Below are 911,385 nucleotides of genomic sequence, written 5' to 3'. Positions count from 1 at the left end.
ACCGGCCCGGAACTGGATGCCTATGTGAAGAAACAAGTGGCTGATTACAAGGTGCTGGCCAAAGAGTTCGGCCTGATCCAGTAACCGTCTCTGTTCTCGCGGCGGCGCTGGTACTGTCGGCGCCGCCCAGGAGTTAGTCATGCTCACCATCCAACGTATTTTTGCCGCAGTGCTACTGCTGGCCTGTATCGGCCTGGCGCTGATGGCCTGGCCGTACCAGGCCGCTTTTTCCTACGAACCGGTCGGCCCGCGCGCCTTTCCATTATTGATCCTGGGACTGATGGGCCTGGCACTGTTGTACATGCTGTTTCGCCCTACGCCCGTCGTGCACAGCGAGGACGACCCGCAACTGGACCGTGAAACCCTGCAGAAAATCGGCATCTGCGTGGTGCTGCTGCTGGTCTTCGCCGGGACCTTCGAACCCTTGGGCTTCATTCTTGCCAGCATCCTGATCGGCGTGCCGATGGCGCGCCTCTACGGCGGTCGCTGGGTACCCAGCGTGGTGATCATCAGCCTGATGGCCATCGGTCTTTATCTGTTGTTCGACAAGGTGATGGACGTTCCGCTGCCCCTGGGCCTGCTCGACGTTCTGGAGAATTGATATGGATACCCTGAATTATCTCGGCCAGGGTTTTGGCGTTGCACTGACCCCCTACAACCTCGTCACGGCACTGACCGGCACCTTGATTGGCACCGTGGTCGGCCTGCTGCCGGGCCTGGGCCCGATCAACGGCGTGGCGCTGTTGATCCCGATTGCCTTCGCACTGGGGCTGCCGCCGGAATCGGCGCTGATCCTGCTGGCCGCGGTATACCTGGGGTGCGAATACGGCGGACGCATCAGCTCGATCCTGCTCAACATCCCGGGTGAAGCCTCCACCGTAATGACCACCCTCGACGGCTACCCGATGGCCCGCCAAGGCCTGGCTGGAGTGGCGTTGTCACTGTCGGCGTGGAGTTCGTTCATCGGCGCGTTCATCGCCACCTGCGGCATGGTGTTGTTCGCACCGCTGCTGGCCAAATGGGCGATTGCCTTCGGGCCGGCGGAATACTTCGTCCTGATGGTGTTCGCCATTGTCTGTCTCGGCGGCATGGCCGGCGACCGCCCCCTCAAGACGTTCATCGCGGCACTGATCGGCCTGTTCCTGTCCAGTGTCGGGATCGATGCCAACAGCGGCGTCTACCGCTTCACCGGTGACAACATCCACCTGACCGATGGCATTCAATTCGTCGTGCTGGTGCTGGGCCTGTTCTCCATCAGCGAGATCCTGCTGCTGCTGGAGAAAACCCATCGCGGCCAGGAAGCGGTGAAAGCCACCGGGCGAATGATGTTCAACTTCAAGGAAGCGGCCTCGGTGTTCTGGGTGAACGTGCGCTGCGGTGTGCTCGGTTTCATCATGGGCGTACTGCCTGGCGCGGGTGCGACCCTGGCCAGTGCCGTGGCCTACATGACTGAGAAACGCATGGCCGGAGCCAGTGGCACGTTCGGCCAAGGCGACAAGCGTGGCCTCGCGGCGCCGGAAACCGCCATCGGCGGCGCAGCCTGCGGCGCACTCGTACCGATGCTGACCCTCGGCGTTCCCGGCTCGGGCACCACGGCGGTGATGATCGGCGCACTGTCGCTGTACAACATCACCCCCGGCCCGTTGCTGTTCCAACAACAACCGGACATCGTCTGGGGCCTGATCGCGTCGTTGTTCGTCGCCAACATCATGCTGGTGATCCTCAACATCCCGATGATCCGCATCTTCACCCGCATCCTGGCGGTGCCGAACTGGGCGCTGGTACCGGTCATCGCAATCATCACCGGGATCGGTGTCTATGCGGTGCATGCCACCACCTTCGACCTGTTCCTGATGATCGGCATCGGTATCTTCGGCTACATCCTGCGCAAGTTCGAGTTCCCGCTGTCGCCTGTATTGCTGGGTTTCATCCTCGGTGGTCTGATGGAACAGAACCTGCGTCGTGCGCTGTCGATCTCCAACGGTGCGCTGGAGATCCTCTGGTCCAGCCCGATCACCTTTGGTTGCTGGATCCTGACGGCGATCATGCTGTTCCTGCCGTTGCTGCGAATCTGGCGTCGCCGCGCCGCACAACGTCGCGCCCTGGCCAATGTCTGAAACAACCTTCAGGCATTGGTGGGGAACACCGCTGGTCGGTCTGGCCGGCGGTTACTTGGCCAGCCTGATCGGCTGGCCTTTGCCCTGGATGGTCGGCTCGTTGCTGGCGATCATCCTGGTGCGCTGCCTTACGCCGTGGCAGTTGATGGAAATCCCCGGCGGCCGTAAATGCGGCCAATGGGTGGTGGGCATCGGCATCGGCCTGCACTTCACCCCGATGGTGATGGAGCAGGTCCTGAGCCACTTCGGCCTGATCTTCTTCGGCGCGCTGATCACCAGCGTGTCCAGTGTGGTGAGCGTCTGGCTGATGCGTCGCACCGGCGAGGACCGCGCCACCGCTTTCTTCTCCAGCATGCCGGGCGGTTCCGGCGAAATGGTCAACCTCGGAGCCCGCAACGGCGCGGACCTCAGCCGTGTTGCGGCGGGCCAGAGCCTGCGGGTGCTGGTGGTGGTGCTGTGCGTGCCGGCGGCCTTCAAGTACCTGTTGGGCGAAGGCCCCCCAATGCAACATGCCACGACGGTGGACTGGCTGTGGCTGGCGCTCCTGTTCCCGGCGGGCGCCCTGCTCGCCTGGGTCTGGGAGCGCTTGCGCCAACCTAATCCCTGGCTGTTCGGGCCGTTGCTGGTGAGCGCGGCGGTGAGCGTCGGTTGGGACCTGCACATAGGCCTGCCCAACGGCGCCAGCCAGGTCGGCCAGTGGTTGATCGGCAGCGGATTGGGTTGTCATTTCAACCGGCAGTTCTTTCGTCGGGCGCCGTCGTTCATGGGGCGTACCCTGGTCGGCACGGTGTTGACGATGCTGATCGCCACACTTGCAGCCCTTGGCTTGAGTACCTTGACCCATCTGGACCTGCGTTCGTTGACGCTGGGCATGATGCCTGGCGGTATCGCGGAAATGAGCCTGACGGCGGAGACGCTGCAACTGTCGGTGCCCTTGGTGACGGCATTGCAGGTGATGCGGTTGCTGTTCGTGCTATTTCTGGCCGAGCCGTTGTTCAGGTATTGGATGCGCAAGCCGAATTCGGCCTGATGGTCCGCGGCGCCTTCATCGCGAGCAAGCTCGCTCCCACAGGGATTTGTGTTGCCCTTAACCCTGTGGGAGCGAGCTTGCTCGCGATGGAGCCCTCATTGCCGACCGTTCAAACTGGCGGCAACCGCCAATCAATAGGCGCCTCGCCATGTTGCTCGAGGAACTTGTTGGTCCGACTGAAATGCCCGCACCCCAGAAAACCCCGATAAGCCGACAACGGCGACGGATGGACCGAGGTCAGCACCAAGTGCTTGGTGGCATCGATCAGCTTCTGCTTGCTCTGGGCATGGGCGCCCCATAACAGGAAGACCAGGTTCTGCTGGTGTTCGCTGACCACTTCGATGACCCGGTCGGTGAAATGCTGCCAGCCCTTGCCTGCGTGGGCGTTGGCGTTGGCACGCTCCACGGTCATGGTCGTGTTGAGCAGCAACACGCCCTGGTCGGCCCAGCTTTGCAGGTAACCGTGATTCGGGATGTCGATGTTCAGGTCGCGCTTCAATTCCTTGTAGATGTTGACTAACGACGGCGGTGTCGGCACGCCCGGCTGCACCGAAAAGCACAAGCCGTGGGCCTGGCCCGGGCCGTGGTACGGGTCCTGGCCTAGAATCACCACCTTGACCTTATCCAGCGGCGTGGAATTGAGGGCATTGAAAATCAACGATGCCGGTGGATAAATCTCCTTGCCGGCGGCGTACTCACTGCGCAGGAACTCACGCAACTCCGTCATGTAGGGCTGGTCGAACTCGGCACGCAGTGCCTGCTTCCAGCTCGGTTCGAGTTTGATACGGTCGTCAGCAGTCATGGTTGCATCCAGCAAAAACAATGGGCGCACCCTAGGAAAGCCTACACAGCTTGTCAATTGATCTGACGCAGAACCGGCACTTTCCTACGCAGCGGTCATACTGAACATTCAAATTTCTGATCGAGGTCACGATGAATCTGCACTTCGAAGAACTCACCGGCATCGACGGTGCCCGTATCGGCATCGCCACCCTGGACGCCGAAAAATCCCTGAACGCCCTGTCCCTGCCCATGATCAACGCCTTGCGTGATCGTCTTGATGCCTGGGCCCGAGAGCCGCAGGTCGTTTGTGTGCTGTTGCGGGGCAATGGCGCCAAGGCCTTCTGTGCTGGCGGTGAAGTGCGCAGCCTGGTGGAGGCCTGCCGCGCTCATCCCGGCGAAGTACCGCCGCTGGCGGCGCAATTCTTCGCGGCGGAATACCGCTTGGACTTCAACTTGCACACCTACCCCAAACCCTTGCTGTGCTGGGGACACGGCTATGTCCTGGGCGGCGGCATGGGATTGCTGCAAGGCGCCAGTACCCGCATCGTCACGCCAAGCAGCCGCCTGGCCATGCCCGAGATCAGCATCGGCCTGTACCCGGATGTCGGCGCCAGTTGGTTCTTGTCGCGCCTACCGGGCAAGCTCGGGCTGTTTCTCGGCCTGACCGGTGCCCACATGAATGCCCAAGACGCCATCGACCTGGGTCTGGCCGACCGTTTTTTGCTGGATGAACAACAGGACGACCTGATCGAAGGCCTGCTGCAACTCAACTGGCAGGAGCAGACCGAGATGCAGCTCAACAGTTTGCTCAAGGCTTTGCAGCAGGAGGCCATCACCCAGCTGCCCGAAGCCCAATGGCTACCGCGGCGGCCGCAAATTGATGAGTGGCTGGATGTCAGCGACGTGGGTTGTGCCTGGAAAGCCCTCAGCCTGCTGGTGGAACACCCTGATCCGCTGATCGCCCGGGCCGCCAGGACCATGACCGAAGGCTCGCCGTTGACCGCTTATCTGGTCTGGGAACAGATCGCCCGGGCCCGGCATTTGTCCCTGGCCGGCGTGTTCCGGATGGAATACACCTTGAGCCTCAACTGCTGTCGTCATCCGGAATTCAGCGAAGGCGTGCGCGCGCGGCTGATCGACAAGGACCACAAACCCCGTTGGCACTGGCCGGACATCAACCATGTGCCCGAAGCGGCGGTCGAGGCGCACTTCCACAAGGCATGGGAAGGCCGGCATCCGTTGGCGGATTTGTCCAACGAGTAACGAGCCAGAAAGAGTGCCCTGTGGGAGCGAGCTTGCTCGCGATAGCGGTATATCAGATACCTCAATGTCGGCTGACACGACGTCATCGCGAGCAAGCTCGCTCCCACAAGGGTTATCCCATCGGGTTTATGGCAGGCACAAAAAAGCGGCGCTTTATGCGCCGCTTTCTGTTGCCTGAAATCAGCGGTGACCGCCCCTTCCGTCATGACCACCGCGTCCTCGATGATCACGCCCGCCTCGACCCCGTCGGTCGTCATTCCAACCACCCCGGTCACGGCCGTCCCAGCCACCCCGATGTGGATAAGACCGATACGCCGCTCGCGGTGGCGAGTAGTAGCGTGGGCCCTGCTGGTAGTAGCGCGGTGCCGAGTAATAGCGCGGTGCCGGTTGGTAATACCGCGGGGCGTAATAGCCACGCGGAGCCGAATAATAGCTCCCGCCACCGTAATAGACCGGCGCCGGTGAGGTGTAGACCTCGGAACGGTAGTAGCTCGAATCTCCGTCGTAATAAGGCACGCAGGCCGAAAGAGTCAAACCGAGAAACGCAATGAGCAGCAGTCGTCGATACATGGCGGCCTCCTGGACCGCGGATGGGCCACATCAGCGACGCTGATAGGCGGCAGTCAACGTTGTGTGACTGACGCATATTCAGACAGCAAAATCGGAATCTGGTGCGATGTGGCAACAACTGGAAACATGTCGCTCGTCGCCCTCTTCCGGTGCGCGACGGCACCACAAGCATGCACAAATCCGCCCTCAAACATCCCTCCTCAACACCCACGCTCTCTAGCCCGGGCCTTTGCCCGAATTGGCACGGCTCTCGCTTTAACAATTCCGTGCAGGAGTCATCACAGGTTCGCGGCACCACAATTTGCAATGGCTGACTAGGGTTCCGGCTCGCCTCTGGCGAGTGGCTGGTCCGAGAGTTGGCGACCTCCAGTTGAGGTTACACGGCGGGACAAAAGCCCGGGAGACAAGCCACCGTTCGCGGTGCCGCGTTGCTCCTGTCCGCCCTTGATCAACTGGAGAACCACCATGCTCAAGCTTCGTCTGTCCGCCCTGCTCCTCGCCGCCCTTTCGGCCCTCGCGAGCTTCTCGTCCACCGCCGCCCAGAAAGACCACTTCAGCGTCTGCTGGACCATCTACGCCGGCTGGATGCCCTGGGAATACGCCGGTAGCCAAGGCATCGTCGATAAATGGGCAAAAAAATACGGCATCAAGATCGATGTCGTGCAGCTCAACGATTACGTCGAATCCATCAACCAGTACACCGCCGGTCAGTTCGACGGCTGCACCATGACCAACATGGACGCCCTGACCATTCCCGCAGCCGGTGGCGTGGACAGCACCGCGCTGATCGTCAGTGATTTCTCCAACGGCAACGACGGCATCGTCCTCAAGGGCGAAGGCAAGAAAGTCGCCGACCTCAAGGGCATGGACGTCAATCTGGTGGAACTGTCGGTGTCCCACTACCTACTGGCCCGCGCCCTGGATTCCGTTGGCCTCGCCGAGAAAGACCTGAAAGTCGTCAACACCTCCGACGCCGATATCTCCGCCGCCTTCAACACCGACCAGGTCAAGGCCGTCACCACCTGGAACCCGATGCTCTCGGACATCAAAGCCCAGCCAGGCGTGAGCGAAGTGTTCAATTCCAGCCAGGTTCCCGGCGAAATCATGGACATGATGGTGGTCAACACCCAGACCCTCCAGGACAACCCAGCCCTGGGCAAAGCGTTGACCGGCGCCTGGTTTGAAGTGGTCGCCCTGATGAACGCGAAAAACGCCGGCAGCAAGGCAGCGCTGGAGCACATGGCCAAAGCCTCGGGCACCGACCTGGCCGGCTTCCAGGCGCAACTGGACACCACCAAGCTGTTCGCCACGCCCAAGGAAGCCCTGAGCTTCGCCACCAGCGAGCAACTGCCCGCCACCATGGGCAAGGTGGCCGAGTTCTCGTTCCAGCATGGCTTGTTGGGCGAAGGCGCCAAGAGCACCGACGCGGTCGGCATGACGTTCGCCAATGGCGTGACCCGCGGCGACAAGGCCAACCTCAAGCTGCGCTTCGACCCGACCTACGTACAGCTGGCCGCCGACGCCAAGCTGTAAACCGGAGGACCTGGCATGCGCCTGATCAACCGCTACCCGGATCGTCCCAGCCGCTTGTTGCTGGTGATCCTGCCCTTCGCGCTGGTGTTGTTTGCCTACTTCATGGGCTCGGCCGAACGGTTGACGGACAACCCCAACGACAAGCTCCTGCCCAGTGCCGTGCAAATGGCCGATGCGGTCGAACGCCTGGCCTTCACACCAGATGCCCGCAGTGGCGAATACCTGCTCTGGCAAGACACCGCGTCAAGCCTGCGCCGGTTGGCCATCGGCCTGGGCATCAGCGCCCTGGCCGGGTTATGCCTGGGCATGGCTGCCGGAACGCTGCCACTGTTTGGCGCACCGTTATCGCCGCTGCTCACCGTGCTGTCGATGGTGCCGCCGCTGGCCATCCTGCCGATCCTGTTCATCGTCTTCGGCCTGGGGGAACTGTCGAAAGTGATGCTGATCGTGATTGGTATCACACCGTGCCTGGCTCGCGACCTGGAACAACGCGCCCGGGAAATTCCATCCGAGCTGCTGATCAAGGCCCAGACCCTCGGCGCGTCGACCTGGACGCTGATGCTACGGGTGGTACTGCCGCAATTGCTGCCGCGCCTGTTGATTTCCCTGCGGCTGATGCTGGGTTCGGCCTGGCTGTTTCTGATCGCCGCCGAAGCCATTGCCTCCACGGATGGACTGGGCTATCGGATTTTCCTGGTGCGTCGTTACCTGGCGATGGACGTGATCCTGCCGTACGTGGTGTGGATCACCCTGCTCGCCTGGCTGATGGACTGGGGCCTCAAGCGCCTGACCCGGCAAGCGTTCCCCTGGTACGAGGGGGCGAAGGCATGAGCTTCATCACGGTGAACAACGTCTGGCAACAGTACGCCGACCAGGTGGTACTGGAGCGTTTGAACCTGAAGGTCGCCGAGGGTGAGTTCTGCACCCTGGTGGGCGCCTCGGGTTGCGGCAAGTCGACTTTCCTGCGTCTGCTGCTGGGCCAGGAACGCGCCAGCCGCGGACAGATTCTACTGGACGGCGAGCCCTTGGCCGGCGAACCGGATGCCAGCCGGGGCGTGGTGTTCCAGCGTTATTCGGTGTTCCCGCACCTGAGCGTGCTGGACAACGTGACCCTGGGCCTGGAGTTGCCGCGCTCGCCGCTGCTGGGCCGCCTGTTCGGCAGCGCCAAGCGCCAGGCCCGCGAAGACGCCGCGCAACTGCTGGACAAGGTCGGCCTGGGCCATGCGCTGGATAAATACCCGGCGCAACTGTCCGGGGGCATGCAACAACGGCTGGCGATCGCCCAGGCATTGATCATGAAGCCGCGTGTCCTGCTGCTGGACGAGCCCTTCGGCGCCCTCGACCCGGGCATTCGCAAAGACATGCACAGCCTGTTGCTGGAGCTGTGGCGCGAAACCCGGCTGACGGTGTTCATGGTCACCCATGACCTGAGCGAAGGTTTCAGCCTCGGCACGCGCCTGCTGGTGTTCGACAAGGTCCGTGTCGACCCGCACGCCCCCGGCGCCTATGGCGCACGCATTACCTACGACATTCCATTGAACAGCGACCGCCGCACCGCCCGTGCCGCCGTCGACGTCCTGCCCGCCGAACTGGCCGGCACATTGCGTATCGCTTGAAAGGAGTTTTTCCATGACCGACTCGACCCGCTTGTTTACGCCCTTCGCCGAAGAACTGCTGCCCGGCGGCGGCCACCGTTCCTTCGTGCTCAAGCGCGGCCAACTGCTGCGCCTGACCGATCTGCGCGGCGGGGCCAACGTGAGCCTGACGCTACTCAATGCCAACGAAAAAACCGAACGCCTGAACCTGCCCGACAGCCTCAAATGCCAACACACCGCCAAGCTCACCGCCCGCCATTGCCTCTACTCCGACATGGGACGGGTGCTGGCGGCCATCACCGCCGACACCTGCGGCTGGAGCGATAGCCTGGGCGGCGTGCTCTGCGCCGAGGAAGTCGCTGAAAAATACGGTCAGGGCCGCTATCAGGAACTGCGCAACGGGTTCTTTCGCAACGGCACCGACAACCTGCTGGTGGAGCTGGGCAAATGGGGGTTGGGCCTGTCCGACCTGCTGATGACCCTCAACCTGTTCAGCCGGGTCAACGTCGATGAGGCCGGCCACTTTCATTTCGTCGAAGGCCATTCCAAGGCCGGTGATTACATCGAGTTGTACGCCCCGATGGACACCCTGGTGGTACTGACCGCGTTGCAACACCCGATGGACCCGAACCCGCAATACGCGCCACAACCGCTCAAGCTCAGTTGGATGAACGCCGACGCCAGCGTCGCCGAGCACTGCCGTCATTCGCGCCCGGAAAACCAGCGCGGCTTCATCAACACCGACCGCCTGTTCGCCTGAGGATCGCCGCCATGTCACTCGCCATCGCCACCGTACAAAAGCAGCCTGACGCCGCCATCTATCGCGCCACCATCCCCGCCGGGGAACCCTGGCTGGTGGAGGTCAAGAAGGGCCAGACCCTGCGCATCCTCGACCTGGAAGGCAACCAGGCGGTCGATACGCTGTTCTACAGCCTGGCCAACCCAAAGGAACGCTACGACGTGCAACGCACCTTGCGCCGGCAGAACTGCGTTTACCTGAGCACCGGCAGCGTGCTGTATTCCAACCTCGGCCACCCGATGTTGACCATCGTCGAAGACACGTGCGGGCGCCACGACACCCTCGGCGGCGCCTGCGCCCAGGAAAGCAACACCGTGCGCTATGCCCTGGAAAAACGCTACATGCACAGCTGCCGCGACAACTACCTGCGGGCCTGCGCCCACGACGGTCGGCTGGGCAAGGGCGACATCGGGCCGAACATCAACTTCTTCATGAACGTGCCGGTCACCGCCGATGGCGGCCTGACCTTCGAAGACGGGATCTCGGCACCAGGGAAATACGTCGACCTGCGGGCCGAAATGGACGTGATCGTCCTGATCTCCAACTGCCCGCAACTGAACAACCCGTGCAACGCCTACAACCCCACGCCAGCGGAGCTCTTGATATGGAACTGAAACTCACCCGCCTGCGCCGCTGGCTGTTCGCGTTGTGCCAGAGCCGGTCGGGGCAGTGCATCAAGTAACGTCCTGATCCCCTGTGGGAGCGAGCTTGCTCGCGATAGCGGTCTGTCAGTTACATCAAGGTTGGATGTACTGCCGCTATCGCGAGCAAGCTCGCTCCCACTGGGGGACATCCGGGCTTTGGTTTCGCTCACGGGGACGACCCCGTTGGCCATCGAAAACTGCGGGACGGCCCGCATCCCAGTTCAGGCAGCACGCATGCCTGAGGGGTAATGCCATGTTCGAAAAAATCCTGATCGCCAACCGTGGCGCCATCGCCTGCCGCATCCTGCGGACCTTGCGTGAGCTGAAGGTCGAGGGCGTGGCGGTGTATTCCCAGGCCGACGCCGCCAGCTTGCATATCCTCCAGGCCGATGAAGCCCACTGCCTGGGCGAAGGCGCGGCGGCCGGTACTTACCTGGCGGTGGACAAGCTTTTGGCGGTTGCTAGAAGCAGCGGCGCGACCGCGATCCACCCCGGCTATGGCTTTCTCTCGGAAAACGCCGCCTTCGCTGAAGCTTGCGAGGCTGCCGGGATTGCCTTCATCGGTCCGACGCCAGAGCAATTGCGTGTGTTCGGTCTCAAGCACACCGCCCGCGACCTGGCGCGCCGGCACGGTGTGCCGCTGCTCGAAGGCACCGAACTGCTCGACAGCCTCGACGCCGCGCTCTTGGCGGGTACACAGCTCGGCTATCCGGTGATGCTCAAAAGTACCGCCGGCGGCGGCGGAATCGGCATGCGCGTGTGCCGCAGCGCCGCCGATCTGAGCGAATCCTTCGAAGCGGTCAAGCGCCTGGGCCAGAACAACTTCAGCGACGCCGGGGTGTTCATCGAAAAGTACATCGAACGCGCGCGGCATCTTGAAGTGCAGGTATTCGGCGATGGCCTGGGCCAGGTGATCGCCCTGGGCGTGCGCGATTGCTCGGTGCAACGGCGCAACCAGAAAGTCCTCGAGGAAACCCCGGCGCCGAACCTGCCCGAGGGCATGGCCGACGAACTCTGCGCAGCGGCGATCCAACTGGCCCAGGCCGTGAACTACCGCAGCGCCGGCACCGTGGAATTCGTGTTCGACAGCGACGCGGGGCGCTTCTATTTCCTGGAAGTGAACACCCGCCTGCAAGTGGAGCACGGCGTCACCGAGCAGGTGTGGGGCGTGGACCTGGTGCGCTGGATGGTGCAACTGGCGGCCGGTGACTTACCGCCACTGAGCGAGCTGGGCCGAGGTTTGAAAGCCGAGGGCCACGCGATCCAGGCACGCCTGTATGCCGAGGACCCCGGCCGGGATTTCCAACCAAGCCCGGGGCTGCTGACCGCCGTGGAATTTCCCCTGGCCGACGGCAAAGCACTGCGCATCGACACCTGGGTCGAGGCCGGTTGCCAGATCCCGCCCTACTTCGACCCGATGATCGCCAAGGTCATTCGCTGGGCGCCCACCCGCGAGCAGGCACGCCTGGGCTTGTATCAAGCGCTGGACGAAAGCCTGCTGTACGGCGTCGAGACCAACCGCCAATACCTGCAACAGATTCTCCTCGACACACCGTTTGCCAGCGGCCAGCCCTGGACCCGCTGCCTGGAAGCGCTGGTCTATCGTGCCAACACCGTTGAAGTGCTCAGCCCCGGCACCCAGACCAGCGTTCAGGACTATCCCGGCCGCCTCGGCTATTGGGCCGTGGGTGTACCGCCGTCGGGGCCGATGGACAGCCGTTCCCTGCGCCTGGGCAATCGCCTGCTGGGCAACGAAGAAGGTGCGGCGGCATTGGAAATCACCATGAACGGGCCGCTGCTGCGTTTCAACTGCGCTGCCCGGGTGGCGGTGACCGGTGCGGTGATTGCCCTCTCGCTCGACGGTGAAGCGGTGCCGATGAATACACCGTTGTCGATTGCTGCCGGCGCCACCCTCGCGATCGGCAACATTTCTGGCGCCGGGGCGCGCAGTTACCTGTGCCTGCAAGGCGGCGTGCAAGTGCCGGATTACCTGGGCAGTAAAAGCACCTTCACCCTTGGCCAGTTTGGCGGCCACGGCGGACGAGCGTTGTGTACCGGCGACGTGTTGCACCTGGTACCGCTGGACGAGCACACGACACTGCCGCCAACACGCACGCCGATCCTGGAACTGCCAAGCGTGCGGCAGATCCGCGTGATCTACGGTCCCCACGGCGCGCCCGAATATTTCACCGAGCGCTACATCCAGACGTTCTTCGACACGGCCTGGGAGGTGCACTTCAACTCCAGCCGCACCGGCGTGCGCCTGATCGGGCCGAAACCCGAATGGGTCCGCGCCGACGGCGGCGAGGCCGGGCTGCACCCTTCCAATATCCATGACAACCCCTACGCCATCGGCGCCGTGGACTTCACCGGCGACATGCCCGTCATCCTTGGCCCCGACGGCCCGAGCCTGGGCGGTTTCGTCTGCCCGGTGACGGTGATCGAAGCGGACCTCTGGCAGTTGGGGCAACTCAAGGCCGGGGACAAGGTGCGGTTCGTGCCGGTGGATATATTGACCGCCCGCTCACTGGCCCTGAAATGGGACAAGTGTGGGAGCGAGCTTGCTCGCGATAGCGGTCAGTCAGTCACCTCAATACTGGATGTTCCGCCGCTATCGCGAGCAAGCTCGCTCCCACAGGGGATCGCGTCGCCTGTGGTGTTGGATATCGGCCAGGAAGACACGCATCTGGTGGCGAGATTGTCTGGCGACACCCACCTGCTGCTGGAAATCGGCGCCCCCGAACTGGACCTGGTGCTGCGCTTTCGCGCCCATGCCTTGATGCAGGCGTTGGCACACAAGCAACTGGCCGGTGTGATCGACCTGACGCCGGGCATTCGCTCACTGCAAGTGCACTACCAACCCGAGCAAATGCCCCTGGCCGATCTGCTGCGCATCGTCGCCGGTGAATGGGACGCGGTGTGCGCCGCGCAGGACCTGCAAGTGCCGTCGCGCATCGTCCACCTCCCGCTGTCCTGGGACGATCCGGCCTGCCAGTTGGCCATCGAAAAATACATGACCACGGTGCGCAAGGACGCGCCCTGGTGCCCGAGCAACCTGGAGTTCATCCGGCGCATCAACGACCTGCCCAACCTCGATGAGGTGCAACGCACGGTGTTCGATGCCAGCTACCTGGTGATGGGCCTGGGGGACGTCTACCTCGGCGCACCGGTCGCCACGCCGCTCGACCCGCGCCATCGACTGGTGACCACCAAGTACAACCCGGCCCGGACTTGGACCGCGGAAAACTCGGTGGGCATCGGCGGCGCCTATATGTGTGTGTACGGTATGGAAGGGCCTGGCGGCTATCAGTTCGTCGGACGCACGTTGCAGATGTGGAACCGTTATCGAGACGTCGCCGCCTTCGACGGCAAACCCTGGCTGCTGCGGTTCTTCGACCAGATCCGCTTCTACCCGGTCAGCGCCGACGAACTGCTGCGCATCCGTCGGGACTTCCCCCTGGGCCGATTCGACCTGGAGATCGAGCACAGCCAGCTCAACCTCGCTGACTACCAGCATTTCCTGACCCAGGAGGCTGACAGCATCGCCGCGTTCCGCCGCCAGCAACAAGGCGCCTTTGACGCTGAGCGTGAGCGTTGGATCGCCAGTGGCCAGGCGCACTTCGACAGTGAAGAACCGGCTATCGCGCCGAGTGAAGATGCGCAGTTGACTGACGGTCAACTGAGCGTCGACAGCCACATCGCCGGCAACCTCTGGCAGGTTCAGGTGAAGGTTGGCGCTCGGGTCGCCGCCGGTGATGTGTTGGTCATCCTGGAGTCGATGAAGATGGAAATCCCGGTGCTGGCACCCGTGGCCGGGGTGGTACGCGAGGTGCGCGTCCAGCCCGGTTCGGCGGTGCGCGCCGGACAGCGCGTCGTGGTGCTGGAACGTGACTGAACTCAATCAAAGGATTAAGACCATGAACCTTTCGCTTCGCTTGGACGACCTGCGTAATGCCTACCGCAGCGGCGAACTGACGCCTCGGAAATTGCTGTTGGACCTGCGGGAAAAAGCCGCGGCGCTGAACCCGGACTATCACCTGTTTATCCACCTGCTGACGGCCGCGGAACTGGAACCCTACCTGGCCGCGTTGGAAGGCCGCGACCTGGAGAGCCTGCCGCTGTACGGCGTACCGTTTGCCATCAAGGACAACATCGACCTGGCCGGCATTCCAACCACCGCAGCCTGTCCGGCATTTGCCTACGTACCGGACCGTTCGGCCACCATTGTCGAGCAGTTGCTGGCACTGGGCGCGATCCCCCTGGGCAAGACCAACCTCGACCAATTCGCCACCGGGCTCAATGGCACTCGCTCGCCCTACGGCGCCTGCCGCAACAGCGTGTTGCCCGACTATCCGGCAGGCGGTTCGAGCGCCGGCTCGTCGCTGGCCGTGGCCCTGGGCGTGGCAAGTTTTGCCTTGGGCACCGACACCGCCGGTTCCGGTCGGGTGCCAGCGGCGCTGAACAATCTGGTGGGGTTGAAGGCCACCCTGGGGTTGATCTCCACGGCGGGCGTGGTTCCGGCCTGTCGTACGCTGGACTGCGTCACGACCTTCACGGCGACGGCCAAGGAAGCCAGCCAGCTCTTGGCGCTGACGGCCCGTCCAGACCCTCGTGACGACTACAGCCGCCACAATCCGCAGTGGAACGATGGCACCGCGTTCGGCACGCCCCGGCGCTTTCGCTTCGGTGTGCCGCGCCAACAGGACCTGGCATTTTTCGGCTGTCCTGAAGGCCCGCAGCTGTTTCTGGATGCCATTGAGCGTCTCGAACGTCTGGGTGGCGAAGCCGTGGAACTGGACCTGTCGCCGTTCCTGGAAGCGGCGCGGCTGCTGTATGAAGGCCCGTGGGTGGCCGAACGCTACAGCGTTGCCGGCCCATTGATGGAGCGCGAGCCCGACGCCGTACTGCCCGTCATCCGTGCCGTATTGGCGAAAGCACCTACGGTAGATGGCGTACAAACCTTCCGCGCCCGCTACCGCTTGCAAGCGCTCAAAGCCCAATGCGACCGGGCCATGGACGCGCTCGATTGCGTACTCACCCCGACCATCGGCCGGCCGGTGACCCTCGCAGAACTGGCCGCCGAACCCGTGTTGCGCAACTCGGAGCTGGGTTACTACACCAATTTCATGAACTTGTTGGACTACGCCGCCGTCGCCATGCCCAGCGCGTTCATGGCCAACGGTTTGCCCTGGGGTGTGACGCTGTTCGGTCGAGCCTTCACCGATCAATACCTTTTGAGCGTGGCCGATGCCTTGCAGCGTCAACAGGACAAGACCTTGCCCGTTCCCGTCCATCCGGCTCGCCATGATCGGGCGCGACTGGTGGTATGTGGCGCACACCTGGACGGGTTGGCGCTGAACTGGCAGCTCAAGCAACGCGGTGCGCGTCTGATCGAGGCCACCCAAAGCTCGCCGGACTACCGTCTCCATGCCTTGGCCGGTGGCCCTCCCTTGCGTCCCGGCATGGTTCGGGTTCGTGAAGGCGGCGTGGCGATCGAGGTCGAAGTCTGGGAGCTGCCGAGCAGTGAACTGGGCTCGTTCCTGACTGGCATTCCCGCACCGTTGGGGCTGGGCAAGGTGCAACTGGCCGATGGGCGCTGGGAAAGTGGATTCATCTGTGAGTCGTATGGCCTGGAGGGCGCGCAGGACATCAGCCATCTGGGGGGATGGCGGGCTTATCTAACGACCCTTGAGTAAACACAGCCCTGTGGCGAGGGGATTTATCCCCGCTGGGCTGCGCAGCAGCCCCAAAACCTGTCGGCGTGGTGTATCAGACAGAATGCATTGGGGCCGCTTCGCGGCCCAACGGGGATAAATCCCCTCGCCACGATCTTGCAAACCGGCAAATCCGAATGTCTTTTCCCACAAGGCCACTAAACTGACTTCATTGGGTCTGTGCCAAGGGAATCGCCATGTCGCTCCGTTCGCCGTTGTATTCCCAGCGCAAGCCGCTCCTGGCGGTGGTGGCGCTGCTCGGTACAGGTTTCCTGATCATTGCGTTGCTGGGTTATTACGCAGCCCATGCCTCTGTGCGTGACCACATGCTCAAGACGCTGTACGTGAACCTGCTGATCGGCGTGCTCGTGACGCTGGCGGTCCTGGCCATTCTTTGTCAGCTGATCAACAACTACCAACAGCGCATCGACGCCCAGGCCACCCTCGACAGCCTGACCGAATTGCCGAACCGTCGTGGCTTCGACCTGCTGGCCGTGCAAGCCCTGCACGAAGCCCAGCGCGAGCCCAAACCCTTGACGGCGCTGCTGGTGGAGCTGGACGACTTCAAACGGCTGGACACCACCCACGGTCACATCGCCACCGACCAACTGCTGACCGCGTTCGCCCGCGACCTGACCCAGAGCCTGCGGCATTCGGACATTGTCTGTCGCTGGAGCGCCGAAGCCTTTGTCATCCTGCTCAAGGACACCGATGGACAGACCGGTCTGAAGATCGCAGAGAAAATTCGTCAGCACATCGAAAAGCAACGCTATTTCTGCAGCGGCAAACAATTGCTGATCACCGTCAGCCTCGGCCTCACCACCTTGCAGGATGAAGACACCTTGCACAGCCTGCTGTCGCGGACCGATCATGCGCTTCAACGCGCCCGACAAACCGGGTGCAACCGAATCTGCGTGGAAATGCCTCACTCCAGTTATGAATAAACCCGATCTTTGCCCGGCCTGCGGCGGCACCAACGACTGCACCCTGGCCGACCCACGAACCGCCGACCGGGCCTGCTGGTGTTACGGCGTGAGCATCGACCCGGCCGTGCTCGAAGCATTGCCAGCCGAGCTGCGTGATCAGTCCTGCCTGTGCCCGCGCTGCGCCCAGGTCGAAGCCCAGTTGCGCGCCAAGCCCCAGCCGATCGCGTAAGATGCCCACCCTCCGCTGCCCTGCCTGAACTGCCCATGCGCGTCGACCGTTTCCTCAGCAATCTGCCGCGATTCAATCGCCAACAAGTGCGCCTGTTGCTGGTGGAGCGCCGGGTGAGAATCGACGGCCAGACCGTCAACGATCCCCATGCACCGGTACGTGAATTCAGTCGCGTCGAAGTCGACGACGAAGTGCTGCAGGCCGGCCGACCGGCGCGCTACTTCATGCTGCACAAGCCGCCCGGCTGTGTCAGTGCCACTCGCGATCCGCAACACCCCACCGTCCTCGACTGGCTGGACGAACCGGACAAGGACGACCTGCACATCGCCGGACGCCTGGATTTCAACACCACCGGGCTGATGCTGATCACCAATGACGGCAGTTGGTCACGGCGCCTGACCCAACCGCAGACCAAGCTGCCCAAGGTCTACTACGTCGAAACCGAGCAAACCATCACGGCTGAATACGCCGACACCTTCGCCCGGGGCCTGTACTTCGCCTTCGAAGACCTCACCACTCAGCCAGCCGAACTGACGTTGCTGGGGCCAAAATCAGCGCGACTGAGCATCGTCGAAGGGCGTTATCACCAGGTCAAACGCATGTTCGGCCACTTCGATAACAAGGTGCTGCGCCTGCACCGCGAGCGCATGGGCCCGCTGATGTTGGACCCTCATCTCGAGCCGGGCCAATACCGCGCCTTGAGCCTTGAGGAAATCCAGCTCATCTGATCCCGCTACCGCTGGGCAGAAGTGTCGAACAATTTTCCGACAGGTACTTGCGCAACGGTCGCCCCCCTGCTTGAATCAAACCGTCGGCCGAAATGTGACCGATGAGTCACCACATACTTCCAAGAAACTTTTTGCCGCCGGGAACCCTCAGGTTCCGCCTTGTGCGCTCGGCAAACTGCCCACCATAACAACACCCGTCGACCATTTTTTCGGATCGACATGGGCCTTATCTTCCAGGCGTATGCCTACCTGTCACATTGCCCGTGCAATCTCATTGCGCGCATACCCGCTTGCCAGGAGTCTTATGACATGAGGCCAGAAATCGCTGTGCTGGATATACAGGGTCAGTATCGGGTTTACACGGAGTTCTATCGCGCAGACGCCGCACAAAAGACCATCATTCTGGTCAACGGCTCGATGGCCACCACTGCGTCGTTTGCACAGACCGCCAAAAACCTCTACCCGCAATTCAATGTCGTGCTGTACGACCAGCCCTACGCGGGCAAGTCCAAGGCTCACAATCGTCACGAGAAAATGCTGACGAAGGAGATCGAAGGGCAGATCCTCCTGGAGCTGATCGACCACTTCGCCGCCGAGCACGTGCTGTCGTTTTCCTGGGGCGGCGCCGCCACGCTGAGCGCCCTGGCCCATCGGCCAAGGCGCATCGAAAAAGCGGTGATCAGCTCGTTCTCACCGGTGCTCAATGCGCCGATGCGCGACTATCTGGAGCGCGGCGTGGATTATCTGGGCAGCCTGGACGGCGACCGTGTCGGGCATTTGGTCAACAGCACCATCGGCAAACATCTGCCGCCGCTGTTCAAGCGCTTCAACTATCGTCACGTCAGCAGCCTGGCCGAGCATGAGTACGGGCAGATGCACTTCCACATCAACGATGTGCTCCACAGCGACCAGCAGTGCTACGTCAATGCGGCCAAGAAAATCAACGTGCCGGTGCTGTTCCTGAACGGTGAATGGGACGAATACACCTCGGCCGCCGATGCCAGGCTCTTCGCTAACCACGTCGAGCACAGCACCTTCAGCACGCTGCAAGCCACCGGGCACTTCCTGGACATGGAACACAAAGCCGCCTGCCGCGACAGCCGCAACGCCTTGCTGGGGTTCCTCACACCGGAACGCCAAGAAAGCCGACCGCGCTATAGCTACGTGCAGGACTACCATGCACTGGCCATCTGAAACCGAGTCCTGGCGAGCAAACCCCGTCCTGCGCCTTCAGCAACGGGGCTTGCCCGCCAACGACCGCTCTGGTTTGAGGCTCGCGTAGACGACTGACCGCACGTTACGTGAAGAAAAACTTCAAATCCGTGCCCACATCTGGTACAAAGTCAGCCGCTCTGAGCGGGTGTCGTATAATGGCATTACTCCAGCTTCCCAAGCTGATAACGAGGGTTCGATTCCCTTCACCCGCTCCAATCGAATTCTGCTCTCGCGTCGTATGTTTTTTGACGGGGGATTAAAAAACCGGCTCTTGGTGGCCGGTTTTTTTTGGTCTGGAATTTTGTGGAATTTCCCCCGAGTACCTATGAAGGAGAGCAAGGATGCACCTGATTGACTCATATCTGCCTGCGTATCAGTTCAGTGAATTGCATACCGTGGACATCCCCGTAGACCCTTCCCGTGCCATGGCGGCAATCCTCGCCCACCGCCCCGAAGACGACCGTTTTTTTCGGTATGCAATCAAGCTTCGCGAACTCCCCATGCGCCTGCTGGGTCGATCTCGGCACCCAGGGGCTGATCAACGCGCTTCATTCGGCATGGATAACTTCACGTTGCTTCAGCGTAACGGCGACGTAGAGGTCGCTTACGGGCTCGCCGGCAAGCTGTGGAAAGCCGACTACGGCCAAGTCGTTGTCGCGGATGCCAAAGCGTTCGAGCTATTCAATGAGCCGGGGAATGTGAAACTGGTCATCAGTTTCAACTGCCAGTTGCTACGATCGGGCCTGACGAGGGTCACCACGCAGACACGGGTACATTGCCTCGACGCTGATGCGTTGCGAAGTTTTACATCGTATTGGTATTTGATTCGTCCGGTCAGCGGGCTTATCCGTCGGCGCATGCTGAAGGCTATTGCGAGACGTTGCGCAGCAGGCGCTTTTTAAATTCTTCATCGCCATACATATCTGCTGTCACCAAGAGACGCTCAAAATTGAGCCATTGACTGAGGCGGATCTCTGCGTCATGTCATGTGACGCACATCTCGATTCATCACCTACTAGAGTTTGGCAAGGATCTACATGTCGATCTGCTTGTGAAGCACATTGATAATTCTGGACGCCTTTACAAGGCTGGCGTTGACAAGATCGACTACCATATCCCCGAGAAACATACGCGACACGAGCTGATGGCCATGCTTGGGATAAATGACGGAGCAACTCCATGTTTACCATGAAACTCGGATCCACAAAGGAGTCCACGAGCCCATTCGCAGACTTCATTCGTAATGCGAAATCGGAAGAAAAAAAACGCGTCTACAGTGAAGTGCTGACCGAAGCTACCAAAAAACAGAATGAAGTGATGTTGGCTGCACGTGCAAGACAAGCCTGATCACGTTACTGGATTCCAAAACTGCCCGGCCTAACGCCGGGCTTTTTCATTCTGTCGTTAACCTGCTTTTCACGCTCTGGCGCCTACGGGCTCGTCGGCAAGCTTTGGAAAGCCGACTACGGCAAACGAGATTGCACAACCTCAACACCGGGACCGTTGAAGGAAAGGTAGACAATAGTACTGAGAATAAATGAGTCCCGTGGCGAGGGAGCTCGCTCCCGCTTGAGTGCGAAGCGCTCACAAGAGGGGCTGCTGCGCACCCCAGCGGGAGCAAGCTCCCTCGCCACGTATCGCATGGCCCCCGGAAGATTTGTAGGCAAAATCCGAGAATTGCGTAGGGGGCGCGCTTACTTGGCTTTTCGGCGAGTTTTCGCCTTGTTGTCCTTCCCCTTCGATGGCTACTCTCCAGACGTCGCTGCAATCAGCGATCGGGCTTGGAAACCCGTGAGTCACGAAACCGCACGCCTCATAAGTGCAGGGGTAGTTTTACGCCTGTAAACTTGTGTTTTTGGCGGCTGTGCGTGGGACGCCTTTGGGCGTGCCGGTTTCCTTGACTCCCGGTTTCCAACCTGCGCACAGCTGCCACCCATTCGCTTGGAACGAAAGTGGCAGCTCCAGACGTCAAGGAGCTAGACAATGCACAGCAACTCGTTTTTCGATCATTCGTTCAACTCTCGGCCCCACTGCCTCGTCATCAACGGAGGCAGGCCATGAACGAAAACACTGAGCTAAAAACCATCGGCTACACCCCCTTCAACTATTCCGCTGATCGAGCACTGTTCCGTGTCAACGGCGGCGTCCCCATCCAAGAGGCATTGGAACGGGCGTCAGATCTTTTGCATCTCGCTCACCGGCTTGCCGAAGACGCGGCGTTTGAAAAGAGCACCGACCGCTACGCCTGGGCTGCGCACTTTTTGTTGGAGATGAGCAAGGCGGTGATTGATGACGTTGTGAAGGTCATTACGCCAAGGCCGGCGGCTGAGTCCAAGAAAAAATCCGAGGCGCAGTAGATCGACAGTAAGTCCTGAGAATGGGGACATAGGGAACCCCATCCGATAGACAGCGCTAAGCCCTGCTTCTTTCGCAGCGGGGCTTAGCAATACCGAGGTCCCTAGGAGCTCACGCATGGGAACCGTTCGAAAAACCATCACCGTGGCCAATCAGCCCATCCAGAGACATAAGGCTGAACTGAAGACTATTCGCTCGGTCCTTGAAGACGGTGAGTCCAGCGGCCCCTCGCCCATTCAACCCCGACGCATTCAAACAGCGAATGTTACTAGTACGTGGGTAAATCCCCATCGTAAAAACTATTCAGCCCCAGGCAAATGCCCCAACGGCAACGCCCCCGGCGTCTTCACCGTATGAATCGCAAAATTGCTCCGAATGTCACTCACCCCCGGCAACTTCAGCAACCGCCCGGTGAGGAATCGGTCGTAGGCTCGCAGATCCGGCACCACCACTTGCAACAGAAAATCCGATTCGCCTGAGACCAGGAACGCCGAGATCACTTCCGGCAATGCCGTGACGGCCTGGCGAAACGCTTCGGCTTGTTCGTCGTTGTGCCGTTCGACCTTCACACCGACAAAAATCGTCAACCCGAGCCCCACTTCGTCGCGGTCGAGGACGGCTTGATATCCGCGAATCACACCGGCTTCTTCGAGCATCCGCACACGGCGCAGGCAGGGTGACGGGGACAGGCCGATTTCTTCGGCCAGTTGCACATTGCTCAGGCGGCCGTCCCGTTGCAGCGCGGCGAGGATTTTGCGGTCGAAGGTGTCCAGTTTCATGGATTGGCAGATTCCGATTGAATAGCACGAATACATGGCAGGTTATGCCAACTAGCAACGCTTTAGAAGCTGACTTTGCAACCACCTGCCCTGCCCCTCCGCCATAGACTTGGCACTTGCGAATCGTCGATCAAGGGGTGTGGCATGGCAGAGCTCTGGTTGTTCCTGATGGCCTTGATGGTGGTCTACGTATTGCCCGGGCCGGACATGATTCTGCTGCTGCAAACCGGTGCCCGTCAGGGCAAGGGCGCGGCGCTGGCGACGGCGGTGGGCCTGGGCGTGGCCCGGGGATGTCATGTCGCGCTGGCCGCATTGGGGCTTTCGGCATTGTTCAAGACTGCGCCCTGGACCTTTGACGCAGTACGCCTGGCCGGGGCTGCCTACCTGTTATGGATCGGCTTTCAATGCCTGCGGACCACGTTGCTGCCAAGTTTTGAAGGGTCCAGTGTCGAGGCCGGAAAGCGGCGTTGGTATCAGGCGATTCGGCGTGGGCTGCTAACCAATTTGCTTAACCCCAAGGCGCTGCTGTTTTGCTCGGTGTTGTTGCCGCAGTTTATTGATCCACAGGGCGGACCGGTGTTGGGACAGTTTGCGACCCTGGGTGTGGTGTTGGTCAGCGTGGGTTTGTTGTTCGATAGCGCCTACGCGTTGGCGGGTGTCGCGCTTGGGCGCTGGCTTCAGCGCTCCCCTTCGGCCCAGCGTGTTCAGCAATGGGTGTTTGGGAGTCTTTTGATTGGGTTTGCGGTGCGGCTGACGTTTGTGCAGCAGTCCTAGTGCCTGGGGATAAGCTGATCGGACTGGCACTTGGAGCAAAGCGACTGTGCTGATACAGGGGCTGCTGCGCAGTCCAGCGGGAGCAAGCTCCCTCGCCACACAAGCATTACGTCCCGCTTCACATCCCGAAATAAACCCGCCCCGTCTCGCTGCCGCCCTTGTGCGACGCCGCTTCTAGACTTCGTTGCGATGACCGCGCAAACCTGCCGAGGTCACCTTCGGTGGTTATAGTGTTGATCATTCAATTTCAGTAGGTATAGTACCCACCAAGCACACCACACGGAGGTGTTGTGAATAGCCGATTCGTGATAAGCCAAATCATTGCGGACGGTTGGTATCTGGTGCGGGTTCGGGGCAGTCACCATCACTTCAAGCACCCGACCAAACCGGGATTGGTCCGGTTCCTCATCCAAAGAAGGACCTGCTCAAGAAAACGGCCATCAGTATTTTGCAACAGGCACTGCTTCAGCCGGCCCGTTGCGCGACGTTCCCGGAGGACGATGAATATGCTTTACCCGATTGCGATTTCCATGGGCGATGACAAACACGCCTGGGGGGTTGAAGTGCCGGATATTCCCGGATGCTTTTCCGCAGGCGATGACTTGGACGAGGCCATGGCGATGGCGCGTGAGGCCATCGAGGGGCATTTCGAGATTCTGGCTGAAGACGGCTCGCCGATTCCCCCAGCCAATACTGTCACCCTGCACGCAGCCAATCCGAAATATGCCGGTTGCACCTGGGCACTGGTGGACATCGATGTGACCAAGTACCTGGGCAAGGCGCAGAAACTCAACATCACGTTGCCCGGCTACCTGCTCAATCGTATTGATGAATATGTGTTGCACCATCCTGAAGAGAAGAGCCGCTCCGGCTTCCTGGCCTCGGCGGCACTGAAGGTATTGCAACAAGGCCGGTGAGCCCCCCTGTGGGAGCGAGCCTGCTCGCGATAGCGCCCTGTCAGCCAACATGGATGCTGTGGTCTGACGCCATCGCGAGCAAGCTCGCTCCCACAGGCGTTGCAATTGCCCCACCGATGGCTGCGAGCCGTCTATTTTTTCTCCGCCCCGGACTCCTGCATCTGCACCGAAGACTTGGTGCCGTCGGTGTTGTCCTTGGTCTCATTATCCGAGTTGTCGAAACAGCCTTGCAGGGCGAACAAGCAGCAGGCGAGGCAAAAAGTGCGGGCGAAATTCATGATGTACTCCGAGGCCAAGGGCTTTGAGCAGTGACCTGCGAAAGCGGCAATGGTTGCGCCTGTCATCGTGCCGGACGATGAACGTCGACGGACGTTGGCGACTGAAATGTAAGTAGAATTTTCACCGCCTCGTTGCTGTCACACCAGACAGGTGCATCCATTTAGGAAAAACGGCAATGACGTTCGCAAAAGTCGCTCAAAAACTGGCCCTATGGGCGGGGAGCCCCAAGACATTTCTGGGGGCCATCGTGTTATTGGCGCTGTGGGCTGCCAGCGGGCCTCTCTTCGGCTTCAACGACACTTGGCAATTGATCATCAACACCTCGACCACCATCATCACCTTCCTCATGGTGTTCCTGATCCAGAACACGCAGAACCGCGATACGGACATCTTGCATCTGAAAGTGGACGAATTGCTGCGGGCGACCAAGGATGCCCAGAATGCAATGCTCGGCCTCGAATCGCTGGACCTCAAGCAACTCGAGGCGCTGCGCAGGCACTACCTGGACATGGGCAAAGACGAGGCCAAGAGCCTTGATGGCCTGGAGCAAAAGAACAAGATCGACCTGAACCAGTGCTGATGCCTATGCACGAGTGGTGTCAGACTTTTTTCGGCGGGCAAAAGCAACCGGGGCGCTGACGCCCCGGGCCTGAACGTCAAACCAAGTGCGGCTGTTCAACGGCTGGCCTGCAGCGCCCTGGCCATTTCGAGATGGGTCTGCAGTTTAGGCAGGGTTTCATCGGCGAAGGCCTTGATCTCCGGCACTTCGGTGGTCTGGGCCTGCTGCTGGATTTGCGCGATGGCCTCCTCGGTAGCCTTGACCTGGGTGGCGGCATACGCGGCTTCGAACGACTCGCCCTCCTTGACCTGTGGCATCAACGCCTTGGCCTTGTCAGCCACCTCCTCCCGGGGGGCGACAGGCAAGTCGAGCTTCTTGGCGATCTTCGCCAGATGTTGATTGGCGGTGGTGCGGTCGTTGATCACCATGATGGTGTAGTCCTTGACCTCCCTGGATTCGGCTTTTCCGTGGGCCATGCGACTTGTCTCGATGTCGGCCATGCCCTTGGCGGAAGCATCGTTGATGAATTCGGCAGGCGATTGGGCCCAGGCACTGTTGGCGCCCAGGCCTATCAGCACGACGACACTGGTGGTGCGAAAAAAGCTGGCCATACGGCTCATGGTCGCGCCCTCCTCTGATAAAAGTTCCGGCGGGTTATCCACCGTTGAATAAGAACCAGCCATGAATACTCATCGAGACGTCCGACCCGGCTTTCGACGGTTTCTATCGACGGTCATGAGGGTGGTTCTCCCACTTCTGCGACCTGCTTCGGACACCTTCGTTCGATCGTGAGCAATGTTTACCGGATAAATATCCCTTGAACCGGCACGATCCAGACCTCCCTATTCGTGAATGCAGGGCGCGCAGAGCCCTTCTTATATTCGAATTGGACACCGGCTGAAGGTTTGGAAAAGGTGCTGGTGCCACGACGAACGGTGGCGCGCCTATCAGATGCCGAACGTCCGGTGGTTGTGGCGTTTGGCGGCGTACATCGCCTCGTCGGCGTGACGGAACAGTGCAACATCTTCAGTGCCATGGTCGGGGAAGCAGGCCACGCCGATGCTCGGTTCGATGTTCAGGCAGTGCCCGTCGAGCCGCAGCGGCTGGGCCAGTGCCTGGTGGATTTTCTCCTGCACGCCATGGGCATCCTCCAAGGCCTGGATGCTATGCAGCAGGACCACGAACTCGTCACCACCAATACGCGCTACGGTATCGGTGTCACGGATACAACCCTTGAGACGACTGGCCACCGCTTGCAGCAGCATGTCGCCCACTCCGTGGCCATACGTATCGTTGACCTGTTTGAAACGGTCCAGATCGATATACAGCAAGGCCATGCGTCCGGAGGCTGCGCGAGCAGTCGCCAGTGCGCACTTGAACCGTTCACGGAGCAATTCGCGGTTGGGTACCTGGGTCAACTGATCGTACTGAGCCATGTGCTGCAACCGGGCGTGCAACTGCTTGCGCTCGATGGCAATGGTGATCTGTGCGCAGACGTATTGCAGCAGTTCCTTGTCCTGTTCGGTGTAGCGCTCATTGTCCGGCGCACTTTTGACGATCAGCGCGCCAATCGTGCCGCTCTGCGCGCTCAGCGGCACGCCCAGCCAACACGGCGCATCCGGCTGCGCCACGAGGTCGTCGAACCCCGGCGGCAACTGGCTGCAACCTGGCGTCAGGAGGATTGGCTGGCCACTGCGAATCACCTCGGCGCACAAACGTCCGGTGACCGTGCCTGGCAATTCGGGCTGCCCTTCCCGGTCGTCGACGTGATAGGGGAAGTTCAGCTGTGCACATTGTTCGTCATACAGCGCCACCGAAAAATTCAGCGCCGGCAGCCACTCGCCAATAATCAGGTGGATGCGCTTGAACAGCGCCAGCAAGTCAGCCGCGGCATGGGCTGCCTCGGAAATCGCATACAACGCCGCTTGCCGGGACTCGGCCTGCTTGCGTTCGGTGATGTCCCGGGCCACGGCAATGCGCAGTTGGTCCGCCGACGACCAGCGCGCCGACCACAGGATGTGCACCACCCGACCGTCCTTGCGCAGGTAGCGGTTCTCGAAATTGAGCTTGGGCTCGCCGTCCATGATCTCCCGCGCCGCCTCAAGGGTCCGCTGACGGTCGGCGGGATGCACCAGGTCGATCATTCGCTGGCCGACCAGCTCCTGCGGGGTGTAGCCAAAAATCTGTTCGCAGGCAGCACTGACGAACACGAAACGCCCTTGGCCGTCGACGGCACATACGGCGTCCAGCAGAAGGTCGATGTAGCTGGCCAGCGGCGCGGAACTTCGAGTGTCCATGGGGCTGGAGGTCATCCGGATAATGCAACGGTGAGCGAAGCGGGTGATCGTCAGTCCGTGACGCCGATACAACAAGCGAGACCGACGCGCCCCCGATACCGATGAGGATAGCGCAGGGGATCAGACTGTAGAGGATGAGCCTCGATATCGGGGCGAACATTCACACAAACGATGGAGACCAACGGGACTGGCACCACTTCAAGGACGATGTAGTATGTTGTATTACAAACCACTACATCGAGATCATCATGTCCGTCATGTCATTGCGCTTGCCCGATGAAGTCGCCGAAACCCTGGCGGTATTGGCCAAGGCTACCGGGCGCAGCAAGTCATTCCTGGCCGTCGATGCGCTACGCGAATACCTGGCCCGTGAAGCCTGGCAGATCAAGGAAATCCAAGAAGCCTTGCATGAGGCAGATGCAGGTGACTTCGCGACTCCCGAGGATGTCAGCACGATCGCCGAAAAATGGATGAACAATGCAGGTTGAGTGGCTGCGTACTGCCCTCAAGAATCTGGACGACGAAGCCGCTTATATTGCTCAGGACAATACAAAAGCAGCAGCTCACTTCGTCAAGGCCATCCTCATGAGCGTCGAGCAACTTGCCCAATTCCCAGCGTCCGGTCGTGAAGGCCGCTTGGCTGGCACCCGTGAATGGGTTGTCCCCGACCGCCCCTACCTGATTCCCTATCGCGTTCGCCAGGGACGTGTGCAAATCCTGAGACTATTCCATACGTGACGATTGCCGCCCAACGCCTGGTAGGTGCAGCCACTCGATTCAACGCAACCCCATCACTCCGTAAAAAACGCCATACCGGCATACGGTGCCTGCCGACAGGACTTCAACCGCGACGCCAGGTCGCCCACATGGACCTCGAGCTTGTGCCCGTCCGGGTCGAGAAAGTAGAACGAATCACCCTCGCTGCGATTGTCTCGCCATGGTGACACCTTGGCCGCACTCAGCCGCGCCACCAGCACCGGAAAATCCTCGGCATTGATGCTGAACGCGTAATGGGTGTAGTCCGCCGTCGGCTCGGGCCTGCGTAACGGGTCGAGAGACAGGCACAACCACAAACCAGGCAGCGACAAATACGCCCCGCTGTTCCATTGGGCCTCAAGACGCAGCTGCAAGAGCTCGCCATAGAAAACCACACTGCGATCCAGGTCGGTGACCGCAAGGGTCAGATGATTAAGGCCTGAGAGCATCAGCAAGCAACCTTCAGAAAAGAGTGATAACCCGCCGGGCCTGGGGCAAACCCATGGTGCCCCCAAGCTCTGACACCGACGATCGATTCGCCGTCCAAGGTCCTAGGCAAAGTCCTACGCAGAACTCTCCAGTGACACTCAAACACACCGGAAACAGCCGATTCAAAGCCCTGCACGACAATCTGTAAAGTCCGGAAACACACCGCTATCGAAACACCCCACGGACAGCTCCAGTGACCAAGGAATGCAATCGAACCATGAACCAGACTGCTCAATCACCTCATTATTTCACCCACTACCGCAAGCTCATCTCCCTCGCTGACCAGGATTGGCAGGGCACCGAGGCCGGAAAAATCTCAGGGCTGAATGTCGAGGTCAAGACACCCAATGTGCTGGTCGACCAATACGGTCGAACGTTTCATCATTTCTGCACCACCTCCTACCTGGGCCTGGACTATCACCCCGCGCTGCTGGACGGTGCCATGACCGCCCTGTGGGAAGCCGGGACCCTGCGGGTCGCCAACTCGAGGAATCGCTGCAAGCTGGCGATCCTGGACCAATACGAAAGCCAATTGTCGGAGCTGTTTGGCGCCAGTTGCCTCAGCGCCCTCTCTTGCAGCGCGGCAAGCGCCGGGATCTTGCCGCTGCTGGCCGGTGGCGCATTCACCCACAATCGCGCGCCCGTCATGGTGTTCGACAAACATGCCCATTATTCGATGAATCACAGCAAGGCCGCCTGCGCCGATGAAACCCAGGTCATCACCTGCCCGCACAATGACATGGACTTCATCGAAGACGTGTGCAAGCGTCAGCGCGACGTGGCGTATGTGGCTGACGGCGCCTATAGCATGGGTGGCATGGCGGACCTGGACAGCCTGATGTACCTCAAGCAGCGTTATGGCCTGTTTCTTTACCTGGATGATTCTCACGCCCTGTCTGCGGTTGGAGAATCCGGCGCAGGCCTGGTCCGTTCGCGCCTCCCGGCGGTGGACGAGCGCACCCTGATCGTGGCCTCGCTGGCCAAGTCATTCGGCGCCAGCGGCGGGCTGATCATGTTTGGCTGTGAACGGCACAAGACCCTGGTGCAGCGCTACGGTGGACCCAGCAATTGGTCCCAGAGCCTGAACGCAGCAGCGATTGGCGCCGGCATGGCGTCGATCCGCCTGCACCGCAGCCGGGAATTCAGCACCTTGCAGGAACGTTTGCAGGCTAATATCCGCCTCTTCGACAGCCTCGTGCGGACCGCACAGCGCGGCACCCCCATGGCGATCCGTATGGTGCCTTGTGGTGAAGCGACCCTGGCCAACAGTCTGTCGATCGAACTGGCCGAACTGGGGTATTTCACCTCTGCGGTCTTTTTTCCCGTGGTGCCGCAAGGCAAGGCCGCCATTCGCATTACCCTGCGCGCCGACATGGAGCCGGACGTGATTCGCTCGTTTTGCGAAAGGATCACCGAACTGTTGCTGCCCCACGGACGTGACATCCGCCCCTGAGACAGGACGCTTGATGAAGAACCGTACAACCCTGATCGTCACCTGCACCACCGTCTTCCTGGCACAACTGGGCATGAGCATCTACTTGCCGGCCCTACCCGATATCGCCCGGGACCTGGGCACCGATGCGTCCCGGGTTTCCTGGGGCTTGTCGGTGTACCTGATCGGCATGGCGCTGCCGATGTTGCTGTGGGGCAGCCTGAGTCAGCGGCTGGGGCGCAAGCCGGTCTTGCTGGCGGCCTTGGGGTTGTACGGTTTGGGCAACCTGGCCCTGCCGCTGGGCACAACCGTGGAGGCGTTCCTGACGCTCAGGTTGATCCAGGGCATCGGCGCCAGCGGTATCTCGGTAATGGCGCGGGTATTGATTCGGGACAGTTTCAGCGGCGACCTGTTGGCCAAGGCCCTGTCCTGGATATCGATCGCCTTTGTGATTGCCCTGGGTATCGGCCAGTACATGGGCTCGCTGATCCAGGCCGCTTTTGGCTGGGAGGCGATTTTCCAAGGCCTGGGTGCCGTCAGCCTGGCCATGGCAGCGGCGGTGTTCCGGGCCAGGTTCCCGGTGCTGGTGCAAGCCGGCAACGAGCAATCGGCGTGGGGCATCTATGGGCACATCCTGCGCCAACGCGCGTTCCTGCTGCCGGCCTTGGCCGGTGGGCTGGGCTACGGCGTGATCGTCGCCTTCAACACCGCCGCGCCACTGATCCTGCAGGAGAGCTTCCACTGGTCGCCCATTGAATACGGCCTGCTGGGCTGGCCGGTCAGTGCGGCGTACTTGCTTGGGGCACTGGCGGTGAACGCGTTTGTGCTGCGCACCGGTCAACGGCGAATGATGGGCTGGGGCATCGCGCTGGTACTCGGCGGCAGCATGACCATGCTGGCAAGCAGCCTTACCCTGAGCAGCATCGCATTGCTCTTCTGGCTGCCGTATTGCTTCGCGGTATTTGGCCAGTCGCTGATCTACCCCATCAGCCTGTCCCTGGCCAACGAAGGCTCACCGGTGGCCGGCGCTTATGCCATGGCCTTGAGCGGGTTCCTGCATCAACTGATGGCCTCGGTGATCGGCGCCATGGCCAGCCTGTTGTTGAGCCAGCAGGCCTGGCCGTTGGCGGCGTTGTGCGCACTGCTGGGGGCGGCGGCGATGCTCTGTGTGAGGTGCGTGCCGCCTCGGGCCGCTTAGAACGCGCTGCGGAAAATCTCTTCGATCTGCCGCTGGTCCGCCGCCCGTGGGTTGGTCAGGCCGCAGGCGTCTTTCAAGGCGTTGGCGGCCAGCACCGGTACGTCGTTGAGGCGCATACCCAAGTCACGCAAACCGGCCGGAATGTCCACGTCACGGGCCAGGCATCGGATCGCCGCAATAGCATTGCGGGCCCCCTCTTCCGGGCTGAAGCCACGTGTATCGGCGCCCATGGCATGGGCCACATCGCCCAGGCGGGCGGCGCACACCGAGGCATTGAAACTCTGTACATGGGGCAACAGCACGGCATTGCACACGCCATGAGGCAAGTCGTAGAAACCTCCCAGTTGATGCGCCATTGCGTGCACGAAACCCAACGACGCATTGTTGAACGCCATCCCCGCGAGAAACTGTGCGTAGGCCATGTTTTCCCGCGCGGCGAGATCGTTGCCGTCGCGCACGGCCAGGCGCAGGTTGCTGCTGATCAAGGTAATGGCCTTCAGGGCGCAGGCATCGGTAATCGGCGTGGCGGCGGTGGAAACATACGCCTCGATCGCGTGAGTCAGTGCATCCATGCCGGTGGCGGCCGTCAGGCCCTTGGGCATCGCCACCATCAATGCCGGATCGTTCACCGACATCAGCGGGGTCACGTTGCGATCGACAATCGCCATTTTCACGTGGCGAGTCTCGTCGGTGATGATGCAAAAACGGGTCATTTCGCTGGCGGTGCCCGCCGTGGTGTTGATGGCAATCAGCGGCAATTGCGGCTTGCTCGAACGGTCAACACCTTCATAGTCACGGATCTGCCCACCGTTGGTGGCGCACAGGGCAATGCCTTTGGCACAGTCGTGGGGCGAACCGCCCCCCAGGGACACCACGAAATCGCATTGGCTCTCCTTGAGCAACCCCAGCCCAAGCTCGACATTGGCAATGCTCGGGTTGGGCTTGGCACCGTCGAAAATCACCGAATCGATGTCCTGGAGCGCCAACAGCTCGGCCACCTTGCTGGCGACGCCGGCCTTGGCCAGCCCCGCGTCAGTGACGATCAGCGCCTTGCGAAAGCCGTAGTTGCGAATGGCGGTCATGGCCTCGTCGAGGCAACCCAGCCCCATGATGTTCACGGCGGGGATGAAAAAAGTGCTGCTCATGGCACACGCTCCTGGAAGAGGCCGAATCGGCGGGGGGTACAGGATTGACCGAGTAGTCACGACGCATCTTGATCTGGCTCAAGACTGGGTCGTGATAAAGTCGCGCCCTGCCTTTGCCACGTTTTGAGATGATCCTTGCGATGACCGATTTCCAGGAATACGACACCCGGCTCGAAGACTGGGAGGCCTTGCGCGCCGACACCGCCTTCAGCGGCCTGCTGCTGGGCAATGGGGCCAGCCGCGCAGTGTGGGACGATTTCGGCTATGAGTCGCTGTTCGAAAATGCCCGCACCGTCGAGGAGAAACCCTTGACCCCGTCGGAACTGAGCGTGTTCGATGCGATGCAGACCCGCAGTTTCGAGCAGGTGCTCGCTGCGCTTAAAACCACCAGCCGGGTCAACAAGGCCCTGGCCGTCAGCTCTGCCGCCCCGCGCAATCGCTATTACGCGATCAAGGAAGCACTGATCAACACCGTGCATGCGGTGCACATTCCGTGGCGACTGGTGCAACCGTCGACCCTGGCGACGCTCAACCGGGAACTGAGCCGCTACCGCACGATATTCACCACCAATTACGACCTGCTCAACTACTGGGCGATCCAGCAGGCGCCCGAGAGCATCACCGACCTGTTCCTGGGCGATGACCACAATTTCGACCTGAGCCAGGTGTCCACGGACAAACCGCGCCTGCTGTACCTCCACGGCGGCCTGCACCTGGTGCGCAACCAGGACGGCACGGCGCGCAAGCTCACGTCCACCGACGGCACCTTGCTAGGCAGTTTCGCCATCAACAACACGATCAAGACCCTCGACGACGTGCCTTTGTTCGTCAATGAAGGCCCAAGCCAGGACAAGCTCAAGACCATCCGCAGCAGCGATTACCTGTCGTTCTGCTACGACCAGTTGCTGCAGCACGGCGACAACCTGTGCCTGTTCGGCCATGCCCTGGGCGATCAGGACCGGCACATTGTCCACGCCCTGCGCCTGGCCGCTCCGAAAACCGTGGCGATTTCGATCTATCCTCGCAGCCAGGCGTTCATCCAGCATCAGAAGCGGCATTACGCCAAGGTCTTCCAGGGACTGGACGTGCAATTGCGCTTCTTCGATGCCAAGAGCCATCCGCTGGGCGATCCGGCGTTGTCGGTGCCGGTGGAGGTCTAGGTTAAGTCAGCATTGGGCATGACTATTTGGATCGGAAACAGGGTGGACTTGTGGCGAGGGGATTTATCCCCGTTGGGGTGCGCAGCAGCCCTCATACATAACAACTCGGTATGTCAGGTAGACCGGGGCTTTCGCCTTTGGGGGCGCTGCGCACCCCAACGGGGATAAATCCCCTCGCCACAAAAACCTCGTTACTGCATCTGTCGGTTTGCCGTCAAAGCGCAGCCACGGTCTTGTCCTTGATCACCGTCGTCGGTCCATTGGACTTGACGCTGGCGATGCCTTTGTCCCGGGCTGCGTCCGATGAATAAGCCTCGCTGCTGCCGATCACTTCGTGGTTGCCGGCCTTGAGGTTGAAGTACGGATGGCCGTCCTTGGTGTTCTTGAGTTCATAGCGCTCGGCCAACGGGCTGTTCTTCTGCACCGCAGCAATGCCCCCGTCGGCGCCACTGCGGGAGGTGTACAGCTCGCTGGTCAAAATAGTCTCGGCGTTGGCCGCCTTGAGCACAAACCGAAACTGGCCACTGCTGCTTTTGCTGATTTCGTACCAACCGGACATGATCGTTCTCCAGGCAATGAGGGCATGCCCCGAGAGTAAAGACCCGCGGCGCTTGTCCTGCCAGTGCATGACTACAAAGTGATAGCCGTGCCCAACAGGGTCAGGAAACCCGCCAGCCAGTTCGGGTGCGCAGGCCAGGCCGGTGCGGTCGCCAGATTGCCCTGGACATGGCCGTCGGTCACGGGAATGTCGATATAGGTCCCGCCCGCCAGCCGCACTTCCGGGGCACAGGCTGGGTAGGCGCTGCATTCGCGCCCTTCGAGGATACCCGCCGCCGCCAGCAATTGCGCACCGTGGCACACGGCGGCAATCGGTTTGCCCGCCAGATCGAAATCGCGCACCAGTTGCAGGACGGCTTCGTTCAGGCGCAGGTATTCCGGCGCACGCCCACCCGGCACCAGCAAGGCGTCATAGTCGGTGGCCTGGACAGTGGCAAAATCATGGTTGAGGGCGAACAAGTGCCCAGGCTTTTCGCTGTAGGTCTGGTCGCCTTCAAAATCGTGGATCGCCGTGCGCACCGTCTGCCCGGCGGTTTTGTCCGGGCACACCGCGTGCACGGTGTGGCCGACCATCTGCAAGGCCTGGAACGGCACCATGACTTCATAATCTTCGACGTAATCGCCGACCAGCATCAGGATTTTCTTGGCGGCCATGGGAAGGGCTCCTTTGGGGATGCGTGAGTGGTTAACGCATTAAAGGTAGCCCGCTACGTCGGTAGATGAGGGATAAGCGCTGATTACCTGACGGGATGCACAAAAAGGAAGTGGCAGGACAGTCTGTGGGAGCGAGCTTGCTCGCGATTCAAGCGATGTGGTCTTTCAGGCACACCACGTCATCGTTCCATCGCGAGCAAGCTCGCTCCCACAGGGGGGCTCAGTTCTAGAGATAACCATCAGCCCGCAACAGGGTTTCCAGGCAATGCTCGGTGACGTGGTAGAAAGCCTTGAGCTCCTGGATCTTGGCCAGCAGCTCGGTGGGGTCCACCGGTTCGGCGCGTTTGACGGCCAGGATCATCTTGTTCTTGTTGGTGTGGTCCAGGGAGATGAACTCGAAGACCTTGGTCTCGTAGCCGCAGGCCTCCAGGAACAATGCCCGCAGACTGTCGGTGACCATTTCCGCCTGCTGGCCCAGGTGCAGGCCGTATTGCAGCATCGGCTTGAGCAAGGCCGGACTCTGGATCTGCAAGCGGATCTGCTTGTGGCAGCACGGCGAGCACATGATGATCGAGGCGCCCGAGCGAATGCCCATGTGGATCGCGTAATCGGTGGCGATGTCACAGGCATGCAAGGCGATCATCACGTCCACCGCGCTCGGCGCCACGCTGCGCACGTCACCGTGCTGGAAGCTCAGGCCCGGGTGTTCCAGGCGCGCGGCGGCTTCGTTGCACAGTTTGACCATGTTCTCGCGCAGCTCGACACCGGTTACCACGCCTTCTGCCTGCAAGGTGTTGCGCAGGTAATCGTGGATGGCGAACGTCAGGTAGCCTTTGCCCGAACCGAAATCCGAGACCCGCACCGGTTTGTCCAGGGCCAGTGGCGAAGACGTCAGCGCATGGCTGAAGACCTCGATGAACTTGTTGATCTGCTTCCACTTGCGCGACATCGCCGGAATCAGCTCGTGCTTGTGGTTGGTCACGCCCAGGTCGGCCAAAAATGGCCGGTTCAGGTCGAGGAAGCGATTTTTCTCACGGTTGTGCTCGGCAGATGGCACTTCCCGCAGTTGCTGGGGCTTGCTCTTGAACAGCGAGCTCTTGCCCTTCTTGCTGTACTCCAACTGCGCCTCGTCGGTGACCGCCAGCAAATGGGCGTTCTTGAACGATGCCGGCAACAGCGCAGCAATGGTTTCCACGCCTTCGGCCAGCGGGAAGTTCTTGGTGATGTCGCGGGTCTTGTAGCGGTAGACGAAGGACAGGCATGGCTGGTCCTTGACCGTCAGTTGCTTGATGATCAGCCGCTGGAGGTCCGCTTCGTCACCCACGTACTTGGCCAGCACCAGTTTGATGAAAGCGTTTTGTTCAAGGCTGGTGCGCAGCAGCTCGATGAACTGGGCGTGGTGATCCGGCGCGGGACGGACGGGCGTTGCGGTGGCGGACATGAAAAAACGGCCTCGGGGCGGGCGGATCGGAGAATGGCGGGTATTTTAGGGGGGATGAAGTGCAAGGGCACGGGGAAATTCATGTGGCGAGGGGATTTATCCCCGCGGGTCTGCGCAGCAGACCCAAACCAGGCAATAAGGTATCCCTGCATAACCGATTGTCGGCTTTTTAGGGGGCTTACGGCCCAACGGGGATAAATCCCCTCGCCACAGATAAATTTCCCTCGCTACAACGGTGTCCGGCAGAAATTTATCTCAGCCCAGCACCACCAACCGATTCGGCAGTTCATTGCGCTCCTGGGTCAGCGGCACGTGTTCCTTGAGCAATTCGCCGCAGGCTTCGATACACGTCACGAAACCCTGCAAGGTCTGTCCCTGGCGAACCTGCTGGGTGAACGCTGCGACAATGGCGTCCCAGCATTTGTTGTCCAGGTGCTTGGAAATGCCCTCATCGACGAGGATTTCCACATACCGCTCGGCCTCGCAGACAAAGATCAGCACGCCCGTGCTGCCCACGGTGTGGTGCAGGTTCTGTTCGAGGAATTGCCGGCGTGCCAGGTTGGAGGCCCGCCAGTGACGCACGGAGCGGGGAATCAGGTGCGTGGTGATCCTGGGGATGCGGAACACCAGGCACAACACGATGAAACTGACCCACTGCACCAGCAACAAGCTGTGCAGGGCGCCGGTGAGGTAATGGACCACGCCGGGCACCACCAGGGCCAGCAGGCTCGCCCACAGCAGCGGGATGTAAGCGTAGTCGTCGGCGCGGGCAGCCAGCACCGTGACCAGTTCGGCGTCGGTATGCCGCTCGACCCGGGCGATGGCCTCGGCGACCTTGCGTTGTTCGTGTTCAGTCAGTAATGCCATGGTTAAAAGTGCCCGCTCATTATTGTTATCACCAGCCGCCCGACGAACCGCCGCCCCCGAAACTGCCACCGCCACCGCTGAAGCCACCACCCCCACCGCCTCCACTACTGAAGCCTCCCCCACCGGAGCCGCTCGAACGGCTGGAGCCGCCGCCTCCGGCCGGCAGGATACCGAGCATCTGGCAGACCAATATCGTCAAAATAAACAGTATCACCAGGAAGATGAACAGCCCGGGATGGCGCTCGACGAAATCACTCGGCTCTTGCTGCCCGTGCGCACTGTACGCAGGCGCCGGCTCATCCAACGGGCTGCCGCCCAGCACCACCAGCATCGCCGCGACGCCGTCGCTGATGCCTTTGTTGAAGTTGCCGGTCTTGAAAGCCGGGGTGATCACCTGATTGATGATCACCGCACTCTGGGCGTCGGTCAGGCGATCCTCCAGGCCGTAGCCCACCTCGATGCGCAGTTTACGGTCATCCCGGGCGACGATCAGCAGCGCGCCGTTGTTTTTATCCTTCTGCCCGATGCCCCAGTGGCGCCCCAGTTGATAACCGAAGTCTTCGATGCTGCTGCCCTGCAGGTCCGCCAGCGTGACCACCACCACCTGTTCGCCGGTGGCCTGTTCATGGGCCTTGAGCTGCGCTTCCAGTTGCGCGCTCACCGACGGTTCGAGCATCTGGGCGGCGTCCACCACCCGCCCGGTCAATGCCGGAAACTTCAGCTCGGCCTGGGCCGTGATGGCAAACACCCAGAGCAACAGCACCAGGCCAAATTTCAACACGCGCATTGGAACTCCTGTGTGGGAGCAAGCTTGCTCCGGACGGCGATCCGACGATAGCGGTGGGTCAGCTTGCAGCAATGCTGAATGTACGTCCGCCTTCGCGAGCAAGCTCGCTCCCACAATTTCTTAGAACTTCACTTCAGGGGCTTTTTCGGCATTGGGGCTGGTGGCCTCGAAGGTTTCGCGGATCGGCAGGTCGCTGTACATCACGCTGTGCCACAAGCGTCCCGGGAACGTGCGGATCTCGGTGTTGTACTGCTGCACCGCCAGGATGAAGTCGCGGCGGGCCACGGCGATGCGGTTCTCGGTGCCTTCGAGCTGGGATTGCAGCGCCAGGAAATTCTGGTTGGCCTTGAGGTCCGGGTAACGCTCGGACACCACCATCAGTCGGCTCAACGCGCCGGTCAACTGGTCCTGGGCCTGCTGGAACTGCTTGAGTTTTTCCGGGTTGTCCAGGGTGCTGGCGTCGACCTGGATCGACGTCGCCTTGGCCCGCGCTTCAATCACTGCGGTCAGGGTTTCCTGCTCGTGCTGGGCATAGCCCTTGACGGTTTCCACCAGGTTGGGAATCAGGTCGGCGCGGCGCTGGTACTGGTTCTGTACCTGGCCCCAGGCGGCCTTGGCCTGTTCGTCCAGGGTCGGGATGTTATTGATGCCGCAACCGGCCAGCAACGAAGTGATCAGCATCAGGGCCAGCACCGGCAAGCTGCGAAGGTGGTTCAGTCGTGGATTCATCGGATGGAGCTCTCCCTTGCATGACATTGGAAAAACACGGCCACCTCTCTTACCGGCGCCTGGGGCATAATCTGCCGCCGCACTGGATTGAAACGGGTCGATGGGCTAAAAGATGCGCAGTGCGAAACTAAGTTCAGCCCAATGGGTTCGAAAGTGTGCTGCATTTAACTGAACAACAATAGCCGCTCCTCACATTTTGGCTGACCGGCGTGTCCTGATCACCGCCCTTTAGGCTTGCGAGAAAATTATTCATGAAGAAGCTGTGTTTGCTGGGCCTGTTTGTCAGTCTGGCCAGTCACTCCGTATTTGCCGACAACCTGCCAGCCCCCATGGAGAACAAGGACGCCTTCATCAGTAACCTGATGAAGCAGATGACCCTCGAAGAGAAGATCGGCCAATTGCGCCTGATCAGCATCGGCCCGGAAATGCCCCGGGAGATGATTCGCAAGGAAATCGCCGCCGGCAACATCGGGGGCACGTTCAACTCCATCACGCGCGACGAAAACCGTCCGATGCAGGACGCGGCCATGCGCAGCCGGTTGAAGATCCCGATGTTCTTCGCCTATGACGTGATCCACGGCCACCGCACGATTTTCCCGATTCCCCTGGCCCTGGCCTCGAGCTGGGACATGGACGCCATCTACCACTCCGGGCGCATCGCCGCCAAGGAAGCCGCGGCCGACAGCCTGGACATCACCTTCGCGCCCATGGTCGATATTTCCCGCGACCCGCGCTGGGGCCGCACCTCCGAAGGTTTCGGCGAAGACACCTACTTGGTGTCGCGCATCGCCGGGGTGATGGTCAAGGCATTCCAGGGCAACGGCGCCAACGCGGCCGACAGCATCATGGCCAGCGTCAAGCACTTCGCCCTGTACGGCGCGGTGGAAGGCGGCCGGGACTACAACACCGTGGACATGAGTCCGCTGAAAATGTACCAGGACTACCTGCCACCCTACCGCGCCGCCATCGACGCCGGAGCCGGCGGGGTGATGGTCGCGCTGAACTCCATCAACGGTGTGCCGGCCACGGCCAACACCTGGTTGATGAACGACCTGTTGCGCAAGGAATGGGGCTTCAAGGGCCTGGCGGTCAGTGACCACGGCGCCATTTTCGAACTGATCAAGCATGGCGTCGCCAAGGACGGCCGTGAAGCGGCGAAGCTGGCGATCAAGGCCGGCATCGACATGAGCATGAACGACTCGCTCTATGGCAAGGAACTGCCAGGGTTGCTCAAGGCCGGCGAGATCGAGCAGAGCGACATCGACAACGCGGTGCGCGAAGTGCTCGCGGCCAAATACGACATGGGCCTGTTCAAGGATCCGTACCTGCGCATCGGCAAGGCCGAAGACGACCCGGCCGACACCTACGCCGAAAGCCGCCTGCACCGCGCCGACGCCCGTGACGTGGCGCGTCGCAGCCTGGTCCTGCTGGAAAACCGCAACCAGACCCTGCCTCTGAAAAAGAGCGCGAAGATCGCCCTGGTCGGCCCGCTGGCCAAGGCACCAATCGACATGATGGGCAGTTGGGCCGCGGCCGGGCGCCCTGCGCAATCGGTCACCCTGTTCGACGGCATGACCCGCGCCCTGGGCGCCGAGTCGAAGCTGATCTACGCCCGTGGCGCCAACATCACCGGCGACAAGAAGGTGCTCGACTACCTGAACTTCCTCAACTTCGACGCCCCGGAAGTGGTGGATGACCCGCGCCCGGCCCAGGTGCTGATCGACGAAGCGGTAAAAGCCGCCAAGGACGCCGATGTGGTGGTGGCCGCCGTGGGTGAGTCCCGCGGCATGTCCCATGAGTCGTCGAGCCGTACCGAACTGAACATCCCGGCCAGCCAACGCGAGCTGATCAAGGCCCTGAAAGCCACCGGCAAGCCTCTGGTGCTGGTGCTGATGAATGGCCGTCCGCTGTCGTTGCTGGAAGAACAGCAGCAGGCCGATGCGATCCTGGAGACCTGGTTCAGCGGCACCGAAGGCGGCAACGCCATCGCTGATGTGCTGTTCGGCGACTACAACCCGTCGGGCAAACTGCCGATCACTTTCCCACGCTCGGTGGGGCAGATTCCGACCTATTACAACCACCTGAGCATCGGCCGGCCGTTCACGCCTGGCAAGCCGGGCAACTACACCTCGCAGTACTTCGACGACACCACCGGCCCGCTCTACCCGTTCGGCTACGGCCTGAGCTACACCGAGTTCAGCCTGGCGGACATGGCCCTGTCGTCGACCACACTGAACAAGACCGGCAAGCTCGACGCCAGCGTGACATTGGAAAACACTGGCAAGCGTGACGGTGAAACCGTGGTGCAGTTGTACATCCAGGACGTGACCGGCTCGATCATTCGTCCGGTGAAGGAGCTGAAGAACTTCCGCAAGGTGATGCTCAAGGCCGGCGAGAAGAAAGTCATCCACTTCACCATCACCGAAGACGACCTGAAGTTCTTCAATGCCCAGCTCAAATACGCGGCTGAACCGGGCAAGTTCAACGTGCAGATCGGCCTGGATTCCCGGGACGTGAAGCAGCAGAGTTTTGAGTTGCTCTGATCCCCAGGCAACACAAAACCCATGTGGGAGCGAGCTTGCTCGCGATAGCGGCTTAACATTCAACTCAGATGTTGAATATCAGACCGCCATCGCGAGCAAGCTCGCTCCCACAGTTGTATCTGGGTGTTCGGGCTAGCCGCGCCGATCCAACAGGTTCACCACCACCCGATCCACCAACCCCCACACCCGCTGCTTGAACCGCTTCCACAGCGGTCGGCGCTGCCAGGCGTCGAGGCTGACTTGCAGGCTCTGGGCAAAATCCCGCTCGAAACTGGCCGCCACGGCGCTGCTGAGCCGGGAATCCAGGGCTTCAAGGTTGGCTTCCAGATTGAAGCGCAGGTTCCAGTGATCGAAATTACAGGAACCGATGCTGACCCAGTCGTCCACCAACACCATCTTCAGGTGCAGGAAACACGGTTGGTACTCGAAAATCTGCACGCCGGCCCTGAGCAATCGCGGGTAGTAGCGGTGCCCGGCATAGCGCACGGAGGGATGGTCGGTGCGCGGGCCGGTCAACAGCAGGCGCACGTCGATGCCTCGGGCGGCGGCCTTGCGCAAGGAACGGCGCACGTTCCAGGTCGGCAGGAAGTACGGCGTCGCCATCCAGATGCGTTTCTGCCCACTGTTCAAGGCCCGGGACAGCGACTGCAGGATGTCGCGATGCTGCCGGGCATCGGCATACGCCACTCGCCCCATGCCCTCGCCCACCGGCGGGACGCGGGGCAAGCGCGGCAAGCCGAAGTTGGAAGCGGGCTTCCAGGCCCGCCGATGACGGTTGGCGAGCCACTGGCGGTCGAACAGCAACTGCCAGTCGAGCACCAGCGGGCCGACGATTTCCACCATCACCTCGTGCCACTCGCTGCGATCATCGAGGGGGTTCCAGAATTCATCGGTCACACCGGTGCCGCCCACCACCGCCAGGCGCTGGTCCACCAGCAGCAGTTTGCGGTGGTCGCGGTAGAGATTGCGTACCCAGCGCCGCCAGCTCAGGCGATTGTAGAAGCGCAACTCAACCCCGGCTTCGATCAAGCGATTGCGCAGGCTCAGGGTAAAGGCCAGGCTGCCATAGTCATCAAACAGGCACCGCACGCGCACACCGCGCTCGGCCGCCTGGACCAGGGCCTGGACCATCGCCTCGGCACAGTGCCCCGCTTCCACCAGGTACAACTCCAGTTCGACCTGTTCCTGGGCACGGGCGATTTCCACCAGCATGCGCGGGAAGAACTGCGGGCCATCGATCAACAGCTCGAAGCGATTGCCTTCTCGCCAGGGGAAGACCGGGCCGCTCATGTCAGCGCGCCGTGAAAATCAGCACCGCATTCACCGGCACCGAGAGGCTGATGGCCGACAACCCGGCCAGGTTTCGCAGCTTTTCCAGCCCCGGCGCCAAATCGAAATCCGCCGCGTTGAGCACCACCGGCTCCAGGGTTACCACTTGGAAGCGGCGCTCATCCAGGCGCGTCGCCAACAGTTCGACGTTGTATTCGTGTTGCTTGCCGTGCAGGTTCACCGTCAGCGGCAGGCGCAATTCCAACTGCGCGCCGTTGGCCAGGTCCTGGATCGGCGCCAGGTCGATCTTGGCGGTGACAGTGGCTTCGGCAAATTGCTTGATCTCGAACAGCTCGGCCCGCATGCGCTCATCGCGCAGGGGAATGCCACTGTTGATGGATTCCAGCTCCACTTCCAAGCGCGCCAAGCCCTCGGGCTGGACTTGACCGTGCAGCACCAGGAAACGCTGGACCTCGGAAACATTGCCGTTTTTGCTGCTGATGAACGACAGCCGCGACGACTCGCCGTCCAGGTACCAATCGGCCTGGGCTGGCAACGCGGCGCAGGCCAGCAGCAAGCTGGCGGCAGCGTGAGGGAAAAACCGCTTGAACATACACACTCGCAGGGCACATAAACCTGTGGCGAACCTTAACCGGGCCGAGGGCACTTGCAAACTGTCTGTTTCAACAACGGTCAGAAACACACAAGACCCTGTGGCGAGGGGATTTATCCCCGTTGGGTTGCGCAGCAGCCCCAAAACAGGCGATTCAATCCACCTCAATCACAGCTATAGGGCCGCTGCGCGGCCCAACGGGGATAAATCCCCTCGCCACAAGGTTCGTGCCATTCTTGAGTTACTCCAGCCGACACCCCTGCCGCTCGCCCAGCCATTGCGCACTGTTGCTGCGCCCCAACCCGCTGACGGTGACGCGCTTGGTTTCAGGGGTTTCGAGAAAATCGCTGGTGGGCACTGACTGCTTCACATAATCGCGACAATACTCGGCCGATTGCTGCATCACATAGCGGCATGAACAGTATTCCTTGGCGGTGTAGGCACTGATGATGTCGGGGAAGGCCCGCAATGCCACCCGCTCCAGCCAGACCCAACCGAACAGGGCAATGAGTAGCGCCGACAGCAAGGTAAGCAAGATTTGGCGCCTCATGGCTGCACCTTCCCGGCGAACGCCGCCAGGGCGCGCTTGAGCAGTTCGTTATGGCGATAGCTCCCGTCGCGGTCGTCGCCGTAGCGCACGATCACCAGTTTGGCGCTGGGAATGACATACAGCGCCTGCCCCCAATGGCCCAGCGCGGCGAAGGTGTCCGGCGGTGCAGCGGGCCAGGGGCGGATCGTTGGATCGGCGGCGCGGTTGAGCCACCAGTGCCCGCCCGGCACGGCTTCGTCCTGGCCAGCCTGGAAGTGCACGAAAGGCTCGCGGCTGAATGCGACCCAATCCTTGGGGATCAGTTGCCGTTCGTCCCAGCGGCCGTCCCGTTGCATCAACAACCCGACACGCGCCAGGTCCCGCGCCGTCAGGTAGGCATAGGACGACCCCACGAACGTGCCGCTGGCATCGGTTTCCCAGGTGGCGTGGCGGATACCCAGAGGGTCGAACAGGGCCGTCCAGGGGTAATCGGGGTAACGTGCCGCGCCGACAATATTTTTCAGGGCCGCCGCCAACAGGTTGCTGTCACCGCTGGAATAACGGAACGCCTGCCCCGGTGGGCTGAAGCTTTCATGCTGCGCGGTAAACGCCGCCATGTCGTGACGTCCGCGGGTATAGAGCATCGCCACCACCGACGACTTGAGCGGCGCGTATTCGTAGTCTTCCTGCCAGTCCAGGCCGGACGCCCAATGGAAAAGATCGGCCAGGGTCAGGCCCGGGTGCCGGCGCAGCGGCGAGTAGTACTGGGCTGCCGGATCGTCCAGGGCAAAGCGCTGTTCACCGTAGGCCACGCCGAACACCGTCGCCAGCAGGCTTTTGCTGATGGACCAGGTCAGGTGAGGTGTCTGGGCGGTGGTCGGTCCGGCGTAGCGCTCATAGACCAGCCGACCGTCCTGGATCACCAGCAGCGCGTCGGTGCGGATGCCCTCACGGCTCGCATCGTCCCGGGGTGGGAAGGCGTATTGTTCCAGGGCTTCGATGGCCGGCCCGCTCGGGGTCGGGCCGCTTGACCATTGCTCGCCGGGCCAGTCTTGGGCCTGGACGCTCAGGTTGAGTATCAGCAGCGGGATCAGGAACCAGCCTTTGGACATGCTTGGGGCTCGCAGGGTTTAACCTTCAGAGCCTATGCAGACTTGATGACAGTTTCGAGGCTTGTGTGTCCCCTGTGGAAGCGAGCTTGCTCGCTCCCACAGGGGACAGTCGCTTGAAGGACTAGCCCAACGCCTTGGCCAACCGCTTGGCCCGGGCCCCCGCCGCAAGGTCCATCACACCTTTATCCCGCGTCCACATCTCGCGCCACGTCGCAGGCCCGGCGGCCAGTGCAGCGTTGAGTTCGCCATCGAGCCCTTGGAACTGAGCGAACAACCCGCCCAGCAGCACATGCCCGGCCGCACTGGACGGGTTATGCCGACTCACCTCCGCGCAGCCTGCGAGCAACGCCAGCAGGCGCAGTTGCAACGCCTGGGGCCAGGCGCACTCCTGCCCGATGCCATACAACCAGGCGGTCATCGCACTGAGCACGTAAAGGTCTTCCAGGGTGCGGAACGGTTTGACGTAGGCGTCCCAACCGTCACCGGCCAGCAACTCGCACAATGCGCCGTCGAGCAGGACGCGGCCATGGCTGATGTCCGGCATCAGGGCAATGGCGGGCAGTTTTTCCAGGGTTACGCCGGGCTCGCCCGCATAGGCCACTGCCAGGTTCAGCCGTGGCGTTTCACCGGGTGCTTCGCAGCGAGCGGCAATCAGCAGCCACTCGGCGGCGTCGCCGGCAGTGACGAAATCCTTGCGTCCGTTCAGGCGCAAGTCGTCGAGGCGGGTTTGCATGTCCGCCGGGCGCAGGCTGCGTTGTTCGGTGGCACACAAGGCGCCGAGACTCTGGGGCGCGCTCGGCCACAGCACCCGCAGCGCCGCCTGATACCCCACCAGGAACGCCAGCCCCGGCGTGGCCATCGACCGTGCCCCGACCACGGCCAGTTCGAACGGCGTTACCGCCCCCAGGCGTTGCAACAACGCGGCATAACCTTCGGCCAGGTCTGGATGGGCGGGTTGGCGCTCGCCACGTTCGATCAGGGTGTGCCAGGGCATGGGGGCCTCCTCGAGGGCTGTCATATAAGCATCACCAAAGCTTCATGGCGATGACACCGGGGCTACATAGCCTGACTTTGCACAACATGGCTGCATAAAGAAAGTCGACAGGCTGCAACTGAACAGCCCGCACGGAGATTCGCTATGACCCAGATCGCCCGCATCAGCGACACCGGCAATGAACGCCGCCTGCAAGCCGAACGCCTGACCGGCGCCCACGCCTTGCAAGAAGCCCAGGCCCTGCGCTTCAACGTCTTCAGCGGCGAATTCAACGCCAAGCTCAAGGGCGCGGAGAAGGGTCTGGACATGGATGACTATGATGTTCACTGCGCCCACATTGGCGTACGCGACCTGAACACCGGACGCCTCGTGGCGACCACTCGCCTGCTCGACCACCAGGCCGCCAGCAGCCTGGGCCGGTTCTACAGCGAAGAAGAATTCAGCCTCCACGGCCTGGTCCATCTCAAGGGGCCGATCCTGGAAATCGGCCGTACCTGCGTCGACCCGGCCTACCGCAACGGCGGCACCATCGCGGTGCTCTGGGGCGAGCTGGCCGAAGTCCTGAACGAAGGCGGCTACAGCTACCTGATGGGCTGCGCGAGCATTCCGATGCAGGATGGCGGCATCCAGGCCCAAGCGATCATGCAGCGCCTGCGGGAACGCTACCTGTGCACCGAACACCTGCAAGCCGTGCCGAAAAAACCACTGCCGACCCTGGATGTGCCGTCCAACGTCATCGCCGAGATGCCACCGCTGCTCAAGGCTTACATGCGCCTGGGCGCAAAGATTTGCGGCGAACCCTGCTGGGATGAAGACTTCCAAGTGGCAGACGTGTTCATCCTGCTCAAGCGCGACGATCTCTGCCCGCGCTATGCCCGCCACTTCAAGGCAGCCGTGTAATGAGCCGGTTGCGGGTGTACGCGCGTATCGCGCGAGTATTGCTGGTAGTGACACTGGGCCTGGGCATGGCCAGCGTGTTCGGGCTGTTCGAACGCCTGGGGATCGCCAACTCGATGGTCCGTCGCCAGCGCTGGTCGCGGTTCTTCATGGCGCGCCTGGGCCATGCCCTGCCCTTTTGCGTCACCGTTCACGGTCAACTGCCGCAACGGCCGATGCTGTGGGTCAGTAACCATGTGTCCTGGACTGATATCCCCTTGCTGGGCATGCTCACGCCGCTGTCGTTCCTGTCCAAGGCCGAGGTGCGCACCTGGCCGGTCGCCGGATGGCTGGCCGCCAAGGCCGGCAGCCTGTTTATCCGGCGTGGCTCGGGCGACAGCCAATTGATCCGCAAACAAATGAGCCGCCATCTGGAACAGGCCCATCCGCTGTTGATGTTCCCGGAAGGCACCACCACCGATGGCCGGACCTTGCGCACCTTCCACGGTCGCCTGTTGTCGGCGGCCATCGACGCCGATGTTGCGTTGCAGCCGGTGGCGATCCGTTACCTGCGCAACGGTGAACCGGATTCACTGGCGCCGTTCATTGGTGATGATGATTTGCTGTCGCACTTGATGCGTTTGTTTGCCAATGATCGGGGTGAGGTGGAAATCCATCTGCTGGAACCGATTGCCTGCCACGGCCAGGAACGCGCGGCACTGGCCTTCCAGGCGCAGCAGGCGGTGCACAAGGCGTTGTTCGGGGCGCTTCCAGAGAAACAGCAAGCGCCGATGCGACCTGCTGCGATTGCGGCCTGATCCGGATCTCTGTGGAGATCCCTTGTGGGAGCGAGCTTGCTCGCGATAGCGGCTTAACATTCAGCAGATATGTTGACTGAACCATCGCTATCGCGAGCAAGCTCGCTCCCACAGATGTACGGGACAACCACATGGGTTACAAAAAAGTGCATTCACATAGGTGACACTTTGATTGAAACGTAGCCGTTCTTTGCGTCCCTGGCATTGACGTGACCTAGGATCACCGGACCGAAGATCACATTCCATACGCCGTCCTTGATCATCTCCATTCCAATGTTCTGATGCCTAAGCAGATTCCCTACGTATATCCGCAGACCGGCTCGATTAATGATTCCGCTACCATCTGCCAGGTAACACTCAATATGGCTCGCATACCCCATTTCCGGTAACTTCTCCGGGTAAGCCCGAGTTGAGGGTGTGTAGCAGGAGGCCGGAGTTTTCTGACCGAGCGCCTCGTGTCCCCGCTCGTAATTGTAGTGCTGCATAAATCGATTAAAATGTTTTTGCTGAGCCTCCCAAGCAATTGCCGGCGGTTGGGGAAAGGTACTTTTCAACGTCCGGTGCATGCGCTCATGACGTCCATTTTGATCTGGCCGACCAGGCTCAATTCGCTCAGGAATAATCCCAAGGCGTAGCCACCAGATCGACAATTGCGACAGCCCAGCACGCCCCGTACTGGCAAACGGCACGCCGTTATCGGTGCGGATGCGCTCAGGCATCCCATACTCACGAAAAACGCGCTCGAAAGTTTGCTGGGTCTCCTTGAGATTGGTATTGGCCATGCTCTCGCAGGCAAGCAGGAAGCGACTGGCATGATCCATGATCGTCAGCGGATAACACCAAACGCCCGCCCCAGTCAGAAATTGGCCCTTGTAATCTGCGCTGAAAAGCTGATTAGGCGTTTCTGCCTTACGCAAAGGCTTGGGATAGACAGCGACACGCTGGCGCGACGGCCGAGGCGTGATCAAATCAACGGCCTTGAGGATGTTGTAAATCGTCGTTTTCGACGGCGGATCTTGCCCCGGGAAACGTTTCATCAAATCGTTCTGGATCTTTTTAGGACCCGGAACCGTTTCGCCAGTAGAGCGAAGCTCAATAATGGCCTGCCTCACAACCAGCGGCACTACATAGGTTTGGTTGTGCCGTCGGCGGCTACGTTCGTCAAGCCCACTGGGTCCCTCCAGTTCATAGCGCTCGACCCATTTGTAGCCGGTCTTTCGGCTGATCTGATAGTCCTGGCACAGCCTGCTAAAGCTGTGCTTTTCGGATAGATACTCAGCGATGAACATCACTTTGAGGTCCATAGGTTTCAGCTCTCTCCAGGACATGGTCAGATCCTCGCGAAATCGACCATGCCAGTTAAAAACTGTTACCTATGTGCGTGAACTGATTTGTAACCCATGTGGGTGAGTCATACCCAGATTAGTTTTGTAGTGTGGTTTGGCTCAGCACAAAATCCTGCAGTTGCGGATAGAACAACCGAAAATCCTCGCTCAACGGCTCATAGAGCCTGGTCAACTCCGGCATCGCCCCGGCCAGTTCCTCGGGCCGAGACAGGCGCCGGGAAATACCGCGCAAAACCTGCTCCAGCACTTCGAACGCCTGGTAAGACCCCAGCCAGTCATCCGCCGCCATATGCGGCGCGACGTGCGCCAGGCGCCCCGGCAGCTGCGGTTCAGTGCCGAGTACCTGGTACACCCGGGCAGTGAAATCCAGCAGCGGCCCTTCGCCGTACAAGGTCCAGTCCCGGGCCAGGCAGTGATCGAAAAACACATCGAGCACGATCCCGGCATAGCGCCGTCGCACCGTGGAAAAGCGCGACAGGGCGATATCCACCAGAGGATGCCGGTCGGTGTACATGTCGATGCGCCGATGCAGCGCGATCGCCGCTTCGATCCGCGGGTCGTAGAGCCCTTGCAGCGGTCCCTTGACGAAGTCGCCGTAGAGGCTGCCGAGCAGTTGTTCCCGGCCGGGGCCGCCGAGGTGCAGGTGCGCAAGATAGTTCATGGCCCGCAGCTTAGCACCCCAACGCCCATATCGTTATAACCCGATATAGCGATTTGTTCGTTCATCAGATCAAATCCATATTGGTATATCGCGAAGCAACGATTTAAGGTTCGCTCCATCGCGATATAACGTTTTACTCACCCCGAGCTTGCCACCCATGACCCTCGACCTCGACGAAATAATAAAAGCCCTGGCCCACCCAGTACGGCGAGACATCCTCAACTGGCTCAAAGACCCCAAGGTCCAGTTCCCCGACCAGTTGCACAACCACGAGTTCGGCATCTGCGCCGGGCAGATCGACCAGCGTTGCGGCCTGTCGCAATCCACGGTGTCTGCGCACTTGGCGGTGTTGCAACGGGCGGGGCTGATCACCAGCCAGAAGGTCGGTCAATGGCACTTCTTCAAACGCAACGAAGACGTGATCCAGCAGTTCCTCAAGCAAATGAGCCAAGAGCTCTGACCCGACAAGGACCTCATCATGCCCCTCTCACTCCTGATCCTGGCCCTGAGCGCCTTCGCCATCGGCACCACCGAGTTCGTCATCATGGGCCTGTTGCCCGACGTGGCGGCCGACCTGGGCGTGTCGATTCCTGGCGCCGGTTGGCTGGTGACCGGCTACGCCCTGGGCGTGGCCATCGGTGCGCCGTTCATGGCCCTGGCCACCGCCCGGCTGCCGCGCAAGGCCGCCCTGGTGGCGTTGATGGGGATTTTCATCGTCGGCAATCTGCTTTGCGCCATTGCCGGCGACTACAACGTGCTGATGTTCGCCCGGGTGGTCACGGCGCTGTGCCACGGTGCGTTCTTCGGCATCGGTTCGGTGGTGGCCGCCGGCCTGGTGGCCCCCAACAAGCGCGCTTCGGCCGTGGCCCTGATGTTCACCGGCCTGACCCTGGCCAACGTGCTCGGCGTGCCGCTGGGTACGGCACTGGGCCAGGAAGCCGGCTGGCGCTCGACCTTCTGGGCGGTGACCGTCATTGGCGTGGTGGCACTGATCGGCCTGATCCGCTTTCTGCCGGCCAAGCGCGATGAAGAAACACTCGACATGCGCTCGGAACTGGTGGCGCTCAAGGGGGCCGGCCTGTGGCTGTCCCTGAGCATGACCGCGCTGTTCTCCGCGTCGGTGTTCACCCTGTTCACCTACGTCGCCCCGCTGTTGGGCGAAGTGACCGGCGTATCGCCCCGCGGCGTGACCTGGACCCTGGTGCTGATCGGCCTGGGCCTGACCCTGGGCAACATCATCGGCGGCAAGCTGGCGGACAAGAGCCTGGCGAACACGCTGATGGGCGTCTTCCTCACCATGGCCGTGGTGTCCACCCTATTGAGCTGGACCAGCGTGGCGCTGATCCCCAGCGAAATCACCCTGTTCCTCTGGGCCACCGCCTGCTTCGCCGCCGTGCCGGCCCTGCAAGTCAACGTGGTGACCTTCGGCAAAGACGCGCCCAACCTGGTCTCCACCCTGAACATCGGCGCCTTCAACATCGGCAACGCCCTGGGCGCCTGGGTCGGCGGCAGTGTCATCGACCATGGCCTGGGCCTGACCTCCGTGCCCCTGGCCGCTGGCGCGCTGGCCGTACTGGCGCTGCTGGTCACCCTCATTACTTTCCGTCAGGGCGGCAACGCTGACCTGGCCCCGGCAACTCATTGACTGTTAACCCTTCCACCTTCGAGGTTGTATTTTCATGGCGACTCTTTTCGACCCCATCAAACTCGGCGACATCGAGTTGAAAAACCGCATCATCATGGCCCCACTCACCCGCTGCCGCGCCGACGCAGGCCGCGTGCCCAACGCGTTGATGGCCGAGTACTACGTGCAACGCGCGTCCGCCGGCCTGATCCTCAGCGAAGCGACCTCGGTCACACCGATGGGCGTGGGCTACCCGGACACACCGGGCATCTGGTCCAACGACCAAGTGCGCGGCTGGGCCAATATCACCAAGGCGATCCATGGCGCCGGGGGCAAGATTTTCCTGCAACTGTGGCACGTGGGCCGGATTTCCCATCCGTCGTACCTGAACGGCGAAACCCCGGTAGCGCCAAGCGCTATCCAGCCCAAGGGGCACGTGAGTCTGGTGCGTCCGCTGGCCGACTACCCAACGCCACGCGCACTGGAAACCGCTGAAATCGCCGACATCGTCGACGCTTACCGCGTCGGTGCCGAGAATGCCAAGGCCGCCGGTTTCGACGGTGTGGAAATCCACGGCGCCAACGGCTATCTCCTTGACCAGTTCCTGCAAAGCAGCACCAACCAGCGCACCGACAGCTACGGCGGCTCCCTGGAAAACCGTGCCCGCCTGCTGCTGGAAGTGACCGATGCAGCCATCGAAGTCTGGGGCGCTGGCCGGGTGGGCGTGCACCTGGCGCCACGGGCCGACTCCCATGACATGGGTGACGAGAACCGCCTGGAAACCTTCAGCTATGTGGCCCGCGAACTGGGCAAGCGTGGCATCGCCTTCATCTGCTCCCGTGAGAAGGAAGGCGAAGACAGCATCGGTCCACAACTCAAGCAGGCTTTCGGCGGCCCGTACATCGCCAACGAACGCTTTACCAAAGAGCGCGCCAATGCCTGGCTGGCCGAGGGCAAGGCCGATGCCGTGGCCTTCGGTGTACCGTTCATTGCCAACCCGGACCTGCCGGCACGCCTGCAAGCCGACGCACCGTTGAACGAAGCGCATCCGGAAACCTTCTATGGCAAGGGCCCGGTGGGCTACATCGATTACCCCGTACTCTAAGTCAGAAACACAAAAGCCCTGCCTCGAAAGAGCCAGGGCTTTTTTTATTCACGCTAAATATCCAGTCAAACATCCTGACTTCTAAAACCCACCCCACCCTTCCTATTATCGCCAGCAACAAGACAATGCGTCTTGCTCGCTTGCAATCACTCTATTTGAAAAGGATTTCAAATGAACGCCACCCCTGACAACGGCCAACAGGCCGACAAGAGCATGTATGAACTTATCGCCGCTCAATTCAATTGGGCGCCGTTGACCGTGTTGTCCCAATACCTCAAGTCACTCGATACCCAAGAGTATTTGCCAATGCTCGCGGCGCTGATGGAGAAGGCCAGCCTGGATGACAAGGTCAACAAGCAGATGCAGGCCTGGGAACAGGAACGCATCAACCCAGGCCGCACCCGCCTCCTCGTAAAGTTAATCAATCATAGCGATGTGGATTTTGAAGTTGGCGAACACACCCTGCCGTTGAATGCCGACGAGCAGAACCTCACACAGATTCTTCCCTGGGATATCCAAGCCTTGAAATTCGACCTCGCTTACGCCCGACGCCTGGGCAGCCGCAGCAAGGAGATATTCAAACACTCTATTGTCTTCGGCGATAAAGACTGCGGTTTTCGCTTTGACTTCGGTTTGCGCGTCAATACGTCCTTCGGTGTTATTTCACCGACGCTGACACCCGTGCGGACCCACAAAGTCACCTCCATTGGAATGAACCCCATCCAATGCACGACTCGAATCACTCGCACCGCCAATGAAGAGCCCTACGGGTTTACCTTGGAACTCACGCTGAGCTGAACAATGCCGCCTCGCCAGGGCCGTCTGGCGGGGCATCGACGGGCCCACTCGGATGACCTTGTCGACGAGCTCCTTCCTGCACATTCATCAGGACGAAACAAATTTCCTACAAAATTCGCCGCCGATTGCCTATCAACCGCGCCGACATCGGTTTATAAAAGCCCCCTGACGTCCGTATTGACACAAACCGACGCAATTACGCATTTTGTTTCATTTGCGCAGGCTGGGGCTCAGGTGCAGCATGTCCAGCCCGATTTCCACCCAGCGCTCGGCCTCACCCGCCAGGGCGAAGCTGTCGGGCGCCAGCAGCCACTGGTACAGAATGCCATCGATGTAGGCATGTATGGCGACTGCCGCCCTCTCGGGGTCCAGATCATCCGGCAACTGGCCGCGTTTCATCGCATTGCGCAACGACAGGGCGATGCGCACATTGCAGTCGAGGCTGACCTCGCGCCGCTGCTGGCGCAAATCGCACATTTCATCGGTGAATTCACACTTATGGAACAGGATCTCATTAATACGTCGGGTTTTCGGGTCCAGGGCCACTTGCTGGAACAACCGGACCAACAGCTTGCGAATACAGCCAAGCGGGTCAAGCTCCTCTTCATTCTCACTGGCACGGGCCAACTCGTCGAGCGGCTCGTGCAGGGTATCGAGCATCGCCTGGAGCAAATCCGCCTTGTTGCTGAAATGCCAATAAATGGCACCGCGCGTCACACCGGCCAATGTTGCGATGTCAGCCAGGGTCGTACGCGCCACGCCACGCTCGAAAAACGCCTTCTCGGCGGCTTCGAGTATCTGCTTGCGAGTCTCCTGGGCTTCCTCTTTGGTACGACGGACCATGGCAGTAACCACCTCAATCAGGCTGCGTCAGCAACGCGTAAGAATCAGCTGAACAAAATATGAGGCGACGTCTCTTGGGACGCGTCCCCGGTCTACTCAGGCCTTTGTCAGGCTTTTGTAAATCCGGATATTACGCAATTTGGCTGTTTACAAACAACCATGTACGTAAGTATATTTCTTAGCATCCTACTAATTGAATTAATGCTGCTTTTACCTTTCCATCTTTCGAGTGCGCCCGTTGCGCGCCTGGACCCGAGGATTTCCATGCAATTCAAGCCAGCTGTTACTGCTCTGGTTACCGCCATCGCCCTGGCATCGCTGCTCAGCGGATGCAAAAAGGAAGAGACTGCACCTGCTCCTCCCCCTCCTCAGGTCGGTGTCGTAACCCTCAAGACCCAACCCTTCACCCTGACCTCTGAACTGCCGGGGCGCACCAGCGCATTCCGCGTCGCCGAAGTACGGCCACAGGTCAACGGCATCATTCTCAAGCGCCTGTTCAAGGAAGGCGCCGACGTCAAGGCCGGCCAGCAGCTGTACCAGATCGATCCAGCTGTCTATGAAGCGACCCTCAAGAGCGCCGAGGCCAACCTGCGCTCCACCAAGTCGATTGCCGATCGTTACAAGCAACTGGTGGATGAACAGGCGGTGAGTCGTCAGGAATACGACACCGCCGTGGCCAATCGCCTGGAGTCGGAAGCCAACCTGCAGACGGCCCAGATCAACGTGCGCTACACCAAGGTCTACGCACCGATTTCCGGTCGCATCGGCCGCTCCTCGGTCACCGAGGGTGCGCTGGTGAGCAACGGCCAGACCGATGCCTTGGCGACCATCCAGCAACTGGACCCGATCTATGTCGACGTGACGCAAAGCTCGGTCGAATTGCTGCAACTGCGCCGCGAACTGGAAAGCGGCCGCCTGCAAAAGGCCGGCGAGAACGCTGCCATGGTCAAGCTGACCCTGGAAGACGGCAGCCAGTATCCCCACGAAGGCAAGCTGGAATTCTCTGAAGTGTCGGTTGACCAGACCACCGGCTCGGTGACCCTGCGCGCCGTGTTCCCCAACCCTGACCACACCTTGCTGCCGGGCATGTTCGTCCACGCACAATTGCAAGCCGGTGTGAACAGCGCGGCGATCCTGGCACCGCAACAAGGCGTGACCCGCGACCTCAAGGGGATGCCAACCGCCCTGGTGGTGGGTGCCGACAACAAGGTCGAGCTGCGTCAGCTCAAGGCGAGCCGCACCGTTGGCAACCAGTGGCTGATCGAAGACGGTCTCAAGGCCGGCGATCGCCTGATCACCGAAGGGTTGCAGTTCGTACGCCCTGGCGTGGAGGTCAAGCCCACCGAAGCCACCAACGTTGGCACCAAGAACCCTGCCCCCGCACAGACAGCTGATAAAGCCGCCGGCGGCAAAGGGGAGTAAACCATGTCGAAATTTTTTATCGACCGTCCGATTTTCGCCTGGGTGATTGCCCTGGTGATCATGCTGGTCGGGGCTCTATCGATCCTCAAGTTGCCGATCAACCAGTACCCGAGCATTGCGCCACCGGCCATTGCGATCCAGGTGACCTACCCGGGCGCGTCCGCGCAAACCGTGCAGGACACTGTGGTGCAGGTGATCGAGCAGCAGCTCAACGGCATCGACAACCTGCGTTATGTGTCCTCGGAAAGTAACTCCGACGGCAGCATGACCATCACCGCCACCTTCGAGCAGGGCACCAACTCCGATACCGCGCAGGTCCAGGTCCAGAACAAACTGAACCTGGCCACCCCGCTGCTGCCGCAAGAAGTGCAGCAACAAGGGATTCGCGTGACCAAGTCGGTGCGAAACTTCCTGATGGTGATCGGCGTGGTGTCGCGCGACGGCAGCATGACCCGGGAAGACCTGTCCAACTACATCGTGTCGAACATGCAGGACCCGATCTCGCGAACCGCCGGTGTCGGTGACTTCCAGGTCTTCGGTGCGCAGTACGCGATGCGGATCTGGCTCGACCCGGCCAAGCTGAACAACTACAGCCTGACCCCGGTGGACGTGAGGACGGCGATTGCCGCGCAGAACGTCCAGGTCTCGTCCGGCCAACTCGGCGGCCTTCCCGCCCTGCCCGGCCAGCAGTTGAATGCCACGATCATCGGCAAGACCCGCCTGCAGACCGCCGAACAGTTCAAGAACATTCTGCTCAAGGTCAACCCGGACGGCTCGCAGGTGCGCGTCGGTGACGTCGCCGATGTCGGCCTGGGGGGTGAGAACTACAGCATCAACGCCCAGTTCAACGGCGCCCCGGCTTCCGGCCTGGCAGTGCGGCTGGCCACCGGTGCCAACGCCCTCGACACGGCCAAGGCCCTGCGCAAGACCGTAGACGACCTCAAGCCGTTCTTCCCGCCAGGCATGGAAGTGGTATTTCCCTACGACACCACGCCGGTGGTGAGCGAGTCGATCAAGGGCGTGATTGAAACCCTGGTTGAAGCGATCGTGCTGGTGTTCCTGGTGATGTTCCTGTTCCTGCAGAACTTCCGCGCCACCATCATCACCACGATGACGGTGCCGGTGGTGCTGCTGGGTACCTTCGGGATCCTCGCGGCGTTCGGCTTCAGCATCAACACCCTGACCATGTTCGGCATGGTATTGGCCATCGGCTTGCTGGTGGACGACGCCATCGTCGTGGTGGAAAACGTCGAACGGGTGATGAGCGAAGAAGGCCTGTCGCCCAAGGAAGCCACCAAGAAATCCATGGGCCAGATCCAGGGCGCCCTGGTGGGTATCGCCTTGGTGCTCTCGGCGGTACTGCTGCCAATGGCGTTCTTCGGCGGTTCCACCGGTGTGATCTACAAGCAGTTCTCCATCACCATCGTCTCGGCCATGGCCCTGTCGGTATTGGTAGCGTTGATCTTCACCCCTGCCCTGTGCGCCACCATGCTCAAGGCCATTGCGAAAGGCGAGCACGGCACGCCGAAACGCGGCTTCTTCGGTTGGTTCAACCGCAGCTTCGACCGTGGTGTCAGGAGCTACGAACGTGGCGTGGGCAACATGCTCAAGCACAAGGCTCCGTACTTGCTGGCCTACGTGATCATCGTGGTCGGCATGATCTGGCTGTTCACCCGCATCCCGACGGCGTTCCTGCCGGAAGAAGACCAGGGCGTGCTGTTTGCCCAGGTGCAGACACCGGCCGGCTCCAGTGCCGAGCGCACCCAGGTGGTGGTGGACAATATGCGCGAGTTCCTGCTGCGCCCCAGCAAGGACGGCGGCGAAGGCGACGGTGTGGCCTCGGTGTTCACCGTGACCGGCTTCAACTTCGCCGGTCGCGGCCAAAGCTCCGGCCTGGCGTTCATCATGCTCAAGCCGTGGGAAGAGCGTAACGCTGACAACACCGTGTTCAAGATCGCTGGCCGCGCCCAGCAACATTTTTTCACCTTCCGCGACGCCATGGTGTTCGCCTTCGCCCCGCCGGCGGTGATGGAACTGGGTAACGCCACCGGTTTCGACGTCTTCCTGCAAGACCGTGCCGGCATCGGCCACGACAAGCTGATGGAAGCCCGAAACCAGTTCCTGGGCATGGCGTCCCAGAGCAAAGTGCTGGCCCAGGTACGTCCGAACGGTCTGAACGATGAACCGCAATACCAGCTGGAAATCGACGACGAGAAGGCCAGTGCGCTGGGCATCACTTTGTCCGACATCAACAACACCCTGTCGATTGCCCTGGGCAGTAGCTACGTGAACGACTTCATCGACCGTGGTCGGGTGAAAAAGGTGTACGTACAGGGTCAACCCGGCGCCCGCATGAGCCCCGAAGACCTGCAGAAGTGGTACGTGCGCAACAGCGCCGGGACCATGGTGCCGTTCACGGCGTTCGCCAAGGGTGAATGGGTCTACGGCTCGCCGAAACTGGCGCGTTACAACGGCGTAGAAGCGATGGAAATCCTGGGCACCCCGGCGCCAGGCTATTCCACCGGTGAAGCCATGGCCGAAGTCGAAGCCATCGCCAAGAAGCTGCCGGCCGGTGTCGGTATTTCCTGGACGGGCCTGTCCTACGAGGAACGTCTTTCCGGCTCCCAGGCGCCAGCGTTGTACGCCTTGTCGCTGCTGATGGTGTTCCTGTGCCTGGCGGCGCTGTACGAAAGCTGGTCGATTCCGATCGCGGTCATGCTGGTGGTCCCCCTGGGGATCATCGGGGCCCTGCTGGCGACGAGCCTGCGCGGCCTGTCCAACGACGTGTACTTCCAGGTGGGCTTGCTGACCACCATCGGCCTGGCGGCGAAAAACGCCATTCTGATCGTGGAGTTCGCCAAGGAACTCCACGAACAGGGCCGTTCGCTGGTGGACGCCGCCATTGAAGCTTGTAGGATGCGTCTGCGCCCGATCATCATGACGTCCCTGGCGTTCGTCCTCGGCGTAGTCCCACTGGCAATCTCTACGGGCGCCGGTTCGGGCAGCCAGCACGCCATCGGTACCGGCGTGATTGGCGGTATGCTCACCGCGACCGTCCTGGCAATCTTCTGGGTGCCATTGTTCTTCGTGACCGTGTCGTCGATAGGCCGTCGCAAAAACACCGACGGGCACGACACTCCTGAAACCTCCAAAGAGGCTGGCCAATGAGCAAGTCGCTACTCTCCCTGACCATCGCCGCCGTCGTGCTCAGCGGTTGCTCGCTGATCCCCGACTATCAGCGGCCCGAAGCACCGGTCGCGGCGCAATACCCGCAGGGGCCGGCCTACGAGGCGGCCAACGCGCCCGGCCAGGCCGCCGCCGAGCAAGGCTGGAAGCAGTTTTTCCACGATCCGACGTTGCAACGGCTGATCCAGGTCGCCCTGGAAAACAACCGCGACCTGCGTGTCGCGGCGCTGAACATCGATGCCTACGCCGCGCAATACCGCATCCAGCGTGCGGACCTGTTCCCGGCGGTCTCGGCCACCGGTTCCGGCAGCCGCCAGCGGGTACCGGCACGGGCGTCGCAAACCGGTGAAGCGGCGATCAGCAGTTCGTATTCGGCAACCTTGGGCATCAGCGCCTATGAACTGGACCTGTTCGGTCGGGTTCGCAGCCTGAGCGAGCAAGCGCTGCAAAGCTACTTCGCCACCGAAGAAGCCCGTCGCAGCACCCAGATCAGCCTGGTGGCCAACGTCGCCAATGCCTACCTGACCTGGCAGGCCGACAAGGAACTGCTCAAGCTGACCCAGGACACCCTCGGGGCCTACGAACAAAGCTTCAAGCTGACCTCGCGCAGCGCCGAAGTCGGCGTAGCCTCGGCCCTGGACCTGAGCCAGGCGCGCACCGCCGTGGAAAACGCCCGCGTGCAACTGGCCCGCTACACCCGCCAGGTCGCCCAGGACGAGAACAGCCTGACCCTGCTGCTGGGCACTGGCCTGCCGGCCAACCTGAACTCGCAACCGCTGAGCGATGACCTGCTCAGCGAAGTGCCGGCCGGGCTGCCGTCGGACCTGCTGCAGCGTCGTCCGGATATCCTCCAGGCCGAACGCAACCTGCTGGCCGCCAACGCCAACATCGGCGCCGCACGGGCCGCGTTCTTCCCGAGCATCAGCCTGACGGCCAACGCCGGCACCCTGAGCCCGGACCTGTCCGGCCTGTTCAAGGGCGGTTCGGGCACCTGGACCTTCGCTCCGCAAATCAACCTGCCGATCTTCAACGCCGGTAGCCTGCGTGCGAGCCTGGACTACGCCAAGATCCAGAAAGACATCAACGTCGCACAGTACGAGAAGTCGATTCAGACCGCGTTCCAGGAAGTCTCCGACGGCCTGGCCGCGCGCCAGACCTACAACGAACAGTTGCAGGCCCAGACCGACTTCGTCGCCGCCAACCAGGACTACTACCGCCTGGCCGAGCGTCGCTACCGCATCGGTGTCGACAGCAACCTGACCTTCCTCGACGCCCAGCGCCAGTTGTTCAGCGCGCAACAGTCGCTGATCACTGACCGTCTTGCGCAACTGACCAGCGAGGTCAATCTGTACAAGGCACTGGGCGGTGGCTGGAATGCCGAGACGGGCAAGAACGAGCCGGTGAAGGAAGAGGCGCCCAAGACCCGGCTGTTCTGATCGTGCTTGAACGCTGAACAAGAAGCCCACCGGAAGGTGGGCTTTTTGTTGACCCAAGGCCTGACGCCAACCTGTGGCGAGGGGATTTATCCCCGTTGGGTTCGCAGCAACCCCAAAAAAGCCTAATGAACCGAGGCGGCAGGTTAACGCGGATCGACGATATCCAACGCTCGATTGACCAACAGCTCACTCAGTTCAATCATCTGCACCACGCCAAGCACGACATGCCGCCGCGAGCCGTTCAGGTCGAACGTCAGGTCACCGAGCATGGCATTGGCCGAGGCCAGGGTTTCACTGAGGTTCGCCAATAGGCACTCGGTGTCGATGGTATCGATGACGGTGAAAATCTGTGTGGATTTGGATGTGGGCTTTGGTTTGGGATCGGAATTTGCGCCCAGATGGAAATCGAGGGCTCGGTCTGCGGCCTCTTGGAGCTTTTCCGGATCGGGGTCGTTGTAGGGGAAGGTGGATCCAGACGCTGGGGGATTAGGTGTTTCTTTGATCATGGTAGTACTCCTAACGAAAATGAGAGCCGCCAGCATCACTTGCAGATGATAGGTGGCAGCTGTATGCGGGTCTGCAAGACCGAGTCGTTAGGCAACCTCGGCAGACCCGAAGGTCTCCCGCACACAGCCACCATAAAACGATGGCACCCAAAAGTCGCCATGGATTATAGGGGCGCGGCTAGGCGCCTAACAAATTCGGCGGGCTTGCAGTCCCGGTCGCTGGATGCGCAGCGACTACAACAGGCTAAGGATGCGACGTCCTAACGGCAACCCTAAAAGATTGTCGGAAAAATCGGCACGTCTGTCAGACATCCACCGCAAACTTTTCCCTCCCTTAAATGAATTGCTCAAGTAGGGATGAAGAAAAGAACTACAAGAAAAAACCACTGAAGCGTAGGACGTTCTGACAATCACCAAGAATTTTCCGACGAACTTTTAAGGTTGTCCCTCGGAACAAGCAAAACTAATTTATTAAGCCCTACCTCTACTTCAATGCCAGGAAGGCTTATGCAGAACCCCGAAGGACCGCCTCTACAAATTGAACTGCCTCCAACGATCATAAAACCCGAGCTGCCATCATCGCATCCGCCTCTGTCCACGCAGTCACTCGGCTATATTTCGAGACCCTTACCATGGAGCGGAACAGTCGTAGAAATTGCAGAAATTCAGAATTTCTTCAAGAAAAAAAATATTAAATCCGAATCCTTGACTATGGCGGTGGTCGTCACCATCGCCACCCAACAAGATCATTTAGAAAAGTCCTACAATTCCTACGTAGGAATTCTGAAAGCAAAACTTGACCATGAAATAGTCACGGCTATCGGAGCAGCCGCAGGAATACACGCTCTTGAAAAAGAGGTTATTGATCAGATCATCGCACGTAAACGAAGCGAGCTGCAGAACAGCTTGGTCACCGCCACCACTTTCTTTGCAAGAGATCCATTCCATAAAAGCATCAAGAAAAATGCAGTTGACTTCGTAAACATACTTCAAGGGAGCAGAGAGCCATCAACAGATGTTTACAACAGATGGTTACGGTCCATCACCGCAGCTTACACAGCGAAGGTCCTGACCGAAGAAATCAGAATTCTGAATGAAAAATTACAAGCAATGACCTCTGCCCGTACAACGATTGATGCTGAAAAACGAAAGAATCTTCAGGAGCACATCGATACGTTATCTAACCAACAGGGACTCACGCCTTCTCTTGTCACAGTGCAGCAAAGTCTGATTCCTTCCATAACTACGATCCGACACAAAGACGCTGCCCTGCCTATGGAAATACGGCACGATCTTGAAGAAATATTCAACGAAAATCCGCCTCAACATAAAAGCAACATAGAAGAACGAATCAGGCTCGACCATTTTCCCACCAGAACCCACAACACTAGTCTCCTTGAATCGCCTACCAAACAGCGTATCGATGCTTTGATGGAGGAGATTAACCATCAAGCTCGCGTGCCTGGATTGCACGCGGGGCGCCTCAACCGCGAACCTGATCTTGCCAAAGCCAATCAGTTCCATATAGCTGGAGCTGTGGCTGCTACCCAGCCGATGATCGTTACATCAGCCGGAACGATTGCGGCGGTTGAAGGCGCAGCTTTAGGTTTGGGCAGAGCCATTCAACTTGCAATTGCATCGCTGGCCGATGTTTTAGCGGGCACAGCGTCTGGGTTCTTTGTAGGGGTTGCAGCACTGATCTATTCGCCTAAGTTGGCAAACGGCGAATTACCGGAACGGTTTTCCTTTAGTACGCCACTTTCAGACCTAGTCCCATTACAAGACAGCGATCTGCACGTCATAGCTGCCACTGGCCAAACAATAGACCTACCTGTACGCCTCAGTACCAGAGACGCAGCAGATGGTCAGTCAGAACTTCTCGTGATCAAAGCCAACGGTATACCCAATCTTCCAAAAGTCAGGGTAGTGGCGGCTACCTATGATGCTCAGCAAAATATTTACACCGCCTCGGTTGGAAACTCACACTCAACAACCTTGACCTGGACCCCTGTTGTAGTACCAGGAAACGGCTCCACGACACTTCCCACTGAACCACCTTCGCCGCTTATTCATACAGGAGCTTCCGTAACGCCCGTTGAGGGAAGAATCGACTCATTTCCTGAGATAACCGAAAGCAGTTTTGATGACTATGTTTTTGTTTTTCCAATCGACTCAGGTTTGCCGCCTCTGTACGTTATGTTCAGAGATCGGAGAGAGGACCCCGGGGTTTCGTGGGGTATAGGAGCCCCCGTTTTCGGGATTTGGTTGGATGCGGCATCACAAGGGGAAGGAGCACCTATTCCATTACAGATTGCGCGAAAGCTAAGAGGCAAAGAGTTTAGAAGCTTCAAAAAGTTTAGAGAAAGCTTCTGGAAAGCTGTAGCTGATGACCCGTCGCTTTCAGGACAATTTAATCGACATAACCTAGAGCGAATGAAAAGAGGGTTAGCAGCCTTCCCTAGCAAGCCCGAGCGAGTTGGTGGTCGTATTAGGTATGAGCTGCACCACAAACAGTACATCTCCCACGGAGGTGAGGTTTACCATATTGACAACCTTTACGTAATGACACCTAAACGTCACATTGAAACTCATAAGGAGAAAAAACAATGAGCATATCAATAGCTGAAATCACTGAGGCAGAGTTCTTAGCATTCGTTGTAAAAATCTGCAATGTGGATTACCCGTCAGATGAAGCGCATACAACTGCTGCGCTAGAGTTTGAGCGAATTACAGAACATCCTTCTGGCATAGACCTAATTTATTACCCGGAAGATGGCAAAGACAGCCCAGAAGAAATAGTGAGCAAGGTAAAAACCTGGCGTGCCGCCAACGGAAAGCCAGGATTCAAGCAACCTTGATCCTTGGAACATATCACTCCTTCTACCGCTGAATTCAGCCGTAGAAGGGACTCTCTCACGCGCCCTCGCTGAACGTACCGACTCCTTCGTGAGCAGGCGCACTCCCACAATTTGGATCGGAGTACGACCGAGAGAGCCAAGCCGGCTATAAGGCCGCCTCGCGGCGGACGTTGATCTCGGCGCCCCGTTAACCACGATGGCCGAACGCTGGTATTGCGCAGTGGGCATCCCGGCATGGATGCCGGGATAGCCGCGCTGGGCCCAGAGTGTGTAAAAACTCTGAGCCAAAATTGAAGTTGGCGCTTCTATGCCAAATCTGAAATCTATCGGCTGGTTGGCAGACCTAGATTTTGCGTAGAAACGCGATTTGCGATTCTACTTTGGACACCAATCGCGCTGAAAAACGTTTTTACACACTCTGGGCCATGGATGGCCCTTCGCGGCGGGCCCACGGAGCAATGCCTGCGTTCGGGCATGCCGAGCCTAAGCGAGGCACCGAGTGGTGGGGCAAAAAGCGTTTTGCTTACTTTTGCGCTTCTCAAAAGTGAGCCGCCGTCAGGGCGGAACCCTAAGTGGCCGCTACCGCAGCAATGGATATGTACTCAGTCAACAAGAGCATGGCCGGCTGTCAGGTCGCCAGCGCGAGCAGGCTCGCTCCCATAGTGGAATGCGCCCATCCAACCAATTGTTTTGCTGTTCGATAATCGCCCAAAACCCGCAAACGGCAATTGAACCGATGCCGGGCGGCCCTTCACCATCGCTCGCACAAAACCAATAACAACAGGTTCGACGCCATGCCTCTACGCCCCGCCTCACCCGGCTGATCCCCGATCACCCTGACGCCCCTGGCTCCACCCTTACCGCCAGCACCTCAAACGTGCGGCAACGACCCGCTTCGTCCACAAAAAATAGAGACAACGCCCATGAAGCCCACACAGCACCTTCTCCCCAGCCTCATTGCCGTCGCCCTGACCAGTACCGCCCTGCCCGTCCTGGCGGCGGAATCGGGGTTTGTCGAAGACGCCAAGGTCAACCTCAACCTGCGCAACTTCTACATCAACCGCAACTTCGTCAACGACAACGCAGCCCAAGGCAAAGCCGAAGAGTGGACCCAGAGTTTCATCCTCGACGCCAAGTCCGGTTTCACCCAGGGCGTGGTCGGTTTCGGTGTGGACGTGTTGGGGATGTACTCGGTCAAGCTCGACGGCGGCCGAGGCACCGCAGGTACGCAATTGCTGCCGGTGCATGATGACGGTCGCCCGGCCGACGACTTCGGTCGCCTGGGGGTCGCCCTCAAGGCCAAGGTCTCGAAGACCGAGCTGAAGGTCGGCGAATGGATGCCGGTGCTGCCGATTCTGCGCTCCGACGATGGTCGCTCCCTGCCGCAGACCTTCCGCGGCGGCCAGGTGACCTCCACCGAGATCAACGGCCTGACGTTGTACGGCGGCCAATTCCGCGCCAACAGCCCGCGCAATGACGCGAGCATGGAAGACATGTCCATGAACGGCCGCGGCGCGTTCACCTCCGACCGCTTCAACTTCGGTGGAGGTGAATACGCCTTCAACGAAAAACGCACCCAGGTCGGTGTCTGGTACGCGGAACTGTCCGACATCTACCAGCAGCAGTATTTCAACCTGACCCACAGCCAGCCCATCGGCGACTGGACCTTGGGCGCCAACCTCGGCTACTTCACCGGCAAGGAAGACGGCAGTGCGCTGGCTGGTGACCTGGACAACAAAACCGCGTTCGCCATGCTCTCGGCCAAATACGGTGGCAACACCTTCTATGTCGGCCTGCAGAAAGTCGGCGGCGATGATGCCTGGATGCGCGTCAACGGCACCAGCGGCGGCACCCTGGCGAACGACAGCTACAACTCCAGCTATGACAATGCCAAGGAAAAATCCTGGCAAGTGCGCCACGACTTCAACTTCGCCGCCGTCGGCGTACCGGGCCTGACCCTGATGAACCGCTACATCAGCGGTGACAACGTGCACACCGCCACGGTCGACGATGGCAAGGAGTGGGGCCGCGAAAGTGAACTGGCTTACACCGTACAGAGCGGTGCGCTGAAGAGCCTCAATGTGAAGTGGCGCAACTCGACGATGCGCCGGGATTACAGCACCAATGAGTTCGATGAGAACCGGTTGATCATCAGCTATCCGATCAGCCTGCTGTAAAAGCCAAACATGGATGGAGGCTGTACCACCGTCATCGCGAGCAAGCTCGCTCCCACAGGGGATCAGTGCCGAGCACAAAATCAGTGCTCACTGAAGACCCCGTGTGGGAGCGAGCCTGCTCGCGATGACTTCGGCACATCCAACATCATCGCCAACTGACCCACCGCTTTCGCGAGCAAGCTCGCTCCCACAGGGAATGAAGCGCCCTTTAAGCCCGGGATTCGACGCCCAGTTCGTCCCACACCGACTCGGCCAGGTGGAAGGTGGCGTTGGCCGCCGGGATGCCGCAGTAGATGGCGCTCTGCATGATCACTTCCTTGATCTCGCTACGGCTCACGCCGTTGTTGGCAGCGGCGCGCAGGTGCAGCTTGAGTTCTTCGTTGCGGTTCATGCCGATCAGCATCGCGATAGTGATCAGGCTGCGGGTGTGGCGCGGCAGGCCCGGACGGGTCCAGATGTCGCCCCAGGCATGGCGGGTGATCATCTCTTGGAATTCGCTGTTGAACTCGGTCAAGGCATTGAGGCTGCGATCGACATGGGCATCACCCAGCACCGCGCGGCGTACTTGCATGCCTTCGTCGTAACGTTGTTTCTCGTCCACAAAAAATTCCTCAGGCACGGCCAGAATCAAGCAGGAAATCCAGCACCCGCGCGCTGAACGCAGCGCCGGCCTGGACGTTGGACAGGTGCGCGGCATGGAACTCGGCGTACTCGGCCCCACTGACCCGTTCCTGGATAAAGTGCCCACCCGACGGCGGCGTCACGGCATCTTCGGTGCCGGCGATCACCAGCAGCGGCACACGAATCGACGCCACCTGTTCGCGCAAATCGGCATCGCGGACCGCCGCGCAGTTGGCCGCATAACCCTGAGGCGAAGTGGCGGCGAGCATGTCAGTGATTTTTTTTGCCGTCGCAGGCTGCGCTTCAGCAAAGTCGGGGGTAAACCAACGGGCAATCGAGGCATCGCGCAACGCTACCATCGCCGCCTTGCCGTCGCGCAGCACGGTTTCGATGCGCGGGTTCCACACCGACGGATCGCCGATCTTGGCCGCGGTGTTGCACACCACCAGTTTGTGCAAGCGCTCGCTGGCGTTGATCCCTAGCCATTGTCCGATCAACCCGCCCATGGACAAGCCACAGAAATGCACCTTGTCGAGGTTCAACTGTTCAAGCATCGCCAGCACATCGCGGCCCAGTTGTTCGATACTGTACGGTCCTTCGGTGACCAGCGACTGTCCATGGCCGCGCGTGTCGAAGCGCAGCACGCGAAAGTGTTCGCTGAAGGCCGCGACCTGTTCGTCCCACATGTGCAGGTCAGTGCCCAGGGAATTGGAGAGCACCAACACAGGGGCGTCTTGCGGCCCATCAAAACGATAGTTCAGATCGCCCTCGGCGAGTTTGACGAATCCCACAACAATCTCCTTTCAGGCGTTCAAGGCAAGGTGTTCGGCCACGGCCCGGGCGACCCAGGTCTGGGCTTGTCCGAGGTAGTGCGCCGGGTCGAGCAGATGATCGAGTTCGGTCGCGGATAGCTGCGCGGTGACCTGGGGTTCATCCCCCAGCACCTCACGCAAATGTCGTTGTTCGGCCACGGCGCGCTTGCAGCATTGCTCCAGCAGATGGTGCGCCGTGTCGCGGCCAACCCGCTGGGCCAGGACGATGCTCACCGCTTCCGCCAGCACCAACCCCTGGGTCAGTTCCAGATTGCGGGACATGCGCGCCGCATCCACTTCCAGCCCTTCGGCCAGCAGTCGCGCCTGTTGCAGGGCACCGGAAACCAGGCAGCAAATGTCCGGCAGGGTTTCCCACTCGGCGTGCCACAAGCCCAGGCTGCGTTCATGTTCCTGGGGCATGGCGCTGAACAGCGTCGACAATAAGCCCGGCACCCGCGTCGCCGCGCCGATTAGCACCGCCGCGCCCACCGGGTTGCGCTTGTGGGGCATGGTCGACGAACCGCCCTTGCCTGGCGCAGAGGGTTCGAACACTTCGCCGGCCTCGGTCTGCATCAACAGGCTGATGTCGCGCCCCAACTTGCCCAGGCTGCCGGCGATCAACCCCAGCACCGCGCCGAACTCCACCAAACGATCGCGCTGGGTGTGCCATGGCTGCTCTGGCAGGCTCAGTTGCAACTCGGCGGCCAGGGCTTCGGCGACCGGCAGCGCCTGTTCACCCAACGCGGCAAGCGTTCCGGAGGCGCCGCCGAATTGCAGGACCAGCAAGCGCGGCTTGAGTTCTTTCAAACGTTGGCGACTGCGGGTGACCGCCCCCAGCCAACCGGCGATTTTCATGCCCAGGGTCACCGGCGTGGCGTGTTGCAGCCAAGTGCGCCCGGCCAGCGGCGTGGCGGCGTAGCGTTCGGCTTGTCGGGCCAGGGTGACGGCCAGTTGCGCCAGCGCCGCCTCGATCAAGCCCAACGCCTGGCGCAATTGCAGCACCAGCCCGCTGTCCATCACATCCTGGCTGGTCGCGCCCAGGTGCACGTAACGCTCGGCCTCGGCGTTCTCAGTGGCGATGCGCTTGCCTAATGCCTTGACCAACGGGATCGCCGAATTGCCAGCACTGGCAATTGCTTCGCTCAACGCCGAAAAATCGTACAACTGGGCACGGCAGGCGCTCTCGATCGGCGCCACCACGTCCTGGGGGATCAACCCGACCCGCGCCTCGGCCCGGGCCAGCGCGGCCTCGACATCCAGCATGGCCTGGACCCGCCCCGCATCGCAGAACACCTCGCGCATGTCGCGGGCGGTGAAGTAGGCATCGAACAGCTGATTGCCCGGTCGTTCGCTCATAAACAATCCTTGGGAAGTGGATGCCCTATGGCCAGAGATTACTGTGGCGAGGGAATTTATCCCCGCTGGGCTGCGCAGCGGCCCCTAAGCAGCAACACAATCTGTCTGACCGACCCGGTTGCTGATATTTAGGGCCGCTTCGCGCCCCAGCGGGGATAAATCCCCTCGCCACAATGAATCAAACAAGCCTCAAATGATCAGGTGGATTCAAAGGTCATGGTGCAAATACGTTGGCTGCTTGGGCAGGCGCAGGCTGAACAGGAACGCCACCACCATCATCACCGTGACATACCAATAAAAGGCGTTTTCCATGCCTTGGGCCTTCAGGCTCAAGGCGACGTATTCGGCCGATCCACCAAAGATCGCATTGGCCACCGCGTAAGCCAACCCTACTCCCAGCGCCCGCACTTCAGGTGGAAACATTTCCGCTTTCACCAGGCCGCTGATAGAGGTGTAGAAGCTGACAATCGCCAGCGCCAACGTGATCAGGACAAACGCCAGGAACGGGCTGCTGATGCTCTTGAGCGTCAGCAGGATCGGCACCGTGCACAACGCCCCCAGGCCACCGAACCAGAGCATGGAGTTACGCCGGCCGATCTTGTCCGCCAGCATGCCGAACAGCGGCTGCATGCACATATAGAGGAACAGCGCGCCGGTCATGATGTAACTGGCAGTCTTGGCGTGCAGGCCCGCCGTGTTCACCAGGTATTTCTGCATATAGGTGGTAAAGGTGTAGAAAATCAGCGAACCACCGGCGGTGTAGCCCAGCACGGTAATGAACGCCGCCTTGTGGTCGCGAAACAGCGCCGCGATGCTACCGGCGTCCTTGTTCTCGCGCATTTCCTTGCTGCTGGTTTCCTTGAGGGAGCGTCTCAGGAACAAGGAAATCAACGCCGCCACGGCGCCCACCACGAACGGAATCCGCCAGCCATAGGCGCGCAATTCGTCTTCGCTGAGGATCTGTTGCAGGATCACCACCAGCGACACCGCCAGCAGTTGCCCGCCGATCAGCGTCACGTACTGGAACGAGGCGAAAAAGCCACGTTGGCCCTTGAGGGCGACTTCGCTCATGTAGGTGGCGGTGGTGCCATATTCGCCACCCACCGACAGGCCCTGCAGCAAGCGCGCGAACAACAGCAGCACCGGTGCCCAGACGCCGATGTCGTGGTAGGTGGGCAGGCTGGCGATGAGCAACGAGCCGAAGCACATCATCAGCACCGAGATCATCATCGAATTCTTGCGCCCGTGGCGGTCCGCCACCCGGCCGAAAATCCAACCACCGATGGGCCGCATCAGGAACCCGGCGGCGAACACACCGGCCGTATTGACCAGTTGCACCGTTGGGTTGTCCGAGGGGAAGAACGCCGGCGCGAAATAAATCGCGCAGAACGCATAGACGTAGAAGTCGAACCATTCGACCAGGTTGCCGGATGAGGCACCGACGATGGCGAAGATGCGCTTGCTGCGTTCTTCACCCGTGTAATGGCTGATTGGGATGGTCATGGGTTATTCACTCGTTGGGGGCTGACGAAGTCTAGACACACTTCGTAACACTCCCGTTCCACAAACAGACTTTCAAGCAGCAGCACCTGTACCGTCGCCATCGCGAGCAAGCTCGCTCCCACACAATATGCAGATCACCTGTGGGAGCGAGCTTGCTCGCGATGTCTCCAGTGAACTCAGTAATCGAAGAACACCGTCTCGGCATCCGTGCCCTGCAGGATCACGTTCCACTGATACACGCCCGACGCATCAGGCTTGGCCACGATGGTGGCGCGGCGTTCTTCGGGCACGCAGGCCAGCAACGGATCGGCCTCGTTGGCCGGCTCGCCATCGAAGTAGATACGCGTCAGCAAATGCTTGACCAGCCCGCGCGCGAATACCAGCACCACCAGGTGCGGAGCCTGGGTCGTGCCACTCAATCCCGGCACAGTGCCCGGCTTGATGGTGGTAAAGCGGAAGCGCCCTTCGGCATCCACCGGCACCCGGCCAAAACCTTCGAAGTGCGGGTCCAGGGGTTTGTCCTGGTCGTCTTCCGGGTGGGCGTATTTGCCGGCGGCGTTGGCCTGCCAGACTTCCAGCATCGCGTCGTTGACGAACTGGCCATTGCCGTCGACCACCTGCCCGGTGATCGCCACGCGTTGGCCGAGGGTTTCGGCGACGGTCAGGTCTTCGCGGTTCAGCCAGGTCAGGCCGATGTGGTAGTACGGGCCAACGGTGTGGGACGTGGTGGCGGTGAGCGTCATCTTATTTCTCCATCGGCGTGGCATCGCGGCCGCGCAAGACGATGTCCCAGCGGTAACCGAGGGCGTAGTGAGGGACGGTTTTTTCCAGGTCGAAACGGGCGATCAGGCGCTCTTTGGCGCGGGTGTCCGGCACGCAATTGTAGATCGGGTCGTATTCCAGCAATGGATCGCCCGGGAAATACATCTGCGTCACCAGGCGCGTCAGAATGCTCGGCCCGAACAGCGAGAAATGGATATGCGCCGGACGCCAGGCGTTGTGGTGGTTGCCCCACGGATAAGCGCCGGGCTTGATGGTCTGGAACTGATACCAGCCGTCGGCGTCGGTGACGGTGCGACCGGTACCGGTGAAATTCGGGTCCAGCGGCGCGTCATGGTTGTCACGGTCATGGTTGTAGCGACCGGCGGCGTTGGCCTGCCAGATCTCCACCAGGATGCCCGGCACCGGCTGGCCGTGCTCATCCAGCACACGCCCGTGAATGATGATCCGCTCCCCCAGCGGCTCGCCGGCATGCTGGGCAGTAAGGTCGTGGTCCTTCTCTTGCACGCGGTCGGCACCGACAGTCGGGCCGGTAATTTCCGACAGCGAATGGGGCAGGAACACCAACGGCTTGGACGGCGAGCGCAGGTTGGTGGACTGGTACGGTGGGTGCAGATACTCCGGCTGGGTGCCCGCTTGGGGGCGACGATAACCAGGCTTGTCAGTCATGCAGCGTTCCTCGATTTCTTATTAGTAGAACGACGCGTCAGACGCGTTCGATCGCCAGTGCCAGACCCTGGCCGACGCCAACGCACATGGTCGCCAGGCCTTTCTTGCCGCCGGTCTTTTCCAGGTGGTGCAGCGCCGTCATCACCAGGCGCGCCCCGCTCATGCCCAGTGGATGGCCAAGGGCGATGGCACCGCCGTTCGGGTTGACCTGGGGCGCATCGTCCGCCAGACCGAGGTCGCGCAACACCGCCAGGCCCTGGCTGGCAAACGCTTCATTGAGTTCGATCACATCGAAATCCGCGACCGCCAGGCCCAGGCGCTCAATGAGCTTGCGCACCGCCGGCACCGGACCGACGCCCATCACTCGGGGCGCCACGCCGGCACTGGCCATGCCCAGCACTTTGCCGCGCGGCGTCAGGCCGTGTTTCTTCACCGCTTCGGCCGACGCCAGGATCAGTGCTGCCGCGCCATCGTTGACACCCGAGGCGTTGCCAGCAGTGACGGTCTTGTCGGGGCCGTTGACCGGCTTGAGTTTGCTCAAGGTCTCCAGCGTGGTGTCAGCGCGAGGATGCTCGTCCTGCTCGACCACGGTTTCACCTTTTTTATGGGTGATGCGCACTGGAACGATTTCTTCGGCGAAAAAACCTGTCGCCTGGGCCGCTGCCGTGCGCTGTTGGCTGCGCAAAGCGAAAGCGTCCTGGTCGGCGCGGGACACAGCGTAGTCATCAGCCACGTTGTCAGCGGTCTGCGGCATCGCGTCCACGCCGTACTGGGCTTTCATCAACGGGTTGATGAAGCGCCAGCCGATGGTGGTGTCTTCCAGTTTCATGTTGCGGGAAAACGCCGCGTCGGCCTTGCCCATCACAAACGGCGCACGGGACATCGACTCCACCCCACCGGCGATGGCCAGTTCCATCTCACCGCTGGCGATGGCGCGGAACGCCGTGCCGATGGCATCCATGCCCGAGGCGCAAAGGCGGTTGAGGGTCACACCGGGAATGCTTTCCGGCAGGCCCGCCAACAACAGCGCCATGCGCGCCACATTGCGGTTGTCTTCGCCGGCCTGGTTGGCGCAGCCGAGGAACACCTCGTCCACGGCGCTCCAGTCCACCGATGGGTTACGCTCCATCAGCGCCTTGATCGGCACGGCGGCCAGGTCATCGGCGCGCACGGCGGACAAACCGCCGCCAAACCGACCGATGGGGGTTCGAATCGCATCACAGATATAAACGTCGCGCATCAGGCTTCTCCCGGTGCCTGGCCGTGGGCCGCCGCAGTGCGAGCTTCCAGGTCGCGCAGTGCGCGCAGCTCCACTTCGGTCGGTTCGGCGGTGGTTTGCACCTGGTCGGCGAAACGGATCGCCCACCCAGTGGCCGCAATGACTTGCTCGCGGGTCACGCCGGGGTGCAGCGCAGTGACCACGAACTCATGGGTGCCGGCTTCCGGCTCCATGATGCACAGGTCGGTGATGATGCCGACGGGACCGGCGCCTGGCAGGCCCAGGCGTTTGCGCGAATCGCCGCCTTCACCGTGGCCGACCGACGTGATGAAATCCAGCTTGTCGACAAACGAGCGCGCCGACTGCTTGAGGATGATCAACACGCTCTTGGCCGAACCGGCGATTTCCGGCGCGCCACCGGCACCCGGCAGGCGGACTTTCGGCTGATGGTAGTCGCCCACCACTGTGGTGTTGATGTTGCCGAAACGGTCGACCTGGGCCGCGCCAAGAAAACCGACGTCGATACGTCCGCCCTGCAGCCAGTAGCGAAAAATCTCACCGGTCGGGACGACAGTATCCGCGGTTTCCGCCAGTTCACCGTCGCCGATGGACAGCGGCAGTACGCTGGGTTTGGCACCGATCGGGCCGGATTCGTAGATCAGCACGACGTCCGGCGATGAGGTCAGCCGCGCCAGGTTGGCCGCTTTCGACGGCAGGCCGATGCCGACGAAACATACGGCATTGTTCTTCAAGCGACGCGCCGCGGCGACGGTCATCATTTCGTTGGTGGAGTAGTTCATGGTTTCACCTGCGAAGCGGCTGCCAGTCTGGCCTGGAATTCACTGAAATCCCGAGTGCCATGGATGTATTCGTTGATCCAGGCGGTAAAGGTCTCGCGGTCGCGGGCGATCGGGTCCCACGCCTGGTAGAAACGATTGTCACGCTCGGTGTAGCCGTGGGCGTAGGACGGATGGGCGCCGCCTGGCACCAGGCACACGGCGCTCAATGCCCAGGTCGGCAGTACGCAAGCGTTCATCGGTGCATTCAGGTCGTCGACGATTTCTTCCACGGTGACGATGCAACGCTTGGCGGCCAGGGCGGCTTCTTTCTGCACGCCGAGGATGCCCCACAGCAGCACATTGCCCTTGCGGTCGGCTTTCTGAGCGTGGATCACCGTGATGTCCGGGCGCACCGAAGGCACGGCCGCCAAGACTTCACCGGTGAAGGGGCACGTCACGCTCTTGATCAGCGGATTGACCTTCGGCAGGTCGGAACCGGCGTAAGCCCGCAGCACCGCGAACGGCAGGCCGGAGGCGCCGGCGACGTAGGCGTTGGCCAGGTCGGCGTGGCTGTGCTCCTCGATTTCCAGGGGATGCGGCCATTGCTTTTCCACGGCATCGCGCAAGCGGTGCAACGACCCGACGCCAGGGTTGCCGCCCCAGGAGAAAATCAACTTGCGAGCACAACCGGCGCCGATCAACTGGTCATAGATCAGGTCAGGCGTCATGCGTACCAGAGTCAGATCTTTCTTGCCCTGGCGAATGATTTCATGACCCGCAGCCGTAGGAATCAGGTGAGTGAAGCCTTCGAGCGCGACGGTATCGCCGTCGTTGACGAATTGCTTCACTGCGTCGTGCAGCGAAAGGATTTCAGCCATGGGGCAGGCTCCCGTATTCCAGTAGACCGACATGAAGAAGGCGCGAAGTCCAGCGCCGGGGTGACTGAAGATTAAGCGTCGGCATAACGCCAAACAATCCGATAATCGACTGAGTGTTCGTTTATCGAACAGATTGTTGTTTGCCTATCTATATTCGCCCAAGCACACAGAGCCCCTGTAGGAGCGAGCTTGCTCGCGATGGCGATGTGTCAGAGACTGATGCCTGTCTGATCCATCGCCATCGCGGGCAAGCTCGCTCCCACAGGTCTTTCACAGGCTTAAGCTTTATGGCTCAGGTCGCGTCCGCATGGCTGACCATGCCTTTGATCACCACCGCCGTGGTGGCCAGGGCCGCAGGAATGACCAGCGCCGTCAGGACCTGTTCGAAGTTCCAGCCCAGGCCCAGCAAGGTCGCGCCCATCCAGGCCCCAAGGATCGCGCCGAAGCGACCGATGCCCAGCATCCAGGAGACACCGGTGGCCCGGCCCTGGGTCGGGTAGAAACGCGCCGCCAGGGAAGGCATCGCCGATTGCGCGCCGTTGACACACATGCCGGCCACCAGCACCAGGGTGGCGAGCAAGGTGATGTTGCCCAGGCTCTGCCCCACCGCGTAGGCAAACAACCCGGCCATCAGATAGAAAAGGCCTATGACCTTGTGCGGATTGAACCGGTCCATCGCCCAACCGACGAAGACTGCGCTCAACACGCCGCCGAATTGAAACAGCGCACCGATAAACGCGGCCTGCTCCATGCTTGCGCCGCTGTCACGCATCAAGGTCGGCAGCCAGCTGGTCAACAGGTAGACGATCACCAGGCCCATGAAATAGGTCAGCCACAGCAGCAAGGTGCCGGCGCTGTAGGTGCCGGAGAAAATCACCGCCAGCACGTTGCGGGCTTTCACGGTTTTCTGTTCCGGCACGCTGAAGCTCGCCGCTTGGGCCACGGTATGCGGCTCGATCGGTGCCAGGGTCTTGCGCACTTTGTCGGTGCCGCGATTGCGCACCACTAAGTAGCGCGCCGACTCCGGCAGCCAGAACAGCAGCACGACCGCCAAGATCAAGGGCAAGACCCCACCAATCAGCAGCAGGCTGTGCCAACCGAACGCCGGTATCAGCTTGGCGGAGATAAACCCACCGCCCGCCATGCCCAGGTTGAAGCCGCAGAACATGCTGGTCACCAACAGGGATTTCTTGCGTTCCGGGGTGTATTCCGAGAGCAAGGTGGTGGCGTTCGGCATCCCGGCGCCCAATCCCAGGCCGGTCAGGAAGCGTAATACCAACAGTTGATCGACATTGGTGCTGTAGGCCGACGCCAGGCTGAACGCGCCGAACAGCAGCACCGCCCCCACCAGAACGACTTTTCGCCCGAAGCGGTCAGCCAGCGGTCCCGAGCCCAGGGCACCGAACACCATGCCGATCAGGGCGGCGCTCATCACCGGGCCGAGGCTGGCGCGATCGATGCCCCAGTCCTGGGACAAGGCGGGGGCGATGAACCCCATGGCCGCAGTGTCCAGGCCGTCCAGGAACACAATCAGGAAACAGAGGATCACCACCCGCCACTGATAGCGCGAAAGGGGTTGGGCATTGATGAAGGACTGCACATCGAGGCAGTGGCCTACGGAAGTCTGGGGCTGGTTCATTTTATTTTTATTCCACGCAAGAAACGCAAGCGAACAGATTGGAGCCCGGCGAAACACGCCGGATGACGCTGCGCGACATTAATGAGGCCAGGCAAACACCGTCAATTCATCGCCGCCGACTGTGTGCGTTAATCGAACGGCTTAAGTGAACAGCTGCGCACTCAGGTCGCGACTGGCCCCCAGCAAGCCAGGCAGGAAGCGCTGTTCCAGCTCATTGCGGCTGACTCGCCCGGCATGGGTACTGACGTTGAGCGCGGCCACTACTTGGCCGGAAGCGTCGTACACCGGCACGGCAATCGAACGCAGGCCTTGTTCCAGTTCCTGGTCGACGATGCACCAGCCCTGCTGCCGCACCTGTTGCAGGCATTCAAGCAGCGCCTCGGGTGTGTGCAAGGTGCGACTGGTCTTGGCGTGCAGGTCGGCGTGGTCGAGGTAGTCGCGCAACGAAGCATCATCCAGGGCTGCCAGGAGAATCCTGCCCATTGATGTGCAATAGGCGGGCAGACGACCGCCCACCGACAGGTCAACCGAAATCAGGCGCTGGGTGGTGGCGGAACGGGCGATGTAGAGAATGTCGTCGCCTTCGAGCGTGGCCATGTTGCAGGCTTCGTGCAATTGCTCGCTCATGCGGTCCAGGTAGGGCTGGGCAGAAACGGCCAGTGGCGTGGAGGACAGATAGGCGTGACCGAGGGTCAGCACTTTAGGCAGCAGCGAATACGTGCGCCCGTCCGTGGTGGCGTAGCCAAGCTTGATCAGGGTATGCAGGCATCGCCTGACCGCAGCGCGGGGAATTTCCGTACGGTGGCTGATCTGGGCGATGGTCAGGTGCCGCTTGCGCTCCTGGAAAGCCTGGACCACGGCCAACCCGCGGGCCAGGGACGTCATGAAGTCGGGATCGCCGGTCAAGGCCTGGATCCGCTTGGCCGGCGAGGCGACGATCGGTGGCGCGACTGAAGTGAAGGCATTGCGCAATTGGTCGTTCATGTCTGGTCCTTCCGGGAAGAGACGGCTATTACAAGCGGCGGCTCGATGGCAAGCAAGGGTCGCGGGCCAAGTTCGTTCGATTATCGAACCGTCGGCCGATAATCGCAATCAGGCCCGCGCACCGCCCCGTTGCGAGCCTGTTCGCCAGAAGTTGAAGGAAACAATGACGCGCGTTTTGCCTTAAAGACGGTGGTGATATTGAACTTGTTGGCGTGAATAGCATCTGGTTACTGGCGCTCGCCGGCCTCTTTGTACAAGCGGCGGTACAAGTTGCACAAACAAACATGAGTTCACATATCACTAGAGTCTTTTAGTTTTTCCCGATAGTGTTATCCGGCCGGACCGCTATAATGCAAATCAGCGGCGGCAGGGCCAATCGAGCACTCCCGTACGCAGGCATCATGGTCGTTACCCTGGTGCCCGAAGCACCTTCTTGGTCGCTTCCTCTGTTTGGCAACAATGCGAAGCCCTGATGCTACGTCAGCTGTCAGCTCTGGTGCCGTGGCCGTCTGCATGTCCCATGCAGTGCGTATCACCAGATCCAACTTCAATTAATTTAGGTAAAACTGTGACGAAAGACGAACTGCGCGCGGAACTTGAGCGCCAGGAACAACGTTACAAGGAAGTTTACGGCGGGGAAATCACCACCTACGCCGCGCAACCTGAACCAGAACGCAAACCTTGGCGTAAGCGCGCCACCGTTCAGGACCAGGCGTTCTCCCAGGAACTTCAGAAAATGGAAAAAGAACTCAAAGCCGAAGAGCAGTGACGCTCCGCGCCCGAAGTTCTTGTGGAAAGGTCTCCGGCCATCACCCAGGCCGGAAACCGTAGCGCCGCCCGCCATGAGCGGGCCGCCATTCGCGCCGGTCCGACGGTCGGGAAGCGCTTGGCCGACCTTCTTTTCAGATTTTTCATACAACCGACCACGGCGTCTTTCAGCTTGCCGTGATGCTCGCCGGATGCGGTTTTCCCCCTGAATCAACGGGTTACGCAACCCGCGAAAAACCTCGCTCCCAGGGCTTTCCTACAAATTATTTCGTTGAAGAATGTTACCGATTAGCAGGCAATGCATCGATTACCGAGGTTTTCTGGCATAATCGCGCCCCCTTACGACCGGGTCAGAAAACCTTCATGATCGATTTATTCAGCGGACTGGATGCTTGGGTGCTTGTGAGCCTCTTGCTCGCCCTGGCTTTTGTCCTCGCCTTCGAGTTCATCAACGGCTTTCATGACACCGCTAACGCGGTTGCCACTGTTATCTACACCAAAGCCATGCCGCCTCACCTGGCGGTGTTCTTTTCCGGTGTGTTCAATTTCCTCGGCGTGCTGCTGGGCGGCGTGGGGGTGGCGTACGCCATCGTTCACCTGCTGCCCGTGGAACTGCTGATCAATGTGAACACCGGACACGGGCTGGCCATGGTGTTTTCGCTGCTCGCAGCGGCCATCACCTGGAACCTGGGCACCTGGTACTTCGGTATCCCGGCATCCAGTTCACACACCTTGATCGGCTCGATCCTCGGCGTAGGCCTGGCCAACGCGCTGATCAACGATATCCCGCTGGCCGATGGCGTGAACTGGCAGAAGGCGATCGATATCGGCGCCTCCCTGGTGTTCTCGCCCATGGCCGGTTTCCTGGTCGCCGCCCTGGTGCTGATCGGCCTGAAATGGTGGCGTCCGCTGTCGAAGATGCACAAGACGCCGGAACAGCGCCGCAAGATCGACGACAAGAAGCACCCACCGTTCTGGAATCGCCTGGTACTGGTGATCTCGGCCATGGCGGTCAGCTTTGTCCACGGCTCCAACGATGGCCAGAAAGGTATCGGCCTGATCATGCTGGTGCTGATCGGTATCGTGCCGGCGCAATTCGTACTCGACCTGGGCAGCACCACCTACCAGATCGAGCGGACCCGTGACGCGACCCTGCACCTGAGCCAGTTCTACCAACGCAACCACGAATCCCTGGGTGAATACCTGGCGCTGGGCAAAAGCGTGAACGGCGATCTGCCCGAGAAGTTCCGCTGCAACCCGCAGCAGACCGAGCCGACCATCAATGCCCTGCTCGACACGCTCAAAGGCGTGGCGGACTACCATTCGCTGCCGTCGGAACGACGCATCGAGGTTCGTCGTTACCTGCTTTGCCTGGACGACACCGCGAAGAAAGTTGGCAAGTTGCCGGGCCTGGCAGCCCGCGAGAAAGACGACCTGAACAAGCTGCGCAAGGACCTGACCGCCACCACCGAGTACGCTCCATTCTGGGTGATCCTGGCCGTCGCACTGGCGTTGGGCCTGGGCACCATGGTCGGCTGGAAGCGGGTGGTGCTGACCATTGGCGAGAAGATCGGTAAGCAAGGCATGACCTACGCCCAGGGCATGTCGGCACAGATCACCACCGCGTGCATGATCGGCATGGCAAACATCTTCAGCCTGCCGGTGTCCACCACCCACGTACTGTCCTCGGGCGTGGCCGGCACCATGGTCGCCAACAAGAGCGGCCTGCAAAGTGGCACCGTACGCACCATCCTGCTGGCCTGGGTACTGACCCTACCGGCGACAGTGGCGTTGTCGGCGGCGCTGTTCTGGCTGGCGTCCAAGGCCCTGGGCAGCTGATTCCAGCGGCTCGAAAAAAAAGGTGCGACCCTTGCGGTCCGCACCTTTTTTTATGCCCTGACGTCAGACACCTGTGGGAGCGAGCTTGCTCGCGATGGCGGTGGATCAGTCAGCACATGCATCTACAGACATACCGCTATCGCGAGCAAGCTCGCTCCCACAGTTGATTTGGTATCAGGCTGGAAAATCACGAACAAAAAAAGGGCGACCGAAGTCGCCCAAAATGCCTTGCGTGCTCGTTGTAGCCGGAAAGACCTACGGTTTTTTCCGCTTGTGTGCGTCTTTCCAGATGAATAATCCAAAACCTGCGAAGAACACGACCATGAGGCCGACCGTCAACACCCCGGCAAACACCACATTATCGAAAAACATGACTGGCCTCCTGGTCTTGTCCCTGTTGCGATGGGTTCAAGGTAACCAATCAGGCCTGGATGAAAATTGACCGGGGTCAATAACGCCCGCAACGGGGCGCTAAGGTGGGGAAATAACTGATCTGTATCAATGGATCGAAGAGGTTCAGCGCTTTTTCGGCTTGTTCTTTGGTTTTTTCTTGGGCTTGCCCAACGGCATGGCCTGCTCGAAAGCCTGGCGGACTTCATTGAGGCGTTTTTCGTTGAGGTCGTGAACGCGCTTGGCGCGCTCGGCACTGAGGTCGATCAGCTTGTCGTCTTGGCTCATGGCGTGTGGGCATCGTGCAGTGAATTGCGGATGCGCCCATGATGCGGGCTGTTGGCGGCGTTGACCAGCCTGTGGGTGCAGGCAAACACGGGGATCAGATCTGGATATCGACCCACAGGCCCTGGCGGGACTCTTCTTCCATCAGCGGCACCACCGGCACAGTGTTGTCGGCATTGAGTTCGGTACCCGGCACGGCTAGGTGCTCTTCAGGGTCTTCATCGGCCTCGCGGCGGCGGCGCTCGCGTTCCTGCTGGCGACGCTGCTCCTCGCGCAACCGCAGCGCGGTCTCTTCCGGGTCGCGTTTTTGCAGGTCGATGGTGCTTTCGTTGGAGCTTTGCTGCACCGGGACCACGGGCGGTATATCCGGTCGCTGGCGAACCGGATCCTGTTGAGCGGTGATGGGTACGGCGCTCAAAGGGAGCATGGGTGGCAACATAAAGTTCTCCTGTCTTCAGGTTGTCGGCGGCTAAAGTGGCAGCTTGAACCGCCGGTCCGAAACTTGTGACCCAGTTGGCAATTGCAGTGACGACCAGGGCCAAACTTGTTTGATCGCAGGTCAAGCGTAAGTTCCGCACCCTCGAGACGAATCAGCGAACGTAAATCCTTTGGTCTGAGGGATCCTTCCGTTAAGATAACCGGCTTTTTCAAGGCGGGAGTCAGGCAGCATGGCGCAGCAGTATCAACCGGGGCAACGCTGGATCAGTGACAGCGAAGCCGAGCTGGGTTTAGGCACCGTTCTGGCACAGGACGGCCGCTTGTTGACCGTGCTCTATCCGGCCACTGGCGACACTCGCCAGTACGCGCTACGGAATGCGCCGCTCACCCGTGTACGGTTTTCGCCGGGCGATGTGATCACTCACTTCGAAGGCTGGAAAATGACCGTGCGCGAAGTCGATGACGTCGACGGGCTGCTGGTCTACCACGGCCTCAATGGGCAGAACGAAGTCGTCACCCTGCCCGAAACCCAACTGTCGAACTTTATCCAGTTCCGTCTGGCCAGCGACCGTCTGTTCGCCGGCCAGATCGACCCGCTGGCCTGGTTCTCCCTGCGCTACCACACCCTGGAACACACCAGTCGCCAGCTGCAGTCTTCGCTTTGGGGCCTGGGCGGCGTCCGTGCCCAGCCTATCGCCCACCAATTGCACATTGCCCGTGAAGTGGCCGACCGCATTGCGCCACGGGTATTGCTGGCCGACGAAGTGGGCCTGGGCAAGACCATCGAAGCCGGCCTGGTCATCCACCGTCAGTTGCTGTCCGGCCGCGCCAACCGCGTCCTGATCCTGGTGCCGGAAAACCTCCAGCACCAGTGGCTGGTGGAAATGCGGCGACGCTTCAACCTGCAGGTCGCGCTGTTCGACGAAGAACGCTTCATCGAAAGCGATGCCAGCAACCCGTTCGAAGACACCCAACTGGCCCTGGTGGCGCTGGAGTGGCTGGTGGACGACGAGAAGGCCCAGGACGCGCTGTTCGCCGCCGGCTGGGACCTGCTGGTGGTCGACGAGGCCCATCACCTGGTGTGGCACGAAGACCAGGTCAGCCCGCAATACGCCCTGGTCGAGCAGCTTGCCGAAACCATTCCTGGCGTGCTGCTGCTGACCGCGACCCCGGAACAACTGGGCCAGGACAGCCACTTCGCCCGCCTGCGCCTGCTGGATCCGAACCGCTTCCATGATCTCAAGGCCTTCCGTGCCGAGAGTGAAAACTATCGCCCGGTGGCCGAAGCGGTCCAGGAACTGCTGGACAAAGGCCGCCTCTCGCCTGAAGCCCACAAGACTATCCAGGGTTTCCTGGGCAATGAAGGCGAAGCGTTGCTGACCGCCGTCAATGATGGCGATGTCGAAGCCAGTGCCCGCCTGGTGCGCGAACTGCTGGACCGCCACGGCACCGGCCGCGTGCTGTTTCGCAACACCCGCGCCGCCGTGCAGGGTTTCCCCGAGCGCAAGCTGCACGCCTACCCGCTGCCGTGCCCGGCCGAGTACCTTGAGCTGCCCTTGGGCGATCACCCCGAGCTGTACCCGGAAGTCAGCTTCCAGGCCCAGCCGGACGCCAGCGAAGAGGAGCGCTGGTGGCGTTTCGACCCGCGGGTCGAGTGGCTGATCGACACCCTGAAGATGCTCAAGCGCACCAAAGTGCTGGTGATCTGTGCCCACGCCGAAACCGCCATGGACCTGGAAGACGCCCTGCGCGTGCGCTCCGGCATTCCGGCCACGGTGTTCCACGAAGGCATGAACATCCTGGAACGCGACCGCGCGGCGGCCTATTTCGCCGACGAGGAGTTTGGTGCCCAGGTGCTGATCTGTTCGGAAATCGGCAGCGAGGGACGCAACTTCCAGTTTGCCCATCACCTGGTGCTGTTCGACCTGCCGGCGCACCCGGACCTGCTGGAACAACGTATCGGTCGCCTGGACCGGATCGGCCAGAAGCACACCATCGAGCTGCATGCGCCATACCTGGAAACCAGCCCGCAGGCGCGGCTGTTCCAGTGGTATCACGAAGCCCTGAATGCCTTCCTCAACACCTGCCCGACCGGCAACGCCTTGCAGCATCAGTTCGGCCCGCGCCTGCTGCCCTTGCTGGAAGAGGCCGACGATGGCCAGTGGCAAGCACTGATCGACGAAGCCCGCACCGAACGCGAGCGCCTGGAGGCCGAGCTGCACACCGGTCGCGACCGTTTGCTGGAGCTCAACTCCGGGGGCGCCGGTGAAGGCGATGCGCTGGTGGAAGCCATTCTCGAGCAGGATGACCAGTTCGCCCTGCCGATCTACATGGAAACCCTGTTCGACGCCTTTGGTATCGACAGCGAGGACCATTCGGAAAACGCACTGATCCTCAAACCGAGCGAAAAAATGCTCGACGCCAGCTTCCCCCTGGGCGACGACGAAGGCGTGACCATCACCTACGACCGCAACCAGGCGCTGTCGCGCGAGGACATGCAGTTCATCACCTGGGAGCACCCGATGGTGCAAGGCGGCATGGACCTGGTGCTGTCCGGTTCCATGGGCAACACCGCCGTGGCGCTGATCAAGAACAAGGCCCTCAAGCCCGGCACCGTGTTGCTGGAACTGCTCTACGTCAGTGAAGTGGTTGCCCCGCGTTCCCTGCAACTGGGCCGCTACCTGCCGCCGGCCGCCCTGCGCTGCCTGCTGGACACCAACGGCAACGACCTGGCCGCCCGGGTCTCGTTCGAAACCCTGAACGACCAGCTCGAAAGCGTGCCCCGCGCCAGCGCCAACAAGTTCATCCAGGCCCAGCGCGACCAGCTCACGCCACGGATCAATGCCGGCGAAGAGAAAATCGCCCCGCGTCACGCCGAACGCGTAGCCGAGGCCCAGCGCCGCCTGGCCGCCGATACCGACGAGGAACTGGCACGCCTGACCGCCCTGCAAGCGGTCAACCCGACCGTGCGCGACAGCGAACTGGTAGCCCTGCGCCAGCAGCGCGAGCAAGGCCTGGCGATGCTTGAGAAGGCGGCGTTGCGCCTTGAGGCGATTCGGGTGCTGGTGGCGGGCTGATTGCCACAGTAGTCCGAAAGAGGCCCGCAGCGATGCGGGCCTTTTTTGTGCAAACCTGCCGAACACAGAGATGTTGGACTGGGAACACAGTCACCGTGGCGAGGGGATTTATCCCCGCTGGGTTGCGCAGCAGCCCTCTGCGTTCCAACTGACAATCGCGGCGCATGGTGGATTCTGGGGCTGCTGCGCAGCCCAACGGGGATAAATCCCCTCGCCACAATGCCCTATCAGCCCCAGCCTTAGCCCCAGCCCCAGCCCCAGCCCCAGCCTTAGCCTTAGCCTTAGCCTTAGCCTTAGCCTTAGCCTTAGCCTTAGCCTTGGCCTTGGCCTTGGCATCAAGGGCTGTAATACCCCACCGCCACCAGGAAATGCCCGACCTTCTTCAGGTACGCGTGCTTGTCCTCGACCTTGCCGGTCACCGGATTCTTCCAGCGGTACTCATATTCCCCTACGTCCTGCTTGCCGATCATGGCCAGGATCGGTTCCCCCACAGGTTTGCCATCCGGGTCCTTGACCTTGGCAAAGTCGGTATTGATCAAGCGCAAATTGGTGCCATGGCCGACATAGCGCCGGGTATTGAGGTCGACGACAAAGACGTACAGGTCATCCTGCAGATAACCGCCCTTGAGGGAGTTAACCGCGGTCAGCGTGGCCTTCTCGTTTTTCAACAGGTCGCTCGAAGCCTTGTCCAGCAGCGCCTTGGCCTGTTCGGCGGAAGCCCGGGGCAGGTAGTAACCGACGGCCAGGATGCGTTCGCCGACCCGTTGGAAATACACATGCTTGCGCTCGACCTTGCCGTCCGCCCAGTTCTGCCAACGGTACTCGGCTTGCTGGATGCCACTGGCCTCGGGAGTCTTCAAGGCGTCCTTGAAGGCTTTGCGCAGGTCCGGGCCCAGCACTTCAGACACGTCTCGCCCGATCAGCGCCGAAGACGGCCCGCCACTGGCGAGCATCACACCCTGGGTATCCACCACGAACACGTAGCGATCCTTGTCGACGAATTCCCCTTGGCGGCTGAAGGCGGCAAAGGCTTTGTCGCCGTTGTCGTGGTAATAGGCCAAGGCCTTCTCCAGCAGCGCCCGGGCCGCCTGGCCATCGTCAGGTGTCGCTGCATGAGCAGGTGCCAGCCCCAGCAAAAGCATTGCGCCCAGCCAGCCCATTCTGTGAAAAAAACCCATGCGTGTGCCCCTCGTTCTTGTTGGTGTTTCAAGAGCGTAGACGGCATGGGGTGATGTGGAAGTATTCAGGGGATTACTGGAGAGCCTGGCGGGTCAGTGAATATCGATATCGACTGACATGACGCCATCGCGAGCAGGCTCGCCCCCACACTGGATCGCATCTCCTGTGGGAGCCGAGCTTGTTCGCGATAGCGGCGGCACAATCGCAATGATGTGTTCCAACGCCCCCCTATCGCGAAAAAACGCCCACCGACTTATTGAGGCCGAGCGCGGAGTTGCTGCTGCAAGTTCTGGATCTGCGCTTGCAGGGTGTTGATGTTGCGAGTGACCTGACCGCGGAAGGCATCGAACTCGGCAGTGTTGCCATTATCCTGCTGGCTCTTGAGCACGATCACGTCCTGTTCAAGGCGTTCGATGGCGGAGTTGGAAGTGGCTCTTTTCAAGGCAGTGATATCGGCACCGATGCTCTTGAGCTGGGCATCCAGGGCTCCACCCTCACCCTGGTTTTTCAGGGCGGTCACTTCAGCCGCCAGTGCCTTGACCTGGGCTTGGAGCTCTTTGTCGGACGCTTGCAACTGAGTGTTGGTGTTCTGCTGCTCAGAGGCCTGGGCAATGAGCTGGGCCAGTTCCTTGTCGAGGTCAGCGGACGGGCCGAACGTGGCCTGCTGTTGCTTGTACTGTTCCAGCAGCTTGTTGTCGAATTGCCGTCCCTGCTCCTGCAACTTGTTGTCCAACTGTTTGATCTGCAATTTCAAGGCTTCACTGTCGCTCATGACGTTGGACTGCCCGGCGACCACCTTGCCGGAAATGTCCTGCAAGCGCCCTGCGGCATCCTCACTGATCCTGGCGAAGCTTTCCTGAGTCGCCACCAGTTGCTGCTCCATCAGGGAGATCTGCTGGAAGCTCCACCAGGCCAGGAAACCGAACGCACACAGCAGCGCGCCGACCAGCGCCCACAGCGGACCGGTGCTGGGCCCCTTGACCTTGGCAGCGGCAACAGGTGCCGGACGCGCCTGTACGTGGGGCTGTCGGCTGGGCATGAAGTCATCGTCATCGGGGACGTCGGCCCGCATCCGCAGGCTCGGTACATCATCGAAGTCGTCGTTGGCATCGTTACGCATGGGCATGGTTCGACCTTTGGGAAACCGGTAATGGCTTGATGCGGCGAGTATAACCCCCTCGCCCGCCGCACCGATTGACCCCGAACCGGGCACTCGGTTCATGATGGACCGATCAGCGGGCGTCCGGAGCCCTGCATGGCGAGCTCATCCGTTCAAATCCGTATGCATTTCTGGCGCCGAAGCTGAGCGCAGAGAACCCGTCATACAGGCCCCTGAACTTTCCACCAGGCGCAAAATTCATCGAGGGCGGTCCACAGGCTGACCTGTGGATCGTAATCGAGATAATGCCGGGCCCGGCTGATGTCCAGGGTGAAATTTTTGTTCATGACCTGCATGCCCAGGCGCGACAGCGTCGGTTCGGGGCGGCCCGGCCACAGTTTGCAGGCACCTTCATTCAGGGCGGCAACGCTGTAAGCCAAACCGTAGGAACGATAACGTCGGACCTGTGGGACATCCATCTGGCGCATCACATAATTGACCACATCCCACAGCGGAACCGGTGCGCCGTTGCTGATGTTGTAGGCCTTGCCCAAGGCTGAATCGGCGGCCAGCAGACTGCTGAGCAGCGCTTCGTTGAGGTTTTGCACGCTGGTGAAATCCACCTTGTTCAACCCGTTACCGATAATGGCCAGGCGCCCCTTGCGCTGCATTTTCAGCAGGCGCGGGAAAATGCTCATGTCACCGGCACCGGTCACGAAACGCGGGCGCAGGGCCAGCACTTCGAGGCCGAACTCCTGGGCGCCGAAGACTTTCTGCTCGGCCAGGTACTTGGTGGCGGCGTAAGGGTGCTTGAAGCGCTTGGGCACCTGCTCTTCGGTCAACCCGAGGTGGTCACGGCCATCGAAGTAAATGGACGGCGAGGACAGATGAACCAGACGACGCACTTTCTGCTTGAGACAGGCCTCGACGATATTTTCCGTCACCTGGACATTGCCCTGGTGAAAGTCCTGGTAGCGGCCCCACAGCCCAACGGAGCCGGCGCAATGCACCACGGCCTCGACATCCAGGCACAAATCACGCGCCAGCAGCGGGTCGCTCAGGTCCCCTTGGACGAACTGCGCGCCACGACGCACCAGGTGTTCCACATGCTCGGCCCGGCGACCATTGACCCGTACATCCAGGCCCTGCTCCAAGGCGAAACGCGCGAAGCGCCCGCCAACGAAGCCGCTCGCGCCGGTGACCAAAATCTTCATGCATGCTCCTAAAAATCAGATTCGAGCTACAAGCCCCACGCTTCAAGCCAAGGGCGTTCAACTTACCGCTTGCAGCGTGCTGCTTGCCGCTGCGATCAATCGCTCGGTCAATAAGCCGAGCAACTGCCCACCATTGCGCCAATGATGCCAGTACAGCGGCACATCGATCGGTTTATCTGCCAACAATTCCACCAGCACGCCTCGTTCCAGCTGTTCGCGCACTTGCAGCTCCGGCACCAGCCCCCAGCCCAGTCCGGCTTCGGCAAGACGGATGAAACCTTCGGACGAGGGGCACAGATGATGCTCGAAACCGCCCTCCACGCCCACGGAGGCGAGGTAGCGGTGCTGCAGGAAATCATCCGGACCAAACACCAATGCCGGGGTACGGGCCAGTTGATCGGCCCGCACCCCGTCGGGAAAATGCCGGGCGATGAAGGCCGGACTGGCCAACGCCCGGTAACGCATCGCCCCCAACAACACACTGCGGGCGCCCGCCACCGGGCGTTCGCTCGCGCAAACACAAGCCGCCACTTCCCCGGCGCGCATGCGCTTGAGGCCAACGGTCTGGTCTTCCACCACCAAGTCGAGCAACAACTGATGTTCGGCGCAGAAATCACCCACCGCCACCGCCCACCAGGTCGCCAGACTGTCAGCATTCAAGGCAATGCGCAGACGCTCCGGCAGCCCCTCTTCATCCAGCGCCGGCACCAGGCTCTGCAGGTCGCGCTCGAGCAGGCGCACCTGTTGCACATGGTTGAGCAGCCGGCGGCCGATTTCCGTCGGCGCGGGCGGCGTGACACGCACCAGAACGGGCTGGCCGACACGCGCCTCCAGTAGCTTGATCCGCTGGGAAATGGCCGATTGCGACAAACCCAGCACCTGGGCCGCGCGCTCGAAACCGGCCTGCTCGACCACGGCGGCCAGGGCAGAAAGCAATTTGTAATCGAACATCAGTTTCCCTAATGAGCAATCAGCAATATTGGTTTTTCTTATACAGGCCGCCACAGGAGAATGGCCAGCAATTCATCAACTGACCGGGGATAAAACGATGTGGCAGAGCTATGTGAACGGGCTGTTGGTAGCCCTTGGGCTGATCATGGCCATCGGCGCCCAGAACGCCTTCGTGCTGGCCCAAAGCCTGCGCCGCGAGCATCACTTGCCGGTAGCGGCGCTGTGCATCACCTGCGACGCACTGTTGGTCGCCGCCGGCGTTTTCGGCCTGGCGACCTTGCTGGCCCAAAGTCCGCTGCTGCTGTCGATTGCCCGCTGGGGCGGCGCGGCGTTCCTGCTCTGGTACGCCAGCCAGGCCTTGCGCCGGGCCTGTTCGAAGCAAAGCCTGCAACAGGGCTCGAACCAGGCCGTGCGCTCGCTGCGCACGGTGCTGCTCAGCGCGCTGGCGGTGACGTTGCTCAACCCCCACGTCTACCTCGATACCGTGCTGCTGATCGGTTCCCTCGGTGCCCAACAGAGCGTGCCCGGCGCTTACGTGGTGGGCGCGGCCAGTGCCTCACTGCTGTGGTTCCTCACCCTGGCGATCGGCGCCGCATGGCTGGCCCCGTGGTTGGCCCGTCCCAGTACCTGGCGGATCCTGGACCTGTTGGTGGCCGTGATGATGTTTACCGTGGCGATGCAATTGATTGTCACCGGCTGATTATTCCAAACCGCTCTGGAACCTCTATTCCACACAGTTGTTGCGTGGTTATGCCGCACCCCCGGTGCTATGATCCGACTCCTGCGCCGCAAAGAGTACAAACTCCCCGGCGCTAGTCTGGCCGCCCGTGATCGGCCTTGCGCTCACCGCAACTGACCTGATTAGGAGAATCACCATGGCTTTCGAATTGCCGCCGCTGCCCTATCCACACGACGCACTGCAGCCGCACATCTCCAAAGAGACTCTGGAATACCACCACGACAAGCACCACAACACCTACGTCGTGAACCTGAACAACCTGGTGCCTGGCACCGAGTTCGAAGGCAAGACCCTGGAAGAAATCGTCAAGACTTCCTCGGGCGGTATCTTCAACAACGCCGCTCAAGTCTGGAACCACACGTTCTACTGGAACTGCCTGGCACCAAACGCCGGCGGTCAACCTACCGGCGCCCTGGCTGAAGCCATCAATGCAGCCTTCGGTTCGTTCGACAAGTTCAAGGAAGAGTTCAGCAAGACGTCCATCGGCACCTTCGGTTCCGGTTGGGGCTGGCTGGTGAAGAAGGCCGACGGTTCCCTGGCCCTGGCCAGCACCATCGGTGCAGGCAACCCGCTGACCAACGGCGACACCCCGCTGCTGACCTGCGACGTGTGGGAACACGCCTACTACATTGACTACCGCAACGTTCGTCCGAAATACGTCGAAGCGTTCTGGAACCTGGTCAACTGGAAATTCGTCGCCGAGCAGTTCGAAGGCAAGGCCTTCACTGCCTAAGCTCGATGCCAGACCAAAGAAACCCGGCGCCGTGCCGGGTTTTTTTGCGCGGAAAATTGAGTGCAAGCCAAATGCCTCACGTCCGCAACCCAAGAAAAAATCCCGACAGGCCTCAAGTTGCGGTGCTTCTCAACCGACACAATGGTCGTAGAGCAATCACTCTGGAAAAAACCTATATCGGTCAGGTTTCAAGCCAAAACCCTTGTGTTTGATTGTCCCTTTGACTGACATCACAGGATTGCCAATACTCATGGCAACTTGACGCTACCCGCACGGAACAAGGAACCACTCTTTGAAGCTGGAACTCAAGAACAGCTTGTCTGTGAAGTTGCTCCGGGTCGTGCTCCTCTCGGCATTGATCGTTGGCGTCGTCTTGAGCTGCGCCCAGATCGTGTTCGATGCCTACAAAACCAACCAGGCCGTCGCCAATGACGCCCAGCGTATCCTCGACATGTTCCGCGATCCTTCGACCCAGGCCGTCTACAGCCTGGACCGGGAAATGGGCATGCAAGTCATCGAGGGCCTGTTCCAGGACGAAGCCGTACGCATGGCTTCCATCGGCCATCCCCGCGAAACCATGCTCGCCGAAAAAGCCCGGCCTTTACAGCATTCCGGAAGCCGCTGGCTGACCGACCTGATCCTGGGCAAGGAGCGCACCTTCACCACGCAACTGGTGGGGCGCGGGCCCTACAGCGAATACTACGGCGACCTGAGCATTACCCTCGACACCGCCACCTACGGCGAAGGGTTCATTGTCAGCTCGGTGATCATCTTCATTTCCGGGATGCTGCGAGCCCTGGCCATGGGCCTGGTGCTGTACCTGGTCTATCACTGGCTGCTGACCAAGCCGTTGTCGCGGATCATCGAGCACCTGACCGAAATCAACCCCGATCGCCCCAGCGCACACAAGATCCCGCAGTTGCGCGGCCACGAGCAAAACGAGCTGGGCCTGTGGATCAACACGGCCAACCAACTGCTCGAATCCATCGAACGCAACACGCACCTGCGCCATGAAGCGGAAAACAGCCTGCTGCGAATGGCCCAGTATGACTTTCTCACCGGCCTGCCGAACCGCCAACAGCTTCAACAGCAACTGGACAAGATCCTGGTGGATGCCGGGCGCCTGCAACGCCGGGTGGCGGTGCTGTGTGTGGGGCTGGATGATTTCAAGGGCATCAACGAACAGTTCAGCTATCAGACCGGCGACCAGTTGCTGCTGGCCCTGGCCGATCGGCTGCGAGCCCACAGCGGTCGGCTTGGCGCACTGGCGCGGCTGGGAGGCGACCAGTTCGCCCTGGTCCAGGCTGACATCGAGCAGCCCTACGAGGCCGCCGAACTGGCCCAGAGCATCCTCGATGACCTGGAAGCGCCGTTCGCCATCGATGATCAGCAAATCCGCCTGCGGGCCACCATCGGCATCACCCTCTTCCCCGAAGACGGCGACAGCACCGAGAAACTGTTGCAGAAGGCCGAGCAGACCATGACCCTGGCCAAGAGTCGCTCGCGCAATCGCTACCAGTTCTACATCGCCAGCGTCGACAGCGAGATGCGCCGCCGTCGCGAACTGGAGAAAGACCTGCGCGAAGCCTTGGCCCGCGAGCAGTTCAGCCTGGTGTACCAACCGCAGATCAGCTACCGCGACCTGCGGATAGTGGGCACCGAGGCCTTGATCCGCTGGCACCACCCCGAACACGGCCTGGTGCCGCCGGACCTGTTCATTCCCCTGGCCGAGCAGAACGGCACCATCATCGCCATCGGCGAGTGGGTGCTGGACCAGGCGTGCAGGCAATTGCGCGAATGGCACGACCAGGGTTTCCTCGACCTGCGCATGGCAGTCAACCTGTCGACGGTGCAACTGCACCACGCCGAACTGCCACGGGTGGTGAACAATCTCCTGCAGATGTACCGGCTGCCGCCGCGCAGCCTGGAGCTGGAAGTCACCGAGACCGGCCTGATGGAGGACATCACTACCGCAGCCCAGCACTTGTTGAGCCTGCGCCGCTCCGGGGCGCTGATCGCCATTGATGACTTCGGCACCGGCTATTCGTCCCTGAGCTACCTCAAGAGCCTGCCGCTGGACAAGATCAAGATCGACAAGAGCTTCGTCCAGGACCTGCTCGACGACGAGGACGACGCAACCATCGTCCGGGCCATCATCCAATTGGGCAAGAGCCTGGGGATGCAGGTCATTGCCGAGGGCGTCGAGACGGTCGAGCAGGAAGCCTACATCATCGCCGAGGGCTGCCACGAAGGTCAGGGCTACTACTACAGCAAACCGCTGCCCGCCCGGGAATTGAGCGCTTACCTGAAGCAGGCCGAACGCAGCAAGGTTTCCATCATCTGATCCCTCTTCCGCGCGCCAGCCCCTGTAGGCGCTGGCAAAACCTGCGATCCTTGGTTGCTCGCGCCACACTGAGCGTCCAGGGCCAGATCGCAGCCTCTCTGTGCTCGACATTGCCTGCGGACGTTGCCGAAGAGCAGCGATCACATCATTAAATAAGAAATATTTACAACCATAACGCTTTACACATAATGCAAATCTTTCGCATTATGTCGCAGTTTTTGCGCACCCTCGCGCCTGTCCCATCCATCACCGAAGCAGGATGTTCGCCATGATTCGTATGCCCCTGGCTACCGCCAGTCTGCTGGCCATCGCTATTTCCCTCGCCGGTTGCGGCGAAGGCAAAGACAAAGCCGCCGCGCCGCAAGCGCCAACGCCGGCCGCCAGCACCGCGGCACCGGTCGCCCCTGCTGCCGCCGGCAAAGTCGACGAAGCCGCGGCCAAGGCCGTTGTCGCGCACTATGCCGACATCGTCCACGCCGTCTACAGCGATGCCGAATCCACCGCGAAAACCCTGCAAACCGCCGTCGACGCGTTCCTGGCCAAGCCGAACGCCGAAACCCTGAACGCCGCCAAGGCTGCCTGGGTCGCCGCACGCGTACCGTATCTGCAAAGCGAAGTGTTCCGCTTCGGCAACACCATCATCGACGACTGGGAAGGCCAAGTGAACGCCTGGCCCTTGGACGAGGGCCTGATCGACTACGTCGACAAATCCTACGAGCACGCCTTGGGCAACCCGGGCGCCAGCGCCAACATCATCGCCAATACCGAAGTCCAGGTTGGCGAAGACAAGGTCGATGTCAAAGACATCACCCCGGAAAAACTCGCCAGCTTGAACGAGCTGGGCGGTTCCGAGGCCAACGTCGCCACCGGCTACCATGCCATCGAATTCCTGCTGTGGGGCCAAGACCTCAACGGTACCGGCCCGGGCGCCGGCAATCGCCCGGCTTCGGATTACCTGGAAGGCGCCGGCGCCACGGGCGGTCACAACGACCGCCGTCGTGCCTACCTCAAGTCCGTGACCCAGTTGCTGGTCAATGACCTGCAGGAAATGGTCGGCAACTGGAAGCCGAACGTGGCAGACAACTACCGCGCCACCCTGGAAGCCGAGCCGGCCGAAAGCGGCCTGCGCAAGATGCTGTTCGGCATGGGCAGCCTCTCCCTGGGTGAACTGGCGGGCGAGCGCATGAAAGTGTCCCTGGAAGCCAACTCGCCTGAAGACGAGCAGGATTGCTTCAGCGACAACACCCACAACTCGCACTTCTACGATGCCAAGGGCGTTCGCAACGTGTACCTGGGCGAATACACCCGCGTCGACGGTACCAAAATGACCGGCGCAAGCCTGTCGTCCCTGGTGGCCAAGGCAGACCCGGCGGCGGACACCGCGCTCAAGGCCGACCTGGCCGATACCGAGGCCAAGATCCAGGTCATGGTCGATCACGCCAACAAGGGTGAGCACTACGACCAACTGATCGCCGCCGGCAACACCGCTGGCAACCAGATCGTGCGCGACGCCATCGCCGCACTGGTCAAGCAGACCGGTTCGATCGAACAGGCTGCGGGCAAACTGGGCATCAGCGACCTGAACCCGGACAGCGCTGATCACGAGTTCTGATCAACGCCGGCTGGCTGACGGTTAACGCAGCCAGCCAAGCCACAAAACCTGTGGGAGCGAGCTTGCTCGCGATTGGGGTCTTTCAGTCAACATTGATGTTGGCTGGTCTACCGCTATCGCGAGCAAGCTCGCTCCCACAGTGGTTTCCGGGGTTTCGAAAATGCGTGATCCGTCATCACTGCAACCCCGCCAGCCGCCCTTCGATAAACCGCCGTTCCGGCAATTGCTGCGTCAACTCAAGCGCGCGTCGGTACGCCGCCCTCGCCTCGTCCAATCGTCCCAGTTGACGACAGAATTCCGCCTGCGCCGAGTAGGCCAGGTGATAGTCGAGTAATTCCCCACGCCCCAGAATCGCCTCGACCAGGCGCAAGCCGACTTCCGGTCCGTCGCGCTTGGCCAGGGCAGCGGCGCGGTTGAGTTCGATCACCGGCGACGGCACGGTCCGCAGCAGCACATCATAAAGCCCGACGATCTGCGGCCAATCGGTCTGCTCGGCCGTCGGCGCTTCGGCATGCACCGCCGCAATCGCCGCTTGCAGGCAGTAAGGCCCGAACCGTCGGGTCTTCAGCGCGGCTTCCACCAACGCACAGCCTTCGGCAATCAGCTTGGCATCCCACAAGGATCGCGCCTGTTCATCCAGCAGGATCAGTTCGCCCGTCGAGGACGTTCGCGCCGGTCGCCGGGATTCGTGCAGCAGCATCAACGCCAGCAACCCCATGACCTCGGCCTCGGGCAGCAACTCCATCAGCAGGCGCCCGAGGCGGATGGCTTCGCGCGTCAGGTCTTCGCGGGTCAGCTCGGCGCCCATCGAGGCCGAATACCCTTCGTTGAACACCAGGTAGATCACCCGCAGCACGCTGTCCAGCCGCTCCGGCAGTTCCGCCCGGGACGGCACCTGATAGGGGATCCTGGCATCGCGGATTTTCGCCTTGGCCCGCACGATACGCTGGGCAATGGCCGCCGGGGCGGCGAGGAATGCCCGGGCGATTTGCTCGGTGGTCAGGTCGCAGACTTCCCGCAACGTCAGGGGCACCTGGGCATCAGCGGCCAGGGCCGGGTGGCAACAGGTAAAAATCAGCCGCAGGCGATCGTCCTCCACGTCTTCGTCACTCCACTGGCCCTGTTCCAGTTCCTCGAGCTGGGCGATCAACATCGGTTGGGACGCGGCGAAACGCGCCCGTCGGCGCAAACTGTCGATGGCCTTGAAACGCCCGGCAGACACCAGCCAGGCCCGCGGGTTTTCCGGCACGCCGTCGCGCTGCCAGCGCTCGACCGCAATGAAAAAGGCTTCGTGCAAGGCCTCTTCCGCGAGATCGAAGTCTCCCAACAGGCGAATCAGCGTCGCCAGAATCCGTCGCGAGTCTTGCCGATAAACCTGCTCGACCCGCGCCTTGACCGTGTCGACCGACATCAGTCGGGCATGCCTTGGGTCACCAGCGCTTCGAGCCGATCCAGGCTCTCGCCCCAACCCTCATGGAAGCCCATGGCCTCGTGTGCCTGGCGATCCTCCTCGCTCCAGTGCAGCGCACGGGCGGTGTAGCGGGTATTGTCACCCACCTCCTCCAGCAGCACTTCAGCGGTCATGAAGGCCTTGCCGGACGGAATCCAACCGGGCAGGAACGCATCGGTGAACACCAGGCGCTGCGAAGCGAGGATCTCCAGGAACACGCCCATGGTCGGGTACTCACTGCCATCGGGCGCACGCATCAGGGTGCGAAACTGACCACCGACCCACAGGTCCATTTCGCACTCCGGCGTGGTCATGCCGTGAGGCCCCCACCATTGGACCAGCAAGGCCGGCTCGGTCCAGGCGCGGAAGATCTTCTGGCGCGGGGCATCGATCACCCGGCTGATGGATAACGCATAAGGGGCAGTCGTGAGATTCATGAATGAAATCCTGTTTGTGCTTGTTGTTCAGGGGTTCAGTTGGCGTACCGGTCGCACTTCGACGCAGCCAACCCGGGCCGCCGGGATATGGCCGGCGACCTGGATGGCTTCGTTGAGGTCCTTGGCATCGATCAGGTAGAAGCCCGCCAGTTGCTCCTTGGTTTCGGCGAACGGGCCGTCGGTGATCGACAGCTTGCCACCGCGCATGCGCACCGTAGTAGCAGTCTGCACCGACTCCAGCGCCTCGGCGGCCAGCATGCGCCCACTGCCCTGGATCGATTCGGCATAGGCCATGCACTCGGCGTCCTCCGGGCTGTCAGGCGAATTGTGCAATGTGTGTTCGTTGCTATACACCAGGCATAGGTACTTCATGGAAAGCTCCGTGATCGGACTGATCAACTATGGACGGCTGGATGACGCTCGGCGAAAAAACCGACGATCAGGGTTGCAGGTCGAACAGCGCCGTCCCGGCCATCGGGTCGAACGGGGCGGACCAATGCTCATGGACGATCCGCCATTGTCCGGCTACACGCTGGTAGCAGGCCGTCACACGCATCCAGCAGGTTTGTTCCTCGCCTTTTTCGTTGGTGCCGCCGCAATAGGTCAGCCAGTGGGCAAAGGCGATGTTGTCGGCCGGGGTAATCTTGACCTGGTGAAAGTCGAATTTGTGCGGGCCGGGGCACATTTCCATGCAGGCTTGCCAATGGGCCCGGTAAGCGGCCTTGCCCTTGAATTGCAAGGCCTGGATGGCATCGAACGAGACGATGTCCTCGTCATAGAGCGCCATGACTTTTTTAACGTCCTTGGCCATGACGGCTTGGCGATAGGTGTCGATCAGGGCCTGGATTTCGGTTTCGGTGGTATTCATGGTGATTCTCCGCAGCGTTTTGTTGAAGACACCCTTTGTCGTTTGGAGAAACAGCGAATCGACAATCCAACAAAAATAATTCAAGGAAAAAAATTCGCTAGAATCCACGTCCTATCCTGCCGGCAGACCACGGACGTTTTTGTGACCGCTCAGCTCGTCCCCTACGAAGACCTGACCCCGCTGCAACGGGAACAGGTCACCGCCATCGAAATCCACCCCGAACAGATCAAGTTCGCCGGTGATATCCATGGCGCCCTGCACACGCTGCTGTCCAGGCCCGGCCCTGGGGTCAAAGGCTTTGCGTTATTGGTTGAGGAGGTTCCGGTGGCCTTCCTGCTGCTCAAACGCCCGCCGGTACTGCCCGCCTGGGCCAACGAACACAGCGCCACCCTGCACGCCCTGCAAGTCGACCACCGTGCCCAGGGCAAAGGTTATGGCAAGGCGTGCCTGCAGGCGCTGCCCGCCGTGGCGCGAGCCGCCTGGCCGGAAATCCGCGGGCTGGAACTCTCGGTCGACGCCGCGAATGACTCGGCCATCGGCCTGTACAACCGGATGGGTTGGGTCGACAGTGGCGAGGCCTACAGGGGCCGCATTGGTTATGAGCGGCGGATGGGGTTGGTGTTTTAACGAATCCCTGAAGGCTCCCACAGGGGAGCAACCTCGATCAGCTCGGCTTGAGCGGGATCCAGATTTCCAAGGTGCCTTCACCCGTCCTGGGATTGAAGTCTTCGCTGTAGCGCTCGAATTCAGGCTCATCCGCCGCTTCGTGACCGGAATGCGGCAGCCATTGCTCCCAGATGTACCGGAACGTGTCCGGCAGGTGTTTCAACGGCCCCTTGTGTTCGAAGACGGCGTAATGCCCTGGCTGGATTTCGATCCAGCGGTATTGCTCCGGCAAATCGTCGAGCCGGCTGATTTCCACGCCGGCGATGTATTCGAACCCACCCTCCCCATCCGGGTTGCAACACACGCCGTAGGTCACTTCATCTTTTTGCCCTGGCACCCTGCCGAGCCAGGGCAGGAACTTTTCCCAGAGCAAAGGGATATCGTGGGATGTGTCTTGGGTAAACCAGGCACCAAAGCCGGCGATCAGCTGAAAACGTCCCTGTTCAAAGCGTGGCACGGCTGTGTAATCGCGTTTTGGCTTTTCCATGCGGCAACACTCCAGCAAAACGTGAAGGCGGGCTTGGCAGTATAGAAGCCAAACCGTGATTGTCAGGACCGTTTCGCTTGTCAGACGCCAGGCAGGACGCCGGCCACGGTTTTCCCTACAAACTCGTTGTAGCCAGAAACAATCACGTACACCGCGAAATAACAGAAGATCGCAGCGGATGCCCAGTAGGAGTAACGCAACAGTTTATCCCCCAACAGTTTGCCACCCTGGGTCGCCGCCAGGCACAGGGCCGCACACCACAGCAGGCCGGCGCAGAGAAAACCACTGAGGAACAGCGCCGAGCTGAGCAGGGTTCCGCCGCCCGAACGAGCGATCAGCGTGCCGCCCACCGCCGCGAACCAGAGGATGGCGCTAGGCGATGACATGGCCAGGAAAATCCCGCGAAAGAACTCCTGGCGCGATGAGTTGCCCCGCACCTGGCCGGCTTCCACCAGCACAGCGCTGTGATAGATCGCCGAGTGGATCATCTTCGCCGCGAAATACAGCAACAGCACCGAACCACCCACCCACAGCACCCAGCGCACCGCCTCGTATTGCAACAGGACGGTCATGCCGGCCAGGGCCAGGACGGCGTAGACCAGGTCGCCCACGCAGGTACCCAGGCCCAGGGCGAAACCCTGGAAATAACCGCGCTGCATCGCCAGGGTAATCATCGCGATATTGGCCACGCCAATGTCCAGGCACAGCGAAAGGCTCAGCAGGAAGCCGCTGGAAAATTCCATCATTCATTCCATCAGGATTGGGTGAGACAGGTTCAACAAACCGCTGCGGCCATCGGTGGCGTCGCGACCAGGGCGACAGTGTCGTCGAAAATAGTTCGGCGCGGCTACTGGACAATCCGACATCCGCCCGATTATCTTGCGCCGCAGGCCACCGCAGTGGCCAACGTCGCTCGGACGGTTCCGGGCGCTCACGTATCTCGAGGCAACAATGGCCGAACAAGGTTCGCCGCGCCGCTTTGCGCGCATCGATCGACTCCCCCCCTACGTATTCAACATCACTGCCGAGCTGAAGATGGCTGCGCGTCGGCGCGGCGAAGACATCATCGACTTGAGCATGGGTAACCCCGACGGTGCCACACCCCCGCACATCGTGGAAAAACTGGTCACCGTCGCCCAGCGGGAAGACACCCACGGCTATTCCACCTCCAAAGGCATCCCGCGCCTGCGCCGCGCCATTTCGCGCTGGTACAAGGACCGCTATGAGGTGGACATCGACCCGGAAACCGAAGCTATCGTCACCATCGGTTCCAAGGAAGGCCTGGCCCACCTGATGCTGGCCACCCTGGACCAGGGCGACACGGTGCTGGTGCCCAACCCCAGCTATCCGATCCACATCTACGGTGCGGTCATCGCAGGCGCCCAGGTGCGTTCGGTGCCACTGGTGCCAGGGGTGGATTTCTTCGACGAACTGGAGCGGGCCATTCGCGGCTCGATCCCCAAGCCGAAGATGATGATCCTCGGCTTCCCCTCCAACCCCACCGCCCAGTGCGTGGAGCTGGATTTCTTCGAACGGGTCATCGCCCTGGCCAAACAGTACGACGTGTTGGTGATCCACGACCTGGCCTACGCCGACATCGTCTATGACGGCTGGAAAGCCCCGTCGATCATGCAGGTGCCCGGCGCGAAAGACATCGCCGTGGAATTCTTCACCCTGTCCAAGAGCTACAACATGGCCGGCTGGCGCATCGGTTTCATGGTGGGCAACCCGGAACTGGTCAGCGCCCTGGCGCGGATCAAGAGCTACCACGACTACGGCACCTTCACCCCCCTGCAAGTGGCCGCCATCGCTGCCCTGGAGGGCGACCAGCAATGCGTGCGCGACATCGCCGAGCAGTACCGCCAGCGCCGCAACGTGCTGGTCAAAGGCCTGCATGAGCTGGGCTGGATGGTGGAAAATCCCAAGGCGTCGATGTACGTCTGGGCCAAGATTCCCGAAGCCTATGCGCACCTGGGCTCGTTGGAATTTGCCAAGAAGCTGCTGGCCGAAGCCAAGGTCTGCGTCTCGCCGGGGGTGGGGTTCGGGGAATATGGGGATGATCACGTGCGCTTTGCACTGATCGAGAACCAGGACCGGATTCGCCAGGCGGTGCGTGGGATCCGTGGGATGTTTCGGGCGGATGGATTGGTAAGCAAACCTAACGCCTGATCTGAAACCAACGGTGGGAGTAGGCTCCCGCCCTGGCTCTACTGATCACCGAAACCAGTGTGGGAGCGAGCTTGCTCGCGATAGCGGTACAACAGTCAGCGGAGTATCGACTGTAAGTACGCCATCGCGAGCAAGCTCGCTCCCACAATGGGTTATATGTGCTCGGTTATACCACCAGCGACAGCAGCAGGATAAAGATCAATCCCACCACCGACAGGATGGTTTCCATCGCGGTCCAGGTCTTGAAAGTCTCGGCCACGGTCATGTTGAAGTACTGCTTGACCAGCCAGAAACCCGCGTCGTTGACGTGGGACAGGATCAACGAACCGGCGCCGGTCGCCAGCACCAGCAGCTCACGGTTCACACCCGGCATCATCCCCACCACCGGCACCACGATACCGGCACCGGTAATGGTCGCCACCGTCGCCGAACCTGTGGCGATACGGATCACGGCGGCCACCAGCCACGCCAGCAGGATCGGCGAGATCTGCGCACTCACCGCCATGTGACCGATCACATCGCCCACACCGCTGGTGACCAGCATCTGCTTGAAGCCACCACCGGCACCGATGATCAGGATGATCGCGGCGGTCGGTGCAAGGCTGGCGTCCAGCCATTTGAGCATCTGGCTGGAGCCGATGCCTTGCTTGTAGCCAAAGGTGTACAGCGACAGCAGCAATGCCAGCAGCAACGCCGAGATCGGGTGACCGATCATGTCCATCCAGGCGCGGAAGAGGTTGCCGTCCGGCAGCGCCACGTCAGCGAAGGTCTTGAGCAGCATCAGGAACACCGGCGACAGCACGGTGATCAAGGTGATGCTGAAGCTTGGCAGCTCGGCGGCGTTCGTCTCGCGAGCCAGTTGGTCCACCAGTTCCTGGTTAGGATGGCCGGGGATGTGCTTGGCAATGAACGTACCGAAGATCGGGCCGGCAATGATGGCGGTCGGCAACGCGACGATCAGGCCATAGAGAATGGTCTTGCCGATGTCAGCACCGAACACGCCAATCGCCAGCAGCGGCCCCGGGTGCGGCGGCACCAGGCCGTGGACAGCGGAAAGACCGGCCAGCAACGGGATACCGATCTTGATGATCGACACGCCGGTGCGACGGGCAACGATGAACACCAACGGGATCAGCAGCACGAAGCCGATTTCGAAGAACAGCGGGATGCCCACCAGGAAGGCGGCGAACATCATCGCCCACTGCACCTTGTCCTTGCCGAAGGCGCGGATCAGGGTCTGGGCGATCTGATCGGCCCCGCCCGACTCGGCCATCATTTTGCCGAGCATCGTGCCCAGCGCCAGGATGATGCCGACAAAGCCCAGCACGCCACCGAAGCCGTCCTGGAACGCCTTGATGATGGTGCCGGTCGGCATGCCCGACGTCAGGCCGAGGAACGCGGCGGCGATGGTCAGCGCAATGAACGGGTGGAATTTGAACTGGGTGATGAGGACGATGAGTCCGATCACCGTGACCACTGCATCAAGCAGCAGGAACGTCTCGTGGGACATGCCGAACATGGGAGGTGTCTCCTGATTTGTTGTTGTTATTGAAGCAGTTATTAATGAGCCGTCGGGACAGCGCTATCTTTCTGACGCAAAATTTTTGAAACTCAGCTGGCCAGCTTCAAACCGTGGGCCAACCACCAGACGTAAGCTTGGTGGGCCAGTTCATCAACGCTGTGGCTGGACGCGTCCAGGGCCAGGGTCAGGGGCTCGCCGACAGGGGATTCAAGGGTGGCGAACTGGCTGTCGATCAGGGTCGACGGCATGAAATGGCCCGGACGATGGGACACACGATCGGCGGCCACTTCGGGGGTCAATTCGAGGAATACGAAGCCCAGGCCCGGCAAGGCGCTGCGCAGACGCTCGCGATAACTGTGCTTGAGGGCCGAACAGGTCAACACCGGGCGCTCGCCCGTGGCGTCGACACGGCGCAACTCGTCGCACAGGCTGTCGAGCCAGCCGGCACGGTCGTCGTCGTTCAAGGGGATACCGGCGCTCATCTTCTGGATGTTGGCCGCGGGGTGGAAGGTGTCGCCTTCGATGGCGGTGGCGCCGCTCAATTGGCACAGGGCCTGGCTGACGCACGTTTTGCCGCAACCGGCAACGCCCATGATGACCAGGGCGGTGATGGGATTGTTCATGTAACACCTCAGCGCGCAGACAGCGCTACCTTTGCCAGTTATGACACCGCAGCAAAAGCAGAAGTTGCCGACGCCTTCTTGTCATTTTTGTGGTTGCAGCATGTTCGTTCACGACGCCAACGGAGGAGGGATCAGGCAACCCCCCTTCAACGCATTGCAGCGGCGCCGAGACAGCGCTACCTTAGTGCCTTGATTTTTGTTTGGCAAGCCGCCCTGATGACCGCCCCTAAAAACGATAAGAATACCCGCACCACCGGTCGCCCCACGCTCAATGAAGTCGCGCGCCTGGCCGGTGTCAGCCCCATCACCGCCTCCCGTGCCCTGCGCGGCGTCAGCACCGTTGCTTCGGATCTGGTGGAAAAAGTCCGCCAGGCCGCCGTGGCGCTCAACTACGTCGTCAATCCCGCCGCCCGCGCCCTGGCGTCGGCCCAGAGCCATTCGGTGGTGGTGCTCGTGCCGTCGCTGTCCAACCTGTTGTTCATCGACACCCTGGAAGCCATTCATCGGGTCCTGCGACCCAAGGGCTTCGAAGTGGTGATCGGCAATTACCACTACTCCCGGGACGAGGAAGAAGACCTGTTGCGCAACTACATGGCCTATCAGCCACGGGGGTTGCTGTTGACCGGTTTCGACCGCACCGAAAGTGCCCGACGCATGATCGAGGCCAGCAACATCCCCTGTGTGTACATGATGGAACTGGACCCCGGCGCGGGGCTCAACTGCGTCGGTTTCTCCCAACTCAAGGCCGGCGAAACAGCAGCAGAGCACTTGATTTCCAAGGGCCGCAAGCGCCTGGCCTACATCGGCGCGCAGTTGGACCAACGCACCCTGTTGCGTGGCGAAGGCTTTCGTCGCGCCCTGCAGAAAGCCGATGTGTATGACCCGGACCTGGAACTGCTGACCCCGCGCCCATCATCGGTGGGCCTGGGTGGCGAATTGTTCCTGCAAATGCTCGACAGCCACCCGGACGTCGATGCGATTTTCTTCGGCAACGACGACCTGGCCCACGGCGCCCTGTTCGAAGCACTGCGCTGCGGCATCAAGATCCCCGAGCAGGTCTCGGTCCTGGGCTTCAACGACCTGCCCGCCTCGGCCCACATGGTGCCGCGCCTGAGCAGCATCAGCACGCCACGGGAAGCCATCGGGCGTCGCGCTGCCGAACAGATGCTGACGCTGATGGCCGGCAACCGCATCGCCCAGCCGGTAGTGGACATGGGCTTCGAGCTCAAGGTTCGCGAAAGCACCTGAGACCCCGGCACGATGCGGTCGACCCATGCCGACGAACGGCAAGGATTGGCCGCCCCGCTCGCCACGCGCTTGTCCACACCCCTTGGAAAATATGGGCCCGCGAAGGCGGCATGGGAATTGCTCCTGCCCATCCCTCAGCCATTATCTGCGAGGTGTGCGTCATGTTGGTCAGTGCCAAACAGCGAGCGATGCTCTTGCCGCTCAAACGTCCGGGCGAGGACCCCACCGCCGAAGCCGCCAGCGGCCTGCAAAGCGCCGCATTGCAGGCGTTGCGCGATAACGTCCAGGCCCGGGCCAGCCAGGGCAGTACCCAGGTCCAGGACTCCTTCACCCGACAAGCCACGCAACAGGTCAATGCCGCCACTGCCATCAGCGACAAGGTGGATGAGGCGTTCGCCAAGACGCGCGTGCAATTGCAGACCGTTGCCTCGTCAATGCCCACGACACTGGGCGGCTCCGCCACGGCAGAGTTCAAGGACTACATGAGCAAGACGCCCGAAGAACGCCTGCGCGACAGCATTCTCGAAGAGATGGGCATTACCGAGGAAGAGTTCGAGGCGATGCCGCCCGAAAAGCAGATGGCGATCAGCCAGGAGATTGCCCAACGCATGCAGGACAAGTCGGCGATGGCCCAAGTGGAAAAGGCCCAGCAGAGCCGCACGGGCGACAAAGCCTCGGCCACGGACATGTTTCTCGCCTCGCTTTGAGCCTCGGCCCATCACGAAGCGTTTGAGCTGGGGCGACCACCCAGCTCAAACCTGAGGCCCGCCGAGGCGATACCGGCTCAATGACCGAACAGGTTCACCTTCTTGGCCTTTTTGTCGGCGCGCTTTTCATCGGCGGTCTTCGCCGGTTTCTTCTTTGCCGCTTTTTTTGAATCCATGCCTTTGGCCATGATACGTACTCCAGTCATAAGGGACGTGAAGTCAGGTATACACCTATCGCCGCAGGCATGTTCTTTTATAATTGCCCTCCCCTCACCGCACGCTGACTTTGCCATGCCCCAGATCCACTACACGCTGCTCGATGAACCGTTGTGGCCGCTGATGAACAAGTTCTATCGCGCCCATCAGTCCTCGATGAAAGCGGTGCGTGACGCACAGCTGTGGGTGGCACGGCGCGATGAGATCGTCGCAGCCTTGTGCTTGCGACCAGTGTCGGGTGGGCATTGGTTGACGGGGTTATTCGTCGACCCGGCGTACCGCGTCCAGGGCATTGCGGCACGGTTGATCGCCGAAGCGGTGAACGGCGTGAATGAGCCGGTGTGGCTGTTCTGCCACCCGGACTTGCGCGGTTTTTATGAGCGACGTGGTTTCAGCTTCGACCCCGAGCTGCCCTATGCGATGGCTGAGCGCCTGAGCCGGTATGCCCGGAGCAAGCCGATGATTGCGATGGGGTTGGAACCTAAAACACAATCCTGAAATGCAATGCAGTCCAATGTGGGAGCGAGCTTGCTCGCGATGGCGTCAGGTCAGTTGCATCAATGGTGGCTGGCACACCGCTATCGCGAGCAAGCTCGCTCCCACAAGGGTTGTGTCGGTTATGAGTCAATCGCCGGCCGTGGGGTCCAGGTCCGGGAACATCACTTCGGTAAAGCCGAACTTGCTGAAATCAGTGATGCGCGACGGGTACAAGCGCCCGATCAGGTGATCGCACTCGTGCTGCACCACCCGCGCATGAAAACCCGACGCGAAACGCACGATGGGCTCACCCTTGGGATCGAAGCCTTCGTAGCGGATGTGCGAGTAGCGCTCGACCGCACCGCGCAGGCCCGGCACCGACAGGCAGCCTTCGAAGCCCTCTTCCATCTGCGGGCCCAGCGGGGTGATCAGCGGGTTGATCAGGATGGTCTGGGGCACGGCCTCGGCGTCGGGGTAACGTTCGCTGTGCTCGAAGCCGAAAATCACCAGTTGCAGGTCCACCCCGATCTGCGACGCTGCCAGGCCGACACCGCCGACACTTTCCATGGTCTGGAACATGTCGTCGATCAATTGCCACAACTCTGGACTGTCGAACATGTCGACGGGCACTGGCGGGGCGATGCGCAGCAGGCGTTCGTCGCCCATTTTCAGGATTTCACGGATCATGGTCGGGCTTCATCAGGGTGGGTGTGAGGGATGGAATGGTCGCGCCCCAGGCCCGACACGTGCTGCTTTTCGTGCTCGCCCGCGCTCTTTTCACCAGGGTCCTTGCCCTCGGTGGACATGTGCTCGATCACTGCATTCATCTCCGCACCGAGCAACAGCACCGCCGAAGAAATATAGAAATACAGCAACAACACGATGATCGCGCCGATGCTGCCATACATGGCGTTGTAGTTGGCAAAGGTCTTGACGTAAAACGCGAAGCCCAGGGACGCGATGATCCACACCACCACCGCCAGTACCGACCCCGGCGTGATGAAGCGAAACTCTTGCTTGACGTCGGGCATCACGTAATAGATCAGCGCCACGGCCACCATCAGCAAGAACACGATCACCGGCCAACGCACGATCGTCCAGAGCGTGACGATGAACGCCTCCAGGCCGACCTGGGCCGCGATCCAGCCCATCACCTGCGGCCCGAGCACCATCAGCGCCGCAGCGGCCAGCAACATGCCGGCGATGCCGACTGTGTAGAAGATCGACAACGGAAAGCGCTTCCAGGCCGGACGGCCTTCCACCACATCGTAGGCGGCGTTCATCGCGCTCATCATCAGCCGCACGCCCGCCGAAGCAGTCCACAAGGCAATGACGATACCCACCGACAACAGGCCGCCCTTGGATTGCTGGAGCTGGTCGATCACCGGGTTGACCTGCTCCAGGGCCTGGGGCGGCAGCACCAGTTCCGATTGCAGGCGCAGCCAGGAGAAGAAGTCCGGCAGGTGCAGGAAACCGATCAAGGCGATCAGGAAGAGGATGAAGGGGAACAGCGAAAACAGCATCTGGTAGGCCAGTGCCGAGGCGTAGGTCGACATCTCGTCGTCGAGAAACTCGGTCACGGTGCGCATCATCACACGATGCAAAGGTAAGCCTTTCAAGGCTGGAAACATCATGTGCGTCTCCTTTCGCCGCAAAAAAGGAAGGTCGCCTGGCGACTCATGGGGTTGTTATCCAAGACAAAGTACCCTGTTTGGCGACTTTGGAACAATTTCCCCGATGCAAGTTCGAGCCGACATGAAAACGGCCACCCGCAGATGGCCGTCCCAATCGCGCTTCAACAGGCGGGTCAGGCCTCGTCGATGCCTTTCTTGAGCGCATCCTTGGCCTTGCCCGCCGTTTGTTGGGCCTCGCCTTTTTTCTCCTGGACCACGCCCTCGGCGCGCATGCGGTCATTGTCGGTGGCCTTGCCGACGCCTTGCTTGATGTTGCCAACGGCTTCGTTGGCAGCGCCCTTCACTTTGTCGCTCGTGCTACCCATGATGTCTCTCCTGTGAAAAACGGTACGAAAAGTCATTACATAAGGGTTGACCGGGGCCGTTTGCGGGGAGTTTCATTTTTTTCAGCGGCCATTTCATCGTCGAATGCAGGTTGCACTTTATGTTTGCCGATCAACCCCCGAGAATGCCCTACGTATTCAGGCCACGGCCCGAAGATCCAACCCCGTAGGAACGTTATGAAACTCGATAAAAAGCAGGCCATCGCCCGCAGGAACCAGGAACTGGGTGGCGCCGTACTGGGTGTCAACAATTGCCACTTCAGCGAATTGAACCGCAACCGCAACATCTTCTGGTTCGATATCCCCGTGGCGCGCCTGGCCATCGGTCAATACGAATGGATCCACCTGCTGCTGCACACGCCGGCCACCGATGAGCTGCTGCACCTGAAAGTGCCAACGGTGTTCCTGCGCGAAAAGATGGAAGGCCTGGAAGTGCGCAACCAGGGCAAGCGCAAGGCCGCCCTGAGCCTGGAATTGAGTGCCGACAAGGATTCCTACCTGCAAGACATGCGGCCGGGAGGCACCAACCTGGATTTTGCACAGTTCCGGTTGTAACCGGACCCGGGAAGCACCGGTTCCCTGTGGCGAGGGGATTTATCCCCGCTGGGGTGCGAAGCGGCCCTCGCTTTTTGGGTCTGCTGCGCAGCCCAGCGGGGATAAATCCCCTCGCCACAAAGGCGGTCTCGCTCAGGTGATCGCCCAACAAAAAGCCCCGCTTCTGCGGGGCTTTTGTCTACACGCTTTTACTTCTTCACACCCAGCTTCCTGAGCTCTTCATCCCGCAACTCGCGCCGCAGGATCTTGCCCACGTTGGTGGTCGGCAAGGCGTCGCGGAACTCCACGGCCTTGGGCACCTTGTAGCCGGTGACGTTGGCGCGCATGTGCTCCATCACCTGTTCCTTGGTCAACGTCACACCCGGCCGCGCAACGATGAAGATCTTGATCGCCTCGCCAGACTTCTCGTCCGGTATGCCGATGGCCGCGCATTGCAGCACGCCAGGCAAGGTTGCCAGCACATCTTCCAGCTCGTTGGGGTACACATTGAAGCCGGAGATCAGGATCATGTCTTTCTTGCGATCGACGATGCGCATGTAGCCGTCCGGCTGGATCAGCGCAATATCGCCGGTCTTGAGCCAGCCTTCGCTGTCGAGGATCTCGTCGGTGGCGTCCTGGCGCTGCCAGTAGCCTTTCATGACCTGCGGGCCTTTCACGCACAACTCGCCAATTTCGCCCAACGGCTGCTCGACGCCCGCGTCATTGATCACCTTGCACAGCGTCGACGGCACGGGAATGCCGATGGTGCCGATCTGGATGTTCTGGATCGGGTTGACGGTGGCCACCGGGCTGGTTTCGGTCATGCCATAGCCTTCGCAGATCGGGCAACCGGTGACCGCTTTCCAGCGCTCGGCTGCAGCGAGTTGCAGGGCCATGCCGCCGGACAGGGTGACTTTCAAGGCCGAGAAGTCCAGCTTGCGGAAGGCTTCGTTATTGCACAGCGCCACGAACAACGTATTGAGGCCGACGAACCCGCTGAACTTCCATTTCGACAGCTCCTTGACCATCGCCGAGAGGTCACGCGGGTTGCTGATCAGGATATTGTGGTTGCCGATCAGCATCATCGCCATGCAATGAAAAGTGAAGGCATAGATGTGGTACAGCGGCAGTGGCGTGATCAGTACCTCACACCCTTCATTGAGGTTGGAACCCATCAGCGCCTTGCACTGCAGCATGTTCGCCACCAGGTTGCGATGGGTGAGCATCGCGCCCTTGGCCACGCCGGTGGTGCCACCGGTGTACTGCAGCACGGCGACATCGTCGCTGGTGGGGTTGGCTTCGTTCACGGGCTGGCCGTGGCCTTTGCTCAGCACGTCGTTGAACTTGACGGCCTTGGGCAAGTGATAGGCCGGGACCATCTTCTTGACGTACTTGATCACACTGTTGATCAACAGGCGCTTGAGCGGTGGCAACAGGTCGGCGACTTCGGTGACGATGACGTGCTTGACGCCCGTCTTCGGTACTACGGCCTCGGCCAGGTGAGCCATGTTCGCCAGGCATACCAGCGCCTTGGCACCGGAGTCGTTGAACTGGTGTTCCATTTCCCGTGCGGTATACAACGGGTTGGTGTTGACCACGATCAGCCCGGCACGGATCGCACCGAACACGGCCACCGGGTACTGGAGGACGTTGGGCAGTTGCACGGCGATTCGATCGCCCGGCTGTAAATCGGTATGCTGTTGCAGGTACGCGGCAAACGCCCCGGACAACTCGTAGAGCTCACCGTAGGTGATCGTCTTGCCGAGGTTGCTGAATGCCGGCTTGTTGGCAAAGCGTTGGCAGGACTGCTTCAACACCGCCTGAATATTCGGATACTCGTCTGGATTGATGTCGGCAGCAATCCCAGCTGGGTACTTATCCTTCCAAAAGTCTTCGATCATGGAAGCCCACTCCTCAGCAACGCGAATTCTCACCGCATTTGATGCGATTATTATTGGTGTGTGTTTATTGGTGAATCTGGCTTGAATCAAGGCCGAGAAGTCACAAAAGCGCGCCGAGAGTAGCAGCTTTGCCGGGGGTCGCCTAGAGCCAAAAACAACCCCTACAGTCACAAACATGACTTATGACCAATCAATGGTCATTTTTAGAGTAAAAATTCAAAACCTTGCTGATATCGCTCCGAATACACAAAAAATTTGTGGGAGCGAGCTTGCTCGCGATGGCGGTGTATCAGCTCACATCTCTGTCACTGACATGCAGCCATCGCGCGCAGGCTCGCTCCCACAGGGTTCCATGAGGCATGGGTACGTCAGGCGATATCCCGCAACTCCCGCCGCAGGATCTTGCCCACCGGGGTCATTGGCAACGACTCCCGAAGCACGATGTGCTTGGGAATCTTGTAGCCGGTGAAGTTCTCCTTGCAGTAGGCCTTGAGTTCTTCAAGGCTGACCCCGGCCTCCCGCGCCACCACGAACAGCTTCACCGCCTCCCCCGAACGCTCGTCCGGCACACCGATCACCGCGCAGTTGGCTACCTTGGGATGAGCCATCACCACGTCTTCGATCTCGTTGGGGTACACATTGAAACCCGAGACGATGATCATGTCCTTCTTGCGGTCGACGATGCGCACGAAACCGTCCGGGTCGATCACCGCGATATCGCCAGATTTGAACCAGCCCTCGCTGTCCAGCACTTCGGCCGTGGCCTCAGGCTTGTTCCAGTAGCCCTTCATGATCTGCGGGCCCTTGATGCACAATTCGCCACGCTCGCCCAGGGGCTGCTCGACGCCATCGTCGTTGATCACTTTCATCAGCGTGCCCGGCACCGGCATCCCCACCGTGCCCAATCGGGATTTGCCGCCATAAGGGTTGGCACTCGCCACCGGCGAGGTTTCGGTCAGGCCATACCCCTCGGTAATGCCACAACCGGTGATCTGCTGCCAGCGCTCGGCGGTGGCCTTGATCAACGCGGTGCCGCCGGAGTTGGTGACCTTGAGGTGGGAAAAATCCAGGGTCTTGAAATCCGGATGATCCATCAACGCCACGAACAGCGTATTGAGCCCCAGCAGTAGCGAGAAACGCCAGTTCTTCAGCTCCTTGATGAAGCCGCCGATGTCCCGCGGATTGGTGATCAGCACGTTGTGGTTGCCGGTCACCATCATGCACATGCAGTTCGCCGTGAATGCGTAGATATGGTACAGCGGCAGCGGCGCGATCATGACCTCCTGGCCTTCGCGCAGCAGTGGATGACCATCATCGCCGAGCTGCCCCAGGCAGGCCCGGGCCTGCTGCATGTTGGCCACCAGGTTGCCGTGGGTCAGCATCGCGCCCTTCGCCAATCCGGTGGTGCCACCGGTGTATTGCAGCACGGCAATGTCGTCGAGGCTGACCTGCAACGGGCGGATGCCCTGGCCACGCCCCAAACGCAAGGCGCTCTTGAAGGAAATGGCCTGGGGCAGCGAATAGGCCGGGACCATTTTCTTGACCTTGCTCACCACCGTATTGACCAGCCAGCCCTTGGCGGCGGGCATCAGGTCGCCCATCTTCGCTTCGATCAGGTACTGCAGGTCCGTATCGGGCAACACCTCCTGGACTTTCTGCCCGAACATGTTCAGGTACACCAACGCCCGGGCACCGGAGTCCTTGAACTGATGACGCATTTCCCGCGCGGTGTACAGCGGGTTGGTATTGACCACGATCAGCCCGGCGCGCAACGCACCGAACACGGCGATCGGGTATTGCAGGACATTGGGCATCTGCACCGCGATACGATCGCCCGGCACCAGGTCGGTATGGGCCTGCAGGTAACCGGCGAAGGCTGCGCTGTGGCGCTCGAGTTCGGCATACGTGAGGGTCACCCCCATGTTGCTGAACGCCGGGCGATCGGCGAATTTCTTGCAGGAACGCTCGAACACCTCGATCACCGACTTATAGGCCCCGAGATCGACATCCAGGGGCACGCCGGCCGGGCGCTTGTCATTCCAGAAATCAGGCTGCATTGTTTTTGTCCTCTTTACCTGAGCATATCCGGGCCGCGTCTGTCTCGCTTGCAGAGGCGGAGCTCTTGGGACACTAGCAGCTATGGTCAATCAGGCAAATATGGCAACCTGCGTCATAGATTGTGTGAATCTTCTTGCCTAGTGGTCTGTGGGGTTGGTTCGTCAGTTCAAATTCGGAAGTTGACTGACAGAACCGACCCCACAGACCACTAAAGCGTGGCCTGATCAGGCGAGACGCAGTGGATGCGCTATACAATGCAGCGACGCTGCACAAAAGGAATCGCCATGATCCACCAAACCGCCTGGCTGACCGCGACCGACCACAGCCGCCTGTTCGTCAACCAGTGGCTGCCCGAAACCGCCCCGTTGGCGGTGATCATGCTGGCCCACGGCATGGCCGAACACAGCGGCCGCTACGCCCGCCTGGCCCAGGCCCTGTGCGACGAAGGCTATGGTGTCTACGCGATGGACCTGCGCGGCCATGGCAAGACCGGCCAGGAAGCGATCCTCGGCCATTTTGCCGACGAGGACGGCTGGGCCAAGGTCGTGGGCGACCTGGCCAGCCTCAACCATCACATCGGCCAGCAGCATCCTGATACGCCCATCCTGCTGCTGGGCCACAGCATGGGCAGCTACATCGCCCAGGGTTACCTGCTGCATCACAGCGCCAGCCTGCATGGGGCGATTCTCAGCGGTTCGAACTTCCAGCCGGTGGCGCTCTACCGCAGCGCTCGCCTGATCGCTCGCTTCGAACGCCGGCGCCAGGGTGCGACGGGGCGCAGCGCGCTGATCGAGTGGCTCTCGTTCGGCAGTTTCAACAAGAAGTTCAAACCGACACGTACCCCCTTCGACTGGCTCAGCCGTGACCCGGCCGAAGTCGACAAGTACGTCCATGACCCGCTGTGTGGCTTTCGCTGCACCAATCAACTGTGGGTCGACCTGCTCGGCGGCTTGCAGCAAATCAGCAAAGCGTCCAATCTCGCCCAGATCGATCCGGGCCTGCCCTTGCTGGTGATCGGTGGCGAATGTGATCCAGTGAGCGAAGGCAAGCGTCTGAAGGATCTGGCCGACGCCCTGCGCAAGGCCGGCAGCCAGCACCTGCAATTGACGATTTACCCGCAGGCCCGGCACGAATTGTTCAACGAAACCAACCGCGATGAAGTGACCGCTGACGTGCTGGCCTGGATTGCCAAGGCCTTGAACCACAAGCGGCCGCCACGCAGCGAGTAGGCTTGCAGCGTTTTCCTTTACTCCACAGGATCTGAAACAGATGACCCAGGTTACCAATACCCCTTACGAAGCCCTCGAAATCGGCCAGACCGCCAGCTACAGCAAGACCGTCGAGGAACGCGACATCCAGCTGTTCGCAGCGATGTCGGGCGATCACAACCCGGTGCACCTGGACGCCGAATTCGCTGCGGCAAGCATGTTCAAGGAGCGCATCGCCCATGGCATGTTCAGTGGCGCCCTGATCAGCGCGGCGGTGGCGTGCGAGCTGCCTGGGCCAGGCACGATCTATATCGGCCAGCAGATGAGCTTCCAGAAACCGGTGAAGATCGGCGACACCCTGACCGTGCGCCTGGAGATCCTGGAAAAACTGCCGAAGTTCCGCGTGCGCATCGCCACCCGCGTATTCAACCAGCGCGACGAACTGGTGGTGGACGGCGAAGCCGAAATCCTCGCCCCGCGCAAGCAGCAGACTGTGACCTTGCCGACGCTGCCGGCGATCACCGTCGGCTGATCCGCCGGGCGCCCTGCCGAGTGACCTGTGGCGAGGGGATTTATCCCCGTTGGGCTGCGCAGCAGCCCCATGGTTGACCGCCCAATCAGCCTGGCGCACCGGGTTGTATTGGCTTGGGGGCTGCTACGCAGCCCACCGGGGATAAATCCCCTCGCCACAGCAAACCCCTTCTCCATCACCCGTGCATGTTGTCATTGAAGCGCCTCCTTCACCTGCACACTCGCCGTCATCCCGGCGCTCAGGTTCACCCCTTCCGGCACCTTGTCCAACTTGATCCGCACCGGGATCCGCTGGGCCAGGCGCACCCAGTTGAACGTCGGCTCGACCTCCGCCAGCAACTGCGCATCGGGGTTGGTGTTGCGGTCGGTAATGCCGCGGCTGATGCTTTCGACATGGCCCTCCAGCGCGTGGCCGGCGCTCATCAGCCAGATCTTGACCGGATCGCCCACACGAATCCTCGGCAACTTGGTTTCTTCGAAATAGGCCTGCACATAGAACGTCGAGTCGTCGATCAGCGCCATGACCGGCTGCCCGGCATTCACGTAGTTGCCTTCGGCCAGGCGCAGGTTGGTGATGTGCCCGCTGCGGGGGGCCAGGACCTGGCTGCGAGCCAGGTTGAGCTCGGCGACCTTGGCCTCGGCCTGGGCTTCGCGCAGTTCGCCTCGGGCGATGCCGGCGTTGATCTGGGCGTTTTCCCGCAATTCGGCACTGATGGCCTGGGGGCCCAGGGCGGCGCGGCGGCTGGCTTCGTGTTCGCGCAGGCTCAGTTGCTGCTGGCGTGTCTGGACCACGGCCCGGGCCTTCTCCAACGCCGCCTCGAAACGCTCGCGGTCGATGCTCAGCAATAGATCACCGGCCTTGACCTGCTGGTTATCCACAGCCTTGAGCTCACGCACCCAGCCCGACACGTCGGGAGCGATCACCACCACGTCGGCGCGGATCCGCGCATCGCGGGTCCAGGGCGTGAGCATGTAGTACTGCCACAAGTGAAAGCCGGCGAAGATCGCCACGGCCACCATGCACAGCGTGACGGCGACACGTACGGAGGTACGCATGTTCAACTCCTATAGCGGCCCGAGGACCACGGTAATGACGGTCAGGACACAGACATACAGGGCGCAGTCGAACAAGGCTTCATGCCAGATCCAGCGCCCGGCCGGCACCAGGCTGAGCAACAGGCGCAACGCGCCGGTCACCAGCAAGGCCAGCACCACATAAATCAGGAACGGGCTGAGCAACACCCCACCCATCGACCACTCACGCAAGCCCATGGCTGTGCTCCCGTCGTTCAGGTTCGTGCTGGCGGCACCAGGCGCGCCAGCTGTTTTGCAATTGCACCACCGCGCCTTGGGCCAGCTTCAGTGCATCACTGGGTGGCTGGGTCGACAACACGGTCAGGAACTCGACGCTCGCCGAGGCCAGCGCATCGACCTGGTCACCGGCCGGGCCGCGTTCGAGCACCTGCTCCAGCGCTTCGAAATAACGGCGCTGCGCCCGGGTATCGGGCACTTGTGCGACGGCCAGGCTCAGGCGCAGATGCAACAGCTCATCGCCAATGTCCAGGCCCAGCAAGCCATCATCCCAACGGCTTCGCGCCTGCACCGGCAATTCAGGGTAATGCCTGGCCAGTTGCAACAGCCGGTCGGCCATGCGCCCACCGAACCAGCTCTCGGCGCCTTGCAGGCGGCGATGGGTCAGGCGCACCAGGTCGTGGAGGGTCGCGGCCAGCAGGCGACGGCTGTGCCAGGCCGGGTTACGCAGGATCAGCAGATTGAAGGCCAGCACCGCCGCGCCAACGCCGATCATCATGGCCTGGGCGTTGTTGAAGAACGCCGCGACGTCATATTTCATGGCATTGAGCGGTGAAATCAGTACCACGAAATGCAGGCAGAACGACGTCGCCGTAGCAAATATCTGCGGCTTGGCCATGCCCAATGCCCCGAAAAACAACGGCACGCCCATGGCCAGGCACAGCATCGCAAAACTGCTCCATTGCGGGAGTATGAGTTCGCCGATCACGAACGCCGTCGGCACAGCCAAGAAGATGCCTCGCAGAAAACTCATGCCGATCTGCGCGCCGTTTTCGCGACTGGCGAACAGGCTGCACACCACGCAGGTCAGCACCAGCGCCCCCGATGCAGCAGGCCACGCGGTCGCCAGCCAGAAACAAGCCACTGCCAGGAACGCCAGGGCGCTGCGCGCGCCGAAGACCATCGCCAGGGACAGATCGCGATGGGGCGTCAAGGTCCGTGGGGGATCCGCCGCTTCCCTGCCCTCCTGCACCGCCGTCAAGGCTGCGCAGGCGGCCAGGGCGGTATCGAGCAACAAGGCGAACCGTGCCAGGCAGTAACTTTGCGCCGCACTGATCTGCGGGTCGTGGGACGCATCCCATACCCGGGGACGCAAGGCTTGCAGGGTCGCACTGTCAGCGTCGAGGGCTTGCTGCACCTCGCTCATCCACGGCTGGAGAGCCTCGGCCTCCTCGGGGTCGAGCTGTTTCCACTGCCGACGCACCGAGCGTGAAAGGCGCAGCAGCATCAGCAATTTCTGGCTCAAACCGCTGATGGCCCGGGCTCGCTGCCGGCCACGGCGGCCCTCGAACCAGGCATGTTCGCGCTGGGCATCCACCGCGACGATCCTGCCAAGAATTTCCAGCAGCCCTTTACGGGCCTGGGCATCGCCCGCCAGGGTCGCACGGGCGGCCTGCATGCCACTTTGCCAGGCAGCCAAGGCTTGACCGGCCAATTGCCGCTCGACCCGCAACGGCCAGAGCAAGGCACTGGCCGCCGTGGCGCAGACGATGCCCAGGCTGATCTCGGTGCAGCGCGCCACCGCTTGGTCAAACACCCCCAGCGGATGGGAAATGGCCGGCAGGGCAATGATCGCCACCGTGTAGCCGGCCAACACGAATGAATACGACCAGGCACTGCGCAGCAGCGTCGAACAAGCCGTGCAAAGACCCAGCCAGAGCGCCAGGGCCAACAGGAACAACCAGGGCGCCTGGGCAAACAGCCCCATGAACACCACCGACATGACAGTGCCCACCAACGTGCCGACCAAACGCGCCAGCCCCTTTTGCACCACCATCCCGGACAATGGCTGGGCGACGATGATCGCGGTCATCAATGCCCACGACGGCTGCTCCAGCCCCCAGCGCAACGCCAGCCATAACGCCAACCCGGCGCCAAGCACCGTCTTGATGGCGAACTGCAAAGCGAGGCGGTCGGGGGCGAACAAGGCCTGGAAAGTAATGGGCACGCGAAAAACTCTTTGGGGGACGCCAGTAACAATAGATGCAATGCAGGGGGGATAGGCGATGCAATTATTAGCTAGCTACCTATTAGAGTCCAGAGTTGATTATTGATGGATTCAACAACACACCTTTGCTGTTTGACGTCGGGTGAGTCGGAGTACATCGACCTGACGTGCCAAGGCAGTGTTCACCCTGAATCTGATTCGCCCCCACAAAAAAACGCCAGGCAAGCTGGCGTTTTTTTGATCAGGACGCGTTGTTAGCTGGCGCGTGCCTGGTTACGCAGGGCCTTGACCTGGTCATGGTTGCGTTGCACACCGTGGTACTGACGCTCAACCAGGTCACGAATACCGACTAGGTTGTGCTTGGTGATTTTCTCGAGCGCTTCCTTGTAGGCCTTGAGCGCATGGTCTTCGCCACGCTCGGCTTCGTTGAGCACCGCTTCTTCATCCTTGCCGGTGAACATGGATTTCACGTCCACCCAACGACGGTGCAGGTCACCAGCGACGCTGGTGGAGGTTTCCGGATCGCCGCCCAGGGAACGAACCGCCGCTTGCAGTTCGGCCGCAGCGGTCGCGCAATCCGCAGCACGTTGAACGAACAACGCCTTGAGTTGTGGATGCTTGATGTCTTCAGCGCAGGTCTTGAAGCCTTCCTGGCCATCCTTGCTGGTCTCGATCAGGTCGTTCAAGACGGAGATGGATTCTTTGTTGATGTCAGTCATTTTTCAGTTCCTTTGCTTGGTGAATAAAAAACCTGCAAGGGATGTTGCATCGGCCATGCCAGCCATCAATCTCAATAAAATCAGATAAAAATCAATCAGTTATCATTACAGCAAAAATCTGTATCCGCGTTATTTGCATGATCTGTCATTTGGCCTGCATGCAGAATGCCTGTATTTTCGAGGCAGGTTTGAATCAAGACGATTGCCATGAATCCGGAAAAGCTCGAATTGCTCGTCACGCGTCAAATGCCCTTCGGTAAGTACAAGGGTCGAATCCTCGCTGACCTGCCGGGTCAATACCTGAACTGGTTCGCTCGCGAGGGTTTTCCCAAAGGTGAACTGGGCGGCTTGCTGGCATTGATGCAGGAAATCGACCACAACGGTTTGTCCGACTTGCTGGACCCGCTACGCGCCAAACATGGCCTGCCCAAACCTCGCCATTGACTGACTGAGACCCGCCATGCCCGAGAACACGCTGCGCGCCCACGATGAAGCTTTCTGGCAAACCTTTGTCGACCGCTACGACATCGACCCCGCCGGGCCGCTCAACCTGGAAAACGGTTACTTCGGGCGTATGTCCCGCACCGTGGTGGAGGAATACCAGCGCAACATCGAGTTCATCAACCGGGGCAACTCGGTTTACGTGCGCCAGCATTTCGACCAGGAACGCGGCGAAGCGATTCGGCGGCAGGTGGCCCGGTTGATCCACGCCTCCCCCCAGAGCGTCGGGTTGGCCAGTAGCGCGGTGGATGCCCTGCAGACGTTGATTCGCAACTACAACGGCCTCAAGCCGGGCGATCAAGTGCTGATCTGTGACGTGGAATATACCTCGGTCAAAAGCGCCATGCGCTGGCTGGCCCGTCAGCGTGGCGCGCAAGTGATCGAAATCGTCCACCAGCACCCTGCCAGCTTCGAAAGCCTGGTGGGCACCTATCGCGAAGCGTTCATCCGCTACCCGCGCCTCAAGCTGATGGCGCTGACCTACGTCAACCACCTCACCGGACTGGTGATGCCGGTCCAGGCCATTGCCGAAAGCGCCCGGGAGTTTGCCGTCGATATCATCCTCGACGGTGCCCACGCCCTGGGCCAGATCGATGTCGACTTGAAGAAGCTTGGGATCGAATTCGCCGGGTTCAACCTGCAGAAATGGATCGGCGGCCCCCTCTCGCTGGGTTTCCTGTACATCGCCCCGCAGCGCTTGGCCGACATCGACCCGGACATGGACGAGGACAACTACCCCGCCACCGACGTCCGCTCACGCACGCCCCACAGCACGCCGAACATTCCGGCCTTGCTCACCCTGCCCCTGGTGTTCGAAGAACACCGGGCCCTGGGCGGCGCCTCGGCCAAGGGGGCGCGCCTGTGCTACCTGCGCGACCTGTGGGTGAAGGCAGTGCGCGACCTGCCGGGCATCGAAGTCATGACACCGGACGATCCGCGTCTCTACTGCGGCATCACCGCCATGCGTTTCACCGCCCACACCGACCAGCAGGCGATGGCTGACCGACTGCTCAATGAGCATGGGATCTTCACCGTGGTGCGCCAAACCAGCGTCGGGCCGTGCATCCGCATTACCCCAGGGTTGATTACCTTGGCGAGTGATATCGAACGGTTGACCGAAGCGCTGATCGACCTGAGCCGAACATAATTGTGGCGAGGGGATTTATCCCCGCTGGGTCGCGCAGCGGCCCCGTTGCTTTGGGCTCTGCTCCACAGCCCAGCGGGGATAAATCCCCTCGTCACAGGTCGGTGTTCAACTGGCACGATGCGGCGAATTTCAGGCAAAAAAAAACGGTGCGCCGACCAAGCGCACCGTAAAACCGTAGAACACCCAACGAGGTTCGGTAAAACAATCAGTCCAGCAGTGCCAAGGCCTCGGCGGTGCATTCCTGAATGCGGGCCCAGTCACCGTTCTTGATCCACTCCGGATCGAGCATCCAGCTTCCGCCCACGCACATCACGTTTTTCAACGCCATGTAGCTCTTGATGTTGGCTGGGCCCACGCCGCCGGTCGGGCAGAATTTCACTTCGCCGAACGGGCCGCCCAAGGCCTTGATAGCCGCGACGCCGCCACTGACTTCGGCCGGGAACAGTTTGAAGCGGCGATAGCCCAGGCCATAACCTTCCATGATCCCCGAAGCGTTGCTGATGCCTGGCAACAGCGGGATAGAGCTGTAGACGCTGGCCTCGAGCAAATCACGGGTGATGCCCGGGGTGACGATGAACTGCGAACCGGCGGCCTCGGCCGCGGCCAGCATGTGGCGATCGAGCACCGTGCCGGCGCCGGTCACCAGTTCCGGACGCTGCTCGCGCAGCACCTGGATGGCCTTGAGGCCATGTTGGGAACGCAGCGTCACTTCCAGCGCCGTCAGGCCACCGGCGGCCAAGGCATCGGCCAACGGCAGGATGTCCTGCTCACGGGCGATGGTGATCACCGGCAGGATCCGCGCCTTGGCGCAGAGACTGTCGATCAGGGCAACTTTGTCCGCCATGGAAACGGTCGGGGATGGGTTTGTCATAGCGGCTGATCCTTGGTTCATGGGCACCAGTAAATCTCTAACGTAGGTTGCAAAAACGCGCGGATCGGCATCTCGGCGACATCGTCACCCGCCACCGCGGCGTTCAGGGTGGTCAATTTCGACTGACCGGAAATCGACAGCACTTTGTGTTGCGCCGAGGCCAGCAAGGCACGGCTCATGGTCAGGCGCTGGTGCGGCACGGTCGGCGCCAGCATCGGCCAGCAGCGACGAGTGCCCTGGGCATCCAGGGCCTGGGCCAGGTTCGGGCTGTCGGGGAACAGCGAGGCGGTGTGCCCGTCATCGCCCATGCCCAATACCAGCACATCGATCGACGGCAGTTCGCCCAACAGGCGATCGGCCTGTTCGGCCGCCGCCTCCAGGTTGGCGCTGGGGCTGTAGAGGCTCAGGAACTGGGCCTTGGCCGCAGCGCCTTGCAGCAGGTAACGCTTGAGCAGGCCGGCGTTGCTGTCGGCATGTTCAACCGGCACCCAGCGCTCGTCCGCCAGGCTGACCACCACCTTGGACCAGTCCAATGCCTGCTTGGCCAGGTGCTGGAAAAACGCCACCGGGCTACGACCGCCCGACACCACCAGCACTGCCGTACCGCGCACGTCGATCGCCTCGCGCAGTTGCTCGGCCACCTTCAGGGCCAAGCCTTCAGCCAGCAGCACCGGGTTCTTGAATTCATGGGCGCTGACGCCCTGCGGCAGTTTCACTTCAGATATCGCCATACCATGACCTCCCATCCCGCGTGATCAGTGCAATGGAGCTCATCGGCCCCCAGGACCCGGCCGCATACGGCTTGGGCGCATCGCCGGATTTCTTCCAACCGGCGATCAACTGGTCACACCACGTCCACGCGGCTTCAATTTCATCTTTACGGACAAACAGGTTCTGATTGCCGTTCATGACTTCCAGCAACAACCGCTCGTAGGCATCGGGAATCCGTGCGCTGCGATAGGTGTCGGAGAAGTTGAGTTGCAGCGGACCGCTGCGCAATTGCATGCCCTTGTCCAGGCCCTGCTCCTTGGTCATCACCCGCAAGGAAATCCCTTCGTCCGGTTGCAGGCGGATGATCAGCTTGTTGCTGATCTGCAGGCGCTGCTCCGGGGCGAAGATGTAGTGGGACGGTTCCTTGAAGTGGATAACGATCTGCGACAGCTTCTGCGGCATGCGCTTGCCGGTACGCAGGTAAAACGGCACCCCGGCCCAGCGCCAGTTGCGGATATCGGCGCGCAGGGCGACGAACGTCTCGGTGTCGCTCTGGGTGTTGGAGTTGGGTTCTTCGAGGTAGCCAGGCACCGACTTGCCCTCGCTGTGACCGGCGATGTACTGGCCACGCACCACCTGGGTGGTCAAGCCTTCCGGGCTGATCGGCGCGAGGGCCTTGAGCACCTTGACCTTCTCGTCACGGATACTGTCGGCGGACAGATCGGCCGGTGGGTCCATGGCGATCAGGCACAGCAGCTGCAGCAGGTGATTCTGGATCATGTCGCGCAACTGGCCGGCCTTGTCGAAATAGCCCCAACGGCCTTCGATACCGACCTTCTCGGCCACGGTGATTTCCACGTGGGAGATGTAATTCTGGTTCCACTGGGTTTCGAACAGGCTGTTGGCGAACCGCAGTGCGATCAAGTTCTGGACCGTTTCCTTGCCCAGGTAATGGTCGATGCGATAGGTGCGGTTTTCCGGGAAGAACTGCGCCACGGCGTCGTTGACCTTGCGCGACGACTCCAGGTCCGAGCCAATGGGTTTCTCCAGCACCACCCGGGTGTTTTCGCTCAAGCCAACCTTCGCCAGGTTCTCGCAGATTGCCCCATACACCGCCGCCGGGGTGGCGAAATAGGCAATGACCTGCTGGGCCGAGCCGGCCGCTTCGGCCAGGGCGACATAATCGTCGGCCTTGAGGAAATCCACGTGCAGGTAGGTCAGTCGTGCCAGGAAGCGCTCGAACACGGCTTCGTCCAGGTCTTTTTCGCCCACGTAGCGACGCAGCTCGGCGGCGATGAATGCCAGGTGCTGTTGCTCGCCGCCGGGCTCACGGGCCAGCGCAATGATCCGCGTGTCCTCGTGCAGCAATTGGGCGCCGTCGAGCTGATACAGGGCAGGAAAGAGCTTGCGCAGGGCCAGGTCGCCCAACGCGCCGAACAAGGCGAAGGTGCACGGTTCAACCGTAATCGAAGGCATGATGTTTGTTCTTTTATCAAGTTAAACTACAAATACCTTTTTTCAAGGTATCACTCAAGGAAAAATGTAGTAATAACCACAACATTTTTCGAAAATACCGATTCCGAGTGGTGGTCCGCCGGAGCCATCAGTAGGATAGGCCACCGCAAAGGGTCGTATCAAAGACCCGTCTTCCTAGGAATCTTGTATGGACCGCGTGCGAAATTTACTGGAACAGATCCAGAGTCGCCTTGAAGACCTAAACAAGGCCGAACGCAAGGTGGCCGAGATCATCCTGCTCAACCCGCAGCAGGCGACCCGCTTCAGCATCGCCGCCCTCGCCCAGGCGGCTTCGGTCAGCGAACCGACCGTCAACCGCTTCTGCCGCTCGTTCGGCGTCAGCGGTTACCCGGAACTCAAGCTGCAATTGGCCCAGAGCCTGGCCAGCGGCGCCGCCTATGTCAGCCGCGCGGTGGAAGCCGATGACAACCCGGAAGCCTATACCCGCAAGATCTTTGGCAGTGCCATTGCCTCATTGGACAGCGCCTGCCAGGCCCTTGATCCCAATTTGATCAGTCGCGCCGTGGACCTGCTGATCCAGGCCCGGCAGATCCACTTCTTCGGCCTCGGCGCGTCCGCCCCGGTGGCCCTGGATGCCCAGCACAAGTTTTTCCGCTTCAACCTGGCGGTGACCGCTCATGCCGACGTACTGATGCAGCGGATGATCGCGTCGGTGGCCCATACCGGCGAGTTGTTCGTGATCATTTCCTACACCGGCCGCACTCGCGAACTGGTGGAAGTGGCACGCATCGCCCGGGAAAACGGCGCGTCGGTGCTGGGCCTGACCGCCGAAGGCTCGCCGTTGGCCAAGGCCAGCACCCTGAGCCTGAACATTCCCCTGCCCGAAGACACTGACATCTATATGCCGATGACCTCACGGATCATCCAACTCACCGTACTGGACGTGCTCGCCACTGGCATGACCCTGCGCCGAGGCGTGGATTTCCAGCCGCACCTGCGCAAGATCAAGGAAAGCCTGAACGCCAGCCGGTATCCGGTGGGGGATGAGTTCAACTGACCTGGCTTGAGTGCTTTATGGCCTGACAAGCCGTCATCGCGGAGCAAGCTCGCTCCCACACTGGATCTTTGGCGTTCACAAACCCCTGTGGGAGCGAGCTTGCTCGCGATGGGGCCGGCAGCCCCACCCACCTTCCTGAATCAAGCCCCTACCCACGCCTGCAAACTCAGGTGAGCCCGCTCCCCCGGCGCCAGGCACAGGCTGTCAGTGCCGCCGCTGGCCGCTTCGACACAGACGAATTCGCTGACCTCATCCCAACTCACCCCCAGCAACGGCCGTGCGCCGGGATGCCAGACCACAGTGTCGGCGCTGTCGCCAGTATCGATGCACAATTCACGCTGCCAGGCATGGTCCTTGAGCTGCAATTGCCCCTCATGCTGGAACACCCGCTGGCAGCCACCCTCGACCCGCAGCTCGCCTTCCTGCTGGCAAACCGCACGGTTCAACTGGTCGTAGCCCTGGGCGCCTTCGAGCCCAGACAGCGCTACCTCACCGACATCACCAATACGCCAATAGGCGTGCAAGGCCTGGCTCAGCTGACACGGCAGACTGTCCTGGTGCTCGGTGCTCAAACGCAGTTCCATGCGTTCACCCAGATGGGCATGCAGGTCCACTTGCCAGTCGCACAATTGCAGTTGCCAGTGCAAATGCACACCGTCTTCCTCACTGCGGCTGTCGAGCAGCTTCCAGTCGACCAACCGCGCCCAACCGTGGGACGGCCAGGCGTTTTCGCTGGGATGGCGGCCATACCACGGCCAGCACACCGGCACTCCGCCGCGGATCGCCCCGACTTGCGGCCACTTGGCCGCGCACCACAACCACGGCTTCTGGCCCCGCGGCTGGAAATGCAGCAACTGCGCGCCCTGGCGACTGAACACCGCCTGACACAACGGATGATCGATCACCAATACATCGCGCTGCCGATAGCGCTCCCACGCGAACACAGGACGTTCGCGCAAGGATCTGAAAAAGCGTTGTAGCGGATGCTCATGCATGGGCCGCGGTCCTGGAAATCATTGAACTCTCAATTGACACGACAGTTTTTGTGGCGAGGGGATTTATCCCCGCTGGACTGCGAAGCAGTCCCAAAGCAGTGAACTGAGACACCGAGGCGCCTGTGTCAGGGCCGCTACGCGGCCCAGCGGGGATAAACCCCCTCACCACAGGTCCTGCACCAGCCATGTGCCCCAAAAAAAAGCGGACAGCCTTGGCTGTCCGCAAATATGCGCACATAGAGAGGAGCTTATCGCAACAGCGTTAGAACACCGACTGAATTTTCAGGCCGGCCACCAGCGCGTTGTCGACTTCATCCACGCCACCCGGGTGGGTGATGTACTGCAGGTTGGGACGTACGGTCAGCCAGTTGGTAACGTGGACACCGTAGTTGAGCTCGTAGTTGTACTCGGTGCTACGCAGCGGTGCGAACAACGGATCGTTGTAGTCGGTGACGCCATTGGCAGCGTTGGTCAACTCGGCGTTTTTCTTCACGTCGTCGTTGACATGGATGCGCGAGAAACCGATCCCGATGTCATCTTTAGGACGCGCATCGAACGGCCCCTTGTACACGAACATCAACGACTGGTAGTTGTCGACGATGTTGGTGTCCTTGTCGTGGAACGTCGCGTTGGCCGCGATGTTCAGGCCGCGGGACGCATCACCGTTGTGGGTGGTGAGCTGTTGCTGCGCCACGAACCAGTAGCCGTGCTTGCTGTTGTGACTGCGATAGGCGTTCTGGGTGGTCGCGGCATCGTCGCCATTGTCATCCTCGCGGACGTCATTGGCATCGGCCGTGCTCTTGTAGTAACCGACGCGGTATTCGCCCGGCAGGCTGTTGACCTTCGGCGACCAGACCAGCTCGACCGGGATGACGGTGCCCTTGGTGCCGCTGCCGCTGAGCTTGAAGCCGTTGCCGTGTTCCAGTTGCGAAGGGTTCTGGTTGTAGGCACCGATCTGTGCATAGAACTCAGGCGTGAGGTTGTACTTCACGCGGATCGCCGCCTGGCTGACGGGCCAGTTGTACCAGATGTTGGTGGCCCAGTTACCCACCTGGGAGCCGCAGAACGCCAGGTTCTGGAACTCGCAAGGGAAGGTGTTGAAGTCTTCGCCTTCGCCGAAATAACCGGCCTTCACGTCCAGTTTGCCGTCGAGGAACTGATGCTTGATCCACAGTTGGGTCAGACGGACCATGTGACCACGGCCGTAGACTTCCTGGGAAGAACTCAAGGTCCCGGCACGCGGGTCGCCGACACGGTCATTGGAGATGTTTTCACCGTTACGATTGGTCAGCTGGATCTTGGCCTGGGTGTTATCCCAGCCCCACAGTTTTTCCAGGTCCAACGCCACGCCCAGACCAAACTGGTCGGCATAGCGCGCTGTCTTGTCGTTGTTGTAGCCACCGTGCAGGTTGCCACCCACTTCACCGACATAGTCAGCCTTGATATCGATACCCTGCTCGATCAGCTTGGTCCGTTCACCGCCCCAGTCGCCCGTCATCCACTGCGAGTCGGCGCTGAACGCCTCGGCCGCGTGGGCGCTACCGGCCAGCATCATCGCCGCAACGGCTGATAACTGGCAGATAAGTTGGGCGTTGTTTTTCTTTTTCATCCCTACATCCTCGTCTTTATTTATTGTTATTAACTGTTTTTATCTAACGCGGTTTACAACGATTGCGACGGATGTCCCCACCCACCGCATACTCTTTTTATTGGAAGCAAGCTTGTGTGGAAGCTGACCTTGCTCCCACCCGCCCCTCCCACACGTGTTCTTCACCGACCTTTGAACTGCGCTACGTTCCCACTCGGCGCATCTGTTTGCGGCTGGCCGGCCACGCCCAGGCGTTCGCCGGACTGGGCGTCGAACAGCAGCACCTTCGACGGATCGAATTGCAGCGTCAGGTTTTCCCCCGGTTGCGGTGCCACGTCCGGCGCCAGGCGGCAGCAGACCTTGGTGTCGTTGAGGTTGACGAATACCAGGGTGTCCGGCCCGGTCGGCTCGGTGACCTGGACTTCAGCGCGAATGGTGGGCAAGCCATTGGGCGCGCTGCCGGCCAACGCGATCTGTTCCGGACGCAGGCCAAGAATCACTTCGCGATCTTCCAGGCCGGCATCCTGCATGCCCAGCGGCAGCTCGCAACGGGCCTGGCCGCTGTCGAGCAACGCCAGCAGGCGACCGTCCTTGCGTTGCAGGCGCAGCGGGATGAAGTTCATCGGCGGCGAGCCGATGAAGCTCGCCACGAACAGGTTGGCCGGGTTGGTGTAGATGTCTTTCGGGGTGCCGAACTGCTGGATGATCCCGTCCTTCATTACCGCCACTTTGTCGCCCAGGGTCATGGCTTCGATCTGGTCGTGGGTCACGTAGACCGTGGTGGTCTTCAGGCGCTGGTGCATCAGCTTCATTTCGGTGCGCATCTCGACCCGCAGCTTGGCGTCGAGGTTGGACAGCGGCTCGTCGAACAGGTAGATCTTCGGCCGCCGCGCCAGGGCCCGGCCCATGGCCACGCGCTGTTGCTGGCCGCCGGAAAGCTGGCCGGGCTTGCGGTTGAGCAGGTGTTCGATCTGCAGCAACTTGGCCACCCGGGTGACTTCCTCGTCGATGGCCGACTGGGCCATCTTGCGGATCTTCAGGCCGAACTCGATGTTCTCGCGCACGCTCATGGTCGGGTACAGCGCGTAGGACTGGAACACCATGGCGATGTCACGGTCCTTCGGGCTCATGCCACTGACATCCTGGTCGCCGATCATGATCGCGCCGCCGGTAATGGTCTCGAGGCCGGCGATGCAGTTCATCAGCGTCGACTTGCCGCAGCCCGAAGGACCGACCAGGATCAGGAACTCACCGTCCTTGATCGACAACTCGATGTTCTTCAGGGTGTCCGGCAGGCCGGCACCATAGGTCTTGTTCACGTTGCGAAGTTCAAGCGTTGCCATGATTACCCCTTGACTGCGCCGGCCGTCAGGCCGCGCACGAAATACTTGCCTGCGACCACATAGACCAGCAGGGTCGGCAGCCCGGCGATCATCGCCGCCGCCATGTCCACGTTGTATTCCTTGGCCCCGGTACTGGTGTTGACCAAGTTGTTAAGCGCCACCGTGATGGGCTGCGAATCACCGCTGGAGAACACCACGCCGAAGAGGAAGTCGTTCCAGATCTGCGTGAACTGCCAGATCAGGCAAACCATGATGATCGGGGTCGACATCGGCAGGATGATCCGCCGGAAAATGGTGAAGAACCCTGCACCGTCCAGTCGCGCCGCCTTCACCAGTGCATCGGGAATGCTGACGTAGTAGTTGCGGAAGAACAGCGTGGTGAACGCCAGGCCGTAGACCACGTGCACGAACACCAGGCCGGTGGTGGTACTGGCCAGGCCCATCTTGCCGAGGGTGAACGAGGCCGGCAGCAGGACAGTCTGGAACGGCAGGAAGCAGCCGAACAGCAACAGGCCGAAGAACAGCTGCGAACCGCGAAAACGCCACATCGACAACACGTAGCCGTTCAAGGCACCGATGGCGGTAGAGATCAGCACCGCCGGGACGGTGATCTTGATCGAGTTCCAGAAATAGCCGTCCACCGTGGCCCAGGCCTTGACCCAGCCGATGCCGCTGACCACGGTCGGCCAGCTCAGCAGGTTGCCGGTGCTGATGTCTTCCGGTGTCTTGAAGCTGGTCAACAGCATGACCACCAACGGCACCAGGTAAAGCACCACGGCGAGGATCAACACCGCGTAGATCGCGATCCGACTCAAGCTGATGGAAGGTTTGGCAGCGAGACTAGTCATGACGCTTGGTCCTCAGCTCGGAGTACAGGTAAGGCACGATGATTGCGAGAATCGCACCGAGCATCAGGATTGCACTGGCCGAGCCCATGCCCATCTGGCCGCGGCTGAAGGTGAACGAATACATGAACATCGCCGGCAGGTCGGAGGAATAACCCGGGCCGCCGGCCGTCATCGCCGCCACCAGGTCGAAGCTCTTGATCGCGATGTGCGCCAGGATCATCACGGCGCTGAAGAACACCGGACGCAGGCTCGGCAGCACCACTTTCCAGTAGATGCGCGGCATGCTCGCACCATCGATCTGCGCGGCACGGATGATCGATTGATCGACACCCCGCAGGCCGGCCAGGAACATCGCCATGATGAAACCCGAAGCCTGCCATACCGCCGCGATCACCAGGCAGTACACCACGCGATCCGGATCGATCAGCCAATCCAGGCGGAAGCCTTCCCAACCCCAGTCACGCAACAATTTGTCCAGGCCCATGCCCGGGTTGAGCAGCCATTTCCAGGCCGTACCGGTGACGATCATCGACAGCGCCATCGGGTACAGGTAAATGGTGCGGATAAAACCTTCGCGACGAATGCGCTGGTCGAGAAACACCGCCAGCAGCACGCCGATCACCAGGGTGATGCCAATGAACAGGCCGCCGAACAGCGCCAGGTTCTTGCTCGCTACCCACCAGCGGTCGTTGTCCATCAGCCGGGCGTATTGCGCCAGGCCTGCCCATTTGTAATTCGGCAGGAACGTCGAAGTGGTGAACGACAGGACGAACGTCCACAAGATATAGCCATAGAAGCCCACCAGGACGATGAACATGCTCGGCGCCAGCACCAGTTTCGGGAGCCAGCGTTGCAATGCATCGAACGGCGAGGCCTTGCTGAACACAGCAACAGAACTCATGGGAAGATCCAAAACAAGGTTACAAGGGCAATCCCTTTGTGGGAGCGAGCTTGCTCGCGATAACAGTGTGTCAGTGACTCATCTGCTGCCTGACACTTCGCTATCGCGAGCAAGCTCGCTCCCACAAGGGACCGGGACTGCGGCGCTAGTTACTTCGCTGACTGAACCGCTGCGCCCAGTTTCTTGGCGGCATCGGCAGGGTCGGCTTTCGGGTCGTTGATGTAGTTGGTCACCACATCGAAGAACGCACCTTGTACGGCCAGCGTGGTCGCCATGTTGTGCGCCATGCTTGGTTGCAGGCCGCCGGACTTGGCGTCCGCCAGGAAGTCCTTGGCCGCGGTCTGGGCGCAGGAATCGAAACCGTACTTGGTCATGTCGCCCAGCATGTCGTTGCGCACCGGGATCGAGCCTTTGTTGATGCTGAAGACTTTCTGGAAGTTCTCACCCAACACGACCTTGGCGATATCCTGCTGGCCAGCCGCAGTGCCTTCGTCCTTCTGCTTGAACACCGCCAGGGAGTCGATGTTGTAGGTGAAGGCTTTGTCGGTGCCCGGGAAAGCCACGCACTCGTAGTCCTTGCCGGCGACTTTCTTCGCCGCGGTCCACTCGCTCTTGGCCCAGTCACCCATGATCTGCATGCCGGCCTTGCCGTTGATGACCTTGGCCGCTTCCAGGTTCCAGTCCTGGCCCTTGCCATCGGCGTCCATGTAGGTCGCGACTTTCTTCAGCTCGGTCAGCGCCTTGACCATTTCCGGACCGGTCAGGGCCTTATTGTCCAGGTCGACCAGGGCCTTCTTGTAGCCATCGGCGCCCATGACCGAGAGCACCACGGCTTCGAACACGGTGCTGTCCTGCCAAGGCTGGCCACCGTGGGCAAGCGCGATGAAACCCGCGGCCTTGAGTTTGTCGCCGGCCGCGTAGAACTCTTCGAGGGTGGTTGGGTTCTTGGTGATGCCGGCTTTCTTGAAGACTTCCGGGTTGATCCACAGCCAGTTGACGCGGTGGATGTTCACCGGCACGGCGACGTAGTCACCTTCGTACTTCACGGTATCGGAGACTTTCTTGTCGAGCAGGCTGTCCCACTTCTCGGCCTTGGCAACGTCCTTGAGGATGTCGGTGTCGAGCAGCCCGGTGGACGCCCATTCCTGGATGTCCGGGCCCTTGATCTGGGCGACACCCGGTGGGTTGCCGGCCACGGCACGGCTCTTGAGCACGGTCATGGCAGTGGAACCGCCACCCCCGGCGACAGCGCCGTCTTTCCAGGTAAAGCCGTCTTTTTCTACCTGGGCCTTGAGCACATCGACCGCGGCTTTTTCGCCACCCGACGTCCACCAGTGGACGACTTCCACGGAACCTTTGGATTCGGCGGCAAGGGTGGTGACAGGGAAGGCTGCGACGGGAAGCAGGGAAGCAAGAGAAATGACAGTAGCGAGGCGAGAAATCGCATTCATCTAGAATTACCTTTCTTGTTGTTATGCATGCAAGTCTGGTGCTTGCGCTGCATGGATTCTAATCAGAGGGAATCCCTTCGCAGGTAACGAAGGGACGTGCAAATGTCACGACATGGTTACACAGGCGAAGGGCTGGATAACCGCGCCAGGGCTGACGCCATGCTCGGTGCCAGGGGCAGGCGCGGAATCAAGACCGCCTGCCAGGCGTGATACAGGTCCGGCTTGCCCGGCCAGATATCGGCACTGGGGCGGTTTTGCGGATCGAGTTCGTGATGCCAGCTGCCGTTGCAGCGATCAATGAAATGTTTGTCACAGAACGCCCAGAAGCACCGGTACCAGGCTTCGTACTTCGCCTCGTCGGTACGCTTGAGCAAGGCGCTGGCAGCGGCCGCCGCTTCGGCGTGGACCCAATGCAGACGGTGGCGAACCACGGCGCGGTTGTCCCAGTCCAGGGTGTAGACAATGCCCGGCGCGCCATCGACGTCCCAGCCATGGCGACAGTTCTGGTCGAAGAGTTTTTGCGCGTCCTGGGCCAGCCACCCCGGGGTCAGCATGCCGATCTGGACCCGCGCGGCCTCAAGGTGCAGCAACAGCCGCGCCCATTCGAAACCGTGGCCGGGCGTGGTCCCGTAAGGGCGGAAACCATCGGCGGGATTGTCCTGGTTGTATTCGCGCAGGGGCTGCCAGTGGCGGTCGAAATGCTCCACCACCAGGTAGTCGTTGGCGGCGGCATGGCCGTGGATTACCCGCTCGACGATACGCAGGGCACGGGCCAGCCAACGCGGATCGTCGGTGGCATCGGCCAGGGCGAGGAAGGCTTCGGTGGCGTGCATGTTGCTGTTGGCGCCGCGATAGGCTTCTTCCTCGCTCCAGTCGCGGTTGAAGGATTCACGCAGGGCGCCCTCCTCCTCGCTCCAGAAACGCTCGTCGATGATCCGCACCGCGTCGTCCAGCAACGCCGAGGCGCCGGGACGCTGGGCCACCACCGCGGAACTGGCCGCCAGGGCAACGAATGCATGCAAATAGGCCGCCTTGCCCGCGCCGTCTTCATCAGGCCGTGTCGTGGCGAACCAGCCACCGTGTTCGGCGTCGCGCAAGGGGCCGTTGAGGGCCTGGATACCGTGGTCCACCAACTCGGCGAAACCCGGCAGGCCCTGGATGTGAGCCATGGCGAAGCTGTGGGTCATGCGCGCGGTGTTCATGGTCTCGGCCCGGGCATCGGCCGGCAGGTGGCCGCGCTCGTCCAGGTTGCCAAAGCCGACCGGCAGCTTCGACGCCTTGGCGAACGCCAGCAGCCGCAAGCCTTCGTCGGCGAGCCATTGCTGGTGGGCAGGGGCGTTCAGCCAACTGCTGAAGGCCGGTTGGAAGGTGTCCATCGGGGTACCTTTTTTGTTGTTTTGACGCAGGGAGTCTAAACAAGGGAGGGTGGGCGGCAGGTAACGAAAGGGGCGAGTTATGTCACCGAGTTGTGACATTTACCTGGGAGAGGCGTTGAGGTTACTGGCGCCATCGCGAGCAAGCTCGCTCCCACAGTGGACGTCATGGAGCACCGATCTCCTTGTGGGAGCGAGCTTGCTCGCGATGAACGATAACGCGGTCTGATCAATCCACACTGCGGGGCAACTGCAACGTCACCCGCAACCCCCCTTCACGCAGGTTCTGCAGGCTCACCTCGCCGCCATGGCTGTGGGCGATGTTGCGAGCGATGCCCAGGCCCAGGCCATAGCCCTGCTGTTGCCCGGCCAGGCGAAAGTGCGGCTCGAAGACTTGCTCCAGGCGCTGCTCCGGCACGCCCGGCCCTTCGTCGTCGACGTGCAGGATGAAGGCGCTTTCATCGTCGTCGATGTGCAGGTGGGCGTTCTGCCCGTATTTCAAGGCGTTGTCGATCAGGTTGCCGATGCAGCGCTTGAGGGCCAGCGGCTTGCCGGGATACGGCGCCAGCGCCCGACCATCCTGGGTCACCCGGCCGTTGCCGTTGGGCGCCAGGTAAGGCTCGACCAGGCAATCGAGCACATGGTTGAGGTCCACCGACTCGATGTTTTCGTGGATGTCGGTGTCCTTGACGCATTGCAGCGCACCTTTGACCAGCAGCTCCAGCTCATCCAGATCACGGCCGAACTTGGCTTGCAGGTTTTCATCCTCCAGCAGCTCGACCCGCAACCGCAATCGGGTGATCGGTGTGCGCAAATCGTGGGAAATCGCGCTGAACAACTGGCTGCGCTCCGTCAGGTAACGGCTGATGCGTTCGCGCATGGCATTGAACGCCCGCCCCACTTCCACCACTTCGCTGCCACCGCCCTCGGCCAGCGGCTCTACTTCGGCGCCCAGGGACATGTCCCGCGCGGCCCGGGCCAGGCGCTTGAGGGGCCGGCTCTGCCAGTGCACCAGCAAACCGATGAACAGCAACAACAGGCTGCTGGTGAGCACGATGAATCCGACCTGTTGCGCGGGCAGGTCCTGTTCTTCGAGGCTGGTGTAAGGTTCAGGCAACAGTGAAGCGATGTACAACCACTCTCCCGGCGCCATCTGGATCTGCGTGACCAGCACCGGCGGATTCACCGGCTCCAACGTCAGGGCATAGTGGGCCCACGAACGGGGGAGTTCATCGAGCTTGAGCCCGGCGTTGAAAATCCGCAGGTCGTCGGGGCTGACAAAATTCACCGAGATATCGGCGCTATTGCCCAAGGAGCGACGCAGCACATCGTCCACCGCCTTGAGCACCGCCAGCTTGCGCGGCGTCACCGGCAGCACGTCCATGCCCAGGGGTTTGTCGTTGAGGGTGACGACGAACCGCGTACCGCCCATGCTGCGCAACTGGTCCAGCACCAATGGCCGGTACGCCACCGGCAGCGAACGCAAATAACTGACGCTGGCGGTCATCGAATGGGCCAGGCTGCGGGCACTGGTGACCAGACCTTCGAGCTGGGTGGCACGCAGTTGCGAAACCCAGATCAGGCTGGACAGGGTCTGGGCGAACAGCACCACCAGCAAGGTCAGCAGCAGCATCCGGCCCAGCAACGAGCGCGGTACCGGCACCCGCCGGGCGGCCTTCCTGATCCAGTCAATGACCATTGCTGGCAACCACACTGGCCGCCAGCTGGTAACCGCTGCCGCGCACCGTGCGAATCAGCCGTGGCGGCTTGTCGGTGTCACGCAGCCGCTGGCGCAAACGACTGACCGCCATGTCGACGATCCGGTCCAGGGGCATCAATTCACGGCCACGGGTCGCATTGCCAATGGTGTCGCGATCGAGGATTTCCTGGGGATGGTCGAGAAACAGTTTGAGCAGGGCGAAGTCGGCACCGGAGAGAATCACTTCTTCGCCGTCGGCGTGGAACAGCCGATGGCTGACCATGTCCAGCCGCCATTCATCGAAGGCCAGCACTTCACCACCGGCGCGCTCCTGGCCGAATTGCGCCCGGCGCAGCAACGCCTTGATGCGCGCCTGTAATTCACGCGGGCTGAAGGGCTTGCCCAGGTAGTCATCGGCGCCCAGCTCAAGGCCGATGACCCGGTCGGCCTCGTCGGAACTGGCAGTGAGCATGATGATCGGCACATGGGCCTGGCGTGGATGCTGGCGAACCCAGCGGCAAAGGCTGAAGCCGTCTTCATCGGGCAGCATGACATCGAGAATCACCAGGTCGCTTGGCGCATCGTTAAACGCCTGGCGAAACCCGGCACCGTCGGGCGTGGTCCGCACCTGGAACCCTGCACGGCTGAGGTAGGTGTCCAGCAGTTCGCGAATCTCCTGGTCGTCGTCGACCAACAAAATCGATTTGTTTACTGAACTCACAGGGCCGCGTCCTTGTTGTTTGGATTAGAGCGGATTATGCCTGATGGAGAAAGCCTACAAACACACCACAAAAACTCTGTGGGAGCGAGCTTGCTCGCGATAGCGGTGCATCAGCCAAGAACAATGGCGACTGATACTCCACTATCGCGAGCAAGCTCGCTCCCACAGGGGATCACCTTTCAAACTGGGGCCGACTGCTCCAACGCCACGCCCGCCCCCATCAGGCCGGAGTACGGCGCGGTGACCAGCCAGACCGGAATGCCCTTGAAGTAATCGCTCATGCACCCCTTGTCGGCGAAACAACGGGCGAAACCGCTTTCCAGGAAGAAGTCGGCAAACCGCGGGACCACCCCGCCGACGATGTAGACGCCGCCGCGCCCACCGACCGTCAGCACGTTGTTGCCAGCCACGCGCCCCAGCCAGCGGCAGAACTGTTCGAGCACTTCCAGGGCGATGGGGTCACCAGCCAGGCCGGCGGCGGTGATGGATTCGGGTGTATCGAGCACCGGCTCATGGCCCTCCACTGCGCAAATGGCCCGGTACACCCGAGGCAAACCGCTGCCGCTCAAGGCGGTTTCGGCGCTGACGTGACCAATCTCGTTGTAGATGTGCTGCCAGAGCTGGGTTTCCCGCGGACTGCTCATCGGCAGGTCGACATGGCCCCCCTCCCCCGGCAACGCCGCGAACCGACCTTCGCCGAGGTCCAGCAGCGTTCCCACGCCCAGCCCGGTGCCCGGCCCGATCACCACGGCCGGACGCATCGGCTCCGGAGTACCCTCGCACACGACGCGGTATTCATCGGGACGCAAACGGGTCATGCCCAGGGCCATGGCCGAGAAGTCGTTGACCAGCAACAACTTCTCCACCTGCAGGGTCTCGCAGAACGAAAGGTTGCTCAGGCGCCAGTGGTTGTTGGTGAAACGAAAGGTGTCGCCGCCCACCGGCCCCGCCACCGACAGGCACACCGAGCCGATGGCCCCCGGCGCCATGCCCAGGCCAGCCAGGTAGACCTTGATGGCGTCTTCCGGGCAGGCGTAATCCGCGGTGGGCAGCACCTGGATGTTTTCCAGGTTATGGTTCTTCCACAACGCGAAACGTGCGTTGGTCCCACCGATGTCACCGACCAAAGCCAGTTTCAATTAAGCGTCTCCAGGGCAGATGTGAAGGCGCTGGCGCCCTGCTCCGCCGAGCTGAAGGCCATGCGCATGAAACCGAACAGCTCGCGACCCGTGCCAATGTTGTTGCCCAACAGGCCCTTGGCCGGCTCGCGCGCGGCGAATTCCTCGGCGTCGACCTTCAATTCCAAGGTGCCTTTGACGCCATCGACACGGATGATATCGCCCTCTTGCACCCGGGCCAACGCACCACCGACATAGGCTTCGGGGCTGACATGAATGGCCGCCGGGATTTTCCCCGACGCGCCGGACATGCGCCCGTCGGTCACCAGCGCCACTTTGAAGCCCCGGTCCTGCAGCACCCCGAGGAACGGGGTCATCTTGTGCAGCTCAGGCATGCCATTGGAACGCGGGCCCTGGAAGCGCATCACCGCGACGAAATCCTTCTCCAGCAACCCGGCCTTGAACGCGTCCGCCAGGTCCTGTTGATCCTGGAAGACCATGGCCGGCGCTTCGACAATCTGGTTTTCCAAGGCCACGGCCGAGACCTTCATCACCCCGCGCCCCAGGTTGCCTTCCATCACCCGCAACCCGCCCTCTGGCGAGAAGGCACGGGCCACCGGGCGCAGGATGTTTTCGTCGAGGCTTTCGATCGGGCCGTCGCGCCACACCAGCTCGCCATCCTCGAGGAACGGCTCCTGGGTGTAGCGGCTCAGGCCGTGACCGAGCACGGTGTTGACGTTTTCATGAAGCAAACCGGCTTCCAGCAACTCACGGATCAGGAACGACATGCCGCCCGCCGCCTGGAAGTGGTTGATGTCGGCCTTGCCGTTCGGGTAGACGTGGCTCAGGGTCGGCACCACCTCGGAGAGGTCGGCCATGTCCTGCCAGGTCAGCTGGATACCCGCCGCCATGGCGATGGCCGGCATGTGCAGGGTGTGGTTGGTGGAGCCGCCGGTGGCGTGCAGCGCGACGATGGAGTTGACCAGCGAGCGTTCGTCGACGATTTCGCCGATGGGCATGAAGTTGCCGCTTTGCTTGGTCAGGCGCGTCACCTGGAACGCCGCTTCGCGGGTCAGGGCATCGCGCAGGGGCGTGTTCGGGTTGACGAACGAGGCGCCCGGCAAGTGCAGCCCCATCACTTCCATCAGCAACTGATTGGTGTTGGCGGTGCCGTAGAAGGTGCAGGTGCCGGGGCTGTGGTAGGACTTCATCTCCGATTCCAGCAGCTCTTCGCGGGTGGCCTTGCCTTCGGCGTAGCGCTGGCGCACGTCGGCTTTTTCCTTGTTGGAAATGCCCGAGACCATCGGCCCGCCGGGTACGAAGATCGTCGGCAAATGACCGAAACGCAGCGCGCCCATCATCAGGCCCGGGACGATCTTGTCGCAGATGCCGAGCATCAGTGCGCCGTCGAACATGTTGTGGGACAGCGCCACCGCCGTGGAGAGCGCGATCACTTCGCGGCTCGGCAGGCTCAGTTCCATCCCCGCCTCGCCCTGGGTCACGCCATCGCACATCGCCGGCGTGCCACCGGCGAACTGGCCGACCGAGCCGATTTCGCGCAGGGCTTTCTTGATCTGTTCCGGGAAGGTTTCGTAGGGCTGGTGGGCCGAGAGCATGTCGTTATAGGACGACACGATGGCGATGTTGGCGGCGTTCATCATCCGCAGGTGGTGTTTGTCTTCGCTGCCGCAACCCGCCACGCCATGGGCGAAGTTGGCGCACTGCAACTTGCCGCGCGTCGGACCGTCGCTGGCCGCACCGCGGATCAATGCAAGGTAAGCCTCACGCGTGGCGCGGCTGCGGGCGATAAGCCGTTCGGTGACCTCAAGAACGCGGGGATGCATGTGTAGAACTCCAGGCTAACGGGTGTGGCGACCTGATTGTCTATGCTGGTCAAAAGCCCGCTGCACGCTGTGTGGAAGGCGAGGCGACAGACGGTTTTTGACCACTCGGACCAGTTGATTCAGGTCACTCGTTGTAGATAAAACAAAATATTGCCACTAAAAAGGCTTGTTTTCTATTTTTATGCGAATAATCTTGTAATTCCAACAACAAATCGACGGCGGCGCAGTTAATGACTCTTCGAATCGCAATCAATGGTTTTGGCCGCATCGGCCGCAACGTCCTCCGTGCACTGTATACCCAAGGCTATCGTCGCGACCTGCAGATCGTCGCCATCAACGATCTGGGTGACAGCGCGATCAATGCCCATCTGCTCAAGTTCGACACCGTGCATGGCACCTTCGATGCCGACGTCCAGCACGACCACGAAAGCCTGACGGTCAATGGCGACCGCATCTCGGTCAGCGCGATCCGCAACCCGGCCGAACTGCCCTGGGCCGCCGAGAAGATCGACGTCGTGTTCGAATGCACCGGCCTGTTCACCGACCGTGCCAAGGCAGCCGCCCACATCAGCGCCGGTGCCCGCAAAGTGATCATCTCGGCCCCGGCCAAGGGCGCCGATGCCACCGTGGTGTATGGCGTGAACCACGACATTCTGCGCCAGTCCCACCAGATCATCTCCAACGCGTCGTGCACCACCAACTGCCTGGCCCCGGTGGCCCAGGTGCTGCACCGCGAGCTGGGCATCGAAAGCGGCCTGATGACCACCATCCATGCCTACACCAACGACCAGAACCTGACCGACGTCTACCACAGCGACCCCTACCGCGCCCGTTCGGCCACCCAGAACATGATCCCGAGCAAGACCGGCGCCGCCGAAGCGGTGGGCCTGGTGCTGCCGGAACTGGCCGGCAAGCTGACCGGCATGGCGGTGCGTGTACCGGTGATCAACGTGTCCCTGGTCGACCTCACCGTGCAGCTCAAGCGCGAAGCGTCGGCCGAAGAAGTCAACGAACTGCTGCGCCATGCCAGCCAGCATTCGAAGATCCTCGGCTACAACACCCTGCCGCTGGTCTCCAGCGATTTCAACCACAACCCGCTGTCGTCGATCTTCGACGCCAACCACACCAAGGCCAGCGGCAAGCTGCTCAAGGTACTGGCCTGGTATGACAACGAATGGGGCTTCTCCAACCGCATGCTGGATAACTGCCTGGCGTTGTGCAACGCCGAGTAACTGACACGGCAGTATCGAGCTTTTCTGTGGGAGCGAGCTTGCTCGCGATAGCGGTGTATCAGCCAGCATCAATGGCGACTGATGCTCCGTCATCGCGAGCAAGCTCGCTCCCACAGGGTTACGCTTTGTGAAATGAATGAAGACTTGACCCGCCCTCTAGATGATAAGCATTATCATCTACTCGAACCGGATCGGGCCCTACCGTGAGTCAATCGCGCTTTCATCACATCTTCCTCGCCCAGCGCACGCCGCTGCTGCGCACCCTCGAGCGCATGGTCAGCAACCCCAGTACCGCCGAAGACCTGCTTCAGGAAACCTACCTGCGCGTCACCCGCGCATTGGGCGAACGCACGGTCGAGCACCTCGAACCCTTTGTTTTCCAGACCGCCCGCAACCTGGCGCTGGACCATCTGCGTGCCCGACGCATCCAATCCCGGACCCTGCTGGATGACGTCCCGCTGGAGGTCGTTCACAACGTTGTCGCCCCCCAGAGCAGCGCCGAGGATGCCGCCCACGCCCAACAACTGCTCGAGCGCCTGGATGTCAGCCTGCAAGCCTTGAGCCCGCGACAACAGCAGATCTTCATCCTCAGCCGCCTGCATGGCCACAGTTACCAGGAAATCGCCGAACGGCTGGACGTGTCCCTGAGCACGGTGCAAAAGGAACTGAAACTGATCATGTCGATCTGTGTGGGTGTGGCTGAACGCAACCCATGAACTTCACGCTGCGTACAGGCTTGCCTCCTACTGCCTGCGGCTTGTAGCTTGTGCGGGCCGCCAACAAGAGAACCCACCGTGACGGACACCTCCCCTTCTCCTGAGCCGACGCCGGAAACCGCCCATGCCATGGAGCAGGCGCTGGACTGGCTGATCCTGCTGGACAGCCCCAGCGAGGAGCAGACCCAGCAATTCCAGGCCTGGCTGGCGGCCGATCCACGCCACGGCGAAGCGTTTGCCCGGGCCCAGGCGATCTGGAACGGCCCACAGGTGAAGGAAAGTGCCCGTCGCCTTGAAACCACGCCCAAGGTCACCGCGCTGTCGCGCATGCGAGCCCACTGGAAGCCCCTGGCCACCGCCGCCGTGCTGTTTCTCGGCCTGTTCAACTTCAGCGACCTGCCCCTGCATTTCCAGGCCGATCACCTGACGGTGGTCGGTGAGCGCCAGCGCCTGCAATTGGAAGACGGCTCCAAGGTCCTGCTCAACACCGACTCGGCGTTCTCCAGCACGTTCAACGAACAACGGCACGTGGCCCGTCTTTACAAAGGCGAGGCCTTCTTCGAAGTTCCGGCCAACCGTACCCTGGCGCTGGAAATCGATGCCGGCCCGGTCACCGCCCGCGTCAGCGACACCACGTTCGCCGTGCGTTACCTCGACGGCGTGGCCCAGGTCCAGGTGCAACGCGGCGATGTGGACCTGCGGGCCAACCGCAACGACACCCATGTGCGGTTGTCGGCCGGCGAAAGCATCCGCATCGGCCCCAATGGCTTCGACCGTCCCGCCCGGCTCGATGCCAACACAGACCTGGCCTGGGTCCAGGGGCGACTGGTGTTCGAGAACCGGCCGCTGAGCCAGGTACTGGCCGAACTGCGCCGCTACTACCCCGGCTGGATCATCAACGGTAACGAACAGTTGGCCAACGTCGCGGTGACCGGTAATTACCGCCTCGATCAGCCGCTGGACGTGGTCCGTTCCCTGGCCCACATCACCTCGGCGCGGCTTCAGGAGTTCCCGGCGCTGGTGATCCTTAACTGAATGAGAATTATTTTTACTCGATAGGCTCCGCTGGTTCGTCTCGTTATAGCCAATGCAATTGATTCGCATCCAGCAATGTGAATCTGCACCTATAACAGATGCGACACGGAGCGCTATCGATGTCCTCTCGCCTTACTTGCCGGTTTCTTGCCCCCTCCTGCACGCTGTCACTGCTCACCGCCGCCATCCTGATGGCCGGCATTGCGCCGCTCGCCCTGGCCGCGAACACCGTACAACCGCCTGCACGCAACATGGGCGACTACACCTTTGCCATCGCCCGGCAACCCTTGGTCTCGGCCCTGAATGCATTCACCGCGGTCACCGGCTGGCAAGTCGGCATGCCGGCGGAACTGGCCGAAGGCGTCGCGTCACCGGGTGTGAACGGCTCGCTGCCCGCCGAAAAAGCCCTGGAGCGCCTGTTGCTGGGGACCCACCTGGGCTACCGCAAACTGGGCGACAACAGCATCGTCCTGGAAAAGCGCAACAGCGGCAGCGCGCTGGAGTTGCAGCAGGTGACCATCAGCGCTACCCGCCAGGAACAGGACATCACCAGCGTACCGAGCACGGTCACCGTCCACGACCGTCAGGCACTGAACCGCCACAACGTCAATACCCTCAAGGACCTGGTGCGCTATGAACCGGGCGTATCGGTGGGCGGTGCGGGCCAGCGCGGCGGCATCAGCGACTACAACATTCGCGGCATCGACGGCAATCGGATCCTGACCCAGGTCGACGGCGTGGAAATCCCCGGAGGGTTCTTCAACGGCCCCTACGCCAAGACCCAGCGCAACTACGTCGATCCGGAAATCATCAAGCGCGTGGAAATCCTGCGCGGCCCGGCCTCGGTGCTGTACGGCAGCAATGCCATCGGCGGTGCCGTCAGCTACTTCACCCTCGATCCGGACGACATCATCAAGCCGGGCCAGGACGTTGGCGCCCGCCTGAAGACCGGCTACAGCTCCGCCGACGAGAGCTGGCTCAAGTCCGCCACCGTCGCCGGCCGCAGCGGCCCCTTCGACGGACTGCTGCACTACAGCCAGCGCGACGGCCACGAAACCGAATCCTACGGCAGCCACAACGGTACCGGCCTGGACCGCACCGCTGCCAACCCGCAAGACGTACGCGCCAACAACGTGCTGGCCAAGCTCGGCTGGAACTACAGCGACGACGCACGCCTTGGCCTGGTCTACGAGAAATACAAGGACGACCGCGACAGCGACCTGAAAAGCGCCTACGGCGGCCCCTACGCCAACGGTCAGCCGGCGATCCCCGACTTTGTGCTGCCCGGCGGCATGTACCAGTGGCGCACCGGCAACGACACCATCACCCGCGAGCGTTTCGGCCTGGAGCACAGCTTCGCCCTCGATAGCCTGCTGGCCGATCACATCAAGTGGAGCCTGAATTACCAGGTCGCCAAGACCGACCAGAGCACCGCCGAGTTCTACTTCCCCATCACCCGCCAGGTCCTGCGCACCCGGGAGACCCTCTATGAAGAGAAACAGTGGGTCTTCGACGCGCAACTGGACAAGGCCTTCAGCGTCGCCGACACCGATCACGCGCTGACTTACGGCACCACCCTCAAGCAACAGAAAGTCACCGGCTCGCGCAGCGGCAATGGTGTGTGCCTGGCAGTTGGCGTCGGTTGCTCCGCGGTAGGCGCCATCAGCACCCGCGACGTGCTGGCAAAAGCCAGTGATTTCCCGGACCCGACCATCAATACCTACAGCCTGTTCGCCCAGGACCAGATCAGTTGGGACAACTGGACCTTCACGCCAGGCCTGCGCTACGACTACACCCGACTCAAGCCGCACCTGACCGAGGCGTTCCTCGACACCGTGGACCCTACCGGCGGCGGTACAGTCAGCGGCAAGGACAAGACCTGGCATCGCGTCTCACCCAAGTTCGGCCTGACCTATGCCTTGAGTGATGAGTACACCTGGTACGGCCAGTACGCCGAAGGCTTCCGCACCCCGACCGCCAAGGCCCTGTACGGTCGTTTCGAGAACACCGACGCCGGCTATAGCGTAGAACCCAACTCCGATCTGGAACCGGAAAAAAGCAAGAGCTACGAGACCGGCCTGCGCGGTCGTTTCGATTCCGGCTCGTTCGACGTGGCGGTGTTCTACAACAAGTACCGCGACTTCATCAACGAAGATGCCATCACCCCCGGCGCCGACCAACTGACCTTCCAGAGCAACAACATCAAGCACGCCACCATCAAGGGTGCCGAGGCCAGGGGACGCTTGGAACTGGACGTGTTTGGCGCACCGAAGGGCTTGTACACCCAAGGCTCGGTGGCCTACGCGTACGGTCGCAACAACGACACCGGCGAGCCGCTCAACAGCATCAACCCGCTGACCGGCGTGTTCGGCCTGGGCTACGACCAGGACCACTACGGCACCTTGCTCAGTTGGACCCTGGTCAAGAAAAAGGACCGCGTCGACGACAGCAACTTCAACTCGCCTGATGGCGTGAGCAGCCAGTTCAAGACACCGGGCTTCGGCATCCTCGACCTGAGCGGTTTCTACAAGGTGACCGACGACGTAACCGTCAGTGGCGGCCTCTACAACCTCACCGACAAGAAGTACTGGCTGTGGGATGACGTGCGCGGCTACGACAGCGTCGGCGAAGCGGCGGTGTTGAGCCCCGCCAACCTCGATCGCCTGACCGCGCCCGGGCGTAACTTCGCGGTGAACCTGATCTGGGATATCTGATCCAGCGCTCAGGCAAAGCAACGACCTGCGGCGAGGGGATTTATCCCTTCGCCACAATGCTTCCATTCGAAGGAATTCATATGAACACACAACATCCCACTTCACGCTCCCAACGCCTGAACCAGATCACCCACGAGCCCCACGGCAAGCTCGACGCGCTGGTCAAGGCCCACGCCCCGTTCGAAACCCCGGCCAGCTTCGCCCGTTTCGTCGTCGCCCAGTACCTGTTCCAGTCGGAACTGGTAGCGCTGTACAACGACGCCGAACTGTCCGCCCTGATGCCCGACCTGCCAGCCCGTTGCCGAGCCGACGCAGCCAAGGCGGATCTCGCCGACCTGGACACCGAAGTCCCCGCGCCGGTGGCCGGTGCGGTGAAAAACCCGACCCAGGCCGAAGCCCTGGGCTGGCTGTTCGTCTCCGAAGGCTCCAAGCTCGGCGCCGCGTTCTTGATCAAGCGTGCCGTGGGCCTGGGGCTGAGCGAAACCTTCGGCGCCCGGCACCTGGCAGAACCTGTCGGCGGGCGCGCCGAAGGGTGGAAATCCTTCACCCGCACCCTTGACGGCCTGGCCTTTACCGAACAGCAGGAAGCCGAGGCGGACAAAGGGGCGCTGGATGCCTTTAACCGGTTCACGGTCCTGTTGGAACGGGCTTATGCAGCGGAGTTGGCCTGACTCACACCGCTCCCACAGAAGATTTAGGGTGGATGCCTATCCTCAGTCCCCCAGAAACCAGTGTGGGAGCGAGCTTGCTCGCGATAGCGTCAGCACAGCCGACATCAACGCCAACTGACCCACCGCCATCGCGAGCAAGCTCGCTCCCACAGAGATTGTGCATGACTGATGAACCGCCCTTCGAAACTCACCCGACTGCTCTTCGCCCTGCTCGCCTACGCTAGCCTGGGCATCGGCCTGGTCGCCCTCGTCGTGCCTGGCTTGCCGACCACCGAGTTCATCCTGCTGGCCGCCTGGGCCGCGACCCGCAGTTCGCCGCGCCTGAGCGCCTGGCTGGAGCACCATCGGCTGTTCGGGCCGATGCTGCATAACTGGCGCAACGGCAAGGTCATCCCGCGCCGGGCCAAGGTCGGTGCCACCACCAGCATGCTGCTCTGCGCAGGCTTGATGCTGGTGCTGCTCGACCACGCCTGGCCGGTTTACCTCGCGCTCGCCGGCATGGCCCTGGGCAACCTGTGGATCTGGTCGCGCCCGGAACAGGCACAGGGCTCTTGTGGCGAGGAAGCTTGCTCCCGCGGGGGCGCAAAGCGGCCCCCAGCGGATTTTTGAACTATGATCGCCCTCTCGCACTGGAGGGCTTTCGATGGCAGATCTGCTCACGTCCATGCAAGCCGCGCTCGGCTTGCCCACGACCCCAATCACCTTCAGCGGCGAAGGCGCCCTGCCCTCGGCATTCGCCGTCACGGAACTGGCTGGGGCCAGCATCGCCGTGGCCGGCCAGGCGACCGCCGCGCTTATCCACCAACAAACCGGCCGCCTGCCCCCCGTCGAGGTCGACCGGCGACTGGCGTCGTTCTGGTTCTCCACCTCCCTGCGCCCCATCGGCTGGAGCGTACCGCCGATGTGGGACCCGGTGGCCGGTGACTACGCCTGCGCCGACGGCTGGATTCGCCTGCATACCAATGCACCGCATCATCGCCTGGCCGCGGAAAAAGTCCTCGGCCCCAGCACCGACCGCGCGGACATGGCGGCCAGGGTCGCCCGATGGAACAAGGCCGAGCTGGAGCAAGCCGTGGTCGACGCGGGCGGGTGCGCTGCCCAGATGCGCTCGTGGCAAGCCTGGCAGACCCATCCCCAAGGCCGGGCAGTGAATGCCGAGCCACTGGTGCACCTGAGTGAAACGACGGGAGAACCGTCCAGGCCCTGGCTCGGCTCCGTGACCCGGCCACTGGCGGGCCTCAAGGTACTGGACCTGACCCGCGTGCTGGCCGGCCCCATTGCCAGCCGCTTCCTCGCCGGCCTGGGGGCCGACGTGCTGCGCATCGATCCGCCGACCTGGAACGAACCCGGCGTGGTCCCGGAAGTCACCCTGGGCAAACGCTGCGCCCGCCTCGACTTGCACCGAGCCGATGACCGCGCGGCGTTCGAAGCCTTGCTCAAGGACACCGACATCCTCCTGCACGGCTACCGTGCCGATGCCCTGGAACACCTGGGCTACGGCGCCGAGCAGCGCCGACAACTGGCCCCGGGCCTGATCGACGTCAGTCTCAACGCCTACGGTTGGAGCGGCCCGTGGCAGAACCGACGCGGCTTCGACAGCCTGGTGCAGATGAGCAGTGGCATTGCCGAAGCCGGCATGGCCTGGAAACAGGTGGACACCCCGACCCCGCTGCCCGTCCAGGCACTGGACCATGGCACCGGGTATCTGATGGCGGCCAGCGCCGTGATGCTGCTGGCTCGGCGCCTGGCGAACGGGCGAGGCGGCTCGGCACGCCTGTCTCTGGCGCGTACGGCCAAACTGCTGATCGAGCGCGGCGCGGGTGACTCGGCCGCACTACGACCCGAGGACACAGACGACCTGGGCATGCTGGTCGAGCAGACACCCTGGGGGCCGGCGCAGCGGTTGCAGGTGCCGCTGAAAATCACCGGCACACCCTGGCAGTGGGCGCTCGCGGCGACGGCACTCGGCGCCCATCGCGCGCAATGGTAATAGGCCTCGCTCCCTGACCTGGATCAGATAGTGAAGCGGTGAATCAGCCTACGCTGTGACTCTCCTCGGCTGCCTCGGAGTCATGCAATGTCTGATACCCCCGGAAAACTTCGTTTGGGTGCCTTGGTGGCGCTGGTAGTGGGCTCGATGATCGGCGGAGGGATTTTTTCCTTGCCCCAGAACATGGCCGCCAGCGCCGATGTCGGCGCCGTGCTGATCGGCTGGGCCATCACCGCCGTCGGCATGCTGACCCTGGCCTTCGTGTTCCAGACCCTGGCCAACCGCAAGCCCGATCTGGATGGCGGGGTGTATGCCTACGCCAAGGCCGGGTTCGGCGACTACATGGGCTTTTCATCTGCCTGGGGCTACTGGATCAGCGCCTGGCTGGGTAACGTCGGCTACTTCGTGCTGCTGTTCAGCACCTTGGGCTACTTCTTCCCGGTATTTGGTGAAGGTAATACCGTCGCAGCGGTGATCGGCTCATCGGTGCTGCTATGGGCCGTGCACTTCCTGGTATTGCGAGGCATCAAGGAAGCGGCATTCATCAACCTGGTGACCACCATCGCCAAGGTCGTACCGCTTGTATTGTTTGTGCTGATCGCCGTATTCGCGTTCAAGCTCGATATTTTCACCGCTGATATCTGGGGCCTGAAGAACCCCGACCTGGGCAGCGTGCTGAATCAGGTGCGCAACATGATGCTGGTCACCGTGTGGGTGTTCATCGGCATCGAGGGCGCGAGTATTTTTTCCGCCCGCGCAGAGAAACGTACCGACGTGGGCAAGGCCACCGTCATCGGCTTCATCACCGTACTGCTGTTCCTGGTACTGGTGAACGTGCTGTCCCTGGGCATCATGACCCAGCCTGAACTGGCGAAGTTGCAGAACCCGTCCATGGCCGCCGTGCTGGAGCACGTCGTAGGGCACTGGGGCGCGGTGCTGATCAGCGTCGGCCTGATCATCTCGCTGCTTGGCGCCCTGCTGTCCTGGGTATTGCTGTGCGCCGAGATCATGTTCGCCGCCGCCAAAGACCACACCATGCCCGAGTTCCTGCGCCGGGAAAACGCCAACCACGTACCGGCCAACGCCCTGTGGCTGACCAACGCAATGGTCCAGCTGTTTTTGGTCATCACCCTGTTCTCGGCCAGCACTTACCTGTCACTGATCTACCTCGCCACCTCGATGATCCTGGTGCCGTACCTGTGGTCGGCGGCCTACGCAGTACTGCTGGCGGTGCGCGGCGAGACCTATGAGAACGCCCTGGCCGAACGCCGCAAAGACCTGGGCATCGGTGCCATCGCCCTGATCTATGCGGTGTGGCTGCTGTATGCCGGCGGGATCAAGTACCTGCTGCTCTCCGCCCTGCTCTATGCCCCCGGCGCGATCCTGTTCGCCAAGGCCAAGCGCGAGCTGGGCAAACCGATTTTCACCTCTGTCGAGAAGCTGATTTTCGCCGCAGTGATCGCAGGCGCCCTGGTGGCGGCCTACGGGCTCTACGACGGCTTCCTGACCTTGTAGTTGGCTGATTGTTCTAACTGGAGGATTTGTAATGACCACGGAAAAAGTGAAATACGGCGTGCATTCCGAAGCCGGCAAATTACGTAAAGTCATGGTGTGTTCCCCAGGTCTGGCCCACCAGCGGCTGACCCCGAACAACTGCGACGAGCTGCTGTTCGACGATGTAATCTGGGTCAACCAGGCCAAGCGCGACCATTTCGATTTCGTCACCAAGATGCGCGAGCGCGACATCGACGTGCTGGAAATGCACAACCTGCTGACCGACATCGTCGCCATCCCCGAGGCCCTGGACTGGATCCTGCAGCGCAAGATCACCGCCAACTCGGTGGGCCTGGGCCTGGTGAATGAAGTCGGTTCGTGGCTGCGCAGCCTGGAACCGCGCCATATCGCTGAATTCCTGATCGGCGGCGTCTCGGCCGATGACCTGCCAGACAGTTTCGGTGGCAAGACCATCCAGATGTTCCGCGACTTCCTCGGGCATTCCAGCTTCATCCTGCCGCCGCTGCCCAACACCCAGTTCACCCGCGACACCACCTGCTGGATCTACGGCGGCGTGACCCTGAACCCGATGTATTGGCCGGCGCGCCGCCAGGAAACCCTGCTGGCCAGCGCCCTCTACAAATTCCACCCCGAGTTCACCCAGGCTGACTTCCAGATCTGGTACGGCGACCCGGACCAGGACCACGGCAACGCCACCCTCGAAGGCGGCGACGTGATGCCCATCGGCAACGGCGTGGTCCTGATCGGCATGGGCGAACGCTCGTCCCGCCAGGCCATCGGCCAACTGGCGCTGAACCTGTTCAAGAACAATGCTGTGGAGCGGGTGATCGTCGCCGGCTTGCCGAAATCCCGCGCGGCCATGCACCTGGACACCGTGTTCAGCTTCTGCGACCGCGACCTGGTCACGGTTTTCCCGGAAGTGGTGAGCCAGATCGTCGCCTTTTCCCTGCGCCCTGACGAGAGCAAGCCCGGCGGTATCGATGTGCGCCGCGAAGAAGGCAGTTTCCTCGACACCGTCGCCGCGGCCCTCAAGCTGCCGGCGCTGCGGGTGGTGGAGACCGGCGGCAACAGCTTCGCCGCCGAACGCGAACAATGGGACGACGGCAACAACGTGGTGGCCGTGGAGCCGGGCGTGGTGATCGGTTACGACCGCAACACCTACACCAACACCCTGCTGCGCAAGGCCGGCGTGGAAGTCATCACCATCAGTGCCAGTGAACTGGGCCGGGGCCGTGGCGGTGGTCACTGCATGACCTGCCCGATCATCCGCGACCCGATCGATTACTGACCTTTGAGCCTGGGCCGGCAACGCTCTCCATCCCACGGCAGAGACCGGCCCCGGGGATAACCTACACCTGAGGAGATCCACATCATGGCGTTCAACATGCGCAACCGCAGCCTGCTGAGTCTGATGCACCACACCCACCGCGAGCTGCACTTTTTGCTGGACCTGTCCCGCGACCTCAAGCGTGCCAAGTACACCGGCACCGAACAGCAGCACCTCAAGGGCAAGAACATCGCGCTGATCTTCGAAAAGACCTCGACCCGCACCCGCTGCGCCTTCGAAGTCGCGGCCCATGACCAGGGCGCCCACGTCACCTACATCGACCCGGTGTCATCGCAGATCGGTCACAAGGAAAGCATGAAAGACACCGCCCGGGTCCTGGGGCGGATGTTCGACGCCATCGAATACCGAGGCTTCGAACAGGAGATCGTCGAGGAACTGGCCAAGTTCGCCGGGGTGCCGGTGTTCAACGGCCTGACTGCCGAATTCCACCCCACCCAAATGATCGCCGACACCCTGACCATGCGCGAACACAGTGACAAGCCGCTGCATGACATCAGCTATGCCTACCTGGGCGATGCCCGTTACAACATGGGCAATTCACTGCTGATGATCGGCGCCAAGCTGGGCATGGACGTGCGCATCGGCGCGCCGAAAGCCTTGTGGCCGCACCAGGACTTCATCGACCAGTGCCAAGCCTTCGCCGCCGAAAGTGGCGCGCGCCTGACCATCACCGAAGACCCGAAGGAAGCCGTCAAGGGCGTGGACTTCATCCACACCGATATCTGGGTGTCCATGGGCGAGCCGGTGGAAGCCTGGGATGAGCGCATCGAGCAATTGCTGCCCTACCAGGTCAATGCGCAAATGATGAAAGCCTCGGGCAACCCTCGGGTGAAGTTCATGCACTGCCTGCCGGCGTTCCATAACAGTGAAACCAAGGTCGGCAAGGACATCGCCGCCCGTTATCCGAACCTGGCCAATGGCGTGGAAGTGACCGAGGACGTGTTCGAATCCCCCGCCAACATCGCCTTCGAGCAAGCGGAAAACCGCATGCACACCATCAAGGCGATCCTGGTGTCGGCGTTGGCGGATATCTAAATACCCGACGCGAAACGCTGTGGGAGCGAGCTTGCTCGCGATGGCGAAGGAACAGGCAACATTGATGTCGACTGATACACCGCCTTCGCGAGCAAGCCCGCTCCCACAAGGGGACCGCATTGTTCGTTCCATTTTTGAAAGGACAGCACCATGCGCATCGTCGTTGCCTTGGGCGGTAACGCCCTCCTGCGTCGGGGTGAACCCATGACCGCAGCCAATCAACGCAGCAACATCCGCACCGCGACCGAACAGATCGCCAAGATCCACCCCGGCAACCAACTGGTCATCGCCCACGGCAACGGCCCGCAGGTCGGCCTGCTGTCGTTGCAGGCGGCGGCCTACACCTCGGTCACGCCGTATCCGCTGGATGTGCTCGGCGCCGAAACCGAAGGCATGATCGGCTACATCATTGAACAGGAACTGGGCAATCTGCTGGACTTCGAAGTCCCCTTCGCCACGCTCCTGACCCAGGTTGAAGTGGACGGCAACGACCCGGCCTTCCAAAGCCCCACCAAACCCATCGGCCCGGTCTACAGCCAGGAAGAGGCGCAGAAACTGGCCGCCGAAAAAGGCTGGGCCATCGCCCCGGACGGCGACAAGTTCCGTCGCGTGGTCGCGAGCCCCAGGCCCAAGCGCATCTTTGAAATCCGCCCGATCAAATGGCTGCTGGAAAAAGGCAGCATCGTGATCTGTGCCGGCGGTGGCGGCATCCCGACGATGTACGACGCCGACGGCAAACTGCAAGGCGTGGAAGCGGTCATCGACAAGGACCTGTGCTCGGCGCTACTGGCCGAACAGCTGGAAAGCGATCTGCTGGTGATCGCCACCGACGTCAACGCCGCGTTCATCGACTTCGGCAAGCCGACCCAGAAAGCCATCGCCCAGGCCCACCCCGACGAAATGGAAAAGCTCGGCTTCGCCGCTGGCTCCATGGGGCCGAAGGTGCAGGCCGCCTGCGAATTCGCACGCAACACCGGCAAGGTCGCGGTGATCGGGGCGCTGCCAGAGATCGATGCTATCGTCCAAGGCACTGCCGGCACACGCATCAGCACGGCAACGCCGGGAATTGTTTATCGGTAACCGGAAAACTTATACGGCAGGCGTGTTGTCTGCCGTTCTCCATGCCTTCGAAGGAGAGTCGTTTATGGCCATGTTCAAACCCGGTCACCTGCACATGGAACGCCATGCGCTGAACAAGGATGATTTCAGCTACAACCTGTGCATCGACTACAAGGTCGACCAGGACGACAAGGAGGGCAAGGGCATGTCGTTCCGGCTGCACGGCACGGTGGAAGAAAAAACCGTGGACGAGACCTTTTTCCTGGCCAAGGACCAGGCCTTCGACTTCGCCCGCCATGCCACGCGCATCGCCCAGAAATACGGCTTGCCCAAGGCCTCCAGCATCGGCTCGATGCACAAGTACTACGACGAAATGTTCGAAGACGTACGCCACCAACTGGACGTCAAGCCGGGCGACCCGATGAAGCCTGAACACCTGGAATAACCCGCCCGAAAAACACCTCTATCCCTGTGGGAGCGGGCTTGCTCGCGAAGACGGAGCAACAGTCAACATTGATGGTGACTGACACACCGCTTTCGCGAGCAAGCCCGCTCCCACAGGGGATATCAGCGCCCTGAATGTCGGGTTAAATGCGACGCTTACCAGGCTGGCAACCCGTCACGGCTGACCTATGCTGAAAGTAGTACCCAAGGGTATTCGTTCAGAGGTCACCGCCATGAACATCAAAACAAGAAGACGCCTCGCCATTTTCGTCACCTGCGCCGCCACGCTTGCGCTGTATGGCACGGCGGCCTACCGGGTCGAGCAGGCCAGGCAGTTGCCCCGTGAGCACGCCAGTTGCAACTTCGAACGTTGCATCCCCCACAGCGCAACCCTGAACGCCCTGCGCTGAGGCGTGGTCAGTCGTCCTGTTGATCGGTCTTGAGCCGGTCCCGGAACGCCTTGGGTGAAATGCCGACACGCCGGCGGAACAGCCGGGTGAAGTTGGTCGGGTCGGAAAACCCGAGCAGTTCGGAAATCTCGTAGATGGTCATGCCGGTGTAGGTCAGCAGGCGCTTGGCTTCCAGCAACTGGCGCTCGTGCATGATCTGCAACGCCGGTTGCCCCGCCAGTTCCCGGCAGGTGCCGTTGAGGTGCGACACGGAAATGCCCAGGCGATGGGCCAGGTCTTCGACCTTGACGTGCTCGCGATAGGTTTCTTCCACCAGTTGAATGAACCCGTTGAGGTACTCCCGGGCCCGTTGCGGGCGCTGGGCCTGGGTGTGTCGCTGCATCACCTGGCGGCTGACCCAGACCATGATCACGCTGACCAACGCATGCATCAGCATCTCCCGGGCCGGCTGATGCCCCATGTATTCACTCTGCAAGGCGCTGAACAGGCTGTTGAGGTACTCGGCATTCTCAAGGGCGGGGTAGCTTTCGGCCTGGGCCAGGACGTTGACCGAATGCCCCAGTTGCGCTTGCAGGTGCGTGACCAGTGGCGCCGCCAAGGTCACCACGTAACCTTCCACATCCTCGGAAAAACGAAAGCCATGGACCGACAGCGGCGGCAGGATCTGCACGGCCGGCTCGGTGAGTTGCGTGCGCCGGCCTTCGATCTCCAGTTCTGCCTGGCCCTTGAAGACAAACAACAACTGGCACAGGTCGGCATGCCGATGGGGTTTGATTTCCCATTGATGCTCGCGGCTGCGCTTGGAGATGGTTTCGCAGTGCAACAGGTCCGGCGTCGGCCATTCCTGGCTCTCACCGTAGAGCTTGAACACCGGGATCGAAGGCAGGTCAGGTTTTTTCATACGTGGATCCGGGCCTGGGGTTGCGGGCGATAATCGCACCAATTGGCAAAAAGAACAGGTATCGGCTCAGTTTTCCCCTTCAACTGACAGGTCCGCAAGCGAAAAATGTAGGCACTCGGTCCATAACAATCAACACCGACCCTGGTCGCGTGCTTCGTGCGAGTCATAAGAACAATGAAAACCCTCAAGACCCAAGTCGCTATTATCGGCGCCGGCCCCTCTGGCCTGCTGCTCGGCCAATTGCTGCACAACGCCGGGATCGACACCGTTATCCTCGAACGCCAGACCCCGGACTATGTATTGGGCCGCATCCGCGCCGGTGTGCTGGAGCAAGGCATGGTCGAACTGCTGCGCCAGGCCGGCGTCGGCCAACGCATGGACGCCGAAGGCCTGCCCCATGACGGCTTTGAACTGGTGCTCAATGACCGGCGGGTGCACATAGACCTCAAGGGCCTGACCGGCGGTAAAAACGTCATGGTCTACGGCCAGACCGAAGTCACCCGTGACTTGATGGCCGCCCGCGAAGCCGCTGGCGCCCGGACCCTGTACCTGGCCAGCGACGCCCAGCCCCACGACATGCAAACCGAACACCCCTTCGTGACCTTCGAACATGAAGGGCAGGCCTGGCGCCTGGACTGCGACTACATTGCCGGTTGCGACGGTTTCCATGGCGTGGCGCGACAGTCCATCCCCGCAGAAAAACTCAAGGTTTTCGAACGCGTCTACCCGTTTGGTTGGCTCGGCGTACTGGCCGATACCCCGCCGGTCCACGAGGAGTTGGTCTACGCCCGGCACGACCGCGGTTTTGCCCTGTGCAGCATGCGCTCCAAGACTCGCACCCGCTATTACCTGCAAGTGCCCGCCGAGGAGCAAGTGGCCGACTGGCCGGACGAGCGTTTTTGGGGTGAACTGAAAAACCGCCTGCCCGCTGACTTGGCCGAAGCCCTGGTGACCGGCCCGTCCATCGAGAAAAGCATCGCACCGCTGCGCAGCTTCGTCGTCGAGCCGATGCAGCACGGGCGGATGTTCCTGGTGGGTGACGCGGCTCACATCGTCCCACCGACCGGGGCCAAGGGGCTGAACCTGGCAGCCAGCGACGTCAGCACGTTGTTCAACATCCTGCTCAAGGTCTATCGCGACGGCCGTGTGGACTTGCTGGAACACTATTCGGCCATCTGCCTGCGGCGTGTCTGGAAAGCCGAACGGTTCTCCTGGTGGATGACCTCGATGCTGCACCGCTTCGACGACGATGCCTTCAACCAACGCATCAGCGAAGCCGAGCTGGAATATTTCCTCGACTCCGAGGCCGGCCGAAAAACCATCGCGGAAAATTACGTCGGCCTTCCTTACGAGGCTATCGAATAGCCGCCTATCGACTTAAACTGCGGGCTTCGTCCCATTCGCCTCTTCGGCGTGATGCCCGCAGGTTCTGCCTTGACTCAGCCCATTACGCTCCAAGCCCCGAAACCGGCCATCCGCAGCGTGCTGGTGGCCCTGATGCTGGCGATTTTCCTGGGCGCGCTGGACCAGACCATCGTCGCCGTCTCGATGCCGGCCATTTCCGCTCAATTTGCCGATGTAAGCCTGCTGGCCTGGGTGATTTCCGGCTACATGGTCGCCATGACCGTGGCGGTGCCGATCTACGGCAAGCTCGGTGACCTCTATGGGCGCCGGCCGCTGATGCTGTTCGGCATGGGCCTGTTCACCCTGGCCTCGCTGTTCTGTGGGCTGGCGCAAAACATGGAGCAACTGGTGCTGGCGCGGATTGTCCAGGGCATCGGCGCCGGCGGCATGATTTCGGTGAGCCAGGCAATCATCGGCGACATCATCCCGCCCCGCGAGCGGGGTCGCTACCAGGGTTATTTCAGCAGCATGTACGCGGTGGCCAGCGTGGCCGGTCCGGTGCTCGGCGGCTACATGACCGAATACCTGTCGTGGCGCTGGGTGTTCTGGATCAACCTGCCGCTGGGCTTCGCGGCCTGGTGGGTGGCCCGGCGCACCCTGGTCGGGCTGCCGGTGCCGCAACGCACGCCGATCATCGATTACCTGGGCACCGTGCTGCTGATCATCGGCCTGACCGCGTTGCTGCTGGGGATCACCGAGGTCGGCCAAGGCCATGCCTGGCACAGCCATGAAGTGCTGGGGCTGCTGGGTTGCGCCGGGGTAGCACTGGGGGTGTTCGCCTGGTACGAGCGCCGGGCCCGGGAACCGTTGCTACCGATGCACCTGTTCGCCAACCGCAGTGCGGTGCTGTGCTGGTGCACGGTGTTTTTCACCAGTTTCCAGGCGATTTCCCTGACGGTGCTGGTGCCGTTGCGCTTCCAGAGCGTGACCGGCGCCGGCGCCGACAGCGCGGCCTTGCACTTGTTGCCGCTGGCGATGGGGTTGCCGATCGGTGCGTATTTCGCCGGCCGCCGCACCTCGGTCACGGGCCGCTACAAACCGATGATCCTGAGCGGTGCCCTGCTCTTTCCATTCGCCCTCCTCGGCATGGCCTTCACCCCCCCTGACGCGTTCTGGCTCAGCAGCCTGTTCATGCTGCTCAGCGGCATTGCCTCGGGCATGCAGTTCCCCACGTCGCTGGTGGGTTCGCAGAACTCCGTCCATCAACAGGACATTGGCGTCGCCACCAGCACCACCAACCTGTTCCGCTCCCTCGGCGGCGCGGTGGGCGTGGCCCTGATGTCGGCGTTGCTGCTGGCCTTGCTGCAGGATTCGAGTTTCACCCAGCTCGCTGGTTCGTCGCTGATCGGCGAAGGGCATTCCGGCAACGTCCTGCTGGACGGCCTGAACACGGCCCCGGGCGAGGCGCAGACTGCCTTGCGCCAGGCACTGCAGATGACGTTCCGGCATTTGCTGCTAATCAGCGCGGCGGTGTCGCTGTTGGGATTGGCGGCAGCGGTGGCGATGCCCAATCGTATGTTGCGGGGGCGGGATGAAAAGGTTCGCTAGGCACAATTTCGCTGCCATGCACAAACCTGTGGCGAGGGGATTTATCCCCGCTGGGCTGTGGAACAGCCCCAAAGCAGTCGACGCAGTCTGCCTGATAGACAGAGGCGTCAGTTTTGGGGGCGCTTCGCGCCCCCAGCGGGGATAAATCCCCTCGCCACAAAAGCAGGCTCATCACCACAGCTGAGTCTGGTGCTATCAAGCCGTCACTGCCATACCCCCCGGCTCCGCCACCGCGCTCATCCCGTCCTTCATCCGCTTGGCATCGCGCACGAAGCAGCGTGACGCCAGGAACAGGAACACCATGGTCAAGAGCAGCGCCACCGGAATCAGGTACATCGCGTCGTGCAGGCCGATGGCCTTGAACGCTTCGGTCATCTGGTCGACACCTGCGGTGGCCATGGCCGTGCGGGCGAAGTAGTCGGACAAGCCGCCCACCACCACCGGGCCCAGGCCGCCGCCGAGCAAATACAGCCCGGCAAAGTACAACGCCATCGCGGTGGCGCGCAGGCGCGGCTCCACCACGTCCTGGATCGCGGTGTAGACACAGGTATAAAAGTTATAGGCAAACAGCCAACCGACGCTGAATACCGCCACGAACACGCCAATTTCAATGCGCCCGGCATGCAGGGCCCAGGCCGTGGTGACCGTCGAGATCGCCAGGCTGAACCCTGCGAACAGCAGGCGGCCGTTGGGCACGCGCTGGTGGATCTTGTCCGCGACCCAGCCGCCAAGGGTGAGCCCGAACAACCCCGTCACGCCCACCATGATGCCGGTCGCCACAGCCGCCTCGTGCAGTGGCATCAGGAAATAACGTTGCAACATAGGCACCAGGAACGAGTTGCAGGCATAGGTGGCGAAGTTGAAGCACAGCCCCGCCAGCACCAGCCACAGGAAGGTCGGGATCGCCAGTACCCGGCGAACCGGCTTGTCGATCTTTTCCTGGGACACTTGCACGGTTTCCGCCGCGCCGCGCTTGGGCTCCTTGATGAAAAACATGAACACCGCCAGTACCAGCCCCGGCACCGCCGCGATGAAGAACGGCGCGCGCCAGCTGTCGAAGGCCTTGACCATCGCGCCAATGGTGAAAAACGCCAGCAGCAACCCCAACGGCAGCCCCAGCATGAAGATGCCCATGGCTCGCGCCCGGCGGTGGGCCGGGAACAGATCGCCAATCAGTGAGTTGGCCGCCGGTGCGTAGCTGGCCTCGCCGATGCCGATGCCCATGCGCACCACCAGGAACGCCCAGAAACTGCCCACCAGACCGTTCACCGCCGTCAATCCACTCCAGGTCGCCAGGCCCCAGCCCATCAATTTGCTGCGCGAGCCGGTATCAGCCATGCGCCCCAGCGGCAATCCGGCAATGGCATAAACGATGGTGAACGCGGTGCCGATGATGCCGATCTGGAAGTCGCTGAGACTCCATTCCATGCGGATCGGCTCGATGATGATCGCCGGAATGGTGCGGTCGAAGAAATTGAACAGGTTGGCCAGGAACAACAGGAACAGAATGCGCCAGGCATTCGCCGCTTGGGTCGAGTTCTGCATGGGTCCGTCTCTTTTATTGTTAGGGGCCAACGGTCCGTGGCTTGGATATGCAATCTAGACAGCGGCACGGGAACTGTCTCCGATCATTCGCAAGACTGATACCCGTCCATGGGAAGCGGCGTATTTCTTGATGCCGATCAGGTTCCGACAGCAATAGCCATCATTTTGCCTTTTGTTGGTTAAAGATCGAGGTCCGGTGGCCGATTCAACATGATCAGGAAAAGATTATCCCGAGCGCTGCTCAGGCTGCAGCCCTGACCGCTTGGACCGATATTCGCGTTCATCCCGGCGCGAATTCCCATCCGCGTGGGCTCGATGCCTGTATTCATCGAGCCACCAGTTCAGGCACATGGCGCACAATGACCTCAAAAAAAACAGCCACTGCGGTATCCGATCTGACCTTGAGCCCGGCCGCCAACGGCCCGGAAGTCTCAACGCCGTCGAGCCCCCCTCGCCCTTTGTCGACCCAGCAGTATCTGTATTTCACCGAAACCAACACCGACCGTATCCTCGACAACCTCGATGGCCTGCGTGACACCGTATTCCCGCGCCCACCACACCTGGTGGACGACGAATACGACCGCGCCCAGCAAGAGTTCCCGTCGGTGTGCCTGATCGGCCTGGGTCGTTGCGGCTCCAACATCGCCCTGGACGTGGCCGAGCTGGTGTACAACGCCCGCAAGTTCTACCTCAACGAATTCAATGCCGAAGACAAAGGCTACAGCGACAAGGGCTACAGCCCCGCGCAGTGGATTCGCAACAACCTGCGCCTGGGCACCAGCAAGGCCAGCAAGCCGGTGTTCCTGGTGGAACCGCTGGTGATGCTCGGCGACCTGGACAAAGACATCGCCGGGCGCATCCGTTTCTCGCGCAAGGGCGAGAAAAGCGGCTTCTTGCGCGACTACAGCAAAATGAAAATCATGGACCTGTCGGAGGTCCACGCCGGTGGCGCCGGTAACGCGCCGATCCTCGGCCAGTACCTGGCCAAGATCATCCTGAACAAGGATACCCAGCGCTTCTCCAGCCCCGACTGGAAGATGATTCACTCGTACCTGATCGACAGCTGCGGCATCAAGGCCAACCAGTCGCGCCTGTACTTCTCGATCTTCAGCGCCGGCGGCGGTACCGGCTCGGGCATGGCCTCGGAGTTCGGCCTGGCCCAGCAGTACTCGTACATGAACAAGACGTTCGACACCAAGCCGATGGACGAACACGACAGCAAGAGCGGCCACTCTTTCGTCTTCGAGCCGATCTTTACCAGCGGCATCTGCGTACTGCCGAATATTTCCGACCATCGCAGCGAAATGTCCGAGGCGCTGCACATCAACGCCGGACGCCTGCTGTGCAAATACCTGTCGGAAGAATGGGATTTCTCGTACAACTTCGCCAACGAAGACAGCAGCGAAGCCAGCGTGATGGGCCGTATCCGCCCGTGGAACGCGATGATGCTGATCTCCAACGACATCATGCGCTACGCCGAAGAAAGCGATGACGGCAACATCCAGAACATTGATGTCAATGCCATGGAGAAGCACGCCAACCAGTACATCTCCCAGCAGATCTTCAACATCCTGACGGCCCAGGCGGTCACCACCGACTACGACCAGAACTATTTCCGCCGTGCAGGCATTGATATCGGCGAAACCATTCGCCTGGACGCCAACGACCTGTTCATGAGCCTGGCCGGCCCGGTGGCGATCGCCTACGCCGAATCCGTCGTCCCGGAAACCCCGGCGCCGAGCGGCGACAAGTTCAAGGTGTTCGAGAAAGAGCCCCCGCGCCTGAATATCGACGACCTGTTCTTCCGCTCCATCGACCTGCCGCACTTCAACAAAGTCACCCAGGCCATCGAAGGCATCAGCCTGCTGCCGATCGAATCCAAGCGCTACCGCGCCTCGCTGGAGCAATACAAGAATTCCGGCTACGACGCCGCGGCCCTGCATGACCTGCACTTCTTCAAGAATTGCTCGTCTGTGGTGTCCATCGTTTCCTTGCCCAAGGACTACAAGCTGTCCTACATGGACCTGAACCGGCTCAAGACCCACCTCAACAGCCTGTTCCCCAACACCACGCTCAAGCGTTACGCGTTGGTGATCGGCGCCTCGGCCAACCTGTCGCTGACCACCCTGATCGCCAAGAGCCCGTGCCTGTCGGATGATTTCCTGACCCTGATCGTGGCGTTCATCAAGCGCTGCTTCGCCCGCACCCCGTACCGATTCGACGAAATCCTCGACAATTCGATCCTGGACTTCATCATCAATGAAGACTTCGACGAAGCCCGTATCGACGAGTTGCTCAACGAGTTCGAGAACCCGGCGAAGATCCTCGACACCAACTGGTACGCGATCAAGCCGATGTACGAGAAGAAGTACCGCGAGCTGATCAACGACAAGGAGAAGTTCGTCTCGATCAACGACATCCGTTTGTCCCGCGACTGCGTGAAGAAATCCATCAAGTACCTGCGCGAGATCTACCGTCACCGCATTGGCAAGACCAAGGTTATTTCCCTTAACAACCATACAGGGCGGACTTATTGAGTCCGGCACAGCACCGTGTTGCCTCCAATCGCGAGCACGCTCGCTCCCACAGGGTTGTGTGTACACACACCCACTGTGGGAGCGAGCGTGCTCGCGATAGCGGTCCTGAATCCTGCACCTGAACAACATCCAGAAACAATTAAGCAGCCCAAAGGCTGCCCAATAAACTGTTCCCGTTACGTATACGTCACCCTGCCCTGTGGCGTTTCGCCACGGCAGGAGGCCCCCACGCTACTCACCTACACACTTTCTCGCGCGAGAAAACACGAACCAACTTGGTGCACGGATCAATTGGACGCCCTTTCCTGGACCATGATCCAGGGCGAAACCACCACCGCCCAAAGCTGCGGATCGCGTTCCAGAAAATCCAGCGCCCGCGTTTCAGACAGCTTGGCGAGCTGGTCGGCAGCCAGCCAGGCGGCCACTTTGGTACCTTCGTCCTGGGCCACGGCCTCGGCGGCGGCGATCAAATCCAGTGCCGGATCGACCCACAATAGGGCACCCTTGGCAAAGAACGGCTCCAGCTCTTTCCAGGTGATGGATGCGGTTTCTCCGAGCAGCTTGGCATAGAGGGTGCTAGGTTCTTGATTCATGGGACCTGTCCGGAAAAGAAATCGGCGCGAATGATAACGTCGGTGGTCTGGCAGAAAAACCCGGTAGCAATTGCAACACCGATTGAAAAGTGCAGGAAAGCCAAGGATTGCCGAAATGACCGGACAACCCCCGCCGCTATTCTGTCTTTTTCTTTCAATTAAGCGACACCCCCAGGTTTTGCCCCCAAGCGCCAGCTTCCCTTGCCAACAATCGGCGCTCTACACTGTACCGGTACAGTTGCCGGGGGCATTTTCCGCGAGGGTATCCAAGATATCTGACCCGGTTCTGCTGCTACGGCGCCAGGACTATAAAAACTACAACAGCATGAGTGGAGCACTATGACTAAGGCTACTAAGCAGATTTCCAAACTGTTTGCCGCTATGGTTCTGGCCGGGGTTGCCAGCCATTCGTTCGCCGCCGACACCATCAAGATCGGCATCGCCGGCCCGAAAACCGGCCCTGTAGCCCAATACGGCGACATGCAGTTCAGTGGTTCGAAAATGGCCATCGAGCAGATCAACGCCAAGGGCGGCGTCAACGGCAAGCAACTCGAAGCCGTTGAATACGATGACGCCTGTGATCCAAAACAAGCGGTCGCGGTTGCGAACAAGGTCGTCAACGACGGCGTCAAGTTCGTGGTCGGCCACCTGTGCTCCAGCTCTACCCAGCCCGCTTCGGACATCTACGAAGACGAAGGCGTGATCATGATCACCCCGGCGGCTACCAGCCCGGACATCACCGCTCGCGGCTACAAGATGATCTTCCGCACCATCGGCCTGGACAGCGCCCAAGGCCCTGCGGCCGGCAACTACATCGCCGACCATGTCAAGCCGAAGGTCGTTGCGGTCCTGCACGACAAGCAACAGTACGGTGAAGGCATCGCCAGCGCCGTGAAGAAAACCCTCGAAGGCAAAGGCGTGAAAGTGGCCGTCTTCGAAGGCGTGAACGCCGGCGACAAAGACTTCTCCTCGATGATCGCCAAGCTCAAGCAAGCCAACGTCGACTTCGTCTACTACGGCGGCTACCACCCGGAGCTGGGCCTGATCCTGCGTCAATCCCAGGAAAAAGGCCTGAAGGCCAAGTTCATGGGTCCGGAAGGCGTGGGTAACGACTCCATCTCGCAAATCGCCAAGGAATCCTCCGAAGGCCTGCTGGTGACCCTGCCGAAATCCTTCGACCAGGATCCGGCCAACGTTGCCCTGGCTGACGCGTTCAAGGCCAAGAAGGAAGACCCGAGCGGTCCGTTCGTATTCCCGTCCTACTCCGCCGTGCAAGTGATCGCCCAGGCCATCACCTCCACCAAGAGCGAAGACCCGGAAAAAGTGGCTGAAGCCATCCACGCCGGCACCTTCAAGACCCCAACGGGCGACCTGAGCTTCGACGAGAAAGGCGACCTGAAGGACTTCAAGTTCGTGGTCTACGAGTGGCATTTCGGCAAACCTAAAACCGAAGCTTCGCCTCAGTAAGGCCTGGCCTGACTGACTGCCAATAAAGCCCACGGCGTGCCGTGGGCTTTGTTTTAAATGTATTGGGCCGCGCTGGCGTGATCCGCCAGTCTCCCCACCTGAAAATCTCAAAACCGTCATCAGCGGTTCGCTGGCAAACCTCGTGTTCGAAGTGGATGAAGATCCACGGGGCCCGGGCGGGAAAATGACTCCACCAGTGAAATGCGTATCAGGTTTTTAGGAGCGCTGTAATGCCTGACCTCTATCACTTCTTCCAGCAGCTGGTTAACGGCCTGACCGTTGGCAGCACGTATGCCCTGATCGCCATCGGCTATACGATGGTCTACGGCATCATTGGAATGATCAACTTCGCCCACGGCGAGGTGTACATGATCGGCTCCTACGTGGCGTTCATCGCCATCGCCGGGCTGGCCATGATGGGACTCGACAGTGTCCCGCTGTTGATGACCGCGGCGTTCATCGCGAGCATCGTGGTGACCAGTTCCTATGGCTACAGCATCGAACGGATCGCCTACCGCCCCCTGCGCGGCAGCAACCGTCTGATCCCGCTGATCTCCGCCATCGGTATGTCGATCTTCCTGCAGAACACCGTACTGCTTTCGCAAGACTCCAAGGACAAATCCATTCCCAACCTGATCCCGGGCAACTTCTCCATCGGGCCAGGCGGGGCACATGAAGTGCTGATTTCCTACATGCAAATCGTGGTGTTCGTGGTGACCCTGGTCGCCATGCTCGGCCTCACGCTGTTCATCTCCCGTTCCCGCCTCGGCCGCGCCTGCCGCGCCTGCGCCGAGGACATCAAGATGGCCAACCTGCTGGGCATCAACACCAACAACATCATCGCCCTGACCTTCGTCATCGGTGCGGCCCTGGCCGCCATCGCGGCGGTGCTGTTGAGCATGCAATACGGCGTGATCAACCCCAACGCCGGCTTCCTGGTGGGCCTGAAAGCCTTCACCGCCGCGGTCCTGGGCGGTATCGGCAGCATCCCCGGCGCCATGCTCGGCGGGCTGGTGCTGGGCGTGGCGGAAGCCTTTGGCGCCGACATCTTCGGCGACCAGTACAAGGACGTCGTGGCATTCGGCTTGTTGGTTCTGGTTCTGTTATTCCGGCCGACCGGCATCCTGGGCCGTCCGGAGGTTGAGAAAGTATGACTAGGCATCTCAAATCGGCGCTCTTCAGCGCCCTGCTGGTCTGGGCCGTGGCCTACCCGGTACTGGGTCTTAAACTGACCATCGTCGGCATCAACCTGGAAGTGCATGGCACCAGCCCGGCCATCCTGGCGACCATCGCCGTGTGCTCGTTGCTGATGTTCGTGCGCGTGCTGTTCAGCACACAGATCAGCGCGGCGTGGAAGTCTTCGCCCGGCCTGCCGGTGATCCCGGCCAAGGCCAGCAACTTCCTGACCCTGCCGTCGACCCAGCGCTGGATCGTGCTGGGCCTGATCGTCGTGGCATTGGTGTGGCCGTTCTTCGGCTCTCGTGGCGCGGTGGACATCGCCACGCTGATCCTGATCTACGTGATGCTGGGCCTGGGCCTGAACATCGTCGTAGGCCTGGCCGGCCTGCTGGACCTGGGTTACGTCGGCTTCTACGCCGTCGGTGCCTACAGCTATGCGCTGCTGTCCCACTACTTCGGCCTGAGCTTTTGGATCTGCCTGCCGATCGCCGGGATGATGGCCGCCACCTTCGGTTTCCTGCTGGGTTTCCCGGTCCTGCGCTTGCGCGGTGACTACCTGGCCATCGTGACCCTCGGTTTTGGCGAGATCATCCGTCTGTTCCTGCGCAACCTGACCGACATCACCGGTGGCCCGAACGGCATCAGCAATATCGAGAAACCGACGTTCTTCGGCCTGACCTTCGAGCGTAAAGCCGCCGAAGGCCTGCAGACCTTCCACGAGTACTTCGGCCTGCAATACAACTCGATCAACAAGGTGATCTTCCTCTACCTGGTTGCCCTGTTGCTGGCCCTGGCTGCGCTGTTCGTCATCAACCGCCTGCTGCGCATGCCGATCGGCCGTGCGTGGGAAGCACTGCGTGAAGACGAAATCGCCTGCCGTGCCCTTGGTCTCAACCCCACCGTGATCAAACTGTCGGCCTTTACCCTCGGTGCCGCGTTCGCCGGTTTTGCCGGCAGCTTCTTCGCCGCTCGCCAGGGCCTGGTGACGCCGGAATCCTTCACCTTCATCGAGTCGGCGATCATCCTCGCCATCGTGGTGCTGGGCGGGATGGGCTCGCAGCTGGGCGTGATCCTCGCGGCCATCGTGATGATCCTGCTGCCTGAAATGATGCGTGAATTCAGCGAATACCGCATGTTGATGTTCGGCGCCTTGATGGTGCTGATGATGATCTGGCGTCCTCAAGGTCTGCTGCCTATGCAACGCCCCCACATGGAGCTGCGCAAATGAGCCGCGAGATCCTGAAAGTCGAAAACTTGAGCATGCGCTTCGGCGGTTTGCTGGCGGTCAACGGCGTGGCCCTGACCGTGAAAGAGAAGCAAGTGGTGGCCCTGATCGGGCCTAACGGCGCGGGCAAGACCACTGTGTTCAACTGCCTGACCGGCTTCTACCAGCCCACCGGCGGCACCATCCTGCTGGACGGCGAGCCGATCCAGGGCCTGGCCGGCCACCACATCGCCCGCAAGGGTGTGGTGCGCACCTTCCAGAACGTGCGGCTGTTCAAGGACATGACGGCGGTCGAAAACCTGTTGATCGCCCAGCATCGTCACTTGAACACCAACTTCTTCGCCGGCCTGTTCAAGACCCCTGCGTTCCGCAAGAGCGAACGCGAGGCGATGGAGTACGCCGAGTACTGGCTGGACAAGGTCAACCTCACCGAGTTTGCCAACCGTACCGCCGGCACCCTGGCCTACGGTCAGCAACGGCGCCTGGAAATCGCTCGCTGCATGATGACCCGTCCGCGGATCCTCATGCTCGACGAACCGGCCGCCGGCCTGAACCCGAAGGAAACCGAAGATCTCAAGGCCCTGATCGGCGTGCTGCGTGAGGAGCACAACGTCACCGTGTTGTTGATCGAGCACGACATGAAGCTGGTCATGAGCATTTCCGACCACATCGTGGTGATCAACCAGGGCACCCCCCTGGCCGACGGTACACCGGAACAGATCCGCGACAATCCTGAAGTGATCAAAGCCTACCTGGGGGAAGCGTAAATGCTGCAGTTCGAAAACGTTTCCACCTTCTACGGCAAGATCCAGGCCCTGCACAGCGTCAACGTCGAGGTCCGCCAGGGCGAAATCGTCACGCTGATCGGTGCCAACGGTGCTGGCAAATCCACCCTGCTGATGACGCTCTGCGGTTCGCCCCAGGCCCACAGCGGCAGCATCCGCTACATGGGTGAGGAATTGGTGGGCCAGGACTCGGCGCAGATCATGCGCAAGAGCATCGCCGTGGTACCTGAGGGCCGTCGGGTATTTGCCCGGCTGACCGTGGAAGAAAACCTCGCCATGGGCGGGTTCTTCACCGACAAGGGCGACTATCAGGAACAGATGGACAAGGTGCTGCACCTTTTCCCACGCCTGAAAGAGCGCTTTACCCAGCGCGGCGGCACCATGTCCGGTGGTGAACAGCAAATGCTCGCCATTGGCCGTGCCCTGATGAGCAAGCCCAAGCTGCTGCTGCTCGACGAGCCTTCCCTGGGCCTGGCACCGATCATCATCCAGCAGATCTTCGACATCATCGAGCAACTGCGCAAGGATGGCGTGACGGTGTTCCTGGTGGAGCAGAACGCCAACCAGGCGCTGAAAATCGCCGACCGGGCGTACGTGCTGGAGAACGGTCGCGTGGTGATGCAAGGCACCGGTGAAGCCCTGCTGACCGACCCGAAAGTGCGCGAGGCGTACCTGGGCGGTTGAGCCTGTCGCAGTAAAAGAAACGGCCTTCGGGCCGTTTTTTTTTGCCCGGTTCTCAAGAAAATACAATGGCAGGCAGCCATACATCTGTGGCGAGGGGATTTATCCCCGCTGGGCTGCGGAGCAGCCCCAAAAAACCGCTCCACGGTGTGTCAGGCCGATTGATGCGGCATTGCGAGGGCTGCTTCGCAGCCCAGCGGGGATAAATCCCCTCGCCACAGATCACTCTCCTGCGCATTGGATTTCAGGGGTGGGCAAAAAAATCATGCCCCTCGCTGTAACGCTTTCCCCCTTCCCTTCTCTAGTTCATCAGACCGGCGCTAAAGCCGGTTCATTTCCCTGAATGACTGGAGAATCACCATGACTGCTTCGACCCGCACCCTGTCCGCCACTGCCTTGGTCCTGGCCCTGGGTTCCGCCCTGAGCATGACAGCCGTCTCGACCGTCCATGCAGCCGACGACACCATGGAAAAATGCTTCGGCGTTGCTCTCAAAGGCAAGAACGACTGCGCCGCTGGCGCCGGCACCACCTGCGCCGGTACCGCCAAGATGGACTATCAGGCCAACGCTTGGAAATCGGTACCCAAAGGCACTTGCACCACCCTGGAAAGCAAAACCTCCCCAACTGGTTTCGGCCAGCTCGAAGCGTTCAAAGCCAAGTCCTGATCGCATCCGCCTGAGGCCAGCCACCATGTTCAATAGCCCATCCCTCGCCCCTGTCAGCCGGCTGCCGCCAAGGGCAGGGCTGGGCCTCAAGAGCGTGCATTTTCGCGAAGTGCTCCAGACCCGACCGGATCTGGGTTTCTTCGAAGTGCATGCGGAAAACTACATGGTGGCCGGCGGGCCGCTTCATCACTTCCTGGGGCGAATACGCGAACAGTACCCGCTGTCATTGCACGGCGTCGGCCTGTCGATCGGTGGGGAGGGACCGCTGGATGTCACGCATTTGCAGCGCCTGGCCGCATTGATCGAACGCTATCAACCCCAGTCCTTTTCCGAACACCTGGCCTGGTCCAGCCACGGCCCGGTGTTCCTCAATGACCTGCTCCCCCTGGCCTACGACGAGGCGACCCTCGACCGCGTCTGCCAGCACATCGATCAGGTGCAGAGCACCCTCAAGCGCACGCTGTTGCTGGAAAACCCGGCCACCTACCTGGCCTTCGAAGCGTCGACCCTCGACGAACCGCACTTCATGAGCGAAGTGATCCGTCGCACCGGCTGCGGCCTGTTGTTGGATGTGAATAACGTCTACGTTTCGTGCGTCAACCACAGTCGCGATCCATTGGCCTACCTCGACGCCCTGCCCCTGCCAGCGACTGGCGAAATACACCTGGCCGGCTTTGCCGAAGACACCGACAGCCTCGGCGATCGCCTGCTGATAGACGACCACGGCGCCCCCATCGACCATGCGGTCTGGCAGCTGTACCTCAAGGCACTGGAGCGAACCGGGCCAGTAGCCACCTTGATCGAGCGCGACAATCACCTCCCTGCATGGGAGGTGCTGCTGGCCGAAGCGCGCCAGGCCGATCAACTGTTAAGCGCCGCTGGAGCCCGGCGATGAGCAGCCAGCGCGCATTCGCCGCCGCCCTGCTCGACCCGCGCAAGCCGTGTCCGCCTGGCCTGGTCTGCGCCAATGGTGCGGACCCGCAGAGTCGTTTCGCGGTGTACCGCAACAACGTGCTCAGCTCGTTGATCAACGCCTTGGCCGATAACTACCCGGTGGTGTCGCAACTGGTGGGCGAGGAATTCTTCCGAGCCATGGCCGGGGTCTATGTGCAGTCAACGGCGCCGCAAAGCCCGGTGATGAATGACTACGGGGGCGACTTCGCCGAGTTCATCGAACGCTTCGAACCTGCCGCCAGTGTGCCTTACCTGGCCGACGTCGCCCGCCTGGAGCGACTGCATGTGCAAGCCTGGCATGCCGCCGACGCCGAACCCATGGCAGAAGAACGGATCGTGCAGGCGCTGTCGTCCCCCACGCTGGCGGGGCACCTGAAAATGGGGCTTCACCCGTCACTGCGGCTGCTGCAATCACCCTTCGCCGTGGTGACGATCTGGGCCGCCCATCAACACCAGGCGCCCGTACCGTTCGAAACGTTTCCCGCGCAAAACGCCTTGGTGCTGCGCAACGGCCTGGACGTGGAGGTGTTCGCGATCAGTCGCGCTGCCCATGGGTTCATAGCAGCCCTGCTACAAGGTTTTTCCCTGACTGCTGCCATTGAGGCCTCAATCGACCTCGACCTGGAACACACCCTGGCGGGGCTCATCCGTCACCAGGCCATCACCCATCTGCTAGCCGAACAGGTATCCCCATGAACACCCTGATTGCCGGTTTCATTCAGTGGCTGGAGAAAACTCCCCACAGCCTGATCGCCTTTGTCGCACGCTTCTCGATTGCCGCGGTGTTCTGGAAATCCGGCCAGACCAAAATCGAAGGCCTGGCCATCGACCTGTTCGACGGCACCCTCCAGATCGGCCTGCCGCGCCTGGCGGACTCGACCATTCCCCTGTTCAAAAGCGAATACGCCCTGCCGCTGCTGTCGCCGGAACTGGCCGCGTACCTGGCGGCCTCTGCCGAGCATGTGTTCCCGGTCCTGATCCTGCTTGGCCTGGCGACACGCTTTTCAGCCCTGGCCTTGCTGGGCATGACCGTGACCATCCAGCTGTTCGTCTACCCGGACGCCTACCCGACCCATGGCACCTGGGCGGCGGTCTTGCTCTACCTGATGGCGCGCGGACCGGGGGTACTGTCCATCGACCACCTGATTGCCAAGCGTTACGCCCACTGACTGAGATTGAAAATCTCCTGTGGGAGCGAGCTTGCTCGCGATAGCGGTGGATCAGCTTGCGTAAATGCCTGATGTGCCACCGCCTTCGCGAGCAAGCCCGCTCCCACAGGGGGTTCCCATGGCTGGCTTATCACTGCAGCCGATCCAGCGCCTCGCCGCTGCGCTTGAACCAATCGATCAAATAGTCAGCCAGTACCTGGGTGCGCTTGGGCAAGCCACCCTGGTAGGGATGCACCAGGTACATCGGCATGCGCCGTGTCTGATAATCGCGCAGCAACCTGCCCAGGCGTCCGTCAGCCAGTTCTTCATGCAGCAGGTACGACGGCAGCCGGGCGATTCCGGCGCCGGCCAGGGCCGCTTTTTTCAACAGGCTGTAGTGATTGCTGGCGAACGGCCCCGACACTCGAACCCGCAACAGTTCGTGTTGCTGGTGGTAAAGCCATTCTTCCCTCCCGCTGTAGTGACTGTTGAGCAGGCAACGGTGTTCGGCCAGGGCTTGGGGCGTCTCGGGTTCGCCATAGCGCTCAAGGTAGGCCGGGCTGGCGCAGGTCATTTCGTGCCACGCCAGCAGTGGCCGGGCCACCAGCCGCTCATCGATGGCGGCGTCGGAGCGGATCGCCAGGTCGAAGCCATCGCGGCTCAGATCACGGTAACCATTGTTGAGCTCGAGTTCGATCTGCACGTTGGGGTACGTGCGAGCGAACTCCATCAGCAAGCCTTCGAAGAAGGTTTCGCCCAACGAAACCGGGACCGTCATACGCACCGGCCCGGAAATGTCATCCTTCAGCCGCGCCAATGCCTGACGCGCCCTTTCCACCTGCACCAACAGCGCCTGGGCCTGGGGCAACAACGCCGCCCCTGCAGCGGTGAGGCTCAAGCGCCGCGTGGTGCGTTGCAACAACACCACCGAAAACCGGTTCTCCAGCAGGCTGATGCGCTTGGACAACTGGCCCTTGCTGCACCCCAACTGCTGGGCCGCCAGGGTGAAACTGCCGGCCTCCATCAACACGGCAAACGCCGCCAGGTCATCCATTTCGCTCATTGGATTGTTTCCAAATGAAAACCAAAGGTTGCCTATTAGCATGATTATCAATGAAAAGAACCCCCTCTAGACTGACAACTCATTCATTCCATTGAGGACAGCCCATGAAAATCCTGTTGATCGGCGCCAACGGCACCATCGGTTCGGCCGTTGAAAAGGAACTGTCGCCCCGTCATGAAATCATTCGGATTGGCCGCCACAGCGGTGAATTGCAGGTGGATATCAGCGACAGCGCCTCGATTCGTGCCCTGTTCGAAGAGACCGGCGGTTTTGATGCCCTGGTCTGCGCCGCCGGCAACGTCACCTTTGCGCCCCTGGCTGACATGACCGAAGACAGTTTTGCCTTGGGTTTGAAAGACAAGCTGATGGGCCAGGTCAACCTGCTGCTGATCGGCCGCGAATTCGCCAACGACGGTGCCTCCTTCACCTTCACCACCGGCGTGCTCAGCCACGACCCGATCAAGAGCGGTGCTTCGGCGGCCCTGGTCAACGGAGCCCTGGACAGCTTCGTGCGCGCCGCGGCTATCGAGTTGCCACGGGGCATGCGGGTCAACTCGGTGAGCCCGAACGTGCTGATGGAGGCCATGGATAAATACGCGCCTTATTTCCGCGGTTTCAAAGCCGTTCCCGCTTCGGATGTGGCATTGGCCTACGCCAAGAGCGTCGAAGGCCTGCAAACCGGTCAGACCTTTCACGTGGGTTAACCCCCTTGTGATGCGGGATCAGTCTGAGTAACGTGGCGGCACTTGTCTGGAGACCCAATGATGCGTGCCGCCCGCTCCCTGCTGTTTGTCGCCCTCCTGCCGCTGTTCACCGGCTGCCAATTGCTCGAGGCCCCACGCCAGAGTGCCTCCCACGCCGGCCAGACGCGCATGCAGGGCGAGCTCACGGCGGCCGATGGCCAACTGGTGTTCCAGCCGTGCCAGGAACAACGCCGCTACGTCGTCAACGACAGCGGTGGCACCAGCGTGCTGCAACAAGCCGCCAGCCTGGCCGATGACCAGGGCAAGCTGTTCGCCGATGTACGTGGCCGTATCGTGTCCAGCACGGCGGCCGGTGCCGACAGTCAGTTGGACGTTGAACAGCTGTATCGCCTGGAACGCTCGGGAACGGCGTGCGAAGACGTCGATTTCAAACGAGTGATCCTGCGCGCCGCGGGACACGGCCCTGAATGGACGCTCAAGGCCAGTGGCAAGGGCCTGGTGCTGGACCGCGAAGGCCAGCCGCCGCTGGCGGTGCCTTACGTCGAGGAGCAATTGGGCGATGGCCGCTTCAACCTCGGCACCGAGGCCAACGGCCAGAAAGTCGAGCTCTGGATCACACCTGCACGTTGTGTCGACAGCGTCACGGGCAGTGTGCAACACATGAGCGCCGAGTTGCGGGTCAACGGCCAGGTCCAGCGCGGCTGCGCCTACTTCGGTGGCGCGCGCGACGACTGATCCACAGCTTTTGGCTTATAATCGCCGGTTCACGCCCTGGTGCAGTTGTGCATCCCGCGAACCGGACCCCGCCATGTTACGAATCACCGAACTCAAGCTGCCGATCGACCACCCCGAAGAAGACCTGCGCCCTGCCATCGTGCAGCGCCTGGGCATCGCTAGCGATGACCTGCTCGACTTCACCCTGTTCAAGCGCAGCTACGACGCGCGCAAGAAATCTTCCGAATTGTGCTTCATCTACACCATCGACCTGGCGGTGCGCGATGAAGCCAGCCTGCTGCGCAAGTTCGCCGATGACCGTAACGTCAACGAAGCGCCGGATGTCAGTTACAAAGTGGTGGGCCAGGCACCGGCCGACCTGGGCGAGCGGCCGATCGTGGTCGGTTTCGGCCCGTGCGGGATCTTCGCCGCCCTGTTGCTGGCGCAGATGGGCTTCAAGCCGATCATCCTCGAACGCGGCCCGGAAGTGCGCCAGCGCACCAAGGACACCTGGGGCCTGTGGCGCAAAAGCGTGCTCAACCCCGAATCCAACGTGCAGTTCGGTGAAGGCGGCGCCGGGACGTTTTCCGACGGCAAGCTCTACAGCCAGATCAAGGATCCGAAATTCCTTGGCCGCAAGGTCCTGCATGAGTTCGTCAAGGCCGGGGCACCGGAAGAAATCCTCTACGTCAGCAAGCCACACATCGGCACGTTCCGCCTGACAGGCGTGGTGGAAACCATGCGCGAGCAGATTCGCGCCCTGGGTGGCGAAGTGCGCTTCCAGCAGCGGGTCACCGATGTGCTGATCGAGGACGGCCAACTGGTCGGCGTCGAACTGGCCAGCGGCGAACAGATTCATTCGAAACATGTGATCCTGGCCCTGGGCCACAGCGCCCGGGACACCTTCCGCATGCTCCACAGCCGCGGCGTGTACATGGAAGCCAAGCCGTTCTCGGTGGGTTTCCGTATCGAACACCCGCAATCGCTGATCGACAGCGCGCGCCTGGGCAAGTACGCCGGCCACCCGAAACTCGGCGCCGCCGACTACAAACTGGTGCACCACGCCAAGAACGGTCGTTCGGTGTACAGCTTCTGCATGTGCCCGGGCGGCACCGTGGTCGCCGCGACGTCCGAGCCGAACCGCGTCGTGACCAACGGCATGAGCCAGTATTCGCGCAACGAGCGCAACGCCAACTCCGGTATCGTCGTCGGCATTACCCCGGAAGTGGATTATCCGGGCGGCCCGCTGGCGGGGATCGAGTTGCAGGAACGCCTGGAGTCCCACGCATACATACTCGGTGGCAGCAACTACGAGGCCCCGGCGCAACTGGTGGGTGATTTCATCGCCGGCAAGCCGTCCACGGCACTGGGCAGCGTCGAACCTTCCTACAAGCCGGGGGTGTCCCTGGGCGACTTGGCCCTGGCCCTGCCGGACTTCGCCATCGAAGCCATCCGCGAGGCCTTGCCGGCGTTCGAGAAACAGATTCGCGGCTACTCGCTGCACGACGCCGTGCTGACCGGCATCGAAACCCGCACCTCATCGCCCCTGCGCATTACCCGCAACGAATCGCTGCAGAGCCTGAACGTCAAGGGGCTGTTCCCGGCGGGTGAAGGCGCCGGTTATGCGGGCGGGATCCTGTCGGCAGGGGTGGACGGGATTCGGATTGCCGAAGCGGTGGCGCGGGATATCCTCGGTCTCGAGGCCTGAGGGGCCGATGCTGTTCACCCAAGGCAGGATTGGCCTGGGTGAACAATATGATCCTGTGGGAGCGAGCTTGCTCGCGATGACGGCCTGGCATCAACACAGTGGTTGACTGATCCACCGCTATCGCGAGCAAGCTCGCTCCCACAAGGGCCCCCAGTGATTCAGATATTGGCCCGCAACACACTCTCCGGCAGCGCCTCGCCCCGTTCCACACACGCTGCCACGATGTCCATCAGCCCACTCAACTCATAGCCCTGGGCCTTGAGCCACACCGGGTCGTAATACGTCGTGGCGTAGCGCTCGCCACCGTCACACAAAATCGCCACGATCGACCCCGACGCCTGCGCATCTGCCATCTGCCGGGCCGCCATGAGAGCACCGACCAGATTGGTGCCGCTGGACCCACCGACCCGTCGTCCCAACCGCTGGGCCAGGTAATGCATGGCCGCCAGCGACAAGGCGTCCGGGACCTTGACCATCGCATCGATGACGTTCGGCAGGAACGACGCCTCCACCCGTGGCCGGCCGATGCCTTCGATGCCAGAACCGCAATCCAGGCGCAGGCTGGCATCGCCGCTGCGGTAGTAGTCGAAGAACACCGAACGCTCGGCGTCGGCACACAGCACGCGGGTGCCATGCTGGCGATAACGGACGTAGCGCCCCAGGGTGGCGGTGGTGCCGCCGGTGCCGGGGCTTGAAATCAACCAGCTCGGCTCCGGGTGCCGCTCGAAGCGCATCTGCTGGAAGATCGATTCGGCAATGTTGTTATTGGCCCGCCAGTCCGTGGCGCGCTCGGCATAGGTGAATTGATCAATGAAGTGTCCATCATGCTCGCGAGCCAGGCGTTCGGACTCGGCGTAGATCTGCGTGGGATCCTCCACCAGGTGGCTCTGGCCGCCATAGAAAGCGATCTGCGCGATTTTTTCCCGGGAGGTGGTCGCCGGCATCACCGCAATGAACGGCAGGCCCAGCAACCTGGCGAAATAAGCCTCGGAAATAGCCGTCGAGCCGCTGGAGGCCTCGATCACTGGCGCACCGGGCTTGAGCCAGCCGTTACACAACGCGTAGAGAAACAGCGAACGCGCCAGTCGATGCTTGAGGCTGCCGGTGGGATGGCTGGACTCGTCCTTGAAATACAGCTCGATGCCCGGCAGGCCAGGCAGTGGCAGCGGAATCAGATGGGTATCGGCGCTGCGCTGGAAGTCTGCCTCGATGATGCGGATCGCTTCGCGCGCCCACTGGCGGGGGTCGTTCATGGTATTTTCTCACTGGCTCGGTTCGACGCGGGGAAACCTGATGGTCATGCAGGCGCAACGTGGTCTCGAAAAAAACCAGTTGCAAGCTTAGGAAAAAACCTACTTCACGCACAGGTACAGCTAAGGTCCAATATGGCCCATAACTGCCCGACTGCATGGAGCAAGCGTTGTAACGACATATAACAAAAAAGAATATAACTTTTGTTTTAACAACCAACAGTACAGGTTAGGGTGTGCCATCTTTTCGATTCAATACATGGAGAGCGATCGTGGCTCTACGCAATTCTCTGACACGTTTTTTCCAACTGGAGGCTGCTAGCGGCCTGCTACTGATCGCCGCCGCCGTATTGGCCCTGGCCATCAATAACTCACCGCTGTCCTGGCTGTACAACGGCCTGCTGGACACGCCGGTGGTCGCCCAGGTCGGCGTGTTGAAGATCGCCAAACCCTTGTTGCTGTGGATCAACGACGGCCTGATGGCGATGTTCTTCCTGCTCGTCGGCCTCGAAGTCAAGCGAGAGGTCCTCGGCGGGCAACTGTCGAAACCGTCGCAAATCGTCTTGCCAGGTGCGGCGGCGATTGGCGGCATGGTGGTCCCGGCGCTGATCTACTGGTTCCTCAACCGCGACAACCCGGCCGCCCTCGCTGGCTGGGCGATTCCGACGGCCACCGACATTGCATTCGCCCTCGGCGTGCTCGCCTTGCTGGGCAAGCGGGTGCCGGTGTCGCTCAAGCTGTTCCTGATGACCCTGGCGATCATCGACGACCTGGGCGCCATTATCATCATCGCGATCTTTTACTCCGGCGCCCTGTCCAGCCTGTCGCTCATACTGGCGGCAACCTGCATCGCCGCGCTGGTGGCGATGAACCGGATGGGCGTGGTCAAGCTCGGACCCTACATGGTTGTCGGCCTGATTCTGTGGGTCTGCGTGCTCAAGAGCGGTGTCCATGCCACCCTGGCCGGGGTGACCCTGGCGTTCTGCATCCCGCTGCGCACGAAAAACGCCGAGACTTCGCCGCTGCTGACCCTGGAACATGCCCTGCATCCCTGGGTGGCCTATGGCATCCTGCCGCTGTTCGCCTTCGCCAACGCCGGCTTGTCCCTGAGCGGCGTCACCGTCGAAAGCTTCACCCATCATGTGCCGATGGGCATCGCCATCGGCCTGTTGCTGGGCAAGACCGTCGGCGTCTTCGGCCTGACCTGGCTGGCCGTGAAAATCGGCATCGCCAGCCTGCCCGCCGGCGCCAATTGGGGCCAGGTCCTGGGCGTGGCAATCCTGTGCGGGATTGGTTTCACCATGAGCCTGTTCGTTGGTTCCCTGGCGTTTGAGCCTGGTGTCAGCGACTACGCCGGCATGGACAGGATGGGGATTCTCACCGGTTCGATCCTGGCGGCGTTGCTCGGTTATGCGGTGACGGCGGCGGCCAGTCGCAAGCAGCCTGCATTGCCTGGCTGATCCTTGCTTCTGCGTTAGCGTCTTGAGAGCCATGGGAGGTTAAGGAACGGTGTGTATATCCGTTTCTGCGGTAACGGCGGCTGGCGGTTCCGCTCTTACAGCGGCTCACTTTTGAGAAGCGCAAAAGTAAGCAAAACGCTTTATGCCCCACCACTCGGCACCTCGCCTAGGCTCGGTGTGCCTGAACGAAGGCCTTGCGCAGTGGGCACCTCGGCATGGATGCCGAGCCTAGGCGAGGCACCGAGTGGTGGGGCATGTACGGGACAACCACATGGGTTACAAAAAAGTGCATTCACATAGGTGACACTTTGATTGAAACGTAGCCATAAAAAAAGGCGCTTTCCATTCCCGGAATAAGCGCCGTTTCCACTTACCGACTCAAGCTTAGTGCGATACGCGACTCGTACCACCCACAGTAGAAATACGAACCCGCTCACCCACACGGAACACCTCGTTCTCCTGAACCTGCTGCACATAGGCACGCATGCTGCCGTCATCTTCACGAACGGTGATTTCCACACCCTGGGTACGGGTCAGGCCTTCTTCAGTCGCAGAACCAATCAGGCCACCGGCTACCGCGCCGATCACAGCGGCGACGATGCTGCCACGGCCACCACCGATGGCGCTGCCACCGACACCACCAACCACCGCACCGGCCGCACCGCCGATCGGGGTCTTGGTGCCTTCGATCTTGACCGGACGCAAGGATTCGATGGTCCCCATGCGAATCGTCTGCACGCGACGCGCTTCGTCACGGGAGTAGGAGTCACCGGTCAGGCTCGACTGACAGCCAGTGAGCAACATCGCCATCGTGGAAAAGGAAGCAACCAGCAAAACAGACTTACGCATAGCATCAACTCCAAAAGACAGGGATTCATTAAACTCCGCAGCTTGACGCCTGTCACGGCCTCGCCGAGATAAAATTGTTTTCATTCAGGTGGGATACAGGCGCACCCGAAAAATTCACCAAACAGTAGCGCCAATTTACGAAACCTGCGTCATCAACCCAGGGATTTTTTCATGGATTATTTCATCATCGTCGTAACCACCGTGGCCGGCCTGTACTTCCACGGGTGGCTGTATGTACGAATCAAACGCTGGATGGACCGCGACCTGGCGCTGTCCCTGGCGGGGCAGGATGAGCAGAAAAGGACTTACATGCTGCAACAATTGGCCCGCGCCCGGGAGCAAGGGGTCAAGCGCCGGGACTTGCCGCAATGGCTTAAAACCGCTGCGGCACGTTACCCCGACGCTAAGGCGCTAGACGCTCGCGCGTCCAGTTCGCCCCTTGCAGGCGGTAGTTGAGGCGATCGTGCAGGCGGCTCGGACGCCCCTGCCAGAACTCGATGCGCTCGGGCAGCAAACGATAACCGCCCCAATGCTCCGGGCAATGCGGTTGGCTGTCGCTGAAGCGTTGTTCGGTGGCCTTGAGCAGGTCGTCCAGCTCACCACGCCCTGCAATTACCTGGCTCTGGGGTGAAGCCCAGGCACCGAGGCGGCTGCCCAGCGGGCGAACCTGGTAATAGGCGTCCGACTCTTGCGCCGTGACCTTGACCACTTTGCCTTCGATGCGAACCTGGCGTTCCAGGGCCGGCCAGAAAAACGTCATGGCCGCGAACGGATTCGCAACCAGTTGCTGGCCCTTGGCGCTGTCGTAGTTGGTGAAGAACGTGAAGCCCAAGGCATCCAAGCCCTTGAGCAGCAGGATCCGGCAGTGCGGGCGCCCTTCTGCGTCCACCGTCGCCAGGGTCATGGCGTTGGCCTCCACCGGTGCCTGCTCGGTTTTCACCGCCTCGGCAAACCATTGGTGAAACAGTGCAAACGGCTCGGCCGGAGCCTGTGCCTCGGTCAAGCCGTCGCGGGTGTAGTCGCGGCGCATATCAGCCAGCGGTTGGGTCATGGCGCGTTCCTTGTGGTTAGCCCATCATTGCTTCGGGGTATCGGCAGCCGCGACTTTCTTGGTATCGGTGGCGGCTTTGGCCGGCTGAGGCTTCTTCGCCGGGGTGGCGGGCTTGGCCGGTGCCTTCTTCGCAGGCGCCTTGGTTGCGGCCTTTTTAGCCGGTGCTTTCTTGACCGAGGCTTTGTTGGTCGAAGCCACCGCTTTTTTTGCCGCAGGCGCCGGCGCCGGGGCAGCAGGCTTCACATCCCGGGCTGCAACCATGGTCACCGGCGCCGGAGCCGGCATGTTGTATTTGCTCAGCAGCGCAACCATGGTGTTTTGCGGCGTAACCAGCAACTCCACACGACGATTCAAGGCGCGGCCCTCAACGCTGTCGTTGGCGGCACGCGGGGCCACGGCGCCCATGCCGCGCAACATCAGGCGATCACGTTGCAGGCCGCTGAGGCGGAAGATCGCCGCCACGGACTGCGCACGCTCCTGGCTCAGCTTGAGGTTCGCCGGGGCGGCACCCGAGGTGTCGGCATGGCCGAGAATCAGCACAGCGGTTTTGGGATCAGCTTCAAGGATCTTCGCCACGCGGGTGAACGGGCCGAGGGTCACAGGCAGCAGCATGGCCGGACGGTCCGGGTTGAAAGAACCGTCCACGGGCGCAGTGACCACCAGCACGTCGTCGCGGCGCTCGAGTTCGAGCTTGCTGTCCTTGATGGCGGTGCGCAGCTTCGGCTCGTAGTCGTCGAGCCAGGCCTGGGTGACTTTAGGATCGGGCATCGGCACCGCCTTGGCGGTGTCCTGGTCCTTGCCGCCGAACGGCCACCACCACTTGCCGTTGCTGTCGGCTTCGGCCTTGGCGACCGCTGCCGGCTTGGCCTCTGCTTTTGCTTCGGCTTTTCTGGCGGCGTCTGCGGCGGTCTCCTCGGAAGAGAACGGCCACCACCAGTGAGTGGCGCCCTCGGCCTTGGCTTGTGGTGCGACGGTGGCCGGCTTCAGGGGCGCTGGCGCCGTTTCCTTGGCCGCCACCTTGTCGGAAGAGCCGAACGGCCACCAACCACCGCTGCCCTCGGCATCATTTTGTGGGGTTTGTGCGCAACCGGTGATCGCGAAGCACAGCGCCAGAGCGAGGGTTTTATTCGATGACATTGGATATCCACAAAATGATCTAAATGAAAAAAAAGGCCATGGCTTGGCCACATAAACAGACGCTTGGAAACTGAAAAGGGCATGAGGTTCCTATGCCCATTGCCTTCACTGGCGTTTACAGACAAGTGGCAAGGACCCTTGCCAGGTTCTGTGCACGGGGGTCCATCAATACGTACGGGCCGAGCGTGTTGGTCACGAAGCCAAACGCGACATCGTGCTCCGGGTCGGCAAAACCGATGGAGCCCCCGGCCCCCGGATGCCCGAACGCTCGTGGGCCGAGGCCGTAGGTCGCGTTCGGTACGTCCGGCTGGTCCAGCATGCAACCCAGGCCGAAACGGGTCTGGGTCAGCAATGTCTTGTCGTCGCCGAAGCTGTGCTGGCGAGTCAGCTCATCGAGCATCTCACCTTCCAGCAGGCTGCCGTCCAGCAGGCCGGCATAGAAGCCGGCCACGCTGCGGGCATTGCCATGGCCATTGGCGGCGGGTTGCTGCATGCGTCGCCATTGCGCCTTGTTGGTGCTGGTCATGATCGACGGCGGATTGGTGAAGGCCCGCGTGGTCATGGCCGTGGGTTCGCGCATCGTCACCTGCAACAGGCGCTGGGCCGCCGCGTCGCCGACATTGCCCTTGCCCCGGGCGATGTGGGCCACTCGATGGAACTCGGCATCGGCCAGGCCCACGTGGAAATCCAGGCCCAACGGCCTGGCGACGCGGGCCACGATGGACTCCCCCGGGCCACGACCGTCGGCCCTGCGCAACAGCTCGCCCACCAGCCAGCCGTAGGTGATCGCCGCGTAACCGTGGCCCTCGCCGGGCGTCCACCAAGGTGTTTCGGCAGCCAGGGCGTCCACCATGGTTTGCCAGTCATACAGCGCCTCGGGCGGCAATAGCTCACGCAACGCTGGGAGCCCGGCCTGATGGCAGAGCAATTGGCGCAGGGTGATGGAGGCTTTACCGGCCGCAGCGAACTCTGGCCAATGGCGGGCTACCGGGGCGTCCAACTGCAACTTGCCTTCTGCCACCAATTGCAGGGCGGTGACGGCGGTGAAGGTCTTGGTGCAGGAAAACAGATTGGCGAGGGTATCGCTGTGCCAGGCTTCATGGCCGTCCTTGTCCGCCGTGCCGGCCCACAGGTCGATCACCGTTCGGCCACCAACCTGGATGCACAATGCCGCGCCACGCTCCTGGGGATCGTCGAACAGTGCCGCGAAGGCTTCACGCACGGCTTCGAACTGAAGCTCATAATGACCTTGAATCTGCACCCGCAACTCCCTCGAAACAAAGACTTTTAGAGTGGTTGGCATTGTTTCAGGCATTAGGTCATTTGGGAACCGCCACAGGACGGCTGGCTGGACACTGCCCTTGTGGCGAGGGGATTTATCCTCGCTGGGTTGCGAAGCGGCCCCCGAACAGCCAATTCTGCATACCCTGGCACTCCGATCGCCTGGTTTCAGGGCCGCTTCGCGCCCCAGCGGGGATAAATCCCCTCGCCACAAATAGCTCCCTGACCACACAATGACGGGGCATCAGGAAATCTCCCGCCGAAACGGTGGCAGCGCGTTCAGGATCGCCTTGCCGTAACGCTGGGTTACCAGCCTGCGGTCGAGCAAGGTGATGGTGCCGCGGTCTTCTTCGGTGCGCAGCAATCGACCACACGCCTGGACCAGCTTCAGCGAAGCGTCCGGTACGGAAATTTCCATGAACGGGTTGCCGCCTCGGGCTTCGATCCACTCGGCCAGCGCGGCTTCCACCGGGTCATCGGGGACCGAGAATGGAATCTTGGCGATCACCACGTGCTCGCAATAGGCACCTGGCAAGTCCACGCCTTCGGCAAAACTCGCCAGGCCGAACAGCACGCTGGAATCCCCACCATCGACCCGCGCCTTGTGTTTGTTCAGGGTTTCCTGCTTCGACAGGTTGCCCTGGATGAACACCTGCTTGCGCCAGTCACGGTCAAGGCCGTCGAACACGTCCTGCATCTGTTTGCGCGAGGAAAACAGCACCAGGGTGCCCCGTGAGCCTTCCACCAGTTCCGGCAGGTCGCGGATGATCGCCGCGGTATGGCCGGCGGCATCCCGTGGGTCGGCCTTGAGGTCCGGCACCCGCAGCACGCCGGCGTCGGCGTGGTGGAAAGGACTCGGGACCACGGCGGTCACGGCTTTCTTCGGCAGGCCGGCGCGCATGCGGAAGCGGTCGAACGTGCCTAGGGCGGTCAGCGTGGCGGACGTCACCAGCGCGCCATAGGCCACGTTCCACAGGTTGCGGCGTAGCATTTCCGCCGCCAGGATCGGGCTGGCATTGACCTCGATATCGAACAGCGAACCGCTTTCGGCCAGGGTCAGCCACCTCGCCATTGGCGGGTTGTCTTCCGGGTCTTCAGCGGTGAAGGCCGTCCACAGTTCCCAGTTGCCCTGTGAGCGGGACAACAGGCTGCCGAACAGCGGGTACCACTCCTCGGCCTGGTTGCTGGCGATGCCGATGTTGACCTCGCCATCCATGCCTTCCTTGAGCAGGTCGGTCAGGCGTGTGAACAGGTCGGTCAGGCGTGCGAAACCTTTCTTGAGCTCGATGCCCATTTCGCGCATGTGCTCGGGGATCACCCCGCCGACAAACCGGTGGCGTGGCCGCTCGCGGCCCTCGACGTCTTCGCCGGGCTTGAAATCGGCGATTTGCTCGCACGCGGTGAACATGAACTGCTGGTTCGTCTTGATTTCCCGCGCCAGCTCCGGCACTTGTTCGATGAACTTGCCCAGGTCGCCCGGCAACGGATGCTGGGCCAGCAGTTTGGTGAGGTTCTTGGCGGTGGTTTCCAGCCAGTCGGCAGTGGAGCGCAGCCGGGTGTAGTGGGCGAAATGGCCGATGGCCTTGTCCGGCAGGTGATGGCCTTCGTCGAACACGTAGATCGTGTCGCGCGGGTCCGGCAGCACCGCACCGCCGCCCAGGGCCAGGTCAGCCAGGACCATGTCGTGGTTGGTGACGATGACGTCGACCTTGCCCATGCCTTCGCGGGCCTTGTAGAAGGCGCACTGGCCGAAGTTCGGGCAATGGCGGTTGGTGCACTGGCTATGGTCGGTCGTCAGGCGGGACCAGTCGGCGTCTTCCAGGGCCGTGGACCAACTGTCGCGGTCGCCGTCCCATTTATTGCCGGCCAGCTTCTCGATCATGCTGGTGAACAGCTTCTGGCTGGCCTCATCGACCTCGATCTTGAAGCCTTCTTCTTCGAACAACTGGGCCGTGGCGGTTTGCGCGTGGCCTTCCTGGAGCAACATGTCGAGCTTGGACAGGCACATGTAGCGCCCGCGGCCCTTGGCCAGCGCGAACGTGAAGTTCAGCCCGCTGTTGCGCATCAGGTCGGGCAGGTCCTTGTAGACGATCTGCTCCTGCAGGGCGACGGTGGCCGTGGCGATCACCAGGCGTTTGCCCGCCGCCTTGGCCGTCGGAATCGCCGCCAGGCTGTAGGCCACGGTCTTGCCGGTACCGGTGCCGGCTTCCACCGCCACGACGGCAGGCTCGCCGCTGCGCCGGCCTTCGTCATCGGTGTCGATGTCACCCAGGACTTTTGCCACTTCGGCAATCATCAGGCGCTGGCCATATCGCGGCTTGAGGCTCTTGGCTTCGAGAAAACGCGAATAGGCGCCCTGGATCGTGGTTTTGAGTTCGGTGCTGATCATGAATGGTCGGGCGCTAAAAACGCTGGATAAATTTTCAGTGGTTCGGATCGGCGGCTATCATACCCCGCTAATGAATCCTGCGCAGAACGGAGTAACCCAATGACACCCTTTGCCTTCGTCTACACCCTGCATTTACTGGCGGCCCTGGTCTGGGTCGGCGGCATGTTTTTCGCCTGGATGATCCTGCGCCCTGCCGCAATGACGGCACTCGAGGGCCCTGCCCGGCTCAAGCTGTGGGTAGAAGTGTTTCAGCGTTTTTTTGTCTGGGTCTGGATTGCAGTGGTGCTTTTGCCGATCAGCGGTGTAGGCCTGATCCATCTGCGCTTCGCCGGTTTCGAAACCGCGCCGCGTTACGTACAGGTGATGATGGGGTTGTACGTGGTGATGGCAGCGCTGTTTATCCGCATCCAGGGCTTGCAGCTGCCAGCCTTGCGTAACGCCGTGACGGCCCAGGATTGGCCGGCAGGAGCGGCGGTACTGGGGAAGATCCGGCAGTTGGTGGGGATCAATCTGTTGATTGGTTTGCTGGTGGTGGCGATTGGCGCGGCGCGGCCGATGTTCTGAACATCACATAAAACCCTGTGGGAGCTTGCTCGCGATGACGGTGTATCAGGCAACACGTCATCGACTGACACAACGCCATCGCGAGCAAGCTCGCTCCCACAGGTTCAGATCAGATTTTTCTTCAGAACCGCTGCACCGTCACCGCCCCCGCCGCGCCGGCAGGCCCGGGCTGGCCGTCGGCACCGGCACGACCGCTTTTGCCGCCGTCCGCGGTATAGACCAGGCAGCCTTTGGCCTTGCCCCCAGCCCCAGGTTTACCCCCAGGTCCCGCCGCGCCACCGGCACCGCCGTCCACCGTCACCCTGATCTGCTCGGCAGGGTAGGCCTGGGGCAGTTCAAGGCGTACCTGCGCTCCAGCGGCTCCCGGTTGGCCATCGCTGCCATTGCTGCCGTCGGCACCGCGACCGGCCGAGCCCCAGGTACAACCCGGTGCCTGGCCGTTGGCACCGTCAAGGCCGACGTAACCCGGCGCACCGGTGCCACCGCGGGCGTCCACCGACAACAACGGCGCATTCAACGCCTTGAAACGCAGGTTGAGATCGCGCCCCGGCCGTGCGGCCTTGGTGTAGGTCCCCGGCGCACCGCGTGAAGTGATCTGGCTGCCTTCGCCCAGGTCGGCCCGGGCCACTTTCATTTCCAGTACCTGCTGTGCCGGTACGATGGCGATCCGCGCTTCACGCCCCAGGTGCAATTGCTCGATGGTCAGTTCCTTGACATTGGAAGGCACCAGCAGCGTGCCATAGTCGGCCACGTCCAGGCGTTCCAGGGCCAAGGTGCTGGTGGTGTTGGGCAGGCGCATCAACGAATGGCCTTCGACCTGGAGCACCTGGGCCGAAGCCCACGGACATACGAGTGCGAAAAGCAGACACAATTTACGCATGGGAAGCCTCTGGCGCGGTCGGGAGGGTTTGCAGGTGGAAGATGCCGAACAGCAACACTCTGAGGCGATCACGGCCAGCCGCGGGGCGGCCACGGAGACGGGCCCGGAACAACAGCAGCTCCAGCAGATGAAGCACCAGCAGAAACGCGCCGGCGCCATTGACCAGCAGATGCAGCGGATGGACGAACGGCACGACCAGATTGACCAGTACCACCAGCCAGAACAGCAGGGTCAGCAAGCGCCCCAGCCCCCAAAACACCTTCATACGCCCCCCTGATGGAGAATTATTCTTTGCGCGCACAGTAACGGCATGGGCGCCGGATAAGCCAGAGGGCCCGGCAAATTTAATCCAATCCGAACCCTGGCCCACCGGCTCGTCCTCCCGACGACCCGGCGGCCCTGGCCCGTACCTCAACGCTGGAGATGCAATTCAACCCGACGGTTCTGCGCCCGCCCTTCGTCGGTCTCATTGTCAGCCACCGGCTCGCTTTCGCCCTTGCCTTCGCTGGTGAGTTTGTCGGGGGCCAGCCCCTGGGTCAGCAAATATTCCACGACGCTGCTGGCCCGACGTTCAGACAGCCCCTGGTTATAGGCGTCACTGCCGACACTGTCGGTGTGGCCCACCACCCGGATATGGGTGACATTGGCATGGCTGAGCTTGCCCATCAGCCCATCGAGCTGGCTGCGAGCCTCTGCGGTGAGATCGGATTTGTCGAAATCGAACAACACCTTGCCGCTATCGTTGAGGGTAATGACCTCGCTCGCCGGCGCTTGCGGTTCGACCGGTGGCGCGCTGGCCGGGTATTGCGGCACCGGGCAACCGTGATGCTCGACGGGGGTATTGGCCGGGGTATCGGGACAACGGTCGCGGCGGTCGAACACACCGTCGTCGTCTTCATCGCCATCCTGGGCGTAGCAGATCAAACCACCGCCCAGTAACCCCAAGGCGGCGCCACCGGCGGCCCAACCGCTGCTTTCAATGGCCCCCAAACCGCCGCCGACCAAGCCGCCGATCAGACTACAGATTGGCCAGGTGCGTTGATTGAGGGGGGCGCTGCCGTCGCTGTGAGTGGCGCAACCGGACAACAGACTGCTCGCAAGCAGCACCGGCAAGGCGGCCCTGATTAGAACGTTCATGGTGAAGGCTCCTGTGTCACCGGCCCATACCGGTCACACAGGAGTAAAGACCCGCATCCGCCACTCGACAAGCCGCGGATGACAAGGGTTTCAGCGGTTTATCCGGATTTCCGTGCGGCGGTTCATCGCGCGACCGTCGGCGGTCTTGTTGTCGGCCACCGGCTGGCTCTCACCGGCGCCGGACACCGAAACAAAACTGGCCCGCGGCACGCCGTTCTCGATCAGGTATTGCACCACCGAGTTGGCCCGTTTCTCCGACAGTTTCTGGTTGTAGGCATCGCTGCCGACGCTGTCGGTGTGGCCGGTGACCCGCAGTTGCGCGGTGGACGTTTCCTGTTTCAGCCGGGTGGCGACCGTGCTCAGCACATCCTTGTCGGCCGGGGTCAGCGTGGCTTTGTTGAACTCAAAATGCACATCGCGGATCACGATGGTTTCTTCCTGGACCACGACCACCTCTTCGACCATCGGCGCCGGAGCGGGTGGCGGGCAGCCGTCGGCATCGACCTGCACGCCCTTCGGTGTGCCAGGGCACTTGTCGCGGCTGTCCGGCACGCCATCGCCGTCTTCGTCGCCGTCACCGTGCACCCAGCAATAAGCCGCTGCCATGCCGCCGACGAACAACGCGCCGCCGCCGGCCCAGGAAGTACTTTCGGTGGCGCCCAATCCTGCGCCGATCGCACCGCCGACGGCCGCACAGGTCGGCCAGTCGGTTTTCTGCAAACCTGCGCAACCAGTCAACACGCTGGTTAGCAGAACCAGGGGTAACGCTGTCCGAACTATGCTCATCGGGTTTTCTCCTTGAGGGATCGGCTTAACGCCGATTCAGGGGAGTAAAGACCCGACTTCGAATCTGCGCCAGCTTGAGCAATCACGGGTTTTCGCCCCGTGTTTGCGACGTTTGCGCACATTCAGGGACAAACCGCTCTAGGCCATGCTGTCCGGGCAGGCTATCGTGGTGGTTCTGACTGAGGAACTTCGATGACCGTTGCCATTTCTTCGCGTACGCCCCAGCAAGCCCTGGCGGCCGTGCTTGACCGTTATGCCCCGCAAACACTGCTGCTGATCGGTGCCAGCGATTTTCCCGCACTCCAAGCATTCCAGCAGGCCCACCCCGACACTGAAGTGGTCCACGCCGGCCCCGGTGCATTGCCGGCGAACGTGGCGGCGCGACGTTTTGACCTGGCCCTGGCACTCGATTGCCTGGAGCATTTGCCCAAGCGCGAGGGTCTGAACCTGTTGGGTGGCATCCGCAACCTCAACGCCAGCCGCATCGCGGTGCTGGCCGACCTCAACGCCTGCGGCTGGCAAGAGACGGACTTTTTTTCCCTGGCCCTGCAAGCCAGTGAGCGATTCCAACGTGACGATCAGGTGCTGACCCTGTTCACCTATGATCTGCTTGAATACAAACAAGTCCCCGACTGGCTCAACTCGCGTTTCTGGGCCAACCCGGAAAACTTTGGAAAATATTGGTGGTAACTGTGAACACAAGCTCGCACCCGCCCATTTGCCCCTGCGGCAGTGGCAACCCGCTGGAGGCCTGCTGCGGCCACTACCACGACGGTCACCCGGCGCCCTGTGCCGAAGCCTTGATGCGCTCGCGCTATAGCGCCTACGTGCTGGGCCTGGTGGATTATCTGGTCGCCACCACCCTGCCCGCCCAGCAACAAGGCCTCGATCGCCAGTCCATGAGCGAGTGGAGCGCCAACAGCACCTGGCTGGGGCTGGAAGTGGAAAGCAGCGAAGTGTTCGGTGGGCAACCGGAGCACGCCTTCGTCACGTTCACGGCACGCTGGCACGACGGCCAAGGCGAGCATAGCCACCGTGAACAGTCTTCGTTCGTGCAAAACGACGGGCGCTGGTACTTCATCGACCCGACCGTGCCGGTCAAGACAGGGCGCAACGACAGCTGTCCGTGCGGCAGCGGGCACAAATTCAAGAAGTGCTGCGCCGGTTACTTCAATCGCTGATTTTTCGCGAACGTCCGACGCTCTCCCATCGGCCCATCGGGCTAGACTGGGGATAAACCAGAGGCACGGACATGACCCTTCCATCATTCTTGCTGCGCGTCACCTGCCTGCTGCTGTTCATCGGGTTCGGCGGCTGTGCATCCTGGCGAGGTGAAGAAGCCCCTGAACCTCAGGTGCATCTGGTCAAGGTCGAGGTGGTGCGGGCCCGGCTGCTGGAGCAGAAGTTCCTGCTGCACTTTCGCGTCGACAACCCCGGCGACAGCGACCTGACCGTTCGCGGCCTGACCTACCGCGTCCACCTGGGCGACCTGTTGCTGACCGAAGGTGAGCATGAACACTGGTTCACCGTGCGCCCCAGGCACAGCGCCTACTTCAGGGTGCCGGTGCGCACCAACCTGTGGCCGCAGGTGCGCGAAGTGGTGAAGCTGCTGGAGAAACCCCGGGAACAGATCCCCTATCGTCTGGAAGGTGAGCTGGAAACCGGATTATTCATCGCCCACTACGTGCACCTGGCGCGCAATGGCGTGATAATCGCCGCCGATTTAATTGCGGAGTAACCCCGATGACCCAGCAACCTCACGTCCACGGCCCTGATTGCAACCACGATCACGACCATCATCATGAACATGACCACGGCCACGTCCACGGCCCGAACTGCGGCCACGCCCACCAGGAACCGGTGCGCAATGCCCTGAAGGATGTCGGTCGCAACGACCCTTGCCCATGCGGCAATGGCAAGAAATTCAAGAAGTGCCACGGGGCTTGAGGGTCCGGGCGAAAAACTTTTTCGCCTGTTAGACCGTCATCGCGAGCAAGCTCGCTCCCACAGGGGATTTGCGGTGAGGCGATATCCAATGATCGCCGCAGAGTCAATGTGGGAGCGGGCTTGCTCGCGATGAGGCCAGCACATTCACGGCTTAATGTATCAGCCAGCCTCCAGAATCCGCCTCACAGCGACCACCGTCGCATACTCCCCGTGCAAGTTGCCCAGGGACATGGCATGTACCTCGGCCGCCGAACGGGCCTGGCCGAAGTAATCGGTCTTGTCGAAGGTAAAGCAGGCGTCCTCAACCACCCAGGTGTCGAATCCCAGATTGCCGGCCGTACGCGCCGAGGACTCCACCGAGTTGTGCGTCGCCACGCCGACTATCACCAGTTGCCTGATACCGGCGTTGCGCAGGTCTTGCTCCAGGCCCGTGCCACTGAACGCATCCGGCACCTGCTTTTGAACCAACCATTCCCCGGCCATGGGCTCGAACCGCGGCTGGACCTCCACCCCCGACTGCCCCGGCCAGAACACCGAGTCCGGCGAACGGGACAAGTGGTGGACGTGAATCACCGGTCGCGCCGTGTGTCGCCAGAACGCCAGCAGTTCCAGCATGCGCAGCTCTGCCTCGGGGTTGTTGCGAGGGCCGAGCCTGGGGTGAAGGATGCCTTTTTGTTGATCGATGAGGATCAGCGCCGCGTCGTTCTGTAGCTCCATGCAGGTTTTCTCTTGCTCGGTCATTGAAGGTCCACACTTGAGCATCACCTCTTCCAACAGGCAAGCGTTCGAGCAAAAGCGATGACCGGCCCCGGAGTTTCATCGCCAAATCAACAAATAACCCTCAGCCCCGCTTGCGCGGCCCCCGCCTGCTCACTAACGTAGCGCCTTTATTGGTGCCACCCCCCCTCCCGCAGGAGCTTTGCCATGGCCTCGCCAGCCTCTATTTCCTTCATCCCCCGGTTCGGCGTTGTCGCCGCAGTGGCCAGTGTGCTCGGTTTGAGCGGATGCCAGACCTGGAATGCCCAGGACACCGTCCCGCCCACGTCTGGCGTGCAACCACTCAAGGGGCTGGCGCAGAACGTTTCGGTCCGGCGCAATGCCACGGGCATGCCGCTGATCGAAAGCAACAGCTTCCATGATGCCCTGTTCACCCTCGGCTACGTCCACGCCAGCGACCGCATCACCCAGATGGTGACCCTGCGCCTGCTGGCCCAGGGGCGGTTGGCAGAAATGTCCGGCGCCGAACGGCTGGACGTGGACCGCTACATGCGCGCCGTCAACCTGAAGAAAAACGCCGACGAGCTGTACAAGGCGTCTTCGCCACGGCTCAAGCGCTTCTTCGAAGTCTATGCCCGCGGCGTCAACGCCTACTTGTTCCGCTATCGCGACAAGTTGCCGTCGGACCTGGCGGCCACCGGCTACAAACCTGAATACTGGAAACCGGAAGATTCGGCGCTGATGTTCTGCCTGCTGAATTTCAGCCAGTCGGCCAACCTGCCGGAAGAAATCGCCAGCCTGGTACTGGCCCAGACCGTCACTCACGACAAACTCGCCTGGCTGAGCCCTTCCTATCCGGACGAGCAACTGCCCATGGCCGAGGCCGACAAGCTCCAGGGCCTGCGCCTCAACGGCCAGATCCCGGGCCTGAACGAGATCAGCAAGGCTACCCGCCAGTTGGCCGGGCTGAACCTGTTGGGTGCTGCGTCTGCAAGCAACTGGGCCATCGCGCCGCAACGCAGCCGCAGCGGCAAGAGCCTGCTGGCCAGCGACAGCCATGGGCCGCTGGGCATGCCGGGGCTGTGGAGCCCCGTACAGATCCGCGCCCCCAAGTACCAGGCGGCCGGGATCTCCGTGGCGGGCATCCCGATGATCCTGGCCGGGTTCAACGGCAAAGTGGCCTGGAGCATGACCAGCGTACTGGGGGACAACCAGGACCTGTTCCTGGAAAAGATCCGCCGCCAGGGCAATGGCCTGTCCTACGAGGTCAACGGCAGATGGCAACCGGCGATCGTGCGCAACGAAACCTACTTCATCAAAGGCCAGCGGCCGATTCGTGAAGCCGTGTTCGAAACCCGCCACGGCCCGTTGCTCAACAGCGCCCAGGGTCCCGCCATGGCCAACGGCTTTGGCCTGGCCTTGCAGACGCCGAGCCTCAGTGACGACAAGACCCTGGACGCTTTTTTCGACCTGTCTCGCGCACAGAACGTCGAGAAAGCCTCCGATGCCAGCCGGGAAATCCGCGCCATGGCCGTGAACCTGGTCTTTGCCGACGCCAGCCATGTCGGCTGGCAAGTCACCGGTCGCTACCCGAACCGCCGTGAAGGCGAAGGCCTGTTGCCATCGCCGGGTTGGGACGGCCGCTACGATTGGGACGGTTATGCCGACCCGATGCTGCACCCCTACGATCAAGACCCGGCCCAGGGCTGGCTCGGCACGGCCAACCAACGGGTCATTCCCCATGGCTACGGCATGCAGTTATCGAACTCCTGGGGTTCGCCGGAACGCGGCGAACGCATGGCCGAACTGGCCGGCGCCGGCAAGCACGACACCCGCAGCCTGACCGCCATGCAATACGACCAGACCACGACGTTCGCGGCCAAGCTCAAGCAAGTCTTCGAAGCCCCGGGCATGAGCCAGCCGCTCAAACAGGCGATCGAAGCCCTGCCGGTGACTGACCGGGCCAAGGCTCGCGAGGCCTATACCCGCTTGATGGCATTCGATGGCCGGCTCAGCCCGACCTCCGCCGACGCGGCGGTCTATGAGCTGTTCCTGCAGGAAAGCATGAAGCAGATTTTCCTCGACGAGCTGGGCCCGGACAGCAGCCCGGCGTGGCAGGCACTGGTCGCCAACGGCCAATTGTCCTACTCGGCCCAGGCCGATCATCTGCTGGGCCGTGAAGACAGCCCGTTCTGGGACGATGTGCGCACTCCCCAGAAAGAAGACAAGGCCGTCATCCTCGCCCGCAGCCTGGCCGCCACCATCAGCACCGGTGACAGCCTGTTGGGCGGTGACCACAAGGCCTGGCAGTGGGGGCAATTGCATCGCTACGCGTGGAAGAACAGCCCCGACCAGATCGTACGCGGCCCACTGCCGGCCGGTGGTGACGCCACCACGCTCAACACGGCCGCGTTCGCCTGGGGCCAGGACTTCACGACCACCCTGGCACCTGCCATGCGCTTTATCGTTGATTTCGGCCAACCCGAGCCGTTGATGATCCAGGACGGCGCCGGCCAGTCCGGCAACCCGGCCAGCCCGCACTATGCCAATGGCATCGATCCGTGGATCAAGGGCCAGTACCAGAACCTGCCATTACAACCGCAGAACTTCGACCGGGCCTATGGCAAGACACGGTTGACCTTGGTGCCAGGTAAATAGCCGCCACACGCTTGATGCGGTGGGAGCAAGGCGTGCTCCCACCGCATCAAACCCAATAGAACTTCTCTCCCCACCCTCGCCTCTACCTGACAAGCCCATCACCCCGGTGACTGCATGGATCTTGTCATTGCCCGCCCCGAAGGCCTGTACTGTCCGCCTGGCGATTTCTACATCGACCCGTGGCGCCCGGTCGAACGCTCGGTCATCACCCACGCCCACGGCGACCACGCCCGCAACGGCAACCAACACTACCTGGCTGCGGCACCCGGCGAGGGCATCCTGCGGTCGCGCCTGGGCGAGGACATCCACCTGCAAACCCTGCCCTACGGCGAACGCCTGTCCCATCATGGCGTGACCTTGAGCTTTCACCCCGCCGGCCATGTGCTGGGCTCGGCCCAGGTGCGACTGGAATATCAAGGCGAGGTCTGGGTGGCATCGGGGGATTACAAAGTCGAGCCCGACGGCACCTGCACCCCGTTCGAGCCGGTGAAATGCCACACTTTCATCACGGAATCCACCTTCGGCCTGCCCATCTATCGCTGGCAACCCCAGGCCCAGGTCTTCGACGAGATCAACCAGTGGTGGCGCGGGAACATCGCAGTCGGCCGGGCCAGCGTGTTGTTCTGCTATTCCTTCGGCAAGGCCCAGCGAATTCTGCACGGCATCGATGACACCCTCGGGCCGATCCTCGCCCATGGCGCGGTAGAACCGCTGAACCGGGTCTACCGCGAGGCCGGGGTTCATCTGCCGCCGACGATCTACGCCGGCGACATCAAGAAGAACGACCCGATCATGGGCCAGGCGCTGGTCATCGCCCCGCCCTCTGCCGGGGGCAGCAGTTGGATGCGCCGCTTCGGTGACTACAGCGACGCTTTCGCCAGCGGCTGGATGCGCCTGCGGGGCACGCGCCGGCGGCGCGGCGTGGACCGGGGGTTCGTGCTGTCCGATCATGCCGACTGGCCTGGCCTGCTCTGGGCCATCGAACAGACCGGCGCCGAGCGGGTGATGGTCACGCACGGCTCGGTGGGCGTGCTGGTGCGCCACTTGTGCGAGCAAGGCCTCGACGCCCAGGGTTTCACCACGCAGTACGGCGACGATGAAGAAGACCTCGCCCAAGCGCCCGACAGCGGCGAGGCCCCCCTATGAAAGCCTTCGCCGAGCTGTACGCCGAACTGGACGCCACCACCTCCAGCAATGCCAAGCTTGCCGCCATGCAAGGGTATTTCAGCAAGGCACCCCCGGAAGACGCCGCCTGGGCGGTGTATTTCCTCTCCGGCGGGCGTCCGCGGCAGTTGGTGCCGGTAAAAATCCTGCGGGAGCTGGCGGTCCGGGTATCCGGGTTGTCGCTCTGGCTGTTCGAGGAAAGTTATCAGGCCGTGGGCGACCTGGCTGAAACCATTTCGCTGGTCTTGCCCGAATCGCCGCACCGGTCCGATGAAGGCCTGGCGTTGTGGATCGAAGAGAAACTGCTGCCGTTGCGTGGCGAGTCGCCCGACGTCCTGGCTGAACGGCTCCCGGCGCTGTGGGCGCAGCTCGACCGGCCGAGCCTGATGCTCTGCATCAAACTCATCACCGGCAGTTTCCGGGTTGGCGTGTCCAAGCTGTTGGTGACCCGGGCCCTGGCGACCATGGCCGGGCTGGACAGCAAGCGGGTGGCCCAACGACTGGTGGGCTATACCGATCTGTCCCATCGCCCCACGGCAGCCCGCTACCTCAAGCTGGTCGCAGCCGAGTCCGACGATGAGCATGCCCAGCGCGGTGGCCAGCCTTATCCGTTTTTCCTGGCCCATGGGTTGTCTGCACCCGTGGAGCAGTTCGACGCGCTGCTGGGGCCCGCCACTGATTGGCAGGTGGAATGGAAATGGGATGGCATCCGATCCCAGGTGATCAAGCGTGACGGCCATTTGTGGATCTGGTCGCGAGGCGAGGATCTGGTCACTGAACGCTTTCCGGAATTGCACTCACTGGCCCAGGCGCTGCCCGACGGCACGGTGATCGACGGTGAAATCGTGGTCTGGAAAGCCCCGCAGTCGGTCACCGAAGACGCCTTCGCCCCCGATGCACCGTTGCAACCGGCCGTGCAACCCTTCGCCCTGTTGCAGCAGCGCATCGGGCGCAAGACCCTGGGCAAGAAAATCCTCGACGACGCCCCCGTGGTGGTGATGGCCTACGACCTGCTGGAATGGCAAGGCGAAGACTGGCGCAGCCGTCCCCAGGCCGAGCGCCGCGAACAACTGGAAGCTCTGATCGCCCGTACTCAAAGCCCGGTGCTGTTGCCATCGCCGACCGTTACCGGCCAGGACTGGCCCGACCTTGCCCGGCAGCGCGAAGCCTCTCGCAGCCTCGGCGTCGAAGGCATGATGCTCAAGGCCCGCAACGCCTTGTACGGCGTCGGCCGCACCAAGGATATGGGCGTGTGGTGGAAGTGGAAGATCGACCCGTTCAGCGTCGACGCGGTGCTGATCTACGCCCAGCGCGGCCACGGCCGGCGCGCCAGCCTGTACAGCGACTACACCTTCGCCGTGTGGGACAACCCGCCGGACAGTCGTGAACGAACACTGGTGCCATTCGCCAAGGCCTATTCAGGGCTGACCGATGCAGAAATGCGCCAGGTCGACAGCATCGTGCGCAAGACCACCGTGGAGAAGTTCGGCCCGGTGAGCAGTGTCACCCCCACCCTGGTGTTCGAACTGGGCTTTGAGGGTATTGCCTTGTCCAAGCGCCACAAGAGCGGGATCGCTGTGCGCTTCCCGCGGATGCTGCGCTGGCGCCAGGACAAGAATGTCGAGGAGGCGGACACGCTGGCGACGCTTCAGGACCTGTTGAAAGGTTGACCGCCCTTCTGCGACCAAAGCCAATATAACTGCGGCGCGTTGGTGCCCAGCCATCATCCCCACATACGTGAGGAAAACAGTGTGGATCGTCGATGAACAGTATTGAAGGATATGTACCCAGATGGGCTTTATACGCTTATAAAAAACTATTGAGACCCTGCACACTAGCAGTTTTCTGACGCCGTAATTGCGTCACCAGAGTATTTATAACAACTGAAAAAAACCGACTTGCTCTTTTAATGAGCAATGCTAACGTGACATCAGACCCACTATTATTCAAGTGTCTCCAATCGTCCATATCTACGCCTCGCCCTCATGTAACAGTGACGGGGGATACCATCATTCGAGGAGTCGACGACACCTGCCCCCCAGTGTGAAGCCGAGCGAGACCTCCCCCAATGGCATGGCGACCGGAGTGACATCCAAGACGTGCCATTCACACGAGCAGGGGAGTCCGATATGCGCGCAGAGCAGCGTTTTCATTCACTGGACAGTTTCAGGGGGTTGATGGCCATTTCAGTAATGCTCTATCACTTACGCGTCAGCGGTAGTTTTACCGAATGGTTGTTTTTCCGTCACGCTGAAGTCTTTGTATCTTTCTTTTTTGTATTGAGCGGCTTTGTATTGACGCACGCCTATGGCCGTTCGGCAAAGTTTAACTTTAAAAAATTCTTCATATCACGAACCTTTCGCTTGCTTCCCCTGCACCTCTTTATGTTGGGCGCCTTTATACTGTTAGAGTGCGGTCGATATTGGGCTGCCCAAAAAGGCATGGACTTCAACAATGTGCCATTCTCGGGAAAGTTCGCCCCTTCTGAAATCCTGCCAAATGCGCTGCTGTTGCAATCCTGGACGCATTTGACTAACCCGCTGTCGTTCAACTATCCGTCTTGGAGCATCAGTATCGAGTATTACACCTACATGATCTTCGCCCTGATCGTGAGTATCGCCTTCGGCATCAGGACGTGGGTATGGGTAACGGTGGTGCTCGTGGCCTTGGCGCTGATGTATGCAGGCAATACCTTCTTCACCATCGAATCGCTGCGCGGCCTCGCTTACTTTTTCACTGGCTGTCTGGCTTACGTCGTTTACCTGAGGCTTCCCCAGCCCAGCCGGGCCCAGACCGGATTACTGACCACGCTTGAAGTGGCGGCACTGACAGTGGCGCCGATTTTCGTAATCAGCGATTTTGCAGGCAAGGCGTTGTGGGCCAGCCCGTTGTTCGGTGTCATCGTGGTGCTATTCGCCTTTGATCGCGGCGCCGTGTCTCGGTTGTTGGCCGGTCGTGGCTTCGCTTTTCTCGGCAAGTTGTCTTATTCCATCTACCTGACCCATGCGGCCGTTCTGTTTTGCGTAGTGTCGGCATTCATGGTGGCGAAGAAAATCCTTGGCGTTGACATTGCACCGGTGATCGACGGAACTCGGTACCTGGACCTCGGGAATGTATCGCTCAATAACCTCATCGCTTTGCTGGTAGTGGGAACGGTCGTCCTGGTGTCGATGTTCACCTACCGATATGTCGAAATGACCGGGCAATCCCTCGGGCGAGCGCTGAGCAATTCGCCCTCGCACAACGCTCCGGTATTGAGACCTGATACCGAGGCCTGAAAAAACGGACGAAAAACGTCAGACCGCAGGCTTTCCATCAAAGGCCTGCCCCTGCGCGGTCAGTCACTACGCCACCGACGGCGGGTACTCGCCATCCTGGTGCATCTTTTGATGTACGCTCCCCCCCCGCGCACCATCGCATTGCACTGCCTGTCACCGGAGCTTTTAAAACACTTGTTCGGCACTCTGGTTCGGAAATTGCTACCTTTATGCCGTCATACCGTTCTCGCCTTCACCGGTAACAATACTTACGCGCCACAAGCGCTCAAATTGGTTTTAGGGACTCAATAATGAAAAAAGCACTGCTGACCCTTTCTGCACTGGCGTTGTGCATGGCCGCTGGCGTCGCCACAGCCAAGGAATACAAGGAACTGCGTTTTGGTGTCGATCCTTCCTACGCCCCGTTCGAATCCAAGGCCGCCGACGGCAGCCTGGTCGGTTTCGACATCGACCTGGGCAACGCGATCTGCGCAGAGCTGAAGGTCAAATGCAAATGGGTCGAAAGCGATTTCGACGGCATGATCCCGGGCCTCAAGGCCAACAAATTCGACGGCGTGATCTCCTCCATGACCGTTACCCCGGCCCGGGAGAAAGCCATCGACTTCTCCAGCGAGCTGTTCTCCGGCCCAACGGCCTATGTCTTCAAGAAGGGCTCGGGCCTGAGCGAAGACGTTGCCTCGCTCAAAGGCAAGACCGTCGGCTACGAGCAAGGCACCATCCAGGAAGCCTACGCCAAGGCCGTGCTGGACAAGGCCGGCGTCAAGACCCAGGCCTACCAGAACCAGGATCAGGTCTATGCCGACCTGACCTCCGGCCGTCTTGACGCAGCGATCCAGGACATGCTCCAGGCTGAACTGGGCTTCCTGAAATCGCCAAAAGGCGAAGGCTATGAAGTCAGCAAGCCGGTGGACAGCGAACTGCTGCCTTCCAAGACCGCCATCGGTATCAAGAAGGGTAACAGTGAGCTGAAGGCCCTTTTGGATAAAGGTATCAAAGCGTTACACGACGACGGCAAGTACGCCGAGATCCAGAAAAAACACTTTGGCGATCTGAATCTGTACAGCGGCAAATAATGCGCGGCGCCCACCCGGTCTCGGGTGGGCGTCTTTTTTCTGCCAAAGGCAATTTCCATGTTCGAACAATTCCTACAAAGTCTGGGGCTCTCGGCCTTCAGCCTGCAGGGTTTCGGCCCGCTGCTGATGCAAGGCACCTGGATGACGATCAAACTGTCGGCCCTGTCCCTATTGTTGAGCGTCGCGCTCGGCCTGCTGGGTGCCAGCGCCAAGCTGTCCCGCGTCAAACTGCTGAGAATTCCCGCCCAGCTCTACACCACGCTGATCCGCGGCGTGCCGGACCTGGTGCTGATGCTGCTGATCTTCTACAGCCTGCAAACCTGGCTGACCTCGTTTACCGACTTCATGGAATGGGAATACATCGAGATCAACCCATTCGGCGCCGGGGTGATCACCCTGGGCTTCATCTATGGCGCGTATTTCACCGAAACTTTTCGCGGTGCGATTCTCGCGGTCCCCCGGGGCCAGGTCGAAGCCGCCACGGCCTATGGCCTCAAGCGTGGCCAGCGCTTTCGCTTCGTGGTCTTTCCACAAATGATGCGATTTGCCCTGCCGGGTATCGGCAACAACTGGATGGTGATGCTCAAGGCCACCGCGCTGGTGTCGATCATCGGCCTGGCCGACCTGGTCAAGGCGGCCCAGGATGCGGGCAAGAGCACCTATCAGCTGTTCTACTTCCTGGTGCTGGCTGCCTTGATCTACCTGCTGATCACCAGCGCGTCCAATTTCATCCTGCGCTGGCTTGAACGCCGCTACGCCGCCGGAGCCCGGGAGGCGGTGCGATGATCGAACTTCTACAGGAATACTGGCGCCCCTTTCTCTACAGCGACGGCGTCAACATCACCGGCCTGGCCATGACCCTGTGGCTGCTCAGCGCCTCGCTGCTGATCGGCTTCGTGGTATCGATCCCACTGTCCATCGCCCGGGTTTCGCCCAGGGTCTACGTACGCTGGCCCGTGCAGTTCTACACCTACCTGTTCCGTGGCACGCCGCTCTATATCCAGTTGCTGATCTGCTACACCGGTATCTACAGCCTCGAGTCAGTGCGCGCACAACCCTTGCTCGACAGTTTCTTTCGCGACGCGATGAACTGCACCATCCTGGCCTTTGCCTTGAACACCTGCGCCTACACCACGGAAATTTTCGCCGGGGCGATTCGCAGCATGAACCATGGCGAAGTGGAAGCGGCCAAGGCCTATGGCCTGACCGGCTGGAAACTGTACGCCTACGTGATCATGCCCTCGGCACTGCGGCGCTCGCTGCCGTACTACAGCAACGAAGTCATCTTGATGCTGCACTCGACGACCGTGGCGTTCACCGCTACCGTTCCAGACGTGCTGAAAGTCGCCCGGGATGCCAACTCGGCGACGTTCCTGACGTTCCAGTCGTTCGGGATTGCCGCATTGATCTACCTGACTGTCACCTTTGCACTGGTGGGCCTCTTCCGCCTCGCCGAACGCCGATGGCTGGCCTTCCTCGGGCCCACCCACTAGGGCTTTTGTTCCAGGACACACACGCACATGCGCCACCAGATCCATGACCTGCTGTCCCCGGTACCGGGGACTGCACGCAAGATCCACAGCTTCCACTTCGGCCCGGAAAAGGCCGTCGGCAAAATCTATATCCAGTCGTCCCTGCACGCCGATGAACTGCCGGGCATGCTGGTCGCCTGGCACCTCAAGCAACGCTTGGCCGAGCTCGAAGCGTCGGGCCACCTGCGGCACGAGATCGTGCTGGTGCCGGTCGCCAACCCCATCGGCCTCGAACAAGTGCTGATGGACGTGCCCCTGGGCCGCTACGAAACCGAAAGCGGGCAGAACTTCAACCGCCGCTTCGTCGACCTGAGCGAAGAGATCGGCAACGAAATCCAGGACCTGCTCACCGACGATCCGCAGCACAACCTGATGCTGATCCGCACCAGCCTGCGCGATGCCCTCGCCCGCCAGACCCCAGGCACCCAACTGCAATCCCTGCGCCTGGCCCTGCAACGGCTGGCCTGCGACGCGGACATGGTGCTGGACCTGCATTGCGACTTCGAAGCCGTGGCCCACCTCTACACCACGCCCGAGGCCTGGCCCCAGGTCGAGCCGCTGGCCCGCTACATCGGCGCCGAAGCGAGCCTGCTGGCGACCGATTCGGGCGGCCAGTCGTTCGACGAATGCTTCACCCTGCTCTGGTGGCAACTCAAGGAACGCTTCGGCGAACGCTTCGAGATTCCCCTGGGCAGTTTTTCGGTCACCGTGGAGTTGCGTGGCCAGGGTGACGTCAACCACGGGCTGGCGAGCCTGGACTGCCAGGCCCTGATCGAATACCTGATCCGTTTCGGCGCCATCGACGGCGAACCGATGCCCATGCCCGAACTGCCCTACCCGGCCACGCCGCTGGCCGCAGTCGAGCCGGTGGCGACCCCCGTGGGCGGATTGCTGGTCTACAGCGCCCTGCCCGGCGAGTACCTGGAGGCGGGGCAACTGATCGCGGAAATCATCGACCCGGTCAACGACACCGTCACCCCCGTTCATTGCCGTAACGCCGGGCTGCTGTACGCTCGTTCGCTGCGCCGCATGGCCACGGCCGGCATGGTGATCGCCCATGTCGCCGGCACCGAGGCCTACCGCAGCGGCTACCTACTTTCGCCTTGAGGATGCATGCTCCATGTACAAACTGACCATCGAAGGCCTGCATAAAAGCTATGGCGAACATGAAGTGCTCAAGGGCGTTTCGCTCAAGGCCAAGACCGGCGACGTCATCAGCCTCATCGGCGCCAGCGGCTCGGGCAAAAGTACCTTTCTGCGCTGCATCAATTTCCTGGAACAACCCAACGACGGCACCATGACCCTGGATGGCCAACCGATCCAGATGATCAAGGACCGCCACGGCATGCATGTGGCCGACGCCGACGAGCTGCAACGTATCCGCACGCGCCTGGCCATGGTGTTCCAGCATTTCAACCTGTGGAGCCACATGACCGTACTGGAAAACATCACCATGGCGCCCCGCCGGGTGTTGGGTGTGAGCAAGCAGGAAGCCGACGACCGCGCCCGTCGTTACCTCGACAAGGTCGGCCTGCCGGCGCGGGTCGCCGAGCAGTACCCGGCGTTTCTCTCCGGCGGCCAGCAACAGCGCGTGGCCATTGCCCGTGCGCTGGCGATGGAACCGGAAGTGATGCTGTTCGACGAACCCACCTCGGCCCTGGACCCGGAACTGGTGGGTGAAGTGCTGAAGGTGATTCAGGGCCTGGCCGAAGAAGGCCGGACCATGATCATGGTGACCCACGAAATGAGCTTCGCCCGCAAAGTCTCGAACCAGGTGCTGTTCCTGCACCAGGGCCGGGTGGAAGAAGAAGGCGCGCCGCAAGACGTGCTGGACAATCCCACCAGTGAACGGCTCAAGCAGTTTCTCAGTGGCAACCTGAAGTAAACCTCGGCACACCTGAATTGAGGAGCCAGGTACTGCTCTTGTGGCGAGGGGATTTATCCCCGCTGGGCTGCGAAGCTGCCCCTCAGTAAATCACCTCGGTGCGTCTGGCAAATTATTCTTGAGCTTTTTGGGGCTGCTTCGCAGCCCAACGGGGATAAATCCCCTCGCCACAGGGTTTTTAAAACCTTTCACATCCCGCCGTGGTCACTGAAGGAGGACTTCCAGGGCGCACGCGGCAGGCATGGCGACATCCAACGACTTCGCAAGACAGTGGTTCAGCGCCCGGGGCTGGAAACCGTTCGCCTTTCAGAAACAGGTGTGGACCGCGGTCAAGCGAGGGGAATCCGGGCTGCTGCACGCCAGCACCGGTGCCGGCAAGACCTACGCCGTCTGGTTTGCGGCCCTCAACCGTTTCGCCCGCCTCGCCCCGCCGCCGGACAAACCACGCAAACGCAAACCACCGGCCGAACCGCTGACGGTGCTGTGGATCACACCGATGCGCGCCCTGGCCGCCGACACCGGAAAAGCCCTCGAAGCGCCCCTGACGGACCTGCAAGTGCCCTGGAGTGTCGGCCTGCGCACCGGCGACACCAGCGCCAGTGAGCGTGCCCGCCAGGGCCGACGCCTGCCCACCGCGCTGATCACCACGCCCGAAAGCCTGACCCTGATGCTCGCCCGGGCCGATGCGCAAGCCGCTGTCTCGACCCTGCGCATGGTGGTGGTGGATGAATGGCACGAGTTGCTCGGCAACAAACGTGGCGTGCAGTTGCAGCTGGCCCTGGCGCGCTTGCGGCACTGGCATCCCGGACTCATCGTCTGGGGCGTTTCCGCGACCCTGGGCAACCAGGCCCACGCCGAGCAGGTGTTGATCCCCCAAGGCCACGGGATCAGCGTGCAGGGGGCCAACAGCAAGGCGCTGCAGGTCGACACGCTGCTGCCCCCGGCCCTCGAACGTTTCCCCTGGGCCGGTCACATCGGCTTGAAGATGCTGCCCCAGGTCGTGGCCGAAATCGACGCCAGCCGCAGTTGCCTGGTCTTCACCAACACCCGGGCGCAGTCGGAAATCTGGTACCAGGCCGTCCTGGAAGCCAGGCCCGACTGGGCCGGGCTGATCGCCTTGCACCATAGTTCGCTGGCGCGCGACACCCGGGATTGGGTAGAGCGAGCCTTGAAGGATGGCCAGCTCAAAGCAGTGGTCTGCACCTCCAGCCTGGACCTGGGGGTGGATTTCCTGCCGGTGGAACGGGTGCTGCAGATCGGCTCGGCCAAGGGGGTGGCGCGGCTGATGCAGCGGGCCGGGCGTTCCGGCCACGCACCGGGTCGGACCTCGCGGGTGACACTGGTGCCGACCCACAGCCTGGAACTGATCGAGGCCGCTGCCGCCCAGGACGCCGTGTCCCAGCGGCGCATCGAACCTCGCGAATCGCCGCACAAACCGCTGGACGTCCTGGTGCAGCACTTGGTGAGCATGGCCTTGGGCGGCGGCTTCGTGCCCGACGAATTGTTCGCGGAGGTGCGGGGGGCCTGGGCCTACCGCGACCTCAACCCAGCCGAATGGGCCTGGGCCTTGGCTTTTGTACGCCACGGCGGCCTGTCACTGACCGCCTACCCTGATTATCGCCGGGTCGAGCCGGACGAACACGGGATCTGGCGAGTGCCCGATGCCCGCCTGGCCCGGCGTCACCGCATGAGCATCGGCACCATCGTCAGCGATGCCAGCCTGCAATTGAAGTTCTGGAGCAAGGGTGGCGGTGGCAAGAACCTGGGCAGCGTAGAGGAAGGCTTCATTGCCCGCCTGCGACCCGGTGACGGTTTCCTGTTCGCCGGTCGGCTGTTGGAGTTGGTCAGGGTCGAAGACATGACCGCCTACGTACGCCGCAGCCAGACCAAGAAGGCCGCCGTGCCCCGCTGGAACGGTGGGCGCATGCCGCTCTCCAGCGAATTGGCGACCGCCGTCGTAGCCCGTTTGAGCGAAGCCGCCGCAGGCCGCTTCGAGGGCCCGGAGATGCATGCCGTACAGCCCATGCTGTTGACCCAGCAACGCTGGTCCGGCTTGCCCACGCAACACACCTTGCTGGCCGAAACCCTCAAGTCCCGGGAAGGCTGGCATCTGTTCCTGTACCCGTTTGCCGGGCGCCAGGTGCATCTGGGCCTGGCCAGCCTCCTGGCCTGGCGCGTCAGTCGGCAACAGCCGGTGACGTTCTCCATTGCGGTCAACGACTACGGCCTGGAACTGCTCAGCGCCACGGCAGTGGATTGGTCGCACTTCCTGACCCCGGGCCTGATGAGCGTCGATCACCTGCTGGCCGATGTGCTCGCCAGCCTGAATGCCGGGGAGTTGGCCCTGCGGCGCTTTCGCGAAATCGCCCGGATCGCCGGATTGGTCTTCGCCGGCTACCCCGGTGCGCCGAAAAGCACCCGGCAAGTCCAGGCCTCCAGCGGCCTGTTCTTCCAAGTGTTCAAGCAATACGACGCCGATAACCTCCTGCTCGCCCAGGCCGGGGAGGAAGTCCTGCGAGAAGAATTGGATATCCGTCGACTGGAGCAGACCTTGCAACGCCTCAATGCCTTGAAGCTGGACCTGCACGTGATCAAGCGCCCCACCCCGCTGGGATTTCCGCTGTTGGTGGAGCGGTTTCGGGAAAGCATGAGCTCGGAAAAGCTCGCCGACCGCATCCGGCGGATGGTCAACGAGCTGGAAAAGACTGCCGATCGCGGTGACGTCTGATGCCAGCGCCGTATCCCGTCAACCTGGCTGGCGAAGCACTTTGGTTGCTCCCGGAAAAAGCCCTGTACTGGCCCGCCCAGGAAACCCTGATGGTGGCCGACGTGCATTTCGGCAAGGCCGCCGCCTACCGTAGCCTCGGGCAACCGGTGCCCCACGGCACCACCGCCAGCAACATTGCGGTGCTGGATGGCTTACTGGCCAACCTACCGTGCCGACAGCTGATTTTTCTCGGGGACTTTCTCCACGGCCCAGGTTCCCACGCACCCGGCACCTTGAAGGCACTTTCCGCCTGGCGTGAGCGACATCCGCACCTGGCCATCACGCTGATTCGCGGCAACCACGACAAACGCGCCGGCGACCCACCGCCAGCGCTGAACATTCGCGTGGTACCAGAGCCGTTGCTGCTGGGCCCTTTCGCCGTGCAACACGAGCCCACCCCACACCCCAGCCGCCATGTACTGGCCGGTCACGTGCACCCGGTCTACCACCTGAGCGGCAGGGGCCGGCAACGCCTGCGCCTGGCCTGCTTCCGCCTCGGCAGCCAGATCAGCCTCCTGCCGGCGTTCGGCGCGTTTACGGGAGGTCATCGGATCGAGCAGCACAACGACTGCCGGATCTTCGTCATCGGCGACAACGAAATATGGCCCGTCAGCTGAAGCCATTGCGCTTCAGTTGACGGGCCATACGGTCGATCAAGCCACGGGGGCAGGAGGCGGCTCGTCCGGAATAGTCGGTTCGCCGGGTTCGGTGGGATCCGTGGGATTGGGATCAGGATCGGGGTCACCCGGAATGCCGCCTGCCGCTTCCACAGGGTGGGCCAGCAGTGACCAGGCCATGACCCCGATCTGATTGGGCTCAAGCCTTGCCAGTTCGGCACTGATTCGCGGATCGATCTTCATAGAGCAACTCCTGAGCGAAGGCCCGCTGCGTTGACGCATAAAAACGGGCAGTACACGCAATAGAGTGTCTGCCCGCTCAGGAATTCCAACAGCTCGTCAGATTCAGGTGCGCGGCAGCGTCACGCCGCGCTGGCCCTGGTACTTGCCGCCACGGTCCTTGTAGGACACTTCGCATTCTTCATCGGATTCAAGGAACAGCATCTGCGCCACACCCTCGTTGGCGTAGATCTTCGCCGGCAGGGTCGTGGTGTTGGAGAATTCCAGGGTCACGTGACCTTCCCACTCGGGCTCCAGCGGCGTGACGTTGACGATGATGCCGCAACGGGCGTAGGTGCTCTTGCCCAGGCAGATGGTCAGCACGTTGCGCGGAATACGGAAGTACTCGACGGTGCGGGCCAGGGCGAAGGAGTTCGGCGGGATGATGCAGACGTCGCTCTTGACGTCGACGAAGCTCTTCTCGTCGAAATTCTTCGGATCGACGGTGGCCGAATTGATGTTGGTGAACACCTTGAACTCGTCGGCGCAGCGCACGTCGTAGCCGTAGCTGGAGACACCGAAGGAGATCAGCCGGTCGGCGCCTTCGCCACGCATCTGGCGCTCGACGAAGGGCTCGATCATGCCGTGCTCTTGCGCCATGCGGCGAATCCACTTGTCCGATTTGATGCTCATGGCGGTTTCCTGAAATAGCGAGGTGGAAAAAATACGTCCGGCATCTTACCGGGGCACGGGGCCGGGTTCAAAGCGCGGCACGCAAATCTCGCCGATCCACCTTGATTTCCGGGTCCTGCCGGCCATCGCCCGCGCCGTCAGTCACCAAATAAGAGAAACCTTCGCAAAGACCATTGGCACATCCTGGAAAAAGGGTTAAGGTGGCGCCACTGTGCTGCTTGTGTCACTGAGAATCTCTACACGATATGTTGAATTTCGATCCAACCATCTACAAGAATTTTTCCTGCTCTTTGCACTCAGTCTCGGCCAGGGTTCTTCCTGAGTCGCAGTTATCTTTGTTCAAGGAGTTACACCATGTCTAATCGCCAAACCGGTACCGTTAAGTGGTTCAACGATGAAAAAGGCTTCGGCTTCATCACTCCACAATCCGGTGACGACCTGTTCGTTCACTTCAAAGCTATCCAATCCGACGGCTTCAAAAGCCTGAAAGAAGGCCAACAGGTTTCTTTCATCGCTACCCGCGGTCAGAAAGGCATGCAAGCTGAAGAAGTTCAAGTTATCTAACTTGTCCTTGCTTTAGTAAAAGGCCCCGCCCTCAAAAGCGGGGCTTTTTTGTGCCTGTCTGTTTTTCCCGGCACACAAAAAACTGTGGGAGCGAGCTTGCTCGCGATAGCGGTGGACCAGCAACATCAACGCTGACTGATAATCCGCTATCGCGAGCAAGCTCGCTCCCACAGGTTGTTTCGGGGTTCGACCTACCAGGTCACGCCAAACCCGGCCGTGTACCGCGTCTTGCTCAAGTCACTGTCTTCAGTGCCTTCAATGACATCCTTCTCGGCCTTGAGGTTGAGCGAGGCCCAGTCGGTGACCTTGTAGCGCAACCCCAACTCGGCGTCATAAGCGTACTCCGCCACGCCGGACAGCGGCTTGCCCACTTCGCCGTTGGTAAAGAACTCCACGCGCTTGCCAATCAGGTAGCGGTTGTAGTCCCACTTCATGGCCACGGAATAGAAGTTGTCCTTGCCACCATCGCGGTACTCGTAGTCGGTGCGGTTGAGCAGCGACCCCAAGGAGAACGCCCCCAGCTCATCGTCCCAGAACTGGTAGCCCGGACCGGTACCTACCACGCGCTGACGCGCCAGGTCTTCGACTTTGTCGCGCTTGTAATTGAGGCGACCTTGCCAGAACCATTTGTCGGTGATGAACCGATCAAGGGAGTACTCCAAGCGCCAGTTATCGGTGGACACCACGTCATCCTGGAACTCACGGTTGTATTCGCCTTCGGCGGTGTGCCGCCACCTGCCGTGGCGCGCCGAGGTCTTGAAGTCGACGTCGTAGTCGTCGGTGTCGTTTTCCGCACGTTGATAATCCAGTGCGGCATCGATATTGCCTTTCCACACCAGATCCTCGACCACCGGCTTGGGCTTGAGTATCTGCTGGATACTGGCCAGTTCGACAGTCTTGGGTCCATCACCGTTGGCCAGGGTGACCTTGCCATCTTCGGCCGCCTGCAGCGCCTTGGCCTTCTCACCGGTGTAGGCATCCTGCTTGACCAAGAGCTGCTGGTCACTCTCCAGGGTCTTGACCTGCTTCCAGTCGACGGGAATCGCGCCGGCATAATCGGTCTGGATCAGCAACTTGCCGCCATCGAAAACGGTAATCTTGCCACTGAGTTTATCCCCATTCTTCAACCAGACAGTGTCGGCAAGCAGGGGCATGGAGGCGCTGGTAACAGCCAGGCATAGCAGGGTTCTAGACAACATAAGCAATAAAGGGCTCAAGTTCGCGGTGAAAAGGCGGCATTATCCCCCAGGATGACACCTCAGCAAGGACTGACCCGTGTAGGGCTGATGAGTTCATTTCTCAACCAGTCCTGTAGGAATTAACCTACAGACGGACATCTCATTTCAGGAACCTATACGTGACTGACACCCCAGCGGACACCGAAAATGCCGCCCAAATCCGCCGCACGACCCTTTACCTGACCCTGGCCCAGGTGCCTGCGGGCAAGGTCGTCACCTATGGCCAACTCGCCGAAATGGCCGGCCTGGGCCGCGCGGCACGCTGGGTTGGCAGAACCCTCAGCCAACTGCCGAACGACACCAAGCTGCCCTGGCATCGGGTATTGGCTGCCGGTGGTCGGATCAGCCTGCCGGCAGGCAGTGCCTCAGGAGACGAACAGCGCGCACGCCTGCGCATGGAAGGGGTCAGTGTCCTGAACAATCGTGTTGATATTCAGCGCCATGGCTGGCGCCCGGTAGAGCACAGCGGTTAGAGTGCGCGCTTTGTTTTCGCAATTTTTGAGGCAGACTCCAGCCCATGCCCCGTAAAACCTGGCGCGCCGCCCTCGCCGCCTATGCCAGTCCCTCAACGCTTGTGCTGTTGCTGCTTGGCTTCGCCGCCGGCTTGCCATACATGCTGGTGTTCTCCACGCTTTCGGTCTGGTTGCGCGAAGCCGGCGTGGCTCGCGAAACCATCGGCTACGCCAGCCTGATCGGCCTGGCGTATGCCTTTAAATGGGTCTGGTCGCCACTGCTCGACCAATGGCGCCTGCCGCTGCTGGGCAAACTGGGGCGCCGTCGTTCGTGGCTGGTGCTCTCCCAGACCCTGGTGATACTGGGTCTGATCGGCATGGGTTTCTGCGACCCTCAAAAACACCTGTCATGGTTGATCGCCATCGCCGTGATCGTAGCCTTCGCCTCCGCGACGCAGGACATCGCCGTCGATGCGTACCGCCTGGAGATCGCCGACGACACCCGACAGGCCGCGCTCGCCGCCAGCTACATGTCCGGTTACCGCATCGCCGCGCTACTGGCCACCGCCGGCGCCCTGTTCTTCGCCGAAGGCTTTGGCTCTACCGGCTTCAACTACAAACACTCGGCCTGGGCCGGGACCTACCTGTTGTTTGGCGTCTTGATGGTCCCGGCGCTCCTCACCTCCCTGTTCATGCGCGAGCCACCGGTGCCGCTGCGCACTCAGTTGCAGGCCGGACGCTACACATTCGTTCATCAGCTGGCGTCGGTATTCGTGCTGATCGTGCTGCTGGTCTCCGTCCCGGCGATGTTTACCCAACTGTTCAACACTGACTTCGCCAGCGTGCTGTTCGAGGGCGTGAGCCTGCTCGACCTGCTGCTCGAAGACCGCGCCTTCCTGCGGGCCATCCTCTATATCCTCCTCACCGCCCTGTGCCTGTCGGCCATGGGTCGGCGCGGACTGGCGCCGGTGCTGACGCCGATCAACGACTTCATCCTGCGTTATCGCTGGCAGGCCCTGCTGCTGCTCGGGCTGATCGCAACCTACCGGATGTCCGACACGGTCATGGGCGTCATGGCCAACGTGTTCTACATCGACCAGGGGTTTACCAAGGACCAGATCGCCAGCGTCAGCAAGATTTTCGGGCTGATCATGACCCTCGTCGGTGCCGGCATGGGCGGCCTGCTGATCGTGCGTTTCGGCATCCTGCCCATCCTGTTCATCGGCGGTGTCGCCTCGGCCGCTACCAACATCCTCTTCCTGATGCTGACCGACATGGGCGCCAACCTGAAGATGTTGATCGTCACCATCTCCCTGGACAACTTCAGCTCCGGCCTGGCCACTTCGGCATTCGTCGCCTACCTGTCGAGCCTGACCAACCTGAAGTTCTCCGCCACCCAATACGCCCTGCTCAGCTCGATCATGCTGTTGCTCCCACGCTTGATCGGCGGTTACTCAGGGGTGATGGTGGAGAAGTTCGGCTATCACAATTTCTTCCTGATCACCGCCCTGCTCGGCGTGCCGACCCTGCTGCTGATCGCCTTGCACTGGTTCCAGGAGAACCGTCGCCAGGACTCGATACCCACCGAGGAACCGGCGCCCACCCGGCCCGCGGAAGAATCGTAGGAAACTTCAGCAAACGCCGGCGAAACCGGTGTTCGCACCTGGCGACCGGCCACGCGCCTGTACGCCAGGGCATCTCGCCCGTACAATGCTCCGTCACTTCTCGTCATCAGCAACCGACAACGGCCAACCATGCGCACCAGTCAATTTTTGCTCGCCACACAGAAAGAAACGCCTTCCGACGCCGTCGTGATCAGCCATCAGTTGATGCTGCGTGCCGGCATGATCCGCAAACTCGCCTCGGGCCTGTACACCTGGCTGCCGATGGGCCTGCGGGTCATGCGCAAGGTGGAAGCCATCGTTCGCGAAGAGATGGACGCTGCCGGCTCCCTGGAAGTGTTGATGCCGAGCACCCAACCGGCCGAACTGTGGCAGGAATCGGGACGCTGGGAAGAATACGGCCCTGAGCTGCTGCGCATCAAAGACCGTCACGGTCGCGATTTCTGTGCGGGCCCGACCCACGAAGAAGTGATCACCGACCTGATGCGCAACGAGTTGAGCAGCTACAAGCAGCTGCCCATCAACCTGTACCAGATCCAGACCAAATTCCGTGACGAGATCCGTCCACGCTTCGGCCTGATGCGCGGTCGCGAATTCATCATGAAGGATGCCTACTCGTTCCATGCCGACCTGGCCTCGCTGCAAGTCACCTATGACCGCATGCACCAGGCGTATTGCAACGTGTTCACCCGCCTGGGCCTGAAATTCCGCCCGGTTGAAGCCGACAACGGTTCCATCGGCGGCGCCGGCTCCCACGAGTTCCATGTATTGGCCGAGTCCGGCGAAGACGACATCGTCTTCAGCAACGGCTCCGACTACGCCGCCAACATCGAGAAAGCCGAAGCCGTGCCGCGGGAAACCTCACGCGCCGCGCCGACTGAAGAACTGCGCCTGGTGGACACACCGAACGCCAAGACCATTGCCCAGTTGGTGGAAGGCTACAACCTGCCGATCGAGCGCACCATCAAGACCCTGATCGTGCGGGCGGAAGAAGCTGGCAAGCTGATTGCCCTGATCGTCCGTGGCGACCACGAATTGAATGAAATCAAGGCCGCCAACCAGCCAGGCGTCGCCAACCCGCTGGTCATGGCCACCGAAGCCGATCTGCGCGACGCCATCGGCGCCGGTGCCGGCTCCCTCGGCCCGTTGAACCTACCACTGCCGATCATCATCGACCGCTCGGTGGAACTGATGAGCGACTTCGCCATCGGTGCCAACATCGACGACAAGCACTACTTCGGCGTGAACTGGGAACGCGACCTGCCGGTCCCAACCGTCGCGGACCTGCGTAATGTCGTGGCCGGCGATCCTAGCCCCGATGGCAAGGGCACCCTGGAAATCAAGCGGGGCATCGAGGTCGGGCACATCTTCCAGCTGGGCAACAAGTACAGCAAGGCGATGAAGTGCGAAGTGCTGGGCGAAAACGGCAAGCCGGTCACCCTGGAAATGGGTTGCTACGGCATCGGCGTTTCCCGCGTGGTGGCAGCCGCCATCGAACAGAACAACGACGAGAAAGGCATCATCTGGAGCGACACACTGGCGCCGTTCCAGGTGGCCCTGGTACCACTGCGTTACGAAACCGACCTGGTGCGCGAAGCCACCGACAAGCTCTACGCCGAACTGACGGCCGCCGGCTTCGAAGTGCTGCTGGACGACCGCGACAAGAAAACCAGCCCCGGCATCAAGTTCGCGGACATGGAACTGATCGGCATCCCCCATCGGATCGTCGTCAGTGACCGCGGCCTGGCCGAAGGCAACCTGGAATACAAGAGCCGCACCGAGGCCGAGCCGCAAGCGCTGCCAGTCGCCGACGTGCTGTCGTTCCTCCAGGCCCGTATCCGCCGCTGACACCAGATAGAGACGTCATGTTCAAGCGAAACACCTTAGGCCTCGGCGGCGCCGCCCTGTGCGGCGCCCTGCTGGTCAGCGGCTGTGCCAACCAAATGTCACAACGCAGCGAGCACGAAGAGCGGGTCGAGCGCAAACTGCTCGACCACAGCCTGCAAATCGACGTGGGCGAACCCAAGGTGCTCGACCTGCCGCAGCGCCGGGTGCGCATCAATGAGCAGAAGACCTTCGAAGTCACGGAGTTCGAGGTCACTCGCCATTATGATCGCTACACACCCTACCAACCCTGGCGGGAGATCTACGAGATCCCCCTGGGCGCAGTGGCCGTGGTGGTCGGTGTCGGTGCGAACGTGGTCAATGTGTTCGCCCTCGGCAGCCTGCCGGACACCGCGACCCGTGACTGGATCAGCTACGGTTTCGCCGGGCTCAACCCGTTCATGAACGTCCCCTCCCATGGCCGCGCCCAGCAGAACCTGGCGGGCATCGACGAAGTCCAGCGCGACAAGCGCACGGAACACTCGAGCCTGCCCTGGAGCGAACGCCCGGTAGAGGTCAAGGCCGCGCGGCAAACCTTCGAGCTGAGCACCGACCGTCACGGCGTGCTGCGCTTGAACCTGCTGGAAAGCCCGTTCGCCGAGCAGGACCTGAGCCAGTTCGGTAAATTGCAGATCAGCGTGACGGACGCCCAGGACGAGGTGCACACCGACTCATCCCTGAGCATCAGCAGCACCTTGCGCAGCAAGCTGGTGGAGGCCCACGCCCTGATCTACGACGATCTGGAAGACGACGAGGTGAGCCAATGGGTTCATCGGGTCAAGCGCCTATCGGAACTGGGGCTTGAAGAAGAAGCCAGCGAACTGGAACAGAGCCTGATCGAACTGACGCGCAACGACCCGGAGCTGCAGGCCGAATTCATGAAAGCCCTGACCAAGGATGGCGGACGGTTGGTGGCGGATCCTGGCGTTAACTGAAATACCCCCTGCGGCAAGGAGTTGTGCGAGGGCAAGTCCTGTGGGAGCAAGCCTTGCTCCAACAGGATTCCCTTGCCACAAGGACCGCGCCAGGCAGGGCACTCATCGTCAACCTCACCGCTCGAACAACTCCAACTGCTCGAACCCACCCCGCAAATCCTCCAGCCTCACCCCAATACCCAATAAGCGCACCGGCTTGCCGCCCCGATTGAACGCCTGGGTCAACAGCAACTGGTAACTGCCCAGGTCCCGCCCTGCCCCGGCCTGCTCAAGCGTGGTCTGGGTGAAGTCGTGGAACTTCACTTTGACGAACGGCTTGCCCGGTCGATAACTGCTGTCGATCCGCGCCATGCGCCCGCTGAGGGTCTCCATCAGTTCCGGTAGTTTATCGAGGCAGCTCACCAGGTCGGGCAGGTCGACATCGTAGGTGTTTTCCACACTGATGGACTGCCGTCGGCTGTCGTTGTGCACCAGACGCTCATCGATGCCACGGGCCAGGCTCCAGAGCCGCTCGCCGAAACTGCCGAATTCGCGCACCAGTGCCAACTTGTCCCATTGACGCAACTGCAGGCAATCGGCGATGCCGAGCCGGTTCAGCTTATCGGCGGTGACCTTGCCAACACCGTGGAGCTTGCTGACCGGCAAGGCCGAGACAAAGTCCTCGACCTGGTCCGGGGTGATGACAAACAACCCGTTGGGCTTTTTCCAGTCGCTGGCGATCTTGGCCAGGAACTTGTTGGGTGCGACACCGGCAGACACGGTGATGTGCAACTGGTTGGAAACACGTCGGCGAATGTCCTGGGCGATGCGAGTGGCGCTGCCGCCGAAATGGGCGCTGGCGGACACGTCCAGGTAGGCCTCGTCCAGGGACAGCGGCTCGATCAGGTCAGTGTAATCACTGAAAATCGTATGAATTTCCTTCGACGCCTCCCGATAGGCCTCCATCCGTGGCTTGACGATAGTGAGGTCCGGACAGAGTTTCAGGGCGTGGCCGGAAGACATGGCCGAGCGCACGCCGTAGGCCCGCGCTTCGTAGTTGCAGGTGGCAATTACACCCCGCCGATCCGCTGAGCCCCCGACGGCCAAGGGCTTGCCGGCCAACTGCGGATCATCGCGCATCTCGATAGCGGCATAGAAACAGTCACAGTCGACATGAATGATTTTACGTTGCGTCATAGAAGAACAGGGCGTGGGACGAATCGGGCCCTCAGTATCGCACCAGCACCTGTATATAGCACCAGTAGTTTGAAAGATCCTTCGTCGGGTCCCGAAAACGCCTACATAAATTTACTTCTTCAATCGCAACGCCACCGTCAATAGAGCCTCAGCCCTTGCCAGGCCTGCGTCACAGCGCTGTCACAATGCCCACTTCAAAGGCTAAGCACTTGAAGCGGAACAGGTTTTCATGACGTCAGGGTTGACAGCGGCTCGATCCTCTGTAGAATGCCGCCACACAGACGCGGGATGGAGCAGTCTGGTAGCTCGTCGGGCTCATAACCCGAAGGTCGTCGGTTCAAATCCGGCTCCCGCAACCAAACATCAAAAAAGGCTACTCGAAAGAGTGGCCTTTTTTGTGCGCGCTCGTTTTTGACCCCGACGATGGCGGGACGCGACTCTGCCATCCCACGCACGGCAAGTTGTAGGACAATTTTCCTTTTGATTCCGAGCATTTAGGAAGGCCAGGGACGGATCGGCCGTTTATTTGACCCCTACGCCTTTTAACGGTTGACACTCGGGCGTTCGCCTGTAGAATGCCGCCACACAGACGCGGGATGGAGCAGTCTGGTAGCTCGTCGGGCTCATAACCCGAAGGTCGTCGGTTCAAATCCGGCTCCCGCAACCAAATACCAAGAAAGGCTGCTCGAAAGAGTGGCCTTTTTTGTGCCTGGTAAAAAAGCCACATTACAAATTTTTTGTAATTATTTTTTACTGCAGGGATTGGTAACTTGACTGGATAGCCCCATCCTGTCGCGCATAGCTCAAGAGGTGATTGATGCGCGCCCACTCGTCTGCCCCGCAAGACCCCCTTACTGCGACACAACCGATCAAAGCCGAGCGACTGCGCTGGCTGGATCGGATCAGTCAGTACCGCCAGCCCATCGGCCTGGCGGTCACGCTGCTGCTGTTTGCGATTGCATTGATTGCCTGCCGTCACCTGCTGAGCGAACTCGATCTATACGCCCTGCACGACTCGATTCTGCAAGTGCCCCGGCCAGCCCTGCTCGGTGCGATCGCCGCCACGGTCGCCGGCTTCATCATTCTCCTGGGCTATGAATGGTCCGCCAGCCGCTATGCCGGTGTAACGCTGCCACCACAGGCCCTGGTCCTGGGTGGGTTCACCGCGTTCGCCATCGGCAATGCCATTGGCCTGTCACTGCTGTCGGGCGGCTCGGTTCGCTACCGTTTGTATGCGCGTCATGGCCTGGGGGCATCGGATGTCGCCCACATGACGCTGTTCGCCAGCCTGTCCCTGGGCTGCGCGTTGCCACCGTTGGCGGCCCTGGCGACACTCAGCAACCTGCCCGCCGCGTCCGCCGCGCTGCACTTGCCTGCCGCTTGGCTGGGGACGATTTCCGTGGCGGTGCTGCTGCTCACCAGCGTATTGGCCATCGGCATTTACCGTCGCCGCCTGCCGGAGCAGCCGCACCGCGACAGCCTCCTGGTAAGGGCCGGACGTCGCACGCTGCGCCTGCCGGGCCGACGCCTGACCTTCCTGCAACTGGCGATTACCGCGCTGGATGTAGCCGCAGCGGCCACCGTGTTGTATCTGTTGCTGCCCGAAGCACCGCCGTTCGGCGCCTTCCTGCTGGTGTATCTGCTGGCGCTGGCCGCTGGCGTGCTCAGCCATGTACCGGGCGGGGTCGGGGTATTCGAGGCGATCCTGCTGGCCGCGTTTGCCGACAAACTCGGTGCCGCACCGTTGGCCGCCGCGCTGTTGCTGTATCGCTTGATCTACGTGCTGCTGCCGATGCTGGCCGCCTGCGTGCTGCTGCTGATCAATGAGGCGCAACGGCTGTTCCAGACGCGCCAGACCCTACGGGTAGCATCGGGTTTCGCCGCGCCGATCCTGGCGGTGCTGGTGTTCCTCTCTGGCGTGGTGCTGCTGTTTTCCGGCGTGACACCCGAAATCGACACCCGCCTGGAGCACATTGGCTTCCTGATCCCCCATCGGCTGGTGGACGCTTCGCACTTCGGCGCCAGCCTGGTGGGGGTGTTGTGCCTGCTGCTCGCCCAAGGCCTGCGCCGGCGCCTGTCGGCCGCCTGGATGCTGACCACAGTGTTGCTCCTGGTGGGCGCCCTGCTCTCGCTGCTCAAAGGCTTCGATTGGGAAGAGGCCACGCTGCTGACCCTGACGGCCGCCCTTCTGGCGATATTCCGGCGTTCCTTTTATCGTCCGAGTCGCCTGACTGAACTGCCCTTTTCCCCGTTGTTCCTGATCGCCAGCCTCTGCGTGCTCGGCGCGTCGGCCTGGCTGCTGCTGTTCGCCTACCAGGACGTCCCCTACAGTCATCAATTGTGGTGGCAGTTCACCCTCGACGCCGACGCCCCTCGCGGCCTGCGCTCCCTGCTGGGCGCCGCGGTGCTGCTGCTGGTGGTGTCCCTGACCTGGCTGCTGCGCACCGCACGACCAGTCATTCACTTACCGACGGTAGAAGAACTGGAGCGGGCCAGGGCGATCCTCATGACCTCGTCGCAACCCGACGGCGGCTTGGCCCTGACCGGCGACAAGGCGCTGCTGTTCCACCCCAATGACGAGGCGTTCCTGATGTATGCCCGCCGTGGTCGCAGCCTCGTGGCGCTGTATGACCCGATCGGTCCGACCCAGCAACGTGCCGAAATGATCTGGCAGTTCCGCGACCTGTGCGACATCCACCACGCCCGCCCGGTGTTCTATCAGGTGCGCGCCGAAAACCTGCCGTACTACATGGACATCGGCCTGACGGCCATCAAACTGGGCGAGGAAGCACGGGTCGACCTCAAGCGTTTCGATCTCGAAGCCAAGGGCAAAGAGATGAAGGACCTGCGCTACACCTGGAACCGCGGCACCCGCGACGGCCTGTCGCTGGAGATCCACGCGCCGGGCCAGGCGCCGATGGATGAGCTCAAGGTCATTTCCGATGCCTGGCTGACTGGCAAGAACGTGCGGGAAAAAGGCTTTTCCCTGGGGCGCTTCAGCGATGAGTACCTCAAGCATTTCCGCATCGCGGTGATTCGTTTCGAGGGCCGGCCGGTGGCGTTCGCCAACCTGCTGGAAACCCACAGCCACGAACTGGCCAGCCTCGACCTGATGCGCGCCCACCCCGAAGCCCCGAAACTGACCATGGAGTTCATGATGGTCGGTCTTATCCAGCATTATAAAAACCATGACTACGCCCGCTTCAGCCTCGGCATGGTCCCTCTGTCGGGCCTGCAACCGCGTCGCGGCGCACCGCTGACCCAGCGTCTGGGCTCGATGGTGTTTCGCCGCGGCGAGCAGCTCTACAACTTCCAGGGCCTGCGCCGCTTCAAAGACAAATTCCAGCCTGACTGGGAACCTCGTTACATGGCCGTGCCCGCCGGACTCGATCCGCTGGTGGCGCTGGCCGATACTGCCGCCCTGATTGCAGGCGGCCTGACTGGACTGGTGAAACGCTGATGATGCAACGCTCCTGGCGATACGTAGTGGCCGCCCTGCTGGTGCTGGCGGTGATTCTCGGTGGCGGTTACTGGTACTGGAACCGCCCCGCCCCACAACCCACCCTGGAACAACTGGCGCCCGCCGATGGCGCAGCGCTGACCCGGGTCACTCCCGGTACCAAGGCGCGCGCCCAGGTGCTGGTGGCGGTCAATGAAGACCAGAAGCTCAGCGACACGCAATTGACGACCCTCAGCCGCAGCGGTTCGGCGCAGATCGTCCAGGTGATCCTGCCCAAGGACTGCATGCTGCAAGGCCGTGCCCTGCAAGCGGGCCTGAGAGAACTCAAGGGCCCGGCCACGCTGGTCAGCGGCATCGGCCCCGGTGCCGTGCTGGCCTGGCGTTGGCTGGCCGAGCAGAAAGACGACAAGGCCCAGGCCGTCTCAGTGGACCTGGCACTGGAAAAACCCGGCTGCACCCACCTGCTGCCTAAAAGCGCAGCCCACGGTCATTGGCTGGTGGCCTGGAACGACAACCCCGACGACACCAGCGCCGGCTTCGTACGCGATCAACCGAATGCCCAGACCAGTATCAGCGACTACGACATCAACCTGCCCCAAGTGCTGAACAACGAACTGCGCAAGATCCTGGTGGGCGACAAGGGCAAGGGTGGCCTGAGCATTCCGGTGGTGGAAGTGCCTGCCAGCCAGACACGGGATACCGTGACCCTGTTTCTCTCTGGGGACGGCGGCTGGCGTGACCTGGACCGCGATGTAGCGGATGAAATGGCCAAGATCGGCTACCCGGTGGTCGGCATCGACACCCTGCGCTACTACTGGCAGCACAAGAGCGCGGAGCAGAGCGCGGCAGACCTGACCGAGCTGATGCAACACTACCGGCAGATCTGGGGTACCAAGCGCTTTATCCTGACCGGCTACTCCTTCGGCGCCGACGTGTTGCCAGCCATCTACAATCGCCTGCCAGCCACCGAACAACAGCGAGTCGATGCGATCATCCTGCTGGCCTTCGCCCGCACCGGCAGCTTCGAGATCGAAGTCGAAGGCTGGCTCGGCAACGCCGGCACCGAAGCCGCCACCGGCCCGGAAATGGCCAAGCTGCCAGCCGAGAAAGTGGTGTGCATCTACGGCGCTGAAGAAGCCAATGAGAGCGGTTGCACCGACAAGACTGCCGTGGGCGAAGCCATCAAGCTGCCTGGCGGCCACCACTTCGACGAAAACTACCCGGCCCTGGCCAAGCGCCTGATCGATGAGATCAACAAGCGCCAGAACAAGACGGCCGAACAGTAAGCCGATACACGCTTGCCAAAGCCCCGGCAGCCTCAAGGTTGCCGGGGCTTTTTTGTGCCCGCTCGACCGCTACAAGACAACGAGGGCTCTTGTTCTAATGGTTAAAGACGACGCTTAGCTGCGTCGTACACTTCCTTATCCCGCCGGGCACCAACGGCGACTATCAACACCTGAATCGCTTTCCCATCGACCCTGTAGACGATACGAGTATCGCCCGTTCGGATCCTTCGACATCCCGCCAGGCTGGCCCTGAGCGGCTTGCCGGTTTTGTCTGGCTCGCCATTCATGATCCGCTCCTCAATGACATCAAGAATCCGGTTCGCAGCCGCCGCCCCCAACTGATCCAAATCGTCTTGAACCTCCGGATGATAAATAATGCCCCACCCCATTCATCGCTCCTTCAGTCGTTTTTGGCGTATCGCGCCCGCATATCCTCATGGCTGATGGCCTTGGCCTGATCCAAACCGATCAGGCGCTCGCGAGCCGTCGCCTCGACGCGAAGGTTTTCAAGCTCATCGAGCATTTCCTGATAGGCATCGACGTTGATAATCACCGCCGCGGGTTCGTTGTCCTTGAAGATCACCAGCCTTTCGGTTGCACGGCTCGAGACTTCCTTGAGCTTCGCGCTGAACCCTCTGACCATTGCCGTAACGGATATTGCCTGATCCGCTCGCTCCAGTAGCGCCGCCATGTCCCACCTCCTAAAGCATGAATATCGCGTATTTTTATACATATCTTGATGCACAAAGTGTTGCGCAACGTTATGCGTAAATCAAGCGAGAGAAGCATTACCCGACCAATTGCTGTATCGAAAAAAGTCCCACAAAAAAGCCCCCGCGACCATTAGGCAACGAGGGCTTTTTGTTTTCCTGATGCTACATCTCGACCTGCGTCCCCAGCTCGATTACCCGGTTCAACGGCAGATTGAAAAAGCGCAGGTTGCCGTTGGCATTCTTCAGCATGAAGGCGAACAGTTGCTCGCGCCAGCGGGCCATGCCTTCGAGCTTGGAGGCGATGACGGTCTCGCGGCTGAGGAAGTAGGTGGTGCGCATCGGGCTGAAGTCCAGATCATCCAGATGGCAGAGCTTGAGCGCCTGCGGGACGTCCGGCTCGTCGGTGAAACCAAAGTGCAGGATCACTCGGAAGAACCCTTCGCCATAGGCATCGACCTCGAAACGCCGTTGCGGTGGGACCCGGGGAATGTCTTCATACACTACCGTCAACAGCACCACCTGCTCATGCAGCACCTGGTTGTGCAATAAATTGTGCAACAGCGCGTGAGGTACGGCGTCCGAACGTGCCGTCAGGAACACGGCAGTGCCCTGGACACGGTGCGGCGGTTGCACGCGGATGCTGCTGATGAAGATCGGCAGTGGCAATGCCCCTTCGTCCAGGCGATCCACCAGCAGTTGCTTGCCACGCTTCCAAGTGGTCATCAGCACGAACAACGCAATACCGGCAATGACCGGGAACGCACCGCCCTGGATGATCTTCGGCACGTTGGCGGCGAAGTACAGACCGTCCACCAGCAGGAAACCGAACAACAGCGGTACCACCAGCAGCGGCGGCCATTTCCACAATAGCAGGATCACGGCGGACACCAGAATCGTGGTCATCAACATGGTACCGGTCACCGCCACGCCGTAGGCCGAGGCCAGTGCGCCGGAAGATTCGAACCCCAGCACCAGCAGCACCACGCCGACCATCAGCGACCAGTTCACCGCACCGATGTAGATCTGGCCCTGCTCGGCGCTGGAGGTGTGCTGGATATACATGCGCGGGATGTAACCGAGCTGGATCGCCTGGCGCGTCAGGGAAAACGCACCGGAAATCACCGCCTGGGAAGCGATCACCGTGGCCAGGGTCGCCAGGCCCACCAACGGGAGCAACGCCCAACTCGGTGCCAGCAGATAGAACGGGTTGCGCGCCGTTGCCGGGTCACCCAGCAGCAACGCGCCCTGACCGAAATAATTGAGCATCAACGCCGGCAGCACCAGCATGAACCAGGCCCGGGCAATCGGTTTGCGGCCGAAGTGGCCCATGTCGGCGTACAGCGCTTCGGCGCCGGTCAGCGCCAACACCACGGCGCCGAGGATCGCCACGCCCATGCCCGGGTGGACGATAAAAAAACGCACGGCCCAGGCCGGGCTCACCGCCTGCAACACTTCAGGACGTTGAACGATGCCATACACACCCAGGGCGCCGAGCACCAGGAACCAGGTCACCATGATCGGGCCGAACAGGATGCCAATCCGCGCGGTACCGTGGCGCTGGATCAGGAACAGCCCCACCAGCACCACCAGCGACAAAGGCACCACCCAGTGGTCGATGCCTTCGAACGCCAGACCAAGACCTTCAATCGCCGAGAGCACGGAGATCGCCGGCGTGATCATGCTGTCACCGTAGAACAGCGCCGCGCCGATCAAACCGCAAATCACCAGGAATGCCCGCAGACGCGCTCTTCCCGCAGCCGCTCGCCGCGCCAGAGCGGTGAGCGCCATGATCCCGCCCTCGCCCTGGTTGTCGGCGCGCAGCACGAACATCATGTACTTGATCGACACGACCCAGATCAGCGACCAGAAGATCAGCGATAGAATTCCCAGCACCCCATCGTGGTTGGCGGGCACCCCATAGGCACCGGAAAACACTTCCTTGAGGGTGTACAACGGGCTCGTGCCAATGTCGCCATAAACCACTCCGACCGCCGCGACCAGCATGCTCAGCGGTTTCGCTGCCGAATGCTCGGCACCTACCGCCTGACTACTTGCATGACCCATCCAACACTCCCGATTCCCAGACCTGTCTTCTTGAACGAAGCCCCCTGCTGTAGCGAGGCAGCATGTGCGGTTTTACGTATTGTTACAGACGTTTTGTTGACTGTAGCAATCGTCAGAGCACAAAGCCGCGAAGCATAGCGCAGCACTCGTCGTATTTCCCGGTATAAAGCTGGTCAAGTGCGTCGACCCTGGATAGAATTGCGCACTTTTTGATCAGAGGCGCGCCAGGCGCCCTGTCTCGGCAAGAGACGATCCCCCTACACCGAGGTTAGACATGTCCACCACTACCGCGCCCGCCAACCCGAAGGTTGGCTTCGTATCCCTGGGTTGCCCGAAGGCTCTGGTCGACTCCGAGCGCATCCTGACCCAGTTGCGCATGGAAGGCTACGACGTCGTGTCCACGTATCAGGACGCCGACGTGGTCGTGGTCAACACCTGCGGCTTCATCGATTCGGCCAAGGCCGAGTCCCTGGAAGTGATCGGCGAAGCCATCAAGGAAAACGGCAAGGTCATCGTCACCGGCTGCATGGGCGTGGAAGAAGGCAACATCCGCAACGTGCACCCTAGCGTGTTGTCCGTGACGGGTCCGCAGCAGTACGAGCAGGTGGTCAACGCCGTGCACGACGTAGTGCCGCCACGCCAGGACCACAACCCGCTGATCGACCTGGTGCCGCCACAAGGCATCAAGCTGACCCCGCGCCACTACGCCTACCTGAAGATTTCCGAAGGCTGCAACCACAGTTGCAGCTTCTGCATCATCCCGTCGATGCGCGGCAAGCTGGTGAGCCGCCCGGTGGGCGATGTGCTCGACGAGGCCCAGCGCCTGGTCAAGGCCGGCGTCAAGGAGCTGCTGGTGATATCCCAAGACACCAGCGCCTACGGCGTCGACGTGAAATACCGCACCGGCTTCTGGAACGGCGCGCCGGTGAAAACCCGCATGACCGAGCTGTGCGAAGCCCTCAGCACCCTCGGCGTCTGGGTCCGCCTGCATTACGTCTACCCGTATCCCCATGTCGACGAACTGATCCCCCTGATGGCCGCCGGCAAGATCCTGCCGTACCTGGACATTCCGTTCCAGCACGCCAGCCCGAAAGTCCTCAAGGCCATGAAACGCCCGGCGTTCGAAGACAAGACCCTGGCCCGCATCAAGAACTGGCGCGAAATCTGCCCGGACCTGATCATCCGCTCGACCTTCATCGTCGGCTTCCCCGGCGAAACCGAAGAAGATTTCCAGTACCTGCTGGATTGGCTGACCGAAGCCCAGCTCGACCGCGTCGGCTGCTTCCAGTACTCCCCTGTCGAAGGCGCACCGGCCAACGACCTGGACCTGGCCGTTGTGCCGGACGACGTCAAGCAGGACCGCTGGGAGCGCTTCATGGCGCACCAGCAGGCCATCAGCTCGGCGCGCCTGCAAATGCGCATCGGCCGTGAAATCGAAGTGCTGGTGGATGAAGTGGACGAGCAAGGCGCCGTGGGCCGCTGCTTCTTCGATGCGCCGGAAATCGACGGCAACGTCTTCATCGACAACGGCAGCAACCTCAAGCCAGGGGACAAGGTCTGGTGCAAGGTGACCGACGCCGATGAGTATGACTTGTGGGCTGAACAGATTGGTTGATCCCTACTTGGACTAAAGCCGAAGCGGCTTTTGTGGCGAGGGGATTTATCCCCGCTGGGGCGCGAAGCGTCCCTGAGCAAGAAAACTTCCCCCAAGCTCAATTGAGTCTGCGGTTTTGGGGCTGCTTCGCTGCCCAGCGGGATAAATCCCCTCGCCACAGGTTCTGTGCTTACAACTATTGAGCCACTCGCCCGCCTCGAAAAAACCAAAAAGCCCTGCCTTGCGACAAGATGCGGGGCTTTTTTACGGCTATCGTATGGAGAAACCCAGCACATCCAGCACAAGGAACAGGCGGACATGCGCCAGCATTCGGTCATCCATACACCGAAACCGAGCGATTACCAGGAGCTGACCCAGGTTTGGGAGGCCTCGGTGCGGGCCACCCATGAGTTTCTGCCAGACAGCTACATCGAGCTGCTGAAAAACCTGGTGCTCACCCGCTACCTGGATGCGGTGATGCTCATTTGCACCCGTGACGCGCGCCAGCGAATCACGGGGTTCGCCGGTGTCGCGGCCGGCAAGGTGGAGATGCTCTTCATCGACCCACGGCACCGCGGCCAGGGACTGGGCAAGCTGTTGCTGCGCTACGCCATGGAACACCTGAACGCCGATCAACTGGACGTCAACGAACAGAACCCGCAAGCCTTGGGCTTTTACCTCAAGCAAGGCTTCGAAGTGATCGGGCGCTCGGCAAAAGATGGCATGAACCAGCCCTACCCATTGCTGCACATGCGCTACAAGCAGCCGGACCTGAAGACCGGACGCGGCTAAAAGCGGCATGAGGCAAATGGACCCGCGATTAACCGGCGCCAGGCAGGTACAATGCCCACCCTCTTTTTGTTACGGCCCCCGTCATGACTGACCCGATTCGTCTCTCCAAACGCCTCATCGAACTCGTTGGCTGTTCCCGTCGGGAGGCTGAGTTGTTCATCGAGGGCGGCTGGGTCACCGTGGATGGCGAAGTGATCGATGAGCCGCAGTTCAAGGTCACCACCCAGAAGGTCGAACTCGACCCCGAGGCCAAGGCCACCGCGCCGGAGCCGGTGACGCTTCTGCTCAACGTCCCGGCAGGCATGGATGTAGAGACCGCGATGGCGTCCCTTGGACCGCAGACCCTGAGCGAAGAACATCGCTTCGGCAAACGCCCGCTCAAGGGCCATTTCCTGCGCCTGACCGCCAGCGCCGACCTGCAGGCCAACGCCAGCGGGCTGCTGGTGTTCACCCAGGACTGGAAAGTCTTGCGCAAGCTCACCGCCGACGCCGCCAAGATCGAGCAGGAATACGTGGTGGAAGTCGAAGGCGACATGGTCGCCCATGGCCTCAATCGCCTGAACCATGGCTTGACCTACAAGGGCAAGGAACTGCCAGCGGTCAAGGCCAGTTGGCAGAACGAGAACCGCCTGCGCTTTGCCATGAAAAACCCCCAGCCCGGAGTTATCGCTCTGTTTTGCCAGGCGGTCGGGCTCAAGGTCGTCGCCATTCGCCGCATCCGCATCGGCGGCGTATCCATCGGCAAAGTGCCGCTGGGCCAGTGGCGCTACCTGTCTGCCAAAGAGAAATTCTAATTTTCCCGGCGCCGCACCGAATGCAGGCGCCCACTGTCGATTGATCAGGACTGCACACATGATTCACAACGACGTACTGCGCAGCGTGCGCTACATGCTCGACATCAGCGACAAGAAAGTCATCGAGATCATCAAGCTCGGCGGCCTGGACGTCTCCCTGGCGGACCTGGCGGGCTACCTCAAGAAAGACGAGGAAGAAGGCTTCGTGTTCTGCCCTGACGAGGTCATGGCGCATTTTCTCGATGGCCTGGTGATCTTCAAGCGTGGCAAGGACGAAAGCCGTCCGCCGCAACCGATCGAAATCCCGGTGACCAACAACATCATCCTCAAGAAGCTGCGGGTGGCCTTCGAGCTGAAGGAGGACGACATGCACGCCATCCTCAAGGCTGCCGAGTTCCCGGTGTCCAAGCCGGAACTGAGCGCGCTGTTCCGCAAGTTCGGCCACACCAACTACCGCCCGTGTGGCGACCAATTGCTGCGTAACTTCCTCAAGGGCCTGACGTTGCGCGTTCGCGGCTGATTCCTGGATATCTGCTGACTTTTGCAGAGCCCTGTGGCGAGGGGATTCATCCCCGCTGGGCTGCGCAGCAGCCCTAAAAACAGTGAACTCAATTTTCCAGGTACACCGAGTTGCCTGGTTTGGGGCCCGCTTCGCAGCCCAACGGGGATGAATCCCCTCGCCACATAAGCGCTCTCGCCACAAGGTCAGTGTCAATCTTGGCCCCGCGCTATGATGCCCATTCAACCCCGCCTCGATCCCAGCCCATGACTTACAGCGTCTCCCCCATCGGCTTCGTCCGCTCCTGCTTCAAGGAGAAGTTCGCCATTCCCCGCCAACCGCAATTGGCCCCCGCCGCACGCGGCGTGCTGGAGCTGGTGGCGCCGTTCGACCAGGGCGAAGCGGTACAGGGCCTGGAGCAGGTCAGTCATGTCTGGCTGCTGTTCCTGTTCCACCAGGCCCTGGAAGACAAGCCGCGACTCAAAGTGCGCCCGCCGCGCCTGGGTGGCAACACGTCCATGGGCGTATTCGCCACCCGCGCCACCCATCGCCCTAACGGCATCGGCCAGTCGGTGGTCAAGCTGGAACGGGTCGAAGCCGGGCGCCTGTGGCTCTCGGGTATCGATTTGCTGGACGGCACCCCGGTGCTCGATATCAAGCCCTACGTGCCTTACGCCGACATCATCGACTCGGCGTCCAACAGCATCGCCAGCGCAGCGCCTGAGTTGATTCCGGTGCAATGGACGGACACTGCCCTGCTTCAAGCGCGCGAGCACGCCACGCGCCTGGGAGAACCCTTGGTAGAGCTGATTGAGCAATGCCTGGCGCAAGATCCCCGCCCGGCGTACCAAAGGCCTGCCGCCGAACGGGAATATGGCGCGCAATTCTGGGATCTGGACGTTCGCTGGCATTATCCGCAGGCGGGGTTGATCCGGGTGTTGGAAGTGGTTCCTGCGGTCAAATAAAACCCGAAAACAAAAAAGCCCGCGCGGCCTTCATCAGGCGGCGCGGGCTTTTTTTGCGGGTACTGTTGGATCGATACGCTGCAATCGCGAGCAAGCTCGCTCCCACACTCGATCTGGGTTGTTCACCAAAATATGACTCAACACAAACCCTGTGGGAGCGAGCTTGCTCGCGATAGCGATCTATCAGACTCCACAAATACAGCTTTACTTCTCTACAAACGCCCGCTCGATCAGGTAGTCACCCGGCTCGCGCATACGCGGCGAAACGGTCAGGCCGAAGCTGTTGAGCACTTCACTGGTCTCGTCGAGCATGCTCGGGCTGCCGCACAGCATGGCGCGGTCGTCCTGGGGGTTGATCGGTGGCAGGCCGATGTCGCGGAACAGCTTGCCGCTGCGCATCAGGTCGGTCAGACGGCCTTCGTTCTCGAACGGCTCGCGCGTCACGGTCGGGTAGTAGATCAGCTTGTCACGCAGGGCTTCGCCGAAGAACTCGTTCTGCGGCAAGTGTTCGGTGATGAACTCGCGGTACGCGACTTCATTGACGTAACGCACGCCGTGGCACAGGATCACTTTTTCGAAACGCTCATAGGTTTCCGGATCCTGGATGACGCTCATGAACGGCGCCAGCCCGGTGCCGGTGCTGAGCAGGTACAAATGCTTGCCAGGCTTGAGATCGTCCAGCACGAGGGTGCCGGTGGGTTTCTTGCTGATGATGATCTCGTCGCCTTCCTTCAGGTGCTGCAACTGGGAAGTCAGCGGACCATCGGGCACCTTGATGCTGAAGAATTCGAGATGCTCTTCCCAGTTCGGGCTGGCAATCGAGTAAGCGCGCATAAGCGGGCGGCCGTTGGGCTGTTGCAGGCCGATCATCACGAACTGACCGTTCTCGAAGCGCAGACCCGGATCGCGGGTGCACTTGAAGCTGAACAGAGTGTCGTTCCAGTGATGAACACTGAGGACACGCTCGTGGTTCATGTTGCTCATGTACGGGGACTCCTGGGAATGATGCCTGCGCCGATAATCTGCGCAATTGCATCGCATTCTAATGGCGGCGACAATATCTGTTAAATGGATTATTAAGATAAGGGTTATCGGTTATATAGATATGCGATTTACTCTACGTCAACTTCAAGTCTTCGTCGCCGTCGCCCAGCAAGAAAGCGTGTCTCGCGCTGCGGGCCAACTCAATCTGTCGCAGTCGGCGGCCAGCACCTCCATCACCGAACTGGAGCGGCAATCGAGCTGCCAGTTGTTCGACCGTGCCGGCAAACGCCTGAGCCTCAATGCCTTGGGCAAACAGCTGCTGCCCCAGGCAGTGGCGCTGTTGGACCAGGCCAAGGAAATCGAAGACTTGCTCAATGGCAAGTCCGGTTTCGGCTCACTGGCGGTCGGTGCCACGCTGACCATCGGCAATTACCTGGCGACCTTGTTGATCGGCGGCTTCATGCAACGCCATCCGGAAAGCCAGGTGAAGCTGCATGTCCAGAACACTGCCAATATCGTGCACCAGGTTGCCCACTACGAAATTGATCTGGGTCTAATCGAGGGCGACTGCAGCCATCCGGACATCGAAGTGCAAAGCTGGGTCGAGGACGAACTGGTGGTGTTCTGCGCCCCTCAACACCCGCTGGCCAAGCGCGGCCAGGCGACCATGGAGGAACTGACCCATGAGGCGTGGATTCTGCGGGAACAGGGTTCCGGCACCCGCCTGACCTTCGACCAGGCCATGCGTCACCACCGCAGTGCGTTGAACATCCGCCTGGAGCTGGAACACACCGAAGCGATCAAGCGCGCCGTGGAATCGGGCCTGGGCATTGGCTGCATCTCACGCCTGGCCCTGCGCGACGCCTTCCGCCGTGGCAGCCTCGTCGCGGTGGAAACCCCGGACATGGACCTGGCGCGGCAGTTCTATTTCATCTGGCATAAACAGAAGTACCAGACCTCGGCCATGCGCGAATTCCTCGAACTGTGCCGGGCGTTCACCGCCGGGGCCCAGCGCAGCGACGAAATCGTGCTGCCGGCCATCGCCTGAGCCGTTACAGCAGGACCAGGCCCCACACCAACGCGATCATCGTCAGGGCGACGAACTGGGCAGCGCTGCCCATGTCCTTGGCATTTTTCGACAACGGGTGCAGCTCCAGGGAGATGCGGTCGATGGCCGCCTCCACCGCCGAGTTGAGCAGCTCCACGATCAATGCCAGCAGGCACACGGCTATCAGCAGCGCCTGTTCGACACGACTGACATTCAGGAAGAAGGACAACGGAATCAGGACGACGTTGATCAGCACCAACTGACGGAAAGCCGCTTCGCCGACAAAAGCTGCGCGCAGTCCGTCCAAGGAATAGCCGGAGGCGTTGAGGATACGTTTCAGGCCGGTCTGGCCTTTAAAAGGTGACATAGGGTGAGCAACTGATCGAAAAGGAGTGGAGAAACTAATTCAAACCCGGTCAAAAAAGCGTGAAGCGGCGCATCAAGCCTGCGGCGAAATTGACTCAAGTTGTTGCAGCAGCAAGGCCGCCTGGGTCCGGGTGCGTACGTTCAGTTTACGGAAGATCGCCGTGACGTGGGCCTTGATGGTGGCCTCCGACACGTTCAGTTCATAAGCAATCTGCTTGTTCAGCAAGCCTTCACAGACCATGGTCAACACTCGAAACTGCTGCGGCGTGAGGCTGGCCAACCCCTCGCTGGCGGCCTTGGCCTCCTCGGACACGCTCACCGCTTCGAACGCCTGGGGCGGCCAGCAGACATCGCCGTCCAGGACCGCCTTCACAGCCTGTTGAATCATTTCAAGGGAACTGGACTTGGGTATGAACCCGCTGGCGCCGAACTCCCGGGCCTTGACCATCACCGAGGCCTCTTCTTGGGCCGAGACCATGACCACGGGGATCTGCGGGTATTGACCGCGCAACAGCACCAGCCCCGAAAAACCGTAGGCACCGGGCATGTTCAGATCCAGCAACACCAGGTCCCAGTCGGCCTTGTCCGTGAGCCGGGCCTCCAGTTCCGCGATACTGGCCACTTCCGTCAACCGGACATCCGGGCCAAGGCCCAGGGTCACCGCCTGACGCAACGCACTCCGAAAGAGCGGGTGATCATCGGCAATCAGGATTTCGTATGTGGCCATTTTTCAAATGATCCTGTTTTTTTAATGGCTGGCCCGATGCGTTCGCGCCTCGCCAATGCAACTCGAGACACCGCCCGGCTGCGGCATCCACAGGGGCACGTGCAACGCCGAACAACGTGGCGTTTGAAACATGGCGGCGCCCTGGTCGGCGCCAAGCATGCCCAGCGAAGCCGGGGTGGTCAAGCAGCACGGTCGTCCCTGTGTCCAGTATGGGCCACTATTTGGCCAATATTGCGGGCGGCCTACGAATGAAGGGTTGCAACTCGGCATGGGCCGGGGTCGACACGTTCACCTCCTGCTGGCCCTTGGCGCCCAGGTAGTGCTGGCTGAATACATCGAAATAGGCGTCCAGGGCCGATGCTGCATCGCTGTCCCCTGCCAATTCGAGACACAATGCCGCCACCTCCGCAGTGCACAGGTGCTCGCTGCGGGTCGAACGACGCAAGCGGTAGCGTGACAGCCTGTCGGGCAGCAGGCTCAGGATCGGCAATCGGTCGAGATACGGGCTTTTACGAAAAATCTTCCGAGCCTCGGTCCAGGTCGCGTCCAGCAGAATGAACAGCGGGCGCTTGGACTGATCGAGGTCGACCGTATGGGTCACCCGCGAAGGCTCAACGTATTCGCCCGGAAACACCAGGTAGGGTTGCCATTGCGGATCGTTCAGCAACGCCAGCAGTTGCTCATCGATCTCGGTACGCGACCAGATGAACGCATGATTGTCGCGCACCACATCGGCGATCAGCCAACCGGTATTGCTCGGCTTGAACACTTCCTTGTTGGTCATGATCAGACAAATCCCGGAACGGGTCTCGACGCTCGGACGCCAGGCGCACAGGCAATGGCTCTCGATCACCCGGCAGGCGCTGCAACGCGGGGCGCGCCAGCCTCGGGCCTGGATCGGCTTGATCCCTTCATCGATGCGCTGGTCGCGCAGGCGGGCGACGGCGTTAGGGGCGTGATTCATCGTGGGCAACGCCGACAGACAGGAAAACTCGACACGAACAACACACTCGGCAGGGCAATAAAGACCGGCAGTCTACCAGAGCGCACGAACCTGTACCGGCCACCCGGGCTCCCCTATAATCCCCGGCCACTGAACGCACAGTCATGTGATCGGTCGAACCACCTGTCACTGAACCAGGAGAGTTTCATGCTGCGCCTTATCGTCCCTACCGTTGCCGTTCTGCTGGCGACGTCCTTCAGCGCTCAGGCTGCCTCGCTGAAAGAACTCGAACTGAACAAGATGCTGCAGAACGTCGCCAAGGAAAGTAGCGTCGGTACGCCGCGGGCGATCAACGAAGACATACTCGACCAGGGTTATACCGTCGAAGGCACTGAGCTGATCAACCATCTCAGCGTGCAAAGCAGCCATGCCCAGAAAATGCGCGCAGACCCCAAGGCCGTATATTTCCAGCTGGGCTCCACGGTGTGCACGAATCCTGGCTTTCGCAAGTTGATGGCAAAGGGCGCGACCATGCGCTACGAGTTCACCGAGGTCAAGACCAACCGCCCCGTCGCGACCGAGCGCTTCCAGGAGTCGGATTGCCCGAAACCGGCCAAGACGAAGAAGTGATCAACCCGAGCTTGCGCGCCGCTGCTCATCGTCGGCGCGCAACTCCGCCACCAGCGCCTGCAGGTAACGCGAGCGCCATGCTCGCCCGCCCAGCCGGCGACAGCATTCCTCCTCAAGACTCACTCGATTGGCCTGTGCCGATTCCAACAGCATCAAGTACAACTGCCTGTCGAGCTCCAGAGTGACCCTGGTCATTTCTTCCGCCTCCCTGCCCCGATTCGCTTCAATCCTTCACGTGGCGCCCAGCCCTGGGCGTCAATTGCATTGGCACGCTTGTTATCAGTAAATCAGAGCGGCACGCACCCGGCCGGCAATCTGACGAGCGGCGCGATATTTCAGCGCCTGTATCAGCGGTTGCCAACAGTTGCTTTCGAGCGCCATGATCAGGGCAGCAAAGATCGGCATGACGGTCTAGATTCAGAAGTATCCATAGTATTTTCATCAGGCAGAAAGAGGCTGCCCGGCCAACACCTTGGCATGTGATTGTTTTTATCAAAGGGAAAAACAGAACCCGCTGGATGGCTAGGTCGCCCTGCCGCAGACCGCGCCAAGCCAGGTCAACCTCCAGGCCGATGCCTGGGCTGACGACGACACACGGAGTGTCGTGGCCCTGATGAATCTCTCGTCCGGGCCAGGGTCCTGTTAAGAAGGAGAAGCTGAATGCCTTACAAACCGAATGACCTGCTCAGTCGTCATTTTGAAAACCACGGCCACGACCTGACCCGCAAGGTTGAAGAACAACTCAACCTGGTGTCCCCCAACAGCCCCAACCTCCCCATTTACCGAGACATGATCCTGACCGTGCTGCGCATGGCCCAGGAAGATCACAACCGCTGGAATGCCAAGATCACGCTACAAGCCCTGAGGGAACTGGAACACGCCTTCCGCACCCTCGAGCAGTTCAAGGGCCGGCGCAAGGTCACGGTCTTCGGCTCGGCACGAACGCCCATCGAACATCCGCTGTATGGCCTGGCCCGAGAGCTGGGGGCGGCGCTGGCCCGTTCGGACATGATGGTCATCACCGGTGCCGGCGGTGGCATCATGGCCGCTGCCCATGAAGGCGCAGGGCGTGACCATAGCCTGGGGTTCAATATCACCCTGCCTTTCGAGCAGCATGCAAACCCGACCGTCGAAGGCACGTCGAACCTGCTGCCGTTCCACTTTTTCTTCACCCGCAAGTTGTTTTTCGTCAAGGAGGCCGACGCGCTGGTGCTCTGTCCCGGCGGTTTCGGCACGCTCGATGAGGCGCTGGAAGTCCTGACGCTGGTTCAAACCGGTAAAAGCCCACTGGTACCCGTGGTCCTGCTGGACGTCCCTGGGGGCAAGTTCTGGCAAGGCGCCCTGAACTTTATCCGCGAGCAATTGGAGGAAAACCGCTACATCCTGCCCACCGACATGAAGCTGATGCGCCTGGTGTACAACGCCGAAGAGGCCGTGGAAGAGATCAACCAGTTCTACCGCAACTTCCACTCCAGTCGCTGGCTCAAGCATCAGTTCGTGATACGCATGAATCACACATTAAGCGAACAGGCACTGCAGCAGATGCAGGTAGATTTCGCCGACCTGTGCTTGAACGATTGTTTTCATCAACATGACTACAGCGGTGAAGAACATGACGAGGCCCGCTTCAGTCATCTGACACGGCTGACGTTTGCCTTCAATGCGCGTGATCACGGTCGCTTGAGGGAGTTGGTGGATTACATCAACCTGCCGGAAAACTGGGCCCAGCCCACCCCAAAAAACCACCCCCTCACATGGGAGCCGATCAAGGTTACCTGAGCCCATAAAAAACGGCCCGCTATCGAAATAGCGAGCCGTTTTAATTCAATCATCCATACCACGACCGCTGAACAAGCGGTTGATCATTTCCATGGAGTAACCTCGGTACGCCAGGAAACGTCCTTGCTTGGCTCGTTCTCGTGCATCGATGGGCAAATGCCCTGAGAACTTGCGACGCCAGGTGTCCGTCAGGTACTCCTGCCAATCAATACCGCTTTCGCGCAGGGCGAGCTCGATATCCGGACGTTGCAAGCCGCGCTGGCCCAGTTCCTCACGAATGCGCAAAGGACCATAGCCAGAGCGAGCACGATAAGCGACGAAGCTTTCCAGATAACGGGACTCCGACAGCAGGCCCTCTTCAGTCAAACGGTCGAGGGCTGTGTCGATCAACTCGTCGGTCGCGCCGCGCTGACGCAGTTTACGCGTCAGCTCGACTCGTCCGTGCTCGCGCCTGGCGAGCAGGTCCATTGCGGTTCGCCGCACCGCGACGAGGGTATCGAGTACGACGGTCATCGAATCGATCAGATGTCAGCGTCTGCCAGGTCGTCAGCCGTCTCGCGATTAGCCACGGACTTGACGTCTGCCACCGGGCTCAACAGCTTGTCACGCAACTGCTTCTCGAGGGCAGCTGCAACTTCCGGGTTATCCGCCAGGAACTTGGCCGAGTTGGCCTTGCCCTGACCGATCTTGGTACCGTTGTAGGCATACCAGGCGCCCGATTTCTCGACAAAACCGTGCAACACACCCAGGTCGATCATTTCGCCATTGAGGTAGATGCCCTTGCCGTAGAGAATCTGGAACTCGGCCTGACGGAACGGCGAAGCCACCTTGTTCTTCACGACCTTGACGCGGGTTTCGCTACCCACCACTTCATCACCTTCTTTCACCGCGCCAGTACGGCGGATGTCGAGGCGAACCGAGGCGTAGAACTTCAGTGCGTTACCACCGGTGGTGGTTTCCGGGCTGCCGAACATCACGCCGATCTTCATACGGATCTGGTTGATGAAGATCACCAGGCAGTTGGCGTTCTTGATGTTACCGGTGATCTTGCGCAGGGCCTGGGACATCAGGCGAGCCTGGAGGCCCACGTGCATGTCGCCCATTTCACCTTCGATTTCAGCCTTCGGCACCAATGCCGCCACGGAGTCGACGATGATCACGTCAACCGCGTTGGAACGCACCAGCATGTCGGTGATTTCCAGGGCCTGCTCGCCGGTGTCCGGTTGGGAAACCAGCAGGTCGTCGACGTTGACGCCCAGTTTGCCGGCGTATTCCGGGTCCAGGGCGTGTTCGGCGTCGACGAAGGCGCACGTCGCGCCAGCTTTTTGGGCCTGGGCGATCACGGACAGGGTCAGCGTGGTCTTACCGGAAGATTCAGGACCGTAGATTTCAACGATTCGGCCTTTTGGCAGGCCGCCGATGCCCAGCGCAATGTCCAGGCCCAGGGAGCCGGTGGAGATGGAAGGAATAGCCTGACGGTCCTGATCGCCCATACGCATCACGGCACCCTTGCCGAATTGACGTTCGATCTGACCCAAGGCCGCAGCCAAGGCTTTCTTCTTGTTGTCGTCCATTAAAGTCCTCACGTAATCAATAAGGCCTGACGGCCAACACCTGTATAAGTAGCCAGTATTATTCCACAGCGATTGAGGAACGCCTACCCCTGATTTGAGATTTCTACAGCAGCATGTTGCAGCAGGCCCTCTAGCGCGGCCTTCACCGTTTGTCGGCGGACCTCGTCGCGGTTGCCTGCAAAGAACCGCTGCTCGCTGATCACCGCCTCGCCAACGCCCCAGGCCAGCCACACGGTGCCCACCGGTTTGTTGGGCGAGCCCCCGTCCGGCCCCGCCACGCCACTGACGGCCACGGCATAACGCGCCAGGCTCTTGTGCTGGGCCCCTCGCGCCATGGCTTCGACCACCTCGCGGCTGACCGCCCCGACCTGCTCGAACAACTCGGCCGGTACCTCAAGTTGCTGGCTCTTCTGGCGATTGGAGTAAGTGACATAACCGGCCTCGAACCAGGCCGAACTCCCGGGAACCCGGGTAATCGCCTCGGCAATCCCGCCACCGGTACAGGACTCGGCCGTGGTGACATGGGCATTGAGCCGCTGCAGGCGCCTGCCCAGTTCAGCGGCCAGTTCGGTAATGTCGTCCACGGTGCTCTCCAGATTCGACGCGATGGAGACCTACCGTACACGAGCGGCCGAAGCTTGCAAGGCTCGCCGGATTACCGACCCAGCGCTCTGATATAGGCCTGACAGGCCTGCAAGGCAATCAGTGCGCGATCACCGGCATCGGTGATGGCGATAATTCGTTGAGCATGCGCCGGGTCAAGTCGGGCGCGTGGGGCGCCATGATCCACGCCGCGGGCGCCGGCGGCGGCAGGCAGCGCACAGCCGGCGGGGGCATCGCTGGCGTCGAGGAGGACTGACAGCCGGACATCGGCAGTAGCAAGGCGATCGCGCAGGCGATCCTGGTCACGTTGGGCATCGCTCAAGGCTCGGTAATGGGTGTGTTCGCTGGTGGAGAGTTGTTGCTCCAGGACAAGGCGCTTTTCTTGCTCGGCCTTTTGTTGCGCCGCTGCCGCCTGGGTTAATTGACTCAGCGTCTCGGCCTGGGACTGGCCCATTTGCGCCAGTTGCCGGCCATATCGCCAATCCTGGAGCCGCCACGCCAGTACCGCCGGGCCACCGGCCAGCAGCATCAGCAAGGCAACGACGCCTAAAGTGCGCAAGGAAAACGGCATCAGACCGAAGACTGGCATAGCACCGCCCTCGCCCGTGCCCAGAGCTGTAGACGATCCTCCAGCCCATTCAGACCACCGTTGATGCGCCGGGTAATGCTGTTGAACTGGTCGCGATCGGCCAGTTCGTTCAAGCCGTTCTGCTCCCAGAACCAGGCGGCCGACTCGGATGCCCATTGCGGCTGCTCAAGAAGCTCAGGCAGCGCCAGCAGCCGTTCATCGCCGAACAAGCCAAGACTGCAGCGACGATAATTGTCCCGTCCGGTAATCTGGATCAGACCTCGGCCGCGATACTTCTGACCGTCACCGTCCGCCGCCGAAGTATTGCCCAGGCGAGCGGCCAACGCGCCGGTGTCGTATTTGCTTAGATAGGCTTCGCTGCCCAGCTCGCGCACATACCGTAGCTGCCCCGACTCATGGCCGATTTGCGCCAGGAACGCAGCGATGCGTTTAGGCGTGGCGATACGGTGGCGGGACATGGCGATGTTAAGGGCTGAAACAAAAACGCCCGCTTGGGAGCGGGCGCTGGGCATGATGTCAATGAGTTGCTGTTGCGTAAGGTCCATATTCAGGTCATCGCAAGTGCATGATCAAAGGTGTACGGCCAACCAGGACGGCGCAACCGGCCGATATTCAGTGACTGGAAAGTGCTCATCCTGCGGCCAATCCCTCAGCGCCCGGCGATAGGCCTGGAGCTGTGTGTACTGTGCCTGGTCCAGCGTCGTACCGCCGCCGTCGTCCATTTCATCGCGATCCCTTGCAACGAGGCCGTCTGTTGCCGTGAGCTGGGCGTTGCGCCACACGTATTCATTTTCTGAAGCCTGGGCCGATGTCAGAGCGGCTGCGTCAATGAGAACGGGATAACCGTTGTCAGGGTTGGCCGAAACACGCTTGGGCGAGATGGCGAGTTGCTGAAGCAGCGACAACCAGTAAGCCCGAGGTATTTCGATGACATCATCGGGAATATCAGAAACATTGATACCGGGAACATACGCTCCGCAAGTGCTTGGACTGAACAACAAAGTGAATTCATTCATTCAATAACCCTTCGCAAAATAGGTAACGCCCCATCCCGCAGCGACGTGCCCGGAATAATCTCGGACTTTCAGGCGCACGCCTTGGCGGGTGGCGGTTCCACCTACCATAATCACCATGGCTCCATCACCACCTACATGGTTCGCCACAACCGAAACAAAAGCATTGGGAAATGATAGAGGGAACGTAACGAACACTTCCCCATTGGCGTCAGTTGTACCGTAGCCCCACTGATCAATGTTTCCGCTCGCGTACTTTTGGTAACCTGGATTCCCCAACTGACCTGAAAACAACGAGGTATATTTCAGAAGAATGGTGCCGCCTATCAGTCGCCATTGATTGTCCAGTTTGACGAATTCCGCCGTTTCACCACGGCCCAGATCGATTGACCCAAGCGTTGAGGATGAAGGGCCTAGCGTATCGGCAGACGAGGTTGTCGATACATTCACGACCGCCCCTACGTTGATCAGTGTAAGCGTCGCCCCATGCATGATTCCCACTGTACTGGGCAATGTGACGTTGATCGCCGTAGTGCTGGCAAAACTGACGGCTCCGCCAACATGGGCTTGTGTCAACGCCGTACTGACTGCGTACACGGAAAAGCCGGAATATTGAACACCGCTGCGTTTTACAAACTCGGTGGTCGCCACGGATCTATCGTTATCAAATTGGGGAGCAGTGGTGAATAATCCGCTGCTACGCAAGGCCGTCAACAACTGGTTATCCAATTGTTCCGACGGTGTTAGTCCTGCGGTTTGAATGACACTCAGCAACTCCTGCGTCACACCATTGCCCCAACTGGCGGGAATCAAGGACCCCGACGTACCCGCCAAGGGATCCTCATCCACAAACCTGCCATTCACCAAGCCCGCACTGGGCACACTTTTTGGATAGTCCAATTTTCGCTCCTGACTGACCAGCGATCAAAATGAAGGCGATACACAGCCTCTCCGTTAATACGCAATGGCACGATAAATTAGGGAAGTTTTGATGTACTGCTTTGAGTTGCTTAAGCGGCAGGCTCAGGCATGACAGGCCAGTTAATATCGGTAGGAAAACCGACTTGGTGCTGGATGCGATTCAATTCAACGCTATAGAGCTTCCATTCCATCAGGGCTAGTTGCTCCTGATCGCTCGCGTCGCCAATGTCTTCGGCGTATTGGAAAGGAGCAACCCTTTGAACGGCCTCACGCAGTAATTTATCGCGTTTTGCCAAGGCTCCGCGCTTGAGGTCAGCCCGCTGTAGAGCGTCGTCAAATACCCACATGTTCTCTCGCCACACGTGGTAACTACCCGGCCAGGGTTCAGCTGTGTAGGTATCCGGCAACTCACCGAACTCGGTCCACTCCAGGAGAGCGCCGTTGTCCTTGCGATAAACCGAACCGCGCCAGTCCACCATTTCTCGCGGAACGCCGTTCACCATGACCCACGAATGATGCTCTTGGGCGGTAGGTAGTTCGAAGGAAAGTTGGATGCCGTTACCGGGGATCTGAATGCCCATCCCTGGGGTCACGAAAAGGTTTACCGGACCCGATAGAACACCGGCGGCGTCAAACAGATAAATAAACATAGTCACCTCAGATCAGCTTGATTCGGGCGGGGTAGGCGATATTTCTGGGGCGAGTTTCAGTGCCGAAGCTCCCGATATTGCCTACCATGTCTGGACCGGAAAAGAACTGTGGATTGGGATAAGTCGTACCCACTATCCCTGTTGCCGGTGCAGCATTGACATCGCGGGTGACGTCCCAAGACGCATCAGCAATAGCAGGACCTGGACGATTAGCACTACCCGAGCTAGTGGGCAAATAATGGTTGTGGCTTTCGAGGGCATACATCTGTCTGCTGCCCGCCGAACGGTCAATATCCACGCCTCGCGCCTCATCCAACACGCGTAAGAATTCGCCGCGAATATCGGGGATCCGAAAAGTTGTCGCACCATCACCGCTAGTCCACGCGCCTTCATTCCCCGACCTGCTGGATTCGCTCACTAACGCTCCGGACAATTGCGCGTGATCCCACAACCACGGCCAATCGCTACGCACCAATAAGTTTCCGTTAAGCACTGCATACCCACCCGGAATAACTTGGCGAGTACTCTCGAAAGAAACCTGCCCCAGTGCCGTCGCATCAAACCGGCCTACCGGCCACCAGACTCCGGCTTCATCGCTACGCAAATGCCACCAATCGCCACTACCCATTAACACCAGAAATGGATAACCGCTGGCTGCCAAATGAGTATGAAACCGGATCCTGTCAGTACCGGCAGCCCGCACTGTCAGGCGGTTACCACTGTTATCCACACGCCGCACAATCACATCGCGAACACCGAGCGCCGCATTGGCCGCGGGCAAGGTTACGGTGCTTGTACCCGCACTTGCATCGATCAACACCAGACCCAACTCATCGGCGACCAGCGCCTTTGATGCCGTGAGCCGTGTAACGACAGAACGCATCGGACTGCTACGCCCGAGAATGGTTTGCAGTGCCTTGATCAACTGGCCGCTGTCCGCCTCGGATGGCGTCATGCCGGCCGAGGAGATCACGCCGAGGATTTCTTGGGTGACACTGTTTCCCCATACCGCAGGGATCAACGACCCGGGAGTGCCCGCCAGCGGGTTTTCATCCACGAACCGACCGTTCACCAGCCCGACGCTGGGAACACTTTTTGGATAATCCATGTTTTATTTTCTCTCTATGAGACAGGGCTCAAGCGTAAAGAGGCAGCGCCCGGAGGGTTGCGAGCACCTCATCAGCGGCTTGAGTCGCAAGATCCACCTTACCTTTTGCCATGTGCGCGCGAATCTGTGTCTTGGCCTTGAGGCGCAGCTCGCGAAGCGCCAGCAGGTTCGCTTCAAACTCGGCAGCCTTGGCGAGAATCTGATCCGCCGCCTGCCTGGCTGTACGCCCTTTGACAGTCCACGCCGAAACGGCCAGTGGGACGGCTTTTTTCGGGTAGCCCTGATCCTTGAAAGCCTGTGCCTCCAACGCGGCTTGTTGGTATTCCAGGGCGCGCAGTGGGTCACCGGCCAGCGTGCGACGGGCGCTGTCGGCAGCGGCATCGACCTGGGTGCACAGGCGCTCGGCTTCCTGGCGCAACAGCTCGGCAGCATTCTCTTCAGTCAGCACCCAAGCGCCGTCCTCCCAGGTATGGGCGGAAGAAGGTGAAGGCGGGCGAAGTCCATCCTCGTACTGGTGCAGTTCTTGAATGACTTTCATCGGATCAGCTCCCAGGACAGGTGAACATTGATCGCATTGGTAAAGTTGACGGCAATACCCACGCTGTAATCGGTTAATGCCTGGTGCCCCTTGATTCCCATGCTCAGCAACAGCTCGTCGCTATCAGCAGTGGTGGCACCCAATGTGTGCTCCGCCTGAAAGCATTGCCAAAGCGAGCGAGATTGAGAGTGATCAAAACTGGCTGTGACGGTAGAAACCGTAACGTCGTTGACAACGTTATTGGAGAACAGCACACACATATACGGGCTTGCAGGGTTGCTCCAGCCCACCGCATTGTTGCTGATACTTTGCAAAGCAGGTGACAAATAGCTGTAGTTGCCCCCAAGCCACCCGGCCTGAACGAAGGCCAGCGAAGTCACGGCACTCGGAGAGGGCGTTGGATTCCCCGCCACAAGTCGCGCCGCACGCGCATGCGGATCCAGCGGCAGATAAACCACCCCCGTGCCATTCACCGTTTGAGTCCAGGTCAATTGAGCACGGTTGTAGATCGTGCGAACCGTCGGCAAGGAACCCGGTGCCCCGGTCATCACCCAAGCCAGGCACATGTCCAGGGGCGTGGACGCAAACCCGCCGCCGGACGCGCCGTTGACAGTCCCCTTCAAGGATTCCGGCGGGAGGTCATACAGGCTTCCACGCTGCATGTAGAACGTCAGCGCACCGCCTATGACCTGCGCCCGTAGAAAATAACTGGCGCTGGGCAACAAGTCGGCGCTGCTCCAGGCCGCTGTCACGTAGGTACGTGATCGACCCAACCGCCCACTCACCACCTCTTGTCCGATGCTGATGTACACACCCGCAGGAAGCGAGACACGGCCGCCACTGGCTGACAATGCCGATGGCGTTACTGCCAGCCGGGTGTCCGCTGTTGCAATCGTGGGCAGCGGCAACGCGGCGATCGGAAGTGCGAGGTCCTGGTTCCAGCCCTTGGCCGAGACCGACTGAATCGCCTCGAGCAATTGATCGTTTTGGGTTTCATCTGGCGTCAGATCCCCCGCTTTGATGACATTCACAATCTCTTGCGTTACACCATTTCCCCAAGCCGCCGGAATCAACGACCCCGGCGTCCCGGTCAAGGGGTTTTCATCCACGAACTTCCCATTCACCAACCCGGCGCTGGGCACACTCTTCGGATAATCCATCCGTCTACTCCCTAGTCATAATTGATGTGAACCTTGGTATGCGCCGGTGCGCTGCGGTGGATCAGGCATTCCAGCGCCGAGCCCGGATTGACGCCAAAGCGCTCTCCCCAATAGCTCGCACCAAAACGTCGCCCCAACAGCAGGCGGCCGCCGGTATTGAGGGTCCACATGAACTGCGCCTGCCAGGTGCCGAAATGCGCTTCGCCGAACCGTGCGCGCCCCATGCGCGGCGCCTTGAGTTCGGTGATGGTGGCGTTGGGGTAACCCTGGCTCTTGGCGATTTCCACGTAATAGGCAATGGCCTGGCTGCCCACCGCCAACAGCCGTCGGCGTACTGCCAGGCGGCGATCGTCATACAACGGCGTGGCGCCCAGGCACGGGTCAGGCAGGTTCATCACCCGCTCCCAATCCGGCACCAGTTCACTCACTCCCGCCGGGTCCATCTCGTTGAGCAAGTCGGCGGCACGGGCGTCAAGGCGGGCCAGCTCCTGGGCGATGCCTTCCAGCACTTCCTCCAATTCCGGCACGCGCTCTGGGTCCCACGCCGGACCGCTGGGCAGTAGGCTGCGCAGTTGGGCCTGGTACTGTTCAGCAGTTCTTATGCCTGCCATACGCAGCCTCCGAACGTCAGCAACTGATTGCTGGCCGCCACCACATCGGCGCTCGGCGCAGTGAGTTTGTGGTCGGTTTCGCCGGTGGCGCTGCTGATGGCTTCGGCGATGTGGGTCAGCAGCAGGGTTTCACCGAGGCCGGCTTCGCGGTTGTGCAGGTCGCGCAGTTGCGCCTCGATGGCCGCGCGCACGGCGCTGGTATCCGGAGTGATGCGCAGCCGGTAGGTCACCGGTACCTGCGTCGGCGCCAGTACGTGCAGCTCGGCGGTCACCGGACGCAAAGGCTCGATGTAGGTCCGCACCTCTTCCAATTGCTCGGCGTTGGGGATCGGTTGCGGATCGTCGTCCCGCATCACGAACAAACCGACGGTGCCTGGCCCCAGGTAGCTGCCACGACACCACGCACGGGTGATGCCGGGGCATTCCAGGGCCCAGGTTTCATAGTCCTGGGCCGAACCACCGTGGGGGATGATGCGGTAGGAGCGGATCACCCTGGCCCGCAGGGATTCAAGGCTTTCCCGAGCAACGCCGCCAGTCAGCCCCGGCGTCAGCACCGTGAAGCTGCTGCCGATGCCGAGGATCGGTTGGACGGGTGTCAGCACCAGGCCGGCATCGGCGTTGCCCAGGCTGCCGGCGTCCAACGCGGCGATGGCGGCGGTGTTCAGGCCATTGCTGGTGGTGCGGGCGCTGGTCACTTTGTAGGTGCGGCCATCGGTGGATTGCAACAGCGTGTCGACATCCAGTACCGCGCCAGCGGTGGCGGTGAAGCTGACGCTGCCGCTGGCCACCTGGGCCGCTTTGCGCGCCTGGTTCAGGCGCAGGGCGGCGATGCGTTCCAGGGTGGACTCATCGGCCTTGTCCGGCAGGATCTGCTCGGCGATCCAGTCCAGGTAGCCATACAGGCCATAGGCAGCGCCGCCCAGGGTGCGGGCCAGCACTTGGGCATCGGACTGGCGCAGCGAATCGCTGGCCAGGTCGCTTTGGGCGCGCTTGATCAGCACCGGCAGCGAAGGGGTTTCAAACGGCATAGGTCACCTGCCAACTGTTATCGGGGTTGATGTCCAGGCGCTCGCCATCGGCCAGAGTCAGGACCGTGCGCAGGTTCAAGCGCTGGGCGTCGAGGCGTTCGCTGATGATGTCGATGGCCTTGCAATGGCCGTCGTCGATCAGCCATTGCAAGGCTTCGCGGGCATAGAATTCGGCATCGAGCTGGGTTTGGCGGGTCAGCTTGACCCGTCGCAACAGCCACAGCCGCGAGCCGATGCGGTCGTCGGCCACGGTAGGAAAAGTGTCGCCCCACCAGCCGAAACGTTCCTCGTCATCAACAGCGTCGTCGTCGGCGGCGCGGCGCCAGGTGAACAGGCTGATCAGCACCGAGCGGGTCAGTGCGGCGTGCAGGTTCTGGCTGATGAACATCATTGGCCTCCCGTCGGCGCGCCGGTCTGACCGTTGCCGGCCTGTACGCCACCATGTACGTGTTTGATCTGGCTGATGCCGCCGGCGATCTGGTCTCCCTGGGAAACGATCTTGCCGGTGTGGTTGATGACCGGACTGTCGATGTTCACCGCGCTGCTGGCGCGGATGTTCAGGGTTGCAGTCTCGATGTCGATGACACGACCACGCTTGAAGTGGAGTTTGTCGCCTTCGTCGGTATAAAGCGCCACTTCGCCGGGCGCCAGGGCCTGGAGACGAAAGCGGCGATCGGCGATCACCAGAACCACGGCATGGGAACGGTCGCCCCCCAGGAACGTGGCAATGCCCTCGGCACCGGCCAACGGGTTGCTGGTGAAGCCGTAGGGTTCGAAATGCTCCATGTCATCGTTCACTTCGCCGGCGGTGAGGCGCATTTGCAGCGACTGCAACTGGGTGGCTGAATTGGCGAGCACGACAGTGCCGCGCGCCAGTAGGCGGGTCAGTAGGCTCATTGAGGTTTCCTTGAGAATCGGGGACTTGAACGCGGTGTTCGGATCAACATCTCTGTTGGCTGCACCGCCGCCATCGCGAGCAAGCTCGCTCCCACAGGAGTCCGTGGTGGGCAGAAATTTTGGAGGCGGTCTCGAAGTACTGTGGGAGCGAGCTTGCTCGCGATAGCGGCAGCACATCCGACATCGATGCAAGCTGACCCACTACCATCGCGAGCAAGCTCGCTCCAACAGGGGATCGGTGGTGGGTTGGGGCTCAGGGTTTTGGCGGCGTCGGGTTGGCGTCGAAAGTATGCGGCGGCGCGACTTGCAGGGTGGTGACGGAGCCTTGGGCCGACAGCGAATACGTCACTTTGGAAATCAGCATGTCACCGTCGAACCCCAGCACCGGGTCGATCACCCGTACCAAAGTGTTGTGCCGCCACAGGTCGCCATTGGCCTGGCGCCAGCCTTGCACGCGGTAGGTGGTGGTCAGGGCCTTGCCGGTGCGGATGGCGCTTTCCCAATCGGCCCGTTGCTGGGCCAGCTCGAAGGTCAACTGCGCGCTTTCACTGATCACCGTCACCCGCTTGCGCTTGAAGCTCAAGTCGGTGGCGGTGCCAGAGACTTCGCTCACTGCCGCCCCGCTCTGCTGATCACTGCCCTTGTGCTGACCGATGACCCGGTATTCGGAGAACACCTGGCTGTAGTCCATCGGTGCGTTGCCCGACAGAATGTTCTTGCCCAGCTCCAGCACATCACTGGCCCGCCCACCGCTGCCGGGTTTGGCCAGCAACACGCGGCCTTGTGCATCATCGGTGGAGAACACCCGGAACAACGTCAGCAAACGGTCGATGGATTGAAAGACCGTTTCCCCCGGTACGATGCTGTGCTCACTCAACCGCGCGGTTTCCGGGATCTCACTGATGACCCCCACGCCGTAGGGCGACGCCAGGGCCTGGACGATGTTCAGCAGCGCTTGTCCGCGCCATTGAGTCGGGCGGTTGATGGCCGCGCAGTCCACCAGGTCCTGTGTCTTGGAACCGCCTTCGATGCTCAGGCTGATCTGTCGGCCGTCATAACTGACCGGCGCCTTGAACACATAACCGCTGAGGACCAGATCGGTACCGATGCGCACCTGGCATTCATCACCTGGACGGATCGGCACCGCCTGGGTCTGCCCAGGCCATTGCCAGGTGATGTCGAGTTTAAAGGTGCGAAACTGACGCTCCAGGTCTGCACTGATTTCCACACTTTTCCAGCCGCCGTAATCCAACCCGCCGACGGTAAGCGATACAGCGTTGTCGAGCTCGTTCATGGTTTACTCCCCCGAGACTTTCAGGTCGTTGGGCGGCAGGAAACCCGGGTGGGCCACACCGTTGCGCTGGGTCACTTCGGTTACCCGGGTGGCATCGGCGAATTGTTGATAGGCCACCACCAGCGCCGGCAGGCTTTGCTTGAACGACAGGTTGATCAGCCTGACGCCCGAAGACGCCACCGCCGTCAAGTGCGCCGCCATTTGCTGGCGCAGGTTGTTCATTGCCTGGTAGTGCTCCGGATCAGCCTTGAGGGAGGCCTGCCAGATCGCATCGTTAAGGGCATCGCGCAGGGCCAGCACATCGTCGGCCACCGGCACGTCTCGGCGCTGGACCGGTTGCACGGCCTGTTGCGCCACCGACGGTGTGGCGTCCAACTTGACCACAGGTGCCGCCACCGGCATCGCCGCAATCCATTGCGCGGCCTGCACCAGCAGCGTGTCCTGGACCAGATCGGCCACGGCCTGGGCCGCTGCGGTGGTGTCCTTGCCGGTGGTGAGCTTGGGGGCGTCGGCCTTGCGAATGGCCTCCACCTGTTGCGACACGCTGGCAATCACGCCGCGATAGCCGTCACGGGCAAAGTCCTTCAGCTCGCGGATGTCACCCAGCAATCCCTTGAACTCGGCCACCACCTCCTTGGGCAACGCTTTCACCGCCTTGACCAGATCGCTGAGTTGCCGATAGGTCTCGATCAACGGCTTGAGCTCCTGTTCGATCACGCCATAGATGTCCTTGAGGCTGTTGCGCAGGTCCGCGATGCCGATCCGTGCGGCCTTGATCAAGGTCATGGCGTCTTCGAAGCGCCGCACCGCCGAACCGAGGAAGCTGTCGGCCGAGACCAACAGCAGTTTCTGGCTGTTGATCGTGGCCGAAGGGAATTGCAATGGCTGGTCGGGGTAGAACTTCAGGGCGAACGTCACCAGCCCACCGTCCTGACGGGTCTGAGTCATGTCGCATTCGCCAACCTTGACCTGCATGCGCCCCAGCCATGGATGCACCAGTTCACCGCTGCCCTGCTCCAACGCCTTGAGCAGCTTGTCACGCTGCTCCAGGCAATCGGGGCCGACGATGAACGCGGTCAACTCATGAATCTTCGCCTGCTGACCGAGCCCCTCGAAAAACGGTTGGTCACGCTGCGGATATTCATGCAACTGGCCTTTGTGGCCGACCGGGGTTTTCGCCTGGTCGACCCAGAACCCGACGCCACGAAACGACGCCGGCAACAAACGATCACGCCAGCTCATTGGAGCCTCCTGTGGAAAGTGAGCGATAACCGATGCGCGAACTCACCGCCAGGGCCGGTTGATTGGTCTGAGGCGGGTCGGCGCGCAACCCGGCCGGCGCGTTTTCGAAACGCACGGTCAGGCCGCCTTCGAGTTGCGTGCGGTTGTTGGCGGCGCTTTGTTGCACCAGGGCACTGGAGGTTTGCGGCAACGCACCCGGCGCCAGCGCGGTTTTCGCTGGCCCGTTGGCGGACGCTGGCGCCAGGCTGGACGACAGGCCCGGAGGCTGCTCGCTGGCCCCGCCAAAAAACGCCGGCGCCAGCTCACCCTTGCCTTCGGCATTGGTGGCGCGCTGCGCTTCGGTCAGTCCTTCGACCTTGCCAGTGAACGTGGTGATGAGTTCACCGAAGCCGCCATTGAAGAACGCCTTGATCGGTGCAATCACGCCCTGCAGCTTGTCCCACCACTGGCTGAACCACTCGCCCACCGGCCCCCACTGTTGGGTGAGGCCCTCGATGGGCGACCAGTCGAACAGGCCGCTGAACACCGCCAACATGATCGCCACCTGGTTGCGCACGCCCTCCCAGATCCCGGCGAAGACTTCTCCGATCGTGCCCCAGTTGGCCAGGATCAGCCCCAACGGCGTCCAGTCGAACAAGCCTTTCAGGGCATCCATCACCGGCACGGTCAAGGCCTTGAGCAGGTCCCAGATCGCCGCGAACAACCCGGTCAGCGGTGCCCAATTGGCAACTATCAAGCCTAAGGGTGACCAGGCGAACAGCGTCTGCATGAAACCGATGACCGGCGTTGCCGCCGCCACGATCACATTCCAGAGCGCGCCAAAAAAGCTGCTGATCGGGCCCCAGTTGCTGATCACCAGCCCCATCGGGGTAAAGGCGAACATTGTCTTGAAGAACTCGATCATCGGCAGGACGATCGGCGCAAGCCGCTGCCAGAGCCCGGCAAAGAACGCCGAAATCGGCGTCCAGTGGGCGATGATCATCCCTGCCGCCAAGGCGATGCCCATGGCAATCAAGCCAATGGGGTTCATCTTCAAGGCCAGGTTCACCACTTCGAACGCCTGGCTCGCCCCGCTGACCGCCATCTGGATCGCGTTGAACGCCACGACGCCATTCGCCAGGCCCTGTACCAGTTGCGGGTTGTCCTGCAGTACCTGGGCCACGCCGCTGACCATGGGCTGCAAACCGACCGCCACCGCGTTGACCGCAGGCCCCAAGGCCGAGCCGAACTGCACCGACACGTTGCTGATGGAAGTCTTCAATCCATCCAGGTTCTGTGCCGCTACACGAGGCGCTTCAGGTGCCTGGACGGCGCTGGCCACCGCGCTCGCTGCGCCCGCTTCGTCCTTGAAGGCCAGCGCCGACTTGAGCCCGTCCGTAAACGGTTGGGCCAGGCCACCGCTGGGCAGCAGACCGGAAATGTCCAGGCTGCCCAGGCCCGTGGCGTCGAGGTTCTGCTTGAAACGCGCGACCTTCGCACGAAGGCCGGCGAGCTTGGGTGACAGCTCATCGATGCCGGTCAGCAGCACCGCTTTTTTCTCTACCGTTTGTGTGTCTGCCATCACTGCACCTGCTGCATCGCATTGATCCGTTGCGCGTGCTCCAGGGATTCGCGGAGCACATCCAGTGGCCTGGCCATCATCTGTTCGGGGTCAACCTTCCAGAACCAGGCCAGGTCATAGGCGGCGGCGATCAGGTCGCCGATGGCTGCGACGCCGCACTCATGAAAAAACTCGCGACGGCCCAGCTCAGGGCGTTGAGGTCAGCCAGGTCCAACTGGTTGACGGACGACGGCGGGATGCCGGCGCACACCGCGATGTATTTGGCTGCGACATCCATGTCCAGGCTCACCTCCTCGCTCTTGTCGATCTTGTAGGGCAGCGCCTTGATCGCCCGGACTTCCTGCACCGTCGGCCGGCGCAGGGTCAGTTCGTTCAACGGCTCGCCATGGGCCTCGATGGCCACGCGCAGCGTCACGACATCGGTCATTGCCAGGTCCCCTTGATGCCCTCGAATTTCAGCTCGATGGTGGCGTCGTCGCCCTTGGACACCGGCTCTTCCACCAGGTAGGCGCCGGCCAGCACGTAGACCTTGCCGTTGTTGAATTCGCAGGTGACGGTCATGTCGGTGCCTGCCACCAGTTGTTTGAGCGGGAAATCCGCGGTGTGCAGCGCCGTCACCTTGAAGGACGGGGCGATATCGGTTTCCTTGTAGAAACCCGGCACGACGGTTTCACGTTTGGTGAACATCAGTGGCGCTTCGCAGCCACCGTTGATGGTTAGTTGAGCGCCGTCCACTTTGACGTAGCAGGTGCCCGCAATCAGTTGACCCATGGTGTTTCTCCCTTCAAATAAAAAGCCCACGCAAGGTGGGCTGATGCATGCGACTGAGTGCTACCGTCAGGCGACGTCGTCGTACTGCAGGCGGAATTGGTTGAGCAGCGCGAACACCCGCAGGCCGTTGATGTAATCCGGCGGGAACAGCACATTGACCCGGCTCGGGTCCTGGCTGTCACGCTCGACAAGCAGGTGCTCGGCGAACAGCTCGGCGTTTTCCACGTGGCCTTCCAGTTCGAGCTTGGCGTATTGAGCGATCAGCTCGCCGCGAATGGTGCTCGGGGTCACGATGGGCTGGCCGGCGCCGAAACGGGTGCCGTCGGAGGCCAGCTTGTGGCGACCATATTTGCTGGTGATCACACTTTGCAGGCGGCGGACGATGAACGCCGACTGGTGCATGGTTTCGCTGTCCAGGTAGGAATTGTCCGCCTGGCCGAAGGCATTCTTCTGATAGGTGGTGATGGAACGCTGGATGCGTACGTAGCCACCTTCGTAATACGCCGTGGCGATGCCGTAGTTGAGCAGCGACTGACGCTCGGTGAGGGTGAAACGTTCGCTGGCCGGTGCCGGGTCCAGGCCTGGCAGGCTGCCGCTCTGGGTCGGACGGCTGGCGTCGGCGGAGATGAACACCGCCGTGCGCGCCGCCAAGGCAGCGGCCTGGACCCAGAACGGTTGCGGTACGCCCAGCTCCAGCGCCTGGAGCGTCATGTGCTGGTCGTTGCGGGCCTGTCCGGCGGCGACCAGGGTGCCGATGGTACCGCGCTTGGCGCTGTAGACATGGCCGAACAACTGCTTGGCCCAAGACCAGCGGCCGGTGTTGTCGTCCATGACGGCTTGCCAGGTGTTGAGGCTCGCCACATCGGACCAAGGCATGGCGATGAATTCGAAAGGCTCGTCGCCCAGGGCCGCGACGGCAGCGGTCTGGTCCGGCACACCGGCACCACCGGTCATCGCGTTGATGGCGGTGGTCAGGCCGGCAGGGGTGTCTTCGCCATTGCTCTTGCCCAGGCGATTGAATTGAAGGCTGATGTCGTTGCCGCTGTCGCCGGTCCATTTGGCACTGAGGGTCACGACGCCTTCGGCGGCCGCAGCGGTCACCGGCAGGTCGGCAGCGGCATTGATTTTCAAGGCCAGCGCAGTAGCGGCCTGGGTCGCCGTCGCGCCGTTGACGATGGCGGCCTGGACGCGCACACCGCCGACGTACAGGTTGAGCACACCGCTTTCAGTCGCGGTACCGGTGAAGGTCAGCACGCCCTTGGCGATGGCGCCTTCGACGTTGTGCAGCGGCAGGCACCAGATTTCACCGAGCGGATCGGTCTTGCGCCAGGTTTCGTACATCGAGGCAAGCATCGAGCCCTGCCCGCCGATGTTCTTGGCCAGCGCGACGCTGGACACCAGTACCAGTTTGCCGACGTCGGCCGGGGCGACATTGTCGTTGACCTGGGCGACGATCAAGCGGCGCATGGCCGATGACGCGCTATTGGCGGCCGAGTTGTCCATTTCGGCGTAGAACAGCGGAACACGAATGTCCGCGGGAATGTTGCTGAATCCGATCGCCATTATTTGGCTCCCTGTGGTTTTGCCGCTTTCACGGCTTTGGTAGTGATATCGCCATCGGCCAGACGCCGACGCCACCAGGCGTTGTCCGGCACTTCACGGCCGTCGAGGGGCAACAGATCGCCCGCCTCCGGGTCCGGTACGGCACGGCCCGGGGCCGGCAGTACGGTGATGCGTTTGCTCATGGGGTTACGTCTCCAGAGAAAGTCAGTTCCACGCGCCCGTCGGGGCCGGGACGTTTCAGGTTGGGGTCCGCCGGGTCGATGGCATCGACCCGCACGGTGGCCCCGGTAAAGGACGACAAGCCGTCCAGTTCACGCTCGTGCCAGCTTTCGGCAGGCTGGCTCGCCAGATTGCGGCCCAGCTGGAACTCGGCGAAAAAGCGCAGCCGGTACAACACACGGCTGCTGTTGATGGAAACCAGCTCGCTGCCGTCGTACTCGACGCCGGTGTAGTCGCCACCGGGTTTGAACCCCACCAGTGCGCGCCACAGTTCGGCCCGCAGGTCGTGCAACAGATCCAGCGCTTTTGTCGCATCGGTGGCGTCGAGCACCAATACGGTGTCGAAACGATCACGCACCGCTTGCAGCGTGACGTTTTGAGCCGCGTTCTTGCTGGCAATATCAGCGGTGGGCAGGACATAGGCGCAGGGGGCCTGCAACGGGGTCTCGGCTTGCAGCGTGGCGAGGTCAAAGCCTGCGGCCACGCGATGGGCAAGCGTCGGACAGTGCTCACGCAACTGCGTGAGGATCGGTGTGATCTTCATGGGGGACTCCAGTTGTAGAGACGGTGCCGTCGAGGGAGACCTGTGGGAGCGGGCTTGCTCGCGATGGCGGTGTGTCAGTCGGTGCAGATCTTGAATATCAGGGCGCTATCGCGAGCAAGCTCGCTCCCACAGGGGGACCCGGTTGGGCGCGGGGTATGTGCAACGCAGAACAAGATTGTGGGAGCGAGCTTGCTCGCGATGGCGGCGTGTCAGTCAGTGCAAATGTTGAATATCAGGGCGCTATCGCGAGCAGGCTCGCTCCCACAGGGGTAGTCCCAGGGGTAGTGGGATCAGGCCTTGGCATCCAGGCAGGTTGCATGAATCAAGCAGCGATAGCTTTTTTCCCGGTCGCCACTGGCGGTGACCTTGTCGATCGACCAGCGACCGCGCATGAAGTCCGGCCAGGAGGGGTCCAGCAGCACGATACCCTCGGCGGACAGTCCCGGGTTGCCAGGGCATTCGATCGTCACCTTGAGGGCTTCGCGCAGCATCCGACGCACCTCCCCTTCACCGGCGGCGCGGGCGTCGTCGGCGCTCTGGAAGCGCTGGCGCAGGGTCTTGAACGGCGCGATGCCGCTCTCTTCGACCAGCAGCTTGCCGGCCGTCGCGTCCCACCAACGGGTCTTGCAGCCCTGGTACTTGGCCCGGGCCGTTTCTTCCAGCTTGGCCGAAATGAAGGCGTAGTCGCCCGGGCGGTTGTTGGTCGTCACCGACAGTTTCATCTCGGGCAGGACTTTGCCCGACAACGACTTCGCCTGGCCGCGCCGGGCCAGCACATACAGCTCGTTGATCGGCTTGGCGACGGCGTCATAACGATGGGCCAGGCGCGTCAGGAACCCCATGTCGGTTTCGTTGGACTGGTCGATGTGCTCGATCTTGATCAGCGCCAGGTCCGGCGCCACCCGGGGAGAAAAACCGTGCCTGGACGCCAACTGACGAAACAGCGCCCCCAGGGTTGTCGGCCCATGGCTGACGGATCGGCGCTGCTTGAACCCGGTCTGGTCCGCGGCGCTGAACGGCGCCGCCATGGCCACCAGCACGAGTTGCAGGGGGAACAGGAACGGCGTGCGACGAGTGATGACGAACTCGCCTTTATCTACCAGCCCCGACTCCAGATAACCGACCCGCAGACCTATCTTGCCGCCCAGGCTGGGCAACCCTTCGAGCCCTTCCAGGCTAATGGTGAGCGTCAGTTGATCGGACTCGATACCCGCCGCGTCGACATGCTCCCACTTGAGCAGGCGTTCGTTGAGCAGTGCAGCGTTCGCACCATAAATTTCCACCGCAGGCGTGAAACCCAATGACATGTCGCCTCCTTAATCCCAGGCCGAAACCGGTGGGGTTGCCACGGGCTTGAGGTCCACTTCCGGCAAGACCACCCATACGCCCGCCGGCAATACAGGGCCCCATTCAGCCAACCCCGGATTGAGCCGCCAGAGCGCCTCCTCGACGATGTCGTCACAGCGCTCGAGCTCGCGGTACAGCAACAGATTCACCGAATCACCGGCGATACTTCGAACCCTACGCATTGGCGAACTCCGTCAATTCAACCACCCAGCCGACCACCATCGCCGTGCCGTCATCGATGATCTCGGTCTGGGTTTCCGTGATCTTGTTGATCTGCCACAGGCCCCAGTTGCGACCGATGCCATCGACCAACGGCAGGGGGACGCGCTGCGCCTGCAAGGCGCGCAACTCATCGAGGCGATCCATGGCGGTGGCGTACATCGACTTGCCGGTGATCGTCAGCCCTTGCAGGCCTTGGCCGATCTGGCTCGACTTGGGTTTGCTGGTGAGGATGTCGATGCTTTTCCAGCCACCGTCCGAGGTGTGTACCAACTGGTGGTACGCAAAATTTCTCGACAGGCCAAAAATGAAACTGCCGAGTGCCATTTGTTGACGCATCACGTACCTCCGTCGGTCAGGGCCGCGTCACTGCGCACGGCGAGTGAGTTGGGCATGGTCGTCAAGCCGAATTGGCCCGAGAGCTGCTGCACGACCAGGTTGGCCAACTGACTCGCGCTAGCCTGGTCCTGGCCGTTGATGTAGATGTTTGCGGTCATGGAGTTTTGTTGCGTGGTTGTCTGGGTGCTAGCCAGGTCTTTGCTGACCTGGTCTGGAGCGGCGAGTCTGTCGGCGGGGGCGACGAGCTTCTCACCCAGGGACGCGCCCGCATCACTCCCCAACCAACCGCCTAGCAGTCCGCCAACCAGACCACCAATGGCAGTGCCAATCACCGGAACGACACTACCCAAAGCGGCACCGGCCGCAGACCCCGCAGCAGCGCCTGCCCAGCCGCCACCTGCAGCTCCCAGGCCTGCTCCCATCATTCGTTTGTCGCCGGTAAGAACACCCTCGGCCACATCAGCGACGGCACCGACTACTTTTAATGGGCCGGGCGCCCTGCGGGTCATCGAGCGTAACGAGGCCGTTGGCCCGAGTGACAAATGCCTTGCGCCTCCCAGTGAGCCTCGTGTACTGACGCGTATTTTCGTCCTGCTCGTGGATTCAGGGCGCTGGTTGGCATTGCGTGTATCCAGCTTGTCCCCACGAGGATTTCTGAAATCTTCGGAGATCACCTCCCCCAATCGGCCGGGAAGGTGCGGAGCGACCCGACCCAGCACCCGCTTGGCCACCTGATTGGACACCTCATCCCCGACAGCCTTGAGCAGCGCGCCCACCAGCGGTTTGATCGCCGCGCCAATCAACACAATGGCCGCAGCGGCTTTAGGTGAGGACTCAGCCAACTCACTCATGCCATCGGCCAGCGAACCCAGCCACCGGAACGAAGTATCCGCCGAAGGCAACAGGGCATTCCCCGTGGCCACCGACAAACGCTCACTACGGGCGTTGAGGACGTTCAGCTGGCCCTGCCGGGTGTTCGACAGCGCCAACGCGTCCTGCCGCACCGAACCGTTGTTGCCCAATTGTGAAGTGGCGTATTGGCCTGGGTCTTTCACCTGCCAGAACGCGGCGTTCACATCGTCGAGTTTCTGCGACATGCGCAGTACCGCTGCATCCCCAGAGCCAAACAGCGAAGAGGCCAGGGTCGAGCGTTTTTCGGACGGCTGCGCGTTCAAGGCCGCCAGCACCGACATCACTGTCCCCGGCGCGGCGTCCTTGTCACGCAAGCCGCTCGCCACCTCTTTGGGATCTAGCCCCAGTTGCTTCCAGGCCGCTTGCTCGGTCGCGGAGGCCTGATCGCCCTTGCCTAAAGCAGTCGTAAAGTGATCGAGGGCCACGCCCGCTTCAGCTTGTTGCGCGCCGGTATTGAGAAGTGCCGCCGTCAGTGCCGCAGCCTGGGCAGGCTGCAGGCCCGCCGAGGTCGCGGTCGCACCGTCACGCTGCAACACCGTGCCGATCTCACTGGCTTTCGCACCACCGGGAATCTTGCTCAGGTGGTTGGTTGCGTCCGCCAGATCAAACGCTTTCTCCGCACTGAGCTTCATGGAAGTGCGCCAGCCGAGCACCATCTCAGCCGCTTCCATGGCCGGCATTTTGAACGTCGATGCAGTGACACCCGCATCGCTGGCGAAGCGCAACAGTGCCAATTGCCGGTCCGAGGCATTGGGCAGATCGCTGCCGATGCCGGCCCTGGCCGCCAGGCTTTGCATCCTTACCAACTCAACCGCCGTGGTCCCGCCGGCCGCCACCAATGGCGCACTGGCGATGCGCTGGGTTGGTTCCGCCATTTCTGCAATCTGGCGAGGCGTGAGTTGGCCGGCCTGCTTCAGATCGGCCATGGCCGAATCCATCGCTATCGCGGGTTTGAGCAGCGCCGGTGGTTCGATACCGCCAGCCGACTTACCCTTTGGCTCACTGGTCGACTCACCCTTGGCGCCAGCGCCCATCGTTTGGGAAAACAATCGTTGCGCCGACAGCTTCACGGTCAGCGACTCGATCGCGGTGGTCAGCAGGCCGAGCTTGAGCCCGAGTGTTTCCAGCGCCAGATCGAGGTTCGACAGTTGGTCCCTGGCGAACGCGCCTTGTGCTGACACGCCACTGGTGAGGCTGGTATTACCGAACGCCACCCCACTCTCGTTGAAGGCTGCGTATTTGAGCGAATATCTATCGTCCGCCATCCCGCTCTACTCCTGTTTCACGCCAAGGCGAGTGATCGCGATGTCGTAACGGCGCAATGCCTTGCCGGCGTCCCACTCCAGGATTTCCGCCTCACTTACCGAGTAAATGAGCGGCACCACATCGAGGATCACTTCGATGTCGCGCTCCGAAAGAAGTCCGCCGGTTTGTTTAAAAAATCGTCGATGCGTACCTGAAGTTGAGTCCAGTCGGGCACGGTCAGCAGGTCCAGATCGGGAATCATCAGGCCGGTGCAATGGGCGGTGATGAACTCGGCGCGTTCCTTGGCCGTCTTCAGTTTTTTCATCGCCTTGGTGGCACGCAGCACCGGCATTTCCAGGGTCAGAGAAGTCATGCTGCGGCCTGCTACGTCGAGCGGTTGCAGCAGCTGTACCTGGTCAGGGTCGACGGATGCGCCGTCCGCCTGCTCCAGGAAGTGGGACGTCGGACGGGTGGACATTTCATGCACGTATTGCGCAATGCTCACATAGTCCGGGCGCTTGAGCTGGTCGAGTTCCTTGACCGACAGGCCGGTGGCCAGTTTGGCCAACTCGAAGAACTGGTCGTCTTCGTCATCGCCGGCGCGGGCCAGGGCGTCTTTTTGCGCGGCGTAGTACAGCGGCTTGAGGGGGAGTTGTTCGATCTGTGTTTCGTCGTCACCGGTGATCGGCGACAGCAAGACGTGAACGGGAGGCGTCCAGGACATGAAATCAATTCCTTGGTGAATCAGAGGACAACCTGTGGGAGCGAGCTCGCTCGCGATGACGGCGGTGCATTCAGCATCGAGGTGTCTGACACTCCGCTATCGCGAGCAAGCTCGCTCCCACAGTGGCTGGCAGTGACTTAGGGCAACAACACCGCACGGCGCGCATCGCCGAGAATGTCGACGCCGTTGAGCACGAACTTCTGGGTACGCACGTCGATGTCGATCACCGGAACGCCGTTTTCCAGGCGGTTGTAGGTGCGGCAGGAGAGGTCCAGCGTGGTGGTCGGTTTATCACCCATTTTCAGCGGCGCTTCGACCAGAGACTTCAACTTCCCGCCGACGGTGTGGTAGGTGAACCAGGTATTGCCATCCTGGTCCTGACCGGCCTCGCGCACGTTCAGCAGGATGTCGTCGCCGACACTCACCCCCAGGGCCAACATGATTTCCGGCCCCACGCCTTGCAGCACCAACGTAGCCCCGAGCACGGTGCCACTCTTGGCCATTTCCTCGCCAATAAAGCGCCCACCGCTCATCGTCTCCATGGCGAACTCAATCTTGGGAGGGGTGAAACTTTCCACGGTCGCCGACAACGGCAAGCCTTGCAGGGTGGCCGCGATGGCCTGTCTTACGCGGTTGGTAAACATTAGAGAACGTCCTCCAGGAACTGCTCGATGATTTCATCGCGGGCATTGAGTTGATAAATCATGTGTTCGTTCGGCGCGTAGCGGCCGTAGTCGATGACCACGTACCAGATGCCGTTCTTGTACTTCTCGACGCTGTTCAATTCCGGGTGCAGGTACACGCTGCCGCCCGGGATGGTTTCGTCGGCGACCAGGGTTTGCAGCCAGTCGTTGATGCGCTTGACCTCCTGGTCCATGAACGACTTGGTCAGGTTCTTGGCCATGGCTTTCTGGCCGGCCTTCACCAGCTTGCGGCTGATGGCATCTTCCAGGCCGACGTAGCTGATGAACTTGCCGGTGATGGAGCGGTTGCCCAGCAGCGAGAAGCCGCCGAGGATGGTCCGGGCGTAATAGCTGATGCCGTAGCGGTTGAGCAGATCGCCTTCGGTGGAGGTGTCGAGGATGTTGTATTCGACGGTGCGCGAGACGTCTTCAGCGTAGGTCACCTGGTTGCCCGGGCTCTCCCATTGCTTGACCTTGGCGAGGGCGGCGATGGCCAGGCTCGACGGGGCCAGGAAGACGTTTTTCTTCGCCGCCTTGGAGTACACCGCCGGCATGTTGTGCACCACCAGGCAACGGTCGAAACCGAGGTCCGCACCGCCCAGTTCCTGGCTGTAAGTCACTTGATCGGCGACCGCGGCGTCCTTGCCGTCGAGCACCACCCGCGCCTTGATGCGCTTGCCGAACGAGGCGAACTCGCTGGCCACCGCCTTGGTGCCGGTGAAGCCCGGCGCGCCGATGATGGTCAGGTCTTCGGCAACCCCACTTAACGCCGCCAGGCCCAACTTGCGACCGGTCTGCGCTTCGATACCGCCGATGACATTGTTCTGCGTGTCGGCCAGCGTGGCGCCCTCTTCGACGATCACCACGTACACCGGCACCTTGACCACCTTGAGGATCTGGTAGACGGCGTGGAACAACGTCCCCGCTTCGGCACCGGTCGGGTCCAACTGGGCCTGGGTGGTGAAGCTGTTGATACGGAACGGGGTGTTTTTCGGAATCAGCGGGTTGGCATTCGGCGCGGTGCCGACCAGACCGATGACGTTATCACCCAGGCCACCCATGGCCTCAGGAGATTCAGTGGCATTGACGGTAATGCCGTTGTGCTCGAAGTTCAAAACCTCAGCCATGGTTATTCAGCCTTCTTGGTGGCGGCCTTTTTGGCCGGGTTGGATGCAGAAGCCGGTTCGACGGCTTCGGTTTTTTTCAGCGCCAGACGACCGGCGCTACGCAGGGCGCTGGCCTCGACGTCGAGCAGGTCGAGCTCCTGGCCGGTGGTCGACCAGTGACCGCCGCCGATGGGGAATGGGAGGAGCACGGTGTAGGTTTGGCGTAGTGCCATTTTTGGGTTCTCCAGATACGAAAAAGCCCCTTGAGGAAGGGGCTGTCGGATGTTGTCAGTTGTTTTGGCGGAAAAGAAAACGCCCCGTAGTTACGGGGCGGTTACTGGGATTGCTCGGCGAGCCAAGACGGTGCGAGCGGACGATGCTCCTTCAGCGGGAACTCCCCGGCCTCAGGCCAATTACGTAGAATCCGGCGATACGCTTGCAGCTCAGCGTATTGCTCAACCGAAAGCGTGGTTTCGGTCCCATCTTCCAGCTCATCTCGATGACGCGTTACCATCCCATCAGTAAGTGAAAGCTGCCTATTCCGCCATGCACGCTCAACGAGCGATAGCTCAGCTAGCGTCGGCAATGACGGGTCTTGCAATTGCGGAAAACCATCAGGCCCCCTGCCGATGATCTTCCTCCCCTGTCGCGGCTCAAAGAGCGCCGCATGATCTTCATCAGATATCTCTATGCCCCCGTTATCAATTAGCTCGAAGGCAAATCGACCGTCTTCTTCAATCCATTTTGCGTACATAGTCGCCTCAGTAGCCGATGGCTAGCCAGTTGTAACCACCCACGGTGACAGCAGAGTTATTGCCAGCCACATTAGTGATGTAGCCCGTAAAACCTGTACGGGTCGGTACTCCGGATTGACAAACGGATAGATTCGTCGCGGAAGTAGCCCCGGCATAGATCGCTCCTACGTACATACAGGCTGTAGGGAATGCGACAGGAAACGTTACCGGCACTGTTCCTGTCGCGACATCCGTTGAAGCGTGTCCGATTTTGAATATCCAGCCGCTTGGCAATACCTGATTGGCGGTATATCCAAAAATTGCGGCAAATGCATTGGAGAACTTCAACGCAGCGGTACCGCCGACCAATCGCCACTCGCCAGTTAGTCTGGTCAATATCGCAAAATCACCCTGTCCCAAAACAAGTGTTATTGCGCTTCCGCTCGAATTAGTAATCTGCTCGCCATTCGAAGCCAGCAGCGTGACAGCACCTGCCCCACCACTCAGAACCATGATCATGGCTCCTGGCCCTACTGGCGCGGTGGGCGGCAAAGTAACGTTGATCGCCGTCGACGCTGACGCAGTAACGATGCCGCCAGCGCTTGAATTCCCCAGAACGGTGTTGGCGCTGACCGAGGTGAGGCTCGACCACTCGACCCCCATTCTCTTCACAAACTCAGTAGTTGCCAGCAACTTACTGCTATCGAATTGCGCCGGGGTGTCACCAAACACCTTGGAAAACTGCAACTGTGCAGATCCTTCCGCCCACCAGGCAGTCACACCATTACTGCTCAACACCAAGGTGGTACCCGGCTGCAATGCAATACTGTTGGGCTGATTGAAGTTTCCGGCGTTGATTAGATCAGCCCCCACACAGGCCAAGGTGACAATGCCGCCGCCAATGTTCCGGAAGTGGATCGAACCACCCGATGGTAGGGCGTTGGCCGTCGGCAAGGTAAGCGTGAACGTCCCGATCACCGAAACTAGAGTGCCGACCGCTGCTGCCGTCAATGTGGTGGCCGACGTCAAGCTGGTAAAGCCGCGATAGTTACCGCTGGCACGCATAACGTATTCAGTCGTCGCGATCGACTTCGTGTTGTCGAATAGCGGCGGCGTATTTGCCGTCGGATTAACCAGCACCGGCGAATTGAGCGGCGCAAATCCTTGAGTGATGTTCTGAAACGTCAACGCCGTAGTGCCCAGTACAATCGTACCGTCGGTAATCAACTGCCAGATCGTGTTGGCAAGTGTCGCGCCCTCCTCCACCGAGACAATCAACCCCGAAGTCACGTCGACGCTCGCATCGGCATCTTTTGCCCGAACCCAAGCGCCGTTCGCAACCACGTAGATACCGTTGTCTTTCGCCAAGGTCTGGGACTTGACCAAGACCCGATTGCCGGTGATCACAGCAACACCATCGATGGTTTGCGCGCCACTCAAGACAATGTTGACCGTTGTCGCCACCCGCACCGACTGCTTCCTGTCGAGCTTGGCGAGTTCGTCGGCCACATAGCCGGCCACCCAGGCCCGCGTAGCCTTGACGATCGTATCGTCAATCAACAATGTCACCAGCTCGGCATTGCTGGTCTCGAAAATCGACCGAATGTAGAACTCTTTGCCCGAACCAGACGTCGCCAATACCGGCTTGAACGACTCCGGATATTTGACAATCGCATAGAGAATGCCGGTATCGGTCCAGATCCCGGCCTCACGCACATACCAACCACCCACATCGGACGGGATGGTGACCTCGGCCAGCAGCCAGCTCGGGTTGGCTTCATCCTGGAACAGCGCATTGAGTGGCCCGCGCCACACTTCGCGTTTGAGCGCCGTGGCGGTGGCGGCCGGGTTGTAGACCTCGCCGCCGCCATCACCGACGGAAATCTGCGACAGCTTGATCGGTGTGCCCGCCGCCTTGCAGGCGGTTTCGTAAGCGATCCCCGCATCGGTGAGCAGGGTGTAGTAGTCGGCCATTTAGGACCCCTGTGGATAAATAGTGGAGGTTTCGACGGTGTAGAGTCCGGCGGCCATGAAGGCCTGACCCGAGGCTTCCAGCCCCTCGATGACAATCGGGTAAACCGTGGCCAGCTCACCGCACAGCGTGGCGGCTCCGATGACGTGACGGCCGAATGCACTCAAGCCGACAGACACCTTCAAGGTGTCGCGCTCGCTCTTGGCCTCGGCCAGGCGGCGATCGAGACGGGCATCAATGGCTTCGCTGTAGGGCTGCTCGGTAAATGCCCTGACGGAAAAACTGTAGGGCGGGCCAGCGGGTGTTTGCTCATACCAGGCGCGCACCTCGGGCATCAGTTGCAAACCCTTGGCGGCATTTTCCAGCGCCTTTCGCGTCCCCGCCTGCCGAGCGGTGGGCCAGGCGAGCTCAACGGTCAGGCGCTTTTCCGCCTCGGGCGCCGCGGAGCTCCATTCGTTGACCCCACGATCCGCCGCGAGATACGGCAGGAACGCCAAGGGCGTGGTGGCCGGGTTCATCAGTTCGGGAAACGGCGGATCGATGCGTTCGAGCAGCCGAGCGAACCCTAGATCCAGTGCCCTTTCCAACGGTGAACTGTTGACCGGCAGCAGGCTTGGACGAGGAGTGTCGTCACTCATAACGTATCCACCTCGACCTCGATGCCCGTGCAATACGGTGCCTGGAAAGCCGTCGTCACAATCGGTGCGAGCGGTTCGAGAATCTGCAACTGAACCGCGCCCGCGCTGTGCAACGTGTAATCGATCCAGCTGGGGTCCACCCGGCCTTCCAGGCGATGACAGGCTTCGGCATATGCCTGTAGCTGCTGCTGGGCGGCAACCTGGGTCAACCCCGAATCCGGGCCGGCATTGATCTTCGCCACGACGCGGATTTTGTAGGGTTTGATCTGCGCGGCCTGCACGATGACCAGGTCGGTTTCCGGACGCACATCAGGCCGAGCGAAATGCTGACGAACACCCTCGAGCAGCGCCTCGGTCGGCGTACCATCGCCGTCACGGGACAGCACCGTGACAGTGACCTGGCCCGGCGCGGTCCGACGCCCATTACCGTCCTTGACCTGCGCCGCATAACCATCCGGATCGAAGGTGTAGGTAACCGTCACCACACCCGCCGAGGCGTTTTCCACCCTCACCGCTGGCCGTTCACCCAAGGTAAAAATCTCCCGCCGATACTGCATCCGCGAGCCGGCCGCCGGGGCGTGGGGCGCCAGGTAGTAACGCAACCGCGCATCGTCATCGCTCTCGTAGACCGGGGGGATGGGCGGGAACGCCGCCGGGTCGCCCGGGTCGAGCAACTGACGCTCAAGGCCCATGTCCGCGAGACGAGCGTCGAGGTTGGTGCCCGTGGCCCACCACGCCAACATCTGCTTGATGCGGGCGTTGTATTTGCGTTCATGGGTTTGCAGCCGAACGCAGAAAGCCTCGAGAGCCAGGGTCAGCAGTTCGCTTTCGTTTTCGAGACTGTCCACCAGCTTCGCCGCACTGGCGGGAGAGCGTGCGCCGACGTACTCGACCACGAAGGTCTTGAACTCTGCGAGCAGGTCCTCGAACGCTTCGACGGTGACGATGGCCGGTTCGGCCAGTTGGTTCTGGCCGGGTATCAGCATGCTCATGTCACCACCTCGAACGTCTGTTTGCGGTTTTTCCAGGTGCCGGCGAAACGCAACAGCAATCCGGCCCCCTGTCGGCTGGCGACAATGACCTGCGGCTCGAAATCATCGATGCCGTTATCCGGGTTGTAGAACGCCTGGGCCGCGTGGCTCTGGGCAAGGATCAGCAGGTCGTCGCCGAGGTTCTGCCCCAACAACTGCGTGAGTGCGCAGCCATACAACGGGCGCTTCTGGCGAGTGCCCAATGGCGTGGTCAATGCACGAGTGGCCCGCTGCACGAACTGCAGCCAGTCGTCGACCGTGGCGCCGGTATTTCGATCGATTCCAATCATGAGGAAATCTCTTATGCGGTACTGATGACGCGTCCCTGGTGATCCACCACCGGGCCGCTCAGGTGCACGCCGGAGGCGTCGAGTCGAATGCCGACGGCGCCGACTTGCAATTCGATGGTCTCGGGTGTCATCGCCAGCCGCGACGGGCCAATGTTCAACTGCAGGGATTCGCGAGAGCCGCTGAACGTCGCCGGGCCGTTCTGCCAGTGCAGGACATGGCTGGCGTGGTCGTAGCCGTTTTCCGTACCGTCCTGATAGAGGCGCCGCGTCAGCGAGGCCTGGGTCGAGACGGGCGGAAACTGACCGCCGTTGAGGCCGAACAACGCCACGGCCTGCCCGCCACTCTCGCCGCCGCCATGATTGAGCAACAGGCACTGCTCGCCCACGGACGGAATCCGCGACTCGCTCTGGGCGCCGGCGCTCGGGTTGAAAAAGCGGATCGCCGGAGTCAGCAGGCCACCATGGCTGACCTTGCAGGTGTTGCTGGCCGCGTCGACTTCCTGGCAAACGCCAATGCGGCAGAAACTCTCCGCCCGCCGATGCAAATCTTCCAGCTCGGTTTCCATCTGAGCCAGACGCTCGATGATCGGCCCCAGATGCATGCGTAACAGCGCATCAAACATGGCTCAGCCCTCGAGTGCGGTGTATTGATCGGGATCGTCGATGTCCGACACTTCCCAAGTGCGGGCAAACTTCGGGATACCCAGTGGGTCCTCCAGCAGCGTCGGGCCCAAGTACAGGGTTTGGTTGAAGGAAAGGGTCCAGGCGGTGTACGCCCGTTCGGGATTAATGAACGTGGACGGCAGGCCATCGAGCTCCGTGGGCAGGTCGCATTGATCGCCCGACAGCCCCCAACGGTTATCCATGACCAGGTGTTTCAACTCCCCGGCCAGGTCGCAGGCATCCCATCCAGGAACGGCCATGACCACTTGCAAGGAAACCGTAAGGACATGGGCGATACGCCCGTCATTGGCGCGGTTACCGGGCGCATCACGCTCAAGCGCAATCAGCACCCAGGGTTGGTCGTCGGTGCCATCGAAATCCTGGGGGCTGCCGACTTTCAAGGCGGGATAAATGGCGCGCAGCGCCTGGGCAATGGCCGAGCACAACTGCGACGGTTTTTCGATAAGGACGGGCATTGATCACCTCCTTGTGTAGGGATCAGCGATGTAGGTTCACGGCTGGTCGGTAGGGTCTCGCGGTGGCACTTCGCATACGCCGATCCGCTTGGCGACCCAGCGCTCGTAGAGACCGATCGCCACATCGGCACCGGCCATGGCGGTCAGGCAACCCAGGGCGCAGGCGCTCCAGATCGACATGCCGAGGGCGTATAGCAGCATGGTTGCCGACACGCCGCAGACCACGCAGGCACCGGAGCGCAAGGCCAATCGCCGCAACAGCGACCAGCCACGGGCGCCCTCCTTGTCGGCGCGCCACATCTCGCCGGACACCCCGCCCACCAGGGCGAGCACGATGACCAGCCAGATCGGCATGTCCAGCAACGCTTGTTGCTCGTTTGTCATGTCATGCTTCCTGGGGGTGAATAAGATTGGGCGGGTAAGTTGTTTGAAGTTGAAAGAGAGGTGGGTCGGTAAAACCCATTAAGTCGCTAGAAACGGCGTTCAAACGTTTGTCAGGCAATTGGAGGCTGACATCACTTTGGCGCAGCGCAGGTCGCGCCTTTGTAAGTCATGGTGTAGGTGTAGTGCCTGTCCCAAGACAGCGGTAGCGCACTGGGTGCGGCCCATTCCGCGTAGTTACCCGACATCGAACCAGCGACAGCTAACTTACCCATGGCAATGGTCGCGAGATTGTTGGCACTCCCTGCACCCGGCATTGGCACACTCCCGTTCCATTGGAGATCGTCCCCATTCTGGAACCACGCGCCCTTCCAGCCGGCCTGGGAACTCGAGTACCAGGTGTTGTCTTCTTTGAAACAGATAGTTTGGTTGGCATAAAAACCGCCGCCCGGAACGTGGTAATAAGCGAATTGCCAGGAACCGACAGGTGAGGTTTCAGCAAACGCATAGAGGGTTTGGGTAGCCAGGACGGCTGCGATCAGCACACTGAGCATTTTTTTCATCAGGTTATTTCCGTTAGATAAATAGGTTTTTACCGAGTAATCAGCATGTCCACGCTGGTCGCGTCGCAAGAGTTGTTAGCCTTTCTGTCGATGACCAGATAAAGAAAAGACGTCGGTGTGACCGGGACGTTGTTCAACATGAACGTAGTGCTGCCGCCGTTTGCCAGGCTCCCGGACTGCAGCACGGTGTCGCCCAGGTTGAGCGACCAGCCAATACCATCCCCGCAAGCGTTATGCAGATCATTGACCCGCCCCAACACGTTGATATTGCCGGTGACAGGACTGGCCCAGCGGAAGATGCTCTGGCTGTTGGTGCCGGGATGCGTGGCCACGTCGCCCTGCTTGAACACGAAACTGGTGCCCGAGCCAGTGAAGGTGAAACTAGCGTTGGGAATGGAAATCCAGGCTCCCGTGGCATCGTCCCGCCAGCAGGTGGTCGGTTTGCCATTGCATTCCCCTCCCTGAAACATCGGGAAGAGCGTGTAGTTGGCCGAGGCGTTCACCCCCGATTTGTTTTGCATGAAGGACCAGGGCGAACCGGCCGGTGCGGCTTCGGTCATCAGGTACATGTCCCGGGCCAGGTTCCATGACAGGGCCGTATCAGCCCAACCGTTCAGGGATACGAAGGACGATAGAAACGCAGTCGCCAGTAGGATTCTCTTGAGCAATTTCATTTTTCTTACCTCGATGGATGTCATTGAGTACGGAGTGCAGGGTCTATTCCACACTCTGTTCGCTCACTGGCGTTCACTCGAGGCTCAACGGCCTTCACATGATTTAGCGTCCCACACCGGGAACATTTGATCTGGAGTTCGGTGCTCTCGCCCACGCGGGCCAGAAGCCTTTTGCAGTGACCGCATCTGAAATCCTTCAGCATTGAAAGCCCTCCATTGGCGGCGGTGATGCGTTTGAACGCACCTCACGGTGCAGGCATTCCAAAAAGCCCGGTTGCCCAGGCTTTTCAGTAATGCGCTTGATCTTTCGGCGCGACTGGCGCGGTACGGATCCATTCAAATTGTTCCTCCGGCCGCGGTCCCTGCCCGCCGGATAACTGCTTCTGGTGCTTTACGCTGCACACCCGGGTCAGTTGCCAACCCTCTGAACCGTTGAGGCCGGTTCATCGCTGCCTGTTGATGGAACTAAAGAGCTTCGTTGCCAGCCGCTTTGTCGAGCGGCTTGGACACAGAATATGCATGAATGCATATACAGTCAATGCGCAAATGCATTTATTTATGCATGGCGAATGCGCAAATGCATTAATCCCTCGTAGATACAGGGGTTGCGGGTTTTCAGGAGGCGAAAAAAAACCCGCACGGCGGCGGGTTTTATCTGACAGCAGAGGGGTTAACGGGCGTACATGCCCCACCAGAAGACGTGACCGAGGATGACGATCTGCTCATCCTGCATTTCCTGGAAGGTGTAGTCCTCATCCGGATGCTCATCGCGATTGAAGCTGCGCAGGCGAATGCCCGTGGGCAGGCGATAAAGCTGCTTCACCCGCAGTTGGCCGTTGTGGTTGATGGCGTAGAGATCACCGTCGACGATGTCGCCGATCCCGCACTTGCCTGCGTTCACCCCGACCGTGGCCCCGTCGCGCAGCACCGGCAACATGCTGTTGCCGCGCACCGTCACGCATTTGGCCTGGTCGAACTGCACGCCGTTATGGCGCAGGCTGCGCTTGCCGAAGCGCAGGCTTGAGCGCTCGCTTTCCTCGATGACGAATCTCCCTGATCCAGCAGCCAATTCAACCTCGCGCAGAAAAGGGACCGACACTTCGTCTTCTTCGACGGGTGTTTCGTCGTCCCACAGGCTTATGTCCTTGAGTTCGGAATGCGGCTCATCGCGGCGAGCATTGCCGGCGGGCACAACGTCCGCGCGCCCGCGCAACTGATCGGTGCTCACGGCGAAGTACTCGGCGATCTTCGAGATGTGTTTATCCGAAGGGTCGACAATCTTGCCGCTGAGGATCCGCGAGAGGGTGGACTGAGGCACGCCGGTACGCCGGTGAAGCTCCGTGGGGGAGATCCCGTGCTGGTCGAGCAATGCTCTTAATACGGTAGAAACGTTGCGTTTTTGCATAACGCGCATAGTGCTTGTTCTTTTCGCAGAAGACAAATGCTGATTTGCATAAACATGGGATACAGCCCACTTGAAGCCTATTCAGGCCAGTGTGGCGAGGGGATTTATCCCCGCTGGGGCGCGAAGCGGCCCCAAATGCCGCAACCATTGAATTGACTCTAGGGGCTGCTGCGCAGCCAACGGGGATAAATCCCCTCGCCACAAGAGCTTGCTGGTCACGAAGAAACGCCTCCTACACATTCTTAGGAAGCCGCCGCCCCTGCGTCCTTCAAATGCGCGGCACCAGGCTACATCGCCTTGCGCCTCTGCCTACAACTGCGCCAGAATCCGCCGGCTTGTCCACCTTGGATCCCATCGGTACTTTGGTTCTCGTCACTGCCCATCAGTAGTGGTCGGGTTTAGTCGCTCGGTACTCCAAGGTGCTCACTGCTCCATTAGTCAGGTATCTCATCCCTGTACTTGATGGTGGCTGTGCGCAGGGCGCCCTCGGGCGCGCCGGTTCCTTGGATCCCCGGTCGACTAACCTGCGTACAGCTGCCACCCCTCGTTTAGTCGCGAGTGTGTGGTGGCTCAACTTCAAGGATCCATAGAATGCCGAAGAACACTCCAAATCCCCCTGACGATCATATCTCCCGCAGCCAATCGGCCAACGCCAAGAAACTCGATGACGCGGCCACCCGCGCCCTGGACTATTACCTCAAGCCGAAAGCCGACAACGACACCTCAGACGCACCCGACATCCTTTTCATCATCGCCCCCAACATCGACGCTGAATGCCTGCTCGCCAATCTCAGCGAAACCCTGGCCTCGGCCAATGCCATGGTCAGTGACCTGGCGTTCGACCTGGAGGGCTCGCGGCGACATATCGCGCTGGGGGTCCAGCAGATGATTGAGCTGGGGCAGTTGCTGGCAAATCGGGCGTTGGATGTGGTTGAGGTGAGGTAGCTATTCATGATGCAAGTCGAGACCTAAGAGAAGCCCGAGTAATCACTGTGGGCGAGTTTGCTCGCGATAGCGGTAGCTCGGTTACAACTAAGTTGTATTGGCTGCCATCATCGCGAGCAAGCTCCCACAATTGGATCGGGGCACGACCGAGAGAACCAGGCCGGCTGTCAGGCCGCCTTCGCGAGCAAGCTCGCTCCCACAATTGGATCGGGGTACGACCGAGAGAACCAGAACGGCTGTCAGGCCGCCTTCGCGAGCAGGCCCGCTCCCACAATTGGATCGGGGCACGACCGAGAGAACCAGGCCGACTGTCAGGCCGCCTTCGCGAGCAGGCTCGCTCCCACAATTGGATCGGGGTACGACCGGGAGAACCAGGCCGGCTATAAGGCCGCCTTCGCGAGCAAGCCCGCTCCCACAATTGGATCGGGGCACGACCGGGAGAACCAGGCCGGCTGTCAGGCCGCCTTCGCGAGCAAGCTCGCTCCCACAATTGGATTGGGGGCAGCCGGAGAGATAGGCCGGCTGCCAGGCCGCCTTCGCGAGCATGCCCGCTCCCACAATTGGATCGGGGGACAACCGGAGAGATAGGCCTGCTGTCAGGCCGCCTCGCGGTGGACGTTGATCTCGGCGCCCCATTAACCACGCTGGCTGAACGAAGGTATTGCGCAGTGGGCAACCCGGCATGGATGCCGGGTTAGCCGCGCTGGGCCATGGATGGCCCTTCGCGGCGGCCCACGGAGCAATGCCTTCGTTCAGGCATGCCGAGCCTAGGCGAGGCACCGAGTGGTGGGGCATAAAGCGTTTTGCTTACTTTTGCGCTTCTCAAAAGTGAGCCGCCGTAAGGGCGGAACCCTAAGCAGCCGTTACCGCAGCAACGGATATGCCCCCAATCCCACATACACCCAACCCCAAAAACCACTCATGCCTGGGTCCCCCCCGACCACCCATGTTAACCTTGCGCCCATCGCGGAAAAGCCGGGCCAACGCCCCTCCTTTTGCCCCACACCTTTCAACGAGCTTCCCTGACACCCATGAATACCGCCGTGAACGACCTCTCCTCCCACACGCCCATGATGCAGCAATACTGGCGCCTGAAGAACCAGCACCCCGACCAGCTGATGTTCTACCGCATGGGCGACTTCTACGAGATCTTCTACGAGGACGCGAAGAAGGCCGCCAAGCTGCTGGACATCACACTGACGGCGCGTGGGCAATCGGCAGGCATGGCGATTCCGATGTGTGGGATTCCTTACCACGCGGCGGAAGGTTACCTGGCGAAACTGGTCAAGCTCGGCGAATCCGTAGTGATTTGCGAGCAGGTCGGCGACCCGGCCACCAGCAAAGGGCCGGTGGAGCGCCAGGTGGTGCGGATCATCACCCCGGGCACGGTCAGTGACGAAGCCTTGCTGGATGAACGCCGGGACAACCTGATCTCCGCGGTGCTGGGCGATGAGCGCTTGTTCGGCCTGGCGGTGCTGGACATCACCAGCGGTAACTTCTCGGTGCTGGAAATCAAGGGCTGGGAAAACCTGCTGGCGGAGCTGGAGCGGGTCAATCCGGTGGAGCTGTTGATCCCGGATGACTGGCCCAAAGACCTGCCGGCAGAAAAACGCCGAGGCGTGCGGCGTCGGGCGCCGTGGGATTTCGAGCGCGACTCGGCGCTGAAAAGTCTCTGCCAGCAGTTTTCCACCCAGGACCTCAAGGGCTTCGGTTGCGAGAACCTGACCCTGGCCATCGGCGCGGCCGGTTGCCTGCTGGCCTACGCCAAGGAAACCCAGCGCACCGCCCTGCCCCACTTGCGCAGCCTGCGGCACGAACGCCTGGATGACACCGTGGTGCTGGACGGCGCAAGCCGCCGCAACCTGGAACTGGACACCAACCTGGCCGGCGGACGCGACAACACCTTGCAATCGGTGGTTGATCGCTGCCAGACCGCCATGGGCAGCCGCCTGCTGACCCGCTGGTTGAATCGCCCGCTGCGGGACCTGACCGTGCTGCTGGCGCGCCAGTCCTCCATTACCTGCCTGCTGGATCGCTATCGCTTCGAGCAGTTGCAACCGCAACTCAAGGAAATCGGTGACATCGAGCGAATCCTGGCACGGATCGGCCTGCGCAATGCTCGCCCACGTGACCTGGCGCGCTTGCGCGATGCCCTCGGCGCGTTGCCTGAACTGCAGGTGGCGATGACCGACCTCGAAGCACCGCACCTGCAACAACTGGCGCGCACCACCAGCACCTACCCGGAGCTGGCCGCGCTGCTGGAAAAAGCCATTATCGACAACCCGCCGGCGGTGATCCGTGACGGTGGCGTGCTGAAAACCGGCTACGACGCCGAACTCGACGAGCTGCAAGCGCTGAGCGAGAACGCCGGCCAGTTCCTGATCGACCTCGAAGCCCGAGAAAAAGCCCGTACGGGTCTGGCTAACCTCAAGGTCGGCTACAACCGCATCCACGGTTATTTCATCGAATTGCCGAGCAAGCAGGCCGAACAGGCCCCGGCCGATTATGTTCGCCGCCAGACCCTCAAGGGCGCCGAGCGGTTCATCACCCCGGAACTCAAGGCGTTCGAAGACAAGGCGCTGTCGGCCAAGAGCCGCGCCCTGGCCCGGGAGAAGATGCTCTACGAAGCGCTGCTCGAGGATCTGATCAGCCAACTGCCGCCGTTACAGGACACCGCCGGCGCCCTGGCGGAACTGGATGTGCTGAGCAACCTGGCCGAACGCGCGCTGAACCTGGACCTCAACTGCCCACGTTTCGTCAGCGAGCCGTGCATGCGCATCAGCCAGGGTCGTCACCCAGTGGTCGAGCAAGTTCTGACCACGCCGTTCGTGGCCAACGACCTGAGCCTGGACGACAACACCCGCATGCTGGTGATCACCGGTCCGAACATGGGCGGTAAATCCACCTACATGCGCCAGACCGCGTTGATCGTGCTGCTGGCCCACATCGGCAGCTTCGTCCCGGCGGCCAGTTGCGAATTGTCCCTGGTGGACCGGATCTTCACCCGGATCGGTTCCAGCGACGACCTGGCTGGTGGACGTTCGACGTTCATGGTGGAAATGAGCGAAACCGCGAACATCCTGCACAACGCCACCGAACGCAGCCTGGTGCTGATGGACGAAGTCGGACGCGGTACCAGTACCTTCGACGGCTTGTCCCTGGCCTGGGCTGCGGCCGAGCGCCTCGCGCACCTGCGAGCCTACACGCTGTTCGCCACCCATTACTTCGAACTCACCGTGTTGCCGGAAAGCCAGCCGCTGGTGGCCAACGTCCACCTCAATGCCACCGAGCACAATGAACGCATCGTCTTCCTGCACCACGTGTTGCCTGGCCCGGCCAGCCAGAGCTACGGCCTGGCAGTGGCGCAACTGGCTGGCGTGCCGAGCGAAGTGATCAGCCGTGCCCGCGAGCACCTGAGCCGCCTGGAAACCACCAGCCTGCCCCACGAAGCACCGCGCCCGAGCAAGGGTAAACCGGCCGCGCCACAACAAAGCGACCTGTTCGCCAGCCTGCCTCATCCGGTGCTCGATGAACTGGCCAAGCTCGATCTGGACGACCTGACGCCACGCCGGGCTTTGGATTTGCTCTATACATTGAAGACACGGATCTAACGCACTGGCTTTCAAGCTGTTAGAATCTCGCGCGGTTTGGGATGCTGCGGACTTTTAGCCTGGTTCGCAGACTACCGCTCCCGAACCTGGCGACCCCAACCGTGAAGGGGATTCGCTGCCGCCGCCTGAGGAGAGAATGAGAAATGACCTTCGTCGTCACCGACAACTGCATCAAGTGCAAGTACACCGACTGCGTAGAAGTGTGTCCGGTGGACTGCTTTTACGAAGGGCCGAATTTCCTGGTCATTCACCCGGATGAGTGCATCGACTGTGCCCTGTGTGAACCGGAATGCCCGGCGAATGCCATCTTTTCGGAAGACGAAGTGCCGGCCGGCATGGAGAACTTCATCGAGCTGAACGCTGAACTGGCGGACATCTGGCCGAACATCACCGAGAAGAAAGACGCCCTGCCAGACGCTGAAGAGTGGGATGGCAAGACTGGCAAGATCGCAGACCTGGAACGCTGATTACCCATCGTTCGCTGAAAAGGCCCCTTGCGGGCCTTTTTGCTTTTCCGGATTCAAGAAATCGCAGGCAAAAAAAAGGGGCGGTTTGACCCGCCCACATTTTTTCCCTAATCCCTTTAATCCTATTCATCGTCCTGATGAATCGCATCCTGCGATGTCCTTCCGTTCCCATCATCCTTGACGGGTGTGTCTGTCCGTCGACACAGGACAGATATTAGTATTTTCCCAGGCGAGTGCAACGCGACTGATACAGGTGGGGTGGGCTGTCACGCGACATTCACAAAATAAAAATCTTTATAAATCATAGAATTACAAAAATATCTCGACGCTTATAGCTGTCTGTCCAGCCCATGAGAAACCGTTCACTTACGCAACACTAGGCAAAGGCTTACACGCTGAATCTATAAATAGAGAAGGCGTAGCAACGCACTTGTGGCGAGGGGATTTATCCCCGCTGGGGCGTAAAGCGGCCCTGAAACAGAACCCGCGGTGTTTCAATTCAATCATTTGGGACTGCTGCGCAGTCCAACGGGGATAAATCCCCTCGCCACAAGTGTGCATCGCATAGCGTAATGCTCACTACATCTGCTCAAAAACAGAAAAGCCCCGAACCAGTCGGGGCTTTTCTTGCTGCGCTGCACTCGGGTTATTGGAACAGCGACTCGCTCGACAGGCCATTCTTCTCCAGGATCTCCCGGAGACGCTTGAGGCCTTCCACCTGGATCTGCCGGACCCGCTCTCGGGTCAGTCCAATCTCCAGGCCAACGTCTTCAAGGGTACTGCTTTCATGCCCCCGCAAGCCGAAGCGGCGAATCACCACTTCCCGTTGCTTGTCCGTCAGCTCCGAGAGCCACTGGTCGATGCTCTGGGACAGATCGTCGTCCTGCAACAGCTCGCACGGATCGGTAGGTCGATCATCGGTGAGGGTATCGAGCAAGGTTTTATCCGAGTCCGGCCCCAGGGAAACATCCACCGAGGAGACCCGCTCGTTGAGCCCAAGCATGCGCTTGACCTCACCCACCGGTTTTTCCAGCAGGTTGGCGATTTCCTCGGGTGAAGGTTCATGGTCGAGTTTCTGGGTCAACTCACGGGCGGCCCGCAGGTAGACATTCAGTTCCTTGACCACATGAATCGGCAACCGGATCGTCCGGGTCTGGTTCATGATCGCCCGTTCGATGGTCTGGCGGATCCACCAGGTGGCGTAGGTCGAGAAGCGGAAGCCGCGCTCGGGGTCGAATTTCTCGACGGCGCGAATCAGGCCCAGGTTGCCCTCTTCGATCAGGTCCAGCAGCGAAAGCCCGCGATTGACGTAGCGTCGGGCGATTTTCACCACCAGGCGCAGGTTGCTTTCAATCATGCGTTTTCGACCGGCCGGGTCGCCACTTTGCGACAGCCGCGCAAAATGAACTTCTTCCTCGGGGGAGAGCAGTGGCGAGAAACCGATTTCGTTGAGGTACAGCTGAGTGGCGTCCAGCGCCCGGGTGTAATCGATGTACTTATGTTGTTTAAGTGAAGCGGAGTGTCTGGATTTGGCACGAACGGAAGGTGGAGTCGCCCCTTCATCATTCGACATCGAATCCATAGCGATGCCGGTCTCCATAAGGAGAACCTCATCGTCGATGTCAAACTCCGGCACTTCTTTACTGAGAGCCATTGTTATAGTCCTTTGGTGAGTTCGACCTCAAGCTCAAGCGACGCCTTTATCCTTGGCAACGCTGGAGCCTGTTCCCTCTACGTGACGGAACAGGCTGACAATCAAATCAACGTCGCGGCAGGAATTGCAGCGGATCGACGGGTTTACCTTGTCGGCGAATCTCAAAATGCAGTTTCACCCGGTCTGTTCCCGTTGATCCCATTTCGGCAATTGTCTGTCCGACCTTGACCTGCTGCCCCTCCCGAACCAACAGCCTGCGGTTGTGACCGTAGGCACTGACGTAGGTATCGCTGTGTTTGATGATGACGAGTTCGCCGTAGCCCCTCAAACCACTCCCGGCGTACACAACCGTGCCATCAGACGCAGCTAAAACAGGCTGTCCCAAATCCCCGGCGATATCAATTCCTTTATTCAAACTACCGTTTGAAGAGAATTTTCCAATGAGAACGCCATTAGAAGGCCATCCCCAGCCGGTCGGGGCGGGGCCTGCGGGAGGCATCGGAGCAGGGGCTGGTTTGCTCGCGACGGACGGTACTACCGCCGTCCCAGCCCCCACCGGCCGGCGGATGACCGTGGTTTTGCTCGATGACGAAGGCGTCGAACCCGACTGTGTCACCACCGCGGTAGGCGTTGAACCGCTACGGCCATCGAAGCGAATCGTCTGACCGGGGTGAATCGTATAAGGCGCAGGAATGTTGTTGCGCGCCGCGAGGGCTTTGTAGTCCCAGCCGTAGCGAAAAGCGATGGAAAACAGGGTATCGCCGCGACGGACTACATATTGGCCGGTCGTTACCGTAGGACGTTGAGGTGCTGCGCTGTTGCGATCGACAACCCGGACATTGCTCGACGGCGTACTGGAACAACCGACCAGCAAAGTGCTCAAGACAAGGCCAGTCACCAGGCGCTGAAAGCTCGTGATACCCATACGCTGCGCAATGACTGTGAGACTCACCCGCCGCTCCCTTTGTGGTGGCTGAAAAAATTGGAGGCTGCCTGTCCAGGCAGCGTTCATACAAATATAGCTGGCGACGACCGCGCCTCTATTAATGAAGCGCACGGTGCCGTCGCACACGTTTGCTCGACGCTCTTGGGCGCTGTTCAGCGAATCCGTGCCGCTGTAAGACACAGGCGTGGCTACAGAATTCAGCGTCCGTTTGTAAATGCTCAGGCCAACGGTCCATTGAGCAACGGCACAAACCGCACAGCACCCAGGACGTGCCGCGAAAAACCGTGCTCTTCGCGCACGATCAGCATCAGTTGCTGGACTTCACCGGCGCCCACCGGGATGACCAACCGGCCACCGGGGGCCAACTGATCCAGCAAGGCCTGGGGCACGTCGGTGGCCACGGCGGTCACGATGATGCCGTTGTACGGCGCCAAGGCCGGCCAACCTTCCCAGCCATCGCCCCAACGAAACACCACGTTGCGCAGGTTCAGCTCGGCCAGACGCTCCTTGGCGCGATCCTGCAGGACCTTGATCCGCTCGACGGAAAACACCCGCTCGACCAACTGCGACAACACTGCCGTCTGGTAACCCGAACCGGTGCCGATCTCCATCACCTTGTCCAATGGCCCTGCTTCCAGCAGCAACTCGCTCATGCGGGCCACCATGTACGGCTGGGAAATGGTCTGGTTGTGGCCGATCGGCAACGCCGTGTCTTCATAGGCGCGGTGGGCCAGGGCTTCATCGACGAACAGATGGCGCGGTGTGCGGCGAATCACTTCCAACACCTGGGCGTTGGACAGGCCTTCTTCGTAGAGCCTCTGGATCAGTCGTTCACGGGTGCGCTGGGAGGTCATGCCGATTCCGCGGCGCAGCATATCGTCTTGCTCACGAGCCATCAGCGCAGCCCCTCCAGCCAGCCATCGAGATTTCGAAAGGCGTCGTTGAAGGTACGGTCCAACTGCAACGGCGTGATCGAGACATAACCTTGCATCACCGCATGGAAATCAGTGCCCGGCCCGCCGTCTTCGGCATCACCGGCAGCGGCGATCCAGTAACCGGCCTTGCCGCGCGGGTCGACGACATGCATCGGTTTGGCGGCCCGGGCACGGTGGCCCAGGCGGGTGAGCTGGATGCCACGGATGTGATCGAGCGGCAGGTTGGGGATATTCACGTTCAGCACCGTGCGTGGTGGCAGCTCCAACTCGCCGTGGGCTTCGACCAGTTTACGGGCGAAGTAGGCAGCGGTCGGCAAGTTATCGACCTGTCGCGAAACAAACGAAAAGGCAAACGATGGCTTGTCCAGGAAACGACCTTCCAGGGCGGCGGCGACCGTGCCGGAATACAGCACGTCATCCCCCAGGTTGGCCCCCAGGTTGATACCCGACACCACCATGTCCGGCTCACGCTCCAAGAGGCCGTTGAGGCCCAGGTGCACGCAATCGGTCGGGGTGCCGTTGAGGCTGATGAAACCGTTGTCCAGATAGCAGGGGTGCAAAGGACGGTCGAGCGTCAGCGAGCTGCTGGCGCCGCTTTTGTCCTGGTCCGGGGCGATGACCACGCACTCGGCAAAATCCGCCAGCGCAGCATAAAGCGCGGCAAGACCGGGTGCTGTCACCCCGTCGTCGTTAGAAATCAGAATACGCATGGGCTGTCCGTCTGCCCCACCGGCACCAGATCGACGAGTTCGCGCACCAAGACAGTGGCGAAACATCCGGCCGGCAGGACGAATTCCAGTTGCAGAATGTCTAGCGAGGGATAATGCCACGACAGCCCGCCAATGGGCAGTCGCAGGATGCGACGTTCGTGACTCATTCCCGCGTTTATCAACCAGTCCCGCAAGTCGGCCTCGCCCGCGGCAACGGCTTGTTCCAGTTCGAACGTCGCGCCGGCGGCAGGCGAAGGCCCCTCGCCCCACTGGGGCCCGGTCGGATGCAGGTCGAGAATGGCCAGGCGTGGGTCGCTGCACTCAGCCTCACCGGCGGGGAAGAAACTGCGGCTGTCGGTGAAGGCGAGCAAGTCGCCCACCTGGGCGTGCTGCCAGGTACCGTCGGCGACCCGCGCCGCCAGCACCCGGTTGAACAGAAAGCTGCGGGCGGTGGACAACAACCGCGAGCGCACATTGCGCTGCTCCGGCAAGGCCTTGCGTGCCGCCCAGGCACGGGCATCGACGACATTGCCGCCGTCATGGCCGAAACGCTGGGCGCCAAAATAGTTGGGAATGCCCAAGCGGGCAATCTGTTGCAGACGCGCGTCGATCGCCGCCGCGTCGCCCTTGAACTGGGTCAGGCGCAAGGTAAAGCCGTTGGCCGAATGGGCCCCACGTTGAAGCTTGCGCTTGTGGCGTGCGGTCTTGAGGATCTTCAGCGTGTCGTTCTCTGCCGCCGACAAGTCAGGATCAGCCTTGCCTGGCAATTGGACACTGAACCATTGGCGGGTCAGGGCTTGACGGTCCTTGAGCCCGGCGTAGCTGACGGTGCGCAACGGCACGTCGGCGGCCTTGGCGATTCGCCGGGCAGCCTCTTCGGTGTTCAAGCCGCGTTTCTCGACCCAGATCCACAAGTGCTCGCCGTCACCGGTCAACGGGATGTCGAGCACTTCATCGACCTGGAAATCTTCAGCGGTGGCCTTGAGTACCGCACTGCCCAGCGGTTCGCCGTAGGCCCGCGGCCCCAACAGTTCCAGTTCGGTCATGGGCGCAGCAACAAGGCAACGGAATGGACGGCAATGCCTTCTTCGCGACCGACGAAACCAAGCTTCTCGGTGGTGGTGGCTTTCACGTTCACTTGGTCCAACTCAACTTGAAGATCCTCGGCGATCAAGTGGCGCATCGCTTCGATGTGCGGGGCCATTTTGGGGGCCTGGGCAACGATGGTGTTATCGACATTGCCGACTTTCCAGCCCTTGGCGTGGATCAGCGCGACCACATGGCGAAGCAGCACGCGGCTGTCGGCGCCCTTGAACTTGGGGTCGGTGTCGGGGAAGTGCTGGCCGATGTCTCCCAGGGCCGCCGCGCCGAGCAGTGCATCGCTCAAGGCGTGCAGCAGGACGTCACCGTCAGAATGCGCAAGCAGCCCGAAGCCGTGTGCGATCCGCACGCCGCCCAGGGTAATGAAGTCGCCTTCAGCGAAACGGTGAACATCGTAGCCGTGGCCAATACGCATAAAAAAACGCCCCGATTTTTGTCAGGGCGTGATTCTACCTGCATTAGACGTTTAGAGCGCGCGCATGATGCTGCAAGTGGTCGTCAATGAAGCTGGCGATGAAGAAGTAGCTGTGGTCGTAGCCCGGTTGCAGGCGCAGCTCCAACGGATGGCCGGCGGATTTGGCCGCCTGTTGCAGCGCTTCGGGCTTGAGTTGGTTGGCCAGGAAATCATCGCGATCACCCTGGTCCACCAGCAACGGCAGCTTCTCCTGCGCCTCGGCAATCAATGCACAGGCATCCCATTCCCGCCATTTCGAACGGTCTTCCCCCAGGTAACGGGAGAAAGCCTTCTGGCCCCATGGGCAATCCATCGGGTTGTTGATCGGCGAAAAGGCCGACACCGAACGGTAACGCCCGGGGTTGCGCAAGGCGCAGACCAGCGCACCGTGGCCGCCCATGGAGTGACCACTGATGCCGCGCTTGTCCGAGGCTGGGAAATGCGCTTCGACCAGCGCCGGCAATTCCTGCACCACGTAGTCATGCATCCGATAGTGCCGCACCCATGGATCCTGCGTGGCGTTCAGATAAAAACCCGCCCCCAGGCCGAAGTCCCAGGCATTGTCCGGATCGCCCGGCACATCGGCGCCACGGGGGCTGGTGTCCGGCGCGACGATGATCAGCCCCAGTTCGGCGGCCATGCGCTGGGCACCGGCCTTTTGCATGAAGTTCTCGTCGGTGCAGGTCAACCCGGACAACCAGTACAGAACAGGCAACTTGCCGCCCTGCTCCGCTTGCGGTGGCAGGTACACGGCAAACACCATGTCGCAACCCAGCACGTCGGAACGGTGCCGGTAACGTTTGTGCCAGCCGCCGAAGCTTTTCTGGCAAGAAATGTTTTCCAGGCTCATGACCGACCTCAGAAATGGATAACGGTGCGGATGCTCTTGCCTTCATGCATCAGGTCGAACGCCTTGTTGATATCTTCCAGGCCCATGGTGTGGGTGATGAAGGTATCCAGCGGGATCTCGCCCTTTTCGGCCATTTCCACATAGCTTGGCAATTCGCTGCGACCGCGCACGCCACCAAAGGCCGAACCGCGCCAGACGCGCCCGGTCACCAGTTGGAAAGGACGGGTGGCGATTTCCTGGCCGGCACCGGCCACGCCGATGATCACCGACTCGCCCCAGCCTTTGTGGCAGCACTCCAGGGCCGCACGCATCAACTGGACATTGCCGATGCACTCGAAGGAAAAGTCCACGCCGCCGTCCGTCATGTCCACGATCACTTCCTGGATCGGACGGTCGAAGTCTTTCGGGTTGACGCAATCGGTGGCACCCAGTTGCTTGGCGATTTCGAACTTGGCCGGGTTGATGTCGATGGCGATGATCCGCGCGGCCTTGGCCTTCACGGCGCCGATTACCGCCGACAGGCCGATGCCGCCCAGGCCGAAGATTGCCACGGTGTCACCCGGTTTGACCTTGGCGGTGTTGAGCACCGCACCGATGCCGGTGGTGACGCCGCAACCCAGCAGGCAGACCTTTTCCAGCGGGGCTTCTTTTTGAATCTTCGCGACGGAGATTTCCGGCAGCACGGTGTACTCAGAGAATGTCGAGGTGCCCATGTAATGGAAAATCGTCTCGCCCTTGTAGGAAAAACGCGAAGTGCCGTCCGGCATCAGGCCTTTGCCCTGGGTGGCGCGAATCGCCTGGCAGAGGTTGGTCTTGCCCGACTTGCAGAATTTGCACTGGCCGCACTCAGGCGTGTACAGCGGAATGACATGGTCGCCCACCGCCATCGAGGTCACGCCTTCGCCGATGGCTTCGACAATGGCGCCGCCTTCATGGCCCAGGATCGACGGGAAGATGCCTTCCGGGTCGGCGCCCGACAAGGTGTAGGCGTCGGTGTGGCAGACACCGGAAGCCACCACGCGCAGCAGCACTTCGCCCGCCTTGGGCATGGCCACGTCGACCTCAACGATTTCCAGGGGTTTCTTGGCCTCGAAGGCAACGGCAGCGCGCGACTTGATCATCCGGGTTTCTCCAGCAAATAAATACAGGTCCGGGAGTGTAATCCTCCGCCAGACAATGAATAATCCAGCCAAAAGCAAAACATTATTGCCGTACAGGGATAATCCTTCATGTCCGATAACCGCTGGGAAGGCATCGACGAATTTGTGGCGGTGGCCGAATGCAGCCAATTCACCGCTGCCGCCGAGCGCCTCGGGGTATCGTCCTCCCATATCAGTCGACAAATCGTACGGCTCGAAGAACGTCTACAAACACGTTTGCTGTACCGCAGTACCCGCCGGGTGACGCTGACCGAAGCCGGGCAAACCTTTTTGCAGCATTGCCAGCGCCTGCAGGACGGACGCGAGGAAGCACTGCGGGCCGTCGGCGACCTGGCCAGCGAACCCAAGGGCATGCTGCGCATGACCTGCGCCGTGGCCTATGGCGAGCGGTTTATCGTGCCGCTGGTGACGCGGTTCATGGGGCTTTACCCGCAGTTGCGGGTCGACATCGAGCTGAGCAATCGCCCCCTGGACCTGGTGCATGAGAGCCTGGACCTGGCGATTCGCCTGGGTCGCTTGCAGGACTCTCGCCTGGTCGCCACGCGCCTGGCGCCGCGACGCATGTACGTGTGCGCGTCTCCCTCTTATCTGGAACGCTACGGCCGCCCCCACAGCGTGTCGGAATTGAGCCGTCACAATTGCCTGATCGGCAGCTCCGACATCTGGCAGCTGGAGCAGAATGGGCGGGAATTTTCCCAGCGAGTGCAGGGAAACTGGCGCTGCAACAGTGGGCAAGCGGTGCTCGATGCGGCGTTGCAAGGGGTGGGGTTGTGCCAACTGCCGGATTATTACGTGCTGGAGCATTTGCACAGTGGTGCATTGATCTCGCTGCTGGAGGCTCATCAACCGCCGAATACGGCGGTGTGGGCGTTGTATCCACAGCAGCGACACCTGTCGCCGAAGGTCCGCAAGTTGGTGGATTACTTGAAGGAAGGGTTGGCTGAGCGGCCGGAGTATCGGGGATGACAGTGGTTTTTTGTCGTCTGGGGTGACGCCATCGCGAGCAAGCTCGCTCCCACAGGGATTATCGTCGAATGATGGTCAAGTGTTCACCCCAACCCACTGTGGGAGCGAGCTCGCTCGCGATGGCGCCGGCCCAAACGATGACGATCCAACGAGGAAACAGATCCGGCTTAATGCCGGTTCGCCCAGCGCTGGCGCAGCCACTCCAGGTCTTCCGGCCGGGTGATCTTGATGTTATCGGCCCGCCCTTCGATCAACCGAGGCGCCTGCCCCGCCCATTCCATGGCGGACGCTTCATCGGTAATCACCGCATCCGCCACCAGGCTGTCGGCCAAGGCCCGATGCAAGGCACCGAGGCGGAACATCTGTGGCGTGTAGGCTTGCCAGATCACGCTGCGATCAACGGTCTCCAGCACGCGGCCGTGTTTGTCGACGCGCTTGAGGGTGTCGCGCGCCGGGACAGCCAGCAGGCCACCGACCGGATCGGTCGCCAACTCGCTGAGCAGCGTGTCCAGGTCGTCCCGGGCCAGGTTGGGCCGGGCCGCATCGTGCACCAGCACCCAGTCGTGATCGTCGGCGCCTTGCTCGTGCAAGTGCAGCAAGGCATTGAGCACTGAATCCGAACGTTGCTCGCCACCGTCGACACGCTGGATGCGTGGGTCGCTGGCGCAGGCCAGGGTCGGCCAGTAAGGATCATCGTGTGCAAGGCTGACCACCACGCCCTTGACGGTGGGGTGGTCGAGGAAACAGCCGAGGCTGTGTTCAAGAATTGTGCGTCCGCCCAGTTGCAGGTATTGCTTGGGACGATCGGCGGCCATCCGGGCACCAACGCCCGCGGCAGGAATCACGGCCCAGAAGGCCGGCAAACGCATACTCATTGGGCTAACTGATAGAGGGTTTCACCCTCCTTGACCATGCCCAGTTCATGTCGAGCCCGCTCTTCAACGGTCTCCATGCCTTTTTTCAACTCGGTCACTTCCGCGTCCATCACCCGATTACGCTCCAGCAGTGCCTCGTTTTCAGCATGTTGGTCGGCAATTTGCTGAGTCAGGTCGGCCACTTGCGCCAGGCTGCCACTGCCCACCCACAGGCGGTACTGCAGGCCGGCCAGCAACATGAGCAAGACAAGAAACAACCAATTGGGACTGCGCATCGAATATCAGGTATCCAGTGAAAAAAGACCGCCATGCCAAACTTTGAAGCGTCTGATAGCACGAAGCCTGGAGAATCCAGGCTTGTGCTTGATAAGGCATCAGATTAGAGGCAAAACCGCCGCCATGGCGACTTTTGCGACCTAATCCGCTGTCTTTTTACCATTTACCGCTTAACCGCGAAACTCGGCGCGACCGTTGTACTTGGCCTTGCCATTCAGTTGCTCTTCGATACGCAGCAATTGGTTGTACTTGGAAACGCGGTCGGAACGGCACAGCGAACCGGTCTTGATCTGACCTGCCGCAGTGCCCACGGCCAGGTCGGCAATGGTCGAGTCTTCGGTTTCACCGGAGCGGTGGGAGATCACGGCGGTGTAGCCGGCGGCCTTGGCCATCTGGATGGCTTCCAGGGTTTCGGTCAGGGTGCCGATCTGGTTGAACTTGATCAGGATCGAGTTGGCGATCTTCTTGTCGATGCCTTCTTTCAGGATCTTGGTGTTGGTCACGAACAGGTCGTCACCCACCAGTTGGGTCTTCTCGCCGATCTTGTCGGTGAGGATCTTCCAGCCGGCCCAGTCGGACTCGTCCAGACCGTCTTCGATGGAGATGATCGGGTAACGTTCGGTCAGGCCCTTGAGGTAGTCGGCGAAACCTTCGGCGGTGAACACCTGGCCTTCGCCGGACAGGTTGTACTTACCGTCTTCGAAGAACTCACTGGCGGCGCAGTCCAGGGCCAGGGTCACGTCGGTGCCCAGCGTGTAGCCCGCGTTGGCCACGGCTTCGGAGATCACTTTCAGCGCGTCTTCGTTGGACGCCAGGTTCGGTGCGAAACCGCCTTCGTCGCCCACTGCAGTGCTCAGGCCACGGGCTTTGAGCACAGCCTTGAGGTGATGGAAAATCTCGGTGCCCATGCGCAGGCCTTCGGAGAAGGTCTTGGCGCCAACCGGCTGGACCATGAATTCCTGGATGTCGACGTTGTTATCGGCATGCTCGCCGCCGTTGATGATGTTCATCATCGGCACCGGCATCGAGTAGACACCCGGGGTACCGTTGAGGTTGGCGATGTGAGCGTACAGCGGCAGGTCCTGGTCCTGGGCAGCGGCCTTGGCAGCGGCCAGGGACACGGCGAGGATCGCGTTGGCGCCCAGTGTGGCTTTGTTTTCGGTACCGTCGAGCTTGATCATCGCGTGATCGAGGGCTTTCTGATCGGCAGGATCCTTGCCCAGCAACAATTCGCGGATCGGACCGTTGATGTTGGCGACGGCGTTGAGCACGCCCTTGCCCAGGTAACGGCTCTTGTCGCCATCACGCAGCTCCAGCGCTTCGCGCGAGCCAGTGGAAGCACCGGACGGCGCGCAGGCGCTGCCGATGATACCGTTGTCGAGAAGCACGTCCGCTTCAACAGTGGGGTTGCCACGGGAGTCGAGAACTTCACGACCTTTGATGTCGACGATTTTTGCCATTGTTGTAAACACTCCAAAGTTGACGAAAACGACGCAGCGAGAGGAAATCTTTTACCGTCGGCGGGTATAGAGCAGCGGGCAGGCTTGCCGACGATAACGCCCGGCCCGCAGGCCAGAGCGATAATCGAGCGGTACTTTACCGGAGAAAACCGCGTTACGCGGTTTCTATCGTCGGAAAACCCTTGACCAGCTCGTCCAACGCCTTGAGCTGAGACAGGAAGGGTTCCAGCTTGTTCAAACGCAAGGCACAAGGACCATCGCACTTGGCGTTGTCTGGATCGGGGTGGGCCTCGAGGAACAGGCCGGCCAGGGATTGGCTCATGCCCGCCTTGGCCAGATCAGTAACCTGGGCACGGCGACCGCCGGCGGAGTCGGAACGACCACCGGGCATCTGCAAGGCGTGGGTCACGTCGAAGAACACCGGGTATTCGAACTGCTTCATGATGCCGAAGCCGAGCATGTCCACCACCAGGTTGTTGTAGCCGAAGCTCGAACCCCGCTCGCAGAGGATCAACTGGTCATTGCCGGCCTCTTCGCATTTGCTCAGGATGTGCTTCATCTCCTGGGGGGCGAGGAACTGGGCCTTCTTGATGTTGATCACTGCACCGGTCTTGGCCATCGCGACCACCAGGTCGGTCTGGCGCGACAGGAAGGCCGGCAACTGGATGATGTCGCAGACCTCGGCGACGACCGCGGCCTGGGCAGGCTCGTGGACGTCGGTGATGATCGGCACGCCAAAGGCTTGCTTGATGTCCTGGAAGATCCGCATGCCTTCTTCCAGGCCTGGGCCACGATAGGAGGTCACGGACGAACGGTTGGCCTTGTCGAAACTGGCCTTGAAGACATAAGGGATCCCCAGTTTCTGGGTGACCTTCACGTACTCTTCGCAGACCTGCATCGCCATGTCGCGGCTTTCCAGCACGTTCATGCCGCCGAACAGCACCATGGGCTTGTCGTTGGCAATCTCGATGTCGCCGACGCGGATGATCTTCTGGGCCATCGTCTTATGCCTTCTTCTGGTGTTGAGCCAACGCGGCCTTCACGAAACCGCTGAACAACGGATGACCGTCCCGTGGCGTCGAGGTGAACTCGGGGTGGAACTGGCAGGCGACGAACCATGGGTGATCCGGGGCCTCGACCACTTCCACCAGCGCGCCGTCACCGGAACGACCGGAGATTTTCAGGCCGGCCTCGATCAGTTGCGGCAGCAGGTTGTTGTTCACTTCGTAACGATGACGGTGACGCTCGACGATCACATCCTTGGCGTAGCAATCGTGCACCTTGGAGCCGGCTTCGAGCAGGCATTCCTGGGCGCCGAGACGCATGGTGCCGCCCAGGTCCGAGCTTTCGGTGCGCACTTCCACGGCACCGGTGGCATCTTCCCACTCGGTGATCAGGCCCACGACCGGATGGCCGCTGGCGCGGTCGAACTCAGTGGAGTTGGCGTCTTTCCAGCCCAGCACGTTACGGGCGAACTCGATGACCGCCACTTGCATGCCCAGGCAGATCCCCAGGTAAGGCACCTTGTTTTCGCGAGCGTATTGCACGGCAGTGATCTTGCCTTCCACGCCCCGCAGGCCGAAGCCGCCCGGCACGAGGATCGCATCGGCGCCTTCGAGCAGGCCGGTGCCCTGGTTCTCGATGTCTTCGGAATCGATGTAGCGCAGGTTGACCTTGGTACGGTTGCTGATGCCGGCGTGACTCATCGCCTCGATCAGCGACTTGTAGGCGTCCAGCAGTTCCATGTACTTGCCGACCATGGCGATGGTGACTTCGTGTTCCGGGTTGAGCTTGGCATCGACCACGGCTTCCCACTCGGACAGATCGGCACTGGCGCATTGCAGGCCGAAACGCTCGACGACGAAATCGTCCAGGCCCTGGGAGTGCAGGATGCCCGGAATCTTGTAGATGGTGTCGGCGTCTTCCAGACCGATGACCGCACGCTCTTCAACGTTGGTGAACTGGGCGATCTTGCGACGCGACGAGATGTCGATCGGGTGATCGGAGCGGCAGATCAGCACGTCCGGCTGCAGGCCGATGGAACGCAGTTCCTTGACCGAGTGCTGGGTGGGCTTGGTCTTGGTTTCGCCGGCGGTGGCGATGTACGGCACCAGGGTGAGGTGCATCAGCATCGCGCGCTTGGCGCCGATTTCGAAACGCAACTGGCGGATGGCTTCGAGGAACGGCTGGGACTCGATATCGCCCACGGTGCCGCCGATCTCGACCATCGCCACGTCGGCATCGCCCGCACCCTTGATGATACGGCGCTTGATTTCGTCGGTGATGTGCGGGATGACCTGGATGGTCGCGCCCAGGTAGTCACCACGGCGTTCCTTGCGCAGCACGTGCTCGTAGACACGGCCGGTGGTGAAGTTGTTGTTCTGGGTCATGGTCGTGCGGATGAACCGCTCGTAGTGGCCCAGGTCCAGGTCGGTCTCGGCGCCGTCGTGGGTGACGAACACTTCGCCGTGCTGGAACGGGCTCATGGTGCCCGGGTCGACGTTGATGTACGGGTCCAGCTTGAGCATGGTGACCTTAAGTCCCCGCGCCTCCAGGATGGCCGCCAATGAAGCCGAGGCAATGCCTTTCCCCAATGAAGAAACAACACCGCCCGTGACGAATATGTAGCGCGTCATGAAAAACCCTAGAAGTCTGCGTTAAAGCGGTCCGAGCCGCCGGGGAAAGCGAAGGAAGGCCGAAGCCCCCGATCACCTGCATTAATCACAGTGCACCTTTCAAAAAAACCGCCGCGTTGGGACAGACCGGAAGTGAAATCACCGGTACGTTGCTCGCTACACATTTTTTGGAATCGCCCAGCAAAGACTGCTTGGTAATCGGCAACTCCTGCAATTCAGGCGAATCCACAGAAGTTGTATCAAGAAGGGAGCGTAGTCTACCGGAAAGCCCCTTTCAGCTCAAACCCAGATCTTGGCTTCCTGGCGTCCAGATCAATTGCCAACTGCCATCAGCCTCTGCATCGAGCCCGGCCAGGTTGGCCACCGCCAGCAATTGCTCGCCCTGATAGAGCAGCGGCAATCGGACGCGAACGAACCCCGGCACGCCCTTTTCATTGAGCAAACGCTTGAGATCACGATGGCCACGCCCCGCTAACGCCAGCACCTCACCGCCTTGACGATAGCGCACGCAAAGCGGTCCCGCAGGCGGCGTGCCGTTGAGCACCACCCGACCATTGCCCGGCAAGCACAGCGCCAGCATGGGATCGACCCAGTCGACGGCGCCTGGCTGCGAACATAGCCAGTGGTCGGATAACCACCAGACCCGCCCGGCGGCTCGGTGCAACTCGCCGCCGGCCAAGCGCCAGATCGGCCTGGCATCGTCGGCGGCATCGCGCAACGAGTCCCAGCCCGACCAGTGATCGGTGTCGGGTAGCAGGGTCATCGGTGCCAGCCAGTGGCTCAAGACGTTGCGCTGACGGGCCGGCGACAGCGCTCGCAACGGCGCCAGCGCCAGGGATTGCAGCCCCAGCCAGTCGAACGCGCCTGGGGTCGCGGCCTGGGCCAGGTCGATTTGCGCCAAATCGTCCAGCAAGCCTTGGGCTTCACCCATGTGCCCGGCGCTGCGAGCCAGGGTCGCCGAGGCCTGAGGCCATTGCTCGGCAAGCACCGGAAAAACCCGCTGTCGCAGGTAATTGCGCGCGAACCGATGGTCGTCGTTGGACGGGTCTTCGATCCAGCTCAAGCCATGCTGCCTCGCATAGGCTTCCAGCTCCGCCCGGGACACATCGAGCAAGGGCCGCAGCAAATGTCCCCGGCCCAACGGTCGCTGCCGTGGCATCGCCGCCAGGCCCCTCGCCCCTGCCCCCCTCAGCAGGCGAAACAGCAGGGTTTCGGCCTGGTCATCACGATGCTGGGCGGTGAGCAGCACTTCATTGCTGTGGATCGCCGCGACGAAGGCTGCGTAACGCGCCTCCCGGGCGGCGCGTTCGACGCTGGCGCCAGAGCGCACTTGCACACTCACCACGTCCAGGGGCACGCCCAGGGCTGCGCAGATCGAACGACAATGATCCGGCCACGCCTCGGCCACCGCCTGGAGTCCGTGATGCACATGGATAGCGCTCAGCGCGGGCAAGGCGTGGTGTTGCGAAAGGGTCGCGAGCAGGTGCAGCAGGACGGTGGAGTCGAGGCCGCCGGAGAAGGCGATGCGCCAGGTGACGGCGTTGCGCCAGGGAATGAGTTGAGTAAGCAGGCGGCTTGGCAGATCGTTGCTTGGGTTCATGGATTTCAGCCTTGGCACAAATCAAATGTGGGAGCGGGCTTGCTCGCGAAGGCGGTGAATCAGTCAACACATGGGTTGAATGTTAAACCGCTTTCGCGAGCAAGCCCGCTCCCACATTGGCTCCACCACAACTGCTGGAAGCTTGGTCAGATCAGAGGCCGTAGCTCATCAACCGCTCATAGCGACGAGCCAGCAGCGCGTCGTTGTCGAACTTCTTGAGCATCGACAGTTGCGAGCTCAGCTCGGCGCGGATCAGTGCCGCCGCTGCAGCTGGATCGCGGTGAGCGCCGCCGACTGGCTCGCTGATCACTTTATCGACGATACCCAGGCCTTTGAGACGCTCGGCGGTAATGCCCATGGCCTCGGCGGCATCCGGCGCCTTCTCGGCGGTTTTCCACAGGATCGAGGCGCAGCCTTCCGGCGAGATCACCGCATAGGTGGAGTACTGCAGCATGTTCAACTGGTCGCAGACACCGATGGCCAACGCACCGCCGGAACCACCCTCGCCAATCACGGTGGCGATGATCGGGGTTTTCAGGCGTGCCATGACGCGCAGGTTCCAGGCAATCGCTTCGCTCTGGTTGCGCTCTTCGGCGTCGATGCCCGGGTAGGCACCCGGCGTGTCGATGAAGGTCAGGATCGGCATCTTGAAGCGCTCGGCCATTTCCATCAGGCGGCACGCCTTGCGGTAGCCCTCAGGACGCGGCATGCCGAAGTTGCGGCGCACCTTCTCGCGCACTTCGCGGCCTTTCTGATGGCCGATGACCATGACCGGCTGGTCGTCCAGGCGGGCAACGCCGCCGACGATCGCGGCGTCGTCGGAGAAATGACGATCGCCGTGCAGCTCATCGAACTCGGTAAAGATGTGCTCGATGTAGTCCAGGGTGTAGGGACGACGCGGGTGCCGCGCCAGACGGGCGATCTGCCAGCTGGTCAGCTTGCCGAAGATGTCCTCGGTCAGCGTGCGGCTTTTGTCCTGCAGACGAGAGATTTCATCGCCGATATTCAGCGAATTGTCATTACCGACCAAGCGCAACTCTTCGATCTTGGCTTGCAGGTCGGCGATCGGCTGTTCGAAATCTAGAAAATTCGGGTTCATAGGCGTCCGTCTTGGGTCGACGTCCAAGAGAGCTTGGGCCGGCCGGTTGTCTATTCGCGCCTACCTTAAGGGAGAGGCGCGTTCAGGTCGAGATTAAAAATTCGGGTCGAGATCAGGGGCATTCCGGTTTCAACAGTGGCCCCTGGCCGTCAACGGTATTGGAGGAAGACGTTGTCTTTGCCGAACTGGTCACGCAAGGCTTGAATCAACGCATCCGCCGGATCGATTCGCCAGCCTTCGCCGAACTGCAGCACGGCCTTGGCGTCGGGGCGCATGTACTCCATGGTGATCGGACAGGCACCGCGATGGCGCTTGAACAATTCGCCCAACCAGCGTAGCTGATCGCCCTTGAGGTCCTGGGTCTGCAACTTCAGGCGCAGGCTCTCGGCCAGGTTGGTGCGGGCATCTTCCATGCTCATCACCCGCTTGACCCGCAACCGCAGGCCTCCGGAGAAATCATCGTTGCTGACCTCCCCTTCCACCACCACCATCGCGTCGGTCTGCAACAGCGACTGCGCCGAATGGAACGCATCGGCGAACAATGAGGCCTCGATACGCCCGGAGCGGTCGTCGAGGGTGATGAAGCCCATCTTGTCGCCCTTTTTGTTCTTCATCACCCGCAGGGCGATGATCATGCCGGCGACGGTCTGGGTGTCGCGCGCCGGCTTGAGGTCAATGATGCGCTGGCGAGCGAAACGGCGGATCTCGCCTTCATATTCGTCGATCGGGTGACCGGTGAGGTACAGGCCCAAGGTGTCTTTTTCACCCTTGAGCCGCTCCTTGAGGGTCAGCTCCTTGGCCTTGCGATGGTTGCCATAGACATCGGCGTCCTCTTCGACGAACAGCCCGCCAAACAGGTCGGCGTGGCCGCTGTCATGGGTGCGGGCAGTCTGTTCGGCGGCCTTGATCGCCTCCTCCATCGCCGCCAGCAACACCGCGCGGTTGCGGTCGATATTGGCCTGGTAGGCCTTTGGCTCATCCTGGAAGTAAGGCCCCAGCCGGTCCAGGGCGCCACTGCGGATCAAGCCATCGAGGGTGCGCTTGTTGATGCGCTTGAGGTCAACCCGGGCGCAGAAATCGAACAGGTCCTTGAACGGTCCGTCCTGGCGCGCTTCGGTGATGGCTTCCACCGGTCCTTCGCCCACGCCCTTGATCGCACCCAGGCCGTAAATGATGCGGCCCTCGTCGTTCACCGTGAACTTGAATTCCGAAGCGTTCACGTCCGGTGCGTCGAGGCGCAGCTTCATGGTCCGCACTTCTTCGATCAAGGTCACGACCTTGTCGGTGTTGTGCATATCCGCCGACAGTACCGCGGCCATGAATGGCGCCGGGTAGTGCGCCTTCAGCCACGCGGTCTGGTACGACACCAGGCCATAGGCGGCGGAGTGGGATTTGTTGAAGCCGTAGCCGGCGAACTTTTCCACCAGGTCGAAAATGTTACCGGCCAGGTCAGGGTCGATGCCGTTGGTGGCGCAACCCTCAATGAAACCGCCGCGCTGCTTGGCCATTTCCTCGGGTTTTTTCTTACCCATCGCCCGACGCAGCATGTCCGCGCCGCCGAGGGTATAACCGGCCATGACCTGGGCAATCTGCATCACCTGTTCCTGATACAGAATGATGCCGTAGGTCGGTGCCAGAACCGGCTTCAAGCCTTCGTACTGATAGTCCGAGTGTGGGTACGCCAGCTCGGCGCGGCCGTGCTTACGGTTGATGAAGTCATCCACCATGCCCGATTGCAGCGGGCCCGGACGGAACAGGGCCACCAGTGCGATCAGGTCTTCCAGGCAGTCGGGCTTGAGCTTTTTGATCAGCTCCTTCATGCCCCGGGATTCAAGCTGGAACACCGCCGTGGTTTCGGCTTTTTGCAACAGGCTGTAGGTCGGTTTGTCATCCAGCGGGATGAAGGCAATGTCCAGCGGTTCTTCGCCGACCTTGGCCCGGTCGCGGTTGATGGTTTTCAGCGCCCAGTCGATGATGGTCAGGGTGCGCAGGCCGAGGAAGTCGAACTTCACCAGGCCCGCCGCCTCGACGTCATCCTTGTCGAACTGGGTCACCAGGCCGTCGCCTTCTTCGTCGCAATAGATCGGCGAGAAGTCAGTCAGCTTGGTCGGCGCGATCACCACGCCCCCGGCGTGCTTACCGACGTTACGCACCACGCCTTCGAGCTTGCGGGCCATCTCCCAGATTTCTGCGGCCTCTTCGTCGACCTTGATGAAATCCCGCAGGATTTCTTCCTGCTCGTAGGCTTTTTCCAGGGTCATGCCAACTTCGAACGGAATCATCTTCGACAGACGATCCGCCAGACCGTAGGACTTGCCCTGCACCCGCGCCACGTCACGCACCACAGCCTTGGCGGCCATGGAACCGAAGGTGATGATCTGGCTCACCGCGTTGCGGCCATACTTCTCGGCCACGTAGTCGATCACCCGGTCGCGACCGTCCATGCAGAAGTCGACGTCGAAGTCGGGCATGGATACCCGTTCCGGGTTGAGGAAACGTTCGAACAGCAGGTCATATTCCAGCGGATCGAGGTCGGTGATCTTCTGCACATAGGCCACCAGCGACCCGGCACCCGACCCACGGCCAGGACCCACCGGCACGCCGTTGTTCTTGGCCCACTGGATAAAGTCCATCACGATCAGGAAGTAACCGGGAAAGCCCATCTGGATGATGATATCCAGCTCGAAATTCAACCGATCGACATAGACCTGGCGCTTGGCTTCGTAATCTTCGGTGGTGTCCTTGGGCAGCAGGACGCTGAGGCGCTCCTCAAGACCGTCGAAGGACACCTTGCGGAAATACTCGTCGATGGTCATGCCATCGGGGATCGGGAAGTTGGGCAGGAAGTGCTTGCCCAGCTTCACTTCGATGTTGCAGCGCTTGGCGATCTCGACAGTGTTTTCCAGCGCCTCGGGCAGGTCGCTGAACAACTCGGCCATTTCCTCGGCGCTCTTGAGGTATTGCTGGTTGCTGTAGTTCTTCGACCGACGCGGGTCGTCGAGGGCGCGGCCCTCACCGATGCAGACGCGGGTTTCGTGGGCTTCGAAATCGTCCTGCTTGATGAACCGCACGTCGTTGGTCGCCACCAGCGGCGCGCCGATCTTGTCGGCCAGGGCCACGGCGGCATGCAGGTGCTCTTCGTCATTGGGACGATTGGTGCGCTGCACTTCGATGTAGAAGCGATCCGGGAACACCGCCATCCAGTCACGGGCCAGGGTCTCGGCTTCGTCGGGGTTGCCACTGAGCAGGGCCAGGCCGATTTCACCTTCCTTGGCCGCCGACAGCATGATCAGCCCTTCGCTGGCCTCGGCCACCCACTCGCGCTCGATGATGATCGAGCCGTTACGCTGACCGTCGATAAAGCCGCGGGAGATCAGCTCGGTGAGGTTGCGATAGCCCTGGGCGTTCATCACCAACAGGCTGATACGGCTCAGCGGTGCGTCCGGGTCCTTGTTCGACAGCCACAGGTCGGCGCCACAGATCGGCTTGATCCCAGCGCCCATGGCGGCCTTGTAGAACTTGACCAGCGAACACATGTTGTTCTGGTCGGTGACCGCCACGGCAGGCATGTTCATGCCCACCAGGGTCTTGACCAGGGGCTTGATCCGCACCAGACCGTCGACCAGGGAGTATTCAGTGTGCAGGCGTAGATGAACGAATGAAGCCGGCATAGTGATCCTGCGTTAAGTCATGAAAACAACAAGGCCCGGATTGTACCGGGCCTTGGGTAAAACATCAGCCATGAGTGTCCGACCTTGAACCTACGAACACGGCCTTTGTGGCGAGGGGATTTATCCCCGCTGGGACGCGAAGCGGCCCTTGAACCTGACAACCGGTTGCGTCTGACAGACTTCGGGACTGCTTCGCAGTCCAGCGGGGATAAATCCCCTCGCCACAAAAGCAGCGTTCGTCTTAAGAAACAGGGCACTGATTGTTTATGATCAACCCTTCACGGGCTTCATAAGCCAGCCGCACCGGGGCGAACGAGCGCCGGTGGATCGGCGTCGGCCCCAGGCGCGCCAGGGCTTCCAGATGAACGGGGGTCGGGTAACCCTTGTGACCGCCGATGCCATAGCCCGGATAAATCAATTCGAAGGCGCTCATTTCCCGGTCACGGCTGACCTTCGCCAGGATCGAGGCCGCCGCGATGGCCGGCACCTTGGCGTCGCCCTGGATGACCGCTTCGGCGCGCATCGACAGTTTCGGGCAGCGATTGCCATCGATCATCGCCAGTTTCGGCGTGATGTGCAGGCCCTGCACCGCACGCTGCATGGCGAGCATGGTGGCGTGCAGGATATTGAGTTCATCGATTTCTTCGACTTCGGCCCGGGCGATGCACCAGCTCAGGGCTTTCTCGCAGATTTCGTCGTAGAGTTTTTCGCGACGGGCTTCAGTGAGTTTCTTCGAATCATTGAGGCCCAGGATCGGCCGCTTCGGGTCGAGAATCACCGCCGCCGTCACCACTGCGCCGCACAACGGGCCACGCCCCACTTCATCGACACCGGCCACCAGTTCTTCCACTTCGGCGACCAGGTTGAAGTCCAGGCCCATCTGTAGCTTTGAGTTGCTCATGGTTTTGCGCCAATCAGGGTCAGTACCGCGTCAGCCGCCTGGTTGGAAGCATCACGACGCAAGGTACGGTGGATTTCGTCAAAGCCTCGGGTCTGTTCCTCTCCGCCGTCGATCAAGGGCGACAGCGTGGTGGCCAGCGCCTCGGCGGTCGCCTCGTCCTGCAACAGCTCTGGCACCAACAAGCGCTGGGCCAACAGGTTCGGCAAGGACACGTAAGGGCTCTTGACCATGCGCTTGAGAATCCAGAACGTCAGCGGTGCCAGGCGATAGGCGACCACCATTGGGCGTTTATACAACAGCGCCTCAAGGGTAGCAGTGCCGGAGGCAATCAACACGGCATCGCAGGCCGCCAACGCATCATGGGAACGGCCGTCGAGCAACGTCACCGGCAAATCGCGACCGACCAGCAGGGCTTCCAGCTGGACACGGCGCTGCGCACTGGCACATGGCAGGACAAAACGTACACCGGGGCGCAGCGCCCGAAGGCGTTCGGCGGCGTCGAAAAACAGGCCGCCCAGGCGACTCACTTCGCCGCCTCGGCTGCCGGGCATCAGGGCCACCAGCGGCCCATCGGGCAAGCCCAACGCCCGGCGAGCCGCCTCGCGATCGGCTTGCAGGGGAATGGTATCGGCCAAGGTGTGCCCGACAAATCGCACCGGCACGCCCTTCTCTTCATAGAACCGGGCTTCGAACGGCAGCAGCGTCAGCATCAGGTCGCAACCTTCGCGAATCTTGAGCACCCGCTTCTGCCGCCAGGCCCAGACCGACGGGCTGACGTAGTGCACGGTCTTGATCCCGGCCTGACGCAACTTGAGTTCGATATTGAGGGTGAAATCCGGTGCATCGATGCCGATGAACACATCCGGTTTTTCTTCGATCAGGGTCTGGATCAGCTTCTTGCGCCGGGCCAGCAGCTCGCGCAGGCGACCGAGTACTTCCACCAGGCCCATCACCGACAGGCGTTCCATCGGGAAATAGGAGGTCAGGCCCTCGGCCTGCATCAGCGGCCCGCCGACCCCGATGAACTCCACCGCAGGATGCTGCGCCTTGAGCGCGCGCATCAGGCCTGCGCCCAGAATGTCACCGGAAGCCTCTCCCGCCACCAGTGCAACGCGCACGTTAGCCATGGTCAGCGAGTGATGCCGCGGGTCGAAGACTGGATGGAATCGCGGAAGATCGCGACTTCCGGGTATTGCGCCGACGCCTCGGTCAATTCGGCGAGCGCCTGCTCGACGGTCAGGCCTTGGCGATACACCACTTTGTAGGCGCGACGCAGGGCCGTAATCGCTTCTTCGCTGAAACCACGACGGCGCATGCCTTCGAAGTTCATGCTGCGGGCTTCGGCCGGGTTGCCGAACACCGTGACATAGGCCGGGACGTCCTTGCCAATGGCCGTGCCCATGCCGGAGAAGCTGTGGGCGCCGATATGGCAATACTGGTGCACCAGGGTGAACCCGGACAGGATCGCCCAATCGTCCACGTGCACATGGCCGGCCAACGCGGTGTTGTTGACCAGGATGCAATGGTTGCCAATCACGCTGTCATGACCGATGTGTGCGTAAGCCATGATCAGGTTGTGGTCGCCCAGGGTCGTTTCGGAACGATCCTGCACGGTGCCACGGTGAATCGTCACGCCCTCGCGGATCACGTTGTGATCGCCAATGACCAGACGGGTTTCTTCACCTTTGTACTTGAGATCGGGCGTGTCCTCGCCTACCGAAGAGAACTGGTAGATGCGATTGTGACGACCAATCCGGGTCGGTCCCTTGAGAATTACGTGGGGACCGATCACCGTACCCTCGCCGATTTCCACACCTGCGCCGACAATCGACCATGGGCCGACCTCGACATCGGCGGCCAGGACGGCCGTCGGATCGATGATTGCGCGAGGGTCAATCAAACTCATAGTTTGCGTTCCGCACAGATGATTTCAGCGGAGCAGACTGGCTTGCCGTCGACCGAAGCCTGGCATTCGAACTTCCAGATCTGGCGCTTGCAACTGATGAACTTGGCTTCGAGGATCAACTGATCGCCCGGAGTGACCGGCTGGCGGAAGCGTAGCTTGTCGGAGCCGACGAAGTAGTAGAGCGTGCCGTCGGCAGGCTTTACGTCGAGCATTTTGAAACCAAGGATCCCGGCAGCCTGGGCCATCGCCTCGATGATCAAGACGCCCGGCATGATTGGATGCGCGGGGAAGTGACCATTGAAGAACGGCTCGTTGATGCTGACATTCTTATAGGCGCGAATGCGCTTGCCTTCAACGTCCAGGTCCACCACCCGATCCACCAGCAGGAACGGGTAACGGTGAGGCAGGTATTCGCGAATCTCGTTGATGTCCATCATTTCGGGGGAAAGCCTATGTAAAGATTGGGAGCGCACGAGTGACGCGCACTCCGCTAGCAAATCAAGATGCCCTAACGGCTGTGCACACTTGATATGGAAATGGTATCAGCCATCTGATGAAGCATTACCGCCAGGGGTCACGTCCCCTACACGCTTTTCCACCTGCTTGAGGCGCCGCGCGATGTCGTCGAGCTGGCGGATACGCGCCGCGCTCTTGCGCCACTCGGCTGCCGGCTGCATGGCCGTACCGGAAGAGTAGGCACCTGGCTCGGTAATCGAGTGGGTCACCATGGTCATCCCGGTCAGGAACACGTTGTCACAGATATCGATATGGCCCACCAGCCCCACGCCACCGGCGAGCATGCAATGCTTGCCGATCCTGGTGCTGCCGGAGATACCCACGCAGGCGGCCATGGCGGTGTGATCACCGACCTGGACGTTGTGGGCGATCTGGATCTGGTTGTCGAGCTTGACGCCATTGCCGATGACCGTGTCGGCCAGGGCACCACGGTCGATCGCGGTGTTGACGCCGATCTCCACGTCATCGCCAATGGTGACACCGCCGATCTGGGCGATCTTCTGCCAGATGCCCTTTTCGTTGGCAAAACCGAACCCTTCACCGCCCAGCACGGCGCCGGACTGAATCACCACCCGCTTGCCGATGCGCACATCGTGATACAGGGTGACCCGTGGTGCCAGCCAGCCGCCTTCGCCGATCTCGCTGCGCGCGCCAATGACACAATGGGCACCCAGCGTGACGCCGGCACCGATTCGGGCCGCGCTTTCGATGACCACGAACGGGCCGACGCTGGCCGTGGGGTCAACCACGGCATCTGCGGCGATCACTGCACTGGGATGAATACCGGCGGCCGATATCGGCTTGGGATCGAACAGGTGGGAAATACGGGCATACGCCAGGTACGGGTCGGGCACGATCAGGGCGTCGCCGGCAAACCCATCGGCATCAGCGGCCTTGAGCAACAGCGCGGCTGCCCGGCTATCAGCCAGGTACTTGCGGTATTGAGGGTTTGCCAGGAAGCTCAACTGAGCTGGGCCAGCCTCTTGCAAAGTGGCTAGCCCAGTAATTGCCTTCTCCGGGTCGCCACGCAGGGTGGCGCCGAGGAACTCGGCCAACTGGCCGAGCTTGATAGTCGCTGTCATGGATTACTTCAGCTGATTCATGCGCTCGATCACTTGGCGCGTGATGTCGTATTGAGGCTTGACATCAATCACTGCGCCACGCTCGAACACCAGGTCAAAACCACCTTTCTTGATGACTTCTTCCACGGCGCTGTCGAGCTTCGGCTTGAGTTGCTTGAGCATTTCACGGTCGGCAACCGCTTTCGCTTCGTTCAGCTCCTTGGACTGGAACTGGAAGTCACGGGCCTTTTGCTTGAATTCAAGTTCCAGGCGCTCGCGCTCGCCCTGGGCCATCTTGTCGCCACCGGCGACCAGACGATCCTGGATACCCTTCGCGCTGCTCTCCAGGCCCTTGAGCTTGGTCAGTTGCGGACCGAATTTCTTTTCCGCATCCACGGCGTACTTCTTCGCCGCGTCGGATTCCAGCAAGGCCATCTGATAATTCAGCACGGCAATCTTCATGTCGGCAAAAGCCGGACCTGCGACCAGTACGGTCGCCAGGAGAACCAATTGAGTCAACTTACGCACGATGTACTCCTACAAAATCCATTGTCGTTGTCATGGGTCAGACGCTTAGAACGTCTGGCCGAGGGAGAATTGGAACACTTGGGTTTCAGCGTCATCCGGTTTCTTGATCGGCATCGCCAATGCGAAGCTCAAAGGACCCAGCGCGGTGACCCAGGTCACGCCCACACCGACGGAGCTGGCCAGGTTGCTCAGGCTGATGTCGTTGCATTTAGCGTTGGAGCTGGTGCCATTAGCGTTTCTGGTGTCATCACAGCTGGAATCGAAAACGTTACCCACATCCCAGAATACCGATGTGCGCAGGGAGCGTTGATCCTTGACGAACGGCATTGGGAACAGGAGCTCCACACCGCCTTGAATCAGAACGTTACCACCAAACGGTAGGGGATCCTGGTCCGGGTCCCTATCTGTACCTACGTTACCGGTTTCAGCTGCGCCACGGCTCGGCGTACTGCGCGGGCCCAGGGTGCTGTCCTTGAAGCCACGCACCGAGTTGAAACCACCGGCGTAGTAGTTCTCGTAGAACGGCAGGCCATCGGTCGAACCGTAGCCGTCGCCATAGCCCAGCTCGGTGTGCAGGCGCATGGTGTAGTTGTCGGTCAGCGGCTGGAACAGTTGGCCACGATAGTCGAGCTTGAAGAACGACAGGTCGCTGCCCGGAGTTGTGGTTTCAAGCACCAGGCTCTGGGAGTGACCACGGGTCGCCAACACGCCCTTGTTCAGGGTCGACTCGGACCAACCGGCAGACGCCTTGAAGTTCAGGTAGCTGTCGCCTTCCTTGTTCACGAAATCGAAGATCTCGTCGACGGTGTAGCGACCGGTGTTGATCTTGTCCTGCTGCGCGGTGAGGCCGAAGGTCAGGCGCGACGTCTCGCTGATCGGGTAGCCCACGTTGGCGCCGACACCGAAGCTGTCCACCGCATAGCTGGAGATATCGGAGTCGAGTTCGTCGTAGTCGGTGGTGCGGTAGAAGGCGTTGTAGCCCAGGCTCACACCGTCCGCGGTCCAGTAGGGGTCCACGAAGCCGAAGTTGTAGCGGGTCTGGTATTCGCTGCGGGTCAAGCCGATGCTGACCTTGTTACCGGTACCCAGGAAGTTGTTCTGGGTGATCGAACCCCCGAGGATCAGGCCGGCGCTCTGGGCAAAACCGACGCTGGCGGTGATCGAACCGGAAGCCTGCTCTTCAACGCTGTAGTTCACATCGACCTGGTCATCGACGCCCGGCACCGCCGGTGTCTCGACGTTGACCTCCTTGAAGAAGCCCAGGCGCTCCAGGCGGGTCTTGGACTGGTCGATCAGGTAGGTCGACGCCCAGCCACCTTCCATCTGGCGCATTTCACGGCGCAGCACTTCGTCCTCGGACTTGGTGTTGCCACGGAAGTTGATGCGGTTGACGTAGGCGCGCTTGCCCGGGTCCACGGCGAAGGTGATGTCGACGGTGTGGTCTTCATCGTGCGGCTGTGGCACGCCGTTGACGTTGGCGAAGGTGTAGCCCTCGTTACCCAGGCGACGGGTGATCAGCTCGGAGGTGGTGGTCATCAGCTTGCGCGAGAACACCTGGCCCTTCTGCACCAGCAGCAATGACTTGACCTGGTCTTCAGGAACCTTCAGGTCACCGCTGAGCTTGACGTCGCGAACGGTGTACTTCTCGCCTTCGTTGACGTTGACGGTGATGTAGACGTGCTTCTTGTCCGGGGTGATGGACACCTGGGTCGAAGCGATGTCCATGTTGATGTAGCCACGGTCCAGGTAATAGGAACGCAGGCGCTCCAGGTCACCGGAGAGCTTTTCACGGGCGTACTTGTCGTCGTTCTTGAAGAACGACAGCCAGTTGGTGGTCTTGAGTTCGAACAGGTCGATCAGGTCTTCGTCGGGGAATACCGTGTTGCCCACCACGTTGATGTGCTGGATGGCCGCCACGGTGCCTTCGTTGATGTTGACCTTCAGGCCGACGCGGTTGCGCGGTTGCGGCACCACTTCGGTGTCGACGGTGGCCGAGTAGCGGCCCTGGGCAACGTACTGGCGTTGCAGTTCGTTACGAACACCTTCGAGGGTGGCGCGCTGGAAGATCTCGCCTTCGGCCAGGCCGGATTGCTTGAGGCCTTTCATCAGGTCTTCGGTGGAGATCGCCTTGTTGCCTTCGATCTCGATACTGGCGACCGACGGGCGCTCGACTACCGTGATGACCAGGACATTGCCGTCACGGCCCAGCTGGATATCTTGAAAGAAGCCGGTCTTGAACAGCGCACGCGTGGATTCCACCAGGCGCCGATCATCCGCCTGCTCGCCGACGTTCAACGGCAAGGCACCAAAGACGCTACCCGCGGAAACCCGCTGGAGGCCGTTGACGCGAATATCAGAGATAGTGAAGGACTCGGCGTGAACTTCGGCGATCATCAATACGGTGAGAACCGCAGTTAGCAGCAGACGTTTCATGAAGTCCTTTCTTATTCCAACTGGCAATAAACAAACTGCCGCAAAATGCGGCAGATTCGCAATTCAGCGAAGCGTTACAGACGACCCAGATCGTTGACGAGGGCAAGCAACATGACCCCGACCACCAAGCTGATACCGATCTGTATCCCCCAACCTTGCACCCGATCCGACAAGGGACGACCACGCGCCCACTCGATCAGATAAAACAGCAGATGCCCCCCATCCAGTACCGGGATGGGCAGCAAATTCAGAACCCCCAGGCTAATGCTCAGATAAGCAAGGAAATTCAGGAAATCAGCGACGCCCGACTGGGCAGAAGCGCCCGCCACTTTAGCAATGGTTATCGGTCCACTCAAGTTTTTTACCGAGAGCTCGCCGAACAACATTTTCTTGAGCGAGTCCAGCGTCAGGATGCTCATGGTCCAGGTACGACGCGCCCCCTCGCCAATCGCCGCCACAGGGCCGAAACTGACCTCGCGGATCATTTCCGGCGGCCAGTCGACCGCCTTCACACCCGCGCCCAGGTAACCGGTCGGCGCCTTGCTTTCGCCACGGGCGGCCAGGGTCACCGGGATGTCGATTGGAGCACCGTCGCGCTCCACGCGCAGCACAATTTTGGTATCAGGACGTACACGAACCGAATCGACCACCTGCTGCCAGTCGCTGACCGGCTGGCCGTCGAGCGCCAGCAACCGATCGCCGGTCTTCAGGCCGGCAGCCTGGGCCGGGCCTTTCGGGTCGAGTTCGGCGAGGATCGGCGGCAACGCCGGACGCCATGGCCGGATCCCCAGGGAGCGGATCGGATCCGGCTCGTCGGCACCCTTGAGCCAGTTGTCCAGGATCAGTTCGCGAGGCGAATCCACCGTGGAACCCTGCTCGCGCACCATCAATTGCAATGAACCGCTCTCACCCAGGCGACGGACCAACTGCAGGTTGACCGCCGCCCAGCCCGATGTCGGCTCGCCATCGATCGCGACGATTTCCTGCCCGGCGCCCAGCCCGGCACGGGCGGCAACGCTGCCGGCCTCTACCCCGCCGATGACCGGGCGCACCTGCTCGCTGCCCAGCATGGCCAGCCCCCAGAAAAACACCAGGGCCAGCAGGAAGTTGGCAATCGGCCCCGCCGCGACGATAGCGATACGCTGACGGACGGTCTTGCGATTGAAGGATTGGTCGGCCTGGTCGGCCGGGACTTCGCCTTCACGCTCGTCGAGCATCTTGACGTAGCCACCCAGCGGGATCGCCGCCACGACGAACTCGGTGCCTTTCTTGTCGTGCCAGCGCAGCAATGGCATGCCAAAGCCCACGGAAAAACGCAGGACCTTGACGCCACAGCGACGCGCGACCCAGAAATGACCGAATTCGTGAAAGGTGACCAACACCCCCAGGGCAACCAGGGTGCCGACAATCATATAGAGCGCGCTCATCTGTTTTCTCCGCAATCCTGTCCAGGGCTACCCTGGCTAACGTATCGCAGCTTCAACGCCCGTGGCGCTGCAGCCATTGGCCCGCCAACTCGCGAGCCCTGGCATCCGCCGTAAATACCGTATCGAGGTCATCGACCGAAACCACGGCCTCGAGATTCAAGACTTCCTCGATGATACTCGCGATCTCGAGGTAACGGACACGTCCATCGAGAAATGCCGCCACTGCCACTTCATTGGCAGCGTTAAGCATGGCCGGTGCGCTGTCGCCCGCCTCGGCCGCCTGGCGCGCCAGGCGCAGGCAGGGGAAGCGCTGCTCATCGGGTGCCTGGAAGTCCAGGCGCGCGATGGCGAACAGGTCCAGCGGCGCAACGCCGGAGTCGATGCGCTCCGGCCAAGCCAGGGCGTTGGCGATCGGGGTGCGCATGTCCGGGTTGCCCAACTGGGCCAGCACCGAACCGTCGACGTAGTCCACGAGGGAGTGAATCACGCTCTGGGGATGAATCACCACCTCGACCTGGGACGGCTTGGCATCGAACAGCCAGCAGGCCTCGATCAGCTCCAGCCCCTTGTTCATCATGCTGGCCGAATCCACGGAAATCTTGCGCCCCATGGACCAGTTCGGATGTGCACACGCCTGCTCGGGTGAAACATGCACCAACTCTTCCAGCGGCGTCTGCCGGAACGGACCACCGGACGCCGTCAGCAAAATCCGCCGAACCCCTACCGCGCCAAGACCACGGGAAAAATCCTGCGGCATGCATTGAAAAATCGCATTGTGCTCGCTGTCGATAGGCAGCAACACCGAGCCACTCTTGCGTACAGCCTGCATGAACAGCGCGCCGGACATCACCAGCGCCTCTTTATTGGCCAGCAGGATCTTCTTCCCAGCCTCCACCGCCGCGAGGGTCGGACGCAGCCCCGCCGCACCGACGATCGCCGCCATCACGGCGTCGACTTCAGGGTCGGAAGCCACTTGGCATAGCCCCTCCTCCCCCACCAGCACACGGGTTTGCAGCCCGGCCCCGCGCAGATCGTCCTGCAGCGCCCGCGCCACGCCAGCCTCAGGCACCACCGCAAACCGCGGGACGTGGCGAATGCACAACGCCAGCAACTCATTCAAGCGCGTGAAGCCACTGAGGGCGAACACCTGGTAGCGCTCCGGATGCCGGCCAATGACATCGAGGGTACTCAGGCCAATCGAACCGGTCGCACCCAGGACCGTGATCTGCTGGGGGCGACTCACGATGCCGCCATCCACAACAGCACGGCAAAGATCGGGATCGCGGCAGTCAGGCTGTCGATGCGATCCAGCACGCCACCGTGACCGGGCAACAGGTTACTGCTGTCCTTGATCCCGGATTGACGCTTGAACATGCTTTCGGTCAGGTCGCCGACCACGGACACGAATACGATCAGGGCGGCACCTATCAAGCCCATGAACAGTTGCGCAACCGTCCAGTCCCGCACGAAACCGACCACGGTGGTGATCACCAGGCTCAAGGCCAGGCCACCATAGACCCCTTCCCAACTCTTGCCTGGGCTGACCTTCGGCGCGAGCTTGCGCTTGCCAAAGGCCCGACCGGAGAAGTAGGCCCCGACATCGGCGCCCCAGACCAGCACCATCACGGCCATGATCTGCCAGTTACCCAGCGGGCCTTGCTTGATCCAGATCAGCCCCTGCCAGGCCGGCAACAGGATCAACAGGCCGATCACCAGCTTGGTCGCCGTATTGGCCCAATGATGCGTCGTCCGTGGATAGGTCAGGACCAGGAAGGCCGCCATCGCCCACCACAATACCGCTGCACCGAGCACCCAAGGCGCGAGGCCGGGCACCACGTACATGATGAACAGCATGGCCGCCACGGCCACTGCGTAGGCCACGCGCGCCGACTGCGCAGGAAAACCCGCCAGCCGAGCCCACTCCCACGCACCCAAGGTCACGACCAGCCCGATGAACAGCGCAAAACTGGCGCCTTCGAGCAGGAAGAAACCACCCAGGGCGATGGGCAACAGGATCAAGGCAGTGATGATTCGTTGTTTAAGCATTAAACCCGGGCTCCAGCTTCGATCTGCTCGCTCGTTTTACCGAAGCGACGCTGACGGGAAGCGAAATCGGCCAGTGCGGTACGCATGGCTTCGTGTTTGAAGTCCGGCCAGAACAGGTCGGAGAAGTACAGCTCGGCATACGCCAACTGCCAGAGCAGGAAGTTGCTGATGCGATGCTCGCCGCCGGTACGGATGCACAGGTCCGGCAACGGCAAGTCACCCGTCGCCAGACAGGTCTGCAACAGTTCAGGGGTGATGTCTTCCGGACGCAAATGCCCGGCCTGGACTTCCCGCGCCAGGCGCTGGGCCGCCTGGGCAATGTCCCACTGACCACCGTAGTTGGCGGCGATTTGCAGGACAAACCGATTGGCGCCCGCCGTCGCGGCTTCAGCTTCGCGCATCGCAGCCTGCAACTCAGGATGGAAGCGCGAGCGATCACCGATGATGCGCAGGCTGATCTTGTTGTCGTCGAGGCGCTTGGCCTCGCGACGCAGAGCCTTGAGGAACAGGTCCATCAAGGCACTGACTTCATCGGCCGGCCGCTGCCAGTTTTCGCTGGAGAAGGCGAACAGGGTCAGCACCTCGACCCCCGCCTCGGCGCACACTTCGATGACCGCACGAACCGCGTCGACCCCCGCCTTGTGCCCGGCGACGCCAGGCATAAAGCGTTTCTTGGCCCAGCGGTTGTTGCCGTCCATGATGATCGCCACGTGGCGCGGCACCGCGAACGGCACGGCCTGCTTGGTCTTTTCCATGGAAACGAGACCCTTATACGGCCATCAGGTCTTTTTCTTTCTGCGCCAAATCCGCGTCGATCTTAGCCACGTATTTCTTGGTCAGGTCGTCGATCTCGCCAGTGGCGCGACGCTCTTCGTCTTCGCTGATTTCCTTTTCCTTGACCAGATCCTTGAGCTGGCTGTTGGCATCACGGCGAATGTTGCGCACCGCGACGCGAGCGTCTTCAGCCACATCGCGGGCCTGCTTGGTGAAACCACGACGGGTTTCTTCGGTCAGGGCCGGCATGGAGATCAGCAGCAGCTCGCCCAGGTTGGTCGGGTTCAGGTTCAGGCCGGCACTGCCGATGGCCTTGTCGACTGCGCCCAGCATGTTGCGTTCGAAGGCCACGACCTGCAGGGTACGCGCGTCCTTGACGGTGATGTTAGCCACTTGCTTGATCGGGGTATCGGAGCCGTAGTACGGCACCATCACGCCCTCGAGGATGCTCGGGTGCGCCTGGCCGGTGCGGATGCGACCGAAGTTGTGCGCCAGGGACTCCAGGGATTTCTGCATGCGCTGTTCAGCGTCTTTCTTGATTTCGTTGATCATTGTTGAACTTCCTCGATCAGTGTTCCTTCGGCGCCGCCATGGACGATATTCAGCAGGGCACCGGGCTTGTTCATGTTAAAGACGCGCAGCGGCATCTTGTGGTCGCGGCACAGGCAAATAGCCGTCAGATCCATCACACCCAGCTTGCGATCCAGCACTTCATCGTAGGTCAGATGATCGAACTTCTCGGCATGCGGGTCCTTGAACGGGTCAGCGGTATAGACGCCATCGACCTTGGTTGCCTTGAGCACGACATCGGCATCGATCTCGATCGCTCGCAGGCAGGCGGCCGAATCCGTGGTGAAGAACGGATTACCGGTACCGGCGGCAAAAATCACCACTTCCTTGGAATTGAGGTGGCGCATGGCTTTGCGGCGGTCGTAGTGATCGGTCACGCCAACCATGGAAATGGCCGACATCACGATGGCCGAGATATTGGCACGCTCCAGCGCGTCGCGCATAGCCAAGGCGTTCATCACAGTGGCCAGCATGCCCATGTGGTCGCCCGTGACCCGATCCATGCCGGCCGCGCTCAGCGCTGCGCCGCGGAACAGGTTGCCGCCGCCGATGACCAGGCCGACCTGAACGCCGATCCCGACCAGCTGGCCAACTTCCAGGGCCATGCGGTCCAGCACTTTCGGGTCGATCCCGAACTCTTCCGAGCCCATCAGGGCCTCGCCGCTAAGCTTGAGTAGAATGCGTTTATAGCGAGCCTGATAACCACTGCCCTGCTGAGCCATTGCGAATCTCTCCTGCGGCGTATGTTCAAAAATTCTTTGCAAGCTGTTTGCAGCCTGCGTTCACTCTAGCTTGACGCTGACACAGCGCCATCGGAACACGGCTTTGTAAGCCAGTTCCGACAGGAAACCAATAAAAATCGGCATCCCCATCCGAAAAGAGGCTGCGCGCGTAAAGCGGGCAGCCTCTTCTGGGCGACAGTTGTAAAAAACCGTCTTATTGCTTGCTGGCAGCAGCTACCTGGGCAGCAACTTCTTCAGCGAAGTTGTCGACCGGCTTCTCGATGCCTTCGCCCACTTTGAAGTAGGTGAAGGAAACGATTTCAGCGCCAGCTTTCTTCGCCAGGTCGCCGACTTTGACTTCCGGGTTCTTGACGAAAGCCTGCTCAACCAGGCTGGCTTCGGCCAGGAACTTGGAGATACGGCCGCTGACCATTTTCTCTGCGATTTCAGCAGGCTTGCCTTTGAGCTTCTCTTCGTTCAGCTGCAGGAAGACACCCTTCTCGCGCTCGATCGCTTCAGCCGAAACGTCCGAAGGCAGCAGGAACTCAGGGTTGGTTGCCGCTACGTGCATGGCGATGTCTTTAGCCAGCTCGGTATCGCCGCCCTTCAGGACAACCGCAACACCGATCTTGTTGCCGTGCAGGTAGGTACCGACCACGTCGCCTTCAACGCGAACCAGACGGCGGATGTTGACGTTCTCGCCGGTCTTGCCAACCAGGACCAGGCGCGCTTCTTCCTGAGCTTCGATCAGCGGAGCTGCGTCGGTCAGTTTGTCAGCGAAGGCTTTTTCGACGCTGGCAGCGACGAATGCCTTGAAGTCATCCTGCAGGGCCAGGAAGTCGGTCTGGGAGTTGACTTCCAGCAGAACGGCAGCCTTGCCGTCGTCCTTGATGGCGATGGCGCCTTCAGCGGCAACGTTGCCGGCTTTCTTGGCAGCCTTGATGGCGCCCGAAGCACGCATGTCATCAATGGCTTTCTCGATGTCGCCGCCAGCCTTGGTCAAGGCTTTCTTGCAATCCATCATGCCTTCGCCGGTACGCTCGCGCAGTTCTTTGACCAACGCTGCAGTAATCTCTGCCATTTCAAAATCCTCTTGGATAGGTTTTCAACCATTCCACCCGATCGAACGGGCGATCAATTCTTCCTGGAAAACCACTGCTTATAGGCCGCGGCAGGTTACAAAAAGGTCACTGCGCTGGCGGCAAATGGTTTTCGAGGTGGCAAAAAGGGGGCCAAGCCCCCTTTTTGCTTACTGAGTCAACGCCAGGGCGTCAATTACTCAGCGGCTGCTGCCGGAGCTTCTTCAGCGAAGACTTCGGTGCCGCCATTCACGTTGTTGCGACCACGGATCACAGCGTCAGCCATCGAACCCATGTACAGCTGGATGGCGCGGATGGCGTCATCGTTACCTGGGATGATGTAGTCAACGCCTTCAGGGCTGCTGTTGGTGTCGACAACGCCGATGACCGGGATACCCAGCTTGTTGGCTTCGGTGATCGCGATGCGCTCGTGGTCAACGTCGATCACGAACAGCGCGTCAGGCAGACCGCCCATGTCCTTGATACCGCCCAGGGAGCGGTCCAGCTTCTCAAGATCGCGAGTGCGCATCAGCGCTTCTTTCTTGGTCAGCTTGGCGAAAGTACCGTCTTCGGACTGGACTTCAAGGTCACGCAGACGCTTGATGGAAGCGCGAATGGTCTTGAAGTTGGTCAGCATGCCGCCCAACCAGCGGTGATCGACGTACGGCGAACCGCAACGTGCTGCTTCTTCAGCAACGATCTTGCCAGCGGAACGCTTGGTGCCGACGAACAGAATCTTGTTTTTGCCCTGGGCCAGGCGCTCTACGAAGGTCAGAGCTTCGTTGAACATTGGCAGGGTTTTTTCAAGGTTGATGATGTGGATCTTGTTACGCGCGCCGAAAATGTACTTGCCCATTTTCGGGTTCCAGTAACGGGTCTGGTGACCGAAGTGCACACCGGCCTTCAGCATATCGCGCATGTTGACTTGGGACATGATAGTTCCTTGATAAGTCGGGTTTGGCCTCCACGTATCCCAATGACCAACCAGCGGCTATATAAGCCGAAGGCACCCAGGTCATCGTGTCGACACGTGTGTGGATTTAAGCTTACGGGGTCATCCCCGGAAAGCGGCGCATTTTATACCACAGCAAGGGCGAAAACGGAACACGGATTCTGAAATCCTGGTGACCCCCCCCTCCCACAGCCCTTTCATGGGCCATGAATGCACACCCTTATAGAGAGAAGCGATGCATGTGGACGCGGATTTGCGCTGATCGTCTGTTAGAATCGCCTCTTTCAGGGCCACGTGAACCATCATCCGCCGCCCATTTCGTTTTGAACAGCGCCGTCAGGCGCAGAGAGAGCCTGTATGACCGTTACCCTCAAGACTCCCGAGGACATCGCCAAAATGCGTGTCGCCGGCAAACTCGCCGCCGATGTGCTGGAGATGATCGCCGACTACGTCAAGCCTGGCGTGACCACCGAAGAGCTGGACCGCATCTGCCATGACTACATCGTCAACGAGCAGAAAGCCATCCCGGCCCCGCTCAACTACAAAGGCTTCCCGAAGTCGATCTGCACCTCGATCAACCACGTGGTCTGCCACGGCATCCCCAACGAAAAACCGTTGAAGGATGGCGACACCCTGAACATCGACGTCACCGTCATCAAGGACGGCTACCACGGCGACACCAGCCGCATGTTCCATGTCGGCAACGTCCCGGAGTGGGCCCAGCGCCTGTCGAAGGTCACCCAGGAATGCATGTACATGGCCATCGAACTGGTGAAGCCGGGCTGCCGCCTGGGGGACATCGGCGAAGTGATCCAGAAGCACGCGCAGAAAAACGGCTTCTCGGTGGTACGTGAATTCTGCGGCCATGGCATCGGCAAGGTGTTCCATGAAGAACCGCAGATCCTGCACTACGGCCGTGCCGGCACCGGCATGGAACTGCAGGCGGGCATGACCTTCACCATCGAGCCAATGATCAACCAGGGGCGCGCCGATACCAAGGTGCTGGGCGACGGCTGGACTGCCATCACCAAGGATCGCAAGCTGTCGGCCCAGTGGGAACACACCTTGCTGGTCACCGAGACCGGATACGAGATCTTTACCCTGCGCAGCGATGACACCATCCCTCGCGTTTCCGCCTGATCCGAACCCAGCCTATAGATATAGATAGAAAGGAAAGTCATTCAATGCCGCAGGTGGATCCCGAACTCTTCGACCGCGGCCAGTTCCAGGCTGAACTGGCCCTGAAGGCAAGCCCCATCTCGGCGTTCAAGAAGGCGATCCGCCAGGCCCACGAAGTGCTCGACCAGCGCTTTCGCAATGGCCGGGACATTCGGCGGCTGATCGAGGACCGTGCCTGGTTCGTCGATAACATCCTGCAAAAGGCCTGGGAGCAGTTCAACTGGAGCGAGGATGCCGACATCGCCCTGGTGGCGGTCGGCGGCTACGGGCGCGGCGAACTGCACCCCTACTCCGACATCGATCTGCTGATCCTGCTGGACAGCGCCGACCATGAGGTTTTCCGCGACTCCATCGAGCGGTTCCTGACGCTGCTGTGGGACATCGGCCTGGAAGTCGGCCAGAGCGTGCGCTCGGTGCAGGAATGTGCCGACGAGGCCCGTGCCGACCTGACGGTGATCACCAACCTGATGGAAAGCCGCACCATTGCTGGCCCCGAGCACCTGCGCCAGCGCATGCTCGATGTCACCAGCACGGCGCACATGTGGCCCAGCAAGGACTTTTTCCTGGCCAAGCGCGCCGAGCAGAAGGCCCGCCACCACAAGTACAACGACACCGAATACAACCTGGAACCCAACGTCAAGGGCTCGCCCGGCGGGCTGCGCGACATCCAGACGATCCTCTGGGTCGCCCGGCGCCAGTACGGCACGCTGAACCTGCGCGCCCTGGCCGGTGAAGGTTTCCTGGTGGAAAGCGAAAACGCCTTGCTGGCCTCGTCCCAGGAATTTCTGTGGAAAGTCCGCTACGCCCTGCACATGCTGGCCGGGCGCTCCGAGGATCGCCTGCTGTTCGACCATCAGCGCTCCATCGCCAGCCTGTTGGGTTTCGAAGGGCAGGATGCCAAGCAATCCATCGAAAACTTCATGCAGCAGTACTATCGCGTGGTGATGAGCATCGCCCAGCTCAGCGAACTGATCATCCAGCACTTCGAGGAAGTCATCCTCGCCCCCGAAGACGAAGAACCGCCGCAGCCGATCAATTCACGTTTCCAACTGCACGACGGCTACATCGAGGCGCGCAACGCCAATGTATTCCGCCGCACGCCGTTCGCCATGCTGGAAATCTTCGTGCTCATGGCCCAGCAACCGGAAATCAAGGGTGTACGCGCCGACACCATTCGCTTGCTGCGGGAAAACCGTCACCTGATCGATGACGATTTCCGCCACGACATCCGCAACACCAGCCTGTTCATCGAGCTGTTCAAGTGCAAGATCGGCGTGCATCGCAACCTGCGCCGGATGAACCGCTACGGAATTCTCGGGCGCTATCTGCCGGAGTTCGGTTTCATCGTCGGGCAAATGCAGCACGACCTGTTCCACATCTATACGGTCGATGCCCACACCCTGAACCTGATCAAGCACCTGCGTAAGCTCCAGTACACCCAGGTGTCGGAGAAATTCCCGCTGGCCAGCAAGCTCATGGCCAAGTTACCCAAGCCCGAACTGATCTACATGGCCGGGCTGTACCACGACATCGGCAAGGGCCGCCAGGGCGACCACTCCGAGATCGGCGCGGTGGATGCCGAGGCGTTCTGCCAGCGCCATCAACTGCCGCTGTGGGACAGCCGGCTGATCGTCTGGCTGGTGCAGAACCACCTGATGATGTCCACCACCGCCCAGCGCAAGGATTTGTCCGACCCGCAGGTGATCCATGACTTCGCCCAGATCGTCGGCGATGAAACACGTCTGGATTACCTCTACGTGCTGACCGTGGCCGACATCAACGCCACCAACCCGACCCTGTGGAATTCCTGGCGCGCCAGCCTGTTGCGCCAGCTCTACACCGAGACCAAGCGCGCCTTGCGCCGCGGCCTGGAAAACCCCGTAGATCGCGAAGAGCAGATCCGTCGCACCCAAAGTGCCGCCCTGGACATCCTGGTGCGCGGTGGCACCGACCCGGACGACGTCGAGCAGCTCTGGTCGCAATTGGGCGATGACTATTTCCTGCGCCATACCGCCGGCGACGTGGCCTGGCACAGCGACGCGATCCTCCAACAACCGGCCGATGGCGGGCCGCTGGTGCTGATCAAGGAAACCACCCAACGCGAGTTCGAGGGTGGCACGCAGATCTTCATCTACGCCCCGGACCAGCACGACTTTTTCGCCGTGACGGTGGCGGCGATGGACCAGCTCAACCTCAACATCCATGACGCCCGGGTCATTACCTCCAGCAGCCAGTTCACCCTCGACACCTACATCGTGCTCGACACCGACGGCGACTCGATTGGCGACAACCCGGCGCGGGTCAAGCAGATTCGCGACGGCCTGACCGAAGCCCTGCGCAACCCGGCGGACTACCCGACCATCATCCAGCGCCGGGTGCCGCGCCAGCTCAAGCATTTCGCCTTCGCGCCCCAGGTGACGATCCACAACGACGCCCAGCGCCAGGTCACCGTGCTGGAACTCAGCGCCCCGGACCGCCCGGGCCTGCTGGCGCGGATCGGCCACATCTTCCTGGAGTTCGACCTGTCGCTGCAGAACGCCAAGATCGCCACCCTCGGCGAACGGGTAGAAGACGTGTTTTTCATCACCGACGCTCACAACCAGCCGCTGTCCGATCCGCAACTGTGCAGCCGCCTGCAGGAAGCCATCGTCCGGCACCTGAGCGTCAACCAGGAACCCGATGCTCACCCGACACGTATCAGCATCTGAACGAACAATCCCCCTCTGTGGGAGCGAGCTTGCTCGCGATAGCGGCGGAACATCCAGCATTGATGCTGCTGACACTCCGCCATCGCGAGCAAGCTCGCTCCCACAAGGACCGCGCCCACATTGACGAGGCCCTCGATGAACAACGCTCTGAACCAGTTGCAGCCCTATCCGTTCGAAAAGCTCCGCGCCCTGCTGGGCAGCGTCACGCCAAACCCGGACAAGCGGCCAATTGCCCTGTCCATCGGTGAGCCCAAGCACCGCTCGCCGAGCTTTGTAGCCGACGCCCTGGCCAGCAATCTGGAAAAGATGGCCGTGTACCCGACCACCCTCGGTATCCCGGAGTTGCGTGAAGCTATCGCGGGCTGGTGCGAACGCCGCTTCAACGTGCCAAACGGCTGGCTGGACCCGGCGCGCCATGTGCTGCCGGTCAACGGCACCCGTGAAGCCCTGTTTGCCTTCACCCAGACCGTGGTCAACCGTGGCGACGACGCCTTGGTGGTCAGCCCGAACCCGTTCTATCAAATCTACGAAGGCGCCGCGTTCCTGGCCGGGGCCAAGCCGCACTACCTGCCGTGCCTGGACGCGAACGGCTTCAATCCCGATTTCGATGCCGTAGCGCCGGACATCTGGAAACGCTGCCAGATCCTGTTCCTGTGCTCTCCTGGCAACCCGACTGGCGCATTGATTCCGGTGGACGTGCTGAAAAAACTCATCGCCCTGGCTGACGAACATGACTTCGTCATCGCCGCGGACGAGTGCTACAGCGAACTGTACTTCGACGAACAGACCCCGCCGCCGGGGCTGCTCAGCGCCTGCGTTGAACTCGGCCGCAAGGATTTCAAGCGCTGCGTGGTGTTCCACAGCCTGTCCAAACGCTCCAACCTGCCAGGCCTGCGTTCCGGTTTCGTAGCCGGCGACGCCGACGTCCTCAAGGGCTTTTTGCTGTACCGCACCTACCACGGCTGCGCGATGCCGGTTCAGACCCAACTGGCGAGCATTGCGGCGTGGAACGACGAAGAACACGTGCGGGCCAACCGTGCGCTGTACCTGGAAAAATTCAACGCGGTCCTGGAGATCCTCGCACCGGTAATGGATGTACAGCGACCCGATGGCAGCTTCTACCTATGGCCGAATGTGGGCGGCGACGATGCAGCGTTCTGCCGTGACCTGTTCGAACAGGAACACGTGACCGTGGTGCCAGGCTCGTACCTGTCCCGCGATGTGGATGGCGTCAACCCGGGCGCCGGGCGCGTGCGCATGGCCCTGGTTGCGCCGCTGGCCGAATGCGTCGAAGCCGCAGAGCGGATCCGCGCGTTTATTCAGCGTCGGGGTTGATGGCTGTATCGGACTGAAGTGGACCGCTGTTGTGGCAAGGGAGCTTGCTCCCGCTGGGCTGCGCAGCGGCCCCCAAGGCAGTCAACTCAATTTGCCTGACACACCGGGTTGCCAGGTTTTGGGGGCGCTTCGCGCCCCAGCGGGAGCAAGCTCCCTCGCCACAGGGGCTTGGTGTCGATTGGCATATTTGTGAACGTCACAAATCCACTGTGGGAGCTTGCTCGCGATGAGGCCGGCACTTATTGCATCAAGTCCGCAGCTCTACCCGATCCAAAGCCTTGTTCGCCAACAACGTCCCGAGTTCAATCATCTGCGCCACTCCCAATGCTACATGCCGCCGTGAACCTTCCAGGCCAAACGCCAAGTCGCTAAGCATCGCATTGGCCGAAGCCAGGGTTTCGCTGAGATTGGCTAGCAGGGCTTCGGTATCAACGCTGTCCGACACGGTGAACAACTGTACCGAGGGCTTGGGGTCTGACTCGCTGCCCTCAGGCTTGAGGTAATGATCCAACGCACGATCAGCGGCTTCTTGCAGTTTTTCGGGGGCGTAGTCGCCGTATGGGAAAGTGGAGGCGGGTTTTGGAGGATTTGGAGTTTCTTTGATCATGTGATGCTCCTTGGGTTTTGGAGCTGCCACAAAGTCTTCTCACGGACTGGAGAGTGGCAGCCGTACGCGGGGTGAGAATCCGAGTCAAACCCACAAAACCCGGCCATGTCGAAACATGCCCGCGCACAGCCGCCATAACACGAAGCATGGACGAACCGCGCCTGCACTTTATATGGCGGGCGCTTATGCGCATAGTGGGTATTCGGATTCTCACGTCCGGTCACTGAATTGGCAGCGACACCAAGAGGCTAGAGCCCTCGCTTCCGACGGACAACCTTAAAAACTTGTCGGAAACTTCGGTGCGTCTGACAGACGACAATCTGTCTACTCAGACAAGAAAAGACATACAACGTACCGTGAACGCCAAACCTTTGATTTTGCTTACTTTGTATACCGACAGATCTCATTCAACCCTGTGACGAGGGTTCAAGTGGGCTTGAGTTCGCTATTTCCGAAAGCCATAATCGACCCCGTCACCAGCGAGAGCTGGCAGGAGTCTGGGTCCCTCTCGGGGTTGACCCAGCGGCGCAGAAAGGGCGAAGCAAGCTCAACTGCGCGTCGATTGAAGCCGCCTTCGGGCGGCTTTGCTTTTTATGAGGATAAGGAATGCCTCTCTATTATCACCCCAAGCAAGGCGATGTTCTTTTTTGCGATTTCACGCGGGGTTTTGTTGCTCCCGTCTGGACAAGCTGCACAGAAAGACTCGATCCAAGGGCCGAGAGTACTTCGTTCCTCGCCTGGGCTCTGAAGACATGCAAGGCGTGATCGCCGGTGTGAAGGCCTACCTTCCACTATGATCCCAACCGCTATTTACCCAACCCCAAATTCGCCTCCGCCAAATCCAACTCCCCCAGCACCTCACGCAGCACGTCATCGCCAATCTGGTGATGACGGCTGAGGCGATACAACTCCAGCCGCTGCGCCCGAAAAGCCTTCAAGCGCAGCCGGCGCTCCAGCAGGTCCATCTCGAATGCCAACGCCTGGGCCTCGGCGGAGTCGTTGAACACCTCCAACTGATGGCGATACTCAGACATCAGCCGCGCCTTGACCTCAGTCGCCAGCGCCGCCTGGGCCGCATCCGGCGTGCTGGCCGCTTCGGTCGGTTCCTCCACTTCCAGCGCATGAATCGCCGCTTCAGCGGTTTTGCGCCAGGCCTCGCGAACTTCGTTGCGACGCTTGTCGTCGGGGCTCTTGTCGATGCCACGCAGCAGCAGCGGCAAGGCGATGCAGGCCGCGATCAGCGACAGCAGAATCACCCCGGCGGCGATGAAGATCAGCAAGTCGCGCTCCGGGAATTCAACACCGGCGCTTAACAACAACGGCACCGACAACACACCCGCCAACGTCACCGCCCCGCGCACACCGCCGAAGGTCAACAACCAGCAGGAACGCGCCGTCGGCATCAGGGTCAACTCGCCCTTGCCGCGCCAGCGGCGCAACAGCCCGGACACGCGCCAGATGCTTTGCACCCAGACAAACCGCAGCACCAGCAACACCAGGAAAATCGCCACCACATCCAGGCAGCGATAGAACAACGTTGGCCACAACGTCGGCTCATGGCTGGTCACCGCCTTGATGATGTCCGGCAATTGCAGGCCCAGCAGCAGGAAGATCAAGCCATTGAAGGCAAACTCCAACAGCGACCAGACGCTGCGATTGAGCAGCCGCGTGCCGGTCTGGCGCGGCAGCAGGTCGAGCCAGCTCTGCATCATCCCCGCCGCCACCGCCGAGAGAATCCCAGAGGTCCCCAAGCGTTCAGCCAGCACATAGGCGGCAAACGGCAGTAACAACATGAACACTACGTGGGTGGCCGGATCGTCCCAGCCCCGGGCAATCATCCACGCCCGCAGCCGGCCCAGCAGCCAACTCAGGGCCACGCCGACCAGCAGGCCACCGACCGCGACCAGGACAAAGGCCAGGCTCGCCCCCGTCAGGGAAAACACGCCGGTGATCGCCGCTGCCAAGGCGAACTTGAAGGTCACCAGGCCCGACGCATCGTTCATCAAAGCTTCGCCCTGGAGCATGTGCATCAACGGCGCGGGCAAGCGGTCCCGGGCAATCGCCGACACCGCCACGGCGTCGGTCGGTGACAGGACAGCCGCCAGCGCGAAGGCCACTGGCAACGGGATACCGGGCAGCAGCCAATGAATGAAATACCCCGCCCCAACTACCGTAAACAGCACCAACCCCACCGCCAGCGTCAAGATCGGTCCGCGCAGGCGCCAGAATTCGCGCTTGGGCATGCGCCAACCATCGGAGAACAGCAGCGGCGGCAAGAACAGAAACAGGAACAACTCGGGATCAAGCGCCACGTGCAGCCCCAGCGAGGGCCAGGCCAGTACGGCACCGGCGCCGATCTGCACCAAAGGCAACGGCAGCGGGATCAACCGTCCGAGCAGGCGCGACGCGCCTACCAGCATCAACAGGATCAGGACGGTATAGGCGCTTTGCATGACGGTTTTCCAACTACAGCGATACACATCCGGCAACAGCTTGCCGTTGAAGTGCCATATTAACTGCTTAGCATGGGCCCGACCGTTGCACTTATGTCGCAGCAGCTCTTTAGCAAAAAAGCTGTGGGCGTAACACTGTGGGAGCACAGCTTGCTCGCGATGAAACCACCTCGACCTGCCAGAAGACCGCGTCATCGCTCATCGCGGGCAAGCCTCGCTCCCACAGCCGTCCGGTCATGGCATAATCCTTCACCTTTTACTTTCAGCACCTGCAAAGGGGGCAGTTCCTTGACCGATTCAAGCAAAACGTTGCACCTTTTCGGCATCAAAGCCTGTGACACGATGAAAAAGGCGCGCACCTGGCTCGATGATCACGCGGTGCACTACGACTTTCACGATTACAAGACCGCCGGCATCGACCGTGAGCACCTGACCCAATGGTGCGACGAGCATGGCTGGCAAGTGGTGTTGAACCGTGCCGGTACGACCTTTCGCAAGCTCGACGACGAACACAAAGCCGATCTCGACCAGACGAAAGCCATCGAACTGATGCTCGCCCAACCCTCGATGATCAAGCGCCCGGTGCTCGATCTCGGTGACCGAACCCTGATTGGCTTCAAGCCAGATATTTATGCGGCAGAGATCAAGTAAGCCTGCCCAGTCCATTTTGTAGAGGTAATTTCATGTCCACTACCCTGTTCAGCCTGGCCTTCGGCGTCGGCACCCAAAACCGTGAAGGCGCCTGGCTGGAGGTTTTCTACGCACAGCCAATGCTCAAGCCGTCGGCTGAGATCCTTGCCGCTATCGCACCGATCCTCGGCTACAGCGAGGGCAACCAGGCCATCACGTTCACCACGGCCCAGGCCTCGCAGTTGGCGGAAGCGCTCCGGAACGTCGATGCGGCGCAAGCCAAGCTGCTGACCCGCCTGGCCGAAAGCCACAAGCCACTGGTCGCCACCCTGCTGGCCGAAGATGCCCAACTGACTTCGACGCCTGAGGCTTACCTCAAGCTGCACCTGCTGTCCCATCGCCTGGTCAAGCCCCACGGCCTGAACCTGGCCGGCATTTTCCCACTGCTGCCGAACGTGGCCTGGACCAGCCAGGGCGCGATCGACCTGGCCGAACTGGCCGAGCACCAGCTCGAAGCCCGCTTGCGTGGCGAGTTGCTGGAAGTGTTCTCGGTGGATAAGTTCCCGAAAATGACCGACTACGTGGTCCCGGCCGGCGTGCGCATCGCCGATGCCGCGCGGATCCGCCTGGGCGCCTATGTAGGCGAAGGCACCACGGTCATGCACGAAGGTTTCGTCAACTTCAACGCTGGCACCGAAGGCCCGGGCATGATCGAAGGCCGTGTCTCGGCGGGCGTGTTCGTCGGCAAGGGTTCGGACCTGGGCGGCGGTTGCTCGACCATGGGCACCCTGTCGGGCGGCGGCAACATCGTGATCAAGGTCGGTGAAGGCTGCCTGATAGGCGCCAACGCCGGCATCGGTATCCCGCTGGGTGACCGCAACACCGTGGAGTCGGGCCTGTACGTGACCGCCGGCACCAAAGTGAAGCTGCTGGACGAAAACAACCAACTGGTCAAAGTGGTCAAGGCCCGCGACCTGGCTGGCCAGACCGACCTGTTGTTCCGTCGCAACTCCGAAACCGGCGCGGTGGAATGCAAGACGCATAAGTCGGCCATCGAGCTGAACGAAGCACTGCACGCCCACAACTAAGCTTCACACCCTCACCTGTGGGAGCGAGCTTTTGTGGGAACCGAGCTTGCTCGCGATGAACGATGACGCGGTCTTGCAGTTAAACCGTGTCGCTGCCATCGCGAGCAAGCTTGGCTCCCACAAAAAAAATCCCGTTCCCACAGGGTCCGGCGTCATTCCAGCAGGGCCCGAAAGCATGTTGATCCAATCCCCCTGGCGCGCCGATTTTCCGGCCATCGCCGCCCTGCAACGGCAAGGCCAGACCTACCTGGACAGCGCCGCCACCACGCAAAAACCCCAAGCCCTGTTGGATGCCCTGGCGCATTACTACGCCAATGGCGCGGCCAACGTGCACCGTGCGCAACATTTACCGGGGGCCCATGCCACCCAGGCGTTCGAGGACAGCCGCCTCAAGGTTTCACAATGGCTCAACGCCGGGAACTGCGGGCAGGTGATCTTCACCCACGGCGCCACTTCGGCGCTGAACCTGCTGGCCTATGGGCTGGAACATTTATTCAACCCGGGCGACGAGATCGTTATCAGCGCCCTGGAACACCACGCCAACCTGCTGCCGTGGCAGCAACTGGCCGAGCGTCGTTCGTTGACCCTGGTGGTGTTGCCACTGGACGCCGATGGCGTGATCGATCCTGTCGCGGCCGCCGACCTGATCGGTCCGCGTACACGCTTGCTGGCGGTGAGCCAGTTATCCAATGTGCTGGGGGCCTGGCAGCCCGTGCCGGCGCTGTTGGCGCTGGCCAAGGCCCAGGGCGCGCTGACGGTGATCGACGGCGCCCAGGGCGTGGTCCATGGCCGCCACGACATGGAGGCCCTGGGCTGCGACTTTTATGTGTTTTCCAGCCACAAACTCTATGGCCCCGACGGGCTGGGCGTGCTGTTTGGCCGTACCGAAGCCCTTGGCAAGCTGCACCATTGGCAGTTCGGCGGCGAAATGGTGCAACAGGCCGACTACCACAGCGCCACCTTCCGTCCGGCGCCGCTGGGCTTCGAAGCCGGCACGCCGCCGATCGCCAGTGTGATCGGGCTGGGGGCGACCCTGGACTACCTGTCCGGCCTCGACCCACACGCGGTCATCGAGCATGAGGCGGCGCTGCATGACTATCTGCTGCACGGCTTGCTGGCCCGCAACGGCGTGCGCCTGGTGGGCAACCCACGCCTGGCCCTGGTCAGTTTCGTGGTCGAAGGCATCCACAATGCCGACCTGGCGCACCTGCTGACTGAACAAGGCATCGCCGTGCGTGCCGGGCATCACTGCGCGATGCCGCTGTTCAAGCATTTGAAGCTGTCCGGGGCGATTCGCGTGTCGCTGGCGCTGTACAACGACTCCGCCGACATCGAGCGCTTCTTCGAAGCCCTGGACCATGCCCTGGAGATGCTGCGATGAACCTGCCGGCCGAGGCCGCCGCCGCGCTGCAGATTTTCCAGGACGCGTCAGGTTGGGAGCAACGCGCCCGACTGCTGATGCAATGGGGAGAGCGCCTGCCGCCGCTGAGTGACGAGGACAAGTGCGAGGCCAACCTGGTCCACGGTTGTGAAAGTCAGGTGTGGCTGGTGGGACAGTTGCACGACGGGCACTGGCAGTTTTATGCCAGCAGCGATGCGCGGTTGATCCGTGGGCTGGTGGCGTTGCTGCTCGCGCGGGTCAATGGGTTATCCACCGCCGAGTTGCAACAGGTTGACTTGCCGGGCTGGTTCAGCGAGCTGGGATTGTCGCGACAGCTGTCGCCGTCGCGCAGTAACGGGTTGAATGCGGTGTTGCAGCGGATGCGCCAACTGGCGCAGTGATTGTGGCGAGGGGATTTATCCCCGTTGGGCTGCGAAGCGGCCCCCAAACCAGGCAACTCGGTATGCCAAGAGGATTGAGCTCACAGCTGCAAGGGGCCGCTTCGCAGCCCAGCGGGGATAAATCCCCTCGCCACAAAAGCCGTTACTGCAGGCTCTTTAGCCTGTCAGCCGGCCGCCGAACACCCGCCACGATCTTATCCACAGCCTTGGTCGCCGCGACCATGCCAAACGTCGCAGTGACCATCATCACCGCGCCAAACCCTCCGGCGCAGTCGAGCTTGACGCCGTCGCCGACAAAACTCTTCTGCAAGCAAATGCTGCCGTCCGGTTTCGGGTAGCGCAATTGTTCGGTGGAGAACACGCACGGCACACTGTAGTGGCGGGTCACGGTGCGGGAGAAACCGTAGTCGCGGCGCAGGGTGGAGCGCACCTTGGAGGCCAGAGGGTCGTTGAACGTACGGTTGAGGTCGCAGACCTGGATCAACGTCGGGTCGATCTGCCCGCCCGCGCCGCCAGTGGTGATGATCTGGATCTTGCGGCGCTTGCACCAGGCGATCAGCGCAGCCTTGGCGTTGACGCTGTCGATGCAGTCGATCACGCAGTCGATGTTCGGCGTGATGTATTCGGCCATGGTCTCGCGGGTGACAAAGTCGGCCACCGCGTGCACGGTGCAGTCGGGGTTGATCCCGCGCAACCGCTCGGCCATCACCTCGACCTTGGGCTTGCCAACAGTGCTGTCCAGGGCGTGCAACTGACGGTTGGCGTTGCTGACGCAGACATCATCCAGGTCGAACAGCGAGATCTCGCCCACGCCGCAACGGGCGATGGCTTCCGCCGCCCAGGAACCGACGCCACCGACGCCGACAATGGCCACATGGGCCGCCCGCAGGCGCTCCAGGCCTTCGATGCCATACAAACGGGCGATGCCGGCAAACCGTGGATCTTCTGTACTCATGACCATTACCCCAAAAACCGGCGCGCATTATAGGGCTTTGCCGTGGCAATTCGAGCCGTTCGCGAATTGAATCCCACCAATTCCCCCTTGTGGGAGCGAGCTTGCTCGCGATGGCGTCAGTCCAGTCAATAGAGTATCGACTGATCCACCGCCATCGCGAGCAAGCTCGCTCCCACAGGTTCTGTGTCACACACTGTCGGCATACTTGGGCCAATGACGGTCGTTTTGCTATAAGATAACCGCCATTTTGCGCGAGCCAACCCGCGCCTGCACAAGCCTTGCGTTCACACTATATTCCCGGAGTTTCCATGACGGCCCACGCCGACCTCTCGCCGACCCTGCAACTCGCCTGCGACCTGATCCGCCGTCCGTCCGTGACGCCGGTGGATGCCGATTGCCAGAAATTGATGATGCAGCGCCTGGGCAACGCGGGCTTTACGCTCGAGCCGATGCGCATCGAGGATGTGGATAACTTCTGGGCCAGCCACGGCAAGCAGGAAGGCCCTGTGCTGTGTTTCGCCGGGCACACCGACGTGGTGCCGACCGGGCCGGTGCAGGCCTGGCAGCTCGACCCGTTCGATGCCGTCATCGACGATCAGGGCATGCTCTGCGGCCGTGGCGCGGCGGACATGAAGGGCAGCCTGGCGGCAATGGTGGTGGCGGCCGAGCGGTTCGTCGCCGACTACCCGGACCACAAGGGCTCGCTGACCTTCCTGATCACCAGCGATGAAGAAGGCCCGGCCCACCACGGCACCAAAGCCGTGGTCGAACGCCTCAAGGCCCGCCAGGAACGCCTGGACTGGTGCATCGTCGGCGAACCGTCGAGCACCACGTTGGTGGGCGATGTGGTCAAGAACGGCCGTCGCGGTTCCCTCGGCGCAAAACTGACCGTGCGCGGCAAGCAAGGTCACGTGGCTTATCCACACCTGGCGAAGAACCCGATCCACCTCGCCGCGCCCGCCTTGGCCGAATTGGCCGCCGAGCATTGGGACCACGGCAACGACTTCTTCCCGCCGACCAGTTTCCAGATTTCCAACCTCAATTCCGGCACCGGCGCGACCAACGTGATCCCGGGTGACCTGGAGGCGGTCTTCAATTTCCGCTTCTCCACCGAATCCACCGTCGAAGGCCTGCAACAGCGCGTTGCCGACATCCTCGACAAGCATCAGCTGGACTGGCACATCGACTGGGCACTGTCCGGCCTACCGTTCCTCACCGAACCGGGCGCGCTGCTCGACGCCGTATCGTCGAGCATCAAGGACGTTACCGGCCGCGAAACCCAGGCGTCCACCAGCGGTGGCACGTCCGACGGTCGTTTCATCGCCACCATGGGCACGCAGGTGGTGGAGCTGGGGCCGGTCAACGCGACCATCCACCAGGTCAACGAACGCGTGCTGGCCGCCGATCTCGACGTGCTGACCGAGATCTACTACAAGACGCTGATCAAGTTGCTCGCCTGATGCTCGCCTGCCCGATCTGCAGTGAACCGCTGAACGCGGTGGACAACGGCGTGGCATGCCCGGCCGGCCACCGCTTCGACCGCGCGCGGCAGGGTTACCTGAACCTGCTGCCGGTGCAGCACAAGAACAGCCGCGACCCCGGCGACAACCAGGCGATGGTCGAGGCCCGCCGCGACTTCCTCAACGCTGGGCACTACGCCCCGGTCGCCCGGCGCCTGGCGGAACTGGCCGCCGAGCGTGCGCCCGGGCGCTGGCTGGACATCGGCTGCGGCGAGGGTTACTACACCGCACAGATCGCCGAGGCGTTGCCCCAGGCCGATGGCTACGCCCTGGATATCTCCCGCGAGGCAGTCAAGCGCGCCTGCAAACGCAACCCGCAGCTGACCTGGTTGATCGCCAGCATGGCCCGGGTGCCGCTGGCGGACGGCTGCTGCCAGTTCCTGGCCAGCGTGTTCAGCCCGCTGGACTGGCAGGAAGCCAAGCGCCTGCTCAGCCCCGGCGGCGGCTTGATGAAAGTCGGCCCCACCGCCGGCCACCTGATGGAATTGCGCGAACGCCTGTACGACGAAGTGCGCGAATACACCGACGACAAGCACCTGGCCCTGGTGCCGCCGGGCATGGTGCTGGATCACAGCGAAACCCTCGAATTCAAGCTGACCCTCAACAGTGGCCAGGACCGCGCCAACCTCCTGGCCATGACGCCCCACGGCTGGCGCGCCAGTGCCGAACGCCGTGCCAGCGTGATCGAGCAGGCCGAGCCGTTCCAGGTCACGGTGTCGATGCGCTACGATTATTTCGTTCTTCAATAACCTTTTGATTCCGGTCCCGGGCAACCGCTCGGGCCCCGTTAAATCCGCGAATGGATTTTTCAAGACCGCAGCGAGGACATCCATGCGCCAACCCGATATCGAGATTTACCTCAAAGACGCCGACGTCGACCACAAGGCCATCGCCGCCTGGCTCGGCCAGGCGCTGGGCCCGTGCAGCGACTGGGTCCAGAAAGGCCAGACCTACAAGTGCAAGGCCGGCAACATTCCGGTGACCTGGCTGCCCAAGGCCGTGGGCAAATGGAACAGCCTGTACCTGGAAAGCGACCAGACCCCGTGGGAAGACGACATCGCCTGCGCCCGCGCCGCCTTCGCCGCACTGAACGTCGAAGTGCGCTGCGCGCCTGGGTCGTGGGTCGAGGAAGAAGGTGAGGAGTCGGCCGATCGCTGGATTCGCATCAGCGCCGATGGGGAAGAAGAGATTACCTGGAAGACGGCCTGACTCGGCCCAAGGCCCACCACAGTTCCCACAGGGAATGTGTGGCGGGCACGAAATATGTGGACACCCCATTCAAAACTGTGGGAGCGAGCTTGCTCGCGATAGCGGTAGATCAGCCAGAGTTAGAAGTGACTGACACACCGCTATCGCGAGCAAGCTCGCTCCCACAATGTTTTTTGTGTACGCAGTGAATGCGGGTTACAACCCCACCACATCCTCAGCCTGCAAACCCTTCTGCCCTTCCACGACCGCGTACTCGACCTGCTGGCCTTCGGTCAGTGAACGGTGGCCTTCACCACGGATGGCTCGGTAATGCACGAACACGTCCGCGCCGCCTTCACGCTGGATGAAGCCGTACCCCTTGGCGTCGTTGAACCACTTCACACTGCCGGTTTCCCGTGCTGCCATGATGCTCACTCCCGATTTTATTTTTTGAGTCGGCTTTTCGAAGGAAAGCCGTACGAACGTTAGCCACCGTCCGGCCCTCCATGAGGGAGGCCGTGGCGGATACTGGCCGAGTATATGACACCCGAGAAAACTCTCAACTGACTTTACTTCGGCGCTTTTTTGCCGATTTTCGATGAATCCGGCACACTAGCGGGCCCGAGCAGCCGCTCGGTTTTATCCACTCATGCAGAAGCCGTATGACCCGCTCCCCGTTCCGCCGTCTTGTGTTTGGCACCCTGCGCCGACTGTTGTACCTCTGGGTTCGCTCCGAGACCATCAACCAGTCGTCCTTCACCCTCAACCTCGACCGCAGCCGTCCGGTGTTCTACGTCCTGCAAGATCCATCGCTCACCGACCTGGCGGTGCTCGACACCGAATGCACCAAGGCCGGCCTGCCCCGTCCGGTGCTGCCGGTCTCGGTGGGCAACCTGCTGGAACCGGCGGCGTTTTTCTACCTGACGCCCGCCCCGGACTGGATCGGGCGCCAGGACAAGCGCGGCGCCCCGCCTACCCTGACGCGGCTGGTCAACACCCTGACCCACAATGCCGCCGAAGACGCCCAGATCATCCCGGTCAGCGTATTCTGGGGACAGTCGCCCGACAGCGAATCCAGCCCCTGGAAGCTGTTGTTCGCCGACAGCTGGGCCGTCACCGGGCGCCTGCGTCGCCTGTTGAGCATCATGATCCTGGGGCGCAAGACCCGCGTGCAATTCTCCGCGCCGATTCATCTGCGCGAGCTGATCGAACACGACAAGGGCCACGAACGCACAGTGCGCATGGCCCAGCGGATCCTGCGGGTGCACTTCCGCAATTTGAAAGCAGCGGTCATCGGCCCCGACATCTCCCACCGGCGCAACCTGGTCAAGGGCCTGGTGAACCAGCCACTGGTCAAGCAGGCGATTGCCGAGGAAGCCGAGCGGGAAAAGATCTCCCCGGAAAAAGCCAAGGCCCAGGCCCTGCGCTACGGCAACGAGATCGCCTCGGACTACACCTACACCGCGATCCGGTTCCTGGAAGTGGTGCTGAGCTGGTTCTGGAACAAGATCTATGACGGCATCAAGGTCAACCACATCGAAGGCGTCCAGAAGATCGCCCCAGGCCACGAAGTCATTTATGTGCCGTGCCATCGCAGCCACATCGACTACCTGTTGCTGTCGTACCTGCTCTTTCGCAACGGCCTGACACCACCGCACATCGCTGCTGGCATCAACCTCAACATGCCGGTGATTGGCGGCCTGTTGCGCCGTGGCGGGGCGTTCTTCATGCGCCGCACCTTCAAGGGCAACCCGCTCTACACCGCGGTGTTCAACGAATACCTGCACACGCTGTTCACCAAAGGCTTTCCGGTTGAGTACTTCGTCGAGGGCGGGCGCTCGCGCACCGGGCGCATGCTGCAACCCAAGACCGGTATGCTCGCCATCACCCTGCGCAGCTTCCTGCGCTCGTCGCGCATGCCCATCGTGTTCGTGCCGGTCTACATCGGTTATGAGCGCGTACTGGAAGGCCGCACCTACCTGGGCGAACTGCGGGGGGCCAGCAAGAAGAAAGAATCGATCTTCGACATCTTCAAGGTCATCGGCGCCCTCAAGCAGCGCTTCGGCCAAGTGGCGGTGAACTTCGGCGAACCGATCAAGCTGGCGGAATTTCTCGACGGCGAACAACCGGATTGGCGCCAACAGGAACTGGGCCCGCAATTCAAACCGGCCTGGCTCAATGCGACCACCCACCGCCTCGGCGAGCGTGTGGCCCGGCACCTGAACGAAGCCGCGGCCATCAACCCGGTCAACCTCGTCGCCCTGGCGCTGCTCTCCACCAGTCGCCTGGCCCTGGACGACCGCGCCATGGCTCGCGTGCTCGACCTGTACCTGGCGTTGTTGCGCAAGGTCCCGTACTCGCCCCACACCACCCTGCCCGAAGGCGATGGCCGAGCGCTGATCGAGCACGTAAAAGGCATGGACCTGCTGTCGGAACAGAACGATGCCCTGGGCAAGATCCTGTACCTGGACGAGCAGAACGCGGTGCTGATGACTTACTACCGCAACAACGTGCTGCACATCTTCGCCCTGCCGGCGTTGCTGGCGAGCTTCTTCCAGAGCAGCTCGCGCATGAGCCGCGAGCAGATCCTGCGCTACACCCATGCGTTGTACCCGTACCTGCAATCGGAGTTGTTCATTCGCTGGTCGCTGGAAGACCTGGACGGCGTGGTCGACCAGTGGCTCGACGCGTTCGTCGAACAGGGCCTGCTACGTTTCGAAAACGACCTGTACCTGCGTCCGGCGCCGAGTTCACGGCACTTCGTGCTGCTGACCCTGCTGTCCAAGAGCATCGCCCAGACCTTGCAGCGCTTCTACATGACCGTCTCGCTGCTGCTCAACAGCGGCCAGAACACCATCAGCGCCGAAGAGCTGGAAGACCTCTGCACCGTCATGGCCCAGCGTCTGTCGATCCTGCATGGCCTCAATGCGCCGGAATTCTTCGACAAGAGCCTGTTCCGCCATTTCATCCAGACGATGCTGGACCTCGATGTCCTGCGCCGCGACGAGGCCGGCAAGCTCAGCTACCACGAACTGCTGGGCGAACTGGCCGAAGGCGCGGCCAAGCGGGTGCTGCCGGCGGAAATTCGCCTGTCGATCCGCCAGGTGGCGCTGCATCGCAGTGAAGACGCGGCGGAGGTCGCCGTCAGCCCCGACCTGTGATATTTGCCGATGCACTCACCGTGAACAGGGAAGGGTTCCGATGAGCGCATCGGTGAATCGCCAGGCGTACTCCGACGCTGCGCAGCGGCCAAGGCGACATCAAACGAAGAAAAGACCTACAGAGAACTTTGGTGCAGGCCTCTAGGATGGGGCCCACGTCAATGTCGACGTATTGAAAAGGAATTCAACATGAACATCGTCACCCTCACCCTGCATCTGCCCAAAGGCTATCAACTCCCGGAAGCCGCCCGCGCCGAAGTCAGTGTTCGAAATGCAGCCGGCGTGCAGATCAGCGCCAGTGGCGGCCAGGGCTCCAACGTGGCGCCAAGGGAGCCCCTCCAGCAGCCTTGGCAGTATCGCTTCCAGATCGACCCCGAAATGACGTCCGTAGGCGAGCTGCTCTCGGTCAAGGCCCAGGCGTACCGAGGCGACACCGCTGTTTTTCTTGATACCGAACAGGCCTTCACCTGGGATGGCGGCGATCAACACGTTGACATCCCCCTGAGCCTGGCGCCAGCATCGCTGGCAGAAACTGTTCAAGCGCCCGCGCTCGACGCCTGAGCCGCGACGTTACGTCGGGACGCTTGGACGCAAATCCGCTAAAAATGCTCATTGACGCCCGTGTGGCTGGCGTCAATGAGCCAGGTGCTTCCCATGAAAAAACTCGCCCTGCTTGCATCCATGGCCTTACTGGCCGCTTGCCAATCGACAACACCCCCCTCCGCATCCCTCGATGGCGAAGTCTTCTACCTGCAACGCATTGCCCTGCCGCCCAACGCGACCTTGCGCGTGAGCCTGCAAGACGTTTCCCTGGCCGACGCCCCGGCGGTGGTGCTTGACGAACACAGCGGCCCGGTCAAAGGCCAGGTCCCGCTGCCGTTCCACCTCAGTTATGATCCAGCACAGGTCAAGCCCGGCCATCGTTATGCCGTGAGCGCCCGCATCGAAGTGGACGGCCAGTTGATGTTCATCACCACCGAACAACACGCCGTGCAACTCGATGGCAAGGATCCGCAGCCGTTGAAGATCCGCGTCAACGCCGCTCGCTGATTCTGTTTTCCACTTTTCTTCAAGGACGCCATCATGTTCCGCTCTACCCTCCGTTTCACCAGCCTGTGCGCGGGCCTGTTGATCTGCGCCAATGCCGTGGCCCTGTCCCTGGGCGACCTGTCGCAACAAGATGCCACGGGCGGTCTCAAGGACGCCTTGACCCAAGGCGCGCAGGTGGCGGTCAAGCAACTGGGCACACCCGGCGGCTTCAGCAACAACCCGGACGTGAAGATCGAACTGCCAGGCAAGCTGGGCAAGGTCGCCAGCAAGATGAAAGCCTTCGGCATGGGTGAGCAGGTCGAACAACTGGAAACCAGCATGAACCAGGCCGCCGAAGCTGCCGTGGTCCAGGCCCAGCCGATCCTGGTCAATGCCGTGAAGAACATGAGCGTGAGCGATGCCAAGGGCATCTTGAGCGGCGGCAACGACTCGGCCACGCAGTACCTGAACAAGAGCAGCCGCGAGCAGATCCGCGCCAAGTTCCTGCCCATCGTCAAGCAAGCCACCGACAAGGTCGGCCTAGCCCAGAAATACAATGCCTTCGCCGGACAGGCCGCCACCTTCGGCGTGCTGGACGCCAAGAGCGCCAACATCGAAAACTACGTGACCGAACAGGCGCTGGACGGGTTGTTCGAGATGATCGGCAAGCAGGAAGCCACCATTCGCCAGAACCCGGCAGCCGCGGCGACCAGTTTGGCGAAGAAGGTGTTCGGCACCCTTTAACTCAGCGCAAAGCACCCTGTGGCGAGGGGATTTATCCCCGCTGGGCTGCGAAGCAGTCCTAAAGCAGCGAACTCAATCTTCCTGACACACCGAGTTGTCTGGTTTGGGGGCTGCTGCGCAGCCCAGCGGGGATAAATCCCCTCGCCACAGGTTCGGTGTACTCCCTATTGATCAGGTTTTCTTGACCCGGAACCAAGCCGCGTACAACGCCGGCAAAAACAACAGCGTCAACGCCGTGGCCACGATCAAGCCACCCATGATCGCCACGGCCATCGGCCCGAAGAACAGGCTACGCGACAGCGGGATCATCGCCAGCACCGCAGCCAGTGCAGTGAGCACGATCGGGCGGAAGCGCCGCACCGTGGCTTCGATGATTGCCTGCCAGGGCGCCAGCCCGGCCTTGATGTCCTGTTCGATCTGGTCCACCAGGATCACCGAATTGCGCATGATCATCCCCGACAGAGCGATCGTCCCGAGCATGGCGACGAAACCGAACGGCTGGCGGAACACCAGCAGGAACAACGTGACGCCGATCAACCCCAGGGGCGCGGTGAGGAACACCATGGCCGTGCGGGAGAAACTGCGCAATTGCAGCATCAGCAACGTCAGCACCACAACGATGAACAATGGCACACCGGCGTTCACCGATTTCTGGCCGCGGGCCGAATCCTCCACCGTACCGCCCACTTCCAACAAGTAACCGTCCGGCAGTTCGGCGCGAATCGGGTCCAGGGTAGGAAAAATCTGCTGCACCAGGGTCGCGGGTTGTTCCTTGCCGTAGATATCGGCCCGTACGGTCACGCTCGGCAGGCGGTTGCGGTGCCAGATCACCCCCTCTTCGAAGCCGTATTCCAGGGTCGCGATCTGCGACAAGGCAACGCTCTTGCCGTTGTCGGTCGGCACCGCCAGGCTCGGCAGCAACGACAGCTCGGTGCGCTCATGAACGGTGCCGCGCAGCAGGATTTCGATCAGTTCGTTGTCTTCCCGGTACTGGCTGACGCTGGAGCCGGTGAGGGAACTGCGCAGGAAACTCGCCAGGTCGGTGGTGCTGACGCCCAAGGCCCGGGCGCGGTCCTGATCGACGTTCAAGTACACCACTTTGCTGGGTTCTTCCCAGTCCAAATGCACATTGACCACGTAGGGATTTTCGCGAACCTTCGTCGCCACTTTCCGCGCCAGGGCCCGGACTTCTTCGATGTGTTCACCCGTGACGCGGAACTGCACCGGATAGCCGACCGGAGGACCGTTTTCCAGGCGCGTGACCCGCGAGCGCAGGGTCGGGAATTGTTCGTTCAGGGTCGTGATCAACCAACTGCGCAAAGGCTCGCGGTCTTCGATGGTCTTGGCCAGCACCACGAACTGGGCAAAGCTGGAGGCCGGCAGTTGTTGGTCGAGTGGCAGGTAGAAGCGCGGTGAACCGGTGCCCACATAGGCCACGTAGTTGTCGATGCCGGCATGGTCCTTGAGCAGCGCTTCCAGGCGCTTGACCTGCTCGGCGGTATTACTCAGGGAGGCGCCTTCCTGCAGCTTCAAGTCGACCATCAGCTCCAGCCGCCCCGATGCCGGAAAAAACTGCTGCGGCACGAAACGGAACAACACCACCGAGCCCACGAACAACAGTACGGTCAGCAGGATGACGGTTTTGCGGCGACGCACGCACCACTCCACCATTCGCCGGACACGCTGATAGAACGGCGTGCCGTAAGGGTCGGTCTCACCGTCAGTCGTGCCATGTTTGGCTGCATGAATTTTCGCCAGGTCCGGCAGGAGCTTTTCCCCCAGGTAGGGCACGAACACCACAGCGGCCACCCAGGATGCCAGCAACGCCAGGGTCACGACCTGGAAAATCGAACGGGTGTATTCGCCGGTGCCCGATTGCGCGGTGGCGATCGGCAGGAAGCCCGCCGCCGTGATCAACGTACCGGTGAGCATCGGGAATGCGGTGCTGGTCCAGGCAAAGCTGGCGGCCCTGATCCGGTCGAAACCCTGCTCCATCTTGATCGCCATCATTTCCACCGCAATGATCGCGTCGTCCACCAGCAGCCCCAGGGCCAATACCAGCGCGCCGAGGGAAATCTTGTGCAGGCCGATTCCCAGGTAATACATCGCGGCGAACGTCATCGCCAGCACCAGCGGGATCGCCAGGGCCACCACCATCCCGGTGCGCAGCCCGAGGGAGAAGAAGCTCACCAGCAACACGATCGTCAGCGCTTCCACCAACACCTGGACGAACTCCCCCACCCCGGTCTTCACCGCCGCCGGCTGGTCCGACACCTTGCGCAATTGCATGCCGGCCGGCAGGGTGTTCTGGAGACGGGCGAAGTCGACCTCAAGGGCCTTGCCCAGGATCAGGATGTCCCCGCCTTCCTTCATTGCCACGGCCAGGCCGATGGCGTCCTCGCCCATGAAGCGCATGCGTGGTGCCGGCGGGTCGTTGAAACCGCGGCGCACGTCCGCCAGGTCGCTGATACGGAACGTACGATCACCGACCCGGATCGGGAAGTTGCGGATCTCTTCCACGCTCTGGAAATTCCCCGAAACCCGTAGCTGCAATCGCTCGCTGCCGGTTTCGAAGAAGCCTGCGGTGGAGACCGTGTTCTGCTCTTCAAGGGCCTGCTGGACCGCCGCCAGGGGCAGGCCGAGGGTCGCCAGCTTCACGTTCGACAACTCGATCCAGATCTTCTCGTCCTGCAAGCCGAGCAGTTCGACCTTGCCCACGTCCTTGACCCGCTGGAGCTGGAGCTGGATGCGATCGGCGTAGTCCTTGAGCACGGCGTAGTCGAAACCGTCGCCGGTCAACGCGTAGATATTGCCGAAGGTGGTGCCGAATTCGTCGTTGAAAAACGGCCCCTGGATACCCGGCGGCAAGGTGTGGCGGATATCGCCGATTTTCTTGCGCAACTGGTACCACAGTTCGGGAATCTGCGCCGAATGCAGGGAGTCCCGGGCCATGAAGGTCACCTGGGATTCCCCCGGCCGGGAGAACGAGACGATCCTCTCGTAGTCACCGGTTTCCATCAGCTTCTTTTCGATGCGCTCAGTGACTTGGCGCGAAACTTCCTCGGCCGTGGCGCCCGGCCAGTTGGTGCGGATCACCATGGCCTTGAAGGTGAACGGTGGGTCTTCGCTTTGGCCAAGCTTGGTGTAGGAAAGTGCGCCAACGATGGCTAGCAACAGCATCAGGAACAGGACGATCTGGCGGTTACGCAGCGCCCATTCGGAAAGATTGAAACCCATCCTGGATTACTCCTTGGCCGTCAGGTTGACCACGCGGTTGGAGCGATCCACTGGCCGCACCTGCTGGCCGTCGAGGAGCACATGCACGCCGGCCGCCACCACCCAGTCATCGGGGCTGAGGCCTTCCAGCACCGGCACGGTCTTTTCGCCGAAGGCGCCGACCCGCACCGGGACTTTTTTCAAGGTATTGTCGGCGTTGACCACCCAGACGTACGTCGCACCGTTTTCAGCCGTCAGGGCCGACAAGGGCACCGACAGCGCCACCTTGTCGGCGGTCTGGATAAACACCCGCGCGCTTTGGCCCAGCTCGGCCGGAACGCTGCCAGCCGTGAAGGCTACGCGAGCGGCAAAGGTGCGGGACTTGGGGTCGGCGGCGGGCGACAGTTCGCGAATATGCCCGCTGAAACGCTGGTCGGGCTGGCTCCACAGTTCGACCGACACCGCCTGGCCGATCTTGAACCGACCGAACCCCTGCTCCGGCAGGCTGATCAACACCTCACGTTCACCGTCCGTGGCCAGGGTGAAGACCGTTTGCCCGGCCGAGACCACCTGCCCGACTTCCACCGAACGCCGGGCCACCACGCCATCCTGGGGCGCACGCAGCACCGAATAGCTGGCCTGGTTGTTGGCGACATCGAACTCGGCCTTGATCTGCTTGAGTCGCGCGGCGCCGGAGCGATAGAGGTTTTCGGCGTTGTCGTACTGGGAGCGGCTGACCATCTGCCGCTCCATCAAGGTTTTGTAGCGGTCACGCTCGGCGCGAACCAGGTTCAGGTTGGCCTCGGCGGCGGCGACCTGGGCACGGGTCGCTTCCAGTTGCAGGCGCACGTCCTCGGGATCGAGCTCGGCCAGAGGTTGATTGGCCTTGACCCGCTGCCCCTCTTCTACCAGTCGTCGGCTCACCTTGCCGCCAATGCGAAAGGCCAGCTCAGGCTCGAAACGGGCCCGTACCTCGCCGGGGTAACTGTCCGTCGCCTGGGCCGACGGCTCGGGCTTGACCACCATGGCGGGACGCACGGCGGCGGGCACCGGCTCGTCATGACCGCACGCAGACAATAAAAAAGCCAGGGCAACTGGCAGGGCGAGGGGCAGGGCATAGCGGAACATGGCGAGTGACCTTTCGCTAATGGTGCTTGGAATAATTATACTGACGAGTATGTTATTAATAGCAAACTCACCAGTCCAGTATTAAAGCGAAGAAATGTCGAACAATCCCTCACTCCCCAGCGGCCCTGGTCGTCCCAAGGACCTGGCCAAGCGCCAGGCCATCCTCGATGCGGCTAAACGCTTGTTCGTGAGCATGGGTTATGCCAATACCAGCATGGATGCCGTCGCCACCGAAGCGGGAGTTTCGAAGCTGACGGTCTACAGCCATTTCAACGACAAGGAGACGCTGTTCTCCGCCGCCGTGATGGCCAAATGTGAAGAGCAGGTGCCGCCGCTCTTCTACGAATGGCCTGACGGCGTTCCGATCGAACACGTGCTGCTGAACATTGCCCGCGGGTTCAACCATCTGATCAACAGCGATGAGTCGTTGAACCTGCATCGGCTGATCATGGCACTGGGCAGCCAGGACCCGAAACTGTCGACGATTTTCTACGAAGCGGGCCCACAGCGAATGCTCTCGGGCATGGAGCGGCTGCTGACCAAGGTCAATCAGAGCGGTGCCCTGCGCATCGACAAACCGCGCAATGCCGCCGAGCACTTCTTCTGCCTGATCAAGGGTGCGACGAATTTCCGCTTGCTGACTGGCTGCGGCGCGGTCCCGGAACCGGAAGCTGCCGAGGCTCATGTGCAGGAAGTGGTGGGGTTGTTCATGCGGGCGTATCGGCCTTAGCTCGACCGGTAGCCTTTCGCTGACTGGCAAGGCCTGCATCGCGAGCAAGCTCGCTCCCACAGGGTTTGATGAACACAGATCCAATGTGGGAGCGAGCTTGCTCGCGATGCAGGCGACACCGTCTCAGGGCTTGAGGGCTTTCTTGGGATAGATATCGTACCGGCTGGATTTGCCATCGAGCCCATGGCTCGGCTTCGGCCCTTCGATACAGGGGGCCTTGCGCGGGCGCTTGACCACCACCCGGTGCGTCGCCAGGGCCAGGGCCGCGGCGAGCAGCGCGGGGGCGTCCGGGTCATCGCCCACCAGGGGCCTGAACAGGCGCATTTCCTTCTTCACCAGGGCGGTTTTCTCCCGATGGGGAAACATCGGGTCCAGGTAGATCACCTGGGGCGGTTCGCCTTCCCAGTTGCGCATCACCTCGATGGAGTTGCCCTTGAGCAAACGCATGCGCGCCACGATCGGCGCCACGTCGAAATCCTCCGCCGCGCGGGCCAGGCCATCCTCCAGCAGAGCCCCAATCAGCGGTTGACGCTCGATCAAGCTCATCTCGCAGCCCAGGCTGGCCAACACAAACGCATCCTTGCCCAACCCGGCCGTGGCATCGAGCACCCGCGGACGCACACCTTGGGCAATGCCGACCGCCTTGGCGATCATCTGGCCGCTGCCGCCACCGTACAAACGCCGATGGGCGGCACCGCCTTCGACGAAGTCCACCCGCACCGGCCCTGGTGCGTCCGGGCCCAACTGCTGCAATTGCAACCCGTGCTCACCGACCTGCAAGGCAAACTCGCCATCGTTCACTTGCAAAGGCAGGCCAAGCCGCTCGGCCCAGTGCTCGGCCTGCGGTTGGAAGGCCGGTGACAGGGCCTCGACATGGATGCGGCAGACCGCGGGTTGCTCGCTCATGGAAGTTGTTCATTCATGGAAACATGCTCAAAAAATTAAGGATCGGCAAAAACGGCCGATAACAACGGTGAACGGCATTTTGCCAGAGCTGAGCGTCGACCGAGAAAAATGTCAGACATTCAATCCACATCGATAGGCGTTATCTCCCCTTACGGCGATTACAGCCTGCGTAACACCCAAGCGCTGAGCGGCGTCAGTCACCTGTGGCAGGATTTTTTTGCCCGGGCCCTGGCCGATCAACTGGGTGATAACGCACCGGCGCCTGGCAGCTACCAGCCAGCGCCCCTCGATGAAGCGGTTGAGCCGACCCTCGGCGCTGAGTTGCTGGAACACATCGTCAGCCAGCGCACCTGCGAAGTGACCGAAACCCCGGTCAAGCCGCCCGAGCCGCTGTTCCTGCCCATCGCCGAATTCGAACTCGATCTGCTGGACAAGCCGTTCCCACCGTTCCCAGCGGAAGAAATCGCCGCCCAGCAAAAACAGCAGACCTTCGAAAGCAACTGGGTTCGCCCACTCGTCCTCACCGCCGGCCAACCGCTGCCGGAACCCGGCCCGGCACCGCAACCGCGCCCCTTGCACCTGCCGATTGCCGAGTTCGAACTCGACCTGCTGGACAAGCCATTCCCGCCCTTCCCGGAAGAGGAATTGGTGGCGCAACAGAAACAACTGGACTTCGACACCCGCTGGGCACGTCCGATCGTGCTGCAGAACCTGCGCATCGCCGCCTGACGCTCAATCAGCGACAGATCCACCACGGCCCCACGTCCAGGTGAAAATGGTTGCGGTGCGCCGCGTTGTAATCCGGACTCAAGACCACACTGAACATATCGCAGGCGCCGTCCCGGGCCTGACGCAGAAAGCGCGCATCGGCAGTGTCCTTGGGCCAGTCCCTGAGCACGCTGATCGTGCGCCCGTCGGCCAGGCGAAACCCGGCGATGTCCAGGGCGCTGGCGGTGGCATGCTGGCTGCGTGCGCCGCTCTCACGCCCGTACATGTTGCGGCAGGCGAAACTGCCCAGGTGATCGACCCGCGTCACTCTCTGCCCATAGGCCGCCACTGCCGCCGGCTGCAACGCATGGCGCTCGAACAGCGCGAACGCCACCGCCAGCGGGCAACTGGCGAGGAAACTGCTGCTCAGCGCCACCTCACCGCCCTGCACCCTCAACACGTTGGTCAAGGGGCAAGTCGTATTGGCGCCGCTGTCGGCCTGGCGAGCGGTGCGCAGGCCCGAGGTGGCAAGGGCCTGGTCACATAGCTGCGGATCGTTGCGCAGGGCCATGAGCTTGAAGCGAGTCAGCAGGTTGGGCGCGAGATTGACGTCCAAAGGTGCCCAGGGATTCCATTGAGGCGGCAGCACCACCCAGCCACGCCATACCCCCAGCACGGCAACGCCGACGAGCAGGGCCACGACCACAAGAGCTTTCAAAAACCGCACGACGTTGCCTCGGGCATCAACCCTTGAATAATTGGTTGGCCTGCTTGAACGGCATCGAGCGGCGCGTGAAGGTGAACGTACCCTGCGCCTGGATTTCCTCGGCGGCGCGGAAGAACTCGCCATACGCGGCCAGGGCCAACGCCGATCCGACGCTGATGCGCTTGACGCCCAACTCGCTCAACTGCGCGACCGTCAGCTCCAATGCCCCGGACATCAACACGTTCACCGGTTTCGGCGCCACGGCCTGCACCACCGCGAGCACGTGCTCGGCGCTGCTCAGCCCCGGTGCGTACAACACGTCGGCCCCTGCATCGGCGAAGGCCTTCAAGCGGCGAATGGTGTCGTCCAGGTCCGGATTGCCGTGCAGGAAGTTTTCCGCCCGGGCCGTCAGCAGGAAGGGGTACGGCAAGCTGCGCACGGCCTCGGCAGCGGCCTTGACCCGTGCCACGGCATGGTCGAAACAATAGATCGGGCTGTCTTCGCGCCCCGTGGCATCCTCGATCGAACCCCCGACAGCGCCGGCCTGCGCCGCCCGGAGCAGATTGCGCGCGCAGTCCTGGGGGGCATCGGCAAAACCGTTCTCCAGGTCGACGGCCACCGGCAGGTCAGTGGCCGCCACAATCGCCCGTACGTTGGCCAACGTGTCCTCCAGGCCCAGCGCGCCATCGGGTCGGCCCAAGGAAAAGGCGTGACCGGCACTGGTGGTCGCCAAGGCTTCAAAGCCAAGGCTGGCCAGCATTTTGGCCGAACCGGCATCCCAAGGGTTGGGAATGACAAAAGCCCCTTCGCGTTCGTGCAAGGCCTTGAACGCCTGGGCTCGACGGATTTGCGCATCCATGTGGTTCGCTCCTGAGCAGAGAGGGAGTAGGCCTCAGAGCAAACCCAGTTGCTCGGCGGCGGGCTCTCTGTATAGCGCAGGCAGGGCTGGCAAGCCAGGCAATCGATTCATCAAGCGCTCGTGAAAGCGTTGCGCGAGCCTGGCCGCCAGCCGGTTGTCGGCGGTGTGCAGGAAGATATAGGGCGTACGCCCTTCTTCGATCCACCCGGCGATTTTCTCCACCCAAGGCGTCAGGAACGGCTCGTTGGCTTCCAGCACGGGATGGCCGATGAAGCGCACTTGCGGGCATTGGGTGAACGCCGCGGGCCGGGGCGGCACGCGGGGCTTTTTCGACTGTGCATGAAGCACGGCAGGATCCTGGGAAGTGCAACTGAACAAGGCCCGGGGATCGAGGCAGATGCGTTCGACACCACGATCGAGCAACAGGCGATTGAGCCGCCGTTCGGCGTCGCCCTTGGCAAAGAACTCATCGTGCCGGACCTCCACGGCCAAGGGGCGCTGCAAGGCGTCGATGAACCCTGCCAGTTCCGCTAATCGATTCGGGGTGAAGGCCTTGGACAGTTGCAGCCAATACGGCGCAACGCGCTCGCCCAAGGGGCTGAGCAGTTGCAGGAAGGTTTCACTGGCCGTCAGGCGCTCGCGCAAATCGCCATTGTGGCTGATGTCCCCGGGAAACTTGGCGGTGAAGCGAAAGTGCTCGGGCATGATCTCGGCCCAGCGCTGGACCGTGGCCGCTGACGGGCTGGCGTAGAAGGTCGTATTGCCTTCCACGGCATTGAACACTTGGGAATAGAGATCGAGGAAGTCGGTGCTTTTCGCGTCCTGGGGGTAGAGGTAGTCGCGCCAGGCGTTTTCGCTCCAGGACGGACAACCCAGGTAGTAAGGCAAGGCCATCAGATGTAGAGATCGAGTCCCAGCACTTCCATATCCCAATCGACGAAACCGGCGGTGCTCAGGTAGCTCGCCAGGGCCGTGGCGACACTGCGGCTCATCGCGCGGTGATAAAGCATGTCTTGCTGACGGGCGGGGAGATTGCTCAAGCGTTGCGCGGAGGCTTTGGCGGCGCGGGCGGCCAGCTGCTCCTCGGACGGAAATTCCAGGTCGCCATCGATGTCATCGAAGTTTTCCGGCTCAGTGGCTTTACCCGCACGAGGCCGACGCTTGATGGGGTAGGACTGGGATGAAACGCCGTCTATACGCATAACAGAATGCTCGGTATCAATGATGGCAATTTAGCGGCACTTTCGCAGCCGCGCAAATGCGCAAGTGATAACTAGAGCACAGAAAGTCGAAAAGGTTTAAAAACGGGCTGAAAAAGTGACGACTGGCAATATCGGCTGTGACTTTTGAGGGAGGAAATGACTTTGGATGGGAGGGGTTCCGGACGTGCATGAAACAGTCCCAATGTTAGGGAATGCTTTTTGTGGCGAGGGGATTTATCCCCGCTGGGGTGCGAAGCGCCCCCCGACGGTGTTGGGCCACGCACTTATTTAGCGAGTGCTGCGCACTCGAACGGGGATAAATCCCCTCGCCACAACGGTGCTCGCTTGAATACCCGTCGCTGTCGAATTAGCGCTCGGACTTGGGGGTTGCAACCTTGTCTCGCAGGTACACCGGCTGCGCATCATCGGCTGGAATGGCTTCGCCACGCTCCCAGGCGAAGCGGGCCAGGGCCAGCAGGTCTTCGGCGTGAGGCAGCAAGGTGGCGTCCTGGCCGGTCAGGCTGACGCCGATGCGCTCGCCGTAGCCCCAACCGGTACCGGCACCGAACCAGTCACCGTCGGCCCCGCTCGGCAACGCCGCCGCTTCGGGCGGCAATACCGCTTCAGCACCGACCAGGCGCATCTCGCCGTCTGTTTCGCGGTAGCAGCCCCAATACACCTCGTCCATGCGCGCATCGATGGCCGCGGCGACCTGGCGAGCGCCCTGCTCGCGCAAGGCGCGTTGGGCCAGCACCGCCAGGTTCGACACCGGCAACACCGGCCGCTCCAGGGCAAACGCCAACCCTTGCACCACGCCGATGGCGATGCGCACGCCGGTAAAGGCTCCCGGCCCGCGACCAAAGGCAATCGCGTCCACTGCCTGCAAGGTCGTCCCGGCATCGCTCAGCAGTTTCTGGATCATCGGCAACAGTTTCTGCGCATGCAGGCGCGGGATCACCTCGTAATGGCTCGTGACCTTGCCGTCGTGCAGCAAGGCAACGGAGCAAGCTTCAGTCGCGGTGTCCAGGGCCAGCAAGGTGCTCATCGATGTGTCCGTAAATCAGGTGGGGAAAAAGTGCGCCAGTATAAACAACTACGGCCCGCAAGCGGGCCGTAGTTGTCGTAACTGATCAGACTTTTCAGCTCAAGGCTGCAAGCACCTTGGCCGTGATGGCTTCAACCGAGCCGACGCCTTCGATGTGGCTGTATTTCGGCTTGCCATTGGCAGCCGACAGTTTCTGGTAGAAATCCACCAGCGGCTTGGTCTGGGAATGGTAGACCGACAGGCGATGACGCACGGTTTCCTCGGTGTCGTCCTTGCGTTGCACCAGGTCTTCACCCGTCACGTCATCCTTGCCTTCGGTTTTCGGCGGATTGTAGACAGTGTGGTAAACGCGACCGGAAGGCTCATGAACGCGTCGGCCGGCAATGCGCTGGACGATTTCCTCGTCTTCAACGGCAATTTCAACCACCGCATCCAACTCGACACCCGCGGTCACCAGGGCTTCAGCCTGGGGAATGGTGCGCGGGAAGCCATCGAACAGGAACCCATTGGCGCAGTCGGGTTGAGCGATACGATCCTGGACCAGGGCGATGATCAGGTCATCCGACACCAGGCCGCCGGCATCCATGATGCTCTTGGCTTGAACGCCCAGTGGAGTGCCCGCCTTGACCGCGGCACGCAGCATGTCGCCAGTGGAGATTTGCGGGATACCGAATTTCTCGGTGATGAACTTTGCCTGAGTACCTTTACCGGCCCCGGGAGCTCCCAGCAGAATGACGCGCATCGATGTGCTCCTCAATTTTTTTATGTAAAACGCTCGGATTCGCCTCGTGGGGCCAATCTTCGAAAAACAGGATCGTGACCGCCCAAACGGCCAAAGGCTGATCAAGATACACAGCAGGCCCGACCCACACAAGCCGCCGAAAGTCGGAGGAACCCGCGCCCGATACGACCTTCGGAGGGGGTGGCGAGCGGCGCAACCGGGCAACAAACTGTCGCCTGGCCGACCTGCGCCCGCCCTCACCGGACAACGCCCGGGAACACCGGGCGAGCCGTTTCGCTGCGCGGCCTGATCTTAGCCGGTATTACGCAAACCGGCGGCAATCCCCGCCACAGACACCAGCAACGCCTGTTCCACGGGGCTGCCCTGTGCCACATCCTGCTGTCGCGAGCGCGCCAACAGTTCGGCCTGCAGCAAGTGCAACGGGTCAAGGTAAGTGTTGCGCAGGCGGATGAATTCCAGCGTGGCTGGGCTATGTGCCAGTAGCTGCGACTGACCGGTCAAGCCAAGCACTACCGAGCAGGCCTGCGACAATAGGTCGCGTAAATGCGCACCCAAAGGCAGCAGCCCGGGTTCCACCAGACGCTCGTCATAAGAGCGCGCGATATCGGCGTCGGCCTTGGCCAGCACCATCTCCAGCATATCGATGCGGGTCCGGAAGAACGGCCATTGCTCGCGCATCTGCCCCAGCAGTTCCCCTTCGCCACGCTCCAAGGCCTTGCCCAGCGCGGTTTCCCAGCCGAGCCAGGCCGGCAGCATCAGGCGGGTCTGGGTCCAGCCGAAGATCCACGGAATCGCCCGCAGGCTTTCGATACCGCCGGCCCGACGCTTGGCCGGACGGCTGCCCAGGGGCAGGCGCCCCAGTTCCTGCTCGGGGGTGGACTGGCGGAAGTACTCGACAAATTGCGGGTTTTCCCGCACCACGGCGCGGTAGGCGCGGACGCCATCGGCCGCCAGTTCGTCCATCAAGCCCCGCCATTGAGGCGTGGGCGGCGGCGGAGGCAGCAGCGTCGCTTCAAGCACCGCGGCGAGGTACAGATTGAGGTTCTGTTCGGCGATGTCCGGCAGGCCGAATTTGAAACGAATCATTTCGCCTTGTTCTGTGGTGCGGAAACGCCCGGCCACCGAACCGGGTGGCTGGGACAGGATCGCCGCGTGGGCCGGACCGCCCCCCCGGCCCACGGTGCCGCCGCGACCGTGGAACAGCAGCAGTTCGACTTGCTGCTCGCGGCAGATGTCCACGAGGCGTTCCTGGGCCCGATACTGGGCCCAGGCCGCCGCCGTGGTCCCGGCATCCTTGGCCGAGTCGGAATAGCCGATCATCACTTCCTGGGGGCCTTGCAGCCGTGAGCGATAGCCAGGCAGCAGCAACAGTCGCTCAATCACCGGCCCGGCGTTGTCCAGGTCGGCCAGGGTCTCGAACAGCGGCACCACCCGCATCGGCCGCAACACGCCAGCGTCCTTCAGTAGCAGTTGCACGGCGAGGACATCGGAAGCCGCGCCGGCCATGGAGATCACGTAGGACCCCAGGGACGCCGCCGGCGCCGCGGCCACCTCCCGGCACGTGGCCAACACTTCCGCCGTGTCGGCCGAGGGCTTGAAATGGGCCGGCAGCAGCGGACGCCGATTGTTCAGTTCCTCCAGCAAGAAGCTGATGCGCTGCTCCTCGTTCCAATCCTCATAACGACCCAGGCCCAGGTAGTCGGTGATTTCCGTCATGGCGGCGGTATGGCGCGTCGAGTCCTGGCGCACATCGAGGCGCACCAGGAACAGGCCGAAGGTCACCGCCCGGCGCAGGCAATCGAGCAACGGCCCGTCGGCAATCACGCCCATGCCGCATTCGTGCAACGAGTGGTAGCACAGCTCCAGGGGGTCCAGCAGCTCGCGGTTGTGCTGTAACACGTCGGCGCTGGGCGGCGTGGCGGCACTCAAGGAGGCGTGGGCCCAGTTGCGGGTGGCGCGCAGGCGTTCGCGCAGTTGCTTGAGCACGGCGCGATACGGTTCGGCGCTGTCGCCGGCCTGGGCACGCAAGGCCTCGCTGGCGTGTTGCATCGACAGTTCGGCCGCCAGCTGATCGACGTCGCGCAGGTACAGGTCCGCCGCCATCCACCGCGCCAGCAACAGCACCTCGCGGGTCACGGCGGCGGTGACGTTCGGGTTGCCGTCACGGTCGCCGCCCATCCACGAGGCAAAGCGGATCGGCGCGGCCTCCAGGGGCAGACGCAACCCGGTGGCAGCGTGCAAGGCCTGGTCGGCCTTGCGCAGGTAATTGGGAATGGCCTGCCACAGTGAGTGCTCGATCACCGCGAACCCCCACTTGGCCTCGTCCACCGGGGTCGGCCGGGTGCGGCGGATTTCTTCGGTGTGCCAGGCTTCGGCGATCAAGCGTTGCAGGCGCTCGTGGATCTGCGCACGCTCGGCGCTGGTCAGGTCGCGGTGATCCTGGGCCGCCAGTTGCGCGGCGATGGCGTCGTATTTCTGGATCAGCGTACGGCGAGCCACTTCGGTGGGGTGAGCCGTGAGGACCAGTTCGATTTCCAGCCGGCCCAACTGCCGCGCCAGGGCCTCGGCGCCATGGCCTTCGGCCCGCAACCGGGCGAGCAACTCGGGCAGCACCCGGGCCTCGAAAGGCGCCGGTTGCGATTCTTCACGGCGGTGGATGAGCTGGTACTGCTCGGCGATGTTGGCAAGGTTGAGAAACTGGTTGAACGCACGCGCCACCGGCAGCAACTCACCCTCGCTCAGTTGATTGAGGCTGGCACTGAGCTCGGCATCCACGGACCCGCGCCGGTCAGCCTTCGCCCCCTTGCGGATCTGCTCGATCTTGTCGAGAAACGTGTCCCCGTACTGTTCGCGGATGGTATTGCCCAGCAGTTCGCCGAGCAGGTGGACATCCTCGCGCAAGCGGGCATCGATATCGGTCATCAGCATTTCTCCAGCAAAAAAGTCCGGACAGCTCTTGATGAGAGAGTGCCGATGCACGCCGCTTATGACAAGCGACGAAGGGACTTTAAACCTTGCCCAACAAAGCTAGTCTCATGAGTAAGCCACACCACGGCTTGTCACTCACCGCACCTGCCACGAGCAGGTTGATTGAGGTCATCATGAAAATTCGTGAGCTTGCCCAGCATTGGGAAGAAAACGCCAAGGGCCGCCTGACACAGACCGGCTACACGATCCATCTGGACGTGGAGGCCGCCGCACGCCTGGCAGCGATCTGCGACATGTACCCCAAGCGCCAGCCCGAGGAGCTGCTGGGCGAGTTGATCGGGGCGGCGCTGGAAGAGCTGGAAGCAAGCTTTCCCTACATCAAGGGTTCTCAAGTCGTCGCCACCGATGAAGAAGGTGATCCGCTGTACGAAGACGTAGGCCCGACCCCGCGATTCCTCGCCTTGTCCCGTCGGCACCTGCACGAACTGTCCTCGCAGAACGACAAATCCAAACACTGACGCCTTACTTTCCAGGTTGCGATGTTCCAGCGCCGGGCCTCTTCACCGGCGCCGGGAATACCGCTGCACGCCTTGAAAGTTCAGCTTTTCTACAACTGACCGATCAGTCAGCAATTCTTTTGGCGAATGGCCAGCTTCGCTGAACTTTTGAAAAACGCCTCGGGTCACACCGAGTAACCATACTGGAACGGTCGTTTAATTAAACGCGCCTTGGCGCCAGCGCCAAACCAGACGTCACGGCTTCGGTACCAGCATGGATTAGTCGTTTTTTCAGGAGTTTTCCAATGGAGTTGAAGCCTATGAATACCTGCACTGCCAAACCCTCATCCACTGGCCTGCGCGGCTTGAAGTTGGCTGCCCTGGCGATCGGTAGCAGCTTCATTCTCGCCGGTTGCGCCGGTAATCCACCTTCGGAGCAGTACGCGGTGACCCAATCGGCGGTCAACAGCGCGGTCAGCGCCGGCGGTACCGAATTCGCCGCGGTGGAAATGAAATCGGCCCAGGACAAGCTCAAGCAGGCTGAAATCGCCATGCATGACAAGAACTACGCAGAGGCCAAGCGACTGGCCGAGCAAGCCGAGTGGGATGCCCGCGTCGCCGAGCGCAAGGCCCAGGCCGCCAAGGCCGAACAAGCACTCAAGGATTCTCAGAAAGGGGTTCAGGAACTGCGTCAGGAAGGCATGAACAAGGTCCAGTAAACCGTTCACGCAACGACGTACTTCTCATTGATAAAAGGACGACAGACTATGATGCACAAACACTTGATGATGCCCGCCCTGCTCGCTGCCTGCGTAGCCCTGGCCGCTTGCTCCCACGATCCGAACGCGAACCTGGAACAGGCGCGGACCAACTACAACGGCTTGCAGGCCGACCCGGCGGCGACTAAAGTGGCGGCCTTGGAAACCAAGGACGCGGCGGACTTCCTGGCCAAGGCTGACAAGGCTTACCTGGACAAGGAAGACGAAGCCAAGGTCGACCAACTGGCTTACCTGACCAACCAGCGCGTCGAAGTGGCCAAGCAGACCATCGCCCTGCGCAAAGCCGAAGCGGAACTGAAAAACGCCGGCGACGAACGCGCCCGTGCCCTGCTCGACGCGCGCAACGCACAGATCAAGCAGTTGCAGGACAGCCTGAACGCCAAGCAGACCGAACGCGGTACGCTGGTGACCTTCGGCGACGTGCTGTTCGCCACCAACAAGTCCGACCTGCGCGCCAGCGGCATGACGAATGTGAGCAAACTGGCGCAGTTCCTCCAGGAAAACCCGGACCGCAAGGTGATCGTCGAAGGCTATACCGACAGCACCGGTTCGGATTCCTACAACCAATCCCTGTCCGAGCGCCGCGCCAGCTCCGTGCGCACTGCCCTGGTGAAAATGGGCGTCGACCCGGCTCGCATCGTGACCCAGGGCTATGGCAAGGAATTCCCGGTGGCCGACAACACCAGCGTCTCGGGCCGCGCCATGAACCGTCGCGTGGAAGTGACCATCTCCAACGACAACCAGCCAGTAGCGCCGCGCTCGACCATGAGCGCCAACTGATCGGCTGAGTGCAATCAAAAAGCCCCGCCTGACTTCAATCAGGCGGGGCTTTTTCATGGCCGAAGAGGTTTGGCTGTACACAATCCCTGTGGGAGCGAGCTTGCTCGCGATGGCGAAGTGTCAGGCACTATTTATGCTGCTGAACCACCGCTATCGCGAGCAAGCTCGCTCCCACAGGGGTCTCGCTTATGGCTGCAATTTTTGCGGCGTTTCCTGGCCCATGCAGCGCACCGCGCGTTTCTTCTCGTTGATCAACACACCGCTCAGGCCTTTTTGCTCGGTGTCGAACAACACCAGCACACCATCGATGCACTGGGCGACCTGGGGAGCCGGTTCCAGGGACACCTTGTAGTCTTCGCCCGGCACGGTCTTGAGCATGGTGAATTGGTTGAGCAGCAACGCGTCCTCGGGCTTGGCGAAGTGCAGGTAGCCGTAGTACCAAAGCGCCGCAACGGTGCCGAGGATGCTGCAGATACCGGTGATGATCAGGGGGATGGCGTTACGTTCTTCGCTCATTGCGGGTTCTCTGGTGATTCAGCGGGTAATTTCGGGTAGTTCGGGACCTCGCCCAGACGGCGCAGGCCATCAAAATGCAGTGGGTCGTCGAGGTAGCGCAGCATCACGGTGCGCCAGGTCGGATCGGCGAAGGTCTGCACATGACCGCCGCGCGTCAGTTGCAGGACCCGAGGCGGCGGCGCAGCTTGATACAAGCGGATGCCGTTGGAAAGGGGCACGATCGGGTCGTCCAGGCTGTGGTAGATCAATTTCGGCACGCCATTCAATTGCGCCACGGAACTGATCGCGCTGTCACCGTCCGGCACCAGCCAGGACAACGGCACCTGGAATGGCCAGGTCAGCCAGGATGTACTCAAGGCAAAACGGCCGACGTCGCGGTAACTGGCGGGCACGCCATCGAGCACCAGGGCCTTGAGCTGCCGTTGCCGCTGGGGATGTTCGACCAGGTAATGCACCGCCAGCGCGCCACCCAGGCTCTGGCCGAGCAACACCAGCGGCTTGCCTTGGACGTCAGGCGACTGGTCGAGCCATTGGAACGCAGCGTCGATGTCCTGGTAAATCGCCGGCAGGCTCGGCTCGCCTTCGGACACCCCGTAACCCCGGTAATCGACCATCAGCACCTGATAACCCTGCTCCGGCAACCACCAGCTCCCGCCCAGGTGCCAAGCCAGGTTGCCGCCGTTGCCGTGCAGATGCAGGACCGTGCCCTTGACCTCCACGCCTGGTTTGACGGGCAACCACCAGCCACGGAGCTTGAGGCCGTCAGCGGTGACCAGGGTCACGTCACGGTATTCGAGCTTGGCTCGCTCCGGGGTGAACGGCAGGCCCCGCTCGGGGTAGAACAGCAGCGAGCTGCAGCCACTCAGGACCAACAATAGGCAAATGATGCCGAGGGTTCGCATCCGGTGAAACCTCGCAAGATCAGGGTTGAACCATAACCCCCTTGTGGGAGCGAGCTTGCTCGCGATGGCGGCGGTTCAGTCACAGCTGTGTTGACTGTCCTGACGCTATCGCGAGCAAGCTCGCTCCCACAGGGGTAGGTGTTGTGTTCAAAGAATATTGGAATAATCCGCTTCGATCCGATCCAGGCTCAGGTGGTTCAGGAAGTTGGAAAAACACATCCAGGCCGACAAGGCGTTCATGTCGCGAAATTGCTCCGGCAGGTATTTGGGCGGTACCACCAGGCCCTCGTCCACCAACTGGCGCAACGTGCGCATGTCCTCCAGGGTGGTCTTGCCGCAGAACAGCAGCGGCACCTGTTCCAGCTTGCCTTTGCGCACGGCCAACTGAATGTAGTTGTAAACCATGATGAAGCCCTTGAGGTAGGACAAGTCTTTGGTGAATGGCAGCCCGGTCGGCACCGAGCCACGGAACACCCGACTGGCGTTGCCGTAGCTTTCGGCCATTTCAAAACCCTGCTCGCGGAAAAACTCGAATATCTGCAGGAAATCGGCCCCCTCCTCCACCATGTGAATGGCGCGGGTGCGGTTGGTCAGTTTGCGCAGGCGGCTCGGGTAGGAGGCGAAGGTGATGATTTCCATCAGGATCGCCAGGCCTTCCTGGGTGACCGTGGATGACGGCGGTCCCTTGGACAGGAAGGTGCAGATCGGCTGGTTCAAGCCATTGAGCGTGGTGCCGACGTGCACCAGCCCTTCATGGACCTCCAGCGCCCGCACGTCCCGTTCGTTGAACATCGCGTCGGTGCGGATCTTGATGTAGTCCGCGCCCGCCGCCGCGTCGGCGACGATGCCATCGGACTCGAACACCCGGATGGTTTCCTCGGCTTCGCCGAACACCCGGTTGAGGCGATGTTGCAACAGGCTGACGGCTTCCTTGGCGCTGAGGACTTTCGGCTCGTCCTTGAGGTCGCCACGGCCGTCGATATTGTTCAGGTAATCGGAGAGCATCAGGCCCAGGTCGGCCAGGGTCGGGTCGCCGGCGTGGAAGGCATCGGAGGCGGCGCCATAGAGCTCCTGGGAGATCAGCCCGAAATCCTCGGTGCCACGCGCTTCGAGCATGCGCACCACCATGCGGTATTCCTTGCACATGCGGCGCATGATCTGGCCGACCGGGTTGAACTGCCCCAGTTGGCGGGTGATGTCGCGCTCGATGTTCTGGAACTCCAGCTTCACCTTGCTGGAGTCGAAGGACAGCGGCCGGTTGAGGTAATAGTCGCGATCCACCGCAGGCATTTCCTTGCCCTTGGCCTTGAGAAACCCCTTGCGGATGTTCTCGTCCCACTTCACCGCATCGAGGATGCGGATCGGCGTTTGCGCCAGCACAATGCGATCGGACAAGGTGCGTATCGTCTGCTGGTAATCGTCCACCCGGAACTCCTGTGAAAAAACGTCCGCTTTTAGCAATTATTGGGATTTGGCCAGCCGCTGGTAACGCACGGCTTCCGAGAACACATCGGAATTGGCCGGGTCGTCGAGGTAGCTGAAAACCGTGTTCATGTCGCTGTCCACCAACACACCATCGCCCTCCTCGCTCTGGTTCGGCTGGCCGCTGAGGCGCTTCTGGCCGATGGCCTGGTTGATCTGCTCCAGGTCCAGGTTGTAGATCACCAGCTCCTGTTTATCGGTCAACTCGAAACCGGCAATCAGGTAATGACCACCATAGCGGGCCGGCACCTTGGCCGACAGGTACCAGCGGCTGCCGTGACGGGAGACAGTCAGGGGAATGGCTTCGCGCTCATGGGGCTTGGAGCTGATGGCCTGGTAGCGGTGCTTGCCGACCTGCGTCAGCTCCAGGTTCAACGGTTCGCCCCAGGCATTGGTGCTGGTCCAGTGCCCGAGCAAGCCCGCGGGCGCGGCTTCGTTGTCAGGCAATGGCGCCTTGAACGACACCAGGCAGCCGCTGAGCAGCAGCAACGATACGGCCATTACAACGGCACGCCAGGCTTTCATTGGAACTCCCTATGGCAACTGTGGCGAGGGGATTTATCCCCGTTGGGCTGCGGAGCAGCCCCCTTGTAGTCAGCTCAGTTAGCCAGATGTACCAAGTTGGCTGGTTTTGGGGCCGCTTCGCAGCCCAACGGGGATAAATCCCCTCGCCACAAGGGGCTGCTGTAACCCAAAAAGGGTTACACCGACGCCAATACCAGGTGCATGTAGCGGGTCAGGATGCCAAGCATATCTTCATCGGCTATCGGCTCGGCGCCATTGAGCAAGCCCTGATATTCCATCCGTCCGATAATCGCCGTCAACACTTTGGCATCCTGTTGTGGGTCGCGGGAGCCCAATACCTGGAAAATCTGGCAGGTGCCCTGCAACAGGATCTGCTGATGGGAACGCACCAATTCCGCCAGTCGCGGGTTGAGCAGCGCTTCCTGGCGAAACGCCTGTTCGGCCATCAGATACTCGCGACGGTTATGCAATTGGTGCTGCACGTAGTCGGCGGTCAACCGTGCCATATCGTCCGCCAGTTGCGATCGGGATTGGGCACTGCCATCACCGTAGGCGACCATTTCCCGCAGCAGGCCTTCCTTGTTGGTCCACAACTTGGCCATGAACGCCGCACTGCGCTCCACGTATTGGGCGAAGGTATCGGTGAGCAGGTCATCGATGTCCTTGAAATAATACGTGGTGGCCGACAGCGGTACGCCCGCTTCGGCAGCCACCGCGCGGTGGCGGACCGCCCGCACGCCATCGCGCACGACAATGCGCATCGCCGCATCGAGAATCTCCTGGCGACGCTGCTCACTGCCCTGTCGGCTGGCCTTGCGGCCCTGGTACTGAACACTTTCAGCGACAGCCGTGGCGATGCCCGCTGCACCTTCTGAAGCCATTGCACGATTCACGACAGGTCTTCCTCGCTCTTTGAAAAAGTAACCAATTGATACGTTTGTACCAGACAGGCAATAAAAAGCCGCCCTTCCAGGCGGCTTTTTAGTAACAGCACTTACGCTTGAGGCCGCATATGCGGGAAGAGAATCACATCCCGGATCGACGGTGAGTTGGTCAACAACATCACCAGGCGATCGATGCCAATGCCTTCGCCAGCGGTCGGCGGCATGCCGTACTCCAGGGCGCGCACGAAGTCGGCATCGTAATGCATGGCTTCGTCGTCGCCGGCGTCCTTGTCAGCCACCTGGGCCATGAAACGCTCGGCCTGGTCTTCGGCATCGTTGAGCTCGGAGTAGGCGTTGGCGATTTCACGACCACCGATGAACAGCTCGAAACGGTCGGTCACGCTTGGGTTCTCGTCGTTGCGACGGGCCAGCGGCGACACTTCGAACGGGTACTGGGTGATGAAGTGCGGCTGCTCCAGCTTGTGCTCGACCAGCTCTTCGAAAATCATCACCTGCAGCTTGCCCAGGCCTTCGAAACCCAGGACCTTGGCGCCGGCCTTCTTGGCGATGGCGCGAGCCTTTTCGATGTCGTTCAGGTCATCGGCAGTCAGTTCAGGGTTGTACTTGAGGATCGAGTCGAACACCGACAGGCGCACGAACGGCTCGCCGAAGTGGAACACCTTGTCGCCGTACGGCACGTCGGTAGTCCCGAGAACAAGCTGCGCCAGCTCGCGGAACAGTTCCTCGGTCAGGTCCATGTTGTCTTCGTAGTCGGCGTAGGCCTGGTAGAACTCGAGCATGGTGAACTCGGGATTGTGCCGGGTCGAAACGCCTTCGTTACGGAAGTTGCGGTTGATCTCGAACACTTTCTCGAAGCCACCGACCACCAAGCGCTTGAGGTACAGCTCTGGCGCAATGCGCAGGAACATTTCCATGTCCAGGGCGTTGTGGTGGGTTTCGAACGGCTTGGCCGCCGCGCCGCCGGGGATGGTCTGCAGCATCGGCGTCTCGACTTCCAGGAAGTCACGCTTCATCAGGAAGCTGCGGATGTGGGCGATGACTTGCGAGCGCACACGGAACGTCTGGCGCACGTCCTCGTTGACGATCAGGTCGACGTAGCGCTGGCGGTAGCGCTGCTCGGTGTCGGTCAGGCCGTGGTGCTTGTCCGGCAACGGGCGCAGGGACTTGGTCAGCAGGCGCACGCTGGTCATCTCGACGTACAGGTCGCCCTTGCCGGAACGGGCCAGGGTGCCTTCGGCGGCGATGATGTCGCCCAGGTCCCAGGTCTTGACGGCAGCCAGGGTTTCTTCCGGCAGGGTCTTGCGATTGACGTAGACCTGGATGCGCCCGGTCATGTCCTGGATTACCATGAACGAACCACGATTGAGCATGATGCGACCGGCCACCTTGACTGGAATCGCCGCCTCGGCCAGCTCTTCCTTGGTCTTGTCCGCATACTGCTTCTGCAAGACGTCGCAGTAGGCGTCGCGGCGGAAGTCGTTGGGGAAGGCCTGGCCCTTGGCGCGCTCGGCAGCAAGCTTTTCCTTGCGCAGGGCGATCAGGGAGTTTTCTTCCTGTTGCAGGGCTTGCGGGTCGAGTTCTAGGTCGCTCATGTCTTTAAGGATTCCATCACAGGTTCGTTGCCCCCGGCCCGGGCCGGAGTTTGCGCACGAGCCGCGCTTCCGAGTGGAAGCGTGCTCGCCCGCCGCATGGGTGTCGCGTTACAGCCCTTGTTTGAGGCTGGCGATCAGGTATTCGTCGATGTCGCCGTCAAGCACCTTGTCGCAATCGCTGCGTTCGATGCTGGTGCGCAGGTCCTTGATCCGCGAGGCGTCGAGCACGTACGAACGGATCTGGTGACCCCAGCCGATGTCCGACTTGGTGTCTTCCAGCGCCTGGGACGCCGCGTTGCGCTTCTGCACTTCCTGCTCGTACAGGCGGGCCCGCAGCATCTTCATCGCGGTGTCTTTGTTGGCGTGCTGGGAGCGCTCGTTCTGGCAACTGACCACGGTGTTGGTCGGTACGTGGGTAATCCGTACGGCCGAGTCGGTGGTGTTGACGTGCTGGCCACCGGCCCCGGAGGAACGGTAGGTGTCGATGCGCAGGTCCGCCGGGTTGATCTCGATCTCGATGTTGTCATCGATTTCCGGCGAGACGAACACGGCCGAGAACGAGGTGTGACGGCGGTTGCCGGAGTCGAACGGGCTCTTGCGCACCAGGCGGTGCACGCCGATCTCGGTCCGCAGCCAGCCAAAGGCGTATTCGCCCTTGATGTGCACGGTGGCGCCCTTGATCCCGGCGACTTCACCGGCCGACAGCTCCATGATGGTGGCGTCGAAACCGCGTTTGTCAGCCCAGCGCAGGTACATGCGCAGCAGGATGTTGGCCCAGTCCTGGGCTTCGGTGCCGCCGGAACCGGCCTGGATGTCCAGGTAGGCGTTGTTCCTGTCCATCTCGCCGCTGAACATGCGACGGAATTCCAGCTTGGCGAGGTTCTCGTCGAGGCGTGTCAGCTCGGCGACGACATCGCCGACCGCGCCCTCATCGTTCTCTTCGACAGCCATGTCCAGCAGGTCGCGGCAATCGGCCAGGCCACTGGACAACTCGTCCAGGGTCTCGACGATCTGCGCCAGCGCAGAGCGCTCGCGGCCCAGTTCCTGGGCGTACGAAGGGTTGTTCCAGACATTCGGATCTTCAAGCTCGCGATTGACTTCGGTCAGGCGCTCATGCTTTTGATCGTAGTCAAAGATACCCCCGAATAGTTTCGGAGCGCTCGGACAGGTCCTTGATGGTGTTAAGGATCGGGTTGATTTCCATGGCGGGCAGCACTCGTTGGCGAACTTTTGAAAGCCGGCGAGTATAACGTAATCAAGCGCCAGCGGCAGCCCGCCTGGCGGCTTTAGGGACAATGAAATCAAGACCGAGCCTGGTGCACACCCCTGTGGCGAGGGGATTTAGCGAAACGTCGCACCGCCCCGTTGGGCTGCGAAGCAGCCCCAAATGCAGCCGACGCGTTTTGTCCGAAGCGCCGCAGGGTCCGATTCTGGGGGCCGCTTCGCAGCCCAGCGGGGGATAAATCCCCTCACCACAAAAGCGTCCATCATCGACCGAAGGTTATTCGATACCCACCCGATTACGCCCATTGTGCTTGGCCATGTACAACCCCTTGTCCGCCGCCGAGATCAGTTGTCGGCTATCGCCACCCTGCTGGGGGGTGAAGGTCGAGACGCCGATGCTGATGGTCAGGTTCTCGCCGCCGTCGGGCGTGGTGTGGGGGATTTTCAGGGCGACGACGCTCTGGCGCAGTTTCTCGGCCATCAGCCGGGCGCCACCCGGCGAGGTGCCGGGCAGGACCAGGGCGAATTCCTCGCCACCGTAGCGGGCCGGCAAGTCGGACGGTCGGCTGCACGCCTCGCGGATCGCCGTGGCGACCTTGCGCAAGGCTTCGTCGCCCTCCAGGTGACCGAAGTTGTCGTTGTAGGCCTTGAAGTAATCCACGTCGATCATCAGCAGCGACAGTTGGCTCTGGTCGCGCATCGCCCTGCGCCATTCCAGCTCCAGGTACTCGTCGAAGTGCCGGCGGTTGGACAGCCCGGTCAGGCCGTCGGAGTTCATCAACCGTTGCAGCACCAGGTTGGTGTCGAGCAGTTGCTGCTGGCTGACCCGCAGTGCCCGATAGGCCGCGTCGCGCTGCAACAGCATCATGTAGGAACGCGAGTGATAGCGGATGCGCGCCACCAGTTCGATGTTGTCCGGCAACTTGACCAGGTAATCGTTGGCCCCGGCGGCGAACGCCGCGCTCTTGACCAGCGGGTCCTCCTTGGTGGACAGGACAATGATCGGGATATCGCGAGTGGCCGGATGGTTACGGTACTCGCGCACCAGGCTCAGGCCGTCGAGGCCGGGCATCACCAGGTCCTGGAGAATCACGGTCGGCTTGATGCGCACCGCGTGGGCGATGGCCTGGTGTGGGTCGGAGCAGAAATGGAAGTCGATGTTGTCTTCATTCGACAACCCGCGCCGCACCGCCTCGCCGATCATCGCCTGGTCGTCGACGAGCAAGACCATCGCGGCGTTCTCATCGCGCTTGAATTCGTCGAGCTGCAAATCATTCATGGCGGCTTACCTGGGTACGGCCCGGGGCAACGCTGGCGGTTTTTTTCATGGGGTCACAATCTCCAACAGCCGAGGCGCAATGGCGTCCAAGGCCAGAATATGGACAGCGGCATCGAGGGCGGCCGCCGCCTTGGGCATGCCATACACCGCGCTGCTGCGCTGGTCCTGGGCGATGGTTACATAGCCCTGCTGACGCATGAGTTTAAGCCCTTGCGCACCATCGCGGCCCATGCCGGTGAGCAAAATACCCACAGCGTCACCGCTCCAGTACTGGGCGACACTTTCAAAAAATACGTCGATGGAGGGCCGGTAGATCTCGTTAACCGGTTCGGCGGTGTAGGCCAGGGTGCCGTCTTTCAACAACCGCAGATGATGATTGGTCCCAGCCAGTAGCACCGTGCCGCTTTGCGGCGTCTCGCCGTGCCGGGCCAGGCGCACCGTGTGGCCCGACACACTGCCCAGCCACTCGGCCATGCCCGCGGCGAACACTTCGTCTACATGCTGGACCAGCACGATGGCCGGGGCAAAGTCCCGGGGCAGGGCCTTGAGCAGCACCTCGAGCGCCGCCGGCCCGCCCGCCGACGACCCGATGGCCACCAGGCTCTTGCGCGACACCGCCGCACGCTGCGTTGCCGGCGCGGGTCGCTCACGCTTGTTGCGCTCACCGATCAGCCAGCCGATGTTGGTGATCTTGTGCAGCAGCGGCGCCGCCGCGTCCGCCGGGTTACCGACGCCCAGGGCCGGGGTGTCGACCACATCCAGCGCCCCATGGCCCATGGCCTCGAACACCCGGTGGACGTTCTGCTGGCTGTCCCCGGTGACAATCACGATCGCGCAGGGGCTGTCGGCCATGATCCGCCGAGTGGCCTCCACGCCATCCATGATCGGCATGAACAGGTCCATCAGGATCAGGTCCGGGGTGTATTCGGCGCAACGCTGCACCGCCTCGGCGCCGTTGGCGGCCACCCAGACCAGTTGATGCGCCGGTTCGAACGCCAGGGCGCGGCGCAGGGCTTCGACCGCCAGGGGCATGTCATTGACGATGGCGATCTTCAAGCGCGTGCCCCTCCGATCAATTCGACCACGGCGTCGAGCAAGGCGTCGTCGTGAAAACTCGCCTTGGCCAGATAATAGTCGGCGCCAGCGTCGAGGCCACGGCGGCGATCTTCTTCACGGTCCTTGTAGGACACCACCATCACCGGCAGCGATTGCAAGCGGTTGTCGCGCCGCAACAGCGACACCAGCTCGATGCCGTCCATCCGTGGCATGTCGATATCGGTGATCAACAAGTCGAAATCCTCCGAACGCAATGCATTCCAGCCATCCATGCCATCCACCGCCACCGCCACGTCATAGCCGCGATTGAGCAGCAACTTGCGTTGCAGCTCACGCACGGTCAGGGAATCGTCCACCACCAGGATCCGCTTGCGCGGGGCCTGGGCCTGGTTCTGCCGGGCGATACGCTCCAGGCGCCCGGTATCGAGCAACTTGTCCACCGAGCGCAGCAAGTCTTCGACATCGACAATCAACACCACCGAGCCATCGTCGAGCAAGGCCCCGGCGGAAATGTCCTGGACCTTGCCCAGGCGTTCGTCCAGCGGCAGGACCACCAGTGTTCGTTCGCCGATGAACCGCTCCACCGCCACGCCATAGATCGTCTCGCGCTCGCGGATGACCACGACCTTGAGGGTCTGGCTGCCGTTGTGCGCCGACGGGCGATTGAGCAACTGGCTGGCGGCGACCAAGCCGATATGCCGGCCTTCGTGCCAGAAATGCTGGCGCCCTTCGACCTGGACGATGTCGTCCGGCACCAGGTCGCACATGCGCTCGATGTGGGCCAGGGGAAAGGCGTACGCCTCATCGCCGACTTCCACCACCAGGCTGCGCACCACCGACAGCGTCAGCGGCACTTCGAGATGGAAGCGACTGCCTTGGCCCGCCGTCTGCTCCAGCAAGACCGCACCGCGCAACTGCCGGACCATGTGCTGGACGGCGTCCAGGCCGACGCCACGCCCGGACACTTCGGTGACCTGGTCGCGCAGGCTGAAACCGGGCAGGAACAGGAACGTCAGCAGTTCCTCTTCGCTCAGGCTGGCGGCGGTTGGCTCAGGGGAAAGGCCGCGCTCGACGATGCTGCGGCGCACCCGTTCCAGGTCCACCCCGGCGCCGTCGTCCGCCAATTCCAAGACCAGCAGACCAGCCTGATGGGAGGCGCGCAGGCGGATCACGCCTTCGCCAGGCTTGCCGGCCAGTATCCGTTGTTCCGGGGGTTCGATGCCGTGGTCCACGGCGTTGCGCAGCAAGTGGGTCAGTGGCGCTTCGAGCTTTTCCAGCACATCGCGGTCGACCTGGGTTTTCTCGCCTTCAATCTCCAGGCGCACCTGTTTGCCCAGGCTGCGGCCCAAATCGCGGACCATACGCACCTGACCCGAAAGCACATCGGCGAACGGCCGCATGCGACAGGCCAGTGCCGTGTCGTACAGCACCTGCGCCCGTTGACTGGCCTGCCAGGCAAACTCATCGAGCTCGGCGGTTTTCTGCGCCAGCAATTGCTGGGTTTCGGCGAGCAAGCGGCGGGCATCGCCAAGGGCTTCCTGGGCCTGCAGGCTCAGGGCGTGATCCTTGAGGTGCACGTTCAGTTCTTCAAGGGCCCGCAAACCCGTGCCTTGCTGGCGCTTGAGCCGCTGCATCGTCGCCAGCCAGGGCTTGAGGCGCTGGGTCTCCACCAAGGACTTGCTCGACAGGTCGAGCAGGCTGTTGAGGCGTTCGGCCGTGACCCGCAAGACCCGCTCGCCGCCTTCGGTGACCCGTTTGCGCTTGGGGTCCGGCTCCGTTGCCGGGGGCGGTTCCACTTCCGGCAGCTCGACGTGTAGCGGCTCGACGGGTGTCTCGACGCTTGGTAAGACCACTGCCGGGGCCTGTGGCGCGTTGGGGTCCAGCAGGCGCCCCATCAGCGCCACATAGGCATCGATGTCCGGAGCACCGACGTTGTTGCCCGGGGTGGCGATGCGCGTCAGCAGGTCAGTGCCTTGCAGCAAGGCGTCGATATGCTCGGCCCCCAAGACCAGGCGCCGCTCCTGGGCGCTGACCAGGCAATCCTCCATCACATGGGCCACGCTGACGCCGGCGTCCACCCCGACGATCCGCGCCGCGCCCTTGAGGGAATGGGCCGCGCGCATGCACGACTCGAGATAATCGGCCTGGGTCGGATCACGCTCCAGGGCCAGCAAGCCGGCGCTCAGCACCTGGACCTGGGCTTCGGCTTCCAGGCTGAACAGTTCCAGCAGCGAGGCGTCGCGCATCTGATCAGGGGTCATGACAGGCTCCGAGCCACGGCAGACAGCAGCTGTTCTTCATCCAGCCAGCGCAGGCTGCGGCCGTTATAGGGCAGCACGCCACGGGTGTACTTGCCCGCCGATGGCGAAGCGCTCGCCAGGATCCGTTCATCGATGGCGTGGATGCCGTCCACTTCGTCCACCGGCACCACCACCGGCCCGCCCTTGGCCGCGACAATCAACATGCGCGGCATGACCCGCGTACCGGCAACCGCCGGCGCGCCGGGCTCCAGGTCCAGCAGTTCCACCAGCGACAGGCAAGCCACCAGCGCCCCGCGCACATTCGCCACGCCCAGCAAGGCCCGTGAACGTTGGTGGGGCAACGAGTGGATCGGCTGCAACGGTGCCACTTCCACCAGACTGCGCGTGGTCAGGCCCAGCCATTCCTCACCGAGGCGGAACATCAACAGCGAGCGCGTGACAACATCATTGTCCACCGGGGCCAGGGACAAGTCCCGCTGATCCTGCGGCAAGGCATAACGGTCCAGCAGCCGGGTGGCGGCCGCCGAATACACCGAGCAATTGCGACAATGGATATGCTCGGCCAACAGCGGGCAGGATTTGTCGCCATGCACGCCGATGCGGTTCCAGCAATCGTCGATGGCCTGGGCATCGTCGTGGGTGACCTTGTATGAAGACGAACCGCTCATCGTTTGTGCTCACTGTCTGCCGTGCGCCCGCTGCGGGCGGCGCGTTCCTGCAATCGACGGGCTCCGGCCGCGTCTCCCTGGGAAGCCAGCAGCGCCGCCAGATGCACCAGGGCCTCGGCGTGTTGCGGTTCAAGATAAAGCGCCTTGCGATAAAAGCCCTGGGCTTCAAGGGCGCTGCCGGCCATGTCGCTGAGCAGGCCCAACCAATAGAAGACCTGGGCGTTCGGCGCATGGCTGCGCAAATACTCTTCGCACGCCGCACGGGCCTCGGCGCTTTTGCCGCCGTTGGCCAGGGCGGCGATATTGGCCAGCAAGGTCGTGGCATCGCTGCGCGGCGGTGGGGCAATCGGCGTGAGGTTCGTGGCAAACGGCCGCGGCCGGATCACCGGCGCAACAACCCGCGGCGGCGGCTGACGAACCGACAGTGGCGACGACACCAAGGCCGGCAACGGCTCCGGCTCGGGTGCCCCCTGGCGACTGAAGGCGAACGATTGGGCAATCCCGATCGAGCGCATGCCCAGGCGTCCCAACAAGCTGCCCTCGGCGGGGCCGATAAACAGCACGCCGTCCTGATGGGTCAGGCGCTTGAGCACCTCGAACACTTGCTGCTGGGTCGGCGGGTCGAAATAGATCAGCAGGTTGCGACAGAACACAAAGTCGTAGGGGGCCTCGTTCACCAGCAAGGCCGGATCCAGCAGGTTGCCCACTTGCAAACGCACCTGTTCGCGCACCCGCTCGCGCAGAAGGTACCCCTCGTCCGCGACGTCGAAATGCCGTTCGCGAAAACCCAGGTCGGCGCCACGGAAGGAGTTTCTGCCGTAACGCGCTTCCTTCGCCCGGGCCACCGACAGCGGACTGACGTCCAGGCCGTCCACCTTGAACTGATGTGGTCCCAGGCCTGCGTCGAGCAAGGCCATGGCGATGGAATAAGGTTCTTCGCCGGTGGAGCACGGCAAGCTGAGGATGCGCAGTGCACGCAGGTGCTTGATTTCGCCCAGGCGCTTGACGGCCAGCCTGGCGAGGGTCGCGAAGGATTCGGGATAGCGGAAGAACCAGGTCTCCGGGACGATCACCGCTTCGATCAGCGCCTGCTGCTCCGGGGCCGAATGCTGCAGGGCCTGCCAATATTCATCGGCGGTTCGCCCAGGCACGGCACTGATCCGTTGGCGCACGGCCCGCTCGATGATCGCGGTGCCGACGGAGGTCACATCGAGGCCGATGCGCGCCTTGAGGAAATCGAAAAACCGCTGGTCGTTGTTCATGGCGTTGCCCCGAGGTCGTCGGGGTCCAGCGGCGTCGCAGGAAACAGCAGCGCCCGAACGGACTCGTCGAGCAGGTCATTGACCCGCACCCATTGCAGCAACCCGTGGGCATCTTCGCGTACGGGGCCGAGGTACGGCGCCTGCCGATTGTCCAGGCCATAGGGTATGAAATCGGCCGGATCACAGCGCACGGTGTCGGTCGCCTGCTCCAGGATCAATCCCAGCACTTGCCCGGCTTGCTGCGCGTCGCCTTGATAGCGCACCAGCACCAGCCGCGTGCTGGTCCGGGGCTCGGCGCTCTGGCCGAATGTGAGGGCAGACAGGTCGATCACCGGCACCACGGCGCCACGCCAGGCAAACACCCCCGCCACCCAGGACGGCGCCCGGGCGATCGGCTTGAGGGGCAGGCGCGGCAGCACCTCCACCACATCGATGGCCTGCAGGGCGTAACGTTCGTTGCCGATGCAGAACACCAGGAACAACGACTGACGGGCCGTCGGTGCCGCGCCACGGCGGGTCTCGAGTTCGCCCATCAGACTTTGAAACGCGAGACGCCGCTGCGCAGCCCCACGGCGACCTGGCTCAGCTCGTCGATGGCGGAACTGGCCTGGCGCAGGGACTCCACGGTCTGGCTGCTGGCATCGCCCAGTTGTACCAGGGCGTGGTTGATCTGCTCGGCACCGGTGGCCTGGGCCTGCATGCCTTCGTTGACCATCAACACCCGCGGCGCCAAGGCCTGGACCTGATGGATGATCTGCGACAACTGCTCACCGACCTGCTGCACCTCGGCCATGCCCCGGCGCACTTCTTCGGAGAACTTGTCCATGCCCATCACACCGGCTGAGACGGCGGACTGGATCTCGCGCACCATCTGCTCGATGTCATAGGTCGCTACGGCCGTCTGGTCGGCCAGGCGCCGCACTTCCGTGGCCACCACGGCGAAACCGCGCCCGTACTCACCGGCCTTCTCGGCCTCGATGGCGGCGTTGAGGGACAACAGGTTGGTCTGGTCGGCCACTTTGACGATGGTCACCACCACCTGGTTGATGTTGCCGGCCTTCTCGTTGAGGATCGCCAGCTTGGCGTTCACCAGGTCGGCGGCGCCCATCACCGAGTGCATGGTGTCCTCCATGCGCGCCAGGCCTTGCTGGCCGGAGCCGGCGGCCACCGAGGCCTGGTCGGCGGCGGTGGACACCTCGGTCATGGTACGCACCAGGTCCCGGGAGGTGGCGGCGATTTCCCGGGACGTCGCGCCGATCTCGGTGGTGGTGGCGGCGGTTTCGGTGGCCGTGGCCTGTTGCTGGCGCGAGGTGGCGGCGATTTCGGTGACCGAGGTGGTGACCTGCACCGATGAGCGCTGGGCCTGGGACACCAGCGAGGTCAGCTCGGCCATCATGTCGTTGAAGCCGGTTTCCACGGCACCGAATTCGTCCTTGCGCGCCAGGTTCAGGCGCCCGCTCAGGTCGCCGCTGCGCATGACCTCGAGGATCTCAACGATGCGGTTCATCGGCCCCATGATCGCCCGCATCAACAACAGGCCACAGAATACGGCGACGATCAACGCGACCAAGAGCGACAGGCCCATGGCGACCTTGGCCGCCGTCACCGCGTCACCAATGGTCAGGGTGGCCTTTTCCGCCCGCTCGCGATTGCGCTCGATGATATGGTTCAAGTGCCCGCGGCCGTCGAGCCACGCCGTCGTCAGCTCGGTGTTCAGCGCCAGTCGCGCCCCTTCGTAATCCTTGCGCTGGTACAGGTCCAGGACCTTCGCCAGGGCCTTGTTGAAGTCCTGGTGATTGACCTCGAACTCGTCGAAAGAGACTTGGTCGGCCGGGTCCTGGATCAGTTTCTGGTAGTTCTGTATTTCTTCGCGCAGGTGCTGCTCGAAGCCCTGGTACCGGGCCTTGTCCTCGGCGGTGATCTCCCGGTGCCCCGAAAGGCCGACGATTTGCTGGGTCAGGACATAGCTGTCGACCCAGCCGCCGCGGATCATGGAACTGAAATACACCCCTGGCACTGCATCGGTCCGGACCTTTTCTTCACTGTCCTGGATCTTCAACAACCGTGAATACGAGACAACCACCATCAGCAGCATAATGGCGATGATCACCGCAAAACTCGCCAGGATGCGTTGGCGCAATGTCCAATTCTTCACAGTAAAACCTCAGGCACTTGAAAATGCTGGGGAGTATAGCCGAGGGCGCTGTGGCTTCTGTATGGCGGTGTGGGGTGATTTTGGCGAGGCGCAGGCCAGCTCCCACAGGAGATGCCTTGGAACCAGGACTATCGGACGGCACAAAACCAGTGTGGGAGCGGGCTTGCTCGCGAAGGCGGTGTGTCAGTCAATGGAAATGTAGACCGATACACCGCCTTCGCGAGCAAGCCCGCCCCCACGGAGAATAATATCGGGGCTGCTTTTATTGGGCCGCCTGGCGCACCTGCTTTTCCAGTTCAGTCTTCAGACCCGGCTCCAGCTTGAGTTGGCGCGCCAGTTCATCGAGGTAGGACTTCTCCATGAAGTTTTCCTCGTCCACCAGCATCACGCTGGCGATGTACATTTCCGCGGCCATTTCCGGGGTGCTGGCAGCGCGGGCGACGTCAGTGGGATCCAGGGGCTTGTTGAGTTCGGCGTGCAGCCAGTGTTGCAGTTCCTGGTCGTTGTCGAGCTTGGTGAACTCGCCTTCGATCAACTGCCGCTCGCGCTCGTCTACATGGCCGTCGGCCTTGGCCGCCGCCACCAGCGCCTTGAGGATCGCCTGGCTATGCTGCTCGACCTGCGCCGGGGGCACGCGGTCGAGGGTCTGCGGTTCGGTTTTCGGCGCGTTGCCTTGCTGGGCCTGCCAATTGCCATAGGCTTTGTAGGCGATCACACCCAAGGCAGCCAGGCCGCCATAGGCCAGGGCCTTGCCACCGAAGCTGCGGGCTTTCTTGTTGCCCAGCAGCAGGCCCATGGCGCCGGCGGCCAGTGCCCCGCCACCCGCGCCGGAAAGCATCCCGCCCAGGTTGCCGGAGCCGCCAAGCAACCCGCCCAGGCCACCGGATGACTTGCCCTGTGAACCGCCAGCCTTGTTCTGCAACATTTCCTGGCCGGACTTGAGAAGCTGATCGAGCAATCCACGGGTGTTCATGTGTTGCCTCCACATTGTCGGGTGAACGTAAGGCCCCCAGCCTAGATCGAAAGTGCCCCGACGCCATTGGCGAGAGTGCTTCGAGATGTTGCCTGAGGCGTCAGCGAAGCACTCCCCTTGCCTTCTAAAAAAAAGATATACACTCAGGCACATCGATAAAATCGCCCGTCGGGTAGATGCCCATGATGACCCTGCGTCAGATCCGCCACTTCATCGCCGTGGCCGAAACCGGCTCCATCTCCGCCGCTGCGCAAACGGCATTCATTTCCCAGTCCACCCTGACCCTGGCCATCCAGCAATTGGAACAGGAAATCGGCGTCAGCCTGTTCAACCGTCACGCCAAGGGCATGACCCTGACCCACCAGGGCCATCAATTCCTGCGCCAGGCCCATTTGATCCTGGCCACGGTCGATAACGCCAAGCGCAGCCTGCAACACAGCACCGACCAGGTGACCGGCCAAGTCACCATCGGCGTCACCAGCCTGGTCGCCGGCTACTACCTGGCGGACCTGCTGACCCGTTTCCAGCGCGCCTACCCCAACGTGGAGATCCGCGTGATGGAGGACGAACGGCCGTACATCGAGCATTTGCTGGTCAGCGGCGAAATCGATGTCGGGGTGCTGATCCTGTCCAACCTGGAAGACCGCCATGCCTTGCAGACTGAAGTCCTGACCCATTCGCCACACCGCGTGTGGTTGCCGGCGCAACACCCGTTGCTGGAGCACGACAGCATCAACCTGGCCGACGTGGCCCGCGAACCGCTGATCCAACTGAATGTCGATGAAATGGACCGCAATGCCCAACGTCTATGGCGCGGCGCCGGCCTGCAACCAAGGATCACCTTGCGTACCGCCTCGACCGAAGCGGTGCGCAGCCTGGTGGCGGCAGGACTGGGCGTGTCGATCCAGCCGGACATGACGTATCGGCCCTGGTCGCTGGAAGGCGACATCATCGAAGCCCGACCGATTGCCGACCTCAACCAGACCCTCGACGTCGGCCTGGCCTGGCGCCGGGGCACGGCGCGCCCGACATCGGTGGACCCATTCCTGGCCGTTGCGCGGGAACAGCCCCATGGCGGGCGCAAGCCATCTATTTAATCGAACGCAGCCTTGAGTATTTCGAATTTGTCGGCCTTGAAGCTGAGCACTAGTCTTGCTGCATCACCGCAATCCATTGTGGGAGCGAGCTTGCTCGCGAAGCGGTGGTACAGATGGACCGCCATCGCGAGCAAGCTCGCTCCCACAGGTTCCGGCGTTTCAACTGATATCTATAAAACAGAGAAGGCGAACATGGCTGGCACGCAAACCCCGTTGTGCACCGCGTTGCTGATCGACGGGGCGCTCATCCCTGGCGAAGGCCTTGTCGAGCCGATCCTCAACCCGGCCACCGGCGAAGCGGTGGCTCACATCGCCGAGGCCAGTACCGAACAGGTGGAAGCCGCGGTTCTCGCCGCCCATCGCGCCTTCGACGGCTGGTCGCGCACCACGCCGCAACAACGCTCGAACCTGCTGCTGGACATCGCCAGTGCCATCGAAAAAAACGCCGATGAACTGGCCCGCCTCGAATCCTTGAACTGCGGCAAGCCGCTGCACCTGGCGCGCCAGGATGACCTGAGCGCCACCGTGGATGTATTCCGCTTCTTCGCCGGTGCCGTGCGCTGCCAGACCGGCCAGCTCAGTGGCGAATACCTGCCGGGCTACACCAGCATGGTGCGCCGCGACCCGATCGGCGTGGTGGCGTCCATCGCGCCGTGGAACTACCCGATCATGATGGCCGCCTGGAAGATCGCCCCGGCCCTGGCTGCCGGCAATACGCTGGTGTTCAAGCCTTCGGAGCACACGCCGCTGTCGATCCTGGCCCTGGCGCCAACATTGGCCGAGATCCTGCCGCGGGGCGTCATCAATATCCTCTGCGGGGGTGGCGAAGGTGTCGGCAGCCATCTGGTCAGCCATCCGAAAGTGCGCATGGTCTCGTTGACCGGCGACATCGTCACCGGGCAGAAAATCCTCCAGGCGGCGGCAAAAACCCTCAAGCGCACGCACCTGGAGCTGGGCGGCAAGGCGCCAGTGATCGTGTGCAACGATGCCGATATCCAGGCGGTAGTCGAGGGCGTGCGCACTTACGGTTACTACAATGCCGGACAGGATTGCACCGCAGCCTGCCGGATCTACGCCCAAGGCGGGATTCACGATCGCCTGGTGGCCGAGCTCGGCGCGGCAGTGAGCAGCCTGCGCTTTGCCAGCAAGCGCGACGCCGACAATGAGATCGGTCCGCTGATCAGTACCCGCCAGCGCGACCGCGTGGCCAGTTTTGTCGAGCGTGCCCTCGGCCAGCCGCACATCGAACGCATCACTGGCGCGGCGGTGCATTCCGGCGCCGGTTTCTACTACCAGCCCACGCTGCTGGCGGGCTGCAAGCAAAACGATGAAATCGTCCAGCGCGAGGTGTTCGGCCCGGTCGTCACCGTGACCCGCTTCGACGAACTCAGCCAGGCGGTGGACTGGGCCAACGATTCCGAATACGGCCTGGCGTCCTCGGTATGGACCCAGAACCTGGACAAGGCCATGCAGGTGGCGGCGCGGTTGCAATACGGCTGCACCTGGATCAACAGCCATTTCATGCTGGTCAGCGAAATGCCCCACGGCGGCCTGAAACGTTCGGGTTATGGGAAAGACCTGTCCAGCGACTCACTCCAGGACTACAGCGTGGTACGCCACATCATGGCCCGTCACGGCCAGCATCTGTAGATAACAGCACTACGCTAATAACAAGCCAGCCATGGCGCTTCACCGGTTCGAACACTGCCCCGACTCTAATTAAAGCAAGAGGGATTTCCATGTACGCGCACAAGACCGTATTGCTCAGTGCACTTACCACGGCGCTGCTGACCAGCGTCAGCCTCCAGGCCGCCGAGCCACTCAAGGCCATTGGCGCTGGCGAAGGCCAACTGGATATCGTCGCCTGGCCGGGCTACATCGAACGCGGCGAAAGTGACAAAGCCTACGATTGGGTCACCGGCTTCGAGCAGGAGACCGGCTGCAAGGTCAACGTGAAAACCGCCGCCACGTCCGACGAAATGGTCAGCCTGATGACCAAGGGTGGCTATGACCTGGTCACCGCCTCCGGCGACGCCTCGTTGCGACTGATTGCCGGCAAGCGCGTGCAGCCGATCAACACCGCGCTGATCGCCAACTGGAAGAACCTCGACCCACGCCTGAAAGATGCGCCGTGGTACGTGGTCAACCAGCAAACCTACGGCACCCCGTACCAGTGGGGCCCGAACGTGTTGATGTACAACACCGACGTGTTCAAGCAGGCGCCCACCAGTTGGAGCGTGCTGTTCAACGCCCAGGACTTGCCCGACGGCAAGCCGAACAAGGGGCGCGTGCAAGCCTACGATGGCCCGATCTACATCGCCGACGCGGCGCTGTACCTCAAGACCGCCAAGCCTGAGCTGGGCATCAAGGACCCGTACCAACTCGACGAAGCCCAATACAAGGCCGTGCTGGAATTGCTCCGGGCCCAGCAGCCGTTGATCCACCGTTACTGGCACGACACCACTGTGCAGATGAGCGACTTCAAGAACGAAGGCGTGGTGGCGTCCGGCGCCTGGCCTTATCAGGTCAACGGTCTGATGAACGAGAAGCAACCGATCGCCTCGACCATTCCGAAAGAAGGCGCCACCGGCTGGGCCGACACCACGATGCTCCACGCCGAGGCCAAGCACCCCAACTGCGCCTACAAGTGGATGGACTGGTCGCTGCAACCGAAAGTCCAGGGGGACGTGGCCGCGTGGTTCGGTTCCTTGCCCGCGGTGCCGGCAGCGTGCAAGGGCAGCGAGCTGTTGGGTGCCGAAGGCTGCAAGACCAACGGCTTCGATCAGTTCGACAAGATCGCCTTCTGGAAAACCCCACAGGCCGAGGGCGGCAAGTTCGTGCCGTACAGCCGCTGGACCCAGGACTACATTGCGATCATGGGCGGGCGCTAAGTCCCTCAGTCGGCGAAAAAACCGGAGCTGAGCACCGCTCTTGTGGCGAGGGGATTTATCCCCGCTGGGCTGCGAAGCAGCCCCAAAGCAGGCGATTCAATCTGCCTGATACCCACAGGTGTCAGGTTTTGGGGGGCTTCGCCCCCAGCGGGGATAAATCCCCTCGCCACAGCTCCGTGCCTGACAATCCAGCCAGATCCAACAGAAGTTGCGCTTTTTGGAGCCCCGCACCATGACGCTTGCAGTCCAGTTCACCCAGGTATCCCGTCAGTTCGGCGATGTCAAAGCCGTTGACCGGGTCTCCATTGATATCCAGGACGGCGAGTTCTTTTCCATGCTGGGCCCGTCCGGCTCGGGCAAGACCACCTGCCTGCGGCTGATCGCCGGGTTCGAACAACCCAGTGCCGGCTCGATTCGTATCCACGGCAAGGAAGCCACCGGGCTCGCGCCGTACCAGCGCGACGTCAACACGGTGTTCCAGGATTACGCCCTCTTCCCCCACATGAACGTACGCGACAACGTGGCCTACGGCTTGAAAGTCAAAGGCGTCGCCAAGGTCGAGCGCCTCCAGCGCGCCAACGAAGCCCTGGAGATGGTGGCCTTGGGCGGCTATGGCGAACGCAAGCCGGTGCAGCTCTCCGGCGGCCAGCGACAACGCGTGGCCCTGGCCCGTGCGCTGGTCAATCGTCCGCGGGTGTTGCTGCTCGATGAACCCTTGGGGGCCCTGGACCTGAAGCTGCGTGAACAGATGCAGGGCGAGTTGAAGAAGCTGCAACGCCAATTGGGCATTACCTTCATTTTCGTCACCCACGACCAGACTGAAGCGCTGTCGATGTCCGACCGCGTGGCGGTGTTCAACCAGGGGCGCATCGAACAGGTCGATACCCCGCGCAACCTTTACATGAAGCCGGCCACCACCTTCGTCGCCGAATTCGTCGGCACCTCCAACGTGATTCGTGGCGAACTGGCCCGGGAACTGAGCGGTTATCCACAGCCGTTCTCGATTCGCCCGGAACACGTGCGTTTCGCCGAGGGTCCGTTGGCCAGTGGTGAGATCGAAGTCCACGGCCTGCTGCACGACATCCAGTACCAGGGCAGCGCCACGCGTTACGAGTTGAAACTTGCCAACGGCCAGACCCTGAACCTCAGCCAGGCCAATACCCAGTGGCACGACCACGCAGCCCAGCGCCAAACAGGCCAGCACCTCAGTGTCCGCTGGGCCCGCGAGGCGATGGTCACGCTGCACGACGCCGCCAGTGGCGAGGTGTGAGATGAACACCCTGGCCATCCCCCAAGCGCCAGCGCCCGGCTCGCCGCTGCGGCGTTTTGCCAACGTGCTGTACCGACGGCCCAACCTGTACCTGTCGATGCTGCTGGTGCCGCCGCTGCTGTGGTTCGGCGCGGTCTACCTGGGTTCGCTCCTGACGTTGCTGTGGCAGGGCTTCTACACCTTCGACGACTTCACCATGGCGGTGACGCCGGACCTGACCCTGGCGAATTTCGCGGCACTGTTCCAACCCTCGAACTTCGACATCATTCTGCGCACCCTGAGCATGGCGATAGCCGTGTCCATCGCCAGCGCCATCGTCGCGTTCCCGATCGCCTACTACATGGCGCGCTACACCCGTGGCAAGACCAAGGCGTTTTTCTACATCGCGGTGATGCTGCCGATGTGGGCCAGTTATATCGTCAAGGCCTATGCCTGGACGCTGCTGCTGGCCAAGGGCGGTGTGGCGCAGTGGTTCGTCCAGCACCTGGGCCTGGGGCCGGTGCTGCAGTTCGTGCTGGGGATCCCGGGCGTGGGTGGCAGCACGTTGTCCACCTCACACCTGGGGCGTTTCCTGGTGTTCGTCTACATCTGGCTGCCGTTCATGATCCTGCCGATCCAGGCGTCCCTGGAGCGCCTGCCGCCCTCGCTGCTGCAAGCCTCGGCCGACCTGGGCGCCAGGCCGCGCCAGACGTTCCTGCAGGTGATCCTGCCGCTGTCGATCCCGGGCATTGCCGCCGGCTCGATCTTCACCTTCTCGCTGACCCTGGGGGATTTCATCGTGCCGCAACTGGTGGGCCCGCCGGGCTACTTCGTCGGCAGCATGGTCTATGCCCAGCAAGGCGCCATCGGCAACATGCCCATGGCCGCGGCGTTCACCCTGGTGCCCATCGTGCTGATCGCGATCTATCTATCCGTCGTCAAGCGACTGGGAGCTTTCGATGCACTCTGACTCTCAAGACCGGGCCTCGTGGGGCTTGCGGATCGCGGCATGGGGCGGCCTGGTGTTCCTGCATTTCCCGATCCTGATCATCTTCCTCTACGCCTTCAACACCGAGGACGCCGCATTCAGTTTCCCGCCCAAGGGCCTGACCCTGAAGTGGTTCAGCATCGCCTTCTCACGCCCGGATGTGCTGGAGGCAATCAAGCTGTCATTGCAGGTCGCGGCCATCGCCACGCTGATCGCCATGGTGCTCGGCACCCTGGCTTCGGCGGCCTTGTACCGACGCGACTTTTTCGGCAAACAAGGTATTTCGCTGATGCTGATCCTGCCGATTGCCTTGCCGGGGATCATCACGGGCATTGCCCTGCTGGCAACCTTCAAGACCCTGGGCATCGAACCCGGGATGTTCACCATCGTCGTCGGCCATGCAACCTTCTGCGTGGTGATCGTCTACAACAACGTCATCGCCCGCCTGCGCCGCACCTCCCACAGCCTGATCGAGGCCTCCATGGACCTGGGCGCCGACGGCTGGCAGACCTTTCGCTACATCATCTTGCCCAACCTGGGCTCGGCGCTGCTGGCCGGTGGAATGCTGGCCTTTGCGCTGTCGTTCGACGAGATCATCGTCACCACCTTCACCGCCGGCCACGAACGCACCCTGCCCCTGTGGCTGCTCAACCAGCTCAGCCGCCCTCGCGATGTGCCGGTGACCAACGTGGTGGCGATGCTGGTGATGATGGTCACGATGTTGCCGATATTGGGCGCGTATTACCTGACCCGTGGGGGTGAGAGCGTGGCCGGGAGCGGCGGAAAGTAACCCCTTTTCCCACGGTACAAAGAGAGTTTTTTTGTGGGAGCGAGCCTGCTCGCGATGGCTGACAAACATTCAACACAGATGTCGACTGTAAGACCGCTATCGCGAGCAAGCTCGCTCCCACAGGGATCGGTTCCAGCAGACACAGAACTGCTTCGATGAGGACAATGCTATGCAAACCAAACTGCTGATCAACGGCCATCTGGTGAACGGCGAAGGCCCAGGCCAGGCGGTGTTCAACCCGTCGCTGGGCCGGGTGCTGGTGGAGATCAATGAGGCCAGCGAAGCCCAGGTCGATGCTGCCGTGCGCGCCGCCGACAGTGCCTTCGAGGCCTGGTCGCAAGTGCCGCCCAAGGATCGCTCCCTGTTGCTGCTCAAACTGGCCGATGCCATCGAAGCCCACGGCGAAGAGCTGGCGAAGCTGGAGTCGGACAACTGCGGCAAGCCCTTGAGCGCCGCGCTGAACGACGAGATCCCGGCGATTGCCGACGTGTTCCGCTTCTTTGCCGGCGCCAGTCGCTGCATGAGCGGTTCGGCGGGGGGCGAATACCTGCCGGGGCACACTTCGATGATCCGTCGCGACCCAGTGGGCGTCATTGCCTCCATCGCGCCGTGGAACTACCCGTTGATGATGGTCGCCTGGAAAATCGCCCCGGCCCTGGCGGCCGGCAATACCGTGGTGCTCAAGCCGTCGGAGCAGACCCCGCTGACGGCGTTGCGCCTGGCGGAACTGGCGTCGGAGATTTTCCCGGCCGGCGTGCTCAACGTGATCTTTGGCCGTGGGCAGACCGTCGGCAATCCGCTGGTCACCCACCCGAAAGTGCGCATGGTGTCGCTGACCGGCTCCATCGCCACCGGCTCGAACATCATTTCCAGCACGTCCGACAGCGTCAAGCGCATGCACATGGAACTGGGCGGCAAGGCCCCGGTGATCATCTTCGACGACGCCGACATCGATGCGGCGGTCGAAGGCATCCGCACCTTCGGTTTCTATAATGCCGGCCAGGACTGCACCGCCGCCTGTCGGATCTATGCCCAACAAGGCATCTACGACCGGTTCGTCGAGAAACTCGGCGCGGCGGTGGGCAGCATCAAATACGGCCTGCAAACCGCATCCGACACCGAGATGGGCCCGCTGATCACCGCCCAGCACCGCGACCGCGTGGCCGCTTTCGTCGAACGGGCCATCGCCCAACCCCATATCCGCCTGGTCACCGGTGGCAAGGCGGTGGACGGCAACGGCTTCTTCTTCGAACCGACGGTGCTGGCCGACGCCCAGCAGGATGACGAAATCGTCCGCCGGGAAGTCTTCGGGCCGGTGGTGTCCGTCACCCCGTTCCTCGACGAAGCGCAAGTGCTGGCCTGGGCCAACGATTCGGACTACGGCCTGGCCTCATCGGTCTGGACCGCCGACATCGGCCGTGCCCATCGCCTGTCGGCGCGCCTGCAATACGGCTGCACCTGGGTGAACACCCACTTCATGCTCGTCAGCGAGATGCCCCATGGCGGCCAGAAACGTTCCGGCTATGGCAAGGACATGTCCATGTATGGGCTGGAGGACTACACGGTGGTGCGGCATGTGATGTTCAAGCATTGAAAGGAGACAATGTTGGCAACCGATGCCCCAGGCTGCCGCGCCTGGGCATTGCCAAGGCTTGCACGGAGTGCCCCCAGGACCGGTCGCTGGAATGACACCGGCCGGTGCCCGTCCGCTCCGGTCGTCCATCCTTTCTTCAAAACCTCGAAACACTCCTCATCGCATCCACCAGGTAGCGCATGGCGATCCGGTCGTTCTCCGACAACTCCCGATAGCGCTCCACCAGCTTCAGTTCTTCCAGGCTCAAGCGCCGCGACCTGCGCCCATGGGTCAGGTTTGGAAAGATCCCCAGTATTTCAGCGATGCCCTGTATTTTCGTCATGAGCGTGTGTCCTTCTGTACGTCGAGTTTGACCTGATAGCGCATGTGGATCCCGGCTTGGATCGCCTGTCACGCTAGAGAATAGGGAGGTTTCCAACCGGGAGAAGGCAGTTTTAGAGTAATTAGTCAAAAAATGCCGCAATCCTTATAAAAAAAGAAACAACTGTAAGAAAATTTGACCAAGCCACGCTTTCCTATCTCTCGACGCCCGCATTTCCCCTATGATTTTGCGCCTCGGTGAACCGATCCGGCTCTCAGGCATCTGTTCTAACGTTCGTCGCGTTTGGCCAAAGGCATGTCCGAACTCCTTTATCAGTCTTTGGTGCCAGGATCGGCGCGGGATTGTTTCGAGAAAGGTTGTATTTATGCACCGCAGGAATCTGCTCAAGGCCTCCATGGCCTTCGCCGCCTACACCGGGCTGTCGGCCTCCGGGCTCATGGCCGCACGCGCCTGGGCTGCTGATCAGACCGCCGATGGAGAAGCCCGGCCCTTCGACTTCAACAGTTTGAAGGAGCAGGCCCGGCGACTGGCCGAGAGCCGCTACATCGACACCAAGCAAGTCCTGCCACCCACCCTGGCGCAAATGTCGCCGCTGCAGTTCAACGCCATTCGGTACGACGCCAATCACTCATTGTGGAATGAGCTGGATGGACGGCAATTGGATGCGCAGTTCTTCCACGTCGGCATGGGCTTCAAGCAGCCGGTGCGCATGTACAGCGTCGACCCGAAGACGCGCATGGCCCGTGAGGTGCATTTCCGCCCGGAGTTGTTCAACTACGAGAAAACCACGGTCAACACCTCGCAACTGACGGGTGACCTGGGCTTCGCCGGCTTTCGCGTCTTCAAGGCGCCGGAGCTGGATCGGCACGACATCGTTTCGTTCCTGGGGGCCAGCTACTTCCGCGCCGTGGATGCCAGCGGCCAATACGGGCTGTCTGCCCGCGGCTTGGCCATCGACACCTACGCCAAGAAGCGCGAGGAGTTCCCGGACTTCACCAAGTTCTGGTTCGAAACCCCGGACAAGAACAGCACCCGCTTCGTCGTCTACGCCTTGCTCGACTCCCCCAGCGCCACCGGCGCCTATCGGTTCGACATCGATTGCCAGCCGACGCGGGTGGTGATGGACATCGACGCGCACGTCAATGCCCGTACCGCCATCGAGCAACTGGGTATCGCCCCCATGACCAGCATGTTCAGCTGCGGCACCGTCGAACGGCGCATGTGCGACACCATTCACCCGCAAATACACGACTCCGACCGGCTGGCCATGTGGCGCGGCAACGGCGAGTGGGTCTGCCGTCCGTTGAACAACCCTGCCACCCTGCAATTCAACGCGTTCGCCGACAAGGACCCGAAAGGTTTCGGCCTGGTGCAGACCGACCACGACTTTGCCAGCTACCAGGACACCGTGGACTGGTACAGCAAGCGCCCAAGCCTGTGGGTCGAACCGACGACGGCCTGGGGCGAAGGCTCGGTGGACCTGCTGGAGATCCCGACCACCGGGGAAACCCTGGACAACATTGTCGCGTTCTGGACGCCGAAAAAGCCGGTGGCCGCCGGTGACTCGCTGAACTATGGCTACAAGCTCTACTGGAGCGCGCTGCCGCCGGTCAGTACCGACCTGGCCCATGTCGACGCCACCCGCTCAGGCATGGGCGGCTTCATCGAAGGCTGGGCACCGGGCGAGCATTACCCGACCGTCTGGGCACGTCGTTTCGCCGTGGATTTCAGCGGCGGCGGCCTCGACCAACTGCCGCCCGGCACCGGGATCGAACCGGTGGTGACCTGCTCCCACGGCGAAGTGAAGGACTTCAACGTGTTGGTGCTGGACGCGATCAAGGGCTACCGCATCACCTTCGACTGGTACCCGACCGACGACAGTGTAGAGCCGGTGCAGATGCGCCTGTTCATTCGCACCAAGGACCGCACCTTGAGCGAGACCTGGTTGTACCAGTACTTCCCGCCGGCGCCGGATAAGCGCAAGTATCCCTGATAGGGATCGGGTGCCTGGGCTGGCCCTATCGCGAGCAGGCTCGCTCCCACAGTAGATTGATGTTCTACCCTGTGGGAGCGAGCTTGCTCGCGAAGGCGGCAGTACAGACACCAACGATTTCAGATATGAAAAAGCCCCGGCCAATGACGACCGGGGCTTTTTGTTTACTGGGCACTCAATCGCGCAAATCCGACTCATGAATCGGCTGGTCCCGATGGGTGGCCCGCTGGTACTGCGCCGGCCACGTGGCCTTGCGACCGCCCAGGTCATCGTCGGCATGCAAGGCCCAGTACGGATCGCGCAACAATTCGCGGGCCAGGAAAATGATGTCGGCCTGGCAGGTGCGCAGGATGTGTTCGGCCTGGGCCGGTTCGGTGATCATGCCGACGGTGCCGGTAGCGATTTCCGACTCCTTGCGTACCCGCTCGGCGAAGCGTGTCTGGTAACCCGGTCCGGTGGGAATTTCCGCATTCGCGGCCGTGCCGCCCGACGACACATCGATCAGATCCACCCCCAGGGCCCTGAATCGCCGCGCCAGTTCCACGGTCTCGTCCGGGTTCCAACCGTCCTCGACCCAGTCGGTGGCGGAAACGCGCACGAACACCGGCAACGCTTCAGGCCAGACCGCTCGGACCGCTTCGGTGACTTGCAGCACCAGGCGGATGCGGTTCTCGAACGAGCCGCCATATTGATCGCGGCGCTGATTGCTCAAGGGCGACAGGAACTGATGCAGCAGATAGCCATGAGCCGCATGGACCTCGACCACCTTGAAACCCGCCGTGAGGGCGCGCTTGGCCGCAGCCACGAAGGCCTGGATCACACCGGCGATCTGCCCTTCGTCCAACTGCACCGGCGGAGTATGTTGCGGGTCGAAGGCAATCGGCGACGGGCCGACCGGCACCCAGCCACCGTCGGCGGGTTTGACGCTGCCATGCTTGCCCAACCAGGGTCGCCAGGTGCTGGCCTTGCGCCCGGCATGGGCCAGTTGGATGCCCGGCACGGCCCCTTGGGCGGTGATGAATCGAGTGATGCGTTGCAAGGGTTCGATCTGTTCATCGTTCCACAGCCCCAGGTCCTGGGCGGTGATGCGACCGTCGGCGGTCACAGCGGTGGCTTCGGTGAACACCAGGCCGGCACCGCCCACGGCGCGGCTGCCCAAGTGCACCAGGTGCCAATCGTTGGCCAGGCCATCGGCGCTCGAATACTGGCACATCGGCGATACCGCGATGCGATTGGGCAGGGTCAATTGGCGAAGGGTATAGGGTTCCAGCAGCAGACTCATGGGGCACCTCTCGAATCAGTGGGCAGGCTCCAGGGTTCTGTTTGAACAGTCGACGAGTGACAAAAGGTACAACACCCGCCCCCGCGGGCAAAAAAATCGACAAGACGTCACAAGGGCTATCAAGCAGTGCTTAGAGCCTAGTCGACAACCCGGGAGGCGGGAGGGTTCAGAACTTAAAAAACGACGGTGTGACCAGATTACTCTCGATCAGGCCTGTAACTTTGTGATTACTCTCGATCGGGCCTGTGAGGTTGTGGCGAGGGGATTTATCCCCGTTCGGCTGCGCAGCAGCCGTGAACCCGGCCAATGCCGTTTGGATGAAGAAATTCGGTGCTGGGATATTTTGGGGTCTGCTGCGCAGCCCAGCGGGGATAAATCCCCTCGCCACAGGAACTAACAGCTAGAGGCTAGCGCGGTTCGATATGGGCAATCATCAATTGCACCGTTTCCTGGCCGCGGAACTCGTTGAGGTCGAGCTTGTAGGCCAGTTCCACCCAACGCACGGTAGGGTTGGGCCAGATCTCGCGGTCGATGCCAAAGGCAATGCCGTCGAGCTTCACCGAGCCACACTCGCTCTTGAGGATGACCTTCAGGTGCCGTTCGCCCACCACGCGTTGTTCGACCAACTGGAACACGCCATGGAACATCGGCTCCGGAAAATGCTGACCCCATGGGCCGGCATGGCGCAGCGCCCGGGCCAGTTCCAGGTGGAATTCCTCCACCGCCAGGGTACCGTCCGACAACAGCCGACCGGTCAAATCTTCTTCGCGCAATTGCCGGCGCACTTCCGCGTCGAACGCTTCGGCGAACAACGGGAAATTCGCTTCAGGCAGCGTCAGCCCCGCCGCCATGGCGTGACCGCCGTACTTGCTGATCAGGGTGGGATGCTGCGCCGCCACCACGCTCAATGCATCGCGAATGTGAAAGCCCGGCACCGAACGCCCCGAGCCCTTGAGCAAACCGTCCCCGGCATCGGCAAAGGCAATGGTGGGCCGGAAATAGCGCTCTTTCATCCGCGAAGCGAGGATGCCGATCACCCCTTGGTGCCACTGTGGGTCGAACAGGCACAAACCGAATGGCATCGACTCCACCGGCAGGTCCTTGAGCTGGGCCAGGGCTTCACGCTGCATGCCCTGCTCGATGGATTTGCGGTCCTGGTTCATGCCGTCCAGTTGCGCCGCCATCTCCCGCGCCAGGGCCGGGTCGTCGGTGAGCAGGCATTCGATGCCCAGGCTCATGTCATCCAGGCGCCCTGCCGCATTCAGACGCGGCCCGAGGATAAATCCGAGGTCGGTGGAAGTAATCCGTGAAGCGTCGCGCTTGGCCACTTCCAGGATCGCCTTGATGCCGGGCCGGGCACGTCCGGCGCGAATCCGTTCCAGGCCCTGGTGCACCAGGATCCGGTTATTCGCGTCCAGGGGCACCACGTCGGCCACGCTGCCCAGGGCCACCAGGTCGAGCAATTCGCCGATGTTCGGCTGGGGCGTGCTGGCATACCAGCCCAGGCTGCGCAGACGCGCCCGCAGGGCCATCAGCACGTAGAAAATGACGCCGACGCCGGCCAGGGCCTTGCTTGGGAACTCGCAGCCTGGCTGGTTCGGATTGACGATGGCATCGGCTGCCGGCAGTTCGAGGCCGGGCAAGTGGTGGTCGGTGACCAGCACCCGGAGCCCCGCCGCTTTTGCCGCCGCCACGCCTTCCACGCTGGAAATGCCGTTATCCACGGTGATCAGCAATTGCGGCTCGCGGGCCAGGGCGACTTCGACGATTTCCGGGGTCAAGCCGTAGCCATATTCGAAGCGATTGGGCACCAGGTAGTCGACATGGGCCGCACCGAGCAGGCGCAACCCAAGCATGCCCACGGTGCTGGCGGTCGCGCCATCGGCATCGAAGTCCCCCACGATCAGGATGCGCTGGCGTTGCTCCAAAGCCGTCACCAGCAAATCCACCGCGGCATCGATCCCCTTGAGCTGCTGGAAGGGAATCAAGCGCGCCAGACTCTTGTCCAGCTCGGCCTCGGACTGCACACCACGCGCTGCGTACAGGCGGGTCAACAGAGGCGGCAGGTCACCGAGAAATGGCAGGGTGTCGGGCAGTTGGCGGGGTTCTATGCGCATGGGAAACAGGACTTTCTCTATGAATCATTAAAACACTGGCGAAGAGCGCTTTTGTGGGAGCGAGCTTGCTCGCGATGGCGGCCACCAGCCAATCTCTTCGGCGCTGACGAACCGCTATCGCGAGCAAGCTCGCTCCCACAATGGCTGCCCACCATAGCTCAGCAATACCGGGTCAATGGCTCAACCGCGCTCGCCCAGCAACCACTGCAGCTGGACTTCATGCTGACCACGGTCGTCGGTCACGAAAATCGTGCCCTCGCTGATCATCACATCCCACTTGATCACCCGAGGCATGTCCTGGGCCAGGGTTTCGAGCACCTCTTGGGGCACGGCGGCGATATTGACGTTTTTCAGGTTCTTGACCGCCGGAATCACCTTGCCTTCCCACACCCGCAGGCTGCCATAGGCCAGCAGGCTGGTGCGCTCGGTCCGGCGCGAGCACCAGGTCAGTCGATCGGCGTCCGGCTGGCCGACTTCGATCCAGTGCAACACACGATCGTCCAGGCTTTTTTCCCACAGCGCAGGCTCGTCGACGTCTGACAGACCACGACCAAACGCCAGCAGCTCGTTGTACCAGAACGCGTAGGCCAACAGGCGCACGGTCATGCGTTCTTCGGTTTCCGAAGGGTGGCGGGCGATGGTCTGCTTCACATTCTCGTACACATTGCGGTCGAGGTCGGTGAGGTTCAGTTCAAACTTGTAGGTCGTGGACGGCTGGGCCATGAACGGGCTTCTTGATACGAGGAAAGGCGGCAAGTCTAACCGATGACACGGGCAATCCACGAATTGCCGACCATCAACCTGCGGCGACCGGCCCTGGCCTATGATAAAACGCTCTATTCGTTCTGCCTTTGTCCTACAGGATCTGTCATGTCGCTTACTGCCAAACCCCTTGCCGGCGTCAAAGTCATCGAACTTGGCACCTTGATCGCCGGGCCCTTCGCCTCGCGCATCTGCGGCGAATTCGGTGCCGAAGTCATCAAGGTCGAATCGCCCGACGGCGGTGACCCCCTGCGCAAGTGGCGCAAGCTGTACGAAGGCACTTCGTTGTGGTGGTTCGTCCAGGCACGCAACAAGAAGTCCCTGACCTTGAACCTCAAACACCCCGAAGGCCTGGCGATCCTGAAAAAACTGATCGGCGAGGCCGACATCCTGATCGAGAACTTCCGCCCCGGCGTGTTGGAAAAACTCGGCCTGGGCTGGGATGTGCTGCATGCACTGAACCCGAAACTGGTGATGGTACGGCTTTCGGGCTTCGGCCAGACCGGGCCGATGAAAGACCAGCCGGGGTTTGGCGCGGTGGGCGAATCCATGGGCGGCCTGCGCTACATCACCGGCTTCGAAGACCGCCCGCCGGTGCGCACCGGGATTTCCATCGGCGACTCCATCGCGGCCCTCTGGGGCGTGATTGGCGCATTGATGGCCCTGCGTCACCGCGAGATCAACGGCGGCACCGGACAAGTCGTGGACGTGGCCTTGTATGAGGCGATTTTCGCCATGATGGAAAGCATGGTGCCGGAGTTCGACGTGTTCGGCTTCATCCGTGAACGCACCGGCAACATCATGCCCGGCATCACCCCCTCGTCCATCCACACCAGTGCCGATGGCAAGCATGTGCAGATTGGCGCCAACGGCGATGCGATCTTCAAGCGTTTCATGCAGATCATCGGCCGTGACGACCTGGCCAATGACCCGCAACTGGCGAGCAATGATGGCCGTGACGGCCGACGTGACGAGCTCTATGGCGTCATCGATCGCTGGGTCAACTCGCTGCCACTGGATAGCGTTATCGACCAATTGAACCAGGCCGGAGTGCCGGCCAGTCGGATCTTCAGCGCCGAGGATATGTTCAGCGACCCACAGTTCCTGGCCCGCGAAATGTTTCTGCAAGCCCAGTTGCCGGACGGCAAGGCGTTCAAGATGCCGGGGATCGTACCGAAGCTTTCCGACACGCCGGGCACCTCCGAATGGGTCGGGCCGGCGCTGGGTGAGCACAACGCCCAGGTGCTCGGCGAGCTTGGCTACGATGCACAGCAGATCGCCAAGCTGCGTAGCGACGGGGCCATTTGAAGCACTGCCGGGAGGCAGTCATTGGAGATCGAATTGTGGGAGCGAGCTTGCTCGCGATGGCGTGAGATCAGCCGCATCGATATCGACTGACACTCCGCTATCGCGAGCAAGCTCGCTCCCACAAAAACTTCCAGCGCCCGACAGAACACACCAGAAACACAAACGCCGGGCAAAAAGAAACCCCGAGAAGTGGGGAGACGACTCGGGGTTAAACGTAACCATTCAAGGTTCGTACAACAAGCGACAAGCACCGGAGCACAATGCTTGCTCTTGCTGGTAAAGGGTCTGACTCATCAGGGCGTAGGAAGGTTCCCACAAAAGCCCGGTCAATTCGCCGCGACCATGACCTTGTCGCGCGCCAGATTGCGCAGCGCCGCGATCACACAGGGCTCCAGGCGGCCCTCGGCGATCAGCACATCGCGATGCAAGCCATCGACCACGTCGGTCAACTGACGCTTGTCGGTCAATTGGGCCTGATTGAACACTCGCTCGACCATGATGCCTCCGCTGGCATTCTTCAGCGTCACCCGGCATTCGCCCTTGGCGCCGGAGGGAGTCAGCGAGACCTGATACGGGCTCAAGGCTTCATTCAGCAATAGGCTGATACTTTCCATTCGCTCACCCTTCAATAGTCCGAAACAACTGCATGTACACAATCAATGACCGTGGGCCGCAGCAGAAAGTTCGTCAGCGCACCGAACCGGCATGCCTTCAACCTGTTCAACCGAGCATGCGCGTCCAATATGACAGGCAAACAACGGCGTTTCGCGGGAGCCGTCACGGGATGACGGCCGGTTCAAGCAAGCTCGTGTCGCAACGGCGCCAGCGCCGCCCGACATCGGTCCAGCCCCCCAGAATGCCGCGCAGCTGTCCATCAGCCCCATAGAACGGCACGGACCAATGATAGATTTCCCGCAATCCGCCGCTGAACATCAATTGCCGGTCGACGAACCGAGACTGACCGGTGCGCACTTGCTCCATCACCTCACCATGCAGCAGCTCGGCGGTGGCCGCCGGGAATGACGCCGAGTCGGTCAGCCGCGTACCCCGCAGTTTTTCGAAGCGGGTCGCGAACTGGTCTTCGTAGCTTTTGTTGCACATGATCAGGCGCCCCTCCAGATCACGGATGAAGATCGGGTCGGGAATGGCATCCATCAAGGCCCGCTGGAGCATCAACTGGTCCTTGAGGACCCCTTCGGCGTTGAGGCGTTGGTCGATCTGCATCTGCAGGCGGCGGTTCCACAGCAGGGACAAGAAGCCGAAGACCACGACCACGGTCACACACCAATAGCCCCAGCCGGACATCCGCCCCCAGATCGAGGGTGCCTGGACGAGGGGCGTACCGACCATCCATTTCGAACGCAGCGCCCGCATGTCCTCGGCCGGGAAGGCCTCCAGTGCTTTATTCAAGATACTCAGCAGCGCGGTCAGGTCCCGGCGCACCGCCAGGTAGTCCGGTTCCCACTTGCCCTCGAGACCTGCGCCTACCTGCAGCTGCCCGGCCGGATAGAGATGCACCCCGGTTTCATTTTCGATGGTGGCATAGGCTTCCCGGCTCTCTACCAGCGCCCGCGCCTCGCCATAGGTCTTGGTCGTGCGCAGCTTGACCGCCGGGTAATCGCGCCTGATTTCCGCTTCCAATGCATGCCGTGCCGGCAATGCCAGGACTTTGCCTTCGAGCTGCTCCAGCGAATGGAGGGGCGACTCCCCGTCACGGCCGACGAATACCCAGCCTGAACCGCCGAATGCGTGGCTGAAACTGAGGAAATCCCGGCGTTCTTCATTCATCGCCAGCAAGGTCGTCATGTCGGCCTCGCCGTTCTCCAGCATCGTCAACAACTCGCCGGGGGAAAACGACTCCCGGTGCACGAACTCAAGGCCGGTCATGTGCGCGATGCGCTGGAGAACGTCGTGGTTCAGCCCATCCCACTGCCCCTGTTCGTTCTTGAACAGGTACAACGGAAACTGCATCGTGGCCACGATGACCCGGGGGTTGTCCTTGATCCATTTCAACTCCTGCGCGTCCAGCACCAGCCGCTCGCCAGGGTCGAGCGGTGGCGTTTCAAAAGCCGTCAACTGTGTCGCGTGACCTCCCAGCACCCAGTACATCAGGGCCAGGCCCATTGCCCAGCCCAGGGCTGGCTTGCCTTTGCTAAAAAACGACATCCGCATTTCCTTCGAGATGACTCGCCCATCCCTCCAAGGGCGAAAACCCGGCCAGTTTGGCACGCAGAAACAAGAAAGCCCGTCAGGAGACGGGCTTCAAAATGTGACAGGTTTACCCGGTCAGAGCGGCTTGCCGCGATTGCCATGCTGGCTGACAAAGGCCTGCACGGCTTTCAGGTCATTGGGCAACACGGTGCAACGCTCATCTCGCTCAAACAAATCAGAAAGATGCGCAGGTAGTTCGAGTGCTTTTCCTACACCTGCTTTCTCCACCGCTTCCGGGAACTTGACCGGATGGGCCGTGCCCAGGATCACCATCGGGATGTCCAGGCTGCGACGGCATTCACGGGCAGCCCTGACGCCAATGGCCGTGTGCGGATCGAGCAGTTCACCGGTCTGCTCGAACACGTCGGCGATGGTTTCGCAGGTCTGCTCATCGTCCACCGCCAGGGAGTCGAACAATTTGCGGGCTTCGGTCCAGCGCTCAGGCTCGACGCTGAAACCGCCACCCTGCCGGAAGCTGTCCATCAGCCCGGCAATCGCCGCACCGTTGCGACCGTGCAGGTCGAACAGCAAGCGTTCGAAGTTCGACGACACCATGATGTCCATCGAAGGCGACAGCGTGGCGTGCAGGGTTTCCTTGACGTACTGGTTGCCGCTCATGAAGCGGTGCAGGATGTCGTTGCGGTTGGTGGCGACGATCAATTGGTTGATCGGCAGCCCCATGTTGCGCGCCAGGTAACCGGCGAAGATATCGCCGAAGTTGCCGGTCGGCACCGAGAACGACACGGAGCGGGCCGGGCCACCCAATTGCAGGGCCGCGTGGAAGTAATAAACGATCTGGGCCATGATCCGCGCCCAGTTGATCGAGTTCACCGCCACCAGCCGCGTGCCCTTGAGGAAGCCCTGGTCGGCGAAACTGGCCTTGACCATTTCCTGGCAGTCATCGAAGTTGCCTTCGATGGCGATGTTGTGGATGTTATCGCCGAAAATCGTCGTCATTTGCCGACGCTGCACTTCCGAGACCCGGTTGTGCGGGTGCAGGATGAAAATGTCGACGTTCTCGCAATGCTTGCAGCCTTCGATGGCCGCCGAACCGGTGTCACCGGAAGTGGCACCGACGATCACCACCCGCTCACCACGCTTTTGCAGCACGTAGTCCAGCAGGCGACCGAGCAGTTGCAGGGCGAAGTCCTTGAACGCCAGGGTCGGGCCGTGGAACAGCTCCATGACCCATTCGTTACCGTTGAGCTGACGCAGCGGTGCGATGGCGTTGTGGGAAAAGACGCCATAGGTCTCTTCCAGGATTTTCTTGAAATCGGCGTCCGGGATGCTGCCGGTGACGAACGGGCGCATGACCCGGAACGCCAGCTCGTGATACGGCAGGCCGGCCCAGGAAGCGATTTCTTCCTGGGTGAAGCGCGGCAGGTTTTCCGGCACATAGAGGCCGCCGTCCGTGGCCAGGCCGGCCAGGAGGACGTCTTCGAAATTCAGGGCCGGTGCCTGGCCGCGGGTGCTGATATAGCGCATTTTTGGCAAACCTTCGGTTTGAGCGTCAAGGTCAGGCAGCAAGCCACAAGTCAAAAGCATCTGGGCTTTTACTTGCGCTTGCAGCTTATAACCTGCCGCTAAATTAATTCAAATGTTCGACACGGATACGGACCACCGGCCCAACGACGCCCTGGAGCGCTTCCAGCGCCGCAATCGCGTCATTGATGTTCTGCTCGACCACACGGTGGGTCAGCAGGATCATCGGCACCAGGCCGTCGTGTTCCTCGACTTCCTTCTGCATGATCGACTCGATGTTGATGCCGCGCTCCGAAAGGATACTTGCCACTTGGGCCAGCACACCCGGATGGTCCTTGGCCTGGATACGCAGGTAGTAGGAGCTTTCGCACGCTTCGATCGGAAGAATCGGATGCGCCGACAGCGAGTCCGGCTGGAACGCCAGGTGCGGCACACGGTTTTCCGGGTCCGAGGTCATGGCGCGGACCACGTCCACCAGGTCGGCCACCACCGAGGAGGCCGTCGGTTCCATGCCGGCGCCAGCGCCGTAGAACAGCGTCGAGCCAGAGGCATCGCCGTTGACCATCACCGCGTTCATCACGCCGTTGACGTTGGCGATCAGGCGATCGGCCGGGATCAGCGTCGGGTGTACGCGCAGCTCGATGCCGCTGGCGGTACTGCGTGCCACGCCCAGGTGCTTGATGCGGTAACCCAAGGCTTCGGCGTAGTTCACGTCAGCGGTGGTCAGCTTGGTGATGCCTTCGGTGTAGGCCTTGTCGAACTGCAACGGAATGCCGAACGCAATGGACGCCAGGATCGTCAGCTTGTGCGCGGCGTCAATGCCTTCCACGTCGAACGTCGGATCAGCCTCGGCGTAGCCCAGCGCCTGGGCTTCGGCGAGCACGTCTTCGAAGGTGCGACCCTTCTCGCGCATTTCGGTGAGGATGAAGTTGCCGGTGCCGTTGATGATCCCCGCGACCCAGTTGATGCGGTTGGCCGACAGGCCTTCGCGAATCGCCTTGATCACCGGGATCCCCCCGGCCACGGCGGCTTCGAACGCCACGATCACGCCCTTCTCGCGGGCCTTGGCGAAAATTTCATTACCGTGAACAGCGATGAGCGCCTTGTTCGCGGTGACCACATGCTTGCCATTCTCGATGGCCTTGAGTACCAACTCGCGGGCAACGGTGTAGCCGCCCACCAGCTCTATGACGATGTCGATCTCAGGGTTCGTGGCCACTTCGAAGACATCGTTGGTAATCGCAATACCGGTCGTCTGGAACTGAGGCTTTGGCGTGCGCATGGCAATTTGTGCCACTTCGATCCCACGCCCGGCACGACGAGAAATTTCCTCGGCGTTGCGCTGAAGTACGTTGAAGGTGCCGCCACCGACGGTACCTAACCCACAGATGCCTACTTTGACCGGATTCACTCTTGACTCCCCATGAAACGGCCGACGCAAGGTCGGCCGTGAAATACAGCCGCGAAGCAACGCGACTCTGTGTTTAACGGCCCGACGAACGTTTTCGCCGAGCCGTGATCTTCAAAAGCGGATCGCCCATGATCATTTCGCGCCCAAAGCCAGTTTGGCCACTTGTGGCGCCGGCTGGTAGCCCGGAATTACCTGACCATCCGCCAAAACAATCGCCGGCGTACCGTTCACGCCTATTGACTGCCCCAGCGCAAACTGCTTGGAAACCGGATTCTCGCACTGGGCGGCCTTGATTTCCTTGCCGTCGACCATCTTGTCCATGGCCGCCTTCTTGTCCTTGGAGCACCAGACCGCCTGCAATTGCTCATCACCCGGCGAGCCCAGGCCCTGGCGTGGGAACGCCACATAGCGCACTTCGATGCCGCGCTTGTTCAGTTCCGGCACCTCGGCGTGCAGCTTGTGGCAATACGGGCAGGTGGTGTCGGTGAACACGGTGATGTGGGACTTGGTTTCGCCGATCGCCGGATAAACCACGGTTTCGGCGACCGGAATGCCGTTGATCAACTTGGAAATGCCCTGGCGCTCGGTCAGCTCGGTGAGGTTGACCGGCTTGCCGTCCTTGAGCTCGAACAGGTTGCCCTGGACGATGTACTGGCCGTCGGCGCTGGCGTAAAGCACGCGGCTGCCCTTGAGCTTGACCTCATACAGGCCCGCCATGGGGCTGGCCGAAATGGCTTCGATCGGCACTTCTAGCTGAAGGTTTTCCAGGCTTTTGCGGATAGCCTTGTCGGCCGCGTCATCGGCGATGGCAAAGGTGCTGGCCAGCGCAATGGCGGCGGCGGTGAACATCTGGATCAAACGCATGGGGACTCCTGAGGCGAACAAATGAGACGGGAAACGCCGACCCGCAGATTCGGGTTCCAACCGCCCACTGTGCAAACCGGGAAAGCCTACCACATAAGGCCCGCGTGACCGAATGCCGCTGATGCAAGACGCTTAGAGGATTGATGCAGGCTGACACACCGCCATCGCGAGCAAGCTCGCTCCCACGCTTTGGTCGGTGCCGGTCCGCAATTACGCATCCACCACCAATCCCTGTGGGAGCGAGCTTGCTCGCGATGGCGGCAGCACTGACAACATCGCGGCAGATTTCAGCCGCGCGGATGGTGCTTGGCATGCAGGTCCTGCAGCCGCGCCCTAGCGACGTGGGTGTAGATCTGGGTGGTGGACAGGTCGCTGTGGCCGAGCAGCATCTGCACCACCCGCAGGTCGGCGCCGTGGTTGAGCAGGTGCGTGGCGAAGGCATGGCGCAAGGTGTGAGGCGAGAGGGATTTGTTGATGCCGGCCACCTTGGCCTGATGCTTGATGCGGTGCCAGAACGTCTGGCGGGTCATCTGCTCGCCGCGCAGGCTGGGGAACAGCACGTCGCTGGGGCGCCCGCCCAGCAGTTCGTGGCGGGCATCGCGCATGTAGCGCTCGACCCAGACGATCGCTTCCTCACCCATCGGCACCAGGCGCTCCTTGCTGCCCTTGCCCATGACCCGCAGCACGCCCTGGCGCAGGTTGACCTGCTCCAGCGTCAAGCTGATCAACTCGGTGACTCGCAAGCCACAGGCATACAGGACTTCCAGCATGGCCCGGTCGCGTTGCCCGATGGCCTCGCTGAGGTCTGGCGCCGCCAGCAGCGCTTCCACATCGGCTTCCGACAGGGACTTGGGCAGCGGACGCCCCAGTTGCGGCATTTCCACGCGCAAGGTCGGGTCTACCGCGATCAGTTTTTCCCGCAGCAAATAGCGATAAAACCCACGCAACCCGGAGAGAAAACGCGCCGTCGAGCGGGGTTTGTAGTTCTGCTCCAGGCGCCACGCCAAGTGATCAAGGATCAACTCCCGGCCAGCATTGACCAGCTCCAGGTGACGTTCCTGCAACCAGCCGTTAAACAACGCCAGGTCGCTGCGGTAGGCATCGCGGGTGTTATCGGACAACCCCTTCTCCAGCCACAGGGCGTCGAGAAACTGGTCTATCAGCGGATGATCGATGGCAGGCATAAAAACTCTTGAAGGATCCGGGCACACATGGCGTCGAAATGGAAAATGAGGCTATGCAGGGTGCTCAAAGTGCAAATCGCAGGCAACAAAAAAGCAGCCCGCAGGCTGCTTTTTTTGCATCGGAAGCTGGACTTAAGCCAGTTTTTCCTTGATGCGAGCTGCTTTACCCGACAGGTCACGCAGGTAGTACAGCTTGGCTTTACGTACGTCACCGCGACGCTTGACAGCCATGCTGTCGATTTGCGGGCTGTAGGTCTGGAAAGTACGCTCTACGCCAACACCGTTGGAGATTTTACGAACGGTGAATGCACTGTTCACGCCACGGTTACGCTTGGCGATAACAACGCCTTCGAACGCTTGCAGACGGGAACGGTCGCCTTCCTTCACTTTCACCTGAACGACAATGGTGTCGCCCGGGGCAAAGGTAGGGATTTCTTTGGTCATCTGCTCTGCTTCGAGTGCAAGGATGATTTTGTTAGTCATGCTGTGCTCCTAAGGCGAGTCGTCGGACTCACCATCGATACGTTGTTAACTATCGTCCCGCTCGCGGATGTATTCCTCGAGCAGCTTCTTCTCTTCTCCAGAAAGCGAGCGGCTTTCCAGAAGATCGGCGCGTCGTTCATAGGTCCGACCAAGGGACTGCTGTAAACGCCAACGCCGGATGTGCGCGTGGTTGCCACTTAGCAACACGTCGGGAACACGCTGATCCGCATACACCTCCGGTCGGGTGTAGTGCGGGCAATCCAGCAGACCATCCGTAAAGGAATCTTCCTCGGCGGAATCTGCATGCCCTAAAGCTCCAGGCAGCAGTCGTGTAACCGCATCGATCAGGACCATCGCCGGCAGCTCACCGCCAGACAGTACATAGTCGCCAATCGACCACTCTTCATCGACATGAGCTTCAATGAAACGCTCGTCAATGCCTTCATAACGGCCGGCAATCAGGATCAATGCATCCGAATTCGCCAGCTCGCGTACCGCCGACTGAGTCAGCTGGCGGCCTTGGGGCGACAGGTAGATCACCTTCGCACCCTCCCCGGTTGCCGTCCTGGCCTGAACCAGCGCATCTTCCAGGGGCTTGATCTTCATCACCATGCCCGGACCACCGCCAAACGGGCGATCGTCCACAGTGTGATGCCGATCCGTGGTGTAGTCCCGCGGATTCCAACAAGTGAGCTGCAACAGCTCCTGTTTCACCGCGCGGCTGGTTATGCCGTACTCGCTGATGGCGGAAAACATCTCGGGAAACAATGTGATGACTTCAACGCGCAAATTAGCCACGTCTAGAAATCCGCATCCCATTCCACCTTCATCTCGCCTGCGGCAAGGTCGACGGCCAACACGCATTGCTCGGTATAGGGCAACAGGCGTTCGCGATCATCCAGGCTGCCGACGCAAGGCTTGACCACCATGACATCGTTCGAACCGGTCTCGAGCAGGTGATCGATTTTCCCGAGCAATTGCCCGAGGTGGTCGATGACCTTCAGACCCACCAGCTGGTACCAGTAGTACTCGCCGTCGGTCAGTTCAGGGAACAGGTTGCGCGGCACGCAGATCTCATAACCGGCCAGAAGACGCGCTTCTTCACGATCATCGAGACCCTTGAGCTTCGCGACCAGGAACTTGTCGTTCCCGCGTCCGCTGACCAGCTCCACCTGTTTCACGCTACCTTCGCGCTTGAGCGTCCAGGTTTTGTAGTCCAACAGGTTCTTGATCGGATCAGTAAAGGAATACACCTTCACTTCGCCGCGAACGCCATGTACAGAATAGATCTTGCCGACAACGATCAAATCATCAGCATCTTTTGGCGTCGCGTTCATATTGCTCAGGCCGCAGCCTTAGCCGATTCCTTCAACAACTGAGCAACGCGCTCAGAAGGTTGTGCACCAACGCTCAGCCAGTAGGCTACGCGCTCTTGGTTCACGGACAGACGAACTTCCTGACCACGGGCAACAGGGTTGAAGAAACCAACCTGCTCCTTGTGGGAACCGTCACGCGGGTTGCGGCTGTCGGTTACGGTCAGGTGGTAAAACGGGCGCTTTTTGGAGCCGCCAAGGGCAAGACGGATTGTTAGCATGTGAACATCGTTCCTGTAGTCGGTGCTGCAAATCTAAATGCACAGCGGGCATAGGTGCCCGAAAGGCCGCATATTCTAAGGAATATCCGGACTTTTGCAAATGTCTTTTTCCGGCGCCTGGCGCCATGCGATCAAGATTTGCCATAGAGCCGTCATGACAAACGGCAGGTCAGCTCCCGCGTAGCGCGGGTTTGCTGGAGATCCCCGCATCCGTGCGGGGCAACGCCGACATGACAGCCGGCGCAGATTCTTTACATTTTCGGCATGCCGCCGCCGGGCAACATACCGCCCATGCCGCGCATCATCTTGGCCATTCCGCCCTTGGCGGAGAATTTCTTCATCATCTTCTGCATCTGCTTGTGTTGCTTGATCAAGCGACCGATGTCCTGCACCTGGGTGCCGGAACCCATGGCGATACGGCGCTTGCGCGAACCGCTGATCAGTTCAGGGTCGCGGCGCTCGGCCGGGGTCATGGAGTTGATGATGGCTTCCATCTGCTTGAACTGCTTTTCAGCCGCGCCCTGGGCATTGCCCATCTGCGCCAGGTTCACGCCACCGATGTTCGGCAGTTTGTCCATGAGGCCGCCAAGGCCGCCCATGTTCTTCATTTGTTGCAGCTGGTCGCGGAAGTCTTCGAGGTCGAAGCCCTTGCCCTTCTTCAGCTTCTTGGCCAGTTTGTCGGCCTTGTCCTTGTCGAGGGTCTGCTCGGCCTGCTCGATCAGGCTGAGCACGTCGCCCATGCCGAGGATGCGCGAGGCGATACGTTCGGGATGGAACGGCTCGAGCGCTTCGCTCTTCTCGCCCATACCGATGAACTTGATCGGCTTGCCGGTGATGGCGCGTACCGACAGCGCGGCACCGCCACGGGCATCACCGTCGACCTTGGTCAGGATCACGCCGGTCAGCGGCAGTGCATCACCAAACGCCTTGGCGGTGTTGGCCGCGTCCTGGCCGGTCATGGCATCGACCACGAACAAGGTTTCCACCGGGTTGATCGCGGCATGCAGCGCCTTGATCTCGCCCATCATCTCTTCATCGATGTGCAGGCGACCGGCGGTATCGACGATGACCACGTCGATGAACTTGAGCTTCGCTTCCTTGATGGCCGCCTGGGCGATGTCCACCGGCTTCTGGCTCAGGTCGGACGGGAAGAACGTGACGCCGATGTCGCTGGCCAGGGTTTCCAGCTGCTTGATCGCCGCCGGACGGTAGATGTCCGCCGACACCACCATCACCGACTTTTTCTTGCGCTCTTTAAGGAAGCGCGCCAGCTTGCCGGCCGTCGTGGTCTTGCCCGCGCCCTGCAGGCCAGCCATCAGCACCACCGCTGGCGGTACGGCGCTGAGGTTCAGGTCTTCATTGGCCGCGCCCATCAGGCTTTCGAGCTCGGCCTGGACGATCTTCACGAACGCCTGGCCCGGCGTCAGGCTGCGCGACACTTCAGTGCCGACGGCGCGTTCCTTGACCGAATTGACGAAGTCCTTGACCACCGGCAGGGCGACGTCGGCTTCGAGCAACGCCATACGCACTTCGCGCAGGGTGTCTTTGATGTTGTCCTCGGTCAGTTTCGCCTTGCCGGTGACATGGCGCAGCGTCTGCGAGAGACGGTCGGTTAGGTTTTCAAACATGCGCGATCCTTTCAGGCCCAGATGAGACCGGGATAATGGCGGCCCAGACCGTGAAAAATGTGCTCGGCGAGCCTGCGGCGTGGGCAGGTCGCGGATTATAGCGAAGAAGCGTGCGGCGTACACCTTGCAGTGGCCTTTCGTGTGGAGGGGGTTCTATGCCAAACTCAGCGCCTTTCGGGCTTGCCTAACAGGATTTATGCTCCCCTTGTCACCCAGCTTGCTTGCCACCCTCGCCGCCGCTTGCCTTTATGCCGCTGCGACCCTCTATCAAGGCACCCGCCTGGCCACCGGCGCCAAGGCGAACAAACGCCTGCTGGTCACGCTTGGCGTGCTGGCCGTGCTCGGCCACGCGGCCAGCCTTTATACCCACCTGATGACACCCATCGGCCTGGGCCTGGATTTTTTCAACGCCGCCAGCCTGATCGCCGTCGCCGTGATCGCCCTGACGCTGCTGGCCTGCTCGCGCATCCCGGTGGAAAACCTGCTGGTGCTGCTGTTCCCGCTGGGGCTGGCCACGGTGCTGCTGGCGCAGTTCGCGCCGTCGGGCACGGTGCAGATCATCGACGAAGAGCCGGGCATCCTCGCCCACATCCTGCTGTCGATCCTCGCCTACGGCCTGTTCACCATCGCGGTGTTCCAGGCCCTGTTGCTGCTGGTGCAGGATCACCAGCTCAAGCACAAGCACCCGTCCGGGCTGATCCGCAACTTCCCGCCCCTGCAAACCATGGAAAGCCTGCTGTTCGGTTTCCTCTGGGCCGGTTGGACCCTGCTCTCGCTGTCGCTGATCTCCGGCTGGTTGTTCGTCGAGAACCTGTTCGCCCAGCACCTGGTGCACAAGACCCTGCTGGCCTGCCTGGCATGGGTGGTGTTCAGCGTGCTGCTGTGGGGCCGCAACCGCCTCGGCTGGCGTGGGCACAAAGCGATTCGCTGGACCCTGGCCGGTTTCTGCCTGCTGATGCTGGCGTACTTCGGCAGCAAGCTGGTCCGTGAATACATCCTGCATATCTGACGGACGGCCCTGATGGATACATTGCCCGTAGCGCCGTTGTTCGCCGTGCTGGTGGTGCTGATCCTCTGGTCGGCCCTGTTCACGGCCATCGAAGCCGCCCAACAGCACCTGCTGGCCCAGCGCGCGGCTTCGCGGGCCACTGACAAACCGCTGGCGATGTTGAAATTCCCGCTGACCAGCCTGGTCCTGTGCAATACCGTCTGTCGCACCCTGGCCGTGGTCATCGGCACCTTGCTGGCGATTTTTACCTGGCTGGAAAACGGCCCGTGGGTCGCCTGGCTCGGCACCAGTACCGCCCTGCTGGTGTTCGCCGACTACCTGCCGCGCACCCTGGCCAGTCGCCAACCCGACGCGGTGCTGGCACTGGGCAACACCCTGCTGGGCGTGCCGTTGAAGATCCTCTATCCCTTTGCCTGGCTGCTGAATGGCGCCGCCCAATTGTTGCTGCGTCCATTCACCCGCAAGCCTGGCATGGTGCAGCAGAGCGACGACGAAATGCCTGCGCCGCCGCGCAGCGAGCAGGAATCGGAGCACGGCAGCGGCCGACTGCATCCGATTTCCGGCATCCACGCCCTGGATAACATCACCGTCAACGATATCCTCGTGCCCCGAAGCGAGGTCGACGGGATCAACCTCGACGACCCCATCGGCGAGATCATCGAACAGTTGCGCCTGAACCGGCGTACCCGCCTGCCGGTGTTCCACAGCGACATCAACCAGGTCGAAGCGGTGCTCAACACCCGCCAGATCCGTCACTTGCTGGCGGACGCGAGCCTGACCAAGGAAGCGCTGCTGACGGCCTCCCACGAGCCGTACTTCGTGCCCGAGAGCACGCCTCTGCAACTGCAACTGTTGAATTTCCACAAGCAGCAGCGGCGCCTGGGCATGGTGGTGGACGAATACGGCGAAGTGCTGGGCATCGTCACCCTGGAAGACATTCTCGAAGAAATCGTCGGCGAATTCGAAAGCGAGCACAGCCTCGACAACCCGCACGTCCACCCGCAGCCCGATGGCCGCCTGATGATCGACGGCGCAGCATCGATCCGCGAACTGAACAGGACCCTGGGCTGGCATCTGCCTTGCGACGGCCCCAAGACCCTCAACGGGCTGGTGACCGAAGCCCTGGAAACCATCCCCGAAAGCCCGGTCTGCCTCAAGATCGGTCGCTACCGGCTGGAAATCATCGAGACCGTGGACAACCGTGTCAGCCAGGTGCTGGCGTGGCATAACAGCTCGGTGCCTGCCGTTTCCTGATTCCCGACAAGCTCAAGGTGAAACACAGTTGTGGCGAGGGGATTTATCCCCGTTGGGTCGCGCAGCGGCCCCAAACTGTCAGTCCGTTGCATCAGATTCGGCGCAACGTCTTTTTGGGACCGCTTCGCAGTCCAGCGGGGATAAATCCCCTCGCCACAAAAGCTCGTTTCGGCGTCAATAGATATTGTTGATTAGTTAGCCCCCTTCCTATACTCAACCCGCTTACCCAGCCCCCCGAACCCCGTGCCTACCCCGCACCCGACCGGTTCCGGCCAGACCATCGACAAAATCCGCATCAGCCCTGGGACTGTTCCTACCCGAAACAGCGACGGGATACCCGCCCACATCCCTGGGTGTTCGACCATAATAATTCGCTCCCACGGAGCACATGACTGTCAGGGATAACTGCATGACCACCACGACCTGCAACGACGCAGTGCCTGCCCAGCCGACCAACTCGGCCACCCGCGTGGCGACCGCGAGTTTCATCGGCACCGCCATCGAGTTCTACGACTTCTACGTCTACGCCACGGCGGCCGCCCTGGTGATCGGGCCGGTGTTCTTTCCACAAACCTCAGGCACGGCACAAATGCTGTCGTCTTTCCTGACGTTCGGCATCGCCTTCCTCGCCCGCCCGCTGGGTTCTGCATTGTTCGGCCATTTCGGCGACCGCATCGGGCGCAAGTCCACCCTGGTGGCCTCCCTGCTACTGATGGGCGTGTGCACCACGCTCATTGGCGTGCTGCCCGGCTATGCCAGCATCGGCGCCTGGGCGCCGGTATTGTTGTGCGTGCTGCGTTTCGGCCAAGGCCTGGGATTGGGCGGTGAATGGGGCGGCGCGGCGCTGCTGGCCACCGAGAACGCGCCCAAAGGCAAGCGTGCCTGGTTCGGCATGTTCCCCCAACTGGGGCCCTCCATCGGTTTCCTGGCGGCCAACGGGCTGTTCCTGACCCTGGCCATGAGCCTGGATGACGCACAATTTCGCGACTGGGGTTGGCGGGTTCCGTTCCTGCTCAGTGCCGTGCTGGTGATCGTCGGCCTCTATGTACGGCTCAAGCTCCATGAAACCCCTGTGTTCGCCAACGCCGTCGCCCGCCAGGAACGGGTGAAGGTGCCGTTGGTCGAGCTGTTCAGCCAATACTGGGCGCCGACGTTGCTGGGCGCGGCGGCGATGGTGGTGTGTTACGCGCTGTTCTACATCTCGACGGTGTTTTCCCTGAGCTACGGCGTGTCCAGCCTCGGCTACAGCCGCGAGACGTTCCTGGGGCTGCTGTGCTTTGCCGTGCTGTTCATGGCCGCCGCTACGCCGCTATCCGCCTGGGCCAGCGACCGTTACGGCCGCAAGCCGATATTGATCATCGGTGGCCTGCTGGCGATGGCCTCGGGTTTTCTCATGGAACCCTTGCTGACCCACGGCTCCACTGGCGGCGTGGCGGTGTTCCTGTGCATCGAACTGTTCCTCATGGGGGTGACTTTCGCCCCCATGGGCGCCTTGCTGCCGGAGCTGTTTCCGACCCACGTACGCTATACCGGCGCCTCGGCGGCCTACAACCTGGGCGGCATCGTCGGCGCCTCGGCCGCGCCGTTCTTCGCCCAGAAACTGGTGGCGATGGGCGGCTTGAGCTATGTCGGAGGCTATGTTTCAGCGGCCGCGCTGCTCAGCATCATCGCCGTGCTGTGCCTGAAGGAAACGCGCCATAACGACTTGAACCGGGTCGCCTAGGACGGGGCCGTGGCGAGGGCTGCGCGCCTCGCCACGGCCACCTGTCGCCAGCCTGAACGGCCGCCAATGAAATAACCGCTAACAATCCCCCACCATTGAAACCAGCTTCCACCTGCCCCATCTAAGACCCATACCCCATTGCGCAGGTGCCCCATGAGCGACCAGCACTCTACTGAAGCCAGTCACGAATACGCTGATTCCGAACACATCGAACACACCTCCTCCGGTACCGGCCTCGCCCTGCCTGGCCAGAACCTGCCGGACAAGGTCTACATCATCCCCATCCACAATCGCCCCTTCTTCCCGGCCCAGGTGTTGCCGGTCATCGTCAACGAAGAGCCGTGGGCCGAGACCCTGGAGCTGGTGGCCAAGTCCGAACATCATTCCCTGGCGCTGTTCTTCATGGACTCGCCCCAGGAAGACCCGCGCCACTTCGATACGTCGAAACTGCCGCTGTACGGCACGCTGGTGAAGGTGCACCACGCCAGCCGGGAAGCCGGCAAATTGCAGTTTGTCGCCCAGGGCCTGACCCGCGTGCGTATTCGCACCTGGCTCAAGCACCATCGCCCACCGTACCTGGTGGAAGTCGAATACCCGCACCAGCCGAGCGAGCCGACCGACGAGGTCAAGGCCTACGGCATGGCGCTGATCAACGCGATCAAGGAACTGCTGCCGCTCAATCCGCTGTACAGCGAAGAGCTGAAGAACTACCTCAACCGCTTCAGCCCCAACGACCCTTCGCCGCTGACCGACTTCGCCGCCGCGCTCACCTCTGCCACCGGCAACGAGCTGCAGGAAGTGCTCGACTGCGTGCCCATGCTCAAGCGCATGGAGAAAGTGCTGCCGATGCTGCGCAAGGAAGTGGAAGTGGCGCGGCTGCAGAAAGAGATTTCCGCCGAGGTCAACAACAAGATCGGCGAACACCAGCGCCAGTTCTTCCTCAAGGAGCAGCTCAAGGTCATCCAGCAGGAACTGGGGCTGACCAAGGACGACCGTAGCGCCGACCTCGAACAATTCGAGCAGCGCCTGGAAGGCAAAGTGTTGTCGGCCCAGGCGCAGAAGCGCATCGAAGAGGAAATGAACAAACTCTCCATCCTGGAAACCGGCTCGCCGGAATACGCCGTCACCCGCAATTACCTGGACTGGGCGACCTCGGTGCCATGGGGCGTGTATGGCCAGGACAAACTCGACCTCAAGCATGCGCGCAAGGTACTCGACCAGCACCACGCCGGCCTGGACGACATCAAGGACCGCATCCTCGAATTCCTCGCCGTCGGCGCCTACAAAGGCGAGATCAGCGGCTCCATCGTGCTGCTGGTGGGCCCACCGGGCGTGGGCAAGACCAGCGTCGGCAAGTCCATCGCCGAATCCCTGGGGCGGCCGTTCTACCGCTTCAGCGTCGGCGGCATGCGCGATGAGGCCGAGATCAAGGGGCATCGACGCACCTACATCGGTGCCCAGCCGGGCAAGCTGGTGCAGGCGCTCAAGGATGTCGAAGTGATGAACCCGGTGATCATGCTCGACGAAATCGACAAGATGGGCCAGAGCTACCAGGGCGACCCGGCCTCGGCCTTGCTGGAAACCCTCGACCCGGAACAGAACGTCGAGTTTCTCGACCACTACCTGGACCTGCGCCTGGACCTGTCCAAGGTGCTCTTCGTCTGTACCGCCAACACCCTGGACTCGATCCCCGGCCCGCTGCTGGACCGGATGGAAGTGATTCGCCTGTCGGGCTACATCACCGAAGAAAAAGTCGCCATCGCCAAGCGCCACCTCTGGCCCAAGCAACTGGCCAAGGCCGGTGTGTCCAAGGGCAGCCTTAGCATCAACGACAGCGCCCTCAAGGCACTGATCGATGGTTACGCCCGCGAGGCCGGGGTGCGACAGTTGGAGAAACAGCTGGGCAAACTGGTGCGCAAGGCGGTGATGAAGCTGATCGAGGAGCCGAAAGCGGTGATCAAGCTCGGGCCGAAAGACCTCGAGGCGTCCCTGGGCAAACCGGTGTTCCGCAACGAGCAGGTGTTGTCCGGCGTCGGGGTAATTACCGGCCTGGCCTGGACCAGCATGGGCGGCGCGACCTTGCCGATCGAAGCGACGCGCATCCACACCCTCAATCGCGGCTTCAAGCTGACCGGGCAACTGGGGGAGGTCATGAAGGAATCGGCGGAGATCGCCCACAGCTACGTCAGTTCGCACCTGAAGCAATTCGGCGGTGATCCGAAGTTCTTTGACGAGGCCTTCGTTCACCTGCACGTACCGGAAGGCGCCACGCCCAAGGACGGCCCGAGCGCCGGCGTCACCATGGCCAGCGCCTTGCTGTCCCTGGCGCGCAACCAGCCGCCGAAAAAAGGCGTGGCCATGACCGGCGAACTGACCCTCACCGGGCACGTGCTGCCGATCGGCGGAGTGCGCGAGAAGGTCATCGCGGCGCGGCGGCAGAAAATCAACGAACTGATCCTGCCGGAAGCCAACCGGGGCAACTTCGAAGAACTGCCGGACTACCTCAAGGAAGGTATGACCGTGCACTTTGCCAAGCGGTTTGCGGATGTGGCGAAGGTGTTGTTCTGAGGGTTATGTAGCGGTTGTGCCGGCCTCATCGCGAGCAAGCTCGCTCCCACAGGGGATTTGTGGTGCTCACAGCATTTGTGATCCACACCAAACCCTGTGGGAGCGAGCTTGCTCGCGATGGCGCCATCAGCAACACATATCCCCATCTGACACACCCAGTAGCATCTTCGGTTATGCTCGCCATTCGTCGTGAATGCCGGAGCCCTTATGTCCCCCACCCGCCTGCTCGTCCCCCTCAGCCTCGCCCTGTTGAGTGCCTGCGCCACGCAACCGAAACACAACGTGACCGTGGAAAAACTGAGCCAGTGCCCGGTAAGGCTCGATAACGGACAGAACCTGATCCTGAATCTGCCCAGCAACCCCAGCACCCGTTATCGCTGGGCGATCCAGGATTCCGCCGGTGGTGTGTTGAAAGGCTTGGGGCCGGAGGTCTATCGCAACCCGGAAGACGCCGGCATCGTTGGCGCAGCAGGCGTCTCGACCTGGCGCTTCCAGGCGTTCAGCGCCGGCACCGGGCGCTTGCGCCTGACGTATCAACAGCCCTGGGCACCAGAAGTGCCGCCCGTGGAAACCTTTGACTGCGCCGTTGCGGTGAACTGACGTGGGCTGGCTGATCCTCGCACTGATGGGTGCGGCCACCTACCTGTACGGCCTGGCCATGCATGCGACGCTGCTGTGCCTGCTGGTCAAGCCCATGCCCGTGCTGGCCCTGCTCGGCTGGCTGCACGATGCGCCGCCCAGCGACTATCGGCGCTGGATCAGCCTGGGGCTGATTTTTTCACTGGTGGGCGATGTGTTACTGGCCTGGCCGGGGGATCTGTTCGTGTTCGGCCTCGGCGCGTTTCTGCTGGCGCACCTGGCCTACCTGAAAGCCTACCTCAGCGACTGCCGCCGCCCGGCGCTGCTGCCCTTGGCCCTGGCCTTGGGCATCGGCGCGGTGCTTCTGGCGATCCTGGTGTCAAGCGGTCTCGGGCCGTTGCTGGTGCCGGTGGCGATCTACGGCCTGGTCATCAGCGCCATGCTCTGGCGGGCGCTGGCACGACTGGGCACCAACGCGCCCAAGCGTTCGGCGTGGCTGGCCGCCGCCGGGGCACTGGCGTTTGTGTTTTCCGACAGCCTCATCGGCATCAACCGGTTCGTGCAACCCTTCCATGCCGCGCCTTACCTGATCATCGTCAGTTATTGGCTGGGCCAATGGGGCATTACCGCGTCGGCGTTCGCCAGAAAGCCCCACTGAGCCAAACAATGTGGGAGCGAGCTTGCTCGCGATAGCGGTCTGTCAGTCAAACATTATTGCCGGCTGAACCATCGCCATCGCGAGCAAGCTCGCTCCCACAGGTTTTTTGGTTAAAATGCCGGCCTTTTCACCACCCATGCCGCTGGAACCGCCGTGAGCAAAGACCCCGATCGCCTATTCGCCCAACCCCTGGCCCAAGTGCCGGACTTCGCCTTCAACGAGGACGTGGTGCGGGTGTTTCCGGACATGATCAAGCGTTCGGTGCCGGGTTATCCGACCATTGTCGAAAACCTCGGCGTGCTCGCCGCGCAATTCGCCCAGCCAGGCAGCGTGCTCTACGACCTGGGCGCGTCCCTGGGCGCCGTGACCCAGGCCCTGCGCCGCCACGTGCGCACCGACGGTTGCCGGGTGATCGCGGTGGATAACTCGGCGGCCATGGTCGAGCGCTGCCGCGAATACCTCAACGGCCAGGACTCGATGTTCCAGGAGCTGTTGCCGGTGGAAGTGATCGAAGGCGATATCCTGGCCCTGACGTTCCAGCCGGCCTCGGTGGTGGCACTGAACTTCACCCTGCAATTCATCGCACCCGACCAGCGCACCGCACTGTTGAGCCGCATCCGCCAGGCCCTGCTGCCGGGCGGCGCCCTGATCCTGTCGGAAAAACTGCGCTTCAACGATGCCGAGGAACACGCCCTGCTCACCGACCTGCACGTGGCGTTCAAGCGCGCCAACGGCTACAGCGAGCTGGAAATTGCCCAGAAACGCAGCGCCATCGAAAACGTCATGAAGCCCGACAGCCTCGAAGAACACCGCGAACGCCTGCTGGCGGCCGGGTTCTCGAAAGTCGTGCCGTGGTTCCAGTGTCTTAACTTCGCCTCGTTGATTGCCCTGCCATGATTGATCTGTCCCCCCTCGCCCGCCATCTGGCCGGCACGCCCCTGGCCGATTGGGCCGCGACGCTGCAGACGCAACTCGACAGCAAGATGGAAAAGGGCCATGGCGACCTGGAGCGCTGGCAAAGCGCGCTCGATGCGCTGCCGGCCTTGCAACCCACCACGGTCGACCTGCTGAATGGTCTGACACTCGACACCGATTGTTCCGACGAAACCCGTGGGCAAATGCGTACCGCGTTGATGGGCCTGTCGCCCTGGCGCAAAGGCCCTTTCGATCTGTTTGGCGTGCATGTGGACACCGAATGGCGCTCGGACTGGAAGTGGTCACGGGTGGCCCCGCACCTGGACCTGAAAGGCAAGCGCATCCTCGATGTGGGCTGCGGCAACGGCTACTACATGTGGCGCATGCTCGGCGCCGGGGCGGACACGGTGATCGGCGTCGATCCCAACTGGTTGTTCTTCTGCCAGTTCCAGGCGGTGCAACGCTACCTGTCGCAACCCAACGCCTGGCACCTGCCGTTCCCGTTCGAGGCGCTGCCAGCAGAGCTGGAAGGCTTCGACACGGTGTTTTCCATGGGCGTGTTCTACCATCGTCGCTCGCCGATCGAGCATCTGCTGGCCTTGAAGGACTGCCTGGTCAAGGGTGGCGAACTGGTGCTGGAAACCCTGGTGATCGAGGGCGACGAACACCAAGTGCTGGTGCCCGAGGACCGCTACGCGCAGATGCGCAACGTGTGGTTCCTGCCGTCGGTCCCGGCCCTGGAGCGCTGGCTGCGCCGTGCCGGGTTCAGCGATGTGCGTTGCGTGGACGTGAGCCTGACCACCGTAGAGGAACAGCGCAGTACCGAGTGGATGAAGTATCAGTCGCTGAGCGACTTTCTCGACCCCGCCGACCACAGCAAGACCATCGAAGGGCTGCCGGCGCCGATGCGGGCGGTGATTGTGGCGCGCAAATAAATACTCCAAACACCCCCCTGTGGGAGCGAGCTTGCTCGCGATAACGGCCAGACATTCAACAGCCATATTGCCTGACAGACCGTTATCGCGAGCAAGCTCGCTCCCACAGGGGTTCAGTCTGAAGACTTGGCTCTTCGTGCCTTGAAGAACTCACTCAGCACCGTACTGCACTCCTCGGCCAGCACCCCGCCCTCGAACATCACTCGGTGATTCAGGAAGCCCTGGCTGAAGAACTGCCCCTGGCTCTGCACGATGCCAGCCTTGGGCTCCAGGGCGCCGTAGACGACCCGGGCGATACGCGAATGAACGATCAGCCCCGCGCACATGCTGCACGGTTCCAACGTCACATACAGGGTGCTGCCGGGCAGGCGATAGTTGCTCACCGCCTGGGCGGCGGCGCGGATGGCGACCATTTCCGCGTGGGCACTGGGGTCGTGGCCGCTGATCGGGCAGTTGAAACCCCGTCCGATGATCTCGCCGTCCTGCACCAGCACCGCGCCCACGGGCACTTCGCCCAGGGCCGCGCCTTGTGCGGCAAGGGCCAGGGCTTCGCGCATGAAGTCCTGGTCACGGCTGCGGTCGATGATCCTGGCAGGGCGAATCTGGCGCATCACGCCACCTCGATGGCGGCCATCAGGCCGGTTTCCATGTGGTCGATCACATGGCAGTGGAACATCCACACGCCTGGATTATCCGCCACCAGCGCCACCTGCGCCCGCTCGTTCTTGCCCAGCAGGTAAGTGTCGGTGAAATACGGCACGACCTTGTGCCGGTTCGACGCGATCACCTTGAAGCTCATGCCGTGCAAATGGATCGGGTGCTGGTACTGGGTCATGTTCTTCAATTCGAAAATATAGCTCTGGCCTTTTTTCAGCGTGGCGATCGGCCGGTCGGCGCAGGTCTTGTCGGTGATGTCCCAGGCCTTGCCATTGATCTGCCACAGGCTCGGCGGCTTGCCGTTGTCGACATTGACCGACACCGAGCCGACCCATTCGAAATTGAAGTTGAGTTTCTCGGCATTGGCCAGGTCCGGCTCAGCCACCGGGTTGGGCGGCAGCGCCGGCGGCCACTGGGTCGGTGCGTCACTGTTGGGCACCGAGCGCAAGGTCCCCAGGCGCACCGGGCCATTGCGCAACGATAGCTCTTCACCGGCCGGCGGCGCCTTGATCGCCAGGCAAATGCGCATGCCCGGGCCAAGCCAGTATTCCTTGCCCAACGGGCGCGGCTCGACGGGGTTGCCGTCCAGCGCATAGATCTGCGCTTCAACGCCTGGGATGTTGATGCGGTAGGTCAGGGTGTTGTCCAGGTTGAGCAAGCGCACCCGGGTGATCTGCCCGGCGGGCAAGTCGATCACCGCCTGCGGCACACCATTGATGGTCGCCAGCCGCCCGGCCGTGCCACCGCGCGCCGCCTCGCGGGGAATACTGAACGCGACGAACTCGCCCTGCTCATCCACATGCCAGCTCTTGAGGCTCAGGGTCTGTTCGTACTTGAAGCCGGTGGGCTCACGCTCTTCGATGATCAACGGCCCCACCAGCCCACGCCCGAGCTCTTCGCTGCTGTTGACATGGGGGTGGTACCAGTAGCTGCCGGCGTCCGGCACGCGGAACTTGTAGTCGAAATACTCGCCCGGCAGCACCGGCAATTGCGAGACATACGGCACGCCGTCCATCTCCAGCGGCAAACGGATCCCGTGCCAATGAATGGTGGTGGCGACCGGCAGGTGATTGATGAAGCGCACCCGCAGCCACTCGCCCTGGCGCACCCGCAACTCGGTTCCCGGCGCCGACGGGCCAAACGCCCAGGCCGGGGTCTTGTGCCCGGCCACCAACTCGACGTCCAGCGGTGCGGCGATCAGTTCATAGTCGTGACCGGCCTCGGCATCGGCGCGCTTGCCCAACCAATACCGTGACGCACCTCCCGCACCCACGCCAACGACAACAAGACCGGCCAGGCCACCGAGTATTTGGCGACGGGTAAAGGACATGAACGCAACCACCTATTGAATCCGCGCGAACCGTTGGGCCCGCAAAAGGCGAATACGATACACCCGCAGATGAGAAACGGTAAGGGCTGCAAAAATGAAAAAACCTATAGAAATTATCCACAGGTCTTCTCAGTCCTCGCCGGCTCAACGTTAAGGGTTTCGACCTCTCAGGTGCTTAATGTCGCTCCCCCAGCGTTCCAAGGGTGACCTCAGGAAAGCTCAAATCCCTTCCCTCAACTCACGTGGCGACAGCCCATAGCGTGAGCGGAAGCGCACTGCAAAACGGGAGGCCGAGGCGTAACCACAGGCCCCGGCGATTTCACCGATGGGGCGAGAAGTGGTCTGCAACCATTGCAACGCGGTCGCCAATCGAACGCCCTCCAGAATATTGCGGAAACTGTCACCCTCATTCGCCAACTGGCGACGCAACGTCGATTCACCCATATTCAAGTGCTGTGCGACGTTCGCCACCGTCCAGTCTCTCTCCGGGCTGCCCATGACCAACTGCTGCACACGTTCGCAAAGTGGATCGTTGCGCCCCATCAGCAAGGGTCCGAGTTGGCCGCCAAGGCACAGGCCCAGAAGGACCGCTTCCCCATAATGTGTGCGTAATACCTGGGGAGCGTCGTCCCTGATGGCCGTCAGCAACTGATCCCATGCCTGTGTCGTGTGCCTGTCCAGAGGGACGCATAGATCACTCTTCAGTACACCGCGACTGCTCATGATCTGTTGGCTATAGCGGCTGCTGAAGTGACGCAATGTCGAGACGGGAAAGGTCACCGCATCAGCGATGTAGTGACCATGGGGGCCGGGCAGGTTTGAGAGACCCAGCTCGCGCCCGGCCGGCATCAGAATCAGTTGTTGCGGCCCGGCGCGCATCTCCCGGCCATCCCACTGCAACAATTTTTCCCCTTGTCGTACTCGACACAAAGTCGTCACGAACACCGGCACCCTTGACAGGGTCAGGGGCTGGCGCGCCCGAATGACACACGCATCGATAATGCTTTCCCGGTGCTGTATGCCCTCACAAGGGTGCATCGTGCTTAACGTCCGTAAGTTGAAGTAATGGTCGCTTTGGCCAAGACGTTGGCATTGAGCATGTACCCTACCAAGGCCCCGCTGGCCTGGTTGTCGAGCGCTAGCTTATCGACTTTCAATGCCCATACGGTGAATTGATAGCGATGGGGTTTGTCCCCTGCTGGAGGACAGGCGCCGCCAAACGCGGATTGACCGAAGTCAGTTCGCCCTTGGACTGCACCGGCAGGCAAACTCGGCCCTGCCCCCCTTGGCAGGCCATGGATAGAAGCGGGCAGGTTAAAGACCGTCCAATGCCACCAACCGCTACCCGTCGGCGCATCGGGATCGTAGACCGTGATCGCGAAGCTTTTAGTCCCGGTGGGGGCGTTTTTCCAGGAAAGCTGCGGAGAGGTGTTGCCGCCTTCGCAACCGAAGCCTTGGAACACTTCCCGCTGGGTCAGCGGGCGATTGTCGGCAATGTCCTGGCTGGTCAGTGAAAAGTCGGCGGCGTATCCACTGAATGTCACAGCCATGGAAAGTGCAGGCAGGATTGATCTGATGTTCATCGCGACTCCGTTTGAGGCTGAAAATGAAGCCAGAGTCTAGGTTGAACGACAAACGCTCAGTGTGCCGAAACGCTCGACAATTGTGCCGAAATGCTCGAGATCCGGAAGGGAGCACCATCACCCCTCTCAAGGTGGCTAGCGCGTCGGGTTACCGCGTGGCATGAAAAAAGCCAGCGCCGCCGCGACGATGAACAGCGCCGGCACGTCGCCGAGTAAATGCCCCATATGCCGGGTCCCATCCATCTCGATGTCGAAGGACTGCACGGCCATGATCGCGCCGTGCACGATGCTGGACCATACCGTGAACCAGATCAGGCTCAGGTGCTTCATCGGATCGCGCGACGCCATCAGCAGGAACACACCGAGGGTGGCGTAGATTCCGACAATCATCAACGGATAGTGGGAATGGTCGCTGTGCCACGCCCAGCCAGACGGCCACAGGTTCATCAGCGGCCAGATCGCGAAGACGGCGATCAGGCCGACGACGATCAAAACCACGCGCAAGGCGGCGAGTCGTTGGGTGTCGTTCATGGCCGGCTCCTGGATGCGACGTGACTGTCGCCGTAATGGGTGTCCTGAGTATAGAACGCGCCTGGGACGCACACCGGCCACCCCATGCCGTCAGCCGCCTGGATCGTCTCCGAGCGACTTGTCGATCATTAAGCCTCGCCGACCCGCTCCACAGCACTTGTATCGTCGGGCACCAGGCCGCCGCCTTCCACGATTTGGTTATAACAAGCGCTTCGGTTCAGCCTTGCAAACCGGTGATCAGATGCACCACGCCGTTGTCCAGCGTCATCACGCCAGCCACACCGACGGCACTCAACCCCATCCGGTCGATCCGCGCCACATCCCGCAGTTCCACCCGCAGTCGCGTCAATGCCACAGGCTGATGGGACTTGAGGTTTTCCACACCGCCCAGCGCCGCGATGATGGCCGGCGCCAGTCCTTCAACCGCAGTTGGCCGCTTGGGTTCTTCCGGTACCAGGTCCGGGGTCAGGGCTTTCCAGAATGCCTGTTGTAGTTTGTCGAACATGTTCAATGCTCCATGGCCAGGGTGGCCGGGGTGGCCGTGGATGAGTGAGTACGCAGGAGGTCACGCACCTGCTCGGTGCTTTCCTGGCCCAAGGCCTGTTGAGCCAGCGTGCGGCACTCGCTCAGGTTCCATTCACGCACGCAGGCCTTGATCGCCGGAATCAGCGGCACACTGACCGATAGCTCATCCACGCCCAAGCCCAGCAACACCGGCACCGCCAATGGTTCAGAGGCCAGTGCGCCACATACACCGACCCATTTGCCATGGGCTCGGGCAGCCTCGACCGTACGGGCGATCAGGCGCAACACCGAGGGATGCAGGCTGTCGGCCTGGCTGGCCAGGAGTGGATGGTCACGGTCCATGGCCAGGGTGTATTGGGTCAGGTCGTTGGTGCCAATGGAGAAGAAATCCACTTCAGGAGCAAACAGATCGGCCATCAGCGCCGCCGCCGGGACTTCGATCATGATGCCCAGCTTCGGCGCCTGCTTGAGTCCCAGGTGGCGGACCTCTTCGTCCAGCATTTGCCGCGCCAGGCGCAGCTCCGCCAGTTGCGTGACCATGGGTAGCATGATGTGCAGCCGCGCCAGCCCCGAGCAGGCGAGAATGGCCCGGAACTGTTCACGCAGCAGCTGCGGTCGCTCCAGGCACAGGCGAATACCGCGCATGCCCAGAAACGGGTTGGCCTCATGAGCCATCGGCACATAGGCCAGCGGCTTGTCCCCGCCCACGTCCAGGGTACGTACCACCAGATTGCGCTCCGGCCCCAGGGCCCGGGCGACGGCGCTGTACAGGGCCGCTTGCTCGTCATGGCCAGGTGGGTGCGCACGATCCAGGTAAAGCAACTCGGAGCGCAACAGCCCGACCCCTTCGCCGCCCAGGCTCACGGCCTGCTCCACGTCCCGCAGCGACCCGACATTGGCACTGACCTCGACTCGATGACCGTCAAGGGTACGAGCCGCCTGGGCCGATTGTTCGAGGTCACGCTGATGCCGCTGGCGCTGCCGCTCACGAGTGGCCTGGAATTGCTCGACCAGGGCTTGATCCGGATTCAGGTGCAATTCGCCCTTGTCGGCGTCGAGCAACACTTGGGTACCGTTATCCAGGGCCAGCACGGGATGCGCCACGCCACACAACGAGGGTAGGCCCAGGGCACGGGCGAGGATCGCGACATGGCTGGTGGCGCCGCCCCCCACGGTGACGAAACCGGCGATGCGTGAAGTGTCGAGGCTGGCAGTCTGGGATGGCGTCAGTTGTTCGGCCACCAGGATCGCCTGTTCGGGCAGGTTCCAGGCGTTGTCCTGAACCCCCAGGATCCGCTTGAGCACCCGTTGCCCGACGTCGGCCAGGTCCGCTGCGCGCTCGACCAACAAAGCGCTGCCCGACTGCTGGAATAGCGCAGCGCTCGCCTCGGTAGCAGTCCTCCAGGCGAATGCCGCGCTCTTGCCCTCGGTGATCAAGGCTTGAGCCTGCTCCAGCAAGGTGGGGTCTTCGAGCAACTCTTGATGGGCGCGAAAAATCTGCGCCTGGACACTGCCCGTCGCCTCGTCCTGCAATGCCTTCAAGGCTTGCGTCGCTTGCTCCAGCCCTTGATCCAGGGCGGTCTGCTCAACCTTGATGCCGGCCCCCGTCTCCTCGATCTCCAACACCTGGGAGGCGACCTGGACCACTTCACCAAACGCCGAACCGGGCGACGCACAAACACCCCGCAGCCGACCGGGCATCGACGGCTCGACGGTGACGGCCGGCGCCAGCGACGGCGGCGCTTGCACCGTCTCGCCGCAGCCCGACAACAGCAAGTGTTCCAACGCCTCGATGGCCTGTCCGGCCTGAGGGCCGGCGGCACTGATCTGCACGCTGTCGCCCTTGACCGTCTGCAACGCCATGATCGCGACCAGTGATTTGGCATTGGCGCCGGCTTGCTGCTTATGCAGTTGGATAGTGGCATCAAACCCCTTCGCCGCCTGGGCGAACACCGCGGCAGGACGGGCATGCAGGCCACTTTCATTGGGCACGATCAGCGGCTTGGAAAAGAGCACCGAGCCCTGCTGCGCCTCGTCGACAGGCCCTTGTTCCGCCGGGCACACACGCAACAACGGAGCACCGCTCTCGATACAGCGCGCACCGTCCCCGAGCAGGCTGAAGGGTTCGCCGCTGACCACCAGCATCAGCGTCAACAGGCTGCGCGCATGCAGGGCGATGTAGTCGGCATCGAAATCGATCAGCGGCTGGCCGGCCTCGACCCGTTGCCCCATGGTCACCCGCGAGGTGAACCCCTTGCCCGCCAGGTTGACCGTGTCCAGGCCAATATGCATCAGCACCTGGACGCCGTTGTCAGCGGTGACACTCACCGCATGGGCGCTGTCCTGGAGCGTGCCGATGACACCGGACAGCGGTGCGCAAAGGGTCTGCGAGGTCGGATCGATGCAGATGCCATCTCCCACTACACGGCTGGAGAAGACGGGGTCCGGCACGCTGTCCAAGGGCATCAAGACCCCGGACAGCGGTGCGAGCAATTGCAAGGGTTGCGTTGTGTTCATGAGACTTCACCTGCTGCTGTCTGTTCTTTTTGGCATCGCGGGCACGCAGAGATCCGCGACCCGCGCTACACGGGTCATTTCCACCAGTATTCGACCTGCAGGCCCACGTTGGAACCATGCCGCGCACCGCCAAACACACCGGTATCCGACAGCGCCGAACCGGCGGCCAGTTCGTTGGCTACACGCTGGGCCGCCTTGTTCCAACTGGCATAGGTGTAATAGAGGCGTATTTCCGGGCGAGCCCAGAATTCCGGCCCCTTGGGCGACCAGGTGGGCGCAAAGGTCACTTTGTTCAGCTTGCGTGTTCCAGCGCTGGCCTGCACCTGGTCGTGGCCCAACTCGGCCACCAGCTTGAACTGGTCGGTGATGGCATATGCCGGGCGAACCCCCAATGACACCCAGTCCTGATCGGCGCCGTCGGGACGGATGTCTTTCTGATACACCGCCTGCACCTGCCCACCGAAACGCGGCGTGGCCTGCCAATCGAAAAACTCCACCAGACGATAGCTCTTGTTGCTGTCATCCAGCCCGGTGTCGCCGGTATACCCCAGCCCGGTGCCGGGGCCCTCGCCATACTGCAAGGCCAGTTTATTCTTGCCGCCCAGGAAGTCCTGCTGCACATGCTGGGCGGTCAAGGCCCAGCCGCGATGGGCGTCGCGACGGTCCGCCCGGTCAATGAAGCTCAGGCCAAATTCCAGTTCGCCGCCGGGGTTGGTCCTGAAGCCGGCGACGTTGAAGTCATGCCGGTTGACCGGGTCTTTCTGGTACAGGTTGTCCTTGCGCGAGAAGGCGTAGCTGTATTTCAGCCCGCCGATCAGCACGTCCTCGATCCCCCCACCGGTGGCGCTCTGGTTCCAGTAGTAGAAATCCGAGATATGGATGTCGTTACGTTTGTAATAACGACGCCCGGCCCACAGCGACCCGCCGTTCAGGCTGGGCATGTTCGACCATTGGGCATACATCTGCGGCATGCGCGCCGAGCCGTTTTCACCTTGGAAAGTCGGCGTGCGGTCATAGCGGTTGTACAGCGATGCCATGCCGTCCACGCTCAACACCGAGCCGTCGTCGAGGGTGAAAAGATCCTGGCGCAGCTCCAGTTCCCCGTACTGCTCGCATTCATTGCCCAACCGATATTTAGTCTGCGCCCCGGGTAACTGGAAGCAGGATTGGGAACGGCCATTGGTCGCACTGCCAACGCCGCTGCGCAGATAACCGGAAAACTCCAGGGCCTGAACCGGCAACGGCAGCGCCAGGCAGATACAGGACGCGGCAAGGCCACGGTTTATTATTGTTTTCATACGCCTCTCCATTATTTCTTATTGTTTTTTGCGCCATGACTTCCCCCTTGGCCGCCATTTGCGCTGACGACAAAGGACCCACGATGCGTCTGGCGCAACGTGTTCGCTGTCAGGCATTGCCTGGGTCAGGGGAAGTTTTTTATTCAGTCGCTCAGGTGCAACACGAACGACTCGTAGGGCCGCAGGCGCAGCCGTCGGTATCGATGTTCAGCGGCCTCGTAGTTGCCGATCACCCAGCGTTGCTTCGTGCCATCGGTGAGGATCCCTTCGGGCAGCTCAACCTCGCAGTCGCCCCCATGAAAATGGCTGACCACCAGCAGGCGCTCGCCCTGCCCTTCGCGCAGGTACACCCATACGTGCGGATGTTCAGGCAACAGCAGGCGGTAGACGCCGTCCTGGATCAAGGCTTCGCTGCGGCGCAGGGCGATCAACTGACGGTAGTAATGCAACACCGAGGTCGAGTCTTTTTGTTGTTGCTCGACATTGATGAAGGCAGCATTGGCAGGTACGCCAATCCACGGCTCGGCCCGGCTGAAACCCGCGTTCGGCCCGGCATTCCATTGCATGGGCGTGCGCCCGTTGTCACGGGACTTCTGCATGATCGGCGCCATGGCCTCGGCTTCGGTCTCCCCGGCGTTGCGCTTGAGGCGATAGATGTTCAGGGTTTCCACATCGCGGTATTGCTCGATGTGCTCGAAACCCGGATTGGTCATGCCCAGTTCCTCGCCCTGGTACACGAATGGCGTGCCCTGGAGAAAGTGCAACGCCGTGGCGAGCATCTTCGCCGAAGGCACGCGGTACTCACCGTCATCCCCGAACCGCGACACCACCCGTGGCTGGTCATGGTTACACCAGAACAACGCATTCCAACCGTCACCGGCCTGCATGCCGACCTGCCAGTCGGACAGGATGCGTTTGAGTTCGAGAAAATCGAAGTCGGCCCGCACCCACTTCTGCAGGTTCGGGTAATCCACCTTCAAGTGATGGAAATTGAAGGTCATCGACAGTTCGCGGGAAGCCGGGCACGAATAACGAACGCAGTGCTCAAGGCTGGTGGACGACATCTCGCCGACGTTGATCAGGTCGAACCCTTCGAAGACTTCCCGATGCATTTCCTGCAGGTAACGGTGCACGTTGGGGCCGTCGGTGTAGAAGCGCCGACCGTCCGTGTGGTCGTCAGGGAAGTCGACCGGCTTGGAGATCAGGTTGATCACATCGAGACGAAAGCCCCCCACCCCCTTGTCCCGCCAGAAACGCATCATCTTGAACACTTCGGCGCGCACCTGGGGATTGTCCCAGTTCAGGTCGGCCTGGGTATGGTCGAACAAGTGCAGGTAATACTGGCCGGTCTGCGCTTCGTACTCCCAGGCCGAGCCGCCGAACTTGGACTCCCAGTTGTTCGGCTGGTCCCGCCAGATATAGAAATCGCGGTACGGGTTGTCGAGGCTGCTGCGGGCGGCCTGGAACCAGGGATGCTCGATGGAGGTGTGGTTGACCACGATATCGAGCATCAGCTTGATACCGCGCTTGCGCGCCTCAGTGATCAACAGCTCGCAGTCGGCCATGGTGCCGTAGCTGGGGTCGATGGCGTAGTAGTCGCTGATGTCGTAGCCATTGTCCCGTTGCGGCGAACGCAGGAACGGCGTCAGCCACAGGTAGTCCACACCCAGCCAGTGCAAGTAGTCGAGCTTGTCCACCACCCCCAGCAAATCACCGGTGGCCTGGCCGCCATGGCTGTAGAAACTCTTGGGATAGATCTGATAGATCACCGAGCGTTGCCAGTCTTGCATGTGCAATTCCTTCAGTCTGTTTTGTGCAGGCCTCGTGGGCCTCATCGTGCAGGCACCGGGGTCAGGCCACCCGATACCCCGGCCGGACGATCTTCATGCTCAATGCGCAGGTCAGGGCAAAGGGCACGCTCATGGCGATGACCATGCCGACCACGAACATCGGTATGTAGTCAGGCACGATCGATATGAAACCCGGCAGGCCCCCGACGCCAATCGCCGAGGCCTTGATCTTGTTCAGCGACAGGAAGATGCAGCCCAGGGCCGAGCCGGCCAGGGCGCAATAGAAAGGGAATTTGTAGCGCAGGTTGACGCCGAACATTGCCGGTTCGGTGATGCCGAAATAAGCGGAAATCGCCGACGTGGATGCCATGCTCTTGTCCCGCGCATTGCGCGTCATGTAGAACACCGCCAGCGCCGCGCTGCCCTGGGCCAGGTTGGACATGACGATCATCGGCCAGATGAACGTGCCACCCTGGGTCGAGATCAATTGCAGGTCCACCGCCAGGAACATGTGGTGCATGCCCGTGACCACCAGCGGCGCATAGAGCAGGCCGAAAATCGCCCCGCCAATCACCGGCGCCAGGTCGAACAGCGCCACCATGCCTTCGGTGATCAGGATCCCCAGGTGCCGGGTGACCGGACCGATGATGGCAAGCGCCAGTACCCCGGTGATCACGATGGTGGTGATGGGGATCACCAGCAGTTGGATCGCGTTGGGCACCCTGGCCCGCAACCATCGCTCGATCACGCTCATGACATAGGCCGCCAGCAGGATCGGCAGGATCTGCCCCTGATAGCCGACCTTCTCGATCCGGAACCACCCGAAGATATCGAAATACGGCAGGCTCTGACCTTCCAGCCCGGCCACGGCCTTGCCGTAGTTCCAGGCGTTGAGCAGGTCCGGGTGGACGAGCATCAGGCCCAGCACGATACCGAGGATCTCGCTGCCCCCGAAACGCTTGGCCGCCGACCAGCCCACCAGGGCCGGCAGAAAGACAAAGGAGGTATTGGCCATCAGGTTGATCAGGCTCCAGACGCCATCCAGGTTCGGATAGGCATCGAGCAACGTCTGCCCGGCAATGAACATGCCCTTGGCGCCCAACAGGTTGTTGACGCCCATCAGCAGGCCGGCGATCACCAGGGCAGGCAAAATGGGCATGAACACATCGGACAGCACCCGCACCAGGCGCTGCATGCCGTTGCCCTTCTGCGCGCCCTGGCGCTTGACATCGGCAATGGTCGCGGCAGCCAGGCCCGTCAGTTCGCGCAGGGCGGCATAGACCTTTTCCACCTCGCCAGGGCCGATGACCACTTGGAACAGGCCCCCGGTAAAAAACGAACCCTTGACCAGGTCGATCTGGTTCAGCGTGGCACTGTCCACCCGGGCCGCGTCCTTGAGGGACAGGCGCAGGCGCGTCACACAGTGGGCCGCCTGCTCGATATTGTCGACGCCACCCAAGCTTTGCAGCAGCTCGCTGGCGATTTTGGAGTAATCGTGGCTCATGCTTTTTTCTTCCGCGTCATTCTTGTTATTGAGAGTCGACAGCACGTGGAAGAGAAAGTACTCGTCTGTACGAGTTAAATCAACAACTCGTACAGACGAGTTTTGTTTTTGTTTATGATGAGCCCCCGAAAAACCGGGAAACGTCCTACGCTCCTGTCGTCAAATAATGACAGCCGAATGGACAAATCCCCCACTTGGCCCGTAAGGTTCCGCCCCGGTGAACAGCGCGGTACAGAGCCCTCTCCATGAGCAAATACAACCAGATCTACAACGATCTGCTGACCAGCATTACCACCGAACGCCTGGAGCGTGGCGCCCGCCTGCCTTCGGAAACCGAACTGATGGACAGCTACCAGGCCAGCCGTGGCACGGTACGCAAGGCCATCGAACAGCTTCAGGAGCGCGGTTTCGCCCAGAAAATCCATGGCAAGGGCACCTTCGTGCTGTCGACGTCTCCCATCGAATTCCAGCTCGGTGGGATCGTCAGTTTCCAGGAAACGTATCCACGCCTGGGCGACGATGTCAGCACCGATGTGGTCGAGTTCACTCAAGTGCCGCTGGAAGGCGCCCTGCTCGAGCACATCAAGGCACCCGCCGGCAGCCAGGTGACGCGCATCAAGCGTGTGCGGCGAATCGATGGCAAACGGGTGATCCTGGACATCAACCATTTCGTCAGCGACGTGATCCCCGGCCTGACCCGTGACATCGCGGTGCAGTCGATCTACGCCTTCATCGAGCAGACCCTGCAGCTGCAAATCGCCTACGCCCAGCGCACCATCGAAGCGGTCCGCTGTGGCAAGGACGACCAGCAACACCTGGACCTCGACGGCCAGAGCCATGTGATCGTGGTCAGCAACCAGACCTTTCTCCAGGACGGCCGACAGTTCGAGTACACCGAATCACGGCATACCCTGGACAAGTTTTATTTCTCGGATGTGGCGCGGCGTTGAAGCCGTGTGGAATTCCAATTCAGCAAATCCACAGGCAGTCACCCAACCAACGCTTCCAATTCTTTGGAAGCCATACCAGGTAACCGCCGGCCTTCTTTCGCAACGTTGACCTGCAGCGCCACCTGGGCCACATCCAACACATTCTGGGTCAGCGAATAGCTGCCCTTGGCCTGCAGCCAGGTCAGCACGTCTGCCAAATGCCAGATAGATGCACTCCCCTCATGCACCGGCGTCGGGAAGCTGCTGGGATGAGCCAACATCAACTTGCGCATGTTCTGCCGAGACACACCTACGATCTCGGCCACATCAGTCAGCCCGACCCAATCAGGAGCCACCTCGATCAATTTGGCGGACGGTACCGCGCGGTGGACATCGGCCAGAGCGCTAAGCACCGCCTTGAACGCATCAGGGGCATCGCGAGTGAACTCAAGCGCCAGCCGCCCCGGCAGCCCGATGCCTACCAAGGCATCATCGCAGCCCGCTTCACCCAGCCGCTCGACCAGTTCATCCGGGGCGCAGCCATCGTCAGCAAGCTGATACTTCAAGGTAAAGGTAAATTCCATTGTTCTATTCCTTAGCATCGTAATCCGCATCGCGCCGATTGCGATGCATCGAGCAATTGTCCACGACGCGTCGCAATGCTCGCGGTTGCCAGGGTTCTTCGGCGTGCTCCATATCGAGGTGATGCAGAACTCGCCACAACGGCACTCCACGTCGTTGTACGGGCAATAAACCCGTCCCCAGGCGTGACCGCCGCCAACTTCTATGCGCCACCCGCGCCCTTCGGCATGCCTGAGCGCGTCTTCGATGTCTTTCTTCGGGTGCGTTGGACGAATCATCCGTGATCTCCAGTATTCGCATGACCCGCAAAGTTGTCAAATGACAACCAGGCTCTTTCTTTTAAACGACAGCACTCAGTACCAGCACGGGCACGTTTGCCCGGGCGCGGCATGGGTACAGGGGAGATAACTTGGCTGCAACAGCGTTCGCAAGGCATGCCGGCGACGCTCCTGTTGGGTCTCGCCGTTCGATGATAAGCATTTCTCGATGCTCGTTGAGTCGGGGAATCGTAGCGAAAGGTGACTGAGCCACGAGGTGACATTCACTTTCAGGGGAGCGACGGACAAACGTGGACAGGCCAGGAACAACGATGGGGAAAATCGGCGCATAGACGGCACAAGCAGCATGGAACCCGCTTAACAATGTGGCGAGGGAGCTTGCTACCTCGCCACATAGGTGTTTTGCCGAAGAGTCCTATCGGAAAGTTATTATCAGTCGAACGTGACCAAGTCCTGGGCTCAAACGCCAAAAGCCCGCAATCAAGCGGGCTTCAGGGTATTTCTCGCTAATGGTTACCGGTCAGTGCCGGCGCCCAATCATTCCCACTCAATCGTCGCCGGCGGCTTGCTCGACACGTCATACGTCACGCGCGAGATACCCTCGATTTCATTGATGATCCGCCCGGATACGGTTTCCAGCAGTTCGTACGGCAGGTGTGCCCAGCGAGCGGTCATGAAGTCGATGGTTTCCACGGCGCGCAGGGCCACGACCCAGGCGTAGCGACGGCCATCGCCGACCACGCCCACCGATTTCACCGGTTGGAACACCACGAACGCCTGGCTGACCTTGTGGTACCAGTCGGCCTTGCGCAGCTCTTCAATGAAGATGTGGTCGGCGCGACGCAGCAGGTCGGCGTATTCCTTCTTCACTTCACCGAGGATCCGCACGCCCAGGCCCGGGCCCGGGAATGGGTGACGGTAGACCATGTCGTACGGCAGGCCCAGCTCCAGGCCGAGGCGACGCACTTCGTCCTTGAACAACTCGCGCAGCGGCTCGACCAGCTTGAGGTTCATTTCTTCCGGCAGGCCACCGACGTTGTGGTGGGACTTGATCACGTGGGCCTTGCCGCTCTTGGCGCCGGCCGACTCGATCACGTCGGGGTAGATGGTGCCCTGGGCCAGGTACTTGATGTTGTCCAGCTTGCAGGATTCGGCATCGAAAACGTCGATGAAGGTACGGCCGATGATCTTGCGTTTCTTCTCCGGATCGGACTCGCCGGCCAGGTTGCTCAGGAACTGTTCTTCGGCGTTGGCGCGGATCACCTTGACGCCCATGTTCTCGGCGAACATGGCCATCACTTGCTCGCCTTCGTGCAAGCGCAGCAGGCCGTTGTCGACGAAGACGCAGGTCAGCTGGTCGCCGATGGCCTTGTGCAGCAGCGCGGCGACCACCGAGGAGTCCACACCGCCGGACAGGCCCAGCAGCACGTTGTCGGTGCCGACCTGGGCACGCACCTGGGCGATGGCGTCTTCGGCGATCTTCGACGGCGTCCACAGGGCTTCGCACCCGCAGATGTCGAGGATGAAGCGCGACAGGATGCGGCCGCCCTGCTTGGTGTGGGTCACCTCGGGGTGGAACTGCACGCCGTAGTAGCGACGATCATCGTTGAACATGCCAGCAATCGGGCAGCTCGGGGTGCTGGCCAGGATGTGGAAGTCTTCCGGCATCTTGGTGACTTTGTCACCGTGGCTCATCCAGACGTCCAGGCCGAACAGGCCGTCGGCGTCGACATGGTCCTCGATGCCGTCCAGCAGGCGGCTCTTGCCGACCACGTCGACGCGGGCATAACCGAACTCACGCAGGTCCGAACCTTCAACCTTGCCGCCCATCTGTTCAGCCATGGTCTGCATGCCGTAGCAGATACCGAAGACCGGCACGCCCAGATCGAACACGGCTTGCGGGCAGCGCGGGCTGTCGGCTTCGTGCACGGACTCGGGGCCGCCGGCGAGGATGACGCCTTTCGGAGCGAATTCGCGAATCGCTTCGTCATCCATGTCGAACGGATGCAGTTCGCAGTACACACCAATCTCACGCACGCGGCGGGCGATCAGTTGGGTGTACTGGGAACCGAAGTCGAGGATCAGGATACGGTGAGCGTGAATGTCGAGGGCCATGACTCATTCTCATGTAGTGAATCAGAAACAACTCGGGGCTGAATGAACAGCCCCGGTGATTAACGTTTTGCTGAAGGCCTTAACCTACGCGGTAGTTCGGCGCTTCCTTGGTGATCTGCACGTCGTGGACATGGGACTCGGCCATGCCAGCGCCGGTGATACGCACGAACTCCGGCTTGGTGCGCATCTCTTCGATGTTGGCGCTGCCGGTGTAGCCCATGGAAGAACGCAGGCCGCCCATCAGTTGATGGATGATGGCGCTCAGGGTGCCTTTGTACGGCACGCGACCTTCGATGCCTTCCGGCACCAGCTTCTCGGCACCCGCGGAGGAGTCCTGGAAGTAACGGTCGGAAGAGCCCTGGGCCTGGGACATGGCGCCCAGGGAACCCATGCCGCGATAAGCCTTGTAGCTACGGCCCTGGAACAGTTCGATCTCGCCCGGCGCCTCTTCGGTACCGGCGAACATCGAACCCATCATCACACAGTAGGCACCGGCGACGATGGCCTTGGACAGGTCACCGGAGAAGCGAATGCCGCCATCGGCGATCAACGGCACGCCCGTGCCCTCAAGGGCGGCGGCGACGTTGGCGATGGCGCTGATCTGCGGCACGCCGACACCGGCAACGATACGGGTGGTGCAGATCGAGCCAGGGCCGATACCGACCTTGACTGCGTCGGCACCAGCGTCGGCCAGGGCCTTGGCGGCTTCGCCGGTGGCGATGTTGCCGCCGATCACCTGCACGTCCGGGAAGTTCTGCTTGACCCAGCGCACGCGGTCGATCACGCCTTTGGAGTGACCGTGGGCGGTGTCGACCACCACCACGTCAACACCGGCACTGACCAGGGCGGCGACGCGGTCGCCGGTGTCCTTGCCGGTGCCGACCGCAGCGCCGACGCGCAGACGACCCTGGTCGTCCTTGCTGGCCAGCGGGTAGGCCTTGGCTTTTTCGATGTCGTTGACGGTCATCATGCCCTTGAGGGCGAACTTGTCGTCGACGATCAGCACGCGCTCGATGCGGTGCTTGTGCAGCAACTCGCGGACTTCGTCCTTGCTGGTGCCTTCCTTGACCGTGACCAGGCGCTCTTTGGGCGTCATCACTTGGCGCACGGAAGCATCCAGGCGGTTCTCGAAACGCACGTCGCGGGAAGTAACGATGCCGACCAGGTCACCATCGTGCAGCACCGGAACGCCGGAGATGTTGTGCATGCGGGTCAGTTCGAACAGATCCCGGACCGTGGCGTCAGCCTCGATGGTGATCGGATCCTTGACCACGCCAGCCTCGAACCGCTTGACCTTGCGCACTTCGGCGGCCTGCTGTTCGATGGTCATGTTCTTGTGGATGATCCCGATACCGCCTTCCTGGGCCATGGCAATGGCCAGGCGGGCTTCGGTCACGGTGTCCATGGCGGCGGAAACCAGGGGGATATTCAGTTCGATGCCACGGGTGAGACGGGTTTTGAGACTGACTTCGTTAGGCAGTACCTCGGAATAACCGGGCACTAGGAGAATGTCGTCGAAGGTCAGGGCTTCTTGGCTGATACGCAGCATCGCGGGGGCTCCCGAGCGGGAAAATGGAAGCGCGCCATTATACTCATGCACCCCGCCTGGCTCAATGTAAAACTCTGTCTATTATTGGCGGGGTGATTGACGGGGCTGATCGCCCCACTGCGGCGGTACACCACCCCCTGTGGCGAGGGGATTTATCCCCGCTGGACTGCGCAGCAGTCCCAAGGTGGTCGACTCATATGCCTGATGTACCGCACAGCCTGGGTTTAGGGCCGCTTCGCGCCCCAGCGGGGATAAATCCCCTCGCCACAAAAGCAGTCTCCAGTGTGCCTACCTACAACTCCACCTTCACCCAACTCACCGGCTGATCGAGCCAATCGGCGAATTCATCGAGAAAGTCCTGCTTGAACCCCGCTTCCAGCCAATTGTTGAAAATGAACCCCAGGTTGGAAAAACCGCAGGGCTGCAAGAACAGGAAGCCGTTGATGTCATCTTCATGGCCGCATTCGGGGCAGGTGAAGTTGTCGGTGCGCGCTGGCATCCAGTCTTCCAGGCTTTCGAACAGTGCTTCGCCAATTTCCTTGCGACACTCGGCACAACCGGCTTCTTCGAGAAAGCCCTTGGCCGGTGTATAGATGCAGCGCTTGGTGATGATCTCCAGGCCGTTGATCGCTTCACCGAACGGCAAGGCGTCGGGGTGCAGCACCACGTGCCTGGCACCGGGGGCGATGGCGTGGGCCATGCGATTGCCGGTGCGTCCGCAGGTGGTCAGTTGCTCCTCGACGATGTTCTTGCGCACCAACCAGCGCACGATCGCCCTGGCCCGGGGTTCGTGCACGGGCAAGGTGGAAATTTTCGGGACGATGATGCTTTGCGAATTCATGACGAGGCCTGGAGGTTCCCATGGGGACGAATAAAGGCCGGCAGCTTAATCCCTGGCCGAGCCAGGTCAAGCACTCAGGTAACGCCCGATCAAGGCAATGCCGCTGGCGAGCACCAGCCAGGTCACCAATCGCACGAACGCCTCGCGCGACAACCTCATGGTCAGGCGACGCCCCAGCCACAACCCCAGCGCCATGGCCGGTAACAAACACAGCGCCAGTACCAACAAGGGTAGCTCGGCATACACCCCGGCGACGATAAACAGGCTCAAGCGCACCACGGTGCTGCAACTGATCAAGGCGCTTTGCGTAGCCCGTGCCGGCTCCTTGGGCAGGCGGCTGTTCAGGTAGATGGCATATAAAAAGCCGCCACTGCCAAACAACGCCCCGAACATCCCTCCCACCGTCCCCATCGGCAACGCCCACAGCGATGACAACTGCGTCGGTCGGGTCTTGATCAACAGGCTATAGATGGCATAGCCGCTGATGAACAATCCCATCAACAGCAACAACAGGTCGGACTTGAGGTTAAGCAGGAAAATCACCCCCAGGGTGCAGCCCATTGCCATGCACGGCAGCAACCGCAGCAGTTCCGGCCGGGACACATCCCGGCGCGAGGGCAGCAAGTTTCCGAAGGCTGCGACGAAATCCAGCAAGACCAGCAGCGGCACGATTTTCGACAGGGGCATGAACAACAGCAGGATGGGCGCGGCCACCAGCGCCGTGCCGAACCCGGCGATGCCGAACACGATATAAGCCAGGGCGATGGCCGAGCCGATGACCAACCACTCCACGGGGGCGAATGCCCATTGGCCCAACCATGGGAGAAGATTCATCCGGCACTTCCTTGATGAGGAGAGCGGCGACTTTAGCCAGATGCCGGGGGGAACATCCAGCACTTGTGGTGATAGACCTATCGCCTTCGCGAGCAAGCTCGCTCCCACATTTGATCTTCAGTGCGACATAGATCTCCTGTGGGAGCGAGCTTGCTCGCGATGCAGGCAACCCGGTCTAATTGTCTGCACACCATCGGCGAATCCCCTTATCATGCCGCCCATGATTAAAGATCCCTTTGCCCGACTGGGCCTGGACCGCGAGGTCCTGACTGTCAGCCAGCTCAACGGCCGTGCGCGGGTGTTGCTTGAAGACGTGTTCAGCAACATCTGGGTCGAGGGCGAAATCTCCAACCTTGCCCGTCCGGCCTCCGGCCATGTGTATTTCACCCTCAAGGACAGTGGCGCCCAGGTGCGTTGCGCGCTGTTCCGGCAGAATGCCGCGCGGGTGCGCCAGGCGCTGAAGGACGGGCTGGCGGTGAAAGTGCGCGGCAAGGTCTCGCTGTTCGAAGGCCGCGGCGATTATCAGCTGATCCTCGACACCGTCGAGCCGGCCGGCGATGGCGCGCTGCGCCTGGCCTTCGATGCCCTGAAGGAAAAACTCAGTGCCGAAGGCTTGTTCAGTGCCGAACGCAAGGTGCCGCTGCCGGCCCATCCGCAACGCATCGGCATCATCAGTTCACCCACAGGTGCGGTGATCCGCGACATCATCAGCGTGTTCCGTCGTCGTGCGCCGCAGATCTCCCTGACCTTGATTCCCACCGCCGTGCAAGGTCGTGAGGCCACTGCGCAAATCGTCCGTGCGCTGAAACTGGCTGATGCCCGTGGTTTCGATGCGCTGATCCTGGCCCGGGGCGGCGGTTCGCTGGAAGACTTGTGGTGCTTCAACGAAGAGGCCGTGGCCCGGGCGGTGGATGCCTGCGTCACGCCGATCGTCAGCGCCGTGGGCCATGAAACCGATGTGTCCATCAGCGATTTCGTCGCCGACGTCCGCGCCCCGACCCCGTCCGCCGCTGCCGAACTGCTGGCGCCGGATGCCGGCGACCTGGTGCGCCGGGTCGAAAGCCTGCATCGTCGGCTGGTGATGCGCATGCGTGACCGGCTGATGCGCGATCAACTGCGCCTCGAAGGCCTTACTCGCCGCCTGCGTCATCCCGGCGAACGCCTGCGCCAGCAAGCCCAGCGCCTCGACGACCTGGACATGCGCCTGCGCCGGGCGTTCGAACGCAGCCTCAATACCCGCCGCGAACGCCTGATCCGCCTGGATACCCGCCTCGCCGGGCAACACCCGGGCCGACAGTTGGCCATGTTGCGCCAGCGCCTGGACAGCCTCGCCGAACGCCTGCCCCGGGCCATGCGCGAAGGGCTCAAGGCTCGGCGCGTGCAACTGCACAACCAGGTGCAGACACTGCACATCGTCAGCCCCCTGGCGACCCTCGGTCGCGGCTACAGCATTTTGCTCGACGAACGCGGCCAAGCGATCCGCAACGCCGGGCAAACCCAAACGGGACAGCGCCTGACCGCCAAGCTCGGCGAAGGCGAACTGCTGGTGCGGGTCGAAGACAATCACCTGACGCCGGTCACCCTTTCTCTACTGGATTGATTCATGCCGCGATATCTCGTCCCGTTGTTCTTGCTGTGCCTGACCGTCAACGCCCACGCTGACAGCTATATCACCCGCCTGTTGAACAAACCGGTGCCCGGCGGCGTGGCCGTGGTGGACCTGGGCAGCGCGGCCAAGGCACCGAAAGCCACCTACCAGGGCAAACCGGTGCTGGTGGTCAAGGAACAGCAGAACTGGCTGGCGATTGTCGGCATCCCGCTGACGGTCCAGCCCGGCACCCAGCAGATCAGCAGCGGCGGCAGCACCCAGCCCTTCGTGGTCGGCTACAAGAAATACCCCGAGCAGCACATCACCCTGAAGAACAAACGCCAGGTCAACCCGAACCCGGCAGACCTCAAGCGCATCAACGCCGAGCTGGCGGTGCAACTGAAGGCCTATCGCAGCTTCAGTCCGAACCTCCCCAGCAACCTGCTGCTGGACAAACCGGTCAACGGCCCGCTGTCGAGCAAGTTCGGCGTGCGCCGCTTCTTCAACGGCGAAGAGCGCAACCCCCACGCCGGCCTGGACTTCGCGGTGCCCGCCGGTACGCCGATCAAGACCCCGGCCGCCGGCAAGGTGATCCTCACCGGCAATTACTTCTTCAATGGCAACACCGTGTTCGTCGACCATGGCCAGGGCTTCATCAGCATGTTCTGCCACATGTCGAAGATCGACGTGAAGGTCGGCCAGCAACTGGCCCGGGGCACCGTGGTGGGCAAGGTCGGCGCCACCGGCCGGGCGACCGGGCCGCACATGCACTGGAACATCAGCCTGAACGATGCGCGGGTGGATCCGGCGATTTTCATCGGGGCGTTCCAACCCTGAATAGGATGGTGGGGCTACTGGCCTCATCGCGAGCAAGCTCGCTCCCACATAGGGATCTCCTGTGAACACAACATTTGCAACCCACAGAGATCCCCTGTGGGAGCGAGCTTGCTCGCGATGACGGCAGCCGCATCACCACCCTCCCGCAAATTGCCAAGCTCAAAACATCGACGCAATTTCTGACATCCATACCTGATACATGCGCGATTAAATCTCGCAAACCCACCAAAAAACAGAACTTCTCTCAATTTTTTCCGACTGCTTGCGATCCTCCCCTCACACGGTTAGGGTTGAAGCCATGAAAACCTCTCACACCCTCATCCAGCTTCGCCAGCACCGCAGCCTGTGCCTCGTCAGCGCACGACTGCCGGGCTGAATCGCGGCACCTCGTCCCGGCGTGAAGCCACCCCATTTGAACCACCGGCAGGCCGCCTTTTTCCGGCCACGACAATAAGGATTTCCCCATGAGCATGCTCAAAGACCCGTCTTCCAAATACCGCGCCTTCCCGACCATCAACCTGCCGGATCGCACCTGGCCGTCGAAGACCATCACCACCGCGCCGATCTGGTGCAGCTCCGACCTGCGCGACGGCAACCAGTCGCTGATCGAGCCGATGGACGCGGTCAAGAAACTGCGTTTCTGGAAAACCCTCGTGGCGGTGGGCGTGAAGGAAATCGAAGCCTCGTTCCCGGCCGCTTCGCAAACCGACTTCGACTTCGTGCGCACCCTCATCGAAGAAGGCCACATCCCGGACGACACCACCATCCAGGTGCTGACCCAGGCCCGTGAAGACCTGATCGCCCGCACGTTCGAATCCCTGCGCGGCGCGAAAAAAGCCATCGTCCACCTGTACAACGCCACCTGCCCGTCGTTCCGCCGCATCGTGTTCAACCAGGACAAGGAAGGCGTGAAGGAAATCGCGGTGAACGCGGCCAAGCTGTTCGTCAAATACGCCGCGCAGCAGCCGGAAACTCAGTGGCAGTTCGAATACTCGCCAGAGACTTTCAGCGCCACCGAACTGGAGTTTGCCAAGGAAGTCTGCGACGCCGTGATCGAAGTCTGGAACCCGACGCCCGAGCGCAAGGTGATCCTCAACCTGCCCGCTACCGTGGAAGTCGCCACCCCGAACATCTATGCCGACCAGATCGAATGGTTCCACCGCAACATCACCCGTCGTGACAGCGTGCTCATCAGCCTGCACACCCACAACGACCGCGGCACCGGCGTGGCCGCCACCGAGCTGGGCCTGATGGCCGGCGCCGACCGTGTCGAAGGCTGCCTGTTCGGCAACGGCGAACGCACCGGTAACGTCGACCTGGTGACCGTGGCGCTGAACCTCTACACCCAGGGCATCAACCCTGAACTGGACTTCTCCGACATCGACGGCGTGCGCAAAGTGGTCGAGGAATGCAACCAGATCCCGGTACACCCGCGTCACCCGTACGTTGGCGACCTGGTTCATACCGCGTTCTCCGGCTCGCACCAGGATGCCATCCGCAAGGGCTTCGCCCAGCAGAAATCGGACGCCCTTTGGGAAGTGCCGTACCTGCCGATCGACCCGGCCGACATCGGCCGCAGCTACGAGGCGGTGATTCGCGTGAACAGCCAGTCGGGCAAGGGCGGTATCGCCTACCTGCTGGAACAGGAATACGGCATCAGCCTGCCGCGTCGCATGCAGATCGAGTTCAGCCAGGTGGTACAGCGCGAAACCGATCGCCTGGGCCTGGAAATGACTGCACAGCAGATCCACGCCTTGCTGCAGCGTGAATACCTGCAAGCCAACACCCCGTACGCACTGGTCAGCCATCGCCTGCAGGAAGAAAACGGCAACAGCGCCGTTGAGGTGGAAGTGGCGAGCAAGGGCCAGGGCGAGACCAACCTGCACTGGCGCGGCAAAGGCAACGGTGCCCTGGAAGCACTGGTGGCCGGCCTGCCAATTCCAGTAGAGATCATGGACTACAACGAACACGCCATCGGCGCCGGCACCAATGCCAAGGCGGCGGCGTACATCGAACTGCGCGTCAACGGCGAGCGTGCGGTGCACGGTGTGGGCATCGATGAAAACATCACCACCGCCAGCTTCAAGGCGCTGTTCAGTGCGCTGAACCGGTCGCTGAGCCAGCCGGAGGCCAAGGCGGCCTGATCCAAGGCTGAAATGCAAAAAGGCCCTGGGGTGAGAACCCCGGGGCCTTTTGTTTGGCTGATGGTTTTGTAGGGCCTGGCAGGGCCTCATCGCGAGCAAGCTCGCTCCCACACTGGAACTTCAGTGGAGTCAAAATCCTGTGCCCGCCTCAGATCCCCTGTGGGAGCGAGCTTGCTCGCGATAGCGGCCTGTCAGGCAATGCAAGTCTCAGGCATGGGTATCAATGGAAACAGTCATCGCCTGCAACAACGCGGCCTGCAAGGTTTGCAAAGTCGCTTGGGTCGCCATGATCTGAGTCTGGATCGCCATGGTTTCCTGAGCTTTCTGCTCCTCATCGGCGCGGCTTTTTTGCACCCGTGCCAGCTGGGCTTGCTGTTCGGCCAGCAACTTCTCGGTCTGTTCGATCTGCTTCTTCAGTTGTTCGATGACATCGCTGCTGCCGCTGCTGCCACCCGCACCTGCGATATTCGCGCCACTGGTGTCGACTTCCAGTTTCTTGCTCTTGTCTTCGCTGCTGTCAGTCGATGTCACTGGACTGACCGCTTTCTCCTCTTCAGCCCCACGAATAGAGACTTTAGGGGCTGATGATGGATAAGGGTTGACGGTGGTTGCGCTGATACTGGTCATGAGCATTCTCCTTGGCTGACCGTTTATCGGCACGTCACCCCATTCCTGAAGAGTTGAAACGTTTCAGTTAGATGAATTCGAACGAGTCGGCATCCAGGTTCGCCGGAAACCGGGTGCGATACGCCGCCAGGTCCGCTGCGTTCAAGCACACCTTGAACACGCCATCCGCTTCACCGGCGCTGAGCAAGCTTTCGCCCTGGAAGTCCAGCACCTGGCTGTCACCGGTATAGGCGAAACCCTTGCCGTCGGTGCCGACGCGGTTTACCGCCGCCACATAGCACAGGTTCTCGATCGCCCGGGCCGGCAGCAGCCGGTTCCAGTGCAGGCGCCGCGCCCCGGGCCAGTTGGCGGTGTACAGCAGCAGGTCGGTGTCCTCGGCGTCACGACTCCACACCGGGAAACGCAGGTCGTAGCAAATCAGCGGACGAATCCGCCAGCCCTTGAGTTCGAACAGCACCTGTCGCTCACCCGGCGTGTAGTGGTTGTGCTCGCCGGCCATGCGAAACAGATGGCGCTTGTCGTAATGCAGCACTTCGCCGTCCGGACGCGCCCACAGCAGGCGATTGCGATGGCTGCCGTCAGCGGCCTGGATGATTACACTGCCGGTGATGACGGCGTTCAACTTTGCCGCCTGGGCCTGGAGCCACCGACGCGTCGGGCCGTTCTCCGGTTCCGCCAAGGTCTCGGACGCCATGGAAAAGCCGGTGGTGAACATTTCCGGGAGAATGATCAGGTCAGCCCCGCGCGCCTGTTCGAGCAGCGCGTCGAAATGTTCCAGATTGGCCTCGCGGTCGTGCCAAGCCAAGGTGGTCTGGACCAGGGCAATGTCGAGGTCTGGCAATGTGCTCAAATCACGCATAGTTTTTCCGCTGCTTCGCGCAGCGTCTCCTCACGTTTGGCAAAGCACAGGCGCACCAGGCGCTGGCCTTGTGGTGGATCCTGATAGAACACCGAGATCGGGATCGTCGCCACGCCATGCTCGCGGGTCATCCACACCGCCATGTCGACGTCATTGAGGTCCGGGCGAATCCGCGAATAATCCACCAACTGGAAATAAGTGCCGGTCACGCGCTTGAAGCTGAACCGCGACGGGGCCAGCAGATCGCAGAACAGGTCGCGTTTGGCCTGGTAGAAGTCCGGCAGTTCGTCGACGTGTTCCGGATGCTCGGCCATGTAGTCGGCCAGGGCGTACTGCAACGGCGTTACGCCGCAGAAGCTGACGTACTGGTGCACCTTGCGCAACTCCGCCGTCAGGGCCGGTGGCGCCACCACGTAGCCGGTTTTCCAGCCGGTGACGTGGTAGGTCTTGCCGAACGAACTGACCACGAAGGCACGGCGGTACAGCTCTTCATGGGCCAGGACACTGGCATGGGCGACGCCGTCGAAGACCAAGTGCTCGTAGACCTCGTCGCTGACCAGGTAGATATCACGGTCGCGAATCAGCGTCGCCAACTGGTCCAGTTCGGCGCGGTTGATCAGGGCGCCGCTGGGGTTGTGCGGCGAGTTGAGGATGATCATGCGCGTGCGCGGGCTCAGGGCTTCGCCGAGCTTCTCGAAGTCGATGGCGAAGTCACCCGAGCCTAATGGCACGTGCACACAGCGCCCTCCGGCCAATTGCACCGAAGGCTCGTAGCTGTCGTAGCTCGGGTCGAAGACGATCACTTCGTCACCGTTGTGAACCACCGCCGCGATGGCACAGAAAATCGCCTGGGTCGCGCCAGGGGTCACGGTGACCTCTTGATCGGCATCGACGTTGGCACCGTAGCTGCGGGCGATCTTCGCGGCGATCTGCTGGCGCAGCGCCGGCAGGCCGGTCATGGGCGAGTACTGGTTATGGCCTTGGGCAATATGCCGGCCGACTGCATCGCGCAGGGCCTGCGGACCATCGAAATCGGGAAACCCCTGGGACAGGTTCAGCGCGCCGGTCTGTGCGGCGAGCTGGGACATCTGGGTGAAAATCGTGATGCCGACGTTCGGCAACTTGCTGGTGATCATGGAAGGTCCCTGCTCTGCACCCGGCTCTGGCGCGGCGCGGGAGAGCTCGAGGATAGCCCAATCGCCGGGCATGAAAAAGGGTGCCCAGGGGCACCCGATATCACTCAATGACATAACAGCCATCCCGACACAGAACCCTGTGGCGAGGGGATTCATCCCCGCTGGGTTGCGCAGCGACCCCAAAGCGGTGAATTCAATCTACCTGACACACCGAGTTGTGGGTTTTAGGGCTGCTTCGCAGCCCAGCGGGGATGAATCCCCTCGCCACAGGTTCTGTGTCTCTGTGGGCAACGCCCCTCTGAGCAATCAATCAGCGCTTGTCGCGGCGCTTCTTGTCGGCCTTCTTGTGGTGCGACATCAAGCGGCGCTTCTTGTTGACCTGGCGGTCGGTAAGCGTGTTCTTGTTGCCTTCGTACGGGTTCTCGCCGCCCTTGAACTCGATGCGGATCGGCGTGCCGACCAGCTTCAGGACGCGACGGTAGGTGTTTTCCAGGTAACGGACGTACGACTTGGGCACCTTCTCGATCTGGTTACCGTGGATCACGATAATCGGCGGGTTGGCACCGCCCAAGTGGGCGTAGCGCAGCTTGATCCGACGGTTATTGACCATCGGTGGCGCGTGCTCGCCTACCGCATCTTCGAGGATCTGGGTGAGGCGGTTGGTCGGCCAGCGGGTGACCGCCGACTTGAACGAGTTCTGCACCGACGCGTAGAGGTTGCCCACGCCCGTGCCGTGCAGGGCCGAGATGAAGTGGATGTCGGCGAAGTCGACGAAGAACAGCCGGCGCTGCAATTCGACCTTGACGAAATCCCGCTCGCTCGGCGTCATGCCGTCCCACTTGTTGATCGCGATGACCAGCGCACGACCGGCTTCCAGGGCGAAGCCCAGCAGGTTCAAGTCGTGATCGACCACACCCTCGCGGGCGTCCATCACGAAGATCACCACGTTGGCGTCCTTGATCGCCTGCAGGGTCTTGACCACGGAGAACTTTTCAACTTCTTCGTGGATCTTGCCGCGCTTGCGCACACCGGCGGTGTCGATCAGCGTGTACTTCTCTTCGTTACGCTCGAAGGGAATGTAGATGCTGTCACGGGTGGTGCCAGGCTGGTCGTAGACGATGACCCGGTCTTCGCCGAGCATGCGGTTGACCAGCGTCGACTTGCCCACGTTCGGGCGGCCGATGATGGCGATCTTGATCCCGTCTTTTTCGCTCGGGCCTGGAATGCGCTTGGCTTCCTCGCCTTCGGCAACGATCTCCTCTTCGCCTTCTTCCGGCTCTTGCGCGTCGTCCTTGGGGAAACTCTCCAGGGCGATTTCCAGCATCTGGGTGATGCCACGCCCGTGGGCGCCAGCGATCGGAATCGCCTGGCCCATGCCCAACGGTGCGAACTCGGCGCGGGCCATGTCCGGGTCGATGTTGTCGACCTTGTTGGCAACTACGTAGGAACGCTTGTTACGTTTGCGCAAATGCTCGGCGATCATCTGGTCGGCGGCAGTAAAACCGGCCTTGGCGTCTACCAGGAACAGCACCACATCGGCTTCTTCAATGGCGAGCAGCGACTGCTCGGCCATTTTTTCGTCCATGCCATGTTCATCACCGGAGATGCCGCCGGTGTCGACCAGAATATAGGTACGCCCTTGCCACTTGGCCTCACCGTATTGGCGATCACGGGTCAGACCGGACAAGTCGCCGACAATGGCGTCGCGAGTCCTGGTCAGGCGGTTGAACAAGGTGGACTTGCCGACGTTCGGTCGGCCCACCAGGGCGATTACGGGAACCATGCGGCTCTCCACTTCGTTATTTCAGAAAATACAAAAGCCGCTGCAAGGCAGCGGCTGGTGCTCGGAGGCTGTCCTGTGGGGGCGGGCTTGCTCGCGAAAGCGGTGGGTCAGTTCACACATACGCGTCTGATACACCGCTTTCGCGAGCAGGCTCGCGCCCACAATGAAACAAGCCGCTTGGGGATTAGCCCAAGCATAGTCTTACTTGATGGTCAGGGCTTCCAGTTTGCCGCTGTTGCCATACACATAGATCATGTTGCCCACCACCAGCGGACGGGCACGCAGGCCGTCGCTGTCGATGCGCTCGCGGCCGACAAAACGACCGTCCACCTGGCTGAGCAGGTGCAGGTAACCTTCCAGGTCACCCACTGCCACGTAGCTGGAGAACACTTCCGGGGCCGACAGTTGACGACGGGCCAGGGAGTCGTTGCTCCACAAAGCGGTGGTGGAACGCTCGTCGATGCCTTCGACAGTGCCCGAGGACAGGCTCACGTAGACGCTGCCAAAGCCTTGGGCGACACCGGCGTAGCTGGATGCATCGCGTTGCCACAGCGGCCGACCGCTTTCCAGGTCCAGTGCCGCCACGCGGCCCTGGTAGCTGGCGACGTACAGCGTACCGCCGGACAGCAGCAAGCCGCCGTCGATGTCGACCACACGCTCCAGCTCCGAACGACCTTGCGGGATCGCTACGCGCTGTTCCCACACGGGCACGCCGTTGGAAATATCCAGGGCCACCACTTTACCGGTCGACAAGCCAGCCACGGCCAGGCGGTTGGTGACGACTGGCGCGCTGGTACCACGCAGGGTCAGTACCGCCGGGGTGCTGTCGTACAACCAGCGCTGGTTTCCGGTCGCGGCATCCAGGCCGATCAGACGATCGTCCTGGGTCTGGACCACCACCACGTCACCGTTGGTGGCCGGCGGTGCGAGCACTTCACTGGTCACGCGGGCGCGCCATTTCTCTTCACCGCTGCTCGCGTCCAGGGCGACGATCTCGCCCTTGAGCGTGCCGATCATGACCAGGCCATACCCCACGCCAACGGCGCCGGAAACGGGCAGCTCAAGATCCTGTTCCCATTTGACGTCGCCGTTGGTGCGGTCCATCGCCATCACCACGCCCGTGACATCGCCGGCATAAATGGTGTCGCCATCGATGGCCGGCACCAGCATGTTGTAGGTTTCACCCTGGCCATCGCCGATGGAACGGCTCCACTGCTTCTGCAGCACGACTTCTTCTTTGAAGTCGGTCAGTTCGGCCGGCGGCAGTTCTTTCTTGCTGTTGCTGCTGCAACCCGCGGCCAGAATGGCCAGGGCCAGCAATGCTGCATGTTTCCAACGGATCACGTCACGCATCCCCTTTGGCCAGGTCGTCCAGCTTGATTTGCAGGCCACCGACTGCGGCTTCATCCGACAGCGCAGCCTTGGCTTTTTGGTAGGCCGCATGGGCCTCATCGGCACGACCCAGCTGTACCAGCAGGTCGCCCTTGAGTTCTTCGCGGGTCGCCATGAATGCCTTGTCGGCATCGCCGTCGAGCAGCTTCAATGCGTCTTCGGCCTTGTTCTGCGCCGCCATCACCTGCGCCAGGCGCTGACGCGCCACTTCACCCAAGGTCGGGTTCACCGGTTTGTCGACGATACCTTGGAGTTCGGTGGCCGCGTCGTCCAGCTTGCCGCTGTCCACCGCGACCTTGGCCACGAACAGGCGACCGTACTGGGCATAGGCAGTGCCGCCGAATTCCTTGTCCAGCTTGCCGGCCAGGTCCGCCACGCGGGCCGCGTCAGGCTTGCCGTCCGGGGTCAGGGTGGTTTCCAGCAATTGCTGGTAGAGCACCGAGGCGCCTTGCGACTGGTTGCTCTGGTATTTCTGGTAGGCCTGCCAGCCGAACACGATGACCAGCGCCAACAGGCCGCCAGTGACCAGCGGCTTGCCGTTGCGCGTCCACCAGTCCTTCAAATCCGCCAGCTGTTCATCTTCGGTACTCGACACCCCAATACTCCTCAATCGCTAAATCGGCTGTTTGACAGCTTCAACCCTGCACGACGCAGGTGGCCAGGTGTGCAGCAAGCGCATCCCAGGCAATGCTTTGTTGTTCGCCCTGGCCACGCAGGGGTTTGAAACCTACCACTTGTTGGGCCAGTTCGTCGTCACCGAGGATCAGTGCGTACAGCGCACCGCTCTTGTCGGCTTTCTTGAATTGGCTCTTGAAGCTGCCGGCGCCGGCGTTGATCTGCAGGCGCAGGTTGGGCAACTGGTCGCGGATCCGCTCGCTCAACGACAAGGCGGCCAGTTCGGCGGCCTCGCCAAAGGCGCACAGGTAGACGTCGACCTGGCGGGACAGTTCTTCCGGCACCTTGTCCAAGGCTTCAAGCATCAGCACCAGGCGCTCGATGCCCATGGCAAAGCCCACGCCCGGGGTCGGCTTGCCGCCCATCTGCTCCACCAGCCCGTCGTAGCGGCCGCCGGCACATACGGTACCCTGGGCGCCGAGTTTGTCGGTGACCCACTCGAAGACGGTCTTGCTGTAGTAATCCAGGCCGCGGACCAGCTTCGGGTTGATCACGTACGGAATGCCCACGGCGTCGAGGCGCGCCTTCAACCCTTCGAAGTGCGCACGGGATTCGTCGTCGAGGTAGTCGGCCATTTTCGGCGCGTCGACCAGGACCGCTTGGGTGTCGGCATTCTTGGTGTCGAGCACCCGCAGGGGATTGGTTTTCAGACGGCGCTGGCTGTCTTCGTCGAGCTTGTCCAGGTGGGCCGAAAGAAATTCCACCAACGCTTCACGGTAACGGCCACGGGACTCGCTGGTGCCCAGGCTGTTGAGCTCGAGCTTGACCGCGTCGCGCAGCCCCAGCTCGCCCCACAGGCGCCAGGTCATGACGATCAACTCGGCGTCGATGTCCGGCCCCTCGAGGTTGAACACTTCCAGGCCAATCTGGTGGAACTGGCGATAACGGCCTTTCTGCGGACGCTCGTGCCGGAACATCGGGCCGATGTACCAGAGCTTCTGCACCTGGCCGCCGCCGGTGATGCCGTGTTCGAGCACCGCACGCACGCACGCCGCCGTGCCTTCGGGGCGCAGGGTCAGGGAGTCGCCGTTGCGGTCGTCGAAGGTGTACATCTCTTTTTCGACGATGTCGGTCACTTCACCGATGGAGCGCTTGAACAGCTCGGTGAACTCGACGATCGGCATGCGGATCTGCCGGTAGCCGTAGTTATCCAGCAGGCGCGCCACAGTGCCCTCGAAATAGCGCCACAGGGGCGTCTGCTCGGGCAGGATGTCGTTCATGCCACGAATGGCTTGCAGAGACTTGCTCACGTGTATTCCTTAATCTTTCGACTTAACCGCGCGCGATGACCGCTGCGTCGGCTTCGACCTTTTCGGCCGCCTTCTGGCGAATCAGCCGTTCCAGCTCATCCACCAGATTGTCATTCGTCAGTTTCTGCGACGGCTTGCCGTCGATATAAATCAGGTTCGGTGTACCGCCCGTCAGGCCGATATGGGCCTCCTTGGCTTCGCCCGGCCCGTTGACCACGCAACCGATCACCGCGACATCCAGCGGCACCAGCAGGTCTTCGAGGCGCCCTTCCAGTTCGTTCATGGTCTTGACCACATCGAAGTTCTGCCGCGAGCAGCTCGGGCAGGCGATGAAGTTGATGCCACGGGAACGTAGGTGCAGGGACTTGAGAATGTCGTAGCCGACTTTCACTTCCTCGACCGGGTCAGCCGCCAACGAGATGCGGATGGTATCGCCAATCCCTTCGGCGAGCAGCATACCGAGGCCGACGGCGGATTTCACCGTGCCCGAACGCAAACCACCGGCTTCGGTGATGCCCAGGTGCAGCGGCTGGACGATTTCCTTGGCCAGCAGGCGGTAGGCTTCGACCGCCATGAACACGTCGGAGGCCTTCACGCTGACCTTGAAGTCCTGGAAATTCAGGCGTTCGAGGTGCTCGACGTGGCGCAGGGCCGATTCCACCAGCGCTGCCGGGGTCGGCTCGCCGTATTTCTTTTGCAGGTCTTTTTCCAGGGAGCCAGCGTTGACGCCGATGCGGATCGGGATGCCCCGGTCGCGAGCGGCATCCACCACGGCACGCACACGGTCTTCGCGGCCGATGTTGCCCGGGTTGATGCGCAGGCAATCGACGCCCAGCTCGGCCACGCGCAGGGCGATGCGGTAGTCGAAGTGAATGTCGGCCACCAAGGGAACCTTGACCCGTTGCTTGATCTTGCCGAATGCCTCGGCGGCGTCCATGTCCGGCACCGAAACCCGAACGATGTCGACACCGGCGGCTTCCAGGCGGTTGATCTGCGCGACCGTGGCGGCCACGTCATTGGTGTCGCTGTTGGTCATGCTCTGCACAGCGATAGGCGCATCGCCGCCCACGGGCACGTTACCGACCCAGATCTTTCGGGATTCGCGACGCTTGATTGGAGATTCGCCGTGCATGACTTATTGACCCAACTTCAGGCGAGCGGTCTCGCCACTGGTGAACGGAGCGATGTCGACCGGCTGGCCGTTGTAGCTGACCTGCGCGCCACGGGCATAGCCCAGGCGTACGGCAAAGGGTGGCTTGCCGGTGACGGCCGTGCTGTCGCCCTTGCGCTTGAGGCCACTGAACAGCACCTTGCCGTTACCGTCGGTGATCTGCGTCCAGCAGTCGGCGACAAACTGGATCTGTACCTGGCCTTCACCCGCGACTGGCGCCGGAGCCGGGGCCGCCGGAGCGGCTGGAGCCGTTGGCGCGGCGTGGGTCGCAGGCGCAGGCGCGGTCGTCGGTGCTGGCGCGGTCGGCGCGGTCGGTGCCGTGGCAATCGGTGCGCTGCCGGTGTTCGGGGCAACCGGTGCGGTCGGTGCTGGTGCTGGTGCTGGTGCTGGTGCAGAAATAGCCGGCTCGGCACCCGCTTGGGCATCGGCGTCGTCTTGGCCTTGTGGCAGCGCCAGGGTGGTTTCGCCAGCGGCCTGGCCTTCGACGACAGCCTGGTCTTCCGGCTCGTCCAGCGGATGGATCTGGGTGGTGCCGTCGGCGCCCTCGACCTCGACATGCTCGGGGTTCAGGGTGACCAACTCCTTGTTGCGCAAGGACGTCTGGTCCTGCCACCAGACAAAACCGCCGCCGATCACCGCGATCAGCAGCAACAGGCTGACGATTCGCAAAATGGTGTGGGAAACGCGAACCGGCTCCTCGATGCGTCCCAGGCTGTGCACGCTGCTGCCCTGGGCATCGGAACCGGTGTATTGATCGAATTGCTGCACCAGCACGGTCTGGTCCATGCCGAGTAACTTGGCATAGGCGCGGATATAGCCCCGGGCGAAGGTGTGCCCAGGCAGCTTATCGAACGCGCCCGCTTCCAGGTTGCCCAGGGAAGCCACGGTGAGATTGAGCTTGAGGGCCACTTCGGCCAGCGACCAACCATTGCTTTCGCGGGCTTGACGCAGGGTCTCACCGGGATTAACGCGAGTCGCTGCTACAACTTCGGGATGCGCCGCTTTCATCATTGCTCCGACAGGTATTGCTGATATTCCGGCGTACCGGGATAGAGTCTTTTGAGTTGCAAGCCGTAACTTGCAGCTTTGTCGCGATCTTCAAACACATGTGCCAGCCGAACGCCGAGCAATAGACTACGTGCATTTTGCTCGCTCAGCAGGCTAAAACGCTCGTAGTAGTCGCGTGCGGGCACATAATGCCTGTCTTCGTAGGACAACTCAGCCATTTCCAACAGCGCCCGAGGTTGCTGGCGGTTGAGCCGCAGCGCCTTTTCCAACTGCTGGCGGGCCACGTCACGCAAGCCCATCTGCACGGCGGTCATGCCGAGGTTTTCGAAAACCCGCGAACGCTCGGGATAAAGGGTATCGGCGGCGGCCTGCTCGAAGCGCTCGTAAGCGTCCTTGTAGCGTTTCTGCTCGAAAAGAAAGCTGCCGTAGTTGTTCAGGATCCGTGCATCTTGCGGGCGGGCGGACAGCGCCTTGCGAAAATGCTCGTCGGCCAGCCCCGGTTCCAACTCGGCCTGGAACACCAGGGCCAGTGCCGCATTGGCATCGGCGTCGGAATCGTCCAGTTCCAGGGCCTTCTTGAGCGGCACCTTGGCCCGTTCGGTCATGCCCTGCTGCAGGTAGCCGATGCCCAGTTGCACATAGGCCTCGCGTGCCTCGTCGCGCCCTTTGCTGGTCCTCATCGGGTTGTAGTCACCCGACAGGACACAACCGGAACAAAGGCCGGCCAACAGCAACACGAGCGCAAAGCGCAGGGACATAGAGTTCCTCTCTTAGTGACTGTTCGCAGCGTTTTGCACCGCATCGTCCGCGGCGTTCAACTCACGCACGGCAATGTAGCGTTCGCTGCGACGGGTGCGATCCAGCACCTGTCCTACCAATTGGCCACAAGCGGCGTCGATGTCTTCACCGCGGGTGGTGCGCACGGTGACGTTGAAGCCAGCGTGGTGAAGCTGATCCTGGAAGCGACGAATCGCGTTGTTGCTCGGACGCTCGTAACCGGAATGCGGGAACGGGTTGAACGGGATCAGGTTGATCTTGCACGGGATGTTCTTGAGCAGCTCGATCATCTCGACCGCGTGCTCGACCTTGTCGTTCACATCCTTGAGCAATGTGTACTCGATGGTCAGCACGCGTTTTTCGCCCAGGGACGACATGTAGCGCTGGCACGACTCGAGCAGCATCTTAAGCGGATATTTCTTGTTGATCGGCACCAATTGGTTACGCAATGCGTCATTGGGTGCGTGCAGCGACAACGCCAGGGAGACGTCGATGTGCTTGGCCAGCTCATCGATCATCGGCACCACGCCGGAGGTGGACAGGGTCACGCGGCGCTTGGAAATGCCGTAGCCCAGGTCATCCATCATCAGGTGCATGGCGGAGACGACGTTGTCGAAGTTCAGCAGCGGCTCACCCATGCCCATCATCACCACGTTGGTGATGGCACGGTCGACGGTCGCCGGGACGCTGCCAAAGGATTTGTTGGCAATCCACACCTGGCCGATCACTTCGGCGGCGGTAAGATTGCTATTGAAGCCTTGCTTGCCGGTGGAGCAGAAACTGCAGTCCAGGGCACAGCCTGCCTGGGACGAAACGCACAAGGTGCCGCGCTTGCCCTGGGGAATGTAGACGGTCTCGACGCAGCTGCCGGACGCCACGCGCACCACCCACTTGCGGGTGCCGTCGCTGGAAATGTCCTGGCTGACCACTTCAGGGCCGCGAATCTCGGCAACAGCCTTGAGTTTTTCACGCAGGGCCTTGCCGACATTCGTCATGGCGTCGAAGTCGTCGACGCCAAAGTGGTGAATCCATTTCATCACCTGGCCGGCACGGAAACGCTTCTCCCCGATCGAGTCGAAGAATTTCTCCATTTCCGGCTGGGTCAGGCCCAACAGGTTGGTTTTGCCGTTCGATGTAGTCATGGATTCACCTTCACTCAAAAGCCTGGGCTTAGCGAGTGGTTACTTCAGTAGCGGAGAAAAAGTAAGCGATTTCGCGAGCAGCAGCGGCTTCGGAGTCCGAACCGTGGACGGCGTTGGCGTCGATGGATTCAGCGAAGTCAGCACGGATGGTGCCGGCAGCAGCTTCTTTAGGGTTGGTAGCGCCCATCAGCTCACGGTTGCGAGCGATGGCGTTTTCGCCTTCCAGCACCTGAACGACAACCGGACCGGATGTCATGAAAGCAACCAGCTCACCGAAGAAGCCGCGCTCGCTGTGCTCAGCGTAGAAGCCTTCGGCTTCGGCTTTGGACAGTTGCTTCATTTTCGAAGCTACAACGCGCAGGCCAGCGTCTTCGAAGCGGGTAACGATCTTGCCGATCACGTTTTTAGCAACGGCGTCAGGCTTGATGATGGAGAAAGTACGTTGAACAGCCATGGTGTAACTCCAGAAACGGTAATTTGCGAAAAATTAAACCCGCGAATTATACGCGGGTTCAGGGGTATTGCCTAACCTGCCGGGTCGATCAGTCGATTTCTTCGATCCAGAGCGTCTGGACCGCTTCCAAGACCTTCTCGCCACAACGGCCAGAAGTATTGTCGAAACCGGGCAGCTCCATGATCCAGTGCTGCAGATCGACGAAATTGACCTTCAGCGGATCCACGTCCGGCCTGGCTTCGGCCAATTCTTCTGCGATGCGTCGTACATCATTCCAACCATAGCTCATGACAGTATCACCATCAGTGCGGCGCTTCGGCCGCATGGTTAAGCGAATATTTCGGGATTTCGACGGTCAGGTCTTCGGTGCCGACGATGGCTTGGCAGCCCAGGCGCGATTGCGCTTCCAGGCCCCAGGCCCGATCAAGGAAATCCTCTTCCAGATCGTCCGCCTCTTCCAGCGAGTCGAACCCCTCACGAATGATGCAATGGCACGTCGTGCAGGCACAAACGCCGCCGCAGGCACTTTCCATCTCGATATGGTGCTCATGGGCCAGCTCGAGAATGGAAATTCCGGGCTCAGCCTCCACGACCATGCCCTCCGGACAGAACTTCTCGTGGGGCAGAAAAATCACCTGCGGCATCAGTTATTCCTCGATTTCATTCAGGTTGCGCCCCGCCAGGGCGGCTTTCACCGTCGAGTCCAGGCGGCGGGCAGCAAAGGCATCGGTGACGCTCGACAGACGCTTGGTCTGTTGCTCGATGGCATAGCCATCGGTGCCTTTGATCAATTCGGACAGTTCCTGCATTTGCAACTCGATGACCATGCGCTCTTCGGCGTCCAGCAGACGGTCACCATCCGCTTCAAGGGCACCTTGCACGGCTTCGATCAGGCGCTGGGCGTCGACCTGTTGCTCACGCAGCACGCGGGCGACCTTGTCGTCGCTGGCATGCTGGAAGGAATCCTTGAGCATCTTGGCGATTTCGCCATCGGTAAGGCCGTAGGACGGCTTGACCTGGATGCTCGCCTCGACGCCCGAACCCAGTTCGCGAGCAGACACATTGAGCAAACCGTCGGCATCGACCTGGAAGGTCACGCGGATCTTCGCCGCACCGGCGACCATGGCCGGGATGCCGCGCAATTCGAAGCGAGCCAGGGAGCGGCAATCGCTGATGAGTTCACGCTCGCCTTGCAGCACGTGGATCATCATGGCCGACTGGCCGTCTTTATAAGTGGTGAAGTCCTGGGCGCGAGCAACCGGGATGGTGGTGTTGCGCGGGATCACCTTCTCCATCAGGCCGCCCATGGTTTCCAGCCCCAGGGACAACGGAATCACGTCGAGCAACAGCAGCTCGCCGCCATCACGCTTGTTACCGGCCAGGGTGTCGGCCTGGATCGCGGCGCCGATGGCGACCACCTGGTCCGGGTCGATTTCGGTCAGCGGCTGGCGGCCAAAGGCCTCGGCAACGGCTTCGCGAACCCGAGGCACGCGGGTCGAACCGCCGACCATGACCACGGCCTTGACGTCTTCGAGCTCCACGCCGGAATCACGCACGGCGCGGCGGCAGGCCTTGAGGCTGCGGGCGACCATGGGTTCAATGAGGGCATCGAAGGCCTCGCGGGTCAGCGAGGCATTCCACTCGCCATAAGCGACTTCAACCGCGGCGGCGTCGGTCAAAGCTTCCTTGGCGGCGCAGGCGGTCTGCAACAGTTGGCGTTGCGCACCCGGGTCGAGGTCAGCGGACAAACCGGCTTGCTCGATGATCCAGCCCGCGATGGCGTGGTCGAAGTCATCACCGCCCAGGGCACTGTCGCCACCGGTGGCCAGGACTTCGAAGACACCGCCGGTCAGGCGCAGGATCGAAATATCGAACGTACCGCCACCCAGGTCGTAGATCGCGACGAGGCCTTCGGCATGCTGGTCCAGGCCATACGCCACCGCAGCGGCGGTCGGCTCGTTGAGCAAGCGCAGCACGTTCAGGCCGGCGAGCTTGGCGGCGTCCTTGGTGGCTTGGCGCTGGGCGTCGTCGAAATAGGCCGGGACGGTAATGACCGCACCCACCAGCTCACCGCCCAACGCAGCTTCGGCACGTTGGCGCAGGACCTTGAGGATGTCGGCGGAAACCTCGACCGGGCTTTTCGGGCCCTGTACGGTTTCGATGAACGGCATATGGGATTCGCCACCGACGAAGCGGTACGGCAGTTGGTCGCCCAATTGCTTGACGTCGGACAGACCACGACCCATCAAGCGCTTGACCGAGACAATGGTGTTGAACGGGTCGGTGGCGGCAGCCAGCTTGGCCGACTCGCCCACTTCGACGCGATCGGCGTGATAACGCACGGCGGACGGCAGGATCACCCGCCCCTGCTCGTCGGCCAGCGGTTCGGAAAGACCGCTGCGCAAGGCAGCGACCAGGGAATTGGTGGTACCCAAGTCGATCCCCACAGCCAGGCGACGCTGGTGCGGTTGTGGACTTTGGCCGGGTTCGGCGATCTGCAGTAGGGCCATCGTAATCAGGACTTATCTGTAATCAGGCGTGCGACCGGAGCGGCACTGGGTTAATCGTCGAGGCGCTCTTCTAGCTGGCGCACTTCGTAGGTGAGCTTGTCGAGGAACTGCATGCGCCGCATCAGGCGTTCGGCCTGTTCGCGTTGCGCGGCATCGTTCCAGCAGGCTGCGAAGCTATCGTTCAGTGTTTGCTGGGCGTCTTTCAAGCGCCGCTTGAATACCGCGACACCGGCCAGGTCGGCGCTGTCCTGCAGGTCTTCGAGCTCTTCGCGCCATTGCATCTGCTGCAACAGAAACTCGGGGTCGTGGACCGTGACCTCCAGGGGCAACTCATGGCCGCTGATGGCGAGCAGGTAACGCGCGCGCTTGGCCGGGTGCTTGAGCGTCTGGTAAGCCTCGTTGAGGTTCGCAGACTGCTCCAGCGCCCGCCGCTGCTCCGCCTCGGAGGCATCGGCAAAGCGGTCGGGATGGACGCCACGGGCCAATTCAAGATAACGCGCGGACAACTGCTCGAGATCCAGCTGGAACGCAGGCTGCATCTGGAACAACGCAAAATGACAAGGAGTACCCACAAGCCGCCTCAGATGTTGAAGCTTTCGCCGCAGCCACATTCACCGCGCACGTTGGGGTTGTTGAACTTGAAGCCTTCGTTCAACCCTTCCTTGACGAAATCCAGTTCGGTGCCGTCCAGGTACGTCAGGCTTTTCGGGTCGATGATCACTTTCTGACCATGACTTTCGAATACCTGATCGTCTTCGCCCACTTCGTCGACGAATTCCAGTACATAGGCGAGACCAGAACAGCCCGTGGTGCGAACACCCAGGCGGATACCCTCGCCCTTGCCGCGCCCCGCAAGTGAGCGCTGGATATGGTTAGCTGCCGCTTCTGTCATCTGGATAGCCATGGATAACTCCTTACCGGTACGCGGATCAGATCAAGCCTTTCTTCTGCTTGTAATCGCGAACGGCGGCCTTGATGGCGTCTTCGGCGAGTACCGAGCAGTGGATCTTCACTGGCGGCAGGGCCAGTTCTTCAGCCAGCTGGGTGTTCTTGATGGTTTCGGCTTCATCAAGGGTCTTGCCCTTCATCCACTCGGTGGCGAGGGAGCTGGACGCGATGGCGGAACCGCAGCCATAGGTCTTGAACTTGGCATCTTCGATGATGCCCTGCTCGTTGACCTTGATCTGCAGGCGCATCACGTCGCCGCACGCCGGCGCGCCGACCATGCCGGTGCCGACATCAGGATCCTGCGCGTCCATCTTGCCGACGTTGCGCGGGTTCTCGTAGTGGTCGATGACCTTTTCGCTATATGCCATTTGCTTCAATCCTCATCAGTGAGTCGCTCTGGTGGCGACTTCTTCAGTGCGCCGCCCACTCGATTTTCGAAATGTCGACGCCGTCTTTGTACATGTCCCACAGCGGCGACAGAGCGCGCAGCTTGGTAACGGCCTCGCAGACTTTCTGCGCGGCGTAATCGATTTCTTCTTCGGTGGTGAAACGGCCGAAGGTGAAGCGGATGGAGCTGTGGGCCAGTTCGTCGTTGCGGCCCAGGGCGCGCAGTACGTACGAAGGCTCCAGGGACGCCGAGGTGCACGCCGAACCGGACGACACGGCCAGATCCTTGAGCGCCATGATCAGCGACTCGCCTTCAACGTAGTTGAAGCTCAGGTTCAGGTTGTGCGGTACGCGGGCGGTCAGGCTGCCGTTGACGTAGAGTTCTTCGAGGTGCTCGACCTGCTTGAAGAAACGGTCGCTCAGGGCCTTGATGCGTACGTTCTCGGCCGCCATGTCTTCCTTGGCGACGCGGAAGGCTTCGCCCATGCCGACGATCTGGTGGGTCGCCAGGGTGCCGGAACGCATGCCGCGCTCGTGACCACCGCCGTGCATGGTCGCCTCGAGGCGAACACGCGGCTTGCGGCTGACGTACAGCGCGCCAATGCCCTTGGGACCGTAGGTCTTGTGGGCCGAGAAGGACATCAGGTCGACTTTCAGCTTGGACAGGTCGATGTCGACCTTGCCGGTGGACTGAGCACCGTCGACGTGGAACAGGACGCCTTTGGAGCGGGTCAGTTCGCCGATGGCCGCGATGTCGTTGACGGTGCCGATTTCATTGTTCACGTGCATGATCGACACCAGGATGGTGTCATCGCGCAGGGCGGCCTCGACCATGGCCGGGGTGATGATGCCGTCTTCACCGGGCTCGATGTAGGTCACTTCGAAGCCTTCACGCTCCAGTTGGCGCATGGTGTCCAGGACAGCCTTGTGCTCGATCTTGGAGGTGATCAGGTGCTTGCCCTTGGTGTGGTAGAAATGCGCGACACCCTTGATTGCCAGGTTGTCGGATTCGGTGGCACCGGAGGTCCAGACGATTTCACGCGGGTCGGCGTTGACCAGGTCGGCGACTTGGCGACGGGCGTTTTCGACCGATTCTTCGGCCTTCCAGCCGAACACGTGGGAACGGGACGCCGGGTTGCCGAAGTTTCCGTCGACCAGCAGGCATTCACTCATTTTTTGCGCAACACGCGGATCAACCGGGGTGGTCGCTGAGTAATCAAGGTAAATCGGCAATTTCATGGACTCTCTCCTAAATCAGGCTGGCTGGCGTTCCGCGTGCTCTGCGGCGGTCATTCGACGGCGGACGCTTCAATCTTGTCCAGGTGCAGCGACTTGCTATTGCAACGGCGCTGGTCCTGACGCTGGGCTACTTCTTGCACCTCACGGCGAGTTACAAGGTCAGCCAAGCTGATACCGCTTAGAAATTCGTGGATCTGCAGGCTGAGGTCGCACCACAAGTGGTGGGTCAGGCAAGTATCGCCGCCGTGGCAGTCGCCAAGGCCCTGGCATTTGGTCGCATCGACCGATTCATTCACCGCATCGATCACCTGGGCGACCTGGATACCCTGCATGTCGCGCGACAGCTGGTAGCCGCCGCCGGGGCCGCGAACGCTGGAAACCAGGTTGCTGCGGCGCAGCTTGGCGAACAGCTGTTCGAGGTAAGACAGGGAAATACCCTGGCGCTCGGAGATATCGGCCAGGGACACCGGCCCGTGCTGCGCATGCAATGCCAGATCCAGCATTGCGGTCACGGCGTATCGGCCTTTTGTAGTCAGTCGCATGGACAATTACCACGGAGTTCGGAATGGGGGCGAGTATGCAATTCCCGAGTATTTAAGTCAAGTATAAGACCTAGTGCTTTACTCAGGTTTACCCGCGAAAGAGCGCGCGCATGATAGCAAAGGCTGGTCGGCGGCGACCAGCTATACCGCGTTATCGTTTGTCGCGAGCAGGCTCGCTCCCACATTGGATCACGGGTGCTGGTGCGATCCCTGTGGGAGCGAGCTTGCTCGCGATGTGGCTACCCGGGTTTAGCTGGCCTGGCTCTGATCCTTGTCCTTCACACACGCAAAATCTTCCTCGCGCAGTTCAGGCAGGTCCTTGGCACAGTAATTACTGCCCAGGTCCTTCAGGGCGCCGCACATCCCCTCCAGGCGCCCGTCGACGGCCTGCAGGTGATCGAGCAACTGGTTGATGGCGCGGGCGACCGGGTCAGGCATGTCTTCGCCGACACCGTAGGCATCGAAGCCGATCTTCTCGGCCATGGCCTTGCGGCGGGCATCCTGCTCGTCATCGGACTTGACGATGATCCGCCCCGGAATACCGACCACGGTCGCGCCAGGCGGCACGGCCTTGGTCACCACGGCATTGGAGCCGACTTTCGCCCCCGCCCCGACCGTGAACGGCCCGAGCACCTTGGCACCGGCACCAACCACCACACCGTCTTCCAGGGTCGGGTGGCGCTTGCCTTTGTTCCAGCTGGTGCCGCCCAGGGTCACGCCCTGGTACAGGGTCACGTCGTCGCCGATCTCGGCGGTTTCACCGATGACGATGCCCATGCCGTGGTCAATGAAGAACCGGCGGCCGACCTTGGCGCCCGGGTGGATCTCGATCCCGGTCAACCAACGCCCGAAGTTCGAGACCAGCCGCGCCAGCCACTTCCAGCCCATGTTCCACAAGGCACCGGACAGGCGGTGGATCCAGATCGCGTGCATCCCCGGGTAGCAGGTCAGCACCTCAAAGGCATTGCGCGCCGCCGGGTCACGATGGAAAACACTTTGGATATCTTCACGCAAACGTTCGAACATTTTATTTCTTCCGCTTAATCAGCTCGCCACGGGCCGCTTTCTGGGTCTCCGTGAGGATGCCGCGCAATATATTCATCTCCGCCCGGCTGACCGAGCTTCGTCCGTACAACCGACGCAGGCGCGCCATCAAGTGTCGCGGCTTTTCCGGGTCAAGGAACTCGATGTCCACCAGGGTCTGCTCCAGGTGTTCATAGAATCGTTCCAGCTCGTCCATGGTCGCCAGTGTCTCACTGCGCGGCGACGTGACCTCGGTTTTTTCGACTTTGCTGGGCTTGCCTTCGGCTGCCAGCCAAGCCATGCGCACTTCATAGCTCAACACCTGCACCGCCGCCCCCAGGTTCAAGGAACTGAACTCGGGGTCGGAAGGGATATGCACGTGAAAGTGACATCGCTGCAGCTCGTCGTTGGTCAGGCCGGAATCTTCACGGCCGAACACCAGGGCGATCTCGAAGCCTTGCGCGGCCTCCTCGACCACTTTGGTACCGCATTCGCGGGGGTCGAGCAGCGGCCAAGGGATACGCCGGTCGCGGGCGCTGGTGCCGAGCACCAGGTTGCACCCCACCAGGGCGTCTTCGAGGGTGGCGACGACCTGGGCATTGGCCAGGATGTCACCGGCACCGGAAGCCCGGGCGTCAGCTTCGTGATGGGGAAACAAGCGTGGCTCGACCAGCACCAGGCGTGACAGGCCCATGTTCTTCATGGCCCGCGCAGCTCCGCCGATGTTACCCGGATGGCTGGTATTGACCAGGACGACACGAATGTTCTGCAACAAGGGAGGCGCTCTCGAACACGATAAAGGGAGCAAATCTTACATAAGCACCTACCGTTAAGCTATGAAAGCGAACACCAACCTTCTCCTGAGAAAACTTTCTGATAGAATGCGCGGCTTTCTTTAACAACCTTAGGTGACACATCCATGCAGCCCATGCTGAATATCGCGCTGCGCGCCGCCCGCAGCGCCAGTGAACTGATCTTCCGCTCCATCGAGCGCCTGGATACCATCAAGGTCGATGAAAAAGACGCCAAGGACTACGTGTCCGAGGTGGATCGCGCCGCCGAGCAAAAGATCGTCGACGCCCTGCGCAAGGCTTACCCGAACCACTCCATCCTCGGTGAAGAGACCGGCATGCACGCCGGCAGCGGCATCGAAGGCGAAGAGTACCTGTGGATCATCGATCCGCTGGACGGCACCACCAACTTCCTGCGCGGCATTCCTCACTTCGCTGTCAGCATCGCCTGCAAATACCGTGGTCGCCTGGAACACGCCGTTGTGCTGGACCCGGTTCGCCAGGAAGAATTCACCGCCAGCCGCGGCCGTGGCGCCCAACTGAACGGTCGTCGCCTGCGCGTCAGCGGCCGCACCAGCCTGGACGGCGCCCTGCTGGGTACCGGCTTCCCGTTCCGCGATGACCAGATGGATAACCTGGACAACTACCTGGGCATGTTCCGCGCCCTGGTTGGCCAGACCGCCGGCATCCGCCGCGCCGGCGCTGCGAGCCTGGACCTGGCTTATGTAGCCGCTGGCCGTTTCGATGCATTCTGGGAGTCGGGCCTGTCCGAGTGGGACATGGCTGCTGGCGCCCTGCTGATCCAGGAAGCCGGTGGCTTGGTGAGCGACTTCACCGGCGGCCACGACTTCCTTGAAAAAGGCCACATCGTTGCCGGCAACACCAAATGCTTCAAGGCGGTGCTGACGGCTATCCAGCCGCACTTGCCGGCTTCGTTGAAGCGCTAAGCAGCTCGGCTACAGAAAAAGCACCTTTCGGGGTGCTTTTTTTATGCCTGCTGGAATTTGCCCTCATGCAGGCAAGCACCCCCCTTTATAGGCAAGCACCTCCCTTGTGGCGAGGGGATTTATCCCCGATGGGCTGCGAAGCAGCCCCCCCCCTCCCCTCCAAGCACTCAATTCAATCTGCCTGATATACCGGGTTGCTGGCATTCAGGGCCGCTTCGCGCCCCAGCGGGGATAAATCCCCTCGCCACAATGGATGACACCCTGAGCATGGATGCAAGCTGATCCATCGCTATCGCGAGCAAGCTCGCTCCCACAGGGGTTGAGGGATGCCCGAAAGCCGGGCACAAAAAAAGCACCCCGAAGGGTGCTTTTTTCATAACGGTTGGATCACTGGGCGGGTTCGTTCTGCCCCAGGATCAACTGGCCTTCCTTGCTCACCGGGATCTGGTTACCCGGGTCACGATCCATACGGACCTTGCCTTCCTTGCCATCGAGCATGTAGCGAACGTCGTAGCCGACAACCTTGTCGCTGATGTCATTGACCGTGTTGCAGCGCGTCTGGGTGGTGGTGTAGGTGTCGCGTTCCTGCATGCCTTCCTGAATCTTGTTACCGGCATAACCACCACCGGCCGCACCCGCCACGGTGGCGATTTTCTTGCCAGTGCCGCCGCCGATCTGGTTACCCAACAGGCCACCGGCTACAGCGCCCAACACGGTGCCGGCGATCTGGTGCTGGTCCTGGACCGGTTTCTGCCGGGTCACGGTGACGTCTTTGCACACTTCACGCGGGGTCTTGATTTGAGTCTTGACCGGTTCCACAGCCAATACTTGCGCATACTCAGGGCCGCTTTTTACCAAGCTGTAGGTGGCGACCGCACCACCGGCTGTTACACCGACAGCACCCAATACCGCACCAACCAGCATCGATTTGTTCACTTGAACCTCCTGACCATCACAAGCGGATTAATCCGCGCTTCTCCCAGCCTTGGAGCATAAAAAAAGGCGCGAGTTCAACTCGCGCCTTTTCAACGGTGATGGACGGAAAACCGAACCTTACGGGCGGTCGTCCACCTCAGTGTCCGTGGCCACTGGAGGAATCAGGTCCTCGGTGCTGAGGTTCAGCCAGATCAACACCACGTTGGCGATGTAGATCGACGAGTAAGTACCCGCCAATACACCAATGAACAACGCAATGGAGAAACCGAACAGGTTGTCGCCACCGAAGAACAGCAGCGCAGCAATCGCCAGCAAGGTCGAGATCGACGTCGCCATGGTCCGCAGCAGGGTCTGGGTGGTCGAGATGTTGATGTTCTCGATCAAGGACGCCTTGCGCAGCACTCGGAAGTTCTCACGCACCCGGTCGAACACCACGATGGTGTCGTTGAGCGAGTAACCAATGATCGCCAGCACCGCCGCCAGCACCGTCAGGTCGAAGGTGACCTGGAAGAACGACAGGATGCCCACGGTCACGATCACGTCGTGGATCAGCGAGACAATCGCGCCCACCGCGAACTTCCACTGAAAGCGGAAGGCCAGGTAGAGCAGGATGCCGCCCAGCGCCATCAGCATGCCGAGGCCGCCCTGGTCGCGCAGCTCTTCACCCACCTGCGGGCCGACGAACTCGACACGCTTGACCTGCGCCGGGTTATCGCCGCCAGCCTTCTGCAAGGCTTCGGCCACCTGATGGCCCAATTGCGGGTCTTCGCCCGGCATGCGCACCAGCAGGTCGGTGGTCGCACCGAAGCTCTGCACCACGGCGTCGCTGTAGCCCGAGGCCGTCAGTTGCTCGCGCACCTTGGTGACATCAGCCGGATGCTCGTAGGTCAGCTCGATGAGCGTACCGCCAGTGAAGTCCAGGCCGTAGTTCAGGCCCTTGGTGGCCCAGCTGAACAACGCCAGTACGGTAAGGAACAATGTGACGCCGAACGCAACGTTGCGAACGCCCATGAAGTTGATTGTACGTAACATGGCAGCCCCTTAAATCCACAACTTCTTGAAGTCACGACCGCCAAAGATCAGGTTGACCATTGCGCGGGTCACCATGATGGCTGTGAACATCGAGGTAAAGATCCCGAGGGACATGGTCACTGCGAAGCCCTTGACCGGGCCGGTGCCCATGGCGAAGAGAATCCCGCCCACCAGCAACGTGGTCAGGTTGGCGTCGAGGATCGCAGTGAATGCCCGGCCGAAGCCTTCGTTGATTGCCCGCTGGACCGACATGCCCGCGGCGATCTCTTCACGTATCCGCGAGAAGATCAGCACGTTGGCGTCCACCGCCATGCCCATGGTCAACACGATACCGGCGATACCCGGCAGGGTCAGCGTGGCCCCCAGCAGCGACATCAGCGCCAGCAGCAGCACCATGTTCACCCCCAGGGCGACGGTGGCGATGATGCCGAAGAAGCGGTAGATGGCGATGATGAACAGCGACACGAACAGCATGCCCCACAGCGAAGCATCGATACCATTGGTGATGTTGTCGGCACCCAGGCTCGGGCCGATGGTGCGCTCTTCAGCGAAGTACATCGGCGCGGCCAGGCCACCGGCACGCAGCAGCAGGGCCAGTTCCGAGGATTCACCCTGGCCGTTCAGGCCGGTGATGCGGAACTGGCTGCCCAGTGGCGACTGGATGGTCGCCAGGCTGATGATCTTCTTCTCTTCCTTGAAGGTCTGGACCGGCACGTCCTTCTCGACGCCGTTGACCATCTGCTTGGTGTAGGTGGTGGTCGGCTTCTGCTCGATGAAGATCACCGCCATGCTGCGACCGACGTTGCTGCGCGTGGCGCGGCTCATCAGTTCGCCGCCGTGGCCATCGAGGCGAATGTTCACCTGTGGGCGACCCTGCTCGTCGAAGCCCGCCTGGGCGTCGGTCACCTGGTCACCAGTGATGATCAGGCCACGCTCGATCTGTGCCGCCGGACGACCGCCCTCACGGAACTCGAAGCTCTCGGAGGTGGCCCTGGAAGCACCCGGCTCAGCGGCCAGGCGGAACTCCAGGTTGGCGGTCTTGCCGAGGATACGCTTGGCTTCGGCAGTGTCCTGCACGCCCGGCAGCTCAACCACGATGCGGTTGGCACCCTGGCGCTGCACGATCGGTTCGGCCACACCCAGCTCGTTGACGCGGTTACGCACCGTGGTCAAGTTCTGCTTGATGGAGTATTCGCGGATTTCCGCCAGCTTGGCCGGGGTCATCGCCAGACGCAGCACCGCCTGACCATTGAGGTCGGCCGGCACGATGTCGAAATCGTTGAAGTTCTTGCGGATCAGCGCACGGGCCTGCTCGCGGGCATCTTCATCGCTGAAGCCCAGCTGAATGGCACCGTCGAGTGGCGGCAGGCTGCGATAACGCAGACGCTCTTTACGCAACAGGCTCTTGACGTCGCCTTCGTAGACTTTCATCCGCGCGTCGAGGGCTTTTTCCATGTCCACTTCCAGCAGGAAGTGCACACCGCCGGACAAGTCCAGGCCCAGCTTCATCGGATGGGCGCCCAGCTTGCGCAGCCATTGCGGGGTGGTCTGGGCCAGGTTCAGGGCTACGACGTAATCGTCGCCCAACGCCTTGCGCACCACGTCCTTGGCGGGCAGTTGGTCTTCCGCCTTGACCAGGCGCAACAGGCCGCCCTTGCCATTTTCGGCGATGGACGCAGCCTTGACCTCGATGCTGGACGCCTTGAGCGCAGCGCTCGCACGGTCCAGATCGGCCTGGGTGACCTGCAGCGCAGTGCTTGCGCCACTGACCTGAATGGCCGGGTCATCCGGGTAGAGATTGGGAGCGGAATAAATCAGACCGACCGCCAGCACCGCCAGGATCAGTACATATTTCCACAGAGGGTATTTGTTCAGCATCACGCCGCCCGCTTATGACGCGGGGCGCCTTGCGCGCCCCGTCGATTGAATTGAAGTTGTTACTTAGATCGCTTTCAGCGTGCCTTTTGGCAGCGTGGCCGCGATGGCGCCCTTCTGGAACTTCATTTCAACAGTGTCGGACACTTCCAGTACCACGAAGTCATCGGCCACTTTGGTGATCTTGCCAGCGATGCCGCCGGTGGTGACCACTTCATCGCCCTTTTGCAGGCTGCTGAGCAGGTTTTTCTGCTCTTTGGCGCGCTTGGCCTGTGGACGCCAGATCATCAGGTAGAAGATAACCAGGAAGCCGACCAGGAAAATCCACTCGAAACCACCGCCCATAGGGCCGGCAGCCGGTGCAGCCGCGTCAGCCATGGCATTAGAGATAAAAAAGCTCATTTAGCACTCCAGTTGCAAGTATTGAATCTAGGGATCGGAAAACTCAGTCCAAAGGCGGAACAGGCAACCCGCGCTTGGCGTAGAAGGCCTCGACAAAGGCGGCCAATGTACCCTGTTGGATAGCCTCGCGCAAACCAGCCATAAGCACCTGATAATGGCGCAAATTGTGGATGGTATTGAGCATACTGCCGAGCATTTCGCCGCACTTGTCCAAATGATGCAGATAAGCGCGGGAGAAGTTCTGGCAGGTATAGCAATCGCACGTCGGATCCAGCGGCGAATCATCATGGCGATGGAATGCGTTACGAATCTTCAGCACGCCCGTGTCGATGAACAGATGCCCATTGCGGGCATTACGGGTTGGCATCACGCAATCGAACATGTCCACCCCGCGGCGCACACCCTCAACCAGATCTTCCGGTTTGCCAACGCCCATAAGGTAACGAGGTTTGTCAGCAGGCATTTCGCCCGGCAGGTAATCGAGCACCTTGATCATCTCGTGCTTGGGCTCGCCCACCGACAGGCCGCCAATCGCCAGGCCATCGAAGCCGATCTTGTCCAGGCCTTCCAGCGAACGCATGCGCAGGTCACGGTGCATGCCGCCCTGGACGATGCCGAACAGCGCCGCGGTGTTTTCGCCATGGGCATTCTTCGAACGCTGGGCCCAGCGCAACGACAGCTCCATGGACACCCGCGCCACGTCTTCATCGGCCGGGTACGGCGTGCATTCGTCGAAGATCATCACGATGTCCGAACCCAGGTCGCGCTGCACCTGCATCGATTCTTCCGGGCCCATGAACACCTTGGAACCATCCACCGGCGAGGCGAAGGTCACGCCCTCCTCCTTGATCTTGCGCATCGCGCCCAGGCTGAACACCTGGAAACCGCCGGAGTCGGTCAGGATCGGGCCTTTCCACTGCATGAAATCGTGCAGGTCGCCGTGGGCCTTGATCACTTCCATGCCCGGGCGCAGCCACAGGTGGAAGGTGTTACCGAGGATGATTTCAGCGCCAATCGCCTCGATGTCACGCGGCAGCATGCCCTTGACCGTGCCATAGGTGCCCACCGGCATGAACGCCGGGGTTTCCACGGTACCGCGGGGGAAGGACAGACGACCGCGACGAGCCTTGCCATCGGTGGCGAGCAACTCGAAGGACATGCGACAGGTGCGACTCATACGGTTTCCTCGGGCCCGCGTGGCGCGGGGTTACGGGTGATGAACATCGCATCACCGTAGCTGAAAAAGCGGTAACCCTGCTCGACGGCGGCCTTGTAGGCGGCCATGGCTTCGGGATAACCGGCGAACGCCGAAACCAGCATCAACAGCGTGGATTCGGGCAAATGGAAATTGGTGACCAGGGCATCGACCACATGGAACGGCCGGCCCGGGTAGATAAAGATATCGGTGTCGCCACTGAACGGCTTGAGCACGCCATCGCGGGCAGCGCTTTCCAGGGACCGCACGCTGGTGGTCCCCACCGCCACCACTCGACCACCGCGAGCGCGACAGGCCGCCACGGCATCGACCACGTCCTGGCTCACTTCCAGCCATTCGTTGTGCATGTGGTGGTCTTCGATGCGCTCGACCCGCACCGGCTGGAACGTGCCAGCGCCGACGTGCAGCGTCACGAACGCCGTCTCCACGCCCTTGGCGGCAATCGCCTCCAGCAACGGCTGATCGAAATGCAACCCCGCCGTCGGCGCCGCCACCGCCCCCAGGCGCTCGGCGTACACAGTCTGATAACGCTCGCGGTCCGAACCTTCGTCTGGGCGGTCTATATAAGGAGGCAACGGCATGTGCCCGACACGGTCGAGCAGCGGCAACACCTCTTCGGCAAACTCAAGCTCGAACAACGCATCATGCCGCGCCACCATCACCGCCTCGCCGCCACCGTCGATCAAAATCGACGAACCGGGCTTGGGCGACTTGCTGGAGCGCACATGGGCCAGCACACGATGACTGTCCAGAACCCGCTCCACCAGAATCTCCAGCTTGCCGCCGGAGGCCTTCTGGCCAAACAACCGCGCGGGAATGACGCGGGTATTGTTGAACACCATCAAATCGCCCGGGCGCAAATGCTCAAGCAAATCAGTGAATTGACGGTGAGCCATGGCACCGCTGACCCCGTCCAGGGTCAACAGTCGACTGGCGCGACGCTCGGCCAGAGGGTGGCGAGCGATCAGCGAATCCGGGAGTTCGAAGGTAAAGTCAGCAACACGCATGATGGGGTTCGTCTAGCAGGGCCGGAAAGTCTAGCGGAAATATCAAAAATTCACCATGAAACGTGATTGACCAACGGTAGGCACCTCTCTATACTTCGCCGCCATTGAGCCCTGATGGCGGAATTGGTAGACGCGGCGGATTCAAAATCCGTTTTCGAAAGGAGTGGGAGTTCGAGTCTCCCTCGGGGCACCATTTGCAGTACATAGACGACTACCAGCGTCTACGTAACACCCCTAGAGCCCGCTAACTGCGGGCTTTTTGGTCTCTGGGGTTCCACCCCCATCTCTTGCAAGCCAGCCTCTTTTTGGTACATTTTCTGTACATATTCCAGTTCGAGAACCGGAGGTGTACAGCGATGCCATTGACCGCCTTGCAAATCAAAGCGTCCAAGCCTGCCGACAGACCGTTCACGTTGAGTGATAGTTCGGGTCTTGCCTTGCTGGTGAAACCCAACGGCAGCAAGTATTGGCACTTCCGGTACACCTATCAGGGGCGGGCGGCGCGCATGTCACTGGGTGTGTATCCGCATATCTCCTTGCAGGAAGCCCGTGAACGAGCTGCAGAATGCCGCAACCTACTCAAGCAAGGCACCAACCCCGGCGCCAAACGCCGCGATGACAAACTGCGACAGCAGGAGGCCGGGCTCAACACCTTCAGGCGAGCCGCGGAGTACTGGTACCAATTCAAATCGGACTCCGGCCGCAGCAGCGCGACGCTGAAGAAGATCCGCGACTATCTCGATAAGGATCTACTGCCCGCTCTCGGCGAGAAGCAACTGGAGCTCATCACGCGAAGCGACTGCGCAAAACTGCAGGCCTGCATCGAAAAACGAGGCGCCTTCAATGTTGCGGACAAGACCCGGACCTGGCTGAAACAGATTTTCAGTCAAGCCATTGCACGCGGCCTGTGCGAACACAATCCAGCCTCCGAACTCCATGCCATTGCGATAGCCCCACCGCCCACTCAACACTACCCACATCTGCACGAACACGAACTACCTGAGTTTCTCCGGGCCTTAAGCAAGACCACCAGCCGGCTACCAGCGAGGATTGCATCATGGATGACAATTCTGACAGCGAGCCGCCCCGGCATGGTTCGCTACGCAAAATGGGAGGAAATCGATTTTGAGGAAGGGATATGGACCATCCCGGCCGCCCGCATGAAGATGCGCAGAGACTACGTCAGCCCTCTACCTCATCAGTTGATCGCCATGCTTACCAAACTGAACCAAAGCACTGGCCGCAGTCGGTATCTATTCCCAGGCAATGGTGAAAAGCAGCCAGTCATCAGTGAAAACACGATCAACCTGGTGTTCGCCAAGATCGGCTATAAAGGACGACTCGTCAGCCATGGCACTCGTCATACCGCAAGCACGCTGCTGCGCGAACATGGCTGGCTGAAGGACCATGTCGAAAGCCAGCTGGCTCACGTCGAGGGCGGCATCTCTGGCGAGTACAATCAAGCCCTATACCTGCCGCAACGTCGGATCATGATGCAGTGGTATGCAGACTATCTCGACGCCCTCAAAGAAGGCATTACAGCCAACCTTCGCGATCAATTTGATACTCGCGTTAATCAGTTCCTCGCACGCCCTTCTGCACCGCCTCTAACAGCATCCCATGCACACAAAGATGATCACCTCCAAAAGTTGCCTATCGAGACAGACTCAACGGCGACTCAGTGATCACGTGACGCCTCACCAATTCGACCCGGTCGACGACAACATCATCGCCTTGCAAAACTACCGTGGCGCATTCCAACACTGGTAAGTCGGTGAGATCTCCACAGCCCAGCCTTCCACGCGGGTCCATCCAAACAGGGCTGCAAAGCCGCCCTGCTTGTATGGACCTCACTTAAAAAATCTAAAGCCCATACAGCTGTCTGTGGAAAACCACTGATTTCCACCGGTGGATAATTTCACCCACCGCCGCAGAACTCCGGATAATTCGAGCCTTGACCCGAATTATCCACAGGCGTAAAAAAGATCGGGCAAAGCGCTGTCGTTGACAGCAACTCAGGTAGCCAGAACCTTTAAGGCTACGCCACACCGTGGTGGTTCTCCCAAAGTGCGATGAGCGTCCGGCGGCTCGCACAGTCACAGCGATGTGATGGATGCCTACTTCTACCAGAGTGCCCACTGCGGCAACTCACACCCCTTCGTAGCTGCCCTGCAGCAACCTATCCGCTTGGCCATTTCATTGCGCCAACCTGCGCCCGTCTCTTTCTTCCGGAAAGAGACGGGCGCTCCTACCGCTGCTGCAGCCCATCTCGTACAAGGCTTTGCGGCATTTCCCCTCGTGACAATCGGCGTGACAAACACCGAAGTCACCAGCAACGGCGATGCAGATGATGGTGCCGCAGCCTACGGAATGGACTGCACCTGACTGACAGTCAGGCATGCCCCGGTCATCGCTTCACTGCCTTCACCTGACTCAGGATCTCGCGGCACTGGTCTCGTCAGCCAGTGCAGCCTCCACCCGCCCACCGGTAACGGTGTTCAGGAGGCCAGATCATGAGATGCCCAAGCTCCCGGTCGTAAAGAGCCGACAGTCCCGCGTTAGTGGACAACCCTCACAGGTCGCAGGGGCCTTGATCCCTGATAACACTCAACATTCTTGGCGGGATGACGTGGGGAAAAGCTTCAACGTTTTGACTTCGAGAGGAGTTTGATCATGGCGCTGGTCGGTAAACGGGATGGGCGCAATTTTGGCTATGGCCGGCAATTGAGCTACGCCGGGCCGCAGGCGTTGAAAGACATGTTCGGCGGTGGGCATTACGGCACGGTCAAGGCGCACAGTGATCGCTGGCAGGCGTTTGTACGCTGGTGTCGGTCGGAGGATGGACCAGGGTTTAACGATGCGCGACAAATTGATCGGCAGACCTTGCTGGACTACGCCGGGTATCTGCGCCAGCAAGTTGAACAAGGTGAGCTCGCTATCGCGACTGCGCAAAACCGATTATCCAGTGTGAATCGGACCATGGCCGCGCTGAGAGGTGATCAGTATGTGAAGGTGTCGAGTCCGAGCAAGGCTTTAGGACTGCAGCGCACAACCGTCCGCACAGCAACCCCGCAAGGCCAGGATCGTGAACAGGTGAAGCGGATCGTCGAGGCGCTCTGCGAATACCAACTGCCGCGCGCGGCTGCCATCGTGCAGCTGGCCCGAGCCACAGGCATGCGCTTACGCGAGGCGATTTTGGCCGACCTTCCGCGCTTGAAACATGAGGCCGAACAATACGGCAAGATCAACATCCAGGACGGTACCAAAGGTGGCCGTTCAGGCGCGTCAGCACCTCGCTGGATCAGGGAGGATGATCATATTCGTGACGCACTGAGGTTTGCCGAAAAGGTCTCGCCCGACGATAGCCGCAACCTGCTTGCACCGAACGAACGCTACCTCGATTTCTTGCAGGGAATCGTCGGCCCCGCACGGGACATCCTCTATAAGAACAACCTCAAAGGCTTCCATGAATTGCGGGCAGCCTATGCATGCGAACGTTATGAGCAAATCACCCATCATCCCGCGCCTATCAACGGTGGCCATTGCTATCAGTTCAACCGACACCTCGATCAGGAGGCCCGAGTACAAATCAGCTATGAGCTGGGGCACGGCCGTATCGGCGTGGTATCGGCTTACATTGGTGGTCGAGCATGAACACGGCATTCGATATGGAGCTGTTCCTGGCGGGCGTCTTGACCGGGTCACACACCACACGCCAACGCCACCTGCGTCAGGCGAAGACTATCCAAACAGCGATCGCTGAGCGCTGGCAATGCGACAATCCATGGACTTGGCAGAGAAAACACCTTGCATGGTTTTTGAATCACCATCTAAACCAGCGCACTGAATCGACGCGCTATTACTATTTGCTGACCATGCAATTACTCACTCATCGTCTAGGAAAATCCTGGCAGTTCACCCCCTAAGCGAAGGTCAGAAAACGGCCAAAAGCGGACACTCCCGCGAGTCACCGTAGCGTGGCACGCTAAGCTGAAGTAGCATTGAGCTATCAACGCACCGCGATGATTTTAAAAAATGCTACTACGAAATGGCACCAAGCGTTAAATATTACAATCAACTTATGTGGCGAAAAAGTGGGGCGTGGAATGTATATAAATATCGATTGGCTACTAAATGGAATTGAAGTTTTTGCCCTATTAATTATAGGATTAGGAGTTTTACACCTATCGACACTAAAAAAGAAAGAGCAGCTGCGCGAGAAAAAAATTTATGCCTCGTCATTTATAAAGTCTTGGAATGGCCCCGAATTGCTAAAGAGCAATAGGGTAGTTCTGCTTTCTGATAGAAATTGGAAAGAGCTAAACTATGCGGGGCTAGAAAAGCTCATAAAAGAAGATCAAGAAGAATATTTCAAAGCAATAACGCTTCTTAATTTTTTTGAGGAGATTGCTCAAGCCATAGAATTCAGCTTGGCAGATGAGTATTATTTAAGGCGTTACTTTTTAGCGACAGTAATTTCTACTCACTCTACTTTTGATCGTTTCATTGAGAACCTTCGAGAGCGAACAGGATCACCTTCCCTTTTTACATCATTTGAAAAAATGGCTTATCGCTGGCGGAACACTCCGTCATCCCTACGTTAAGGAAGACACAATATGAGCGGCGCTCCTATAGTCCCCGACAATGTAGAAGGCAATCGGGTTTCCGTTTCTCAACAAGTTATTAGAACTATCGACTGCCCAAACTCTGACTGCAATCAAACCCTAAATATTACCGAGCTTAGCGCTGGAGCGAAAATAAAGTGCCCGAGCTGCAAGAATTACACTTGGGCTCCTGAATATAAATCTCGCTGGTGGCAGAAACTTAGAAATTTTAGTGTAGCCATTATAGTTAGCTTTGCTGTCGGGATACCTTCCTCGCTAGCTGCACCAACTGTGTCTGACTTCTTCGGGCGCATTAAAATAGTAGACTCAAAGGAAAATAAAGAAAGCACCAAAAATCATGGCGAGTCAGTAAAATGAACGCAGTTGTATTTATAATACAATTTTGAATAATGGTGAAAAACAAATTCATTTTACTTATCTGCTTTGGGCGTCTCTTGGGTGCGAAACTTTCATAAGGGGGCGCCAAGTCAGTCACATGGGTACGGACATTATGATAACGGGTTCAGGCTCAAGTGCCATTATGTACTATGGCGCGGAAGTTTTCGGAGATAGGTGATCGTGATTTTACAATTGATGACGTGCGTCAGCGGTGTTGCCTACTTGATAACTACCATAGCATGCAGGCTGCTTTTCTGCCGACCGATATAATTACAATACTGAAGGCTAGGCAGGGAAACACCTAAGCTGTTTCGAGAGGCGTGACACTCAGAAACACCTTACAGGCATCACCTCATTTAGAATTATACCCTCATGATCGGCAGCTATTGGCCGGATTCAGGCCCAACGTCACCCTTCCTCCGAAATGCTGTCGACCGAATTACGCAGGCCTGATAGGCTCGCAATGCAATCAATCCTTGGTCGCCGTCTCCGGTGACTCCGATAATTCGTTGAGTATGCGGAGGTCATCGTCCAGGCCGCCGCTGAGATCGCGTCCCAGCCATGAAATCGCTCTTACCAAGATTGTATTGGGGGAAACTCCAATTAGATAGGCTTGGCTTCAACTCCCCTTCGATCCACTATCGTTGTTGTGGATGACGTCATTACGCGAGGTGTAAGCTTCGCCGTCGCGAAAAGACTTCTATCTCGGTCGCCAAGAGCCGATGAAGTCGATGGGATTTTTTCTCGCAAAAACTGCACACCCTCCGATAGAATGGCCAGACGAAAGTTAGCTGGCGCGCTGTAACTACCAAGAAATCAAAAATTAACTATTGGAAAAAATACATGCAAGATGCACGCGGTCGAAAATTGAAAAAACTTCTTAAGGGTAATGAAGCAAAAAAAGTTATAGACTTTTACTCCTCCGGCTTTTCAGATTATCTCGCCGCTCGCGTATTGATAAACGCCGCCTTACTTCCTCAGGGCGCAGTGTTAGCATCTACAGCACTTGAAAAATACTTAAAAGGAGTCATGGCTGTAAATGGAAATGAGAGCCATGGACATCTAAAAAAAGCTCACTGGGAGTCTCTCAAAAATTACTCCAAGGATCTCTATAACGCATGCAACGTAGATTTTCTAAAGTTGTGTCAAAAATCTTATCAACTGCGATATCTTGATGATCTCCCCAACGGATACAATCTAGTAATAGCCCAGTTAGAATTTTTATCCGAGTTAGATAGGACCGTCGAAAATTTCGAGTCAATCGTAGCAGAGGGCGAGCGCCCTAGAATGTATGAAGCTTTCAAGCACTTTAAAAAACCCGAGTTATTTCTTAACAACTCAATACTTGGCGGACCAAAATCCCCCTCATCACAAAGCAACTATCAACACATATACGAAGTTCGATCTAATGGGCCGGCACTTGTAGAAGTCCGTTACGAATCAAACGGTGCGGAAATACGATCAGGCTTTTTGCGAGAAGGTTTGGTGGAAAATGATCAATTGAGTTTTGCAACAGCGTTTCCCATGCCTACTGATGCTAACAAGCCTTCGAATGGGTTGTCATATTAAGCAATCACTCGGACAACTCTCTCACATAGGCCTGACAAGCCTGCAGCGCGATCAATCCTTGGTCTCTGGTATCGCTGATCGCGACAATTCGTTGAGCATGCGCTGGGGCAAGTCGGGCGCACGCTCCTCCATAAACCACCCCGACGGCGCCGGTACCGGCGGGCACTGAACAGCCGCCGGTTGAATCCCTGAGGTAGAACGGGACTGACAACCTTCCTAGTCAGCTTTGGGTCGATTTCAGCCGGTAGCGGAAGGCAAAAATCGGCCAAAAGCAGCCATCAACCGTCACCTTCCTAAAGGCGCGATTGTCTAAATGGCCTCACGCCCAGCCGGCGTGGAGGGCAGAAACTTCACGCTAGGCATGTAAATCGAACATTTGATGTCATTCATTGGTTCGGGCCGCTTCCATTAATGGATGTCGAACAAGTATTTACAGTAGTCCCACACAGCACCGGAGAAAATCGCACCTATGGCCACCGTGAAAAGGGTGGCCGTCCTGCGGCCCAAACTACTGATAAGAGAAGCCGGTCTCCATGTAACTAAATTTTGATTGGCGTGAGTCAGATGCGGCGACCACAGCATGGCAGCGATTACAGGAATCACGCCGAGCCCTATTGCAGTGATCGAAGGTAGAGAGATGGAGTTGCTCCAGTACTTTACAATGAGGGCATAGGCGGTGATAGAAACAATCAAAAACAACACGCTAGGGCAGACAATCACCTTCAAAATATAGACGAGGCGATCATAGCTTCTTCTGATTTGGCCCTCGGCGGTCGCCGTTTCATTCAGCTGGGTCTCGGTGGCCAACCGAATCCTTCTCTCGGACTCAAGCTCTGAGCTGACGCCATTTAGGTTACCGGATACGGCTTCCAGATCACGCGCCACAGCCAAGCGGTTTTGTTTTTCCTCCTCTAGCTTGTTTCCGGCAGCTTTCAAATCTTCTGATACCACACCGAGATCATGCACCGCCGTGTTATGCAGAGCGATTAGCTCCTCCTTGACGAGTTCAAATACTTCCTCATTCGAAGCACTTGCGCTTCTGAGGCGAGTGCGTAACGCCTGGTTCGTCAGCAGGACGTTTATTGTCGTTTCGGTAAAGTCTCCCACATCCTCAAATCGGGATATGGATTCCAGAATCTTGACGGTGACCTTTTCGTCCTCAGCGTCGAATGATTGAAAGTAGAGAGACAGTCTCAAGCTGTCGACCAAGACGACATCCAGCTCAGCGCTTCTGGGGATCCAAAATTGTATAAGTTGGATCAGGCTACTGGGATGAAGTACCAAAGGCAGGCCGCTACCTTTAGCCGAGCGTTTTTGTCGATCAAAATTAATCAAACGCCAATCTATAGTAACCGCCCAGTATTCGACGTCGAAAGGCGAATGATCGTTCTCCGAACGCCGATCCTTGACCGCGTGCCACAGAACAGAGTCATGAAGTAGAGTCTCGTAACCCTTGCGCTTGGCCTCAGGCAGCTCCACCTCCTCACGACCCATCTCAGTGAGAACGTCATCAATAACATCCTGCCTGACATTGTACCTGGCAGGGCTTGCGTCCAATATTTTGATGCCCTTCCCTTCAAGAACAGACCGCATGTCCTCTACGTAGGGTCGAAAGAATACTTCCGCACTCAGGCCCGGCGTCTTCGAAGCGGCATCAAAGAATTTCTTTGCAATGCTGGGAAGAGGTTGGGTCAAGGCGGACCGTGACATAGCTCTGGATGTACGTATTCGTTCAACCATTCGAATTTGACTGGTCAAAACCCGTTGTGCCTCGTCCAGCGTACTGGGTAGGACGTAAAGCACTATTTCAAAATTCTTACCCGTACGTTCCGTGATCTCAACCAGAGAAAGCGCCGAATCGTCCCCAGGGTTATCGTGTAGCTTCAGGATGGAGAAAAGAAAATTGGTATCAAGCACCACTTTAACTGTGCGCTTCTTTCGTTGACCTTCAATAGCTTTCAATGTGGTGGCATTGAGCTGAGAAGCCTCAGCAAAGAAGTGAGCCCTCATAAGGCGCAGTACATGGCTTCGACACGCTTCATTTGCTGGCGCAAAAAAAATGGACAGCGTATGCCGTAGTCCTTCCTGACAGGTTTGGGAGTACTTTGCGAGAAACGGATCAAGCCAGTCGACGTCTCGTTCGAGCTGGCCATCTACAAGGAGATGGAACAAGTTGGCACCAGAGACCTGGACCGTGCGCTGAAGGCACTTTGTGAACTCACCGTAAACGTGTTCCGCGTCGAGCCTAGGGCAGAACTTCGTACAGTTGACCACAAATACTTCTTGGCAGGTTTTTGCCTCCTTTATTGCAATCTCTCTGGCCGCTGCAAGCTCTGCTCGCTTGGCTTCAGTGAGTTTGTATTTCTTGGCTATAACCGAGACCGCACCCTGTGAAGACAGAGTATCCAGCTGCGCCAGAAGCAATTCCTCAACAACATTGGTGCAAAGATCATCTCTCAGCTTCAGCTGGAGTTCGCCTAAGCTCACCGGTTTGCTAAGTTGCCACAAAGCACTTTGTACGACCTGGCCCAAGGCTTTTTTCCACCACCCTGACTCGTTCAGTTCAACGTGGTGTATTAGGGAAACAGTCTCAGCAGACAGCGGTTTCGTAATCATTGACCTTCCTTTCTTCGCCTGCAAAACACTTCCTTAAATTGACGTCAAAAAATCATACGAGTGCTAGAGAAGCACAGTCTAGAGCGATGTAATCTTGATACGCTACTATTTTGCCATACGCACCACAAGCTCAATGTACGGGCGTAGAACCGAGCTTAAAAATTGAACAAATTAATCAGGAACAAACCAAGATATTGGTACTGCTGACCGGCCGCTTCGGGTCGATTCTGTTGAAAAAGTAGCTCCCCTTTCTGGCCTGCGGCAAAATCGCTGCATTGGCCAGCAGGGAAGCACGCAGCATGATGGGACAGTTATCGAGTGGGCAGGAGCGGCTGTTTTACTCGTTCAACCTTGAAGATCACATCCCCGCCAATCACCTTCTGCGCAGCATTGATCAATGTCTCGATCTGAGCGACCTGCGCCATTACCTCGCCGATTTCTACAGCCCGATTGGGCGTCCGTCGATTGATCCAGAACTGATGATTCGTATGCTGATCGTGGGCTATTGCTACGGCATTCGCTCAGAGCGCCGACTGTGCGAAGAGGCCCATTTGAACCTGGCGTATCGCTGGTTCTGCCGGTTAAGCCTTGAAGATGAAGTCCCCAATCACTCGACCTTTTCCAAAAATCGACACGGCCGTTTTCGGGACAGCGATCTCTTTCGCTGGCTGTTCAATGAAGTGCTGCGTCGTTGCATGGACGCAGGCTTGGTCAAAGGTGAAGGCTTTGCCGTAGACGCCAGCATCATCAAAGCGGATGCCAGCCGGCAGCGCGGTGTACCGGGTGATGAACAGGTCAACTGGAGCGATCTGGCCCTGAGCACCCGCGCCGTGCGTGAGTATCTCGAGGCACTCGATGAAGAGGCTCTGGCCGAAACGCTACCGAAGCGCCTATCGCTGACTGATCCTCAAGCCCGCTGGACCGCAGCTCCAGGTGGCCCAGCGTTCTACGCTTACGCCACGAATTATCTGATCGATACCGAGCACGGCGTGATCATGGATGTGGAACCCACACCGGCTCATCGAACCGCAGAAGTCGAGAGCACCAAGACGATGATCGATCGGGTCGAAGCGCAGTTCGACATCAAGCCGGAGCGCCTCATTGGCGATACCGCTTACGGTACCGCGCCGATGCTGGCCTGGATGGTGGAGGAAAAAGACATCGAGCCGCATGTGCCGGTGTGGGACAAAACCGAGCGCAAGAACGACAGTTTTTCGAGCAACGATTTCCACTGGAATGAAGAGGCTGAGGAATACCGCTGCCCGGCCGGCAACCCATTGCGCAGCGAATGGCGAGCCTTCAAGAATGAGCGTTCACACGTCACCAAAGCCAACACCATCATCTTCCGATCCCGGCAGACCGACTGCGCTACGTGTCCGATGAAAGCCAAGTGCTGCCCGAACACTTCGATTCGCAAGATCGCTCGCAGCGTCCATGAAGCCGCTCGCGATGTGGCTCGGCGCATTGCAGCAACGCCGGCATATCAGCGCTCTCGCCACGAACGTAAAAAGGTCGAAATGTTGTTTGCCCACCTCAAACGCATCCTGAAATTGGATCGCCTGCGGCTACGTGGCATGAGTGGCGCGACGGATGAGTTCACGCTGGCCGCAGCGGTGCAGAACCTGCGACGGCTGGCCAAATTTTCATCTCAAGGGCCACCAGTCACGGGATAGGTGCGCCTGCACCAAGCAAAAAACCTCAAATTAACCCAATAGCAGAGCAGCAAAGGTCACCGAAGGGCCGAAAAACCACTCAATGTGGTGAGTAGGTTCTCCGGTGGTGGTCGTGCCTGAGTTTGGGCCAGCTGAAAATCCGACTTTTTCAACAGAATCGGTCGACTGCGGCCCTTCGTGACTGGCAGCAATCGACTGTGGATGCACCATCCTCCCGGCGTCCTTCCGACCATGCGCAACTCCCTACCGAGGTCAGTAATCCCCCTGCTACGCTGAAAATTTCACGGAGGATTGCACAATGCCAAACTCAGACTTACTCCCTTCCCTGCTATTTAAGATCAACGAAAACCAGCTCGCCCTGGAGGCCGCCATCATGGAGCTTTCGAACTGGGTAGAGATGCGCGGATCGGCGGACGTCGCCGACAATGTTCGGGGCGCCCTGGACACGATCGATCGAAACGAGGAGTTCATCAAGATAACGCTTGCTGTACTCATGACGCCCGACTAATCGCGAAAGTTCGCCATGTGTCGGTTCGGCATTTTTTGGTAGACCTGGGAGTCTATCCGTAACCAGTTTTTTGTAGATATCATTCACAGCTCGTCGGAAATTGGATGGAGAAATCCAATCAAGCTTCCATCCACACCAGTCCTTACTGGAGGCAGGTAGGATGTACACTTCACGGTACAACGTGGAAGTGTACACATGCAAAAAACTATGTTAATTATACAGTTATGCTATTATTCGAGTCTCCCTCGGGGCACCATCTTAAAGAAAGACCTTGAAATTCAAGGTCTTTTTTTTCGTCTGCAGGAAAGTGATTGGCGATGACCCAAACCAATCCCGATGATTGGCTTGGGTCTGCTTGGGTCATGGCTAATCACTCCCTTTGTGGCGAGGGGATTTATCCCCGCTGGGGCGCGAAGCGGCCCCCAAATACCCACGACCCCAGCATCCCCAAGGTCGGCCCCAATCCGCTTCCCAAGACATGAGCCATCAACCCAGTCTCACCACATCCCCCTCACCCAGTCACTAAGGACTTCACCCCCATGGAATTGCTGCTGGAAACGGTCGCTCTTTACTCGCTGAAGCTGGCTTATGAGACGGAAGGCCACAGCCCGATCCTGCGGGATGATCCGTTGATGGGCGGTTGTGATCGGGAGGTTTTTGGGTTGCTGGTGCGGCGTGGGGATTTAGCTGGGATTCATGCGACGCTAGAGCAGTGTTTGGGGCGGGCTCTGGAGGCAGTTGGGGGCGAGAAGACCGTCCTGGGGCTGGAGTTGCAACGGTTGGCAGAGGATTTCAGGGCTGCGCCAATGATGGAGGAGCTGAAGGCCCCGCTCGTGGCGCTTCGGGATTATTTGAAGGAAATCCAATGACCGATCAAGTTGAGCAAGAGCGAATAAAACCTAACACTTAAGTCGATATACCCCCCTTAAACATCATGATTAAAGGAATTAAGCATGAGCACATCCGACACCACAGCAATATCTAACAGCGAATCAAAGCTTAAAGATTATGCACTTAAAGTTCTAAATGAAGGCAAATGGTGGTTAGTACCCGCTGCCACGCTATTTTCAATTCTCCTACTTTGCAAATATTTGTGGGTTATCGGCCACCCCGAGCTACTGCTTGAGTCCATCGGAAGCATACCCAATCTTTTGGTCTGGCTAATTTTCGTAGTGTTTGGACTACTAATTATATTGCTGCTAACAGTCATTCCCTCGCTTAGTTTTTCACTTTGCATGAGCATAGTCACATCCAGCCGCGAGAATGAAATAATTCTGGCCAGACGTTTCGTGCCTATTGTTTTATTAGGTTTCGCTCTGCTAGCAGGAATGCTGTTGGCCTCTGCATTCGATATCATCTTCGAACCGTGGAAAGTTTTTCTATTAGTCGTCACTTCGTCAACAGCGCTAGCAGCATGGGTACTTGTGGGCAACCAAGAAAAAAGGATTCGGTTTGTAAGTCTTGGATTCGGACCAATCAAGCCTTGGAAGCGCTTTTTTGCCGGTGTTACAAAAGTTTTGGCAGCTGGAGCTTTCCTAGGATTTACTGCAATGACAGGAGTTTTTCCAGCACAGCTTGCGCTTGGGGCTTGGCGAGGAGCCGAGCCTGGCTTGGAAGCGACGGTGGTTATCGGATATTGCTTGGCCTTCATGTTAATTTCAATGTTCCCGGTTATGGCCTTTTATACACTACAGGGGACCACGACAAATCGATTGCTTAAAGCCACCGGGGCACTAGGATTGGTATTTATCCTAACCACCTTCTTATTGCCACCGGTCCTCGACCTTTGGGCGTTCGCCGCTGGAAACCTAATGAGGCTTCGGGACAGCCGCCCTCTACCGTATTTGGTAGATAAAGCTGATTATCCATTCGCAACCTTCGATTCAAAGCTGTGGGAGACATCGCCTATCGCTAATGACGAAAAGTTCTATACGATTCAAGCCTTCAAGCAATACCGCTTTGGCGACATCCTATTATTATGCCCGGCCCGATATGCCAATCTGTCTCTGAAACGCTTGCCAACATACTATGATGAGTGCCTGACTACGGCCGCTTCCAAAGTCAAACCAGCTTCGCCACGAATGAAAGCCCTTACCTCCCCCCGTCCTCTGGACGACGAAAGAAGCTGTGCATCCGTACGGTCACCTACACGCCCGCCACTGAAAACTAACGAAAGCAGAACGTGCCTGTTTCAACATCCCCTCTAAGAACGGGACAAGCAAATCCAACGCTCAGTTGTAAGGAAGTGGCGCTTCAATCGAACCTACGGAGTTAGGTAGAACGTCACTTCACTTTCAAGCACGTCCACCAGCTCAGGATCCATGAAACGATAGTCATCGGGAATATCCAGAACATGCAACCGCTTGTGCTCAAGCAGCCGAGCGTACTCCGCCCGTAGACGATGCTCGTGCTTACGCTCCATGACAAAAATGACATCGGCCCAACGGATATCCGCTGGGCCGATAGGTTTGCGTGCGTTCGGGCTGGTGCCCGCCGAACGAGTGCTGAAGCCAGGACGTCGGCGCCAGATCGCCTCCCCGGTAGGGCTGCGCCATTGGTTACGACTGCAAACGAACAGGAGATTAATCACTCTTGATCCAACAGTTGGCGGGTGGTACGGATGGGATAGCTCATACCGAGCTGACGCGCCCGGTGCAACTTGTCGGCACGGGTGTAGATCAGCTTCCAGTTTTTTTCTGGTTTGGAGTCCTGCGGGCTAATCGCTTCGCGCCCATTGCTCTTGCGGGATTGGGCGCGTCTCCAGCTACGGGTTCTTTCCATGGTTGTTTCCTCGTGAGTACCGGGTTCAGCAGCCGCGGTAATACGAGTAGTGAGATGGTAAGCGTGAATTGGGGTTGTGGCTAGTGTGGGCGGGGTTGGATCGCTGCGGTTAGAGGGTCCGTAACGGCTGTCATTTCGGGATAAAAGTAAGGGGGAAGATGTCGACCCATTGCTAGCAAAAGAAAATAAATCCGCCCCCTTTTTGGTCTTAAGGACTATCTGAAAGATATTCTATAAAAGGAACATCATTCCCACGCTCAGCGTGAGGATGCATCCAGCGACGCTCCGCCCCCTCCCGCATCCCCTGCGCATCGGCATTTTTCAGGCTTGCGTCACAATAGCCAAGAGTGCCCTCTGCTCCTGTAAGTGCTTGCGGAACCGGATGGCATAGTCCTCTGCAACGGCCGCCTGAATGCTGGGACGGCCGGCCAGCGCGCGACGCCAGTCAGCCACCCGATGCAATCCTTCGAACAACTGATGTTCGGGCTCGAAATCCAATATGTCGAAGTAACGAAAGACGGGAGCCATGGCGATATCGACCAGGCTGAACCTCTCGCCGGCGAAATAAGGTCCGCCGGATATTTCACCGTTGAATCGTTCGAGCTTGGCTCTCAACGCAGCAGATTTGCCAAGGGCTGTCTGCTGGTCGGTGGCGTTCAAAAATCCCCATGCGTCCGCCAATGCAGCAGAGGCGAATTCGACCCATGCACGGTGTTGGGCCCGGCCCCACGCACTTGATGGATGCAACGCGGGTTCCGGGTAGGTCTCCTCCAGGTATTCACAGATGGCGACGCTCTCGAATAGAACGGATTCGCCTTCATTACTGGCAGGAAGCTTGAGCAGTGGAACCTTACCGGCTGGGGATATCGCCAAGAACCAGTCTGGTCTGTCGCGAAGATCTACATCAATACGTTCAAAGGCAAGGCCCTTTTCCAGTAGCACGATGGCCACCCGCTGAACGAATGGGCACAAAGGATGGCTGACAAGTGTGAATGGTGGCATTGGAATAGGCCCATCGAAAAAATAGAAGCCCGCCGCCCGAAAGAGGACGGGCCGTATGAAAGCCACGCCGATGAGAAAGCCTGAGTTGCATTCAGCTTTCCATAAAAGGCAGGAAGCGTTGGCAACTAGAGCGAACGACCACCGTCGACGATGAGTTCCGAGCCAACCGTCCACCGCGACTCGTCCGACGCCAGGTACAACACGGCCTTGGCCACTTCCTCGGGCGTACCGAACCGGCCGAATGGAATGGTCGCGGCGATATCCTGGTTGACCTGTTCACGGTAGGCATCGGGGATACCGAGTTTGTCGTAAAGCGGCGTATCGATCGGGCCGGGGCTGACCGCATTGACGCGAATACCACGCGGGAGAAGTTCGCTGGAAAGCGTCTTCGACATGTTCAGGAATGCGGCCTTGGTCGCGCCATAAACCGATGAACGCGCGTCACCGAGGTGCGCACTCACCGAAGTATTGAGCACCACCGACGCAGGGTTTGCGAAGACCGGTAGCAATGCCTGGATCAGGAAGTACGGCCCCTTGACGTTAATGTCGAAAGAGCGATCAAACATTTCTTCCGTCCACTCTTCGATCGGCAGCCAAACGGATACGCCTGCATTGAGAAAGGCAACATCGAGTTGGCCATAGTGAGCCTGAACGGCCTGCGCCAGCTCCTTCTGCGCATCGATGCTGGCTGAGTCAGCACGCAGTACCAATACTTCGCTTCCCAGTTCCGCCTGGGCCTTTGTGATGGACTCCGGATTGACGCCGGTAACGATCACGCGGGCACCTTCGGCGAGGAACTGCTTGGCCGTTTCCAGGCCAATGCCACTGGTGCCGCCGGTGATGAGAGTGCGCTTGCCTTGCAATCGGGACATGTCAGTTTCCTTTTCGGTTTTTCACGGTCAGCCGATGGACTGACCTGCCTGAGGGAAACTATGTATTCATACCTGCGCATTGATAAGATGGTCTATTCGAATACATTTCATGCTGAAATTGCATGAATGAGAGGCCTGGATGGATCGACTGCTGCTGATGACCTGCTTTGTTCGCGCTGTCGAGACAGGAAGCTTCTCGGCTGCGGGGCGTGACCTGAGGCTGGGGCAACCCAACGTCAGCCGCTATGTGGCGGCGCTGGAAGATCATCTGCAAACCAGGCTGCTTCACCGGTCCACACGCAAGCTTGCCCTCACCCCCGAGGGAGAACGCTACTACGCAGATGTCCGGCGTATTCTCGACGCCGTGGAAGAATCGGAATCGTCCCTCAGGGAAAACATCACCCCGTCCGGCTTGTTGCGAGTCGCCTGCCCGACCGCGCTAGCCCACGCATTCGTGGTGCCCCATGTAGCCCGCTTCCTGGCTCGCTATCCCGAGTTGACGCTCGACCTGCAGATCAGTGATCGGTACGTGAATCTGGTCGACGAAGGGGCTGAACTGGCGATTCGCATCGGGCACCTGGAAGACAGCGCAATGCGCGCCCGGCCCCTGGGCTGGTTCGAGCGCGTGTGCGTCGCCAGCAACGAGTACCTGGCCAAACACGGAAGCCCCACGATCCCCAATGACCTGAGAACGCACGAGTGCCTGATCTATACCTTGCTGTCGACAGGCACCACCTGGCGCTTCCGGGATATCGATGTTCCCGTCTCCGGCAGACTCCGGGTCAGTTCACCTGAGGCCATACGCGAGTGCGTAAACGCGGGGCTGGGGATCGCACAGGGGCCCGAATGGCTTTACGAGGAGGGGCTGAAAAATGGCAATCTGCGGGTATTGCTGAGGGAGCACGCAGCGCCGGCCGTTCCTGTTCAGATCATCTACGTTGCCGACCGGCTTCTTCCCAGGAGGGCTGTTGTTTTTATGGACTTTATTGCTGAGGTGTTTGCGAAGAGTTCTGCGTTTAGGGATCGGCCTGGGGGGGTGTAGTTGCACTGGGCGGGGTTGGTAACAAAGGAGACGGACCGGCTCAACCATAGCCATAGAAAATAAACCTTCCCCTTTTTTCTCGGGGCACCATCTTAAAAAAAGACCTTGAAATTCAAGGTCTTTTTTTTCGTCTGCAGAAAAGTGATTGGCGATGACCCAAGCCAATCCCCGATGATTGGCTTGGGTCTGCTTGGGTCATGGCTAATCACCCCCTTTGTGGCGAGGGGATTTATCCCCGCTGGGGCGCGAAGCGGCCCCCAAATACCCACGCCCCCAGCATCCCCAAGGTCGGTCCCAACCCGCTTCCCAAGACATGAGCCATCAACCCAGTCTCACCACATCCCCCTCACCCAGTCACTAAGGACTTCCATGGAATTGCTGCTGGAAACGGTCGCTCTTTACTCGCTGAAACTGGCTTATGAGACGGAAGGCCACAGCCCGATCCTGCGGGATGATCCGTTGATGGGCGGGTGTGATCGGGAGGTGTTTGGGTTGTTGGTGCGGCGGGGGGATGTTCGAGGGATTCAGGCCAAGTTGGAGCGGTGTTTGGTGTTGGCATTGGAGGCGGCTGGAGGCCCCGATACGGTTCTAGGTCGCGAACTGCAGCGCTTGGCGGTAGAGTCCAGCGCTATACGGACTATGGAGCAGTTTGCGGCTCCACTAATCGCCCTTAGAGATTATCTAAAAGATATTCAGTGAATAGCGAGGTTGTGACATAAGCGCCAGAAGTTGAAATAGAACTCATGGTGGGCAAGCATTTGAAATAACAAAAATTTTTGTGACTTCCTGATCCTCATATCGCATCAACGCCTCATACATCAAGCAAGCCAACAAGCAAACATCTCGGACAACAGGGATCGGAGTAACCCATTGAGATGGCAACGAAAGAATTTCGCTTGACACACGGAGCCATTTCTCACGCGATATGGTCAGCCCCCCTACTCCTACCTGCTAACGATAAGCCTGGACGGACGGCATGCAGCACGCCTTGAAACGTCAAACTGTAGTGGTCTAATGAAACCGGACACCCATTTAGGCGAGAATGCTCGCCAGAACGAGGTGTCAGATGACCAAACAACGCCGTACCTTTTCCCCTGAATTCAAACGCGAGGCTGCCGACCTCGTTCTCAAGCAGAATTACAGCTTCATTGAGGCCAGCCGCTCGCTTGGTGTCGGCGAGTCGGCTTTGCGCCGATGGGTCGACCAGGTGCAGCAAGAACGCACGGGCGTCACCCCGCAGAGCAAAGCGCTGACTCCGGAGCAGCAGAAAATCCAAGAGCTGGAAGCCCGAATTGCTCGCCTTGAGCGGGAAAAGTCGATCTTAAAAAAGGCTACCGCGCTCTTGATGTCGGAAGATCTCGAGCGTTCGCGCTGATTGACCAGTTGAGCACCCACGAGCCGGTTGATTGGCTGTGCAAGGTGTTTGAAGTGACCCGCTCGTGCTACTACGCTCGGCGTCTCAGGCGCCGCACACCGGATGTAGAACGCCTTCGACTGCGCAGTCAGGTGAACGAGTTGTTCACCCAAGGCCGGAGTGCTCCCGGTAGCCGTAGCATCATGGCCATGATGCAGGACGACGGCGAGCAGATCGGGCGATTCAAGGTGCGCAGCCTGATGCGCGAGTTGGAGTTGGTCAGCAAGCAACCTGGATCGCATGCTTACAAAAAGGCAACGGTCGAGCGGCCCGACATTCCTAATATTTTGAACCGGGAGTTTGATGTGCCCGCTCCTGACCACGTCTGGTGTGGCGATATCACTTACATCTGGGCTCAAGGAAAATGGCAGTATCTGGCGGTTGTGCTAGATCTTTTTGCCCGCCGTGTTGTGGGTTGGGCGTTGTCGGGAAAACCGGATGCGGACTTGGTCATCAAGGCCTTGGACATGGCTTACGAGCAACGAGGGAAGCCTCAAGGTTTGCTGTTCCACTCCGACCAGGGCTCGCAATATGGAAGCCGGAGTTTTCGCCAGCGCCTTTGGCGATATCGCATGCGTCAGAGCATGAGTCGGCGAGGAAATTGTTGGGATAATGCGCCGATGGAGCGGGTGTTCAGGAGCCTGAAAACCGAGTGGATACCGACCATGGGCTACACGACGGTCCAACAAGCTCAGCGGGATATCAGCCATTTTTTGATGCACCGGTACAACTGGATTCGACCGCACCAATTTAATGGTGGGCTGCCACCGGCTCAGGCCGAGAAAAAACTTAACGTCGTGTCCGGGCTTAGTTGACCACTACAAACGATATCTAAGGCGGGAGCCTAATAACCGATGCTGGTCAAAAACTCCTACAAAATCGATTCTACCAACCGATAGAGATATTCAGCTTACCTACAAAACCCTAGGCGACTCATTTCCCCTCCCGCATCCAAATTTCAGGAAATTGTGATTCCAGAATGATTTCAAAATGCTATATGATCGAGCTCTGGAGAGTCGATCACCAATGAGGGTTCTATGAGTTACAGTGCCGAAATTAGCCGTACCAGTCCAACTGCATTCCTATTCTTGGTCGACCAGTCCGGATCGATGCAAGACACCATGGCAAATGGGAAGTCGAAAGCCCAATTCGTAGCGGATGTTCTAAATCGTACTTTTGCCACGTTGATTACCCGCTGCACGAAGTCCGAGGGCACTCGGGATTATTTCGAGATTGGTGTTTTGGGTTACTCCGGCGCTATTGCTGAGAACGGGTTGTCGGGGGCGCTTTCGGGAACAATTTTGCACCCGATCTCTCAGATTGAAGCCCATCCTTTGCGCGTTGAAGACCGGGTCAAACGGGTTGATGATGGCGCAGGCGGCTTGGTAGAGCAGTCTATTAAGTTCCCGGTTTGGTTCGAGCCTAAAGCAGGTGGGGGCACTCCGATGTGCAACGCCATTACAACCGCGGCGGAGCAGTTAGTTACTTGGTGTGATACACATCCGGACAGCTACCCCCCGACAGTTTTGCATGTCACTGATGGTGAATCGACTGATGGAAGTCCCGAAAGTCTGGCTCAGCAGCTCCAACAAATCAGCACCAGCGATGGGAATGTTCTGTTATTCAACCTCCACGTGAGTACTAGTGGCGGAGACCCAGTAAAATTTCCTGCTTCTGACGTAGGTTTGAGTGATGGCTACGCAAAATTGTTGTTCCGTATGTCCAGCCCCCTGCCCGTGCATCTCCATAGAGTTGCAGAAGAGAAAGGTATCAACGCGACGATGGAGTCTCGGGGTTTTGTTTTTAACGGCGACATCGCCGAAATTGTCGATTTCTTTGATATTGGCACTCGGGCTGCCCAGTTGCGTTGACTATGACATTTCGAATTCTTTTCGATGGGACAGTAGCCAAGCACCTCGATGCGCCACATGACAACGAGGATGCTTACCGTATTGCTCAGGATAGAGAGCGTGTAGTGCTATCAGATGGCGCCTCCGAGTCCTTCGATGCCAATAGCTGGGCGAACCTAGTGGCGGATCAATTTTTAGATTCTGAGCCGTCGGACGAGCAGCTTAACTTGTGTATTGAGGCTTATGGACGGCTTCACGATCCTCAAACATTATCTTGGTCCAAAGCGGCTGCGTACGAGCGTGGCAGTTTTGCCACGCTGGTGACGGCACAGAATGATTCCAATCGAAAAACGGTAACAGTCACGATTTTAGGCGATAGCCTTGTCGCTTGGTGCAAAAGCAATGGCGAAATTGAAACAGCTCCTTATGTCCATGCTCATCAGTTCGGTGAAAAGCCAACTCTATTAGCCACTCGCAGAGAACTGAACGTTGAAGTGATTATCAGCAACCAAGGGCCTTGGACTCGAAGAGAGTGGCATTATGACCAGCAAGATACATGCTTGCTTCTGTGCATGACCGATGCGCTAGGCGCATGGCTACTGCACCACCAAGAGCAAGGCGACTCGAACGCCTTTAAGCGGCTTAGCGAAATCAGGGATCAAGAGGCTTTTCTTGAGTTAGTAGAGACTGAGCGAGCTTCCGGTGCAATGCGTAGAGATGACACTACCTTGATTATTGCTATCCCCACCATCTGACGTAAACCATGGCATACCCGACCTTAGAACAATACAACGAAGCCTTGCAGTCCCCGCAATTGGTACTGCAAGACGCCGAGTTGAAACATGGACGATTAAAGACCTCCGGATTGGGCCTTCCCTTGGCTTTGTGCGGCGGTTTTGCGTTGACATATACCGTTGACGTATCGGGTAAGCGGTTCGCACTACGTTGTTTTCACAAAGAGTCGCGGGAGCTTGAGCAACGCTATAGAGCAATTTCCGCACGAATCAAGCAACTCGCAAGCCCCTATTTTTTGCCTTTCGATTTCATCCCAAATGGAATTCGTATACAAGGATCGATGTACCCCATAGTTAAAATGGCATGGGCCCAAGGGCGCACTCTAGCTGAGTTCTTAGAAAGCGAGCATCAAAATACTCAAGCGCTTCAACGTTTACGACAAGCTCTCGCCAAGCTAGCAGGATTCCTTGAACAAAATCAAATTGCTCATGGTGATATTCAGCCCGAAAACGTTATGGTGAGTGTAGACGGTGGAACAGTACAGCTGATCGATTATGATGGAATGTTCGTTGAAGGGTTCAAAGGGGCTATTGCGACCGAGTTAGGCCAGGTCAACTTCCAGCATCCGAAGCGAACCGCAAAAGACTTCAATGAAAAACTCGATCGCTTCTCTTTCCTCACCTTAGATGTTGCCCTTCACGCACTAACAATTTCTCCTTCGCTGTGGAATGTCTCTCGCTCAGAACCCAGCGCAGTAGTGTTTCGGCGAAATGACTTTCTCGACCCTGGATCTTCAATAATTTTCGGGGAGGTTCTAAAGCTTTCTGGCGTGGCAAATCACGCTAAAAACCTAGCCAAAGTGGTCATAGGAGAATTTCAAAGTGTTCCGACGCTTGCGAACTTTCTTCAGGACAAAGGAGTTATCGGCGGGGAGATTATATTCAAACAAAAGACAATACCGTCCACTGTGGGATATCAGGGTGCCTACCCAGTCTGCGACGCCAAAAAATATGCTCAAGTGCTTGCTCAAGTAGGCAGCCGCATCGAGCTTATTGGACAAATCCATTCTATTAGAACTGGATGGGGAGCTAATAAAAAACCATACATATTTGTGAATTTTTCTGACTGGCGTGGACAAGCTGTAAAACTATCCATCTGGTCCGACGGCATGAAGGCAATCGGATCTAACATACCTGACAAGTCTTGGCTAGGACGCTGGTTATCAATAACAGGACTGGTCGATCCTCCTTATAAAGGCCAAGCCAAAGCGGTTAGCTATACACACCTTTCAATAACTATTACCGCGCCTGGGCAGATACAGCAGTTGCCAGAGCAAGAAGCTCAATTCCGACTTCGCAGCCTCGGCTCACCGCTCGCTGCCAACCCTGTTCTTAGTCGAAACTCTGACATTCTTTCAACTATGGGAAAGGGCCGAGGCACTTCAACGCTCCCAACTCAGAGCCCTCCACCGAATATTGCTCCTCCGAAAAGTTCCAATCGGCAACTACTTGAACGGATGCAAGCTCAGACGTCCCAAGCGATTCGTCCGACCGCTGCTACTCCTAAAGTGCCAACTGCTGCGCCGAGGCCTATAAGCGCTCCGAAACGATCCTCAGGAACCGACTGGATTGTGTGGTTGTTTTTTATAATCGTAGGGATTAGTCTGTTACGAGCCTGCGTTAAATAATCCACTCTCAGCTTAATGGCTTACTCGTTCCCCATTGCGAGAGCCTAATCTGCCTTCTACTTATAATCTAGCACCGCAAATCTGACCTCAGGGAGCGCATCGCCTTCCCCTTCCGTTAGAATCCTAAGTAACTCCTCATCTCCAGCACCTTCTTTCTCAAGCAGATCTTTTGCAAGCTTTATACAGGCTGCTCGCACTAAAGAAACACCTACAGCCTCCCTACTATAATGAGAAACTTTTTTATAATCTGAGTTATCAAAAATCATAGGAACGGCCTCTATTAAAGCTTCAACATCTCCACCAAGCAAAACTCCTTTTTCATATATTTTATTAGCTATCAATAATAAATCAGACAAACCGGACAAACCGGACATTCGACTTGAGCCGATCAAATAGATTAGCCTTGAGCTCAATCCAATGACAGCTGACGCTTCGGCTTGTAAATCACTCCACTTCAACAAGGCATAAGCAGAATAAATAGTTTTATACGCCTCCTTATCTTGCAGTCCTTGCCGAATAATTTTCTCAACTCTTCCCGAAAAACAGACATCACTAACTGCAAAATATACAAAGGCCATTATAACCTGCGGCGAACCAACTTCAGCATAAAAAGCGAGAAGCCTGTCAAAATTCTCTTCATTTAAAAAACTCGCTGGCATCGCTGGAACAATTGAACGAGAAAGCGCGTCACCAATAGACCTTAGTATACGTTTATTTTCACCACCAGAAAGCCAAGAATAGTCGCTTTCTACAACTTTTGGCCTCCACTCCGTTAACTGAGCAAAATAATTACATGCTTGAACCTCGTTCGGCAACTCTCGCACCCCATCGGCCTCTGCGGCATTCGAGATACTCGTCAATAGTAACGGATCAAAAATCCACTCTCCTTCAGCTTCAAACAAATATTTTCTGATATTCGTTCGAATTAAATTAGAAGCCTGCCCACCAAGCTTTATTAATACATGCTTTAACAGACCAACCTCTGGCAGATTACCGTAATTCGGTTGCTCTCCCCAAATGCACTTAATTATTTTCTCCTGCTCACCCAACTTTAAAAAACTAGAATCTAACAATGGTAGCAACCGAAGCAAAGCGGATGAGCTTTCATCAGAGCAAGGAGATATGCAATCAATTATCTCATCGATGCGTTTATCGATAGCTGCGCTGTCCGGCCTGCTAGTAGCTGGAAATTTAATTATTGGATTGGGCCAATTATGAACCATCCCTCGGCCCATTTCTCTTTGAAGCGGAAAAGATAAAGCAACCAACAACAACTCATGATGCATTGATCTAGGAACGCTCGCCAGCGCATACTTTGTCAGATGAGCTAGAGACTCCGAAAAAATATGCCGTTGGCAAAGCTCATTTTTTCCAAGCTCAACGGCCAATATAAAGAGTTGCTTTGCTTGTTGAATCGAAGCTCGAACAGATAAGCGAGACAGTACTTCAATAAAAATCCGCAGTCGGTTTACCGGGTACTCCTCATTCTGCTTCGTCCTTTCCAAGAGCCTTGACTTCCAGTACTCAACTGCACGCACACAAGAACTTAACAACAAATCGGCGTGCTGCTGATCCATGCAAGCTATTTTCATTCTTGATAAAACCTTTTCAAGAACCTTTGAAGCATCGCTATTAGCTGCCCTTATTGCAAGTACAAAACAATCCACACCTATCTCATCAAGTTCAGCCAACTTCGCGGCAGGATTAACCAAGAGTGAAACATCATTCCAACGCAATGGCATGCCTACCGAATTCGATACACCCTCAAGCAATAGCAATGGATGCAATCCATTTTTGAACGTGATTTGAGTAGAATTATCCCTATAGCTACCGGGTTCAAAAGCTGGCTCAATTCCCTGCTGCTTCTCTTGCCCCTCTAAGGCTTCTGAAACCTGTAACTTAATCATCTCAATATGGTCCCAAGGATCACATTTCGATTCCTGATAAATAGAAGGAAACTCTTCAAAGATAACTCCAGGCCTTGTTAATGCAATCCCTCGCACCAACCAGTGAGCCCACGCCAGCCTAGAAAAAATAAATATTGAAGCTCTATCATGACGATGCTGCCCCAACAACTCTTTATAAGCCTCAGTTATCAACACCTCTCCTTCTACAAAGCGCCCTAAATCTGCCAGCAACGAAGCTTTCCTCAACTTCCAAACAGGAGTTCTAGTAGAAATTTTCTTTATACTCTCCTCTAAACCTGAATAATCTAATTCGTCTCGCGCTATGATTGCCTCATGAAATGCTATTTCATCAGCACATTCAGGCCAATACCCAACATTTGTGTTTATTATATTTGTAGCCATTTCCTTTATTAAAGCAAACTCTTCATCTTCGTGCCAACGCGTATTTTTTAGAAGCAAAACAGAAATTTCTAGCTGCTGCCTCTTGGTCAAAGCGCAGGGCCTATCAGGGTCGCAAATATTGACGAACTCCTTCGCTAGCCAGAGAGGAAGCACTTCATATGTCACATCATATCGCCACGCAATTTCGTACAATAATGCAACACGAGTTTCTTTAGACATTTCAGAAACAATGGACCTTGAAGGGTACGGATCACAAATTTGACTTTCAAGCTTCCTTCGTATTGTACTGGGACATACCAACCATCCTGGATAGGTCTCGCGATCTTTCTTTAACTTTTCAAGTTGAGCCTCAAGCAATTTAGACGCGTATAAAGGATCTTTATGCATCCTGTCGTGCTCATGCGTGGAAACAGTAGGCCGTTGAAGATTTGTGGGAGACCATTCCCAAGCATTTTTTGGCTTCAGCTCCTTCAAGGTGGACAAAAATATTTTTGTAGCTTCCAGATGCTTGGTATCGTGACTGTCATATTTTTCGACTAGCGGCCCTAAATCTATAGGAGCTACATTTATAGATTCTAGGTATTTACGCTTTGCTGCAGTTAAATCCAATGCACCAACAAGATATATACGCCTAGCGTTACATGCTAAGTGATCACGAACCCAACCTGCCCATTGCAAAAAATTTGGATCATCTCCTGAAAAACCTAACAAACAAAGCTCATTCTCAATAAAAACTTGTCGCCCAAAATTTACGAAAGCAGCGTGTTGCATTGGATACTTACGATAATCCTCTTGAGTAAAAACCAAATGATTGGTGACATTCACCGTCCCATGCAACTTAACTATTCGAGGTGAACGAGCTTGGGAAAGGTCCTCCTGCCTCAAAACCAGATTATAAATCGGATGATGCACTTCTAGTGAAGCGCGCTCAAGCAACGTATCCCAATTGGTAGTCAGAACCTCAGACCAAGGAAGCTCTAGCAAACTCCTGTGTAGTTCTCCTGGTACCCAGGAGGCATCATTAATTGTGTTTTTAATTAAATCTCGCAGAGCTTGGTTACCAAAATATGCACTGTACTCCTCAGCCAAACGTAGTGGATCATTACCATTCCAAGCAGCTAAATCTTTAGCCAAGAGCACTGAAAAATCATTCCAAAGTGGTAATTTCTTATCAGTTTCCCCAGTCGAAGCACCGCATCGACTAAACCCTGCTCCGACCATAACAGCAGCACCGTGATATGCGTTACTCTGTTGCCAAAGCGCAGCTGCAAGTTGTTTCAAGGACGAGTAATCGGGAAAATCCATCATTTTTTTTCAACTTCCATGTTAAATAGCTACTGGCAACCAAAACTGAATTACACAATTAAGACATGTCAAGACACTTCTACACAGAACACTCTTTCTCCCCCTATTCTTCATTCAGCTAAATATAGGTTTACTTGTCATATAAATCAAAAAGGCCTTGCTCGCAAGACCTTTTATTACGTGAGAAGCGACTCACCTACTCAGCTACCTATCCTCAACAATATCCAACGCCCGATTCGCCAACAGCTCACTCACCTCAATCACCTGCAAAATCCCCAACGCAACCCGCCGCCGTGACCCATCCAGATCAAACGCCAAATCACTGATCATGGCATTCGCCGAAGCCAAATTCTCACTAAGATTCGCAAGCAAACACTCAGAATCAACCCCCGGATCAATCCGTAAAATGGAGTCGGACTTGTCAGACGTTTCGTTCTTAGCCTTAGGCTTCAGATAAAAATCCAACGCTCGCGTGGCAGCGTCGTCGATTTTCTTGTTGCGGGCAGATTGGGCGCGGGACGTAGGTTCGTCTGCCGCAGGAGGATTCGGTGTAACTTTTACCATCGTCTTGCTTCCTGTAGTAGGAGCCATCACCCACTCGCTGCTAAACGATGGGAGGCAGCTGTACGCAGGTTAGCAGACCGGGGAAACAAGAAACCGGCGCGTCCGGGGACGCCCTGCGCACAGCCACCATCAAGTGCAGGAAAGGAATCCTGACTGGATGACGCCTTGCACAACCTGTTTCACCACGAGCTGCTAAACCCGATCACTGACCATCAGTGACAGGTCCAAAACTACCGACGCAACCCCAGGCGCACAAGCCGGCGGATTCTGGCGTAGTTGTAGGCAAAGGCGCAAGGCGCTGTGGCTTGGCGAGCTTTCGTCGCTGGTGTCTGTCGGTCTTTACTGACAGGACGCCACTCGACTGGTCCGAGCAGATGCCCGATGCCGTTCGGCGCTTATTAGGAGGGGGCTGCTGCGCAGCCCAGCGGGAGCAAGCTCCCTCGCCACGTTGTTTACCAATGACATTGCAATCGAAGCCGCTAGGCGCCCTCGCCCTTCTCCGACGACTCATCACTGTGCACCACCACCAGCAACTGCGCCTGGACGTCGCCCACCGAACGCAACCGATGGGGCTTCTGTGCATTGAAATGCAGGGCATCGCCGCGGTTCAGCAGCATGCGCTCGTTCATGAAGTCCACTTCCACCTGGCCCTCGTGCACGAACAGGAATTCCTCCCCCGTGTGTTCCTTGAACGCGTGATGCGCCGTGAACTCAGCCGCTGGATAGAGGATGAAGGGCAGTAGGCTGCGCTCGGACACTTGGTGGGCCAAGACCGCGTATTCGGAGCTGCCGCTGCTCGCCGCCAGGGATTGGCGGTCTTCGCTGCGCACCAGGCTGTAGCTGTCGAGGGGGACGCTTTCTTCGGAGAAAAGCTCCTCGACTTTCACGCTCAGGGCCTTGGCGAGCTTGAGCGCCGTGGCGATGGAGGGCGTGCTCAGCCCCCGCTCCACCTTGGACAGGTAGCTCTTGGTCATCCCGGTTTTTTCGGCCAGGACGTCCAGTGTCATGCCGAGTTTTTTCCTGAGCAATTTCAAGCGAATGGACATAGGTAACCAACATTTCCAGAGAAACGGACAATCTGCGATTGCAGATGACACTTTGTGTCATATAGTCTATTTAGTGTCATTAGCACCTTCCCTTCACAGCTTCCATGACGCGGATCAAGAACGGTCAAAGAACGAATCAGGAGAACGGGTATGAGCAAGACACTGGCGACGCCCAAGGACCAGTTGGTCCAGCATGCTGTTAACCAGATGCAGAAAACACTGCCGGATAATACGTGGACTGTACGACAAAAGCTGGCCCTGACCTGCCGCATCCTGTTCGAGAACGGCCACGACTCAGGGCTGGCGGGGCAGATTACCGCGCGCGGGCCGCAACCGGGCACCTATTACACCCAGCAATTGGGCCTGGGGTTCGACGAGATCACCGCCGGCAACCTGCTGCTGGTCAATGAAGACCTGGAGGTGCTGGAGGGCCATGGCATGCCCAACCCGGCCAACCGCTTCCATACCTGGGTCTACCGCGCCCGACCGGACGTGAATTGCATCATCCACACCCACCCGACCCACATCGCCGCGCTGTCGATGCTGGAAGTACCCTTGCAGATTTCCCACATGGACCTCTGCCCGCTGTACGAAGACTGCGCGTTCCTGGAGGGCTGGCCGGGCGTGCCGGTGGGCAATGAGGAAGGCGAATTGATCGCCGGTGCCCTGGGCGACAAGCGCGCCATCCTGCTTTCCCACCACGGCCAGTTGTCCACCGGTGCCACCGTGGAGGAAGCCTGCAACATCGCCCAATTGATCGAACGCGCCGCGAAGCTGCAATTGCTGGCCATGGCCGCCGGCGAGGTGAAACCGATCCTGCCGCACCTGGGCCGCGAAGCCCACGACTGGATCGCCCGCCCGAAGCGCCACGCGGCCGCCTTCAATTACTACGCCCGGCAGAACTTGCGCCAACACGCCGATTGCCTGAACTGAACCCATTAGGAGCGAAGCCATGTCTACCCCCAACATCCACGGCATCATCGGTTACACCATCACGCCCTTCTCCGCCGACGGCCAGGGCTTGGACCTGGACGCGCTGGGCCAGTCCATCGACCGTCTGATCGACAGCGGCGCCCACGCCATCGCGCCCTTGGGCAGCACGGGCGAAGGCGCCTACCTGAGCGACGCCGAGTGGGACCAGGTCGCCGAGTTCAGCATCGCCCGCGTCGCCGGTCGGGTGCCGACGGTGGTCAGCGTGTCGGACCTGACCACCGCCAAGGCAGTGCGCCGCGCACGCTTTGCCCAGGCAAAGGGCGCCGACGTGGTGATGGTGTTGCCGGCCTCGTACTGGAAACTGAGCGAGGCGGAAATCCTCGCGCACTACCAGGCCATCGGCGCCAGCATCGACCTGCCCATCATGCTTTATAACAACCCGGCCACCAGCGGCATCGACATGTCGGTGGAGCTGATTCTGCGGATTTTCAACGCGGTGGATAACGTCACTATGGTCAAGGAAAGCACCGGCGACATTCAGCGCATGCACAAGCTGCAGGTGCTGGGCGAAGGCCAGGTGCCGTTCTACAACGGTTGCAACCCATTGGCCCTGGAAGCCTTCGCGGCCGGCGCCAAGGGCTGGTGCACCGCCGCGCCGAACCTGATCCCACAGCTCAACCTCGACCTGTACGCCGCCGTCCTGTCCAACGACCTGAGCCAGGCCCGGGCGTTGTTCTATCGTCAATTGCCACTGCTGGATTTCATTCTCAAGGGCGGTTTGCCGGCCACTATCAAGGCCGGTTTGCGTACGCTTGGCCTGGAGGTTGGCGATCCGCGTCTGCCGGTTTTTCCACTGGATGACGCCCGTAACGAGCAACTGCAGGCGATGTTGAAACAATTGCTCTGATTCACGAAGGGCGCTGAGTTCTAATCTTGCGACGGACAGGTGGCGTCCCAACCTGTCCGGTCGCTCCATTGGGGGTCACTTGAGATGAAGACCTATCAACCGTTGAACTGCGACCTGCATGACTACCTGGAGATTGCCTGCCTGTACGGCTACACGTTGGACATTGAGCTGATTGACGGCCAACGCCTGACAGCCCGGGCGATCACCACGCGCACCGCACCCACGCGGGAGGAGTTTCTTGATGTGGACACTGCGGAAGGTCGCCTGGAGATTCGTCTCGATCAGTTATTGGCGATTACGCCGCAGGATGACAGCGCCCGGTTTGGTCGGGTTGTGCTGGTGTAGCGGAATCTGCCGGGCTGGGAGGTTTTGGGGCTGCTGCGCTGCCCAGCGGGAGCAAGCTCCCTCGCCACGGGGGAACTGCCTGTCGTCCCCTTTTTCGATAAGTGCCGGGGGGCTTTCGTCGTCAGGATGGAGGATAGGCCCCGTTAAACGCCTCGGCAAAATCTTCTGCCTTCGAAAAGAGCAGCATCTCCACGTCACTGATCTCGACCTCCAGTTTTCGAAAGACCGTCACCAACAACTGGATATAGGTCGAGCAGCGAGTTTTCCAGATTCGCGTGTAGAGAAAAGCCACGGCACTAAAGAGCAAGAGGAAAAAGTGCGGAGAGTAGCAACGCGCCGAGTGTTATCTTTTTTTATAGCGCTCAAACGCATGAAACAGGCACCGGAAAACCCTTGAAGCGATTCATGCACGCCAACGAATGCGGCGATAGTGTTTACTGACATTGAAGCCTTCGAAGTGCTGGAGCGCGAAGGTTCTCGGGTCAAGTTGACGCTGGGGGAGGCCTAATGGCGCTGCCATCGGCCACACCCTGGGAAAGAAGCCAAGAAATATCAGGTAGAAGAGGCCCGCGAATTTCTCCAGCGGGCAGGAGTTGAGCTATGAACAGCATGACTTATAAGGGCTACACAGCCCGAATTGAATTCGATGAGCATGACGACATCTTTGTCGGTCGAATTCTGGGTGTGCGTGACATCATCAGTTTTCACGCCGATTCCGTGACCGAGCTACGAGCGGAGTTTGCCAGTGCTGTTGAGGATTACTTGACGGACTGTGCCGAGCAAGGCGTCAGCCCTGAGAAGCCAGCCTCCGGCAAGGTGATGTTACGCATTCGTCCTGAAGTGCACGCTGCCGCTACCATTGCAGCCCAAACCGCTGGCAAAAGCCTGAACCAGTGGGCTGATGAGGTGTTTGAACGCGCAGCGCACATCTGACGTCAAATACACGGATTGACTTGAAAACCAACTGAGAATGCCTAGGTCGGCAGCACCTCACCCACTTGTTCCAGCGCCAATCGATGCAAGGTGACAGCCGCCAGTTCCAGGTCATCCCCCCAGCTCACGTCGAAGCCTCTTTCGCCCACTTGGACGGTACCGAACAACGGCAGGTCCTCCAGAGGCTTGAGTATCGGGAATTGTCGGATGTGTTCCCGCAGGTCAACGTCGTAGCGCTTACCGTTGGAAAACTCCACCTGCAAGACATGTTTGCCGGGGGCAGGCTTCACGCTGCTGATTCTGGCTTTGCTGATCATGGGTCAGCGCCTCCGATTCTGTTAATTCCATACACGCTGTCGGTCCGCAGTCTGATTGCCGCCCAATGACTGACATCCCCCGCTGACGCTTCAGCTTATTCAGCCCCTCAACAGCCAGCCCTACCTGTATTGAGGAAACCGGAACAACCACTTCAAGAAACCTCCTACATCGCGCCCCTCTCTTGCCGCGTTAGCGTCTGTCCTGCATTTAGCGGACGAGACTCACTACGTGGCGACACGCGAAAAAGACATCCCCCAGGTTCGCAACCCGCCCGGTGGTGACGGGCATCACCTTACTTATCGGGACATGACCGCCAGCGAACTGGCCGAGCGTGACGCTCTACAGCAGGCTTATGAAGCCATGCTTGCCCGCCAGGCAGCCTACGAACAAACGCGCTGGGCCACGGTGGATAGCAAGCCGTTGTCCAGCGCAACCGGAAGCGTGTTTGCCAAGAGCTGCAAGCTCCCCAATGGCATCATCGATTACAGCAACCCCAACGGCTATGTCCCGGCGGATCTGGTCAAGCAGTATGGCGATCTCATGTGGCTCGGGGGCAGGAGCGCCGACCCGTCCGGCACGATCCCCCTCAAGCGGATCGGCGCTGGCGCGGTACCCGTTACCGTGGGCAGGCTCGCGCTGGGCGGCTCGGCAACTTCTACGGCTGCCGCTGCCGGCGGCACCGTTGGGGCAGCTCTGCTGACAGGTATCGTCGCCTTGCTCTGGCCGTCCAGCCTGGGCGACAGCGCGCTGTACAGCGAAGACCAGCTACGCGACCTCAAGCAGGCCCGCAGCCGCATGCGCCTGAGCATCGAGCAGCAGGCCGATGGCAGCCTCAAGGGCTACGGTTTCTACACCGGCCAGCATCGCGATTGGGAAATGGTCGATGTTGTCCAACTCACCCAGCGGGCCGATCAATTCGTCGCCGACTTGGGTGATGGCATCGAGCTGATCTGGACCCCGGCCATCAACCCGTCCGACACCCTCGGCATCCCCGCCCTGGAAGCGGCGCCCCAGGCACCGCCTATTTGGATCTATCCGCCGACGCCGATGGCCGACAGCATCATCGTCAATCCGATCTATCCGCCGGAGTACAAGGATTTCATTCTGGTGTTTCCGGCGGATTCGGGGATTCGGCCGGTTTATGTTGTGGTGAGTACGACTCATCATGACTACCACCCGAAACCAGATTTTTTACCTGCTTTTCCAAGTGCTAAATGGGCGCCCCCCAAAACCCGCATGAAAGGAGGAGGATTACGTCCTCGCTGGAAAGATAATGACAAAATAATATATGAATGGGATTTACAGCATGGTGCAGTAGAAAAATATAACAAGCGAGGAAAGCACTTGGGCGAATTCGACCATATTACGGGGACCCAAACCAAACCAGCCGACCCAACGAGGTGGATAGAACCATGAAACACAAGATAATGGGGGTAATGGACGGCGACGATTTCGCCTCATACGAAAAAACGCTCTGCATTGACACTCAAGCTCTAGCAAAAATAATGAACTGGACCAAAGAAGAAGACTATTTTTACGATTACGAACTGAATACATCTCAAATTAAAGCATTGGAATCTGAGTGCTCTATAGAACTGCCCCGAAACCTGTTGTTTTTTTTAACCAGCAGCAACTAATTGAAAATAGGGAGCGGTAATTTTTCCGGACAAGAAAGGCCTAGCTGCGCAAAACCTTTCTTGTCCAGAGGGCAAGCGCCTCGGCTACCTCACCTCAACAATATCCAACGCCCGATTCGCCAACAGTTCACTCACCTCGATCACCTGCAAAATCCCCAACGCCACATGCCGCCGAGACCCATCCAGATCAAACGCCAGATCGTTGATCATGGCAGTCGCCGAAGCCAGGTTCTCACTGAGGTTCGCAAGCAGACACTCAGAATCAACCCCAGGGTCGATCCGTAAAATGGAGTCGGTCTTGTCAGACGTTTCGCCCTTAGGCTTGGGCTTCAGGTAGTAATCCAACGCTCGCGTGGCAGCGTCGTCGATTTTCTTGTTGCGGGCAGACTGAGCACGGGAGACGTGTTCGTTCGTATCAGGAGGGTTCGGCGTATCTTTTACCATCGTCTTGCTTCCTGTAGTTGGAGCCATCACCCGCTCGCGACTAAACGATGGGAGGCAGCTGTACGCAGGTTAGTCGACCGGGGAAACAAGAAACCGGCGCGTCCGAAGACGCCCTGCGCACAGCCACCATCGAGTGCAGGATGGGAATCCCGACTGGATGACGCCTGGCACAACCTGTTTCAACCTGGGCGACTAAACCCGATCACTGATGAGCAGTGACAAGACTCAAACTACCGACGCAACCCCAGGCGAACAAGCCGGCGGATTCTGGCGTAGTTGTAGGCAAAGGCGCAAGGCGACGTCGGCTTGCAAGCCGCAGCCGCCCTGTGTCTGACAGACCCGACTGACACATGTGAAAAATCTTTCCAATCCATCCCCTCCCGCAAAGCTCCCATCCGCTCCAGCAAACTCCCCCGCAAATCCCCGCCTCGATAATGCCTTCTCCACTCACCTCCTACCGCTGCAACCGAGCACCGTGTACCCCCCATGAACCTACGCACCTTCATCCGTCGCTACTGCCTGGATTCCAGGCTCGTCACGAATGCCCTGACTCGCCTGCACCAAGCGCTTTGCTCTCTGGCCCGCTACCTGGCGCAGCAAGGCTTCGACGACCAGTCCTGGCCGGCCACCCGCGACGAAGGCGCCCTGGACCGTCGTCTCGACACCGTGCGCCCGGAGTTGGCCGCAACGGTGTTCAGCCACGCTCGGGAGGGGGTCATCCTGGTTGACCCGTACGGCCGGGTCATCGCCGTGAACGAGGCTTTCACCCGCCTCACCGGTTACGGGCAAGAAGAGATAAAGGGCCGCGAGTTGAATGCCCATCGCATGGTGCGTCGGCTTATGGCTTTTTATGCGCCGATGAAGAACGCGCTGGATTTCCACGGACATTGGTCCGGCGAGATTCAAAACAACCACAAGGATGGCCGCGAGATGACGTCGCGCATCAGCATCAGTGCCGTGCATGACCGTCACGGCAATGTGCAGCACTATGTGGCACTGCTCAGCGACATGACGCAGGTGAAGCAACGCCTCCAGCTACTGGAGCGCGATGCCCGTTATGACGCGCTCACGCAACTGCCCAATCGGTTGCTGTTGACCGAACGGATGCACCAGGCCCTGGGCAAGGCGGCTGTTCATCAGCAGAAAGTGGCCATCGCGTTTATCGATCTCGATGGGTTCAAGGCGCTCAACGACAGCTATGGGCATGACTGGGGGGATCGGGTGTTGCAGATTGTCGCGACACGGATCAATGCCACGTTGCGTGAAGGCGATACGTTGGCGCGCCTCGGCGGCGATGAGTTCGTGGCGGGGCTGGTGGACTTGCAGGCGGTGGAAGACAGCGAGCCGTTGCTCAAGCGAATGCTGGCGGCGGCCAATGCGCCGATCCTGATTGGCGCGCAAACGGTGGAGATTGCTGCGAGTATCGGAGTGGCGTTTTACCCTGAGCATGGTCAGGAAGTCGAAGGGCTGATCAGCAAGGCGGATCAGGCAATGTACCTGTCGAAAAAGGCCGGTGGTAATCGTCTGGCGTTTTGTCCGACGCGTTTTATTTCGGTCAATAGCGAAGCCTGACGGTGGTGCCGACGGTTCGTTCGCTGCCGGTCATGACGCCGTAGTCGCCAGCGCCGAGCAGTGAATAGACGGCGGTGACGTACTGACGGTCGAAGACGTTGCGCACCCAACCTTCCACTTCCCATGCGCGGTCCTGGCTGCGCAGGCCCAGGCGCAGATTGGTGAGGCCGTAGCTGGGTTGATAGCTGCCTTCGCCGCCTTCGAGGGTGCCGTAGTAACCGGTGCGGAAGCTGTAGTCGATGCCGCTGTACACCTCCAGCCCGTACGGCAATGGATGGGTATGGTCCAGGCCGCTGCTGAGGTTCCATTCCGGCGCGTTGTAGAGGCGGTCGCCGCTGAGGTCGCAGGTCCATTGGCCCGAGGCCGGTGGGCACGGGGCGTGGGGGAAGCTGCGGTAGCGCGCATCGCTCCAGGCCAGGCCCAGGCGTCCGGTGAGTCGGGGAGTGAGTTGCCAGGCGGAATCCAGCTCGATGCCGCGCAGGCGGACCTTGCCGACGTTGATCAGGTTGTCCCGCAGCGGGGGCGCGAACACGGAGGTCGGCGGGCTGTAGGTGAGCGCCTGGTAGTTGTCGACGTCGGTCTGGTAGACGGCGAGGTCGAGCAAGGCACGCTCATCCCAGAACCGCGTTTTCATGCCCAGTTCCAGAGAGGTGGCGCGCTCCGGCTCGAAGGTGGGTGTGGTGTGCGGGCCGACCACGTCGAAGTTGATGCCGCCGGCCTTGTAGCCCCGCGACCAGCTGATGTAGGCCATCACCGCATCGGTGAAGCGGTAGCTGGCGCTGACGAGGCTGGAGACATTGTTTTCCTCAATCGAATCCTTGCGGTAGTAACTGCTACCGAGGGCGATGTCCCGCAGCAATTGCCCACCGGCCTGGAACACGGGCGGCAAGCCCGTCAGCGGGGCCAGGTTGCTGACATCGCGGGAGATCCAGCCGTGCTTGCGCTCCTGGCTGTAGCGCAGGCCGCCGGTGAGTTCCAGCGGGTCGATCGGGCGCCAGGAGAGCTGGCCGAAAATGGCGCGGCTGTCGCCCTTCTGCTCGCCATCATAGCGTTGCCGGGCGCCGTCCAGCAGCAGCGCCGGCACCTGCTTCGGATCGGTGAAGGTGATGCCATAGAGCTTGCGCAAGGCTTCCAACTGATCGCCGACGAACCAGGGCGCGGCGTCCTTGCCGAATTCGGCGTCGATCTCGCGGTCGAGCTGTTGGCGCAGGTAATAGAGCCCGGCCACATAATCGACGGAAGAACCGACCGTGCCGGACAGGCGCCATTCCTGGCTGAACTGCCGGTGGCCCAGCTCGGTTTCAGACTCGGCCACGGACAGCGCGGTGCTGTCGCTGTCACGGGTGGCGCGGTAGTCCCAGTCGCGGTAGGCGGTGATGCTGGTCAGGCGCATCGCCTCGTCCAGGTCCCAATTCAATTCCAGTGATACACCGTTCTGCAGGGTTTGCGGACGGCCCGGCGCGTCGATGCGTGCCTCGCGCTTGTAAGGGTCGGGCTCCGACAATGGATAGCCGAGGAACTGGGCGCGCTTGCGGGTCTGCTGGCTGTAGTGATTGACCAGCAGGACGTTGCCGGCCTCGTTTTGCTCGGCAGAGTCGGCGATGAGGCGCGCGCTGAAGTCGGTGGTCGGCGTCCACAGCAATTGCCCGCGCAGGCCATGGCTGTCGGCGTCGCCGAGGCGGGCGCCGTCCTCGAGGTTCTCCACCGAGCCATCGGTGGCGCTGTCGAAGACGTTGAGTCGCCCGGCCAGCACGTCGTCTTGCAACGGCCCGGAAATCGTCCCGCGATATTCCCGCAGGCCGCGCTCGCCGTAGCTGGCTTCGAGGTTGGCTTCGGGCTGGAAGGTTGGCTGGCGGGTGACGATGTTCAGCGCGCCGGCGGTGGTGTTCTTGCCGAACAAGGTGCCCTGGGGCCCGCGCAGCACTTCGATGCGCTCGATGTCCATCAACTCGGTGAAGGCCATGCCCTGGCGCGCCTGGTAGACGCCATCGACGTAGGTGCCGACGCTGCCTTCCAGGCCATCGTTGTAGGCGGTCGCGCCGAAGCCGCGCAGGCCGAAGCCGGCGTAACGGGCGTCGTGACCGGACACCACCAGGCCGGGCACCCGTTGTTGGATGTCTTGCAGCCGGTGCAGGCCGGCCTCGTCCAGTTGATCGCCGTAGAGGACGTTGATCGGGATCGGCACGTGTTGCGGGTCTTCCTCGCGGCGGCGAGCGGTGACGGTGGTTTCGTCGAGTTCCAGTGTGTGGGTCGACACGGTGGGCGCAGCCGTGGCCCACGCCCAAGGCCACGCCGAGATACCTGCGAGCAAGAGCAGCCGATACCCCAAACCCGGCATGCTAGAACTCCCGAGCCATCGCGCGAGGCGCCGTGTCCGGACAGGCCAGTGCCTTGACGCATGCCAGCAATTCGCGGCTGTCGGCGGGCTTGAGCAACACCGCGTCGAAGACCAGGCCCTCTGGATAGCCCTGCGGCCTGCGTGGCGGCACCGCCGAATAGAGGATCACGGGCAGATGACGCCAACCCTCGCGCACCTGGCGCAGCAGTTCCCAACCGTCCATGCCGGGCATCATCTGGTCGCTGATCAGCAGATCGACCGGCTGCTGCGCCAGGCAGGCCAAGGCTTCTTCGCCGTTCGCCGCCATGCTCACGTCAAACCCGTAGCCGGCCAGCAGGTCATAGAGCCATTCGCTGTTCTGCTCGACGTCGTCCACCAGCAGAACGTGTTTGCCCTGGCCGTCGAGCGACGTGAAGTGGTTGTCGGCGATACCGTTTTCGAGGTCGTGTTCCTCGGCGCAGTTGAGCTGAAGGCGAAAACTGAAGTGGCTGCCCTGCCCCGTGGCTTGGGGTTCGAGGCGGCTGTCCATGCGCTCCAGCAGTTGCGTGACGATGGACAGGCCCAGCCCGCTGCCTTCGTAGCGTTGCGCATTGCGACCGCGGTGGAACGGTTGCAGCAGTTGTTCGAACTCTTGCGGATCGATGCCGATGCCGGTGTCGATCACGCTGAAGCACAGTGCCACGGTGTCTGCAGTGCCCCCGGGAGACGCGCTCGCTTCGAAACGGATCTGGCCGTCGCGGGTGAATTTCGCCGCGTTCGCCAGGAGGTTCATGAGGACCTGCCGAAGGCGTTTGAAATCGGCCTCCACCAGGGGCGGCAGGTCATCCGCCAGCACCGCCTCGAAGGTGTTGCCTTGGCGCGCGGCGAGAAAACCCGCCTCGTCTGCGATCTCCTTGAGGAAGCCGTACAGGTAGCCCGGCGCAAGGGTCAGTTGCATCTGCTCCAACTCGCCACGGGAGAACTCGAGCATTTCGTCGATCAGCTCCAGTTGCTGGCGGGCATTGCGCTCGATCGTGGCCTGGTAGTCGCGGTTGGGCCCGGCGTGCAGCAGGCGTGCGTAGTCGATGATGCGCACCAGCGGCGAGCGCAGGTCGTGGCTGATTCGCGCCATCAATGCACTGCGGGCCGCCAGGGATTCGCGCAACTGCGACGTGCGCAGCGCCACGGTGCTTTCCAGGCGATCGTGCTCGGCCTGGCGTTGTTGTTCGAGGGTGGACAGGGCGTGTCTCTCGCGGTTGCGACTGCGGCTGACCTCCATGATCAGCGTGCACACCAGCAACGCCACCCCGGGCAGGGTCGACGACAGGTTGTATTTGCTTTGCGGCGACTGCCAGGGCAGTTGTTCCTGGGGGAAAAAGATCCGCATCAGCAGTTGCCCAAGCAGTAGCCCCGACACCAGCCAGGCCATCCAGTTGTAGCTCAGTCGTCTGCGCCAGGCCATGAACAGCGTGGCGAGCAGCACGCCGTAGAAACTCATCAGGGACAGCTGGACGATTTGCGCGCCCTGGACGGGATCGACTTTCAGCCACCAGAGCCGACCGAGGATGCAGCCCAACAGCGGAAGCCAATAGCTCCGGCCAATGACTTTGGGTAATACGGACACCTGCAACAGCACGCCCATGTAGGCAAGGAACAGGACGAACGAGAGTGCGCTGAGGCAAGTCAGCAACTCCCGTGTCCAACCCAGCGCGGCGGGCCAGAAGATCAGGTAGCCATTGAGGATGCAGGTCAGCAGGATGTAGCTCATCACCGCGCCCGCATTCACAGTCAACAGTCGGGAGCGCAGGATCCAGCCGACGATCAGGCCGAACGGCACGATCAGCAGGACGATGCCAAGGGTGAGCCCGTCGCTCAGGTAAGTCTGTTGCTGACTGCGCAGCAGCGCCGTTTCGGACCACAGTTCCGGCTCCAGCAACATCTGGAAGTTGCTCGTCGCCCGCACGAACACCGTAGTGCCCTGCCCTGCCGCCAACGTTATCGTGAATGCCGGCTGACGCGCCGCCGGCTGGGGCCATTCCGCCAAGGGATAGGCGCTGCCCGCGTGGGCATCATGCCTCGGTTGGTAGACGCGAACGTCTTCCAGGCGCGGCGCCCCGACAACCAGCCTGCGCGAGCAGGCCTCATCGCTCGAATTGGTGAGCTGCCATTTCAACCAGAACGCGGAGCGGCTGTAGCCCTGGGTCGGCCAGTGCGCGGTTGCGGCGCTGAAACGGCTTTCGGGCAGTTGAGCGACTTCCGCCTGGCTCAGGCTGGCCCGGGCGTCTTCGTAAATCTGCGCCGAGGGCATCAGCTCCAGGTGGTCAGCCCGGCAGATATCCACAGGCGCGGCGTGCAGCAGGCCTGTGGATAACAACGCTATCGTCAGCCCTAAAAACTGTAGAAACCGCATCAGGCGCGCCCGGCCGTCTCGATTTCAGCGATGCCCAGGGTTTGCTGGCGGAACTGACTGGGCGTCATGCCGATTCGCTGGCGGAAGGCCGTGGTGAAGTTGCAGGCATTGCGAAAGCCCACCAGTTCGGCGACGTCCTGCACGCTCATGGTGCTTTCAGAAAGAAGATCCTGACCACGCCGCAATCGTGCGTCGCGAATGTACGCGAATACGGTCAGTCCCAAGTGCTCGCGAAATATCTGCGAAAGGCGTTTTTCATGAGTGCCGACTTTGTGCGCCAGTTGCGCCAGGGCAGGCATGTCATCGAGGTGCTGTTCGATCAGTCGCATCGTGGCGCGCAGGACGATCTCGTCGCCTTCGGGCTCCGGGTCCGCCGGGCGGTCCAGACTGGCCGGCGGCGCGCGCCAGGTCAACTGCAGGTGGATCTTGATCCGCGCCAGCACTTCCTCGGGCGCGCAGGACTTGGGGATGTAATCGACCCCGCCAACGGTCAGCCCTTCCAGGCGTTCGATGGTACTGTTGGCCGAGGACAGAAACAGAATGGGCGTGTGCCGGGTGGTGGGTGCCTCGCGCAAAAGTCGGCACAGGCTGAAACCGTTCATGTGCGGCATGTGCACGTCCAGCACGATCAAATCCGGACGCAAGGCCAATGCCCGCTGATAGCCCTGGTGGGCATCGACGGCCAGGGAAATGCGCCAAGGCTGTTGCTTCAGCAGGAGGAGTGTCGCGCGGATATCCTCCGGGACGTCGTCGATCAGCAGAATCTGCGGCTCGGACGCCGCCGCGCTTGGCTCTATAGCCGTCCGCCTTTCGTATCGCCCGTCGTCCATTCGCTACGTTCTCTTATCGTGCGTTTGTCGATCAATTGCCGGAAAGCAACGGTATCGCAAAGCCAATCGGTGGATCGATAAAAATCGTTATACCGATAGCGGCAGGTCCGGCGAAGACTTGAAGGCGCCTAATCATCCATGGCCGCCCCACTGTTGACGACCTATGCTGGGGCAGTCTCACTTCGACAGGCAGGTTGTGATGATCCAATGCGCACGCGCCTATGATGGAGGGGAGTTCGCCGGTTTGTTACTTGGGTGATTTTCCGGAGCCCTGAGTGGGTAGCGGGAGCAAGCTCCCTCACCACGGGCTTATTGGAGGGCTTAAGCTCGGTGGTGTGCGGCTAAGATGGCGCAGAAGCGAAATCACAAGGAAGGCAGCGTGATGCAAGCGCAATTCGATCCGTTGGTTCATATGGATTGGAAAACACCGGGCAGCGACGTGCTCGCGCTGTTGCAGCATCACTATCCCGACATAGGTGTGTTCACCGGCCCGGGGTTCGAGGCGTTGTTGGATGAGCTGTCCAACGAGATGCCCGAGGTCTGTTTCGAGGCGTTGGTGCCGGTGTTGGCGAACCTGGGTTATGACCTGTGGAACCTGGACGCCGGTGGCGATGATTATCGGCCGGTGATTATCCCGGTCGATCAGCGCGAGGCGTTTGCCCAGCATTGGCAGGGCCAGCACCGCGAGCCGGGGTTCATGGCGAGTTTGATCGCGCCGCCGAAGCCTGCCGCTGTCGAGCACAAACCGACCAAAGCCAAGCGCGGCAAGGTGAAGTGGCTGCAGGAAGTCCACGACTATCCCGGCGCCACCTATGTGCATGAATACAACTACCGCAACGGTTGGGCCGCCATCACCGAGCAGGACGAAGACCAGTGGTTGTGCTTTCTGATCGATTACAACCAGTGGCCACCCGCCGAGCAGGACATGCTCGAGCACCGGACCGATGGCGTGGACGGCGCGGATTTGCAGCTCATCGATGCCGATGCCCAGCGCAGCCTGTGGAAACGTCGGATCATACGCGGCGATTACAGTGCGGATGACCGTTACCAATACGAGATTCAGCAAGGCGATGAGATCGCGGCGTTCGGGCCTGCCGGGGTGCAGTGGCCGGAGTTTGAACAGCCCTGCGTGGTGGTGGGCTCGGCGATATTCGAACGCCAGCGTATTTACGAACCCGAGCATTTGACGCGGATCTGGCGGATCACGGCGGACAGCAGCGAGGTGATTTTCGAGTACGCGGATGAATTGACGATCCTGCCCGTCGGTCCTGGTCGCTTGCTGTTCATGCAGCACAACGGCCCGCGCTGCTGGACTTGGCATCAAGAATCACCACACCAAGCCATCGTCGCCAAACGGATGCCCGCTGAGGCCTATAAGCTGCGGGCCTCAACCGCGTACCTGGGGGGTGACGAGATCCTGTTGTTCAGCGAAGGCGCGCGGCAGAACGTCGAGCATTCGGGTTATCAGGAGACGGTGCTGTTGGCGTGGCGCTTCAACTTCATGACCGGCGCTACGACGAAGGCGTTACTGGACGGCTTTGGCAGTGAACTGCGTCAGGACACGCGCTTGCTCGTCACCCAGCCCAAGCAAGTCATTACGTTGCGCACTTTTCATGGGCAGCTTCATGTTGCCCGGGGGCATGGGAATTGGTGGGTGTGGAATTACCGCGCCAATACGTTTGGGTCGCAGACGCTGGCGTGGTTTTGGAGTCAGGACAGTCACGAGGTGGTGAAGCTGTCGAGCAAGGACATCCCGCGGATCAAGCCAGATATTCGTTATGTGCCGGCGCAGGATCGCTACCTGGCGTTCGAGACGGCGTTTGTGGCGCGGCTGCCGGAATTCAGCGAGATGGTTGAGGCCAAGGGGAGTGAGGTCCTGGTTTTTGAGTGAGGTGGTTTTGCCCTACTGCGCCCCTTCGAACACACAAGCCCCTCGCCACAATTCATTGGCTCAAATACAAAGCAACCCACGAAACCCACGCGCCGCGTAATACGACTGCACGCCATTGTGGTAAACGAACACCCGGCCATAACGGTAGTCGCCAAAAATCGCCCCATCGAGGGAGCGAAGCGCTGGCGGGGTGGCCAGCCAACTGGATGTCTTGGCATCGAACTCGCCGAGGGTTTGCAGGGCTCGGTACTGCTCTTCCGTCAGCAGTGCGATGCCCATTTCTTCGGCCATTTCGACGGCACTGCCTTTGGGCTTGTTCTCCTTGCGTGCGTCCAGGGCGGCGCGGTCGTAGCAGAGGCTTCGGCGACCGGTTGGACTTTCTTTGGCGCAATCGCAGAAGGTCACAGCGCCGGTGTTCGGGTCTAGGCCGATCACGTCGGGCTCGCCGCCGGTGGCTTCCATGGCCTGGAGGGATTTTAGTGCATTGGGGTTGGTTTCGAGCTTGGCCTGGACGTCGGCCCAGGGGATGTCTGGGTGACGGTTCAGGTTTTGTTCGAAACGGGTTTTCAGGGTTTGGAGGAGATTGCCTTGTTCTTGTTTTTTCATGGTGTGGGAGTCCCTGGGTGATCGGTTGCCGATTCCGCGCCTGATTCAAGACTACCTAGGATAGACGGGCGCAGATTTCCCACAGGCCTGGCCGCTTTTTTGTGGGAGCGAGCTTGCTCGCGATGGCGGTGTATCAGCCAGCAGATGGGTTGACTGTGTATCCGCTATCGCGAGCAAGCTCGCCCCCACAAGGGTGTGTATGTCAGGCGCTGAACTGCTTGATCCAATCAAGGCCTGCCACGGTAGAGCCGGTGGGACGGTATTCACAGCCGATCCAGCCTTAAATCATCCATCCTGGGAAGAAACAAAATCATCCGTTTAGAGCAACTTGCGCAGCGCCAGCACGGCACTGTCGGGTGTGGTCAATACCGGTAGTCCGGAGCGAGCCCGGGCCTGTTCGGCGGCACTGGTCATCGAGAACTGGGCGAAGCAGATCAAGTCGCAATCCTTAACCTGAGCGGCCATTTCCACAATGGCGGCATCGTGGGCTTGCGGGTTGCCGTCTTTCAAGGCCTGCAATGCCCCCGGAACGAAATAAGGCACCACTTCCACCGCGCGGCCACTGCGCTCTGCCGCTTGCTTGAACTCGGGCATCATTGAGGTAATGGTGGGTTCGAACGTTGCCAGCACAGCAATGCGCGATGCCTGGCTCAGGGCCTGGTCGATCATGGCTTCGTTCGGCTTGAGCACGGGAATGGCCACCTCGGGTCTAACCAGGTCGATGGCATCGCCAAACGCCGAGCAGGTAAACAGAATGGCATCCGCCGCGCTTTGTACGGCGTAGTGGGACAGCGCCAGGAAGCGCGCCTTCATGCCCGTGGTCAACTCGCCCTCTTCCACCCGGTCCTGGGGCAGCGAGTCCTCGAGCAAATTGATGGTCCGTGCCTGCGGCCAATGCCGGGCAAAAGCCGCCGTGATGGGCTCGATCGCCAATGGGGTCGCGTGGATCATAAAAATGCGTGGAGCCTTCATGCTTATGCCATTCTCCAGATCATGTTTTTTGGGCACGGTATCAGGAAGCCCCGATAACGTGTGGAATTCCCGTGGCAATAAACAATGCGGCACTGAGCACATGAGGCCTGTATGAAGAACTTCACGATTCAACGTATCGACCACATCGTCCTGCGCGTAAAAGACATCGAGCGCAGCCTCGCTTTCTATACGTCGGTGCTCGGTTGCGAGCTCAAGAAGCGTCGGGACGATCTTGGCATGGTTCACCTGGGCACCGGCGTTTCGATGATTGATCTGGTGGCGGTTGACGGCCCCCTCGGTCGCCAGGGCGGGCCGGCGGCGGGGAAGCAAGGGCACAACGTCGATCACCTTTGCCTGCGTATCGAGCCGTTTGATGAACCTGCCCTCCTCGCTCATTTGGCCTCGTCTGGCCTGGAGGTTGAGAAAGCGCAGATGCGCTACGGCGCGGAGGGCAAGGGCTGGTCGATCTACTGCTTCGATCCGGACGGCAACCAGATCGAATTGAAAGGACCGGCGCTGCAACCCTGAGTTGCAACTGCCGGGCACGGTCCTGTGTGCAAGCTTGCGGGTCAAGAAGCGCCGCCCTGGGATCAAAGGCCAGTAGCCATCATCGCGCCTTTATGGTTTCCTGCCCTTCTCTCGGTTGTTGACTGAAACCTTTCGAAATATGTCGTGGGTAGTGTTTCAACCCGAGGCAGTGGAGGCTCTAGCGCAACCTGTCGAGAGGTTCAGCCGAATGACGTTTTTTCCCGTCGACCGTCTCCCCGATAAGTTGTTTTCTGCCTAGACTCATCATTGTTCCGCCGTGCGCCGTATTTTGAATGAGCCCGCACGAAAATACTAAAAACAAGAGGAAAGCCCCTAATGTTCAAACCTATCTGGAAAGCGCTCGCTTGCACATTGGCCCTGAGTGCGATGAGCACGGCCATGGCGGCAGATCCGGTGGTGATCAAGTTCTCCCATGTGGTCGCCGAACAAACACCAAAAGGCCAAGGCGCACTGCTGTTCAAGAAGTTGGTGGAAGAACGGCTGCCAGGCAAAGTGAAGGTCGAGGTCTACCCCAACTCTTCGTTGTTCGGCGACGGTAAAGAGATGGAGGCCTTGCTATTGGGCGATGTGCAGATGATCGCGCCATCGCTGGCCAAGTTCGAGCAGTACACCAAGACGGTGCAGTTGTTCGACTTGCCGTTTCTGTTCGATGACATTTCCGCAGTGGACCGCTTCCAGTTGAGCCCCGAAGGCCAGAAGCTGCTCAAGTCCATGGAAAGCAAGAATATTACCGGCCTGGCCTATTGGCACAACGGCATGAAGCAGCTCTCGGCAAACAAGCCGCTGCGTGAACCCAAGGATGCCCGTGGCCTGAAGTTCCGGGTACAGGCGTCGGCCGTGCTGGAAGAACAATTCAAGGCGGTGAACGCCAATCCGCGCAAGATGAGTTTCGCCGAGGTGTACCAAGGCTTGCAGACCGGTGTGGTCAACGGTGCGGAAAACCCGTACTCGAACATCTACAGCCAGAAAATGCATGAAGTGCAGAAGTACATCACCGAGTCCAACCACGGTCTGCTCGACTACATGCTGATCACTAATACCAAGTTCTGGAACGGCCTGCCGCCGGACATTCGCACAGAACTGGACAAGATCCTGGTAGAAGTCACCGCCCATGTGAACAAAGAGGCGGCACAGCTCAACGAGCATGACAAACAGCGCATCCTCGACGCCAAGACCACCGAGATCATCACCCTGACGCCAGAAGAACGTGGCGAATGGCGCGACAAGATGAAACCGGTGTGGAAGAAGTTCGAAGGCGATATCGGTGCTGACCTGATCAAAGCCGCCGAAGCGTCCAACAAAGCCCAGTGATTGGTTGGCCGGTGTCGCCGCCCTGGCGGCACCGGTCTGTCGTCCCCCCACAGGAGATGTCATCCATGAACGCCCTTCGGCGCACCTGGGAACACTTCGAGGAAGGTTTCATCGCCTTTCTCCTGGCCGCCATGACGCTCGTAACGTTCGTCTACGTGGTACTCAACAACCTCTATGCGGTTTTCTACAGCCTCGGCGATCATTGGCCAGCCGCCAGCGAACCGATGTTCGCCATCGGCGACAACATCATGGGCATGGCCCAGGCCATGACCTGGAGCACATCACTGACCAAGGCGCTGTTTGGTTGGCTGATTTTCTTTGGCCTGTCGTACGGCGTGCGTACGGCCGGGCACATTGGCGTCGATGCGCTGGTGAAGCTGGCGAGCAAACCGGTGCAGCGCTTGATCGGTGTCATCGCCTGCCTGTGCTGCCTCGCCTACGCCGGGCTGCTGGCGGTGGCCAGTTTCGAGTGGATCAACACCTTGATGATTGCCCAGATCGGCGCCGAGGACCTTGGCCATTTCGGCATCATGCAATGGCATATCGGACTGATCGTACCGGTGGGCTTCGCGCTGGTATTCATTCGTTTCGCGGAAATTCTCGTGCGCATCCTGATGAATCGCCAGACCGGCCTCGGCCTGGCCGATGAAGCGGCCGAAGCCATCAAATTGACCGAACACGAGGAAGACAAGCCATGACCATTGCCTTCCTGTTCATTGCACTGTTCGTGCTGATGTTTATCGGCGTGCCCATTGCCATTTCGTTGGGCCTGGCAGGATCGCTGACCATCATTTTCTTCAGTCCCGACTCGGTCCGCTCCCTGGCGATCAAACTGTTCGAAACCTCCGAGCACTACACGCTGCTGGCGATTCCGTTCTTCCTGCTGGCCGGTGCGTTCATGACCACGGGCGGCGTGGCGCGACGACTGATCGATTTCGCCAACGCCTGTGTCGGGCATATCCGCGGTGGCCTGGCGATTGCGGCGGTGCTGGCCTGCATGTTGTTTGCGGCGCTGTCGGGCTCAAGCCCCGCGACGGTGGCGGCGGTCGGCTCCATCGCCATTGCCGGGATGGTGCGTTCGGGTTATCCACAGGCGTTTGGTGCCGGCATCGTGTGCAATGCCGGGACCCTGGGCATCCTGATCCCGCCTTCGATCGTGATGGTGGTGTATGCCGCGGCGACGGAAACCTCGGTGGGCAAGTTGTTCATGGCCGGTGTACTCCCGGGGTTGCTGCTGGGCCTCACCCTGATGGTGGCGATCTACATCGTCGCCGTGAAGAAAAATCTTCCGGCCCTGCCCCGCGCCACGTTCCGCGAATGGCTGAACACCGCGCGCAAGGCGATCTGGGGCCTGTTGTTGATGGTCATCATCCTCGGCGGGATTTATTCCGGCATGTTCACCCCCACCGAAGCGGCGGCGGTGGCGGCGGTGTATTCGGCGTTCATTGCCTTGTTCGTCTACAAGGACCTCACGTTCCGTGAAACGCCCAAGGTGCTGCTGGAGTCGGCCAAGCTGAGCATCATGCTGATGTTCATCATCGCCAACGCCATGCTCTTCGCCCATGTGCTGACCACCGAACAACTGCCACAGCAAATCACCGCGTGGGTGATCGAGGCCGGGCTGACCCCCGTGACATTCCTGCTGGTGGTGAACATCGTGCTACTGATTGCCGGCGCGTTCATGGAGCCCTCGGCGATCATCCTGATCCTGGCGCCAATCCTGTTCCCCATCGCCACGAAGCTGGGCATCGACCCGATTCACCTGGGCATCATCATGGTGGTCAACCTGGAAATTGGCCTGATCACGCCACCGGTCGGGCTGAACCTGTTCGTCACCTCGGCAGTGACCGGCATGTCCCTGCCCGCCACGATCCGTGCAGCCATGCCGTGGTTAATGCTCCTGTTGGCGTTCCTGGTAATGATTACCTATGTGCCATGGATCTCCCTGGCGCTGCCTAACTGGTTGGGGATGAGTTAAACCCGGTAAACACACTCCGTGACGGGCGCAGGACAACTTGCCCGTCACAGCGGGATGGGGCCGACCTGTCGGCCCTGTGCCTTCGGACACTGAAAGGGACGCCTCGCAATGCTAAAACCTGTGTTGAAAGCGCTCGCCTGCACCCTGGCTTTCGGGGCGTGGGGCATGGTCATGGCGGCTGAGCCGATCGTCATCAAGTTCTCCCACGTAGTCGGCGAACAAACGCCCAAGGGCCAGGGCGCGTTGATGTTCAAGAAGCTGGCGGAGGAGCGGTTGCCGGGCAGGGTGAAGGTGGAGGTATACCCCAACTCCACGCTGTATGGCGATGACAAGGAGATGGAAGCGCTGCTCTTGGGAGACGTGCAGATCATTGCGCGGTCGCTGGCCAAGTTCGATCAGTACACCAGGACCGTACAGTTGTTCGACTTGCCCTTTCTCTTCGACGACATCGCTGCAGTCGATCGTTTCCAGCAGAGCCCCGAGGGCCAGAAACTGCTCAAGTCCATGGAGAGCAAGAACATCACCGGCCTGGCCTATTGGCACAACGGCATGAAACATCTATCGGCCAACAGGCCCCTGCGCCTGCCTGAGGATGCCCAGGGCCTGACGTTCCGGATACAGACCTCCGCCGTGCTGGAAGAACAGTTCAAGGCGGTGGGCGCCAAGGCAAAACCGATGATTTTCTCGGTGGTGTACCAGGGCCTGCGCACCGGTTTGGTCCACGGCACCGAAAACACCTATTCGAACTTCTACAACCAGAAGCTCAATGAGGTGCAGAAATACATCACCGAATCCAACCACGGCATACTCGATTACATGTTGATCACCTCGTCGGACTTCTGGAACGGCCTGCCGCCGGATATCCGCAGCGAACTGGAGAAGATCGTCGACGAATCCACTGCCTACGCCAACCAGGAAGCAGAGCGGTTCAACCAGCAGGACAAACAGCGGGTCCTGGACGCCAAGACCACCGAGATCATTACCCTCACACCAGAGCAGCGTAATGCCTGGCGCGAAAAAATGAAGCCGGTGTGGGCCAAGTTCGAAAATCAAATCGGGCCGGATTTGATCAAGGCGGCGGAGGCCTCCAACGTCGCGCAGTGATGCATGACAGGGCCGGGGATGCACGGCTAACCCTTCGCCAAAAAAAGCAGGGTTACCACAACGCCTCCCTGTCCCCGGCAACCTGGCACATTGCGTTATGATCCCCGCCTCCACCTGAACCAGAGCTTTACCCGCGAATGCTGCCGTCCACCCCTGATACCACCCATCCCCTGCCCCCCGTCCTGGTCGGCCCGCTGTTACGGCGGTTGGAGCCTGCGCGGCTGGTGATGTGGCTGGTGGGCACGCGAGCATTGGCGATGACACTGCACATTGACGGTGTCGGCGATCTGGCGCTGGATGCGTCGCGCTGCACCGTGGTGCCGGTGGGACAGCAGGCGTTTGTGCACCTGATCGATGTGACGCTCGACACGCCCCTGCCCCAGGATGTGGCGATTGACTACGACTTGCGGGTGGACGGCGCGCCCATCGCCGAATGGGCGCCGCACCTGCTGTATGACGGCGCACAGTGCCCGAATTTCATACTGCATTCGCGCATCGAGCAATTGGTCCACGGTTCTTGCCGCAAACCCCACTACCCGACCAACGACGGCCTGCTTTGTGTCGACCGTTTGTTGGCGCAAAACCCGGCGCAACGCCCCGCGCTGCTGATGATGAGCGGCGACCAGGTCTATGCCGACGATGTCGCCGGGCCGATGTTGCGGGCGATTCATGGGCTGATCGAACGCCTCGGGCTGTTCGAGGAGCGCCTGGACGGCGCCGTGGTGGAAGACAGCGCCAAGCTCTACCGACACCCGGCCAGTTATTACCATCGCGCCGATTTGCTGCCGGCATTGGAGAGCAACGAAACCCTGCGCGAGCGCTTTTTCGGCGGGGCTCGCAAGCCGATCTTCACCAGCAGCAGCGCCGACAACCACCTGGTGACCTTCGCCGAGGTCATGGCGATGTATTTGCTGGTGTGGTCGCCGGTACCCTGGACACTGATCGCTGTACAGCCCCCCGAACTGACCGTCGAACGGCGCCAGCGCTACGACCTGGAACAGCAACGCATCGAGGCGTTCAAGACCGGGCTGGACGGCGTGGCGCGGGTGTTTGCGCACTTGTCGTGCCTGATGATTTTCGATGACCACGACATCACCGATGACTGGAATCTGTCCGCGCAGTGGGAGGAAACCGCCTACGGCCATCCGTTCTCCAAACGCATCATCGGCAATGCGTTGATCGCCTATATGCTCTGCCAAGGCTGGGGCAACAACCCGGATGCCTTTGCCGACGTGCTCCCGCAAACCCTGGCCCTGAGCGAGACCGCCCGGGACCGCTACCTCGACAGCGAACCCCAGGACCAACTGATCGACACTCTGCTGGGTTTCCAGCAATGGCATTACGTGCTGCCGAGCACCCCGGCCCTGGTGGTGCTCGACACCCGCACCCGCCGATGGCGCAGCGAGAGCAACCTCAAGCAGCCTTCCGGCCTGCTGGATTGGGAGGCCCTGAGCGAATTGCAGCAAGAGTTGCTGGATCACCCCTCGGCAATCATCGTCTCGCCGGCGCCGATCTTCGGCGTGAAACTGATCGAAACCGTGCAGCGGGTGTTCAGTTGGTGCGGTTACCCATTGCTGGTAGATGCGGAAAACTGGATGGCCCATCGCGGCGCGGCCCAGGTGATCCTGAACATTTTCCGACACTCACGGACACCGGGTAATTACGTGGTGCTGTCCGGGGATGTGCATTATTCCTTCGTTTACGAAGTATTGATCCCACACCGCAAGGGCGGCCCACGCATCTGGCAGATCACCAGCAGCGGCATCAAGAATGAATTCCCGCCCGCGCTGCTGGAGTGGTTCGATCGCCTGAACCGCTGGCTCTACTCGCCGCGCTCGCCCCTGAACTGGTTCACCAAGCGCCGCAGCATGCGCATCGTCCCCCACACCCCGGAACACGCCGAGGCCGGTGAGCGCCTGTGGAACAGCGCGGGCATTGGCCAGGTGTTTTTCAATGAACAGGGCCAGCCTGCGCAGATATTCCAACACAACGCCAACGGCCAACCGCCGACGCGGATGCTGCCGCCCAAATCCCCGCTGGCCTGAAAACAGTGTGGGAGCGGATGCAATACCTGTGGGAGCGAGCTTGCTCGCGATAGCGGTGGATCAATTGCCGATGATGCTGTCTGTGCAGCCGTCATCGCGAGCAAGCTCGCTCCCACAGGATAGGTGGCAGGTCAGAACGCCAATTGCAGCGACTGCTGGCCTTCAAGGCTCAGGAGGAACTGTTTCGCCGCCAGGCCACCAGCGAAGCCGGTGAGGCTGCCGGAGCTGCCGATCACGCGGTGGCATGGGGCGATGATCGAGATGGGGTTGCGGCCATTGGCGGCGCCGACCGCCCGGACCGCTGTCGGTTGGCCGATCTGGAGGGCGATGTCGCGGTAGCTGCGGGTTTCTCCAAAGGGGATCGTCAACAGGGCTTGCCAGACCCGGACCTGGAAATCAGTGCCCGCGAAATCCAGCTCCAGCTCGAAACGACGGCGCTGGCCGGCAAAATATTCCAGCAACTGACGTTCGGTTTCCTTGAGGACCGGATGCCGGGAGTCCTCTTCCAGAGGCCCCAGGCGCACCCGATTGAGCCGCTCGTTCTCCCACAGGATGGCCGCCAGCCGCGTCTCCCGGGCGACGAGCATCAATTGGCCGACGGGGGATGGGATGGTTGTGTACAGAGGCAACATCGAGGGATTCCTTTACTGGCTCAGGCTGCTTTTTGTGGCGAGGCACACGTGAGCCCCGCTCAACTCAGCAACCCCAATGCCTTCGCCCGCGCCACCGCCTGGGTACGACGCTCGACGCCAAGTTTGCTGTTGATGTGGCTGGCATGGGTCTTGACGGTGTGCAGCGAGATGAACAATTGCTCGCTGATCTCCTGGTTCGAACAGCCTTGGGCAATCAACTGCAACACCGCCCGTTCGCGACCGCTGAGGGTTTCGACGGGCGCCGTTGAGTCGGCAGGCTGGGCTACCGTCGAGGGCAGGCGTTCGAGCAGATGTTCACGCAAGGTGCTGGGGGGTGCGTGCAGAAGTTGTTCGCGCAACCATTCACGGTGCTCACCAAACAACCATTCGAAAGGCTGCAAAACCCCGCCGCTGGCGGCTTCGAAAGCCTGGGCCAGGGTGCGTCGGGCTTCGGGCTCGCGGCCAACGCTCAGCAGCAAGGCCACCTTCTGGTTCAGCGCCATCACACTGAGCATTTGCCGGCCGGTTTGCTGGCCGTGCTCCAACAAGGCATTGAGCCGGCCTTCCGCAAGCATGGGTTGGCCACGGATGGACTCCAGCACCGCCTGCTGCAGTTCGACATGCAGGGGCAGTTGCGGGTGGAATTCCGGCGGCGCGGCGGCCCGTTCGCCCGTGTAGGTCTGGCCCAAGCGGGCCAGCCAGGCTTCGGCCAGGTCGGTGCGACCCTGGGCCAGCCAGAGTTCGCATTTGACCAGGGTAATCATCGCCAGGTAGTAGATCGGCGGAACGTCCCAAATGTGCATCAGGCGCTCGGCTTCAGCCAATTCGGCAAAGGCCCTGGCGAATTCGCCGCGGTAGCCTTCGATCCGCGCGATCACGCAATGACCGATCAGCACACTGATGTCGCGGCAGGCGCGGGCCTCGGTGAGGCCCGCCTGCAACCGCGCCAGGCCGGCCTGGGGCTGCATGCGCAGGGTCAGCAGAAAACCCTCGTACATGATCAGTCGCGCACGCACCGCATAAAGCCGCTGGGGCGACAACGTGTGCAAGCGTTGCAGGCCCTGGTGCACCTCGTCCAACGCCCGCAGGATTTCCCCCCGCGCCTGCAAGACCCTGGCGCGATCATAATGGGCCAGGGCCTCGAACAATGGATTGCCGACCCGCTGTGCCAGCTCCAGGGAGTCGCGGTTCAGGTTCCGGGCTCGCCACAGGTCGCCGTCGGCAATCGCCAGGTTCGACAACGTGGACAGGCACATCAGCCGCTGGCCATAGCGTTTGTGCGGCAGGCTCTGCAAGGCTTCGCTGCAATAACGCACGGTGGCCTCGCGATCCCCACGGCCACGGGCGACGATCCCGCTCAGGGCCAACCATTGGGCAAGCATGGATTTTTGTGCCGTGGCCGAGGGCGCTGGCAGGAAACGACTCAAGTGCGCGGCCAACTCCTCGGCGGCGTCCAGCTGGCAGGCCAACCCCAACGCCCAGCTATAGAGCACGATCAGCCGCGGTGTGCTGATGAGCAGGCTGTCGGGCAGGTCCATTTTCCAGCGCAGCAACATGCCGACGTTCTGCTCGGCCAGCAGTTGTTCCTCCGAGAGGTTCTGCACCAGGTTCGCCGCTACGTCCAGGTGACCGGCCCGCAGCGCCTGTTCCACGGCTTCGTCGATCAGGCCCTGGGCGTTGAACCAGCGACAGGCCCGCAGGTGCAAGGTCGCGGCCGGAACCATGGCCGGCGCACTGGGACGACTGCGCAACAAGTCGGAAAACAGATGGTGGTAGCGGTACCAATGACCGTGCTCGTCCAGCGGCACCAGGAATACCTGGTGGGCCGCCAGGTAACGCAGGATCTCGGCGCTGTCATGGGCTTCACGTACGGCATCGCACAGTTCGCCGCAGAAGCGGTCCTGAGGGGCCGTGTCGTAGAGGAACGCCTGCACGTCGGCCGGCAGGCAATCGATGACTTCTTCGAGCAGGTAATCGCGAATCAGCCCTTCGCCACCGTTCAAGGCCTGGGGTGGCAGGCCCTCGGTGCCGGCTTCGGAGGCAGCCAGCAACCAGAACCGCAACCCGGCCACCCAGCCTTCGCTGCGCAGGATGAGGTTTTCCAGCGCCTCGCCGCGCAACGAACTGCTGTGATGCTGGAGCAGGGTCAAGGCCTCCTCATGGGTCAGGCGCAGGTCTTGTTCGTTGAGTTCGAGCAATTGCCGTGACAGGCGCAGGCGCGCCAGGTGCCAGTCCGGGCGCTGGCGGCTGGTGACCAGTACCAGCAAACCGTCGGGCAGGTGATTGAGGAAAAATTGCAGGCAGCGATCCAACACCGGGCTTTGGGCCAGGTGGTAATCGTCAAGGACCAGCAACAAGGGATTTCGCGGCGATAAGTGCGTGGACAGTTCGTCCAGCAAGCCGTCGAGCCATTCCTCGAAGGCGAAGGGTTGATGGCGCTGACGCATTTTCAGCAACCCCAGTGCCCGGCCACCCAGTTGCGGGAAAAAGGCCTGGAGCCCTTCGAGCAGCCGTTCCAGGAAACGCCCCGGATCGTTGTCCCGGGCGCTGAGCCCCAACCAGAGGCTTTGCCACTGGGCCGGCAGGCTCTGGCAGAACTCCACCGCCAGGGAGCTTTTACCGAACCCCGCCGGGGCACTGACCAACAGCAACCGCCCACCGAGCCCGGCGCTCAAACGCTCGCACAACCGCGGCCGCGCGACATGGCCGTCGGGCAAGGGCGGGCGGTAGAAACGCCCGTCCTGTACCGCGATGGCTACGCGGGCAGAATCCGCAAGTGAAGACAAATCAGTCATGGCCGGCTCTTGTAGGAATGCGGGTGGCGGCGTTGCAGATGTCCGCAGACTAGCGGTAAACGAGGAGGTATTGAAGGGAGTGCTACAAATGGCTACAAAAAGACTACAAGCCGAGTCAACTTGAAAGGTGTGCCAGGCATCACTTCTGTGGCGAGGGGATTTATCCCCGCTGGGTCGCGAAGCGACCCCCTCAGCCACTGGCCTCGGAACATCAGTCGGATTGTTTTCAGGTTTTTTGGGGCTGCTTCGCAGCCCAACGGGGATAAATCCCCTCGCCACAACTTTGTGTTTACCTCCTCATTTGTGTTTAGCCCCACAAAAAAACGCCCCGAACCAGTCGGGGCGTTGTTTCGAGGATGCGGCCTCGGGTGGAGCGGTTTAGCGGATGCCGTCCTGACGCAGTGCGTTCGGGGTGAAATCGGCGGTGGTGGCGGTGAAGCCGAAGTCGTAGGCCGATTTCTCTTCGTTCTTCATGCCCAGCGCCAGGTAGCGGCCGGACTGCAGGTCGTAGAGGGTTTCCAGGGCGTACCACGGCACTTGCTTGTCGTAGTAGTTCTCGGCATGGGCCTCGGCCACGCGCCACAGTTGGCCACGGCCGTCGTAATGGTCGATTACCGCGGCTTGCCAGGTGTCTTCATCAATGAAGAAGTCACGCTTGGCGTAGATGTGGCGCTGGCCTTCCTTCAGGGTCGCGGTCACGTGCCAGACACGACGCAGCTCGTAGCGTGCCAGGTCCTGGTTGATGTGGCCGGCCTTGAGGATGTCGGCGTACTTGAGTTGCGGCGAATCGATCTTGTAGCTGTTGGAGGCGATGTACAGCTCTTTCTTGCCTTCCAGCTTCCAGTCGTAGCGATCCGGCGCGCCGTTGTACATGTCCAGGTTGTCGGAGGTACGCAGGCCGTCGGCGGCGGTACCCGGGCCGTCGTAGGACACTTGCGGAGCACGGCGCACACGGCGCTGGCCAGCGTTGTAGACCCACGCCGAACGCGGTTCCTTCACCTGGTCCAAGGTCTCGTGCACCAGCAGCACACCACCGGCCAGGCGCGCCGGCGCGGTCACTTGCTGCTTGAAGTAGAACAGGATGTTGCCAGGGTTGGCCGGATCGAAGTCCTTCATCTTGTCGCGGAACACGAACTGGTCGCGGAAATACACCAGGCTGTAGGAGCCGTTGGGCTGCGGGGTGGCCTGGGTGACCAGGCGCGTCACGCTGCCGCCGCGATAGCGGGTGATGTGGTTCCAGATGACTTCCACGCCGCTCTGGGGAATCGGGAACGGCACGGCCGTCTCGAAGTTTTCCAGGCCGTTACCGCCGGAGACCAGCTTGGTGTTGACCGCGTTTTTCTTGATGGAGGCGAACACCTCGTCCGGCACGGTGGCACCGCGATGGGTCGGATAGACCGGCATCTTGAAGGTTTCCGGGTAACGCTTGAACATCGCGTACTGACCCGGCGCGAGCTTGTCCTTGTACTGGTCGACGTTCTGCGCGGTGATGGTGAACAGCGGTTTTTCACTGGCGTATGGGTCGGCGAGGAAGCCCTTGCTGTCCACGGCCCCGGCGTTCTTGGCCATGGGTTTCCAGGCCGAGATCGAGCCGTCGGCATTGCCGGCCATCTCGGCGCCCATCGGCGTCAGGCTCTTGCCGAGTTTATCGGCCTCGGCCGCGGGTACCGCCGCCATGACGCTGGCGGCCAGCAGGGATAACCCCAGAACACCGGCCTGCATCAGATTTTTTGTTATTTTCATAGTGTGTCGTCCTGAAATACGGTGCTTAGAAGGTCACGCCGACGCTGAGCGCCAGGAAGTCGCGATCGTCCACGGTGCTGAAATCGCCACCAAAGAAGTTGGTGTAGGCCAGGCTGGCGTTGTAGGTGTTCTGGTATTCGGCATCCAGCCCGAGGCTGACGGCTTTGCGGCCTTCTTCGAAGTTGCCGCCAGGGCCTGGCGAGTAACCCTTGACGTCATGGGACCAGGCCACGTTGGGCTTGAGGTTCACGCCAGCGAACACGTCCGGGTATTCCCAGATGGCGCGAGCGCGGTAGCCCCAGGACGTGGCGGTAGTGAAGCCGTCGTTGTCGCAGTTGCTGTTGACGTTGCCGACGGTTTGGCCGCCACCTGCGGCGGTAGCGCTGTTGAGCCTGTTACAGGCTCCGTCGGGCAGTTGACCCGGACCAAAGACAGGGTCACGACCGTAGCGAACGTCCGACTTGCTTTCCAAGCCTCCAACATGAGTAACGCCGACTTCACCTACCAGCGTGAGGCGACTGGCGCCCATGACCTGATCCAAGAAGTGGGTAAAGGTGGTCTGGAACTGAGTGATTTCCTTGCGGCGATAACCATGCAGATCCTGGCCTGGCACCCCCGTGAGCAGCGACGCATTGCCCAACGTAGGACCACCGAGCGGGCGAACGCCGGAGAACAGGATATCGGTGGTGCTCAATTGCACCGGTGCATTTGGGCGATAGCTCAATTCACCGCTCCACGCCGTACCGGTAGGCAGCGTCGTGGAGAAGCTCAGGCCGTAGAGGCGAATGTCTTCCGGATATTCGACGAAATATTGCGAGTTGCCTGCAACCAGCAGAGGCGCCAGTCCGGCAAACGGAGGAGGCAATCCTGCAGCTATGTTGTAGACCGACTGCGAGGCACCCGTGGCACTGAAAATCGGCGCACGACTGTGGTAGTTCATGAAGTAGGCACCGAACTCGGTGTCCAGCGGCTCGAACATGTACTTCAACGAAGCGCCCCACTGACCACTGTCACGGGCGTCGCGATCCGGCCCGCGGCGTACCAGTACGCCTTCTTCGTTGACGTCGACACCCAGTGCGGCCGCTGGGCCCAACGCGGCGGCTGGGAGCGTGGAACGCTTGCTCAGCACCCGCAGGTTATCGGTACACCCATCGGCAATCACATCCGGCTGGGAGAAGAACGTACCGCAGTTATCCACCACGGTCTGGTCCCATTCAATCTGGTAGAACGCCTCGGCCGACAGGTTGTCGGTCAGGCTCTGGGACACGTAGAACATGTTGACCGGGATCAGGCCTTCCTTGATCTCGGCGCCAGGACGACGGAACGCGGACACGTCGACCGGGTTGATGGAGTTGATGCCGCCCTGGATGAACGTGCTTTCACCCCAGCTGACCACCTGCTTGCCCAGGCGCACGGAGCCTGGCTGATCGGCAATGGCGTAGTTGTGGTAGACGAACGCATCGAGGATCTGCCCGCCGGAGGACTTGGCGCCTTCCTTGCGGTTGCTGTCGCTGATGTCCTTGTACAGGCGGTGTTCGTCCTTGAGTTCGAAGTCGTACCAGTACTTGCCGCGCACGAACACGCCGGTATCGCCGTACTTCAGTTCCAGGTCATGGATGCCCTTGAAGATCTTCGAGAAGGTTTCCCCTCGCTTGAAGTTCAAGTGACCGTCGTCGGAGGTCTGCGACAAGCCCTTGCCGCCATTGTTGACACCGATCAGGTCTCGGTTGGCCTTGGCCGTGGACCAGCTCGCGCCGACCGACAGGGACGAGTCGAACTGGCCTTCGATTTCACCGATGTTGAAACTGACGCCGAATGCTGGCCCGGCGAGCGAAGAGGCGAGACTGACCGCCAGAGGCAGTTTTGCCCGGCGCCAGAACGTGGTTGCTGAGGTCATCGACGCTACTCCATGTGCATTATTGTTATGGCAATGGACATTTCAAAAACACCTCGACGGCAGGGAGCGGCAGCGTCCCGACATTCGTCGAAGTCGCATCGCCCTTTCGTGCGTGCGCCCCGTTCTTGAGAATCCGTGAGCGGACTATAGCCAGCAGGTAGTACGGCTTGATCCCTCTAAAGTGTGATTTGCAGCCCTCGACCACTCTGGAACAGTCCTTTCGCCAGGCCGACAGATGCCGGCACGGCAAGGATGGCTGAAATTTTCGGTTTGACAAGGCAAGCGCTTGCTTGGTGGGGCTGCCGTGCCCTTTCGGGCACGGCAAAAAGGCCTAAAGCGTGGACAGGAAGGTGCTGTTGTTGCTCTGCCATTCGGTGATGTCGACGCGGATACGCTTCTTGTCGAGCTTGCCGACGCTGGTCTTGGGAATTTCCGTAACAAGGGCGATCTGGCTCGGGATCGCCCACTTGCTCAAGTGCCCCAGCTCGACGAACGGCTTGAGGTGCTCCTTGAGTTCGCGAGCCCCGATCTCATGCCCTTCGCGAATCACCAGCAAGGCAAACGGCCGCTCGCCCCACTGCGGATCGGGAATGCCGACCACTGCTACTTCGCGTACCGCCGCGTGGCGGCTGATGAGGTCTTCGAGGTCCAGGGAGGAGATCCATTCGCCACCGGTCTTGATGACGTCCTTGATGCGGTCGCGGATGTCGATGAAGCCCATATTGTCCAGCGTGGCGACGTCACCGGTGTGCAGCCAGCCGCCGGCCCAGAGCTCGGCGCCCTTCTGCGGTTCGTTGAAATAGCCCTCGGTGAGCCACGGCGCACGCAGCACCAGCTCGCCCTGGGTCTCGCCGTCGGCCGGCAGGAAGCGCCCCTCGGCATCGACAATCGCCGCCTCCACCAGCGGCCCTGGCACACCGGCCTTGATCCGGTAGGTGGTGCGTTCGTCTTCGCTGCCGGCCATCAGTTCATCGTTGAGGTGGGCGCAGGACACCAGCGGGCCGGTTTCCGACATGCCATAGGCGGCGGTGAGCTGGATGCCCCGGGCCTTGGCCGCTTCGTACAGGCTGCGGTTCAGGGCGCTGCCGCCAATGACGATCTTCCAGCCGCCGAAGTCGGTGTCCTGGGCGCCCTTGGCATTGAGGACCATTTGCAGGATGGTCGGCACGCAATGGGAAAAGGTGACCTTTTCCTTGCGCCACAGCTGGACCAGGAACTCGGGATCGTAGCGACCCGGGTAGACCTGCTTGAGCCCGAGCATGGTCGCCACGTAGGGCAGGCCCCAGGCGTGGACATGGAACATCGGCGTGATGGGCATGTACACGTCGTTGGTGCCCAGCAGCCGCACGCTGTCGATGGCCCCCATGATGGTCGCCACGCCCATGGTGTGCAGCACCAGTTGCCGATGGGTGAAGTACACGCCCTTGGGATTGCCCGTGGTGCCGGTGGTATAGAACGTGGTGGCGACGGAATTTTCGTCGAAATCCTGGAAATCGTAGGTGGGCGCGGCGGCGGCCAGCAATTGCTCGTATTCGCCCACCAGGTTCGGCAGGTCGGCGGTTTTTTCCGGCAGGTCGGTCAGCAGCAGGGTCTTGTCCACCGTGGTCAGGTGCCCGGCGATCGCCTGGTACAAGCCGACGAACTCGCTGTTGACCAGCACGAAGCGGTCCTCGGCGTGGTTCATGGTGTAGACGATCTGCTCCGGTGACAAGCGCACGTTGATGGTGTGGATCACCGCGCCGATCATCGGGATCGCGAACATGCATTCCAGGTAGCGATGGCTGTCCCAGTCCATCACCGCCACGGTATCACCGGCCTTGACCCCCGCCTCGGTCAACACGTTGGCCAGCCGCGCGACCCGCTCGATCAGCGTCGGATAGCTGTAGCGCAACTGGTCACGGTAGATGATCTCGCGGGTTTTCTCGTAACGCGTGCCGGACATCAGCAGCCGCTTGATCAGCAGCGGGTATTGATAGGCGCCTTCGGCTGGAGGAATAACGCGAGTCTGCAACATAAGAGTCCCTTTTCTGACTGCATGGTCGTGGCTGGAAGCAAGCACTCTAGAGCGCTTATACACGGATCAAATCAGCCAAAGGAATGATTTGATCCCCGCGTAGATACTGGCTTTGAGCCATGCACGGGACTGCTGGAGCTGTCGAATGCAACGAGGCAGCGATCTTTCCCCTGCCCATCGAGTCCAGAACGAAAGATCGCAAGGATCAAAAGCTCGCACCCTTCGGCGGCACCTGCACAGGAAAGATCAGTGCGCCTCGGTAAACGCCAGCTTCACCCCGATGGCGACGAGCACCGCGCCCATGGTCCGGTCGAACCAGTGGCCCATGCGCGCGAAACCGGCGCGTACCCGTTGCTGGCTGAACAACAGCGCCACCAGGCAGAACCAGACGGCCGTCGCCAGTGCCAGATACACGCCGTAACCGGCCTGGATCGCCAAGGGCGTATGCGGGTTGATCACCACGGTGAACAGCGACAGGAAGAACAGCGTCGCCTTGGGGTTCAGGCCGTTGGTGACAAAACCCGAAATGAACGCACCGCGGGCGGTACGCTCACCGGCTTCCTTGTGCAGGTTTTCCTCGACCGGCTTGGCCGGTTGCGCTCGCAGCGCCTTGAAGCCGATGTACAGCAGGTACGCGGCGGCGGCCCATTTCAGTGCGTTGAACAGCACGATCGATTGCGACACGATCAAGCCGATGCCCAGCAAGGAATAGCCCACGTGCAGGAAAATCGCCGTGCCGACACCCAGCGCCGTCCAAGTCCCGGCGCGCCGGCCATGGGTCACGCTTTCGCGCACCACCACGGCAAAATCCGGCCCGGGGCTGGCGACGGCCAGCAGGTGGATCAAGGCGACGGTGAGGAATTCGGTGAGGTACATAGGGACTCCTTGGCTAACTCAATCTCGAAACGAACATCAACTTTTTGGAGAGTGGACATGTGGCGGGGGGATTTATCCCCGCAGGGCCGCGAAGCAGCCCTGATACTTGAACACTCGGTGTGTCAGGCAAAAATCATTTCCAGGGCTTTTGGGACTGCTTCGCAGTCCAGCGGGGATAAATCCCCTCGCCACAGGGTTCCTCATGATCCCCAATATCGCGCCAGATCAAAGCAACAAACCATCTGATAGGCTCGCCACATTACGCCTTCGGTTCTTGACATAAAAGGTACAGCTGATGACGAACACCGCCCGCGCCGTTTTCCTCGACCACCCTTCCCTGGACCTCGGCGACCTGGACCTGGACCCGTTGCGCAGCTGCTTCGGCGAACTGCAACTGTTCGCCCGGACCACGCCGGACCAGGTGATCGAGCGGCTCAAGGGCGCCACCGTGGCAATCACCAACAAGATCGTGATCGATGCCCAGGCCATGGCGGCCAGCCCCGAGCTGAAGCTGATCCTGATCAGCGCCACCGGCACCAACAATGTCGACCTCGCGGCCGCCCGCAGCCACGGCATCACGGTGTGCAATTGCCAGGGTTACGGCACTCCGTCGGTGGCCCAGCACACCCTCATGCTGTTGCTGAACCTGGCGACGCGCCTGGCCGATTATCAAAAAGCCGTGGGGGAAGGTCGCTGGCAGCAGGCTTCACAGTTCTGCCTGCTGGACTATCCGATTGTCGAGCTGGAGGGCAAGACCCTGGGCTTGCTCGGCCATGGCGAGTTGGGCAGCGCCGTCGGGCGACTGGCCGAAGCGTTCGGCATGCGTGTGTTGCTGGGGCAGATCCCTGGGCGCCCGGCCCGCCCCGACCGCTTGCCGCTGGCGCAATTGTTGCCGCAAGTCGATGCCCTGACCCTGCACTGCCCGCTCAACGAACACACCCGGCACTTCATCGGCGCCCGCGAACTGGCGCTGCTCAAGCCTGGTGCATTCGTGGTCAACACCGCCCGTGGCGGCCTGATCGACGAACACGCCCTGGCCGAGGCGCTGCGCAACGGTCACCTGGGGGGTGCCGCTACCGATGTGCTGAGCGTGGAACCGCCGAGCCAAGGCAACCCGCTGCTGGCCGGCGATATCCCACGATTGATTGTCACCCCACACAATGCCTGGGGCAGCCGCGAGGCGCGGCAACGGATCGTCGGCCAAATGAGCGAAAACGCCCAAGGCTTTTTCAGCGGTACAGCGCGGCGTGTCGTCAGTTGATAAACTGCCGCACTTTTTTTTACCCGCTTTTTCAAGGAGCAGACCATGGATCCGCGCAGTGAAGTACTGCTTCGTCAGGCCGAGTTATTCCAGGGTTCGGTCTTGTTGGCCGGGCTGCCCGCCGACGACCTGCTCGGCCGTTTGCCAGAGGCCCATGGCTGGTGCTGGCATGCCGGCGATCAGGCGGCGCTGGACGCTCGTTTTCCCGAGCGCAGCCACTTTGGCGTGAATGTCCCCGAGGATGGGTTCGACACCGCCGTGGTATTCCTGCCCAAGGCCAAGGACCTGACCGACTACATCCTCAATGCCGTGGCGGCGCGCCTGGCCGGGCGCGAGGTGTACCTGGTGGGGGAAAAACGCAGCGGCATCGAAGGGGCGTCCAAGCAGCTCAACCCGTTCGGCAAGCCGCGCAAGCTCGACAGCGCACGGCACTGCCAGCTGTGGCAGGTCACCGTCGCCAACGCGCCGCAGGCCAAGTCCCTGGAAAGCCTGGCCCAGACCTACGAGCTGCCCTTGGCCGAAGGCCCGCTGAAGGTCATCAGCCTGCCAGGGGTGTTCAGCCACGGTCGCCTGGATCGCGGCAGTGCGCTGTTGTTGGACCACCTGGATAAACTGCCCAGCGGGCATTTGCTGGACTTCGGTTGCGGTGCCGGCGTGCTGGGGGCAGCGGTCAAGCGTCGCTATCCGCACAACACCGTCACCCTGTTGGATGTGGACGCTTTTGCCGCCGCCAGCAGTCGCTTGACCCTGGCCGCCAATGGCCTGGAGGCCGACGTGCTGACCGGCGATGGCATTGACGCCGCACCGATGGGGCTGAGCGCGATCCTGAGCAACCCACCGTTCCATGTCGGCGTGCACACCGACTACCATGCCACGGAGAATCTGCTGCGAAAAGCAGCCAAACATCTGAAAAACGGCGGTGAACTTCGGTTGGTCGCCAATAGTTTCCTCAAGTACCAGCCGCTGATCGAGGAGCATTTGGGCGCGTGCGCGATCAAGGCCGAAGGGCAGGGCTTTCGCATCTACCGGGCCAAGCGCGGTTGAGGTTTTTTAGGAAACAGCACTTGCTCAATCGGATTTGCCTAGGCAGAATCCGCTCCGTCCTAGGGGAGTAGTCTCCCGCGAGCGCCATGCTCGCCCGGCATACGTCAACATACTTGGTCAGCAGACCATGGCGTATGCGGCCCAAGCGTCCACGCAGATGGTCGCTGGGTTTGACAAGACCTATGACACGCACACCTTACCCGGGGCGGGAAGGCTGTACGTGTCATAGCCGTGTCGACCCGCCCCTTTAGGAATCCCCTGATGCTGGACTCACTCCTCGTACCTACGGCGATCGTTGCGCTGGCCGAAATCGGCGACAAGACGCAATTGCTCGCGCTCATCCTGGCGGCTCGCTTTCGCAAACCCTGGCCGATCATCGCCGGCATCGTTGCCGCGACCCTGGCCAACCATGCGGCGGCCGGGGCGGTCGGCGCCTGGGTCAGCGGCTTTTTCTCCGACGCGGTCCTGCACTGGATACTGGCGGCCAGCTTCACGGCCACGGCGCTGTGGACCCTGGTTCCGGACAAACTGGACGATGAAGAAGCCAGCACGGCCCGCCGGTTCGGACCGTTCCTGACCACGCTGATTGCGTTCTTCCTGGCGGAAATCGGCGACAAGACCCAGATCGCCACGGTGATGCTCGCCGCGCAATACCCGGAACTGTGGCTGGTGATCATCGGTACCACCGTGGGCATGTTGATTGCCAACGTGCCGGTGGTCCTGGCGGGCAATTTCGCCGCCGAGAAGCTGCCCTTGACCCTGATTCGCCGCCTGGCCGCCTCGGCATTCTTCGTCCTGGCGATCGTGGCGGTGTACAAGGCGATGCAGAGCAGTGGGTGGGTTTGATACCGCGTCATCGTTCATCGCGAGCAAGCTCCCACAGGGGCTATCATTGTGGGAGCGAGCTTGCTCGCGATGAGGCCGGCAGCCTCACCGCATGACGATGCTTATTTCTTGGCTTGCTGATACAGCGGCATCACCTTGGGAATCGCCGCTTGCAGCGAAGCAATGCGGCTGCTGGACGACGGGTGTGTGCTCATGAATTCCGGTGGCGCGCCTTCCGACGCCTTGGCCATCTTGTTCCACAAGGTGATCGCGGCGTTCGGGTCATAACCGGCGCGGGCGGCCAGTTCGAGGCCGATCAGGTCGGCTTCGTTCTCGTTACCACGGCTGTTGGGCAAGGTCATGCCGTAGTTGGCGACGGTGTCGGCCAGTGCCAGGCTGTCCTGGCCGAGGCCGAACAAGGCACCGGCGCCCTGCTTGGCCATCTCGATGCCGTAGGCCTTGGACATCGCTTCGCGCCCGTGCTCGCGCAGGGCGTGGGCGATTTCATGGCCCATGATCGCGGCGATCTCAGCGTCGGTCAGCTTCAACTGGTCGATCAGGCCGGTGTAGAACATGATCTTGCCACCAGGACCGCAATTGGCGTTGAGTTCATCGCTCTTGATCAGGTTCACCTCCCAGTTCCACTGCGCCGAATCCGGGCGGAACACCGGCGCCTGGGCAATCAAGCGGTCGGCAATGACCTGGATGCGCTTGGCATCGCTGCTGGTCTTGTCCAGCACACCCTGGGCTTTGGCCTCGCCCATCGTCTTTTGATAGGACTGGGCGTACATCTGGTTGACCTGGTCGGTCGACAGCATGCTGAACATGTACTGCTTGCGTTCCACGCCCACGGCTCCGCCGCTGGTGGTATTGACCGACTGGCAACCGGCGAGCAGCAGAGCCGCGCTCAGAGCACTCACCATCAATGTCTTGTTCATGTAAAAGAAGCTCCCTGGAAACGTGGACGTATCCTAGGCCTTGATGGGTATCGGCGCCAGATACACAACGGGGGGATGACCGTTTTTTTGGACAGACCCCACCGCGTCCATTTGCGACACCCACGCAGCTAAAACAGTCACCCGACGAATAGCGCCTCATGCCGCGCCACAGAAACGCCGATAAAGATCCCAGGCGTCATTCCCGCGTCCGGAGCTTTTATGAAATTCAGATCGATCCAGTTTTCCGTGGCCGCCCTGGCCGGTGCCATCGTGCTCAGTGTGGTTGGCGCCCTTGTGCTGTACGCGCTTTTTGCCGGCGCCCGTACCCAGGAGATGGTGCAGCAGCGAACCAAGGCGCAGTTCGAACAACTCATCGAGCAACGCCTCAGTGCCCTGGCGCGCACCCAGGCCAGCCTGATCCAGCGGGAACTGGAAGCCCCGCTGTTGCTCGCCCGCGGCCTGGCCACCACGAATGCCTTGATGGGCATGAACGGCGCGGACGGCAACCCGCAACTGAAAGTGCCCCGCGAGCAAATGATCAGCCTGTTGCGCGAAACCGTGGTGCGCAACCCAAAGATCCTCGGCGCCTACATCGCCTGGGAACCGAACGCCATCGACCACGACGACGCCAATTATGTGGACAGCCAGGTGTTGGGCATGGAAACCAACGGGCGTTTCCTGCCCTGGTGGTTTCGCAACCAGGATGGCTCCCTGGGCCTGGAAAAGCTCGCCGATGTGACCGACCAGAAACTGCTCTCCACGGGCATTCGCGCCAGTGAGTACTACCTGTGCTCCCAGGACAGCAAGAAAGCCTGCGTGATCGATCCTGCGCCCTACCGCGTCGGCAACACGATGACCATGCTCGCCTCGTTCATCGAGCCTATCATGATCGATGGCAAGTTCCAGGGCATCGTCGGCGCCGACCTGTCGGTGAACTTCATCCAGGACATGCTCGTGGCCGCCGATGGCAAGCTGTACGACGGCGCCGGGGAAATGGCCTTGCTCTCGAGCAACAACCGATTGGTGGCCTTCACCAAGGACCCGAGCAAACTCGGGGAAAAGGCCAGTGACCTGCTGGACGCCAACGAACTGGATAACCTCGCCAAGCTGGGCGTCGGCGAGGTGCGCTACGACATCGACGAAGCGCACGGGCATATCGAGGTGTACATGCCGTTCGGCATCGGCGAAACCAATGCCCGCTGGACGCTGATGCTGCAACTGCCGCTGAACGCGGTCATGGCCGACCTGCAAGCCTTGCAGCAAGACCTCGACCGTCAGCGCCAGGCCGATATCTTTGGCATGGCGATGGTGGGCCTGGTGATTGCCGGCATCGGTCTGCTGGTGATCTGGCTGGTGGGCCACGGCATTGCCCGGCCACTCAAGCAAATGGTGGCGATGCTCGATGACATCGCCCAGGGCGAAGGGGACCTGACCCGCCGACTGGTGAGCGATCGCGCCGATGAACTGGGGGCGATTGCCAGGGGCTTCAACACCTTCCTGAGCAAGTTGCAGGGCATGATCACCCAGGTGGTGACCTCGGTGCAGAGCGTCAGCGATTCATCGGAGCACACCGCCGATATCGCGATCCGCACCAACCAGGGCGTGCACAAGCAGATGTCGGAGATCGATCAGGTCGCCACTGCCGTGCACGAAATGACCGCCACCGCCCAGGACGTGGCCCGCAACGCGACCCAGGCGGCCCAGGCCGCCAGCCATGCGGACCAGGCTGCCAGCCAGGGCATGCAGATCGTCCGGGACACCTCCACCTCCATCGGTGCCCTGGCCATGGAAATCGGCAAGGCGGTGGGCGTGGTGCAGACACTGGCCAAGGACAGCGAGAACATCAACGCGATCCTCACCGCCATCCGCGGGATCGCCGAGCAGACCAACCTGCTGGCCCTCAACGCTGCCATCGAAGCCGCCCGGGCCGGTGAACAAGGCCGTGGGTTCGCGGTGGTCGCCGATGAAGTGCGCAACCTGGCGCAGAAGACCCAGCAGGCGACCGAAGAAATCCAGTCGATGATCCAGCAACTGCAACAAGGCACCCGGGACGTGGTGCGAGTGATGGAAGACAGCCAGCAGCGCACCGATGAAAGCGTGCAGCACGCGGCGAAAGCGGCCCAGGCCCTGGAGACGATTACCCAGGCCGTGTCGGTGATCAACGACATGAACACCCAGATCGCCAGCGCCGCCGAGGAACAAAGCGCCGTGGCCGATGACATCAACCGCAACGTGATCAACATCGGGCAAGTGGCAAACGAAGTGGCCAGCGGCGCCGACGAATCCAGCGCGGCCAGCGCCGGGCTGACCAAACTGGCGGAGCAGCAGCGACGGTTGATCAATCAGTTCAGGGTCTGATCCAAAGGCCCCATCGCGAGCAAGCTCGCTCCCACAGGGGATTGGCGGTGGCATGCAGATCTTGCGAACACCCGAAAAAACTGTGGGAGCGAGCTTGCTCGCGATGGCGTCAGTTCAGCCAACATGGAAGTGACTGACACTACGCCTTCGCGGGCAAGCCCGCTCCCACAGGGGATTGGCGGTGGCATGCCGATCTTGCGAACACCCGAAAAAACTGTGGGAGCGAGCTTGCTCGCGATGGCGTCAGTTCAGCCAACATTTAAGTGACTGACACTACGCCTTCGCGAGCAAGCTCGCTCTCGCAGGGGATTGGCGGTGGCATGCAGATCTTGCGAACGCCCGAAAAAACTGTGGGAGCGGGCTTGCTCGCGATGGCGTCAGTTCAGCCAACATTTAAGTGACTGACACTACGCCTTCGCGGGCAAGCCCGCTCCCACAGGGGATTGGCGGTGGCATGCCGATCTTGCGAACACCCAAAAAAACTGTGGGAGCGAGCTTGCTCGCGATGGCGTCAGTTCAGCCAACATTTAAGTGACTGACACTACGCCTTCGCGAGCAAGCTTTGCTCCCACAGACTCCCACAAGTTCTATGCCGGGCTTTAGAGTTCGCCGAGGGCCTCGATCAGGGCCTGGTTCTGCTCCGGGGTGCCGATGCTGATCCGCAGGAACTGGGCAATCCGCTCCTGCTTGAAGTGCCGCACGATCACACCCTGTTCCCGCAGTTTCACCGCCAACCCCGCCGCATCGTGCCGAGGGTGACGGGTGAAGATGAAGTTGGCCGCCGAGGGCAGCACTTCAAAGCCCTTGGCTTGCAGTTGGGCCACCACCCATTCACGGTGCTCGATAACCAACTGGCAGGTCCGGTCGAAATACTCGCGATCATCGAACGCCGCCGCGCCGCCGACGTTCGCCAGGCGATCCAGCGGGTAGGAGTTGAAGCTGTTCTTGATCCGCTCCAGCGCTTCGATCAGGTCCGGATGGCCCACCGCCAGGCCCACGCGCAGCCCCGCCAGAGAACGGGACTTGGACAAGGTCTGGGTCACCAGCAGGTTCGGATAACGGTCCACCAGGCTGATGGCCGTCTCGCCGCCGAAGTCGATGTAGGCCTCGTCGACCACCACCACCGAATCCGGGCTGGCCTTGAGGATCTGCTCGACCGCTTCCAGCGCCAGGAGGCAGCCGGTCGGGGCGTTCGGGTTGGGGAAAATGATCCCGCCGTTCGGCTTGGCGTAGTGCGCCGGATCGATCCTGAACTGCTCGTCCAGGGGCACCGCATCGAACTGGATGCCATACAACCCGCAATACACCGGATAGAAGCTGTAGCTGATGTCCGGGAATAGGATCGGCCGGTCGTGCTGCAGCAGGCCGTGAAAAATGTGCGCCAGCACTTCGTCCGAGCCATTACCCAGGAACACCTGGTTGCTCTGCACGCCATAGTAGCGGGCCACGGCGCCCTTCAGCAGGTCGCTGTTGGGATCCGGATACAGGCGCAGGTTGTCGTTCAGCTCGGTCTGCATCGCCGCCAGGGCCTTGGGCGATGGGCCATAGGGGTTCTCGTTGGTGTTGAGCTTGACCAGGCGGGTCAGCTTCGGCTGTTCACCCGGCACGTAGGGCACCAGGTTCTTGACGAACGGGCTCCAGAATTTACTCATTTCAGTTCCCCTGCCCTTCAATGGAATTCTCGTCAAGAATGCGGTACTCGGCGCTGCGGGCGTGGGCGCTCAACGATTCGCCACGAGCCAGTACCGAAGCGGTCTTGCCCAGTTCGGACGCCCCCTGCTCGGAGCAGAAGATGATCGACGAACGCTTCTGGAAGTCATACACCCCCAGCGGCGACGAGAACCGCGCGGTGCCGGACGTCGGCAACACGTGGTTAGGCCCGGCGCAATAGTCGCCCAGGGCCTCACTGGTGTGGCGGCCCATGAAGATTGCACCGGCATGGCGGATCTGCGGCAACCAGGCCTGCGGATCGGCCACCGACAATTCCAGGTGTTCCGGCGCGATACGGTTGGCGACCTCGATGGCTTGCGCCATGTCTTCGACCTTGATCAGCGCCCCACGGCCATTGATCGAGGTATTGATGATCTCAGCGCGGTCCATGGTCGGCAACAGCTTGTCGATGCTGGCGGCAACCTTGTCGAGGAACTCGGCGTCCGGGCTGACCAGGATCGCCTGGGCGTCTTCGTCGTGCTCGGCCTGGGAAAACAGGTCCATGGCGATCCAGTCCGGGTCGGTCTGGCCGTCGCACACCACGAGGATTTCCGAAGGGCCGGCGATCATGTCGATGCCAACCTGGCCAAACACGTGGCGTTTGGCGGTGGCGACATAGATGTTGCCCGGCCCGACCACCTTGTCGACCCGCGGCACGCTTTCGGTGCCATAGGCCAGCGCAGCCACGGCCTGGGCACCGCCGATGGTGAACACCCGGTCCACGCCAGCGATGCAAGCGGCGGCCAGCACCAGCTCGTTGATTTCACCCCGCGGGGTCGGGACAACCATGACCACTTCGGTCACGCCGGCGACCTTGGCCGGAATCGCGTTCATCAGCACCGAGGACGGATAGGACGCCTTGCCGCCCGGTACGTACAGGCCGGCGCGGTCCAGCGGCGTGACCTTCTGGCCCAGCACCGTGCCGTCGGCTTCGGTGTAGCTCCAGGAGTCCTGTTTCTGCCGTTCATGGTAGTCACGGACCCGGGATGCGGCCTTTTCCAGGGCTTCGCGCTGGGCCACGGTGATCCGGGTCAGGGCCAGTTCCAGGCGCTCGCGCGGCAGGATCAGGTCAGCCATGGACGCCACCTGGAGGCCGTCGAACTTCTGGGTGAATTCCACTAGGGCGGCATCGCCACGCTCGCGCACAGCCTTGATGATGTCCAGCACCCGCTGATTGACCGAGTCATCGGACACGCTTTCCCAGCTCAGCAGATGATCCAGATGATGTGCGAAATCCGGGTCGGCAGCATTGAGTCGGCGAATCGAAGTGGGAGCGGTCATAGCGAGGGCCTCATTAATGGCAAATGCTCAGGCGCCCTAAGCTACCAGTCCATTCGCGTGGGCACCTGAGAAAATTGGCTATGACACGGATAGACGGGCGCGACTCAAGGTCGCGCAGGTGAATCAGCCGCGGTGTCGCGATTCCACTGCCTTGCGCAGGGTATCGATCAGAGCCTGGATGCGAGCATGCTGCATTTTCATCGATGCCTTGTTGACGATCAGCCGGGAGGTGATGTCAGCGATGAAGTCCTGGGGTTCCAGGCCGTTGGCCCGCAAGGTATTGCCGGTGTCGACCACGTCGATGATCTTGTCCGCCAGGCCGATCAGCGGCGCCAGCTCCATCGAACCGTACAACTTGATGATGTCGACCTGACGGCCCTGCTCGGCGTAATAACGCTTGGCAATGTTGACGAACTTGGTCGCCACCCGCAAACGCCCCTTGGGCTCCGGCGCGCCGACTTTACCGGCGGTCATCAGCTTGCAGCGGGCGATCTGCAGGTCCAGGGGCTCGTACAGGCCCTGGCCGCCGTATTCCATCAGCACGTCCTTGCCGGCGACGCCCAGGTCGGCGGCACCATGTTCCACGTAGGTCGGCACGTCGGTGGCACGCACGATCAGCAAGCGCACGTCGGCCTGGGTCGTGGGAATGATCAGCTTGCGGCTCTTGTCCGGATTCTCGGTCGGCACGATGCCCGCTTCAGCCAGAAGCGGCAGGGTGTCGTCAAGGATGCGGCCCTTGGACAGTGCGATGGTCAACATGGGAAACGTCAGTCCTTATCAAGGTACTCATGCCCGGTCGCATGCGGCGCCGGACACACATCGAGGGTGCAACCACCCTCGATTTGAAACGAAATCAAGGCACATCCGTGTGCCCATGCAGCCGGACTAGCCCGGTACGCGGCGGATCTTGGCGCCGAGCATCTGCAGTTTTTCTTCGATGCACTCGTAGCCACGGTCGATGTGGTAGATGCGGTCGATCAGGGTATCGCCTTCGGCAACCAGCGCCGAGATGACCAGGCTGGCCGAGGCCCGCAGGTCGGTGGCCATCACTGGCGCGCCCTTGAGCTTCTCGGTGCCGGTGACAATGGCCGTGTTGCCTTCGACCTGGATCTTGGCGCCCATGCGGTGCAGTTCGTAGACGTGCATGAAGCGGTTTTCGAAGATCGTCTCGATCACAGCACCCGTGCCTTCGGCAATGGCGTTGAGGGAGATGAACTGCGCCTGCATGTCGGTCGGGAACGCCGGGTACGGAGCGGTCCGCACATTGACGGCTTTTGGCCGCTTGCCGTGCATGTTCACTTCGATCCAGTCTTCGCCGCAGGAGACTTCGGCACCGGCTTCCTTGAGTTTTTCCAGGACGGCTTCAAGGATGGTCGGATCGGTGTCCTTGACCTTGACGCGGCCACCAGTGACCGCAGCGGCCACCAGGTAGGTACCGGTTTCGATCCGGTCCGGCATCACCTTGTAGGTGGCCGAATGCAGGCGCTCGACGCCATCGATGGTGATGGTGTCGGTGCCGGCGCCGCTGATCTTGGCGCCCATGGCGATCAGGAAGTTCGCCAGGTCGACCACTTCAGGCTCGCGCGCGGCGTTTTGCAGCACGCTGCGGCCCTTGGCCAGTGCGGCGGCCATCATGATGTTCTCGGTACCGGTCACGCTGACGGTATCGAAGAAGAAGTGCGCGCCGCGCAAGCCGCCTTCCGGCGCCTTGGCCTTGATGTAGCCGCCTTCGACGTCGATCACCGCGCCCATGGCTTCCAGGCCGCGGATGTGCAGGTCCACCGGACGCGAGCCGATGGCGCAGCCACCCGGCAAGGCGACTTCGGCTTCACCGAAGCGGGCGACCATCGGGCCCAGTACCAGGATCGAGGCACGCATGGTTTTCACCAGCTCGTACGGAGCGACCAGGGTCTTGATGGTGCGTGGGTCGATCTCGACGCTGAGCTTCTCGTCGATCACCGGCTCGATGCCCATGCGGCCGAACAGCTCGATCATCGTGGTGATGTCGTGCAGGTGCGGCAGGTTGGCCACGGTCACAGGACCATCGCACAGCAGGGTCGCGGCCAGGATAGGCAGGGCGGAGTTCTTTGCCCCGGAAATACGGATTTCGCCATCAAGACGAACGCCGCCGGTAATAATCAGTTTATCCATAAGAATCTCGAGGCCCTTGGGCTCAGGTGCGCTCGGCCCAGGCCGCGCTGCTGAAAAATTTCATCGTGACCGCGTGGATGCTGCCATCGGCGATCCATGGGTTCAAATGGGCATAGATGCTCTGCTGACGCTTCACTGGGCTCAATGCCGCCAGTTCATCGCTGATCACGTTCAGCTGGAAGTTGCAGCCTTCGCCTTCAACTTCCACCTGCGTTCCCGGCAGCTTTCCTTCAAGGAAGCTCTTCACTTCTACAGCCTGCATGCTCAACCTCAATCGGCGCCCTGTGCGCGCGGGTCGCACATCATACAAAAAAGCCCCGCGCCTGCGAACCCCGCGAAGCAGGACTCTGACGGGGGGACTTTTCCGACAATGTGGGTCAGGAGTGCGCCAACAGCTCGGTCAGCTCGCTGACCTGGGCTATTTCGCGCATGTCTTCGGGCATCCCACGGATGCTCCACGTTTTGCCGGCCGCCTTGGCGTCCCGCATGAAGCACAACAGCAGCGACAAGCCGACACTGCTGGATTTTTGCACCGCCGAGCAGTCGATGACCACCTCGGCGGCACCGATGGACTTGATCAGCGCCTGGCCCTGCTTGCGCAAGGCCGGGCCGGTGCGGTAGTCCAGCACGCCGCTGAGCAACAACTCACCCGCCCCGCCCAGACGAACGGCCGACTCACTCACCGTCTCGATCATTGTTCCTGCTTCTCTTTGGCTTCTTCGGTCACTTCCTTGGCCTTGGCGACTTCACCGGCCCAACCGTCGATGGTCTTGTCCAGGTCGTTGCCATTGCGCTGCATGGCGTCGGCGAACTGATCGCGGAACAGCTTGCCGATGTTGATGCCATTGATGATCACGTTGCGCACCTTCCACTCGCTGTTGATTTTCTCGAGTGTGTAGGACACAGGATAGACCGCGCCGTTGTTGCCCTTGACCTGCATGTCGACACTGGTGCGGGTGCCGCTTTCGTCCTTGGCGGGGGAAACGGTGATGCCCTGGTTGTTGTATTCGAGCAAGGCATTGCCATAGAACTGCATCAGGCTGCGCTTGAAGTTCTCCTGGAAGCGGGTCATCTGCGCCGGGGTCGCCTTGCGCGAATATTTGACCGTCATGATGCTCCTGGAGATGCCATCGGCGTCCACCACGGGGCCGACGATGCCGTTCAGCGCATCGTAGAACGCGCTGGGGTCCTGCTTGTATTTCTCTTTGTTGGCGGCAAGGTCCGCCAGCAACCGGGTCGTCGTGTCCTGGATGATTTCATGGGCCGAAGGCGCGGCCACGGCGTTGGCCATCAACGGCAGCGCCGCGAGCAACACCAACAGGCTACGTCGCAAGATAGAGATCATTCAAAAGCTCCTCATTTGGCGTCTTTGCTAACGGTATTGAGCAGGAATTTACCGATCAGGTCCTCGAGCACCAGCGACGACTGCGTGTCATGGATGACGCCACCGTCCTTGAGCACGGCGTCTTCCCCGCCCACGCTGATGCCAATGTACTTCTCGCCCAGCAGCCCGGCCGTGAGGATAGAGGCCGTGGAGTCAGTCGGCAGGTTGTCCACGCGTTTCTCTAACTGCAGCGTCACCCGACCGGTGAAATCCTCGCGATTCAGATCGATTGCCGTGACCTTGCCAATGGTGACACCGGCCATGGTCACCTTGGCTCTGACCGTCAAACCGGCAATATTGTCGAAGTTGGCATAAAGTTTATAAGTATCGGTGCTTGCCGTCGGCGCCAGTCCACTGACCCGCAGGGCCAGCAGCAGCAAAGCCAGGATGCCAGCCAGCAAGAAAAGGCCGACACCGATTTCCAGGGTGCGGTTTTGCATCAGAAATCTCCAAACATCAAGGCGGTCAGAATAAAGTCGAGGCCCAGGACCGCCAGCGAGGCGTACACCACGGTCTTGGTTGTGGCACGGCTGATCCCCTCTGAAGTGGGCTCACAGTCATAGCCTTGAAACACGGCGATCCAGGTCACGACGAACGCGAACACGGCACTTTTGATCACGCCATTGAGGACATCGTCGAGGAAGTCGACACTGTTTTGCATGTTCGACCAGTAGGAGCCCTCATAGACCCCCAGCCAATCGACGGCCACCCACGAGCCCCCCCAGATCCCCACGACGCTGAAAATCATGGCCAGCACCGGCAGGGAAATGAAGCCGGCCCACAGGCGCGGGGCAATGATGTATTTGAGCGGGTCGACGCCGATCATTTCCAGGCTGGACAACTGCTCGGTGGACTTCATGTTGCCGATTTCAGCCGTCAGCGCCGAACCGGCCCGCCCGGCGAACAGCAGTGCGGTCACCACGGGCCCTAGCTCACGCAGCAATGTCAGGGCGACCATCTGCCCGACCGCCTGCTCCGAACCGTAGCTGGATAAAATGTTGAAGCCCTGCAGCGCCAGCACCATGCCGATGAAGATCCCGGAGACCACGATGATCACCAGGGACATCACACCCACCGAGTGCAATTGCTTGACCAGCAGGCCAAAACCGCCGCCTGTCGCGTTGCGACCGAGCAAGGCGTGCATCAGGAACAGCGAGGAGCGGCCCAGCACCGCCACCACGTCGATACCGGAGCGACCGAACAGGCGAATTCTTTCCAACAGTGATTTCTTGCGCATCAGCGCTTCCCCAGCAGATCGGTACGGTAATCCGTGGCCGGAAAATGGAACGCCACCGGCCCGTCCGGATCACCCTTCATGAATTGACGAATACGCGGGCTGTCCGAATCCATCAGTTCCTGCGGGGAGCCCTGCCCCAGCACCTGGCCGTCGCCGACCACATAGATGTAGTCGGCAATGCTTGCGGTTTCGGCCAGGTCATGGGAGACCACGATGCTGGTGATGCCCAGCGCATCGTTGAGCAGGCGGATCAAGCGCACGAGCACGCCCATGGCGATCGGGTCCTGGCCGACGAAGGGTTCGTCGTACATGAGGATCTTCGGATCGAGGGCAATCGCCCGCGCCAGCGCGACACGACGCTTCATGCCGCCGGACAGTTCGTCCGGCATCAGGTCGATGGCGCCGCGCAGCCCGACGGCCTGCAATTTGAGCAGGACGATGTCGCGGATCATTTCTTCCGGCAGGTCGGTATGGACCCGCAGCGGGAATGCCACGTTCTCGAACACATCGAGGTCGGTGAACAACGCGCCGCTCTGGAACAGCACGCCCATGTGCTTGCGCGCATCGAACAGATCGCTGCGAGACAAGCGAGGGAGATTCTGGCCATTGACCCAGACTTCGCCGGCACTGGGGCGCAGTTGTGCCCCTATCAGCCGCAGCAGCGTGGTCTTGCCACACCCGGAAGGCCCCATGATCCCGGTGACCTTGCCCCGCGGGATGCGAATATCGATGTCATTGAAAATGCTGCGCGTCCCTCGCTTGAAGGACAATCCCTTCAGCTCGACCGCGTAGGCGTTGTCGGCACTCATCTAAACTCCTTGCGATGCAGCCTCACATTCGAATGCCCCGGGCAGCCGACAAGCGCCGGTACCGCCGGGCACGCGAACCGGCGGCGAACTATATCACTGCAACAGCCAAGCGCCCAAGGCCAACGCCCCGCCCGTTAAGCCTGGCTTAAGGTAAAGGCCGCATTTTATCTCGATCCTTGGGGCTCCCCGAACAAAGCATGACGAACTTACGTGAGGGAATTGTTCATTACCGCTATAATCGCCGCCTTTTCATCGGGCTATACGATTTCTGACATGAGCCAATCCAGCGACCTGATCCAATCGGCACAACGTACCATCCGCCTCGAACTCGAAGCCGTACAAGGCTTGCTGCCCCATATCGACGCTGATTTCGTACGCGCCTGCGAGATGATTCTGGCCAGCAAGGGCCGCGTGGTCGTGGTCGGCATGGGCAAGTCCGGGCACATTGGCAACAAGATCGCCGCCACCCTCGCCAGCACCGGCACCACGGCCTTTTTTGTCCATCCGGCCGAAGCCAGCCATGGGGACATGGGCATGATCACCCGGGACGACATCATCCTGGCCCTGTCCAACTCCGGCTCGACCAACGAGATCATCACCCTGCTGCCGCTGATCAAGCGCCTGGGCATCCAGTTGATCAGCGTGACCGGCAACCCGGACTCGCCGCTGGCCAAGGCCGCCGAAGTGAACCTCAATGTCAATGTCGAGCACGAAGCCTGCCCGCTGAACCTGGCACCGACCTCCTCCACCACTGCCGCCCTGGTCATGGGCGACGCCCTGGCCGTGGCGCTGCTGGAGGCCCGGGGCTTTACTGCGGAAGATTTCGCCTTCTCCCACCCGGGTGGCGCCCTCGGCCGTCGCCTGCTGCTGAAAGTCGAAAACGTGATGCACGCGGGCCAAGAGTTGCCACAGGTTGTGCGCGGCACGCTGCTCAAGGATGCGTTGATGGAAATGACCCGCAAGGGTCTGGGCATGACCGTGGTCCTGGAGACCGACGGCAAGCTCGCCGGGATCTTTACCGACGGCGACCTGCGCCGCACCCTGGACCGCACCATCGACATCCACAGCACGACCATCGAGCAAGTCATGACGCCCCACGGCAAGACCGCCCGCGCCGAGATGCTCGCCGCCGAGGCCTTGAAAATCATGGAAGACCACAAGATAAGCGCCCTGGTGGTCGTCGATGACGAAGACCGTCCGGTGGGCGCCCTGAACATGCACGACTTGCTGCGTGCGGGAGTCATGTAAATGAACACAGACCTGTTGCAACGGGGCAAAACCATCAAGCTGGCCGTGTTCGATGTGGACGGCGTACTGACCGACGGTCGCCTGTACTTCCTCGAAGACGGCAGCGAATTCAAGACCTTCAATACCCTCGACGGCCAGGGCATCAAGATGCTGATGGCCGCTGGGGTGCAGACCGCTATCATCAGCGGACGCAAGACCCCGGTGGTCGAACGGCGCGCGAAGAATCTCGGCATCCCGCATCTTTACCAGGGGCGCGAAGACAAACTGGTGGTGCTCGACGAGCTTCTGGGTCAACTCAACCTAAGCTATGAACAGGTGGCGTACCTCGGCGACGACCTGCCGGACCTGCCGGTGATTCGCCGGGTCGGCCTGGGCATGGCGGTCGCCAACGCGGCCAGCTTCGTCCGCGAGCATGCCCACGGCGTCACCACGGCGCGAGGCGGCGAAGGTGCGGCCCGTGAATTCTGTGAACTGATCCTGCGCGCCCAGGGCCGACTCGAAGCGGCCAACGCCGCGTACCTGTGAGCCAATTATGCTGAGCAAAAAGATTCGCACCGTTGTGGTGTTTGCCTGTATCGCGGCGATTTTCGCCGCGGTGGGCTATTGGAACATCAGCCCCGAACGGTTTCTCGACCAGCCGGCAGCCCAGGTCGAGGAGCGGATCGACTGGTACGCGACCAATACCCACACCCTGCAGTACCTGCCCGACGGCAAAGTGCAATATGAGATGACGTCCGACAAGGTCGACCACGTAAAAGCCACTGACATTACGCTGGTCACCAAGCCGGACCTGAACATGTTCCGCGGCACCGAGTTCCCGTGGCATGTGCAGAGCGAGCACGCCGAAGTCAACTCCGGCGGCACCGAAGTGGAGCTGATCGACTCGGTGCGCATTGCCCGAACCGACGAGAAAAACCGTACGACCATCATCACCAGCACACGCATGACCGTGTTCCCACAGCAAGAATATGCGCAGACCGAGCAACCCGTTAGAATCGACGGCGCCGGGGGTGTATCGACCGGCACGGGAATGAAAGCGTATTTGAAGGAAAGCAGGATACACCTGCTATCGAACGTAAGAGGACAGTATGAAGCTCGCTAAAACCCTCCCTATTTTGCTCAGTCTGGGCGCAGCACTGGGAAGCGCGAGCGCCTGGGCTCTTCCCACCGACCGCGACCAGCCTATCCGCATCCAGGCCGACGACGCGCAACTCGACGACAAGAACGGCGTCGCCACCTATAAAGGCGACGTGATCATCACCCAGGGCTCCATGAAGGTCACCGGCAACACCGTGACCATCACCCGCACCCAGTCCGGCGATATCGACGTGGTGACCTCCGTGGGCAACCTGGCCTATTTCGAGCAGATGCAAACCGCGGGCGATACCAAGCCTGTACAGGGCTACGGGGTAACCATCCAGTACCACGCCTCCCAGGACCGCGTCGTGCTGATCGACCGCGCCAAGGTCGTGGACAAGGACAACAACGTCACCCAGGGCGAAAAAATCGTCTACGACACCAACAAGAAACTCGCCAGCGCCGGTCGCGCCACCGGCAGCAAGGTGACCGAACAGCGTCCACGGATCGACATGGTGATCCAGCCCAAAAAGAAAACCGAGCAGAAGGCCCAGTAATGGCAACTCTGAAAGCTCAGCACCTGGCCAAGAGCTACAAGAGCCGTCAAGTCGTGCGTGATGTCAGCCTGTCCATCGACAGCGGCCAGATCGTCGGCTTGCTCGGCCCCAATGGCGCGGGCAAGACCACCTGCTTCTACATGATCGTCGGCCTGGTCCAGGCCGATCAGGGTCGCGTACTGATCGACGACCTGGATGTCAGCCACCAGCCGATGCATGGCCGGGCGAAGGCCGGTATCGGCTATCTGCCGCAAGAAGCGTCGATCTTCCGCAAACTGTCGGTTGCCGACAACATCATGGCGATCCTCGAGACCCGCAAGGAACTGGACAAGGCCGGTCGTCGCCAGGAGCTGGAAAGCCTGCTGCAGGAATTCCACATCAGCCACATTCGCGACAACCTGGGCATGAGCCTGTCCGGGGGTGAACGGCGCCGCGTGGAAATCGCCCGCGCCCTGGCCACCGCACCAAAGTTCATCCTGCTCGACGAACCCTTCGCCGGCGTAGACCCGATTTCGGTGGGCGACATCAAGCAGATCATCCACCACCTCAAGGCCAAGGGCATCGGCGTACTGATCACCGACCACAACGTGCGCGAGACCCTGGATATCTGCGAAACCGCCTACATTGTCAATGACGGCCAACTGATCGCCGAAGGCGACTCCGCCGCGATCCTGGCCAATGACCTGGTCAAGGAAGTGTACCTGGGACATGAGTTCCGCCTGTAAGCTCACGTGTCTGGCGAATTGCCAGAGCGTCGTTTAATTTAATTATGGCGACGCTCTAGGCAAACACTTCAGTTTCAGGCATATAATTTGCTTAAGTTTGGCGCTCCGGCGCCCTGTAGTGGATGGCGCATGTGCGCCGGCGAATAAGGTGTTAAGCCCCTGCCATGAAACCATCGCTAGTCTTGAGAATGGGCCAGCAGCTGACGATGACACCGCAGCTGCAACAGGCCATCCGCCTGCTCCAATTGTCGACCCTGGACCTGCAACAGGAAATCCAGGAGGCCCTGGAGTCCAATCCGATGCTCGAGCGCCAGGAAGAAGGCGACGACTTCGATAACACCGACCCCCTGGCCGACAACGTCGAGCAGAAAACCAACACCGAGATCCCGGAACCATCCTACCAGGAAGCCGCCCCAACGGTGGACAACCTCGAGGATGGCGAGTGGAACGAGCGCATCCCCAACGAGTTGCCCGTGGACACGGCCTGGGAAGATGTCTACCAGACCAGTGCCAGCAACCTGCCCAGCAGCAGCGATGACGACGAGTGGGACTTCACCACCCGGACCTCGGCCGGCGAGAGCCTGCAAAGCCACCTGCTGTGGCAATTGAACCTGGCACCGATGTCCGACACCGATCGCCTGATCGCCGTCACCCTGATCGATTGCATCAACAACCAGGGCTACCTGGACGAGACCCTCGAAGAAATCCTCGAAGCCTTCGACCCCGAGCTCGACATCGAGCTGGACGAGATCGAAGCCGTCCTCCATCGTATCCAGCAGTTCGAACCGGCCGGCATCGGCGCCCGCAACCTGGGCGAGTGCCTGTTGCTGCAACTGCGCCAGTTGTCCGCCAAGACCCCATGGCTGTCCGAAGCCAAACGATTGGTCACCGATTACATCGACCTGCTGGGCGGTCGCGACTACAGCCAATTGATGCGTCGCATGAAGCTCAAGGAAGATGAGCTGCGCCAGGTCATCGAGCTGGTACAGAGCCTCAACCCGCGTCCCGGCTCGCAGATCGAATCCACCGAACCTGAGTACGTGGTCCCCGACGTGATCGTGCGCAAGCACAATGATCGCTGGCTGGTGGAGCTCAACCAGGAATCGGTCCCCAAGCTGCGGGTCAACGCCCAGTACGCCGGCTTCGTGAAGCGTGCCGACACCAGCGCCGACAATACCTTCATGCGCAACCAGTTGCAGGAGGCCCGCTGGTTCATCAAGAGCCTGCAAAGCCGCAACGAAACCCTGATGAAAGTGGCCACCCAGATCGTCGAGCATCAGCGCGGCTTCCTGGAGTACGGCGATGAAGCGATGAAACCGTTGGTCTTGCATGACATTGCCGAGGCCGTGGGCATGCACGAGTCGACGATTTCCCGTGTAACCACCCAGAAATTCATGCATACCCCTCGGGGCATCTATGAATTGAAATACTTTTTCTCCAGCCACGTCAGCACCTCCGAAGGCGGCGAATGCTCGTCCACGGCCATCCGCGCGATCATCAAAAAACTGGTGGCTGCGGAAAATCAGAAAAAGCCGTTGAGTGACAGCAAGATCGCTGGTTTACTGGAGGCACAAGGCATTCAGGTGGCCCGCCGTACCGTCGCCAAGTACCGTGAATCCCTCGGGATCGCACCTTCGAGCGAACGCAAGCGGTTGATGTAACAGGCCACGCCACAGCGTTCCAGTGGCAGGCATTTCTGCCTGCCGCTTTATGCACTGGCAACGAAGGAGAAGCTGTATGCAAGTCAACATCAGTGGACACCAACTGGAAGTGACCGAACCCCTGCGCACCTACATCGGCGAAAAACTCGACCGATTGGAGAGGCATTTCGACAAGATCACCAACGTGCAAGTCACGATGAACGTCGAGAAGCTGCTGCAGAAAATCGAAGCCACACTGCATATCCCCGGCGGAGAAGTGGTTGCCAACGCAGAGCACACAGACATGTATGCCGCGATTGACCTGCTGACCGACAAGCTGGATCGCCAACTTAAAAAGCATAAGGAAAAGACCCAGAGCCTCCTCCAGGGCGCTACCGGTCGTTAACCCCCCCAATCCATGATCCGACTAGAAACCATCCTGACCCCCGGCCGTTCCCAAGTGAACGCGCCGGGCGGCAGTAAAAAGAAAGCCCTCGAACACATTGCCAACCTGATCCACCGCGAGGTTCCGGATCTGGAAATGCAGGACGTCTTCGAGGCCCTGGTTGCCCGTGAAAAACTCGGTTCCACCGGTTTTGGCAACGGCATCGCCATTCCTCATTGCCGTCTCAAGGGTTGTACCTCGCCGATCAGTGCGTTGTTGCACCTTGAAACCGCCATCGATTTCGACGCCATCGACGGCGCCCCGGTCGACCTGCTGTTTGTATTGCTGGTACCGGAAGCGGCGACCGATGCGCACCTCGAGCTGCTGCGCCAGATCGCCAGCATGCTGGACCGCAAGGAAGTGCGCGAAAAACTGCGCAGCGCGCCGAGTAACGAAGCTCTGTACCAGGTAGTCCTGGACGAGCAGAACGGTCATTAAACATGCGCATGATCATCGTCAGTGGCCGCTCCGGCTCCGGTAAAAGTACGGCCCTCAACGTGCTTGAGGACAGCGGCTACTATTGCATCGACAATTTGCCCGCCGGCCTGCTGCCGGAACTGGCCGAGCGTGCCCTGATCCACACCGAGCTGGCGCAGCCGCTGGTGGCGGTGTCCATCGATGCCCGCAACCTGCCAAGCCACCTGTCGCGCTTTCCGGAATTGCTCGAGGAAGTGCGCAGCCGGCATATCCAGTGCGATGTGTTGTACCTGGATGCCGACGAAGAGACGCTGCTCAAGCGCTTCTCCGAAACCCGCCGGCGTCATCCCCTGAGCAACGCCAATCGCTCTCTGGCCGAAGCCATCGAGGATGAAAGCCAACTGCTGGGACCGATTGCCGACCTGGCGGACCTGAAGGTCAATACCACGCACCTGAACCTTTATCAGTTGCGCGACACGATCAAGCTGCGCCTGCTGAACCAGCCGGAGCCAGGCACGGCGTTCCTGGTGGAGTCGTTCGGCTTCAAGCGTGGCATGCCGGTAGACGCCGACCTGGTGTTCGATGTGCGTTGCCTGCCCAATCCTTATTGGAAACCGGAATTGCGTGCTCAGTCCGGGCTCGACCAACCGGTGATCGACTACCTGGCCGCCCAGCCGGATGTCGAGGAAATGTACCAGGATATCTCCAGCTACCTGCTCAAATGGCTGCCCCGCTTTGCCGCGAGCAACCGCGCCTACGTCACGATCGCCATCGGCTGTACCGGCGGTCATCACCGCTCCGTCTACCTGACAGAACGCCTGGGTCAGCTCCTGCAACAATCCCTGAAGAATGTCCAGGTTCGCCACCGCGACCTCAGCTAAAGGATTCACATCGCGATGCCTGCTCGGGAAATTGAAATCATCAACAAGCTGGGTTTGCATGCCCGAGCGTCGGCAAAATTTGTAGGTGTGGCGGGGAAGTTTCCGGATACCACAATCAGGGTCGGGCGTACGCCAGAGTCAACGGTCGACGGTAAAAGCATCATGGCGATGATGATGCTTGCCGCTGGCAAGGGCACCCGGATCCACCTGAGCACCGAAGGGGAGCAGGCGCAGGAAGCAATGGATGCGCTGGTGGCGCTGGTCGACAACTACTTCGACGAAGGCGAATAACCTCCTGTGGCGAGGGGATTTATCCCCGCTGGGCTGCGAAGCAGCCCCAAAAAGAGCTTAGTCGACCTGATGCTCGGCGGTGACAGAGATCAGGGCTGCTGCGCAGCCCAACGGGGATAAATCCCCTCGCCACAGATGGTCCTCTCTCACAGATGATCTCTGTCCCACAGATTGATCCCCGCCCCACAGATTTCCCCTGTCACGCCAACGCCGTATCCAGCACCATCATCAGGCAAAACCCCACCAGCAATCCCAGGCTCGCCAGTTTCTCGTGACCCTTGCGGCGCGATTCAGGAATCACCTCGTGGGTCACCACCAGCAGCATCGCCCCGGCCGCCAAGGCCAGGCCCAGGGGCAAGAGCATCTCGGCCAGGCTCACCAGCCAGGCGCACAGCAGCGCGAACACAGGCTCGACCAGCCCTGACGCCGCGCCCACCAGGAACGCCCTGACCCGCGACATGCCCGCCGCGGCCAGCACCAGCGCGATCACCAGCCCTTCGGGGACATCCTGCAAAGCGATGCCCATCGCCAGGCTGTCGGCATCCGGCATGCCACCACCCGCCGACACGCCCACCGCCATGCCTTCCGGAATGTTGTGGGCAATGATGGCAAACACGAACAACCAGATCCGTGGTGCAATGATCGGATGCCCTGGCGCCGCCACCAGCTTTTCGGGGCAGGCCGAGACCTTGCGGTCCACCAGGTACAGCCCGAACGCCCCCGACATGATGCCAAAACAGATAAGGCCGCTGGCCAGCCAAGGCGTAAGCCCCAACTGCTCGGCCGCAGCAATGCCCGGCACGATCAGCGAAAATGCCGTCGCAGCGAGCATCACCCCAGCACCGAAGCCCAGCAGCGAATCGTTCACGGCCTGGGGCATGCGTCGGATGACCAGCACCGGCACCGCCCCCAACGCGGTGCCCAAGGCGCAGAGCCCGCCGCCCTGAAGGGCCCGCAACAACCTGGGTTCCAGGTCCAGCCACGCCAGACCCTGGGCCGCCAACAACGTCATCCCGGCCAACAGCAACAACGAACCCAAGGCGTAGCGGAACATCCGTCCGCTTCCAATCGCCAGTATTTGAGTATCCATAGTCAGCCTTGGAGAGTGTTCATGAAGGACTCGAAGCCAGCGCCGCCTGATAGCGCCGGGCGACTTCAGGCCAATTGATCACGTTGTAGAACGCGTTGATGTATTCCGGACGACGGTTCTGGTAGAGCAGGTAATAAGCGTGCTCCCAGACGTCCAGGCCCAGAATCGGCGTGTTGCCATTCATCAGCGGACTGTCCTGGTTGCCGCTGCTTTCCACCACCAGGGTCTTTTGCGCAGTCACGCTCAACCAGGCCCAGCCGCTGCCGAACCGGGTCAGCGCCGCTTTGGTGAACGCTTCCTTGAAGCGTTCGATGCCGCCCAGTTGCGCCTCGATCGCCGCCGCCAGGGCGCCCTCGGGCTGGCCGCCGCCCTGGGGCGTCATCACCTCCCAGAACAACGAATGGTTGGCATGGCCACCGCCCTGGTTGATCACCGCGGCTTTCAGGCTTGGCGGTAACTGCTCCACCCTGGACACCAGTTTTTCGACGGGCCACTCGGCGTATTCGGTGCCGTCCACCGCCGCGTTGAGGTTATTGATGTAGGTCTGATGGTGCTTGGTGTAGTGGATCTCCATGGTTTGCGCATCGATGTGCGGTTCCAGGGCGTCGTAGGCGTAGGGCAATGCAGGCAAGGTAAAAGCCATGTTCAATGAACTCCATGATGAAGAGGGGCATTGCGCTGCCGGGGCGTGACGGCATCGCAGTGCAGCAGGCGCTGGGTGCGTGGGTACTCACCGTGCTCGCTGATGAAATTCAGCAGTTCGACATAAGTCTTGTGACTCTGGCGCTGCGCGGCGGCGCGCAGGGCCGGCGCCAGGCGCTCGTCCTGCATCGCCTGCAACAACCGTTGGTGGATCGCGCACAAGTATTCGGCGCTCTCCTCCGGCTGGTTCAGGCGCAAGTGCAGGTCCGCCAGGTTGTGATGGGAGACGACGCAGGCAGCCACGGCTTCGTCGGCATCCGCCCAGCGCCCGAACAGCACTTGGGCCAGCGCCAGGGCTTGCAGGTAGGCTTCGCGCGCATCCACCAGCTCACCGTGCATGAAACAGCGATTGGCCCGCTCGATCGTACGTTTCCAGTGTTCCATGATGAGTCCTCCACACAAGTGTCGGGGTTACACGCCGCCGGCGGTGAGCTTCTCCGGGTCCAGCAGGACTTCGAGTTCGCTGCGAGACAGGTCGGTGTGTTCCAGGGCGACATCGATGACCGGCCGGCCTTGCTGATAAGCCTTCTTGGCGATCTCAGCGGCCTTCTGGTAACCGATGATCGGATTCAGCGCGGTCACCAGGATCGGGTTGCGCGACAGCGCTTCCTTGAGCCTGGCTTCGTTGACCTTGAACGTGGCGATGGCCTTGTCCGCGAGCAAGCGGCTGGCGGTGGACATCAGGGCGATGCTGCTCAGCAGGTTCTGGGCGATGATCGGCAGCATCACGTTCAATTCGAAGTTGCCTGATTGGCCGGCGATGGTGATCACCGTGTCGTTGCCGATCACCTGGGCCGCGACCATCGCGGTGGCTTCAGGAATGACCGGGTTGACCTTGCCGGGCATGATCGAGGAGCCCGGTTGCAAGCCCTCGAGTTCGATCTCGCCCAGGCCCGCCAACGGTCCGGAATTCATCCAGCGCAGGTCGTTGGCGATTTTCATCAACGACACGGCCGTGGTCTTGAGCTGCCCGGACACCGCCACGGCGGTGTCCTGGGAGCCGATCAGCGCAAACAGGTTCTTGCCCGGGGTGAATTGCACCTGAGTCAATTGCGTCAATTGTTGGCTGAACAACTCGGCGAAGCGCGGATGGGCATTGACCCCGGTGCCGACCGCCGTACCGCCCTGGGCCAAGGATTGCAGGCTCGGCAGCAGGTCCTGCAAGTGGCCGACATTGGCCTTGAGCTGCTGCGCCCAACCGTCGAGCACCTGGCTCAAGCGCACCGGCATGGCGTCCATCAGGTGGGTGCGACCGGTCTTGATGAACGGGTGGACTTCTTCGGCCTTGCGCTCGATCACCTGCACCAGGTGCAACAGCGCCGGCAGCAGTTGCTCATGCAAGGCCAGCGCGGCGCTGACATGAATGCAGGTGGGGATGATGTCGTTGCTGCTCTGGCCGCAATTGACGTGGTCGTTCGGGTTGACCGCCTCCCCCAGCAGACCGCTGGCGAGGGTGGCGATCACTTCGTTGGCGTTCATGTTGGAGCTGGTGCCGGAGCCGGTCTGGAAGATATCCACCGGGAAATGATCCATGTAACGACCTTCGAGCAGTCCCAGGGCCGCGTCGACGATGGCCTTGCCCTGGGCCGCGCTGATTTGTTCCAGCTCGACGTTGGCCCGGGCAGCCGCAGCCTTGGCCAGGATCAGGGCGCGGATGAAGGGCGCCGGCATGCGCTGGCCGCTGACCGGAAAGTTATCCACGGCACGCTGGGTCTGGGCGCCATAGAGGGCATCCACCGGGACGTGCAGCTCGCCCATGCTGTCGCGTTCGATACGGGTATTACTCATCGGGAGATCCTTGCACCAGTTCAATAAGGGGAATCGATGGCGCCAAGGCGCAGGTCGCCAGCGCCCAGGCATGGCGTTGCCAGCGCTTGAGGCGGCAGCGGCACAGTGATTGGCGTTCGAGGTCACGCAAGGGGCGCCAGGCCTGGTCGAGGCAGAGGCTGCGCCAATGCCAGGGCAGCGCGACGTCCGAGGCGGTGTCGAGCAGCAGGCGGAAGGCGGTTTCGGAGATCATCCACGGCGAGGTGGCGGTGCAACAGGCCAGGTAGCGGCCCTCGGCCAGGTAGTGCTCGATCAGCCGCGGCTCCTCCGGGTTCATCCCACAACGAATCTGGCGGCTCATCCAGCGCCAGCTTTCAAGGTAGGGTTGTTCGTGCAGGGCAGCACTCATGACCGGGTCTCACTCGGCTAATGAGATTCATTATTAGATGATAATAAGAAGCAACACAAGCTTTGGAAGAAATACATTGTGGCGAGGGGATTTATCCCCGCTGGGGTGCGAAGCAGCCCAAAAACCTACACTCGCGGCGTCTCTGGTCGATTATATGGGCCTTTTTGGGGGGCGCTTCGCACCCCAGCGGGGATAAATCCCCTCGCCACAGGGTCCACCATATCCCGGTAAAAACAGGGTTTCTGCGAACATAAAAAAAGGCGCGTCATCCCATGGATGACGCGCCTTTTCATTGCGATTGAGGGTCAGCTACCCGCCACCGTCATCCGTTCGATCAGTACCGAGCCGGTGCGGATGTTGCTGCGCAGTTCCAGGTCATTCCCCACGGCCACGATCTGCTTGAACATGTCGCGCATGTTCCCCGCAATAGTGACTTCCTGGACCGGGAACTGGATCTCGCCGTTCTCGACCCAGAAACCCGCTGCGCCACGGGAGTAGTCGCCCGTGACCATGTTCAAGCCATGACCCATCAACTCCGTGACCAGCAGGCCCCGGCCCATGCGCCGCAACAAGGCCGCCTGGTCTTCTTCGCCATGGGTCACGAACAGGTTGTGCACCCCACCGGCATTGGCGGTGCTCGGCATGCCGAGTTTACGGCCCGAATAAGTGCCGAGGATGTAGGACACCAGCTCGCCCTTTTCCACGAACGGCTTGGCGTAGGTGGCCAGGCCATCGCCATCGAACGCCGAACTGCCCATGGCTTGCATCAGATGCGGACGCTCGTCGATGGTCATCCACTCCGGGAACAGCTTCTGGCCCAACGCGCCCTCGAGGAACGACGACTTGCGGTACAGGTTGCCGCCGGACACCGCCGACAGGAAGCTGCCGAACAGGCCACCGGCCAGCTCGGCGGAAAACAGCACCGGCACTTCGCAGGTCGGCACCGGCCGTGCGCCCAGGCGGCTGGCCGCCCGTTGCGCGGCTTTCTGGCCGATGCTCACCGGGTCCGCCAGCAAAGTGCCCTGACGGTTGACGTCGTACCAGTAATCACGCTGCATCTGGCCGTTGGCCTCGGCGATCATGACGCAACTGAGGCTGTGGCGGGTCGAGGCATAACCGCCGATGAAACCGTGGCTGTTGCCGTAGACCCGGCAGCCCTGGTGGGTATTGAGCGTCGTACCGTCGGCGTTCTTGATCCGGCTGTCGGCCTCGAATGCCGCCGCTTCGCAACGCAGTGCCTGCTCGATGGCCTGCTCGGGGGTGATGTCCCAGGCGTGGAACAGGTCGAAGTCGCGCAGTTCCTTGCACATCAGCGCGGCATCGGCCAGGCCCGAGGCCTCGTCTTCGGAGGTGTGCTGGGCAATCGCCAGTGCCGCGGCGACGGTTTCACGAATGGCCTCCGGGCCGCTGGCCGAGGTGCTGGCCGAGCCCTTGCGCTGGCCCACGTACAGGGTGATGCCAAACCCCTGGTCACGATTGAATTCGACGGTTTCCACCTCGCGCTGGCGCACCGATGTCGACAGGCCCTGCTCCAGGGACACGGCCACTTCGCACGCACTGGCGCCCTGCCGCTTGGCCTCGGCGAGGATCTGCTCGACTTGTTCCTGCAGTGCCGGCAATGCTTGCGGGCCGACGCTTTGAACTGCACTCATGGTGTTCTCCACTCAAATTCTGCTTTCGGTGATGGCCTTCGAGCGACCGGGCCGGACAAGCGGCCCCCGACTGGTTATCATGGCGGCGTTTCTTTGCGGACTGCCACCATGGTTGATTCTTACGACGACTCCCTCTACGAGGGTGAAAAAAGCAAATCCCAGGTCAAACGCGAGCTGCATGCTCTGGTTGACCTCGGCGAGCGCCTGACAACACTCAAGCCTGACTTGCTGGCCAAACTGCCACTGACCGACGCCTTGCGTCGTGCCCTGGCCGATGCGCCCAAGCACACCGCGAATATCGCGCGTAAACGGCACCTGCAATTCATCGGCAAACTGATGCGCGATCAGGACACTGACGCCATCCTGGTGCTGCTCGACCAACTCGATGCCTCCACCCGGCAGTACAACGAACGTTTCCACAACCTGGAACGCTGGCGCGATCGCTTGATCGCAGGCGACGACGGCACCCTGGAAAAATTTGTCATCGATTACCCGGAGGCCGATCGCCAGCAATTGCGCTCCCTGATCCGTCAGGCCCAGCACGAACTGGCGCAGAACAAGCCACCGGCCTCGAGTCGTAAAATCTTCAAATACATCCGTGAGCTGGACGAGACCCAACGCGGTTTGCGCTGAGTAACGCCTACGGGTGGAGGCCTTGCACTCCACCCGACACTCCCATCATGCGCCCGTGCCACCCACGGTAATCGCATCGATCTTCAAGGTCGGCTGACCCACGCCAACAGGCACCGATTGTCCGTCCTTGCCGCATGTGCCCACCCCACTGTCCAGCGCCAGGTCGTTACCGACCATCGACACCTTGCTCATCGCCTCCGGCCCGTTGCCGATCAAGGTCGCACCCTTGACCGGTGCGGTGATCTTGCCGTCTTCGATCAGGTAGGCCTCGCTGGTGGAGAACACGAACTTGCCGCTGGTGATGTCCACCTGGCCGCCGCCGAGGTTGGCGCAATAGATGCCTTTTTTCACCGAGGCGATAATTTCCGCCGGGTCGCTTTGGCCACCGAGCATGTAGGTGTTGGTCATGCGCGGCATCGGCAGGTGCGCGTAGGATTCACGGCGACCGTTGCCGGTGCGGGCCACGCCCATCAGCCGGGCGTTGAGCTTGTCCTGCATGTAGCCCTTGAGCACCCCGTTCTCGATCAGCGTGGTGCATTCGGTTGGCGTGCCTTCATCGTCGACGCTGAGGGAGCCACGACGTCCGGCCAGGGTGCCGTCATCGACAATGGTGCAGAGTTTCGAAGCGACCATTTCCCCCATGCGCCCGCTGTAGGCCGAACTGCCCTTGCGGTTGAAGTCGCCTTCCAGGCCGTGGCCTACCGCTTCGTGCAGCAGCACACCGGACCAACCGGAGCCGAGCACCACCGGCAACGTACCGGCCGGGGCCGGGATGGCTTCCAGGTTGACCAGCGCCTGGCGCAGCGCTTCGCGGGCGTAGCCCATGGCGCGGTCTTCACTGAGGAAATAACGGTAGTCGGTACGACCGCCACCGCCATGGCCGCCGCGCTCACGGCGACCGTTCTGTTCGACGATCACGCTGACGTTGAAACGCACCAGCGGCCGTACGTCCGCCGCCAGGCCACCGTCGGTGGACGCCACCAGGATCCGCTCCCAGACCCCGGCCATGCTCACCGACACTTGCTGGATACGCGGATCGAGGGCGCGGGTGGCGACGTCGATGCGCTTGAGCAATTCGACTTTCTCGGCACGGCTCATGACTTCCAGTGGGTTGTCCGGGGCATAGAGTTGCGCCACGTCCTGGCTGCTGAACGCCTGGACCGTGCCATTCTGCCCGGCACGGGAGATCGAGCGGGCCGCACGGGCCGCAGCGCCGAGGGCCTCAAGGGTGATGGCGTTGCTGTAGGCAAAACCAGTCTTTTCCCCGGACTGGGCGCGCACGCCCACGCCCTGGTCGAGGTTGAAACTGCCTTCCTTGACGATGCCGTCCTCCAGCGACCAGGACTCGGAAATCTGGCCCTGGAAATACAGGTCGGCGGCATCGATGCCCGGGCCGGCCAAGTCGCCCAGCACGCCTTGCAGGCTTTCGAGGGTCACGCCGCCGGGCGCTAAAAGGTGTTCACTGACTGAGGACAACAACCCGCTCATATGTTTTACGCCTTGAATTCGTCGTCTTGGACAGGCCGCTGTCGAGCGCCCTGCGAGAAAAAGCGCCGATGGCTGGCCACCGGCATGCGCGCCCGGATGGACGCCTGTTCGCTGCTGTCGCGCTCGGCCACCAGCACGGCCTCGCCTTGATCCTGTTGTGCCAGCACGCGGCCCCACGGGTCGACAATCGCGGCATGGCCAAAAGTTTCCCGAGGCCCCGGATGCACGCCACCCTGGGCAGCCGCCAGCACGTAGCACTGGGTCTCGATGGCCCGGGCGCGGACCAGCACGTCCCAGTGGGCCGCGCCGGTCACCGCGGTAAACGCCGACGGCGCGGTGATCAGCTCGGCCCCGGCCGCCCGCAGCTCGCTGTAGAGCTCCGGGAACCGCAGGTCGTAACAGACCGTCAGGCCCACTCGGCCGACGGGGGTATCGGCCACCACCACATTGGCACCATAAGCATAGTCATCCGACTCGCGATAGCGCCCGCGATTGTCCGCCACATCCACATCGAACAGGTGCAGCTTGTCATAGCGGGCCACGATCTGGCCTTGGTCGTCGACCAGCAACGAACAGGCATGGGACCTGGCCTCGGGCTGATCCACCGGTGGCAACGGCAGCGTGCCGGCCACAATCCATAACTTGAGGTCACGGGCAGCCTGTTTCAACCAGGGCAGGATCGGTCCCTGACCAAAGGCTTCGGCACGGCCGATATCGGCAACGTCCCGCCGTCCCATCGCCGCGAAGTTTTCCGGCAGGACCGCCAGCCTTGCGCCGCTGGCGGCCGCCTGTTCCAGCAGCACCCGGGCGCGGGCCAGGTTGGCGAGCACATCGCTCTGGCTGACCATTTGAATCACGGCGACTGGCATGGTGTCTCCCTCATTTTTTGCATCATTCCCCTGTGGGAGCGAGCTTGCTCGCGATAGCGCAAGATCAGCAAAGGAAATGTTGGTACACCGCTATCGCGAGCAAGCTCGCTCCCACGGGGTTATCCATCGTCTATCAGAACGGTTTGTCGAAAGTGATCTTCGGCTCTTTCCACGGCCCCTTGACGTCGTATCTTACGCTGGCAAAGCGCGCTACGCGGTCGCCGATCAGCTTGTCGATCAGAAACAGCGCCCCACCCACCGCCGGTGCACCGACGATCAGCGCGGCAATCGGCAGGTTGTTGGTCACCGGCAGTGTCACCAGCAGCTTGGCGTCGACGCGGTCGGCCACCATGTCCAGCGTGCCGTTGAGTTCCAGGTTGCTCGAAGGCCCGGTCAGGGTAATGGGTTCGCGGGTCACGTAAACACCGTCGCTCGCCACCAGCAGGCCCTTGACCCGGTCGTAGCTCAAGCCCTTGCCGAACAGGTCGGAGAAGTCCAGGCGCAAGCGTCGACCGATGGAGTTGAAGTTCAGCAGGCCGAATACCCGCAATGCCTGGGCGCTGCCTTCGATTTCGACAAACTGGCCCTTGTTCAGCGAGGCGTCGAGACTGCCGGAAAAGCGCTTGGTGGCCACCCATGCCGGCGAACCGGGCCAGCGCCCATCGACATCCAGGCGGAATGTCTGGCTGGTCACGCTCGGGGCGAAGCCCCAGCCCTTGAGCACATCGCCCAGGTTCTTGCCGCTGATCCGCCCCTTGTACCAACTGCTGGTGGCACCGGGCACGCCTTCCCAGCCGCCACTGCCGTTCAACACCATGCCCTTGAGGCCCATGTCCAGGTTGTTCAGCGCGATGCCCTTGGCGGTCGGTCGCACTTTCAACGACCATGCGCCGATGAGATCGGGGCCCTGGAACAATTGGTCGATGGCAATATCCATGGCCGGGATCTTGCCGGGATCGACCGAAGCCAACGGGTCAGGGGCGTTTTCATCCGCCTGGACCGTGGGGTCCGCGGCCGGCAGGCGAACATAGTCGAGCCTGATGGCAATCGGCGCGGCCTTGGCGTCCGGCAGGTTGACATTGCCCTTGGCCTGCTGGCTGGCGAGCCGCAAGGCCCAGGCGTCCGGCTTGCGGTCCAGTTGCAGCGACGCCTGGTCCAGGGTGGTGCCCATGGCCGTGAGCTTGCCGACGGTCAGGTCGATGCTGCTGAGCAGTTGCTTGGCGCTGCCCCCCGGGTCCTGGCCGGCGTACTTGTTCACCAGCGCCTGCCAGGGACTGACGTCCAGCTCCGACAAGGTGCCGCGCAGTCGCAGTCCCCTGGCACCAGGCAGCACCGCATCGCCGGCGCCCAGGAGCAATTCGCCACGACCGTCGGCGACTTTCCCGCTCGGCGCAGCGTAAGTGAAGCTGGCCAGGTCGCCATAATCGACCCAGTAACGCCGCTCCGGCCCTTGCAGGGTCATGCGAAACACCGTGTCGCGCCCGACATCGGCGGCCATGCCGAAGGGGGCCGGCAGGTCCACGGCCACGCCCTTGAGGTTGGAGCTGACCGACAACTGGCTGTCGGCACCGTCGAGGATCACTTGCAACTGATAGGGCACGACACCCGATACCGGCAACGGTTGGGTGACATTCAACCAACGGGTGAGTTTCTTGATCTCCACCTGCCCGGACGCGGCGACCCGGGTGTTGAGCGCACCGGCACGGCCCTCGGCGAAAATCTGCGCCGTCACGGGCCGCTCGAATGCCCGGGCACTGATGCCCTTGCCACTCAGGCCCTTGTTACTGTCGAAGCGGAAATCGCCCTTGAGCTGGGTCAGTTCCAGCGCCGGCTCGCTGAGCTTGAGGCGGGCCTGGTCGGTGGCGAAGTCCACCAGGATCTTCGGTTGCTCACCTTTGACCAGGGGGATATCGAGCTTCACGCTGCCTTTCAGGTCGCCCTCGCCTTCCCAGCCGGCGAACGTCTCGGCGGTCCCGATCGGCGCGGTCTGGAGGATTTTCAGGCCGTCCCCCAGCCCACCGGCGAAACCACCGTCCAGCAGCAGATGCGTGTTCTGCCCGCTCGGGACGTGGGGAATATTCACCGACACATCCTTGACCTGGGTATCGAGCAGTTGTCCCTGGCTGGCGAAGATGCGCACGCCGCTGTCTTCGACGAAGACATCGCCGCTGACCTTGCTGACCGAAGGCCAGCCCGGCTGGAACGCCAGTTCGGCGTCATGCACCTTGAAAAACAGGCTGATGCTGTGCGCCGCGTCCCCGGCACCGTGATTGAGCGAACCTTGATACTGGAAAAAACCCTGGTCCACCGCGCCCTTGACGATTGCCGTGCGCAGCCACTCATCCAGCGCCGGGCTGAGGACTGCCGGCAGGTACTTGGCGGTGTAGCGCCCGTCGCCGTCCACCAGGCCGACCCGCAGGTCCATGTAGTCTTCCTGGCTGTGGTCGAAATGCAGGCGGATCAGGAAGTCGCCGGCAATCCGGCCCTCCTCGCCCAGCACTTTCAGGTACGGCGCGATCAGGGTGAAGCCTTGCTTGTCGAGCTTCCAGGTCAGCCGGGCGTTGGCCTGCAGGTATTGCCAGGGCTTGGCGAAGATCGGGTCCAGGTGCAGGGAAAAATCCTTGCTGTCCATGCGCAGTTCGCCGCCGCCCAGGTCGCCGCTCAGGCTTCCGGAGACGTTGCGTGCCGCCGGGGCGCCGCGATAGGCATCAAAGCCCACGGTATCCAGGTTGGTGGCGAAGCTGACTTTCTGGTCACCGGTATTTTGCGGCCGGTAGTCCAGCAGCACATTGCGCAGGGCACCGGTCACCTTGAGCCGCTCGATAGTCGTCGCCAGGCCTTCGGGCAACGGCGCCAGGGCATTGAGCAATGGCGTAAGCGGGGTCAGGTCGAGGCGGTCGGCCTGCAGGTGCCAGCGTTCCTCGGCCTGATCGGTGGCGGCCGTTTGTTGCAGTTGCAGGCGGGATTCCCAGCGGGTCTCACCCACGTTCATCGCCAGGGAGTCGAAGGTCGCGGTGAGCCCGTGGCGACCGCGCTGGAAATAGGCGTTGAGGGCCAGGTTGTGGATCTGTACCGGCTTGCGTTCGCCGTAGGCGCCCTGGAGCTGCGGCGCGTTCAGGCGCATGGCTGCGCTTTGCACCGTGCCCTCGCCCCAACTGAGCCAGAACTCACCGCCGGCCTGGATCCGGGAGAAATTCCATTGCTGGGTCAGGCGTTCGGGCAGCCATTTGGACCAGTCGCTTTGCGGCAAGCTCAGATAGGCCTCGGCCTGGCCATTTTTCCAGTCGCTGGCGCGCAGGCGGGTACGCAGGTTGATCGCCACCGGCTGGCCGTCGGGCAAGGTCAGCCGGGCGTCCAGCCGCTGGCGGGTGGCACCGGTGCGCAGGCTCAAGCCGACATAGGTCAGGGTCAGCGGGGGCTGTTCGACCGGTTGCAAGGTCACCTGGCTATCGAGCACCGAGAGCTTGGAAACCACTTGCATGCGTTCGAGCAGTTGCTGCGGATCGAGGGGCTGATCGTCCTTCACCGGCAGGCCTTCCAACACCCATTTGCCGTCGGCGCCCTCCTTGAGGCTGATCTTCAGGCCACTGACTTCCAGGTGAGCGATGCGTACTTGACGTGCCAGCAGGCTGTCCCACAGGTCGGGCACGGCCCGCACCTGATCCAGGTGCAAGGCGTTGGGGCCCTCGCCAACCACCACGTCGCGCGCCGCCAGGATCGGCGCCAGGGCGGCCCAACTGCCGTCGAGGCTGCCGATGTGCACGGGCATGCCCAAGGCCTCGCCGGCCCGGGCCTCGACCTCGGCGCGGTATTCGGCCACCAGCGGGACCAACTCGCGGCCCAGGCTGACGTACAACGCCAGCAACACCAGCAGCAGGGCGCAAAGCCCCAGCCCCCAACGGGTCAGCGTCGCGATCATGCGTGTCAGACGCTCCATGTCAGTGGGCTCCCCAGGCAAAGACAATCAAATCCGCGGGCCCGCCGCCTCCCAAGCTCTTCAGAGCAACACCACGTCGTATTGTTCCTGGGAGTACATGGTTTCGACCTGGAAGCGAATCGTGCGTCCGATAAACGCTTCCAGCTCCGCGACATTGCCCGACTCCTCGTCGAGCAGGCGGTCCACGACCTTCTGGTTCGCTAACACTCTATAGCCGGTCGCCTGATAGGCGCGCGCCTCCCGGAGGATTTCCCGGAAGATTTCGTAACACACGGTTTCCGGGGTCTTGAGCTTGCCGCGCCCCTGGCAACTGCTGCACGGCTCGCACAGCACCTGCTCGAGGCTTTCACGGGTGCGCTTGCGGGTCATCTGCACCAGGCCCAGTTCGGTGATCCCGATGATGTTGGTCTTGGCGTGATCGCGTTCGAGTTGTTTTTCCAGGGTCCGCAGCACCTGGCGCTGATGCTCTTCATCTTCCATGTCGATGAAGTCGATGATGATGATCCCGCCCAGGTTGCGCAGGCGCAGTTGCCGGGCAATGGCCGTGGCGGCTTCCAGGTTGGTCTTGAAGATGGTTTCTTCCAGGTTGCGATGCCCGACGAACGCCCCGGTGTTGACGTCGATGGTGCTCATGGCTTCGGCCGGATCGACCACCAGGTAACCGCCGGATTTGAGCGGCACCTTGCGCTCCAAGGCTTTCTGGATTTCGTCCTCGACGCCATACAGGTCGAAAATCGGCCGTTCGCCAGGATAATGCTCGAGACGGTCGGCGATTTCCGGCATCAGTTCGGCCACGAACTGGGTGGTTTTCTGGAAGGTTTCCCGGGAATCGATGCGGATTTTCTCGATCTTGGGACTGACCAGGTCGCGCAAGGTCCGCAGCGCCAACCCCAAGTCTTCGTAAATCACGCTGGGAGTGGCGATGGTCTTGATCTGCTCGGCGATCTGGTCCCAGAGCCTGCGCAGGTAACGAATGTCCATGAGGATCTCATCGGCCCCGGCGCCTTCGGCCGCGGTGCGCAGGATGAACCCGCCGGTTTCCTTGATGCCCTCTTTTTCCACGCAATCGCTGACCACCTGCTTGAGGCGCTCGCGCTCGGCTTCGTCTTCGATCTTCAGGGAAATGCCGACATGGGCGGTGCGCGGCATATACACCAGGTAGCGCGACGGAATCGACAGCTGCGTGGTCAGGCGGGCGCCCTTGGAGCCGATGGGGTCCTTGGTGACCTGCACCACCAGGCTCTGGCCCTCGTGCACCAGCGCGCTGATGCTCTCCACCGCCGGCCCTTCGCGCATGGAAATTTCCGAGGCGTGGATGAACGCGGCGCGGTCCAGGCCGATGTCGACGAATGCCGCCTGCATGCCCGGCAGCACCCGCACCACCTTGCCCTTGTAGATGTTGCCAACGATGCCACGCTTTTGCGTGCGCTCGACGTGGACCTCTTGCAGCACACCGTTTTCAACCACCGCCACGCGCGATTCCATCGGCGTGATGTTGATCAGGATCTCTTCACTCATGGCAGGGTCTCGTTCAGGCATGTTCACGATTATGGCCGCATCAAGTCAGACGGCGCTCAGCGCGCGCTCAAGGTTTGCCAACAGGGTATGCCGAAATGGCCCAGCAGTTCTGCGGTTTCGCACAGCGGCAGGCCGACCACCGCAGAATAGCTGCCCTCCAGCCCGGCGACGAACACCGCACCCAAGCCCTGGATGCCGTAGCCGCCGGCCTTGTCCCGGGGCTCACCGCTGGCCCAGTAGGCCGCCGCTTCCCGTTCGGTGATGGGGCGAAACCGCACCCGGCTGCGGACCACACGGGACTCGCAGCGCTGGCCGTCGAGCACGGCAACCGCGGTCAACACCTCATGGTCGCGACCGGCCAGGTCCAGCAGCATCGAGCATGCGTCGGCCTGGTCCAGGGGTTTGCCGAGAATCCGACCGTCGAGCACCACCGCCGTATCGGCGCCCAACACGCAGCCGTCCACGCCGCCCGGCAAGCTCCGCCGCCCGGCCTCGGCCTTGCCGCGCGCCAGGCGCTCGACATAGGCGGCCGGGGTTTCGTGATCCAGGGGCGTTTCATCGATGTCCGCGCCGATGGCGGTAAAGGGCACGCCGATCTGCGTGAGCAGTTCACGCCGACGCGGCGAGCCTGAGGCGAGGTAAAGCGGTTTCATCAATCCATCTCCCGCTTAAGCCCGACTGAATCAGTTGATCTTGAAACGCAGGCGCAGGCCACGCAAACCGAAGCTGACCCACGGCCAGAGCAAGGCACTGACCAGGGCCGGCAAGACCAGGGCCAGGGTCGGCTGGCGATTGCCGGTCAGCGCGCTGAGCCACAGCTGCACCAGCTGCGCCAGGCCGAAGATCACCAGGATCACCAGGCACTGCTGCCACATCGGGAACATCCGCAGGCGTTGTTGCAGCGACAGCACCAGAAAAGTAATCAGCGTCAGGATCAACGCGTTCTGCCCCAGCAGCGTGCCGTAAAGCACGTCCTCGGCCAGGCCCAGACACCAGGCGGTGACCATGCCCACCTTGTGCGGCAAGGCCAGCGCCCAGAAGGCCAGCAACAGGGCCAGCCACAGGGGGCGCAGGATTTCCATGAACTGCGGCAGCGGCGAAACGCTGAGCAACAGGCCAATGGCGAAGGTCAGCCAGACCATCCAGCCGTTACCGGATTGGGTACTGCTCATTCTTCTCGTGCTCCCCTGGGCGCCGGTGTAGCGGCGGGTGTCGAGGTCGGTGGCCGAGCCGCAGGCCTCGCAGGCTGGGACGCCGGCGCGTGGGTGGCCGGCCTGGCGGGTGTCGCGGCAGGCGTAGCGGGTGCGGTCGGCGGCGTGGTGGCCGGAGCAGTCACCGCCGGCGTTGCCGCTTGAGGCTTGGGCACCGTGGCGGGTGCTGCGGGTGCTGCGGGCGCGGAGGCAGCGGGTGTTGCGGCAGCCGGAGCAGCGGAATCGCCGCCCTGCCGGTCCTGGGCTTCCTGGGCCACGGCGGCGTCGTTGGCGCGTTCTTCGGGCGTGCGGTTGTCACTGAAGACCAGCAACAGGTAGCGACTGCGATTCAGCGCCGCCGTCGGCACCGCGCGAACAATCGCGAACGGCTGGCCGGAGTCATGGATCACTTCCCTGACTGTCGCCACCGGGTACCCGGCCGGGAAGCGCTGGCCAAGGCCGGAGCTGACCAGCAGATCGCCTTCCTTGATGTCGGCGGTATCGGCCACGTGCCGCAGCTCCAGGCGCTCCGGGTTACCGGTGCCGCTGGCGATCGCACGCAGACCGTTGCGGTTAACCTGAACAGGAATGCTGTGGGTGGTGTCGGTGAGCAACAGCACGCGGGCCGTGTAAGGCATCAACTCCACCACCTGGCCCATCAGGCCCCGGGCATCGAGCACCGGCTGGCCGAGGAACACACCGTCGCGCTCGCCCTTGTTGATCAGGATACGGTGGGTGAAAGGGTTGGGGTCCATGCCGATCAACTCGGCCACTTCGACCTTCTCGTTGACCAGCGCAGAGGAATTGAGCAACTCGCGCAACCGCACGTTCTGCTCGGTGAGGGCCGCCAGCTTCTGCATGCGCCCCTGCAACAGCAGGTTCTCGGTCTTGAGTTTTTCGTTTTCGGCGACCAGTTCGGTGCGACTGCCAAACTGGCTGGCCACGCCCTGCCACAAGCGCTGCGGCAGGTCGGTGATCCAATAGGACTCCATCAACACCAGCGACATCTGGCTGCGTACAGGCTTGAGCAGCGTGAAGCGGGCATCGACCACCATCAGCGCGACCGACAGCACGGTCAGCACCAGCAGGCGCACGCCCAATGAGGGGCCTTTGGCGAAAAGCGGTTTAATAGGCCGCTCCTCCCAGGCAAATGTTTTCTTTATTCATACGGCATCAAACCGGCCTGGATACGAATGGCAGAAGATAAACGCCAACGGGCAGCACTGCAAAGTGCTGCCCGAGCGCGAACAACATAGACCACTGCGCCAGACTTATTCGCTGGAGAGCAGGTCCATGGTGTGCTTGTCCATCATTTCCAGTGCACGGCCACCGCCGCGGGCAACGCACGTCAACGGGTCTTCGGCAACGATCACTGGCAGGCCGGTTTCCTGGGCCAGCAGCTTGTCGAGGTCACGCAACAGCGCGCCACCACCGGTCAGCACCAGGCCACGCTCGGCGATGTCCGAGGCCAGCTCCGGCGGCGACTGCTCCAGGGCGCTCTTGACGGCCTGGACGATGGTCGCCAGCGACTCTTGCAGCGCTTCGAGCACTTCGTTGGAATTGAGGGTAAAGGCCCGTGGAACGCCTTCGGCCAGGTTGCGACCGCGCACGTCGACTTCACGCACTTCACCGCCCGGGTAGGCCGTGCCGATTTCCTGCTTGATGCGCTCGGCGGTGGACTCGCCGATCAGGCTGCCGTAGTTGCGGCGCACGTAGGTGATGATCGCTTCGTCGAAACGGTCGCCGCCCACACGCACGGATTCGGCGTAGACCACACCGTTGAGGGAAATCAGCGCGATTTCAGTGGTACCGCCACCGATGTCGACGACCATCGAGCCGCGGGCTTCTTCCACCGGCAGGCCAGCGCCGATGGCAGCGGCCATGGGCTCTTCGATCAGGAACACTTCACGGGCACCGGCACCGAGGGCCGATTCACGGATAGCACGACGCTCTACCTGAGTGGACTTGCATGGAACGCAGATCAGCACACGTGGGCTGGGCTGCAGGAAACTGTTTTCGTGAACCTTGTTGATAAAGTACTGCAGCATCTTTTCGCAGACACTGAAGTCGGCGATCACACCGTCCTTCATGGGGCGAATGGCCGCGATGTTGCCCGGTGTACGGCCCAGCATGCGCTTGGCTTCCGTACCGACAGCCACGACACTTTTCTGGTTACCGTGGGTGCGGATGGCCACGACCGAGGGTTCATTCAGGACGATACCGCGCTCGCGCACGTAAATAAGGGTGTTGGCAGTGCCCAGGTCAATGGAAAGATCGCTGGAAAACATGCCACGCAGTTTCTTGAACATGGGAAAGGGACCCTAGGCAACGCGTGGGTAAAAAAGTGCGGCAAACTCTAACAACGACAGGGATTTTGGGCAAGGCGCCAATATGTTAAATTGGCCGCTTTTCTGTGCACCAAACCCTACAATCGCGGCCGTAAGACCGTAGAACTGCGGTAGTGTTCCGACAATCTAACACACGGACAGACTGCGTCCGTTTTGTTTTCCACTGGAGAATCCCATGGCGCTTGAACGCTCCGACGTGGAAAAAATCGCTCATCTGGCCTGTCTGGGCCTCAATGAAGCCGATCTTCCACACATCACTTCTGCCCTGAACAGCATTCTGGGGCTGGTCGACGAGATGCAGGCGGTCGATACCGACGGTATCGAACCGCTGGCCCACCCACTGGAAGCCAGCCAGCGCCTGCGCGCCGACGTCGTGACCGAGTCCAATCACCGCGAGGCCTACCAGTCCATCGCACCAGCGGTCGAAAACGGCCTGTACCTGGTTCCGAAAGTCATCGACTAAAGGGAAAGAGCCTCTCATGCATCACATGACCCTGGCCGAGATCGCCCGCGGACTCGCCGATAAAAAGTTTTCCTCCGAAGAGCTGACCCAGGTCCTGCTGGCGCGCATCGCCCAGCTCGACCCGCAGCTCAACAGCTTCATCAGCCTCACCGAGGAACTGGCCCTGAACCAGGCCAAGGCCGCTGACGCCCGACGGGCCAACGGTGAAACCGGCGCCCTGCTCGGCGCGCCGATTGCCCACAAGGACTTGTTCTGCACCCAGGGCATCCGCACCAGCTGCGGCTCGAAGATGCTCGACAACTTCAAGGCCCCGTACGATGCCACCGTGGTCGCCAAGCTGGCCGCCGCCGGCACGGTGACCCTGGGCAAGACCAACATGGACGAATTCGCCATGGGCTCGGCCAACGAGTCGAGCTACTACGGCGCAGTGAAGAACCCGTGGAACCTGGAACACGTACCGGGCGGCTCGTCCGGCGGTTCCGCCGCCGCCGTGGCCGCGCGCCTGTTGCCGGCCGCCACCGCCACCGACACCGGTGGCTCGATTCGCCAGCCGGCCGCGTTCACCAACCTCACCGGCCTGAAGCCGACCTACGGTCGCGTCTCGCGCTGGGGCATGATCGCCTACGCCTCCAGCCTCGACCAGGGTGGCCCGCTGGCCCGCACCGCCGAAGACTGCGCGATCCTGCTGCAAGGCATGGCCGGCTTCGACCCGAACGACTCCACCAGCATCGATGAGCCCGTGCCGGACTACAGCGCCAGCCTCAACAGCTCGCTGCAGGGCCTGCGCATCGGTGTGCCGAAGGAGTACTTCAGCGCCGGCCTCGACCCACGCATCGCCGAACGGGTCCATGACAGCGTCAAGGCGCTGGAGAAGCTCGGCGCGGTCATCAAGGAAATCAGCCTGCCGAACATGCAGCACGCGATTCCCGCGTACTACGTGATCGCCCCGGCGGAAGCGTCCTCGAACCTGTCGCGTTTCGACGGTGTGCGCTTCGGCTATCGCTGCGAGAACCCGGAAAACCTGATCGACCTGTACAAGCGCTCCCGTGGCGAAGGCTTCGGTGCCGAAGTGCAGCGCCGGATCATGGTCGGCGCCTACGCGCTGTCCGCCGGTTACTACGATGCCTACTACCTCAAGGCGCAGAAAATCCGCCGCCTGGTGAAGAACGACTTCATGGCCGCCTTCAACGAGGTCGACATCATCCTCGGCCCGACCACGCCGAACCCGGCCTGGAAGCTCGGCGCCAAGAACAGCGACCCGGTCGCCGAGTACCTGGAAGACGTCTACACCATCACCGCCAACCTCGCCGGCTTGCCGGGCCTGTCCATGCCGGCCGGTTTCGTCGATGGCCTGCCAGTGGGCGTGCAGTTGCTCGCGCCGTATTTCCAGGAAGGCCGCCTGTTGAACGTTGCCCACCAGTATCAGTTGAACACTGACTGGCACACCCGCACCCCAACCGGCTTCTGAGGAGAAACACATGCAATGGGAAGTCGTGATCGGGCTGGAGATTCATACCCAGCTCACCACCCGGTCGAAAATCTTTTCCGGTAGCTCGACCACATTCGGGTCCGAGCCCAACACCCAGGCCAGCCTGGTAGACCTGGGCATGCCCGGCGTACTGCCGGTGCTCAACGCCGAAGCAGTGCGCATGGCGGTGATGTTCGGCCTGGCGATCGACGCCGAGATCGGCCAGCACAACGTGTTCGCCCGCAAGAACTACTTCTACCCGGACCTGCCCAAGGGCTACCAGATCAGCCAGATGGAATTGCCGATCGTCGGCAAGGGCCACCTGGACATCGCCCTGGAAGACGGCACGGTCAAGCGCGTCGGCATCACCCGGGCGCACCTGGAAGAAGACGCCGGCAAGAGCCTGCACGAAGAATTCAACGGCGCCACCGGCATCGACCTGAACCGTGCCGGCACGCCGCTGCTGGAAATCGTCTCCGAGCCGGACATGCGCAGCGCCAAGGAAGCCGTGGCCTACGTCAAGGCGATCCACGCGCTGGTGCGCTACCTGGGCATCTGCGACGGCAACATGGCCGAAGGCTCGCTGCGTTGCGACTGCAACGTGTCGATCCGGCCCAAGGGCCAGGTCGAGTTCGGCACCCGCTGCGAGATCAAGAACGTCAACTCGTTCCGCTTCATCGAGAAGGCGATCAACAGCGAGATCCAGCGCCAGATCGAACTGATCGAGGACGGTGGCAAGGTCATCCAGCAGACCCGCCTGTACGACCCGAACAAGGACGAGACCCGTCCGATGCGCAGCAAGGAAGAAGCCAACGACTACCGCTACTTCCCCGACCCGGACCTGCTGCCGGTGGTCATCGAGGACACGTTCCTCAACGACGTGCGCGCCACATTGCCGGAACTGCCGCCGCAGAAACGCGAGCGCTTCCAGGCGCAGTTCGGCCTGTCGAGCTATGACGCCAACGTCCTGGCCACCAGCCGCGAACAGGCCGATTACTTCGAGCAAGTCGTGAGCATCGGCGGCGACGCCAAGCTGGCGGCCAACTGGGTGATGGTCGAGTTGGGCAGCCTGTTGAACAAGCAGGGCCTGGAGATCGATGAGTCGCCGGTCTCGGCCGAGCAACTGGGCGGCATGCTGGTGCGGATCAAGGACAACACCATTTCCGGCAAGATCGCCAAGATGGTGTTCGAAGCCATGGCCAATGGTGAAGGCAGCGCCGACGAGATCATCGAGAAGCGCGGCTTGAAGCAGGTCACCGACACCGGCGCCATTTCCGCCGTGCTCGATGAAATGCTCGCGGCCAACGCCGAGCAGGTCGAACAATACCGCGCGGCAGACGAAGCCAAGCGCGGCAAGATGTTCGGCTTCTTCGTCGGCCAGGCCATGAAAGCCTCCAAGGGCAAGGCCAACCCGCAACAGGTCAACGAACTGCTCAAAAGCAAGCTCGAGGGCTGATGGTCATGGAGCCAGCCTTGCTGTCTGGCTCAATTCCCTGTGGGAGCGAGCTTGCTCGCGATAGCGGCATGACAGTCAACACAGATGTTGAATGTGATGGCCTCTTCGCGAGCAAACTCACTCCCACATTTGGATTTGGAAAACCCTACATGAAGCGTCTCCTCGGCGCCTGCGCCCTGCTGTCCCTGCTGGCCGGTTGCGCCAGCCAGAGCGGGACGGTCGATCCACACGGCTACGACCAGACCGGCATCGCCTCTTATTACGGTGCCAGGCACCATGGCAAGCGCACCGCCAGCGGCGAGCGTTTCGACCAGCACGGCCTGACCGCCGCCCATCGCCAGTTGCCGTTCGGCACCCGGGTGAAAGTGACCAACTTGAAAAACAACGACAGCGTCGTGGTCCGCATCAACGACCGAGGCCCGTATACTCGAGGCCGTTTGATCGACGTGTCCCGCGAAGCCGCCGAGCAACTGGGCATGTTGCGCAGCGGCACCGCCCGGGTGCGCGTGCAAGCCCTCGACGACTGATAGACGGAGCCCCGGCCATTTCCCTACTCACCGCCCTACCGCTGCTCAGCCTGATCGAATTGTTCGGCGCCCTGCTGCTGTTGATCGGTGGCGCCGAACTGCTGGTTCGCGCCGCCGTGGGCCTGGCGGCACGCTTGCAGGTACGGCCGCTGATCATCGGCCTGACCGTCGTCGCGTTCGGCAGCAGCGCACCACAAATGGCCGTCAGCCTGCAGGCGACCCTGGCGCAGAACGCCGACATCGCGGTAGGCAGCGTGATCGGCAGCAGCATCTTCAACATTCTCGTCACCCTCGGGCTGTCGGCACTGATCATTCCGTTGCGCGTCTCGCGCCAACTGGTGCGCCTGGACATCCCGCTGATGATCGGCGCCAGCCTGCTGGTGTTCGTGCTGGCCTGGAATGAAGAACTGACCCGGTTGGACGGCATCTGGCTGCTGGTGGCCCTGGCGGTGTACCTCGGGCTGTTGCTGCGTCAGTCTCGGCATTCGGCGCGACCGCACCCGGTGGGGGGCGATGTGGCCCACCTGTCCTGGGTCAAGAGTGTGCTGATGATTGCGTCGGGCCTGGCAATGCTGGTTTTCGCCGGGCACCTGTTGCTGGGTGCGGCCGTGGAAGTGGCAACAGACCTTGGGCTCTCGGAGCGCATCATTGGCCTGACCATCGTCGCCGTCAGCACGTCACTGCCGGAACTTGCCACTTCGCTGATCGCCGCCCTGCGGGGCCAACGGGACATTGCGGTGGGCAACGTGATCGGCAGCAACCTGTTCAACCTGCTGGGGGTGCTGGGCGTGACCGCCCTGGCCGCGCCCACGCCCCTGTCGGTCTCGCCGAACGCCCTGGATTTCGACCTGCCGGTGATGCTCGGCGTGGCGGTGCTGTGCCTGCCGGTGTTCTATTCCGGTTATCGCGTCACCCGCGCCGAAGGCCTGTTGTTCCTGGGCTTGTACCTGGCCTACGGGCTGCATGTGGTGTCGTTCACCACCGGCATGCCCCTGGCGGGCCAATTGGAACGGCTGATGCTGTTCTATGTGCTGCCGGCCCTGCTCGCGTTTTTGCTGTTCACCTCCCTGCGCGCCTGGCGCCGCCAACACCACAAGAGGGATTTGCCATGACCGACACTCCTAAGACCGGCCTGGACATGCGTCGCCAGGTCATGGGCGACGCGTTCGTCGACCGCGCCCTGGGCAACGCCACCGACTTCACACAGCCCTTGCAGGACTTCGTCAACGAACATGCCTGGGGCAGCGTCTGGAGTCGCGAAGGCCTGCCGCTGAAGACCCGCAGCCTGATCACCCTCGCCGCCCTCACCGCCCTCAAATGCCCGCAGGAACTCAAAGGCCACGTGCGCGGGGCCTTGAACAACGGCTGTACGGTGGAGGAGATTCGCGAGGCATTGCTGCATTGCGCGGTGTATGCGGGAGTGCCGGCGGCAATCGATGCGTTTCGGGCGGCGCAGGAAGTGATCGATAGCTATCAGAAACCTGAGTGACCGTTAAATCGCTATCGCGAGCAAGCTCGCTCCCACAGTTGACCGGCGCTGAACACAAAATGTGTGTACGCCACGAACCTCCTGTGGGAGCGAGCTTGCTCGCGATTGGACCTCCAGAACACCGCAAGCCCAAACCTAGATCCACCCACCCCACTGCAACACAAAAATCCCCAGGTTGGTGGTAATCGCCGCCATCAGCGTGGTGATGACGATGATCGCCGCCGCCAGTTCATGGTTGCCATCGGCCGCGCGGGCCATGACGTAACTGGCGGCGGCGGTGGGGCTGCCGAAGTACAGGAACAGGATCCCCAGTTCCGCCCCGCGAAAGCCCCAGAGCCACGCACCGAGGGTCGCTACCAGCGGCAGCCCGACCATCTTCGCCAGGCTTGAACTCAGAGCCATCTTGCCGCTCTTGCGCAAGGCCGCCAGCGACAGCGTGCCGCCGATGCAGATCAACGCCAGGGGCAAGGTCATTTGCGACAGGTACTTGGCCGAGGTCTCGAACCAGTTCGGCAGGCCGATCTGCCAATAGGCGAACGGCGCGGCGACGATCACGCTGATGATCAGCGGATTGCTGATCACGCTTTTGCAGATGCTCCACGGATCGGACTTGATCACCGGGCTGTAGACCGCCAGCACGATGGTCGACAAGGTGTTGTAGAACAGGATCACCAGCGCCGCGAGAATCGCCCCCAGGGAAATCCCGTAGTCGCCATACATGCTCGCTGCCAACGCCAGGCCGATGACCCCATTGTTGCCGCGAAACGCACCTTGGGTGTAGATGCCGCGATCCTCCCGCGGGCAGCGCCAGATCGCCCAGCCCCAGGCCATGGCGAAACTTGCCAGGGTGGCGACGGAAAAATAGATCAGCAGGTCGGGCTGCAACGCCGCATGCAGGTCGGCATGGAGGATGCCGAGGAACAACAGTGCCGGCATGGTGACGTTGAACACCAGGGACGAGGCGATGTGGATGAAGTTGTCGTTGATCCAGCCGACACGCTTGAGCAACGCCCCCAGAAACAGCATGGCAAACACCGGCGCGGTGACGTTCAGGGTTTCGAGGAAAATTGCCAGCATGCCGGTGGACCTTGAGAAAGGGGCGTCGTTAGGTGGCTAATGATAAGCCACTAATGCCACAGGCGTCTGGTAGACCGCTTTCGCGAGCAAGCTCGCTCCCACATCGGATCTGTGGCGATCACAACATCCGCATTCACCCCAAATCTCCTGTGGGAGCGGGCTTGCTCGCGAAGGCGTCGGCTCATCCAACATCAATGCAAGCTGAACCACCGCTTTCGCGAGCAAGCTCGCTCCCACATTGGATCTGTGGCGATCACAACATCCGCATTCACCCCAAATTCCCTGTGGGAGCGAGCTTGCTCGCGAAGACGTCGGCTCATCCAACATCAATGCAAGCTGCACTGCCGCCTTCGCGAGCAAGCCCGCTCCCACGCTGGATCTCCAGCGTTCACGAAGTCATCACGTAATCGGCGCTGGGTTGAACAAGGTGATGTCGTTGTACAGTTTATGCCGCTCGGCCCAGGTCTGTTTCTTGCCGCTGGCCACGTCCAGGTAGTAGTGGAACAGCTCCCAGCCCAGTTCCTCGATCGAGGCACGACCGGTGGCGATGCGCCCGGCGTCGATGTCGATCAGGTCCGGCCAGCGCTGGGCCAGTTCGGTGCGGGTCGAGACCTTCACCACCGGGGCCATGGCCAAGCCGTAAGGCGTGCCCCGACCGGTAGTGAACACGTGAAGGTTCATCCCCGCCGCCAATTGCAGCGTGCCGCAGACAAAATCACTGGCCGGTGTGGCGCAGAAGATCAGGCCCTTCTGCTTGAAGCGCTCGCCCGGACCCAGCACGCCGTTGATCGCGCTGCTGCCGGACTTGACGATCGAGCCCAGGGACTTTTCAACGATGTTCGACAGCCCGCCCTTCTTGTTGCCTGGCGTGGTGTTGGCACTGCGATCGGCCTCGCCCTTGGCCAGGTAACGGTCGTACCAGTCCATCTCCCGCACCAGTTCCTGGGCGACTTCCTGGGTTTGTGCCCGGGAGGTCAGCAGATAGATCGCATCGCGCACTTCGGTGACTTCGGAGAACATCACCGTCGCCCCCGCCCGCAGCAACAGGTCCGAGGCGTAGCCCAGGGCCGGGTTGGCGGTGATGCCGGAAAACGCATCGCTACCGCCGCACTGCATGCCCAGGATCAACTCCGAGGCCGGCACGGTTTCACGGCGACGTTGGTCGAGTTTCTTCAGGCGGGTCTCGGCCAGCTCCATGATCTGCTCGATCATTTCAGTGAAACCGTGACTGGAGTCCTGCAAGCGATACAACCACGGTTCACTGAGGTCCACCGAACTGTCGCCTTCATGCATCACCTGCCCGGCCTGCAATTTCTCGCAGCCCAGGCTGATCACCAGTGCCTCGCCCCCCAGGTTCGGGTTGCGCGCCAGATTGCGCACGGTGCGGATCGGGATGTAGGCGTCGGTAGCGGTGATCGCTACGCCACAGCCATAGCTGTGGGTCAGCGCCACCACGTCATCGACGTTGGGGTACCTGGGCAGCAGCTCGTCCTTGATGCGCTTGACCGCATGGTCCAGCACCCCGGTCACGCACTGCACCGTGGTGGTGATGCCCAGGATATTGCGCGTACCGACAGTGCCGTCGGCGTTGCGATACCCCTCGAAGGTGTAGCCCTCCAGCGGCGCATCGGCCACCGGCACGTCGGTGGACAGCGGCAGGCTGTCCAGCGGCGGCGCGGTGGGCATGCGCAGCTGGTCTTCCTTGACCCAACTGCCACGCGGGATCGGTTGCAGCGCGTAGCCGATGACCTGGCCATAGCGAATCACCTGGCCCCCCTCGGGAATGTCCACCAGGGTGACCTTGTGACTCTGCGGTACGAAGTCGACGGTGACCAGGCCGTCCGGGAACTCGGTCCCGGCCGGTACGCCTTGGTCATTGACGACGATCACCACGTTGTCCCGCTCATTCAGGCGGATGTAACGGGGCGAATCAGCATGTTCAATCAGTTGCATGGACGCCGCTCCTCAGGATTTGGCTTCAGACAGGCTGGAGAGGTCGGCATCCCTGGCCGTTGGTTCCTTGAGTACCACACGCTTGATCGGCCCGACGATGACCAGGTAGCTGAACACTGCCATCAGCGCGTTGCAACCAACGAACACCAGCGCCCACTTGAACGAGCCGGTGGAGCTGATGATGTAGCCGATGACGATTGGCGTGGTGATCGACGCCAGGTTGCCGAAGGTGTTGAACAGGCCGCCGCTCAAGCCGGCGATCTGTTTTGGCGACGTGTCGGACACCACGGCCCAGCCCAGCGCGCCGACACCTTTACCGAAGAAGGCCAGGGCCATGAAGCCCACCACCATCCATTCGATGTCGACGTAGTTGCACGCCACGATGCTGCTGGACACCAGCAGGCCCGCGATAATCGGCGCCTTGCGGGCGAACGTCAACGAATGGCCCTTGCGCAACAGGTAATCGGAAATCACCCCACCCAGCACGCCGCCGATGAAACCGCAGATCGCCGGCAAGGACGCAATGAAGCCGGCCTTGAGGATGGTCATGCCGCGTTCCTGCACCAGGTACACCGGGAACCAGGTCAGGAAGAAGTAGGTGATGCCGTTGATGCAATACTGGCCCAGGTACACGCCGAGCATCATGCGGTTGGTCAGCAGTTGGCGGATGTAATCCCACTTCGGACCGTCGGCTTTCTTTTCCTTGCCCTTGTCCTGGTCCATATCGACCATCGCGCCGTTGGCGGCGATGTGGTTGAACTCGGCCTCGTTGATCATCGGGTGTTGACGCGGGCTGTAGATCACTTTCAACCAGGCCAGCGAGAACACGATGCCGACCACGCCCATCACAATGAACACGTGCTGCCAACCGAAGCGGTAGACGATCCAACCCATCAGTGGTGCGAACAACACCGTGGCGAAATACTGCGCCGAGTTGAAGATCGCCGAGGCGGTGCCGCGCTCTGCGGTGGGAAACCAGGCGGCAACGATACGCGCGTTGCCCGGGAAGGATGGCGCTTCGGCCAGCCCGACCAGAAAGCGCAGCATGAACAGCGCAACCACGGCCGTCGACATACCGAACTCACCGACATAACCCTGCAGCACGGTGAACAACGACCAGGTAAAAATGCTCAGGGCATAGACTTTTTTCGAGCCGAAACGGTCGAGCAGCCAGCCACCGGGAATCTGCCCGGCTACGTAGGCCCAACCAAAAGCGGAGAAGATATAACCGAGGGTGACGGCGTCAATGCCGAGGTCTTTCTGCAGGCTGGAGCCCGCGATGGCGATAGTTGCGCGGTCGGCATAGTTGATCGTCGTCACCAGAAACAGCATGAGCAGGATCAAATAGCGGACGCGGGTCGGCTTGGTCTCTTGCATGTAATCTACTTCCACTATTTATTTTTATACGGGAAATCAATTTGTGCGGTCGGCGCCGTACCCGGCGCCGACCGGTGTTGCGTATTACGAACCGATGTAGGAGGTCTTCACCACGGTGTAGAACTCTTGCGCATAGCGACCTTGCTCACGCGACCCATAGGATGAACCTTTGCGCCCGCCGAACGGCACGTGGTAATCCACGCCGGCGGTCGGCAGGTTGACCATCACCATGCCTGCCTGGGAATGGCGCTTGAAGTGGTTGGCATACTTCAGCGAGGTGGTGGCGATACCGGCCGACAGGCCGAACTCGGTGTCGTTGGCCATCGCCAGCGCCGCCTCGTAGTCGGCCACGCGCACGACGTTGGCCACGGGGCCGAAGATCTCTTCGCGGCTGATGCGCATCGAGGCTTCGCTGTCGGCGAACAGGGTGGGCGCCAGGAAATAACCTTCGGTGTCGCACGTCACCAGACCGCCACCGCTGACCAGCCGCGCACCTTCGCTCTGGCCGATGTCGATGTATTTCATGTCCTGGCTGAGCTGGGCTTCGGAAACCACCGGACCGATATCGGTGCCGGCCTTCAACGCATGGCCGACCTTGATCGACTGCATGCGCTCGGCCATGGCCTCGACGAACTTGTCGTGGATGCCGGCGGTGACGATCAGGCGACTGGAGGCCGTGCAACGCTGGCCGGTGGAGTAGAACGCGCTCTGCACCGCCAGTTCGACGGCCTGCTTGAGGTCGGCGTCGTCGAGGATGATCTGCGGGTTCTTGCCGCCCATCTCCAGTTGCACCTTGGCCTGGCGCGACACGCAGTTGACGGCGATCTGCCGGCCCACGCCCACGGAACCGGTAAAGCTGATGCCGTCGACTTTCGGGCTGTTGACCAGGATGTCGCCGACCACGCGGCCGCTGCCCATCACCAGGTTGAACGCACCGGCCGGGAAACCGGCGCGGGAAATGATCTCGGCCAGGGCCCAGGCACAACCCGGCACCAGCTCGGCGGGCTTGATCACCACGCAGTTGCCGTAGGCCAGGGCCGGGGCGATTTTCCATGCGGGAATGGCGATCGGGAAGTTCCACGGGGTGATCAGGCCGACCACGCCCAGGGCTTCGCGAGTCACTTCAACGTTGACGCCCGGGCGCACCGACGGCACGTAGTCGCCCGACAGGCGCAGGCATTCACCGGCGAAGAATTTAAAGATATTACCGGCGCGGGTTACTTCACCGATGGCTTCGGGCAGGGTCTTGCCCTCTTCCCGGGCCAACAATTGGCCGAGTTCTTCACGGCGGGCGAGGATTTCGGTGCCGACTTTGTCCAGCGCATCATGACGGGCCTGGATGCCTGAAGTCGACCAGGCCGGGAAAGCGGCGCGGGCGGCTTCGATGGCGGCATTGACTTGCGCTGCGTCAGCCTTGGCGTATTCACCGATGACATCGGACAGGTCAGACGGGTTGATGTTGGTGCAATAGTCGGCACCGGCCACCCACTGACCGTTGATGTAGTTATCGAAACGCTTTGAATCTGCCACGGAGCTACTCCTTCTACAAAAGCTGTCTAGGAACGCAGAGCGTCCCTGGCTGCACTCCCACGCGGAACCTGGGAGCGGACACACCTTACGCAAAAAGCCGCTGATTGCTCAGCGGCCTCGTCGGGTCTGTTACTGCTTGCCTTGCTTGTCGATCAGCGCGGCCAGGGCTTCGTATTCTTCTGGCAGCAGGTCGGTCAGCGGCGTGCGCACAGGGCCCGCATCATAGCCAACGATCTTCGCGCCAGCCTTGACGATACTCACCGCGTAACCGGCCTTGCGATTGCGGATGTCCAGGTAAGGCAGGAAGAAATCGTCAATGATCTTGCCGACGGTCTCGTGATCGTCGCGGGCAATGGCGTGGTAGAAATCCATCGCGGTTTTCGGGATGAAGTTGAACACCGCCGAGGAGTAGACCGGCACGCCCAGGGCCTTGTAGGCAGCGGCGTAGACTTCAGCGGTCGGCAGGCCGCCCAGGTAGCTGAAGCGATCGCCGAGGCGACGACGGATCGACACCATCAGTTCGATGTCGCCCAGGCCATCCTTGTAGCCGATCAGGTTCGGGCAGCGCTCGGCCAGTTGCTCCAGCAAAGTGGCGTTCAGGCGGCAGACGTTGCGGTTGTACACCACTACGCCGATCTTCACCGATTTGCACACCGCTTCAACGTGAGCGGCAACGCCGTCCTGGCTGGCTTCGGTCAGGTAGTGCGGCAGCAGCAACAGGCCCTTGGCGCCCAGGCGCTCGGCTTCTTGAGCGTACTCGATGGCCTGGCGAGTGGCACCGCCGACACCGGCAAGGATTGGCACGCTGGTGGCGCAGGTATCGACGGCGGTCTTGATGACTTGCGAATACTCGCTAGCGGCCAGGGAGAAGAATTCACCGGTACCGCCCGCTGCGAACAACGCAGAGGCGCCATACGGGGCCAGCCACTCGAGGCGCTTGATGTAGCTGTCGCGATTGAAATCGCCTTGGGCAGTGAAATCGGTGACCGGGAACGACAGCAGGCCAGACGAGAGGATGGACTTCAGTTCTTGTGGATTCATTATTCGAACACCCTGGACGCAAATGATGTGTGTTGTTGGAAACGGTTCAGCTTCATGTGAAGTTGTAGGTCATCGTACAACTTAAAATATGAACGTCAACTGCATTTCGTCTTTTGTCGGCGGGCGGGCCCGGGGGGTTTGGCGCAAAGCCTTTAAAATCGAGGCCTTCAGCGACATTGAAAGACGAATGAAACTTGCCGGCCAGCAGCGGGACCGTTCATCGCCACTGTCAACTCTGCCAGTAGGCACCGTCACGGCATGGGGGGCATAACCCACGTGTGACCGTGCCATGCCCGGTCGTAGTCCTTTTCTTAAATCTTTTAAGTGAGTCGCCCGTACGCGACGATCAAGGCTGCCTCACGGGGAATGACATCATGGAAAAGTCGTATGCAGAACCGACGCTCAAGGATTTTCCAACCGACCCGGCCACTGGGGAGGCAACGGTCAGCCTTTCGAAGGCGGGCAAGGCGTTGACCGTCCAGATCCCGGACTCGAACATCTCACCCTACTCCTCCGTCCGCCTGAGCCTGGGCGCGGCCTCGAAACCGCCGGAATGGACGGGCAACCTTGAACCCATGATGATCGACAAGACGCCTGAAACGCACCCCGATGACTTCGAGGTGGCGGAACTGCGCAAAGGCGTGACCCTGACGGCACCCGGCGACACGCTGAAAACATTCAGCGGCCGGTCGGTTGAGCTGCGCTACACCTTTACCTACGAGAGCGGTGGGACCGATACGTCCAAGCCACTGAAAGTGCGGGTCAAGCCGTAGGATGTTTGAGCAATGCCTGCGAAAACAGGCACACAAGTGGTTCGAAACCAAGCATCGCCCCTGTGGCGAGGGGATTTATCCCCGCTGGGTTGCGCAGCAGCCCTGGGATCCAGGGGGCGCTACGTGGCCAGCGGGGATAAATCCCCTCGCCACAGGTTTCGTATCCGGCCTTGGATACCAGGCCAGAAACTGCCAGCCCAAGCCGAATGTTGTCTACCTGAGATCGGGTTCGAATCATATGGCGAAGGAGCTTCAACCCTGCGCCTGTGCCTCTTCATGGGCCTGGCGCAGCCTTTCGCGGCTGTTGGTCAGGTGCAAGCGCATGGCCGCACGGGCCGCGTCGGAGTCCTGGCGGGCGATGGCCTCGTAGATTTCCTCGTGCTCGCGGCTCAGGCGATCCATGTAATGCTGGTGGTCGTCGTGGGCCAGGCGCGCCGAGTTCAGCCGGGTGCGCGGGATAATGCTGGTGCCCAGGTGGGTCATGATGTCGGTGAAGTAGCGGTTACCGGTGGACAGGGCAATTTCCAGATGGAAGGCGAAGTCCGAGGCCACCGCGTCGCTGGCGTGGGCGGCGCTCTCTTTCAAGGCGTCGAGGGCCGCGCGCATCGCCGCCAGTTGTTCATCGCTGCGGCGCTGCGCCGCCAGCCCGGCGGATTCCACTTCCAGGCTGATGCGCAACTCCAGGATCGCCAGCACGTCGCGCAACGTGACCACCGTGGCCGGGTCGATGCGAAAACCGCTCGGGCTGGGCGTGTCCAGCACGAAGGTGCCGATGCCATGGCGGGTTTCCACCTGCCCGGCCGCCTGTAACCGGGAAATCGCCTCGCGCACCACGGTGCGGCTGACGCCATGGGCTTCCATGATCGCCGACTCGGTGGGCAATTTATCACCGCGCTTGAGCAGACCGTCGCGAATCTGCTCGGTCAGCACCGTCACCAGCTCCTGCGCCAGGCTGCGGCGCTTGCGGGGAAGGCGTGGTACGTCGATCGGGTTTTCCATTGTGTCTGTGTCTCGGCAAGCGGCTGAATGCGCATCATGATAGCGCAACGTGGTTGTACGATCACCGTGCTCCCTGGCGGTCTTGGCAAAGTTTGCCGCCATGCACCGTTGTGGCGAGGGGATTTATCCCCGCTGGGCTGCGGAGCAGCCCTCTTGATCTACCAGCAGATCAATATCGTTGACCTTTGATTTTGAAGGGGCGCTTCGCACCCAACGGGGATAAATCCCCTCGCCACAACGGTGTTTGGCAATGACAATCAGGCGACTACAGCTTGCTCCACCAAGTGGCCATTTTCGATACGCACATGTCGCGGATGGAAACGTTTCAAGCTGCTGCGATGGCCAACGCTGACAATACTCAAGCCCGGCAACTGGTCGATCAACGCCTGGTACAGGGTCGCCTCGTCCTCTTCATCCATCGCCGACGTGGCTTCGTCCATGTACAACCATTGTGGTGCATAAAGCAATGCGCGGGCGAACGCCAGGCGTTGCTGCTCGCCGGGCGAGAGCATGCGCTGCCAGTGGTTGCTCTCATCCAGCCGCGGGATCAGGTGCGGCAGGCGGCAGGTTTCCAGCACCTGGGCATAACGTTCGTTGGGATAGATATCGCCGGCCTGTGGATAACTCAATACCTCACGCAGGCTGCCAATTGGTAGATAAGGCTTCTGCGGCAGGAACAGGTAACGAGCGGCCGGAAGCTGGATCGTCCCGTGCCCCGCTGGCCACAAATGCCCCATCGCCCGCAGCAGGGTCGATTTACCACTGCCCGAACGGCCACTGAGCATCACCCGCTCGCCCGGTTCCACGGTCATGTCGGCGTTATCGAGCAGATGGCGACCGTCGGCCAGATCCAACCCCAAGTGATGAACCTTCAACCCATCGCCCTGGTTTTGTACGTCAATGGCCGGCACACGGTCTTCGTTGTCGCTCATGGCCTGGCGGAAACTCAGCAGACGATCACAGGTGGCGCGCCACGCGGCGAGGTCGGCATAGGCGCTGATGAACCAGCTGAAGTTCTCCTGCACATTGCCGAACGCCGAGTTGATCTGCATGAGCTCGCCCAGCTGGATCTTGCCGGCGAAGTAGCGCGGCGCGGCGACGATGAAGGGAAAGATGATCGCGATCTGGCCATAGCCGGAGGTGAAGAACGTCAAGCGCTTGGACACCCGCATGATGTCCCAGAAGTTATGCCACACCAGGCCGAAACGTCCGCTCAGGCGGCGGTTCTCGTTCGGTTCGCCGTTGTACAGCGCAATGCTTTCGGCGTTTTCACGCACCCGGACCATGGAGAAACGCAGGTCGGCTTCGAAGCGTTGCTGGTTGTTGTTCAGCCCGATCAGGCGTCGGCCGATCAGGTGCGTCAGCCAACTGCCCACCGCCGCATACACCAGCGCAGCCCAGAACATGTAGCCGGGAATCGTGTAGCCGAACACTTCGATGCTGCCGGACACGCCCCACAGGATGATCGAGAACGACACCAGGCTGACCACCGTGCGCAGCAGTCCCAGCCCCAGGCTCAAGGTATTGCTGGTGAAGCTGTTGAGGTCTTCGGAAATCCGCTGGTCCGGGTTATCGGTGTAGCCGCCCTGCTCCAATCGGTAGTAATTCTTGTTGCTCAGCCAGCGGGCGAAGTGTTGCTCGGTGAGCCAGGCCCGCCAGCGGATGGTGAGCATCTGCGTGAGGTACAAGCGATAGACGGCGCCGAGGATCGCCACCGCCGCGATGCCGCAGAAATACAGGATCAACCGCCAGAATGCCGCGCTGTCCTTCTCTTGCAGGGCGTTGTAGAAATCCTTGTACCAACTGTTGATCCACACCGAGATAGCCACACTGAACAGCGACAGCGCGATGACGGCGATCAACAACGTCCAGGCCTTGCCCTTCTCCTCACTGCGCCAGTATGGCGTGGTCATTTGCCAGACACGGCGGAAAAACTGGCCGCGCACCGCGTCATTGACCGCGGAATATTCAGCGTTCTGATTCATGGTTAAGGCTCGATAGGGAAAGAACTCGGGCCGATCATAAAGCAACGGCCCGATGTGTCGCGAGGGTGGACTGCATTCGTTCAGCGCAGGTTCAGCGACGCACGGGACGCTTTTGCAATTTGCGCTGCAAGGTCCGCCGGTGCATGCCCAAGGCGCGGGCGGTGGCGGAGATATTGCCTTCGTGCTCGGTCAGCACCCGTTGGATATGCTCCCATTGCAGGCGATCCACCGACATGGGGTTTTCCGGCACCAAGGTGTCGAGGTCGGCGTGCTCGGACAACAGCGCCGCCAGTACATCATCGGCGTCCGCCGGTTTGCACAGGTAATTGCAGGCGCCGCGCTTGATGGCCTCGACCGCGGTGGCGATGCTCGAATAACCGGTGAGGATCACCACGCGCATCTCCGGGTCCAGCTCCAGCAACTTGGGCAACAGCACCAGCCCTGAGTCGCCGTCCATCTTCAGGTCCAGGGCGGCGTAGTCCGGCAGGTCGGCCTGGGCGATGGTCAGGCCCTCTTCGGCAGACCCCGCGGTGCTGACGCGAAAACCGCGACGGGACATGGCCCGGGCCATGACGCGGGTGAAGGTGGCGTCGTCGTCCACCAGCAGCAGGTGCGGCAGTTCTTCGCCGTCGACTTGGATCTCGTCACTCATATTCGTCTCCTCGGTCGGCATGGGGCAGGCGCAGCTCGGTGAGCGTGCCGCCTTCCTCATGAGGGTAGAGTTTCACCGAGCCGCCGGCGCGTGTCACGCTGGCTTTGCTCAAGAACAGGCCCAGGCCGAAACCTTTGCCCTTGGTGGTATAGAACGGCTTGCCGATCTGCTCGGCAATCGCCAGCGGCACACCGGCGCCGTGATCGCGAATGCTGATGGTCAATTCATAAGCGTTCCAATCCAACGCCACTTCCAGGTTGTCGGGGCAGGCATCGGCGGCATTGTTCAGCAGGTTCAACAACGCCTGGGTCAGGTCCGGCGGCGGTGCCATGCGCGGCACCACGCCCTTGCCCAGGCACTGGAAGCGATAACTGGCTTCCGGACGCATCAGGTGCCAGCGGTTCAGGGCATCGTCGAGCCAGAAGGTGACCGCCTGCATGTCGATGTCCAGCCGGCGATTGGCCTCGGCGGCGCGCACCAGGTATTGCAGGGTTTCCTTGCACAGTTTGACCTGGTCCTGCAGCACGCTCAGATCGTCCTGCAGCGCCGGATCGTGATGGTCCTGGCGCATCTCCTTGAGCAGCACGCTCATGGTCGCCAACGGTGTGCCCAATTCATGGGCGGCGCCTGCGGCCTGCGTCGCCACGGCCAGCAATTGCTCGTCCCGCAAGCCCTCTTCGCGGCGGATGGCCCGCAGTTCTTCCTGGCGGCGCAGCTCCTCGGCCATGCGCGCGGCAAAAAACGTGATGACCGCCGCGGCCAGGGCGAAACTCAGCCACATGCCGTAGATCTGCAGATTCTCCCGGGCGATCGGGAAGGTTTCCAGTGGGTAGAAGCGCGCCAGCAACAAGGTGTACAGCGCCAGGGCGATACCGGACAGGATCAGCGAATACCGCCAGGGCAAGGTCACCGCGGCGATGGTCAGCGGCACCAGGTAATAGGAGACGAAGGGGTTGGTGGAACCACCGGAGAAATACAGCAGCGCGCTGTGGATAAACAGGTCGCCTGCCAGCTGCACGGCATATTCCAGCTCGGTCACCGGCCACGAGGCACGCAGGCGAATCGCCGTCAGCGCGCAGAGCACGCTGGAACAGACGAGGGTGATCGCCAGTTGCAGCCACGGCAGCGGTAGCAGGTCAAACCAATAGGCGAGCCCTACGGAACCGGCCTGGGCCGCGAGGACCAGGATGCGGATGAACGTCAGGCGCCAAAGGTTCTGGCGAGAGGCGGAAGTCATTTGCAAAGGGGCGAGCATGAGCTCTCCTGATGAGCGCTCCAGGCGAATCGCATGGAGTATAACCAAGGCGCGGGTTGCAGCGGCAGCTATGCGGCAAAGCGCCACAGCCTCTGAGTGTGTGGCGAGGGGATTTATCCCCGTTGGGCTGCGAAGCAGACCTAAAACCAGACATCGCGCCCTATCAGATGAACTGCGTTGCTGCCTTTGGGGTTGCTGCGCAACCCAGCGGGGATAAATCCCCTCGCCACAGGGATCTTCATTGGCCTTATGCATCTGTATAGAAGTTGTAACTGGGCGAACCGGATCGCAAACGCTAGAGTCTTATCGTTCACGCAGGTCCGGACCTTGCCCCTGCCTATCATCCCAAGGAGTTTTCATGCACACGTTCAGTCGCCCCGCCGCCCTGCTCGCCCTCAGCCTCGGCACCGTCGCCAGCCTGCCGGCCCTGGCCGCCGACGAGCTTCACTACAACCAGATCTCCCTGCGCGCCGAAGCCAGCCAGGAAGTGGCCCGCGACCTGATGATCGTCACCCTCTACACCGAGGAACAGAACACCGACCCGGCCAAGCTCGCCGCTGCCGTCAGCACCACGCTGAACAAAGCCATCGGCCAGGCCAAGCAGATCAAGGACATCACCCTGCGCCAGGGCAGCCGCAACAGCTATCCGATCTACGACAACAAGGGCCAGAAAATCACCGGCTGGCGCGAACGCGCCGAACTGCGCCTGGAAAGCGCCGACTTCGCCGCCCTGTCCAAGCTCACCGGTGAATTGCTTGGCGACCTGAAAATGGGCGGCATGGACTTCTCCATCTCCACCACCACCCGCCAGGGCAGCGAAGACGCCCTGCTCAAGGACGCCGTCAACGCCTTCAAGGCCCGCGCCCAACTGGCCACCGAAGCACTGGGTGGCAAGGGCTACAAAATCGTCAACCTGAACCTCAACACCAACGGTTATCCACAACCCTACATGCGTCCGCAGATGATGATGAAAGGTGCGTCCATGGATGCTGAATCCGTGACGCCGGAAGTGGAGGCAGGCACCAGCAAGGTGACGATGACGGCGGATGGGGTGGTTGAGGTGTTGATGCAATAAGAATGGGCTGACAGAAACATCCAGCCCAGTGAAACACCCTTGTGGCGAGGGGATTTATCCCCGCTGGGCTGCGCAGCAGACCCAACCCTGACACCTCGGTGTGCCAGGATGATCGAGGTCGCTGCCTTTGGGGTTGCTGCGCAACCCAGCGGGGATAAATCCCCTCGCCACAGAACAGTGCCCGCCCTTATCAAGTGGGCACTTCCTCGCTACGCCTCGACCGGACTGGCCGGCGCCTCGATCTGATCCAGCGCCTTGTCCACCAGCAGTTGGCACAACTCCACCAACTGATGAATCCCCAACGCCACGCTCCGACGCGTGCCTTCGACCTCGAAAGCCAGATCCTCGGCCATGGCTTTTATCGAGGCCAGGGTTTCGCAGGTGCTGGTGAGCAGCGTGTCAGCGTCGGCTTTGGCGGTGACGGAGAACAGGCTGTCGATACGGGGGTCGGTGCTGGGCTCTGGCTTTTTTGGATTCAGGTAATGATCGAGGGCGCGCTCGGCGGCGGCGCGGTCTTTTAGGAGGTCTTCGATGGCGTCGAAGCCGGAAAGGGGATTGGTTTTGTTGAAGGGTGGATCGGGGACTGACTTATCCATTGATTTGTACCTATTTAGTGATGAGGACCATCACTTGCCGTTTCTCACTCGGCAAAGTGGTGGCAGCTATGTGCAGGGGTGAGAAATCCGAGAATAGGTACTCGGCCAGACCGAGGCCTGCCCGCACACAGCCGCCATAATGCATCTACTACAGGCAGCGGATAAGCTGGCGGCAATTATGCAGGTACAGAGGCTGGATGCCTATTATTCGGGTTTCTCACGCCCGGTCGCTGAATGGCAGCGACAGAAAAAGGTTAGAGAGCCCACTTCCGAGGGACAACCTTAAAAACTTGTCGGATCTTTCGTTCTGGGGAGCGGATCCTTCCGATACACCTGAATGATTTATGAAGCCTTCCGCCCCACCGCAACCCCGTGGCGAGGGAGCTTGCTCCCGCTGGGCTGCGCAGCAGACCCAACCCAAACGCCGCGTTGTGTCAGACGAATGGAGTCGCTGCTTTTAGGGCCGCTTCGCGCCCCAGCGGGACCAAGCTCCCTCGCCACAGGATGGGTGCTCGACGAGGCGGAGGCGTATTGCTTCAACCGGTGAATCGGGTACACCCGAAAGAACCAGGCCGGCTGTCAGGCCGCCTTCGCGGGCAAGCCCGCTCCCACAATTGAATCGGAGTACGACTGGGAGAGCCAGGCCGGCTATAAGGCCGCCTCGCGAGCAAGCTTTGCTCCCACAGATCTGACCGGAGTACGACCGTGAGAACCAGGCCGGCTATCAGGCCGCCTCGCGAGCAAGCTTTGCTCCCACAGATCTGACCGGAGTACGACCGTGAGAACCAGGCCGGCTATAAGGCCGCCTCGCGAGCAAGCTTTGCTCCCACAGACCTGACCGGAGTACGACCGTGAGAACCAGGCCGGCTATAAGGCCGCCTCGCGGTGGACGTTGATCTCGGCGCCCCGTTAACCACGCCGGCCGAACGCAGGCATTGTGGAGTGGGCATCCCGGCATGGATGCCGGGATAGCCGCGCTGGGCCATGGATGGCCCTTCGCGGCGGCCCACGGAGCAATGCCGGAGTGAGGGCATGCCGAGCCTAGGCGAGGCACCAAGTGGTGGGGCAGAAGCGCTTTGGTTACTTTCGCGCTTTTCGAAAGTGACCCGCCGTCAGGGCGGAACCCTAAGTGGCCGTTACCGCAGCAATGGATATGTACCCGGTCAACAACAAAATCCTGGCCGGCTGTCAGGCCGCCATCGCGAGCAAGCTCGCTCCCACAATTGAATCGGAGTACGACCGGGAGAGCCAGGTCGGCTATAAGGCCGCCTCGCAAGCAAGCTTTGCTGCCACAGACCTGACGGGTGTACGCCCGGAAGAACCAGGTCGGCTATAAGGCCGCCTCGCAAGCAAGCTTTGCTGCCACAGACCTGACGGGTGTACACCCGGAAGAGCCAGGTCGGCTATCAGGCCGCCTCGTCGAAAAGCGCTATACCCAAACCCAACGGTCCCCCTCACTTTTCGATATTTCCAACACCCCCACCCACAACGCTACTCTCCTGAAAACCTCACCACCCCCAAGGGATTTCATGGACCGGATCACCTTCAAACCTCTTCTACTCACCATCGCCCTGATCAGCAGCGCCCCAATGGCCCAGGCCGCCACCACCCTGGTCTACTGCTCCGAAGCCAGCCCCGCCGGGTTCGACCCCAGCCAATACACCAGCGGCACCGACTTCGACGCCTCGGCCGAAACCGTCTTCAACCGCCTCACCCAATTCAAGCGCGGCGGCACCGAGGTCGAACCCGGCTTGGCCACCCGCTGGGACGTATCCCCCGACGGCCTGGCCTACACCTTCCACCTGCGCGAAGGTGTGAAATTCCACACCACCGACTACTTCACCCCCAGCCGCGACTTCAACGCCGACGACGTGCTATTCACCTTCCAGCGCCTGCTCGACCCGCAACACCCGTTCCGCCAGGCCTACCCCACCGAGTCGCCGTACTTCACCGACATGGGCCTGAACACCACGATCAAAAGCGTTGAAAAAGTCGACGAACACACCGTGCGCTTCAACCTGAATAACGTCGACGCCGCCTTCGTGCAGAACCTGGCAATGAGTTTTGCGTCGGTGCAGTCGGCCGAATACGCGGCGCAGTTGTTGAAGGAAGGAAAAGCCGGCGACCTCAACCAGAAGCCCATCGGCACGGGGCCGTTCGTCTTCAAGCGCTACCAGAAGGACGCGCAGATCCGCTACGCCGGCAACACGGCATACTGGAAACCCGAGGACGTGAAACTCGACAACCTGATTTTTTCCATCACCCCGGACGCCGCCGTACGCCTGCAAAAGCTCAAGCGCGGTGAATGCCAGGTCAGCGGCTACCCACGCCCGGCCGACATCGAATTGATCGAGCAGGATCCGAACCTGCAAGTGCTCAAGCAACCCGGTTTCAACCTGGGTTTCCTGGCCTACAACGTCACGCACCCGCCCCTGGACCAGCTCAAGGTCCGCCAGGCGCTGGACATGGCCATCGATAAACCGGCAATCATCAAGGCCGTTTACCAAAGTGCCGGGCAACTGGCGCAAAACGCCTTGCCACCGGCCCAGTGGTCGTTCGACCCGACCATCCAGGACGCGCCCCATGACGTGACCAAGGCCAAGGCGCTACTGAAAGAGGCCGGAGTTGCGCCCGGTACAACCATCGATTTATGGGCGATGACGGTGCAGCGCGCCTCCAATCCCAATGCGCGAATGTCTGCACAGATGATCCAGCAGGATTGGGCCAAGATCGGGATCAAGGCCAACATCGTCAGCTATGAATGGGGCGAGTACATCAAGCGTGCAAAAAATGGCGAACATGATGCAATGATCTACGGTTGGACCGGCGACAACGGCGACCCTGACAACTGGCTGGGGGTGCTGTACAGCTGTGCGGCGGTCAAGGGCAGCAACTACGCCAAGTGGTGCGACCCGGCGTATGACCGCTTGATCCAGCAGGCCAAAGTCTCGACAGACCGCCAGAAACGGATCGATTTGTACCAACAAGCGCAGAAAATCCTCAAGCAACAGGTGCCGATCACCCCCATCGCCAACTCCACGGTATTCCAGCCAATAAACAGGAAAGTGGTGGATTTCAAACTCAGCCCATTCGGGCTGACACCCTTCTACGGCGTGGGTTTGACGAAGTGACACCCGAGCCAAACCGGTGCACCACAGCTTCGCGACGCACCGGCAAGGGGCGCTTTTGACGCCAAAAAAACATCCGCAAACGGTCAACTGCGTCAGAAGTTACACGAATGCGACATTAAGGTACGTTCGTGCCACTGTTTCAGACTTGCGACCGCTCTGGATCTTGCATTGGGTATGGGGCCTGCATAAGTATCCGCAGGACGACTCACGAGGTCGCCCTCAAATCCAAAAATGACAACAAATCATGAGGCCAACATGCTTAAACAAGCGGTCATTCCGTTTTTAGTCGGCGCAAGCTTATTAGCCAGCGCACCCTTCGCCCAAGCTGCGACTAACCTGGTGTTCTGCTCCGAAGGGAGCCCGGCCGGTTTTGACCCTGGTCAGTACACCACCGGAACCGACTTCGACGCCTCCGCAGAAACCATGTTCAACCGCCTGACCCAGTTCGAACGCGGCGGCACCGCCGTGATTCCTGGCCTGGCGACCAAGTGGGACATTTCCGAAGACGGCCTGACCTACACCTTCCACCTGCGTGAAGGCGTCAAGTTCCACACCACCCCGTACTTCAAGCCGACTCGCGAATTCAACGCCGACGACGTGCTGTTCACCTTCAATCGGATGATCAACAAGGACGACCCGTTCCGTAAGGCCTACCCGACCGAATTCCCGTACTTCACCGACATGGGGATGGACACCAACATCACCCAGATCGATAAAGTCGACGACCACACCGTCAAGTTCACCCTCAAGGACGTCGACGCCGCGTTCATCCAGAACATGGCCATGAGCTTCGCCTCGATCCAGTCCGCCGAGTACGCCGCCCAGCTGCTCAAGGAAGGCAAGGCCCCCGACATCAACCAGAAGCCCGTCGGCACTGGCCCGTTCGTGTTCAAGAGCTACCAGAAAGACTCCAACATCCGCTACACCGGGAACAAGGACTACTGGAAGCCTGACGACGTGAAGATCGACAACCTGATCTTCGCCATCACCACCGACCCGTCGGTGCGCATGCAGAAACTCAAGAAAAACGAATGCCAGATCACCCTCTTCCCGCGCCCGGCCGACCTCAAGGCCCTGAAGGAAGACAAGGCACTGAAGATGCCTGACCAGGCGGGTTTCAACCTCGGCTACATCGCCTATAACGTGATGGACAAGATCAAGGGCAGCAACGAGCCGAACGTGCTGGCCAACCTGAAAGTCCGCCAGGCGCTGGACATGGCGGTCAACAAGCCGCAGATCATTGACTCGGTCTACCAGGGCGCCGGCCAACTGGCGGTCAACGCCATGCCGCCGACCCAATGGTCCTACGACACCACCATCAAGGATGCCAAGTACGACCCTGAGAAAGCCAAGGAGCTGCTCAAGGAAGCCGGCGTCAAGGAAGGCACCAACATCACCCTGTGGGCGATGCCGGTGCAACGGCCGTACAACCCGAACGCCAAGCTGATGGCCGAGATGCTGCAGTCCGACTGGAAGAAGATCGGCCTGAACGTCAACATCGTCAGCTACGAATGGGGCGAGTACATCAAGCGTTCCAAAGGCGGCGAGAACCAGGCGATGATCATCGGCTGGAGCGGTGACAACGGTGACCCGGACAACTGGCTCAACGTGCTGTTCGGCTGCGACTCGCTGGCCGGCAACAACTTCTCCAAATGGTGCGACAAGAAATTCGACGGTCTGGTCAAGGAAGCCAAGCGCACCACCGACCAGTCCAAGCGCACCGAACTGTACAAACAGGCACAACACGTCCTCAAGGATGCCGTGCCAATGACACCTATCGCTCACTCGACGGTGTATCAACCCATGCGCGCCAACGTGCAGGATTTCAAGATCAGCCCCTTTGGCTTGAACTCCTTCTACGGCGTCAGCGTCAGCAAATAAAGATAGGCAACGGCGGCGTTTTCAACGTCGCCGTTGCTGTATCTGCCGAGACCAAGACCTAGGAAAACGCCTACATCCAAAAGCACTGCGTACCACAGCAGTTGGTTTGGGACGTATCGCCTTTTCCCACAAGTCTTTCAGGCATTACGCATTTACCGCCCGGCCCACGGCTCATACCGTCGGCACCCGGGCGACGTGCCAGCCCTGCGGCATCGCTACGCAATGGAATGAACTCAGTGCGCCGGACCTGTCCCCGGAAAGACACCGGTTCACTGTTAGAACACCCCGAATGATAGAGGGAGCGTCATGCGCCATACCTTGGTTTTATCCGCATTGCTGGCCGCCACCTCCGCAGCCCAGGCCGCTGGCGGCAGCCTGGTGTTCTGTTCCGAAGGCAGTCCTGCCGGGTTCGACACCGCGCAATACACCACGGCCACCGACAACGATGCCGCCGAGCCGCTGTACAACCGCCTGGCCGAGTTTGAAAAAGGCGCGACCAATGTCGTCCCCGGCCTGGCGACCCGCTGGGACATTTCCGAAGACGGCCTGAAGTACACGTTTCACCTGCGCGAAGGCGTGAAGTTTCACACCACCGACTACTTCACACCGACCCGGGATTTCAACGCCGATGACGTGCTGTTCACCTTCAACCGCATGCTTGACCCGCAGCATCCGTTCCGCAAGGCCTACCCCACCGAGTTCCCGTACTTCAACGGCATGAGCCTGAACAAGAACATCGCCAAGGTCGAGAAAACGGGGCCGTTGACCGTGGTCATGACCCTCAACAGCGTGGACGCCGCGTTCATCCAGAACATCGCCATGAGTTTTGCCGCGATCCTCTCGGCCGAATATGCCGACCAGTTGCTCAAGAGCGGCAAACCGAGCGACATCAACCAGAAGCCGATCGGCACCGGGCCGTTCGAGTTCAAGAGTTACCAGAAAGACTCCAACATCCGCTACGTCGCCAACAAACAGTACTGGGCGCCGGAACGGGTCAAGCTGAACAACCTGATCTTCTCCATCAACACCGATGCGTCGGTGCGGGTGCAGAAACTCAAGGCCAACGAATGCCAGGTCACCCTGCATCCACGTCCGGCGGACGTTCCGGCCTTGAAGAACGACCCCAAGCTGCAACTGATCGAGAAGCCCGGCTTCAACCTCGGCTACATCGCCTATAACACCCGCCACAAGCCGTTCGACCAGGTCGAAGTGCGCCAGGCGCTGGACATGGCGGTGAACAAGCAAGGCATTCTCAACGCCGTGTACCAGGGCGCCGGGCAACTGGCGGTCAACGCCATGCCGCCGACCCAATGGTCCTACGACGACACCATCAAGGACGCTCCCTACAACCCGGAAAAGGCCAAGGAATTGCTCAAGGCCGCCGGGGTCAAGGAAGGCACCGAAATCACCCTCTGGGCCATGCCCGTGCAGCGCCCGTACAACCCCAACGCCAAGCTGATGGCCGAGATGCTCCAGGCTGACTGGGCGAAAATCGGCCTGAAGGTGAAGATCGTCAGCTATGAATGGGGCGAGTACATCAAGCGCACCAAGAACGGCGAGCACGACATCAGCCTGATCGGTTGGACCGGCGACAATGGCGACCCGGACAACTGGCTCGGCACGCTGTACAGCTGCGACGCCATTGGCGGCAACAACTACTCCATGTGGTGTGACCAGGACTACGACAAGCTGATCAAGCAAGCCAAGGTCGTCACCGACCGCGACCAGCGCACCGTGCTCTACAAACAGGCCCAGCAGTTGCTCAAGCAGCAAGTGCCGATCACCCCTGTTGCCCACTCGACGGTCAACCAGCCGCTGAGTGCCAAAGTCGAAGGGTTCAAGGTCAGCCCCTTCGGTCGCAACGTGTTCTCGGGCGTCAGTCTGAACCCATAACCGATTAGCCATGCAGCGAGGGCCCCCAGGGGCCCTCACGCAGGCGCTTTGCCTGAATTCGCCAATCTGGCCTCATGCAAACGTTTGCGAAGCATGAATGAGCTGTAAACCAAAAGCCGTATCACCAAAAAAGACCGGCATCAAAAAGAAAGCAAAGGAGCTTTACCCCATGAAACTGAGCAGCACCGCGTTACTGGCCCTGGCCATCAGCAGCGTTACCGCGACGGCCTATGCAGAGCAGCAAAGCCAGGCTTTCGTACCGACCGAACTGGCAAGCACCAGCGCCCAATCCGAAGCCAAGGGTTTTCTCGATGGCCAAAGCCTGGGGGGCACCACGCGCAACTGGTACGCCAATGAACTCCTCAAGCGAGGTAACTTCAGCTATCAGAAACACGGTGAGACACGTCCCACCGATCGCCGCATCAACTGGGTGCAGGGCACTATTGTCAACTACACCTCGGGGTTCACTCAGGGCACCGTAGGTTTCAGCACCGAAGTCGCGGCTTACAACGCGGTGGTGCTGGACCGTAGCCGCAAAGACATTGCCAACGGCGGCAACCGTACGCTGGCGGAGAACAACGGCGATGCCGTGGACCAGTGGAGCAAACTGGGCCTGGCCAACATCAAGGCCCGTGTATCCAACACCACCCTGACCGCCGGACGCCAAAACTTCAGCACGCCAATTGTCGATGTCATCGGCAACCGCGCACTGCCCTCAAGCTTCGAAGGTGTGAGCCTGCATAGCGAAGAGTTCAGCAATCTGTCGTTCGATGCCGGCGTGTTTGATCGCGTATCGCCGCGTACCGAACAGAGCCTGTCGAAATTCCGCTCCGAGTACACCGACAACAAGGCCGAAACCGACAAGGTCAGCGTCGTCGGCCTGAACTATCAGCCGCTTGAGAGCCTGAAGACCAGTCTGTACGCCTCTAAGGTCGAAGACTTCTGGAACCAGTACTATTTCGGCGCCACCCACGAACTGGGAGACGCTTCAGTGTTAGCGTTGACCACCGGCTTGAACTATTACAAGACCGTGGACGAAGGCAAAAAAGAGATGGGTGAGATCGACAACGACACCTTCTCCCTGTCGCTGGGCCTGACCCATCAGGCCCATAGCCTGACCTTCTCCTACCAGGCCGTGAACGGTAACGAATACTTCGACTACCTGCACGAGACCAACGGCATCTACCTGGCCAACTCCCTGCTGTCTGACTTCAACGGCCCGAACGAAAAATCCTTCCAGATCGCCTACGGCATCAACATGGCGGAATACGGCGTACCGGGGCTGAAGTTCAACATTTACCGTGCTCGCGGTTGGGGCATCGATGGCACCCATTACACCGGCACCGCCTATGACGTTCGCGGCCTGAACGATGAGAATCACTACGAAACCGGCGTGGGCGCTTCCTACGCGGTGCAGAGCGGTCCATTGAAGGCCACGGCGATTCGTGCCACATACACTGAGCACCGCTCCAGCCGCAACCAGCTCGACGGCAGCATCAACGAGTTCCGCCTGGTCACCACCATCCCATTCAACATTCTCTAAACTGCCACCGGGCGGTCGACTCACAAGGTCGTCCGCCCGGTCTTTTGCCATTGACCCGATTGCAGAGGATTGACGATGAACATGACTCCCCTACGCGCCGCCATCGCCGCCGCGCTGCTGAGTGTCGCCGTTGGCGCCTCGGCCAAACCCCTGGTGGTTTGCACAGAAGCCAGCCCGGAAGGCTTCGACATGGTCCAGTACACGACTGCAGTCACTGCCGACGCCGTGGCGGAAACCATTTTCAATCGCCTGGCCGATTTCAAGCCCGGCACCACCGAGGTGATTCCGGCCCTGGCCGAATCCTGGGACATCAGTGACGATGGCCTGACGTACACGTTCCACCTGCGCAAAGGCGTCAAGTTCCACACCACCGATTACTTCAAGCCGACCCGCGACATGAACGCCGACGACGTGGTCTGGAGCTTCCAGCGCCAGCTGGACCCGAATCATCCGTGGCACAAGCTGTCGAGCGTGGGCTTCCCCTACTTTGAAAGCATGGGCTTCAAAGAGCTGCTCAAAAGCGTGGAAAAAGTCGACGAGCACACAGTCAAGTTCAGCCTGACCCGCCGCGAAGCGCCGTTCCTGGCCGACATCGCCATGGCCTTCTCGTCGATCTACCCGGCCGAATACGCCGACCAACTGCTAAAAGCCGGCAAGACCGGCGACCTCAACAGCAAGCCAGTCGGCACCGGCCCGTTCGTCTTCCAGCGCTACAACAAGGACGCCCAGGTTCGCTTCAAGGCCAACCCGGACTACTTCCGTGGCAAACCGCCGGCCGATGCGCTGGTACTGGCCATCGCCACCGACAACAACGTGCGCATGCAGAAACTCAAGACCAACGAGTGCCAGATCGCGCTGTACCCCAAACCCGATGACATCCCTGGCATCAAGAAAGACCCGAACCTGAAGGTCGCCGAGCTGGACGCGATGACCGTCTCCTACACCGCCATGAATACCAGCCACAAATACATGAGCGACGTGCGGGTGCGCAAAGCCATTGACCTGGCCTTCGACAAGGAAGCCTACGTGAACGCGCTGTTCGGCAAGGGCAACGCCACCGTGGCGGTCAACCCGTACCCGCCAACCCTGCTGGGCTTCAACCACGACCTGAAAAACCCGCCCCGCGACCTGGACAAGGCTCGCCAACTGCTCAAGGAGGCCGGCGTGCCGGAAGGCACCGTGTTCACCCTGTTCACCCGCAACGGCGGCGGCCCGACCAACCCCAACCCGATGCTCGGCGCGCAGATGATGCAGTCCGACCTGGCGAAAGTCGGGATCAAGGTCGACATCCGCGTCATGGAATGGGGCGAAATGCTCAAGCGCGCGAAAAACGGCGAGCACGACATGGTGTCCGCCGGATGGGCGGGCGACAACGGCGACCCGGATAACTTCCTGACGCCTATGCTCAGTTGCGAGGCCGCCAAGAACGGCGAAAACTACGCGCGGTGGTGCAACGAGAAATTCCAGGCACTGATCGACCAGGCCCGCGCCACAGTGAACCCCGAGGAGCGCACCAAGCTCTATGAACAGGCCCAGGTGCTTTTCAACCAGGACCAGCCATGGATCACCATGGCCCACACCCGCATGTTCACCGCAATGCGCAACAACGTAGAGGGCTATGTGATTAGCCCGCTCACCACCAACAACTTCGCCACCACCCAGGTGAAGTAGATAAGAAAGCGTCCGGTATCCCCTGATCGAAGGGGTGCCGGACATGCCTAACCGGCTGATGAGGTACACCTGAAGATGTTTAGTTTTATTGCCCGCCGACTGGGATTACTGATCCCCACGTTCTTCGGCATCACCTTGCTGACCTTCGCGTTGATTCGCATGATCCCCGGCGACCCCGTGGAAGTGATGATGGGCGAACGTCGGGTCGATCCCGAAATGCATGCACAGGCAATGGAACGCCTTGGCCTCAATAAACCGCTGTATGCCCAGTACTTGGACTACATCGGTAAACTGGCCCACGGCGACCTCGGCGAATCGCTGCGTACCCGTGAAAGCGTATGGACCGAGTTCAGCTCCCTGTTTCCCGCGACCCTGGAACTGTCCATGGCCGCGCTGTTGTTCGCCGGTATCCTGGGCCTGCTGGCCGGGGTGATCGCGGCCCTTAAGCGAGGATCCCTGTTCGACCATGGGGTGATGGGCATCTCCCTGGCGGGGTATTCGATGCCGATCTTCTGGTGGGGCCTGATCCTGATCATGTTCTTCTCGGTGTCCCTGGGCTGGACGCCGGTGTCGGGGCGGATCGACCTGCTCTACGACATCGAGCCGAAAACCGGTTTCATGTTGATCGACACGCTGCTGGCTGACGAGCCGGGCGCGTTCCTCGATGCACTGCATCACCTGATCCTGCCGGCCATCGTGCTGGGCACCATCCCGCTGGCGGTGATCGCCCGCATGACCCGTTCTTCGATGCTAGAAGTGCTGCGCGAGGATTACATCCGCACCGCCAAGGCCAAGGGCCTGTCGCCGTCGCGGGTGGTGTTCGTGCATGGCCTGCGCAACGCACTGATCCCGGTGCTGACCGTGGTCGGCCTGCAAGTCGGCACGCTGCTGGCCGGTGCGGTCCTGACCGAAACGATCTTCTCCTGGCCGGGCATCGGCAAGTGGCTGATCGAAGCCATCGGTGCCCGGGACTATCCCGTGGTGCAGAACGGCATCCTGTTAATCGCCTGCCTGGTGATTCTGGTCAACTTCGTCGTGGACATCCTCTACGGCTTTGCCAACCCACGCATCCGTCACCAGCGCTGAGATCAAAACCATGAGTACTCCAACTACCGCGGTAGCAGTCGATCAAAGCCTGCTGTACCCGTCCCCGTACAAAGAATTCTGGCAGGCGTTTTCCCGTAACAAGGGCGCCGTGGCCGGGCTGCTGTTCATGACGCTGATCGTGTTCTGCGCGATCTTCGCCCCGTGGGTCGCGCCTCACGACCCGAGCGAGCAATACCGTGATTTCCTGTTGACGCCGCCGGTGTGGCTCGAAGGCGGGCAGATCCAGTTCCTGCTGGGCACCGATGAACTGGGCCGCGATTTGCTGTCGCGCCTGATCCAGGGTTCGCGCCTGTCGCTGCTGATCGGTTTGTCGTCGGTGGTGATGTCGTTGATCCCGGGCATCCTGCTGGGGCTGTTCGCCGGCTTCTTCCCGCGCATTCTCGGCCCGACCATCATGCGCCTGATGGACATCATGCTCGCCTTGCCTTCGCTGCTGCTGGCCGTGGCAATCGTCGCCATCCTCGGCCCAGGCCTGATCAACACCGTGATCGCGATCGCCATCGTGTCGCTGCCGTCCTACGTGCGCCTGACCCGTGCCGCCGTGATGGGCGAACTGAACCGCGACTACGTGACCGCCGCCCGCCTGGCCGGTGCCGGCCTGCCGCGCCTGATGTTCATCACCGTGCTGCCCAACTGCATGGCACCGCTGATCGTCCAGGCGACCCTGAGCTTTTCCTCGGCGATCCTCGACGCCGCCGCCCTGGGCTTCCTCGGCCTCGGCGTGCAACCGCCCACCCCGGAGTGGGGCACCATGCTGGCCTCGGCCCGGGACTACATCGAACGCGCCTGGTGGGTCGTGAGCCTGCCCGGCTTGACCATTTTGCTCAGCGTGCTGGCAATCAACCTGATGGGCGACGGTCTGCGCGATGCGCTGGACCCGAAACTCAAGAATGCCGCCTGAGGAGATTCCCATGTCACTGCTAGAAATCAAGAATCTCAACGTCCGCTTCGGCGACGCCACCGCCGTGCCGGTGGTCGATGGCCTGGACCTGAGCGTGGAAAAAGGCGAAGTCCTGGCCATCGTCGGCGAATCGGGCTCGGGTAAATCCGTGACCATGATGGCGCTGATGGGCCTGATCGAGCACCCCGGCATCGTCACCGCCGACGCACTGAACTTCGACGGCAAGAACATGCTCAAGCTGAGCAACCGCCAGCGCCGGCAGATCGTCGGCAAGGACCTGGCGATGGTCTTCCAGGACCCGATGACCGCGCTCAACCCCAGCTACACCGTGGGTTTCCAGATCGAAGAAGTGCTGCGCCTGCACCTGAAGATGTCCGGCAAGGCCGCCCGCAAGCGCGCCATCGAACTGCTGGAAAAAGTCGAGATCCCCGGCGCCGCCAGCCGCATGGACGCCTACCCGCACCAACTGTCCGGCGGCATGAGCCAGCGCGTGGCGATTGCCATGGCGATTGCCGGCGAGCCAAAACTGCTGATCGCCGACGAACCGACCACCGCCCTGGACGTGACCATCCAGGCGCAGATCATGGACCTGCTGCTGGCCCTGCAAAAAGAGCAGGACATGGGCCTGGTGCTGATCACCCACGACCTGGCCGTGGTGGCCGAGACCGCCCAGCGCGTGTGCGTGATGTACGCCGGCCAGGCCGTGGAAGTGGGCCAGGTGCCGGAGCTGTTCGACATCCCGGCTCACCCCTACAGCGAAGCGCTGCTGGCGGCGATACCGGAGCACAGCATGGGTGCCGAGCGCCTGGCGACCTTGCCGGGCATCGTGCCCGGTCGCTATGACCGGCCGCAAGGCTGCCTGCTGTCGCCGCGTTGCCCGTACGTGCAGGACAACTGCCGTCAGCAACGCCCGGCCCTTGACCCGAAATCCAACAGCCTCGCCCGCTGCTTCTACCCGTTGAACCAGGAGGTGGCGTGATGGCCGTCGTACTTACCGCCCGTGACCTGACCCGTCATTACGAAGTGTCCCGTGGCATGTTCAAGGGCCATGCGACCGTGCGCGCCCTCAACGGTGTGTCGTTCGAACTGGAAGCCGGCAAGACCCTCGCCGTGGTGGGCGAATCCGGTTGCGGCAAATCCACCCTGGCCCGGGCCCTGACGCTGATCGAAGAGCCGTCCTCCGGCTCCCTGAAGATCGCCGGCCAGGAAGTCGCCGGCGCCAACAAGGCCGAACGCAAGCAACTGCGCAAAGACGTGCAGATGGTGTTCCAGAGCCCTTATGCCTCTCTCAATCCACGGCAGAAAATCGGTGATCAACTGGCCGAACCGCTGCTGATCAACACCAGCCTGTCGGCCACCGAGCGGCGGGAAAAAGTCCAGGCGATGATGAAGCAGGTGGGTTTGCGCCCCGAGCATTACCAGCGCTACCCGCACATGTTCTCCGGCGGCCAGCGCCAGCGCATCGCCCTCGCCCGCGCCATGATGCTGCAACCCAAGGTGCTGGTGGCGGACGAACCGACGTCAGCGCTGGACGTGTCGATCCAGGCCCAGGTGCTGAACCTGTTCATGGATTTGCAGCAGGAATTCAACACCGCCTACGTGTTCATCTCCCACAACCTGGCGGTGGTCCAGCACGTGGCCGATGACGTGATGGTGATGTACCTCGGTCGTCCGGTGGAAATGGGGCCCAACGAAAACATCTACAGCCGCCCACTGCACCCGTACACCCAGGCGCTGCTGTCGGCCACCCCAACCATCCACCCGGACCCGAACAAGCCGAAGATCAAGATCGTCGGCGAACTGCCCAACCCGCTCAACCCGCCGCCCGGCTGCGCCTTCCACAAGCGCTGCCCGTACGCGACCGAGCGCTGCAAGACCGAAGAACCGGCGTTGCGTCCACTCGATAACCGCCTGGTGGCGTGTCATTACGCTGAGCAGTTCCTCGATGGCGCGGCGTAACAGGCGGTACCTGCGATAAAAAAACCCTCCAGCCCCGACTGAGTCTCAGTTGGGGCTGGAGGGGTTTTCTTCAGGTCAGGAATCTACGTCTGGCTATCGCCCTCTTCATCCTCATCACCATCCGGCGGATCGACTGGCGAACCATCATCGTCCTCGCCATCGTCTGGATCATCAGCATCCGAATCGGCCGCAGCAAGCATCAACTCCCCCTGTCCCATCTGCCCACTCGACGCGTGCTGCTCATGCTCATCGCATTCGGCCCACGCAGCCGTGGAACCCAAGGACAGCATCACCAACACCTTCAGCAAAAACATCATGCGTAGCAGCTTATTCATAGCCATTTCCTTCTTTTCCGGATAAAGCCGGGGGCCCGACGGCGCTCAAGAAAATCTAGTTCTGAACAGGCCGGTTCACCAGATAAGACGCTCCCAAACCACCATAAATACCGCCGCCCGACAGATTGGTTTCGAATAAGGCTTATCTCCAAACCAACTAACGCCCAAGTGTAGAGGCAAGGCTTGCTCGCGAAGAGGCCGGCACATCCAACATCCAGGCAAGCTGACCCACCGCTTTCGCGAGCAGGCTCGCTCCCACAGACGGACCTGTGCCGAACACCCGTTTCTGGCCCACTGAAGATCCACTGTGGGAGCGGGCTTGCCCGCGAAGAGGCCGGCACATCCAACATCCAGGCAAGCTGACCCGCCGCTTTCGCGAGCAAGCCCGCTCCCACAGTGAGTTATTTATGTTCAGGACACGGGACAAGCCATAAAAAACCCCCGAAGCTTTCGCAACGGGGGTTTTGATTTTTCATCTCAGCGCTTAATGATGCTCACGGGTCGCGCGGAATTTCACATCCGGCCAGCGCTCTTCCATCAGCGCCAGGTTGACCCGGGTCGGGGCCAGGTAGGTCAGGTGACCACCGCCGTCGAGCGCGAGGTTTTCCACGGCCTTGTTGGAAAATTCCTCGAGCTTTTTCTTGTCGCCGCACTCAACCCAGCGGGCGGAGTACACGGTGATCGGCTCGTAGGAGCACTCGACCTTGTATTCCTCTTTCAAACGGCTGGCGACGACGTCGAACTGCAGCACACCGACGGCGCCGAGGATGATGTCGTTGCTGCGCTCCGGGAAGAACACCTGGGTGGCGCCCTCTTCGGCCAGTTGCTGGAGGCCCTGGCGCAGTTGCTTGGACTTGAGCGGGTCCTTCAGGCGTACGCGGCGGAACAGTTCCGGGGCGAAGTGCGGGATACCGGTGAAGCCCAGGGTCTCGCCTTCGCTGAAGGTGTCGCCGATCTGGATGGTGCCGTGGTTGTGCAAACCGATGATGTCACCGGCGAAGGCTTCTTCCAGTTGCTCGCGCTCCGAGGAGAAGAACGTCAAGGCGTCGCCGATGCGCACGTCCTTGCCGGTGCGCACGTGGCGCATCTTCATGCCTTTTTCGTACTTGCCGGAGCAGATGCGCATGAAGGCGATGCGGTCGCGGTGCTTGGGGTCCATGTTCGCCTGGATCTTGAACACGAAGCCCGAGAACTTCTCTTCCACCGGCTCCACGGTGCGTTCGTTGGCGACCCGTGGCAGCGGGCGTGGGGCCCAGTCGACCACCGCGTCGAGCACATGGTCCACGCCGAAGTTGCCCAGGGCGGTCCCGAAGAACACCGGGGTCAGCTGGCCGTCGAGGAACTCCTGCTGGTTGAACTCATGGCAGGCGCCCTGCACCAGCTCCAGTTGCTCGACGAAACGATCGTACTCATCGCCCAGGTGCGCGCGCGCTTCGTCGGAATCGAGTTTCTCGATGATCTTGACTTCGGTGCGCTCGTGCCCGTGACCGGCGGTGTAGACAATGATGTAGTCGTCGGCCAGGTGGTACACGCCCTTGAAGTCGCGGTAGCAACCGATCGGCCAGGTGATCGGCGCCGCCTTGATCTTCAGGACCGCCTCGATCTCGTCGAGCAGTTCGATCGGGTCACGGATGTCGCGGTCGAGCTTGTTGATGAAGCTGACGATCGGCGTGTCCCGCAGACGGCAGACGTCCATCAGCGCGATGGTCCGTGGCTCGACGCCCTTGCCGCCGTCGAGGACCATCAGCGCCGAGTCCACCGCGGTCAGGGTACGGTAGGTGTCTTCGGAGAAGTCTTCGTGGCCCGGGGTGTCGAGCAGGTTGATCATGTGATCGCGATACGGGAACTGCATGACCGACGTGGTAATGGAGATACCCCGTTGTTTTTCCATTTCCATCCAGTCGGAGGTGGCATGGCGGTCGGACTTGCGAGATTTCACCGTGCCGGCGACCGCAATCGCCTTGCCCATCAGCAAGAGCTTCTCGGTGATGGTGGTCTTACCGGCATCGGGGTGGGAAATAATGGCGAAAGTGCGGCGTTTCGCGACTTCGGCGGCCTGTTTGGTCATGGGAAATCGCCTGGCAGGTGATTCAAAAAAGGGCGGCGATTATAGCTCAACTTGCGCCAGGAACCGAACCGTTGAGCATATCAAGGGTGGCCAAATGCTGCCCTGCATGGGAACCTTTTGCCGCGTGGAGACGTCCACCCCCCTGCTGCGAGCAACCGTCAGGGTCTGGAAAATCAGCAAGTTAGCCTGACGAGGCTGCGCTCATGGCTCGATTCAATGGCCGTTTTACCGGCCTCGAAAAGAGCTGCTTCTCGCGAACGTTTTCTCGGCAACCCGTGATGGTTTGCCGCCAGGGGAAGCGTGCGCCGACTGAAAGACAAAGGAGTCCGCCTGTGGCTATCCGCTATGGCAAAGGGCTTATCGGGGGTGCGGTCGTCGTCGCGCTCCTGGCCCTGTTGGTCCACTGGATCGGCATCGATACGATCCAACGCTACCACGACGATCTGCTGTTCTACCTGCAAGCGCACCTGATGCTTGTATTGGCCTCCATGCTGGCGGCCTTGATTGTCGGCATCCCCGCCGGCATCGCCCTCAGCCGCCCCGGCATGGCCGGGCGCGCCGAACGCTTCATGCAAGTGTTCAACATCGGCAATACCGTACCGCCCCTGGCCGTGCTGGCCATCGCCCTGGGCATCCTGGGCATCGGCAGCGGGCCCGCCATCTTCGCCCTGTTCCTCGCCTCGCTGTTGCCCATCGTGCGCAACACCTACGAAGGCCTGAAAAATGTCCAGGGCTCTCTCAAGGAAGCCGCCGTCGGCATCGGCATGACCCCACGCCAGGTGCTGTGGAAAGTCGAGTTGCCCAACGCCGTGCCGATCATCGTCGGTGGCGTGCGCGTGGCCCTGGCGATCAACGTCGGCACCGCGCCCCTGGCGTTCCTGATCGGTGCCAACAGCCTTGGCAGCCTGATCTTCCCCGGCATCGCCTTGAACAACCAGCCGCAGCTTTTGCTCGGCGCGGCCTGCACCGCCCTGCTGGCGCTGCTGCTCGACGGCCTGGTGACACTGGCCAGCCGCCTCTGGCTGGAACGCGGTCTGCGACCGTCATAAGCCCGGCTGGATAAAGGAAATCGTTTATGAAGAAGTTGAGCTTGATACTGGGCTGTGTCCTGCTGTTCGCAGGATTCGCCCAAGCCGCTGAAAAACCACTGATCCGCCTTGGTGCCCGGGTGTTCACCGAACAGACACTGCTGGCGGAGATCACTGCGCAGTACCTGCGCGATAAAGGTTACGACGCACAGATCACGGGCGGCCTGGGCAGTAACCTGGCCCGCAGCGCCCAGGAAACCGGGCAACTGGACCTGTTGTGGGAGTACACCGGCGTGTCACTGGTGGCCTACAACCACGTCACGGAAAAACTCGACAGTGCCCAGTCCTACGCCCGGGTGAAGGAACTCGACGCAAAAAAAGGCCTGGTCTGGCTGACACCGTCGAAATTCAGCAACACCTACGCCCTGGCCCTGCCGGAAAAAATCGCCCGTCAGTACCCGCAGATCAACAGCATCAGCCAGTTGAACACGGTGCTGCAGGCCGAAGCCGATGACAATCATCTGGTGGCCCTGGACACCGAGTTCGCCAACCGCTCCGACGGCCTGGCGGGCATGGTGGAGCAGTACGGCATGAACCTCACCCGCAAGAATATCCGGCAAATGGACGCAGGCCTGGTCTACACCGCCCTGCGTAACGGCCAGGTGTTCGCCGGCCTGGTGTACACCACTGACGGCCGGCTCAACGCGTTCAAGTTGAAGTTGCTGGAAGACGACAAACATTACTTCCCCGACTACACCGCCGCGCCGGTCGTGCGCCAGGCGTTCCTCGACGCACACCCGCAACTGGCCGCGCAGCTCAAGCCCCTGACCGAACTGTTCGATGACGACACCATGCGCCAGCTCAACGCCCGCGTGGACGTCGATCATGAAAGCCCCTCCGCCGTTGCCGCCGATTTCCTGCGCCAACATTCGCTGCTCTCAACCCAATGACCTGGAGGAAAAGCCATGGATTTTCTTGACGCCTTTTCCCATCTGGACTGGCCGCTGGTGCTGCACCTGACCTGGCAACACATCACCCTGGTCGGCATCGCCGTGACCCTGGCAATTGTCATCGGTGTGCCGCTGGGCATCTTCATGACCCGCTTCCCGGCGCTCGCCGGCCCATTGCAGGCCAGCGCCACGGTGCTGCTGACGATCCCGTCGATTGCCCTGTTCGGCCTGTTGTTGCCGTTCTATTCCAAGTTCGGCCAGGGCCTGGGCCCGATGCCAGCGATCACCGCCGTGTTTCTCTATTCGCTGTTGCCGATCATGCGCAACACCTACCTGGCCCTGACCGGCGTCGAACCGGGCATCCGTGAAGCCGCCCGCGGCATCGGCATGACCTTCGGCCAGCGCCTGCGCATGGTCGAGTTACCCATCGCCGTGCCGGTGATCCTCGCCGGCGTACGCACCGCCGTGGTCATGAACATCGGCGTCATGACCATCGCCGCCACCATCGGCGCCGGCGGCCTGGGCGTGCTCATCCTCGCTTCCATCAGCCGCAGCGACATGTCGATGCTGATCGTCGGCGCCGTGCTGGTCAGTCTCCTGGCCATCTTCGCCGACCTGCTTCTGCAATGGCTGCAACGCTCGCTGACTCCAAAAGGATTAACGAAATGATCGAACTCCAGAACCTCAGCAAGACCTTCAAGAGCAACGGCAAGGATGTCAAAGCCGTGGACTCGGTGAACCTGACCGTCAACGAAGGCGAGATCTGCGTGTTCCTCGGGCCCTCGGGCTGCGGCAAGAGCACCACGCTGAAGATGATCAATCGGCTGATCAAGCCCACCTCGGGCACGATCCTGATCAACGGCGAAGACACCACCGACCTCGACGAAGTGACCCTGCGTCGCAACATCGGCTACGTGATCCAGCAGATCGGCCTGTTCCCGAACATGACCATCGAGGAAAACATCGTGGTGGTGCCCAAGCTGCTCGGCTGGGACAAGCAGAAATGCCACGACCGCGCCCGCGAGCTGATGAGCATGATCAAGCTCGAACCCAAGCAGTACCTGCATCGCTATCCCCGTGAACTGTCGGGCGGCCAGCAGCAACGGATCGGCGTGATCCGTGCCCTGGCGGCCGACGCGCCATTGCTGCTGATGGACGAACCCTTCGGCGCGGTGGACCCGATCAACCGCGAGATGATCCAGAACGAGTTCTTCGAAATGCAGCGGGCGCTGAACAAGACCGTGATCATGGTCAGCCACGACATCGACGAGGCCATCAAGCTGGGGGACAGGATTGCGATCTTCCGCGCCGGCAAGCTGGTCCAGTGCGATCACCCGGACACGCTGCTGGCGCATCCGGCCGACGAGTTCGTCAGCAATTTCGTTGGCCAGGACAGCACGCTCAAGCGGCTGTTGCTGGTCAAGGCTGAAGACGCGGCGGACAACGCCCCATCCGTCAGCCCTGAAACGCCAGTGAGCGAGGCGCTGGAGCTGATGGACGAACATGACCGTCGCCACGTGGTGGTCACCTGTGCCGAAAACAAGGCCCTGGGCTATGTGCGTCGGCGTGACTTGCACCGTCAGACCGGCACATGCGGCCAATACCTGCGGGAATTCAACGCCACTGCCGCCTACGACGAACACCTGCGGATCCTGCTGTCGCGCATGTACGAGTTCAACCGTTCGTGGCTGCCGGTGATGGATGCCGAGCGGGTGTTCCTCGGCGAAGTGACCCAGGAATCCATCGCCGAATACCTCAGCTCCGGACGCTCGCGCGGCGGCAAGACCAGTATTGTCTCGCCGGCCGAGACCGCGCAGGCCTGAAGGGTAAGAGGGTTCCCCTGTGGCGAGGGGATTTATCCCCGCTGGGTTGCGAAGCGACCCCAAACAAAAGCCCTTGAACGCTCTGACACATCGATGAGCCTCTTCTAGGGCTGCTTCGCAGCCCAGCGGGGATAAATCCCCTCGCCACAGGTATTTTGCATGCCTGTTGAACCCAGTCAGGTCCGTATGCAGCCGATCCAAGGGAACATCAATCCGTCACACAGGTCGGTTACATCATGAGCAGTCCCGGGCCGCACGACGGATGTGTGCAAAAACGCGACATTTTTAGTTGATCTCAGGCCCCTCACGCCCTAAAGTTCGCGCCGAACGTCCATGCTGGAAACGATCCATCCGGCTCAAGTACTGACGACGAGACAGCAAGGCCAAGGGTAATACGCATCCCATGGCCTTTTTGCTTTCGGCGACATGCCTTGGGAAGTAGGCGAACCAAAGTGGGGATACGGAGGACGTTCACGGGGGCTGCTTGCCCTCACACCCATTGATCCTGATGTTTGCCAGTAGGAGTCCCAAGTATGTCGATCCAGGTCGAAGATTATTTTGCGCGCGAAACTTTCCAGAAAATGAAAGCGTTCGCCGACAAGCAGGAAACCCCGTTCGTGGTGATCGACACCGCGATGATCTCCCAGGCCTATGACGACCTGCGCGCCGGTTTCGAATTCGCCAAGGTCTACTACGCCGTCAAGGCCAACCCGGCGGTGGAGATCATCGACCTGCTCAAGGGAAAAGGCTCGAACTTCGACATCGCCTCGATCTATGAGCTGGACAAGGTCATGAGCCGTGGCGTAACGCCAGACCAGATCAGCTACGGCAACACCATCAAGAAATCCAAGGACATCCGCTACTTCTACGAGAAGGGCGTGCGCCTGTATGCCACCGACTCCGAAGCCGACCTGCGCAACATCGCCAAGGCCGCGCCGGGCTCGAAAGTCTATGTGCGCATCCTCACCGAAGGCTCGACCACGGCTGACTGGCCGCTGTCGCGCAAGTTCGGCTGCCAGACCGACATGGCCATGGACCTGCTGATCCTGGCTCGCGACCTGGGCCTGGTGCCGTACGGCATTTCGTTCCACGTCGGCTCGCAACAGCGCGACATCAGCGTCTGGGACGCAGCCATCGCCAAGGTCAAGGTGATCTTCGAGCGCCTGAAGGAAGAAGACGGCATCGTCCTGAAGCTGATCAACATGGGTGGCGGCTTCCCGGCCAACTACATCACCCGCACCAACAGCCTGGAAACCTATGCCGAGGAAATCATCCGTTTCCTCAAGGAAGACTTCGGCGACGACCTGCCGGAAATCATCCTGGAGCCGGGCCGTTCGTTGATCGCCAACGCCGGGATCCTGGTCAGTGAAGTGGTGCTGGTGGCGCGCAAGTCCCGTACCGCCGTCGAGCGTTGGGTGTACACGGACGTGGGCAAGTTCTCCGGCCTGATCGAAACCATGGACGAAGCCATCAAGTTCCCGATCTGGACCGAGAAGAAAGGCGAGATGGAAGAAGTGGTCATCGCCGGCCCGACCTGCGACAGCGCCGACATCATGTACGAAAACTACAAGTACGGCTTGCCGCTGAACCTGGCCATTGGCGATCGCCTGTACTGGCTGTCGACTGGCGCCTATACCACCAGCTACAGCGCGGTGGAATTCAATGGCTTCCCGCCGCTGAAATCGTTTTACGTGTGATGCGCCTCGGCGCCTGAACCGCCAACGTTCGGGCCCTGTCGCGCAATAAAAACGGCGCTTTTTCCAGAAATGGAAAGCGCCGTTTTTTTGTTTTTGTTCTCGATAAAACCGCGTTTCCCCTGTGGGAGCGAGCTTGCTCGCGATAGCAGTGGGTCAGCCGACAGTGATGTGGCTGACAGGCCGCTATCGCGAGCAAGCTCGCTCCCACAGGATTTTGTCGCTCACCTCATCACAGATCGGCACCTTTTAGGTGTGTTTATGAATGCTTCTCGATCACACACGGCATAATACGCGCCGTGATGAACAGTTAATGAACAAGGCGAGCGACGTGTTGAAGAAAACCCTGTTCCAGTTGCACTGGTTTTTCGGCATCAGTGCCGGGCTAGTCCTGGCGTTGATGGGCGTGACCGGGGCGGTGGTGTCGTTCCAGGATGAAATCCTGCGGGCCTTGAACCCTCAAGTGTTGACGGTCGAAAAACAACCAGCCGGCGTCCTGCCGCCCGCCGAGCTGGTGGAACAGATCGAGGCGGCCTCCGGCAAGACCGTCGCCCTGCTCTGGGTCGAGACCGACAGCGGCAACGCCGCGCGGGTGATCTTTGCGGCGCCTCCTGGGGAAAAACGTGGCGCCATGCGCTATTTCAACCCTTACAACGCGCAGTTCATGGGCGATGTGACGGGACAGGACTTCTTCGGCCTGATGCTCAGGTTGCACCGCGTCCTGACCCTGGATGACGTGGGCCGCCAAATCACCGGCGCCTGCACGCTGATCCTGGTGTTCTTCTGTTTGTCCGGGTTGTACCTGCGCTGGCCACGCCAATGGAAAAGCTGGCGCGCCTGGCTGACCCTCGACTGGCGCAAAATCGGGCGCAGCTTCCATTGGGACCTGCACTCGGTGGCAGGCACCTGGTGCCTGGTGTTCTATCTGCTGGCGGCACTGACCGGGCTGACCTGGTCCTACGAGTGGTACAACAACGGCGTGACCCGCCTGCTCTCCGATGCGCCGAAGGAGGAACGGGTGCGCAATCGCGGCCCGGCGCCGAGCGGCCCGCTCCCCGTGGCCGACTACCGCGCCATGTGGAGCAGCATCTACAGCGCCGCCGGGCCGGGCCTGTCCAGCTACAACGTACGCATGCCTCCCGTGGCCGGGCAACCGGCGACCGTGTTCTACCTGCTGAAGAATTCGCCCCACGACCGGGCACTGAGCCAGCTCATCCTCGACCCGGCCACCGGCGTCGTCAGCCGGCACAGCCGCTACAGCGACAAGAGCCTCAAGGCGCAGTTGCTGACCAGTGTCTATGCCCTGCATATCGGCAGCTACTTCGGCCTGGTCGGACGGATCCTGGTGACCGTCGCCGCGCTGACCATGCCGCTGTTCTTCATCACGGGCTGGTTGCTGTACCTGGACCGGCGTCGCAAGAAACGCCAGGCCCGGCAAGCCCGCCAGGCCTTGCTCGCCAACCCGACCGATGCGCCGGCCTGGCTGATCGGCTTCGCCAGCCAAAGCGGTTTCGCCGAGCGACTGGCCTGGCAGACCGCCGGCCAACTCCAGGCCGCCGGCTTGCCGGTGAACGTCCAGCCCCTGGCCGCTGTTCGTGAGCAGGACCTGAACAACGCCACCCACGCGCTGTTTGTCGTCAGCACCTTTGGCGACGGCGAAGGGCCGGACAGTGCCCGCGACTTCGAGCGCAAGGTACTGGGCCAAACCGTGGACCTGGAGCACCTGCAGTATTCGGTGCTGGGCCTGGGCGACCGGCAATATGAACACTTCTGCGGCTTCGCCCGGCGCCTGCACGCCTGGCTGGCGGAACACGGCGGCAAGCCCCTGTTCACGCCGGTGGAAGTCGACAGCGGCGATCCATACGCCCTGCGTCACTGGCAACAACAACTGGCCGAACTGACCGGCCAGGCACCTGCGCAAACCTGGCAGCCCCCCCGTTTCGAAAACTGGACGCTGAGCCAACGCACCCTGCTCAACCCCGACAGCAGCGGCTCGGGCGTATACCTGCTGGGCCTCACCGCCCCCGGTCCGAGCAGTTGGCTGGCCGGTGACCTGGTGGAAATCCTGCCGCGCAATGACCCGTGGGCGATCGAACATTTCCTCGATGGCCTCGGCCTGTCCGGCCACGCCCGCGTGCAGGTCGACGGCCTGTCCCAGAACCTCGACCAGGCCCTGGCGACTCGCCAGTTGCCGGCAAACCGCGCCCACCTGGTGGGCCTGCATGCCCAAGCGTTGGTGGAGGCGCTGGCACCGCTGGGAATGCGCGAATATTCCATCGCCTCGATCCCCGCCGACGGTGTGCTGGAACTGATCGTGCGCCAGGAACGACATGCCGATGGCAGCCTGGGCATCGGTTCCGGCTGGCTGACCGAACACGCACCACTGGGCAGCGCCATCAGCCTGCGAGTACGCCGTAACAGCAGCTTTCACCTACCGCCCCAAGGCGTGCCGATGATCCTGCTGGGCAACGGCACCGGCCTGGCGGGCCTGCGCAGCCTGCTCAAGGCCCGCGTCACCGAGGGCATGCAGCGCAACTGGCTACTGTTTGGCGAGCGCAACCGTGAACATGACTTCCATTGCCGCGATGAACTGCAGGAGTGGGTCACCTCCGGCGATCTGGAACGCCTGGACCTGGCCTTTTCCCGGGACCAGGAACAGAAGATCTACGTTCAGGACCGCCTGCTGGAGTCGGCCGCACTGCTCAAGCAATGGCTGGCCGACGGCGCGGTGATCTATGTTTGCGGCAGCTTGCAGGGCATGGCATCCGGGGTCGACCACGTACTCAATCTGGTGCTGGGGCGTGAGGCCGTGGAGCAATTGATCGAGCAAGGGCGATATCGGCGGGATGTCTACTGATCCTGCCGCGCCACATCAACCCTGTGGAGCGAGCTCGCTCGCGATAGCGGATCGTCAGCCAACACTTCATTGACTGACACACCGCCATCGCGAGCAAGCTCGCTCCCACATTGTTTTTGTGGTGGCTTTAGATTCACACCGGCTGCAGCTTCCTCTCGAACACCGCCACCCCTTCCAGATCCCGCAACACCACACTCATCTCCCCGCTCTGCCCATCGATGTTCACCTCGCCAAAGAACTGATACCCGGCGAACGGCGAGGTGTTCTGGGCCGGGGGCGCTTTCTGGAACACCACTTGCGGGCCGAAGGTCTTGTCCAGGGCGTTGGGCCCGAAGCTGCCGGCGTTCAATGGCCCGGCGACGAACTCCCAGAACGGTTCGAAATCCTGGAACGCGGCGTGTTCGGGATGGTAGTGATGGGCGGCGCAATAGTGGACGTCGGCGGTGAGCCAGACGTAGTTGCGCACCTGATGCTTGCGCAGGTAGCCGAGCAGTTCGGCGATCTCCACTTCACGCCCCTGGGCCGTGCCCGGATCACCGTTGGCAACCGCTTCCCAGCGCGGCACGCCGGGGCTGACCTCGCCATCCGGCACCCCCAGGCCAATGGGCATGTCGGCGGCGATGACTTTCCATTGGGCACGGGACTGCTTCAATTCGCGCTTGAGCCAATTCAACTGCTCACGCCCCAGGAATGGCTTGGCCGCGCCGAGGTTGGCGTCGTTGGCTTCGCGGTAACTGCGCATGTCCAGCACGAACACATCCAGCAGCGGCCCATAACCGAGCTTGCGATAGATCCGTCCACCGCTATCGGCCTTTTGCAGGCGCATCGGTGCGTATTCCAGCCAGGCCTGTCGCGCACGTCCCACGAGGCTGTGGATATCCTTGGTCTGGTAGCGCTCGTCCAGTTGCTTGCCCGGCGACCAGTTGTTGACCACCTCATGGTCGTCCCACTGCCAGATCTGCGGCACCTCGGCATTGAAGCGGCGTACGTTTTCATCCATCAGGTTGTAGCGGTAGTTGCCGCGATACTCATCCAGGGTTTCGGCGACCTTGCTCTTGGCTTGCGTGGTGAGGTTGCGCCAGACGCGTCCACCCTCAGTGGTGATTTGCGCCGGCACCGGGCCGTCGGCGTAGATGGTGTCGCCACTGTGAATGAAGAAATCCGGCAGGCGCAGGCGCATGGCTTCGTAGATGCGCATGCCGCCGATGTCCGGGTTGATACCGAAGCCCTGGCCGACGGTGTCGCCACTCCAGACAAAACGGATGTTGCGCTTGAACTGCGGCACGCTGCGCAGGTGTCCCAGCCAAGGTTCGCTGGCGACACCGCTCTGGGCGTCTTCGAAATGCACACGGTAGAAAATCGCCTGGTCGCGAGGCAGCCCGGTGAGCTCGACCCGGGCGGTGAAATCACTGCGGGCATCGGCCATGGGCGAAACGAAGCGACGGGGATTGGTGAACTGGCTGCGGGTGTCCCACTCCACCACCATCCGCGCCGGACGGTCGCTGCGACTCCAGATCATCGCCCGGTCGCCCTGCAAGTCACCAGACTGCACACCGTCGGTGAGCACCGGACGATCCTTGACCGAGGCCATCACCGCCGGCGCCAGCCCCGGCAACAACAACCCCGCCCCCACGGCTTGCATCACACGACGACGGCCCAGGTCGAATTCGCTCATGGTGTTCTCCCTTGAAATGGGAAAACTTAAGCATGGCTCTGTGAAGTGGGTGTGACAGGGATTTATGCCCGCCCCAAAAACCAAATGTGGGAGCGAGCTTGCTCGCGATGGCGGAGTGTCAGGCGACCAAGTGGTCGACTGATACACCGCTATCGCGAGCAAGCTCGCTCCCACAGAGAGAGAACAGGGTTGGTCAGACCTTCGCCGGCTCCAACGCCATCTCCACCACCTCAGGCCGCTTGAGCAGTGCGTACGCCACTGCCGTCAGCAGGCTCCCCGCCACGATCGCCAGCAAGTACAACAACGCGTGGTTGATGGCGTTGGGGATCAGCATCACGAACAGGCCGCCGTGGGGGGCCATGAGCTTGCAGCCGAAGTACATCGACAGCGCACCGGTCAACGCACCGCCGGCGATGCTCGCCGGGATCACCCGCAGCGGATCCTTGGCCGCGAACGGAATCGCACCTTCGGAGATGAAGCACAGCCCCAGCACCAGTGCCGCTTTGCCGGCCTCGCGCTCGGTCTGGGCAAATTTTCGCCGGGCGATGAACGTGGCGATGCCCAGGCCAATGGGCGGTACCATGCCGGCGGCCATGGCCGCGGCCATCGGTGCATAACTCTGCGAAGCCAGCAGCCCCACCGAAAACGCATAGGCGGCCTTGTTGATCGGTCCACCGAGGTCGACGCACATCATCGCCCCCAGCAGCACGCCCAGCAGAATCGCATTGGTGGTGCCCATGCTGTCGAGGAAGTGGGTCAAGGCTTCGAGCATGCCTGCCACCGGTTTGCCGACGATGTAGATCATCACCAGGCCGGTGAACAGGCTCGCCAGCAGCGGGATGATCAGGATCGGCTTGAGCGCTTCCAGGCTCTGGGGCAGGCGCGCGTAGCGGTTGATCGCCTTGGCCGTGTAACCGGCCAGGAACCCGGCGATGATCCCGCCGATGAAGCCGGCGCCGAGGGTGCTGGCCAGCAGCCCGCCGATCATGCCTGGCGCCAGGCCCGGACGGTCGGCGATGGAATAGGCGATGTAGCCGGCCAGCAGCGGCACCATCAATTTGAACGCGGTGTCGCCGCCGATCTGCATCAGCGCCGCCGCCAGGGTTCCGGGCTCCTTGAAGGCCTCGATGCCGAACACGAACGACAAGGCGATCAACAAACCACCGGCCACCACCATTGGCAGCATGAACGACACGCCCGTCAGCAGGTGCTTGTAGACGCCGGTCTTCTCCGACTTGGCCGGGGCGCTGGCGCCGCTCGACGCACTTTCCTGGCGACCTTCGACCAGCGCTTTGTTCAGCGTCGCTTCGGCCTGTTTCAAGGCGATGCCCGTGCCGCAGCGGTAAATCTTCTTGCCGGCAAAACGCTCGGTGGCGACTTCGATGTCAGTCGCCAGCAACACCACGTCGGCTTCGGCGATGGCCTCGGCGCTCAATGGATTGCGCGCACCGACCGAGCCCTGGGTTTCCACCTGCAGGTCGTAGCCGAGCTTCTTCGCCGCCTGTTGCAAGGCCTCGGCGGCCATGAAGGTATGGGCGACGCCCGTCGGGCACGCGGTGATGGCGACCAGCCGTGGGGCACGGTCGGTCGAAGCCGCCGGCACTTGCTCCACGACATCCGAGGCAAGAAGAACGCTGGCTTCTTCGGTGCCACGACGCAGCACCGCATCAACGTCCTGGAGGGCCAGGGCCGGTGTGCTGCGGAACACCCGCTTGCCGACGAACCGCGACAGGTCCACCGGGCCGCTGGCGACCAGCAACACCCACTCGGCCGCTTCGAGGGTCGCCGCCGACAACTGGCGCTCCGGATGCGCCGCGTCGTGGACCTCGACACTGGTGCTCCAACCCTGGCGCTGCGCCGCGGCGTCCAGCAGGCGGGCACACAACACACTGGTAACCATGCCGTTCGGGCAGGCCGTCACAATGGCTAGTTTCATTCTTGCGAACCCTCTTATTGTTCTGTCAGGGGGCGCACGCGCACGCCCTGTTCAAGCGACGCCAGCAACGCGGTGTCGTGGATGCCAAAACCGATCTGCGTCACCGCCATGGCGGCAATGGCCGTGGCCGTGCGCAGCGTCTGCTCCGGGGTGTCGGCGCTGAGCAGGCCGTGCAGCATGCCCGCCAACAGCGAATCCCCGGCGCCCACGGTGCTGGCGACGCTGACCTTCGGTGGCGAAGCATGCAGCGCCGCACCGACACTGAACCAGTTCACGCCATCGGCGCCGTGGGAAATCACCACATGCTCGACGCCCTGGGCATGCAGGCGTTGCGCCGCTTGCGCCTGGGCCACTTCGCTCACCACCTCGCAACCCAGCGCATCGGCCAGTTCCTCGGTGTTGGGCTTGATCAGCCACGGCCCCGCCGCCAGGGCAACGCGCAAGGCTTCACCGCTGGTGTCGAGGGCCACGTTCAGGCCGAGTGTTTTCAAGCGCGTGATCAAGGCCTGCAACCACTGCGGGCTGACGCCCCGGGGCAAGCTGCCCGCCACCACGACCACGTCGTGGCCGGGGGCGATCTGCTCCAAACGCTCCAGCAACGCCTGCTGTGCGGCGGCATCGACCATCGGGCCCGGCCCGTTGAGGTCAGTAATGCGCCCGTCCTGCTCGGCCAGCTTGATGTTGCTGCGGGTTTCGCCGGGGACTCGGATAAAGGCGTCGACAAAACCACGCTGGGCAAACAGCGTCTCGAACACCTGGGCATTGTCTTCGCCCAGAAAACCACTGACCGTCAGGGTATGGCCGAGATCGGCCAACACCTGGGCCACGTTCACGCCCTTGCCGGCGGCGTGGGCGTGCATGCCGTCGCTGCGGTTGACCTGGCCCGGTTCCAGGCGCGCCAACTCCACCGTGAGGTCGAGCGCCGGGTTGAGGGTCAGGGTAAGAATCTTCGCCATTACAGCGCCTCCACTAATGCGCGCACGTCATCGGCGCTGCCCACGGCCAAAGCCTCTTGGGCCAGGGTTTGTGCTTGCGCCAGGCTCAATTCGCGGACCCGCGCCTTGACCTCGGCAATGCTGCGGGCCGAGACACTCAGCTCGTCCACGCCCAGGCCCACCAGCACCGGCACCGCCAGTGGATCGGCCGCCAGTTCGCCACACACCCCGACCCATTTGCCATGGGCATGGGCGGCGCGCACGGTGATGTCGATCAGTTGCAGCACCGCCGGGTGCAAGCCATCGGCCTGGGCCGAAAGGGTCGGATGACCGCGGTCGATCGCCAGGGTGTATTGCGTCAGGTCATTGGTGCCGACGCTGAAGAAGTCGACTTCCTTGGCGAGCACCGGCGCCAGCAACGCGGCGGACGGCACTTCGATCATGATCCCCAGTTGCAGGTCCGCCACGGGGATTTCCTGGCGCAGGCGCTCGGTCATGTCTCGGGCCTGGCGCCACTCATCGACGCTGCCCACCATCGGGAACATGATCCGCAGCGGACGACTGTCGGCCGAGCGCAACAAGGCCCGCAGTTGCGCTTCCATGACTTGCGGACGTTGCAAAGTCAGGCGAATGCCACGCACGCCGAGGAACGGGTTTTCTTCTTTCGCGATCGGCCAATACGGCAGCGGCTTGTCGCCGCCCACATCGAGGGTGCGCACCACCAGAGGCCGACCGGCCAGGCCGTCGAGCACCTTGCGGTATTCGGCTTCCTGGGTCGCTTCGTCCGGTGCCTGGGTGTGGGCCATGAAAATCAATTCGGTGCGCAGCAGGCCAATACCTTCGGCGCCCTGCTCCACCGCGCTGGCGACACCGGCGCTCTCGCCGATATTGGCGAACACTTCCACGGCATGACCGTCACGGGTCAGCGCCGGTTCGTGACGCTGCTCGGCGGCGACCTTGAGGCGCTGTTCGCGGGTGTCGCGTTCTTCCTTGGCTCGCTGCAAAGTGGCGGCGTCAGGGTCCACGTGCAGGCGACCGCGCTGGCCATCCAGCAGCAGGGACGTGCCCGGCGCCAGCAACAACACCGCCGCACCGGCGCCCACCAGTGCCGGAATGCCCAAGGCGCGGGCAACGATGGCGCTGTGGGCGGTGGCGCCGCCACGGGCGGTGAGAATCCCCGCCACCCGCGTCGGGTCCAGGCGGGCCACGTCGGACGGGCCGACTTCGTCCATCACCAGAATGTAGGGTTGATCAGGTTCGTTCGGGGTTTCGACGCCACACAGTTGCGCCAGCACCCGCCGGCCGACGTCCCGCAGATCGGCGGCGCGCTCGGCAAGCAAAGCATCCTGCAAGGCTTCCTGCTCTTTCGCGGCGGCTTCGATCACCCCCATCCACGCCGCTTGAGCACTCTCGCCCAACTTCAAGCGGGTGTCGACTTCGTCGCTCAGCTCCGGGTCGTCGAGCATTTCCTGGTGGGTGATGAAGATCTCGCGAATGGCTTTGGCCTTGGCGCGCTCGATCAGCCCCTGGATATCGCCGCGCACCTGGTTCAAGGCGTTTTGCAGGCGCTCGCGCTCGATGGCCGCCGATTCACCGCGCAACGGGTAGTCGATGGCCTGCAATACCTGGATGTGGGCCGGGCCGATGGCGATGCCCGGGGCGGCGGCGACGGCCTGGATCAGGCTGCCGGATTCGGGCGCCAACACGACAGTCGCCACTTCGGCCATCACGGTTTCCCGCGGCGCACTCGGCGGCGGCAGCGGTTCGACTTCTTCGCCAAGGCCTTCTTCGATAGCGGCCAGCAGCGCCGGCAACGCGTCGGCGGCAATGCTCGGTTCGGCGATGAATTCCAGGACCTGGCCGCGACGGGCGCCCAGGCTCAGCAGCTTGCTCAGGCTCTTGGCCGACACGGCGCTGTCCTGGCCGTCGACAATGCGCACGCGGATCTCGCCTTCAAAGCTTTTCGCCAACTGGGCGAGGATCTTCGCCGGGCGTGCATGCAAACCATGGGCATTGGCCAGGCCGATGCGGGCGCTGGGCCAGTCGGCGGGCAGTTCGCCGCCGAGCACTTCCAGCACTTTACGGCTGCTGGTGGCACGGCCCAGTTCGTGGCCGCGGCCTTCGATCAACAAGGCGCAGAGCCTTTCCAGCAAGGCCTGGTGGGCCTCGCCGAGGCTGGCGAGGCAGAACAGACCGCTCAAGGGTTGGCCCAGGTAACGGATGGGCTTGTCCGGCGTGACGAACGCCAGGCCCGGGCGCTTGACGGTCTGTTCGCTGTGCAGCCACCACAAGCCGTCGCCCAGGGGCAGCGCATCGACTTGCTGCAACACCCCGGCAAAGCCATTGCTCACGCAATCGGCTTGACGCAACAGCCGAGCACCGCGCCATACCAGTTCTTCAAAGTCGTCAGCCGACACACCGAGGCCGATCATCTGGGCATCCAGGGCCAGCTCCTGCGGGGCGCCTTGCAGCAGCTTCAGCAACGCTTCGGCGGAGCCGGCACGGCGCAGGGCCTGGCCCAGGTCCGTCTCACCGAGGGCGCGGGTCAGCAGTTGCAGCAGGCGCAGGTGTTCGTCGGACTTGGCGGCAATGCCGATGGCCAGGTAGACAATCTGACCATCGCCCCAGTCCACGCCGTCGGGGAATTGCAGCAGGCGCACGCCGGTGGAATAGACCAGGTCGCGGGTCTGCGGGGTGCCGTGGGGGATGGCAATACCTTGGCCAAGAAAGGTCGAACCCTGGGCTTCGCGAGCCTGCAAGCCGGCGAGGTAACCCTCGGCTACCAGGCCATCGGCCACCAGTTTGTCGGCGAGCAGTTGCAGTGCAGCGTCTTTATCCACAGCCGTCTGCGCCATGGATATCTGCTCTAGAGTGAGCTCGAGCATGCTTTCTCCTTTTTGGCGTCCGGTTGGCGCCAGGTATTGTTTTGAATGAATCAGCTTAGCGTTGCAGGACAGCTTTTGGCGGTATCGCGGCAGAGCGGCCAAAAAATCCTGCTAACCTTGAAAATACGCTTGCTGAAACGTTTAATCTAGAAAGATTGGCACGTTACTCGATAATCTCTCATCCTTGAAGTGCAACTTGTCGTAAGCGCTTGGACGGTGACCGTCAGCTTGAATCGGGTAGGATGGCCCTTATCGTCGGGGCTAACTCGAAAAAACAAGGAAAACCGGGTTGAAACTCAGTGATATTGCCCAACTGGCCGGGGTGTCCGTGACCACTGCCAGTTATGTCATCAACGGCAAGGCCGAACAGCAACGCATCAGCAGTGCCACCGTCGAACGGGTACGGGCGGTGGTCGAGGAGCATGGCTTCACGCCCAACCCCCAGGCCGCCGGCCTGCGCAGCCGGCACACCCGTACCCTGGGCTTCATCCTGCCAGACCTGGAAAACCCCAGTTACGCACGCATCGCCAAGTTGCTGGAACAAGGGGCTCGTGCCCGGGGCTATCAGTTGCTGATCGCCAGTTCCGACGACGCACCTGACAGTGAACGCCAACTGCTGAAGTTGTTCCGCGCCCGGCGCTGCGATGCGTTGATCGTCGCCAGTTGCCTGCCGGCCGGCGATGACAGCTACCTGCAGTTGCAGGCCAAAGGTATTCCGATCATCGCCATCGACCGGGTGATGGAGCCGGCGCATTTCTGTTCGGTGATCAGCGACGACCGCCAGGCCAGCCTGCACCTGACACGCAGCCTGCTGGAAACCCACCCTCGGCAAATCGCCTTGATCAGCGCCCGTCCCGAGCTGAGCATCAGCCAGGAGCGGGCTGCCGGCTTTCGCGAAGCCTTGGCCGGGTTCGAGGGCCAGGTGTTGATCGAACACGGCGAGTCGTTCAGCCGTGAATGCGGCCGTCAGTTAATGGATGACATGCTCGCGCGCCTGGGGCATCTGCCCGATGCGCTGATCACCACGTCCTACGTACTGCTGCAAGGGGTGTTCGACGCCCTGCACGACTTCCCGCTCAAGGCGCGTCCGCTGCGCCTGGGCACGTTCGGAGACACGCAGTTGCTGGATTTCCTGCCGCTGCCGGTCAATGCCATGTCCCAACAACATCAGTTGATCGCCGACAAGGCCCTGGAACTGGCCCTGGCGGCCATCGAAAACGATGATTACCAGCCTGGCGTGCAGGCCATCGCGCGAACCTTCAAGCAGCGGATCCACCAGGGCTGAGGCATGCAGCTGATCGACACCCACACCCACCTGGACTTCCCGGACTTTGACGCGGACCGCCCGGCGCTGCTGGCCGAAAGCCGCGCCTTGGGCGTGCGGCAGATGGTGGTGCTGGGGGTGTATCGGGACAACTGGCAGCGGGTCTGGGACTTGGTGCAAAGCGACCCCGACCTGCACGCCGCGCTGGGCCTGCACCCGGTGTACCTCGAACAGCATCGACCCGACGACGTGGCGCTGTTGCGCGACTGGTTGAGCCGCCTGGCCGGTCACCGGCAATTGTGTGCTGTGGGCGAGATCGGCCTGGACTATTACATCCAGACCCTGGACCGTGGCCGCCAGCAAGCGCTGTTCGAAGCGCAGTTGGAGCTGGCCGTGGAGTTCGAACTGCCAGCCTTGATCCACGTACGCCGCAGCCACGCCGCCGTGATCGCCACACTCAAGCGCCTGGCCAACCCACGCGCCGGGATCATCCACGCCTTCGCCGGCAGCCTCGAAGAGGCCCGCGAATACATCAAGCTTGGCTTCAAGCTCGGCCTGGGCGGCGCCGCAACCTGGCCCCAGGCCCTGCGCATGCACCGCGTGCTGGCCAAATTGCCACTGGAAGCCGTCGTACTGGAAACCGACTCCCCCGACATGGCCCCAGCGATGTTTCCTGGGCAACGCAACAGCCCGGCGCACTTGCCGGCCATCTGCGAGGCGTTGGCCGGGATCATGGCGGTGGACCCCGAGCAACTGGCCGAGGCCAGCACAGCCAACGCCCGCCAATTGTTCAACTGGTAAAACCCTGTGGGAGCGAGCTTGCTCGCGATAGCGGTGTATCAGTCGAAAAACAGGTTGCCTGACACTCCGCTATCGCGAGCGAGCTCGCTCCCACAACGGCCTACACCCGAAACGCATTGATCAACTGCTTGAGCTGCACCACCTGGGCGGACAGTGCGCGGCTGGCGTCTTCGGTCTGGTGGGCCCCTTCGGCCGTGCGCTCGCCGGCGCGGTTGATCTCGACGATGTTCTGGTCGATGTCATGGGCCACCGCCGTCTGCTGCTCCACCGCGGCGGCGATCTGCTGGTTCTGGTCGACGATCATGCCAACCGCACCCAGGATGTTTTCCAAGGCCTGCTGGACCTGTTCCGACTGACCGACCGTGCCGCTGGCCATCTCATGGCTGGTGCCCATCGCCTTGACCGCGGCGCCAACCCCCCCGTGCAGGCGCGTGATCATCGCTTCGATTTCTTCGGTCGATTGCTGGGTCCGCTTGGCCAGGGTCCGGACTTCATCGGCCACCACCGCAAAACCCCGCCCCTGCTCACCGGCCCGGGCGGCTTCAATGGCGGCATTGAGGGCCAGCAGGTTGGTCTGCTCGGCGATGCTCTTGATCACATCCAGCACGCGACTGATGGCCTGGCTGTCGGTCGCCAGTTGATTGATCACCTGCACAGACTGATCAATTTCATTGGCCAAGCGGGCAATGCTGCCCTGCTGGGACTCGACGAGCCCGCGCCCGCTGAGGGTTTCGTCGTTCACACTGTGGGCACTGCTCACGGCAGCGGCGGCACTGCGGGCGACTTCCTGGGCCGTGGCCGACATCTGGTTCATCGCCGTGGCCACCAGTTCGATCTGGCTGCGCTGCCCGGCGACGGCCTGGTTGCTCTGGGCCGATACCGTCTCCACCTGTCCGGCCTGGCGTTCGACTTCCGCGACGGTGCGGCCGACCTGTTCGATCAGGTCATGGATCTTCGCCACCGTGCCGTTGAACACTTCACCCAACTCGCCCAGTTCATCCTTGCTGCGGGCCACGAAATTGACTGTCATGTCCCCCGCCGCCACCTTGTCCATCATCTGCCCCAGGTGCTGGAGGGTGGTGCGGGTCGACGCGTAGAAGCCGGCGTACAGGTAAAAAATCAACAGGAACACCGCCACCAGCGCCACCGCTTGCAACACCATATGGCTGCGATTTTCTTCTAGACGCTGCTGCAGCTGTATGCCGAGAAAACCCTGGGTCGCTTCGTTCAACCGATAGGTCTGTTCCATCAGGCCGCTGACCTGATCAAAGAACGCCGGCCATGGCGCATCGAGGGTGTCGGCCATCACCACCTGTTCCTCGATCAACTCCGACGCATTCTTGAGGGTACTCTTGCTGCCGTCGGCCTGGGCGCCAAGGGCTTGTCCGGCGGCCTTGCTGGAGCCGAGGGCGTCCTGCAGTTTCAAATCGTACTCGCCCTGGAGCTTTTCGATTTGCGCCAGCAACTCATCGAAGCGGGTGCTCGACGCCGAATTGAGAAACCCCAGCCCCAATGAGGACGCGCCCAGGGCACGGCCTTCACCGAGGATCTGAGTGACCTTGGGGGTGGTGCCGACGATCAATTCGCTGAGCTGGCGAATGTCGCTCTGGTTGTCGCGGCTCAGCCCCGCCTGGCTGGCGATAATCTGACTGAACATCTGGGCGCTGTTGAGCAACTTGCCGATCAGCGCACTCTTGCTCTGCAGGGAGCTTTCGGCCTGCTGGGCCTTGAACGCACCGATCATCTCGTCGCGCTTGGCATCGAAGGCGCTGACCTGCTCAGGCTCGACGGCCATGGCGGTCATGCCTTGCAGGCGCGTGAGGACCTGTTGTTCCAGGCTGCCGATCTTCGCTTCGACATCACCGGCCTTGCCGGACTGGCCCAGGCTGGCGTTGATCTGCACCAGGTTGTTGAGGGTTTCCAGGTCCCGGCGCAGGGCCAGGCTGCTGCCCAGCAGGTCGAGACTTTGCAGTTCCACTTGGGTGCCTTGGAACTCCCGATAGGAATCACGCACCAGAAAGAAGTTGGTCACCAGCATCGGCAGCAGGAACAGCACGCTGATCAGGCTGAACTTCATGCCGAAGCTCAGGCGGTTCATCAGCGCGACGGCGGGCCAGAGCAAACTCTTCACAAGGAAGTCTCCCGGTAGTGTTCTTATTGTTATGAGCTCGCGCACAGAGACAGCAGAAAGCCATTATCGGGCGCTGTCCCTGTATAGCCTAAATCGGCCGGGAGATTTGTAACTTAAGGTTAACGAGCGAGGCGCCCTTTGTGGCGAGGGGATTTATCCCCGCTGGGCGGCGAAGCAGACCCATTGATTCAAGGCTTGGAATGGCCTGGGGCCGCTCCGCGCCCCAGCGGGGATAAATCCCCTCGCCACAACAGGCTTGACCTTGCTGCTCTAAGCCAACACCGTCCACAAGGCAAAACCGGCATACCAGAGCACCGCAGCACGTAGCAGCAACTCCCAGAGGCGGTCCAGGCTGTTGATGCCGTCCGGCCCGGCGACGGGCTCGGGGATTTCGCCAGCCACCAGGCCGACCTTGTCGATGAGGGCGGCGGCGCTGATGTTCCAGTTCAACAGCTCATGCAACATGACCCGGCTGACCGCGACGAAATTGCCCACCAGGGCGAAGCTCGCCGCCAGCAGCCGTACCGGTACCCAATCGAAAGCATGGCGCATTTGCGCGGCCCGCTCGGCCACGCCGGGGTTCTGGCTGTGATCGGCGGCCAGCGCCAGCAGTCGATAGCTCAAGGCCGCGACCGGGCCCAGCACGAAGTACCAGAAAATCACCGCGAAAAAACTCTGGTAGGCTTGCCACAACAAATGCCCCTGGACCCGCTCCAGCAATTGCTCGCCGCCATCGGCCTCAATGTCCAGGTCGCGCTTGGCCACATGGGCTGCCGCTTGCAGGTCTTCCCGACGCCAGGCGTCGCGAAACGGCCCGAGGGCGGCCAGCAGATCACCGCGCCCCAGGCTGTAAATCACCACCAGCACGTGCACCGGCAGCGCCAACAGGCCATAGGCTACCGGCTCCAGCACCCACAGCAGCAACGCCAGCAAGGCCACCGGCAGCAGGACCATCACCGTCAGTATCCACCAGGGACGGTCGACCCACCGTGGGCTCGCCTCGAGCTTGTTCAGCTCCCGCAGCCAACCGCCGTCGCGCTGGACCCGCTGGCGCAAGGCCGAGAACTTCTCGATCCAGACCGCCAGCAGCAACACCAGAAAACTCATTGTCCTTCCCCTTCTGTCAGGGCTGCGCGATAGCGCGCCCAGTCGAATGCCGGTCCCGGATCGGTCTTGCGCCCCGGTGCGATGTCGCTGTGCCCGCAGATGCGCTGCACAGTGATCGCCCTGAACGCCGCTTGCAACTGCCGGGTCAGGTCCACCAATGCGACATATTGCGCGTCGGTGAACGGCAGATCATCCGTGCCCTCAAGCTCGATGCCCAGGGAAAAATCGTTACAGGTCTCACGTCCCTCGAAGCAGGAGACGCCCGCATGCCACGCACGGTCCAGACAAGAGACAAACTGGGTCACCGCGCCGTCACGCTCGATCAGAAAATGCGCAGAGACGCGCAGGTCGGCGATACCGACAAAGTAGGGATGTTCCGTGACATCCAGACGATTCTGGAAAAACGCCTGCACCTTGCCCGTGGCGAATTGTGCCGGTGGCAGGCTGATGTTGTGGATCACCAGCAGGGAGATTTCGCCTTCCGGGCGCGCATTGAAGTTGGGCGACGGGCAATGACGCACCCCCTCGCACCAACCGCTCGCGGAGTCCAACTGCATACAGGTTCCTTCGATGAGGACGGTCAATGCCGCCAGTATGCCGTGATCGGACCGGGCTGCGCGATCACTTGCCGCGATTGAGCTGGCGCAGATTCCCCAGCACCGACTCCAGCGCCCGGTCGAACAACAGGGTGTCGTCCAACAGCCGCGCCGCGCCCCGGCGAAACTCCAGGGCCAGGCTGGTGCGGCTGTGCTCCAGCACCTTGAGGCCGGTGCGATTGACGAAGACGTATTTACCGGTGGCCTCGATGATCGCCGCCAGCTTGCAACGCAGGGTATTGTCATCGTCTTCCTGGAACTCGACCCAGCTCCCCAGGTGCAACTGGTCGACCTGCAGCAGGCCGACATCATCCGCCGGCAAATGCACGGCCACGCTTTCCCCCGCCGTTTTTTGCGGTGGGCGCAGGACAATTCTTTCCAGCACCTCGACCATGGCCGGCGAATCGAACGATTGGGCCTGCTCCGTAGCCTGGCCCATGCGTTCGAGCGCCTGTACATGCAGAGCTTCCAACTCACTGAAAAATTCGCTGGTGGCGAACGGGTCGAACGCCGAACGGCTCAGGCCGTCACGCAGGGCCTTGAGCAACTCCGGCACCATTGCCAGCAGACGCAGGCTTGCGTCGGGTTCGTCGTGAGGCTCGACGCTCCAGATCAATTGCTCCAGGGTCAGGACGTCGGCCTGCCACTCGGCGGAATACTTGCCGTGCTTGAAACAGGTCAGCAACAACACCTGGCTCCAGGCGTGTTGCACGAACTCCACCACGGCTTGCGGCAAGACTTTGCCCAGCATCACCTGGTTCAGCGCCCCTTCGACGCGTTGGCGCGCCAGTTCGGCCTTGGCCCGGCCCTCTTCGGCGTCGCGGATACGCTGTTCAAGCAACTCGCTGCGCCGCCGCTCGTCACTGGTGAAGGCGAGAAAATCGGCCAGCAGCTCGGAGAAAATCGCCGGGTCATCGACGTAATCATTCAGCAAACGCTGCACGACTTGCTCGATGCGCAAATACAGGCTGTCGCGCTGATGATCGTCGCAATCGCCCCAGCCCATGGCCGCGGCCGCGATTTCGTTCAGCAGCCGCCGGGCCGGGTGATTGCCGCGGCTGAAGAAGCTCTTGTCCTGCACCGCGACCTTGAGCATCGGGATCTGCAGGCGGCCGATCAGGGCCTTGAAGGAGTCTGGCAGGTTATGGTCGTCGAGGATGAATTCAAACATCATCGAGATCAGGTTGATCACGTCTTCATCGGCGCCTTCGACCACCCGGGACTTGCCGCTCCTGACGCTGACCCGGGTCAACAGTTGTTCGAGCTGGCTACGCAGGTCGAACTCGTCCTGGATGGCAGGCGCCGGCACGTATTGCTGCAAATGCGAGAGCAGCCGCAGCAGGTCACGGGAGGAAATGGGCTGGGGCGACGCGCTGGCTTCCAGGGTCGGCGCCACGCTGCCACGCACCTGCATCAACAGCTTCTGCAAGGCGGTGAACACTTCCTGCACGCTGTCATCGACCTCGGCATCGCTGGGCTTGGCAGCGATTTCGGCATGGGGCCTGGGGTTATCCTCGGGACGATCCGACGTCCGGCGCGCCGGCGTCACCTTGAGCTCCGGCAAGATGCCCGTGGCGGCCAGCAGTTGGTTGGCCTCGGTATAGAGTTGGTCGCACTCGCTAAGCACATAACGCTCGAAGAGCTTGAGCAGGATCAGCTTGACCTTGATGCCCACGCCCAGGTTGCGCCCGGCCTGCAGGAACTTCTCGCACAGCAGTGCCGGGCTCAAGGGATTGTGCTGATTGGCCAGCGGTCGGACCAACAGCACGCCGAGCCGGGCCGTCAGTTGCTCCAGCGCCACGCCATCACGCCTGAGCACCCGAGTGACCATGGCCTCCACCGCCAACTGCCGCTCCAGGTCGTCGTGGGAGCGCTGGGCGTGGCCGTCCGGCGCCAGGGTGGCGCGGGTCAAGTCGTACTGGGCAAGGCTGACGAAGGTCTCGAAAAACAGCTCGATGAATTCCCGCTCGATGCTTTTGCGCTTCAGGCGCAGGTCCCGCATGGCTTCGAAGTACAGGTTCTGCTCGACGTCGTCCCGCGCCCGGTCGGCCATTTCAAACAAGGTGTCGTCGGCATTATCGAACAACCCTTGCAAGCCCAGGCGCAACTGCTGGGCGGCCTTGTCGCGAACCTGAAGCAGAATCACAGGCAGGCGGGCGAGCGGCGAGGGATTCGCCTGATCGGTAGCGACCTTGTGCAAAGGCACTACATTCCCGTCGTTGTGCATCCTGGCCTCCTGAAACGGCTGCTTCGGCTGTCAACGTCAAAGCTATGACGTCAATCGAAAGGCGGATTATCCGGTAAAAGAACCCTGTCGCACCAGCAGACTCTGTGATCCAACTCGAAATACGGCGCAATAAGTGACCGGGAAAATGAGGAAATGTTGCGAGGACGCGACCAAATGCAGGTTTCGACCCCCTATAATCAGGCCACTTTGTTTGTGGAGCCCGTTATGCCGAATCTACGCCTCGCCGACCTGACCGCCGAAATCGAAGCCAACGTGCGCCGTGCGTTGCTCGAAGACATCGGCAGCGGCGACATCACCGCGCAACTGATCCCCGCCGAACGCCTGGCCAAGGCCACCATCATTACCCGCGATGCGGCGGTGATCAGTGGCACGGCCTGGGTCGATGCCGTGTTCCGGCAACTGGACCCGCGCGTCGCGGTGCATTGGCAGGTGCGCGATGGCGACCGGGTCAACCCCGATCAGGCGCTGTTCCACCTGGAAGGCCCGGCCCGCTCGCTGCTGACCGGCGAACGCAGCGCGTTGAACTTCCTGCAGATGCTGTCGGGCGTCGCTACGCGTGCCCGCTACCTGGCCGACTTTGTCGCCGGTACCCAGGTCAAGCTGCTGGACACCCGCAAGACCCTGCCCGGGCTGCGCCTGGCCCAGAAGTACGCGGTCACCTGCGGTGGCTGCCATAACCACCGCATCGGCTTGTACGATGCCTTCCTGATCAAGGAAAACCACATCGCCGCTTGCGGCGGGATCGCCCAGGCCATCGCTGCCGCCCACAAGATCGCACCGGGCAAACCGGTGGAAGTCGAAGTGGAAAGCCTGGCGGAATTGAAAGAAGCACTGGCGGCCGACGCCGACATCATCATGCTCGACGAACTGAGCCTGGACGACATGCGTGAAGCCGTACGCCTCAATGGCGGCAAGGCGAAGCTGGAAGCCAGCGGCGGGATCAACGAAAGCACGTTGCGCCCCATTGCCGAGACTGGGGTGGACTACATCTCGATCGGCGCGATGACCAAGGATGTGAAGGCAGTGGATCTGTCGATGCGGCTCAGTCTCTGAGCAACTTCGAGCCGCAAGCTACAAGCTTCAAGCTGTTCAATGCTTGTCTTGTAGCTTGTAGCTGCCGTTAAACCACCAGATTGTTCATCTCGCAGTACTCATCCCATTCCACACCCAGCACCTCGGCTGCTTCCTTGTGCAACGCAAGGCGCTGCGCCTCGAATTCTTCAGGCGTGCTGGTGTACTTGAGCGTCAACTCCCAAGGCTGCAGCCCCTGGGCTTCGGCCTCGTCCTCGAACGCCCATTGGATCTGGTCTTTTTGATCATCGGCAGACAAGTCCTTGATCTCTTCCAGCAACTGGGGCGCATCCAACACGTACTTCTTCAGCGCTTCTTCGTGCCTGGCTTCCTGGGTCAATTCTTTAACAGTCATGGCGTTCTCGTTGATCTGGGGAATGGAAGATGGATCTGGATCATCAAGGATCTCTCTGACGCAAAAAACCGTGTGAAGCCCGGTTTATCTGGCCTTCAGAACCATTCGTGGATCATCTGAAAACTGCTGGGCAATGCGCATGCAGGCAAAGAATATAGGACGTTTCGCCGACGATTTACACGGTTCTTTACATCTATCCCACAAAAAAACATGCGCCTGAGAAACCGGGGGAGCTTGGGAACATCTGTCAAAATAACCAGTCATAGCCATGTGCCATGCCGGCACTTCACAAGGAACCCCAGTGATGCACAGCGTTTCGAAACGTTCATTGACCCGGCTTGCTACCGCGACCTTGCTGCTCGGCAGCCTGACCTTGACCGGCGCTGCCCAAGCGGCTGTTGAAGTCTCCTCTGATGGCCCGTCTTCCAACGACGCCATCCCTGCCCTTCGTTTTGACCGATTTGATAAGTACGTACTCGTCAAGACCAACGTCAGCGTCAGCGCCTTGGAAAGCCTGCCAAAAACCGTGAAGAACAACGCCGAGGAATTGGAAAGCCAGAAACGCACCCTCAGCGAGCAGGCCCGCCAGATCGAAGAACTCAAGCGCAACAGCGGCTCCAGCTCCACCTCCAGCAGCAAGGAAATTGACGAGCTCAAACGCACCATCAAGGAACAGGAACGCGACCTGAATGATCTGGGCAAGCAAGTGGAAGAACTCAAGCGCAATAACGGCTCCAGTTCGAGTTCGAGCAACAGCGAGATTTCGTCCCTGAAACGGGAGCTCAGCGATCAGAATCGCGAGATGGATCAACTCAAACGCACGGTCGAGGAGCTGAGCAGGAAAGTGAAATAACGAGGGGGATGGTGCCCGAGACAGGAATCGAACCTGCGACCTTCGCGTTACGAGTGCGCTGCTCTACCGACTGAGCTACACGGGCGGTGGCTAAACCTAGCATCGTCCCCTGTGGCCAGGCAACCCGCGACACAGGGATTTTCACCACGCAGCAAAACGCCCCGAACCAGTCGGGGCGTTTGCTTGTTCAGCGGCTAGGCGAAGGGGCGATTAAACGCCCGATGCCTTGGCTGCTGCGACGTCCTTGATGGACAGCTTGATACGGCCGCGGTTGTCCACGTCCAGTACCAGCACTTCCACTTCCTGGCCTTCCTTGAGGATGTCGGTCACTTTCTCGACGCGAGCATCGCTCAGCATGGAGATGTGAACCAGACCGTCCTTGCCCGGCAGGATGTTGACGAACGCGCCGAAATCGACGATGCGCTCAACCTTGCCGACGTAGATCTTGCCGATCTCGGCTTCTGCGGTGATGCCCAGGACGCGCTGGCGAGCTGCCTCTGCCGCTTCCTTGGTTTCGCCGAAGATCTTGATCGAACCGTCGTCTTCGATGTCGATCGAAGCCTTGGTTTCTTCGCAGATCGCACGGATGGTCGCGCCACCTTTACCGATGACATCACGGATTTTGTCGGTGTCGATTTTCATCGCGATCATGGTCGGAGCGTTTTCCGACAGCTCGGTACGGGACTGACCGATGATCTGGTTCATCTGACCCAGGATGTTCAGGCGCGCTTCCAGGGCCTGGCCCAGGGCGATCTCCATGATCTCCTCGGTGATGCCCTTGATCTTGATGTCCATCTGCAGTGCGGTGACGCCTTTGGCGGTACCGGCCACTTTGAAGTCCATGTCGCCCAGGTGATCTTCGTCACCCAGGATGTCGGTCAGGACGGCGAATTTCTCGCCTTCTTTAACCAGGCCCATGGCGATACCGGCAACCGGTGCCTTCATCGGCACACCGGCGTCCATCAGGGCCAGGGAAGCGCCGCAGACCGAAGCCATCGAGCTCGAACCGTTGGACTCGGTGATTTCCGATACCACGCGGATGGTGTACGGGAATACGTCAGCGGCAGGCAGCATGGCCTGGACCGAACGACGGGCCAGACGGCCGTGACCGATTTCGCGGCGACCGGCGCCACCCATGCGACCACACTCGCCCACCGAGAACGGAGGGAAGTTGTAGTGCAGCATGAACGGGTCTTTCTTTTCGCCTTCCAGGGTGTCCAGCAGTTGCGCGTCACGGGCGGTGCCCAGTGTGGCAACGACCAGGGCCTGGGTTTCGCCACGGGTGAACAGTGCCGAACCGTGGGTCTTTGGCAGGACGCCGACTTCGATGTTCAGCGGACGTACGGTACGGGTGTCGCGACCGTCGATACGCGGCTTGCCGTTGACGATGTTTTCGCGAACGGTGCGGTATTCGATTTCACCGAAAGCAGCCTTGACGTCGCTGGCCGATGGCTGGCCTTCTTCGCCGGACAGCTTGGCAACGACCTGGTCTTTCAGCTCGCCCAGGCGCGCATAACGGTCGGCCTTGACGGTGATGGTGTAGGCCTGGGAGATCGCTTCGCCGAACTCGGCACGGATCGCGCCCAGCAGTTCGGTGGCTTCAGCTTGCGGAGCCCAGGTCCAGGTTGGCTTGGCGGCTTCGGCGGCCAGTTCCTTGACGGCGTTGATCACCACCTGGAACTCGTCGTGGGCGAACAGCACGGCGCCCAGCATCTGGTCTTCGGTCAGTTCCTTGGCTTCGGATTCAACCATCAGCACGGCTTCGGACGTACCGGCCACGACCATGTCCAGGCTCGATGCCTTCAGTTGCTCGTAGGTCGGGTTCAGCAGGTAGCCGGTGCTTTCGTGGAACGCAACGCGGGCAGCGCCGATCGGACCATCGAAAGGAATGCCGGAGATGGCCAGGGCAGCCGAGGTACCGATCATCGCAGCGATGTCCGGATCGGTTTTCTTGCTGGTGGACACGACGGTGCAGACAACCTGCACTTCGTTCATGAAGCCTTCTGGGAACAGCGGACGGATCGGACGGTCGATCAGTCGGGAAGTCAGGGTTTCTTTCTCGGAAGGACGGCCTTCGCGCTTGAAGAAACCGCCAGGGATCTTACCGGCAGCGTAAGTCTTTTCCTGGTAGTGAACAGACAGAGGGAAGAAGCCCTTGCCTGGATCGGCTTGCTTGGCACCGACAACGGTCACCAATACGCTGACGTCGTCGTCAACGGTGACCAGCACTGCGCCGGAGGCCTGACGGGCGATACGGCCAGTCTCGAGGGTAACGGTCGACTGACCGAACTGGAATTTTTTGATTACCGGGTTCACGGTGTCCTACCTTCTTTGTGGCTCTTGGGGAACTTGTCTTCTAGCGAAATTCTTGGGCAATGGCGGGAATCGGCCCGACGTTTGTCCAGGGTAAAACGTGTATCCAGATAAAACTTGAGGCTGGGAGCCTACCATGCGCCAGCGGGAAACCCACTGACGTACGACAGACCACCAACCTCATAGCGCAATCGCTGATTAGCGACGCAGACCCAGGCGAGCGATCAGAGCGCTGTAACGGCTCACGTCCTTGCCTTTCAGGTAGTCCAGCAGCTTACGACGCTGGTTTACCATGCGGATCAGACCACGACGGGAGTGGTGATCTTTACCGTTGGCCTTGAAGTGACCTTGCAGTTTGTTGATGTTGTGGGTCAGCAGTGCAACTTGCACTTCTGGCGAACCAGTGTCACCAACAGCTTGCTGGTAGTCAGCTACGATTTGAGCTTTTTCTTGAACGTCGAGAGCCATGAGGCAATCCTTTTTAGTCAGGAAACTGTTTCAAGGAAACAGCTTCAACAGGCCAGGGACAAATCCCTGTATCTATAAATGAGTAGTGACCGTGCCTGTTAACAGCCACACTCGCCAACCTGCTGTTACGCAGGCTGGTTCCGGTCATTCCGACCGAATCAGTCGACGCGGCGCAATACGCCCGTCTTCGCTCACTTCACCGATACCGATGAAGCGACCGTTGTGATCCTGTACCCGGACCATGCCGAACTTCGGCGCGTCCGGGGCACGTACCGGCTGGCCGTTGAGCCAGTAGAACGCGCTGTGTTCCGAGAACTGCAAGAGCGGCCAATCCAGCAAGCCGCTGTCCGATGGCATCAGGAAACGGTCGACCGCTTCGTTGCCGCCTTCGGCATGCACCGCTTCGAGCTCTTCCAGCGTGACCGTCTGGGCCAACGTGAAAGGCCCGGCCTGGGTCCGTCGCAATTCTGCCACGTACGCGCCACAACCGAGCTGCTCACCGATATCCTCCACCAGGGTCCGGATATAGGTACCTTTGCTGCAATCCACGGCCAGCCGCGCAGTATTACCGTCAAAGGCCAGCAATTCCAAGCGCGCAATAGTAACAGAACGCGGTTCACGCTCCACTACTTCGCCTGCACGGGCCAGTTTATACAACGGCTGCCCATCGCGCTTCAAAGCGGAGTACATCGGCGGTATCTGGCTGATTTGCCCACGAAATCTGGGCAATACCGCTTCGATATCCGCCTGACCAACGGTCACCGGGCGCTCCAGCAAAACCTCACCTTCGGCATCCGCCGTGGTGGTGGTCTTGCCCAGTTGCGCCAGGGTTTCATAACCCTTGTCGGAGTCGAGCAGGTACTGGGAGAACTTGGTCGCCTCGCCAAAGCACAGTGGCAGCACGCCGGTGGCCAGCGGATCGAGACTACCGGTGTGCCCCGCCTTTTCGGCATTGAGCAGCCAGCGAACCTTCTGCAACGCCGCGTTGGAGGTGAACCCCAGCGGCTTGTCGAGCAGGATGATACCGCTGACGTTACGACGGATGCGTTTGACCTGAGCCACCGATTACTCCTTGGCGTCTTCGGGTTCAGCCGCAACCGGGTGCTGGCTGTCTTCCGCCACCGCGCGCTCGATCAGTGCCGACAGATGCGCACCCCGTGCGACGCTTTCGTCGTAGTGGAAGTGCAACTGCGGGACACTGCGCAGCTTCATCTCCCGGGCCAATTGCATGCGCAGGAAGCCGGCTGCCGAGTTGAGCACCTTGATGCTCTGGGCGATGTCTTCGGCGCTGTCCTGGCCCATCACGGTGATGAAGATCTTGGCGTGACCGACGTCACGGCTGACTTCCACTGCGGTAATGGTGACCAGGCCGACGCGCGGGTCTTTGACTTCGCGACGGATCAGTTGGGCCAGCTCACGCTGCATCTGATCGCCGATTCGTTGGGTGCGGCTGTATTCTTTTGCCATGTCTTGTTACCTGTTACTGCCCCACGGTGAAACCCGCGAGGTCTGAAAGCGGCAAACGCCCGGCCTGGCAAAAAGCCAGACCGGGCGTTGCGTTTAGAGTCCGTCCGCGAAGCAGCCCATGTTCATGCGGCTGCCCGGTACGGCTCTTGAAGTGCGCGAGTTAGAGGCTGCGAGCAACCTGGACCTTCTCGAAGACTTCGATCTTGTCGCCGACCTTGACGTCGTTGTAGCTCTTGACGCCAATACCGCATTCCATGCCGGCACGTACTTCGGAAGCGTCATCCTTGAAGCGACGCAGGGATTCCAGCTCGCCTTCGAAGATCACGATGTCTTCACGCAGTACACGGATCGGACGGTTACGGTGAACAACACCCTCGATCACCATGCAACCGGCGATGGCACCAAACTTCGGCGAACGGAACACGTCGCGAACTTCGGCAACACCCAGGATGTTCTCCCGGACGTCGCTGCCCAGCATACCGGTCAACGCTTTCTTGACGTCTTCGATGATGTCGTAGATCACGTTGTAGTAACGCATGTCCAGGCCTTCCTGCTCGACGATCTTGCGAGCGCCAGCATCGGCACGCACGTTGAAGCCGAACAGTACAGCGTTGGAAGCCAGTGCCAGGTTGGCGTCGGATTCGGTGATACCACCGACACCGCCACCGACCACACGCACTTGCACTTCGTCGTTACCCAGGCCATTCAAGGCGCCGTTCAACGCTTCCAGGGAACCACGGACGTCGGATTTGAGGACGATGTTGAGCGTCTTCTTCTCTTCCTGACCCATGTTCTCGAAGATGTTTTCCAGCTTGCCGGCGTGAGCGCGAGCCAGTTTGACTTCGCGGAACTTGCCTTGACGGAACAGAGCCACTTCACGGGCTTTCTTCTCGTCAGCCACCACGCTCATCTCGTCGCCAGCATCCGGAGTGCCGTCCAGGCCGAGGATTTCGACCGGGATAGCCGGACCCGCTTCCTTGATAGGCTTGCCGTTCTCGTCGAGCATGGCGCGCACGCGGCCATAGTTCGAGCCGACCAGCACCATGTCGCCTTGACGCAGCGTACCGTCCTGGACCAGGACAGTCGCCACCGGGCCACGGCCCTTGTCGAGGCGCGATTCAACGACCACACCACGACCAGGCGCCGAAGGCGTAGCGGTCAGTTCCAGAACCTCGGCTTGCAACAGAACAGCTTCGAGCAGTTCGTCGACGCCGGTACCCATCTTCGCCGAGACCGGAACGAATGGAGTGTCACCACCCCACTCTTCGGAGGTCACGCCGTGGACCGACAGCTCGCTGCGGATGCGATCGAGATCGGCGCCCGGCTTATCGATCTTGTTCACTGCAACCACCAGCGGCACGCCAGCTGCCTGGGCATGCTGAACAGCTTCGATGGTTTGCGGCATAACGCCGTCGTCCGCTGCAACCACCAGGATCACGATGTCGGTCGCCTTGGCACCACGGGCACGCATCGCGGTAAACGCGGCGTGACCCGGGGTATCGAGGAACGTCACCATGCCACGGTCGGTTTCAACGTGGTAGGCACCGATGTGCTGGGTAATACCGCCCGCTTCACCGGCCGCCACCTTCGCACGACGAATATAGTCGAGCAGGGACGTTTTACCGTGGTCGACGTGGCCCATGACGGTCACGACCGGTGCACGGGAAACTGCCTCGCCTTCAAACTTCAGGGACTCGGCCAGGGAATCTTCCAGGGCGGTGTCGCTGACCAGGGTCACTTTGTGGCCCAGCTCTTCAGCAACCAGTTGGGCAGTTTCCTGGTCCAGTACCTGGTTGATGGTGGCTGGCGTACCCAGCTTGAACATGAACTTGATGATTTCGGCAGCCTTGACCGACATCTGCTGGGCCAGATCGCCCACAGTGATGGTCTCGCCGATCTTCACTTCACGCACGACAGGGCCGGTAGGGCTCTGGAAACCGTGGGCGTTGCGCTTCTTCAGCTTGGCCTTGCCGCGACCGCCGCGACGGAAGCCATCGCTTTCCTCGTCGGTGGTACGTGGCGCGACACGAGGTGCCGGTGCCTTTTCCTTGACCGAAGCACGATGAGGCGCGTTCTTGCGCTCGCCATCGCCACTGCCACGACGGTTGTCGTCGGCACGTGGCTTGTCTGGACGACGCTGTTCGTCGCGCTTGCGAGTGTCGGCTGGCGCCGGCGCAGGTGCCACGACGGGTGCCGCCTCGCGCACAGGTTCGGCGACCGGGGCAACAGCCTCGACGGCTTCTACCGGAGCGGCTTGCGCAGCAGCAGGCTGGCGGCGCGCTTCTTCTTCGGCGCGACGCTTGGCTTCTTCTTCAGCCTTCTGACGAGCAGCATTTTCTACTGCGCGACGTTCTTCCTGTTCGCGTTTGCGCTCGGCTTCGATTTCTTCCGGGCTGCGTTGTACGAAGACTTTCTTCTTGCGAACTTCAACGCTGATGCTTTTGCTACCGGCAACACGCAGGGTGCTGGTGGTTTTACGCTGCAGCGTGATCTTGCGCGGTTCTTCCACTTTTGCCTTGTGACTGCTCTTCAAGTGAGTCAGCAGGGACTGCTTCTCACTGTCGGTCACATGTTCCTCGGCGGCGGTGTGCGGCAGACCTGCCTCACGCATCTGCTGCAACAGGCGCTCTACCGGTGTTTTGACCTCATCGGCCAGTTGTTTCACCGTGACTTGCGTCATGCACTTCTCTCCTCAGGCCGCGCCTAATTACTCGAACCAGTGGGCTCGGGCGGCCATGATCAACTTGCCGGCACGATCATCGTCAATGCCGTCGATGTCGAGCAGATCGTCAATAGACTGCTCGGCCAGGTCTTCGCGGGTAATTACGCCGCGCACCGCCAGTTCCATCGCCAAATCCTTGTCCATGCCCTCAAGCGAGAGCAGGTCTTCGGCCGGATGGGCGTCTGCCAGCTTTTCCTCAGTAGCGATGGCTTTGGTCAACAAACGATCCTTGGCCCGAGCGCGAAGCTCGTTGACGATCTCCTCGTCAAAGCCGTCGATGTTGAGCATTTCCTCCACCGGTACGTAGGCAATCTCTTCCAGGCTGGTAAAGCCTTCATCCACCAGCACCTGTGCCAGCTCCTCATCGACTTCAAGCTCTTCGATGAAGTTGCGCAGGATGTCGCCAGTTTCAGCTTGCTGTTTAGCCTGGATGTCCGATTCGGTCATCACGTTCAGGGTCCAGCCAGTCAATTGGCTGGCCAGACGCACGTTCTGACCACCGCGACCGATGGCCTGAGCCAGATTGTCTGCGCCAACGGCGATGTCCATGGCGTGGGCATCTTCGTCGACGATAATTGCCGCCACTTCAGCAGGCGACATGGCATTGATCACGAACTGAGCCGGGTTGTCGTCCCACAGGACGATGTCCACGCGCTCACCGCCCAACTCGCCGGATACGGCCTGGACACGCGAACCACGCATGCCGATGCAGGCACCTTGCGGGTCGATGCGCTTGTCCTTGGAGCGGACCGCGATCTTGGCACGCGAACCCGGATCACGGGAGGCGGCCATGACTTCGATCAGGCCTTCAGCAATTTCCGGCACTTCGATGCGGAACAACTCGATCAGCATTTCCGGCGCGGTACGCGACAGGATCAACTGCGGGCCGCGGTTCTCGGTGCGGATTTCCTTGAGCAGCGCACGCAAACGCACGCCAACCCGGAAAGTTTCGCGAGAAATGATGTCTTCGCGGGCCAGCAACGCTTCGGCGTTGTTGCCCAGGTCGACGATCACGTTGTCGCGGGTCACTTTTTTCACGGTGCCGGAGATGATTTCCCCCAGGCGCTCGCGATAAGCGTCGACGACTTGCGCGCGCTCGGCTTCGCGAACTTTCTGCACAATGACCTGCTTGGCGGTCTGTGCAGCGATACGACCGAATTCAATGGACTCGATTTTTTCTTCGACGACATCACCCACCTTGGCGCCCGGGTGCGTTTCCGCAACCTTGCTCGGCCAGGTTTCGATAGCCGGATCGTCCAGGTCGGCTTCCTCGACTACCGTCCAGCGACGGAAAGTCTCGTAGGCACCGGTGTGGCGATTGATTTCCACACGCAAATCAACTTCGTCTTCAAACCGCTTCTTGGTAGCAGTGGCCAGGGCCAGCTCCAGCGCTTCAAAAATAACGTTAGCCGGTACGCCCTTTTCATTGGATACCGACTCAACAACCAGCAGTACTTCTTTGCTCATCGTACGCCTCGCCTTTCGCAAGCCATTGGATCCGCGGGATCCGCAGTATCTGGCACGTATCAGTCAAAACTGGGAATAATGTTGGCCTTGTCGATCATATCGATCGGCAACAGGAACTCGTGGTCGTCTACCTGCACCACGACGTCCTGCTCTTCTACACCGCGCAGAAGGCCTTGGAAGTTGCGTCGACCTTCGAAAGGCGAGCGCAGCTTGATCTTCACTTGTTCACCGGCAAACAGAGCGAACTGTTCAAGTGTGAACAGGGGGCGCTCCATGCCAGGCGAGGAAACTTCAAGGGTGTATTCGGAGGTGATTGGATCTTCAACATCCAGTACACCGCTGATCTGACGGCTGACGATGGCGCAATCGTCCACCAGTACGCCGCCTTCCTTATCGATATAAACGCGCAACAGTGAGTGGCGACCTTGAGCCGAAAACTCAATACCCCAGCATTCATAGCCAAGGGCCACGACCACCGGGGCCAACAAGGCCTGCAACTGTTCTAGCTTGCTCGACACCTGAACCCCCTCGTGCATGTTTGTGCATGCTGTGCAAATAAAAAAAAATGGGCGAATCGCCCATCCCTGAAACGCCGTCGAACAGCGGCGTTATAAAGTGTCCAGCTAACAAAAAGCCCCTTGGAAGGGGCCCCTGAAACTGGTTGCGGGAGCCGGATTTGAACCGACGACCTTCGGGTTATGAGCCCGACGAGCTACCAGACTGCTCCATCCCGCGACAAAGCTGGGGCGGAAGTATACGACCGATCCCTTACAGGGTCAATGTAACCCTTCCACCTACAAGAAAGCCCGCAATCGCGGGCTCTCCTGATAATTGGTACCGAGAAGGGGACTCGAACCCCTACACCCTATGGGCACAACCACCTCAAGGTTGCGTGTCTACCAATTCCACCACCTCGGCAATACAGCGTTTGAAACCTTCTTACTTCTGCTCTTGAGCTGGAGGTACGTCAGTCGCCGGAGTGGCCGACTGTTGCTCTTGAAGCACCGGGACATCATCAGAAGCCGGTTGTTGCTTTGGCGCTTCCAGTACCGCTGGGTTTGGCAAACCTACTTGAGTCAGCTCGTGAGCTTTCTCTTTAGCAAAGTAACCTAACCCTAAGCTGGTTATGAAGAAACCGGCGGCAAGTATAGCAGTAAACTTACTAAGAAAGGTAGAGGAACCTTGGCTTCCGAACACAGTATTTGAAGCACCTGCTCCGAAAGACGCACCAGCATCCGCACCTTTACCCTGCTGCAGCAATACGAGAGCAACTACGCCCAGTGCACCCAGCAGATGAAAAACGACTACGACTGTTTCCAGCATTTTTTCAGTTTCCCGCGGCGCGACAGATCGCACCGAACTCATCTGCATTCAGGGACGCTCCACCAATGAGCCCCCCATCGATATCCGGCATGCCGAACAGTTCGGCCGCATTGGCCGCCTTCACGCTGCCGCCGTATAGAAGCCGCACACCTCGTGCCACTTCAGAATTCTCTTCCGCCAACTGAGCACGGATGGCTGCGTGCACATCCTGCGCCTGTTGTGGCGAAGCCGTCAGCCCGGTACCAATGGCCCAGACCGGCTCGTAAGCAATGACTGCCTTTGCAAAAGCACCGACACCCAGGTCTTCGATGATGCTGCCCAGCTGACGCCCGACAACCTCAAGGGTCTTGCCGGCTTCACGCTGTTCAAGGGTTTCCCCTATGCACAGCACCGGAATCAAACCACAGGCCTGGGCCGCTGCAAACTTGCGGATCAAGGTCTTGTCCTGCTCGCCCATGATCTGGCGACGCTCGGAATGCCCGACCAGAACCAGGGAACAACCCGCATCCACCAATTGACTCGGCGCAATCTCACCGGTCAATGCACCTTGCATGGATTCCACCGCAGAGTTCTGCGCGCCGACCGAAATCGACTTACCCTTCAAGCCATCAATCACTTGATTGATATACAAGCAAGGCGGGAATACCGCGACATCAACACCGCTTGGCAAGGCCAGATGACGAAGGCCATTGATCAGCTCAGCGACGCTGGCGCGGGTACCGTGCATCTTCCAGTTACCAGCTACCATAGGGCGACGCATGCTGTACCTCGTCGGTCAAAGTGGGCGCAGATGTTACCCAACCGATTCATGACTGGCAAGCCGAATTCAGGCAGAAACTTCAGTAACCAGTTTTGCCAGCTCTTCGGCATAACCGCGAACTTGCGCTTCATCCTCGCCTTCGACCATGACACGCACCAAAGGCTCAGTGCCGGACTTGCGCAACAACACACGCCCGCGCCCCGCCATCGCCGCTGTCACACCCTCACTGGCCTGCTTGACCTTAGCATGTTCGAGCGGGTTCACACCGCCACCGAAACGCACGTTGATCAACACCTGCGGGCATTTACGCAACGCCTGACGCGACTGTGCGAGCCCTTCGTTACGCGCCTTGAGCGCCATCAGCACCTGCAGGGCCGCAATGATCGCGTCACCGGTGGTGGTATGGTCGAAGCACACGATGTGGCCGGAGTTCTCGCCCCCGATCACCCAATTGCGCTCCAGCAACTCCGAAATCACGTAGCGGTCACCCACGTTGGCCCGCACGAACGGGATGTCCAGGTCCGCCAGGGCCAATTCAAGGCCGAGGTTGCTCATCAACGTGCCGACTACGCCGCCCTGCAGCTTGCCGCGCCCATGCAGGTCGCGAGCGATGATGAACAGCAATTCGTCACCATCGACGACCGTACCGGTGTGGTCCACCATCAAGACCCGATCACCGTCGCCATCGAAGGCAATACCCAGATCGGCCTGCTCGGCCAGCACAGCAGCCTGCAACGCCTCGGTATGGGTGGAGCCGCAATTGTGGTTGATGTTCAGGCCATTAGGCTGGGCGGACAGCACCACCACCTCGGCGCCCAGTTCGCGAAATACGCTCGGCGCGACTTTATAGGTGGCGCCGTGGGCGCAATCGACGACGATTTTCAGGCCGGAAAAACTGGTACCGGTCGGCACGCTGCCTTTGCAGAACTCGATGTAGCGACCGGACGCATCGTTGATCCGCGACACCTTGCCGATCTTGCTCGACTCGACCACCGTCATCGGCGTGTCCAGCAGCTCTTCGATCATCAGCTCGATATCATCCGGCAGCTTGGTGCCCTGGCCGGAGAAGAACTTGATGCCGTTGTCATCATGAGGATTGTGCGAGGCACTGATCACGATGCCTGCCTGGGCCTGGAACGTACGGGTCAGGTAGGCAATGGCCGGCGTCGGCATCGGGCCCAGCAGCATCACGTCGGCGCCCGCCGACGTCAGGCCGGCCTCGAGGGCCGATTCGAACATGTAGCCGGAAATTCGCGTGTCCTTGCCGACCAGTACCTTGCAGGCGCCCATTTTGCGGAACGCCATGCCGGCCGCCCAGCCGAGCTTGAGCATGAAATCAGGGGTAATAGGGTATTCGCCGACCCGACCACGAATACCGTCGGTGCCAAAGTATTTCTTGCTCATAAGTGCTCCGTCATTCTTATTCGGCTGAATCCACAGCTGCAATCATCCGCACGACATCCATCGTTTCAGCTACATCGTGCACGCGCAATATGCGTGCACCTTTACCAAGGGCCAGGGCCGCAAGGGCGAGACCGCCATACAGACGCTCGCCCACCGGGCGGCCCAAGGCATTGCCTATCATGCTCTTTCGCGAGACGCCAACCAACAGCGGCCGACCCAGGGCATGCAAGGCTTCCATGTGTTTGAACAGGCTCAGGTTGTGCGCCAGTGTCTTGGCAAAGCCGAACCCGGGGTCAAGAATGATCCGCTCGGCGGGAATGCCCGCGGCGGCGCACTGATCCAGACGCTCCACCAGGAACTCACCGACCTCCCGGGTCACATCCTCATAGTGCGGGTCATTCTGCATGGTCCCCGGCTCGCCGAGCATATGCATCAGGCACACCGGCAACCCGGTGGCCGCCGCCGCGTCCAGGGCACCATCGCGCCGCAGGGACCGGACATCATTGATCAGGCCCGCCCCCAGCCGCGCAGTCTCGCGCATGACCGCAGGCGTGGACGTATCCACCGAAATAATGACATCGAGTTCGCGATGAATGCGCTCGACAATCGGTGCCACCCGCTCCAGCTCTTCGGTGGGCGAGACCGCGCGCGCACCCGGCCGGGTCGATTCACCACCTACATCGATCAGCGTTGCGCCGGCGGCCACCATGGCCTCGGCGTGCCGCAGCGCAGCATCGAGCTGGCTGAATCGACCGCCATCGGAAAAGGAATCAGGGGTGACATTGAGAATGCCCATGACATGCGCACGGGCCAAATCAAGAACCCGGTTGCCGCAAGGCAACCGGGTCGAGGACTGAACAGAAGTCATTTCAAGCCTTAGACATCAGCGGCCGGACCGCCAATCGGTGTTTCCGGACGCTCGCCTTGCACAGCAGGAGGCGTACCGGACGTACCGGTCCCGCCGCCCGACCAGTCACGCGGTTCGCGAGGCTCGCGACCCGCCATGATGTCGTCGATCTGCTCGGCATCGATGGTTTCGTACTTCATCAGGGCATCGGCCATGGCGTCGAGCTTGTCACGGTTGTCCGTGAGGATCTGCCGGGCAGTGCCATAACATTGGTCGATGATGCTGCGCACTTCGGAATCGATCAGCTTGGCCGTCTCGCCGGAGAAGCTTGCGTGCTGGCCACCGCCACCACGACCGAGGAACACCTCGCCCTCTTCTTCGGCATACATCAGCGGCCCCAGCTTCTCGGACAGGCCCCACTTGGTGACCATGTTCCGGGCGATCTGACTGGCACGCATGATGTCGTTGGATGCCCCCGTGGTCACACCGTCGAAGCCCAGCGTCATCTCTTCAGCGATACGGCCGCCGTACAACGAACAAATCTGGCTGATCAATGCACGCTTGGACAGGCTGTAGCGATCTTCTTCCGGCAGGAACATGGTCACGCCCAAGGCACGACCGCGCGGGATGATCGAGACCTTGTAGACCGGATCATGCTCGGGCACTACACGGCCGACGATCGCATGGCCTGCCTCGTGATACGCGGTGTTCTGCTTTTCCTTCTCCGACATGACCATGGATTTGCGCTCCGCGCCCATCATGATCTTGTCCTTGGCCAGCTCGAACTCTTTCATTTCCACGACGCGCTTGCCGGTACGCGCGGCAAACAGCGACGCTTCGTTGACCAGGTTCGCCAGGTCGGCACCGGAGAAGCCCGGCGTACCCCGCGCGATGACGGCCGGAGCGACATCGTCGCCCATTGGCACCTTGCGCATATGAACCTTGAGGATCTGCTCGCGACCGCGAATGTCCGGCAGCCCCACCACGACCTGGCGGTCGAAACGACCTGGACGCAACAGCGCAGGGTCGAGCACGTCAGGACGGTTGGTGGCGGCGATCACGATGATGCCGTCGTTCATTTCGAAACCGTCCATCTCGACCAGCAACTGGTTGAGGGTCTGTTCGCGCTCGTCGTGACCGCCACCCATGCCGGCGCCACGGTGGCGACCGACGGCGTCGATTTCGTCGATGAAGATGATGCAAGGCGCGTGTTTCTTGGCCTGCTCGAACATGTCGCGGACCCGACTGGCGCCCACGCCGACGAACATTTCGACGAAATCGGAACCGGAAATCGTGAAGAACGGCACCTTGGCTTCACCGGCAATCGCCTTGGCCAGCAAGGTTTTACCGGTACCCGGTGGGCCTACCATCAGCACACCGCGCGGAATACGACCGCCCAGGCGCTGGAACTTGCCCGGGTCACGCAGGAACTCGACCAACTCGCCCACTTCTTCCTTGGCTTCGTCGCAGCCTGCGACGTCGGCCAGGGTGGTTTTCACCTGGTCTTCGGACAACAACCGGGCCTTGCTCTTGCCAAAGCTCATCGGCCCGCCCTTGCCACCGCCGCCGCCCTGCATCTGGCGCATGAAGAACATGAACACCGCGATGATCACCAGGATCGGGAAGCTGGCCACCAGGAGCTGGGTCCAGATGCTTTGCTGCTCGGGCTGCTTACCTTCGACCACGACATGGTTGTCCACCAGGTCGCCAATCAGGCCATTGTCCTGGATTGCCGGACGAATGGTCTTGAAGCTGTCGCCATCGGTGCGCTTGCCGGTAATCACATAGCCATCAACGGCTACGCGCTCGACCTTGCCGTCCTTGACCTGCTGGATAAAGTCGGAATAGTTGAGGGTCTGCGGCTCGTTAGGGCTGGAGAAGTTGTTCATCACGGTCACCAGGACAGCGGCGATGATCAACCACAGGATCAGATTCTTTGCCATATCGTTCAATTAACTACCCTCTGAAGCAAGCTCCGCTACTGGCGCGCGCTTCGCATGATATTCACCGGCCTAACTTACTACATTACCTGCGACTCTGGCAGGCGCCGTCTGTAACCCTTTGTGAAACACTTTCTACACAATATTCGCTAATGCTCACGGGACGAAATACGAAAAACCTATCGCCCCGGTCGAAAAACCTCTTATTCCTCACTGCGACCACGGAAACCACGGCCCAGCAGGTACTGCTCACGGGAGCGATCACGCGATGATTTCGGCTTGCGCGTCGTGACCTTCTCGAACTGCTTGCGTACGCTCTTGTGGTATTCGTCGAAGCCTTCACCCTGGAAGACCTTGATCAAAAAATCACCACCAGGCTTCAACACCCGAGTCGCAAGATCCAGTGCCAACTCGCACAGGAACATCGATCGCGGCATATCAACAGATGCCAATCCACTCATATTGGGGGCCATATCGGAAATCACAAGGTCCACCTCGTTTTTTCCAACCGCTTCAAGGATCTGCGCCAGTACGGCGTCCTCGGTAAAGTCGCCCTGAATGAAGGTCACATCCGGGATGCTGTCCATTTCCAGGATATCGGAAGCGATCAGTGTGCCTTGCCCACCAATCAGACGACTGGTCACTTGGGACCAGCCACCCGGGGCGGCACCCAAGTCGATCACGCTCATGCCTGGACGGATCAAACGGTCTCTTTCCTGAATCTCCAGCAGCTTGTAGCTGGCACGGGAACGATACCCGTCTTTTTGCGCCATTTTCACGAATGGGTCGTTGAAATGCTCTTGCAGCCATTTAAGACTTGTCTTGGAACGGGCCACGGGCCACCTCAAAAATAAAACGGGTCGTGATTAAGTGGGCGGTCCCGGACTTGCTCGGGTAAACTGGCCGCCGCTTTTTACAAGATCAGACGCAGGGGTCAGATTATGCCGCTCACTCAAGAGCAGAAGAAACAATACAAATCCATTGGCCACCATCTGAAACCGGTTTTGACTGTGGCTGACAACGGTTTGACTGAAGGTGTACTCGCCGAACTGGAACGCGCCCTGGGCGATCACGAGCTGATCAAGATCAAGCTCAACATCCTCGATCGCGAAGCCCGCCTGGCTGCCGTCGCCGAACTGTGCAATACCGGCAAGGCAGACCTGGTGCAGGTCATCGGCAAGATGGCGCTGATTTATCGCAAGAACTTCAGCGTCAACAAGCAACTGTCGAACGTTCACCGCTTCAAGTGACGCCAAAGGGTCAAGGGTGTGCCTCGCACACCCTGCCGCTCCACCCGGGAACCGGCTGCAACGCCAGCAGCAAACCGGAAAACCCCAGTACCAGGTAACTGAACACCTGCCATTGGCTCGCCTCTGGCCAGCCGAGATGCACGGCAAAGAACATCCCGCACGCATACAACGACATGAGCAGCAATTGCCCACGAATGTCGCGCCATAGACCGGCAAGGCCCTCGGCCTGAACCAGCACCAACGCCTGGAACATCACGCACGCCGCGGCAAACCCCACCAGCAGCGCCGTCAGCATGCTTGCGATTTCATCGATGAGCAGCGGTGCCAGGCCCACTCGACCCAGCACCGGCAGCAAACCAATGTGCAGCAACCAGACGCCGCCCACCCATAACATCTGGGTGAGCTGCCAGATCATGGCGCCGGCGCGTAGCGGGCGCCTTCGCTCAGATGTGACGGACTTCGACAATCTCATACTCGATGACACCACCCGGTGTCTTCACCGCCACCACATCACCCTCTTCCTTGGCAATCAAGGCGCGAGCAATGGGTGAACCGACGGAAATCTTGCCGAGCTTGATGTCTGCCTCGTCCTCGCCAACGATCTGGTAAGTCACGCTTTCATCGGTCTCGACGTTGGCGATTTCCACCGTGGTGCCGAAAATGACCTTGCCGGTATGCGGGATCGTCGTGACATCGATGATCACCGCATTCTGCATGCGGCCCTCGATGTCACGGACACGCGCCTCGACCATCCCCTGCTCCTCTCGGGCAGCGTGGTATTCGGCGTTTTCCTTGAGATCGCCCAGCTCGCGCGCTTCACCAATGGCCTGGCTCAAGCGCGGGCGCTCGACCTTGGTCAGGAAAGCGTGCTCTTCTTCCAGGGCCTTCGCGCCCTGAACAGTCATCGGATACTTGGTTATGCTCATGCCTTCAATCCTGCATGTAGATCCTGCAAGCGACGTACGGTCTTCTCGGGACCGAACTTGAGCGCTTCACAGATCGCTTCGCCTGCCGCAATGGTCGTGGTGCAGTAGATCTTGTGCTGCAGCGCATTGCGACGAATGGAGTAGGAATCGGCGATCGATTGACGACCTTCGGTGGTGTTGATGATCAGCGTGACTTCGTCATTCTTGATCATGTCGACCACATGCGGACGCCCCTCGGTCACCTTGTTCACGCGGCGCACCTTCAGGCCTGCGGCTTCAATCAGCTTGGCAGTACCGGCGGTGGCGACCACCTCGAAGCCCAAGTTGATCAGATCACGGGCTACGCCCGCAACCAGTGGCTTGTCGTCATCACGCACGCTGATGAACGCCGTGCCGCCAGTCGGCAACACTTCGCTGGCACCCATCTGGGCCTTGGCGAACGCCTCACCGAAGGTATCGCCCACACCCATCACTTCACCGGTGGACTTCATTTCCGGGCCGAGGATCGGGTCCACGCCAGGGAATTTGGCAAACGGGAACACCGCCTCTTTCACGCTGTAGAAGTTCGGAATGATCTCCTTGGTGAAACCCAGCTCTTTCAAGGTTTTGCCCGCCATGACCCGCGCCGCGATCATCGCCAGGGAAACACCGATGCACTTGGAAACGAACGGTACGGTCCGGGACGCGCGCGGGTTGACTTCGATGACGTAGATGTCCTCGCCCTGCAGGGCCAGTTGTACGTTCATCAGGCCGACGACGCCCAGCTCCAGGGCCATTTTCTTGACCTGCTCGCGCATCTCGTCCTGGATGTGCGCCGGCAACGAGTAAGGCGGCAGCGAACAGGCGGAGTCACCGGAGTGAACACCGGCTTGCTCGATGTGCTGCATGATCGCGCCGATCACCACGTCCTTGCCGTCACTGACCGCGTCCACGTCCATTTCGATGGCGCAGTTGAGGAAGTGATCCAGCAGCACCGGACTGTCGTTGGAGACCTGGACCGCTTCGCGCAGGTAGCGCTTGAGCTCGTCTTCCTGATAGACGATTTCCATCGCACGGCCGCCCAGGACATAGGACGGACGCACTACCAGCGGGTAGCCGATCTTGGCGGCGGCACGAATCGCTTCGTCTTCGCTGCGCACGGTGGCGTTTGGCGGCTGGCGCAGGTTCAGGCGCTCGACCATCTGCTGGAAGCGCTCACGGTCTTCGGCGCGGTCGATCGCATCCGGGCTGGTGCCGATAATCGGCACGCCAGCGGCTTCCAGGGCGCGAGCCAGTTTCAGCGGGGTCTGGCCACCGTACTGGACGATCACGCCTTTTGGCTTCTCGACGCGGACGATTTCCAGCACGTCTTCCAGGGTCACTGGCTCGAAGTACAGGCGATCGGAGGTGTCGTAGTCGGTGGACACGGTTTCCGGGTTGCAGTTGACCATGATGGTCTCGTAACCGTCGTCGCGCAGGGCCAGTGCCGCGTGTACGCAGCAGTAGTCGAACTCGATGCCCTGGCCGATCCGGTTAGGACCGCCACCCAGGATCATGATCTTGTCCCGGGTCGATGGCGCGGCTTCGCACTCTTCTTCGTACGTGGAGTACAGGTAGGCGGTGTCGGTGGCGAACTCGGCCGCGCAAGTGTCGACGCGCTTGTAGACCGGGAACACTTCCAGCTTGTGGCGATGCGTGCGCAAGCTCTTCTCGGTCACACCCAGCAGCTTGGCCAGGCGCATGTCGGAGAAGCCTTTGCGCTTGAGGCGGAACATGGTGTCGCGGTCGATGCTGGACATGCCCAGGGTCTTGACCTTCTCTTCTTCCTTGATCAGATCTTCGATCTGCACCAGGAACCAAGGGTCGATCATGTTCATGCCGAAGATCTGCTCGACGGTCATGCCGGCGCGGAAGGCATCGGCCACGTACCAGATACGCTCGGCACCCGGCACGGTCAGCTCGCGCTTGAGCTCGCTCATGCTCTCAGGGTTGCTCAGGTCCAATTTCGGATCGAGGCCGCAGACACCCACTTCCAGGCCGCGAAGGGCTTTCTGCAGGGATTCCTGGAAGGTCCGGCCGATGGCCATGACTTCACCGACCGATTTCATCTGGGTGGTCAGGCGGGCGTCAGCCTTGGCGAACTTCTCGAAGGCGAAGCGTGGCAGCTTGGTGACGACGTAGTCGATGGACGGTTCGAAGGACGCCGGGGTCTTGCCGCCGGTGATGTCGTTCGACAGCTCGTCCAGGGTGTAGCCTACGGCCAGCTTGGCAGCGACCTTGGCAATCGGGAAACCGGTGGCCTTGGAAGCCAGGGCCGACGAACGGGATACCCGCGGGTTCATCTCGATGACCACCATGCGACCGGTGTTCGGGCAGATGCCGAACTGGACGTTGGAGCCGCCGGTTTCCACACCGATCTCCCGCAGTACCGCCAGGGAGGCGTTACGCAGGATCTGGTATTCCTTGTCGGTCAGGGTCTGGGCCGGTGCGACGGTGATCGAGTCACCGGTGTGCACGCCCATCGGGTCAAAGTTTTCGATGGAGCAGACGATGATGCAGTTGTCCTTTTTGTCGCGGACAACTTCCATTTCATATTCTTTCCAACCGATCAGGGATTCGTCGATCAGCAGTTCCTTGGTCGGCGACAAGTCGAGACCACGGGCGCAGATTTCTTCGAACTCTTCACGGTTGTAGGCGATGCCGCCACCGGTGCCGCCCATGGTGAAGGACGGACGGATGATGCACGGGAAGCCAAGGCGTTCCAGGACGGCATTGGCCTCTTCCATGCTGTGGGCGATGCCCGAGCGTGGGCAGTCCAGGCCGATGGATTTCATCGCCTTGTCGAAGCGCGAACGGTCTTCGGCCTTGTCGATGGTGTCGGCGTTGGCGCCGATCATTTCCACACCGAATTTTTCCAGGACGCCTTCGCGCTCCAGGTCCAGGGCGCAGTTCAGCGCAGTCTGGCCACCCATGGTCGGCAGCAGTGCGTCCGGGCGTTCCTTCTCGATGATCTTGGCAACGGTCTGCCACTTGATCGGCTCGATGTAGGTGGCGTCGGCCATGGCCGGGTCGGTCATGATCGTGGCGGGGTTGGAGTTCACCAGGATGACGCGGTAACCCTCTTCGCGCAGGGCTTTACAGGCCTGGGCGCCGGAGTAGTCGAACTCGCAGGCCTGGCCGATCACGATCGGGCCAGCGCCGAGAATCAGGATGCTTTTTATGTCTGTACGTTTTGGCATGGGTTTGTCACTCAAATCCGCAGGTCAGTCGGCTAGGCCGTCGAACAATCTTTGAAGCGCCCGAGGGGGCCGCCGTGCTCGGGGCCGCCCTCGGGCTTCACGCGGTTAGCGTCGCTTGGCCATCTCGTTGATGAAGCGATCGAACAGCGGCGCCACATCGTTCGGGCCAGGGCTCGCTTCAGGGTGGCCCTGGAAGCTGAACGCGCTCTTGTCGGTCCGCTCGATACCTTGCAGCGTGCCGTCGAACAGCGATTTGTGGATCGCACGCACGTTGGCCGGCAATGTCGCTTCATCCACCGCGAAACCGTGGTTCTGGCTGGTGATCATCACGACGCCGGTATCCAGGTCCTGCACCGGGTGGTTGGCACCGTGGTGGCCGTGACCCATTTTCAAGGTCTTGGCGCCCGAAGCCAGAGCCAGCAGTTGGTGACCGAGGCAGATGCCGAACACCGGGATCTCGGTTTCCAGCACGTCCTTGATCGCCTGGATCGCGTAGTCGCAAGGCTCCGGGTCACCCGGGCCGTTGGACAGGAACACACCGTCGGGCTTGAGGGCCAGGACGTCGGCGGCCGGGGTCTGGGCCGGCACTACGGTGACGCGGCAACCGCGCTCCACCAGCATGCGCAGGATGTTCAGCTTGACGCCGTAGTCGTAGGCCACGACGTGGTAAGGCAGGTCGGAAGCTTCGATCGTCGCGTGACTGTCAGTCTTCAGGTCCCAGACCGTGGAGCGCCATTCATAGGGCTTCGTGGTGCTGACGACTTTCGCCAGGTCCATGCCCTTGAGGCCAGGGAAGCCCTGGGCAGCGGCAATGGCGGCTTCTTCGGAAATGTTGTCGCCGGCCATGATGCAGCCGTTCTGCGCGCCTTTCTCCCGAAGGATGCGGGTCAGGCGGCGGGTGTCGATACCAGCGATCGCCACGACGTTGTTGGCTTTCAGGTAATCGGACAGGGACATCGTGTTACGCCAGTTGCTCGCTACCAGCGGCAAGTCACGGATGACCAGGCCGGCGGACCAGACACGATCAGACTCGGCGTCTTCCGGCGTGGTACCGGTATTGCCGATGTGCGGGTAAGTCAGGGTAACGATTTGCTGGGCGTAGGAAGGATCGGTAAGAATTTCCTGATAGCCGGTCATTGCGGTGTTAAACACCACCTCACCAACGGTCTGACCGTCGGCTCCAATGGCTTCGCCGCGAAAAATGCTGCCATCAGCAAGGGCGAGTATGGCTGGCTTAGTCAAGAAGACCTCCCGTAAATAAAGCCTGAAAGGGCGATCGCAGGTTGTAAAAAAGCGGAGTGACGTATGGACACGTCACCCCGCTTGTTCACTGAATTATTCTGCGCGCTTTTAGTGGACACACTAAAGCTGTAGCTTACAGAAAAAGGCTTTTTTGGTCCACCGCTAATGAGCCTTAAAGGCAGGAGAATGCGACAGGTCGTCGCGAGGCGGTGTAAAACGGGGCGCAGTATAACCTGAACCCCGCTTTCAATGACATCAACGCAGGTCGAGCACGTCCTGCATGTCGTACAAACCAGGCTCGCGGCCATCCAGCCACAACGCGGCACGTACGGCACCCTTGGCGAAGGTCATCCGGCTGGACGCCTTGTGGGTGATCTCCAGGCGCTCGCCTTCAGTGGCGAACAGCACGGTATGGTCACCCACCACATCGCCACCGCGCACAGTGGCGAAACCGATGGTGTCGCGCTCACGGGCACCGGTATGCCCCTGGCGCCCATACACGGCCACTTCCTGCAGGTCGCGACCCAACGCATCGGCAATCACCTCACCCATGCGCAAGGCTGTTCCCGAAGGCGCGTCGATCTTGTGCCGGTGATGCGCCTCGATGATTTCGATATCCGCATCATCACCCAAGACCCGGGCCGCCATGTCCAGCAGCTTCAGCGACAGGTTCACGCCCACGCTGAAGTTCGCGGCAAACACGATCGGAATGTCCTTGCCCGCATCGGCCAGCAATTGCTTTTGTGCAGCATCCAGCCCCGTCGTACCGATCACCATGGCCTTGCCGTGCTTGCGGCAGATCGCGAGGTTTTTCAGCATCACCTCCGGCAAGGTGAAATCAATCAGTACATCGAACTCGTCGAGCACTTTCTCCAGGCCGCCAGACATCGGCACGCCGATACGTCCCAGCGAAGCCAGCTCGCCCGCATCGGCGCCTACCAGCGTGCTGTCGGGCCGAACGATGGCCGCGGTCAGGCCGGAGAGCGGCGAGCGTTGCTGCACCGCCTCGACCAGCGCCTTGCCCATGCGCCCCGCAGCGCCCATCACAGCTATACGTCGCATGCGAACTCCTTACAGGTCGCCGAAGAAGCGCTTCACGCCTTCGAACCAGCCGGTGGTTTTCGGGGAGTGGCTGTTGTCATCGGCCAGCGAGTTGCGGAACTCTTCCAGCAACTCACGCTGACGTCGACCCAGGTTGACCGGCGTCTCCACCGCTACGCGGCACATCAGGTCACCCGCACCACCGCCACGCACTGGCGCAACGCCTTTGCCACGAATCCGGAATTGCTTGCCGGTCTGCGTGCCTTCGGGGATTTTGAGCTTCACGCGACCGTCGAGGGTCGGGATTTCAAGCTCGCCACCCAAGGCGGCATCGACGAAGCTGATCGGCACTTCGCAGAACAGGTGCTTGCCGTCGCGCTGGAAAATCGCATGCTCGCGCACGTTGATGACCACATACAGGTCGCCAGTCGGGCCGCCCTGGGCACCCGCCTCGCCTTCACCGGACAAACGAATGCGGTCACCGGTGTCGACACCCGCCGGCACTTTGACCGACAGCGTCTTGTACTCTTCGACACGCCCTTCGCCATGGCAGGCGTCGCACGGGTCGGAAATGATCTTGCCTTGGCCATGGCAACGCGGACAGGTCTGCTGGACCGAGAAGAAGCCCTGCTGCATGCGCACCTGGCCGATGCCGCCGCAAGTCGGGCAGGTCACGGGCGAGGAGCCCTTCTTGGCACCCGAGCCATCGCATGGCTTGCAATTGACCAGCGTTGGAACACGAATATTGACGGTAGTACCGCGCACCGCCTCTTCCAGGTTCAGCTCCAGCGTGTAGCGCAGATCACTGCCACGCTGGGCGCCGCCACGGGCACCGCCGCGACCGCCGCCGAAGAAATCGCTGAACACGTCCCCGAAGATATCGGAGAAGTTCTGGCCGCCGAAACCGGCACCGCCGCCGCCCATGCTTGGGTCGACGCCGGCATGACCGTACTGGTCGTAAGCCGCGCGCTTGCTCGAATCGGACAGCACTTCGTAGGCCTCGTTGGCCTCCTTGAACATCTCTTCCGACGCTTTGTCGCCGGGATTACGGTCCGGGTGATGCTTCATCGCCAGGCGACGATAAGCCTTTTTCAGCTCCGCCTCGCTGGCCCCCCGCTCGACACCCAATACTTCGTAAAAATCACGCTTCGCCATTAGTCTTTGCACTCTTATAGGACGTCCGGCAAACCTCTCCTGAACCTTGCCAAACTCGTTGAGCCCCAATACAGGCCCGGACCCAACTCACGTCAATTCAACGATCCTGGTCTTAAACTTTCAGCCAGGTACCCGGCCAAAACGCGGCGCTCATCGCCGGAAAGCAGGAGCATTCCCGAACACACCGCCCGCATCCGAACACTGTCGCATGCTGTAAAAATTCGTTAGCTCCAGACACGCCAACGCGGGAGCAAGCTCCCGCGCGGCGACATCCTACCAGCCACCGCACAAATGCAGTCAACCGGCCGACCAACAAGCGATTACTTGTGGTCTTTCACTTCTTCGAACTCGGCGTCGACGACATCGTCGGCTTTCTCGGCCGATTCGCCTTGCGCAGCCGCGCCTTCGGCAGGCTGAGCCTGTTCGGCGTACATCTTCTGAGCCACGGGCGCGGAGACCTTGGACAACTCTTCGATCTTCGCTTCGATGGCCGCCTTGTCGTCGCCTTTCACGGCAGCTTCCAGGGCAACCACGGCCGCTTCGATGGTGGTTTTCTCTTCCGCGGTCACTTTCTCGCCAGCATCAGCGATCATCTTGCGGGTCGAATGCACCAAGGCGTCGCCCTGGTTGCGAGCACTGGCCAGCTCTTCGAACTTGCGGTCTTCCTCGGCGTTGACTTCAGCATCACGAACCATTTGCTGAATTTCTTCCTCGGACAGGCCGGAGTTGGCCTTGATCACGATCGACTGGGTCTTGCCGGTGGCCTTGTCTTTCGCGCCGACGTGCAGGATGCCGTTGGCGTCGATGTCGAAGGTCACTTCGATTTGTGGCACGCCACGTGGTGCTGGTGGAATCTCGGCCAGGTCGAACTTGCCCAGGGACTTGTTCTGTGCGGCTTGCTTACGCTCACCTTGCAGCACGTGAATGGTCACGGCGCCCTGGTTGTCGTCGGCAGTCGAGAACACTTGGGATTTCTTGGTAGGAATCGTGGTGTTTTTCTCGATCAGCGCGGTCATCACGCCGCCCATGGTTTCGATACCCAGGGTCAGCGGGCTGACGTCGAGCAGCAGAACGTCTTTCACGTCACCGGCCAATACCGCGCCCTGGATAGCAGCACCCATGGCAACAGCTTCGTCAGGGTTGACGTCTTTACGCGCTTCTTTACCGAAGAAATCGGTCACCAACTTCTGAACCAGTGGCATACGGGTCTGACCGCCCACCAGGATCACGTCGTTGATCGAACCAACGTCGATACCGGCGTCTTTCATGGCAATGCGGCAAGGTTCGATGGTGCGCTGAACCAGGTCTTCCACCAGCGCTTCGAGCTTGGCGCGGGAGATTTTTACGTTCAGGTGCTTAGGACCGGTGGCGTCTGCGGTGATGTACGGCAGGTTCACGTCGGTCGACTGGCTGGAGGACAGTTCGATCTTGGCTTTTTCAGCGGCTTCTTTCAGGCGCTGCATGGCCAGCGGGTCACCCTTGAGGTTCATGCCGCTTTCTTTCTTGAACTCGTCGACGAGGTAGTCGATCAGGCGGATGTCGAAGTCTTCACCACCGAGGAACGTGTCACCGTTGGTCGCCAGAACTTCGAACTGGTGCTCACCGTCGACTTCAGCGATCTCGATCACGGAGACGTCGAAGGTACCGCCACCCAGGTCGTAAACGATCACGGTGTGATCGCCCTTGGCCTTGTCCATACCGTAGGCCAGAGCGGCCGCGGTCGGTTCGTTGATGATACGTTTTACGTCCAGGCCCGCGATGCGGCCGGCGTCTTTGGTCGCCTGGCGCTGGCTGTCGTTGAAGTAGGCAGGCACTGTGATAACCGCCTCGGTCACCGCCTCGCCGAGGTAATCTTCGGCGGTTTTCTTCATTTTCTTGAGGATTTCAGCCGAAATCTGTGGCGGTGCCATTTTCTGCCCGTTCACCTCAACCCAGGCGTCGCCGTTGTCAGCCTTGGCGATCTTGTAAGGCACCATCTTGATGTCTTTCTGAACGACTTCTTCGTCGAACTTGCGACCGATCAGACGCTTCACCGCGTACAGGGTGTTGTGCGGATTGGTCACTGCCTGACGCTTGGCCGACTGGCCAACCAGAATTTCGCCATCATTGGCGTACGCGATGATCGACGGCGTGGTACGCGCGCCTTCAGCGTTTTCAATAACCTTGGCCTTGCCGTTTTCCAGCACGGAGACGCACGAGTTGGTGGTCCCCAGGTCGATACCGATAATCTTGCCCATGTTAACTCTCCCGGAACTTGGATTTGGTTGCCGCAGCAGTCGTGGCTAACTGCGGTAGCACTTAAACGCTTGACTTATAGATGGGGCCGCTACGCCCGATTTCAAGCCTGCTCGTCAATAGAAGGCGAAACCGGTGCCGGCGCCTTGCTGACCACGACCATGGCCGGGCGCAGCAGGCGGCCGTTGAGCAGGTAGCCTTTCTGGAAAACCTTCAGGACGCTGTTTGGCTCGACGTCCGCACTTTCCTGCATCGCCATGGCCTGGTGATGCTCGGCGTTGAAGGGTTCGCCATGGGGATCAAGGGCTTCGAGCTGATAACGCTTGAGGGTGTCCTGGAACATTTTCAGGGTCAGTTCGATGCCTTCGCGCATCGGACGGATGTTCTCGTCGTCCGGATTGGACAGCTCCAGGCCGCGCTCCAGGCTGTCGATGATCGGCAGCAGGTCGCCAGCGAAACGCTCCAAGGCGAATTTGTGGGCCTTTTCTACATCTTGCTCGGCGCGACGGCGGACATTCTGCAGGTCGGCGGCTACACGCAACGCCTGATCCTGCGCACCGGCCAGTTGCTCCTCGAGCACTTGTACACGTGCCGCCAGGTCTTCACCCGAATCCTGGGAGGCCTGATTGGCGTCTAGATTTTGCGTGTCCTGCGTCTGTTCGTCAGCCATAGAGATTTCTCCTTTCAACTTCGTCCGCGAGCTCGACTCGCGCTTCTGCCCCGGTATATGGGGCCGGGTTTTCCAGCTTCAAGGGCCCTGCGACGAATTAACCTTACAAAAAACAGCTGCATAGTCATTCCTCGCCGCACTAAGAAAATTATTTTTCCAAGCAAATCGAGCTAAGCGCGGGCATTGTCAGGCCGAAACAAAACACTGTATAAATAACCAGACCTAAAGCCTGGGAGCGGCCTTATGCTGGTGCACCTGTCCGTACACAATTACGCCATCGTCGAACATCTCGACCTCGAACTCGATCGAGGCATGAGCGTGATCACCGGTGAAACCGGCGCGGGCAAGTCGATCATGCTCGACGCCCTGGGCCTGACCCTGGGCGACCGCGCCGACAGCGGCGTGGTGCGCCCCGGCGCGGACAAGGCCGACATCCTGGCGACGTTCGACCTGGTCGACATCCCAGAGGCCAGCGCCTGGCTGGCCGAACGCGACCTGGACACCGACGGCCTGTGCATCCTGCGCCGGGTGATCACCGCCGAAGGCCGCTCCCGAGGCTACATCAACGGCACCCCCTGCCCCCTGGGCGACCTCAAGGCCCTCGGCGAACTGCTGATCGACATCCACAGCCAGCACGAACACCAATCCCTGCTCAAGACCGACACCCATCGGCGCCTGCTGGATGAATACGCCGGCGCCACCGACCTGGCCCGACAGGTCCAACTGGCCGCCCAACGCTGGCGCCAGACCCGCCAGGAGCTGGATCGCCTCTCCAACTCCGGCGACGAACAGCGTGCCCGCCACCAGCTATTGAGCTACCAGCTCGAAGAACTGGAGAACCTGGCCCTGGGCGAAAACGAACTGGAAGAACTGGAGCAGGAACACAAGAACCTGACCAACGCCGAAACCCTGCTGGGCATCTGCCGACAGGTGGTCGAGCAATGCAGCGAGAGCGATTCAGGCAATGTACTCAACGCCCTGACAGCGAGCCTGAACCGGCTCTCCAGCGTGAACAATTCGGTGGGAGCCCTGAATGAAGCGACCAATCTGCTGACAAGCGCGCAGATCCAGGTGGAGGAAGCCGTTGGGGAGCTGAACCGCTTCCTCGATCATTTCGATGCCGATCCGGCGCGCCTGCAATACCTGGAAGAGCGCCTGGACACCATCTATACGCTGGCGCGCAAACATCGCATCCAGCCCACCGATGTTGCCGAACTCCAGCAGAGACTGCTGGAAGAACTGGAAACCCTGAACGCCAACGATGAATCCATCGAGCGCCTGGGGGACGAACTGGCTTCTTATGCTCGTCATTATCAGGAGCGGGCCAAGGAACTCAGCGAACTGCGAGGCCAGGCCGCGACAGGACTGGCCAGCGCCGTTGAGCAGGAAATCCAGCGCCTGGGCATGCCGGGTGGACGCTTCACCATCGAATTGCGCCCCAACACGGGTGACGAACTCCAACCCAACGGCCTGGAACAGGTGGAGTTGCTGGTCAGCGCCAACCCCGGGCAACCACTCAAGGGCCTGGCCAAAGTCGCTTCCGGCGGTGAGCTGTCGCGAATCAGCCTGGCCATCCAGGTCATCACCGCGCAGACGTCCCGCGTGCCGACGCTGGTATTCGACGAAGTGGACGTGGGCATCGGTGGTCCCACCGCAGAAATTGTCGGCCAGCTACTGCGCAGACTCGGCGAACGCGGCCAGGTGCTGACCGTGACCCACCTGCCTCAGGTCGCCGCCCAGGGACACCAGCATCTATTTGTGCACAAGGTGCGCGGCGAGGACGCCACTCGCACGGCCGTGTCCAAGCTCAACAAAAATGAGCGGGTGGAAGAGGTGGCGCGGATGCTCGGTGGCATCGACCTCACCAAGGAGTCCCTGGCCCACGCGAAAAAAATGGTCGTTACCGCGAAAAGCTGAGAATGGCAGAAAGCACGAAGGCGACCCTGGGGTCGCCTTCGTTCGTTTCGCGAACCTTAAGTCCGCACGACATGCTTACTTTTTCTTGCGCACGTACAACACAAGATTGTGATCAACCATCTCGAAGCCATACTTGTCGACGATCGCTTTCTGCAGCCGCTCGATTTCTTCGTCGAAGAATTCGATGACTTCACTGGTCTCGACGTTGACCATATGGTCGTGATGCTTGCCGTCGTCCAGCTCGAAGACCGCATGGCCTCCGTCGAAGTTGTGTCGCACCACAAGGCCAGCTGCCTCGAACTGAGTCAGAACACGGTAAACCGTGGCCAGACCGACGTCCTCACCAGCCTCCATAAGCGCCTTGTAGACATCCTCGGCACTCATGTGGCGTTGCTCGGCGGAATCGAGCATTTGTAGAATCTTGACCCGTGGCAGGGTCACTTTGAGGCCGGCTTTGCGTAGTTCGCTATTTTCAACCATGGTCAGCTTTCTCGCGATGCTGCTTCGCAGCTTCTCTTAATGCGGGTATGATCGGCGTTTACGTTGTCCCAGCCAAGATAGTGGAAGTCGCCCACCGATGCAAAACACCAAGCTCTTGCTAACCAGTTTCACCTTTGTGGGACTGCTCGCACTCGCCGGTTGTTCATTCCCCGGGGTTTACAAAATCGACATCCAGCAGGGCAATGTCGTCACGCAGGACATGATAGACCAGTTACGCCCGGGAATGACCCGCCGGCAAGTACGGTTTATCATGGGCAACCCTCTGCTGACCGACACGTTCCATGCCGATCGCTGGGATTATCTGTACAGCTTGCAGCCAGGCGGCGGTGAGCGCCAACAGGAACGCATCAGCGTTATCTTCAACACCAACGACCAACTCGTCAGCCTCTCGGGTGATTTCATGCCCGGCGTGAGCCGCGACGAGGCCATCATGGGCACAGACAGCGGCACCACCGTGACCGATCCGACCCAGAATGCCGAACAGCCGAAACCGGAAAAACCGGTCAAGCCAGGCTCGTTGCTGGACCAGATCCAGAAGGACGTGGACAACGTCGAGACCGTACCGGTCCCGACGCCAGAACCACTGGACACCTCGCCGCAATAAATTGCGACATGAAAAAACCCGGCATGCCGGGTTTTTTATTGCCTGTTATTCAAGCCAGGTGATTGCTCCGATTGGCGCGCCTGGGCAGCCTTGGCCGCGCGCAGGCGACGAATTTCCTTCGGATCGGCCAACAGCGGGCGATAAATCTCCAGCCGGTCAGCCGCCTGCACCACCTGATGCTCTGGATCGGCAACCACCTTGCCAAAAATACCGACCGGGCAAGCCGCCAGATCCAGCTCCGGAAATGCATCGGCAATCCCCGACGCCACCAGCGCCGCGCGAACACTGGTGCCTTCCTGCACCACGCACCTGCGCAAGACCTGACGGTCCACGGAGGCATACACCACTTCTATCTCAATCAACGCTTGAGCTCTGCATTCTGCTTGGCCCGCTGGCAGAACGCGTCGACCAGGGTATTGGCCGCCTGATTGAACAGCGGCCCCAACGTGGCTCGCACCAGTGGACCGGCGTAGTCGAACGACAGGTCCAGGCTGATCTTGCAGGCCTTTTCGCCCAGCGGCTTGAACACCCAGACGCCGTGGAGCTGATTGAAGGGCCCCTCTTCCAGGTTCATCTCGATGGACTGTCCCGGCACCAGCGTATTACGCGTGACAAAGCGCTGGCTCAAGCCACTCTTGGCAATATTGAGGCTGGCGCGCATCTGGGTTTCGGAGCTTTCCAGCACCTCGGCGGAGGAGCACCACGGCAAGAACTCCGGGTAACTCGCCACATCGTTGACTAGGTCATACAGCGCCTGCGCCGGGTAAGGCAGCAAGGCCGAGCGTTGAATATGTGTCGTCATGTAAGCGTCACTTCCACAGCTGGGCGGCAAACACTACGAGAATGCCGATGGGCGCCACGTAGCGCATCAAGAACAGGCTCAAGGCAAACAATACCGGGCTGCGCAGCGACAATTCATCACGCACCGCTTCACGCCCCATGACCCATCCTGCAAACACCACGAAACACAAACCACCCACCGGCAGCATGATCCGTGATGTGAAGAAATCGATCACGCCGAAGAAATCCAGCCCTCCGGTTGCTCCCCACTGGTAGAGATGAAACAGCCCGCCTTCGTTCACGAAAAACTTCGCCTGCTTCCATATATTGAAGGAAAACACCGTACCCAGGCCGACAAACCAACAGGTGAACGCCAACCAGAAGGTTACCCAGGCGCGGCTGATGCGGGTCCGCTCAACCAGGTAGGCCACCATGGGCTCCAACAGGGAAATGGCGGAACTCCAGGCCGCGATGGCCACCAGGAGGAAAAACACCACGCCCATCACCTGGCCGAAAGCCATGCTGCCGAAGGCAAAGGGCAGGCTGACAAACATCAAGCCCGGTCCTTCGCTGGGGTTCAGGCCGGCCGCAAACACAATCGGAAACAATGCCACACCCGCCAGCAGCGACACGAAGGTGTCCAGCAAGGCGACGCCAAAGACGGTTCGGGTCAGCGAGGCGTTCTTGGGCATATAGGCGCCGTAGACCATGATCGAACCGACCCCGACACTCAGGGAGAAGAACGCATGCCCCATGGCCGGCAGCAGGCCGTCCAGGACTTTCTCCGGCTTGAAGTCGAACATGAAATGCACGCCTTCCATGAAATGCCCGGTGGTCATGCTGTAGGCCAGCAGCACCAGGATCATCACGAACAGCAACGGCATCATGATCCGCAGGCTGCGCTCCAGCCCGGCCACCACGCCCCGGGCAATCACCACCGCCGAGAGGACGATGAAGATCGTGTGCCAGAGGGTCAGCCTCCAAGGGTCGGCGATCACATTGCCGAAGTAGGCGCCCACCTGATCTGGCGTGGTCCCTTGGAAATCCCCACGCCCCATGTCGATGATGTAGTCCAGGGACCAGCCACCGACCACGCTATAGAAAGACAGGATCAACAGCGCCGTGATCATCCCGGCGAAGGCGCCCCACGACCACTTGGTCGAATGTCCCGCCTCTACCGCCAGTACCTTCAGGGCATTGGCCGGGCTTTGCCGGGCCCGACGCCCGATCAGGGTTTCGGCCAGCATCACCGGTGCACCGATCAGCGCGATGCACGCCAGGAACATCAGTACGAAGGCGCCGCCACCGTAGACGCCGACCATGTACGGAAACTTCCAGATGCTACCCAGCCCCACGGCAGAACCGGTCGCCGCGAATATGAAGACCCAGCGGCTAGCCCAACTGCCGTGGACAGAAACCTTGTCTGTCGACATCGTGATCACGCCCAAGCGTTCAAAAAAGAGGCCGCATTGTCCGGGATTCACTCAACGTGCTCAAGCACGCAGCTTCACCGTAGCCGACACGCCCGCAACTGCCTATAATGCCGCCCCTATGGCTAAACAGAAGAAACACCCCACAGGGACCATCGCGCAAAATAAAAAGGCGCGACACGATTACTTCATCGAACAACGTTTCGAGGCTGGCATGGTCCTGGCCGGCTGGGAAGTAAAGAGCCTGCGTGCCGGCAAGGCGCAGCTGGTCGACAGCTACGTGCTGCTCAAGGACGGCGAGGCCTGGCTGCTGGGCAGCCACATCACCCCGCTGACCACGGCGAGCACCCACGTGATTGCCGACCCGGTACGCTCGCGCAAGCTGCTGCTCAACAAGCGCGAGCTGGAAAAGCTCTTCGCCTCCGTGCAACAGAAGGGCTACACCTGCGTCTGCACGTCGTTGTACTGGAGCAAGCACCTGATCAAGTGCGAAATTGCCCTGGGCAAGGGCAAGAAGGAATACGACAAGCGCGATACCGAGCGTGAACGCGACGCCGGCCGCGAGCTGCAGCGCGCGGTGCGCAACAAGGGCAAGGAAGACTGATTCTTTCTCCTTGAGACCGCTATCGCGAGCAAGCTCGCTCCCACACCAGATCCCGGCAATGCACAGACCCTGTGCTCACTGAAGATCCAATGTGGGAGCGAGCTTGCTCGCGATGGCGTCGATACATTCGGCATTGATGTATCAGACGGACCGCTTTCGCGAGCAAGCTCGCTCCCACACCAGCTCCCGGCAACACACAGACCCTGTATTCACTGAAGATCCACTGTGGGAGCACAGGCACTATCACTTGCCTTTACGGCGCTCCGCCCGCGCCACCCGCTGCACCTCCTGACGCACCTCTTCCAGGACTTCCTGCACATACAGAATATGCCGGCTGGAAACTTCCCGCGCCTGCTCGGCGTGCCCGTCCATAATGGCCTGGTACAGCTCCCGATGCTGGCTGATCAGCATGTCGCGGGTTTCACTGCGCTGCTTGTACATGCCGCCGATGTTGGTCACCACGTTGCGCTTGAGCAGGTCGAACAAGCCGCGAATCGTGTGCAGCAACACCGCGTTATGACTGGCCTCGGCGATCGCCAGGTGAAACCGGGCATCCGCCGCGCCCTCCTCCGCCCGGCTCACCTCGTCGTGGCGCGAGTAACAATCCTGCAGCTCGTCGAAGGCCGCTGTCAGCCGCTCGCGGTCCACATCCGTGGCCCGTAATGCCGCGTAATAGGCACAAGATGCTTCCAGGGTGTGACGGAACTCCAACAAATCGCGCTGGGCTTCGGGATTGCTTTCCAGAAGCTGCAGCAGCGGATCGCTGAACGTCGAGCCCAGCGACTCCACCACATAGTTGCCGCCGCCCTGGCGACTGATCAACAAGCCTTTGGCCGTCAGCTTCTGGATCGCTTCTCGCAACGAAGGGCGTGACACGCCGAACTGCTCGGCCAGGGTCCGCTCGGCGGGCAGCCGCTCACCAGACTTCAGCGTGCCCTCAAGGATCATGCCTTCAAGTCGCTCGACAATATCGTCAGACAAACGGCGCTGACGAATCTGATCAAACCCCATAACTCAATTCTCCACGAACCCGACGGCTCGCCGGGCTCTCTATTCTGGCCTATCCGGGTCGTGTCTACACCCACCAAAAGCCGTTAGCTGCAACGGATCAGATGCCCTCCCCACCGCTTATTCGACGAAAGTTTCAGGGCGGCAAATTGACACACGACAACCAAGGCTTTTACCCTAGCCAACAGCGCTTGTAAATTGGTCTTACCAATTAACCAAATCCGCTGACCAGTGCCTGACCAACAACAATTAGGGGCCCACCCACTATGCAAACCTGGCAACAGCTCTACAGCCCACTCGGCAGCCTCGGCTTGTCCGCACTCGCGGCCGTCATTCCCATCGTATTTTTCTTCCTGGCCCTGGCGGTGTTTCGCCTCAAGGGACATGTGGCCGGCAGCATCACCTTGGCCCTGGCGATTGCCGTGGCCATCTTCGCGTTCAACATGCCTGCCGACATGGCCTTCGCCGCCGCCGGCTATGGCTTTGCCTATGGCCTGTGGCCCATCGCCTGGATCATCGTCGCCGCGGTGTTTCTCTACAAACTGACCGTCAAGAGCGGCCAGTTCGAAGTGATTCGCAGCTCGGTGCTGTCGATTACCGATGACCAACGCCTGCAAGTCCTGTTGATCGGCTTCTGCTTTGGCGCATTCCTGGAAGGCGCCGCCGGCTTCGGTGCACCCGTGGCCATTACCGCCGCCCTGTTGGTCGGCCTGGGCTTCAACCCCCTCTACGCCGCGGGCCTGTGCCTGATCGCCAACACCGCCCCCGTGGCATTCGGCGCGCTGGGCATCCCGATCATCGTGGCCGGCCAGGTCACCGGGATCGACGCGTTCAAGATCGGTGCCATGACCGGTCGCCAGTTGCCTTTGCTGTCGCTGTTCGTGCCGTTCTGGCTGGTGTTCATGATGGACGGCCTGCGCGGCGTGCGGGAAACCTGGCCAGCTGCACTGGTCGCGGGCCTGAGCTTCGCCATCACCCAGTACTTCACCTCCAACTTCATCGGCCCGGAGCTGCCGGACATCACCTCCGCCCTGGCCAGCCTGATTTCCCTGACACTGTTCCTGAAAGTCTGGCAACCCAAGCGCGCCGCGGGCGCCCAGATTGCCGGCGCGACGTCCAGCGCAACGGTCACCGCCAGCGCCGGCGGTTTCGGCCAGCCGCGCAGCACCGTGGCTTCGCCCTACAGCCTGGGGGAAATCATCAAGGCCTGGTCGCCATTCCTGATCCTGACCGTGCTGGTGACGATCTGGACCCTCAAGCCGTTCAAGGCCATGTTCGCCGCAGGTGGCTCGATGTACGGCTGGGTGTTCAACTTCGCCATCCCGCACCTGGACCAGATGGTGATCAAGGTCGCGCCCATCGTGATCAACCCCACTGCCATTCCGGCCGTGTTCAAGCTCGATCCGATTTCCGCCACCGGCACGGCGATTTTCTTCTCCGCACTGATCTCCATGCTGGTGCTGAAGATCAACATCAAAACTGGTCTTACCACTTTTAAAGAGACACTTTTCGAGCTGCGCTGGCCGATCCTGTCCATCGGCATGGTGCTGGCCTTCGCTTTCGTCACCAACTACTCAGGCATGTCGTCGACCATGGCCCTGGTGCTGGCCGGCACGGGCGCGGCGTTCCCGTTCTTCTCGCCGTTCCTGGGTTGGCTGGGCGTGTTCCTGACCGGTTCCGATACGTCGTCCAACGCCCTGTTCAGCTCGCTGCAAGCCACCACCGCGCACCAGATCGGCGTCAACGACACCCTGCTCGTCGCGGCCAACACCAGCGGCGGCGTGACCGGCAAGATGATTTCGCCACAATCGATCGCGGTGGCCTGCGCGGCGACCGGGCTGGTGGGCAAGGAATCGGATCTGTTCCGTTTCACCCTCAAACACAGCCTATTCTTTGCAACGATTGTCGGCCTGATTACGTTGGCCCAGGCCTACTGGTTTACCGGCATGCTGGTTCATTAAGTCCTACACGCAAGACTGGAAAAACGACGCCGAGCCGTGATTCGGCGTCTGCTATTCACAACCGGGTCTGCAAGGCTGCTGAAAGATTTCCTGGCTATATTCAGCAGCCTCAGCGGACGGATAACCGGGACCACCCGGAGACACGCCTGATGAGCGAGCTTTTTTACAACGCCGTACCGAACGCGACCCGTGTCGCCCCGCCCTTGCCCGAGCCTCGGCAGTACCCCAGCGAGAAACCCCGCCGGGTCTACCTGTTCGGCACGTGCGTGGTGGACCTGTTCTATCCCGAAGCCGGGATGGATGCGATTCATCTGCTGGAACGCGAAGGGATCCGGGTGGACTACCCCCAAGGGCAAAGTTGCTGCGGGCAACCGGCCTACACCTCGGGGTATACCGAGCAGGCGCGGACGGTGGCCCGGGCGCAACTGGCCCTGTTTGCCGAAGACTATCCGGTGGTGGTGCCTTCGGGGTCCTGCGCCGGCATGCTGCGCGAGCATTACGCCGACCTGTTCAAGGACGAGCCGGAGACCCTCAAGCAGGTCCAGGCCCTGGCGGCCCGGACGTACGAACTGGCCGAATTCCTGCTGTTCGTCTGCAAGGTGCAGTTGAACGATAGCGGCGAACCAGTGAAAGTCGCGCTGCACACGTCCTGCTCGGCACGGCGTGAAATGAACACCCACCTGCACGGCCGTGCGTTATTGGCGCAGCTACGCAATGTGGAGCGAGTTGAACACAGCCACGAAAGTGAATGCTGTGGTTTTGGTGGGACGTTCAGCGTTCGCATGCCGGACATTTCCGGCGCGATGGTGGCTGACAAGACCCGCGCCCTGAAGGAATCCGGCGCGCATCAGGTCGTCAGCGCCGACTGCGGTTGCTTGATGAACATCAACGGCGCGCTGGAAAAACAGCAGGAGGCGTTACGCGGCCAACACCTGGCGAGCTTCCTCTGGCAGCGAACCGGAGGTGCCGCATGAGCACACCGACGCTGATTCCGACCGTTGAAGTACCGATTGAGGCGCAGGAAGATTTTCGCGCCCGAGCCCACAAGGCCCTGGACGACACGCAACTGCGAAACAACTTTCGCAGCGCGATGGATTCACTGATGACCAAGCGGGCAACGTCCTTCAGCGATGCCCACGAAAGAGAACACCTGCGGGTGCTGGGCAATGCCGTCCGCGCCCGTGCGTTATCCAAGCTGCCCGACCTGCTCGAGCAACTTGAAAGCAACCTGACCCGCAACGGTGTGAACGTGCACTGGGCGGAAACGGTGGACGAAGCCAACGGCATCGTCCTCTCGATCATCCGCGCTCACGAGGCGCGGCAAGTGATCAAGGGCAAATCGATGGTCAGCGAAGAGATGGAGATGAACCATTTCCTCGAGGCTCGGGACATTGAATGTCTCGAGTCCGACATGGGGGAATACATCGTCCAGCTCGACCACGAGAAGCCTTCACACATCATTATGCCGGCGATCCACAAGAATGCCGGTCAGGTCGCGTCCTTGTTCCACGACAAACTCGGCGTGGAGTACACCAAGGACGTTGACCAACTCATTCAGATCGGTCGCAAGGTATTGCGGCAGAAATTCTTCGAGGCCGACGTCGGCGTCTCCGGCGTCAACTTCGCCGTCGCTGAAACCGGCACGCTGCTGCTGGTGGAAAACGAAGGCAACGGACGAATGTCCACCACCGTGCCGCCGGTGCACATTGCCGTGACCGGCATTGAGAAAGTCGTCGAGAACCTGCGCGACGTGGTGCCGCTGCTGTCGCTGCTGACCCGCTCGGCCCTCGGCCAGCCCATCACCACCTACGTCAACATGATCTCCGGCCCGCGCAAGCCCGAGGAATTGGACGGCCCCCAGGAAGTCCACCTGGTCCTGCTCGACAACGGTCGCAGCCAGGCGTTTGCCGACAGCGAACTGCGCCAGACGCTGAACTGCATTCGCTGCGGCGCCTGTATGAATCATTGCCCGGTCTATACCCGAATCGGCGGTCATGCCTACGGCGAGGTTTACCCGGGACCTATCGGAAAAATCATCACGCCGCACATGGTCGGCCTGGCCAAAGTGCCGGACCATCCGAGCGCCTCTTCGCTGTGCGGTGCCTGCGGTGAAGTGTGTCCGGTGAAGATTCCGATCCCGGCTTTGCTGCGGCGGTTGCGGGAAGAAAACGTCAAGGCGCCGGACAGCCCTAACCCGGTAATGCGCGGCCAAGGCAGCAAGTATTCGCCCAAGGAACGGTTCATCTGGAATGCCTGGGCCTGGCTCAACAGCTCGCCGCGGCTGTACCGGCTATTTGGGTTGCTCGCCACGCGACTGCGTGCCCTGACACCCAAAAATGTCGGCCCCTGGACCCAGAACCACAGCGCCCCCAAACCCGCCGCCCGCTCATTGCATGACCTGGCCCGCGAACACCTGAACCAACAGGGAGACCGCCAATGAGCGCCAAGGACAATATCCTCGCCAAGCTGCGTAAAAGCCTGACCGGCGCCACGCCTGTTGCCGACAACTTCGACGTCGAGCTAGTGACGCAGACCTACCGCTATGCGCCCGAGGAACGCATCCCGCAACTGCGCAAGCTGATGGAAGCGGTGCACACCGAAATCCACCTGACGTCCAACGAAGGCTGGCCGGCCCTGCTCGCCCAACTGTTGCGCGACCGTCAATTGCCGAGTCTGCTCATCGCCCCGACCACCGCGCACGGGCAAAAAATCACACAGTTCTGGGCGAACAATCCGGACCTGCCAACCCTCAAGGCCTACGACCGCCCGGTAGAAGAGTGGAAAGCCGAGTTGTTCAACGACACCCCCGCCAGCCTCACCGGGACCCTCGGCGCCATCGCCGCCACCGGCAGCCTGATTCTCTGGCCAACCCGGGAAGAACCGCGGCTGATGAGCCTGGTGCCACCGGTGCATTTCGCCCTGCTCAAGGCCAGCGAGATCCGTGACAACTTCTATGAAGTGCAGCAGGAGTTCGAGTGGGCCCAAGGCATGCCCACCAACGCCCTGCTGGTATCGGGCCCGTCGAAAACCGCCGACATCGAACAAGTCCTGGCCTACGGCGCCCACGGTCCGAAGGATCTGGTGGTCTTGATTCTGGAGGACCAATGACCCTTCCGGCCTCTTTCCTACACGACGTTCAACAACTGATCCCGCAGAAACGCCGTTTCGACGATCCGCTGTCGACCTTGGCCTTCGGCACTGACGCCAGTTTCTATCGGCTGATTCCGAAACTGGTGGTACGCGTCGAATCCGAAGATGAAGTGATTGCCTTGCTGAAACTGGCCCAGCGCGACCAGGTGCCCGTCACCTTCCGCGCCGCCGGCACCAGCCTGTCCGGCCAAGCCATCAGCGACTCGGTGCTGATTGTGCTCGGGGATAACTGGAACGGGCGCGAGATTCGCGACCAGGGCACGCAGATCCGTTTGCAGCCCGGCGTGATTGGCGCCCAGGCCAACGCCTGGCTGGCGCCGTTCGGGCGCAAGATCGGCCCTGATCCGGCGTCGATCAACGCCTGCAAGATCGGCGGCATCGTTGCCAACAACGCCAGCGGCATGTGCTGCGGCACCGCGCAGAACACCTATCACACCCTGGCCGGCATCCGCCTGGTGCTGGCCGATGGCACGCGCCTGGACACCGAAGACGACAGCAGCGTGGCTGCTTTTCGTACGAGCCATGGCGAACTGCTGGAACGCCTCGCGACTCTGGGCCGCGAGACCCGCGCCAACACTGAACTGGCTGCGCGAATTCGGCATAAATATCGTCTGAAAAATACCACCGGCCTGTCACTCAATGCCTTGGTGGATTTTGACGAGCCTGTGGATATCCTGAGCCACCTGCTGGTCGGCTCCGAAGGCACTCTCGGCTTCATCAGCGCGGTGACCTACAACACCGTCATCGACCACCCGAACAAAGCCTCGGCGCTGATCGTGTTCCCGGACGTGGAAACCTGCTGCAACGCCGTCACCGTGCTGAAAAGCCAGCCAGTCTCGGCCGTGGAGCTGCTGGACCGCCGCAGCCTGCGCTCGGTGCAGGACAAACCGGGCATGCCGGATTTCGTACAGCATCTGTCGATTAATGCCTGCGCCTTGCTCATCGAATCCCGCGCCGCTTCCTCGTCTTTACTGCAAGAACAACTGGCCCGGATCATGGCCTCCCTGGCCGGCTTCCCGGTGGAAAAACAGGTCGACTTTACCGAAGACCCACGGGAAAACGCCCGGCTCTGGGCGATCCGCAAAGACACCTTCCCGGCCGTGGGCGCGGTCCGCAAGACCGGCACCACAGTGATCATCGAAGACGTAACCTTTCCGGTGGAGCAACTGGCCATCGGCGTGAACCGCCTGATCGAGCTGTTCGACAAACATCACTACGACGAAGCGATCCTTTTCGGACACGCGCTGGAAGGCAATCTGCACTTCGTCTTCACCCAAGGCTTCAACAGCGCCGAAGAAGTCGCACGCTACCAGGCATTCATGGATGACGTGGCGCACCTGGTGGCAGTGGAATTCGGCGGCTCGCTGAAAGCCGAACACGGCACCGGACGCAACATGGCGCCGTTCGTCGAGCTGGAATGGGGCAGCGACGCCTATCAGTTGATGTGGCAGCTCAAACGCCTGCTCGATCCCAACGGCATCCTCAACCCGGACGTGGTGCTCAGCGAAGACCCGCAAATCCACCTCAAGCACCTCAAACCGCTGCCGGCCGCCGATGAGATCGTGGACAAGTGCATCGAGTGCGGTTTTTGCGAGCCGGTGTGCCCGTCCAAGGACCTGACCTTGAGCCCGCGCCAGCGCATCGTGATCTGGCGCGACATTCAAGCGAAAAAACGCGCCGGCACGGACACCACCGAACTGGAACGTGCCTACCAATACCAAGGCATCGATACCTGCGCCGCCACGGGCCTGTGTGCACAACGTTGCCCGGTAGGCATCAATACCGGTGAGCTGGTGAAAAAACTGCGCAGCCGTGACGCAACGAAGACGAAAACTGCCAACTGGATTGAAGGAAATTTCGCCACCACATTGCAAGGCGCACGCTTCGCCCTGCATGTCGCCAACGGTGCGCGCATGCTGCTGGGGGCGCCCCGCCTGGCGAAACTGTCGGCCTCGTTGACGCGACTGTCCAAAGGCCAGGTGCCGCAGTGGACCAGCGCCATGCCCCAACCGGAAAAAGCCATCCGCGTCAGCATCGCCGTGTCGGACGAACGTCCGAGGGTGGTGTACCTGGCGGCGTGCGTGTCACGGGTCATGGGCCCGACGGTGGCGGACAAAGAGCAAATGTCGCTGTACGACAAGACCCGCGGCCTGCTGGAAAAAGCCGGTTATCAGGTGGTCTTTCCAGACAACGTGGAAAGCCTCTGCTGCGGCCAACCCTTTGCTTCCAAAGGCTACGCCGAACAAGCCGAGCATAAGCGCCAGGAACTGATCGGCGCCTTGCTGCACGCCAGTCGCGGCGGGCTCGACCCTATCTACTGCGACACCAGCCCCTGCACGTTGCGGTTGGTCCAGGACCTTGGCGAAACACGTTTGGACCTGTACGACCCGGTGCGCTTCATCCGTACCCATTTGATGGACCGTCTCGACTTTTTCCCCCAGGAGGCGCCCATCGCCGTGCACATCACGTGCAGCACGCAGCACCTCGGCGAAAGCCAGGCGCTGATAGACCTGGCGCGCCAGTGCAGCAAGCAGGTGGTGATTCCGGAAGGCATCCATTGCTGTGGTTTCGCCGGCGACAAGGGCTTTACCACCCCCGAACTCAACGCCCACTCACTCCGAACCCTCAAGGACGCGGTTCAATATTGCACGGAGGGCATTTCCACCAGCCGCACGTGTGAGATCGGTCTGACGCGTCACGGGGAAATCGACTACCACGGATTGGTGTACCTGGTGGACCGCGTCACCCAACCCAAACCCGCCAAGGGCGAGGGCCTCGCGGGGGGACTCGAAGAAAAATCGAATTCCTGCGCTTCGCTGTAGTCACTTGAATAGGCCCGGCTGTGCTGGGCCACCCATCGACTCGGCCCGGCCGCGACTGTCCAGCGGCACCGAGACCCTACGTTCAAGGAGATACACATGAAGCGCACCGCACTTGCTGGCTTGTTCATTTCCGCTGCGATGTTGGCCTCTCCGGTGTTCGCAGAGAGCCAGGCAGACCTTTGCCAGATCAATCTGCAGAAAATCAAGGATGCGAAAGTCAGCACCGAGCAGATGAGCGAAAGCATGAAAACCGATATCGACGCCACCGTCGGGCAGGCCACGGCCGAGCATGCCAAAGGCACCGAGGAAGGCGACAAGAACTGCATTTCGCTGACCACCCAAGCTCTTCAGAAGCTGCAGAACAACGTCAAGGGTGACCAATAACATCGCGCCTGGCCAACCTTCGGGTTGGCCTCAGACGTGGATTGGCGTACACTGCACATGCCTGCCGCTCCAACAGACTCACGGAGTGACAGGTTCGGGGCCGTTTAGGATTCGACGCCGGTTGCGAAACTTTAGGTGCATGCCGAGTTGGTAACAGAACTCGTAAATCCACTGTTGCAACTTCTATAGTTGCCAATGACGAAACCTACGGCCAGGAATTCGCTATCGCTGCGTAAGCAGCCTTAGATCCTGAGCTTCTGGTACCTTCGGGTCCAGCAATCATTAGGGGATGTCTGTAAACCCAAAGTGATTGTCATATAGAACAGAATCGCCGTGCAGTACGTTGTGGACGAAGCGGCTAAAACTTACACAACTCGCCCAAAGCACCCTGCCCGTCGGGTCGCTGAGGGTTAACTTAATAGACACGGCTACGCATGTAGTACCGACAGCGGAGTACTGGCGGACGGGGGTTCAAATCCCCCCGGCTCCACCACTTCAACATCTAAAGACGTCCACGGACGTCTTTTTTTGTGCCTGAAATCCAGTAAATACAGGGCTTCAGCTCTTTTGGGGGCTTTGGAGGATTTCTGAGTTCCAGGCGCTTTGGTATCCCAGGTGGTATCCCGGACTACCAAATGCTATTTTCAGGATACCAAAACGGTGCTGGAGGTAGCCCCCATGCCTACTAACGCAACCCGCCTCTCCGATCGCCAGCTCAAGGCAGTCAAGGCAACTGGTAAAGACTTCGTCCTCAGCGACGGCGATGGCTTGCAGCTTCGAGTACGCGCGAGCGGCTCGATGATGTGGAATTTCAATTACCGCGAGCCGTTGACCAGAAGCCGTATCAACATGGCGCTTGGTCCATACCCCGACCTCTCGTTAGCCAACGCCCGGAAGAAAGCCGCAGAGGCGCGTGAGTTGCTCGCTTTGGGCACTGATCCCAAAACCCAGCGTGATGAGGTAAGGCAAGCCAAACTTGCTGAGACTGAACACACTTTCGAGAAGGTGGCCACTGCCTGGTTCGAGCTGAAGAAAGACTCCGTAACCAAAGCCTACGCCGAAGACATTTGGAGATCGCTGACGCTTCATGTTTTCCCAAGCATGAAAACAACGCCGCTCTCTCAAATCACTGCTCCGATGGTTATCAAAATCCTTCGCCCAATCGAGGCCAAAGGGAGCCTCGAAACCGTGAAACGATTGAGCCAACGACTCAACGAGATCATGACCTACGGGGTCAACTCCGGGCTAATATTTGCGAACCCCCTCAATGGAATTCGGGCGGTGTTCAAGAAACCCAAGAAAGAGAACATGGCTGCGCTACCACCTGAGGAGCTTCCCGAGCTCATGATGGAAATCGCGAACGCCAGCATCAAGCGCACGACCCGCTGCCTGATCGAATGGCAGTTGCACACGATGACCCGCCCTGCCGAAGCAGCTACCACACGATGGGCAGATATCGACTTCGACAAGCGCATTTGGACCATTCCGCCAGAGCGCATGAAAAAGCGTCGGCCGCACACAATTCCGCTGACCGAACATGCACTCTCGTTATTGGAGACGCTTAAGCCCCATAGCGGCCACAGGGAATATGTGTTCCCGTCAGATAGAAATCCGCGCACCCACGCGAATAGCCAGACAGCCAACATGGCATTGAAACGAATGGGCTTTCAGGACCGCTTAGTCAGCCACGGCATGCGCTCCATGGCCAGCACAATTCTGAATGAGCATGGGTGGGATCCGGAGCTAATCGAAGTCGCGCTGGCGCATGTCGATAAAGACGAAGTTCGAAGCGCCTACAACCGGGCGGATTACATCGAACGCCGGCGTCCGATGATGGCCTGGTGGAGTGAACATATCCAGAAGGCAGCCACCGGCAGCCTGTCGGCATCCGCCATCAATCAAACCAGGGACCGTAACGTCGTGCCGATACGCTGAGCAGGCAACAATTCGTGCCATGCAGCAGGGCGACTGAAGTGGCGACTGTCGCTAAATCAGCCGCATGCCTGCGCTTCTTCGGCCAAGCCCCTAAGTATGGGAAGGCTCCGCATTCCCATACTTAGGGGCTCACGCTTAAAGATCTATCAGACAACCACGAGTTGCGCCTTTCTGCGGCGGATCAGCCCTGCTGTTAACTCATAGTAATAGATGGTCGATGGTGCTGAGCAACGCAGGTAGTGCTCTAAAAACCATCTGGTGTGCTTTTCCTTCCAGGACCAAGGGGTCGCACAACTCCAGCGCTCACGAATCGCCTCGTGCATCCTTTCTGCCTGCCTGATATGCCGCTGCCGCGTGGCATGCGCACCTTTGAGCACGGGGCTCAGAAACAACGCCATATCGAACTCGGACTTCATCGACGACCTCCGATGTAGGCACTCACCACGTCGATGCGGTTATGCCCCAACTCGTGGCTGATCTGCTGACGTGCACGCTGATCGAGTGCTCGATCCTCTCGTTGACCAAGACCGCCATTGATGGGCGCGGAGAAGCCGGTCAGTTGTTCATAGCGCTCACAGGCGTAAGCCGCCCGCAGTTCATGAAAGCCTTTCAATCCATGCTCATGCATGATGTCCCGCGCCGGTCGTACGATTGTCTGTAAGAAATCTTTGTAGCTTTCATCAGGTGTTAACAGATTCCGACTGCCCTTGGGTGAGGCCTCGCTGGCCCTGTCGAGGGCGCCACGAACTTGATCCGTGACCGCAATCCAACGCGGTGCCGATGCGCCTGATCGACCGCCTTTGGTGCCGTCCTGGATATTGATCTTGCCCAGTTGCCGAGCCTCAAGTTGCAGCCGGTGCAAGTCCGCCAAGATCGCTTCACGCAGGCGCATGCCGGTCTCCCGAGCGAGGAGCACGATGGCACTCACCCTCAGTTGCTGTCGCTCTGACAGCGCTTGCGCAATCAGCCTGACCTGCACACGGTCTTGGCCTTGTGGCGCCTCAGTACGCACGCTTGAGCGCTGCAAGCCAAGCGCCTTGCTCGGACTCGGAATTTTGACGTATTGATCACCGCGCAGCGCAGCCATCGTTCGGTTCAAGCTGGACAGTCGGTTCTGCGCGGTGGCGATGCCGACGTTGCCCTGATCAACCTGCTCCCGCACGTGGACGGCGTACCGCACTAGGACTTCGCGGTCGATCTGTCGCGCATCATTGAGCCTCGGCCCTTCCTCGGATAGACACCAACGCACGAAGGCCTGCCAGCGATCACTATGGGCTTTGACGGTAGCAAAATGGCCGTCGCCAAACAGGTCTTTCAGTGCTTGCGGTCCGGCATAGCTGAGCTGGCGGCCGAAGCCGAAATTGCGCCCTGCTCGCTTACCGACCCGAGCCATTTTTCTGTTCCTGATCGACTGCCGCGAGATCATGCAAAAGGGCTCGCCAGTGCGCACTTACAATCGCGAACTGAGCCCAATCAGTCGGGCGAAAACACAGCGTGTTGTCGGTGACGTAAAGATGCGCACCCTCCTCTTTCAACCATTGAATAATGGCTGTCGTAGAGGCGATAGCTTTATGGGTGGTGGCGACACTGGCGACAGCGGCGACAACCCTCGTCCTGCTTGGTTTTGAGCGTGGCGACAAAGTGGCGACAGTAGCGGCGACAAATCGCGCTTTGGGCTCCTTTTGACGCTGAGCCAGATGGTTGCGCAGCGCTTCATCAAGATTAAACATGGCGCACCTCGAAGGTGTGGCCGTCGGTGATCAGCCACTGATGATCAAGCAACTCGACCAGAAGCTTGGTGGCATGGCGACTGCTCTTACGGGCAAAGCGGGGACCGTTGCGATTAAGGTCTCGAATACTGAAGCGCTTCCAATCTTTGACCTGCAGCCAGCGCAACAACCGGTCCGCCTCTTCCTTGACTCGACACACTGGCTCCTGCTCAGTCAGGCGCTGGATCTCGGTGAGGTAGTAGCCGACTAAAGCGGAGGCCCGTTGGATATGGTCGACCTCCACGACGCTGCTCTCCTCCACAACTGCAAGAATGCCGGCGATGCGCAGCAGGTTATCGGCGGCCTTTGATCCGCTGGGCCGTACGCTGGCCAGCTCGCCAAACTCCCCCAGCTGAGCTTCGATAGCATCATGCAAATCAATCCAGCGACGACGCGCCAGCGGACTGAGGCTCAGCTTTGACAGCTGCAAGGCTCCGTCAGCGGACAGTGACCAAGGCTGATAAAACAGAGCCGAAAGGCGGTGATGATAGCGCTTGAGGGCGGCGTCTTTGGACAAGTCGACAGCCTGGTAGCTACGTTGCCCGGCTAGACTGGTGGGCCAGGTCATCAAGCAGCGCCCTAGAATGCCTTGCCCCTGCAGCAACGGGTCACTGAGTAACTGCATGGCCAAATACGGTTGCAGCATCAGGTGCAGGCTCAGGCGTCGGTCATAGGCTCTTAGGCTTTCGCCTGCCATAGAGCGAGCACGATCAATCGGGCTACCGTCCCAGAGTGACGACAAGGTCGTGATCGCTTTCAAACGGTTGTCCCGACTCATGGTGCTGCTGCCAAGGAATTGTCCGCCCTCGTCACAGAACAGCCCCATGCTCGGCAAGTCATGGCAGAGCCCCTTGATCAGGGCCTCGATCGTCGGGTCTGTGGTGATCAGCCGAGGGGCCGAAGGCTCCGCTTCGAGCGGTACGCTGTTTGTGGGGGCGGGATCGGCAGGATTGATACTCTGCGCTTGTCGCTGTGCGGCACGGTACCGAAAGAGCTGCTCACGATAGTGTTGCCACTGTTCACGCTCCCATTGGCGCGCTGGCAGCAGTGCGGATCGGTCTGCCGCGGTCTTGCGATCACCGGACGCAGCCACCGTGATCAGGTACAACGACAGGGGATAATGTCTCCCGTCGAGTTGTAAGCCCGCATGACCTTGAGTGGCCAGGGCCGAGGCGGCCAACACCGATTGCGCGGCCAGTGCTTGGGGCACGCCGATGACCTCGGCCATGCGCTCAACCGCAGGCCCAAGAATCCCACCCAGTGCCTGCACCGGATAAGGCTGGGGCACGGGGTTCGACTCAATCAACGGTCGAGGTGGTCGTGGTAGTTCAAGCTTCGGATCTAACGGCTGCATGGGCCCTCTCCTCGATCATTGCTGGTTGTCCTCACGTAGTCCCGCCACGGCTGTTGAGTGTTATCAGGGATCAAGGCCCCTGCGGCCTGTGAGGTGTTCACTGACGCGGAACGAACGGCTCCTTACAACCGGGAGCAAGGGCATAAACCCATGAATCTGGCCTCCTTAGACGCATCCGAAGATGCGGGCGGGTGGAGGCTGTGCCGACTGACGAGTTCGGCACCTGGAGATCATGGGTGGGAGAAGGCAAAGATCCAGACACCCTGGGGCATGCCTGACTGTCAGTCAGGTGCAGCCTTTCCATTGGCTGCGGCACCGGTGCCTGTGTCGTTGCGGATGGCGATGAATCGGATTTGTCAGGCCGATTGTCACGAGGAGAGTTGCGCCAATGCCCTGTACGACGTGGCTTGCAGCAGTGCTACGAGCGCCCGTCTCTTTCCAGGAGAAAGAGACGGGCGCGGTCTGGCGCAGCGAGGAGTGCCAAGAGGTGGGATTGCTGCAATGCAGCGAGGTAAATCCATCGTCTGCCGCAGTGGGCAGATTAGTTGAGTAGGCATCCATCACTTCTGGGGAGTGACCGTGCGAGCCGCCGGACGCTAATCGCACTTGGGGAAGAACCACCACGCGAGTGGAGTAGCCTTCAAGGTTCTGGCTACCTGGGCTGGTGCTGTCAACGACAGCGATCCGTGCGCCAATTTTTATACACACTCAAAAAGGCGGTCAAGCGTAACGGCCAATGCGGTCAGAAAGTGGCGACTGTCGCCACTTTTGTCGCCATGCCCCAGGCCACGTTCTACGTGGGTTGTCGCCGGCGTCGCCGCTGTCGCCACCTAGATTCGCGCCCAACAAAAAGATCCGCACATACACGGAATGGCGCTACGTTCGATAGAAATCGCGGGGAATCACTGACTGGTGAAAGCAGGCGTGGTGTTAATTAAATTTGAGCATAGGAGGGTGGAACGCCGCGGCTTCAAGAAAAAGCGAGTGAACCCTCCGATCGGCGCGATCAAAGATCGCTTGATCGGAGGGTTTGGCGGGAAAAGCAAATCTCAAACGTCAATTACAGACTCAGGCATCAAAGCGGGTTGATTGGGAAGTGACGGCCTCAAGTCGCATGATCAGCGTCTGCTGCAACCGCAGCAAAAAACCTGCTTCAAAAGCCTCTTGTGGATCACCTGGACGATGACGTTTTCGGTTCTGAGACAGCGCCCACCATAACGGTAATGATGAGCCTTCAAGCCAAGTCTCTGCGCAACGAACACCCTCCTTAATTACCGGAGCGAACTCGCCACCCCACGGTGTCTGGATCGCGGGAGCCCCTTCAACTGACGGGACAGAGACATACTCATGGATCTGTCGGTGAACGCTTTGAGCTGGAATGCCAGTCAAATTTCGAAATGCCTTGTCGTACAGTACGGCGGCGTCATCCAGCAGCTCTACTGCCAGCTCAACGTCTTGCGGAAAATGAAGCAGAATACTCTGGGCTCCGTTAAGCCGGAGAGTGGCAGCCTGCCGCAGTTTAATCGCCGCATCTTCAGGGGTAAGCGATGAAGTATCGATGCTGCTGGGTTTGGGGAGACCGATTAGAAGCGAAAGATCAAACATCGCGGAATCCTCCGAGATAGTTTGCAGCTGTAACCATTTGGCCGGGGTGGCGCACGAGCTTAAAAGGGGGGCATGCCATTTCCTTATCTCCTTGGTTTGATTAAGGATTGCCATCCACCGTTCTGACGCGGCATAGGGTGGCAAACCGTACGGGGGTCAGAAACCGGAAACCAAGGAACCGGCCAGGCCGAAGCCTGCCCCGCACGGTTCGCCATAGAAAAGCAGCAGCTAGCACTCGAAGCGCTGACTGTGCGGAATGGAAGAAACCGCGCCTTGGTTTTGATTCAGGTTCTGACGCCCGGTCGCGGGATTGACCGCGACGGGGCAAAGCGTAAATGTGTAGCCGCAACAACACAAGCGTGCAGCACCATTAAGCTCAGGACCTGAAAGAAAGCTACGGCCCGAAGATTACGCTTGCCCATAATCTGACGGCTCTAATACTTCAGGTTTCCCCCGTCGACTCAGGGTCAGGTCAAGTGGAGATCGCTCATTTTGGCCAGCAGGACTCGCCGACAGAAGGTCACCTATGTTGCCCCGTGAGGGATTAAGGGGTGTGAGCAAGTGTCCTGATGCAATGGAGCATCGTACTAAGGGCGAATGAACTGCCGAACGGGGTTCAGATATTGGACGAGGCAATCGTGAGCATGATCCTTGCTCCTGCCCTCACCGAACGACATTCTCATAACTGTGTCGAATTTTCTTGGGTCAGTTATCTGCATTGCGGAAATAATTTTCCCGCTGATTTCGTCAAACCCTTTCATGTGAATTGCTTTGAGAAGGATTGACTCCACGCAGTCGACTTTTTGATGGAGCAAGCGCTTTGCTCTCTCAGACTGAGACAAAGCGATTCCTACCAGGGCTCTTTTATCGCCAGTGGTGAAATGAAAGGGGGAGCCCGATTGATTGAGATCGTGTGCATGCATCAGAAGCGAGAGTTCTCCCGCATCTATGCCCTCTACGTCCATTAACTCCTCCAAGAAGTCAATGTCTTCGCCGGCAGCGCCAAGCTCTCGACATCCATCAATCAGTCCTGCAAGCCGATCATAGGCGGCAACGCTTCCCAGGCGTCTTTCGATGCATTTATCTGGATTAGAAAGGTAGAGTGAATGTTTTGCGGTATCCAGAACATAGCAATCCGCTAAGGAGCATTGAAATACATCGAGCGCAGTCTCTACGAGATCGCATTGAGAAAGTTTTATAAGAATGTCGTTGTCAGTCAACAGGATCATTTATGCGATCAAGTTCCGCAGTAAATGCTCGCTATCCTCTGCCAGCCCGCCGTCCAGAGCTTTGAAAACCCTAGCCGTAATCAACTGTTGATCCGTAGTGTTCCCCGGGATCAGATTGGCAGCAGCAACACATAGAGGAAAAAGCTTTTTATTATTATGGGCGCAGTTGAGAACTACATGAGTAGGATCAATTTTGTGTTCCTTGCCATACGCTACTGCCAACTGCGCGAGCACCGGTGCCCTAACCAACTGCTGAAGCTTGAGATTGCCATGAGCATTGCCTGTAAGCAATTCGACAGCGAATCGATCAGCCGCGGTTTCATCCGCATCTTTTGATTCATCATCGACTTTCTTAATTTCATCATCGACGATTGCACCATTTGCGCCGACATGGCCCAGTGCAATGTGGCCAAGCTCATGCGCAAGGTGGAACAACAAAAACCCGCTGTTTCTGTTGTTTGACAGAACAATCGATGGTCTACCATTTATCGCCATGGCGATGCCATCCATTTTTTTACCCAGCAATGGAGTAGCAAGATGAATGACGGGGATTCCGCAGCTCCAGCAATAATCAACAAGCTCGGATAGCCCAACCCAATTACTTCCTGCTGAAAGTAAATGCGCACGGATCGCAGAGGCGTCCGGTGGGGGAGGAGTGAACTCAGAGCTATGTGCCGCAATAGCGATCTTGGAAGCACTACGAGCTAGCGCAACGGCGAGGTCTACCTGAGCCTCTGATGTTTTGGCAGAAAGCTTGAACCGTTTTTCGGAGGGCAAGTCGAACTCAACCCTTGGTGGGGTTTCGCTGAATGCACGCATGCGAAGGCTCAAAGCTTTAGCCAAGTAAATTTTGGCTTGCTGAGCACCTGACGGGGTTGCTTCGATCTCGTCCGTCCACCACTCAGGCAGGAGATGAGACAGCTTCCGTTTGGGAAGCCCCTGTCTACCCAGGGCGGAATATAGGCTTTGAACGGTAGTCATAATTTCCCCTCCCTAGACTGGTGCGGTCGCGATATAGAGCTACCTTGCTCATGCGACCTACAGCGAACGCAGCTTGATTACACCCGTTAGACAACAACTGAGGGTGTAAAAGTCACGAAATGGTAGGGTTTTTCTGCGCTTTACGCAAGTTATCCACAGGCGCGACAACAGATCAGCGCTTAGCTCGGGCATAACCGGACCTATGTGGTTTCAGCCTACATTGGAGGCCGAGCGTGACCAAACCGTTCGATATGGCGCTGTTCCTGAGCGGCGTACTGACCGGCTCGAAGGTCACGCAGCAACACCACCTACGGCAAGCCCAAATCATGCAAGCGGCCATTCAACAGCGATGGCAGCGAGACAACCCCTGGACCTCGCAGCTCAAGCATGTGCGCTGCTTTCTCACTCAAGGTAGAACTTGGCAGCCGCAGCCTGATTTCAAATCCATCAGTGATCCCACTCTTCATGTCGAACCGGCAAACGATTCAGCTCGTCCTTGATTTGCCGCCAGTGGGGCACGAATTTATCCATCAACGCTAGAAACCGATTGCTGTGGGTTGGTTCGATCAGGTGTGCAAGCTCGTGTATCAGAATGTATTCCAAACACTCCGGTGGCTTTTTCGCCAACTCGGTGTTCAGCCGAATATTACCGGTGCTCGGGTTGCATCCCCCCCAACGGGTTTTCATGCGTTGCACCAAGATACGCCGGACGTTAACCCCCATCAGTGGCTGCCACTTGGCCAGCAGCACCGGCAGCTTCGCCCGCAGCTGTTCGCGATACCAGCTTTCCAGCAACGCCTCTCGGCGTGCTTCGTCACTACCGGGGCGTATCTGCAACACCAGCGCGGAATGCTTTAGCTCGACAACTGGCGCTGCATTTACCTCAATCACCTCCAACAAGTAGCGCCTTCCCCACACCTGATGGCTTTCTCGGTTCAGATACTCACGTTCCGTCTCGCGGGGCTGGGCACGCATTTGTCGCTGTTGCGCCTTGATCCAGCTCAGCCGAGAAATAGCGAACGCTCGAAGAGCGTCCAGCCCCATGTGCAGAGGCGCGGAGATATGCACCCGACCTTCCGGCGGGTACACGTAGAGGTGCGCGTGCTTATTATTCTTTCTCTGGACCTCGACCCGGATATCACCGAGCTGAATATGCTCGGACATCAGTACTCCTGCTGAGCAACAATGATTGGAAACAGACGTTCGACCTCTTCTTCATTGTTCAACACCTTGTGCATAGCCTGCTTGACCATCATTTCCTTGGCCTGCACGCCACGCCAGCCATCAGGTCGCGCCTGCTTCACCGCTTTGTCGATCTTCATCACCAGATCCAAAACGGCGTCCCCAGTAGACTGGCCATAGGGCATTGCCGGCTCGGACACTGAGTTCTTCGGCGTCAAGTTGTTGTAGAGCGCCAGCTTGCCAGGGGTGTTCAGTGTTTCCGGTGTGTCCTTGGACTTTCCAGCTTGCACTTTGGCCGCCAGCTCACCAATACGCTTGAGGTACTCCTCGTACTCTATGGCCTTTTCCTTGCGGAGCTTGATGATTTCATCGAGCAGCGCTGACATTTTCGCGAAGTAGGCTGGGTCAGTCAGGTTTTCCTTGATGATTTTGCTACGAACGTTGTTCTCGATAGTTTCGGCCACTGCTCCCTGATTACCTTTCATCTCTCCCAACTTCTCGGCAATAGCCTCACCAATACCGGTCTTTACGATCAGGTCCAGCAGCCCTATGTTGTCAAAGGGGGAAATCTTGCGCGGTTCGCTGGCCTCGATATATGTGTCGATCAGATGCCGCATGTCCGCTTCGAACGGCTTGATGTCGAGCGTCTCACCGCTGGCCTTGCGGATGATCTCGCGCAGCGCCAGGTACCGGTCCAGCTTGCGCTTGATCTCTTCGATCTGCGCCGAGCTGTAGCCCGCCGCTTCCATCTCATCAGCCAGATTCGCATACGCACGCAGCAGCACTACCACTGCCTTGTAGAGCGCCACTCGCTGCGGTTCGCGGTTTTGAAGGTCGTCTGCTATCTCGGTATTACCGCAGAAGTAGTGAATATGCGCCAACTCATCCTTCGGCGGAACAACCGGCTCACACAACAGCGCCAGCACTTCCAGGGCATCGTCCAGACGCTCCTTGCCCTGCGTCAAACGATCGTGCAACAGCACTTCTGGATCGACTCCGCCGGCGCTGTGATCCAGCTCGGAGGTGTAGACCGCGATGGCATTTTCCACACTCTTGAACAGGTCTTTGTAGTCGATAATGTAGCCAAATTCCTTGTCCTCGCCATCGAGACGGTTGGTCCGGCAGATGGCCTGAAACAGGCCATGGTCATGCATCGATTTGTCGATATACAGATAGCTGCAAGGCGGCGCGTCAAAGCCCGTGAGCAACTTGTCCACCACCACCAACAGTCTCATGCTGGCCGGTTCCTTGATAAACAGCGCCTTGGCGCGTTCTTCATAGGTTTCAGTTTTGGACATGCCGGGTTTTGCCTGCACATCTTCCAGCAGGTCCATGTAGGTGCTGTAAATAAACTGCTTGTCGGTTTCAGTATTGGCGCCGGTTTCCTCGAGCGTCACATCCTTGGCCAAAGGGTTGTAGGACGTGATGACTGCGCACTTGCTCCTGAACAATGACTTCTGGAAGAGCGTGAAGTACTTGCAGGCCTCATAGATGCTGGACGCGACGAAAATAGCGTTGCCTCGCTGGCTGGACAGGCGGGGTTTGGTGCTGAAATCGAAGATGATATCCGCCACCACACGGTCCATTCGCGACCTGGAGCTGAGCACATTCTGCATAGTGCCCCACTGCTGCTTCAGTTCATCCTTCTGCCACTTGTTCAATGCCTTGGTGCTGTTCTCGAACCACTGGTCAATTCTTTCTGAAGAACCCAACCTGGTGTCAATGTCACGAGCTTCGTAGAGCAGGTCCAGCACCACACCATCTTCCACCGCCTCGCTGAACTTGTAGGTATGAATGTAACCACCAAACACTTCTAGACTAGTAGCCTTGTCCTGCTTGAGCAGCGGCGTACCGGTAAAGCCGATGAACACCGCATTGGGCATCAACGCCTTCATCACTCGGTTGAGCCGGCCGCCCTGAGTCCGGTGGCACTCATCGACAAACACGAACAGCTCGCCCAAGGTCTGGCTAGGTTGGGTCTGCAGTTCCTTGATAAATACCTCGAAGGCCTTGTCATCCTTGCCTTTCGTGGCGCCACCGAACTTGTGCACCAGCGAGCACAGCAGGCGTGGACTTGGCTGGCTGAGCTGGCGCATCAGTTCCTGGCCACTGCCGGTACGGCAGATGGTTTCTCCTGCATCCCGGAACACCCTTTCAATCTGCTTATCCAGCTCGTCACGGTCGGTGATGATGGCCACGCGAGCGTTCGGGTTATTCTCCAGAATCCACTTGGCCAACAGCACCATCAGAATGCTTTTGCCAGCGCCCTGGGTGTGCCAGATGATGCCACCTTGGCGCTGCTTCACATGTTCCTGTGCGGCCTTGATACCGAAGTATTGGTGCACTCGCGGTAACTTCTTCATACCACCGTCAAACAGTACAAAGTCGTGCATCAGCTCAATCAGCCGGGCCTTGTCGCAGATTTTTAACAGGTACTTGTCCAGCTTGTAGCGGCTGTTGTCGGACTCATCTTCCTTCCAGGTCAGAAAGTATTTTTCTTGAGTACCGGTGGTGCCATAACGCAGGCCTTCCGAGTCATTGCCAGCAAAGACGAGCTGCACTGTACTGAAGAACCACTCATTGAACTCCGGCTGCTGATTGGACAAACTCTGGCGCATACCATCACCAATACTGATGCGGCTATTTTTCAGCTCCAGCACGCCAATAGCGATACCATTCACATAAAGCACGATATCCGGGCGACGCTCCAGCTTACCCTTAAGAGTGACCTCCTCGGCGATAGCGAAATCATTTTTCAGCGGCTCGGCCCAGTTGATCAGATGTACTGTCTCGGTCATCTTGCCGGCCTCGGTCTTCACCGGCACACCGTAGCGCAGCAACTTGTAAACGGCTTGATTGGTGCCGTACAGACTGCGGTCAGATTTGTTAGCCTCAGTGTTCAACTTGTGCAGAACGGCATTGGTTTGCACTTGGCTATAGCCCGCACCGTTCAAGTAGGCACTGAACAACCCCTCTTCGATATTGCTGTTGTTGGTGCGCTCGGCCCAGTCGCCGAGATGCCTATAGCCCAACTCTTCAACGAACAACTTGGCCACACGGTTCTGTGTCACGCGTTCGGCTTTGCCAATATCGGTCATTTGAGTACTTCCCTGCGTCCGCTTTTCGCTGCGCCAACATGCCGGATCACCCGGCTGTCCGCAGCTTGTTTAGATGATATCTGATGCCATCAGAGCTCAGACCGAGCTGTTTTGCCAGCTCGCGTTTCGTTATAGCCGGTTGCTGACGCAACAGGGTCATAATTTTCCATGGACCGGTTCCGTGAGGCTTGGGTAATCAGTGTCAGCGCGTCCCCAATACGATAGTGCTCCCTCAAGGCCTCGGTGAGTTTACCGCCTCGGCATTGGCAAAATCGCATATCCTTTAATGGTACTCGTCGCTCCACGCGGTCTTCCATTTCCGCTGCAAGCATTTGCTTATACCAATCGAATCCTTCCAGCAAGGAGTTCCTGTGTCATCCCCTGTTTAAGCTGGCAGGCTTTTTGGAGTTGAATTTCTAGAGTAGAAATCTCATCATCCATTGCTGACAGAATGGATGCTATGGCTGTTTGCTCTTCGATAGACGGATATGGCACCTCAACGCTATTTAAAGACTCTTTGTTAAGCGTAAACCCCTTGACTGCTTGTTTGCCATACAGAGAAAAATCCGTTCGCCCCAGCATATAATAAAGAAAATCAGTATTTGCGCGCGGGTTATTGAAGCTACAAATAGCTTCATTAGTAAATAGATCGCAACCCGCAAAACAAAGACGCCCAATAGACAATTTAAAACTCATCAGCAAAGTTCCTTTGCGAATAGATCGCATGGCCGCTGCAGCTAACGGAGTAACTTCTTCCTTTGAGGTATTGACAACTTTACTTTTAAGGTCGGATATGGACAGCCAAACATAACCGGCTCCCCAGAACGCAGCATTAAGTCTTGATGGCGTCCGCCCCATTGATATGTCGCAAATACTACCAAGACTTCTCGTATCCCATGCCCCGCTAAATCCCGGCAGCCGGCTCCGACCGGTGAGCAGCTCCTGCATTGCTCCTTGCTTAATCTGGCGTTTTTTGGTCAACAACTGCTCCAGAAAATCGATCAGTGCATCCGCATCGCTCAGGGTTTCGGCAATAGCTTGTTGCTCGGCATAGGTCGGCGGGATCGGAATCTGAAGATTACTCAGCGTGCCCTGATTAAGATTGATCATTGTCGTGCCGACAGATGTTGCCTCAATCGCTGCGACCACGGGAGGGCTGGACAATATCCTTTGAGCAAACCGAGATTCCAGTCGGGCGTTAGGGCGGACAATCATAGATCCTGTCCCGCATAGCCATCCAGACTGATTGAGTTGAACAACCGCGCAGCGCCCCATTTCTCCTCGCCGCCCAATAACGATATCGTGTTCAACCAACCGAAACTCTGACAACTTTTGAGCGGCAGTCTCAGATATAGCCATCCTCGGCGTATTAACGATCTTCCCATCAATAATCTGCATTGGATTAACGACCGGAATACCGCCATAGACATAGTCAGACTTATGTAACGCGCTTCCAAAAGGACCGGTTCGGAAATTAGCTACGGTTCCGAGACGAGCAAGTTCCCAGTCCTTCGGAATCACCCCCACTTCAGTCTGCTTGTACCCCGCCTTCAGTTCCATACAAACCCCATCTTCCGCAGCTTCTCGGCCACATTGTTCTCCAGCTCGCTAACGCGGCGGGTCAATTGTGGCAAAGGGATTTCATAACGCTCGGCCAATTCCTTAACACGCTGAGTCAGCGTCTGGCTCACACGATCCATCTCGTCGCTGATAGCGGCCTGCAAGGTGTCCAACCATTTGTCGTCCACGGCCAGTTGCTTGACTTCAGCTTCAGCATGATTCAGATCCGGATACTTGGCATACGACTTTTGGTCCAAATCAGCCTCCAGCTCCTTCAGCCGTTTTTTCAGCGCAAACTCTTGAGCGGCCAGCGTCTGCCACTGCTTAAGCACGGCCAGTTCCTCGGAGGCATCCTTACCAACGTCCTTGATACGCTCCTTTACGCTGACGGAGTTGATCTTTTCGAGGTCGGCGAATACGCCATCATCACCGCTATGTTCCTCCTCCAGCTCAGCCAAGGTGGCACTGATTGCTTCCAGATCGGCGCTGATCTGATCGATTTTCGCCTGCTCGGCAGCGAAGTAGCGGGCGACGATCAGATGCTTGGGCAGCAGGTCACAGGCCCAGCCCTTGTCCTTTTCCTTACCCTTCTTGTCTTTTTCGATGATGCGGTAAGTCTCGGCCTTCCAACCGTCGGCGGCGATCAGATAGGCGTCGTCCTGCATCACTTCGGACCAGTAATCCATCAGGTGCTGATAGACGTCATAGGCGTCGATCAGTGGCTGATTCTGGTAGTGCTGCAGCAGGCTTTCAGCAATCTCATGAATCAGCTGCTTGGGATGGAAGCCCGGCTGTAGCGCTTTGAGCGTTTGCGCCGTCTGTGCACGCCAATCGTCAAAATGCTTGGTCATACCGGTAATAAAGTCGACGAATTGCGGGTGTCCATAGATGCAGTTTTTTATATTGGCCTTGTCCACGGCCAAATCGAAGTAGCCGGGGCGGTTGGCGCTGAACAGCGCGGCCTTGAGCTGCGGACAGACAGCCCAGTAGCCCGCTAACGCCTCGATATCTACGGCCGGAATGCCGCCCTTGAGATGACCTTCGATGTCCTGCTTGTCTTCGGCTTGCGTGCTGTCGATGTAGCGCGGCAGGTTGAGATTATAGTCGTTCTTCTCGATCTCTTCGAAACCCACCATACGGGCGTAACGCGGCTCGCTGTCATCCTGACGGGTGAAGGCATCGACGATTTTGTGAACATCTTGTTCGCGCAGGCGGTTCTTGGGACCATCCTTGATGAATCCAGCATTGGCGTCGAGCATGAAGATGCCCTTACGTCCCGACGCGTGTTCCTTGTCGATAACAATAATGCAGGCCGGGATGCCGGTGCCGTAGAACAGGTTGGCCGGCAGGCCGATGATGCCTTTGATATAGCCGTGACGAATCAGATTACGGCGGATATCGGCCTCCGCATTGCCGCGAAACAGCACGCCGTGCGGCAGAATGCAGGCTGCTTTGCCGTCGCTTTTCAGCGAACGGATGATGTGCAGCAAATAGGCGTAGTCACCTTGCTTGGCCGGCGGCGCACCGAAGGTCTCGAAGCGATTGTAAGGATCGTCAAGCGGATCCAGCCCAGTGCTCCAGCGCTTATCTGAAAACGGTGGATTGGCCACGACGTAGTCGAAGTTCTTGAGTAGGTCACAATTGCCCGCTTTAAGCGTGAAGGCAGGGCTGGTCAGGGTGTTGCCCTGGGCGATCAGCGCTGTAGGGTTGTCGTGCAGAATCATGTTCATGCGCGCCAAACCGCTTGTGGCTGAGTCCTTTTCCTGACCGTAAAGGGTAACAGGCGTTCCGGCTTCGTCGGCAACCTTAAGCAGCAGCGATCCCGAGCCGCAGGTCGGGTCATACACGCTCGTATCGCTGCTGGTTTGTGCCTGCCCAATGCCGATTATTTTGGCGATTACTTTGCTCACCTCGGCCGGGGTGTAAAACTGGCCCTTGCTCTTACCCGAATCCTTAGCGAAGTGCTGCATAAGGAATTCGTAAGCATCGCCCAGAATGTCATCGTGAGCGGCACGGTTCTTTGAGAAGTCGAGCGCCGGATTCTGGAAGATAGCGATCAGGTTGGTGAGACGCTCTACCTTTTCTTGACCGGTGCCGAGTTTGTTAGAGTCGTCGAAATCCGGCATGTCGAACAGTTTGTTGGCACTGGCCAGCGGCGCGATGATCTTCTTGTTGATCTGGTCGCCGATATCCGGCTTGCCCTTGAGCGCGACCATATCGGCAAAACTAGCACCGCCTGGGATGGTGATAGGTGCAAAGGCTTGGCCAGCATACTTATCGCTGACGTACTTGATAAACAACAATACCAATACATAGTCCTTGTATTGGCTCGGGTCCATGCTACCGCGCAATTCGTCGCAGGAAGACCATAAGGAGGAGTAGAGCTCTGATTTTTTGATGGCCATGGGTGATCGATTTTTCCGTAGTTTTTTGAACCACCGGGCATCGCCTGATGGCATATCAATTCGTCATTTTTGCGGGAGCAGTAGCAGCTACACCGTCAAGAGAGTGGCTATGAGGCGGGTGGGCTTTTCACGGTGTGATTGAATTCCGACTGCTTGCTCAAGAATGGGCACCATTCTATCCATTTCTTCCCCTGTAGGGATCGGGATCGCCATCGCTCTCATGGTCGAGAGCGGATAGAAAGACAACACACATGAAACTGCATTGCAATTCGCCATCACGACCATCAGAATCTGACCCAAAGCAAGATATTGGCACTGATGCTTCAGTAGAGATCCAAGATGGCACGGAACGCTGTTAACTCGATCACTGTCAGGCTACTCAAGCCTACAAAAACACCGGCAGATGCAATCAGCGCCACCTATGGGCCAGGCGGCGCGCGAGCGCTGAAAGATCAGGACTGGGATGGCGACGGTGAAGGCACCGTCTACTATGGCCAAGTCTACGACACTGTACCTGAGTGGCTGAGCCTCCTTCAGGGCTTTGTCAGCGATCCTTTCGACGCGCTGCATTCAAGTGGTTCAGCGGCGATTTTGTTCTTGAGCGTTGAGCAGAGGTGGATGGCGTTGTGCTTTGGATATGCACATATCGCGCTGAACGAGGATGCTTTCGTGCATCAATTTGGGCTGAAGGTTGCCTTAAATACTGTAAGACGAGGGAGTCTTCTGAGTCTCGACCTCGCGACTCCGGATGCGGTCACGTTTCAGCGGCGGGTTCAAGCCAGTAAGCTTTCCGACTTTAGTCAATTCGGGGTAGACACTCTGCGAGATCTCGCAAGGGTTGCAGGAGGCAAACCCGAAGACGACGCTTTCGCCAAATTCGTTGCAGGCAAAGATGCCCTCAGCCTGGACACTCCCCTCACGCCGTCGCAGTTCCACAGCAAGTGCGTCGAGATCCTGAATGCCTTCAAGTCGAAGGCATATAAGAAAGACTATGCTTGGTTTGACAACGTCAAAATTGAGACGACCCCATCTCGCCTTAGACGCTTGGACAAACTTCTCTTCCAGGAAATTCAAGCCATCCGGAGCGGCTCAATCAGCCTACTGCACATGTCCCCTCCGGAGATCCAAAACTACGTTGAGGGGGCCGCCCTCCAATATTCGGGCTTCAACAGCCGCAAGCCTGAATTCACTAAGCTTTCGATCGAGGATTACGCCGCCGAGCTTAATCGACTGGGTTGCACGCACACGATTCAGGAGATAAAAACCTCTCACAAGATCCGCACTGAAAATCTGAAAACCGGAGCTATTGAGCCCGGATGGAAGGTTTATGATTGTCTCAATTGGGAGGCGACCCTGCCAACACCAACACCTACAAACTACGTATTGTTCGCAGGCAAATGGTACAAAATTTCAAAAAAATTCAAGGACAGAGTCGATGAGCACTTTGATAGTATTGAGGACATCGTAGTCATCGGGCCGACCCACTGCCTGAACGAAGAAGAGCTAATCGAAGACCTGTTAAAAAATCGGTCAGATCTGATCAAGCTTGATCGTACAAAAATCAATCCAGAAGGCGTTGTCGCCGCCAACCTGGAGCCATGCGACTTCTATTCAAACGATAAACACTTCATTCATCTTAAAGATGGGGAGTCATCTGGGCCGATAAGTCACTTGTGGATGCAGGGTGTCGTCAGCGCCGAGGCTTTTGTTGCCGACAGCGAGTTTCGCCGAAAGCTAAAGGATACGGTCGCGGCGACGAAAGGCGGATCTGCCTTCGTCGGAACCCTGCCGGACGGGCGCAAGCGAGAGGTGGATCGGGGCGAGTACACCGTTGTGTACGGGATCATGCGTCACAGGTATGTTGACGGTACTATCGGCATTCCGTTTTTCAGTAAGGTCAGTTTGATGGCCGCCTGCGATAGGCTTAGACGCACGGGAATGAACGTCCGTAAGGAAATCATCGAGAAATTGACGCCCAAGCCTCCGGTGAAAAAGGCCAAGTCAAAACGACCTTCAATCAAGGCCAAAAAGCCGACCTCGGGCTCCCATAAGCGCCCTGTTGCACCTTAAACCCCTTCACTATTAGGCCTGCCCTCACAAAAATGGGAGGTAAAATGAAATACAATTTTGCACGGTATTCCAAATGGTATTCCAATCAAAAATAAACATAAATATTATCTTTAAAAATCAGCTTCTTACTGAACAGATTCAAATTACCCCGGCCCACCATTTCATCATCTAAAGACGTCCACGGACGTCTTTTTTTGTGCCTGAAATCCAGTGAATACGGGGGTTCAGCGCTATTTGGCTCCGCAGAGTTTTTTTAGTTACAGCCGTGTGTGCTGGTTTCTCACTCAGCACCTGAAAGAGCACTCTGACGTCACCCGATATTACTATCGGCTCACCGCTCTATTGGTCTGAAAGCGTTGAGGGAATGACCGAGAAATGCTAATCAGCCGTTCGAATCGTGGATAGGCAGCTTTCCAGTCTCGCTTGCCCGCCTTCATCTGTTTCAATGTGGATATCTTCTGCTGAATGGAACCGGCTCGAAGAACAGCGCCGCAATGGCAAAAAACGACCGCTACTTGTTTGTGGCCATCATCGTCAGTCAACAAGGCTGTACCCGGACGACACATCTTGTTAGATTCGATCAATATCAAAAAGCCATCAACCGCTACTGACAAGGACGTGCCATGACCAACGTTAACGTTTACCTGCGTGAGAATCTCGGCAGCGTTTCGAACAAGATGTCCATAGCTCCGCAGATCGACGAAAAAAAGCTCAACAACGCAGTCAAGTCATTCGCCTTCGGTGGCAGCCCTTCCAACGTGGTCGCCCTGCTCGATAACACACTGCTGGGCAGCGGCAAGGACGGCATTCTGTTCACCGGTGAACAGCTCATTTATCGCGCGTCATTCTCCGACCCCGTCAGTGTTCCCTATGCGTCAATTGCCTCGGCGGAATACGTTGAAACCGTCACCGGCAGCAAAAGCGACAAGATCGAAGTGTCGCTATTGGTTCGCCGCAACGAAGGTAGCAGCCTGTCCATTACCGGCCTGCTGAACTGCAACTACCGCAAACTGGCCGAGACGCTGCAAGCCTGTGTGCAAGACTTCAGCGAGTACAAGGAAGAGCGCCAACTTGTTTCCATCGATGAACTGAGCGAAGCGCTGAAAGTGGCTTACGTTCAGGCGGTCATCAATATGGCCTACGATAACGACGACATAATCGACGACAAGGAATTCGCAGAAATCCTGCAGTTGATGACACGTCTGGACCTGAGCCCCGAAACCCGCTTCACCCTGCGGGCGTACATGGGTTCCAGCGATGCGCAAATCCCCCTGGAAACCTTGCTGGCGCAAATCGATAGCCAAAGCCCGGCCGGTCAAATCAAGGCGCTGCATATTTCACTGGTCAAGGATCTGATCAACCTCTTCTACAGCACTGGTGGCCGGGATATCGGTGCGTTCGCGTTTCTGCAAAAGAACCGTGGGCTGTTAATAGTCAGCGACGAAGAGATCGAACTGGCCGTGCTCGCGATTAAGAACGACCACGACATGCTTCGCGATGACATGACCGATGACCAGATTGTCTCGGCCCTCAAACTGCTGTCCGCCAAAGCTGCGGCGGTGGGCACGCCCTTGGCGGCGGTGTATTTGTCGGGTTCGGTGGTGGGCATGTCCGCCGCCGGGCTGACTTCCGGCCTGGCCAGCCTGGGCATGGGGGGGTTGCTCGGGATGTCGGGGATGATGACAGGCATCGGCGTCGCAGTGTTGATCGGCGTAGGCACCTATGCCGGCGTGCGCAAGTTGACCGGCGCCAACGAGCTGACCCGCTCCAAACGTCGCGAGCTGATGCTCAATGAAGTGATCAAACAAACCCAACTGACCATTTCCCTGGTGATGAAAGACATCAACTTCATCACCGGCAAACTCAACGAATACATCCTGGCCCACGGCGCTCAGGACGAGAAAATCAAGAAGCTACTGGGCCTGATGACGCAAATGACCGGCGCCGGCACGGTACTGACCGACAAATCCAATTCCGCCCAAGCCAGCGCAACCAAATTGCGCTGCGCCCAGTACCTAGACGAAGGCAAGCTCAAGTCGCTGACTCGCGAACCGACCAAAGCCGAACTCTATGACTTCATCCTCGGCTTCTATGAGGAACGCTCGGTCGTGGTCGCCGGTAAGGACGCCGAAGAACAAACAGTGACCAAACTCAGTATTAAACGCGACAAAAACAGCAAGGAATTGGAAAGCCTTGCCAGAGCCTTCGAGGCTATTGGTTACTTCAACGTAAGCGACGTCCTCAAAGGCACGGCGGCAGACGTTGCCGGCAAGGCGCGTGAGAAACTGAGCGGTCTGTTCTCATGACGCAGAAGCGCTTTCTGGACGATCAGGCCCAGGCCATGCTCGTCCAGCAGCACCAGTTAGACACGACCAATGCTCACATGGACAGTATGCTCAGTTCCCTCAACAGCTTGAGCCAGGACCAGCGCAGCAACGACGCACTGCTCGACAGTCTGCTGGCCCAGGCGCAGAGCATCGTCGACGAGCAGGACATAGTGTTCGTCGTCGAAGAGCAAGACCTGGTGGTCTTCGATGAATACTTGCTGGATGCACCGTCGGACTATCAAACGACGCTGCAACCCCTAGCGTTGCTCGACACCATTGACATCGATGCCGACGCCGATTGGCCGACCTACCTAGTGCAGTTGGAGAACTACGCCACGCGGCACGACCTCGCCTTCGCCCAGGACCCGTTCCGCGACTTGATGACCGACAGCCAGCGCATTGCGCTTGAGAAACGCATCAAGGACGAATTTTCGATAAAAGCTGCGGCCTGCGACAAATACGACTACATGATTGCCGGCACCTGCGGCCTGATCGGCGGCCTGGTGGATGTGCTGTTCGTCGGAGTTCCCGGCAAAGGGGCACTGAGCAAGTGGACGGACAACCAGACCGACAACGCTGTGCAGCGGTTCGCCAAGTTTAACGGCTGGAAAGGTCCGGGCAAGGCTGGCAAAGAAACCGCCAGCGCCATAGGTTTTCTCGAGAAAAAGTTCAAGATCAACTACGACCACGGCACCACCCATGACACGGGCGGCGCTGTGAAGAATATGTCGCTCAGCAACCATCACGTCAAAAGCCTCGGCCATTCACCGGATCTGGTCGGGATGTTTTTTTCCATCCTCGATCAGTTCAGCAACACAGCGCACTTCGTCGACAAGGGTAAGCTGATCAGCATCAATACCGACACCTTCGAGCTCAGCGGCAGCAATGTAGTCGCCAAGGTATTTGCCGGTTTCTTCAATTGGTTGGGGCATTTGTTCTCCGACATGGCCGGCTCGTCGGGTGGCCGCGGTAAAGTGGACGCCGGGCGCGGTTCAGGCATTCCAATGCCCTTCTACTCGCTGCTGCAATTTATCAATGTTGGCTCTTTCGGACAGCATCGCCAGACGTTTTCGACCATAGCGGTGAAAGTCTTCGAGTCGGGCTACGACTTACGCCACGGGCTGGCAATGGCGATCCCTGTGCTGATCACCGAACTGCTCACCCGTATGATGTGGGTTATAAAACGGCGCTTTTATCATGAACAGGATTGGCGCGACTGCGTCCCTTCTGCCAACAATCCAGAGTTGCGCCGAATGCTGCTGATCGGCCACGGCACGTTGTGCCTCGTCGATACCACCGATGCGGCCCTGCGTTCGGGCGGCAACATCGTCGCCTTCATGTTACGCAGCAACCTAGTGGCCTGGACCCGGTTCGGGACGCTGGCGATCAAGGAAGTCAAAGCCTGCTACATGGCGGGGTCGCTGGATGTGGAAGCGGTGGATGCCTATCTGGATGCGGAATGTGCGCGGTTGACGGGCATTTGACATAGTCTGTGAGAAAGAGAAAAGGAGATAGATTTATTTATCAAAACAAATAAATCTGTCCCCTTTTCACTCCATGTTGATTTCTCTGCAAGGTAGATAGCTTTTGGTTAAGGGGCCGGCCTTAGCCGGTCCCGAGTGAGCGAAGCGAACGACTTGAACCAAGTCTTATATATTTAGCCACACCAATAATTCGCCTAAAAGATTTTGTGTTACACCTGATTTATTTAATATTTCAATAGCCTCCTTTGTGGGGAGCAACATAGCGCTATAGACCAATAGTAAAAAATTAACGCCTAGTGCGGCCCATTGGAATTTTGAGGTTTTTCTGTTTTTGATACCGTCAGCTAATGTTAGCGCCATTACTGCTGTGGCAGTAATTCCAAAAATTGCTATCGCATGGGTTGGACCGAATATTATGGCGGCTTTCACACTCACGAAGGCTAACAATGCAATTAAGCAGGCGGCAAGCATTTTTAATAGAGGGCCAATAAAGGCTTTCAGAAACCATGGCTGGAATTCACCGTGAGACATAGAAATTTCCCTAGAACGTGATGAGCATATAACGATTAATCTAATAGGCGAGCAAAAGCGCAGCTTTTGCAAGTCCAGCGAGCGAAACGAACGATGTTGAGCTAATTGTTACATTCAAAAGCTCTTGGTCTTATTAACGCCTTTTTCAATTGATGCCTTTCTAAGGGCATCCTCTGACTTTATTCTTTCGGTCTGATTTCTCTCCCAGTCCTTGCGAAGCTCCTCATCCCCCTTTAAATAGGTGACTTCCAAATCTATACTTTTTTCAATAATCCTCGTGTATGCCTTAATCATTTCGGCATTCTCTGGATGCTTTTCTATCATGGACTCCAGAAAATCCAAGCACTTTATGACGTCACGATTTCTCATAGCACTCTCCTTGAGCATAACTATAAATTTACACCAAGTAGCGGATAACTCCCTGGACGGGCGTGGTGTATAATGCTCCTTGTTCCTTTAGCTATCCGTGCCTAGACTGGGCCTTTCAGCGTACAGATGGGCGTATAAGGGAGTTATACACCAATGGATGGCAGCCATGTTCGCTCGACCAAATGTGGGAGCAATTCGCCTGCGACACTACTCGATCCTCACGGAGCGTGTCTATTGCGAGTGGGTTACGCCGTGCAGCAGGAATAGCTCCGCTGAGGTCGAGGCAACTCATGCGAATTTCGCAGTGTGTTGCTGCGTCTTCACCAGTACTCGGCACTAGGCGCCACCTGCTCTGATCCTGACCGCCAGATCCCCACATACCGACAGACTCCCCTAGGCTCTGTACGAAATCCCGAGAAACCCAATTGGCGCTCCTTGCACGCTGAGATTTTGTAGAGTCACCCGCCATCAGAGGAAAGGAATTCTGTGATGGCAAAGCGTTATGAACTCTCGGATGAGGCCTGGGATGTGGTCTCCGATCTCTTCATCGAAACTCATGGCCGGGGGCGGCCTCGACTGAGCGACCGACTGATGCTTGACGGCGTGCTATGGGTGCTCTGTTCGGGTGCTGCATGGCGAGATATGCCTGAGCGCTTCGGCCCATGGTCAACGGTGTATCAACGGTTTCGGGGCTGGCGAAATCAGGGAACGTTCGAACAGATGCTCAAACGCTTGCACCTGAGATTGAATGAGCAGGGCTTGATCGATCTGCAAACCTGGATGATCGACTCAACAGCAGTACGCGCAACCCGGGCCTCATCTGGCGCCGGGAAAAAAGGGGGGCTGACGAGCCTGCCGATCACGCTCTAGGCCGTAGTCGCGGCGGCCTGACAACCAAAATCCACATGCTTTGCGACGCCAACGGAACACCGTTGCGTTTCCTCCTCTCTGGCGGTCAAGCCAGTGACATCAGCTACGCACAACCACTGTTGGACGAGGTCAGAACTCCATCGAACCAACGTGGCCGTCCGCGCAAGCGCTGTAAATGGCCCTCTCAAACACCATCAGCAGCTCTCACAGCTATAACCATAATCTCCACCAACACCTCAGGCCGCGCCAGATTCGCCTGAACAGTGGCCCGCGCCGGAGCACTATCAACTGGCAGCCATGCGTCCCACACCGAATTCATTGCCGCGAAATCACGCTCAATATCTTTCAACCAGATCTGTGCGCTCAAAAGCTGCCCCTTGTCGCTGCCCGCCAGCGACAACAAGGCTTCTATCTTGGCCAGCACCTGCTGCGTCTGCTCTTCGATGCCAACCTGTAGATCCGTGGGCACCTGGCCGGAGAGGTAAAGCAGGTCGCCATGACTGACCACGCCGGACATCCGCGCGCTGCTCTGAAAACGTTGAATCGTTGCCATCGGGTTTATTCCATGAATTGGGAAAGTTAAAGCGCTGTGCCGCCGATTAATCGGACCAGACGTTGGGCGCTACCAAATGCCAAGGTCATGCCCAGGGCGCCCTGGCCGCAATTGACGTACAGATTGTCACAACCACTGACTCCCAGAATCGGCCGCCCGGTGGGGGTCGCCGGACGCCAACCGGTCCAGGGCTGACAATCATCGGCGTTCCATTCCAAGCCGAACAATGCCTGCGTTGAGGCTTTCAGTTGTTCGATACGCTTGATGGGGATCGACGCATCCAGCCCACACAACTCGACCATCCCCGCGACGCGCAAGCGATCACCGATGCGGGCGAACACTGTTTTACGCCGCATGTCAGTGACGCTGACCGTCGGTGCATTCATCGAATCAGTGATCGGCAACGTAATGCTGTATCCCTTGAGCGGGTAGACCGGCATGCGCACGCCGAACGCTGATAGCAACCCTGCGCTGTAAGCGCCAGCCGCCAGCACGACCGCTTGCGTCCCTAAAAGACTTGGGCCTTCGATGGCGTGGTGAATCTCCAACGCGGTGATGCGCCCGCGTTCACGCCGGAAAGCGGCAACCTCACTGTCGAACAGAAAACGCACACCCTGCTCGCTCAACAACCTCGCAAGCTCCTGACAAAGCTTGCGCCCATCGACCGCGCATTCGCTGTCGGTATGGACCGCACCGTGAAACGCCGTCTTATAGCCCTCTAGTGCAGGCTCGATTGACAAGGCTTCGGCGGGGCTGACGATTTTTTGTTGCCTGGCGCCTTGGGCGGCCTGGAACTTCACCTGATCGCAGGCCTTGCGCAGGCTTTCAGCATCGGGGTACAGCACCAGTTTTCCGGTACGGGCGAAATCGCACTGCACCTTTTCCTGACGGATGAAGGCGTCCAGTGCCAGCCGACTTTCATGCGCCAGTTCCAGCAACTCGACAGTGGTCTGGCGCGAAACGGACGTACGGCAGGCCGCGAGAAATGCCAGACACCAGCGCCATTGTTCCAGGCTCCATTGCGGCGAAAACTTCAGCGGTCCGTTGCGCGCCAACAGCATTTTCGGAATGCCTGGCAACAGAGAGGGATCGGCCAGCGGTTGCACATAGCTGTAACTCAATTGCGCCCCATTGGCAGCACTGGCCCCCATGCCGGCCTCCCCCGCACGCTCGATAACGGTGACGGTATGACCGGCCTTGTGTAGAAACCAGGCACTGCTCAAGCCAACGATTCCAGCGCCGACGACACAGATGTCCATTACGCCACCACCCTGTCCGACAGGTCCCAACCCACAGGCCGCCGTTGGTGCCAATCACTGACTTGCTGGTAGGCATGGGCGATCCGCAGCACCAATGGTTCAGCGAACGCACGCCCGACAATTTGCATCGAGACCGGCATACGTTGCTCGTCGAAGCCCACCGGCAGCGCCACGGAACAGAGGTTGAGCAGGTTGGCGAAACGGCCGAGCAAGGCCAGCGGCGTGCCGTACTCATCGACCTGATTCAACGGCACACTGCCAATGGCATTGGTCGGAAACGCACAGGCATCAACATTGGACATGGCCTCGTCCATGGCTTGACGGGCAGCACGTCGCTGGTTGTGCAAATGGATATAAGCCGCCGCATCGATGGCGCGCCCGCTCAGCACCCGACGCTGCACATGAGGATCGAAGCGCAGATCATCGCGCTCGAACAGGCTGCCAAGGCTGGCGTAGCCTTCGGCGCTCATGAGCCCACCGGCAACGCGCATGCACTGCTCCAGCGAAGTCGGTAGCGGCTGTTCGACCAGATGCATGCCCAGTGCGGCCAATTGCTCAAGCCCCTGGTCATAGGCTGCCAATACGCCAGGCGCGATGTGTACGCGTTCGGTCTGTGGCAGCACCCAGATGCGCAGGCCGGCCACCGGGAGATTCAAGCCTGCCGCGGCACTGAACACTGGCGACTTGGCCGAGACCGGATCCAGCGGGTCCGGCCCCAGCAGCGCGTCAAGCATCCACGCGGCGTCTTCGACGGTGTGCGTAATCGGCCCTACCGAATCCAGCGATGGGCACAATTCAATCAAACCGTGGCGGCTAACCAATCCACGCGTGGTTTTCAGGCCAACCAGACCACACATACCCGCAGGAATCCGCACCGAGCCGCCGGTGTCGGTGCCCAACGCTGCGCTTGCCAAGCCGCCGGCCACAGCCACCGCTGAACCACTGCTGGAACCACCTGGAGCACGATGCACGTCGGGGTCCCATGGGTTCCACGGCGTGCCCATCACGGCATTTGTGCCCCACCCTCCGAAAGCGAATTCGACGGTGTGGGTCTTGCCCATGATGATCGCCCCGGCGCGCTCCAGTCGCTGCACTGCCGTGGCGGTGAGCCGAGAGATACGCGGCGTCTGTGCCAGCGAACCACCGGTTATGGCCTTGCCGTCGATGTCGAACAAATCCTTGATCGCAACCGGAATGCCATGCAACGGCCCCAGGTTGACACCGGCGGCCCGCTGCCGATCGGCCGCGATGGCGGCACCGAGCGCGCGCTGGGGATAGGCCTCGACATAAGCATTGAGTTGACCGTTGAAGCGCTCGATCCGCTCCAGTTGCGCGCAAACCAGGGACTCGCTCGTGAGCGCTCCGGACGCCAGCGCTTGCTGCAACTGGCCAATACTGTGGGAAGCGGTTCGATCCTTGATGTTCATGTGTTCAACCTCGAATGGTTTTGCGCCCGCGAGAAAATCGTGCTTCCAGCGCTCGCGACAACAGAGAAAGAGGGAAAGCGATGACGAAATAGAACAACCCCACCAGCAGGAAAATATGCATAGGCAAAAAGGATTCGGACGCGATGGCCCGGGCCGCCAGCATCAACTCATCGGTGGCGATCAAGGCGCACAGGGAGCTGTCCTTCATAATCGACACATAGGCATTGAGCAACGGCGGCAACATGCCGCGAATGGCTTGCGGAAAGATCACGGCGGTGAAGGCTTGCAACGGCGTCAGGCCGGTGGCGATGGCCGCCTCACGTTGGCCTCGATGCAAGGAGTCCAGTCCACCGCGCAGGATTTCCGCGACGTAGGCCGAGCCCTGCAAGCCCAAACCGATGGCGCCGGCCCAATAACCAGACAGCGTCAGCCCGAGGCTGGGCAAGGTGAAATACAGCGCCAGCAGCAACGCCAGGAGCGGCACCGCACGCATACCCTGGATGAAGAACACCGCCAGACGTCTGAGCAATACGCTGGGGCTCTTCATCGCCCAGGCCAGTAACGCGCCCAACATCGCCGCCAGGGCGAAGCCCGTCAGGGACAGCTCGGCGCTGACGCGTGCGCCGAGTAGCAGGCGCGCGACCCAGTCGCTCCAGTATTCCGGGTATTGCTGGAAAAAACTGATCATCGCGCCGCCCCCAGATGACGTTCAAGTCGGATGAATCCCACGCCAATGGGCAGGATCATCGCCGCATAGATGCACATCACCGCCAGATAAATCAGCGAGGTCTGGAACGTGGATGTCACAAGGTTGCGGGCAAGGAACATGATTTCCGGCACGGCAATGGCCGAGGCGATGGACGTGTCCTTGATCAGTTGCGTGACATAGTTGGCATAAGCCGGCAACGCGACGCGCAGGGCCTGGGGCAAGAGGATGTAGCGCAGAATCTGCATACGGTGCAGGCCGATGGCCTGCCCGGCTTCATGCTGGCCGACGTGCAGCGATTGCAAGCCGGCTCGGAACGTATCGGCCAGCACTGCGCTGCCTACCAAGCTCAGACCGACGATGGCCGCCAGCCACGCGGGCAGATTGATGCCCAGATAGGACAGCCCAAAGTAGATCAGAAACAGGTGCGCCAGCGCAGGCACGTTGCGCATCCATTCGATGAAACAGGCGATGGCGCCGTGTACCAGTCGCGATCGGCTGAACGTCAGTAAAACCGCCAGCACCAGACCGCCCACGCTCGCCAGCACCAAGGTGCAGAGGGCGATTTCCAATGCGTTCATTGCGCCTTTGAAGAGCAAGGGCAACAGCCCGAGGAAAGCTTCCAGATTCGCCATCAAGCGCTCTCCACTGCCATGCGCCCAAGAAAACTACGGGTACGTTCGTGACAAGGGTGGTCGATCACTTGCGCCGACGGCCCCTGTTCGACAATGCGCCCGCCGTCCATGAAGATCACCCGATCCGCTACATCACGGGCAAACCTCACTTCGTGGGTGACCATGATCATGCTGCGGCCCTCTTCCGCCAGCTCGCGAATCACGGCCAACACTTCGCCCACCAACTCGGGATCCAACGCCGAGGTCGGTTCGTCGAACAGAATCACTTTCGGTTGCTGGGCCAAGGCCCGGGCGATGGCGACCCGTTGCTGCTGACCACCCGACAATTGTTCGGGATACGACTCGGCCTTGTGCCGCAGATGGACTTTTTCCAGCATCGCGTCGGCCAACTCATACGCCTGCTTGCGCGGCATACCTTGGGCCTTGATGGGGCCGAGTGCGACGTTATCGCGCACGCTCAAGTGCGGCCAGAGATAGAACAACTGGAACACCATGGCGATCTCGCGGCGCTGCGGCGCCATCTCCCGGTCACTCATCAGGCGTAACCGCTTACCGTCCTTGACCTGCCCGATCAGCTCGTTCCCCAGCCAGATCTCGCCACTGGTTGGTTTTTCCAGGTAATTGATGCAACGCAGACAGGTGGACTTTCCAGAACCGCTTGGGCCAATCAGCGACAGGGTCTCACCGGGCTTCAACTCCAGGCTGATGCCCTTGAGCACCTCCAGATCGCCATAGTTCTTGTGTAATTCATGCACGCGCAGCAACGCGGCGTCAGACGGGCTCGACATCTTGGCTAACCTCTTTTTGTTATAGGCCTGGCGATGACTCGGTGCATCGGCATGAATCCGCCCCATCGCCTCACACACTTATTTGCAGCCAGGTAGCGTCCAGTCCGCTGGGCGATCGACGCCCAGGCGCAGGTCCTTGCCTTCGGGCATGAACCAGACATCCTGAGTCAGGCCGTAGCGAGCGCCGATCTTGCGCATCTCACAGTTTTTCCAGAGCGTCTGAATCTGCGCGTTGACCGCCGTCACCAGCTCCGGACTGGCCTTGTTGAAGCCGAACACCACCTGACCCAAGCCAGTCAGCAATGGGAAATTCGGATCGTTGTCGACAAAGGCGTTGAAATGCAGGTGCCATTGCTCATTGCGGGAAATGGCGTATTGCATGACCGGTGGATCGCCGATCACCGCATCGATGCGTCCGGCGAGCAGATCGCGAACGGCCGCATCGGACGTGTCGTACAGGGCGACTTGCAGGCCATCGATCTTGCGCATCTCAGGGATGAACGAAAAGCCGGTGATGGTGCCGACTTTCTTGCCTTGCAAATCCTTGAGGCTGTTCCAGTTGGTCTTGTCTGTCTGGGTAATACCGTTTTTGAAATAGTGGATAGGGTCGCTCAAGGTCATGATTTTCGAGCGTTGCTCGGTCCAGCCCATGGTGCCTGCCATCACATCCACTCGCTTGGATTGCACCGATGCGATCGTCCCGGACCACTCCATTAATGCCGGTTTGACCTTAAGGCCCAGTTTTTCGGAAATTTGTTGAAGGATTTCACCGTCATAGCCGACCATCCGACTGTCTTGATAGCCTGTTCCTGGCATATCACCACTGAAGGCGATGGTCAGGCTTCCCGGCTCGACTGTCTCCAATGCGAACACCGGTGCCGCAGCCAGCACGGATACCAGAAACCCTGCACAAATCCCGGAAAAACGCTTACCTTTGGACGTCTTCATCGGATGCTCCTCGAATAGTTTTTATGGTGGCAGCAGAACGTTTCGCATAGGCCCATCGTAGTGGGACCGGCGGTATAACTTGTTGGATGCTTTGCACGAATGATTGAACATTTGCGACATTCTGGCGGCACAGAGCCCGTGCCCCCCAAGGAAAGCCTCGTGGACGGGCTCGATCATGGGCAGGCGCGGCATCCACCCCTGCGCCGCGGCACCGCCGAGTTGTCTATTGGCATCATGTTGTGGCCACGCTTCCCCTTGCTGTCGCTGTCAGGGCTGACCGATGCGTTGCGGCATGCCGCCGATACGGGCGATCAAAGCCGCCCCATACGCTGCCAATGGAAAGTACTCGGCACGCCCGGGCAAAGAGTCATTTCCAGTAGCGGACTGGACGTACCGATCGACAGTGAACTCACTGACCCGGAGCGTTTCGACTACATCGTGGTGATTGGTGGATTGCTCGATTCCATCGAGGCGGTGCCGAAAACCTATCCCGCGTTCCTCCACCAGGCCGCGGCTGCACAGGTGCCGTTGATCGGCCTGTGCACCGGTAGTTTCGTACTCGCGCGACATGGCCTGATGGAGGGGCGAACGGCGTGTGTCCACGCCTATCATGGCGACGACTGGAAGCAGCGGTTTCCCACGTTGCGCTTTGTCATCAACAGAGACTTTCTGATCGACCGGGACCGGATTACCTGCGCTGGCGGTGTTTCAGTTATCGAGCTGGCGCTTCATCTGATCGGCATGCATTGCGGGCCGGATCGTGCCGGCAAGGTTGTGCATCAGATGACGGTGGCAAAGAACACGTCCAACAGTTTCGTCGACCGACGCAAGGCACTCGGATACGCCAGTTCATCCAATCGTCGATTGCACGAAGCCGTGATGTTGATGGAAAAACACATGGCCCAGCCCCTGGATATCGAGGCCATTGCGCATCTGGTCGGCACCAGCAAACGGCAATTGGAACGCCTGTTCGTCGCTGAAACCAACAGCAGCCCGGCCCAGTTCTACCGCCAGGTCCGACTCCGGTTCGGCAGATGGCTGCTGGTGAGTTCCGATCGCCAGATTGGCGAGATCGCCTTTGAATGTGGCTTCGCCGATGCGCCTCATTTTATTCGGCACTTTCAGAGCATGTTTGGCCTCTCCCCGGGAAAGTTACGCAAAGCCTTGATGCAACAAGAAGGGAAGTAACGCCGCACGGGCTTCGACCGTGTCGTCAGCGCTAATGCGACGACACATAAATGGACGGCGTGGCAGGCGCCGGCAATGCATAAGTCGCCTTCATCCACTCCACCTCTGCCTGGGGTGTTCGCCCAAACAGGCGCTTGAACTCGCGGCTGAATTGCGAGGCGCTTTCGTAGCCCACGCTGAACGCCGCCGTCGAGGCGTTCATGGCGTTGCGCAGCATCAGCAGTCGCGCCTGGTGCAGGCGCGTCGACTTCAGGTATTGCATGGGCGAGGCGTCCGTCACGCTGCGAAAGTGCAGGTGGAAGCTGGGCACGCTCATGTTGGCTTCCCGGGCGAGCGCCTCGACATCCAGGCGCTCTTGGTAGCTGCTGTGGATCTTGCGGATCACGCGGGTGATCTGGCCGAAGTGGCCCTGGCGACTCAGCGCCGCACGCATCGAGCCGCCCTGCTCGCCGGTGAGGATGCGGTAGTAGATTTCCCGCACCAGCGACGGCCCGAGAATGGCCGCGTCGCCCGGTGTGCTCATGGCTTCCAGAAAACGCAGCGTCGAGGTGTACAGCCCATCATCCATGGGCGAGGCGTACATGCCCTTGGGCGGGGCATCGCTCGGGCCGAGCGCTTCGTCAACCTGCAGCATCAACGCGCTCGCCAGTTGCAGGTCCAGGCGCATATACACCGCCAGCATGGGCTCCGCTTCGCTGGCGTCGGTTTCCATGGTGAACGGCACGGGAACGGACACCACCAGGTAATGCCGGGCATCGTAGACGTAGACGTCATCCCCAAGGTAGCCGCGCTTGCGCCCCTGGCACAGGATCACGATACCGGGGTCATACAGGACCGGCGTGCGGCTCAATGGCCGGTTCGAGCGCAGGAAACGTACGTCCTCCAGCGCACTGAGGTTATAGCCTTCCACCGGCGCCAGCCGCTCCATCAACGCCACCATGCGTGCGGTGCGCGGATCAGCCTGGGTCATTCCACTTCTCCTTCCTGCGGGTCGCTCAGCCGTCGGTCGAACGGGTCAGCGCTTCCCACTGATCGATCTCACTGGCGGCCCGACTAAGCTTATCGCGCACCAGGTTCAAGGCGTCACTGCCCAGCAGCAAATGGGCAGGCGGCGTCGGGCTGGCGATCACCTGCAACATCGCCCGCGCCGCCTTGTGCGGATCGCCGAGTTGCTTGCCGCTCTTCTCCTGGCGCGCCTGGCGAACCGGGTCAAAGCTGGCGTCGTAGTCGGCAATGCTGCGCGGGGTGCGCTGCATCGAACGACCGGCCCAGTCCGTTCGAAACGAACCGGGCGCGACGGCCGTCACGAAGATGTTGAACGGTTGCAACTCCTTGCTCAGGGTATCGGAGATCCCTTCCAGGGCGAACTTGCTCCCGCAGTAATACGCAATGCCCGGCATCGTGATGGTGCCCCCCATCGACGTGATGTTGAGGATATGCCCGGCGCGACGCTGGCGGAAATAGGGCACGAAGGCCTTGGTCACCGCCACCGCGCCAAACACGTTGACGTCGAACTGGCGCCGCAGCTCTTCCAGCGGCGATTCTTCGAAAATGCCCTCGTGACCGTAGCCGGCATTGTTGACCAGCACGTCGACCGGGCCGTGGGCGGCTTCTGTGGCGGCGACCACGCTGTCGATCCGGGCGAAGTCGGTGACATCCAAAAGAACGCCGTGGGCCCGGTCGGCGGACAACTGCTCGAAGGCCTGCAGGGCCGCCTCGCTGCGCACAGTGCCGATGACCCGGTGTCCGGCCGCCAGCGCTTCCTGGGCCAGGGCGTTGCCGAAGCCACTGCTCACGCCGGTGATGAAGAAGGTTTTTTTGCGGTGCATGGCGAACTCCTGTCGGTAGGTGTCCGCCATGGTAGTCACCGGCCTGCGGGCCACCTATGCCGGTTTGCCTCGCAACCTTGCCTATTCCTATCAGGGCGAGAACACCGTGATAAGTGTCAGGGCCGGCAAATTTGCCCTGGCGTCCCCGGCCTGAATATAATGCGAGTCATTATCAATTATGTAGTTTCCGGGATGCTGATGCGCAGCAACGACTCACTGGGTGATGCCGATCTCGCGCTGCTCTATCGCAGCCACCATTCCTGGTTGCACAGCTGGCTGAGCCGGCGCATCGGCTGTCGCGAAAGCGCAGCGGACCTGGCGCAGGACACGTTCGTGCGTCTGCTCAAATCCCGTCAATCAAGCCCTTTGCGCGAGCCCCGTGCCTACCTGAGCAGCATTGCTCGCGGGCTGATGATCGATCGGTATCGCCGTCGCGAGCTCGAACGCGCCTACTTCGAGAGCCTCGCGCTGCTCCCTGCCCAAGAGGCCCCCTCCGAAGAAGAACGCTTGCTGATTCTTGATAGCCTCGAGCGGATCGATCGGCTGCTGGACCTGCTCAAGCCAAGGGTGCGCGAGGCGTTTCTGCTGGCACAGCTCGACGGTTGGACCTGCCAGCAAATAGCCGAAAAATTGGGTGTTTCCCGCTCCACGGTGGAACGCGACCTGGCCAAGGCCCTGCAACACTGCTATCGCTTGCGTTATGCCGAACAGTGAAACGCAGGCGCCGGATCCGGCGGTGGTTGACCAGGCGATCCACTGGCTGGTGCGCCTGCGCTTCAATCCTGCCGATGAGCAAACTCAGCGTACATTCGAGCACTGGCTGCAGCAGCATCCGGAGCATCGGTCAGCGTGGCAGCGTGTAGAAGCGCTGGGCGATGACTTCGCGGGCATTCCACCGGCCCTGGCCCGGCACACCCTCAAAGGCAGCCAATCCGGCATGCGTCGGCGCCAAAGCCTGAAGCTATTGGGTGGGTTGGCCACGTTGGGTGGCGCCACTTGGCTAGGCCGGGACTACACGCCGCTGCCGGCGATGCTGGCCCAGCAGCACAGCCGGACAGGCGAGCGAAAGCGCTTCCAACTCGATGATGGCAGCCTTATCCAGCTCAACAGCGACAGTGCGGTCGACAGCTATTTCGACGCACAGCGGCGCCTGATCATTCTGCGACGTGGTGAAATCATCGTGAACACCGGCGCAGATGCGGGCACGGCTCAACCACGTCCTCTCTGGGTACAAACCCGCGACGGACTCGTGCGTACCCTCAATGCCCGATTCCTGGCGTACGCGCGTGATGATGCGACCCTCCTCGCTGTTCAGGAAGGCACCGTCAGCGTATTGCCTGGCGGCCGTCAAACCCCGGCCAACGACACCGTCCAGGCCGGAAGCCAGCGGCTCTTCACGTCGCAGGGCGTTCGTGAGTTCAAGAGCAACGGCCTGGATGTATGGAGCTGGAGCGACGGGGTGATCAGCGCACGCGATATGCGCCTGGGTGATTTTGTCGAGGCCTTGTCACGCTATCGCCCCGGCGTGTTGCGCTGCGCCAAAGAGGTCTCGGACCTACGGGTTTCCGGCACCTTTCAACTCGCCAATACGGATCGGGTCCTGGCATTGGTGGCGCAGTCACTGCACTTACGGATTGATTATCGAACCCACTATTGGGTGACGTTGAGCGCCGCCAGCTAAGTTTTCTTCGCCGCATATCAACATCAAATAAAAATGAGGTGATTTCTCATTCTCGTTCGGCATGTAAGAAAAGGCCGACCTACAGGCCGATCTGCCGATCCCCTTTCCACGGAGCGAGTTAATGAGTGCGTCCCCGGTTCCCCAGCGTCATCTACTGAATCGTGCCATCCACGGTGCGGTCTTCGGCGTCATCGTCAGCAGCTACGCGCTACCCACCCTGGCGCAGCCCTCGACCGTTGAGCAGACCCACCAGGTGCACCAGTGGAACATTCCTGCCGGTCCCCTGGCACCGGCACTTGACCGCTTTGCTCGCGAGGCGGGTATCAGCCTTTCCTTCGATGCTTCAAGCGTAGCGAACCGCAGTACCCGGGGCGTGAGCGGCACACTTGATACGTCCGAAGCCCTGTCGTCGTTGTTGCAGGGGAGCGACATGGCGATACAGCAGCAAGGCCCGAACGCTTACTTGCTGACGCCGCAAACCCAGGCAGATGCCGAACTCGAGGAGTATCGCCTCGCGCCTATCCTCGTCAACGCCAAGGCCAGGATCGATGGCACCGAAGACGCCAACTCGGTGGTCGCCCAGGAGCTCTGGGTCGGCGGCAAGGTGGCCACCAGCATCCTGAATACGCCCGCCTCGGTGTCCGTGGTGACCGACAAGGAAATGCAACAACGCAGCGCAAGCACTACCGAAGAACTGCTGCAATACACCCCAGGGGTGATTACCGACTATTACGGCACCGACGACCGCAATGATTACTTCCAGATCCGCGGCTTCCAGGCCACGACCTATCGGGACGGCCTGACCCTGGGTTCGATGCGTGGCGTGCGCGAGGAACCGTTCGCCTATGAACGCGTCGAGGTGATACGCGGGGCCAATTCCACACTGTTCGGCCCGGCCGACCCGGGCGGCTCGGTGAACTTTGTGAGCAAGAAACCGCGCTTCGAAAAGTTCGGCCAGGGCTATGTCACTTACGGTTCTTTCGACCATACCGAAACCGGCATCGATGTCGGGGACTCGCTGAACAAAGAGCAAACCTTGGCCGGTCGTTTCACGGCAAAGATGCAAGACAGCGACCGCGAGTACGACCATTCCCAGGACGACAACAAGTTCGCGATGGGCGGCCTGACCTGGTCCCCCACGGACTTCACGTCGGCCTCGGTGATCGTGGACTACCTGAAAACCCAAAGCTCGCCCAACAGCGGCGGTTACCCGCTGGACAAGGAGTACGACCGGGACAAGTTCTACGGCGAGCCCAGCTACAACTTCCACGATGTCGAGCGCACCAACATCAGCGGCACCTTCAGCCATGATTTCGACAATGGCTTCGTATTGCGCAGCAACCTGCGCTACAGCGAGCTGACCGATGATTTCGGTTACGTGTTCCTCAGCGACTCCCCGACCCGCACCGGCACCACGGTCCCGCGTTATATCTTTGGCACCGACAGCGAAGCCGAGCAACTGAACGGCAACTTGATGCTGCAATACGATGCCCGCTTCGAAAACATCGACAGCAGTACGTTGGTGGGCGTGGAGTATGGCGACTCTTCGACCGAGGAACGCTCCGTCTACGCCACGACAGGCCCCATCGACCTGGCCAACCCCGTGTTCACGGGTGTGCCCAGCGGCGTAGCGCCCTATAGCAACAACAAGCTCGACACCAAGACCAAGGCCGTATTCCTGCAGCAGAACTTGTCCTTCTACGAGCGCTTTATCGTCACCGCCGGTGTACGCAACGATTCGATGGATCTGTCCAGTACCGACATCAACAACGTAAGGGAATCGGACAACTTCTCCGAAACGTCCTATCGCGGCGCGCTGACCTATATCGTCAACGACGAAGTGTCCACCTACGTCAGCATGGTGGAGTCGGTCTCGCCGCCAACGGTAGGGGTTGTCCCGAAGACAGGCCGGCAATACGAAGTGGGTGTGAAGTATGCGCCCATCGGCATGGACGCGTTGTTCTCGGCGGCCGTCTACGACCTGACCCAGGAAAACGTCAGCATCGCCGTCGTACTGCCCAGCGGTGTCATCGAGCAACAAACCGTCGGCGAATCACGTGTGCGCGGCCTGGACCTGGAAGCCAAGGCTGAGTTGACTCCCAACCTGAGCCTGGTGGGGGGCTACTCCTACATGGAGTCCGACGTGTTGCGCGGTACGTTGTACGACGGTAGTTCACTCAAAGGCAATGAGTTCGCCACGGCCCCCAAACACTCCGCATCGCTGTGGAGCTATTACAACGTCCCCGACACCGATGTCAGCGTTGGCCTGGGTGCGCGTTATGTGGGTTCCTATTACTTCGACGCGGCCAACACCGGCACCAGCGATGGCACGACGCTCTTCGATGCGGCGTTTAACTACAAACTCTTCAAAGGCACTGACCTGGCGGTTAATGTCAGTAACCTGCTGGATGAACAACATGTGGTGGGTTCGGGGACTGCGAACTACTACAACCCGGGCCGTGAAGTGACCGCGAAGCTGAGTTACAACTGGTAAAGAGCTGGTCGTTCATGATTGAGGCTCGGCCTGATGCGGGTCAGTCATTGAAGGGCGTAAACCGACGAAGGGGTTCAAACCCTTCCGACTTTAAAAAGTAATCATCGAAAATCATTCATTTAGAGAATACAAAACTGCCGTTTTATACCTAAAGAGTTGATTCTGAAACGTAAGGGGGGCTGAGCCCACTGACAGAAGGTACTCAGCAACCAGTTGGGTACCCCAGCAAACGATGTAGACTCACCTTAACGCATAACGTTAAGCATTAAGAGATGATCAGAAGCTTCAGATGCGCCGACACCCAAGCTCTTTTTGAAACCGGCAAAACCCGGCGCTGGGCAGCCATCCTTTCAGTGGCAGAACGAAAGCTGGGCATGCTCGATGCTGCGGTCGATCTCAACGACCTGCGCTCCCCTCCTGGAAACAGGTTGGAGCAGCTGTATGGCGACAGGGAAGGCCAGCACAGCATCCGGGTTAACGGTCAGTACCAGATCTGTTTTGTCTGGGGCGCCAACGGCCCCGAAAATGTAGAAATCGTAGATTATCGCTGAGGTGAGTCATGTTTAAGAATGGCATGAGGCCCGTACACCCTGGAGAAATTCTCAAAGAAGAGTATCTGGAACCGCTTGGCCTTACCGCAGCTGCGCTTGCAAGGGCGTTGCACGTTTCTGCCCCCACCGTAAATGACATTGTCTTGATGCGCCGTAGCATCAGCGCGGATGTTGCTTTGCGCCTGGCCGCCGCATTGGAAACGTCAGCGCAGTTTTGGCTGAATCTGCAGACTGCGTATGATTTACGTACAGCTGAGATTGCTAAAGGGGAACAGATTCACAGGGAAGTGGAGAAGGTTCCTCACTGCGCATAACCAGCACAAAACAGAAATTTGAGCCCAGCAAAATAGCTGGGCTTTTTGTTGGGCATAAAGACATCACGCGTTTGCCGCAAGCGTTTTTTGCGCCAGGACGACGAGCGACTAGAGTCAGCCTATATGCCTGGCCCCGTCACGCGAGCCGGCAACCTGGCCAGCCGATCCCAACCCTCGGCGCGGCCCCTGGACAGTTCAGCAACGGCAATGTGTGCAGCGTCAGTTGCTCCAGCGCAGGCACCGAGGCTGAGGTCATCCGCGACGCCCCTCTCTCGTGGCGAGGGAGCTTGCTCCCGCTGGGCTGCGCAGCAGCCTCATACCAACGAAGCAAAATACCGTCGCTGACAGGCTAAACGTCCTACATCAAGCTCGGAAAACGGCGTCTTGTAGCTCCCGGACAAGGCGGCCAATATTCCGTCGTCGTCCTAAATGGCGACTCGGGTTTGGCGACTCGATTAACGAGGTAGCTCCTTTCAATTGAATGAGGCACTACCTATGAAACGATACATGCCCATCACTGGCATCGACTGCATCCCAGCCACCCTGCTCATCGACACCGAAGCCCCGCTAGACGTCCTCTTCGAAACCGCTGACTACCGCATCCGCACCGTGACCCAACTGCTGGAGAACATCGCGTTCCGCTCGGATATCAGCTCCGATACGTTGGTGCTCTCCGACCTTTGCAAAATGCTGACGATATCGTTGCGCGATGGGTGTGATGTGATGGATGTGATTGGGAGACGGTTGCGGGCGCAGGCGGCTGAGTAAATGAAAACGGGCGACCTTTGTCCCGACCCTCGGGGCGACTACATCCATCTACTGCGATGAGCTGTGGCGCAGTTCGTCAAGAACTGCGCCACATATTTAATCCGAAATGGCGCAGTTCTGGGAACTGCGCCATAATTGCGCCAAAATCTCCTCAAACAGCGCCAACACAACCATGCCTTCGACCACCGACATACTGAACAGTATCCAGGCCTCCAGGAACGGGGTGAGCCTCTCAGAGCTCTTGACCAGGCACCCTGAAATTGCCCGGCGAACGGCGCAGCGCATCCTTGCAAACCTGATCGAAAGCAGCCAAATCACTGCGCAGGGCGAAGGCAGGGCACGGCGTTACTTCGCAACAGAACACCGGGCTGAAACCCACGTCCTGAACACTGACACCGATGCCTTCCCTACCTTCATTCCATTATCCGCAGACAGCCGGGACATACTCGCCTACATCAACCAGCCTACAGAAGCGCGCAAGCCTGTGGGCTACCAACGTGACTTTCTGGACGCCTATCGCCCTAACGAGACATGGTACTTATCTGAGTCGTTGCGGCGCCAATTGCATAGGATGGGCAAAACCGCTGATGCGACGGAGCCAGCAGGCACTTACAGCCGGGCGGTCCTGAATCGCTTGCTGATTGATCTGTCGTGGGCATCAAGCCATCTGGAAGGAAATACCTACTCACGGCTCGACACCCGACAACTCATCGAGCAAGGCAAGGCAGCACAGGGCAAGGCCGCCATAGAAACGCAGATGATCTTGAACCATAAGACAGCTATCGAGCTTTTGGTCGAGAACATCGAGAGTGCCGAGTTCAACCGCTATACATTGATGAACCTGCATAGCGCCTTGGCTGAAAACCTGCTGCCCAACCCAGCAGACGAAGGCCGAATTCGTCAGCACGCCGTCGACATAGGGAAAAGCACCTATCGCCCACTCTCAACGCCACAGCAAATTGAAGATGCACTGGACGTCCTGCTGGGCAAAGCCAATCAGATCGCTGATCCATTCGAGCAGTCTTTCTTCATGATGGTGCACCTGCCCTACTTGCAGCCCTTTGCCGACATCAATAAGCGCACATCCCGACTGGCAGCGAACCTCCCCCTGTTCCGTGCCAACCTTTGTCCGCTGACCTTTCTGGATGTACCGGAGCAGGCCTACAGCCGAGCCACATTGGGCGTGTACGAAATGACCCGTGTAGAGCTGCTTCGCGACTTGTATATCTGGGCTTACGAACGCTCGACACTGGAATATCTGGCAATCAAGCAAGATCTTGCGGAACCGGACCCTTTACGCCTGGCATGGCGAGACTTCATCAAGAAGACCATTCGGGAAATCATCACTCAGCCAGAGCTTGATCCGTTGTCATGTATTCAACGCTCGGTAGCGGAATATGTTTCAGAAAAAGAGCAGCCGGAAGTGCAAGCACTGATCGTCGAAGAACTCCGTCGCCTGCACGAAGGGGTGCTCGCACGCTACGGGTTACGACCATCAGAGTTCATGTCCTGGAAGTCGCTCCATGGCCACTGATGGATGACCACCTCCAAAAAAGGGGATTTATTTATAACCCGAGCAAACCAAGAAATCTGCCCCTCTGAGTTTCACAAAATAAATCTGTCCCCTTTTTCCAAAACATGGAATAGAGCATTTACTGACAGTAGTTTCTTTCCGAGTACTGTTAACAGCCAGGCAATCATAAGTCTAGGAGAGCTCATTACCTAACACCTCCCTTTAATGCACTCTGTACAGATGGATTTTGAGTTACCCCATCCTTCAGGATAGTAACGAACGTTCCATCGGGCTTGGTAACAACCACATCATTACCCTTAGCTCTGAGCAAACCAAGAAATCTGCCCCTCTGCGTTTCACAAAATAAATCTGCCCCCTTTTTCATTGGTTACTTTCGCACCAACTAAAAGTCACATCAGTACTTAACTTGTTGCTCAGCCCAGAGCAATACTTGAAATAAGTGTTGCTTTCCACAAGCGGCCATTTTCCGAAAACTCCATGCGTAGAGTGTATGTTTCAAAATCGTACTTTAGCCATTTCTGCACATAGCCGATTAACATATCGACTCTACCTGGTGCCTCTTTGCTAGGCGGGCCTAACTCTGCAATAACATCTTGAAAATTCCATGTTTGAGCTTTACGACCAAGCACATCTGCCTTATATGGCGAATACCCCTCATGGCGCTGCACAAAAAAATGAATATGGTTTAATTTCCCCGAGCGAAATCCTAGCTCCAAGCCGGACTTAATAAACTTATAAAATCTTGTCTTCCCTTCGGGATCATTATAGCTATCCGGGGTCTCTGAAATAGCTGGCGGCTCTCCTACCTTCCGATACAACTCAGTCACCATTGGCCCACCTTCATCTTGGCCAAGAGCTCGAACAAAATCCGACCATGTATTCATTATTTAATAACCCCTGTTGTACGATTTCTTTCCACTATTTTTTGAACAGCTTCATCCACAAGCTTGGAATCATAACCTCGCTTGTTCAAATTTGCTCGCAGTGCATCTGTGTCACGACAAACTGCACCGCACAGATCCGCCGCATCTTGCTGAATCTGAGCAGGAGAGAAAAAGGAGAAAAAGGAGAAAACGAGAAAAAGGGGACAGATTTATTTTAGAACACCGAGCAAGCCAATAAGCCCGCGCTATTTACACATCATAAATAAATCCGTCCCCTTTTCGCAATTTATAAACCAAGAAAAGCAATGAGCCTAGCCCTCTGCGCTTCACAAAATAAATCTGTCCCCTTTTCATAAAAACAAATCCATCTCCTTTTATTGCGCCATCTAATCAACCAAGAATGACGAGAAATAGAATGTTATTTTTTATCCTCAAGATCGCTCAATTGATAACGCATTCTGTCAAACCCAGAATCCAGCTTACTCACGCTCATATGCATTAGCTGAGTCAACCCACCGCCAAAGTCACGGGACACAAACTGACTAATATCAATGAATCTGATACGCACGACATCAGCCTCTGCCTTTTCAGAGGTTGAAATCGATAGAAATAAATCATAGGCCAACCCATCGTCATTCAACTGAATGCTAAGGGCATGCAAGCAGTTGTGAGCAATAAGCAACTCATTCAACTCCGACACTTTAATCATCGTTTATCCTCGTCTCCTTCCCCTTGGATCCATAACCAGGACCATATTCGTATGTATGAGGAAAGGGGACAGATCTATTTATAAACCAAGGAAAGCAATGAGCCTAGCCCTCTGCGCGTCACAAAATAAATCTGTCCCCTTTCACTTCTTTCCCAAAATAAATCTGTCACCTTTTCATTGATGGCCTGCATGGGTCGGGATCTTGTTTTGTGTGGTGCAACACAAGCTGCCGACTCATGCAGGTCTCTTCAACATTCCAACTTCTTGATTTTGCGTCAGCAAAATTCGGGGATTCCTCAGAATCTGTCCACTTTTCATTCGAAAGAGAACACCTGACAACCGAAAAGCAACAGGCAATTACGCCTGGTGCTGACCGCAGGTAAAACAACACCGGCGCGAGACCGGTGCCAGGTGAATACTGTATTTGTACTCTTGATTCAACTTTTCCCGCTGAGATTTTCTCTCCATGGCGCAAGCAAACCTTCCTGAAGAACTCGATCAACGACGCCATCATCAATACTACCAACATAGGTAGTATCCAATTGAAACTCAAAGGAAAGGCTGGCTTTTTCAGATAGCAAAAAGGGGACTAGCAAAAAGGGGACAGATTTATTTTAGAACACCGAGCAAGCCAATAAACCCACCCCCTCTGACCTCATAAAATAAATCTGTCCCCTTTTCGATTTTTGCTAAATCATGAAGACAAAAACTGACCCTGCAGTTTCTTCACTACCCAACTCATCGCCACTAGTGGAGAAACTTCCCCCTGGGAATATACGCTGCACAAAGCCATATCCTCTGGATAGTCAAAATCCGCATAAACCTCTTGAAGTCTACACACCTTATTTTCCTCACTATCATCAGACCGACCAATACATAACAAAAATGCCAGCCGCCACTTATCCAGATCCGAGACAGCATCTTGGCCTTGTTGTTTTTTCTCGATCAACCCAAGAAGCTCTTCATCACTTAAGTACTCCCCACCAGCAATCAGGGCAAGTTCCTGACCAGCATCCTCACTCATCAACTGACCGATAGCATAATCGAAAACATCTGATCTTTTCACCCAGCCTTTTCGAAACCCTAAAAAAATGGTCGACCAGCACACCAACCCTAATTCAGACAAAATTTTGAATGGAGACATTTTCCCTCCTTATCTTCTTGGAGTTTGGTTAGGTCGCCCGGTGACCTGACCACCGGGAATGAAACGCCGATGTGTTACCTTTCCTTCATCAACAATCCACTCAAATACACCGTCAACTCCGTTATTGCTGCCTTCAATTTGCCTCAATTCGGAAACCCTTACTACCTGAAAAAAGGGGACAGATTTATTTATAATCCGAGCAAACCAAGAAATCTGCCCCTCTGCGTTTCACAAAATAAATCTGTCCCCTTTTCATTCCTTTTCATTCCTTTTCATTCCTTTTCATTCCTTTTCGCGGCACCTCAATTGCATTGACAAAGCAAGTCATTTAGCACTGCGACTGGCTTAATAACCAGCTTGCCTTTTGCTCCTTTATTTCAAGCTCTTTAAAAACTCAGGATCAATCCACGCCGACTCAACCTGCCCTTCTTTCAGCTCAACACTCTCAGGATCAAACGGCATCAAGGCATCCAAAAACTCATAAATGCCATCTGCCAATTTAGTCATATTTTGTGGATCTTCGTGATCCCAAAAATAAACTGTTTGACCTCGAGCAAGATCAATAACAATGTAGTTACCACCTTCAGCCTCTGCCACCGGAATAACCATATCCCCAACACAATCCAGATATTTACGCTCACCCAAAATTCTAGAGATAGGAATCAGTTCATTAACTCCCGACTCATTATTCTTACCCACAGTGAAAATATTTGTTTCGGGCTCCGAACCATTGAACTCCAAAAAAAACCTTTCCAAATCACCGGACAGGGAACAGCCCAGAGCCTGAGCAAAAAAATCTATATCTTTCCGCTCAACAGCTTTGGGCTTAGAGAATTTTATGTTCATTAAAAAAACCTCCAGAGTTTACTGATTGCGTAATACTGCCGCCCCACCTGTGTGACGAGCTGCGTTATGTATATCTTTTGGTATAAGCAGCATCGTCTTTGCATTTTCAACGTGGTGCCAAACATACCCTTTTGGGGTGCTTTTTATACCGACGGATTTATTGGCCATTGCAGCATCTTTAGCGTAATTTCCGGTCAATCCTTTAATGTCAACCTGCGCCTTGGCATAGGGAGAAAAATCAGGGAAGCCTTGTTCGTTAAACTTCACCCCAGAAGGGTGAGTAGCACCCGCATACTGGCTATTGATCGGCTTCCTTCCATTAATGAGTAAAGTGTTGTCTGCACTCCCCTTACCAACTGACGTGCCGCCCGTAGTAGCTGTACCAGCTATCTCTATTGAACCATCGATACCCCCTACCCTCTCAGGCAGATCACAAGGCCCAGTGTTATGCACCCAAGTCTTGAGCTCTCCCACATAGAACGTGTGGCCGATATCGACTGTCAGGTTATACGTTTTGCCGACTGGCGCGTAAAGCTCCAGGGACTCGACTTCCGACGACGTATCTTCCGTCTCGCCGTCGGCCAGCGATTGCAACAAGTCGCCAGGCTTCAGGTCGATGACAGGGATAAAGTCGCGCTTGGCCGGTACGTAAAACGGATGGCTTGGCGTAACCAGCAGTGTTTCGCCTTGCACGGCACCATCGTGACGCACGCTTTTGAGTTTGAGGCGGTAAATTGGCTGGTCGCTGCGCTGGTGAGTAGCGAGGATCGCTGCCGCAAAGGGCTTGCCGCCTTTTTCCGGCTTGCTCCATACAACATCGCCAACATTCAATGTCTCAATGGCTCGGTCGCCCTGCGGCGTCGAAACCATCGTCCCGGCGGCAAAACAGCAGGGGCCTTTGTTTCCTGTTGTTGGGCTGCTAGCCAGTGGCTCTTTTACACCACTCGCAACAGCACGTTTATAAGCTAACGCACCCGCAGCTGTCCCCATACCTACAGCCAGAGCAACTTTCAGGCCGCTGGTGATATCTCGTGCCTGGGCATCGCTAAGGTTCCATTTAGCCTTGAGCGAGTCGACCATGGCATCTACCGTATGCTCAGTGGTCGCTGTCGCCAGCATCTCCTGAAACTCATAATTTGAATTTATGAGGTTTTGTACTGCGTCTCGAGCCTTCGGTGAGCCGTACTCGACGATATCCTTTATAGGATTCAGGTCCGCCATGGTATTGGCGACTTCTTTGGACCGCGCAGTGCAAGTTGAAGGGTCAGCCCTACAGCCAGCTATCGCCTCAATATCTTGTTGGAGGCTCAACTCCTTGAACGCACGCGTCGTGTCTTGAATACAGGCATCGTCGGCGCAAGAAGCGATCTTCTTGGCAGCCCTCTCAAGTTGGTTGTGTGACAGGTAGTTGTATTGCGTTGCATTCATAGCAACCCAGCTACCTTTCTCCAGCTTGGCAGCATCCGTATCTTCCTGTGCGGCTGCCGCCACCACACCGACGATCTGCGAACTCATCGTAAGCAGGTTGTCGTTACCTTTAACCAAAGCGTCCAGATGGGTGACCAGAGCTTCGCTAGCACCGGCTGCCAGCGCACCGGTTGTAAAGTCACCACCCGTAGCCTCTGCCAGCAGCCCCCCCACCATCGCGTGAATCGCAATCTTGGGTGTCGAACCATCTGCGAATACATTTTTGGTGTAGTCACCCACCAGATTGAAACTGGCTGCCGCCAAAGTGTTGAACAAGGCATTTTTCAGCGCATCACCGGCACTGCCACCCTGCCCGAGCGCCTTGCTCAGCAACATGGAGGTTCCGTTCTGCAACGTTTGGTTGGCGGCAAATTGACCGACGCCTTTCCAAGTGCTCAGTGAGCTCGACGTGCTTACTTTGTCGATTGCCGTATTCGTTTCAGTGCCCGTCCACCCATCAAAATAGGCAGCCGTCAGCCCTGCTGTAACGCCTGCAATGGCATACCCCTTCATTGCATCCGAAGAAGTCACATCCTTGAACACGGCGCCAAGATTGCCGCGATTATTGACAACGCTGACGGTCGCGTTTGTTGCAGCTCCCGCTGCAACGGCGCCTGCCGCGGCGGAAATACCAGCAGCCGTCTCCGCCGTAATTGTTCCGGCGGCAACCATCCCTCCAGTCGCGGTTCCCATTGCGCCGGCCGCCATTGGGCCAACAACTGCCGCCATCACAATGGCGATGATGATCTGCGAAGCCGGCCCCAAGCCGGAGTTGCTGTACTTGAAGCTGTCGTGGATCTCTTTGACTTGACGCCAGTCCACATCACCGCGTTTTTCCGCGTCCTTGAGCCATGCCAATTGCGGATCAGCCTTGACCATCGCATCGATGGATTGGCTGACGGTTTGCTGATTGACCTGGTTGATATCGATCTTCAAACCGTTGACGGCTTTGATCGCAACACTGCCCTCAGCAATAAACTGACTTTGGCGCAAGGTTTCGTCAGTTTTGCCCTTACCCTTGGAAGAGACCCAGAACGCATTGTTGTCGGTCTTCTCGTGGCTCTCCTGATGTAGATCCTTCACGCCTTCGAAGGTAATGGAACCGCTGCTGTCCAGCGTGATGTCCTTGCCACTCTGCAGTTTCGCCACCTGATACCGCTGGTCGCCGCCGCTGACCAATCGCAGGTCGCCCCCGGTAGTGATTTCACTGCCAATGTTTTTCACATCGGTCACTTCATCCCGCTGTGTCTTCTTACTCCCCCAACCGCCTTTCTTCTTCATGTCATACAGCGAATAATCGCTGTTCTGCGCAGCCAGCAGTTCAAGCTTGCCACCCGCCACGAAATAAGCCTCGTTTGCAGCGTTGACCTTGCTGGCGATCATCGCCAAATCCTGCCCCGCGCTCATTACAACGTTGCGCCCCGCATTAACCGTCGAGGCCACCTGACTGACGTGATCCTCCTGGCTAGTCACCTTCTTGCTCTTGCCGTACGAGTGCTGCTCATCCGCTGCTGAGGCGAAGGTCAGATTTTCCTCGGCAGCCATGGCAACGTCGCGCTTGGCATCGATCTGGCTGCCGACAACGGTGAGGTTGCGACCTGCGTTAACGATCACGTCGCGGCCGCTGTCGAGGCTGGAGCCGTATTGCTTGATGTCTTGGTCGCGATGCCGACCGCGTGTGCCGCTGTTGACGCGTTCGGCGGCGACGAAATTGACGTCACGTGTGGCGTTGAGGGTGGTATCGGCACCGCTTTTCAACACGCCGCCAACACTGTTGATGTCACGCCCAGCGCTGATGGTCAGGTTGTTGGCCGCTTCGATACGGGCGGCGCTGTCGATGAAGTCGGTGCGTTCAGTACGGTAGCCGCTGCTGCTTTCGTGGGTGGTAACAGTTCGCTCGTTAGTCACGTCGCCGGTAAGGGCCACAACACTGACATCCCGCCCAGCAATAACCCCACCCGCCCTGTTCGTCAGGTTATTACTCGCCAACGCATCCAGCCGACCACCCGCCTCCATCAACCCACTGTTGATCATGCTGTCGCCAGCCGTCGCCCTCAGGTTGCTGGACGCACGCAAGGTGCCCGCATTATTCAGATTCTTACCCGCGATCAGGCTGACGTCTGAACCCTGAATCAACGCCCCATTAGCCGCCAGACGATGATTGGCCTGGGCCAGGTAGAGCACCGGCACCAACACCTGCTCGTTGTTCACCGTCCGGTTTTCCATCCAGACGATGTCATGGGTCAGCGCCGCCACCTGTTCAGCGGTCAGGCTGACGCCCAGGGACAGGTTGAGGGCGTCCTTGCTAGCGATGGCATTGTTCATCAGGTACTTGAACATGCCATCATCGGAGTTCTGGCCGTCGAGGAAGCGTTGGCCGGTGCGGGCGATCACCGCCTGTTGGATCAGGCGCTGTTCGTAGAAGCCGTCGCCCAGACGCTTGGCGGCGGTGTCCGGGTCGTAGCCCAGGTTTGTCAGCAGGTAATCGGAGCTCATGAACCGGCGCATGTCGGTCAGCGCCGGATTGGTCTCGATCAGGTATTTTTGCGGGTTGGTGCGGAACGAGCTGTCCGGCAGGCCACGCACTTGCGTCAGCCCCGTGCTCTGGGTCGGCGTGGTCGAGCCGTCGCCGCTCATGCGGAACAGGCCGTTTTGCCCGGTCGGCAAGTCAAAGCCTGGCAAGGCCAGCGGATCGACCTGTTGCTGGGTCAGGTTCGGCGGTAGCTGCCGATTGATGCTGATGCGAGTCGAGAAGGCGTTGTCGGCCTGGGTGTCGGTGCGTGGGCCAGCGCCAACGTAGTTGTAGCCACCGCGCACGACGCCGCTGTTGACGTTGCCCTGGGTGCGGACGTCGACGGCGCCGCCGGCCTGAATAATCGCGGCATAAGTCTGGTTATCGGTAGTGTTGGTTTGGGTACGAAACTGCGGCAACTCACGTTCGGTCATGCCGATGAAGCGGCTCATCGCTGCCTCAAGGCCACCCAGGTCGTTGGCGTTGTAGCCCGGGCTCTGCAGCCAATACTTGTTGGTGAAGTCATTGGCGGCGGCGCGCCAGCCACCCGGGCGGCGCGTACGCTCGGACATGAAGGTGCGCGAGGTTTCGATCTCGCCGGTCTCGATGCCGATGTTGTTCAGGCTAACGAGGTTGGCGGTCAATGCGCCGCCGACGCCGATGCTGCTGCTCCGGTTGGTCAGGGTGTCGCCCTGGATATTCAGGTTGCCGCCGGTGGTGATGCTGGAGGCCGCGCTGGCTGCGGTGACTTCGAACTTGTCGCGCTGGACGATCTGCCAGACGTGGTTTTCCTTGCCTCCGCTGCAGTCACCGGCGTTGACGCCTTCGATACAGGCCACCTCCCTGATCGAGGCGGTGTAGATGCCTGCATCGTTGGTGGTCAAGACCTCGCGGACGTTGTCGACGGTGCTGGCCGCCAGGCGCATGTTGCCGTCGCTCTGCAGCGAGCCGGAGCTGTTGAGGATGCGGCTGGCACGTGTGCCCAGGCCATCGCGATCAATGCTCAGATCACCCAGGCTGTAGATATCGGCATAGCGGTTGGTCAGGCTGTTTACGCGCAGGCTGGTATTGCCGCCGCTGAAGATCAATCCGTGTTCGTTGAGCAGATCGCCGGTCGACACACCGAGCGCCCCGGCGCTGCCCAGCGTGCCGTAGTTGTTGAGCGTGGCGGCCGTGACGCTCAGGTCCGCCGCCGAGGTCAGGCGACCGTAGCTGTTGAGGACGCCATCGACCACGACGGTTGTGTTGCCGCCGCCTGCGATGCTGCCGTTTTGCTCCAGATCGATCAGCGCGGCCTTGAGGCCCAAGGTGCCGAGACTGCTCAAGCGGCCGTGGCCGGCATAGGCGCCGGTCAGTTGCAAGTCGATGGCTGCGTCGCTGCCGATCAGGCCGTCGACGCGCCAGTTGCTGCCACGGCCCACCATGCTGTCGGTACTGAGCAGTTGGCCAGTGGCCGTCTGGGTCAACTGGTCGACATTCACGACCAGGTGCCCGGCCTGGATCGCCGTGTTGTTGGTCCAGCGATCAGCCGTCACCGTCAGGTTGCCGTAGGTCACCAACTGACCGCCGGCCTGCCCCAGATTGGCTTGGCTGATGCCGAACACTCCCAAGCCGGTGTGCAACAGCTTGCCACCCACGTTCTGAATGCTGCCGGTGTCCAGGCCCACATTTTGGCTGGCGGTTTCCAGGGTGCCGTCGTTGTTATCGAACAGGCCACCGATGTCGAACACCGTGGTGCTGTTCTGGCCCAGGGTGCGTAGCTGCCCCTTCTGGTTGCTCAGGCTGGCGGCCAGGATATCCAGGCTGTCCTGGCTTTCGATGATGCCCGCGTTGTTGTTCAGCGCACCCGAAAGGTCAAAGTCGATGCGACTGGCACTGACCTGCCCGCCGCCGCTGTTGTGCATGTCCCGGCCAATGACCCGGACCTTGCCCGTGGCGTACATCCCACCATCGCGATTGTCGATATCCGCACCCACGTTGGTGACCACGACATCGCCGGCTTGAGCAGCGATGTGCCCGCCGTCGTTGAACAGCCCAGCCAAGGCTTGGATGCTGAGTCCTTGCGCCTGGATCGTGCCGCCCTGGCGATTAAGGTCGTAGCCATTTTTCAACACGCCAGTGGTGCGTGCCTCCAATGCGGCCTTGACGCTGGACAGCACACCGCCGCGATTGTCCAGGTTGGTCGCGAAGACACTCAGTTTGGCGTCCTGGGCGATGATGCTACCGCCCTGGTTGTCGATATCGCCCGCGACATCCACGGTCACCAGGCCCTTGCCTTGCAGCGTGCCCTTGGCGTTGTCCAGGCTGGCGGCCTTGAGTTCGACGCCGGCACTGCGGCTGGCGATCAGGCCTTGGTCGGCGTTGTTGACCTTGCCGGTCGCCGTGACCAGCAGCTTGCCATTGGTGGCGACGGTGCCTTTGCTACGGTTGTCCAGGCTGTCGGTGCGCACGGTCACGATGCCTTGGCTGGACAACTCGCCGCCCTGGTTGTTGATCGTGCCCTTGTTGGTGATGTCGAGGTTCTTGCCGGCCATGACCAGGCCGGTCAGGTTGTCCAGGCTGCCGAGGACCAGGGTCGCGCTGTTCAGGCTCGAGAGTTCACCGGCATTGTTTTCCAGATGGCCCAGGTTGGCCGTCAGAAGGCCCTGGCTATTGATCAGGCCGCCCTGGCTGTTGAGGACTTGATCGGCGCTCAGGTGCAGTTCGGTGTGACCCAGGATCCGGCCTTTATTGCGGTTATCCACAACGTTGCCAGTGACGGTGGTCTTGCGCTGCCCACTGAGCGTGCCGCCCTGGTTATTCAGCGCAGCGGTGGTCGTGACATTCAGGTCGCGACGGGCGATGACCGTTTTGCCACCGTTGTTCAGTTGCTTGGCAGTAAGGGTGACATCACCCGTGACATTGCGGCTGTTATCGGCGTTGACTCCGGCTTCGATAATACCGTTGTTGCTCAGCGTGCCGCCGCTGTCCAGGTGAACGCTGTCGCGCGCCACCAGGTTGTTCTGGCTGGTCAGGTCGCCCTGAGTCTTCACGTCCAAGCGGCTACCGGCGTACACCTGCCCCTGGGTTTCCAGACTTTTGGCCTTGATGTCGATGGCACCGGCAGCAGCCGTCTGCGCCAAACTCAAATGCCCATTGGCATCCAGCTGAATATCCCCCCCACTGGCAACCATCTTGCCGTCCAGCTTCACCCCAACCCCGGCCTCGGTACCCACCAGTTTGATCGCACCGGCGTACATGCCACCCAAGGCCGAGGAGTCGATAGCCAGTTCCGGCTTGGTGCTGCCATCATCGGCCCGGGCAGTGGCTTTGAGGGTATTGGCGTTGACGTCGTTGCGCCCGGCCACGATGGTCAGGTTCTTCGCCTGGATCTCGGCGTTGATCTTGGCGCTGCGGGTGATGATTTCGAAGCGGTCGACGTTGTTCGAGTTCAGACCCGCGCCTTCGATAGCGACGCTGCCCTGGTCCACCTGATAGCGACCCACCTGGCCGTTTTCGATGATCGGCTTGCCCGTGGTCAAGGTCGCCTTGGGGGTATTGATGAAACCGCAGCCGTTACAGCTGATGCCGTAGGGGTTGGCGACGATGACGTGGGCCGACTGCCCCGCCACTTCGGTGTAGCCACGCAATTGGCTCGGGTTGCCGCCGTTGACTTCGTTGAGGATGATCTTCGCGGCCGTGCCCTGGAGGTTCGGGTTGCCGAGGATGATCCCGCCCAGTTGCGTGGACTGGGCCGGGTTGGTGGCGTTGTTGAGGATCACGCCGTTGCTGCCGACGTTGTAGTCCTTGAACTGGTTGTGGGACAGGCCGCTGCCGTTGGGCTTGGCGATGTTGACCACCGGCACGCCATTGCCGGCCTGGCCGAGGCTGGTGCCCGGGGCACTGACCACGATGCCGCCCGCCTGGGCCCACAGCGGTTGCCAGAACATGACGTTGGCCAACAGGAACGCCAGGCCGCGCTTGGGCATGCCCCAGAAGGCGTCGCGGGTTTTCAGGGCAGCAGAAGGCTGGCGGGCCAGGAAGGCGTATTGGCGGTCGTCCATGATCAGGTCTCGTTACAGCAGAAATTAGATAGATACATCCACGCGGAAGTAGATCGGCGCTTCGCGCTCGGTCAGGGCATCCGGACGTTCCAGGGAGTGGGCGAAGGTGACGCTGGCGCTCAGGTGCTCACCGCGGGCGAACAACTCCACGGAGTTGCTCGACACGCGCCCGTGCTCATCGCCGTTGTAGCGGTTGCCGCGAATCACACCCTGGTCATAACCGAGGCTGGTGCCGTATTCGGCGAACACCGGGCGCAGCCATTCCACGGTCACCGGGCGGCTCCAACGCAAGTCGTTGCGCCAGTAACCGCCGCTGTCGCCGGACAATGTCTGGTCCTTGTAGCCGCGAATCGACGACAGGCCGCCCAGGCTCATGCGCTGCGAAGCGAACAGCGCATCTTCGCTGCGCTGGCCGGTCATCAGGCTGCTGAAGCTGAAGGACTCGCCGCCCAGCATGAAGGGCTGCAAATAGCTGAGGGTCGCGGTGTATTTGCGGTAGCGCGCATCCGGCAGCCCCGGCCCAGGGTCGTGATCACCCTGGGCATCGAAGGCACCGATACCTTGTTGCAGGCCCAGGTCGAGATTGACGAAGGCATTGCCGACCCGCCGCCCATGGTTGATGCCGAACTGCGCCTCGCTGATGCGATTGCTGCTTTCAGCGAGCTTGCTGTCGGCGACAAAGTTGTTGGTGCGCAGGTACGCAAGACCCGTATTGAGGGAGGTCTTGCTCACCGCGTCTCGATGGACCACACGTTCCAGGCGCACCTGATGGTTCTGGCTGTCGCCGCTTTGCTTGAAATTGAAGCCGTTGGCCTGGCCCACGGCGCGGTACTCGCTCTGGCTGTAGGTGTAGCTCAGGTTCCACCAGCCAAATGGCAGGTTGTAATAGAGCATGCCGTTGCGCGAGATTTTCTGATGGTCGCTGACGGCATCGTGGCCGCCGCGCAAGGCCAGTTGGTCGGCCAGGCCCAAGGGGCTGTCCCAGTCCAGGGAAGCGCCCCATTGCTGCTCGCCGGTGCTTTTCTGCCCATCGTTATGCCGTGACAGACCGGCGCGCCAGGGTTTCTGCGGGGTGTTGTTGACCCGCACTTCGCTGCCGCCGATGTTCTGCCCGGGCGTCAGCTCCATTTGCGCACGGTTGGACGGCAAACGGTTCAGTTGATCGACCATCTGCTCGATTTCCCGCAGGTTGAGCACATCGCCGGTTTTGCCGGGAAACGCCATCGCCAACTCGCGATCCGACAGCTTGCTGTCTTCGGCACCTTTCAGGCCTTCAAGGCGGCCCTCGACGACCAACACCTGCAAATGACCACTGGACAGGTCCTGTTGGGGCAAATAGGCGCGACTGGTGACCAGGCCTTTTTCCAGGTAGGCATCCGTGATGACCTTGAGCAACTGGTTAAGCTGCGGCACGCCCAGGCATTGGTCGAGGAAGGGTTTGAGCAGGCGTTGGCGTTCGCCTTCGGACAGGGCATCGGCGCCCTTGAGCTCGATGGTCTTGATTGGAAAACAGCGGGTATCGGCCGGCGCTGTCGGTTGAGCCGGCTTCGCCTCTTTGCCGGGCAGGTCCTTGAGTTCCTCCAGGCGCCGACGCTGCTCTTCGAGCAGACGGTCCTGGCGCTCACGGATCAGGTCCGTGTCGCCGGGGGTTGGCGCGGCGACGGCCATGTTCATCGCTAGAAAACACAGCGACGCAACAACGAGCCTCGTCCCTAAGGCAAATACGGACATGTTCGATCCCTCGATACAGAAATGACAGCAGGCATGCATAGCAATGCGCGCACACCAGACCCTGCATATCGCCTTCGGTTCAAGGGAGCGGAAATTTTCTACGTAAAAAAGAGACACATCTCACAGATAGCGTCGACAATCACCGTGAAAAAACGCTTCTGTCAGGTCCGAGAGAGCCAATGCCCTTGCGGCTTCCTGTTCGCGAATCAAGGCTGCTCACCCCGTTGCCACGCCAGGTGGGCGACTCCCCGGTGATGTCACACAGGAGCGCCGTCACGGTATCGCCCTCGACCACGCCATGCTCTTGTAGAAGAGCCGCCACCGCACACACCGCCGTCCAGTAGCGATGCACCAAGCAGCTACAGCGGGCGATGGCCCGGGGTTGGGCGTCAAGCAGCTTGCGCGGTGGCAGCAGGCTGATCAATTCATGCCCCCGCGCCAGGTCACCACGGCCGCTGCCGCTGATCAGCCGCTCGGAGCTGCGGTGGCGGTAAACCGCTTCGGCCACGGGGCCGGCGAAACAATGGAGCAGGTCGCGCTCTATGGCATCCACCATCGAGGGTAAGTACTCAGCGATTCCCCGGGCGTCGAAGGCCGGGCGCGGAACAAGGTAATCCGCCTCTACCAACCCTTCTGCATCGAGGGGGTTGCCGCGCAAGTCGAACATGGGCCCCGCACCGGCTTGGGCCTTGGTACGCACGCTGATGCGTCTGATAGGTTGACCGTTCCACCAAAAGGCCAAGGCATGGCCCGCTTCGTGAAAGGCCGTGCTGCGCGGAAATTTGTTCATGATCGGGTCCGTCACGGTAGGCGCCATTCCTATCATCTGCCTCCCCATCGAGGGTCGATAAAAGATTATCCCTATCGATCGTTAACACTGCGCCTATTAGCTATCTGCCAAAGGAGGACTAGCCTGAATTCAGGCTGGTGCAATCCGGCCCGTGAGACCTGACAAAGAGATACGAAGCGTTCAGAAACGTATTGGGCTTGCCGTGGGCCATCGCACTGGCAACTAGCGCGCGTTGCCGTGTGACCACACACGATCAGTTGAGCGAACTGTGAGCCCTGCGCCCTGCGTCATTTATTTCGCCTGTCGCTATTCGGAGCCCGGCCGGGCTGGATAGCTGGATGAATACGACCAAAGGTAGCTTCTCATGGCAAACGAATCGAAATGCCCGTTCAACCACGCCGCTGGCGGTGGCACCACGAACCGCGACTGGTGGCCGAACCAACTGAACTTGAAGATCCTGCACCAGCATTCCTCGCTGTCCGACCCCATGGGCGAGGATTTCAATTATGCAGAAGCGTTCAAGCGCCTGGACTTCCAGGCCTTGAAACAAGACCTGAATGCACTGATGACCGACTCGCAAGACTGGTGGCCCGCGGACTTCGGCCACTACGGGCCACTCTTTGTCCGCATGGCCTGGCACAGCGCAGGCACCTACCGCACCGGTGACGGACGCGGTGGGGCGGGGTCCGGCCAGCAGCGATTTGCACCGCTCAATAGCTGGCCCGACAACGTCAGCCTCGACAAGGCGCGTCGGCTGCTGTGGCCGATCAAGCAGAAGTATGGCCGCAACATCTCCTGGGCCGACCTGATCGTCCTTACCGGCAACGTCGCGCTGGAGTCCATGGGCTTCAAGACCTTCGGTTTTTCCGGTGGCCGCGCCGATGTCTGGGAGCCGGATGAAGATGTCTACTGGGGCTCCGAAAACAAATGGCTGGGGGGCGATGTTCGCTACGGCAAACCCGACAAAGCCGCCATGCAGGATCCCGGCGAAGGCCAATTGGTGGCCGAGCCTGGCAACGAAGAAAGCCGCACGGATGAGGGACGCAACCTGGAGAACCCGCTGGCCGCGGTGCAGATGGGGCTGATCTACGTCAACCCGGAAGGCCCCGAGGGCCAGCCGGACCCGGTCGCCGCCGGCCTGGACATCCGCGAAACCTTCGCCCGCATGGCCATGAACGATGAAGAAACCGTTGCCCTGATCGCTGGCGGCCATGCCTTCGGCAAGACCCACGGCGCCGGGCCTGCGGACAATGTCGGTGCCGAGCCAGAGGCCGCAGGCCTGGAGCTGCAAGGCCTGGGCTGGAAGAACAGCTTCGGCACCGGCAAGGGCGCCGACACCATCACCAGTGGCCTGGAAGTCACCTGGACCACCACGCCCACCCGCTGGAGCAATAACTATCTGGAGAACCTGTTCGGCTTCGAGTGGGAACTGACCAAAAGCCCGGCCGGTGCGCACCAGTGGACGCCGAAAAACGGCGCGGGCGCAGGCATCATTCCCGATGCCCATGATCCGTCCAAACGGCGCAACCCAACGATGCTGACCACCGACCTGGCGCTACGCTTCGACCCGATCTACGAAAAGATCTCCCGGCGCTTCCTGGCCAACCCGGACCAATTGGCCGATGCCTTCGCCCGCGCCTGGTTCAAGCTGATCCACCGTGACATGGGCCCGCTCTCGCGCTATCTCGGCCCGGAACTGCCCAACGAAGAACTGCTCTGGCAAGACCCTATCCCGGCGGTCGACCATCCGCTGGTCAACGACAGCGACATCGCCGCCCTCAAAGGCAAGTTATTGGCCTCGGGCCTCACGGTTTCACAACTTGTGTCTACGGCATGGGCCGCGGCTTCCACTTTCCGTGGCTCCGACAAGCGCGGCGGCGCCAACGGTGGCCGCCTGCGCCTGGCCCCGCAAAAAGATTGGCCGGCCAACCAGCCAGACCAACTGGCTCAAGTGCTGGCGACCCTCGACAAGGTTCGGAGCGAGTTCAACGCCGCCCAAACCGACGGCAAGAAAATCTCCCTGGCGGACCTGATCGTGCTGGCGGGCAGCGCCGGTATTGAACAAGCCGCGAAAAATGCCGGGCTCAGCGTGACGGTGCCTTTCTCGCCGGGACGCATGGACGCGAGCCAGGAGCAGACGGATGTCGAGTCGTTCGGTTTTCTCGAGCCCATCGCCGACGGCTTTCGCAACTACCTCAAGGGCCGGTATCGCGTGTCCGCCGAGGCGCTGCTGATCGACAAGGCACAACTGCTGACCCTCAGTGCACCGCAGATGACGGCGCTGATCGGCGGTCTGCGGGTACTGGACACCAACGTCGACCACACCGCGCACGGTGTCTTCACCCAACGGCCAGGAACGTTGAGCAACGACTTTTTCGTCAACCTGCTCGACATGGGCGTGGAATGGAAACCCCTTTCCGACACCCAGGAAACCTTCGAAGCCCGCGACCGCAAGACCGGCCAGGTCAAATGGACCGGCACCCGTGTCGATCTGGTCTTCGGCTCCAACGCGCAGTTGCGGGCCCTGGCCGAAGTCTATGCCAGTCCGGATGCCCAGGAGCAGTTCGTCAGGGACTTCATCGCGGCGTGGGTCAAGGTGATGAACCTGGATCGGTTTGATCTCAGGTGAAACGCATCCGAGGGCATGAGGTCTTGCAAGGAGGCGACCTCATGAACTTTTCTTCACCCCACGCCTGCGTGTGATTGGGTAAAGTCCCCTCGCTCATTCAAGAAACTAAGGTTTTAGCCCGCGCTCCCAGCGGGCTTTTTTTTGCCTGGCGTTCAGGCTGACGAACGTGCGCTGCCCAACGCTGGCAAGACGGACCTCGCCGTCGTTCGCTGTCGCGTCGACATAGGCTGCTCCAAGGCCGCTCGCCCATAAAACAGCAACGCCATCAGCCAACAACTCAACCAGACGAAAATACCTGCCCAGAACGTGTGGGACATGTAGTGCCAACCCTGCAGGACCCGGGTCGTGCCGTAGACAAACCCCAGGACCAGCGCCCCACTCATCAACGCCTTCGAATGACGCCAGCGGTAGCGGCGGGCGACGAAATACAGCGCCAGCATCGTGAAGCCGCCGGACGCATGACCGCCGGGCCAGCAACGACCGTCACCGGCGACGTGCAGCAGGTCGAAGTTCTGGAACCATTCCTTGTGCTCGATCTTGCCGGCGTACTGGGTGGTTTCCACCGGGCAGTACACGCTGGTGTGCCCCTTGAGGTAATGGATCACCCCGGTGCTGAGGGAAAAGGCGAAGACCACATAGAGAAAGTCGCGACGATGCTTGTGGGCAAAACGAAGCGGTTTGCTCAGTCGGGTCTTATCCAGCAGGCGAAGCAGCCCAGGGCGTTTTTCCGGTTTGAGAATTGGCCAGAAAAACGACAACAGCGCCCCCACTATGGCCGCCTCGCCGGTCCAGTTCGGGATAACCCTCGCCCACTTGTGGGTGATTTGCTCGAACAACCGCACGTGCTCCAACGGAAAGACCTGGTGCAACGGATCGTAGAAAAGATCGCTGATGGCGATGTCGATGCGGGTCATGTCGAACAGCAGGAACACCACGGCGGCACAGACCAAAGGAGTTCCGAGGTTGAGTCCGTAGAAACGGGCGCGAGCAGACGTCAGCATGAGCGGTCCTAATCGTGGGAAAAGTTACTGAAACGCCACCGAGTGCCAGTCAGAGGCCTCGATAAACCCAAGCAAGCGTGGCGCTTGGGGCTCGGCGGTGGAAACGAACAACGAAGCGCCATAGCCGAACGCCGAAGTCGGGCGCTGGAGCGCGGTTTCCATGGCCTGCATGCATTCGCTATGGGTGACCAGAATCAGGTTGCGCCCCGCCAGCTTGTGGGCAAGGGCATTACGCAGCAGGTCATGCCGGCAATTGATCAACCAATCTTCACCGGTGCCTACCTTGTTGAACATGTACCCCGCCGTCTGGGTCGCACGCACCAGCGGGCTGTTGTAGACGTCGACGTTGTCCAGCCCCAGTTGCTCGAATCGGGCACCGAGGCCCACCGCAACGGCACGGGCGCGGTCCGTGATGCCCTCGCGATCATTCAGGCACGCGGCCTTGGAGTGGTCGCAGCGCTCGACATGGCGCACCAGCACGATCATCTCGCCCTTGGCCCAGCCATCGGCCAAGCCACGGGCTCCGGCGATGTTGCCATGGGCCAGGTCCGGCACCGCTGCCGGGCTCAGCAGCCAGAAGGTCAACGGGATCACCAGCAGCGCCGATGCCAGCACGACCAGGGTGTTTTGGTAGCGGGCAAACCAGCGCGTACCGATCGAGCGCGTCAGGCCGAAAAGGCTCAGTCTCAGTTCCACATCAAGCCGCCCCGACAGCATCCACCCAGTCATTCGATGGCGCGACAGTAGAGAGGCCAACGTAGGCAGGCAGTGAAACCGATGTGAAAAAAAGCTTCAGATCCAGGCCCCCTCGCCGATACAGCCCTGTTACATGCTCTTGCTGGCTCTTAACAACAACAATCTTCCAGCCAATCGATGATCAAGCAGCACAACGTTCCTGGAGGAATTTGATGAATAGCTGGTTTGGCAACATTAGCGTCAACATGAAATTGGGCCTGGGCTTCGGCCTGGTGCTGGTACTGACCTGCCTGCTGGCCCTGACCAGTTGGACCAGCCTGGGCGGGCTGATCGATCGCAGCAACTGGATGAGCGACATTACCCAGCTCAACGCCGGCCTGACCAAGCTTCGAGTCACGCGCCTGCAATACATGCTGACCAACGGTGACGAGACCGCCGCCCAAAACGTGCAGACCACCCTCGATGGTTTCGTGGCGCAACAGAACGCCCTGCTCAGCAGCTTCAAGAGCCCGGCAAACGTCAAGTTGCTCAAGGAGCAGAGCGCAGTCATCAGCGCCTACCAGGTTTCCCTGAACAAAATGCGCAGCGCCTACCGCACGGGCAACACCGCCCGCGATGCCATGGGCGCGAACGCCGAGATCGCCTACAAGCTGATCGAGACCCTCGACGCCGACGTAGGGCAAATGGCCCTCAGCGAGGAGCGTTTCACCCAGTTCCAGGCCATCACCCAGGCCAAGCAGGACTTCATGCTGGCCCGCTATGAAGTGCGCGGTTACACCGCCAACAGCAACGCCGACACCGAGCGCAAGGCCGTCACCCAGATAGACGCCGCCATCGCGTCGCTCAAGCCGCTGAACGAGCATTTCTCCAGCTCCCGCCAGGATGAACTGCGCCAACTGGAAAACGCCCTGGCCCAATACCGCAGCGCCGTGCAGGCCTTCAAGCTGGCCACCGCCGACGCGGTACAGGCACGCAAGGAAATGACTGAACAGGGTGCGTCAATCGTGACGTTGAGCGAACAGCTGTACCAGATCCAACTCGACCGCCGCGACGCCGAAAGTGCCCAGGCGCGCACCCTGCAACTGGTCAGCACCCTGTTGGCATTGCTGGTCGGCGTCATTGCAGCGGTGATCATCACCCGCCAGATCACCGGCCCGCTGCGCGACACCCTGGCTGTAGTCGAACGCATTGCCAGCGGTGACCTGTCGCAGAACATCATCGTCACCCGCCGCGATGAACTGGGCGTGCTGCAACAAGGCATCGCGCGCATGGGCGTGACCCTGCGTGACCTGATCAGCGGCATCCGCGACGGCGTGACCCAGATCGCCAGCGCCGCCGAAGAACTGTCCGCCGTGACCGAGCAGACCAGCGCCGGGGTCAACAGCCAGAAAGTCGAGACCGATCAGGTCGCGACCGCCATGCACGAAATGACCGCCACGGTGCAGGAAGTGGCCCGCAACGCCGAAGAGGCCTCCCAGGCCGCAGCCGCCGCCGACGGCGAAGCCCGTGCCGGTGACAAGGTGGTCAGCGAAGCCATCGCCCAGATCGAACGCCTGGCCAGCGAAGTGGTGCGCTCCACCGACGCTATGACCGTGCTGCAACAGGAAAGCGACAAGATCGGCAGCGTCATGGACGTGATCAAGGCCGTGGCCGAGCAGACCAACCTGCTGGCCCTCAACGCGGCGATCGAAGCGGCACGTGCCGGTGAAGCCGGTCGTGGTTTTGCCGTGGTGGCCGACGAAGTCCGTGGCCTGGCCCAGCGCACGCAGAAATCCACCGAGGAAATCGAAGGCCTGGTGGCCGGCCTGCAGAACGGCACGCAACAAGTGGCTGCCGTGATGAACAACAGCCGCAGCCTCACCGACAGCAGCGTGGCCCTGACCCGCAAGGCCGGTGCCTCGCTGGAAAACATCACCCGCACGGTGTCGAACATCCAGTCGATGAACCAGCAGATCGCCGCTGCCGCCGAACAGCAAAGCGCCGTGGCCGAGGAGATCAGCCGCAGCATCATCAACGTACGCGACGTGTCGGAACAGACCGCCGCCGCCAGCGAAGAAACCGCCGCTTCCAGCGTCGAGCTGGCGCGTCTGGGCAATCAATTGCAGATGATGGTCAGCCACTTCAGGGTTTGATCATGGACAACGCCCGGGTCCGGTGGGACGCGGGCGTTTTGCGCCTGGCATCATTCAAGCGTTCCAGGGATTAATGACTTCAACCCCTGAGAACTCAAAGTCTCGGGTATTGCGAGTTGCAATCAGCGCCCCGTGAGTACGGCAAATAGCGGCAATCTGCGCATCAGCCATGCCGGCCGTCCTCCCCTTGGCCTCGCATGACGCAACGAGGATCGCGTACTCAACCGCCCCGTCCGCCCCCAGGGGCCACCGGTAATCAGAAACCTCCCCACGCATCGCCCTTTCGTACACATCTTCCCCTGCTGTCCTACCGTTTTTTTCTGCGCGCTCCTGTACGGTTTTCTCCGAAACGCACATTCCGTTCGAACAGGAGACAGACCCCACATGGACGTTAGCAACGACTCGCTGTTGCACCGGCTCGTCGCCTTCCCTGCCGGCAACGACACTGCAAAAACCAATTTCAGAACAGCTCTGAAAGGCATGGGTATGGCGTCGGTATTCGACATCGTGCGCATGGACAAAGCGCAGTTCGCCCTCGAACTCGCCAAGCACAGCGACGCGGATGCAGGACGGGTGTACGACAGCGCTGTGAGTTATGCCGGACAAATCAGCCGACTGTATCAGGAGCACCGCGTATCACCCAGGAAGGACACCCAGCCAGTTTTCCAACACAGCCTGGATTCGGATTCAACGCCAACGTCCGTCGGTTATCAGGCACTCTTCGAAGAAAATTGGGATCAGTTCTGCGACGAAGGCGACATCGCCGCCATCGACTCACCCGTGGCGTATCTGCGAGCCCTGTATCTGTTCGCCCGGCAATTGGAGCAACTACCAGCCCCTGTACAAGCTGCCAGGATCACCCTGGAGGAGCGACGCTCGGACCTCGGCAAGCTGATGCTCGATCGACAGAGCGCCTTCGCCACGCGTCCGATGCTCGACATCATCAACGACACCCTGCGCAGCAACATCGCGGCGCACCTGGCCAGTACCGGCAGGAACGAGACCGTCCAGCAGGTGCTGGCCAGCGAACACTACCCCTTCTCGCTGCCCTACGACCTGCACCATCACCAGTGTCTGCTCGGGCTGGGCGCAGGCAAACCCGCGCTGGGCGAGCTGAACTATCGGATCAGCCTGCAATTACCATTTTCACGAGGCCCCTCGACGTACGGGCGCGTCATGACGTCTCATCTCGATGCCCAAAAGCTGTTGTCCGGACTCAGCCCGGAACAACAGAACCTGCTGCTCGCGCCAAGCGCTTCAAGCGCCAGGCCTGACGCCCTGAAGAAAAGCTATGGCACCCAGGACATCACACGCCTGGGTCAGCTCGATTTTTTCCAGGAATGCACCGGGCTGACGACGGACCAGGTGGAACAACTCTTGGCGCAAGGCCGCTACAGCCCTCGCAGCTCGATCAACAGCCCGGACGCCACGCAGAGCGTTTATGGCGCCAGCTACATCAACGGGCCGGAAAGTACTCCCGCCCTGCGCATCAAAAACCAAGGGGCATCGCGCATCTTCATGCACTATTGCGATGAACGTTTCGACCGTCTCCAGCGCATGATCCGCTTGCATCACTGGACCGGTATCCCCGTGGCCGAACTGGACACACTGATCATCAATGCCCTGCGATCCGAGGGGCGCGACACGCTCAGTGCCAACACGTTGCGAACCCTTGGCGTCTACCGGTACCTGAACCAACGTCACGGCATCGAGCCTGAAGAATTTGCTTCTTTGCTGCACGACATGCCGGTTGAAGCCTGCGGGGAACGAGTCCCATTGTTCGATCAGGTGTTCAATCGCACTCGCTTGCTTGAAAACCCCGTGTGGCAATACCCCAAGAAGCGACTGGCCGTCACCGACCTGCAAACCTTCAGCTACTTGAGTGCCGGCCTCGGGCTGCCCATGACCCAGGACGCGTTGCTATTGCTTGCGCAACAGAGCGAACAATACCTGCCGGGGTTGGAACACGACCTGCCCACAGTTTCATCCCTCTACCGCCAGGCCCGCATCGCCCGGATGCTGGGCCTATCGCCGCGGGAGTGCACCGAGCTGGCCCGACTATTGGGAGGAGACGATTACGGAAAAGCGCTGGTGACCGGGCGACTGTCTCCCCTGGCATCCTCAACACCCGACATTCTCGATGTGCTGATGGCCTTGGATTGGGCCGCCGACTGGCTCAGGCAAAACGGGCTCGATGTGCTGCAGTGGTGTCGTCTGTTCGCTGAACCAGAAGCGGGCTTGCCGCTGAACCAGAACCTGGAACAACGCCTGGCGAAACTTCGAGCGGACACCAACGCCGAGCACGACCCTCAGCACCTGATTGAAACCCTGCTGCATGACATGGCCGACCTTTCCAGCGAGTTCGTTCCCCACGTAATGCAAATGGCCGACATCGATGCCGGAACGCTCGTGGCGGCCATCAAGGCTGCCCCAGGCATCATGCCGCAGGCGCTGGCAAAAGTACTTCGCACCGCCGAGGCTTGCCAGCATCTGCACCTGGGCAGTAGCACGCTGAAAGCCTTGATGGAAAACCCGACATGGCTGGCCTCGAACACTTCCAGAGCCCTCACGCCCCAGACGCTGTATCTGCTCGAGCGCTTCAGCCATTGCGCCCGTCATCAGGCGCGGTCGGAAGAAAACCTGCTGCACTACCTGCAAGTGGCCAATCAGGAAGGACCGCACCTGGAAAAGGAAGCCAATCGTCTGCTTGCCAGCGTCCTGGACTGGAACACCGAGGAGGTCAGCAGCTTGACGGCGCAACTCCCATCAAAACGTGCCAAGACAATGGAAGCCGTGGATTGGGTCATGCGTTGCCAGGCTTGCTGCGTGAGTACGGGGCTGTCGGCAGGCCTGCTGCTCAAGGCAAGCGCACTGACGGCCCAAAGCCCTATGGCGGACTGGAAGGTCGTCGGTGAAGCACTGATCGCTGGCTGCCATTGACCTGCGCAGCCACTTACATTCAAGGATTGAATATGACCGTTGCCATCAAGAAGCAGCTGGACGAAAGCCTGCGCGACGCACTATTGGCGCTTTACTTGAACAAGGTCGCACCCGCTCAGGCCGCGACGAAAGACCGGGGGCTCAAGACATCTCAGGACCTCTACGAATACTGGCTGCTCGATGTGCTGGTCAGCCATGATGTGCCCACCACACCTGTGGCCTGCGCGATTGCCAGCCTTCAGCAGTACATCAACCGCATCCTGATGAACCTGGAACCAGGTTACGAGCCGGCAAGCATCCCCGCCGAGTACCGGCAAACCTGGCGCGACGAGATGCATCGGTACCCCACCTGGGCGCCCCATCAAAAGCTGCTCTGTTTCCCCGCCGTTTATCTGGATCCGGGGCTGAGGGCTGACAAGAGCGATAACTTCCGGCAGCTGGAAAGCGCCCTGAGCCAGAACCAGATCCAAACCGACGCGGTTCAATCGGCAATCCTGGCTTACCTGAGCCGCTTCGAAGAAATTGCCAACCTGAACATCCTCAACGGTTACATCGATGGCAGGGACTTTGCCAACAGTACTTGGTACTTCATTGCCAAATCCCGCTCGGAAAACACCTACTTCTGGCGTTCACTGAACATGGCGCAACGCCCACTGGATGGCACGCACCCGTCACCGCCAGCCCAAGCCCCCAAGCAGGACCAGCCGGATCCACACGCTTGGTCGGACTGGGAAAAAGCCGATGTGCCGATTCCCGAGAGCGCCGCCGAACAGACGATCCGACCAGTCTGGTTCAACAATCGTCTGTTCGTTGTGTGGGCGGAGTGCATACATCAGGATCCCGCAGCCTCGAACCGCGCCTCTCAGGACGCCAGTACAGCTGCGCCGGGGGCTAACCGCCCGTTATTACGCTTGAGCTATTGCTTCAAGAAACACGATGGCAGTTGGAGTACGCCGCGGGTCGGCTTGCAAGGCTATTGCGAGGATGAGGTGCTGGGCAGCAAGGACGTGAATGCGATCACACCATTGTTGTGTACGGTTGCCGAATATCACGTCACTACGCGCCACGCGTTGCTCTTCCTAGCGCTGGGCGCCAAAACCGATTCAAAGCCTGCTTACGCCGACAACTGCAAATTTCTTAAAACGGCTTGCATCGATGAACACCTCGCTGTCGTGCCTTATTTATCAGCCACTCCACCGATAAATCCGGAAATCGATATCAAGGATCTCGACGACGATTACCGCAAACTGCTCTTCGACGCCAATGAACGACGTATTCAAACCGGTCGTGGGGTTGGTTTACCGGATAGCCATACCAACCTGAAACTGGGAGCCTTCCTCCCCTTGCCGTTGCTGGTAGACATTCGCCGCATGGCTCCGACTATTCTCGAAGAGACGGTAAACGGCCGGCGCCTTGCTCAAATCATCAGCTTTAGCGACTCTGCTATGCATTACAGCGAACACAAAAAACAATCGCGCCAACCCATCCGATTGAACACTGTATTCGCCGCCGAACTGATCCGGCGCACCGGAAACAGCCTCGATGAGCTGTTCGACTGGGTCACACAACACCTGCCGGAGCCCGCCGTGCCCGGAGACCCAACCAACCGGATGGATTTCCATGGGCCTTATGGCCGTTACTTCACCGAGCTGTTCCTCTATGTGCCCTGGCTGGTCGCCCAGCGACTGAACGACGAACATCAATACGAGGAAGCGGAACGCTGGCTGCGCTATGTCTTCGACCCGGGTCGCAAGGGCGATGAGCGTTGGAGGAGCGTGCCTTTGCTCGATAACAGCACGCCTGCCTACGCCAACCGGGAACCCCATGATCCGCATCAGATCGCTCGCAGTCATCCGGTGCACTTTCGCAAGGCGCTGTACTTCCTGTACCTGGACATCCTGATCAACCGAGGCGATGCCGCGTATCGCGCAATGACGCCTGACGGTCTCAGCGAGGCGAAACTATGGTATGTGCGCGTGCTCGATCTGCTGGGCCCACGCCCGCAGGTACAACCGCTCGATCATTGGATACCCATCAGTCTCCAGGCCTTGAGCGAAACACCCAGCAGTAACCTGCGCAACTTCGAGCACTCAGTGATCCGCTTGACCGGCAATCAAGCCCTGAACCTGAGCGAAGGCAATCCGCGATTGTCCGTGCCGGCCATCGATAGCCCGCATTTCCGTTTGCCGTTCAACCCGCAACTGCTCAAGCGCTGGGAGGTGGCTGAAAGTCGCCTGTACAACCTGCGACATAACCTCGACTTGGCCGGCAAGCCATTGCACTTGCCGATCATCGCGGCGCCGCTGGATCCGCGCGCCCTCTCCAGCGCCAGTGCCCTGAGTCTCTCGGACAGCCCGTCGACAGGCCTGCCGAGCGTCACCATTGCCCACTACCGCTTCACCGTCATGCACAGCCATGCCCAGAACGCCGTGGAAAGCCTCAGCCAATTCGGCACCCTGCTGCTGTCGCTGATCGAGCGCAAGGAACAGGCCCAGTTGCAGGAACTGCAACAACAGCAAGTCTGGGACCTGGCAAAAATCTCCGTCGACCTGCAACGCCAGGCCTTGATCATCGACCAGCGCAATCGCCAGGCGCTACAGGCCAGCAAGGCGATTGTCCAGCGCCGGATCAATCACTACCAGCAATTGCTGGACAACGGTCTCAGTGGCGCCGAGACCCAGGCCTGCCAGTTGTATTTGAAAAGCGGTGCCTCCGAGCTCTCGGCATCGGACGCCCAGGTCACGGCTGGCGGCCTGATGATGGTTCCGAACATCTTTGGTTTCAGCAATGGCGGCATTCGCTGGGAAGGTGCCATGCACGCGGCTACCGCTCTCGCCCAAGGAGCCGCCATCGACGATCGTACGGCGGCGGCTCATCTCGATCGCACGGCACAGTTCAATCGTCGCGGGGAGGAATGGACCCTGATTCGTGACCAGGCACAACTCGAACTGGCCCAGATCGACGCACAACTGGCGCAATTCACCGAGCAGGAAACCGCCACTCGCCTGCAACTGCGCCTGGCCGAATCGACCCTGGGCCAAGCCAGGGCCAACTACGACTTTCTCAGCAAGCGCTTTACCAAGGCACAGCTGTACCAATGGCTGAACGGCCAATTTGCCGCGCTCTATCGTCAGGCCTACGACACCACGCTCTCGCTGTGCCTGGCGGCCGAAGCCTGTTGGCAGTATGAGATCGCCGATTTCGATGTGCGCTTCATTCAACCTGGCGCCTGGCACTCGACCTATCGCGGGCTTGGCGCTGGCGAGTTGCTGAAAATGAACCTGTTAAAGATGCACGCCGAGTACCTGCAACGTCACGGCCGGGAGCTGGAGATCCGCAAGACAATATCGTTGCGACAACTCAAGGGCAAAACCGCTGCCAGCACCCTCAACAAGGCGTGGGCGCAGTTGCACGCCGATTTGAAGCAGGGCGGATGCGAGTTCGAGCTGACCCATCAATTGTTCGAAGACGACTACGAGGGCCAACAACATTACTTGCGGCGCATCAAAACCATCAGCGTGACCTTGCCCACCGTCGTCGGTCCATACGAGAACATCAGGGCCACGCTGACCCAGACCGCCAGCACGGTGTTCCTGTCGCCAGGGGATCAAGGCCACGCCATGGAGAGCCGACGCGCCAACCAGCAGATCGCCCTTTCCACGGGGGTCGACGACAACGGCCTGTTCACCCTGAGCTTCAACGATGACCGCTACCTGCCGTTCGAATACACAGGCGCCATTTCCAAGTGGCAGTTGACCTTCCCGAACCCCGAGGCACAAAAAGACCTGCTGGCGTCACTGACCGACGTCATCGTGCAGGTGAGCTATACCGCCAGGGTCGGTGGAGGTGCGCAATGAATGGACACGCCCCGTTGCCTGTCACCGCACCGTCCCTGCCCAAGGGGGGCGGCGCCATTCAAAGCATCGGCAAAGGATGGAGCCCTGTCGGCGCCCATGGCACGGCCTCCTATGAGATTGCCCTGCCCATTTCGCCAGGGCGCGGCTTTGCGCCGCCCTTGACCCTGACCTATGTCAGCTCGCTCGGCAACGGTGTATTCGGCATCGGCTGGGGGCTGTCATTGCCCAGCGTGGCGCGACGCACCCGCAAAGGTGTACCGGCGTACACCGAGGAGGACGAGATCGTCGGCCCCACCGGAGTGGCGTGGCTACCCGAGCGCGATTCACAAGACGTCATCGCCACCACCCCCATCGACCACTACGACGATCTGGACCTGGGTACGCGCTACACCGTCACCCGATACTTCCCCAGGGTCGAAAACCACTTCGACCGGATTGAACATTGGTCCTCCCAAGGCGATGAGGCCGGTTTCTGGCGGGTGCACGGTGCCGATGGCAGCCTTCATCTGTTTGGCAAGACCCCGACAGCTCGTCGCGCCGATCCCCAGGATACGCGCCGCGTCGGCGAATGGCTGCTGGAGGAGAGCCTGAACGCCCACGGCGAGCACATCCTTTACCAATACAAGACCGACACCACGGCCCAACGCTATTTGAGCCAGGTCTGCTATGGCAACTTCAAGGCCGGTGCACACCTTTACGCGTGGACAGCGGATCGGCTCGCGAACGTGCAATGGCACTTCGAACTGGTGTTCGACTACGGCGAACGGACCACCGCCCACACAGGAAAACCATCGTATGAGGGCCAGCAGTGGCCAACCCGGGACGATGCATTTTCCAGCTTCGCCTACGGTTTTGAAGTGCGCACCGAACGGCTGTGTCGCCAGGTCCTGATGTTTCACCGTTTTCCCGACGAGTTGGGCACGGCGCCCGTTCTGGTGCGGCGTCTGCTGCTGGAGTATCGCCAGACGGCCCTGGGTTACCCGCTCTTGAGCGCCGCCCATGACCAGGCGTTCGGCGAAGGTGATACCGCCGAAAGCCGTCCGCCCGTCGAGTTCAGCTACAGCGTCTTCCAGCTTGCACCTGAGCCCCTCGCCTGGCGGCGTTTCCCGGACATGCCGGGGCTCAACGACGGGCACGCCTATCAACTGGTGGACTTGTACGGCGAAGGCCTGCCGGGGGTGCTCCATCGAACCGACAACGGCTGGCACTACCGCGAACCCGTGCGGGCCCGGGCCAAAGGCAATGACGTGGCCTACGGCCCGTGGCGAACGCTCCCCAATATCCCGCTGGCCGACACGGCAACAGCGGTGCATCAGGCCCTGACTGACCTCACGGGTGACGGTCGTCTGGACTGGCTCGTCGCCTGGCCGCAAGTGAGCGGCTTTTTCTCCCTCGATGCCGAGCGAAGCTGGTCGGGCTTCGCCACGTTCAATGCACTTGCGCCAGAGTTTTTCAGCCCACAAGGGCAGTTGGCCGACCTGATGGGCGGCGGGCTCGGCGATCTGGCGGTGATCGGCCCGCGCAGCGTTCGCTTGTACGCCAACCAGAGAGAACATGGTTTTTCGCCCCCCTTGGACGTCCTTCGCGAGGTGCATGAAGACACCCTGCCCCTGTTCAGTGCCTCAGTGGGTGAACTGGTGGCCTTCAGCGATGTGCTGGGCAGCGGCCAGCAGCATCTGGTGCGTATTCGCCATAACGAAGTGAAGTGCTGGCCCAACCTGGGCCGTGGGCGTTTCGGCAATGGCAGGGTGCTGGACTTCCCTGGGCTGGCCTACGACCGCTTCGACGCCTCGCGCATCCGCCTGGCGGACCTGGACGGCTCCGGCGCTGTCGACCTGATCTATCTGCAAGCGGAGCGGGCACTGATTTTCATGAACCGTTGCGGCCAGGGTTTCGCCCCCGCGGTTGCCCTGCCCTGGCCGGAAGGCCTGCGCTACGACCCTTTGTGCCAGGTGAGCATCGCCGACCTGCAAGGGCTCGGTTGTTCCAGCCTGATCCTGAGCGCGCCACACATGACGCCCCGACATTGGCGCTACGACTTCGTCAGCGCAAAACCGTATCTGCTCACCGGTACCAACAACAACATGGGCGCCGCCCAGCGCATCAGATACCGCAGTTCGGCGCAGGAGTGGCTGGATGAAAAACTGCAACGGATGACAGCCGACAAGCCCCTCACCTGTCGCTTGCCCCTGGCCCTGCACCTGGTTTGCGCTCAGACCCAAATGGACGAAACGACCGGCAATCGACTGACCCAGGCGTTCGCCTATCGGCAAGGTTTTTACGACGGCATCGAACGTGAATTCCGTGGCTTCGGTCTGTTGCTGCAAACCGACACCGAAGCGAGCCCGGACGACACTGAAGCGCAGGCCGTCACCGCCACGTGCCTGAAAAAAACCTGGTTTCACACCGGGCGCAGGGTGAATCTGCCACGCAATGGCTACAGCCGGGCAGACAAGGAAGCCGTGCCCCTGGGCAAGACCTTGCTGTGCCACTATTTACCTGAGTTGCAGGAGGATCGGATCATTGCCCCGCCAGACCCGACGACCGAACTGGAAATGTCCCGCGCGCTGTGTGGCCGTGTGCTGCGAAGCGAGGTCTTCGGCATCGACCGACGGCTGAAAACCGCCCACCTGTATTCGGTCGAGGAAAACCGTTACGGGCTGCGTCTGCTGCAAGCGCCCGACAGCGTTCGCCGACAGGCCCGAATGTTGCCCCTGCTGTTGGAGTCCATCCGCTATCAGTACGAAGGCATGGTCGATGACCCGCAATGCCAGCATACCCTGAACCTGCAACACGACCTGTACGGCGCGCTGACCCACAGCGTAGACATCCATTACGCCCGACGGAAAACCGCCCACGATACGCCACCGTTCAGCGACATCGACCAGCAACAGTGGTGGCGCGATGCGCATGACCCGGCGCAGCAGCGCTACCACCTGAACGAAACCCGTGCCGAGTTCATCCACCTGCAGACGCCCTGGCAATGGCGACTCAGGCTGCCTTATCGCCAGCGCACCCAGGCGCTGCAACGACCCAAGGCCCCTGAAGACGGGGGGCTCGCCCCACGGGACCTGACTTTCGAAGCGCTCAGCGAACTCACGAAACAAACAGCCTGGAAAACCCAAGGCGTGCTGACCGGTTTGTCCGTGCAGCGCTACCGAGACGCGTCGAACACAGCGACCCTGCCGGATGGCGTCGCGGATTTCCAGGCCTTGGTTGATCATCTGGAACGTGCCGAGCTGGATGAAACCGCCCTGGGCGCTTTCCAATTACTGCCACAGGACAGCCGCCCCAAAGGCAAACGGCTGGAGAGAATGGGCTATCACCCCATGAGCGATTTTCTTCTCGATACCCTGCCGGCGAAAAAACTCTGGTCAGTCAAAAGCGCGTTCGCGACCTACGCGCCGCTGGAGGGCTTCTACAGAATCAGGACCGTACAACCGAGCAAAAGCCACGGCGTGACCGAGATCGGCCATGACCCGTACGCTTGTTTTGTCACCACCTTCACACTGCCCGACGGCTGTACCACCCAGGCGCGCTACGATTACCGCTCACTCCAGCCCCGGCGCATCACAGACCCCAACGGCAACGTACAAGAAGGCCTGTTCGATGCTTTCGGCCAGGAACGGGCCACTGCTTTTTATGGTGACGAGCACAACCTGCGCGTGGGTTTCAAACCGCTCGCGCAGTTCAAACAGCCCTTGATCAACAGCCCGGCAGAGGCGATCCGTCAGGGGAAGGCCGCTCTGCAGGATGCCGCCACGGCCAGCTATTACGCACCCTTCAGTTGGATGGGTTGCGTATCGGCGGCCGCCTTGGCGGACACCGACTGGCTGGCGCGTTGCGTGGCCAAGGGTGACCTGCTTCCCAGTGGGTTTATCCGCGCCTCGGCCCGCGCCAGGCTGTCGGCTCTGCAAGCATTCTCAGCCGATGACCTGAAGCTGAAAAACGAGCTCGATGCCTCTACGCGGGAACCCGTGCACCTCGCGGTGCTGGTCGCCGATCGTTATCCCGATGACGAGCAGCCACACATCCGTATCGCCCTCACCTGCTTCGATGGTTTCGGGCGAACGCTGCAAAGCAAGCAGCGGGTCGAGCCGGGCATGGCCTACGTGATCGACGCCAAAGGCGACCTGACGTTGACGAATGGAAGGCCACGGCAGCAGGTCGCCGCCGTGCGCTGGCGTGTCAGCGAACGGGTGGAATACAACAGCAAGGGACTGGCGGTACGCATCTATCGTCCTTATTTCGCCGACCGGCACAGCCACATCAACGATGAGTCCCTGCGCCAGTGCGGACATTTCGACCAACACTTCTATGACCCACTCGGACGCCCCACCCATGTGCTACTCGCCAGGCAAGATGGCCTCGCCTATATGCGCCGTCATACACGTCATCCCTGGTACACCGTGGACGAAGACGAAAATGACACGCTGCAAGAAGTCCAGTCCGAACACGCCGCCACGGCAGGAGGTGGCGCATGAACGCTCGCCTTCATCACAAGACGCCTACGATCAACGCCTTCGACGGCCGCGGCCTGCCCGTGCGGCAAATCGCTTACCACCGGCGCGACGCCGAGGAACCCTCCCAGGCGCGCATCGCCCAGCAAGACTACGACGCGGCGGGTCGACAGGTGGCGCAACGTGATCCCCGGCTGTTTGCCAGGGCGACGGGCGGGTCGAACCGACGGACTGTCTACAGTTTGTCCGGCAAGACGCTGTTGCTCGACAGTATCGATGCCGGATGGCGCCTCTACCTGCCTGGCGAGGCCGGGCAGGTATCGCACTGCTGGGATCAGCGAGGCACCTATTGGCGGACCACCTACGACACGCAACTGCGCATGACCGCCGTCCACGAACAAGGGGCAGGCGACGTACCCCGCAGGGTCGAATGCCTTCACTACGGCGACAATTCGCCGCAATCCGCAGCGCATAATCGGTGCGGTGCGCTGATCCGCCACGACGACAGCGCCGGCACCCTGTTGATCCATGACTATGGGCTTTGCGCCAAACCTCTCAGCCAGACCCGGCATCTGCTGGCCGCCACCGAACGACCAGACTGGCCAGCGGAAGAGAAAGACCGCGACCGCTTGCTGGAACCGGGCGACGGCTACACCACGAACTGGCGTTACGATGCCCTCGCCGAACCCGTCCAGCAGACCGATGCTGCCCAGCACCGGCAACGCTACTCGTTCGATGTCGCGGGTCAGCTCAAGTCCGTGGGCTTGCGGATAAGAAACACGACGGCCGAAAAAATCATCGTGAGCGATATCGTCTATAACGCGTCCGGCCAGATCGAGTCCCAGACGGCCGGCAACGGTATCGTCAGTCGCGCCGAGTACGATCCGGCCAACGGCAGACTGACCGCCCTGCGCGCGTCGCGGGCTGCCAGTACTTTGCAGGATCTGCGCTACACCTACGACCCGGTGGGTAACGTAACGCGCCTCGAAGACAAAGCCCAACCGGTGCGCTTCGGCAGTAACCAACGGGTCGAAGCCGCCAGCACATTCACCTACGACAGCCTTTATCAATTGATCAGCGCGACGGGCCGCGAGGCCGCCGGATCGACCCTCCCCCCGGACCTCCCAGTCCTTGGCAAAGCACCCATCGACCCCGAGCAGTTGTTCAACTTCACCGAACACTACGCGTACGACGCCGGCGGCAACCTGACTCAATTGCGCCATCGTCGCGACGGCAATCACTATACCCGGACACTGAATGTGGCCGCCGCGAGCAATCGCCTGCGCGCCTGGAACAAAGGCCACTCCACGCCCGACCAGGCAGTGGACTTCGATGCCAACGGTAACCTGCAGGCGCTGGCCCCGGGCCAGGCGCTGACCTGGAACCTGCGCAATCAGCTCGACAGTGTGGTGTTGGTGCGGCGTGAAAACGGCCCCGACGACATCGAGCGTTATCGCTACGACAGTGGCGGCCAACGCATACGCAAGATCCAGACAAGCCAGGGCGCAACGAGGGTCCACCGCCGGGAAGTCCGCTATCTGCCGGGCCTCGAAATTCGCACGCGGGATAACGAACGCCTGGAGGTCATTACCCTGCAAGCCGGCCGCTGTCACGTGCGTTACCTGCACTGGACCGAAGGCCGACCGCTCGGTATCACCGCCGACCAGATACGTTATGGCCTTGGCGACCACTTGGGCTCCAGCTCACTGGAGCTTGACGATCAGGGCGGCCTGATCAGCCAGGAAAGCTACCTGCCCTACGGTGGAACCGCTTGGCAGGCCTGCCGCTCGGCCGTGGAAGCCGACTACCGGACCCTTCGTTATTCCGGCAAGGAACGTGATGCCAGCGGCCTGTATGACTACGGGCAGCGGTACTACGCGCCGTGGTTGCAACGCTGGATCAGCCCCGACCCGGCGGGGGTGGTCGATGGGTTGAACCTGTATTGCATGGTGGGGAACAACCCCCTCAGGTTCGTCGACCGCCAGGGCTGGGTGAAGGAAGATGTCATCCAATGGATGAAAGCTGATGGCCACGCCCGTTCCCTGACGATGATGCAGGCGCCACCGGCAAGACAGGCCGACAAACGTGCCGGACCTCATCGAGAAGCCTCTCCAGACCCCGACGCCAGCCCCGGCTTCAGCAAGACCAAACGCAAGGACTTGGTGGTTCATTCCTATGGCTTGGTCGTGGATCGCAACGGCGACAACGATGTGGGCCTCAACGAGTACTACAATCTCACCGGGCCCAAAGCCGGCCCGGCGGCGTACCGTGGCGTGGACAAGCAGTATGACGGCAGCGCCAGGAGCGGGAGGTTCTACCTGGATTTCGGAAGCTACAGGATCGGCAATACCCATGAATACCTGGCCGACCTGGCCGAGCGATACAGCGCTACGAAAAACGATCCGATCCATCGACTCGAACTGGACCCCGATGCGCTAAAGCGCGAGCCGACGCTGAGCAGGACCGTCGAGGACCTCCATGAACTCCAGCCGCCCACCCGGAACCTCATCGCCACGCACATCGAGAAAGCCGGCGGCATCATTCCCATACGCACCGGGGGGCCAGGGGCCCATGGAGAAGTCCGTGTGCTCAACTCGATCGTTGCGCTTTATCCGGGTCAAGTTGAAAGGGTGCTCTCGGATACGCAACTGTTCACCGAAAAATTGACCGGCGTGACCCAACCGAAACCGTTCATCGCCTGTTTCAATTGCAGCGGTATCATCCCCGACAGCGTCCATATCAAGACGGGGCGCCACCCTAGGGACTATGAGGCGTACAACAACCATGTCCTGGCAATCAATCGTGCTCCGCGCGCTGGCCTCGGGTCCTGACAGGACCTGGCCGGTTCCTGTCTGTAGGACCCGAGCAGCAGCGCACCTCAGACAGTGATCGCATTGGTGAACACCAACCGGTTCCCAAACGGATCGACCACCGTCATGTCCTGGCTGCCCCAGGGCATGGCCTGGATCTGTGGGTGAGCGTAGCGATACGCCTTGTCCTGCAATTGCAGTTGGAACGCTTCCAGCTCATCCGTCTCGATCCGCAGGGCCGAGCCCGGCGTGCAATCGCCATGGTGCTCACTCAGGTGCAACACGCAGTCGCCACGGGAGACCTGCAAGTACAACGGGAAGTTTTCACCGAAGCGATGTTGCCAGTCGACGGCAAAGCCCAGGAAGTCGACATAGAACGCCAACGCCTTGGTTTCATCGAAGATCCGCAGGATCGGGGTGGTTTTACCGAAGCTCATGGGTTGCTCCCTGGCTGAAAAGACCCAGTGTAGGTGGGTTGACCTTAGTGCTTCGGCCTTGGTCCCGGCTTCTTTAGTGTCGTAGTGCCATTATTGTGACGCCAATTAATACAATGTCAGCCGCTTATCCGCCACTCGATGGGCTGAACCCCTGACTCAGATCGCCTTCACGCGCCAGGAACCGCCCGGCCCGACGCCCGTTTGCCTGCCTTTCGCGATAACTCAGCACACCGTTGACCCACACACCATCAATCCCTTCGGCGGCCCGTTGAGGCGCGTTGAAATCGGCCACGTCGCGAATGGTGGGTGGATCGAACAACACCAGGTCGGCCCAATGGCCTTCACGGATTTCACCACGCCCTTGCAAGCCGAAACGGGCCGCGGAAAGACCGGTCATCTTGTGCACGGCGGTGTGCAGCGGAAACAGCCCGATGTCACGACTGAAATGTCCCAGTACCCGTGGGAAAGCGCCCCACAAGCGTGGATGGGGAAACGGGTCTTCGGGCAAACCGTCAGAACCGACCATGGACAACGGATGGGCGAGGATCCGTCGTACATCGCCCTCATCCATGCCGTAGTACACCGCGCCAGCCGGTTGCAGGCGCCGCGCCGCTTCCAACAGCGACACCTCCCATTGGCTGGCGATGTCGGCAAGGTCGCGTCCGCCCATGGACGGGTGCGGTGTCGACCAAGTGATCGTGATGCGATGGGCATCGGTCACTTGCTTGAGGTCCAGGGTCGAGGAACTGGCCGCATAGGGATAACAGTCACAACCCACCGGGTGGGTTTTCGCCGCGTTCTCCAGCGCCGCGAGCACCTGCGGGCTTCGGCCCCAATTACCGGCGCCCGCACATTTGAGGTGGGAAATGATCACCGGGCTTCGGGCGTGCCGACCAATCTGGAAGGCTTCGTCCATGGCCTCGAGCACCGGCTCGAACTCGCTGCGCAGGTGGGTGGTGTAGACGGCGCCGAACGCCGCCAACTCCTCGCTCAGTTGCATGACCTCATCGGTGGACGCCGAAAACGCGTTGGCATAGGCCAGCCCGGTGGACAAGCCCAACGCACCGGCCTCCAGGCTTTCACGCAGTTGGTGGCGCATGGCGCTGATTTCTTCGGCACTGGCACTGCGCAACAAATCGTCCAGGTGGTTGCTGCGCAACGCGGTGTGGCCCACCAATGCGGCGACGTTGACCGCAGGCGCGGCCGTCTCCAGCGCCGCACGATAATCCGCAAAGCGGGGGTAGACGAACGCCTGGGCCGTGCCCAGCAGGTTCATCGGGTCCGGCGGATCGCCTCGCAGGCTCACCGGTGAAGCGCTGATGCCGCAGTTACCAACGATGACCGTGGTCACACCCTGGCTGAGCTTGGGCAACATCTGTGGTTGGCGAATGACCACCGTGTCGTCGTGCGTGTGCACATCGATGAACCCCGGCGCCAGCACGCGGCCGGCGGCGTCGATGTCGTCCACCGCCTGGGCATCGCGCAGCTCGCCGATGCGTTCGATGCGCCCGCCACGGATGGCCACGTCTGCGTGATAGCCGGGAGTGTCGCGGCCGTCGATGACCAGCGCGTTGCGGATGAGCGTGTCGTACTGCATGTCAGTCTCCCAACGGCAAGTCATCGTCGCCGCCACGGTAGTCGTCCAGCGCGAGCTTGACTCGCCGCAGGCGCTCTTGATTGTCTTCGGGATGAACCAGCGCCAGCTCGGTGGCGAGCACGTCGATGGCCAGCAGCATGCCGTAGCGTGCCGCCGTGGGTTTGTAGATGAACGAGGTTTCGGCGCCCTGCAGGGGCAGCACGCAGTCGGCCAGTTGGGCCAGTGGCGAGTCGACGCGGGTGATGGCCAGGATCGCCGCGCCGTAGCTGCGGGCCAACTCAACCGCACTCAACAGCTCCGGCGTGATACCAGTCAGTGAGCAGGCGATGACCAGATGCTGCTCGCTCAGCGACGTGGCGGTGATGCGCATCATCACCGGGTCGCGGCAGGCGGCAATCGGGTAGCCAAAACGCACCAGCCGTACTTGCAACTCCTCGCCGCACAGCGCCGACCAGCCACCGAGCCCGAACGCATGAATCATCCGCGCCTTGCCGATCATCCGCACGGCATCGCCGAACCGCGGCTCTTCAAACCCCGACAGATGCTGGCGCAGGGTCGCTTCGATATCGCCGACGATCTGCCCATAAAACGCCGACTGCTCCGGCGCGCCGGCCGGGTCGAGAAAACGGCTGCCAACCCCGCTGGCCTGGGCCAGTTGCAGGCGCAGGTCCCGTAGGTCGCGACAACCGACGGTACGGGCGAAGCGCGACAGGGTGGCACTGCTGACGTCCGCCCGCCGGGCCAGTTCATCGAGGCTGGCGGAGGCGGCAAAGCCGACATCTTCGAGCATCAGCCGGGCGATTCTCCCTTCGCCGGCGCTGAAGGAATCCTGTCGGGAGCGGATCTGGTAGAGGATGTCCATGACGGCTCCTGTTGGGGTGCGTTGCGCTCAAAGCAAGCGTGAAAGCCCGAAGGTCAGGGCGAACGCAACCAGGGAAATCAATGTTTCGAGCACGGTCCAGGTCTTGAACGTTTGCGTGACGGTCATATTGAAGTATTCCTTGATCAGCCAGAAGCCGCCGTCGTTGACGTGGGAAAAGATAACCGACCCGGCACCGGTCGCCAGCACCAGCAACTCGGGGTGGGGATACCCCATGCCAATCGCCACAGGCGCGACGATGCCCGAGGCCGTGGTCATCGCCACCGTGGCCGATCCCGTGGCGACGCGCATCAGTGCGGCGAACAGCCACCCCATGACCAGCGGCGACAACTGGAATGCCTGGGCCAGGCCGACGATTTGCTGGGTGACCCCGGCGTCCACCAGGATCCGGTTCAAACCACCGCCGGCGCCCACCAGCAAGGTAATACTCGCCGTTGGCGCCAGGCATTCGTTGGTGAATTTGAGGATCGACTCACGGTTGAAGCCCTGGGCCAGGCCGAGGGTCCAGAAGCTGAGAATGGTCGCCAACAGCAAAGCAATCACCGAGTTGCCGATGAACAGCAGGAACTGGTTGAAACCACTGCCCGGCGTGGAGATCAGGTTGGCCCAGCCACCGATCAGCATCAGGATCACCGGCAAGAGAATGGTCCCCAGGGTCACGCCGAACCCCGGCAGCTTGGCCCGCGGCTCACGGTCGAGGAATTGTCGCTCCAGCGGGTTTTCCGCCGGCAGCTGGATGCGCGGCACGATGAACTTGGCGTACAGCGGACCGGCGATGATCGCGGTGGGAATGCCAATCAGGATCGCGTACAGCAAGGTCTGTCCCACGGAGGCCTGGAACGCCTGCACCGCCAGCATCGCCGCCGGATGCGGCGGCACCAGCGCATGGACCACCGACAGCCCGGCGACCATCGGCAGCCCCACCATCAGGATCGACACGCCCACGCGCCGGGCGATGGTGAAGGCGATGGGCACCAGCAGCACAAAACCGACTTCGAAGAACAGCGGCAACCCCACCAGGAAAGCAATGCACACCATTGCCCAGTGGGCGTTGCGCTCGCCGAAGCGTTCGATCAGCGTCTGCGCCATCCGCTCGGCCCCGCCGGACTCGGCCATCATCTTGCCGAGCATCGTGCCCAGGGCCACCACCAGCGCAATGTGCCCCAACGTCTTGCCGACACCCGCCTCGTACGCCCCCACCACACCCGACGGCGGCATCCCGGCCAGCAATGCCAGACCAATGGAGACCAGGGTAATCACGATGAATGGATTGAGCCGGTAGCGGGCGATCAGGACGATCAGCGCAATGATGGCGATGGCCGCGTAGACCAGTAACCAGTATCCGAAAGCAGATGCCATGCGGTACTCCTTGAGAAGGGTCACGTCTATGAGTCGTGAAACTCATAAATCATTTCGGCGACGAATCTTCAAACCAACCGAAAGTAATTTTCGCCCACAGGCAAGACATGTCGCTGACGGACATCGCGATGCAGCCGCTATGAAAGTCCGGCGCAGGACTTTCATGCAGAACCGTTCTCTTGTGGCGAGGGGATTGATCCCCGTTGGTCGCGCAGCAGCCCTAAAGCACCAGGCTCAATCTGGTTGGTACACCGAGTCGCCTGGTTTGGGGCCGCTTCGCAGCCCAACGGGGATCAATCCCCTCGCCACGGACGGCTGGCCGCCCCGCCCTCAATTCCGTACTATTCGCACCTGTTTTTGCACCACTCCCCGGCAGCCGACGCTCCTCCGGCGCCCAGTCAGGTAAATCATGAAATCAGCACGTCTTCGCGCCGACGCCCTCGCCGGCCTCACCACCTCTTTCGCCTTGCTCCCCGAGTGCATCGCCTTCGCCCTGGTGGCCCATCTCAACCCGCTGATGGGGCTGTACGGCGCATTCATCCTCTGCACCCTGACCGCGTTGTTCGGCGGTCGACCGGGGATGGTGTCGGGCGCGGCGGGGTCGATGGCCGTGGTGATCGTCGCGCTGGTGGTGCAGCACGGCGTCCAGTACCTGTTGGCGACCGTGCTACTGGGCGGGCTGATCATGCTGGCGTTCGGGCTGTTGCGGCTGGGCAAGCTGGTGCGCATGGTGCCGCACCCGGTGATGCTCGGTTTCGTCAACGGCCTGGCGATCGTCATTGCGCTGGCCCAGTTGGAACACTTCAAGAATGGCGAGGCCTGGCTGAGCGGCCCGCCGCTGTACCTGATGGCCAGCCTGGTGGCGCTGACCATGGCCATCGTCTACCTGCTGCCACGCCTGACCCGCAGCGTGCCGCCGGCGCTGGTGGCCATCCTCGGCGTGGGCCTGGCGGTCGAGCTGCTCGGCCTGCCGACCCGGACACTGGGCGACATGGCCCACATCGCGGGCGGCTTGCCGACCTTGGCCCTGCCGGACATCCCCTGGACCCTGGAGACTCTGCAGATCGTCGCGCCCTATGCAGTGATCATGGCAATGGTCGGTTTGCTGGAAACCTTGCTGACCCTGAACCTGACGGATGAAATCACCGAGAGCCGCGGTTATCCGGACCGTGAATGCGTAGCGTTGGGCGCGGCCAACATGGCCTCCGGGTTGCTGGGGGGCATGGGCGGTTGCGCCATGATCGGCCAGACGATGATCAACCTCAGTTCGGGCGGACGCGGACGGCTATCGGGCGTGGTGGCCGGGGTGATGGTGTTGCTGTTCGTGTTGTTCCTGTCGCCGCTGATCGAGCGCATACCGCTGGCGGCGCTGGTGGGCGTGATGTTCGTGGTGTCCCAGCAGACGTTTGCCTGGGCCTCGTTGCGGGTGGTCAACAAAGTGCCGGCGAACGATGTGCTGGTGATCATCGCGGTGACGGTCATCACGGTGTTCACCGACCTGGCCGTCGCCGTGCTGTGCGGGATCATCATCGCAGCGCTCAACTTCGCCTGGCAACAGGCCCGGGAGCTGTACGCCGACACCCACGAGGAAGCCGACGGCAGCAAGCTTTATCGCCTGCACGGCACACTGTTCTTCGCCTCGTCGACGCCGTTCCTCAACCAGTTCGACCCGGCCAACGATCCGGCCCTGGTGACCCTCGATTGCCGTCACTTGCGCTTCGTCGACTACTCGGCCGTCGCCGCGCTCAAGACCCTGCGCGAGCGCTACAGCAAAGCTGGCAAGCACCTGCGCGTGTTTCACCTGTCCGAGCGCTGCAAGCAAATGCTCAAGCGCGCGGGCGTGCAGCACGACTGAGTTTCAGGCTTCCAGCAACATCTTGTGGGGGGCTTGCTCCCACAGAGGCCGAGGTGTTGCAGATCACCGCCGAGGTCACGCCTTGCTTGGCGGCCTCCACCCTTCCCTTGCCTTGAAGTCACGCATCAGCCCTTGAATTCCCGCGAGGCGTATTCGGCAAGCTTGCCTTGGATGAAGTCCAGGAAGCACTGGATCCGCAAGGCCAGTTGCGAGTTGCGGTAGTACACGGCATTGATCGGCTGGCGATACCCGCTGTTGGCATCGGCCAGCAGCACCATCAACCTGCCGGCCTGGATGTCTTCGCGGGTCATGAAGTCCGACAGGCAGGCAATGCCCTGCCCTTGCAGCGCCAAGTGGCGCACGGTCTCGCCGCTGGACGCGCTGATGGCGGGCTGGATCGGCCAGCGATCACCGTGTACGTGGCGCAACGGCCACTGGTTGAGGCCCTCGTTCTGAGCAAACCCCAGCAACGCGTGGTCCGCCAGTTCGGCGACGCTTGTGGGCGTCCCGTGTTGCTGTAAATAGACCGGGCTGGCCAGGATGTGCAACGGGCTGCAGCCCAGGGCGCGAGCGTGGAGTGTCGAGTCGGTCAGGGTGCCGATGCGGATGGCGATGTCGGTGCTTTGCTCCAGCAGGTCGATGATCAGGTCGTTGCTGTTGAGTTCGAGCTGGATGTCCGGGTAGAGCCGGCGGAATTCTTCGATGTGCGGGACGATGGCATGCAGCATGAACGGCGAGGCCGCGTTGATCCGCAGCCGCCCCGCAGGATGCTTCTGGCGGGACGACAGGCGCTCTTCCAGTTCATCCATCTGGTCGAGGATGCCTTTGGCCTGCTCGAAGAAATACTTGCCCTCCTCGGTCAGGTCCATGCGCCGCGTCGTACGGTTGATCAGCGTGGTGCCGAGTTTGGCCTCCAGCCGCGACAGCGTGCGGCTGACCGCCGACGGCGTCTGCCCGACCTGCTCGGCGGCGGCGGAGATGGATCCGCACTCGATCACGCAGACGAAAATCTGCAACTCGTCGGATCTGGCTTTCACGGTGTTCTCTCATGAAATGCACGCGCCATGTGACGACGGTGCATCATTGCTTTCAGGTAGTCCCGATAGTAGCCGGATTACCGCGAAAGGCCGAACACCTCGCGCAAATGCTGTTCATACCGCGCCACGTCAGCCTCAATGTTCGGGCGCTTCATCACGTCCACGCACAGGAAGGTCGGCAGGCCGGTCATGCCGAGGAACTGATTGGCCTTGTGAAACGGGAAGTACACAGCGTCCACGCCCTTGGCTTCGAAAAAGTCGGTCGGGTCGTCGAAGGCTTGCTGCGGGGCGTTCCAGGTCAGGGACAACATGTACTGCTTGCCCTGGATCAGGCCGCCGCTGCCGTATTTCTGCGAGGCATCGGAACGGGTCCGACCGTCGCTGGCATAGAGGCTGCCATGACCTTCGGTGAAGACTTCATCGATGTATTTCTTCACGGTCCATGGTGCGCCCATCCACCAGCCGGGCATCTGGTAAATGATCACGTCGGCCCAGAGGAACTTGGCCACTTCCTCCTTGATGTCGTAACCGCCGTCGATGAAGGTGGTTTTCACGTCAAAACCACCACGGTCCAACACGCTGAGCGCCGCGTCGTGGAGGGTGGTGTTGTAGCGACCGTCGGAGTGGGCGAATTGTTTACCGCCATTGAGCAACAGGATTTTTTTCATGGGGAGCCTCATCGAGTTCCACGTGGGCCGTTGACTGGCCGCGGCATGGAAAGGTTGAAAACGATGGCGGCAGCGTACCGACGAGCTTCGTGCGGAATAAGCCCCGCAACGGCAAAATTGATTTGACCTATACGCACGAATCAGCGATCGATTATTGCCTTAAGATCCGGCATCTCTTTTTATTTCAGGAGCCATCTCCGATGAGCGAACTGCACGGTTTCATCCTGCATGCCAAGACCCGTCCGGAAAAAGCCGAGGCTTTCGAAGCACTGTTCCGCGCCTACGTCGAACCAAGCCGCGCCGAGCCCGGCTGCATCGAATACCACATGCTGCGGGACCAGCAGGATCCGACGCTGTTTATCTTCTACGAGGTCTGGGCCTCCCAGGCGCATCTGGACGTGCACTCGAACCTGCCGCACATGAAGCAATTCTTCGCGCAACGCATGGATTATCTGGAGCGTGACTTCGACATCCGCCGCGTCGACATGCTCAGTCCGTCCTCGGCTAGTCGCTGATCAGCAGATGGCCGCCGAGCACAGCGAGGCCAACGAAGAACACACGCTTGAACAACACGGCGCTGATCCGTTGGCGCAGCCATTGCCCCAGCCACATGCCCAGCAGCGCCGGCAGCAGCACCAGCAATGAAGCGCTCATTTCACCCACGCCCAGGGCGCCGCGCCAGAACAGGCCGGCGGCCAGGGCCAGGGTCGAGACCGTGAATGACAGGCCCAGGGCCTGCACCAGTTCATCCTTGCCCAGGCCCAAGGCTTGCAGATAAGGCACCGCCGGAATCACGAACACCCCGGTGGCGGACGTGATGACGCCGGTGATGACGCCGCACAGCGGGCCCAGCCACGGTTCGACGCCAGCGCCCACCCGCCACGTGGGCAGCAAGAGCCCGCCCAGCGCATACAGCAACAAGGCCCCGCCCAAGGCACGAACCACCCAGGCCCCGCCCGTCATGCCGATCCACAGCGTACCGAGCCCGGTGCCCAGGCATATCGCCAGGAGCAACGGCCACAACCGCCGGATCAACGCTTGCAGGTGCCCGCCAAACGCCAGTTGCCAGACGTTGGTCAGGGTCGCCGGAATGATCAACAGCGCCGCAGCCTGCGTCGGCGCCATAGCCAGCCCGAGCAACCCCATGGACAGGGTCGGCAAGCCGAGGCCGATGACGCCCTTGAGGGTGCCGGCCAGCAGGAAGGTGCCGATAACCAGCAGGGAAAGGGCCAGACCGAGGTTTTGATAGAAAGCGATGAGTGTGTTCATGGGGCCATGGTGCACCCCGGGGGGCAGGTTTTAAATCTGCCATATACTGAGGGTGCCTCTCTTCCCGCAAGAGGCTGAAACCTTGTGGGGGTGCTACTGGCGCCTTCGCGAGCAAGCCCGCTCCCACAGTGGATCGCATTTCAAACTGTGGGAGCGGGCTTGCTCGCGAAGACGGCATACCAAACACCACAGAATTTGAGATAGGACCCCTTCCATGCACTTCGACCTCACCGACCTGCGCCTCTACCTGAACACCCTCGACACCGGCAACATCACCGCCGGTGCCGCCCGCAGCCATTTGTCCCTGGCGGCGGCCAGTGCTCGTGTCCGGGCCATGGAAGCGTCCCTGGGCATCGACTTGCTGGAACGCGGCCGGCGCGGAGTGACGCCGACACCCGCGGGCAAGGCCCTGGCCCAGCATGCCCGGGTGTTGCTGCAGCACGCCGAACACCTGCAACAGGATCTGGCCGAATACGCCCAGGACGTCAAAGGCCAGGTGCGATTGTTGTGCAACACCAGCGCCATGACCGAGTACCTGCCCGAACTGTTGGCCAGTTTCCTCAAGGCCCACCCCAACCTCGACATCGACCTGCAGGAATTGCCCAGCTCACGGATCACCCATGGACTGCGCCAAGGTGCGGCGGACCTGGGGATCGTTTCCGACGCGGTGGACACCCATGACCTTCAGACCAAGCCTTTTCGCGACGATCCACTGGTATTGATCCTACCGACTGGCCACCCCCTGGCTGACGGTCGAGCCGTGCGTTTCAGCGAGACCCTCAGCCACGACTATATCGGCCTGAATGCCTCCAGCGCCCTGTCGATTCACTTGGAAGAACAAGGCCCTGCACATTGGCTCGCGCATGCAAATCCGCATTCGCGCCGATGGTTTCGACGGGATGATTCGCATGGTGGCCCATGGTGCCGGCATCGCCATCGTGCCGAAGGCGGCCATCGACCGGCGCCTGCCCGAGCCTTCGTATCGTTGCATCGAGTTGCAAGAGGCCTGGACCCACCGGGCGCTCCTGCTGTGCGCTCGCAACTTCGACGGTTTACCTGCCTACGCCAAGGCCCTGGCTCGGCATCTGACCGATTGATGCGCGCTTCTGGATAGCCCGATGTCGACCCCAGGCATCTACCCGCTCATGTCGCGCGTTAGGGTGCCTGTTCTTTTCTGCCCCTTTCGGAGTTCACATGACCGCCCCCATCACCGTCCTGCGCGACACCCATCCGCTGCCCGTACTCGATGCCTGCAAATGGGAAAAACTCGAAGGCGACCCGCACACCGTCAACCTCAACGCCTACACCAGCGAAGACGGCAGCAAGATCATGGGCACCTGGATCTGCACACCCGGCAAATGGTATGTGGAATACGTGAAGTGGGAGTACTGCCATTTCCAGGAAGGCTACTGCATCATCACCCCGGACGGCATGGAGCCGATCCATCTGCGCGCCGGTGACATCTTCGTCATCGAGCCAGGCATGAAAGGCACGTGGGAAGTGGTCGAGACCGTGCGCAAATATTTCGTCTTCGCCTGAAACAAAAAACCGAGAGACCACCCGACGTGGTCTCTCGGAAAACAACTTCTGGAATGCACAACCCTGTGGCGAGGGGATTTATCCCCGCAGGGCTGCGAAGCAACCCTGAAATCTATTGCGGCTTGCGATAGCTGTTAACAATCGCCGAAAAATCCTTGCCGCCCTCGCCTCGCTGACTCATCGCCTGGTACAACTGCTGCGCCACCGCCCCCAGCACCACCGGCTGATGGGCCTGCCGTGCGGCTTCGGTGGCCAGGCCCAGGTCCTTGAGCATCAGGTCGGCACCAAAGCCACCGGTGTAGCCGCGGGACGCCGGCGCCGTTTCGATCACGCCCGGCCAGGGGTTGTAGGTGTCCGAACTCCAGCAACGGCCCGTCGAGCTGTTGATGATCCCGGCCAGCACCTGGGTGTCGATCCCCAAGGCATCGCCCAGCGCCATGGCTTCGCTGACGCCCACCATGGAAATCCCCAGCAGCAGGTTGTTGCAGATCTTGGCGATCTGCCCGGTACCGACTTCGCCGCAGTGCACGATGTTACGGCCCATTTGCGCCAGCACCGGTTGCAAGGTGGCGAACAACTCAGCCGTGGCGCCGACCATGAAGGTCAACGTGCCCGCCGCCGCACCGCCGGTGCCGCCCGAGACCGGCGCATCGGCCATCGCCACCCCTTGCTTCGCAGCGGCAGCCGCCACGTCACGGGCGGTTTGCGGATCGATGGTGCTGCAATCCACAGCCGGCGTACCCGCGGCGATACCGGCCAGCACACCGTCTTCACCCAGCCAGACACTGCGCACATGGGCGGCGGCCGGCAGCATGGTGATCACCAGCGCAGCGCCCTGGGCCGCGTCGCGCGGCGAGGCGCTGATCGTGCCGCCCAATGCCGCCAACTCGGCCAATACGGTCTGGTTCAGGTCGAACAGGTTCAGCGAATGGCCAGCCTTGAGCAGGTTGCGCGCCATGGGGGCGCCCATGTTGCCCAGGCCGATGAATGCGATGTTCATGTCCGACTCCTTAACGCAAATGGATGGTGGTGTTCACACCGTCATTGACGCTGTCGTCATCGAACCAGCGCGCGGTCACGGTCTTGGTCTGAGTGTAGAACTGCACCACTTGTTTGCCGTACGGGCCGAGGTCGCCGAGTTTCGAACCCCGCGAACCGGTGAAACTGAAGAACGGCACCGGCACCGGGATCGGGATGTTGATGCCCACCTGGCCAACGTCGATTTCGCTCTGGAATTTGCGCGCCGCCGCACCACTTTGGGTGAACAGACCAGTGCCGTTGCCGAATGGGTTGGCGTTGACCAGGGCAATCGCCTGATCCAGGGTGTCGACTTCCAGCACCACCAGCACCGGGCCGAAGATTTCTTCGGTGTAGATGCGCATGTCGGTGGTCACGCCGGAAAACAGGGTCGGGCCGACGAAGTTGCCCTGCTCGAAGCCCGGCACGCGGATGTCACGGCCGTCGAGTTCCAGCTTCGCCCCTTGCTGCACGCCGCTCTCGATCAACTCGAGGATGCGTGCCTTGGCCCGCTTGGAAATCACCGGGCCGACATCGGTGCCCGGCTCGCTGCCGGCGTTGACCTTGAGCTTCTGCGCCAAGGCCTTGAGTTCCGGCAACCACTGCTTGGCCGCGCCCACCAGCACCACCACGGAAGTGGCCATGCAACGCTGGCCCGCCGCGCCGAAACCGGCACCGACCAAGGCATTGAGAGTCTGCTCGCGATTGGCATCGGGCAGCACCACTGCGTGGTTCTTGGCGCCCATCATCGATTGCACGCGCTTGCCGTGGCGACCCGCCAGGTCATACACGTGGGTGCCGACCGCCGTCGAGCCGACGAACGAAACCGCCTTGATGTCCGGGTGGGTGCAGAGTGCATCCACCACGTCCTTGCCGCCGTGCACCACGTTGAGCACACCGGCCGGTACGCCGGCCTCGATGGCCAGCTCCACCAGGAGCATGGTCGACAGGGGATCCTGCTCCGACGGTTTGAGCACGAAGGTGTTGCCGCAGGCGATGGCCATGGGGAACATCCACAATGGAATCATCGCCGGGAAGTTGAACGGGGTAATGCCCGCGCACACACCAATCGGCTGGCGCAGGGTGTAGGTGTCAACGCCACCGGCGACGTTCTCGGCAAATTCGCCCATCTGCAGGGTGCCGATGGAACAAGCGTGCTCCACCACTTCCAGGCCACGGAAAATATCGCCCTCGGCGTCAGCGATGGTCTTGCCCTGTTCGGCGCTGAGCACCGCGGCGATGCGCTTGGAATGTTCGCGGATCAACGCCTGGAGCTTGAGCATGATGCGCATCCGCGCACCGATGGGCGTCAGTTTCCAGGTCTGGAACGCACGCTGGGCAGCTGCGATGGCGGCGTCGACTTCCGACGCCGTGGCGAACGGAACCTTCGCCAGCACCTGTTGGGTGGCCGGGTTGACGATGTCGTGCCATTCGCGGGTTTGGGATTCAACCCACTCACCATCGATCAGCAGTCTGACGGTTTGCAGGGCAGTGTCATTGGGCGTAAGGGAAACGTTCATGCTGGCCTCCGGGATTGTTCTTATAGAGAGCGCTGGTTCAGCAAAGACCAAGGTGCAGGAGCACGCATGGTGATGAGACGGTTTTTGGAGTATAGATGTGCAAACTTCTAATAAGAATGCACATAAAAGCCGGTCCATCATGCAAAAAAACATCACCTCCCTGGGTTCGCTGAACTGGGACGACCTCAAGTTTTTCCTCGAAGTGGCCCGCACCCGCAAGGCCAGCACGGCCGCCAAGCGCCTGGCCGTCGACTACACCACGGTGTCGCGACGCATCAGCTCGCTGGAAGCCTCGCTGGGCACGCTGCTGTTCGAAAAATCCCGGACCAACGGTTTTGTCCTGACGGCCGAAGGCCAGCGCCTGCTGGGTTACGCCGAATCGATCGAAAGCACCCTGCACATGGCCTGCGAGCAGGTTTCAGGCTCTGGCGTGGCGCTGTCCGGCCACGTGCGCATGGGCTGCACCGAAGGCTTCGGCAGCTTCTTCATCACCCCGCAACTGAGTCACTTCGTCGACGCCTACCCGGCCATTTCGGTGGATATCCTGCCATTGCCGCACTTCATCAGCCTGTCCAAGCGCGAAGCCGACATCGTCATCGCCCTCGAACGCCCCGAACATGGCCCGTATGTGTGCTGCAAATTGTGCGACTACCGGCTGCAGCTCTATGCCACCCAGCCTTACCTGGACAACCACCCACCGATCCAGCGCCCGGCCGACCTGGCCATGCACTCATTCATCAGCTATGTGGATGACTTGGCGTTCAGTTCCGAATTGCTCTACCTGGCCAACGTCCTGCCCGGCGCCAATGCCCACCTGCGCAGCACCAGCGTGATCGCGCAATTCGTGGCAGCGCAACAAGGCCGCTCGCTGGCGATCCTGCCCTGCTTCCTCGCCGCCCAGGACCCACGGCTGTTGCCGGTGCTGCCGGAGGACATCACCGTCACCCGGCAATTCTGGATGTACTGCCGGGAGGATTTGAGGAAGCTGAAGCGCATTACGCTGCTGTGGGATTACATCCGCGAGGTGACTGAACGGAACCAGCCATTGCTGATGGGCGACAGCCGGGAGATGGTGTTCGCCGACTAGTCGGCGATGACCACGATGGCGACGCGGCGGTTTTCGGTGCGGCCGCTGGCCGTGTCGTTGGAGGCGACCGGTTTGCTGCTGCCCAGGCCACGCAATTGGACGTTTTCTTCGCGCATGCCAACGCTTGTCAGCACCTTGCTCACGCTGGCGGCCCGGCGCATCGACAGTTGTTCGTTGTAGGCCTGGGAGCCCGATGCGTCGGTATGACCATCGACACGTACCCGCTCGATGCCCGCGCCCAACAGCGCCTTGCCGATGCGCTCGACGATCTCGGTGCTGGCCGGGTTGAGGTTCTCCACATCGCTACCAAACAGGACCTTGCCCGACAGACCGAAGGCCCAGCCATCGTCAGTCAGTTCAAAGCCTTGTTGCTTGAGTACGGCAATTTGCGCCGGGGTCAGGCCTTTCGGCGGTGCGGTCTGGCAACCGCTCAGGACCAGGGTGGCGAGTAAGAAAAGCGCTGCAAACCAACGCAGGGAAAATTGAGGGTATGAACGCACGAGTCAGCTCCTGGTTTGAAGATCAGCGACGGAGTGATCCGACCCCGCCGTATGTTGACCGCCTCGGGCGAGGCGTTTGGCTTGGTACATGGCCGCATCGGCGGCGTGGAGCAGGGTGCTCGGTGTGTCACCATGCTCCGGGTAGACAGCAATGCCGACACTGAGTGAGGTCAACACGGAGGCGTTGCCAGGCAACTGAATCGGCACTTCCATGCTGGCGATGATTTTTTCAGCGATCCGTTCGGCGTCCTCGGCCTTGTGCAAGGGCGCCAGCAGCACGGCGAACTCGTCGCCCCCCAAGCGCGCGACCAAGTCGTCCTCACGCAACTGGGCCCGGACCCGGGTCGCCACGGCCGTGAGCACCGCGTCACCGGCGGCGTGGCCGAAGTTGTCATTGATGCCCTTGAACCGGTCGCTGTCCAGGTACAACACGGCCACCTGCTCGTCGTGCTTGCCAGCGTTGCGCAAGGCACGCGTCAACCGCCCTTCGAAAAACGCCCGGTTCGGCAAGCCCGTCAAGCTGTCATGACTGGCCTGGTGCGCCAGGGTTTCGTTTTCGCTTTGCAGGTGAGTCTGCCAGGACTCCAGTTCATCGAGCAGGGCGTTGAAGTCATTGGCCAGGTTATCCAGTTCGGCGATAGCGGCCGGCGGTACGCGCCGGTCCAGGGCGCGTTCGCTGCGGGCCGCGTGCGCTACCTCGGCCAGGCTGCGCAGCGGCCCGGTGATCGCACGCAACTGGCGCCGCGCCAGATAAAGCGCCACCCAGGCACTCACCGCCGTGCACAGGATGATCCCCGCCAGCCCGCTGAGCAAAAAACGCAACAGGCTGCCGCCATGCCCCGCCAACACGATACGGCCGATGTCCTGCCCTTGATGAACGATCGGCAGGCTGATGGGCTTTTCCAGGAATGCCTTGGCAATGTGCACTTCCAGCTCCGACAACAGGCCGGTTTGCGGTCTCTGCCAGCGCGCCAGCAGACGACCATGTTCATTGAACACCTGGGCATCGGCGACTTCCTCGGTGGAGGCGATCAAGGCCAGCGCTTCGGTGGCGGCGGCCGAATCATCGAAGACCACGGCGGCTTCTACGGTGTAGTTGATCGAACGAGCGATCAGGTGCAGGTTGTGATCGGCGTAGACCCGCAACGCCAGCAGGCCGAGCAAGGTCAGGGAAACACTGGCCATGGTGATGGCCACCAAGGCGACGATCAGATGGCCGCGACCGATGACCGAGCCCAGGGTAGGACGGAGCCTTGGTTTGCTCTGCGTCATGGCGTTGCGGACCTGCGGCGGGAAAGCTGCAGCACACTCGGATGGATGCGCACGCCACTGCGGGCCACGGAATCGAGGTTGACCTCGAAAGACACTTGTTCATCGCCGACCCGCAGGCAGAACAAGCTCCCAACGGTGCACTGGTCGCCACCTTCGCTGATGCTCAGCACCGGCTTGCCGATCAAGGACGCAAACAGACGGGTGTGCTCATCGTTGGTCAGCCTGCCGACGTAGACCGCGTTGCACTCAGTGGCGATACCGGGATGATCGGCCAGCAACCGCTGCACAGTCACCGGCCGCCCCGTGGCCTGGGTACTGCCCTTGACGAGATCGTCGGTGTATTGGGTTGGCCCGACGATGCACAGCTGCAACTGGGTTGGTTCCACGGGCCAGCGAGCGTAGCTGAGAATACCCAATACCACCTGGGTCACCGCTTCGGCCCGCTGCTCGGCCTGGGTCGTGGCTGCCTGCTCCTCGGCCGCCGCGACAGGCAGCAGCAGACACAAAAGGCCGGCAAGCAGAACATGCCCCAAGCCCTTGCTGCGCACTGCCTCCCGTACAGGCACTTTCATGGAAAGTCTCTTGATCCCAGCGATAAGTGCCGGAACGATAGCACAGTGCCAAAAAGCCAGCGAGGCAGCGTTTTACGCAGGCTTCGCAGCGAAACAGGCCAGATTGTCGCGGGGGCATGAATCCTTGAAAGCTGACAATTCAGTCAGCCTGTTCCAACGCCAGCATCAACCCGCTCAAGCGCTTGACCTTGCGCCGCACCGCCTCCTCGAAGATGCCGACTCGCGGTTCGATCAAGCTGAACCATTGCTTGCCCCGGGTAATGGCGGTGTACACCAGTTCCTTGGTCAAGACCGGGTTGAGCGCGTCCGGAAGGACCAACGCGGTATGGGTGAACTCCGAGCCCTGGGATTTGTGCACCGTCATGGCATACACGGTTTCCACGTCATTCAGCCGGCTGGGCAGGACGAAACGCACACCGCCCTGGCCATCATTGCGCGGGAACGCGACCCGCAGCACCTGCTTGCCGGCATCGGGCCCATCACGCTCGGGCAGCCTGAGGGCAATGCCGATATCGCCGTTCATCAACCCCAGCCCATAGTCGTTACGGGTCATCAGCACCGGACGGCCCTCGTACCACAGGTGATCGCTATCGATAAGACGGGCCTTGAGCAGTGCGGCGGTGATTCGCGGGTTCAATCCTTCGACGCCCCACGGCCCCTTGCGCACCGCGCAAAGCAATTGGAACTCGTCGAAAGCCGCCAGGACTTCGCGGGCCCAATCGGCCCAACAACGGTCTTCCAGCGGCAGGGAATCGGCCGGGCGGCGCTGCCGCAGCAGGCTCAGGTAATGCCGGTAACCCTGGGGCCCATCTGGCTTGCCGTCGAGTAACAGTTTTTCCAGTGTCGTGTCGTGTTCACTCGCCAGCGTCAGGAAAGACAGATCGGCGTAGTGCCCCTCCTCCAGCAGTTGGCGGGCTTTTTCAGGCTGCTGCTGGTTGACCCAGCGAGCCAACTGACCGATCCCGCTGCCTTCGCCGAAGCGCCGGGAATGCCTGAGCATGACCACTTGCTGCGCCAGGGGATGGGTGCCGTCGAGGTCCTGTTGCAGGTCGATGGCCGCCAGGTTCTCACCACTGACCGACTCGAGCCAGGCTCGAGTCCGGGGGCTGTACCAGCCGTCCTCGGCGTCTCGACACAAATCCCCCAGCACCGCACCGGCCTCCACAGAAGCCAACTGGTCCTTGTCCCCCAGCAACACCAGTCGTGCATGGGACGGCAGCGCATCCAGCAGGTTGGCCATCATCTCCAGGTCGATCATCGATGCTTCATCGACTACCAGCACATCCAGTGGCAAGCGATTGCCTGCATGGTGGCGAAAATGCCGGGTGCCAGGACGACTGCCCAGCAAACGATGGACCGTCGTCACATCGCAAGGAATCCGTTCACGTACAGCCTCATCCACATCCAGGGACCGCACCTGCTGGCTGATGGACTCGGTGAGGCGCGCTGCCGCCTTGCCCGTGGGCGCAGCCAGGCGAATGCGCAGCGGCTTCCCGGCCTCGACGGCCGGTGCCTGCAACAGCGCCAGCAGCCGTACAACGGTGGTGGTCTTGCCGGTGCCTGGTCCGCCGGTCACGATGCTGAAAGCCCCACGGGTCGCCAGGGCGCAGGCCAGCTTCTGCCAATCGATCGGGCCGCTGGTATTGGCTGGCCCGAACAGCCCATCCAACCGCTCGCGCAGGTCGTCGGGTGCCGCTTCAGACTCGATCAGCCGTTGGCGCAACGCTTCGTCGATTCGTCGCTCATAGCCCCAGTAACGGCGCAAGTAAAGACGCTTGCCCGACAGCACCAATGGACGTTGCTGCGCCTCTTCGCTCCCATCCACCGCCAGGGCCACCAACCGGCTGGAAGCCAGGACCTTGCACCAATGGGCACCGTCCAGTGCCTGCAATATTTGCGAGGGCAACAGCATCACGCCTGTCTGCAGGTCACCCTCGGGGGGCAGCGACAGGGCGAAGTCAGGTTCCTTGAGGGTCTCGAAAACATCCAGGCAAACATGCCCGTGGCCCAGCTGATGACTGGTCAGCGCAGCGGCGAGCAGGACCAAAGGATCATCGTCGGGCGCCAGTTCATGGAGGAACGCAACGAAGGCCTTGTCCAGGGCGCGCAACCAGCCGCGCTCGACCCAGCGCGTCAGCAACAACAGCAAGTCCTGCGCACGGCTCAAGGGGGCCAGGTCAACCAGGCTCTCGTCATCGGACGCCTTGGGCAGCAGCTCGGCAAAGGAACGGCTCATAGCAATTCTCCCTGTACCCACGCCGGTTCCGCCTTGGGTTCGGGCGCGCCTTGGAACAGACGATCCAGTTGCTCGATCAAGGCCCGTGGCGGCCTGGTGAAATACACGCCCTGGCTGGTTGAGCGGGTACCACGGAGGAACAGATAGAGAGCGCCGCCGACATGCCGGTCGTAGTCGTAGTCGGGGAGCCGCGCCTTGAGCTGGCGATGCAGGGCCAACAGGTACAGCACGTATTGCAGGTCGTAGCGATGGTCCAGGATCGACTGTTCCATGGCCTGTACGGTGTAGGCCATGTCATCGACACCCAGCCAGTTGGACTTGTAATCGGCCACGTAGTAACGGCCCTCGTGCTCGAACGTCAAATCGATGAAACCCTTGAACATGCCATTGAGCAGCACCGGCTCCGCAGCGACGCGGGCCACACCGCCATGGGTGAAGCGGCAAACCAGTTGGTCAAGCCTTTGCACATCGACCTTGTGGCTGGCGAACCAGAATTCCATTTCGACCTGAAACTGGGTCAGCCGCTCCAGCACCACCGGTGCCTGGTCGTTACCGACGCGCATGGGCATGTTGATCAGATGCTGCAGCCAGTCGCTCAGCGTGGTAATCCAGCCTTTCCAGCCTCGGCGGTTGCAGCGTCGGGCAATGGCGTCCTCGATATCCGCCGGCCCAGAGGAAAAGCCTTCCCCGGCGACCCACTCCAGCAGGCCATGGAGGAAAGTCCCCGGGTTGGGGCCTCGGGGGAAACGGTGGATATCACCACCGACGGCGATGGTCTCCCTGGGAGCGTCCGGGTCAAGTCGTTCATCGTCGAACAGTTTCTGGGCCTGCGGACTCTCTGGCGAGGTATCGCTGCCTTCGCTCAGGCTTTCGCCGATGCGCAAGGCACTGTAGGAGGCGATCCACCAGTTTTCGCTGGCTTTGCGCAAGGGCACCAAGGGCTCGAGCAATACAGCGTCGTTGCGTGGCGGCCGGTAGCGCTCGTCGGTGGCTTCGGGCAATGGCTGGCAACTCACCGCGACACTGCCTTGTTGCAGGTCTTGCAGCCAGCGCCTCAGCTCCACCGAATCGGTCAGCGGCGCCCCACCCCCCAACAGATAGCCCAGCGCGGACACATGCAGGATCGAGCTGCTGTTATTGCCCCGCTTGAGGTCCGCGACACCCAGCCAGCAGGCATGCTGTGCGCGGGTCAGTGCCACGTAGAGCAGCCGCAGATCCTCGGCGAGGCGCTCGTCATCGGCCTTGGCGATCAATTCGGCGGTGGGCTTGAGGCTGATCTGCGCCTTGTTGGCCTCATCGTGGTAATGCAACGGCAATCGACTGCCGTCCACCGGTTTCGTCGAACAGATGAAGGGCAAGAAGACCAGCGGATATTCAAGGCCCTTGGACTTGTGGATCGTGACCACCTTGACCAACTGCTCATCGCTTTCCAAGCGCAGGATCTGCTCTTCTCCCGCCTGCCCGGACAAAGCCAGATGCTCGGACAAATGCCGGATCAAGGCCTGTTCGCCATCCAGCTCACCGGCGGCCTGCTGCAACAGCTCGCAAAGATGCAGCAAGTTGGTCAATACCCGCTCGCCATCACTGCGCGTCATCAGGGCTTGGGGCAATTCGAAATCATGTAACAGCCGTCGCAACATCGGCAGCACGCCCTGGCTGCGCCACACCGTGCGATAACCGCGAAACTGCATGACCCGGGCTTCCCAGGCCAGCTCATCCTGGTTGAGACGCTCAAGCTCCGTCAGCGACAGGTTCAACGTGATGCTGGCCAGCGCTGCCCGTAGCGGTCGCTCCACATCCGGTTCGGCACAGGCCCTGAGCCAGGTCAGCAAGTCCCGCGCCTCTTGCGAAGCAAAAACCGAATCCTTGTCGGACAGATAGACACTGCGCACACCCCGCGCGGACAGCTCGTCTCGCACGGCTTGCGCTTCTTTACCGTCGCGCACCAGGATGGCGATATCCGCCGGGCGCAACCCCCGCAGCGTTTCGCCATCGACCGTGAAACCGTCGCGTCCCGACTGGCCACCGTTGAGCAACGCCGTGATCTCACTGGCGCAGGCGGCTGCCATGGATTGTCGATACACCGCACCGGAAAGCGGCTGTTCCGATGGCAGATGCCATAGGTTCAGCGCCGCCACCGCCTGCCCTGCCACTTGCAAGGATTCCTTGCGCCCCTGGGACCCAACGGAGAGGAACGGTACCGGGTTCTCGCCCGATGGCTCACGGAACAGAAAGGCCCCGCGCCCCTTCGGACGGGACTCGGCCTTCTGGAAAAGATGGTTTACCGCCCCCACCATGGCATGGCTCGAACGGAAATTCGTGCCCAGCGTATGCAACCTGCCGGCCGTGGCCGCGCGAGCACGCAGGTAGGTGTAGATGTCGGCGCCGCGAAAGGCGTAGATCGCCTGCTTCGGATCGCCGATCAGGAAAAGTCCGGTCTCAGGGTCGTTTTCTTCGATGCGGTAGATGCTTTCGAAGATCCGGTACTGAACCGGGTCGGTGTCCTGGAACTCATCGATCAGCGCCACCGGGAACTGCTCGCGGATCAGGCTCGCCAGACGTTCGCCCCCGTCGGCCTGCAGCGCCGCGTCGAGACGCAGCAGCATGTCGTCGAAGCCCATCTCGGCGCGGCGCCGTTTCTCTGCTTCGAAGCGTGCCCCGACCCATTGCGCGGCATGCTGCAACACGGCGGCATCCGGCGTGGGCAACGCCTCCAGGCTGGCCTTGAGACCGGCCATGGCGTCCAGGCCGGGATGGTTGGGCACGTCACCTTTCCAGGCTTCGGCCATGCCCTCGGGCGTCAGGCGTGTGAACCCAGTCCCGATATCCAACAGCTCGTGGCTTTCGTCCTCTACCCAGGCGGTGATTTTCTGAAACCACGGCTCGAAGTAACGCGCCTGCATCTTGCGCCCGTCGACAGACTTGCTGGCGACGCCTTGTTGGCAGATCTCCAGCAATTCCACGGCCCATTGCCGCCATGGCGCCTTGAGATCGAGCAGGGCGGCACTGCGCTCCTGCAGGGAGGCCGCGATGAGTTCGGCCGGCTCAAGCCCATCCGCGTCGCCACGCTCGCTGGCAAACAAACCTCTCACCCGTGGCAACAGTGCCGCAGGCCCTCCCCAATGGGTACGCACCCAATTCAGAGCCTCACCTTCCATCGAATAGCAGAACAGCCGCCAGTAATCGCGCAATACTTCGCCCAGCAATTCGCTGTGGTCGGTTTCAAGGGTCTGGGTAAACAGGCTGCCGCTGTCGAAGGCATGCTCACGCAACATGCGCTGGCACCAGCCATGGATGGTCGAGACGGCCGCTTCGTCCATCCACTGCGCGGCGATGTCCAGCCGGTTCGCGCAACCTGGCCATTGTTCGGCACTGAATTCATCGCGCAACGCGGTGATCAGTGAATCCGGTGCTGGAATCTCGTCGCGAAAGAAACGTGCGGCCTCGGCCAGACGGGTGCGGATTCGCTCGCGCAACTCCTTGGTGGCAGCGTCCGTAAAGGTCACCACCAGGATTTGCGGCGGAAGCAGCTCGCGGCCAAAACCGGACGCCGATCCGCCATGACCCAGCACCAGACGCAGGTACAGCGCCGAAATGGTGAAGGTCTTGCCGGTACCGGCGCTGGCCTCGATCAGTTGGCTGCCCCGCAACGGGAACGCCAGGGCCAAGGGTGTCTGCCGACTCATGAACGGGTCTCCTCGCCAACCGATGAACGCCACGGGGCTTCGAGCAGCGGCCGGTAAAGCGCATCGCACCAGTCGGGGAATGTTTCGTCAGCCATCAAGGCGGCGAAATCAGGAAACTGACGAGCCAAGGCCGGGTTTTCCCGCCGTTCGCCCTCAAACGTCTGTCCATCGCCCTCATAAGCTTTGCGCGCCGCCGCTTCAGCCTTGAGCGGATCGCTCTGGCCGAGCCAGGCGAAAGCCGTCTTCACTGCAATCGGCAGGGGCTGGCGCATACCGGTCTGCCAGGCCAGCAGCATGTCCCCCAGCAGCCGTCGTGCGACAGTCTCGTCAAAAGGCGCCAGCAACAAGCTGTCATCACTGGCGACCAGCGCCGTCGTCAACGACAAGCCATTAGCGCAGGCCACGAGATGGTTGACCCAGGGCCGTATCAGCCGATGCCACTTGCGGCTCTTGGTGGAGCCGATACTGTTGGGTATGGCCGTGATGGCGAGGACCGCACCGTCGGAGCGCTGGTGCAGGCCACTGAGCCAGCCCTCGACACCCACGCCCTGCAATTGCAGGCTGACGGGCACAGCACTGGCCAGCGGCGTGGGCCATAACGCCAGAAGCTGCTGGTAGCGTTGGAGCAGATCCGGCAAGGGTTCGATCAGTTCGCGCTGCATGCACTCACCGAACCCGGCCATCGGTAACAGGCCGCTGTCCTGGAGTCTCTGGGCATGGGCGGCCAGTGCAAGCTCCGGCTGGTCCAAGCGCACCAGAGCAGCCTCAAGCAGGCTGTCACTCAGGCTGTAGCGTTGCAGCGCATCGAGCACGAAAGGTTCGTCATCGGCCAGAGGCGCTTCGATGGCTTCGAAGAATACTTTCAGCCGTTGGCTGAAAAAATGGCGGACGGGATTGCGCAGGAAGTCCTGCAACTGACCGAGGCCCAAGGGTTCTTCCTGGACGTAAGGCGTCAGCATCTGGGCTTTGTCGGTGTGATCACCGATGTCATGGAGCATTCGCCATTCGCTGGCGTAACTGAACAGCTCGTCACCGTGATGGAAATAACGCGCACTGAACGGTTGCAGCGGATGCTCCTGGGTCAGGGCATCGAGAAGAGGCTTGCTGTCATCTGCCAACCGCCAGCCACTGGCGAGATGATCGCGCAGTTGGCCGATCAACACCGATGCCGGGCGCTCGCTGTTGTCGCGAATACTGCGCCCCACCCAACTGATGTACAGCTTTTCCCGGGCAGAAAGCAGCGCTTCCAACAGCAGGTAACGGTCGTCTTCACGGCGGGAACGATCACCCGGGCGATAATCGCCGCCCATCAGATCGAAATCCAAGGGCGGCTGGGCGCGCGGGTAATCACCGTCGTTCATCCCCAGCAAGCACACCAGCTTGAAGGGGATCGCGCGCATCGGCATCAAGGTACAGAAGTTGACGGCGCCGGCCAGGAAGCGTTGGGACAGTCGCCCCTGATCCAGCCCGGCCAACCAGGCTTCACGCACCACCGTCAGCGGCAACTCATCGTGCAGCCCCACCGACTCACAGGTTTGCAGCCAGGTTTCACGCAAGTCTTCGAGTTGGGCCAGCAGATAGTCGTCATGCTCGTTGCTCGCCAGAAAAAACAGCTGCATCAGATCGTGCAGGCGCGAACCCCATTGCTGTGGCGACGCTGGCTGGGTGAGCTCCTGATGGGCGACTTCCAGGGCATCCAGCAACGCCACCAGCGGACCGATCAACGCCGCGTCCAGGCCACCGATCTCGTCATAGGGCTCGATACCGTCATAGGCCTGTGAGCTGCCGACGGCGTACCCCAGCAACATGCGACGCAAGCCGAAACGCCAGCTGTTCTGTTCGAGCTCCGCGGGCAAGCCCAGCCCGGCGCGGTGTTCGGCACTCATTCCCCAGCGTATCCCCGCCCCTTCGATCCAGCGATGCAATGTCGGCAGGTCGGCCTCATCGATGCCAAACCGTTCGCGCAACGCCGGGACATCCAGCAGATCGAGGATTTCGCTGACCGGGAAACGACTGTCCGGCAGCTTGAGCAAATGCTCGACGGCGATCAGTAATGGATCACGTCCGCGTTGGCCTTGGTCGGTCAGGGTGAATGGGATGAAACGAGGGTCGCTCCTGTCGAGCTGGCCGAACACCGCCCGAATATGCGGCGCATAGCTGTCGATGTCCGGGACCATGACAATAATATCCCGTGGGCGCAGGGTCGGATCCGCACTGAAGTGGGCCAGTAACTGGTCATGGAGAATTTCGACCTCACGCTGGGCGCCGTGGGCTACATGAAAGCGGATAGAGCCATCTCGCTGCGTATCGACGACGGGCCAGTGTTCGCGGGTTTCGTTCAGGGGCCGTAGCTCCAGGATGTCATCCTGCAACTGGCTGAGAAGGGTCGTGGGGGTTCCCTCCGTGAACAGGTCGATCCGCCCATCGCGAAACACCGCGCGATAGCTGCTGGGATCATCGTAGCTGTCGAGCAGGTTGATGTAGTCGCGCCCCTGCTTGCCCCAGGCGGCCAATAACGGATGGGCATGTTGATGCAGGGTTTGTGGATCGAGGACCGCGGGCATGCCGCTCTTGCGTGACTGGCGCTTGTATTGGTGGCGCAGCAAGTCCTTGTCGGCGACGATGTCCGCCCAATGATGGCGACACGGGTTATGCACACAGAGCAGAACCTGGCTGAACCGGGAAAGCCCGGCGAGTGCCTCGAGGACTTGGGCAGGCAACGAAGAAATACCGAACACGATGACCCGTGCGGGCAAGCCGTTCGGAGCGACTTCCAACGTGTTGATACGTTCGATGTAGCGCTGATGGACGCCGGCACGGCTTTGCGCCATGCCTTGTTCACCCACATCCAGCAACAAAGCGCGCCACAATTCCGCTTGCCAGCAATTCGCCGGCGCGAGCGGCTTGATTTCCCCTCGGACATTTCGTGTCTGGTGTCGCCCTTCAGCCCAATCCTCGAGCCAGTCGGCCCGGTATACCTGGTACTGGTCGAACAGATCGGCAAGGCGCTCCGACAGTTGATAGCGCTTGCGCAAGTCGGTGTCGTGGGTAAGGAATCGTCGCAGAGGTTCGAAATGAGGCAGCTCGATCAACTGCGGCAGCAGGCGCATCAGGCGCCAGGTTAAGGGGGCCTTGTCCAAGAGAGACTTGGCCGGAATCTCGTCACGTCCCAGCACTGTTCGATAAAGCTGCCACATGAAGCTACCCGGCAGTTGCACATCAATGGCAGCCGCTATGCCGCAGCCGCCGGAGTCATCCTCTTCCGGATCTTCAGCCAATGCGAGCTTGAGCCATTGGGCGATGCCATTGCTCTGTACCAGCGCGATTTCATTCTCAAGGGGAGCCAGCGGGTAGCGCCGCATCAAGCTGATCACCAGGCTGCGCAATTCATCGAGGCGATTCCCGTGAACCACCATGAAAGCTGGGTGAAGGGACGTTGCGTCCGGCATGAAAGGCATCCTTGAAAATGCAAAAGCTAGGGCAGAACCTTAGCACTGTCGGGGGGCTGTGACAGCCAGGGAGCTGTCCGAGCTTTTCGTAAGAAACTTTCCTGCGGGCAAAACAAAACCCCTACCTGCGTCAGCAGATAGGGGTTTCGGAATTTAATCTTGACGATGACCTACTCTCACATGGGGAAACCCCACACTACCATCGGCGATGCATCGTTTCACTGCTGAGTTCGGGATGGGATCAGGTGGTTCCAATGCTCTATGGTCGTCAAGAAATTCGGTAGCCAGCGCGTACCTTGCGGTCACGTTCCAGCGAATGGGTATGCGATAGTTTGTGTGTTGTCGCTGACGTTCTCGAACTTTCGGTTCGTTTCGTCTTCACACACCGCAATCTGGTCTCTTTCGAGTTCACAAATTGCTTGGGTGTTATATGGTCAAGCCTCACGGGCAATTAGTACAGGTTAGCTCAACGCCTCACAGCGCTTACACACCCTGCCTATCAACGTCGTAGTCTTCGACGGCCCTTCAGGGGACTCAAGGTCCCAGTGAGATCTCATCTTGAGGCAAGTTTCCCGCTTAGATGCTTTCAGCGGTTATCTTTTCCGAACATAGCTACCCGGCAATGCCACTGGCGTGACAACCGGAACACCAGAGGTTCGTCCACTCCGGTCCTCTCGTACTAGGAGCAGCCCCTCTCAAATCTCAAACGTCCACGGCAGATAGGGACCGAACTGTCTCACGACGTTCTAAACCCAGCTCGCGTACCACTTTAAATGGCGAACAGCCATACCCTTGGGACCGGCTTCAGCCCCAGGATGTGATGAGCCGACATCGAGGTGCCAAACACCGCCGTCGATATGAACTCTTGGGCGGTATCAGCCTGTTATCCCCGGAGTACCTTTTATCCGTTGAGCGATGGCCCTTCCATACAGAACCACCGGATCACTAAGACCTACTTTCGTACCTGCTCGACGTGTCTGTCTCGCAGTCAAGCGCGCTTTTGCCTTTATACTCTACGACCGATTTCCGACCGGTCTGAGCGCACCTTCGTACTCCTCCGTTACTCTTTAGGAGGAGACCGCCCCAGTCAAACTACCCACCATACACTGTCCTCGATCCGGATAACGGACCTGAGTTAGAACCTCAAAGTTGCCAGGGTGGTATTTCAAGGATGGCTCCACGCAGACTGGCGTCCACGCTTCAAAGCCTCCCACCTATCCTACACAAGCAAATTCAAAGTCCAGTGCAAAGCTATAGTAAAGGTTCACGGGGTCTTTCCGTCTAGCCGCGGATACACTGCATCTTCACAGCGATTTCAATTTCACTGAGTCTCGGGTGGAGACAGCGCCGCCATCGTTACGCCATTCGTGCAGGTCGGAACTTACCCGACAAGGAATTTCGCTACCTTAGGACCGTTATAGTTACGGCCGCCGTTTACCGGGGCTTCGATCAAGAGCTTCGCGTTAGCTAACCCCATCAATTAACCTTCCGGCACCGGGCAGGCGTCACACCCTATACGTCCACTTTCGTGTTTGCAGAGTGCTGTGTTTTTAATAAACAGTCGCAGCGGCCTGGTATCTTCGACCGGCGTGGGCTTACGCAGCAAGTGCTTCACCCTCACCGGCGCACCTTCTCCCGAAGTTACGGTGCCATTTTGCCTAGTTCCTTCACCCGAGTTCTCTCAAGCGCCTTGGTATTCTCTACCCAACCACCTGTGTCGGTTTGGGGTACGGTTCCTGGTTACCTGAAGCTTAGAAGCTTTTCTTGGAAGCATGGCATCAACCACTTCGTCACCCAAAGGGTAACTCGTCATCAGCTCTCGGCCTTGAAACCCCGGATTTACCTAAGATTTCAGCCTACCACCTTAAACTTGGACAACCAACGCCAAGCTGGCCTAGCCTTCTCCGTCCCTCCATCGCAATAACCAGAAGTACAGGAATATTAACCTGTTTTCCATCGACTACGCTTTTCAGCCTCGCCTTAGGGACCGACTAACCCTGCGTCGATTAACGTTGCGCAGGAAACCTTGGTCTTTCGGCGTGGGTGTTTTTCACACCCATTGTCGTTACTCATGTCAGCATTCGCACTTCTGATACCTCCAGCAAGCTTCTCAACTCACCTTCACAGGCTTACAGAACGCTCCTCTACCGCATCACTTACGTGATACCCGTAGCTTCGGTGTATGGTTTGAGCCCCGTTACATCTTCCGCGCAGGCCGACTCGACTAGTGAGCTATTACGCTTTCTTTAAAGGGTGGCTGCTTCTAAGCCAACCTCCTAGCTGTCTAAGCCTTCCCACATCGTTTCCCACTTAACCATAACTTTGGGACCTTAGCTGACGGTCTGGGTTGTTTCCCTTTTCACGACGGACGTTAGCACCCGCCGTGTGTCTCCCATGCTCGGCACTTGTAGGTATTCGGAGTTTGCATCGGTTTGGTAAGTCGGGATGACCCCCTAGCCGAAACAGTGCTCTACCCCCTACAGTGATACATGAGGCGCTACCTAAATAGCTTTCGAGGAGAACCAGCTATCTCCGAGCTTGATTAGCCTTTCACTCCGATCCACAGGTCATCCGCTAACTTTTCAACGGTAGTCGGTTCGGTCCTCCAGTCAGTGTTACCTAACCTTCAACCTGCCCATGGATAGATCGCCCGGTTTCGGGTCTATTCCCAGCGACTAGACGCCCTATTAAGACTCGCTTTCGCTACGCCTCCCCTATTCGGTTAAGCTCGCCACTGAAAATAAGTCGCTGACCCATTATACAAAAGGTACGCAGTCACCCAACAAAGTGGGCTCCCACTGCTTGTACGCATACGGTTTCAGGATCTATTTCACTCCCCTCTCCGGGGTTCTTTTCGCCTTTCCCTCACGGTACTAGTTCACTATCGGTCAGTCAGTAGTATTTAGCCTTGGAGGATGGTCCCCCCATATTCAGACAAAGTTTCTCGTGCTCCGTCCTACTCGATTTCACTTCTAAGATCCTTTCGCGTACAGGGCTATCACCCACTATGGCCGCACTTTCCAGAGCGTTCCGCTAAAATCAAAGAAGCTTAAGGGCTAGTCCCCGTTCGCTCGCCACTACTAAGGGAATCTCGGTTGATTTCTTTTCCTCAGGGTACTTAGATGTTTCAGTTCCCCTGGTTCGCTTCTTGCACCTATGTATTCAGTACAAGATAACCATCTTATGATGGCTGGGTTCCCCCATTCAGACATCTCCGGATCACAGTCTGTTTGCCGACTCCCCGAAGCTTTTCGCAGGCTACCACGTCTTTCATCGCCTCTGACTGCCAAGGCATCCACCGTATGCGCTTCTTCACTTGACCATATAACCCCAAGCAATCTGGTTATACTGTGAAGACGACATTCGCCGAAAATTCGATCTTGCTCAACGAGCAACTCACAAATTTTACCTTAGCCTGATCCGTTACCAGTGAAAGTAACGTTCAGTCTATCTTTCTATCACATACCCAAATTTTTAAAGAACGAACTAGTCAAAGACTAGAAATCAACATTCACCATCGAACCGATGGAATGCTCATTTCTAAGCTTTATACAATCGAAGCAGTAGTGGTGGAGCCAAGCGGGATCGAACCGCTGACCTCCTGCGTGCAAGGCAGGCGCTCTCCCAGCTGAGCTATGGCCCCGTATTTCTACAGGCGTTTCCCACACAAAATTGGTGGGTCTGGGCAGATTCGAACTGCCGACCTCACCCTTATCAGGGGTGCGCTCTAACCAACTGAGCTACAGACCCAATTTCGAGCTACTAAGGCCGACCTCACCCTGCTCTTTACCACAGAGCATGGGGTGCGCTCTAACCAACCAAGCCACAACCCTTTTGGCTGCTTCTTTCGTCTTCTTCAATGAATCAAGCAATTCGTGTGGGAGCTCATGGAGCAGCTGCGGTCGTCGATTAAGGAGGTGATCCAGCCGCAGGTTCCCCTACGGCTACCTTGTTACGACTTCACCCCAGTCATGAATCACACCGTGGTAACCGTCCTCCCGAAGGTTAGACTAGCTACTTCTGGTGCAACCCACTCCCATGGTGTGACGGGCGGTGTGTACAAGGCCCGGGAACGTATTCACCGCGACATTCTGATTCGCGATTACTAGCGATTCCGACTTCACGCAGTCGAGTTGCAGACTGCGATCCGGACTACGATCGGTTTTGTGGGATTAGCTCCACCTCGCGGCTTGGCAACCCTCTGTACCGACCATTGTAGCACGTGTGTAGCCCAGGCCGTAAGGGCCATGATGACTTGACGTCATCCCCACCTTCCTCCGGTTTGTCACCGGCAGTCTCCTTAGAGTGCCCACCATAACGTGCTGGTAACTAAGGACAAGGGTTGCGCTCGTTACGGGACTTAACCCAACATCTCACGACACGAGCTGACGACAGCCATGCAGCACCTGTCTCAATGCTCCCGAAGGCACCAATCCATCTCTGGAAAGTTCATTGGATGTCAAGGCCTGGTAAGGTTCTTCGCGTTGCTTCGAATTAAACCACATGCTCCACCGCTTGTGCGGGCCCCCGTCAATTCATTTGAGTTTTAACCTTGCGGCCGTACTCCCCAGGCGGTCAACTTAATGCGTTAGCTGCGCCACTAAGAGCTCAAGGCTCCCAACGGCTAGTTGACATCGTTTACGGCGTGGACTACCAGGGTATCTAATCCTGTTTGCTCCCCACGCTTTCGCACCTCAGTGTCAGTATCAGTCCAGGTGGTCGCCTTCGCCACTGGTGTTCCTTCCTATATCTACGCATTTCACCGCTACACAGGAAATTCCACCACCCTCTACCATACTCTAGCTCGACAGTTTTGAATGCAGTTCCCAGGTTGAGCCCGGGGCTTTCACATCCAACTTAACGAACCACCTACGCGCGCTTTACGCCCAGTAATTCCGATTAACGCTTGCACCCTCTGTATTACCGCGGCTGCTGGCACAGAGTTAGCCGGTGCTTATTCTGTCGGTAACGTCAAAATTGCAGAGTATTAATCTACAACCCTTCCTCCCAACTTAAAGTGCTTTACAATCCGAAGACCTTCTTCACACACGCGGCATGGCTGGATCAGGCTTTCGCCCATTGTCCAATATTCCCCACTGCTGCCTCCCGTAGGAGTCTGGACCGTGTCTCAGTTCCAGTGTGACTGATCATCCTCTCAGACCAGTTACGGATCGTCGCCTTGGTGAGCCATTACCCCACCAACTAGCTAATCCGACCTAGGCTCATCTGATAGCGCAAGGCCCGAAGGTCCCCTGCTTTCTCCCGTAGGACGTATGCGGTATTAGCGTCCGTTTCCGAGCGTTATCCCCCACTACCAGGCAGATTCCTAGGCATTACTCACCCGTCCGCCGCTCTCAAGAGGTGCAAGCACCTCTCTACCGCTCGACTTGCATGTGTTAGGCCTGCCGCCAGCGTTCAATCTGAGCCATGATCAAACTCTTCAGTTCAAACATCTTTGGGTTTTGAGAAAACCCTAAACTTGGCTCAGCAATCGTTGGTTACATCTTTGATTTCTCGCGGAGCAACTTGTGATGCTGATAATCTGTTGACTAGCAGTCTGACTCCACAAGCACCCACACGAATTGCTTGATTCAGTTGTTAAAGAGCGGTTGGTTGATTCTTTCGTCTCAACCGAGGCGCGCATTCTACAGCACCCCGTGTATCTGTCAAGCGGTTATTTTAAGAAGTTTTCAAAGTTTCACTTCGTAAACCTCAACAACTTCAACCACTTGCGCTTCCGATCTCTCGTTAGCGGGAGGCGAATTCTACAGCGTTACTCGCTGCTGTCAACACCTCTTTTTCACCGCTTTCGACCGAGAAGATCGAACCGCCGATAGAGCCAAACCACACCGCTCTATCCGCTCTTTCCAGGCTTCGATGAACTGAAGCCCTGCACCTTCGAAACCTACTTAACTCATTGAATCTCAAGGAGTTTTCCGTTTCGACCGCGCCGGAAGTGGGGCGAATTATAGACGTTCAGAATTTGCCGTCAACACCTATTTTCATAATTCTGTCACATCAGTCTAAAAGCCCTGTAAATGCAGAGGCCGGCGCCCAAGGGCGCCGGCCTCTTCACTTACCGGTTACAAGCTGGGGAACGCAAACTGCGAAGCCTCATGGCTGGCACGCTGCGGCCAGCGCTGGGTAATGGCCTTGCGACGGGTATAGAAACGCACGCCGTCCGGGCCGTAGGCGTGCAGGTCACCGAACAACGAGCGCTTCCAGCCGCCAAAGCTGTGATAGGCAACCGGCACCGGCAATGGAACGTTGACTCCCACCATGCCGACTTCGATCTCATCGCAGAACAACCGCGCCGCCTCGCCATCGCGAGTAAAGATGCAGGTGCCGTTGCCATACTCGTGATCATTGATCAGTTGCATCGCCTCTTCCAGGCTGTTGACCCGGACGATGCACAGCACCGGCCCAAAGATCTCTTCCTTATAGATGCGCATCTCGGGGGTCACGCGATCGAACAGGCAGCCACCCAGGAAGAAACCTTCCTCATGCCCGGTCACGCTCAAGCCACGGCCGTCGACCACCAGCGAAGCACCCGCCGCCACACCGTCTTCTATATAGCCACTGACCTTGTCCCGGTGCTGACCGGTCACCAACGGCCCCATGTCCAGCCCACAAGACGTACCGGCGCCAATCTTCAGCGCCTTGATCTGTGGCACCAGCTTGGACACCAGTGCATCCGCCACCTGGTCACCGACACACACCGCCACCGAAATCGCCATGCAACGCTCACCGCACGAACCGTACGCCGCCCCCATCAACGCGCTGACGGCATTGTCCAGGTCCGCATCCGGCATCAGCACCGCATGGTTCTTTGCCCCGCCCAGCGCTTGGACGCGTTTGCCACGCCGTGTGCCCTCGGCATAGATGTACTCGGCGATCGGCGTCGAACCGACAAAGCTCAATGCCTTCACTTCCGGCGCTTCGATCAGTGCATCCACGGCGGCCTTGTCGCCATGCACAACGCTCAACACACCTTTGGGCAAACCGGCTTCCAACAGCAACTGGGCAATCAGCAATGTCGAACTCGGGTCACGCTCGGACGGCTTGAGGATGAAGCAGTTACCGCAAACGATCGCCAGCGGATACATCCACAGCGGCACCATCGCAGGGAAGTTGAACGGTGTGATACCTGCCACTACGCCCAAAGGCTGAAAGTCTGACCAGGCGTCGATGTTCGGCCCGACGTTACGGCTGTATTCGCCCTTCAGGATTTCCGGCGCTGCGCAGGCGAATTCGACGTTCTCGATGCCACGCTTGAGCTCACCGGCCGCGTCTTCCAAAGTCTTGCCGTGTTCTTCACTGATCAACTGGGCGATACGCGACTCGTTCTGCTCCAGCAATTGCTTGAAACGAAACATCACCTGCGCACGCTTGGCCGCTGGTGTGTTGCGCCAGGCCGGGAAAGCCGCCTTGGCGGCGTCGATGGCCTGCTGGATGGTCGCACGATCAGCCAATGGCACCTGATGGATGGCCTGGCCAGTGGACGGGTTGAACACATCGGCGGTGCGAGCGCTGTCGCTCAGCAATTCGCCATTGATCAAATGCGGGATGAGGCTCATGGGGGACTCCAGAATTATCAACAGGCGCCCGTGGCCGGACGCCCGTTATCGAAAGCTATAAAGAAGGACGCATCAGTCGAGCTTGTTCAGCACTTCACCGACAGCGTCGAACAGACGATCCAGGTCTTGTGGCTTGCTGTTGAACGTAGGCCCGAACTGCAAGGTGTCGCCGCCAAACCGCACATAGAACCCGGCTTTCCACAACGCCATGCCGGCCTCGAACGGACGCACGATGGCATCGCCGTCGCGCCCGGCGATCTGGATCGCGCCGGCCAGGCCGTAGTTGCGAATGTCGATGACGTTCTTCGCGCCCTTCAAGCCGTGCAATGCGTTCTCGAAATGCGGGGCGATCTCGGCCACGCTCTGCACCAGGTTTTCCTTCTGCAACAGGTCCAGCGCAGCCAGGCCAGCCGCGCAGGCCACCGGGTGCGCCGAGTAGGTATAGCCGTGGGGAAATTCCACTGCGTACTCGGGTGTCGGCTGGTTCATGAAGGTCTGGTAGATCTCGGAGCTGGCAATCACCGCGCCCATGGGGATCGCGCCATTGGTGACTTGCTTGGCAATGCACATCAGGTCCGGGGTCACGCCAAAGCTGTCGGCACCGAACATCGAACCGGTGCGGCCGAAGCCGGTGATCACTTCGTCGAACACCAAAAGAATACTGTGCTGGTCGCAGATTTCCCGCAGACGCTTGAGGTAACCCTCAGGCGGCACCAGCACACCGGCCGACCCCGCCATGGGCTCGACGAACACCGCCGCGATGTTGGACGCATCGTGCAGTTCGATCAGCTTCAGCAGCTCATCGGCCAAGGCGATGCCACCTTCTTTCGGCATGCCACGGGAATAGGCATTGCTGGCCAGCAAGGTGTGGGGCAAGTGATCGACATCCATCATCGCCTGGCCGAACAACTTGCGATTGCCACTGACGCCGCCGAGGCTGGTGCCGGCGATGTTCACCCCGTGATAACCACGGGCACGTCCAATCATCTTGGTCTTCGTCGCCTGGCCCTTGAGACGCCAGTAGGCGCGGACCATCTTCACCGCGGTATCGGCGCACTCGGAGCCGGAATCGGTGAAGAACACGTGATTGAGATTACTCGGGGTCAGGCTGGTGATTTTTTCCGCCAACTGGAACGACAGCGGATGACCGTATTGGAATCCCGGCGAGTAATCGAGGGTGCCCAGTTGCTTGGCGACCGCTTCCTGGATTTCCTTGCGCGTGTGCCCGGCGCCACATGTCCACAGGCCCGACAGCGAGTCATATACCTTGCGCCCCTTGTCATCCACCAACCAACTGCCCTCGGCGGCGACGATCAAGCGTGGATCACGCTGGAAATTGCGGTTGGCGGTGTAGGGCATCCAGTGGGCATCGAGCTTGAGCTGGCTGGCCAGGGAACCGGCAGCGTGTTCGGGCATGTTCATCGACAAAACCTCGCAGGTCATAAGCGACAGGGGATCGAAAGGCGTTCTTGCAGCTAAGTTGCCACGGCGATAAAGTCGATGAAATCCAACTTTTGTAACCTTCAGTCGGCGGTTCACTAAACTATGAGCGCTCGTCGTCCCGATCCACTGGCCCAGGTCAGCGACTTTGATATCCGCCTGCTGCGCATTTTCCGCAGCGTCGTGGAATGTGGAGGGTTTTCCGCCGCGGAAACCGTGCTGGGCATCGGCCGTTCGGCCATCAGCCAGCAGATGAGCGACCTCGAGCAACGCCTCGGTTTGCGTCTGTGCCAGCGCGGACGGGCGGGGTTTTCCCTGACCGAGGAAGGACGCGAGGTGTACCAATCTGCATTGCAGTTATTGAGCGCACTGGAAAGCTTTCGCACCGAGGTCAACGGCCTGCACCAACATCTGCGCGGCGAGTTGACCATCGGCCTGACCGACAACCTGGTCACCCTGCCGCACATGCGCATCACTCACGCACTGGCGCAATTGAAAGAGCGCGGGCCCGACGTGCAGATCCAGATCCGTATGATCGCCCCCAACGAAGTCGAGCAAGGCGTGCTCGACGGACGCTTGCATGTCGGCGTGGTCCCCCAGGCCAGTGCCTTGTCCGGGCTGGAATATCAACCGTTGTACAGTGAACGATCGCTGCTGTATTGCGCGGTCGGGCATCCGCTGTTTTATGTCGACGACCAACAACTTGAAGAGGCCCGCCTCAACAGCCAGGACGCCATCGCACCGACCTTCCGCCTACCGGCCGAGATCCAGGCCCACTATCAGGCGCTCAACTGCACCGCGAGTGCATCGGACCGCGAAGGCATGGCATTCCTGATTCTTACCGGGCGCTACATCGGTTACCTGCCCGATCACTACGCCAACCTCTGGGTCCAGCAAGGCCGGTTGCGGGCCTTGAAACCTGCGGCACGGTTCTATGACCTGAGCCTGGCGTCAGTCACACGCAAGGGCCGCCGGCCTCACCTGGTGCTGGAGAGTTTTCTCGAAAGCCTGGCGGCCACCCGCTAACCCTTTTGCTCTTTGTGGGAGCGAGCTTGCTCGCGATAGCGGTTATTCAGTCAATAAAGATGTGACGGATCCACCGCTATCGCGAGCAAGCTCGCTCCCACAGGTCTTTAGTCGGGCTTTTAGCGTGATGGCACTTGTCGGATCGATGCCGGTGCGCTATCAACGCATTTGCTTGCCCCACAGACTCAGCCCGGAAATGCCCATGACTTTTGAAGTCCCTGCCCACAGTGGCAAGCCCACCAGTCGCATTCGTCAAAAGAACGAAGAGACGATCCTCAAGGCCGCCGAAGATGAATTCGCTCGCCATGGGTTCAAAGGCACCAGCATGAATGCCATCGCCCTCAAGGCCGGACTGCCCAAGGCGAACCTGCATTATTACTTCACCAATAAACTCGGCTTGTACGTAGCGGTGCTGAGCAACATCATCGAATTGTGGGACAGCACCTTCAATACTCTTACCGCCGAGGACGAGCCGGCTGAAGCCTTGACCCGTTATATCCGCGCCAAAATGGAGTTCTCTCGTCGCCAGCCCCAGGCATCGCGTTTGTTTGCCATGGAAGTGATCAGCGGGGGCGAATGCCTGACCGAGTATTTCAACCAGGATTATCGCGCCTGGTTCAATGGCCGCGCGGCCGTGTTCCAGGCCTGGATCGACGCCGGCAAGATGGACCCGATCGACCCGGTGCACCTTATTTTCCTGCTGTGGGGCAGCACTCAGCATTACGCCAACTTCGCCACCCAGATCTGCCGCGTGACCGGTCGCAGCAAGTTGACCAAACAGGACATGATCGACGCGGGTGACAACCTGATCCGCATCATTCTCAAGGGCTGCGGCCTGACACCCACCTTTTAAGATCGCCATGCCCTTTACCCTTGCCGGTTTTTGCGAGTACCGCGAAGAAATTCGCAAAAGCCGCTTCATCACCTTCGCCGCGCCCATCACCAGCCCCGCCGATGCCCAAGCGTTCATCGAGCAGCACAGCGATCTGGATGCCACGCACAATTGCTGGGCCTGGAAACTTGGCGACCACTACCGCAGCAATGACGATGGCGAGCCAGGGGGCACCGCCGGGCGGCCGATCCTGGCCGCAATCGAAGCCCAGGCCTGCGATCAAGTCGTGGTGTTGGTGATTCGCTGGTACGGCGGGATTCAACTGGGCACCGGAGGGCTCGCCCGGGCTTATGGCGGGGGCGCGAACAAATGCCTGCAAAATGCCGAAAAGATCGAATTGATCAGCCGTGTGCCGCTGCGCTGCTCCTGCGGGTTCGCCGAACTGCCCCTGGTGAAACTGCGCGTCGCCGAGTGCGGCGGGCTGGTGAATGAAGAACACTTCACCGCCAACGGTGTAGACCTGCAATTGGCTGTGGGTGAGGCGCACATCGAAACCTTGCAAACACAACTGGCCGACCTGAGCCGTGGACGGATCCTGTTGGAGCGTTGAGTTCCAGGGTTGCAACCTTTCAGGGCCTCTGGCGATCGTTCAACTTGCCCACATCCACTGTGCACCCGACTGTGGATAACCTGAGCACATTCCTCTGTAAACCTTCTGTCATGCGGGTTTCAGAGGGTTGTTCATTTTTCAGCCAAAGCCCCAGCGAATCGACAAATCTATCCACAAAACAACCGCTTGCGACGGTTTATCACCTTTGGAAGAAAGCCTCGCCGTGCTTATGCCCAAGTTTCCGGCTTGCGCACAATAACTGTGGAGCAACCTGTGGATAACCCGTTCATGGCTGCTCCCACCCCAACAGGGACATGGCTCCCAGCCGCTTGTTCATTTTTTAGCCACCCATTTCGGGGCAAATCGATGCCTGCGCAAAACGTGCGCGCTCCAACCCAGTGCAGAATTTTCCAATCACTGTTGCCAAGTCCTCCTGCAGGGAGCCCTGGCGCTGGGCCCAAGGCAATTTCCTGACCTTATGGCCAGGAAATTGCTTTATCCACAGGCATTCCAATCCATCGGCCCGAGCCTGTCATGTCCAACCCCGACGCCATCGCGCGCCTGCAATTGCGCAAGATCAGTAAACGCTACCCCGGTTGCCTGGCCAACGACGCCATCGACCTGAGCATCCAGCCCGGCGAGATTCACGCCCTGCTCGGAGAAAACGGTGCGGGTAAAAGCACCCTGATGAAAATTATCTACGGCGTCACTGCTGCCGATTCGGGCGAAGTGATCTGGCAAGGCCAGCGCGTCAACCTGCGTAACCCGGCCCAGGCTCGCAGCCTGGGCATCGGCATGGTGTTCCAGCATTTCTCACTGTTCGAAACCCTCACCGTCGCGCAAAACATTGCCTTGGCAATGGGCGCGGCAGCCGGCACGCCAGCGCAGTTGGAACCCAGGATCCGCGACGTTTCCGGACGCTACGGCATGGCGCTGGAACCCCAGCGACTGGTCCATAGCCTGTCGATTGGCGAGCGCCAGCGGGTAGAGATCATTCGCTGCCTGATGCAGGACATTCGGCTGTTGATTCTCGATGAACCGACCTCGGTGCTCACGCCCGCAGAAGCCGAAGAACTGTTCGTGACCCTGCGCCGCCTGGCGAGCGAGGGCTGCAGCATCTTGTTCATCAGCCACAAGCTCGGGGAGGTGCGCGCGCTGTGCCACAGCGCCACGGTGCTGCGCGGCGGGCGGGTGGCGGGGCATTGCACACCGGCGCATTGTTCGGACCGGGAGCTGGCGCAACTGATGGTTGGCGAAGCCGCCGGGTTGATCACGGATTACCCAAAGGTCAGCGCAGACAAAGCCTTCCTGAAAATCGACAAGCTGTCATGGCACAACCCGGACCCGTTCGGCTGTTCGTTGCAGGACATTGAGCTGGAGGTTTGCAGCGGCGAGATCGTCGGCATCGCCGGGGTGGCGGGCAATGGTCAGGACGAATGGCTGGCGTTGCTCAGCGGAGAAACGCCGCTTCCTCGACAACAAGGCGATACGATCCGATTCGACGGGCAATCCGTCGCCCACCTGCGCCCCGACGCCCGCCGTCGGCTCGGTCTGGCCTTCGTCCCCGCCGAACGCCTGGGCCACGGCGCCGTGCCGCAATTGAGCCTGGCAGATAACGCCTTGCTCAGCGCCTTCCAACAGGGACTGGTCAGCCATGGCCTGATTCGGCGCAGCAAGGTCGAACAACTGGCCGAAGAGATCATCCGTCGCTTTGGCGTGAAGACACCCGACACCCGCACTCCGGCACGCAGCCTTTCGGGGGGTAACTTGCAGAAATTCATTCTCGGCCGGGAGATCCTCCAACAACCCAAATTGCTGGTGGCCGCTCACCCGACCTGGGGGGTGGACGTCGGCGCGGCAGCCACCATCCATCGCGCCCTGATCGCCCTGCGCGACGCAGGCGCGGCCATTCTGGTGATCTCCGAAGACCTCGACGAATTGTTCCAGATCAGCGACCGCCTCGGTGCCTTGTGCGGCGGGCGCCTGTCGGCCTTGAGCCCCACCGTCGAGACCCGCCTCAGCGACATCGGAGCCTGGATGGCGGGTCAATTCGACGCCCCTCAATCACCTGCCCTCATGCCCGTTTAACGGAGTTCTACATGCTGCTTTCTCTCGAACCCCGCGGCCAGCAATCGCGCCTGATGCTCTGGTGCTCGCCACTGCTGGCCGCCGTGTTGACCCTGGGCTGCGGCTCGCTGCTGTTTATCGCCCTCGGACATGACCCGTTGCAAACGCTGTACACCCTGTTGATCGCCCCGATCAGCGATCTGTACGGCGTGTCCGAGTGGCTGGTCAAAGCCTTGCCGATCCTGCTGTGCGCCCTCGGCCTGGCAGTGGCCTATCAGGCGCGGGTCTGGAACATCGGTGCTGAAGGCCAGCTGTTGCTGGGCGCCTTGGCCGGCAGTGCCTTGGCGGTGAACATCATCGGCGTGCAGAGCCATTGGGCATTGGTGCTGGTCCTGCTGACCGGCACCCTGGCAGGGGCGGCTTGGGCCGGACTCACGGCCTGGTTGCGCACGCGCTTCAACGCCAACGAGATTCTCACCAGCATCATGCTCAACTACATCGCCCTGAACCTGCTGCTGTTTTGCGTTCACGGGCCGTTGAAAGACCCGGCGGGTTTCAACTTCCCGGAGTCGGCGATGTTCGGCGAGGCCAGTCGCCTGCCGTTGCTGCTGGAAGATGGTCGGGTCCATGCCGGGCTGTATTTCGCCCTGCTGGCGCTGGTGGCGGTGTGGGTGTTGCTGCAGAAAAGCTTCGTCGGCTTTCAAATCAAGGTGCTGGGCCTCGATGCCCGCGCCGCCGGTTTCGCCGGTTTTCGCCAGAAGCCTTTGGTGTGGCTGGCGTTGTTGATCAGCGGGGCACTGGCCGGGCTGGCCGGTGTCTGCGAAGTGACCGGGCCGATCGGCCAACTGGTGCCGCAGGTGTCGCCGGGCTACGGCTACGCAGCGATTACCGTGGCATTCCTGGGACGCCTAAACCCCATCGGCATTCTGTTTGCCAGCTTGTTGATGGCCCTGCTGTACATCGGCGGTGAGAGTGCGCAGATGTCGTTGAACCTGCCCCAGGCGATCACCCAGTTGTTCCAGGGGATGATGCTGTTTTTCCTGTTGGCCTGCGACGTGCTGATCCTCTACCGGCCACGCCTGAACCTGCGCTGGACCCGGCGCGCCCGAACCACTGCGGTACAGGCAGGAGCCCTGTGATGGATATCGACTTGTTGAGCAATATTTTCTACGCCATGGTCCGCTGCGGTACGCCGTTACTGCTGGTGGCCCTGGGTGAATTGGTCTGCGAGAAAAGCGGCGTCCTGAACCTGGGCCAGGAAGGCATGATGCTGTTCGGCGCGGTGGTCGGTTTTATTGTCGCGTTCAACAGCGGTAACCTCTGGCTCGGCGTGCTGCTGGCGATAGCCGCCGGGATGCTGTTGTCGGCCTTGTTCGCCCTGGTCGCGTTGGTGTTCAACGCCAATCAAGTCGCCACCGGCCTGGCGCTGACGATTTTCGGCGTGGGCCTGTCGAGTTTTGTCGGCGCGGCCTGGGTCGGCAAACCGCTGGCGGGATTCGAGCCGCTGGCCCTTCCCTACCTGAGTGACATTCCGTTGATCGGGCGGATGCTGTTTGCCCAGGATCTGCTGGTTTACCTGTCCTTCGCCCTGTTTGCCCTGGTGGCGTGGATGATTGTGAAAAGTCGCGTAGGGTTGATCATCCAGGCCGTCGGGGAAAACCCCGATGCCGCCAGCGCCATGGGCCTGCCCGTGCTGCAGGTGCGAACCCTGGCGGTCTTGTTTGGCGGCGCCATGGCCGGCTTGGCCGGCGCCTATCTATCGCTGGCCTACACGCCGATGTGGGCCGAGAACATGAGCGCCGGGCGCGGCTGGATCGCCCTGGCGCTGGTAGTGTTCGCCAGTTGGCGGGTATGGCGCCTGCTGCTGGGCGCCTACCTGTTCGGTCTCGCCAGCATCCTGCACCTGGTGGCCCAGGGGCTGGGGTTGGCGATTCCGTCGAGCCTGTTGGCGATGCTGCCTTATGCCGCGACCATTGTGGTGCTGGTGCTGTTATCCCGGGACGCCGTGCGCACCGGACTGTATGCGCCGGTGTCCCTGGGGCAACCTTGGCAGGCGGGGCATTGAGTTAGACCGCGGCGCACCTATCGCGAGCAAGCTCGCTCCCACACTAGACCAGGTGAACACTGAGTTCAGGTTTGACTCAGGCCCCCTGTGGGAGATTCTATGGTTGAGGGAAAGCCCTCAAGCCGCGTTAGGTTGGTATTCGCTTTGCCCTTTCAGCAGAGCGAATACGATCCGAGCAAGCTTGCGAGCCAGCATTACCAACGCCTGAGTGGTAGTGAAACCGCGAGCTCTTTGCTTTTCATAGAAGCCTCTCCAGGCAGACGTGCGGCTAGCCGACATGGCGGCATTGTGTAACAGTCGACGGACTTCCGGGTCGCCTCGTTTACTCAAGCTACGGCGCCCATCTTTTTGTCCTGATTTCGACACTCGCAAGTCCATTCCCAAAAAGGCAATGAAGGCGTCTGAGTTTCTGAAATCCCCTCGTTGAAATGCCGTAAGCAAGCGGGCTCCGGTCAGAAATCCAATGCCCTCAACCTTCAAGCAACGGTTCAACTGACCCAGCAAACCGGCATCCCTCAGATGATCCTTGATCGTCTTCTCGATCAATGTCTCAAGCCTCTGCATGGCTGCAATTTGTTCGGCGAAAGCGGTCTTCAGCAGCGGCTCGTTAGCCCAGCTTTGTACCAGGGCCACTCGAGCCTGAACCAGGGCTGCGCGACGGCGGAAAAGGCTCAGGAGCTGGCGATACAGCGGAGATGGCGGGGTCCAGGGGTTAAGCTCATGCCCTTCGTTTTTCAGGTAACGGGCCAGCAGCTTGGCATCCAGCGCGTCAGTTTTGGCGCGGATTTTTACGCCTTCGCGGTAGTGATGCAGTTCATAACCGCCCACCATGTAGATCTCGCAGCCGGCCTCATAGGCCAGATCAGCGAATTCCAGGTGATAGATATTGGTCGACTCAATGGCTACAGCGACGGGGCCCGGCAATGCTTTCAACCACTTTTTGATGGCCGCTTTGTTGTTGGGAGTCGCCTCCAGTACGTCAAGTTCGGCGTGATAGATCACCAGTTCGTTCTTGGCGACATCCACGCCCACAATCGGCTTTGTGACAGAAACCGGCATTGCCATTGAAAATTCTCCGGGCTAAGGTTTGAACACTTGAAGGGTTCACCCAGAGGCGCAGGCTTGTTCCTATCGTCGGTTTAGGCCAGATGCATTCTTTATCGGCGCTTGGGTGAAAGGAGGAGGGGCGAAATCTCCCACGGTCTGTACTGCGGCTAACAGTCAGAATCGAGCCTTGTCCCTCCTCCTCCCTTCAAGTCCTACCATACAAGCGAGCTTGCTCGCGATGAGGCCCGAACAGGCAATACCTGAACCAAGCCCCACACCACCTCGAAAAACAGGAAAACCCACAACACCGCACTGGCTCCATGAAGCAGCGCATACAGCATCCAGGCTGCAAACAGAAACCGCCCCGTCGCGTCATAACGCCCATACAGAGGCTGCGGATCCCGAATCCGCAGCACCGCCCACACGCAGACAATCGAGCCCAGCAGGTTCACCATCAGCACATGCGCCGGCGCAAACGGCGGCAGTTCTCCAGGCAGGTCCAATAGCTGAGTCAAGCTCATCAACACACCATGCAGCGCCGCAAAGCTCCACGGCGTGACCAGCGCGGCCGACACGATCAGGTCGTACCAGGCACTGCCAAGCACCACCCGGCGATATTGCATCGAAGTCCACATACACTTTGCTCCAGATAATTGAGGAGCGCAGAGGCTAAAGCCTGGGGTATGCTCCAAGGTCAAGCCCTCTGGAGTCCTCCATGCGTATCGGTGAATTAGCCCAGGCCTGCGCCGTCAGTCGCGACACGCTGCGCTTCTACGAGCAGCGGGGCCTGATCGCGGCGACGCGCAGCGCCAATGGCTATCGCGACTACCCCGCCGACATGGTCCAACTGGTGCTCTATATCAAAACGGCCCAGCGCCTGGGCTTTACCCTGGGCGAGATCAGCGCCAGCGTCGCCGCCCTTTGGAACGCCCCCGACCCGGACTGCGCCGTGACGCAATTGCTGCAAGACAAACTGAGCCTGATCGAAACCCGTATCACCGAACTCGACGCGTTGCGTCACGAGCTGAAACAACGGCTCGGGCAACGCTGTCCATTAAATCCATGACCTTTTTCTTTCAAGGATGCCTCTCATGAATTCGGCAAGAAACGCATTGATCATCGGCGCCTCCCGGGGCCTGGGCCTTGGTCTGGTGAAGACGCTGCTCAGCGATGGCTGGAACGTGACCGCCACCGTGCGCAACCCGCAGAACGCAGAGGCTTTGAGGGCGCTGGGCCCGGTGCGGATCGAAAGACTCGACATGGACGACCAGCAAGCGGTCATTGCCCTGAGCCAACAACTCAAGGGCGAAACCTTCGACCTGCTGTTCGTCAACGCCGGCGTCAAGGGCCCGGACAACCAGAGCCCAGGCGGCGCGACGCTGGCCGAAGTCGGCCAGTTGTTCTTCACCAACGCCGTGGCCCCGATCAACCTGGCCCAGCGCTTCGTCGGGCAGATCCGCGATGGCAGCGGCGTGCTGGCGTTCATGAGCTCGGTACTGGGCAGCGTGACCATGCCCGACGCGCCGGAACTGGCGCTGTACAAGGCCAGCAAGGCGGCGCTCAACTCCATGACCAACAGCTTCGTCAGCCAATTGGGCGAGCAGGCACTGACCGTGCTGTCGCTGCACCCGGGCTGGGTGAAGACCGACATGGGCGGCGAAGGGGCGGACATCGATGTAGAGACCAGCACCCGTGGGCTGATCGACCAGGTCAATGCCTTCGCCGGCAAGGGTGGGCATCACTTCGTCAACTACCGGGGCGAAACGATTCCCTGGTAACCCCACCTTTCCTCTGTGGGAGCGAGCTTGCTCGCGATGACGGCCTCACATCCAACATGGATGTCGACGGATCTACCGCTATCGCGAGCAAGCTCGTTCCCACAGGATTCTCGGCCTGACACTGGATCTGCGCCCGGCAACCTGAGTAAACTCCATTCCTCGCCGTTACCGGCGACCCTGGATCAGCAGACAGGGCATCACTGAGCTGGCTAACCTGAACCCACTTTCAGAGGAGCCGGCCACCATGCCTGCGACCCGTACCTGGTTAAAAAATCCCCTCGCCATTTTCACGGCCAACGACCTCGATGCCCGTGGCGGTCTCGTCCTGCAGGACGGTGTGATCGTCGAACTGCTGAGCGCAAACCAGCAACCCGCCCAGCCCTGTGACCACATTTTCGATGCGCGCGAACATGTGATCCTGCCGGGGTTGATCAACACCCATCATCACTTCTACCAGACCCTGACCCGCGCCTGGGCGCCGGTAGTGAACCAGCCGCTGTTCCCATGGCTGAAGACCCTCTACCCGGTGTGGGCGCGGCTGACCCCGGAAAAACTGGCCCTGGCGAGCAAAGTGGCCTTGGCCGAGTTGCTGCTGTCGGGCTGCACCACGGCGGCCGACCACCATTACCTGTTCCCAGAAGGCCTGGAAAATGCCATCGACGTGCAAGTGCAGAGTGTTCGTGAACTGGGCATGCGCGCGATGCTGACCCGTGGCTCCATGAGCCTGGGCGAAGCCGACGGTGGCCTGCCGCCGCAGCAGACCGTGCAGCAGGGTGAGGTGATTCTCGACGACAGTCAGCGCTTGATCGCCCAGTATCACGAACGCGGCGACGGCGCGCAGATTCAGATTGCCCTGGCACCCTGTTCACCGTTTTCGGTTACGCCGCAGATCATGAGCGCCAGCGCCGAGTTGGCGGAGAAACTCGACGTACGTTTGCACACACACCTGGCCGAAACCCTCGATGAAGAAGCGTTCTGCCTGCAGCGATTCGGCCTGCGCACCGTGGATTACCTGGACAGCGTCGGTTGGCTCGGCCCGCGTACCTGGCTGGCCCACGGCATTCATTTCAACCCGGACGAAATCGCCCGACTCGGCGCCGCCGGCACCGGTATCTGCCATTGCCCAAGTTCCAACATGCGCCTGGCCTCAGGCATTTGCCCGACCTTGGAACTGACCGCCGCCGGCGCTCCCGTGGGCCTGGGGGTAGACGGTTCGGCATCCAACGATGCCTCGAACATGATCCTCGAAACCCGCCAGGCGCTGTACATCCAGCGCCTGCGTTACGGCGCGCAAGCGATTACGCCGGAACGCGTGCTGAGCTGGGCGACCCGGGGCTCGGCGCAACTGCTCGGGCGCAGCGATATCGGTGAATTGGCGGTGGGCAAGCAGGCCGACCTGGCGTTGTTCAAACTCGATGAGCTGCGCTTTTCCGGCAGCCACGACCCGGTCTCGGCGCTGCTGCTGTGCGGTGCGGATCGTGCGGATCGGGTGATGATCGGTGGGCAATGGCGGGTCATCGACGGGCAGGTCGAGGGATTGGACTTGAAGGGGCTGATTGCCGATCATAGCCAGGCGGCGCGGGAATTGATCGCTGGCACCTGACCCACCCCAAATCCCCGTGGGAGCGAGCTTGCTCGCGATAGCGCCAGATCAGTCAACTTTGATGTTGAATGGCTGGCCGCCATCGCGAGCAAGCTCGCTCCCACAATGGGTGCTGTATCGGGCCTAGAGTCCCAGCAAGGACAACATGATGAATGTCGCGAACAGCACGAAGTGGGTCATGCCTTCAATGGCATTGGTTTCACCATCGTTAAGGTTGATCGCGCAGACAATCAGGGTGATGAAGATCATCACCGTCTGCACCGGAGTCATTGCCATCTGGAAGGGCTGGCCCGTGTAGAGGGCCATGGCTTCCATCACGGGCACGGTGAGGATCACGGTGGACAACGAAGCCCCCAGCGCGATGTTCACCACCGCCTGCATACGATTGGCGAGGGCCGCACGCAGGGCGGTGAGGATTTCCGGTGCGGCGGAAATCGCCGCAACCAGGATCGCCGTGACCACGGGCGGAGCCCCCGAGCCTTCCAGCCCCAGGTCGATGGCCTTGGACATGACCTCGGCCAGAGCACCGATCACCACCACGCCAAACACCAGCGCCCCTATGGAAATTGTCAGGCTGATGGGTTCCGGCTCGGTTTCCACCGGCTCTTTCTTGCGGCGTTTTTCCGGATAGCTGTAGCTGAAGAAATAACTGTGGGGCCCGACCTGCATGCGCAGGAACAAGGTGTACAACACGATCATCGCGCCAATGGTGAAGGCCGAATAGATTTTCCAGTTCTGCTGGGGAATGAACTCCGGCACCACCATCGACACGCCCATGGCCGTGAGAATCATCACGCTGTAGGTACGTGCCGAATCATCGTTGTAGACCTGTTCGCCATGCTTGATTCCGCCCATCAACGCCGCCAGCCCGAGGATGCCATTGATGTCGAGCATCACCGCCGAGTAGATCGTGTCCCGCACCAACGTCGAAGACGCTTCGTTGCTCATCATGATCGCCAGGATCACCACTTCCACCAGCACCGCCGACAAGGTCAGGATCATGGTGCCATAAGGATCACCGACTTTTTCCGCCAGCAGTTCGGCGTGATGGGCCACGCGCATGGACGCCGCGACGATGAAACCGATCAGGACCAGGCCGCCGGCCAACGCCACCACTTGCCCGCTGCCCAGCATCCAGTGCTCCAGCGGATAGGCGATACACGCGGCGATCAGTGCCATCAACAGCAGTTTTTCTTGCTTGATCAACGTGAGCATCGCGGGCCTGTCACCGTGGGCGGGGTCATGAGTTACTGACTATAGGAGGCGGTGAACGTTTCGTTCGGTGTGGTGCACCAGGGGGTGGCGAGTGAGGGGCAGGTGCACCTTTATTGTTCTCAGGGGCCTCATCGCGGGCAAGCCTTGCTCCCACAGGTATTGCGTCGCACTTGTGAAGCAAGCTTGCCCTCCCATGAGATCGGGCTGCCCATCTGTCGGGGCAAGGCCTGATCCCACATGGTTGGGCCTTGCACTTGTGGGAGCAAGGCTTGCCCGCGATGGCTGCATCAAGGCGTTAAATATTTGTTGTCTTGTTGGTCAGCATTTTGCATTGGTGCGCTACAGCCAACCTCACAACAATATGGAGTTCGAGTTCATGCACAAACGCCCCTTGAAGAAGTTGTTTTGCGCCGTCGTCGCAGCCGTTGGCCTGAGCGCCGGCTTGAGCGCCAGTGCCGCCGACCCGCTGAAGGTCGGCTTCGTCTACATCGGCCCGATCGGCGACCACGGCTGGACCTATCAGCACGAACAAGGGCGCAAGGAACTGGCGGCCAAATTCGGCGAACAGATCACCACCCACTACGTCGAGAACGTGCCGGAAGGGGCCGATGCCGAGCGGGTGATCCGCAACATGGCCAAGGACAAATACGACCTGATCTTCACCACGTCCTTCGGCTACATGAACCCGACGCTCAAGGTCGCCAAGCAATTTCCCAAGGTGATCTTCGAACACGCCACCGGCTACAAGCAGGACAAGAACCTGGGCACGTACCTGGCTCGCACCTACGAAGGCCGCTACGTGGGCGGTTTCCTCGCGGCCAAGATGACCAAGACCAAGAAGATCGGCTACGTTGCCAGCTTCCCGATCCCGGAAGTCATCCGCGACATCAACGCCATCCAACTGGCCCTGAACAAATACAACCCCGGGACCGAGATCAAGGTAGTGTGGGTCAACTCCTGGTTCGATCCGGGCAAGGAAGCCGACGCCGCCAACGCGCTGATCGACCAGGGCGTGGACGTGGTGTTCCAACACACCGACAGCCCGGCGCCGATCCAGGCCGCCGAACGCCGCGGCGTCTATGCGGTGGGCTACGCTTCGGACATGGCTCACTTCGGTCCCAAGGCGGTGCTGACGTCCATCGTCAATGACTGGGGCCCGCATTACATCCAGGCAACCCAAAGCGTGCTCGACCACAACTGGAAATCCCAGGACTACTGGGGCGGCCTGAAGGAAGGCACGGTGAAACTGCCGATCAGTGACCTGGTGCCAGCCGCGGTCAAGGGCGAAGCCGAGCAGATCATCGCCGACATCGAGAGCGGCGCCTTCCACCCGTTCACCGGCCCGATCAAGGACCAGGCCGGCGTCGAGAAAATCCCCGCAGGCGCGAGCGCCACCAATGCAGAACTGGCGTCGATGAATTATTACGTCGAAGGCATGAAGGCTGAGATTCCCAAATAACCCTCAACCCAAAAACCAGCACAAAACCCATTGTGGGAGCGAGCTTGCTCGCGATAGCGGTCCGGCATATACACCGTCATCGCGAGCAAGCTCGCTCCCACATGGGGTACCTATTTCAAGTCAGGAAAGCAGTATGAACAGCCTTCCCATCATCGACATCAGCCCGCTCTACGGCGATGAGCCCGACGCCTGGCAAGCCGTCGCCGGGCAAATCGACCGCGCCTGCCGCCAATGGGGCTTTTTCTACATCAAGGGCTATCCCATCAGCCCGGCGCGCATCGCCGAGGTACTGGACAATGCCCAACGCTTCTTCGCCTTGCCCGTCGAAGAGAAACTCAAGATCGACATCACCCAGACCCGCCACCACCGTGGCTATGGCGCCGTCGCCACGGAACAACTGGACCCGAACAAACCCAGCGACCTGAAGGAAACCTTCGACATGGGCCTGCACCTGCCGGCCGATCACCCGGACGTGATGGCGGAAAAACCGCTACGCGGCCCCAACCGGCATCCCGACCTGAGCGGTTGGGCAACCTTGATGGAGCAGCATTACCGTGACATGCAGGCCCTTGCGCAAACCCTGCTGCGGGCGATGACCCTGGCCCTGGGCATCGAACGAGACTTTTTCGACACACGCTTCAACGACCCGGTCAGCGTGCTGCGCCTGATCCACTACCCGCCACGCCAGACCGCCAGTAGCGTCGAGCAACAAGGTGCCGGCGCTCATACCGACTACGGTTGCATCACCTTGCTCTACCAAGACGCCGCGGGTGGCCTGCAAGTGCGCAACGTCAACGGCGAGTGGATCGACGCGCCGCCCATCGACGGCACCTTCGTGGTCAACCTCGGCGACATGATGGCGCGCTGGAGCAACGACCGTTACCTGTCCACGCCGCATCGGGTGATCAGCCCGCGGGGGATGGACCGCTATTCGATGCCATTCTTTGCCGAGCCGCACCCCGACACGCTGATCCAGTGCCTGCCCGGTTGCCAGGATGACGCCCATCCACCAAGGTACCCGACCACCACCTGCGCCGAATTCCTGCTGTCGCGCTTCGCCGACACCTATGCTTACCGGCGGGAGCCCCACGCCGTGTAGTGGATCAGCCGGTCAGGTTTTACCCGACAGGTCGGCCAGCCCCCTGTAGAATGCCCGCCATCGATTCGCTGATGAGAAAAGACCATGTACGACTGGCTGAACGCCCTGCCCAAGGCTGAATTGCACCTGCACCTGGAAGGCTCGCTGGAGCCCGAGTTGCTGTTCGCCCTGGCCGAACGCAACAAGATCGCCCTGCCCTGGAGCGACGTCGACACCCTGCGCAAGGCCTACGCCTTCAACAACCTGCAGGAATTCCTCGACCTGTATTACCAGGGGGCCGATGTGCTGCGCACGTCCCAGGATTTCTATGACCTGACCTGGGCCTACCTGTTGCGGTGCAAGGCGCAGAACGTGATCCACACCGAGCCATTCTTCGACCCGCAGACCCATACCGACCGCGGCGTCCCGTTCGAAGTGGTGCTCAACGGCATTGCCGCCGCCCTCAAGGACGGTGAGCAACAACTGGGCATCACCAGCGGCCTGATCCTGAGTTTCCTGCGTCACTTGAGCGAAGAGCAAGCCGAGAAAACCCTCGACCAGGCGCTGCCGTTCCGCGACGCCTTCGTGGCCGTGGGCCTGGACAGTTCGGAAATGGGCCATCCACCCAGCAAGTTCCAGCGGGTATTCGACCGCGCGCGCAACGAAGGCTTCCTGACCGTCGCCCATGCCGGCGAAGAAGGCCCGCCCGAGTACATCTGGGAAGCCCTGGACCTGCTGAAAATCCAGCGCATCGACCATGGCGTGCGGGCCATCGAGGATGAGCGGCTGATGCAGCGGATCATCGACGAGCAGATTCCCTTGACCGTGTGCCCGCTGTCCAACACCAAGCTGTGCGTGTTCGACGACATGTCGCAACACAACATCCTCGACATGCTCGAGCGCGGCGTGAAGGTGACCGTGAACTCCGATGACCCGGCGTACTTCGGCGGCTACGTCACCGAAAACTTCCACGCCCTGCACACCCACCTGGGCATGACCCAGGACCAGGCCAAGCGCCTGGCGCAGAACAGCTTGGATGCGCGGCTGGTAAAACCCTAAGCCTGACAATCAACCCCTGTGGGAGCGAGCTTGCTCTCGAAGACGGCGGCACATTCAACATCGATGTTGACTGACACTCCGCCTTCGCGAGCAAGTTCGCTCCCACAGGGGGTAGTGTTTAGTCCGCAGCGGTCGCTTCGCTCAACTCCTCCAGCGACTTGCCTCGGGTTTCCATCCCGAACACCCAGACCACCCCCGCCGCCACGGCGAAGCACAGCGCCCCCAGGGCGAACACACCGCCCTGGCCGGTGATGGGGAACACCAGGCCGGTCACCAGGGGGCCAAGCAGCGAACCGACACGCCCCACCGCCGAAGCAAAACCCGAGCCCGTGGCCCGGGCCGAGGTCGGGTACAGTTCCGGCGTGTAGGTGTAGAGCACCGCCCACATGCCAAACAGGAAAAACTGCATCAGCAAGCCAGTGCCGATCAACAGGCCGACGTTGCCGCCAAACACCGCGCTCTGCCCATACAGAAACGCCATCGCCCCACCGCCCAACAGCGTGATGACGCACACCGGCTTGCGTCCCCAACGCTCCACCAGCCAGGCCGCCATCAAGAAGCCGGGAATCCCGCCCAGGGAAATCAGCACCGTGTAATACACCGACTGGGTCACCGCGAACCCCGACTGTTGCAACAACGCGCTGAGCCAGGAGGTCAGGCCGTAGAAACCGAGCAAGGCAAAGAACCAGACGCTCCAGATCATCATCGTGCGCTGGCGATACTGCGGCGACCAGATCTGCGCCAGGGCCGAAAAGAAATTGCCCGGCGCAGGCTCAACCCTTGGCAGGCGGACCGGCTCCGGCAGGTCGCGCCGCCCCAGCGAGGCCCGGACCTTGTCTTCGATTCGCTTGAGCACAGCGTCCGCTTCATCACCCCGACCGGCCTGTTCCAGCCAGCGCGGCGACTCCGGAATGAAGAAACGAATCGCCAGGACAAATACCGCCGGCACCGCCAGCACCAGGAAGATGTCGCGCCAGCCGATCACCGGCAGCAGAAAATACGACAACACGCCCGCCGCCACGAAGCCCAACGGCCAGAAGCCGTCCATCAAGGCGATGTAGCGCCCTCGCCGCTTGGCCGGGATCAGCTCCGAGAGCATCGATTGGGCAATTGGAAACTCCATGCCCATGCCGATGCCCAGCAGGACGCGAAACAGCGTCAAGGTCTCGACGTCCTGGGCGGTGGAGCACAAGTAACTGGCGATGCCCCACAGCACGATGCTCCACTGGAACACCGGCTTGCGCCCGAAACGATCGGCCAGCATGCCCGACAGCGACGCCCCCAGCACCATGCCGAAGAAGCTGGAGCTGGCGAGCAAGCCGGCCTGGGCGGTGCTCAGGCCGAACTCGGCTTTGATCGAACCCAGCAGGAACGTCATCATCGCCAGGTCCATGGAGTCGAAGAAGAACGCCAGGGCGATGATGATGAAAATCACCCGGTGATACCCGCTGATGGGTAACCGCTCCAGGCGTTCCGCCGCACTGTAACCGTGAGTGTCCATGCTACCTCCCCAATCCGAAAATTCCCCGGACCGAGTGTGCGCGAACCTTGCTGGCGTCTATTGCTGAATACGACCTGCCAACAGCCCTGAGCGACGCCCCAGGCGAGTTCCCTAGAGTGCCATCTCCACGGCATCCTGCCGGGCGAACCGGTGAATTTCCTGCTGGCCGAGCGTCGTCACTTGCAGGGCCCGCGAATCGTTGGGCAAGGCCAGCCAACCCGACTGCATGAACAGTTGCAACAATGCCGCCCCCAGCGCACCACCGAGGTGCGGACGACGCTCGCTCCAGTCCGGGCAGGGGCAAGCGATACGGGCGTTGCGATGAGCCAGGGCCTGGATGAACAGGCCACGCTCGGCCAGTTGATTGGCGCCCTTGTGCGTGACGATCACCCGTTGTTCGAACTGCTCGATCCACCCGGCGTCGATCAGGCGCTGGTAGAGGTCGGCCGCCAGGGTTCCCCCCAGGTGGTCGTCGCACAGCCTGGCCCGCATCAACGAAGCAGGCGCCGACGGGGCCATGGTCGGCATGACCTGGCGCTTGAAGACCTCCGGAACCTGCCGTGGCGTACTGACCAGGGTCGCGCTGGCCAACGCTTCGACGGCCGCGCCGATCTCTGGCGCAGCCAGGCGAAAGAACCGCTTGCGGCCCCGTACTTCGACTTTCAACAGGCCTCCGGCGGACAAGCGCCCCAGATGTGCGTTGGCCGAGGACGGCGACAACCCGGCGAGCAACGCCAGCTCTTCGGCCTGGCGGGCCGTGCCGTCCATCAAGGCCCACATCATTGCGCTGCGCTTGGGGTCAGCCAGCAGCGTGGCAATCTGGCTGATGCAAGGTGCATGTTCCATGTATTCACTCCCTGTTGAATCATTCGTCTACTGCTCTGGCGCAGGCGGTCGCTAGTATAAGCGCGACGATCGAGCTTTCCTGTCCTCCGGAAACCTTTGGAGGCGATTGTTGATGAGGGAAAATTCTCTATTTGCGCGCGACTAATGGCCGCCCCCCGTCGGGAGTGGAAATCGGGCCGTCAACTCACCGCAGCGAGCCTGGAGCATGTCCCGCAAAAGGTTGATGGGTTTGCTCAATTGCGCCCGGTGGGCACATAGCAGATTGAGGGGCGCGCGTTCGCATTGCAGGTGTGGCAAGAGGATTCTCAAACGCCCGGCCAGCACGTCGGTGGACACATCCAGCCATGACTTGTAGGCAATCCCGGCCCCCGCCACCGCCCAGCGACGTACCACATCGGCGTCGTCACTGAAGCGATCGCCACTGACAGTGAGGCTCACCTCCCGTTTGCCGTCATGAAAACCCCATCGGTCATGCACCCGGCTACCCAGCATGTACAGCAGGCAGTTGTGCTGGGCCAACTGTTCCAACTGACGAGGTTCGCCCTGGCGAGCCAGATAATCCGGCGAAGCACACAGCACCCGACGGTTACCAGGGGCGATGGGCAAGGCCACCAGGCTCGAATCTTCCGGTTCGCCATACCGCAGGGCAATGTCCACCGGCTGCTTGAACAGGTCGGCCATGCGATCGCCCAGCAACAACCGCACCGTCAGCCCGGGGTGCTCGCGCTGGAACGCATCCAGCCAGGGCAACAACAGGTTGCGCCCCAGGTCCGACGGCGCGGACAACTGCAACACCCCGCTGACCTGGTCCTGGCCGCTGGTCAACAACCGCCGCCCTTCGTCAAGGCTGCTCAACGCGGCGCGGGCATATTCGAGAAACCCCTCCCCTTCGGCCGTCAGGCGCAGGCTGCGGGTGGAGCGGGCCAACAGCCGGGCGCCGAGGTGTTGCTCGATCCGTTTCAACGCGGCGCTGGCCACCGCCGCCGACAGGTCCATGACCCTGGCCGCAGCCGAAAGACTGCCCAGGTCCGCCGCCCGGACAAACAATTGCAAGTCATCGAAGCGAAGCATGACGCGTCCATTATCAAAAAAGCATTGAAAGAGCCTGTTGTTTTAGCCGGTTTTATCTCGGCGATAAATAGCCAAACATGGCCCTCATCGAATTCACCTCACGGAGCCGCTTCATGAAAGCCATCGCTTACTACCACTCGCTGCCCATCACCGATTCGCAATCGCTCCAGGACGTCGAGCTGCCGGAACCGGTCGCCGGCCCTCGGGACCTGCTGGTGGAGGTCAAGGCCATTTCGGTCAACCCGGTGGACACCAAGGTTCGCCAGAACGTCCAGCCCGAAGGTGGCGTCGCCAAGGTGCTGGGCTGGGACGTGGCTGGCGTGGTCAAGGCGGTGGGCAGCGAGGTCACGCTGTTCAAGGCCGGGGACAAGGTGTTCTACGCCGGTTCGATCGCCCGGGCCGGTGGCAACAGCGAATTGCACGTGGTGGATGAGCGCATTGTCGGCCACATGCCCAAGACCCTCGGTTTCGCTGAGGCGGCGGCATTGCCGCTGACCGCCATCACCGCCTGGGAATTGTTGTTCGAGCGCCTGCACATCCAGGAAGGCCAGGACGACGAGGGCCAGAGCCTGTTGATCGTCGGTGCCGCGGGCGGCGTGGGTTCGATCCTGACGCAACTGGCCAGCCAACTCACCGGACTGAAAGTGATTGGCACCGCGTCCCGTGCACAAACCCAGGAATGGGTGCGCAACCTGGGTGCCGACCTGGTGATCGACCACAGCCGCCCCTTGAGCGACGTGTTGAAAGAAGCCGGCCAACCCCAGGTGACTCACGTCGCCAGCCTGACCCAGACCGATCAGCACCTGGATCAACTGGTCGAAGCCCTCGCGCCCCAGGGCAAACTGGCGCTGATCGACGACCCCAAGGCGCTGGACGTGACCAAGCTCAAGCGCAAGAGCCTGTCGTTGCATTGGGAATTCATGTACACCCGCTCGCTGTTCGAAACGGCCGACATGCTCGAACAGCACAAACTGCTCAACCGCGTGGCCGCCCTGATCGACGCCGGCACGCTGAAAACCACGGTGGGCGAGCATTTCGGCACCATCAACGCCGAGAACCTGCGCCGGGCGCATGCCTTGCTGGAAAGCGGCCAGTCCAAGGGCAAGATTGTGCTCGAAGGCTTCTGATCCAAGACACGACGATGCCTGGCGCTTGTGGGAGCAAAGCGTGCTCCCACAAAACCCATGCCGTCAGTCCGAGAGTTGACCGTTGTCACAACTGCGATCGCATTCAGGTCTACACTCGAGGCCTTTGCAACGCAATCTTTTCGTGAGGAGGTCAGCAATGAAGATCCTGATAAAAGAAGTGGCAAAATCCCAATGGCAAGTGCGTCTTGACCAGCACGTCGTCACCTTCCGTACCGAGGCCGAAGCCCAGGCTTTCGCCACGACCTTGCAAGCGCGGATCCACGCCCCTCATCGCTTTCCCGAACAGCAGCAGCGCGCAGCCAGCTAAGTCAGCCCTCGCGACTGGCCTGGGCCAGTGCCCGGGCGTTTTGCAGGCGACGGGTCAGCATGGCTGCGCCCACCACCAGGAGCCCGCAAAGGCTGATGACCAGCGCCATCGGCACGGCGGTGCCGTCATGCAGCGCCGCCACCAGTGCAGCGGCCCCCGCGGCCACGGAAAACTGCAGGCACCCCAGCATCGCCGAGGCACTGCCGGCGCGGGCCCCCTGCCCATTCATGGCGCAGGCCGACGCATTGGGCAGGATGCAACCCAGGCTGGCAATGCAGACAAACAGCGGAAGCAGCAGCGGCCACAACCGTTCTGGCTGCAGTGCACAGACAGCCAACAGGCTCAGCCCGGCGAGCAGGTAGACCCAGACGGCGCGGGTCAGCAGGAATGCCGGGCCACGCTTGGACAACAATCGGGCATTGACCTGGGCAACCAGGATGAAGCCCGCCGCGTTGGTCCCGAACAACCAGCCAAAGTGTTCGGCCGGTACGCCGTAGAGCTTGATGAACACAAAAGGCGAACCGGCGATGTAGGCAAACATGCCGGCGATGGCGATGCCACCCGTCAGGGCATGGCCGAGGTAGACCGTATCGGTCAATAACCGGCCGTACTGACGCAAGGCGCCCGACAAGGGTTGTCGAGGAACATGATCCGGCAGGCTTTCCGGCAGCCACAGGGCCACGGCCGTCGACGCCAGCGCGCTGAACACGGTCAGGGCAATGAAGATCGATTGCCAGCCATGCAGGTTCACCAACAGCCCACCGAGCATCGGCGCGAGAATCGGCGCCAGGCCCATTACCAGCATCAGTTGCGAAAACACCTTGGCCGAACCCACTGCGTCGCATTTATCGCTGACTACCGCCCGGGAAATCACCATCCCGGCACACCCGCCCAAGGCCTGGACGAAACGGGCACCGATCAGCCATTCGAGGTTCGGCGCGTAGGCGCAGCCCAGTGACGCCAGGGTGAACAAGCCGACGCCGGTCAGCAGCGGAATGCGCCGCCCGAAGCGGTCCGCCACTGGCCCATAGGCCAGTTGCCCAATGGACAAGCCGAGGAAATAGGCCGCCAGGGTCAGTTGGATGTGTTTTTCGTCAGTACCGAAGGCCGTGGCCATCGCCGGAAAGGCGGGCAGGTAGAAGTCGATCGCCAAGGGACCGAAAGCGCTCAAGGCGCCAAGAATCAGAATGGTACGGAGGTTCATCGGGCGTCCAGTTCAGGCGTCGTTCGACAGCCCGACAGTCTAGCCGTGCCGGGCGCTCTTGAACATTCCGATAGGTCGCTAACGATTAAAAATTTTCACGCGGCGCTGGCTGCATAGCCCTCCTCCTTGATGGCCTCGAGCACGGCATCGGCCGGCAACGAACTCTGCACCTGGACGGTCCTGGCGCCCAGGTCGACATGCACCGTCGCCGCTGGATCCTTGGCCTGGACAGCCTGGGTGATGGCCTTGACGCAATGACCGCAGGACATACCCTCGACATTGAATGTTTGCATGAGATGACTCCTTGGGATTGAGGTTGCCGTCAGTCTCAAGCTTGCCATCATGGCAAGGTCAAGTTCTGACAAAAACTGCCGGGCTGGCAATCGGCATCGCGCTCAGCCAAGCTGCACACATCAAGGATTTCACACCGGAGGTTCAGCCATGCGCTGGTCAGCGTTCAGCCTGTTTTGCATGCTCGGTTTTTCAGCGGTGGCCCCCCAGGCCTCGGCCGCCGGCGAAGACTATGGCGTGGTGATCATTTCCCGCGAACGCCTGGAAGTGGCGACCAGTTGCGAAATCGGCATCTACATCCAGGATCAGCTCTCGGCCCGGCTATTCCAGGAGCAAAGCACTTCCTTCAACTTGCCGCCCGGCCAGTTCTCCTTGCGCCTGAAGTTGCTGCCTGGCCAGGCACCGGGTTGCAATCCTGGCATGCTTGCACCGGGTTCGCAGAACATCACGCTCAGGGCCGGTGACATCCTGAAGTTCCGCATCGCCATGAATGAACAAGGCATGTACCTCAAGCAGGCTGGGCTCGGTTACTGATACGCCACTTGAACTGATAGCTGTAAGCCCCTGTGGGAGCGAGCTTGCTCGCGATGGCAATCTAACATCCACCATGGATGTCGACTGACCAACCGCTATCGCGAGCAAGCTCGCTCCCACAGAGAATTGGCGCTTGACCTTGCCAGCATGGCAAGGTTGATCCTGTAGTCATTTACTACAAGGAGCCAGGCAGATGTCCGAATCCACCACGTTCGATCTACCCATTGCCGGCATGACCTGCGCCAGTTGCGCCGGACGGGTCGAGCGGGCCTTGAGCAAAGTCGCCGGAGCCCGTGCAGTCAGCGTCAACCTGGCGACGGAACTGGCGCGTGTCCAGGCCCCGGAAGGCAGCCTGCCGGCCTTGAAGCAGGCCGTCGAACAGGCGGGCTATAGCGTTCCCGTGCAAACCCTGGAACTGAACATCGAAGGGATGACCTGCGCCTCCTGCGTCGGCCGGGTCGAACGCGCCCTGGGCAAGGTCGACGGCGTGAACAGCGTCAGCGTCAACTTGGCCAACGAGCGGGCCCACCTCGAACTGCTCGGCCAGGTGGAGACACAAACCCTGATCGATGCGGTCAAGCGCGCCGGTTACGACGCCACGGTCTGGCAAGCCGAGCAGGTCGCCGACACGCAGAGCAACCGTCTGAACCGTGAACGCCTGGCACTGGTGCTGGCGATTCTGCTGTCCATGCCCCTGGTGCTGCCCATGCTCCTGCAGCCGTTCGGCGTGCACTGGATGCTCCCGGCCTGGGTGCAGTTCGCCCTGGCGACGCCGGTACAGTTCATCTTCGGTGCGCGCTTCTACGTCGCCGCCTTCAAGGCCGTGCGGGCCGGCGCCGGGAACATGGACCTGCTGGTGGCCCTGGGCACCAGCGCTGGCTACGGCCTGAGCCTTTATGAATGGGTGATCGCCCGTCCTGGCAGCATGCCGCACCTGTATTTCGAGGCTTCGGCCGTCGTGATTGCCCTGGTGTTGCTTGGCAAATACCTGGAAAGCCGCGCCAAGCGCCAGACCGCCAGCGCCATCCGCGCCCTGGAGGCCTTGCGCCCGGAACGGGCGATCCAGGTAATCGATGGCCAGGAACGGGACGTTGCCATCAGTGCCCTGCGCTTGAATGACCTGGTGCTGGTCAAGCCCGGCGAACGCTTCCCGGTGGACGGCGAAGTACTGGAAGGCCAGAGCCACGCCGACGAAGCACTGATCAGCGGCGAGAGCCTGCCGGTGCCCAAGCAGCCCGGCGACAAGGTCACGGGGGGCGCGATCAACGGCGAAGGTCGGTTGTTGGTCCGCACGCAAGCCCTGGGCACCGAAACCGTGCTGGCGCGCATCATCCGCCTGGTGGAAGACGCCCAGGCCGCCAAGGCACCGATCCAGAAACTGGTGGATAAAGTCAGCCAGGTCTTTGTACCGGTGGTGCTGGTGCTGGCCCTGGCGACGTTGATCGGCTGGTGGCTGTACGGTGCGCCACTGGAAATCGCGCTGATCAACGCCGTTGCGGTGCTGGTCATCGCCTGCCCCTGCGCCTTGGGCCTGGCGACGCCCACGGCGATCATGGCCGGCACCGGCGTGGCTGCGCGCCACGGCATTCTGATCAAGGACGCCGAGGCCCTGGAACGCGCCCATGAAGTCACGACCGTGGTGTTCGACAAGACCGGCACCCTGACCTCGGGCACGCCACGCATCGCCCACCTGACCGCCCTAGACGGTGATGAAGACGCACTGCTGAAAATGGCTGGCGCGCTGCAACGCGGCAGCGAACACCCCTTGGCCAAAGCCGTGCTGGACACCTGCGCCGAGCGCGGCCTGGACGTATCGGATGTCAGCGACAGCCAGTCCCTGGCCGGGCGTGGCATCGCCGGCAACCTCGACGGGCGACGCCTGGCCTTGGGCAATCGCCGCCTGCTGGACGAACTGGGCCTGGAACCGGGCTCCCTGGCCGAGTCGGCACAGGCTTGGGAAACCGAAGGCCGCACGTTGTCCTGGCTGATCGAACAAGGCGCTACACCTCGGGTGCTGGGTCTGTTCGCCTTCGGAGACACGCTCAAGCCTGGTGCTCTCGCCGCCGTACAGGCCTTGAATGAACAGCGCATCGCCAGCCATCTGCTCACCGGCGACAACCAAGGCAGCGCCCGGGTGGTGGCCCAGGCGCTGGATATTTCCAACGTCCACGCCGAGGTATTGCCGGCGGATAAATCGGCCATCGTCCAACAATTGAAGCGCCACTCGGTGGTGGCGATGGTGGGCGACGGCATCAACGACGCCCCGGCCCTGGCCGCCGCGGACATCGGCATTGCCATGGGCGGCGGCACCGACGTGGCGATGCATGCCGCAGGCATCACCCTGATGCGCGGCGATCCACGACTGGTGCCGGCGGCGCTGGACATCAGCCGCAAGACCTACGCCAAGATCCGCCAGAACCTGTTCTGGGCGTTCGTCTACAACCTGATCGGAATTCCCCTGGCGGCCTTCGGCTTGCTCAACCCGGTGTTGGCCGGTGCGGCCATGGCGTTGTCGAGCGTCAGCGTGGTGAGCAATGCGTTACTGTTGAAGTTCTGGACACCCAAGCAGTTGGAGGACGAGCGATGAACATCGGCCAAGCGGCCCGCCAGAGTGGCCTGAGTGCGAAGATGATCCGTTATTACGAGTCCATCGGCCTGCTCAAGGCCGCCCATCGCACCGACAGCGGCTATCGGATCTACCGCACCGATGACCTGCACACCCTGGCGTTCATCAAGCGCTCCCGCGACTTGGGGTTCTCCCTGGAAGAGGTCGGCAAACTGCTGACCCTCTGGCAGGACCGCCAACGCGCCAGCGCCGACGTCAAGGCCCTGGCCCGGCAACACATCGACGAGCTGAACCAGAAAATCCGCGAACTGGCCGAACTGCGCGACACCTTGCAAGACCTCGTGGAGCACTGCCATGGCGACCAACGTCCGGATTGCCCGATCCTCAAGGAACTGGCGTCGGGGTGTTGCCAGGAAACCGCACCCATCTGACATCCCGCTGTGGGATGAGTTGGGTGTGCCACAAAAAAACCGGCCAATGGCCGTAATGCTGTTCACTTGAGACTTGTTGATTCATTGTGGCGAGGGGATTTATCCCCGCGGGGTCGCGAAGCGACCCCAGAACCTGAGCCTGGGATGTCTCAGACGGGTTGAAGGGCCCGCTTCGCAGCCCAGCGGGGATAAATCCCCTCGCCACAGATTCAGCCACTTCCCTTAAGTGAACAGCATTGCGGCCAATGGCCGGGTTTCTGTTCAACCGATCATTGCATCCACGGCGGCGGTGGCTCTTCGGTCTTGCCCGGTGGGGCATCGTCGGCGGCGCGGACGGCCTGACGGCGTTCTTCATCCAGGCGGGCGGCCTCGATTTCACGCATGATCCCGCCGACATCCGCCAGCTCTTGCGGCTCGTCGAACTCGCCGGTCAGCACGCTGGCCGGGTGCAGGGTGCCGGCTTCGTACAGCGCCCACATTTCCTTCGCGTACCGGGTGTGCTTGAGCTCCGGGGCAAATCGGCCGAAGTAGGACGCCATGTTGCCAACATCCCGCTCCAACATGCTGAAGGCATGGTTGTTACCCGCGGCATCCACGGCTTGCGGCAGGTCGATGATCACCGGTCCCGTCGGCGTCAGCAGGACGTTGAACTCCGACAGGTCACCGTGCACCAGACCGGTACACAACATCAGCACGATCTGGGAAATCAGATAGGCGTGATATTCACGGGCCTGGTCCGGCTCCAGCACCACATCGTTCAGGCGCGGGGCCGCATCACCGTACTCGTCGGCCACCAGCTCCATCAGCAGCACGCCCTCGAGGAAGTCGTACGGTTTGGGCACGCGCACCCCCGCACTTGCCAGGCGAAACAACGCCGCCACTTCGGCATTCTGCCAGGCGTCCTCGGTTTCCTTGCGCCCGAACTTCGACCCCTTGGCCATGGCCCGGGCCTGACGGCTGTTGCGCACCTTGCGGCCTTCCTGATACTCGGCCGCCTGACGAAAACTTCGCTTGTTCGCCTCCTTGTAGACTTTCGCGCAACGTAGCTCGTTGCCGCAGCGCACCACATAAACAGCTGCTTCTTTACCACTCATGAGTGGGCGCAGCACCTCGTCGACCAGACCGTCCTCGATCAGGGGTTCAATGCGTTTTGGAGTCTTCATCAGCTTTTATTGTGGGTCCTTTATTACCAAACACGCGAATGACAGTCGTTATACGGCAATCCTTCCTCCACGGGGAGGGGTTGCCGACCTATGAACCTGTGATGCACACAATGTGCCGGCTCAATCGACCGCGCCGAATCATAGCCGAGACCGGGCCTGGCGCTGGCAACCGAATACGCAGGTATGTGCGACAAAAGCTGACAGTCCCTGTCGACCACCAGCCGCAGGCAGGGTGCGACCACTCAATGCTTGAACAACTCCCCCGGGGTAAACCCGAACATCCCCTTGAACGCGGCAATGAACGCCGACGTTGAATCATACCCACACGACAACGCGGCGCTGGTGACGCTATCGCCCTTCTCCAACGAGCCCAGGGACGACAACAAACGCATGCGCTGGCGCCAGGCACGAAAGCTCAGGCCGGTCTCGCGCTGGAACAGGCGCATCAGGGTTTTTTCCGACGTGCCCAGTCGCTCGGACCAGGCGTGCAAGGTGACGTTCTGTTCGGGCTGCTCGATCAATTCGTTACACAACGCCAGCAACCGGGCATGTCGCGGCAGCGGCAGGGAGAATCCCACCTCCGGCAAGGTCGCCAACTGATCCAGCAACACCTGCACCAGGCGATCTTCCTGGGTATCGCCCTGGGGATAATCGACTGGCAGCTGACAGAACACCTTGATCAGTTCGCGGGCCAGTGGCGTGACTTCCAGCACCCGACAACGCCCATCGGCCCAAGGGCAGGCGTGGCGATGGACATACAGGCTGCGCATTTCCGCCCGGGTGGAGGTCACCACTTGATGTTCCAGGTCGGCCGGGATCCAGATACCCCGTTGTGGCGGGGCAAAGAAACTGCCCGCTGCGGTGTGTACGCCGAGAACGCCGCTGATGGCGTAGGAAAATTGCACCCAGTCATGACGATGGGCTTGCGTCCAGGACCCGGCGCTCAAACTTTCGACGCGGGCGTACAGCGGCCTTGGCAATTGCGTCAGGTCGGGAATACGTCGTTCCAACTGCTGGTGTCCGTTAGCCGGCATTGATTGGCCTTATGTCGCAAGACGACTCATGAGGGCGACGTTAGGCTAAGTCGACTTTTCTTACAACTTGCGGTGCCCTATGCACATCTTCAGACACCTCAAACGCTTGGTCACCGACTGGTTCCTCTGCGGCATGGTGCTCGCCACGCTGCTGGCGTACTTCTTTCCAACCTTCGGGGCCACGGGCGGGGCCATGCATGCCGAATGGGTGGTCAACATCGGCATCTTCGTGGTGTTCTTCCTGCATGGGGTCAACCTGTCCGGCGAGCAGATCCGCCACGGCCTGAAGAACGTCCGGCTGCACGTGATGGTGCAGGCGTTCACCTTTGGCGTGTTTCCGTTGCTCTGGTTGCTCAGCAACTGGCTAGTGGGCAGCCATGTGCCGGCGTTGCTGATGTTGGGGTTCTTCTACCTGTGCGCCCTGCCCTCGACCATTTCTTCCTCGGTGGCCCTGACCGGCAGTGCAAAAGGTAACGTGCCAGCGGCGATTCTCAACGCGAGCCTGTCCAGCGTATTGGGGATTTTCCTGACTCCGTTGCTGGTCAGTTTCGTGGTCGGCAGTGGTGCCGGAGGCATCGACCTGGGTTCAACCTTGCTCGACCTGTGCCTGATGTTGCTGCTGCCACTGGTGCTGGGGCAGTTCCTACGGCGTTGGCTGGCCGGCTTTTTCGGTCGCTATAAACGCTACACGAGCATCATCGACAAGCTGGTGATCCTGCTACTGGTCTACGCGGCGTTCTGCAATTCGATGGTGTCCGGCATCTGGCGCCAGCAGGGCAACGGCGTGTTGCTCAGCGCAGTGGTGGGCAGTGCCGTATTGCTGGCAATCATCCTGTGGACAACCACCCGCACCGCCCGCGCACTGAAATTCAGCAGTGCCGATGAAGTTGCCGCCGTGTTCTGCGCCAGCAAGAAATCCCTCGCCGCCGGGGTGCCGATGGCGGCGTTGATTTTCGGCAACCACCCGGGCCTGGGGCTGATCCTGCTGCCGATCATGATCTACCACCCGCTGCAATTGATCGTCTGCTCGATCCTGGCCGAGCGCTACGCCAGCCAGCACAAGGCACTGGCGTCCCGCCAGGATGGCGCCCTCGTCAACGCTCGATAATCGCCGTCACGCCCTGGCCGGCGGCGGCGCAGATGGAAATCAACCCGCGACCTCGCCCGGCGGCATCCAGCAACTTGGCGAGGTTGGCGACAATGCGCCCGCCCGTGGCGGCAAATGGATGCCCGGCGGCCAGGGAACTGCCCTTCACATTCAACCGACTGCGGTCGATGGCGCCCAACGGCGCGTCGAGGCCCAGGCGGGTCTTGCAGTAGTCCGGGTCTTCCCAGGCCTTCAGCGTGCACAACACTTGGGCGGCGAACGCTTCGTGGATCTCGACGTAATCGAAATCCTGCAAGGTCAAGCCGTTGCGCGCCAGCAATCGCGGCACGGCATAGACCGGCGCCATCAGCAACCCTTCGGCGCCATTGACGAAATCCACCGCCGCCGTTTCACCGTCGCGCAGGTACGCCAGGATCGGCAAGCCCCGGGCCTTGGCCCACTCTTCGCTGCCCAGCAGCACCAACGAAGCGCCATCGGTCAGTGGCGTGGAGTTGCCCGCGGTCATCGTGCCCTTGGCACTTTTTTCGAAGGCCGGCTTGAGGGACGCGAGTTTTTCCAGGGTCAGGTCCGGACGCAGGTTGTTGTCCCGGGTCAGGCCGAGGAACGGCGTCATCAAGTCGTTGTGCCAGCCTTCGGCGTAGGACGCGGCCATTTTCTGATGGCTTTCCAAGGCCAACTGGTCTTGCGCCTCCCGGGGGATCTGCCAGGTCTGAGCCATCAGTTCGCAATGCTCACCCATGTTCAGGCCGGTGCGCGGTTCGTTGATGCGCGGCAGGTCGGGGACGAGGTGCTGGGGACGCAGTTGCAAGAACGTCTTGATCTTGTCGGCGGTGGTCTTGGCGCGATTGGCTTGCAGCAGGATCCTGCGCAGGCCTTCATTGACCCCGATCGGCGCATCCGAGGTGGTGTCGACGCCGCCGGCAATACCGCTGTCGATCTGGCCCAGGGCAATCTTGTTCGCCACCAGCAACACCGTTTCCAGCCCGGTGCCACAGGCCTGTTGTACGTCATAGGCCGGCGTCATCGGTGACAGCCGCGAGCCGAGCACGCATTCGCGGGTCATGTTCATATCCCGGGAGTGCTTGAGCACCGCACCGGCAGCCACTTCGCCGATGTGCAAGCCATGCAGGTTGTAGCGTTCGATCAGCCCCTCGAGGGCAGCCGTCAACATCGCCTGGTTGCTGGCGGTGGCATAGGGCCCGTTGGAGCGAGCGAAGGGAATGCGGTTACCACCGATGATCGCGACGCGGCGTAGTTGTGTCATGAAGAACTCCCCTGTAGGTCGATGCACTAATAAAACTCAACCGCCCCCTGTGGGAGCCGAGCTGCTCGCGATAGCGGTGGGTCAGTTGACCGATAGGCTGGCTGACAGATTGCCATCGCGAGCAAGCTCGCTCCCACAAGGATTCGGTGCCCTGGAAAAAGCGCTCCCGCTCAAGCTTAGGCTTTATCTCGCCGATCGAACGACTGATTGCCAATCATGGTCCACACTTGGAACCTCATCAGCCGGAGTGTGTTCCATGTCTGACCGTTATATCGACTTCGCCAATTCGCCCATCGGTCGACGCATGGTCGGGTCCCTCGGCCTGCCATCGCCGGTACGCCTTGAGCGCTGGCAGGCCGGGCGGCTGCGGCCGATCGAAGGCGCATTGCTGCTGGGCGGCGGGCCGTTGACCGAGCAGATCGGCACGTTCGCCAAGCGCCTGACCGACACTATTTTCATCTACGGCGGCGAACCGACCCTGGCCACCGAGTGGATCCCCGGCCACGGCCCGAAAATCAAGGCGGTGGTGTACGACGCCAGCCATTTGGTGCAGGTCGACCAGCTCAAGCAACTGCGGGAATTTTTCCAGCCGCTGATGAAGAACCTCGACCACAGCGCCCATGTCGCCATCCTGGGGCGCGCGCCGGAAAGCCTTGGCGATCCGTTCGCCGCCAGTGCCCAGCGGGCATTGGAAGGTTTCAGCCGGTCCCTGGCCAAAGAGCTGCGCCACGGCGGAACGCTGCAACTGCTGTATGTCGGCGACGGTGCCGAAGCCCAGTTGGAAGGTGCGCTGCGGTTTTTCCTGTCGCCCAAGAGCGCCTTCATTTCCGGGCAGGTCATTCGCCTCAACGCCTGTGACACCCAGGTCCAGGATTGGACCCGACCGCTCACGGGGCTCAAGGCGCTGGTCACTGGCGCAGCCCGCGGGATCGGCGCCGCCATCGCCGAAACCCTGGCCCGCGATGGCGCCGACGTGATCCTGCTGGACGTGCCCCCGGCCAAGACCGATCTCGACGCCCTGGCGGCACGCTTGAGCGGGCGCAGCGTCACACTGGATATCTGTGCCGAAGACGCCGCCGCCCAGTTGATCGAGCACCTGCCCGACGGCGTCGACATCGTGGTGCATAACGCCGGGATTACCCGGGACAAGACGCTCGCCAACATGACCCCGGACTTCTGGGACGCCGTGCTGGCCGTCAACCTCAACGCCCCGCAAGTGCTGACCAAGGCCCTGCTCGACAGCGGCACCCTGCGCGACCATGGCCGGGTTGTTCTGCTGGCGTCCATCAGCGGCATTGCCGGTAACCGTGGGCAGACCAACTATGCCGCGAGCAAGGCCGGGCTGATCGGCCTGGCCCAGGCCTGGGCACCGCTGCTTCACGAACGGGGCATCAGCATCAACGCCGTGGCGCCGGGCTTCATTGAAACCCGCATGACCGCCGAGATCCCCTTCGCCTTGCGCGAGGCCGGGCGGCGCATGAGCTCCCTGGGCCAGGGCGGGTTGCCCCAGGATGTCGCCGAAGCCGTCGCATGGCTGGCGCAACCGGGCTCCGGCGCCGTGACCGGACAGGCCCTGCGGGTCTGCGGGCAAAGCCTTTTGGGAGCATGACCATGACGATCCAATGGCATGAGGTCAGCAGCCCGCCATCCATGTCCGGGCTGTATTCGAAAGCGGCGACACGGCGCAAGGTCACCGGAACAACCTTGCCCGGGGAAGGCCTGCGCCAGGTGCTACAGGTCGACCCGCAACGGCTGGCGGCCTATCGCAAGGTCTGCGGTTTCGTTGATAACGGACTGCTGCCACCGACCTATCCCCACGTCTTGGCGTTTGCCCTGCAAATGCAGTTGCTCACTGGCCGCGACTTTCCATTTCCGCTGCTGGGGCTGATCCACTTGAGCAACCGCATTCGTGTCTTGAGGCCCATGGGCGGGGTCGGCCAGGTGAGGGCCAGCGTCAACGTCGAGAACCTGCAAGCCCACCCCAAGGGCGCGGTATTCGACTTGGTGACCCGCCTTGATGATCAACTGGGCCCGCTGTGGGAGGCCAGGAGCCAGATGCTGTGCAAGGGTGTCAAGCTCGACGGTGCACTCGTCGATGAATCGCCCCAGGCCAGCCTGCCCTTGGTTGAAGTGGCACATTGGACCGCACCGGCTGACATCGGCCGGCAGTACGCCAAGGTCTCCGGCGACTACAACCCGATCCACCTGAGCGGCATCAGCGCCCGGTTGTTCGGCTTCCCCACCGCCATCGCCCATGGCCTGTGGAACAAGGCCAGGACCCTGGCGGCGCTGGATGGCCACCTGCCCGAGGCCAATATCGAGATCGATGTGACCTTCAAGAAACCGGTGCGCCTGCCCAGCGAAGTGACACTGTTGGCAAGCGCGGCGGGCTCCAGTGGGCAACTGCAACTGGTGGGGGCTGGGGGGTTGGAGCATATGGTGGGAGCGTGGCGGCCGGTGGTCTGAGCAAGTCGATGGTGTTCACCGTAAATCCCCGTGGGAGCGGGCTTGCTCGCAAAAGCGGTGGGTCAGTCTGCATCAATGCTGACTTTGCAACCGTCATCGCGAGCAAGCTCGCTCCCACAGTTGTTCCGGGGTGTTCACAGAGCAGGTGTCCGCCACAAAATTCCTGTGGGAGCGAGCTTGCTCGCGATGGCGGTGGGTCAGCTCGCATCCATCTTGAGCGCGCTGCGGTCAGCGCGGCGGGTAGTTGGACAGGATCCGCCCCACCGTCTCCCGTACCACGGTGTTGCGGTCGGTCGGGTTGGGGGCGTTGCTGAGCAGTTGCTCATCACTGCCGCGCCACACCAACTTGCCGTCCTTGCCGTCCAGCAGGTCGATCTGCACGGTGGCGACCTTGTAGCTGACGTTACGGGTTTCGTTGTACATCGGCCCGCCCCAATAGCCATTCCAAGGGCCGCCCCACCCGCCGCCGTAGTGGGTCGTGACCTGCTGCTGACGGTCCTCGACGATCAAATAGGCCTGGACCAGCACATCGCCATGCCCACCCGCAGCCGGGCGCAAGCCGCGCTGGTCGAGTTGATCGGCCACCGCCTGGCGGATCCGCTGTTCGGTCAGGTCGCTCTTGATGCGAGGGTCATCGGGACGATATTGCAGCGCCGGCTCTTTCCAGCTCCAACTGCGATACGCGGCGAAATCACGGCTGGTGTCGAAGTCATGATTGACTGGGTTAGCGGCACAGGCCGCCAACAACAGGGTGAAGGCCAGTAAGGCAAGACGGCGAAACATGGTTTTTCTCCGTTGCGTAATCAACTTGGAGGATACGCCGACATGGCTTTTTCCACCGCCTCGCGAATGGCATCGGTGCGCTCGCTCTGGCTGCCCCGCTGGCCAGTCTCGGCGCTGGCGCTCCACACCGGCTGACCGGTGCGGGCATCGAACAGGTCCACCCGAACCACCACGACTTGTTCCTGATACGTGCGCACCATCGGCACCGGATGGTACACGCCATAGCCCGGACCGTAGCGGTCATAACGGTTATAGCCACCGTAGTAACCCGCGTCATAGTCGTCCCGGACCTGACGCACGCGCGTTTCCAGGCGCAGGTCGGCACTGACGAACAGGTCGGCGGGCCGGTTGTCATGCAGCGGCCGCAGGCCACGCTGATCGAGGGCATCGCTCACCGCCTCGGCCACCTGGGCCGAATCCGCCCAGGCGGTACCCGGTGGCAAGCGCCCGTCACGCCAGGCCCAGCTGCGATAGCGCCCGTAATCACGGGGCGGTGCCGGGTAGGTGCTGCGATCGAACACAGTGGCGGCCTCCGGTGGGGCCGGCGGCAACGGATTGGAGGTGGCGACATAGGGGTTACTGCCCTGGCAGGCCACCAGCCCAAGACACAGCACCAACAACCCTGAACGACCTTTCATTTCGAGCTCCGATTGCACGTTCAGATCAGAGGGGACGGCAGATCCAGTGCAGGTACCGTCCCAGCCCGGCAAACGCCGGATGGCGACGGTGGGCCAGTTCCATTTCCAGCAACTGCGCAAGCTCTACCCGGCCCTGGAACTCCACCGGCATGTAGTCATGGAAAACCCGCACGCCACTCTGGCTTTCGACCTGCCACAGGCCTTCAAGTTGCGCCGCCAATGCTCGTGGATCAAGGGGTTGTTGCGGAGTCAGGCTCTGTTTTTCCCCGGCCATGTCGTTTTTGCGCAACTTGCGGAAATGGCCCTTGAGCAGATTGCGATAGACCAGCGCATCGCGGTTGTAGAACGCCAGGGACAGCCAGCCGCCAGGGACCGTGAGTTGATGCAGCACTGGCAGGATCGCGTGGGGCTCGGCCAGCCATTCCAGCACCGCGTGACACAACACCAGGTCGTAAGGTTCGGTGAGCTGGCCGAGCAGGTCCTGCCACGGCGCCTGGATGAACGTGGCGCTCTGGCCCGCCTCGGCAAAGCGTTGGCGGGCGCCTTCGAGCATCGGCTCGGCCGGCTCGGCCAGGGTCACCTGGTGACCGCGCTCGGCCAGCCACAACGACATGTGGCCCAGGCCTGCGCCGATGTCCAGCACGCGCAATGGGCGCTGCGGCAAGGTTTCCAGCAAGTCGGCCTGAAGCACCGCCAGGCGGATCGCCCCCTTCGCCCCACCGTAGATTTTTTCCGCGAAGCGCGTGGCGAGCTGATCGAAATGACGGTCGCTCATTGGCCGAACCGCCGTTCGCTGTCAGCCAGCTTGCTGCGCACCACGGCGTCCATGTCCAGGCCCAGTTCGCTGCAAAGCAGCAACAGGTACAACACGATGTCACCGACCTCCTGCCCGACGTGGGCCAGTTTGTCCGCCGGCAACTGGCGCGACTGGTCCTCGGTCAGCCACTGGAAAATCTCCACCAGTTCGGCCATTTCCACACTGGCGGCCATGGCGAGGTTTTTCGGGCTGTGGAATTGCCGCCAGTCGTTACGGTCACGAATGGCATGCAGGCGTTCGGTCAGTTCAACAAGGTTCATCGGGATCTCCTGAATGCGCATAGCTTCAGGGGGATGACCAGGGAAGGCAAGAGTCTCGGTACGAAGCGACAGTTTGCCCCATAATCGAACCAACTCGGCCGCTACAGCTCCTACAATCAGGAGCCAACAGCTCGGCTCAGATCCCCTCCCATCAGGATGCACATATGCAGGTAGAAAGCTTTTTCGAATGGCTCGGCCAGGCGCTCGGTTCGGTGATCCGCTTCATCGTCGACCTGCTCAGCGGCCTCTTCAACACCCTGGCCAACGCCGGTGGCAATTTCGTCGATGGGCTATCACGCACCCTGGGCATGGACACCTCGATCATCAGCATCATCGCGCTGATCCTCGGGCTGATGCTGCTGTACTCGGCCATTCGCGCGTTCATGCGAGCCTCGATCGTCATGGGGATTATCTGGCTGGTATTGGGGTTGTGGTTGTTGAGTTGGATCATTCACTGAGGTCACACGGACTTACGCCGGACACTTTTGTGGCGAGGGGATTCATCCCCGCTGGGCTGCGCAGCAGCCCCTTGAAGGTTGGATTCAATGAATCTGACACACTGCAGTGTCTGGTTTTGGGGCTGCTTCGCAGCCCAGCGGGGATGAATCCCCTCGCCACAATGAGTCCGAATACCCTAGGGAACGATCCTCCCTAGAACCCGCTACAATCGCGCTCCATCAAGGAGCCCGCATGTCCAACCTGATCACCGACTGGCGCGACCGCCTGACCCATCGCCGGGTCTGGGCGTTGGCTGCGCCGATGATTCTCTCGAACATTTCCGTGCCGCTGGTGGCACTGGTGGACAGCACGGTCATCGGTCATTTGCCCCATGCCCATCAGTTGGGCGCAGTGGCGGTGGGGGCAAGCTTGTATACGGTGCTGGCATGGGCCATGGGGTTCTTGCGCATGGGCACCACTGGGTTCGCCGCCCAGGCCGCCGGGCGGGATGACGGCGCGGCGTTGCGCCAAGTGTTGCTGCAAGGACTGCTGTTGGCGATGGGACTGGCGGTGCTGCTCGGTGCCGTCGGCGTGCCGTTGAGCGACGTGGCGTTGCATTTCATGCAGCCGTCGGCCGAGCTCAACCAGTTGACCCGCGACTTCTTCCACACCCGGCTCTTCGGCTTGCCGGCGGCGCTGGCCAGCTATGCGCTGGTGGGCTGGTTCCTCGGTGCCCAGAATGCCCGGGCACCGTTGGCGATCCTGCTGGTGACCAACCTGGTCAACATCGCCCTGAACCTGTGGTTCGTCATCGGCCTGGATTGGGGCGTGACCGGTTCGGCCCGGGCGTCAGTGATTGCCGAGTGGACCGGCGCGCTGGTTGGCCTGGCCCTGGCTCGCAAGACACTGCGGGCCTGGCCCGGGCAGATTGCCTGGGCAGCGCTGGGCATCTGGCAGAATTGGCGCCCGCTGCTGGCGGTGAACCGGGACATTTTCATTCGCAGTCTGGCCCTGCAAGCGGTGTTCTTCCTGATCACGGTGCAAGGCGCACGCCTGGGGGACGCGACAGTGGCGGCCAATGCCTTGCTGCTCAACGGCCTGCTACTGACCGCCCATGCCCTGGACGGCCTGGCCCACGCCGTGGAAGCGCTGTGCGGCCATGCCATTGGCGCCCGCGACCGCCTGGCCTTGCGGCGCTCGTTGGTGGTGGCCGGCGGCTGGTCGCTGATTGCAAGCCTCGGCTTTGCCCTGCTATTCCTGCTCGCCGGCCACCTCTTCATCGACATGCAAACCGACATTCCCGACGTGCGCGCCACCGCTTACGGCTACCTGCCCTACCTGGCGACCTTGCCATTGATCGCGGTCTGGAGCTATTTGCTCGACGGCCTGTTCATCGGCGCCACCCGCGCCCGGGAAATGCGCAACGGCATGGTGTTGACCCTAGTGTTGGTGGCGCCAATCGCCTGGATGCTGATGGGATTGGGCAACCATGGGCTGTGGATCACCTTCCTGTTGTTCATGGCCTTGCGCAGCCTGACCCTCGGTGCGTTTGCCTGGCACTTGCAACGGCGCGACCGTTGGCTCGGCGCACCGTCCCCATAACCGTCAACCCTGGCGACCCTGCCAGCGCCGCCGCAGGCGATCGAGACGCTCGCGCTGCGAACCACCCTCCGGCCCCGAGATGGGCCGGGCATCGGGGTATTGCAAGCGCAGCCACAGCCAGTCATCGAGCACCGTGCGCTCGGTAAAGCCCAGCGCCAGCCCCTGCTGCAAATCCTCCCAGAGCCGGCGGTAATCACGCCCGGAGGAATGGGACCATTGCCATGCGTGACGCTCCAGCAGGCATCGCTGCAACTGGCCCAGCTGTCGGTCGCTAAGACCGTACTCCTTCTCCAACGCCGACACCGACAGCCCCGGGTTGGACAACTGTTGCCAGCCCTGGCTGCCGGTCGCCCGGTCGGCCCACGTGCCACCGAACCAGCGCAACAGGCTGATCGGGCCCAGCCAGCGACTGAGTTCATGGGCATCGCAACCGTCGAAGAAATAGCTGGCGGTGTGCGGGTTGTAGTAATTCAACAGGGCTTTGTGGTGCAGGCCCAGCGTCACCGTCAGCATGCACCGCAGATGCACCAGCAATTGCACGGCAGGCGATGGACTGACCAGCAGCAGCCCCGGCCAGGCCCGCGGGTCGAGGTGACAGAGGCTGGCCAGCGCCGGCGATTGGCGCAGATCCACCAACAGTGGGCCGTGCTCGCGAAGCCCATGCAGCTCGGTGCCTTCGAACAGAGCAAAGCGCTGGGCTTCGGCGAACTGCACGTACACCCGCTGCACCGCCTCAGGCGCACTCGGTCCGTCGAGCAGCAACCACTGCGGCGTCGATCCAGACACGGCCACGGCGCTCATCGAGCAACGCCAGCGCCACGCCCCATGAGCATACGGCAGGTGCACAGGGGGTGGGCGCAGGGGTTGAAAGGCCCGCCTTCGGGCAACAGGCACAACAAGACCAGCGGCTCGGCATCGCGCATTGCCGATAACAGGATCGGATCGACAACCGAAGATCCCAGTGTTTCGCCTGGGGATGACGCATGGGCAATTTCTGCCGAGGCAGGCCCGCTCAGAAATGCACTGATCAGCGGCCGATCCGGATCGCCTTCGATAAAGCTCACCAACACTTCAGTACCGTCGCACAGCACGTCCGCCGCGCCGGCCGCCAGCTCGGGCGCCAGCGGCAACCAGCAATGGCTGGGGCTGGAACCCTCGCCCTGGTAGATCCAGTCGAACTCCACCGCAACGCGCCCTGCTCCCAGCTCCGACGGCTCGTCCACCGCCACGACCCAGCCGCGTTGCCGGTTCACCATCCGTGGTTTGGCCGGGACATTGTCCGGCACGAACAGCGCGCCCCGGGGAATGGCCTTGAAGTGGTTGCCATATACCCCGGCCTGGGCGCGATGCTCGACCTTCGTCAACAGCCAGCGCCGGTTCCAGCCGGCAAGCGGATGGGCCGTCAGCGTCAACACCTGGCCACACCGCAAGTTCTGCAGATCGCTGCGACCCTGGGCGACCTGCTGCCCCGACACATCGGTTTGCACGCCGAAGGTCCGCACCGTGGCAGTCGGCCCGTCGTCCGCGTAGAGCGCCTTACCGGCAGGGGGAAAGCTGTGCGGGTTGTCAGCGAACACCAGGCAATGTCCGTCCCGGGTGTGCTCGAAATGAAAGTGGATACCCGCCTGGGCGCACACGCGCTGCAGGAACTGCAGGTCCGACTCCCGATACTGGGTACAGAAATCCTGCGGTGGATAATCGCCGCTCAGGTCCAGGCACAGGCTGCGACCGCTGATGCCATGGGCCTTGAGCACCTGGCGAATGATCTGCGGCACCGAGCGGGCGCTGAATACGCGCTGGCTGAAGCGCTGCGCCAGACAAGCCAGCCTGGGGCCGATACGTACCCGGCAACCGGCGCCATGACGGTGTTGGACCAACTCATGGAGCTGTCCATGGATGCCCTGGCCGGGGGCAGCGAAACTCAACCAGACGCTGCGGTACAACAGGCCCGCCAAGTCCAGGCTCGCATCGGGCAACAGGAGCTGCGCTTCATAGACAAAAGGTTCGCTGATGGCTTCGCTACCCGTGAAGGCCACGACGTCAACGGGCTCGGGCAGACCGGCTATCTCCAGACGAAATGCTGGCTCGCGGGCTGGATCGGACATCGGCGTTTCTCTACAGGAGGGGCGGCTGGGGATTCTCGCCGACCGCCATGGCCGAGTAGAGGGGCCAAGTACAGGTTAGGAAAGGGACTACACGAAATTAGGACTGCGCCGGTTATGTGCACCGATGTGCGGAAATAACACCGGCACAAATAAAAATGCCCTTCAAGACTGCCAGAAAACTCCCGCAACATGCGGTGCAGTTTCTGACAGACCGAAGGGCATTGCCGTCCAGTTGAAAATGGCGCCGAAGTCCTTGTGTTGAAGGTTTTTTTATCCCCTCATCACAAGTTCGGTGGGCGCTCAGACACCGATCACGAGGACAGGTACGACGAGCGCGTCAGCCCCAGGCGCAGCGCATCGAGGAACTGTGTGCGCTCGGCGGCGCTGATGCGGGCACTGGCGCATTTGTCGCGGTAGTGAGTCATCAACTCCTCCGGCGACAAGTGCACGTAGCGCAGCATGTCTTCGATGGTGTCATGGGTTTCGATACCGGCGTGGTACACGCTGCCGTCGGCGTTCTGGTAGATGTTCACCGAGTCGGTGTCACCGAACAGGTTGTGCATGTCACCGAGGATTTCCTGGTAGGCGCCCACCAGGAAGATGCCCAGCAGGTAGTCTTCACCCGGATTGAGAGCGTGAACCGGCAGGCTGGTCTCGATGCTCTGCTCATCGACGTATTGCTTGATCTTGCCGTCGGAGTCGCAGGTCAGGTCTTGCAGCACGGCGCGGCGCAGCGGCTCTTCGTCCAGGCGATGCAGCGGCAGGATCGGCAGCACCTGGCCGATGGCCCAGGTGTCTGGCAGGCTCTGGAACACCGAGAAGTTGCAGATGTATTTGTCGGCCAGTTTGTCGTTGAGTTCGTCCAGCACCTGGCGGTGCGAGCGTTGGCGGGCTTTCAACGAGTTGTGCAGGCGACGGCAGACGGCAAAGTAGCACTGCTCGGCCAAGGCTTTTTCCGCCAGGGTCAGCTTGCCGTCGGCATATTGGGTCGCCACGTCGCTCATGTAGTGGGTGGCGCGCCAGTAGGTCTCGGTGACCATCTCGATATCGGTCGGCCCCAGGAGGTCGACCAGCCATTGCACGGTTTCCGGCAGTTCCTGCTTTTTGTCGATCACCGGGACATCGTCGTTGTGTTTCTCGACGTCGGTCACCTGCACCACCAGCATCGCATGGTGGGCGGTCAGCGAGCGGCCGCTTTCGGAAAAGATGTGCGGGTGTGGCAGGCTCTGGGCATCGCAGAACTCCTTGAGCATGCCGACCACGACACCGGCGTAATCGTCCATGTCGTAGTTGATCGAACTGGCGTTGCGCGAGTGCGTACCGTCGTAGTCCACACCGAGGCCTCCGCCGACGTCGATGTGATCCACCGGCAGACCGAGGTTGCGCAACTCACCGTAGTAACGGATCGCTTCCTTGAAGCCGTGCTGGTAGTCCGCCAGGTTGGCGATCTGCGACCCCATGTGGAAGTGCAACAGGCGAATGCCCTGGTCCAGGCCCGCGGCGCGGAAGCGCTCGACTACCGACAGCAGTTGCGCGGCCGACAAGCCGAACTTGGACTTCTCGCCACCGGTATCGGCCCACTTGCTCGACGCCAGGGACGACAACCGCACCCGCAGGCCAACCTGTGGCTTGACCTTGAGCACCGCGGCCTCTTCGATCACCAGGCCGACTTCGGACTCTTTCTCGATGACGATGAAGACGTTGTGACCGAGCTTCTGGCCCATCAGCGCCAGGCGGATGAATTCACGGTCCTTGTAGCCGTTGCAGACGATGGTCCCGCCCTTCGGCGCCAGGGCCAGCACCGCCAGCAGCTCCGGCTTGGAACCGGCTTCCAGGCCGATGGAGACGTTCTGGGTGGCGATGATGTTCTCGATCACCGCTTCCTGCTGGTTGACCTTGATCGGGTAGAGCGCGGTGTACTTGCTCTGGTATTCCAGGCGCGCGATGTTGCTGTCGAACGCACCGGTGAGCTGGCGCACGCGGTCTTGCAGGATGTCGGGGAAACGCACCAGCAAAGGCAGCGAGAGGCCGCTCTGGCGCAACTGGTCGACTTGCTCGAACAGGTCGATGGGCGAACTGCCGGGACCGTTCGGACGGACTTCGACGCGACCGGCTTCATTGATCGCGAAATACCCGGCCCCCCAATGGCGAATCCCGTAAACACTGCGGCTGTCCGCAACTGTCCATTGGCTGCCATCGTCTTTGCGTGTGCGTCGTACGGACATCGAAGTCCCCTATAAAGAAGTCAAAATGCACCATCCGGTCGGAGGCTGGGGCAGTCTAGAGAGTGAAAATGACGAATTGCCTGTTAGCAAGGTAGACCCTGCTCCCAGCGATGAGTTTAGAAACCCGTTCAGAACAGGCTCTGTGAAAACCATGCGGGCGACCTCGAACGTCGGGTCCGGGTCAAGCCGAGGGTGGTTTTCACAGAAGCTGCTAGCCGCCGGATTTCTTTGCCTTGAAGCCGTGCTTGACCAGTTCCGCCAGCAACAGCTCGACATGATCGCCCTGGATCTCGATGACGCCGTCCTTCAACGCACCACCGGTGCCACAGCGTTTCTTCAACGTGGTGGCCAGTTCCTTGAGCGCGTCTTCGGCCAACGGCACACCGGTGATCGTGGTCACCGTCTTGCCGCCGCGACCTTTGCTTTCACGGCGCACACGGGCAATGCCGTCACCGGCGGGGATGGCGGTCTGTTTGCAGATGCAGGCATCCACCGGTTGACGGCAATCAGGGCAATGACGACCGGCGTCGGTAGAAAATACCAGGCCGCCCAAGGCGGCGAAGGATGCGGCTTTTTTGGCCACCGGCAATCCTCTCGGGAGGACAAAGACTGGTCGAGGGGGAGCACGTGCCTCGACCGCGAAACCCCACTCAGGCAGGGGCAGCGCTACTGGACCGCAGACGCGGTTCAGCTTGAAAAGTCGCGCAGTGTAACGGCAAAAAGCCGACTTGCTAAGGGCCAATCAGCGCCAATTTATAGCTTCTTTGCGACGTCGCCACCGTGAACGCGCAAATAGCGTTCAAGCGCCGCCAGGGAGTCCGGGCAGTAAGGCATGCGCTGGATTTCGTCGAGCACCTGTTCAAGGGGCAGGAAACGCGCTTCGAGGACTTCTTCGGGTTGCAGGACCAGCGGGCCGTCCCACACCGCCGAGAACGCCGAGCACCACAGGCGGCTGCCGGGGTCTTCGAAATAAAAATGGTCGTGGGCGGTCAGCTCCACGCCGCTCACGCCCAGTTCCTCCGCCAGCTCACGGGCGGCGGACTCGGCATAGGTCTCGTCGGCCTGGACCATGCCCCCCGCCGCCACATCCCAGAAGCCCGGGTAGATGGCCTTGCTCAGGGTGCGCCGGTGAACGCACAGTTCACCGGCCGAATTGAACAGCATGATGTAGGTGCCGCGGCCGATCAGGCCGCGCTCGCGCAGCTGCGAACGCACCAGGCTGCCGAGCAGGTTGTCGTGCTCGTCGACCCACGCGATCAGCTCGGCATCCGAGGCCGCTCGATGAGCGGCCTCCCGGGGGCTTTCGCTCATGGATCAGCCCTGGTTCAGCAGTTGCCGCAAGTCGATGACCGCTGCGTTGGCCCGGGAAATGTAGTTGGCCATGACCAGCGAGTGGTTTGCCAACACACCAAAGCCGCTGCCGTTGAGGATCATCGGGCTCCAGACCGGTTCCTGGGAGGCTTCCAGTTCACGAATGATCTGCCGCACGCTGACCGTGGCGTTCTTTTTCGCCAACACATCGGCGAAGTCCACTTCGATGGCGCGCAACAGGTGCGACAGCGCCCAGGCCTGACCGCGGGCTTCATAGAACACGTTGTCGATCTGCAGCCACGGGGTCTCGACCACCTCTTCGTCCACCTGCGGGACCTGGCCCGGGGCCGGGACTTCGGTTTTCAGCGAGGTGTTGAGCTTGACCCGGCCAACGCTGGCCGACAGTCGCTGGGACAATGACCCCAGGCGCGTGCCGACATCTCCCAGCCAGTTGTTCAGGTTGTCGGCGCGGGCGTAGAACAGCGCACTTTTCTGGTTCGGGTCGGACAGGCGCGCCTGATAGCGGCTCAGGGAATTGATACCCTCCTGGTATTCGGATTCGCTGGCAGGCAGCACCCAACTACGGTTGTCGAAGTTGAAACGCGGCTCGGCCTTGGCCAGGTCGGCGTCCTCGGCGGACTGGGACTGGGAACGGGCGAAGTCCTTGCGCAGGGCGCGGCTCAGGTCGCGGACCTGCACCAGCACGCCATATTCCCAGCTCGGCATGTTGTCCATCCACAGGCCTGGCGGGAAGCGGTCGTTGGAGATATAGCCACCCGGCTTGGTCAGCAGGGTCCCGGCCACGGTCTTGAGCGTCTCCACCGTGGTGTAGCCCACCACCATCTGCCGGCCATCCTTCTCGGCTGCGGCCTGGGCGTTCTGCTGCACGGGGAACAACGCGGGCTCCTGGCTCCAGTACCAGCCGAGGGCAATGGTCACCAGCAGGTAAAGGCCGACCAGCGTGGCCAGTGCGCGGCTGAAAAAAAGCCCACCCAGGTAGCTGCGGGTGTCCGATTTCGGCTCGGCGGCACGTTCAGGCGCGCTGCCCGCGCGGTTTTTCCAGTCCAGCATGGCGATGTTCCTTCAATCACTTGAGTTCTCGGTTCGACCACAACCCTACGCCATCGTGCCTGATTTGAAACGCGATAATGCGGCGCCAACGATGTCGGGCGCGACAGGGTAATCGATCAGCACTATAAAGGAAGCGTTGCCATCGGCCTACGAGACTGTCCAGTCACAAACTGAATTCAGGGATTGGACAGAATATTGACGTATGACACTCATGCGAAGGAAAAGAGGTGCTAGCATAGAGCCACCAGTCGATCTCAGCATGCACCCTAACTAGTAGTCAGGATATGACCGAGCCAGAAGACCCCAGCCGTGAGCGCCTCAAGCACCACTTTGCCCAGCGGGTAATTCATCAGGCTCGACAGATCCTGGAGATTTGGCAGCGCCTGCAACGCAGTGAGTGGTCAAGCACCGACCTGTCGGAGCTCAGCGAAGCCAATCTGCGCCTGCTGCGCTTTGCCGAGCGCTTCGAACAGCCCGAGCACTCCCAGCTGGCCCAAGGCATCAGCCAGTCGCTGCAAGCGGTGGACGCCAATCGCGGACGCCTGAGCAGCCACCTGATCACCGAAATCAACCGCCTGATGCAGCGCCTGTCTCGTACCGGCCTGCGCCACGGCGACCAACTCGAACAAACTTTCCTGCCGCCGCTGCGCAAACCCATCTACGTGATGCTGCAGGACCATGACCGCGCCGAGCGCCTGGCCAAGCAATTGGAGTTCTTCGGCCTCAGCGCCCAGGCGCTGGACAGTGTCGCGGCGTTCCGGGCCTCGATGGTCGAGCGCCTTCCGGCGGCCATTGTCATGGATGTGGATTTCAGCGGCCCTGGCACCGGCCTGAAACTGGCCGCCGAGGCCCAGGAAGGCCTGGAGCAACCGTTGCCGCTGCTGTTTTTCAGCTTGCTGGAAACGGACACGCCGACACGCCTGGCCGCAGTACGCGCCGGCGGGCAGGAATTTCTCACCGGCACCCTCGAGGCTTCGAGCCTGCTGGAAAAGATCGAGGTGCTGACCTGCGTCGCCCAGTACGATCCCTACAAAGTGCTGATCATCGATGACTCCCGCGCCCAGGCCTTGCACACCGAACGACTGCTCAACAGCGCCGGCATCATCACCCGCACGTTGATCGAGCCGATCCAGGCCATGGCCGAACTGGCGGACTTCCAGCCCGACCTGATCATCCTCGACATGTACATGCCAGCCTGCACCGGTACGGAACTGGCCAAGGTGATCCGCCACAATGACCGCTACGTCAGCGTGCCGATCATCTACCTGTCCGCCGAAGACGACTTGGACAAGCAGCTCGACGCCATGAGCGAAGGCGGTGATGACTTCCTCACCAAACCGATCAAGCCCCGGCACCTGATCACCACCGTGCGCAACCGTGCGGCCCGGGCGCGCAACCTCAAGGCGAGGATGGTGCGCGACAGCCTCACCGGCCTGTACAACCACACCCATATCCTGCAACTGCTCGAGGATTGCAGCTTCCGCGCCCGTCGCGAAGGCAAGCCGCTGAGCTTCGCCATGCTCGACATCGACCATTTCAAACGGGTCAATGACAGCCACGGCCACCCCATGGGCGACCGCGTGATCAAGAGCCTGGCGCTGTTTCTCAAGCAACGCCTGCGCAAGACCGATTTCATCGGCCGCTACGGCGGCGAAGAGTTCGCCATCGTCATGCCCGACACCGACATCGACGCCGCCTGCAAGGTGCTGGACGAAATCCGCCAGCGCTTTGCCGAAATCCACTACCCGGCCCAGCCCCATGATTTGTGGTGCACCTTCAGCGCCGGCGTGGTGGAAATGAGCGATGACTCCGACAGCCTGATGATGGCCAGCCAGGCGGACGAAGCGCTGTACCGCGCCAAGCACGCCGGACGCAACCGGGTACAGAGCGCCCGGCAATCAAAGCAAAGTGCCACCTTTTCATCGGAATCGACTGATTCAGTCATAAACCTGTAACTCAAGCGCAATAAATTCAGGCACTTACGATTCTGCCCCCGGTAGACCCTTGATGCGCCTGAAGCTGCTGACCAATCTCAACACCCTTCTTTTAGTTGCCGTGTGCCTGGGCCTCGGCGCCACCTTATGGTGGTCGCAGATCGCCTTGGAACGGCCCTACTTGCTGATGGAGCGCTACCTGGGCCTGTCACGGCAGTTCCAGGGCGAAGTGGCACGCAATATCGAGGACTACCTGGCCAGCGGCGACGCCTTGCGCCTGAGCGCGGCCACCCAAGCCTTGGAAACGCTGCAGAAGGACCTCGATCAGTTTCCCCCGGAGCTGGCCAAGACCCTGCGTCCGAGCCTGGCGAACCTCGATGGCTTCAGCAAGACCGACCTGCTGGCCGCCGGCAAACTGGCCGGCGATCCACAGGCCTTGCTGCTCCAGGCCGAGCGTGAACTGAGCGCCAGCCTCGACCAACTGGCCCAATACGCCAATGGCGCCCCGGCCTACTTGCCACCGTTGTTTGCCGCTTCACAGCACTTGGGCCGGTTGTCCCTCACCCGGGACAAGCTGGTCAGCAGTGGCCGCAGCGAATTGGCCGTCGATGTCGAGCGGGAACTGGCGAGCATTCGCGTCGAGGCCGAACGCCTCGAAAGCCTGCCACTGCTGGGCGTCACCGCCAGCAGCGAATCGGGCAGCGATGATTTCGCCGCGCTGATGGGCCTGCAAACCCAGGAAAAAACCGCCACCGAAGATGCCGGCATCGCCCTCAAGCGCGAACTCAACAGCCTGCTCGGCCGTTATCCGGCGGAACTGACCCGCACCCGCGAACTGATTCAGAAACGCACTGAGCTCAGCAGCGCCACGCATCTGAAAATTGCCGATGTGCAAACGGCGATCGATACCCTGGAACCGACGGTACGAGCCCAGCATGGGCGGATCCAGGGGGAAGTTCGCTTGATCCAGGGGGTGATGATCGGCCTGATCCTGCTGATCGCGTTGCTCATCGACACCCTGCAGCGGCGCCTGGCCCGCACCTTGACACACCTGGCCCCGGCCCTCTCGACCTGGGCCGAAGGGGACTTCAGCCGGGACATTCACGCAGGCGCCAGCAACCGCGAAATGCAAGACATCGAGGCTTCGCTCAATCGCCTGCGCGCTTACCTGGTGGACCTGGTGGGCACCATTCGGGCGAACGCCGAACAGGTCGCCGGCAGCAGTCGGGCCCTGGCCGAGTTGAGCGGCGAGTTGCACAGCGGAGCCGAGCATCAGGCCGGCGATACCGCACTGATCCGTGACTCCCTCAGCGAACTGGAGGCGACGATCCAGCAAGTGGCCGGCGATGCCAGCCAGGCCGCCGACGCCAGCCGCAGCGCCGGGCAAGCGGTAGAGCAAGGACAGAACGTCATCGGCCTGAGCCTCACGGGCCTGCATGCGCTGGTGGGGGAAGTGCAAGGCAACGCGCAGATGATCGAACAACTGGCCGAGGAGTCGGCCACCATCGGCGGCGTGTTGACGGTGATTCGTTCGATTGCCGACCAGACCAACCTGCTCGCCCTCAACGCCGCCATCGAAGCGGCCCGCGCCGGGGAAATGGGCCGGGGCTTTGCGGTGGTGGCCGAGGAAGTTCGTTCCCTGGCCCAACGCACGGCCGGCGCCACCGCCGAGATCCAGACACTGATCGCCCGCTTGCAACTGGCCGCACGCCAATCGGTGGACGGCATGCGCGCCCAGGTCGAACACGCCGAAGCCACCGCCAACCAGGCGCAAGCGGCCGACGGTGCGCTGGATGAGATCGTCGGCGCCATCCAGACCATCTCCGACACGGCGGTACGCATCGCCGACGTCACCGCCCAACAAAGCGGCGCCGTCAGCGAAATCCGCGATCACAGCGAGCGGATCCACCAACTGGGTGGCGACAACCTGTTGCGCATCGGACAGGGGCGGGAACAGGGCGAGCATCTGCTGGTGCTCGGCGGACGGTTGCACACGGCGGTGCAAGCATTCCGGGTATAACCTGCCTATCCCCCTGTGGGAGCGGGCCTGCTCGCGAAAGCGTGAGTTCAGCTTGCAGGGGGATTGAATGTACCGACGCCTTCGCGAGCAAGCCCGCTCCCACATTGATTCGGGGGGTCTCGGGAACTGATGTTCACCGCAGATCCCCTGTGGGAGCGGGCTTGCTCGCGAAAGCACCGGGTCGGCTTGCAGCGATGTTGGATGTACCGCCGTCATCGCGAGCAAGCTCGCTCCCACATTGATTCGGGGGATCTCGGGAACTGATATTCACCGCAGATCCCCTGTGGGAGCGGGCTTGCTCGCGAAAGCGCCGGGTCGGCTTGCAGCGATGTTGGATGTACCGCCGTCATCGCGAGCAAGCCCGCTCCCACATTGATTCGGGGGATCTCGGAAACTGATGTTCACCGCAGATCCCCTGTGGGAGCGAGCTTGCTCGCGAAAGCGCCGGGTCGGCTTGCAGCGATGTTGGATGTACCGCCGTCATCGCGAGCAAGCTCGCTCCCACATTGATTCGGGGGTCTCGGGAACTGATGTCCACCGCAGATACCCCTGTGGGAGCGAGCTTGCTCGCGAAAGCGCCGGGTCGGCTTGCAGCGATGTTGGATGTACCGCCGTCATCGCGAGCAAGCTCGCTCCCACATTGATTCGGGGGGTCTCGGGAACTGATGTTCACCGCAGATCCCCTGTGGGAGCGAGCTTGCTCGCGATAGCGTTGGTTCAGCTTGCAGGGGGATTGAATGTACCGCCGTCTTCGCGAGCAAGCCCGCTCCCACAAGGTTCAGTGCAGGCTTTCGACTGCAGATGACCGGATCCGGAGGCATGGTCACAAATTTCGCGCAAACATCGGACATCGTGCTGGCTATTGCAGAGAACTGGACAGTCACAAAGGCTTTGCGGCATAGTCGCCAGGTTCTGACACCTGCTCACAGATAACAAGGAACAGCAGATGGCGACCCTATTGGTCCTGCACGGACCCAACCTGAACCTGCTGGGCACCCGTGAACCGGGCGTCTACGGTGCCGTGACACTGGCCCAGATCAACCAGGACCTGGAGCAACGGGCCCGCAACGCCGGCCATCATTTGCTCTATCTGCAAAGCAATGCCGAATATGAATTGATCGACCGCATACACGCCGCGCGTGGTGAAGGCGTGGATTTCATTTTGATCAATCCAGCAGCTTTTACACACACAAGTGTCGCATTACGTGACGCGCTGCTGGCGGTGAGCATCCCATTCATCGAAGTGCATTTGTCCAACGTGCACAAACGCGAACCTTTCCGCCATCACTCCTACTTCTCCGACGTAGCAGTGGGAGTGATCTGCGGCCTTGGCGCCAGCGGTTACCGACTGGCCCTGGAGGCCGCCCTAGAGCAGCTTGAACAACAAGCTATACGCCCCTGACCGACCCTTGGGAGTTGATGATTCATGGATATCCGTAAAGTTAAGAAATTGATCGAATTGCTGGAAGAGTCCGGCATCGACGAGCTTGAGATCAAGGAAGGCGAAGAGTCCGTACGCATCAGCCGCCACAGCAAGACCCCGGCCCAGCAGTTCTATGCACCGGCACCGATGCAGGCTCCGGCCGCCGCGCCAGCGCCAGCAGCAGCCCCGGTTGCCGCCGCAGCGCCAGCCGCACCGGCTGCGCCAGCGCTCAACGGCACCGTCGCCCGCTCGCCAATGGTGGGCACGTTCTATCGCAAGTCTTCGCCATCCTCGCCGTCCTTCGTTGAAGTCGGCCAGACCGTGAAGAAAGGCGACACCCTGTGCATCGTCGAAGCCATGAAGATGATGAACCACATCGAAGCTGAAACCAGCGGTGTGATCGAGTCCATCCTCGTCGAAGACGGCCAGCCGGTTGAGTACGACCAACCGCTGTTCACCATCGTTTGAACCGCGGAGAGCCTTTGATGACTGCGAAGTTGGAAAAAGTTCTGATCGCTAACCGCGGTGAGATCGCCCTGCGGATTCTGCGTGCCTGCAAAGAGATGGGCATCAAGACCGTCGCCGTTTACTCCAAGGCCGACAAAGAACTGATGCACCTGGGCCTGGCGGACGAATCCGTCTGCATCGGTCCGGCGTCGGCTGCGCACTCCTACCTGCACATCCCGGCGATCATCGCCGCTGCCGAAGTGACCGGCGCCACCGCCATTCACCCGGGCTACGGCTTCCTGGCGGAAAACGCCGACTTCGCCGAACAGGTGGAAAACTCCGGTTTTGCCTTCATTGGCCCGAAAGCCGACACCATCCGCCTGATGGGCGACAAGGTCTCGGCCAAGCACGCCATGATCGCTGCTGGTGTACCGACCGTTCCGGGTTCCGATGGCCCGTTGCCTGAAGACGAAGAAACCGCCTTGCGCATTGGTCGCGAAGTCGGTTACCCGGTGATCATCAAGGCCGCTGGCGGCGGCGGTGGTCGCGGCATGCGCGTGGTACACAAGGAAGAAGACCTGATTTCCTCGGCGAAACTGACCCGCTCCGAAGCAGGCGCGGCGTTCGGCAACCCGATGGTCTACCTGGAAAAATTCCTGACCAACCCACGTCACGTCGAAGTCCAGGTGCTGTCCGACGGCCAGGGCCAGGCCATCCATCTGGGCGACCGCGATTGCTCGCTGCAACGTCGTCACCAGAAGGTCCTCGAAGAAGCGCCGGCACCGGGCATCGACGAGCAGGCTCGCCAGGAAGTCCTGGCGCGTTGCGTCAAGGCCTGTATCGACATCGGCTATCGCGGCGCCGGTACCTTCGAGTTCCTGTACGAGAACGGTCGCTTCTACTTCATCGAAATGAACACCCGTGTTCAGGTAGAGCACCCGGTTTCGGAAATGGTCACCGGTATCGACATCGTCAAGGAGATGCTCAGCATCGCCGCCGGCAACAAGCTGTCGTTCACCCAGGATGACGTGGTCATCCGCGGTCACGCGCTGGAATGCCGGATCAACGCCGAAGACCCGAAAACCTTCATGCCAAGCCCAGGCACGGTCAAGCACTTCCATGCCCCGGGCGGCAATGGCGTTCGCGTCGACTCGCACCTGTACAGCGGTTATGCCGTTCCGCCGAACTACGATTCGCTGATCGGCAAGCTGATCACCTACGGGGCGACCCGTGAAGAAGCCATGGCGCGCATGCGCAATGCCCTGGACGAAATCGTGGTAGACGGGATCAAGACCAACATCCCGCTGCACCGCGACCTCGTACGTGACGAAGGCTTCTGCAAAGGCGGCGTCAACATCCATTACCTGGAGCACAAGCTGGGCAACCAGCACTGATGCTTCGCGTGATGTAAAAAGACCCCGGCCCATTGGCCGGGGTCTTTTTTTGCGTGCGCTCAGGAAGGCAGCCAAAGGATCAGCTCAGCGTCACCACGGGAAACGCCTGGGCTTCGATCTGCGCCACGGTTGCCGGCCTGCCCTGGGACGTACTGACGACACCGTTGACATCGGCGATCAAGGGATCGCTGCGCACGCGCGCCATGAACCCGCGTGCGCGTACCGACACCGGATCAGTGCTCTTTTTCGCCCGGGCCAGCACCGGTATGTAGTAGCGCTCGACCTGGCTGCGAGAGGTCTTGAAGACCGACGCGAGCCCGCTGCCCAGATCCAGTGAAAGCCCATAGGTATTGCCGAAGCAGGACGAATACGACCAGTGATCCCAAGTCGGTTGCAGGCCCTGGCGCCGCATCGCCGACCTGACCCGTCCGCCGATGTCGGCCCCCGTCAGCCAGTCCCCGCCCACCAGGGTGGCGCGGATATCCTGCGCAGTCCCGCCCAGGCGCTGCGTGACATCTCGAAGGCTGCGTTCGATAAGCGCGCGGATGTTGTGATCGAAATGAATGACCGCCCCCACCTTGGTGGTCGGGTTGTACAACGAAGCGATCACACAGGTCTGCGCGTTCAGGGAGAACAGATAGTTGTCAGACACCGCCTCGCCGAATCTCGCCACCACGGCCTCGCCCTGCAACGCCCCCCTTGCCACATCCGGGAAGACATGCCCGGGAAACGCCTCCCGCAAATCGGCTATTCGCCCCAGGTTGCGCACCTCTCCATTGCCCCCGCGCAAACCGACTTTGTCATGGGTCCACTTGCCATTCGCCATTCTGCGGATGGGCAATTTGTAAAAGGCACCGGGACGCCGGGCATCCACCAGGCACAAGCCGCCAAAGTAAGGATCCCTCTTCACCTGGTAATACCTGCCCCCGCTCGCGATGTAATAGGTACTTTGCGGCTGCGAGGCGTTGGGCGGGCTGCGATAGGTGCCGAAAAAAATCCCCTCCTCTGTCACCCGCTGCAGGTTCTCCGGCGTCCTGCCGGCCGCCTGCTGCGGCTTGAGGCGCAGGGCTGGAACCAGCGGCCCGGACTCTTTGGCAAGCACTGAAGACGTGCTTCTCAGGTGTTGGGCCGACAATGGCAAGGGTTTCACCGCGAGCCGCAGGTGGCTGGCCGCATGCCCCAACGCCGTGGCCATGCTGGCGGCGCCGAGCGTGGCGAACAGCGTTCCCCAGGTCGCGACCAGCCAGTGACCGAGTGCGTCCTGCGTATCGCCTTGCACATGCCTCCCGATGGCCTGACTGGCGTTGACGGCAATCAAGCCAATGTCCAGCAACACGGCAAAGGGCGGATACACCATGCACACCGGAGCCGCCGCGAAGATCAGGCCCTTGAAGACTTGGTTGCGGATCATTTCGGCACGGCTGGTGGTGATGTCCTCCACATCGGTGACAGCGCGCTCGATACCGGCATCGAACTCGTCACGGGCATCGTCCAGCCGATTGAGTTCGCGCAAGGTATCGACCCGGGCAGTCCCGGCCGCCAGCGCCGCCAGTGTCTTCCCCACAACGGCACGCGCATTGAGTGCGACCCGCGCCAATACGTAGTCATGCAGTTGCGCCGCAGCGCTCCCGGAGAACGCCAGGTACGGGCGGAACAGGATGCCATCCGGCGCGTCGGGGGCGTACAACCAATAAGAAGCCTTCGGATCGAAGTAGGTGAATACGTAGGCCCCCGACACCACATGACCGCTGAAGGTCAGCTTGATCACACCTTCGCGGGTCACGGCCGCACCGGGGTGCGTGGCGCTATTCACCGCTCGTCCATCGCTCAGCAGCGTGACTTGCCGGGTGAGCCAGCGCAGCGCTTCGGCGCCCAACATCCTCTTGCCGTGGGCCACGCGCAGGTCGCGGTCCATCCTGGCCAGCAGCAGGTAGCGGTACGCTTCGCGGCGCTTCCCATATTCGGGCGTCGTGGCATCGAGGAACCCGGCACGGATGTGCTTGGCATATCGCTCCCCCAAGTAGGCCACGCGAATGTATGACGCCAGATCGGCACTGCGAACCGATCCCAGATCCTGCCCGACAGAAGAGCGCACGCCTTTGGCGGGGTCGTCGATGTCCGCGTTTTGCTCGTATCCGAAGATGGCCAGGTCCAGCAGGCTGGCGGTTTTTTTCTCGGCGGCCAGCCCCGGACGGTAGTCGATGAAGACGGTGGCCGGATCGACCGGCTCAAGCACACCCTTGCTGCGCAGGTAAGGCGCGATCATGTCGGCGAAGGTGCGCTTGGCGAAGGCCATGAAGACTTCATAGCCAACGAGCTGTTCATCGAACACCTGCTGATGAACCAGCAAGGCCTGGCTCAAGCCGCTGATGTTGCGTCGTGACTCAAGCGGCAATGCCGAGTACCAGCGAGGCGACTCGTTCAACGCCACTTGCGTCAGGTTATTGGCCAGGCCGATCGAGACCGCGTCCTGCAGACAGGCCCTGAAACCTGCCTCAGTGCCCCTGAGGTCTTGTCCCAGGTCCCAGGAAAACGGTTTCTCCACCACTCGGGCAAAGTACGCGCGAGCTTGTCCGCGCTCGGTCGGAGAGAGTTGCTGCAACAGGTATTCGCGACCGGCCTCGTGCTGGGTCCACGCACCGACTTCGCCACTCAGGGCCCGCAGCGAGGGCAATTCGATCCACTCCTGGCCATCGGGTTTGCCGGGGGCGTACAGCAGCAGGTCACTGACACCACCGCCCGCCTCATCGCGATAGAACACCAGCAGATCGGCACACTTCAGGCCATGGGGAAGCACCAGCCCGGCGACACGCACCCCGTCGACCGCGTTCTCCCACAGGGCCCTGAGGTGGTCGTGGTGGGTCACCGACAACTGGCCTGCGCAGCGGGCGACAAACGCACTGTGCTGCAGGCGCGTTACAAACCCGTCGAGCATGGCATCCTTCAGATCCCCACGTGCGTATCGCTCGGCCAGTGCTGGCAGGTACCCGGCAGGCGCGTCGACGTTCGCCAACAACTGCCCGATGAAGGCAGGTGAAAGAGGCTGGTTACGGAGCATGCTGCCATTCTCGACCAGAAACACCGACACCGCGTCCGGCCTGACCGGCCCCGCCGCCACCAGCTCACTCAGGTTGTAAGTGTGGACGGGTTGGCCAATGACCGTTCGCCACTGCAACTGCACGCGAATGCTGTCCGGCTCGACCTCCATGTCCCCTTCATTCCGGACATAGTCCCTGGCCAACTGCCGAGCGAAGGCGCGCAGCGAGCCCAGGCCATCGACCCGCTCATCCACCAGTGCTTGCGCCAGCGCGGCCTGGCGCTCAAGCGCCCACAGCCATTCACGATCTGAAGGGCTCAGCCCCCGCAGCCAATGCGGCAGTTGCGGCCGCACCAGCGCGCCAAGGTCCCGGCGTTCGGACGCGGTCGCCAACGCGGTCAGGCGACTCGTCCGGCGCCAGGCGTCCTGGAGTGCTTCGATCCGCTCTCGCCACTCATCGACGCCCAGACCGACCAGGCGGTCGGGCTGGAACAGCTCGTCGACCGCAATCAGGTGCTCATCCAGTTTCTGCCTGATCACGTCTTCGAGCGAGGCGTCGTGCGCAGCCATTCGCCAATGCCGCCGCAGATAGTCCTTGTAGTGCTCGACAAACCGAGTGGCCGCCCCCTCCACCGCCTGTACAACCAACGCCCGGCGCTCGGACGCAAAACCCAGGTCCGCGCCGTCGGGCCAGCGGTAGGGTGCGTCTTGTTCCTCGTCGTACACCAAAAACGTCTGGTCGATCATGCGCTGCAACACGGTATCGAGCAGGGTGCCGATGAAGTGTGGATCGATATTGCCTTGGTAATAGTGGGTGCGCAGTTCGACCAGCAAATACTCTTCCAGCACCTCCAGCAGGCTCATCTGTGTGTCCAGTCGCGCGTCGATAACCGCCTGCCAACGCGTCAGTTTCTCCAAGGTCGCCCGTGCGGTAGCCATCGGTGGGGAAGCGACCATCCCCGTGCGCTCCATGTTGCCTTGCCGTTCGGCAATGATGTCCATGCACAATCCTTCCTGCTGTGTGGACCGGCACCTTATCCGCCCTGCGACATGCCCAAGCCATACATATATATATCGAAACACCACCCCGACGGCGCGAGACTCGCTTATCCACTTTGACGGCGACCTGGCGTACACTGCGCGCCTTTGCAGCCCTGCGCTGCCCCCTGTGGATTTTTCAAAGGTGCCCGCCATGCCTTGGCTGCAAGTACGTCTGGCCATCAGCCCGGAACAAGCCGAAACCTACGAAGACGCGTTTCTTGAAGTAGGCGCTGTATCGGTAACCTTCATGGACGCCGAAGACCAGCCGATCTTCGAGCCGGAGCTCAACACCACCCCGCTGTGGTCCCACACCCACCTGTTGGCGCTGTTCGAAGGCGGCACCGAGGCGGCCAGCGTACTGGCCCATCTCGAGTTGCTGACCGGCAGCCCGCTGCCCGAGCACCACAGCGAAGTGATCGAGGACCAGGACTGGGAACGCAGCTGGATGGACAACTTCCAGCCGATGCGTTTCGGCCAGCGCCTGTGGATCGTCCCGAGCTGGCATGCCGCGCCAGAGCCGGACGCGGTCAACCTGCTGCTGGACCCGGGCCTGGCGTTCGGCACCGGCACCCACCCGACCACCGCGCTGTGCCTGGAATGGCTCGACGGCCAGGACCTGAAGGGTTGCAACGTGCTCGACTTCGGCTGTGGCTCGGGGATCCTGGCGATCGCAGCACTTCTGCTGGGCGCCCGGGAAGCGGTCGGCACCGACATCGACGTCCAGGCCCTGGAAGCCTCCCGTGACAACGCCGGGCGTAACCACATCGCCGAAGCCCTGTTTGCGCTGTACTTGCCACAGGACTTGCCCCAGGTCCAGGCCGACGTGCTGGTGGCCAATATCCTCGCCGGCCCGCTGGTGTCCCTGGCGCCGCAGCTGTCGAGCCTGGTCAAGCCGGGCGGACGCCTGGCGCTGTCGGGCATCCTCGCCGAACAGGGCGAAGAAGTCGCCGCCGCTTATGCCGCGGACTTTGACCTGGACCCGATCGCCAATCGCGATGGCTGGGTGCGCATCACCGGACGTCGGCGCTAGAATGAGCGCCTGTACCCACCGGATTGCCGCATGACTGACAGCTTCGTCACCCAGTGCCCGCATTGCCAGACCCGTTTTCGCGTCAACCATGCTCAGTTGAGCGTGGCCCGCGGAGTGGTTCGTTGCGGCTCGTGCCTGCAGGTGTTCAATGCCGCACGACAGTTGCTGGAACAACGCACGGTCAAGCCAGCGACGCCCACCGTCGCTCCGCCCTCCAAGCCTGCCGCCGAAGCTGCGCCCCGGGCGATCAGCCAGAAACAATGGAGCGCCGCCGAGCTGGACCTGGATGACCTGGACAAGGAACTGGCGCGCCTGGAGCGACGTGACAATCGCGCCCCGGGCAATACCGGCCGGCGCCGGGAAGACAACCTGAGCGCGCAACGCGATTCGCTCTCCAGCGAACAGCAAGCCTGGCCCGACAGCCTGTACAGCGAAACCTCGGGCGAACACGCTGAAGCCGTCCTCGATACCCCCTTCGAACCGTTCGAACCCCACGAGCCGGCGCGGCCACCGCGTACCGAGCCGTCCTTGTCCCTGGCCCTCGAACCGCTTGAGCCGGACGACGAACCGGTCGCTGCGCTGCGCCTCGCGCCGGACGACGAACCCGACGAACACCTCGAGCGCCTGTCCGCCACCGACGACCACGACGACGAACCCGAGCAGCCGCTACCGCTGCGCAAGTCCCGGGAACGCCAGGAGCCGGGGATACGCGCAGAAGCCCTCCAGGACCTGGACGACGACCCGTTGCAACTGGACTGGCGCAAGCGCCGCTCGCCCTGGGGCCGACGCTTGTTGTGGGCCCTGCTGATCCTGCTCGCCGCCGCAGCCCTGGGTGGCCAGTACATCGCCTACCATTTCGAGGAACTGGCCCGCCAGGACCAGTACCGGCCCTGGTTCCTGCAACTCTGCCCGACCATCGGTTGCGACGTACCGTCCAAGGTCGACATCGCCAAGATCAAAAGCAGCAACCTGGTGGTGCGCAGCCATCCAGAGTTCAGCGGCGCCCTGGTGGTGGACGCGATCATCTACAACCGTGCGCCCTTCTCCCAACCTTTTCCGTTGCTGGAACTGCGCTTTGCCGACCTCAACGGGCACCTGATCGCCAGCCGACGCTTCAAGCCCGGGGAGTACCTGGGCGGTGATCTGGAGGGCCGCGGCGAAATGCCGCCGCAGACGCCCATCCACATCGCGCTGGACATCCTGGATCCGGGACCCAAGGCAGTGAACTACAGCCTGAGCTTTCATTCACCCGAATGAAACCGGCCAGGGTTGGCCAATTGACGGCAGCTTTCTGACTGACCCCACCCAGACCAAACCGCTGGCGATAACAAAATAGCTGTTCAGATTTTATCCAATTCGATCTTTATCCAGTCATCGAGAGCGGGTATCATGCCAACCCTTTTTCGAAGTCTCATGATCCGGCCCCACTTCAGGGAAGTCCTATGTCGGCGGTACGCATCGGCCCATACACATTGCAGAACGGCCTGGTTCTCGCCCCTATGGCGGGCGTCACCGACCAGCCCTTTCGTCAGTTATGCAAACGATTGGGCGCAGGACTGGTGGTTTCGGAAATGGTCACCAGCGACATGAGTTTGTGGAACACCCGCAAATCGCGTCTGCGCATGATCCACGAAGGCGATCCCGAGCCCCGCTCGGTACAGATCGCCGGTGGCGACGCACAGATGCTGGCGGAGGCGGCCCGGGCGAATGTCGAGTTGGGGGCGCAGATCATCGACATCAACATGGGCTGCCCGGCGAAAAAGGTCTGCAACAAGGCCGCCGGCTCGGCACTGTTGAAAGATGAAGCGCTGGTCACCGAGATCCTGCAGGCGGTCGTCGCCGCAGTCGATGTGCCGGTGACCCTGAAGATCCGCACCGGGTGGGACCGGGAGAACAAGAATGGCCTGGTGGTGGCGAAGATCGCCGAACAGGCGGGCATCACGGCGCTGGCGGTCCATGGCCGCACCCGGGCCGACCTGTACACCGGCGAGGCCGAGTACGACACCATCGCCGCGATCAAGCAGGCGGTGTCGATCCCGGTCTTTGCCAACGGCGACATCGATTCGCCCGAGAAGGCCCGGTACGTGCTGGACGCCACCGGCGCCGATGGCCTGTTGATCGGCCGGGCCGCCCAGGGGCGTCCCTGGATTTTTCGTGAAATCGAACACTATCTGCGCACGGGCGAAAAACTCGCGGCGCCGCAGTTGTCCGAGGTGGAACGTATTCTGCTAGAGCATCTGGCCGCGCTGCATGCCTTCTATGGAGAAGTCATGGGCGTACGCATCGCTCGCAAGCATGTGGGCTGGTATCTCGCAACCCTGCCGGGCGCCAGGGAGTTTCGCGCCCGTTTCAATCGTTTGGATGGTACGCAAGCACAATGCGCCGACGTTCAGGCGTTCTTCGCTGAGCGTTACAAGAGCCTGACAGGGGACGAAGGGGTGGCCGCATGACGATGATGACCGAGACTTTAGTGAGTGGAACAACACCCGTGAGCGACAACGTGAATTTGAAACAGCACCTCAATACCCCCAGCGAAGAAGGCCAGACCCTTCGCGGGAGTGTCGAGAAGGCGCTGCACAATTATTTCGCCCACCTTGAGGGCGCTGCCGTCACGGATGTGTACAACCTGGTGCTTTCCGAAGTCGAGGCACCTCTGCTCGAAAGCGTGATGAACTACGTCAAGGGCAACCAGACCAAGGCCAGTGAACTGCTGGGCCTGAACCGCGGCACCCTGCGAAAGAAACTCAAGCAGTACGATCTGCTGTAAGCATTCAATCAAACCAGAAAGGCGCCCGCATAAAAACGGTCGCCTTTTTTGCTGACTTCCCTTGCTTTTGATGGAAATTGAAATGACCGACCAGACCACCCGCCTGCCGATCCGCCGCGCTTTGATCAGCGTCTCCGACAAGACCGGGATCCTCGAATTCGCCCGCGAGCTGCAACAGCTGGGCGTCGAGATTCTCTCCACCGGCGGGACCTTCAAGCTGCTGCAGGACAACGGTGTCGCCGCAGTGGAAGTCGCGGACTACACCGGTTTTGCGGAAATGATGGACGGTCGGGTCAAGACCCTGCACCCGAAAATCCATGGCGGGATCCTCGGCCGTCGCGGCATCGACGACGCCATCATGAACGAACACGGCATCAAGCCAATCGACCTGGTCGCGGTCAACCTCTACCCGTTCGAAGCCACCATCAACAAGCCTGGCTGCGACCTGCCGACCGCCATCGAGAACATCGACATCGGCGGCCCGACCATGGTCCGCTCGGCGGCCAAGAACCATAAAGACGTGGCCATCGTGGTCAACGCCAGCGACTACGCCAACGTGCTGCAGAACCTCAAGGCCGGTGGCCTGACCTACGCCCAGCGCTTCGACCTGATGCTCAAGGCCTTCGAACACACCGCCGCCTACGACGGCATGATCGCCAACTACATGGGCACCGTGAACCAGGCCGCTGAAACCCTGTCGACCGAAGGCCGCAGTGAATTCCCACGCACCTTCAACACCCAGTTCGTCAAGGCCCAGGAAATGCGCTACGGCGAGAACCCGCACCAGAGCGCGGCGTTCTACGTGGAAGCCAAGCCTGCCGAAGTCGGCATTGCCACGGCCACCCAGTTGCAGGGCAAGGAATTGTCGTTCAACAACGTGGCCGACACCGACGCCGCACTGGAATGCGTGAAGAGCTTCGTCAAGCCCGCCTGCGTCATCGTCAAGCATGCCAACCCGTGCGGCGTGGCCGTGAGCCCGGACGCCGAGGGCGGCATCCGCCAGGCCTACGAACTGGCCTACGCCACCGATACCGAGTCGGCCTTCGGCGGCATCATCGCCTTCAACCGTGAACTGGACGCCGAGACCGCCAAGGCCATCGTCGAGCGCCAGTTCGTCGAAGTGATCATCGCCCCTTCGGTCAGCGAAGAAGCCCGCGCCATTGTCGCGGCCAAGGCCAACGTGCGCCTGCTGGCCTGCGGCCAATGGTCGGCCGATCGTGCACCGGCCTGGGACTACAAACGCGTCAACGGCGGCCTGCTGGTCCAGAGCCGCGACATCGGCATGATCGGCAGCGAAGACCTCAAGGTCGTGACCCAGCGTGCCCCGAGCGAGCAGGAAATCAACGACCTGATCTTCGCCTGGAAAGTCGCCAAGTACGTCAAGTCCAATGCCATCGTCTACGCCAAGAACCGCCAGACCATCGGTGTCGGCGCCGGCCAGATGAGCCGCGTGAACTCGGCCCGCATCGCCGCCATCAAGGCTGAACACGCCGGCTTGCAGGTACAAGGCGCGGTCATGGCCTCCGACGCGTTCTTCCCGTTCCGCGACGGCATCGACAACGCGGCCAAGGTCGGTATCACCGCGGTGATCCAGCCGGGTGGTTCGATGCGTGACGCTGAAGTGATTGCTGCTGCCGACGAAGCCGGCATTGCCATGGTCTTCACCGGCATGCGCCACTTCCGTCACTGATACACCGACCCACTGTGGGAGCGAGCTTGCTCGCGATAGCGTCGATTCAGTCAGCATTGAAGTCCGCAGACACATCGCCATCGCGAGCAAGCTCGCTCCCACAGAAAGGCAGCTTTAGCGCTGCATCCAGAATCAGCGTCATCCGAGGTTTTTGAAATGAATGTTTTGATCATTGGCAGCGGTGGCCGCGAACACGCCCTGGCCTGGAAAGTGGCCCAGGATCCCCGTGTGCAGAAAGTTTTCGTGGCACCGGGCAATGCCGGCACCGCCATCGAGGCCAAGTGCGAAAACGTCGCCATCGACGTGCTGGCCCTGGAACAACTGGCCGACTTCGCCGAGAAGAACGTCTCGCTGACCATCGTCGGCCCGGAAGTGCCCCTGGTGGCCGGTGTGGTCGACCTGTTCCGCTCCCGCGGCCTGGACTGTTTCGGTCCGACCGCCGGTGCCGCGCAACTGGAAGGCTCGAAAGCGTTCACCAAGGATTTCCTGGCCCGTCACAAGATCCCGACCGCCGACTACCAGAACTTCACCGAAATCGAACCGGCCCTGGCGTACCTGCGCGAGAAAGGCGCTCCGATCGTGATCAAGGCCGACGGCCTGGCCGCCGGCAAGGGCGTGATCGTCGCCATGACCCTGGCCGAGGCCGAAGACGCCGTACGCGACATGCTCGCCGGCAATGCCTTCGGTGACGCCGGCTCCCGTGTGGTGATCGAAGAGTTCCTCGACGGCGAGGAAGCCAGCTTCATCGTCATGGTCGATGGCAAGAACGTCCTGCCGATGGCCACCAGCCAGGACCACAAGCGCGTTGGCGATGGCGACAGCGGCCCGAACACCGGCGGCATGGGCGCCTACTCCCCGGCCCCGGTGGTGACCGCCCAGGTGCACCAGCGTGTCATGGACCAGGTGATCTGGCCGACCGTGCGCGGCATGGCCGAGGAAGGCAACGTCTACACCGGGTTCCTCTACGCGGGCCTGATGATCGACAAGGCTGGTAACCCAAAAGTCATCGAATTCAACTGCCGTTTCGGCGATCCTGAGACCCAGCCGGTCATGCTGCGCCTGCAATCGAGCCTGGTCCTGCTGGTCGAGGCCGCACTGGCCCAGGCCCTGGACAAGGTCGAGGCCCAGTGGGATCCGCGCCCAAGCGTCGGTGTCGTATTGGCGGCCGGCGGTTATCCGGGCGACTACGCCAAGGGCAGCGCTATCCAGGGCCTGGACGCCGCGGCCCGCCTGGAAGGCAAGGTCTTTCATGCAGGCACTGCGTTGAAGGATGGGCAAGTGGTCACCGCGGGCGGGCGTGTGCTTTGCGCCACTGCCATGGGCGCCAGTGTCGACGAAGCTCAGCAGCAGGCCTACAAGCTTGCCGCCGAGATCGACTGGGAAGGTTGTTTCTACCGCAAGGACATTGGCTACCGCGCCATTGCCCGCGAGCGTGGCGAAAATCTGGAATAACCCGGCCATTCAGTCAGGCAAGGGTCTGCGGCCCTTGCCTGACTGTTCCGGCGCCGCGCATAGTTATAATCTGGCATCAACCTACGAAGGGATTTCGCCGTGCGCTGGCTCAGGATTGCCATAGGCTTTACCGTCACCCTGCTGACGCTGCTCTGCATGCTCCCGGCCCAGGCCGCGCCAGGCAGTGGTTGGGCGGTATTGCTCGACGAACAGGGCGACCTGACACTGAGCGACATCCGCTCTGCCCGCTACACCAATCAATTCAGCCCCATCGACCTGGACCGCCTCAGGGCCGCCGAGCCCGGTGGTGCATTGTGGCTGCGTTTCCGCCTGGCCCCGGACAGGCATGAACAGATCCTGCGCATCTTCGCACCCGACCTGTCACGCCTGAACCTCTACGTGCTGGACGGCGACACCCTGGTCGAGCAACAGGTCGATGGCAATGCCACGCCGCATACCGGACCGGCGGTACCCAGCAGCGACTTCATGCTGCCGCTGCCGCGCAGCGACAAATCACTGGACGTCTACCTGCGACTGGCCTCACGTCACGAACTGCGCCCCTACGTCACGCTGGAATCGGCCGTCACGGCGGCGGCCGATCAGAACCAGACGCTGATCTATGGGCTGCTGTTCGGCTGCATCGCCATGCTGATCCTGCACAACCTCACCCGCTACGCCTATACCCGTTCACGCAGCTGCCTGTGGCTGGCCGCCTGCGAAGGGCTGCTGATGCTCAGCCTGGTGCTGTTGTTGAACCTGGCGGGGCCCTGGCTACCCGACTGGCCGGCGGTACAGACACCCGGGGCCTACCTGGCGTTACTGCTGACGGCGCCCTGCGGCCTGATGTTCGCCTACCGCTTCTTCGCGCCCCTGGGGCCGCACCCGTTGAACCGGTTGCTGCTGGGGGACATTGTGTTCGTCATGCTGTGCAGCCTGCTGCTGTTGTTCGTCAGCACGCTGCCACTCAATATCATGACCTACGCCCTGGTGGCCCTGGCCGGCCTGAGCATGCTGTTCGTCAGTGCCTGGCACTGGCAAAAAGGCTATCGCCCGGCCCGGTTGTTCGTCGCCGCCATGGTGGTCTTCAACCTGGGCACGCTGATCATCCTTCCGGCACTGCAAGGGCTCACGGAAGTTCCTCCCCAGGGCTTGATCATCACCCTGCTGATCTTCATCTGCATCAGCGGCCTGTTGATGAGTGTCGCCCTGGGCGAGCGCCAGCGCTCGATCAACGAAAGCCGCTTCAGCATCAGCCGTGACCTGGCGGCGAGCAATGCCGAGATCAATGCCAAGGCCGAGTTCCTGGCCAAGATCAGCCACGAGATCCGCACCCCGATGAACGGCGTGCTGGGCATGACCGAGCTGCTGCTGGGCACGCCGCTGTCGGTCAAGCAGCGCGACTACGTGCAGACTATCCACAGCGCCGGCAATGAACTGCTGACCCTGATCAACGAGATCCTCGACATTTCCCGCCTCGAATCCGGGCAGATCGAACTGGACGACGTGCAGTTCGATCTCAATGCACTGATCGAGGATTGCCTGAGCATCTTCCGCGCCAAGGCCGAACAGCAGAACGTCGAGCTGATCAGTTTCATCCAGCCCCAGGTGCCGCGCGTGATCAGTGGCGATCCGACGCGGCTGCGCCAGGCGCTGCTGAGCCTGCTGGAAAACGCCCTGAAGAAGACCGACGAGGGCGAAGTGCTGATCGTCGTCGCCCTCGACGAGCGTAGCCAGCAGCCGCGCCTGCGTATCGCAGTGCAGGACAGCGGGACCCCCATGGACGCTGAAGAGCGCGACACGCTGATGCACGCCGAACTGCACAGCAAGAACTTCCTCTCGGCCACGCGCCTGGGCGGCAACCTTGGCCTGGTCATCGCCCGCCAGTTGATCATCCTGATGCACGGGGAATTCGGCATCAAAAGCGGCAGCAACCAGGGCAGTACCCTGTGGCTGACCTTGCCCCTGGACCCGGATCGCCTCGAACACCCGACTTCCGACCTCGATGGCCCGCTGCAAGGGGCACGGGTGTTGATCGTCGACGACAACGACACCTGCCGCAAGGTACTGGTGCAGCAGTGCAGCGCCTGGGGCCTGAACGTCAGCGCGGTGCCATCGGGCAAGGAAGCCCTGGCGCTACTGCGCACCAAGGCGCACCTGCGCGATTATTTCGACGTGGTGCTGCTGGACCAGAACATGCCAGGCATGACCGGCATGCAACTGGCGGCCAAGATCAAGGAAGACCCAAGCCTGAACCACGACATCCTGTTGATCATGCTCACCGGCATCAGCAATGCGCCGAGCAAGATCGTGGCGCGCAACAGCGGGGTCAAGCGCATCCTCGCCAAACCGGTGGCCGGCTATACCCTCAAGACCACCCTGGCGGACGAGTTGAACCAGCGCAACAGGGGCCAGGCGACGAATGTGCAGGTGAATGCCGGTCCTCCCATCACGGTGAAGGTGCCGAGCGATTTCCGCATCCTGGTGGCCGAGGACAACAGCATTTCCACCAAGGTCATCCGCGGCATGCTCGGCAAGCTCAACCTGCAACCCGACACCGCCAGCAACGGCGAAGAGGCCCTCAAGGCCATGAAGGAGCAGCGCTATGACCTGGTCCTGATGGACTGCGAAATGCCGGTCCTCGACGGATTTTCCGCCACCCAGCAGCTGCGTGCCTGGGAAATGGGTAACCAGCGCACCCGTACGCCAGTGGTCGCGCTCACCGCGCACATCCTGGCCGAACACAAGGAACGCGCACGCCAGGCCGGGATGGACGGGCACATGGCCAAGCCGGTGGAGCTGTCGCAACTGCGCGAGCTGATCGAACACTGGGTAGCCCAGCGCGACCAGCAGAACAAGACCGCCGCGCATTCGTCCGAGGGCGTCCGCTGACGCCCGAAGCCCTGTTCAAGCTTGCAACGCATGGATATTACGGCTCGCCTCGGCGATAACGGCGGCCAGGACTTTTTCCCTGAACATTGCGTAGTGCAGCGTATTGAACGTCACGACTGCCATTTCTTCATGGCTGGCCTGCACAACCTCCTCGATCGGCCAGAAAAGAAAGGTCGAGAGCGTTTTACGAACGCTGAATTGTTTGTGGTACAGAGCAACCTCTATTCTCCCAGGCGATTTCGGCAGGCAGGGAATCACCTGGAAGAACGCCGAATCATGCTGCAGGCTCGCCTGTTCGAATGCTTGAAGGGCATTGGGGTTTCGCTTCAGGGCACCAAGCGATTCAGTCGCCGACCGCGCAAAGCGCTCATCGAACGCTTGGGATATTTGCCGGGAAACGCTCTCGGCCACTGACCCCTCGCCTGCCTGTCCGGGCCTGGGAGAACGCGCCGAATCCCACCCCAGGTATCTGAGCGTGTTCCTGTAGTAGCTGAACCAGCTGCCCACCAAACCGTCCCGATACGCCGACCGCGTTGCCAACTGGGCATACAGGTTGCTGAGGCAGATGTCTTCGCGATCCTGGGCAGACAACCCCTGGTCGAACGACACAAGGCTTGCCCCCACTACGGCAGCCGGTATGGCATCGCTGCGGAGAAACAAGCGCTCGCCAGCCGCTAGGCGCTCACGATTCATGACGCGGCCCCAGCTCGACGTTGCCGGAAATATCAAAGACATGCTTGGTGGGCTTATCCCTCAGCTTTTGCACGATCGCACCACGCAGGGGATCGTAAAGCGCCTTCGATAAGTTGGCCTGGAAGCACCTGGACTGAAGATGCCCCACCACATTGGCGACGGACAGGCACTGCCCAAGCGGGTTGGAAATAGCCGGTTGGGTGGTCTCATAGCTCAGGGAGACGCTGCTCAGCAGAGGGCCCTGCCGGGCCAGAATCACTTGCAAACAGACCCTGCCAGCAGCTTCTTCAGTCGCTGACAGTGGCGTGGGCTCCTTGGGCTTGCAGGTCTGCTCGCGCAGTTGCTCGATGGCCGGCAAGGTACCGGGCAATTGCCCGACACGGCTCAATAAGCGAGTGACTTCTTCGGCTACCGTGGGATCGACATAATCTCCCAGCCGACGCCCCAGCCAGTGCGCCGCGCTGAAGTTGGATTGCTCATCGAGCGTGAAGTTGTCCCATGCAGCAGTCTTCTGCAACCAGCCGTTCTTCAAGACGTCACGGTACTCGTCATACCAGTTTGGCGCCTGTGCATAAGCCGGATACTTTTTGTTGGCGACCAACTGCGCAAACAATACCGAATCCAACACATCGTTTTTTTCCTGCCCAGCCATACCCGGCGACAATATCGCGATAACGCCGGCATTAATAAAAACCGAATAACCCTCATTCATTGCAATCACCTGGTTCTTTTTAGGGTTGGCGACTACGTTGTAGTCGCCAGGTGGATACACAAGATCAGATTTCGTATGCTTCGATTTTTTTCTGGGCGCGATCGCCGAGCTTTTCAATAATGGTCGCACGTGTACGGTTAATAACGGCCGGCACCATGGTCATGTGGCTTTCACCACGATAAAGATCGACCGAACTGCTGTCCCAATTAACAAACAAGACTTGGGTCTGGTTCGTGCGCTTGATGAAACGCACGGCTCCCAGCGCCATGATGACTTCGCCATGTGGCGTCTCATGACAGGCCGCGACGCCAAACCCTCCCGTGCCAGACTCCTGGATGTTCTGGTCAAACACCCGGAGCGGCCTGTCACGGGTTTGCAAGGCCGCGATGGCATCGCTGGCAACCTTGAGCATCAGCAGTGACGAAGGCCCGGGAACCGTGGCGGCCGCCACCGCCGAACCCAGTATTTTCAGCACCAGTTGATCCATCGTGAAATGCTTGCCCGAGGCGGCAACCGCGTCATAGTACTTCTGCAGGATCGTCCAGCCGCAATCCTGCATCACTTGCAGGAAAAGTTGATACCACTCCTTACCCTGCTCATCACGTGGGTAGCGCTTATTAGCCACTAACGACGCAAACAGGTAAGAGTGCTGGATATCCGCCTGGTTTTGTTCGGACATTCCCGACACGAAGGCCAGGATACCGTCACCCACAACCGACGCGCGATCCGGTTTTTCCGGATAGTCGGCTGTCTCGCCAGCACGGACAATAAAATTACGCGGCAACAACTCAAACGCTTCCGGCGCAACATCATAAGCACTCAAGCGTTCAAGACGATCAGCCAGGGTTACAACAGAATCATAGTGAGCGTTCATACAACTTCCTTATTTAATCAAGATCATCCTTGGATCCGAGCGATGAACTTACGTAACCCACTGCCTGACAACAAGTGCGCAACTGTAACCGTAAATAATGAAACTCAACGCCCTACCAGCGGTTGTCATGAAGTGGTATTTCCTGGACGTGTATCTCGCCCTTGCCACGAGCCGACAGACACCCCGACGCCTGATAGACTCCACGTCAAATTCATTCGTCGCGAGCCTCGACCATGCTCCATGTGCTGTTCAGCGTTTACCTGAAGATGCTGGTGCTCTACAGCCCCTTCTTCGTCCTGTCCTGCTTCATCGGCCTGACTCGCGGCTATTCACGCAAGGAACAACGTCGCCTGGCCTGGAAGGTCGCGACGGCGACGCTGATCTCCAGCGTGTTGCTGTATTTGTTCGGGCGAGTGATTTTCAGCGTATTCGGCATCACCGTGGATGCGTTCCGGATCGGCGCCGGCAGCGTGCTGTTCATTTCGGCCCTGGGCATGGCCCAGGGCAAGTCGGCCGTGCAGACCGACAATGTGCAGCAGGACGTGACCATCGTCCCGCTGACCATTCCGCTGACCGTCGGCCCCGGCACCATCGGCGCCCTGCTGGTGATGGGCGTGAGCCAGCCGCACTGGGACGACAAACTCATGGCCATCATCAGCATCGCCCTGGCGAGCTTCACCGTTGGCGTCGTGCTTTACCTGTCCAGCCGCATCGAACGGATCCTGGGCGACCAGGGCTTGCAGATCGTCAGCCGCCTGATGGGGTTGTTTGTCTGCGCCTTGGCGGCGCAGATCATTTTTACCGGGGTGAGGGGCTACCTGGTGCCGTGAAAGAAAGACTGCCTATTGCGCGACCGGCGCTGTCGCCAGCAGCTCATTCAGGGTGGCACTGCCCGTCGCCCCCAGGCCCCTCAACCGCGCCACGAACGTCGACACCGGGCGCGATTGCGTGGTGTTGAAACCCAGGCAGATTTCACCGCGCAAGACCGGATCGGCGGAACACACATCACGCAGGATCAAGCAGCGTTCGCTGTCCGGATCGACAATGACCAGGTGTGCCTGGACGATCTCGAACACGAGCTTTCCAGGCTCATCCAATGCCCAGATCAACGTGCTCGCCAGGGTGGGAATTTCCCCCAAGGCAGGGCGACAGTCGACAATGACCGACTCCAGCTTCAGCCACATCGCCTTCGTCAAATGACAGGTCACCGCGCCCTGGCCCATACGCAGGATCAACCGGTTGACCTCATCGGGAATCAGCGGCAAGAGATCGCGGCCGAGCGTCTCTCCCTCGACCACCAGCACGTGGGCGTTGCGCTGGACATAATCGAACGGTCCGATGCTGCGTTGGTCCGGATAGATCAGCACTCGCCCATCCTGATGCTCGTGCAGTAGCACATTCACCTGTGCTTGAGTGCCCAGCAAGGTGAAGTCCCTGGGCAGGTTCTTCCCGGTCACTCGCAGCAGCCGGGCACTTTGCACGTCATACCATTGCAGGCTTCCTGGCTCGGACTCCACCGACACGAACTCGGCATGTTGCGCCGTGTCCAGCAATCGCTGGAGGGCTTCGGTCAAGTGCTGGCCCTGAGCGCTCACCCAGGCGTGGTTGACGCCCGTGACGGTCGCCGTTTCCTGATGACGCAGCGTCAGCGACACACCGTCCACGCTGGTCCCGCGCAACCCAGTGCCTTCGGGCGTGACGTCGGCGAACCGCCAGCCCGTCCACTCGCGCCGATAAGCCGGCAGGTTGGCCCTTGGCAACCATTGCGAGCCGGTGCCAAAGGCCTGATCGAGCGACTGTGGGTCGAGGAATGCCTGGCTCAATACGGCACCACTCGAGCGCTCGAACAGCCAGACCGACTGATTGTCCGGGGTCACGCCAAGCAAACGCACGTCCTTGTCGAGTCCTGGATCGCACAACAACAATCGGTGCTTCACATACCAGGCACACAGGTTGCCGTCCCCGGCGGCGTTGCGCAGGCCGGCAATGGCGAAATCCTTGTCCGGATAGCGCATGGCCAAGGGCTCAAGGGCCTGCCACCACCGGGTACGACCCTTGAGCCAATGCTCGCTCACGCCGGCAAACTGCAACGTCCCTTGGGCGGCCAGGTTGAAAAACAGCCCGTTTTCGTCGAGCGCCACGTAGCCCCCTTCGACGGCCAGGATCTGCTTGAGTCCGTCGGGCTGCACCCAGTGGTGCGTCCATTGCGCCTTACCGTCCTTCACGCTGTGCTGCAGCCGGCAGAGCGTCTGGGTGGGGGTGACGCGCTGGTAGACGAAGCACACATCGCTGTCATCGGCCATCGGCAAGAGCATCAGGCCGTCCAGGTGCTTGATCGAGTCGTCCCAGCCACGGGCATGGTGCCTGGCCGCTGGTGCAAGGATCAGGCGTCGATCGCTGCGGCGTACCCATGCCATGTCCCGAACGTCGGGCGTGATCGCCCAGCAGATCGAAACATAAGGCGCTGGCCGCCAATCGATCGTGGCGAGCCCATCCTTGGAGGGCTGGGCAGACAGTCGCAGGAAGTGGCCGAGCACGGACGACCACTCGGCCAGGGTCTCGTTGGACAACAGCAGCGCTTGCAGTTGCGGCACCGTGTCGTAGGTGACCGAAGTGAGCAGCAGTTGCCCGTCATGAATCAGGTAACGGTATTGCCGGACGGTAGAATCGATGACGTATTCCTGCACCACATGAATCACGCCCTGGGCGTCGACCTCGACGCTGCGAATGGTGCTTTGTCCGTCCTGGATGAGTAACAAGTAACAGCGCTTGAGCAAGCCCGTGGCGCAATCTGTTTGCCAGATCTGCAATTGCTCCGGGTCGTGGAAATACGCGGAGCCATCCAGGGCCACCGACAACTGTGGCTCACCGAGCACTTCCAGGTCGTCGCGGATGTAGAGGAAGCGGTCTTGTTGGGCGTCGTACCAGGCCGTGGTGTAGCGCGGTTGCCGGGGATCCTCGAACGGGATCAGGAAACGCTGGACCGGCGTGTACGGCAGCGCCAATCGATGTGCTCGCGCAAGGCTCTTGTATTGGTCAAGCAGCGCTCGCTCGTCGAACCCCTCGGGTGCCGTCTGCTCGACCAGGTCCAGTTGCTGTTTACCCTGGGTGACGCTGAACAACTGGTCGGCGGTGCGGATCAGCACTTCCTGGCGGCCGACACGGGTCACATGGACGGTGCCGATGTAGAGCTCGCCGGAAGGCTCGACCCGGACATCACGCTCCGTGGCCCAGGTGGCCTGCAACAACCAGCGGCAATAGGTCTGGTTCGGTGCGACCAGTCTTATGTCGGCGCCGGGGTTGAGCACCACGGTACAACGCCCGCCCGCGCCCCTGAGCCAATAGGCCAACTTTCCCTGCCAGGCGTCCGGCAGCACGGGCACCACCAGTGTCCGCTCCAGCGCATCGAGGTTCACCCGGATGACCGTCTCGCCATACACGGGGTTCAGGCGATTGAGGATGTAGTCGGAAGGAAACGAATAGAACGAAAACAGAAACAGCCAACTGCCGTCCGCTTGTCTTTTTTCCAGCCGCCGGGCCGTGTCGAAGCCGCGGTCATGGCGCCAGCGGGCGAAGGGCAGCGCCTTGTATTCATAACCGTACGTGGTTTGCGGCGTGCAGGGCAGCACGATGGGGTGTCCGGCGGGCGGCGCGAACCCCACCTGCCCGGGCAACCCCAGCGCCCGACGAATATCGATGGCCCGCGCGTCATCGCGATCGAAGCCCGGCACACCGAAATGATCATGCAGTGGATACAGCTTCGGGCTGTCGAGGAGCACCGTCCCCTGGTTCAGGTCGATGCTTTTGACCAGCAGCGACGGCCGTGCCACCCACGCGGCCAGCGTGTGATCGTAGTGGTAGCCGTCGCCACGGTAGGCCTGCTCCAGGTCGTCGAAAAACTGACCGACTTGCCGGGCCTCGCGAGCGATGGTGGCGAACCCCTGGGCCAGGGCGGCGACCCCGACGGCCAACCCACCGAGGATCACCCCCGCACCGCCGAGCACCGCCGCGGCAGTCGATGCCCCGGCCAACCCCGCCCCGACGCCGCCCGCCGTCAAGGCCAGGCTGGCAGAGTCGAAGGTCAGTTGGGTGCCGAATTGCGCGGTTTCGATGCCGGTTTGCGCAGTCTTCAACTGGTAGATATCGAAGCCCACATTGGCCAGTCCCAGCACCGCGCCGACGCCCTCGTTGGCCGCATGCCCCAAGGCCTGACCGACAATCGGCGCGCACGTGCGGGCGATGAGCCGTTCTTGCGCCAGCGCGGTACGGGCCAGCTGCACCAGCCCCGCCACGTCCACGACATTGCCATGCACCAGTTGTGCATAGTTGATGTAGGCGTGAAGGCGCACGGCGGTGGTCAACGTTCGGTCATCCCCTTCTCGCCCACGCAAGGCATTCATCAAGGCCTGGATGGTAAAACCGGCGTTGAGGGTATGGATGCTGCCGGCCTCGGTCGGGTCCGGGACGCCACCCATCTGCACGGGTTTGCGCGCCAGTGTCAAAAACTGTTCCGACAGCCAGTTCTTGATCCGCAACAGGCGCTGATCGTCGCTGAGCACGTGGATCGGCTGTTGCGGTTGCGTGGGATCGATCAGGCTCAGCCGGTATTTGCCTTCGGGGGTGATTTGCAGCGTGTCGAACAGGGGCACCAGGGGCCTCGTCGAATCCTGTAAATCCTGCAAGCCGACCGTGGCCTGAGCGATCTGCTGCCCCCACCAGTGACTGTCCAGCGCCAGCAAACTGCTGCCCAGGTGCGCATTGTCCACCAGGGATCTGCCGTGGGCACTGTTCAGCCGCTGGCGCATCCCAAGCGCCGGCTTTCCGGGTAACGGCTCGGGCTTGAGCAGGTGTTCCACGGCGAAGCCGTCTGCCAGTTCCAAGGCGGCGATCTTTTTGCTGTGCAGGTCGATCAGATCGAATTCCGGTCGAGCGTCAGGGCCATAGGCGGCGTAATAACGGGCCATGCCCTCTGTCTGGAAAAATGTCTCCAGTGCTCGTTGCAGCCCATCGGGATGATCGAACTTGCACAGGCCGAAATTGGGGTCGAAAAAATGATAGGCGGCACGTTCGCCACTGACGGTCTTGGCCACCAACATCGAATGGTTGTCAGTGTTGAGCATCAGCGCACGGGGGCCGATGTGCTTCTCGAGCCGGGCCCTGACCTGATCCAGGTTCGCCTGCCCCAGACGCGTCCCGACCTCTGTCATCGGTACGTCCCGCAGCGCCTCCAATGTTTGTACGAAGGCCTGGGAATCGGCATGCCCCGGTTCGAGCACCGCCAGGAAGAAACGCTCGCGCAAGTGCCCGGAGGACACATCGCCCCGGGCAAGCGCTGCACTCATCACCAATGCCAGGGGATAGCAGCGCCCGCCAATGGCCTCGCCATCGCTGTTGAGCAGCAAATCCTGGGGGACCATCTGCACGCCGGCATGGCCGAATCCGTCCAGCACTTGCGCGGAGCGTTCGACGACCTGGAGACGGTGTTCAAGGGTCGCCACTTTCTGGATCCGCGCGACATGATGGCCCCACTGGAACAGCGTCCGCGCCTGTTTCAAGGCGCTTCTCTTCAGTTCCAGCGCGCTGTCGGACGGCAGCGGCGCATCCGCCGGATCGCTCGCCAGGCCGTTCATGAACCCTGCCGCCCTGCGCTTGAACAACTGTCGCTCGATGACCGCGTAACGGCCGGCCACCGCCTGTTCGGCGACGCTGTTGGCCAGGTTCTCAAGTTCATGGGTGGAGGCGTTGAAGCGCGGGTTACCCAAGCTGTCCAAACCGAGCAACACGCCCAGTGACAGCCTTTGCACAGGGCTGACCTCAATGACGCGCCGGGCGCCGCTGGCAATCTCGCCCAGCACGTCGTCGATCCCCAGGCTTTGCATCTTCGCATCGCTCAGGAACACCGGAACCAGCGTATCGGGCGCCTGGCGCCGGATACGCTGGCGATCATCGAAACTCAGCGGCAGCGGTTTCTCGAAGCGGATTTCACCATCATGCCCCCGGCTCATCGCCTCGATGAACGGCTCGCCGAGCCCCTCGACCAATCGTTCCAGGACATCGGTCAACAGCACCGCACGCCCTTCGATCAGCGGCCAGCCCTGCTGGAATTCAACGGTCGAATGCTTGAGCAACTGGGCGATGTCGCCGCCGTAGCGCGTGGGGTACTGGCCTTCACGCCAGCGTGCCTGCTCGTTGGCCACCCATTTTTCCGGTTGGTTGCCATGTTCTTTCCAGGAATGATCCTGCTCCTCTTCGGTGGCGCCGTTAACCGTCAGGTGGGGAGCAATGCCCGCCTCCTTGTACACGGTGCTGGCGACGTCGGCGCTCAAGTATGCGTTCGCGTAGTCGGCCATGCCGTCGCGCATGGCGCCGGGGCCCGTCAGATGGACGGTGCCTTCACTTTCGAAGCGGATGCCGTCGCCAAAGTGGGTGGCTACACCCGATATCCGCGCGATCGCCCTGAGCACCTCGCCCATCGGCAGGTGGCTCAACGAGCCATGTCTTTTTTCGAAGACTTCTTCCACCAGCACCAACATGCCGGCGACGTCGCTCAATGCAACACCGCGCTGGGTGGCCAGTTGAACCGATGCTTCAATCAACTCGTAGTTGGAGCGCAGGCGGTCGATCACGCTCTTGAGAATCTCGGCGCCCGGATGAGCCATCAGAAAGGCATTGGATAACGACAGCTCCATGCTCAAGGCCCGCAACGCGAAAGGTCGTGCCAGCCGCTCCGCCGGCAGTTCGAAGACCTCGCTCAAGCTTGGCCGGCTCCGCGCGAACGCTTCCAGTGCCGACAAATGCTCGGCAGGAATATGCATACGATAACGGGAGGAGGCCTGGCGACCCGGCATCCATTCGGGGTTCTCGTTCAGCAGCAATTGCAGGGTGCCCAGTCGGGCATCATGGTCAAAACCACTGATGTCGACGCCGCCCAAGGTGGCCGACAACGGCGGAAGGTGGTCGATATCGGTATATCTGCCACCTTCGGCGAACAGGACTTCTGCGCGCACCACATCCGCAGCCGCCGCCATATTGCCAAGCAAGCGCATCTCCCGGTCATAGACCTCCTGCAACTGCAGCGAAACCGCGCCAGCGGCAAGATCGCGCAACGCGAAGCCGTCCATGTCCAGGACACTGCGCCGGTTGCGTTCCAACTGATGGCGCAGTACTTGCGCATCCTGACCGTAGGCGCGGGTCAGTAAATCGATCCGGGCCTCATCGGCTGATCCGCCATTCACCACAGCGGCATTGATATGGGCCTGCATCTGTTGTTTCAGAACAAGGGCATGTTCGTTGTACAGGGCCCCCAACTCGACTTCAGTAATACGTTCATCTACGTCGTGTAAAAAAACATTGGCCTTGGCGGCCTCGACAATAAACTTATTGGTTTGCCAGGCCAGTAGTGCATCGCTGTCATACCAAAGATTCAGGGTATAACCCTGCCGGGCCAACACCTGCCGCCATACATTGAGATAATCGCGCTGACTGTCACCAAGGCCGCCGCCGAGCCAGACAAAGTGCAACGTCTTGGGCACTTCCGTGGGCAACTTTTTCATCTGCTCGGCACTGAACCGGAGGCGCGCTTCGTGCTGTTCGACTTTGTCGTATATCTGCGGCAGGTCAATCCCGGCGCTGGCAGGGTCGGAGATATGCGTATCCTGGCTGCGCTTGACCCTGCGTTTGCCCACCAACTTGGCGAGCGTCTGTTTCAAGAGCCCCAAGGGCTCGAGCAACCGATGGGAATCCGGCATGCCGGTACAGGCAGAGTAATAACGGATGACCGCGTCGTAGTGCTCATTGTTCTTGTGGGGCAACAGTGCCCGTTCGAGATCGGCCAGTTTGAAAAGGCTGATGAAGCCGAGCGTACTGTCGCCCGTCTTGATGTTCGCTTCCTGCATAAAAAAGACACTCCTTGGCCTGTTCCGTTAAAAAACAGGCATATAACAACGCCGCCGCCAGCGCGTACTCTGGCGACCTATCCATTCAATTTAATATCTTGCAACTTGGCGACATCTGAAATGCCTGCCAAACACTGACAAGCGCACACCGAGAACTTATCAGGCACGCAAACTAACGTTTTAAAAGCAGCAACTCAAACGGGAAGGCTTTCAACGCATTACAAAGAAAGGTCGAGACTGGAACTTGCTCTTTACTTGTACCCAGGACACACAAGCGAACGCGTCGACGGCACGGTGCCAAAGGCAATTTTTTTCTTTGGTGGCGAGGAAGCAAGCGCCCTCGCCACCATCCCAAGTGCCATCCTTGAGTGAAATCGGTGTGCGGTTCAGGCGGGCTTGACCCCATACCAGCGAGGCGTGTACACCCAGTTTCCACCGGATGCACGCGGGAACACGCAAGTGGTGGAGGAGCCGATCAGGACCATGGTGCGCATGTCCACCTGCTCAGCCGTGAGCTGCCCCAACGTGGTGACACGCAGGGTCTGGCCCGGACGACCGATATCACGTCCCAACACCACCGGCGTCTGCGGGGTACGGTGCTGGGCGACGATCTCCAGCGCACGCCCCAATTGCCACGGCCGCGCACGGGAAATCGGATTGTAGAAAGCCAACGCCAGGTCGGCTTCGGCCGCCAGGTCCAGGCGTTTTTCGATGATCGACCAGGGCTTGAGATTGTCCGACAGCGACATCACGCAGAAGTCATGCCCCAACGGCGCACCGGCCTGGGCGGCGGTGGCGAGGGAGGCGGACACACCGGGCAGGATCTCCAGGTCGACCTGGTGCCAGGCCGGGTCGCTGGACTCGTGCAACGCTTCGAGCACCGCCGCCGCCATGGCGAATACACCCGGGTCGCCGGAGGACACCACGATGACCGAGCGGCCTTGTGCAGCCAACTCAAAGGCATGTCGGGCGCGCTGCATTTCTTCACGGTTGTCGGTGCAGTGCAGCACCTGATCGTCGCGAAACGGCCCGGCCATGCGCACATAGGTTTCGTAGCCGAGTACATCGGTGGCGCGCGCCAATTCGGCCTTCACCGCGGGCACCATCAGTTCGGCCGCACCCGGCCCCAGGCCGATCACTGCCAGGCGTCCGCGCGGACGACCGATTCGGGCCACCTCCAAGGGCTGCGCGGCAACGGCGATGGCCAGGTTATCGGTTGCCCAAAGGAGGGTCGCAGCCGGTATCGAACTGCGCGCCCCGCTGGTGGCATCGCCCGTCATCGCCACAAAGCGCAGCGCCACCCCGAGCTCCAGTGCTGCCTCACGCAAGGCCGTGCTGGTCATCAGCGTATCCGCCGCCACCAGGCACGCCAGGCTCTGAACCGCCACTTTCGCTTGCTGCAAAGCGGCACGAATGGCGCCCGGCGGATCAGCCACCTCGGCGCTCACCACCACCGCGACGCTGCGTGGATAGATCAGCAGTTCGTGGGCACTCGCCTCACGCTCGGCATGGCCGACATGGATCGTGCGCCGGGCCTGGGGGGCTTGCGGCAACTGCGCCTGATCCAGCCACGGCGCCGCGCCTTCGATGCGCACCGGTTCACCGGCCAACAGATCGGAGACGAAGCGCTTGCCCTGCTCCAGGTCGCCGAGGCTATAGCCGCTTGGCGGATTGAGCAGGCAGGTGCCAAAACGCAATTCGCCGCTGGTGGTGATCGCCGGTGCGACTTGCAGCATTGCCGCGATGTCCCGGGCCATGCCATTCACACCGCCCAGGCCGCCCAGCAGCGGCACCACGGCGCTGCCATCCTCGGCCACCGCCAGCACTGGCGGTTCGGCGCCTTTTTCCAGCAGCAGCGGCGCCAGGGTACGGATGACGATGCCCGCCGCGCACAGGGCTATGATTGGCGTGTCCTGTTGGTAGAGTTCACGCAATGTCGCGCCAAACTCGAGGTATTGTCGATCGCCCTCGACCCGCCCGGCCAGGCCATGGATCAGGGCGCCGGGGTAGCGCTGCTGGATCCTTCGGGCCGTCGCCAGGCTGCCGGGGCCGAGGATGACGATGGCCGGCGTCTTGGCGGCCATCAACCCTGCCACCGTTCGCCCGGGACAATGATCAGCGAGAAATACGGCGAAGACATCGGCTCGACTTCATCCAACGGCACGATCTTCTGGTTGGCCATGGTCGCTCGCTCGACGTACAACGCCCGACCGTCCATGCCCAGCTCCTGAAGCACCTGGCGAACCTTGGGGAAGTTGCGCCCCAGCTTCATGATCACCGCCGCATCCGCATCGGCCAGGCGACGCTTGAGATCGTCGTGGGGCAGGACGCCGGAGAGCACCGACAGGCTCTGGTTGCGATAGACCAATGGCGCACCAAGCACCGAGGCACCGCCCAGCATCGAGCACACGCCCGGAATGACCTGGGCCTCATAGCGCCCGGCCAGGCGATCGTGCAGGTACATGTAGGAGCCGTAGAAGAACGGATCGCCCTCACAGATCACGGCCACGTCGCGACCGGCCTCCAGGTGCACAGCCAACTGCTCGGCGGCGGTGTCGTAGAAATCGGCGATCACCTGCTCATAGGACAGCGGCGCCGGCAGCGCTTCGGTGGTGACCGGGTAGACCAGCGGCAGTAAGGTTTGCGCGCCCTGCAAATGGGCCTCGATGATGCCGAAGGCGTTGCCCTTCTTGCCCTTGGCGACGAAGTACGCCACCACCGGCGATTCGCGCAGCAGGCGCAGGGCCTTGACCGTAATCAGTTCCGGGTCACCGGGGCCCACGCCGAGGCCGATCAGACGTCCAGGCTGCTGCATCATTCAATCTCCGTAGCGAGGGCATTGACGGCGGCGGCGGCCATGGCGCTGCCGCCCAGGCGGCCTTGCATGATCACGAACGGCACGCCGCGGCTGTTGGCCGCCAGCATCGCCTTGGACTCGGCGGCACCAACGAAGCCCACCGGGAAACCGAGGATCAGTGCCGGTTTCGGCGCGCCGGCATCGAGCATCTCCAGCAGGTAGAACAGCGCGGTCGGCGCGTTGCCGATGACCACGACGCTACCTTCCAGGTGCGGACGCCACAACTCCAGCGCCGCCGCCGAACGGGTGTTGCCCAGCTCCAGGGCCAACGCCGGCACGGCCTCGTCGCGCAAGGTGCAGATCACCTGATTGTTGGCCGGCAGACGAGCCCGGGTCACGCCTTCGGAGACCATCCGCGCATCACACAGGATCGGCGCACCAGCGGCCAGCGCCTGGCGCCCGGCCGTGCCCGCGCCCTCGGAAAACTGCAAGCCATCGATGGCCTCGACCATGCCGCAGGCGTGGATCACCCGCACCGCGAGTTTTTCCAGGTCGGCCGGAATGCGCGCCAGGTTGGCTTCGGCGCGGATGATCGCGAAGGAGTTGCGATAGATCTCCTGACCGTCGCGGATGTAATCAAGCATCAAGGGGGCTCCGGGGGCGAGCGTCGAGCCAGTGGCCGATCGCTTCAATAGTCAGATTGTGTGCCTGCAACGCGCCGAAACCCGGCAGCGTGGCATCGCGAAAATACAGGTCATAACGACCGGGGGCGACCGCCAGCAAGGTGGCGGGCGCGATATGGGCCGCTGCGCAGGAACGCGGGCAGCCCGACAGATGGATTTTCAGGGGCTGGCCCTGGCGTTGCAGCAGTTCGGCCAGTTGGTGGGCGTCGGCCTTGGTGTCGGCCAGGGCCTTGGCGCAGCCACTGGAACCGGTGCAGGCGATGAGTTGCGCCAGGGGCTGCTCACTCGAACCTAACAACCCCAACCCTTCGAGCCGCGCCAGCACGTCGTCGGCATCCGCACGGCGCACATTGGGCAGCAGCAGGCTCTGCCAAGGGGTGAAACGAAGGCTTTCGTCGCCCCTCTCCCGCGCCAATTGCGCCGCCCCCCGCAGCATGACCGCATCGAGCCGCCCCAGGGGCGCCGCCGCGCCGACGTAGACGCGATCGTCGTGCTGGGGATGAACGCCGATGTGCAGTCCGTCGATAGATCCGTCCCGCTGCCAATCCAGGCAAGCTTGCAGCGGCACGCGGCGGGCCAATCGGGTCATGAATACATCGGTGGGGATTTCAGCCAACACGTGACGCATGCGGATCTGGTCCGGGCGCGCCAGGTCGAGGAACAGTTCCAGCACCGCCACCACCAAGGCATGCCCCTGGGCCAGGGGCACCCTGCCTGCCGGTTTATCCAATGGGGAACCGGCCAAGCCGAAGGCCAGCCAAGGCTCGCCGTCATGGATCAGGGCCGACAGCCACAAATCGTGGTGATGTTCGAGCATCGCCAACGCTTCGCCACCGTCCAGTTGCACGGCGAACTTGGCCGACAACTCAGGGAAGCGTTCGTGGGTTTGCAGAGTGAAGAGGATTTGCGCCGCCAACGGGCGGGTGTCGAACAGCATCTGCCGGTCGATCCCGGCCGAAGGGCTGAGCATCAGGTTGCGCACGTCATCGCCAGCAGGTATCCGCGGCCCAAGGCCAGCGGCCAGCAAGGACTCGATCAATGCGCTGTGCTCGGCACCGATCCCGCGGATTTGCAGGTTGCCGCGGTTGGTCGCCTCGATCACACCGCTGGCGAACCGCTCGGCCGCAGAGGCCACGGCTTCGGCTTGATCCGCCTGGATGGCACCACCATCGAGCTTGATCCGACAGATCCCACCGTCCAACGCCTGGACGACACGCAGCAACCCCGGGCAACCGGAGGGGCGTACGACGTTGGAAGAGGGACGTTCGTTCAAGGGAAAACCGACAAATAAGAAACGCCGCATCGGCGAAGGACCGCCATTATGCCTGCTTTGGCTGGGGTCATGAAAAGCTTGCCGGTCGGATTGAAGCGAGATAGCTCAAGAACACGGGCTGCCTGATCCAATGAGGCTGTCTGTTACTCCGCCATCGCGAGCAAGCTCGCTCCCACAGTGTTGATTGGGTTGTGCACAGATTCTATGTTCATCCCAAATCCCCTGTGGGAGCGAGCTTGCTCGCGATGGCGGTCTACCCGGAAAAGACGATGTTGAATGGACCGGCGCCTTCGCGGGCAAGCCCGCTCCCACAGGGATTGCGGCGGACACAAAATGTGTGGTCCCCGGCCAACTCAACACGGTGGGAGCGGGCTTGCTCGCGAAAGCGGTCTGGCAGCCACATTGATGTTGCGCCAGGCGCCTGATCCGTCGGGGCGCGGTATGATGGCGGACCGGGTAGCGGGCATAGGCACCCGCAGGTCAAACCCATCGATTCGAGGAACACAGATGACACCCTGGCTGACCGTAGTAGGCATCGGCGAAGACGGCTTCAAGGGCCTGGGCCGGACGGCTCGCCATGCCTTGCTGCGGGCAACGCGCATTGTTGGCAGCGCCCGTCAGTTGGAGCTGCTGCCGCTGTGTATCCGCGCCGAGCGGGAACGGTGGCCCAGCCCGTTCTCCCTGGAACCGCTGCTCGCTCGGCAGGGCGAATCGGTGTGTGTACTGGCCAGCGGCGATCCGATGTTCTACGGCGTGGGCGCGAGCCTGACCAAACAGGTGCCGAGTGATCAGATGCTGGTCATCCCCGCGCCCTCCTCCTGCTCACTGGCCGCGGCCCGCATGGGCTGGCCGTTGCAGGAGGTGGTCACGCTGTCGCTGGTGGCACGCCCCCTGGCAGCGCTCAATGGGCATTTATCCACAGGGGTCCGGCTGTTGCTGCTGAGCAACGACCGCCACAGCCCTGCCGCCGTGGCGACGTTATTGCGCGAGCGGGGGTTCGGCCCGAGCACCATGACCGTGCTGGAACATTTGGGCGGTGCGGCAGAACGACGTGTCGACGGTTGCGCCGCGCAATGGTCCGATGACACCGTCGCCGACCTGAACCTGATCGCCGTCGAATGCCGGGCCGAACCGTCGACACAGCGCCTGTCACGCCTGGCCGGTTTGCCGGACAGCGCATTCGAGCATGACGGCCAGTTGACCAAACGCGACGTGCGCGCCATTACCCTGGCCCGCCTCGCCCCGACCCCCGGCGAGCTGCTCTGGGACGTCGGCGCCGGCAGCGGCTCCATTGGCATCGAATGGATGCGAGCCCACCCCAGTTGCCGGGCCTTGGCCATCGAAGCCGACGAAGGCCGCCAAGGTTTGATCGAACGCAACCGCGACACCCTCGGCGTGCCTGGCCTGCAACTGATTCGCGGCAAAGCCCCCCAGGCGCTGGAGAACCTGGAGCGGCCGGACGCGGTGTTCATCGGCGGCGGCGTCACCCGCGAAGGCGTGCTCGACGCCTGCTGGGCCCAACTCAAGCCCGGCGGCCGGCTTGTCGCCAACGCCGTGACCTTGCAAAGCGAAATGACCCTGATGCACTGGCGCGAACGTCACGGCGGTGAGCTGACCCGCATCCACATCGCCCAGGCCCAGCCGCTGGGCGAATTCGACACCTGGCGCCAGGCCTTGCCGATCACCTTGCTGGACCTGACGAAACCTCTCGATGCGTGACGAAACCGCCGAACAACCCGCCCCCCTGCGCAGCGGCCTGACCACCGGTAGTTGCGCCACGGCCACCAGCCTGGCGGCCGCTCGATTGCTGCTGGGCGGTAGCGAAGCCGATGCCGTGGAGATCGTACTGCCCAAGGGCAAGCAGGTGCAGATGCGCCTGGAGTTCTGCCGGCTGACCGAACAAGGCGCCGAAGCCGGGACGATCAAGGACGCAGGCGATGACCCGGACGTGACCCACGGTGCCCTGTTGTTTTCCCAGGTGCGCTTGATCGCCGAGCCCGGTGTACGTTTCGTCGCTGGTCGCGGCGTCGGCACGGTGACGCGACCGGGGTTGGTGCTGGGCGTCGGTGAGCCGGCGATCAACCCCGTGCCACGCAAAATGATCAACGATCACCTGGCTCGCTTGGCCGAGGAAAGTGGTTATGCCGGTGGTTTCGAAGTCACGGTCAATGTCGAGGACGGCGAAGCCTTGGCGCTGAAAACCATGAACCCACGCCTGGGCATCCTCGGCGGCCTGTCGATCCTCGGCACCAGCGGCATCGTCCGGCCGTTTTCCTGCGCGGCCTACATTGCCTCGATCCACCAGGGTATCGACGTGGCGAAGACCAACGGCTACCTGCACATCGCCGCCTGCACCGGCAATGCCAGCGAAGACACCATGCGCCGGGTCTACAACCTGCCGGAAATCGCCCTGATCGAAATGGGTGACTTCGTCGGTGCCGTGCTCAAGCATGTGCGCAAGGTGCCGGTGGCAAAACTCAGCCTCTGCGGCGGCTTTGGCAAGATCAGCAAACTCGCCGCCGGCCACATGGACCTGCACAGCCGTCATTCGAGCATCGATCTGCCGCAACTGGCCGAATGGGCGGCTGCCATCGGTGCCGATGAGGCCCTGCAGCAAGGCATTCGCCAGGCCAATACCAGCCAGCAAGCCCTGGCAATGGCCAGCGCTGCCGGTATCGCCCTCGGCGACGCGGTGTGCGCACACGCCCTGGCCTTCGCGCGCAGTGTGGTGCCGGCCCAGGTCCAGGTCGAAGTCTTTGCCATCGACCGCCAGGGCGGGATCGTCGGCCACGCAGGAGCCTTCCAATGAAACGCATCCTGCTGCTCGGTGGCGTTACCGAAGCCTTGGCCATCGCCCGTACCCTTGGCCCTCAACACATCTACAGCCTGGCCGGCATCGGTCGCGTTCCCACCGACCTGACCTGCCAGGTGCGCGTCGGCGGCTACGGCGGCGCCGAAGGGCTCGCGCTGTTCATTCGCGAACAGGGCATCGACCTGCTGCTGGACGCCACCCATCCGTACGCCGCGCAAATCAGCCACAACGCGGCCCACGCGGCCCGTACTTGCGGCATCGCGTGCTGGGCCCTGCGCCGCCCGGCATGGCAGCCCCAAGCCGGGGATGACTGGCGCGAAGTGGCCGACTGGCCCGAACTGATCCAGGCCTTGCAACCCTTCCGCCGCCCCCTGTTCACCCTCGGCCGCGAACCGCTGCAACACCTGCACGAAATTCCCCCGGAACAATTCTGGACCCTGCGTGCCCTGGACATTTACCCCGGCAATGAACGCTGCGAAGTCATTGGTGCCCGTGGACCGTTCCACCTCGAAGACGAGCGCGAGCTGTTCGAACGCCGGCGGATCGATGTGCTGATCAGCAAGAACAGCGGGAGCACGGCCACCGAGCCGAAGCTGGAGGTGGCGCGGCAGCGGGGGGTGCCGGTGTTGGTTTTGCGGCGGCCGGTGTTGGCGGGGGTGGATCGGGAGTTTGGGACGGTGGATGAGGTGTTGCAGGGGCTGCAGCAGTTGATCTGACATCCCGTTGCCAGTCGGCCAACGCCAAAAAACTCGACGATGCGGCCGAATGCCTGCTCGCCAACCTCAGCGAAACCCTGGCCTCGGCCAATGCCATGGTCAGCGACCTCGCATTCGATCTGGAGGGCTCGCGACGACATATCGCGCAAGGGGTCCAGCAGATGATTGAGCTGGGCCAGTTGTTGGCGAATCGGGCATGGGATGTGGTCGACCCGAGATAAGCGACAGGACGTTGGGTTTGATCAAAATCGATTGGTCAAACCCACCCCTGTGGCGAGGGGATTTATCCCCGCTGGGCTGCGAAGCAGTCCCAAAACATAAGCTCACAGTTTTGTCTGGCGGACTGCATTCACTGCTCTTGGGGCTGCTACGCAGCCCAGCGGGGATAAATCCCCTCACCACAATGAATGCTCACGCCATTAGATTTTCAAAGGTAATGCAAACGACGTCGCACAGGCAAAAGGGATGATGCAAGCCACTCCCAATGAAGATATAGAACAATCGAGTACCAACTGATCAAAATCCCTCGCCACAAAAGCACTCACTTGAAGATCTGTTGCTACTGTTAACACCAGCCCTGCGACCCTATACCGCACGTGGCCTTTTTACTTCTCAACCCCGATCAGGCTAAATACCGCCACCTGATCGCCCATCGAGCGGATTGCCCCATGTCCCGACAACGGCTTGCATTTGCCTGGATCGCCTGCTTCGCAGTGCTGTTCAACATGCTTGCCATGCCGCTTTCCAACAGCGGTGGCGTGACTGCCAATTCGCCAGCCGAGCAATTGTTGTGGGGCAGTTTCTGCTCGTCCAGCGGCACGAAAATGGTCGCGGTGTCCCTGGGCAAACTCGAACAGGGCACGTCGCAGAAAGACAATCACTCGACCATGCAGCATTGCTGGTGCTGCTCAGGCCCAGCGCCGTTGGTGGCGCTCGCCGGGCATGTCCCGCAGTTGTATCTGGATGCACAGCTGGCCCATCACAGTGCCGTCCATTCGACGCTCGACGGCCCCACGCCACGCCAGCAATGGCCCAGCCTCAATCCCCGCGCCTCCCCCCTGGTCTGATTCCCCTCGCATTAAACCTGCGTCCTGAATCGTTCCGGAGAATTGCCATGTTGAACAGACTTATCCTGCTGGCTGCCCTATTGCTTCCCGTCGGCTTTGCCCAAGCTCACCAGTACAAGGCAGGCGATCTTGAAATCGCCCACCCGTGGTCCCAGGAGTTGCCGCCCAATGCCCCGACCGTGGCCGCGTATTTCGTGATTCACAACGGCGGCACCACCGCCGACAAGCTGCTCAGCGTCGACTCGCCGATTGCCGGCAAGGCCGAGCTCCATGAGCATGTGATGCAAGACGACATGATGAAAATGCAACCGGTGCCTGTCGTGAATATCGCCCCCGGTGCGACTGTCACCTTCGCACCGATGGCGTATCACGTGATGCTGCTGGAGCTGAAGGACCGTAGCCTGCTCAGCGACGGCAAACGCTTTGCCATGACCCTGCATTTCGAAAAAGCCGGGGATGTCACGGTCGACGTTGCGGTGCAGAAAAAAGCGCCCGACGGCACCAAGACACACCTGCACGCCCAGTAGCCGTAGCCGCCCGTGCAATCTCGTCGCACCAGACTGTCCATGCCCCGCCGTCAGCCCATGAGCCTGACACGCGGCAGTTGGATCAGCCTGTTCGCCATGCTGATGATCTTTATCGGTCCACTGATTTCCCAGTCGATGCCGATGGATCAACGCATGTCCGTGAACATGTCCATGGGCATGAGCATGGAGATGGGCATGGACATGTCGGCGCACGAAGCGCCGGCAGCCGAACACTGCCCGCCCCAGAGCGAGCACCATGCGCTATGGGAAAAATGCGGCTATTGCAGCCTGCTGTTCAATTGCCCCGCGCTGCCTGGCGGTCACACGTTCGCGGTCTTCGACACACCCCACACCAACACCTACACCAGTCCTTCCCCACGCCTGGGCCATGCCCGGCCCGCGTTCTTCCCGGGTGCCCGTACCCGCGCACCGCCCCTCGACGCGTAAACCCGACACTTACCCAACCCGGTCCAGGCTGCCCGACCGCGTCGTCTACGTTTGTTCGATGGAATCATCATGTCCAGGTTTTCTGCTGGCACCGCTTTGGGCTCTGCCCAGGTTCGCTGCCCCCTGAACGAACCACGGGTTCGTTTACGCCAAACCATTGCCGCCCTGTGCGGCCTGCTGCTCACGCCCTACGTACTCGCCGATGAGCACGACCAACACGACAATCAGGTCGAAGAGCTGAGCCCGACGGTCATCACCGCCATCGCCCCCAGTTCACCGCTGACCGTCGTCACCAACCCCAAGGACCCGCGTCAACCGGTGCCGGCCAGTGACGGCGGCGACTACCTCAAGACCATCCCCGGCTTCGCCCTGGTGCGCAACGGCGGCACCAACGGCGACCCGGTGTTGCGCGGCATGTTCGGCTCGCGGCTGAACATCCTCACCAACGGCAGCATGCTGCTGGGGGCTTGCCCGGGTCGGATGGACGCGCCGACGTCCTACATTTCGCCGGAAACCTACGACAAGCTCACCGTCATCAAAGGCCCGCAAACCGTGCTCTGGGGCCCCGGCGCATCAGCCGGGACCGTGTTGTTCGAGCGCGAGCCGGAACAGTTCGGCGAGCTGGGCACCCGGGTCAACGCCAGTGTGCTGGCCGGCTCCAACGGCCGCTTCGACAAAGTGGTGGATGCCGCCGCCGGTGGCCCGCTGGGGTATGTACGGGTGATCGGCAACACCGCCCATTCGGACGATTACCGCGACGGCAACAACGACAGCGTGCCGTCGCGCTATGACAAGTGGAATGGCGACGTCACCCTCGGCTGGACGCCGGACGCCGATACCCTGCTGGAACTGACGGCCGGCAAGGGCGACGGTGAAGCGCGCTACGCCGGGCGTGGCATGGACGGCTCGCAGTTCAAGCGCGAAAGCCTCGGGCTGCGCTTCGAGCGCTCGAACATCGGCGAGGTGCTGGACAAGGTCGAGGCCCAGGTCTATTACAACTACGCCGACCACGTGATGGACAACTACACGCTGCGCACGCCGTCCGGCACCGGGATGATGGCCGGGCCCATGGCCTCCAACGTCGACCGCCGCACCCTCGGCGCCCGCATCAAGGCCACTTGGCGCTGGGCCGATGTGCAGTTGATCAGCGGCCTGGACGCCCAGACCAACGAGCATCGCCAACGCAGCAGCATGGGCGTGGATACCTACAAGGACCTGCCGTACACCAAGGACGCCGACTTCCACAATTACGGGGTATTCGGCGAACTGACCTGGTACGCCGCCGACCGCGACAGGGTGATCACCGGCGCCCGACTCGACCGCGCCTCGGCCAAGGACTACCGCCAGAGCATCGGTTCGGGCATGTCCGCTCGCCCCAACCCCACCGCGGATGACACCCGGGCCGACACGCTGCCCAGCGGTTTCGTCCGCTACGAGCACGACCTGGACGACAGCCCCACCACCCTCTATGCGGGCGTGGGTCACGCACAACGCTTCCCGGACTACTGGGAGCTGTTCTCCGCGAACGTCGGCCCCAGCGGTTCGTTGAACGCCTTCGACGCGATCAAGCCGGAGAAAACCACCCAGCTCGACTTCGGCCTGCAGTACAAGACCGAAACCCTCGAAGCCTGGGCGTCGGGTTATGTCGGGCAGGTGCGCGACTACATCCTGTTCGATTACACCCCCGGGATGATGGGCACCACCTCCCGGGCCGAGAACATCGATGCACGGATCATGGGTGGTGAACTGGGCGCGGCCTATAAGCTGACCGAGAACTGGAAGGCCGACGCCACCTTGGCCTACGCCTGGGGCAAGAACAGCAGCGACGGTACGGCCCTGGCGCAGATGCCACCGCTGGACGCCCGCCTGGGCCTGACCTACAGCGAAGACCGCTGGAGCGCCGGCGCCCTGTGGCGCGTGGTGGCGGCGCAGCACCGGGTCGACGAGAACAAGGGCAACGTGGTCGGCAAGGACTACGGCAAAAGCTCGGGGTTCGGGGTCTTTTCGCTCAACGGCGCCTATCGCATCAATCAACACTGGAAGGTCAGCAGCGGCGTCGACAACCTGTTCGGCAAAGCCTACGCCGAGCACCTGAACCTGGCCGGCAACGCCGGGTTCGGCTACCCGGCGAGCGACCCGCAGGCCATCAACGAACCGGGGCGCACGCTCTGGACCAAGGTGGACATGAGTTTCTAACCAGCACCGGAGATCTGTCAGCAAGGACACCACTGTGGGAGCCAGCTTACTCGCGATAGCGAAGGCACATCCAACATCGATGCAAGCTGAACCATTGCTAATCGCGAGCAAGCTCGCTCCCACGGGGTTCGTTTCCACCTTGACTGACCGCCCAACATAACAACCCAATTTGCCCTGCGGAGCGCTTTCTGATGAGCCAACCGAAACCCAACTTCTACAACCTGGCCTGGCGCTGGCATTTTTATGCCGGGCTGTTCGTGGCGCCGTTCATGGTAATGCTGGCCCTGACCGGCATCATTTACCTGTTCAAGCCGCAACTCGATCCACTGATGTACGGCAGCCTGCTGAACGTGCCGGCCGGCCATCACACCCTGACGGCGGACGACTTGCTCAAGCAGGTCCACCAGGCCTACCCCCAAGGCCAGGTCAAACAGTACCTGCCACCGGCCAATGCCGAGCGCAGCGCGCAATTCGTGGTGATCGACCAGGGTCGGGAACTGAATGTGTTCATCGACCCGTACCACGGTGATGTCCTCGGCGAGCAGGATGCGAAGAACAACCTGCAAGCCATGGCCCGGGCGATCCACGGCGAGTTGCTGATCGGCACGGTCGGGGACCGGCTGGTGGAAATGGCCGCTGGCTGGGGCGTGGTGCTGGTGGTTTCCGGCCTGTACCTTTGGTGGCCGCGCGGGCAATCATCGGCCGGGGTGCTGTGGCCGCGCTGGAGCGCACGCGGTCGGCTGTTCTGGCGTGACGTGCACGTCGTCGTCGGCTTCTGGGGCGCGGCTTTCCTGCTGGTGATGCTGCTCAGCGGCATGACCTGGACCGGCTTCTGGGGCAAGCAATACGCGGACCTCTGGAACCGCTTTCCGGCGGCCATGTGGAATGACGTGCCCAAGTCCGACGTCGAGGCCGGCAGCCTCAACAACGCCCACCGCCAGACCGTACCGTGGGCCATGGAAAACACGCCGATGCCGATGTCCGGCGATCACGCCGAGCACATGGGCCACGGTGGCATGCACGAAGGCCCCGCCGCCCCGACCGTCAGCCTGCAAGCGGTACAGGATATCGCCACCGAGCGCCAGGTCACGCCCGGCTACAGCATTACCTTGCCCACCACTGCCGGCGGCGTGTTCACCGTTGCCGTGTTCGCCGACGACCCGCGCAACGACGCCACCTTGCACGTGGACCAGTACACCGGCAAGGTCCTGGCCGATGTGCGCTGGGAGCACTACGGCATCGTGGCCCGCGCCACCGAGACCGGCGTGATGCTGCACGAAGGCAAGATGTTCGGCCCCGTGAACCAGATCCTCGTGCTGCTGGTTTGCCTGATGATCCTGCTCAGCGCCGTGAGTGGCCTGGTGATCTGGTGGAAGCGCCGGCCCCTGGGCAAGTTCGGCGTGCCGCCGCTGCGCCACGACCTGCCGAGGTGGAAGACCGGAGTGTTCATCATGTTGGCCCTGGCGGTGGTGTTCCCGTTGGTGGGGGCGTCGCTGGTGGTGGTGTGGCTGTTGGACCGGCTTGTTATCCGATTCAATCGCCAGCCTGAGATTGCCTCATCTTCAAACTGAAGACAGTGCGTTAACGGAAGGCGGCGCGAAAGCTCTACAATCGCGACCGCCTTTCAAACGGTGAACACCATCCCGTGTGGGAGCGAGCTTGCTCGCGATTGCAGTCGGTCAGTCACATCTCTATCGGCTGACACACCGCTATCGCGAGCAAGCTCGCTCCCACAAGGGATTGAGGGGCCGACCCAATAACTTGAGTGAATGCATGACCTCCCTAACCCTCTCCCACATCGCCTGGACACCCCTGGGCCATGGCCACTGTCATCACCAGTTCCAACTGCGTGACGCCACGTTGCAGGTGATGGCCGGGGAATTTGTCGGATTGATCGGGCCCAACGGCAGCGGCAAGACCAGCCTGTTGCGCTGCGCCTATCGCTTCAGCCGACCGGAAAGCGGCGAGGTGACACTGGCCCATGAGAACGTCTGGAAACAGTCCTCGCGCTGGTGCGCCCAACGCATCGCCGTGGTGCTGCAAGAATTTCCCGACGCCTTCGGCCTGACGGTGGAAGAAGTGGTCGCCATGGGCCGCACGCCTCACAAAGGCCTGTTCGACAGCGACAATCACGACGACCGTCGACGGGTACTCCAGGCACTGGAATCGGCCGGGCTTGCAGGCTTTGGCGATCATGCATTCGCCACACTCTCGGGCGGTGAGAAGCAACGGGTGATTCTCGCCCGGGCCCTGGCCCAGCAGCCGCAATTGCTGATCCTCGACGAACCGACCAATCACCTCGATCCCCACTATCAATTGCAATTGCTGCAACTGATCAAGGGCCTGGGCATCGGCACCCTCGCCAGCCTCCACGACCTGAACCTGGCCGCCGCCTTCTGCGACCGCCTGTACGTGATCGAACACGGGCGCATCGTCGCCAGCGGCACGCCCAAGGACGTCCTCACCGCCGAGCTGTTGCGCGAGGTCTTCGGCGTCGAAGCCCTGGTGGATGAACACCCGCTGTCCGGCTACCCACGAATCACCTGGATAACCCAACCATGACCTTGCGTTCCCTGCTGTTGCTGCCCTTGCTGCTGACCAGCGCCCATGCCCTGGCCGAAGCCACCCGCTATCCGCTGACGATCCAGAGTTGCAATCGTCAGGTGCAGTTCAACCAGGCACCCCGGCACGCGGTCAGCCATGACATCAACATGACCCAGATGATGCTCGCCCTGGGGCTCAAGCCACGCATGGTCGGCTACAGCGGCATCAGTGGCTGGAAATCGGTGACGCCCGAGATGGCGAAGATCCTCGATGACTTGCCGGAACTGGCCGCCAAATACCCCTCGGTGGAAACCCTGCTCAACGCCAACGTCGATTTCTTCTTCGCCGGTTGGGACTACGGCATGCGGGTGGGCGGCGACCTGACCCCGCAGACCCTGCAACCGCTGGGCATCAACGTCTATGAATTGACCGAATCCTGCGCGTTCGTGATGAAGCGTCCAGCGGCCTCCCTGGAGGACACCTACAACGACCTGCGCAACCTCGGGAAAATTTTCGACGTGCAGGATCGTGCCAATGCGCTGATCGCCACGATGCAGGCCCAGGTGGCCGAAGTGCGCAAACACCTGCCCGCCCAACAACCGCGAGTGTTCCTGTACGACAGCGGCGAAGACCGCGCCATGACCTCCGGCCGCCTGGGCATGCCCCAGGCGCTGATCGACGCGGCTGGCGGGCGCAACATTCTCGACGACGTGGAGACCAGTTGGACCCGGGTCAACTGGGAAAACGTGGTGGAGCGCAATCCTCAGGTCATCGTGATCGTTGACTATGGCGAAGTCAGTGCTGAACAGAAGCAGCAATTCTTGATGAACAACCCGGCCCTGCAATCGGTGGAGGCGATCCAGCAACGGCGCTTCATTGTGATTCCCTACGTACAGGCCACGCCGGGCATCGATAACGTGCTGGCGGTGCAAACACTGGCGCAGGGTTTCCACGGCCAATGAACGGTCGTCGCTACGGCGCCCTGCTGATGTTCCTGGGCGCACTGCTACTGGTGTCGTGCGTGGTGTCCCTGGGCTTCGGGCCGGCGCGGGTGCCGGTGGCCGTGGTCTGGGATCTGCTGCTGCACAAGGCCTTCGGTGTGGGCCAGGTGCATTGGACGCCCGGCCAGGAGCATATTGTCTGGCTGATCCGCGTCCCGCGGCTGCTGCTCGGTGCGCTCGTCGGTGCGGGGCTGGCGTTGATCGGTGCGGTGCTGCAAGCCGTCACACGTAACCCGCTGGCGGACCCGCACCTGCTGGGCGTCACCTCTGGCGCGACTCTGGGGGCGGTCATCGTGGTGCTGCATGTCGGCGAGATTATCGGCCTGCTGACCCTGCCGCTGGCGGCGTTCATCGGTGCGCTGCTGAGCATGCTGCTGGTGCTGACCATCGCTGCCCGCCAGGGTCGTCTGGAAAGTGATCGCCTGTTGTTGTACGGCGTAGCGGTGTCCTTCGTAATGATGGCGGCGGCCAACCTGTTGTTGTTCCTCGGTGACCATCGCGCCAGCTCCGCCGTGATGTTCTGGATGCTCGGCGGCCTGGGCCTGGCCCGTTGGGAACTGCTGGCGGTGCCGGCCGCGAGCGTGTCGCTGGGGCTGGTGTTGCTACTGGGCATGGCCCGTCCGCTGAACGCGCTGATGGCCGGCGAACAGACCGCCGTGACCCTGGGCCTGAACGCGGCGAAAGTGCGCTTGTGGATCTTCCTGATCGCCTCGCTGATGACCGGCGTGCTGGTGGCCATCAGCGGCTCGATCGGCTTCGTCGGACTGATGGTGCCGCACATCGCCCGACGCCTGGTGGGTGCCGAGCATCGCCGACTGCTGCCGGCCTGCGTGCTGCTCGGCAGCCTTTTCCTGGTGTGGGTGGACGTCGCCGCCCGAACCTTGATCGCACCGGAAGACTTGCCGATAGGTGTCGCTACAGCGGCTATCGGCGGACTGTTCTTCATCGGCCTGATGCGCCGTCGCTGAACCCTTGCGGGAGCGGACTTGCTCCCACATTTGAAATTGGGTGACAGCGGCACCTGCGCCCCAATGTGGCGCACCCCTTCGCACCAGACCCCACGACGCGTTCGCTCATGGTGCATCGCTCTCCTTTCCCACCGCCCTGCCCCCGCATTTCAAAGCCTTCCCCCGACCGGGCACACCCCTTGCAAAAGCGCTTTCAGCGTTTGCATCTGCCCTCAAAAAAAATTCATAAGTCCACGGAGATCGCACAATGAAGCGTCGTAGCTTGATCAAGGCTTTTACACTCTCGGCAAGCATTGCCGCGATGGGCATGGCCTGGACCGTCCAGGCCGCCGAGACCATCAAGGTCGGCATCCTGCATTCGCTGTCCGGCACCATGGCGATCTCCGAGACGTCCCTCAAGGACATGGCGTTGATGACCATCGATGAGATCAATGCCAAGGGCGGGGTCAACGGCAAGCAGCTTGAAGCCGTGGTCGTGGACCCGGCGTCGAACTGGCCGCTGTTCGCCGAAAAGGGCCGCCAGTTGCTGACCCAGGACAAGGTCGCCGTGGTGTTCGGCTGCTGGACGTCGGTGTCGCGTAAATCCGTGCTGCCGGTGTTCGAAGAACTCAATGGCCTGCTGTTCTACCCGGTGCAATACGAAGGCGAAGAGATGTCGCCGAACGTGTTCTACACCGGCGCGGCACCGAACCAGCAGGCGATTCCAGCGGTGGAATACCTGATGAGCGAAGAAGGCGGCAGCGCCAAGCGCTACTTCCTGCTGGGCACCGACTACGTCTACCCGCGCACCACCAACAAGATCCTGCGCTCGTTCCTGCATTCCAAAGGCGTGGCAGACAAAGACATCGAAGAGGTCTACACCCCGTTCGGCCACAGCGATTACCAGACCATCGTGGCCAACATCAAGAAGTTCTCGGCTGGCGGCAAGACCGCAGTCATTTCCACAGTCAACGGCGACTCCAATGTGCCGTTCTATAAAGAACTGGCGAACCAGGGCCTGAAGGCCACCGACGTGCCGGTGGTGGCGTTCTCGGTGGGCGAAGAAGAACTGCGCGGCATCGACACCAAACCACTGGTGGGCAACCTGGCGGCATGGAACTACTTCGAATCCGTGGATAATCCGGCGAACAAGAAATTCGTCGATTCCTGGAAAGCCTACGCCAAGGCCAAGAACCTGCCGGGCGCCGACAAAGCAGTGACCAACGACCCGATGGAAGCCACCTACGTCGGCATCCACATGTGGGCGCAAGCGGTGGAAAAAGCCAAGTCCACCGACGTCGACAAAGTCCGCGAAGCCCTGGCCGGTCAGACTTTCGCCGCACCGTCGGGCTACACCCTGACCATGGACAAGACCAACCATCACCTGCACAAGCCAGTGATGATCGGCGAGATCCAGGCCGACGGTCAGTTCAACGTGGTCTGGCAGACCGAAGGCCCGATCCGCGCGCAACCGTGGAGCCCGTTCATCGCCGGCAACGACAAGAAGCCTGACTATGCGGTGAAGAGCAACTGAGCCCATGGGTGTCGGCCCGAGCATGACGCTTGGGTCCGACACAAATCCCTGTGGGAGCGAGCTTGCTCGCGATTGCGGACTCACATTCAACACTGACGTGACTGACCCACCGCCATCGCGAGCAAGCTCGCTCCCACATTGTCCGCGCAAGGCGACTCTTTATGCCCACCGCCCTTTACCGCCTCATCCTCGCCCTGGTGCTGCTGTTGCCACTGGAGGCCCACGCCGGCGACGCCGAAGATTTCGTCGCCGCCAACCCGACCCAGCAGGCCAAGTTGCTGGAAGCCTGGGCCGCGCAACCGGAGCCTGAGCGCGTCGAACTGATCAACGCCCTGCAACAAGGCCAGTTGACCGTCGACGGCCAGCCAAAAACCCTGCGCCTGAACAATCGCCTGCGCGGGCTGATCGAAACCGCCCTGGCCAGCCATCAACTGCTCGCCGTCGATGCCCGTGTACGCCTGGCGGCCGCGCAGCAACTGCAAAAAAGTGCCCGCCCGGCGCAACTGCCGTTTCTCGACCGGCAACTGGCCGGCGAGCAGGACGAAGACGTACACGCCGCCCTGAGCCTGGCCCTGGCGAACCTGCAACTGGTGGACACCAACGCGAACGTGCGCCTGGCCGCCGTCCGGCTGCTGGGGGAAACCGGCGATCCCCTGGCCCGCACGCGGCTCGAAGGGTTGCTGGAGCCCGGCGTCGAAACCGATGCCAACGTGCGCACCGCCGCCGAAACCAGCCTGGCCCAGGTCAAGCGCAAACTGCTGGTGGGCGAACTGCTGGGCCAGGCCTTCAGCGGCATGTCCCTGGGTTCGATCCTGTTGCTCGCCGCCCTCGGCCTGGCAATCACCTTCGGCCTGCTGGGGGTGATCAACATGGCCCACGGCGAGATGCTCATGTTGGGCGCCTATTCCACTTATGTGGTGCAACTGCTGTTCCAGCGCTTCGCCCCGAACGCCATCGAGTTCTATCCGCTGATTGCCTTGCCGGTGGCGTTCTTCATCACCGCGATCATCGGCATGGCCCTGGAGCGTACGGTGATCCGTCACCTCTACGGGCGGCCGCTGGAAACCCTGCTCGCCACCTGGGGCATCAGCCTGATGCTGATCCAACTGGTGCGCCTGGTGTTCGGTGCGCAGAACGTCGAAGTCGCCAACCCGGCCTGGCTGTCGGGCGGAATCCAGGTGTTACCGAACCTGGTGCTGCCGTACAACCGCATCGTGATCATCGCCTTCGCCCTGTTCGTGGTGGTGCTGACCTGGTTGCTGCTGAACAAGACACGCCTGGGCCTGAACGTGCGCGCGGTGACCCAGAACCGCAACATGGCCGCCTGCTGCGGCGTACCCACCGGCCGGGTGGACATGCTCGCCTTCGGCCTCGGCTCCGGCATCGCCGGGCTCGGTGGCGTGGCCCTGAGCCAGATCGGCAACGTCGGCCCGGACCTGGGCCAGAGCTACATCATCGACTCGTTCCTGGTGGTGGTGCTCGGCGGTGTCGGCCAGTTGGCCGGCAGTGTGTTCGCCGCGTTCGGCCTGGGCATCGCCAACAAGATCCTCGAACCGCAGATCGGCGCCGTGCTCGGCAAGATCCTGATCCTGGCGCTGATCATTCTGTTCATCCAGAAGCGTCCGCAAGGTCTCTTCGCGCTCAAAGGACGGGTAATCGACTGATGAACCAGCCCCTGATGCTTACGGCCACGCAAAAGGCCGGTCCCAAAGTGACCCTCGTCGTCGGCGTGGTGATCCTGGCCGTGCTGCTGAGCCTGCCGTTGCTGTCGCTGTTGGCGGCGGACAATCCACTGCACGTCTCGGCCTACACCTTGACCCTGGTGGGCAAGATTCTCTGCTACGCCATTGTCGCCCTGGCACTGGACCTGGTCTGGGGGTACGCCGGCTTGTTGTCCCTGGGACACGGCCTGTTCTTCGCCCTGGGCGGCTACGCCATGGGCATGTACCTGATGCGCCAGGCCGCCGGCGATGGCTTGCCGGCGTTCATGACCTTCCTGTCGTGGACCGAGTTGCCCTGGTACTGGGCCGGCACCCACAGCTTCCTCTGGGCGATGTGCCTGGTGGTGCTGGCGCCGGGCTTGCTGGCCCTGGTGTTCGGCTTCTTCGCCTTCCGCTCACGGATCAAGGGCGTGTATTTCTCGATCATGACCCAGGCCCTGACCTTCGCCGGGATGCTCCTGTTTTTCCGCAACGAAACCGGGTTTGGCGGCAACAACGGCTTCACCAATTTCCGTTCGATCCTGGGCTTTGGCATCACCGAACCGGGCACCCGGGCGGTGCTGTTCCTGGCCACGGTGTTGCTGCTGGTATCGAGCCTCTTCATCGGCTGGCGCCTGGCCCGCAGCAAGTTCGGCCGGGTACTGACCGCCCTGCGCGACGCGGAAAACCGCCTGATGTTCTGCGGCTACGATCCCCGTGGCTTCAAGCTGTTCGTCTGGGTGTTGAGCGCGGTGTTGTGCGGCCTGGCCGGGGCCTTGTACGTGCCGCAGGTGGGCATCATCAACCCCAGCGAAATGTCGCCGACCAACTCCATCGAAGCCGCTGTGTGGGTCGCCCTTGGCGGGCGCGGCACGTTGATCGGGCCGTTGCTGGGCGCCGGGATGGTCAACGGCATGAAGAGCTGGTTCACCGTGGCGTTTCCTGAATATTGGTTGTTCTTCCTCGGCGCCCTGTTCATCGTCGTGACCCTGTACCTGCCCAAAGGCGTGATCGGGTTGCTGAAGAAAAGGGGCGAACAATGAGAATCACACCCACGGCCGATTTCATGCTCGAACCCATCCTGGAACCCAACAAAGACCAGGGCAGCAGCCGCGATGCCATCGGCCTCGGCCAGGCAGCCGGCGTGGGCCTGAACACCCGCCACGGCACCCTCCTGACCCTGGAAGACATCAGCGTCAGCTTCGACGGCTTCAAGGCCTTGAACGATTTGAACCTGTACATCGGCGTCGGCGAATTGCGCTGCATCATCGGCCCCAACGGCGCAGGCAAGACCACCCTGATGGATGTGATCACCGGCAAGACCCGGCCCAGTCACGGCAAGGCCTGGTTCGGCGAAACCCTGGACCTGACCCGCATGAGCGAAGTGCAGATCGCCCAGGCCGGCATCGGCCGCAAGTTCCAGAAGCCCACGGTGTTCGAAGCCTTGAGCGTGTTCGAAAACCTGGAGCTGGCCCTCAAGACTGACAAGTCGGTGTGGGCCAGCCTGCGGGCGAAACTCACTGGCGAGCAACACGACCGCATTGGCGAGGTGCTCGAGACGATCCGTCTCACCGCCTCGGTCAACCGCGCCGCCGGGCTGTTGTCCCACGGGCAGAAGCAGTTCCTGGAGATCGGCATGCTGCTGGTGCAAGACCCGCAACTGCTGCTGCTCGACGAACCGGTGGCGGGCATGACCGACGCCGAGACAGAGTTCACCGCCGAGCTGTTCAAGTCCCTGGCGGGCAAGCATTCGCTGATGGTGGTGGAACACGACATGGGCTTCGTCGGCGCGATCGCCGACCACGTCACCGTGCTCCACCAGGGCAGTGTGCTGGCCGAAGGGTCGCTGGAACAGGTGCAGGACAATGAGCGGGTGATCGAGGTGTATCTCGGTCGCTAGAGCGGCAAATGCTGTTCCCTGTGGGAGATTCTATGGTTGAGGGAAAGCCCTCAAGCCGCGTTAGGTTGGTATTCGCTTTGCCCTTTCAGCAGAGCGAATACGATCCGAGCAAGCTTGCGAGCCAGCATTACCAACGCCTGAGTGGTAGTGAAACCGCGAGCTCTTTGCTTTTCATAGAAGCCTCTCCAGGCGGACGTGCGGCTAGCCGACATGGCGGCATTGTGTAACAGCCGACGGACTTCCGGGTCGCCTCGTTTACTCAAGCTACGGCGCCCATCTTTTTGTCCTGATTTCGACACTCGCAAGTCCATTCCCAAAAAGGCAATGAAGGCGTCTGAGTTTCTGAAATCCCCTCGTTGAAATGCCGTAAGCAAGCGGGCTCCGGTCAGAAATCCAATGCCCTCAACCTTCAAGCAACGGTTCAACTGACCCTGCAAACCGGCATCCCTCAGATGATCCTTGATCGTCTTCTCGATCAATGTCTCAAGCCTCTGCATGGCTGCAATTTGTTCGGCGAAAGCGGTCTTCAGCAGCGGCTCGTTAGCCCAGCTTTGTACCAGGGCCACTCGAGCCTGAACCAGGGCTGCGCGACGGCGGAAAAGGCTCAGGAGCTGGCGATACAGCGGAGATGGCGGGGTCCAGGGGTTAAGCTCATGCCCTTCGTTTTTCAGGTAACGGGCCAGCAGCTTGGCATCCAGCGCGTCAGTTTTGGCGCGGATTTTTACGCCTTCGCGGTAGTGATGCAGTTCATAACCGCCCACCATGTAGATCTCGCAGCCGGCCTCATAGGCCAGATCAGCGAATTCCAGGTGATAGATATTGGTCGACTCAATGGCTACAGCGACGGGGCCCGGCAATGCTTTCAACCACTTTTTGATGGCCGCTTTGTTGTTGGGAGTCGCCTCCAGTACGTCAAGTTCGGCGTGATAGATCACCAGTTCGTTCTTGGCGACATCCACGCCCACAATCGGCTTTGTGACAGAAACCGGCATTGCCATTGAAAATTCTCCGGGCTAAGGTTTGAACACTTGAAGGGTTCACCCAGAGGCGCAGGCTTGTTCCTATCGTCGGTTTAGGCCAGATGCATTCTTTATCGGCGCTTGGGTGAAAGGAGGAGGGGCGAAATCTCCCACGGTCTGTACTGCGGCTAACAGTCAGAATCGAGCCTTGTCCCTCCTCCTCCCTTCAAGTCCTACCATACAAGCGAGCTTGCTCGCGATGGCGGCGACACATTCAGCACCTAAGCAAGCTGACCCACCGCTATCGCGAGCAAGCTCGCTCCCACAGGGACTTGAGGAGAATCTGGAACATGCTGCAAGTCGACAAACTGCACCAGTACTACGGCGGTAGCCACATCCTGCGGGGCCTGTCGTTCGACGCCAAGGTCGGCGAGGTGACGTGCCTGCTGGGGCGCAATGGCGTGGGCAAGACCACCCTGCTCAAATGCCTGATGGGCCTGTTGCCGGCCAAGGAAGGTGCGGTGAATTGGGAAGGCAAGGTCATCACCGCGTTCAAGCCGCACCAGCGGGTGCACGCCGGCATTGCCTACGTGCCCCAGGGCCGGGAAATTTTCGGACGGCTGACGGTGGAAGAAAACCTGCTGATGGGCCTGTCGCGCTTTCCCGGCGCCGAAGCCAAGGAAGTGCCGGCCTTCATCTACGAATTGTTCCCGGTGCTGCTGCAAATGAAACAGCGCCGTGGCGGTGACCTGTCCGGCGGCCAGCAACAGCAGCTCGCCATTGGCCGGGCCCTGGCCAGCCGTCCACGCCTGCTGATTCTCGACGAGCCCACCGAAGGCATCCAGCCTTCGGTGATCAAGGAAATCGGCGTGGTCATCAAGAAACTGGCGGCCCGTGGCGACATGGCGATCTTGCTGGTGGAGCAGTTCTACGACTTCGCCGCCGAGCTGGCCGATCAGTACCTGGTGATGTCCCGGGGCGAGATCGTGCAGCAGGGGCGCGGAGAAAACATGGAAGCCGAGGGTGTGCGCGGGCTGGTAACGATCTAGTCTTAGCGTCCCGACGACAATCAGAAAATCATGAATCTACCTGTTTCGCCATCCGCCCTGTTCACCCCCAGCTGGCACGCCGAGCTGGAACTGGATTACGCCCGCTTCGGCGACTGCACGCGTCCGGTACAGCGTCGCCACAAGGGCCCGCTGCGGGTGCAGAAGCACTTGTACGCCGAAGGCCCCGAGGTGTGCCAGCACATCATCGTCCACCCACCCGGCGGAATTGCCGGCGGTGACCGGCTGGACATCGGTGCCCATGTCGGCCCTGGTGCCTGGGCGCAGTTGACCAGCCCAGGCGCGGCCAAGTGGTACCGCGCAGCCGGGCCGGCGTATCAGCGGTTGACCCTGAGCGTGGCCCCCGGCGCGACCCTGGAATGGTTGCCCCAGGAAACCATCGTCTTCAGCGCGGCCCAGGCCGAACTCAGCACGAGCATCGACCTGCAGGGCGACGGGCGCCTGTTCTACTGGGACATGGTTGCCCTCGGCCGTCCGGCCAGCGGCGAGCGTTTCGACTTGGGGCACTTTCAATCGCGGCTGGACATTCGCCGCGACGGCCAGTTGCTGTGGCATGAGCGCCAACGCATTGTCGGCGGTGATGGGCTGCTGGACTCACCCATCGGGCTGGGCGGTGATCCGGTGTTTGCCACGTTATTGGTGACCGGCGAGATCGACAGCGAGCTGTTGGAGCAGTGCCGATCCCTGGGCCATGACGTACGTGGCGACCTGACCCAATTGCCCGGCCTGGTCGTGGCGCGGTGCCTGGCGAGCGAGGCGTTGCTGGCGCGGGGATGGTTGATTGAATTGTGGCGGTTGCTGCGTCCGGCGTTGCTTGGTCGAGAAGCCGTACCACCGAGAATCTGGAGCACCTGAACTTGCTTTTCCTGTGGGAGCGAGCTTGCTCGCGATAGCAATCGAACATTCAACATAACTGTTGGCTGATACACCGCTATCGCGAGCAAGCTCGCTCCCACAGGGGAACGGTGTCTAGCCCGAATTATTTATCTGCCCTTATGGATTGCACATGGACCTGACCCCACGCGAAAAAGACAAGCTGCTGATCTTCACCGCCGGCCTCGTCGCCGAACGACGGTTGGCCCGTGGCCTGAAGCTCAACTACCCGGAGGCCATGGCCTATATTTCCGCAGCCCTGCTCGAAGGCGCCCGTGACGGCCAGACCGTCGCCGAGCTGATGCACTACGGCACCACGCTGCTGAGCCGCGAACAGGTGATGGAAGGCATCCCGGAAATGATCCCCGAGATCCAGGTCGAGGCGACGTTTCCCGACGGCACCAAACTGGTCACCGTCCACCAGCCCATCGCCTGAGGCCACGCCATGACTGTCCATGTTCGTGACGCCCAGCCCGCCGACCTGCCGGCGATCCGCGATATCTACAACGACGCCGTCCTCAACACCACGGCGATCTGGAACGAACAGGCCGTGGACCTGGGCAATCGCCAGGCCTGGTTCAGCGCCCGGCAAGACCAGGGCTACCCGGTGCTGGTGGCGGTGGACAACGCAGACAACGTACTCGGCTACGCTTCTTTCGGTGACTGGCGGCCGTTCGACGGCTTCCGCCACACCGTGGAGCATTCGGTGTACGTGCGCAGCGATCAACGCGGCAATGGCCTTGGCCCGCTGCTGATGGGCGCGCTGATCGAATGTGCCAGGGCCTGCGATAAACACGTCATGGTCGCGGCCATCGAAAGCGGCAACGCGGCCTCGATTCGCCTGCACGAGCGGGCCGGTTTCGTGATCACCGGGCAGATGCCCGAGGTGGGGACCAAGTTCGGCCGCTGGCTGGACCTGACCTTCATGCAGTTGAACCTCAACCCGGGGGCGCTAGCGCCTGCCGTCAACAAGGAGTGAAAAGCCGATGAACGCCGCTCAGTTGCGTCGAGTCCACGCCGAAAGCTTTGCGCATTATCGCCAGGGGCTGATCGATCTGTTGCTCGACGCCGTCGGCTACGGCGCCAGCGTAGGGTTCATGGCCGACCTCGATGCCACCCAGGCCCGCGCCTATTTCGACGAAGTCCAGGCCAGCCTCAACCAGGGCCACCTGCTGCTGTGGGTGGTGGTCAAGGACGAACAGGTACAGGCCAGCGTCCAGCTTGCCCTGTGCCAGAAGCCCAACGGCCTCAACCGGGCCGAAGTGCAGAAGCTGCTGGTGCGCGGCGAGGCCCGCCGTCGGGGGCTGGGCCAGCAATTGATGAGCGCCCTGGAACTCGGCGCCCGCCAGCACAAGCGTGGCCTGTTGTACCTCGACACCGAGGCCGGCTCCGAGGCCGAGGCGTTCTACCGCGCCATGGGCTACACCCGCGTCGGTGAGCTGCCCGACTACTGCCAGAGCCCGGACGGGACCTACACCCCGACCGCCATTTACTACAAGATTTTGGGGCAACCGCAATGATTCCAGGGCAATACCAGGTCCAGCCCGGCGACATCGAACTCAACGTCGGCCGCCGCACCCTCACGCTGAACGTCGCCAACAGCGGCGACCGACCGATCCAGGTCGGTTCGCACTATCACTTTTTCGAGACCAACGATGCCCTGACCTTCGACCGCGCCGCCAGCCGTGGCATGCGCCTGAACATCCCGGCCGGCACCGCGGTGCGCTTCGAACCGGGCCAGAGCCGCGAGGTGGAACTGGTGGAGCTGGCCGGGCATCGCCGGGTGTTCGGATTTGCCGGGCGGGTCATGGGCGACCTGTAAGTCATAGGGTGCCTGCACTGGCCTCATCGCGAGCAAGCTCGCTCCCACAGGGAAACGCGATCAAATGTGGGAGCGAGCTTGCTCGCGAAGCGTGAGCGCAGCGAACGGTTTCAACATTCAATTGAATCTCAAGGCAAGCACATGAAGATCTCGAGACAAGCCTACGCCGACATGTTCGGCCCCACCGTCGGTGACAAGGTCCGCCTGGCCGACACCGAGTTGTGGATCGAGGTGGAAAAGGACTTCACCACCTATGGCGAAGAAGTGAAATTCGGCGGCGGCAAGGTGATTCGCGATGGCATGGGCCAGAGCCAACTGCTGGCCGCCGAGGTCGTCGATACGCTGATCACCAACGCGCTGATCATCGACCACTGGGGCATCGTCAAGGCCGATGTCGGCCTCAAGGACGGGCGCATCGCCGCCATTGGCAAGGCCGGTAACCCGGACATCCAGCCCGATGTAACCATCGCCATCGGCGCCAGCACCGAAGTGATCGCTGGCGAAGGCATGATCCTCACCGCTGGCGGCATCGACAGCCACATCCACTTCATCTGCCCCCAGCAGATCGAAGAAGCGCTGATGAGCGGCGTCACCACCATGATCGGCGGCGGCACGGGCCCGGCCACCGGGACCAACGCCACCACGTGCACTTCCGGGCCATGGCACCTGGCACGCATGCTCCAGGCCGCCGATGCCTTCCCCATGAACATCGGCTTCACCGGCAAAGGCAACGCCAGCTTGCCGGAGCCGTTGATCGAGCAGGTCAAGGCCGGGGCCATCGGCCTGAAGCTGCACGAAGACTGGGGCACCACGCCGGCGGCCATCGACAACTGCCTGAGCGTGGCCGACCAGTACGACGTGCAGGTGGCGATCCACACCGACACCCTCAACGAATCCGGCTTCGTCGAGACCACCCTGGCTGCGTTCAAGGGCCGCACCATCCACACCTACCACACCGAAGGCGCCGGTGGCGGGCATGCGCCGGACATCATCAAGGCTTGCGGTTTCGCCAACGTGCTGCCCAGCTCCACCAACCCGACCCGGCCGTTCACCCGCAACACCATCGACGAACACCTGGACATGTTGATGGTCTGCCATCACCTGGATCCGAGCATTGCCGAAGACGTGGCCTTCGCCGAAAGCCGCATCCGCCGCGAGACCATCGCCGCCGAAGACATCCTCCACGACCTCGGCGCCTTCTCGATGATCAGCTCCGACAGCCAGGCCATGGGCCGCGTCGGCGAAGTCATCACCCGCACCTGGCAGACCGCCGACAAGATGAAAAAGCAACGCGGCGCCCTGCCTGGCGACGGCGAGGGCAATGACAACTTCCGCATCAAGCGCTACATCGCCAAGTACACCATCAATCCGGCGATCACCCATGGCATCAGCCATGAGGTGGGTTCCATCGAGGTGGGCAAATGGGCCGACCTGGTGCTGTGGCGACCGGCGTTCTTCGGCGTCAAGCCGACGTTGATCCTCAAGGGCGGGGCAATTGCCGCAAGCCTGATGGGCGACGCCAACGCCTCGATCCCGACGCCGCAACCGGTGCACTACCGACCGATGTTCGCCAGCTTTGGCGGTTCGCGACACGCCACCAGCCTGACCTTCATCAGTCAGGCTGCCGCCGAGGCCGGGTTGCCGGAACAGCTTGGGCTCAAGAAAAGAATCGCCGTGGTCAAAGGCTGCCGCGACGTGCAGAAGACCGACCTGATCCACAACGACTACCTGCCGAGCATCGACGTCGATCCGCAGACCTACCAGGTCAAGGCCGATGGGGTGTTGCTGTGGTGCGAACCGGCCGAGGTGCTACCGATGGCGCAGCGCTATTTCCTGTTTTGAGCCGGGAAGAGGACGCCAGGTCAGGCACTGCACTCTGTGGCGAGGGGATTTGTCTCCCCTCGGTTGAGGAGCAACCGCAAAACAAGGGCTGCTGCGCAGCCCAGCGGGGATAAATCCCCTCGCCAAAAGGTTTGCGACTGGCGATGAGTGTGGGTCACTCCACCAACCGCCTCAATCGCTGCTTGAGCATGCGGTTTTCGCTGCGCAGCAGTTGCACTTCTTCCAGCAGGTCCAGCGCCACGGCGACGCCTTCCCACTCCAGTTCCAGCTCGCGATGCAGCTTGGCCGCACGGCGGGCCAGGACCAATTCGTAGTCGGTGAAACGCCAATTCGTCGGGGCCGTGCCATGAGGTTCGAGGATGCCATGGGCGACGATTTCGATCACATGGACATCCGCCAACGCAGCGGCCTCGCAGAATTCCTTCAGGTTCAGTTCAATGATCGGGTTGTTCATGGCCTGCTTCTCCCAATGCTTTAACTGCTAACTGTCGAGTCTAGACCTGTGGGAGCAAAGCTTGCTCGCGATAGGGGCACATCAAAGCCTGAGGAACCCGGTTGCCCTCATCGCGGGCCATCCTCGCGCCCCTCACAGTCAGAAATTCTCCCGCGGATCGAACGCTGCCTTCTTCGCCAGTTCCGCCCACAGGGCCTTGACCGCTTCGTCGCTGGCCTTGGGCATCACGGCCTTGAGCTGCACGAACAGGTAGCCACGCTCGCCGGCCTTGTTGCGCAGGCCGTGGCCCTTGGCGCGCATGCGCTGGCCGTTCTGGCTGCCGGCCGGGACCTTGAGGTTGATCTTGCCGGTGAGCGTCGGTACCGCCACTTCGGTGCCCAGGGCCAATTCCCACGGGGCCAGTGGCAAGGTGATGATCAGGTCCTGGCCTTCGACGTCGAACTTGGGGTGCGGCGCGAAGCGAATGGTCAGGTACAGGTCGCCATTGGCGCCACCACCGATGCCCGGTGCCCCCTGCCCCTTGAGGCGGATGCGTTCGCCGTCGGTCACACCCAACGGGATCTTCACGTTCAAGCTTTTGCTGGTGTTGCTCACATGCTGGCCGGCCGCGTTGTACTGCGGCACCTGGAAGCTGACTTTCTTCGATTCGCTCGACAGGGTCTCTTCCAGGAAGATCGGTAATTCCATTTCCACGTCTTGCCCTCGACGGCCGGCGTTGCGACCTGACTGTCCGCCACCAAAACCCGGTCCGCGATTACCGAAAATAGAACTGAAGAAGTCCGAAAAATCGCCCGTGTCCTGGCCACCACCAAAACCGCCACGGCTTTGCCAACCCGGCGGGCCCTGGAACGGCTGGCCGTGCTGGCCGTAGCGGCGCAGATCGTCGTATTCGGCGCGCTTGTCGGCGCTTTTCAGCGCTTCATAGGCTTCGGAGACGTCCTTGAACTTGGTCTCGGCATCCTTTTCCTTGCTCACATCCGGGTGGTACTTGCGCGCCAGTTTGCGATAGGCGGCCTTGATCGTGGCGTCATCAGCCGTCGGCTCGACACCCAGGATCTTGTAATAGTCTTTGAAGTCCATTGAAGGATCACCATCCGTTATCGATATAGCACCGCCATCCACAGCATGCTCGTGGTACAAGCCCCGGAGTTTGACCGATCTCAAGGTTTGTGACCGGGCGGCGCGTCAGAAGTTTATCGGCAGCCGGTGGCGGTTCTTGTACCCGCCCTGTGGCTACCAGGCTCATGCCAGCAAGTTTGGGGGGAATGTGCTGTCTTTCAAGGCCAGCGTTTGCAAATTAGCGGATAACCGGCCTTCGAATCCGGGCCGCACTGACATACACTGCGCGGCCGTTTTTTCAACTGGAACTCGAAAGACATGAAAAACGCATCCCCGGCCCGTGCCTGCGGCATCGACTTTGGCACGTCCAACTCCACCGTCGGCTGGTTGCGCCCCGGCATGGAAACGTTGATCGCGCTGGAGGACGACAAGATCACCCTGCCCTCGGTGGTCTTTTTCAATCTGGAGGAACGCCGCCCGGTGTATGGCCGCCTGGCCCTGCACGAATACCTGGAAGGCTACGAAGGCCGGCTGATGCGCTCGCTCAAGAGCCTGCTGGGCTCCAAGCTGATCAAGCACGACACCAGCGTGTTGGGCACGGCAATGCCGTTCAAGGACTTGTTGGGGTTGTTCATCGGCCAGTTGAAGCAACGCGCCGAAGCCGCCGCCGGTCGTGAATTCGAAGAAGTGGTACTGGGGCGCCCGGTGTTTTTCGTCGATGACGATGAACTGGCCGACCAGGAAGCAGAAAACACCCTGGTGGACGTCGCTCGCGCGATCGGCTTCAAGGAGGTTTCGTTCCAGTACGAGCCCATCGCGGCCGCGTTCGATTATGAATCGACCATCGAGAAAGAAGAGTTGGTGCTGATCGTCGACATCGGCGGCGGTACCTCGGACTTCTCCCTGGTGCGCCTGTCCCCCGAGCGCCGCACCCATGACAACCGCCACGCCGACATCCTCGCCACCGGTGGCGTGCACATCGGCGGGACCGATTTCGACAAGCAACTCTCGCTGGCCGGCCTGATGCCACTGTTCGGCTACGGCAGCCGCATGAAGAGCGGCGCCTACATGCCCACCAGCCATCACATGAACCTGGCGACCTGGCACACCATCAACGCGGTGTACTCGCAAAAGTCCACCCTGGCCCTGGGCAGCATGCGCTACGACATCGAAGACACCGGGGGCATCGACCGGCTGTTCAAACTGATCGAACAGCGCGCCGGGCACTGGCTGGCGATGGAAGTGGAAGAAACCAAGATCCAGTTGACCCATACCGACCAGCGTCACGTGCCGCTGGACCGGATCGAACCAGGCCTGAGCGTGGACCTGAGCCGGGCCTTGTTCGAGTCGGCCATCGACGGCTTGCTGGAGCGGGTGCGCGGCAGTGTCACGCAGTTGCTCAACGATGCCAACGTGCGGGTCGATCAGGTCGACACGGTGTTCTTCACCGGCGGTTCCAGCGGCATCCCGGCGCTGCGCAACAGCGTCTCGGCGATGCTGCCCCAGGCGCGGCATGTGGAAGGCAATATCTTCGGCAGTATTGGCAGCGGGTTGGCGATCGAGGCGATGAAGCGCTACGGGACTCAGCTCTGATCCAGGACCGAGGCGCCTGCATCGCGAGCAAGCTCGCTCCCACAGGGATCGCGTAGGCACTGATATCTCCTGTGGGAGCGAGCTTGCTCGCGATGGCGCCAGATCAGGCTCCATCGCTACCGGATCAAACCATCCCGATCTGCTTCAACTCACTCTTGAGATACGCATAATAAATCGGCCCCGCCACCACCCCTGGCAGGCCGAATGCGGCTTCGAACACCAGCATTGCCATGAGCAATTCCCAGGACTTGGCGCTGATCTGCCCGCCGACGATACGGGCGTTGAGGAAGTACTCGAGCTTGTGGATGACGATCAGGTAACCCAGCGCCGCCACCGCCACCCAGATCGACAGCGACAGGGCGACGATGGTGATCAGGGTGTTGGACATCAGGTTGCCGATGACCGGCAGCAGCCCCAGCAGGAACGTCATCACGATCAGGGTCTTGGTCAACGGTAGATGAATGCCGAACAGCGGCAACACCACCGCGAGGAAAATCCCGGTGAAGAAGGTGTTGAGCAGGGAAATCTTGATCTGGGCGAAGACGATGTTGCGAAACGCCTTGACCAGCAGGTTCAGGCGATCGAACAGCGCCGCGGCCAGGGGTTTGCGCTTGGTCAGGTCGGGAATGCGCTGCAGGGCAACGATCGCCCCCAGCACCATGCCGATCAGCAGCGTCACGAACATGTGGGCCGCGTCCTTGCCCACCAGTTGCAGGTCGCTCAGGTGCTTGCTCACCCAGTCACCGATCGCTACCCGGAACTCGGCGGCGCTGGCCGGCAGGTAGGCGTCGATGAACGGCGGCAATTGCCCACGGGCGCGGTCGACCACCGCCATGAATTTGTCCAGGGAGGCCCCGGGGTTTTCCGCCTCATGCAGCAGGAAACTGAAGGCACCGGCGAAGATCAGCGTCAGCACACTGACCACCAGCGTGCCCAGCAACGCCACCGCCAGCCAGCGGGCGCGGCGGCCTTCGATCAGGCGCTGCAACTGCGGGGTGAGCATGTTGACCAGTTCGAACACCAGCAGCCCGGCCAGCAGGCTCGGCAACAGACGCAGCGGCAGCACCAGCAACAACCCACCAAAAATGATCACCCAACTGATCACCAACAACACATGACGCTGAGAAAACGTTGGCATACAGCCTCAGGACAAAAACGGCGTGAAAGGATCGGCAGTCTGCCAGCGATCCGCTGGCAGCACTAGGGATTGTGTCGGCCGGCCCGGGTCACAGTTCAGGAGTTTTTTGTAACTTTTGCGCCGTCCCCATCGCGAGCAGGCTCGCTCTCACCCTGGGCCGGGCAATACAGACCCACGGTGGGAGCGAGCCTGCTCGCGACAGGGCCATGGATTCAACGCTTATTTTTTCTTCAGGCACTCACTCATGAACGCCTTGCGGGCATCCCCCTTCAGAGTCCGCTCGGTGGCCGTGGCGTTGCAGGTTTTCATGCGTTCCTGCGGGGTAGCCTTGAGGCAGTTGCTCATGAAAGTCTTGCGCTCGTCACCCTTGAGCGCCTTGGCGGTAGCATCGGCGTTGCAGGTGGTCATCTTGGACTGCTGCGCCGTTTCGGCGAAGCCCTGGGAACAAAGCAATAAACCGATCATCAACAAAGGCACACGCAGCATCTTCATGGTGTTTCTCCTGGCTGCCACACGAGGGCGTGGCGATGAAGTGCAGTGTAGACAAAGCCCGTTACACCTTCACCAGCTTGACCCTCAGGGCCTGAGCTATCGCTTTCGCGAGCAAGCCCGCACATTGATGGTGTACATACACTCCCTGTGGGAGCGAGCTTGCTCGCGATGAACGATAACGCGATCCAACGGGCTACACCCCGGCAGCCTTCAACCGCTCGGCATGCTCGACAAACAACCGGATCGGCTCGGCCCCTTTGCCCACCAGCCCAAGCGACTGGTTGACGATGTCGAAGTGATCCAGCGGATAGTCATCGCCGATGACCGTGCCCAGGTGCGAGCTGTAGCGTCCGACCATGCCGTCGCAGTGCCCCGCTTCCCTCACAAACGTACGCGCAAATAAACGGCAGCTGCGATTAGTGCCGTCGAACAGGTTGCGCCCCTTGTCGGTCTTGCCCGGTTGCAAGGTGCCGGACCACGAGTAATAGCGCACGCCATTGACCTCTTCCGGCCCCTGCCCGCCCCAGTTGACCGGCAGGCCCTGTGGATAACGTTGATTGAACAGCGCCACCCCGGCGGTGGTCAGGGAGACATGGGATGCCTGGATATCCACCGGCAGCTTCGGCCCGCGGTAGCCGGTGTCCAGCAGACTCATCAGGGCGTTGATCAGGCGCAGCACGCCACTGAGCATGCGCCCCTTGGCACTGTCGGCCGGGTAGTGGGCCTGCAGATAATCGGCCAGTTCGGAGCCATGGTTGGGACCGGCCACAGACGTGACCGACGCCACCAGGTCCGGGCGTTTGGCGGCGGCATAGCGGGCGGTGAGACTGCCCTGGCTGTGGCCGATCAGGTTGACCTTCTGTGCACCGGTTTGCCGCAGGATGTCGTCGATCAGTGCCAGCAATTGCTCGCCGCGCACCTCGGATGAATGCAACGGCGACACCTTCACCGCCACCACCACGGCCCCGCCGCGACGCAACGCCGAGACGATTCCATACCAGTAGGGATACAGCACCAGGCGTATGAACCCGAGCATGCCCGGGACCAGCACCAGGGGGTAGCGAGTGGCACAGCGTTGCGACATGGCGACATCCTTGTGATCAACGGGGGTCAGCATCGGTACTGATGATGACCAGTCTATGACAAGGATGTCACTTCGGCCCGAACAGCCCCTGCGACAGGTGCCAAAGCCGAGGCCAGCGAAGCGTCCCTCAGGCTGCCCGGCAGCTATTTAGAAGCTCCGCGCCAGCGCTAGCAAGCGCTCCTCGGCCTCGGCACAGGACAACGCAAAACTGCGCTCGGCCGATTCCTCGCCTTCGGCCGCCACCACCGTCACATCGGTGATGCCGATAAACCCCAGTACAGTGCGCAACAGCGTGTCGGCGTGGTTCATGCTCTCCAGTTGGCCGCCGGGCCCGAAACCGAAATCGCCACGGCTGGTCACGATCAGCGCCTTCTTGCCCAGCACCAGCGGCTCGTAGTGCGACACGCCGTTGTCCAGGCGGTGGTTGAACGTCAGCCCGATGCGCACGATCTGGTCGATCCAGGCCTTTACGCCACTGGGCACGCTGAAGTTGTGCATGGGCGCGGCGATCACCAGTCGGTCATGGGCTTGCAGCTCCTCGACCAAGGCGTCGCTCAGGGCCAGGTCCGCTTGCATGATCAACGGGCGAGCCTGGGGCTCGGGATAGAACGCCGCGGCAATAAAGGCTTCGTTGACCGGCGCAATCACTGCTCGTCCGACTTCGCGACGGGTTACTTGGGATTGCGGATGGGCGGACTGCCATGCCGCGACAAACACTTCGGCCAGGCGTCGGGAATGAGAACGCTCGCCACGGGGGCTGCCCTGCACCACAAGAATCTTGCTCATCTGAATCTCCTTTTATGCGGCTACAATCAACATTGCTTGTGCCTTGCAGCTTGATGCCCAGCGCTGCCAGCAGACAAATGAGCGTTAGTTCACCGGGATGAATTAATTTCATCCATTACGCCCTCAGGAGAATCCAGATGTTCGCCAACCTGCCGCTCAACGCCCTGCGCGCCTTCGAGTCCGCCGCGCGGTTGCTCAGTTTCAAGGCGGCTGCGGCGGAGCTGTCGGTGACGCCTACGGCGGTCTCCCACCAGATTCGATCCCTGGAGAGCTGGCTGGGGCTGTCGCTGTTCGACCGCCTGCCACGCCAGGTGCGCCTCACCGAGGGCGGGCAACGCTTGTTCCACAGCCTGCACGGGGCCTTGCTGGAGGTGGCGCAAAGCGTCGATACCCTGCGCCCGCAACGCAGCACCACCCACCTGACCCTGTCCACCACCGCCGCGTTTGCCGCCCTGTGGCTGGTGCCTCGCCTGGGACGGTTTTATGCGCGTCACCCGAACATCAACGTGCGCCTGGACACCCATTGCGAAGTGATCGACCTGCACCAGGACGCCAGCGTCGACCTGGTGGTGCGCTACAGCCTGGAGGCCTACCCGAACCTGTACGGCATGTGCCTGTTCGATGAAAGCTTCGGGGTCTACGGCTCACCTGAACAGGTGGCCCTGGCGGCACGGCAGGTGCCGACGCTGATCAGCGTGCATTGGCACAACTCCAAGCTGTACGCACACGGTTGGGACGCCTGGTGCGCCCAGGCCGGGGAAACCTGGCTCACTCGACAGCCGTGCATGCGCGAATACGACGAGGAGCATTACGCCTTGCAAGCGGCGATTGCCGGGCAGGGCCTGGTGTTGGCGAGCAATATCCTGGCTTCGGAAAGCATCGCCAGCGGTTTGCTGGTGGGCTATCGCCCGGACGTCCAGGTCAACGGCGCCGGCTACAGCGCCCTGTGCGTCCCGGGCCGCGAACGCCATCCGCCGGTGCGGGCTTTTTTCCAGTGGTTGGGAGAAGAGGCGCGGCTGTCCGGTTATGCACTGAAAAATTCAGTAAAACTTTTTCAGGACCGCATCACTCACACCTAGAGTGATCGCGCCAGCAGAGCGTGACGCCTCAACCGGATCAGCCTCCAGGAGAACGAGATGAGCGACATGCACTTATCCGATGTAACCACCCTGCGCGAACGTGCGCGGCAGAACGTTCAGAACGGCGCGGTGACCGAAGGCTACGGCGCCGATCGCCAGGCAGTCATCCGCCTGCTCAACGAAGCGCTGGCCACCGAACTGGTCTGTGCGCTGCGCTACAAGCGCCACCACTTCATGGCCACCGGCCTCAAGGCCAGCGTGGCCGCCAGTGAGTTCCTCGAACACGCGAACCAGGAAGCCGAACACGCGGACAAGCTCGCCGAACGCATCGTGCAACTGGGCGGCGAGCCGGAGTTCAACCCCGACCTGTTGACCCGCAACTCTCACGCCCAGTACGTCGCGGGCAACACCCTGAAGGAGATGGTGTACGAGGACCTGGTGGCCGAACGGATCGCCATCGACAGCTACCGGGAAATCATCCAGTACATCGGTGAAAAAGACCCGACCACCCGGCGCATCTTCGAAGACATCCTGGCCCAGGAAGAAGAGCATGCCGATGACATGGCCGATATCCTGGCCGATTTGTAATGGCCTTCAGGGCCCCAATCGCGAGCAAGCTCGCTCCCACATTTTGACCGCATTCCTTCAGACAAAATGCAGTCCCCTGTGGGAGCGAGCTTGCTCGCGATGAGGCCCGGCGCCTCACCGCAAGCCTGACTTATCGGGTGGGCTTGACCGTCACCGGCGCCTTGCCCGCCTTCATTTGCTCCAGCAGCGGCGCGCACTGGTTCGGCTCACCGCCGCTGGGCGCCACCAGCGCAAGCAAGCCGGCGGCCGGTGCAGCGATCACGCCCAGCGCCACCATCCCGGCGCCGCGCAGCATCAAGGGCACGGCCTTGACGCCGGCGTCGGGCTTGGCGAACGGGCCCCGCACGTACAGCGGCGAGCGCAGGGAAATCAGGCGCCAGCCCTTGGACTCGGGGGTAATGGTCAGGTCCAACTGTTCGCTCGCCATGTTCGCCGTGCCATCGATGTAGATGATCGCGTTCTCGGTGTCGAACACGAACAGTCGCGTGGTCGCCAAGCCCGTCTTGATGTCGAAGTCCGCTGCCGCGCAGTTGATCTTCACTTCCTTGTCGCCAAAGATTTTCCCCACCACGTAGTTGCCGACATTCAGCCCCGCCAGCTCCATCAACTCCCGACTGATGGCACCATCGTTGATGAGCATTTTCAGCGTGCCGTTGGCAGTGCCCAGCAGTGCGGCCACCGAATTGCCGCGCCCGGCGATGTCGGCATCGCCGTTGAGTTCGCCGAAGCTGGTTTTCATCGGTTCAAACCCTGGGAACAGCTGCTTGAGCTTGAACCCCCGCGCCGTCAGCTTCGCCTGGCCTTCAAGGGGCCGGGTGCGCCCGTTGAGGCGGATCTGCGCATCGAGGCGGCCGCCGGCCACGCCGAAACGCAGGGGCTCAAGGCTCAATTGCCCATCGTTGAGCACCACGTGGGTATAAAGATCGGTGAACGGCAACTGCTCGCTGTGGACGATACGCTTGCCGGTGAATTCCACATCGGCGTCCATCACGCTCCAACGCTCGGTGCGAAACGCTTCCACGGGCAAGACCTTGCCGGTTGGCTGTTTACTGGCGCCGCCCCGGGCTTTTTGCTCGGCATTGGAATCCGCACCGATCAGCGGCGCCAGGTCACTGAACAGCAGTTGATTGGAGACCAGCGCGCCGCTGAGTTTCGGCCGCGGCTGGCTGGCGACGTACGCCAGGTCACCCTGGATATCGCTGTCGCCGATCTTGCCGTTGAACGCCTCATAGCGAAACAACGCCCCACCCGGCTCATGCAGCTTGGCGATCAAGCGGCCGTCAGTGGCGTAGGGTGGCGAATCCGGCAGGGTCACACCGGTCAGCGGGTAAAGATGGGCGAGGCTGTTGCCCGTCAGTTTCAGGCGCAAGTCCAGGGCCCCGAGATTCATCGGGTCGGTGAGGGTGCCGGCCAGTTCGACGCGGGTCTCGGCGATCTTCGCCTGGGCCTGGAGCGGAAAGGGTTGTGACGCCTCCTGCAAGGCCAGCAAGCCACCGACCTTGCCGGACCCCGTCAGGTTTTGCCCGTGATACTGCCCGTTGACCTTGAAGGCGAACGCGTAGTCCTGCGGCGTCGCACCTTGGTCCTGGGCTTTTTTCGCGGCCTTGTCACCGACGATATCGCTGAACGGAATAGGTTTGCCCAGCGGGTCGATCAACAGGTCGAGCCGAGTCTTGAGCGTCTGGTCGTCCAGGGTGACGTGCCCCTTGTCGAAACCAATGGCACCGATGTCCACCTCCCAGCTGGACGGCTCGGCGTCCGGATCTTTCGGGTCGAATTGGAAGGTCCAGTTGGCGCGACCGTCAGCCAGGCGTTGCAGGTTAGCATTGGGCTCCTTCAGGTCGATGCGCGGGATCGCCACCCGCCGGGCCAGCAAGGCCAAGGGCGAAATGCGCAGCTCGACACGCTTGAGCGTGACCATCTGCGGGGTTTTCGACCAGTCCGGGTTACCCAGGCTCAAGTCTTCGGCCACGACATGGGGCCACGGCAACCAGGCGCGCCAGCCACCTTCCCCCGGCTCACGCTGCCAGACCACCGCCAGGTTGCCGTTGATGGCGAAGGGGCGATGCAATTCCTCGGAAACCTTGGCATTGAGCGGGGGCTTGATGCGGTTCCAATCGAAGAAGGCGATGACCAGGACCAGCACCGCCAGCAGGACAACAAGGCTGGCAAAGCTCCAGGCAAGGATTTTCGAGGTGCGCGTCATGCACAAGACTCCTGATGACAAGTCAGGCGTCCGCAACCGAGACGCCTTTGGAAACACGAGCCAGTAAGCGGCCCGTCATGAGGCGTTGGACGGGTAGAACCGCCAACAGGTGCCGATGAAAGACACAAAAAAAAGCAAAAACCTGACTGAGTAGCCAACAAACTGTTACCGCACCTGCCCATTCCCGAGGCAGCAATGGGTACAAAATACCCACTACGGTGCAAAACCACACCTCTGAAACGCCCGGTTTAGAGCCTTCGCCCTGAACAATCAATTCTGTTGATTATTACCATTGCGCTTATGAACTTTTATATCGACTTATCGAGAGTAGCATTGCCCTCGTACCCACTTTATCGCCCTCCCAAGGAGCAAACGATCATGAAACGCCAATTACTGATGAGCCTGTCCCTTTCACTGCTGGCCTCCACTGCCTTCGCACTGCCAGCCTCCGAACAAGCCACGCCGCAGGTCAAGGACAGCCACTCTGTCTACAGCCAGACAGTTGCTGAAGGTGGCCGTGATCGCCTGGAAGAAAAAGGCCTGGCCGAAGATGGTTATGACCGCACCAAACAGAGCGATGCGCTGGCCGCTGACGGCTCCGACCGCACCCCCGGCCAAACCCTCGCCGAAGACGGTTCTTCCCGTACCAAGCTGGGTGAAACCCTCGCTGAAGACGGCTCTTCCCGCACCAAGCTGGGTGAAACCCTCGCCGAAGACGGCTCTTCCCGTACCAAGCTGGGTGAGACCCTCGCCGAAGACGGTTCTTCTCGCACCCAGTTGGGTGAAACCCTCGCCGAAGGCGGTGGTGACCGCGTGATTGAACGCAACGGCACAGTGAGCTGAGCCCATGGTGGCCCAGAAAAAAGCCCGATTCCTGCAATCGGGCTTTTGACTTTTCAAGCCCTCGTTTTCCCGCCCGCCCCCTTCTACCGTTCGACGTCGGCAAAGCCGATTTGCTAGAGTGCGTCGTTCCCGTGAATCAGAAGTCAGCCTTGCAATGCTGCCCCGCGCCGAACAGAAACAACAGACTCGAATAGCCCTGATGGACGCTGCCCGTCATTTGATGGAGTGCGGCCGGGGATTCGGCAGCCTGAGCCTACGGGAAGTCGCCAGGACGGCCGGCATCGTGCCCACCGGGTTCTATCGGCACTTCGAGGACATGGACCAACTAGGCCTGGCGCTGGTCAGCGAAGTCGGCCAGACCTTCCGAGAAACCATCCGCCTCGTTCGCCACAACGAGTTCGTCATGGGCGGCATTATCGATGCGTCGGTGCGCATCTTCCTCGATGTGGTGCAGGTGAACCGGTCCCAATTCCTGTTCCTGGCCCGCGAGCAATACGGTGGCTCCCTGCCGGTGCGCCAGGCCATCGCCCAATTGCGCGAAGACATCAGCTCGGACCTGGCCGCCGACCTGGCCTTGATGCCCAAGCTGCACCACCTGGACCTGGCCGCCCTGGGCGTGATGGCCGATCTCATCGTCAAGAGCGTGTTCGCCACCCTGCCGGACATTATCGACCCGCCCGCCCAAGCCCTTCCCGAGCACCTCACGCCCCAGGCGAAGATGACCCAGCAACTACGGTTCATCTTCATTGGCCTCAAGCATTGGCAAGGGTTGGGCAGTACCGAATAAACCAGATCCCCCTTGTGGGAGCGAGCTTGCTCGCGATAGCGGTGGGACAGCCACCATTAATGCCGTAGACAGACCGCTATCGCGAGCAAGCTCGCTCCCACAGTTTTTTGTTCCTGTCGCAAAATGGTGCGCCACACTCCGACGCGCACCAACATTGCACGCAATCCGCCCCATCCTGAAACGCCATCTCAGCTATTTCCTACACCTGCTTCGGTTGGCAAGCCCCTTGCTCTAAACACAGCACCGTTCATTGCTGGAAGCACTCCGATGCTGGTGATTCACCGCAGAATCGACACTCAACCGCGCTGGGACGCCGAGCTGCACCTGACCTTTGACGCCCGCAGCAAAAGCCGCCTGCGCTGTTTCAGTGCCGAGGGTGAAGACGTGGGGTTGTTCCTGGAACGAGGTCAGCCGCCCCTGTATGACGGCGAATGCCTGCAGGCCGAAGACGGGCGCATCGTGCGCGTCTGCGCCCGAGCCGAACAACTGCTGCACGTCACCTGCGCCAACGCCTTCGAACTGACCCGCGCCGCCTATCACCTGGGTAATCGCCACGTGGCCCTGCAAGTCGGCGATGGCTGGCTGCGCCTGCTGGACGATTACGTGCTCAAGGCGATGCTCGAGCAACTGGGCGCCAGCGTCGAATCCATCGAAGCCCCGTTCCAGCCCGAACACGGCGCCTATGGCGGCGGCCATCATCACTCCCGGCACGGCGACGAAGACTTCAACTACGCGCCGCGCCTGCATCAGTTTGGCGTGCGCACATGAACCCGGCCTGGGCGCTGCTGCGCCTGGCCAGCCCGCAGCTGCCGATTGGCGGCTACAGCTATTCCCAGGGGCTGGAGATGGCCGTGGACAACGGCCAGGTGAAAAATCCCGACGAGGCACGGCGCTGGATCAGCGATCAATTGCTGCTGAACCTGGCACGCTTCGAAGCGCCCTTGCTGCTGGCGCACTGCACCGCAGCCGCCGCTGACGATTGGGACGCGCTGCTGCAACATTGTGAAGAGCACCGCGCCAGCCGGGAAACCCGTGAGCTGTATCAGGAAAGCCGGCAAATGGGCTACTCGTTGCAGCAATTGCTCGCCGGCCTGCCGGAACTCGACCGTGCTGCACGGGGCTTTCTCGAACAGCGCAGCGAGCCACACCTGGCGCTGGGCTGGGCCCTGGCCGCCCGCGCCTGGCAGATCGCCCCCCAGGACGCCCTCGCCGCCTGGTTGTGGAGTTGGCTGGAAAACCAACTGGCAGTACTGATGAAAACCCTGCCCTTGGGCCAGCAAGCGGCCCAGCGCCTGACCAGCGAACTGCTGCCCCTGTTGCAACAGGCCCAGCACAACGCCTCGAACATCGACCCCGATCATTACGGCAGCGCCGCGTTTGGCCTGTCCCTGGCGTGCATGGCCCATGAGCGCCAGTACAGCCGTCTGTTCCGTTCCTAGGAGACATACATGAATACACAACCTTTGCGCGTCGGCATCGGCGGCCCGGTGGGCTCCGGCAAGACGGCCCTGACCCTGGCCCTGTGCCTGGCGCTGCGCGAGCGCTACAACCTGGCCGTGGTCACCAACGACATCTACACCCGCGAAGACGCCGATTTCCTGGTGCGCAACGAGGCCCTGGCACCGGAGCGAATCATCGGCGTGGAAACCGGCGGCTGCCCGCACACGGCGATTCGCGAAGATGCCTCGATCAACCTTGAGGCGGTGGACCAATTGAACCGGCGCTTCCCGGGCCTGGACCTGATCCTGGTGGAATCGGGCGGCGACAACCTGTCGGCGACCTTCAGCCCGGAGCTCTCGGACCTGACGATCTATGTGATCGACGTCTCGGCCGGCGACAAGTTGCCGCGCAAGGGCGGACCGGGCATCTGCAAATCCGACCTGCTGGTGATCAACAAGATCGACCTGGCACCGCTGGTGGGCGCATCCCTGGAGATGATGGACAGCGACACCCGGCGGATGCGCAACGGCAAGCCCTTCGTGTTCAGCAACCAGAAGACCGGCCAGGGCCTGGACGACATCATTGCCTTCATCGAGCGCCAGGGCCTGCTGAGCGCCGCCTGACTTTTTCGACTGACCACAAGGAAGCTAATCCATGACGTTCAAACGCATTCTCGGCGCCCTCGCCCTGCTGCTGACCCCGGCCCTGGCCTTCGCCCATCCCGGCCATGGCGACAATGGCCTGATCGCCGGCCTCAGCCACCCCATCGGCGGGCTCGACCATTTGCTGGCGATGCTGGCGGTCGGTCTGTGGGCCGCACAGCAACAAGGCGCGGCGCGCTGGGCACTGCCCTGCACCTTCGTCGGTACGATGCTGCTGGGCGGCCTGCTGGGCTTTGAAGGCCTCGACCTGCCTGCGCTGGAAAGCGGGATCGCCGCCTCGGTGCTGGCCCTGGGCCTGGCCGTGGCACTGGCGGTGCGTCCGCCATTGAGCCTGGCGGTGGGTGCAACGGCGCTGTTTGCGCTGTTCCATGGCGTGGCCCATGGCTTGGAACTGCCTGACATGTCGAACCCGTGGGCCTATGCGGTGGGCTTCGTCGCAGCGACGGCGGCGTTGCATAGCGCCGGGTTTGCCCTGGTGCGGGTGTTGCCGCGAGCGGCGGCGCCGTTGATTCGATTGGCCGGGGCAGCTTCGGCGGCGACTGGGGTTTGGTTGCTGGCGGGCTGATTCTTTAGCGCCTGCCAGGCCGTCATCGCGAGCAAGCTCGCTCCCACAGTTTGATCAGGTACACCAGTCCTTGTGGGAGCCAACCTGCTTCCACACTTTGATCAGGGTGCACCGGCACCTGTGGGAGCCAGCCTGCTTCCACACTTTGATCAGGGTACACCGGCACCTGTGGGAGCCAGCCTGCTTCCACACTTTGATCAGGGTACACCGGCACCTGTGGGAGCCAGCCTGCTTCCACACTTTGATCAGGGTGCACCGGCACCTGTGGGAGCCAGCCTGCTTCCACACTTTGATCTGGGTGCACCGGCCCCTGTGGGAGCCAGCCTGCTTCCACACTTTGATCGGTGCACATCGGCCCCTGTGGGAGCGAGCTTGCTCGCGATGACGGACTTGCAGGTGCCATCTCTCTGGAGTCGGTCACTCTGCTACCATGTCGCGCAATCGCCCCCAGCCGTGACGACGTCCACCCATGCCTGATGCTTCCCGCCCCGCCTCCCTGCCTGAATTGTCCGCCCTGTTCACAACAGTGCGTCAGCATTTTCACGACGTGATCGTGCCGATGTGGCAAGGCCCGGGCTGGAATGCCGAACTGGCGCTGCCCTACGAATCCCTGGATGCCGAACATGCCCCGCTGCCGCCCCAGCGCTACCGCGCCATGGCCTGTGCGCGACAGTTGTATGTGTTCGCCAGCCTGATCGGCGAAGTGCCTCAGGCCGAGGAACGGGCCAGTGCGCTGTTCCGCTCGCTGCAGCGTCATTTCCACGATGCCGAACACGGCGGCTGGTTCTACAGCATCGATCCGCACGGCGCGCCGCTGGACACCGGCAAAGACCTCTACACCCACGCCTTTATCCTGTTCGCCTGCGCCCATTACTGGGGCAAGGTCCGCGAACCGCTGGTGGAATCGGTGCTCAACGCCAGTCTGGAGATCATTGCCCAGCGCTTTGCCAGCGCAGACGGTCTCTACGACGCCAGCCTCAAGCGCGATTGGTCGACGACCGGTTCCGGCCCGTTGCAAAACCCGTTGATGCACCTGGCCGAAGCGTTCCTCGCCACCCTCTCGGTCCGTGAAGACGCCAACGTCCGCCAAGCGCTACTGGACCTGTGCGACGGCATGTCCAAGCATTTCATCGACCCGCGGCAACGGGTCATGATGGAAAAACCGCTCAAGGCTGTGGATAACTGGTTCGAGCCGGGGCACCAGTTCGAGTGGTATTACCTGCTGGCCTCATCGCCCCTGTTGTGCAACGGCAAGTTGCACACCGCCCTGGAGCGCAGCTTCAGCCATACCGAACAACAGGGCGTCGATCCAGCCTCCGGTGCTGTGTGCGCAATGCTGGCCCTGGAACCACAGGCAGGCCCACGCGATGCCACCCAACGCATCTGGGCCCAGGCGGAATACTTGCGGGCACTCACCTTGCGCCCAGGCAACCAGGCGTTGTTGCTGCGTCAATTGCAGGCACTTCAGCAGCATTTCCTGCATGCCAAGGGCTGGAACGAATGCCTGGACGCCGACGGCATCGTCAGCCGCCGGGACATGCCGTCCACCACGCCGTATCACCTGCTGACCTGCTATCGCGGGCTGGCCGATTACCTGGCATAACGCCTCTTTGGCGAGGGGATTTATCCCCGCGGGGCTGCGCAGCAGCCCTGAAAAGATAGATCGCAGGCTCAGGTCTTAGGGGAGCGACGCTCCCCATGGGGATAAATCCCCTCGCCACAGGTTCTCCCGCTACGCCTTGTTGCGCTCAATAGCAAACCCGGCCCAGGTCTGGCTCACCGGCATCAGCTCCAGGCTGTTGATGTTGATGTGCGCCGGCGTGTTGAGCACCCAGAAAATCGTATCGGCAATGTCCTGTGGCTGGATCGGCTCGGCGCCGGCGTAAGTCGCGTTGTAGCGCTCCTGGTCGCCACCGAAGCGCACCAGGGAGAACTCGCTCTCGCACAGGCCCGGCTCGATGTTGCTCACCCGCACGCCCGTGCCTTGCAGGTCGCAACGCAGGTTCAGGGAGAACTGTTTGACGAACGCCTTGCTCGCGCCATACACATGGCTGCCCGGATAGGGGTAATTGCCGGCAATGGAGCCCAGGTTGACGATACCGGCGCCACGGCCGTGGGCAATCAGGCGCGGCAACAGCAGGCGGGTGCTGTAGATCAGCCCTTTGACATTGGTGTCGACCATGGTGTCCCAGTCATCGAGGTCGCACTTGGGCGCCGGATCGACGCCCAGGGCCAGGCCGGCGTTGTTGATCAGCCCACGCAACTTGGCGAAGGACGGCGGCAGGTTGGCGATGGCCTCTTCCATGGCCTTGCGATCACGCACATCCAGGACCAGGCCATGGACTTCAGTCTGCTTCGACAGCTCGGCACAGAGGGCATTGAGGCGTTCTTCACGACGACCGGTCAGCACCAGTTTCCAACCGGCCTCGGCAAAACGACGGGCACAGGCTTCACCAAAACCGGATGTCGCGCCGGTGATAAACAGGGTGTCAGACATCGTGTTCTCCTTGTTTGAACTTCAAAAACCGTTGAATGGGATCGGCCCACAGCATGCCCGGCCAGGTACGCCGGGGGCAAGGTTTGCCCGTGAGCTTTTGGCCCGCCGCTGATCATAAAACAACCGATCCACGCCAAGCCTTGCCCAACAAGGCCCGCAGCCGGTTGCCCGCACCTTATCCACAGCCACGTCCACAGTAATCGGGGGCAAGTGCAACCCCCACAAGCCGCTGTGCATAAGGCTTTGCGAGCTGTTTGGAAAGTTTTTTTCGCTTGACCCTGCAAGCAAGGTTGTGCACTTCGAGATATCTGCTATAAGCCGGTGCGCGATGAACGATGGCTCCAAGCCAGTAACTACGGTGCTCAGAGCGGTCTTTCCAGAGTTTAATCACAGACTTATCCACAGGCTTGCCTCAAGCATTTCGAACCCATTGCAGCGCTCAAAAAGGTGTTGACAACAGCCGCTCCCCGTTACCAAAAAATGCCTGATCAAAAAACGATCACAGCCCTGAAAGCCACGTATCCAAAGGCTTTCAGCCAGCTACTCCCACGTTACCCACAGCCAGTTCCACAGCAAACGGGGACAAGTCAAAACCGTGGTAAAACAACTGTTTGCGGCGACTTTATGTCGCGGTTTGGCAAGGGTTCAGGATTGTTGTCCACAATTGTGAAAAACATACAAAGCCTCCTGTGGGAGCGAGCTTGCTCGCGATAGCCTTGGTTCAATCAACATCGATGTCGGCTGACATGCCGCCATCGCGAGCAAGCTCGCTCCCACAAGTTGGGTGGTGGTTTGGAGGGATAAAAAAACCGGCGATCTCTCGCCGGTTTTTCCATTACAGCAGCCGCTTCAATGCCCGCCCAGATACGCGTTGCGCACCTCTTCGTTGGCGAGCAATTCCTTGCCGGTGCCGGTCAGGCGAATTTCGCCGTTGACCATCACATAGGCCCGGTCCGACAGCTTGAGGGCGTGGTTGGCGTTCTGCTCCACCAGGAAGATGGTCATCCCCGTGGATGCCAGCTCCCGCAGGGTGGCGAAGATCTGCTTCACCACGATCGGCGCCAGCCCCAGGCTCGGCTCATCAAGCAGCAACAACTTGGGCCGGCTCATCAACGCCCGGGCAATGGCGAGCATCTGCTGCTCGCCACCAGACATGGTCATGGCCCGCTGGTTGCGCCGCTCCTTGAGTCGCGGGAACAGCTCGAACATGCGTTGCATGTCCTCGCTGGCGTATTTGTCACCGATAGGAATGGTGCCCATCAGCAGGTTTTCCTCGACGGTCATGTCGGGGAATACCCGCCGCCCTTCCGGCGACTGCGCGATGCCGTTGGACGCGATGTAGTGGGACGACTTGTGGGTGATGTCCACGCCCTGGTAGATGATCTGCCCACCGGCGGCACGCGGTTGGCCGAAGATCGACATCAAAAGCGTGGACTTGCCGGCCCCGTTGGAGCCGATCAGGCTCACGGTCTCGCCTTCGCCAATGTGCATCGAGACTTTCTTCAGGGCCTGGATCGGCCCGTAGAACACGTCCAATTCCTTGAGTTCGAGGATAGGTCCACTCATACCAGTTCCTCTTCGTCGGCACCCAGGTAAGCCGCGATCACCTTCGGATCGTTGCGAATCGCCTCGGGACCGCCCTCGGCGATCACGTTGCCGTGGTCCAGCACCACGATGTGGTCGGAAATGCTCATTACCATGCCCATGTCGTGTTCGATCAGTACCACGGTCAGATCATGCTCATCGCGCAGCAGACGGATCATCGCGCTCAGCGCTTCGGTTTCCTGGGGGTTGAGGCCGGCGGCCGGTTCGTCGAGGCAGATGATCTGCGGACGCGTGCACATGGCCCGGGCGATTTCCAGGCGCCGTTGCTGGCCGTAGGAAAGCTCACCCGCCAGACGGTTGGCGCAATCCACCAGGTCCACCACTTCCAGCCAATAGAACGCATGGTCCAGGGCGTCGCTTTCAGCCTTGCGGTAGCCCTTGGTGTTGAGGATGCCTGCCACCATGCTGCGGTTGACCCACATGTGCTGGGCCACCAGCAGGTTTTCCAGCACCGACATTTCCTTGAACAGGCGAATGTTCTGGAAGGTACGCGCCAGACCGGCGCGGTTCACCAGGTGGGTGCCGCCGAACATCTTGTAGTACAGGCGGCTGGCGAAGGACTTCGGCGAGACGAAGTCCGTCGGGCGAAATGCCTCCCCCAACAGCTTGATGACGTTGGTCCGCTCGCCACGCACGTTGAGCTCGATCTTGCCCCCCGTGGCCTTGTAGAAACCGGTCAGGCAGTTGAACACCGTGGTCTTGCCCGCGCCATTGGGGCCGATCAGGGCAAAGATCGAGTTGCGCTCGACTTGCAGGCTGACGTCGCTGAGGGCCTTGATGCCACCGAACTGCATCATCAGGTTTTCAACTTTGAGTACGACTTCGCTCATGGCGCTACCCCCTTGCGCGGCGTCACACCGGTACGGCTGATACGGATCAGGCCGCGAGGACGCCAGATCATCATCAACACCATCAGTACGCCGAACAGCAGTACCCGGTATTCGGAGAAGCTGCGCAGTAGCTCAGGCGCCACGGTGAGTACGAACGCGGCAATCACCACGCCGACCGTCGAGCCCATGCCGCCCAATACCACGATCGCGAGGATCAGCGCCGACTCGAAGAAGGTGAACGACGACGGGTTGACGAAACCCTGGTAACTGGCGAAGAACACCCCGGCCAGGCCAGCCGTGGACGCACCGATGGTGAACGCCGAGAGCTTGACCAGCACATGGTTCAAGCCCATGGAGCGGCAGGCGATCTCATCCTCGCGCAGCGCTTCCCAGGCGCGCCCGACCGGCATGCGGGTCAGGCGATGCTTGACGTAGAGCACCAGCAGTACCGTGATGAACAACACGATGTAGATGAACAGGAATTTAATGTTGGGGTTGTAGTCGATGCCGAAGAACTCATGGAACGGCACCCCACCATCCTTCGCCCGCCTGCCGAATTCCAGGCCCAGGAACGTCGGTGCCGGAACCGGCATGCCATTCGGCCCCCCCGTGAACGACAGCCAGTTGTTCAGTACCAACCGGATGATCTCACCGAACCCCAGGGTCACGATGGCCAGGTAGTCACCGTGCATGCGCAACACCGGGAACCCCAATATGCACCCCGCCATCGCCGCCGCGATGGCCGCCAGCGGCAGCACCGTCCAGAACCCCAGCCCCAGGTACTGGTAACCCAGCGCCAGGCCATAGGCACCGATGGCATAGAACGCCACGTAACCCAGGTCGAGCAGCCCCGCCAGGCCGACCACGATGTTCAGGCCCAGGCCCAGCAGCACGTAGATCAGCCCGAGGATGACCACGGTGAGCACGTATTTGTTGGCGAAGAATGGGAACACGATGGCAATCACGATCAGTGCCGGAATGATCCAGCGCAGCCGCGACTTGTAGTCCGGCGGCAGCACGTGCACGCCGGAGCCGGTGCTTTCGAAGCCCTGGAGGACCTTGAGTCCCTTGGGCGTCTGCAGGAACAGGCTCAAGGCGAAGCGCCCGACCATCACGATCGCCACCAGCCAGCCGACGCGGGCCGGTTGCAGGTTGAAACTGTAGCCGTCGAGCACCACGCCGACAATCGGCCCGAACACTATCAGGGAGATCAGGCCGGCCAGGATCGCGTCGATGACGCTCTGTTTGATATCAAGCGGTTTATTGGCAGCAGACATACTTATACCTTCGCCACGAGTGGGCGACCCAACAGGCCTTGGGGACGGAAAATCAGAATCAGCACCAGCAGCGAGAAACTGAACACGTCTTTGTAGTCGGAGTTGATCAGACCGGAGAACAGCGACTCGGAAATACCGAGGATGATCCCGCCGAGCATGGCCCCAGGCAGGGAACCGATGCCGCCGAGTACCGCCGCGGTGAACGCCTTGATGCCGATGATGAAGCCGGCATAGAAGTCGAATGTGCCGTAGTTCATGGTGATCAGCACGCCGGCCAGGGCGGCCATGGCTGCACCGATGATGAACACGTAGGAAATCACCCGGTCGGTGTTGATCCCCAGGATCGAGGCCATCTTGCGGTCTTGCTGGGTGGCGCGGCACATGCGTCCGAGCTTGGTGTACTTGATGATGTAGGTCAGCACGGCCATGCCGGCGAATGCGGCGATCAGGATGAAGATCTTGGTATAGGTGAGCTGGACGAAACCGCTGCCGATGTCCACGCGCATGGCGCCTTCGAGCAGTGTCGGGACACCCTGTTGGCGGGCGCCCTGGCTGATCTGTGCGTAGTTCTGCAGGATCAGCGAAATACCGATGGCACTGATCAGCGGTGCCAGGCGGGTTGAGTTGCGCAGGGGTTTATAGGCGACGCGTTCGATGACCCAGCCGTATACCCCGGTGACCACCACCGTGAACACGAGGGTGCCGAGGATCATGAGCGGAAAGGATTCGATACCGAAGTAAGCCAGCAGAGCCAGACTGATTGCCGCGAGGTAAGCGGAAATCATGTAAACCTCGCCGTGGGCGAAGTTGATCATGCCGATGATGCCGTAGACCATTGTGTAGCCGATGGCGATCAGACCATAGACAGACCCGAGGGTCAGGCCATTGATCAGTTGCTGCAGGAAAATACCATCCATAACGCAATCTCACGCAGTGAGAACCTGCACACCCTAGGGCGTGCGGTTCTTCTAAGGAAAATACAGATTTACGTCAGAGCAATGTCAGGCACGACCGGCGCGTGCCTCCTGGAAACCGGGGCTGGCCCGATTCCCGCAGGAGGCGTGGACGGTCGCTTCAGCCCTTACTTCTGTTTTTCCAACTGGTGGTATTTGCCGTCCTTGTCCCACTGGTAGACCACGTAGTCGGAGACTTTCAAGTCGCCCTTGGTGTCCCACTCTTTCTTGCCCATCACGGTCTGGACGGGGTTGGCCTTGAGCCACTTGGCCGCGTCTTCGCCTTTATTGGACTTGGCGCCATTGAAACCCGCGGCCAGGGCCTGGACCGAAGCGTAGGCGTACAGGGTGTAGCCTTCAGGCTCGGTGCCGTTCTTGCGGAACTCTTCAACCACAGCCTTGCTATCTGGCAGCAGACGCGGGTCGGCGCCGAAGGTCATGTACACGCCATCGACGTATTGCGCGCCGCCGGCGGTGGTGACCAGTTCGTCGGTCACGATGCCATCGTCGGACATGAACTTCACGTCCTTGAGACCTTGCTCACGCAACTGGCGAACCAGCGGACCGGCTTCCGGGTGCAGGCCGCCGAAATAGACCACGTCGGCACCGGCCGCACGGATCTTGGTGACCACGGCGCTGAAGTCTTTCTCGCCGCGGGTCAGGCCTTCGTACAGCACTTCCTTCACGCCACGCTTGGCCAGTTGTGCCTTGGTGGCATCCGCCAGGCCTTGGCCGTAGGTGTCCTTGTCGTGCAGCACGGCCACTTTCTTGCCCTTGAGCACGTCGACGATGTAGTCGCCCGCCACGATGCCCTGCTGGTCGTCGCGACCGCACATGCGGAACATGGCGCTCAGGCCGCGCTCGGTGACCTGCGGGTTGGTGGAACCCGGGGTGATGGCGATGATGCCAGCTTCGTCGTAGACCTCGGAGGCCGGGATGGTATTGGACGAGCAGAAGTGCCCGACCACGCCGATCACCTTGTCCTGGTCGACCAGGCGGTTGGCCACGGCCACGGCCTGCTTGGGTTCGCAGGCGTCGTCGCCAGCGACCAGCACGATTTTCTCGCCGTTGACGCCACCCGCCTTGTTGATGGCATCGGCTGCCGCCTGGGCACCCTTCATGTACTGCTCGCCAAATGCGGCGTTGGCGCCGGTCATCGGCCCCGCCACACCAAATTTCACATCAGCTTGAGCAAACGCAGAAACACCCAGCGCAGTTGCCACTGCGAGGGCCAGGAAACCTTTCTTGTAAAACGTCTGGGACATGAGGTGGTGCTCCAAGGTTTTTTTTAGTTGGCACTGCGACTTCATTTCACTGAAAAGCTCAGAGCAAGGGCCGTGCCATCGGTTTTTTATTCTGAAAAAAGTCGCTGCTTTATTGTTATTTCGACTGTTTCGAGCCCTTTTTCACAGGGCGTGCAACCGTCTAAACCGCACGAGGTGCAACCTTTCATTTAAATAGGTGAAACCCTCCGTGAGCCATCATTGCAACCATCACACGAAACGGCGTGCAACCACTGTGTAACAACCCACGTCACCGAACTGCACACTGCCGGTGCACGACTGCTACAACCCGCACCATAACAGGCTAGACGCTTCGCCGGAAAACGCGGCTTCCAGCAACAATTTTCAACACTCAAATCACGATCCGCAGGCACTGGCCCGCGTGATACAGCGAAAAACCCGCCTCATACAGGCAACTGCGCACCCCCACCCCGGCCAATGGCTGCACGGGTGCGAACGGGATCGGCAGGGCCTGGGCATTACCGTGACACAGGTAATCGGCGAACGCCTTGCCGACCACCGTGCCGGTGGTCACGCCCCGACCGTTATAGCCCGTCACGGCCACCAGCCCGGGGGCTGGTTCGAACAGGCGCATCAGGTGATCAGGGGTGAAGGCGATGCAACCGGTCCAGGTGCACGCCCACTCCACCGGCTTGAGATAAGGGAAATAATGCTGCTGCACCCGATCGGCCCAAGCCTTGAGGAACCAGGTCGGCTTGCGGTTGCCATTGCCCAGGCTGCCCAGCAGCAAACGACCGTCCTTGTCCCGACGAATGCTGCTCAACACCTGGCGGGTATCCCACGACCCCTGCCCACCTGGCAGGATGCGTTGGGCGGCCTCGTCGGTCAGCGGAACCGAGGCGACCTGATAGTAATAACCGGGAAAGAAATTGCGCCGCAGTTCGGTCCAGTCGCCCTCGGTGTAGGCGTTGGAGGCAATCACCACCTGCTCGGCCAGCACCGAACCCTGGGCAGTCTGCACCGACCAGCGCTGGCCTTGGCGCTCCAGGCGCGTCACCGGCGAGTGGTCGAACAACTGGCCGCCCAGGTCCGTGGCGGCCTTGGCCAACCCGCTGGTGTAGGCCATCGGGTTGAGCGTGCCGGCGCGACGGTCGAGCAGCGCCGCGGCGATCTTCGACGTGCCGGTCGCCTCGGCACAGGCCTGGCCAGTGAGCAACTCCACCGGGGCGCCACGGCGCTTCCATTGCGCTTCACGACTGCGCAGGTCGGCTTCGCCACGGGCGTTATGGGCCATGTGCAGGGTGCCTTCGCGGCGCAACTGGCAATCGATGTTGTATTTGTCGATGAGGCTGAACACCAAGGCCGGCGCGGCTCCCAGCATGCGGTTGAGCTGGCTGCCCACCGCCTCGCCAAACCCGGCCTCGATGTCATCCGGCGGGATCCACAGGCCCGCGTTGACCAACCCGACGTTACGCCCCGATCCGCCGTGCCCGGCCCGATGAGCCTCCAGTACAGCCACGCGCTTGCCCTGTTCGAGCAAGTGCACCGCCGCCGACAGCCCGGTGAAACCGGCGCCGATCACACAGACATCGACTGTGACTTCGCCGGTGAGCGCACTGTTTTCAGGCCTGTGCGGCGTCAGTTTTTCCCACAGACATTCTTCGCGTAACGGCATTGCCAGACTCCGAAAAAGAAACCTAACCATCACACCTTTTAGTGTGGGAGCGAGCTTGCTCGCGATAGCGGCGGCACATTCAACGACCATGTGACTGACAGACCGCTATCGCGAGCAAGCTCGCTCCCACAAAGGATCTCCACGAATTGAAGATCCGCCCCTAACAACCTCAGTCGAAGGTAATCCCCTGGGCCAACGGCAATTCCAACGAGTAGTTCACGGTGTTGGTCTGGCGGCGCATGTAACCGCGCCAGGCATCGGAACCGGATTCGCGACCGCCGCCGGTTTCTTTTTCGCCACCGAATGCGCCGCCGATTTCCGCGCCGCTCGGGCCGATGTTGACGTTGGCGATGCCGCAGTCGCTGCCCACGGCCGACATGAACTGCTCGGCTTCACGCACGTCGGTGGTGAAGATGCAGGACGACAGGCCCTGGGGCACGGCATTGTTCAGGTGCAAGGCCTCGGCAAAGTCTTTGTAGCCGACCACGTACAGGATCGGTGCGAAGGTCTCGTGACGCACCACATCACTCTGCTCGGGCATCTCGACGATGGCCGGCGAGACGTAATAGGCATTCGGAAACTGGTCTTCAAGCTGGCGCTGGCCACCAAACACGCGCCCGCCTTCGCTCAAGGCCTGCTCCAGCGCATCCTGCATGTTGTCGAAGCTGTGCTTGTCGATCAGCGGCCCGACCAGGTTGCCTTCCAGCGGATGGCCGATACGCACTTTCGAGTACGCAGCCTTGAGGCGGGTGACGATCTCTTCCTTCACCGACTCATGGGCAATCAATCGGCGCAGGGTGGTGCAACGCTGGCCGGCGGTGCCGACGGCGCTGAACAGGATGGCGCGCACGGCCATGTCCAGATCGGCGCTCGGCGCCAGGATCATGGCGTTGTTGCCCCCCAGCTCGAGGATGCTGCGGGCGAAACGCGCGGCGACTTTCGGCGCCACTTCACGGCCCATGCGGGTGCTGCCGGTGGCACTGATCAAGGCCACGCGCGGGTCATCCACCAGCGCTTCACCGGCATCGCGACCGCCAATGATCACCTGGCTCAGATACGGTGGTGCGTCGCTGAAGTTCTTCAGCACGCGCTCGAACAGCGCCTGGCAAGCCAAGGCGGTGAGGGGGGTCTTTTCCGAGGGTTTCCAGATCACCGCGTTGCCGCAGACCAGGGCCAGCGTGGTGTTCCAGGCCCAGACCGCGACGGGGAAGTTGAAGGCACTGATCACCCCGACCACCCCCAGCGGGTGCCAGGACTCACGCATGTGGTGGCCCGGACGCTCGGAAGCGATGGTCAGGCCGTACAGCTGGCGGGACAGGCCGACGGCGAAGTCGCAGATGTCGATCATCTCTTGCACTTCACCCAGGCCTTCCTGGGTGATCTTGCCGGCTTCCCACGACACCAGCTCGCCGAGGTCGGCCTTGTATTCACGCAGCAGGTCGCCGAATTGACGCACCAGCTCGCCGCGACGCGGGGCCGGCACCTGGCGCCACAGGTCGAAGGCGTGTTCGGCACGGCTGACCTGCTGCTCGACTTCAGCGGCGCCTTCCCAGTTCACGGCGCCGATGCGGTTGCCGTCGATGGGCGAATGCACCGGTTGAGTGCCGTTCTGGTACAGGGCCGAGTCGACACCGAGACGATCAAGCAATGCAGCAACCATGGAAAAACTCCTCACGCAGAAGACAAATAAGCGGCAGCCGGACGAAGACGGCTGATCAGGACTGTAGTTGTAGCTGGCGCGAGACTTGCCAACAAACGACCATTAAGCGAGATATCATTCCGTTTATTCATGCTGCCCAGGCAGAGCGACCGGAAACAAGACCTCATCATGCTCAACAAACGCTATTTGCCATCGATCACGGCGCTGCAATGCTTCGAAGCGGTGACGCGGCACTTGAGTTTCACCCGCGCAGCAGAAGAATTGCACCTGACCCAGAGCGCCGTCAGCAAGCAGGTCGCGCAACTGGAAGAACTGCTGCAACACCTGCTGTTCCGGCGCGTACGCCGACGCCTGCAACTGACGCCGGCCGGGGAGTTGTACCTGGGTGAAGTGCGAAAAATCCTTACGCAGGTGGAGATGTCTACCCATTACCTGCGTTCCTACGGCGGCGACACCGAAGTGCTGCGCGTCTCCACACCTCCGACCTTCGGCGCTCGCTGGCTGGTCCCGCGCCTGAAGGGCTGGCGACTGCGCCATCCGACGATTCATCTGGACCTGTGCAGCGAACAGGAGGCCGACGACTTGCTGCAAGGGCGCAGCGACCTGGCGTTCTATTTCGGCCAGGGCTCACGGCCCGGTTCCGAATCCCTGAAACTGTTTGGCGAAGAACTGGTACCGGTCTGCGCACCCGGCAGCCTGCCCGAGCGTCCCTTCAGCGACCCGACCCAGCTGGCCGACCTGGTCCTGCTGCAAAACGCCTCGCGTCCCCAGGCCTGGCACGACTGGTTCGACAGCCAGGGCTACCACACCGAACACAGCTACCACGGGCCGCGCTTCGAAACCTTCTACATGTGCATTCGCGCCGCCCAGGTCGGCTGCGGCGTGGCACTGCTGCCGCGCTTTCTGGTGGAAGAAGAACTGGCCGACGGCAAACTGGTCATCCCCTGGTCCCATGCGATGCCCAGCACCGACGCCTATTACCTGGCCTATCCGGAGCATTCGGCGGAAGTGCCCAAGGTGCGGTTTTTTGTGGAATGGATGCTGGAGCAGATCAAGAACGCGGATACACCGCAATAGCCGCTGCCCCCCCGTGGCGAGGGGATTTATCCCCGCTGGGCTGCGAAGCAGCCCCTGAAGCCAGGCAACCCCGGTTCATCAGGCAGATCGAGTGCTCAGTATTGGGGCTGCCGTGCAGCCCGGCGGGGATAAATCCCCTCGCCACAAAGACCCTGCGACCAAAAATCGCTGGCAATACCGCCTACCGATGTGCGCCACTACACCTTTCATCGAAACCGCTTTGCGACGCTGCCCGGCGCAGCGACCTGCCTGGAGACCTCCGCCATGAGCGAGAGCGTATTTGCCGATCGTATCGTGCAGAACCTGCTCGACACCGACTTCTACAAACTGACGATGATGCAGGCGGTGCTGCACAACTACCCCAACGTCGACGTCGAGTGGGAGTTTCGTTGCCGCAACAGCGAGGACCTGCGTCCTTACCTGGCGGAGATCCGCTTCCAGATCGAGCGACTGGCGGAACTCAGCCTGAGCGCCGACCAACTGGGCTTCCTGGAACGTATCAGCTTTCTCAAGCCGGATTTCCTGCGGTTCCTGGGGCTGTTTCGCTTCAACCTGCGCTACGTACACACCGGTATCGACAACGGCGAGTTGTTCATCCGCCTGCGCGGGCCGTGGCTGCACGTGATTCTGTTCGAAGTCCCGCTGCTGGCCATCGTCAGCGAAGTGCGCAATCGCTATCGCTACCGTGAAGTCGTCCTCGAGCAGGCCCGCGAGCAGCTGTATCGCAAGTTCGACTGGCTGAGCGCCAACGCCAGCGCCGACGAGTTGTCCGAACTGCAAGTCGCGGACTTTGGCACCCGTCGTCGGTTTTCCTTCCGCGTCCAGGAAGAAGTGGTCAACGTGCTCAAGCATGATTTCCCCGGGCGCTTCGTCGGCACCAGTAACGTCCACCTGTCCCGGGAGCTGGACATGAAACCCCTGGGCACCATGGCCCACGAGTGGATCATGGCCCACCAGCAACTGGGCCCGCGACTGATCGACAGCCAGATCGCCGCCCTCGATTGCTGGGTGCGCGAGTACCGGGGCCTGCTGGGGATCGCGCTCACCGACTGCATCACCATGGACGCCTTCCTCAAGGATTTCGATCTGTTCTTTGCCAAGCTGTTCGACGGCTTGCGCCATGACTCGGGCGACCCGGTGATCTGGGCTGAAAAAGCCATTGCCCACTACCACAAGCTGGGCATCGACCCGATGAGCAAGACCCTGGTGTTCTCCGATAGCCTGACATTGCCCAAATGCCTGGAGATTTTTCGAGCGTTGCGTGGTCGCATTAATGTCAGCTTCGGTATTGGCACCCACCTGACCTGCGACATTCCGGGTGTCGAGCCCATGAGCATCGTGCTTAAAATGATCAGCTGTGACGGGCAACCCGTGGCCAAGATTTCAGACGAGCCCGGCAAGACCCACTGCAAGGACCCGAATTTCGTCGCCTACATGCGACACGTTTTCCAAGTACCTGCCGCCCTTTGATACATCAAGCAAGGAGTGAATTCATGCAAGCCGTACAGCGTGAGATTGCTGGACAGCTCAAGGTCCAGCCACCGTTCGCCAATGACGCCGACCTCAAGGCCGAAATCGCCCGGCGAGTGAGCTTCATCCAGGATTGCCTGGTCAATTCCGGGCTCAAGTCCCTCGTGCTGGGCATCAGCGGGGGTGTCGACTCACTGACCGCCGGGCTGCTGGCCCAACGTGCCATGCGCGAACTGCGGGAGAAAACCGGTAACGCGGCCTATAAGTTCATCGCCGTGCGCCTGCCGTACGAAACCCAGTTCGACGAACATGAAGCGCAGGCCTGCGTGGACTTCATCGACCCCGACGAGCGCCATACCGTCAACATTGGCCCGGCGGTCAAGGCCTTGGCCGAGCAAGTGGCGGCGTTCGAAGGCAAGGCGGTGGTTTCGCGGGATTTCGTGTTGGGCAATACCAAGGCGCGGATGCGCATGGTGGCGCAGTACACCATCGCCGGCGCCGAGCAGGGCCTGGTGATTGGCACCGACCACGCAGCCGAAGCGGTCATGGGGTTCTTCACCAAGTTCGGTGACGGCGCCTGCGACCTGGCGCCATTGAGTGGTTTGGTGAAAAACCAGGTCCGGGCCATCGCCCGTGACTTTGGCGCGCCGGAGTCGCTGGTGGAAAAAATCCCCACCGCCGACCTTGAGGACCTGTCCCCAGGCAAGCCGGACGAAGCCTCCCACGGCGTGACCTACGCCGAGATCGACGCGTTCCTGCACGGCCAACCGATTCGCGAAGAGGCGGCCAGGATCATTTGCGACACCTATCGCAAGACCGAACACAAGCGGGTGATGCCCTACGCCCCGTGATCGCCCCTTGTGGGAGCGGGCTTGCTCGCGAAGACAGCGGCACAGTCAACATTGATGTCGATTGGCATATCGCCATCGCGAGCAAGCTCGCTCCCACAAGGAGCGGTTGCCTGGCATAAAAAAAGCGCCCTGCATGGGGCGCTTTTTTTGTACTTGAAATTGATCACTTCAGCGTGACGGTGCCTTTCATCATCGAGATATGACCCGGGAACGAGCAGAAGAAACCGTATTTTTCAGCGGCATCAAGTTTCGACACGTCGAAGGTCACCGAGTCCGTTTCCTTGGCGCCAATGAGCTTGGTGTGGGCGATGATGCGAGCATCACCTTCCGGCAGGTAGTTCTTGTCGATGCCTGCCGCCAAACCAGCCGTGGCAATCGGCTGCATATCAGCCTCTTTGCTCAGCACCCAGTTATGGCCCATGACGTTTTTCGGCAAGCTGCCCGAATGCGTCAGCTCAACGGTGAACGTCTTGCAGCTCTTGTCGATCTCAATGGCCTTGGTGCTGAAGGACATCTGGTCGGTCGAGTCGATGGTGGTCTTGCACTCCGCTGCCATCAGTTGGCTGCTGGCCAGCGTCAACAGGGATACTGCAACAAGTTTGGCAAACATTGTGAATCTCCAAGGCATGGTTAACAAAAATCCGTCAAAGGGAAAGAGTGCCTGACTTTGCGGCAAGTTCCTATGACCTGAGTCAAAGATTGTATACAACTTAAGGCTATCAACCTGATGGATAGAATCAACCAGCCAGAAGGATAACGCGCACCTATGATCACTCCATCACCTCCTGGAGCGATCGCCATGAACCTCAATAGCCTGTTGTGCAGCTTGCTCGCCGCCTACGCCTGTGGCGCCAGCGGCACCTATGAAAAACCCCGGCACGAGGTTTAAGTCCTTTGCGCGGCCTGGGCCAGGCTTTACTCTGATGCGGTGACTGACCTCGGAGTAAAGCATGTCCATCGCGTCTGTTTGTGTATTTTGTGGCGCCAGCACTGGCACCGACCCAGCGTATCGTGAAGCGGCGCAGACCCTCGGGCGGGCGTTGGCGGAACGAAAATTGACCCTGGTCTACGGCGGCGGTGCGGTCGGCCTGATGGGAATCGTCGCCGATGCGGCCCTGGCCGCCGGCGGCGAAGTCATCGGCGTCATCCCGCAAAGCCTGAAGGACAAGGAAATCGGCCACAGCGGCCTGACCCGCCTGGAAGTGGTGGACGGCATGCACGCCCGCAAGGCACGCATGGCTGAACTCAGCGATGCCTTCATCGCCCTGCCCGGCGGCCTCGGCACGCTGGAGGAATTGTTCGAAGTCTGGACCTGGGGCCAGCTCGGCTACCACGGCAAACCGCTGGGGCTACTGGAAGTGAACGGTTTCTACAGCAAACTCACCGCGTTTCTCGATCATATCGTCGGCGAAGGCTTCGTCCGCACGCCCCATCGTGACATGCTGCAAGTGAGCGAATCCGCGCAGAACCTGCTCGATGCCCTGGACGAATGGCAACCGTCCGTACAACCAAAGTGGGCCGAACAAAAACCCAGCTAACGGCTCGACCCCGATACAGGGCAGAATATGCGCCGCTCAACCTCACCTTCGACCCCAGAGGATCGCCCATGGCCAAACCCAATTATTCCTTCGCCAAACGTCAGAGAGACTTGGCCAAGGAGCAGAAGAAAGAGGAAAAGCTGCAGCGCAAGAAAGCAACCGCCGATGAAGCGGCACTGAACCCCGATGCCGAAGGCGAAGTGGCGGCAGACGATGATGTAGATGCACCGAAAGATCAGGCCCCCGACGCCTGAGGTCTCCAGGGCCCGATGATCCGATCCACACGGTGGGAGCGAGCTTGCTCGCGATAGCGAATTAACAGTCAACCTCCTCGTTGGCTGACACGACGTTATCGCGAGCGGGCTCGCTCCCACAGTGTTCACACAGCGTTCATGATTCCAACGGCATCACCGTCACCCGCACCTCGGGATCATGGGCACCGCCGCCCAGGATCACCCCGCGCAACGGCGACACGTCGGAAAAGTCCCGGCCCCAGGCCAGGGTGATGTGTTCCAGGGCGGGCTGCACGTTGTTGGTCGGATCGAAATCCACCCAACCCAACACCGGGCAATACACCGAGACCCAGGCGTGGGACGCATCGGCGCCAATCAGCCGTGGCTGGCCGGGCGGTGGCTGGGTCAGCAGGTAGCCGCTGACGTAACGCGCCGCCAAGCCGCGAGAGCGCACGCAAGCCAACATCAGGTGGGCAAAGTCCTGGCACACCCCCCGCCGCCGCTCCAGCACCTCCACCAGCGGCGTTGCCACCTGGGTCGCCTCCGCATCGAAGGTGAATTCCTCGAAGATCTTTTCCATCAGTGCTCGAACACCGGCCATCAACGGACGCCCCGGCGTAAAGCAGCTTTCGGAAAACTCGACGAAGCTGCGCTTGAGGTGCACATACGGTGACTCGAAACGGTAACGACACGCCTCCAGCAGTGGCGCCGCCAGGGGCCGCCCCGTGTAGGTCAGTGCGTTGCAGGTCGACTCCCAGGCCGGGGACAAGTTGAAGTCCAGCTCGGGGCGGGCCAGCACCTCGACGCTCAGGCGGGCATTGACCAGCAACTCGTCATGGGGCCGTTCAAAGGCCAGGCGGGTCAGCGGGTTGCCGAACACATCCAGCTCATCGCGCCGGGTGGTCGGTTCCGGACTGATCAGTAACTGCTGCTCGGTGCAACGCTGCCAGTCACAGGCCCGTGGCCACAGGTGGGCGAGCTGCTGGGCCAGGGACACCGGGCTGTCGTAGTGGTAATGAGTGTCGTGGAGGATCTGGTAACGAGCGTTCATCAGACGGATACCGTACGTTGGCTGACGTCATCGACGTGGGCGAAATGACGCAAGGCCAGGCGGTCGGACACCTGGCCACTGGCATCGGCCACGTCCTGCAACAGGTCGGCCAGCCCATCGAGTGCGGCGCGCAGGCTGGCTTCACCGAACAAGGGGTTTTCCAGGCAACGCAGGTCAAAGCGTGACAGACGTGCGACCAGGTCCGGCAAGGCGGTTTCCCTGGGCGCGGCAAAATCATCGTTCAAGCGCTTGAGGGTGCGGGCCACCAGCTTCAATTGGAAGAGCACCGCGTGAGGGTTCTGTTCGTCCAGCAGCAACAAGTCCAGCACCGGGATCAACTGGGCCACCGCCAAATAACGCGAGCGGTAGGTGATGCTGCTGTTGCCCAGTTCCAATAACCACTCCAGCCCCTCCTGATCGAACACCGCATCGCTGCGCAGAAACGCCGCCAGGCTGCTGCTGAGAAACTGCAGGCGCTCCAGGCGCCGACCGATCATCAGGAAGCGCCAGCCTTCGTCTCGGGTCATATCGTCCAGGGCGAACCCGGACAACGCCGCCAGAGACATCACCAGCCGATTGAGGAAATCCAGCAACTCGCCGAAATCCGCTTCCTCGGTTTCCAGCTCCATGGCTTCGCGCTGCAATTCCACCAGCGCCTGCCAATTCTCCCGGGACAACTTGCCGCGCACCTGCGAGGCGGCCCACTGCAAGCGCTGCAGGTTGGAGCGCAGGCTGAACGACCAGTCGTCCCCCAGCAGCGCCGCCAGCAAACGCTCGGGCAACTCGCCCTCTTCGGGCAATAGCATCAGGCTTTCGCCCAAGGCCACCGCCGACTCCAAGGCCTGCGGATCATCGCCATCGACATAACGCGCCAGCATGATCCGCAGCAACCGTGCGCTGCCATCGCACCGCTCGCAGTAGCGGCCGAACCAGAACAGGTTTTCCACCACCCGCGAAGGCAAGTACGGATCACGTCGGACCAGGTCATGGACACCCACGGTGCGCTGGGCCTTCCATTGTTCACCGCCGGGCGCCTGCTCTCCCAGCACCCAGGTGTCCTTGCTGGCGCCACCGCGCTGCATCGACACCACCTCGGCGTCGGCCTCGGCGGCCACGCGGGTCAGGCCGCCCGGAAGCACCCGGTAATCGTCCTTGCCGGCCACTGCATACATGCGCATGCCAATCGCCCGGGGCTGGATTTGCCCATCTTCGGCCTGCCAGACCGGCGCCTGGGACAGTTGCGCCAGTTCCTGGGCGACGTAGGCATAGGGCCGCGCCTGCATGCGCGCCGCCAATTGGCCGCGCTGCGCCTCGCTCAAGTCGCGCCCGAACACAGGGCTGAAACTCTGGGAAGGAAATGCCGGCTTGATCAATAGTTGCGGCAATTTTTCCAGGGCCTGGGCCAGCACCGGCGGCTCACCGCACCACCAGGTGGCGATGGACGGCAGCAGCAGTTCTTCGCCGAACAGGTACTGGTTGATCTTGGGCAGGAATCCCAGGAGGCCCGGCGACTCCAGCACGCCACTGCCCAGGGCATTGGCCACCAGCACCCGGCCCTGGCGCACGGCTTCGAGCAACCCTGGCACGCCGAGGGCCGAATCGGTGCGCAGCTCCAGGGGGTCGCAGAAATCATCGTCGAGCCGACGCATGATGGCGTGGACCCGGCGCAGGCCACTGAGGGTCTTGAGGTAGACCGTGGCGTCACGAACGGTCAGGTCGCCCCCTTCCACCAGCGGGTAGCCCAATTGGCGCGCCAGGTAAAGATGTTCGAAATAGCTTTCGTTGAACCGACCCGGCGTCAACAGCACCACCAGTGGCGACTCTCCGTCGCTGGGCGCCTGTCGCGCCAGGGTTTCCTGCAAGGTGCGGAAAAAACCGGACAGGTGCCGCACCTTCAGGTCGCGATACAAGTCGGGAAACGCGCGGGATACGATCGTGCGGTTTTCCAGCGCATAACCAGCCCCCGACGGCGCCTGGGTCCGGTCCGCCGTGACCCACCAGCGGCCATCCGGCGTGCGCGCCAGATCCACGGCGTACAAGTGCAGGAAACTGCCATCCGGCGGCGCAATGCCTTGGCAGGGCCAGAGGAAATTGTTGTGCCCGAACACCAGCTCCGCCGGCAACAGCCCTTCGCTGACCAGCCGCTGCGGCCCATACAGGTCGGCCAGCACCGCATTGAGCAGGCGCGCGCGCTGGGCGATCCCGGCTGACAGATGCTTCCATTCCTGCGGGTCGATTACATGGGGCAGCAGGTCCAGTTCCCACGGCCGGTCGGCGCCTTTTGGGTCTGCGTAGACGTTATAGGTCACGCCGTTTTCCTGGATCTGCCGGGCCAGCAGGGCCTGGCGCTGGAGCAACTGGGCAGGCGAACTGCGCTGCAACTGGTCGAACAACCGCCGCCAGTGCGCGCGTACCGCACCGCTGTCGTCCAGCAATTCGTGATAGGTGCCCGTCGTCAGCGGGTAACGGTCAAGCAGGTCAGGCATGGAAAGCTCGGCAGACGGCAATGAAAGGTGAGACTAGCGCAGCGCGTGGCGCCCGGATAGCGGAGTTTGGACCGGAACATGACGACGGTGGCGAGGCAGCAGACTCCAATTGCCTGACACACCGGGTCGTCAGGTTTCAGGGCCGCTGCGCAGCCCCGCGGCAGCAAGCGCACTCGCCACGGGGTTCGCTTACCTCTTTAACGCCCCTGGAACCGGCGCAGATCGAGCGTGAGTGGAAACTCGTCATCCACGGCCAGGCTCGGGATCGGCAGCTTCCCAGGCGTGTGTCCGAGACGGAAGAAACGCGCCATGCGCCGGCTCTCGGCCTCGTTGGCATTCACCGGCAGGCTGTCATAGTTGCGCCCGCCCGGATGAGCCACGTGATACTGGCAGCCGCCCACGGAGCGTTGCATCCAGGTGTCGAGCACATCGAAGACCAGCGGCGCATGCACCGGGATGGTCGGTTGCAGGCAGTTGGCCGGTTGCCAGGCGCGGAAACGCACCCCGGCGACGAACTCGCCGACCCGACCGGTGGGTTGCAACGGCACCGGCACGCCATTGCAGGTCAGCAGGTAGCGTTGCGGCGCCAGGCCGCTGAGCTTGACCTGCAAACGCTCCAGGGAGGAATCCACATAGCGCACGGTGCCCCCCACCGCGCCCTCTTCCCCCAGCACGTGCCAAGGCTCGAGGGCTTGGCGCAATTGCAGTTCGATGCCACTGACCGCGTAATCGCCCACCTTGGGGAAACGGAACTCCAGATGCGCGGCGAACCACTCGGCCCGCAGCGGGTAGCCAGCAGCGTTCAGTTCGTGGATGACGTCGGCAAAATCCTGCTCGATAAAGTGCGGCAACAGGAAACGGTCATGCAGCTCAGTGCCCCAGCGCGCCAGCTTCGCCGGTGCGTAAGGCTCTCGCCAGAACCGCGCCACCAGCGCCCGCAGCAGTAATTGCTGGGCCAGGCTCATGCGGGCGTGGGGTGGCATCTCGAACGCACGCAACTCCAACAGGCCAAGACGCCCGGTGGCGCCGTCCGGAGAGTAGAGCTTGTCGATGCAGAATTCGGCACGGTGCGTATTGCCCGTGACGTCGATCAACAGGTTGCGCAGCAAGCGATCCACCAACCACGGCGGGCACTCTTCGCCGGGCTGTGGCATTTGCGCGAAAGCGATTTCCAGTTCGTACAAGGCGTCGTTGCGCGCCTCGTCCACGCGGGGCGCCTGGGAGGTCGGGCCGATGAACAACCCGGAAAACAGGTAGGACAACGACGGGTGGTTATGCCAGTAACTGATCAGGCTGCGCAGCAAGTCGGGACGCCGCAGGAACGGTGAGTCAGCCGGTGTCGCGCCCCCCAGTACGAAATGGTTCCCGCCGCCGGTGCCGGTGTGCCGGCCGTCGATCATGAATTTTTCGGTGGTCAGGCGGGTCTGTCGCGCCTCTTCGTATAAAAACTCTGTGCGCTCGACCAACTCATCCCAGGTCGCCGAGGGTTGCACGTTGACCTCGATCACACCCGGGTCGGGGGTGATACGGAAATTGCTCAGACGCGGGTCGCTCGGCGGCTCGTAGCCTTCCAACAGCACCGGACAGCGCAGTTCCTCAGCCGTCGCCTCAATGGCGCTGACCAGCTCCAGGTAATCCTCGACCCGCTCCAGCGGCGGCATGAACAGGTAGAGTCGACCATCGCGGGCCTCGGCACAGAAGGCGGTGCGGGTCAGCCAGTCGGCGGATTTGTCGATCTGTGGGACACGCTCCTGCTCGGCGGCCGGCTCGCCGTGACGCGCCAGTTCCTCGGTGCCGGGCAGTTCGGGCAAGTCCTGGTTCGGGTCGGTGGGGTGGATGAACGGGTATTCGGCCGCCGTCACCCAAGGCTGGGACGCCAGCGGCAAGCGATAGCCCAGGGGCGAATCCCCCGGCACCAGGCGGCAGTGGTTATCCCGCAGGTACCAGCGACCGCTTTGCCATTGATCCCCCTTGGCGGTGCGGGCCAACGGCAGGACCTGGCCGATCACTTTATCCAGGCCCTGGCTGAAGACCTTGCGCAACCGCGCACGCTCCAGGGCGTCCTCCAGGCGTGGGTCTTCGGCCGTGACATTCGAAGGCAATGCCCCTTCGCGCCAGAGGTAATAGAAGTTGTCTTCGTAGGCCGGAAACACAAACCGTGTAGGGATTTTCAAGCGCTCGGCAACGCTCGCCAGGAAGCGCCCAGCCAGTTCGCCATCGGCGCCGTAGTCCTCCTGCTCATCGGCAATCAACGCGCTGTTGTGCCAGATCGGCACCCCGTCGCGCCGCCAATAGCAGTTGAGCGACCAGCGCGGCAATTGCTCGCCGGGGTACCACTTGCCCTGGCCGAAATGCACCAGCCCCTTGGGCGCATAGTGATTGCGCATGCGCTGGAACAGCTCGGCGGAGAGCCGGCGTTTATCCGGCCCGAGTGCCGCGGTGTTCCACTCGGCACCGTCCGGGTCATCGATGGAGACAAAAGTCGGTTCGCCCCCCATGGTCAGGCGCACGTCGCCCTCCAACAGGTCGGCATCGATCTGGCGCCCCAGTGCCTGGATCGCCAGCCACTGTGCGTCGGTGTAAGGCTTGGTCACCCGCGGCGCTTCCCAGACCCGCTCGACGGACATTTCGTGGCTGAACTCACACTCGCAAGGCTCCACCAAACCACTGATCGGGGCCGCCGAGGACGGATCGGGACTGCACGCCAACGGGATGTGGCCTTCACCGGCGAACAACCCGGACGTCGCATCCAGGCCGATCCAACCGGCACCGGGCAGGTAGACCTCGCACCAGGCATGCAGGTCGGTGAAGTCCACGTCAGTGCCGGACGGGCCATCGAGGCTTTTTACGTCGGCGGTCAACTGGATCAGGTAACCGGAAACGAAACGCGCGGCCAAGCCGAGGTTGCGCAACAACTGCACCAACAGCCAGGCCGAGTCGCGGCACGAGCCGGACGCGTGCTCAAGGGTGTGCTCCGGGGTCTGCACGCCCGGCTCCATGCGAATCAGGTAGTTGATGTCTTCGCTCAGGCGCTGGTTGAGCGCCACCAAAAAATCCACCGCCGGCAACGGCGTGCGGTCGATGCCGTCCAGATAGGCCTGGAATTTCGGCGTCAACGGCAGGGTTTCAAGGTAGGGCGCCAGCTCCTTGCGCTCATCGGCCGCGTAGGCGAAGGGGATCTTCTCGGCGTAGGGTTCGAGAAAGAAGTCGAATGGATTGAACACTGCCATTTCCGCCAGCAAATCGACTTCGATCCGCATCTCCCGGGTTTTCTCGGGAAACACCAGCCGCGCCAGGTAATTGCCCTGGGGATCCTGCTGCCAGTTGATGAAATGCTGCTCTGGCGAAACCTTCAGCGCATAGGAAAGAATCCGTGTACGGCTGTGGGCCGCCGGGCGCAGGCGAACGATCTGCGGGCCGAGTTCGACCGCGCGGTCGTAGCGGTAATGCGTGACGTGATGCAATGCGACATGGATCGACACGACGTGCCTCCTGCGAGCCTGGGCGTTATCGAAAGCGGCGCAAGACTTATGCCATGCAGGCAGGCCGGACACTTTCTTTGTCTACTCAAGGCAGTAGAGCACTAAAAACGCGCGATGCCCGAATTCATCTGCAAAGCCATGCACATAAATGCGGCGCGAATCGACTCAGCGACGTGGGCGTGAGGCCTTGGCGGCCTGGATGATCAGCGCGCGTTGGTGGCGGATCTCGACGAGTTTGCTGCGCATTTCCCGATGACGCTTGCTGTTGAGCAGTAACAGCCCCAGCAGTGGCAACAGCACAGCGAATAGATACACGCCCCGATGCGCGCCATAAGCGAACGTCGGCAGCACCGCCGCCAGACAGGCCAGGAAATACCCCGCCACCCACCAGACCGCCCAGGCGCGCCCGCGAGCGATCAAGAGATTGCCCAGGACCAGGACGAGCACCAGGGCCAACGTGCCGAACCCGACATAGTCGGTCCTGGCTGACGGTTCCAGGGCACGCCAATAAGTGGTCCCGGCCAACACAAGCAGCGTGGACCCGGAAAAGCAGCCCAGCAGGATGGTCCCCATGAACACCGGAAAATAACGGGCGAGGAATGGCTTCAGCGATCCGCCCCCGATCATTCCGTGAACTCCTCGTACAGCCCGACGGCAACCGTCTTCACGGCGCCATCGCCGGTATAACTGCCAATGACCCCCAGCGCGCCTCCGAGGGAGTCCTTTATCTGCGTCAGCGTCGCATGCCTGATTTGCGCTGAAGAATAACGTTTGGGCAAGGCTCCCGCGCGTTGCTGCAGCTTGAGCAGCTTCGCGGTCAGGCTCGGGTCCTTGAGCGTCAACAGCTCCTTGGTCAGCTTGCTGCGCTCCTGCCGATTCAGCCCCTTGAGCAACTGATACCAACTCTTTCCAGTGGCAGCCGCCTTGTTGGCCTTGAGCAGCCGGACAGTCGTCAGAGCCGAGCCACCGACCCCCACCAGGGAAACCCCGTCAAGGATCGGCGACACGATGTTGTACCAGTCGGCGTCGTTCATCTCATCGTTGCCCGTCGGATTGGTCAGCTCATTGGCCACCCGCATCCCGCCAATGACGCATTGCGCGGTACTGGCCGTCGCGGCAGCGGCGCCCAGGGCAACGACAAAAGCACTTGCCCCCGCCGTAAAGGGCACCGCGACGCTGCCACTGAACACCACCACCCAACCGATCACCGCGGCGACACAGGACAAGCCGGCATTGGATGCTTCAAGTCCGAGCTTGGACTCGCGGGGGCTGCTTTTGACCTGATCGATGAACTGCTGCGGCGCGATGTATTTTTTCGCCTCGCGCAGAATGATGCGCTTGGGCGCGATGCTGCAAATCGGCTTGAACTCGCGCAGGGTCACGACGTTGTATTCGGAATCGACATACACCACCCCCGCCCCGGCAATGCCAGGATCGGCGTCAATGGCAGCAAACAGGCGCGGCAGGTTGATCTGGCTTTCGATGCGTTTGCGGGCCATGAACTGGGAAAAGCTCAGGTCCATGCCGATGCCCGTTGTAGCGCTGCCCATATGAATCGTCCTTGAAAATTGGAAGTGAGTCTTTATCCACACTGAACCTTGTGGTGTTCGGCTTTATTGCGCCTGCTGGCTGATATTGGCGGTCGCCACGATAACAAACGGCCAGCACCCCCGCTAGAAAGCAAAACGCCAGCACTCAGGCTGGCGTTTTGCGATGCGGCTAGGCGATCAGCGCGGCACGACCGGCTTGCGCGCCGGTTTCGGTCCCTTGCCCTTGGCGGCGTCCTTGCGCTCCTTGGCGGCTTGCTGGTTGCGGGCGAATGCCGCGGCCTTGGCCTGCTCGCGCTTGTCCCACGGGTTGCCGCCATCGCTGGCCCGCGGCGGCAGGCCGGTGTGCTGGGTCAGGATCTTGGTGGTTTCCTTGCCCACTTTGTGGCTGCCAGCCGGCGTCGAGTTCTTGCGACGGGCGCTCTGATAGCTGTCGGTGGCCGGCTGGTGCAACGGAATCAATTGATTCTTTCCCGGCCCGATCAGGTCGGCGCGGCCCATGCGGGTCAGCGCTTCGCGCAGCATCGGCCAGCCCTTGGGGTCGTGATAACGCAGGAAGGCCTTGTGCAGGCGGCGCTGCTCTTCGCTCTTGACGATGGTCACCCCGTCACTCTTGTAGGTGACCTTGCGCAGCGGGTTCTTGCCCGAGTGGTACATGGCCGTGGCCGTGGCCATCGGCGACGGATAGAACGCCTGCACCTGGTCGGCCCGGAAACCGTTGCCCTTGAGCCACAGCGCCAGGTTCATCATGTCTTCGTCGGTGGTGCCCGGATGGGCGGCGATGAAGTACGGAATCAGGTACTGCTCTTTCCCGGCTTCCTTGGTGTACTTCTCGAACATCCGCTTGAATTTGTCATAGCTGCCGATGCCCGGCTTCATCATCTGGTTGAGCGGGCCTTCCTCGGTGTGCTCCGGCGCGATCTTCAGGTAACCGCCAACGTGGTGGGTCACCAGCTCCTTGACATACTCCGGCGACTCGACCGCCAGGTCGTAACGCAGGCCCGAGGCAATCAAGATCTTCTTCACCCCAGGCAATGCCCGGGCGCTGCGGTACAGCTGGATCAGCGAAGAATGGTCGGTGTTCAGGTTCGGGCAGATGCCGGGGAACACGCACGACGGCTTGCGGCACGCGGATTCGATCTCCGGGCTCTTGCAGGCAATGCGATACATGTTGGCGGTCGGGCCGCCGAGGTCGGAAATGACCCCGGTGAAGCCCGGGACCTTGTCGCGGATCTCTTCGATCTCGCGAATGATCGACTCTTCGGAACGGTTCTGGATGATCCGGCCTTCGTGCTCGGTGATCGAGCAGAACGTGCAGCCGCCGAAGCAGCCGCGCATGATGTTCACCGAGAAACGGATCATCTCGTAGGCCGGGATCTTTTCCTTGCCGTACGCCGGATGGGGAACACGTGCGTAAGGCATGCCAAACACGTAGTCCATTTCCTCAGTGGTCATCGGAATGGGCGGCGGGTTGAACCAGACGTCGACTTCACCGTGCTTCTGCACCAGGGCGCGGGCGTTGCCTGGGTTGGTTTCCAGGTGCAACACTCGGTTGGCATGGGCGTAGAGCACCGCGTCGCCACGGACTTTTTCCACCGATGGCAAGCGAATCACGGTCTTGTCACGGGTCATTTTCGGGCTCGCCAGGATCTGCACGACCTTGGCTTCGCTCGGATCCTCGACCGGCCCCTTCTCCTGCTCGATGGCGCAGGCAGCAGTGTCCTGGGTATTCACATACGGGTTGATGATCTTGTCGATCTTGCCCGGACGGTCGATGCGCGTGGAATCGACTTCGTACCAGCCTTGCGGCGTATCACGACGGATGAAGGCCGTGCCGCGTACGTCCGTGATGTCTTCGATCTTGTGGCCGTAGGACAGGCGCTGGGCGACTTCGACAATGGCCCGCTCGGCGTTGCCATAGAGCAGGATGTCGGCGCAGGCGTCGATCAGGATCGAGTTGCGCACCCGGTCCTGCCAGTAATCGTAATGGGCGATGCGACGCAGGGAGGCTTCGATGCCGCCGAGGACGATGGGCACGTGCTTGTAGGCTTCCTTGCAGCGCTGGCTATAGACCAGGCTCGCGCGATCCGGTCGTTTACCCGCCAGGCCACCCGGGGTGTAGGCGTCGTCGGAACGGATTTTCTTGTCAGCGGTGTAGCGGTTGATCATCGAGTCCATGTTGCCGGCCGCGACACCGAAAAACAGGTTGGGCTCGCCAAGCTTCATGAAGTCGTCTTTAGACTGCCAGTTCGGCTGGGCGATGATCCCGACGCGAAAGCCCTGGGCTTCCAGCAAACGGCCGATGATGGCCATGCCGAACGACGGGTGGTCGACGTAGGCATCACCGGTCACGATGATGATGTCGCACGAATCCCAGCCAAGCTGATCCATCTCCTCCCTGCTCATGGGCAGGAATGGCGCCGGGCCGAAACATTCGGCCCAGTACTTGGGATAGTCAAATAACGGCTTGGCTGCTTGCATGTCGATGACCGGTATAAAGGATGAAAAATCGCGGGCGCGGAATATAGCACAAATTTTGACCAATTCCGACGGCTATGGTCGGAAATCGGCGGCGCACTTATCGCGAGCAAGCTCGCTCCCACAGCGGAATGCATTCCAGGGTGGGAGCGAGCTTGCTCGCGATAAGGCCGGATCAGACGACGAAGAACTTACTCATCATCATCGAAATTGTAGCTACCCGGCGCCAGGTTTTCGAAGCGCGTGTACTTGCCGATAAACGCCAGGCGGATGAAGCCGATCGGGCCGTTCCGCTGCTTGCCGATGATGATTTCGGCGATGCCCTTGTGTTCCGTCTCGGGGTGATACACCTCGTCGCGGTACACGAACATGATGACGTCGGCGTCCTGCTCGATCGCTCCGGATTCCCGCAAGTCGGAGTTCACCGGACGCTTGTTGGGGCGCTGTTCCAGGGAACGGTTCAACTGGGAAAGCGCTACCACCGGGCAGTTGAATTCCTTGGCCAGGGCCTTGAGGGAACGAGAGATCTCGGAAATCTCGTTGGTCCGGTTGTCGCCACTGGAACCAGGGATCTGCATCAACTGCAGGTAGTCGATCATGATCAGCGCGATATCACCGTGTTCACGCACCAGGCGCCGGGTCCGGGCACGCATTTCCGACGGGCTGATACCAGCGGTATCGTCGATGAACAACTTGCGGTCGTTGAGCAGGTTGACCGCCGAGGTGAGTCGCGGCCAGTCGTCGTCTTCCAGTTGGCCGGAACGAACTTTGGTCTGGTCGATACGCCCCAGGGACGAGAGCATACGCATGATCAGCGATTCGCCTGGCATCTCGAGGGAGTACACCAGCACCGCCTTGTCGCTGCGCAGCACGGCGTTCTCCACCAGGTTCATCGCAAAGGTGGTCTTACCCATGGATGGACGGCCGGCGACGATGATCAGGTCGGACGGCTGCAGGCCGCTGGTCTTCTCGTCGAGGTCGGTGTAGCCGGTGGACAGGCCAGTGATGGCGTTGTCGGTGTTGAACAAGGTGTCGATGCGGTCGATGGCCTTGGTCAACAGGTCGTTGACGCTCACCGGGCCACCGGTTTTCGGCCGGGCCTCGGCGATCTGGAAAATCTGCCGCTCGGCTTCGTCAAGGATCTCGGCGGCGGTGCGGCCTTCCGGGTTGAAAGCGCTGTCGGCGATCTCGGTGCTGATGCCGATCAACTGGCGCAAGGTCGCCCGCTCGCGCACGATCTGCGCGTAGGCCTTGATGTTCGCGACCGACGGCGTGTTTTTTGCCAACTCGCCCAGGTAACCGAGGCCGCCGACCTGGGACGTCTGCCCTTCCTTGTCCAATTGCTCGGCCAGGGTGACGACGTCGATCGGCATGTTCTGATCGGCCAGCCGGGCGATCGCACGGAAAATCAGGCGGTGGTCATGCCGGTAGAAATCGCCGTCGGAGACTTGATCGAGCACGCGTTCCCAGGCGTTGTTATCCAGCATCAAGCCACCGAGCACGGCCTGTTCGGCCTCGATGGAATGCGGAGGCACCTTCAGGGCAGCGGTTTGCAGATCGTATTGCTCGGGAGCGGTGATTTCGTTCATGGCCACGTCTGGTTATGAAATTCAGCAATTACAGAAAGACAAAGGGCACGACCTGTAAACAGGATCGTGCCCGATGTTACCGGCAAGCACCCGAGGGTGCCAGCCGACAGGTGTTGCTTAGGCTGCTACCACGACAACGCGTACGGTGGCTTCAACTTCGGCGTGCAGGTGCACGGCTACGTCGAATTCACCTACGTTGCGGATGGTGCCGTTCGGCAGACGAACTTCGCTTTTCGCGACTTCAACGCCGGAGGCGGTCAGTGCGTCAGCGATGTCGTGAGTACCGATCGAACCGAACAGCTTGCCTTCGTCGCCAGCGGTGGCAGTGATGGTCACTTCCAGCTCGGCCAGTTGGGCAGCACGGCTTTCAGCCGATGTCTTACGGTCTGCGGCGGCTTTTTCCAGCTCGGCGCGACGCTCTTCGAACGCAGCCAGGTTGGCAGCGGTCGCAGCGGTGGCCTTGCCGAAAGGCAGCAGGTAGTTACGACCGTAGCCGGCCTTAACGTTTACTTTGTCGCCCAGGTTGCCCAGGTTGGCGATTTTTTCCAGAAGGATCAGTTGCATGTGAAAATCCTCTAACTTTTAACCTTCACCGTTCGCGTTGTCGGCGTCTTTCGGCGCCATACGACCGCGAAAATCAATCAGGCTGTCAACGATGGCCAAGACCACGAGCAACGGACCGAGCAAGTGCATGAAAGGCAACAACGTCACGTATATCCCCACCAGCCAGAACGTGGCCAGTCGCTTCTGCGCCACCAGCCCGTGAATCAGGGCCAGGCCGGCGAAGACCAGCGCAACACTGCACAACGGCAACAGGATCAGTGCATGCAGCCCGAAGAACGGAGCCACACACATGACGGCCAGCAGTGACAGCGCCACGCTCTTGGGGAATCGGATGGCGCGAAACTCGCGACCGAAACCACCGGGGTTATACAACGACGCCTGCCAATAGCGCCCAAGAATCAGGCACAGCACGCTAAAGATCTGCAGCGAAGACGCTATCGAAATGATCATCAGCGGAGCGCTCAGGGCGGTGAGAAACGCCTTCTGGTCTGCCGAGAATGTCTCGTAGACCTCACCCATCGCCAGCGGCAGGACGTGTTCGAACGTCTGCGCCAGTGACTCGATGAAGGAACTGAAGACAGTTCCCAGGCTCACCGCACACAACAACCCCACGGCCACGCTGCATAGCAGCACGCGGTTCCAGGTATGTCCGGCGCGCAAAACCAACGCCAGGCCACAAGCCCCGAGCAACACCAGCAGTGTTGTCGGGTCCTTCAGGAAATACCAGCTCACCAACGCTGACAGCAACCCGATACCCAGGACGCCCAAGGCGTCCGAACCACGCCGCAGAAGCACAAGGCATCCAGCGGCGGCACTCAACCAGAACAACAGCGGCAATGCCGCGGATCCGGCCACGACCAGCGTGGCCTGCACACGTCCCCGCATGATGAAGTCAGCTAAGGCGCGCATGCATTCAATCCCTTACTACTCGTCGACTGCCCGGTCTCAGCGGCCGTGGCTGTCGGTGTAGGCCAGCAGGGCCAGGAAGCGGGCGCGCTTGATAGCGGTGGCCAGCTGACGCTGATAACGAGCTTTGGTACCGGTGATACGGCTTGGAACGATTTTGCCGGTCTCGGATACGTAGGCTTTCAGAGTGTTGAGATCTTTGTAATCGATCTCTTTCACGTCTTCAGCGGTGAAGCGGCAGAATTTACGACGACGGAAGAAACGTGCCATGTGATTGGCTCCTTAAAAGGTCCGTGGATTACTCGTCAGCGTTATCGCTGTTGTCGCTGTCGCTATCGCTGTCATCGCCATCGGCGCTGTCAGAGTGCTCAGGACGGTCGCGACGCTCACGGCGCTCACTGCGGTTTTCTTCAGCCTTGAGCATCTCGGATTGGCCGGTGACGGCTTCTTCGCGACGGATGACCAGGTTACGGATCACTGCATCGTTGTAGCGGAAGTTGTCTTCCAGCTCGGCCAGGGCCTTGCCAGTGCACTCAACGTTCAGCATCACGTAGTGAGCCTTGTGAACATTGTTGATTGCGTAGGCCAGTTGACGACGGCCCCAATCTTCCAGACGGTGGATTTTGCCGCCGTCTTCTTCGATCAGCTTGGTGTAACGCTCAACCATGCCGCCGACTTGCTCGCTTTGATCCGGGTGGACCAAAAAGATGATTTCGTAATGACGCATGAATGCTCCTTACGGGTTGTAGCCTGCCGCTCAAAAACGGTCAGACAAGGAGTGAATGACACTTATGGACTTGTGGACGCTAGACACATAAGTGCCTGCCATCACAGCAAGGGGCGCAATTGTAGAGAAGGGCCGAGGGCGGCGCAAGGCAATTGGCGATTATTTGAACAACCGCCGATCCTTGCCCTTACACAAAACACTGTGGGAGCGAGCTTGCTCGCGAAAGCGGCGTGTCAGTCAACATCGATATCAACTGATCCAACGCTTTCGCGAGCAAGCCCGCTCCCTCATTTGACTTGCGTCTGACTTAAGGCTTTTTGGCGACAGCCTTGACGCTACGCTGGCGCAGCGCCTCGAACAGGCACACCCCAGTGGCCACCGAAACGTTGAGGCTGCTGACGCTACCCGCCATCGGCAGCTTGACCAGGTAGTCGCAATGCTCGCGGGTCAGGCGGCGCATGCCCTTGCCTTCGGCGCCCATAATCAGGATCGTCGGGCCTGTCAGGTCCTGGTCATAAATGCTGACCTCGGCCTCGCCCGCCGTGCCCACGACCCACAAGCCGCGCTGCTGGAGTTTTTCCAGGGTGCGCGCCAGGTTGGTCACCGCCACCAACGGGATGACTTCCGCCGCGCCGCAGGCGACTTTACGTACCACTGGCGTCAGGGTCGCCGATTTGTCTTTAGGCACGATGACCGCCAACGCACCGGCGGCATCCGCCGAACGCAGGCAGGCGCCTAGGTTGTGCGGATCGGTCACGCCGTCCAGCACCAGCAGCAGGGGTGCGCCTTCGGTACGATCGAGCAACTCGTCGAGCATCGCCTCGCCCCAGACCTGGCTCGGGCTGACTTCAGCCACGACCCCCTGGTGCACGCCTTCGACCCACACGTCCATTTCACGCCGCTCGGCCTGGCCGATGGCAACCTTGTTCTGGGTGGCCAGTTCCACCAGCGCTTGCACACGCGGCTCGCTGCGACCTTCCGCCAACCACACTTGCTTGACACGCTTGGGGTGGTGACGCAGCAGTGCTTCTACGGCATGCACACCGTAGATTTTTTCCAGACTCATGACTTGGCCTTAGGTTTGCGCGACCCGCCGCTTTTCGTGGGGGCCGACCCCGCTTTTGGCGGACCTTTACGGTGTTTACTCGGCTTGCTCGACGGCTTTTCCGCCCCGTGGGACTTTCCCCCAGACGCCGCTTTACCACCGCTTTTGGCTTCGTTGAGCAACTGCTGCTTCAACTCGCGGCTCTTGCGCAGCTCGGCATTTTTCGCCGCAGCGTCGCTGGGGCGGTAAGCTTCGGGAGCCTTGTCCTTGACAGACGAACGGCGACCGGCCTTGGCTGGCTCAGGCTCTGCGGTTTTTGCAGGAGCACCCTTACCTTTGGTCGCAGGCGCGGCGGTCTCGTTGCCACGCTTTTTACGGCCAGTGGGTGCTTCAGCGGGCTTGTCAGACATTCCGAAGTCGATCTTGCGTTCATCGAGGTCGACGCGCATGACCTGCACTTCCACGGTGTCGCCCAGGCGGAAGCTGCGACCGGTACGCTCGCCCGCCAGGCGGTGGTGCACAGGATCGAAGTGGTAGTAGTCACCCGGCAAGGCGGTAACGTGCACCAAGCCCTCGACGTAGATGTCGGTCAGCTCGACAAACAAACCAAAGCCGGTCACTGCAGTGATCACCCCTGGGAACGACTCGCCCACGCGGTCTTTCATAAACTCGCACTTGAGCCAGTTCACCACGTCGCGGGTGGCTTCGTCGGCGCGGCGTTCGCTCATGGAGCACTGCTCGCCCAACTGTTCCAGGGCCGC

The 911,385-nt window shown here is 61.0% G+C and carries 806 protein-coding genes, 9 tRNA genes, 3 rRNA genes, 1 other RNA gene, 11 pseudogenes and 2 riboswitches (2 of these 832 cut by a window edge); of the genes and pseudogenes, 355 read left to right on the top strand and 475 right to left on the bottom strand.

Translation table 11 applies throughout. The features are described from left to right. The 4 genes in view from ACMTA2_RS08135 to ACMTA2_RS08120 are tightly spaced (at most 55 nt apart) and all read left to right on the top strand, a layout consistent with a single transcriptional unit that may run on beyond the window. Positions 1-84, top strand: partial view of a Bug family tripartite tricarboxylate transporter substrate binding protein gene (locus ACMTA2_RS08135; protein ID WP_003198777.1) — the 3' portion only. The gene continues 909 nt to the left of window position 1, outside the view; only the last 84 of its 993 coding nucleotides appear in the window; the start codon falls outside the window, past its left edge; its stop codon occupies positions 82-84. 55 nt (positions 85-139) lie between these two features. Beyond that, positions 140-601: a tripartite tricarboxylate transporter TctB family protein gene (locus ACMTA2_RS08130; RefSeq protein ID WP_413794442.1), complete on the top strand. Its 462-nt coding sequence runs from the start codon at positions 140-142 to the stop codon at positions 599-601. Position 602: 1 nt separating this feature from the next. Then, complete coding sequence (locus ACMTA2_RS08125) at positions 603-2,117, top strand: tripartite tricarboxylate transporter permease (protein ID WP_413794441.1); 1,515 nt, start codon at positions 603-605, stop codon at positions 2,115-2,117. After that, positions 2,110-3,147: an AbrB family transcriptional regulator gene (locus tag ACMTA2_RS08120; protein ID WP_413794440.1), complete on the top strand. Its 1,038-nt coding sequence runs from the start codon at positions 2,110-2,112 to the stop codon at positions 3,145-3,147. Before ACMTA2_RS08125 ends, ACMTA2_RS08120 begins: the two co-directional genes overlap by 8 nt. A gap of 109 nt (positions 3,148-3,256) precedes the next feature. Here ACMTA2_RS08120 and ung read toward each other — a convergent pair whose 3' ends face one another. Then, positions 3,257-3,949, bottom strand: a complete 693-nt coding sequence (gene ung, locus ACMTA2_RS08115) for a uracil-DNA glycosylase (protein ID WP_413794439.1) — start codon at positions 3,947-3,949, stop codon at positions 3,257-3,259. A 131-nt stretch (positions 3,950-4,080) separates the two neighbouring features. Between ung and dspII the strand changes: the two genes are divergently transcribed. Next, positions 4,081-5,193, top strand: a complete 1,113-nt coding sequence (gene dspII, locus ACMTA2_RS08110) for an enoyl-CoA hydratase/isomerase DspII (protein WP_413794438.1) — start codon at positions 4,081-4,083, stop codon at positions 5,191-5,193. 180 nt (positions 5,194-5,373) lie between these two features. Here the strand turns inward: dspII and ACMTA2_RS08105 are convergent, their stop codons facing one another. Continuing rightward, positions 5,374-5,763 carry a hypothetical protein gene (locus ACMTA2_RS08105; RefSeq protein WP_413794437.1) on the bottom strand — a complete coding sequence of 130 codons (390 nt, stop codon included), beginning with the start codon at positions 5,761-5,763 and terminating at the stop codon, positions 5,374-5,376. Between the two features lie 303 nt (positions 5,764-6,066). Then, positions 6,067-6,168: riboswitch (guanidine-I (ykkC/yxkD leader) on the top strand. A gap of 60 nt (positions 6,169-6,228) precedes the next feature. Between ACMTA2_RS08105 and ACMTA2_RS08100 the strand changes: the two genes are divergently transcribed. The 15 genes and pseudogenes from ACMTA2_RS08100 (at position 6,229) to ACMTA2_RS08030 (ending at position 21,503) form a co-directional block, all read left to right on the top strand. Further along, positions 6,229-7,296, top strand: coding sequence for a putative urea ABC transporter substrate-binding protein (locus tag ACMTA2_RS08100; protein ID WP_413794436.1), 1,068 nt, complete (start codon positions 6,229-6,231; stop codon positions 7,294-7,296). 15 nt (positions 7,297-7,311) lie between these two features. Next, the gene (locus ACMTA2_RS08095; RefSeq protein WP_041021088.1) at positions 7,312-8,127 is read left to right on the top strand and encodes an ABC transporter permease; all 816 of its coding nucleotides are present in this window, start codon (positions 7,312-7,314) and stop codon (positions 8,125-8,127) included. Then, on the top strand, positions 8,124-8,912 hold the full coding sequence (locus tag ACMTA2_RS08090; protein WP_413794435.1) for an ABC transporter ATP-binding protein: 789 nt from the start codon (positions 8,124-8,126) through the stop codon (positions 8,910-8,912). Before ACMTA2_RS08095 ends, ACMTA2_RS08090 begins: the two co-directional genes overlap by 4 nt. A gap of 13 nt (positions 8,913-8,925) precedes the next feature. Next, the gene (locus tag ACMTA2_RS08085) at positions 8,926-9,651 is read left to right on the top strand and encodes an urea amidolyase associated protein UAAP1 (protein WP_413794434.1); all 726 of its coding nucleotides are present in this window, start codon (positions 8,926-8,928) and stop codon (positions 9,649-9,651) included. An 11-nt stretch (positions 9,652-9,662) separates the two neighbouring features. Further along, positions 9,663-10,304, top strand: coding sequence for an urea amidolyase associated protein UAAP2 (locus tag ACMTA2_RS08080; RefSeq protein WP_175386944.1), 642 nt, complete (start codon positions 9,663-9,665; stop codon positions 10,302-10,304). Between the two features lie 283 nt (positions 10,305-10,587). Beyond that, entirely contained in the window at positions 10,588-14,229 is a 3,642-nt protein-coding gene (uca, locus tag ACMTA2_RS08075; RefSeq protein ID WP_413794433.1) for an urea carboxylase, read from the top strand. 22 nt (positions 14,230-14,251) lie between these two features. Then, a complete protein-coding gene (gene atzF / locus ACMTA2_RS08070; RefSeq protein WP_413794432.1) occupies positions 14,252-16,030 on the top strand; it encodes an allophanate hydrolase in 1,779 nt (592 codons plus the stop codon). Between the two features lie 350 nt (positions 16,031-16,380). Continuing rightward, a pseudogene (locus tag ACMTA2_RS08065) lies at positions 16,381-16,992 on the top strand (GGDEF domain-containing protein); the annotation flags it as partial. Then, the gene (locus tag ACMTA2_RS08060) at positions 16,985-17,203 is read left to right on the top strand and encodes a cysteine-rich CWC family protein (RefSeq protein ID WP_122566052.1); all 219 of its coding nucleotides are present in this window, start codon (positions 16,985-16,987) and stop codon (positions 17,201-17,203) included. The pseudogene ACMTA2_RS08065 and the gene ACMTA2_RS08060, both read left to right, overlap by 8 nt. A gap of 35 nt (positions 17,204-17,238) precedes the next feature. Beyond that, the gene (locus ACMTA2_RS08055; RefSeq protein ID WP_413794431.1) at positions 17,239-17,931 is read left to right on the top strand and encodes a pseudouridine synthase; all 693 of its coding nucleotides are present in this window, start codon (positions 17,239-17,241) and stop codon (positions 17,929-17,931) included. A gap of 309 nt (positions 17,932-18,240) precedes the next feature. Continuing rightward, positions 18,241-19,125, top strand: a complete 885-nt coding sequence (locus ACMTA2_RS08050) for an alpha/beta fold hydrolase (RefSeq protein ID WP_413794430.1) — start codon at positions 18,241-18,243, stop codon at positions 19,123-19,125. A 162-nt stretch (positions 19,126-19,287) separates the two neighbouring features. Further along, positions 19,288-19,361: transfer RNA gene (locus ACMTA2_RS08045), tRNA-Gly, on the top strand. Positions 19,362-19,487: 126 nt separating this feature from the next. Next, positions 19,488-20,048, top strand: coding sequence for a hypothetical protein (locus ACMTA2_RS08040; protein ID WP_413794429.1), 561 nt, complete (start codon positions 19,488-19,490; stop codon positions 20,046-20,048). A gap of 277 nt (positions 20,049-20,325) precedes the next feature. Then, positions 20,326-20,493, top strand: a complete 168-nt coding sequence (locus ACMTA2_RS08035; RefSeq protein ID WP_413794428.1) for a hypothetical protein — start codon at positions 20,326-20,328, stop codon at positions 20,491-20,493. 710 nt (positions 20,494-21,203) lie between these two features. After that, positions 21,204-21,503 (top strand): DUF3077 domain-containing protein, encoded by a 300-nt coding sequence (locus ACMTA2_RS08030; RefSeq protein ID WP_014337003.1) that lies wholly within the window; start codon positions 21,204-21,206, stop codon positions 21,501-21,503. Positions 21,504-21,800: 297 nt separating this feature from the next. On the opposite strand, the gene ACMTA2_RS08025 is transcribed toward ACMTA2_RS08030, so the two are convergent. Continuing rightward, a complete protein-coding gene (locus ACMTA2_RS08025; protein ID WP_413794427.1) occupies positions 21,801-22,280 on the bottom strand; it encodes an Lrp/AsnC family transcriptional regulator in 480 nt (159 codons plus the stop codon). Between the two features lie 144 nt (positions 22,281-22,424). On the opposite strand from ACMTA2_RS08025, the gene ACMTA2_RS08020 reads away from it, so the two are divergent. The 3 genes and pseudogenes from ACMTA2_RS08020 to ACMTA2_RS08010 all read left to right on the top strand — a co-directional run bounded on the left by ACMTA2_RS08020 (position 22,425) and on the right by ACMTA2_RS08010 (position 23,971). Then, positions 22,425-23,054: a LysE family translocator gene (locus ACMTA2_RS08020; protein WP_413794426.1), complete on the top strand. Its 630-nt coding sequence runs from the start codon at positions 22,425-22,427 to the stop codon at positions 23,052-23,054. Between the two features lie 290 nt (positions 23,055-23,344). Continuing rightward, positions 23,345-23,520 (top strand): annotated as a pseudogene (locus ACMTA2_RS08015) (type II toxin-antitoxin system HicA family toxin); the annotation flags it as partial. A 40-nt stretch (positions 23,521-23,560) separates the two neighbouring features. Then, entirely contained in the window at positions 23,561-23,971 is a 411-nt protein-coding gene (locus ACMTA2_RS08010) for a type II toxin-antitoxin system HicB family antitoxin (protein ID WP_058543061.1), read from the top strand. A 131-nt stretch (positions 23,972-24,102) separates the two neighbouring features. Here ACMTA2_RS08010 and ACMTA2_RS08005 read toward each other — a convergent pair whose 3' ends face one another. Beyond that, a complete protein-coding gene (locus ACMTA2_RS08005) occupies positions 24,103-24,249 on the bottom strand; it encodes a hypothetical protein (RefSeq protein ID WP_413794425.1) in 147 nt (48 codons plus the stop codon). Between the two features lie 176 nt (positions 24,250-24,425). Between ACMTA2_RS08005 and ACMTA2_RS08000 the strand changes: the two genes are divergently transcribed. Then, the gene (locus ACMTA2_RS08000) at positions 24,426-24,830 is read left to right on the top strand and encodes a low affinity iron permease family protein (protein ID WP_413794424.1); all 405 of its coding nucleotides are present in this window, start codon (positions 24,426-24,428) and stop codon (positions 24,828-24,830) included. A 95-nt stretch (positions 24,831-24,925) separates the two neighbouring features. On the opposite strand, the gene ACMTA2_RS07995 is transcribed toward ACMTA2_RS08000, so the two are convergent. Both ACMTA2_RS07995 and ACMTA2_RS07990 read right to left on the bottom strand, forming a co-directional pair. Beyond that, the gene (locus ACMTA2_RS07995; RefSeq protein WP_413794423.1) at positions 24,926-25,429 is read right to left on the bottom strand and encodes a DUF4142 domain-containing protein; all 504 of its coding nucleotides are present in this window, start codon (positions 25,427-25,429) and stop codon (positions 24,926-24,928) included. A gap of 327 nt (positions 25,430-25,756) precedes the next feature. After that, positions 25,757-27,106 (bottom strand): sensor domain-containing protein, encoded by a 1,350-nt coding sequence (locus ACMTA2_RS07990; RefSeq protein WP_413794422.1) that lies wholly within the window; start codon positions 27,104-27,106, stop codon positions 25,757-25,759. Between the two features lie 248 nt (positions 27,107-27,354). Here ACMTA2_RS07990 and ACMTA2_RS07985 point away from each other — a divergent pair, with 248 nt between their 5' ends. Next, positions 27,355-27,594 carry a CopG family ribbon-helix-helix protein gene (locus ACMTA2_RS07985; protein WP_413794421.1) on the top strand — a complete coding sequence of 80 codons (240 nt, stop codon included), beginning with the start codon at positions 27,355-27,357 and terminating at the stop codon, positions 27,592-27,594. Then, positions 27,584-27,844, top strand: a complete 261-nt coding sequence (locus ACMTA2_RS07980) for a type II toxin-antitoxin system RelE/ParE family toxin (RefSeq protein ID WP_413794420.1) — start codon at positions 27,584-27,586, stop codon at positions 27,842-27,844. Before ACMTA2_RS07985 ends, ACMTA2_RS07980 begins: the two co-directional genes overlap by 11 nt. Positions 27,845-27,897: 53 nt before the next feature. On the opposite strand, the gene fos is transcribed toward ACMTA2_RS07980, so the two are convergent. Next, positions 27,898-28,311 (bottom strand): fosfomycin resistance glutathione transferase, encoded by a 414-nt coding sequence (fos, locus tag ACMTA2_RS07975; protein ID WP_413794419.1) that lies wholly within the window; start codon positions 28,309-28,311, stop codon positions 27,898-27,900. A 257-nt stretch (positions 28,312-28,568) separates the two neighbouring features. On the opposite strand from fos, the gene ACMTA2_RS07970 reads away from it, so the two are divergent. Both ACMTA2_RS07970 and ACMTA2_RS07965 read left to right on the top strand, forming a co-directional pair. Further along, the gene (locus ACMTA2_RS07970; RefSeq protein WP_413794418.1) at positions 28,569-29,804 is read left to right on the top strand and encodes an aminotransferase class I/II-fold pyridoxal phosphate-dependent enzyme; all 1,236 of its coding nucleotides are present in this window, start codon (positions 28,569-28,571) and stop codon (positions 29,802-29,804) included. A gap of 13 nt (positions 29,805-29,817) precedes the next feature. Further along, complete coding sequence (locus ACMTA2_RS07965; RefSeq protein ID WP_413794417.1) at positions 29,818-30,981, top strand: Bcr/CflA family efflux MFS transporter; 1,164 nt, start codon at positions 29,818-29,820, stop codon at positions 30,979-30,981. Here the strand turns inward: ACMTA2_RS07965 and yiaY are convergent. Next, positions 30,978-32,126 carry an L-threonine dehydrogenase gene (gene yiaY / locus ACMTA2_RS07960; RefSeq protein ID WP_413794416.1) on the bottom strand — a complete coding sequence of 383 codons (1,149 nt, stop codon included), beginning with the start codon at positions 32,124-32,126 and terminating at the stop codon, positions 30,978-30,980. The genes ACMTA2_RS07965 and yiaY overlap by 4 nt on opposite strands. A 140-nt stretch (positions 32,127-32,266) precedes the next feature. Between yiaY and ACMTA2_RS07955 the strand changes: the two genes are divergently transcribed. Beyond that, positions 32,267-33,286: a DUF4917 family protein gene (locus ACMTA2_RS07955; RefSeq protein ID WP_413794415.1), complete on the top strand. Its 1,020-nt coding sequence runs from the start codon at positions 32,267-32,269 to the stop codon at positions 33,284-33,286. Between the two features lie 214 nt (positions 33,287-33,500). Here the strand turns inward: ACMTA2_RS07955 and ACMTA2_RS07950 are convergent, their stop codons facing one another. The 6 genes from ACMTA2_RS07950 to ACMTA2_RS07925 form a co-directional block, all read right to left on the bottom strand. Further along, on the bottom strand, positions 33,501-33,845 hold the full coding sequence (locus tag ACMTA2_RS07950; protein ID WP_413794414.1) for a YegP family protein: 345 nt from the start codon (positions 33,843-33,845) through the stop codon (positions 33,501-33,503). A 71-nt stretch (positions 33,846-33,916) separates the two neighbouring features. Then, positions 33,917-34,498 (bottom strand): DJ-1/PfpI family protein, encoded by a 582-nt coding sequence (locus ACMTA2_RS07945; RefSeq protein ID WP_413794413.1) that lies wholly within the window; start codon positions 34,496-34,498, stop codon positions 33,917-33,919. Between the two features lie 226 nt (positions 34,499-34,724). Next, entirely contained in the window at positions 34,725-35,939 is a 1,215-nt protein-coding gene (locus tag ACMTA2_RS07940) for a class I SAM-dependent methyltransferase (protein ID WP_413794412.1), read from the bottom strand. Between the two features lie 255 nt (positions 35,940-36,194). Continuing rightward, positions 36,195-36,806: a TPM domain-containing protein gene (locus ACMTA2_RS07935; protein WP_413794411.1), complete on the bottom strand. Its 612-nt coding sequence runs from the start codon at positions 36,804-36,806 to the stop codon at positions 36,195-36,197. 28 nt (positions 36,807-36,834) lie between these two features. Next, on the bottom strand, positions 36,835-37,593 hold the full coding sequence (locus tag ACMTA2_RS07930) for a TPM domain-containing protein (RefSeq protein WP_413794410.1): 759 nt from the start codon (positions 37,591-37,593) through the stop codon (positions 36,835-36,837). Positions 37,594-37,713: 120 nt separating this feature from the next. Further along, the gene (locus tag ACMTA2_RS07925; protein ID WP_413794409.1) at positions 37,714-38,322 is read right to left on the bottom strand and encodes a LemA family protein; all 609 of its coding nucleotides are present in this window, start codon (positions 38,320-38,322) and stop codon (positions 37,714-37,716) included. A 251-nt stretch (positions 38,323-38,573) separates the two neighbouring features. Between ACMTA2_RS07925 and bglX the strand changes: the two genes are divergently transcribed. After that, entirely contained in the window at positions 38,574-40,865 is a 2,292-nt protein-coding gene (gene bglX, locus ACMTA2_RS07920; protein WP_413794408.1) for a beta-glucosidase BglX, read from the top strand. Positions 40,866-40,997: 132 nt separating this feature from the next. Here bglX and ACMTA2_RS07915 read toward each other — a convergent pair whose 3' ends face one another. The 5 genes from ACMTA2_RS07915 to ACMTA2_RS07895 form a co-directional block, all read right to left on the bottom strand. Then, positions 40,998-42,155 (bottom strand): phospholipase D-like domain-containing protein, encoded by a 1,158-nt coding sequence (locus ACMTA2_RS07915; protein WP_413794407.1) that lies wholly within the window; start codon positions 42,153-42,155, stop codon positions 40,998-41,000. A 1-nt stretch (position 42,156) separates the two neighbouring features. Next, on the bottom strand, positions 42,157-42,747 hold the full coding sequence (locus tag ACMTA2_RS07910) for a YceI family protein (RefSeq protein WP_413794406.1): 591 nt from the start codon (positions 42,745-42,747) through the stop codon (positions 42,157-42,159). Positions 42,748-42,988: 241 nt separating this feature from the next. After that, a complete protein-coding gene (locus ACMTA2_RS07905; RefSeq protein ID WP_413794405.1) occupies positions 42,989-43,297 on the bottom strand; it encodes an amidase in 309 nt (102 codons plus the stop codon). Beyond that, on the bottom strand, positions 43,294-44,388 hold the full coding sequence (locus ACMTA2_RS07900) for a serine hydrolase domain-containing protein (protein ID WP_413794404.1): 1,095 nt from the start codon (positions 44,386-44,388) through the stop codon (positions 43,294-43,296). Before ACMTA2_RS07900 ends, ACMTA2_RS07905 begins: the two co-directional genes overlap by 4 nt. Before the next feature lie 121 nt (positions 44,389-44,509). Next, positions 44,510-45,382: an acyl-CoA dehydrogenase middle domain-containing protein gene (locus ACMTA2_RS07895; protein WP_413794403.1), complete on the bottom strand. Its 873-nt coding sequence runs from the start codon at positions 45,380-45,382 to the stop codon at positions 44,510-44,512. Positions 45,383-45,526: 144 nt separating this feature from the next. On the opposite strand from ACMTA2_RS07895, the gene olsB reads away from it, so the two are divergent. Both olsB and ACMTA2_RS07885 read left to right on the top strand, forming a co-directional pair. After that, positions 45,527-46,282: an L-ornithine N(alpha)-acyltransferase gene (gene olsB, locus ACMTA2_RS07890; RefSeq protein ID WP_413794402.1), complete on the top strand. Its 756-nt coding sequence runs from the start codon at positions 45,527-45,529 to the stop codon at positions 46,280-46,282. Next, positions 46,282-47,076, top strand: a complete 795-nt coding sequence (locus ACMTA2_RS07885; RefSeq protein WP_413794401.1) for a lysophospholipid acyltransferase family protein — start codon at positions 46,282-46,284, stop codon at positions 47,074-47,076. Before olsB ends, ACMTA2_RS07885 begins: the two co-directional genes overlap by 1 nt. 152 nt (positions 47,077-47,228) lie before the next feature. Here ACMTA2_RS07885 and ACMTA2_RS07880 read toward each other — a convergent pair whose 3' ends face one another. Further along, positions 47,229-48,404, bottom strand: coding sequence for an integrase core domain-containing protein (locus ACMTA2_RS07880; RefSeq protein ID WP_413790701.1), 1,176 nt, complete (start codon positions 48,402-48,404; stop codon positions 47,229-47,231). 94 nt (positions 48,405-48,498) lie between these two features. Further along, positions 48,499-49,083: an acyl carrier protein phosphodiesterase gene (locus ACMTA2_RS07875; protein ID WP_413794400.1), complete on the bottom strand. Its 585-nt coding sequence runs from the start codon at positions 49,081-49,083 to the stop codon at positions 48,499-48,501. A 157-nt stretch (positions 49,084-49,240) separates the two neighbouring features. Between ACMTA2_RS07875 and ACMTA2_RS07870 the strand changes: the two genes are divergently transcribed. The 4 genes from ACMTA2_RS07870 to ACMTA2_RS07855 all read left to right on the top strand — a co-directional run bounded on the left by ACMTA2_RS07870 (position 49,241) and on the right by ACMTA2_RS07855 (position 52,610). Beyond that, on the top strand, positions 49,241-49,543 hold the full coding sequence (locus ACMTA2_RS07870; protein WP_053182660.1) for an ArsR/SmtB family transcription factor: 303 nt from the start codon (positions 49,241-49,243) through the stop codon (positions 49,541-49,543). An 18-nt stretch (positions 49,544-49,561) separates the two neighbouring features. After that, positions 49,562-50,728 (top strand): MFS transporter, encoded by a 1,167-nt coding sequence (locus ACMTA2_RS07865; protein ID WP_413794399.1) that lies wholly within the window; start codon positions 49,562-49,564, stop codon positions 50,726-50,728. Between the two features lie 34 nt (positions 50,729-50,762). After that, positions 50,763-51,812, top strand: coding sequence for an alkene reductase (locus ACMTA2_RS07860; RefSeq protein WP_413794398.1), 1,050 nt, complete (start codon positions 50,763-50,765; stop codon positions 51,810-51,812). A 171-nt stretch (positions 51,813-51,983) separates the two neighbouring features. Then, entirely contained in the window at positions 51,984-52,610 is a 627-nt protein-coding gene (locus ACMTA2_RS07855; protein ID WP_413794397.1) for a hypothetical protein, read from the top strand. A gap of 210 nt (positions 52,611-52,820) precedes the next feature. On the opposite strand, the gene ACMTA2_RS07850 is transcribed toward ACMTA2_RS07855, so the two are convergent. Then, complete coding sequence (locus ACMTA2_RS07850) at positions 52,821-53,453, bottom strand: TetR family transcriptional regulator (RefSeq protein WP_413794396.1); 633 nt, start codon at positions 53,451-53,453, stop codon at positions 52,821-52,823. A gap of 264 nt (positions 53,454-53,717) precedes the next feature. Here ACMTA2_RS07850 and ACMTA2_RS07845 point away from each other — a divergent pair, with 264 nt between their 5' ends. From ACMTA2_RS07845 to adeC, 3 genes are read left to right on the top strand one after another with little or no spacing between them, the layout of a single operon-like run. Further along, positions 53,718-54,875 carry an efflux RND transporter periplasmic adaptor subunit gene (locus tag ACMTA2_RS07845; RefSeq protein WP_413794395.1) on the top strand — a complete coding sequence of 386 codons (1,158 nt, stop codon included), beginning with the start codon at positions 53,718-53,720 and terminating at the stop codon, positions 54,873-54,875. A 3-nt stretch (positions 54,876-54,878) separates the two neighbouring features. After that, positions 54,879-58,043: an efflux RND transporter permease subunit EmhB gene (gene emhB / locus ACMTA2_RS07840; RefSeq protein WP_413794394.1), complete on the top strand. Its 3,165-nt coding sequence runs from the start codon at positions 54,879-54,881 to the stop codon at positions 58,041-58,043. Then, positions 58,040-59,497: an AdeC/AdeK/OprM family multidrug efflux complex outer membrane factor gene (adeC, locus tag ACMTA2_RS07835; RefSeq protein WP_413794393.1), complete on the top strand. Its 1,458-nt coding sequence runs from the start codon at positions 58,040-58,042 to the stop codon at positions 59,495-59,497. Before emhB ends, adeC begins: the two co-directional genes overlap by 4 nt. Before the next feature lie 143 nt (positions 59,498-59,640). On the opposite strand, the gene ACMTA2_RS07830 is transcribed toward adeC, so the two are convergent. Next, entirely contained in the window at positions 59,641-60,003 is a 363-nt protein-coding gene (locus ACMTA2_RS07830; protein WP_413794392.1) for a DUF6124 family protein, read from the bottom strand. Between the two features lie 507 nt (positions 60,004-60,510). Here ACMTA2_RS07830 and ACMTA2_RS07825 point away from each other — a divergent pair. The 3 genes from ACMTA2_RS07825 (at position 60,511) to ACMTA2_RS07815 (ending at position 65,038) form a co-directional block, all read left to right on the top strand. Beyond that, positions 60,511-62,613: an S-type pyocin domain-containing protein gene (locus tag ACMTA2_RS07825; protein WP_413794391.1), complete on the top strand. Its 2,103-nt coding sequence runs from the start codon at positions 60,511-60,513 to the stop codon at positions 62,611-62,613. After that, positions 62,610-62,861, top strand: coding sequence for a bacteriocin immunity protein (locus ACMTA2_RS07820; protein WP_413794390.1), 252 nt, complete (start codon positions 62,610-62,612; stop codon positions 62,859-62,861). The genes ACMTA2_RS07825 and ACMTA2_RS07820 overlap by 4 nt, the downstream gene beginning before the upstream one ends. A 923-nt stretch (positions 62,862-63,784) precedes the next feature. Further along, positions 63,785-65,038: an OprD family porin gene (locus ACMTA2_RS07815; RefSeq protein WP_413794389.1), complete on the top strand. Its 1,254-nt coding sequence runs from the start codon at positions 63,785-63,787 to the stop codon at positions 65,036-65,038. Positions 65,039-65,246: 208 nt separating this feature from the next. On the opposite strand, the gene pcaC is transcribed toward ACMTA2_RS07815, so the two are convergent. From pcaC to pcaR, 11 genes are all read right to left on the bottom strand, one after another. Continuing rightward, positions 65,247-65,639, bottom strand: a complete 393-nt coding sequence (pcaC, locus tag ACMTA2_RS07810; RefSeq protein ID WP_014336968.1) for a 4-carboxymuconolactone decarboxylase — start codon at positions 65,637-65,639, stop codon at positions 65,247-65,249. Between the two features lie 10 nt (positions 65,640-65,649). Continuing rightward, positions 65,650-66,450 carry a 3-oxoadipate enol-lactonase gene (gene pcaD, locus ACMTA2_RS07805; protein WP_413794388.1) on the bottom strand — a complete coding sequence of 267 codons (801 nt, stop codon included), beginning with the start codon at positions 66,448-66,450 and terminating at the stop codon, positions 65,650-65,652. A gap of 12 nt (positions 66,451-66,462) precedes the next feature. Then, positions 66,463-67,827, bottom strand: coding sequence for a 3-carboxy-cis,cis-muconate cycloisomerase (locus ACMTA2_RS07800; protein ID WP_413794387.1), 1,365 nt, complete (start codon positions 67,825-67,827; stop codon positions 66,463-66,465). Between the two features lie 207 nt (positions 67,828-68,034). Then, on the bottom strand, positions 68,035-69,330 hold the full coding sequence (locus ACMTA2_RS07795; RefSeq protein ID WP_413794386.1) for an MFS family transporter: 1,296 nt from the start codon (positions 69,328-69,330) through the stop codon (positions 68,035-68,037). A 176-nt stretch (positions 69,331-69,506) separates the two neighbouring features. Further along, entirely contained in the window at positions 69,507-70,073 is a 567-nt protein-coding gene (gene pcaG / locus ACMTA2_RS07790; RefSeq protein WP_413794385.1) for a protocatechuate 3,4-dioxygenase subunit alpha, read from the bottom strand. Between the two features lies 1 nt (position 70,074). Next, entirely contained in the window at positions 70,075-70,779 is a 705-nt protein-coding gene (pcaH, locus tag ACMTA2_RS07785) for a protocatechuate 3,4-dioxygenase subunit beta (RefSeq protein ID WP_058545703.1), read from the bottom strand. Between the two features lie 37 nt (positions 70,780-70,816). Continuing rightward, the gene (gene pcaF / locus ACMTA2_RS07780; RefSeq protein WP_413795609.1) at positions 70,817-72,022 is read right to left on the bottom strand and encodes a 3-oxoadipyl-CoA thiolase; all 1,206 of its coding nucleotides are present in this window, start codon (positions 72,020-72,022) and stop codon (positions 70,817-70,819) included. Then, on the bottom strand, positions 72,019-72,798 hold the full coding sequence (locus ACMTA2_RS07775; RefSeq protein WP_413794384.1) for a CoA-transferase subunit beta: 780 nt from the start codon (positions 72,796-72,798) through the stop codon (positions 72,019-72,021). Before ACMTA2_RS07775 ends, pcaF begins: the two co-directional genes overlap by 4 nt. Continuing rightward, positions 72,795-73,655 carry a CoA transferase subunit A gene (locus ACMTA2_RS07770; RefSeq protein WP_413794383.1) on the bottom strand — a complete coding sequence of 287 codons (861 nt, stop codon included), beginning with the start codon at positions 73,653-73,655 and terminating at the stop codon, positions 72,795-72,797. Before ACMTA2_RS07770 ends, ACMTA2_RS07775 begins: the two co-directional genes overlap by 4 nt. A 292-nt stretch (positions 73,656-73,947) precedes the next feature. After that, positions 73,948-75,294, bottom strand: coding sequence for a 4-hydroxybenzoate transporter PcaK (gene pcaK / locus ACMTA2_RS07765; RefSeq protein WP_413794382.1), 1,347 nt, complete (start codon positions 75,292-75,294; stop codon positions 73,948-73,950). Between the two features lie 141 nt (positions 75,295-75,435). Next, entirely contained in the window at positions 75,436-76,278 is an 843-nt protein-coding gene (gene pcaR / locus ACMTA2_RS07760; protein ID WP_413794381.1) for a pca regulon transcriptional regulator PcaR, read from the bottom strand. A 568-nt stretch (positions 76,279-76,846) separates the two neighbouring features. Between pcaR and ACMTA2_RS07755 the strand changes: the two genes are divergently transcribed. Together ACMTA2_RS07755 and ACMTA2_RS07750 are read left to right on the top strand one after the other, a co-directional pair. Beyond that, positions 76,847-77,047: a hypothetical protein gene (locus ACMTA2_RS07755; protein ID WP_413795608.1), complete on the top strand. Its 201-nt coding sequence runs from the start codon at positions 76,847-76,849 to the stop codon at positions 77,045-77,047. Between the two features lie 362 nt (positions 77,048-77,409). Continuing rightward, the gene (locus tag ACMTA2_RS07750) at positions 77,410-78,885 is read left to right on the top strand and encodes an inorganic phosphate transporter (RefSeq protein ID WP_413794380.1); all 1,476 of its coding nucleotides are present in this window, start codon (positions 77,410-77,412) and stop codon (positions 78,883-78,885) included. Positions 78,886-79,140: 255 nt separating this feature from the next. Here the strand turns inward: ACMTA2_RS07750 and ccoM are convergent, their stop codons facing one another. From ccoM to ACMTA2_RS07735, 3 genes are all read right to left on the bottom strand, one after another. Then, on the bottom strand, positions 79,141-79,257 hold the full coding sequence (gene ccoM / locus ACMTA2_RS07745) for a cytochrome c oxidase subunit CcoM (protein ID WP_014336959.1): 117 nt from the start codon (positions 79,255-79,257) through the stop codon (positions 79,141-79,143). A gap of 144 nt (positions 79,258-79,401) precedes the next feature. Then, a complete protein-coding gene (locus ACMTA2_RS07740) occupies positions 79,402-79,563 on the bottom strand; it encodes a hypothetical protein (RefSeq protein ID WP_003184513.1) in 162 nt (53 codons plus the stop codon). A 94-nt stretch (positions 79,564-79,657) separates the two neighbouring features. After that, positions 79,658-79,999 carry an aspartate-semialdehyde dehydrogenase gene (locus ACMTA2_RS07735; protein WP_413794379.1) on the bottom strand — a complete coding sequence of 114 codons (342 nt, stop codon included), beginning with the start codon at positions 79,997-79,999 and terminating at the stop codon, positions 79,658-79,660. A gap of 229 nt (positions 80,000-80,228) precedes the next feature. Between ACMTA2_RS07735 and rapA the strand changes: the two genes are divergently transcribed. Beyond that, entirely contained in the window at positions 80,229-83,075 is a 2,847-nt protein-coding gene (gene rapA, locus ACMTA2_RS07730) for an RNA polymerase-associated protein RapA (protein WP_413794378.1), read from the top strand. A 335-nt stretch (positions 83,076-83,410) separates the two neighbouring features. Here the strand turns inward: rapA and ACMTA2_RS07725 are convergent, their stop codons facing one another. The 4 genes from ACMTA2_RS07725 to ACMTA2_RS07710 all read right to left on the bottom strand — a co-directional run bounded on the left by ACMTA2_RS07725 (position 83,411) and on the right by ACMTA2_RS07710 (position 87,518). Next, a complete protein-coding gene (locus ACMTA2_RS07725) occupies positions 83,411-84,253 on the bottom strand; it encodes a cache domain-containing protein (protein ID WP_413794377.1) in 843 nt (280 codons plus the stop codon). Between the two features lie 254 nt (positions 84,254-84,507). Next, the gene (locus tag ACMTA2_RS07720) at positions 84,508-85,380 is read right to left on the bottom strand and encodes an ATPase (RefSeq protein WP_413794376.1); all 873 of its coding nucleotides are present in this window, start codon (positions 85,378-85,380) and stop codon (positions 84,508-84,510) included. A gap of 194 nt (positions 85,381-85,574) precedes the next feature. After that, positions 85,575-86,567 (bottom strand): NAD-dependent epimerase/dehydratase family protein, encoded by a 993-nt coding sequence (locus tag ACMTA2_RS07715; RefSeq protein WP_413794375.1) that lies wholly within the window; start codon positions 86,565-86,567, stop codon positions 85,575-85,577. 57 nt (positions 86,568-86,624) lie between these two features. Further along, positions 86,625-87,518 (bottom strand): LysR family transcriptional regulator ArgP, encoded by an 894-nt coding sequence (locus tag ACMTA2_RS07710; protein ID WP_413794374.1) that lies wholly within the window; start codon positions 87,516-87,518, stop codon positions 86,625-86,627. Between the two features lie 97 nt (positions 87,519-87,615). Between ACMTA2_RS07710 and ACMTA2_RS07705 the strand changes: the two genes are divergently transcribed. From ACMTA2_RS07705 to ACMTA2_RS07690, 4 genes are all read left to right on the top strand, one after another. Next, positions 87,616-88,218, top strand: a complete 603-nt coding sequence (locus ACMTA2_RS07705; protein WP_413794373.1) for a LysE/ArgO family amino acid transporter — start codon at positions 87,616-87,618, stop codon at positions 88,216-88,218. A gap of 175 nt (positions 88,219-88,393) precedes the next feature. Further along, positions 88,394-88,990: a superoxide dismutase gene (locus tag ACMTA2_RS07700; RefSeq protein ID WP_122566812.1), complete on the top strand. Its 597-nt coding sequence runs from the start codon at positions 88,394-88,396 to the stop codon at positions 88,988-88,990. A 292-nt stretch (positions 88,991-89,282) separates the two neighbouring features. Next, positions 89,283-91,334, top strand: a complete 2,052-nt coding sequence (locus ACMTA2_RS07695) for a putative bifunctional diguanylate cyclase/phosphodiesterase (RefSeq protein ID WP_413794372.1) — start codon at positions 89,283-89,285, stop codon at positions 91,332-91,334. A gap of 268 nt (positions 91,335-91,602) precedes the next feature. Next, entirely contained in the window at positions 91,603-92,946 is a 1,344-nt protein-coding gene (locus tag ACMTA2_RS07690; RefSeq protein WP_413794371.1) for an imelysin family protein, read from the top strand. Between the two features lie 175 nt (positions 92,947-93,121). Here the strand turns inward: ACMTA2_RS07690 and ACMTA2_RS07685 are convergent, their stop codons facing one another. The 4 genes from ACMTA2_RS07685 to ACMTA2_RS07670 all read right to left on the bottom strand — a co-directional run bounded on the left by ACMTA2_RS07685 (position 93,122) and on the right by ACMTA2_RS07670 (position 95,701). Next, positions 93,122-94,357: an RNA polymerase sigma factor gene (locus ACMTA2_RS07685; RefSeq protein WP_413794370.1), complete on the bottom strand. Its 1,236-nt coding sequence runs from the start codon at positions 94,355-94,357 to the stop codon at positions 93,122-93,124. Continuing rightward, entirely contained in the window at positions 94,357-94,833 is a 477-nt protein-coding gene (locus ACMTA2_RS07680) for an SRPBCC family protein (RefSeq protein ID WP_413794369.1), read from the bottom strand. Before ACMTA2_RS07680 ends, ACMTA2_RS07685 begins: the two co-directional genes overlap by 1 nt. Before the next feature lie 27 nt (positions 94,834-94,860). Further along, positions 94,861-95,205: a YciI family protein gene (locus tag ACMTA2_RS07675; protein ID WP_413794368.1), complete on the bottom strand. Its 345-nt coding sequence runs from the start codon at positions 95,203-95,205 to the stop codon at positions 94,861-94,863. A gap of 67 nt (positions 95,206-95,272) precedes the next feature. Continuing rightward, complete coding sequence (locus ACMTA2_RS07670) at positions 95,273-95,701, bottom strand: YybH family protein (RefSeq protein ID WP_413794367.1); 429 nt, start codon at positions 95,699-95,701, stop codon at positions 95,273-95,275. Positions 95,702-95,842: 141 nt separating this feature from the next. Between ACMTA2_RS07670 and ACMTA2_RS07665 the strand changes: the two genes are divergently transcribed. Then, positions 95,843-96,328 (top strand): GNAT family N-acetyltransferase, encoded by a 486-nt coding sequence (locus tag ACMTA2_RS07665; protein ID WP_413794366.1) that lies wholly within the window; start codon positions 95,843-95,845, stop codon positions 96,326-96,328. 37 nt (positions 96,329-96,365) lie between these two features. Here ACMTA2_RS07665 and ACMTA2_RS07660 read toward each other — a convergent pair whose 3' ends face one another. Continuing rightward, entirely contained in the window at positions 96,366-96,854 is a 489-nt protein-coding gene (locus ACMTA2_RS07660; RefSeq protein ID WP_413794365.1) for a GyrI-like domain-containing protein, read from the bottom strand. An 80-nt stretch (positions 96,855-96,934) separates the two neighbouring features. Further along, entirely contained in the window at positions 96,935-97,597 is a 663-nt protein-coding gene (locus tag ACMTA2_RS07655; RefSeq protein WP_413794364.1) for a LysE family translocator, read from the bottom strand. Positions 97,598-97,805: 208 nt separating this feature from the next. Here ACMTA2_RS07655 and alaC point away from each other — a divergent pair, with 208 nt between their 5' ends. Then, positions 97,806-99,023: an alanine transaminase gene (gene alaC, locus ACMTA2_RS07650; RefSeq protein ID WP_413794363.1), complete on the top strand. Its 1,218-nt coding sequence runs from the start codon at positions 97,806-97,808 to the stop codon at positions 99,021-99,023. Positions 99,024-99,189: 166 nt separating this feature from the next. Here alaC and ACMTA2_RS07645 read toward each other — a convergent pair whose 3' ends face one another. Both ACMTA2_RS07645 and ACMTA2_RS07640 read right to left on the bottom strand, forming a co-directional pair. Next, positions 99,190-100,542 (bottom strand): GntP family permease, encoded by a 1,353-nt coding sequence (locus ACMTA2_RS07645; protein ID WP_413794362.1) that lies wholly within the window; start codon positions 100,540-100,542, stop codon positions 99,190-99,192. 92 nt (positions 100,543-100,634) lie between these two features. After that, a complete protein-coding gene (locus ACMTA2_RS07640; protein ID WP_047701855.1) occupies positions 100,635-101,168 on the bottom strand; it encodes a gluconokinase in 534 nt (177 codons plus the stop codon). 216 nt (positions 101,169-101,384) lie between these two features. On the opposite strand from ACMTA2_RS07640, the gene gntR reads away from it, so the two are divergent. The 3 genes from gntR (at position 101,385) to ACMTA2_RS07625 (ending at position 103,837) form a co-directional block, all read left to right on the top strand. Then, positions 101,385-102,416, top strand: a complete 1,032-nt coding sequence (gene gntR, locus ACMTA2_RS07635; RefSeq protein WP_413794361.1) for an HTH-type transcriptional regulator GntR — start codon at positions 101,385-101,387, stop codon at positions 102,414-102,416. Between the two features lie 161 nt (positions 102,417-102,577). Then, positions 102,578-103,123 (top strand): hypothetical protein, encoded by a 546-nt coding sequence (locus ACMTA2_RS07630; RefSeq protein ID WP_413794360.1) that lies wholly within the window; start codon positions 102,578-102,580, stop codon positions 103,121-103,123. A gap of 291 nt (positions 103,124-103,414) precedes the next feature. Beyond that, positions 103,415-103,837, top strand: a complete 423-nt coding sequence (locus tag ACMTA2_RS07625; protein WP_413794359.1) for a GNAT family N-acetyltransferase — start codon at positions 103,415-103,417, stop codon at positions 103,835-103,837. Between the two features lie 126 nt (positions 103,838-103,963). On the opposite strand, the gene def is transcribed toward ACMTA2_RS07625, so the two are convergent. The 3 genes from def to ACMTA2_RS07610 all read right to left on the bottom strand — a co-directional run bounded on the left by def (position 103,964) and on the right by ACMTA2_RS07610 (position 105,815). Next, positions 103,964-104,503, bottom strand: coding sequence for a peptide deformylase (gene def, locus ACMTA2_RS07620; protein WP_413794358.1), 540 nt, complete (start codon positions 104,501-104,503; stop codon positions 103,964-103,966). Beyond that, on the bottom strand, positions 104,500-105,450 hold the full coding sequence (locus tag ACMTA2_RS07615) for a YihY/virulence factor BrkB family protein (protein WP_413794357.1): 951 nt from the start codon (positions 105,448-105,450) through the stop codon (positions 104,500-104,502). The genes def and ACMTA2_RS07615 overlap by 4 nt, the downstream gene beginning before the upstream one ends. A 173-nt stretch (positions 105,451-105,623) precedes the next feature. Continuing rightward, positions 105,624-105,815, bottom strand: coding sequence for a CsbD family protein (locus ACMTA2_RS07610; protein ID WP_413794356.1), 192 nt, complete (start codon positions 105,813-105,815; stop codon positions 105,624-105,626). 195 nt (positions 105,816-106,010) lie between these two features. Between ACMTA2_RS07610 and ACMTA2_RS07605 the strand changes: the two genes are divergently transcribed. Further along, a complete protein-coding gene (locus ACMTA2_RS07605; RefSeq protein WP_030139341.1) occupies positions 106,011-106,388 on the top strand; it encodes a hypothetical protein in 378 nt (125 codons plus the stop codon). 188 nt (positions 106,389-106,576) lie between these two features. Here the strand turns inward: ACMTA2_RS07605 and fadD1 are convergent, their stop codons facing one another. Both fadD1 and fadD2 read right to left on the bottom strand, forming a co-directional pair. Then, positions 106,577-108,268 (bottom strand): long-chain-fatty-acid--CoA ligase FadD1, encoded by a 1,692-nt coding sequence (gene fadD1 / locus ACMTA2_RS07600; RefSeq protein WP_413794355.1) that lies wholly within the window; start codon positions 108,266-108,268, stop codon positions 106,577-106,579. Positions 108,269-108,636: 368 nt separating this feature from the next. Next, complete coding sequence (gene fadD2 / locus ACMTA2_RS07595; RefSeq protein ID WP_413794354.1) at positions 108,637-110,325, bottom strand: long-chain-fatty-acid--CoA ligase FadD2; 1,689 nt, start codon at positions 110,323-110,325, stop codon at positions 108,637-108,639. Positions 110,326-110,610: 285 nt separating this feature from the next. On the opposite strand from fadD2, the gene ACMTA2_RS07590 reads away from it, so the two are divergent. Beyond that, the gene (locus ACMTA2_RS07590) at positions 110,611-111,555 is read left to right on the top strand and encodes an alpha/beta hydrolase (RefSeq protein ID WP_413794353.1); all 945 of its coding nucleotides are present in this window, start codon (positions 110,611-110,613) and stop codon (positions 111,553-111,555) included. Positions 111,556-111,595: 40 nt separating this feature from the next. Then, positions 111,596-112,066 carry a MaoC family dehydratase gene (locus ACMTA2_RS07585; RefSeq protein WP_014336929.1) on the top strand — a complete coding sequence of 157 codons (471 nt, stop codon included), beginning with the start codon at positions 111,596-111,598 and terminating at the stop codon, positions 112,064-112,066. Between the two features lie 191 nt (positions 112,067-112,257). Here the strand turns inward: ACMTA2_RS07585 and ACMTA2_RS07580 are convergent, their stop codons facing one another. From ACMTA2_RS07580 to ACMTA2_RS07565, 4 genes are all read right to left on the bottom strand, one after another. After that, positions 112,258-113,121 carry an efflux RND transporter periplasmic adaptor subunit gene (locus ACMTA2_RS07580; protein WP_413794352.1) on the bottom strand — a complete coding sequence of 288 codons (864 nt, stop codon included), beginning with the start codon at positions 113,119-113,121 and terminating at the stop codon, positions 112,258-112,260. 9 nt (positions 113,122-113,130) lie between these two features. Then, the gene (locus ACMTA2_RS07575; protein WP_053119123.1) at positions 113,131-113,337 is read right to left on the bottom strand and encodes a DUF1656 domain-containing protein; all 207 of its coding nucleotides are present in this window, start codon (positions 113,335-113,337) and stop codon (positions 113,131-113,133) included. Beyond that, the gene (locus ACMTA2_RS07570; RefSeq protein WP_413794351.1) at positions 113,324-115,324 is read right to left on the bottom strand and encodes an FUSC family protein; all 2,001 of its coding nucleotides are present in this window, start codon (positions 115,322-115,324) and stop codon (positions 113,324-113,326) included. The genes ACMTA2_RS07575 and ACMTA2_RS07570 overlap by 14 nt, the downstream gene beginning before the upstream one ends. 254 nt (positions 115,325-115,578) lie before the next feature. Further along, positions 115,579-116,043, bottom strand: coding sequence for a ferritin-like domain-containing protein (locus ACMTA2_RS07565; protein WP_003198561.1), 465 nt, complete (start codon positions 116,041-116,043; stop codon positions 115,579-115,581). A gap of 207 nt (positions 116,044-116,250) precedes the next feature. Here ACMTA2_RS07565 and ACMTA2_RS07560 point away from each other — a divergent pair, with 207 nt between their 5' ends. Together ACMTA2_RS07560 and ACMTA2_RS07555 are read left to right on the top strand one after the other, a co-directional pair. Continuing rightward, a complete protein-coding gene (locus tag ACMTA2_RS07560; protein ID WP_053119117.1) occupies positions 116,251-116,487 on the top strand; it encodes a DUF3820 family protein in 237 nt (78 codons plus the stop codon). A 16-nt stretch (positions 116,488-116,503) separates the two neighbouring features. Further along, positions 116,504-117,691 carry an aminotransferase class V-fold PLP-dependent enzyme gene (locus ACMTA2_RS07555; protein ID WP_413794350.1) on the top strand — a complete coding sequence of 396 codons (1,188 nt, stop codon included), beginning with the start codon at positions 116,504-116,506 and terminating at the stop codon, positions 117,689-117,691. Positions 117,692-117,896: 205 nt separating this feature from the next. Here ACMTA2_RS07555 and ACMTA2_RS07550 read toward each other — a convergent pair whose 3' ends face one another. Genes ACMTA2_RS07550 through zwf form a run of 3 tightly spaced genes read right to left on the bottom strand, consistent with a single transcriptional unit; the run spans position 117,897 to position 120,749 of the window. Continuing rightward, the gene (locus ACMTA2_RS07550; protein ID WP_413794349.1) at positions 117,897-118,562 is read right to left on the bottom strand and encodes a bifunctional 4-hydroxy-2-oxoglutarate aldolase/2-dehydro-3-deoxy-phosphogluconate aldolase; all 666 of its coding nucleotides are present in this window, start codon (positions 118,560-118,562) and stop codon (positions 117,897-117,899) included. Between the two features lie 17 nt (positions 118,563-118,579). Continuing rightward, positions 118,580-119,293: a 6-phosphogluconolactonase gene (gene pgl, locus ACMTA2_RS07545; RefSeq protein ID WP_413794348.1), complete on the bottom strand. Its 714-nt coding sequence runs from the start codon at positions 119,291-119,293 to the stop codon at positions 118,580-118,582. Then, positions 119,280-120,749, bottom strand: coding sequence for a glucose-6-phosphate dehydrogenase (gene zwf, locus ACMTA2_RS07540; protein WP_413794347.1), 1,470 nt, complete (start codon positions 120,747-120,749; stop codon positions 119,280-119,282). Before zwf ends, pgl begins: the two co-directional genes overlap by 14 nt. Before the next feature lie 196 nt (positions 120,750-120,945). Here zwf and ACMTA2_RS07535 point away from each other — a divergent pair, with 196 nt between their 5' ends. Further along, entirely contained in the window at positions 120,946-121,806 is an 861-nt protein-coding gene (locus tag ACMTA2_RS07535; RefSeq protein WP_170842276.1) for a MurR/RpiR family transcriptional regulator, read from the top strand. Between the two features lie 140 nt (positions 121,807-121,946). Here ACMTA2_RS07535 and ACMTA2_RS07530 read toward each other — a convergent pair whose 3' ends face one another. The 11 genes from ACMTA2_RS07530 to edd all read right to left on the bottom strand — a co-directional run bounded on the left by ACMTA2_RS07530 (position 121,947) and on the right by edd (position 135,687). Then, positions 121,947-122,801 (bottom strand): D-hexose-6-phosphate mutarotase, encoded by an 855-nt coding sequence (locus ACMTA2_RS07530; RefSeq protein WP_413794346.1) that lies wholly within the window; start codon positions 122,799-122,801, stop codon positions 121,947-121,949. Between the two features lie 262 nt (positions 122,802-123,063). After that, positions 123,064-124,410 (bottom strand): carbohydrate porin, encoded by a 1,347-nt coding sequence (locus ACMTA2_RS07525; protein WP_413794345.1) that lies wholly within the window; start codon positions 124,408-124,410, stop codon positions 123,064-123,066. 161 nt (positions 124,411-124,571) lie between these two features. Continuing rightward, entirely contained in the window at positions 124,572-125,732 is a 1,161-nt protein-coding gene (locus ACMTA2_RS07520) for an ABC transporter ATP-binding protein (protein ID WP_413794344.1), read from the bottom strand. A 2-nt stretch (positions 125,733-125,734) separates the two neighbouring features. Continuing rightward, a complete protein-coding gene (locus tag ACMTA2_RS07515) occupies positions 125,735-126,580 on the bottom strand; it encodes a carbohydrate ABC transporter permease (RefSeq protein ID WP_053182577.1) in 846 nt (281 codons plus the stop codon). After that, positions 126,573-127,481 carry a carbohydrate ABC transporter permease gene (locus tag ACMTA2_RS07510; RefSeq protein ID WP_003198535.1) on the bottom strand — a complete coding sequence of 303 codons (909 nt, stop codon included), beginning with the start codon at positions 127,479-127,481 and terminating at the stop codon, positions 126,573-126,575. The genes ACMTA2_RS07515 and ACMTA2_RS07510 overlap by 8 nt, the downstream gene beginning before the upstream one ends. Positions 127,482-127,630: 149 nt before the next feature. Then, a complete protein-coding gene (locus tag ACMTA2_RS07505; protein WP_413794343.1) occupies positions 127,631-128,932 on the bottom strand; it encodes an ABC transporter substrate-binding protein in 1,302 nt (433 codons plus the stop codon). Between the two features lie 116 nt (positions 128,933-129,048). Then, positions 129,049-130,308, bottom strand: coding sequence for a D-mannose isomerase (locus ACMTA2_RS07500; protein ID WP_413794342.1), 1,260 nt, complete (start codon positions 130,306-130,308; stop codon positions 129,049-129,051). A 226-nt stretch (positions 130,309-130,534) separates the two neighbouring features. Then, on the bottom strand, positions 130,535-132,004 hold the full coding sequence (locus tag ACMTA2_RS07495) for an ATP-binding protein (RefSeq protein ID WP_413794341.1): 1,470 nt from the start codon (positions 132,002-132,004) through the stop codon (positions 130,535-130,537). Continuing rightward, the gene (locus ACMTA2_RS07490) at positions 131,994-132,725 is read right to left on the bottom strand and encodes a response regulator (RefSeq protein WP_413794340.1); all 732 of its coding nucleotides are present in this window, start codon (positions 132,723-132,725) and stop codon (positions 131,994-131,996) included. Before ACMTA2_RS07490 ends, ACMTA2_RS07495 begins: the two co-directional genes overlap by 11 nt. Before the next feature lie 179 nt (positions 132,726-132,904). Beyond that, entirely contained in the window at positions 132,905-133,864 is a 960-nt protein-coding gene (locus ACMTA2_RS07485; RefSeq protein ID WP_413794339.1) for a glucokinase, read from the bottom strand. After that, entirely contained in the window at positions 133,861-135,687 is a 1,827-nt protein-coding gene (edd, locus tag ACMTA2_RS07480; RefSeq protein ID WP_413794338.1) for a phosphogluconate dehydratase, read from the bottom strand. Before edd ends, ACMTA2_RS07485 begins: the two co-directional genes overlap by 4 nt. A 230-nt stretch (positions 135,688-135,917) precedes the next feature. On the opposite strand from edd, the gene gap reads away from it, so the two are divergent. From gap to ACMTA2_RS07415, 13 genes are all read left to right on the top strand, one after another. Further along, positions 135,918-136,919 carry a type I glyceraldehyde-3-phosphate dehydrogenase gene (gene gap / locus ACMTA2_RS07475; RefSeq protein ID WP_003184623.1) on the top strand — a complete coding sequence of 334 codons (1,002 nt, stop codon included), beginning with the start codon at positions 135,918-135,920 and terminating at the stop codon, positions 136,917-136,919. Positions 136,920-137,122: 203 nt separating this feature from the next. After that, a complete protein-coding gene (locus ACMTA2_RS07470; RefSeq protein ID WP_413794337.1) occupies positions 137,123-137,635 on the top strand; it encodes an RNA polymerase sigma factor in 513 nt (170 codons plus the stop codon). Between the two features lie 78 nt (positions 137,636-137,713). Then, positions 137,714-138,670: a FecR family protein gene (locus tag ACMTA2_RS07465; RefSeq protein ID WP_413794336.1), complete on the top strand. Its 957-nt coding sequence runs from the start codon at positions 137,714-137,716 to the stop codon at positions 138,668-138,670. Between the two features lie 119 nt (positions 138,671-138,789). Beyond that, positions 138,790-141,384: a TonB-dependent receptor gene (locus tag ACMTA2_RS07460; RefSeq protein WP_413794335.1), complete on the top strand. Its 2,595-nt coding sequence runs from the start codon at positions 138,790-138,792 to the stop codon at positions 141,382-141,384. Between the two features lie 80 nt (positions 141,385-141,464). Further along, the gene (locus ACMTA2_RS07455; protein WP_413794334.1) at positions 141,465-142,055 is read left to right on the top strand and encodes a biliverdin-producing heme oxygenase; all 591 of its coding nucleotides are present in this window, start codon (positions 141,465-141,467) and stop codon (positions 142,053-142,055) included. 168 nt (positions 142,056-142,223) lie between these two features. Continuing rightward, the gene (locus tag ACMTA2_RS07450; protein ID WP_413794333.1) at positions 142,224-142,664 is read left to right on the top strand and encodes a YbaN family protein; all 441 of its coding nucleotides are present in this window, start codon (positions 142,224-142,226) and stop codon (positions 142,662-142,664) included. 34 nt (positions 142,665-142,698) lie between these two features. Beyond that, on the top strand, positions 142,699-144,045 hold the full coding sequence (locus ACMTA2_RS07445) for a CoA transferase (RefSeq protein WP_413794332.1): 1,347 nt from the start codon (positions 142,699-142,701) through the stop codon (positions 144,043-144,045). An 87-nt stretch (positions 144,046-144,132) separates the two neighbouring features. After that, on the top strand, positions 144,133-145,560 hold the full coding sequence (gene arcD / locus ACMTA2_RS07440) for an arginine-ornithine antiporter (protein ID WP_413794331.1): 1,428 nt from the start codon (positions 144,133-144,135) through the stop codon (positions 145,558-145,560). A 31-nt stretch (positions 145,561-145,591) separates the two neighbouring features. Further along, positions 145,592-146,848 carry an arginine deiminase gene (gene arcA, locus ACMTA2_RS07435; RefSeq protein ID WP_413794330.1) on the top strand — a complete coding sequence of 419 codons (1,257 nt, stop codon included), beginning with the start codon at positions 145,592-145,594 and terminating at the stop codon, positions 146,846-146,848. An 84-nt stretch (positions 146,849-146,932) separates the two neighbouring features. Beyond that, positions 146,933-147,943, top strand: coding sequence for an ornithine carbamoyltransferase (locus ACMTA2_RS07430; RefSeq protein WP_413794329.1), 1,011 nt, complete (start codon positions 146,933-146,935; stop codon positions 147,941-147,943). Between the two features lie 150 nt (positions 147,944-148,093). Beyond that, positions 148,094-149,023 (top strand): carbamate kinase, encoded by a 930-nt coding sequence (arcC, locus tag ACMTA2_RS07425; protein WP_413794328.1) that lies wholly within the window; start codon positions 148,094-148,096, stop codon positions 149,021-149,023. A 64-nt stretch (positions 149,024-149,087) separates the two neighbouring features. Then, complete coding sequence (locus tag ACMTA2_RS07420) at positions 149,088-149,447, top strand: DUF5064 family protein (RefSeq protein WP_413794327.1); 360 nt, start codon at positions 149,088-149,090, stop codon at positions 149,445-149,447. A gap of 232 nt (positions 149,448-149,679) precedes the next feature. Next, positions 149,680-149,856: a hypothetical protein gene (locus tag ACMTA2_RS07415; RefSeq protein WP_413794326.1), complete on the top strand. Its 177-nt coding sequence runs from the start codon at positions 149,680-149,682 to the stop codon at positions 149,854-149,856. Positions 149,857-149,863: 7 nt separating this feature from the next. On the opposite strand, the gene ACMTA2_RS07410 is transcribed toward ACMTA2_RS07415, so the two are convergent. After that, a complete protein-coding gene (locus ACMTA2_RS07410; RefSeq protein WP_413794325.1) occupies positions 149,864-150,757 on the bottom strand; it encodes a helix-turn-helix domain-containing protein in 894 nt (297 codons plus the stop codon). Between the two features lie 174 nt (positions 150,758-150,931). Here ACMTA2_RS07410 and pobA point away from each other — a divergent pair, with 174 nt between their 5' ends. Together pobA and ACMTA2_RS07400 are read left to right on the top strand one after the other, a co-directional pair. Beyond that, positions 150,932-152,122 carry a 4-hydroxybenzoate 3-monooxygenase gene (gene pobA, locus ACMTA2_RS07405; protein ID WP_413794324.1) on the top strand — a complete coding sequence of 397 codons (1,191 nt, stop codon included), beginning with the start codon at positions 150,932-150,934 and terminating at the stop codon, positions 152,120-152,122. Between the two features lie 69 nt (positions 152,123-152,191). After that, the gene (locus ACMTA2_RS07400) at positions 152,192-153,709 is read left to right on the top strand and encodes an MDR family MFS transporter (protein ID WP_490166887.1); all 1,518 of its coding nucleotides are present in this window, start codon (positions 152,192-152,194) and stop codon (positions 153,707-153,709) included. Between the two features lie 195 nt (positions 153,710-153,904). On the opposite strand, the gene ACMTA2_RS07395 is transcribed toward ACMTA2_RS07400, so the two are convergent. Further along, complete coding sequence (locus tag ACMTA2_RS07395) at positions 153,905-155,254, bottom strand: spinster family MFS transporter (RefSeq protein ID WP_413794322.1); 1,350 nt, start codon at positions 155,252-155,254, stop codon at positions 153,905-153,907. A gap of 359 nt (positions 155,255-155,613) precedes the next feature. Here ACMTA2_RS07395 and ACMTA2_RS07390 point away from each other — a divergent pair, with 359 nt between their 5' ends. Next, positions 155,614-157,791 (top strand): hypothetical protein, encoded by a 2,178-nt coding sequence (locus ACMTA2_RS07390; protein ID WP_413794321.1) that lies wholly within the window; start codon positions 155,614-155,616, stop codon positions 157,789-157,791. A 287-nt stretch (positions 157,792-158,078) separates the two neighbouring features. On the opposite strand, the gene ACMTA2_RS07385 is transcribed toward ACMTA2_RS07390, so the two are convergent. Beyond that, on the bottom strand, positions 158,079-158,384 hold the full coding sequence (locus ACMTA2_RS07385; RefSeq protein WP_413794320.1) for a DUF2288 domain-containing protein: 306 nt from the start codon (positions 158,382-158,384) through the stop codon (positions 158,079-158,081). Positions 158,385-158,723: 339 nt separating this feature from the next. Between ACMTA2_RS07385 and ACMTA2_RS07380 the strand changes: the two genes are divergently transcribed. From ACMTA2_RS07380 to ACMTA2_RS07340, 9 genes are all read left to right on the top strand, one after another. Continuing rightward, entirely contained in the window at positions 158,724-159,851 is a 1,128-nt protein-coding gene (locus ACMTA2_RS07380) for a branched-chain amino acid ABC transporter substrate-binding protein (RefSeq protein ID WP_413794319.1), read from the top strand. A 230-nt stretch (positions 159,852-160,081) separates the two neighbouring features. After that, positions 160,082-161,005, top strand: a complete 924-nt coding sequence (gene livH, locus ACMTA2_RS07375) for a high-affinity branched-chain amino acid ABC transporter permease LivH (RefSeq protein ID WP_413794318.1) — start codon at positions 160,082-160,084, stop codon at positions 161,003-161,005. Beyond that, the gene (locus ACMTA2_RS07370) at positions 161,002-162,258 is read left to right on the top strand and encodes a high-affinity branched-chain amino acid ABC transporter permease LivM (RefSeq protein ID WP_413794317.1); all 1,257 of its coding nucleotides are present in this window, start codon (positions 161,002-161,004) and stop codon (positions 162,256-162,258) included. The genes livH and ACMTA2_RS07370 overlap by 4 nt, the downstream gene beginning before the upstream one ends. Beyond that, positions 162,255-163,022 (top strand): high-affinity branched-chain amino acid ABC transporter ATP-binding protein LivG, encoded by a 768-nt coding sequence (gene livG / locus ACMTA2_RS07365; protein WP_413794316.1) that lies wholly within the window; start codon positions 162,255-162,257, stop codon positions 163,020-163,022. The genes ACMTA2_RS07370 and livG overlap by 4 nt, the downstream gene beginning before the upstream one ends. After that, on the top strand, positions 163,023-163,724 hold the full coding sequence (locus ACMTA2_RS07360; RefSeq protein WP_053119042.1) for an ABC transporter ATP-binding protein: 702 nt from the start codon (positions 163,023-163,025) through the stop codon (positions 163,722-163,724). It begins immediately after the preceding gene. A gap of 357 nt (positions 163,725-164,081) precedes the next feature. Then, positions 164,082-164,387: a BufA1 family periplasmic bufferin-type metallophore gene (locus ACMTA2_RS07355; protein ID WP_250963254.1), complete on the top strand. Its 306-nt coding sequence runs from the start codon at positions 164,082-164,084 to the stop codon at positions 164,385-164,387. A gap of 25 nt (positions 164,388-164,412) precedes the next feature. Continuing rightward, on the top strand, positions 164,413-165,282 hold the full coding sequence (gene bufB / locus ACMTA2_RS07350) for an MNIO family bufferin maturase (RefSeq protein WP_413794315.1): 870 nt from the start codon (positions 164,413-164,415) through the stop codon (positions 165,280-165,282). Continuing rightward, positions 165,279-166,037, top strand: a complete 759-nt coding sequence (locus ACMTA2_RS07345; RefSeq protein ID WP_413794314.1) for an HvfC/BufC N-terminal domain-containing protein — start codon at positions 165,279-165,281, stop codon at positions 166,035-166,037. Before bufB ends, ACMTA2_RS07345 begins: the two co-directional genes overlap by 4 nt. Next, the gene (locus ACMTA2_RS07340; RefSeq protein WP_413794313.1) at positions 166,034-166,510 is read left to right on the top strand and encodes a DoxX family protein; all 477 of its coding nucleotides are present in this window, start codon (positions 166,034-166,036) and stop codon (positions 166,508-166,510) included. Before ACMTA2_RS07345 ends, ACMTA2_RS07340 begins: the two co-directional genes overlap by 4 nt. A gap of 130 nt (positions 166,511-166,640) precedes the next feature. Here the strand turns inward: ACMTA2_RS07340 and ACMTA2_RS07335 are convergent, their stop codons facing one another. Continuing rightward, positions 166,641-167,552 carry a LysR family transcriptional regulator gene (locus ACMTA2_RS07335; RefSeq protein ID WP_413794312.1) on the bottom strand — a complete coding sequence of 304 codons (912 nt, stop codon included), beginning with the start codon at positions 167,550-167,552 and terminating at the stop codon, positions 166,641-166,643. A gap of 104 nt (positions 167,553-167,656) precedes the next feature. Here ACMTA2_RS07335 and ACMTA2_RS07330 point away from each other — a divergent pair, with 104 nt between their 5' ends. The 3 genes from ACMTA2_RS07330 (at position 167,657) to ACMTA2_RS07320 (ending at position 170,678) form a co-directional block, all read left to right on the top strand. Continuing rightward, a complete protein-coding gene (locus ACMTA2_RS07330) occupies positions 167,657-168,256 on the top strand; it encodes a short chain dehydrogenase (protein ID WP_413794311.1) in 600 nt (199 codons plus the stop codon). A gap of 60 nt (positions 168,257-168,316) precedes the next feature. Continuing rightward, on the top strand, positions 168,317-168,991 hold the full coding sequence (locus ACMTA2_RS07325; protein ID WP_413795607.1) for a COG3650 family protein: 675 nt from the start codon (positions 168,317-168,319) through the stop codon (positions 168,989-168,991). Between the two features lie 73 nt (positions 168,992-169,064). Continuing rightward, positions 169,065-170,678: an NAD(P)/FAD-dependent oxidoreductase gene (locus tag ACMTA2_RS07320; RefSeq protein WP_413794310.1), complete on the top strand. Its 1,614-nt coding sequence runs from the start codon at positions 169,065-169,067 to the stop codon at positions 170,676-170,678. Between the two features lie 158 nt (positions 170,679-170,836). On the opposite strand, the gene ACMTA2_RS07315 is transcribed toward ACMTA2_RS07320, so the two are convergent. After that, positions 170,837-171,931: a PLP-dependent cysteine synthase family protein gene (locus ACMTA2_RS07315; protein ID WP_413794309.1), complete on the bottom strand. Its 1,095-nt coding sequence runs from the start codon at positions 171,929-171,931 to the stop codon at positions 170,837-170,839. Positions 171,932-172,200: 269 nt separating this feature from the next. Between ACMTA2_RS07315 and nhaA the strand changes: the two genes are divergently transcribed. Next, entirely contained in the window at positions 172,201-173,388 is a 1,188-nt protein-coding gene (gene nhaA / locus ACMTA2_RS07310; protein ID WP_413794308.1) for a Na+/H+ antiporter NhaA, read from the top strand. Positions 173,389-173,772: 384 nt separating this feature from the next. Here the strand turns inward: nhaA and ACMTA2_RS07305 are convergent, their stop codons facing one another. Then, a complete protein-coding gene (locus ACMTA2_RS07305; protein ID WP_024776354.1) occupies positions 173,773-174,237 on the bottom strand; it encodes an outer membrane lipoprotein in 465 nt (154 codons plus the stop codon). Positions 174,238-174,408: 171 nt separating this feature from the next. On the opposite strand from ACMTA2_RS07305, the gene ACMTA2_RS07300 reads away from it, so the two are divergent. Continuing rightward, the gene (locus ACMTA2_RS07300) at positions 174,409-174,693 is read left to right on the top strand and encodes a hypothetical protein (RefSeq protein ID WP_413794307.1); all 285 of its coding nucleotides are present in this window, start codon (positions 174,409-174,411) and stop codon (positions 174,691-174,693) included. Here ACMTA2_RS07300 and pdxH read toward each other — a convergent pair. The 4 genes from pdxH to dinG all read right to left on the bottom strand — a co-directional run bounded on the left by pdxH (position 174,641) and on the right by dinG (position 180,095). Beyond that, complete coding sequence (gene pdxH, locus ACMTA2_RS07295) at positions 174,641-175,288, bottom strand: pyridoxamine 5'-phosphate oxidase (RefSeq protein ID WP_413794306.1); 648 nt, start codon at positions 175,286-175,288, stop codon at positions 174,641-174,643. The genes ACMTA2_RS07300 and pdxH overlap by 53 nt on opposite strands. 24 nt (positions 175,289-175,312) lie before the next feature. Beyond that, complete coding sequence (locus tag ACMTA2_RS07290; RefSeq protein ID WP_413794305.1) at positions 175,313-176,425, bottom strand: OmpA family protein; 1,113 nt, start codon at positions 176,423-176,425, stop codon at positions 175,313-175,315. Positions 176,426-176,540: 115 nt separating this feature from the next. Continuing rightward, positions 176,541-177,686 carry a serine hydrolase domain-containing protein gene (locus ACMTA2_RS07285; RefSeq protein WP_413794304.1) on the bottom strand — a complete coding sequence of 382 codons (1,146 nt, stop codon included), beginning with the start codon at positions 177,684-177,686 and terminating at the stop codon, positions 176,541-176,543. Positions 177,687-177,950: 264 nt separating this feature from the next. Then, positions 177,951-180,095, bottom strand: coding sequence for an ATP-dependent DNA helicase DinG (dinG, locus tag ACMTA2_RS07280; RefSeq protein WP_413794303.1), 2,145 nt, complete (start codon positions 180,093-180,095; stop codon positions 177,951-177,953). 99 nt (positions 180,096-180,194) lie between these two features. Here dinG and ACMTA2_RS07275 point away from each other — a divergent pair, with 99 nt between their 5' ends. After that, on the top strand, positions 180,195-180,659 hold the full coding sequence (locus ACMTA2_RS07275) for a CopD family protein (protein WP_413794302.1): 465 nt from the start codon (positions 180,195-180,197) through the stop codon (positions 180,657-180,659). 121 nt (positions 180,660-180,780) lie between these two features. On the opposite strand, the gene ACMTA2_RS07270 is transcribed toward ACMTA2_RS07275, so the two are convergent. The 4 genes from ACMTA2_RS07270 to ACMTA2_RS07255 all read right to left on the bottom strand — a co-directional run bounded on the left by ACMTA2_RS07270 (position 180,781) and on the right by ACMTA2_RS07255 (position 183,462). Then, positions 180,781-181,539, bottom strand: coding sequence for a collagen-like protein (locus ACMTA2_RS07270; protein WP_413794301.1), 759 nt, complete (start codon positions 181,537-181,539; stop codon positions 180,781-180,783). Then, complete coding sequence (locus ACMTA2_RS07265) at positions 181,532-181,804, bottom strand: DUF1145 domain-containing protein (protein ID WP_413794300.1); 273 nt, start codon at positions 181,802-181,804, stop codon at positions 181,532-181,534. The genes ACMTA2_RS07270 and ACMTA2_RS07265 overlap by 8 nt, the downstream gene beginning before the upstream one ends. A 146-nt stretch (positions 181,805-181,950) precedes the next feature. After that, positions 181,951-182,676: a PA1041 family peptidoglycan-binding anchor lipoprotein gene (locus tag ACMTA2_RS07260; RefSeq protein WP_413794299.1), complete on the bottom strand. Its 726-nt coding sequence runs from the start codon at positions 182,674-182,676 to the stop codon at positions 181,951-181,953. Positions 182,677-182,766: 90 nt separating this feature from the next. Beyond that, a complete protein-coding gene (locus ACMTA2_RS07255; RefSeq protein WP_413794298.1) occupies positions 182,767-183,462 on the bottom strand; it encodes a PA1041 family peptidoglycan-binding anchor lipoprotein in 696 nt (231 codons plus the stop codon). Positions 183,463-183,654: 192 nt separating this feature from the next. Between ACMTA2_RS07255 and ACMTA2_RS07250 the strand changes: the two genes are divergently transcribed. The 4 genes from ACMTA2_RS07250 (at position 183,655) to ACMTA2_RS07235 (ending at position 185,409) form a co-directional block, all read left to right on the top strand. Next, positions 183,655-184,152, top strand: coding sequence for a DUF6231 family protein (locus ACMTA2_RS07250; RefSeq protein WP_413794297.1), 498 nt, complete (start codon positions 183,655-183,657; stop codon positions 184,150-184,152). A gap of 2 nt (positions 184,153-184,154) precedes the next feature. Then, positions 184,155-184,643 carry a YchJ family protein gene (locus ACMTA2_RS07245; RefSeq protein WP_413794296.1) on the top strand — a complete coding sequence of 163 codons (489 nt, stop codon included), beginning with the start codon at positions 184,155-184,157 and terminating at the stop codon, positions 184,641-184,643. A 71-nt stretch (positions 184,644-184,714) separates the two neighbouring features. Then, on the top strand, positions 184,715-185,200 hold the full coding sequence (locus ACMTA2_RS07240; protein WP_413794295.1) for an LEA/WHy family protein: 486 nt from the start codon (positions 184,715-184,717) through the stop codon (positions 185,198-185,200). Positions 185,201-185,205: 5 nt separating this feature from the next. Then, positions 185,206-185,409 carry an SEC-C metal-binding domain-containing protein gene (locus ACMTA2_RS07235; protein WP_034154967.1) on the top strand — a complete coding sequence of 68 codons (204 nt, stop codon included), beginning with the start codon at positions 185,206-185,208 and terminating at the stop codon, positions 185,407-185,409. 159 nt (positions 185,410-185,568) lie between these two features. Here ACMTA2_RS07235 and ACMTA2_RS07230 read toward each other — a convergent pair whose 3' ends face one another. After that, a complete protein-coding gene (locus ACMTA2_RS07230; RefSeq protein ID WP_413795606.1) occupies positions 185,569-186,126 on the bottom strand; it encodes a cysteine hydrolase family protein in 558 nt (185 codons plus the stop codon). Between the two features lie 207 nt (positions 186,127-186,333). Between ACMTA2_RS07230 and ACMTA2_RS07225 the strand changes: the two genes are divergently transcribed. The 11 genes from ACMTA2_RS07225 to pdeM all read left to right on the top strand — a co-directional run bounded on the left by ACMTA2_RS07225 (position 186,334) and on the right by pdeM (position 201,100). Continuing rightward, complete coding sequence (locus ACMTA2_RS07225) at positions 186,334-188,784, top strand: penicillin acylase family protein (RefSeq protein WP_413794294.1); 2,451 nt, start codon at positions 186,334-186,336, stop codon at positions 188,782-188,784. A 114-nt stretch (positions 188,785-188,898) separates the two neighbouring features. Continuing rightward, entirely contained in the window at positions 188,899-189,930 is a 1,032-nt protein-coding gene (locus tag ACMTA2_RS07220) for a ligase-associated DNA damage response exonuclease (protein ID WP_413794293.1), read from the top strand. Continuing rightward, entirely contained in the window at positions 189,927-191,618 is a 1,692-nt protein-coding gene (locus tag ACMTA2_RS07215; RefSeq protein ID WP_413794292.1) for an ATP-dependent DNA ligase, read from the top strand. Before ACMTA2_RS07220 ends, ACMTA2_RS07215 begins: the two co-directional genes overlap by 4 nt. A gap of 459 nt (positions 191,619-192,077) precedes the next feature. Continuing rightward, complete coding sequence (locus tag ACMTA2_RS07210) at positions 192,078-193,226, top strand: acyltransferase family protein (RefSeq protein ID WP_413794291.1); 1,149 nt, start codon at positions 192,078-192,080, stop codon at positions 193,224-193,226. 290 nt (positions 193,227-193,516) lie between these two features. After that, positions 193,517-194,299: a transporter substrate-binding domain-containing protein gene (locus tag ACMTA2_RS07205; RefSeq protein ID WP_092144170.1), complete on the top strand. Its 783-nt coding sequence runs from the start codon at positions 193,517-193,519 to the stop codon at positions 194,297-194,299. A gap of 57 nt (positions 194,300-194,356) precedes the next feature. Next, positions 194,357-195,085: an ABC transporter permease gene (locus ACMTA2_RS07200; protein ID WP_413794290.1), complete on the top strand. Its 729-nt coding sequence runs from the start codon at positions 194,357-194,359 to the stop codon at positions 195,083-195,085. Then, positions 195,082-195,792 (top strand): ABC transporter permease, encoded by a 711-nt coding sequence (locus tag ACMTA2_RS07195; RefSeq protein ID WP_413794289.1) that lies wholly within the window; start codon positions 195,082-195,084, stop codon positions 195,790-195,792. The genes ACMTA2_RS07200 and ACMTA2_RS07195 overlap by 4 nt, the downstream gene beginning before the upstream one ends. A gap of 27 nt (positions 195,793-195,819) precedes the next feature. Next, entirely contained in the window at positions 195,820-196,938 is a 1,119-nt protein-coding gene (locus ACMTA2_RS07190; protein ID WP_413794288.1) for a succinylglutamate desuccinylase/aspartoacylase family protein, read from the top strand. 13 nt (positions 196,939-196,951) lie between these two features. Then, entirely contained in the window at positions 196,952-197,716 is a 765-nt protein-coding gene (locus ACMTA2_RS07185) for an ABC transporter ATP-binding protein (RefSeq protein ID WP_413794287.1), read from the top strand. A gap of 241 nt (positions 197,717-197,957) precedes the next feature. Further along, positions 197,958-200,444, top strand: a complete 2,487-nt coding sequence (locus tag ACMTA2_RS07180) for a ligase-associated DNA damage response DEXH box helicase (protein ID WP_413794286.1) — start codon at positions 197,958-197,960, stop codon at positions 200,442-200,444. Then, positions 200,444-201,100, top strand: coding sequence for a ligase-associated DNA damage response endonuclease PdeM (gene pdeM, locus ACMTA2_RS07175; protein ID WP_413794285.1), 657 nt, complete (start codon positions 200,444-200,446; stop codon positions 201,098-201,100). Before ACMTA2_RS07180 ends, pdeM begins: the two co-directional genes overlap by 1 nt. A 36-nt stretch (positions 201,101-201,136) precedes the next feature. On the opposite strand, the gene ACMTA2_RS07170 is transcribed toward pdeM, so the two are convergent. Continuing rightward, positions 201,137-201,343 (bottom strand): hypothetical protein, encoded by a 207-nt coding sequence (locus ACMTA2_RS07170; protein WP_413794284.1) that lies wholly within the window; start codon positions 201,341-201,343, stop codon positions 201,137-201,139. Between the two features lie 102 nt (positions 201,344-201,445). Next, complete coding sequence (gene dcd, locus ACMTA2_RS07165) at positions 201,446-202,012, bottom strand: dCTP deaminase (protein ID WP_003184751.1); 567 nt, start codon at positions 202,010-202,012, stop codon at positions 201,446-201,448. Positions 202,013-202,366: 354 nt separating this feature from the next. Between dcd and ACMTA2_RS07160 the strand changes: the two genes are divergently transcribed. After that, positions 202,367-202,576 (top strand): cold-shock protein, encoded by a 210-nt coding sequence (locus ACMTA2_RS07160; protein WP_002554837.1) that lies wholly within the window; start codon positions 202,367-202,369, stop codon positions 202,574-202,576. A gap of 191 nt (positions 202,577-202,767) precedes the next feature. On the opposite strand, the gene ACMTA2_RS07155 is transcribed toward ACMTA2_RS07160, so the two are convergent. Further along, complete coding sequence (locus tag ACMTA2_RS07155) at positions 202,768-203,775, bottom strand: DUF481 domain-containing protein (protein WP_413794283.1); 1,008 nt, start codon at positions 203,773-203,775, stop codon at positions 202,768-202,770. Positions 203,776-203,933: 158 nt separating this feature from the next. Between ACMTA2_RS07155 and ACMTA2_RS07150 the strand changes: the two genes are divergently transcribed. The 4 genes from ACMTA2_RS07150 to ACMTA2_RS07135 all read left to right on the top strand — a co-directional run bounded on the left by ACMTA2_RS07150 (position 203,934) and on the right by ACMTA2_RS07135 (position 208,707). Next, complete coding sequence (locus ACMTA2_RS07150; RefSeq protein WP_122565400.1) at positions 203,934-204,287, top strand: MGMT family protein; 354 nt, start codon at positions 203,934-203,936, stop codon at positions 204,285-204,287. 44 nt (positions 204,288-204,331) lie between these two features. Next, on the top strand, positions 204,332-205,891 hold the full coding sequence (locus ACMTA2_RS07145) for an AmpG family muropeptide MFS transporter (RefSeq protein ID WP_413794282.1): 1,560 nt from the start codon (positions 204,332-204,334) through the stop codon (positions 205,889-205,891). 129 nt (positions 205,892-206,020) lie between these two features. Beyond that, positions 206,021-207,736, top strand: coding sequence for a proline--tRNA ligase (locus ACMTA2_RS07140; RefSeq protein ID WP_413794281.1), 1,716 nt, complete (start codon positions 206,021-206,023; stop codon positions 207,734-207,736). Positions 207,737-207,753: 17 nt separating this feature from the next. After that, positions 207,754-208,707 carry a hypothetical protein gene (locus ACMTA2_RS07135; protein ID WP_413794280.1) on the top strand — a complete coding sequence of 318 codons (954 nt, stop codon included), beginning with the start codon at positions 207,754-207,756 and terminating at the stop codon, positions 208,705-208,707. Between the two features lie 114 nt (positions 208,708-208,821). Here the strand turns inward: ACMTA2_RS07135 and dinB are convergent, their stop codons facing one another. Then, positions 208,822-209,883 carry a DNA polymerase IV gene (dinB, locus tag ACMTA2_RS07130; RefSeq protein WP_413794279.1) on the bottom strand — a complete coding sequence of 354 codons (1,062 nt, stop codon included), beginning with the start codon at positions 209,881-209,883 and terminating at the stop codon, positions 208,822-208,824. A gap of 282 nt (positions 209,884-210,165) precedes the next feature. On the opposite strand from dinB, the gene ACMTA2_RS07125 reads away from it, so the two are divergent. From ACMTA2_RS07125 to ACMTA2_RS07110, 4 genes are all read left to right on the top strand, one after another. After that, positions 210,166-210,242: transfer RNA gene (locus ACMTA2_RS07125), tRNA-Met, on the top strand. 231 nt (positions 210,243-210,473) lie between these two features. Further along, a tRNA-Met gene (locus tag ACMTA2_RS07120) sits at positions 210,474-210,550 on the top strand. A gap of 150 nt (positions 210,551-210,700) precedes the next feature. After that, the gene (gene mprF / locus ACMTA2_RS07115; protein ID WP_413794278.1) at positions 210,701-213,343 is read left to right on the top strand and encodes a bifunctional lysylphosphatidylglycerol flippase/synthetase MprF; all 2,643 of its coding nucleotides are present in this window, start codon (positions 210,701-210,703) and stop codon (positions 213,341-213,343) included. Beyond that, positions 213,343-214,629, top strand: a complete 1,287-nt coding sequence (locus ACMTA2_RS07110) for a virulence factor family protein (protein ID WP_413794277.1) — start codon at positions 213,343-213,345, stop codon at positions 214,627-214,629. The genes mprF and ACMTA2_RS07110 overlap by 1 nt, the downstream gene beginning before the upstream one ends. A gap of 101 nt (positions 214,630-214,730) precedes the next feature. On the opposite strand, the gene ACMTA2_RS07105 is transcribed toward ACMTA2_RS07110, so the two are convergent. The 3 genes from ACMTA2_RS07105 to ACMTA2_RS07095 all read right to left on the bottom strand — a co-directional run bounded on the left by ACMTA2_RS07105 (position 214,731) and on the right by ACMTA2_RS07095 (position 217,346). After that, positions 214,731-215,018 (bottom strand): type II toxin-antitoxin system RelE family toxin, encoded by a 288-nt coding sequence (locus ACMTA2_RS07105; RefSeq protein WP_413794276.1) that lies wholly within the window; start codon positions 215,016-215,018, stop codon positions 214,731-214,733. Between the two features lie 11 nt (positions 215,019-215,029). Beyond that, positions 215,030-215,320: a type II toxin-antitoxin system Phd/YefM family antitoxin gene (locus ACMTA2_RS07100; RefSeq protein ID WP_413794275.1), complete on the bottom strand. Its 291-nt coding sequence runs from the start codon at positions 215,318-215,320 to the stop codon at positions 215,030-215,032. 184 nt (positions 215,321-215,504) lie between these two features. Next, the gene (locus ACMTA2_RS07095; protein ID WP_413795605.1) at positions 215,505-217,346 is read right to left on the bottom strand and encodes a potassium transporter Kup; all 1,842 of its coding nucleotides are present in this window, start codon (positions 217,344-217,346) and stop codon (positions 215,505-215,507) included. Positions 217,347-217,680: 334 nt separating this feature from the next. Here ACMTA2_RS07095 and rimO point away from each other — a divergent pair, with 334 nt between their 5' ends. The 5 genes from rimO to tsaA all read left to right on the top strand — a co-directional run bounded on the left by rimO (position 217,681) and on the right by tsaA (position 222,050). Further along, positions 217,681-219,021 (top strand): 30S ribosomal protein S12 methylthiotransferase RimO, encoded by a 1,341-nt coding sequence (gene rimO, locus ACMTA2_RS07090; RefSeq protein WP_413794274.1) that lies wholly within the window; start codon positions 217,681-217,683, stop codon positions 219,019-219,021. Between the two features lie 297 nt (positions 219,022-219,318). Next, on the top strand, positions 219,319-219,792 hold the full coding sequence (locus ACMTA2_RS07085) for a GNAT family N-acetyltransferase (protein WP_413794273.1): 474 nt from the start codon (positions 219,319-219,321) through the stop codon (positions 219,790-219,792). Between the two features lie 83 nt (positions 219,793-219,875). Beyond that, complete coding sequence (locus ACMTA2_RS07080; protein ID WP_413794272.1) at positions 219,876-220,586, top strand: rRNA pseudouridine synthase; 711 nt, start codon at positions 219,876-219,878, stop codon at positions 220,584-220,586. A gap of 58 nt (positions 220,587-220,644) precedes the next feature. Continuing rightward, the gene (locus ACMTA2_RS07075) at positions 220,645-221,106 is read left to right on the top strand and encodes a YehS family protein (RefSeq protein WP_413794271.1); all 462 of its coding nucleotides are present in this window, start codon (positions 220,645-220,647) and stop codon (positions 221,104-221,106) included. 245 nt (positions 221,107-221,351) lie between these two features. After that, positions 221,352-222,050 (top strand): tRNA (N6-threonylcarbamoyladenosine(37)-N6)-methyltransferase TrmO, encoded by a 699-nt coding sequence (gene tsaA / locus ACMTA2_RS07070; protein ID WP_413794270.1) that lies wholly within the window; start codon positions 221,352-221,354, stop codon positions 222,048-222,050. A gap of 204 nt (positions 222,051-222,254) precedes the next feature. Here the strand turns inward: tsaA and fpr are convergent, their stop codons facing one another. Beyond that, positions 222,255-223,034, bottom strand: a complete 780-nt coding sequence (fpr, locus tag ACMTA2_RS07065; protein ID WP_003184787.1) for a ferredoxin-NADP reductase — start codon at positions 223,032-223,034, stop codon at positions 222,255-222,257. A gap of 121 nt (positions 223,035-223,155) precedes the next feature. Between fpr and ACMTA2_RS07060 the strand changes: the two genes are divergently transcribed. Beyond that, complete coding sequence (locus ACMTA2_RS07060; protein WP_024617637.1) at positions 223,156-224,082, top strand: LysR family transcriptional regulator; 927 nt, start codon at positions 223,156-223,158, stop codon at positions 224,080-224,082. Positions 224,083-224,086: 4 nt separating this feature from the next. Here ACMTA2_RS07060 and ACMTA2_RS07055 read toward each other — a convergent pair whose 3' ends face one another. The 3 genes from ACMTA2_RS07055 to ACMTA2_RS07045 all read right to left on the bottom strand — a co-directional run bounded on the left by ACMTA2_RS07055 (position 224,087) and on the right by ACMTA2_RS07045 (position 226,139). Next, positions 224,087-224,449: a diacylglycerol kinase gene (locus ACMTA2_RS07055; protein ID WP_413794269.1), complete on the bottom strand. Its 363-nt coding sequence runs from the start codon at positions 224,447-224,449 to the stop codon at positions 224,087-224,089. A gap of 72 nt (positions 224,450-224,521) precedes the next feature. Continuing rightward, positions 224,522-225,175 (bottom strand): response regulator transcription factor ErdR, encoded by a 654-nt coding sequence (erdR, locus tag ACMTA2_RS07050; RefSeq protein WP_413794268.1) that lies wholly within the window; start codon positions 225,173-225,175, stop codon positions 224,522-224,524. A gap of 217 nt (positions 225,176-225,392) precedes the next feature. Continuing rightward, entirely contained in the window at positions 225,393-226,139 is a 747-nt protein-coding gene (locus tag ACMTA2_RS07045; RefSeq protein ID WP_413794267.1) for a tRNA-uridine aminocarboxypropyltransferase, read from the bottom strand. Between the two features lie 186 nt (positions 226,140-226,325). Between ACMTA2_RS07045 and ACMTA2_RS07040 the strand changes: the two genes are divergently transcribed. Next, entirely contained in the window at positions 226,326-226,748 is a 423-nt protein-coding gene (locus tag ACMTA2_RS07040) for a quorum-sensing-regulated virulence factor family protein (RefSeq protein ID WP_003198359.1), read from the top strand. Here the strand turns inward: ACMTA2_RS07040 and ACMTA2_RS07035 are convergent, their stop codons facing one another. Together ACMTA2_RS07035 and ACMTA2_RS07030 are read right to left on the bottom strand one after the other, a co-directional pair. Beyond that, a complete protein-coding gene (locus tag ACMTA2_RS07035) occupies positions 226,749-226,943 on the bottom strand; it encodes a hypothetical protein (RefSeq protein ID WP_003198357.1) in 195 nt (64 codons plus the stop codon). An 84-nt stretch (positions 226,944-227,027) separates the two neighbouring features. Continuing rightward, positions 227,028-227,153 carry a hypothetical protein gene (locus ACMTA2_RS07030; protein WP_413794266.1) on the bottom strand — a complete coding sequence of 42 codons (126 nt, stop codon included), beginning with the start codon at positions 227,151-227,153 and terminating at the stop codon, positions 227,028-227,030. A 255-nt stretch (positions 227,154-227,408) separates the two neighbouring features. Here ACMTA2_RS07030 and ACMTA2_RS07025 point away from each other — a divergent pair, with 255 nt between their 5' ends. Next, positions 227,409-228,527, top strand: coding sequence for an LOG family protein (locus tag ACMTA2_RS07025; RefSeq protein ID WP_413794265.1), 1,119 nt, complete (start codon positions 227,409-227,411; stop codon positions 228,525-228,527). A gap of 45 nt (positions 228,528-228,572) precedes the next feature. Here the strand turns inward: ACMTA2_RS07025 and recX are convergent, their stop codons facing one another. From recX to ACMTA2_RS06810, 43 genes are all read right to left on the bottom strand, one after another. Further along, on the bottom strand, positions 228,573-229,040 hold the full coding sequence (recX, locus tag ACMTA2_RS07020; RefSeq protein WP_413794264.1) for a recombination regulator RecX: 468 nt from the start codon (positions 229,038-229,040) through the stop codon (positions 228,573-228,575). Between the two features lie 8 nt (positions 229,041-229,048). Next, on the bottom strand, positions 229,049-230,101 hold the full coding sequence (gene recA, locus ACMTA2_RS07015) for a recombinase RecA (RefSeq protein ID WP_003198351.1): 1,053 nt from the start codon (positions 230,099-230,101) through the stop codon (positions 229,049-229,051). 83 nt (positions 230,102-230,184) lie between these two features. After that, positions 230,185-230,685: a CinA family protein gene (locus ACMTA2_RS07010; protein WP_413794263.1), complete on the bottom strand. Its 501-nt coding sequence runs from the start codon at positions 230,683-230,685 to the stop codon at positions 230,185-230,187. A 71-nt stretch (positions 230,686-230,756) separates the two neighbouring features. Further along, positions 230,757-231,293 carry a lysis system i-spanin subunit Rz gene (locus ACMTA2_RS07005; protein WP_413794262.1) on the bottom strand — a complete coding sequence of 179 codons (537 nt, stop codon included), beginning with the start codon at positions 231,291-231,293 and terminating at the stop codon, positions 230,757-230,759. After that, positions 231,275-231,838, bottom strand: coding sequence for a glycoside hydrolase family 19 protein (locus ACMTA2_RS07000; protein ID WP_413794261.1), 564 nt, complete (start codon positions 231,836-231,838; stop codon positions 231,275-231,277). The genes ACMTA2_RS07005 and ACMTA2_RS07000 overlap by 19 nt, the downstream gene beginning before the upstream one ends. A 24-nt stretch (positions 231,839-231,862) precedes the next feature. After that, complete coding sequence (locus tag ACMTA2_RS06995) at positions 231,863-232,309, bottom strand: phage tail assembly chaperone (protein WP_413794260.1); 447 nt, start codon at positions 232,307-232,309, stop codon at positions 231,863-231,865. Continuing rightward, positions 232,310-233,206: a gp53-like domain-containing protein gene (locus ACMTA2_RS06990; protein ID WP_413794259.1), complete on the bottom strand. Its 897-nt coding sequence runs from the start codon at positions 233,204-233,206 to the stop codon at positions 232,310-232,312. It abuts the gene before it with no gap. Positions 233,207-233,316: 110 nt separating this feature from the next. Continuing rightward, the gene (locus ACMTA2_RS06985; protein ID WP_413794258.1) at positions 233,317-233,877 is read right to left on the bottom strand and encodes a tail fiber assembly protein; all 561 of its coding nucleotides are present in this window, start codon (positions 233,875-233,877) and stop codon (positions 233,317-233,319) included. A gap of 7 nt (positions 233,878-233,884) precedes the next feature. Then, on the bottom strand, positions 233,885-234,985 hold the full coding sequence (locus tag ACMTA2_RS06980) for a phage tail protein (protein ID WP_413794257.1): 1,101 nt from the start codon (positions 234,983-234,985) through the stop codon (positions 233,885-233,887). Positions 234,986-235,013: 28 nt separating this feature from the next. Next, entirely contained in the window at positions 235,014-235,523 is a 510-nt protein-coding gene (locus ACMTA2_RS06975; RefSeq protein ID WP_413794256.1) for a phage tail protein, read from the bottom strand. Beyond that, a complete protein-coding gene (locus tag ACMTA2_RS06970) occupies positions 235,520-236,683 on the bottom strand; it encodes a phage tail protein (protein ID WP_413794255.1) in 1,164 nt (387 codons plus the stop codon). The genes ACMTA2_RS06975 and ACMTA2_RS06970 overlap by 4 nt, the downstream gene beginning before the upstream one ends. Before the next feature lie 11 nt (positions 236,684-236,694). Further along, on the bottom strand, positions 236,695-237,294 hold the full coding sequence (locus ACMTA2_RS06965) for a YmfQ family protein (RefSeq protein WP_072343311.1): 600 nt from the start codon (positions 237,292-237,294) through the stop codon (positions 236,695-236,697). Continuing rightward, the gene (locus tag ACMTA2_RS06960) at positions 237,282-238,322 is read right to left on the bottom strand and encodes a baseplate J/gp47 family protein (RefSeq protein ID WP_413794254.1); all 1,041 of its coding nucleotides are present in this window, start codon (positions 238,320-238,322) and stop codon (positions 237,282-237,284) included. Before ACMTA2_RS06960 ends, ACMTA2_RS06965 begins: the two co-directional genes overlap by 13 nt. After that, positions 238,312-238,710, bottom strand: coding sequence for a phage GP46 family protein (locus tag ACMTA2_RS06955; protein ID WP_079303617.1), 399 nt, complete (start codon positions 238,708-238,710; stop codon positions 238,312-238,314). Before ACMTA2_RS06955 ends, ACMTA2_RS06960 begins: the two co-directional genes overlap by 11 nt. Continuing rightward, the gene (locus tag ACMTA2_RS06950; protein WP_413794253.1) at positions 238,710-239,219 is read right to left on the bottom strand and encodes a phage baseplate assembly protein V; all 510 of its coding nucleotides are present in this window, start codon (positions 239,217-239,219) and stop codon (positions 238,710-238,712) included. The genes ACMTA2_RS06955 and ACMTA2_RS06950 overlap by 1 nt, the downstream gene beginning before the upstream one ends. Positions 239,220-239,472: 253 nt before the next feature. Next, on the bottom strand, positions 239,473-240,513 hold the full coding sequence (locus ACMTA2_RS06945) for a phage baseplate assembly protein (protein ID WP_413794252.1): 1,041 nt from the start codon (positions 240,511-240,513) through the stop codon (positions 239,473-239,475). Between the two features lie 3 nt (positions 240,514-240,516). Beyond that, complete coding sequence (locus ACMTA2_RS06940; protein ID WP_413794251.1) at positions 240,517-241,755, bottom strand: DNA circularization protein; 1,239 nt, start codon at positions 241,753-241,755, stop codon at positions 240,517-240,519. Next, positions 241,742-243,316, bottom strand: coding sequence for a phage tail tape measure protein (locus tag ACMTA2_RS06935; RefSeq protein ID WP_413794250.1), 1,575 nt, complete (start codon positions 243,314-243,316; stop codon positions 241,742-241,744). Before ACMTA2_RS06935 ends, ACMTA2_RS06940 begins: the two co-directional genes overlap by 14 nt. 130 nt (positions 243,317-243,446) lie before the next feature. Further along, the gene (locus ACMTA2_RS06930; RefSeq protein ID WP_413794249.1) at positions 243,447-243,743 is read right to left on the bottom strand and encodes a phage tail assembly protein; all 297 of its coding nucleotides are present in this window, start codon (positions 243,741-243,743) and stop codon (positions 243,447-243,449) included. Further along, a complete protein-coding gene (locus tag ACMTA2_RS06925; RefSeq protein WP_003198314.1) occupies positions 243,740-244,087 on the bottom strand; it encodes a phage tail tube protein in 348 nt (115 codons plus the stop codon). The genes ACMTA2_RS06930 and ACMTA2_RS06925 overlap by 4 nt, the downstream gene beginning before the upstream one ends. Before the next feature lie 66 nt (positions 244,088-244,153). After that, a complete protein-coding gene (locus tag ACMTA2_RS06920; protein ID WP_413794248.1) occupies positions 244,154-245,650 on the bottom strand; it encodes a phage tail sheath subtilisin-like domain-containing protein in 1,497 nt (498 codons plus the stop codon). Continuing rightward, positions 245,650-245,832: a DUF2635 domain-containing protein gene (locus tag ACMTA2_RS06915; protein ID WP_413794247.1), complete on the bottom strand. Its 183-nt coding sequence runs from the start codon at positions 245,830-245,832 to the stop codon at positions 245,650-245,652. The genes ACMTA2_RS06920 and ACMTA2_RS06915 overlap by 1 nt, the downstream gene beginning before the upstream one ends. Next, the gene (locus ACMTA2_RS06910) at positions 245,829-246,413 is read right to left on the bottom strand and encodes a phage tail terminator protein (protein ID WP_413794246.1); all 585 of its coding nucleotides are present in this window, start codon (positions 246,411-246,413) and stop codon (positions 245,829-245,831) included. Before ACMTA2_RS06910 ends, ACMTA2_RS06915 begins: the two co-directional genes overlap by 4 nt. A gap of 290 nt (positions 246,414-246,703) precedes the next feature. Then, positions 246,704-247,720 carry a phage late control D family protein gene (locus ACMTA2_RS06905; RefSeq protein WP_413794245.1) on the bottom strand — a complete coding sequence of 339 codons (1,017 nt, stop codon included), beginning with the start codon at positions 247,718-247,720 and terminating at the stop codon, positions 246,704-246,706. Between the two features lie 9 nt (positions 247,721-247,729). Next, positions 247,730-247,942, bottom strand: a complete 213-nt coding sequence (locus tag ACMTA2_RS06900; RefSeq protein ID WP_063322730.1) for a tail protein X — start codon at positions 247,940-247,942, stop codon at positions 247,730-247,732. Continuing rightward, on the bottom strand, positions 247,935-248,318 hold the full coding sequence (locus ACMTA2_RS06895; RefSeq protein WP_413794244.1) for a phage tail protein: 384 nt from the start codon (positions 248,316-248,318) through the stop codon (positions 247,935-247,937). The genes ACMTA2_RS06900 and ACMTA2_RS06895 overlap by 8 nt, the downstream gene beginning before the upstream one ends. Beyond that, complete coding sequence (locus tag ACMTA2_RS06890) at positions 248,318-250,495, bottom strand: phage tail tape measure protein (protein WP_413794243.1); 2,178 nt, start codon at positions 250,493-250,495, stop codon at positions 248,318-248,320. Before ACMTA2_RS06890 ends, ACMTA2_RS06895 begins: the two co-directional genes overlap by 1 nt. A gap of 128 nt (positions 250,496-250,623) precedes the next feature. Beyond that, positions 250,624-251,199: a phage tail assembly protein gene (locus ACMTA2_RS06885; RefSeq protein ID WP_413794242.1), complete on the bottom strand. Its 576-nt coding sequence runs from the start codon at positions 251,197-251,199 to the stop codon at positions 250,624-250,626. Between the two features lie 137 nt (positions 251,200-251,336). After that, the gene (locus ACMTA2_RS06880) at positions 251,337-251,843 is read right to left on the bottom strand and encodes a phage major tail tube protein (RefSeq protein ID WP_092443712.1); all 507 of its coding nucleotides are present in this window, start codon (positions 251,841-251,843) and stop codon (positions 251,337-251,339) included. Further along, positions 251,843-253,009: a phage tail sheath protein gene (locus tag ACMTA2_RS06875; RefSeq protein WP_413794241.1), complete on the bottom strand. Its 1,167-nt coding sequence runs from the start codon at positions 253,007-253,009 to the stop codon at positions 251,843-251,845. Before ACMTA2_RS06875 ends, ACMTA2_RS06880 begins: the two co-directional genes overlap by 1 nt. Before the next feature lie 2 nt (positions 253,010-253,011). Then, positions 253,012-253,221 (bottom strand): hypothetical protein, encoded by a 210-nt coding sequence (locus tag ACMTA2_RS06870; RefSeq protein ID WP_413794240.1) that lies wholly within the window; start codon positions 253,219-253,221, stop codon positions 253,012-253,014. A gap of 101 nt (positions 253,222-253,322) precedes the next feature. Next, a complete protein-coding gene (locus ACMTA2_RS06865) occupies positions 253,323-253,742 on the bottom strand; it encodes a phage tail assembly chaperone (protein WP_413794239.1) in 420 nt (139 codons plus the stop codon). Positions 253,743-253,749: 7 nt separating this feature from the next. After that, the gene (locus tag ACMTA2_RS06860) at positions 253,750-255,696 is read right to left on the bottom strand and encodes a phage tail protein (protein WP_413794238.1); all 1,947 of its coding nucleotides are present in this window, start codon (positions 255,694-255,696) and stop codon (positions 253,750-253,752) included. After that, positions 255,697-256,332, bottom strand: coding sequence for a phage tail protein I (locus tag ACMTA2_RS06855; protein WP_413794237.1), 636 nt, complete (start codon positions 256,330-256,332; stop codon positions 255,697-255,699). After that, positions 256,329-257,324 (bottom strand): baseplate J/gp47 family protein, encoded by a 996-nt coding sequence (locus ACMTA2_RS06850; protein ID WP_413794236.1) that lies wholly within the window; start codon positions 257,322-257,324, stop codon positions 256,329-256,331. Before ACMTA2_RS06850 ends, ACMTA2_RS06855 begins: the two co-directional genes overlap by 4 nt. Continuing rightward, positions 257,321-257,653: a hypothetical protein gene (locus tag ACMTA2_RS06845; RefSeq protein ID WP_018607976.1), complete on the bottom strand. Its 333-nt coding sequence runs from the start codon at positions 257,651-257,653 to the stop codon at positions 257,321-257,323. The genes ACMTA2_RS06850 and ACMTA2_RS06845 overlap by 4 nt, the downstream gene beginning before the upstream one ends. Positions 257,654-257,664: 11 nt before the next feature. Beyond that, complete coding sequence (locus tag ACMTA2_RS06840; protein ID WP_413794235.1) at positions 257,665-258,276, bottom strand: phage baseplate assembly protein V; 612 nt, start codon at positions 258,274-258,276, stop codon at positions 257,665-257,667. A 3-nt stretch (positions 258,277-258,279) separates the two neighbouring features. Next, a complete protein-coding gene (locus tag ACMTA2_RS06835; protein ID WP_413794234.1) occupies positions 258,280-258,792 on the bottom strand; it encodes a hypothetical protein in 513 nt (170 codons plus the stop codon). 36 nt (positions 258,793-258,828) lie between these two features. Next, positions 258,829-259,176 carry a phage holin family protein gene (locus tag ACMTA2_RS06830; protein WP_413794233.1) on the bottom strand — a complete coding sequence of 116 codons (348 nt, stop codon included), beginning with the start codon at positions 259,174-259,176 and terminating at the stop codon, positions 258,829-258,831. A gap of 131 nt (positions 259,177-259,307) precedes the next feature. After that, on the bottom strand, positions 259,308-259,736 hold the full coding sequence (locus ACMTA2_RS06825; RefSeq protein WP_413794232.1) for a hypothetical protein: 429 nt from the start codon (positions 259,734-259,736) through the stop codon (positions 259,308-259,310). Between the two features lie 29 nt (positions 259,737-259,765). Beyond that, on the bottom strand, positions 259,766-260,410 hold the full coding sequence (locus ACMTA2_RS06820; RefSeq protein ID WP_413794231.1) for a hypothetical protein: 645 nt from the start codon (positions 260,408-260,410) through the stop codon (positions 259,766-259,768). Between the two features lie 20 nt (positions 260,411-260,430). Next, positions 260,431-260,613, bottom strand: coding sequence for a Com family DNA-binding transcriptional regulator (locus ACMTA2_RS06815; protein ID WP_413794230.1), 183 nt, complete (start codon positions 260,611-260,613; stop codon positions 260,431-260,433). A gap of 467 nt (positions 260,614-261,080) precedes the next feature. Continuing rightward, positions 261,081-261,815, bottom strand: coding sequence for a LexA family transcriptional regulator (locus ACMTA2_RS06810; protein ID WP_003198297.1), 735 nt, complete (start codon positions 261,813-261,815; stop codon positions 261,081-261,083). A 591-nt stretch (positions 261,816-262,406) separates the two neighbouring features. Between ACMTA2_RS06810 and ACMTA2_RS06805 the strand changes: the two genes are divergently transcribed. The 3 genes from ACMTA2_RS06805 (at position 262,407) to fdxA (ending at position 266,838) form a co-directional block, all read left to right on the top strand. After that, entirely contained in the window at positions 262,407-262,760 is a 354-nt protein-coding gene (locus ACMTA2_RS06805) for a DUF6124 family protein (protein ID WP_413794229.1), read from the top strand. Between the two features lie 1,043 nt (positions 262,761-263,803). Next, a complete protein-coding gene (gene mutS / locus ACMTA2_RS06800; RefSeq protein ID WP_413795604.1) occupies positions 263,804-266,371 on the top strand; it encodes a DNA mismatch repair protein MutS in 2,568 nt (855 codons plus the stop codon). 143 nt (positions 266,372-266,514) lie between these two features. Then, a complete protein-coding gene (gene fdxA / locus ACMTA2_RS06795) occupies positions 266,515-266,838 on the top strand; it encodes a ferredoxin FdxA (RefSeq protein WP_030139464.1) in 324 nt (107 codons plus the stop codon). Positions 266,839-267,484: 646 nt separating this feature from the next. Here fdxA and rpoS read toward each other — a convergent pair. The 8 genes from rpoS to ACMTA2_RS06755 all read right to left on the bottom strand — a co-directional run bounded on the left by rpoS (position 267,485) and on the right by ACMTA2_RS06755 (position 274,609). Further along, positions 267,485-268,492, bottom strand: a complete 1,008-nt coding sequence (rpoS, locus tag ACMTA2_RS06790; protein WP_047227588.1) for an RNA polymerase sigma factor RpoS — start codon at positions 268,490-268,492, stop codon at positions 267,485-267,487. A gap of 106 nt (positions 268,493-268,598) precedes the next feature. After that, positions 268,599-269,444 carry a peptidoglycan DD-metalloendopeptidase family protein gene (locus tag ACMTA2_RS06785; RefSeq protein ID WP_413794228.1) on the bottom strand — a complete coding sequence of 282 codons (846 nt, stop codon included), beginning with the start codon at positions 269,442-269,444 and terminating at the stop codon, positions 268,599-268,601. A 212-nt stretch (positions 269,445-269,656) separates the two neighbouring features. Continuing rightward, positions 269,657-270,292, bottom strand: coding sequence for a protein-L-isoaspartate(D-aspartate) O-methyltransferase (locus tag ACMTA2_RS06780; protein ID WP_413795603.1), 636 nt, complete (start codon positions 270,290-270,292; stop codon positions 269,657-269,659). A 41-nt stretch (positions 270,293-270,333) separates the two neighbouring features. Next, positions 270,334-271,083: a 5'/3'-nucleotidase SurE gene (gene surE / locus ACMTA2_RS06775; protein WP_038856712.1), complete on the bottom strand. Its 750-nt coding sequence runs from the start codon at positions 271,081-271,083 to the stop codon at positions 270,334-270,336. After that, complete coding sequence (truD, locus tag ACMTA2_RS06770) at positions 271,071-272,129, bottom strand: tRNA pseudouridine(13) synthase TruD (protein WP_413794227.1); 1,059 nt, start codon at positions 272,127-272,129, stop codon at positions 271,071-271,073. Before truD ends, surE begins: the two co-directional genes overlap by 13 nt. Next, complete coding sequence (gene ispF / locus ACMTA2_RS06765; protein WP_413794226.1) at positions 272,126-272,599, bottom strand: 2-C-methyl-D-erythritol 2,4-cyclodiphosphate synthase; 474 nt, start codon at positions 272,597-272,599, stop codon at positions 272,126-272,128. The genes truD and ispF overlap by 4 nt, the downstream gene beginning before the upstream one ends. Positions 272,600-272,642: 43 nt before the next feature. After that, positions 272,643-273,488, bottom strand: coding sequence for an S-formylglutathione hydrolase (fghA, locus tag ACMTA2_RS06760; RefSeq protein ID WP_413794225.1), 846 nt, complete (start codon positions 273,486-273,488; stop codon positions 272,643-272,645). An 8-nt stretch (positions 273,489-273,496) separates the two neighbouring features. Beyond that, positions 273,497-274,609: an S-(hydroxymethyl)glutathione dehydrogenase/class III alcohol dehydrogenase gene (locus ACMTA2_RS06755; protein WP_413794224.1), complete on the bottom strand. Its 1,113-nt coding sequence runs from the start codon at positions 274,607-274,609 to the stop codon at positions 273,497-273,499. Positions 274,610-274,717: 108 nt separating this feature from the next. Between ACMTA2_RS06755 and ACMTA2_RS06750 the strand changes: the two genes are divergently transcribed. Then, entirely contained in the window at positions 274,718-275,614 is an 897-nt protein-coding gene (locus tag ACMTA2_RS06750) for a LysR family transcriptional regulator (RefSeq protein WP_413794223.1), read from the top strand. Positions 275,615-275,781: 167 nt separating this feature from the next. On the opposite strand, the gene ispD is transcribed toward ACMTA2_RS06750, so the two are convergent. The 23 genes from ispD to rpsB all read right to left on the bottom strand — a co-directional run bounded on the left by ispD (position 275,782) and on the right by rpsB (position 302,128). Continuing rightward, positions 275,782-276,489 (bottom strand): 2-C-methyl-D-erythritol 4-phosphate cytidylyltransferase, encoded by a 708-nt coding sequence (gene ispD / locus ACMTA2_RS06745; RefSeq protein WP_413794222.1) that lies wholly within the window; start codon positions 276,487-276,489, stop codon positions 275,782-275,784. Further along, entirely contained in the window at positions 276,486-276,764 is a 279-nt protein-coding gene (gene ftsB / locus ACMTA2_RS06740) for a cell division protein FtsB (RefSeq protein ID WP_413794221.1), read from the bottom strand. The genes ispD and ftsB overlap by 4 nt, the downstream gene beginning before the upstream one ends. 171 nt (positions 276,765-276,935) lie before the next feature. After that, positions 276,936-278,225, bottom strand: a complete 1,290-nt coding sequence (gene eno, locus ACMTA2_RS06735; RefSeq protein WP_413794220.1) for a phosphopyruvate hydratase — start codon at positions 278,223-278,225, stop codon at positions 276,936-276,938. Between the two features lie 154 nt (positions 278,226-278,379). Further along, on the bottom strand, positions 278,380-279,225 hold the full coding sequence (gene kdsA, locus ACMTA2_RS06730; RefSeq protein ID WP_053152762.1) for a 3-deoxy-8-phosphooctulonate synthase: 846 nt from the start codon (positions 279,223-279,225) through the stop codon (positions 278,380-278,382). Between the two features lie 4 nt (positions 279,226-279,229). Continuing rightward, positions 279,230-280,861 (bottom strand): CTP synthase, encoded by a 1,632-nt coding sequence (gene pyrG / locus ACMTA2_RS06725; protein WP_003198266.1) that lies wholly within the window; start codon positions 280,859-280,861, stop codon positions 279,230-279,232. A gap of 274 nt (positions 280,862-281,135) precedes the next feature. Further along, entirely contained in the window at positions 281,136-282,461 is a 1,326-nt protein-coding gene (tilS, locus tag ACMTA2_RS06720) for a tRNA lysidine(34) synthetase TilS (protein WP_413794219.1), read from the bottom strand. Between the two features lie 151 nt (positions 282,462-282,612). Further along, positions 282,613-283,560 carry an acetyl-CoA carboxylase carboxyltransferase subunit alpha gene (locus ACMTA2_RS06715; RefSeq protein ID WP_413794218.1) on the bottom strand — a complete coding sequence of 316 codons (948 nt, stop codon included), beginning with the start codon at positions 283,558-283,560 and terminating at the stop codon, positions 282,613-282,615. Between the two features lie 149 nt (positions 283,561-283,709). Beyond that, positions 283,710-287,231 (bottom strand): DNA polymerase III subunit alpha, encoded by a 3,522-nt coding sequence (gene dnaE / locus ACMTA2_RS06710; protein ID WP_413794217.1) that lies wholly within the window; start codon positions 287,229-287,231, stop codon positions 283,710-283,712. Between the two features lie 241 nt (positions 287,232-287,472). Next, the gene (gene rnhB / locus ACMTA2_RS06705; protein WP_413794216.1) at positions 287,473-288,132 is read right to left on the bottom strand and encodes a ribonuclease HII; all 660 of its coding nucleotides are present in this window, start codon (positions 288,130-288,132) and stop codon (positions 287,473-287,475) included. Continuing rightward, complete coding sequence (gene lpxB / locus ACMTA2_RS06700; RefSeq protein ID WP_413794215.1) at positions 288,129-289,259, bottom strand: lipid-A-disaccharide synthase; 1,131 nt, start codon at positions 289,257-289,259, stop codon at positions 288,129-288,131. The genes rnhB and lpxB overlap by 4 nt, the downstream gene beginning before the upstream one ends. A gap of 2 nt (positions 289,260-289,261) precedes the next feature. Continuing rightward, a complete protein-coding gene (gene lpxA, locus ACMTA2_RS06695; RefSeq protein ID WP_413794214.1) occupies positions 289,262-290,038 on the bottom strand; it encodes an acyl-ACP--UDP-N-acetylglucosamine O-acyltransferase in 777 nt (258 codons plus the stop codon). After that, positions 290,035-290,475: a 3-hydroxyacyl-ACP dehydratase FabZ gene (fabZ, locus tag ACMTA2_RS06690; protein ID WP_003184897.1), complete on the bottom strand. Its 441-nt coding sequence runs from the start codon at positions 290,473-290,475 to the stop codon at positions 290,035-290,037. Before fabZ ends, lpxA begins: the two co-directional genes overlap by 4 nt. Positions 290,476-290,580: 105 nt before the next feature. Continuing rightward, on the bottom strand, positions 290,581-291,636 hold the full coding sequence (gene lpxD / locus ACMTA2_RS06685; RefSeq protein WP_413794213.1) for a UDP-3-O-(3-hydroxymyristoyl)glucosamine N-acyltransferase: 1,056 nt from the start codon (positions 291,634-291,636) through the stop codon (positions 290,581-290,583). Between the two features lie 3 nt (positions 291,637-291,639). Then, positions 291,640-292,143 carry an OmpH/Skp family outer membrane protein gene (locus ACMTA2_RS06680; RefSeq protein ID WP_003184901.1) on the bottom strand — a complete coding sequence of 168 codons (504 nt, stop codon included), beginning with the start codon at positions 292,141-292,143 and terminating at the stop codon, positions 291,640-291,642. Between the two features lie 45 nt (positions 292,144-292,188). Further along, complete coding sequence (bamA, locus tag ACMTA2_RS06675; protein WP_413794212.1) at positions 292,189-294,576, bottom strand: outer membrane protein assembly factor BamA; 2,388 nt, start codon at positions 294,574-294,576, stop codon at positions 292,189-292,191. 74 nt (positions 294,577-294,650) lie between these two features. Beyond that, positions 294,651-296,003: an RIP metalloprotease RseP gene (gene rseP / locus ACMTA2_RS06670; protein ID WP_413794211.1), complete on the bottom strand. Its 1,353-nt coding sequence runs from the start codon at positions 296,001-296,003 to the stop codon at positions 294,651-294,653. A 52-nt stretch (positions 296,004-296,055) separates the two neighbouring features. Continuing rightward, positions 296,056-297,246 carry a 1-deoxy-D-xylulose-5-phosphate reductoisomerase gene (gene ispC / locus ACMTA2_RS06665; RefSeq protein WP_413794210.1) on the bottom strand — a complete coding sequence of 397 codons (1,191 nt, stop codon included), beginning with the start codon at positions 297,244-297,246 and terminating at the stop codon, positions 296,056-296,058. Beyond that, positions 297,243-298,049 carry a phosphatidate cytidylyltransferase gene (locus ACMTA2_RS06660; RefSeq protein WP_413794209.1) on the bottom strand — a complete coding sequence of 269 codons (807 nt, stop codon included), beginning with the start codon at positions 298,047-298,049 and terminating at the stop codon, positions 297,243-297,245. Before ACMTA2_RS06660 ends, ispC begins: the two co-directional genes overlap by 4 nt. Continuing rightward, the gene (gene uppS, locus ACMTA2_RS06655; protein WP_413794208.1) at positions 298,049-298,804 is read right to left on the bottom strand and encodes a polyprenyl diphosphate synthase; all 756 of its coding nucleotides are present in this window, start codon (positions 298,802-298,804) and stop codon (positions 298,049-298,051) included. The genes ACMTA2_RS06660 and uppS overlap by 1 nt, the downstream gene beginning before the upstream one ends. 13 nt (positions 298,805-298,817) lie before the next feature. Beyond that, positions 298,818-299,375 (bottom strand): ribosome recycling factor, encoded by a 558-nt coding sequence (gene frr / locus ACMTA2_RS06650; protein ID WP_003184913.1) that lies wholly within the window; start codon positions 299,373-299,375, stop codon positions 298,818-298,820. Next, on the bottom strand, positions 299,372-300,115 hold the full coding sequence (gene pyrH, locus ACMTA2_RS06645) for a UMP kinase (protein WP_003198235.1): 744 nt from the start codon (positions 300,113-300,115) through the stop codon (positions 299,372-299,374). The genes frr and pyrH overlap by 4 nt, the downstream gene beginning before the upstream one ends. Before the next feature lie 214 nt (positions 300,116-300,329). After that, complete coding sequence (gene tsf / locus ACMTA2_RS06640; RefSeq protein ID WP_063322766.1) at positions 300,330-301,196, bottom strand: translation elongation factor Ts; 867 nt, start codon at positions 301,194-301,196, stop codon at positions 300,330-300,332. 194 nt (positions 301,197-301,390) lie between these two features. Next, positions 301,391-302,128, bottom strand: a complete 738-nt coding sequence (gene rpsB, locus ACMTA2_RS06635) for a 30S ribosomal protein S2 (protein WP_003198231.1) — start codon at positions 302,126-302,128, stop codon at positions 301,391-301,393. Between the two features lie 375 nt (positions 302,129-302,503). Between rpsB and map the strand changes: the two genes are divergently transcribed. The 3 genes from map (at position 302,504) to dapC (ending at position 307,368) form a co-directional block, all read left to right on the top strand. Further along, positions 302,504-303,286, top strand: coding sequence for a type I methionyl aminopeptidase (map, locus tag ACMTA2_RS06630; protein WP_210643050.1), 783 nt, complete (start codon positions 302,504-302,506; stop codon positions 303,284-303,286). Positions 303,287-303,330: 44 nt separating this feature from the next. Next, positions 303,331-306,033 (top strand): [protein-PII] uridylyltransferase, encoded by a 2,703-nt coding sequence (locus tag ACMTA2_RS06625; RefSeq protein WP_413794207.1) that lies wholly within the window; start codon positions 303,331-303,333, stop codon positions 306,031-306,033. Positions 306,034-306,168: 135 nt separating this feature from the next. Beyond that, positions 306,169-307,368: a succinyldiaminopimelate transaminase gene (dapC, locus tag ACMTA2_RS06620; protein WP_413794206.1), complete on the top strand. Its 1,200-nt coding sequence runs from the start codon at positions 306,169-306,171 to the stop codon at positions 307,366-307,368. A 247-nt stretch (positions 307,369-307,615) separates the two neighbouring features. Here the strand turns inward: dapC and ACMTA2_RS06615 are convergent, their stop codons facing one another. Both ACMTA2_RS06615 and ACMTA2_RS06610 read right to left on the bottom strand, forming a co-directional pair. Further along, a complete protein-coding gene (locus ACMTA2_RS06615; protein ID WP_413794205.1) occupies positions 307,616-307,975 on the bottom strand; it encodes a DUF6124 family protein in 360 nt (119 codons plus the stop codon). A gap of 806 nt (positions 307,976-308,781) precedes the next feature. Further along, positions 308,782-310,428 (bottom strand): Na+/H+ antiporter, encoded by a 1,647-nt coding sequence (locus tag ACMTA2_RS06610; protein WP_413794204.1) that lies wholly within the window; start codon positions 310,426-310,428, stop codon positions 308,782-308,784. Positions 310,429-310,716: 288 nt separating this feature from the next. On the opposite strand from ACMTA2_RS06610, the gene ACMTA2_RS06605 reads away from it, so the two are divergent. The 4 genes from ACMTA2_RS06605 (at position 310,717) to ACMTA2_RS06590 (ending at position 313,928) form a co-directional block, all read left to right on the top strand. After that, positions 310,717-311,079, top strand: coding sequence for an ArsC family reductase (locus ACMTA2_RS06605; protein ID WP_413794203.1), 363 nt, complete (start codon positions 310,717-310,719; stop codon positions 311,077-311,079). A 32-nt stretch (positions 311,080-311,111) separates the two neighbouring features. Beyond that, positions 311,112-312,146, top strand: coding sequence for a 2,3,4,5-tetrahydropyridine-2,6-dicarboxylate N-succinyltransferase (gene dapD / locus ACMTA2_RS06600; RefSeq protein ID WP_413794202.1), 1,035 nt, complete (start codon positions 311,112-311,114; stop codon positions 312,144-312,146). A gap of 175 nt (positions 312,147-312,321) precedes the next feature. Beyond that, on the top strand, positions 312,322-313,527 hold the full coding sequence (locus tag ACMTA2_RS06595) for an aminotransferase class V-fold PLP-dependent enzyme (protein WP_413794201.1): 1,206 nt from the start codon (positions 312,322-312,324) through the stop codon (positions 313,525-313,527). After that, entirely contained in the window at positions 313,524-313,928 is a 405-nt protein-coding gene (locus ACMTA2_RS06590; RefSeq protein WP_413794200.1) for a SufE family protein, read from the top strand. The genes ACMTA2_RS06595 and ACMTA2_RS06590 overlap by 4 nt, the downstream gene beginning before the upstream one ends. A 142-nt stretch (positions 313,929-314,070) precedes the next feature. On the opposite strand, the gene tcdA is transcribed toward ACMTA2_RS06590, so the two are convergent. After that, on the bottom strand, positions 314,071-314,883 hold the full coding sequence (tcdA, locus tag ACMTA2_RS06585; RefSeq protein WP_413794199.1) for a tRNA cyclic N6-threonylcarbamoyladenosine(37) synthase TcdA: 813 nt from the start codon (positions 314,881-314,883) through the stop codon (positions 314,071-314,073). 308 nt (positions 314,884-315,191) lie between these two features. Here tcdA and dapE point away from each other — a divergent pair, with 308 nt between their 5' ends. From dapE to ACMTA2_RS06570, 3 genes are all read left to right on the top strand, one after another. Continuing rightward, positions 315,192-316,343: a succinyl-diaminopimelate desuccinylase gene (gene dapE / locus ACMTA2_RS06580; protein ID WP_413794198.1), complete on the top strand. Its 1,152-nt coding sequence runs from the start codon at positions 315,192-315,194 to the stop codon at positions 316,341-316,343. Further along, on the top strand, positions 316,343-317,152 hold the full coding sequence (locus tag ACMTA2_RS06575; RefSeq protein WP_413794197.1) for a putative RNA methyltransferase: 810 nt from the start codon (positions 316,343-316,345) through the stop codon (positions 317,150-317,152). The genes dapE and ACMTA2_RS06575 overlap by 1 nt, the downstream gene beginning before the upstream one ends. A gap of 82 nt (positions 317,153-317,234) precedes the next feature. Then, positions 317,235-317,612, top strand: a complete 378-nt coding sequence (locus tag ACMTA2_RS06570) for a hypothetical protein (RefSeq protein WP_003198200.1) — start codon at positions 317,235-317,237, stop codon at positions 317,610-317,612. Between the two features lie 195 nt (positions 317,613-317,807). On the opposite strand, the gene ACMTA2_RS06565 is transcribed toward ACMTA2_RS06570, so the two are convergent. Beyond that, entirely contained in the window at positions 317,808-318,017 is a 210-nt protein-coding gene (locus tag ACMTA2_RS06565; RefSeq protein WP_003198198.1) for a cold shock domain-containing protein, read from the bottom strand. Positions 318,018-318,253: 236 nt separating this feature from the next. Here ACMTA2_RS06565 and plsB point away from each other — a divergent pair, with 236 nt between their 5' ends. The 4 genes from plsB (at position 318,254) to ACMTA2_RS06545 (ending at position 322,525) form a co-directional block, all read left to right on the top strand. Beyond that, entirely contained in the window at positions 318,254-320,752 is a 2,499-nt protein-coding gene (gene plsB / locus ACMTA2_RS06560) for a glycerol-3-phosphate 1-O-acyltransferase PlsB (RefSeq protein WP_413794196.1), read from the top strand. Between the two features lie 189 nt (positions 320,753-320,941). Next, a complete protein-coding gene (locus ACMTA2_RS06555; protein WP_413794195.1) occupies positions 320,942-321,313 on the top strand; it encodes a hypothetical protein in 372 nt (123 codons plus the stop codon). Between the two features lie 93 nt (positions 321,314-321,406). After that, positions 321,407-321,802: a YbaY family lipoprotein gene (locus tag ACMTA2_RS06550; protein ID WP_413794194.1), complete on the top strand. Its 396-nt coding sequence runs from the start codon at positions 321,407-321,409 to the stop codon at positions 321,800-321,802. 33 nt (positions 321,803-321,835) lie between these two features. Beyond that, complete coding sequence (locus tag ACMTA2_RS06545) at positions 321,836-322,525, top strand: DUF4197 domain-containing protein (protein WP_413794193.1); 690 nt, start codon at positions 321,836-321,838, stop codon at positions 322,523-322,525. 171 nt (positions 322,526-322,696) lie between these two features. Here ACMTA2_RS06545 and ACMTA2_RS06540 read toward each other — a convergent pair whose 3' ends face one another. Beyond that, the gene (locus tag ACMTA2_RS06540) at positions 322,697-325,762 is read right to left on the bottom strand and encodes an efflux RND transporter permease subunit (RefSeq protein ID WP_413794192.1); all 3,066 of its coding nucleotides are present in this window, start codon (positions 325,760-325,762) and stop codon (positions 322,697-322,699) included. A 6-nt stretch (positions 325,763-325,768) separates the two neighbouring features. Then, the gene (locus tag ACMTA2_RS06535; RefSeq protein WP_413794191.1) at positions 325,769-326,869 is read right to left on the bottom strand and encodes an efflux RND transporter periplasmic adaptor subunit; all 1,101 of its coding nucleotides are present in this window, start codon (positions 326,867-326,869) and stop codon (positions 325,769-325,771) included. A 94-nt stretch (positions 326,870-326,963) separates the two neighbouring features. Here ACMTA2_RS06535 and ACMTA2_RS06530 point away from each other — a divergent pair, with 94 nt between their 5' ends. Beyond that, positions 326,964-327,599 (top strand): TetR/AcrR family transcriptional regulator, encoded by a 636-nt coding sequence (locus ACMTA2_RS06530; protein WP_413794190.1) that lies wholly within the window; start codon positions 326,964-326,966, stop codon positions 327,597-327,599. Between the two features lie 123 nt (positions 327,600-327,722). Here the strand turns inward: ACMTA2_RS06530 and ACMTA2_RS06525 are convergent, their stop codons facing one another. Next, the gene (locus tag ACMTA2_RS06525; protein WP_413794189.1) at positions 327,723-328,505 is read right to left on the bottom strand and encodes a class I SAM-dependent methyltransferase; all 783 of its coding nucleotides are present in this window, start codon (positions 328,503-328,505) and stop codon (positions 327,723-327,725) included. Positions 328,506-328,613: 108 nt separating this feature from the next. Here ACMTA2_RS06525 and ACMTA2_RS06520 point away from each other — a divergent pair, with 108 nt between their 5' ends. After that, the gene (locus ACMTA2_RS06520) at positions 328,614-329,234 is read left to right on the top strand and encodes an energy transducer TonB (RefSeq protein WP_413794188.1); all 621 of its coding nucleotides are present in this window, start codon (positions 328,614-328,616) and stop codon (positions 329,232-329,234) included. Positions 329,235-329,241: 7 nt separating this feature from the next. Here the strand turns inward: ACMTA2_RS06520 and ACMTA2_RS06515 are convergent, their stop codons facing one another. The 7 genes from ACMTA2_RS06515 to ppc form a co-directional block, all read right to left on the bottom strand. Further along, a complete protein-coding gene (locus ACMTA2_RS06515; RefSeq protein WP_413794187.1) occupies positions 329,242-329,940 on the bottom strand; it encodes an extensin-like domain-containing protein in 699 nt (232 codons plus the stop codon). A 16-nt stretch (positions 329,941-329,956) separates the two neighbouring features. After that, positions 329,957-330,778 carry an isocitrate lyase/PEP mutase family protein gene (locus tag ACMTA2_RS06510; RefSeq protein WP_413794186.1) on the bottom strand — a complete coding sequence of 274 codons (822 nt, stop codon included), beginning with the start codon at positions 330,776-330,778 and terminating at the stop codon, positions 329,957-329,959. A 33-nt stretch (positions 330,779-330,811) separates the two neighbouring features. Continuing rightward, on the bottom strand, positions 330,812-331,672 hold the full coding sequence (locus tag ACMTA2_RS06505) for a DUF72 domain-containing protein (RefSeq protein ID WP_413794185.1): 861 nt from the start codon (positions 331,670-331,672) through the stop codon (positions 330,812-330,814). Continuing rightward, entirely contained in the window at positions 331,672-331,980 is a 309-nt protein-coding gene (locus tag ACMTA2_RS06500; RefSeq protein WP_413794184.1) for a hypothetical protein, read from the bottom strand. The genes ACMTA2_RS06505 and ACMTA2_RS06500 overlap by 1 nt, the downstream gene beginning before the upstream one ends. A gap of 367 nt (positions 331,981-332,347) precedes the next feature. Further along, positions 332,348-333,025: a tRNA (adenosine(37)-N6)-threonylcarbamoyltransferase complex dimerization subunit type 1 TsaB gene (tsaB, locus tag ACMTA2_RS06495; protein ID WP_413794183.1), complete on the bottom strand. Its 678-nt coding sequence runs from the start codon at positions 333,023-333,025 to the stop codon at positions 332,348-332,350. A 94-nt stretch (positions 333,026-333,119) separates the two neighbouring features. Continuing rightward, positions 333,120-333,767: an adenylate kinase gene (adk, locus tag ACMTA2_RS06490; protein WP_413794182.1), complete on the bottom strand. Its 648-nt coding sequence runs from the start codon at positions 333,765-333,767 to the stop codon at positions 333,120-333,122. 291 nt (positions 333,768-334,058) lie between these two features. Then, a complete protein-coding gene (gene ppc, locus ACMTA2_RS06485) occupies positions 334,059-336,689 on the bottom strand; it encodes a phosphoenolpyruvate carboxylase (protein ID WP_413794181.1) in 2,631 nt (876 codons plus the stop codon). A gap of 179 nt (positions 336,690-336,868) precedes the next feature. Here ppc and ACMTA2_RS06480 point away from each other — a divergent pair, with 179 nt between their 5' ends. The 3 genes from ACMTA2_RS06480 to lptF all read left to right on the top strand — a co-directional run bounded on the left by ACMTA2_RS06480 (position 336,869) and on the right by lptF (position 338,751). Further along, positions 336,869-337,213, top strand: a complete 345-nt coding sequence (locus ACMTA2_RS06480) for a hypothetical protein (protein WP_003198166.1) — start codon at positions 336,869-336,871, stop codon at positions 337,211-337,213. 284 nt (positions 337,214-337,497) lie between these two features. Next, complete coding sequence (locus ACMTA2_RS06475; protein ID WP_109753680.1) at positions 337,498-337,911, top strand: DUF4398 domain-containing protein; 414 nt, start codon at positions 337,498-337,500, stop codon at positions 337,909-337,911. Positions 337,912-337,962: 51 nt separating this feature from the next. Then, positions 337,963-338,751 carry a lipotoxin F family OmpA-related lipoprotein LptF gene (gene lptF / locus ACMTA2_RS06470; RefSeq protein ID WP_413795602.1) on the top strand — a complete coding sequence of 263 codons (789 nt, stop codon included), beginning with the start codon at positions 337,963-337,965 and terminating at the stop codon, positions 338,749-338,751. A 186-nt stretch (positions 338,752-338,937) separates the two neighbouring features. On the opposite strand, the gene ACMTA2_RS06465 is transcribed toward lptF, so the two are convergent. The 15 genes from ACMTA2_RS06465 to ACMTA2_RS06395 all read right to left on the bottom strand — a co-directional run bounded on the left by ACMTA2_RS06465 (position 338,938) and on the right by ACMTA2_RS06395 (position 355,551). Next, entirely contained in the window at positions 338,938-339,267 is a 330-nt protein-coding gene (locus ACMTA2_RS06465; RefSeq protein ID WP_413794180.1) for a PA3694 family proteiin, read from the bottom strand. Further along, entirely contained in the window at positions 339,264-340,169 is a 906-nt protein-coding gene (locus ACMTA2_RS06460) for an alpha/beta hydrolase (protein ID WP_413794179.1), read from the bottom strand. The genes ACMTA2_RS06465 and ACMTA2_RS06460 overlap by 4 nt, the downstream gene beginning before the upstream one ends. Before the next feature lie 147 nt (positions 340,170-340,316). Then, positions 340,317-341,594 carry a flavohemoglobin expression-modulating QEGLA motif protein gene (locus ACMTA2_RS06455; protein WP_063322801.1) on the bottom strand — a complete coding sequence of 426 codons (1,278 nt, stop codon included), beginning with the start codon at positions 341,592-341,594 and terminating at the stop codon, positions 340,317-340,319. A gap of 36 nt (positions 341,595-341,630) precedes the next feature. After that, a complete protein-coding gene (locus ACMTA2_RS06450; RefSeq protein ID WP_413794178.1) occupies positions 341,631-342,176 on the bottom strand; it encodes a hypothetical protein in 546 nt (181 codons plus the stop codon). A gap of 176 nt (positions 342,177-342,352) precedes the next feature. After that, positions 342,353-343,069, bottom strand: coding sequence for a TetR/AcrR family transcriptional regulator (locus ACMTA2_RS06445; RefSeq protein ID WP_413794177.1), 717 nt, complete (start codon positions 343,067-343,069; stop codon positions 342,353-342,355). A 101-nt stretch (positions 343,070-343,170) separates the two neighbouring features. After that, a complete protein-coding gene (gene lysS, locus ACMTA2_RS06440; protein WP_092223278.1) occupies positions 343,171-344,673 on the bottom strand; it encodes a lysine--tRNA ligase in 1,503 nt (500 codons plus the stop codon). Between the two features lie 108 nt (positions 344,674-344,781). Further along, positions 344,782-345,877 (bottom strand): peptide chain release factor 2 gene (gene prfB, locus ACMTA2_RS06435; RefSeq protein ID WP_413794176.1). Its coding sequence is split into 2 segments (ribosomal slippage): positions 344,782-345,804 and positions 345,806-345,877, totalling 1,095 coding nucleotides; the frame shifts between segments, so codons are not numbered across the junction. A 297-nt stretch (positions 345,878-346,174) separates the two neighbouring features. Next, positions 346,175-347,176, bottom strand: a complete 1,002-nt coding sequence (locus ACMTA2_RS06430; RefSeq protein ID WP_413794175.1) for a diguanylate cyclase domain-containing protein — start codon at positions 347,174-347,176, stop codon at positions 346,175-346,177. Between the two features lie 45 nt (positions 347,177-347,221). Continuing rightward, a complete protein-coding gene (locus ACMTA2_RS06425; RefSeq protein WP_413794174.1) occupies positions 347,222-348,232 on the bottom strand; it encodes a chemotaxis response regulator protein-glutamate methylesterase in 1,011 nt (336 codons plus the stop codon). Then, a complete protein-coding gene (locus tag ACMTA2_RS06420) occupies positions 348,229-350,493 on the bottom strand; it encodes a hybrid sensor histidine kinase/response regulator (protein ID WP_413794173.1) in 2,265 nt (754 codons plus the stop codon). The genes ACMTA2_RS06425 and ACMTA2_RS06420 overlap by 4 nt, the downstream gene beginning before the upstream one ends. Beyond that, complete coding sequence (locus tag ACMTA2_RS06415; RefSeq protein ID WP_413794172.1) at positions 350,490-351,161, bottom strand: chemotaxis protein CheW; 672 nt, start codon at positions 351,159-351,161, stop codon at positions 350,490-350,492. Before ACMTA2_RS06415 ends, ACMTA2_RS06420 begins: the two co-directional genes overlap by 4 nt. Beyond that, entirely contained in the window at positions 351,158-352,423 is a 1,266-nt protein-coding gene (locus ACMTA2_RS06410) for a CheR family methyltransferase (RefSeq protein WP_413794171.1), read from the bottom strand. Before ACMTA2_RS06410 ends, ACMTA2_RS06415 begins: the two co-directional genes overlap by 4 nt. Then, positions 352,420-352,956 (bottom strand): chemotaxis protein CheW, encoded by a 537-nt coding sequence (locus tag ACMTA2_RS06405; RefSeq protein ID WP_413794170.1) that lies wholly within the window; start codon positions 352,954-352,956, stop codon positions 352,420-352,422. Before ACMTA2_RS06405 ends, ACMTA2_RS06410 begins: the two co-directional genes overlap by 4 nt. Then, positions 352,956-354,578 (bottom strand): methyl-accepting chemotaxis protein, encoded by a 1,623-nt coding sequence (locus ACMTA2_RS06400; RefSeq protein WP_413794169.1) that lies wholly within the window; start codon positions 354,576-354,578, stop codon positions 352,956-352,958. The genes ACMTA2_RS06405 and ACMTA2_RS06400 overlap by 1 nt, the downstream gene beginning before the upstream one ends. 262 nt (positions 354,579-354,840) lie before the next feature. Then, complete coding sequence (locus ACMTA2_RS06395; RefSeq protein WP_413794168.1) at positions 354,841-355,551, bottom strand: tellurite resistance TerB family protein; 711 nt, start codon at positions 355,549-355,551, stop codon at positions 354,841-354,843. Positions 355,552-355,733: 182 nt separating this feature from the next. Here ACMTA2_RS06395 and ACMTA2_RS06390 point away from each other — a divergent pair, with 182 nt between their 5' ends. From ACMTA2_RS06390 to ACMTA2_RS06360, 7 genes are all read left to right on the top strand, one after another. Next, complete coding sequence (locus ACMTA2_RS06390; RefSeq protein ID WP_413794167.1) at positions 355,734-356,648, top strand: LysR family transcriptional regulator; 915 nt, start codon at positions 355,734-355,736, stop codon at positions 356,646-356,648. Positions 356,649-356,840: 192 nt separating this feature from the next. Continuing rightward, positions 356,841-358,298, top strand: a complete 1,458-nt coding sequence (locus ACMTA2_RS06385) for a gamma-aminobutyraldehyde dehydrogenase (protein ID WP_413794166.1) — start codon at positions 356,841-356,843, stop codon at positions 358,296-358,298. An 89-nt stretch (positions 358,299-358,387) separates the two neighbouring features. Further along, complete coding sequence (gene ydcS / locus ACMTA2_RS06380) at positions 358,388-359,539, top strand: putative ABC transporter substrate-binding protein YdcS (protein ID WP_413794165.1); 1,152 nt, start codon at positions 358,388-358,390, stop codon at positions 359,537-359,539. 232 nt (positions 359,540-359,771) lie between these two features. Further along, positions 359,772-360,809 carry an ABC transporter ATP-binding protein gene (locus ACMTA2_RS06375; RefSeq protein WP_413794164.1) on the top strand — a complete coding sequence of 346 codons (1,038 nt, stop codon included), beginning with the start codon at positions 359,772-359,774 and terminating at the stop codon, positions 360,807-360,809. Position 360,810: 1 nt separating this feature from the next. Continuing rightward, positions 360,811-361,758, top strand: coding sequence for an ABC transporter permease (locus ACMTA2_RS06370; protein WP_413794163.1), 948 nt, complete (start codon positions 360,811-360,813; stop codon positions 361,756-361,758). After that, complete coding sequence (locus ACMTA2_RS06365; RefSeq protein ID WP_058545467.1) at positions 361,748-362,566, top strand: ABC transporter permease; 819 nt, start codon at positions 361,748-361,750, stop codon at positions 362,564-362,566. The genes ACMTA2_RS06370 and ACMTA2_RS06365 overlap by 11 nt, the downstream gene beginning before the upstream one ends. A 169-nt stretch (positions 362,567-362,735) precedes the next feature. Further along, positions 362,736-364,160 (top strand): gamma-aminobutyraldehyde dehydrogenase, encoded by a 1,425-nt coding sequence (locus tag ACMTA2_RS06360; RefSeq protein WP_413794162.1) that lies wholly within the window; start codon positions 362,736-362,738, stop codon positions 364,158-364,160. A gap of 136 nt (positions 364,161-364,296) precedes the next feature. Here ACMTA2_RS06360 and ACMTA2_RS06355 read toward each other — a convergent pair whose 3' ends face one another. Beyond that, the gene (locus tag ACMTA2_RS06355) at positions 364,297-364,482 is read right to left on the bottom strand and encodes a hypothetical protein (protein ID WP_304556040.1); all 186 of its coding nucleotides are present in this window, start codon (positions 364,480-364,482) and stop codon (positions 364,297-364,299) included. Positions 364,483-364,846: 364 nt separating this feature from the next. On the opposite strand from ACMTA2_RS06355, the gene ACMTA2_RS06350 reads away from it, so the two are divergent. Beyond that, complete coding sequence (locus tag ACMTA2_RS06350; RefSeq protein WP_413794161.1) at positions 364,847-366,475, top strand: glucan biosynthesis protein D; 1,629 nt, start codon at positions 364,847-364,849, stop codon at positions 366,473-366,475. A gap of 175 nt (positions 366,476-366,650) precedes the next feature. On the opposite strand, the gene ACMTA2_RS06345 is transcribed toward ACMTA2_RS06350, so the two are convergent. The 3 genes from ACMTA2_RS06345 to ACMTA2_RS06335 all read right to left on the bottom strand — a co-directional run bounded on the left by ACMTA2_RS06345 (position 366,651) and on the right by ACMTA2_RS06335 (position 370,597). After that, positions 366,651-367,757 (bottom strand): NADH:flavin oxidoreductase/NADH oxidase, encoded by a 1,107-nt coding sequence (locus ACMTA2_RS06345; RefSeq protein ID WP_413794160.1) that lies wholly within the window; start codon positions 367,755-367,757, stop codon positions 366,651-366,653. A 407-nt stretch (positions 367,758-368,164) separates the two neighbouring features. Continuing rightward, positions 368,165-369,874, bottom strand: a complete 1,710-nt coding sequence (recJ, locus tag ACMTA2_RS06340; RefSeq protein ID WP_413794159.1) for a single-stranded-DNA-specific exonuclease RecJ — start codon at positions 369,872-369,874, stop codon at positions 368,165-368,167. A 180-nt stretch (positions 369,875-370,054) separates the two neighbouring features. Further along, complete coding sequence (locus ACMTA2_RS06335) at positions 370,055-370,597, bottom strand: YaeQ family protein (RefSeq protein WP_003198109.1); 543 nt, start codon at positions 370,595-370,597, stop codon at positions 370,055-370,057. Between the two features lie 147 nt (positions 370,598-370,744). On the opposite strand from ACMTA2_RS06335, the gene ACMTA2_RS06330 reads away from it, so the two are divergent. After that, positions 370,745-371,944 carry a CaiB/BaiF CoA transferase family protein gene (locus tag ACMTA2_RS06330; RefSeq protein WP_413794158.1) on the top strand — a complete coding sequence of 400 codons (1,200 nt, stop codon included), beginning with the start codon at positions 370,745-370,747 and terminating at the stop codon, positions 371,942-371,944. 326 nt (positions 371,945-372,270) lie between these two features. On the opposite strand, the gene ACMTA2_RS06325 is transcribed toward ACMTA2_RS06330, so the two are convergent. The 11 genes from ACMTA2_RS06325 to ffh form a co-directional block, all read right to left on the bottom strand. Further along, complete coding sequence (locus ACMTA2_RS06325) at positions 372,271-372,558, bottom strand: DUF3509 domain-containing protein (protein WP_413794157.1); 288 nt, start codon at positions 372,556-372,558, stop codon at positions 372,271-372,273. A gap of 163 nt (positions 372,559-372,721) precedes the next feature. Next, the gene (locus tag ACMTA2_RS06320) at positions 372,722-374,110 is read right to left on the bottom strand and encodes a transporter substrate-binding domain-containing protein (RefSeq protein ID WP_413794156.1); all 1,389 of its coding nucleotides are present in this window, start codon (positions 374,108-374,110) and stop codon (positions 372,722-372,724) included. Positions 374,111-374,230: 120 nt separating this feature from the next. After that, positions 374,231-375,640 (bottom strand): threonine synthase, encoded by a 1,410-nt coding sequence (gene thrC, locus ACMTA2_RS06315; protein ID WP_413794155.1) that lies wholly within the window; start codon positions 375,638-375,640, stop codon positions 374,231-374,233. Positions 375,641-375,743: 103 nt separating this feature from the next. After that, a complete protein-coding gene (locus tag ACMTA2_RS06310) occupies positions 375,744-377,048 on the bottom strand; it encodes a homoserine dehydrogenase (protein ID WP_122568774.1) in 1,305 nt (434 codons plus the stop codon). A gap of 132 nt (positions 377,049-377,180) precedes the next feature. Beyond that, a complete protein-coding gene (locus ACMTA2_RS06305) occupies positions 377,181-377,912 on the bottom strand; it encodes a DsbC family protein (RefSeq protein ID WP_413794154.1) in 732 nt (243 codons plus the stop codon). Between the two features lie 287 nt (positions 377,913-378,199). Then, on the bottom strand, positions 378,200-379,096 hold the full coding sequence (gene xerD / locus ACMTA2_RS06300) for a site-specific tyrosine recombinase XerD (protein WP_413794153.1): 897 nt from the start codon (positions 379,094-379,096) through the stop codon (positions 378,200-378,202). 132 nt (positions 379,097-379,228) lie between these two features. After that, positions 379,229-379,579: a 50S ribosomal protein L19 gene (gene rplS / locus ACMTA2_RS06295; RefSeq protein WP_003175895.1), complete on the bottom strand. Its 351-nt coding sequence runs from the start codon at positions 379,577-379,579 to the stop codon at positions 379,229-379,231. 45 nt (positions 379,580-379,624) lie between these two features. Beyond that, the gene (gene trmD / locus ACMTA2_RS06290; protein ID WP_413794152.1) at positions 379,625-380,398 is read right to left on the bottom strand and encodes a tRNA (guanosine(37)-N1)-methyltransferase TrmD; all 774 of its coding nucleotides are present in this window, start codon (positions 380,396-380,398) and stop codon (positions 379,625-379,627) included. Next, on the bottom strand, positions 380,380-380,916 hold the full coding sequence (gene rimM / locus ACMTA2_RS06285; RefSeq protein WP_058544503.1) for a ribosome maturation factor RimM: 537 nt from the start codon (positions 380,914-380,916) through the stop codon (positions 380,380-380,382). Before rimM ends, trmD begins: the two co-directional genes overlap by 19 nt. 5 nt (positions 380,917-380,921) lie before the next feature. After that, entirely contained in the window at positions 380,922-381,173 is a 252-nt protein-coding gene (gene rpsP / locus ACMTA2_RS06280; protein ID WP_003198088.1) for a 30S ribosomal protein S16, read from the bottom strand. A gap of 251 nt (positions 381,174-381,424) precedes the next feature. Then, positions 381,425-382,801: a signal recognition particle protein gene (gene ffh, locus ACMTA2_RS06275; RefSeq protein WP_413794151.1), complete on the bottom strand. Its 1,377-nt coding sequence runs from the start codon at positions 382,799-382,801 to the stop codon at positions 381,425-381,427. A 196-nt stretch (positions 382,802-382,997) separates the two neighbouring features. On the opposite strand from ffh, the gene ACMTA2_RS06270 reads away from it, so the two are divergent. The 8 genes from ACMTA2_RS06270 (at position 382,998) to cmoB (ending at position 392,442) form a co-directional block, all read left to right on the top strand. Then, positions 382,998-383,810 (top strand): cytochrome C assembly family protein, encoded by an 813-nt coding sequence (locus tag ACMTA2_RS06270; RefSeq protein WP_053118690.1) that lies wholly within the window; start codon positions 382,998-383,000, stop codon positions 383,808-383,810. A 12-nt stretch (positions 383,811-383,822) separates the two neighbouring features. Next, on the top strand, positions 383,823-385,064 hold the full coding sequence (locus tag ACMTA2_RS06265; RefSeq protein ID WP_413794150.1) for an HlyC/CorC family transporter: 1,242 nt from the start codon (positions 383,823-383,825) through the stop codon (positions 385,062-385,064). A gap of 409 nt (positions 385,065-385,473) precedes the next feature. Beyond that, positions 385,474-386,787, top strand: a complete 1,314-nt coding sequence (locus tag ACMTA2_RS06260) for an MFS transporter (protein WP_413794149.1) — start codon at positions 385,474-385,476, stop codon at positions 386,785-386,787. Between the two features lie 153 nt (positions 386,788-386,940). Continuing rightward, positions 386,941-389,355: an endopeptidase La gene (lon, locus tag ACMTA2_RS06255; RefSeq protein WP_413794148.1), complete on the top strand. Its 2,415-nt coding sequence runs from the start codon at positions 386,941-386,943 to the stop codon at positions 389,353-389,355. A 207-nt stretch (positions 389,356-389,562) separates the two neighbouring features. Further along, the gene (locus ACMTA2_RS06250; RefSeq protein ID WP_413794147.1) at positions 389,563-389,955 is read left to right on the top strand and encodes a protease inhibitor I42 family protein; all 393 of its coding nucleotides are present in this window, start codon (positions 389,563-389,565) and stop codon (positions 389,953-389,955) included. 1 nt (position 389,956) lies between these two features. Continuing rightward, complete coding sequence (locus ACMTA2_RS06245; protein WP_413794146.1) at positions 389,957-390,592, top strand: lysoplasmalogenase; 636 nt, start codon at positions 389,957-389,959, stop codon at positions 390,590-390,592. Between the two features lie 153 nt (positions 390,593-390,745). Next, on the top strand, positions 390,746-391,489 hold the full coding sequence (cmoA, locus tag ACMTA2_RS06240; RefSeq protein ID WP_413794145.1) for a carboxy-S-adenosyl-L-methionine synthase CmoA: 744 nt from the start codon (positions 390,746-390,748) through the stop codon (positions 391,487-391,489). Continuing rightward, positions 391,486-392,442 (top strand): tRNA 5-methoxyuridine(34)/uridine 5-oxyacetic acid(34) synthase CmoB, encoded by a 957-nt coding sequence (gene cmoB, locus ACMTA2_RS06235; RefSeq protein WP_413794144.1) that lies wholly within the window; start codon positions 391,486-391,488, stop codon positions 392,440-392,442. The genes cmoA and cmoB overlap by 4 nt, the downstream gene beginning before the upstream one ends. 113 nt (positions 392,443-392,555) lie before the next feature. On the opposite strand, the gene tadA is transcribed toward cmoB, so the two are convergent. The 10 genes from tadA to treP form a co-directional block, all read right to left on the bottom strand. Next, positions 392,556-393,053 carry a tRNA adenosine(34) deaminase TadA gene (tadA, locus tag ACMTA2_RS06230; protein WP_060739067.1) on the bottom strand — a complete coding sequence of 166 codons (498 nt, stop codon included), beginning with the start codon at positions 393,051-393,053 and terminating at the stop codon, positions 392,556-392,558. Next, positions 393,053-394,429, bottom strand: a complete 1,377-nt coding sequence (locus ACMTA2_RS06225; protein WP_413794143.1) for a multicopper oxidase family protein — start codon at positions 394,427-394,429, stop codon at positions 393,053-393,055. The genes tadA and ACMTA2_RS06225 overlap by 1 nt, the downstream gene beginning before the upstream one ends. A gap of 219 nt (positions 394,430-394,648) precedes the next feature. After that, positions 394,649-395,467: a helix-turn-helix transcriptional regulator gene (locus ACMTA2_RS06220; RefSeq protein ID WP_413794142.1), complete on the bottom strand. Its 819-nt coding sequence runs from the start codon at positions 395,465-395,467 to the stop codon at positions 394,649-394,651. A 5-nt stretch (positions 395,468-395,472) separates the two neighbouring features. Beyond that, positions 395,473-396,012: a kinase inhibitor gene (locus ACMTA2_RS06215; RefSeq protein WP_413794141.1), complete on the bottom strand. Its 540-nt coding sequence runs from the start codon at positions 396,010-396,012 to the stop codon at positions 395,473-395,475. Between the two features lie 135 nt (positions 396,013-396,147). Beyond that, on the bottom strand, positions 396,148-396,543 hold the full coding sequence (locus ACMTA2_RS06210; RefSeq protein WP_413794140.1) for a DUF6632 domain-containing protein: 396 nt from the start codon (positions 396,541-396,543) through the stop codon (positions 396,148-396,150). A gap of 217 nt (positions 396,544-396,760) precedes the next feature. Beyond that, positions 396,761-397,048, bottom strand: a complete 288-nt coding sequence (locus ACMTA2_RS06205; protein WP_413794139.1) for a PTS sugar transporter subunit IIB — start codon at positions 397,046-397,048, stop codon at positions 396,761-396,763. A gap of 2 nt (positions 397,049-397,050) precedes the next feature. Then, positions 397,051-399,585, bottom strand: coding sequence for a phosphoenolpyruvate--protein phosphotransferase (ptsP, locus tag ACMTA2_RS06200; RefSeq protein ID WP_413794138.1), 2,535 nt, complete (start codon positions 399,583-399,585; stop codon positions 397,051-397,053). A 74-nt stretch (positions 399,586-399,659) separates the two neighbouring features. Continuing rightward, on the bottom strand, positions 399,660-400,883 hold the full coding sequence (locus tag ACMTA2_RS06195) for a maltoporin (protein ID WP_413794137.1): 1,224 nt from the start codon (positions 400,881-400,883) through the stop codon (positions 399,660-399,662). A gap of 143 nt (positions 400,884-401,026) precedes the next feature. Continuing rightward, positions 401,027-402,673, bottom strand: coding sequence for an alpha,alpha-phosphotrehalase (gene treC, locus ACMTA2_RS06190; RefSeq protein ID WP_413794136.1), 1,647 nt, complete (start codon positions 402,671-402,673; stop codon positions 401,027-401,029). Positions 402,674-402,734: 61 nt separating this feature from the next. Then, positions 402,735-404,177, bottom strand: coding sequence for a PTS system trehalose-specific EIIBC component (treP, locus tag ACMTA2_RS06185; protein ID WP_057448411.1), 1,443 nt, complete (start codon positions 404,175-404,177; stop codon positions 402,735-402,737). Between the two features lie 245 nt (positions 404,178-404,422). On the opposite strand from treP, the gene treR reads away from it, so the two are divergent. Further along, positions 404,423-405,127, top strand: coding sequence for a trehalose operon repressor (treR, locus tag ACMTA2_RS06180; RefSeq protein WP_413794135.1), 705 nt, complete (start codon positions 404,423-404,425; stop codon positions 405,125-405,127). 38 nt (positions 405,128-405,165) lie between these two features. Here treR and ACMTA2_RS06175 read toward each other — a convergent pair whose 3' ends face one another. From ACMTA2_RS06175 to ACMTA2_RS06150, 6 genes and pseudogenes are all read right to left on the bottom strand, one after another. Beyond that, positions 405,166-405,690 (bottom strand): helix-turn-helix transcriptional regulator, encoded by a 525-nt coding sequence (locus ACMTA2_RS06175; protein ID WP_413794134.1) that lies wholly within the window; start codon positions 405,688-405,690, stop codon positions 405,166-405,168. A 4-nt stretch (positions 405,691-405,694) separates the two neighbouring features. Next, positions 405,695-405,966, bottom strand: a pseudogene (locus ACMTA2_RS06170) (hypothetical protein). 537 nt (positions 405,967-406,503) lie between these two features. Continuing rightward, positions 406,504-408,081, bottom strand: coding sequence for a glutamine-hydrolyzing GMP synthase (guaA, locus tag ACMTA2_RS06165; protein ID WP_413794133.1), 1,578 nt, complete (start codon positions 408,079-408,081; stop codon positions 406,504-406,506). Between the two features lie 79 nt (positions 408,082-408,160). Next, the gene (guaB, locus tag ACMTA2_RS06160; protein WP_413794132.1) at positions 408,161-409,630 is read right to left on the bottom strand and encodes an IMP dehydrogenase; all 1,470 of its coding nucleotides are present in this window, start codon (positions 409,628-409,630) and stop codon (positions 408,161-408,163) included. 292 nt (positions 409,631-409,922) lie between these two features. Beyond that, positions 409,923-410,471 (bottom strand): sugar ABC transporter ATPase, encoded by a 549-nt coding sequence (locus ACMTA2_RS06155; protein WP_413794131.1) that lies wholly within the window; start codon positions 410,469-410,471, stop codon positions 409,923-409,925. 66 nt (positions 410,472-410,537) lie between these two features. Beyond that, positions 410,538-411,305: a sulfite exporter TauE/SafE family protein gene (locus ACMTA2_RS06150; RefSeq protein WP_413794130.1), complete on the bottom strand. Its 768-nt coding sequence runs from the start codon at positions 411,303-411,305 to the stop codon at positions 410,538-410,540. Between the two features lie 220 nt (positions 411,306-411,525). Here ACMTA2_RS06150 and xseA point away from each other — a divergent pair, with 220 nt between their 5' ends. The 3 genes from xseA to leuA all read left to right on the top strand — a co-directional run bounded on the left by xseA (position 411,526) and on the right by leuA (position 415,874). Next, positions 411,526-412,905 (top strand): exodeoxyribonuclease VII large subunit, encoded by a 1,380-nt coding sequence (gene xseA, locus ACMTA2_RS06145; RefSeq protein WP_413794129.1) that lies wholly within the window; start codon positions 411,526-411,528, stop codon positions 412,903-412,905. A 3-nt stretch (positions 412,906-412,908) separates the two neighbouring features. Continuing rightward, positions 412,909-413,730: a peptidoglycan DD-metalloendopeptidase family protein gene (locus tag ACMTA2_RS06140; protein WP_413794128.1), complete on the top strand. Its 822-nt coding sequence runs from the start codon at positions 412,909-412,911 to the stop codon at positions 413,728-413,730. Between the two features lie 464 nt (positions 413,731-414,194). Next, positions 414,195-415,874 carry a 2-isopropylmalate synthase gene (gene leuA, locus ACMTA2_RS06135; RefSeq protein WP_413794127.1) on the top strand — a complete coding sequence of 560 codons (1,680 nt, stop codon included), beginning with the start codon at positions 414,195-414,197 and terminating at the stop codon, positions 415,872-415,874. Positions 415,875-416,081: 207 nt separating this feature from the next. On the opposite strand, the gene ACMTA2_RS06130 is transcribed toward leuA, so the two are convergent. The 22 genes from ACMTA2_RS06130 to trmJ form a co-directional block, all read right to left on the bottom strand. Then, positions 416,082-416,501 (bottom strand): hypothetical protein, encoded by a 420-nt coding sequence (locus ACMTA2_RS06130; protein ID WP_413794126.1) that lies wholly within the window; start codon positions 416,499-416,501, stop codon positions 416,082-416,084. Positions 416,502-416,568: 67 nt separating this feature from the next. After that, positions 416,569-417,360, bottom strand: coding sequence for an amidohydrolase (locus tag ACMTA2_RS06125; RefSeq protein ID WP_413794125.1), 792 nt, complete (start codon positions 417,358-417,360; stop codon positions 416,569-416,571). After that, a complete protein-coding gene (locus ACMTA2_RS06120) occupies positions 417,348-418,496 on the bottom strand; it encodes a pyridoxal phosphate-dependent aminotransferase (RefSeq protein ID WP_413794124.1) in 1,149 nt (382 codons plus the stop codon). The genes ACMTA2_RS06125 and ACMTA2_RS06120 overlap by 13 nt, the downstream gene beginning before the upstream one ends. A gap of 310 nt (positions 418,497-418,806) precedes the next feature. Next, positions 418,807-420,279, bottom strand: a complete 1,473-nt coding sequence (gene der / locus ACMTA2_RS06115) for a ribosome biogenesis GTPase Der (protein WP_413794123.1) — start codon at positions 420,277-420,279, stop codon at positions 418,807-418,809. A 201-nt stretch (positions 420,280-420,480) separates the two neighbouring features. After that, positions 420,481-421,632, bottom strand: coding sequence for an outer membrane protein assembly factor BamB (gene bamB, locus ACMTA2_RS06110; RefSeq protein ID WP_413794122.1), 1,152 nt, complete (start codon positions 421,630-421,632; stop codon positions 420,481-420,483). Beyond that, on the bottom strand, positions 421,625-422,266 hold the full coding sequence (locus ACMTA2_RS06105; protein WP_413794121.1) for a YfgM family protein: 642 nt from the start codon (positions 422,264-422,266) through the stop codon (positions 421,625-421,627). Before ACMTA2_RS06105 ends, bamB begins: the two co-directional genes overlap by 8 nt. A gap of 40 nt (positions 422,267-422,306) precedes the next feature. Beyond that, positions 422,307-423,596, bottom strand: a complete 1,290-nt coding sequence (gene hisS / locus ACMTA2_RS06100; protein WP_413794120.1) for a histidine--tRNA ligase — start codon at positions 423,594-423,596, stop codon at positions 422,307-422,309. Between the two features lie 22 nt (positions 423,597-423,618). Then, positions 423,619-424,728, bottom strand: a complete 1,110-nt coding sequence (ispG, locus tag ACMTA2_RS06095; protein ID WP_413794119.1) for a flavodoxin-dependent (E)-4-hydroxy-3-methylbut-2-enyl-diphosphate synthase — start codon at positions 424,726-424,728, stop codon at positions 423,619-423,621. Positions 424,729-424,731: 3 nt separating this feature from the next. Next, the gene (locus ACMTA2_RS06090; protein ID WP_413794118.1) at positions 424,732-425,775 is read right to left on the bottom strand and encodes a RodZ domain-containing protein; all 1,044 of its coding nucleotides are present in this window, start codon (positions 425,773-425,775) and stop codon (positions 424,732-424,734) included. Continuing rightward, positions 425,775-426,533: a type IV pilus biogenesis/stability protein PilW gene (gene pilW, locus ACMTA2_RS06085; protein ID WP_413794117.1), complete on the bottom strand. Its 759-nt coding sequence runs from the start codon at positions 426,531-426,533 to the stop codon at positions 425,775-425,777. The genes ACMTA2_RS06090 and pilW overlap by 1 nt, the downstream gene beginning before the upstream one ends. 12 nt (positions 426,534-426,545) lie before the next feature. Beyond that, positions 426,546-427,694: a dual-specificity RNA methyltransferase RlmN gene (gene rlmN / locus ACMTA2_RS06080; protein WP_053118626.1), complete on the bottom strand. Its 1,149-nt coding sequence runs from the start codon at positions 427,692-427,694 to the stop codon at positions 426,546-426,548. 28 nt (positions 427,695-427,722) lie between these two features. Then, complete coding sequence (gene ndk, locus ACMTA2_RS06075; RefSeq protein ID WP_042727994.1) at positions 427,723-428,148, bottom strand: nucleoside-diphosphate kinase; 426 nt, start codon at positions 428,146-428,148, stop codon at positions 427,723-427,725. 88 nt (positions 428,149-428,236) lie between these two features. Further along, positions 428,237-428,437 (bottom strand): Fe-S cluster assembly protein IscX, encoded by a 201-nt coding sequence (gene iscX / locus ACMTA2_RS06070; protein ID WP_413794116.1) that lies wholly within the window; start codon positions 428,435-428,437, stop codon positions 428,237-428,239. A 13-nt stretch (positions 428,438-428,450) separates the two neighbouring features. Then, the gene (gene fdx, locus ACMTA2_RS06065; RefSeq protein WP_018611575.1) at positions 428,451-428,792 is read right to left on the bottom strand and encodes an ISC system 2Fe-2S type ferredoxin; all 342 of its coding nucleotides are present in this window, start codon (positions 428,790-428,792) and stop codon (positions 428,451-428,453) included. Positions 428,793-428,795: 3 nt separating this feature from the next. Further along, complete coding sequence (gene hscA / locus ACMTA2_RS06060; RefSeq protein ID WP_413794115.1) at positions 428,796-430,658, bottom strand: Fe-S protein assembly chaperone HscA; 1,863 nt, start codon at positions 430,656-430,658, stop codon at positions 428,796-428,798. A 50-nt stretch (positions 430,659-430,708) separates the two neighbouring features. Beyond that, positions 430,709-431,230, bottom strand: coding sequence for a co-chaperone HscB (gene hscB, locus ACMTA2_RS06055; protein WP_250964535.1), 522 nt, complete (start codon positions 431,228-431,230; stop codon positions 430,709-430,711). 8 nt (positions 431,231-431,238) lie between these two features. Further along, positions 431,239-431,562: an iron-sulfur cluster assembly protein IscA gene (gene iscA / locus ACMTA2_RS06050; protein ID WP_003185155.1), complete on the bottom strand. Its 324-nt coding sequence runs from the start codon at positions 431,560-431,562 to the stop codon at positions 431,239-431,241. Positions 431,563-431,587: 25 nt separating this feature from the next. Then, complete coding sequence (gene iscU / locus ACMTA2_RS06045) at positions 431,588-431,974, bottom strand: Fe-S cluster assembly scaffold IscU (RefSeq protein WP_003185157.1); 387 nt, start codon at positions 431,972-431,974, stop codon at positions 431,588-431,590. 43 nt (positions 431,975-432,017) lie between these two features. Then, positions 432,018-433,232 (bottom strand): IscS subfamily cysteine desulfurase, encoded by a 1,215-nt coding sequence (locus ACMTA2_RS06040; protein WP_060739094.1) that lies wholly within the window; start codon positions 433,230-433,232, stop codon positions 432,018-432,020. A 50-nt stretch (positions 433,233-433,282) separates the two neighbouring features. After that, positions 433,283-433,774, bottom strand: coding sequence for a Fe-S cluster assembly transcriptional regulator IscR (gene iscR, locus ACMTA2_RS06035; protein WP_041475746.1), 492 nt, complete (start codon positions 433,772-433,774; stop codon positions 433,283-433,285). Between the two features lie 249 nt (positions 433,775-434,023). Further along, positions 434,024-434,800: a serine O-acetyltransferase gene (gene cysE, locus ACMTA2_RS06030; protein WP_072346750.1), complete on the bottom strand. Its 777-nt coding sequence runs from the start codon at positions 434,798-434,800 to the stop codon at positions 434,024-434,026. Between the two features lies 1 nt (position 434,801). After that, on the bottom strand, positions 434,802-435,572 hold the full coding sequence (trmJ, locus tag ACMTA2_RS06025; protein ID WP_038856918.1) for a tRNA (cytosine(32)/uridine(32)-2'-O)-methyltransferase TrmJ: 771 nt from the start codon (positions 435,570-435,572) through the stop codon (positions 434,802-434,804). Between the two features lie 144 nt (positions 435,573-435,716). Here trmJ and suhB point away from each other — a divergent pair, with 144 nt between their 5' ends. Next, the gene (gene suhB, locus ACMTA2_RS06020; protein WP_027619650.1) at positions 435,717-436,535 is read left to right on the top strand and encodes a type III secretion system regulator SuhB; all 819 of its coding nucleotides are present in this window, start codon (positions 435,717-435,719) and stop codon (positions 436,533-436,535) included. Between the two features lie 387 nt (positions 436,536-436,922). Here suhB and ACMTA2_RS06015 read toward each other — a convergent pair whose 3' ends face one another. The 6 genes from ACMTA2_RS06015 to queA all read right to left on the bottom strand — a co-directional run bounded on the left by ACMTA2_RS06015 (position 436,923) and on the right by queA (position 443,003). Continuing rightward, on the bottom strand, positions 436,923-437,471 hold the full coding sequence (locus ACMTA2_RS06015; RefSeq protein ID WP_014336691.1) for a glycine zipper 2TM domain-containing protein: 549 nt from the start codon (positions 437,469-437,471) through the stop codon (positions 436,923-436,925). 117 nt (positions 437,472-437,588) lie between these two features. Further along, a complete protein-coding gene (gene secF, locus ACMTA2_RS06010; RefSeq protein WP_413794114.1) occupies positions 437,589-438,503 on the bottom strand; it encodes a protein translocase subunit SecF in 915 nt (304 codons plus the stop codon). 9 nt (positions 438,504-438,512) lie between these two features. Continuing rightward, positions 438,513-440,381: a protein translocase subunit SecD gene (secD, locus tag ACMTA2_RS06005; protein ID WP_413794113.1), complete on the bottom strand. Its 1,869-nt coding sequence runs from the start codon at positions 440,379-440,381 to the stop codon at positions 438,513-438,515. Between the two features lie 63 nt (positions 440,382-440,444). Next, positions 440,445-440,780: a preprotein translocase subunit YajC gene (yajC, locus tag ACMTA2_RS06000; RefSeq protein ID WP_007982729.1), complete on the bottom strand. Its 336-nt coding sequence runs from the start codon at positions 440,778-440,780 to the stop codon at positions 440,445-440,447. 43 nt (positions 440,781-440,823) lie between these two features. Beyond that, positions 440,824-441,939: a tRNA guanosine(34) transglycosylase Tgt gene (gene tgt / locus ACMTA2_RS05995; protein WP_413795601.1), complete on the bottom strand. Its 1,116-nt coding sequence runs from the start codon at positions 441,937-441,939 to the stop codon at positions 440,824-440,826. 14 nt (positions 441,940-441,953) lie between these two features. Next, on the bottom strand, positions 441,954-443,003 hold the full coding sequence (queA, locus tag ACMTA2_RS05990) for a tRNA preQ1(34) S-adenosylmethionine ribosyltransferase-isomerase QueA (RefSeq protein ID WP_413794112.1): 1,050 nt from the start codon (positions 443,001-443,003) through the stop codon (positions 441,954-441,956). A gap of 108 nt (positions 443,004-443,111) precedes the next feature. Between queA and ACMTA2_RS05985 the strand changes: the two genes are divergently transcribed. From ACMTA2_RS05985 to ACMTA2_RS05950, 8 genes are all read left to right on the top strand, one after another. Further along, a tRNA-Leu gene (locus ACMTA2_RS05985) sits at positions 443,112-443,196 on the top strand. A gap of 163 nt (positions 443,197-443,359) precedes the next feature. Beyond that, positions 443,360-444,688 carry a tyrosine-type recombinase/integrase gene (locus tag ACMTA2_RS05980; RefSeq protein ID WP_027605406.1) on the top strand — a complete coding sequence of 443 codons (1,329 nt, stop codon included), beginning with the start codon at positions 443,360-443,362 and terminating at the stop codon, positions 444,686-444,688. Positions 444,689-445,112: 424 nt separating this feature from the next. Further along, positions 445,113-445,388 (top strand): hypothetical protein, encoded by a 276-nt coding sequence (locus ACMTA2_RS05975; protein WP_039592136.1) that lies wholly within the window; start codon positions 445,113-445,115, stop codon positions 445,386-445,388. Between the two features lie 288 nt (positions 445,389-445,676). Continuing rightward, positions 445,677-446,657: an integrase domain-containing protein gene (locus ACMTA2_RS05970; RefSeq protein ID WP_039592137.1), complete on the top strand. Its 981-nt coding sequence runs from the start codon at positions 445,677-445,679 to the stop codon at positions 446,655-446,657. Further along, on the top strand, positions 446,654-446,929 hold the full coding sequence (locus tag ACMTA2_RS05965; protein WP_039592138.1) for a hypothetical protein: 276 nt from the start codon (positions 446,654-446,656) through the stop codon (positions 446,927-446,929). Before ACMTA2_RS05970 ends, ACMTA2_RS05965 begins: the two co-directional genes overlap by 4 nt. A 75-nt stretch (positions 446,930-447,004) precedes the next feature. After that, the gene (locus ACMTA2_RS05960; RefSeq protein ID WP_152668444.1) at positions 447,005-447,607 is read left to right on the top strand and encodes a DUF4760 domain-containing protein; all 603 of its coding nucleotides are present in this window, start codon (positions 447,005-447,007) and stop codon (positions 447,605-447,607) included. Positions 447,608-447,619: 12 nt separating this feature from the next. Then, positions 447,620-447,985: a hypothetical protein gene (locus ACMTA2_RS05955; protein ID WP_413794111.1), complete on the top strand. Its 366-nt coding sequence runs from the start codon at positions 447,620-447,622 to the stop codon at positions 447,983-447,985. A gap of 864 nt (positions 447,986-448,849) precedes the next feature. Beyond that, positions 448,850-449,575, top strand: coding sequence for a hypothetical protein (locus tag ACMTA2_RS05950; RefSeq protein ID WP_413794110.1), 726 nt, complete (start codon positions 448,850-448,852; stop codon positions 449,573-449,575). Between the two features lie 4 nt (positions 449,576-449,579). Here ACMTA2_RS05950 and ACMTA2_RS05945 read toward each other — a convergent pair. Then, positions 449,580-449,789 (bottom strand): annotated as a pseudogene (locus ACMTA2_RS05945) (lysis protein); the annotation flags it as partial. A gap of 194 nt (positions 449,790-449,983) precedes the next feature. Continuing rightward, positions 449,984-452,191: a hypothetical protein gene (locus ACMTA2_RS05940; protein ID WP_413794109.1), complete on the bottom strand. Its 2,208-nt coding sequence runs from the start codon at positions 452,189-452,191 to the stop codon at positions 449,984-449,986. 299 nt (positions 452,192-452,490) lie between these two features. On the opposite strand from ACMTA2_RS05940, the gene ACMTA2_RS05935 reads away from it, so the two are divergent. From ACMTA2_RS05935 to ACMTA2_RS05920, 4 genes are all read left to right on the top strand, one after another. Next, positions 452,491-453,864, top strand: a complete 1,374-nt coding sequence (locus tag ACMTA2_RS05935) for a transposase (RefSeq protein ID WP_413794108.1) — start codon at positions 452,491-452,493, stop codon at positions 453,862-453,864. 298 nt (positions 453,865-454,162) lie between these two features. Next, positions 454,163-454,372 carry a hypothetical protein gene (locus ACMTA2_RS05930; RefSeq protein ID WP_027605401.1) on the top strand — a complete coding sequence of 70 codons (210 nt, stop codon included), beginning with the start codon at positions 454,163-454,165 and terminating at the stop codon, positions 454,370-454,372. A 539-nt stretch (positions 454,373-454,911) separates the two neighbouring features. Next, positions 454,912-455,241, top strand: a complete 330-nt coding sequence (locus ACMTA2_RS05925; protein WP_413794107.1) for a hypothetical protein — start codon at positions 454,912-454,914, stop codon at positions 455,239-455,241. 84 nt (positions 455,242-455,325) lie between these two features. Beyond that, entirely contained in the window at positions 455,326-456,579 is a 1,254-nt protein-coding gene (locus tag ACMTA2_RS05920; protein ID WP_413794106.1) for a hypothetical protein, read from the top strand. A 56-nt stretch (positions 456,580-456,635) separates the two neighbouring features. Here the strand turns inward: ACMTA2_RS05920 and ACMTA2_RS05915 are convergent, their stop codons facing one another. The 4 genes from ACMTA2_RS05915 to ACMTA2_RS05900 all read right to left on the bottom strand — a co-directional run bounded on the left by ACMTA2_RS05915 (position 456,636) and on the right by ACMTA2_RS05900 (position 459,027). Continuing rightward, the gene (locus ACMTA2_RS05915) at positions 456,636-456,962 is read right to left on the bottom strand and encodes a low molecular weight protein tyrosine phosphatase family protein (protein WP_413794105.1); all 327 of its coding nucleotides are present in this window, start codon (positions 456,960-456,962) and stop codon (positions 456,636-456,638) included. Then, complete coding sequence (locus tag ACMTA2_RS05910) at positions 456,959-457,153, bottom strand: hypothetical protein (protein ID WP_413794104.1); 195 nt, start codon at positions 457,151-457,153, stop codon at positions 456,959-456,961. Before ACMTA2_RS05910 ends, ACMTA2_RS05915 begins: the two co-directional genes overlap by 4 nt. Before the next feature lie 321 nt (positions 457,154-457,474). Beyond that, positions 457,475-458,155: a glutathione S-transferase family protein gene (locus tag ACMTA2_RS05905; protein ID WP_413795600.1), complete on the bottom strand. Its 681-nt coding sequence runs from the start codon at positions 458,153-458,155 to the stop codon at positions 457,475-457,477. 125 nt (positions 458,156-458,280) lie between these two features. Next, the gene (locus ACMTA2_RS05900; RefSeq protein ID WP_413794103.1) at positions 458,281-459,027 is read right to left on the bottom strand and encodes an SDR family oxidoreductase; all 747 of its coding nucleotides are present in this window, start codon (positions 459,025-459,027) and stop codon (positions 458,281-458,283) included. Positions 459,028-459,166: 139 nt separating this feature from the next. Here ACMTA2_RS05900 and ACMTA2_RS05895 point away from each other — a divergent pair, with 139 nt between their 5' ends. The 6 genes from ACMTA2_RS05895 to ACMTA2_RS05870 all read left to right on the top strand — a co-directional run bounded on the left by ACMTA2_RS05895 (position 459,167) and on the right by ACMTA2_RS05870 (position 465,755). Further along, on the top strand, positions 459,167-460,069 hold the full coding sequence (locus tag ACMTA2_RS05895; RefSeq protein WP_413794102.1) for a LysR family transcriptional regulator: 903 nt from the start codon (positions 459,167-459,169) through the stop codon (positions 460,067-460,069). A gap of 369 nt (positions 460,070-460,438) precedes the next feature. Beyond that, a complete protein-coding gene (locus tag ACMTA2_RS05890; protein WP_413794101.1) occupies positions 460,439-460,768 on the top strand; it encodes a hypothetical protein in 330 nt (109 codons plus the stop codon). A gap of 367 nt (positions 460,769-461,135) precedes the next feature. Further along, a protein-coding gene (locus ACMTA2_RS05885; RefSeq protein WP_413792255.1) for an IS3 family transposase occupies positions 461,136-462,298 on the top strand; the annotation gives its coding sequence in 2 pieces (ribosomal slippage) (positions 461,136-461,388 and positions 461,388-462,298; 1,164 coding nt in all). A 222-nt stretch (positions 462,299-462,520) separates the two neighbouring features. Then, complete coding sequence (locus ACMTA2_RS05880; protein WP_413794100.1) at positions 462,521-463,354, top strand: vWA domain-containing protein; 834 nt, start codon at positions 462,521-462,523, stop codon at positions 463,352-463,354. Positions 463,355-463,356: 2 nt separating this feature from the next. After that, a complete protein-coding gene (locus ACMTA2_RS05875) occupies positions 463,357-464,088 on the top strand; it encodes a hypothetical protein (protein WP_413794099.1) in 732 nt (243 codons plus the stop codon). Between the two features lie 8 nt (positions 464,089-464,096). Continuing rightward, a complete protein-coding gene (locus ACMTA2_RS05870; protein WP_413794098.1) occupies positions 464,097-465,755 on the top strand; it encodes a protein kinase family protein in 1,659 nt (552 codons plus the stop codon). A gap of 56 nt (positions 465,756-465,811) precedes the next feature. On the opposite strand, the gene ACMTA2_RS05865 is transcribed toward ACMTA2_RS05870, so the two are convergent. The 3 genes from ACMTA2_RS05865 to ACMTA2_RS05855 form a co-directional block, all read right to left on the bottom strand. After that, on the bottom strand, positions 465,812-469,372 hold the full coding sequence (locus ACMTA2_RS05865) for an SIR2 family NAD-dependent protein deacylase (RefSeq protein ID WP_413794097.1): 3,561 nt from the start codon (positions 469,370-469,372) through the stop codon (positions 465,812-465,814). A gap of 201 nt (positions 469,373-469,573) precedes the next feature. Continuing rightward, the gene (locus tag ACMTA2_RS05860; protein ID WP_413794096.1) at positions 469,574-469,933 is read right to left on the bottom strand and encodes a DUF6124 family protein; all 360 of its coding nucleotides are present in this window, start codon (positions 469,931-469,933) and stop codon (positions 469,574-469,576) included. Positions 469,934-470,412: 479 nt separating this feature from the next. Then, complete coding sequence (locus tag ACMTA2_RS05855) at positions 470,413-470,979, bottom strand: helix-turn-helix domain-containing protein (protein WP_413794095.1); 567 nt, start codon at positions 470,977-470,979, stop codon at positions 470,413-470,415. A gap of 150 nt (positions 470,980-471,129) precedes the next feature. Between ACMTA2_RS05855 and ACMTA2_RS05850 the strand changes: the two genes are divergently transcribed. The 4 genes from ACMTA2_RS05850 (at position 471,130) to ACMTA2_RS05835 (ending at position 474,097) form a co-directional block, all read left to right on the top strand. Beyond that, complete coding sequence (locus ACMTA2_RS05850) at positions 471,130-471,912, top strand: aldolase (protein ID WP_413794094.1); 783 nt, start codon at positions 471,130-471,132, stop codon at positions 471,910-471,912. Between the two features lie 19 nt (positions 471,913-471,931). Beyond that, positions 471,932-472,819, top strand: a complete 888-nt coding sequence (locus ACMTA2_RS05845; protein ID WP_413794093.1) for a dihydrodipicolinate synthase family protein — start codon at positions 471,932-471,934, stop codon at positions 472,817-472,819. A gap of 84 nt (positions 472,820-472,903) precedes the next feature. Next, positions 472,904-473,164 (top strand): Rho-binding antiterminator, encoded by a 261-nt coding sequence (locus ACMTA2_RS05840; protein ID WP_413794092.1) that lies wholly within the window; start codon positions 472,904-472,906, stop codon positions 473,162-473,164. 600 nt (positions 473,165-473,764) lie between these two features. Beyond that, the gene (locus ACMTA2_RS05835; RefSeq protein ID WP_413794091.1) at positions 473,765-474,097 is read left to right on the top strand and encodes a type II toxin-antitoxin system HicB family antitoxin; all 333 of its coding nucleotides are present in this window, start codon (positions 473,765-473,767) and stop codon (positions 474,095-474,097) included. A 41-nt stretch (positions 474,098-474,138) separates the two neighbouring features. Here ACMTA2_RS05835 and ACMTA2_RS05830 read toward each other — a convergent pair whose 3' ends face one another. After that, positions 474,139-474,414, bottom strand: a complete 276-nt coding sequence (locus tag ACMTA2_RS05830) for a DUF2442 domain-containing protein (protein WP_413794090.1) — start codon at positions 474,412-474,414, stop codon at positions 474,139-474,141. Between the two features lie 229 nt (positions 474,415-474,643). Here ACMTA2_RS05830 and ACMTA2_RS05825 point away from each other — a divergent pair, with 229 nt between their 5' ends. After that, positions 474,644-475,831, top strand: a complete 1,188-nt coding sequence (locus ACMTA2_RS05825; RefSeq protein ID WP_413794089.1) for a colicin E3/pyocin S6 family cytotoxin — start codon at positions 474,644-474,646, stop codon at positions 475,829-475,831. Continuing rightward, positions 475,828-476,052: a hypothetical protein gene (locus ACMTA2_RS05820; protein ID WP_413794088.1), complete on the top strand. Its 225-nt coding sequence runs from the start codon at positions 475,828-475,830 to the stop codon at positions 476,050-476,052. The genes ACMTA2_RS05825 and ACMTA2_RS05820 overlap by 4 nt, the downstream gene beginning before the upstream one ends. A gap of 84 nt (positions 476,053-476,136) precedes the next feature. Here ACMTA2_RS05820 and ACMTA2_RS05815 read toward each other — a convergent pair whose 3' ends face one another. Then, positions 476,137-476,496 (bottom strand): DUF6124 family protein, encoded by a 360-nt coding sequence (locus ACMTA2_RS05815; protein WP_413794087.1) that lies wholly within the window; start codon positions 476,494-476,496, stop codon positions 476,137-476,139. A 486-nt stretch (positions 476,497-476,982) separates the two neighbouring features. Here ACMTA2_RS05815 and ACMTA2_RS05810 point away from each other — a divergent pair, with 486 nt between their 5' ends. Next, the gene (locus ACMTA2_RS05810; RefSeq protein ID WP_413794086.1) at positions 476,983-478,068 is read left to right on the top strand and encodes a diguanylate cyclase domain-containing protein; all 1,086 of its coding nucleotides are present in this window, start codon (positions 476,983-476,985) and stop codon (positions 478,066-478,068) included. Here the strand turns inward: ACMTA2_RS05810 and ACMTA2_RS05805 are convergent. Genes ACMTA2_RS05805 through ACMTA2_RS05795 form a run of 3 tightly spaced genes read right to left on the bottom strand, consistent with a single transcriptional unit; the run spans position 478,052 to position 483,625 of the window. After that, a complete protein-coding gene (locus tag ACMTA2_RS05805; protein WP_413794085.1) occupies positions 478,052-480,406 on the bottom strand; it encodes a TonB-dependent receptor in 2,355 nt (784 codons plus the stop codon). The genes ACMTA2_RS05810 and ACMTA2_RS05805 overlap by 17 nt on opposite strands. A 1-nt stretch (position 480,407) precedes the next feature. Next, complete coding sequence (locus tag ACMTA2_RS05800) at positions 480,408-482,795, bottom strand: hybrid sensor histidine kinase/response regulator (protein ID WP_413794084.1); 2,388 nt, start codon at positions 482,793-482,795, stop codon at positions 480,408-480,410. Next, entirely contained in the window at positions 482,795-483,625 is an 831-nt protein-coding gene (locus ACMTA2_RS05795; protein ID WP_413794083.1) for a response regulator transcription factor, read from the bottom strand. Before ACMTA2_RS05795 ends, ACMTA2_RS05800 begins: the two co-directional genes overlap by 1 nt. Before the next feature lie 382 nt (positions 483,626-484,007). Between ACMTA2_RS05795 and ACMTA2_RS05790 the strand changes: the two genes are divergently transcribed. Then, a complete protein-coding gene (locus ACMTA2_RS05790) occupies positions 484,008-485,516 on the top strand; it encodes a hypothetical protein (protein WP_413795599.1) in 1,509 nt (502 codons plus the stop codon). A gap of 60 nt (positions 485,517-485,576) precedes the next feature. Here the strand turns inward: ACMTA2_RS05790 and ACMTA2_RS05785 are convergent, their stop codons facing one another. Both ACMTA2_RS05785 and ACMTA2_RS05775 read right to left on the bottom strand, forming a co-directional pair. Further along, positions 485,577-486,122, bottom strand: coding sequence for a DUF4256 domain-containing protein (locus ACMTA2_RS05785; RefSeq protein WP_413794082.1), 546 nt, complete (start codon positions 486,120-486,122; stop codon positions 485,577-485,579). A 318-nt stretch (positions 486,123-486,440) separates the two neighbouring features. After that, a complete protein-coding gene (locus ACMTA2_RS05775; protein ID WP_413794081.1) occupies positions 486,441-487,094 on the bottom strand; it encodes an aspartate/glutamate racemase family protein in 654 nt (217 codons plus the stop codon). 111 nt (positions 487,095-487,205) lie between these two features. On the opposite strand from ACMTA2_RS05775, the gene ACMTA2_RS05770 reads away from it, so the two are divergent. The 6 genes from ACMTA2_RS05770 (at position 487,206) to ACMTA2_RS05745 (ending at position 494,081) form a co-directional block, all read left to right on the top strand. Beyond that, the gene (locus ACMTA2_RS05770; protein WP_413794080.1) at positions 487,206-487,622 is read left to right on the top strand and encodes a VOC family protein; all 417 of its coding nucleotides are present in this window, start codon (positions 487,206-487,208) and stop codon (positions 487,620-487,622) included. 336 nt (positions 487,623-487,958) lie between these two features. Then, positions 487,959-488,954 (top strand): C4-dicarboxylate TRAP substrate-binding protein DctP, encoded by a 996-nt coding sequence (dctP, locus tag ACMTA2_RS05765; RefSeq protein WP_014336661.1) that lies wholly within the window; start codon positions 487,959-487,961, stop codon positions 488,952-488,954. Positions 488,955-489,019: 65 nt separating this feature from the next. Further along, entirely contained in the window at positions 489,020-489,652 is a 633-nt protein-coding gene (locus tag ACMTA2_RS05760) for a TRAP transporter small permease (protein WP_413794079.1), read from the top strand. Beyond that, a complete protein-coding gene (dctM, locus tag ACMTA2_RS05755) occupies positions 489,649-490,932 on the top strand; it encodes a C4-dicarboxylate TRAP transporter large permease protein DctM (protein WP_413794078.1) in 1,284 nt (427 codons plus the stop codon). The genes ACMTA2_RS05760 and dctM overlap by 4 nt, the downstream gene beginning before the upstream one ends. Before the next feature lie 108 nt (positions 490,933-491,040). Continuing rightward, positions 491,041-492,036: a TRAP transporter substrate-binding protein gene (locus tag ACMTA2_RS05750; protein WP_413794077.1), complete on the top strand. Its 996-nt coding sequence runs from the start codon at positions 491,041-491,043 to the stop codon at positions 492,034-492,036. 137 nt (positions 492,037-492,173) lie between these two features. Next, positions 492,174-494,081: an alkaline phosphatase D family protein gene (locus ACMTA2_RS05745; protein WP_413794076.1), complete on the top strand. Its 1,908-nt coding sequence runs from the start codon at positions 492,174-492,176 to the stop codon at positions 494,079-494,081. Positions 494,082-494,212: 131 nt separating this feature from the next. Here ACMTA2_RS05745 and ACMTA2_RS05740 read toward each other — a convergent pair whose 3' ends face one another. The 6 genes from ACMTA2_RS05740 to ACMTA2_RS05715 form a co-directional block, all read right to left on the bottom strand. Further along, positions 494,213-494,713, bottom strand: coding sequence for a methylated-DNA--[protein]-cysteine S-methyltransferase (locus tag ACMTA2_RS05740; protein WP_413794075.1), 501 nt, complete (start codon positions 494,711-494,713; stop codon positions 494,213-494,215). 59 nt (positions 494,714-494,772) lie between these two features. Then, a complete protein-coding gene (locus ACMTA2_RS05735; RefSeq protein ID WP_413794074.1) occupies positions 494,773-497,508 on the bottom strand; it encodes a winged helix-turn-helix domain-containing protein in 2,736 nt (911 codons plus the stop codon). Between the two features lie 378 nt (positions 497,509-497,886). After that, positions 497,887-499,251: a DUF1329 domain-containing protein gene (locus ACMTA2_RS05730; RefSeq protein WP_413794073.1), complete on the bottom strand. Its 1,365-nt coding sequence runs from the start codon at positions 499,249-499,251 to the stop codon at positions 497,887-497,889. 25 nt (positions 499,252-499,276) lie between these two features. After that, complete coding sequence (locus ACMTA2_RS05725) at positions 499,277-501,148, bottom strand: DUF1302 domain-containing protein (protein ID WP_413794072.1); 1,872 nt, start codon at positions 501,146-501,148, stop codon at positions 499,277-499,279. Between the two features lie 331 nt (positions 501,149-501,479). Beyond that, a complete protein-coding gene (locus tag ACMTA2_RS05720) occupies positions 501,480-503,162 on the bottom strand; it encodes a fatty acid--CoA ligase (protein ID WP_413794071.1) in 1,683 nt (560 codons plus the stop codon). Positions 503,163-503,408: 246 nt separating this feature from the next. After that, the gene (locus ACMTA2_RS05715) at positions 503,409-504,038 is read right to left on the bottom strand and encodes a LysE family translocator (protein ID WP_413794070.1); all 630 of its coding nucleotides are present in this window, start codon (positions 504,036-504,038) and stop codon (positions 503,409-503,411) included. Positions 504,039-504,333: 295 nt separating this feature from the next. Between ACMTA2_RS05715 and ACMTA2_RS05710 the strand changes: the two genes are divergently transcribed. The 3 genes from ACMTA2_RS05710 (at position 504,334) to ACMTA2_RS05700 (ending at position 507,189) form a co-directional block, all read left to right on the top strand. Next, complete coding sequence (locus tag ACMTA2_RS05710; protein WP_413794069.1) at positions 504,334-505,299, top strand: 2-hydroxyacid dehydrogenase; 966 nt, start codon at positions 504,334-504,336, stop codon at positions 505,297-505,299. A gap of 45 nt (positions 505,300-505,344) precedes the next feature. After that, complete coding sequence (locus ACMTA2_RS05705; protein ID WP_413794068.1) at positions 505,345-506,343, top strand: methyltransferase; 999 nt, start codon at positions 505,345-505,347, stop codon at positions 506,341-506,343. A 49-nt stretch (positions 506,344-506,392) separates the two neighbouring features. Then, positions 506,393-506,515, top strand: a riboswitch (yybP-ykoY riboswitch). Positions 506,516-506,604: 89 nt separating this feature from the next. Then, entirely contained in the window at positions 506,605-507,189 is a 585-nt protein-coding gene (locus ACMTA2_RS05700; RefSeq protein WP_413794067.1) for a TMEM165/GDT1 family protein, read from the top strand. Between the two features lie 101 nt (positions 507,190-507,290). Here the strand turns inward: ACMTA2_RS05700 and ACMTA2_RS05695 are convergent, their stop codons facing one another. After that, on the bottom strand, positions 507,291-508,106 hold the full coding sequence (locus tag ACMTA2_RS05695) for a M48 family metallopeptidase (RefSeq protein WP_413794066.1): 816 nt from the start codon (positions 508,104-508,106) through the stop codon (positions 507,291-507,293). 219 nt (positions 508,107-508,325) lie between these two features. On the opposite strand from ACMTA2_RS05695, the pseudogene ACMTA2_RS05690 reads away from it, so the two are divergent. Together ACMTA2_RS05690 and ACMTA2_RS05685 are read left to right on the top strand one after the other, a co-directional pair. Then, a pseudogene (locus tag ACMTA2_RS05690) lies at positions 508,326-509,606 on the top strand (methyl-accepting chemotaxis protein); the annotation flags it as partial. Positions 509,607-509,621: 15 nt separating this feature from the next. After that, positions 509,622-510,464: a methyl-accepting chemotaxis protein gene (locus ACMTA2_RS05685; protein WP_413795598.1), complete on the top strand. Its 843-nt coding sequence runs from the start codon at positions 509,622-509,624 to the stop codon at positions 510,462-510,464. 599 nt (positions 510,465-511,063) lie between these two features. On the opposite strand, the gene hisC is transcribed toward ACMTA2_RS05685, so the two are convergent. From hisC to ACMTA2_RS05635, 10 genes are all read right to left on the bottom strand, one after another. After that, positions 511,064-512,116: a histidinol-phosphate transaminase gene (hisC, locus tag ACMTA2_RS05680; protein ID WP_413794065.1), complete on the bottom strand. Its 1,053-nt coding sequence runs from the start codon at positions 512,114-512,116 to the stop codon at positions 511,064-511,066. Position 512,117: 1 nt separating this feature from the next. Further along, positions 512,118-513,455, bottom strand: coding sequence for a histidinol dehydrogenase (gene hisD / locus ACMTA2_RS05675; RefSeq protein ID WP_413794064.1), 1,338 nt, complete (start codon positions 513,453-513,455; stop codon positions 512,118-512,120). A 123-nt stretch (positions 513,456-513,578) separates the two neighbouring features. Further along, the gene (gene hisG / locus ACMTA2_RS05670) at positions 513,579-514,214 is read right to left on the bottom strand and encodes an ATP phosphoribosyltransferase (protein WP_003197870.1); all 636 of its coding nucleotides are present in this window, start codon (positions 514,212-514,214) and stop codon (positions 513,579-513,581) included. Positions 514,215-514,340: 126 nt separating this feature from the next. Continuing rightward, positions 514,341-515,606 carry a UDP-N-acetylglucosamine 1-carboxyvinyltransferase gene (gene murA / locus ACMTA2_RS05665; RefSeq protein WP_413794063.1) on the bottom strand — a complete coding sequence of 422 codons (1,266 nt, stop codon included), beginning with the start codon at positions 515,604-515,606 and terminating at the stop codon, positions 514,341-514,343. Between the two features lie 22 nt (positions 515,607-515,628). Beyond that, positions 515,629-515,868 carry a BolA family protein gene (locus ACMTA2_RS05660; protein WP_007953556.1) on the bottom strand — a complete coding sequence of 80 codons (240 nt, stop codon included), beginning with the start codon at positions 515,866-515,868 and terminating at the stop codon, positions 515,629-515,631. 115 nt (positions 515,869-515,983) lie between these two features. Then, complete coding sequence (locus tag ACMTA2_RS05655) at positions 515,984-516,289, bottom strand: STAS domain-containing protein (RefSeq protein ID WP_413795597.1); 306 nt, start codon at positions 516,287-516,289, stop codon at positions 515,984-515,986. Between the two features lie 8 nt (positions 516,290-516,297). Beyond that, complete coding sequence (locus ACMTA2_RS05650) at positions 516,298-516,951, bottom strand: MlaC/ttg2D family ABC transporter substrate-binding protein (RefSeq protein ID WP_413794062.1); 654 nt, start codon at positions 516,949-516,951, stop codon at positions 516,298-516,300. Positions 516,952-516,962: 11 nt separating this feature from the next. Further along, positions 516,963-517,430: an outer membrane lipid asymmetry maintenance protein MlaD gene (mlaD, locus tag ACMTA2_RS05645; RefSeq protein ID WP_053118499.1), complete on the bottom strand. Its 468-nt coding sequence runs from the start codon at positions 517,428-517,430 to the stop codon at positions 516,963-516,965. Further along, the gene (gene mlaE, locus ACMTA2_RS05640) at positions 517,430-518,227 is read right to left on the bottom strand and encodes a lipid asymmetry maintenance ABC transporter permease subunit MlaE (RefSeq protein ID WP_413794061.1); all 798 of its coding nucleotides are present in this window, start codon (positions 518,225-518,227) and stop codon (positions 517,430-517,432) included. The genes mlaD and mlaE overlap by 1 nt, the downstream gene beginning before the upstream one ends. Next, positions 518,227-519,036 carry an ATP-binding cassette domain-containing protein gene (locus tag ACMTA2_RS05635; protein ID WP_413794060.1) on the bottom strand — a complete coding sequence of 270 codons (810 nt, stop codon included), beginning with the start codon at positions 519,034-519,036 and terminating at the stop codon, positions 518,227-518,229. Before ACMTA2_RS05635 ends, mlaE begins: the two co-directional genes overlap by 1 nt. A gap of 273 nt (positions 519,037-519,309) precedes the next feature. On the opposite strand from ACMTA2_RS05635, the gene ACMTA2_RS05630 reads away from it, so the two are divergent. From ACMTA2_RS05630 to ACMTA2_RS05585, 10 genes are all read left to right on the top strand, one after another. After that, positions 519,310-520,284 (top strand): KpsF/GutQ family sugar-phosphate isomerase, encoded by a 975-nt coding sequence (locus tag ACMTA2_RS05630; RefSeq protein WP_413794059.1) that lies wholly within the window; start codon positions 519,310-519,312, stop codon positions 520,282-520,284. Continuing rightward, positions 520,285-520,809, top strand: coding sequence for a KdsC family phosphatase (locus ACMTA2_RS05625; protein WP_413794058.1), 525 nt, complete (start codon positions 520,285-520,287; stop codon positions 520,807-520,809). Positions 520,810-520,816: 7 nt separating this feature from the next. After that, positions 520,817-521,386: an LPS export ABC transporter periplasmic protein LptC gene (gene lptC / locus ACMTA2_RS05620; protein WP_413794057.1), complete on the top strand. Its 570-nt coding sequence runs from the start codon at positions 520,817-520,819 to the stop codon at positions 521,384-521,386. Further along, complete coding sequence (lptA, locus tag ACMTA2_RS05615) at positions 521,373-521,918, top strand: lipopolysaccharide transport periplasmic protein LptA (RefSeq protein ID WP_186708793.1); 546 nt, start codon at positions 521,373-521,375, stop codon at positions 521,916-521,918. Before lptC ends, lptA begins: the two co-directional genes overlap by 14 nt. Further along, the gene (gene lptB, locus ACMTA2_RS05610; RefSeq protein WP_018614004.1) at positions 521,918-522,643 is read left to right on the top strand and encodes an LPS export ABC transporter ATP-binding protein; all 726 of its coding nucleotides are present in this window, start codon (positions 521,918-521,920) and stop codon (positions 522,641-522,643) included. The genes lptA and lptB overlap by 1 nt, the downstream gene beginning before the upstream one ends. Positions 522,644-522,807: 164 nt before the next feature. Further along, a complete protein-coding gene (locus ACMTA2_RS05605) occupies positions 522,808-524,304 on the top strand; it encodes an RNA polymerase factor sigma-54 (protein ID WP_413794056.1) in 1,497 nt (498 codons plus the stop codon). Between the two features lie 76 nt (positions 524,305-524,380). Next, complete coding sequence (gene hpf, locus ACMTA2_RS05600; RefSeq protein WP_003178005.1) at positions 524,381-524,689, top strand: ribosome hibernation-promoting factor, HPF/YfiA family; 309 nt, start codon at positions 524,381-524,383, stop codon at positions 524,687-524,689. Positions 524,690-524,701: 12 nt separating this feature from the next. Further along, entirely contained in the window at positions 524,702-525,166 is a 465-nt protein-coding gene (gene ptsN / locus ACMTA2_RS05595; RefSeq protein WP_413794055.1) for a PTS IIA-like nitrogen regulatory protein PtsN, read from the top strand. A gap of 2 nt (positions 525,167-525,168) precedes the next feature. Further along, positions 525,169-526,026, top strand: a complete 858-nt coding sequence (rapZ, locus tag ACMTA2_RS05590; RefSeq protein ID WP_003197845.1) for an RNase adapter RapZ — start codon at positions 525,169-525,171, stop codon at positions 526,024-526,026. A 15-nt stretch (positions 526,027-526,041) separates the two neighbouring features. Beyond that, positions 526,042-526,317, top strand: a complete 276-nt coding sequence (locus tag ACMTA2_RS05585; RefSeq protein ID WP_413794054.1) for an HPr family phosphocarrier protein — start codon at positions 526,042-526,044, stop codon at positions 526,315-526,317. 199 nt (positions 526,318-526,516) lie between these two features. Here ACMTA2_RS05585 and ACMTA2_RS05580 read toward each other — a convergent pair whose 3' ends face one another. The 6 genes from ACMTA2_RS05580 to pmbA form a co-directional block, all read right to left on the bottom strand. After that, positions 526,517-527,407, bottom strand: coding sequence for a ZIP family metal transporter (locus ACMTA2_RS05580; RefSeq protein ID WP_413794053.1), 891 nt, complete (start codon positions 527,405-527,407; stop codon positions 526,517-526,519). Positions 527,408-527,426: 19 nt separating this feature from the next. Beyond that, complete coding sequence (locus ACMTA2_RS05575) at positions 527,427-528,050, bottom strand: superoxide dismutase (RefSeq protein WP_413794052.1); 624 nt, start codon at positions 528,048-528,050, stop codon at positions 527,427-527,429. Between the two features lie 2 nt (positions 528,051-528,052). Beyond that, positions 528,053-528,493 carry a DUF2753 family protein gene (locus ACMTA2_RS05570; protein WP_413794051.1) on the bottom strand — a complete coding sequence of 147 codons (441 nt, stop codon included), beginning with the start codon at positions 528,491-528,493 and terminating at the stop codon, positions 528,053-528,055. A 27-nt stretch (positions 528,494-528,520) separates the two neighbouring features. After that, a complete protein-coding gene (locus ACMTA2_RS05565; RefSeq protein WP_413794050.1) occupies positions 528,521-529,897 on the bottom strand; it encodes a class II fumarate hydratase in 1,377 nt (458 codons plus the stop codon). Next, positions 529,890-530,285 carry a FagA protein gene (locus ACMTA2_RS05560; RefSeq protein WP_413794049.1) on the bottom strand — a complete coding sequence of 132 codons (396 nt, stop codon included), beginning with the start codon at positions 530,283-530,285 and terminating at the stop codon, positions 529,890-529,892. The genes ACMTA2_RS05565 and ACMTA2_RS05560 overlap by 8 nt, the downstream gene beginning before the upstream one ends. Positions 530,286-530,590: 305 nt before the next feature. After that, on the bottom strand, positions 530,591-531,937 hold the full coding sequence (gene pmbA / locus ACMTA2_RS05555; RefSeq protein WP_413794048.1) for a metalloprotease PmbA: 1,347 nt from the start codon (positions 531,935-531,937) through the stop codon (positions 530,591-530,593). A gap of 108 nt (positions 531,938-532,045) precedes the next feature. On the opposite strand from pmbA, the gene yjgA reads away from it, so the two are divergent. After that, positions 532,046-532,570 (top strand): ribosome biogenesis factor YjgA, encoded by a 525-nt coding sequence (gene yjgA, locus ACMTA2_RS05550; protein ID WP_014336624.1) that lies wholly within the window; start codon positions 532,046-532,048, stop codon positions 532,568-532,570. Positions 532,571-532,615: 45 nt separating this feature from the next. Here the strand turns inward: yjgA and tldD are convergent, their stop codons facing one another. From tldD to mreB, 8 genes are all read right to left on the bottom strand, one after another. Further along, positions 532,616-534,058 (bottom strand): metalloprotease TldD, encoded by a 1,443-nt coding sequence (gene tldD, locus ACMTA2_RS05545; RefSeq protein ID WP_003197828.1) that lies wholly within the window; start codon positions 534,056-534,058, stop codon positions 532,616-532,618. A gap of 5 nt (positions 534,059-534,063) precedes the next feature. After that, the gene (locus tag ACMTA2_RS05540) at positions 534,064-534,927 is read right to left on the bottom strand and encodes a carbon-nitrogen hydrolase family protein (RefSeq protein ID WP_413794047.1); all 864 of its coding nucleotides are present in this window, start codon (positions 534,925-534,927) and stop codon (positions 534,064-534,066) included. Between the two features lie 133 nt (positions 534,928-535,060). Next, entirely contained in the window at positions 535,061-538,864 is a 3,804-nt protein-coding gene (locus tag ACMTA2_RS05535) for a YhdP family protein (RefSeq protein WP_413794046.1), read from the bottom strand. Positions 538,865-538,924: 60 nt separating this feature from the next. Next, entirely contained in the window at positions 538,925-540,382 is a 1,458-nt protein-coding gene (gene rng / locus ACMTA2_RS05530) for a ribonuclease G (RefSeq protein WP_413794045.1), read from the bottom strand. A 56-nt stretch (positions 540,383-540,438) separates the two neighbouring features. Further along, the gene (locus ACMTA2_RS05525; RefSeq protein ID WP_413794044.1) at positions 540,439-541,035 is read right to left on the bottom strand and encodes a Maf family protein; all 597 of its coding nucleotides are present in this window, start codon (positions 541,033-541,035) and stop codon (positions 540,439-540,441) included. A 30-nt stretch (positions 541,036-541,065) separates the two neighbouring features. Further along, the gene (gene mreD, locus ACMTA2_RS05520) at positions 541,066-541,554 is read right to left on the bottom strand and encodes a rod shape-determining protein MreD (RefSeq protein ID WP_003197820.1); all 489 of its coding nucleotides are present in this window, start codon (positions 541,552-541,554) and stop codon (positions 541,066-541,068) included. Beyond that, positions 541,551-542,702: a rod shape-determining protein MreC gene (gene mreC / locus ACMTA2_RS05515; protein ID WP_413795596.1), complete on the bottom strand. Its 1,152-nt coding sequence runs from the start codon at positions 542,700-542,702 to the stop codon at positions 541,551-541,553. Before mreC ends, mreD begins: the two co-directional genes overlap by 4 nt. A gap of 141 nt (positions 542,703-542,843) precedes the next feature. Further along, positions 542,844-543,881 (bottom strand): rod shape-determining protein MreB, encoded by a 1,038-nt coding sequence (gene mreB, locus ACMTA2_RS05510; RefSeq protein WP_002555108.1) that lies wholly within the window; start codon positions 543,879-543,881, stop codon positions 542,844-542,846. Between the two features lie 214 nt (positions 543,882-544,095). On the opposite strand from mreB, the gene gatC reads away from it, so the two are divergent. From gatC to ACMTA2_RS05480, 6 genes are all read left to right on the top strand, one after another. Beyond that, complete coding sequence (gene gatC, locus ACMTA2_RS05505; protein ID WP_020297123.1) at positions 544,096-544,383, top strand: Asp-tRNA(Asn)/Glu-tRNA(Gln) amidotransferase subunit GatC; 288 nt, start codon at positions 544,096-544,098, stop codon at positions 544,381-544,383. Between the two features lie 16 nt (positions 544,384-544,399). Continuing rightward, entirely contained in the window at positions 544,400-545,851 is a 1,452-nt protein-coding gene (gene gatA / locus ACMTA2_RS05500) for an Asp-tRNA(Asn)/Glu-tRNA(Gln) amidotransferase subunit GatA (protein WP_413794043.1), read from the top strand. Between the two features lie 10 nt (positions 545,852-545,861). Then, complete coding sequence (gatB, locus tag ACMTA2_RS05495; protein ID WP_413794042.1) at positions 545,862-547,307, top strand: Asp-tRNA(Asn)/Glu-tRNA(Gln) amidotransferase subunit GatB; 1,446 nt, start codon at positions 545,862-545,864, stop codon at positions 547,305-547,307. Between the two features lie 149 nt (positions 547,308-547,456). Continuing rightward, positions 547,457-547,834 (top strand): septal ring lytic transglycosylase RlpA family protein, encoded by a 378-nt coding sequence (locus ACMTA2_RS05490; protein ID WP_413794041.1) that lies wholly within the window; start codon positions 547,457-547,459, stop codon positions 547,832-547,834. A gap of 50 nt (positions 547,835-547,884) precedes the next feature. Beyond that, the gene (locus ACMTA2_RS05485; RefSeq protein WP_413795595.1) at positions 547,885-548,946 is read left to right on the top strand and encodes a calcium/sodium antiporter; all 1,062 of its coding nucleotides are present in this window, start codon (positions 547,885-547,887) and stop codon (positions 548,944-548,946) included. Then, the gene (locus tag ACMTA2_RS05480) at positions 548,943-549,323 is read left to right on the top strand and encodes a carboxymuconolactone decarboxylase family protein (protein ID WP_186710669.1); all 381 of its coding nucleotides are present in this window, start codon (positions 548,943-548,945) and stop codon (positions 549,321-549,323) included. Before ACMTA2_RS05485 ends, ACMTA2_RS05480 begins: the two co-directional genes overlap by 4 nt. Positions 549,324-549,458: 135 nt before the next feature. Here ACMTA2_RS05480 and ACMTA2_RS05475 read toward each other — a convergent pair whose 3' ends face one another. The 5 genes from ACMTA2_RS05475 to kdgD form a co-directional block, all read right to left on the bottom strand. Further along, complete coding sequence (locus ACMTA2_RS05475) at positions 549,459-550,400, bottom strand: AEC family transporter (RefSeq protein WP_413794040.1); 942 nt, start codon at positions 550,398-550,400, stop codon at positions 549,459-549,461. Positions 550,401-550,799: 399 nt separating this feature from the next. Continuing rightward, the gene (garD, locus tag ACMTA2_RS05470) at positions 550,800-552,353 is read right to left on the bottom strand and encodes a galactarate dehydratase (RefSeq protein WP_413794039.1); all 1,554 of its coding nucleotides are present in this window, start codon (positions 552,351-552,353) and stop codon (positions 550,800-550,802) included. A gap of 12 nt (positions 552,354-552,365) precedes the next feature. Continuing rightward, entirely contained in the window at positions 552,366-553,730 is a 1,365-nt protein-coding gene (locus ACMTA2_RS05465; protein ID WP_413794038.1) for an MFS transporter, read from the bottom strand. An 84-nt stretch (positions 553,731-553,814) separates the two neighbouring features. Next, positions 553,815-555,260: an aldehyde dehydrogenase family protein gene (locus ACMTA2_RS05460; protein ID WP_413794037.1), complete on the bottom strand. Its 1,446-nt coding sequence runs from the start codon at positions 555,258-555,260 to the stop codon at positions 553,815-553,817. 129 nt (positions 555,261-555,389) lie between these two features. After that, on the bottom strand, positions 555,390-556,301 hold the full coding sequence (kdgD, locus tag ACMTA2_RS05455) for a 5-dehydro-4-deoxyglucarate dehydratase (protein WP_003177964.1): 912 nt from the start codon (positions 556,299-556,301) through the stop codon (positions 555,390-555,392). A 374-nt stretch (positions 556,302-556,675) separates the two neighbouring features. Between kdgD and ACMTA2_RS05450 the strand changes: the two genes are divergently transcribed. Then, the gene (locus tag ACMTA2_RS05450; RefSeq protein ID WP_413794036.1) at positions 556,676-557,074 is read left to right on the top strand and encodes a hypothetical protein; all 399 of its coding nucleotides are present in this window, start codon (positions 556,676-556,678) and stop codon (positions 557,072-557,074) included. A 252-nt stretch (positions 557,075-557,326) separates the two neighbouring features. On the opposite strand, the gene ACMTA2_RS05445 is transcribed toward ACMTA2_RS05450, so the two are convergent. The 4 genes from ACMTA2_RS05445 to ACMTA2_RS05430 form a co-directional block, all read right to left on the bottom strand. Beyond that, on the bottom strand, positions 557,327-558,073 hold the full coding sequence (locus tag ACMTA2_RS05445) for a FadR/GntR family transcriptional regulator (RefSeq protein WP_413794035.1): 747 nt from the start codon (positions 558,071-558,073) through the stop codon (positions 557,327-557,329). Between the two features lie 257 nt (positions 558,074-558,330). Then, positions 558,331-560,058, bottom strand: a complete 1,728-nt coding sequence (locus tag ACMTA2_RS05440; protein WP_413794034.1) for an ABC transporter ATP-binding protein/permease — start codon at positions 560,056-560,058, stop codon at positions 558,331-558,333. A 91-nt stretch (positions 560,059-560,149) separates the two neighbouring features. Further along, entirely contained in the window at positions 560,150-560,710 is a 561-nt protein-coding gene (locus ACMTA2_RS05435; protein WP_003177957.1) for a response regulator transcription factor, read from the bottom strand. Continuing rightward, positions 560,703-561,965: an ATP-binding protein gene (locus ACMTA2_RS05430; protein WP_413794033.1), complete on the bottom strand. Its 1,263-nt coding sequence runs from the start codon at positions 561,963-561,965 to the stop codon at positions 560,703-560,705. The genes ACMTA2_RS05435 and ACMTA2_RS05430 overlap by 8 nt, the downstream gene beginning before the upstream one ends. A gap of 358 nt (positions 561,966-562,323) precedes the next feature. Here ACMTA2_RS05430 and ACMTA2_RS05425 point away from each other — a divergent pair, with 358 nt between their 5' ends. Next, the gene (locus ACMTA2_RS05425) at positions 562,324-563,040 is read left to right on the top strand and encodes an SIMPL domain-containing protein (RefSeq protein ID WP_413794032.1); all 717 of its coding nucleotides are present in this window, start codon (positions 562,324-562,326) and stop codon (positions 563,038-563,040) included. A 209-nt stretch (positions 563,041-563,249) separates the two neighbouring features. Here the strand turns inward: ACMTA2_RS05425 and ACMTA2_RS05420 are convergent, their stop codons facing one another. After that, on the bottom strand, positions 563,250-563,636 hold the full coding sequence (locus tag ACMTA2_RS05420) for a DUF6124 family protein (RefSeq protein WP_413794031.1): 387 nt from the start codon (positions 563,634-563,636) through the stop codon (positions 563,250-563,252). Positions 563,637-564,765: 1,129 nt separating this feature from the next. On the opposite strand from ACMTA2_RS05420, the gene ACMTA2_RS05415 reads away from it, so the two are divergent. The 10 genes from ACMTA2_RS05415 to ACMTA2_RS05370 all read left to right on the top strand — a co-directional run bounded on the left by ACMTA2_RS05415 (position 564,766) and on the right by ACMTA2_RS05370 (position 577,722). Then, on the top strand, positions 564,766-564,972 hold the full coding sequence (locus tag ACMTA2_RS05415) for a hypothetical protein (RefSeq protein WP_413794030.1): 207 nt from the start codon (positions 564,766-564,768) through the stop codon (positions 564,970-564,972). Positions 564,973-565,165: 193 nt separating this feature from the next. Further along, complete coding sequence (locus tag ACMTA2_RS05410) at positions 565,166-566,767, top strand: ABC transporter substrate-binding protein (protein WP_413794029.1); 1,602 nt, start codon at positions 565,166-565,168, stop codon at positions 566,765-566,767. Between the two features lie 255 nt (positions 566,768-567,022). Beyond that, positions 567,023-568,648 carry an ABC transporter substrate-binding protein gene (locus ACMTA2_RS05405; RefSeq protein WP_413794028.1) on the top strand — a complete coding sequence of 542 codons (1,626 nt, stop codon included), beginning with the start codon at positions 567,023-567,025 and terminating at the stop codon, positions 568,646-568,648. Between the two features lie 306 nt (positions 568,649-568,954). Further along, positions 568,955-570,541 (top strand): ABC transporter substrate-binding protein, encoded by a 1,587-nt coding sequence (locus tag ACMTA2_RS05400; protein WP_413794027.1) that lies wholly within the window; start codon positions 568,955-568,957, stop codon positions 570,539-570,541. A gap of 169 nt (positions 570,542-570,710) precedes the next feature. Further along, positions 570,711-572,084, top strand: a complete 1,374-nt coding sequence (locus tag ACMTA2_RS05395) for an OprD family porin (protein ID WP_413794026.1) — start codon at positions 570,711-570,713, stop codon at positions 572,082-572,084. 75 nt (positions 572,085-572,159) lie between these two features. Then, a complete protein-coding gene (locus ACMTA2_RS05390) occupies positions 572,160-573,755 on the top strand; it encodes an ABC transporter substrate-binding protein (RefSeq protein ID WP_413794025.1) in 1,596 nt (531 codons plus the stop codon). A gap of 75 nt (positions 573,756-573,830) precedes the next feature. Beyond that, positions 573,831-574,841, top strand: coding sequence for an ABC transporter permease subunit (locus ACMTA2_RS05385; protein ID WP_030139822.1), 1,011 nt, complete (start codon positions 573,831-573,833; stop codon positions 574,839-574,841). A 10-nt stretch (positions 574,842-574,851) separates the two neighbouring features. Further along, positions 574,852-575,763: an ABC transporter permease subunit gene (locus ACMTA2_RS05380; protein WP_413794024.1), complete on the top strand. Its 912-nt coding sequence runs from the start codon at positions 574,852-574,854 to the stop codon at positions 575,761-575,763. 10 nt (positions 575,764-575,773) lie between these two features. Further along, positions 575,774-576,742 (top strand): ABC transporter ATP-binding protein, encoded by a 969-nt coding sequence (locus ACMTA2_RS05375; protein ID WP_053118412.1) that lies wholly within the window; start codon positions 575,774-575,776, stop codon positions 576,740-576,742. After that, the gene (locus tag ACMTA2_RS05370; protein WP_413794023.1) at positions 576,742-577,722 is read left to right on the top strand and encodes a peptide ABC transporter ATP-binding protein; all 981 of its coding nucleotides are present in this window, start codon (positions 576,742-576,744) and stop codon (positions 577,720-577,722) included. Before ACMTA2_RS05375 ends, ACMTA2_RS05370 begins: the two co-directional genes overlap by 1 nt. 83 nt (positions 577,723-577,805) lie before the next feature. Here ACMTA2_RS05370 and ACMTA2_RS05365 read toward each other — a convergent pair whose 3' ends face one another. Both ACMTA2_RS05365 and ACMTA2_RS05360 read right to left on the bottom strand, forming a co-directional pair. Then, positions 577,806-578,057, bottom strand: a complete 252-nt coding sequence (locus tag ACMTA2_RS05365) for a hypothetical protein (protein WP_413794022.1) — start codon at positions 578,055-578,057, stop codon at positions 577,806-577,808. Between the two features lie 484 nt (positions 578,058-578,541). Then, positions 578,542-580,125 (bottom strand): peptide chain release factor 3, encoded by a 1,584-nt coding sequence (locus ACMTA2_RS05360; RefSeq protein WP_413794021.1) that lies wholly within the window; start codon positions 580,123-580,125, stop codon positions 578,542-578,544. Positions 580,126-580,457: 332 nt separating this feature from the next. On the opposite strand from ACMTA2_RS05360, the gene ACMTA2_RS05355 reads away from it, so the two are divergent. From ACMTA2_RS05355 to ACMTA2_RS05330, 6 genes are all read left to right on the top strand, one after another. Continuing rightward, entirely contained in the window at positions 580,458-581,174 is a 717-nt protein-coding gene (locus ACMTA2_RS05355; protein ID WP_413794020.1) for an ABC transporter permease, read from the top strand. Positions 581,175-581,200: 26 nt separating this feature from the next. Then, complete coding sequence (locus ACMTA2_RS05350) at positions 581,201-582,103, top strand: glycine betaine ABC transporter substrate-binding protein (protein WP_413794019.1); 903 nt, start codon at positions 581,201-581,203, stop codon at positions 582,101-582,103. Positions 582,104-582,118: 15 nt separating this feature from the next. Continuing rightward, on the top strand, positions 582,119-582,772 hold the full coding sequence (locus ACMTA2_RS05345; RefSeq protein ID WP_413794018.1) for an ABC transporter permease: 654 nt from the start codon (positions 582,119-582,121) through the stop codon (positions 582,770-582,772). Beyond that, complete coding sequence (locus tag ACMTA2_RS05340) at positions 582,769-583,926, top strand: osmoprotectant ABC transporter ATP-binding protein OsmV (protein ID WP_413794017.1); 1,158 nt, start codon at positions 582,769-582,771, stop codon at positions 583,924-583,926. Before ACMTA2_RS05345 ends, ACMTA2_RS05340 begins: the two co-directional genes overlap by 4 nt. Positions 583,927-584,459: 533 nt before the next feature. Next, positions 584,460-585,623: a type III PLP-dependent enzyme gene (locus ACMTA2_RS05335; RefSeq protein WP_413794016.1), complete on the top strand. Its 1,164-nt coding sequence runs from the start codon at positions 584,460-584,462 to the stop codon at positions 585,621-585,623. A gap of 328 nt (positions 585,624-585,951) precedes the next feature. Then, complete coding sequence (locus tag ACMTA2_RS05330) at positions 585,952-588,477, top strand: PepSY domain-containing protein (RefSeq protein WP_413795594.1); 2,526 nt, start codon at positions 585,952-585,954, stop codon at positions 588,475-588,477. A gap of 133 nt (positions 588,478-588,610) precedes the next feature. On the opposite strand, the gene ACMTA2_RS05325 is transcribed toward ACMTA2_RS05330, so the two are convergent. The 4 genes from ACMTA2_RS05325 to ptsP (ACMTA2_RS05310) all read right to left on the bottom strand — a co-directional run bounded on the left by ACMTA2_RS05325 (position 588,611) and on the right by ptsP (ACMTA2_RS05310) (position 595,908). Continuing rightward, entirely contained in the window at positions 588,611-590,152 is a 1,542-nt protein-coding gene (locus tag ACMTA2_RS05325) for an alkaline phosphatase D family protein (RefSeq protein WP_413794015.1), read from the bottom strand. A 193-nt stretch (positions 590,153-590,345) separates the two neighbouring features. Continuing rightward, on the bottom strand, positions 590,346-592,088 hold the full coding sequence (locus ACMTA2_RS05320; protein ID WP_413794014.1) for a PTS fructose-like transporter subunit IIB: 1,743 nt from the start codon (positions 592,086-592,088) through the stop codon (positions 590,346-590,348). A 14-nt stretch (positions 592,089-592,102) separates the two neighbouring features. After that, a complete protein-coding gene (gene pfkB, locus ACMTA2_RS05315) occupies positions 592,103-593,044 on the bottom strand; it encodes a 1-phosphofructokinase (RefSeq protein WP_413794013.1) in 942 nt (313 codons plus the stop codon). Further along, the gene (ptsP, locus tag ACMTA2_RS05310; protein WP_413794012.1) at positions 593,044-595,908 is read right to left on the bottom strand and encodes a phosphoenolpyruvate--protein phosphotransferase; all 2,865 of its coding nucleotides are present in this window, start codon (positions 595,906-595,908) and stop codon (positions 593,044-593,046) included. The genes pfkB and ptsP (ACMTA2_RS05310) overlap by 1 nt, the downstream gene beginning before the upstream one ends. A 289-nt stretch (positions 595,909-596,197) precedes the next feature. Here ptsP (ACMTA2_RS05310) and cra point away from each other — a divergent pair, with 289 nt between their 5' ends. Together cra and ACMTA2_RS05300 are read left to right on the top strand one after the other, a co-directional pair. Beyond that, a complete protein-coding gene (gene cra, locus ACMTA2_RS05305; protein WP_413794011.1) occupies positions 596,198-597,193 on the top strand; it encodes a catabolite repressor/activator in 996 nt (331 codons plus the stop codon). A 3-nt stretch (positions 597,194-597,196) separates the two neighbouring features. Next, positions 597,197-597,973 carry a TatD family hydrolase gene (locus tag ACMTA2_RS05300; RefSeq protein WP_413794010.1) on the top strand — a complete coding sequence of 259 codons (777 nt, stop codon included), beginning with the start codon at positions 597,197-597,199 and terminating at the stop codon, positions 597,971-597,973. Between the two features lie 100 nt (positions 597,974-598,073). On the opposite strand, the gene ACMTA2_RS05295 is transcribed toward ACMTA2_RS05300, so the two are convergent. The 5 genes and pseudogenes from ACMTA2_RS05295 to ACMTA2_RS05275 form a co-directional block, all read right to left on the bottom strand. Then, the gene (locus tag ACMTA2_RS05295) at positions 598,074-598,778 is read right to left on the bottom strand and encodes a methyl-accepting chemotaxis protein (RefSeq protein WP_413795593.1); all 705 of its coding nucleotides are present in this window, start codon (positions 598,776-598,778) and stop codon (positions 598,074-598,076) included. 153 nt (positions 598,779-598,931) lie between these two features. Continuing rightward, a pseudogene (locus ACMTA2_RS05290) lies at positions 598,932-599,135 on the bottom strand (HAMP domain-containing protein); the annotation flags it as partial. A gap of 1,239 nt (positions 599,136-600,374) precedes the next feature. Then, the gene (gene ampE, locus ACMTA2_RS05285) at positions 600,375-601,211 is read right to left on the bottom strand and encodes a regulatory signaling modulator protein AmpE (RefSeq protein WP_413794009.1); all 837 of its coding nucleotides are present in this window, start codon (positions 601,209-601,211) and stop codon (positions 600,375-600,377) included. After that, positions 601,208-601,768: a 1,6-anhydro-N-acetylmuramyl-L-alanine amidase AmpD gene (gene ampD, locus ACMTA2_RS05280; protein WP_413794008.1), complete on the bottom strand. Its 561-nt coding sequence runs from the start codon at positions 601,766-601,768 to the stop codon at positions 601,208-601,210. The genes ampE and ampD overlap by 4 nt, the downstream gene beginning before the upstream one ends. 64 nt (positions 601,769-601,832) lie before the next feature. After that, positions 601,833-604,034, bottom strand: a complete 2,202-nt coding sequence (locus ACMTA2_RS05275) for a DUF1631 domain-containing protein (RefSeq protein WP_413794007.1) — start codon at positions 604,032-604,034, stop codon at positions 601,833-601,835. A 225-nt stretch (positions 604,035-604,259) separates the two neighbouring features. Between ACMTA2_RS05275 and nadC the strand changes: the two genes are divergently transcribed. Continuing rightward, the gene (gene nadC / locus ACMTA2_RS05270) at positions 604,260-605,108 is read left to right on the top strand and encodes a carboxylating nicotinate-nucleotide diphosphorylase (protein ID WP_413794006.1); all 849 of its coding nucleotides are present in this window, start codon (positions 604,260-604,262) and stop codon (positions 605,106-605,108) included. Positions 605,109-605,175: 67 nt separating this feature from the next. Here the strand turns inward: nadC and ACMTA2_RS05265 are convergent, their stop codons facing one another. Then, positions 605,176-605,481: a DUF6388 family protein gene (locus tag ACMTA2_RS05265; protein WP_053181942.1), complete on the bottom strand. Its 306-nt coding sequence runs from the start codon at positions 605,479-605,481 to the stop codon at positions 605,176-605,178. Positions 605,482-605,785: 304 nt separating this feature from the next. On the opposite strand from ACMTA2_RS05265, the gene ACMTA2_RS05260 reads away from it, so the two are divergent. Then, positions 605,786-606,334, top strand: coding sequence for a hypothetical protein (locus ACMTA2_RS05260; protein WP_413794005.1), 549 nt, complete (start codon positions 605,786-605,788; stop codon positions 606,332-606,334). A 9-nt stretch (positions 606,335-606,343) separates the two neighbouring features. Here ACMTA2_RS05260 and ACMTA2_RS05255 read toward each other — a convergent pair. The 16 genes from ACMTA2_RS05255 to rlmE all read right to left on the bottom strand — a co-directional run bounded on the left by ACMTA2_RS05255 (position 606,344) and on the right by rlmE (position 621,881). Further along, positions 606,344-606,419, bottom strand: a tRNA-Thr gene (locus tag ACMTA2_RS05255). Between the two features lie 125 nt (positions 606,420-606,544). Continuing rightward, a complete protein-coding gene (gene pnp, locus ACMTA2_RS05250; RefSeq protein WP_003197725.1) occupies positions 606,545-608,650 on the bottom strand; it encodes a polyribonucleotide nucleotidyltransferase in 2,106 nt (701 codons plus the stop codon). Between the two features lie 195 nt (positions 608,651-608,845). After that, entirely contained in the window at positions 608,846-609,115 is a 270-nt protein-coding gene (rpsO, locus tag ACMTA2_RS05245; RefSeq protein WP_003197723.1) for a 30S ribosomal protein S15, read from the bottom strand. 144 nt (positions 609,116-609,259) lie between these two features. Continuing rightward, positions 609,260-610,177 (bottom strand): tRNA pseudouridine(55) synthase TruB, encoded by a 918-nt coding sequence (gene truB / locus ACMTA2_RS05240; protein ID WP_057450933.1) that lies wholly within the window; start codon positions 610,175-610,177, stop codon positions 609,260-609,262. A 3-nt stretch (positions 610,178-610,180) separates the two neighbouring features. Next, a complete protein-coding gene (gene rbfA, locus ACMTA2_RS05235) occupies positions 610,181-610,582 on the bottom strand; it encodes a 30S ribosome-binding factor RbfA (RefSeq protein ID WP_413794004.1) in 402 nt (133 codons plus the stop codon). A gap of 160 nt (positions 610,583-610,742) precedes the next feature. Beyond that, entirely contained in the window at positions 610,743-613,262 is a 2,520-nt protein-coding gene (gene infB, locus ACMTA2_RS05230) for a translation initiation factor IF-2 (protein ID WP_413794003.1), read from the bottom strand. Between the two features lie 27 nt (positions 613,263-613,289). Next, the gene (gene nusA / locus ACMTA2_RS05225) at positions 613,290-614,771 is read right to left on the bottom strand and encodes a transcription termination factor NusA (RefSeq protein ID WP_003177868.1); all 1,482 of its coding nucleotides are present in this window, start codon (positions 614,769-614,771) and stop codon (positions 613,290-613,292) included. Positions 614,772-614,830: 59 nt separating this feature from the next. Next, positions 614,831-615,289 (bottom strand): ribosome maturation factor RimP, encoded by a 459-nt coding sequence (gene rimP / locus ACMTA2_RS05220; RefSeq protein ID WP_053118762.1) that lies wholly within the window; start codon positions 615,287-615,289, stop codon positions 614,831-614,833. 140 nt (positions 615,290-615,429) lie between these two features. Further along, positions 615,430-615,506: transfer RNA gene (locus tag ACMTA2_RS05215), tRNA-Met, on the bottom strand. A 97-nt stretch (positions 615,507-615,603) separates the two neighbouring features. Then, a tRNA-Leu gene (locus ACMTA2_RS05210) sits at positions 615,604-615,689 on the bottom strand. 21 nt (positions 615,690-615,710) lie between these two features. After that, on the bottom strand, positions 615,711-616,094 hold the full coding sequence (gene secG / locus ACMTA2_RS05205) for a preprotein translocase subunit SecG (RefSeq protein ID WP_413795592.1): 384 nt from the start codon (positions 616,092-616,094) through the stop codon (positions 615,711-615,713). Between the two features lie 4 nt (positions 616,095-616,098). Next, on the bottom strand, positions 616,099-616,854 hold the full coding sequence (tpiA, locus tag ACMTA2_RS05200) for a triose-phosphate isomerase (RefSeq protein WP_413794002.1): 756 nt from the start codon (positions 616,852-616,854) through the stop codon (positions 616,099-616,101). A gap of 66 nt (positions 616,855-616,920) precedes the next feature. After that, complete coding sequence (gene glmM / locus ACMTA2_RS05195) at positions 616,921-618,258, bottom strand: phosphoglucosamine mutase (protein ID WP_413794001.1); 1,338 nt, start codon at positions 618,256-618,258, stop codon at positions 616,921-616,923. Between the two features lie 16 nt (positions 618,259-618,274). Then, complete coding sequence (gene folP / locus ACMTA2_RS05190; RefSeq protein WP_413794000.1) at positions 618,275-619,126, bottom strand: dihydropteroate synthase; 852 nt, start codon at positions 619,124-619,126, stop codon at positions 618,275-618,277. An 8-nt stretch (positions 619,127-619,134) separates the two neighbouring features. Further along, complete coding sequence (gene ftsH / locus ACMTA2_RS05185; protein WP_053118351.1) at positions 619,135-621,048, bottom strand: ATP-dependent zinc metalloprotease FtsH; 1,914 nt, start codon at positions 621,046-621,048, stop codon at positions 619,135-619,137. Between the two features lie 200 nt (positions 621,049-621,248). Further along, entirely contained in the window at positions 621,249-621,881 is a 633-nt protein-coding gene (rlmE, locus tag ACMTA2_RS05180) for a 23S rRNA (uridine(2552)-2'-O)-methyltransferase RlmE (protein ID WP_003177853.1), read from the bottom strand. 105 nt (positions 621,882-621,986) lie between these two features. On the opposite strand from rlmE, the gene ACMTA2_RS05175 reads away from it, so the two are divergent. Further along, positions 621,987-622,295, top strand: coding sequence for a YhbY family RNA-binding protein (locus tag ACMTA2_RS05175; protein WP_413793999.1), 309 nt, complete (start codon positions 621,987-621,989; stop codon positions 622,293-622,295). 10 nt (positions 622,296-622,305) lie between these two features. Here the strand turns inward: ACMTA2_RS05175 and ACMTA2_RS05170 are convergent, their stop codons facing one another. The 8 genes from ACMTA2_RS05170 to grpE form a co-directional block, all read right to left on the bottom strand. Beyond that, on the bottom strand, positions 622,306-622,710 hold the full coding sequence (locus tag ACMTA2_RS05170) for an MFS transporter (protein WP_413793998.1): 405 nt from the start codon (positions 622,708-622,710) through the stop codon (positions 622,306-622,308). 28 nt (positions 622,711-622,738) lie between these two features. After that, complete coding sequence (gene greA, locus ACMTA2_RS05165; protein ID WP_030139783.1) at positions 622,739-623,215, bottom strand: transcription elongation factor GreA; 477 nt, start codon at positions 623,213-623,215, stop codon at positions 622,739-622,741. Between the two features lie 2 nt (positions 623,216-623,217). Then, the gene (gene carB, locus ACMTA2_RS05160; RefSeq protein WP_413793997.1) at positions 623,218-626,439 is read right to left on the bottom strand and encodes a carbamoyl-phosphate synthase large subunit; all 3,222 of its coding nucleotides are present in this window, start codon (positions 626,437-626,439) and stop codon (positions 623,218-623,220) included. A 105-nt stretch (positions 626,440-626,544) separates the two neighbouring features. Continuing rightward, positions 626,545-627,681: a glutamine-hydrolyzing carbamoyl-phosphate synthase small subunit gene (carA, locus tag ACMTA2_RS05155; protein ID WP_413793996.1), complete on the bottom strand. Its 1,137-nt coding sequence runs from the start codon at positions 627,679-627,681 to the stop codon at positions 626,545-626,547. 255 nt (positions 627,682-627,936) lie between these two features. Continuing rightward, positions 627,937-628,743 (bottom strand): 4-hydroxy-tetrahydrodipicolinate reductase, encoded by an 807-nt coding sequence (gene dapB, locus ACMTA2_RS05150; RefSeq protein WP_413793995.1) that lies wholly within the window; start codon positions 628,741-628,743, stop codon positions 627,937-627,939. Positions 628,744-628,752: 9 nt separating this feature from the next. Then, positions 628,753-629,877 (bottom strand): molecular chaperone DnaJ, encoded by a 1,125-nt coding sequence (dnaJ, locus tag ACMTA2_RS05145; protein ID WP_413793994.1) that lies wholly within the window; start codon positions 629,875-629,877, stop codon positions 628,753-628,755. Between the two features lie 320 nt (positions 629,878-630,197). Next, positions 630,198-632,150 carry a molecular chaperone DnaK gene (dnaK, locus tag ACMTA2_RS05140; RefSeq protein ID WP_413795591.1) on the bottom strand — a complete coding sequence of 651 codons (1,953 nt, stop codon included), beginning with the start codon at positions 632,148-632,150 and terminating at the stop codon, positions 630,198-630,200. 65 nt (positions 632,151-632,215) lie between these two features. Next, positions 632,216-632,782 carry a nucleotide exchange factor GrpE gene (gene grpE, locus ACMTA2_RS05135; protein ID WP_060739227.1) on the bottom strand — a complete coding sequence of 189 codons (567 nt, stop codon included), beginning with the start codon at positions 632,780-632,782 and terminating at the stop codon, positions 632,216-632,218. A gap of 243 nt (positions 632,783-633,025) precedes the next feature. Between grpE and recN the strand changes: the two genes are divergently transcribed. After that, entirely contained in the window at positions 633,026-634,699 is a 1,674-nt protein-coding gene (gene recN / locus ACMTA2_RS05130; RefSeq protein ID WP_413793993.1) for a DNA repair protein RecN, read from the top strand. 75 nt (positions 634,700-634,774) lie between these two features. Here recN and fur read toward each other — a convergent pair whose 3' ends face one another. Beyond that, entirely contained in the window at positions 634,775-635,179 is a 405-nt protein-coding gene (fur, locus tag ACMTA2_RS05125; protein ID WP_003197684.1) for a ferric iron uptake transcriptional regulator, read from the bottom strand. 97 nt (positions 635,180-635,276) lie between these two features. Between fur and bamE the strand changes: the two genes are divergently transcribed. Then, positions 635,277-635,804 (top strand): outer membrane protein assembly factor BamE domain-containing protein, encoded by a 528-nt coding sequence (gene bamE / locus ACMTA2_RS05120; RefSeq protein ID WP_413793992.1) that lies wholly within the window; start codon positions 635,277-635,279, stop codon positions 635,802-635,804. Positions 635,805-635,839: 35 nt separating this feature from the next. Here bamE and ACMTA2_RS05115 read toward each other — a convergent pair whose 3' ends face one another. From ACMTA2_RS05115 to ACMTA2_RS05105, 3 genes are read right to left on the bottom strand one after another with little or no spacing between them, the layout of a single operon-like run. Then, positions 635,840-636,166: an RnfH family protein gene (locus tag ACMTA2_RS05115; protein ID WP_413793991.1), complete on the bottom strand. Its 327-nt coding sequence runs from the start codon at positions 636,164-636,166 to the stop codon at positions 635,840-635,842. Then, on the bottom strand, positions 636,163-636,606 hold the full coding sequence (locus ACMTA2_RS05110; RefSeq protein WP_060739231.1) for a type II toxin-antitoxin system RatA family toxin: 444 nt from the start codon (positions 636,604-636,606) through the stop codon (positions 636,163-636,165). The genes ACMTA2_RS05115 and ACMTA2_RS05110 overlap by 4 nt, the downstream gene beginning before the upstream one ends. A 7-nt stretch (positions 636,607-636,613) precedes the next feature. Continuing rightward, a complete protein-coding gene (locus ACMTA2_RS05105; protein ID WP_413793990.1) occupies positions 636,614-638,017 on the bottom strand; it encodes a sodium-dependent transporter in 1,404 nt (467 codons plus the stop codon). 118 nt (positions 638,018-638,135) lie between these two features. Between ACMTA2_RS05105 and smpB the strand changes: the two genes are divergently transcribed. Beyond that, on the top strand, positions 638,136-638,618 hold the full coding sequence (gene smpB, locus ACMTA2_RS05100; RefSeq protein WP_042730880.1) for an SsrA-binding protein SmpB: 483 nt from the start codon (positions 638,136-638,138) through the stop codon (positions 638,616-638,618). A 243-nt stretch (positions 638,619-638,861) separates the two neighbouring features. On the opposite strand, the gene ACMTA2_RS05095 is transcribed toward smpB, so the two are convergent. Then, positions 638,862-639,629, bottom strand: coding sequence for an FCD domain-containing protein (locus ACMTA2_RS05095; RefSeq protein ID WP_413793989.1), 768 nt, complete (start codon positions 639,627-639,629; stop codon positions 638,862-638,864). Between the two features lie 263 nt (positions 639,630-639,892). Here ACMTA2_RS05095 and ACMTA2_RS05090 point away from each other — a divergent pair, with 263 nt between their 5' ends. From ACMTA2_RS05090 to ACMTA2_RS05055, 8 genes are all read left to right on the top strand, one after another. Continuing rightward, positions 639,893-641,587 (top strand): lactate permease LctP family transporter, encoded by a 1,695-nt coding sequence (locus ACMTA2_RS05090; protein WP_413793988.1) that lies wholly within the window; start codon positions 639,893-639,895, stop codon positions 641,585-641,587. A gap of 149 nt (positions 641,588-641,736) precedes the next feature. Next, positions 641,737-642,561, top strand: a complete 825-nt coding sequence (locus ACMTA2_RS05085) for a (Fe-S)-binding protein (protein WP_413793987.1) — start codon at positions 641,737-641,739, stop codon at positions 642,559-642,561. Further along, positions 642,558-644,027 (top strand): LutB/LldF family L-lactate oxidation iron-sulfur protein, encoded by a 1,470-nt coding sequence (locus tag ACMTA2_RS05080; protein ID WP_413793986.1) that lies wholly within the window; start codon positions 642,558-642,560, stop codon positions 644,025-644,027. The genes ACMTA2_RS05085 and ACMTA2_RS05080 overlap by 4 nt, the downstream gene beginning before the upstream one ends. Then, a complete protein-coding gene (locus ACMTA2_RS05075) occupies positions 644,024-644,695 on the top strand; it encodes a LutC/YkgG family protein (protein WP_413793985.1) in 672 nt (223 codons plus the stop codon). The genes ACMTA2_RS05080 and ACMTA2_RS05075 overlap by 4 nt, the downstream gene beginning before the upstream one ends. Then, entirely contained in the window at positions 644,692-647,559 is a 2,868-nt protein-coding gene (locus tag ACMTA2_RS05070; protein ID WP_413793984.1) for an FAD-binding and (Fe-S)-binding domain-containing protein, read from the top strand. Before ACMTA2_RS05075 ends, ACMTA2_RS05070 begins: the two co-directional genes overlap by 4 nt. A gap of 96 nt (positions 647,560-647,655) precedes the next feature. Then, entirely contained in the window at positions 647,656-647,943 is a 288-nt protein-coding gene (locus ACMTA2_RS05065) for a PA2433 domain-containing protein (protein WP_413793983.1), read from the top strand. Positions 647,944-648,039: 96 nt separating this feature from the next. Beyond that, positions 648,040-648,436, top strand: a transfer-messenger RNA (tmRNA) gene (ssrA, locus tag ACMTA2_RS05060). 185 nt (positions 648,437-648,621) lie between these two features. Next, positions 648,622-649,878, top strand: a complete 1,257-nt coding sequence (locus ACMTA2_RS05055; RefSeq protein ID WP_413793982.1) for an integrase domain-containing protein — start codon at positions 648,622-648,624, stop codon at positions 649,876-649,878. 146 nt (positions 649,879-650,024) lie between these two features. On the opposite strand, the gene ACMTA2_RS05050 is transcribed toward ACMTA2_RS05055, so the two are convergent. From ACMTA2_RS05050 to ACMTA2_RS05020, 7 genes are all read right to left on the bottom strand, one after another. Next, positions 650,025-650,294 carry a hypothetical protein gene (locus ACMTA2_RS05050; protein WP_413793981.1) on the bottom strand — a complete coding sequence of 90 codons (270 nt, stop codon included), beginning with the start codon at positions 650,292-650,294 and terminating at the stop codon, positions 650,025-650,027. After that, complete coding sequence (locus ACMTA2_RS05045) at positions 650,291-651,271, bottom strand: integrase domain-containing protein (protein WP_413793980.1); 981 nt, start codon at positions 651,269-651,271, stop codon at positions 650,291-650,293. Before ACMTA2_RS05045 ends, ACMTA2_RS05050 begins: the two co-directional genes overlap by 4 nt. Beyond that, positions 651,255-651,608 (bottom strand): hypothetical protein, encoded by a 354-nt coding sequence (locus tag ACMTA2_RS05040; protein ID WP_099268129.1) that lies wholly within the window; start codon positions 651,606-651,608, stop codon positions 651,255-651,257. The genes ACMTA2_RS05045 and ACMTA2_RS05040 overlap by 17 nt, the downstream gene beginning before the upstream one ends. After that, complete coding sequence (locus tag ACMTA2_RS05035) at positions 651,601-653,001, bottom strand: YfjI family protein (protein ID WP_413793979.1); 1,401 nt, start codon at positions 652,999-653,001, stop codon at positions 651,601-651,603. Before ACMTA2_RS05035 ends, ACMTA2_RS05040 begins: the two co-directional genes overlap by 8 nt. Positions 653,002-654,069: 1,068 nt before the next feature. Next, positions 654,070-654,606: a LasR-specific antiactivator QslA gene (locus tag ACMTA2_RS05030; protein ID WP_413793978.1), complete on the bottom strand. Its 537-nt coding sequence runs from the start codon at positions 654,604-654,606 to the stop codon at positions 654,070-654,072. 587 nt (positions 654,607-655,193) lie between these two features. Beyond that, positions 655,194-655,835 (bottom strand): hypothetical protein, encoded by a 642-nt coding sequence (locus ACMTA2_RS05025; protein ID WP_413793977.1) that lies wholly within the window; start codon positions 655,833-655,835, stop codon positions 655,194-655,196. Continuing rightward, positions 655,836-656,816 (bottom strand): ImmA/IrrE family metallo-endopeptidase, encoded by a 981-nt coding sequence (locus tag ACMTA2_RS05020; protein ID WP_413793976.1) that lies wholly within the window; start codon positions 656,814-656,816, stop codon positions 655,836-655,838. It abuts the gene before it with no gap. Positions 656,817-657,049: 233 nt separating this feature from the next. On the opposite strand from ACMTA2_RS05020, the gene ACMTA2_RS05015 reads away from it, so the two are divergent. Further along, complete coding sequence (locus ACMTA2_RS05015) at positions 657,050-657,316, top strand: hypothetical protein (RefSeq protein WP_413793975.1); 267 nt, start codon at positions 657,050-657,052, stop codon at positions 657,314-657,316. Here ACMTA2_RS05015 and ACMTA2_RS05010 read toward each other — a convergent pair. From ACMTA2_RS05010 to ACMTA2_RS04990, 5 genes are all read right to left on the bottom strand, one after another. Next, positions 657,264-657,980 carry a M48 family metallopeptidase gene (locus ACMTA2_RS05010; RefSeq protein WP_413793974.1) on the bottom strand — a complete coding sequence of 239 codons (717 nt, stop codon included), beginning with the start codon at positions 657,978-657,980 and terminating at the stop codon, positions 657,264-657,266. The two genes, ACMTA2_RS05015 and ACMTA2_RS05010, sit on opposite strands and share 53 nt — an antisense overlap. Next, positions 657,980-661,096: a type I restriction endonuclease subunit R gene (locus ACMTA2_RS05005; RefSeq protein WP_413793973.1), complete on the bottom strand. Its 3,117-nt coding sequence runs from the start codon at positions 661,094-661,096 to the stop codon at positions 657,980-657,982. Before ACMTA2_RS05005 ends, ACMTA2_RS05010 begins: the two co-directional genes overlap by 1 nt. A gap of 46 nt (positions 661,097-661,142) precedes the next feature. After that, positions 661,143-661,256: a winged helix-turn-helix domain-containing protein gene (locus tag ACMTA2_RS05000; RefSeq protein WP_413793972.1), complete on the bottom strand. Its 114-nt coding sequence runs from the start codon at positions 661,254-661,256 to the stop codon at positions 661,143-661,145. A 176-nt stretch (positions 661,257-661,432) separates the two neighbouring features. Next, positions 661,433-662,656: a restriction endonuclease subunit S gene (locus ACMTA2_RS04995; RefSeq protein WP_413793971.1), complete on the bottom strand. Its 1,224-nt coding sequence runs from the start codon at positions 662,654-662,656 to the stop codon at positions 661,433-661,435. Beyond that, positions 662,647-665,061, bottom strand: a complete 2,415-nt coding sequence (locus ACMTA2_RS04990; protein ID WP_413793970.1) for a type I restriction-modification system subunit M — start codon at positions 665,059-665,061, stop codon at positions 662,647-662,649. Before ACMTA2_RS04990 ends, ACMTA2_RS04995 begins: the two co-directional genes overlap by 10 nt. Before the next feature lie 339 nt (positions 665,062-665,400). Between ACMTA2_RS04990 and ACMTA2_RS04985 the strand changes: the two genes are divergently transcribed. The 3 genes from ACMTA2_RS04985 to ACMTA2_RS04975 all read left to right on the top strand — a co-directional run bounded on the left by ACMTA2_RS04985 (position 665,401) and on the right by ACMTA2_RS04975 (position 670,942). Further along, a complete protein-coding gene (locus tag ACMTA2_RS04985) occupies positions 665,401-667,131 on the top strand; it encodes a DUF6119 family protein (RefSeq protein WP_413793969.1) in 1,731 nt (576 codons plus the stop codon). Positions 667,132-667,754: 623 nt separating this feature from the next. After that, entirely contained in the window at positions 667,755-669,437 is a 1,683-nt protein-coding gene (locus ACMTA2_RS04980) for a hypothetical protein (protein WP_413793968.1), read from the top strand. A 35-nt stretch (positions 669,438-669,472) separates the two neighbouring features. Then, positions 669,473-670,942: a hypothetical protein gene (locus ACMTA2_RS04975; RefSeq protein ID WP_413793967.1), complete on the top strand. Its 1,470-nt coding sequence runs from the start codon at positions 669,473-669,475 to the stop codon at positions 670,940-670,942. A gap of 165 nt (positions 670,943-671,107) precedes the next feature. Here the strand turns inward: ACMTA2_RS04975 and ACMTA2_RS04970 are convergent, their stop codons facing one another. Then, positions 671,108-671,473 (bottom strand): hypothetical protein, encoded by a 366-nt coding sequence (locus tag ACMTA2_RS04970; RefSeq protein WP_413793966.1) that lies wholly within the window; start codon positions 671,471-671,473, stop codon positions 671,108-671,110. A gap of 114 nt (positions 671,474-671,587) precedes the next feature. After that, positions 671,588-671,842: a hypothetical protein gene (locus ACMTA2_RS04965; RefSeq protein WP_413793965.1), complete on the bottom strand. Its 255-nt coding sequence runs from the start codon at positions 671,840-671,842 to the stop codon at positions 671,588-671,590. A gap of 489 nt (positions 671,843-672,331) precedes the next feature. On the opposite strand from ACMTA2_RS04965, the pseudogene ACMTA2_RS04960 reads away from it, so the two are divergent. Further along, positions 672,332-672,891: pseudogene (locus ACMTA2_RS04960) on the top strand (IS5 family transposase); the annotation flags it as partial. Positions 672,892-672,896: 5 nt separating this feature from the next. On the opposite strand, the gene ACMTA2_RS04955 reads toward ACMTA2_RS04960, so the two are convergent. From ACMTA2_RS04955 to ACMTA2_RS04925, 7 genes are all read right to left on the bottom strand, one after another. Next, positions 672,897-673,265: a RidA family protein gene (locus ACMTA2_RS04955; RefSeq protein ID WP_413793964.1), complete on the bottom strand. Its 369-nt coding sequence runs from the start codon at positions 673,263-673,265 to the stop codon at positions 672,897-672,899. A gap of 26 nt (positions 673,266-673,291) precedes the next feature. Next, complete coding sequence (locus tag ACMTA2_RS04950; protein ID WP_413793963.1) at positions 673,292-674,524, bottom strand: D-amino acid dehydrogenase; 1,233 nt, start codon at positions 674,522-674,524, stop codon at positions 673,292-673,294. Beyond that, positions 674,524-675,951 (bottom strand): amidase, encoded by a 1,428-nt coding sequence (locus ACMTA2_RS04945; RefSeq protein ID WP_413793962.1) that lies wholly within the window; start codon positions 675,949-675,951, stop codon positions 674,524-674,526. Before ACMTA2_RS04945 ends, ACMTA2_RS04950 begins: the two co-directional genes overlap by 1 nt. 4 nt (positions 675,952-675,955) lie before the next feature. After that, positions 675,956-676,639 (bottom strand): amino acid ABC transporter permease, encoded by a 684-nt coding sequence (locus ACMTA2_RS04940; RefSeq protein WP_413793961.1) that lies wholly within the window; start codon positions 676,637-676,639, stop codon positions 675,956-675,958. Then, entirely contained in the window at positions 676,636-677,292 is a 657-nt protein-coding gene (locus ACMTA2_RS04935) for an amino acid ABC transporter permease (protein ID WP_413793960.1), read from the bottom strand. Before ACMTA2_RS04935 ends, ACMTA2_RS04940 begins: the two co-directional genes overlap by 4 nt. After that, complete coding sequence (locus tag ACMTA2_RS04930) at positions 677,292-678,080, bottom strand: amino acid ABC transporter ATP-binding protein (RefSeq protein ID WP_413793959.1); 789 nt, start codon at positions 678,078-678,080, stop codon at positions 677,292-677,294. The genes ACMTA2_RS04935 and ACMTA2_RS04930 overlap by 1 nt, the downstream gene beginning before the upstream one ends. A gap of 78 nt (positions 678,081-678,158) precedes the next feature. Next, positions 678,159-679,028 carry a substrate-binding periplasmic protein gene (locus ACMTA2_RS04925; protein WP_413793958.1) on the bottom strand — a complete coding sequence of 290 codons (870 nt, stop codon included), beginning with the start codon at positions 679,026-679,028 and terminating at the stop codon, positions 678,159-678,161. Between the two features lie 159 nt (positions 679,029-679,187). On the opposite strand from ACMTA2_RS04925, the gene ACMTA2_RS04920 reads away from it, so the two are divergent. After that, the gene (locus ACMTA2_RS04920; protein ID WP_413793957.1) at positions 679,188-680,216 is read left to right on the top strand and encodes a GlxA family transcriptional regulator; all 1,029 of its coding nucleotides are present in this window, start codon (positions 679,188-679,190) and stop codon (positions 680,214-680,216) included. Positions 680,217-680,247: 31 nt separating this feature from the next. Here ACMTA2_RS04920 and ACMTA2_RS04915 read toward each other — a convergent pair whose 3' ends face one another. Together ACMTA2_RS04915 and ACMTA2_RS04910 are read right to left on the bottom strand one after the other, a co-directional pair. Beyond that, positions 680,248-681,186, bottom strand: coding sequence for an AraC family transcriptional regulator (locus ACMTA2_RS04915; RefSeq protein WP_413793956.1), 939 nt, complete (start codon positions 681,184-681,186; stop codon positions 680,248-680,250). A gap of 25 nt (positions 681,187-681,211) precedes the next feature. Continuing rightward, positions 681,212-682,045: an oxidoreductase gene (locus ACMTA2_RS04910; protein WP_413793955.1), complete on the bottom strand. Its 834-nt coding sequence runs from the start codon at positions 682,043-682,045 to the stop codon at positions 681,212-681,214. A gap of 28 nt (positions 682,046-682,073) precedes the next feature. Between ACMTA2_RS04910 and ACMTA2_RS04905 the strand changes: the two genes are divergently transcribed. The 8 genes from ACMTA2_RS04905 to ACMTA2_RS04870 all read left to right on the top strand — a co-directional run bounded on the left by ACMTA2_RS04905 (position 682,074) and on the right by ACMTA2_RS04870 (position 689,387). Next, entirely contained in the window at positions 682,074-682,199 is a 126-nt protein-coding gene (locus ACMTA2_RS04905) for a hypothetical protein (RefSeq protein ID WP_413793954.1), read from the top strand. A 44-nt stretch (positions 682,200-682,243) separates the two neighbouring features. Beyond that, the gene (locus ACMTA2_RS04900) at positions 682,244-682,759 is read left to right on the top strand and encodes a sigma-70 family RNA polymerase sigma factor (protein ID WP_413793953.1); all 516 of its coding nucleotides are present in this window, start codon (positions 682,244-682,246) and stop codon (positions 682,757-682,759) included. Continuing rightward, positions 682,746-683,726 carry a DUF4880 domain-containing protein gene (locus tag ACMTA2_RS04895; RefSeq protein ID WP_413793952.1) on the top strand — a complete coding sequence of 327 codons (981 nt, stop codon included), beginning with the start codon at positions 682,746-682,748 and terminating at the stop codon, positions 683,724-683,726. Before ACMTA2_RS04900 ends, ACMTA2_RS04895 begins: the two co-directional genes overlap by 14 nt. A 121-nt stretch (positions 683,727-683,847) precedes the next feature. Then, complete coding sequence (locus tag ACMTA2_RS04890; protein WP_413793951.1) at positions 683,848-686,220, top strand: TonB-dependent siderophore receptor; 2,373 nt, start codon at positions 683,848-683,850, stop codon at positions 686,218-686,220. A 272-nt stretch (positions 686,221-686,492) separates the two neighbouring features. Next, on the top strand, positions 686,493-686,771 hold the full coding sequence (locus ACMTA2_RS04885; RefSeq protein WP_413793950.1) for a type II toxin-antitoxin system RelE/ParE family toxin: 279 nt from the start codon (positions 686,493-686,495) through the stop codon (positions 686,769-686,771). Positions 686,772-686,779: 8 nt separating this feature from the next. Further along, complete coding sequence (locus ACMTA2_RS04880) at positions 686,780-687,085, top strand: HigA family addiction module antitoxin (protein WP_025211727.1); 306 nt, start codon at positions 686,780-686,782, stop codon at positions 687,083-687,085. A gap of 495 nt (positions 687,086-687,580) precedes the next feature. Beyond that, positions 687,581-687,853, top strand: coding sequence for a hypothetical protein (locus tag ACMTA2_RS04875; RefSeq protein ID WP_413793949.1), 273 nt, complete (start codon positions 687,581-687,583; stop codon positions 687,851-687,853). A 106-nt stretch (positions 687,854-687,959) separates the two neighbouring features. Then, the gene (locus ACMTA2_RS04870) at positions 687,960-689,387 is read left to right on the top strand and encodes a Fic family protein (RefSeq protein WP_413793948.1); all 1,428 of its coding nucleotides are present in this window, start codon (positions 687,960-687,962) and stop codon (positions 689,385-689,387) included. Positions 689,388-689,800: 413 nt separating this feature from the next. Here the strand turns inward: ACMTA2_RS04870 and ACMTA2_RS04865 are convergent, their stop codons facing one another. From ACMTA2_RS04865 to ACMTA2_RS04835, 7 genes are all read right to left on the bottom strand, one after another. Continuing rightward, on the bottom strand, positions 689,801-690,271 hold the full coding sequence (locus tag ACMTA2_RS04865) for a DUF6392 family protein (protein ID WP_413793947.1): 471 nt from the start codon (positions 690,269-690,271) through the stop codon (positions 689,801-689,803). A 418-nt stretch (positions 690,272-690,689) separates the two neighbouring features. Then, the gene (locus ACMTA2_RS04860) at positions 690,690-690,980 is read right to left on the bottom strand and encodes a hypothetical protein (protein ID WP_413793946.1); all 291 of its coding nucleotides are present in this window, start codon (positions 690,978-690,980) and stop codon (positions 690,690-690,692) included. Between the two features lie 694 nt (positions 690,981-691,674). Then, positions 691,675-692,124, bottom strand: a complete 450-nt coding sequence (locus ACMTA2_RS04855) for a DUF2247 family protein (RefSeq protein WP_413793945.1) — start codon at positions 692,122-692,124, stop codon at positions 691,675-691,677. A gap of 372 nt (positions 692,125-692,496) precedes the next feature. Then, a complete protein-coding gene (locus tag ACMTA2_RS04850) occupies positions 692,497-692,970 on the bottom strand; it encodes an SMI1/KNR4 family protein (RefSeq protein ID WP_413793944.1) in 474 nt (157 codons plus the stop codon). Between the two features lie 18 nt (positions 692,971-692,988). Continuing rightward, positions 692,989-700,992, bottom strand: a complete 8,004-nt coding sequence (locus tag ACMTA2_RS04845; RefSeq protein WP_413793943.1) for a two-partner secretion domain-containing protein — start codon at positions 700,990-700,992, stop codon at positions 692,989-692,991. Positions 700,993-701,016: 24 nt separating this feature from the next. Next, complete coding sequence (locus ACMTA2_RS04840; protein ID WP_413793942.1) at positions 701,017-702,723, bottom strand: ShlB/FhaC/HecB family hemolysin secretion/activation protein; 1,707 nt, start codon at positions 702,721-702,723, stop codon at positions 701,017-701,019. 139 nt (positions 702,724-702,862) lie between these two features. Continuing rightward, a complete protein-coding gene (locus ACMTA2_RS04835) occupies positions 702,863-703,513 on the bottom strand; it encodes a hypothetical protein (protein ID WP_413793941.1) in 651 nt (216 codons plus the stop codon). 364 nt (positions 703,514-703,877) lie between these two features. On the opposite strand from ACMTA2_RS04835, the gene katG reads away from it, so the two are divergent. Next, positions 703,878-706,142: a catalase/peroxidase HPI gene (gene katG, locus ACMTA2_RS04830; RefSeq protein ID WP_413793940.1), complete on the top strand. Its 2,265-nt coding sequence runs from the start codon at positions 703,878-703,880 to the stop codon at positions 706,140-706,142. A 152-nt stretch (positions 706,143-706,294) separates the two neighbouring features. On the opposite strand, the gene ACMTA2_RS04825 is transcribed toward katG, so the two are convergent. Next, positions 706,295-707,143, bottom strand: coding sequence for a phosphatase PAP2 family protein (locus tag ACMTA2_RS04825; RefSeq protein WP_413793939.1), 849 nt, complete (start codon positions 707,141-707,143; stop codon positions 706,295-706,297). Positions 707,144-707,167: 24 nt separating this feature from the next. Beyond that, positions 707,168-707,839, bottom strand: coding sequence for a lipopolysaccharide core heptose(II)-phosphate phosphatase PmrG (gene pmrG / locus ACMTA2_RS04820; RefSeq protein ID WP_413793938.1), 672 nt, complete (start codon positions 707,837-707,839; stop codon positions 707,168-707,170). 212 nt (positions 707,840-708,051) lie between these two features. Between pmrG and ACMTA2_RS04815 the strand changes: the two are divergent. Together ACMTA2_RS04815 and ACMTA2_RS04810 are read left to right on the top strand one after the other, a co-directional pair. Then, positions 708,052-709,065, top strand: a pseudogene (locus ACMTA2_RS04815) (methyl-accepting chemotaxis protein); the annotation flags it as partial. Positions 709,066-709,107: 42 nt separating this feature from the next. Then, a complete protein-coding gene (locus tag ACMTA2_RS04810) occupies positions 709,108-709,971 on the top strand; it encodes a methyl-accepting chemotaxis protein (protein WP_413795590.1) in 864 nt (287 codons plus the stop codon). A gap of 54 nt (positions 709,972-710,025) precedes the next feature. Here the strand turns inward: ACMTA2_RS04810 and ACMTA2_RS04805 are convergent. Beyond that, positions 710,026-710,217: pseudogene (locus ACMTA2_RS04805) on the bottom strand (PIN domain-containing protein); the annotation flags it as partial. Between the two features lie 138 nt (positions 710,218-710,355). On the opposite strand from ACMTA2_RS04805, the gene ACMTA2_RS04800 reads away from it, so the two are divergent. The 4 genes from ACMTA2_RS04800 to ACMTA2_RS04785 are packed head-to-tail and all read left to right on the top strand — an operon-like array spanning position 710,356 to position 724,059. Next, complete coding sequence (locus ACMTA2_RS04800) at positions 710,356-712,911, top strand: Tc toxin subunit A (protein ID WP_413793937.1); 2,556 nt, start codon at positions 710,356-710,358, stop codon at positions 712,909-712,911. A 32-nt stretch (positions 712,912-712,943) separates the two neighbouring features. After that, positions 712,944-716,768, top strand: a complete 3,825-nt coding sequence (locus ACMTA2_RS04795) for a Tc toxin subunit A-related protein (protein ID WP_413793936.1) — start codon at positions 712,944-712,946, stop codon at positions 716,766-716,768. Continuing rightward, a complete protein-coding gene (locus tag ACMTA2_RS04790) occupies positions 716,765-721,252 on the top strand; it encodes a SpvB/TcaC N-terminal domain-containing protein (protein WP_413793935.1) in 4,488 nt (1,495 codons plus the stop codon). The genes ACMTA2_RS04795 and ACMTA2_RS04790 overlap by 4 nt, the downstream gene beginning before the upstream one ends. After that, complete coding sequence (locus ACMTA2_RS04785) at positions 721,249-724,059, top strand: RHS repeat-associated core domain-containing protein (RefSeq protein WP_413793934.1); 2,811 nt, start codon at positions 721,249-721,251, stop codon at positions 724,057-724,059. Before ACMTA2_RS04790 ends, ACMTA2_RS04785 begins: the two co-directional genes overlap by 4 nt. Before the next feature lie 47 nt (positions 724,060-724,106). Here the strand turns inward: ACMTA2_RS04785 and ACMTA2_RS04780 are convergent, their stop codons facing one another. From ACMTA2_RS04780 to ACMTA2_RS04765, 4 genes are all read right to left on the bottom strand, one after another. Continuing rightward, entirely contained in the window at positions 724,107-724,475 is a 369-nt protein-coding gene (locus ACMTA2_RS04780) for a glyoxalase superfamily protein (RefSeq protein WP_413793933.1), read from the bottom strand. 124 nt (positions 724,476-724,599) lie between these two features. Beyond that, on the bottom strand, positions 724,600-726,072 hold the full coding sequence (locus ACMTA2_RS04775) for an N-acyl-D-amino-acid deacylase family protein (protein WP_413793932.1): 1,473 nt from the start codon (positions 726,070-726,072) through the stop codon (positions 724,600-724,602). Between the two features lies 1 nt (position 726,073). Further along, positions 726,074-726,934 (bottom strand): MurR/RpiR family transcriptional regulator, encoded by an 861-nt coding sequence (locus ACMTA2_RS04770; protein WP_413793931.1) that lies wholly within the window; start codon positions 726,932-726,934, stop codon positions 726,074-726,076. Positions 726,935-726,961: 27 nt separating this feature from the next. Next, complete coding sequence (locus tag ACMTA2_RS04765) at positions 726,962-728,311, bottom strand: GntT/GntP/DsdX family permease (RefSeq protein WP_413793930.1); 1,350 nt, start codon at positions 728,309-728,311, stop codon at positions 726,962-726,964. Positions 728,312-728,720: 409 nt separating this feature from the next. Here ACMTA2_RS04765 and ACMTA2_RS04760 point away from each other — a divergent pair, with 409 nt between their 5' ends. Next, a complete protein-coding gene (locus ACMTA2_RS04760; RefSeq protein ID WP_413793929.1) occupies positions 728,721-730,166 on the top strand; it encodes a SulP family inorganic anion transporter in 1,446 nt (481 codons plus the stop codon). A 125-nt stretch (positions 730,167-730,291) separates the two neighbouring features. Here ACMTA2_RS04760 and ACMTA2_RS04755 read toward each other — a convergent pair whose 3' ends face one another. Continuing rightward, a complete protein-coding gene (locus tag ACMTA2_RS04755) occupies positions 730,292-731,203 on the bottom strand; it encodes a LysR substrate-binding domain-containing protein (protein WP_413793928.1) in 912 nt (303 codons plus the stop codon). A 77-nt stretch (positions 731,204-731,280) separates the two neighbouring features. Continuing rightward, positions 731,281-731,871, bottom strand: coding sequence for an NADPH:quinone oxidoreductase MdaB (gene mdaB / locus ACMTA2_RS04750; protein ID WP_413793927.1), 591 nt, complete (start codon positions 731,869-731,871; stop codon positions 731,281-731,283). Positions 731,872-732,071: 200 nt separating this feature from the next. Between mdaB and ACMTA2_RS04745 the strand changes: the two genes are divergently transcribed. After that, complete coding sequence (locus tag ACMTA2_RS04745; protein ID WP_413793926.1) at positions 732,072-732,386, top strand: putative quinol monooxygenase; 315 nt, start codon at positions 732,072-732,074, stop codon at positions 732,384-732,386. Here the strand turns inward: ACMTA2_RS04745 and ACMTA2_RS04740 are convergent. Next, positions 732,376-733,140: a sulfite exporter TauE/SafE family protein gene (locus ACMTA2_RS04740; protein ID WP_413793925.1), complete on the bottom strand. Its 765-nt coding sequence runs from the start codon at positions 733,138-733,140 to the stop codon at positions 732,376-732,378. The two genes, ACMTA2_RS04745 and ACMTA2_RS04740, sit on opposite strands and share 11 nt — an antisense overlap. Positions 733,141-733,354: 214 nt before the next feature. On the opposite strand from ACMTA2_RS04740, the pseudogene ACMTA2_RS04735 reads away from it, so the two are divergent. Together ACMTA2_RS04735 and ACMTA2_RS04730 are read left to right on the top strand one after the other, a co-directional pair. Then, positions 733,355-734,237, top strand: a pseudogene (locus ACMTA2_RS04735) (LysR substrate-binding domain-containing protein). Between the two features lie 97 nt (positions 734,238-734,334). Next, entirely contained in the window at positions 734,335-734,679 is a 345-nt protein-coding gene (locus ACMTA2_RS04730) for a cupin domain-containing protein (RefSeq protein WP_413793924.1), read from the top strand. Between the two features lie 112 nt (positions 734,680-734,791). On the opposite strand, the gene mmsB is transcribed toward ACMTA2_RS04730, so the two are convergent. Further along, the gene (mmsB, locus tag ACMTA2_RS04725) at positions 734,792-735,679 is read right to left on the bottom strand and encodes a 3-hydroxyisobutyrate dehydrogenase (RefSeq protein WP_046063065.1); all 888 of its coding nucleotides are present in this window, start codon (positions 735,677-735,679) and stop codon (positions 734,792-734,794) included. Positions 735,680-735,689: 10 nt separating this feature from the next. Continuing rightward, a complete protein-coding gene (locus ACMTA2_RS04720) occupies positions 735,690-737,216 on the bottom strand; it encodes a CoA-acylating methylmalonate-semialdehyde dehydrogenase (protein ID WP_413793923.1) in 1,527 nt (508 codons plus the stop codon). A gap of 139 nt (positions 737,217-737,355) precedes the next feature. Between ACMTA2_RS04720 and ACMTA2_RS04715 the strand changes: the two genes are divergently transcribed. Then, the gene (locus ACMTA2_RS04715) at positions 737,356-738,303 is read left to right on the top strand and encodes a LysR family transcriptional regulator (protein ID WP_413793922.1); all 948 of its coding nucleotides are present in this window, start codon (positions 737,356-737,358) and stop codon (positions 738,301-738,303) included. Here the strand turns inward: ACMTA2_RS04715 and yfiB are convergent. From yfiB to aptA, 13 genes are all read right to left on the bottom strand, one after another. Further along, the gene (gene yfiB / locus ACMTA2_RS04710; RefSeq protein ID WP_413793921.1) at positions 738,300-738,803 is read right to left on the bottom strand and encodes an outer membrane lipoprotein YfiB; all 504 of its coding nucleotides are present in this window, start codon (positions 738,801-738,803) and stop codon (positions 738,300-738,302) included. The two genes, ACMTA2_RS04715 and yfiB, sit on opposite strands and share 4 nt — an antisense overlap. 3 nt (positions 738,804-738,806) lie before the next feature. Continuing rightward, positions 738,807-740,075 carry a diguanylate cyclase DgcN/YfiN gene (gene dgcN, locus ACMTA2_RS04705; protein WP_413793920.1) on the bottom strand — a complete coding sequence of 423 codons (1,269 nt, stop codon included), beginning with the start codon at positions 740,073-740,075 and terminating at the stop codon, positions 738,807-738,809. Then, positions 740,072-740,647 carry a regulatory sequestration protein YfiR gene (yfiR, locus tag ACMTA2_RS04700; RefSeq protein WP_413793919.1) on the bottom strand — a complete coding sequence of 192 codons (576 nt, stop codon included), beginning with the start codon at positions 740,645-740,647 and terminating at the stop codon, positions 740,072-740,074. Before yfiR ends, dgcN begins: the two co-directional genes overlap by 4 nt. A gap of 139 nt (positions 740,648-740,786) precedes the next feature. Further along, positions 740,787-742,883, bottom strand: coding sequence for an exodeoxyribonuclease V subunit alpha (gene recD, locus ACMTA2_RS04695; RefSeq protein ID WP_413793918.1), 2,097 nt, complete (start codon positions 742,881-742,883; stop codon positions 740,787-740,789). Continuing rightward, positions 742,880-746,569 (bottom strand): exodeoxyribonuclease V subunit beta, encoded by a 3,690-nt coding sequence (recB, locus tag ACMTA2_RS04690; RefSeq protein WP_413793917.1) that lies wholly within the window; start codon positions 746,567-746,569, stop codon positions 742,880-742,882. The genes recD and recB overlap by 4 nt, the downstream gene beginning before the upstream one ends. Continuing rightward, positions 746,566-750,018 (bottom strand): exodeoxyribonuclease V subunit gamma, encoded by a 3,453-nt coding sequence (gene recC, locus ACMTA2_RS04685; RefSeq protein WP_413793916.1) that lies wholly within the window; start codon positions 750,016-750,018, stop codon positions 746,566-746,568. Before recC ends, recB begins: the two co-directional genes overlap by 4 nt. Before the next feature lie 157 nt (positions 750,019-750,175). Continuing rightward, positions 750,176-750,291: ribosomal RNA gene (gene rrf / locus ACMTA2_RS04680) — 5S ribosomal RNA — on the bottom strand. A gap of 157 nt (positions 750,292-750,448) precedes the next feature. Continuing rightward, positions 750,449-753,340 (bottom strand): 23S ribosomal RNA (locus ACMTA2_RS04675). A gap of 245 nt (positions 753,341-753,585) precedes the next feature. Then, a tRNA-Ala gene (locus ACMTA2_RS04670) sits at positions 753,586-753,661 on the bottom strand. 30 nt (positions 753,662-753,691) lie between these two features. Then, positions 753,692-753,768 (bottom strand) — tRNA-Ile (locus ACMTA2_RS04665). Positions 753,769-753,928: 160 nt separating this feature from the next. Next, positions 753,929-755,465 (bottom strand): 16S ribosomal RNA (locus ACMTA2_RS04660). Together the 16S, 23S and 5S rRNA genes with 2 tRNA genes alongside form the textbook arrangement of a ribosomal RNA operon. Before the next feature lie 636 nt (positions 755,466-756,101). Then, complete coding sequence (locus ACMTA2_RS04655) at positions 756,102-757,595, bottom strand: CoA-acylating methylmalonate-semialdehyde dehydrogenase (protein ID WP_413793915.1); 1,494 nt, start codon at positions 757,593-757,595, stop codon at positions 756,102-756,104. Positions 757,596-757,667: 72 nt separating this feature from the next. Next, on the bottom strand, positions 757,668-759,017 hold the full coding sequence (gene aptA, locus ACMTA2_RS04650) for an omega-aminotransferase AptA (RefSeq protein WP_413793914.1): 1,350 nt from the start codon (positions 759,015-759,017) through the stop codon (positions 757,668-757,670). Positions 759,018-759,140: 123 nt separating this feature from the next. On the opposite strand from aptA, the gene ACMTA2_RS04645 reads away from it, so the two are divergent. The 6 genes from ACMTA2_RS04645 (at position 759,141) to ACMTA2_RS04620 (ending at position 765,635) form a co-directional block, all read left to right on the top strand. Next, positions 759,141-760,061 (top strand): LysR family transcriptional regulator, encoded by a 921-nt coding sequence (locus ACMTA2_RS04645; RefSeq protein WP_413793913.1) that lies wholly within the window; start codon positions 759,141-759,143, stop codon positions 760,059-760,061. Positions 760,062-760,263: 202 nt separating this feature from the next. Further along, positions 760,264-760,914: a TetR/AcrR family transcriptional regulator gene (locus ACMTA2_RS04640; RefSeq protein WP_413793912.1), complete on the top strand. Its 651-nt coding sequence runs from the start codon at positions 760,264-760,266 to the stop codon at positions 760,912-760,914. A 7-nt stretch (positions 760,915-760,921) separates the two neighbouring features. Continuing rightward, on the top strand, positions 760,922-761,503 hold the full coding sequence (locus ACMTA2_RS04635; RefSeq protein WP_413793911.1) for an IMPACT family protein: 582 nt from the start codon (positions 760,922-760,924) through the stop codon (positions 761,501-761,503). Positions 761,504-762,037: 534 nt separating this feature from the next. Continuing rightward, positions 762,038-763,591 carry an ABC transporter ATP-binding protein gene (locus ACMTA2_RS04630; protein WP_413793910.1) on the top strand — a complete coding sequence of 518 codons (1,554 nt, stop codon included), beginning with the start codon at positions 762,038-762,040 and terminating at the stop codon, positions 763,589-763,591. 11 nt (positions 763,592-763,602) lie between these two features. After that, complete coding sequence (locus ACMTA2_RS04625; protein WP_413793909.1) at positions 763,603-764,709, top strand: ABC transporter permease; 1,107 nt, start codon at positions 763,603-763,605, stop codon at positions 764,707-764,709. Beyond that, positions 764,709-765,635 carry an ABC transporter permease gene (locus ACMTA2_RS04620; RefSeq protein WP_413793908.1) on the top strand — a complete coding sequence of 309 codons (927 nt, stop codon included), beginning with the start codon at positions 764,709-764,711 and terminating at the stop codon, positions 765,633-765,635. The genes ACMTA2_RS04625 and ACMTA2_RS04620 overlap by 1 nt, the downstream gene beginning before the upstream one ends. Before the next feature lie 117 nt (positions 765,636-765,752). Here the strand turns inward: ACMTA2_RS04620 and ACMTA2_RS04615 are convergent, their stop codons facing one another. Together ACMTA2_RS04615 and ACMTA2_RS04610 are read right to left on the bottom strand one after the other, a co-directional pair. Continuing rightward, complete coding sequence (locus ACMTA2_RS04615) at positions 765,753-766,700, bottom strand: IS110 family transposase (protein ID WP_413792179.1); 948 nt, start codon at positions 766,698-766,700, stop codon at positions 765,753-765,755. Between the two features lie 194 nt (positions 766,701-766,894). Then, positions 766,895-767,317, bottom strand: coding sequence for a hypothetical protein (locus ACMTA2_RS04610; protein WP_413793907.1), 423 nt, complete (start codon positions 767,315-767,317; stop codon positions 766,895-766,897). Between the two features lie 80 nt (positions 767,318-767,397). On the opposite strand from ACMTA2_RS04610, the gene ACMTA2_RS04605 reads away from it, so the two are divergent. The 3 genes from ACMTA2_RS04605 (at position 767,398) to ACMTA2_RS04595 (ending at position 770,063) form a co-directional block, all read left to right on the top strand. Beyond that, positions 767,398-767,748: a MerR family transcriptional regulator gene (locus tag ACMTA2_RS04605; RefSeq protein WP_413793906.1), complete on the top strand. Its 351-nt coding sequence runs from the start codon at positions 767,398-767,400 to the stop codon at positions 767,746-767,748. 25 nt (positions 767,749-767,773) lie between these two features. Then, positions 767,774-768,460, top strand: coding sequence for an SDR family oxidoreductase (locus tag ACMTA2_RS04600; protein WP_413793905.1), 687 nt, complete (start codon positions 767,774-767,776; stop codon positions 768,458-768,460). 244 nt (positions 768,461-768,704) lie between these two features. Next, positions 768,705-770,063, top strand: coding sequence for an 8-oxoguanine deaminase (locus ACMTA2_RS04595; RefSeq protein ID WP_413793904.1), 1,359 nt, complete (start codon positions 768,705-768,707; stop codon positions 770,061-770,063). A gap of 123 nt (positions 770,064-770,186) precedes the next feature. Here ACMTA2_RS04595 and ACMTA2_RS04590 read toward each other — a convergent pair whose 3' ends face one another. Then, a complete protein-coding gene (locus tag ACMTA2_RS04590) occupies positions 770,187-771,278 on the bottom strand; it encodes a calcium:cation antiporter (protein ID WP_413793903.1) in 1,092 nt (363 codons plus the stop codon). 376 nt (positions 771,279-771,654) lie between these two features. On the opposite strand from ACMTA2_RS04590, the gene ACMTA2_RS04585 reads away from it, so the two are divergent. The 3 genes from ACMTA2_RS04585 (at position 771,655) to ACMTA2_RS04575 (ending at position 774,874) form a co-directional block, all read left to right on the top strand. After that, the gene (locus ACMTA2_RS04585; RefSeq protein WP_413793902.1) at positions 771,655-772,737 is read left to right on the top strand and encodes a BMP family ABC transporter substrate-binding protein; all 1,083 of its coding nucleotides are present in this window, start codon (positions 771,655-771,657) and stop codon (positions 772,735-772,737) included. 133 nt (positions 772,738-772,870) lie between these two features. Continuing rightward, positions 772,871-773,836, top strand: a complete 966-nt coding sequence (locus ACMTA2_RS04580; protein WP_413793901.1) for a 2-oxoglutarate and iron-dependent oxygenase domain-containing protein — start codon at positions 772,871-772,873, stop codon at positions 773,834-773,836. Between the two features lie 84 nt (positions 773,837-773,920). Further along, complete coding sequence (locus tag ACMTA2_RS04575) at positions 773,921-774,874, top strand: adenosine deaminase (RefSeq protein ID WP_053118131.1); 954 nt, start codon at positions 773,921-773,923, stop codon at positions 774,872-774,874. 118 nt (positions 774,875-774,992) lie between these two features. Here ACMTA2_RS04575 and ACMTA2_RS04570 read toward each other — a convergent pair whose 3' ends face one another. From ACMTA2_RS04570 to ACMTA2_RS04560, 3 genes are all read right to left on the bottom strand, one after another. Continuing rightward, complete coding sequence (locus ACMTA2_RS04570) at positions 774,993-776,375, bottom strand: MFS transporter (RefSeq protein WP_413793900.1); 1,383 nt, start codon at positions 776,373-776,375, stop codon at positions 774,993-774,995. A 111-nt stretch (positions 776,376-776,486) separates the two neighbouring features. Beyond that, positions 776,487-777,221: an ArsR/SmtB family transcription factor gene (locus ACMTA2_RS04565; protein ID WP_413793899.1), complete on the bottom strand. Its 735-nt coding sequence runs from the start codon at positions 777,219-777,221 to the stop codon at positions 776,487-776,489. 141 nt (positions 777,222-777,362) lie between these two features. Beyond that, positions 777,363-778,292 carry a LysR family transcriptional regulator gene (locus tag ACMTA2_RS04560; protein WP_413793898.1) on the bottom strand — a complete coding sequence of 310 codons (930 nt, stop codon included), beginning with the start codon at positions 778,290-778,292 and terminating at the stop codon, positions 777,363-777,365. 113 nt (positions 778,293-778,405) lie between these two features. Between ACMTA2_RS04560 and ACMTA2_RS04555 the strand changes: the two genes are divergently transcribed. Together ACMTA2_RS04555 and ACMTA2_RS04550 are read left to right on the top strand one after the other, a co-directional pair. Beyond that, the gene (locus ACMTA2_RS04555; protein ID WP_413793897.1) at positions 778,406-779,419 is read left to right on the top strand and encodes a zinc-binding alcohol dehydrogenase family protein; all 1,014 of its coding nucleotides are present in this window, start codon (positions 778,406-778,408) and stop codon (positions 779,417-779,419) included. 157 nt (positions 779,420-779,576) lie between these two features. Then, complete coding sequence (locus ACMTA2_RS04550) at positions 779,577-779,747, top strand: hypothetical protein (RefSeq protein WP_413793896.1); 171 nt, start codon at positions 779,577-779,579, stop codon at positions 779,745-779,747. 1 nt (position 779,748) lies between these two features. On the opposite strand, the gene ACMTA2_RS04545 is transcribed toward ACMTA2_RS04550, so the two are convergent. Both ACMTA2_RS04545 and ACMTA2_RS04540 read right to left on the bottom strand, forming a co-directional pair. Continuing rightward, complete coding sequence (locus ACMTA2_RS04545) at positions 779,749-780,951, bottom strand: multidrug effflux MFS transporter (protein WP_413793895.1); 1,203 nt, start codon at positions 780,949-780,951, stop codon at positions 779,749-779,751. A gap of 95 nt (positions 780,952-781,046) precedes the next feature. Further along, positions 781,047-781,244 carry a heavy-metal-associated domain-containing protein gene (locus tag ACMTA2_RS04540; RefSeq protein WP_413793894.1) on the bottom strand — a complete coding sequence of 66 codons (198 nt, stop codon included), beginning with the start codon at positions 781,242-781,244 and terminating at the stop codon, positions 781,047-781,049. Between the two features lie 148 nt (positions 781,245-781,392). Between ACMTA2_RS04540 and ACMTA2_RS04535 the strand changes: the two genes are divergently transcribed. The 3 genes from ACMTA2_RS04535 to cueR all read left to right on the top strand — a co-directional run bounded on the left by ACMTA2_RS04535 (position 781,393) and on the right by cueR (position 784,773). Continuing rightward, positions 781,393-781,776 (top strand): hypothetical protein, encoded by a 384-nt coding sequence (locus ACMTA2_RS04535; RefSeq protein ID WP_413793893.1) that lies wholly within the window; start codon positions 781,393-781,395, stop codon positions 781,774-781,776. A gap of 193 nt (positions 781,777-781,969) precedes the next feature. After that, complete coding sequence (locus tag ACMTA2_RS04530) at positions 781,970-784,363, top strand: heavy metal translocating P-type ATPase (RefSeq protein ID WP_413793892.1); 2,394 nt, start codon at positions 781,970-781,972, stop codon at positions 784,361-784,363. Further along, complete coding sequence (gene cueR / locus ACMTA2_RS04525) at positions 784,360-784,773, top strand: Cu(I)-responsive transcriptional regulator (protein WP_413793891.1); 414 nt, start codon at positions 784,360-784,362, stop codon at positions 784,771-784,773. The genes ACMTA2_RS04530 and cueR overlap by 4 nt, the downstream gene beginning before the upstream one ends. Positions 784,774-785,042: 269 nt before the next feature. On the opposite strand, the gene ACMTA2_RS04520 is transcribed toward cueR, so the two are convergent. Together ACMTA2_RS04520 and ACMTA2_RS04515 are read right to left on the bottom strand one after the other, a co-directional pair. Continuing rightward, positions 785,043-785,936 carry a PA4780 family RIO1-like protein kinase gene (locus ACMTA2_RS04520; RefSeq protein WP_413793890.1) on the bottom strand — a complete coding sequence of 298 codons (894 nt, stop codon included), beginning with the start codon at positions 785,934-785,936 and terminating at the stop codon, positions 785,043-785,045. 242 nt (positions 785,937-786,178) lie between these two features. Continuing rightward, positions 786,179-786,970 carry an AraC family transcriptional regulator gene (locus tag ACMTA2_RS04515; protein WP_413793889.1) on the bottom strand — a complete coding sequence of 264 codons (792 nt, stop codon included), beginning with the start codon at positions 786,968-786,970 and terminating at the stop codon, positions 786,179-786,181. Positions 786,971-787,049: 79 nt separating this feature from the next. On the opposite strand from ACMTA2_RS04515, the gene ACMTA2_RS04510 reads away from it, so the two are divergent. Continuing rightward, positions 787,050-788,078, top strand: coding sequence for a bile acid:sodium symporter family protein (locus tag ACMTA2_RS04510; RefSeq protein WP_413793888.1), 1,029 nt, complete (start codon positions 787,050-787,052; stop codon positions 788,076-788,078). Here the strand turns inward: ACMTA2_RS04510 and ACMTA2_RS04505 are convergent. Further along, positions 788,065-789,342: an acetyl-CoA C-acetyltransferase gene (locus ACMTA2_RS04505; protein WP_413793887.1), complete on the bottom strand. Its 1,278-nt coding sequence runs from the start codon at positions 789,340-789,342 to the stop codon at positions 788,065-788,067. The genes ACMTA2_RS04510 and ACMTA2_RS04505 overlap by 14 nt on opposite strands. Positions 789,343-789,598: 256 nt before the next feature. Between ACMTA2_RS04505 and ACMTA2_RS04500 the strand changes: the two genes are divergently transcribed. Together ACMTA2_RS04500 and ACMTA2_RS04495 are read left to right on the top strand one after the other, a co-directional pair. Beyond that, positions 789,599-790,951 carry a 3-oxoacyl-ACP reductase gene (locus ACMTA2_RS04500; RefSeq protein WP_413793886.1) on the top strand — a complete coding sequence of 451 codons (1,353 nt, stop codon included), beginning with the start codon at positions 789,599-789,601 and terminating at the stop codon, positions 790,949-790,951. A 2-nt stretch (positions 790,952-790,953) separates the two neighbouring features. Beyond that, positions 790,954-791,808: a MaoC family dehydratase gene (locus tag ACMTA2_RS04495; RefSeq protein WP_413793885.1), complete on the top strand. Its 855-nt coding sequence runs from the start codon at positions 790,954-790,956 to the stop codon at positions 791,806-791,808. Positions 791,809-792,036: 228 nt separating this feature from the next. Here the strand turns inward: ACMTA2_RS04495 and ACMTA2_RS04490 are convergent, their stop codons facing one another. From ACMTA2_RS04490 to ACMTA2_RS04475, 4 genes are read right to left on the bottom strand one after another with little or no spacing between them, the layout of a single operon-like run. Continuing rightward, positions 792,037-792,591, bottom strand: a complete 555-nt coding sequence (locus ACMTA2_RS04490) for a DUF4136 domain-containing protein (protein ID WP_413793884.1) — start codon at positions 792,589-792,591, stop codon at positions 792,037-792,039. Positions 792,592-792,611: 20 nt separating this feature from the next. Continuing rightward, positions 792,612-793,229, bottom strand: a complete 618-nt coding sequence (locus ACMTA2_RS04485; RefSeq protein ID WP_413793883.1) for a DUF4136 domain-containing protein — start codon at positions 793,227-793,229, stop codon at positions 792,612-792,614. Positions 793,230-793,254: 25 nt separating this feature from the next. Further along, complete coding sequence (locus ACMTA2_RS04480) at positions 793,255-794,004, bottom strand: methyltransferase (RefSeq protein ID WP_413793882.1); 750 nt, start codon at positions 794,002-794,004, stop codon at positions 793,255-793,257. After that, the gene (locus ACMTA2_RS04475; RefSeq protein WP_413793881.1) at positions 794,001-794,306 is read right to left on the bottom strand and encodes a MazG-like family protein; all 306 of its coding nucleotides are present in this window, start codon (positions 794,304-794,306) and stop codon (positions 794,001-794,003) included. Before ACMTA2_RS04475 ends, ACMTA2_RS04480 begins: the two co-directional genes overlap by 4 nt. Positions 794,307-794,470: 164 nt before the next feature. Here ACMTA2_RS04475 and ACMTA2_RS04470 point away from each other — a divergent pair, with 164 nt between their 5' ends. Then, the gene (locus tag ACMTA2_RS04470; protein ID WP_003197447.1) at positions 794,471-794,764 is read left to right on the top strand and encodes a hypothetical protein; all 294 of its coding nucleotides are present in this window, start codon (positions 794,471-794,473) and stop codon (positions 794,762-794,764) included. Positions 794,765-794,996: 232 nt separating this feature from the next. Continuing rightward, complete coding sequence (locus ACMTA2_RS04465) at positions 794,997-796,346, top strand: MATE family efflux transporter (RefSeq protein WP_413793880.1); 1,350 nt, start codon at positions 794,997-794,999, stop codon at positions 796,344-796,346. 3 nt (positions 796,347-796,349) lie between these two features. Here ACMTA2_RS04465 and ACMTA2_RS04460 read toward each other — a convergent pair whose 3' ends face one another. The 6 genes from ACMTA2_RS04460 to ACMTA2_RS04435 form a co-directional block, all read right to left on the bottom strand. Next, a complete protein-coding gene (locus tag ACMTA2_RS04460) occupies positions 796,350-797,147 on the bottom strand; it encodes a DUF4123 domain-containing protein (RefSeq protein ID WP_413793879.1) in 798 nt (265 codons plus the stop codon). Then, a complete protein-coding gene (locus ACMTA2_RS04455) occupies positions 797,144-798,451 on the bottom strand; it encodes a type VI secretion system Vgr family protein (RefSeq protein ID WP_413793878.1) in 1,308 nt (435 codons plus the stop codon). The genes ACMTA2_RS04460 and ACMTA2_RS04455 overlap by 4 nt, the downstream gene beginning before the upstream one ends. 311 nt (positions 798,452-798,762) lie before the next feature. Next, positions 798,763-800,676 carry an arginine decarboxylase gene (gene speA, locus ACMTA2_RS04450; RefSeq protein ID WP_413793877.1) on the bottom strand — a complete coding sequence of 638 codons (1,914 nt, stop codon included), beginning with the start codon at positions 800,674-800,676 and terminating at the stop codon, positions 798,763-798,765. A 211-nt stretch (positions 800,677-800,887) separates the two neighbouring features. Beyond that, a complete protein-coding gene (locus ACMTA2_RS04445) occupies positions 800,888-801,259 on the bottom strand; it encodes a translation initiation factor Sui1 (protein ID WP_413793876.1) in 372 nt (123 codons plus the stop codon). 170 nt (positions 801,260-801,429) lie between these two features. Next, on the bottom strand, positions 801,430-801,987 hold the full coding sequence (locus ACMTA2_RS04440) for an NUDIX hydrolase (RefSeq protein ID WP_413793875.1): 558 nt from the start codon (positions 801,985-801,987) through the stop codon (positions 801,430-801,432). A gap of 3 nt (positions 801,988-801,990) precedes the next feature. Continuing rightward, positions 801,991-803,058 carry a DUF2333 family protein gene (locus ACMTA2_RS04435; protein ID WP_413793874.1) on the bottom strand — a complete coding sequence of 356 codons (1,068 nt, stop codon included), beginning with the start codon at positions 803,056-803,058 and terminating at the stop codon, positions 801,991-801,993. Positions 803,059-803,342: 284 nt separating this feature from the next. Between ACMTA2_RS04435 and gcbA the strand changes: the two genes are divergently transcribed. The 5 genes from gcbA (at position 803,343) to accC (ending at position 810,276) form a co-directional block, all read left to right on the top strand. Next, positions 803,343-805,013, top strand: coding sequence for a diguanylate cyclase GcbA (gene gcbA, locus ACMTA2_RS04430; protein WP_305469547.1), 1,671 nt, complete (start codon positions 803,343-803,345; stop codon positions 805,011-805,013). A gap of 52 nt (positions 805,014-805,065) precedes the next feature. Next, a complete protein-coding gene (locus ACMTA2_RS04425) occupies positions 805,066-807,012 on the top strand; it encodes a methyl-accepting chemotaxis protein (RefSeq protein ID WP_413793873.1) in 1,947 nt (648 codons plus the stop codon). 946 nt (positions 807,013-807,958) lie between these two features. Next, on the top strand, positions 807,959-808,414 hold the full coding sequence (gene aroQ / locus ACMTA2_RS04420; RefSeq protein ID WP_072410269.1) for a type II 3-dehydroquinate dehydratase: 456 nt from the start codon (positions 807,959-807,961) through the stop codon (positions 808,412-808,414). A 24-nt stretch (positions 808,415-808,438) separates the two neighbouring features. Beyond that, positions 808,439-808,903, top strand: a complete 465-nt coding sequence (gene accB, locus ACMTA2_RS04415) for an acetyl-CoA carboxylase biotin carboxyl carrier protein (RefSeq protein WP_030138029.1) — start codon at positions 808,439-808,441, stop codon at positions 808,901-808,903. Between the two features lie 17 nt (positions 808,904-808,920). Beyond that, on the top strand, positions 808,921-810,276 hold the full coding sequence (gene accC / locus ACMTA2_RS04410) for an acetyl-CoA carboxylase biotin carboxylase subunit (protein WP_060739349.1): 1,356 nt from the start codon (positions 808,921-808,923) through the stop codon (positions 810,274-810,276). Between the two features lie 79 nt (positions 810,277-810,355). Here accC and ACMTA2_RS04405 read toward each other — a convergent pair whose 3' ends face one another. Then, a complete protein-coding gene (locus ACMTA2_RS04405) occupies positions 810,356-814,315 on the bottom strand; it encodes a dermonecrotic toxin domain-containing protein (protein WP_413793872.1) in 3,960 nt (1,319 codons plus the stop codon). Positions 814,316-814,505: 190 nt separating this feature from the next. Here ACMTA2_RS04405 and prmA point away from each other — a divergent pair, with 190 nt between their 5' ends. The 7 genes from prmA to ACMTA2_RS04370 all read left to right on the top strand — a co-directional run bounded on the left by prmA (position 814,506) and on the right by ACMTA2_RS04370 (position 824,182). Next, positions 814,506-815,384, top strand: a complete 879-nt coding sequence (prmA, locus tag ACMTA2_RS04400) for a 50S ribosomal protein L11 methyltransferase (RefSeq protein WP_413793871.1) — start codon at positions 814,506-814,508, stop codon at positions 815,382-815,384. 30 nt (positions 815,385-815,414) lie between these two features. Continuing rightward, positions 815,415-816,641, top strand: a complete 1,227-nt coding sequence (locus ACMTA2_RS04395) for a DUF3426 domain-containing protein (RefSeq protein WP_413793870.1) — start codon at positions 815,415-815,417, stop codon at positions 816,639-816,641. 185 nt (positions 816,642-816,826) lie between these two features. Then, complete coding sequence (gene dusB, locus ACMTA2_RS04390; RefSeq protein ID WP_053181619.1) at positions 816,827-817,834, top strand: tRNA dihydrouridine synthase DusB; 1,008 nt, start codon at positions 816,827-816,829, stop codon at positions 817,832-817,834. After that, the gene (gene fis / locus ACMTA2_RS04385; RefSeq protein WP_003186237.1) at positions 817,831-818,151 is read left to right on the top strand and encodes a DNA-binding transcriptional regulator Fis; all 321 of its coding nucleotides are present in this window, start codon (positions 817,831-817,833) and stop codon (positions 818,149-818,151) included. Before dusB ends, fis begins: the two co-directional genes overlap by 4 nt. Before the next feature lie 82 nt (positions 818,152-818,233). Then, positions 818,234-819,841 carry a bifunctional phosphoribosylaminoimidazolecarboxamide formyltransferase/IMP cyclohydrolase gene (gene purH / locus ACMTA2_RS04380; protein WP_413793869.1) on the top strand — a complete coding sequence of 536 codons (1,608 nt, stop codon included), beginning with the start codon at positions 818,234-818,236 and terminating at the stop codon, positions 819,839-819,841. 156 nt (positions 819,842-819,997) lie between these two features. Further along, positions 819,998-821,293: a phosphoribosylamine--glycine ligase gene (purD, locus tag ACMTA2_RS04375; protein WP_063323117.1), complete on the top strand. Its 1,296-nt coding sequence runs from the start codon at positions 819,998-820,000 to the stop codon at positions 821,291-821,293. A gap of 99 nt (positions 821,294-821,392) precedes the next feature. Beyond that, on the top strand, positions 821,393-824,182 hold the full coding sequence (locus tag ACMTA2_RS04370) for a hybrid sensor histidine kinase/response regulator (protein ID WP_413793868.1): 2,790 nt from the start codon (positions 821,393-821,395) through the stop codon (positions 824,180-824,182). A gap of 15 nt (positions 824,183-824,197) precedes the next feature. Here the strand turns inward: ACMTA2_RS04370 and ACMTA2_RS04365 are convergent, their stop codons facing one another. The 3 genes from ACMTA2_RS04365 to ACMTA2_RS04355 form a co-directional block, all read right to left on the bottom strand. Continuing rightward, positions 824,198-824,875: a hypothetical protein gene (locus tag ACMTA2_RS04365; RefSeq protein WP_413793867.1), complete on the bottom strand. Its 678-nt coding sequence runs from the start codon at positions 824,873-824,875 to the stop codon at positions 824,198-824,200. Beyond that, positions 824,865-825,587, bottom strand: a complete 723-nt coding sequence (locus ACMTA2_RS04360; RefSeq protein ID WP_413793866.1) for a hypothetical protein — start codon at positions 825,585-825,587, stop codon at positions 824,865-824,867. The genes ACMTA2_RS04365 and ACMTA2_RS04360 overlap by 11 nt, the downstream gene beginning before the upstream one ends. Positions 825,588-825,651: 64 nt before the next feature. Then, positions 825,652-826,461, bottom strand: a complete 810-nt coding sequence (locus ACMTA2_RS04355; protein WP_413793865.1) for a hypothetical protein — start codon at positions 826,459-826,461, stop codon at positions 825,652-825,654. Between the two features lie 233 nt (positions 826,462-826,694). Here ACMTA2_RS04355 and ACMTA2_RS04350 point away from each other — a divergent pair, with 233 nt between their 5' ends. Beyond that, positions 826,695-827,291, top strand: a complete 597-nt coding sequence (locus tag ACMTA2_RS04350) for a MarC family protein (protein WP_092171337.1) — start codon at positions 826,695-826,697, stop codon at positions 827,289-827,291. Between the two features lie 12 nt (positions 827,292-827,303). Here ACMTA2_RS04350 and ACMTA2_RS04345 read toward each other — a convergent pair whose 3' ends face one another. From ACMTA2_RS04345 to cobG, 5 genes are all read right to left on the bottom strand, one after another. Then, positions 827,304-834,356 (bottom strand): TcdA/TcdB pore-forming domain-containing protein, encoded by a 7,053-nt coding sequence (locus ACMTA2_RS04345; protein WP_413793864.1) that lies wholly within the window; start codon positions 834,354-834,356, stop codon positions 827,304-827,306. A 386-nt stretch (positions 834,357-834,742) separates the two neighbouring features. Continuing rightward, on the bottom strand, positions 834,743-836,440 hold the full coding sequence (gene cobJ / locus ACMTA2_RS04340) for a precorrin-3B C(17)-methyltransferase (protein WP_413793863.1): 1,698 nt from the start codon (positions 836,438-836,440) through the stop codon (positions 834,743-834,745). Further along, positions 836,440-837,171 (bottom strand): precorrin-2 C(20)-methyltransferase, encoded by a 732-nt coding sequence (locus ACMTA2_RS04335; RefSeq protein WP_413795589.1) that lies wholly within the window; start codon positions 837,169-837,171, stop codon positions 836,440-836,442. Before ACMTA2_RS04335 ends, cobJ begins: the two co-directional genes overlap by 1 nt. Beyond that, a complete protein-coding gene (locus ACMTA2_RS04330) occupies positions 837,171-837,797 on the bottom strand; it encodes a precorrin-8X methylmutase (protein WP_413793862.1) in 627 nt (208 codons plus the stop codon). The genes ACMTA2_RS04335 and ACMTA2_RS04330 overlap by 1 nt, the downstream gene beginning before the upstream one ends. Then, positions 837,790-839,139 (bottom strand): precorrin-3B synthase, encoded by a 1,350-nt coding sequence (gene cobG / locus ACMTA2_RS04325; protein WP_413793861.1) that lies wholly within the window; start codon positions 839,137-839,139, stop codon positions 837,790-837,792. Before cobG ends, ACMTA2_RS04330 begins: the two co-directional genes overlap by 8 nt. A 477-nt stretch (positions 839,140-839,616) precedes the next feature. Here cobG and cbiE point away from each other — a divergent pair, with 477 nt between their 5' ends. The 16 genes and pseudogenes from cbiE (at position 839,617) to urtD (ending at position 856,500) form a co-directional block, all read left to right on the top strand. Continuing rightward, positions 839,617-840,828, top strand: coding sequence for a precorrin-6y C5,15-methyltransferase (decarboxylating) subunit CbiE (gene cbiE / locus ACMTA2_RS04320; RefSeq protein WP_413793860.1), 1,212 nt, complete (start codon positions 839,617-839,619; stop codon positions 840,826-840,828). Beyond that, the gene (locus ACMTA2_RS04315) at positions 840,821-841,918 is read left to right on the top strand and encodes a cobalt-precorrin-5B (C(1))-methyltransferase (RefSeq protein WP_413793859.1); all 1,098 of its coding nucleotides are present in this window, start codon (positions 840,821-840,823) and stop codon (positions 841,916-841,918) included. The genes cbiE and ACMTA2_RS04315 overlap by 8 nt, the downstream gene beginning before the upstream one ends. Continuing rightward, positions 841,915-842,637: a cobalt-precorrin-6A reductase gene (locus tag ACMTA2_RS04310; RefSeq protein ID WP_413793858.1), complete on the top strand. Its 723-nt coding sequence runs from the start codon at positions 841,915-841,917 to the stop codon at positions 842,635-842,637. Before ACMTA2_RS04315 ends, ACMTA2_RS04310 begins: the two co-directional genes overlap by 4 nt. A 44-nt stretch (positions 842,638-842,681) precedes the next feature. Next, positions 842,682-842,858: pseudogene (locus ACMTA2_RS04305) on the top strand (DUF6124 family protein); the annotation flags it as partial. A gap of 447 nt (positions 842,859-843,305) precedes the next feature. After that, positions 843,306-843,704 (top strand): DUF2946 domain-containing protein, encoded by a 399-nt coding sequence (locus ACMTA2_RS04300; protein WP_413793857.1) that lies wholly within the window; start codon positions 843,306-843,308, stop codon positions 843,702-843,704. Between the two features lie 47 nt (positions 843,705-843,751). Then, entirely contained in the window at positions 843,752-844,231 is a 480-nt protein-coding gene (locus tag ACMTA2_RS04295; RefSeq protein ID WP_413793856.1) for a copper chaperone PCu(A)C, read from the top strand. Positions 844,232-844,288: 57 nt separating this feature from the next. Continuing rightward, on the top strand, positions 844,289-844,678 hold the full coding sequence (locus ACMTA2_RS04290) for a DUF2946 domain-containing protein (protein ID WP_413795588.1): 390 nt from the start codon (positions 844,289-844,291) through the stop codon (positions 844,676-844,678). Between the two features lie 69 nt (positions 844,679-844,747). Beyond that, the gene (locus tag ACMTA2_RS04285; RefSeq protein WP_413793855.1) at positions 844,748-846,874 is read left to right on the top strand and encodes a TonB-dependent copper receptor; all 2,127 of its coding nucleotides are present in this window, start codon (positions 844,748-844,750) and stop codon (positions 846,872-846,874) included. A 191-nt stretch (positions 846,875-847,065) separates the two neighbouring features. Next, positions 847,066-848,445, top strand: coding sequence for a PepSY-associated TM helix domain-containing protein (locus tag ACMTA2_RS04280; protein ID WP_413793854.1), 1,380 nt, complete (start codon positions 847,066-847,068; stop codon positions 848,443-848,445). 202 nt (positions 848,446-848,647) lie between these two features. Further along, complete coding sequence (locus ACMTA2_RS04275) at positions 848,648-849,436, top strand: ABC transporter ATP-binding protein (RefSeq protein ID WP_413793853.1); 789 nt, start codon at positions 848,648-848,650, stop codon at positions 849,434-849,436. Continuing rightward, complete coding sequence (locus tag ACMTA2_RS04270) at positions 849,433-850,380, top strand: ABC transporter substrate-binding protein (RefSeq protein ID WP_413793852.1); 948 nt, start codon at positions 849,433-849,435, stop codon at positions 850,378-850,380. Before ACMTA2_RS04275 ends, ACMTA2_RS04270 begins: the two co-directional genes overlap by 4 nt. Next, entirely contained in the window at positions 850,377-851,387 is a 1,011-nt protein-coding gene (locus tag ACMTA2_RS04265; RefSeq protein ID WP_413793851.1) for a FecCD family ABC transporter permease, read from the top strand. Before ACMTA2_RS04270 ends, ACMTA2_RS04265 begins: the two co-directional genes overlap by 4 nt. A 247-nt stretch (positions 851,388-851,634) precedes the next feature. Then, positions 851,635-852,900 carry an urea ABC transporter substrate-binding protein gene (gene urtA, locus ACMTA2_RS04260; RefSeq protein WP_413793850.1) on the top strand — a complete coding sequence of 422 codons (1,266 nt, stop codon included), beginning with the start codon at positions 851,635-851,637 and terminating at the stop codon, positions 852,898-852,900. Between the two features lie 161 nt (positions 852,901-853,061). Then, positions 853,062-854,564, top strand: a complete 1,503-nt coding sequence (gene urtB, locus ACMTA2_RS04255) for an urea ABC transporter permease subunit UrtB (protein ID WP_413793849.1) — start codon at positions 853,062-853,064, stop codon at positions 854,562-854,564. Further along, on the top strand, positions 854,564-855,643 hold the full coding sequence (urtC, locus tag ACMTA2_RS04250; protein WP_413793848.1) for an urea ABC transporter permease subunit UrtC: 1,080 nt from the start codon (positions 854,564-854,566) through the stop codon (positions 855,641-855,643). The genes urtB and urtC overlap by 1 nt, the downstream gene beginning before the upstream one ends. Beyond that, positions 855,640-856,500, top strand: a complete 861-nt coding sequence (gene urtD / locus ACMTA2_RS04245; RefSeq protein ID WP_413793847.1) for an urea ABC transporter ATP-binding protein UrtD — start codon at positions 855,640-855,642, stop codon at positions 856,498-856,500. The genes urtC and urtD overlap by 4 nt, the downstream gene beginning before the upstream one ends. Before the next feature lie 50 nt (positions 856,501-856,550). Here the strand turns inward: urtD and ACMTA2_RS04240 are convergent, their stop codons facing one another. After that, positions 856,551-857,498 (bottom strand): IS110 family transposase, encoded by a 948-nt coding sequence (locus tag ACMTA2_RS04240; protein ID WP_413791447.1) that lies wholly within the window; start codon positions 857,496-857,498, stop codon positions 856,551-856,553. A gap of 311 nt (positions 857,499-857,809) precedes the next feature. On the opposite strand from ACMTA2_RS04240, the gene urtE reads away from it, so the two are divergent. From urtE to ureC, 7 genes are all read left to right on the top strand, one after another. After that, positions 857,810-858,508 (top strand): urea ABC transporter ATP-binding subunit UrtE, encoded by a 699-nt coding sequence (gene urtE / locus ACMTA2_RS04235; RefSeq protein ID WP_413793846.1) that lies wholly within the window; start codon positions 857,810-857,812, stop codon positions 858,506-858,508. 30 nt (positions 858,509-858,538) lie between these two features. Then, entirely contained in the window at positions 858,539-859,381 is an 843-nt protein-coding gene (locus tag ACMTA2_RS04230; protein WP_413793845.1) for an urease accessory protein UreD, read from the top strand. A gap of 151 nt (positions 859,382-859,532) precedes the next feature. Then, positions 859,533-859,835, top strand: coding sequence for an urease subunit gamma (ureA, locus tag ACMTA2_RS04225; RefSeq protein ID WP_003197350.1), 303 nt, complete (start codon positions 859,533-859,535; stop codon positions 859,833-859,835). Between the two features lie 9 nt (positions 859,836-859,844). Then, positions 859,845-860,378 carry a GNAT family N-acetyltransferase gene (locus ACMTA2_RS04220; RefSeq protein WP_413793844.1) on the top strand — a complete coding sequence of 178 codons (534 nt, stop codon included), beginning with the start codon at positions 859,845-859,847 and terminating at the stop codon, positions 860,376-860,378. Between the two features lie 7 nt (positions 860,379-860,385). Beyond that, entirely contained in the window at positions 860,386-860,919 is a 534-nt protein-coding gene (locus tag ACMTA2_RS04215) for a GNAT family N-acetyltransferase (RefSeq protein ID WP_413793843.1), read from the top strand. Next, complete coding sequence (locus tag ACMTA2_RS04210) at positions 860,916-861,221, top strand: urease subunit beta (protein ID WP_198797195.1); 306 nt, start codon at positions 860,916-860,918, stop codon at positions 861,219-861,221. The genes ACMTA2_RS04215 and ACMTA2_RS04210 overlap by 4 nt, the downstream gene beginning before the upstream one ends. A 141-nt stretch (positions 861,222-861,362) precedes the next feature. Continuing rightward, positions 861,363-863,063: an urease subunit alpha gene (gene ureC, locus ACMTA2_RS04205; RefSeq protein ID WP_413793842.1), complete on the top strand. Its 1,701-nt coding sequence runs from the start codon at positions 861,363-861,365 to the stop codon at positions 863,061-863,063. 154 nt (positions 863,064-863,217) lie between these two features. Here the strand turns inward: ureC and ACMTA2_RS04200 are convergent, their stop codons facing one another. Both ACMTA2_RS04200 and ACMTA2_RS04195 read right to left on the bottom strand, forming a co-directional pair. After that, complete coding sequence (locus ACMTA2_RS04200; protein WP_413793841.1) at positions 863,218-863,517, bottom strand: chaperone modulator CbpM; 300 nt, start codon at positions 863,515-863,517, stop codon at positions 863,218-863,220. A 138-nt stretch (positions 863,518-863,655) separates the two neighbouring features. Next, positions 863,656-864,597 (bottom strand): DnaJ C-terminal domain-containing protein, encoded by a 942-nt coding sequence (locus ACMTA2_RS04195; protein WP_413793840.1) that lies wholly within the window; start codon positions 864,595-864,597, stop codon positions 863,656-863,658. A 297-nt stretch (positions 864,598-864,894) separates the two neighbouring features. Here ACMTA2_RS04195 and ACMTA2_RS04190 point away from each other — a divergent pair, with 297 nt between their 5' ends. Further along, entirely contained in the window at positions 864,895-866,169 is a 1,275-nt protein-coding gene (locus ACMTA2_RS04190) for an Hsp70 family protein (RefSeq protein ID WP_413793839.1), read from the top strand. A 124-nt stretch (positions 866,170-866,293) separates the two neighbouring features. Here ACMTA2_RS04190 and ACMTA2_RS04185 read toward each other — a convergent pair whose 3' ends face one another. From ACMTA2_RS04185 to ACMTA2_RS04170, 4 genes are all read right to left on the bottom strand, one after another. Beyond that, a complete protein-coding gene (locus ACMTA2_RS04185; RefSeq protein WP_413793838.1) occupies positions 866,294-867,307 on the bottom strand; it encodes an AI-2E family transporter in 1,014 nt (337 codons plus the stop codon). 219 nt (positions 867,308-867,526) lie between these two features. Further along, entirely contained in the window at positions 867,527-867,799 is a 273-nt protein-coding gene (locus tag ACMTA2_RS04180) for a PsiF family protein (RefSeq protein WP_413793837.1), read from the bottom strand. A gap of 193 nt (positions 867,800-867,992) precedes the next feature. Next, positions 867,993-868,883, bottom strand: a complete 891-nt coding sequence (locus ACMTA2_RS04175) for an esterase/lipase family protein (protein WP_413793836.1) — start codon at positions 868,881-868,883, stop codon at positions 867,993-867,995. A gap of 147 nt (positions 868,884-869,030) precedes the next feature. Then, positions 869,031-869,669 (bottom strand): FMN-dependent NADH-azoreductase, encoded by a 639-nt coding sequence (locus tag ACMTA2_RS04170; RefSeq protein WP_413793835.1) that lies wholly within the window; start codon positions 869,667-869,669, stop codon positions 869,031-869,033. Positions 869,670-869,806: 137 nt separating this feature from the next. Here ACMTA2_RS04170 and ACMTA2_RS04165 point away from each other — a divergent pair, with 137 nt between their 5' ends. Both ACMTA2_RS04165 and ACMTA2_RS04160 read left to right on the top strand, forming a co-directional pair. Further along, positions 869,807-870,748 (top strand): LysR substrate-binding domain-containing protein, encoded by a 942-nt coding sequence (locus ACMTA2_RS04165; protein ID WP_413793834.1) that lies wholly within the window; start codon positions 869,807-869,809, stop codon positions 870,746-870,748. A gap of 57 nt (positions 870,749-870,805) precedes the next feature. After that, entirely contained in the window at positions 870,806-871,336 is a 531-nt protein-coding gene (locus tag ACMTA2_RS04160) for a ferritin-like domain-containing protein (RefSeq protein WP_413793833.1), read from the top strand. 130 nt (positions 871,337-871,466) lie between these two features. Here ACMTA2_RS04160 and ACMTA2_RS04155 read toward each other — a convergent pair whose 3' ends face one another. Further along, positions 871,467-873,542: an AsmA family protein gene (locus ACMTA2_RS04155; RefSeq protein ID WP_413793832.1), complete on the bottom strand. Its 2,076-nt coding sequence runs from the start codon at positions 873,540-873,542 to the stop codon at positions 871,467-871,469. Between the two features lie 378 nt (positions 873,543-873,920). Between ACMTA2_RS04155 and ACMTA2_RS04150 the strand changes: the two genes are divergently transcribed. From ACMTA2_RS04150 to ACMTA2_RS04120, 7 genes are all read left to right on the top strand, one after another. Continuing rightward, positions 873,921-874,385 carry a hypothetical protein gene (locus ACMTA2_RS04150; RefSeq protein ID WP_413793831.1) on the top strand — a complete coding sequence of 155 codons (465 nt, stop codon included), beginning with the start codon at positions 873,921-873,923 and terminating at the stop codon, positions 874,383-874,385. Between the two features lie 154 nt (positions 874,386-874,539). Then, positions 874,540-875,172 (top strand): TetR family transcriptional regulator, encoded by a 633-nt coding sequence (locus tag ACMTA2_RS04145; protein ID WP_413793830.1) that lies wholly within the window; start codon positions 874,540-874,542, stop codon positions 875,170-875,172. Between the two features lie 267 nt (positions 875,173-875,439). Beyond that, complete coding sequence (gene ureE, locus ACMTA2_RS04140) at positions 875,440-875,940, top strand: urease accessory protein UreE (RefSeq protein ID WP_060739391.1); 501 nt, start codon at positions 875,440-875,442, stop codon at positions 875,938-875,940. Further along, positions 875,937-876,611, top strand: a complete 675-nt coding sequence (locus tag ACMTA2_RS04135) for an urease accessory protein UreF (protein WP_413793829.1) — start codon at positions 875,937-875,939, stop codon at positions 876,609-876,611. Before ureE ends, ACMTA2_RS04135 begins: the two co-directional genes overlap by 4 nt. Before the next feature lie 9 nt (positions 876,612-876,620). Beyond that, complete coding sequence (gene ureG, locus ACMTA2_RS04130) at positions 876,621-877,235, top strand: urease accessory protein UreG (protein ID WP_060739393.1); 615 nt, start codon at positions 876,621-876,623, stop codon at positions 877,233-877,235. Between the two features lie 31 nt (positions 877,236-877,266). Then, the gene (locus ACMTA2_RS04125; protein ID WP_413793828.1) at positions 877,267-877,839 is read left to right on the top strand and encodes a HupE/UreJ family protein; all 573 of its coding nucleotides are present in this window, start codon (positions 877,267-877,269) and stop codon (positions 877,837-877,839) included. 469 nt (positions 877,840-878,308) lie between these two features. Next, the gene (locus tag ACMTA2_RS04120; RefSeq protein WP_413793827.1) at positions 878,309-879,442 is read left to right on the top strand and encodes an AGE family epimerase/isomerase; all 1,134 of its coding nucleotides are present in this window, start codon (positions 878,309-878,311) and stop codon (positions 879,440-879,442) included. A 129-nt stretch (positions 879,443-879,571) separates the two neighbouring features. Here the strand turns inward: ACMTA2_RS04120 and ACMTA2_RS04115 are convergent, their stop codons facing one another. From ACMTA2_RS04115 to amaB, 8 genes are all read right to left on the bottom strand, one after another. After that, positions 879,572-880,336 carry an SDR family oxidoreductase gene (locus tag ACMTA2_RS04115; RefSeq protein ID WP_072412002.1) on the bottom strand — a complete coding sequence of 255 codons (765 nt, stop codon included), beginning with the start codon at positions 880,334-880,336 and terminating at the stop codon, positions 879,572-879,574. 849 nt (positions 880,337-881,185) lie between these two features. Next, positions 881,186-881,902: an ABC transporter ATP-binding protein gene (locus tag ACMTA2_RS04110; protein WP_053117959.1), complete on the bottom strand. Its 717-nt coding sequence runs from the start codon at positions 881,900-881,902 to the stop codon at positions 881,186-881,188. Further along, positions 881,899-882,771 (bottom strand): ABC transporter ATP-binding protein, encoded by an 873-nt coding sequence (locus ACMTA2_RS04105; RefSeq protein WP_413793826.1) that lies wholly within the window; start codon positions 882,769-882,771, stop codon positions 881,899-881,901. Before ACMTA2_RS04105 ends, ACMTA2_RS04110 begins: the two co-directional genes overlap by 4 nt. Further along, entirely contained in the window at positions 882,768-884,048 is a 1,281-nt protein-coding gene (gene livM, locus ACMTA2_RS04100; RefSeq protein ID WP_413793825.1) for a high-affinity branched-chain amino acid ABC transporter permease LivM, read from the bottom strand. The genes ACMTA2_RS04105 and livM overlap by 4 nt, the downstream gene beginning before the upstream one ends. Positions 884,049-884,050: 2 nt before the next feature. Further along, complete coding sequence (locus ACMTA2_RS04095; RefSeq protein WP_413793824.1) at positions 884,051-884,965, bottom strand: ABC transporter permease subunit; 915 nt, start codon at positions 884,963-884,965, stop codon at positions 884,051-884,053. A 164-nt stretch (positions 884,966-885,129) separates the two neighbouring features. Next, positions 885,130-886,266, bottom strand: a complete 1,137-nt coding sequence (locus ACMTA2_RS04090; RefSeq protein WP_413793823.1) for an ABC transporter substrate-binding protein — start codon at positions 886,264-886,266, stop codon at positions 885,130-885,132. A gap of 370 nt (positions 886,267-886,636) precedes the next feature. Beyond that, the gene (amaA, locus tag ACMTA2_RS04085; RefSeq protein ID WP_413793822.1) at positions 886,637-887,920 is read right to left on the bottom strand and encodes an L-pipecolate oxidase; all 1,284 of its coding nucleotides are present in this window, start codon (positions 887,918-887,920) and stop codon (positions 886,637-886,639) included. Between the two features lie 169 nt (positions 887,921-888,089). Then, the gene (gene amaB / locus ACMTA2_RS04080; protein ID WP_413793821.1) at positions 888,090-889,580 is read right to left on the bottom strand and encodes an L-piperidine-6-carboxylate dehydrogenase; all 1,491 of its coding nucleotides are present in this window, start codon (positions 889,578-889,580) and stop codon (positions 888,090-888,092) included. A gap of 168 nt (positions 889,581-889,748) precedes the next feature. Between amaB and ACMTA2_RS04075 the strand changes: the two genes are divergently transcribed. The 3 genes from ACMTA2_RS04075 to nadE all read left to right on the top strand — a co-directional run bounded on the left by ACMTA2_RS04075 (position 889,749) and on the right by nadE (position 892,978). Beyond that, positions 889,749-890,657, top strand: a complete 909-nt coding sequence (locus ACMTA2_RS04075) for a LysR family transcriptional regulator (RefSeq protein WP_413793820.1) — start codon at positions 889,749-889,751, stop codon at positions 890,655-890,657. A gap of 264 nt (positions 890,658-890,921) precedes the next feature. After that, positions 890,922-892,127 carry a nicotinate phosphoribosyltransferase gene (gene pncB / locus ACMTA2_RS04070; RefSeq protein WP_413793819.1) on the top strand — a complete coding sequence of 402 codons (1,206 nt, stop codon included), beginning with the start codon at positions 890,922-890,924 and terminating at the stop codon, positions 892,125-892,127. 23 nt (positions 892,128-892,150) lie between these two features. Beyond that, positions 892,151-892,978 carry an NAD(+) synthase gene (gene nadE / locus ACMTA2_RS04065; protein WP_413793818.1) on the top strand — a complete coding sequence of 276 codons (828 nt, stop codon included), beginning with the start codon at positions 892,151-892,153 and terminating at the stop codon, positions 892,976-892,978. Between the two features lie 163 nt (positions 892,979-893,141). On the opposite strand, the gene azu is transcribed toward nadE, so the two are convergent. Further along, on the bottom strand, positions 893,142-893,588 hold the full coding sequence (azu, locus tag ACMTA2_RS04060; protein WP_413793817.1) for an azurin: 447 nt from the start codon (positions 893,586-893,588) through the stop codon (positions 893,142-893,144). Between the two features lie 340 nt (positions 893,589-893,928). Here azu and ACMTA2_RS04055 point away from each other — a divergent pair, with 340 nt between their 5' ends. Both ACMTA2_RS04055 and ACMTA2_RS04050 read left to right on the top strand, forming a co-directional pair. Continuing rightward, positions 893,929-894,516: a cytokinin riboside 5'-monophosphate phosphoribohydrolase gene (locus tag ACMTA2_RS04055; RefSeq protein WP_413793816.1), complete on the top strand. Its 588-nt coding sequence runs from the start codon at positions 893,929-893,931 to the stop codon at positions 894,514-894,516. Between the two features lie 68 nt (positions 894,517-894,584). Next, complete coding sequence (locus ACMTA2_RS04050; protein ID WP_186707843.1) at positions 894,585-894,770, top strand: hypothetical protein; 186 nt, start codon at positions 894,585-894,587, stop codon at positions 894,768-894,770. A gap of 136 nt (positions 894,771-894,906) precedes the next feature. On the opposite strand, the gene ACMTA2_RS04045 is transcribed toward ACMTA2_RS04050, so the two are convergent. The 13 genes from ACMTA2_RS04045 to rnr all read right to left on the bottom strand — a co-directional run. Then, on the bottom strand, positions 894,907-895,800 hold the full coding sequence (locus ACMTA2_RS04045; RefSeq protein ID WP_413793815.1) for a transglutaminase family protein: 894 nt from the start codon (positions 895,798-895,800) through the stop codon (positions 894,907-894,909). After that, positions 895,800-898,286 (bottom strand): circularly permuted type 2 ATP-grasp protein, encoded by a 2,487-nt coding sequence (locus ACMTA2_RS04040; protein WP_413793814.1) that lies wholly within the window; start codon positions 898,284-898,286, stop codon positions 895,800-895,802. Before ACMTA2_RS04040 ends, ACMTA2_RS04045 begins: the two co-directional genes overlap by 1 nt. A gap of 197 nt (positions 898,287-898,483) precedes the next feature. Beyond that, on the bottom strand, positions 898,484-901,768 hold the full coding sequence (locus ACMTA2_RS04035) for a transglutaminase family protein (RefSeq protein ID WP_413793813.1): 3,285 nt from the start codon (positions 901,766-901,768) through the stop codon (positions 898,484-898,486). 165 nt (positions 901,769-901,933) lie between these two features. Next, a complete protein-coding gene (locus ACMTA2_RS04030) occupies positions 901,934-902,395 on the bottom strand; it encodes a hypothetical protein (RefSeq protein ID WP_413793812.1) in 462 nt (153 codons plus the stop codon). Then, complete coding sequence (ssp4, locus tag ACMTA2_RS04025) at positions 902,392-903,318, bottom strand: Ssp4 family T6SS effector (RefSeq protein WP_413793811.1); 927 nt, start codon at positions 903,316-903,318, stop codon at positions 902,392-902,394. The genes ACMTA2_RS04030 and ssp4 overlap by 4 nt, the downstream gene beginning before the upstream one ends. 177 nt (positions 903,319-903,495) lie before the next feature. Further along, positions 903,496-905,796, bottom strand: a complete 2,301-nt coding sequence (locus ACMTA2_RS04020) for a YgiQ family radical SAM protein (RefSeq protein ID WP_186707857.1) — start codon at positions 905,794-905,796, stop codon at positions 903,496-903,498. A gap of 188 nt (positions 905,797-905,984) precedes the next feature. Beyond that, the gene (gene dnaB / locus ACMTA2_RS04015; protein WP_027911801.1) at positions 905,985-907,382 is read right to left on the bottom strand and encodes a replicative DNA helicase; all 1,398 of its coding nucleotides are present in this window, start codon (positions 907,380-907,382) and stop codon (positions 905,985-905,987) included. 117 nt (positions 907,383-907,499) lie between these two features. Next, complete coding sequence (gene rplI, locus ACMTA2_RS04010; protein ID WP_413793810.1) at positions 907,500-907,946, bottom strand: 50S ribosomal protein L9; 447 nt, start codon at positions 907,944-907,946, stop codon at positions 907,500-907,502. 18 nt (positions 907,947-907,964) lie between these two features. Beyond that, positions 907,965-908,855 (bottom strand): YybS family protein, encoded by an 891-nt coding sequence (locus ACMTA2_RS04005; protein WP_413793809.1) that lies wholly within the window; start codon positions 908,853-908,855, stop codon positions 907,965-907,967. A 36-nt stretch (positions 908,856-908,891) separates the two neighbouring features. Continuing rightward, entirely contained in the window at positions 908,892-909,122 is a 231-nt protein-coding gene (gene rpsR, locus ACMTA2_RS04000; protein ID WP_002551829.1) for a 30S ribosomal protein S18, read from the bottom strand. Between the two features lie 28 nt (positions 909,123-909,150). After that, positions 909,151-909,579, bottom strand: a complete 429-nt coding sequence (gene rpsF, locus ACMTA2_RS03995; protein ID WP_003186395.1) for a 30S ribosomal protein S6 — start codon at positions 909,577-909,579, stop codon at positions 909,151-909,153. 307 nt (positions 909,580-909,886) lie between these two features. Then, positions 909,887-910,645, bottom strand: coding sequence for a 23S rRNA (guanosine(2251)-2'-O)-methyltransferase RlmB (gene rlmB, locus ACMTA2_RS03990; protein ID WP_122567301.1), 759 nt, complete (start codon positions 910,643-910,645; stop codon positions 909,887-909,889). Beyond that, on the bottom strand, positions 910,642-911,385 hold the 3' portion of the coding sequence (rnr, locus tag ACMTA2_RS03985; RefSeq protein WP_413793808.1) for a ribonuclease R. 1,887 nt of this gene lie beyond the right edge of the window; the window shows 744 of its 2,631 coding nt (coding positions 1,888-2,631); its start codon lies off the right edge, out of view; the stop codon is at positions 910,642-910,644. Before rnr ends, rlmB begins: the two co-directional genes overlap by 4 nt.

This window comes from Pseudomonas medicaginis, assembly GCF_965119365.1.
Taxonomy (GTDB): domain Bacteria; phylum Pseudomonadota; class Gammaproteobacteria; order Pseudomonadales; family Pseudomonadaceae; genus Aquipseudomonas.
Note: the sequence above shows the minus strand (reverse complement) of the source record. Positions and strands in the feature narration are given on the sequence as shown.

What these genes read in the sequence shown, in the direction of transcription:
- ACMTA2_RS08130 (WP_413794442.1), top strand. Translation starts at nt 140, where the DNA reads ATGCTCACCATCCAACGTATTTTTGCCGCAGTGCTACTGCTGGCCTGT.
- ACMTA2_RS08125 (WP_413794441.1), top strand. Translation starts at nt 603, where the DNA reads ATGGATACCCTGAATTATCTCGGCCAGGGTTTTGGCGTTGCACTGACC.
- ACMTA2_RS08120 (WP_413794440.1), top strand. Translation starts at nt 2,110, where the DNA reads ATGTCTGAAACAACCTTCAGGCATTGGTGGGGAACACCGCTGGTCGGT.
- ung (WP_413794439.1), bottom strand. Translation starts at nt 3,949, where the DNA reads ATGACTGCTGACGACCGTATCAAACTCGAACCGAGCTGGAAGCAGGCA.
- dspII (WP_413794438.1), top strand. Translation starts at nt 4,081, where the DNA reads ATGAATCTGCACTTCGAAGAACTCACCGGCATCGACGGTGCCCGTATC.
- ACMTA2_RS08105 (WP_413794437.1), bottom strand. Translation starts at nt 5,763, where the DNA reads ATGTATCGACGACTGCTGCTCATTGCGTTTCTCGGTTTGACTCTTTCG.
- ACMTA2_RS08100 (WP_413794436.1), top strand. Translation starts at nt 6,229, where the DNA reads ATGCTCAAGCTTCGTCTGTCCGCCCTGCTCCTCGCCGCCCTTTCGGCC.
- ACMTA2_RS08095 (WP_041021088.1), top strand. Translation starts at nt 7,312, where the DNA reads ATGCGCCTGATCAACCGCTACCCGGATCGTCCCAGCCGCTTGTTGCTG.
- ACMTA2_RS08090 (WP_413794435.1), top strand. Translation starts at nt 8,124, where the DNA reads ATGAGCTTCATCACGGTGAACAACGTCTGGCAACAGTACGCCGACCAG.
- ACMTA2_RS08085 (WP_413794434.1), top strand. Translation starts at nt 8,926, where the DNA reads ATGACCGACTCGACCCGCTTGTTTACGCCCTTCGCCGAAGAACTGCTG.
- ACMTA2_RS08080 (WP_175386944.1), top strand. Translation starts at nt 9,663, where the DNA reads ATGTCACTCGCCATCGCCACCGTACAAAAGCAGCCTGACGCCGCCATC.
- uca (WP_413794433.1), top strand. Translation starts at nt 10,588, where the DNA reads ATGTTCGAAAAAATCCTGATCGCCAACCGTGGCGCCATCGCCTGCCGC.
- atzF (WP_413794432.1), top strand. Translation starts at nt 14,252, where the DNA reads ATGAACCTTTCGCTTCGCTTGGACGACCTGCGTAATGCCTACCGCAGC.
- ACMTA2_RS08060 (WP_122566052.1), top strand. Translation starts at nt 16,985, where the DNA reads ATGAATAAACCCGATCTTTGCCCGGCCTGCGGCGGCACCAACGACTGC.
- ACMTA2_RS08055 (WP_413794431.1), top strand. Translation starts at nt 17,239, where the DNA reads ATGCGCGTCGACCGTTTCCTCAGCAATCTGCCGCGATTCAATCGCCAA.
- ACMTA2_RS08050 (WP_413794430.1), top strand. Translation starts at nt 18,241, where the DNA reads ATGAGGCCAGAAATCGCTGTGCTGGATATACAGGGTCAGTATCGGGTT.
- ACMTA2_RS08040 (WP_413794429.1), top strand. Translation starts at nt 19,488, where the DNA reads ATGCACCTGATTGACTCATATCTGCCTGCGTATCAGTTCAGTGAATTG.
- ACMTA2_RS08035 (WP_413794428.1), top strand. Translation starts at nt 20,326, where the DNA reads ATGTTTACCATGAAACTCGGATCCACAAAGGAGTCCACGAGCCCATTC.
- ACMTA2_RS08030 (WP_014337003.1), top strand. Translation starts at nt 21,204, where the DNA reads ATGAACGAAAACACTGAGCTAAAAACCATCGGCTACACCCCCTTCAAC.
- ACMTA2_RS08025 (WP_413794427.1), bottom strand. Translation starts at nt 22,280, where the DNA reads ATGAAACTGGACACCTTCGACCGCAAAATCCTCGCCGCGCTGCAACGG.
- ACMTA2_RS08020 (WP_413794426.1), top strand. Translation starts at nt 22,425, where the DNA reads ATGGCAGAGCTCTGGTTGTTCCTGATGGCCTTGATGGTGGTCTACGTA.
- ACMTA2_RS08010 (WP_058543061.1), top strand. Translation starts at nt 23,561, where the DNA reads ATGCTTTACCCGATTGCGATTTCCATGGGCGATGACAAACACGCCTGG.
- ACMTA2_RS08005 (WP_413794425.1), bottom strand. Translation starts at nt 24,249, where the DNA reads ATGAATTTCGCCCGCACTTTTTGCCTCGCCTGCTGCTTGTTCGCCCTG.
- ACMTA2_RS08000 (WP_413794424.1), top strand. Translation starts at nt 24,426, where the DNA reads ATGACGTTCGCAAAAGTCGCTCAAAAACTGGCCCTATGGGCGGGGAGC.
- ACMTA2_RS07995 (WP_413794423.1), bottom strand. Translation starts at nt 25,429, where the DNA reads ATGAGCCGTATGGCCAGCTTTTTTCGCACCACCAGTGTCGTCGTGCTG.
- ACMTA2_RS07990 (WP_413794422.1), bottom strand. Translation starts at nt 27,106, where the DNA reads ATGGACACTCGAAGTTCCGCGCCGCTGGCCAGCTACATCGACCTTCTG.
- ACMTA2_RS07985 (WP_413794421.1), top strand. Translation starts at nt 27,355, where the DNA reads ATGTCCGTCATGTCATTGCGCTTGCCCGATGAAGTCGCCGAAACCCTG.
- ACMTA2_RS07980 (WP_413794420.1), top strand. Translation starts at nt 27,584, where the DNA reads ATGCAGGTTGAGTGGCTGCGTACTGCCCTCAAGAATCTGGACGACGAA.
- fos (WP_413794419.1), bottom strand. Translation starts at nt 28,311, where the DNA reads ATGCTCTCAGGCCTTAATCATCTGACCCTTGCGGTCACCGACCTGGAT.
- ACMTA2_RS07970 (WP_413794418.1), top strand. Translation starts at nt 28,569, where the DNA reads ATGAACCAGACTGCTCAATCACCTCATTATTTCACCCACTACCGCAAG.
- ACMTA2_RS07965 (WP_413794417.1), top strand. Translation starts at nt 29,818, where the DNA reads ATGAAGAACCGTACAACCCTGATCGTCACCTGCACCACCGTCTTCCTG.
- yiaY (WP_413794416.1), bottom strand. Translation starts at nt 32,126, where the DNA reads ATGAGCAGCACTTTTTTCATCCCCGCCGTGAACATCATGGGGCTGGGT.
- ACMTA2_RS07955 (WP_413794415.1), top strand. Translation starts at nt 32,267, where the DNA reads ATGACCGATTTCCAGGAATACGACACCCGGCTCGAAGACTGGGAGGCC.
- ACMTA2_RS07950 (WP_413794414.1), bottom strand. Translation starts at nt 33,845, where the DNA reads ATGTCCGGTTGGTACGAAATCAGCAAAAGCAGCAGTGGCCAGTTTCGG.
- ACMTA2_RS07945 (WP_413794413.1), bottom strand. Translation starts at nt 34,498, where the DNA reads ATGGCCGCCAAGAAAATCCTGATGCTGGTCGGCGATTACGTCGAAGAT.
- ACMTA2_RS07940 (WP_413794412.1), bottom strand. Translation starts at nt 35,939, where the DNA reads ATGTCCGCCACCGCAACGCCCGTCCGTCCCGCGCCGGATCACCACGCC.
- ACMTA2_RS07935 (WP_413794411.1), bottom strand. Translation starts at nt 36,806, where the DNA reads ATGGCATTACTGACTGAACACGAACAACGCAAGGTCGCCGAGGCCATC.
- ACMTA2_RS07930 (WP_413794410.1), bottom strand. Translation starts at nt 37,593, where the DNA reads ATGCGCGTGTTGAAATTTGGCCTGGTGCTGTTGCTCTGGGTGTTTGCC.
- ACMTA2_RS07925 (WP_413794409.1), bottom strand. Translation starts at nt 38,322, where the DNA reads ATGAATCCACGACTGAACCACCTTCGCAGCTTGCCGGTGCTGGCCCTG.
- bglX (WP_413794408.1), top strand. Translation starts at nt 38,574, where the DNA reads ATGAAGAAGCTGTGTTTGCTGGGCCTGTTTGTCAGTCTGGCCAGTCAC.
- ACMTA2_RS07915 (WP_413794407.1), bottom strand. Translation starts at nt 42,155, where the DNA reads ATGAGCGGCCCGGTCTTCCCCTGGCGAGAAGGCAATCGCTTCGAGCTG.
- ACMTA2_RS07910 (WP_413794406.1), bottom strand. Translation starts at nt 42,747, where the DNA reads ATGTTCAAGCGGTTTTTCCCTCACGCTGCCGCCAGCTTGCTGCTGGCC.
- ACMTA2_RS07905 (WP_413794405.1), bottom strand. Translation starts at nt 43,297, where the DNA reads ATGAGGCGCCAAATCTTGCTTACCTTGCTGTCGGCGCTACTCATTGCC.
- ACMTA2_RS07900 (WP_413794404.1), bottom strand. Translation starts at nt 44,388, where the DNA reads ATGTCCAAAGGCTGGTTCCTGATCCCGCTGCTGATACTCAACCTGAGC.
- ACMTA2_RS07895 (WP_413794403.1), bottom strand. Translation starts at nt 45,382, where the DNA reads ATGCCCTGGCACACCCTGATCGAACGTGGCGAGCGCCAACCCGCCCAT.
- olsB (WP_413794402.1), top strand. Translation starts at nt 45,527, where the DNA reads ATGACCCAGATCGCCCGCATCAGCGACACCGGCAATGAACGCCGCCTG.
- ACMTA2_RS07885 (WP_413794401.1), top strand. Translation starts at nt 46,282, where the DNA reads ATGAGCCGGTTGCGGGTGTACGCGCGTATCGCGCGAGTATTGCTGGTA.
- ACMTA2_RS07880 (WP_413790701.1), bottom strand. Translation starts at nt 48,404, where the DNA reads ATGTCCTGGAGAGAGCTGAAACCTATGGACCTCAAAGTGATGTTCATC.
- ACMTA2_RS07875 (WP_413794400.1), bottom strand. Translation starts at nt 49,083, where the DNA reads ATGAACTATCTTGCGCACCTGCACCTCGGCGGCCCCGGCCGGGAACAA.
- ACMTA2_RS07870 (WP_053182660.1), top strand. Translation starts at nt 49,241, where the DNA reads ATGACCCTCGACCTCGACGAAATAATAAAAGCCCTGGCCCACCCAGTA.
- ACMTA2_RS07865 (WP_413794399.1), top strand. Translation starts at nt 49,562, where the DNA reads ATGCCCCTCTCACTCCTGATCCTGGCCCTGAGCGCCTTCGCCATCGGC.
- ACMTA2_RS07860 (WP_413794398.1), top strand. Translation starts at nt 50,763, where the DNA reads ATGGCGACTCTTTTCGACCCCATCAAACTCGGCGACATCGAGTTGAAA.
- ACMTA2_RS07855 (WP_413794397.1), top strand. Translation starts at nt 51,984, where the DNA reads ATGAACGCCACCCCTGACAACGGCCAACAGGCCGACAAGAGCATGTAT.
- ACMTA2_RS07850 (WP_413794396.1), bottom strand. Translation starts at nt 53,453, where the DNA reads ATGGTCCGTCGTACCAAAGAGGAAGCCCAGGAGACTCGCAAGCAGATA.
- ACMTA2_RS07845 (WP_413794395.1), top strand. Translation starts at nt 53,718, where the DNA reads ATGCAATTCAAGCCAGCTGTTACTGCTCTGGTTACCGCCATCGCCCTG.
- emhB (WP_413794394.1), top strand. Translation starts at nt 54,879, where the DNA reads ATGTCGAAATTTTTTATCGACCGTCCGATTTTCGCCTGGGTGATTGCC.
- adeC (WP_413794393.1), top strand. Translation starts at nt 58,040, where the DNA reads ATGAGCAAGTCGCTACTCTCCCTGACCATCGCCGCCGTCGTGCTCAGC.
- ACMTA2_RS07830 (WP_413794392.1), bottom strand. Translation starts at nt 60,003, where the DNA reads ATGATCAAAGAAACACCTAATCCCCCAGCGTCTGGATCCACCTTCCCC.
- ACMTA2_RS07825 (WP_413794391.1), top strand. Translation starts at nt 60,511, where the DNA reads ATGCAGAACCCCGAAGGACCGCCTCTACAAATTGAACTGCCTCCAACG.
- ACMTA2_RS07820 (WP_413794390.1), top strand. Translation starts at nt 62,610, where the DNA reads ATGAGCATATCAATAGCTGAAATCACTGAGGCAGAGTTCTTAGCATTC.
- ACMTA2_RS07815 (WP_413794389.1), top strand. Translation starts at nt 63,785, where the DNA reads ATGAAGCCCACACAGCACCTTCTCCCCAGCCTCATTGCCGTCGCCCTG.
- ACMTA2_RS07800 (WP_413794387.1), bottom strand. Translation starts at nt 67,827, where the DNA reads ATGAGCGAACGACCGGGCAATCAGCTGTTCGATGCCTACTTCACCGCC.
- ACMTA2_RS07795 (WP_413794386.1), bottom strand. Translation starts at nt 69,330, where the DNA reads ATGACCATCCCAATCAGCCATTACACGGGTGAAGAACGCAGCAAGCGC.
- pcaG (WP_413794385.1), bottom strand. Translation starts at nt 70,073, where the DNA reads ATGACGCTCACCGCCACCACGTCCCACACCGTTGGCCCGTACTACCAC.
- pcaH (WP_058545703.1), bottom strand. Translation starts at nt 70,779, where the DNA reads ATGACTGACAAGCCTGGTTATCGTCGCCCCCAAGCGGGCACCCAGCCG.
- ACMTA2_RS07775 (WP_413794384.1), bottom strand. Translation starts at nt 72,798, where the DNA reads ATGAACTACTCCACCAACGAAATGATGACCGTCGCCGCGGCGCGTCGC.
- ACMTA2_RS07770 (WP_413794383.1), bottom strand. Translation starts at nt 73,655, where the DNA reads ATGGCTGAAATCCTTTCGCTGCACGACGCAGTGAAGCAATTCGTCAAC.
- pcaK (WP_413794382.1), bottom strand. Translation starts at nt 75,294, where the DNA reads ATGAACCAGCCCCAGACTTCCGTAGGCCACTGCCTCGATGTGCAGTCC.
- pcaR (WP_413794381.1), bottom strand. Translation starts at nt 76,278, where the DNA reads ATGAACGACCAATTGCGCAATGCCTTCACTTCAGTCGCGCCACCGATC.
- ACMTA2_RS07750 (WP_413794380.1), top strand. Translation starts at nt 77,410, where the DNA reads ATGATCGATTTATTCAGCGGACTGGATGCTTGGGTGCTTGTGAGCCTC.
- ccoM (WP_014336959.1), bottom strand. Translation starts at nt 79,257, where the DNA reads ATGTTTTTCGATAATGTGGTGTTTGCCGGGGTGTTGACGGTCGGCCTC.
- ACMTA2_RS07740 (WP_003184513.1), bottom strand. Translation starts at nt 79,563, where the DNA reads ATGAGCCAAGACGACAAGCTGATCGACCTCAGTGCCGAGCGCGCCAAG.
- ACMTA2_RS07735 (WP_413794379.1), bottom strand. Translation starts at nt 79,999, where the DNA reads ATGTTGCCACCCATGCTCCCTTTGAGCGCCGTACCCATCACCGCTCAA.
- rapA (WP_413794378.1), top strand. Translation starts at nt 80,229, where the DNA reads ATGGCGCAGCAGTATCAACCGGGGCAACGCTGGATCAGTGACAGCGAA.
- ACMTA2_RS07725 (WP_413794377.1), bottom strand. Translation starts at nt 84,253, where the DNA reads ATGGGTTTTTTTCACAGAATGGGCTGGCTGGGCGCAATGCTTTTGCTG.
- ACMTA2_RS07720 (WP_413794376.1), bottom strand. Translation starts at nt 85,380, where the DNA reads ATGCCCATGCGTAACGATGCCAACGACGACTTCGATGATGTACCGAGC.
- ACMTA2_RS07715 (WP_413794375.1), bottom strand. Translation starts at nt 86,567, where the DNA reads ATGAAGATTTTGGTCACCGGCGCGAGCGGCTTCGTTGGCGGGCGCTTC.
- ACMTA2_RS07710 (WP_413794374.1), bottom strand. Translation starts at nt 87,518, where the DNA reads ATGTTCGATTACAAATTGCTTTCTGCCCTGGCCGCCGTGGTCGAGCAG.
- ACMTA2_RS07705 (WP_413794373.1), top strand. Translation starts at nt 87,616, where the DNA reads ATGTGGCAGAGCTATGTGAACGGGCTGTTGGTAGCCCTTGGGCTGATC.
- ACMTA2_RS07700 (WP_122566812.1), top strand. Translation starts at nt 88,394, where the DNA reads ATGGCTTTCGAATTGCCGCCGCTGCCCTATCCACACGACGCACTGCAG.
- ACMTA2_RS07690 (WP_413794371.1), top strand. Translation starts at nt 91,603, where the DNA reads ATGATTCGTATGCCCCTGGCTACCGCCAGTCTGCTGGCCATCGCTATT.
- ACMTA2_RS07685 (WP_413794370.1), bottom strand. Translation starts at nt 94,357, where the DNA reads ATGTCGGTCGACACGGTCAAGGCGCGGGTCGAGCAGGTTTATCGGCAA.
- ACMTA2_RS07680 (WP_413794369.1), bottom strand. Translation starts at nt 94,833, where the DNA reads ATGAATCTCACGACTGCCCCTTATGCGTTATCCATCAGCCGGGTGATC.
- ACMTA2_RS07675 (WP_413794368.1), bottom strand. Translation starts at nt 95,205, where the DNA reads ATGAAGTACCTATGCCTGGTGTATAGCAACGAACACACATTGCACAAT.
- ACMTA2_RS07670 (WP_413794367.1), bottom strand. Translation starts at nt 95,701, where the DNA reads ATGAATACCACCGAAACCGAAATCCAGGCCCTGATCGACACCTATCGC.
- ACMTA2_RS07660 (WP_413794365.1), bottom strand. Translation starts at nt 96,854, where the DNA reads ATGGAAAAGCCAAAACGCGATTACACAGCCGTGCCACGCTTTGAACAG.
- ACMTA2_RS07655 (WP_413794364.1), bottom strand. Translation starts at nt 97,597, where the DNA reads ATGGAATTTTCCAGCGGCTTCCTGCTGAGCCTTTCGCTGTGCCTGGAC.
- alaC (WP_413794363.1), top strand. Translation starts at nt 97,806, where the DNA reads ATGGCCGAACAAGGTTCGCCGCGCCGCTTTGCGCGCATCGATCGACTC.
- ACMTA2_RS07645 (WP_413794362.1), bottom strand. Translation starts at nt 100,542, where the DNA reads ATGTTCGGCATGTCCCACGAGACGTTCCTGCTGCTTGATGCAGTGGTC.
- ACMTA2_RS07640 (WP_047701855.1), bottom strand. Translation starts at nt 101,168, where the DNA reads ATGAACAATCCCATCACCGCCCTGGTCATCATGGGCGTTGCCGGTTGC.
- gntR (WP_413794361.1), top strand. Translation starts at nt 101,385, where the DNA reads ATGACCGCCCCTAAAAACGATAAGAATACCCGCACCACCGGTCGCCCC.
- ACMTA2_RS07630 (WP_413794360.1), top strand. Translation starts at nt 102,578, where the DNA reads ATGTTGGTCAGTGCCAAACAGCGAGCGATGCTCTTGCCGCTCAAACGT.
- ACMTA2_RS07625 (WP_413794359.1), top strand. Translation starts at nt 103,415, where the DNA reads ATGCCCCAGATCCACTACACGCTGCTCGATGAACCGTTGTGGCCGCTG.
- def (WP_413794358.1), bottom strand. Translation starts at nt 104,503, where the DNA reads ATGATCCGTGAAATCCTGAAAATGGGCGACGAACGCCTGCTGCGCATC.
- ACMTA2_RS07615 (WP_413794357.1), bottom strand. Translation starts at nt 105,450, where the DNA reads ATGATGTTTCCAGCCTTGAAAGGCTTACCTTTGCATCGTGTGATGATG.
- ACMTA2_RS07610 (WP_413794356.1), bottom strand. Translation starts at nt 105,815, where the DNA reads ATGGGTAGCACGAGCGACAAAGTGAAGGGCGCTGCCAACGAAGCCGTT.
- ACMTA2_RS07605 (WP_030139341.1), top strand. Translation starts at nt 106,011, where the DNA reads ATGAAACTCGATAAAAAGCAGGCCATCGCCCGCAGGAACCAGGAACTG.
- fadD1 (WP_413794355.1), bottom strand. Translation starts at nt 108,268, where the DNA reads ATGATCGAAGACTTTTGGAAGGATAAGTACCCAGCTGGGATTGCTGCC.
- fadD2 (WP_413794354.1), bottom strand. Translation starts at nt 110,325, where the DNA reads ATGCAGCCTGATTTCTGGAATGACAAGCGCCCGGCCGGCGTGCCCCTG.
- ACMTA2_RS07590 (WP_413794353.1), top strand. Translation starts at nt 110,611, where the DNA reads ATGATCCACCAAACCGCCTGGCTGACCGCGACCGACCACAGCCGCCTG.
- ACMTA2_RS07585 (WP_014336929.1), top strand. Translation starts at nt 111,596, where the DNA reads ATGACCCAGGTTACCAATACCCCTTACGAAGCCCTCGAAATCGGCCAG.
- ACMTA2_RS07580 (WP_413794352.1), bottom strand. Translation starts at nt 113,121, where the DNA reads ATGCGTACCTCCGTACGTGTCGCCGTCACGCTGTGCATGGTGGCCGTG.
- ACMTA2_RS07575 (WP_053119123.1), bottom strand. Translation starts at nt 113,337, where the DNA reads ATGGGCTTGCGTGAGTGGTCGATGGGTGGGGTGTTGCTCAGCCCGTTC.
- ACMTA2_RS07565 (WP_003198561.1), bottom strand. Translation starts at nt 116,043, where the DNA reads ATGACTGACATCAACAAAGAATCCATCTCCGTCTTGAACGACCTGATC.
- ACMTA2_RS07560 (WP_053119117.1), top strand. Translation starts at nt 116,251, where the DNA reads ATGAATCCGGAAAAGCTCGAATTGCTCGTCACGCGTCAAATGCCCTTC.
- ACMTA2_RS07555 (WP_413794350.1), top strand. Translation starts at nt 116,504, where the DNA reads ATGCCCGAGAACACGCTGCGCGCCCACGATGAAGCTTTCTGGCAAACC.
- ACMTA2_RS07550 (WP_413794349.1), bottom strand. Translation starts at nt 118,562, where the DNA reads ATGACAAACCCATCCCCGACCGTTTCCATGGCGGACAAAGTTGCCCTG.
- pgl (WP_413794348.1), bottom strand. Translation starts at nt 119,293, where the DNA reads ATGGCGATATCTGAAGTGAAACTGCCGCAGGGCGTCAGCGCCCATGAA.
- zwf (WP_413794347.1), bottom strand. Translation starts at nt 120,749, where the DNA reads ATGCCTTCGATTACGGTTGAACCGTGCACCTTCGCCTTGTTCGGCGCG.
- ACMTA2_RS07530 (WP_413794346.1), bottom strand. Translation starts at nt 122,801, where the DNA reads ATGCATGAGCATCCGCTACAACGCTTTTTCAGATCCTTGCGCGAACGT.
- ACMTA2_RS07525 (WP_413794345.1), bottom strand. Translation starts at nt 124,410, where the DNA reads ATGAAAAAGAAAAACAACGCCCAACTTATCTGCCAGTTATCAGCCGTT.
- ACMTA2_RS07520 (WP_413794344.1), bottom strand. Translation starts at nt 125,732, where the DNA reads ATGGCAACGCTTGAACTTCGCAACGTGAACAAGACCTATGGTGCCGGC.
- ACMTA2_RS07515 (WP_053182577.1), bottom strand. Translation starts at nt 126,580, where the DNA reads ATGACTAGTCTCGCTGCCAAACCTTCCATCAGCTTGAGTCGGATCGCG.
- ACMTA2_RS07510 (WP_003198535.1), bottom strand. Translation starts at nt 127,481, where the DNA reads ATGAGTTCTGTTGCTGTGTTCAGCAAGGCCTCGCCGTTCGATGCATTG.
- ACMTA2_RS07505 (WP_413794343.1), bottom strand. Translation starts at nt 128,932, where the DNA reads ATGAATGCGATTTCTCGCCTCGCTACTGTCATTTCTCTTGCTTCCCTG.
- ACMTA2_RS07500 (WP_413794342.1), bottom strand. Translation starts at nt 130,308, where the DNA reads ATGGACACCTTCCAACCGGCCTTCAGCAGTTGGCTGAACGCCCCTGCC.
- ACMTA2_RS07495 (WP_413794341.1), bottom strand. Translation starts at nt 132,004, where the DNA reads ATGGTCATTGACTGGATCAGGAAGGCCGCCCGGCGGGTGCCGGTACCG.
- edd (WP_413794338.1), bottom strand. Translation starts at nt 135,687, where the DNA reads ATGCATCCCCGCGTTCTTGAGGTCACCGAACGGCTTATCGCCCGCAGC.
- gap (WP_003184623.1), top strand. Translation starts at nt 135,918, where the DNA reads ATGACTCTTCGAATCGCAATCAATGGTTTTGGCCGCATCGGCCGCAAC.
- ACMTA2_RS07460 (WP_413794335.1), top strand. Translation starts at nt 138,790, where the DNA reads ATGTCCTCTCGCCTTACTTGCCGGTTTCTTGCCCCCTCCTGCACGCTG.
- ACMTA2_RS07455 (WP_413794334.1), top strand. Translation starts at nt 141,465, where the DNA reads ATGAACACACAACATCCCACTTCACGCTCCCAACGCCTGAACCAGATC.
- ACMTA2_RS07450 (WP_413794333.1), top strand. Translation starts at nt 142,224, where the DNA reads ATGAACCGCCCTTCGAAACTCACCCGACTGCTCTTCGCCCTGCTCGCC.
- ACMTA2_RS07445 (WP_413794332.1), top strand. Translation starts at nt 142,699, where the DNA reads ATGGCAGATCTGCTCACGTCCATGCAAGCCGCGCTCGGCTTGCCCACG.
- arcD (WP_413794331.1), top strand. Translation starts at nt 144,133, where the DNA reads ATGTCTGATACCCCCGGAAAACTTCGTTTGGGTGCCTTGGTGGCGCTG.
- arcA (WP_413794330.1), top strand. Translation starts at nt 145,592, where the DNA reads ATGACCACGGAAAAAGTGAAATACGGCGTGCATTCCGAAGCCGGCAAA.
- ACMTA2_RS07430 (WP_413794329.1), top strand. Translation starts at nt 146,933, where the DNA reads ATGGCGTTCAACATGCGCAACCGCAGCCTGCTGAGTCTGATGCACCAC.
- arcC (WP_413794328.1), top strand. Translation starts at nt 148,094, where the DNA reads ATGCGCATCGTCGTTGCCTTGGGCGGTAACGCCCTCCTGCGTCGGGGT.
- ACMTA2_RS07420 (WP_413794327.1), top strand. Translation starts at nt 149,088, where the DNA reads ATGGCCATGTTCAAACCCGGTCACCTGCACATGGAACGCCATGCGCTG.
- ACMTA2_RS07415 (WP_413794326.1), top strand. Translation starts at nt 149,680, where the DNA reads ATGAACATCAAAACAAGAAGACGCCTCGCCATTTTCGTCACCTGCGCC.
- ACMTA2_RS07410 (WP_413794325.1), bottom strand. Translation starts at nt 150,757, where the DNA reads ATGAAAAAACCTGACCTGCCTTCGATCCCGGTGTTCAAGCTCTACGGT.
- pobA (WP_413794324.1), top strand. Translation starts at nt 150,932, where the DNA reads ATGAAAACCCTCAAGACCCAAGTCGCTATTATCGGCGCCGGCCCCTCT.
- ACMTA2_RS07395 (WP_413794322.1), bottom strand. Translation starts at nt 155,254, where the DNA reads ATGCAGAACTCGACCCAAGCGGCGAATGCCTGGCGCATTCTGTTCCTG.
- ACMTA2_RS07390 (WP_413794321.1), top strand. Translation starts at nt 155,614, where the DNA reads ATGACCTCAAAAAAAACAGCCACTGCGGTATCCGATCTGACCTTGAGC.
- ACMTA2_RS07385 (WP_413794320.1), bottom strand. Translation starts at nt 158,384, where the DNA reads ATGAATCAAGAACCTAGCACCCTCTATGCCAAGCTGCTCGGAGAAACC.
- ACMTA2_RS07380 (WP_413794319.1), top strand. Translation starts at nt 158,724, where the DNA reads ATGACTAAGGCTACTAAGCAGATTTCCAAACTGTTTGCCGCTATGGTT.
- livH (WP_413794318.1), top strand. Translation starts at nt 160,082, where the DNA reads ATGCCTGACCTCTATCACTTCTTCCAGCAGCTGGTTAACGGCCTGACC.
- ACMTA2_RS07370 (WP_413794317.1), top strand. Translation starts at nt 161,002, where the DNA reads ATGACTAGGCATCTCAAATCGGCGCTCTTCAGCGCCCTGCTGGTCTGG.
- livG (WP_413794316.1), top strand. Translation starts at nt 162,255, where the DNA reads ATGAGCCGCGAGATCCTGAAAGTCGAAAACTTGAGCATGCGCTTCGGC.
- ACMTA2_RS07360 (WP_053119042.1), top strand. Translation starts at nt 163,023, where the DNA reads ATGCTGCAGTTCGAAAACGTTTCCACCTTCTACGGCAAGATCCAGGCC.
- ACMTA2_RS07355 (WP_250963254.1), top strand. Translation starts at nt 164,082, where the DNA reads ATGACTGCTTCGACCCGCACCCTGTCCGCCACTGCCTTGGTCCTGGCC.
- bufB (WP_413794315.1), top strand. Translation starts at nt 164,413, where the DNA reads ATGTTCAATAGCCCATCCCTCGCCCCTGTCAGCCGGCTGCCGCCAAGG.
- ACMTA2_RS07345 (WP_413794314.1), top strand. Translation starts at nt 165,279, where the DNA reads ATGAGCAGCCAGCGCGCATTCGCCGCCGCCCTGCTCGACCCGCGCAAG.
- ACMTA2_RS07340 (WP_413794313.1), top strand. Translation starts at nt 166,034, where the DNA reads ATGAACACCCTGATTGCCGGTTTCATTCAGTGGCTGGAGAAAACTCCC.
- ACMTA2_RS07335 (WP_413794312.1), bottom strand. Translation starts at nt 167,552, where the DNA reads ATGAGCGAAATGGATGACCTGGCGGCGTTTGCCGTGTTGATGGAGGCC.
- ACMTA2_RS07330 (WP_413794311.1), top strand. Translation starts at nt 167,657, where the DNA reads ATGAAAATCCTGTTGATCGGCGCCAACGGCACCATCGGTTCGGCCGTT.
- ACMTA2_RS07325 (WP_413795607.1), top strand. Translation starts at nt 168,317, where the DNA reads ATGCGTGCCGCCCGCTCCCTGCTGTTTGTCGCCCTCCTGCCGCTGTTC.
- ACMTA2_RS07320 (WP_413794310.1), top strand. Translation starts at nt 169,065, where the DNA reads ATGTTACGAATCACCGAACTCAAGCTGCCGATCGACCACCCCGAAGAA.
- ACMTA2_RS07315 (WP_413794309.1), bottom strand. Translation starts at nt 171,931, where the DNA reads ATGAACGACCCCCGCCAGTGGGCGCGCGAAGCGATCCGCATCATCGAG.
- ACMTA2_RS07305 (WP_024776354.1), bottom strand. Translation starts at nt 174,237, where the DNA reads ATGCGTAAGTCTGTTTTGCTGGTTGCTTCCTTTTCCACGATGGCGATG.
- ACMTA2_RS07300 (WP_413794307.1), top strand. Translation starts at nt 174,409, where the DNA reads ATGGATTATTTCATCATCGTCGTAACCACCGTGGCCGGCCTGTACTTC.
- pdxH (WP_413794306.1), bottom strand. Translation starts at nt 175,288, where the DNA reads ATGACCCAACCGCTGGCTGATATGCGCCGCGACTACACCCGCGACGGC.
- ACMTA2_RS07290 (WP_413794305.1), bottom strand. Translation starts at nt 176,425, where the DNA reads ATGTCATCGAATAAAACCCTCGCTCTGGCGCTGTGCTTCGCGATCACC.
- dinG (WP_413794303.1), bottom strand. Translation starts at nt 180,095, where the DNA reads ATGATCAGCACCGAACTCAAAACCACGATCCAGGGCGCCTATTCGCGT.
- ACMTA2_RS07275 (WP_413794302.1), top strand. Translation starts at nt 180,195, where the DNA reads ATGACACCCTTTGCCTTCGTCTACACCCTGCATTTACTGGCGGCCCTG.
- ACMTA2_RS07270 (WP_413794301.1), bottom strand. Translation starts at nt 181,539, where the DNA reads ATGCGTAAATTGTGTCTGCTTTTCGCACTCGTATGTCCGTGGGCTTCG.
- ACMTA2_RS07265 (WP_413794300.1), bottom strand. Translation starts at nt 181,804, where the DNA reads ATGAAGGTGTTTTGGGGGCTGGGGCGCTTGCTGACCCTGCTGTTCTGG.
- ACMTA2_RS07260 (WP_413794299.1), bottom strand. Translation starts at nt 182,676, where the DNA reads ATGAACGTTCTAATCAGGGCCGCCTTGCCGGTGCTGCTTGCGAGCAGT.
- ACMTA2_RS07255 (WP_413794298.1), bottom strand. Translation starts at nt 183,462, where the DNA reads ATGAGCATAGTTCGGACAGCGTTACCCCTGGTTCTGCTAACCAGCGTG.
- ACMTA2_RS07250 (WP_413794297.1), top strand. Translation starts at nt 183,655, where the DNA reads ATGACCGTTGCCATTTCTTCGCGTACGCCCCAGCAAGCCCTGGCGGCC.
- ACMTA2_RS07240 (WP_413794295.1), top strand. Translation starts at nt 184,715, where the DNA reads ATGACCCTTCCATCATTCTTGCTGCGCGTCACCTGCCTGCTGCTGTTC.
- ACMTA2_RS07235 (WP_034154967.1), top strand. Translation starts at nt 185,206, where the DNA reads ATGACCCAGCAACCTCACGTCCACGGCCCTGATTGCAACCACGATCAC.
- ACMTA2_RS07230 (WP_413795606.1), bottom strand. Translation starts at nt 186,126, where the DNA reads ATGGAGCTACAGAACGACGCGGCGCTGATCCTCATCGATCAACAAAAA.
- ACMTA2_RS07225 (WP_413794294.1), top strand. Translation starts at nt 186,334, where the DNA reads ATGGCCTCGCCAGCCTCTATTTCCTTCATCCCCCGGTTCGGCGTTGTC.
- ACMTA2_RS07220 (WP_413794293.1), top strand. Translation starts at nt 188,899, where the DNA reads ATGGATCTTGTCATTGCCCGCCCCGAAGGCCTGTACTGTCCGCCTGGC.
- ACMTA2_RS07215 (WP_413794292.1), top strand. Translation starts at nt 189,927, where the DNA reads ATGAAAGCCTTCGCCGAGCTGTACGCCGAACTGGACGCCACCACCTCC.
- ACMTA2_RS07210 (WP_413794291.1), top strand. Translation starts at nt 192,078, where the DNA reads ATGCGCGCAGAGCAGCGTTTTCATTCACTGGACAGTTTCAGGGGGTTG.
- ACMTA2_RS07205 (WP_092144170.1), top strand. Translation starts at nt 193,517, where the DNA reads ATGAAAAAAGCACTGCTGACCCTTTCTGCACTGGCGTTGTGCATGGCC.
- ACMTA2_RS07200 (WP_413794290.1), top strand. Translation starts at nt 194,357, where the DNA reads ATGTTCGAACAATTCCTACAAAGTCTGGGGCTCTCGGCCTTCAGCCTG.
- ACMTA2_RS07195 (WP_413794289.1), top strand. Translation starts at nt 195,082, where the DNA reads ATGATCGAACTTCTACAGGAATACTGGCGCCCCTTTCTCTACAGCGAC.
- ACMTA2_RS07190 (WP_413794288.1), top strand. Translation starts at nt 195,820, where the DNA reads ATGCGCCACCAGATCCATGACCTGCTGTCCCCGGTACCGGGGACTGCA.
- ACMTA2_RS07185 (WP_413794287.1), top strand. Translation starts at nt 196,952, where the DNA reads ATGTACAAACTGACCATCGAAGGCCTGCATAAAAGCTATGGCGAACAT.
- ACMTA2_RS07180 (WP_413794286.1), top strand. Translation starts at nt 197,958, where the DNA reads ATGGCGACATCCAACGACTTCGCAAGACAGTGGTTCAGCGCCCGGGGC.
- pdeM (WP_413794285.1), top strand. Translation starts at nt 200,444, where the DNA reads ATGCCAGCGCCGTATCCCGTCAACCTGGCTGGCGAAGCACTTTGGTTG.
- ACMTA2_RS07170 (WP_413794284.1), bottom strand. Translation starts at nt 201,343, where the DNA reads ATGAAGATCGATCCGCGAATCAGTGCCGAACTGGCAAGGCTTGAGCCC.
- dcd (WP_003184751.1), bottom strand. Translation starts at nt 202,012, where the DNA reads ATGAGCATCAAATCGGACAAGTGGATTCGCCGCATGGCGCAAGAGCAC.
- ACMTA2_RS07160 (WP_002554837.1), top strand. Translation starts at nt 202,367, where the DNA reads ATGTCTAATCGCCAAACCGGTACCGTTAAGTGGTTCAACGATGAAAAA.
- ACMTA2_RS07155 (WP_413794283.1), bottom strand. Translation starts at nt 203,775, where the DNA reads ATGTTGTCTAGAACCCTGCTATGCCTGGCTGTTACCAGCGCCTCCATG.
- ACMTA2_RS07145 (WP_413794282.1), top strand. Translation starts at nt 204,332, where the DNA reads ATGCCCCGTAAAACCTGGCGCGCCGCCCTCGCCGCCTATGCCAGTCCC.
- ACMTA2_RS07140 (WP_413794281.1), top strand. Translation starts at nt 206,021, where the DNA reads ATGCGCACCAGTCAATTTTTGCTCGCCACACAGAAAGAAACGCCTTCC.
- ACMTA2_RS07135 (WP_413794280.1), top strand. Translation starts at nt 207,754, where the DNA reads ATGTTCAAGCGAAACACCTTAGGCCTCGGCGGCGCCGCCCTGTGCGGC.
- dinB (WP_413794279.1), bottom strand. Translation starts at nt 209,883, where the DNA reads ATGACGCAACGTAAAATCATTCATGTCGACTGTGACTGTTTCTATGCC.
- mprF (WP_413794278.1), top strand. Translation starts at nt 210,701, where the DNA reads ATGCGCGCCCACTCGTCTGCCCCGCAAGACCCCCTTACTGCGACACAA.
- ACMTA2_RS07110 (WP_413794277.1), top strand. Translation starts at nt 213,343, where the DNA reads ATGATGCAACGCTCCTGGCGATACGTAGTGGCCGCCCTGCTGGTGCTG.
- ACMTA2_RS07105 (WP_413794276.1), bottom strand. Translation starts at nt 215,018, where the DNA reads ATGGGGTGGGGCATTATTTATCATCCGGAGGTTCAAGACGATTTGGAT.
- ACMTA2_RS07100 (WP_413794275.1), bottom strand. Translation starts at nt 215,320, where the DNA reads ATGGCGGCGCTACTGGAGCGAGCGGATCAGGCAATATCCGTTACGGCA.
- ACMTA2_RS07095 (WP_413795605.1), bottom strand. Translation starts at nt 217,346, where the DNA reads ATGCTGGTCGCGGCGGTCGGAGTGGTTTATGGCGACATTGGCACGAGC.
- rimO (WP_413794274.1), top strand. Translation starts at nt 217,681, where the DNA reads ATGTCCACCACTACCGCGCCCGCCAACCCGAAGGTTGGCTTCGTATCC.
- ACMTA2_RS07085 (WP_413794273.1), top strand. Translation starts at nt 219,319, where the DNA reads ATGCGCCAGCATTCGGTCATCCATACACCGAAACCGAGCGATTACCAG.
- ACMTA2_RS07080 (WP_413794272.1), top strand. Translation starts at nt 219,876, where the DNA reads ATGACTGACCCGATTCGTCTCTCCAAACGCCTCATCGAACTCGTTGGC.
- ACMTA2_RS07075 (WP_413794271.1), top strand. Translation starts at nt 220,645, where the DNA reads ATGATTCACAACGACGTACTGCGCAGCGTGCGCTACATGCTCGACATC.
- tsaA (WP_413794270.1), top strand. Translation starts at nt 221,352, where the DNA reads ATGACTTACAGCGTCTCCCCCATCGGCTTCGTCCGCTCCTGCTTCAAG.
- fpr (WP_003184787.1), bottom strand. Translation starts at nt 223,034, where the DNA reads ATGAGCAACATGAACCACGAGCGTGTCCTCAGTGTTCATCACTGGAAC.
- ACMTA2_RS07060 (WP_024617637.1), top strand. Translation starts at nt 223,156, where the DNA reads ATGCGATTTACTCTACGTCAACTTCAAGTCTTCGTCGCCGTCGCCCAG.
- ACMTA2_RS07055 (WP_413794269.1), bottom strand. Translation starts at nt 224,449, where the DNA reads ATGTCACCTTTTAAAGGCCAGACCGGCCTGAAACGTATCCTCAACGCC.
- erdR (WP_413794268.1), bottom strand. Translation starts at nt 225,175, where the DNA reads ATGGCCACATACGAAATCCTGATTGCCGATGATCACCCGCTCTTTCGG.
- ACMTA2_RS07045 (WP_413794267.1), bottom strand. Translation starts at nt 226,139, where the DNA reads ATGAATCACGCCCCTAACGCCGTCGCCCGCCTGCGCGACCAGCGCATC.
- ACMTA2_RS07040 (WP_003198359.1), top strand. Translation starts at nt 226,326, where the DNA reads ATGCTGCGCCTTATCGTCCCTACCGTTGCCGTTCTGCTGGCGACGTCC.
- ACMTA2_RS07035 (WP_003198357.1), bottom strand. Translation starts at nt 226,943, where the DNA reads ATGACCAGGGTCACTCTGGAGCTCGACAGGCAGTTGTACTTGATGCTG.
- ACMTA2_RS07030 (WP_413794266.1), bottom strand. Translation starts at nt 227,153, where the DNA reads ATGCCGATCTTTGCTGCCCTGATCATGGCGCTCGAAAGCAACTGTTGG.
- ACMTA2_RS07025 (WP_413794265.1), top strand. Translation starts at nt 227,409, where the DNA reads ATGCCTTACAAACCGAATGACCTGCTCAGTCGTCATTTTGAAAACCAC.
- recX (WP_413794264.1), bottom strand. Translation starts at nt 229,040, where the DNA reads ATGACCGTCGTACTCGATACCCTCGTCGCGGTGCGGCGAACCGCAATG.
- recA (WP_003198351.1), bottom strand. Translation starts at nt 230,101, where the DNA reads ATGGACGACAACAAGAAGAAAGCCTTGGCTGCGGCCTTGGGTCAGATC.
- ACMTA2_RS07005 (WP_413794262.1), bottom strand. Translation starts at nt 231,293, where the DNA reads ATGCCAGTCTTCGGTCTGATGCCGTTTTCCTTGCGCACTTTAGGCGTC.
- ACMTA2_RS07000 (WP_413794261.1), bottom strand. Translation starts at nt 231,838, where the DNA reads ATGGACCTTACGCAACAGCAACTCATTGACATCATGCCCAGCGCCCGC.
- ACMTA2_RS06995 (WP_413794260.1), bottom strand. Translation starts at nt 232,309, where the DNA reads ATGAATGAATTCACTTTGTTGTTCAGTCCAAGCACTTGCGGAGCGTAT.
- ACMTA2_RS06985 (WP_413794258.1), bottom strand. Translation starts at nt 233,877, where the DNA reads ATGTTTATTTATCTGTTTGACGCCGCCGGTGTTCTATCGGGTCCGGTA.
- ACMTA2_RS06980 (WP_413794257.1), bottom strand. Translation starts at nt 234,985, where the DNA reads ATGGATTATCCAAAAAGTGTTCCCAGCGTCGGGCTGGTGAACGGTCGG.
- ACMTA2_RS06975 (WP_413794256.1), bottom strand. Translation starts at nt 235,523, where the DNA reads ATGAAAGTCATTCAAGAACTGCACCAGTACGAGGATGGACTTCGCCCG.
- ACMTA2_RS06970 (WP_413794255.1), bottom strand. Translation starts at nt 236,683, where the DNA reads ATGGATTATCCGAAGAGTGTGCCCAGCGCCGGGTTGGTGAATGGGAAG.
- ACMTA2_RS06965 (WP_072343311.1), bottom strand. Translation starts at nt 237,294, where the DNA reads ATGGCAGGCATAAGAACTGCTGAACAGTACCAGGCCCAACTGCGCAGC.
- ACMTA2_RS06960 (WP_413794254.1), bottom strand. Translation starts at nt 238,322, where the DNA reads ATGCCGTTTGAAACCCCTTCGCTGCCGGTGCTGATCAAGCGCGCCCAA.
- ACMTA2_RS06955 (WP_079303617.1), bottom strand. Translation starts at nt 238,710, where the DNA reads ATGTTCATCAGCCAGAACCTGCACGCCGCACTGACCCGCTCGGTGCTG.
- ACMTA2_RS06950 (WP_413794253.1), bottom strand. Translation starts at nt 239,219, where the DNA reads ATGAGCCTACTGACCCGCCTACTGGCGCGCGGCACTGTCGTGCTCGCC.
- ACMTA2_RS06945 (WP_413794252.1), bottom strand. Translation starts at nt 240,513, where the DNA reads ATGAACGAGCTCGACAACGCTGTATCGCTTACCGTCGGCGGGTTGGAT.
- ACMTA2_RS06940 (WP_413794251.1), bottom strand. Translation starts at nt 241,755, where the DNA reads ATGAGCTGGCGTGATCGTTTGTTGCCGGCGTCGTTTCGTGGCGTCGGG.
- ACMTA2_RS06935 (WP_413794250.1), bottom strand. Translation starts at nt 243,316, where the DNA reads ATGGCAGACACACAAACGGTAGAGAAAAAAGCGGTGCTGCTGACCGGC.
- ACMTA2_RS06930 (WP_413794249.1), bottom strand. Translation starts at nt 243,743, where the DNA reads ATGACCGATGTCGTGACGCTGCGCGTGGCCATCGAGGCCCATGGCGAG.
- ACMTA2_RS06925 (WP_003198314.1), bottom strand. Translation starts at nt 244,087, where the DNA reads ATGGGTCAACTGATTGCGGGCACCTGCTACGTCAAAGTGGACGGCGCT.
- ACMTA2_RS06920 (WP_413794248.1), bottom strand. Translation starts at nt 245,650, where the DNA reads ATGGCGATCGGATTCAGCAACATTCCCGCGGACATTCGTGTTCCGCTG.
- ACMTA2_RS06915 (WP_413794247.1), bottom strand. Translation starts at nt 245,832, where the DNA reads ATGAGCAAACGCATCACCGTACTGCCGGCCCCGGGCCGTGCCGTACCG.
- ACMTA2_RS06910 (WP_413794246.1), bottom strand. Translation starts at nt 246,413, where the DNA reads ATGAAGATCACACCGATCCTCACGCAGTTGCGTGAGCACTGTCCGACG.
- ACMTA2_RS06905 (WP_413794245.1), bottom strand. Translation starts at nt 247,720, where the DNA reads ATGTCATTGGGTTTCACGCCTGCGGTGGAAATTTATGGTGCGAACGCT.
- ACMTA2_RS06900 (WP_063322730.1), bottom strand. Translation starts at nt 247,942, where the DNA reads ATGCGTAGGGTTCGAAGTATCGCCGGTGATTCGGTGAATCTGTTGCTG.
- ACMTA2_RS06895 (WP_413794244.1), bottom strand. Translation starts at nt 248,318, where the DNA reads ATGCGTCAACAAATGGCACTCGGCAGTTTCATTTTTGGCCTGTCGAGA.
- ACMTA2_RS06890 (WP_413794243.1), bottom strand. Translation starts at nt 250,495, where the DNA reads ATGGCGGACGATAGATATTCGCTCAAATACGCAGCCTTCAACGAGAGT.
- ACMTA2_RS06885 (WP_413794242.1), bottom strand. Translation starts at nt 251,199, where the DNA reads ATGTCCTGGACGCCTCCCGTTCACGTCTTGCTGTCGCCGATCACCGGT.
- ACMTA2_RS06880 (WP_092443712.1), bottom strand. Translation starts at nt 251,843, where the DNA reads ATGTTTACCAACCGCGTAAGACAGGCCATCGCGGCCACCCTGCAAGGC.
- ACMTA2_RS06875 (WP_413794241.1), bottom strand. Translation starts at nt 253,009, where the DNA reads ATGGCTGAGGTTTTGAACTTCGAGCACAACGGCATTACCGTCAATGCC.
- ACMTA2_RS06870 (WP_413794240.1), bottom strand. Translation starts at nt 253,221, where the DNA reads ATGGCACTACGCCAAACCTACACCGTGCTCCTCCCATTCCCCATCGGC.
- ACMTA2_RS06865 (WP_413794239.1), bottom strand. Translation starts at nt 253,742, where the DNA reads ATGTACGCAAAATGGATTGAAGAAGACGGTCGATTTGCCTTCGAGCTA.
- ACMTA2_RS06860 (WP_413794238.1), bottom strand. Translation starts at nt 255,696, where the DNA reads ATGGCCGACTACTACACCCTGCTCACCGATGCGGGGATCGCTTACGAA.
- ACMTA2_RS06855 (WP_413794237.1), bottom strand. Translation starts at nt 256,332, where the DNA reads ATGAGTGACGACACTCCTCGTCCAAGCCTGCTGCCGGTCAACAGTTCA.
- ACMTA2_RS06850 (WP_413794236.1), bottom strand. Translation starts at nt 257,324, where the DNA reads ATGAGCATGCTGATACCCGGCCAGAACCAACTGGCCGAACCGGCCATC.
- ACMTA2_RS06845 (WP_018607976.1), bottom strand. Translation starts at nt 257,653, where the DNA reads ATGATTGGAATCGATCGAAATACCGGCGCCACGGTCGACGACTGGCTG.
- ACMTA2_RS06840 (WP_413794235.1), bottom strand. Translation starts at nt 258,276, where the DNA reads ATGTTTGATGCGCTGTTACGCATGCATCTGGGGCCGATCATCGAGCGT.
- ACMTA2_RS06835 (WP_413794234.1), bottom strand. Translation starts at nt 258,792, where the DNA reads ATGCCCGTCCTTATCGAAAAACCGTCGCAGTTGTGCTCGGCCATTGCC.
- ACMTA2_RS06830 (WP_413794233.1), bottom strand. Translation starts at nt 259,176, where the DNA reads ATGACAAACGAGCAACAAGCGTTGCTGGACATGCCGATCTGGCTGGTC.
- ACMTA2_RS06825 (WP_413794232.1), bottom strand. Translation starts at nt 259,736, where the DNA reads ATGAAAAAAATGCTCAGTGTGCTGATCGCAGCCGTCCTGGCTACCCAA.
- ACMTA2_RS06820 (WP_413794231.1), bottom strand. Translation starts at nt 260,410, where the DNA reads ATGAAATTGCTCAAGAGAATCCTACTGGCGACTGCGTTTCTATCGTCC.
- ACMTA2_RS06815 (WP_413794230.1), bottom strand. Translation starts at nt 260,613, where the DNA reads ATGCTGAAGGATTTCAGATGCGGTCACTGCAAAAGGCTTCTGGCCCGC.
- ACMTA2_RS06810 (WP_003198297.1), bottom strand. Translation starts at nt 261,815, where the DNA reads ATGCAAAAACGCAACGTTTCTACCGTATTAAGAGCATTGCTCGACCAG.
- ACMTA2_RS06805 (WP_413794229.1), top strand. Translation starts at nt 262,407, where the DNA reads ATGCCGAAGAACACTCCAAATCCCCCTGACGATCATATCTCCCGCAGC.
- fdxA (WP_030139464.1), top strand. Translation starts at nt 266,515, where the DNA reads ATGACCTTCGTCGTCACCGACAACTGCATCAAGTGCAAGTACACCGAC.
- rpoS (WP_047227588.1), bottom strand. Translation starts at nt 268,492, where the DNA reads ATGGCTCTCAGTAAAGAAGTGCCGGAGTTTGACATCGACGATGAGGTT.
- ACMTA2_RS06780 (WP_413795603.1), bottom strand. Translation starts at nt 270,292, where the DNA reads ATGACCTCCCAGCGCACCCGTGAACGACTGATCCAGAGGCTCTACGAA.
- surE (WP_038856712.1), bottom strand. Translation starts at nt 271,083, where the DNA reads ATGCGTATTCTGATTTCTAACGACGACGGGGTGACAGCACCCGGTCTT.
- truD (WP_413794227.1), bottom strand. Translation starts at nt 272,129, where the DNA reads ATGACCGAACTGGAACTGTTGGGGCCGCGGGCCTACGGCGAACCGCTG.
- ispF (WP_413794226.1), bottom strand. Translation starts at nt 272,599, where the DNA reads ATGCGTATTGGCCACGGCTACGATGTTCACCGTTTCGCTGAAGGCGAC.
- fghA (WP_413794225.1), bottom strand. Translation starts at nt 273,488, where the DNA reads ATGAGCCTGGAAAACATTTCTTGCCAGAAAAGCTTCGGCGGCTGGCAC.
- ACMTA2_RS06755 (WP_413794224.1), bottom strand. Translation starts at nt 274,609, where the DNA reads ATGATCAAGTCGCGCGCTGCCGTTGCCTTCGAGGCCAAGAAACCCCTG.
- ACMTA2_RS06750 (WP_413794223.1), top strand. Translation starts at nt 274,718, where the DNA reads ATGTCCGATAACCGCTGGGAAGGCATCGACGAATTTGTGGCGGTGGCC.
- ispD (WP_413794222.1), bottom strand. Translation starts at nt 276,489, where the DNA reads ATGAGTATGCGTTTGCCGGCCTTCTGGGCCGTGATTCCTGCCGCGGGC.
- ftsB (WP_413794221.1), bottom strand. Translation starts at nt 276,764, where the DNA reads ATGCGCAGTCCCAATTGGTTGTTTCTTGTCTTGCTCATGTTGCTGGCC.
- eno (WP_413794220.1), bottom strand. Translation starts at nt 278,225, where the DNA reads ATGGCAAAAATCGTCGACATCAAAGGTCGTGAAGTTCTCGACTCCCGT.
- kdsA (WP_053152762.1), bottom strand. Translation starts at nt 279,225, where the DNA reads ATGGCCCAGAAGATCATCCGCGTCGGCGACATCGAGATTGCCAACGAC.
- pyrG (WP_003198266.1), bottom strand. Translation starts at nt 280,861, where the DNA reads ATGACGCGCTACATATTCGTCACGGGCGGTGTTGTTTCTTCATTGGGG.
- tilS (WP_413794219.1), bottom strand. Translation starts at nt 282,461, where the DNA reads ATGAACCCAAGCAACGATCTGCCAAGCCGCCTGCTTACTCAACTCATT.
- ACMTA2_RS06715 (WP_413794218.1), bottom strand. Translation starts at nt 283,560, where the DNA reads ATGAACCCGAATTTTCTAGATTTCGAACAGCCGATCGCCGACCTGCAA.
- dnaE (WP_413794217.1), bottom strand. Translation starts at nt 287,231, where the DNA reads ATGCCGGCTTCATTCGTTCATCTACGCCTGCACACTGAATACTCCCTG.
- rnhB (WP_413794216.1), bottom strand. Translation starts at nt 288,132, where the DNA reads ATGAGCAACTCAAAGCTACAGATGGGCCTGGACTTCAACCTGGTCGCC.
- lpxB (WP_413794215.1), bottom strand. Translation starts at nt 289,259, where the DNA reads ATGGCTAACGTGCGCGTTGCACTGGTGGCGGGAGAGGCTTCCGGTGAC.
- lpxA (WP_413794214.1), bottom strand. Translation starts at nt 290,038, where the DNA reads ATGAGTTTGATTGACCCTCGCGCAATCATCGATCCGACGGCCGTCCTG.
- fabZ (WP_003184897.1), bottom strand. Translation starts at nt 290,475, where the DNA reads ATGATGGACATCAACGAGATTCGCGAATACCTGCCTCACCGTTACCCG.
- lpxD (WP_413794213.1), bottom strand. Translation starts at nt 291,636, where the DNA reads ATGACAGCGACTATCAAGCTCGGCCAGTTGGCCGAGTTCCTCGGCGCC.
- bamA (WP_413794212.1), bottom strand. Translation starts at nt 294,576, where the DNA reads ATGAAACGTCTGCTGCTAACTGCGGTTCTCACCGTATTGATGATCGCC.
- rseP (WP_413794211.1), bottom strand. Translation starts at nt 296,003, where the DNA reads ATGAGCGCGCTCTATATGATTGTCGGCACCCTGGTTGCCCTGGGGGTG.
- ACMTA2_RS06660 (WP_413794209.1), bottom strand. Translation starts at nt 298,049, where the DNA reads ATGCTTAAACAACGAATCATCACTGCCTTGATCCTGTTGCCCATCGCC.
- uppS (WP_413794208.1), bottom strand. Translation starts at nt 298,804, where the DNA reads ATGGAAAAGACCAAGCAGGCCGTGCCGTTCGCGGTGCCGCGCCACGTG.
- frr (WP_003184913.1), bottom strand. Translation starts at nt 299,375, where the DNA reads ATGATCAACGAAATCAAGAAAGACGCTGAACAGCGCATGCAGAAATCC.
- pyrH (WP_003198235.1), bottom strand. Translation starts at nt 300,115, where the DNA reads ATGGCTCAGCAGGGCAGTGGTTATCAGGCTCGCTATAAACGCATTCTA.
- tsf (WP_063322766.1), bottom strand. Translation starts at nt 301,196, where the DNA reads ATGGCAGAGATTACTGCAGCGTTGGTCAAAGAACTGCGCGAGCGTACC.
- rpsB (WP_003198231.1), bottom strand. Translation starts at nt 302,128, where the DNA reads ATGTCCCAAGTCAACATGCGCGATATGCTGAAGGCCGGTGTGCACTTC.
- map (WP_210643050.1), top strand. Translation starts at nt 302,504, where the DNA reads ATGACCGTTACCCTCAAGACTCCCGAGGACATCGCCAAAATGCGTGTC.
- ACMTA2_RS06625 (WP_413794207.1), top strand. Translation starts at nt 303,331, where the DNA reads ATGCCGCAGGTGGATCCCGAACTCTTCGACCGCGGCCAGTTCCAGGCT.
- dapC (WP_413794206.1), top strand. Translation starts at nt 306,169, where the DNA reads ATGAACAACGCTCTGAACCAGTTGCAGCCCTATCCGTTCGAAAAGCTC.
- ACMTA2_RS06615 (WP_413794205.1), bottom strand. Translation starts at nt 307,975, where the DNA reads ATGATCAAAGAAACTCCAAATCCTCCAAAACCCGCCTCCACTTTCCCA.
- ACMTA2_RS06610 (WP_413794204.1), bottom strand. Translation starts at nt 310,428, where the DNA reads ATGCAAAGCGCCTATACCGTCCTGATCCTGTTGATGCTGGTAGGCGCG.
- dapD (WP_413794202.1), top strand. Translation starts at nt 311,112, where the DNA reads ATGTCCACTACCCTGTTCAGCCTGGCCTTCGGCGTCGGCACCCAAAAC.
- ACMTA2_RS06595 (WP_413794201.1), top strand. Translation starts at nt 312,322, where the DNA reads ATGTTGATCCAATCCCCCTGGCGCGCCGATTTTCCGGCCATCGCCGCC.
- ACMTA2_RS06590 (WP_413794200.1), top strand. Translation starts at nt 313,524, where the DNA reads ATGAACCTGCCGGCCGAGGCCGCCGCCGCGCTGCAGATTTTCCAGGAC.
- tcdA (WP_413794199.1), bottom strand. Translation starts at nt 314,883, where the DNA reads ATGAGTACAGAAGATCCACGGTTTGCCGGCATCGCCCGTTTGTATGGC.
- dapE (WP_413794198.1), top strand. Translation starts at nt 315,192, where the DNA reads ATGACGGCCCACGCCGACCTCTCGCCGACCCTGCAACTCGCCTGCGAC.
- ACMTA2_RS06575 (WP_413794197.1), top strand. Translation starts at nt 316,343, where the DNA reads ATGCTCGCCTGCCCGATCTGCAGTGAACCGCTGAACGCGGTGGACAAC.
- ACMTA2_RS06570 (WP_003198200.1), top strand. Translation starts at nt 317,235, where the DNA reads ATGCGCCAACCCGATATCGAGATTTACCTCAAAGACGCCGACGTCGAC.
- ACMTA2_RS06565 (WP_003198198.1), bottom strand. Translation starts at nt 318,017, where the DNA reads ATGGCAGCACGGGAAACCGGCAGTGTGAAGTGGTTCAACGACGCCAAG.
- plsB (WP_413794196.1), top strand. Translation starts at nt 318,254, where the DNA reads ATGACCCGCTCCCCGTTCCGCCGTCTTGTGTTTGGCACCCTGCGCCGA.
- ACMTA2_RS06555 (WP_413794195.1), top strand. Translation starts at nt 320,942, where the DNA reads ATGAACATCGTCACCCTCACCCTGCATCTGCCCAAAGGCTATCAACTC.
- ACMTA2_RS06550 (WP_413794194.1), top strand. Translation starts at nt 321,407, where the DNA reads ATGAAAAAACTCGCCCTGCTTGCATCCATGGCCTTACTGGCCGCTTGC.
- ACMTA2_RS06545 (WP_413794193.1), top strand. Translation starts at nt 321,836, where the DNA reads ATGTTCCGCTCTACCCTCCGTTTCACCAGCCTGTGCGCGGGCCTGTTG.
- ACMTA2_RS06540 (WP_413794192.1), bottom strand. Translation starts at nt 325,762, where the DNA reads ATGGGTTTCAATCTTTCCGAATGGGCGCTGCGTAACCGCCAGATCGTC.
- ACMTA2_RS06535 (WP_413794191.1), bottom strand. Translation starts at nt 326,869, where the DNA reads ATGTTCCGCTATGCCCTGCCCCTCGCCCTGCCAGTTGCCCTGGCTTTT.
- ACMTA2_RS06530 (WP_413794190.1), top strand. Translation starts at nt 326,964, where the DNA reads ATGTCGAACAATCCCTCACTCCCCAGCGGCCCTGGTCGTCCCAAGGAC.
- ACMTA2_RS06525 (WP_413794189.1), bottom strand. Translation starts at nt 328,505, where the DNA reads ATGAGCGAGCAACCCGCGGTCTGCCGCATCCATGTCGAGGCCCTGTCA.
- ACMTA2_RS06520 (WP_413794188.1), top strand. Translation starts at nt 328,614, where the DNA reads ATGTCAGACATTCAATCCACATCGATAGGCGTTATCTCCCCTTACGGC.
- ACMTA2_RS06510 (WP_413794186.1), bottom strand. Translation starts at nt 330,778, where the DNA reads ATGGATGCGCAAATCCGTCGAGCCCAGGCGTTCAAGGCCTTGCACGAA.
- ACMTA2_RS06505 (WP_413794185.1), bottom strand. Translation starts at nt 331,672, where the DNA reads ATGGCCTTGCCTTACTACCTGGGTTGTCCGTCCTGGAGCGAAAACGCC.
- ACMTA2_RS06500 (WP_413794184.1), bottom strand. Translation starts at nt 331,980, where the DNA reads ATGCGTATAGACGGCGTTTCATCCCAGTCCTACCCCATCAAGCGTCGG.
- tsaB (WP_413794183.1), bottom strand. Translation starts at nt 333,025, where the DNA reads ATGAGCACCTTGCTGGCCCTGGACACCGCGACTGAAGCTTGCTCCGTT.
- adk (WP_413794182.1), bottom strand. Translation starts at nt 333,767, where the DNA reads ATGCGCGTCATTCTGCTGGGAGCTCCCGGGGCCGGTAAAGGTACTCAG.
- ppc (WP_413794181.1), bottom strand. Translation starts at nt 336,689, where the DNA reads ATGACCGATATCGATGCCCGCTTGCGCGAGGATGTCCACCTGCTCGGC.
- ACMTA2_RS06480 (WP_003198166.1), top strand. Translation starts at nt 336,869, where the DNA reads ATGAAAATTCGTGAGCTTGCCCAGCATTGGGAAGAAAACGCCAAGGGC.
- ACMTA2_RS06475 (WP_109753680.1), top strand. Translation starts at nt 337,498, where the DNA reads ATGGAGTTGAAGCCTATGAATACCTGCACTGCCAAACCCTCATCCACT.
- lptF (WP_413795602.1), top strand. Translation starts at nt 337,963, where the DNA reads ATGCACAAACACTTGATGATGCCCGCCCTGCTCGCTGCCTGCGTAGCC.
- ACMTA2_RS06465 (WP_413794180.1), bottom strand. Translation starts at nt 339,267, where the DNA reads ATGAGCGAAGAACGTAACGCCATCCCCCTGATCATCACCGGTATCTGC.
- ACMTA2_RS06460 (WP_413794179.1), bottom strand. Translation starts at nt 340,169, where the DNA reads ATGCGAACCCTCGGCATCATTTGCCTATTGTTGGTCCTGAGTGGCTGC.
- ACMTA2_RS06450 (WP_413794178.1), bottom strand. Translation starts at nt 342,176, where the DNA reads ATGAAAGCCTGGCGTGCCGTTGTAATGGCCGTATCGTTGCTGCTGCTC.
- lysS (WP_092223278.1), bottom strand. Translation starts at nt 344,673, where the DNA reads ATGAGCGACCTAGAACTCGACCCGCAAGCCCTGCAACAGGAAGAAAAC.
- ACMTA2_RS06430 (WP_413794175.1), bottom strand. Translation starts at nt 347,176, where the DNA reads ATGAATGATTTGCAGCTCGACGAATTCAAGCGCGATGAGAACGCCGCG.
- ACMTA2_RS06420 (WP_413794173.1), bottom strand. Translation starts at nt 350,493, where the DNA reads ATGACCCCTGATCAGATGCGCGACGCCTCGCTGCTGGAACTGTTCAGC.
- ACMTA2_RS06415 (WP_413794172.1), bottom strand. Translation starts at nt 351,161, where the DNA reads ATGAGCGGTTCGTCTTCATACAAGGTCACCCACGACGATGCCCAGGCC.
- ACMTA2_RS06410 (WP_413794171.1), bottom strand. Translation starts at nt 352,423, where the DNA reads ATGAACAACGACCAGCGGTTTTTCGATTTCCTCAAGGCGCGCATCGGC.
- ACMTA2_RS06405 (WP_413794170.1), bottom strand. Translation starts at nt 352,956, where the DNA reads ATGGGCGAACTCGAGACCCGCCGTGGCGCGGCACCGACGGCCCGTCAG.
- ACMTA2_RS06395 (WP_413794168.1), bottom strand. Translation starts at nt 355,551, where the DNA reads ATGAACACCCGTGGATTGCTCGATCAGCTTCTCAAGTCCGGCCAGGAA.
- ACMTA2_RS06390 (WP_413794167.1), top strand. Translation starts at nt 355,734, where the DNA reads ATGATGACCCTGCGTCAGATCCGCCACTTCATCGCCGTGGCCGAAACC.
- ACMTA2_RS06385 (WP_413794166.1), top strand. Translation starts at nt 356,841, where the DNA reads ATGGCTGGCACGCAAACCCCGTTGTGCACCGCGTTGCTGATCGACGGG.
- ydcS (WP_413794165.1), top strand. Translation starts at nt 358,388, where the DNA reads ATGTACGCGCACAAGACCGTATTGCTCAGTGCACTTACCACGGCGCTG.
- ACMTA2_RS06375 (WP_413794164.1), top strand. Translation starts at nt 359,772, where the DNA reads ATGACGCTTGCAGTCCAGTTCACCCAGGTATCCCGTCAGTTCGGCGAT.
- ACMTA2_RS06370 (WP_413794163.1), top strand. Translation starts at nt 360,811, where the DNA reads ATGAACACCCTGGCCATCCCCCAAGCGCCAGCGCCCGGCTCGCCGCTG.
- ACMTA2_RS06365 (WP_058545467.1), top strand. Translation starts at nt 361,748, where the DNA reads ATGCACTCTGACTCTCAAGACCGGGCCTCGTGGGGCTTGCGGATCGCG.
- ACMTA2_RS06360 (WP_413794162.1), top strand. Translation starts at nt 362,736, where the DNA reads ATGCAAACCAAACTGCTGATCAACGGCCATCTGGTGAACGGCGAAGGC.
- ACMTA2_RS06355 (WP_304556040.1), bottom strand. Translation starts at nt 364,482, where the DNA reads ATGACGAAAATACAGGGCATCGCTGAAATACTGGGGATCTTTCCAAAC.
- ACMTA2_RS06350 (WP_413794161.1), top strand. Translation starts at nt 364,847, where the DNA reads ATGCACCGCAGGAATCTGCTCAAGGCCTCCATGGCCTTCGCCGCCTAC.
- ACMTA2_RS06345 (WP_413794160.1), bottom strand. Translation starts at nt 367,757, where the DNA reads ATGAGTCTGCTGCTGGAACCCTATACCCTTCGCCAATTGACCCTGCCC.
- recJ (WP_413794159.1), bottom strand. Translation starts at nt 369,874, where the DNA reads ATGCGCATAGAACCCCGCCAACTGCCCGACACCCTGCCATTTCTCGGT.
- ACMTA2_RS06335 (WP_003198109.1), bottom strand. Translation starts at nt 370,597, where the DNA reads ATGGCCCAGCCGTCCACGACCTACAAGTTTGAACTGAACCTCACCGAC.
- ACMTA2_RS06330 (WP_413794158.1), top strand. Translation starts at nt 370,745, where the DNA reads ATGTCGCTTACTGCCAAACCCCTTGCCGGCGTCAAAGTCATCGAACTT.
- ACMTA2_RS06325 (WP_413794157.1), bottom strand. Translation starts at nt 372,558, where the DNA reads ATGGAAAGTATCAGCCTATTGCTGAATGAAGCCTTGAGCCCGTATCAG.
- ACMTA2_RS06320 (WP_413794156.1), bottom strand. Translation starts at nt 374,110, where the DNA reads ATGTCGTTTTTTAGCAAAGGCAAGCCAGCCCTGGGCTGGGCAATGGGC.
- thrC (WP_413794155.1), bottom strand. Translation starts at nt 375,640, where the DNA reads ATGCGCTATATCAGCACCCGCGGCCAGGCACCGGCCCTGAATTTCGAA.
- ACMTA2_RS06305 (WP_413794154.1), bottom strand. Translation starts at nt 377,912, where the DNA reads ATGCGTTTGATCCAGATGTTCACCGCCGCCGCCATTGCGCTGGCCAGC.
- xerD (WP_413794153.1), bottom strand. Translation starts at nt 379,096, where the DNA reads ATGCCTGCCATCGATCATCCGCTGATAGACCAGTTTCTCGACGCCCTG.
- rplS (WP_003175895.1), bottom strand. Translation starts at nt 379,579, where the DNA reads ATGACTAACAAAATCATCCTTGCACTCGAAGCAGAGCAGATGACCAAA.
- trmD (WP_413794152.1), bottom strand. Translation starts at nt 380,398, where the DNA reads ATGGGATGCGGATTTCTAGACGTGGCTAATTTGCGCGTTGAAGTCATC.
- rimM (WP_058544503.1), bottom strand. Translation starts at nt 380,916, where the DNA reads ATGAACGCGACGCCAAAAGATGCTGATGATTTGATCGTTGTCGGCAAG.
- rpsP (WP_003198088.1), bottom strand. Translation starts at nt 381,173, where the DNA reads ATGCTAACAATCCGTCTTGCCCTTGGCGGCTCCAAAAAGCGCCCGTTT.
- ffh (WP_413794151.1), bottom strand. Translation starts at nt 382,801, where the DNA reads ATGTTTGAAAACCTAACCGACCGTCTCTCGCAGACGCTGCGCCATGTC.
- ACMTA2_RS06270 (WP_053118690.1), top strand. Translation starts at nt 382,998, where the DNA reads ATGCTCCCCTTGTCACCCAGCTTGCTTGCCACCCTCGCCGCCGCTTGC.
- ACMTA2_RS06265 (WP_413794150.1), top strand. Translation starts at nt 383,823, where the DNA reads ATGGATACATTGCCCGTAGCGCCGTTGTTCGCCGTGCTGGTGGTGCTG.
- ACMTA2_RS06260 (WP_413794149.1), top strand. Translation starts at nt 385,474, where the DNA reads ATGACCACCACGACCTGCAACGACGCAGTGCCTGCCCAGCCGACCAAC.
- lon (WP_413794148.1), top strand. Translation starts at nt 386,941, where the DNA reads ATGAGCGACCAGCACTCTACTGAAGCCAGTCACGAATACGCTGATTCC.
- ACMTA2_RS06250 (WP_413794147.1), top strand. Translation starts at nt 389,563, where the DNA reads ATGTCCCCCACCCGCCTGCTCGTCCCCCTCAGCCTCGCCCTGTTGAGT.
- cmoB (WP_413794144.1), top strand. Translation starts at nt 391,486, where the DNA reads ATGATTGATCTGTCCCCCCTCGCCCGCCATCTGGCCGGCACGCCCCTG.
- tadA (WP_060739067.1), bottom strand. Translation starts at nt 393,053, where the DNA reads ATGCGCCAGATTCGCCCTGCCAGGATCATCGACCGCAGCCGTGACCAG.
- ACMTA2_RS06225 (WP_413794143.1), bottom strand. Translation starts at nt 394,429, where the DNA reads ATGTCCTTTACCCGTCGCCAAATACTCGGTGGCCTGGCCGGTCTTGTT.
- ACMTA2_RS06220 (WP_413794142.1), bottom strand. Translation starts at nt 395,467, where the DNA reads ATGCACCCTTGTGAGGGCATACAGCACCGGGAAAGCATTATCGATGCG.
- ACMTA2_RS06215 (WP_413794141.1), bottom strand. Translation starts at nt 396,012, where the DNA reads ATGAACATCAGATCAATCCTGCCTGCACTTTCCATGGCTGTGACATTC.
- ACMTA2_RS06210 (WP_413794140.1), bottom strand. Translation starts at nt 396,543, where the DNA reads ATGAACGACACCCAACGACTCGCCGCCTTGCGCGTGGTTTTGATCGTC.
- ACMTA2_RS06205 (WP_413794139.1), bottom strand. Translation starts at nt 397,048, where the DNA reads ATGTTCGACAAACTACAACAGGCATTCTGGAAAGCCCTGACCCCGGAC.
- ptsP (WP_413794138.1), bottom strand. Translation starts at nt 399,585, where the DNA reads ATGAACACAACGCAACCCTTGCAATTGCTCGCACCGCTGTCCGGGGTC.
- ACMTA2_RS06195 (WP_413794137.1), bottom strand. Translation starts at nt 400,883, where the DNA reads ATGAAAACAATAATAAACCGTGGCCTTGCCGCGTCCTGTATCTGCCTG.
- treC (WP_413794136.1), bottom strand. Translation starts at nt 402,673, where the DNA reads ATGCAAGACTGGCAACGCTCGGTGATCTATCAGATCTATCCCAAGAGT.
- treP (WP_057448411.1), bottom strand. Translation starts at nt 404,177, where the DNA reads ATGAGCCACGATTACTCCAAAATCGCCAGCGAGCTGCTGCAAAGCTTG.
- treR (WP_413794135.1), top strand. Translation starts at nt 404,423, where the DNA reads ATGAGCAAATACAACCAGATCTACAACGATCTGCTGACCAGCATTACC.
- ACMTA2_RS06175 (WP_413794134.1), bottom strand. Translation starts at nt 405,690, where the DNA reads ATGGAATTTACCTTTACCTTGAAGTATCAGCTTGCTGACGATGGCTGC.
- guaA (WP_413794133.1), bottom strand. Translation starts at nt 408,081, where the DNA reads ATGGCCCTCGACATTCACGCTCACCGTATCCTGATCCTCGACTTCGGT.
- guaB (WP_413794132.1), bottom strand. Translation starts at nt 409,630, where the DNA reads ATGCTGCGTATCAGCCAAGAAGCCCTGACCTTCGACGACATTCTCCTA.
- ACMTA2_RS06155 (WP_413794131.1), bottom strand. Translation starts at nt 410,471, where the DNA reads ATGAATTCGCAAAGCATCATCGTCCCGAAAATTTCCACCTTGCCCGTG.
- ACMTA2_RS06150 (WP_413794130.1), bottom strand. Translation starts at nt 411,305, where the DNA reads ATGAATCTTCTCCCATGGTTGGGCCAATGGGCATTCGCCCCCGTGGAG.
- xseA (WP_413794129.1), top strand. Translation starts at nt 411,526, where the DNA reads ATGATTAAAGATCCCTTTGCCCGACTGGGCCTGGACCGCGAGGTCCTG.
- ACMTA2_RS06140 (WP_413794128.1), top strand. Translation starts at nt 412,909, where the DNA reads ATGCCGCGATATCTCGTCCCGTTGTTCTTGCTGTGCCTGACCGTCAAC.
- leuA (WP_413794127.1), top strand. Translation starts at nt 414,195, where the DNA reads ATGAGCATGCTCAAAGACCCGTCTTCCAAATACCGCGCCTTCCCGACC.
- ACMTA2_RS06130 (WP_413794126.1), bottom strand. Translation starts at nt 416,501, where the DNA reads ATGACCAGTATCAGCGCAACCACCGTCAACCCTTATCCATCATCAGCC.
- ACMTA2_RS06125 (WP_413794125.1), bottom strand. Translation starts at nt 417,360, where the DNA reads ATGCGTGATTTGAGCACATTGCCAGACCTCGACATTGCCCTGGTCCAG.
- ACMTA2_RS06120 (WP_413794124.1), bottom strand. Translation starts at nt 418,496, where the DNA reads ATGATCACCAGCAAGTTGCCGAACGTCGGCATCACGATTTTCACCCAG.
- der (WP_413794123.1), bottom strand. Translation starts at nt 420,279, where the DNA reads ATGGTTCCCGTAATCGCCCTGGTGGGCCGACCGAACGTCGGCAAGTCC.
- bamB (WP_413794122.1), bottom strand. Translation starts at nt 421,632, where the DNA reads ATGCGTGACGTGATCCGTTGGAAACATGCAGCATTGCTGGCCCTGGCC.
- ispG (WP_413794119.1), bottom strand. Translation starts at nt 424,728, where the DNA reads ATGCACGGCGAATCTCCAATCAAGCGTCGCGAATCCCGAAAGATCTGG.
- ACMTA2_RS06090 (WP_413794118.1), bottom strand. Translation starts at nt 425,775, where the DNA reads ATGAAAGCGGCGCATCCCGAAGTTGTAGCAGCGACTCGCGTTAATCCC.
- pilW (WP_413794117.1), bottom strand. Translation starts at nt 426,533, where the DNA reads ATGTCCCTGCGCTTTGCGCTCGTGTTGCTGTTGGCCGGCCTTTGTTCC.
- rlmN (WP_053118626.1), bottom strand. Translation starts at nt 427,694, where the DNA reads ATGACTACATCGAACGGCAAAACCAACCTGTTGGGCCTGACCCAGCCG.
- ndk (WP_042727994.1), bottom strand. Translation starts at nt 428,148, where the DNA reads ATGGCTGTTCAACGTACTTTCTCCATCATCAAGCCTGACGCCGTTGCT.
- iscX (WP_413794116.1), bottom strand. Translation starts at nt 428,437, where the DNA reads ATGAGCTATGGTTGGAATGATGTACGACGCATCGCAGAAGAATTGGCC.
- fdx (WP_018611575.1), bottom strand. Translation starts at nt 428,792, where the DNA reads ATGCCGCAGGTGATTTTTCTGCCCCACGAGAAGTTCTGTCCGGAGGGC.
- hscA (WP_413794115.1), bottom strand. Translation starts at nt 430,658, where the DNA reads ATGGCCCTACTGCAGATCGCCGAACCCGGCCAAAGTCCACAACCGCAC.
- iscA (WP_003185155.1), bottom strand. Translation starts at nt 431,562, where the DNA reads ATGGCTATCCAGATGACAGAAGCGGCAGCTAACCATATCCAGCGCTCA.
- iscU (WP_003185157.1), bottom strand. Translation starts at nt 431,974, where the DNA reads ATGGCATATAGCGAAAAGGTCATCGACCACTACGAGAACCCGCGCAAC.
- ACMTA2_RS06040 (WP_060739094.1), bottom strand. Translation starts at nt 433,232, where the DNA reads ATGAAATTGCCGATTTACCTTGATTACTCAGCGACCACCCCGGTTGAT.
- iscR (WP_041475746.1), bottom strand. Translation starts at nt 433,774, where the DNA reads ATGCGACTGACTACAAAAGGCCGATACGCCGTGACCGCAATGCTGGAT.
- cysE (WP_072346750.1), bottom strand. Translation starts at nt 434,800, where the DNA reads ATGTTCGAACGTTTGCGTGAAGATATCCAAAGTGTTTTCCATCGTGAC.
- suhB (WP_027619650.1), top strand. Translation starts at nt 435,717, where the DNA reads ATGCAGCCCATGCTGAATATCGCGCTGCGCGCCGCCCGCAGCGCCAGT.
- secF (WP_413794114.1), bottom strand. Translation starts at nt 438,503, where the DNA reads ATGTTACGTACAATCAACTTCATGGGCGTTCGCAACGTTGCGTTCGGC.
- secD (WP_413794113.1), bottom strand. Translation starts at nt 440,381, where the DNA reads ATGCTGAACAAATACCCTCTGTGGAAATATGTACTGATCCTGGCGGTG.
- yajC (WP_007982729.1), bottom strand. Translation starts at nt 440,780, where the DNA reads ATGAGCTTTTTTATCTCTAATGCCATGGCTGACGCGGCTGCACCGGCT.
- tgt (WP_413795601.1), bottom strand. Translation starts at nt 441,939, where the DNA reads ATGTCCTTCGAGTTGCTCGCCACCGATGGCAAGGCTCGTCGCGGTCGT.
- queA (WP_413794112.1), bottom strand. Translation starts at nt 443,003, where the DNA reads ATGCGTGTTGCTGACTTTACCTTCGAACTCCCGGATTCGCTGATCGCT.
- ACMTA2_RS05980 (WP_027605406.1), top strand. Translation starts at nt 443,360, where the DNA reads ATGCCATTGACCGCCTTGCAAATCAAAGCGTCCAAGCCTGCCGACAGA.
- ACMTA2_RS05975 (WP_039592136.1), top strand. Translation starts at nt 445,113, where the DNA reads ATGGATGCCTACTTCTACCAGAGTGCCCACTGCGGCAACTCACACCCC.
- ACMTA2_RS05970 (WP_039592137.1), top strand. Translation starts at nt 445,677, where the DNA reads ATGGCGCTGGTCGGTAAACGGGATGGGCGCAATTTTGGCTATGGCCGG.
- ACMTA2_RS05965 (WP_039592138.1), top strand. Translation starts at nt 446,654, where the DNA reads ATGAACACGGCATTCGATATGGAGCTGTTCCTGGCGGGCGTCTTGACC.
- ACMTA2_RS05955 (WP_413794111.1), top strand. Translation starts at nt 447,620, where the DNA reads ATGAGCGGCGCTCCTATAGTCCCCGACAATGTAGAAGGCAATCGGGTT.
- ACMTA2_RS05950 (WP_413794110.1), top strand. Translation starts at nt 448,850, where the DNA reads ATGCAAGATGCACGCGGTCGAAAATTGAAAAAACTTCTTAAGGGTAAT.
- ACMTA2_RS05940 (WP_413794109.1), bottom strand. Translation starts at nt 452,191, where the DNA reads ATGATTACGAAACCGCTGTCTGCTGAGACTGTTTCCCTAATACACCAC.
- ACMTA2_RS05935 (WP_413794108.1), top strand. Translation starts at nt 452,491, where the DNA reads ATGATGGGACAGTTATCGAGTGGGCAGGAGCGGCTGTTTTACTCGTTC.
- ACMTA2_RS05930 (WP_027605401.1), top strand. Translation starts at nt 454,163, where the DNA reads ATGCCAAACTCAGACTTACTCCCTTCCCTGCTATTTAAGATCAACGAA.
- ACMTA2_RS05925 (WP_413794107.1), top strand. Translation starts at nt 454,912, where the DNA reads ATGGAATTGCTGCTGGAAACGGTCGCTCTTTACTCGCTGAAGCTGGCT.
- ACMTA2_RS05920 (WP_413794106.1), top strand. Translation starts at nt 455,326, where the DNA reads ATGAGCACATCCGACACCACAGCAATATCTAACAGCGAATCAAAGCTT.
- ACMTA2_RS05910 (WP_413794104.1), bottom strand. Translation starts at nt 457,153, where the DNA reads ATGGAAAGAACCCGTAGCTGGAGACGCGCCCAATCCCGCAAGAGCAAT.
- ACMTA2_RS05905 (WP_413795600.1), bottom strand. Translation starts at nt 458,155, where the DNA reads ATGCCACCATTCACACTTGTCAGCCATCCTTTGTGCCCATTCGTTCAG.
- ACMTA2_RS05900 (WP_413794103.1), bottom strand. Translation starts at nt 459,027, where the DNA reads ATGTCCCGATTGCAAGGCAAGCGCACTCTCATCACCGGCGGCACCAGT.
- ACMTA2_RS05895 (WP_413794102.1), top strand. Translation starts at nt 459,167, where the DNA reads ATGGATCGACTGCTGCTGATGACCTGCTTTGTTCGCGCTGTCGAGACA.
- ACMTA2_RS05890 (WP_413794101.1), top strand. Translation starts at nt 460,439, where the DNA reads ATGGAATTGCTGCTGGAAACGGTCGCTCTTTACTCGCTGAAACTGGCT.
- ACMTA2_RS05880 (WP_413794100.1), top strand. Translation starts at nt 462,521, where the DNA reads ATGAGTTACAGTGCCGAAATTAGCCGTACCAGTCCAACTGCATTCCTA.
- ACMTA2_RS05875 (WP_413794099.1), top strand. Translation starts at nt 463,357, where the DNA reads ATGACATTTCGAATTCTTTTCGATGGGACAGTAGCCAAGCACCTCGAT.
- ACMTA2_RS05870 (WP_413794098.1), top strand. Translation starts at nt 464,097, where the DNA reads ATGGCATACCCGACCTTAGAACAATACAACGAAGCCTTGCAGTCCCCG.
- ACMTA2_RS05865 (WP_413794097.1), bottom strand. Translation starts at nt 469,372, where the DNA reads ATGATGGATTTTCCCGATTACTCGTCCTTGAAACAACTTGCAGCTGCG.
- ACMTA2_RS05860 (WP_413794096.1), bottom strand. Translation starts at nt 469,933, where the DNA reads ATGGTAAAAGTTACACCGAATCCTCCTGCGGCAGACGAACCTACGTCC.
- ACMTA2_RS05855 (WP_413794095.1), bottom strand. Translation starts at nt 470,979, where the DNA reads ATGTCCATTCGCTTGAAATTGCTCAGGAAAAAACTCGGCATGACACTG.
- ACMTA2_RS05850 (WP_413794094.1), top strand. Translation starts at nt 471,130, where the DNA reads ATGAGCAAGACACTGGCGACGCCCAAGGACCAGTTGGTCCAGCATGCT.
- ACMTA2_RS05845 (WP_413794093.1), top strand. Translation starts at nt 471,932, where the DNA reads ATGTCTACCCCCAACATCCACGGCATCATCGGTTACACCATCACGCCC.
- ACMTA2_RS05840 (WP_413794092.1), top strand. Translation starts at nt 472,904, where the DNA reads ATGAAGACCTATCAACCGTTGAACTGCGACCTGCATGACTACCTGGAG.
- ACMTA2_RS05835 (WP_413794091.1), top strand. Translation starts at nt 473,765, where the DNA reads ATGAACAGCATGACTTATAAGGGCTACACAGCCCGAATTGAATTCGAT.
- ACMTA2_RS05830 (WP_413794090.1), bottom strand. Translation starts at nt 474,414, where the DNA reads ATGATCAGCAAAGCCAGAATCAGCAGCGTGAAGCCTGCCCCCGGCAAA.
- ACMTA2_RS05820 (WP_413794088.1), top strand. Translation starts at nt 475,828, where the DNA reads ATGAAACACAAGATAATGGGGGTAATGGACGGCGACGATTTCGCCTCA.
- ACMTA2_RS05815 (WP_413794087.1), bottom strand. Translation starts at nt 476,496, where the DNA reads ATGGTAAAAGATACGCCGAACCCTCCTGATACGAACGAACACGTCTCC.
- ACMTA2_RS05810 (WP_413794086.1), top strand. Translation starts at nt 476,983, where the DNA reads ATGAACCTACGCACCTTCATCCGTCGCTACTGCCTGGATTCCAGGCTC.
- ACMTA2_RS05805 (WP_413794085.1), bottom strand. Translation starts at nt 480,406, where the DNA reads ATGCCGGGTTTGGGGTATCGGCTGCTCTTGCTCGCAGGTATCTCGGCG.
- ACMTA2_RS05800 (WP_413794084.1), bottom strand. Translation starts at nt 482,795, where the DNA reads ATGCGGTTTCTACAGTTTTTAGGGCTGACGATAGCGTTGTTATCCACA.
- ACMTA2_RS05795 (WP_413794083.1), bottom strand. Translation starts at nt 483,625, where the DNA reads ATGGACGACGGGCGATACGAAAGGCGGACGGCTATAGAGCCAAGCGCG.
- ACMTA2_RS05790 (WP_413795599.1), top strand. Translation starts at nt 484,008, where the DNA reads ATGCAAGCGCAATTCGATCCGTTGGTTCATATGGATTGGAAAACACCG.
- ACMTA2_RS05785 (WP_413794082.1), bottom strand. Translation starts at nt 486,122, where the DNA reads ATGAAAAAACAAGAACAAGGCAATCTCCTCCAAACCCTGAAAACCCGT.
- ACMTA2_RS05775 (WP_413794081.1), bottom strand. Translation starts at nt 487,094, where the DNA reads ATGAAGGCTCCACGCATTTTTATGATCCACGCGACCCCATTGGCGATC.
- ACMTA2_RS05770 (WP_413794080.1), top strand. Translation starts at nt 487,206, where the DNA reads ATGAAGAACTTCACGATTCAACGTATCGACCACATCGTCCTGCGCGTA.
- dctP (WP_014336661.1), top strand. Translation starts at nt 487,959, where the DNA reads ATGTTCAAACCTATCTGGAAAGCGCTCGCTTGCACATTGGCCCTGAGT.
- ACMTA2_RS05760 (WP_413794079.1), top strand. Translation starts at nt 489,020, where the DNA reads ATGAACGCCCTTCGGCGCACCTGGGAACACTTCGAGGAAGGTTTCATC.
- dctM (WP_413794078.1), top strand. Translation starts at nt 489,649, where the DNA reads ATGACCATTGCCTTCCTGTTCATTGCACTGTTCGTGCTGATGTTTATC.
- ACMTA2_RS05750 (WP_413794077.1), top strand. Translation starts at nt 491,041, where the DNA reads ATGCTAAAACCTGTGTTGAAAGCGCTCGCCTGCACCCTGGCTTTCGGG.
- ACMTA2_RS05745 (WP_413794076.1), top strand. Translation starts at nt 492,174, where the DNA reads ATGCTGCCGTCCACCCCTGATACCACCCATCCCCTGCCCCCCGTCCTG.
- ACMTA2_RS05740 (WP_413794075.1), bottom strand. Translation starts at nt 494,713, where the DNA reads ATGTTGCCTCTGTACACAACCATCCCATCCCCCGTCGGCCAATTGATG.
- ACMTA2_RS05735 (WP_413794074.1), bottom strand. Translation starts at nt 497,508, where the DNA reads ATGACTGATTTGTCTTCACTTGCGGATTCTGCCCGCGTAGCCATCGCG.
- ACMTA2_RS05730 (WP_413794073.1), bottom strand. Translation starts at nt 499,251, where the DNA reads ATGAAAATAACAAAAAATCTGATGCAGGCCGGTGTTCTGGGGTTATCC.
- ACMTA2_RS05725 (WP_413794072.1), bottom strand. Translation starts at nt 501,148, where the DNA reads ATGACCTCAGCAACCACGTTCTGGCGCCGGGCAAAACTGCCTCTGGCG.
- ACMTA2_RS05720 (WP_413794071.1), bottom strand. Translation starts at nt 503,162, where the DNA reads ATGTTGCAGACTCGCGTTATTCCTCCAGCCGAAGGCGCCTATCAATAC.
- ACMTA2_RS05715 (WP_413794070.1), bottom strand. Translation starts at nt 504,038, where the DNA reads ATGTACCTCACCGAATTCCTCACCGTCGCCTTGATCCACCTGCTGGCC.
- ACMTA2_RS05710 (WP_413794069.1), top strand. Translation starts at nt 504,334, where the DNA reads ATGACGAACACCGCCCGCGCCGTTTTCCTCGACCACCCTTCCCTGGAC.
- ACMTA2_RS05705 (WP_413794068.1), top strand. Translation starts at nt 505,345, where the DNA reads ATGGATCCGCGCAGTGAAGTACTGCTTCGTCAGGCCGAGTTATTCCAG.
- ACMTA2_RS05700 (WP_413794067.1), top strand. Translation starts at nt 506,605, where the DNA reads ATGCTGGACTCACTCCTCGTACCTACGGCGATCGTTGCGCTGGCCGAA.
- ACMTA2_RS05695 (WP_413794066.1), bottom strand. Translation starts at nt 508,106, where the DNA reads ATGAACAAGACATTGATGGTGAGTGCTCTGAGCGCGGCTCTGCTGCTC.
- ACMTA2_RS05685 (WP_413795598.1), top strand. Translation starts at nt 509,622, where the DNA reads ATGATCACCCAGGTGGTGACCTCGGTGCAGAGCGTCAGCGATTCATCG.
- hisC (WP_413794065.1), bottom strand. Translation starts at nt 512,116, where the DNA reads ATGAGTAAATTCTGGAGCCCGTTCGTCAAGAACCTGGTGCCCTACGTG.
- hisD (WP_413794064.1), bottom strand. Translation starts at nt 513,455, where the DNA reads ATGACCGCTCCCACTTCGATTCGCCGACTCAATGCTGCCGACCCGGAT.
- hisG (WP_003197870.1), bottom strand. Translation starts at nt 514,214, where the DNA reads ATGTTGACCATCGCACTGTCCAAGGGCCGCATCCTTGACGACACCCTG.
- murA (WP_413794063.1), bottom strand. Translation starts at nt 515,606, where the DNA reads ATGGATAAACTGATTATTACCGGCGGCGTTCGTCTTGATGGCGAAATC.
- ACMTA2_RS05660 (WP_007953556.1), bottom strand. Translation starts at nt 515,868, where the DNA reads ATGCAGGCTGTAGAAGTGAAGAGCTTCCTTGAAGGAAAGCTGCCGGGA.
- ACMTA2_RS05650 (WP_413794062.1), bottom strand. Translation starts at nt 516,951, where the DNA reads ATGATCTCTATCTTGCGACGTAGCCTGTTGGTGTTGCTCGCGGCGCTG.
- mlaD (WP_053118499.1), bottom strand. Translation starts at nt 517,430, where the DNA reads ATGCAAAACCGCACCCTGGAAATCGGTGTCGGCCTTTTCTTGCTGGCT.
- mlaE (WP_413794061.1), bottom strand. Translation starts at nt 518,227, where the DNA reads ATGCGCAAGAAATCACTGTTGGAAAGAATTCGCCTGTTCGGTCGCTCC.
- ACMTA2_RS05635 (WP_413794060.1), bottom strand. Translation starts at nt 519,036, where the DNA reads ATGAGTGCCGACAACGCCTACGCGGTCGAGCTGAAGGGATTGTCCTTC.
- ACMTA2_RS05630 (WP_413794059.1), top strand. Translation starts at nt 519,310, where the DNA reads ATGAGCCAATCCAGCGACCTGATCCAATCGGCACAACGTACCATCCGC.
- ACMTA2_RS05625 (WP_413794058.1), top strand. Translation starts at nt 520,285, where the DNA reads ATGAACACAGACCTGTTGCAACGGGGCAAAACCATCAAGCTGGCCGTG.
- lptC (WP_413794057.1), top strand. Translation starts at nt 520,817, where the DNA reads ATGCTGAGCAAAAAGATTCGCACCGTTGTGGTGTTTGCCTGTATCGCG.
- lptA (WP_186708793.1), top strand. Translation starts at nt 521,373, where the DNA reads ATGAAGCTCGCTAAAACCCTCCCTATTTTGCTCAGTCTGGGCGCAGCA.
- lptB (WP_018614004.1), top strand. Translation starts at nt 521,918, where the DNA reads ATGGCAACTCTGAAAGCTCAGCACCTGGCCAAGAGCTACAAGAGCCGT.
- ACMTA2_RS05605 (WP_413794056.1), top strand. Translation starts at nt 522,808, where the DNA reads ATGAAACCATCGCTAGTCTTGAGAATGGGCCAGCAGCTGACGATGACA.
- hpf (WP_003178005.1), top strand. Translation starts at nt 524,381, where the DNA reads ATGCAAGTCAACATCAGTGGACACCAACTGGAAGTGACCGAACCCCTG.
- ptsN (WP_413794055.1), top strand. Translation starts at nt 524,702, where the DNA reads ATGATCCGACTAGAAACCATCCTGACCCCCGGCCGTTCCCAAGTGAAC.
- rapZ (WP_003197845.1), top strand. Translation starts at nt 525,169, where the DNA reads ATGCGCATGATCATCGTCAGTGGCCGCTCCGGCTCCGGTAAAAGTACG.
- ACMTA2_RS05585 (WP_413794054.1), top strand. Translation starts at nt 526,042, where the DNA reads ATGCCTGCTCGGGAAATTGAAATCATCAACAAGCTGGGTTTGCATGCC.
- ACMTA2_RS05580 (WP_413794053.1), bottom strand. Translation starts at nt 527,407, where the DNA reads ATGGATACTCAAATACTGGCGATTGGAAGCGGACGGATGTTCCGCTAC.
- ACMTA2_RS05575 (WP_413794052.1), bottom strand. Translation starts at nt 528,050, where the DNA reads ATGGCTTTTACCTTGCCTGCATTGCCCTACGCCTACGACGCCCTGGAA.
- ACMTA2_RS05570 (WP_413794051.1), bottom strand. Translation starts at nt 528,493, where the DNA reads ATGGAACACTGGAAACGTACGATCGAGCGGGCCAATCGCTGTTTCATG.
- ACMTA2_RS05565 (WP_413794050.1), bottom strand. Translation starts at nt 529,897, where the DNA reads ATGAGTAATACCCGTATCGAACGCGACAGCATGGGCGAGCTGCACGTC.
- ACMTA2_RS05560 (WP_413794049.1), bottom strand. Translation starts at nt 530,285, where the DNA reads ATGAGTGCTGCCCTGCACGAACAACCCTACCTTGAAAGCTGGCGCTGG.
- pmbA (WP_413794048.1), bottom strand. Translation starts at nt 531,937, where the DNA reads ATGAGTGCAGTTCAAAGCGTCGGCCCGCAAGCATTGCCGGCACTGCAG.
- yjgA (WP_014336624.1), top strand. Translation starts at nt 532,046, where the DNA reads ATGGTTGATTCTTACGACGACTCCCTCTACGAGGGTGAAAAAAGCAAA.
- tldD (WP_003197828.1), bottom strand. Translation starts at nt 534,058, where the DNA reads ATGAGCGGGTTGTTGTCCTCAGTCAGTGAACACCTTTTAGCGCCCGGC.
- ACMTA2_RS05540 (WP_413794047.1), bottom strand. Translation starts at nt 534,927, where the DNA reads ATGCCAGTCGCCGTGATTCAAATGGTCAGCCAGAGCGATGTGCTCGCC.
- ACMTA2_RS05535 (WP_413794046.1), bottom strand. Translation starts at nt 538,864, where the DNA reads ATGGAGCGTCTGACACGCATGATCGCGACGCTGACCCGTTGGGGGCTG.
- rng (WP_413794045.1), bottom strand. Translation starts at nt 540,382, where the DNA reads ATGAGTGAAGAGATCCTGATCAACATCACGCCGATGGAATCGCGCGTG.
- ACMTA2_RS05525 (WP_413794044.1), bottom strand. Translation starts at nt 541,035, where the DNA reads ATGAAACCGCTTTACCTCGCCTCAGGCTCGCCGCGTCGGCGTGAACTG.
- mreD (WP_003197820.1), bottom strand. Translation starts at nt 541,554, where the DNA reads ATGAGCAGTACCCAATCCGGTAACGGCTGGATGGTCTGGCTGACCTTC.
- mreB (WP_002555108.1), bottom strand. Translation starts at nt 543,881, where the DNA reads ATGTTCAAGAAACTGCGTGGCATGTTTTCCAGCGATCTTTCCATTGAC.
- gatC (WP_020297123.1), top strand. Translation starts at nt 544,096, where the DNA reads ATGGCGCTTGAACGCTCCGACGTGGAAAAAATCGCTCATCTGGCCTGT.
- gatA (WP_413794043.1), top strand. Translation starts at nt 544,400, where the DNA reads ATGCATCACATGACCCTGGCCGAGATCGCCCGCGGACTCGCCGATAAA.
- gatB (WP_413794042.1), top strand. Translation starts at nt 545,862, where the DNA reads ATGCAATGGGAAGTCGTGATCGGGCTGGAGATTCATACCCAGCTCACC.
- ACMTA2_RS05490 (WP_413794041.1), top strand. Translation starts at nt 547,457, where the DNA reads ATGAAGCGTCTCCTCGGCGCCTGCGCCCTGCTGTCCCTGCTGGCCGGT.
- ACMTA2_RS05480 (WP_186710669.1), top strand. Translation starts at nt 548,943, where the DNA reads ATGACCGACACTCCTAAGACCGGCCTGGACATGCGTCGCCAGGTCATG.
- ACMTA2_RS05475 (WP_413794040.1), bottom strand. Translation starts at nt 550,400, where the DNA reads ATGCTGGCAATTTTCCTCGAAACCCTGAACGTCACCGCGCCGGTGTTT.
- garD (WP_413794039.1), bottom strand. Translation starts at nt 552,353, where the DNA reads ATGCAACTGATTGAACATGCTGATTCGCCCCGTTACATCCGCCTGAAT.
- ACMTA2_RS05465 (WP_413794038.1), bottom strand. Translation starts at nt 553,730, where the DNA reads ATGCAAGAGACCAAGCCGACCCGCGTCCGCTATTTGATCCTGCTCATG.
- kdgD (WP_003177964.1), bottom strand. Translation starts at nt 556,301, where the DNA reads ATGAATCCACAAGAACTGAAGTCCATCCTCTCGTCTGGCCTGCTGTCG.
- ACMTA2_RS05450 (WP_413794036.1), top strand. Translation starts at nt 556,676, where the DNA reads ATGGAAAAGTCGTATGCAGAACCGACGCTCAAGGATTTTCCAACCGAC.
- ACMTA2_RS05445 (WP_413794035.1), bottom strand. Translation starts at nt 558,073, where the DNA reads ATGGAAAACCCGATCGACGTACCACGCCTTCCCCGCAAGCGCCGCAGC.
- ACMTA2_RS05440 (WP_413794034.1), bottom strand. Translation starts at nt 560,058, where the DNA reads ATGAATCAGAACGCTGAATATTCCGCGGTCAATGACGCGGTGCGCGGC.
- ACMTA2_RS05435 (WP_003177957.1), bottom strand. Translation starts at nt 560,710, where the DNA reads ATGAGTGACGAGATCCAAGTCGACGGCGAAGAACTGCCGCACCTGCTG.
- ACMTA2_RS05430 (WP_413794033.1), bottom strand. Translation starts at nt 561,965, where the DNA reads ATGCTCGCCCCTTTGCAAATGACTTCCGCCTCTCGCCAGAACCTTTGG.
- ACMTA2_RS05425 (WP_413794032.1), top strand. Translation starts at nt 562,324, where the DNA reads ATGCACACGTTCAGTCGCCCCGCCGCCCTGCTCGCCCTCAGCCTCGGC.
- ACMTA2_RS05420 (WP_413794031.1), bottom strand. Translation starts at nt 563,636, where the DNA reads ATGGATAAGTCAGTCCCCGATCCACCCTTCAACAAAACCAATCCCCTT.
- ACMTA2_RS05410 (WP_413794029.1), top strand. Translation starts at nt 565,166, where the DNA reads ATGGACCGGATCACCTTCAAACCTCTTCTACTCACCATCGCCCTGATC.
- ACMTA2_RS05405 (WP_413794028.1), top strand. Translation starts at nt 567,023, where the DNA reads ATGCTTAAACAAGCGGTCATTCCGTTTTTAGTCGGCGCAAGCTTATTA.
- ACMTA2_RS05400 (WP_413794027.1), top strand. Translation starts at nt 568,955, where the DNA reads ATGCGCCATACCTTGGTTTTATCCGCATTGCTGGCCGCCACCTCCGCA.
- ACMTA2_RS05395 (WP_413794026.1), top strand. Translation starts at nt 570,711, where the DNA reads ATGAAACTGAGCAGCACCGCGTTACTGGCCCTGGCCATCAGCAGCGTT.
- ACMTA2_RS05390 (WP_413794025.1), top strand. Translation starts at nt 572,160, where the DNA reads ATGAACATGACTCCCCTACGCGCCGCCATCGCCGCCGCGCTGCTGAGT.
- ACMTA2_RS05385 (WP_030139822.1), top strand. Translation starts at nt 573,831, where the DNA reads ATGTTTAGTTTTATTGCCCGCCGACTGGGATTACTGATCCCCACGTTC.
- ACMTA2_RS05380 (WP_413794024.1), top strand. Translation starts at nt 574,852, where the DNA reads ATGAGTACTCCAACTACCGCGGTAGCAGTCGATCAAAGCCTGCTGTAC.
- ACMTA2_RS05375 (WP_053118412.1), top strand. Translation starts at nt 575,774, where the DNA reads ATGTCACTGCTAGAAATCAAGAATCTCAACGTCCGCTTCGGCGACGCC.
- ACMTA2_RS05370 (WP_413794023.1), top strand. Translation starts at nt 576,742, where the DNA reads ATGGCCGTCGTACTTACCGCCCGTGACCTGACCCGTCATTACGAAGTG.
- ACMTA2_RS05365 (WP_413794022.1), bottom strand. Translation starts at nt 578,057, where the DNA reads ATGAATAAGCTGCTACGCATGATGTTTTTGCTGAAGGTGTTGGTGATG.
- ACMTA2_RS05360 (WP_413794021.1), bottom strand. Translation starts at nt 580,125, where the DNA reads ATGACCAAACAGGCCGCCGAAGTCGCGAAACGCCGCACTTTCGCCATT.
- ACMTA2_RS05350 (WP_413794019.1), top strand. Translation starts at nt 581,201, where the DNA reads ATGAAGAAGTTGAGCTTGATACTGGGCTGTGTCCTGCTGTTCGCAGGA.
- ACMTA2_RS05345 (WP_413794018.1), top strand. Translation starts at nt 582,119, where the DNA reads ATGGATTTTCTTGACGCCTTTTCCCATCTGGACTGGCCGCTGGTGCTG.
- ACMTA2_RS05340 (WP_413794017.1), top strand. Translation starts at nt 582,769, where the DNA reads ATGATCGAACTCCAGAACCTCAGCAAGACCTTCAAGAGCAACGGCAAG.
- ACMTA2_RS05335 (WP_413794016.1), top strand. Translation starts at nt 584,460, where the DNA reads ATGTCGATCCAGGTCGAAGATTATTTTGCGCGCGAAACTTTCCAGAAA.
- ACMTA2_RS05325 (WP_413794015.1), bottom strand. Translation starts at nt 590,152, where the DNA reads ATGAGCGAATTCGACCTGGGCCGTCGTCGTGTGATGCAAGCCGTGGGG.
- ACMTA2_RS05320 (WP_413794014.1), bottom strand. Translation starts at nt 592,088, where the DNA reads ATGAAACTAGCCATTGTGACGGCCTGCCCGAACGGCATGGTTACCAGT.
- pfkB (WP_413794013.1), bottom strand. Translation starts at nt 593,044, where the DNA reads ATGGCGAAGATTCTTACCCTGACCCTCAACCCGGCGCTCGACCTCACG.
- ptsP (WP_413794012.1), bottom strand. Translation starts at nt 595,908, where the DNA reads ATGCTCGAGCTCACTCTAGAGCAGATATCCATGGCGCAGACGGCTGTG.
- ACMTA2_RS05300 (WP_413794010.1), top strand. Translation starts at nt 597,197, where the DNA reads ATGCAGCTGATCGACACCCACACCCACCTGGACTTCCCGGACTTTGAC.
- ACMTA2_RS05295 (WP_413795593.1), bottom strand. Translation starts at nt 598,778, where the DNA reads ATGTCGGCCACGGCCCAGGAAGTCGCCCGCAGTGCCGCCGCTGCCGTG.
- ampE (WP_413794009.1), bottom strand. Translation starts at nt 601,211, where the DNA reads ATGAGTTTTCTGGTGTTGCTGCTGGCGGTCTGGATCGAGAAGTTCTCG.
- ampD (WP_413794008.1), bottom strand. Translation starts at nt 601,768, where the DNA reads ATGCAGTTGGACTCCGCGAGCGGTTGGTGCGAGGGGGTGCGTCATTGC.
- ACMTA2_RS05275 (WP_413794007.1), bottom strand. Translation starts at nt 604,034, where the DNA reads ATGCACAACGACGGGAATGTAGTGCCTTTGCACAAGGTCGCTACCGAT.
- nadC (WP_413794006.1), top strand. Translation starts at nt 604,260, where the DNA reads ATGCCGAATCTACGCCTCGCCGACCTGACCGCCGAAATCGAAGCCAAC.
- ACMTA2_RS05265 (WP_053181942.1), bottom strand. Translation starts at nt 605,481, where the DNA reads ATGACTGTTAAAGAATTGACCCAGGAAGCCAGGCACGAAGAAGCGCTG.
- ACMTA2_RS05260 (WP_413794005.1), top strand. Translation starts at nt 605,786, where the DNA reads ATGCACAGCGTTTCGAAACGTTCATTGACCCGGCTTGCTACCGCGACC.
- rpsO (WP_003197723.1), bottom strand. Translation starts at nt 609,115, where the DNA reads ATGGCTCTCGACGTTCAAGAAAAAGCTCAAATCGTAGCTGACTACCAG.
- rbfA (WP_413794004.1), bottom strand. Translation starts at nt 610,582, where the DNA reads ATGGCAAAAGAATACAGCCGCACCCAACGAATCGGCGATCAGATGCAG.
- infB (WP_413794003.1), bottom strand. Translation starts at nt 613,262, where the DNA reads ATGACGCAAGTCACGGTGAAACAACTGGCCGATGAGGTCAAAACACCG.
- nusA (WP_003177868.1), bottom strand. Translation starts at nt 614,771, where the DNA reads ATGAGCAAAGAAGTACTGCTGGTTGTTGAGTCGGTATCCAATGAAAAG.
- secG (WP_413795592.1), bottom strand. Translation starts at nt 616,094, where the DNA reads ATGCTGGAAACAGTCGTAGTCGTTTTTCATCTGCTGGGTGCACTGGGC.
- tpiA (WP_413794002.1), bottom strand. Translation starts at nt 616,854, where the DNA reads ATGCGTCGCCCTATGGTAGCTGGTAACTGGAAGATGCACGGTACCCGC.
- glmM (WP_413794001.1), bottom strand. Translation starts at nt 618,258, where the DNA reads ATGAGCAAGAAATACTTTGGCACCGACGGTATTCGTGGTCGGGTCGGC.
- folP (WP_413794000.1), bottom strand. Translation starts at nt 619,126, where the DNA reads ATGACTTCTGTTCAGTCCTCGACCCGGTTGCCTTGCGGCAACCGGGTT.
- ftsH (WP_053118351.1), bottom strand. Translation starts at nt 621,048, where the DNA reads ATGGCAAAGAATCTGATCCTGTGGTTGATCATCGCCGCTGTCCTGGTG.
- ACMTA2_RS05175 (WP_413793999.1), top strand. Translation starts at nt 621,987, where the DNA reads ATGCCGCTCACTCAAGAGCAGAAGAAACAATACAAATCCATTGGCCAC.
- ACMTA2_RS05170 (WP_413793998.1), bottom strand. Translation starts at nt 622,710, where the DNA reads ATGATCTGGCAGCTCACCCAGATGTTATGGGTGGGCGGCGTCTGGTTG.
- carB (WP_413793997.1), bottom strand. Translation starts at nt 626,439, where the DNA reads ATGCCAAAACGTACAGACATAAAAAGCATCCTGATTCTCGGCGCTGGC.
- dapB (WP_413793995.1), bottom strand. Translation starts at nt 628,743, where the DNA reads ATGCGACGTATAGCTGTGATGGGCGCTGCGGGGCGCATGGGCAAGGCG.
- dnaJ (WP_413793994.1), bottom strand. Translation starts at nt 629,877, where the DNA reads ATGGCGAAGCGTGATTTTTACGAAGTATTGGGTGTCGAGCGGGGGGCC.
- grpE (WP_060739227.1), bottom strand. Translation starts at nt 632,782, where the DNA reads ATGGCTGACGAACAGACGCAGGACACGCAAAATCTAGACGCCAATCAG.
- recN (WP_413793993.1), top strand. Translation starts at nt 633,026, where the DNA reads ATGCTGGTGCACCTGTCCGTACACAATTACGCCATCGTCGAACATCTC.
- fur (WP_003197684.1), bottom strand. Translation starts at nt 635,179, where the DNA reads ATGGTTGAAAATAGCGAACTACGCAAAGCCGGCCTCAAAGTGACCCTG.
- bamE (WP_413793992.1), top strand. Translation starts at nt 635,277, where the DNA reads ATGCAAAACACCAAGCTCTTGCTAACCAGTTTCACCTTTGTGGGACTG.
- ACMTA2_RS05110 (WP_060739231.1), bottom strand. Translation starts at nt 636,606, where the DNA reads ATGACGACACATATTCAACGCTCGGCCTTGCTGCCTTACCCGGCGCAG.
- ACMTA2_RS05105 (WP_413793990.1), bottom strand. Translation starts at nt 638,017, where the DNA reads ATGTCGACAGACAAGGTTTCTGTCCACGGCAGTTGGGCTAGCCGCTGG.
- smpB (WP_042730880.1), top strand. Translation starts at nt 638,136, where the DNA reads ATGGCTAAACAGAAGAAACACCCCACAGGGACCATCGCGCAAAATAAA.
- ACMTA2_RS05095 (WP_413793989.1), bottom strand. Translation starts at nt 639,629, where the DNA reads ATGGGGTTTGATCAGATTCGTCAGCGCCGTTTGTCTGACGATATTGTC.
- ACMTA2_RS05090 (WP_413793988.1), top strand. Translation starts at nt 639,893, where the DNA reads ATGCAAACCTGGCAACAGCTCTACAGCCCACTCGGCAGCCTCGGCTTG.
- ACMTA2_RS05085 (WP_413793987.1), top strand. Translation starts at nt 641,737, where the DNA reads ATGAGCGAGCTTTTTTACAACGCCGTACCGAACGCGACCCGTGTCGCC.
- ACMTA2_RS05080 (WP_413793986.1), top strand. Translation starts at nt 642,558, where the DNA reads ATGAGCACACCGACGCTGATTCCGACCGTTGAAGTACCGATTGAGGCG.
- ACMTA2_RS05075 (WP_413793985.1), top strand. Translation starts at nt 644,024, where the DNA reads ATGAGCGCCAAGGACAATATCCTCGCCAAGCTGCGTAAAAGCCTGACC.
- ACMTA2_RS05070 (WP_413793984.1), top strand. Translation starts at nt 644,692, where the DNA reads ATGACCCTTCCGGCCTCTTTCCTACACGACGTTCAACAACTGATCCCG.
- ACMTA2_RS05065 (WP_413793983.1), top strand. Translation starts at nt 647,656, where the DNA reads ATGAAGCGCACCGCACTTGCTGGCTTGTTCATTTCCGCTGCGATGTTG.
- ACMTA2_RS05055 (WP_413793982.1), top strand. Translation starts at nt 648,622, where the DNA reads ATGCCTACTAACGCAACCCGCCTCTCCGATCGCCAGCTCAAGGCAGTC.
- ACMTA2_RS05050 (WP_413793981.1), bottom strand. Translation starts at nt 650,294, where the DNA reads ATGAAGTCCGAGTTCGATATGGCGTTGTTTCTGAGCCCCGTGCTCAAA.
- ACMTA2_RS05045 (WP_413793980.1), bottom strand. Translation starts at nt 651,271, where the DNA reads ATGGCTCGGGTCGGTAAGCGAGCAGGGCGCAATTTCGGCTTCGGCCGC.
- ACMTA2_RS05040 (WP_099268129.1), bottom strand. Translation starts at nt 651,608, where the DNA reads ATGTTTAATCTTGATGAAGCGCTGCGCAACCATCTGGCTCAGCGTCAA.
- ACMTA2_RS05035 (WP_413793979.1), bottom strand. Translation starts at nt 653,001, where the DNA reads ATGCAGCCGTTAGATCCGAAGCTTGAACTACCACGACCACCTCGACCG.
- ACMTA2_RS05030 (WP_413793978.1), bottom strand. Translation starts at nt 654,606, where the DNA reads ATGTTTGATCTTTCGCTTCTAATCGGTCTCCCCAAACCCAGCAGCATC.
- ACMTA2_RS05025 (WP_413793977.1), bottom strand. Translation starts at nt 655,835, where the DNA reads ATGATCCTGTTGACTGACAACGACATTCTTATAAAACTTTCTCAATGC.
- ACMTA2_RS05020 (WP_413793976.1), bottom strand. Translation starts at nt 656,816, where the DNA reads ATGACTACCGTTCAAAGCCTATATTCCGCCCTGGGTAGACAGGGGCTT.
- ACMTA2_RS05010 (WP_413793974.1), bottom strand. Translation starts at nt 657,980, where the DNA reads ATGTCCGAGCATATTCAGCTCGGTGATATCCGGGTCGAGGTCCAGAGA.
- ACMTA2_RS05005 (WP_413793973.1), bottom strand. Translation starts at nt 661,096, where the DNA reads ATGACCGATATTGGCAAAGCCGAACGCGTGACACAGAACCGTGTGGCC.
- ACMTA2_RS05000 (WP_413793972.1), bottom strand. Translation starts at nt 661,256, where the DNA reads ATGACCCTGTTGCGTCAGCAACCGGCTATAACGAAACGCGAGCTGGCA.
- ACMTA2_RS04995 (WP_413793971.1), bottom strand. Translation starts at nt 662,656, where the DNA reads ATGGAACTGAAGGCGGGGTACAAGCAGACTGAAGTGGGGGTGATTCCG.
- ACMTA2_RS04990 (WP_413793970.1), bottom strand. Translation starts at nt 665,061, where the DNA reads ATGGCCATCAAAAAATCAGAGCTCTACTCCTCCTTATGGTCTTCCTGC.
- ACMTA2_RS04985 (WP_413793969.1), top strand. Translation starts at nt 665,401, where the DNA reads ATGGCACGGAACGCTGTTAACTCGATCACTGTCAGGCTACTCAAGCCT.
- ACMTA2_RS04980 (WP_413793968.1), top strand. Translation starts at nt 667,755, where the DNA reads ATGACCAACGTTAACGTTTACCTGCGTGAGAATCTCGGCAGCGTTTCG.
- ACMTA2_RS04975 (WP_413793967.1), top strand. Translation starts at nt 669,473, where the DNA reads ATGCTCGTCCAGCAGCACCAGTTAGACACGACCAATGCTCACATGGAC.
- ACMTA2_RS04970 (WP_413793966.1), bottom strand. Translation starts at nt 671,473, where the DNA reads ATGTCTCACGGTGAATTCCAGCCATGGTTTCTGAAAGCCTTTATTGGC.
- ACMTA2_RS04965 (WP_413793965.1), bottom strand. Translation starts at nt 671,842, where the DNA reads ATGAGAAATCGTGACGTCATAAAGTGCTTGGATTTTCTGGAGTCCATG.
- ACMTA2_RS04955 (WP_413793964.1), bottom strand. Translation starts at nt 673,265, where the DNA reads ATGGCAACGATTCAACGTTTTCAGAGCAGCGCGCGGATGTCCGGCGTG.
- ACMTA2_RS04950 (WP_413793963.1), bottom strand. Translation starts at nt 674,524, where the DNA reads ATGGACATCTGTGTCGTCGGCGCTGGAATCGTTGGCTTGAGCAGTGCC.
- ACMTA2_RS04945 (WP_413793962.1), bottom strand. Translation starts at nt 675,951, where the DNA reads ATGAACATCAAGGATCGAACCGCTTCCCACAGTATTGGCCAGTTGCAG.
- ACMTA2_RS04940 (WP_413793961.1), bottom strand. Translation starts at nt 676,639, where the DNA reads ATGATCAGTTTTTTCCAGCAATACCCGGAATACTGGAGCGACTGGGTC.
- ACMTA2_RS04935 (WP_413793960.1), bottom strand. Translation starts at nt 677,292, where the DNA reads ATGGCGAATCTGGAAGCTTTCCTCGGGCTGTTGCCCTTGCTCTTCAAA.
- ACMTA2_RS04930 (WP_413793959.1), bottom strand. Translation starts at nt 678,080, where the DNA reads ATGTCGAGCCCGTCTGACGCCGCGTTGCTGCGCGTGCATGAATTACAC.
- ACMTA2_RS04925 (WP_413793958.1), bottom strand. Translation starts at nt 679,028, where the DNA reads ATGAAGACGTCCAAAGGTAAGCGTTTTTCCGGGATTTGTGCAGGGTTT.
- ACMTA2_RS04915 (WP_413793956.1), bottom strand. Translation starts at nt 681,186, where the DNA reads ATGACCCAGGCTGATCCGCGCACCGCACGCATGGTGGCGTTGATGGAG.
- ACMTA2_RS04910 (WP_413793955.1), bottom strand. Translation starts at nt 682,045, where the DNA reads ATGCACCGCAAAAAAACCTTCTTCATCACCGGCGTGAGCAGTGGCTTC.
- ACMTA2_RS04905 (WP_413793954.1), top strand. Translation starts at nt 682,074, where the DNA reads ATGGTAGTCACCGGCCTGCGGGCCACCTATGCCGGTTTGCCTCGCAAC.
- ACMTA2_RS04900 (WP_413793953.1), top strand. Translation starts at nt 682,244, where the DNA reads ATGCGCAGCAACGACTCACTGGGTGATGCCGATCTCGCGCTGCTCTAT.
- ACMTA2_RS04895 (WP_413793952.1), top strand. Translation starts at nt 682,746, where the DNA reads ATGCCGAACAGTGAAACGCAGGCGCCGGATCCGGCGGTGGTTGACCAG.
- ACMTA2_RS04890 (WP_413793951.1), top strand. Translation starts at nt 683,848, where the DNA reads ATGAGTGCGTCCCCGGTTCCCCAGCGTCATCTACTGAATCGTGCCATC.
- ACMTA2_RS04885 (WP_413793950.1), top strand. Translation starts at nt 686,493, where the DNA reads ATGATCAGAAGCTTCAGATGCGCCGACACCCAAGCTCTTTTTGAAACC.
- ACMTA2_RS04880 (WP_025211727.1), top strand. Translation starts at nt 686,780, where the DNA reads ATGTTTAAGAATGGCATGAGGCCCGTACACCCTGGAGAAATTCTCAAA.
- ACMTA2_RS04875 (WP_413793949.1), top strand. Translation starts at nt 687,581, where the DNA reads ATGAAACGATACATGCCCATCACTGGCATCGACTGCATCCCAGCCACC.
- ACMTA2_RS04870 (WP_413793948.1), top strand. Translation starts at nt 687,960, where the DNA reads ATGGCGCAGTTCTGGGAACTGCGCCATAATTGCGCCAAAATCTCCTCA.
- ACMTA2_RS04865 (WP_413793947.1), bottom strand. Translation starts at nt 690,271, where the DNA reads ATGAATACATGGTCGGATTTTGTTCGAGCTCTTGGCCAAGATGAAGGT.
- ACMTA2_RS04860 (WP_413793946.1), bottom strand. Translation starts at nt 690,980, where the DNA reads ATGATTAAAGTGTCGGAGTTGAATGAGTTGCTTATTGCTCACAACTGC.
- ACMTA2_RS04855 (WP_413793945.1), bottom strand. Translation starts at nt 692,124, where the DNA reads ATGTCTCCATTCAAAATTTTGTCTGAATTAGGGTTGGTGTGCTGGTCG.
- ACMTA2_RS04850 (WP_413793944.1), bottom strand. Translation starts at nt 692,970, where the DNA reads ATGAACATAAAATTCTCTAAGCCCAAAGCTGTTGAGCGGAAAGATATA.
- ACMTA2_RS04845 (WP_413793943.1), bottom strand. Translation starts at nt 700,992, where the DNA reads ATGGACGACCGCCAATACGCCTTCCTGGCCCGCCAGCCTTCTGCTGCC.
- ACMTA2_RS04840 (WP_413793942.1), bottom strand. Translation starts at nt 702,723, where the DNA reads ATGTCCGTATTTGCCTTAGGGACGAGGCTCGTTGTTGCGTCGCTGTGT.
- ACMTA2_RS04835 (WP_413793941.1), bottom strand. Translation starts at nt 703,513, where the DNA reads ATGAACAAATTTCCGCGCAGCACGGCCTTTCACGAAGCGGGCCATGCC.
- katG (WP_413793940.1), top strand. Translation starts at nt 703,878, where the DNA reads ATGGCAAACGAATCGAAATGCCCGTTCAACCACGCCGCTGGCGGTGGC.
- ACMTA2_RS04825 (WP_413793939.1), bottom strand. Translation starts at nt 707,143, where the DNA reads ATGCTGACGTCTGCTCGCGCCCGTTTCTACGGACTCAACCTCGGAACT.
- ACMTA2_RS04810 (WP_413795590.1), top strand. Translation starts at nt 709,108, where the DNA reads ATGGGCGTGACCCTGCGTGACCTGATCAGCGGCATCCGCGACGGCGTG.
- ACMTA2_RS04800 (WP_413793937.1), top strand. Translation starts at nt 710,356, where the DNA reads ATGGACGTTAGCAACGACTCGCTGTTGCACCGGCTCGTCGCCTTCCCT.
- ACMTA2_RS04795 (WP_413793936.1), top strand. Translation starts at nt 712,944, where the DNA reads ATGACCGTTGCCATCAAGAAGCAGCTGGACGAAAGCCTGCGCGACGCA.
- ACMTA2_RS04790 (WP_413793935.1), top strand. Translation starts at nt 716,765, where the DNA reads ATGAATGGACACGCCCCGTTGCCTGTCACCGCACCGTCCCTGCCCAAG.
- ACMTA2_RS04785 (WP_413793934.1), top strand. Translation starts at nt 721,249, where the DNA reads ATGAACGCTCGCCTTCATCACAAGACGCCTACGATCAACGCCTTCGAC.
- ACMTA2_RS04780 (WP_413793933.1), bottom strand. Translation starts at nt 724,475, where the DNA reads ATGAGCTTCGGTAAAACCACCCCGATCCTGCGGATCTTCGATGAAACC.
- ACMTA2_RS04775 (WP_413793932.1), bottom strand. Translation starts at nt 726,072, where the DNA reads ATGCAGTACGACACGCTCATCCGCAACGCGCTGGTCATCGACGGCCGC.
- ACMTA2_RS04770 (WP_413793931.1), bottom strand. Translation starts at nt 726,934, where the DNA reads ATGGACATCCTCTACCAGATCCGCTCCCGACAGGATTCCTTCAGCGCC.
- ACMTA2_RS04765 (WP_413793930.1), bottom strand. Translation starts at nt 728,311, where the DNA reads ATGGCATCTGCTTTCGGATACTGGTTACTGGTCTACGCGGCCATCGCC.
- ACMTA2_RS04760 (WP_413793929.1), top strand. Translation starts at nt 728,721, where the DNA reads ATGAAATCAGCACGTCTTCGCGCCGACGCCCTCGCCGGCCTCACCACC.
- mdaB (WP_413793927.1), bottom strand. Translation starts at nt 731,871, where the DNA reads ATGAAAAAAATCCTGTTGCTCAATGGCGGTAAACAATTCGCCCACTCC.
- ACMTA2_RS04745 (WP_413793926.1), top strand. Translation starts at nt 732,072, where the DNA reads ATGAGCGAACTGCACGGTTTCATCCTGCATGCCAAGACCCGTCCGGAA.
- ACMTA2_RS04740 (WP_413793925.1), bottom strand. Translation starts at nt 733,140, where the DNA reads ATGAACACACTCATCGCTTTCTATCAAAACCTCGGTCTGGCCCTTTCC.
- ACMTA2_RS04730 (WP_413793924.1), top strand. Translation starts at nt 734,335, where the DNA reads ATGACCGCCCCCATCACCGTCCTGCGCGACACCCATCCGCTGCCCGTA.
- mmsB (WP_046063065.1), bottom strand. Translation starts at nt 735,679, where the DNA reads ATGAACATCGCATTCATCGGCCTGGGCAACATGGGCGCCCCCATGGCG.
- ACMTA2_RS04720 (WP_413793923.1), bottom strand. Translation starts at nt 737,216, where the DNA reads ATGAACGTTTCCCTTACGCCCAATGACACTGCCCTGCAAACCGTCAGA.
- ACMTA2_RS04715 (WP_413793922.1), top strand. Translation starts at nt 737,356, where the DNA reads ATGCAAAAAAACATCACCTCCCTGGGTTCGCTGAACTGGGACGACCTC.
- dgcN (WP_413793920.1), bottom strand. Translation starts at nt 740,075, where the DNA reads ATGACGCAGAGCAAACCAAGGCTCCGTCCTACCCTGGGCTCGGTCATC.
- yfiR (WP_413793919.1), bottom strand. Translation starts at nt 740,647, where the DNA reads ATGAAAGTGCCTGTACGGGAGGCAGTGCGCAGCAAGGGCTTGGGGCAT.
- recD (WP_413793918.1), bottom strand. Translation starts at nt 742,883, where the DNA reads ATGAGCCGTTCCTTTGCCGAGCTGCTGCCCAAGGCGTCCGATGACGAG.
- recB (WP_413793917.1), bottom strand. Translation starts at nt 746,569, where the DNA reads ATGAGTCGGCAGACACCCTTGGCCCTGGCGTTCCCGTTGCGGGGCAGC.
- recC (WP_413793916.1), bottom strand. Translation starts at nt 750,018, where the DNA reads ATGCCGGACGCAACGTCCCTTCACCCAGCTTTCATGGTGGTTCACGGG.
- ACMTA2_RS04655 (WP_413793915.1), bottom strand. Translation starts at nt 757,595, where the DNA reads ATGAGCCTCATCCCGCATTTGATCAATGGCGAATTGCTGAGCGACAGC.
- aptA (WP_413793914.1), bottom strand. Translation starts at nt 759,017, where the DNA reads ATGAACATGCCCGAACACGCTGCCGGTTCCCTGGCCAGCCAGCTCAAG.
- ACMTA2_RS04645 (WP_413793913.1), top strand. Translation starts at nt 759,141, where the DNA reads ATGAGCGCTCGTCGTCCCGATCCACTGGCCCAGGTCAGCGACTTTGAT.
- ACMTA2_RS04640 (WP_413793912.1), top strand. Translation starts at nt 760,264, where the DNA reads ATGACTTTTGAAGTCCCTGCCCACAGTGGCAAGCCCACCAGTCGCATT.
- ACMTA2_RS04635 (WP_413793911.1), top strand. Translation starts at nt 760,922, where the DNA reads ATGCCCTTTACCCTTGCCGGTTTTTGCGAGTACCGCGAAGAAATTCGC.
- ACMTA2_RS04630 (WP_413793910.1), top strand. Translation starts at nt 762,038, where the DNA reads ATGTCCAACCCCGACGCCATCGCGCGCCTGCAATTGCGCAAGATCAGT.
- ACMTA2_RS04625 (WP_413793909.1), top strand. Translation starts at nt 763,603, where the DNA reads ATGCTGCTTTCTCTCGAACCCCGCGGCCAGCAATCGCGCCTGATGCTC.
- ACMTA2_RS04620 (WP_413793908.1), top strand. Translation starts at nt 764,709, where the DNA reads ATGGATATCGACTTGTTGAGCAATATTTTCTACGCCATGGTCCGCTGC.
- ACMTA2_RS04615 (WP_413792179.1), bottom strand. Translation starts at nt 766,700, where the DNA reads ATGGCAATGCCGGTTTCTGTCACAAAGCCGATTGTGGGCGTGGATGTC.
- ACMTA2_RS04610 (WP_413793907.1), bottom strand. Translation starts at nt 767,317, where the DNA reads ATGTGGACTTCGATGCAATATCGCCGGGTGGTGCTTGGCAGTGCCTGG.
- ACMTA2_RS04605 (WP_413793906.1), top strand. Translation starts at nt 767,398, where the DNA reads ATGCGTATCGGTGAATTAGCCCAGGCCTGCGCCGTCAGTCGCGACACG.
- ACMTA2_RS04600 (WP_413793905.1), top strand. Translation starts at nt 767,774, where the DNA reads ATGAATTCGGCAAGAAACGCATTGATCATCGGCGCCTCCCGGGGCCTG.
- ACMTA2_RS04595 (WP_413793904.1), top strand. Translation starts at nt 768,705, where the DNA reads ATGCCTGCGACCCGTACCTGGTTAAAAAATCCCCTCGCCATTTTCACG.
- ACMTA2_RS04590 (WP_413793903.1), bottom strand. Translation starts at nt 771,278, where the DNA reads ATGCTCACGTTGATCAAGCAAGAAAAACTGCTGTTGATGGCACTGATC.
- ACMTA2_RS04585 (WP_413793902.1), top strand. Translation starts at nt 771,655, where the DNA reads ATGCACAAACGCCCCTTGAAGAAGTTGTTTTGCGCCGTCGTCGCAGCC.
- ACMTA2_RS04580 (WP_413793901.1), top strand. Translation starts at nt 772,871, where the DNA reads ATGAACAGCCTTCCCATCATCGACATCAGCCCGCTCTACGGCGATGAG.
- ACMTA2_RS04575 (WP_053118131.1), top strand. Translation starts at nt 773,921, where the DNA reads ATGTACGACTGGCTGAACGCCCTGCCCAAGGCTGAATTGCACCTGCAC.
- ACMTA2_RS04570 (WP_413793900.1), bottom strand. Translation starts at nt 776,375, where the DNA reads ATGGACACTCACGGTTACAGTGCGGCGGAACGCCTGGAGCGGTTACCC.
- ACMTA2_RS04565 (WP_413793899.1), bottom strand. Translation starts at nt 777,221, where the DNA reads ATGGAACATGCACCTTGCATCAGCCAGATTGCCACGCTGCTGGCTGAC.
- ACMTA2_RS04560 (WP_413793898.1), bottom strand. Translation starts at nt 778,292, where the DNA reads ATGCTTCGCTTCGATGACTTGCAATTGTTTGTCCGGGCGGCGGACCTG.
- ACMTA2_RS04555 (WP_413793897.1), top strand. Translation starts at nt 778,406, where the DNA reads ATGAAAGCCATCGCTTACTACCACTCGCTGCCCATCACCGATTCGCAA.
- ACMTA2_RS04550 (WP_413793896.1), top strand. Translation starts at nt 779,577, where the DNA reads ATGAAGATCCTGATAAAAGAAGTGGCAAAATCCCAATGGCAAGTGCGT.
- ACMTA2_RS04545 (WP_413793895.1), bottom strand. Translation starts at nt 780,951, where the DNA reads ATGAACCTCCGTACCATTCTGATTCTTGGCGCCTTGAGCGCTTTCGGT.
- ACMTA2_RS04540 (WP_413793894.1), bottom strand. Translation starts at nt 781,244, where the DNA reads ATGCAAACATTCAATGTCGAGGGTATGTCCTGCGGTCATTGCGTCAAG.
- ACMTA2_RS04535 (WP_413793893.1), top strand. Translation starts at nt 781,393, where the DNA reads ATGCGCTGGTCAGCGTTCAGCCTGTTTTGCATGCTCGGTTTTTCAGCG.
- ACMTA2_RS04530 (WP_413793892.1), top strand. Translation starts at nt 781,970, where the DNA reads ATGTCCGAATCCACCACGTTCGATCTACCCATTGCCGGCATGACCTGC.
- cueR (WP_413793891.1), top strand. Translation starts at nt 784,360, where the DNA reads ATGAACATCGGCCAAGCGGCCCGCCAGAGTGGCCTGAGTGCGAAGATG.
- ACMTA2_RS04520 (WP_413793890.1), bottom strand. Translation starts at nt 785,936, where the DNA reads ATGAAGACTCCAAAACGCATTGAACCCCTGATCGAGGACGGTCTGGTC.
- ACMTA2_RS04515 (WP_413793889.1), bottom strand. Translation starts at nt 786,970, where the DNA reads ATGCCGGCTAACGGACACCAGCAGTTGGAACGACGTATTCCCGACCTG.
- ACMTA2_RS04510 (WP_413793888.1), top strand. Translation starts at nt 787,050, where the DNA reads ATGCACATCTTCAGACACCTCAAACGCTTGGTCACCGACTGGTTCCTC.
- ACMTA2_RS04505 (WP_413793887.1), bottom strand. Translation starts at nt 789,342, where the DNA reads ATGACACAACTACGCCGCGTCGCGATCATCGGTGGTAACCGCATTCCC.
- ACMTA2_RS04500 (WP_413793886.1), top strand. Translation starts at nt 789,599, where the DNA reads ATGTCTGACCGTTATATCGACTTCGCCAATTCGCCCATCGGTCGACGC.
- ACMTA2_RS04495 (WP_413793885.1), top strand. Translation starts at nt 790,954, where the DNA reads ATGACGATCCAATGGCATGAGGTCAGCAGCCCGCCATCCATGTCCGGG.
- ACMTA2_RS04490 (WP_413793884.1), bottom strand. Translation starts at nt 792,591, where the DNA reads ATGTTTCGCCGTCTTGCCTTACTGGCCTTCACCCTGTTGTTGGCGGCC.
- ACMTA2_RS04485 (WP_413793883.1), bottom strand. Translation starts at nt 793,229, where the DNA reads ATGAAAGGTCGTTCAGGGTTGTTGGTGCTGTGTCTTGGGCTGGTGGCC.
- ACMTA2_RS04480 (WP_413793882.1), bottom strand. Translation starts at nt 794,004, where the DNA reads ATGAGCGACCGTCATTTCGATCAGCTCGCCACGCGCTTCGCGGAAAAA.
- ACMTA2_RS04475 (WP_413793881.1), bottom strand. Translation starts at nt 794,306, where the DNA reads ATGAACCTTGTTGAACTGACCGAACGCCTGCATGCCATTCGTGACCGT.
- ACMTA2_RS04470 (WP_003197447.1), top strand. Translation starts at nt 794,471, where the DNA reads ATGCAGGTAGAAAGCTTTTTCGAATGGCTCGGCCAGGCGCTCGGTTCG.
- ACMTA2_RS04465 (WP_413793880.1), top strand. Translation starts at nt 794,997, where the DNA reads ATGTCCAACCTGATCACCGACTGGCGCGACCGCCTGACCCATCGCCGG.
- ACMTA2_RS04460 (WP_413793879.1), bottom strand. Translation starts at nt 797,147, where the DNA reads ATGAGCGCCGTGGCCGTGTCTGGATCGACGCCGCAGTGGTTGCTGCTC.
- ACMTA2_RS04455 (WP_413793878.1), bottom strand. Translation starts at nt 798,451, where the DNA reads ATGTCCGATCCAGCCCGCGAGCCAGCATTTCGTCTGGAGATAGCCGGT.
- speA (WP_413793877.1), bottom strand. Translation starts at nt 800,676, where the DNA reads ATGTCCGTACGACGCACACGCAAAGACGATGGCAGCCAATGGACAGTT.
- ACMTA2_RS04440 (WP_413793875.1), bottom strand. Translation starts at nt 801,987, where the DNA reads ATGAGCGAAAGCCCCCGGGAGGCCGCTCATCGAGCGGCCTCGGATGCC.
- ACMTA2_RS04435 (WP_413793874.1), bottom strand. Translation starts at nt 803,058, where the DNA reads ATGCTGGACTGGAAAAACCGCGCGGGCAGCGCGCCTGAACGTGCCGCC.
- gcbA (WP_305469547.1), top strand. Translation starts at nt 803,343, where the DNA reads ATGACCGAGCCAGAAGACCCCAGCCGTGAGCGCCTCAAGCACCACTTT.
- ACMTA2_RS04425 (WP_413793873.1), top strand. Translation starts at nt 805,066, where the DNA reads ATGCGCCTGAAGCTGCTGACCAATCTCAACACCCTTCTTTTAGTTGCC.
- aroQ (WP_072410269.1), top strand. Translation starts at nt 807,959, where the DNA reads ATGGCGACCCTATTGGTCCTGCACGGACCCAACCTGAACCTGCTGGGC.
- accB (WP_030138029.1), top strand. Translation starts at nt 808,439, where the DNA reads ATGGATATCCGTAAAGTTAAGAAATTGATCGAATTGCTGGAAGAGTCC.
- accC (WP_060739349.1), top strand. Translation starts at nt 808,921, where the DNA reads ATGACTGCGAAGTTGGAAAAAGTTCTGATCGCTAACCGCGGTGAGATC.
- ACMTA2_RS04405 (WP_413793872.1), bottom strand. Translation starts at nt 814,315, where the DNA reads ATGGACATCATTGCCGAACGGCAAGGCAACATGGAGCGCACGGGGATG.
- prmA (WP_413793871.1), top strand. Translation starts at nt 814,506, where the DNA reads ATGCCTTGGCTGCAAGTACGTCTGGCCATCAGCCCGGAACAAGCCGAA.
- ACMTA2_RS04395 (WP_413793870.1), top strand. Translation starts at nt 815,415, where the DNA reads ATGACTGACAGCTTCGTCACCCAGTGCCCGCATTGCCAGACCCGTTTT.
- dusB (WP_053181619.1), top strand. Translation starts at nt 816,827, where the DNA reads ATGTCGGCGGTACGCATCGGCCCATACACATTGCAGAACGGCCTGGTT.
- fis (WP_003186237.1), top strand. Translation starts at nt 817,831, where the DNA reads ATGACGATGATGACCGAGACTTTAGTGAGTGGAACAACACCCGTGAGC.
- purH (WP_413793869.1), top strand. Translation starts at nt 818,234, where the DNA reads ATGACCGACCAGACCACCCGCCTGCCGATCCGCCGCGCTTTGATCAGC.
- purD (WP_063323117.1), top strand. Translation starts at nt 819,998, where the DNA reads ATGAATGTTTTGATCATTGGCAGCGGTGGCCGCGAACACGCCCTGGCC.
- ACMTA2_RS04365 (WP_413793867.1), bottom strand. Translation starts at nt 824,875, where the DNA reads ATGAATCGTGAGCGCCTAGCGGCTGGCGAGCGCTTGTTTCTCCGCAGC.
- ACMTA2_RS04360 (WP_413793866.1), bottom strand. Translation starts at nt 825,587, where the DNA reads ATGAATGAGGGTTATTCGGTTTTTATTAATGCCGGCGTTATCGCGATA.
- ACMTA2_RS04355 (WP_413793865.1), bottom strand. Translation starts at nt 826,461, where the DNA reads ATGAACGCTCACTATGATTCTGTTGTAACCCTGGCTGATCGTCTTGAA.
- ACMTA2_RS04350 (WP_092171337.1), top strand. Translation starts at nt 826,695, where the DNA reads ATGCTCCATGTGCTGTTCAGCGTTTACCTGAAGATGCTGGTGCTCTAC.
- ACMTA2_RS04345 (WP_413793864.1), bottom strand. Translation starts at nt 834,356, where the DNA reads ATGCAGGAAGCGAACATCAAGACGGGCGACAGTACGCTCGGCTTCATC.
- cobJ (WP_413793863.1), bottom strand. Translation starts at nt 836,440, where the DNA reads ATGGCCGCCAAGACGCCGGCCATCGTCATCCTCGGCCCCGGCAGCCTG.
- ACMTA2_RS04335 (WP_413795589.1), bottom strand. Translation starts at nt 837,171, where the DNA reads ATGCAGCAGCCTGGACGTCTGATCGGCCTCGGCGTGGGCCCCGGTGAC.
- ACMTA2_RS04330 (WP_413793862.1), bottom strand. Translation starts at nt 837,797, where the DNA reads ATGCTTGATTACATCCGCGACGGTCAGGAGATCTATCGCAACTCCTTC.
- cobG (WP_413793861.1), bottom strand. Translation starts at nt 839,139, where the DNA reads ATGCGGCGTTTCTTATTTGTCGGTTTTCCCTTGAACGAACGTCCCTCT.
- cbiE (WP_413793860.1), top strand. Translation starts at nt 839,617, where the DNA reads ATGACACCCTGGCTGACCGTAGTAGGCATCGGCGAAGACGGCTTCAAG.
- ACMTA2_RS04315 (WP_413793859.1), top strand. Translation starts at nt 840,821, where the DNA reads ATGCGTGACGAAACCGCCGAACAACCCGCCCCCCTGCGCAGCGGCCTG.
- ACMTA2_RS04310 (WP_413793858.1), top strand. Translation starts at nt 841,915, where the DNA reads ATGAAACGCATCCTGCTGCTCGGTGGCGTTACCGAAGCCTTGGCCATC.
- ACMTA2_RS04300 (WP_413793857.1), top strand. Translation starts at nt 843,306, where the DNA reads ATGTCCCGACAACGGCTTGCATTTGCCTGGATCGCCTGCTTCGCAGTG.
- ACMTA2_RS04295 (WP_413793856.1), top strand. Translation starts at nt 843,752, where the DNA reads ATGTTGAACAGACTTATCCTGCTGGCTGCCCTATTGCTTCCCGTCGGC.
- ACMTA2_RS04290 (WP_413795588.1), top strand. Translation starts at nt 844,289, where the DNA reads ATGAGCCTGACACGCGGCAGTTGGATCAGCCTGTTCGCCATGCTGATG.
- ACMTA2_RS04285 (WP_413793855.1), top strand. Translation starts at nt 844,748, where the DNA reads ATGTCCAGGTTTTCTGCTGGCACCGCTTTGGGCTCTGCCCAGGTTCGC.
- ACMTA2_RS04280 (WP_413793854.1), top strand. Translation starts at nt 847,066, where the DNA reads ATGAGCCAACCGAAACCCAACTTCTACAACCTGGCCTGGCGCTGGCAT.
- ACMTA2_RS04275 (WP_413793853.1), top strand. Translation starts at nt 848,648, where the DNA reads ATGACCTCCCTAACCCTCTCCCACATCGCCTGGACACCCCTGGGCCAT.
- ACMTA2_RS04270 (WP_413793852.1), top strand. Translation starts at nt 849,433, where the DNA reads ATGACCTTGCGTTCCCTGCTGTTGCTGCCCTTGCTGCTGACCAGCGCC.
- ACMTA2_RS04265 (WP_413793851.1), top strand. Translation starts at nt 850,377, where the DNA reads ATGAACGGTCGTCGCTACGGCGCCCTGCTGATGTTCCTGGGCGCACTG.
- urtA (WP_413793850.1), top strand. Translation starts at nt 851,635, where the DNA reads ATGAAGCGTCGTAGCTTGATCAAGGCTTTTACACTCTCGGCAAGCATT.
- urtB (WP_413793849.1), top strand. Translation starts at nt 853,062, where the DNA reads ATGCCCACCGCCCTTTACCGCCTCATCCTCGCCCTGGTGCTGCTGTTG.
- urtC (WP_413793848.1), top strand. Translation starts at nt 854,564, where the DNA reads ATGAACCAGCCCCTGATGCTTACGGCCACGCAAAAGGCCGGTCCCAAA.
- urtD (WP_413793847.1), top strand. Translation starts at nt 855,640, where the DNA reads ATGAGAATCACACCCACGGCCGATTTCATGCTCGAACCCATCCTGGAA.
- ACMTA2_RS04240 (WP_413791447.1), bottom strand. Translation starts at nt 857,498, where the DNA reads ATGGCAATGCCGGTTTCTGTCACAAAGCCGATTGTGGGCGTGGATGTC.
- urtE (WP_413793846.1), top strand. Translation starts at nt 857,810, where the DNA reads ATGCTGCAAGTCGACAAACTGCACCAGTACTACGGCGGTAGCCACATC.
- ACMTA2_RS04230 (WP_413793845.1), top strand. Translation starts at nt 858,539, where the DNA reads ATGAATCTACCTGTTTCGCCATCCGCCCTGTTCACCCCCAGCTGGCAC.
- ureA (WP_003197350.1), top strand. Translation starts at nt 859,533, where the DNA reads ATGGACCTGACCCCACGCGAAAAAGACAAGCTGCTGATCTTCACCGCC.
- ACMTA2_RS04220 (WP_413793844.1), top strand. Translation starts at nt 859,845, where the DNA reads ATGACTGTCCATGTTCGTGACGCCCAGCCCGCCGACCTGCCGGCGATC.
- ACMTA2_RS04215 (WP_413793843.1), top strand. Translation starts at nt 860,386, where the DNA reads ATGAACGCCGCTCAGTTGCGTCGAGTCCACGCCGAAAGCTTTGCGCAT.
- ACMTA2_RS04210 (WP_198797195.1), top strand. Translation starts at nt 860,916, where the DNA reads ATGATTCCAGGGCAATACCAGGTCCAGCCCGGCGACATCGAACTCAAC.
- ureC (WP_413793842.1), top strand. Translation starts at nt 861,363, where the DNA reads ATGAAGATCTCGAGACAAGCCTACGCCGACATGTTCGGCCCCACCGTC.
- ACMTA2_RS04200 (WP_413793841.1), bottom strand. Translation starts at nt 863,517, where the DNA reads ATGAACAACCCGATCATTGAACTGAACCTGAAGGAATTCTGCGAGGCC.
- ACMTA2_RS04195 (WP_413793840.1), bottom strand. Translation starts at nt 864,597, where the DNA reads ATGGACTTCAAAGACTATTACAAGATCCTGGGTGTCGAGCCGACGGCT.
- ACMTA2_RS04190 (WP_413793839.1), top strand. Translation starts at nt 864,895, where the DNA reads ATGAAAAACGCATCCCCGGCCCGTGCCTGCGGCATCGACTTTGGCACG.
- ACMTA2_RS04185 (WP_413793838.1), bottom strand. Translation starts at nt 867,307, where the DNA reads ATGCCAACGTTTTCTCAGCGTCATGTGTTGTTGGTGATCAGTTGGGTG.
- ACMTA2_RS04180 (WP_413793837.1), bottom strand. Translation starts at nt 867,799, where the DNA reads ATGAAGATGCTGCGTGTGCCTTTGTTGATGATCGGTTTATTGCTTTGT.
- ACMTA2_RS04175 (WP_413793836.1), bottom strand. Translation starts at nt 868,883, where the DNA reads ATGTCGCAACGCTGTGCCACTCGCTACCCCCTGGTGCTGGTCCCGGGC.
- ACMTA2_RS04170 (WP_413793835.1), bottom strand. Translation starts at nt 869,669, where the DNA reads ATGAGCAAGATTCTTGTGGTGCAGGGCAGCCCCCGTGGCGAGCGTTCT.
- ACMTA2_RS04165 (WP_413793834.1), top strand. Translation starts at nt 869,807, where the DNA reads ATGTTCGCCAACCTGCCGCTCAACGCCCTGCGCGCCTTCGAGTCCGCC.
- ACMTA2_RS04160 (WP_413793833.1), top strand. Translation starts at nt 870,806, where the DNA reads ATGAGCGACATGCACTTATCCGATGTAACCACCCTGCGCGAACGTGCG.
- ACMTA2_RS04155 (WP_413793832.1), bottom strand. Translation starts at nt 873,542, where the DNA reads ATGACGCGCACCTCGAAAATCCTTGCCTGGAGCTTTGCCAGCCTTGTT.
- ACMTA2_RS04150 (WP_413793831.1), top strand. Translation starts at nt 873,921, where the DNA reads ATGAAACGCCAATTACTGATGAGCCTGTCCCTTTCACTGCTGGCCTCC.
- ACMTA2_RS04145 (WP_413793830.1), top strand. Translation starts at nt 874,540, where the DNA reads ATGCTGCCCCGCGCCGAACAGAAACAACAGACTCGAATAGCCCTGATG.
- ureE (WP_060739391.1), top strand. Translation starts at nt 875,440, where the DNA reads ATGCTGGTGATTCACCGCAGAATCGACACTCAACCGCGCTGGGACGCC.
- ACMTA2_RS04135 (WP_413793829.1), top strand. Translation starts at nt 875,937, where the DNA reads ATGAACCCGGCCTGGGCGCTGCTGCGCCTGGCCAGCCCGCAGCTGCCG.
- ureG (WP_060739393.1), top strand. Translation starts at nt 876,621, where the DNA reads ATGAATACACAACCTTTGCGCGTCGGCATCGGCGGCCCGGTGGGCTCC.
- ACMTA2_RS04125 (WP_413793828.1), top strand. Translation starts at nt 877,267, where the DNA reads ATGACGTTCAAACGCATTCTCGGCGCCCTCGCCCTGCTGCTGACCCCG.
- ACMTA2_RS04120 (WP_413793827.1), top strand. Translation starts at nt 878,309, where the DNA reads ATGCCTGATGCTTCCCGCCCCGCCTCCCTGCCTGAATTGTCCGCCCTG.
- ACMTA2_RS04115 (WP_072412002.1), bottom strand. Translation starts at nt 880,336, where the DNA reads ATGTCTGACACCCTGTTTATCACCGGCGCGACATCCGGTTTTGGTGAA.
- ACMTA2_RS04110 (WP_053117959.1), bottom strand. Translation starts at nt 881,902, where the DNA reads ATGAGTGGACCTATCCTCGAACTCAAGGAATTGGACGTGTTCTACGGG.
- ACMTA2_RS04105 (WP_413793826.1), bottom strand. Translation starts at nt 882,771, where the DNA reads ATGAGCGAAGTCGTACTCAAAGTTGAAAACCTGATGATGCAGTTCGGT.
- livM (WP_413793825.1), bottom strand. Translation starts at nt 884,048, where the DNA reads ATGTCTGCTGCCAATAAACCGCTTGATATCAAACAGAGCGTCATCGAC.
- ACMTA2_RS04095 (WP_413793824.1), bottom strand. Translation starts at nt 884,965, where the DNA reads ATGGATGGTATTTTCCTGCAGCAACTGATCAATGGCCTGACCCTCGGG.
- ACMTA2_RS04090 (WP_413793823.1), bottom strand. Translation starts at nt 886,266, where the DNA reads ATGTCCCAGACGTTTTACAAGAAAGGTTTCCTGGCCCTCGCAGTGGCA.
- amaA (WP_413793822.1), bottom strand. Translation starts at nt 887,920, where the DNA reads ATGCCGTTACGCGAAGAATGTCTGTGGGAAAAACTGACGCCGCACAGG.
- amaB (WP_413793821.1), bottom strand. Translation starts at nt 889,580, where the DNA reads ATGGTTGCTGCATTGCTTGATCGTCTCGGTGTCGACTCGGCCCTGTAC.
- ACMTA2_RS04075 (WP_413793820.1), top strand. Translation starts at nt 889,749, where the DNA reads ATGCTCAACAAACGCTATTTGCCATCGATCACGGCGCTGCAATGCTTC.
- pncB (WP_413793819.1), top strand. Translation starts at nt 890,922, where the DNA reads ATGAGCGAGAGCGTATTTGCCGATCGTATCGTGCAGAACCTGCTCGAC.
- nadE (WP_413793818.1), top strand. Translation starts at nt 892,151, where the DNA reads ATGCAAGCCGTACAGCGTGAGATTGCTGGACAGCTCAAGGTCCAGCCA.
- azu (WP_413793817.1), bottom strand. Translation starts at nt 893,588, where the DNA reads ATGTTTGCCAAACTTGTTGCAGTATCCCTGTTGACGCTGGCCAGCAGC.
- ACMTA2_RS04055 (WP_413793816.1), top strand. Translation starts at nt 893,929, where the DNA reads ATGTCCATCGCGTCTGTTTGTGTATTTTGTGGCGCCAGCACTGGCACC.
- ACMTA2_RS04050 (WP_186707843.1), top strand. Translation starts at nt 894,585, where the DNA reads ATGGCCAAACCCAATTATTCCTTCGCCAAACGTCAGAGAGACTTGGCC.
- ACMTA2_RS04045 (WP_413793815.1), bottom strand. Translation starts at nt 895,800, where the DNA reads ATGAACGCTCGTTACCAGATCCTCCACGACACTCATTACCACTACGAC.
- ACMTA2_RS04040 (WP_413793814.1), bottom strand. Translation starts at nt 898,286, where the DNA reads ATGCCTGACCTGCTTGACCGTTACCCGCTGACGACGGGCACCTATCAC.
- ACMTA2_RS04030 (WP_413793812.1), bottom strand. Translation starts at nt 902,395, where the DNA reads ATGATCGGGGGCGGATCGCTGAAGCCATTCCTCGCCCGTTATTTTCCG.
- ssp4 (WP_413793811.1), bottom strand. Translation starts at nt 903,318, where the DNA reads ATGGGCAGCGCTACAACGGGCATCGGCATGGACCTGAGCTTTTCCCAG.
- ACMTA2_RS04020 (WP_186707857.1), bottom strand. Translation starts at nt 905,796, where the DNA reads ATGCAAGCAGCCAAGCCGTTATTTGACTATCCCAAGTACTGGGCCGAA.
- dnaB (WP_027911801.1), bottom strand. Translation starts at nt 907,382, where the DNA reads ATGAACGAAATCACCGCTCCCGAGCAATACGATCTGCAAACCGCTGCC.
- rplI (WP_413793810.1), bottom strand. Translation starts at nt 907,946, where the DNA reads ATGCAACTGATCCTTCTGGAAAAAATCGCCAACCTGGGCAACCTGGGC.
- ACMTA2_RS04005 (WP_413793809.1), bottom strand. Translation starts at nt 908,855, where the DNA reads ATGCGCGCCTTAGCTGACTTCATCATGCGGGGACGTGTGCAGGCCACG.
- rpsR (WP_002551829.1), bottom strand. Translation starts at nt 909,122, where the DNA reads ATGGCACGTTTCTTCCGTCGTCGTAAATTCTGCCGCTTCACCGCTGAA.
- rpsF (WP_003186395.1), bottom strand. Translation starts at nt 909,579, where the DNA reads ATGCGTCATTACGAAATCATCTTTTTGGTCCACCCGGATCAAAGCGAG.
- rlmB (WP_122567301.1), bottom strand. Translation starts at nt 910,645, where the DNA reads ATGAGTCTGGAAAAAATCTACGGTGTGCATGCCGTAGAAGCACTGCTG.